Source organism: Calothrix sp. NIES-2098 (assembly GCF_963875125.1).
Lineage (GTDB): Bacteria > Cyanobacteriota > Cyanobacteriia > Cyanobacteriales > Nostocaceae > Aulosira.
In genome coordinates this window covers 4,462,672-5,385,417 of record NZ_CAWNKJ010000001.1, presented here as the reverse complement: position 1 = coordinate 5,385,417, position 922,746 = coordinate 4,462,672, and the positions used below count along the sequence as shown (strand labels likewise).

790 protein-coding genes, 10 tRNA genes, 10 pseudogenes, 1 CRISPR repeat array and 2 riboswitches (1 of these 813 only partly in view) are annotated in these 922,746 nt (G+C 41.3%); of the genes and pseudogenes, 431 read left to right on the top strand and 379 right to left on the bottom strand.

Annotated elements, in window-relative coordinates; all coding sequences use genetic code 11:
• Positions 1 to 67: 67 nt before the first annotated feature.
• The 4 genes from AACU33_RS22680 (at position 68) to AACU33_RS22665 (ending at position 3,469) form a co-directional block, all read left to right on the top strand.
• Positions 68 to 721 (top strand): NADH-quinone oxidoreductase subunit J, encoded by a 654-nt coding sequence (locus AACU33_RS22680; RefSeq protein WP_096590780.1) that lies wholly within the window; start codon positions 68 to 70, stop codon positions 719 to 721.
• 51 nt (positions 722 to 772) lie between these two features.
• On the top strand, positions 773 to 1,078 hold the full coding sequence (nuoK, locus tag AACU33_RS22675) for an NADH-quinone oxidoreductase subunit NuoK (RefSeq protein ID WP_006199065.1): 306 nt from the start codon (positions 773 to 775) through the stop codon (positions 1,076 to 1,078).
• Between the two features lie 6 nt (positions 1,079 to 1,084).
• On the top strand, positions 1,085 to 2,005 hold the full coding sequence (locus tag AACU33_RS22670) for an NAD(+) kinase (protein ID WP_096590779.1): 921 nt from the start codon (positions 1,085 to 1,087) through the stop codon (positions 2,003 to 2,005).
• A gap of 660 nt (positions 2,006 to 2,665) precedes the next feature.
• Positions 2,666 to 3,469, top strand: coding sequence for a GNAT family N-acetyltransferase (locus AACU33_RS22665; RefSeq protein ID WP_096590778.1), 804 nt, complete (start codon positions 2,666 to 2,668; stop codon positions 3,467 to 3,469).
• A gap of 23 nt (positions 3,470 to 3,492) precedes the next feature.
• On the opposite strand, the gene AACU33_RS22660 is transcribed toward AACU33_RS22665, so the two are convergent.
• Positions 3,493 to 3,891: a RidA family protein gene (locus AACU33_RS22660; protein ID WP_096590777.1), complete on the bottom strand. Its 399-nt coding sequence runs from the start codon at positions 3,889 to 3,891 to the stop codon at positions 3,493 to 3,495.
• A gap of 274 nt (positions 3,892 to 4,165) precedes the next feature.
• On the opposite strand from AACU33_RS22660, the gene AACU33_RS22655 reads away from it, so the two are divergent.
• From AACU33_RS22655 to AACU33_RS22640, 4 genes are all read left to right on the top strand, one after another.
• The gene (locus AACU33_RS22655; protein WP_096595353.1) at positions 4,166 to 4,624 is read left to right on the top strand and encodes a DM13 domain-containing protein; all 459 of its coding nucleotides are present in this window, start codon (positions 4,166 to 4,168) and stop codon (positions 4,622 to 4,624) included.
• 93 nt (positions 4,625 to 4,717) lie between these two features.
• Positions 4,718 to 6,139 (top strand): sensor histidine kinase, encoded by a 1,422-nt coding sequence (locus tag AACU33_RS22650; protein WP_096590776.1) that lies wholly within the window; start codon positions 4,718 to 4,720, stop codon positions 6,137 to 6,139.
• A gap of 547 nt (positions 6,140 to 6,686) precedes the next feature.
• Positions 6,687 to 9,059: an MHYT domain-containing protein gene (locus tag AACU33_RS22645; RefSeq protein WP_339376222.1), complete on the top strand. Its 2,373-nt coding sequence runs from the start codon at positions 6,687 to 6,689 to the stop codon at positions 9,057 to 9,059.
• A gap of 420 nt (positions 9,060 to 9,479) precedes the next feature.
• On the top strand, positions 9,480 to 11,213 hold the full coding sequence (locus AACU33_RS22640) for a putative bifunctional diguanylate cyclase/phosphodiesterase (protein ID WP_096590774.1): 1,734 nt from the start codon (positions 9,480 to 9,482) through the stop codon (positions 11,211 to 11,213).
• A gap of 98 nt (positions 11,214 to 11,311) precedes the next feature.
• Here AACU33_RS22640 and AACU33_RS22635 read toward each other — a convergent pair whose 3' ends face one another.
• From AACU33_RS22635 to AACU33_RS22620, 4 genes are all read right to left on the bottom strand, one after another.
• Entirely contained in the window at positions 11,312 to 12,520 is a 1,209-nt protein-coding gene (locus tag AACU33_RS22635) for an ATP-binding response regulator (RefSeq protein ID WP_096595352.1), read from the bottom strand.
• A gap of 210 nt (positions 12,521 to 12,730) precedes the next feature.
• On the bottom strand, positions 12,731 to 13,174 hold the full coding sequence (locus AACU33_RS22630) for a response regulator (RefSeq protein WP_339376221.1): 444 nt from the start codon (positions 13,172 to 13,174) through the stop codon (positions 12,731 to 12,733).
• A gap of 48 nt (positions 13,175 to 13,222) precedes the next feature.
• Complete coding sequence (locus AACU33_RS22625) at positions 13,223 to 15,388, bottom strand: CHASE3 domain-containing protein (protein WP_096590772.1); 2,166 nt, start codon at positions 15,386 to 15,388, stop codon at positions 13,223 to 13,225.
• Between the two features lie 316 nt (positions 15,389 to 15,704).
• Entirely contained in the window at positions 15,705 to 15,899 is a 195-nt protein-coding gene (locus AACU33_RS22620) for a hypothetical protein (RefSeq protein ID WP_096590771.1), read from the bottom strand.
• 318 nt (positions 15,900 to 16,217) lie between these two features.
• On the opposite strand from AACU33_RS22620, the gene AACU33_RS22615 reads away from it, so the two are divergent.
• Positions 16,218 to 16,694: a GNAT family N-acetyltransferase gene (locus AACU33_RS22615; protein ID WP_096590770.1), complete on the top strand. Its 477-nt coding sequence runs from the start codon at positions 16,218 to 16,220 to the stop codon at positions 16,692 to 16,694.
• On the opposite strand, the gene AACU33_RS22610 is transcribed toward AACU33_RS22615, so the two are convergent.
• Positions 16,670 to 17,962: a glycosyltransferase gene (locus AACU33_RS22610; RefSeq protein WP_339376220.1), complete on the bottom strand. Its 1,293-nt coding sequence runs from the start codon at positions 17,960 to 17,962 to the stop codon at positions 16,670 to 16,672. The genes AACU33_RS22615 and AACU33_RS22610 overlap by 25 nt on opposite strands.
• Before the next feature lie 8 nt (positions 17,963 to 17,970).
• Positions 17,971 to 18,609, bottom strand: coding sequence for a YybH family protein (locus tag AACU33_RS22605; RefSeq protein WP_096590768.1), 639 nt, complete (start codon positions 18,607 to 18,609; stop codon positions 17,971 to 17,973).
• Positions 18,610 to 18,828: 219 nt separating this feature from the next.
• Here AACU33_RS22605 and AACU33_RS22600 point away from each other — a divergent pair, with 219 nt between their 5' ends.
• Positions 18,829 to 19,845: an alpha/beta hydrolase gene (locus tag AACU33_RS22600; RefSeq protein WP_096590767.1), complete on the top strand. Its 1,017-nt coding sequence runs from the start codon at positions 18,829 to 18,831 to the stop codon at positions 19,843 to 19,845.
• A gap of 355 nt (positions 19,846 to 20,200) precedes the next feature.
• On the opposite strand, the gene AACU33_RS22595 is transcribed toward AACU33_RS22600, so the two are convergent.
• Entirely contained in the window at positions 20,201 to 21,424 is a 1,224-nt protein-coding gene (locus AACU33_RS22595) for a hypothetical protein (protein WP_096595351.1), read from the bottom strand.
• Between the two features lie 295 nt (positions 21,425 to 21,719).
• On the opposite strand from AACU33_RS22595, the gene AACU33_RS22590 reads away from it, so the two are divergent.
• Both AACU33_RS22590 and AACU33_RS22585 read left to right on the top strand, forming a co-directional pair.
• Positions 21,720 to 22,310 (top strand): chromophore lyase CpcT/CpeT, encoded by a 591-nt coding sequence (locus AACU33_RS22590; protein ID WP_096590766.1) that lies wholly within the window; start codon positions 21,720 to 21,722, stop codon positions 22,308 to 22,310.
• Between the two features lie 212 nt (positions 22,311 to 22,522).
• Positions 22,523 to 22,594, top strand: a tRNA-Cys gene (locus AACU33_RS22585).
• A 391-nt stretch (positions 22,595 to 22,985) separates the two neighbouring features.
• Here AACU33_RS22585 and AACU33_RS22580 read toward each other — a convergent pair.
• Positions 22,986 to 23,924 (bottom strand): phosphoribulokinase, encoded by a 939-nt coding sequence (locus tag AACU33_RS22580; protein WP_096590765.1) that lies wholly within the window; start codon positions 23,922 to 23,924, stop codon positions 22,986 to 22,988.
• Between the two features lie 287 nt (positions 23,925 to 24,211).
• Entirely contained in the window at positions 24,212 to 24,637 is a 426-nt protein-coding gene (locus AACU33_RS22575) for a hypothetical protein (protein WP_339376219.1), read from the bottom strand.
• A 99-nt stretch (positions 24,638 to 24,736) separates the two neighbouring features.
• On the opposite strand from AACU33_RS22575, the gene AACU33_RS22570 reads away from it, so the two are divergent.
• The gene (locus AACU33_RS22570; protein ID WP_096590764.1) at positions 24,737 to 25,084 is read left to right on the top strand and encodes a hypothetical protein; all 348 of its coding nucleotides are present in this window, start codon (positions 24,737 to 24,739) and stop codon (positions 25,082 to 25,084) included.
• A gap of 7 nt (positions 25,085 to 25,091) precedes the next feature.
• On the opposite strand, the gene AACU33_RS22565 is transcribed toward AACU33_RS22570, so the two are convergent.
• Positions 25,092 to 26,084 carry an ADP-ribosylglycohydrolase family protein gene (locus AACU33_RS22565; protein WP_096590763.1) on the bottom strand — a complete coding sequence of 331 codons (993 nt, stop codon included), beginning with the start codon at positions 26,082 to 26,084 and terminating at the stop codon, positions 25,092 to 25,094.
• Positions 26,085 to 26,518: 434 nt separating this feature from the next.
• Here AACU33_RS22565 and dnaK point away from each other — a divergent pair, with 434 nt between their 5' ends.
• Positions 26,519 to 28,426, top strand: coding sequence for a molecular chaperone DnaK (gene dnaK / locus AACU33_RS22560; RefSeq protein ID WP_096590762.1), 1,908 nt, complete (start codon positions 26,519 to 26,521; stop codon positions 28,424 to 28,426).
• Positions 28,427 to 28,569: 143 nt separating this feature from the next.
• Here dnaK and AACU33_RS22555 read toward each other — a convergent pair whose 3' ends face one another.
• The 7 genes from AACU33_RS22555 to AACU33_RS22525 form a co-directional block, all read right to left on the bottom strand.
• Entirely contained in the window at positions 28,570 to 29,958 is a 1,389-nt protein-coding gene (locus AACU33_RS22555) for an NAD(P)/FAD-dependent oxidoreductase (protein ID WP_096590761.1), read from the bottom strand.
• 108 nt (positions 29,959 to 30,066) lie between these two features.
• Entirely contained in the window at positions 30,067 to 30,312 is a 246-nt protein-coding gene (locus tag AACU33_RS22550; RefSeq protein WP_096590760.1) for a hypothetical protein, read from the bottom strand.
• Positions 30,313 to 30,334: 22 nt separating this feature from the next.
• Complete coding sequence (locus tag AACU33_RS22545; protein WP_096595350.1) at positions 30,335 to 31,003, bottom strand: cytochrome c oxidase subunit 3; 669 nt, start codon at positions 31,001 to 31,003, stop codon at positions 30,335 to 30,337.
• Between the two features lie 119 nt (positions 31,004 to 31,122).
• Positions 31,123 to 32,799, bottom strand: a complete 1,677-nt coding sequence (locus AACU33_RS22540) for a cytochrome c oxidase subunit I (RefSeq protein ID WP_096590759.1) — start codon at positions 32,797 to 32,799, stop codon at positions 31,123 to 31,125.
• Entirely contained in the window at positions 32,789 to 33,706 is a 918-nt protein-coding gene (locus AACU33_RS22535; RefSeq protein WP_096590758.1) for a cytochrome c oxidase subunit II, read from the bottom strand. The genes AACU33_RS22540 and AACU33_RS22535 overlap by 11 nt, the downstream gene beginning before the upstream one ends.
• Before the next feature lie 2 nt (positions 33,707 to 33,708).
• Positions 33,709 to 34,314 (bottom strand): DUF2231 domain-containing protein, encoded by a 606-nt coding sequence (locus tag AACU33_RS22530; RefSeq protein WP_096590757.1) that lies wholly within the window; start codon positions 34,312 to 34,314, stop codon positions 33,709 to 33,711.
• On the bottom strand, positions 34,311 to 34,805 hold the full coding sequence (locus AACU33_RS22525; protein WP_096590756.1) for a DUF2231 domain-containing protein: 495 nt from the start codon (positions 34,803 to 34,805) through the stop codon (positions 34,311 to 34,313). The genes AACU33_RS22530 and AACU33_RS22525 overlap by 4 nt, the downstream gene beginning before the upstream one ends.
• Before the next feature lie 588 nt (positions 34,806 to 35,393).
• Here AACU33_RS22525 and AACU33_RS22520 point away from each other — a divergent pair.
• The 4 genes from AACU33_RS22520 (at position 35,394) to AACU33_RS22505 (ending at position 42,382) form a co-directional block, all read left to right on the top strand.
• On the top strand, positions 35,394 to 36,206 hold the full coding sequence (locus tag AACU33_RS22520; RefSeq protein ID WP_096590755.1) for an SDR family oxidoreductase: 813 nt from the start codon (positions 35,394 to 35,396) through the stop codon (positions 36,204 to 36,206).
• Positions 36,207 to 36,382: 176 nt separating this feature from the next.
• Entirely contained in the window at positions 36,383 to 38,503 is a 2,121-nt protein-coding gene (locus AACU33_RS22515) for an amylo-alpha-1,6-glucosidase (protein WP_096590754.1), read from the top strand.
• 743 nt (positions 38,504 to 39,246) lie between these two features.
• Positions 39,247 to 40,614, top strand: a complete 1,368-nt coding sequence (locus tag AACU33_RS22510) for an NAD-dependent succinate-semialdehyde dehydrogenase (RefSeq protein ID WP_096590753.1) — start codon at positions 39,247 to 39,249, stop codon at positions 40,612 to 40,614.
• A 124-nt stretch (positions 40,615 to 40,738) separates the two neighbouring features.
• Positions 40,739 to 42,382, top strand: coding sequence for an acetolactate synthase large subunit (locus AACU33_RS22505; protein WP_096590752.1), 1,644 nt, complete (start codon positions 40,739 to 40,741; stop codon positions 42,380 to 42,382).
• A gap of 39 nt (positions 42,383 to 42,421) precedes the next feature.
• On the opposite strand, the gene AACU33_RS22500 is transcribed toward AACU33_RS22505, so the two are convergent.
• The gene (locus AACU33_RS22500) at positions 42,422 to 42,724 is read right to left on the bottom strand and encodes a hypothetical protein (RefSeq protein WP_339376218.1); all 303 of its coding nucleotides are present in this window, start codon (positions 42,722 to 42,724) and stop codon (positions 42,422 to 42,424) included.
• A gap of 57 nt (positions 42,725 to 42,781) precedes the next feature.
• Between AACU33_RS22500 and AACU33_RS22495 the strand changes: the two genes are divergently transcribed.
• Genes AACU33_RS22495 through AACU33_RS22480 form a run of 4 tightly spaced genes read left to right on the top strand, consistent with a single transcriptional unit; the run spans position 42,782 to position 47,005 of the window.
• Positions 42,782 to 43,894: an ATP-binding protein gene (locus AACU33_RS22495; RefSeq protein WP_339376217.1), complete on the top strand. Its 1,113-nt coding sequence runs from the start codon at positions 42,782 to 42,784 to the stop codon at positions 43,892 to 43,894.
• 17 nt (positions 43,895 to 43,911) lie between these two features.
• Positions 43,912 to 44,133, top strand: coding sequence for a hypothetical protein (locus tag AACU33_RS22490; protein WP_096590750.1), 222 nt, complete (start codon positions 43,912 to 43,914; stop codon positions 44,131 to 44,133).
• Positions 44,130 to 44,519 carry a type II toxin-antitoxin system VapC family toxin gene (locus AACU33_RS22485; protein ID WP_096590749.1) on the top strand — a complete coding sequence of 130 codons (390 nt, stop codon included), beginning with the start codon at positions 44,130 to 44,132 and terminating at the stop codon, positions 44,517 to 44,519. Before AACU33_RS22490 ends, AACU33_RS22485 begins: the two co-directional genes overlap by 4 nt.
• 50 nt (positions 44,520 to 44,569) lie before the next feature.
• Complete coding sequence (locus AACU33_RS22480) at positions 44,570 to 47,005, top strand: nSTAND1 domain-containing NTPase (protein WP_096590748.1); 2,436 nt, start codon at positions 44,570 to 44,572, stop codon at positions 47,003 to 47,005.
• On the opposite strand, the gene lipB is transcribed toward AACU33_RS22480, so the two are convergent.
• Positions 46,989 to 47,663, bottom strand: coding sequence for a lipoyl(octanoyl) transferase LipB (gene lipB / locus AACU33_RS22475; protein WP_096590747.1), 675 nt, complete (start codon positions 47,661 to 47,663; stop codon positions 46,989 to 46,991). The genes AACU33_RS22480 and lipB overlap by 17 nt on opposite strands.
• Positions 47,664 to 48,290: 627 nt before the next feature.
• On the opposite strand from lipB, the gene hpf reads away from it, so the two are divergent.
• Positions 48,291 to 48,941 carry a ribosome hibernation-promoting factor, HPF/YfiA family gene (gene hpf, locus AACU33_RS22470; RefSeq protein WP_096590746.1) on the top strand — a complete coding sequence of 217 codons (651 nt, stop codon included), beginning with the start codon at positions 48,291 to 48,293 and terminating at the stop codon, positions 48,939 to 48,941.
• A gap of 469 nt (positions 48,942 to 49,410) precedes the next feature.
• Positions 49,411 to 50,739, top strand: a complete 1,329-nt coding sequence (locus AACU33_RS22465; protein ID WP_096595349.1) for a hypothetical protein — start codon at positions 49,411 to 49,413, stop codon at positions 50,737 to 50,739.
• A gap of 13 nt (positions 50,740 to 50,752) precedes the next feature.
• Here the strand turns inward: AACU33_RS22465 and AACU33_RS22460 are convergent, their stop codons facing one another.
• Positions 50,753 to 51,667: a lysylphosphatidylglycerol synthase domain-containing protein gene (locus AACU33_RS22460; protein ID WP_096590745.1), complete on the bottom strand. Its 915-nt coding sequence runs from the start codon at positions 51,665 to 51,667 to the stop codon at positions 50,753 to 50,755.
• Between the two features lie 593 nt (positions 51,668 to 52,260).
• Here AACU33_RS22460 and AACU33_RS22455 point away from each other — a divergent pair.
• On the top strand, positions 52,261 to 52,839 hold the full coding sequence (locus AACU33_RS22455) for a DUF6658 family protein (protein ID WP_096590744.1): 579 nt from the start codon (positions 52,261 to 52,263) through the stop codon (positions 52,837 to 52,839).
• A gap of 98 nt (positions 52,840 to 52,937) precedes the next feature.
• Positions 52,938 to 53,516: a DUF6658 family protein gene (locus AACU33_RS22450; RefSeq protein ID WP_096590743.1), complete on the top strand. Its 579-nt coding sequence runs from the start codon at positions 52,938 to 52,940 to the stop codon at positions 53,514 to 53,516.
• A gap of 81 nt (positions 53,517 to 53,597) precedes the next feature.
• On the opposite strand, the gene larC is transcribed toward AACU33_RS22450, so the two are convergent.
• Positions 53,598 to 54,869 (bottom strand): nickel pincer cofactor biosynthesis protein LarC, encoded by a 1,272-nt coding sequence (gene larC, locus AACU33_RS22445; protein WP_096590742.1) that lies wholly within the window; start codon positions 54,867 to 54,869, stop codon positions 53,598 to 53,600.
• Positions 54,870 to 55,069: 200 nt separating this feature from the next.
• Between larC and AACU33_RS22440 the strand changes: the two genes are divergently transcribed.
• The 4 genes from AACU33_RS22440 (at position 55,070) to AACU33_RS22425 (ending at position 59,219) form a co-directional block, all read left to right on the top strand.
• Positions 55,070 to 55,726, top strand: coding sequence for an L-threonylcarbamoyladenylate synthase (locus AACU33_RS22440; RefSeq protein ID WP_096590741.1), 657 nt, complete (start codon positions 55,070 to 55,072; stop codon positions 55,724 to 55,726).
• 366 nt (positions 55,727 to 56,092) lie between these two features.
• Positions 56,093 to 57,313 carry a HetZ-related protein gene (locus AACU33_RS22435; RefSeq protein ID WP_096590740.1) on the top strand — a complete coding sequence of 407 codons (1,221 nt, stop codon included), beginning with the start codon at positions 56,093 to 56,095 and terminating at the stop codon, positions 57,311 to 57,313.
• A gap of 443 nt (positions 57,314 to 57,756) precedes the next feature.
• Positions 57,757 to 58,398, top strand: a complete 642-nt coding sequence (locus AACU33_RS22430; RefSeq protein WP_096590739.1) for a DUF4241 domain-containing protein — start codon at positions 57,757 to 57,759, stop codon at positions 58,396 to 58,398.
• A 344-nt stretch (positions 58,399 to 58,742) separates the two neighbouring features.
• On the top strand, positions 58,743 to 59,219 hold the full coding sequence (locus tag AACU33_RS22425) for a PD-(D/E)XK nuclease superfamily protein (RefSeq protein ID WP_339376216.1): 477 nt from the start codon (positions 58,743 to 58,745) through the stop codon (positions 59,217 to 59,219).
• Here the strand turns inward: AACU33_RS22425 and AACU33_RS22420 are convergent.
• Positions 59,216 to 60,049: a DNA adenine methylase gene (locus AACU33_RS22420; RefSeq protein WP_096590738.1), complete on the bottom strand. Its 834-nt coding sequence runs from the start codon at positions 60,047 to 60,049 to the stop codon at positions 59,216 to 59,218. The genes AACU33_RS22425 and AACU33_RS22420 overlap by 4 nt on opposite strands.
• A gap of 152 nt (positions 60,050 to 60,201) precedes the next feature.
• Here AACU33_RS22420 and AACU33_RS22415 point away from each other — a divergent pair, with 152 nt between their 5' ends.
• From AACU33_RS22415 to AACU33_RS22405, 3 genes are all read left to right on the top strand, one after another.
• Positions 60,202 to 60,408 (top strand): DUF751 family protein, encoded by a 207-nt coding sequence (locus AACU33_RS22415; RefSeq protein WP_096590737.1) that lies wholly within the window; start codon positions 60,202 to 60,204, stop codon positions 60,406 to 60,408.
• Positions 60,409 to 60,516: 108 nt separating this feature from the next.
• A complete protein-coding gene (gene rbfA, locus AACU33_RS22410) occupies positions 60,517 to 60,939 on the top strand; it encodes a 30S ribosome-binding factor RbfA (protein ID WP_096590736.1) in 423 nt (140 codons plus the stop codon).
• A gap of 1,060 nt (positions 60,940 to 61,999) precedes the next feature.
• Positions 62,000 to 62,236, top strand: coding sequence for a DUF4327 family protein (locus AACU33_RS22405; RefSeq protein ID WP_045872662.1), 237 nt, complete (start codon positions 62,000 to 62,002; stop codon positions 62,234 to 62,236).
• A 143-nt stretch (positions 62,237 to 62,379) separates the two neighbouring features.
• On the opposite strand, the gene AACU33_RS22400 is transcribed toward AACU33_RS22405, so the two are convergent.
• Both AACU33_RS22400 and AACU33_RS22395 read right to left on the bottom strand, forming a co-directional pair.
• Positions 62,380 to 62,514 (bottom strand): hypothetical protein, encoded by a 135-nt coding sequence (locus AACU33_RS22400; protein ID WP_339376215.1) that lies wholly within the window; start codon positions 62,512 to 62,514, stop codon positions 62,380 to 62,382.
• A 24-nt stretch (positions 62,515 to 62,538) separates the two neighbouring features.
• Positions 62,539 to 62,892, bottom strand: coding sequence for a hypothetical protein (locus tag AACU33_RS22395; RefSeq protein WP_096590735.1), 354 nt, complete (start codon positions 62,890 to 62,892; stop codon positions 62,539 to 62,541).
• Between the two features lie 126 nt (positions 62,893 to 63,018).
• Here AACU33_RS22395 and AACU33_RS22390 point away from each other — a divergent pair, with 126 nt between their 5' ends.
• On the top strand, positions 63,019 to 63,828 hold the full coding sequence (locus AACU33_RS22390; protein WP_096590734.1) for a DUF4253 domain-containing protein: 810 nt from the start codon (positions 63,019 to 63,021) through the stop codon (positions 63,826 to 63,828).
• A gap of 120 nt (positions 63,829 to 63,948) precedes the next feature.
• Here AACU33_RS22390 and AACU33_RS22385 read toward each other — a convergent pair whose 3' ends face one another.
• Together AACU33_RS22385 and AACU33_RS22380 are read right to left on the bottom strand one after the other, a co-directional pair.
• The gene (locus tag AACU33_RS22385) at positions 63,949 to 64,566 is read right to left on the bottom strand and encodes a hypothetical protein (protein ID WP_339376214.1); all 618 of its coding nucleotides are present in this window, start codon (positions 64,564 to 64,566) and stop codon (positions 63,949 to 63,951) included.
• Positions 64,566 to 65,198 carry a ParA family protein gene (locus AACU33_RS22380; protein WP_096590732.1) on the bottom strand — a complete coding sequence of 211 codons (633 nt, stop codon included), beginning with the start codon at positions 65,196 to 65,198 and terminating at the stop codon, positions 64,566 to 64,568. Before AACU33_RS22380 ends, AACU33_RS22385 begins: the two co-directional genes overlap by 1 nt.
• Before the next feature lie 188 nt (positions 65,199 to 65,386).
• On the opposite strand from AACU33_RS22380, the gene AACU33_RS22375 reads away from it, so the two are divergent.
• Both AACU33_RS22375 and AACU33_RS22370 read left to right on the top strand, forming a co-directional pair.
• Complete coding sequence (locus tag AACU33_RS22375) at positions 65,387 to 66,766, top strand: cytochrome P450 (protein WP_096590731.1); 1,380 nt, start codon at positions 65,387 to 65,389, stop codon at positions 66,764 to 66,766.
• Positions 66,767 to 66,950: 184 nt separating this feature from the next.
• Positions 66,951 to 72,347, top strand: a complete 5,397-nt coding sequence (locus tag AACU33_RS22370; protein ID WP_096590730.1) for a trifunctional serine/threonine-protein kinase/ATP-binding protein/sensor histidine kinase — start codon at positions 66,951 to 66,953, stop codon at positions 72,345 to 72,347.
• Positions 72,348 to 72,426: 79 nt separating this feature from the next.
• Here AACU33_RS22370 and ccmS read toward each other — a convergent pair whose 3' ends face one another.
• Both ccmS and AACU33_RS22360 read right to left on the bottom strand, forming a co-directional pair.
• On the bottom strand, positions 72,427 to 72,855 hold the full coding sequence (ccmS, locus tag AACU33_RS22365; RefSeq protein ID WP_096590729.1) for a beta-carboxysome assembly chaperone CcmS: 429 nt from the start codon (positions 72,853 to 72,855) through the stop codon (positions 72,427 to 72,429).
• 74 nt (positions 72,856 to 72,929) lie between these two features.
• Positions 72,930 to 74,738, bottom strand: a complete 1,809-nt coding sequence (locus tag AACU33_RS22360) for an ABC transporter ATP-binding protein (RefSeq protein WP_096590728.1) — start codon at positions 74,736 to 74,738, stop codon at positions 72,930 to 72,932.
• A 169-nt stretch (positions 74,739 to 74,907) separates the two neighbouring features.
• Here AACU33_RS22360 and AACU33_RS22355 point away from each other — a divergent pair, with 169 nt between their 5' ends.
• Positions 74,908 to 76,449 (top strand): phytoene desaturase family protein, encoded by a 1,542-nt coding sequence (locus tag AACU33_RS22355; protein ID WP_096590727.1) that lies wholly within the window; start codon positions 74,908 to 74,910, stop codon positions 76,447 to 76,449.
• A 195-nt stretch (positions 76,450 to 76,644) separates the two neighbouring features.
• Positions 76,645 to 77,094, top strand: coding sequence for a DUF6636 domain-containing protein (locus tag AACU33_RS22350; protein ID WP_096590726.1), 450 nt, complete (start codon positions 76,645 to 76,647; stop codon positions 77,092 to 77,094).
• Positions 77,095 to 77,183: 89 nt separating this feature from the next.
• Here AACU33_RS22350 and AACU33_RS22345 read toward each other — a convergent pair whose 3' ends face one another.
• A complete protein-coding gene (locus tag AACU33_RS22345; RefSeq protein ID WP_096590725.1) occupies positions 77,184 to 79,604 on the bottom strand; it encodes a sucrose synthase in 2,421 nt (806 codons plus the stop codon).
• 1,167 nt (positions 79,605 to 80,771) lie between these two features.
• Positions 80,772 to 80,844 (bottom strand) — tRNA-His (locus AACU33_RS22340).
• A gap of 117 nt (positions 80,845 to 80,961) precedes the next feature.
• On the opposite strand from AACU33_RS22340, the gene AACU33_RS22335 reads away from it, so the two are divergent.
• From AACU33_RS22335 to cobA (AACU33_RS22320), 4 genes are all read left to right on the top strand, one after another.
• Entirely contained in the window at positions 80,962 to 81,342 is a 381-nt protein-coding gene (locus AACU33_RS22335) for a DUF4359 domain-containing protein (RefSeq protein WP_096590724.1), read from the top strand.
• Positions 81,343 to 81,417: 75 nt separating this feature from the next.
• The gene (locus AACU33_RS22330) at positions 81,418 to 82,797 is read left to right on the top strand and encodes a serine/threonine-protein kinase (RefSeq protein ID WP_096590723.1); all 1,380 of its coding nucleotides are present in this window, start codon (positions 81,418 to 81,420) and stop codon (positions 82,795 to 82,797) included.
• Between the two features lie 95 nt (positions 82,798 to 82,892).
• Positions 82,893 to 83,618 carry a sirohydrochlorin chelatase gene (locus AACU33_RS22325; RefSeq protein WP_096590722.1) on the top strand — a complete coding sequence of 242 codons (726 nt, stop codon included), beginning with the start codon at positions 82,893 to 82,895 and terminating at the stop codon, positions 83,616 to 83,618.
• Complete coding sequence (gene cobA, locus AACU33_RS22320; RefSeq protein ID WP_096590721.1) at positions 83,615 to 84,397, top strand: uroporphyrinogen-III C-methyltransferase; 783 nt, start codon at positions 83,615 to 83,617, stop codon at positions 84,395 to 84,397. The genes AACU33_RS22325 and cobA (AACU33_RS22320) overlap by 4 nt, the downstream gene beginning before the upstream one ends.
• A gap of 176 nt (positions 84,398 to 84,573) precedes the next feature.
• Here the strand turns inward: cobA (AACU33_RS22320) and AACU33_RS22315 are convergent, their stop codons facing one another.
• The 3 genes from AACU33_RS22315 to AACU33_RS22305 all read right to left on the bottom strand — a co-directional run bounded on the left by AACU33_RS22315 (position 84,574) and on the right by AACU33_RS22305 (position 88,707).
• Positions 84,574 to 84,984, bottom strand: a complete 411-nt coding sequence (locus AACU33_RS22315) for a response regulator (RefSeq protein WP_096590720.1) — start codon at positions 84,982 to 84,984, stop codon at positions 84,574 to 84,576.
• A 71-nt stretch (positions 84,985 to 85,055) separates the two neighbouring features.
• Positions 85,056 to 86,144, bottom strand: coding sequence for a response regulator (locus AACU33_RS22310; RefSeq protein ID WP_096590719.1), 1,089 nt, complete (start codon positions 86,142 to 86,144; stop codon positions 85,056 to 85,058).
• A gap of 1,477 nt (positions 86,145 to 87,621) precedes the next feature.
• Complete coding sequence (locus tag AACU33_RS22305) at positions 87,622 to 88,707, bottom strand: glycosyltransferase family 4 protein (RefSeq protein WP_096590718.1); 1,086 nt, start codon at positions 88,705 to 88,707, stop codon at positions 87,622 to 87,624.
• A gap of 483 nt (positions 88,708 to 89,190) precedes the next feature.
• Between AACU33_RS22305 and AACU33_RS22300 the strand changes: the two genes are divergently transcribed.
• From AACU33_RS22300 to AACU33_RS22285, 4 genes are all read left to right on the top strand, one after another.
• Positions 89,191 to 89,991, top strand: coding sequence for an ABC transporter permease (locus AACU33_RS22300; RefSeq protein ID WP_339376213.1), 801 nt, complete (start codon positions 89,191 to 89,193; stop codon positions 89,989 to 89,991).
• A gap of 353 nt (positions 89,992 to 90,344) precedes the next feature.
• Entirely contained in the window at positions 90,345 to 92,189 is a 1,845-nt protein-coding gene (locus tag AACU33_RS22295) for a bifunctional serine/threonine-protein kinase/formylglycine-generating enzyme family protein (RefSeq protein WP_096590716.1), read from the top strand.
• A gap of 194 nt (positions 92,190 to 92,383) precedes the next feature.
• Positions 92,384 to 92,587, top strand: coding sequence for a hypothetical protein (locus AACU33_RS22290; protein ID WP_096590715.1), 204 nt, complete (start codon positions 92,384 to 92,386; stop codon positions 92,585 to 92,587).
• Positions 92,588 to 92,757: 170 nt separating this feature from the next.
• Complete coding sequence (locus AACU33_RS22285) at positions 92,758 to 93,258, top strand: GNAT family N-acetyltransferase (RefSeq protein WP_096590714.1); 501 nt, start codon at positions 92,758 to 92,760, stop codon at positions 93,256 to 93,258.
• A 210-nt stretch (positions 93,259 to 93,468) separates the two neighbouring features.
• On the opposite strand, the gene AACU33_RS22280 is transcribed toward AACU33_RS22285, so the two are convergent.
• On the bottom strand, positions 93,469 to 94,824 hold the full coding sequence (locus AACU33_RS22280) for a (Fe-S)-binding protein (protein WP_096590713.1): 1,356 nt from the start codon (positions 94,822 to 94,824) through the stop codon (positions 93,469 to 93,471).
• 47 nt (positions 94,825 to 94,871) lie between these two features.
• A complete protein-coding gene (locus AACU33_RS22275; protein WP_096590712.1) occupies positions 94,872 to 96,158 on the bottom strand; it encodes an FAD-binding oxidoreductase in 1,287 nt (428 codons plus the stop codon).
• Positions 96,159 to 96,951: 793 nt separating this feature from the next.
• On the opposite strand from AACU33_RS22275, the gene AACU33_RS22270 reads away from it, so the two are divergent.
• Positions 96,952 to 99,180 (top strand): histidine kinase dimerization/phosphoacceptor domain -containing protein, encoded by a 2,229-nt coding sequence (locus tag AACU33_RS22270; protein ID WP_096590711.1) that lies wholly within the window; start codon positions 96,952 to 96,954, stop codon positions 99,178 to 99,180.
• A 13-nt stretch (positions 99,181 to 99,193) separates the two neighbouring features.
• Positions 99,194 to 100,318: a hybrid sensor histidine kinase/response regulator gene (locus tag AACU33_RS22265; RefSeq protein WP_096590710.1), complete on the top strand. Its 1,125-nt coding sequence runs from the start codon at positions 99,194 to 99,196 to the stop codon at positions 100,316 to 100,318.
• 61 nt (positions 100,319 to 100,379) lie between these two features.
• Here AACU33_RS22265 and AACU33_RS22260 read toward each other — a convergent pair whose 3' ends face one another.
• From AACU33_RS22260 to AACU33_RS22245, 4 genes are all read right to left on the bottom strand, one after another.
• Positions 100,380 to 101,741: an NAD(P)/FAD-dependent oxidoreductase gene (locus AACU33_RS22260; RefSeq protein ID WP_096590709.1), complete on the bottom strand. Its 1,362-nt coding sequence runs from the start codon at positions 101,739 to 101,741 to the stop codon at positions 100,380 to 100,382.
• Positions 101,742 to 102,575: 834 nt separating this feature from the next.
• Positions 102,576 to 103,004: a type II toxin-antitoxin system VapC family toxin gene (locus AACU33_RS22255; protein ID WP_096590708.1), complete on the bottom strand. Its 429-nt coding sequence runs from the start codon at positions 103,002 to 103,004 to the stop codon at positions 102,576 to 102,578.
• 16 nt (positions 103,005 to 103,020) lie between these two features.
• Positions 103,021 to 103,227: an antitoxin family protein gene (locus AACU33_RS22250; RefSeq protein WP_096590707.1), complete on the bottom strand. Its 207-nt coding sequence runs from the start codon at positions 103,225 to 103,227 to the stop codon at positions 103,021 to 103,023.
• A gap of 109 nt (positions 103,228 to 103,336) precedes the next feature.
• Positions 103,337 to 103,987 carry a transaldolase family protein gene (locus AACU33_RS22245; protein ID WP_096590706.1) on the bottom strand — a complete coding sequence of 217 codons (651 nt, stop codon included), beginning with the start codon at positions 103,985 to 103,987 and terminating at the stop codon, positions 103,337 to 103,339.
• 163 nt (positions 103,988 to 104,150) lie between these two features.
• Here AACU33_RS22245 and AACU33_RS22240 point away from each other — a divergent pair, with 163 nt between their 5' ends.
• On the top strand, positions 104,151 to 105,500 hold the full coding sequence (locus tag AACU33_RS22240; protein WP_096590705.1) for a glutamine synthetase family protein: 1,350 nt from the start codon (positions 104,151 to 104,153) through the stop codon (positions 105,498 to 105,500).
• Between the two features lie 67 nt (positions 105,501 to 105,567).
• Here AACU33_RS22240 and AACU33_RS22235 read toward each other — a convergent pair whose 3' ends face one another.
• Positions 105,568 to 105,879 (bottom strand): hypothetical protein, encoded by a 312-nt coding sequence (locus tag AACU33_RS22235; RefSeq protein WP_096590704.1) that lies wholly within the window; start codon positions 105,877 to 105,879, stop codon positions 105,568 to 105,570.
• Between the two features lie 105 nt (positions 105,880 to 105,984).
• On the opposite strand from AACU33_RS22235, the gene AACU33_RS22230 reads away from it, so the two are divergent.
• The 3 genes from AACU33_RS22230 to AACU33_RS22220 all read left to right on the top strand — a co-directional run bounded on the left by AACU33_RS22230 (position 105,985) and on the right by AACU33_RS22220 (position 109,759).
• On the top strand, positions 105,985 to 107,121 hold the full coding sequence (locus AACU33_RS22230; protein ID WP_096590703.1) for an amidohydrolase family protein: 1,137 nt from the start codon (positions 105,985 to 105,987) through the stop codon (positions 107,119 to 107,121).
• 251 nt (positions 107,122 to 107,372) lie between these two features.
• Entirely contained in the window at positions 107,373 to 109,163 is a 1,791-nt protein-coding gene (gene typA, locus AACU33_RS22225) for a translational GTPase TypA (RefSeq protein WP_096590702.1), read from the top strand.
• A 137-nt stretch (positions 109,164 to 109,300) separates the two neighbouring features.
• Positions 109,301 to 109,759 (top strand): transposase, encoded by a 459-nt coding sequence (locus AACU33_RS22220; RefSeq protein WP_445291764.1) that lies wholly within the window; start codon positions 109,301 to 109,303, stop codon positions 109,757 to 109,759.
• A 29-nt stretch (positions 109,760 to 109,788) separates the two neighbouring features.
• Here the strand turns inward: AACU33_RS22220 and AACU33_RS22215 are convergent, their stop codons facing one another.
• Positions 109,789 to 113,757 (bottom strand): PAS domain S-box protein, encoded by a 3,969-nt coding sequence (locus AACU33_RS22215; protein WP_096590701.1) that lies wholly within the window; start codon positions 113,755 to 113,757, stop codon positions 109,789 to 109,791.
• Positions 113,758 to 114,218: 461 nt separating this feature from the next.
• Between AACU33_RS22215 and AACU33_RS22210 the strand changes: the two genes are divergently transcribed.
• The gene (locus tag AACU33_RS22210) at positions 114,219 to 114,851 is read left to right on the top strand and encodes an HD domain-containing protein (RefSeq protein ID WP_339376211.1); all 633 of its coding nucleotides are present in this window, start codon (positions 114,219 to 114,221) and stop codon (positions 114,849 to 114,851) included.
• Positions 114,852 to 115,386: 535 nt separating this feature from the next.
• Positions 115,387 to 116,361: a threo-3-hydroxy-L-aspartate ammonia-lyase gene (locus AACU33_RS22205; RefSeq protein ID WP_096590698.1), complete on the top strand. Its 975-nt coding sequence runs from the start codon at positions 115,387 to 115,389 to the stop codon at positions 116,359 to 116,361.
• Positions 116,362 to 116,367: 6 nt separating this feature from the next.
• Here AACU33_RS22205 and AACU33_RS22200 read toward each other — a convergent pair whose 3' ends face one another.
• Both AACU33_RS22200 and AACU33_RS22195 read right to left on the bottom strand, forming a co-directional pair.
• The gene (locus AACU33_RS22200) at positions 116,368 to 116,928 is read right to left on the bottom strand and encodes a Uma2 family endonuclease (protein WP_096590697.1); all 561 of its coding nucleotides are present in this window, start codon (positions 116,926 to 116,928) and stop codon (positions 116,368 to 116,370) included.
• 63 nt (positions 116,929 to 116,991) lie between these two features.
• Entirely contained in the window at positions 116,992 to 122,871 is a 5,880-nt protein-coding gene (locus AACU33_RS22195; protein WP_096590696.1) for a trifunctional serine/threonine-protein kinase/ATP-binding protein/sensor histidine kinase, read from the bottom strand.
• Between the two features lie 183 nt (positions 122,872 to 123,054).
• Between AACU33_RS22195 and AACU33_RS22190 the strand changes: the two genes are divergently transcribed.
• Genes AACU33_RS22190 through AACU33_RS22175 form a run of 4 tightly spaced genes read left to right on the top strand, consistent with a single transcriptional unit; the run spans position 123,055 to position 126,018 of the window.
• Positions 123,055 to 123,639: a sigma-70 family RNA polymerase sigma factor gene (locus AACU33_RS22190; RefSeq protein WP_339376210.1), complete on the top strand. Its 585-nt coding sequence runs from the start codon at positions 123,055 to 123,057 to the stop codon at positions 123,637 to 123,639.
• On the top strand, positions 123,636 to 123,995 hold the full coding sequence (locus tag AACU33_RS22185; RefSeq protein ID WP_096590694.1) for a hypothetical protein: 360 nt from the start codon (positions 123,636 to 123,638) through the stop codon (positions 123,993 to 123,995). Before AACU33_RS22190 ends, AACU33_RS22185 begins: the two co-directional genes overlap by 4 nt.
• 12 nt (positions 123,996 to 124,007) lie before the next feature.
• Positions 124,008 to 124,481 (top strand): Spy/CpxP family protein refolding chaperone, encoded by a 474-nt coding sequence (locus tag AACU33_RS22180; RefSeq protein ID WP_096590693.1) that lies wholly within the window; start codon positions 124,008 to 124,010, stop codon positions 124,479 to 124,481.
• Between the two features lie 10 nt (positions 124,482 to 124,491).
• The gene (locus AACU33_RS22175; RefSeq protein ID WP_096590692.1) at positions 124,492 to 126,018 is read left to right on the top strand and encodes a DUF1800 domain-containing protein; all 1,527 of its coding nucleotides are present in this window, start codon (positions 124,492 to 124,494) and stop codon (positions 126,016 to 126,018) included.
• Positions 126,019 to 126,115: 97 nt separating this feature from the next.
• On the opposite strand, the gene AACU33_RS22170 is transcribed toward AACU33_RS22175, so the two are convergent.
• Positions 126,116 to 126,373, bottom strand: coding sequence for a hypothetical protein (locus AACU33_RS22170; RefSeq protein ID WP_339376209.1), 258 nt, complete (start codon positions 126,371 to 126,373; stop codon positions 126,116 to 126,118).
• Positions 126,374 to 126,438: 65 nt separating this feature from the next.
• Between AACU33_RS22170 and AACU33_RS22165 the strand changes: the two genes are divergently transcribed.
• The 3 genes from AACU33_RS22165 (at position 126,439) to AACU33_RS22155 (ending at position 129,667) form a co-directional block, all read left to right on the top strand.
• Positions 126,439 to 127,665: a DUF1501 domain-containing protein gene (locus AACU33_RS22165; RefSeq protein WP_096590691.1), complete on the top strand. Its 1,227-nt coding sequence runs from the start codon at positions 126,439 to 126,441 to the stop codon at positions 127,663 to 127,665.
• Positions 127,666 to 127,747: 82 nt separating this feature from the next.
• Entirely contained in the window at positions 127,748 to 129,067 is a 1,320-nt protein-coding gene (locus tag AACU33_RS22160; RefSeq protein ID WP_096590690.1) for an amino acid permease, read from the top strand.
• Positions 129,068 to 129,124: 57 nt separating this feature from the next.
• On the top strand, positions 129,125 to 129,667 hold the full coding sequence (locus tag AACU33_RS22155; protein ID WP_096590689.1) for an RNA 2'-phosphotransferase: 543 nt from the start codon (positions 129,125 to 129,127) through the stop codon (positions 129,665 to 129,667).
• 69 nt (positions 129,668 to 129,736) lie between these two features.
• On the opposite strand, the gene AACU33_RS22150 is transcribed toward AACU33_RS22155, so the two are convergent.
• On the bottom strand, positions 129,737 to 130,597 hold the full coding sequence (locus AACU33_RS22150) for a phosphate/phosphite/phosphonate ABC transporter substrate-binding protein (protein WP_096590688.1): 861 nt from the start codon (positions 130,595 to 130,597) through the stop codon (positions 129,737 to 129,739).
• Between the two features lie 197 nt (positions 130,598 to 130,794).
• On the opposite strand from AACU33_RS22150, the gene AACU33_RS22145 reads away from it, so the two are divergent.
• Entirely contained in the window at positions 130,795 to 131,706 is a 912-nt protein-coding gene (locus AACU33_RS22145; protein WP_096590687.1) for a c-type heme family protein, read from the top strand.
• 35 nt (positions 131,707 to 131,741) lie between these two features.
• Here the strand turns inward: AACU33_RS22145 and AACU33_RS22140 are convergent, their stop codons facing one another.
• Both AACU33_RS22140 and AACU33_RS22135 read right to left on the bottom strand, forming a co-directional pair.
• Entirely contained in the window at positions 131,742 to 133,121 is a 1,380-nt protein-coding gene (locus tag AACU33_RS22140) for a serine/threonine-protein kinase (RefSeq protein ID WP_096590686.1), read from the bottom strand.
• Between the two features lie 399 nt (positions 133,122 to 133,520).
• The gene (locus AACU33_RS22135) at positions 133,521 to 133,694 is read right to left on the bottom strand and encodes a hypothetical protein (RefSeq protein WP_339376208.1); all 174 of its coding nucleotides are present in this window, start codon (positions 133,692 to 133,694) and stop codon (positions 133,521 to 133,523) included.
• A gap of 934 nt (positions 133,695 to 134,628) precedes the next feature.
• Here AACU33_RS22135 and AACU33_RS22130 point away from each other — a divergent pair.
• From AACU33_RS22130 to AACU33_RS22120, 3 genes are all read left to right on the top strand, one after another.
• Positions 134,629 to 135,348, top strand: coding sequence for a hypothetical protein (locus AACU33_RS22130; protein ID WP_339376207.1), 720 nt, complete (start codon positions 134,629 to 134,631; stop codon positions 135,346 to 135,348).
• 154 nt (positions 135,349 to 135,502) lie between these two features.
• The gene (locus AACU33_RS22125) at positions 135,503 to 136,270 is read left to right on the top strand and encodes a DUF1350 family protein (protein ID WP_096590684.1); all 768 of its coding nucleotides are present in this window, start codon (positions 135,503 to 135,505) and stop codon (positions 136,268 to 136,270) included.
• A gap of 152 nt (positions 136,271 to 136,422) precedes the next feature.
• The gene (locus tag AACU33_RS22120) at positions 136,423 to 137,559 is read left to right on the top strand and encodes a PP2C family protein-serine/threonine phosphatase (RefSeq protein WP_096590683.1); all 1,137 of its coding nucleotides are present in this window, start codon (positions 136,423 to 136,425) and stop codon (positions 137,557 to 137,559) included.
• Here AACU33_RS22120 and AACU33_RS22115 read toward each other — a convergent pair whose 3' ends face one another.
• The 4 genes from AACU33_RS22115 to AACU33_RS22100 all read right to left on the bottom strand — a co-directional run bounded on the left by AACU33_RS22115 (position 137,560) and on the right by AACU33_RS22100 (position 140,244).
• Positions 137,560 to 137,889 carry an STAS domain-containing protein gene (locus AACU33_RS22115; protein ID WP_096590682.1) on the bottom strand — a complete coding sequence of 110 codons (330 nt, stop codon included), beginning with the start codon at positions 137,887 to 137,889 and terminating at the stop codon, positions 137,560 to 137,562.
• A 727-nt stretch (positions 137,890 to 138,616) separates the two neighbouring features.
• Positions 138,617 to 139,309 carry a nucleotide exchange factor GrpE gene (gene grpE, locus AACU33_RS22110; RefSeq protein WP_096595347.1) on the bottom strand — a complete coding sequence of 231 codons (693 nt, stop codon included), beginning with the start codon at positions 139,307 to 139,309 and terminating at the stop codon, positions 138,617 to 138,619.
• Positions 139,310 to 139,415: 106 nt separating this feature from the next.
• Complete coding sequence (locus AACU33_RS22105; RefSeq protein WP_096590681.1) at positions 139,416 to 139,907, bottom strand: Dps family protein; 492 nt, start codon at positions 139,905 to 139,907, stop codon at positions 139,416 to 139,418.
• Between the two features lie 73 nt (positions 139,908 to 139,980).
• Positions 139,981 to 140,244: a ParB N-terminal domain-containing protein gene (locus tag AACU33_RS22100; protein WP_096590680.1), complete on the bottom strand. Its 264-nt coding sequence runs from the start codon at positions 140,242 to 140,244 to the stop codon at positions 139,981 to 139,983.
• Between the two features lie 110 nt (positions 140,245 to 140,354).
• Between AACU33_RS22100 and AACU33_RS22095 the strand changes: the two genes are divergently transcribed.
• The gene (locus AACU33_RS22095) at positions 140,355 to 142,022 is read left to right on the top strand and encodes a SpoIID/LytB domain-containing protein (RefSeq protein WP_096595346.1); all 1,668 of its coding nucleotides are present in this window, start codon (positions 140,355 to 140,357) and stop codon (positions 142,020 to 142,022) included.
• Between the two features lie 174 nt (positions 142,023 to 142,196).
• Here AACU33_RS22095 and AACU33_RS22090 read toward each other — a convergent pair whose 3' ends face one another.
• On the bottom strand, positions 142,197 to 142,496 hold the full coding sequence (locus tag AACU33_RS22090; protein WP_096590679.1) for a ferredoxin: 300 nt from the start codon (positions 142,494 to 142,496) through the stop codon (positions 142,197 to 142,199).
• Positions 142,497 to 142,890: 394 nt separating this feature from the next.
• A complete protein-coding gene (locus AACU33_RS22085; protein ID WP_096590678.1) occupies positions 142,891 to 143,076 on the bottom strand; it encodes a hypothetical protein in 186 nt (61 codons plus the stop codon).
• On the opposite strand from AACU33_RS22085, the gene AACU33_RS22080 reads away from it, so the two are divergent.
• Positions 143,075 to 144,079, top strand: a complete 1,005-nt coding sequence (locus AACU33_RS22080) for a Gfo/Idh/MocA family protein (protein WP_096590677.1) — start codon at positions 143,075 to 143,077, stop codon at positions 144,077 to 144,079. The genes AACU33_RS22085 and AACU33_RS22080 overlap by 2 nt on opposite strands.
• 17 nt (positions 144,080 to 144,096) lie before the next feature.
• Complete coding sequence (gene map, locus AACU33_RS22075; RefSeq protein ID WP_096590676.1) at positions 144,097 to 144,867, top strand: type I methionyl aminopeptidase; 771 nt, start codon at positions 144,097 to 144,099, stop codon at positions 144,865 to 144,867.
• Between the two features lie 191 nt (positions 144,868 to 145,058).
• Here map and AACU33_RS22070 read toward each other — a convergent pair whose 3' ends face one another.
• Together AACU33_RS22070 and AACU33_RS22065 are read right to left on the bottom strand one after the other, a co-directional pair.
• Complete coding sequence (locus tag AACU33_RS22070; RefSeq protein ID WP_339376206.1) at positions 145,059 to 145,637, bottom strand: hypothetical protein; 579 nt, start codon at positions 145,635 to 145,637, stop codon at positions 145,059 to 145,061.
• 81 nt (positions 145,638 to 145,718) lie between these two features.
• Positions 145,719 to 147,071, bottom strand: coding sequence for a pentapeptide repeat-containing protein (locus AACU33_RS22065; protein ID WP_096590674.1), 1,353 nt, complete (start codon positions 147,069 to 147,071; stop codon positions 145,719 to 145,721).
• Positions 147,072 to 147,695: 624 nt separating this feature from the next.
• Here AACU33_RS22065 and AACU33_RS22060 point away from each other — a divergent pair.
• Positions 147,696 to 148,445, top strand: a complete 750-nt coding sequence (locus AACU33_RS22060; RefSeq protein ID WP_096590673.1) for a tetratricopeptide repeat protein — start codon at positions 147,696 to 147,698, stop codon at positions 148,443 to 148,445.
• A gap of 39 nt (positions 148,446 to 148,484) precedes the next feature.
• Here AACU33_RS22060 and AACU33_RS22055 read toward each other — a convergent pair whose 3' ends face one another.
• Together AACU33_RS22055 and AACU33_RS22050 are read right to left on the bottom strand one after the other, a co-directional pair.
• Positions 148,485 to 150,737 carry an ATP-binding protein gene (locus AACU33_RS22055; RefSeq protein ID WP_096590672.1) on the bottom strand — a complete coding sequence of 751 codons (2,253 nt, stop codon included), beginning with the start codon at positions 150,735 to 150,737 and terminating at the stop codon, positions 148,485 to 148,487.
• 88 nt (positions 150,738 to 150,825) lie between these two features.
• Positions 150,826 to 151,680, bottom strand: coding sequence for a bifunctional transcriptional activator/DNA repair enzyme AdaA (locus tag AACU33_RS22050; RefSeq protein WP_096590671.1), 855 nt, complete (start codon positions 151,678 to 151,680; stop codon positions 150,826 to 150,828).
• Between the two features lie 227 nt (positions 151,681 to 151,907).
• Between AACU33_RS22050 and AACU33_RS22045 the strand changes: the two genes are divergently transcribed.
• Positions 151,908 to 152,288: a ribosomal maturation YjgA family protein gene (locus AACU33_RS22045; protein WP_096590670.1), complete on the top strand. Its 381-nt coding sequence runs from the start codon at positions 151,908 to 151,910 to the stop codon at positions 152,286 to 152,288.
• Positions 152,289 to 152,653: 365 nt separating this feature from the next.
• On the opposite strand, the gene AACU33_RS22040 is transcribed toward AACU33_RS22045, so the two are convergent.
• The 3 genes from AACU33_RS22040 to AACU33_RS22030 form a co-directional block, all read right to left on the bottom strand.
• Entirely contained in the window at positions 152,654 to 153,127 is a 474-nt protein-coding gene (locus AACU33_RS22040) for a hypothetical protein (RefSeq protein ID WP_096590669.1), read from the bottom strand.
• 120 nt (positions 153,128 to 153,247) lie between these two features.
• Positions 153,248 to 153,583, bottom strand: a complete 336-nt coding sequence (locus tag AACU33_RS22035; protein WP_096590668.1) for a type II toxin-antitoxin system RelE/ParE family toxin — start codon at positions 153,581 to 153,583, stop codon at positions 153,248 to 153,250.
• Positions 153,567 to 153,857: a type II toxin-antitoxin system Phd/YefM family antitoxin gene (locus tag AACU33_RS22030; protein ID WP_096590667.1), complete on the bottom strand. Its 291-nt coding sequence runs from the start codon at positions 153,855 to 153,857 to the stop codon at positions 153,567 to 153,569. The genes AACU33_RS22035 and AACU33_RS22030 overlap by 17 nt, the downstream gene beginning before the upstream one ends.
• A gap of 174 nt (positions 153,858 to 154,031) precedes the next feature.
• Between AACU33_RS22030 and AACU33_RS22025 the strand changes: the two genes are divergently transcribed.
• The 5 genes from AACU33_RS22025 (at position 154,032) to AACU33_RS22005 (ending at position 162,161) form a co-directional block, all read left to right on the top strand.
• Complete coding sequence (locus tag AACU33_RS22025) at positions 154,032 to 156,452, top strand: GH116 family glycosyl hydrolase (protein WP_096590666.1); 2,421 nt, start codon at positions 154,032 to 154,034, stop codon at positions 156,450 to 156,452.
• 2,017 nt (positions 156,453 to 158,469) lie between these two features.
• Complete coding sequence (locus AACU33_RS22020; protein WP_339376205.1) at positions 158,470 to 158,658, top strand: hypothetical protein; 189 nt, start codon at positions 158,470 to 158,472, stop codon at positions 158,656 to 158,658.
• An 81-nt stretch (positions 158,659 to 158,739) separates the two neighbouring features.
• Positions 158,740 to 158,973, top strand: coding sequence for a hypothetical protein (locus AACU33_RS22015; RefSeq protein WP_096590665.1), 234 nt, complete (start codon positions 158,740 to 158,742; stop codon positions 158,971 to 158,973).
• Between the two features lie 287 nt (positions 158,974 to 159,260).
• Entirely contained in the window at positions 159,261 to 159,650 is a 390-nt protein-coding gene (locus tag AACU33_RS22010; protein ID WP_096590664.1) for a HetP family heterocyst commitment protein, read from the top strand.
• A gap of 1,776 nt (positions 159,651 to 161,426) precedes the next feature.
• Positions 161,427 to 162,161 carry a peptidylprolyl isomerase gene (locus AACU33_RS22005; RefSeq protein WP_096590663.1) on the top strand — a complete coding sequence of 245 codons (735 nt, stop codon included), beginning with the start codon at positions 161,427 to 161,429 and terminating at the stop codon, positions 162,159 to 162,161.
• A 217-nt stretch (positions 162,162 to 162,378) separates the two neighbouring features.
• Here the strand turns inward: AACU33_RS22005 and AACU33_RS22000 are convergent, their stop codons facing one another.
• Entirely contained in the window at positions 162,379 to 163,953 is a 1,575-nt protein-coding gene (locus AACU33_RS22000) for a M16 family metallopeptidase (protein ID WP_339376204.1), read from the bottom strand.
• 19 nt (positions 163,954 to 163,972) lie between these two features.
• Positions 163,973 to 165,520, bottom strand: a complete 1,548-nt coding sequence (locus AACU33_RS21995; RefSeq protein WP_096590662.1) for a M16 family metallopeptidase — start codon at positions 165,518 to 165,520, stop codon at positions 163,973 to 163,975.
• A gap of 381 nt (positions 165,521 to 165,901) precedes the next feature.
• On the opposite strand from AACU33_RS21995, the gene AACU33_RS21990 reads away from it, so the two are divergent.
• Entirely contained in the window at positions 165,902 to 166,516 is a 615-nt protein-coding gene (locus AACU33_RS21990) for a TetR/AcrR family transcriptional regulator (protein WP_096590661.1), read from the top strand.
• Positions 166,517 to 166,543: 27 nt separating this feature from the next.
• Here the strand turns inward: AACU33_RS21990 and AACU33_RS21985 are convergent, their stop codons facing one another.
• The 4 genes from AACU33_RS21985 to AACU33_RS21970 all read right to left on the bottom strand — a co-directional run bounded on the left by AACU33_RS21985 (position 166,544) and on the right by AACU33_RS21970 (position 169,445).
• The gene (locus tag AACU33_RS21985) at positions 166,544 to 166,981 is read right to left on the bottom strand and encodes a DUF4332 domain-containing protein (RefSeq protein WP_096590660.1); all 438 of its coding nucleotides are present in this window, start codon (positions 166,979 to 166,981) and stop codon (positions 166,544 to 166,546) included.
• A gap of 120 nt (positions 166,982 to 167,101) precedes the next feature.
• A complete protein-coding gene (locus tag AACU33_RS21980) occupies positions 167,102 to 167,962 on the bottom strand; it encodes a DNA-methyltransferase (RefSeq protein ID WP_096590659.1) in 861 nt (286 codons plus the stop codon).
• A 99-nt stretch (positions 167,963 to 168,061) separates the two neighbouring features.
• Positions 168,062 to 168,871 (bottom strand): PhzF family phenazine biosynthesis protein, encoded by an 810-nt coding sequence (locus AACU33_RS21975; protein ID WP_096590658.1) that lies wholly within the window; start codon positions 168,869 to 168,871, stop codon positions 168,062 to 168,064.
• Between the two features lie 364 nt (positions 168,872 to 169,235).
• The gene (locus AACU33_RS21970) at positions 169,236 to 169,445 is read right to left on the bottom strand and encodes a helix-turn-helix domain-containing protein (protein ID WP_096590657.1); all 210 of its coding nucleotides are present in this window, start codon (positions 169,443 to 169,445) and stop codon (positions 169,236 to 169,238) included.
• Between the two features lie 165 nt (positions 169,446 to 169,610).
• Here AACU33_RS21970 and AACU33_RS21965 point away from each other — a divergent pair, with 165 nt between their 5' ends.
• From AACU33_RS21965 to AACU33_RS21925, 9 genes are all read left to right on the top strand, one after another.
• A complete protein-coding gene (locus tag AACU33_RS21965) occupies positions 169,611 to 169,817 on the top strand; it encodes a hypothetical protein (protein WP_096590656.1) in 207 nt (68 codons plus the stop codon).
• Positions 169,818 to 169,966: 149 nt separating this feature from the next.
• A complete protein-coding gene (locus AACU33_RS21960) occupies positions 169,967 to 170,245 on the top strand; it encodes a hypothetical protein (RefSeq protein WP_096590655.1) in 279 nt (92 codons plus the stop codon).
• 24 nt (positions 170,246 to 170,269) lie between these two features.
• Positions 170,270 to 171,652, top strand: a complete 1,383-nt coding sequence (locus tag AACU33_RS21955) for an aminopeptidase P family protein (protein WP_096590654.1) — start codon at positions 170,270 to 170,272, stop codon at positions 171,650 to 171,652.
• A gap of 202 nt (positions 171,653 to 171,854) precedes the next feature.
• Positions 171,855 to 173,312 carry a signal recognition particle protein gene (ffh, locus tag AACU33_RS21950; RefSeq protein WP_096590653.1) on the top strand — a complete coding sequence of 486 codons (1,458 nt, stop codon included), beginning with the start codon at positions 171,855 to 171,857 and terminating at the stop codon, positions 173,310 to 173,312.
• Between the two features lie 263 nt (positions 173,313 to 173,575).
• On the top strand, positions 173,576 to 173,839 hold the full coding sequence (gene rpsP, locus AACU33_RS21945; protein ID WP_096590652.1) for a 30S ribosomal protein S16: 264 nt from the start codon (positions 173,576 to 173,578) through the stop codon (positions 173,837 to 173,839).
• Entirely contained in the window at positions 173,799 to 174,236 is a 438-nt protein-coding gene (locus AACU33_RS21940) for a KH domain-containing protein (protein ID WP_096590651.1), read from the top strand. The genes rpsP and AACU33_RS21940 overlap by 41 nt, the downstream gene beginning before the upstream one ends.
• Positions 174,237 to 174,483: 247 nt before the next feature.
• Positions 174,484 to 174,660, top strand: a complete 177-nt coding sequence (gene rpsU / locus AACU33_RS21935) for a 30S ribosomal protein S21 (protein WP_086682879.1) — start codon at positions 174,484 to 174,486, stop codon at positions 174,658 to 174,660.
• A 235-nt stretch (positions 174,661 to 174,895) separates the two neighbouring features.
• Positions 174,896 to 175,849 carry a PhoH family protein gene (locus AACU33_RS21930; protein WP_096590650.1) on the top strand — a complete coding sequence of 318 codons (954 nt, stop codon included), beginning with the start codon at positions 174,896 to 174,898 and terminating at the stop codon, positions 175,847 to 175,849.
• A 59-nt stretch (positions 175,850 to 175,908) separates the two neighbouring features.
• Positions 175,909 to 176,313, top strand: a complete 405-nt coding sequence (locus tag AACU33_RS21925) for a ChuX/HutX family heme-like substrate-binding protein (RefSeq protein WP_096595344.1) — start codon at positions 175,909 to 175,911, stop codon at positions 176,311 to 176,313.
• A 42-nt stretch (positions 176,314 to 176,355) separates the two neighbouring features.
• Here AACU33_RS21925 and AACU33_RS21920 read toward each other — a convergent pair whose 3' ends face one another.
• The 3 genes from AACU33_RS21920 to AACU33_RS21910 all read right to left on the bottom strand — a co-directional run bounded on the left by AACU33_RS21920 (position 176,356) and on the right by AACU33_RS21910 (position 178,002).
• Positions 176,356 to 176,829 carry a hydrocarbon-binding protein gene (locus AACU33_RS21920; protein WP_096590649.1) on the bottom strand — a complete coding sequence of 158 codons (474 nt, stop codon included), beginning with the start codon at positions 176,827 to 176,829 and terminating at the stop codon, positions 176,356 to 176,358.
• 109 nt (positions 176,830 to 176,938) lie between these two features.
• Positions 176,939 to 177,397 (bottom strand): roadblock/LC7 domain-containing protein, encoded by a 459-nt coding sequence (locus AACU33_RS21915; protein WP_339376203.1) that lies wholly within the window; start codon positions 177,395 to 177,397, stop codon positions 176,939 to 176,941.
• Between the two features lie 65 nt (positions 177,398 to 177,462).
• Positions 177,463 to 178,002 carry a GTP-binding protein gene (locus AACU33_RS21910; RefSeq protein WP_096590647.1) on the bottom strand — a complete coding sequence of 180 codons (540 nt, stop codon included), beginning with the start codon at positions 178,000 to 178,002 and terminating at the stop codon, positions 177,463 to 177,465.
• 556 nt (positions 178,003 to 178,558) lie between these two features.
• Here AACU33_RS21910 and AACU33_RS21905 point away from each other — a divergent pair.
• The 6 genes from AACU33_RS21905 to AACU33_RS21880 all read left to right on the top strand — a co-directional run bounded on the left by AACU33_RS21905 (position 178,559) and on the right by AACU33_RS21880 (position 183,533).
• Positions 178,559 to 179,347, top strand: a complete 789-nt coding sequence (locus tag AACU33_RS21905) for a DUF6816 family protein (protein WP_445291763.1) — start codon at positions 178,559 to 178,561, stop codon at positions 179,345 to 179,347.
• Between the two features lie 95 nt (positions 179,348 to 179,442).
• Complete coding sequence (locus tag AACU33_RS21900) at positions 179,443 to 181,263, top strand: ABC transporter ATP-binding protein (protein ID WP_096590646.1); 1,821 nt, start codon at positions 179,443 to 179,445, stop codon at positions 181,261 to 181,263.
• Positions 181,264 to 181,371: 108 nt separating this feature from the next.
• Positions 181,372 to 181,457 (top strand) — tRNA-Tyr (locus AACU33_RS21895).
• An 85-nt stretch (positions 181,458 to 181,542) separates the two neighbouring features.
• Positions 181,543 to 181,614, top strand: a tRNA-Thr gene (locus tag AACU33_RS21890).
• Between the two features lie 675 nt (positions 181,615 to 182,289).
• Positions 182,290 to 182,484 (top strand): hypothetical protein, encoded by a 195-nt coding sequence (locus AACU33_RS21885; RefSeq protein ID WP_339376202.1) that lies wholly within the window; start codon positions 182,290 to 182,292, stop codon positions 182,482 to 182,484.
• 110 nt (positions 182,485 to 182,594) lie between these two features.
• Positions 182,595 to 183,533 carry a hypothetical protein gene (locus tag AACU33_RS21880; RefSeq protein WP_096590644.1) on the top strand — a complete coding sequence of 313 codons (939 nt, stop codon included), beginning with the start codon at positions 182,595 to 182,597 and terminating at the stop codon, positions 183,531 to 183,533.
• Between the two features lie 1,161 nt (positions 183,534 to 184,694).
• On the opposite strand, the gene AACU33_RS21875 is transcribed toward AACU33_RS21880, so the two are convergent.
• Both AACU33_RS21875 and AACU33_RS21870 read right to left on the bottom strand, forming a co-directional pair.
• Positions 184,695 to 184,844 carry a hypothetical protein gene (locus tag AACU33_RS21875; RefSeq protein ID WP_339376201.1) on the bottom strand — a complete coding sequence of 50 codons (150 nt, stop codon included), beginning with the start codon at positions 184,842 to 184,844 and terminating at the stop codon, positions 184,695 to 184,697.
• Positions 184,845 to 184,916: 72 nt separating this feature from the next.
• Positions 184,917 to 184,989 (bottom strand) — tRNA-Arg (locus tag AACU33_RS21870).
• A gap of 356 nt (positions 184,990 to 185,345) precedes the next feature.
• Here AACU33_RS21870 and AACU33_RS21865 point away from each other — a divergent pair.
• The 4 genes from AACU33_RS21865 to cutA all read left to right on the top strand — a co-directional run bounded on the left by AACU33_RS21865 (position 185,346) and on the right by cutA (position 188,459).
• Positions 185,346 to 186,005 carry an Npun_F0813 family protein gene (locus tag AACU33_RS21865; RefSeq protein ID WP_096590641.1) on the top strand — a complete coding sequence of 220 codons (660 nt, stop codon included), beginning with the start codon at positions 185,346 to 185,348 and terminating at the stop codon, positions 186,003 to 186,005.
• Positions 186,006 to 186,168: 163 nt separating this feature from the next.
• Entirely contained in the window at positions 186,169 to 187,026 is an 858-nt protein-coding gene (locus AACU33_RS21860) for a hypothetical protein (RefSeq protein WP_096590640.1), read from the top strand.
• Positions 187,027 to 187,047: 21 nt separating this feature from the next.
• A complete protein-coding gene (locus AACU33_RS21855; protein ID WP_096590639.1) occupies positions 187,048 to 188,124 on the top strand; it encodes a transposase in 1,077 nt (358 codons plus the stop codon).
• A gap of 5 nt (positions 188,125 to 188,129) precedes the next feature.
• The gene (cutA, locus tag AACU33_RS21850; RefSeq protein WP_096590638.1) at positions 188,130 to 188,459 is read left to right on the top strand and encodes a divalent-cation tolerance protein CutA; all 330 of its coding nucleotides are present in this window, start codon (positions 188,130 to 188,132) and stop codon (positions 188,457 to 188,459) included.
• A gap of 81 nt (positions 188,460 to 188,540) precedes the next feature.
• On the opposite strand, the gene AACU33_RS21845 is transcribed toward cutA, so the two are convergent.
• Entirely contained in the window at positions 188,541 to 189,482 is a 942-nt protein-coding gene (locus AACU33_RS21845) for an ADP-ribosylglycohydrolase family protein (RefSeq protein WP_096590637.1), read from the bottom strand.
• A 519-nt stretch (positions 189,483 to 190,001) separates the two neighbouring features.
• Here AACU33_RS21845 and AACU33_RS21840 point away from each other — a divergent pair.
• The 3 genes from AACU33_RS21840 to AACU33_RS21830 all read left to right on the top strand — a co-directional run bounded on the left by AACU33_RS21840 (position 190,002) and on the right by AACU33_RS21830 (position 193,633).
• Positions 190,002 to 190,538, top strand: coding sequence for a hypothetical protein (locus tag AACU33_RS21840; RefSeq protein WP_096590636.1), 537 nt, complete (start codon positions 190,002 to 190,004; stop codon positions 190,536 to 190,538).
• Positions 190,539 to 190,842: 304 nt separating this feature from the next.
• A complete protein-coding gene (gene sir, locus AACU33_RS21835; RefSeq protein ID WP_096590635.1) occupies positions 190,843 to 192,861 on the top strand; it encodes a sulfite reductase, ferredoxin dependent in 2,019 nt (672 codons plus the stop codon).
• Positions 192,862 to 192,925: 64 nt separating this feature from the next.
• A complete protein-coding gene (locus tag AACU33_RS21830) occupies positions 192,926 to 193,633 on the top strand; it encodes a 16S rRNA (uracil(1498)-N(3))-methyltransferase (RefSeq protein ID WP_096590634.1) in 708 nt (235 codons plus the stop codon).
• A 26-nt stretch (positions 193,634 to 193,659) separates the two neighbouring features.
• Here AACU33_RS21830 and AACU33_RS21825 read toward each other — a convergent pair whose 3' ends face one another.
• Complete coding sequence (locus AACU33_RS21825) at positions 193,660 to 194,688, bottom strand: acyltransferase family protein (protein WP_096590633.1); 1,029 nt, start codon at positions 194,686 to 194,688, stop codon at positions 193,660 to 193,662.
• A 458-nt stretch (positions 194,689 to 195,146) separates the two neighbouring features.
• Here AACU33_RS21825 and AACU33_RS21820 point away from each other — a divergent pair, with 458 nt between their 5' ends.
• Positions 195,147 to 196,238, top strand: a complete 1,092-nt coding sequence (locus AACU33_RS21820; RefSeq protein WP_096590632.1) for a tetratricopeptide repeat protein — start codon at positions 195,147 to 195,149, stop codon at positions 196,236 to 196,238.
• Between the two features lie 19 nt (positions 196,239 to 196,257).
• Here the strand turns inward: AACU33_RS21820 and AACU33_RS21815 are convergent, their stop codons facing one another.
• Complete coding sequence (locus AACU33_RS21815; protein WP_096590631.1) at positions 196,258 to 196,833, bottom strand: hypothetical protein; 576 nt, start codon at positions 196,831 to 196,833, stop codon at positions 196,258 to 196,260.
• Between the two features lie 422 nt (positions 196,834 to 197,255).
• Between AACU33_RS21815 and AACU33_RS21810 the strand changes: the two genes are divergently transcribed.
• Positions 197,256 to 197,924 (top strand): esterase/lipase family protein, encoded by a 669-nt coding sequence (locus AACU33_RS21810; RefSeq protein WP_096590630.1) that lies wholly within the window; start codon positions 197,256 to 197,258, stop codon positions 197,922 to 197,924.
• On the opposite strand, the gene AACU33_RS21805 is transcribed toward AACU33_RS21810, so the two are convergent.
• Positions 197,854 to 198,285 carry a VOC family protein gene (locus AACU33_RS21805; protein ID WP_096590629.1) on the bottom strand — a complete coding sequence of 144 codons (432 nt, stop codon included), beginning with the start codon at positions 198,283 to 198,285 and terminating at the stop codon, positions 197,854 to 197,856. The genes AACU33_RS21810 and AACU33_RS21805 overlap by 71 nt on opposite strands.
• A 281-nt stretch (positions 198,286 to 198,566) precedes the next feature.
• Here AACU33_RS21805 and AACU33_RS21800 point away from each other — a divergent pair, with 281 nt between their 5' ends.
• The 3 genes from AACU33_RS21800 (at position 198,567) to AACU33_RS21790 (ending at position 203,203) form a co-directional block, all read left to right on the top strand.
• Positions 198,567 to 199,364 carry a TIGR00297 family protein gene (locus AACU33_RS21800; RefSeq protein ID WP_096590628.1) on the top strand — a complete coding sequence of 266 codons (798 nt, stop codon included), beginning with the start codon at positions 198,567 to 198,569 and terminating at the stop codon, positions 199,362 to 199,364.
• Positions 199,365 to 199,769: 405 nt separating this feature from the next.
• The gene (locus AACU33_RS21795; RefSeq protein WP_096590627.1) at positions 199,770 to 200,528 is read left to right on the top strand and encodes a peptidylprolyl isomerase; all 759 of its coding nucleotides are present in this window, start codon (positions 199,770 to 199,772) and stop codon (positions 200,526 to 200,528) included.
• Positions 200,477 to 203,203: a peptidase domain-containing ABC transporter gene (locus tag AACU33_RS21790; protein ID WP_096590626.1), complete on the top strand. Its 2,727-nt coding sequence runs from the start codon at positions 200,477 to 200,479 to the stop codon at positions 203,201 to 203,203. The genes AACU33_RS21795 and AACU33_RS21790 overlap by 52 nt, the downstream gene beginning before the upstream one ends.
• Before the next feature lie 266 nt (positions 203,204 to 203,469).
• On the opposite strand, the gene AACU33_RS21785 is transcribed toward AACU33_RS21790, so the two are convergent.
• The 4 genes from AACU33_RS21785 to AACU33_RS21770 all read right to left on the bottom strand — a co-directional run bounded on the left by AACU33_RS21785 (position 203,470) and on the right by AACU33_RS21770 (position 206,386).
• Positions 203,470 to 203,691, bottom strand: coding sequence for a hypothetical protein (locus AACU33_RS21785; RefSeq protein ID WP_096590625.1), 222 nt, complete (start codon positions 203,689 to 203,691; stop codon positions 203,470 to 203,472).
• 167 nt (positions 203,692 to 203,858) lie between these two features.
• Positions 203,859 to 204,872: an IS701 family transposase gene (locus tag AACU33_RS21780; RefSeq protein ID WP_096586464.1), complete on the bottom strand. Its 1,014-nt coding sequence runs from the start codon at positions 204,870 to 204,872 to the stop codon at positions 203,859 to 203,861.
• Between the two features lie 211 nt (positions 204,873 to 205,083).
• Positions 205,084 to 205,932, bottom strand: a complete 849-nt coding sequence (locus AACU33_RS21775) for a DUF4351 domain-containing protein (RefSeq protein ID WP_096595342.1) — start codon at positions 205,930 to 205,932, stop codon at positions 205,084 to 205,086.
• Positions 205,933 to 206,014: 82 nt separating this feature from the next.
• Positions 206,015 to 206,386 (bottom strand): hypothetical protein, encoded by a 372-nt coding sequence (locus AACU33_RS21770; RefSeq protein ID WP_339376200.1) that lies wholly within the window; start codon positions 206,384 to 206,386, stop codon positions 206,015 to 206,017.
• Between the two features lie 96 nt (positions 206,387 to 206,482).
• Between AACU33_RS21770 and AACU33_RS21765 the strand changes: the two genes are divergently transcribed.
• Positions 206,483 to 208,528, top strand: a complete 2,046-nt coding sequence (locus AACU33_RS21765; protein ID WP_096590624.1) for a pentapeptide repeat-containing protein — start codon at positions 206,483 to 206,485, stop codon at positions 208,526 to 208,528.
• A gap of 220 nt (positions 208,529 to 208,748) precedes the next feature.
• On the opposite strand, the gene AACU33_RS21760 is transcribed toward AACU33_RS21765, so the two are convergent.
• Positions 208,749 to 210,299 carry an NAD(P)H-hydrate dehydratase gene (locus AACU33_RS21760; RefSeq protein WP_096590623.1) on the bottom strand — a complete coding sequence of 517 codons (1,551 nt, stop codon included), beginning with the start codon at positions 210,297 to 210,299 and terminating at the stop codon, positions 208,749 to 208,751.
• 113 nt (positions 210,300 to 210,412) lie between these two features.
• The gene (locus tag AACU33_RS21755; protein WP_096590622.1) at positions 210,413 to 211,243 is read right to left on the bottom strand and encodes a hypothetical protein; all 831 of its coding nucleotides are present in this window, start codon (positions 211,241 to 211,243) and stop codon (positions 210,413 to 210,415) included.
• A gap of 342 nt (positions 211,244 to 211,585) precedes the next feature.
• On the opposite strand from AACU33_RS21755, the gene mnmA reads away from it, so the two are divergent.
• Complete coding sequence (gene mnmA / locus AACU33_RS21750) at positions 211,586 to 212,641, top strand: tRNA 2-thiouridine(34) synthase MnmA (RefSeq protein ID WP_096590621.1); 1,056 nt, start codon at positions 211,586 to 211,588, stop codon at positions 212,639 to 212,641.
• A gap of 55 nt (positions 212,642 to 212,696) precedes the next feature.
• Here mnmA and AACU33_RS21745 read toward each other — a convergent pair whose 3' ends face one another.
• From AACU33_RS21745 to AACU33_RS21735, 3 genes are all read right to left on the bottom strand, one after another.
• On the bottom strand, positions 212,697 to 212,969 hold the full coding sequence (locus tag AACU33_RS21745) for a hypothetical protein (RefSeq protein WP_096590620.1): 273 nt from the start codon (positions 212,967 to 212,969) through the stop codon (positions 212,697 to 212,699).
• 80 nt (positions 212,970 to 213,049) lie between these two features.
• Positions 213,050 to 213,514: a hypothetical protein gene (locus AACU33_RS21740; protein WP_096590619.1), complete on the bottom strand. Its 465-nt coding sequence runs from the start codon at positions 213,512 to 213,514 to the stop codon at positions 213,050 to 213,052.
• A gap of 1 nt (position 213,515) precedes the next feature.
• The gene (locus AACU33_RS21735; protein ID WP_096590618.1) at positions 213,516 to 214,169 is read right to left on the bottom strand and encodes a Uma2 family endonuclease; all 654 of its coding nucleotides are present in this window, start codon (positions 214,167 to 214,169) and stop codon (positions 213,516 to 213,518) included.
• Between the two features lie 145 nt (positions 214,170 to 214,314).
• On the opposite strand from AACU33_RS21735, the gene sat reads away from it, so the two are divergent.
• From sat to AACU33_RS21720, 3 genes are all read left to right on the top strand, one after another.
• A complete protein-coding gene (gene sat / locus AACU33_RS21730) occupies positions 214,315 to 215,493 on the top strand; it encodes a sulfate adenylyltransferase (protein WP_096595340.1) in 1,179 nt (392 codons plus the stop codon).
• A 93-nt stretch (positions 215,494 to 215,586) separates the two neighbouring features.
• Positions 215,587 to 217,698: a caspase family protein gene (locus AACU33_RS21725; RefSeq protein WP_096590617.1), complete on the top strand. Its 2,112-nt coding sequence runs from the start codon at positions 215,587 to 215,589 to the stop codon at positions 217,696 to 217,698.
• A gap of 67 nt (positions 217,699 to 217,765) precedes the next feature.
• Entirely contained in the window at positions 217,766 to 218,878 is a 1,113-nt protein-coding gene (locus tag AACU33_RS21720; protein WP_096590616.1) for a tetratricopeptide repeat protein, read from the top strand.
• A 221-nt stretch (positions 218,879 to 219,099) separates the two neighbouring features.
• On the opposite strand, the gene AACU33_RS21715 is transcribed toward AACU33_RS21720, so the two are convergent.
• Positions 219,100 to 219,972: an S-methyl-5'-thioadenosine phosphorylase gene (locus tag AACU33_RS21715; protein ID WP_096590615.1), complete on the bottom strand. Its 873-nt coding sequence runs from the start codon at positions 219,970 to 219,972 to the stop codon at positions 219,100 to 219,102.
• A gap of 132 nt (positions 219,973 to 220,104) precedes the next feature.
• Positions 220,105 to 220,953, bottom strand: coding sequence for a lysophospholipid acyltransferase family protein (locus AACU33_RS21710; RefSeq protein WP_096590614.1), 849 nt, complete (start codon positions 220,951 to 220,953; stop codon positions 220,105 to 220,107).
• A 171-nt stretch (positions 220,954 to 221,124) separates the two neighbouring features.
• Between AACU33_RS21710 and AACU33_RS21705 the strand changes: the two genes are divergently transcribed.
• Positions 221,125 to 222,195: a D-alanine--D-alanine ligase family protein gene (locus AACU33_RS21705; RefSeq protein ID WP_096590613.1), complete on the top strand. Its 1,071-nt coding sequence runs from the start codon at positions 221,125 to 221,127 to the stop codon at positions 222,193 to 222,195.
• A 188-nt stretch (positions 222,196 to 222,383) separates the two neighbouring features.
• Positions 222,384 to 223,052 carry a hypothetical protein gene (locus AACU33_RS21700; protein WP_096590612.1) on the top strand — a complete coding sequence of 223 codons (669 nt, stop codon included), beginning with the start codon at positions 222,384 to 222,386 and terminating at the stop codon, positions 223,050 to 223,052.
• Between the two features lie 1,025 nt (positions 223,053 to 224,077).
• On the opposite strand, the gene AACU33_RS21695 is transcribed toward AACU33_RS21700, so the two are convergent.
• The 4 genes from AACU33_RS21695 to AACU33_RS21680 all read right to left on the bottom strand — a co-directional run bounded on the left by AACU33_RS21695 (position 224,078) and on the right by AACU33_RS21680 (position 231,535).
• Positions 224,078 to 224,809: a peptidylprolyl isomerase gene (locus tag AACU33_RS21695; RefSeq protein WP_096595339.1), complete on the bottom strand. Its 732-nt coding sequence runs from the start codon at positions 224,807 to 224,809 to the stop codon at positions 224,078 to 224,080.
• A 967-nt stretch (positions 224,810 to 225,776) separates the two neighbouring features.
• Positions 225,777 to 226,223, bottom strand: a complete 447-nt coding sequence (locus tag AACU33_RS21690) for a HetP family heterocyst commitment protein (protein WP_339376199.1) — start codon at positions 226,221 to 226,223, stop codon at positions 225,777 to 225,779.
• Between the two features lie 36 nt (positions 226,224 to 226,259).
• On the bottom strand, positions 226,260 to 227,864 hold the full coding sequence (locus AACU33_RS21685; protein ID WP_096590611.1) for an HlyD family efflux transporter periplasmic adaptor subunit: 1,605 nt from the start codon (positions 227,862 to 227,864) through the stop codon (positions 226,260 to 226,262).
• Between the two features lie 431 nt (positions 227,865 to 228,295).
• Positions 228,296 to 231,535 (bottom strand): peptidase domain-containing ABC transporter, encoded by a 3,240-nt coding sequence (locus AACU33_RS21680; RefSeq protein WP_096590610.1) that lies wholly within the window; start codon positions 231,533 to 231,535, stop codon positions 228,296 to 228,298.
• Between the two features lie 1,489 nt (positions 231,536 to 233,024).
• Between AACU33_RS21680 and AACU33_RS21675 the strand changes: the two genes are divergently transcribed.
• From AACU33_RS21675 to AACU33_RS21665, 3 genes are all read left to right on the top strand, one after another.
• Complete coding sequence (locus tag AACU33_RS21675) at positions 233,025 to 235,436, top strand: sucrose synthase (protein ID WP_096590609.1); 2,412 nt, start codon at positions 233,025 to 233,027, stop codon at positions 235,434 to 235,436.
• Between the two features lie 112 nt (positions 235,437 to 235,548).
• A complete protein-coding gene (gene pgmB, locus AACU33_RS21670; protein WP_096590608.1) occupies positions 235,549 to 238,527 on the top strand; it encodes a beta-phosphoglucomutase in 2,979 nt (992 codons plus the stop codon).
• Positions 238,528 to 239,384: 857 nt separating this feature from the next.
• On the top strand, positions 239,385 to 239,621 hold the full coding sequence (locus tag AACU33_RS21665) for a DUF7219 family protein (protein ID WP_096590607.1): 237 nt from the start codon (positions 239,385 to 239,387) through the stop codon (positions 239,619 to 239,621).
• Between the two features lie 69 nt (positions 239,622 to 239,690).
• Here AACU33_RS21665 and AACU33_RS21660 read toward each other — a convergent pair whose 3' ends face one another.
• Positions 239,691 to 240,173, bottom strand: coding sequence for an adenosine-specific kinase (locus tag AACU33_RS21660; protein WP_096590606.1), 483 nt, complete (start codon positions 240,171 to 240,173; stop codon positions 239,691 to 239,693).
• 360 nt (positions 240,174 to 240,533) lie between these two features.
• Here AACU33_RS21660 and AACU33_RS21655 point away from each other — a divergent pair, with 360 nt between their 5' ends.
• Positions 240,534 to 240,971 (top strand): RrF2 family transcriptional regulator, encoded by a 438-nt coding sequence (locus AACU33_RS21655; RefSeq protein ID WP_096590605.1) that lies wholly within the window; start codon positions 240,534 to 240,536, stop codon positions 240,969 to 240,971.
• Positions 240,972 to 241,393: 422 nt separating this feature from the next.
• On the opposite strand, the gene AACU33_RS21650 is transcribed toward AACU33_RS21655, so the two are convergent.
• Positions 241,394 to 241,840: a hypothetical protein gene (locus AACU33_RS21650; RefSeq protein WP_096590604.1), complete on the bottom strand. Its 447-nt coding sequence runs from the start codon at positions 241,838 to 241,840 to the stop codon at positions 241,394 to 241,396.
• A gap of 469 nt (positions 241,841 to 242,309) precedes the next feature.
• Here AACU33_RS21650 and AACU33_RS21645 point away from each other — a divergent pair, with 469 nt between their 5' ends.
• The 4 genes from AACU33_RS21645 to AACU33_RS21630 all read left to right on the top strand — a co-directional run bounded on the left by AACU33_RS21645 (position 242,310) and on the right by AACU33_RS21630 (position 246,252).
• Positions 242,310 to 242,654: a hypothetical protein gene (locus tag AACU33_RS21645; protein WP_096590603.1), complete on the top strand. Its 345-nt coding sequence runs from the start codon at positions 242,310 to 242,312 to the stop codon at positions 242,652 to 242,654.
• A 56-nt stretch (positions 242,655 to 242,710) separates the two neighbouring features.
• Positions 242,711 to 244,849 carry a pentapeptide repeat-containing protein gene (locus tag AACU33_RS21640; RefSeq protein WP_096590602.1) on the top strand — a complete coding sequence of 713 codons (2,139 nt, stop codon included), beginning with the start codon at positions 242,711 to 242,713 and terminating at the stop codon, positions 244,847 to 244,849.
• 184 nt (positions 244,850 to 245,033) lie between these two features.
• Positions 245,034 to 245,528, top strand: coding sequence for a hypothetical protein (locus AACU33_RS21635; RefSeq protein WP_096590601.1), 495 nt, complete (start codon positions 245,034 to 245,036; stop codon positions 245,526 to 245,528).
• A gap of 108 nt (positions 245,529 to 245,636) precedes the next feature.
• Positions 245,637 to 245,791: riboswitch (cobalamin riboswitch) on the top strand.
• 23 nt (positions 245,792 to 245,814) lie between these two features.
• A complete protein-coding gene (locus AACU33_RS21630) occupies positions 245,815 to 246,252 on the top strand; it encodes a DUF1636 domain-containing protein (protein ID WP_096590600.1) in 438 nt (145 codons plus the stop codon).
• A gap of 143 nt (positions 246,253 to 246,395) precedes the next feature.
• On the opposite strand, the gene AACU33_RS21625 is transcribed toward AACU33_RS21630, so the two are convergent.
• Complete coding sequence (locus AACU33_RS21625; RefSeq protein WP_339376198.1) at positions 246,396 to 246,848, bottom strand: hypothetical protein; 453 nt, start codon at positions 246,846 to 246,848, stop codon at positions 246,396 to 246,398.
• Between the two features lie 102 nt (positions 246,849 to 246,950).
• On the opposite strand from AACU33_RS21625, the gene AACU33_RS21620 reads away from it, so the two are divergent.
• Positions 246,951 to 247,691 (top strand): cobalt-precorrin-6A reductase, encoded by a 741-nt coding sequence (locus tag AACU33_RS21620; RefSeq protein WP_096590599.1) that lies wholly within the window; start codon positions 246,951 to 246,953, stop codon positions 247,689 to 247,691.
• A gap of 30 nt (positions 247,692 to 247,721) precedes the next feature.
• Positions 247,722 to 248,411, top strand: coding sequence for a Uma2 family endonuclease (locus tag AACU33_RS21615; RefSeq protein ID WP_096590598.1), 690 nt, complete (start codon positions 247,722 to 247,724; stop codon positions 248,409 to 248,411).
• Between the two features lie 39 nt (positions 248,412 to 248,450).
• On the opposite strand, the gene AACU33_RS21610 is transcribed toward AACU33_RS21615, so the two are convergent.
• From AACU33_RS21610 to AACU33_RS21600, 3 genes are read right to left on the bottom strand one after another with little or no spacing between them, the layout of a single operon-like run.
• Positions 248,451 to 251,903, bottom strand: a complete 3,453-nt coding sequence (locus tag AACU33_RS21610) for a CHAT domain-containing WD40 repeat protein (protein ID WP_096590597.1) — start codon at positions 251,901 to 251,903, stop codon at positions 248,451 to 248,453.
• Positions 251,904 to 251,942: 39 nt separating this feature from the next.
• Positions 251,943 to 253,007, bottom strand: a complete 1,065-nt coding sequence (locus AACU33_RS21605) for a hypothetical protein (protein WP_096590596.1) — start codon at positions 253,005 to 253,007, stop codon at positions 251,943 to 251,945.
• Positions 253,008 to 253,012: 5 nt separating this feature from the next.
• Positions 253,013 to 253,594, bottom strand: coding sequence for a hypothetical protein (locus AACU33_RS21600; RefSeq protein WP_339376197.1), 582 nt, complete (start codon positions 253,592 to 253,594; stop codon positions 253,013 to 253,015).
• Between the two features lie 349 nt (positions 253,595 to 253,943).
• On the opposite strand from AACU33_RS21600, the pseudogene AACU33_RS21595 reads away from it, so the two are divergent.
• Positions 253,944 to 254,066: pseudogene (locus AACU33_RS21595) on the top strand (Uma2 family endonuclease); the annotation flags it as partial.
• 304 nt (positions 254,067 to 254,370) lie between these two features.
• Here the strand turns inward: AACU33_RS21595 and cbiE are convergent.
• A complete protein-coding gene (gene cbiE / locus AACU33_RS21590; protein WP_096590594.1) occupies positions 254,371 to 255,588 on the bottom strand; it encodes a precorrin-6y C5,15-methyltransferase (decarboxylating) subunit CbiE in 1,218 nt (405 codons plus the stop codon).
• 73 nt (positions 255,589 to 255,661) lie between these two features.
• Positions 255,662 to 255,743, top strand: a riboswitch (adenosylcobalamin-variant (AdoCbl-variant) riboswitch).
• Between cbiE and cobG the strand changes: the two genes are divergently transcribed.
• From cobG to AACU33_RS21570, 4 genes are all read left to right on the top strand, one after another.
• On the top strand, positions 255,730 to 257,259 hold the full coding sequence (gene cobG / locus AACU33_RS21585; RefSeq protein ID WP_445291762.1) for a precorrin-3B synthase: 1,530 nt from the start codon (positions 255,730 to 255,732) through the stop codon (positions 257,257 to 257,259). It overlaps the preceding riboswitch by 14 nt.
• Positions 257,260 to 257,327: 68 nt before the next feature.
• Positions 257,328 to 257,954: a precorrin-8X methylmutase gene (locus AACU33_RS21580; RefSeq protein WP_096590592.1), complete on the top strand. Its 627-nt coding sequence runs from the start codon at positions 257,328 to 257,330 to the stop codon at positions 257,952 to 257,954.
• Positions 257,955 to 257,956: 2 nt separating this feature from the next.
• On the top strand, positions 257,957 to 258,661 hold the full coding sequence (locus tag AACU33_RS21575) for a precorrin-2 C(20)-methyltransferase (protein ID WP_096590591.1): 705 nt from the start codon (positions 257,957 to 257,959) through the stop codon (positions 258,659 to 258,661).
• A gap of 138 nt (positions 258,662 to 258,799) precedes the next feature.
• A complete protein-coding gene (locus AACU33_RS21570) occupies positions 258,800 to 259,408 on the top strand; it encodes a Uma2 family endonuclease (RefSeq protein WP_096590590.1) in 609 nt (202 codons plus the stop codon).
• 2 nt (positions 259,409 to 259,410) lie between these two features.
• On the opposite strand, the gene AACU33_RS21565 is transcribed toward AACU33_RS21570, so the two are convergent.
• The 5 genes from AACU33_RS21565 to AACU33_RS37625 all read right to left on the bottom strand — a co-directional run bounded on the left by AACU33_RS21565 (position 259,411) and on the right by AACU33_RS37625 (position 263,678).
• The gene (locus AACU33_RS21565) at positions 259,411 to 260,550 is read right to left on the bottom strand and encodes an FAD-dependent oxidoreductase (RefSeq protein ID WP_096590589.1); all 1,140 of its coding nucleotides are present in this window, start codon (positions 260,548 to 260,550) and stop codon (positions 259,411 to 259,413) included.
• Positions 260,551 to 260,629: 79 nt separating this feature from the next.
• On the bottom strand, positions 260,630 to 262,246 hold the full coding sequence (locus tag AACU33_RS21560; RefSeq protein WP_096590588.1) for an ATP-binding response regulator: 1,617 nt from the start codon (positions 262,244 to 262,246) through the stop codon (positions 260,630 to 260,632).
• Between the two features lie 60 nt (positions 262,247 to 262,306).
• Complete coding sequence (locus AACU33_RS21555) at positions 262,307 to 262,912, bottom strand: chemotaxis protein CheC (protein WP_096590587.1); 606 nt, start codon at positions 262,910 to 262,912, stop codon at positions 262,307 to 262,309.
• 6 nt (positions 262,913 to 262,918) lie between these two features.
• The gene (locus AACU33_RS21550; protein ID WP_096590586.1) at positions 262,919 to 263,284 is read right to left on the bottom strand and encodes a response regulator; all 366 of its coding nucleotides are present in this window, start codon (positions 263,282 to 263,284) and stop codon (positions 262,919 to 262,921) included.
• Positions 263,285 to 263,402: 118 nt separating this feature from the next.
• Positions 263,403 to 263,678, bottom strand: a complete 276-nt coding sequence (locus AACU33_RS37625; RefSeq protein ID WP_096590585.1) for an IS1/IS1595 family N-terminal zinc-binding domain-containing protein — start codon at positions 263,676 to 263,678, stop codon at positions 263,403 to 263,405.
• Between the two features lie 138 nt (positions 263,679 to 263,816).
• Here AACU33_RS37625 and AACU33_RS21545 point away from each other — a divergent pair, with 138 nt between their 5' ends.
• The 7 genes from AACU33_RS21545 (at position 263,817) to AACU33_RS21515 (ending at position 270,733) form a co-directional block, all read left to right on the top strand.
• Positions 263,817 to 265,928 carry a chemotaxis protein CheA gene (locus AACU33_RS21545; protein WP_096590584.1) on the top strand — a complete coding sequence of 704 codons (2,112 nt, stop codon included), beginning with the start codon at positions 263,817 to 263,819 and terminating at the stop codon, positions 265,926 to 265,928.
• Positions 265,921 to 266,346: a chemotaxis protein CheW gene (locus AACU33_RS21540; protein WP_096590583.1), complete on the top strand. Its 426-nt coding sequence runs from the start codon at positions 265,921 to 265,923 to the stop codon at positions 266,344 to 266,346. The genes AACU33_RS21545 and AACU33_RS21540 overlap by 8 nt, the downstream gene beginning before the upstream one ends.
• 86 nt (positions 266,347 to 266,432) lie before the next feature.
• Entirely contained in the window at positions 266,433 to 267,740 is a 1,308-nt protein-coding gene (locus tag AACU33_RS21535) for a methyl-accepting chemotaxis protein (RefSeq protein WP_096590582.1), read from the top strand.
• A 56-nt stretch (positions 267,741 to 267,796) separates the two neighbouring features.
• The gene (locus AACU33_RS21530) at positions 267,797 to 268,051 is read left to right on the top strand and encodes a hypothetical protein (protein ID WP_339376196.1); all 255 of its coding nucleotides are present in this window, start codon (positions 267,797 to 267,799) and stop codon (positions 268,049 to 268,051) included.
• Positions 268,023 to 269,096, top strand: a complete 1,074-nt coding sequence (locus AACU33_RS21525; RefSeq protein ID WP_096590581.1) for a protein-glutamate methylesterase/protein-glutamine glutaminase — start codon at positions 268,023 to 268,025, stop codon at positions 269,094 to 269,096. The genes AACU33_RS21530 and AACU33_RS21525 overlap by 29 nt, the downstream gene beginning before the upstream one ends.
• The gene (locus tag AACU33_RS21520) at positions 269,096 to 269,929 is read left to right on the top strand and encodes a CheR family methyltransferase (RefSeq protein WP_096590580.1); all 834 of its coding nucleotides are present in this window, start codon (positions 269,096 to 269,098) and stop codon (positions 269,927 to 269,929) included. The genes AACU33_RS21525 and AACU33_RS21520 overlap by 1 nt, the downstream gene beginning before the upstream one ends.
• Positions 269,930 to 270,139: 210 nt before the next feature.
• Positions 270,140 to 270,733 (top strand): neutral zinc metallopeptidase, encoded by a 594-nt coding sequence (locus tag AACU33_RS21515; protein ID WP_096590579.1) that lies wholly within the window; start codon positions 270,140 to 270,142, stop codon positions 270,731 to 270,733.
• Between the two features lie 103 nt (positions 270,734 to 270,836).
• Here the strand turns inward: AACU33_RS21515 and AACU33_RS21510 are convergent, their stop codons facing one another.
• Positions 270,837 to 272,762 (bottom strand): transglycosylase domain-containing protein, encoded by a 1,926-nt coding sequence (locus AACU33_RS21510; RefSeq protein ID WP_096590578.1) that lies wholly within the window; start codon positions 272,760 to 272,762, stop codon positions 270,837 to 270,839.
• 519 nt (positions 272,763 to 273,281) lie between these two features.
• Positions 273,282 to 273,695, bottom strand: a complete 414-nt coding sequence (locus AACU33_RS21505; RefSeq protein ID WP_096595338.1) for a KTSC domain-containing protein — start codon at positions 273,693 to 273,695, stop codon at positions 273,282 to 273,284.
• Between the two features lie 166 nt (positions 273,696 to 273,861).
• On the opposite strand from AACU33_RS21505, the gene AACU33_RS21500 reads away from it, so the two are divergent.
• The 3 genes from AACU33_RS21500 (at position 273,862) to AACU33_RS21490 (ending at position 278,796) form a co-directional block, all read left to right on the top strand.
• Positions 273,862 to 276,198: a PhoD-like phosphatase gene (locus tag AACU33_RS21500; protein ID WP_096590577.1), complete on the top strand. Its 2,337-nt coding sequence runs from the start codon at positions 273,862 to 273,864 to the stop codon at positions 276,196 to 276,198.
• A 170-nt stretch (positions 276,199 to 276,368) separates the two neighbouring features.
• A complete protein-coding gene (locus AACU33_RS21495; RefSeq protein WP_096590576.1) occupies positions 276,369 to 277,664 on the top strand; it encodes a glycosyltransferase in 1,296 nt (431 codons plus the stop codon).
• Between the two features lie 157 nt (positions 277,665 to 277,821).
• A complete protein-coding gene (locus AACU33_RS21490) occupies positions 277,822 to 278,796 on the top strand; it encodes a glycosyltransferase family 2 protein (RefSeq protein ID WP_096590575.1) in 975 nt (324 codons plus the stop codon).
• A gap of 30 nt (positions 278,797 to 278,826) precedes the next feature.
• Here the strand turns inward: AACU33_RS21490 and AACU33_RS21485 are convergent, their stop codons facing one another.
• Entirely contained in the window at positions 278,827 to 279,438 is a 612-nt protein-coding gene (locus AACU33_RS21485; RefSeq protein WP_096590574.1) for a hypothetical protein, read from the bottom strand.
• A 325-nt stretch (positions 279,439 to 279,763) separates the two neighbouring features.
• Here AACU33_RS21485 and AACU33_RS21480 point away from each other — a divergent pair, with 325 nt between their 5' ends.
• Positions 279,764 to 280,633, top strand: coding sequence for an ABC transporter permease (locus AACU33_RS21480; protein WP_096590573.1), 870 nt, complete (start codon positions 279,764 to 279,766; stop codon positions 280,631 to 280,633).
• Between the two features lie 298 nt (positions 280,634 to 280,931).
• Here AACU33_RS21480 and AACU33_RS21475 read toward each other — a convergent pair whose 3' ends face one another.
• Positions 280,932 to 282,227: a chloride channel protein gene (locus tag AACU33_RS21475; protein ID WP_339376195.1), complete on the bottom strand. Its 1,296-nt coding sequence runs from the start codon at positions 282,225 to 282,227 to the stop codon at positions 280,932 to 280,934.
• Between the two features lie 173 nt (positions 282,228 to 282,400).
• On the opposite strand from AACU33_RS21475, the gene AACU33_RS21470 reads away from it, so the two are divergent.
• From AACU33_RS21470 to AACU33_RS21450, 5 genes are all read left to right on the top strand, one after another.
• Positions 282,401 to 282,619, top strand: coding sequence for a hypothetical protein (locus AACU33_RS21470; protein WP_086768266.1), 219 nt, complete (start codon positions 282,401 to 282,403; stop codon positions 282,617 to 282,619).
• Between the two features lie 472 nt (positions 282,620 to 283,091).
• Positions 283,092 to 284,411: an ABC transporter substrate-binding protein gene (locus AACU33_RS21465; RefSeq protein WP_096590572.1), complete on the top strand. Its 1,320-nt coding sequence runs from the start codon at positions 283,092 to 283,094 to the stop codon at positions 284,409 to 284,411.
• Positions 284,412 to 284,589: 178 nt separating this feature from the next.
• On the top strand, positions 284,590 to 285,495 hold the full coding sequence (locus AACU33_RS21460) for a carbohydrate ABC transporter permease (protein WP_096590571.1): 906 nt from the start codon (positions 284,590 to 284,592) through the stop codon (positions 285,493 to 285,495).
• A gap of 3 nt (positions 285,496 to 285,498) precedes the next feature.
• Entirely contained in the window at positions 285,499 to 286,383 is an 885-nt protein-coding gene (locus tag AACU33_RS21455; protein WP_096590570.1) for a carbohydrate ABC transporter permease, read from the top strand.
• A gap of 5 nt (positions 286,384 to 286,388) precedes the next feature.
• Positions 286,389 to 287,489 carry an ABC transporter ATP-binding protein gene (locus tag AACU33_RS21450; protein WP_096590569.1) on the top strand — a complete coding sequence of 367 codons (1,101 nt, stop codon included), beginning with the start codon at positions 286,389 to 286,391 and terminating at the stop codon, positions 287,487 to 287,489.
• A gap of 24 nt (positions 287,490 to 287,513) precedes the next feature.
• On the opposite strand, the gene AACU33_RS21445 is transcribed toward AACU33_RS21450, so the two are convergent.
• The 4 genes from AACU33_RS21445 to nifV form a co-directional block, all read right to left on the bottom strand.
• The gene (locus tag AACU33_RS21445; protein WP_096590568.1) at positions 287,514 to 287,978 is read right to left on the bottom strand and encodes a hypothetical protein; all 465 of its coding nucleotides are present in this window, start codon (positions 287,976 to 287,978) and stop codon (positions 287,514 to 287,516) included.
• Positions 287,979 to 288,228: 250 nt separating this feature from the next.
• The gene (gene nifT, locus AACU33_RS21440) at positions 288,229 to 288,432 is read right to left on the bottom strand and encodes a putative nitrogen fixation protein NifT (RefSeq protein WP_096590567.1); all 204 of its coding nucleotides are present in this window, start codon (positions 288,430 to 288,432) and stop codon (positions 288,229 to 288,231) included.
• Complete coding sequence (locus AACU33_RS21435) at positions 288,429 to 288,695, bottom strand: nitrogen fixation protein NifZ (RefSeq protein WP_096590566.1); 267 nt, start codon at positions 288,693 to 288,695, stop codon at positions 288,429 to 288,431. Before AACU33_RS21435 ends, nifT begins: the two co-directional genes overlap by 4 nt.
• A gap of 4 nt (positions 288,696 to 288,699) precedes the next feature.
• Entirely contained in the window at positions 288,700 to 289,815 is a 1,116-nt protein-coding gene (nifV, locus tag AACU33_RS21430; RefSeq protein ID WP_096590565.1) for a homocitrate synthase, read from the bottom strand.
• 1,675 nt (positions 289,816 to 291,490) lie between these two features.
• Between nifV and nifB the strand changes: the two genes are divergently transcribed.
• The 18 genes from nifB to fdxB all read left to right on the top strand — a co-directional run bounded on the left by nifB (position 291,491) and on the right by fdxB (position 306,848).
• Entirely contained in the window at positions 291,491 to 292,954 is a 1,464-nt protein-coding gene (gene nifB / locus AACU33_RS21425) for a nitrogenase cofactor biosynthesis protein NifB (protein ID WP_096590564.1), read from the top strand.
• A gap of 28 nt (positions 292,955 to 292,982) precedes the next feature.
• Positions 292,983 to 293,366 carry a ferredoxin gene (locus AACU33_RS21420; protein ID WP_096590563.1) on the top strand — a complete coding sequence of 128 codons (384 nt, stop codon included), beginning with the start codon at positions 292,983 to 292,985 and terminating at the stop codon, positions 293,364 to 293,366.
• Entirely contained in the window at positions 293,363 to 294,559 is a 1,197-nt protein-coding gene (gene nifS, locus AACU33_RS21415; RefSeq protein ID WP_096590562.1) for a cysteine desulfurase NifS, read from the top strand. The genes AACU33_RS21420 and nifS overlap by 4 nt, the downstream gene beginning before the upstream one ends.
• A gap of 101 nt (positions 294,560 to 294,660) precedes the next feature.
• On the top strand, positions 294,661 to 295,596 hold the full coding sequence (gene nifU / locus AACU33_RS21410; RefSeq protein ID WP_096590561.1) for a Fe-S cluster assembly protein NifU: 936 nt from the start codon (positions 294,661 to 294,663) through the stop codon (positions 295,594 to 295,596).
• Positions 295,597 to 295,618: 22 nt separating this feature from the next.
• Positions 295,619 to 295,783: a hypothetical protein gene (locus AACU33_RS21405; RefSeq protein WP_339376194.1), complete on the top strand. Its 165-nt coding sequence runs from the start codon at positions 295,619 to 295,621 to the stop codon at positions 295,781 to 295,783.
• Positions 295,776 to 296,669, top strand: a complete 894-nt coding sequence (nifH, locus tag AACU33_RS21400) for a nitrogenase iron protein (RefSeq protein ID WP_096590560.1) — start codon at positions 295,776 to 295,778, stop codon at positions 296,667 to 296,669. Before AACU33_RS21405 ends, nifH begins: the two co-directional genes overlap by 8 nt.
• Positions 296,670 to 296,842: 173 nt before the next feature.
• A complete protein-coding gene (gene nifD / locus AACU33_RS21395; RefSeq protein WP_096590559.1) occupies positions 296,843 to 298,330 on the top strand; it encodes a nitrogenase molybdenum-iron protein alpha chain in 1,488 nt (495 codons plus the stop codon).
• Positions 298,331 to 298,442: 112 nt separating this feature from the next.
• The gene (nifK, locus tag AACU33_RS21390; RefSeq protein WP_096590558.1) at positions 298,443 to 299,981 is read left to right on the top strand and encodes a nitrogenase molybdenum-iron protein subunit beta; all 1,539 of its coding nucleotides are present in this window, start codon (positions 298,443 to 298,445) and stop codon (positions 299,979 to 299,981) included.
• A 103-nt stretch (positions 299,982 to 300,084) separates the two neighbouring features.
• Positions 300,085 to 300,375, top strand: a complete 291-nt coding sequence (locus tag AACU33_RS21385; RefSeq protein WP_096595336.1) for a Mo-dependent nitrogenase C-terminal domain-containing protein — start codon at positions 300,085 to 300,087, stop codon at positions 300,373 to 300,375.
• Between the two features lie 121 nt (positions 300,376 to 300,496).
• Complete coding sequence (locus tag AACU33_RS21380) at positions 300,497 to 303,223, top strand: bifunctional nitrogenase iron-molybdenum cofactor biosynthesis protein NifEN (RefSeq protein WP_096590557.1); 2,727 nt, start codon at positions 300,497 to 300,499, stop codon at positions 303,221 to 303,223.
• A gap of 28 nt (positions 303,224 to 303,251) precedes the next feature.
• The gene (gene nifX, locus AACU33_RS21375) at positions 303,252 to 303,656 is read left to right on the top strand and encodes a nitrogen fixation protein NifX (protein ID WP_096590556.1); all 405 of its coding nucleotides are present in this window, start codon (positions 303,252 to 303,254) and stop codon (positions 303,654 to 303,656) included.
• Positions 303,653 to 304,129, top strand: coding sequence for a NifX-associated nitrogen fixation protein (locus AACU33_RS21370; protein WP_096590555.1), 477 nt, complete (start codon positions 303,653 to 303,655; stop codon positions 304,127 to 304,129). Before nifX ends, AACU33_RS21370 begins: the two co-directional genes overlap by 4 nt.
• A 19-nt stretch (positions 304,130 to 304,148) precedes the next feature.
• Positions 304,149 to 304,385: a CCE_0567 family metalloprotein gene (locus AACU33_RS21365; RefSeq protein WP_096590554.1), complete on the top strand. Its 237-nt coding sequence runs from the start codon at positions 304,149 to 304,151 to the stop codon at positions 304,383 to 304,385.
• Entirely contained in the window at positions 304,382 to 304,699 is a 318-nt protein-coding gene (gene nifW, locus AACU33_RS21360) for a nitrogenase-stabilizing/protective protein NifW (protein WP_096590553.1), read from the top strand. Before AACU33_RS21365 ends, nifW begins: the two co-directional genes overlap by 4 nt.
• A gap of 166 nt (positions 304,700 to 304,865) precedes the next feature.
• Positions 304,866 to 305,663 (top strand): HesA/MoeB/ThiF family protein, encoded by a 798-nt coding sequence (locus tag AACU33_RS21355; protein WP_096590552.1) that lies wholly within the window; start codon positions 304,866 to 304,868, stop codon positions 305,661 to 305,663.
• Positions 305,664 to 305,693: 30 nt separating this feature from the next.
• Positions 305,694 to 306,065 (top strand): iron-sulfur cluster assembly accessory protein, encoded by a 372-nt coding sequence (locus AACU33_RS21350; protein ID WP_096590551.1) that lies wholly within the window; start codon positions 305,694 to 305,696, stop codon positions 306,063 to 306,065.
• A gap of 36 nt (positions 306,066 to 306,101) precedes the next feature.
• Positions 306,102 to 306,401, top strand: coding sequence for a 2Fe-2S iron-sulfur cluster-binding protein (locus AACU33_RS21345; protein WP_096590550.1), 300 nt, complete (start codon positions 306,102 to 306,104; stop codon positions 306,399 to 306,401).
• A 150-nt stretch (positions 306,402 to 306,551) separates the two neighbouring features.
• The gene (gene fdxB / locus AACU33_RS21340; protein ID WP_096590549.1) at positions 306,552 to 306,848 is read left to right on the top strand and encodes a ferredoxin III, nif-specific; all 297 of its coding nucleotides are present in this window, start codon (positions 306,552 to 306,554) and stop codon (positions 306,846 to 306,848) included.
• A gap of 61 nt (positions 306,849 to 306,909) precedes the next feature.
• Here fdxB and AACU33_RS21335 read toward each other — a convergent pair whose 3' ends face one another.
• The 4 genes from AACU33_RS21335 to AACU33_RS21320 all read right to left on the bottom strand — a co-directional run bounded on the left by AACU33_RS21335 (position 306,910) and on the right by AACU33_RS21320 (position 313,173).
• Complete coding sequence (locus AACU33_RS21335) at positions 306,910 to 308,283, bottom strand: NAD(P)/FAD-dependent oxidoreductase (protein ID WP_096590548.1); 1,374 nt, start codon at positions 308,281 to 308,283, stop codon at positions 306,910 to 306,912.
• A gap of 521 nt (positions 308,284 to 308,804) precedes the next feature.
• Positions 308,805 to 310,154, bottom strand: coding sequence for a flavin-containing monooxygenase (locus tag AACU33_RS21330; RefSeq protein ID WP_096590547.1), 1,350 nt, complete (start codon positions 310,152 to 310,154; stop codon positions 308,805 to 308,807).
• Between the two features lie 1,118 nt (positions 310,155 to 311,272).
• A complete protein-coding gene (locus AACU33_RS21325) occupies positions 311,273 to 312,382 on the bottom strand; it encodes an ABC transporter ATP-binding protein (protein ID WP_096590546.1) in 1,110 nt (369 codons plus the stop codon).
• A gap of 77 nt (positions 312,383 to 312,459) precedes the next feature.
• Entirely contained in the window at positions 312,460 to 313,173 is a 714-nt protein-coding gene (locus AACU33_RS21320) for a GUN4 domain-containing protein (RefSeq protein WP_096590545.1), read from the bottom strand.
• Between the two features lie 358 nt (positions 313,174 to 313,531).
• On the opposite strand from AACU33_RS21320, the gene AACU33_RS21315 reads away from it, so the two are divergent.
• Positions 313,532 to 314,953: an NADP-dependent isocitrate dehydrogenase gene (locus tag AACU33_RS21315; protein WP_096590544.1), complete on the top strand. Its 1,422-nt coding sequence runs from the start codon at positions 313,532 to 313,534 to the stop codon at positions 314,951 to 314,953.
• A gap of 222 nt (positions 314,954 to 315,175) precedes the next feature.
• Positions 315,176 to 315,934, top strand: coding sequence for a superoxide dismutase (locus tag AACU33_RS21310; RefSeq protein WP_096590543.1), 759 nt, complete (start codon positions 315,176 to 315,178; stop codon positions 315,932 to 315,934).
• 256 nt (positions 315,935 to 316,190) lie between these two features.
• Here the strand turns inward: AACU33_RS21310 and AACU33_RS21305 are convergent, their stop codons facing one another.
• From AACU33_RS21305 to AACU33_RS21295, 3 genes are all read right to left on the bottom strand, one after another.
• Positions 316,191 to 316,544 carry a response regulator gene (locus AACU33_RS21305; RefSeq protein ID WP_445291795.1) on the bottom strand — a complete coding sequence of 118 codons (354 nt, stop codon included), beginning with the start codon at positions 316,542 to 316,544 and terminating at the stop codon, positions 316,191 to 316,193.
• Positions 316,545 to 316,819: 275 nt separating this feature from the next.
• Positions 316,820 to 317,527: a Crp/Fnr family transcriptional regulator gene (locus AACU33_RS21300; RefSeq protein WP_096590541.1), complete on the bottom strand. Its 708-nt coding sequence runs from the start codon at positions 317,525 to 317,527 to the stop codon at positions 316,820 to 316,822.
• A gap of 144 nt (positions 317,528 to 317,671) precedes the next feature.
• A complete protein-coding gene (locus AACU33_RS21295) occupies positions 317,672 to 319,750 on the bottom strand; it encodes a cation:proton antiporter domain-containing protein (RefSeq protein WP_096590540.1) in 2,079 nt (692 codons plus the stop codon).
• Positions 319,751 to 320,220: 470 nt separating this feature from the next.
• On the opposite strand from AACU33_RS21295, the gene AACU33_RS21290 reads away from it, so the two are divergent.
• On the top strand, positions 320,221 to 320,571 hold the full coding sequence (locus AACU33_RS21290; RefSeq protein ID WP_096595335.1) for a nuclear transport factor 2 family protein: 351 nt from the start codon (positions 320,221 to 320,223) through the stop codon (positions 320,569 to 320,571).
• Between the two features lie 53 nt (positions 320,572 to 320,624).
• Here AACU33_RS21290 and AACU33_RS21285 read toward each other — a convergent pair whose 3' ends face one another.
• Positions 320,625 to 324,218 (bottom strand): NB-ARC domain-containing protein, encoded by a 3,594-nt coding sequence (locus tag AACU33_RS21285; protein ID WP_096590539.1) that lies wholly within the window; start codon positions 324,216 to 324,218, stop codon positions 320,625 to 320,627.
• Between the two features lie 458 nt (positions 324,219 to 324,676).
• Here AACU33_RS21285 and AACU33_RS21280 point away from each other — a divergent pair, with 458 nt between their 5' ends.
• From AACU33_RS21280 to AACU33_RS21260, 5 genes are all read left to right on the top strand, one after another.
• The gene (locus tag AACU33_RS21280; RefSeq protein WP_096590538.1) at positions 324,677 to 325,942 is read left to right on the top strand and encodes a phthiocerol/phthiodiolone dimycocerosyl transferase family protein; all 1,266 of its coding nucleotides are present in this window, start codon (positions 324,677 to 324,679) and stop codon (positions 325,940 to 325,942) included.
• Between the two features lie 183 nt (positions 325,943 to 326,125).
• Positions 326,126 to 327,766 (top strand): nuclear transport factor 2 family protein, encoded by a 1,641-nt coding sequence (locus AACU33_RS21275; RefSeq protein WP_339376193.1) that lies wholly within the window; start codon positions 326,126 to 326,128, stop codon positions 327,764 to 327,766.
• 448 nt (positions 327,767 to 328,214) lie between these two features.
• The gene (gene bchM, locus AACU33_RS21270; protein WP_096590537.1) at positions 328,215 to 328,901 is read left to right on the top strand and encodes a magnesium protoporphyrin IX methyltransferase; all 687 of its coding nucleotides are present in this window, start codon (positions 328,215 to 328,217) and stop codon (positions 328,899 to 328,901) included.
• A gap of 462 nt (positions 328,902 to 329,363) precedes the next feature.
• Positions 329,364 to 329,855, top strand: a complete 492-nt coding sequence (locus AACU33_RS21265) for a hypothetical protein (RefSeq protein WP_096590536.1) — start codon at positions 329,364 to 329,366, stop codon at positions 329,853 to 329,855.
• Between the two features lie 68 nt (positions 329,856 to 329,923).
• Positions 329,924 to 330,304 carry a DUF423 domain-containing protein gene (locus AACU33_RS21260; protein WP_096590535.1) on the top strand — a complete coding sequence of 127 codons (381 nt, stop codon included), beginning with the start codon at positions 329,924 to 329,926 and terminating at the stop codon, positions 330,302 to 330,304.
• 72 nt (positions 330,305 to 330,376) lie between these two features.
• Here the strand turns inward: AACU33_RS21260 and AACU33_RS21255 are convergent, their stop codons facing one another.
• The 3 genes from AACU33_RS21255 to AACU33_RS21245 form a co-directional block, all read right to left on the bottom strand.
• Positions 330,377 to 331,093, bottom strand: a complete 717-nt coding sequence (locus tag AACU33_RS21255; RefSeq protein WP_096590534.1) for a nucleotidyltransferase domain-containing protein — start codon at positions 331,091 to 331,093, stop codon at positions 330,377 to 330,379.
• A gap of 103 nt (positions 331,094 to 331,196) precedes the next feature.
• On the bottom strand, positions 331,197 to 332,246 hold the full coding sequence (locus tag AACU33_RS21250) for a hypothetical protein (protein ID WP_096590533.1): 1,050 nt from the start codon (positions 332,244 to 332,246) through the stop codon (positions 331,197 to 331,199).
• 255 nt (positions 332,247 to 332,501) lie between these two features.
• Positions 332,502 to 333,728: a hypothetical protein gene (locus tag AACU33_RS21245; protein ID WP_096590532.1), complete on the bottom strand. Its 1,227-nt coding sequence runs from the start codon at positions 333,726 to 333,728 to the stop codon at positions 332,502 to 332,504.
• Between the two features lie 298 nt (positions 333,729 to 334,026).
• Between AACU33_RS21245 and pap the strand changes: the two genes are divergently transcribed.
• The 7 genes and pseudogenes from pap (at position 334,027) to AACU33_RS21210 (ending at position 343,851) form a co-directional block, all read left to right on the top strand.
• Positions 334,027 to 335,541 carry a polyphosphate:AMP phosphotransferase gene (gene pap, locus AACU33_RS21240; protein ID WP_096590531.1) on the top strand — a complete coding sequence of 505 codons (1,515 nt, stop codon included), beginning with the start codon at positions 334,027 to 334,029 and terminating at the stop codon, positions 335,539 to 335,541.
• 250 nt (positions 335,542 to 335,791) lie between these two features.
• Positions 335,792 to 337,720, top strand: a complete 1,929-nt coding sequence (locus tag AACU33_RS21235) for an alpha-amylase family glycosyl hydrolase (protein ID WP_096590530.1) — start codon at positions 335,792 to 335,794, stop codon at positions 337,718 to 337,720.
• A gap of 79 nt (positions 337,721 to 337,799) precedes the next feature.
• Positions 337,800 to 337,925 (top strand): annotated as a pseudogene (locus tag AACU33_RS21230) (class II glutamine amidotransferase); the annotation flags it as partial.
• A gap of 83 nt (positions 337,926 to 338,008) precedes the next feature.
• Positions 338,009 to 339,121, top strand: coding sequence for a tyrosine-type recombinase/integrase (locus AACU33_RS21225; RefSeq protein WP_096590529.1), 1,113 nt, complete (start codon positions 338,009 to 338,011; stop codon positions 339,119 to 339,121).
• A 201-nt stretch (positions 339,122 to 339,322) separates the two neighbouring features.
• Positions 339,323 to 339,589, top strand: a complete 267-nt coding sequence (locus AACU33_RS21220; RefSeq protein ID WP_096590528.1) for an HTH domain-containing protein — start codon at positions 339,323 to 339,325, stop codon at positions 339,587 to 339,589.
• A 234-nt stretch (positions 339,590 to 339,823) separates the two neighbouring features.
• Positions 339,824 to 343,249, top strand: coding sequence for a plasmid replication protein, CyRepA1 family (locus AACU33_RS21215; protein ID WP_096590527.1), 3,426 nt, complete (start codon positions 339,824 to 339,826; stop codon positions 343,247 to 343,249).
• 236 nt (positions 343,250 to 343,485) lie between these two features.
• Positions 343,486 to 343,851: a hypothetical protein gene (locus AACU33_RS21210; protein ID WP_339376192.1), complete on the top strand. Its 366-nt coding sequence runs from the start codon at positions 343,486 to 343,488 to the stop codon at positions 343,849 to 343,851.
• Positions 343,852 to 343,930: 79 nt separating this feature from the next.
• Here AACU33_RS21210 and AACU33_RS21205 read toward each other — a convergent pair whose 3' ends face one another.
• Positions 343,931 to 344,206 carry a hypothetical protein gene (locus AACU33_RS21205; RefSeq protein WP_096590525.1) on the bottom strand — a complete coding sequence of 92 codons (276 nt, stop codon included), beginning with the start codon at positions 344,204 to 344,206 and terminating at the stop codon, positions 343,931 to 343,933.
• A 203-nt stretch (positions 344,207 to 344,409) separates the two neighbouring features.
• On the opposite strand from AACU33_RS21205, the gene AACU33_RS21200 reads away from it, so the two are divergent.
• The 9 genes from AACU33_RS21200 to AACU33_RS21160 all read left to right on the top strand — a co-directional run bounded on the left by AACU33_RS21200 (position 344,410) and on the right by AACU33_RS21160 (position 350,175).
• Entirely contained in the window at positions 344,410 to 345,405 is a 996-nt protein-coding gene (locus tag AACU33_RS21200; RefSeq protein ID WP_339376191.1) for a ParM/StbA family protein, read from the top strand.
• Positions 345,405 to 345,629 (top strand): hypothetical protein, encoded by a 225-nt coding sequence (locus tag AACU33_RS21195; protein ID WP_096590523.1) that lies wholly within the window; start codon positions 345,405 to 345,407, stop codon positions 345,627 to 345,629. The genes AACU33_RS21200 and AACU33_RS21195 overlap by 1 nt, the downstream gene beginning before the upstream one ends.
• Positions 345,630 to 345,632: 3 nt before the next feature.
• The gene (locus AACU33_RS21190; RefSeq protein WP_096590522.1) at positions 345,633 to 345,911 is read left to right on the top strand and encodes a hypothetical protein; all 279 of its coding nucleotides are present in this window, start codon (positions 345,633 to 345,635) and stop codon (positions 345,909 to 345,911) included.
• Positions 345,912 to 346,465: 554 nt separating this feature from the next.
• The gene (locus tag AACU33_RS21185; RefSeq protein ID WP_339376190.1) at positions 346,466 to 346,633 is read left to right on the top strand and encodes a hypothetical protein; all 168 of its coding nucleotides are present in this window, start codon (positions 346,466 to 346,468) and stop codon (positions 346,631 to 346,633) included.
• Positions 346,634 to 346,668: 35 nt separating this feature from the next.
• A complete protein-coding gene (locus tag AACU33_RS21180) occupies positions 346,669 to 347,130 on the top strand; it encodes a hypothetical protein (RefSeq protein ID WP_096590519.1) in 462 nt (153 codons plus the stop codon).
• A gap of 7 nt (positions 347,131 to 347,137) precedes the next feature.
• Positions 347,138 to 347,863, top strand: coding sequence for a hypothetical protein (locus AACU33_RS21175; RefSeq protein WP_339376189.1), 726 nt, complete (start codon positions 347,138 to 347,140; stop codon positions 347,861 to 347,863).
• 56 nt (positions 347,864 to 347,919) lie between these two features.
• A complete protein-coding gene (locus AACU33_RS21170) occupies positions 347,920 to 349,398 on the top strand; it encodes a hypothetical protein (RefSeq protein WP_096590518.1) in 1,479 nt (492 codons plus the stop codon).
• Between the two features lie 183 nt (positions 349,399 to 349,581).
• On the top strand, positions 349,582 to 349,803 hold the full coding sequence (locus AACU33_RS21165; RefSeq protein ID WP_096590517.1) for a hypothetical protein: 222 nt from the start codon (positions 349,582 to 349,584) through the stop codon (positions 349,801 to 349,803).
• A gap of 66 nt (positions 349,804 to 349,869) precedes the next feature.
• Positions 349,870 to 350,175 carry a hypothetical protein gene (locus AACU33_RS21160; protein ID WP_096590516.1) on the top strand — a complete coding sequence of 102 codons (306 nt, stop codon included), beginning with the start codon at positions 349,870 to 349,872 and terminating at the stop codon, positions 350,173 to 350,175.
• Positions 350,176 to 350,255: 80 nt separating this feature from the next.
• Here AACU33_RS21160 and AACU33_RS21155 read toward each other — a convergent pair whose 3' ends face one another.
• Positions 350,256 to 350,918, bottom strand: a complete 663-nt coding sequence (locus AACU33_RS21155) for an Abi-alpha family protein (protein WP_096590515.1) — start codon at positions 350,916 to 350,918, stop codon at positions 350,256 to 350,258.
• 162 nt (positions 350,919 to 351,080) lie between these two features.
• Positions 351,081 to 351,311 (bottom strand): hypothetical protein, encoded by a 231-nt coding sequence (locus AACU33_RS21150; protein WP_339376188.1) that lies wholly within the window; start codon positions 351,309 to 351,311, stop codon positions 351,081 to 351,083.
• An 838-nt stretch (positions 351,312 to 352,149) separates the two neighbouring features.
• On the opposite strand from AACU33_RS21150, the gene AACU33_RS21145 reads away from it, so the two are divergent.
• From AACU33_RS21145 to AACU33_RS21130, 4 genes are all read left to right on the top strand, one after another.
• Complete coding sequence (locus AACU33_RS21145) at positions 352,150 to 352,599, top strand: hypothetical protein (protein WP_096590514.1); 450 nt, start codon at positions 352,150 to 352,152, stop codon at positions 352,597 to 352,599.
• A gap of 221 nt (positions 352,600 to 352,820) precedes the next feature.
• Entirely contained in the window at positions 352,821 to 353,294 is a 474-nt protein-coding gene (locus AACU33_RS21140) for a hypothetical protein (RefSeq protein ID WP_096590513.1), read from the top strand.
• Between the two features lie 286 nt (positions 353,295 to 353,580).
• Positions 353,581 to 353,871, top strand: a complete 291-nt coding sequence (locus AACU33_RS21135) for a hypothetical protein (protein ID WP_096590511.1) — start codon at positions 353,581 to 353,583, stop codon at positions 353,869 to 353,871.
• Between the two features lie 61 nt (positions 353,872 to 353,932).
• Positions 353,933 to 354,277: a hypothetical protein gene (locus tag AACU33_RS21130; RefSeq protein ID WP_096590510.1), complete on the top strand. Its 345-nt coding sequence runs from the start codon at positions 353,933 to 353,935 to the stop codon at positions 354,275 to 354,277.
• Positions 354,278 to 354,451: 174 nt separating this feature from the next.
• Here AACU33_RS21130 and AACU33_RS21125 read toward each other — a convergent pair whose 3' ends face one another.
• The 4 genes from AACU33_RS21125 to AACU33_RS21110 are packed head-to-tail and all read right to left on the bottom strand — an operon-like array spanning position 354,452 to position 355,710.
• On the bottom strand, positions 354,452 to 354,712 hold the full coding sequence (locus tag AACU33_RS21125) for a hypothetical protein (RefSeq protein ID WP_096590509.1): 261 nt from the start codon (positions 354,710 to 354,712) through the stop codon (positions 354,452 to 354,454).
• A complete protein-coding gene (locus tag AACU33_RS21120) occupies positions 354,705 to 354,833 on the bottom strand; it encodes a hypothetical protein (RefSeq protein WP_339376187.1) in 129 nt (42 codons plus the stop codon). The genes AACU33_RS21125 and AACU33_RS21120 overlap by 8 nt, the downstream gene beginning before the upstream one ends.
• The gene (locus tag AACU33_RS21115) at positions 354,833 to 355,201 is read right to left on the bottom strand and encodes a hypothetical protein (RefSeq protein WP_096590508.1); all 369 of its coding nucleotides are present in this window, start codon (positions 355,199 to 355,201) and stop codon (positions 354,833 to 354,835) included. The genes AACU33_RS21120 and AACU33_RS21115 overlap by 1 nt, the downstream gene beginning before the upstream one ends.
• Before the next feature lie 11 nt (positions 355,202 to 355,212).
• Positions 355,213 to 355,710: a hypothetical protein gene (locus AACU33_RS21110; RefSeq protein WP_096590507.1), complete on the bottom strand. Its 498-nt coding sequence runs from the start codon at positions 355,708 to 355,710 to the stop codon at positions 355,213 to 355,215.
• 138 nt (positions 355,711 to 355,848) lie between these two features.
• On the opposite strand from AACU33_RS21110, the gene AACU33_RS21105 reads away from it, so the two are divergent.
• Both AACU33_RS21105 and AACU33_RS21100 read left to right on the top strand, forming a co-directional pair.
• A complete protein-coding gene (locus tag AACU33_RS21105; protein ID WP_339376186.1) occupies positions 355,849 to 355,980 on the top strand; it encodes a hypothetical protein in 132 nt (43 codons plus the stop codon).
• Between the two features lie 72 nt (positions 355,981 to 356,052).
• Positions 356,053 to 356,844, top strand: a complete 792-nt coding sequence (locus AACU33_RS21100; protein ID WP_096590506.1) for a class II glutamine amidotransferase — start codon at positions 356,053 to 356,055, stop codon at positions 356,842 to 356,844.
• Positions 356,845 to 356,877: 33 nt separating this feature from the next.
• On the opposite strand, the gene AACU33_RS21095 is transcribed toward AACU33_RS21100, so the two are convergent.
• Entirely contained in the window at positions 356,878 to 358,083 is a 1,206-nt protein-coding gene (locus AACU33_RS21095) for a response regulator (RefSeq protein ID WP_096590505.1), read from the bottom strand.
• 504 nt (positions 358,084 to 358,587) lie between these two features.
• Complete coding sequence (locus AACU33_RS21090; protein WP_096590504.1) at positions 358,588 to 358,983, bottom strand: DUF1499 domain-containing protein; 396 nt, start codon at positions 358,981 to 358,983, stop codon at positions 358,588 to 358,590.
• A 138-nt stretch (positions 358,984 to 359,121) separates the two neighbouring features.
• Here AACU33_RS21090 and AACU33_RS21085 point away from each other — a divergent pair, with 138 nt between their 5' ends.
• Entirely contained in the window at positions 359,122 to 360,270 is a 1,149-nt protein-coding gene (locus AACU33_RS21085) for an alanine--glyoxylate aminotransferase family protein (RefSeq protein ID WP_096590503.1), read from the top strand.
• A gap of 299 nt (positions 360,271 to 360,569) precedes the next feature.
• Here the strand turns inward: AACU33_RS21085 and AACU33_RS21080 are convergent, their stop codons facing one another.
• From AACU33_RS21080 to AACU33_RS21070, 3 genes are all read right to left on the bottom strand, one after another.
• The gene (locus AACU33_RS21080; protein ID WP_096590502.1) at positions 360,570 to 360,908 is read right to left on the bottom strand and encodes a KGG domain-containing protein; all 339 of its coding nucleotides are present in this window, start codon (positions 360,906 to 360,908) and stop codon (positions 360,570 to 360,572) included.
• 646 nt (positions 360,909 to 361,554) lie between these two features.
• Entirely contained in the window at positions 361,555 to 362,154 is a 600-nt protein-coding gene (locus tag AACU33_RS21075) for a hypothetical protein (protein WP_096590501.1), read from the bottom strand.
• A 401-nt stretch (positions 362,155 to 362,555) separates the two neighbouring features.
• On the bottom strand, positions 362,556 to 363,692 hold the full coding sequence (locus tag AACU33_RS21070) for a cob(I)yrinic acid a,c-diamide adenosyltransferase (protein WP_096590500.1): 1,137 nt from the start codon (positions 363,690 to 363,692) through the stop codon (positions 362,556 to 362,558).
• Positions 363,693 to 363,926: 234 nt separating this feature from the next.
• On the opposite strand from AACU33_RS21070, the gene fraC reads away from it, so the two are divergent.
• On the top strand, positions 363,927 to 364,475 hold the full coding sequence (gene fraC, locus AACU33_RS21065) for a filament integrity protein FraC (protein WP_096595332.1): 549 nt from the start codon (positions 363,927 to 363,929) through the stop codon (positions 364,473 to 364,475).
• A 62-nt stretch (positions 364,476 to 364,537) separates the two neighbouring features.
• Positions 364,538 to 365,575, top strand: coding sequence for a septal junction protein FraD (gene fraD / locus AACU33_RS21060; RefSeq protein ID WP_096590499.1), 1,038 nt, complete (start codon positions 364,538 to 364,540; stop codon positions 365,573 to 365,575).
• A 52-nt stretch (positions 365,576 to 365,627) separates the two neighbouring features.
• On the opposite strand, the gene AACU33_RS21055 is transcribed toward fraD, so the two are convergent.
• Positions 365,628 to 365,921, bottom strand: a complete 294-nt coding sequence (locus tag AACU33_RS21055; RefSeq protein WP_339376185.1) for a hypothetical protein — start codon at positions 365,919 to 365,921, stop codon at positions 365,628 to 365,630.
• Positions 365,922 to 366,404: 483 nt separating this feature from the next.
• On the opposite strand from AACU33_RS21055, the gene AACU33_RS21050 reads away from it, so the two are divergent.
• The 6 genes from AACU33_RS21050 (at position 366,405) to AACU33_RS21025 (ending at position 374,793) form a co-directional block, all read left to right on the top strand.
• On the top strand, positions 366,405 to 366,746 hold the full coding sequence (locus AACU33_RS21050) for a CU044_2847 family protein (protein WP_096590498.1): 342 nt from the start codon (positions 366,405 to 366,407) through the stop codon (positions 366,744 to 366,746).
• 6 nt (positions 366,747 to 366,752) lie between these two features.
• Positions 366,753 to 367,646 (top strand): trypsin-like peptidase domain-containing protein, encoded by an 894-nt coding sequence (locus tag AACU33_RS21045; RefSeq protein WP_096590497.1) that lies wholly within the window; start codon positions 366,753 to 366,755, stop codon positions 367,644 to 367,646.
• Positions 367,647 to 367,663: 17 nt separating this feature from the next.
• Complete coding sequence (locus tag AACU33_RS21040) at positions 367,664 to 369,328, top strand: hypothetical protein (protein WP_096590496.1); 1,665 nt, start codon at positions 367,664 to 367,666, stop codon at positions 369,326 to 369,328.
• An 11-nt stretch (positions 369,329 to 369,339) separates the two neighbouring features.
• Positions 369,340 to 372,114 carry a tetratricopeptide repeat protein gene (locus tag AACU33_RS21035; protein ID WP_096590495.1) on the top strand — a complete coding sequence of 925 codons (2,775 nt, stop codon included), beginning with the start codon at positions 369,340 to 369,342 and terminating at the stop codon, positions 372,112 to 372,114.
• On the top strand, positions 372,107 to 373,600 hold the full coding sequence (locus AACU33_RS21030) for a radical SAM/SPASM domain-containing protein (protein WP_096590494.1): 1,494 nt from the start codon (positions 372,107 to 372,109) through the stop codon (positions 373,598 to 373,600). The genes AACU33_RS21035 and AACU33_RS21030 overlap by 8 nt, the downstream gene beginning before the upstream one ends.
• Positions 373,601 to 374,013: 413 nt before the next feature.
• Positions 374,014 to 374,793, top strand: a complete 780-nt coding sequence (locus AACU33_RS21025) for an ABC transporter permease subunit (protein ID WP_096590493.1) — start codon at positions 374,014 to 374,016, stop codon at positions 374,791 to 374,793.
• A 73-nt stretch (positions 374,794 to 374,866) separates the two neighbouring features.
• On the opposite strand, the gene AACU33_RS21020 is transcribed toward AACU33_RS21025, so the two are convergent.
• Complete coding sequence (locus AACU33_RS21020; protein WP_096590492.1) at positions 374,867 to 375,472, bottom strand: pentapeptide repeat-containing protein; 606 nt, start codon at positions 375,470 to 375,472, stop codon at positions 374,867 to 374,869.
• Positions 375,473 to 376,141: 669 nt separating this feature from the next.
• Between AACU33_RS21020 and AACU33_RS21015 the strand changes: the two genes are divergently transcribed.
• On the top strand, positions 376,142 to 376,372 hold the full coding sequence (locus AACU33_RS21015) for a hypothetical protein (protein WP_096595331.1): 231 nt from the start codon (positions 376,142 to 376,144) through the stop codon (positions 376,370 to 376,372).
• A 16-nt stretch (positions 376,373 to 376,388) separates the two neighbouring features.
• Here the strand turns inward: AACU33_RS21015 and AACU33_RS21010 are convergent, their stop codons facing one another.
• Entirely contained in the window at positions 376,389 to 377,162 is a 774-nt protein-coding gene (locus tag AACU33_RS21010; protein WP_096590491.1) for a hypothetical protein, read from the bottom strand.
• 676 nt (positions 377,163 to 377,838) lie between these two features.
• Entirely contained in the window at positions 377,839 to 378,339 is a 501-nt protein-coding gene (locus AACU33_RS21005; protein WP_096590490.1) for a sterol desaturase family protein, read from the bottom strand.
• A 738-nt stretch (positions 378,340 to 379,077) separates the two neighbouring features.
• On the opposite strand from AACU33_RS21005, the gene AACU33_RS21000 reads away from it, so the two are divergent.
• Positions 379,078 to 379,785 carry a haloacid dehalogenase type II gene (locus AACU33_RS21000; protein WP_096590489.1) on the top strand — a complete coding sequence of 236 codons (708 nt, stop codon included), beginning with the start codon at positions 379,078 to 379,080 and terminating at the stop codon, positions 379,783 to 379,785.
• 15 nt (positions 379,786 to 379,800) lie between these two features.
• On the opposite strand, the gene AACU33_RS20995 is transcribed toward AACU33_RS21000, so the two are convergent.
• Positions 379,801 to 382,011, bottom strand: coding sequence for an HDIG domain-containing metalloprotein (locus tag AACU33_RS20995; protein WP_096590488.1), 2,211 nt, complete (start codon positions 382,009 to 382,011; stop codon positions 379,801 to 379,803).
• Positions 382,012 to 382,247: 236 nt separating this feature from the next.
• Between AACU33_RS20995 and AACU33_RS20990 the strand changes: the two genes are divergently transcribed.
• Together AACU33_RS20990 and AACU33_RS20985 are read left to right on the top strand one after the other, a co-directional pair.
• Positions 382,248 to 383,288 carry an ABC transporter permease gene (locus AACU33_RS20990; protein ID WP_096590487.1) on the top strand — a complete coding sequence of 347 codons (1,041 nt, stop codon included), beginning with the start codon at positions 382,248 to 382,250 and terminating at the stop codon, positions 383,286 to 383,288.
• 53 nt (positions 383,289 to 383,341) lie between these two features.
• Positions 383,342 to 384,280, top strand: a complete 939-nt coding sequence (locus tag AACU33_RS20985; protein ID WP_096590486.1) for an ABC transporter permease — start codon at positions 383,342 to 383,344, stop codon at positions 384,278 to 384,280.
• 1 nt (position 384,281) lies between these two features.
• Here the strand turns inward: AACU33_RS20985 and upp are convergent, their stop codons facing one another.
• From upp to AACU33_RS20970, 3 genes are all read right to left on the bottom strand, one after another.
• Positions 384,282 to 384,926, bottom strand: coding sequence for a uracil phosphoribosyltransferase (upp, locus tag AACU33_RS20980; RefSeq protein ID WP_096590485.1), 645 nt, complete (start codon positions 384,924 to 384,926; stop codon positions 384,282 to 384,284).
• Positions 384,927 to 385,008: 82 nt separating this feature from the next.
• Entirely contained in the window at positions 385,009 to 386,283 is a 1,275-nt protein-coding gene (locus AACU33_RS20975) for a URC4/urg3 family protein (protein ID WP_096590484.1), read from the bottom strand.
• A gap of 64 nt (positions 386,284 to 386,347) precedes the next feature.
• On the bottom strand, positions 386,348 to 387,607 hold the full coding sequence (locus AACU33_RS20970) for a GTP cyclohydrolase II (RefSeq protein WP_096590483.1): 1,260 nt from the start codon (positions 387,605 to 387,607) through the stop codon (positions 386,348 to 386,350).
• Between the two features lie 292 nt (positions 387,608 to 387,899).
• Here AACU33_RS20970 and AACU33_RS20965 point away from each other — a divergent pair, with 292 nt between their 5' ends.
• The 6 genes from AACU33_RS20965 to AACU33_RS20940 all read left to right on the top strand — a co-directional run bounded on the left by AACU33_RS20965 (position 387,900) and on the right by AACU33_RS20940 (position 392,209).
• Complete coding sequence (locus AACU33_RS20965) at positions 387,900 to 388,370, top strand: tetratricopeptide repeat protein (protein WP_096590482.1); 471 nt, start codon at positions 387,900 to 387,902, stop codon at positions 388,368 to 388,370.
• A gap of 33 nt (positions 388,371 to 388,403) precedes the next feature.
• Entirely contained in the window at positions 388,404 to 389,468 is a 1,065-nt protein-coding gene (locus AACU33_RS20960) for an ABC transporter substrate-binding protein (RefSeq protein WP_096590481.1), read from the top strand.
• A 164-nt stretch (positions 389,469 to 389,632) separates the two neighbouring features.
• Positions 389,633 to 389,965: a DUF5674 family protein gene (locus AACU33_RS20955; protein WP_096590480.1), complete on the top strand. Its 333-nt coding sequence runs from the start codon at positions 389,633 to 389,635 to the stop codon at positions 389,963 to 389,965.
• Entirely contained in the window at positions 389,962 to 390,336 is a 375-nt protein-coding gene (locus AACU33_RS20950) for a hypothetical protein (protein WP_096590479.1), read from the top strand. Before AACU33_RS20955 ends, AACU33_RS20950 begins: the two co-directional genes overlap by 4 nt.
• Before the next feature lie 274 nt (positions 390,337 to 390,610).
• The gene (locus AACU33_RS20945) at positions 390,611 to 391,384 is read left to right on the top strand and encodes an ABC transporter ATP-binding protein (protein ID WP_096590478.1); all 774 of its coding nucleotides are present in this window, start codon (positions 390,611 to 390,613) and stop codon (positions 391,382 to 391,384) included.
• Positions 391,385 to 392,209: an ABC transporter permease gene (locus AACU33_RS20940; RefSeq protein ID WP_096590477.1), complete on the top strand. Its 825-nt coding sequence runs from the start codon at positions 391,385 to 391,387 to the stop codon at positions 392,207 to 392,209.
• Positions 392,210 to 392,251: 42 nt separating this feature from the next.
• Here the strand turns inward: AACU33_RS20940 and AACU33_RS20935 are convergent, their stop codons facing one another.
• Positions 392,252 to 393,568, bottom strand: coding sequence for a PrsW family intramembrane metalloprotease (locus AACU33_RS20935; protein WP_096590476.1), 1,317 nt, complete (start codon positions 393,566 to 393,568; stop codon positions 392,252 to 392,254).
• A 250-nt stretch (positions 393,569 to 393,818) separates the two neighbouring features.
• Here AACU33_RS20935 and AACU33_RS20930 point away from each other — a divergent pair, with 250 nt between their 5' ends.
• Positions 393,819 to 394,376 carry a Uma2 family endonuclease gene (locus tag AACU33_RS20930; protein WP_339376183.1) on the top strand — a complete coding sequence of 186 codons (558 nt, stop codon included), beginning with the start codon at positions 393,819 to 393,821 and terminating at the stop codon, positions 394,374 to 394,376.
• A gap of 134 nt (positions 394,377 to 394,510) precedes the next feature.
• On the opposite strand, the gene AACU33_RS20925 is transcribed toward AACU33_RS20930, so the two are convergent.
• Entirely contained in the window at positions 394,511 to 394,783 is a 273-nt protein-coding gene (locus tag AACU33_RS20925; RefSeq protein WP_086689355.1) for a GlsB/YeaQ/YmgE family stress response membrane protein, read from the bottom strand.
• Between the two features lie 377 nt (positions 394,784 to 395,160).
• On the opposite strand from AACU33_RS20925, the gene AACU33_RS20920 reads away from it, so the two are divergent.
• The 3 genes from AACU33_RS20920 to AACU33_RS20910 all read left to right on the top strand — a co-directional run bounded on the left by AACU33_RS20920 (position 395,161) and on the right by AACU33_RS20910 (position 396,835).
• Positions 395,161 to 395,331 carry a lmo0937 family membrane protein gene (locus AACU33_RS20920; RefSeq protein WP_339376182.1) on the top strand — a complete coding sequence of 57 codons (171 nt, stop codon included), beginning with the start codon at positions 395,161 to 395,163 and terminating at the stop codon, positions 395,329 to 395,331.
• 307 nt (positions 395,332 to 395,638) lie between these two features.
• Entirely contained in the window at positions 395,639 to 396,013 is a 375-nt protein-coding gene (locus tag AACU33_RS20915) for an S-layer homology domain-containing protein (protein WP_096590474.1), read from the top strand.
• 249 nt (positions 396,014 to 396,262) lie between these two features.
• Positions 396,263 to 396,835, top strand: coding sequence for an HdeD family acid-resistance protein (locus tag AACU33_RS20910; RefSeq protein WP_096590473.1), 573 nt, complete (start codon positions 396,263 to 396,265; stop codon positions 396,833 to 396,835).
• A 115-nt stretch (positions 396,836 to 396,950) separates the two neighbouring features.
• On the opposite strand, the gene AACU33_RS20905 is transcribed toward AACU33_RS20910, so the two are convergent.
• A complete protein-coding gene (locus AACU33_RS20905) occupies positions 396,951 to 398,015 on the bottom strand; it encodes a glutathione S-transferase family protein (protein ID WP_096590472.1) in 1,065 nt (354 codons plus the stop codon).
• A 433-nt stretch (positions 398,016 to 398,448) separates the two neighbouring features.
• Between AACU33_RS20905 and AACU33_RS20900 the strand changes: the two genes are divergently transcribed.
• Complete coding sequence (locus AACU33_RS20900; RefSeq protein ID WP_339376181.1) at positions 398,449 to 398,952, top strand: hypothetical protein; 504 nt, start codon at positions 398,449 to 398,451, stop codon at positions 398,950 to 398,952.
• A 109-nt stretch (positions 398,953 to 399,061) separates the two neighbouring features.
• Here AACU33_RS20900 and AACU33_RS20895 read toward each other — a convergent pair whose 3' ends face one another.
• From AACU33_RS20895 to AACU33_RS20885, 3 genes are all read right to left on the bottom strand, one after another.
• Positions 399,062 to 399,799, bottom strand: a complete 738-nt coding sequence (locus AACU33_RS20895) for an SDR family oxidoreductase (protein WP_096590471.1) — start codon at positions 399,797 to 399,799, stop codon at positions 399,062 to 399,064.
• A 111-nt stretch (positions 399,800 to 399,910) separates the two neighbouring features.
• Positions 399,911 to 400,303: a YybH family protein gene (locus AACU33_RS20890; protein WP_096590470.1), complete on the bottom strand. Its 393-nt coding sequence runs from the start codon at positions 400,301 to 400,303 to the stop codon at positions 399,911 to 399,913.
• Positions 400,304 to 400,396: 93 nt separating this feature from the next.
• Positions 400,397 to 401,719, bottom strand: coding sequence for an aminotransferase class I/II-fold pyridoxal phosphate-dependent enzyme (locus AACU33_RS20885; RefSeq protein ID WP_096590469.1), 1,323 nt, complete (start codon positions 401,717 to 401,719; stop codon positions 400,397 to 400,399).
• A gap of 553 nt (positions 401,720 to 402,272) precedes the next feature.
• Here AACU33_RS20885 and AACU33_RS20880 point away from each other — a divergent pair.
• Positions 402,273 to 402,398, top strand: coding sequence for a hypothetical protein (locus AACU33_RS20880; protein WP_339376180.1), 126 nt, complete (start codon positions 402,273 to 402,275; stop codon positions 402,396 to 402,398).
• Positions 402,399 to 402,463: 65 nt separating this feature from the next.
• On the opposite strand, the gene AACU33_RS20875 is transcribed toward AACU33_RS20880, so the two are convergent.
• Positions 402,464 to 403,051, bottom strand: a complete 588-nt coding sequence (locus tag AACU33_RS20875; protein WP_096590468.1) for an ankyrin repeat domain-containing protein — start codon at positions 403,049 to 403,051, stop codon at positions 402,464 to 402,466.
• 173 nt (positions 403,052 to 403,224) lie between these two features.
• A complete protein-coding gene (locus tag AACU33_RS20870; RefSeq protein ID WP_096590467.1) occupies positions 403,225 to 403,926 on the bottom strand; it encodes a M23 family metallopeptidase in 702 nt (233 codons plus the stop codon).
• A gap of 539 nt (positions 403,927 to 404,465) precedes the next feature.
• Between AACU33_RS20870 and AACU33_RS20865 the strand changes: the two genes are divergently transcribed.
• Positions 404,466 to 404,852: a hypothetical protein gene (locus tag AACU33_RS20865; RefSeq protein WP_096590466.1), complete on the top strand. Its 387-nt coding sequence runs from the start codon at positions 404,466 to 404,468 to the stop codon at positions 404,850 to 404,852.
• 14 nt (positions 404,853 to 404,866) lie between these two features.
• Here AACU33_RS20865 and AACU33_RS20860 read toward each other — a convergent pair whose 3' ends face one another.
• Positions 404,867 to 406,150, bottom strand: a complete 1,284-nt coding sequence (locus tag AACU33_RS20860) for a lipid-A-disaccharide synthase (RefSeq protein ID WP_096590465.1) — start codon at positions 406,148 to 406,150, stop codon at positions 404,867 to 404,869.
• 100 nt (positions 406,151 to 406,250) lie between these two features.
• On the opposite strand from AACU33_RS20860, the gene AACU33_RS20855 reads away from it, so the two are divergent.
• From AACU33_RS20855 to AACU33_RS20840, 4 genes and pseudogenes are all read left to right on the top strand, one after another.
• A complete protein-coding gene (locus tag AACU33_RS20855) occupies positions 406,251 to 407,069 on the top strand; it encodes an Rpn family recombination-promoting nuclease/putative transposase (protein WP_096590464.1) in 819 nt (272 codons plus the stop codon).
• An 11-nt stretch (positions 407,070 to 407,080) separates the two neighbouring features.
• Positions 407,081 to 407,682: pseudogene (locus AACU33_RS20850) on the top strand (hypothetical protein).
• A 465-nt stretch (positions 407,683 to 408,147) separates the two neighbouring features.
• On the top strand, positions 408,148 to 412,134 hold the full coding sequence (locus tag AACU33_RS20845) for a magnesium chelatase subunit H (protein WP_096590463.1): 3,987 nt from the start codon (positions 408,148 to 408,150) through the stop codon (positions 412,132 to 412,134).
• Between the two features lie 154 nt (positions 412,135 to 412,288).
• A complete protein-coding gene (locus AACU33_RS20840) occupies positions 412,289 to 413,203 on the top strand; it encodes an HNH endonuclease (protein WP_096590462.1) in 915 nt (304 codons plus the stop codon).
• Here AACU33_RS20840 and AACU33_RS20835 read toward each other — a convergent pair.
• Complete coding sequence (locus AACU33_RS20835) at positions 413,200 to 413,322, bottom strand: hypothetical protein (protein WP_339376179.1); 123 nt, start codon at positions 413,320 to 413,322, stop codon at positions 413,200 to 413,202. The genes AACU33_RS20840 and AACU33_RS20835 overlap by 4 nt on opposite strands.
• Before the next feature lie 49 nt (positions 413,323 to 413,371).
• On the opposite strand from AACU33_RS20835, the gene AACU33_RS20830 reads away from it, so the two are divergent.
• The 3 genes from AACU33_RS20830 (at position 413,372) to AACU33_RS20820 (ending at position 414,821) form a co-directional block, all read left to right on the top strand.
• The gene (locus AACU33_RS20830; RefSeq protein ID WP_339376178.1) at positions 413,372 to 413,617 is read left to right on the top strand and encodes a DUF433 domain-containing protein; all 246 of its coding nucleotides are present in this window, start codon (positions 413,372 to 413,374) and stop codon (positions 413,615 to 413,617) included.
• A complete protein-coding gene (locus AACU33_RS20825) occupies positions 413,614 to 413,964 on the top strand; it encodes a DUF5615 family PIN-like protein (protein ID WP_096590461.1) in 351 nt (116 codons plus the stop codon). The genes AACU33_RS20830 and AACU33_RS20825 overlap by 4 nt, the downstream gene beginning before the upstream one ends.
• A 446-nt stretch (positions 413,965 to 414,410) precedes the next feature.
• A complete protein-coding gene (locus tag AACU33_RS20820) occupies positions 414,411 to 414,821 on the top strand; it encodes a response regulator (protein WP_096590460.1) in 411 nt (136 codons plus the stop codon).
• A 146-nt stretch (positions 414,822 to 414,967) separates the two neighbouring features.
• On the opposite strand, the gene AACU33_RS20815 is transcribed toward AACU33_RS20820, so the two are convergent.
• Positions 414,968 to 415,636, bottom strand: coding sequence for a glutathione S-transferase family protein (locus tag AACU33_RS20815; protein ID WP_096590459.1), 669 nt, complete (start codon positions 415,634 to 415,636; stop codon positions 414,968 to 414,970).
• Positions 415,637 to 415,644: 8 nt separating this feature from the next.
• Positions 415,645 to 415,917 (bottom strand): hypothetical protein, encoded by a 273-nt coding sequence (locus AACU33_RS20810; protein ID WP_339376177.1) that lies wholly within the window; start codon positions 415,915 to 415,917, stop codon positions 415,645 to 415,647.
• Positions 415,918 to 416,094: 177 nt separating this feature from the next.
• Between AACU33_RS20810 and AACU33_RS20805 the strand changes: the two genes are divergently transcribed.
• Entirely contained in the window at positions 416,095 to 416,988 is an 894-nt protein-coding gene (locus AACU33_RS20805) for a LysR substrate-binding domain-containing protein (protein ID WP_096590458.1), read from the top strand.
• Here AACU33_RS20805 and AACU33_RS20800 read toward each other — a convergent pair.
• Entirely contained in the window at positions 416,972 to 417,619 is a 648-nt protein-coding gene (locus AACU33_RS20800) for a Uma2 family endonuclease (protein ID WP_096590457.1), read from the bottom strand. The two genes, AACU33_RS20805 and AACU33_RS20800, sit on opposite strands and share 17 nt — an antisense overlap.
• 178 nt (positions 417,620 to 417,797) lie before the next feature.
• Here AACU33_RS20800 and AACU33_RS20795 point away from each other — a divergent pair, with 178 nt between their 5' ends.
• The 4 genes from AACU33_RS20795 (at position 417,798) to AACU33_RS20780 (ending at position 421,976) form a co-directional block, all read left to right on the top strand.
• Entirely contained in the window at positions 417,798 to 418,235 is a 438-nt protein-coding gene (locus tag AACU33_RS20795; RefSeq protein WP_096590456.1) for a GNAT family N-acetyltransferase, read from the top strand.
• Entirely contained in the window at positions 418,225 to 418,686 is a 462-nt protein-coding gene (locus AACU33_RS20790) for a cupin domain-containing protein (RefSeq protein ID WP_096590455.1), read from the top strand. The genes AACU33_RS20795 and AACU33_RS20790 overlap by 11 nt, the downstream gene beginning before the upstream one ends.
• 334 nt (positions 418,687 to 419,020) lie before the next feature.
• Positions 419,021 to 421,120, top strand: coding sequence for an S-layer homology domain-containing protein (locus AACU33_RS20785; protein WP_096590454.1), 2,100 nt, complete (start codon positions 419,021 to 419,023; stop codon positions 421,118 to 421,120).
• Positions 421,121 to 421,217: 97 nt separating this feature from the next.
• Positions 421,218 to 421,976, top strand: a complete 759-nt coding sequence (locus tag AACU33_RS20780) for a hypothetical protein (RefSeq protein ID WP_339376176.1) — start codon at positions 421,218 to 421,220, stop codon at positions 421,974 to 421,976.
• A 636-nt stretch (positions 421,977 to 422,612) separates the two neighbouring features.
• On the opposite strand, the gene AACU33_RS20775 is transcribed toward AACU33_RS20780, so the two are convergent.
• Positions 422,613 to 423,239, bottom strand: a complete 627-nt coding sequence (locus tag AACU33_RS20775; protein WP_096590453.1) for a glutathione S-transferase family protein — start codon at positions 423,237 to 423,239, stop codon at positions 422,613 to 422,615.
• 130 nt (positions 423,240 to 423,369) lie between these two features.
• Positions 423,370 to 424,122: a CRISPR direct-repeat array (repeat unit 37 nt; unit sequence GTTTCCATCCCCTTTCGGGGCGATGTGATCGGAAAGT).
• A 474-nt stretch (positions 424,123 to 424,596) separates the two neighbouring features.
• Here AACU33_RS20775 and AACU33_RS20770 point away from each other — a divergent pair.
• On the top strand, positions 424,597 to 424,887 hold the full coding sequence (locus AACU33_RS20770) for a type II toxin-antitoxin system Phd/YefM family antitoxin (RefSeq protein WP_096590452.1): 291 nt from the start codon (positions 424,597 to 424,599) through the stop codon (positions 424,885 to 424,887).
• A 103-nt stretch (positions 424,888 to 424,990) separates the two neighbouring features.
• Positions 424,991 to 425,221, top strand: a complete 231-nt coding sequence (locus AACU33_RS20765; RefSeq protein ID WP_339376175.1) for a hypothetical protein — start codon at positions 424,991 to 424,993, stop codon at positions 425,219 to 425,221.
• 494 nt (positions 425,222 to 425,715) lie between these two features.
• Here the strand turns inward: AACU33_RS20765 and AACU33_RS20760 are convergent, their stop codons facing one another.
• Positions 425,716 to 426,051 carry a hypothetical protein gene (locus tag AACU33_RS20760; protein ID WP_096590451.1) on the bottom strand — a complete coding sequence of 112 codons (336 nt, stop codon included), beginning with the start codon at positions 426,049 to 426,051 and terminating at the stop codon, positions 425,716 to 425,718.
• Between the two features lie 111 nt (positions 426,052 to 426,162).
• Between AACU33_RS20760 and AACU33_RS20755 the strand changes: the two genes are divergently transcribed.
• Complete coding sequence (locus AACU33_RS20755) at positions 426,163 to 426,555, top strand: hypothetical protein (protein WP_096590450.1); 393 nt, start codon at positions 426,163 to 426,165, stop codon at positions 426,553 to 426,555.
• Positions 426,556 to 426,707: 152 nt separating this feature from the next.
• On the opposite strand, the gene AACU33_RS20750 is transcribed toward AACU33_RS20755, so the two are convergent.
• Positions 426,708 to 427,982 (bottom strand): ATP-binding cassette domain-containing protein, encoded by a 1,275-nt coding sequence (locus AACU33_RS20750; RefSeq protein ID WP_096590449.1) that lies wholly within the window; start codon positions 427,980 to 427,982, stop codon positions 426,708 to 426,710.
• Between the two features lie 344 nt (positions 427,983 to 428,326).
• Between AACU33_RS20750 and AACU33_RS20745 the strand changes: the two genes are divergently transcribed.
• The 7 genes from AACU33_RS20745 to AACU33_RS20715 all read left to right on the top strand — a co-directional run bounded on the left by AACU33_RS20745 (position 428,327) and on the right by AACU33_RS20715 (position 437,583).
• Entirely contained in the window at positions 428,327 to 430,750 is a 2,424-nt protein-coding gene (locus AACU33_RS20745; protein WP_096590448.1) for a response regulator, read from the top strand.
• A 24-nt stretch (positions 430,751 to 430,774) separates the two neighbouring features.
• Positions 430,775 to 434,815: a PAS domain S-box protein gene (locus tag AACU33_RS20740; protein ID WP_096590447.1), complete on the top strand. Its 4,041-nt coding sequence runs from the start codon at positions 430,775 to 430,777 to the stop codon at positions 434,813 to 434,815.
• A 27-nt stretch (positions 434,816 to 434,842) separates the two neighbouring features.
• Positions 434,843 to 435,670, top strand: a complete 828-nt coding sequence (locus AACU33_RS20735) for a DUF1963 domain-containing protein (RefSeq protein WP_096590446.1) — start codon at positions 434,843 to 434,845, stop codon at positions 435,668 to 435,670.
• Positions 435,671 to 435,725: 55 nt separating this feature from the next.
• On the top strand, positions 435,726 to 436,229 hold the full coding sequence (locus tag AACU33_RS20730) for a hypothetical protein (RefSeq protein ID WP_096590445.1): 504 nt from the start codon (positions 435,726 to 435,728) through the stop codon (positions 436,227 to 436,229).
• Positions 436,230 to 436,285: 56 nt separating this feature from the next.
• Positions 436,286 to 436,660 (top strand): response regulator, encoded by a 375-nt coding sequence (locus tag AACU33_RS20725; protein ID WP_096590444.1) that lies wholly within the window; start codon positions 436,286 to 436,288, stop codon positions 436,658 to 436,660.
• A gap of 192 nt (positions 436,661 to 436,852) precedes the next feature.
• Entirely contained in the window at positions 436,853 to 437,290 is a 438-nt protein-coding gene (locus tag AACU33_RS20720; RefSeq protein ID WP_096590443.1) for a hypothetical protein, read from the top strand.
• Positions 437,290 to 437,583, top strand: a complete 294-nt coding sequence (locus AACU33_RS20715) for a Mo-dependent nitrogenase C-terminal domain-containing protein (protein WP_445291794.1) — start codon at positions 437,290 to 437,292, stop codon at positions 437,581 to 437,583. The genes AACU33_RS20720 and AACU33_RS20715 overlap by 1 nt, the downstream gene beginning before the upstream one ends.
• Positions 437,584 to 437,651: 68 nt before the next feature.
• On the opposite strand, the gene AACU33_RS20710 is transcribed toward AACU33_RS20715, so the two are convergent.
• On the bottom strand, positions 437,652 to 437,864 hold the full coding sequence (locus tag AACU33_RS20710; protein ID WP_096590441.1) for a hypothetical protein: 213 nt from the start codon (positions 437,862 to 437,864) through the stop codon (positions 437,652 to 437,654).
• A 453-nt stretch (positions 437,865 to 438,317) separates the two neighbouring features.
• On the opposite strand from AACU33_RS20710, the gene gyrA reads away from it, so the two are divergent.
• The 3 genes from gyrA (at position 438,318) to AACU33_RS20695 (ending at position 442,981) form a co-directional block, all read left to right on the top strand.
• A complete protein-coding gene (gene gyrA / locus AACU33_RS20705) occupies positions 438,318 to 440,918 on the top strand; it encodes a DNA topoisomerase (ATP-hydrolyzing) subunit A (protein ID WP_096590440.1) in 2,601 nt (866 codons plus the stop codon).
• Between the two features lie 10 nt (positions 440,919 to 440,928).
• A complete protein-coding gene (gene lnt / locus AACU33_RS20700; protein WP_339376174.1) occupies positions 440,929 to 442,560 on the top strand; it encodes an apolipoprotein N-acyltransferase in 1,632 nt (543 codons plus the stop codon).
• 85 nt (positions 442,561 to 442,645) lie between these two features.
• Positions 442,646 to 442,981 (top strand): DUF4870 domain-containing protein, encoded by a 336-nt coding sequence (locus AACU33_RS20695; RefSeq protein ID WP_096590439.1) that lies wholly within the window; start codon positions 442,646 to 442,648, stop codon positions 442,979 to 442,981.
• 68 nt (positions 442,982 to 443,049) lie between these two features.
• Here the strand turns inward: AACU33_RS20695 and AACU33_RS20690 are convergent, their stop codons facing one another.
• Positions 443,050 to 443,559: a pentapeptide repeat-containing protein gene (locus tag AACU33_RS20690; RefSeq protein WP_096590438.1), complete on the bottom strand. Its 510-nt coding sequence runs from the start codon at positions 443,557 to 443,559 to the stop codon at positions 443,050 to 443,052.
• A 15-nt stretch (positions 443,560 to 443,574) separates the two neighbouring features.
• Between AACU33_RS20690 and AACU33_RS20685 the strand changes: the two genes are divergently transcribed.
• Positions 443,575 to 444,057 (top strand): YraN family protein, encoded by a 483-nt coding sequence (locus AACU33_RS20685; protein WP_096590437.1) that lies wholly within the window; start codon positions 443,575 to 443,577, stop codon positions 444,055 to 444,057.
• 80 nt (positions 444,058 to 444,137) lie between these two features.
• Here the strand turns inward: AACU33_RS20685 and AACU33_RS20680 are convergent, their stop codons facing one another.
• Complete coding sequence (locus AACU33_RS20680; protein ID WP_096590436.1) at positions 444,138 to 444,527, bottom strand: hypothetical protein; 390 nt, start codon at positions 444,525 to 444,527, stop codon at positions 444,138 to 444,140.
• Positions 444,528 to 444,768: 241 nt separating this feature from the next.
• On the opposite strand from AACU33_RS20680, the gene queA reads away from it, so the two are divergent.
• On the top strand, positions 444,769 to 445,923 hold the full coding sequence (queA, locus tag AACU33_RS20675) for a tRNA preQ1(34) S-adenosylmethionine ribosyltransferase-isomerase QueA (RefSeq protein ID WP_096590435.1): 1,155 nt from the start codon (positions 444,769 to 444,771) through the stop codon (positions 445,921 to 445,923).
• A gap of 96 nt (positions 445,924 to 446,019) precedes the next feature.
• Positions 446,020 to 447,162: a tetratricopeptide repeat protein gene (locus AACU33_RS20670; protein ID WP_096595325.1), complete on the top strand. Its 1,143-nt coding sequence runs from the start codon at positions 446,020 to 446,022 to the stop codon at positions 447,160 to 447,162.
• A 358-nt stretch (positions 447,163 to 447,520) separates the two neighbouring features.
• On the opposite strand, the gene AACU33_RS20665 is transcribed toward AACU33_RS20670, so the two are convergent.
• The 8 genes from AACU33_RS20665 to AACU33_RS20630 form a co-directional block, all read right to left on the bottom strand.
• Complete coding sequence (locus AACU33_RS20665) at positions 447,521 to 451,588, bottom strand: beta strand repeat-containing protein (RefSeq protein ID WP_096590434.1); 4,068 nt, start codon at positions 451,586 to 451,588, stop codon at positions 447,521 to 447,523.
• A gap of 21 nt (positions 451,589 to 451,609) precedes the next feature.
• Positions 451,610 to 453,205 carry a right-handed parallel beta-helix repeat-containing protein gene (locus AACU33_RS20660; RefSeq protein ID WP_096590433.1) on the bottom strand — a complete coding sequence of 532 codons (1,596 nt, stop codon included), beginning with the start codon at positions 453,203 to 453,205 and terminating at the stop codon, positions 451,610 to 451,612.
• The gene (locus tag AACU33_RS20655) at positions 453,202 to 457,317 is read right to left on the bottom strand and encodes an Ig-like domain-containing protein (protein WP_096590432.1); all 4,116 of its coding nucleotides are present in this window, start codon (positions 457,315 to 457,317) and stop codon (positions 453,202 to 453,204) included. The genes AACU33_RS20660 and AACU33_RS20655 overlap by 4 nt, the downstream gene beginning before the upstream one ends.
• Entirely contained in the window at positions 457,314 to 458,840 is a 1,527-nt protein-coding gene (locus AACU33_RS20650) for a DUF11 domain-containing protein (protein ID WP_096590431.1), read from the bottom strand. The genes AACU33_RS20655 and AACU33_RS20650 overlap by 4 nt, the downstream gene beginning before the upstream one ends.
• 126 nt (positions 458,841 to 458,966) lie before the next feature.
• Positions 458,967 to 459,533 (bottom strand): DUF11 domain-containing protein, encoded by a 567-nt coding sequence (locus AACU33_RS20645; RefSeq protein WP_096590430.1) that lies wholly within the window; start codon positions 459,531 to 459,533, stop codon positions 458,967 to 458,969.
• Positions 459,534 to 459,623: 90 nt separating this feature from the next.
• Positions 459,624 to 461,537, bottom strand: a complete 1,914-nt coding sequence (locus AACU33_RS20640; RefSeq protein ID WP_339376173.1) for a hypothetical protein — start codon at positions 461,535 to 461,537, stop codon at positions 459,624 to 459,626.
• Positions 461,538 to 462,387: 850 nt separating this feature from the next.
• On the bottom strand, positions 462,388 to 463,083 hold the full coding sequence (locus AACU33_RS20635) for a potassium channel family protein (RefSeq protein WP_096590429.1): 696 nt from the start codon (positions 463,081 to 463,083) through the stop codon (positions 462,388 to 462,390).
• Between the two features lie 124 nt (positions 463,084 to 463,207).
• A complete protein-coding gene (locus tag AACU33_RS20630) occupies positions 463,208 to 464,542 on the bottom strand; it encodes a TrkH family potassium uptake protein (protein WP_096590428.1) in 1,335 nt (444 codons plus the stop codon).
• A gap of 151 nt (positions 464,543 to 464,693) precedes the next feature.
• Between AACU33_RS20630 and AACU33_RS20625 the strand changes: the two genes are divergently transcribed.
• The 6 genes from AACU33_RS20625 (at position 464,694) to AACU33_RS20600 (ending at position 470,207) form a co-directional block, all read left to right on the top strand.
• Positions 464,694 to 465,536: a methyltransferase domain-containing protein gene (locus tag AACU33_RS20625; protein ID WP_096590427.1), complete on the top strand. Its 843-nt coding sequence runs from the start codon at positions 464,694 to 464,696 to the stop codon at positions 465,534 to 465,536.
• A 3-nt stretch (positions 465,537 to 465,539) separates the two neighbouring features.
• Positions 465,540 to 466,472, top strand: coding sequence for a homogentisate phytyltransferase (locus AACU33_RS20620; protein ID WP_096590426.1), 933 nt, complete (start codon positions 465,540 to 465,542; stop codon positions 466,470 to 466,472).
• A gap of 5 nt (positions 466,473 to 466,477) precedes the next feature.
• Positions 466,478 to 466,945 (top strand): tetratricopeptide repeat protein, encoded by a 468-nt coding sequence (locus AACU33_RS20615; protein WP_096590425.1) that lies wholly within the window; start codon positions 466,478 to 466,480, stop codon positions 466,943 to 466,945.
• Positions 466,946 to 467,033: 88 nt separating this feature from the next.
• Positions 467,034 to 468,617: a uroporphyrinogen-III C-methyltransferase gene (gene cobA, locus AACU33_RS20610; protein ID WP_096590424.1), complete on the top strand. Its 1,584-nt coding sequence runs from the start codon at positions 467,034 to 467,036 to the stop codon at positions 468,615 to 468,617.
• 30 nt (positions 468,618 to 468,647) lie between these two features.
• Positions 468,648 to 469,244 (top strand): dephospho-CoA kinase, encoded by a 597-nt coding sequence (gene coaE / locus AACU33_RS20605; RefSeq protein ID WP_096590423.1) that lies wholly within the window; start codon positions 468,648 to 468,650, stop codon positions 469,242 to 469,244.
• A gap of 636 nt (positions 469,245 to 469,880) precedes the next feature.
• Complete coding sequence (locus AACU33_RS20600; RefSeq protein ID WP_096590422.1) at positions 469,881 to 470,207, top strand: hypothetical protein; 327 nt, start codon at positions 469,881 to 469,883, stop codon at positions 470,205 to 470,207.
• Positions 470,208 to 470,283: 76 nt separating this feature from the next.
• Here the strand turns inward: AACU33_RS20600 and AACU33_RS20595 are convergent, their stop codons facing one another.
• The 8 genes and pseudogenes from AACU33_RS20595 to AACU33_RS20560 form a co-directional block, all read right to left on the bottom strand.
• Positions 470,284 to 471,519 (bottom strand): hypothetical protein, encoded by a 1,236-nt coding sequence (locus tag AACU33_RS20595; RefSeq protein WP_339376172.1) that lies wholly within the window; start codon positions 471,517 to 471,519, stop codon positions 470,284 to 470,286.
• A gap of 628 nt (positions 471,520 to 472,147) precedes the next feature.
• The gene (locus AACU33_RS20590) at positions 472,148 to 473,542 is read right to left on the bottom strand and encodes a TldD/PmbA family protein (protein WP_096590420.1); all 1,395 of its coding nucleotides are present in this window, start codon (positions 473,540 to 473,542) and stop codon (positions 472,148 to 472,150) included.
• 81 nt (positions 473,543 to 473,623) lie between these two features.
• Positions 473,624 to 475,633 (bottom strand): annotated as a pseudogene (locus AACU33_RS20585) (tetratricopeptide repeat protein); the annotation flags it as partial.
• Between the two features lie 18 nt (positions 475,634 to 475,651).
• Complete coding sequence (locus AACU33_RS20580; RefSeq protein ID WP_339375962.1) at positions 475,652 to 476,848, bottom strand: transposase; 1,197 nt, start codon at positions 476,846 to 476,848, stop codon at positions 475,652 to 475,654.
• Between the two features lie 77 nt (positions 476,849 to 476,925).
• Positions 476,926 to 477,441 (bottom strand): NB-ARC domain-containing protein, encoded by a 516-nt coding sequence (locus AACU33_RS20575; RefSeq protein WP_339376171.1) that lies wholly within the window; start codon positions 477,439 to 477,441, stop codon positions 476,926 to 476,928.
• Positions 477,438 to 477,893 (bottom strand): hypothetical protein, encoded by a 456-nt coding sequence (locus AACU33_RS20570; RefSeq protein ID WP_096590418.1) that lies wholly within the window; start codon positions 477,891 to 477,893, stop codon positions 477,438 to 477,440. Before AACU33_RS20570 ends, AACU33_RS20575 begins: the two co-directional genes overlap by 4 nt.
• Positions 477,894 to 478,665: 772 nt before the next feature.
• Positions 478,666 to 479,082: a universal stress protein gene (locus tag AACU33_RS20565; protein ID WP_096590417.1), complete on the bottom strand. Its 417-nt coding sequence runs from the start codon at positions 479,080 to 479,082 to the stop codon at positions 478,666 to 478,668.
• Between the two features lie 145 nt (positions 479,083 to 479,227).
• The gene (locus AACU33_RS20560; protein ID WP_096590416.1) at positions 479,228 to 479,488 is read right to left on the bottom strand and encodes a MoaD/ThiS family protein; all 261 of its coding nucleotides are present in this window, start codon (positions 479,486 to 479,488) and stop codon (positions 479,228 to 479,230) included.
• A gap of 438 nt (positions 479,489 to 479,926) precedes the next feature.
• Here AACU33_RS20560 and AACU33_RS20555 point away from each other — a divergent pair, with 438 nt between their 5' ends.
• The 6 genes from AACU33_RS20555 to AACU33_RS20530 all read left to right on the top strand — a co-directional run bounded on the left by AACU33_RS20555 (position 479,927) and on the right by AACU33_RS20530 (position 486,851).
• Positions 479,927 to 481,258, top strand: coding sequence for an aromatic ring-hydroxylating dioxygenase subunit alpha (locus AACU33_RS20555; protein ID WP_096590415.1), 1,332 nt, complete (start codon positions 479,927 to 479,929; stop codon positions 481,256 to 481,258).
• Positions 481,259 to 481,578: 320 nt separating this feature from the next.
• On the top strand, positions 481,579 to 482,733 hold the full coding sequence (locus tag AACU33_RS20550; protein ID WP_096590414.1) for an aminoglycoside phosphotransferase family protein: 1,155 nt from the start codon (positions 481,579 to 481,581) through the stop codon (positions 482,731 to 482,733).
• 25 nt (positions 482,734 to 482,758) lie between these two features.
• On the top strand, positions 482,759 to 483,868 hold the full coding sequence (locus AACU33_RS20545) for a T3SS effector HopA1 family protein (RefSeq protein ID WP_096590413.1): 1,110 nt from the start codon (positions 482,759 to 482,761) through the stop codon (positions 483,866 to 483,868).
• Positions 483,869 to 484,237: 369 nt separating this feature from the next.
• Positions 484,238 to 484,450: a hypothetical protein gene (locus AACU33_RS20540; RefSeq protein ID WP_096590412.1), complete on the top strand. Its 213-nt coding sequence runs from the start codon at positions 484,238 to 484,240 to the stop codon at positions 484,448 to 484,450.
• A gap of 116 nt (positions 484,451 to 484,566) precedes the next feature.
• Positions 484,567 to 485,715 (top strand): aminoglycoside phosphotransferase family protein, encoded by a 1,149-nt coding sequence (locus AACU33_RS20535; protein WP_096590411.1) that lies wholly within the window; start codon positions 484,567 to 484,569, stop codon positions 485,713 to 485,715.
• Positions 485,716 to 485,765: 50 nt separating this feature from the next.
• Positions 485,766 to 486,851 (top strand): T3SS effector HopA1 family protein, encoded by a 1,086-nt coding sequence (locus AACU33_RS20530; RefSeq protein WP_096590410.1) that lies wholly within the window; start codon positions 485,766 to 485,768, stop codon positions 486,849 to 486,851.
• 73 nt (positions 486,852 to 486,924) lie between these two features.
• On the opposite strand, the gene AACU33_RS20525 is transcribed toward AACU33_RS20530, so the two are convergent.
• The 7 genes from AACU33_RS20525 to AACU33_RS20495 form a co-directional block, all read right to left on the bottom strand.
• Entirely contained in the window at positions 486,925 to 487,659 is a 735-nt protein-coding gene (locus tag AACU33_RS20525) for a peptidylprolyl isomerase (RefSeq protein ID WP_096590409.1), read from the bottom strand.
• 56 nt (positions 487,660 to 487,715) lie between these two features.
• Positions 487,716 to 489,224 carry an HlyD family efflux transporter periplasmic adaptor subunit gene (locus tag AACU33_RS20520; protein WP_096590408.1) on the bottom strand — a complete coding sequence of 503 codons (1,509 nt, stop codon included), beginning with the start codon at positions 489,222 to 489,224 and terminating at the stop codon, positions 487,716 to 487,718.
• A gap of 149 nt (positions 489,225 to 489,373) precedes the next feature.
• Complete coding sequence (locus AACU33_RS20515; protein WP_096590407.1) at positions 489,374 to 492,109, bottom strand: peptidase domain-containing ABC transporter; 2,736 nt, start codon at positions 492,107 to 492,109, stop codon at positions 489,374 to 489,376.
• Positions 492,110 to 492,149: 40 nt separating this feature from the next.
• The gene (locus AACU33_RS20510; RefSeq protein ID WP_096590406.1) at positions 492,150 to 492,749 is read right to left on the bottom strand and encodes a helix-turn-helix domain-containing protein; all 600 of its coding nucleotides are present in this window, start codon (positions 492,747 to 492,749) and stop codon (positions 492,150 to 492,152) included.
• A 565-nt stretch (positions 492,750 to 493,314) separates the two neighbouring features.
• Complete coding sequence (locus tag AACU33_RS20505) at positions 493,315 to 493,944, bottom strand: J domain-containing protein (protein ID WP_096590405.1); 630 nt, start codon at positions 493,942 to 493,944, stop codon at positions 493,315 to 493,317.
• 226 nt (positions 493,945 to 494,170) lie between these two features.
• A complete protein-coding gene (locus tag AACU33_RS20500) occupies positions 494,171 to 494,764 on the bottom strand; it encodes an ATP-dependent Clp protease proteolytic subunit (RefSeq protein ID WP_096590404.1) in 594 nt (197 codons plus the stop codon).
• A 99-nt stretch (positions 494,765 to 494,863) separates the two neighbouring features.
• Positions 494,864 to 495,526, bottom strand: a complete 663-nt coding sequence (locus AACU33_RS20495; protein WP_096590403.1) for an ATP-dependent Clp protease proteolytic subunit — start codon at positions 495,524 to 495,526, stop codon at positions 494,864 to 494,866.
• 367 nt (positions 495,527 to 495,893) lie between these two features.
• On the opposite strand from AACU33_RS20495, the gene AACU33_RS20490 reads away from it, so the two are divergent.
• Together AACU33_RS20490 and AACU33_RS20485 are read left to right on the top strand one after the other, a co-directional pair.
• Positions 495,894 to 497,150, top strand: coding sequence for a vWA domain-containing protein (locus tag AACU33_RS20490; protein WP_096590402.1), 1,257 nt, complete (start codon positions 495,894 to 495,896; stop codon positions 497,148 to 497,150).
• Positions 497,147 to 498,427 (top strand): vWA domain-containing protein, encoded by a 1,281-nt coding sequence (locus tag AACU33_RS20485; protein ID WP_096590401.1) that lies wholly within the window; start codon positions 497,147 to 497,149, stop codon positions 498,425 to 498,427. Before AACU33_RS20490 ends, AACU33_RS20485 begins: the two co-directional genes overlap by 4 nt.
• Before the next feature lie 55 nt (positions 498,428 to 498,482).
• On the opposite strand, the gene AACU33_RS20480 is transcribed toward AACU33_RS20485, so the two are convergent.
• Both AACU33_RS20480 and AACU33_RS20475 read right to left on the bottom strand, forming a co-directional pair.
• Entirely contained in the window at positions 498,483 to 498,737 is a 255-nt protein-coding gene (locus tag AACU33_RS20480; protein WP_096590400.1) for a DUF6887 family protein, read from the bottom strand.
• Positions 498,724 to 498,912, bottom strand: a complete 189-nt coding sequence (locus AACU33_RS20475) for a DUF6888 family protein (protein ID WP_096590399.1) — start codon at positions 498,910 to 498,912, stop codon at positions 498,724 to 498,726. The genes AACU33_RS20480 and AACU33_RS20475 overlap by 14 nt, the downstream gene beginning before the upstream one ends.
• A gap of 107 nt (positions 498,913 to 499,019) precedes the next feature.
• Between AACU33_RS20475 and gloA2 the strand changes: the two genes are divergently transcribed.
• On the top strand, positions 499,020 to 499,406 hold the full coding sequence (gene gloA2 / locus AACU33_RS20470; RefSeq protein ID WP_096590398.1) for an SMU1112c/YaeR family gloxylase I-like metalloprotein: 387 nt from the start codon (positions 499,020 to 499,022) through the stop codon (positions 499,404 to 499,406).
• A gap of 12 nt (positions 499,407 to 499,418) precedes the next feature.
• On the opposite strand, the gene AACU33_RS20465 is transcribed toward gloA2, so the two are convergent.
• Entirely contained in the window at positions 499,419 to 499,607 is a 189-nt protein-coding gene (locus tag AACU33_RS20465; protein WP_096590397.1) for a hypothetical protein, read from the bottom strand.
• A 49-nt stretch (positions 499,608 to 499,656) separates the two neighbouring features.
• On the opposite strand from AACU33_RS20465, the gene AACU33_RS20460 reads away from it, so the two are divergent.
• Positions 499,657 to 500,463 (top strand): Rpn family recombination-promoting nuclease/putative transposase, encoded by an 807-nt coding sequence (locus AACU33_RS20460; RefSeq protein ID WP_096590396.1) that lies wholly within the window; start codon positions 499,657 to 499,659, stop codon positions 500,461 to 500,463.
• Between the two features lie 105 nt (positions 500,464 to 500,568).
• Here the strand turns inward: AACU33_RS20460 and AACU33_RS20455 are convergent, their stop codons facing one another.
• Positions 500,569 to 501,645, bottom strand: coding sequence for a PIN/TRAM domain-containing protein (locus tag AACU33_RS20455; protein ID WP_096590395.1), 1,077 nt, complete (start codon positions 501,643 to 501,645; stop codon positions 500,569 to 500,571).
• A gap of 251 nt (positions 501,646 to 501,896) precedes the next feature.
• On the opposite strand from AACU33_RS20455, the gene hemW reads away from it, so the two are divergent.
• Positions 501,897 to 503,081 (top strand): radical SAM family heme chaperone HemW, encoded by a 1,185-nt coding sequence (hemW, locus tag AACU33_RS20450; RefSeq protein WP_096595323.1) that lies wholly within the window; start codon positions 501,897 to 501,899, stop codon positions 503,079 to 503,081.
• Between the two features lie 10 nt (positions 503,082 to 503,091).
• Here the strand turns inward: hemW and AACU33_RS20445 are convergent, their stop codons facing one another.
• Positions 503,092 to 503,838, bottom strand: a complete 747-nt coding sequence (locus AACU33_RS20445) for a class I SAM-dependent methyltransferase (RefSeq protein WP_096590394.1) — start codon at positions 503,836 to 503,838, stop codon at positions 503,092 to 503,094.
• A gap of 159 nt (positions 503,839 to 503,997) precedes the next feature.
• Between AACU33_RS20445 and AACU33_RS20440 the strand changes: the two genes are divergently transcribed.
• The 4 genes from AACU33_RS20440 to AACU33_RS20425 all read left to right on the top strand — a co-directional run bounded on the left by AACU33_RS20440 (position 503,998) and on the right by AACU33_RS20425 (position 507,497).
• Positions 503,998 to 505,194, top strand: a complete 1,197-nt coding sequence (locus AACU33_RS20440) for an FAD-dependent oxidoreductase (protein WP_096590393.1) — start codon at positions 503,998 to 504,000, stop codon at positions 505,192 to 505,194.
• 136 nt (positions 505,195 to 505,330) lie between these two features.
• The gene (locus AACU33_RS20435; protein WP_096590392.1) at positions 505,331 to 505,795 is read left to right on the top strand and encodes a MarR family winged helix-turn-helix transcriptional regulator; all 465 of its coding nucleotides are present in this window, start codon (positions 505,331 to 505,333) and stop codon (positions 505,793 to 505,795) included.
• A 48-nt stretch (positions 505,796 to 505,843) separates the two neighbouring features.
• Complete coding sequence (locus AACU33_RS20430) at positions 505,844 to 506,761, top strand: DNA adenine methylase (RefSeq protein ID WP_096590391.1); 918 nt, start codon at positions 505,844 to 505,846, stop codon at positions 506,759 to 506,761.
• The gene (locus tag AACU33_RS20425; RefSeq protein WP_096590390.1) at positions 506,754 to 507,497 is read left to right on the top strand and encodes an HNH endonuclease; all 744 of its coding nucleotides are present in this window, start codon (positions 506,754 to 506,756) and stop codon (positions 507,495 to 507,497) included. Before AACU33_RS20430 ends, AACU33_RS20425 begins: the two co-directional genes overlap by 8 nt.
• An 88-nt stretch (positions 507,498 to 507,585) precedes the next feature.
• On the opposite strand, the gene AACU33_RS20420 is transcribed toward AACU33_RS20425, so the two are convergent.
• Positions 507,586 to 507,732, bottom strand: coding sequence for a hypothetical protein (locus AACU33_RS20420; RefSeq protein WP_339376169.1), 147 nt, complete (start codon positions 507,730 to 507,732; stop codon positions 507,586 to 507,588).
• 473 nt (positions 507,733 to 508,205) lie between these two features.
• On the opposite strand from AACU33_RS20420, the gene AACU33_RS20415 reads away from it, so the two are divergent.
• On the top strand, positions 508,206 to 508,958 hold the full coding sequence (locus AACU33_RS20415) for a hypothetical protein (RefSeq protein ID WP_096590389.1): 753 nt from the start codon (positions 508,206 to 508,208) through the stop codon (positions 508,956 to 508,958).
• 270 nt (positions 508,959 to 509,228) lie between these two features.
• Here AACU33_RS20415 and cobO read toward each other — a convergent pair whose 3' ends face one another.
• Positions 509,229 to 509,906 carry a cob(I)yrinic acid a,c-diamide adenosyltransferase gene (cobO, locus tag AACU33_RS20410; protein WP_096590388.1) on the bottom strand — a complete coding sequence of 226 codons (678 nt, stop codon included), beginning with the start codon at positions 509,904 to 509,906 and terminating at the stop codon, positions 509,229 to 509,231.
• A gap of 168 nt (positions 509,907 to 510,074) precedes the next feature.
• On the opposite strand from cobO, the gene AACU33_RS20405 reads away from it, so the two are divergent.
• From AACU33_RS20405 to AACU33_RS20395, 3 genes are all read left to right on the top strand, one after another.
• A complete protein-coding gene (locus tag AACU33_RS20405; RefSeq protein ID WP_339376512.1) occupies positions 510,075 to 510,371 on the top strand; it encodes a DUF6508 domain-containing protein in 297 nt (98 codons plus the stop codon).
• 116 nt (positions 510,372 to 510,487) lie between these two features.
• Positions 510,488 to 511,009: an O-acetyl-ADP-ribose deacetylase gene (locus tag AACU33_RS20400; RefSeq protein WP_096595322.1), complete on the top strand. Its 522-nt coding sequence runs from the start codon at positions 510,488 to 510,490 to the stop codon at positions 511,007 to 511,009.
• Between the two features lie 41 nt (positions 511,010 to 511,050).
• Positions 511,051 to 512,226 carry a homospermidine biosynthesis protein gene (locus AACU33_RS20395; RefSeq protein ID WP_096595321.1) on the top strand — a complete coding sequence of 392 codons (1,176 nt, stop codon included), beginning with the start codon at positions 511,051 to 511,053 and terminating at the stop codon, positions 512,224 to 512,226.
• A gap of 25 nt (positions 512,227 to 512,251) precedes the next feature.
• Here the strand turns inward: AACU33_RS20395 and AACU33_RS20390 are convergent, their stop codons facing one another.
• The 5 genes from AACU33_RS20390 to AACU33_RS20370 all read right to left on the bottom strand — a co-directional run bounded on the left by AACU33_RS20390 (position 512,252) and on the right by AACU33_RS20370 (position 518,515).
• The gene (locus tag AACU33_RS20390) at positions 512,252 to 513,598 is read right to left on the bottom strand and encodes a lactate racemase domain-containing protein (RefSeq protein WP_096590387.1); all 1,347 of its coding nucleotides are present in this window, start codon (positions 513,596 to 513,598) and stop codon (positions 512,252 to 512,254) included.
• 2 nt (positions 513,599 to 513,600) lie between these two features.
• Positions 513,601 to 514,455, bottom strand: a complete 855-nt coding sequence (locus tag AACU33_RS20385; protein ID WP_096590386.1) for an SDR family oxidoreductase — start codon at positions 514,453 to 514,455, stop codon at positions 513,601 to 513,603.
• A gap of 93 nt (positions 514,456 to 514,548) precedes the next feature.
• Positions 514,549 to 515,970: a glucuronate isomerase gene (gene uxaC, locus AACU33_RS20380; protein WP_096590385.1), complete on the bottom strand. Its 1,422-nt coding sequence runs from the start codon at positions 515,968 to 515,970 to the stop codon at positions 514,549 to 514,551.
• A 32-nt stretch (positions 515,971 to 516,002) separates the two neighbouring features.
• A complete protein-coding gene (locus tag AACU33_RS20375) occupies positions 516,003 to 517,304 on the bottom strand; it encodes an NAD(P)/FAD-dependent oxidoreductase (protein WP_096590384.1) in 1,302 nt (433 codons plus the stop codon).
• A 152-nt stretch (positions 517,305 to 517,456) separates the two neighbouring features.
• Positions 517,457 to 518,515 carry a LacI family DNA-binding transcriptional regulator gene (locus AACU33_RS20370; protein ID WP_096590383.1) on the bottom strand — a complete coding sequence of 353 codons (1,059 nt, stop codon included), beginning with the start codon at positions 518,513 to 518,515 and terminating at the stop codon, positions 517,457 to 517,459.
• Between the two features lie 74 nt (positions 518,516 to 518,589).
• On the opposite strand from AACU33_RS20370, the gene AACU33_RS20365 reads away from it, so the two are divergent.
• The 3 genes from AACU33_RS20365 to AACU33_RS20355 all read left to right on the top strand — a co-directional run bounded on the left by AACU33_RS20365 (position 518,590) and on the right by AACU33_RS20355 (position 520,160).
• A complete protein-coding gene (locus AACU33_RS20365) occupies positions 518,590 to 519,075 on the top strand; it encodes a gluconokinase (RefSeq protein ID WP_339376168.1) in 486 nt (161 codons plus the stop codon).
• Between the two features lie 125 nt (positions 519,076 to 519,200).
• Positions 519,201 to 519,545, top strand: a complete 345-nt coding sequence (locus AACU33_RS20360; protein ID WP_096590382.1) for a DUF1815 family protein — start codon at positions 519,201 to 519,203, stop codon at positions 519,543 to 519,545.
• Between the two features lie 297 nt (positions 519,546 to 519,842).
• Positions 519,843 to 520,160 carry a hypothetical protein gene (locus AACU33_RS20355; RefSeq protein WP_096590381.1) on the top strand — a complete coding sequence of 106 codons (318 nt, stop codon included), beginning with the start codon at positions 519,843 to 519,845 and terminating at the stop codon, positions 520,158 to 520,160.
• A 379-nt stretch (positions 520,161 to 520,539) separates the two neighbouring features.
• Here AACU33_RS20355 and AACU33_RS20350 read toward each other — a convergent pair whose 3' ends face one another.
• Entirely contained in the window at positions 520,540 to 520,743 is a 204-nt protein-coding gene (locus AACU33_RS20350) for a hypothetical protein (RefSeq protein ID WP_339376167.1), read from the bottom strand.
• 169 nt (positions 520,744 to 520,912) lie between these two features.
• Between AACU33_RS20350 and AACU33_RS20345 the strand changes: the two genes are divergently transcribed.
• The 4 genes from AACU33_RS20345 to AACU33_RS20330 are packed head-to-tail and all read left to right on the top strand — an operon-like array spanning position 520,913 to position 524,756.
• Entirely contained in the window at positions 520,913 to 521,125 is a 213-nt protein-coding gene (locus AACU33_RS20345; protein WP_096590380.1) for a hypothetical protein, read from the top strand.
• A complete protein-coding gene (locus AACU33_RS20340) occupies positions 521,126 to 523,435 on the top strand; it encodes a CHAT domain-containing protein (protein ID WP_096590379.1) in 2,310 nt (769 codons plus the stop codon).
• A gap of 37 nt (positions 523,436 to 523,472) precedes the next feature.
• The gene (locus AACU33_RS20335) at positions 523,473 to 523,856 is read left to right on the top strand and encodes a hypothetical protein (RefSeq protein ID WP_096590378.1); all 384 of its coding nucleotides are present in this window, start codon (positions 523,473 to 523,475) and stop codon (positions 523,854 to 523,856) included.
• A gap of 12 nt (positions 523,857 to 523,868) precedes the next feature.
• A complete protein-coding gene (locus AACU33_RS20330; RefSeq protein WP_096590377.1) occupies positions 523,869 to 524,756 on the top strand; it encodes a hypothetical protein in 888 nt (295 codons plus the stop codon).
• A 311-nt stretch (positions 524,757 to 525,067) separates the two neighbouring features.
• Here AACU33_RS20330 and AACU33_RS20325 read toward each other — a convergent pair whose 3' ends face one another.
• Complete coding sequence (locus tag AACU33_RS20325) at positions 525,068 to 528,202, bottom strand: type I restriction endonuclease subunit R (protein WP_096590376.1); 3,135 nt, start codon at positions 528,200 to 528,202, stop codon at positions 525,068 to 525,070.
• Between the two features lie 386 nt (positions 528,203 to 528,588).
• Between AACU33_RS20325 and drt2 the strand changes: the two genes are divergently transcribed.
• Positions 528,589 to 529,917, top strand: a complete 1,329-nt coding sequence (gene drt2, locus AACU33_RS20320; RefSeq protein WP_339376166.1) for an antiviral reverse transcriptase Drt2 — start codon at positions 528,589 to 528,591, stop codon at positions 529,915 to 529,917.
• A 38-nt stretch (positions 529,918 to 529,955) separates the two neighbouring features.
• On the opposite strand, the gene AACU33_RS20315 is transcribed toward drt2, so the two are convergent.
• The 5 genes from AACU33_RS20315 to AACU33_RS20295 all read right to left on the bottom strand — a co-directional run bounded on the left by AACU33_RS20315 (position 529,956) and on the right by AACU33_RS20295 (position 534,986).
• Positions 529,956 to 531,296, bottom strand: a complete 1,341-nt coding sequence (locus AACU33_RS20315; protein WP_096590374.1) for a restriction endonuclease subunit S — start codon at positions 531,294 to 531,296, stop codon at positions 529,956 to 529,958.
• Entirely contained in the window at positions 531,286 to 532,881 is a 1,596-nt protein-coding gene (locus AACU33_RS20310) for a class I SAM-dependent DNA methyltransferase (RefSeq protein WP_096590373.1), read from the bottom strand. The genes AACU33_RS20315 and AACU33_RS20310 overlap by 11 nt, the downstream gene beginning before the upstream one ends.
• 259 nt (positions 532,882 to 533,140) lie before the next feature.
• Complete coding sequence (locus AACU33_RS20305) at positions 533,141 to 534,025, bottom strand: pentapeptide repeat-containing protein (protein ID WP_096590372.1); 885 nt, start codon at positions 534,023 to 534,025, stop codon at positions 533,141 to 533,143.
• Between the two features lie 107 nt (positions 534,026 to 534,132).
• On the bottom strand, positions 534,133 to 534,450 hold the full coding sequence (locus tag AACU33_RS20300; protein ID WP_096590371.1) for a hypothetical protein: 318 nt from the start codon (positions 534,448 to 534,450) through the stop codon (positions 534,133 to 534,135).
• Positions 534,447 to 534,986 carry a hypothetical protein gene (locus AACU33_RS20295; protein ID WP_096590370.1) on the bottom strand — a complete coding sequence of 180 codons (540 nt, stop codon included), beginning with the start codon at positions 534,984 to 534,986 and terminating at the stop codon, positions 534,447 to 534,449. The genes AACU33_RS20300 and AACU33_RS20295 overlap by 4 nt, the downstream gene beginning before the upstream one ends.
• Positions 534,987 to 535,207: 221 nt before the next feature.
• Here AACU33_RS20295 and AACU33_RS20290 point away from each other — a divergent pair, with 221 nt between their 5' ends.
• The gene (locus AACU33_RS20290) at positions 535,208 to 535,396 is read left to right on the top strand and encodes a ribbon-helix-helix domain-containing protein (protein ID WP_096590369.1); all 189 of its coding nucleotides are present in this window, start codon (positions 535,208 to 535,210) and stop codon (positions 535,394 to 535,396) included.
• A 70-nt stretch (positions 535,397 to 535,466) separates the two neighbouring features.
• Here AACU33_RS20290 and AACU33_RS20285 read toward each other — a convergent pair whose 3' ends face one another.
• Positions 535,467 to 535,622, bottom strand: a complete 156-nt coding sequence (locus AACU33_RS20285) for a hypothetical protein (protein WP_339376165.1) — start codon at positions 535,620 to 535,622, stop codon at positions 535,467 to 535,469.
• Positions 535,623 to 536,478: 856 nt separating this feature from the next.
• Here AACU33_RS20285 and AACU33_RS20280 point away from each other — a divergent pair.
• The 6 genes from AACU33_RS20280 to AACU33_RS20255 all read left to right on the top strand — a co-directional run bounded on the left by AACU33_RS20280 (position 536,479) and on the right by AACU33_RS20255 (position 544,996).
• Positions 536,479 to 536,727, top strand: coding sequence for a hypothetical protein (locus AACU33_RS20280; protein ID WP_096590368.1), 249 nt, complete (start codon positions 536,479 to 536,481; stop codon positions 536,725 to 536,727).
• Between the two features lie 72 nt (positions 536,728 to 536,799).
• Positions 536,800 to 537,528: a hypothetical protein gene (locus AACU33_RS20275; RefSeq protein WP_096590367.1), complete on the top strand. Its 729-nt coding sequence runs from the start codon at positions 536,800 to 536,802 to the stop codon at positions 537,526 to 537,528.
• A gap of 114 nt (positions 537,529 to 537,642) precedes the next feature.
• Positions 537,643 to 540,360 carry a TnsA endonuclease N-terminal domain-containing protein gene (locus AACU33_RS20270; RefSeq protein WP_096590366.1) on the top strand — a complete coding sequence of 906 codons (2,718 nt, stop codon included), beginning with the start codon at positions 537,643 to 537,645 and terminating at the stop codon, positions 540,358 to 540,360.
• Between the two features lie 2 nt (positions 540,361 to 540,362).
• Positions 540,363 to 541,538 carry an ATP-binding protein gene (locus AACU33_RS20265; RefSeq protein WP_096590365.1) on the top strand — a complete coding sequence of 392 codons (1,176 nt, stop codon included), beginning with the start codon at positions 540,363 to 540,365 and terminating at the stop codon, positions 541,536 to 541,538.
• The gene (locus AACU33_RS20260; protein ID WP_096590364.1) at positions 541,528 to 543,492 is read left to right on the top strand and encodes a TniQ family protein; all 1,965 of its coding nucleotides are present in this window, start codon (positions 541,528 to 541,530) and stop codon (positions 543,490 to 543,492) included. The genes AACU33_RS20265 and AACU33_RS20260 overlap by 11 nt, the downstream gene beginning before the upstream one ends.
• A gap of 115 nt (positions 543,493 to 543,607) precedes the next feature.
• Positions 543,608 to 544,996, top strand: coding sequence for a TniQ family protein (locus AACU33_RS20255; RefSeq protein WP_096590363.1), 1,389 nt, complete (start codon positions 543,608 to 543,610; stop codon positions 544,994 to 544,996).
• A gap of 137 nt (positions 544,997 to 545,133) precedes the next feature.
• Here the strand turns inward: AACU33_RS20255 and AACU33_RS20250 are convergent.
• A tRNA-Val gene (locus AACU33_RS20250) sits at positions 545,134 to 545,206 on the bottom strand.
• 83 nt (positions 545,207 to 545,289) lie between these two features.
• Here AACU33_RS20250 and AACU33_RS20245 point away from each other — a divergent pair.
• Positions 545,290 to 545,928 carry a metal-binding protein gene (locus AACU33_RS20245; RefSeq protein ID WP_096590362.1) on the top strand — a complete coding sequence of 213 codons (639 nt, stop codon included), beginning with the start codon at positions 545,290 to 545,292 and terminating at the stop codon, positions 545,926 to 545,928.
• A gap of 37 nt (positions 545,929 to 545,965) precedes the next feature.
• Positions 545,966 to 546,772 (top strand): nucleoside triphosphate pyrophosphohydrolase, encoded by an 807-nt coding sequence (gene mazG, locus AACU33_RS20240; RefSeq protein WP_096590361.1) that lies wholly within the window; start codon positions 545,966 to 545,968, stop codon positions 546,770 to 546,772.
• 494 nt (positions 546,773 to 547,266) lie between these two features.
• On the opposite strand, the gene AACU33_RS20235 is transcribed toward mazG, so the two are convergent.
• From AACU33_RS20235 to AACU33_RS20180, 12 genes are all read right to left on the bottom strand, one after another.
• Positions 547,267 to 548,484, bottom strand: a complete 1,218-nt coding sequence (locus AACU33_RS20235) for a transporter substrate-binding domain-containing protein (RefSeq protein ID WP_096590360.1) — start codon at positions 548,482 to 548,484, stop codon at positions 547,267 to 547,269.
• A 159-nt stretch (positions 548,485 to 548,643) separates the two neighbouring features.
• Complete coding sequence (locus tag AACU33_RS20230; RefSeq protein ID WP_096590359.1) at positions 548,644 to 550,113, bottom strand: aldehyde dehydrogenase family protein; 1,470 nt, start codon at positions 550,111 to 550,113, stop codon at positions 548,644 to 548,646.
• A 195-nt stretch (positions 550,114 to 550,308) separates the two neighbouring features.
• Positions 550,309 to 550,503 carry a hypothetical protein gene (locus tag AACU33_RS20225; protein WP_339376164.1) on the bottom strand — a complete coding sequence of 65 codons (195 nt, stop codon included), beginning with the start codon at positions 550,501 to 550,503 and terminating at the stop codon, positions 550,309 to 550,311.
• Positions 550,504 to 550,544: 41 nt separating this feature from the next.
• Entirely contained in the window at positions 550,545 to 550,943 is a 399-nt protein-coding gene (locus tag AACU33_RS20220; protein WP_096590358.1) for a type II toxin-antitoxin system VapC family toxin, read from the bottom strand.
• A complete protein-coding gene (locus AACU33_RS20215; protein WP_096590357.1) occupies positions 550,940 to 551,185 on the bottom strand; it encodes a type II toxin-antitoxin system Phd/YefM family antitoxin in 246 nt (81 codons plus the stop codon). The genes AACU33_RS20220 and AACU33_RS20215 overlap by 4 nt, the downstream gene beginning before the upstream one ends.
• 41 nt (positions 551,186 to 551,226) lie before the next feature.
• Positions 551,227 to 551,517, bottom strand: a complete 291-nt coding sequence (locus tag AACU33_RS20210; RefSeq protein WP_339376163.1) for a 2Fe-2S iron-sulfur cluster-binding protein — start codon at positions 551,515 to 551,517, stop codon at positions 551,227 to 551,229.
• A gap of 4 nt (positions 551,518 to 551,521) precedes the next feature.
• On the bottom strand, positions 551,522 to 552,703 hold the full coding sequence (locus tag AACU33_RS20205; RefSeq protein ID WP_096590356.1) for a P-aminobenzoate N-oxygenase AurF: 1,182 nt from the start codon (positions 552,701 to 552,703) through the stop codon (positions 551,522 to 551,524).
• A 93-nt stretch (positions 552,704 to 552,796) separates the two neighbouring features.
• Entirely contained in the window at positions 552,797 to 553,810 is a 1,014-nt protein-coding gene (locus tag AACU33_RS20200; RefSeq protein WP_096586464.1) for an IS701 family transposase, read from the bottom strand.
• Between the two features lie 218 nt (positions 553,811 to 554,028).
• On the bottom strand, positions 554,029 to 554,937 hold the full coding sequence (locus tag AACU33_RS20195) for a ferritin-like domain-containing protein (RefSeq protein WP_096590355.1): 909 nt from the start codon (positions 554,935 to 554,937) through the stop codon (positions 554,029 to 554,031).
• 1 nt (position 554,938) lies between these two features.
• A complete protein-coding gene (locus AACU33_RS20190) occupies positions 554,939 to 555,994 on the bottom strand; it encodes an aromatic ring-hydroxylating dioxygenase subunit alpha (RefSeq protein ID WP_096590354.1) in 1,056 nt (351 codons plus the stop codon).
• 279 nt (positions 555,995 to 556,273) lie between these two features.
• Positions 556,274 to 557,953: a SulP family inorganic anion transporter gene (locus tag AACU33_RS20185; RefSeq protein WP_096595318.1), complete on the bottom strand. Its 1,680-nt coding sequence runs from the start codon at positions 557,951 to 557,953 to the stop codon at positions 556,274 to 556,276.
• Between the two features lie 45 nt (positions 557,954 to 557,998).
• The gene (locus AACU33_RS20180) at positions 557,999 to 558,739 is read right to left on the bottom strand and encodes a hypothetical protein (protein ID WP_096590353.1); all 741 of its coding nucleotides are present in this window, start codon (positions 558,737 to 558,739) and stop codon (positions 557,999 to 558,001) included.
• Between the two features lie 147 nt (positions 558,740 to 558,886).
• Between AACU33_RS20180 and AACU33_RS20175 the strand changes: the two genes are divergently transcribed.
• Positions 558,887 to 559,156, top strand: coding sequence for a hypothetical protein (locus tag AACU33_RS20175; RefSeq protein WP_445291793.1), 270 nt, complete (start codon positions 558,887 to 558,889; stop codon positions 559,154 to 559,156).
• 64 nt (positions 559,157 to 559,220) lie between these two features.
• Positions 559,221 to 559,550: a hypothetical protein gene (locus tag AACU33_RS20170; RefSeq protein ID WP_096590351.1), complete on the top strand. Its 330-nt coding sequence runs from the start codon at positions 559,221 to 559,223 to the stop codon at positions 559,548 to 559,550.
• Between the two features lie 49 nt (positions 559,551 to 559,599).
• On the opposite strand, the gene AACU33_RS20165 is transcribed toward AACU33_RS20170, so the two are convergent.
• The 3 genes from AACU33_RS20165 to AACU33_RS20155 form a co-directional block, all read right to left on the bottom strand.
• The gene (locus AACU33_RS20165; RefSeq protein WP_096590350.1) at positions 559,600 to 560,628 is read right to left on the bottom strand and encodes an aromatic ring-hydroxylating oxygenase subunit alpha; all 1,029 of its coding nucleotides are present in this window, start codon (positions 560,626 to 560,628) and stop codon (positions 559,600 to 559,602) included.
• Positions 560,615 to 561,034, bottom strand: coding sequence for an Mpo1-like protein (locus AACU33_RS20160; protein WP_096590349.1), 420 nt, complete (start codon positions 561,032 to 561,034; stop codon positions 560,615 to 560,617). The genes AACU33_RS20165 and AACU33_RS20160 overlap by 14 nt, the downstream gene beginning before the upstream one ends.
• A 149-nt stretch (positions 561,035 to 561,183) precedes the next feature.
• Positions 561,184 to 561,609 carry a hypothetical protein gene (locus AACU33_RS20155; RefSeq protein ID WP_339376162.1) on the bottom strand — a complete coding sequence of 142 codons (426 nt, stop codon included), beginning with the start codon at positions 561,607 to 561,609 and terminating at the stop codon, positions 561,184 to 561,186.
• Between the two features lie 323 nt (positions 561,610 to 561,932).
• Here AACU33_RS20155 and AACU33_RS20150 point away from each other — a divergent pair, with 323 nt between their 5' ends.
• Complete coding sequence (locus AACU33_RS20150; protein WP_096590347.1) at positions 561,933 to 562,157, top strand: addiction module protein; 225 nt, start codon at positions 561,933 to 561,935, stop codon at positions 562,155 to 562,157.
• A gap of 163 nt (positions 562,158 to 562,320) precedes the next feature.
• Here AACU33_RS20150 and AACU33_RS20145 read toward each other — a convergent pair whose 3' ends face one another.
• The 8 genes from AACU33_RS20145 to AACU33_RS20110 all read right to left on the bottom strand — a co-directional run bounded on the left by AACU33_RS20145 (position 562,321) and on the right by AACU33_RS20110 (position 569,874).
• Positions 562,321 to 562,671: a DUF5615 family PIN-like protein gene (locus AACU33_RS20145; protein ID WP_096590346.1), complete on the bottom strand. Its 351-nt coding sequence runs from the start codon at positions 562,669 to 562,671 to the stop codon at positions 562,321 to 562,323.
• The gene (locus tag AACU33_RS20140) at positions 562,665 to 563,003 is read right to left on the bottom strand and encodes a DUF433 domain-containing protein (protein ID WP_096590345.1); all 339 of its coding nucleotides are present in this window, start codon (positions 563,001 to 563,003) and stop codon (positions 562,665 to 562,667) included. The genes AACU33_RS20145 and AACU33_RS20140 overlap by 7 nt, the downstream gene beginning before the upstream one ends.
• A 118-nt stretch (positions 563,004 to 563,121) precedes the next feature.
• Positions 563,122 to 564,825, bottom strand: coding sequence for an N-acyl-D-amino-acid deacylase family protein (locus tag AACU33_RS20135; RefSeq protein ID WP_096590344.1), 1,704 nt, complete (start codon positions 564,823 to 564,825; stop codon positions 563,122 to 563,124).
• Between the two features lie 487 nt (positions 564,826 to 565,312).
• The gene (locus AACU33_RS20130; protein WP_096590343.1) at positions 565,313 to 566,161 is read right to left on the bottom strand and encodes an RNA recognition motif domain-containing protein; all 849 of its coding nucleotides are present in this window, start codon (positions 566,159 to 566,161) and stop codon (positions 565,313 to 565,315) included.
• Between the two features lie 113 nt (positions 566,162 to 566,274).
• Positions 566,275 to 567,075 (bottom strand): ABC transporter permease, encoded by an 801-nt coding sequence (locus AACU33_RS20125; RefSeq protein ID WP_096590342.1) that lies wholly within the window; start codon positions 567,073 to 567,075, stop codon positions 566,275 to 566,277.
• A 47-nt stretch (positions 567,076 to 567,122) separates the two neighbouring features.
• Positions 567,123 to 567,941, bottom strand: a complete 819-nt coding sequence (locus AACU33_RS20120; protein WP_096590341.1) for an ABC transporter permease — start codon at positions 567,939 to 567,941, stop codon at positions 567,123 to 567,125.
• Positions 567,938 to 568,930: an ABC transporter ATP-binding protein gene (locus AACU33_RS20115; RefSeq protein ID WP_096590340.1), complete on the bottom strand. Its 993-nt coding sequence runs from the start codon at positions 568,928 to 568,930 to the stop codon at positions 567,938 to 567,940. The genes AACU33_RS20120 and AACU33_RS20115 overlap by 4 nt, the downstream gene beginning before the upstream one ends.
• A 65-nt stretch (positions 568,931 to 568,995) precedes the next feature.
• Complete coding sequence (locus AACU33_RS20110) at positions 568,996 to 569,874, bottom strand: hypothetical protein (protein ID WP_096590339.1); 879 nt, start codon at positions 569,872 to 569,874, stop codon at positions 568,996 to 568,998.
• A 388-nt stretch (positions 569,875 to 570,262) separates the two neighbouring features.
• Here AACU33_RS20110 and AACU33_RS20105 point away from each other — a divergent pair, with 388 nt between their 5' ends.
• Entirely contained in the window at positions 570,263 to 571,171 is a 909-nt protein-coding gene (locus AACU33_RS20105) for an MIP/aquaporin family protein (RefSeq protein WP_339376161.1), read from the top strand.
• Between the two features lie 144 nt (positions 571,172 to 571,315).
• On the opposite strand, the gene AACU33_RS20100 is transcribed toward AACU33_RS20105, so the two are convergent.
• A complete protein-coding gene (locus AACU33_RS20100; RefSeq protein ID WP_096590338.1) occupies positions 571,316 to 572,254 on the bottom strand; it encodes a geranylgeranylglycerol-phosphate geranylgeranyltransferase in 939 nt (312 codons plus the stop codon).
• Positions 572,255 to 572,944: 690 nt separating this feature from the next.
• On the opposite strand from AACU33_RS20100, the gene AACU33_RS20095 reads away from it, so the two are divergent.
• The 3 genes from AACU33_RS20095 to AACU33_RS20085 all read left to right on the top strand — a co-directional run bounded on the left by AACU33_RS20095 (position 572,945) and on the right by AACU33_RS20085 (position 576,332).
• Positions 572,945 to 574,711: an FAD-dependent oxidoreductase gene (locus AACU33_RS20095; protein ID WP_096590337.1), complete on the top strand. Its 1,767-nt coding sequence runs from the start codon at positions 572,945 to 572,947 to the stop codon at positions 574,709 to 574,711.
• A 110-nt stretch (positions 574,712 to 574,821) separates the two neighbouring features.
• Positions 574,822 to 575,058, top strand: coding sequence for a heterocyst-inhibiting protein PatX (gene patX, locus AACU33_RS20090; protein ID WP_096590336.1), 237 nt, complete (start codon positions 574,822 to 574,824; stop codon positions 575,056 to 575,058).
• Between the two features lie 593 nt (positions 575,059 to 575,651).
• Entirely contained in the window at positions 575,652 to 576,332 is a 681-nt protein-coding gene (locus AACU33_RS20085; protein ID WP_096590335.1) for a polysaccharide deacetylase family protein, read from the top strand.
• Between the two features lie 111 nt (positions 576,333 to 576,443).
• Here AACU33_RS20085 and AACU33_RS20080 read toward each other — a convergent pair whose 3' ends face one another.
• Positions 576,444 to 576,785, bottom strand: coding sequence for a helix-turn-helix transcriptional regulator (locus AACU33_RS20080; protein ID WP_096590334.1), 342 nt, complete (start codon positions 576,783 to 576,785; stop codon positions 576,444 to 576,446).
• Positions 576,786 to 577,067: 282 nt separating this feature from the next.
• Positions 577,068 to 580,232, bottom strand: a complete 3,165-nt coding sequence (locus AACU33_RS20075; protein WP_096590333.1) for a CHAT domain-containing protein — start codon at positions 580,230 to 580,232, stop codon at positions 577,068 to 577,070.
• Positions 580,233 to 580,917: 685 nt separating this feature from the next.
• Between AACU33_RS20075 and AACU33_RS20070 the strand changes: the two genes are divergently transcribed.
• Entirely contained in the window at positions 580,918 to 583,515 is a 2,598-nt protein-coding gene (locus tag AACU33_RS20070; protein ID WP_096590332.1) for a cation-translocating P-type ATPase, read from the top strand.
• Between the two features lie 47 nt (positions 583,516 to 583,562).
• On the opposite strand, the gene AACU33_RS20065 is transcribed toward AACU33_RS20070, so the two are convergent.
• The 3 genes from AACU33_RS20065 to aroA form a co-directional block, all read right to left on the bottom strand.
• Positions 583,563 to 583,940 carry a sunset domain-containing protein gene (locus AACU33_RS20065; RefSeq protein WP_096590331.1) on the bottom strand — a complete coding sequence of 126 codons (378 nt, stop codon included), beginning with the start codon at positions 583,938 to 583,940 and terminating at the stop codon, positions 583,563 to 583,565.
• 166 nt (positions 583,941 to 584,106) lie between these two features.
• Complete coding sequence (locus AACU33_RS20060; RefSeq protein ID WP_096590330.1) at positions 584,107 to 584,454, bottom strand: BON domain-containing protein; 348 nt, start codon at positions 584,452 to 584,454, stop codon at positions 584,107 to 584,109.
• Positions 584,455 to 585,002: 548 nt separating this feature from the next.
• Positions 585,003 to 586,352 (bottom strand): 3-phosphoshikimate 1-carboxyvinyltransferase, encoded by a 1,350-nt coding sequence (gene aroA / locus AACU33_RS20055; RefSeq protein ID WP_096590329.1) that lies wholly within the window; start codon positions 586,350 to 586,352, stop codon positions 585,003 to 585,005.
• Positions 586,353 to 586,870: 518 nt separating this feature from the next.
• Here aroA and AACU33_RS20050 point away from each other — a divergent pair.
• The gene (locus AACU33_RS20050) at positions 586,871 to 587,383 is read left to right on the top strand and encodes a hypothetical protein (protein WP_096590328.1); all 513 of its coding nucleotides are present in this window, start codon (positions 586,871 to 586,873) and stop codon (positions 587,381 to 587,383) included.
• 173 nt (positions 587,384 to 587,556) lie between these two features.
• On the opposite strand, the gene AACU33_RS20045 is transcribed toward AACU33_RS20050, so the two are convergent.
• The 3 genes from AACU33_RS20045 to AACU33_RS20035 form a co-directional block, all read right to left on the bottom strand.
• Positions 587,557 to 588,138: a thioredoxin family protein gene (locus AACU33_RS20045; protein WP_096590327.1), complete on the bottom strand. Its 582-nt coding sequence runs from the start codon at positions 588,136 to 588,138 to the stop codon at positions 587,557 to 587,559.
• A 75-nt stretch (positions 588,139 to 588,213) separates the two neighbouring features.
• Positions 588,214 to 589,710, bottom strand: a complete 1,497-nt coding sequence (locus AACU33_RS20040) for a DUF4114 domain-containing protein (protein ID WP_096590326.1) — start codon at positions 589,708 to 589,710, stop codon at positions 588,214 to 588,216.
• Between the two features lie 398 nt (positions 589,711 to 590,108).
• Positions 590,109 to 590,324, bottom strand: coding sequence for a chlorophyll a/b-binding protein (locus tag AACU33_RS20035; RefSeq protein WP_096590325.1), 216 nt, complete (start codon positions 590,322 to 590,324; stop codon positions 590,109 to 590,111).
• 153 nt (positions 590,325 to 590,477) lie between these two features.
• Between AACU33_RS20035 and thyX the strand changes: the two genes are divergently transcribed.
• Positions 590,478 to 591,200, top strand: coding sequence for an FAD-dependent thymidylate synthase (gene thyX, locus AACU33_RS20030; RefSeq protein WP_096590324.1), 723 nt, complete (start codon positions 590,478 to 590,480; stop codon positions 591,198 to 591,200).
• 29 nt (positions 591,201 to 591,229) lie between these two features.
• Here the strand turns inward: thyX and dcd are convergent, their stop codons facing one another.
• The 3 genes from dcd to AACU33_RS20015 form a co-directional block, all read right to left on the bottom strand.
• Positions 591,230 to 591,799: a dCTP deaminase gene (dcd, locus tag AACU33_RS20025; protein WP_339376511.1), complete on the bottom strand. Its 570-nt coding sequence runs from the start codon at positions 591,797 to 591,799 to the stop codon at positions 591,230 to 591,232.
• 147 nt (positions 591,800 to 591,946) lie between these two features.
• On the bottom strand, positions 591,947 to 592,249 hold the full coding sequence (locus tag AACU33_RS20020; RefSeq protein ID WP_096590322.1) for a hypothetical protein: 303 nt from the start codon (positions 592,247 to 592,249) through the stop codon (positions 591,947 to 591,949).
• 60 nt (positions 592,250 to 592,309) lie between these two features.
• The gene (locus AACU33_RS20015) at positions 592,310 to 592,846 is read right to left on the bottom strand and encodes a P-loop NTPase family protein (protein ID WP_096590321.1); all 537 of its coding nucleotides are present in this window, start codon (positions 592,844 to 592,846) and stop codon (positions 592,310 to 592,312) included.
• A 344-nt stretch (positions 592,847 to 593,190) separates the two neighbouring features.
• Here AACU33_RS20015 and AACU33_RS20010 point away from each other — a divergent pair, with 344 nt between their 5' ends.
• The 5 genes from AACU33_RS20010 to phnE all read left to right on the top strand — a co-directional run bounded on the left by AACU33_RS20010 (position 593,191) and on the right by phnE (position 597,540).
• A complete protein-coding gene (locus tag AACU33_RS20010) occupies positions 593,191 to 593,799 on the top strand; it encodes an adenylate kinase family protein (RefSeq protein ID WP_096590320.1) in 609 nt (202 codons plus the stop codon).
• A gap of 134 nt (positions 593,800 to 593,933) precedes the next feature.
• The gene (rph, locus tag AACU33_RS20005; protein WP_096590319.1) at positions 593,934 to 594,677 is read left to right on the top strand and encodes a ribonuclease PH; all 744 of its coding nucleotides are present in this window, start codon (positions 593,934 to 593,936) and stop codon (positions 594,675 to 594,677) included.
• A 263-nt stretch (positions 594,678 to 594,940) separates the two neighbouring features.
• Positions 594,941 to 595,915: a phosphate/phosphite/phosphonate ABC transporter substrate-binding protein gene (locus tag AACU33_RS20000; RefSeq protein WP_096590318.1), complete on the top strand. Its 975-nt coding sequence runs from the start codon at positions 594,941 to 594,943 to the stop codon at positions 595,913 to 595,915.
• A gap of 77 nt (positions 595,916 to 595,992) precedes the next feature.
• On the top strand, positions 595,993 to 596,721 hold the full coding sequence (locus tag AACU33_RS19995) for a phosphonate ABC transporter ATP-binding protein (protein ID WP_096590317.1): 729 nt from the start codon (positions 595,993 to 595,995) through the stop codon (positions 596,719 to 596,721).
• Between the two features lie 24 nt (positions 596,722 to 596,745).
• Positions 596,746 to 597,540, top strand: a complete 795-nt coding sequence (phnE, locus tag AACU33_RS19990; RefSeq protein WP_096590316.1) for a phosphonate ABC transporter, permease protein PhnE — start codon at positions 596,746 to 596,748, stop codon at positions 597,538 to 597,540.
• A 116-nt stretch (positions 597,541 to 597,656) separates the two neighbouring features.
• Here the strand turns inward: phnE and AACU33_RS19985 are convergent, their stop codons facing one another.
• Positions 597,657 to 598,262 carry an exopolysaccharide biosynthesis protein gene (locus AACU33_RS19985; protein WP_096590315.1) on the bottom strand — a complete coding sequence of 202 codons (606 nt, stop codon included), beginning with the start codon at positions 598,260 to 598,262 and terminating at the stop codon, positions 597,657 to 597,659.
• A 152-nt stretch (positions 598,263 to 598,414) separates the two neighbouring features.
• Positions 598,415 to 599,302 carry a lipid kinase gene (locus AACU33_RS19980; protein ID WP_096590314.1) on the bottom strand — a complete coding sequence of 296 codons (888 nt, stop codon included), beginning with the start codon at positions 599,300 to 599,302 and terminating at the stop codon, positions 598,415 to 598,417.
• Positions 599,303 to 599,387: 85 nt separating this feature from the next.
• Between AACU33_RS19980 and AACU33_RS19975 the strand changes: the two genes are divergently transcribed.
• Entirely contained in the window at positions 599,388 to 600,086 is a 699-nt protein-coding gene (locus AACU33_RS19975) for a TIGR02117 family protein (protein WP_096590313.1), read from the top strand.
• A gap of 220 nt (positions 600,087 to 600,306) precedes the next feature.
• Here AACU33_RS19975 and AACU33_RS19970 read toward each other — a convergent pair whose 3' ends face one another.
• The 8 genes from AACU33_RS19970 to glyA all read right to left on the bottom strand — a co-directional run bounded on the left by AACU33_RS19970 (position 600,307) and on the right by glyA (position 611,063).
• Positions 600,307 to 601,158: a nitrate ABC transporter ATP-binding protein gene (locus AACU33_RS19970; protein WP_096590312.1), complete on the bottom strand. Its 852-nt coding sequence runs from the start codon at positions 601,156 to 601,158 to the stop codon at positions 600,307 to 600,309.
• 120 nt (positions 601,159 to 601,278) lie between these two features.
• Complete coding sequence (locus AACU33_RS19965) at positions 601,279 to 601,665, bottom strand: hypothetical protein (protein WP_339376160.1); 387 nt, start codon at positions 601,663 to 601,665, stop codon at positions 601,279 to 601,281.
• Between the two features lie 91 nt (positions 601,666 to 601,756).
• The gene (locus AACU33_RS19960; RefSeq protein WP_096590310.1) at positions 601,757 to 603,760 is read right to left on the bottom strand and encodes an ABC transporter ATP-binding/substrate-binding protein; all 2,004 of its coding nucleotides are present in this window, start codon (positions 603,758 to 603,760) and stop codon (positions 601,757 to 601,759) included.
• A 93-nt stretch (positions 603,761 to 603,853) separates the two neighbouring features.
• Entirely contained in the window at positions 603,854 to 604,693 is an 840-nt protein-coding gene (gene ntrB, locus AACU33_RS19955) for a nitrate ABC transporter permease (RefSeq protein WP_096590309.1), read from the bottom strand.
• A gap of 164 nt (positions 604,694 to 604,857) precedes the next feature.
• A complete protein-coding gene (locus AACU33_RS19950) occupies positions 604,858 to 606,237 on the bottom strand; it encodes a CmpA/NrtA family ABC transporter substrate-binding protein (RefSeq protein WP_096590308.1) in 1,380 nt (459 codons plus the stop codon).
• An 860-nt stretch (positions 606,238 to 607,097) separates the two neighbouring features.
• Positions 607,098 to 608,354 carry a competence/damage-inducible protein A gene (locus AACU33_RS19945; protein ID WP_096590306.1) on the bottom strand — a complete coding sequence of 419 codons (1,257 nt, stop codon included), beginning with the start codon at positions 608,352 to 608,354 and terminating at the stop codon, positions 607,098 to 607,100.
• A 215-nt stretch (positions 608,355 to 608,569) separates the two neighbouring features.
• Positions 608,570 to 609,610 carry a glycosyltransferase family 4 protein gene (locus AACU33_RS19940; protein ID WP_096590305.1) on the bottom strand — a complete coding sequence of 347 codons (1,041 nt, stop codon included), beginning with the start codon at positions 609,608 to 609,610 and terminating at the stop codon, positions 608,570 to 608,572.
• Positions 609,611 to 609,779: 169 nt separating this feature from the next.
• Positions 609,780 to 611,063: a serine hydroxymethyltransferase gene (glyA, locus tag AACU33_RS19935; RefSeq protein WP_096590304.1), complete on the bottom strand. Its 1,284-nt coding sequence runs from the start codon at positions 611,061 to 611,063 to the stop codon at positions 609,780 to 609,782.
• A gap of 568 nt (positions 611,064 to 611,631) precedes the next feature.
• Between glyA and AACU33_RS19930 the strand changes: the two genes are divergently transcribed.
• Together AACU33_RS19930 and AACU33_RS19925 are read left to right on the top strand one after the other, a co-directional pair.
• Positions 611,632 to 611,829 carry a hypothetical protein gene (locus AACU33_RS19930; protein WP_096590303.1) on the top strand — a complete coding sequence of 66 codons (198 nt, stop codon included), beginning with the start codon at positions 611,632 to 611,634 and terminating at the stop codon, positions 611,827 to 611,829.
• Positions 611,830 to 611,910: 81 nt separating this feature from the next.
• A complete protein-coding gene (locus tag AACU33_RS19925; protein ID WP_096590302.1) occupies positions 611,911 to 612,390 on the top strand; it encodes a Tic20 family protein in 480 nt (159 codons plus the stop codon).
• A 3-nt stretch (positions 612,391 to 612,393) separates the two neighbouring features.
• Here AACU33_RS19925 and AACU33_RS19920 read toward each other — a convergent pair whose 3' ends face one another.
• A complete protein-coding gene (locus AACU33_RS19920; RefSeq protein ID WP_096590301.1) occupies positions 612,394 to 613,167 on the bottom strand; it encodes a fumarylacetoacetate hydrolase family protein in 774 nt (257 codons plus the stop codon).
• Positions 613,168 to 613,597: 430 nt separating this feature from the next.
• Here AACU33_RS19920 and rpsF point away from each other — a divergent pair, with 430 nt between their 5' ends.
• Entirely contained in the window at positions 613,598 to 613,924 is a 327-nt protein-coding gene (gene rpsF, locus AACU33_RS19915) for a 30S ribosomal protein S6 (protein ID WP_096590300.1), read from the top strand.
• A 199-nt stretch (positions 613,925 to 614,123) separates the two neighbouring features.
• Complete coding sequence (locus AACU33_RS19910) at positions 614,124 to 614,684, top strand: Npun_F5560 family protein (protein WP_096595316.1); 561 nt, start codon at positions 614,124 to 614,126, stop codon at positions 614,682 to 614,684.
• 338 nt (positions 614,685 to 615,022) lie between these two features.
• Here the strand turns inward: AACU33_RS19910 and AACU33_RS19905 are convergent, their stop codons facing one another.
• Entirely contained in the window at positions 615,023 to 615,376 is a 354-nt protein-coding gene (locus AACU33_RS19905) for an STAS domain-containing protein (RefSeq protein WP_096590299.1), read from the bottom strand.
• 462 nt (positions 615,377 to 615,838) lie between these two features.
• Here AACU33_RS19905 and AACU33_RS19900 point away from each other — a divergent pair, with 462 nt between their 5' ends.
• Positions 615,839 to 616,468 (top strand): DedA family protein, encoded by a 630-nt coding sequence (locus tag AACU33_RS19900; RefSeq protein WP_096590298.1) that lies wholly within the window; start codon positions 615,839 to 615,841, stop codon positions 616,466 to 616,468.
• A gap of 62 nt (positions 616,469 to 616,530) precedes the next feature.
• On the opposite strand, the gene AACU33_RS19895 is transcribed toward AACU33_RS19900, so the two are convergent.
• Together AACU33_RS19895 and AACU33_RS19890 are read right to left on the bottom strand one after the other, a co-directional pair.
• Entirely contained in the window at positions 616,531 to 617,730 is a 1,200-nt protein-coding gene (locus AACU33_RS19895) for an argininosuccinate synthase (protein ID WP_096590297.1), read from the bottom strand.
• Positions 617,731 to 618,021: 291 nt separating this feature from the next.
• Entirely contained in the window at positions 618,022 to 620,367 is a 2,346-nt protein-coding gene (locus tag AACU33_RS19890) for a PhoX family protein (RefSeq protein ID WP_096590296.1), read from the bottom strand.
• A gap of 294 nt (positions 620,368 to 620,661) precedes the next feature.
• On the opposite strand from AACU33_RS19890, the gene AACU33_RS19885 reads away from it, so the two are divergent.
• The 7 genes from AACU33_RS19885 (at position 620,662) to recG (ending at position 629,640) form a co-directional block, all read left to right on the top strand.
• Positions 620,662 to 621,630 carry a glycosyltransferase family 2 protein gene (locus AACU33_RS19885; protein ID WP_096590295.1) on the top strand — a complete coding sequence of 323 codons (969 nt, stop codon included), beginning with the start codon at positions 620,662 to 620,664 and terminating at the stop codon, positions 621,628 to 621,630.
• 63 nt (positions 621,631 to 621,693) lie between these two features.
• A complete protein-coding gene (locus tag AACU33_RS19880) occupies positions 621,694 to 623,067 on the top strand; it encodes an AAA family ATPase (protein WP_096590294.1) in 1,374 nt (457 codons plus the stop codon).
• Positions 623,057 to 623,608 (top strand): hypothetical protein, encoded by a 552-nt coding sequence (locus tag AACU33_RS19875; RefSeq protein ID WP_096590293.1) that lies wholly within the window; start codon positions 623,057 to 623,059, stop codon positions 623,606 to 623,608. Before AACU33_RS19880 ends, AACU33_RS19875 begins: the two co-directional genes overlap by 11 nt.
• A gap of 140 nt (positions 623,609 to 623,748) precedes the next feature.
• Positions 623,749 to 624,543 (top strand): 30S ribosomal protein S2, encoded by a 795-nt coding sequence (gene rpsB, locus AACU33_RS19870; protein WP_096590292.1) that lies wholly within the window; start codon positions 623,749 to 623,751, stop codon positions 624,541 to 624,543.
• A 144-nt stretch (positions 624,544 to 624,687) separates the two neighbouring features.
• A complete protein-coding gene (gene tsf, locus AACU33_RS19865; protein WP_096590291.1) occupies positions 624,688 to 625,632 on the top strand; it encodes a translation elongation factor Ts in 945 nt (314 codons plus the stop codon).
• Positions 625,633 to 625,984: 352 nt separating this feature from the next.
• Positions 625,985 to 627,094 carry a primosomal protein gene (locus tag AACU33_RS19860; protein WP_096590290.1) on the top strand — a complete coding sequence of 370 codons (1,110 nt, stop codon included), beginning with the start codon at positions 625,985 to 625,987 and terminating at the stop codon, positions 627,092 to 627,094.
• 56 nt (positions 627,095 to 627,150) lie between these two features.
• Complete coding sequence (recG, locus tag AACU33_RS19855) at positions 627,151 to 629,640, top strand: ATP-dependent DNA helicase RecG (protein ID WP_096590289.1); 2,490 nt, start codon at positions 627,151 to 627,153, stop codon at positions 629,638 to 629,640.
• 41 nt (positions 629,641 to 629,681) lie between these two features.
• Here recG and AACU33_RS19850 read toward each other — a convergent pair whose 3' ends face one another.
• The 5 genes from AACU33_RS19850 to AACU33_RS19830 all read right to left on the bottom strand — a co-directional run bounded on the left by AACU33_RS19850 (position 629,682) and on the right by AACU33_RS19830 (position 635,840).
• Positions 629,682 to 630,806 carry an ABC transporter permease gene (locus AACU33_RS19850; protein ID WP_096590288.1) on the bottom strand — a complete coding sequence of 375 codons (1,125 nt, stop codon included), beginning with the start codon at positions 630,804 to 630,806 and terminating at the stop codon, positions 629,682 to 629,684.
• Positions 630,807 to 630,853: 47 nt separating this feature from the next.
• Positions 630,854 to 631,993 (bottom strand): ABC transporter permease, encoded by a 1,140-nt coding sequence (locus AACU33_RS19845; RefSeq protein ID WP_096590287.1) that lies wholly within the window; start codon positions 631,991 to 631,993, stop codon positions 630,854 to 630,856.
• 77 nt (positions 631,994 to 632,070) lie between these two features.
• Positions 632,071 to 633,990 (bottom strand): ATP-binding cassette domain-containing protein, encoded by a 1,920-nt coding sequence (locus tag AACU33_RS19840; protein WP_096590286.1) that lies wholly within the window; start codon positions 633,988 to 633,990, stop codon positions 632,071 to 632,073.
• Between the two features lie 89 nt (positions 633,991 to 634,079).
• Complete coding sequence (locus AACU33_RS19835; RefSeq protein WP_339376159.1) at positions 634,080 to 634,271, bottom strand: hypothetical protein; 192 nt, start codon at positions 634,269 to 634,271, stop codon at positions 634,080 to 634,082.
• A gap of 300 nt (positions 634,272 to 634,571) precedes the next feature.
• On the bottom strand, positions 634,572 to 635,840 hold the full coding sequence (locus AACU33_RS19830; RefSeq protein ID WP_096590284.1) for an HlyD family secretion protein: 1,269 nt from the start codon (positions 635,838 to 635,840) through the stop codon (positions 634,572 to 634,574).
• Positions 635,841 to 635,925: 85 nt separating this feature from the next.
• Between AACU33_RS19830 and AACU33_RS19825 the strand changes: the two genes are divergently transcribed.
• Complete coding sequence (locus AACU33_RS19825) at positions 635,926 to 636,069, top strand: hypothetical protein (RefSeq protein ID WP_339376158.1); 144 nt, start codon at positions 635,926 to 635,928, stop codon at positions 636,067 to 636,069.
• A 92-nt stretch (positions 636,070 to 636,161) separates the two neighbouring features.
• Here AACU33_RS19825 and AACU33_RS19820 read toward each other — a convergent pair whose 3' ends face one another.
• Positions 636,162 to 638,441, bottom strand: a complete 2,280-nt coding sequence (locus AACU33_RS19820; protein WP_339376157.1) for a two-partner secretion domain-containing protein — start codon at positions 638,439 to 638,441, stop codon at positions 636,162 to 636,164.
• 319 nt (positions 638,442 to 638,760) lie between these two features.
• Here AACU33_RS19820 and AACU33_RS19815 point away from each other — a divergent pair, with 319 nt between their 5' ends.
• Entirely contained in the window at positions 638,761 to 639,723 is a 963-nt protein-coding gene (locus AACU33_RS19815) for an aldo/keto reductase (protein ID WP_096590283.1), read from the top strand.
• Between the two features lie 106 nt (positions 639,724 to 639,829).
• On the opposite strand, the gene AACU33_RS19810 is transcribed toward AACU33_RS19815, so the two are convergent.
• The 8 genes from AACU33_RS19810 to AACU33_RS19775 all read right to left on the bottom strand — a co-directional run bounded on the left by AACU33_RS19810 (position 639,830) and on the right by AACU33_RS19775 (position 653,930).
• Complete coding sequence (locus AACU33_RS19810) at positions 639,830 to 641,947, bottom strand: response regulator (protein WP_096590282.1); 2,118 nt, start codon at positions 641,945 to 641,947, stop codon at positions 639,830 to 639,832.
• A 322-nt stretch (positions 641,948 to 642,269) separates the two neighbouring features.
• Positions 642,270 to 642,917: a chemotaxis protein CheB gene (locus AACU33_RS19805; protein ID WP_096590281.1), complete on the bottom strand. Its 648-nt coding sequence runs from the start codon at positions 642,915 to 642,917 to the stop codon at positions 642,270 to 642,272.
• Entirely contained in the window at positions 642,883 to 643,704 is an 822-nt protein-coding gene (locus AACU33_RS19800; protein ID WP_096595314.1) for a CheR family methyltransferase, read from the bottom strand. The genes AACU33_RS19805 and AACU33_RS19800 overlap by 35 nt, the downstream gene beginning before the upstream one ends.
• 115 nt (positions 643,705 to 643,819) lie before the next feature.
• Positions 643,820 to 650,440, bottom strand: a complete 6,621-nt coding sequence (locus tag AACU33_RS19795) for a HAMP domain-containing protein (protein ID WP_096590280.1) — start codon at positions 650,438 to 650,440, stop codon at positions 643,820 to 643,822.
• Positions 650,441 to 650,938: 498 nt separating this feature from the next.
• Positions 650,939 to 652,429 carry an NB-ARC domain-containing protein gene (locus AACU33_RS19790; RefSeq protein ID WP_096590279.1) on the bottom strand — a complete coding sequence of 497 codons (1,491 nt, stop codon included), beginning with the start codon at positions 652,427 to 652,429 and terminating at the stop codon, positions 650,939 to 650,941.
• Between the two features lie 65 nt (positions 652,430 to 652,494).
• A complete protein-coding gene (locus tag AACU33_RS19785; RefSeq protein WP_339376156.1) occupies positions 652,495 to 652,944 on the bottom strand; it encodes an HNH endonuclease signature motif containing protein in 450 nt (149 codons plus the stop codon).
• An 18-nt stretch (positions 652,945 to 652,962) separates the two neighbouring features.
• Positions 652,963 to 653,385: a hypothetical protein gene (locus tag AACU33_RS19780; RefSeq protein ID WP_339376155.1), complete on the bottom strand. Its 423-nt coding sequence runs from the start codon at positions 653,383 to 653,385 to the stop codon at positions 652,963 to 652,965.
• An 11-nt stretch (positions 653,386 to 653,396) separates the two neighbouring features.
• Positions 653,397 to 653,930: a hypothetical protein gene (locus AACU33_RS19775; RefSeq protein WP_096590277.1), complete on the bottom strand. Its 534-nt coding sequence runs from the start codon at positions 653,928 to 653,930 to the stop codon at positions 653,397 to 653,399.
• A 308-nt stretch (positions 653,931 to 654,238) separates the two neighbouring features.
• Between AACU33_RS19775 and AACU33_RS19770 the strand changes: the two genes are divergently transcribed.
• The 3 genes from AACU33_RS19770 (at position 654,239) to AACU33_RS19760 (ending at position 658,343) form a co-directional block, all read left to right on the top strand.
• On the top strand, positions 654,239 to 656,719 hold the full coding sequence (locus tag AACU33_RS19770) for a VIT domain-containing protein (RefSeq protein ID WP_096590276.1): 2,481 nt from the start codon (positions 654,239 to 654,241) through the stop codon (positions 656,717 to 656,719).
• Between the two features lie 247 nt (positions 656,720 to 656,966).
• On the top strand, positions 656,967 to 657,125 hold the full coding sequence (locus AACU33_RS19765; RefSeq protein ID WP_339376154.1) for a hypothetical protein: 159 nt from the start codon (positions 656,967 to 656,969) through the stop codon (positions 657,123 to 657,125).
• 81 nt (positions 657,126 to 657,206) lie between these two features.
• Positions 657,207 to 658,343, top strand: coding sequence for a transposase (locus tag AACU33_RS19760; protein WP_339376153.1), 1,137 nt, complete (start codon positions 657,207 to 657,209; stop codon positions 658,341 to 658,343).
• Between the two features lie 231 nt (positions 658,344 to 658,574).
• Here AACU33_RS19760 and ureG read toward each other — a convergent pair whose 3' ends face one another.
• From ureG to ureE, 3 genes are all read right to left on the bottom strand, one after another.
• Entirely contained in the window at positions 658,575 to 659,174 is a 600-nt protein-coding gene (gene ureG / locus AACU33_RS19755; RefSeq protein WP_096590274.1) for an urease accessory protein UreG, read from the bottom strand.
• Between the two features lie 145 nt (positions 659,175 to 659,319).
• Positions 659,320 to 660,006 carry an urease accessory protein UreF gene (locus AACU33_RS19750; protein ID WP_096590273.1) on the bottom strand — a complete coding sequence of 229 codons (687 nt, stop codon included), beginning with the start codon at positions 660,004 to 660,006 and terminating at the stop codon, positions 659,320 to 659,322.
• A complete protein-coding gene (gene ureE / locus AACU33_RS19745; RefSeq protein ID WP_096590272.1) occupies positions 659,987 to 660,427 on the bottom strand; it encodes an urease accessory protein UreE in 441 nt (146 codons plus the stop codon). The genes AACU33_RS19750 and ureE overlap by 20 nt, the downstream gene beginning before the upstream one ends.
• 268 nt (positions 660,428 to 660,695) lie before the next feature.
• Between ureE and AACU33_RS19740 the strand changes: the two genes are divergently transcribed.
• Positions 660,696 to 661,745, top strand: a complete 1,050-nt coding sequence (locus tag AACU33_RS19740; RefSeq protein WP_339376152.1) for a potassium channel family protein — start codon at positions 660,696 to 660,698, stop codon at positions 661,743 to 661,745.
• Between the two features lie 185 nt (positions 661,746 to 661,930).
• The gene (locus tag AACU33_RS19735; protein ID WP_096590270.1) at positions 661,931 to 662,158 is read left to right on the top strand and encodes a hypothetical protein; all 228 of its coding nucleotides are present in this window, start codon (positions 661,931 to 661,933) and stop codon (positions 662,156 to 662,158) included.
• Between the two features lie 219 nt (positions 662,159 to 662,377).
• Here AACU33_RS19735 and AACU33_RS19730 read toward each other — a convergent pair whose 3' ends face one another.
• The 5 genes from AACU33_RS19730 to AACU33_RS19710 form a co-directional block, all read right to left on the bottom strand.
• Positions 662,378 to 662,950: a hypothetical protein gene (locus tag AACU33_RS19730; RefSeq protein WP_096590269.1), complete on the bottom strand. Its 573-nt coding sequence runs from the start codon at positions 662,948 to 662,950 to the stop codon at positions 662,378 to 662,380.
• 175 nt (positions 662,951 to 663,125) lie between these two features.
• Positions 663,126 to 664,172 carry a hypothetical protein gene (locus AACU33_RS19725; RefSeq protein WP_096590268.1) on the bottom strand — a complete coding sequence of 349 codons (1,047 nt, stop codon included), beginning with the start codon at positions 664,170 to 664,172 and terminating at the stop codon, positions 663,126 to 663,128.
• Positions 664,173 to 664,746: 574 nt separating this feature from the next.
• On the bottom strand, positions 664,747 to 665,952 hold the full coding sequence (gene coaBC, locus AACU33_RS19720; protein ID WP_096590267.1) for a bifunctional phosphopantothenoylcysteine decarboxylase/phosphopantothenate--cysteine ligase CoaBC: 1,206 nt from the start codon (positions 665,950 to 665,952) through the stop codon (positions 664,747 to 664,749).
• A gap of 69 nt (positions 665,953 to 666,021) precedes the next feature.
• Positions 666,022 to 666,234, bottom strand: a complete 213-nt coding sequence (gene isiD / locus AACU33_RS19715) for a protein IsiD (RefSeq protein ID WP_096590266.1) — start codon at positions 666,232 to 666,234, stop codon at positions 666,022 to 666,024.
• 154 nt (positions 666,235 to 666,388) lie between these two features.
• The gene (locus AACU33_RS19710) at positions 666,389 to 667,015 is read right to left on the bottom strand and encodes an alpha/beta hydrolase (protein ID WP_096590265.1); all 627 of its coding nucleotides are present in this window, start codon (positions 667,013 to 667,015) and stop codon (positions 666,389 to 666,391) included.
• A gap of 239 nt (positions 667,016 to 667,254) precedes the next feature.
• On the opposite strand from AACU33_RS19710, the gene purH reads away from it, so the two are divergent.
• Complete coding sequence (gene purH, locus AACU33_RS19705) at positions 667,255 to 668,799, top strand: bifunctional phosphoribosylaminoimidazolecarboxamide formyltransferase/IMP cyclohydrolase (protein WP_096590264.1); 1,545 nt, start codon at positions 667,255 to 667,257, stop codon at positions 668,797 to 668,799.
• 297 nt (positions 668,800 to 669,096) lie between these two features.
• Here purH and AACU33_RS19700 read toward each other — a convergent pair whose 3' ends face one another.
• A complete protein-coding gene (locus AACU33_RS19700; RefSeq protein WP_096590263.1) occupies positions 669,097 to 669,594 on the bottom strand; it encodes a DUF2808 domain-containing protein in 498 nt (165 codons plus the stop codon).
• Between the two features lie 309 nt (positions 669,595 to 669,903).
• On the opposite strand from AACU33_RS19700, the gene AACU33_RS19695 reads away from it, so the two are divergent.
• From AACU33_RS19695 to AACU33_RS19685, 3 genes are all read left to right on the top strand, one after another.
• Positions 669,904 to 670,191, top strand: a complete 288-nt coding sequence (locus AACU33_RS19695) for a Mo-dependent nitrogenase C-terminal domain-containing protein (RefSeq protein ID WP_096590262.1) — start codon at positions 669,904 to 669,906, stop codon at positions 670,189 to 670,191.
• 168 nt (positions 670,192 to 670,359) lie between these two features.
• Positions 670,360 to 671,034: a response regulator transcription factor gene (locus tag AACU33_RS19690; protein WP_096590261.1), complete on the top strand. Its 675-nt coding sequence runs from the start codon at positions 670,360 to 670,362 to the stop codon at positions 671,032 to 671,034.
• A 189-nt stretch (positions 671,035 to 671,223) separates the two neighbouring features.
• Positions 671,224 to 671,670: a GNAT family N-acetyltransferase gene (locus AACU33_RS19685; RefSeq protein ID WP_096590260.1), complete on the top strand. Its 447-nt coding sequence runs from the start codon at positions 671,224 to 671,226 to the stop codon at positions 671,668 to 671,670.
• A 19-nt stretch (positions 671,671 to 671,689) separates the two neighbouring features.
• Here the strand turns inward: AACU33_RS19685 and AACU33_RS19680 are convergent.
• From AACU33_RS19680 to ahcY, 8 genes and pseudogenes are all read right to left on the bottom strand, one after another.
• Positions 671,690 to 671,830: pseudogene (locus tag AACU33_RS19680) on the bottom strand (DUF4351 domain-containing protein); the annotation flags it as partial.
• An 85-nt stretch (positions 671,831 to 671,915) separates the two neighbouring features.
• Positions 671,916 to 672,260 (bottom strand): DUF5615 family PIN-like protein, encoded by a 345-nt coding sequence (locus AACU33_RS19675; RefSeq protein WP_096590258.1) that lies wholly within the window; start codon positions 672,258 to 672,260, stop codon positions 671,916 to 671,918.
• Positions 672,257 to 672,550, bottom strand: a complete 294-nt coding sequence (locus AACU33_RS19670) for a DUF433 domain-containing protein (protein WP_096590257.1) — start codon at positions 672,548 to 672,550, stop codon at positions 672,257 to 672,259. Before AACU33_RS19670 ends, AACU33_RS19675 begins: the two co-directional genes overlap by 4 nt.
• A gap of 128 nt (positions 672,551 to 672,678) precedes the next feature.
• Positions 672,679 to 672,840, bottom strand: a pseudogene (locus tag AACU33_RS19665) (addiction module protein); the annotation flags it as partial.
• A gap of 17 nt (positions 672,841 to 672,857) precedes the next feature.
• The gene (locus AACU33_RS19660) at positions 672,858 to 673,064 is read right to left on the bottom strand and encodes a hypothetical protein (RefSeq protein WP_096590255.1); all 207 of its coding nucleotides are present in this window, start codon (positions 673,062 to 673,064) and stop codon (positions 672,858 to 672,860) included.
• Between the two features lie 4 nt (positions 673,065 to 673,068).
• Positions 673,069 to 673,446 carry a GIY-YIG nuclease family protein gene (locus AACU33_RS19655; RefSeq protein ID WP_096590254.1) on the bottom strand — a complete coding sequence of 126 codons (378 nt, stop codon included), beginning with the start codon at positions 673,444 to 673,446 and terminating at the stop codon, positions 673,069 to 673,071.
• Between the two features lie 265 nt (positions 673,447 to 673,711).
• Positions 673,712 to 674,737: a hypothetical protein gene (locus tag AACU33_RS19650; RefSeq protein WP_096590253.1), complete on the bottom strand. Its 1,026-nt coding sequence runs from the start codon at positions 674,735 to 674,737 to the stop codon at positions 673,712 to 673,714.
• Positions 674,738 to 674,908: 171 nt separating this feature from the next.
• Entirely contained in the window at positions 674,909 to 676,186 is a 1,278-nt protein-coding gene (gene ahcY, locus AACU33_RS19645; RefSeq protein WP_096590252.1) for an adenosylhomocysteinase, read from the bottom strand.
• A 566-nt stretch (positions 676,187 to 676,752) separates the two neighbouring features.
• On the opposite strand from ahcY, the gene AACU33_RS19640 reads away from it, so the two are divergent.
• The gene (locus tag AACU33_RS19640; RefSeq protein WP_096590251.1) at positions 676,753 to 678,369 is read left to right on the top strand and encodes a mechanosensitive ion channel family protein; all 1,617 of its coding nucleotides are present in this window, start codon (positions 676,753 to 676,755) and stop codon (positions 678,367 to 678,369) included.
• 146 nt (positions 678,370 to 678,515) lie between these two features.
• Complete coding sequence (locus tag AACU33_RS19635; protein ID WP_096590250.1) at positions 678,516 to 680,192, top strand: glycosyltransferase family 4 protein; 1,677 nt, start codon at positions 678,516 to 678,518, stop codon at positions 680,190 to 680,192.
• Positions 680,193 to 680,470: 278 nt separating this feature from the next.
• Here the strand turns inward: AACU33_RS19635 and AACU33_RS19630 are convergent, their stop codons facing one another.
• Positions 680,471 to 680,941, bottom strand: coding sequence for a hypothetical protein (locus AACU33_RS19630; RefSeq protein WP_096590249.1), 471 nt, complete (start codon positions 680,939 to 680,941; stop codon positions 680,471 to 680,473).
• Between the two features lie 145 nt (positions 680,942 to 681,086).
• A complete protein-coding gene (locus tag AACU33_RS19625) occupies positions 681,087 to 681,653 on the bottom strand; it encodes a MarR family winged helix-turn-helix transcriptional regulator (RefSeq protein WP_096590248.1) in 567 nt (188 codons plus the stop codon).
• Between the two features lie 475 nt (positions 681,654 to 682,128).
• On the opposite strand from AACU33_RS19625, the gene AACU33_RS19620 reads away from it, so the two are divergent.
• Entirely contained in the window at positions 682,129 to 684,363 is a 2,235-nt protein-coding gene (locus tag AACU33_RS19620) for a CHASE2 domain-containing protein (protein ID WP_096590247.1), read from the top strand.
• A 122-nt stretch (positions 684,364 to 684,485) separates the two neighbouring features.
• Here the strand turns inward: AACU33_RS19620 and AACU33_RS19615 are convergent, their stop codons facing one another.
• Together AACU33_RS19615 and AACU33_RS19610 are read right to left on the bottom strand one after the other, a co-directional pair.
• Positions 684,486 to 684,857 carry a hypothetical protein gene (locus AACU33_RS19615; protein ID WP_096595312.1) on the bottom strand — a complete coding sequence of 124 codons (372 nt, stop codon included), beginning with the start codon at positions 684,855 to 684,857 and terminating at the stop codon, positions 684,486 to 684,488.
• A gap of 219 nt (positions 684,858 to 685,076) precedes the next feature.
• Positions 685,077 to 685,340: a hypothetical protein gene (locus tag AACU33_RS19610; RefSeq protein WP_096595311.1), complete on the bottom strand. Its 264-nt coding sequence runs from the start codon at positions 685,338 to 685,340 to the stop codon at positions 685,077 to 685,079.
• A 223-nt stretch (positions 685,341 to 685,563) separates the two neighbouring features.
• Between AACU33_RS19610 and AACU33_RS19605 the strand changes: the two genes are divergently transcribed.
• Positions 685,564 to 686,025, top strand: a complete 462-nt coding sequence (locus AACU33_RS19605) for a pentapeptide repeat-containing protein (protein ID WP_096590246.1) — start codon at positions 685,564 to 685,566, stop codon at positions 686,023 to 686,025.
• 137 nt (positions 686,026 to 686,162) lie between these two features.
• Here AACU33_RS19605 and AACU33_RS19600 read toward each other — a convergent pair whose 3' ends face one another.
• Entirely contained in the window at positions 686,163 to 688,235 is a 2,073-nt protein-coding gene (locus tag AACU33_RS19600) for a tetratricopeptide repeat protein (protein WP_096590245.1), read from the bottom strand.
• A 279-nt stretch (positions 688,236 to 688,514) separates the two neighbouring features.
• On the opposite strand from AACU33_RS19600, the gene AACU33_RS19595 reads away from it, so the two are divergent.
• From AACU33_RS19595 to AACU33_RS19575, 5 genes are all read left to right on the top strand, one after another.
• Positions 688,515 to 689,009, top strand: a complete 495-nt coding sequence (locus AACU33_RS19595) for a type II toxin-antitoxin system prevent-host-death family antitoxin (protein ID WP_096595310.1) — start codon at positions 688,515 to 688,517, stop codon at positions 689,007 to 689,009.
• Positions 689,010 to 689,121: 112 nt separating this feature from the next.
• Positions 689,122 to 689,394 (top strand): hypothetical protein, encoded by a 273-nt coding sequence (locus AACU33_RS19590; protein ID WP_339376150.1) that lies wholly within the window; start codon positions 689,122 to 689,124, stop codon positions 689,392 to 689,394.
• A gap of 324 nt (positions 689,395 to 689,718) precedes the next feature.
• The gene (locus tag AACU33_RS19585) at positions 689,719 to 690,054 is read left to right on the top strand and encodes a hypothetical protein (RefSeq protein ID WP_096590244.1); all 336 of its coding nucleotides are present in this window, start codon (positions 689,719 to 689,721) and stop codon (positions 690,052 to 690,054) included.
• A gap of 63 nt (positions 690,055 to 690,117) precedes the next feature.
• Positions 690,118 to 690,543 (top strand): hypothetical protein, encoded by a 426-nt coding sequence (locus AACU33_RS19580; protein WP_096590243.1) that lies wholly within the window; start codon positions 690,118 to 690,120, stop codon positions 690,541 to 690,543.
• Positions 690,525 to 690,971 carry a hypothetical protein gene (locus AACU33_RS19575; protein WP_096590242.1) on the top strand — a complete coding sequence of 149 codons (447 nt, stop codon included), beginning with the start codon at positions 690,525 to 690,527 and terminating at the stop codon, positions 690,969 to 690,971. The genes AACU33_RS19580 and AACU33_RS19575 overlap by 19 nt, the downstream gene beginning before the upstream one ends.
• Positions 690,972 to 691,280: 309 nt before the next feature.
• Here AACU33_RS19575 and AACU33_RS19570 read toward each other — a convergent pair whose 3' ends face one another.
• From AACU33_RS19570 to sugE, 6 genes are all read right to left on the bottom strand, one after another.
• Positions 691,281 to 692,015, bottom strand: coding sequence for a glutathione peroxidase (locus AACU33_RS19570; RefSeq protein ID WP_096590241.1), 735 nt, complete (start codon positions 692,013 to 692,015; stop codon positions 691,281 to 691,283).
• Between the two features lie 151 nt (positions 692,016 to 692,166).
• Entirely contained in the window at positions 692,167 to 693,096 is a 930-nt protein-coding gene (locus AACU33_RS19565) for an alpha/beta fold hydrolase (RefSeq protein WP_096590240.1), read from the bottom strand.
• A 19-nt stretch (positions 693,097 to 693,115) separates the two neighbouring features.
• Positions 693,116 to 693,940 (bottom strand): SDR family oxidoreductase, encoded by an 825-nt coding sequence (locus AACU33_RS19560; protein WP_096590239.1) that lies wholly within the window; start codon positions 693,938 to 693,940, stop codon positions 693,116 to 693,118.
• Between the two features lie 27 nt (positions 693,941 to 693,967).
• Positions 693,968 to 694,453, bottom strand: a complete 486-nt coding sequence (locus tag AACU33_RS19555; RefSeq protein ID WP_096590238.1) for a glutathione peroxidase — start codon at positions 694,451 to 694,453, stop codon at positions 693,968 to 693,970.
• 176 nt (positions 694,454 to 694,629) lie between these two features.
• A complete protein-coding gene (locus tag AACU33_RS19550) occupies positions 694,630 to 695,529 on the bottom strand; it encodes an isocitrate lyase/PEP mutase family protein (protein ID WP_096590237.1) in 900 nt (299 codons plus the stop codon).
• Between the two features lie 95 nt (positions 695,530 to 695,624).
• Positions 695,625 to 695,945: a quaternary ammonium compound efflux SMR transporter SugE gene (sugE, locus tag AACU33_RS19545; RefSeq protein WP_096590236.1), complete on the bottom strand. Its 321-nt coding sequence runs from the start codon at positions 695,943 to 695,945 to the stop codon at positions 695,625 to 695,627.
• A gap of 143 nt (positions 695,946 to 696,088) precedes the next feature.
• On the opposite strand from sugE, the gene fahA reads away from it, so the two are divergent.
• Both fahA and AACU33_RS19535 read left to right on the top strand, forming a co-directional pair.
• The gene (fahA, locus tag AACU33_RS19540; protein WP_096590235.1) at positions 696,089 to 697,411 is read left to right on the top strand and encodes a fumarylacetoacetase; all 1,323 of its coding nucleotides are present in this window, start codon (positions 696,089 to 696,091) and stop codon (positions 697,409 to 697,411) included.
• A gap of 182 nt (positions 697,412 to 697,593) precedes the next feature.
• Positions 697,594 to 697,845 carry a hypothetical protein gene (locus tag AACU33_RS19535; RefSeq protein WP_096590234.1) on the top strand — a complete coding sequence of 84 codons (252 nt, stop codon included), beginning with the start codon at positions 697,594 to 697,596 and terminating at the stop codon, positions 697,843 to 697,845.
• A gap of 300 nt (positions 697,846 to 698,145) precedes the next feature.
• Here AACU33_RS19535 and AACU33_RS19530 read toward each other — a convergent pair whose 3' ends face one another.
• The 4 genes from AACU33_RS19530 to gatA form a co-directional block, all read right to left on the bottom strand.
• Positions 698,146 to 698,847, bottom strand: a complete 702-nt coding sequence (locus AACU33_RS19530) for a PEP-CTERM sorting domain-containing protein (RefSeq protein ID WP_096590233.1) — start codon at positions 698,845 to 698,847, stop codon at positions 698,146 to 698,148.
• An 860-nt stretch (positions 698,848 to 699,707) separates the two neighbouring features.
• Positions 699,708 to 700,760, bottom strand: coding sequence for a helix-turn-helix domain-containing protein (locus AACU33_RS19525; protein ID WP_096590232.1), 1,053 nt, complete (start codon positions 700,758 to 700,760; stop codon positions 699,708 to 699,710).
• Between the two features lie 209 nt (positions 700,761 to 700,969).
• Positions 700,970 to 701,860 (bottom strand): alpha/beta hydrolase, encoded by an 891-nt coding sequence (locus tag AACU33_RS19520; protein WP_096590231.1) that lies wholly within the window; start codon positions 701,858 to 701,860, stop codon positions 700,970 to 700,972.
• A gap of 359 nt (positions 701,861 to 702,219) precedes the next feature.
• Entirely contained in the window at positions 702,220 to 703,680 is a 1,461-nt protein-coding gene (gene gatA, locus AACU33_RS19515; protein WP_096590230.1) for an Asp-tRNA(Asn)/Glu-tRNA(Gln) amidotransferase subunit GatA, read from the bottom strand.
• A gap of 434 nt (positions 703,681 to 704,114) precedes the next feature.
• Here gatA and AACU33_RS19510 point away from each other — a divergent pair, with 434 nt between their 5' ends.
• From AACU33_RS19510 to AACU33_RS19475, 8 genes are all read left to right on the top strand, one after another.
• Positions 704,115 to 705,464, top strand: coding sequence for a helix-hairpin-helix domain-containing protein (locus tag AACU33_RS19510; RefSeq protein ID WP_096590229.1), 1,350 nt, complete (start codon positions 704,115 to 704,117; stop codon positions 705,462 to 705,464).
• 240 nt (positions 705,465 to 705,704) lie between these two features.
• The gene (locus tag AACU33_RS19505; protein WP_096590228.1) at positions 705,705 to 706,265 is read left to right on the top strand and encodes a hypothetical protein; all 561 of its coding nucleotides are present in this window, start codon (positions 705,705 to 705,707) and stop codon (positions 706,263 to 706,265) included.
• A gap of 381 nt (positions 706,266 to 706,646) precedes the next feature.
• Positions 706,647 to 707,096, top strand: a complete 450-nt coding sequence (locus AACU33_RS19500; protein ID WP_339376149.1) for a hypothetical protein — start codon at positions 706,647 to 706,649, stop codon at positions 707,094 to 707,096.
• 338 nt (positions 707,097 to 707,434) lie between these two features.
• Positions 707,435 to 707,785: a DUF6464 family protein gene (locus AACU33_RS19495; RefSeq protein WP_096590227.1), complete on the top strand. Its 351-nt coding sequence runs from the start codon at positions 707,435 to 707,437 to the stop codon at positions 707,783 to 707,785.
• A 232-nt stretch (positions 707,786 to 708,017) separates the two neighbouring features.
• Positions 708,018 to 708,455: an NADAR family protein gene (locus AACU33_RS19490; protein ID WP_096590226.1), complete on the top strand. Its 438-nt coding sequence runs from the start codon at positions 708,018 to 708,020 to the stop codon at positions 708,453 to 708,455.
• A gap of 262 nt (positions 708,456 to 708,717) precedes the next feature.
• Positions 708,718 to 709,044 (top strand): hypothetical protein, encoded by a 327-nt coding sequence (locus AACU33_RS19485; RefSeq protein ID WP_096590225.1) that lies wholly within the window; start codon positions 708,718 to 708,720, stop codon positions 709,042 to 709,044.
• Positions 709,045 to 709,118: 74 nt separating this feature from the next.
• Positions 709,119 to 710,195 carry a tetratricopeptide repeat protein gene (locus tag AACU33_RS19480; protein ID WP_096590224.1) on the top strand — a complete coding sequence of 359 codons (1,077 nt, stop codon included), beginning with the start codon at positions 709,119 to 709,121 and terminating at the stop codon, positions 710,193 to 710,195.
• Positions 710,196 to 710,372: 177 nt separating this feature from the next.
• On the top strand, positions 710,373 to 711,050 hold the full coding sequence (locus AACU33_RS19475) for a uracil-DNA glycosylase (RefSeq protein WP_096590223.1): 678 nt from the start codon (positions 710,373 to 710,375) through the stop codon (positions 711,048 to 711,050).
• On the opposite strand, the gene AACU33_RS19470 is transcribed toward AACU33_RS19475, so the two are convergent.
• The 3 genes from AACU33_RS19470 to tyrS all read right to left on the bottom strand — a co-directional run bounded on the left by AACU33_RS19470 (position 711,047) and on the right by tyrS (position 713,987).
• Positions 711,047 to 711,655, bottom strand: coding sequence for a hypothetical protein (locus tag AACU33_RS19470; protein ID WP_096595308.1), 609 nt, complete (start codon positions 711,653 to 711,655; stop codon positions 711,047 to 711,049). The genes AACU33_RS19475 and AACU33_RS19470 overlap by 4 nt on opposite strands.
• 419 nt (positions 711,656 to 712,074) lie before the next feature.
• On the bottom strand, positions 712,075 to 712,794 hold the full coding sequence (gene pyrF / locus AACU33_RS19465) for an orotidine-5'-phosphate decarboxylase (RefSeq protein WP_096590222.1): 720 nt from the start codon (positions 712,792 to 712,794) through the stop codon (positions 712,075 to 712,077).
• Positions 712,791 to 713,987: a tyrosine--tRNA ligase gene (gene tyrS, locus AACU33_RS19460; protein ID WP_339376509.1), complete on the bottom strand. Its 1,197-nt coding sequence runs from the start codon at positions 713,985 to 713,987 to the stop codon at positions 712,791 to 712,793. Before tyrS ends, pyrF begins: the two co-directional genes overlap by 4 nt.
• A 173-nt stretch (positions 713,988 to 714,160) precedes the next feature.
• On the opposite strand from tyrS, the gene AACU33_RS19455 reads away from it, so the two are divergent.
• Entirely contained in the window at positions 714,161 to 716,083 is a 1,923-nt protein-coding gene (locus tag AACU33_RS19455; protein ID WP_096590220.1) for a transglycosylase domain-containing protein, read from the top strand.
• A gap of 50 nt (positions 716,084 to 716,133) precedes the next feature.
• Here the strand turns inward: AACU33_RS19455 and AACU33_RS19450 are convergent, their stop codons facing one another.
• Positions 716,134 to 716,457 (bottom strand): DUF1825 family protein, encoded by a 324-nt coding sequence (locus AACU33_RS19450; RefSeq protein ID WP_096590219.1) that lies wholly within the window; start codon positions 716,455 to 716,457, stop codon positions 716,134 to 716,136.
• A gap of 137 nt (positions 716,458 to 716,594) precedes the next feature.
• The gene (locus tag AACU33_RS19445; protein WP_096590218.1) at positions 716,595 to 716,981 is read right to left on the bottom strand and encodes a tetratricopeptide repeat protein; all 387 of its coding nucleotides are present in this window, start codon (positions 716,979 to 716,981) and stop codon (positions 716,595 to 716,597) included.
• A gap of 406 nt (positions 716,982 to 717,387) precedes the next feature.
• Between AACU33_RS19445 and AACU33_RS19440 the strand changes: the two genes are divergently transcribed.
• Positions 717,388 to 717,762, top strand: a complete 375-nt coding sequence (locus AACU33_RS19440; protein ID WP_096590217.1) for an NINE protein — start codon at positions 717,388 to 717,390, stop codon at positions 717,760 to 717,762.
• 14 nt (positions 717,763 to 717,776) lie between these two features.
• Positions 717,777 to 718,310 (top strand): helix-hairpin-helix domain-containing protein, encoded by a 534-nt coding sequence (locus AACU33_RS19435; protein ID WP_096595307.1) that lies wholly within the window; start codon positions 717,777 to 717,779, stop codon positions 718,308 to 718,310.
• Positions 718,311 to 718,354: 44 nt separating this feature from the next.
• On the opposite strand, the gene lepB is transcribed toward AACU33_RS19435, so the two are convergent.
• The 3 genes and pseudogenes from lepB to AACU33_RS19420 form a co-directional block, all read right to left on the bottom strand.
• A complete protein-coding gene (gene lepB, locus AACU33_RS19430; RefSeq protein ID WP_096590216.1) occupies positions 718,355 to 718,927 on the bottom strand; it encodes a signal peptidase I in 573 nt (190 codons plus the stop codon).
• A gap of 342 nt (positions 718,928 to 719,269) precedes the next feature.
• Positions 719,270 to 720,190, bottom strand: a complete 921-nt coding sequence (locus tag AACU33_RS19425; protein ID WP_096590215.1) for a cyclase family protein — start codon at positions 720,188 to 720,190, stop codon at positions 719,270 to 719,272.
• A 76-nt stretch (positions 720,191 to 720,266) separates the two neighbouring features.
• Positions 720,267 to 720,785 (bottom strand): annotated as a pseudogene (locus AACU33_RS19420) (DUF1877 family protein).
• Between the two features lie 84 nt (positions 720,786 to 720,869).
• On the opposite strand from AACU33_RS19420, the gene AACU33_RS19415 reads away from it, so the two are divergent.
• Together AACU33_RS19415 and ylqF are read left to right on the top strand one after the other, a co-directional pair.
• Positions 720,870 to 721,268, top strand: a complete 399-nt coding sequence (locus tag AACU33_RS19415) for a glyoxalase (RefSeq protein ID WP_096590214.1) — start codon at positions 720,870 to 720,872, stop codon at positions 721,266 to 721,268.
• A 17-nt stretch (positions 721,269 to 721,285) separates the two neighbouring features.
• Positions 721,286 to 722,167, top strand: a complete 882-nt coding sequence (ylqF, locus tag AACU33_RS19410) for a ribosome biogenesis GTPase YlqF (protein WP_096590213.1) — start codon at positions 721,286 to 721,288, stop codon at positions 722,165 to 722,167.
• Positions 722,168 to 722,215: 48 nt separating this feature from the next.
• Here ylqF and AACU33_RS19405 read toward each other — a convergent pair whose 3' ends face one another.
• Entirely contained in the window at positions 722,216 to 723,286 is a 1,071-nt protein-coding gene (locus AACU33_RS19405) for a DMT family transporter (RefSeq protein ID WP_096590212.1), read from the bottom strand.
• A 116-nt stretch (positions 723,287 to 723,402) separates the two neighbouring features.
• On the bottom strand, positions 723,403 to 724,119 hold the full coding sequence (locus AACU33_RS19400; RefSeq protein WP_096590211.1) for a response regulator transcription factor: 717 nt from the start codon (positions 724,117 to 724,119) through the stop codon (positions 723,403 to 723,405).
• Positions 724,120 to 725,392: 1,273 nt separating this feature from the next.
• On the opposite strand from AACU33_RS19400, the gene AACU33_RS19395 reads away from it, so the two are divergent.
• Positions 725,393 to 725,848, top strand: coding sequence for a rhodanese-like domain-containing protein (locus tag AACU33_RS19395; RefSeq protein ID WP_096590210.1), 456 nt, complete (start codon positions 725,393 to 725,395; stop codon positions 725,846 to 725,848).
• Between the two features lie 82 nt (positions 725,849 to 725,930).
• Here AACU33_RS19395 and AACU33_RS19390 read toward each other — a convergent pair whose 3' ends face one another.
• The 4 genes from AACU33_RS19390 to hpnI form a co-directional block, all read right to left on the bottom strand.
• On the bottom strand, positions 725,931 to 726,560 hold the full coding sequence (locus AACU33_RS19390) for a ribonuclease H-like domain-containing protein (RefSeq protein ID WP_096590209.1): 630 nt from the start codon (positions 726,558 to 726,560) through the stop codon (positions 725,931 to 725,933).
• A gap of 277 nt (positions 726,561 to 726,837) precedes the next feature.
• Entirely contained in the window at positions 726,838 to 727,386 is a 549-nt protein-coding gene (locus AACU33_RS19385) for a CAP domain-containing protein (RefSeq protein ID WP_096590208.1), read from the bottom strand.
• Between the two features lie 515 nt (positions 727,387 to 727,901).
• Positions 727,902 to 728,486: a Uma2 family endonuclease gene (locus tag AACU33_RS19380; protein ID WP_096590207.1), complete on the bottom strand. Its 585-nt coding sequence runs from the start codon at positions 728,484 to 728,486 to the stop codon at positions 727,902 to 727,904.
• Positions 728,487 to 728,564: 78 nt separating this feature from the next.
• Positions 728,565 to 729,743 carry a bacteriohopanetetrol glucosamine biosynthesis glycosyltransferase HpnI gene (gene hpnI / locus AACU33_RS19375; RefSeq protein WP_339376148.1) on the bottom strand — a complete coding sequence of 393 codons (1,179 nt, stop codon included), beginning with the start codon at positions 729,741 to 729,743 and terminating at the stop codon, positions 728,565 to 728,567.
• Positions 729,744 to 729,873: 130 nt separating this feature from the next.
• Between hpnI and AACU33_RS19370 the strand changes: the two genes are divergently transcribed.
• Positions 729,874 to 731,502 (top strand): cyclic peptide export ABC transporter, encoded by a 1,629-nt coding sequence (locus AACU33_RS19370; RefSeq protein WP_096590206.1) that lies wholly within the window; start codon positions 729,874 to 729,876, stop codon positions 731,500 to 731,502.
• A 20-nt stretch (positions 731,503 to 731,522) separates the two neighbouring features.
• Here the strand turns inward: AACU33_RS19370 and AACU33_RS19365 are convergent, their stop codons facing one another.
• From AACU33_RS19365 to AACU33_RS19355, 3 genes are all read right to left on the bottom strand, one after another.
• The gene (locus AACU33_RS19365; protein ID WP_096595305.1) at positions 731,523 to 731,840 is read right to left on the bottom strand and encodes a hypothetical protein; all 318 of its coding nucleotides are present in this window, start codon (positions 731,838 to 731,840) and stop codon (positions 731,523 to 731,525) included.
• A gap of 486 nt (positions 731,841 to 732,326) precedes the next feature.
• Positions 732,327 to 732,761: a DUF6918 family protein gene (locus AACU33_RS19360; protein WP_096590205.1), complete on the bottom strand. Its 435-nt coding sequence runs from the start codon at positions 732,759 to 732,761 to the stop codon at positions 732,327 to 732,329.
• 283 nt (positions 732,762 to 733,044) lie between these two features.
• On the bottom strand, positions 733,045 to 733,335 hold the full coding sequence (locus AACU33_RS19355) for a hypothetical protein (RefSeq protein ID WP_096590204.1): 291 nt from the start codon (positions 733,333 to 733,335) through the stop codon (positions 733,045 to 733,047).
• Between the two features lie 274 nt (positions 733,336 to 733,609).
• Between AACU33_RS19355 and AACU33_RS19350 the strand changes: the two genes are divergently transcribed.
• On the top strand, positions 733,610 to 733,981 hold the full coding sequence (locus AACU33_RS19350) for a DUF2237 family protein (RefSeq protein ID WP_096590203.1): 372 nt from the start codon (positions 733,610 to 733,612) through the stop codon (positions 733,979 to 733,981).
• Between the two features lie 23 nt (positions 733,982 to 734,004).
• Here the strand turns inward: AACU33_RS19350 and AACU33_RS19345 are convergent, their stop codons facing one another.
• The 4 genes from AACU33_RS19345 to AACU33_RS19330 form a co-directional block, all read right to left on the bottom strand.
• Positions 734,005 to 734,862, bottom strand: coding sequence for a ferritin-like domain-containing protein (locus AACU33_RS19345; RefSeq protein WP_096590202.1), 858 nt, complete (start codon positions 734,860 to 734,862; stop codon positions 734,005 to 734,007).
• Positions 734,863 to 734,897: 35 nt separating this feature from the next.
• On the bottom strand, positions 734,898 to 735,770 hold the full coding sequence (gene hpnK / locus AACU33_RS19340) for a hopanoid biosynthesis-associated protein HpnK (RefSeq protein ID WP_096590201.1): 873 nt from the start codon (positions 735,768 to 735,770) through the stop codon (positions 734,898 to 734,900).
• Between the two features lie 94 nt (positions 735,771 to 735,864).
• Positions 735,865 to 737,331, bottom strand: a complete 1,467-nt coding sequence (gene hpnJ / locus AACU33_RS19335) for a hopanoid biosynthesis associated radical SAM protein HpnJ (RefSeq protein WP_096590200.1) — start codon at positions 737,329 to 737,331, stop codon at positions 735,865 to 735,867.
• Between the two features lie 137 nt (positions 737,332 to 737,468).
• Positions 737,469 to 738,299, bottom strand: a complete 831-nt coding sequence (locus AACU33_RS19330) for a squalene/phytoene synthase family protein (protein ID WP_096590199.1) — start codon at positions 738,297 to 738,299, stop codon at positions 737,469 to 737,471.
• Positions 738,300 to 739,767: 1,468 nt separating this feature from the next.
• On the opposite strand from AACU33_RS19330, the gene AACU33_RS19325 reads away from it, so the two are divergent.
• The 9 genes from AACU33_RS19325 (at position 739,768) to AACU33_RS19285 (ending at position 751,885) form a co-directional block, all read left to right on the top strand.
• Positions 739,768 to 740,115, top strand: a complete 348-nt coding sequence (locus AACU33_RS19325; protein WP_339376147.1) for a hypothetical protein — start codon at positions 739,768 to 739,770, stop codon at positions 740,113 to 740,115.
• 4 nt (positions 740,116 to 740,119) lie between these two features.
• The gene (locus AACU33_RS19320; RefSeq protein ID WP_096590197.1) at positions 740,120 to 741,334 is read left to right on the top strand and encodes an NRAMP family divalent metal transporter; all 1,215 of its coding nucleotides are present in this window, start codon (positions 740,120 to 740,122) and stop codon (positions 741,332 to 741,334) included.
• 61 nt (positions 741,335 to 741,395) lie between these two features.
• Complete coding sequence (locus AACU33_RS19315) at positions 741,396 to 741,755, top strand: hypothetical protein (RefSeq protein WP_096590196.1); 360 nt, start codon at positions 741,396 to 741,398, stop codon at positions 741,753 to 741,755.
• Complete coding sequence (locus AACU33_RS19310) at positions 741,755 to 742,123, top strand: hypothetical protein (RefSeq protein ID WP_096590195.1); 369 nt, start codon at positions 741,755 to 741,757, stop codon at positions 742,121 to 742,123. The genes AACU33_RS19315 and AACU33_RS19310 overlap by 1 nt, the downstream gene beginning before the upstream one ends.
• 183 nt (positions 742,124 to 742,306) lie before the next feature.
• On the top strand, positions 742,307 to 744,688 hold the full coding sequence (locus AACU33_RS19305) for a glycoside hydrolase family 31 protein (RefSeq protein WP_096590194.1): 2,382 nt from the start codon (positions 742,307 to 742,309) through the stop codon (positions 744,686 to 744,688).
• Positions 744,689 to 744,899: 211 nt separating this feature from the next.
• Positions 744,900 to 748,781, top strand: a complete 3,882-nt coding sequence (locus AACU33_RS19300; RefSeq protein ID WP_096590193.1) for a hybrid sensor histidine kinase/response regulator — start codon at positions 744,900 to 744,902, stop codon at positions 748,779 to 748,781.
• A gap of 154 nt (positions 748,782 to 748,935) precedes the next feature.
• The gene (locus AACU33_RS19295) at positions 748,936 to 749,532 is read left to right on the top strand and encodes a peroxiredoxin-like family protein (protein ID WP_096590192.1); all 597 of its coding nucleotides are present in this window, start codon (positions 748,936 to 748,938) and stop codon (positions 749,530 to 749,532) included.
• 313 nt (positions 749,533 to 749,845) lie between these two features.
• Entirely contained in the window at positions 749,846 to 750,703 is an 858-nt protein-coding gene (locus AACU33_RS19290) for a nucleotidyltransferase domain-containing protein (protein ID WP_096590191.1), read from the top strand.
• 348 nt (positions 750,704 to 751,051) lie between these two features.
• Positions 751,052 to 751,885 (top strand): hypothetical protein, encoded by an 834-nt coding sequence (locus tag AACU33_RS19285; RefSeq protein ID WP_096590190.1) that lies wholly within the window; start codon positions 751,052 to 751,054, stop codon positions 751,883 to 751,885.
• Between the two features lie 509 nt (positions 751,886 to 752,394).
• Here the strand turns inward: AACU33_RS19285 and AACU33_RS19280 are convergent.
• Together AACU33_RS19280 and AACU33_RS19275 are read right to left on the bottom strand one after the other, a co-directional pair.
• Positions 752,395 to 752,468: transfer RNA gene (locus AACU33_RS19280), tRNA-Arg, on the bottom strand.
• Between the two features lie 33 nt (positions 752,469 to 752,501).
• Positions 752,502 to 753,599, bottom strand: a complete 1,098-nt coding sequence (locus tag AACU33_RS19275; protein ID WP_096590189.1) for a tocopherol cyclase family protein — start codon at positions 753,597 to 753,599, stop codon at positions 752,502 to 752,504.
• Between the two features lie 28 nt (positions 753,600 to 753,627).
• Here AACU33_RS19275 and AACU33_RS19270 point away from each other — a divergent pair, with 28 nt between their 5' ends.
• The 3 genes from AACU33_RS19270 (at position 753,628) to AACU33_RS19260 (ending at position 756,878) form a co-directional block, all read left to right on the top strand.
• On the top strand, positions 753,628 to 755,019 hold the full coding sequence (locus tag AACU33_RS19270; protein ID WP_339376146.1) for a DnaJ domain-containing protein: 1,392 nt from the start codon (positions 753,628 to 753,630) through the stop codon (positions 755,017 to 755,019).
• Positions 755,020 to 755,131: 112 nt separating this feature from the next.
• The gene (locus AACU33_RS19265; RefSeq protein ID WP_096590187.1) at positions 755,132 to 755,770 is read left to right on the top strand and encodes a J domain-containing protein; all 639 of its coding nucleotides are present in this window, start codon (positions 755,132 to 755,134) and stop codon (positions 755,768 to 755,770) included.
• Between the two features lie 385 nt (positions 755,771 to 756,155).
• Positions 756,156 to 756,878 carry a hypothetical protein gene (locus AACU33_RS19260; RefSeq protein ID WP_339376145.1) on the top strand — a complete coding sequence of 241 codons (723 nt, stop codon included), beginning with the start codon at positions 756,156 to 756,158 and terminating at the stop codon, positions 756,876 to 756,878.
• Positions 756,879 to 757,612: 734 nt separating this feature from the next.
• On the opposite strand, the gene AACU33_RS19255 is transcribed toward AACU33_RS19260, so the two are convergent.
• Together AACU33_RS19255 and AACU33_RS19250 are read right to left on the bottom strand one after the other, a co-directional pair.
• Positions 757,613 to 758,446, bottom strand: a complete 834-nt coding sequence (locus tag AACU33_RS19255) for a metallophosphoesterase (protein ID WP_096590186.1) — start codon at positions 758,444 to 758,446, stop codon at positions 757,613 to 757,615.
• 476 nt (positions 758,447 to 758,922) lie between these two features.
• Positions 758,923 to 759,066 carry a hypothetical protein gene (locus AACU33_RS19250; RefSeq protein WP_339376144.1) on the bottom strand — a complete coding sequence of 48 codons (144 nt, stop codon included), beginning with the start codon at positions 759,064 to 759,066 and terminating at the stop codon, positions 758,923 to 758,925.
• A 517-nt stretch (positions 759,067 to 759,583) separates the two neighbouring features.
• Here AACU33_RS19250 and AACU33_RS19245 point away from each other — a divergent pair.
• Positions 759,584 to 759,991, top strand: coding sequence for a hypothetical protein (locus AACU33_RS19245; RefSeq protein ID WP_096590185.1), 408 nt, complete (start codon positions 759,584 to 759,586; stop codon positions 759,989 to 759,991).
• A gap of 627 nt (positions 759,992 to 760,618) precedes the next feature.
• On the opposite strand, the gene AACU33_RS19240 is transcribed toward AACU33_RS19245, so the two are convergent.
• Entirely contained in the window at positions 760,619 to 760,855 is a 237-nt protein-coding gene (locus tag AACU33_RS19240; protein ID WP_096590184.1) for a hypothetical protein, read from the bottom strand.
• A gap of 334 nt (positions 760,856 to 761,189) precedes the next feature.
• Here AACU33_RS19240 and AACU33_RS19235 point away from each other — a divergent pair, with 334 nt between their 5' ends.
• The 13 genes from AACU33_RS19235 (at position 761,190) to AACU33_RS19175 (ending at position 771,899) form a co-directional block, all read left to right on the top strand.
• Positions 761,190 to 761,480 carry a hypothetical protein gene (locus AACU33_RS19235; RefSeq protein WP_096590183.1) on the top strand — a complete coding sequence of 97 codons (291 nt, stop codon included), beginning with the start codon at positions 761,190 to 761,192 and terminating at the stop codon, positions 761,478 to 761,480.
• 317 nt (positions 761,481 to 761,797) lie between these two features.
• Positions 761,798 to 762,523: a KilA-N domain-containing protein gene (locus tag AACU33_RS19230; RefSeq protein WP_096590182.1), complete on the top strand. Its 726-nt coding sequence runs from the start codon at positions 761,798 to 761,800 to the stop codon at positions 762,521 to 762,523.
• Positions 762,524 to 763,211: 688 nt separating this feature from the next.
• Positions 763,212 to 764,780, top strand: coding sequence for a VapE domain-containing protein (locus tag AACU33_RS19225; protein ID WP_096590181.1), 1,569 nt, complete (start codon positions 763,212 to 763,214; stop codon positions 764,778 to 764,780).
• A gap of 74 nt (positions 764,781 to 764,854) precedes the next feature.
• On the top strand, positions 764,855 to 765,184 hold the full coding sequence (locus tag AACU33_RS19220; RefSeq protein WP_096590180.1) for a hypothetical protein: 330 nt from the start codon (positions 764,855 to 764,857) through the stop codon (positions 765,182 to 765,184).
• Entirely contained in the window at positions 765,185 to 765,529 is a 345-nt protein-coding gene (locus AACU33_RS19215) for a hypothetical protein (RefSeq protein WP_096590179.1), read from the top strand. It abuts the gene before it with no gap.
• Entirely contained in the window at positions 765,526 to 766,341 is an 816-nt protein-coding gene (locus tag AACU33_RS19210; protein ID WP_096590178.1) for a LamG-like jellyroll fold domain-containing protein, read from the top strand. Before AACU33_RS19215 ends, AACU33_RS19210 begins: the two co-directional genes overlap by 4 nt.
• 3 nt (positions 766,342 to 766,344) lie before the next feature.
• Complete coding sequence (locus tag AACU33_RS19205) at positions 766,345 to 766,938, top strand: hypothetical protein (RefSeq protein ID WP_096590177.1); 594 nt, start codon at positions 766,345 to 766,347, stop codon at positions 766,936 to 766,938.
• Entirely contained in the window at positions 766,931 to 769,255 is a 2,325-nt protein-coding gene (locus tag AACU33_RS19200; protein ID WP_096590176.1) for a collagen-like protein, read from the top strand. Before AACU33_RS19205 ends, AACU33_RS19200 begins: the two co-directional genes overlap by 8 nt.
• A complete protein-coding gene (locus AACU33_RS19195) occupies positions 769,255 to 770,103 on the top strand; it encodes a hypothetical protein (RefSeq protein WP_096590175.1) in 849 nt (282 codons plus the stop codon). The genes AACU33_RS19200 and AACU33_RS19195 overlap by 1 nt, the downstream gene beginning before the upstream one ends.
• A 106-nt stretch (positions 770,104 to 770,209) precedes the next feature.
• Positions 770,210 to 770,785 (top strand): hypothetical protein, encoded by a 576-nt coding sequence (locus AACU33_RS19190; protein ID WP_096590174.1) that lies wholly within the window; start codon positions 770,210 to 770,212, stop codon positions 770,783 to 770,785.
• Positions 770,786 to 770,811: 26 nt separating this feature from the next.
• Positions 770,812 to 771,078 carry a hypothetical protein gene (locus AACU33_RS19185; RefSeq protein WP_096590173.1) on the top strand — a complete coding sequence of 89 codons (267 nt, stop codon included), beginning with the start codon at positions 770,812 to 770,814 and terminating at the stop codon, positions 771,076 to 771,078.
• Positions 771,079 to 771,528, top strand: a complete 450-nt coding sequence (locus tag AACU33_RS19180) for a hypothetical protein (protein WP_096590172.1) — start codon at positions 771,079 to 771,081, stop codon at positions 771,526 to 771,528.
• Between the two features lie 146 nt (positions 771,529 to 771,674).
• Positions 771,675 to 771,899, top strand: coding sequence for a hypothetical protein (locus AACU33_RS19175; protein ID WP_096590171.1), 225 nt, complete (start codon positions 771,675 to 771,677; stop codon positions 771,897 to 771,899).
• Positions 771,900 to 771,977: 78 nt separating this feature from the next.
• On the opposite strand, the gene AACU33_RS19170 is transcribed toward AACU33_RS19175, so the two are convergent.
• From AACU33_RS19170 to AACU33_RS19125, 10 genes are all read right to left on the bottom strand, one after another.
• Complete coding sequence (locus tag AACU33_RS19170) at positions 771,978 to 772,262, bottom strand: hypothetical protein (protein ID WP_096590170.1); 285 nt, start codon at positions 772,260 to 772,262, stop codon at positions 771,978 to 771,980.
• 370 nt (positions 772,263 to 772,632) lie between these two features.
• Positions 772,633 to 773,463 carry a metallophosphoesterase gene (locus AACU33_RS19165; RefSeq protein ID WP_096590169.1) on the bottom strand — a complete coding sequence of 277 codons (831 nt, stop codon included), beginning with the start codon at positions 773,461 to 773,463 and terminating at the stop codon, positions 772,633 to 772,635.
• Positions 773,464 to 773,722: 259 nt separating this feature from the next.
• Positions 773,723 to 774,436, bottom strand: coding sequence for a rubrerythrin family protein (locus tag AACU33_RS19160; protein WP_096590168.1), 714 nt, complete (start codon positions 774,434 to 774,436; stop codon positions 773,723 to 773,725).
• A 210-nt stretch (positions 774,437 to 774,646) separates the two neighbouring features.
• Positions 774,647 to 775,414: an SDR family oxidoreductase gene (locus tag AACU33_RS19155; protein ID WP_096590167.1), complete on the bottom strand. Its 768-nt coding sequence runs from the start codon at positions 775,412 to 775,414 to the stop codon at positions 774,647 to 774,649.
• A gap of 117 nt (positions 775,415 to 775,531) precedes the next feature.
• Positions 775,532 to 778,714 carry an efflux RND transporter permease subunit gene (locus AACU33_RS19150; protein ID WP_096590166.1) on the bottom strand — a complete coding sequence of 1,061 codons (3,183 nt, stop codon included), beginning with the start codon at positions 778,712 to 778,714 and terminating at the stop codon, positions 775,532 to 775,534.
• A 125-nt stretch (positions 778,715 to 778,839) separates the two neighbouring features.
• Entirely contained in the window at positions 778,840 to 780,153 is a 1,314-nt protein-coding gene (locus AACU33_RS19145) for an efflux RND transporter periplasmic adaptor subunit (RefSeq protein ID WP_096590165.1), read from the bottom strand.
• 642 nt (positions 780,154 to 780,795) lie between these two features.
• A complete protein-coding gene (locus AACU33_RS19140; protein WP_096590164.1) occupies positions 780,796 to 781,032 on the bottom strand; it encodes a hypothetical protein in 237 nt (78 codons plus the stop codon).
• A gap of 259 nt (positions 781,033 to 781,291) precedes the next feature.
• Positions 781,292 to 782,008: a pirin family protein gene (locus AACU33_RS19135; protein ID WP_096590163.1), complete on the bottom strand. Its 717-nt coding sequence runs from the start codon at positions 782,006 to 782,008 to the stop codon at positions 781,292 to 781,294.
• 446 nt (positions 782,009 to 782,454) lie between these two features.
• A complete protein-coding gene (dps, locus tag AACU33_RS19130; protein ID WP_096590162.1) occupies positions 782,455 to 783,024 on the bottom strand; it encodes a DNA starvation/stationary phase protection protein Dps in 570 nt (189 codons plus the stop codon).
• A gap of 130 nt (positions 783,025 to 783,154) precedes the next feature.
• Positions 783,155 to 784,207 (bottom strand): aldo/keto reductase, encoded by a 1,053-nt coding sequence (locus AACU33_RS19125; RefSeq protein ID WP_096590161.1) that lies wholly within the window; start codon positions 784,205 to 784,207, stop codon positions 783,155 to 783,157.
• A gap of 375 nt (positions 784,208 to 784,582) precedes the next feature.
• Between AACU33_RS19125 and AACU33_RS19120 the strand changes: the two genes are divergently transcribed.
• From AACU33_RS19120 to AACU33_RS19110, 3 genes are all read left to right on the top strand, one after another.
• Positions 784,583 to 785,647, top strand: coding sequence for a trypsin-like peptidase domain-containing protein (locus AACU33_RS19120; RefSeq protein WP_096590160.1), 1,065 nt, complete (start codon positions 784,583 to 784,585; stop codon positions 785,645 to 785,647).
• A 41-nt stretch (positions 785,648 to 785,688) separates the two neighbouring features.
• A complete protein-coding gene (locus AACU33_RS19115; protein WP_096590159.1) occupies positions 785,689 to 786,255 on the top strand; it encodes a hypothetical protein in 567 nt (188 codons plus the stop codon).
• A gap of 107 nt (positions 786,256 to 786,362) precedes the next feature.
• Positions 786,363 to 790,589 carry a tetratricopeptide repeat protein gene (locus AACU33_RS19110; protein ID WP_096590158.1) on the top strand — a complete coding sequence of 1,409 codons (4,227 nt, stop codon included), beginning with the start codon at positions 786,363 to 786,365 and terminating at the stop codon, positions 790,587 to 790,589.
• A gap of 159 nt (positions 790,590 to 790,748) precedes the next feature.
• Here the strand turns inward: AACU33_RS19110 and AACU33_RS19105 are convergent, their stop codons facing one another.
• Positions 790,749 to 791,660 (bottom strand): AraC family transcriptional regulator, encoded by a 912-nt coding sequence (locus AACU33_RS19105; protein ID WP_096590157.1) that lies wholly within the window; start codon positions 791,658 to 791,660, stop codon positions 790,749 to 790,751.
• A gap of 158 nt (positions 791,661 to 791,818) precedes the next feature.
• On the opposite strand from AACU33_RS19105, the gene AACU33_RS19100 reads away from it, so the two are divergent.
• From AACU33_RS19100 to AACU33_RS19090, 3 genes are read left to right on the top strand one after another with little or no spacing between them, the layout of a single operon-like run.
• Positions 791,819 to 792,229 (top strand): thiol-disulfide oxidoreductase DCC family protein, encoded by a 411-nt coding sequence (locus tag AACU33_RS19100; RefSeq protein WP_096590156.1) that lies wholly within the window; start codon positions 791,819 to 791,821, stop codon positions 792,227 to 792,229.
• 14 nt (positions 792,230 to 792,243) lie between these two features.
• A complete protein-coding gene (locus AACU33_RS19095) occupies positions 792,244 to 794,484 on the top strand; it encodes a TRAFs-binding domain-containing protein (RefSeq protein WP_096590155.1) in 2,241 nt (746 codons plus the stop codon).
• Between the two features lie 58 nt (positions 794,485 to 794,542).
• Entirely contained in the window at positions 794,543 to 797,302 is a 2,760-nt protein-coding gene (locus AACU33_RS19090; protein ID WP_096590154.1) for a TIR domain-containing protein, read from the top strand.
• Between the two features lie 681 nt (positions 797,303 to 797,983).
• Here the strand turns inward: AACU33_RS19090 and AACU33_RS19085 are convergent.
• Complete coding sequence (locus AACU33_RS19085) at positions 797,984 to 798,952, bottom strand: SMP-30/gluconolactonase/LRE family protein (RefSeq protein ID WP_339376142.1); 969 nt, start codon at positions 798,950 to 798,952, stop codon at positions 797,984 to 797,986.
• Positions 798,953 to 799,172: 220 nt separating this feature from the next.
• Here AACU33_RS19085 and treZ point away from each other — a divergent pair, with 220 nt between their 5' ends.
• From treZ to AACU33_RS19065, 4 genes are all read left to right on the top strand, one after another.
• On the top strand, positions 799,173 to 801,020 hold the full coding sequence (gene treZ, locus AACU33_RS19080) for a malto-oligosyltrehalose trehalohydrolase (protein ID WP_096590153.1): 1,848 nt from the start codon (positions 799,173 to 799,175) through the stop codon (positions 801,018 to 801,020).
• Between the two features lie 115 nt (positions 801,021 to 801,135).
• Positions 801,136 to 803,928 carry a malto-oligosyltrehalose synthase gene (gene treY, locus AACU33_RS19075; protein WP_096590152.1) on the top strand — a complete coding sequence of 931 codons (2,793 nt, stop codon included), beginning with the start codon at positions 801,136 to 801,138 and terminating at the stop codon, positions 803,926 to 803,928.
• Between the two features lie 140 nt (positions 803,929 to 804,068).
• Entirely contained in the window at positions 804,069 to 805,589 is a 1,521-nt protein-coding gene (locus AACU33_RS19070; RefSeq protein WP_096590151.1) for a trehalase family glycosidase, read from the top strand.
• Positions 805,590 to 805,810: 221 nt separating this feature from the next.
• Positions 805,811 to 807,598, top strand: a complete 1,788-nt coding sequence (locus AACU33_RS19065; protein WP_096590150.1) for an ABC transporter substrate-binding protein — start codon at positions 805,811 to 805,813, stop codon at positions 807,596 to 807,598.
• Between the two features lie 13 nt (positions 807,599 to 807,611).
• Here AACU33_RS19065 and urtE read toward each other — a convergent pair whose 3' ends face one another.
• The 5 genes from urtE to urtA form a co-directional block, all read right to left on the bottom strand.
• Entirely contained in the window at positions 807,612 to 808,310 is a 699-nt protein-coding gene (urtE, locus tag AACU33_RS19060; protein WP_096590149.1) for an urea ABC transporter ATP-binding subunit UrtE, read from the bottom strand.
• Between the two features lie 81 nt (positions 808,311 to 808,391).
• Complete coding sequence (urtD, locus tag AACU33_RS19055) at positions 808,392 to 809,138, bottom strand: urea ABC transporter ATP-binding protein UrtD (RefSeq protein WP_096590148.1); 747 nt, start codon at positions 809,136 to 809,138, stop codon at positions 808,392 to 808,394.
• The gene (gene urtC / locus AACU33_RS19050; protein WP_096590147.1) at positions 809,113 to 810,234 is read right to left on the bottom strand and encodes an urea ABC transporter permease subunit UrtC; all 1,122 of its coding nucleotides are present in this window, start codon (positions 810,232 to 810,234) and stop codon (positions 809,113 to 809,115) included. The genes urtD and urtC overlap by 26 nt, the downstream gene beginning before the upstream one ends.
• A gap of 21 nt (positions 810,235 to 810,255) precedes the next feature.
• Positions 810,256 to 811,416: an ABC transporter permease subunit gene (locus tag AACU33_RS19045; RefSeq protein ID WP_096590146.1), complete on the bottom strand. Its 1,161-nt coding sequence runs from the start codon at positions 811,414 to 811,416 to the stop codon at positions 810,256 to 810,258.
• A 103-nt stretch (positions 811,417 to 811,519) separates the two neighbouring features.
• A complete protein-coding gene (gene urtA / locus AACU33_RS19040) occupies positions 811,520 to 812,824 on the bottom strand; it encodes an urea ABC transporter substrate-binding protein (protein ID WP_096590145.1) in 1,305 nt (434 codons plus the stop codon).
• Between the two features lie 894 nt (positions 812,825 to 813,718).
• On the opposite strand from urtA, the pseudogene AACU33_RS19035 reads away from it, so the two are divergent.
• From AACU33_RS19035 to AACU33_RS19010, 6 genes and pseudogenes are all read left to right on the top strand, one after another.
• Positions 813,719 to 815,701, top strand: a pseudogene (locus tag AACU33_RS19035) (non-ribosomal peptide synthetase); the annotation flags it as partial.
• A gap of 3 nt (positions 815,702 to 815,704) precedes the next feature.
• Positions 815,705 to 820,603: a type I polyketide synthase gene (locus AACU33_RS19030; protein ID WP_096590143.1), complete on the top strand. Its 4,899-nt coding sequence runs from the start codon at positions 815,705 to 815,707 to the stop codon at positions 820,601 to 820,603.
• Positions 820,604 to 820,731: 128 nt separating this feature from the next.
• A complete protein-coding gene (locus tag AACU33_RS19025; protein WP_096590142.1) occupies positions 820,732 to 821,754 on the top strand; it encodes a cupin-like domain-containing protein in 1,023 nt (340 codons plus the stop codon).
• Between the two features lie 30 nt (positions 821,755 to 821,784).
• Positions 821,785 to 822,924, top strand: a complete 1,140-nt coding sequence (locus AACU33_RS19020) for an acyltransferase family protein (protein WP_339376141.1) — start codon at positions 821,785 to 821,787, stop codon at positions 822,922 to 822,924.
• 70 nt (positions 822,925 to 822,994) lie between these two features.
• Positions 822,995 to 826,276, top strand: a complete 3,282-nt coding sequence (locus AACU33_RS19015; protein WP_096590141.1) for a non-ribosomal peptide synthetase — start codon at positions 822,995 to 822,997, stop codon at positions 826,274 to 826,276.
• 212 nt (positions 826,277 to 826,488) lie between these two features.
• The gene (locus AACU33_RS19010) at positions 826,489 to 830,757 is read left to right on the top strand and encodes a non-ribosomal peptide synthetase (RefSeq protein ID WP_096590139.1); all 4,269 of its coding nucleotides are present in this window, start codon (positions 826,489 to 826,491) and stop codon (positions 830,755 to 830,757) included.
• A 411-nt stretch (positions 830,758 to 831,168) separates the two neighbouring features.
• Here AACU33_RS19010 and AACU33_RS19005 read toward each other — a convergent pair whose 3' ends face one another.
• On the bottom strand, positions 831,169 to 832,374 hold the full coding sequence (locus AACU33_RS19005; RefSeq protein WP_096595301.1) for a 3-dehydroquinate synthase: 1,206 nt from the start codon (positions 832,372 to 832,374) through the stop codon (positions 831,169 to 831,171).
• Positions 832,375 to 832,889: 515 nt separating this feature from the next.
• Here AACU33_RS19005 and AACU33_RS19000 point away from each other — a divergent pair.
• From AACU33_RS19000 to AACU33_RS18975, 6 genes are all read left to right on the top strand, one after another.
• Positions 832,890 to 833,771 carry an EboA family metabolite traffic protein gene (locus AACU33_RS19000; RefSeq protein WP_096590138.1) on the top strand — a complete coding sequence of 294 codons (882 nt, stop codon included), beginning with the start codon at positions 832,890 to 832,892 and terminating at the stop codon, positions 833,769 to 833,771.
• A gap of 154 nt (positions 833,772 to 833,925) precedes the next feature.
• Positions 833,926 to 834,834: a TatD family hydrolase gene (locus tag AACU33_RS18995; RefSeq protein WP_096590137.1), complete on the top strand. Its 909-nt coding sequence runs from the start codon at positions 833,926 to 833,928 to the stop codon at positions 834,832 to 834,834.
• Between the two features lie 73 nt (positions 834,835 to 834,907).
• Positions 834,908 to 835,864 carry a UbiA-like protein EboC gene (eboC, locus tag AACU33_RS18990; RefSeq protein ID WP_339376140.1) on the top strand — a complete coding sequence of 319 codons (957 nt, stop codon included), beginning with the start codon at positions 834,908 to 834,910 and terminating at the stop codon, positions 835,862 to 835,864.
• A gap of 102 nt (positions 835,865 to 835,966) precedes the next feature.
• Positions 835,967 to 837,193, top strand: a complete 1,227-nt coding sequence (eboE, locus tag AACU33_RS18985) for a metabolite traffic protein EboE (protein ID WP_096590136.1) — start codon at positions 835,967 to 835,969, stop codon at positions 837,191 to 837,193.
• A 15-nt stretch (positions 837,194 to 837,208) separates the two neighbouring features.
• Positions 837,209 to 838,582, top strand: coding sequence for an alkaline phosphatase family protein (locus AACU33_RS18980; RefSeq protein ID WP_096590135.1), 1,374 nt, complete (start codon positions 837,209 to 837,211; stop codon positions 838,580 to 838,582).
• Positions 838,583 to 839,408: 826 nt separating this feature from the next.
• Positions 839,409 to 840,866 carry a sensor histidine kinase gene (locus AACU33_RS18975; RefSeq protein ID WP_339376139.1) on the top strand — a complete coding sequence of 486 codons (1,458 nt, stop codon included), beginning with the start codon at positions 839,409 to 839,411 and terminating at the stop codon, positions 840,864 to 840,866.
• Between the two features lie 68 nt (positions 840,867 to 840,934).
• Here AACU33_RS18975 and AACU33_RS18970 read toward each other — a convergent pair whose 3' ends face one another.
• Positions 840,935 to 841,363 carry a hypothetical protein gene (locus tag AACU33_RS18970; RefSeq protein WP_096590134.1) on the bottom strand — a complete coding sequence of 143 codons (429 nt, stop codon included), beginning with the start codon at positions 841,361 to 841,363 and terminating at the stop codon, positions 840,935 to 840,937.
• A 311-nt stretch (positions 841,364 to 841,674) separates the two neighbouring features.
• Between AACU33_RS18970 and psbQ the strand changes: the two are divergent.
• The 3 genes and pseudogenes from psbQ to AACU33_RS18955 form a co-directional block, all read left to right on the top strand.
• Positions 841,675 to 842,157: pseudogene (gene psbQ, locus AACU33_RS18965) on the top strand (photosystem II protein PsbQ); the annotation flags it as partial.
• Positions 842,158 to 842,236: 79 nt separating this feature from the next.
• Complete coding sequence (locus AACU33_RS18960) at positions 842,237 to 843,325, top strand: NAD(P)/FAD-dependent oxidoreductase (RefSeq protein WP_096590132.1); 1,089 nt, start codon at positions 842,237 to 842,239, stop codon at positions 843,323 to 843,325.
• 138 nt (positions 843,326 to 843,463) lie between these two features.
• Positions 843,464 to 844,315: an alpha/beta fold hydrolase gene (locus tag AACU33_RS18955; protein ID WP_096590131.1), complete on the top strand. Its 852-nt coding sequence runs from the start codon at positions 843,464 to 843,466 to the stop codon at positions 844,313 to 844,315.
• 151 nt (positions 844,316 to 844,466) lie between these two features.
• On the opposite strand, the gene AACU33_RS18950 is transcribed toward AACU33_RS18955, so the two are convergent.
• Entirely contained in the window at positions 844,467 to 845,849 is a 1,383-nt protein-coding gene (locus AACU33_RS18950; RefSeq protein ID WP_096590130.1) for a cytochrome P450, read from the bottom strand.
• 238 nt (positions 845,850 to 846,087) lie between these two features.
• On the opposite strand from AACU33_RS18950, the gene AACU33_RS18945 reads away from it, so the two are divergent.
• Positions 846,088 to 846,255 carry a hypothetical protein gene (locus AACU33_RS18945; RefSeq protein ID WP_339376138.1) on the top strand — a complete coding sequence of 56 codons (168 nt, stop codon included), beginning with the start codon at positions 846,088 to 846,090 and terminating at the stop codon, positions 846,253 to 846,255.
• 3 nt (positions 846,256 to 846,258) lie between these two features.
• On the opposite strand, the gene AACU33_RS18940 is transcribed toward AACU33_RS18945, so the two are convergent.
• The 4 genes from AACU33_RS18940 to pgr5 form a co-directional block, all read right to left on the bottom strand.
• Positions 846,259 to 846,717 carry a VOC family protein gene (locus tag AACU33_RS18940; RefSeq protein WP_096590129.1) on the bottom strand — a complete coding sequence of 153 codons (459 nt, stop codon included), beginning with the start codon at positions 846,715 to 846,717 and terminating at the stop codon, positions 846,259 to 846,261.
• Positions 846,718 to 846,903: 186 nt separating this feature from the next.
• Complete coding sequence (locus tag AACU33_RS18935; RefSeq protein WP_096590128.1) at positions 846,904 to 847,329, bottom strand: GNAT family N-acetyltransferase; 426 nt, start codon at positions 847,327 to 847,329, stop codon at positions 846,904 to 846,906.
• Positions 847,330 to 848,031: an NADH-quinone oxidoreductase subunit NuoB gene (nuoB, locus tag AACU33_RS18930; protein WP_096595298.1), complete on the bottom strand. Its 702-nt coding sequence runs from the start codon at positions 848,029 to 848,031 to the stop codon at positions 847,330 to 847,332.
• A gap of 568 nt (positions 848,032 to 848,599) precedes the next feature.
• A complete protein-coding gene (gene pgr5 / locus AACU33_RS18925; protein WP_096590127.1) occupies positions 848,600 to 848,797 on the bottom strand; it encodes a cyclic electron transport protein PGR5 in 198 nt (65 codons plus the stop codon).
• A gap of 233 nt (positions 848,798 to 849,030) precedes the next feature.
• Between pgr5 and AACU33_RS18920 the strand changes: the two genes are divergently transcribed.
• The gene (locus AACU33_RS18920) at positions 849,031 to 849,276 is read left to right on the top strand and encodes a hypothetical protein (protein ID WP_339376137.1); all 246 of its coding nucleotides are present in this window, start codon (positions 849,031 to 849,033) and stop codon (positions 849,274 to 849,276) included.
• A 209-nt stretch (positions 849,277 to 849,485) separates the two neighbouring features.
• Here the strand turns inward: AACU33_RS18920 and AACU33_RS18915 are convergent, their stop codons facing one another.
• Positions 849,486 to 850,352, bottom strand: a complete 867-nt coding sequence (locus AACU33_RS18915) for a lysophospholipid acyltransferase family protein (protein ID WP_096590126.1) — start codon at positions 850,350 to 850,352, stop codon at positions 849,486 to 849,488.
• A gap of 135 nt (positions 850,353 to 850,487) precedes the next feature.
• On the opposite strand from AACU33_RS18915, the gene AACU33_RS18910 reads away from it, so the two are divergent.
• Complete coding sequence (locus tag AACU33_RS18910; RefSeq protein ID WP_096590125.1) at positions 850,488 to 851,324, top strand: GNAT family N-acetyltransferase; 837 nt, start codon at positions 850,488 to 850,490, stop codon at positions 851,322 to 851,324.
• A gap of 30 nt (positions 851,325 to 851,354) precedes the next feature.
• Here the strand turns inward: AACU33_RS18910 and AACU33_RS18905 are convergent, their stop codons facing one another.
• A complete protein-coding gene (locus AACU33_RS18905) occupies positions 851,355 to 851,591 on the bottom strand; it encodes a hypothetical protein (protein ID WP_096590124.1) in 237 nt (78 codons plus the stop codon).
• 249 nt (positions 851,592 to 851,840) lie between these two features.
• Here AACU33_RS18905 and AACU33_RS18900 point away from each other — a divergent pair, with 249 nt between their 5' ends.
• The 3 genes from AACU33_RS18900 (at position 851,841) to AACU33_RS18890 (ending at position 855,328) form a co-directional block, all read left to right on the top strand.
• Positions 851,841 to 853,403: a DUF4419 domain-containing protein gene (locus tag AACU33_RS18900; protein ID WP_096590123.1), complete on the top strand. Its 1,563-nt coding sequence runs from the start codon at positions 851,841 to 851,843 to the stop codon at positions 853,401 to 853,403.
• A gap of 193 nt (positions 853,404 to 853,596) precedes the next feature.
• Positions 853,597 to 854,796 (top strand): hypothetical protein, encoded by a 1,200-nt coding sequence (locus AACU33_RS18895; RefSeq protein ID WP_096590122.1) that lies wholly within the window; start codon positions 853,597 to 853,599, stop codon positions 854,794 to 854,796.
• Positions 854,797 to 854,989: 193 nt separating this feature from the next.
• Positions 854,990 to 855,328 carry a hypothetical protein gene (locus AACU33_RS18890; protein ID WP_096590121.1) on the top strand — a complete coding sequence of 113 codons (339 nt, stop codon included), beginning with the start codon at positions 854,990 to 854,992 and terminating at the stop codon, positions 855,326 to 855,328.
• 55 nt (positions 855,329 to 855,383) lie between these two features.
• Here AACU33_RS18890 and AACU33_RS18885 read toward each other — a convergent pair whose 3' ends face one another.
• Both AACU33_RS18885 and AACU33_RS18880 read right to left on the bottom strand, forming a co-directional pair.
• Positions 855,384 to 856,250: a DUF4435 domain-containing protein gene (locus AACU33_RS18885; RefSeq protein WP_096590120.1), complete on the bottom strand. Its 867-nt coding sequence runs from the start codon at positions 856,248 to 856,250 to the stop codon at positions 855,384 to 855,386.
• Positions 856,247 to 857,548 (bottom strand): AAA family ATPase, encoded by a 1,302-nt coding sequence (locus tag AACU33_RS18880; RefSeq protein ID WP_096590119.1) that lies wholly within the window; start codon positions 857,546 to 857,548, stop codon positions 856,247 to 856,249. The genes AACU33_RS18885 and AACU33_RS18880 overlap by 4 nt, the downstream gene beginning before the upstream one ends.
• Positions 857,549 to 857,918: 370 nt before the next feature.
• Between AACU33_RS18880 and AACU33_RS18875 the strand changes: the two genes are divergently transcribed.
• Both AACU33_RS18875 and AACU33_RS18870 read left to right on the top strand, forming a co-directional pair.
• Positions 857,919 to 860,072, top strand: coding sequence for a tetratricopeptide repeat protein (locus AACU33_RS18875; protein ID WP_096590118.1), 2,154 nt, complete (start codon positions 857,919 to 857,921; stop codon positions 860,070 to 860,072).
• Between the two features lie 112 nt (positions 860,073 to 860,184).
• Positions 860,185 to 862,323 (top strand): hypothetical protein, encoded by a 2,139-nt coding sequence (locus AACU33_RS18870; protein WP_096590117.1) that lies wholly within the window; start codon positions 860,185 to 860,187, stop codon positions 862,321 to 862,323.
• Between the two features lie 58 nt (positions 862,324 to 862,381).
• Here AACU33_RS18870 and AACU33_RS18865 read toward each other — a convergent pair whose 3' ends face one another.
• Together AACU33_RS18865 and AACU33_RS18860 are read right to left on the bottom strand one after the other, a co-directional pair.
• Positions 862,382 to 862,753 (bottom strand): hypothetical protein, encoded by a 372-nt coding sequence (locus tag AACU33_RS18865; protein ID WP_096590116.1) that lies wholly within the window; start codon positions 862,751 to 862,753, stop codon positions 862,382 to 862,384.
• Positions 862,754 to 862,829: 76 nt separating this feature from the next.
• Positions 862,830 to 863,051 (bottom strand): hypothetical protein, encoded by a 222-nt coding sequence (locus AACU33_RS18860; protein ID WP_096590115.1) that lies wholly within the window; start codon positions 863,049 to 863,051, stop codon positions 862,830 to 862,832.
• Positions 863,052 to 863,545: 494 nt separating this feature from the next.
• On the opposite strand from AACU33_RS18860, the gene AACU33_RS18855 reads away from it, so the two are divergent.
• The 9 genes from AACU33_RS18855 (at position 863,546) to AACU33_RS18815 (ending at position 874,513) form a co-directional block, all read left to right on the top strand.
• Positions 863,546 to 867,196 (top strand): HEAT repeat domain-containing protein, encoded by a 3,651-nt coding sequence (locus AACU33_RS18855; protein ID WP_096590114.1) that lies wholly within the window; start codon positions 863,546 to 863,548, stop codon positions 867,194 to 867,196.
• A 366-nt stretch (positions 867,197 to 867,562) separates the two neighbouring features.
• Positions 867,563 to 868,672 carry a HEAT repeat domain-containing protein gene (locus AACU33_RS18850; protein WP_096590113.1) on the top strand — a complete coding sequence of 370 codons (1,110 nt, stop codon included), beginning with the start codon at positions 867,563 to 867,565 and terminating at the stop codon, positions 868,670 to 868,672.
• Between the two features lie 795 nt (positions 868,673 to 869,467).
• The gene (locus AACU33_RS18845) at positions 869,468 to 870,469 is read left to right on the top strand and encodes an AAA family ATPase (protein ID WP_096590112.1); all 1,002 of its coding nucleotides are present in this window, start codon (positions 869,468 to 869,470) and stop codon (positions 870,467 to 870,469) included.
• A gap of 59 nt (positions 870,470 to 870,528) precedes the next feature.
• Entirely contained in the window at positions 870,529 to 871,665 is a 1,137-nt protein-coding gene (locus AACU33_RS18840) for a vWA domain-containing protein (RefSeq protein WP_096590111.1), read from the top strand.
• A gap of 30 nt (positions 871,666 to 871,695) precedes the next feature.
• On the top strand, positions 871,696 to 872,787 hold the full coding sequence (locus tag AACU33_RS18835) for a pentapeptide repeat-containing protein (RefSeq protein ID WP_096590110.1): 1,092 nt from the start codon (positions 871,696 to 871,698) through the stop codon (positions 872,785 to 872,787).
• Positions 872,788 to 872,866: 79 nt separating this feature from the next.
• Positions 872,867 to 874,021, top strand: a complete 1,155-nt coding sequence (locus tag AACU33_RS18830; RefSeq protein WP_096590109.1) for an SDR family NAD(P)-dependent oxidoreductase — start codon at positions 872,867 to 872,869, stop codon at positions 874,019 to 874,021.
• Between the two features lie 63 nt (positions 874,022 to 874,084).
• A tRNA-Met gene (locus AACU33_RS18825) sits at positions 874,085 to 874,160 on the top strand.
• Between the two features lie 101 nt (positions 874,161 to 874,261).
• A tRNA-Ser gene (locus AACU33_RS18820) sits at positions 874,262 to 874,337 on the top strand.
• Positions 874,338 to 874,439: 102 nt separating this feature from the next.
• Positions 874,440 to 874,513 (top strand) — tRNA-Glu (locus AACU33_RS18815).
• Positions 874,514 to 874,581: 68 nt separating this feature from the next.
• Here AACU33_RS18815 and AACU33_RS18810 read toward each other — a convergent pair.
• The 5 genes from AACU33_RS18810 to AACU33_RS18790 all read right to left on the bottom strand — a co-directional run bounded on the left by AACU33_RS18810 (position 874,582) and on the right by AACU33_RS18790 (position 883,742).
• Positions 874,582 to 875,574, bottom strand: coding sequence for an AAA family ATPase (locus AACU33_RS18810; protein WP_339376136.1), 993 nt, complete (start codon positions 875,572 to 875,574; stop codon positions 874,582 to 874,584).
• Positions 875,538 to 876,107, bottom strand: a complete 570-nt coding sequence (gene pnuC, locus AACU33_RS18805) for a nicotinamide riboside transporter PnuC (protein ID WP_096590107.1) — start codon at positions 876,105 to 876,107, stop codon at positions 875,538 to 875,540. Before pnuC ends, AACU33_RS18810 begins: the two co-directional genes overlap by 37 nt.
• 80 nt (positions 876,108 to 876,187) lie before the next feature.
• The gene (locus AACU33_RS18800) at positions 876,188 to 882,166 is read right to left on the bottom strand and encodes a trifunctional serine/threonine-protein kinase/ATP-binding protein/sensor histidine kinase (RefSeq protein ID WP_339376135.1); all 5,979 of its coding nucleotides are present in this window, start codon (positions 882,164 to 882,166) and stop codon (positions 876,188 to 876,190) included.
• Between the two features lie 198 nt (positions 882,167 to 882,364).
• Positions 882,365 to 882,973, bottom strand: a complete 609-nt coding sequence (locus tag AACU33_RS18795; protein ID WP_096590106.1) for a hypothetical protein — start codon at positions 882,971 to 882,973, stop codon at positions 882,365 to 882,367.
• A gap of 184 nt (positions 882,974 to 883,157) precedes the next feature.
• Complete coding sequence (locus AACU33_RS18790; RefSeq protein ID WP_096590105.1) at positions 883,158 to 883,742, bottom strand: thylakoid membrane photosystem I accumulation factor; 585 nt, start codon at positions 883,740 to 883,742, stop codon at positions 883,158 to 883,160.
• 290 nt (positions 883,743 to 884,032) lie between these two features.
• On the opposite strand from AACU33_RS18790, the gene AACU33_RS18785 reads away from it, so the two are divergent.
• Positions 884,033 to 885,373, top strand: coding sequence for a Mur ligase family protein (locus tag AACU33_RS18785; RefSeq protein ID WP_096590104.1), 1,341 nt, complete (start codon positions 884,033 to 884,035; stop codon positions 885,371 to 885,373).
• 70 nt (positions 885,374 to 885,443) lie between these two features.
• Here AACU33_RS18785 and AACU33_RS18780 read toward each other — a convergent pair whose 3' ends face one another.
• Positions 885,444 to 885,845 (bottom strand): hypothetical protein, encoded by a 402-nt coding sequence (locus tag AACU33_RS18780; RefSeq protein WP_096590103.1) that lies wholly within the window; start codon positions 885,843 to 885,845, stop codon positions 885,444 to 885,446.
• Positions 885,846 to 886,490: 645 nt separating this feature from the next.
• Here AACU33_RS18780 and AACU33_RS18775 point away from each other — a divergent pair.
• Positions 886,491 to 887,309, top strand: a complete 819-nt coding sequence (locus AACU33_RS18775) for a type 1 glutamine amidotransferase (RefSeq protein ID WP_096590102.1) — start codon at positions 886,491 to 886,493, stop codon at positions 887,307 to 887,309.
• Positions 887,310 to 887,369: 60 nt separating this feature from the next.
• Here the strand turns inward: AACU33_RS18775 and AACU33_RS18770 are convergent, their stop codons facing one another.
• From AACU33_RS18770 to AACU33_RS18760, 3 genes are all read right to left on the bottom strand, one after another.
• A complete protein-coding gene (locus AACU33_RS18770; protein WP_445291792.1) occupies positions 887,370 to 889,805 on the bottom strand; it encodes a COR domain-containing protein in 2,436 nt (811 codons plus the stop codon).
• A gap of 30 nt (positions 889,806 to 889,835) precedes the next feature.
• Entirely contained in the window at positions 889,836 to 890,534 is a 699-nt protein-coding gene (locus AACU33_RS18765; RefSeq protein ID WP_339376133.1) for a leucine-rich repeat domain-containing protein, read from the bottom strand.
• 322 nt (positions 890,535 to 890,856) lie between these two features.
• Positions 890,857 to 890,982 carry a hypothetical protein gene (locus AACU33_RS18760; protein ID WP_339376132.1) on the bottom strand — a complete coding sequence of 42 codons (126 nt, stop codon included), beginning with the start codon at positions 890,980 to 890,982 and terminating at the stop codon, positions 890,857 to 890,859.
• Between the two features lie 376 nt (positions 890,983 to 891,358).
• Here AACU33_RS18760 and AACU33_RS18755 point away from each other — a divergent pair, with 376 nt between their 5' ends.
• From AACU33_RS18755 to AACU33_RS18745, 3 genes are all read left to right on the top strand, one after another.
• Entirely contained in the window at positions 891,359 to 892,120 is a 762-nt protein-coding gene (locus AACU33_RS18755) for a DUF4886 domain-containing protein (protein ID WP_096590101.1), read from the top strand.
• Between the two features lie 422 nt (positions 892,121 to 892,542).
• Positions 892,543 to 893,400, top strand: coding sequence for a KPN_02809 family neutral zinc metallopeptidase (gene ypfJ, locus AACU33_RS18750; protein WP_096590100.1), 858 nt, complete (start codon positions 892,543 to 892,545; stop codon positions 893,398 to 893,400).
• 27 nt (positions 893,401 to 893,427) lie between these two features.
• Entirely contained in the window at positions 893,428 to 893,646 is a 219-nt protein-coding gene (locus AACU33_RS18745) for a hypothetical protein (RefSeq protein ID WP_339376131.1), read from the top strand.
• 241 nt (positions 893,647 to 893,887) lie between these two features.
• On the opposite strand, the gene AACU33_RS18740 is transcribed toward AACU33_RS18745, so the two are convergent.
• The 4 genes from AACU33_RS18740 to ndhL form a co-directional block, all read right to left on the bottom strand.
• Positions 893,888 to 894,523 (bottom strand): heterocyst differentiation related protein, encoded by a 636-nt coding sequence (locus AACU33_RS18740; RefSeq protein ID WP_096590099.1) that lies wholly within the window; start codon positions 894,521 to 894,523, stop codon positions 893,888 to 893,890.
• A gap of 269 nt (positions 894,524 to 894,792) precedes the next feature.
• Positions 894,793 to 895,593: a tryptophan synthase subunit alpha gene (gene trpA / locus AACU33_RS18735; RefSeq protein WP_096590098.1), complete on the bottom strand. Its 801-nt coding sequence runs from the start codon at positions 895,591 to 895,593 to the stop codon at positions 894,793 to 894,795.
• A 73-nt stretch (positions 895,594 to 895,666) separates the two neighbouring features.
• Entirely contained in the window at positions 895,667 to 895,978 is a 312-nt protein-coding gene (locus tag AACU33_RS18730) for a DUF3007 family protein (protein ID WP_096590097.1), read from the bottom strand.
• 24 nt (positions 895,979 to 896,002) lie between these two features.
• Entirely contained in the window at positions 896,003 to 896,215 is a 213-nt protein-coding gene (gene ndhL / locus AACU33_RS18725) for an NAD(P)H-quinone oxidoreductase subunit L (protein WP_096590096.1), read from the bottom strand.
• Positions 896,216 to 897,346: 1,131 nt separating this feature from the next.
• On the opposite strand from ndhL, the gene AACU33_RS18720 reads away from it, so the two are divergent.
• Together AACU33_RS18720 and AACU33_RS18715 are read left to right on the top strand one after the other, a co-directional pair.
• Positions 897,347 to 898,339 (top strand): hypothetical protein, encoded by a 993-nt coding sequence (locus AACU33_RS18720; protein WP_096590094.1) that lies wholly within the window; start codon positions 897,347 to 897,349, stop codon positions 898,337 to 898,339.
• A 390-nt stretch (positions 898,340 to 898,729) separates the two neighbouring features.
• On the top strand, positions 898,730 to 899,155 hold the full coding sequence (locus AACU33_RS18715; RefSeq protein ID WP_096590093.1) for an NUDIX hydrolase: 426 nt from the start codon (positions 898,730 to 898,732) through the stop codon (positions 899,153 to 899,155).
• An 80-nt stretch (positions 899,156 to 899,235) separates the two neighbouring features.
• Here AACU33_RS18715 and zwf read toward each other — a convergent pair whose 3' ends face one another.
• From zwf to AACU33_RS37615, 5 genes and pseudogenes are all read right to left on the bottom strand, one after another.
• Complete coding sequence (zwf, locus tag AACU33_RS18710; protein ID WP_096590092.1) at positions 899,236 to 900,777, bottom strand: glucose-6-phosphate dehydrogenase; 1,542 nt, start codon at positions 900,775 to 900,777, stop codon at positions 899,236 to 899,238.
• Between the two features lie 493 nt (positions 900,778 to 901,270).
• The gene (locus AACU33_RS18705; RefSeq protein WP_096590091.1) at positions 901,271 to 902,425 is read right to left on the bottom strand and encodes a CapA family protein; all 1,155 of its coding nucleotides are present in this window, start codon (positions 902,423 to 902,425) and stop codon (positions 901,271 to 901,273) included.
• A 175-nt stretch (positions 902,426 to 902,600) separates the two neighbouring features.
• The gene (locus tag AACU33_RS18700) at positions 902,601 to 903,599 is read right to left on the bottom strand and encodes a M48 family metallopeptidase (RefSeq protein WP_096590090.1); all 999 of its coding nucleotides are present in this window, start codon (positions 903,597 to 903,599) and stop codon (positions 902,601 to 902,603) included.
• A 95-nt stretch (positions 903,600 to 903,694) separates the two neighbouring features.
• Positions 903,695 to 905,518, bottom strand: a complete 1,824-nt coding sequence (locus tag AACU33_RS37620) for an ATP-binding protein (protein WP_445291791.1) — start codon at positions 905,516 to 905,518, stop codon at positions 903,695 to 903,697.
• A gap of 999 nt (positions 905,519 to 906,517) precedes the next feature.
• Positions 906,518 to 907,606 (bottom strand): annotated as a pseudogene (locus tag AACU33_RS37615) (serine/threonine protein kinase); the annotation flags it as partial.
• Positions 907,607 to 908,657: 1,051 nt separating this feature from the next.
• Between AACU33_RS37615 and AACU33_RS18690 the strand changes: the two are divergent.
• The 4 genes from AACU33_RS18690 (at position 908,658) to AACU33_RS18675 (ending at position 915,102) form a co-directional block, all read left to right on the top strand.
• Entirely contained in the window at positions 908,658 to 912,212 is a 3,555-nt protein-coding gene (locus AACU33_RS18690; RefSeq protein ID WP_339376130.1) for an NB-ARC domain-containing protein, read from the top strand.
• The gene (locus tag AACU33_RS18685) at positions 912,209 to 912,802 is read left to right on the top strand and encodes a DUF1802 family protein (RefSeq protein WP_096590087.1); all 594 of its coding nucleotides are present in this window, start codon (positions 912,209 to 912,211) and stop codon (positions 912,800 to 912,802) included. Before AACU33_RS18690 ends, AACU33_RS18685 begins: the two co-directional genes overlap by 4 nt.
• Before the next feature lie 248 nt (positions 912,803 to 913,050).
• Positions 913,051 to 914,301 (top strand): condensation domain-containing protein, encoded by a 1,251-nt coding sequence (locus tag AACU33_RS18680; protein WP_096590086.1) that lies wholly within the window; start codon positions 913,051 to 913,053, stop codon positions 914,299 to 914,301.
• Between the two features lie 540 nt (positions 914,302 to 914,841).
• Positions 914,842 to 915,102, top strand: a complete 261-nt coding sequence (locus AACU33_RS18675) for a hypothetical protein (RefSeq protein ID WP_096590085.1) — start codon at positions 914,842 to 914,844, stop codon at positions 915,100 to 915,102.
• Between the two features lie 44 nt (positions 915,103 to 915,146).
• On the opposite strand, the gene ggt is transcribed toward AACU33_RS18675, so the two are convergent.
• Positions 915,147 to 916,937: a gamma-glutamyltransferase gene (gene ggt / locus AACU33_RS18670; RefSeq protein WP_096590084.1), complete on the bottom strand. Its 1,791-nt coding sequence runs from the start codon at positions 916,935 to 916,937 to the stop codon at positions 915,147 to 915,149.
• A gap of 115 nt (positions 916,938 to 917,052) precedes the next feature.
• Entirely contained in the window at positions 917,053 to 917,772 is a 720-nt protein-coding gene (locus tag AACU33_RS18665; protein ID WP_096590083.1) for a phytochelatin synthase family protein, read from the bottom strand.
• Between the two features lie 380 nt (positions 917,773 to 918,152).
• Here AACU33_RS18665 and AACU33_RS18660 point away from each other — a divergent pair, with 380 nt between their 5' ends.
• On the top strand, positions 918,153 to 918,602 hold the full coding sequence (locus tag AACU33_RS18660; RefSeq protein ID WP_096590082.1) for a hypothetical protein: 450 nt from the start codon (positions 918,153 to 918,155) through the stop codon (positions 918,600 to 918,602).
• A gap of 320 nt (positions 918,603 to 918,922) precedes the next feature.
• On the opposite strand, the gene AACU33_RS18655 is transcribed toward AACU33_RS18660, so the two are convergent.
• From AACU33_RS18655 to AACU33_RS18645, 3 genes are all read right to left on the bottom strand, one after another.
• Positions 918,923 to 921,157, bottom strand: a complete 2,235-nt coding sequence (locus AACU33_RS18655) for a glycoside hydrolase (protein WP_096595296.1) — start codon at positions 921,155 to 921,157, stop codon at positions 918,923 to 918,925.
• 281 nt (positions 921,158 to 921,438) lie between these two features.
• Positions 921,439 to 921,669, bottom strand: coding sequence for a NifU family protein (locus AACU33_RS18650; protein WP_096590081.1), 231 nt, complete (start codon positions 921,667 to 921,669; stop codon positions 921,439 to 921,441).
• Between the two features lie 381 nt (positions 921,670 to 922,050).
• On the bottom strand, positions 922,051 to 922,746 hold the 3' portion of the coding sequence (locus AACU33_RS18645) for an ATP-binding protein (RefSeq protein WP_096590080.1). 1,065 nt of this gene lie beyond the right edge of the window; 696 of the gene's 1,761 nt are visible here — the last part of the coding sequence; the start codon falls outside the window, past its right edge; it ends in the stop codon at positions 922,051 to 922,053.

Here is a 922,746-nt window from a genome sequence, read left to right as displayed (position 1 = left end):
TCAACTTGACTCTTGACCCTTGACTCTTGACCCTTGACTAATGACAAGTAATTGAGGACAAAAAACAGTGAATTTAGCAGAAGGAGTACAGGTTGTTTCCTTTGGCATACTGGCTGTAATGATGATTGGAGCAGCACTAGGTGTAGTGTTGTCCTCTAGTATCGTCTATTCTGCCTTTTTGCTTGGTGGCGTATTCATCAGCATTGCTGGGATGTACCTGTTACTAAATGGTGACTTTGTAGCCGCAGCACAAGTATTGATTTATGTTGGCGCAGTTAACGTGCTGATCTTGTTTGCGATTATGTTGGTTAACAAGCGGCAGAATTTTGCACCGTTTCCTAGCGCTTGGCTGCGAAAAATCTTGACAGCTGTGGTTAGTCTGGGATTATTTGGACTTTTGAGTACGATGATTTTGGCTACCCCTTGGGCTTATGCAACTGCTCCTGTAGCTTTTGAAAGTTCCATCGTGTTGATTGGCCAGCATTTCTTTAGTGACTTTCTACTACCTTTTGAATTAGCTTCTGTGTTGTTGCTGATGGCAATGGTAGGAGCAATTATTTTGGCACGTCGCGAATACTTACCAGACCAAGTAACACCTTCGGAATTGCCACAAACCGTTTTAACCTTGCCCGAACGCCCCAGAGAAATGGCAGCAATAGGTAACATTAACAATGAATCTGGTGATTCTCCGGTTTATCGTGGTAGTTCTCGTCGCGAGTGATGAGAAAGCAACAACTAACAACTGATATCTAAATAAAAACTCACAAGATTCATGCAACTCCAGTACTTTCTATTACTTGCAGCTGCTTTATTCTGTATCGGCATCTACGGTTTGATTACCAGCCGCAACGCTGTGCGGGTGCTGATGTCAATTGAGTTGCTGCTCAATGCTGTTAATTTGAATTTAATGGCATTTTCCAATTTTCTCGACTCAACATTAATTAAGGGTCAGGTTTTCACCGTATTTGTGATTACTGTGGCCGCAGCCGAAGCGGCGGTAGGTTTGGCGATCGTACTTGCTATTTATCGCAACCGTGATACCGTCGATATGGAGCAGTTTAATCTCCTCAAGTGGTAATTGTGCGTGCAACTCAAGCAGGTAATCATTGCTTATAAAGCGCGAGATGCCCAGAGTAAACGCTGGGCAGAAATCTGTGCTAAACAACTCGAAAACCGCCAGTGTCAGGTTTTAATGGGGCCTAGCGGGCCCAAAGATAACCCTTATCCGGTATTTTTGGCTTCAGTCGGGCAACCCATCGACCTGGCATTGGTACTTGGTGGTGACGGCACTGTGTTGACTGGTGCGAGACATTTAGCCCCAGTTGGCATCCCCATTCTGGGAGTGAATGTAGGAGGCCATCTGGGGTTCTTAACTGAGTCAGTTGAAGAATTTCAGGATACAGAAAAAGTTTGGGACAGGCTGTTTGAAGACCGCTATGCTGTTCAGCGGCGGATGATGTTGCAAGCAGCAGTGTTTGAAGGCTATGGCTCGAATTTAGAACCAGTAAGCGATCGCTATCTGGCTTTGAATGAATTCTGTGTTAAACCCGCTTCTGCCGATCGCATGATTACCTCAATTTTAGAAATGGAAATTGACGGTGAGGTTGTCGATCAATATGTTGGGGATGGGTTAATTGTTTCCACTCCCACTGGTTCTACTGGTTACACCGTTTCTGCCAACGGCCCAATTATGCACGATGGTATGGAAGCGGTGACTATCACTCCTATCTGTCCCATGAGTCTTTCTAGTCGTCCTCTCGTCTTACCCCCTGGTTCCGTGGTCAGCGTTTGGCCTTTGGGGGATTACGATTTGAGTACCAAGTTGTGGACAGATGGAGTTTTAGCTACTTCAATTTGGCCAGGACACCGCGTTGATGTGCGGATGGCCGATTGTCGAGCAAAGTTTATTATTTTGCGAGAGAACAATTCATATTATCAGACCCTACGAGAGAAATTGCTTTGGGCTGGTACTAGGGTTCGCTACAGTAATAATCACCGCAATTGATTGTACATTCCTTAATTGATTGTACATTCCTTGCCTTTTGAATTCGCTGCTCTTCTCTCCAGTACAAAGAGCAATTTCATACGGAAGTCATGGGATAATTGGTGCAGAAACTATACAAGCCTACGGATAAATTCGTGGGCTTGTTACCTCTTTTAGGCTAAATAGATAGATCAAATACATAATAAAAAATTCTGTATCTTATTGCCAGATTTTTTCGCCAATTATATTCATAATACTAACACCCTATTCTTCACCTCTTTAATGATTTCAATGTTCTCTGACAGGTAGACAATATCCTAAAAGGAATACATATCAATGCAATTACCTTTAGGAAAATACGGTTCAATTCCGAAAGTTTAAGTTATAAAAATCACATATTTTTAATCAACATCTTGCTTGATTTATCTGCGTGCATCCCCTGCGCGTCTACTGTGATTAATTATTTCAGTCTTAACTGTGATTACTCTTTCAGATTTTTTGACAGGAATTTAGAAGAAATCAACTAAATATATATTTAAGGAGAAGTTATCAAAAATAAGGTTTACAAGCAGAAATATCTACAATATAAGACCATTGCGCTTCAACAATTTAATACACGATGTAGCTTATTTGTACACCGCTTCTCATAAGATATTTTTCCCATCCCCAGTAGGAAGACAGATGGAAATTTATTACCACAATACTGATAACCCACTGAATCCTGCTTCAAATTTAATAGACTTTCCTGTAATTGAAAGCAAAAACTATATCTTAAAACTCGCTGCGACTAAAGAAGAATTAGAATCAGTATTTCGTTTGCGCTTTGAAGTCTTTAATCTTGAACTAGGCCTAGGTTTTTCTAATTCTAGCCTTACGCAAATGGATCGAGATAGGTTTGATGCAGTTTGCCATCATTTAATGCTGATTTCTAAATTAACTGGTAAAACAATCGGCACCTATCGAATGCAAACCTATACAATGGCTTCTCAAGGATTGGGCTTTGATGCTGCTGATATCTTTAATCTTAATGGTATTCCTGATGATGTTCTTCAGATGTCTGTGGAAGTTGGACGTGCCTGCATAGCTAAAGAATACCGTAATAGCCAAGCACTCTTATTACTCTGGGAAGGACTAGCAAATTATTTAATCCGTAGTCAAAACAAATATTTTTTTGGTTGTGCATCTCTATTAACGCAAAATCCTTGGCAAGCAGCTTGTGCTTATCATTATTTTCTGGTCAATAAGTTGATGCATCCAAGTATTTTGGTTTATCCAAATACAGAATACTCTATAGAAATTCCCCAAAATTGTCCAGATTCATGTAATGTCAATATTCCTAATATTGTGCAAGCATACTTGAATATTGGTGCAAAAATATGTAGCCTTCCAGCTATCGATCGCTACTTCAAAACCATTGATTTTTTAACTATATCGAATATCGAAGAGTTTGCTAGGTGGCATTCGCATAGTTTTCTGAAGAAGTAGATTGCTCTAAAAAATCTCACATCTCAATTATCCTCAGTATTAACCAACGCATCAACTTCAATTTCAATCAACATTGCTGGGTCTATTAAAGATTTAACTTCTACCATAGTTGCAACTGGTGGATTTTCTCCCAAAAATTCTTGATGTGCTTTGCCAAATTCCGCCCATTGGCTAATATCTGTCACAAACATTCGAGTTCTTACCACATTGCTTAAGTCTGCATTTAATTCTTGCAAAGCTTGTTGGATAATTTCAAAACAGCGTTTTGCTTGTGCATAAGCATCACCCGGAGCAAAGACGCCACCTGTTGCATCAATTGGTGCAGTCCCAGAAATATAAATCTGGTTTCCAACTCTTAAGCCACGACAGTAACCTACTTTAGATTCCCAAGCAGCACCAGAAAATATTCGTTGGATTTGCATAGTAAGCCAAGTTAAATGGGAACTTTAAAAATTCTATTATAAATTTGCTTCTCAATACTCAAATTAATATTACTTTTAAAAGTTTTTATAGTAATTCTGGAAAATTGTTGTGGTAATTAATAAAGCTACCCAAAATTATATAAGGACTCTATTTTTTAAATCTCGATCAAAATTGAATACCTAAATTTTTAATAAATTCTCAGCTTAAATTAATTTTGTTTATAGTGCAAAGCCTTAAATTAATATTAGAGTCAAATTTAAGGACATGAGCGCTATGAAGTTAAAGCATTTAGCTATTTTAAGTCTCATTGCTGTCATAGCTATAGGCTGTGCAAAAGAGAGTACCTCAAGTCAGACAGATACTCAAACAACCCCTAACACAACTGTAGCTAGTTCTGGTGCAGAGGTTGGAGCGTTTAAGGCTAAGGAACAACCTACTCAGGGACAAGTGAAAGTCATTACTGAAAAAAGAAAACGCTACCTAGAGTTCGATCAAAATTTTAAAACTAATCAAGGACCAGATTTATATGTAATTTTGTATCGTTCTGAGAATCCGCCAATATCTGGGATTAAAGAGAAAGATTATATAAGTATTGCTCGCTTGCAAAAAACAAGCGGTACTCAACGTTATGATTTACCTGAAACAGTGAAGCTAGGAGAATTTAAATCTGTGGCAATATGGTGTCGTCAATTTAATGCTACTTTCGGCTATGCTCCTTTAAGAAGTAGTTGAAAGCCATTACCTAAAGTAAAACTATGTTAAACATTGTCGTTGTGAAAAGCAGAAGGCAGAAACTATTTCGATACTAAACGATCGAGTACCAAAGTGAATCAAATCAACAAAATTTGGCAAAAAATTGATCCATTTTCATTACGGGTACGTCTAACAATTGGCATTGCTGCATTCTCAACATTGGGATTAGGTAGCCTCGCTATTTGGACTACTTGGAAAATGCAGCAAATTTTAATTAATAGTCATAAATATAATATTGAACGAATTGCCGATCGCCTACCCCGTGATGTCCAAATTTATAGTGCAATGATGTCGCCGGAACAGGGGTTACAAAAGTCTGTTGATAGTTTGATTAATACCAATACCTTTATCTGGATAAAAAATCCTGAGAATAAAATTATTGCCAAATCTAATAATTGGGATGAGTTATCGGATACAGCTGCATCGGAATTAATGTCTCTCACAGAGATGTCGGTTAAACCCCAAGTAACTAAAGTTAAGCAGCGCTACTTTGTTTTGTGCGGTGGTTCATTACCAATCAAAGGTAACGTATTAGGAAATTTATTCGTGGTACAGGATGTGACCCGCGAACAAACAATGTATTTGGCAATGGTGCAAAGTTTAGGTATTGCTAGTAGTTTGGTAATTATTATAATTTCTGTAGCGATCGCATTTTATATCCAGCGTTCTCTTAAACCTCTGCGTCAACTTAGCCACATGACAGAAGTGATTTCCGCAGCGGATTTACCAGAAGCTCAATTATCTATTGATAAAGCACCTAGTGAAGTTAAAGAATTAGCTCAAACTTTTAATATGCTGTTATCGCGCCTCTCTCAATCTTGGGAGCAAGAGCGACAATTTGTGAGCAATGTTTCTCACGAGTTACGCACGCCTTTAACAATTGTGCATGGTTATTTACAAAGTGTATTGCGTCGGCAAAATAATTTAACACCAACTCAATTAGAAGCTTTAGAAACTGCTGCTTTAGAAGCAGAACATACCATCCGTCTTTTACAAGATTTACTCGATCTAGCACGGGCAGATAGTGGTTATTTACATTTTAATATAGACCCTTGCGTACTAAATGACTTGGTTATAGAAGTTGTTGGTATGGCACATAAGTATAGCGATCGCCAAATTATAATTGAGTCTACAAATCAAACAATTGAAGTAAAAGCTGACTATAATCGCCTCAAACAAGTATTATTAAATTTAATTGATAATGCTGTTAAATATTCTGAAGCCGATACTCCAGTAATTGTGAAATTGCATCAGCAAGGTGAAGAGGCGACTATTCAAGTTTTTGATAAAGGTTATGGTATACCGCTGCAACACCAATCTCGGATTTTTGAACGCTTTTATCGCGTAGATGAAAATCGAAATCGTTCTACTGGAGGTTCTGGTTTGGGGTTGTCGATTGTGAAGACGTTGGTAGAAAGTATGGGTGGTAGTGTCAGCGTGCGATCGCGCTTAGGTGAAGGCAGTGTATTTACAATTAGTTTACCTATTTCATAGATTAAGTTGTTAGATATTGAGGTTAGGTTACTCAGCACTCTTAAGGTTACACAACATCTGTCTGGAGAGTCATCTTTAGTCCTGACAGTAAATATGGTGGCTTCTGGTAGTTGGATAATACCGTGAAGCTGTAGCGATTGGACGGAAAGTTGGTCAAAACTCTTCAAGGTTACACAGCAATTAATTGATGGCTTTCGTCAATTGCTTGATTTATCAAAGTTTTAGGCGTTGTGATGGATGAGGAGTAAAACTGCGATCGCCTACTAATCTCTTGAAACATAATAATTTGCGACCTCTAGCCCCAGATTTACCTGCAAATCACCTTTTTGCAGCAATTTAGCATATTAAAGATACATTTTTAATGTCAAAACCGCGACATAGGCTGATTTACAAATAGTAATAAAAATACTATTCTAAAGCTTAATAGTAAGTCATTAGCAAGTGAAAGGAAAGCGAGCGTATATCGGTAATTTCACTATAGTTAATGATACCTAATTTAAATATAACTATAAAATTCTCAGAAAGCCATCAATACACTTTTGAGTCGATGTTTTCGTTAAACGTATCTAATACTCTTGTAGATAAAATGATTTTTGGAAGTTACGAACTACTTTTAGTAGTATTATCATTTGCCATTGCCATAATTGCTTCTTATACAGCACTAGAATTAGCCAATCGAGTTACACCAGACTTACCACTCAAAGCACGATTGAGTTGGATTTTTGGTGGTGCTACAGCAATGGGAACGGGTATTTGGTCAATGCATTTTATTGCTATGTTGGCGTTTAAGTTGCCAATACCTGTCACCTACGATATTAAAATTACACTGCTTTCTTGGGCAGATGCAATTGGTGCTTCTGGACTAGCATTACTTGTATTGAGTCGCCCAAAACTGAGTATACAGATATTGCTTAGTGGTAGTGTCGTTATGGGATTAGCGATCGCTTCCATGCACTACTTAGGTATGGCTGGGATGGAGGTTTCAGGAGCGACGATTCACTACAATCAATGGCTTGTTGCTTTGTCAATTGTAATTGCTATCTCTGCTTCAGGCGTAGCTTTGTGGCTGGCTGTTTACTTTCGTAATCTGCCAAAATCAAGTTTTAACTGGCTGAAGTTGAGTAGTGCTTTAGTAATGGGAATTGCTATTACTGGTATGCACTACACAGGAATGTGGGCAACTTGCTTCATCAAGATACCAGAATTTGTCTTGAGTGCAGATTGGAGAGCATCTAATTCTTGGTTAGCAATTGAAATTGGTATTGCTACTTTTTTGATTTTAATTGCCACTCTCATCATCTCATTACTCGATCGTCGGTATACAGATCAGTTAATTTGGCAAACAGCTTTGAAAGAAAGTGCCGAACGGGAAAAAGCCCTAAGTATGGCAATTCAAAGAATGCGGCAAACATTAGATATAGAAAGTATATTTGCGGCTACAACTTCAGAATTGCGGCAAGTTATTAGTTGCGATCGCGTGGTTGTTTATCGTTTTAATCCCGACTGGAGTGGATATTTTGTTGCTGAGTCTGTTGACGAGGGCTGGATTTCTTTATACCAAGAACAAAATAAAAATTCTCAAATCCAAGAGAATGTTACTGCCTATAATAAATGTTTGTTTAACAAAAGTAATCTAATTTCGGTTAAAGACACTTACTTGCAAGCGACACAAGGCGGTGTTTACAGCCAAGGATTACCTTATCGAGTTGTAGAAGACATTTACAATGCTGGATTTAATAATTGTTACGTTACTCTTTTAGAGCAGCTGCAAGCAAAATCTTATGTGATTATACCGATTTATTCTCATAGAAAACTTTGGGGATTGCTTGCTGCTTATCAAAATTCTGCACCTCGTCAATGGAAAGAAAGAGAAATAAATATCATTGTGCAAATTAGCAGTCAGTTAGGAATTGCTTTAGAGCAAGTTGAGTTATTAGAACAAACACAACAAAAATCTCTAGTATTAGAACAGGAAATTCAAGAACGTTTACATAAGGAAGCACTACTTAATATTCAAAAACAGCAATTAGAAGAAGCTTTAAGCGAACTTAAACAGCTACAAACCCAATTAATTCAAAATGAAAAAATGGTGTCCTTAGGACAACTAGTAGCAGGTATCGCTCATGAAATAAATAATCCACTCAATTTTATTTCTGGCAATCTTGATTATATTCATCAAAATCTATTAGACTTACTCAAATTCGTACAAATTTATCACGATGAATACCCAGAAAATAGACAGAAAATCAAGGAAATTTTAGAGTATGCAGACTTGGACGAAATGAATCAAGACATGCACAAAAGTATAGGTGCAATGTCCAGAGGAATTGAGCGAATTCAGCAGTTTGTGCTGGGTCTTCGTAACTTTTCTCGGTTAGATGAAGCAGAAATCAAGCAAGTAGATATTCATGAAGGTATCGAAAATACTTTGCTAATTTTACAGCATCGTTTACAAGCAACGCCACAGCGTCCAGCTATTACAGTAGTCAAAAACTACAATGCCTTGCCTTTAATTGAGTGTTATCCAAGTCAACTCAATCAAGTATTTATGAATATAATAATAAATGCCATTCAGGCATTAGAAGAAAAAATGCAAAATCATCAAATATATTCAGAACAAAATCGGAGCTTATTAGATAACTATAAAATCTCGATCGAGACCAAGCTAATTAATAATAATTGGATCGAAATTCGGATTACTGATAATGGTTTAGGCATAGATAATAAAAATTTAAACAAGATTTTTGATCCCTTCTTTACCACAAAACCAGTAGGAAAAGGCACAGGGCTAGGCTTATCTATCAGCTACCAGATAATTACTCAACAGCATGGTGGAACCTTAACGTGTAATTCGGTTATAGGTGAAAAATCAGAATTTATTATTAAAATTCCGACAAAAAATCAAGTTTATAGTATGTAACTACTGAGATTAGCTTGCTTAATAAATCTAAAATAAATATAAAGATACGAACATTTTTCAAAAAGATACTTGTATTTATTTTGATAATTAGTACTATACTGAAACAAAGCTAAAATAGGGGATCTTCCCGCCTATTTACAAGGTTTTTATAGATATATAAGATAGATTATTGATTTACAAAATAGTGGTAGAATATCTAAAATAATTGCTCAATAAAAAATTAATATTGCTTGGCAGCAATTACAAATTAGAAAATTAAAACTTGGAATTTTTCATAATTTAGAAAAGCAAGCTCCGTAGCGATATATTGTTCTACTATTTTGAACTTTGTATTCATACAATAGTAGTTAATATTTTTATGCTTGCCTTGCAGACAAATTTATTAGAACATTAACTGACTTTTAACTTGAATAAGATTATATGCAGATAAAACACAAACTTTATCTATATTCGTCTCTGGCGCAATTGGGATTAATTAAAAAAAGTTATATCGCCAAAATTATGTTGGTGGCATTTATTGGTACTCACGTACCTCTGTTAACTTTAATCATCAGTTTTGTTACTTCTAACTCCTATTCTTGGGAGATAGCAATGCGTGTCTTGCTAATTGCCCTCTTAGCAACCCTAGTAGGGACAGCAGCGACTATTTTTGTATTGCATTATCTCCTCGCTCCTGTGATTTTGACATCTGCTGCATTACAAGACTATTTACATCACAAAAAATTACCCGAACTCCCGACAGAATTTGCCGATGAGGCAGGCACATTAATGGCAGATACCTCACAAACTCTCTATAAATTAGATGAGTTGATTCACCAGATCAGTAATTATGATAATTTGACTGGATTGCCTAATCGAGATTTATTCCGCGATCGCCTCTACCATAATGTATCGCAATCTCAGAATTACCAGCAGCTTGTAGCTGTGCTTTTGTTAGGAATTGATGATTTTACTGGTATCAGTCATGCTTTAGGGCATGAAACTGGCAATCAGTTATTGAGAACAGTAGCCCAACGTTTGAACAGTGGACTGGGTAAAACAGATATATTAGCCCATTTAAATCAAGATGAGTTTGCGATCGCTTGTACAAATATACTTTCGTTTGAAAGCGTAATTAAGCGATCGCAGCTATTACTGAGTACCCTATCTAAGCCGTTTGCGATCGAAGGCCAGCAAATTCATCTTACAGCTAGCATTGGGATTGCCATTAATGAAATAAGCGATGTCTCCGACAACCCCAGCGGGGAACGCAATAGTGTAGATCGACTACTGCAACAAGCTCACATTGCACTATACCAAGCAAAACAGCAAGGGCGCAGTCAATATCAATTTTATTCGCCGGAAATGAACGCGCAGTTGCAGGAGAGATTGACCTTAGAAAACGAATTACGCGGAGCGCTGGAGCGCGGTGAAATGGTAGTTTATTACCAACCCTTAGTAGATATACACACCAGACAAATTACAGCGCTAGAAGCACTAGTGCGCTGGCAGCATCCTACCAGAGGTTTGGTTTCTCCAGCAAAGTTTATTCCTATTGCTGAAGATAACGGTTTAATTGTAGCCATTGGTGAATGGGTTTTGCGAACCGCCTGCGCCCAAAATCGTGCTTGGCAACTTGCCGGACTGCAACAAATTCGGATGTCAGTGAACCTTTCAGCGCGACAGTTTGAACTACCAAATTTAGTCGAGGTTGTCAGACAAGTTCTGCAAGAAACAGAATTGCCAGCATCTTACTTAGAATTGGAGGTGACGGAAAGCTTTTTAATGGGAAATATTCAACATTCTGTTAATACTCTCAAGCAATTACGAGAATTAGGAATATGGATAGCTTTAGATGACTTTGGCACTGGTTATTCTTCCTTAAACTATCTCAAGCGCTTTCCTGTAAATATGCTCAAAATCGATCGGTCATTTGTGCAAGATGTGACATCTAATCCTGATAGCGCTGCTGTCACTAATGCCATTATTGCTCTAGCTAAAAGCCTCCAGTTAAAGATTACAGCCGAGGGGATAGAAACTCAACAACAGCTAGAATATTTACAAGAGCGTGGGTGTCAAGAAGGTCAAGGATTCTACTTTGGTATCCCGGCTCCTGCTGACAGAATCACTGACCTGCTGAAGCAAAATTGTCAGCCAATTAAGGAGGCTGCATAATTACATACAGCAGAATCTAACATACAGCAGAATCTAGAAGTAAAACAATCTTAATGTTGGGAATTTAGGAGAGAAACTCTTTAATCCAAATTGAAAATTTAAAATCTCAAATTCTGCGATACAGCAGCAGAGTGTAATGGCAACTTTACTGTCACTGTTGTGCCTATATCTTGCTTACTTTCTATTTGAATCTGTCCCCCATGTAAATCCACGCACTTTTTCACAATAGCCAGCCCTAACCCTGTTCCTTTAATTGTCCTCACGTTACTGGCGCGGTAAAAAGTTTGAAATAGATGCGATTGATCCTTGAGAGGAATTCCTCTACCTCGATCGTGAATTTTAAAAGTTGCAATATTATCCTGACAGGTCAACTCAAACAAAACATTGCTCTGAGGTGGCGAATACTTAATAGCATTAGAAAGTAAATTAGTGAAGATACAATTGAGTAGTTCTTCATCCATTTCAGCTTCTGGGCGTTCTCCTTGAAAAGTGAAAATAATATTGTGCTGGCTACCTGCACTGAGTTGGAAACTTTCTGTAAGTTCGCTACAAAAATTTTCTAAATTTAAAAGTTGCGGATAGAGTTCTTGTTTAGATGCTTCAGTTCTACTTAAGAACAGTATCTCATCTAAAAGTTCAATTGTCTGGTTAATAGCTTTTTGAATTCTACTAAAGTATTTAGCGCGACGCTCATCCGTGAGTTGATCGTTGTTATATTGCAGCATCTCTATTGCTGTGCGAATCGTCGTCATGGGAGTACGAAACTCGTGGGAAACCATCGCCACAAAGTTTGACTTTAACTCGTTGAGTTCCTGCTCTTTTGCTAGGGCTTGACGAGTACGTTCTTCACTTTCTCGTAATTTGTTGAGAATTTCGCCCCGTTCTATTGCATGGCGAATCGACCGCAATAATCGTTGGATTGTAATTTGGTCTTTGACAAGATAGTCTTGCGCTCCTTCGGTCATGGCTTGAAGTGCTAAATCTTCATCATCAAGCCCAGTTAATACTACAACTGGAATATCAGGTACTGCTGTGCGATATTCTTTTACTGTATCTAATCCCATAGAGTCGGGAAGGTAGAGATCTAACAAAACGACATCGAATTGGTGTTGGCGAAAACTCTCACTTTGAAAATCATCCGGAGTTTTTCTCGTATTTTCTCTACTAATATCTATCGCCTCAGATAACCTCTCAACATGGGTCATCTGCCATTCTCCCGGATTTGCACGTGACAAAATCTGACGCAGCAACATGGCATCAGTAGGGCTATCTTCTACCAGTAGGATGTGAATTGTTGTCTTTTCCATAAGGTAGGCTTTCATCAATTTGGTAGATAATTTCCTGGTTTTGCTGCTGCCACACTCTATTTACAACGCTGCTAATCGAGATTAAATACAGACTTATCTGTGTTTCTTAATGTTTATATGCAGTTATATATATTTTATTAATATTCTGTTACATAAAATTTCCAGCTAAACGACTGTATTTATCTGTAATTACAGAATTTTTCTAACTTGCTAGTCTCGTGGAAAAGCCACTGCTGCCAACCAGAAGTCTTGCATCAATTGCACAACCTCGATGAATTGGTAGACATCGATAGGTTTGGTAACGTAGCAATTAGCACTGAGATTATAAGAACGGAGAATATCATGTTCGTCTGTTGAGGTTGTGAGGATGACAACAGGAATCCGTTTGAGGTCTGGGTCGGATTTTACTTCTGTGAGAACTTCGCGCCCATCCAAACCGGGCAGATTTAGGTCGAGCAAGATTAAATCTGGACGAGGAGCGTTGGTATATTCACCTTCTTGGCGTAGGTAGTTCATCGCTGTTTCACCGTCCTCAACCCAGTGCAGGTTGTTGGCAATCTTGGCCTTCTGGAAGCCTTTAATGGTCAGGTGGGCATCGCTAGGAGAGTCTTCTACTAACAAAATTTCAATGCATCGGAATGTTTGATTGTTCATTATCCTCAGTATTACTTATAAGTATTGTAAGCACTTTATACATTACATCTAATTTTTATTGAGTGTAAAATAAAATGTTGTTCCTATTCCTAACTGAGATTCTGCCCAAATTCGCCCACCGTGGCGCTCAACAATTTTTTTGCAGATAGCAAGACCAATACCAGTACCAGCAAATTCCCGACGGGTATGCAAGCGGCGAAAGACTTCAAAAATACGTTCAAGATATTGGGGTTTAATACCGATGCCATTATCTTTTACCCAAAAGAGCCAATCAGGATTAGGTTCGAGGTTTTCTGCTGTTTTGGCTACACCGATATGAATTTGGGGTGACTCACCTTGGCGAAACTTGATGGCATTACCGATGAGATTTTGAAATAGTTGTACTAGTTGGGTTTTATCGGCAAGTACAGTCGGCAAAGGGTCATGAGTAATCATCGCCTGACTTTCTGCGATCGCTACTTGTAAATTACTCAGCGCTTGATGAAGTACGATATTACAATCAGTGGCGACAAATGCTTGACCGCGAGTTCCCACACGGGAGAAAGCCAGCAAATCTTGAATTAACTGCCGCATCCTGGTTGCGCCATCAACAATGTAAGTCAAGTATTCTCGTGCCGACTCGTCCAGGCACTCTTGATATTCTTGCCCTAATAATTGGCTATAGCCAGCTACGGCGCGTAATGGTTCTTGTAAATCGTGAGAAGCCACATAGGCAAACTGCTCTAACTCTTGGTTAGAACGTTTGAGATCCTCATTCAATTTATATAATTCTGCTGTGCGTTCTGCAACTTTAATTTCTAACTCTACTTTTGCCTGTTTTAGTGCCTCATCCGCAAGTTTTCTCTCGGTAATATCGGTGTGAGTACCCACCCACTCTATAATCTGTTCATTCGCATCTAATACAGGAATTGCGCGGACTGCAAAAAATCGATAACTACCATCAGTAACTCGCACGCGATGTTCTACATTGTAAATACTCTTTTGTGCGAATGCTTGATTCCAAATAGACTCTGTTAACTGTCTATCTTCAGGATGAATTGCATCCAGCCAACCCCAATCTTTTACTTCTTCTTCACTTTGCCCAGTCAAAGTTCTCCAAGAAGAAAACTCTTTTGGTAAACCATGAGCATCAGCTATCCAAACTGCTTGAGCAGTAGCAATAACTAGCGAGCGATAACGTTTTTCGCTTTCTTCTAAGGTAATTTCTGCGAGTTTGCGACGAGTGATATCTTGAAAGAAAATTGAGAGTCCTTCTTTTGCAGGATAAATGCGATTTTCAAACCAGCGATCCCAAGGTGGATAATATTCTTCAATTTCAAGGACTCGCTGTTCGGCTACAGCCTGGTAGTAGGCGTGATAGAACTTTTGCCCCACACCTTCGGGAAATTCTTCCCAGATATTTTTGCCAATTAATTCTTGTCGGTTGCGATTAAAGATTTGTCCGGCTCTTTCATTAACGTAGGTATAGCACCAATTATTATCTAGAGCAATAAAAGCATCTGATACTGTTTCTAAAATATTTGCTAATTGGGCTTTGGCAGCTTGTTTTTCTAAATGAATAGCTTCTTCTGATAATGCTTTGTTAATACGAATTTGTTTATGTAGTAGTATATAAACACATATTAGCAATGCAAAACTCAAAGCGTATCCAACACTAATTACAAAAATAATTTGATTGACTCTATAATTTGTTAATGCTGTTCGGTGTTGCAATAAGATGATTTCTTCATCTTTCATTAATTGGCTAATTAACTGGAATTGTTTAGTTACTGTATGATTTTGCTCTGTAATGACTATTAATTTTGTCCGATCTGAAGAATTTTGTTTGAGTAAATCAATTAACTCTTCCAGTAAATTAAATCTACGATCGATTAGAGGTTTGAGAGTATCTAATCGGCGTTGTTGGTTAGGATTATCCCTGGTTAACTGGCGCAATGATTGGAATGATTGATAAACTTCCTGCTTGTTGGTTCCATAATTTTTGAGGTAATCTACCTTGCCAGCAAGCATAAAAGCCCGTTGTCCGCTTTCGGCATTTAGAAATCCATTATTTAAACGATCGAGGATATTTAAGATCTGATTGGTATGAGTTACCCATTGCTTGTCTTCCTTGAGCTTTTGCACGCTCCAAAAGGAAGCCGCACCCACGCTAGATAATAGCAGTAGTGCTAAACCAAAACCACCTATCACAAATTTTTCTGTTAGTTGTCTCATCGCCTCATTACAGAAGTGTTGCCTAGCATTCTATTCTCAATAGTAAGCTGTTAATAACATCCTGTATACGATGATATAACTAGAGGGTTACTGAAATATATTGAATTATGTCAACTATGGAAGCTATAGATAGTTTTAAAATAGCGATCGCACCAACTAAAACAACGTCAAAATCGTCTATTGATAAGTTTTGATTCCTAATAAAAGTGAGTGGAAAATTGCGCTCTCGATCGCAATCTCCACTCGAATTTGCTGAATTAGGGACAGAATAAAAAGATGCTGTTAGGCTGGGTTAATTTGACGCAATTGCAACTAATTAGCGAGATTCAGTTCCTTGATTGGGGCTACCTGCTACATTATCTTCACCTGGTGCTTCTGGCTTGGCAGTTTCTCTAGCATCGCTTTTTTCGGCATCACCAGTTTTGCGGATATCCTCTTCAAGGGGGGTTTGATAGCCACCAGAAGCAGTGGGTGTAGTACCTTCAGATTTTTGTTTTTGTTCTTCAGACATATTAAACTCCTTTAATTTGTTCTTGGCTACATTTTAAGAACAACCGGAGTGTAAATTTATCTATCTAGAATATAGTTCTGTTTGCTTCATCCCTCTATCGGAAGTAATGTTTAGTGATACTCATCAAATATCTTTTGATAAATTGAAACTGCTTCTAGTGGCTAAGAAGTAAGCCAGAACGAGTTTCTAGAAGATGATATACTCAATAATCTTGGAGAATTTGTGCGGCGAGAACTGCTATTTTTTAGTAAATTTTCAGTGCGTTTGGTTAAGTATTAAAGTGTAATTGCTGCAATCTTCAATACATAATTAAAAGTAATGCAACAGAGCAATTTAGCTTTACCTTCTGAATGTATCCTCCGCAAAGCAACATCTGAGGATGATTGGCCGATTCGGTTGTTGGTCTTATCTGCTAAACTCGACCCAACTCAATTACGTTGGCAACAGTTTTGGGTTATTGAATGCGATCGCCAATTAGCAGCTTGCGGACAGTTACGTAGCTTCTCTAATATTCAAGAATTAGGTAGTTTAGTAGTTGCACCAGCTTGGCGAGGTCGTGGTTTGGGGAGTTTGCTCACACAGCATTTGATTGCTACAGCCACTCAACCTTTATATTTAGAATGTCTAGGTCAGCGATTGGCACAGTTTTACAGCAGGTTTGGCTTTGTAACCGTTGCTTTTGAAGATTTACCGCGATCGCTAAAACCGAAGTTTCGCTGGTCGGAATTGGGTAGAAAGCTGATTCGAGTTCCTGTGGTATTTATGCACTATCAAAACTTGCCAGAATCGCTGTGAATAGTTTTACCACGATGCTCAGTTTTCACCCAACGCGATCGCCTCTTTTGCACGCACATTTTTAAAGTTGTCACCATCATCACTGGAATCCAATGCGCCATATAGACCGAACCTTGAATTGTTGCACAAAGTAAAGACCATCCGCGCAAATTTTGATATTGGTAAAGCCCAGTAACGAAAGCAACTGTCAAAATGATACTGAGTAGGGTTTGTAGTGGAAACAGCACCGGGCGATCGCTATTAAATAGCGTCCAAAGTAAGTCAGGAATCAACCCAATTGGCAGCAGAAATTGTAATAGGAAAAATAATAATAAATCGATTTCTTTAGCCCAGCCTAAAGTCAGGATTTGCGGAAAGTAATCCAGGTAACGCTGATAGCCACCTTCAGCCCAACGACAATGTTGATACCAAAGCTGTTTCCAAGTTATGACGCCTTCTTCTTGAATTGTAGGAATGGTGAGAAATTCAATTTCAGTACCAACCAGATAAAGCTTGAAACAGAGATCCAAATCATCGGTGACAGTATTTTCATTCCAACCTTGACACTTTTCTATTAGTTCCCGGCGAACTAACATCCCATTACCCCGCAACTCAGTCATTCCGCCAACAGCAATGCGATGGGTTTGCAGAAAGCTATCACAATGCATTTCCATTTGCTGACAACAAGTTAAGAAATTTGTATCTGCATTGGCGATCGCTTTTCGTACTTGCACCGCACCTATGCTTTTCTTTTGGAACAGTGGTACTGTTTGCTGTAGAAAATTGGCACTCAGCAGCGCATCAGCATCGCAGATTAGAATAATCTCTCCTTGAGTGAAAGGAAACACTGCATTCAGCGCCCCAGATTTACCACCTTTAGATTCTCGTCTGTGAACTTGTAGCGCCGGAAATTGAGTTTGTAATTTTCTCAATATTTGCGGAGTTTCATCGGTACTACCATCATCAACGATCCAAATATCTAGGCGATCGCTGGGATATTTCAATTGCAAGAGACTGTAAACTAAATCGGCTAAGACTGCACTTTCATTTTTAGCCGGAACTAAAATTGAGACTAACGGTAAGTCAGCATTACTCTCAATTACCAAACTGGCTGGTTTTGATAGTAGCATTCGTAGCGTCTGCACGCTAAAAAGGATTGTTAATCCCACCACGAACCATTGAGTTTCTGGTCGCCAATGTAACAGGCTGACAAAACCCCAAACTAGTATAACTACTGTTATTGCTTTGAGGCGGCGATCGCCATTTGAGCGATTGATGCTTTTTCTCACTAGAATTACTATACTTTCTCAGTTTCTTGCTGAGGTATACGACGTAATAACAGCATTGCGATCGCGCCTAATAAAAAGCCACCTATCCCTGCTGCAACTCCGATTATCCATCTCATGCGTTTAGTAGCATTTAATACTGGATTATCTAGAAGGTTAGAAGAGAAATGCAGCGATTGAATTGTCCATTTATTTTGGAGTTTTTGTAGTACTGCTGTCCATCGCATCGCCATATCAGCAGCTTTGCCATCTTTAAAAGAGAAAGTGGCGATCGCATCTCCAGAAGAAACTACTGTCTCTGGCGAAAGAAACGTTCTAATGATATCTCCTTTGAGAGCCATTTTAATATCTTGAATCGTATCCGAGAACTGCTGATTCCAGTACTTCTCAAACTCAGGTACTTTATGAAAAACTTGATTATCAACTGTTGTAATCGTGAAAGTTGGGTGCAAATAAGGTTCAATTTGCGAAAAATTGCGCGTGTTCAAAGCTTGTAAAGCAATTTCTCGCGTGCGGATAATAGAATCGATTTCTTGTTGGTTGACATCCGCTAGAGCATATTGAGGTATATTCCACAAGACTAATACCAATAACACACTCCAAAGTAGTTGAGTGCATCTATGTGTCGTTGCCCATCTCTGTTCGATCATGTCAAAAACCTTTACATTTGGTTACACTTACGCATGATTTTTGAACGCTATTAAACAGGATGGACTTGAATGGCTATCTAGTCAACTGAAGTATGAAATTACTCTTTTTTTTGCTGAAAAAATACAGCCTAAAGAATTACTACATGAGTTGGATGTGGCTACTTCTGTTTTTGAGATACATTTTTCCACAATATCAGCAGAAGTACGGTAAGTGACAAAATGACAGTTAGCATTCAAACTACAGCAGAAATCCTTGAGCAGGTTCAGCGATCGGAATCAAATTTTGGGTTGAGGAATGAAGCTTGTCGTTCCCAATTTCTGGTTCATCCCCATACTACGCCAAAAGTGTTTTTGTTCTTGCATGGCTTTACAGCAGGCCCTTACCAGTTTGTACCGATTGGCAAAGCCTTTTTCAACAAAGGATACAATGTGTTAATTCCCTTACAACCCGGTCATGGACTCGCCGGGGATTGGAAGCGCCAAAATCCACCACCACTCCCAACAGATATTCAAACTTATCAAGAATTTGTGCTGAAGTGGTTGCAAATTGCCAAAAACCTAGGTCAACAAGTTGTAATTGGGGGATTGTCCACAGGTGCAACTTTAGCAGCCTGGTTAGCTTTAGAACATCCCCAGCTGATCGATCGCGCTTTATTATTTGCTCCTTATTTAGGGAGTCATAATCCAATATTTGACAAGCTAATTAAAATCCTGCCAATTTACTTTGAATGGTTTAACAAAGACGCATCTGGTAATTTCGGCTATAAAGGCTTTCGGATTCCAGCATTGCGAATATTTCTGGAGTTGGGAGAGAAGCTATTAAAACAAGCTCAAAGCAGTGTTGCTGCTCCTATATTAATGGTTTGTAGTGAAGGCGATCGCGCTGTTAGCCTTCCGAAACAACAGAATTTTTTCCACAGGGTACTCCAGCATCAACCACAATCCTGGTATTACTGCTTTGATGATTCATTGCATATCGAACACCGAATGATGACAAAAATGGAAGACAATGATTATGAGGAACTAGTCATTACTATCGCTCAAGCATTTGTGGAAAATGATTTAACCTGGAGACAGTTTCAACAAATGGCAACAAGAATAGTGCAGGGAGAAACTTATAATCAGATCGAGCAAGAATTAAATCTGGATCGCCAAGTTTCTCAACAGTTAACTGCAATGATGACTCAACATTTTGGTTGCGAGCATCTTAAGTGTATTAATCCATCTCATAAGTAAAGCGGAGGAATTAAAAATAGCTGGTTATGGCTGGCATTTGTCATTTGTCAGGGTTTAAAGCATAATTGAACCCAATATTTTGAGTTTTTGTTGGGTTTCACTGTGTACCCTGCTGGAAGGAAGCTATACAGATTAAGCTTTTTGACGCTACCTAAGTTTCATGCAAAAGTCGTAACATTCATGCAAAACCATGCAACCTTAAGGCTTAATGTTCTAAGCTTAAGGCTTAACGTTCTAAGCTTAAGGCTTAATATTTTAGCGATCGCCACAAATGCTCAAACTTTGCTGAAGCAGAGACTATCCTCAGGGCACAAGAATGTTATGTTCCTACCTGAAAATGCTGTAAATATTCAACTTACAAATTTCCTTTTGAGACTTTTTCAATTTGTTGAGCAAAGTAGCTTTCATCATACTTGAGTTCTTGTGCTAACTCTAATCCCTTTTGAAAAGCTGCTAATGCTTGAGGATACTGTTTGCGTTCTAGATAAATTTGTCCTATTTGGTCATAGGCTTGCATCATACCGTAAAAGTTGGCAGCTTGTGTTTGCGCTTCTACTAAGATTTGACTAGTTTGCAAAGCATCATCGATTTGCCCCTGAGAACGGTAAAGTGTAATTAATTGCTGTAAAGCTTCACCTGCATCAACATACTGCTGTAATTCCCAAGCTGTAGTATAAGCCTCTTGATAGTTTTTAAATGCTGCGGCTAGTAAACTAGGATTTTCCTTGGCTAATGCTTGGTAATTTGAAGCGATCGCCATTTTTAACTTTGGTAATTGAGTCGTATTATTTTCACTGACGTAAATTTCCGCCAGCTTACTCAATGTATTTATCGATTGTTGGCGTTCTTTTGCTTGTTCGTAAATATAAGCTAGCTCTTGCAAATATGCTACTTTATTGAGGTTATCGCCTTGAGCAGTAGCCAAACCCAACAATTCTTGATATGTAGATGCGGCTTTCGGATAATCGAACCAAGCCAGATGTACTTCTCCCATCGTTTTGAGAGTATCTACAATTGCGGCTGTATCTTTTTGCTGTTTTACTGTTGCTAAAACTCGATCGTAAACTTCCAGCGCCAATTGAGGCGATCGCACATTTTGATAAGCTTCACCAAGCGATCGCAACAATTGTAAATCAACTAATGGCTGAGATAGTACCTGTTTTTGAACAGTTTGCAAGCGTTGAGTAATGTACTGTACCTCTTCGCGATTATTTTGATTAAAAGCGATCGCACCCACTCGCGACAATGCCTGCACCTCAGATAAAGAACCAAATAAGCGACGCAAACGCAGTTCTCGGTTCCAAATCTCAAACGCAGCCACTTGATCGCCAACTTCCAACTTAGCCTTAGCAGTTTCATTTAAGCGATCGATTTGCGGTGCTAACTGTTGCAGTTGTTCCGGAGTTAACTTTTGTGGATCTACCAACGGTGATAGTAAGGGATCGGGCGTAATTTTCTCTAGTGGGCTAGGAGGAAATTTATCTGGCTGTTTTGGCTTTTGGCTCTGCGCCAGCGTTAAAGAACTGCTAAACTGCCAGATGATAGCAGCAGTCATAATCATACTTAAGCGACTTAGCATAGGTTGTTTACTCTGAGTCAGTTGCATAGACAGTCATTAGGCAATAGAATTTTTTAGACGCATAAAACAATGGTAATTATCCCTGAAGGGATGAGGGAGTGTGGGGAGTGTGGGGGGATGAGGCAGAGAAGAACAAATGACTAATAACTATAGCCTTTTGACTTTTGACTGTTGACTCTGGACTAATGACAAATGACAACCAGAAGCAAAATCCTAACTTCAAAACGTAGGATCAAGCTCAACAAGTTTTACAATACTTCAAGAGCATTTTCCAGCAACTACTTGATTATTTGTAATGACTCACTCTACAGACATTGCTACCTTAGCTCGCTGGATGGCAGCTGATTTTAGCAATCAAGAACAAGCTTTTGAAAACCCACCTTTTTATGCGCATATTCGCGTGTGTATGCGTCCCCTACCTTTAGAACTAGTATCAGGAGTGAGTTTGTTTTTAGAACAAGCTTACGACTATGCACTCAATCAGCCTTATCGCTTACGAGTATTAAAGTTACTTACTGTAGGCGATCGCATTCACCTAGAAAATTACACTGTTAAAGAAGAAGAAAAATTTTACGGTGCTTCCCGCAATCTAGAAAAACTTGCCACCTTAACTACTGATGACGTAGAAAAGATGCCAGGGTGTGACATGATTGTAGAATGGACTGGCAACAGCTTTAAAGGTAGGATAGAACCGGGAAAAGGCTGTATCGTCGTTCGCAACGGGCAAAAAACCTATCTCGATAATGAATTTGAAGTTAACGAAGATAAACTTCTCAGCCTTGATAGGGGAAGAGATCTAGAAACCGATGAACATCTCTGGGGATCTGTAGCCGGGCCATTTCACTTTGTGCGCTGGAACAGTTTTGCTGATGAAGTGAAAGTATAAAGAATGTTAGAAATGGGTTCAACTAATTACCCGTGACTAATCATTATGGGGGTAAGACGCGATCGCGCTTAGGCTTTGAAGATAGCAAAAACTGCGATCGCGCTGAGTACAAAGACTTAATCTCTCCCCAATCGAGTTAAAACTCAGAAATTTCTCCAAATAGAGGATGCGTTTTTAGTTAGAATTTTGGTAATATAGTTAAGCGCAATTATGGCGGCATAGCCAAGTGGTAAGGCAGAGGTCTGCAAAACCTCCACTCCCCGGTTCAAATCCGGGTGCCGCCTTCAAGAATATCAAGTATTTTAGGGCTTTCAAGCCTTTTTTTATTGGGCGTTAGAGCAATTTTTTCCAAGCTTTGGAAAATTTTTGAGATTGTTTTGGACAATTTGGGCAGACAACTGGGGTAAAAACTAATGGGAATTCCTCTATCAATAATGCATGGCTAGCATTGGTTATCTAAGGAGTTGGGTAACTTCGTAGAGTAAAGCGACAAGTACCCAAGTATCTAAACAGATCGTAGGCGATCGCTTGCTGACTTTTTAGCCAGAGATTGCAAGTGCTATCCTCTGCTTGTGTTCGCTACTCAAACCAAACATTGATATTTGAGGTTTATTTTTGCCTTTAACCCCACTGTTGCATTTGGTAAATTTGTCGGGTCTTTACTTTTAACTCTTATTACTGATAAATTTGCGTTGCCTTAAGCATATGGTAAGTAATGATCAACTGGGTAAGAGCCAGAGGATAACTCTGAAGTGTTTCTCCTGTTGTCCCAGCGATTTTACCGAGTTCGGGATTACTTTCGCGATCGCATATACTCTTTAAATGCGGCATATCAGAGCAGATAATTTGCTCTAGCTTATTCACTTGATCTAAAGTGGCGTGACCATCTACTTCCAAGACATCTACAGGCTTACTCATATCTCTGTCTAGCCCCAGGCGGATTGCTGAGTCTAAATTACCAGCAGTAGAATTGACGATCTGGGTAAAATCTGGGTGGGGAATTGTCGGACGCAATACCAGCCGCACGTTTAGATGTCCGTTGATTTCATTTGCTTCATCTTCGGGTGGATAGAAACTGACAACTATATCTGACCATTGTCGCTGGGGACGAATAAACTGTTCTGAATCTGGTTCGCGTTTTTCTAATTCTGCTAGTACTTGTTCTGGAGTATAGCCTCGCTTTTGGGTATCGCGTTTAACCTTCCATTGAGCGCGTATTTGTTCGGGAGGTGCGAGGTAAACTTTCACATCATAAGCATCACGGGCAGCACGAGTAGAATAACCAAGTAATCCTTCAATAATTACGAATTTACTGGGTTTGATATACTGTGGCGGCTCAAATGTACCAGTTTTGTGGCTGTAAACCGGCTTGAGAATTGACTGTCCCGTGCGTAGCAGCGATAGATGTTGCTGCATAATATCGAGATAGTTGCAATCGGGGTGGAGGGCAGTAATACCAATTTCTGCACGTTGTTTGCGATCGTAGCGGTGGTAATCATCCGTGCAGATAATTGTGACATTTTCTGGCCCGAGTACCTGAGCAATCCCTCTAGTTAGCGTTGTTTTTCCTGCGGCACTGTCACCGACAATACCAAGAATTATTGGACGGCTCATCATACCCCTCCACCCAGAGTTAAGTAAGTCTAATAATTGAGAATACTCCTAATTCTAAAGGCGAATTTGTCTCCTAAGTCAAGCAAAGATGCTGTATGCAACATCTCTACATATATTGATGTGTTTACTTAAGTTGATTTTTAGTATTAGTTACTCGCCGGAACCAATTCTACATCTGCACACGAACCTCCTGTAAGGCGATAGTCATCTACCTGAACCCAACTATCTTGGCCTAATGCCCACAATCCGGTGAAGATGTTATATTCAGTTTCGCTACCTGTTCTAAATCAGAGCGTTAGCGGGGTGTAGCGAGGTAAGCTACCAAACTTGATTTCGGAAAATACTTTTTGCCTAGCATCTCGCACCCCAAAATAACCATCTGTCACATTCGCTGATGTGCGTACATAAGCTGTTAACTGATACTGAGTGTTTGGTTGAAGTCTCACGCGCTGACGGATGGCGTTCCATCCTGAAACATTTCGCATCCAAGCGTTGTTTTTACCTGCATTACTGTATCCCAATCCGCGATCGATACCAACTCTACCCTCCCCAACCCAAGGACTGCTGACTCTTTGGCTTGTCTGTCCTTCAAAATTTCCTTCTGAGAGAGGAGATGCACATGAAGCTTGAGCTTGAGTAGCGCCTAAACTGAAAGTAACTAGAGTGGTAATTAATAAGGCAAAATTAGCGATCGCGAACTGTTTGCTATTCATTGAGGATAATTCCAAAAGCCTACGAGTATAGAATATGTTCGCATAATCAGCTTTATGCAAATTTAGTTATTACACAAATCAAAAGGGTCAATCTAAACCATGTTTAAACTATCCCCTAAATTCTCTGCCTTACTAGTGATTATGACAGCGTTATTACTGTTATGTTGGCAGTTTTTTGATGCCAAGGTAGTTCTATCTGAAAAGTTCGATACACACTCTCTTCAGCAACCAACAATTATTGCAACTGCGCCCCTTCCTCCTAGCCTTGTACCTGCCGTACTAGGAGGCAAACCAGTTTATGTTTTGTACGTAACGCGATCGCAAGATACTGTCTTGGTGCGTTGTTACCCTGGCTATGAACCAACGATCGCACTTCGCGCAATGGGCAATAATCCCAATGCCAACAAGCAGAAAGAAGGAGTTATGACCTGTCGTCCCTCTGCGTAGAATGAACTTAATCCCAAAGTTTGCCTAATTCTGCCAGTCGATCGCGGTATTCAATGCGAACTACCCAATCTTCCGGCCAAGCCGCCATCCCTAAATAAGCGCCAGCAAACGCACCAGTTAAACAAGCAATTGAGTCGGAATCGCCTGCGGTGACTGCTGCGCGACGCAGCGCTGCTAATGGTTCTTGAGGAAACAGTAAAAAGCATAATAAACCTGTGGCAAAGGCTTCTTCTGCTACCCAACCATCGCCCGTTGCTAAACAAGGGTCAGCTTCGCGGTTTGGGTTGGCTAATGCGGTGTTGAGGCGGTCAAGCACAGCTAGACATTCATCCCAGCCATGACTAATAAATTCCTCTGGTGTATTGATGTAGGGACGTTGCCACAGAGAACCTAGCCAATCGCTATGATAAACTGTGCGCTGGCTCTGGGCATAGTTGTAGAGTCGCGAAGGTAATCCTTGGGGTTCGCCTCCTTGGACAAGATCCGCGATCGCAGTTGCGGTTAAGTCGGAAGCAGCCAATGCTGTAGGATGACCGTGGGTGAGGGCTGCTTGAAACTGGGCAATCGCCGCACGATTTTTTGCTGTTAATGGCATTAAACCCACAGGCGCAACCCGCATATTTGCACCACAACCTTTGGAATTTGCCCTAGTTGCTTGCTGCCAAGGTAGACCAGCTTCTAAATTTTTACAAGCGCGTAAACAAGTCATCCCAGGGGCGCGATTATTATCTGGACTGTTCAGCCACTCAATAAAAGCACGCCTCAGCGCTGCTTCTAAACTAGCTACAGTCAAGTTTGCTGAGGAAGCTTCTAATAATGCCTGTGCTACAGATAGTGTCATCTGCGTGTCGTCAGTCACCAGCGCTGGCTTGCCTAGTGGTTCTTGCGGCCCGTTGGGTGGAAAGCGACGGCAAATTTCGTCAACGGTTAAAAATTCTGTCACAGCACCCAATGCATCGCCAAGGGCCAGCCCGAATAAACATCCAGAAGCACGAAGCATAAAAATTTTTCTTGGTGGGCAGGAGTAATAGATAAATATTTATAAATTTAATGAAAAAAGCGATCGCTCTTTTCTGTGTAAGCACTCTAGTTGATTATAAAGACGGCAAACCCCACTTTGGTGTTACGGTTCACCCCAATTCCCGAAAGTATTAATTCTCATACATTAGTACAGAGTGCAATCGAATTAATCCATGAGCCAACTAGATACATCATCAAATTTAACCGCCCCAAATAAGGTTCGGGAAACCCCCCTTAATGGACTGGCTATATAAGCTCAGTATATATATCAGCATACTATGGGGTCTAAACCCCTAAAAAACCAAACCCAAGGTATTGATGCTGAACTGGCTGCTTTTATTAACACAGTTGGTTCAAAGAATTTAGTCCTTAATAATCCCATTCATTTGTAGTTATACGGAGCCAGCACTTAAAATGGCAAAAGTAGTTGGAATTGACTTAGGTACAACGAACTCCTGCGTAGCAGTCATGGAAGGTGGTAAACCCACGGTTATTGCTAATGCAGAGGGTTTTCGGACAACCCCATCGGTAGTGGCATTTGCGAAAAACGGCGATACTTTGGTAGGGCAAATCGCCAAGCGTCAAGCGGTGATGAACCCGGAAAACACTTTCTACTCAGTTAAGCGCTTTATCGGTCGTCGCTACGATGAAGTTACTAATGAAGCTACAGAAGTTTCCTATAAAGTACTGAGCAGCAGCGGTAATGTGAAGCTAGATTCTCCTGGGGCTGGAAAACAATTTGCTCCTGAAGAAATTTCTGCCAAAGTTCTCCGCAAACTAGTTGAAGATGCTAGTAAATATCTTGGTGAAACTGTTACTCAAGCTGTAATCACCGTTCCTGCTTACTTTAACGACTCCCAGCGCCAAGCTACAAAAGACGCTGGTAAAATCGCCGGTATTGAAGTACTGCGGATTATCAACGAGCCTACCGCCGCTTCTCTGGCATACGGATTTGATAAGAAGAGTAACGAAACTATCCTGGTCTTTGACCTTGGTGGCGGTACCTTCGACGTATCTGTACTCGAAGTAGGCGATGGCGTATTTGAAGTACTAGCAACATCTGGCGATACTCACCTTGGTGGTGACGACTTCGACAAGAAGATTGTTGATTTCTTAGCTGAACAGTTCAAGAAAGACGAAGGTATCGATCTGCGTAAAGACAGACAAGCTTTACAGCGTTTAACTGAAGCCGCAGAAAAAGCCAAGATTGAGCTTTCTAGCGTTACCCAAGCGGAAATTAACCTGCCATTTATCACCGCTACCCAGGAAGGGCCTAAGCACCTGGATACTACTTTAACCCGCGCTAAGTTTGAAGAACTCTGCTCTGACTTGATCGACCGTTGTCGCGTCCCTGTAGAAAATGCTCTCAGAGATGCCAAGTTAAACAAAGACAATATCGATGAAGTTGTGCTGGTGGGTGGTTCTACCCGGATTCCCGCAGTTCAAGACTTGGTAAAGCGCTTGTTAGGTAAAGATCCTAACCAAACTGTAAACCCCGATGAAGTGGTAGCTGTTGGTGCAGCTATTCAAGCTGGGGTATTAGCAGGTGATGTTACAGGTATCTTGTTGTTAGACGTAACACCACTATCTCTCGGTGTGGAAACCTTGGGTGGTGTAATGACCAAGATTATTCCTCGCAACACCACAATTCCCACCAAGAAGTCGGAAGTATTCTCCACCGCCGTGGATGGTCAAAGCAATGTAGAAATCCACGTTCTCCAAGGCGAACGGGAATTTGCTAACGACAACAAGAGTTTGGGAACCTTCCGCCTTGATGGTATTCCCTCAGCACCACGCGGTGTCCCCCAAATCGAAGTAATCTTTGATATCGACGCTAACGGTATCCTCAACGTTACTGCTAAGGACAAAGGTACTGGTAAGGAACAATCCATCAGCATCACTGGTGCTTCCACTTTGGATAAATCAGATGTTGACCGGATGGTACGAGAAGCCGAACAAAACGCTTCTTCTGATAAGGAACGTCGTGAGAAGATTGAACGCAAGAACCAAGCTGATTCCTTGGCATACCAAGCTGAGAAGCAATTGCAAGAACTAGGTGATAAAGTTCCTGAAGCTGACAAAACCAAAGTCGAAGGTTTGGTGAAAGAACTGCGCGATGCAGTCGCTAAGGAAGATGACGAGCAAATTAAGAAGCTGACACCAGAATTGCAACAAGCACTATTCGCTGTTGGTAGCAACATCTATCAACAAGCTGGCGGTGCTGCGCCTGGTGGCCCTAGCCCTCAAGATGGCGGCCCTACTCCTCCTCCTTCCGGCGGCGGTGATGATGTAATTGATGCTGACTTCACTGAAAGCAAGTAGTTTTTGCGGTTAAGGATGCGATTCATCCTTAACTTCTTACCCATCCAGGCTAACGCTTGGGTGGGTCTTTTTATTTTGGTATCAAACAAAGACTTTCGAGGAAGTGCGATGCCTGCGGCAATGCCAACAATACAGCAGCGAATTCAAGTACTCCCCATTACCTCATCTCGTTTATCCTCATCACCTAACATTTTTAATAATTTTCTCGCCACTAAAGCACCCACAATTCCTGCACCAACTAATTCCACCGCTTGCACTACTTTTTTACTTACATCTGGAGAATCGAGGTGATGGTGAAAAATCTCTTCATTTACCCATTCAGTTGTGGCTTTAAAGTCGTGAATTGGCGTTGGTAAGAGAGTTAAGTATGTACCTTGACGAATTAAGTGTGCTGGTTCGCCTGCAACTTCAAAAACATTGAACAAGTTAGCAGCCGCATCATTTACCCCTAACTTCAAGAGACTTCCCCGGAGATTAACCTTAGCTGGTTCGGGATCTTCTCCGAAAGCGATCGCTTTCAAATTTCTGGCAATATTAGCTCCTTGTTGATAAGCTACTTGGGCAGTAGGCGGTAAGGAACTATCATCTTGCACGGCTGCACAATCACCACCTGCAAAGACCTCAGGAAAGTCGAGTAGTTGCATCGTCGGTGTTACCAGGAGGCGATCGTGTTTATCTCGATGTTCTGAAGGAATCGGTAAATCTTTAATCAATGGATTAGTAGAAGTGCCAGCTGTCCAGATTGTCGTATAAGTTGGCAGCGTTTCCACGCGATCGCCAGACTTATATTCAATTGCGGTGGGGCGAACGGCTGTTGCTTCGGCTTCTCGAATAATTTCTATCGGGACAACCCGTTTTTGTAATTCCTGTTCAGCAATTGGACGTAGTGGATCGTTAATATCGCCGTCGAGAATTTCTTGACCGTGATTGAGCAATATTACACGAATTTCATTCTGATTGCCGCCTAAAGCATCATACCAATGTGGTAGAAAATCAGCCAAGGTAGCTGCCATTTCAATACCGGAAGCACCGCCACCAACTACAACTACTGTGAGTAATTGGCGACGTTGTTCTAGATTTTCAGTTTGCAAGGCTTTTTGTAAACAATCGCGTAAATGTTTGTCAAGTGCGATCGCATCTGCTTGTGTCCAGAAAGGAAAAGCATTTTCTTGGGCACCTTCAACGTGATGATAGCCAGTCACACTTCCCAAAGCTAATACTAAGTTACTGTAGTTATAAGAGTTGCCCGAAGCTAATTTAACTTCCCGTTGATGCAGGTCTATTGACTGCACTGAATCTTGAACAAAAATCACACCACTACCTTGAAGTAATTCCGAAAATCGCGGTACTACTTGCACAGTATCCATCTCGCCATCGAAATATTCATATAGTAATGGCTTAAAACAAAATCGTTCATTTTTATCAATCAAAATTACAGAGCGAGGATAGTGTTCGTGAGCTAGGTGTAATGCTGTAAATAATCCGGTAAAACCACCGCCGATAATTACAGTTTGATAAACTTGGCTATTCATCAGATATCTCCTAACTTCAAAATAGGGAACAGGGAATAAAAGATTTTCATTCCTTAGTTGTGCAATTATGTTGTGAATAGCTAACGAAAAAATAAGACTGATGCTTATTTATATAAGTAAAACAAACGCTATAAAAACAATGCTGAGGGCGAAAGCAAACATAATAGCGTATTCAACTCTCCGGCTAAAAAATCCTACAGCAGCAACAAGAATAATCGCGAATACACTAATAGCAACGTACTGTTCTTTTTGTAAACCACGAGCAATTAGGGGGTCGTTACTTGGTGCTGGAGTTTCTTGAATTGCTTTTGGGGGCAAGTCGGAAGCTGGTATGTCTTGAAGATATAAATTCATAAAAATGCTCCACAAAAATGTTTTATGCGTGCCAAATATACAGAAGAGAGAAGAGAAAAACCCAAATTACGTCTACAAAATGCCAAAACAAAGTAGTTGCACTTACGCCAAAGTGACCTTTATTGTAGTTACCTCGCATGAAGGAGCGAACAAGCATAATTATTTGGAGAATTACACCAGTGAGAACGTGCAGACCGTGGAAACCTGTTAATACGTAAAATGTAGAACCCACTAGCCCCGTACTTAGCCCAAAGTTAAGATTTCTCCATTCAATTCCTTGACCAATTAAGAAATAGGTTCCCATGCAAATCGCGATCAGCCATAGCCAGCGAAATTTTTTTAACTGGTGATGCTTAAGAGCATTTTCTGCTGGTTGAATGACAAAGCTACTGGAGAGTAATACTACCGTGTTAATAATCACAAAACTAGACAATTCTGGACCCGAAATACCAGGTGGCAGCCAATTTTTTGAGTGAGTCAATCGCAGGGCAATGTATGTGAAGAAAAAGCTCAGAAAAACTATGCTTTCTGACAATAGAAATACGGTAAACCCAAACATACCCTTACCATGATGGTCTTCAGCACGTCCACCACGAACTGGCAAAAAACGCTTGAGCCAATTTGGTAGGGATTGCCGCAACCGTTCTAAGGGGAAAGGACTTTCATCTACATGAATAACACTACGGTTCATATTTTTGTCATTAGTCATTTGTCATTAGTTAAAAGTCCAGAGTTAATAATTATTTCTCTCTTATCTCCCCACACCCCCCACACTTCCCACACTCCCTCATCCCCTTCCATTGCTGGTTCTTAATGTTCTGCCTGATGATAGTCGGGAGGTTCAATCACCGAGTATTTAGGATCGCCATAATCGTAAGGAGGTCTTCTCACCACTGGAATTACTTCAAAGTTATCTCGCGGTGGTGGTGAGGTTGTTGTCCATTCCAGTCCCGTAGCCAGCCAGGGATTGTTACCTGCCCTCTGTCCGTGGAGCAAAGAACCTACCATGTTGGCAATAAAAGGCAGTATGGATACTCCCAACAAAAATCCCCCTAAACTAGCGATGACATTCCATCCTTGATAACGCGGTTCGTAGGAGGAAATTCGGCGTACCATTCCCTGCAAACCTAATGGGAGCATGGGAAAGAACGTGAGGTTAGCGCCGATAAAGGTTAACCAGAAATGCAATTTTCCCCAGCCTTCGGCATACATTCGTCCGGTAATCTTGGGAAACCAAAAGTAAATGGCAGCAAAGATTGCCATTGTGATGGTGTTAAAGACAATGTAGTGGAAGTGCCCCACTATAAAGTAGGTATTATGAACGTGAAGATCGAACGGTACTGCTGCTAGCATTACACCAGTAACACCACCAAGCAGAAACATGGCTGCACCTCCCATCGCGAACAGCATGGGTGTTTCTAGGTGCAGTTTGCTTTTCCAAATTGTGGCAGTCCAGCCAAATGCTTTCACACCAGTAGGCACGGCAACTAACATTGATGTCACCATAAATAACATCCGCATCCAGCCAGGGGTAGCACTGGTGAACATATGATGTACCCAGACAAAGATGCTGACTACCGCAATGCCTAATGAAGCAACAGCTAATGACCGATAGCCAAACAGGGGGTTACGGGCAAAGGCTGGCAGAACTTCCGCAAAAATACCGAAGGCGGGTAGCGCCATGATATACACTGCGGGATGGGAGTAAAACCAGAATAGATGCTGGTAAATAATTGGGTCGCCATTCTCTGTGGGTTTGAAGAATTGCGTTCCAAAACTGAGGTCAAATAACAGCAGTATCAATGCACCTGTGAGAGCAGGCAAATTAATCAGCTGTAACAACTGGGCACTGAGAGCTGACCAAACAAACACAGGCATCCGGAAAAAAGTCATGCCTGGGGCACGCATCCAAAAAATGGTGGTGACAAAGTTAACAGCCCCCATAATTGAAGAGATGCCAATCAGGACGATACTCACAATCCAAATAAATTCACCGTTGATCGGCTGACCGGGAGGAACTTGCAGACTAATGGGTGGGTACGACCACCAGCCAGACTGCGCCGTGCCATTTGGTAGTAAAAAGCTAGAGAGTAATAAAATGCCGCTGGGTGGCAGAATCCAGAAAGAGATGGCGTTGAGCAGGGGAAAAGCCATATCCCGCGCGCCAATCATTAGCGGCACTAAGTAGTTAGAGATACCTGCATTGAAGGGGATAATCCATAAAAAAATCATGATTGTCCCGTGCAAGGTGAACAAGCCGTTGTAGAGGGGGCGATCGACCACATTGGATGCTGGCGTAATCAGTTCGGCACGGATGAGCATTGCCAACAGTCCGCCAATTAAGAAGAAAATGAAAGTCATCACCATGTACTGAACGCCGATGACTTTGTGGTCGGTGCTGAAGCTGAGGTATTGTCGCCAGTTATTCTCCAACTCAGTTTCCGGTTCTATATCCTCGGCGAGAGGTTCGCTAAAATCATGTGTCATTCATTACTTTCCTTTCGTTGGCGATCGCTTCTTGAGCAGGTGCGACAGTGTACCAGTTGCTCTTAAACAATGTCTTTGGTGGCTGGGTATATTCAGCTACTGCCTGATTTTTGATGGTATTTGGTTCGTGTTCTGCTGTGGAAAGCCATTGGTTATATTGCTCAAGGGATTCAACCCGTACATTGGCATCCATCAAAGCAAAGTAAGTACCGCTAAATAGCGCGTCTTTTAGCTTGTATTCACCCGTGCGAATGGGTGTAACTACAAGGTCAATGTTGCGTCCGGGGACAATATACTGCTGTAAGCGGAACTCAGGAACGTAAAAACTGTGGAGTACATCCTGAGCGTGCATATTTAGGCGAGTCCGAAGATTTACAGGCAAGTGTAATTCATGGCTGGTAACATTATTGGGATAGCGGAAAGTCCAATCCCACTGCTTGACAAAAACCTCAACAGTTTCCGCAGCTGGTTTAGGTTTGTCATCGCTAGCTGCGGCATAGGCTGGTTCTTCTAGAGGTGTATGTAAATGTACGATTTGCCGCAAACCCAGAACATCTAATTGCTGATATATATTCAAGCCTTGCCAAGCAATCCATAACACTAGTATGGTTGGAGTCGCCGTCCATAAGATTTCTAGTTTGAAATCGCCTCTAGATGGGTGTCCCTCGCTGTAGTCATTTTTGGCTGCACGAAAGAAAATTACCGAGTACACCATCATACCCACAAGCCCCAGAATAATAAACGCGCCAATAGAGGTTAAGAAACTAAATAAACTATCTACCTTTTGCGCTTCTTCTGTAGCTTCAGGTGGCATCCAAAAATATGCCAAATGCCCAATCCAATGACTGACAACAAGCAGCACTGCAATACAACCAGCTATTAGTAAATATTCCAAAAATCTCAGCATAATTATTTGAATAGCAAATCTGGGTTTGTGCCCTCTTGGATTAACTTAGCTGCTGTAACATGAATGCCTAACTCTTCTCCTAATTGCGCTCCTAAAGTGCCGTGAACATACAAAATACCTAAAATGGCAATACCTGCTAATAAGTAACTCCATTGCACCTGCCTGGAAGCGTCCTTGCGCCAGCGATAGCGTTGTAAACCTCGCCATACGGTCATGGCTACAATAATTGCCAACAACAACACACCACCCAAACCATGCAAAAGCATTGTTAAACCTGGACTCAACCCCCAAGCAGTCTTTTTCTCCACTAGTGGGTTTGCCAGTAGTAGCTCAAAAAAACCAAAGGCAACGGTGAAAAATGTCACCACCGCGGCCGCTAGTAGGTTGTACCAGCCAACATCAAAGAAGCCAGAACGGATGGCGGTAAGACCTAAAAATTTGAATATTGGTCTTTCGATGAGAAAAATAGCGCCTGCTATGTCAAAAATGATGCCAATAATGAACAAACCCAATGTTAGATGTACTAACTGTGGGTGTATGGGAATTTCGTAAGGTAATCCGTTAGCGCCTAACCTCAAGCCCAAAGAATCAATGAATTGCGAGTTCATGGCGAACCTCCCTGCTTCATGGCTTGGACAACAGGCTCGACGTGCAACCCGTAAACCCAAAATAATTTAGTTCCTAGATATACTTGCAAGAACACCAAGCAAATCAAAAATGTTGCCACACCGAGGTAAGCAGGCGGAACTTTCAGGGGGTTGCGATCGCGTATGACAAACCGCCAAGCTGTAATAGCCACAACTATCGCCCCCAGCGACCAACCCATAACTGTGTGAAAATTCAGTGTGGGTTGGACTGCTGGATACACTTGTGCTAAACCAGCTTCAAACTGTCCCAGAATTATGGCGACAAAAATTGCGATCGCCGCAACGAACATATTCCAAAAACCGACCTCAAACAGATGCGGTTTGCGGGTAAAATAACCCAGCACATCGCAAACGAATGAGAAAAACACCATCGCAATCACGAAATGGACAACGATTGGGTGTAGAGGGTCGGGGTACGGCAGATTTTGGCTATTCAGAGGCAGAGCGAACATCGCTTTCTCCTGGCGATCGCTAGACGCTGTAATATAAGTTAATTTTGAGCAAACCAAACTTGATTGAGGACTTAACTTTTAAAATTCCTCTACAAAAAGTATTCTTAGTAACTCTTACCGAAACAATAGAGCAAAAAATACTATCGTAAGAGTGATTTATCAGCGAAATTAAGTTAATAATTTTTGTTGTTTATTATATTTTTATAAAAAAATCCATACATATATGAGTAAATCTATTTTTATTTGGGCAACAAGTGTTGCTACCTTCATCTTTTAAAGATTTCATATAATTATGAAAATTAAATGAAATTTTTCTAGACCTAGAGATAGAAGTATTTATTCATCCAATGGTTGGAGGCGATCGCTACTTTAAACCTCTAAAGTAATGCCAGAATCAAAGCAATTTGTCTCAAAGATTAGATAGATACCAGGTAACTTTTAGCACAATTTTGATGGTTTTTGCTTGGAGAATATACGTCAATGTTAAATTCTTAAATCTATGAAGAATTAACAAGATAAAAATAATAAAAAGCGTAATTCTTCTTTTGGCATTAGCAATAATAAAGCTCTAAATTTGCAAGAAACATTATGAGCTATTCTCCTTATCTACTCAAAGGTCAAAAAGCCCTCGTAACTGGTGCTAGTTCTGGCATTGGTGAAGCTATAGCTCGCAATTTAGCTTCATGTGGTGCGGCAGTAGTTATTAACTATCATTCTGAAGCGGAAGCAGCACAAAAAATTGTCGATGATATTAGGGCTGCCAACGGTGAAGCTGTTGCCATTAAAGCTGATGTTAGTAAAGAAGACCAAGTAAAGGAGATGTTTAACCAAACACTCCAGCAATTTGGGACTATTGACATATTAGTGAACAATGCGGGTCTGCAACAAGACTCAGCTTTTGTAGATATGAGCCTGGAACAATGGAATAAAGTGATTGGGGTGAATCTCACAGGGCAATTCTTGTGTGCTAGAGAAGCCGCAAAAGAGTTTTTGCGCCGAGGCGTGCAACCTCAGATCTCGTGTGCAGCAGGCAAAATTATTTGTATCAGTTCAGTACATCAAGTAATTCCTTGGGCTGGTCATGTTAATTATGCTGCCAGTAAAGGCGGTATAAATATGATGATGCAAAGTATTGCCCAAGAACTTGCCCCTCATAAAATCCGCGTGAATAGCATTGCCCCTGGTGCAATTAAAACTCCCATCAATAAATCAGCGTGGGATACACCACAAGCCGAGGCGAACTTACTCCAATTGATTCCAGCAAAACGAGTAGGTGAAGTAGAAGACATCGCCAAAGCAGCAGTGTGGCTGGCTTCTGATGATTCTGATTACGTCAACGGTACAACTCTGTTTGTCGATGGAGGCATGACCTTATATCCAGGTTTTACAGAGAATGGCTAAAAGGGAGACAAGGAAGCAGAGGAAGCAGGGGAGCCAGTGCGTTGCGCGGGTTCCCCGCGTTGTAGCACCTGGCGTGTACAGAGGAGGAAAATTACAGAAAGAATCTCCCTGTGCCCCTCTCTGCCTCTCTTCCCCCTCTGCTCACTACTTGCCCAATGCCCCATGCCTTATGCCCTATGCCTACACAAGTTACTGTCAACCCTGGTTTAATCACAATTAACGATGGTTCCTCATTTCTGGTGACAGCTAGTGATGGTTCCATCGATGATAATCAAGCGCAAGGTTTTTTTGTTCGCGACACCCGTTTAATTTCTTACTACGAAATTTCTCTGAATCGCTACCGACTTTTGCTGCTAGCTTCTAGCAATATCAATCATCATAGTGCGCTTTATCAATTTACCAATCCGCCACTTCCTACTATCAACGGTAATTTACCTTCTGGTAGTTTGTTTATCTCCATCCGGCGCGACATTGTAGGCGGGATGCACGAAGATATCGACATTACCAACTATCATCCAGAAACAGTTGAGTTTCAGTTGATGTTGGCAATTCGTTCTGACTTTGCGGATATTTTTGAGGTGAAGGCCAAGAACATTTTAACCAGAGGTAATACTGAAACAATCTGGAAAGATGGCGTACTGACTACTAGGTACCGTAACAAATCTTTTGTCCGAGGTATCGTGACTGAGCCAGTGTGTGCTACGTCCCAAGTCAGCTATGCCAACGGACGTTTGATGTTTAATGTTGTTATTGCTCCTGGTGAAACATGGCACACCTGTATTGATTTCACAGCTTTAGCCAATGGGGATGTCCTCAAACCTCAACAAACTTGTGCTGTGTCTCATACTACAGAAGCCGGAAAGGTAAGCGATGAATTTCTGATTAAGGCGACAAAATTGCGATCGTCTAATGCTGAGATTAAAGGATTTTATCAGCAAGCGCTTGTCGATTTGGGGGCGTTACGAATTCAGGTAGAAGATAATGGACAGCAATTTTGGATGCCAGCCGCGGGTATTCCTTGGTTTATGGCTGTCTTTGGACGCGATTCTGTAATTACTAGCTTACAAACGATGGCTGTTTACCACGAATTTGCCCGTGGAACGCTGTTAAGGTTAGCTCAGTTACAAGCAACACAGTTAGATGACTGGTACGATGCTCAACCTGGCAAGATGCTGCATGAATTGCGGCGTGATGAATTAACTAAACTCAATCAACTCCCATACAGTCCCTATTACGGGACGGTAGATACGACGATTCTCTGGATTGTTACCTTGGCTGAGACTTATAATTGGAACGCCGATTTGGCGATGCTGAATGAGTGTAGATCGCCTTTAGAAAAAGCGCTAAGTTGGATTGATAAATATGGCGATTTTGATGATGACGGGTTTGTTGAGTATTTAACTCGTTCTAGTCAAGGATTACGCAATCAAGGCTGGAAAGATTCCGGTGACTCAATGGTTTACCCAAATGGCAATTTAGTTGAGCCACCAATTGCTTTGTGTGAGGTACAAGGTTACGTTTACGATGCTTGGTTAAAAGCGGCTTTAATTTATGAAGTCTGGGGAGAACAAGAAACAGCGAAAAAGCTACGTCAAAAAGCAGAAGCACTTTATCAACGCTTTAACAATCGCTTTTGGATGGAAGAGGAAGGCTTTTACTGTCTTGGCTTAGATAACAACAAGCAACAAATTAAGTCTATCGCTTCTAATCCCGGTCATCTGCTATGGTCTGGTATTGTACCCCAAGAGCGATCGCAAAAACTTGTGGAGCGACTTTTCCAAGCAGATATGTGGTGCGGTTGGGGCGTGCGGACACTTTCTGCAAAAAATCCAGCTTATAACCCCATTAGTTATCAACAGGGAAGTGTTTGGCCGCACGATAACTCTATCATTGCCGCTGGCTTGAAGCGATACGGCTATCACAAACAAGCTAACCGCATTGCTGAAGGAATTTTTGCAGCTGCTAGTTATTTTCAGGCTGGGCGAATGCCAGAATTATTTGCGGGAATTGAACGCCAAGATAATAACTTTCCAGTCCCCTATCCAGATGCCAATATCCCCCAAGCTTGGGCAGCAGGTTCAATTTTCTTACTCATTCGCAGTATCTTAGGACTCGAAGCCGATGCACCACAACGAAAGTTAAAGGTACAGCCCAATCTACCAAAGTGCTTGCCAGATTTGGAACTAAAAAATCTGAGCGTAGGAGACGCTAATGTATCATTGCGTTTTTGGCGAGAGGAGGAACAAACTCACTGGAAAGTTACCCATATTGATGGCGAATTACAAGTTTATGAATAGCTAGATAAATTTGCCAAGATTAAACCTGATTTTTTTAACTATGAATTACGAATTATGAATTATAGGAATCCGCTTTTTTCAATTAGTTGCCCAAGGCTATAATTTTCCTGGTTGGATTGTCACAACTACTAACGGAGTGCAAAATTGGGTCGATGGCACAGGCTTTTATGCAGGGGCTAGCCTGTTTTCGACATCAAAGAAACAATAAGTTATTTCTATCTTTTTTAGAAATAGAAAAATCACACTATGTTGTAGTTTTTATTCATACTCAATACCTAGCAAAATCAGATTAATAATATTTATTATTAACCATTTTAATCACTATGTATGGTTAGCTCAATTCCTATGTCTATTTTGTTAGCAAAATAGCTAAACAATTGTAAGGGCACGGCACTGCCGTGCCCCTAACCGCATACCTCATTTACCATGCTTCCTAACCATCTGTGGCATTCTATTTTCACATAGGGATCGGAATTTTTAGGACTGATTTATGAATGCTGAGTCATCAAGTAGATGTGGTGGTGTACTACTATACGTTATTGATAATTACTACTGAAAAAATAGAAACTAATAAGTAAAATCACAGGCTATATTGTATAGTTTATTTCTATTTTTATTTTGAAATCGTAATATTCAGCCCCCAATTTCTAATCCAAAGTCTACAATTTGGGTGGTAGCTTCCACAAATTATATGTGTAACACTAAGAAGCTGCCTCAAGCTATTTTAAACGGGAGGTTAGGTAATGGCTATCGCCACCATTAATCCCGCCACTGGGGAGACGCTCAAAACCTTTGAGTCGCTGAATGATACAGAAATCGCCGCTAAACTGGATTTAGCAGGCCAGGCTTTTGAGCATTACCGCAAGACTAGTTTTGCCGAACGATCGCAATGGCTGCAAAAAGCTGCCGAGATTTTAGAGCAAGAGAAAGCAGAATTTGCTAAAGTGATGACTCTAGAAATGGGCAAGCCGTTGAAAGCTGCGATCGCAGAAGCCGAAAAATGCGCCCTTGTCTGTCGCTACTACGCCGAACACGCTGCTAGTTTCTTAGCTGATGTTGCTGTAGAAACCGATGCGAGCAAGAGTTTTGTTCGCTACCAGCCATTAGGTGTGATTCTCGCAGTCATGCCGTGGAATTTCCCCTTTTGGCAAGTGTTCCGCTTTGCTGCACCAGCACTAATGGCGGGCAATGTTGGCTTACTCAAACACGCTTCTAATGTGCCCCAATGCGCCTTAGCAATTGAGGATATTTTTCAACGTGCGGGTTTTCCTGTTGGCGTGTTTCAAACTCTGTTAATCGGTGCTGCGAAAGTTGCCGATTTAATGGCTGACGATCGCATTAAAGCTGCTACCTTAACCGGAAGCGAACCCGCAGGTATATCTTTAGCTGTGGCTGCGGGAAAACAAATTAAAAAAACTGTTTTGGAATTGGGAGGAAGCGACCCATTCATCGTGTTAGAGAGTGCTGATTTAACAGCAGCAGTTGTCACAGCTACTACAGCACGAATGTTAAATAACGGGCAATCTTGTATAGCAGCGAAACGTTTTATTGTTGCAGAAGCGATCGCGGATAAATTTGAAAAACTGTTGTTAGATAAATTCCTGGCCTTAAAAGTTGGCGATCCGATGCAACCAGACACCGACCTAGGCCCGTTGGCAACTCCTGGGATTCTCCAGGATTTAGACCAACAAGTACAAGCTGCTACTAAAAGCGGCGGTAAAATCCTCACGGGCGGACATCCTATATCCGATCGACCTGGCAATTACTATGCACCGACGATCGTGACAGATATCCCCCAAGATAGCGCGATCGCCCAAGAAGAATTTTTTGGGCCAGTGGCTTTAGTATTCCGCGTCCCAGATATTGATGCAGCGATTAAACTAGCTAATTCCGTACCCTTTGGCTTAGGTGCAAGCGCTTGGACAACCGACGACCAAGAACGCGATCGCTTAGTTGAAGAAATCGAAGCAGGTTCGGTATTTATCAACGGTATGGTCAAATCCGACCCCCGCTTACCCTTTGGCGGTATCAAGCGTTCCGGGTATGGCAGAGAGTTGAGTATCCAGGGGATACATGAGTTTGTCAATGTTAAAACTGTGTGGGTTAAGTAATTAGTCAAGAGTCATTGGTCAAGAGTCAAAAGTCAAGAGTCAAAAGTCAAAAAACCAATGACAAATGACAAATGACCAATGACAAAGGACAAATGACAAATGACAAAATAGAGGAAATCAACAAATGAATACAGCAGAATTATTAGTACAGTGTTTAGAAAATGAAGGTGTAGAATACGTTTTTGGACTGCCTGGTGAAGAAAATCTTCACGTTTTAGAAGCATTAAAAAATTCTTCGATTACATTTATTACTACTCGTCACGAACAGGGTGCAGCCTTCATGGCGGATGTATATGGCCGCCTAACGGGAAAAGCCGGAGTTTGTCTTTCTACCCTTGGCCCTGGAGCAACAAATTTGATGACTGGGGTAGCTGATGCTAACCTCGACGGTGCGCCATTAGTAGCAATTACTGGGCAAGTAGGCACAGATAGAATGCACATTGAATCCCACCAATATTTAGATTTGGTGGCAATGTTTGCACCTGTAACTAAGTGGAATAAGCAGATTGTTCGCCCTAGTATTACACCAGAAGTTGTGCGCAAAGCCTTTAAGCGATCGCAATCGGAAAAACCCGGTGCAGTGCATATCGATTTACCAGAAAATATTGCAGCTATGCCTGTCGAAGGTAAACCCTTGCATAAGGATAAAATTGAAAAAACTTATGCATCTTTTGCTAGTATTCGCGCAGCCGCAGCCGCAATTTCGCAAGCAGTAAATCCATTAATTCTCGTAGGAAATGGAGCGATTCGTGCCCAAGCTAGTGATGCAGTCACCCAATTCGCCACTCAGATGAATATTCCAGTTGCCAATACTTTTATGGGCAAAGGCGTTATTCCCTATACTCATCACCTAGCCTTGTGGTCAGTAGGATTGCAACAACGAGATTTTATTACCTGCGGTTTTGATAACACAGATTTAGTAATTGCTATTGGCTACGATTTAATCGAATTCTCACCGAAAAAATGGAATCCCGACGGCAAAATTCCCGTTATTCATATTGGTCTTAGTCCAGCGGAAATTGATAGCAGTTATATTCCCTATGCAGAAGTAATTGGCGATATTTCTGATTCTTTGATTGAAATCTTAAAGTTAGCAGACAGACAAGGTAAACCCAATCCCTACGCTATTAGCTTACGCGGAAATATTCGTGCAGATTACGAAGAACACGCTTATGATGATGGTTTCCCCATCAAACCGCAAAAACTAATTTATGACTTGCGACAAGTGATGGGGCCAGATGATATTGTCATCTCTGATGTCGGCGCACATAAAATGTGGATGGCTCGCCATTATCATTGTCATAGCCCGAATACTTGCATTATTTCCAACGGCTTTGCCGCAATGGGTATTGCGATTCCTGGTGCTTTAGCTGCAAAACTCGTATATCCAAACCGCAAAATCGTAGCTGTAACTGGCGATGGTGGCTTTATGATGAATTGCCAGGAATTAGAAACAGCATTGCGTGTTGGTACTCCCTTTGTCACCTTAATATTTAATGATGGTGGCTATGGGTTGATTGAGTGGAAGCAAGAAAATCATTTTGGGCCTGGACAGTCAGCTTTTGTCCGCTTTGGTAATCCCGATTTTGTCAAATTAGCCGAAAGCATGGGTTTAAAAGGTTACAGAGTTGAAGCTGCTACCGATTTAATTCCCGTACTCAAAGAAGCCTTGGCTCAAGATGTCCCGGCGGTCATCGATTGTCCTGTAGACTATCGTGAGAATCGCCGCTTTACCCAAAAAGCCGGTGAATTAAGTTGTGCGCTGTGAAAAGTTGAGAGTGATTAGTAAGTAGTTAATTACGAGTCCTTAAATCTCATCAATACAGTCCCGATCCTCGTTCACGAGTCTCAGAACTCCGTGAACGAGCTTTTTATCCTCATTAATGAGGTTCGGATGCTCATTAACGAGCTTATTTTCCTCATTAACGAGGTTCTGATACTCATTAATGAGCTTATTTTCCTCATTAACGAGGTTCTGAGACTCATTAACGAGCTTTTTATCCTCATTAATGAGGTTCTGAGACTCATTAACGAGCTTTTTATCCTCATTAATGAGGTTCGGATGCTCATTAATGAGCTTTTTATCCTCATTAACGAAGTAGCGAGACACTGGGATTATAATGAAAAGCGATCGCACGCTAATCGAAAAATCCACCACCGCTAACCCTTGAGCAAAGAAAAACAATCTCGATTAGAAAAAAAACGAGAAAGGCTGCAAAATGAGTGGGATCTTCGCGACGCTAAAATCGCAAAGCTACGCAATGACTTAGCCATTGAGGCTGGTAGCACAAATAAATTTCAACTAGAACAGCAGCTTCAACAAGAAGAAACAGAGTTGTCGAAGTTAGAAAATCAACTCAATCAAATTGAAGCACAAATAACCGCAAATCAAGTTCAACTTTCTCTCCCATCAAATATTCAACCGCATCAACCGCAACCAAACAACGAGGAAGCCTCACCCTTCATCACAGGTTCACCCATTACCCAACCCCGTTACTTTTTTGGACGAGAGAAAGAACTAAAACGCCTATTTAACTTACTCAAGCGCCATCCCCTGCAAAACGCTGCCATTATCGGTAAAAAGCGCAGTGGTAAAACATCTCTGTTGCATTACCTGAAAAACATCACCACCACCCCAAGACAACAGCTGCGTCCGAATCAAAAATCTGATTGGCTACCACAGCCAGAAAATTATCAGTGGATTTTCATAGACTTGCAAGACGCACGAATGCAGAATCGAGATGGATTGCTCAAGTACATCCTAGAATCTTTGAATATACAAGTACCGACACCTTGTAACTTAGATTATTTCATGGATGTAGTCAGCGACAACTTGCATAAACCCACAGTTATCTTGTTAGATGAAATTGGCGTGGGATTGCAACGCTGTCCAGAATTAGATGACGGATTTTGGGAAAGCTTGCGTTCCTTAGCGACTAATCACACAGGCGGAAATCTAGCATTTATCTTGGCTACCCCCGAATCGCCAATTGAACTGGCGCACAATACAGGACACAGTTCGCCTTTCTTTAATATTTTCGGCTACATCGCACATTTAGAAGCATTAACTCAACAAGAAGCACGGGAATTAATAGCTAGTTCACCCATTCCTTTTGATGATACTGATGTAGAGTGGATTTTAAATCAAAGTCAGTTTTTGCCAATTTTATTACAAATTCTGTGTCGTGAAAGATTATTTACTTTAGAAGAAGGAGAGGATGAGAATTGGCACGAGGAAGGGTTACGACAGATGAAACCTTTTGCTCATTTATTAGATTAAGAACTAACAGAGTAACTATGAAAGCACATCGAATTGAAACAACATTAACTGAAGACGGAACTTTGGTTATCAAAGACTTACCATTTCAGGCTGGGGAATCCGTTGAAATTATCATTCTAGAAAGCCAAACTCATCCCCAAAAAGCCAATCCTTACCCTTTGCGTGGCAAACAACCGTACCATTATGATGATCCTTTTGAACCTGCTGTGCCTTTGGAAGATTGGGAAGTCTTGCAATGATTGTATTAGATACTCATATATGGGTTTGGTGGGTTCAAGGTGATGCAAGACTGACTAAAAAATATCAGAACTGGCTGCAACAATATGAATCCCAAGGGTTAGGAATCAGCATCATGTCATGTTGGGAAGTTGCCAAATTGGTAGAGATTGGCAAGCTAACTATACCCGATCCAATTGATGAGTGGTTAACAGCAGCTTTAGCTTATCCAGGAGTACAGCTACTCGAACTAACAATTCCAATTATTGTTGAATCAACCAAACTCACAGGTTTTCACAAAGATCCATTTGACCAACTTATTGTAGCCACTGCCAGAATTTACGACTGTCCGTTACTAACTGCTGACGCAAAAATTCTGGCATATTCTGGGGTGCAAACTCTTAAATAAATATCAACAAAGTTTCTCATCTCATCATCAACAGCGACAAGGCAACTTAAATGCCTAACAACATACTCCACAACGCCTACACCGATGCGCCGCAACAGCACCCTAACTTGATACTAGGTAGCCTGCAACTGCTGTTCTGGCTATTCTTCCGTCCCGCAGCTTGGCGTAATCACCTCAAACGCATTGACCCCGATTTAAACACTGATACCTCTCTGATTACCTTTATCAGACAAGGGAAATGGCAGAATCTCGCATTTTGCCGATTTTTTATCCAGGGGTACTTTATTTTACCTATCCTAGCTAACTTACCGCTGAGTTTGGTGCTGTGGGCATTAGGTAAACCAATCGCAACTATAGCTTTTCTCATGGCGGTAAGCATGTCGGTAGGCGTAGCGTTCAGTGTAGCATTTACTGTGGCGTTCGGTGTGGCAAGAGGCGGGATGGTAGTCGTACCATTCAATTTGGTGTTCAGTGTGACATTTACTGTGGTGTTCGGCACAGGGTTCATTTTGGCGATAAGCATGGCGTTCATTGTGGCGATAAGTGTGGCATTGACCTTGGCGTTTGGTGTGGCAAGAGGTGTGGGGTTTACCGTGGCGTTTACCGTGGCGATTACCGTGGCGTTTACCGTGGCTTTTTTGGTGAGAGGTGTGGAGTTCAATGTGGCTGTTGTGGTGACAGGTGTGGAGTTTACCGTTACGCGAAGCACAAAGGGAGGTGTGGCGCTAGGCGTGGCGCTAGACGTGGCGTTTGGTATGGTGCTTGGTACAGTGTTGGGTGTATTGCTAAGTATGTACTTATCGCGACCTCCCTTCTTTTACTTTCCATTTCTGGCTATCAATTATCTACTTTATAGATTAGACAAAAGACGTAATGGTAAAAGCCCTTGTTTATTTCGCTATCATTCTGCTTTCTGGGATGAGTGGGAGCGTTTCCCTCTGTTTGGCTTGGATAAATATTTGCTTTTTGTCATCGAACATAACCCAGTTGAAGGACAAGCCGCTCTGGAATACTTGAGTACCAGTCCCCAACGCTGGGCAGTTCAATCTGCCCAAATTGAACTGGATGCGCGTAGTTTAGAACGCTATGCAGATGTGGAAGCTATTTGCCACGCTCATCGCCGTCTAGGAAATGACGAATTAGAAAGCCCGGTTCAAACTCTACTAAACATTTTCAGTCGCATCAGCAATGATTTGGCTGCTGCACTAAATCAAGCCAGTACTTACAACCAACGTCTAGCCCTCAGATCTGTTACCGACCGCTTAGACACACACTTGCAAGAATTCACTCGCAGTAGCGACAAATATACAATTCGTTTCCGTCCTATCGCCAAAAGTTGGCGTGAAATCATAGCCAACTATACAGAGGAATTGGCAAAAGCTACGGAACTCCGCCAAGAAATTGACTCGCCTTACATCATTGGCGTACCCCTCACACAGGAACAAGAAATTTTCATCGGTCGGAATGATATCGGTACGCGAATTGAGCAATTACTCTTAGACCGCCGTCGCCCACCTTTGCTACTTTACGGTCAGCGTCGCATGGGCAAAACTTCTCTGCTCAACAACTTAGGAAAGTTGCTACCTAATACCATCATCCCCATGTTTGTAGACTTGCAAGGCGCATCCTCATCAGCTAGCGACCATGCAGGTTTTCTCTACAACCTTGCTAGAGAAATGGTGAAATCAGCAAAAAAGCAAGCTGTTACTTTACCACCCCTAACCCGCGAAGCCCTAACCTCTGACCCCTTTACCAGCTTTGATGAATGGCTAGATAAAGTAGAACAAACACTCGAACAAAATACTGCCTTGCTGATGCTAGATGAGTTCGAGGTACTAGACAGCGCCATTACCAAAGGACGCTTTGATGAGCAAGATGTTCTAGGAATGCTGCGTCACCTGATCCAACATCGTCCTCGCTTTAAGGTTTTGTTAGCAGGTTCTCATACGATCGCAGAATATCAACGCTGGGCTAGTTATCTCATAAATGTGCAGGTAGTGCATATCTCATACCTCAAAGAAGCAGAAGCGCGACAACTCATTGAACGCCCCGTCAAAGATTTTACTCTGCGCTATGAACCTGACGCAGTTGAGCGAGTATTACAACTCACCCGTTGTCACCCATTCTTAATACAGCTACTCTGTGCGGAAATTATCGCCCTCAAAAATGAGCAAGATCCCTCAATTCGCAGGTTAGCAACTCTAGCCGATGTAGAAGCAGCAATTCCCGAAGCTTTCAAAAGTGGCGGTTTCTTCTTTGCTGATATCCAAAATAATCAAGTAGATGATAATGGTAGGGCGATTTTACGCTTTATCGCTGCTCAAGGGGAAGGTGCGATCGCTAATCATCAAACTCTATCGCAACAGTTTCCCCATGCTGATACCACCCGCAAGTTGTTATTGCAACGGGAATTAATTGAAGAAGTTGGTGAGGGCGATCGCTTTCAGGTAGAGTTGATTCGCCGTTGGTTTACTCTGGAACAGTAAAGTCTTCATGCACTGACTCGACCAATTCCACGCCAAAGACTTCGGCAAAAGACTGTGCCACATGAAAGCGTACCTCTTGGCAGGTAATCTCCGGAATCCATTCGGCTAAACTCGCTACAGGTTTATCCGCAATACCGCAGGGAACAATCTTTGTAAAACCTGCCATCTCCGGACAGACATTTAAGGCAAAGCCGTGCATCGTAATCCAACGGCTAACTTTAATTCCAATCGCTGCAACTTTCCGTCCTTCCACCCAAACACCAGTTAATGAGGGTATGCGTTCGCCTTGCAATCCGTAAACTGCCAATACCCGAATTAAAACTTCTTCCAGTTGCCGCAAGTACCAATGTAAATCTTTCTGATAGCGTTGCAGATTTAAAATTGGATACCCCACCAATTGACCAGGACAATGGTAAGTGACTTCACCGCCGCGTTCGACTCTGTGGACATCAAAGTTACTTTTGTCAAGGTCAAATTTGAGAAATTCTACATTCGCTCCTTGTCCCAAGGTGTAAACAGGGGGATGCTCCAAGAGGATTAACACATCATCTAGATGCGGGTTGTGAATGCGATCGCGCATCAGCGATCTCTGCCATGCCAATGCCTCTAAGTAAGGTAATAGCCTTCGGTTATATAACAAACAGCGATATAAATGCATTTGCCTACTACGGATTCCTCTAAAAATCAACTGTTCTAGGGATAAACTATATTTCGAGTCACCAGGTATGAGTCAAAAAATGTCAAGCTATGCAAAGGATTTTAAAGGAACATCAACGGAACCCGCTTTAGAAAATACAAAGTGCTAGTTTGAATATATAACCTGAATGGTTTTAGGAGGAATTCTCTGCAATAAGCATCACGCCAAAACAACAGGAAGAAATGTAAAGGCTGATGACGTCTAAAGTAAATTGTTTGCATCGAAAACACCACTCTTCTCTATGCGAAGCGAACAACCCCTGGAACAAAAAAGAACTACTTATAGTTATGTCAAGATTGCACCGATAGCAAGGGCAAGTCAGGGGTCTGCTGCTCAGGCTGACTTAATTTAGGTATCTCTCATAGGTAGCCAAATGTCTGGCAACCAGTTGGCTACCAGTGCAGACATAGAGAAATTTATTAAGGGAACGCGCGATTGAAAGTTCAAGATACAACAATGATATAGGCGTATCGGTAATACATCCAAATGCTTCAAATAAAGTTTTGGCGGCAGTGATAGACCTTACCGCAATTCCGTTTCATACAAAACCAATTCACATCAAAATAAATATTGAGCGGGAGAGTTTACATGAAGCTTGTCATCCACGGCAAAAATATTGAAATCACCGATGCGATTCGGGATTACGTGCATCAAAAAATCGAAAAGGCAGTTAGTCACTTTCAGAACATCACCAATGAAGTGGATGTGCACCTTAGCGTAGCTCGCAATCCCCGAATTAATCCTAAACAGGCGGCTGAAGTCACTATCTATGCCAATGGTAGCGTCATCCGTGCCGAGGAAAGCAGCGAAAACCTATATGCCAGCATTGACTTGGTAGCAGATAAAATTGCCCGTCAATTGCGCAAATACAAAGAAAGACGTCAAGATAAGAAAACTCAGGCTCAACCAACTAACGAGGTAGTAGTACCACAACCAGTAGTAACAGATTTAATTGGCGATCGCACTCCCGAACTACCCAATGAAGTCGTTCGGACTAAATATTTCTCCATGCCACCCATGACTGTTGCAGAAGCTTTAGAACAGCTGCAACTGGTAGGACATGACTTTTATATGTTCCTAAATTCGGAAACAGGTGAAATTAATGTAATTTACGAACGCAATCACGGCGGTTATGGGGTGATTCAACCCCGCCATAACAATGGCCATACCAACGGCAAAAATGGTAAGACAGCAAGTGCTAATTTCGTTACTGCGGAAAAACCCTATTCACCTAAATGAAGCAATTGAGGACTACTGCAAGAAACAGCTTTGCTGGACTAGATAGTAGTAACTAGGAAAAAAGCTGAGAGTACGGAAGATAAGAGGACAAGCAACACAACGTAGACAAGGGATAAGTTTCCCTTGTCTATCCCCCTAACAAGGGTAAGTGTTGACAACAACCCTGGAAACGGGACAATTGATTTTCCCCTGGCACAAGGGTTACAGATGAATTTTTTTATTGATGTTATTCCAATTTGAAAAAAGATTGTAACAGATAGCTCTGTAGCGACGGGGTTTTCCCGTCCTTGAAGACAATCGGTATTAATCCTTAAAATAAAGCTTACGTAATTTTTCGGTAATTTTACTATTTCTAAACAAATTTAGCCAAAAAAATTACTTAATTTTTGAATAACAGATTGATGCTCTGGTTCGCCAAGGTTAAGCTGATAACAATAGAATCAGCAAGCTTGTGGGTTTTGAAACTGGCATGGCAACCAATAGTTTACAAAGTAGTCAGGAACATCAAGATATTGTTAAATCTAAGCCTAAACAGATCAATCTCCAAATTCCTCAGGAAAAGCTTTATAGCTTTCTGGTAGATATTGTCCAGAAATGGCCTGCTGAAGACCTCTTAAGCGAGTTTAAACGTTTATTTATAGATTTTCTAGACTCCGTTAATTTAGGTAAAGCTACAGGAATCTATAACATTTCGTTTCTGGAAAGCGAGCAAGATTTTTATTATACGCTGAAACGTTGTTTTTACATAATAGTTAATAATTGGGAAGCACAAAGAAAATATAAGCATATCCAAGAATTTATTAAATTATTTGACACCTATAAACCACCGCGCAATACAATCGATCCTCAAACTAAAATTTTCCCAAGTTGGCTAAAAAATTTTGTTAATAGTAAAGACTATAAAGAACTTAAAGTTTTAGCTGCTAAATATAAAAAACAAGCACTTAAACAAGAAGAAAAAAATAATTGGGCTAATCGCTACACTTCTTATTTATTAGTAGCTCAATCTTATGATAGTAAAAGACCGAGAGAGCAGCAAGAAGTAGCCAGAAAGCTATCCAAACAGATGAAAGACAAATATAAGTTTGAGCTAGCAATGTATATTGCTCGTTCTCAGTCTGCTGCCTCTAGTACAAGTCGCTATAAAAATCCTAGTGTTTTGGGAGATAATGTTTTACGCATTATCAAAATGATCGTAGTTAAAAAGGGTGTTTTTAGTTATGAAAACCTTGCCAATATATTTCTCAAGCAAACAAAAAAACAAACATTAAGAGATTTTAAAAAAAGTATTCAAAAATATTTGTTTTTTACAGAAAAGAACAAAGAATTAGTAAGTACTGTAATGCAGTATTTATCAGACAAGCTAGAGCCTTGGAAACAAGAAACTAATGAAGATATTATCAACAATAATTTAATTCTTAGAACCTGTACTAAAGTCATAGATTGTTTGACAATAGAACCTGGTAAGGAACCTTCACCATTATTTATTTTATTGCTGTCAGGAGGCAATCCACTGACGCTAGTAATTATATTGCTAAAAATTATTTTAATTTGTAGAAATGCCCGCAGCCATTTAGAAATTCGGATTGCCGATTTAATTAATTATTACGAAAGCTATCCCGAAGATGAATGTAGTTGGTTTATTAATTTTCTAGAATTTTTTAATATTACATTTGCAATTTATGCTGAGAACGTAGAATACAACTTGATTAAGATGAAAGAGGACGACCTTTGTAACTCTGAGAATCTAGATGATTACCGTGTATTTTCCCAATTAAAAGTAGATGCACAAACATAAGACTGGCTTTGATTTACAAACGTTCATCAAGCCAAGCTAGGGCAGCACCAGCAGTTTCAGCGATAATGCTAATCAGACGATATAAGGCGATCGCACTAATAACCAAGGCTGCGGGAAAGTGATGTTGCAAAAGCGCGATCGCGGTTGCTTCAAACACACCTAACCCCCCAGGCGCGCCAGGAATCACAAACCCTAACAGCCAAGCGAAACTAAAAGCACCTAGCAACAGGGGAATTTGGCTCGCGTTTAAAGGCCCGAAAGCAAACACTGTTAAAATAAATCCCATTCCCCGTAGTCCCAAAAAGCCTAACTCTCCTAACAACGGGCGTAAGGGATAGCGTTCTATTTTCAGATTAATGATTGAGTTGGTATCCTGCTGCTGTTTTTTTGCTTTCAATCTCTGTACCAATTGAATAACTGGATTTAAAAACCAGGGATGAAGCGCACAAAGTATCCCAACTAAACAGAAAAATTGTAAAATTTGCCACAGTATATTAATATTAGCTACCGCCAATTCAGTGCTAAATAACACAATAATAATTAAAGCTGCTGCCGCCATTAACAGAGGTTCTAGCAATACGCTTAAAGTAGCTGCACCTATAGAACCTGTAGCATTTTTAGCGGCAACTATGCGTCCGTAATGGTGCCAAATATTACCTGGTAAATACTTGGCGATGTTTGTTTTTAGATAAACTTGAATGAACTGCAAAGATTCTACAGGTTGATTTAACTCTCGTAGCACCCATGTCCATATCCAGCCTGCCCAAGTATGTGCTAGTAAAGTTACACCAGTGGCGATCGCCAAAATTGACCATCCGATGGCATCAATATGGATATTGATTACCTCTAACCAGTTATCCTTTAAGGCTTTCCCCAAAAAAAATAGCGTTCCGCCTAAAATCATCCAACGTAAAATTTTTTTCCACATCCCAGTAATTTAACGGTTAAATATTCTCAGGCTGAATCTTTCAAATTTTATGGTAAATCGGGTATATCAACAAATTTTTTATCAAACAGACTGGTAAGTTGAAATCATTTTATGTATTGCTTTTGACAAAAATTTAGGATTTCAACTACAATTCCTAAAATTTTATCATCAAAAAAAATATTAGATATTTAGCGTTGTACATTTTACATAGTCAGTTATCAAAAGTCTATTAATTAATAAGATTTATAATTTCATCTACATTTAATATTCTTTAACAAAATTGTATTAGTAAATATAAATTCAGACCTTAATTCATTAGAAAAAGTATATATTACCAAAAATAGCTTAAATACCTGCAATCAGTAACAGTAGCTAATTAACGCAGATAATCTCTCTTGGGTTAGATAAAAGCAGTGTATTATATACAAGCCAAATGTGGCCTGCGCTAGATGGAAAGCTTTTTTAAAACTCATATTCTGAATAATTGTTGAACAAAGATTAAGGCGACTAAAAGCAAGAGCGAATCCCACTGAGCAAACAATAATGTTCAGAGAAAATTTGTTTGCTTTGCTCATAGTTGCAAGGAGGACTGAGTGAATCGTTTGACAGCCTTATTGAAAAAACTGCGGCTGCGCCAGATTTTAACTGTATTTTTGGCCAGTTTATTCTTGATAGTTAGCACTGCTTGTAGTGGGGCCAATGCTCAAGGTGCAAATCCCCAAAATCCAGCGGTACAAGCTGGTGGAGCAAACAATCCTTATAAAAACGGTGGGGATAAATATACCAATTATAGAATGTCCACCGATCCAAAAGTTACTAACTCTAGCAGCAGGAATCAGGGCGATCGAGCTAGTTTACTAGAGCCAAGTACACAACTATTGATTGCTACAGTAGAAGGAAATCGTGATTCCGAAATACTGTACCCAGGTGCAGAAACACCAGCAGGTAGATTACAAAAAGAAGCAGAATTACCACTAATTACAGAAAAGAATTTCCAACAACCTGAACCAGGTGGTTTAATTCAGCGCGAACCAAGTGTAGGCACTCGGATTCAAGAGCGTCTTGAAACTGTCAAAGAAACTGTCAAAGATGCTTCTAGCTTTTTGAAAGATAAAGCAGATGAAGCAAGTGCTAGACCTGAACTACAAAAAAATCCAGCAGTGGGCAGATAAAACTGTTGTTTTACGGCTGGATGAGAGCAGGGTAAACATCATCCAAACCCAACTTGGTTAAATTTTAAATTCCACAAAATGACGTAAGGAGTAGCAAAATGAAAAGAGTTATTGCTTGGTTCAAAACCATTCGTCCCGCAAAAGTTTTAACAGCTTTTGTAGCTAGTGTATTGCTATTGCTGACACAAGCTTGTAATAATCCCAGCATAGCTGGACAGCCACCACAACCTAGCGCTCAAACGAATCCTGGTTCGGAATCAGCTTATACTGACAGATACGATCCCACAAAAAGTTACAATCTCAACACTCCAAGCGGTGGGATGAATAACTTTAATGATGTTGATGCTAGAGCAGAGCGAGATCAACGCGCAGCAGATGCTAAAGCTAAAGGTCTTCGCGACAATGCTAAACGCAATGTAGACGAAAAGAGCGTTGATAGCGTAGGCCAATATGTTGAAAATTATCGCCAAGGTACACCCTTTGGTCAAAGAGTGAAGAACTTGGGCGAAGATATCGGTAGCTCTGCTGCTGAAGTAGGCGAAGGCGTTGCTAAGGGAACCAAGCGCGGCCTTGAAAACATCAAAGACAACACCCAAAATGCTGCTGAAGGTGTGAGCAAAAATGTTCAACGTGCGGGTGAAGATGCAGCCGATAACGTCAAAGGCGCATTTAGATAAGTTAATTTAAATTACTCATCGGTTACAGCCAAGGGTGAGCGAAATGCTCACCCCATTTTTTATGTTTGTAGTGAAGCGATATCAATTCGGTCTTTGTAAATACCAATTGTGTAGTGCTAGCCGTTGAATTTCGCGCCAGGGAATATTGTGTTTGCGTGCTAATTCTGCACAATCTTCGTATTCTGGCTGCACGTTAGCGATCGCATCTTTAAGATGCCAAGCTACCTTAACGCGCACCTTACCATATTCAGTTTCTACCTGTTGAATTTCCCGTTTTAATATGGCGCGTTGCTGAGTTGTGCGGCGAATTCCTAAAGTTGTGGTTTCCCGAAATAAAACTGTTTCACAGTTAGATAAATTCTCGGGATGACAAATTACAGTTAGTAATATCCCCGGACGGGATTTTTTCATCCCTATAGGTTGAGTAAATACATCTACTGCACCCGCCGCAAATAATGCATCAAATACATAGCCAATTGCTTGCGGGTTTAAGTCATCAATTTGAGTTTCTAGAACGGATATAGTTTCTAAAGTTGGGCTGGTATCGCCATAATTGGTAAAATCTGACTGTAAACTGCTGCTTTCACCCAGCCAGAGCCGTAGTATATTGGGGATGGGCAAATTTATCGAACCTGCTCCCAATCCTATTTGCTTGATGGTTATTGGTGGTGGCGCACCAAAATCTCTGGCTAGAGTAGTAGCGATCGCGGCTCCTGTAGGTGTTACTAATTCTCGTTCAATACCATTGCTGTAAACTGGACAACCCCGCATTTCCCACAACTTCAAAACTGCGGGTACGGGTACTGCCATTTGTCCGTGTGCAGCGCGGACTGTTCCCCCACCTGTGGGAAACGCTGAACAGTAGAGTAGGGGCCATCCTTCGTCATTACTATCAATACCCAACCAATCTAACCCCAAACAAGTACCGACAATATCTACAATTGCGTCTACAGCACCCACCTCATGAAAATGAACCTTTTCTGGGGCTATGCCGTGGACAGCACCTTCTGCGACTGCTAGTTGGCGAAATACAGCTAAACTCCAAGCTTCTGCCCTTGCGGGTAAGCCTGCGTGGAGTATCATCCGCTCGATTTCTGGCAAGTGGCGTCCGTGATGGTGGCTGTGTTCGTGGTGGTGTTCGTCGCGATCGTGCGCTAAATCCACATGGACTTTAGTCGCTTGCTGACCGTGACGCTGGACAAGTTCTGCCCTTAACTGATACTCCTGATGAATGCCCAATGCGTTGAGTTTTTCAATTAAATACTCCAAGGGAACACCCAAACTTACCAACGCTCCCAAACACATATCACCGGCAATCCCCGATGGACATTGAAGATAAGCAACTTTGGTCATATATGAATTTCTCATCAGTACATAGTAATTAGTTAACAGTACACAGTACACAAGCTAATCACTGCCGATTGACACCTGAATAACTGATTATTCCTAATTAGCAGCCTTAATATAGTCGTATTTACTGCCAGTCGATCTAGTATTCAATTTTATATTTTTCTAATAATGCACAACCCTCAATTTTTCTTCCCAAATTTTTTATGGCAAAAATTTTCACAGTCCATCCTGATAATCCTCAAATCCGCCGTATAGAGGAAATAAAATCGGCACTCTCTAGCGGCGCAGTAATGCTCTACCCTACTGATACGGTCTATGCAATTGGTTGTGATTTAAATGCCAAGTCGGCGGTGGAACGAGTACGGCAAATTAAGCAGCTAGCGAATGACAAGCCACTGACATTTTTATGTCCTTCACTATCAAATGTCGCGACTTATGCCTTTGTCAGTGATACAGCTTATCGAATCATGAAGCGCCTGATTCCAGGCCCGTACACATTTTTATTACCTGCTACTAAATTGGTACCAAGACTAGCGCAAAACCCCAAACGCAAAACTACAGGCATTCGAGTTCCAAATCATACTGTATGTTTGGCATTGCTGACAGCCCTAGGTAATCCCATTATCTCTACTTCGGCTCATCTGCCGCCAGATGAGGTAGACGATGAGATTGGAGCCAATCCAGAATCTAGTTTGTCTCAGGTGGAACTGTTTGACCGTTTGGATAACTTAGTAGATGTAATTGTAGACACTGGCGAGGAACCCACATATGATGTGTCTACAATTTTGGATTTGACAGGAGATCGACCAATGATTACACGACGAGGTTTAGGTTGGGAAGCAGCCGCAGCATGGGTTTAAGGAATGTACTTCACAAGCTAATTCGTCAATTTCGGAAAATCTAAGTAAAGAAGCTCCAGTTTAACAATTGTCCTAATTACAGGGGTCAAAAGCAAGTAGTAGCGGATGACGACAAAGCCCGGCACAGTAATAGTTTGGGTCAATTTTAGAACATGGTAAAGACCTCTGTGCCACCTGGATGAGGTTGCTTGTGAAAAAACCGACACAATGCTAGCCTGTAACTTTTTCAGATTTCTTACAGTCATATATGTGAGCACTGCTCACAGCGAGTCTTGATGAATAAATACCAAATTTAGGAAGCAAGACTAGACTCAGGTGCTGAATGGACATTGTTATAACGGTGCAATACCACTCCTAGTAAAAGTTATGAAAGCTAACCTTGCTAATCTGCCAACCTCCACATCTGCTTTTAACTTCCCCGCTTCCACCAAAGAAGTAACAGCCAGCAACATCGATACCCTGATGCAACTGCTATTAGAAGAAATCCAAGCTCAAGTAAAAGCCGCACCTGGGTGTGTGCAAGCGGTAGCTCAACGCATAGCTAGAGAAGTGGAACGCATTTGTGATAAAAGCACCCGCATCCAAACATCAGGAGAAATCCAATCTTGGCAGCTGACGCTAGCAAGACATCGTTTGCAAAAGTGTCTGCGTTACTACCAACTGGGTTCGCGCAGAGGACGTGTAGAATTACATAGCAATTTGGGTGCTATGGTTTATCGCCACGTTACTGTTTCCGGCTCAGATATGGGATTTCAGGGACGTTACAACCTGATTGAAGATTTTTTACAAGCATTTTATATTGAAGCGATTAAAGCTTTCCGTCGGGAAAATGAACTGGCTGAAGATTACACGCCCCGCACTCAGCTACAACTAGCAGAATACATGGCATTTACAGAACAATATGCCAAGCGCCGCATCAATTTACCTGGGAGTGCTAGTCAGCAGTTGATTATCTTACGTGCCCAAGGTTTTGCCCGTCGCCAGCCTCAAGAAACTACCGTAGATATTGAAATGGCGGTAGAGTCGGCTAAGAGTGAAGAAGGCGAAGCTTACCAGCGTAACTCGGCGGTGCAACAGCTAAGATCGCAGATGATAGCGCAAAATAACTTCGATCCCTCAGAAGAATCAGAACGCGATCGCGTGATTGCAGAATTAATCAATTATTTAGAATCTCAAGGTCAATCTGACTGTGTAGATTACCTCACTCTGAAGCTGCAAGACCTATCTGCACCAGAAATTGACCAGATTCTCGGTTTGAGCAGCCGTCAGCGCGACTACTTGCAACAGCGTTTTAAATACCATGTAGAAAAGTTTGCCAAGCAACATCAATGGCAATTGGTACATCAATGGCTAGGTGCAGGTTTAGAGCATAGATTGGGTCTTTCTGCGCAACAGTGGCAAACATTTTTAAGCTTGTTGTCAGAACAACAACAGCAAATTTTACAATTAAAAACTGCACGCCACAGCGACCAAGCGATCGCTAAAACCCTCAAATGCACCCCCAAACAACTGCAAAAGCGCTGGACTCAACTGTTAGACCTCGCATGGGCTATTCGCAACGGTAATACTCAAGTTCAGACAGGCTGAAACAGTGCTAGTCAAGAGTCAATGGTCAAGAGTCAAGAAGGTAATAATTATATTATCTCCCTTCTCCTCCTTGTCTCCTCATCTGCCTTTATCTTTTCAAATGTTGCAGTAAAAGTAAATTGCGATCGGGCTGTCAGCCATCTCGTCTGTCTTTCTCGGATTTAATCTCCTATCAACTTCATCTTGTGGAAAAAATCAAATATGTAACTTCATCTCCATCCCTTCTGATTACAACAGACAGGAATGGGGGTAAATTCATTCCGTTGCATTCATATTAATAAGAAATTAAGAGAGAATAAATAATATGATATTCGGTAAATTACCCTAAATATGTCATTGCGAGTGGAACGACGCAATCACAGAGTTTTTGAGATTGCTTACCTACGGTCGCAATGACGGTTATTTGAACGGATATGATATAACTTAAAACAGAAAAAGAAAAAATGAATAATTTTGATTTTTTAAGTTATTTTCAAAACGAACAAAATTTATCAAATGAAAAATTAAGTGACATCATTTTTACACCATATAAAGTAGGAGAATTAGTTTTAACTTCAGGAAAATTAGTTGCTTGCGATCCCCTAACATTAGCAGATAGCGAACCTTTCACAGCCAATTTCGCGCCAGGTCGTTACCCAGTGATTTTGAGCATTGCCCACATTCAAAAGAACAACTCTCGAAGAGTTGCCTATGCAATGCTTTGTCTGAGCGAACAAACTCCAGTGGCGTGGGAAATGGCGACTCACCCTACTGAAGACTTAAGTTCTCTACAAGAAGATGAATTTTTTGGTTATGGAGTTGACTCTGGAACTGGTTGCTTCATGGATGCAGATACTGCTCAAATTATGGATGACTCAATTTATTCTAAAAACACATACCAAGAAAGCTTATTTTACAAGCTTAACTGCGAGTTAGAAAAAAATTACAGTCCTACATGGGATTGGGCAGATATGTGTGTAGATAACTCAAATCAAGCAAATGTCATTGCCTTTTCTTCTGGGTGGGGCGATGGTATTTACCCTACTTACTTCGGATTTAATATAGAAAATAAAATTGTTAAAGTCATAACAGATTTTCATCTGTAAACTCAATACTATACTAACTTTCTGCATAAAGTCATCAAACTAGAAAAAGAGTCCTTGGTTTTACAATATAATTCTCAATAGTTGTGATTAATAAAATTGATTAACAGAAAAATTAGGGCTTATAGAAACCCTTGAGATCAACTTTTCCATATGTGGTGAAAAGTCAGGGCAATAATATTTCAATTTACAAAATTTGGTACAAAAGTACTAAAAAACTTCAATGTTCTATCTCTTAATTCAGCCTTTTTGATGGGAAATTAAAAATTCCTATTAAGTAACATATCTTGTATGGCTGCTTTCGTGGAATCCTAGAATCAAGAGCGATTTTGGCAGAGGGATTCAAAATGACTATGACTCAAGGCGCACGGGCAAATAAGTCAGGAAATATTTTAGAAGGAAATATCGAAGCAGTCTTGAACGGACATCATTATTTCCAAATCGGAAGCCATGTCACAAAGGAATTCCTCTTAACTGCGACCTTATTACCAAAACGCTATGCCAAACAGGTTTATATTGGTGCAGGAATTTATCAAACTGCCCTAAAAGTAGATTTTTATGTTGTTGGTTTATCAGCCAACCCGTCAGGGTTAATTATTGAGTGTAAATGGCAAGAAAGTGGCGGATCTGTTGATGAAAAATTCCCTTATTTAAATTTGAATATTCAGCAATCTTACCCAGCACCAACTATTGTTGTTATTGGCGGTGAAGGAATGAGAGAAGGAGCAATTAACTGGCTGAGGCAACAGGTGAAGTATAATCGCAATTTATTAGGAGTTTACAGTTTAGATAGATTTATAGCTTGGGCAAATAAATATTGTTAATAGGAAGTAATTAATAATTCGTAGATCGTACCGCGTTTTTTAGTATTAGAATTAATTGATCTAGCTGCCGCGATCGGATAAATATTAAAATTAATTTCTTGATATAGGTTTCTAATAAATTCACAATCAGAATTACATATCATCACTTGAACACCCCGATTTGCTAATGTGGCACAAGTATCTCGTAATCGTTCTTGGTCTGCTTTACTAAAAGAATCACGATTGTAACCTGTAAAATAACTGGTACTACTTATCGGATGATAAGGCGGATCGCAGAAGACAAAATTATCGCTGTTAGTTGCATGATTCAGAACTTCAACAAAATCAGCCTGTTTGATTTCCGTATGCGAAAGTGCTGCTGAGGCTGATCGTAGTAAATATTCATCACAAATATTAGGATTTTCGTATCTGCCTATAGGCACATTAAATTGACCCTTAGAGTTGACTCTGTAAAGCCCATTGAAACAAGTTTTATTGAGATAAATTAAACGCGCAGCTTTTTCTAAATCAGTGCTTCCAGGATTAGCTCTTACGCTATAATAATAGTCTCGATTATGGCGGGTTTTATGTTCTTGTAATAAACCTATTAATTCTTCAACTTTATCTCGAACACAGCGATAAGTAATAATCAATTCTGCATTAATATCAGTAATAACTGCTGCTTGTGGTTGAAGATAGAAAAAAACAGCGCCCCCACCAATAAATGGCTCAAAGTAAGTTTTATATTTTGTGGGTAAATAAGGAATATATTGCTGAATTAATCGACTTTTACCACCTGCCCACTTCAAAAAAGGACGCGGGCAAATTTCTTTAGGAATTTGGCTTACCATTTTATTACAACTTACTTACTAAATCTAACTACTATAAACTAACGAATCATATTTTATAGGAATTTATTAATTTTCATTCCCTATCCATTACAATTGAATTAAACACGCATATCAAAACAAACTTATAGTCTATAGCAAGGCAGTCTAAATAAATGTTTGACGGATTCTGGGATAACGTCCTGCGCTACCCCCGCTACTTGATTACTATCATCTTTGGTATTTTTTTGAACACATTTGAGCCTTTGTTTCCATTGTTGAAACGCCCAGTCACCTTGATTGCCCTTATAGGTTTACTTTTTGCCAGCCTAGCTTTTATTACTTTTACCCTGCGCGCAATGCTGGGCTTAAGTACAATTTAGGTTGGGGTTATAGGAGGGTTTGCCCTCTAGAGAGTTGGGCAAGCACTATCCTACCTGATTTCCATCTATTGTTATGTTGTACAACCTCTGTGAGGAGGCAGAATTTTTATGGCTACAAATCGCCGCGTTTCCCGCGTTGCTGAATTGATTAAACGGGAAGTTAGCCAAATGCTACTTCACGGCATTAAAGATGACCGTGTGGGTACAGGAATGGTCAGCGTAACTGATGTTGATGTCTCTGGTGATTTACAACACGCCAAAATTTACGTCAGTATCTACGGTACAGAAGAAGCTAAAGCGGAAACAATGGCGGGCTTAAAGTCAGCAACTGGTTATGTCCGCAGCGAACTGGGTGCGCGGGTTAGGCTACGTCGCACCCCAGAAGTAATATTTATCGAAGACCGTTCTCTAGAACGCGGTACAAGGGTGTTGTCGCTGTTGAACCAACTCAAGTATGAACGTCCATCCGAAAATTTGTCAGCAGAGGATGACAACAATGTAGACGAAGATGATGATGAATTCTCGGAATAAGTAACTTAAACAACAAAGTAACTTCTCGAACAATTAATCCCTGAAAATTCGCCAGCCAGTTTACAGACGTGACTAGATAACGTCTGTTTCAATGTGACTATAGCTTCAGGGAAGAGTTTTTTGCATAAGTTTAAGTAACTCGGCGCAAGTAAAGCTAAGTTGTAAGGATCGTCATCTGTCGTTGTTAAGGATTTTAAGTCTGTTTATGTTTCGTAATATATTCCTCTGGATTCCTACCAACTGAACTTATACATTGTTTGGTTGTTTTAGTTTTAGAAACCTACTGCAAACACTGTACTGAGTGGGGAATGGTTCTTTTTCTCCTGCATAGATGCATAATTATGTAATTGTCGTTCATGTCACTGTTGCTAGTTTCTTAAGGAATTGAAATTACTGTTTAGCGCTGTGGGGATCGCTAATTGTTGAGACTTTCAACAATATCTTCTGGTCTGTACTACTTAAAATGAGCGATCGCTTCATCCAAGTTCTTGCTACCCTAAAACTAAATCATTCCACAAGTATTTTTCGTTTTATTAAGTGCCAAAGTTAACATAGCAAATGAGAATTTCTTTAAGAAATAATTAACAGATGAGAGGCTGCAAGGTTTCCTAGTGTAATTTAGCCCTAATATTTTGCAATCGTTTATACCCTAATTTCTGCTAGAGATTACGGCCGAGTTTTCATGTAGATAATTAGCTGCAACACTAGGCCAGCTTTGACAGTGCCCAACTGTTTTCTATGTACTATTCCCAATTCACTCAACTATGCTTCAAGCCTTTCGCTGCAACCATTTAAACCCTTTTAAATTAAAAACAAATAATCTGCATAGCAGGTTATGTTGACTACCCTGGTATTCTTATATGAAGCATATTTACCAGCAATGTCAGAATATGTTGACTTTATTTACATTTCTTTAGATAATTTGAAGGAATGTAGCGTCAAAATGAAATTAGTTCCGTATAGCAAAATACAAAACATTAGCTACAAGTCTAATTCTGGTCATGTTTGTTCCAAGTAAATATCGGGAACACTATCTACGTGTAATTTGTGAGTAAAAATCATGAGTGTGAATACGGTGCCCTCTATCAGTTACTACTCTTTGGATGTAATTCAAGACGAAGCACGCCGACTGGTGCAGAAGGGAATGGTCAGCCGGCAACAGCCAATATATACACTCTGCCAATACATCCCTGCGAGAGAGTGGGTTTGCGTTGAATGTGAGTTAGAAAAATGTGACTTTTTGTTACGCGATCGCATTGGCGATCTGATTGGTCGTGAAGAATGGGACAACGACTAATCAATACATTCAACTTCAGATTTGACTCAATTTCAGATTTTGGATTGAGAACCGAATTTGAGGGATAATCTCTGGTTTTAATTAACATTACTCCGATCCAGGATCTTAAATTCCCCATTAAGAGAGAAGCATTAGAGTCGAATTTATACAACTTTTCCAGTAGCGATCGCATCGACATCCCAGTTTTTGTTTATATCCGATGCCGCCATCTGAGTATAGTATGTACATTCCCTAACCGGGGCAGTTTCCAATCGTAGACTGCTCCGGTAATTTTTCACATAAGTTCCTAATGGTAAACTAACTTAGCCAACTTGCTCTAAATACTGATTAACGTCTTCAATCACGCGAGTCAGTTCTGCTTCTGTAGTCAGGCGAATATTGACATCACGAACGGTAAGCAGGACTTTAGCAGCAAAGGGAGTAGGCCAGATATTCGGATTACAGAAAATTTCTAAAAATACCTCACCAGTGTAGCGATATTCGACAGGAGCCTGAGGAGTAACTTTTCCGCTACCTGGAGTCGTTTTAGCAGCCACAGTTTTGAGGCGAACCATCAATTCATCCAATGCTGCTTTTAATTCCTGTGCGCCTTGAGGTGAAAAACTGAAAGAGACAGAACCTTCAACTAGGTTCAACGTTAGGGGAGGAGAAGACATAAGTTATTTATTAAGACTCATCGATAATTACTCATGTTACCGGAATAAGTCTCCCTGCTATAAAATCAGGAATTACGCATAAATTTAACTTTTAAAGGCTGGATGTAAGCTAAGTAGGTAAACATTATGGTTCTCAATCACAGCCAGCTAAAAACCATATTAGCTAACAATAGTGTTAACTCAGATGCTCTAGAACTACTTTGGGAAGTTGACTCACACAAGATTTATGGATTGAGAGTTCCTGGCGCTGAAGCTATTGATTTTTGGCAAAAACTTCGCCAGCTTGTTGGCGATACAGGACACTATCCTTTGTTGTTAGGTAATGAAGATGAACTTGAATCTCACTTGGAAAGCATTCAATTCTATGAATCTTTAACTATTGCTGAAATCATCGATCGGGGAAATTCTTTAAATGCTTGCGAGTGGCTGAATAATATAGCGCAAGAGCGACGGAAAGAATGGGAAAATTATAGGAAACACGATGAGAATATCATTTTAGATCCGCTAACATTAGCAGAAATAGGAGAGTGGAAAGAGGCGATTTCTGCTACCAATCGAGAATATACAATTCCCTATAATATTTTGAATCGATTACCACATCCAAATATAGTTGTGGCATTAGTGCCAACTACATTTAGCTGGGAAGTTCCGGCTTTTCTCAAGTTTGGCAATTGGAACGACTGTCCTGCATCAGAAATACATGTTTGTCTGATGAAGTATTGGTATGAGAAGTATGGTGCAGAGGTAGTTGGTATTAGCCATGATGTAGTGGAAATGTGCGTTCAGCATCCTCCTAAAAATCGTGAGGCTGCATTTCAACTGGCTCAAGAACAGTATATTTACTGCTACGATATCGTAGACCAAGGAGTAAGAACGCTGAATAAATTAGCAAATCTCTTACTACACAACAAAGTCTGGTACTTTTGGTGGGATTAAGTTAACAAAGATGGTGCGTTACGTCATTAACGCACCATAAGAATATTGGATAATTTATTTTTTGGTATTTCCTTAGATAATCTACTGAGAATGCTTTTAGTGAATTAACTTGCTAAAACTCTAGTCAAGTAACCACATTTGAGAAGAACTATCTTCAGACTCATCTGGTTGTGCTGGAGCTAGCTTTTCTGATGTTCGGTAAGATTTTCTGTAGTTATCTTGGTGATAGGTTTGTTTTACTGGTTGATAGGTTGGCTTTTGTGGTTTTAAAGCGCTACTTTGTTTACTTTGTTCTACAAGTTTGGCATTGGCTTCGGCAAATTTTTCCTTTTCTTCTTTTAGAGAGTTGACTTCTTCTATCAGCTTGGAATTAGATTCTGCAAGGTGCAATGCGGCTTTTTTCGCTTCATCAAGCTCTTTCGTTAGCCGTTTAGCTAATGTTTTTTGTTCGGATACAGAGGATTGTAAATCTGCAACTTGTTTTTGCAGGGCGGCTTCCTTTTGCTGAGATTGATCGAGAGTTTCTTTTAACTCTTTGATGGTTACTTCTAAATCAGCTTTGGTGGGAGTTGTACGTCTAGCGGAAGTTGGTTGTTCGGGTGTTGGTGATTCCTCTAGTTCTGGAGTATTTTGTTCGATAATTTCCTCAGCATTAACTTCGATAGCTGATTCACCTTCGGAAGGAGTAAATTTTTGTGCTTCTTCTTGTAATAAATCGGAGAGACGTTTCTTTGCCATTATTTCCTCCAGTCAAGCTGTAATTCATTGGCTACACGGCGATAGTCAGATTCCGCTTCGCGTGCGTGTTTTCCTCGCCATTGAGTAATTGGTACACCCTCAAGTGCTGCTCGTTCGTGCGCTTTATAGGCACGAATAAAGGTTTTAAAAGCAGGAATTCCTAATCCCATGAGAGTGTTTTGTGCCTCAACTGCTTCCCCCAAACTGCGCGTGTCAACTTTGGTTAGTAACACTCGATGGGGAACACCCACAGGAGTGACAGCTTTTCTGACTGTCTCAACTAGGACAGCTAGATCCATTGCGGCTGGGGGTGTAGGTAAAACCAGATAATCTGCGATCGCTACTACCGTCGCCAATGCTTCAGAGCGCAGCGCCGGAGGCGTATCCACTACTACTAAATCGTAACCTGTTAGCTTTGTTAAATCACCTAAAAGTTTTGGATTGATTTCTTGAGATAGATCGAATCCCATAGCATTCTGATTGCGCCCAAACCACCAACTGGCAGATCCTTGAATATCTGCGTCAATCAAAATCACCTTTTTTTCTAAGGCAAAGTTTGCAGCCAGATTGACTGCGGTAGTCGTTTTACCGACGCCTCCTTTACCGTTGAGTATAACGACGATCTTTGGCACTGCTTACTTCCGACGCTGCCATACAAGAATATACTGCTTTGTGCCTCTGAGGTTTATTTTGCTAACACTTGCTTACAATCGGGAAATAGGAGATGGGGGAGTGTGGGGAGAAATGACAAATGACCATTGACTGTCAATCATCGAAAAACTTGTCACAATAAAATCCGGAACTCATCATCTGTGTTGATATGACAATCACTAACACTCTACCTGATGGCCCTAGAATGTCGCGCTTTTTGCGGTTGGTAAAGTTTATTACTCAGCCAGTGAAATATGTGGAAGATTTTGCTCAAACCTATGGCGATCGCTTTACTATTTGGGGTAGCAAAGATACTCATATTATCTACTTTAGTCAACCTGAAGCATTAGAGCAGATTTTTACTGCCGATTCCAAGTGTTTTGCGTCAGGGGTAGGTAGTGGGGGTTTAGGATTTTTACTGGGCGACAACTCTTTGATTTTACTGGATGGCGATCGCCATCAACGCCAACGTCAATTATTAACGCCTCCTTTTCATGGCGAAAGAATGCGCGCCTACGGTGAAGATATTCGTAAAATAACTGAGCAGGTAAGTAATGAATGGAAAATAGGTAAACCTTTTAATATCCGTAGTTCGATGCAAGAAATTACCTTGCGCGTCATTTTACGGGTGGTGTTTGGCTTAGATGAAGGACAGCGCTTTCAAGAACTTCAGCATTTGCTATCTTCTCTGTTAGATTTCATGGGTGCGCCTTTGATGTCCAGCGCCTTGTTTTTTGGCTTCTTACAAAAAGATTTAGGTGCGTGGAGTCCGTGGGGGCGAGTGAAGCGTTTAATCCAGCAAATCGATCGACTTATTTATACTTTGATTGCAGAACGACGAAGCGAAACTGAAAAAAATCGGCAAGATATCCTCAGCTTAATGATGGCTGCTCGTTATGATGATGGGCAACCAATGTCTGATATAGAATTGCGCGATGAATTAATGACATTGTTAGTTGCAGGACATGAAACTACTGCTTCTGCATTAACTTGGGCGTTTTACTGGATTGACCAGTTACCAGAAGTGCGGGAAAAGTTGCTGCAAGAACTGGATACTATTGGTACTAACTCAGATCCAAGTAGCATTGCTAAGTTGCCTTATTTAACAGCAGTTTGTCAGGAAACCTTGCGAATTTATCCCATAGTGATGAATGGTGTACCGAGAATTGTGAAATCCCCAGTTGAAATTACAGGCTATAAAATTCCCAAAGGAAATGTAATTATTCCTAGTATTTATTTAGCGCACCATCGCCCAGAAGTTTATCCAAATCCCAAACAATTCCAACCAGAACGCTTTTTAGAACGACAATTTTCCCCATACGAATATTTACCTTTTGGTGGTGGTAATCGCCGCTGTATCGGTTTAGCATTTGCTCAGTATGAAATGAAAATTGTCTTAGCAACAATTCTGTCGCATTTTCAAGTTTCACTGGTCAACAAGCGTCCTGTGCATCCTGTACGTCGCGGTCTAACTGTCGCCACGCCACCAGGAATGCGGATGATTGCCAGACCTCAAGTAAAGCGTGCAAGTACGCCAGTATTAACTTAGGTAATTTATATTAGCGATCGCTACGCTACATTACAGCTATTGTGCCAAGAAGATGAATTATCTCGATTTCTACAAACTTTCGCAAAGATAAGAACAAGGCGGTGAAACTACTGTTACCTATTTCCTCGGCTTGGGCATATTAAAGACATTAAGAAAACTGTCTTTAATATCTGTAGAATCGTATATGGCTGAAGCAACTGTTCTTCCTGGCTACTCTATCACCGAACAAGTCTATGTGGGTTCCAAAACCCTAGTCTATCAAGCAATCAGAGAAGCGGATTGCCGTTCTGTGATCGTTAAGCTGCTTGGACATAACTACCCTAGCTTCAGCGAACTCATTCAGTTCCGCAATCAATACCTGATCGCTAAAAGCCTTGATTTTCCTGGCATCGTCCAGCCTTGCAGTTTGGAGAACCATCGCAACGGCTATGCATTGGTAATGGAGGACTTTGGCGGTATTTCTCTTTTTGCTTATACCCAAGAACAGCAACACTCTGCTTTAGCTATTGCCGATTTTTTGGCGATCGCGTTGCAACTAGCAGATATCCTGTACGAACTCTACCGCCATCGCATTATTCATAAGGATATTAAGCCTGCCAATATACTCATAAATCCTAAGACTCAGCAGGTAAAGCTAATTGATTTCAGCATTGCTTCATTGTTACCGAGGGAAACACCAGAGATTCAAAATCCCAATGTGTTGGAAGGAACGCTGGCTTATCTCTCACCCGAACAAACAGGAAGGATGAATCGCGGTATCGACTACCGCAGCGATTTCTACTCTGTTGGTGTTACTTTTTATCAACTGCTTACAGGAAAGTTGCCATTTCAGTCTAATGATGCGATGGAATTGGTTTATTGTCATTTGGCAAAGCAGGCAATTCCCGTGCATGAGGTCAATTCTGCGGTGCCTGAGATGCTGTCTGCGATTGTGGCAAAGCTGATGGCTAAGAATGCTGAAGATCGCTATCAAAGCGCGCTGGGACTGAAGCATGATTTAGAGATTTGCCAACGTCAGTGGCAAGAAACGGGCACAATTGAGCCTTTTGTGTTGGGACAACGAGATATTTGCGATCGCTTCCTCATCCCAGAAAAACTCTATGGTAGAGAAACAGAAGTTCAGGAATTACTAGCAGCATTTGAAAGAGTTGCTCAAGGTGACAGTGAAATGATGTTAGTCGCTGGGTTCTCTGGAATCGGGAAAACGGTGGTGGTAAATGAAGTTCACAAACCGATTGTCCGGCAACGCGGCTATTTTATTAAAGGCAAATTTGACCAATTTAATCGCAATATCCCATTTTCGGCATTTGTACAAGCCTTCCGGGATTTAATGGGGCAATTGTTAACAGAAAGCGATCGCCAAATACAACAATGGAAAACTAAAATTCTCGCAGCATTAGGCGAAAATGGGCAAGTAATTACAGAAGTTATTCCCGAATTAGAAAGAATTATTGGCAAACAACCAGCAGCAGCAGAATTATCAGGTAATGCTGCACAAAATAGATTTAATTTATTATTTCAGAAATTTATTCAAGTATTTACCACTGCCGCCCATCCATTAGTAATCTTTTTGGATGACTTGCAGTGGTCAGATTCGGCTTCTTTGAAGCTGATGCAATTATTAATAAGTGAATCTAAAAGCGGTTATTTATTATTAATTGGAGCTTATCGAGATAATGAAGTATCATCTGCTCATCCTTTGACTTTGACTTTGGATGAAATTATCAAAGCAGGCGCAAAAATTAATACAATTACTCTGCAAGCGCTCAGTCAATTAAAGTTGAATCAATTAGTCGCAGAGACATTGGGTTGTGTAGAAGACTTGGCGTGGTCGCTTTCCCAACTGGTTTATCAGAAAACCCAAGGGAACCCATTCTTTGCCACTCAGTTTCTCAAAGCATTACATCAAGATGGACTAATTGAATTTAATTTTGTAGAGGGATGTTGGCAATGCGACATCACAAAAATCAATCAGCAAGCACTGACAGATGATGTCGTGCAATTCATGGCTTTTCAATTGCGCAGGCTACCGCCATCAACTCAACAAGTATTGAAACTAGCTGCTTGTATTGGTAACTCTTTTGATTTAAAAACATTAGCAATTGTTTTTGAACAGTCAGAGATAGAAACTGCTAGTTGCTTGTGGAATGCTTTGCAGGAAGGATTAATCTTGCCACAAAGTGATATTTATAAGTTTTATCTTGGGGAAGGAGATCGAACTTTTAATCAAGAAAGTTCGGAGATTGTTGCATATAAATTCCTGCATGACCGAGTTCAACAAGCTGCCTATTCTTTAATTCCAGAAGAAAACCGCGCGATCGCTCATTACCAAATTGGGCAACTATTGCTGCAACAAATTTCACCCACAGCTAGAGAAGAACGGATTTTTGAATTAGTTAATCAGTTGAACTATGGAACGACGTTAGTTGTTGAACAAGCAGAACGGGATAATTTAGCCCAACTTAACCTAACAGCTAGCCGCAAAGCTAGAGCCGCCACAGCTTATCAAGCAGCTCGTGAATATACTACAACAGGGCTGACATTATTGGGAGAAGAGGCTTGGCAGCGACAATATACCATGACCTTAGCCCTGCACGAATTAGCTGCCGAGATTGCCTTATTGTGTGGTGAATTCGAGCAGATGAACCAGTGGATTGCAGCTGTAATCGATCGCGCCATGACACCCCTGGATCGGATGCAAGTTTACCAAGTAAAAATTCAGGCATTAAACTCCCAAAATGATTTTTTAGCAGCGATCGCCACAGGTAAATCTGTCCTAGAAATATTGGGAGTCAGCTTACCCGATCGCCCCACACCAGAGGATGTTCAGCAGGCTAGAGAAGAAATCGCCGCATTAATTGGCGATCGCTCGATTGAAGATCTGATTCATCTGCCAAAGATGACGGATGCTCACCAACTGGCTATTGTCCAGATTGCTGCTACTATTATGCCTTCTTGTTACTTGACAAGCTCGCCGCTTTATCCATTAGTGGTGGCGCTACAGGTTAAGCTGTCTATTCAATTTGGCAATAGTCTGTTTTCACCTGTTAGCTATGTTAGTTATGCATTTCAAATCAATATCCTCTGGCAAGAGATGACAGAGGTACAGCAGTTTGGGCAATTAGCTTACCATCTGGCAAAAGAACCGTATGCCAAAACTCAACGAGTAGCAACCTTTGTGATCTTTGCTGGATATATTCACCACTGCACAGCACATTTGCGAGAAACGCTACCCATTTTTCAAGAAGGCTATCAAGCAGGATTGGAAACGGGCAATCTGGAATTTGTGATTTACACCGTACAAGTATATTCTTTAAATGCCTTCTGGACTGGTCTACCACTAACTGAACTCGAACCTCAAATTCGTGCCTACCACCAGCATTTACGCGACCTCAACCAAGTAACAACAGCCAAGCACTATTTAATTTACTGGGAAACGGCTCTCATCTTATTAGGTGAATCAGAAGATGAAGTTCCTTTCCGGCGAGATTTCTATGAGAAAGAATTGCTTTCTCAAGTGCAAGCATCCAATGATATGTTTCGCTTGTGTATCTTTTATCTGCATAGATTCACGTTGAATTTCTTGCTAGAAGACATTACCAAAGCCGAACAGGATGCAATTCAAGCGAGAAAAAATTTATTTGCTTGTACGGGAACAATTATTGAACCTGTCTTTTACTTGTTAGATTCGCTTACAGCACTTGCCAGAACGCCGGAATCAAATTATGAGTCAGATATTCACTGGCAACGAGTGCAGGAAAATCAAGAAAAGTTACAGAAATGGGCACACTATGCCCCAATGAATCATCTACACAAATTGAATTTAGTTGAAGCTGAAAAATCTCGCGTTCTCAATCAAAAAACAGCAGCCATAGAACTATATGAAATGGCTATTCAAGGTGCAAAAGAAAACGAATATCTTCAAGACGAAGCACTCGCTAATGAATTAGCTGCTAAATTCTACCTTGATTGGGGTAAAGAGAAGGTGGCCGCAGGTTATATGCAGGAAGCTTATTATTGCTATTCACGTTGGGGTGCAAAAGCCAAAGTTGACGATCTAGAAAAACGCTATCCTCAACTGCTGCAACCAATTTTGCAACAGCGACGGCTCAATCTAAACCCTCTAGAAACTATTGGTTTTTCTGGCAATTCTCTATCAACTCGCACTAGCAGTACGGGTAACACCAGTGTTTCCAATGCTCTTGATTTTAACTCTATTCTCAAAGCTGCTCAAGCTATTTCTAGCTCTATAGAATTCGATGAATCGGTTGCCAATCTCACCCGCATTATTTTGGAAAACTCTGGTGCGAAAACATCAGTATTGATTCTCCCCGAAGATGATACTTGGCAAGTACGAGCCATTACATCGATTAACGATCTAGAAAACTCCCTAGAGCAAATACAAACTATCCTGAATTTCCAACCATTAGATACTTGCGGATATATTCCCACAAATATTATCAATTACGTCAAAAATACCCAACAAACAATTCTCATAGATAATCTACAAACAGATATTCCTGGGTTAATTGGGGAATATATGCTAGAGCATCAACCCAAGAGTGTATTTTGTACGCCAATTATTAATCAAGGACATTTAGTAGGAATTCTTTACTTAGAAAATCGCTTAACTTCTGGAGTATTTACTAATCAACGTTTACAAGTTATTAATTTATTGGCTTCGCAGACAGCAATTTCTCTAGAAAATGCCCGACTGTATCAACAGGCTCAACAAGCATTACAAGATTTAAAACAAGCGCAACTTCAAATTGTCCAAAGTGAGAAAATGTCTGCACTGGGTAACTTAGTTTCTGGGGTAGCTCATGAAATGAATAATCCCCTGGCTTTTATTGCTGCTAGTCTCAAACAAGCAAAACCTACAGTTGTAGATATTATAGAACACTTGAAACTGTATCAAGATTTCAGCAATCCCAGCGATAAAATTCTTGAGCATGGCGCAGAAATTGATTTGGAGTTTAGCTTAGAAGACTTGCCGAAGATGATTGATGCAATGGTGATGGCGTGCGATCGCTTAAAAAATATTAGCACCAGTCTGCGTACCTTCTCCCGTGCTGATAAAGATTACAAAGTCCCTTTTAATATCCACGAAGGTATCGATAGCACAATTTTAATTCTCAAACATCGCTTAAAAGCTAACGAATACCGCCCAGCAATTGATGTGTTAACTGAATATGGTCATCTTCCACAGATTAACTGCTTTCCCGGACAATTGAATCAGGTATTTATGAACATCTTGGCAAATGCTATTGATGCTTTAGAAGAATCAAATACTGGGCGAAGTTTTACGGAAATTCAAGCCAATCCTAATAGAATTACCATTAAAACTTCAGTAGAAGATAAGCAGGTTAAGATTAGTATTGCTGATAATGGGATGGGAATGAGCGAGGAAGTTAAACAGAAAATTTTTGACCACTTATTTACTACCAAAGCTGTAGGAAAAGGCACAGGCTTAGGATTAGCGATCGCTCATCAAGTAATAGTAGATAAGCATGGTGGAACGCTAACAGTAAATTCTCAACCTGGAACAGGGGCAGAATTTGTCATTAAACTTCCCATTTAACGCATATTCCCCAAGTGCGCAGAGTAGCACAAAACTTCTTCTCAGCGCACCTCAGCGCTTTCCTCAGCGTTCCTCTGCGTTATAAAACAATCTGCTCTTTCATCCTCTGTTCTAGCAATTCCAGTAACCCATCCACATCCTTACCAACTTGCTCAAAACAAGCGGGTGGTGCTGGTTCTGGTGCAAACTGAATTAACTTAATTTCACCTTTACCAATACCAATCATCACAACTTCCACTTCTGGTTTGTGATTCTCGATAATTCCTAATATTTCCTGAAGCCGACTCTCAACTTTACTATTTAATTTCTCTATCTCATCTAGAGGACAATAAACAAAATGCGGTGTTGGTTGCAAATCAATACCAATAGTACCTTGACTATTCCCATTTTCTAACCACAATCCCCAAAACAGCGCCGCTAATTCTGGTTGATTTGCTTTCACAAATCTATCCAACTGACTGCGCCACTTGCTATCTCCTAATTCCGGCTGAGTACTACCAAAAAACATAAATTAATTCAAAATTCAAAATTCAAAATTTTCTCCTCTCTGCTTACAAAGAGGATTTGGAAGTGAAGGTTTTTCTATCTCAAACCAGATTGTACGCGCCAAAGACTAGCATAAATACCATCTTGCTCTAGCAATTGTTCGTGGGTTCCCGACTCTACTAGTTTTCCATGTTCCATGACATAAATACAATTGGCATTGCGGATAGTAGAAAGACGATGAGCGATCGCAATTGTGGTTCTATTGACTGTAATCCGTTCGAGCGATCGCTGAATTGCGGCTTCGGTTTCATTATCTACTGCCGAGGTGGCTTCATCTAAAATCAAAATTGGCGGATTTTTCAATACTGCACGCGCGATCGCAATTCTTTGTCGTTGTCCCCCAGATAACTTTTGTCCGCGCTCCCCGACAATTGTTGCATATCCTTGGGGGAGGTGGGTAATAAATTCATGTGCTTCAGCTACCTTAGCCGCCATGATAATTTCTTGTTCTGTCGTCTCAAAGCTGCCGTAAGCAATATTCTCCGCAACCGTACCGTGAAATAAAAATACATCCTGACTGACTAAGCCAATACAACGGCGTAAATCTCGCAAATTTAAATTTTGCAGGTCAATGCCATCTAAGGTAATGCTGCCTGTGCGCAATTCGTACAATCGCAACAAAAGTTTGACTAAGGTGCTTTTACCGGAACCGGTGGAACCGACAATCGCAATCGTGTCACCTGCGGGAATTTGCAAAGACAGATTTTTTACTACTGGTAATCTATCTTTATAGGCAAACGTCACATTTTTAAATTCCACTTCTCCTTTAACTGCATCCACGGGTAAGGCGATATCTCCTGTATGAATCGCAATCGGAGTATCTAACAAATCCATGACGCGATTAGTTGAAGCCATTGCCCGTTGATATAAATCGAAGGTTTCCCCTAATCTAGTTAAAGGCCAGAGTAAAAGCTGAACTAAAAATACTAAGGAACTGTAAGCACCAACAGAAATTCTCCCAGCGACAGCTTCCATCCCCCCAAATAGCAACAATACTGTAAAAGCTGCCAAAATCAGCATCCGAATTAATGGGATAAAAGCCGCAGAAAGTGCGATCGCTTTCACGTTACTTTGGCGGTAGGCGTTACTTTCTGCCTCCACGCGCGCCGATTCATAATCTTCAGAGGTGAAACTTTTGATCGTCGTGATCCCGCTGAGATTATTGGATAACCGTCCATTGATTAAACCGACTTTTTCCCGCACCTCAGCGTAACGCGGTGCTAGCAATTTCTGAAAAGCTACCGAACCCCAAAGTATAAAAGGTATGGGTAAGATCGCCATCCAAGCTATGTTGGGAGCCAAAATAAAGAAGCCACCGCCAACTACAACAATAGTCGTGATTACCTGGATGATATCGTTTGCGCCCACGTCTAAAAAGCGCTCTAGTTGGTTCACATCATCGCTGAGGATGGACATTAAACCGCCAGTGCTACGTTCTTCAAAATACGCTAATTCCAACTCTTGCAGGTGATTGTACGCATCCAGACGCAAGTTATGCTGAATATTCTGCGCCAAGTTGCGCCAAATCAACTTGTAGCGGTACTCAAAAGTTGATTCTAGTATCCAAGTAATGACGGTAAGGAAAGAAAGAATCAAAAATTGCCCAAAGATATCCTTGATTCCTAATTGAGCAATAATCGAATCCTGCTGCTTAACTACCACATCTACAGCAATTCCCACCAATGCCGGTGGTGCTAAGTCAAAGAGTTTATTTAAAATCGAAGCACCGATTGCCAGCCAAATCTGTTTACGATACTGATGCCCATAGTCAAGCAGACGCTGGAGGGGATGCAAAGAATGTCTACGCCTTCTTGATACCTGATGAGATTTCAATGCTGTAGCCACATTTCGTTACAGTTGCGTGCAACTGATATTACCACGACAGATAAGGCAGTCCCAATGAAAAAATTTTGAGTGCTTTTAGCTCGATCTAGATTCCTGATGAGCGATCGCCTCTTCATAAAAGTATAAAATTCAAATTTACAGCAGCATCGGGTTAGGGGGGAGAGGAAATTTGTTAAACACAGATGTCGTCGTCATTGGTAGCGGTGTTGGCGGTTTAAGTTGTGCGGCACTATTAGCGCGCTATGGTTTTGATGTCATAGTTTGCGAAAGCCATTCCCTTGCAGGTGGTGCAGCGCACGCTTTTGAACGTCATGGATTCAAATTTGATTCGGGCCCGTCTCTGTACTCTGGGTTATCTTACAGTCCCTCTCCGAACCCACTGCGACAAGTACTAGATGCAATTGAATCTGAGCTACCCTGTGTCACCTACGATACTTGGGGATGCTGCCTTCCAGAAGGTGATTTTGATACCACAGTCGGTGCGGAACAATTTTGTGAAGTGCTGATGCAGCTGCGGGGTGAAGGTGCTGTGAGAGAATGGCGACAACTCCAGCGCGTGATGGAACCTCTAGCTATTGCCGCAACTGCCATACCGCCAGCAGCATTACGCTTTGATTGGGGTGCAGTAAAAACTGTCAGCCGATTTGCGCCATCCTTGGCAAGGCATAGTGCAAATGTGCGGAAGCTGACAGGCCCCTTCAGCAAAATTATGGATGGTGTTGTCAAAGATCCCTTTATTCAAAATTGGCTGAATTTGCTGTGTTTTCTGCTTTCCGGCCTGCCCGCAGATGGTACGAGTGCGGCAGAGGTAGCGTTTATGTTTGCTGACTGGTATCGCCCAGGAGTGCAACTTGACTACCCCATCGGTGGGAGTGGTGCTTTAGTTGACGCGTTAGTAAAGGGGTTGGAAAGATACGGTGGTAAATTGATGCTTGGCGCTCATGTAGACCAAGTTCTGGTAGAAGGAGGTAGGGCGATAGGCGTGCGTCTGCGCGATCGCCAAGAAATCCGGGCACAAAAAGCGGTAATTTCTGGCACATCTGTTTGGGATACGCTGAAATTACTACCAGAAACGGCAGTGCCCCAAAAGTACCGTCATCAAAGGCAAGTTACACCTGAGTGTGATAGCTTTATGCATCTGCATTTAGGTATTGATGCTCAAGGCTTACCGTCAAATCTGGCTTGTCACTACATAGTCGTCAACAACTGGGAACTGGGCGTCACTGCACCTCAGAATGTTGTACTGATATCAATTCCTTCAATTCTCGATCCATCACTAGCACCACCAGGTAAACACGTCATTCATGTCTACACTCCTGGTAATGAGCCGTATGCTCTTTGGCAGGGGATGGACAGGAAAAGCCCAGAGTACGTGCAACAAAAGCACTTACGTGCAGAGGTGATGTGGCAAGCTTTAGAGCGCATTATTCCCGATATTCGCTCTCGTTGCGAAGTTACCCTGGTGGGTACACCTCTTACCCATGAGCGTTTTCTGCGTCGCGATCGCGGTTCCTATGGCCCGGCGATTAAAGCAGGTGTGGGAATGTTTCCCGGCCCTAGAACACCTTTACCAGGGTTTATGTGTTGTGGCGATTCCACATTTCCAGGTATCGGTTTACCAGCCGTCGCCGCCAGTGGGATGATAGCCGCAAATACCCTAGCACCAGTGCAGCAGCATTTAGCCATGCTTCAAGATATTGGTTGTCTTTAATTTTTTTGTACAAACTTATCCGTGTATAGTACAATTGTATTGTATATTGTTCTCAATTCGCGTTCCTGGTAAATCCCTCAGTTAGCCTCTGGGGGATTTTATTTCGGGATGATGGCATTAATTCCTAGAAGCCTCATAACTTCCTCAAATTTTTTTTATAGATTAGTAATCTTGAATAAATCCAAAAATTTTTTTATGTGGTTAAAAATTTTAAAAGTACAAAGAATTTTACTACCTTCAGTCTTTTTAACCGTAGGAATAACCTCTGTCAGTTATGCTCAAACAGTTCCTGAGAGCTTTGTCACTCCTAGCGGTAATATCCGCTGCACAGTCGTCGGAGAAAACAATGATACTTTGCGCTGTGATATCAGAAGTGGACTAAATCCAAAACCGCCTCAACCTTATGCCAATTATTGTGAATATGATTGGGGCGGAGGCTTTTTATTATCTGAGTATGGTAAACCTGAGATTTTGTGTGTGAGCGATACATTTGATGCCAATTACAAACTATCCTACGGCAGTACTTGGCAAAAATCAGGTTTTAACTGTGTATCTCAAAAAACAGGATTGACCTGTATTAATGCTAGTGGCGATGGTTTTTTTCTCAGTCGCGAAAGCTGGAAGATATTGAGTAGCGATCGATAGTAGTTGTGATTACCCAAATTCTGTAAATCTCCAGCTTCGTTTTGTCCCGCCAGGGAATCAATTGATTCTCTAGCGGGACGATTGGCTACCTAACGATACTTATGCTGCTCCAATAGTTGTTGTGCTCTTGGCTTGTAAATTAAATAGAATAAAGCCTCTATATAGCGCAGCAAATCCTCTCGATTTTCTTGGGAACTAAAGTTCCAAAAACCATAAATTCGCGCTAGAGATAGCAGCTTTGTTGTGTGAATTCTCCAAGTATATGTGCTATAAACGCGCTCAATACTTTGGCGAGAAATTTTCTGCCAATAATCGGGATTGTGTTCGCATTTAGTGACGAAATCTAAAATTTTAGCGGCTGTTTCTTCTAAATTGGTAGGATTAATGTAAAATCCATTAACCTTGTCTTGAATAATTTCTAAAGGGCCACCAAATTGTGTTGCAAAAGTTGGTATCCCGGAAATCATAGCTTCCAAAATTGTCAAACCAAATGCTTCAAATAAGGCAGGTTGGACAAAAATTCCCTGATGGTCAGCAATTACTCGGTAAATTTCACCGGAATCAGTTTTAGATAGGCGTACACCCAGCCAGCGAATCTTACCGTGGAGATTGTACTGGTCAATAATTTGATAAAGTTTGACAATTTCGTCCCGTTCTTCGTTGTCGCCTGATTCTTCTACACGCAACTTCCCGGCGACTAAAATTAAATTACAATGCTCTTGTAATTCTTGACTTTGACCAAAGCATTCTGCTAGACCAGTGAGGTTTTTAATTCGGTCAAGACGTGCCATTGAGAAAAGAGGGCGTTTGTCAGGATCGTCAAGTTTACCAAATATTTGACTGGGATCGTCTAAAGTGAAAAGCATTTCGTTAATCCGTTGGCGATCGCTCTCCACTCGCTCTTGATTCTGGGTATAGGGGAAATAGTAATTTTCATTTACCCCTGGTGGAACTACATTAAATTTAGGACTAAATAATTCAATCCCATTCACTACATGATATAAATCCGGCATAGTGAAGCATTTATAAGATTCATACTGTCCTACACTATCCGGAGTTCCCACAATTTCTTGGTAGGTGCTGCTAATTACAAAATTGGCAGCATTCATGGCAATTAAATCAGCAGTAAACTGTAAGGAAAAATGATATTTATCTTCTAAGTCGTTCCAGTACAAGTTACTGAACAAGTATTTAGATTTTTCTAAAGCATGAGCAATGTTACACTGGGTAACTTTCATTCTGCGTGCTAGCAGAAATGCTACCAAATTCCCATCAGAATAGTTACCAACAATTAAGTCAGGTCTTCCGTGGAATTCTGCACGCAGTTCTTTTTCTGCATCGATAGCGTAGGTTTCTAAATAAGGCCAAAACTCAAACCGAGAAATCCAGTTTTGCGTCATGTTGGGATTGAATTCCCGCAAAGGTACTCGCAAAATCCAAGCGTTTTCTGTCCCGTGAACTTTTTCTAAACGTTGGTTACAAAGAGTTCCATCATTATTAGGAATTAAGCGCGAGAGAATAATTACCTTGGGCTGAACATTTAGCCCTTCTAAGCCAGCTAGTATTGCATCTTCTTGCAGCTGTTTTTCTAGAGACTTAGCCTGATCGAGAACGTAAACCACCTGACCGCCTGTATCGGGTCGTCCTAATACTCCTTCTTGACCAAACCATCCGTGGGGAGACACCAGGACGATTTTAAAAATCATTGGAATGCGAGATATAAACGCTTCTAGAGCCTGGGGATCGGGAGAATCTATTAATTCGTCCAGAATGCTCAAAGTTTCTTGAGTACGCTGGGCTGTGTTTCCCCAACCTGGCTCAAAACCCATTGTTTGTAGGTTAAAGCGGAATTCTTCATAAGGTTGATCGCTAGGGCGATCGCTCACAAAGGCCAAAGCTTTCTTGACTTGCTCAGAAAGTTGTTGCTGTGATTTGATGCGATCGTTGATTAGCAGTTGTACGCCATTATATTGATGTAACCGCAAGAAGTTGAATAGACTCTCTAGCCACTGTTTAGCGTCTTGTAATAATTTGCTGGATAGATAGCGGTTGAGGAAGTTGACGCCCTTACCGATGTTTTTCGGATCGCGAATGACTGGCGAGTAGTCATAAAATGGCCCAAAGTCCAGTTCTAGCAAATCGCCTTCATTGGGATGAAATCTGTTGACTATGCGATCGCGCATATCCAACAATTCCTGAACCGTCATTTGTTCTACTTTTAAGTCTTCTGTCACCAGATAAACTTCTTGGCTGGCTATCTTCGGACGAATAATAAAACAGAGGTTCGAGTCTTCTTGAATAATTTCTTGAGTATAGTAAATTAATTTGCTTAAATGAGAAGAACTGCAAAATTTCTCAGGTTTTTGGTACTTGGCACAATATTCGCTATATACATTAATAATGTCGTTACGTAAAAAATATTTCTTTTCTTGATGGCGTAACTCACTAATAAAGGAACGCAAATCAGCCTTTTCTTCACTATCTAAAACTGTTTGGATCAATTCAGACATAGTTACTCCTCCAAAAGTTGATTTTGTATTTTCGCCACTAGAGTTAATTCACTTAGCTAATGCGCATTTAAATTGGATATTTTTCGCGATCGCGTAGCGTCTACACGATCTGCTCGGCATGAGAAATTTAAGGATGACCCCGATGGTCAATATACACTTTAATTGCGCCATAGCTAATTTACTTATTGTTGCATCGCATATAAATACGATTTATATGACAGCCAGATTTAGACTGACGAGCCAACTTTGTTCGCTTTACTTAAAGTATCTATTACTCAGTACTTTGAACTCTAACTAAAGGCATAGAAATTTACATACTTTTTCTAGATGTGTTAACCATAAGCCTTTTATAGAGCAGGTTTGCAAGTTTTTTATTTATTAGAAGCAAATTATTTTATAAGGTGACTGCGTTATCCTAAAGAGGAGTAATAGCATTAAAAGTCGATCTAAAAAATGCTTGTTTCATAACTCAATCTAATTTACATATTTACTATCAGCTAAGTAAACTTTTATCAAAAAAAAGAGTGAGAATGATTTTCCGATTGGCATCTAGATTAGCTGCTTCAGCCGCAAAGGTCAAAGCAAATATCTCGCTCTACTGACAATTTTCTCAACAAAAGTTAATTTTTTTATTTCCCAATATAGCTTAGTAACTTTGGCTATCTTAAGAACAGTATTGCTATAAGCTAGATATAATTGCATCACTAGTAATGGCCATAGGACGATTTATATTTCTAATAATTCATCAGGCTTAACTCATTTCGATCTTGGCATTTCTCAGATCGCGATTATTTCAGTGCTAGCCTTTTATGACCTAACTTTTATCTTGCTAATAGGTATGTTTTCATAGTTGACTGTGTACGCAAAAATTTCTGCGGAAGCGGATTCATTACTTAACCAAATTTGCTTACACTATTTATTGAATGGTTGATAAAGCTTGCTTGGGGTAAAAGTGGAAATAAAAAAACTACCCCGACTAATAAATCAGATTATATTATGTTTAACTTGAATATAAATAATATAAATTAATCTGATTAGATATTTATTTCTGGTCGATTGATTAGGTTGTAGATGGCAAATTCTTGCTAAAGTGAAAGCTATTGGTATTGCCAACAACAGTCTATCTTTCACTGATTAGTCAGAATATATAAGTCTACTTTTATAGAGGGCGAACGATGGGACTCGAACCCACGGATGGTGGTACCACAAACCACTGCCTTAACCACTTGGCTACGCTCGCCATTAACTATTTGAGTATAACACGTCTCTGCCGATTTGATCCAGAGAATTTTTATTCTTGGAACGGACTCAGTTAATTTGCAGTCTGATGACTAAAACAAATCATAGCTGACACAACATGAAAGCATCAACGATTATTGCATATTTAGGAGCCGCAGGGCTAGCCGCATTGGGCGTAATCATGGCGAAATCAAATCCCACTCAGACTGCATATGAAGACTATGCTGTGCAACGATTGACACAATATTTAAAAACTGATGTTTGTCAGAAAACTCAGGGAGTTATAGAAAATTTAATACATTTCAATTGTGAGAAAGCTGTAGATTCAGTTAATCCACAAATGCGGGGAATTATAGCCGGAACTACACAAAGGCAAGATTTTATAGTTTTTAGTATTTATCGTACTGATTTAAAATTAAATTCCTTTATACCTTCTTATAAATTTGAAACTGTCGGAGCATTTAATAACTTTTATACGTATTCTGCCGAACAGCAATAGAATCAAGCACAGGGAGAGAATTTGGTACTGGTTGGGAATACTTCTATGTAGACCTAAGGAAGGCTCTACCTTGTAATGAAACTCTGTCCTAACGTTGGCTGTCTGTATCAGCACAATTCTGACACGGCAAAATTTTGTACCAGATGTGGTAAGCCACTATTGCTTAAAAACCGCTATCATTTGCTGCATCAGATTGGACGTGGTGGCTTTGGTATCACTTTTTTGGCTTTGGACGAGCACCTTCCCTCTCAACCCAAGTGTGTTATTAAACAATTCTGTTGTCCAGAAACCAGTGGGGAAAGCTTTGAGAAGGCTGTGGAATTGTTTCGTCAAGAAGCAGTTCGCCTGAGTGAGTTGCAGCATCCCCAAATACCCCAACTGCTGGATTACTTTGAACAAGAAAATCAGCTGTGTTTGGTGGAAGAATGGATTGCGGGACGGACGCTAGAACAGGAGTTGCAGCAAGGAGTTTTAAACGCAGAGCAAATTGGGGAACTTTTAAAAGAGTTGTTACCAGTACTGCAATTTATTCATGTCCGAAACGTCATTCATCGGGACATTAAGCCAGCAAATATCATGCGGAGATCGTCAGGAAAGCAACTCGTTTTGATTGACTTTGGAGTTGCTAAACAGATTACCGCTACAGCTTTGCTACGCACAGGTACAACAGTAGGAAGCCCAGGATATATGGCTCCCGAACAAATGCGGGGAAAAGCGCTACCAGCTAGCGACCTTTACAGTTTAGGGGTGACTTGTATTTACTTATTAACGGGGATTTCTCCGTTTGATTTGTTTGATGTGACTAGCGATCGCTGGGTGTGGCGCGATTATATTTTAGGTAAAGATGCAGTAAACCCTCAGCTTGCTGGCATTCTTGATAAACTACTACAAGATGCCCTCTCTCAGCGTTATAAATCTGCTGCTGAAGTTCTGCAAGCATTGAACTGTGCGCTAAAGCTTGATTATTCCCAACCTGTAAAGAAACAGCCAGTTCATACATTAAAATCAGCCGCCGGAGTTGATTACTATCACTTGCGCGATTTACTGGCTTTAAGACAATGGCAATCAGCCGATCGCGAAACTTGGACGCTGATGTGTCAAGCAATTAGGAAACCTATAGGCAGCTTTTTTTTTAGTAGCGATATCGAAAACTTGCCTTGTGAAGATTTACAAATCATTGACGAACTGTGGAGCAAACATAGCAAGGGGCGTTTCGGTTTTAGCGTACAGAAGCAAATATATGAAAGCGTTGACGGTGACTATGGTAAGTTTTGCGCTGCTATCGGCTGGAATCTACCTCAGTCTACTTCTCCTGTTCAGAAATTATGTTTTCAGTTGTCAGCACCTCTAGGACACCTACCCTCTCACAATTGGGCTGGCGGTACTCAATTGTGGCGACACGTCAGTGCTTTAAACGCAAAACTGGCAAACTGTAATATCAATTTGGGATTTTAGCAAGAGGATATTCATCCACCCCGTTAAGGCGTAGGCTTTTCCACCGACTTTCTGTAACATATTACAAATAACTAGTACGATTTCAATCCTTGCTCATGCCATCTGCGTATTTGCTGGTATCTCATGGAAGTCGCGATCCGCGTCCAGAAATTGCTATGCAGCAGTTGGCGGGGTTAATACGTGACAAAATACAAAACTCCAACAAGCAACAAAATCTATTTGAGATAGCTTACTTAGAACTCAGTCCGGAACCTTTACACGTGCAAATCGAGCAATTTGCCGCAAGCGCTGTTGCTGCTAATTGTAACCGAGTCAAAGTTATACCTCTATTTCTCTTGCCGGGAGTACACGTAATGAAAGATATTCCCGATGAAATAACTCTAGCTCAAGCGGCTTTGGGTCAAAAGATAATCGTTGACCAAGAAGCATATATAGGCGCTCACCCCAATTTAGAAAGCTTAATTGCCAAACAAATGGCTACCAAAAATACAGCTGCATGGATTCTATTAGCTCATGGTAGCCGTCGCCCTGGCTCGCAACAGCCACTCGAAGCAATGGCTGAAAATCTCGGTGCAATTACAGCTTATTGGTCTGTAGCTCCGAGTTTAGAATCACGCGTCAAAGAATCGATCGCTGTTAGCAAGAGAGAGATTGCAATTTTGCCATACTTTTTATTCCCTGGTGGCATAACCGATGCGATCGCTCAATCGATAGAGACGCTAAAATTACAATTTCCTCTCGTAAATTTCCATCTGGCACAGCCCTTGGGAGCCAATACAGCAGACTTAGCCCAACTAATTTGGGATTTAATAGATACATGAACCGCACAGATACACAGGAGAACAAGTTTTTGGGCAAGGTTTATTTGGTAGGTGCGGGGCCGGGAGATCCGGGACTGATGACTCTCAAGGGCAAAGGTTTGTTGGAATGTGCCGATGTTGTCATCTATGATGCCTTGGTGAGTCCAGCAATTCTGGAAATGATTAACCCCCAAGCAGAGCGAATCAACGCCGGGAAGCGGATGGGGCGACATTCTCTATTACAAGAAGACACAACTCAACTTTTGATTGAGAAAGCGCAGGATCGCGCCATAGTCGTGCGGCTCAAAGGTGGCGACCCGTTTATTTTTGGTCGCGGTGGCGAAGAAATGGAAGAATTGGTAAAAGCAGGAATTCCGGTGGAAGTTGTGCCTGGTATTACCTCCGGAATTGCTGCACCAGCCTATGCGGGTATTCCGTTAACTCATCGGTTGCATAGCTCTTCTGTCACCTTTGTCACTGGTCACGAGTCGGCGGGTAAGTATCGACCGACGGTAAATTGGAGCGCGATCGCCCACGGTTCGGAAACTATAGTTATTTACATGGGGATTCACAATCTACCTTATATTGTCGAGCAATTGACAGCAGCAGGCTTGAGTTTAGAAACACCAATTGCTTTAGTACGTTGGGGTACGCGACCAGACCAAGAAGAATTGATTGGCAAAGTGGGCACAATTGTCGAACTAGTAGAAAACACTGGATTTGGCGCACCTGCGATCGCAGTCATTGGCTCAGTGGTTAATATGCACGGTATTTTATCTGGTTGCCGTCCCAAGCCTTGATGGGGAGTATAGGGAGTGTGGGGAGTGTGGGGAGTGTGGGGAGAAATGACCAATGACTATTGCCTTTGGACTCTTGACTCTTGACCTTTGACCAATGCCCCATGCCCCATAAAAAATGACAAAATGACAAACAAGAAATTATAAATGACAACGTGCAAATCACAAATAGCTACTTGTTAATTTGTAACTATTCGTGATAGAATACAATTCCACTCAGTCGCTGATTTAATCGCACTCAGTAAATCTTCAGGAGTATATGGCTTAGTTAAATAGACATCGGCACATTGTTTCCTCGACCACAGATGATGAACTGCCTGATTCTTATTACTACAGACCACAATTGGCACTTTTTGACTAGTTAAATTAATTTTCAGAAAGCGGCACAACTCAAACCCACTCATTCCTGGCATCACGACGTCGGTGACAATCGCATCCGGTCTTTCTTCCAATGCAATTTCTAAAGCCTCTTTCGCACTAGAAGCTTTAACAGTTTTGTAACCCCAATCTCCGAGATAATGAGCGATCGTTTTCCATTCTCGCAGAGAATCTTCAACAAGCAGAATTTTCCCAGCCCAAGTAATACTCAACCCTCAACCCCTTAGAGAAATATGTTGGTCTGGTATCGTTATACTGCTGATTTTGGAATTACACCAGGTGTTTACACCATGTGCTGAAAGATAATCTTCAGTAAATCCCCTTGCGTAAACGGCTTAGTTAAATAACCTGAGGCTTTCACCATCTTGGCTTTTGCTCTATCTATCAAACCAGTTTTTCCTGTCACCATAATTACAGGCGTATTTTTAAACTGTGAATGTTTACGTAACAGAGAACACAACTCATACCCATCTAAATTTGGCATGGTAATGTCTAATAAAATTAAGTCGGGTTTGGTGCGGAGAATTTCCATTAAAGCTTTTAATGAATCTGTTACTCCCACAACAGAAAACATTTGCTCATCCAAAAAGTTTTTGATAGCATTCAATACGCTTGGGCTATCATCAATGCAAAAAATAGTATAAATTTTTTTGTCATTAGGAGGTGAAACTTGGTCAAGACTATTACCTCGATTATGAGTATAAGCAGACAAATAGTTGGGGTTTTCTATTACTTGGCTGCTACCAGTTCTCATTGCTGAGGGAGGAACTTTAACGGAAGGTTGTGATGGCTTGTGACGTGGAAACGCTCCCGATCTTTGAGAAATTGGCGATTGTCCAGCAGATTCTCCGCGATATTTTTGGCACTGTTCAACCAATAGGCGTAGATTTAGATAACAGAACTTTGGCAAATCATCCAAAAAGCTTTCAGGAATAAATTCGTAACTTCCTTCTTCTACTTTCAAAAATGAATCTAAAACTTCTAGTGCCAATTGTTCTATCAAAATTCCGGCTTGGGCAGCACTAATATATTTCTGATTGACTAACCAACAAATAGCTAAATAATCGGGATTTGGTATTGCCTGATTCTCAATACCAGTTTCAAATATAGCTCGTAATTGTTGATCGATTCCCTGAGGAATCGTAGAGATTTGCTGACTCAATTGCTGCAAGTTTCTATACAGGGGCTCAAAAATTTTCTCCGAGTAGCAAGCATAGATCAATTTACCTTCATCTATATATATTGACCAGGAACCTGATGTAGTAAACACCTGTAAGCACCCGGTAACAGACTTATTAGTGACTTTTTTTAAAAGAGATAGAGGTTGTATTTTCTGAAAAAACCGATATCTACTAATAGGAAGTGTCTTCATTGGGACGGCTCTAGTATAAAAGCAATATTTGCAGTTGAATGTTGTGGAAACCCTTCCCCAGCATCACAGGGATTGAGTCACAGAAGTGCATTCAGATAAACATAGCGCTTCTTATCTACATGAGTACAGGCAAATTGCCCACTCTTAAACTCCCCACTCCCTGTCACACTATAGTGCATTGAACTGCACTCGTGCTGAAGTAGAACAGCCTTGCTATTGCCAAATAGCAAAATGGCTATACTTCCTGCTTGGAAACAGTATTCCAAAAATCAGCTTGACTTTCTGTATCTTTCGCTAATCTAGCTCAGATCGCAGTAACGCTAGTGTTTACTAGTACACTACCGCCTTCAAACTTGAGAAGACGACAGCACTACTGGTAAGGTTGTTCGCGTTATGAGATCGCAGCTAATTCAGCTCTGGCTCTGACTCCATTTAAACTCACCGTATTTATTGTAACTAAGTAAACAAACAGTTGATTATTTTATCCAAATTAGAGATTGTGGAGGCTTTCTATGTATGTTTGGATAAAATTATTACTTTGTACAATAATAGTGAATTACTATCAAGGGTGAGTCAGTTAATTTTTGATGCGATGATTGTGCGTCATCAGATTTAATTGCTACCGACTTGGCAGAAAGCAAGCTTTTTACGAGCATTAAGCAAATTTAACTGTAATGGAAGGAAATTAGCTACTTGGCACGATATTAAGTCCTAAATTCTCAAATTTACAGAGAAATTTCCAGAATTGCATAGTAAATCTCCGTAAGTTTGAAAACTCTGGCTAGACTTGTTTTCTATGTACCGCCGCGTTATCGATGTCTGATACCGAACCAGCGCACAAAATTTTAGGTTAGTAGCTGCTTTGGGAAACTTCTGAATTTTTTCATTGCTTCATAGGCTAATTTCATTGCTAACAGCAGATTGCAATAGTAAGTAGCTGAAAATTATTATTTTTCAGCTAAATGGTAGATATTAAGTAAGTTCGTTAATAAAACCTAGGTTACTTCAAAATTTAGGAACAGTGAAAGAAAATATGTGAAATTTATGATAAGTAAATCGAGGAAATATAAAAAAAAATTTATTTATAGCCATATGAGGGTTTGGGAAATTTTTTGGATTTACCACTCCTGGCTGACTATAAATGTACAGTAATTATCATTTTTTATTTATCAAATCATCATACCATTTTTGATGTCGAATTGCTTTGTGCACCTGGATTATAGAAATTCATCTGCCGCCTTGTTTTTGACAATTGTTATTAGATAATTAAAAAAAGCTAAGAATTCAAATCTCATTCAGCCCTAGTATTATAAATAAACTTTTGAGAGATTGCTGAGGGGTTATACACCTCATATCAAATTATTCGTTTTGCGTCATCGATCGTTAGATATCTACAAAAATTGTAGAGACCGTAATGTACAGTCTCTACATTTGTCATTAACAACAGCCATTAAAAAGGTGAACCAAAAAGATTCACCTAAATCAGGCTTTTGCTTAAACCAGCTACACTATGGGAACGACCATTCTGAGCAAATCGCTTTTGCAGAATTTGCCGATAGGCTTCTTCATAACTATCAGTCATCTTCTGGAAGCTAAAGCGGTTTTCTACATACTTTCTACAAGCGTGGCGGTCTAACTCTGTGACTTTATTAATAGCGGTTACGAACTCTTGAATATTTTCGCAGAGGAAGCCTGTTTTTCCGTGGTCAATGACTTCGACTGTAGAACCAAGTTTCATTGCAATCACTGGCGTACCTGAGGCCATAGATTCAACCATGACTAAGCCAAATGGTTCTCGCCAGGTGATCGGGAATAAAGTCGCTACTGCACCTCCCATGAGGGCATTTTTTTGTTCGTGGTTGGCTTCGCCTAAGTACTCAATTTGTTTACCGTCAATTAAGGGTTTGACTTCTTTTTCGTAATATTCCACATCTACGACATCAACTTTACCAGCAATTTTTAAATGCCAGCCAGCTTTTTTGGCGATCGCGATCGCTAAATGTGTTCCTTTCTCTGGAGATATCCGTCCCAAAAATGCTAGGTAAGGAGGATCGGTGGGTTTTGGATGAAATTGATAACTGCTAACATCAATGCCGTTATATGCAGTGGCTACATAGTTCAGTCCCAATCTTGCTTCTCGTTGAGCATCAGAAATACTGATATAAGGTTGATGTTTAGCAAATTTAAACATCTTTTCGTTGTCAGGGGTAAAAATACCGTGCAAGGTATGAACTGTGGGAGTTTTGACCAGGTTCGCATAGGGTAAGGCTGCACAACCCATATGGGAATGAATAATATCAAACTCTTCTGCTCGTCCGTAGACTGAACCCAATTGCAACATCTCGTAGATGCCATACTCTTTAACATTAGGGTCGAGTCTTAAAGCACGAGGGTGAACTGATTCTAACTCTGCCAAACTGATAGAATCACCCGATGCAAATAGCGTAACTTCATGTCCGCGCCGTACCAGTTCATCGGTCAGCAACCCCACTACTAACTCTATACCTCCATAACCTGGAGGTGGTACTCTCTCCCATAGTGGGGCTATCTGAGCAATTCGCATCACAAACCTCCTGAAAAGTTAGTCTTGGCTGAGAGTTTTTGCTATCTAAGCTTAGGATTTAAGGAATATTTTCAAGTACTACAATCTAAGCCCAAAGCTCTCTTTGAACGCCAAGCAAATTATGAATTACATTAGAATCCTAAGCTTTCACTACCAGCTTTTTCTTCTACCTTTGTAGGGAAATTATCTTCTACTTCAGAGATAAATTTTATATTTTTGACTGCAAATGCACCACATCTCTATCTTTAGGCTTCCTACAAATGCGCGTGAAATTCATAGATTTAGGACTATGATAATGATTTATCAGCATTATCAACTAATTGCAATTACTACCTTTTGGTGGATACTTGAATCGAGAATTGCCAGCAAATGTGGTTGTAATTGTAGAAAACTTGAGTGTTTCTATATTAGATAGTATTGACTTTTTAATATAACGAGAATATAATTATTGGCTGATAAAAAATAATTAAAAAAATAACTAACGTGAATATTTCTCCATCTTCAAAAAAACCGCGTGCTGCATGGCAGGCGGTTTTATCAGTAATTATATTTATCTTTATGTACTTGCCTATACTTGTTCTTGCTTTTTATAGTTTTAACAAGTCGCCGTACAGTGCAAGTTGGCAAGGATTTACCCTCGATTGGTATCGCCAATTATTTAGCGATGAGCGAATTGTCTCAGCTTTGTGGAATAGTTTGATAGTTGCCTTTAGTGCGGTGGCGATTTCTGCCGTGTTGGGAACTTTAATGGCTGTGGGTTTGGCACGTTATCAGTTTCCATTAAAGAAATTGTATCGAGGCGTTTCTTATTTACCGTTGATTATCCCCGATATTGCGATCGCAGTCGCTACCCTAGTTTTTTTAGCAGCATTTGCGATTCCTCTAAGTTTGTGGACAATTATCGCGGCTCATGTGGTATTTTGTCTCGCCTACGTCGCCCTTGTGGTTTCTTCCCGACTCTCGCACTTAAATCCTCATTTGGAGGAAGCAGCTTTAGATTTAGGCGCAACACCAGTACAAGCTTTCATCAAAGTATTATTACCCCAGTTAATGCCTGGTATCATTGCTGGTTGCCTCTTAGCTTTTGTCCTGAGTTTAGATGATTTTCTCATCGCTAGTTTTACCGCAGGTAGCGGTTCCAACACTCTACCAATGGAAATTTTTAGCCGCATCAGAACTGGCGTTAAACCTGATATTAATGCTCTCAGCGTTATCTTAATTTTAGTTTCGGGAATCGTCGCTTTTGTAGCAGAATTAATTCGCGCCTACGGAGATGAAATTTAAATTTTCTAATTACTTGAAAAGTAAACTTACTCTAGCAGCCAATTTGCATCGCGCTGCATCTATTAATAAGCTTTGATAGTAGCTGTATTTACAAATACAACGATAATTCTGTTGACAATTCTAGGAAATTGCTATTATTATTTTTTCTGTAATGAAAATGATTGCTCTCATATATACTCATATTTAAAAAGTTACAAACAGAAAACAACAAATAAATAAAAAGGCTATATCTGTATTTACTTTTCTAAGTACGTACATAGATTAAGTCTGTCCATATTTATTTGTCTATACATCTGTTTTCACTTCGATAATATTGGGGCTAACTTTGGACAAGATGCTACCTCCCCTACACTATGCAAATCTGCCAAAATCCCAATTGCTCAAATCCATTCAATCATGATGGCAATAGATTTTGCGTAAGTTGTGGACACAGCAACTTTGGCAAACTACTAAGAAACCGCTACCGTGTCTTAAGGCTATTAGGTGAAGGTGGGTTTAGTAGAACCTATGCAGCAGAAGATGTAGATAGACTAGATGCACCCTGCGTCATCAAGCAATTTTTTCCGCAAGTTCAAGGAACCGGACAACGACAGAAAGCAGCAGAATTCTTTAAGGAAGAAGCATTTCGGTTGTATGAACTAGGAGAAAATCATACTCAAATTCCCAGATTACTAGCTTATTTTGAACAAGGTTCTAGCTTATATCTTGTACAAGAATTTATTCAAGGTAAAACTCTTTTACAGGAAGTTCAAGGACAATGCTTTACTGAGCAAGAAATTCGCCAACTGTTAGCCGATTTATTGCCAGTTCTTGACTTCATTCATTCGCATAATGTTATTCATCGAGATATCAAACCAGAAAATATTATCCGTCGCGATAGTGATGGTAAACCTGTATTAATAGATTTTGGTGGTGCTAAACAAGTAACACAAACTAGTTTAGCCAGACAAGCTACAGTAATTTATACAATTGGTTATGCTCCTACAGAACAAATGGCTGGCTTTGCTTGTCATGCTAGCGATTTATATGCTTTGGGTGTAACTTGCGTGCGTCTTTTAACTCAATGTTTGCCCTTACAAAATAGTGATGGACAAATTGAAGATCATCTTTATGATGCCATGAGTGCTAAGTGGTTATGGCCGGAGCGTTTGCAAAAAAATGGCATTAAGATTAGCGATGGATTAGCCAAAATTTTAGATAAATTACTTCAACATTTACCAAAAGATAGATATCAATCCGCAGCCGAAGTTCTCGATGATTTAAAGTCTACAACTACATCAGAATTAGAAGCCGAGATTTTAGCAATTTCTCAGCAGATATTATTACCTGTATCAACACCAACAAGACCCCAAAAAGACATCAAACCTCTACCATCTTTACAAAGCTTTGAATTTGACGTAGTTACAGTAGATACAGCAGGTAGAGAAGTCAACCGCGATCGCCGTTATGGTAAATACTTTATCGAAGAATTGAATAAAGCGATCGCCCTAGAAATGGTATCAATTCCTGGCGGTACTTTCTTGATGGGTTCGCCAGAATTTGAGGGTGATGCTGACGAACGTCCCCAACACAAAGTTAGAGTCGCACCCTTTTTTATGGGTAAATATCCTGTAACTCAAGCACAATGGAAAGCCGTAGCCGCCTTACCAAAAGTCAAACAAGCATTAAATCCCAACCCATCGAAAAACAAAGGCCCAGTTCGACCAGTAGAAAATGTATCCTGGCACGAAGCTGTAGAATTTTGTCTCAGACTCGCTGAAATAACCGGACGCGACTATCGTTTACCCAGCGAAGCCGAATGGGAATATGCTTGTCGCGCAGGAACGAAGACATCCTTTCATTTTGGCGAAACCATCACTTCCGATTTCGTAAGTTGTAGTAATAGCGATACTAAAACCCGCAAAGAAACCACAAACGTCGGCAGTTTTGAAGTAGCAAACGCCTTTGGATTGTACGATATGCACGGGTTAGTTTGGGAATGGTGCGCTGACCCTTGGCACAACAATTATCATGGCGCACCCACCGATGGAAGCATTTGGGAAGAAGGTGGTGATATTCATCGCCGAGTGTTGCGCGGTGGTTCTTGGAGTTTCGGTGCAGAACTTTGTCGCAGCGCTAGCCGCAGTTGGAATGAGTCAGATGGCGGCTTGAGGATTTGTGGTTTTCGGGTGGTCTTTTCTGCGGAAGGGATGCTTTAAAAGCAAGTTTAGAAATTGCACGCTACCACTAATACAAATTGAAAAAAATAATGCAACAGCTGGGTAGGGAAGAATTTTCCTTACTAATTATTTATGCGTTGCTAACATTATTTTAACGAGTATAACTGTTGTGACTCATCAACTAGCGTTTGTGACTGTTGTAGTAGCAGTTGTGACTTCTTTTACTAACACTTGTGACTGTTGTAGTAGCAGTTGTGGCTGTTTTAATAGCACTTGCAACTCTTATACTAGTGTTTGTGGCTGTTTCACTAGCAGTTGTGAATGTTGTAGTAGCAGTGGTGAATTTTTCACTAGCTTTTGCAACTCTTAAAGCTGCGATCGTGAATAATTTCAGTAAATTTACTGGATTTATTATTGAATTAGTCAGAGTACTTTAAAATTGATTTGCTTCCCCAGCCAGTGATTTATATACTTTGGGTACGACTTGTGCGTGACTGGTACTCATGAATAAGCTCAATTGTTATGACTCAAGCCTTACCAAAAATAGTCACCTTTGATGAATTTATCGCCTGGTAATTACTATTATCTTTTATTCCTAAGTTGAATTATGCAGAACGCTGAGAATCCTGCAAAAAATTCTCTAGAAATAATCCAAACCACAGACTTAATTGACTTTATTCCTGTGTTAAAAGAATTGGAATTTGGCGATACATTTAAGTTAGCAATGCTAAAGTGGTGTGGAATGGGCGATCGCGATCGCTCAATAGGTTTTTGGCAGGTTTATCTAGCAAAGCTAGAAGCAGAAACCATAGGTGTCATGGGACTTTACCAGCTAGTTGATAGTCCTTCAGAAGTTGTCTGGGTAGGATGGTTTGGAATCCGTCCAAAATTCCGAAGGCAAGGATGGGGAAGAATTATAATTAATCAGCTAAAAGAGTACGCCAGAGAATTTGAATTTCAACAGCTTTGGGTATACACAGATAATCCTAACTTAGCTGCTATATCATTTTACGAGAATTGTGAATTTGTCAAATTAGGTGTAGCAAAAGATATTTGTCCGGGCAAAACACATAGTTTATCAGATATTATTATGATGTTTAATTTATAGCAATTCAAATAATGTTTGTAACAGATAAATTCTTTGTAGGGAACATCAGTAAGATAATTTGATATACGAAAAGATTGTGGATGTTCCCTACATATCTGATTTTTTAAAGCGGCATACATGGGTGAGGGTTTAGCAATGCTAAACCCCTACGAAAAAACTCTTTTTATTAGGATAGGTGTGAATTAGTACGAAATTTCATGGAACACAGAGTTAAACTGCTAACTTCACACCCCGAATTGAATAATCCAATAACTCCATCGGGTGAATTACAGAAATATTCTTACCCTGTAAATGCAAATGCTTAGTAATTTGCAAAGTACAGCCGGGATTAGCAGAAGCAATTAAATCAGCACCAGTATTAAGCAAATTCTGTACTTTTTGCTGACCTAATTCTTCGGCAACTTCCGGTTGCAGCATATTATAAACACCTGCACTTCCACAACACAAAGCCGCATCTAAAGGTTCTTTTAACTTCACCCCTGGAATTTGTCGCAACAACTGACGCGGTTGTACGCTAATTTTTTGTCCGTGCAATAAATGGCAAGCATCTTGATAAACCAAATTCAAAGGTTTATCTGTAATTGGCAATAGTTTCGCTGTTAAACCGACAGTTGCCAAAAATTCTTGAGCATCTTTTACCTTAGCGGCAAATTCTTTCGCTTTTTCCCGATATTCTGGGTCATTTTCTAAAATGTGACCGTACTCTTTTAATGTATGTCCGCAACCAGCAGCATTGATAATTACAAAGTCTACATCAGTCTTGGCAAAACTATCAATCATCTGCCTAGCTAAAGCTTTCGCCTGTTCGGTTTGTCCTTGGTGTTCGGGAAGCGCCGCACAACAACCTTGCGATCGCGGGATCACAACTTCACAACCATTCGCTGTCAATACCCGCACCGTTGCTTCATTGACAGGAGAGAAAAACAGCCGTTGCACGCATCCCAAAATCATCCCAACTCGATAGCGCTTCTCACCCTTTGCTGGGATAACCGTCGGTAAATTATTTTGAAAGGTTTTCAAAGTAATTTCTGGCAGAATTGATTCCATTGCTGCCAATCGGGGGGATATATTTTTGAGCAAACCCGTAGCGCGAACGAATTTAGAAAACCCCAACTTTTGATAAGCCATCAACGGTACGAGTAACATTCTGAGAATGTCGGGGTTGGGAAACAGAGAAAATATTAATTTACGAACCAATTGATCTGGCAAACTGCGGGTATAATTCCGTTCAACTTGGTGACGAGTTGCAGAAATTAACTTGTCATACTGCACGCCAGAAGGACAAGTTGTGACACAAGCCAGACACCCCAAACAAGAATCAAAATGTTCTACCGTTGCCGTATTTAGTGCAATTTCACCTTCATTAATTGCATCCATTAAATAGACACGTCCCCGAGGAGAATCCATCTCCTTACCCAGCACTCGATAACTAGGACAAGTCGAAAGACAAAATCCACAATGCACGCAACTATCAATTAACTTGGGATCTGGTGGATGATTTTCATCAAACCCCTTTAAATTCTTTAAACTCGCCGTATTATTAACAGAATTTTCTGAAACTTGCATAATACCTCTTCTTTGTGTCCTTTGTGCCTTTGTGGTTCGTTTACAACCTAAATCCCACCCACAAACCGACCAGGACTTAAAATATTCTTGCTATCAAACTGTGCTTTGATCCGCCGCATCAAATCCAAAGCATTACCCGTATATCCCCAAACATCAAATTTTTCTTTAACTGTAGCTGGTGCTTCCAAAATAGATAGAAACCCACTATGAGTTTGGCATATTTCGCGCATTTTCAAAGTTTGCTTTTGGCTATTTAAAGACAACGCTCCCAATCCACTACTAATATGAATAAAACCTATTTCTACTTGATTTAAAACCTCAACAGCAGCGCTAGGTAATACTCCTATTTTGCAAGTAATTGGGAAATCTGTAGCAGAAGATTGTATTTGTTCTGGCAATCTCTGCCATAGATTAGTTTCATCTTGTGCTACATAAATTGTGCCAGCTAAGTCCAATTGTTTGCCAACTTCCAACAATCTGTTTGCTTGTTCGTTGACACTTTCACTAATACTTTGAAACCGAGCAATTAATCCCAAACCCGTACCCAAACCCAGACTAGATACGAGTTTATTAGAAAGTAAATCCGCTTGGGTTGGTGTTAATGCCGAACCGCGTAAAGTAGCGGCCGCGTCAGACATCGCCTCTGCTGTGCCAGTTAGTACCACCGTTGCTGAAGCTTCTTGCTGTGGATAAACTCGAAAGGTTACTTGAGTGATAATTCCCAACGAACCGTAAGACCCAGTGAACAACTTCATCAAGTCATATCCGGCAACATTTTTTACCACTCTTCCCCCAGCTTTGGCAATTTGACCATCAGCACGCACAAAGGTAATACCTAGCAACTGGTCGCGCACGCTACCATAACGTTGTCTGAGGGAACCTGTATTCGCTGTAGCAACAATACCGCCAATGGTTGCAAGCTCTGGTGCAGTGGGATCTAGCGCCAAAAATTGCCGATATTTTGCCAAAATCCCTTGGATATCGGCGAACTTCATGCCAGCTTCTACTGTAATAGTCAAATCTCCAACGGCGTGTTCAATCAGTTGATTGATGCGTTCTGTACTTACCACCACATCAATATCACAAGCCAAACCACCCCAGCTAAGTTTACTAGTACTACCGCAGGGGAGGACACGCCAATTTTGACGGTGTGCTTCGGCAATAATGGCGGCTAGTTGTTCTTGAGTGCGGGGATAGACAATACAACTGGGATATTTACCAGCAGCCATTGCCTTTTGGATAGATTCTTTACGAGTGGGTTCAAGATTTTCCCAGAGATAGACAGCATTTTCTTCATTGACGATAGATGCCAAACTAGAAGCGATCGCATTCATCAGTTTATTTTTTACGCCCTATTTCTAATTTACTGGCTAACCTCACTAAAAAAGTGCTGAGTGCCTTGAGCTATTAGAACTTGCTACTCAACACTATATAAAAAAACTCCACCCACAAGGCGATGGAGTTTTGCGGTGTATTTCAATAAACAGCCTCTCATACTCAAAATTACTGCCAATACCGCCAAAATCCGTCTTTTTATGCTGAAATGCGGTAAATATATAATTTAAAGTTTCTAATTTAACTTAATACTCGGTAAAACTTTTTACGTACAAACACGGAAGAAATAAAACTAATGATGACTTAAGCTGACTATAGGAAATTGTCATCTTAAAATCTATATTTAGTCATATTTGACCAATATAGAAGTTATATGACTGTAAATTGTATATTTATTTTTCAGGGTAGCAATGTCATCAATCTATAACCTTCCAGCATCAGATAAATCTGATGTGATACAGGATATGCACTTAGATTACTGTCATATCTTTATAAATAGGCGATTATGCCTGAAACTGCCACTCACGTTATAGCAGTTATAAATTATTTTCCTCCACTTCATTCATCTTTGCACTTTGTGAAAAGAGCAATTGCACTCTTAAAGTGTCATATCTTAGTGTTAACAGTAATATTTTGATAGATATATTTTACTGAAAACGCAGAAATTCTTAACTTAGATGCTATTAGCATGATGGAGAATAATTGAGCTAGGCAATAATTATTCTTTAAAGTTTGAACTATTCAACTGAATGATTTGCTACAGCTTTGATGTAGTTATTGAAAGTTGCCACTATGCCTGTATTAAACTATGTCACCCAAGACTATATCTTGACTTTTGCTCCTCACACACCTTTAAAAGAAATTCTCATTTACCTGGGGCAAGCTGGAGAAAATATTGACATAGACAATGGCTCATTTGTGGATGCCCATACTTTACATACTTACCGCAGCCAAGTTCAAGTAATTGCAGGTAAATCGCCACCTAGTTTTAATCATCTTGGTGCTAGCAAAAGAACATCACCAATTAATCAAATCGCTCAACCCATTGATTGCATCTATGTTGTAGACAAATTGCAATTATTAGGCATAGTCACACTTACTGACGCTATCAGGCTAATTAATTCTGGGATAAATTTGTCAGTAGTTAAACTTGCTGACGTAATGAAAGAACCAGTTATTACTTTAGAACGGGATTTTGATGTTAATAAAACATTGTCTCTCATTCACGAGTATGGCATACGTCATCTACCTATTGTGAACGATCGCGGACAATTATTAGGAATTGTTACCCCAGAAAGTCTGGCTTTGGGTTTACAAAAGGAACTTACAAAAATCAAAGAGAATTTGCAGCTAGAAATTGCACAGCGTTGTTCCTTAGAAATGAGCTTAAAAAAAGCTGAAGATGAGTCAGAAAGACTTATTGCTCAAGCAACTAATGAATTAATCATAACTAATAATGAGTTGCAACGAGAAATACGCGATCGCCAGCATATCGAAGAAGCCCTACGATATAGAGTTGAATTTGAAAAACTGATTACTGCTATATCAACTCATTTTATTAATCTCGCTCCTGATGAGATTGAGAACGGTATCAACCAAGCATTGCAGCTAATTGGCGAAGTTACTAATGTCGATTGTGCTTATGTATTTGTATTTGATGAAGATAGCAAGATAGACAATACTTATAAATGGTACGCTGAGGGGATAGAAAAGCAAATTAATAACTTACAAGATATTAGAGATATCGTTTTCTTATGGGGAAAAGAAAAGCTGAGTAACTTTGAAACTATTCATATCCCTAATGTTGATGACTTGCTACTTCCAGTTAGTACAAAAAACCTGCGATCGCTAATTATTGTGCCGATAATATGTAGTGGTTTGCTAATTGGCTATTTAGAATTTGACTCAATTAAAACTCCAAAAAATTGGACAGAAGATAGTATTACCATGCTAAAAATGGTAGGAGAAATTCTGGGAAATGCTTTAGAACGCAAGCGTGTAGAGCAAGCATTAAGAATCAGCGAAGAAAGATATATTCGGGCTATTAGTGCTGGGAAAGTGGGAATTTGGGAATTAAATACTAAAACTAATGAAATCTATATAGATCCCAATTTGCTAGCAATGCTTGGCTACACAGAGGAAGAAACTCCTCAATATTATGATGATTGGCTCAAGTTTGTTCATCCTGATGATGTCGATTATGTAAAAAATGCACTCAATCAGTATTTAGCGGGGATAACTCCGAAATATGAAATTGAGCATCGAATGCTCAACAAAGATGGTAGCTGTATCTGGTTTCTCAGCCGTGCTACACTCCTGTGTAAATCGCAAAATAATGAGTGTTTTCTAGCTGGTTCCAATACTGATATTACTGCTCGGACACAAGTAGAGAATAAACTCAAAGTATCTCTGAAAGAAAAAGAGATTCTCTTAAAAGAAATTCACCATCGCGTTAAAAATAATTTACAAATTATCTCTAGCTTGTTACGTCTACAAACTAGATATATTAATGATGGAGAAACCTTAGAAATTTTTCAAGATAGCCATAATCGTGTTCGAGCTATGGCTATTATTCATGAAAATCTATACCAGTCTCATGACCTTACAAAAATTGAGTTTTGTGATTATGCCAGGAGCTTAACTAATAATTTATTACGTTCTTATGGAGTGAAATCTAATATCAAAATTGATTTAAACATTAATAATATTTCACTCAAAATAGATACTGCGATTTCTTGCGGCTTGATTATCAATGAATTAGTTACTAATTCAATCAAACACGCTTTTGTAAATAAGAATTCAGGTGACATTCATATAGAACTTATAGAGACAGCTAAAAATCAATATTCATTAGTTGTTAGCGATAACGGTGTGGGATTATCTAAAGATATAGAAATTTATAAAAATCAATCACTCGGATTGAAACTAGTTTGGAGTTTAGTAGAACAGTTAGAAGGTATGATTACATTTAATACTTCATTAGGAACTTCATTCACAATTACTTTCAAAGAACAAAACTAAGGATAGTCTAAAAATGAAAGAAAAAATCCTGGTTGTTGAGAATGAAATAATTATTGCCTATGATATCAAGACTTGTTTAGAAAAAGCAGGATATATCGTTCCCGCAATTGCAGCTTATGGAGAACAAGCAATTGCTAAAGCCGCAGAATTATCTCCAGATTTAGTTTTGATGGATGTAATGTTAAAAGGTGAGATGAGTGGTATAGAAGCTGCTGCTGAAATTGGCACTCGTTTTAATATTCCAGTAGTTTATCTCACTGCTTATTCAGATCAAAGTAACTTACAAAAAGCCAAAACTACCCAGCCTTTTGGCTATATACTTAAACCATTTGAAGAAACTCAATTAATTACTACTATTGAAATTGCATTAAATAAGCATCAAACAGAAGTGGTGATGCGCAAAGCTTTAGAGAAGGAGAAAGAAGATCAAAAAATTAAAAACCAATTTTTCTCGATGATTAGTCATGAGTTTCGGAATCCTTTAAGTAATATTTTTACTTGTACTGAATTACTTACAGATCGCAGCCATCAATTAACCGAAGCAAAGAAGGATGAATATCTTAATCATATTCAAAATTCCGTGCAACATCTTGAGCATTTATTAGGTGATGTTCTGTTGATAGGTAAAGCAGAAACAGGTAAAATCCAATTTAATCCAGAACCATTAGATATAGAAAAATTTTGCCAAAATTTAATAGCTGATGTTAAATTAACTGCTAGCGAAAATCACAATATTATATTTACAGTCCAAGGAAGCAGCGCCAGTAAAGAAAATACTATCACTAAGCAAACTTCGCAGGCGATTGGCTTGGATGAAAAAATGCTCCGCCATATCCTCATTAATTTGCTGACAAATGCTGTGAAATATTCACCACAAGGCGGCACAATTAATTTGGAACTTTTTTATGTACCCGGAGAAGTTATTTTCCGGCTTCAAGATGAAGGTATTGGAATTCCTGAAGCCGATCAAGAAAATTTGTTCAATTCTTTTCACAGATGTAGTAATGTCGGCAATATTCCCGGCAATGGTTTGGGTTTAGCAATTGTGAAACATTATGTAGAATTACATGGTGGGGAAATTTCTTTTGCTAGTAAACCGGGAATCGGTACAACTTTTATTGTGAATTTACCAATTTAAGTATAGATGAACGCCGATCAATAATCAGGGTTCATCTGTGTTTTTTTTGTTGACTCAATTCCTAGACATTAACGGCTTGTCTAGTTTCTTCTGACGAATAATAACTATGACTATCGTCAAGCCCTGTTAAGGCAAGTGATTCTCCTCCTGTAATCAATCTCGCGCCACGATTGCGGGTAATATAGTTCCATACCCACTGAACCATCACTATTAATTTGTTGTCAAATTCAATTAAAAAGTATATATGCACTAATAGCCAAAACAGCCATGCAAAGAAACCTCTAAGTTTAATAAAACCTAAATCTACAACAGCCAAATTTTGCCCAATCATGGCTAAACTACCACGGTTAATGTAATTAAAGGGAGGCAAAATATTACCTTGAATTCGCTGTTCAATGAGTTTCGCAACATATTCTCCTTCTTGCTTGGCTACTGGTGCAACACCAGGTAAAGGTTTGCCATCTTGATGAGAAAAGTTTGCTAAGTCGCCAACGACAAAAATATTGTCATATCCTTTAATACTTAAGTCTGATTCAACAATAACTCGTCCTGCGCGATCGAGTTCAACACCTGTGCGTTCTGCTAAAACTTTCCCCATCGGGGATGCTTTGACACCCGCAGCCCATAATATTGTTTTTGAGGCAATTTCTCTGAGTCCATCACCTTGTTTAAGAGTAACAATATCATCTTCAATATTGGTGACTAATGTTTTTGTTTGAACAATAACGCCCAACTCTTTGAGAGATTTTTCTGCTGCTTGCGATAATTCCGGATCGAAAGGTGGGAGGATGCGATCCATACCTTCTAATAACAGAATTCTGGCTTCTGATGTGTCAATATTACGAAAATCTTCTGTTAGGGTTTGGTATGCTAACTCTGCGATCGCACCTGCTAATTCTACTCCTGTAGGGCCGCCACCAACAATCACAAAGGTTAACCAAGCACGGCGTTTTACCGGATCTTTTTCTCTCTCTGCTGCTTCAAATGCTGTAAAAATCCTGCGACGCATTTCTATCGCATCTTCCACTGTTTTTAACCCAGGCGCGAATTCTTCCCAGTTGTCTTTACCAAAGTAGGAATGCTTGGCACCTGTAGCCACAATTAACGTATCGTAAGGTATTGCTTCGCCTTCAACCTGCACTGTTTGCGCTTCGGGATCGATGTCATTAACAGATCCCAGCAATACTTTAGTATTTTTGCTCTTGCTCAACACCGATCGCAACGGTGAGGAAATATCAGCAGGCGATAAAGTACCTGTGGCTACTTGGTACAGCAGTGGTTGAAATAAATGAAAGTTACGTTTATCGATGAGTGTAACGTTAACTGGAGCCTTGGCAAGTGCTTTTGCTGCATATAACCCGCCAAAGCCACCACCCACAATCACTACCTGATGGTGTGGGTTATTGTCAAGCAAATTTACCATAAGAAATATTTCCTTGTGTTACGGCTATTGTAACTATTCTTAATAAATATGTATCAAACTTGGCAAAACTCTTTCTGTTCACCTTGCACAGATTAAAAGATGATAAAAGTGAGCAAAGTTACATTTTTATGTAATTAAAGGTGAAGAAACCACGCCGTTACATAATGTATATGTCGTGTTCTGATTTCAAATTGGTATAATTTACTCCTCGACAAAAGTCGATGAGCATTTTATGATGATGCTATTAACTGAATGTTTGACAAATCGAAGTGAGGACAAAAACCTCAGGGATTCGTCAAAATCGCCAGAACCTTGACAAATCAATAAGTCCAGCGTTTGATAAATTTGGGAAGATGCCAATTATTAGCAATAAGGTCGGCTGAAAATGACCAAAATTTTCGGTTCGTCAAAACCCTTCCCAGGAAGCTTGCTCTGTAACAGTTTCAGCACCGAGCTGTTTCCACTAGCTATTACCCCGCAAGGGGATTGAAACTGGCTAGCGATGCCTACTATAACCGATTAAGTTTTCGTTTCCACTAGCTATTACCCCGCAAGGGGATTGAAACTTATGATTAACCACTGTTAACTGCCAATGATCATAGTTTCCACTAGCTATTACCCCGCAAGGGAATTGAAACGTCACTACTCTTTGACTAGCAGCCAAGTATTTATCGTTTCCGCAAACTATTACCCCGCAAGGGGACTGAAACGGAAGTAGCACGTCGCGTTCCTTGTCGCCTTTCCCGTTACCATTAACTATTACCCCGCAAGGGGACTAAATAGACGATCGACACGACAGGAAATTGAGAAGATTCAGCGTTTCCGCTAAACATTTCAATAAGATAATTCTTCTCGCAGCAAAGCCCGAAACCCCGCCTGTTGAAAATGTTCGTTAGCAGTTAAAGCTTCAGAAATTCCGCTATATTGCATGACAATAAAAGATACGCAATCAATAAACCGCCATTCTTTCTCAGAGCGATCGCAATATAACTGAAAAGCTCTGTCATAAAGTTCTTGAGATAGAGGTACAATTTCTACCTTAGAGTCTGCTGCTAGGGCATTTAATAACGTGACTGCCCCATGACGTAAGGGTTGTTTCGCTAAAATATTACCAATTTCTAACATTACGGCTTGTGTAGTTACTAACCGCGTGCCTGCTGTTTCTAAAAGTTCTGCTAAGTGGACAGCGCGCCGATGCAAGTTATCTTGCGGTGCAGCTAAAGCGATCGCAAATGTTGTATCAAGAAAGACTTCAGACCTCATGCTGAATTTTTAGACCCTACAAATATTTGTCAATTTTGGTAGACCAATCAGCTGGCCCTGAGAGATTGAGCGATCGCGCGGTCATTAAAAATGATACACTCTCCTGTTTCTCTGGCGGTAAAACTTCGATACTCAGCCTTACACGAGTATTTGCTGGTAAAGCTATTGATTCAATAGGATAGAACACCCTGCCATCAAATACTGCTGTGATTTTTTCTGCCATAATTTTCCTAAAGCGCTGCAATTATATCCTAATCTGCTTCTGGCTTTACTATGGCGTTAATTTTGATACTTGGAAATGATTGGGTGTCATTGGTCATTTGACTTTTGACTCACAGCTTACAAGATACCCAAATCCCACGCCCGTGTTTGGCAAATTCATCAATAGTTTGCAGCGAAAGTTCGTGGGTAGCCATAGCGTGCAACATTGGCAAAGGTAAGGTGAGATGATGCGCACCTGCTTGTAGAGATGCTACTGCTTCTTCGGGAGATTTGATACTAGCTGCCATAATTTCTGTACTGCTACCCGCCACCACACTAGCCATTTGCTGTATCAAAGCTACTCCATCACCTAAAAGTCTAGTAGCGCGATTGACATAAGCGATCGCATATTTCGCACCCGCCTCTTTTGCTACTGCTGCTTGAGATGCATAGTATATTCCCGTAACAGCACAGGAAATTTCTCCTGCTAATGCTGCAACTACCTGAAAGCCAACCAATGATGCTGGTATTTTTAATACAGTCTGGTTGCCAATAATTTCAAAAGCCGCCCGTCCTTCTGCCAGCATTTCATCAAAGTCAGAGGACATTAGTTGGTAAAACACGGGGCCTGTAGTCAATTGTGCCAAGCGTTTGAGTGTAGTCTCTACTGGTAAATCGCTTTTCGCCAAAAGAGTTGGGTTGGTTGTGATCCCTTTTACCCAACCCATTTCCTTGGCAGCTTGGGCTTCAGCAATAATTGCCGAATCGAGATAAATGCTCACGTGTCTCTCCTTAGAAAGGTTGTGTCGCTGTCATTTTACAGCTGATACTAAGTTAGAAGTTGGGGATTTAGGAGGGAGTGTGGGGAGTGTGGGGAGTGTGGGGAGTACGAGAAAGACAAATGACCAATGACATTTCACAGAAGATCTCAAATTAATATGAGCAATGGCTGAACACTACACATATAAGAAAGTCAAAAAATCCCTTCACGAAGCTGGCGTCAAATTTGTTCGCATTCTTTGGTGCGATAATGCCAACATCATCCGCGGAAAAGCTGTTCATTTAGATATGTTGTCTCACTATTTTGAACATGGTGTGGGCATTTCCGCCGGAGAACAGGGAATACCTGTGATGTATGATGCGATCGTTCCTAACAGTGGTTTGGCACCAGTGGGTGAAATCCGCTTAGTACCAGATTGGTCTAGTTTGACGCCTATACCTTATGCTCCCGGCCATGCCCGTGTCCTAGGAAACATGGTACTAGATGGCAAACCTTGGGCGTTTTGTCCGCGAAATTTCCTCATCCAGATGATAGCGGCGGCGAAACGTGAAGGATTAGAAATTCAAGCAGCATTTGAAAACGAATTTTACCTACTGCGGCAAACATCTGAAGGAATTGTGCCCACAGACTCCACGGTTTTTGCTTCGACGCAATCAATGGATATTAATCGTGAAGTAATTGATGCGATCGCTGATGCACTGATTGCCCAAGGAATACCTGTAGAGCAGTATTATCCAGAATCCGGCCCCGGTCAACAAGAAATTTCTATGCGGTATACGGATGCTTTACAAGCCGCTAACTGGCAAATTGGATTTCGTGAAACTGTAAGAGCAATCGCTCGTCATCATCATCTTACAGCTTCTTTCTTACCCAAGATCTTCCCTGATGCGGCTAGTAGCGGTTGTCACATTCACCTCAGCCTTTGGCGTGACGGACAAAATCTCCTACCAGATCCCCAAGGTGTCTGCGGTCTTTCCCAAATAGCAAGAGCATTTATTGCAGGTATACTAGATCATCTCCCCGCACTCATGGCATTAACTACCCCTAGCCCCAATTCTTACCGCCGCATCCGTCCCCATACTTGGAGTGCTGCTTTCCGTTGCTGGGGATTAGATAACCGTGAAGCCGCTGTCAGAGTACCCAGCGACCCAGGTTTACAAAGTTCTAGCCATTTTGAAGTAAAAACTGTGGATGCATCAGCTAATCCTTTCTTAGCTTTAGGTGCAATAATTGCAGCTGGATTAGATGGCGTGCAGCGAGGTCTAGAACCACCCAACCCCGTAGCCGAAGATCCCGGACACTTATCAATTGAACAACGTAAAGCCAATAGTATTGACGCCTTACCCACAAATTTAGGGGAAGCGTTAGGGTATTTTCAACAAAATAAAGTCTTATTAAATGCTTTAAATCCCCAATTATCACAAGCTTTTTTAGCAGTACGTCAAGCTGAGTGGGAAGCAATGAAAGATTGGGAATTAGATGCCGAAGTAAAGTTGTTATTGGAGAGATATTGATTTGCGATTTGTCAAGGGTCAAGAGTCAAGAGTCAAAAGTCAAAAGTCAAAGTCAAAATTTTAGTTTTCAAGGTGCAACTTTCAGGCTCAAAGTTGTGGCTTTCAAGTTCAAAGGAGCAACTTCCAGGTTCAAAGGCGCAACTTCCAGGCTCAAAAACGCAACTTTCAAGCAAAAAGGCTCAACGTTCAAGCTCAAAGGTGCAACTTCCAAGCAAAAAGGCTCAACGTTCAAGCTCAAAGGTGCAACTTCCAGGCTCAAAGGCGCAACTTTCAGGCTCAAAGGTTCAACTTCCAAGCAAAAAGGCGCAGCTTCCAGGCTCAAAGGTGCAACCTCCAAGTTCAAAGGTTCAACTTCCAGGCTTAAAGGCTCAAATTCCAAGCTCAAAGCCTCACAAGAAATGATAAGTTCACGCCATGATGAGTCCCCTGTGTCCCATTTCCCCCCACACTCCCCACACTCCCCACACTCCCCAACTAAGCGAATATGCGACTCGACCTTGCTGATATTCCCTTAATTGACCAACACGCGCACAACATACTTCGACCGGAAGTAGCTGCGCGTTATCCTTATGCGGCGGCTTTTACAGAAGGATATGACGAAGAAATAGTTAACAATCATGCCCGTCACACTTTATTCTATCGGCGCAGTCTGCGGGAAATTGCGGCGCTACTAGAATGCGATGCACAAGAAAATGCGATCGCAGCCCGTCGGCAAGAATTAGGATTAGAAAATCTCACGCAACTTTATTTCCGGACTGCTAACCTGGAAGCCATTTATTTAGATGACGGATTGGAAGTTGAGAGTATCTTACCCCTCTCATGGCACGAAAAATTAATACCCGTGCAAAGAATTCTCCGCTTGGAAGTAATCGCCGAACAGTTAATTCCCCAAATAGCAGATTTTAAAACTTTCTTAGCAAGATTCACTAGCGAAATTGACCCGCCACCACCAGGGGTTGTCGGCTTTAAAAGTATTGTTTGTTATCGTACTGGTTTGGATGTTCAGCCTGTGACGTTTGAAGTTGCAGCATCTCGCTTTTACGAAATCAAACAACAGCTAACGAATCAACCATTGCGTTTAGTTGATAAATCTCTGATTGATTTCTTACTACAACAAGCTTTATTAATTGCTGCTAAACATCAGCTGCCATTACAATTACATACCGGCTTTGGCGACCCCGATTTAGATTTACGATTAGCGAATCCGCTACACTTGCGATCGCTCTTAGAATTACCCCAGTATCGTCACGCACCAATAGTACTGCTACACGCTGCCTATCCCTATATGCGCGAAGCTGGATATTTAGCTTCGGTTTATCCCCAAGTTTATTTAGATTATGGTTTGGCAGTACCATCCTTAAGCGTATCTGGGATGCGAGAAGCAATTAGGCAATTACTAGAGTTAGCTCCTACCAGTAAACTTATGTATTCTTCTGATGCTCATTCAATTCCAGAGTTGTATTATTTAGGAGCAAAATGGGGTCGCCAGCTATTGGCAGAAGTGCTAGACCAGGCAATTGAAGATACAGACTTAACAGTGAAGGAAGCGGAGGCGATCGCTACTGCAATTTTACGCGAAAACGCCATATCTCTATATTTGAAAAAAGAGCATAGGGCATAGGGCATTGAGTGATTTGTCATTTGTCATTTCTCCCCACACTTCCCACACTCCCCACACTCCTTCATCTCCCCCTGCCCCTCTGCCTGATTTTCTCAGTTGCAAAACGCCCCGCAATTGTGACGATTACGCTAGAATTGTTAAAGCTTCTTTACAGAGTTTGTACTTTACCCTCAATTCTGTTAAAACAGCCTGGCATCGTAAACATAAGATGTACATCTGAAAACCCCCTCTAGAGTTCACCAAAAGCTTCTATGACGCTCCCAATTCGTAACGTCGCCATTATTGCCCACGTTGACCACGGCAAAACCACCCTGGTTGATGCACTCCTCAAACAGTCCGGCATTTTCCGAGAAGGTGAAGACGTTCCGGATTGCGTTATGGACTCCAACGCCCTAGAACGGGAACGGGGAATTACAATTCTGTCTAAAAATACAGCAGTTCGCTACAAAGAAACACTAATCAATATTGTTGATACTCCAGGTCACGCTGACTTTGGTGGTGAAGTCGAACGTGTACTTGGCATGGTTGACGGTTGTATCCTAATTGTCGATGCCAATGAAGGCCCCATGCCTCAGACACGCTTTGTACTGAAAAAGGCTTTGGAAAAAGGACTGCGCCCAATTGTCGTCGTCAACAAAATTGACCGTCCCCAAGCCGATCCCTACGGTGCAATCGATAAAGTATTAGATTTGTTCCTGGAATTAGGTGCAGACGAAGACCAATGTGATTTCCCCTATTTGTTTGCCTCAGGTCTGGCTGGCTATGCCAAAGATGACCTAGATGCAGAAGCGGTGGATATGCAACCTTTATTTGAAGCCATCCTCCGCCACGTACCACCACCAGTAGGCGACATCAACAAACCTCTACAATTACAAGTCACAACCCTAGATTATTCTGAATATCTGGGACGGATTGTGATTGGTAGAATTCACAACGGTGTTATCCGTGCTGGGCAACAAGCAGCATTAGTCACAGAAAACGGCTCAATTGTCAAAGCCAAAATCACCAAGTTGATGGGCTTTGAAGGCCTGAAGCGGGTGGATATGGAAGAAGCATCCGCTGGTTATATTGTGGCTGTAGCTGGTTTTGCTGATGCCAACATCGGGGAAACAATTACCGATCCCAACGAACCGCAAGCTTTACCATTAATTAAGGTCGATGAACCAACCTTACAGATGACCTTCTGGGTGAATGATTCACCTTTCGCAGGTCAAGAAGGTAAATTGGTGACATCACGACAAGTACGCGATCGCTTGCTGCGAGAATTAGAAACTAACGTCGCCTTGCGTGTTGAAGAAACTGATTCTCCTGATAAATTCTTGGTTTCTGGTCGTGGTGAACTTCACCTGGGTATCTTAATCGAAACCATGCGCCGTGAAGGTTATGAGTTTCAAGTATCTCAGCCACAAGTAATTTACCGCGAAGTCAACGGACAACCTTGCGAACCCTACGAACTTTTGGTTCTGGATGTCCCCGCAGACGCAGTTGGTAGCTGTATCGAACGCTTGGGACAACGCAAAGGCGAAATGCAAGATATGCAACCCGGTGGTAATGACCGCACCCAGCTAGAGTTTGTCATCCCCGCCCGTGGCTTGATTGGATTCCGTGGCGAATTCATGCGGATGACTCGCGGCGAAGGCATCATGAACCACAGCTTCCTCGATTACCGTCAACTCAGTGGTGATATTGAAGCCAGAAACAAAGGTGTTTTAATCTCTTTTGAAGAAGGCGTATCTACCTTCTACGCTATGAGAAACGCTGAAGATAGAGGCGTATTCTTTATTACCCCAGGAACTAAAGTTTACAGAGGCATGATTGTGGGAGAACATAATCGTCCCCAAGACTTAGAACTGAATATCTGTAAGACCAAGCAACTGACCAACCACCGGGCTGCTGGTGGTGATGAACTAGTACAGTTACAAGCACCAGTAGATATGAGCTTAGAGCGTGCTTTAGAGTACATCGGCCCAGATGAGTTGGTAGAAGTCACACCCCAATCAATTCGCTTGCGGAAGATGGCGAAGAAATTAGCTAAACGCTAAGTAAAGTTATTTAATTGATTTACAAAGCCTGCATCTGCGGGCTTTTTTATTTTGTGATAAGTAAGTCGGTGCAAATAATCATCACTATTTGTACCAAAGCGCGGCAATGTTTATTTGGGAATGTGGTTCAGGGCGAAATGCAATTAAATTCTTTAGGTCATATTGCCTTCAACTGCTGGCAAACAATACCCGAACATTTTCCCCACATTGAATTAGATGCATTTGTCGTCATGCCTAACCATTTACACGGCATCTTAATCATTACCGATAAACTTGCAGTATTACAAAATTGTTGTGCCCTAAATCAACATCTTGACAGCAACAAAGAAAAATTCGGTAAACCTGTACGTGGTTCTATTCCTACAGTTATTCGCAGCTATAAAGGCGTTGTCAGCAAACGCATTAATATAATTTGGCATACGCAAAGACAATCAATCTGGCAACGCAATTTTTACGAACACATTGGCAGAGAGCAAAAATCCGTAGATAATATCCGGGAATATATTTTAAATAATCCCCAGCGTTGGGCAGACGATCCCGAAAACACGCAACATAATTCTGATGAGCAAGATTGCTTTTTTGATATGGCTTTTTGATTTAAACACTTCCCACACTCCCTTTTGTTCTATTTTTCAACCAATGGCAGAGTGAAGAAAAACGTACTACCTGCACCAAGAGTACTCTCAGCCCAGATTTTCCCACTATGTTGATTGATGATACTACGGCAAATTGCTAATCCTAAACCTGTGCCGCCTTTATCGCGAGAGTCAGAAGCGTCTACTTGCTGAAATCTACCAAATATCAGTTCTAATTTATCAGCTGGGATACCTCGTCCGCGATCGCGGATCTGGAATTGTACGCGATCTGTTTGCTGCTCGACGCTAATGGTAATAGTGGAGTTGGGAGGTGAGAATTTCAGGGCATTACTTAATAGATTGGTAAGTGTTTGAATGATGGCGTCAGCAGCCGCCCAAACTTGAGCGTTGGTAGGGTGGATATCAAAGCTAATATTTTGCTGTTTGGCGATCGCTTTTACTCCTGCTACTGCTTGTTGAATTAAATCAGCGGCTTCACAGGTGGTTTTTTTCAGGACAGATCGACCTGATTCTAAACGTTCCAAATCGAGAATATCGTTAACTAGGCGGACTAAGCGCTCGCTTTCGACGGCTGCAACCTCAATCATCTGCTTGGACTTCTCTGGTTTTTGGTCGTAGATACCGCTATTTAATAAGCCTAAAGCTGCTCGAATCGCGGTTAAAGGAGTGCGGAGTTCGTGGCTGACAATACTGATAAACTCACTCTTGATTTGCTCAACTTTTTGCAGTTCAGTAATGTCTTCGGCAATCCCACCAACGCGAATTATTTCCCCTCGTTCATTTTCGATCGGAAATGCGCGATCGCGAATCCAACGCATGGAACCATCAGGGCGAATGATGCGATATTTTGTATCAGATTGGCCTGTTTTTAACTGTTGGCTAAATGCCAGATCGACACGAGAGCGATCGTCTGGGTGAATAGCATCTAACCAATCAGAAAAATTCTGATAAACGCTTTGGCAACTTCTTTGCCAGATAGTTTCATAAGCCTTGCTCACGTAGAGAACTTGCCGAGTGTGAATATCTGTCATCCAAAATACTGCTTGGATGTTTTCTGCCAGTTGACGAAACTTTTCTTCGCTTTGGCGTAAAGCATCTTCGATCCGTTTGCGCTCAGTGATATCTTGGTGAACCGCGACTAAAACATCGCCGTAGTCGGGATGGCTGAATACAGAAGTCGTTGCACTACACCAAAATGGCGTACCATCTTTTTTGACATTATGGACTTCATAGGTAGCTTCACCCTGTTGTAAAACGGCAGAGCGAATGGCTTGATTGACATCTTCCGCAGTCACCGATTCATGGGCATAGTTCAATATCGAAACATGCTGTCCGTTGAGTTCGCCAGAGTCATAGCCAAACATCTGCTCAAATTTAGGATTGGCATAAACAATAACTGCATTATCGGTTCTCACTAAGCAAATGCCTTCGGCCATGTTGCGAGTTATTACAGCCTGAAGCTCTAGCATTTTTTCTGCCTGTTTGCGATGGCTAATATCAAACAACATTGAACGGCTCATGACAAAGTTGCCTGCTTCATCTTTAATTGCTGTAGCATTTAAGCTAACCCATCGCGTTCTACCATCTTTATTAACAATCTCAAACTCCAGATTATTCAGCCAACCCTGCTGCTTTAATTTAGGAAAGTTCTCCTGAAAAATCTGTTTAGCTTCAGAGGTGACAAAATCTGAAAAATTCTTGTGCAGAATTTCATCGCGGGTATATCCTAGCCACTTGAGTTCTGTGTCGTTAATCCGAATTAAATTACCCTCTGCATTTAGGGAGTGATAACCACAGGGTGCATTGTTGTAAAGATCCTCAACTTCATGTACGTATTGCTGTAAAGCTGCTTCTGCAAGTTTACGCTCGGTAATATCATTGTTGATTTCTAGGATCTTAATTGGTCTACCAGCACAATCTTTTTGTAACACCCAACGGCTGGCTAAATTAATAGGTTGAGCATCCCGGCAGAAATGAATTAGTTCTCCTTCCCAATAACCTTTTTCTAACAGTTCGGCTTCAATTTCTGCTAACGGCTGAGGATATTGGGTTTTCAAGAGCGTATGCAAGATTTGCCCTAATGCTTCGCTTTTCTTCCAGCCGTACATCTGCTCGGCTCCCTTGTTCCAAAAAGATATCGCCCCGTTGAAGTCGCGGGTGATAATGGTGTCGTGTGCCAAATCTAGTAGTTGCGCTTGTTCCTCAAGCACTTGACGCGCCTGGTGTTGTTGCATTAGTACTGCTAACAGGCGATCGTTTACTTCTGTCAATTCTAATGTGCGCTCTGCAACTCGGATCTCTAACTCTTCTTTGGCTTGTTTCAGTTCTTTCTCGGCTTGTTTGCGCTCGGTAATATCTGTACAAGTGCCGATCCACTCGCTAATGCCATCAGCATCCGGAATCGGCAAGCCTCGAACGGCAAAATCGCGGTAATTACCATCTTTCATCCGCAGGCGATACTCAGTTTCAAACAAAGTAAGATTTGTGTAAGATTCTTGCCAGCATTGCAAAGCGCGATCGCGATCTTCTGGGTGAACAAAATTCAGCCAACCCAATCCCAAGCTTTCTGCTGTGGATTGTCCGGATAGTTGTTCCCAAACCTCCGGAGCGACTATCGTCATGCCATCAGCATCAGTGCGCCAGACAATCTGAGCCGAAGCATGAACTAAGGCGCGATATCGATGTTCGCTCTGCTGTAAGGCTTCTTGGGCTTGTTGGCGTTCTTTGAGTTCAGTCTGAACCTGAGCAAACAGATCTGCTTGCTGAATCGCAATGCTTACCTGCGCTCCTAACTGCCGCAGCAGTTCAATTTCTGAGGATTGCCACTCATAAGGATCTGTGCAGTGATGGGCAATCAGTAGTCCCCACAATTCATCTTTGTTGAGTATTGGAACAGCCAGATTCGCCTTTACCTGGAAATTGGCCAGCAGTTCGAGATGACACGGGTTAATTTCGGCACGATAAATATCAGATTTCGCTGTGACTAAGCCTTCTTTAAATGGTTGTATGTAGCTTTCGCTAAAGCAAGGATCGTAGATATTAGTAGATAAGATGGCTGTCCAGTTGGCTCCCACAGATTCGACAACCACAGTGCCACTCCAGTCAGCAGAAAACTGGAAGATGATAACGCGATCGCAATTCAGGAACTGCCGGACTTCATCTACGGTGGTTTGCAGGATCTCTGGTAAATTGAGCGATCGCCGGATGCGCTGAGTGATTTCCATCACTAAACGTTGTTGTTCAAATTGCTGTTGTAGCGCTGCTTGTGTTTGTTTGTGCTGGTCGATTGCCGCGATCGTTCCTGTCATGCGTACAGGCCGATCGGCTGCATCATAAAATGCCTGTCCTCGCCCTTCGAGCCAGTGGATGCTACCATCTACCCAAATAATCCGATACTCGTGCTGGTAGCTGCTATGAGTTTTTAGCGCTCGTTGTATTGCCCGATCTACAGACTCGCGATCGTCAGGATGCAAGTAAGCCGCAAATGTTTCGTATTTACCATCAAAAGTCCCAACAGCCATGCCAAATAACTGTTCGTGTTCTGGCGACCATTTGATTTCTCCAGTCACCATATCCCAGTCCCACATCCCCATCTGTGCCGCTCCTAGAGCCATCCGCAGTTGTTCGGCATTTTCTTGAGCTAATTTTTGGTTGAGTTGTAGAATTTTCTGTTTGCTGTTGAGAAAGTTGCTGGTGAGTCGGTTAATTACTAAGGCAATCAGTAAAAAAACGCTTAACTGCAATACATTTTGTGGTTGAAATAGCCAAAATTGATATCGCGGGTAGAGAAAGAAATATTCGATTGCTAGTGCCGAAAGCACAACTGTAACTATCCCAGGAAGCGAACCGCCATACCAAGTACTGATGAGGATTGCTATATAAAAAAAACCACCAAAAATTTCAGGTAGCAGCCGTTCTAGCGAAAGTTTTAGCAACAGAGCGATCGCAGTTGAGCCAATCGCCACTCCATAGGGCAATAATCGCGAATAAAGTCTCATATTCTTTACCTCTCCCTGGCTCCTGCTGCAAAGGCTTGCTGAAGGGATTTTGCATCAGTATATGCTGTCACTCCCAGAAACGGTAAATCCCCCACTGAGCATCCTGCCACATCAATTGGTATAACTCTAAACTATTTAATATCGGCATTTCTCAATTTAGTAATACCATATCTGCTGATGTCTCAATTAGCACTTTTCAAAATCTCTGATATTAATTCAAAGCTAATTTAGCTAGGATTACTGGTTCATCATCATACAATAATCCCTGGCAACAGAATTTGTTTGTAGTCACTTGGCGTAGAGGCGGTGGCGTCTCGGAGAGAAGCGACTTGTCGTGAGACATCACAGTTGCAGAAACTGAGGAATTAGCCAGTCCAGTAAAATTAAGTCATAAGTAGGGCGGTGCAATTAATTGTATGCACAGCAAGCTTCTTAAGATTTTTATGTCCTCCACAAAAATAATGACAAATATATTATTGTTTCGATGGCGGAATATACTCCAACCTTTTGGCATCGAGCCAAGATTAATCGATCGAGCCTTTAAGCAAGTAATTGATGCTTACTCTACTCCTAACCGCTACTACCATACACTCAAACATATCGAGCATATTCTCGCTACCATTGATAGTTTACAAACCTATACCCAAGATTTAATTTCCGTACAACTTGCTGCTTGGTTGCACGATATAGTTTATGATACTCGTGCTCAAGATAATGAAGAAAAAAGCGCGGAATACGCTGATGATTTATTGAGTAATTTAGGGCTACCAATTAATAATATTGCTACTGTTAAACGTCTTATTCTCAATACAAAACAGCATCAAACTACTGCGGATGATTGGGATGGCAAAGTTTTACTTGATGCAGATTTAGCTATTTTAGCTGTTAACTCAATTCAGTATCAGGAATACGCTCAAGCGATTCGCCAAGAATATGCATGGGTTCCAGAAGCAGAGTATATTAAAGGTCGTAGGCAAATTTTAGAGCGATTTTTGCAGCGTCAGCGTCTTTATTTTACACCTTTAATGTTGGAGGTTGCAGAAGCATCTGCTAGAGCTAATCTGCAAGCAGAAATTAAAATTCTTAACGTGTAATAAATTCATAGATAATAATTTTAAGTGTAGGGTAGGTATTGCCCCACCAAAACCTGAATATAGTGGGCAATGCCCACCCTACTAAAAGGATATTGATTAAAAAAATGGGATGCTCCCTTGATAATATCTATAAATAAGTTAACGGTAATGAGAAACGTCAAGACCTTGGTCGCAAGTACCTTGATGTTATATATAAATGAGTTAAGGTTAATAGAAAACATCAACATGTTATTTATAAATGCCTTGATGTTATCTATGAATGAGTAGGCAGTAATAAAAAACATCAACATGTTGTTTATAAATGCCTTGATGTTATCTATGAATGAGTAGGCAGTAATAAAAAACATCAACATGTTATTTATAAATGCCTTGATGTTATCTATGAATGAGTAGGCAGTAATGAGAAACATCACGACCTTAGTCATAAATGCCTTGATATTATTTATAAATGGGTTAAAGTTGCTAACGAAAGTTGATTTTGAAAGCGCAATCGTCCAAGTGCTTTGAACTGCGATCCATCACGCTGAATATATCAATGCTGGAAAACAACTCTGTCACGATCGCTGAGATAAAATCAGCCCAGAATCGTCTTTTGGGTATTGCTCGCCAGACACCTGTGCTAACTTCGAGAACAGTTAATGAACTAACTCATAGCCAGGTGTTTTTTAAGTGCGAAAATTTTCAACGCACGGGGGCTTTCAAGTTTAGAGGGGCGTACAATGCATTGGTACAGCTACCTGAAGCACAAAAGCAAAAAGGCGTTCTCACCTATTCATCGGGGAATCACGCCCAAGCGATCGCTCTTGCGGGAAAATTACTAAATATCCCGACAACTATTGTTATGCCTGATGATGCGCCCGCAGTTAAGCAAACTGCTACTCGCGGTTACGGGGCTGAGGTTATTCTCTACAATCGACAAACCACCAACCGCGAAGAACTAGCGCAAAATTTAGCAAGCGATCGCGGACTGACAATCATTCCGCCTTACGATCATCCCCATGTGGTAGCCGGACAAGGTACAGCCGCTTTAGAACTGATCGCAGAAGTTGGCGAACTAGATTTGTTGTTGGTTCCTTGTGGCGGTGGTGGATTAGTTTCCGGTTGTGCGATCGCTACTAAAGCACTTTTACCACACTGTCGAGTCATGGGTGTCGAACCAGAACTAGCCGACGATGCAACCCGTTCCTTTCACAGCAAAACGCTACAAACTGTCAATAATCCTAATACTATTGCTGATGGCGCTCGTACTCCCAGCTTGGGTAAAATTACTTTCCCTTTAGTACTGCATTACGTCGATGATATGGCGACAACATCAGAATCAGCAATTGTACGTACTATGTTTTTCTTATGGGAACGCTTAAAAATTGTCGTTGAACCTACAGGAGCGCTGGCAGCTGCCGCTGTATTAGAAGGTGTGGTGAAATTACCAGAGGCGAGAATTGGTGTAATTATCAGTGGTGGAAATGTAGATCTGTCACAGGTTGATAAATTATACCAATTGATATTGTAGAACGATTTATATTTGCCGGAAACCTATGAGGCGATGGACTTGGACGAATACATCTGGAAAGGCTAAGGGGGTAATATTACCTGTAGTTAGTGTCAATTCAGTTGTGTATTCCCCATGTTTTAAGTCTCGAAAGACTTGCAACTGCAAAGACTTGAGGTTGACAACCCAATATTCAGCAATTCCGGCTTCTGCGTAGATTGCTTTTTTCTCACCTAAGTCTTTGCTCAAGGTAGAGTTGGAGAATTCGATTAAAAAGAAAATGTCTTCAGGGTAGGGATGGTGTTGTAAGTAGATTTCCCCTAAAGGTTTGACAATAGCAATATCTGGGGATGGTTCTGAATTGTTAGGCAGAGTTATGGGTTTAGCATCGCGAATTTTTGCTCGTTCGCCCAGTAGCGTGCGGAGATAATCGGCGGCTTCAGTATTGTAGTAAGCATGAGGTTCTCGTTCTGGGGGCATAACGATGAGGTCGCCGCGTAATAGTTCAATGGGCTGATCGTCAAAGATACCTGCTTCTATTGCTCGGTGATAGCGTTCAATTGTCCACTTAAAGGTAGTTACAGTCATGGTAATTTATGTAACCTTGTATTCTATCGCTGAGGCAAGAGGTGAGGAAAAGTCTGCGGGGTTTTATGAAATGCTGGCTTCTAACGGAATTGTAATCGCAAACTCGGAACCCTCACCGAGAATGGAGTTGACTTCTAGCGTGCCATTGTGTTTTTCTACCACAATTGAACGCGCGATCGCTAATCCTAAGCCGGTTCCTTTACCAACGCCTTTGGTGGTAAACAGATGATCGAATATCTTCTGTTTGACTTCATCACTCATTCCTGTGCCATTATCTTGAATCCGAATCACAACTTGCTGACCGTCGGCAGTAGTAGCTGTAGTAATTCTAATCTGGTTGGGATTGGCTTGAATGTCAGCAAAACTGCGTCCTTTGTTTGCGTCTTCTAAAGCATCGATCGCATTTGCCAAAATATTCATAAATACTTGATTTAGCTGTCCCGCATAGCATTCTACTGGCGGCAGTTGACCGTACTCTTTGATAATTTTAATTTCTGGGCGAATGTTATTAGCTTTCAGGCGATGTTTCAGAATTAAAATTGTGCTGTTGATGCCATCGTGAATATTGTAAGCAACTGGGCGATCGCTATCAGAACGGGAGAAAGTTCTTAAAGAAGTACTAATATCACAAATCCGATTCACACCTTCTCGCATGGAAGCGACTACTTTTGGTAAGTCTTCGCGGATGTAATCCAGGTCAATAGCTTCAATTTGTTTTTGAATCTTGGCACTGGGATGGAGATATTCTTGTTGATACAAATCAATCAAGCCAAATACATCTTGAATGTAGTCCAAAGCAGGTTGGATATTACCGCTAAGAAAGCCGACAGGGTTATTAATTTCGTGAGCGATACCTGCAACTAAATTACCCAAAGCAGACATTTTCTCACTCTGTACCAATTGGGTTTGTGCTTGTTGTAGGTCTTGGAATGCTTGCTGTAGGTCTTGAGAATGCTTGCGTAATTGAGCTTCAGCTTGCTTGCGCTCTGTAATATCTCGAAAATACCAAATTCTGCCATAGTACTCGCCAGAGGGCGATCGCACGCTTGTAGACCAACGATCTAAAATTCGCCGATCTTTTAAAACAACTTCATCATTACTATCTTGTTCGGGATTTTGGTAAAGATACTGTACTTTCTCTAAAAATTCTATCGGGTTTTCAATTTGCTCTATCGCCCATCCGAGAAGCTGGTTATCTTCGCCTGTTTTTAGCAACTCCTCTGGCATTTGAAAAATTTTAGCGAAGAGTTTGTTATAAAAAACTATTTTTTGATTTTCATCTACAAGTAAAATGCCGTCCAAATTCACTTCTAACTGTGCTGTGAGGATGGCTTGGATTCTTTGCTGTTGTTGTAAAGTTTCTTGTAACTCTTGGGTTTGCTGTCGCAGTTGGGTTTCCGATTGCTGGAGGTTTTGGTAAAGTTTGGCGTTTTCTAAAGCGATCGCTGCTTGCGAACAGAGGAGATTCAGCAATTCGACGCGATCGCCTGTAAATGCTCCCGCCGTCAGGTGATTTTCTAAGTATAAAATCCCAATTAACTTACCTTGATTGAGTATAGGAGTACACAAAGCACTCTTAGGACATTGGTGCAAAATGTAAGGGTCAACGGCAAAGATGGGATGATCGATCGCATTGGCAATTACCACCGACTGCAAGGTATGTTTAACGGTATTGACTAGGGTTAGGGCTACAGCTTGAGTTTGGTGAATGGGAACCGAATGCGGCAAACTAGGGAGTTGTCCGAGTTCGGAAATCGCTTCAATTACCCATTCATTGTCCTTTGGTAGCAGCAGGACGCATTTATCAGCCCCAGCATTTTCAATTAAAACCTGGAGCAGCGTATAAAGTAATTTCTCTAGCTCGATTTCGCTAGCCACGGTTTGATAAGCTTTTAAGATAGTTGCCAAATCTAGCCTAGCCGCAGCAGTATTACCCCCTGATGTAGATTTATGGGGGTGAGAAAAGGTAATTAAAGTATCGGGAATAGTTGTGTCATGGGATGAGAATGCAGGTTGCCACGGTTGCCAAATTGGTGCTAATAGTTGCGGATAATGCTGTTCCAAATCGTTAACTTTAGCGGTTGCGCCCCACCGAGTATAAGCATAGTAAGCATCAATCGTATAAGATTGGGCAATTTTTTCTTTACCCCATTCCAGATAAAATTTAGCCGCTAGTTCGTTAGCCAATGCTGCTTCTTGGATGTATTCATGTTCTTGCGCTAGGGTGATGGCGCGATCGTAGAATTCAATGGCTGCTGCTTTGTCACCTAAGACTCGATGGCGTTCTGCCTCTACCAAATAATATTTGTGTAGGTGGTTCATCGGTGCGCGATCGCTCCATTTCTTCAGCTTTTCTTGATTAGCTACCACCTTTTCTAGATAGTTTGACCGTTCAGTTGGCGTCGCTGATGAATACAACGCCAAATATATTAAAGAACTATAGAATTCTAATAAAGTAACGGCAAACATCCCAACTACACCATTAACATAGCGATCGGCTAAAGCAACGTAGTCTGCGGCTGCTTGGTATTGCCTAAATAAGTAACAGAGAATGCTTTTATTAATGTAGAGATAATAAAGGGCAGTGTAATTGTTTGTTTGTTGGTGAAGCGGCAATAACTGCGTTTCATCATACACATCTCCGACTAACTGACAGGCATTTTGAGCGCGTCCTAGCAAATTTAAAACTGTTTGCTGACAAATTCCCAAAAAATGCAAAGTGACTTCCTGTTTTAGCTGATAGATTGCTTGTCTATAGGTAGCCATCTTGGATGCTAGAGTAGCTAATTCATGACCTGCATAATAAGCATTGGTACAATACATTTGGGCGTTTAAGGCACTACTTTCTAAATCCCCCGTTTCTAAACCAACTTTATAAGCTTCTTGGAATCGTGGTAATAAACTTTGAAGAGGTTCTTGCCAATGGCTAATGAAGCTATGAACAATGAAATAAGTTCGACATTTGCAAGCAATTGCTTGAAAGCGATCGAGGATATTCAAAGCTAGTTGTCCAAATTGATAGCCAGCATCCATATCACCGACGACACCGCAAAGCACCAACCCATAATCTGCATAAGAAAATGCACAAACGGCACAATTACCATCAGCAATGGACAAATTAATCTGTTGAAAAATTAGCAATGGCATCAGTGTCGAAGCTGCTTGATAAGCAGAGGGAACCATTTGAGTTAAAATCCGCATCACTGCTAGCTTTGCCGGATCGGTGATGGTTGGTGCATTTAACAAGTTGGGAATTGAAAGGTTTTGCCAAGCCAGCAGAGTTTGCTCTAATGCTTGCCCAATATCCGCAAAAGTCGGCTGTTCGGGAAACTCTACCCCTAATAGCTGTAGCACTTGTAAGCCAATCTGCACGGATTCTAATAATCGACTTTGAGCTTTGGCAGCTAGCATCTTAATTTCATACACCCGAATCTTTTCTAATAAGTTGTCAGTCCGGTGCAGAATTACTGCTGCTAGTTGTTCCATTTGCAGATAATTCGTATTTAAATAAGCTGCTTCGGCGGCGGCTTCATACAAAGTTAAAGTCAGGTAATACTGAGATTGCCAGCTATCCTCTGGTAATAGCTCGATTCCGGTTGTTAAATACTCGATTGCTGCACCATAAGCTGTTGCAGATTTAGCTTTCCGAGCCGCAGTCAAATTTAACTGAATTAGTTGATTGCGCTCTGACTGGGAAATAATTAAGCTGCGACCAATATTTAATTGATTAACAATTGCAAATATTTTTTCTTCCCAGACTGCTTCGGGAGTATTTTCTAGTAATATTTTTCCAATTTTTAAGTGAGTGGATTGTTTCTCCTCATCAGGAATCAAGGAATAAGCTGCTTGTTGGACGCGATCGTGTAAGAATTTATAACTACAGGAATTAGGAGGATTTATTTGCTCTGGTGAATTTTGAATTCTGAATTCTGGCTCTCGATCGAACTTATAAACGTCACTAGTAGGAATTATTAATCCTTCTTTCAAGACTTGCCACAGATTTGTTGCAGTTTCCAATACAGACATTTCACTCACAATTGCTAAAGTCTGCAAATCAAACTGATTTCCAATACAAGCAGCTAATTTTAAAACTGTTTGGGCGATTAAGGGCAACTTTTGTAACTGAAGTGCCATAAATTCAACCACATCATCGCTTAAAGCCGATACTCTAACCTGAGTAATATCAAATTGCCAATGTTGTGCTTCCCAGTTAAATGTAATATGTCCCTCTTCATGTAATGCTTTGAGAAATTGAGTGATAAAGAAAGGATTACCTTTGGTTTTGCGATCGACCCATTCGATGAGGGATTCCACAGCAGTAACTTGGCAATTCAGCGTATCTGCAATTAACTGATTTACCGCACAGTGACTTAATGGTAGTAGGGTTATCGCGTTCACTATTGCCCCTGTTTTTTGAATGCTATCCACAGTCAACATCAAAGGATGGGCAGGGGAAACTTCATTATCGCGATATGCACCAATTACTAACAGATGTCTTCTTTCCTGCATTAACAGTTGCAGTAAATTCAGCGATGCGGAATCGATCCACTGCAAATCATCCAAAAACACTACCAATGGATGTTCTGCGGTAGTAAAAACTTGCACAAAGTTTTGAAATAGTAAATTAAAGCGATTTTGGGCTTCACTACCAGCAAGTTCTGCGGCTAGGGGTTGTTTACCAATGATGTGTTCGAGTTCAGGAATCACCTCGATTAATACTTGCCCATTCTCACCCACAGCTGCCAGGATTTTGGTTTTCCATTGTTGCAGCTGGCGATCGCTTTCAGATAGCAATTGCCCAATTAAATCGCGAAAGGCTTGCAAAAAAGCAGAAAACGGACTATTACGCTGAAACTGGTCGTATTTACCTTTAATGAAATAACCCTGTTGCCGCACAATTGGTTTATGGACTTCATTAATTACCGCAGTTTTGCCAATGCCTGAGAAACCAGCTACGAGGATGATTTCTGTATCACCTGCGCTAACTCGCTCAAAAGCGTTGAGGATTGTTGCTACTTCCTTTTCCCGTCCGTAGAGTTTTTGCGGAATCAAAAAGCGATCGCATATATCGCGCGTTCCTAATGCAAACGGCGTAACTGTACCATTATCTTGCCACTGAAGCCAACAATTTTCTAAATCGAACTTCAGCCCTAAAGCACTCTGATAGCGGTCTTCGGCATTCTTTGCCATCAACTTGCTAATCAATGCAGACAATACTTCTGGTATTTCGGGATTAATTTGGTGAACCGGAATCGGCTGCTTGGCTAAATGACAATGCACCAACTCAATCGGATTTTCGGAAACAAAAGGTAACTTTCCGGTAAGCAATTCATAAAATGTCACGCCCAGAGAATAGAAATCGCTACGATAATCAATTCCCCGGTTCATCCGTCCCGTTTGTTCAGGTGACAGATAAGCCAATGTACCTTCCAGCGCTTTGAGATTCTGAATTTCTTGAGTTTCGTGAGGTAACAGCGAAGCGATGCTGAAATCTATGATTTTGATTTGCTGAGTTTCTGGGTTGATTAGGATATTAGCTGGCTTGAGGTCTTTATGTATGACTCGGTGTTGATAAAGTCCATCTAGGGCTTCTGCTATTTGAATTGCTATGGGAAAAAATACAGAAACTCCCAGTTTGCCATTTTGCTTTAGTATCTGCTTTAGCGAAATGCCGCCAAAGTCTTCCATCACCAAGATATAGGATTGCTCATAAGGTTCCAGCGCTAGAGGTTTAATAATACTGGGCAAGTTGAGATTTTTCGCAATCGCATATTGATTGCGGAATTGTACGAGTTCGTTATAAGTGGGAAAATTATTCCGCAGCATTTTGATGACTACGGGAGTGCGATCGCACTCCCGCACAGCCCGGTACACCAAAGTTCTGGAGCCTACGTAAAGTTGCTCTGCGATTTTATACCCTACTAGCTTGGTGATTGAGTCCATGAGTCTGAAGAGCCAACTACACATCCTTACATCATTTAATATGCCCATCTGGAGGTGTAGGCAGATAAGGGAGAAATTTTGACTCTGCCCCAATACCCTAACCTATTGAACCTTTTGCTTTGCCATCCGGTCTAATAAATACAAGCTACAAACGGGTGGAGGAGAGAGCCTCAGGTGTTAGTTGTGCCAATAAAACTTTCAAAGAATAGGCAATTCCCCAGCAAATCCGCAAGCGAATCTGATAGTTATCTAGTACAGCAGTGCTTACAAGGTGATATTCAAAGCTACGGGCTGCTTTATCGTCGCCATCAGCAACGGGTGAGAGTAATCTTACATCAATGCGAACCATCTAGCCTGGACGATCTAGTGCAGGAAGTATTTTTGAGGGCGTGGAAAGGATTGCCTAAGTTTCGGCAAACTGCAAAATTCTCGACCTGGCTGTATCGCATTGCGTGGAATTTAGCTTGCAATCAGCGACAAGCAGAAGTTCAACGACGGAATCAATTACAGGCGCTTACGGTACATACTCCTACCCAGCAAGATGCTCCAGATTTGATGGCGCTGCATTATCAAGACTTGGTGCAACAGGGGTTGGTTAACTTAAGCTTTGACCATCGCACGATACTAGTTTTGCATGACTTGGAGGAAGTACCACAAAAAGAGATAGCAGAAATCTTGGATATTCCCCTAGGAACGGTCAAGTCCAGATTGTTCCATGCTCGTGCTGCTATGCGTCAATTTCTCCAACAACAAGGAGTGCAACTATGACTCAGTTTTCCGATGATGACCAAAATCTGGTGAATTTTCTTGGGAAGCATCGTCCGCCTCTCCCCCCAGCTTCCCCTGATTTGGAACGACAGATATTACAACAGCTGCAAACTTCCGCAGTTAAACCTCAACGCCGTTCTCCACGGCTGTGGTTAGTTCCACCTGCGATCGCGGCTTCCTTATTAGCTGCTGTAATTAGCTACCGTGTCTTAGTCCCAGCTAAACCCAGTGCAGCTGAACTAGCTAATTTGGAAGCTTTCATTGATAGTAATTGGCAAGGCACTGTCAGCGAATATACAGGAAGTTATGTATGGCATTTTACAGATTATAGTACCGAGCAATCTACTGAATTCTAGGAGATAAATTCAATGTTTTTACGTCGTTTGTCTCTGATAGCAGTGACGATCCTGGCTCTGGGTGGTGCTAGTGCTTTTGCCCAAGCTAGTGGTTCCTTTTTACCTCAAAACTTGGCGCAAACTCCCACAAATCTACCACCTAAGCGCCGCCCACAATCGGGTTGGCTTCAAGAATTGAATTTGACATCTCAACAAATTCAACAGATTAAAACAATTCGCAGCCAATCCCAAAATCAAATCAAACCCAAAAGAGAAGCAGTGCAGCAAGCACAGCAGGAATTACGCGATTTATTAGCCGGACAAGCCTCTAAAGAACAGGTACGGACAAAATACAACCAACTGAAAGTTCTCAGACAACAGCTTGCTGATGCTCAATTTGAAAATACCTTGGCAATTCGTGAAATTTTGAGTCCAGAGCAAAGACAAAAGTTTGCCGACCATCTGTATAAGCCAAAACGCAATTATCCTCAGCGTCCAATTCAGTAAAAATAGCCGTATGAATGCAAAGCCGAAATTCTTGGTGATGTCGCTGGTGATTTTCCTCTTAGGAGTTACACCCAGTAATGCTGCACCTCAAGCTGTCGATCCGAAAATTCTACATATAATCAACCGTCTCAGTTTTGGGCCTCGCCCTGGAGATGTGCAAAGAGTGGAGTCTATTGGTGTAGACCGCTACATCAAAGAGCAACTCTCACCTGAGAGTATACCTGAATCGGCAAGCCTGCAAAGCCAACTGGCGCAGCTAGAAACTCTCAGCTTAAATCCAATGCAATTGTTGGCTTATGGTGTAACTGGGCAAAAACCCAGCCCCGAAGCCAAGAAAGCTGCCCAGCGAAAAATTAGAGGAGTGCTGCAAGAAGCAATTCAAGCACGATTATTACGCGCTACTAACAGTCCAAGGCAACTCCAAGAAGTGATGGTGGACTTTTGGTATAACCATTTCAATGTGGATGCAGCTAAAGGGCGCGATCGCTTTTGGGTGGGAGCCTACGAACAACAAGCCATCAGACCCTATGCACTGGGGCGCTTTCGCGACCTTCTAGGCGCAACGGCTCACCATCCTGCTATGCTGTTTTATCTAGATAATTGGCAAAATACTGCTCCTGGTAGTCCTGGTTCCCGTGGTAGATTTCAGGGTTTAAATGAAAATTATGCCCGTGAGTTAATGGAATTACACACTCTCGGCGTCGATGGTGGCTATACTCAGCAAGATGTCATCGCTTTGGCAAAGATTTTGACTGGTTGGGGAATTGCTCGTCCCAATCAAGCTAATAATAATAGTTTCGGATTTTACTTCGACCCCAAGCGCCACGATGATAGCGATAAAGTTTTTCTGAAAACCACTATCAAAGGTGGTGGCGAGAATGAGGGCGAACAAGCTTTAGATATTTTAGCGCGCAGTCCCGCCACAGCCCGTCATATTAGCTACAAATTAGCTCAGTATTTTGTCAGCGATCGCCCACCTACAGCTTTAGTTAATCGTTTAACACAGCGCTATCTCGCCACTGATGGGAATATTCGCGCTGTCCTCGATACTCTCTTTCACAGTTCGGAATTTTGGGACACAAAAAACTTTAATGCTAAGTTTAAAACGCCTTATCAATACACAATTTCTGCGGTACGAGCAACAGGTATTGAAGTCAATAACACAAAACCAATATTCACTTTACTACAACAGTTGGGGATGCCTGTTTATGGTTGCCCCACTCCAGATGGTTACAAAAACACAGAAGAAACATGGTTGAATCCTGATGCTATGACTCGTCGCCTTAACTTTGCGACTGCGATCGCTAGTGGCAGATTACCGCTATCCAGCGTACCAACTTCAAGGAACGCTGCTAATAATGTACCGGGAGTCTCTCTACCACCCGTGAAAGTAAAACCATCTCCTGTCGATAGCCTGCAACTCACAAATACATTAGGTAACTCTTTATCTACTAAAACTCAAAGTGCGATCGCTTCTAGTCCGCCCCAACTTCATGCAGCTTTAATTTTGGGTAGTCCAGAATTTATGCGTCGTTAGCGGCAAAATCTCAAATTTGCCGCAGATCCAAGGACAATTTTTTGAGCTAAATGAACAAAAATTCTGTTTCCCAACTGATGGGTAAGTTCTAATAACTTCACAGTCCGAGTTTAGAACAGGAAATTCCAGCTTCAGAACTCGACAGTCCGAGTTCGGAACAGCAAACTTCGACTTCATCACTCGACAGTCCGAGTTCGGAACACCAAACTTCGACTTCATCACTCGACAGTCCGAGTTCGGAACACCAAACTTCGCCTTCATCACTCGACAATCCGAGTTCGGAACACCAAACTTCGCCTTCATCACTCGACAGTCCGAGTTCGGAACACCAAACTTCGACTTCATCACTCGACAATCCGAGTTCGGAACCTCAAACTTCAGCCTCAGAACTCCATACACGATACTTAAAAGCAAAATGATATGAAAAGACGCAACTTTCTTCTCCAAGCTGGAATGTTTTCCGCCTCAGCCATCGCCGCGATCGGAACTAATGCTTGGGTTGCAAGATCGGCTAGCGAGAATAGCAATCAAAAACGCTTGATTGTGATTTTTCTCCGGGGCGCAGTTGATGGCTTAAACGTAGTGGTTCCTTACTCGGAGACAGCTTATTACCAAGCAAGACCGAAAATTGCAATTCCTCAACCGGGGAAACAAGGAGGAGTTTTAGATTTAGACGGTCGCTTTGGCTTGCATCCAGCGTTAAGTTCTTTGATGCCCCTCTGGCAGCAGGGTAATCTAGCATTTGTCCATGCTTGTGGTTCTCCCGATCCCACTCGCTCCCATTTTGATGCTCAATATTATATGGAAAGCGGCATTCCTGGGACAAAAAAGACCGGGGATGGTTGGATGAATCGTTTATTAGCTACTATCTCCAACAAAGCGCCCATCCAAGCAGTCAGCGTAGGCGAAACAATACCACTAATTTTGCATGGTCGGATGTCTGTAGCCAGCTTACCATCAGGAAGAAGAGGTAATAATCCTCTGTCATTGGATCGTCCGCAAGTCGGGGCAGCCTTTGACCGACTTTATACTGGCAATGATAGCTTGAGTCAAACTTATCAAGAAGGACGGATGGCGCGTCAAGCTATTTTGAAAGATTTGGATGATGAAATGAAGATGGCAAATAATGGTGCGCCATTACCGGATGCTTTTGCCAGAGATGCCCAACGGCTAGCCCGACTGATGGTGAAAGACCCGAAAGTTGAATTAGGGTTTATGGCTGTGGGTGGCTGGGATACCCACGTTAATCAAGGTGGAAGCCAAGGACAATTAGCCCAGAGGCTAAAAAAATTAGCTGAGGGTTTGGCTGTGATGGTACAAACTCTAGGGCCAATTTACCAAAACACAGCAATTGTGGTCATGTCTGAGTTTGGTAGGACAGTACAAGAAAATGGTAACGGTGGCACAGACCACGGACATGGGAATGTAATGTGGGTAATGGGTGGCAAAGTGCGCGGTGGTAAGGTTTATGGAGACTGGCCGGGATTAGCAACAACCCAACTTTACCAGCAGCGAGATTTAGCGATCGCTACCGATTTTCGAGATGTGATTTCTACAGTATTAGACCGTCACTTACAGCTTGACCACAAAACACTAAATCTTGTTTTGCCTAGTTATACGCCAACTCAAAAATTAGCTTTAATTTGACACATTGAGGGTTTTGCTAAGATTGGTTACATAATTTAACATCGCGTTTTTTATTTGGGCGCACACTTTAGCATCATTACTTATGCAAACTGCGATCGCATCCAATCAAGAACAAGTAACTCGATTGTTTTCTAACCTGGAATTTAATGGAAAACAGCTAACTCATCAACCTGGTAGTGTTTTAGGAAGTACGGCGCTGGTTGCGGGAACGACTGTTGGTGCAGGGATTCTGGCGTTACCTGCGGTGACTTTACCATCTGGCGTTGTCCCATCTACAGTCCTACTAATTGCTATTTGGTTATACACCTTAGTTTCCGGGTTATTAATTGCAGAAGCCACCGTCAATACTATGCGTTTGGCAGGGCGTCCGAGTGTCGGGATGTTGGCGATGATTGAGAACACTCTCGGCTTTATCGGTGCGCGAATTGCTGGCGGGACTTACCTGTTTTTACACTATGCCCTGCTAGTAGCATACACCGCCCAAGGAGGAGAGATTTTAGGCTCGGCGATCGCCAAATTATTAGGCGTGCAAAACGTTATCCCTGCATGGGTGGGTACGACCGTTTTCACACTTTTATTTGGTGGGATCATGTATTTTGGGCGAGACAAGTTTGTGGAAAAACTCAATAGCGTGTTTGTTGCAATTGTCTTAGCGTCATTTGTCGGCCTATTGTTGTTGGCAGGCGGCCAGGTTAAAACTACACAATTTTTCTTTCAAAATTGGAGTGCTGTAGGTAGCGCCATATCAGTAATGTCTGTAGCGCTGTTTTACCATAATATTGTGCCCGTGGTAGTGACTCAGCTAGAAGGCGACACCCAAAAAATTCGTCAGTCTATTTTTATTGGTTCGGTAATTCCCCTGATGATGTTTCTAGCTTGGAATGCCGTGATTTTGGGAAGCGTCAGCCCAGAAATTATCCAGAATACTGCTGCTGGTAAAACTATCTTTGACCCTTTACAAATTCTGCGATCGGGTGGTGCGGGAGAATGGTTAGGAGTATTAGTCTCGATTTTCTCCGAGTTTGCGATCGCCACATCATTCATTGGATTTGTCTATGGTTTGCTAGATTTTTTCCAAGAAATTTTCTTAGTTACCAGAGTCAAATTTTCTAGCCGCCTACCACTTTATTCGATGGTTCTGTTACCTCCCATGAGTTTCGGGGTAGTCAATCCCAACATCTTTTTTACTGCCCTAGATTATGCTGGAACCTTCAGTATCTCAGTTTTAGGCGGAATCATTCCCGCATTGATGACTTGGAAGCAACGACAAGGACAGGAACGCGCCAATAAAATTCATCAACCCTTAGTCCCAGGTGGTCAAGCGACACTGATTGTCATGATTTCCCTTGCCTTAGCCATCATCGCCAAACAAATTTGGTCAACAATAATTACTAATTCGTAATTTGTAATTTGTAATTTGTAATTAAACTCAGGATTGCGGCAATAACCAATAACCAATATGGATAATCGCTTAATTAAAATCAGCAAATACCTGAGCAAACATCTCCGCCACCAACCCGATCGCATTGGCATTAAACTGTCTCCTGGTGGCTGGGTGAATGTGCAAGAACTGATTACAGCCTGTGCTAATAATCAATTTCCCATCACCTTAGAAGAATTACAGGAAGTAGTCGCCAATAATGATAAACAACGCTTTTCCTTTGACACTACAGGCACGCTCATTCGTGCTAATCAAGGACATAGCGTAAAAGTCGATTTACAGTTACAACCAGTGATTCCCCCAAACGTGTTGTATCACGGTACGGGACACAAGTCTGTGGAATCGATTATGCAAGCAGGACTCACCAAAATGTCGCGGCACCACGTACATTTATCACCAGATATTGCCACAGCCCAAGCGGTCGGCGCAAGACATGGAAAACCCGTAGTTTTAGCTGTAGATGCAGCAGCCATGCATCAAGTAGGCTATCAATTTTACTGTTCGGATAATGGTGTTTGGTTAGTAGATGCCGTACCCCCGGAATATCTGCAAAAGCTTTGAATAATCCCCAAGCCAACCTCTGATAAAAGATAAACAACAAATGACCAATGACCAATGACAAACAATCAATTAACTGACAAATAGCCGCACAGGTTTATTTTGTAGCTGAGGAACAATCAATTTCACTCGCTCAACTACAGAAATCATGTATTGATAATCCGGTATATTTCCATTGGGTATATAACCTACTTGTTGGGCTAAACCTGAAGGAAACTCACTCATGACTTTGCGGATGTACTCTTGACGATTTCGTTCGATATTCGGCCCAATCAAAACTACACCTGCTGGTACATAGTGTGGATCTGTGTAGAGTACGCGAAACTGAGTCTGCGATAACTGAGAACTGTAAAGATTATATTCCGCGATTGAGACAGCACCAGCAGTAGCTTTGCCGACAGCTACCCATTCCATTACTGTTTTGGGTGTAGGTGCAGAAATGATTTCAGCTACTGTTAAACCATAAAGATTGAACAGTGGGAAATAATATCCTGTTGCTGAACCTTGTTGACCTAGCGCTACTGTTTGACCTTGTAGCTGTTTCAATTCTGAGATTGGGCTATCTTTGCGCACTACGAAAATTGAGCGCAAATTACTTACACCCACTAAAGGAAAAAGCGGAACGTATTGGTAACGTGCGATCGCAATTGCTGCTAAACCTGGTGGTGCAAATACCAAAGACCAAGCCCTTGCTTCCAGTCGCTCAATTGCTTTATTTTCATTAAAAGCAGGCTCTAGCCTAATGTGTGATTTGGTTTTTTCAGCTAAATAGCGATTGAATTTCGTGTATTGGGTAATTATATCTTCTCCGCCACCATAGCTAATAGTACCGATAGTTAATTCACCATCAAACTGAGCCTTTGGTTGGCATCCATTCACAGCCCAAAACAGCATTTGTAACAGAAAAAAACGGCGAGATAATTTCCAAGACATTAGTAATTTTATTTATATAAAATAATCTGGATCTTATGCTTAAATATGGTAAGGACGATTAATATTCAACTAGTAAATTAATATTTGTTTACTTTTAAAGTATCTGCTATAGACCAGCTATAAGTAAAGCTATAAATACAATTAGCTAAGTTAAGTTTTCGTAATCATCTGTAAAGTTTTGTCTAGAGACAAGAATTATGCTTAAAAAGATAAAAGACTTTAAAATTGGTACTAAGTTCAACTTGCTTTTGATCGTAGTTTTCATTATTAGCATTGTAATTAGTGGTACAGCTTTCTCAACTGTACTCCAGCGAAGAGCGCAAACAGAAGTAGCAGAAAAAGCACAGATTCTAATTAAAACGATGAACTCAGTGCGAAAATATACACAAGATAACGTCAATCCGCGACTAGCACCTGAGTTGGAAACAGAACCAGTATTTATCCCAGAAACAGTACCAGCCTTCTCTGCGACAGAAGTGTTTGAAAATTTACGCAAGAATGATGAGTATAAAAACTATCTTTATAAAGAAGCGACACTAAATCCTACCAACTTAAGGGATAAAGCAGATGGTTTTGAAACTCAAATAGTAGAGCGATTCCGTAACAATTCCAAGCTACAAGAAATTGCCGATTTTCGTGACGTTCCTGAAGGAAAAGTATTTTATATTGCGCGACCCTTGGCTATTACACAAGAGAAATGTTTACGCTGTCATTCCACCCCAGAACAAGCGCCTAAAAGTCAGTTAACCACTTATGGCTCAAATAATGGTTTTGGCTGGAAACTTAATGAGGTTGTTGCTGCTCAAATTATCTCTGTTCCTTCAGAAGAGGTATTTAATAGCGCTCAACAGACTTGGATATTGATTATGGGACTATTAATTGCAATTTTTGCGGTTGTAGTTATTTTAATCAACTTCTTGATCAAGAAAACGGTAATTGAGCGCATTAAGAGAATAGAAAAAATAGCTCAACAAGTCAGTACCGGAGACATGGAAGCTAACTTTCATGACGATCATAAAGATGAAATTGGTGGACTGGCAGCAGCCTTTAATCGCATGAAGTATAGTTTAAGAATAGCTATGGATATGTTGAATCAGCAGGGGCAGTAATAATGATTAAATCAAAAAATAATTCACTTACTATTCTAAGAAAGTAGACGTTGCTCAAATTGCAAAGCTTTTTGGCGATCGGGAATTTGTGATGACAACAGCTTGACAAGTTCTGGATGAGAAATTTGGGGAAAAGATCTTACTGCTTTTTGAACCAAGAATTTACCAATTGGCCCAATTAAATTAACTAATTCTTGTTCGCATCGACTTACAAATTCATTGCTAATGGCTGGGGTTTCTGGAATTTGTGAAATATTTTGCTTACTTTGCTGAGATTGAGTTTGACTAGTAGTTTCTCTAAGAATTAACTTTGACCTCTCTTGAAACTCCGTTTTTTGTTCTCCTGCAAGATGCTGTGTCAAATTGTCGATTACATCTTGATAATTACTTGCTGATGCTGCTATTTTCCTTAACAAAGTTGGTGCTAAAGGGCCTACTAATTCCAAAAGCATCTTTTCTAAGTGCTTGTATTGTTCTGGGCTGAGAATAGAAGCTGTTGACTGTCCTGTATTTTGTTGAGGAAATGTAGCTTGGGGTAGCTGAATAATAGATAATGGCGGTTGTGTAAATTGATTGTCGATTTCAGTCTCAATATTAGTACTGCGTAACGCCTCTAGTACTTCTGTAGCTGACTGATAGCGCTCTTTAAAATGGTACAACACCATCTTAGACAGTATAGATGCTAAACAAGAACTGACGTTAGCTTCCTGTTGCCAGAAAATTTCTCCTGTATTCGGGTCTTCCTGAAGTTGTCTAGGATGTAAGCCTGTTAATGCTTGAATTGCAATAATACCCAAAGAATAAATATCGCTGTTAGGGCGAGGTTTGCCTTGTCCCTGTTCTGTAGCCATATACCCAGGGGTACCTATGGCAATAGTAGTTTCTATATGTCCTGAAATAGCTGTTCTGAGTTGAGTTTGAATTTGCTTAACTGCGCCAAAGTCAATCAATACTAACTTGCAGTCGTTTTGTCGCCTAATAATATTGTCCGGCTTAATATCTCTATGAATAACTTTATGGCTGTGAACAAATTCCAACACACCCAATACTTGTTGCAGTAGTTGCACAACTTGTTCTTCTGTCCAGCGTCTACCAGGTAATAATTCCGCTTTTAGCGAATATCCTTGAATAAACTCTTGCACCAAAAAGAACTCTTGGTTCTCTTCAAAGTAAGCTAACAGCCGCGGAATTTGGTCGTGATGACCCAATTTTTCTAGTGTTTCTGCCTCACTAGTAAATAACCGTCTGGCGGTTGCAAGGAATTCAGGATTTTGAGTGAAGGGTTTGAGATGCTTGACAACACACCTAGGAGAACCGGGTCGGTGAGTGTCTTGGGCAATATATGTTTGACCAAATCCTCCTCCTCCGAGGACTTGGAGGACTTGATAACGCCCATCTAGTAAACTTCCTAACATAAGTATGACTCGTCTAAGTCCTCACCTTAATCTTTACATATGTATCAGCGTTGGTAGATATTATGAAGCAACAAACCCTAGATAAAATAAACTTGATGTCTAGTTTTGGTTACTATTTCTTGAGTTGCCTTGCTAGTAGAACAGTAGGTGGTAAATAAAGATCCCCTGACTTGGATTGAGCCAATTTCCTGGCAACTTCTTTTCGCAGCCTTGTCTCACCCTTTGCTTCTAGAAAACAGTACAAAAACCGTTTCCAATACAGTAGTTTCCCAAACCACTACTTCTTTTGACTGAACTCAGCAGCAGTACTAAGGTTTTTTTGATTTCACTCATCACGTACATCCATACCATGAGTACAGATAAAAACAAGCTGTCAGATGCAACGTCAATTTTAATCATTTAACCCTCAGTAATTGTGGAGTGCGTTAGCTGTAACCCTACGGGGAAGCAAGCTACGCGTAGCGGACGCACCAGAAGGCTTTGGGGTAGCGATCGCATATTTTCCGAAGGGGCATCAATTGTAAAACTTACAGTTAGCTTGATTTCAGGCAACAAACTGCTAATTTTACGCATCTTATTCTATATTGCAAAATCCACAATTGATGCATTTAGTAATTAAAATAAATATAACCAGTGACTTATAGATAGAAGAGAAAATTCCTACCATTTTCCCATAACTTCAGCCTTTTCTTAGACAATATACATTCGTTTGGACATTGGCTGAAAAATTATAGCACTCGACTAAGTTATCGCGGTAGATTCCTCCTAAACCAGATATTAATTTACGAGCGTACTATTCTTTAATACTGTCAATCCTTGCGTATGGAACAGATTGATTCTAATTTCTTCAGTGCAATTCATTGCCGATAAATTTGGCGATCGCAATCTTAATGATTAAAGGGAGTTAACAGAAAGCATTGCTCCTAGGCATGTAGCTGGTTACAATGGTAAAGCATAACCCGATTACAAGGGATACCTTAAATTAACAACCACTCAAAATGACTGCGGTGTCGGCAAGTTAAACATTAACCATACCGGGCACTCTGATTGGTTGGAACTTGGAAGGCAAATTCTATCTTATATAATCATTTATTTAGCAATATGGGAGGTTATACCATTTTGCATACTTTGAGTTTCTGTAAACTCATCTGTAGCTATAGCAATCTGATTTAATTTCTGAATGACTCTGAGAAATCGCGAAGGTAAGAATACAGATCTTCTAAGTGAAAAAATAGGAGTTATATATATTGCAATATTGTCGCTCGCGCTCAAAAATACTAGTTTGTTAAAATAAGTTTTTTTTGAATATCATCTGTATCAAGATTTTAATTTATCTGTTGGCTTACGTCTATTATTAAGGTATAACCAGCTACTTTAAAAAAGAGTATCTCAACTTACAAAAATAGTTGGCTGATAAATTTTCTCCAAAACGCTTTTAACATTAGCATTCCAAAAATTAGATTGCTATATTGTACTAAATAACTATTCTGGTGAGGTGGGGAAAACTGTGCGGGATGATTTACAAGGGTTGGAGATTAGTCCCAAAGAGCTACAAAACCTGACTAATCTGCCTGTTAAAGATGAACTCGTAAATATCATTAATCCTCTGGGAGGATTTGTAAAGCAAGTTATAGAAAAAATTAAAGGAACTGAAGGCGCTACCGTAGTTTTTATCAGTTTTTCTATTGTGGTTGGCGCTTATCTAATATTTGATTTCATTCTCAAACTCTTTGATGTATGGCTCACAATTCCATCTTGGCTAGTGTTGCTAGTTCTAGGATTATGGGTTGGGGGAATTACACAAATAGGTTTATATTTGCTTTGGAAAAAACGTAGTAAAATTCTCAAAGCAAATATGACAAACTCTTTACGAATTCTCTTAAATGATGTTGAGAGATACAATGCGATTATTAAGGCAATAGATATTAACGATCAAATAGAAGATGCTGGTAACGCAGGTGTAAGTATTCGTGAAAGACAAAGAGTAATTGAAGCACTCAAACTCACGAGAAATGATTTAGTACGTGCTTTAAAAACCGAAAAAATCTTGAGAGAAAACAAAAATTTTATTATCAGTAATAGCGAATTTTTTGACAATAATTTAGCCAATTTAACTGCAATGCAAGTTACCGAACAGGCAACCGAGCATGGACGTATACTCAACGAAGCATTACAAATTGCCTTAGATGTACAGCACGAAATGAAAAGGTTACAGAATCAGCCTTAATCAGAGGCAGGGTGCAGGGGGAAAAGAAATAAATATTGACTTTTGACTTGTGTCCTATGCCGTATGCCCAATGACATTGACTAAGTAAAGTACTCCAGGACTGCGATCGCTGGTCTACTATAAAGATGTGTTAATTAAGCGATCGCCTATCGGCATGGACTGGAAAGAAATTCGCGGTAACTGGGTACTTATTCCCCAAAATCCTATCGGTATCATCCATTTCCTAGGGGGTGCATTCGTAGCTACTGCACCTCATCTCACCTACCGTTGGGTACTAGAACAACTGGCAAATAAAGGGTATGTAGTAATTGCCACGCCTTTTGTGAATACGCTAGATCATGTTGCGATCGCTAAATCTGTACTGCTAAACTTTGAGCGCACTTTAGAGCGTCTGCACGACTCTTCCGCATTACGCAAGCTTTACCTTCCGGTGTATGGTGTAGGACATAGCATGGGTTGCAAACTCCATTTACTAATTGGTAGTGTCTTTGACGTAGAACGTGCAGGTAATATTCTGATATCTTTCAACAACTACGCTGCTAGAGATGCTATTCCCTTAGTAGAACAGTTAAATTCTGCTTTAGCAATTGAGTTTACCCCTACTCCATTGGAAACCAACAAGCTGGTGCAAGAACGCTACAATGTCCGTCGCAACTTATTGATCGGATTTAGCAATGATTCCCTTGACCAATCAAAGGCTTTAAGCCAAATCTTACAAGCACGTTTTCCGGAGATGGTAACGGTACAAACCCTGCCAGGAACTCACACCACACCTTTAGGCCAAGACATTAAATGGCAAACAGGAGCATCTTTTACTCCTTTTGATGCATTAGGGCAATGGTTTAAACAAGAAGCATACCGTGACTTAAACCAACTTAAAAATGCCATGCTTTTGTGGCTGAATCCGCTTTCGCCACCATAATATTTTATGCTAATCGAAAAGGAATGAACCCTATAGACAGGAAATGGGTTAGTAGGATTGCATTAGCAAGTTTACTAACCCATTATTACTCCTTGCCATATTTTTCTTCCCGATCGATAGCAATAACTAACTCGTGTTCTGTGTCGTTCCCTATGTTTAAAATTTTAGTAATTGATGATGATATTTCTATATTAATACTTCTGAAGCGAATGTTAGAAAAGCAGGGTTATCAAGTAATCACTGCAACTAACGGTGAAGAAGGAATTAACCAAGTTCTAGCTTATCATCCAGCACTAATTATTTGTGATTGGATTATGCCAGGGTTGAATGGTTTAGAAGTCTGCCATCGGATTAAAACGGATCCTAAACTATCTACTATCTTCTTTATTTTATTAACTTCTTTGGATTCAGTTGCCGATCGCGTTAAGGGTTTGGATGCTGGCGCCGATGATTTTATCTCTAAACCTATCGAACAAAACGAATTGCAAGCAAGGGTAAGAGCAGGATTGCGACTACATATTTTGAGCCGGGATTTGCAAATCCAAAAGCAACTTTTAGAAGCCGAATTAGCAGAAGCCGCAGAATATGTGCGCTCTCTGTTACCCCTCCCTATTAGCGAACCCTTGAGTATCAATTACCGATTTTTTCCCTCACGTCAACTTGGAGGCGATTGTTTTGATTACTGTTGGCTAGATCCCGATTGTTTGGCCATTTACTTATTAGATGCAGCCGGACATGGGCTTAAAGCCACTCTGCCTTCAATTTCAGTATTAAATTTACTGCGATCGCGCGCTCTTGGCAACCTTAATTACTATCAACCAAGTGATGTCTTGACAGCTTTAAATGACACCTTCCAAATTAATTATCAAAATGATAAATACTTTACTATCTGGTACGGAGTATATAACAGAGTTAAGCGCGAGTTAACTTATGCTAGTGCTGGACATCCACCAGCAATATTATTATCGAGCGAACGCTTAAAGAATACTGAAGTTGAAATGTTGAGAACCCCTGGTATGCCAGTTGGGATGTTTCCCGAAGCAAAATATATTGATGGGTTTTGCAATATTAAAACATCCAGTACTCTTTATATCTTTAGTGACGGCGCTTACGAAATCACTAAATCAGACGGGACAATTTGGAGCTTAGATGCGTTTATTCAACTGCTCGTAAGCGTACAAAATAAATTTGATTCCCATCTTGAGCAAATCTTAAACTATTTAATGGCCTTGAATTCCCAAGAAGCTTTTGCGGATGATTTATCCATTCTGGAAATAAAATTTGATTAATTAAGCCTTTGAGAAGGCTGTTTGATAAAATTCATCTTGGCTAGAAAATATGTCAAATATTTTATCCATACTAGTTAATTCAAATAATATTCTGACTTGCTCGTTAATCGAGCAAAGTACCAGCCTGCTATTTGCTGCTCTTAAAGTTTTGAAAGCTAACACTAAAGCTCCTAACCCAGAACTATCCATAAACGTCACATCTTGAAAATCAATTAACACTATTTTTGTGCCTTTCTCTATTAATTCAGTGAGTCTTTGACGTAAATCTTGGGAAGTAGCTGAGTTGATAATTCCACTAAGTTTAATAACTTGTACTTCTGATTGGGTCATGAGATTCCTTAAATTTTGTAAAAAATGAATTTGTGAATATTAAGTATTATATATTAATCATCATTCATTTGTTAGTTCCTATTGATATATAAAGTAAAGTTATTAATTACCAATCTTGACCGATGAGTTATAAATTATGAACGATCGATATCAATAAAATCTGAATCCATAACTACCAATTATTAAATAATCAATAATCAACACACCAAGATAACTTTCGATCGTTGGCTCAGGAAATTTAGTATGGGAATAAGATATAGCACTTCTTAGTTATGTGCAATACACCTTAGTATATGAAAACTCTTGTCTCCAACTATCTATATAAGGTGTATATACTATTCAGATGAAATATGCTGTAGTTAACTTGACTATATCTAATGAATGACTGACAGCAAGCAGATTTCATGTCTGCTGAAATTAGAGAAAGCAAGTTTTATATCTTTGTATTGGTTGGTGCAACTGAAATTGCCTAATTTCTAACTGTGTAAGTCCTATGAAGAGTAAAGGAATCTTGGAGCAACTGCCGCAAGCTAAAGGAACTTACCCAAGGGTAGAAATAACAGTTTAATAGAGGTTTTGTGTCAGTCCTGTCCATGCCCAAATACCTATTTATCGGGTTTTTAGATGAGAAACTCTTAGCGATAGCCTTTCATATTAATAGAGTGCCCAAATTTGAGGTTTTTTTTAACACTCTTGATGAAAATCGCTAGATGTGGTTTCCCTCTGCTCAAGCAGGACTGACTTTAGCTCGATACAAGAGTTTTTCCCCTTGACAATAACCAACGTAACGCACCTTGACTATACCACCTGGTTGTGCGCTTCCTTCCATTAATTGGTGCCATTGCGGATCGTAGGGTATTTCTGCGCCCACAGATGCGATCGCTTCTACTCCCCAGGCTTGTAAAAGTTTTTCTAGAGGCTTTTGCACCAACGGCACTATTTTAATTGCTGCTAGCTGGGGATTTTCTTGGGCTTTCTGTGCTGCTGTCGGCCATTGCAATAACAAAGATTCTAAAAGTTGCAAACTCGTTTGCTGAAACTCTTGCTGTAATAACTCTCGCTGCTGTTCTAGAGCTAGCTGCGATCGCTCATACTCTTGTTGTAAATCAGCAATTTGTCGTAACAATTCTTGCTCAGTATTTTTCAGTACTGACTGCTGCTGTTTTTCTGGTTTTATCTTTTCTAGCTGGCTTGTAGGACTAATAGCTGAAAAAGTTACAATCAACTCATCCAATTCTATTTGTAGCGCTTGCGACAGCTTGAGGAGTATATCCACTCTCATCTGTTCTACCTTTCCTTGACGCAAGCGCAAAATTTGACGCTCTGAGACACCAGCCGCACGACTCAGCGCTTTAAAACTCAAAATACCCACTTGTTGCATTAAGTCTTGCAACAAATGGGTGAAGTCATTATTGGGCATGGGGCATGGGGGATTGGGCATCGGGCAATAGTCAAGAGTCAATAGTTATTTGTCATTGGTCATTGGTCATTTGTCTTCCTTGTCCCTCTTGTCTCCCCACACTCCTCTATTCTTCCAGCAAACTTCTCAGCATCCAAGCTGTCTTTTCATGCACCTGCATCCGTTGTGTCAACAAATCGGCGGTGGGTTCGTCGTTTACTTCGTCTACGACAGGAAAGACAGACCGCGCAGTTCGGACTACGGCTTCTTGCCCTTCTACTAGCAGGCGAATCATTTCTGTAGCTTTAGGAACTCCGGAAGTTTCGGGAATTGAACTAAGATTGACAAATTCGCTGTAGGTTCCAGGTGCTGGATAACCAAGCGCTCTAATTCGTTCGGCAATCAAATCAACTGCTAGAGCTAGTTCTGTATACTGGGTCTCAAACATTAAGTGCAGGGTTTGGAACATTGGCCCTGTCACATTCCAATGAAAATTATGAGTTTTGAGGTACAGCGTATAGGTATCAGCCAACAGCCGAGACAACCCTTCAGCAATTTTAGCTCTACTGGCGTCATCAATACCGATATTCAGGGGTAGACTTTCTGGTTTAGATGGCATAATTTTCTCCTAATCAGTTATTTATTTATTTAGTTGTTTGTTGTGGCTTATTGCTTTTTCTATTGACATTAACTCATGCTAGGTGCATCTTGAGAACGCTACGAGGAGCTTTGCGGACTCTAGCTAAGATTGTTTCTTTGCCTAGACGTTGACATGCTTCATATCTATGGCAACCAGAGAAGCCATAATACAGTCCTTCTACTTCAAGGACATCAATCGGTTCTTGCTGCCCGATCGCCGCAATCGATTCCATTAAAGCCTGTACTTTATTAGGATCGTTTGTCCGGGGCAACGGTCGCTTAATTTGATTGAGTGGTATTTCTTGGATTCTAACCATAAGGGTTTTCCTAACTAGTTCCCTTTTTTGACCATACATAAATCATACTCGTTATGACTTTGTTTTGCAACTTTTGGGGCAAAACTGCTGATGGTATCATTGGAGCACTCATGCGACAAAACCACTACGTTACGAAGCAATTGGCAAATCCGCCCCAAAGCCGTACTCAGGGGCAGAATCAAGTTTCTCAGAAAATTTCGTACTGGAATTTTTCCCGTACTCTAGCGATCGCATTTTGTCTGTTGGGACTAACTGCGGCATCAAGCACTGAGAGCAAAACGAAGGATGTGGTCTTAAAAATCGGGATTGTCCAAAGATTTGGGGAACAACCCACAGCCAAGCTGCAATTGGAACCTACAAAAGGCGATCGCTTAAAGCTGAGATTTAAAACAGGTAATAGAGAGCAAACCTTAGTTACCCAAAATCCTCTCAAGCTAGAAATAGCTATGCAAGCTTTACCCCAAGCAGCAGTTGAAGAGGTTTTAGTTTTAGGTACTTACCGTACCTTTGAAACTGCTGAAGATAGCGCCCAAAAGTGGCGTTCTCAGGGAATAGAGGTAGAAATAGCCCAACCAGAACGCTGGCAAGTCTGGGCAAAACGAGATATTTATAACACGCCTTTACTGCGAAGACTGCTATTGCAGGGCTTACAAGCATCCGATCGGAATACAGCCTACCTGGATACCAAAATTTCGCAAAAATTGCCGCGAGTCAGTTGGGTAATCAATGGTAAACGCTACAGCCGCAATAATGTCAGAATCAGCAGTGACAAAAATTTGATTCGGGTAAATAAAAGCGAAAAACCAGAGAATGCTCGCCTTTACGCTGGTCAAATGAACTTACTGCCCAATGCTTATGGTACGTTTACTTTAGTCAATGAAGTGCCATTAGAAACATACTTACGGGGGGTTGTTCCTAACGAAATTGGTGCGAATGCACCTGCGGCATCTGTAGAAGCTCAAGCAATTCTCGCTCGCACCTATGTTTTACGCAATTTACGTAGATTTGCGGTAGATAATTACGAACTATGTGCTGATACGCACTGTCAAGTTTATTATGGTTTAAATGGCGTTTCTCAGAATACAGATCGAGCGATCGCCGCCACCAAAGGCATGGTATTAACTTATCAAAACCAGCTAGTAGATGCTCTCTATTCTTCTACGACTGGCGGTGTAACTGCTTCTTTTAGCGATATCTGGAATGGTGAAGATCGTCCCTATCTCAAGCCAGTAGTAGATGCTTCGATGAATATTTGGGACTTATCTAGACAAAATTTAGCCGATGAAAATAACTTCCAGAAATTTATCAGCTTACAAAAAGGATTTAATGAAAGCGACTGGGATCTGTTTCGCTGGCGGAAAGAAACCAGCCTAGAAGATATTACTAAAGGATTGCAGAAATTTTTGCAGGTGAAAAAAAGTCCTTACAGTAAATTTAAAACTATTGAGGCTATGTCTGTAGTTAAGCGGTCTGATAGCGGACGTATTCTCGAACTAGCTGTGAAGACTAATATTGGTGTCTTTACTTTACATAAAGACGAAGTTCGTAGCGCCTTTGCTGCTCCCATCAGTACGCTATTTTACATCCAACCCCTGAATAAAGGTAAATCAAGTTTGTGGGGATACGCCTTTATTGGTGGGGGATTCGGACATGGAGTGGGCTTGAGTCAAACAGGTGCGCAAAATTTGGCGAAGCTAGGTTGGCCAAGTGCAAAAATTCTGCAATTCTACTATCCGGGGACGCAAATTAAAATTCTGAGTAACGAGATTCAGTTTTAGTAAAAAGGGATAAGGAAGAAAAGCAGAAAAAATACTTGACTATTGACTTTTTTAAGCACCTTCTACCTTGAAATAACACAGTAAAGAAAAATATTTCTCCTTTACTGTGCTGCTTTGTTCTTTAGATCATCATTAACTCTTGCCAGAGATGTGATGATTGAGGTGCTGAATTACTTAGTAAAGGTCTTCTTCTTTGTGAGTTTCGATGGTTACATCAGAGGCGGGATAAGCAACGCAGGTTAGTACATATCCAGCTTCGATTTGATCGTCGTCTAAGAAAGACTGGTCAGATTGGTCAACAGTACCGGATACGAGTTTACCAGCACAAGTAGAACAAGCACCAGCGCGGCAAGAGTAGGGCAAGTCAAGGCCAGCTTCTTCAGCAGCGTCTAGAATATAAGTATCATCTTCAACGTTAATGGTTTGGTTTAGTCCTTCAGCTTCGTTGATTAGTGTGACTTTGTAAGTTGCCATCTCAGTAATCCTCTCTTTTGCAAACGGCAGTATAAGTTATCCTAAAGCAAAGGCAGGCAAAGACCCCGGCTACTCTTATGGGATTAGCCGCTGTTTCAAATTTGCTTCAATTCTGATACTACGAGAAAAACTCAATGATGTAACTGGAAATTGCTCGCGATTAGTAATGAAATTTAGTTATTTAATACTAATAAATTTTTCTTATATATCTAGCGGCTTCTCCAACCTAATATTTAAAAAAGTTATACATAAGTTCCTCAAACATCAAAGTATGGATGAAACACCTTGATTTCAGACTTTTGTGCTGTTGGGTAGATGGGTCACAACTACTCTGGGGTTTCGCTTTTGGAGTACGCCGAACCCTCAGGGTGTGGTATGTTTATTTCCGCGCTGGCTATAAATCAATAACCTCTGCACGTAATGGCGTTCTGGGCGGAATTATTTCATGACTGGGAGTACCCAAAGTGTGGGGTAGTAAGTTGTCGCTTCTGGCATCTACAGCTTTAGCAAAGCGCTGTACAGTATAAGCCATTGGCTTTGCCCACACAGAAAACCTACAAACAGAACTAGTAACTGTCATGTATAATTCCGAGGCAACTTTAGAACAAGCAAAAGTGCGGGTGGGGTTGGTTGGTACTGGTTATGCGGCCAAGTTTCGCAGTGAAGCCTTGCTACAAGATGAGCGATCGCATTTAGTGGCGATCGTTGGACATACATTAGAAAATACCCAAGCCTTTGCTCAAGATTACCAAGCTGAGGCGATGAGTTCTTGGCAACAGCTAGTAGAGCGAGAAGATATAGATTTAGTAATAATCTCCACTATTAATCGAGATCATGGGGCGATCGCGCGGGCTGCCCTTACGCATGGGAAACACGTAATTGTCGAATATCCTCTAGCTTTAGATGTGGTAGAAGCAGAGGAAATTATTGCTTTAGCGAAATCCCAAAATAAACTGCTACACGTCGAACACATTGAACTCTTAGGCGGATTGCATCAAGCGCTGAAGCAAAACATAGAAAAAGTTGGCGATATTTTTTATGTGCGCTACAGCACAATTGCGCCTAGATATCCCGCACCCCGGAAGTGGACTTATAACCATGAGTTGTTTGGTTTCCCCTTAATTGGTGCGCTTTCGAGATTACATCGTCTCACCGATTTGTTTGGTGAAGTCTTCACAGTGAACTGTCATCAACGATTTTGGCAAACAGAACCAGAATACTATCAAACTTGCTTCTGTTTGACTCAACTGTGCTTTAACAACGGACTTTTAGCACAAGTAGTCTATGGCAAAGGCGAAACTCTTTGGCAGCAAGAACGTAAGTTTGAAGTTCATGGTGAAAAAGGTGGATTGATATTTGATGGCGACCAAGGATTTTTTGTGCAAGCGGGGGAAACAACGCCTATAGAAGTTGGTACTCGTCGGGGTTTATTTGCTAAAGACACTACTATGGTGTTAGATCGTATTTTTAATGGCACTCCTTTATATGTCACCCCAGAAGAAAGCTTATACACTTTGAAAGTTGCTGAAGCTGCCAGAAGAGCTGCCCAAACAGGCTTAACTATATTTATGAAAGATATTTAAGAGATAAATAAAAATCTATGAGAAGCGAAACAATCGTTATTCTATCTCAACGCGAAATAGAGAAAATGCGTAAGGCAGGACGGTTAGCTGCCAAACTCTTACAGCATTTAGAACCAATGGTGAAGCCAGGGGTTAGCACTCAGCAACTCAATGATGAAGCCGAACGTTGGACTCAAGCGCATGGAGCCAAAAGCGCGCCTTTAGGCTACAAGGGCTTTCCCAAATCAATTTGCACCAGTGTAAATGAGGTAATTTGTCACGGTATTCCTAATGCCAGGCAAATACTTAGAGATGGTGACATCATTAATATTGATGTGACACCGATTATTGATGGCTACCACGGCGATACATCCCGAACATTTTTGGTAGGTAATCCTTCGCCAAAAGCCAAGAAATTGGTAGAAGTGACTGAGGAATGTTTGCGGCGGGGAATTGCTGAGGTTAAACCTGGGGCGCGGATTGGAGATATTGGTGCGGCGATCCAAGAGTATGCTGAGTCACAAGGCTTTTCTGTAGTGCGGGACTTTGTCGGACATGGCATCAGCAACGTTTTCCATACTGCACCAGATATTCCTCACTACGGTACGCGGGGTAAAGGTAAGCGCCTCAGACCAGGAATGGTGTTTACAATTGAGCCAATGATTAATGAAGGTACTTGGGAAGTAGAAGTTCTCAGTGATGGTTGGACAGCTTTAACACGCGATCGCAAACTTTCGGCTCAATTTGAGCATACCTTAGCTGTCACCGAAGATGGCGTGGAAATCCTCACCCTAGCTGAAGGTGATTAAAAATGGTGCAAACTCTTGCTGCGGAAAACATCACACTTGAGTAAGTGATATTGCTGTAACCGTAGCAATGAGTTACATCGTGTTCTCAGAATTTTGAAACGTATTAGCCAATTGGCAAAATAATTATGAATTCGTCTTTAAAAGGGACAACGCAACCACTAAATTTCTCATGAGCGTGGGTTTATAGCGGTCTATTTACCCTGAATAATTTGAGACAATTCACGCCGAATTCGTTTTGCATCTGCTCGAAAAGCTAGCCAAAATATAATCAGCATTACTATAGGCAGCCCTAAATACATTGCAGCCAAATGACTAGGCATAGTACCTTTAGTACCTTCCGCAACAGATTTAATTGCGCTGGCAACAACATTGCCATCTGAAGAAGATATTGGCACGTGCTGTGGTTTTGCATAGATATATGTAGCAGATTCAAAAGCATTAGGCACAGCTATTCCATACCAGACTAAAAACACAAACCCTAAAGATGCAATAAACATAGGATGTATGCTCATTTTTATATGAACGGCTGTTTGATGAGATTGTGTTTCAAAATGTCCTTGAATCAGTGTCAATCCAGCGCGATAGTAATTACGAGTAATTTTAAAGCCTTGTTCAGAAAAAGTTCCTTGGTAAAATAAACATTGTCTCAACCGTTGTACAACTTCATCTGCTGTGTCAGGTATTAAGACGGTAAAACTATCTAATGGTATGATTTTCTTCATTTTGCTATGGACTACTGACTTTAAATCAAACCCAGATAAATTTTTCAATACAGGGTCTTGCTTCAGTATTCCCGTAAAATTAAGCACTCTTTCATCTTGAATAACTTCTTACTCAGCACTACTTAAGACTTATCGCCCCAATTTATTAGGAATACCTTCACAGCCACCAGGAATAGTACCTCTAGTGTTTTCCCCACCCCACGCACAGCAGTAATAACGCGCTGACTCAGACATACGTTGTGCATCGGTAAAATCAGCATTCTCTACCACAGCGCCAGTATGTTCGCCAGTTTGATAGTTCGGTGGTGCGGTGCGGCTGCGGGGTGATGCGTTTTCCACGGAACCATAAAATAGTCGAACGCCATTGAAATCGGCCTTGCAGAGTTTGGCATCATAGAGGATTGTGCGGGAAAGGTTGGCTTTTACCAGATCGCAACCACTGAGATCGGCGCGGACAAGATTAGCTTCGCTGAGGTCAGTCCAACGCAAATCTGTACCAGCCAAGTCTGCACCAGCTAGCATGACACCTAAATCGATGACGCGCACGCCTTCAATGCGGTCTTCAGCATAACCACCAACACCGTTAAGAATAGCTCTTCCCAAACGGCGATCGCGTTTCAGGGGCGTAAGCAATTTTGAACGGGAAAGAAAGCGGAGAATTTTTGCTTTCCCGCTACCATCAACACTACTTAAAATGGCGGCTGTGCGTCCTTCGGCAATCGATCTTTCTTGAGGCCAATCTTCTAATAATCCTTCTTCATCTAATACTAAGTCTGAGATGCCTTGAAAATAAGAATCTATTGTTTGCTGCTGGGTAATAATATTTTGTTGAACTGTCAGCAGGTTTTGCTGAATTGTCAGGTCTTTAGAAATAATGTATTGTCGCCAAGCTACGTAAACGGCAATGATGGCAATGAGAATTTGCCCCAAAGCACCAAACCACTCCGCCAGTGTTCCAGAAGCTTCCCAATTAATTTTGAGTCCCCAATTAGACAAGCGATCGCCCAATCCTGAAAATTTCACCAAGCCAACGATCGCTACTACTAGCCCTACAAAAGCAATTAACAATGTTCTATCTTGAGGTGAAAACCATTGTTTGATGGCGTTTTGCAACCAAGGTAACAGCATTGCCAGAGATAGCATTAAAGTCACTACGGTGCCAAAAATGCCAATTACCCAGTTATTGACAGACAGCCCAATGATGGTAATGGCGATCGCTAGTAAAGTAATTAGCAATGCCCTTGGCTTGACTGTAAATAGATTGTTTGTCTGTGGTTTGAAGAAAGAACGGGCTTGTTTTAAAGCAGTTGTATGTTGTGGAGATTGCAAAGAAGCAATCGCAGCTAAGGCTTGTTGTGTAGCCAGATCGTTTGGTATTAGGCTACGATCGCCTGTCCCACCATCAAAGTCATCTGGTTGTGATTCCTCTTCCGAGATGGGATCTGGGGTTGGTGAATTGGAGGAGTTGGATTCAATCGTCATTCTTTATATTGTGCCCCAGCATACTCAGTTAAACAGCTGTTTTATGTTAACTGCTAGAGGATAGGCTCAGGCAATATGGCAATTCGAGATTTGACGTAAATCAAGCTAGCTGGATATTGACTCGTTAGGGGCGTCTTTTACCCTTTGTCAACTTCTGTCACCAGTGGCGGTCTTTTCCTATCAAATACGCTGCGCGCATCTGAAAAAATCTCCAATTCAGATGCTTATTAACTTATCTACGTTGAGGAAATTTTTTCTCTTGTTAATTAATAACTCCCATCTCAAGATAGATGAAATTTCTTCTAGTTAGCGATTAATTGCAATTTTTTTTGAGCAAATTTTAGTCAAGCTCAATCTTATGGCATTGGCAAAATAATATCTATTTAATCGTTGAGATTTCTATTTGGTTGATGCAGGTAGAACGATTAATCTTGAGATAATATAAATATTTGTTCAATAAATTTTGTTATTTTTAGAACGCAAAATATGATATTATTTTGTTATCTTTATGCAAAAAATGGATTTATAAAAATAAAAAAATATTGATAAAAACAGTGTAGTTTGATACTATCTTTTAAGAGAAACAAGTTTTAGCATCATACTTATGAGTTCTGTAGGTACAGCATGGTCTTACGGCGCTGCTTGATTGCCTCTAGCTTTATCGCTATGTCGATATACGGGTGTAGCGATCGGGCAAATTCAACGGCAGAAAATACTAAGCAAGTTGTACAAGAAAGCAATATTTCCCAGCTTTTAATCAAGGCAAAATCTGGGGAAAAAGCAGAAGATGTATTAAATCAAGGTAATAAGCTGCTAGATGCCCATCGCTACCAAGATGCGATCGCAGCATATGATAAAGCGATCGCAATTCAGCCAAAAATTGCCGAAGCTTGGATTAACAGAGGTAATGCTTTAACCTCTTTAAAACGCTACAAAGAAGCAATCGCATCCTACGATCGAGCAATTACCATCCAGCCAGACAAAGATATAACTTGGTATAATCGTGGCAATGCCTTAGCATCTTTGCAAAGTTACAAAGAAGCGATTGCAGCATACGATAAAGCGATCGCTCTTAAACCCAACAAGTATGAAGCTTGGATTAACCGAGGTATTGCGCTGACAAAACTGCAACGCTATCCTGAAGCATTGAAATCTTACGATACAGCGCTCGCAATTAAGCCGGATAAGCATTTGGTATATTATAATAAAGCTTGCGCTTATGCTTTACAAAGCAACGTAGAATTAGCAATTTCAAACTTGAATAAAGCAATCAAACTAGCTCCAGGTAAATATCAGAAATTAGCTAAAACCGATCCAGATTTTAATAAAATACGTAGCGATAAAAGATTTCAAAACTTAATTCAATCATCTTAGTACAAGCCTCTACAAAAAAGCCTTGTAATTTCGTCATTCTTAGTTTAGGGAGACACTGCGATCTAATGAGGCTAACTGGCAAAGAGGAATTTGAATCAAAAACTCTGTTCCTTTACCAGGAGTTGAAAAACACTCTAATTTGCCGCCATGTTTTTGGGTAATGATTTGATAGGCGATTGACATACCCATACCCGTACCTTTTCCTACAGGTTTGGTAGTAAAGAAAGGGTCAAAAATGCGTTGGCGAACTGTTTCTGTCATACCCAGTCCGTTATCGGCGATCGCAATTTGGACGCACTGCGAATCAATAACTGAGGTGCGGATGGTAATTTGACTGGCACGATCCTGAATATCTTCGAGCGCATCAATAGCATTAACTAAGATATTCATCAAAACTTGGTTGAGTTGCCCAGGATAACACTCTACTAGAGGCAAGTTACCATAATCTCGAATGACAGCGATCGCCGATGAATCTGGTTGAGTTTGCAGGCGATGTTGCAAAATCAGCAACGTACTCTCAATTCCTTCATGAATATCAACCTCCTTGATGTCGGCTTCATCCAATCGCGAGAAATTGCGGAGAGATTTGACAATTTCGCGGATGCGTTCAGTCCCCAGTTTCATTGATGCGAGTAGTTTCAGCAAATCTTCGCTAAGAAAGTCCAAATCAACATCGACAATTGTCTCTGCAATTACTGATGTGGGTTCGGGGTATTCAGTTTGGTATAGTTGCACTAACTCCAAAAGACATTGAGTATATTCATTGATAAAGCTGATATTGCCATGAATAAAGTTAACCGGATTGTTAATTTCGTGGGCAACTCCTGCAACCATTTGCCCTAGGCTGGACATTTTTTCCGATTGAATCATCAGCGCTTGGGTTTTTTGCAATTCTTCGAGAGTATTTGTGAGTTCAGCAGTACGTTCCTCTACTCGTTGTTCTAATTGCTCATTGGTTTTTGCCAAAACCATGAATGATTCTTGTAATTGCTGGGTCATGTAGTTGAATGCATGAGCCAGAATGCCCAATTCTTTGACCTTTGAAGGTTTGACGCTTTGATCGAGTTTACCATTGGCGATCGCCTCGGCTGCTTGACTCAACCGCAAAATTGGCCTAGTTATCCACTGCGAGGTGTAAATTCCTAAAATTGTGGCGACAACCAAAGCCCCCAAACATAGCAAAATAGTTGTGCGATTGTTGGCATTGATTTGTGCCATAAAATCAGATTCAGGTACAGTCACAACCAGCAGCCAGTCTAAACCGTACTTGTCTCGCCACGGTTTAACCTGAACAAACTGTTTTTGTCCATTGAAAGATATGTCAAACTCTGGCTCGTTCTGGATTGCTTGCAGAGTATGAAATCGCTTTTGTAACTCCTGTGCCACAGTCCGAATAAGGCGATCGGGAATATCGAGAACACTGTACCGTTCAACTTGGTCATTCAGCTTGTACAGAATAGGATAATTACCCGAACTACCCACCAATTTGCCATTACGTTCGATAATAAAAACCTGTCCAGAAGGAGTGGCTTTTAGGTGGCGAAGAAAATCACTAATACTGGTCAGAGTCAGATCGATACCCGTTACACCCAGTAACTTATGATTTTTGTCATAGAACGGAGCCACCGCAGAAACAGTAATGTAATATTCAAGGCTAGCATCTAAGGGATTATCTGGCTGTTGTAGAGCTTTTCCCGTCTCAGTGAAAGCCACATTAGTAATTTCAGCCGCCTTTATGCTACTCCAAACGAGCTTGCCTGCGGTGACGGAATCTGTGTACCAAGGTTCGGTCAACGGATGGTAGTCATAGCTTTGTAAAAGTTTAGTGCGGTTGCCTTTATCGTCAACGAGGTAGTCTGAGGCTTTACCTTTTCCCAGATTTTCATAGAGCAGCAAGTCAACTCCTTTAACCCAGCGTCCTGCTCCTGCTTCTTTACCATTCGTTAATGTGTATCCAGCATAACTGAGGTGTCTAAAAGCTTTAGCTTGTCTCCAAAAATAACGCCCACTGGTAATTAGATCTTTGAGATTCAATTCTTTGTTGGCGATCGCATCAACATTAATCTCGGTTAATTGAATTGGCAACGCCAGATACGTATCTAAACGGTTATCCACCTGCTGACTAGCTTTGTCGATCAACTGCTCGGCGAGATCGTTAACTGCTTTCTGACCGTTTTTGAATGAGAAATATCCAACTAATCCCACAGCCACAAAAATTTGTAGCACAAAGGGAACAACAAGAATCAAGCGGAGTGTCACTAGCTGAGTTAACTTGGCAGGGTGCAACGACATGATTTGAGCAAGTGTCTGGCATATTATCGCCATTAAGGCTGGCTTTATAGTTCCCAAATCATTAGAGAAAATACTGAAACTTTCAGCGTCAAATTTTACAACTTGCTTCCCAGCCCAACATGACTGCTTTACGCTCCAAGCCCCAGTGATAGCCGCCTAGTTCCCCTGATTCTCGGATCGCGCGATGACATGGAATGATGTAGGCAATGGGATTATTACCCACAGCATTACCAACGGCTCTCGCAGCAGTTGGGCGACCAATCATTTCCGCAATTTTCTGATAAGTTGTCATACCCCCAAAGGGTATTTGTAAAAGTGCTTTCCAAACTTGAATCTGAAAATTAGTTCCCTTAACTAGCAGTGTTAATGGCTTATCAACATTCAAGCTATTGGGATGAAAAATCTGGTCGTGCAAGGGTTGGGTGGTTTGTTCGTCGTGAATAATTTCCGCACTTTTCCACGAACGACGCAGTATTTGCTCGCCAGTCTGCTCATCTGCGTTATCTAAGAAATATAAGTTACAAATACCACGAGATGTTGTAGCGATTAGAGATTGACCAAATAAAGTGTCATGAATGCCATAACGAATTTGCAAACCTGCTCCGCCTGTTTTGAACTCACCAGGAGACATCGCTTCTAAGTTCACAAACAGATCGTGTAATCGCCCCGGACTCGACAACCCCACATCTAGGGTTAGGTCTAAAAGGCTTTTCGTTTCGATAATTTTTGACTTGGCGTATTCCACAGTCAGATATTGCAAAAACTTTTTGGGACTGATACCCGCCCATTGGGTAAATAACCGTTGGAAATGATACTCACTCAGCCCTATGTGCTGTGCCACAGTTGCTAAATCAGGTTGACTCAGGTGATTTTGCCGCATAAATGCGATCGCCTGAGCAATTCGGCTGTAGTCTTTGCTGTCAGAGACATTTACACTATTCATCGATACATGATTCACCCCATCTGCATTTTCCTACTTTACAGACGGTGTAGATCAAAAACCACCCGTTTCTTGCGGTTTTAGAACTTGGTGTTAGATTAGATGTTCGCCTCTCAGAGAATTTTCCATTACATTTTTTAGCAGATTGTAATTAAAAAATTGTAGCTTATGAAAGCTGATTCTATCTGATTCCTATATATTGCAATCAAGAGAATAGTATATCTATTACCATGTTTACTTTCAACAAAAAATACTTCTATTTCACACTCATATTGTTTTTAATAGAGGTAGGTATTGCTGTTTTTATCGATGATGGTTTCATCCGTCCTTTTATTGGTGATGTTTTAGTAGTGATACTAATTTATTGTTTTGTGAGAGCTTTTTGGAATATAAATTCCACCATCGTAGCTTTATCAGTTCTTGTGTTTTCTTGTATTATTGAAATTCTGCAATATTTTAATTTTGTAAATCAATTGGGATGGCAAAAATATAAGATTATAGCTGTTGCGTTAGGAAGTACATTTGATTGGAAAGATATAATTGCTTATACAATAGGCACTGCTACAGTTTTGTGGTTAGAAAATAGCACCAAGAGAAAAGTAAAAAATTAAAGTTATACCAATTTTAAAAAAGAATGCGACAGATTGTAGGGGCACGGCAGTGCCCTCAGCGCGTATTGCATCCACATGAGAAATACTATATAAGCAAGGGATCGCTTTTGAATCTCGGCTGTTGCACCTCAAAGCAGGAAGTTCCGAGTTCAAAGCACGAGCGATCGCGTTTTTTTCACCATCATTCACCTTTTGATCTCGAACGTTGGTGTTCTGAAGGCGAAGTTTCGTGTTCCGATCTCGAACTTTGGTGTTCTGAAGGTGAAGTTTCGTGTTCTGAACTCGGAACGCCGAGTAATTTACTCGAACATCCGAGTTCTGAACTGCAACGTTGCACCTTTGAAGTGCAACTACCGAGTTATTTTCTACAACGCTGCTTCTTGCTGCTTGGACTTCCGAGATTTACGAGCGAACCTTTGCCCCATTTCGTCAACTACTGTCTCTAAACCACCACCTTGTCCGCTAGCTTTGGCGTAGTTATACACCTGCAAGGCGGCTGCATAAGCTTCGCTACCCACTGCCAAAGATGTATCATCCACCAATTCATGTAATTGGGAAAGTGACAGCAATACTGGATACAATGCCTCAAATAATTGTACGTCTTTCCGCATCTCTTCCAGGTCAAACGATCGCGGTAAAAACTCTGGATTCTGTGTCGCCACCTCCAATGCTTTACTGACAAAGGCGCGGCTTTTATCCCCCATCTTCGGTAAAGCTTTACGCTCCTCGTTAGTTAAATCAATCAAAAATGGTAGCTTTTCTTTAATAGTGGCAATGGCTTGCAACACCTCATCTCTCTGTTTTTGCGCTAGTGTTGCACTTATTGAGGCTGTGGACATAGGAATTATTCTCCAGTATGCTGCTAAAATTTAGTGTGCCCACAGATACAAGTTTAATTTCAATACGTAGCAATAAATATTCTGATTTTCAAGGGAGAGCGATCGCTACGCTTTCAACTATCAAAATTCTTCTTCCTCGTCAACTTCCTCGCCCATCAGTGGCGCTTGCGAACTATGACGTACATGAAGCACAAAAACCGTATTTTCCCGAATACTGAACAAAATCCGGTACTTATTTCTGGACTTACCATAAATAAGTTGACGGATTTCTTCTGTAAATGCATCATTTTCTGGAGCTAAAGCACAACGTAGTGGCTTTTCTTGCAGAGTAGCAATAGTATCCATTAACTCCCGAAACCATTTATCCGCATAAACTGGATTGCGCTGTCTTAACCAAGAGTAAGCACTCTCAACTTCAGATCTTGCAGTCTGAGTTAACCTAACTTGAAATGCCATACTTTTGCTGCATTTCTTGCTCAAATTCGCTCATAGTGGTAGTTCTACCAGCTTCTACATCTTCTAGCCCCTGCTTAATTCCAGCGATCGCTTCTAATCTTTCTAAGGTATCCAAGAGTTTTTGATAAGATTCGGCATCTTGAACAACAAGTTCAGCTTTACCATTAACTGTCAGCACTACAGGTTTTCCTGTCTGCTTCATCTGCTGGAGGAATTCTACCGTATTGCGCTTAAAGCTAGAGAGTGAATGAATGTCTCGACTAATGTTGAGCATAGAGTTGATTATGCATTAAACTTGCACTTAATTTAATGCTATCTCGAAAGTTTCTGTCACAACCAATTTGTATTGCTCGGTAACAACATTGAAGTCAGTACCGCCTTTGACTTGAGAAAAATTGCACATCGCGCTAGTCTTCATTACCGTAACTGCACGCTGTATAATCAGGCGATGAAAAATCTGCTCTCTTCCATAATCCCCCCTTACACTTGGAATCGTCCCATTGGTCTTGGTTGGGATAACCCCTACACTGTCCGTTACGCTAGCAATATTGATGATGGCCCTTGGCATGGTATGCCTTTAGGTGGCTTTGGTGCTGGTTGTATCGGGCGTTCTTCACGGGGAGACTTTAATCTCTGGCACATTGACGGGGGAGAGCATACTTTTAAGAATATTCCCGCTTGTCAATTTAGCGTGTTTGAGTCTCATGGCTCATCTTCCCAAGCTTATGCTTTATCTACCCAAGTACCTGAGGATGGTAGTCTAGCTGCTTGGCGATGGTATCCATCTAGCCAACAAGCAGCAGAGACTTCCCACACGGGTACTTATCACGCGCTATATCCCCGTAGTTGGTTTGTTTACGAAAATGTCTTCAAAGCACAGCTAACTTGCGAGCAATTTTCCCCCATCTGGGCAAATAACTACAAAGAAACTAGTTATCCAGTGGCGATATTTCTGTGGAAGGCGCATAATCCCACGAATGCACCGATTACTCTTAGCATTATGCTCGCTTGGCAAAATATGGTGGGCTGGTTTACTAATGCTTTGAAGTCGCCGGAAGTGAAAATTCGCGATGATGGGAGTCCGGTATATGAGTATCAGCCGCGTTTGGGCGAGAGTCAAGGTAATTACAATCAATTAGTGGAAAATGAGCAATACCTTGGTTGTCTTTTATCCCAAGTTGCTCGTAATGCACCCGTCCAAGAAGGAGATGGTAGCTGGTGTATTGCCACGTTGAAGCATCCCCAAGTGGAAGTGTTTTATCATACGCGCTGGAATCCGGCTGGTACGGGTGACGAACTGTGGCAAAGCTTTGCTCGTGATGGTTCTTTGCCCAATTATGTTGATGCAACGCCAGCAGCAGATAATACACAAATCGGGGCAGCGATCGCACTCCGTTTTACTCTGCAACCAGGGGAATCTCTAGAACTTCCCTTCGTCTTAGCTTGGGATTTTCCAGTAACAGAATTTGCCACCGGAGTTAATTATCACCGCAGATATACAGATTTTTTTGACAGAAGCGGTGAGAATGCTTGGGCGATCGCATCTACTGCGTTAACAGAATATCAAAATTGGCGATCGCAGATTCAAAGTTGGCAACAACCCATCCTCGACCGAGAAGATTTACCAGCTTGGTTTAAAATGGCTCTATTTAACGAGCTTTATGACCTTACCAGTGGTGGTACTCTCTGGAGTGCAGCCTCAGAACTCGATCCCATCGGTCAATTTGCCGTATTAGAATGCTTAGATTATCGCTGGTATGAAAGTTTAGATGTGCGGTTATATGGTTCTTTCGCCTTGCTGATGTTGTTTCCGGAACTGGAAAAATCAGTGATGCGGGCTTTTGCACGGGCGATCCCCCAAAGTGACGATCGCCAACGCGTTATTGGCTATTACTATACAATTGGCGCAGACACGACAACTGCCGTTCGCAAAGTCGCAGGCGCTACACCCCACGATTTAGGCGCACCTAACGAACACGTCTGGGAGAAAACTAACTACACCTGCTACCAAGACTGCAATTTGTGGAAAGATTTAGGCAGCGATTTTGTATTGCAAGTATACCGAGATTTTCTGCTCACGGGTGCTAATGATGTACAGTTCCTAGCAGATTGTTGGGATGCGATCGTCCAAACCCTCGACTACCTAAAAACTTTCGATCTAGATGGCGATGGAATTCCCGAAAATTCCGGTGCGCCAGATCAAACTTTTGATGATTGGCGACTGCAAGGTGTTAGCGCATATTGCGGCGGTTTGTGGTTAGCGGCTTTGGAAGCTGCGATCGCCATTAGCGATATTTTACTCGAAAGTAACCTTGGCGACCTTCGCGTCTTGGCAGTTCAAAAATCCACCTATGAGACTTGGTTGCAACAATCTCGCCCCATCTACGAAGAAAAACTTTGGAATGGGCAATATTACCGTCTCGATAGCGAGAGTGGTTCTGATGTAGTAATGGCAGATCAGTTGTGCGGACAATTTTATGCGCGGTTATTGGGATTATCAGATATTGTAGATAGCGATCGCGCCCTCTCTGCCCTCAAAACTGTGTATGATGCTTGCTTTCTCAAGTTCCAAAATGGTCAGTTCGGTGCTGCAAATGGTGTTCTTCCCGACGGTTCCCCAGAAAACCCTAAAGCTACTCACCCACTAGAAGTCTGGACAGGTATCAACTTTGGACTAGCGGCTTTTCTTGTACAGATGGGAATGCAGGATGAAGCATGGCGCTTAACACAAGCTGTAGTGCAGCAAATGTACAACAACGGGCTACAATTCCGCACACCCGAAGCGATCACCGCATCTGGAACTTTTCGTGCTAGTACCTACCTGCGGGCAATGGCTATTTGGGCAATTTACTTAGTGATTGGGCAATAAGGCATCGGGCACTGGGGATTGGATACTGGAGAAGTTTTTCTCCCCTGCCTCATCCCTTTCGCTTTAATTAACTAATCGAAAAATTGCAACCAAATATACATTAAAAAAAATATATACGTTTTATTATTTGCGTTTTGCAGCTAAATTTACTTGTAGCTGAGGCTGTAAGTATTTATAACTGCGATTTTATTTTCCGGGTGTTTCAAAATTAAAAGGAAAAGATAAGTAATACTAACAAAGATGCAAAATGTTGAAACCTCAAGACCAGTGTTTTCAAAATATCCAGCATCGCTATCCTTAGTAATTGAGAGTTCTAATCTCGCCAATTTTATGTCGTGCGTTAACAATTTTTACTCGCTCACAAAATCATTTTTCCTTAGTTTCTGTAAAAATCAATACTATAAATGTAGTTTTTTGGTATGAAAATTATTCAAACTTACTGTAGAATTATATTTTCATGCTTCATCCTATGTGACTGCAAATACATAAAAAAGGCTGTAAAATCAATTCTTACTGGTTAACAAGTAAGTAACTGAGTCAGTCTCAAAAAGACCTTAGTCCAATTTTTATCAGAAGTTATCAGCAGTTGATTAGAAGACTGCCAATAAAAAACATGGATTTTGCTAGTGATTTCTTTCAAACTTTCACTTACGAAAAGCCGCTGAAAAATGATAACTGAGCAATTGGTGATTAACAACACAAATAATTGCATTTTGTAGAGGCTTTTAAAATGACAAAATCCTAACAGTGAAAGAATTTAGTACTACTTATACTGAACGTACTCGCCACATTACAGTTAAATAAATTACCCAAAAACCTAATTTAGCCATGAACTCCTCTTTGTTGTTAAGGGTTCAGGGAGATATGGAATATATAAATAACCAACCATCTCCCACAACAAAAGCATTTAGCTTTCCATTGTTGAGTATGGTTGCAAGTAATTCAAACATAGCATCAGACTTAAGTCAAGTCCGGAGGTTATGGAAGTCACAACAAGATGAAGAACTGACTAGTACAAATATATATGTGGAAATTCAACAAGCAGTGAGGAGATATTCTCTGATACTCTATCTTCCTCTCACAAAAGAATTAGAAGTTCCATATCGAACGAACAATACTCTAGTCTCCACCAGAATGACTTTATACTTGTTTTTGACCGAGGTATCGTTGTGGAAAAACTCACTCCTGAAAAACTATTAGTAATTAACAGTCTTTATCGCCACTTATATACTTACGATTTATTCTGTAATCTCCCTTAAATGAATTTCTTAACGAGCGAGAACCTAGCAATCTTTTTTACCTTAACTTAGCGATCTCTGCTGTATAAAAGAAATTTTTACCGTTCTTTATTAAAAGAGTAATTTATCGATTCACTTTAGTTGAATATTTTTTCTAAAAATATTATTTTTGTGATTAATTTATCAGAGCTAATATAGCTCTGTTTTTTAATTGTTTATCTATCATAACATAAAACAGTCAAATTTCCAAATTGCCATCTGTAACTCATTATTTAATCTCATGCTTACTTGTTAAGAATCATCATATAAATTATTGGATATTTAAAAGCTGTAACTTAAGCTAGATAAGCACTATTGGCAATCGAGATGAACTATAAACATAGATCGTTTCTAAAAATAACTTGCAATAAACAATAGGATTTTAAGTTTTTTTTAATAATATCTGTACGGCTAGATTTTGCGGCCGCTAAACAACAGAATTAATGGTAAAATTTCTTAGTAACCCTAGGTGTATAAAATTCCTAACTATCTATTAGCTGAGGGGTATTACCCCTCAGTATTCCTGAAATAGATAAAAAAAGCAACGTTGTACAATACACAAGTAGATATCACAATGAAATCTCAAAATTTATTTGATAAAGCTACTATTTTGGTAGATGACATTCACAGCAAAAAATAGTATAAATAAAAATGTTGTTCTCGATCGTCAAGGTTACAGAATTTTTCATTACTAACCTAAAATCTATGTAGTTTTCTCATCAAATCCTAGTTTATAAGTATTGAAAAATACAACAGTCTTATCAGGGAAAGTAATTGAATTAGGAGTTGGAAAATTACAAGGGGACGAAACTGCATCTACCAAGAGCCATCCAGAGACTTTTTTCTGCCAGTCATCTGACATAACAAAGGGTAAATTTTTACCCAACGTTAACTACCAAGCAACAGCAGCTTCTTTCATTAGTACTTAGTACTCTAATGAAGGCTGGGAAACTTGGGAGGGTATCTGAGGAATTACGGCAAAAGTCAAGTTTCCGAACACAGGTCAGCTCATGGAAAGAATCATCAAATTAAATGCAGTCGAAAACTCAAGCCAAGGGAGCAGTTATCGGATGAAGTTTGACGAATTTATGTCTCAAAACCATCTGGCTCCTGAAAAAGTATTAATTTGTGGCAGTGCTGTTGCGGTGACAACGGTAACTGTACTACAAGAGTTGTCAATTAAGGTAATTGACAACCTGTTCAGCGTACTCCAAAGAAAAACTCGCATAGCAGTTCTTGAATAGGGGGGATGTGGAGAGTTAGCGGTGTCCCCTAGTAGAGCGAGCGATTTCAACCTAGCGACTTCATTTGCCAAGAATGGCAGAAGTTGCTCATAAATTTTGATATTTGTGTTTGAACCTGTTAATAGAGTTGTGTTTCCCGCAGCATTCGCTACTACTGCTTTACCGATATCTTTCTGTAGCTAATTCAGCAAATGTAACTAGGCTAGAGCTGTTTGCTAACTTCAACTCAAATTTCAAAAACCGCAGACACTAAATCGGTTTACTTCAATAACTAGACAAATAACACTATGAACCAAGAGATTCCTGGCATTAGTAGCAAATTAAAGGACTCAATGCATCCCGAACAGTTTGACCAAGTAGTTGAAGCGATTCTGGCGGGAAAGTATTCATGGGCTTGTGTTTTAATGCTGCGTTTTGCTGGCTACAATCCTTTACATTACATTCCTTACCGTACATACAATCGATTACTCAAAGAAAACTCTTTGATGAGTCGGTCTCACTCCCAACAAAATCCTAGTATGAGCCTTACTAAACAATCTACGGAGAAAAGGACTGATACTAATATTTCGCCAAACAGCTTAAGTAAAATTAAAGATGTGACTTATCTGGAAGTTGTGAGCAAGCAAAAAGCAGAAATTCGTAATAAAGAGCAGTGGCTAACAAAGAAAGTTCAATAACTTCTAGAAATGCCTCTCGGTTCTGATGGGAATTTCTGGCATATTTAATCAAATAGCTCTAGAATCGCAGTTCAGTTAGTAGCTGTATGTTTGCCATGCAGATTAATCACCTTAGCACGGCAGTTTTATTATGCTGTTTTGCTGTTGAATGGACTGCTTGTAAAAATCTAGCCTAAAGATTCGCTTTGTGGTTGCGACCTTAAAAACTCCTCGATTTAGCGTCCCCCTCCTTTAGGGGGACTGCTCTTTGCTAAATTCCAATATTAGACATTTGGAGAAATTAATTATGCATTGCCCAAAATCCTGGGAATGCAAAACATATAACTCATGCTTATGCTATTTTTATCAGATGTATATTAAAGTTGAATTTTGTTTTTGCTGTGGTTCTCCATTATAACTTATAAATGATGTTCAATAAACCGTATAAAGCTGTCTTAATATGATATAAATGCAACATATTTAGCGAAAAATATGAGTAAATCATCAGCCAATTTATCTACAATTAAAGTTTATTAAATTGAACGCCAACTTTTTTGATAAAATGTGCCAAATTGGCAATTATCTAGCGATAAAATTCTATAAATTATATATGCCAACTTAAACATAGTTGATTGACAAGCCAATTTCACGTATGGGAACCAAATAAATGATGAGTTCCAATTGTGAAATATATTAATCTGATTGGTGAATCTGTCAACGTCTTATAGAGTAAATAACTCCAACACCAAGACCGAAACTCTAACTGTTGCTGCTGGTGGTTCCTTTTCTCAAACAGCTTGAGCTAATAAAAGTTAGGAGTAGTGGCTTCCTCTATTGCAAACTTTGAATTGCTCTCACCTATTTTAGAGATAGTGAAATTGTAGTTGGTATGGCTTTAGCCCAAAAAGCTATATATAACACTGTTAGCAAAGTTGGAAATTGAAAAAGTGACAGTTAAATCGTCGATAATGTTGGTAGAACTTGTAACTCTTACGCTTCTATAAACGACTATCGTAATCCCTGTCTTCCTAAACGGGATTATGGCTGTTTTAGAAATTAGTAATCGATCTAATCAGGACTGGATGCTAGAAAAATTAGCTAGCTTCCAGTTTTTATTTAGCAAAGAAGATAGATTTGAGATGTGTTTCACATAGCTTAAAGTCAAGCTTTTAACTTTTGAATACACAAATTTCTCATCCAAAATCACGCTTTTTGCAAGCAGATATACAGCTTAAATACTGCCGTCAGATTGAAATTATCTTGGTAGCAGATAGGAGTAAATTTCTAACTGATAATTGCGAAATGTTAAGCTGTTTGCAAGAGATGGCACGGATTTCAGCTAATTGTGGAGGTTATAGGCGCTCTCATTACAGTAGAGTGCTAACTAATAGTGAGAGTATCTAGCGATGGGAAAGTTGGGAGGAAGAACAACTACTCAGGCTATGGGCATAGATCGGATTTCTGTCTAGCAATCATACTGTCAGGAGACTGAAAAGTTATGCGATCGCCTGCATACATTTTCGATCTCTTACTTTTGAGAGTCCATAGCCGACTAGATAGGATTCCTAACTTACTGAAATATATCCCTCGGAAAGTTTATTAGTCGTGAAAGTGCAAGAATGCAATACCTCAGTTATACTAAAAATCCCTGAGGAAGCAAGCTAATAACTGCATCTTCATGAGAACGTGGTATTACTTTACTTTCACTTTGATAAAGTCGAGCTTAAAGTATTGCATACTGAAGATATTAACTAACTAATTAATCTTAGAGCTATTAACTGTAAATCGTAAATCTAAATGACTAATATTTTAAGAATAGTTGTTGAAGCTGAGGAAATTGTAAACTTCCTTAAAAGCGAAATGAATTTCAAAGAAGTATATCAAAATGTTTTGTATAAAAGATTGATAAATTATGCAGCCCAAGAAAGAGGGATAACTGTTACAACCGAGGAAATTGAAGCGGAAGCCAATCGCCAACGACGCCAAAAGCATTTAGAAAAGGCAGCAGATACACTAGCATGGTTAGCCGATCAATTAATTTCTCCCGATGATTGGGAAGTAGGAATTCGCGATCGCTTATTGGCGCAAAAATTAGCTGAGGCAATGTTCGGTAAAGATGTAGAACCTTTCTTTGTCGAAAATCGGTTAGAATTCGAGCGAGTTAGCCTTTACCAAATCCTTGTTGAATCAGAAAAATTGGCGCAAGAAATTTATTATCAAATTGAAGAAGGCGAAATCAGCTTTTATGATGCTGCCCATCTATATGATATAGACATACAGCGGCGAAAAAAGTGTGGTTATGAAGGTAATATTTACCGTTTTGATTTAGAACCGGATATTGCGGCTGCTGTCTTTAGTACGCCTGTTAATGAATTGATCGGGCCATTAACAACTGAACAAGGCTATCATATTTTTATGGTTGAAGAGTTTATGCCAGCTACATTAACACCGGAAAGGTATCAAGAAATTCTCGATAATATGTTTCAAAATTGGCTGGCTAATGAACTAGAATATGTTCTCAGTGCTTCATAATAGGTAGAGGGCAGCAGGCGAATATTAAGAATCATATATTTAAGTAGAACAGTGCAAATAAATAAAAATATATTACAAAACTTAAATTTAATTAAAAACCTGTTCTCTTATGCCATTTACTTTACCTAAATAAAGGGTAAATAAAAAAATAGAGACGCAATTTCTCGCATCTCTACAGATAATTTAACTACAACTTATGAGAGAAAAGTTATAGATATTAATTTTTAGCCTGTGGTTGTGCAGGCGGAATAGTCACATCTATGGGCGTTACTTGTGTTGCTAGCTGTGTCAAAGGTGGTTGAATGGCTGTTTGATTTCCGACAACCAAAGTTACTAGATTTTCTGGTTTGAGATATTGCTTTGCGACTCGCTGGACATCAGCTGCTGTTGTGGCTGCTACAGCTTTTTGATAGCGAAATAAGAAATCAGTAGGATAGCCGTAATACTCATATCGCATCAACCGTGAAATAGTTTGGTTAGGGTCTTCAAAATTGAAAACAAAGGAATTTAGTGTAGACTCTTTAGCAAAAGCTAGTTCTTTGGCTGTGACTCGTTGAGTTTGGATGCGCTTAATTTCAGCTTGTAAGGCTTTGACAAATTGCACAGTAGTTTGCGATCGCGTTTGTCCCCCAGCAACGAACATTCCCGGATAATCGTAGCGGGGACTCCATTGACCGTATACTGAATAAGCTAAACCTTGACGCGATCGCACTTCATTAAATAAGCGTCCGCCAAATCCATTTAACACGCCATTCAATACATCCAAAGCTGCATAGTCAGGATTGTCAAATTTTCCGCCTAAATGTCCAAGGTAGATATTACTTTGAGTTAATTGCGGCTGATTCACAAAAAAGACACCGCCAGTTTTGGCTTGGGAAACTTCTGGTAACTGGGGTTTAGCAAGTTTGGGGTTAGGTTTCCAATCGCCCAACTTTGCTTGAATGAGCGATCGCATTTTCTTAGAATCAAAATCTCCCAAAATCCCCAGAATAATATTATTCGGGTAGAAATATTGCTGGTAAAACTTGAGCAAATCCTCACGAGAAATATTATCTACAGAAGCATATTCTGTTGTGCGAGCATAAGGACTCTCTTTCCCATAGATTAATTTGCGAAATTCGCGAATAGCTATAGAGTTAGGATCGTCATTGCGGCGCGCAATACTACCCTTCTCCTGCGTCTTTTGCAAATCTAACTTTTCTTGAGCAAATACTGGTTCTCGCAGCACCTCAACAAATAGATCGAACACTGTTTCTAAATCTTCAGTGAGGGCTTCAAAGCTAGCGCTACCAGAGGTTTCACCAATCCCAGTTTCCACCGAAGCTGCCCGTTGTTCCAAGATTTCATTGAGTTCATCAGGCGAATGCTGCTTCGTCCCCCCAGTCCGCATTACCTCACCTGTAAAGTTAGCCAAGCCCACTTTATCTGCTGGTTCCAAGCGACTCCCAGTACGTACCAACGCCGTACCACCTACTAACGGTAGCTCGCGATCTTCCATCAAATAGACAACCATGCCATTTTGCATGACAAAGCGCTCATACTTGGGTAGCTTAATCTGCGGTAAGGGTGGTAGCTGCAATTCAGTGTAGTGTTTAGCCGCCGCCGTCGCCGCCCCAGAAAAATTAAAAGTTAAAAGTAAAAAGGCAAAAGCAACAACCAACGCATAAATCAGCCTCTTGCCATTTCGGAGCCACTGCGTTGCGCGGGTTCCCCGCGTTGTAGCAAGTGGCGTGATTGTGAACGCCACTTGTTTTTTACCCTTCACCTGATACCTGTGCATATCTTTTTTCATCTCTTCCCTTCGCGGTTTATTATGCCTTAGACAACAACTTGCCAATCGTGCGATTTTCTGCTGTAAACGATGCTTTCGCCACTCTTTGAATATCAGCAGTTGTCACAGCTGCAATTTCATCCAATTGCTTAAACAAATTCCGCCAAGAGCCAGTTTTCACCTCATATTCCAACAATTGCTGCGCCATCCCCATATTGGAATCGAGGGTACGTAACAAACCTGCTCGTGCTTGGGTTTTCACGCGCTGCAATTCCTTGTCTGTCACAGGTTCAGTTTTCAATCTGTCAATTTCCTGACGCAAAGCCACCGCCACCTCATCAACTGTATGTCCGGGAGCAGTGAGCGCATAAAATAGCATCAGATTTGGGTACTTATCACCAGGAAATCCGCTAAAACCTTGGGCACTTAACGCCAAACGCTGCTTTTCTACCAAAGATTTATACAACCGCGATGTGCGTCCGTTACTCAATAAACTGCCAATGATTTCATACACAGCATTATCTGGATGGGTAACTGCGGGACGGTGATAGCCTTCTAAATACCAAGGTTGGGAAGGTAGTTCTACAGTAACTTCTCGCGTTTGTGTTTGTTTGGGTTCTTTGGCGATTTGCTCAACAGCTTTTGATTTTGCCGGAAAGCGTCCAAAGTAGATTTGTGCCAGCCTTTTGACTTCAGCTGGTTTCACATCTCCCACAATAGCGATCGCTAAATTGCTGGGTACATAATAATTGTTAAAAAACTTTTGCACATCTTCTGGTGTCAGGTTGCGGATATCTTGGTCATAACCAATCACCGGACGCCTGTAAGGATGCACTTTATAAGCCGCATCGATAAATTTCTCGATCGTTAAGCCGATGGGTGAATTCTCTACCCGCAACCGCCGTTCTTCTAAAATCACCTCTTTTTCTTTATAAAACTCGCGAAAAACAGGTTCGAGAAATCGCTCTGATTCTAGCGACATCCACAGTTCCAACTTATTCGAGGGAAAGCTGTAAAAATAACGTGTGGCTTCCGTAGAAGTATTGGCATTTAAACCCACACCTCCAGCTTGTTCAACAATTCGCCCCATTTCATTTTGCTGAACTAACTTGGCGGCTTCTGATTCCACTTGCTCAAACTCAGCTTGCAACTTGACAGTTTCATCTTTTTTGCCACTCGCTTTCGCGGCTTTAATCTGCGCATCTAACTTTTGCAGTCTTTCTAGCAGTGGTTTTTCCGCATTGTAGTCTTTTGTACCAATGCGCTTTGTACCTTTGAAAGCTAAATGTTCTAGAAAGTGTGCTACACCAGTTTTACCATCTGGCTCATCCACTCCACCGACATCAGCATAAGTCAGAAAGGAAACTACAGGGGCTTGATGTCGTTCTAAAACAATGAATTTCAAACCATTGTCGAGGCGAAACTCCGTCAACTGCTTAACTACCCGATCTAGATAAGGTTGAATCGAAGTCGGAGTTTTGCTAGGTGATAGCGTTCTTTGAGTCTGAGCTAAAGCAACTTCTGGGAGTAAACCACACCAGAACATTGTTAGCACTAACAAAGTCGCAAACATTCGGTAAAGTATCATGGATACCTTCTTTGACGAAGATAAAATTGCTGACAAGCAATTGGGCTGATTCATAAGCGGCAATTAAAGTAAAGTTTCATCATAATTCGTAATTACTAATTCGTAATTCGTAATGCATTATATAAACAGCTTGTTTTGTGTTTGGTATCTGTTGCGAAAGCCAGATACAGAAGCAACTTCCGCTGCGGTTTGGCGCTAAATCACTTTCACAAAACATAAATTACGAATTAAGAATTACGAACTACTAATTATTTAATACCTATGAGGCAGGCAAATTGAGAAACAGAGCGTTAATCTTGTATTAAGCTTTCTGTGCTTTTTGTACTGAACGTTAGACAATAATGCTACAAGTCGTGTTCCGGAGATCTGCCAATAACTACTATGCGAGTTTTTAATTCTCCTCCCCCCTCAGAGGCGCAGACACGTACCCGCATTTTACAAGCGGCACAAAAATTGTTTGCCTCTCAAGGTTTTGATGGTACTACAACCCGCGACTTAGCACAGGCCGCCGGGGTGGCTGAGGGCACCTTATTTCGCCATTTTCCCAATAAAAAGGCGATTTTGATAGAAGTAGCCACTAGCGGTTGGGTAGATATTCTCACAGATTTGCTCACAGAATTGAGCGAAATGGGTAGTTATAAGGCTGTGGCTCAGGTAATGCGCCGCCGGATGTGGAATTTCCAGAAAAATGCCGATTTGATGCGCGTTTGTTTTATGGAAGTGCAGTTTCACCCAGACTTGCGCGATCGCATTCAATCGGATGTGATTAATAAAATGAGCGATGTTGCCGAGGCTTTCTTCCAAACTGCGATGGACAAAGGCATTTATCGCCAAACGGATGCCAAATTAGTTGCTAAAGTATTCTTGGGAATGTTTGCGATCGCAGGTTTTTCCAACAATACTCTCATGGAACCCGACGCTTCCCCCCAAGAAATGCAGCACATGGCAGAAGGATTAGCTGATATTTTCCTCAATGGTGTACTAGCAAAAGAATAAAAAATTCAAAATTCCCAAAATTAGCTTTTAAGTTATTTGTCGCGCTTGGTAACTCCACTGTTGTACCAATTCAATCGCCGGACACAAATCTCGTCGCTGCATTGTTGCTACCTGCAAGCGTAAAATTTGTTGGTGTAATCGATGAGAGGGAACCTGAGCCAATTGCGCTACAGAACCAATCCCAGCGTGTAACAATAAACCACAATATTGCGTCCCTACAGTGGGAATTCGTGCTAAATCTGCCAAAGCTACCCATTTATTTACATACTGAAGGTGAACTTGTAATTTATTGGCTAACGCCAGCCTAGCCTCTTGAGTTTTCCCCTGCTTAAATAATGCTTGTGTAGTTGTAATTCCACAATTTTGCAATCGAGATTGTTCTTCTTCGCTTAATCCAGGTAGTTGTTCAATCGGCCAGTCACAGGCTTGAATAGAGTTTCTACTAGCAGTTTGTTTAGGAGACATTTCTTTAATTTAAATCAGGGCTTCTTTAACTATTGTGCCGCAGAATAATTATTTGTGAAAATTGACTTACTGAGATTCCCAACTTATTTAAAAAGTCGGGAATCTGAATCAAAAATAGTATTATCTAATTTTTTTCCTACGCTCTTCATTTTTTCTATCAAACCAAAACCATTCTTCATCACTCATGCGATTGGCATTCTTGATCCGTTGAACTGCTAATTCTAAATATTCAGAATTAATATCACATCCTAACCATCTTCTGCCTAATTGTTCGGCAGTTACAGCTGTAGTTCCCGAACCTAAAAACGGGTCAATTACAATATCCTGGCGTTTGGATGAAGCGAGAATAAATTTTCTAATCAGTTCTTCTGGTTTTTGTGTAGGATGTTTTGTCTTTTCATTCATTCCATTACAAGTTGTAGGAATTTCAATCACATCCCTTGGTTTAGCACCCTTAGAATGAGGATTCCAAGTTTTGCCGTTATTCTTGCCATTATTTCCATACTGACTAGTTATCGCCTGCGGATGAGATGGATATTTTAAAGTATGTTCTCCATATAAAATTCTGATATTTTCGATATCCATATAGAAAGATTTTGATTTTCGGAAATGTAAAATACTTTCATGGGAGCGTCCCCAATCATTTGATAAATTTGCCTTATTCTTGTAATGCCAAATTAACCAACGACACCCTTGAAAAAAACGCGAAGCAGGTAATTTTAGATCGGCTAATATTTCCGAGAAACCACAAATATAAAAACTTCCAGTAGGCTTAAGAATTCGGGATACCTGTTCAATCCAAGTTAAAGACCATTGCACGTAAGCTGCTTGAGATTCAAATGTATCCCACTCGGCTTTTTTTATATTATATGGCGGGTCAGCAATAACTAAATCAACCGATTCTATATCTAAATTACGCAGCCACTCGATTGCATCTCCTTGCCAGAGTTCGCCATTTTCATGAGAATAGAATAATTTCATCGGTTCAATATCAGTCAGTCTTTAACAACAATATCCCCGACTTCTTCAAGAATTCGGGGATCTGTATCTTGTATTTTCACAAATAAAATCTATAAGATACTATTGCTTATTAATTGTAATTAATTCCCCGCGCAATACAGTAACAGCTTGTCCCGCTAAAAAGACGCGATCGCCTCCCGTATACCGTACCTTCACTACCCCCCCACGACTGGATGCTTGATAAGCCAAGAACTCATCCTTACCCAAGCGATCGCGCCAAAAAGGAGCAAGACAGCAATGCGCCGCCCCAGTCACCGGATCTTCATTAATACCCAATCCCGGCGCAAAAAAGCGAGAAACAAAATCGTACTCGGAATCAGCTTTAGCAACGCTGGTGACAATTACATCAGACACAGGCAAAGTTCTCAATTGTTGAAAATTGGGCTGTAATTGTCGTACCAAATCCTCAGACTCCACTTCCACCAAATAACCAAGGGAATTCTGCAAAACAGATTTACACTCTACACTCAAAGCTTGACTTAGTTCTTCTGGTGCAACAGTTGCTTGTGAATGATTGACAGGAAAATCTAACTCAATCCAGTTAACTTGGCGTTTGGCAATCAACACACCGCTTTTCGTATAGAAACGGGCAATTTCATCCGGTAACAAATAAGCCTCAGTCCAGAGTACATGGGCACTAGCTAAGGTTGCATGACCACAAAGCGGTACTTCCACCGTCGGGGTAAACCAGCGCAGATTAAAGCCATCATCCTGTTTGATGAGAAAAGCCGTCTCCGATAAATTCATCTCCTGCGCTACATTCTGCATCCAGCGATCGCTTTGGGGCGCAGTTAAAACACAAACAGCAGCCGGATTTCCTGTAAATGGTGTATTGGTGAAAGCATCTACTTGTGTAATGATTTGTCCCATAGTGTCACGCTGATTTGAATGATTTTTGAGCAAGCAGAGTTATTAAGCTATTTAAGATTATCAATCATCAAAAAAGACTGTTGCCTCTAAGATGCGATCGCTCTTAATTACTAATATTTAAGACAAGAAATAACCTAACTATCTACTTTCAAACCAAGCTTCTAAATCAGTAGTAGTTGTAAAATCTGGAAAAATAGCTCGATAAATTCTGGAAAGAAGTTAGAAAGAAGTTCTTTAAATAGGCGTTCGCGTAGCTCATTCGTGGTCAATCATGATAGAGATTTTAGCGAATTTAAGCGCCAAAATAGCAATGTCTGCCTAAGTTGATATTTAAAAGCACAATTATACTACTAAGTGCGAGATTCTATTCCACGACTTCCATCAATTCTTCAATTGATACACCAAAAGCACGGGCTATTTTTTGAACAGCAGTTAGGTCAACCATATTCATCCCAGGGTGTCGGGCGTAACTTTTCACTGTGTTGTAGTTGACATTGGCACGTTCAGCCACCTCTTTGATTGTCCAACTTCTTTCTGCTGCAAGTTCTCTAATTTTTAGTCTAACTAGCCCCATTTTTTCATCTTGACAAAGGCGGGATTCCACCTTTTAATAATTAATATCAGGTGGAACTCCACCTTAAAGATCAACAACATCAAAAGCGATCGCCCGATGAGCCTGGAAAACTAACAGAGCGATCGCTATTATTCACGCATCCCACTTAGTGGGAAGGATTGCTATATGATATCAACGTTGCAGCCAAAATCAAATACTCATCCTTGGTGTATTGTTCGGCAGCTACCAAATATGCAAACAATAGTAGTTGCTAGGTTTCATCGACGGCAAGATGCAGACGGTTATTTACAGATTTTGCGGAAGTTAGTACCTAATAATACCCATTTAATTGTATTTGACTCAGTAGTTAACGCAGAATTGCACAGGGATTAAAAAGCTTCAGACTGACATAAAGCGATCGCATTATTGGCTTGATAGCTTTTAGGCGATCGCGCAATAATAAACAACCATCGACTATTTTAGATTCTTAATTTAGTTACCATATCAGAAATGAGCAAACCTAGCATTTAAAGGTTCGGGCAATGATAAATCAGAACCAAAACTTGAGGATAAAGATCGCTGGTGTTATTTTTGCTGCTATTAACTTAGTAATAATTTCCTCAGGATTAGTTAGTTGCGGTACTGAAGTACAGAACCCACTCAATCAAACTGAGCAACAAAAAGAACAGTACGAAAATCAACCTACCCGAAATCCTCAACAGGTTAAGCAGAACGACAAAGATGACGACGACAAAAAAGATAATGACGGTAAAGATGAGAACGACGAGAAAAATGATAAAGACAATGAAGATAAAGATTAAATAAAAGCGTTTGAGTTTCTATTTATGGTTATCCACAACGCCTATAGTTCTCTGGTTGATATTTTACGTCAACGGCGACAACGACTAGCTCAACTAATTGATTTTCCCGTAATTCTTTGGTCAGGAAGCAGCAGTCCACGCAATTTTGCTGCTAATGCATATCCATTTCGCGCTAATAGCCATTTCCTCTATTTTGCTGGACTCCCTTTGCCCAATGCGGCAATTCGCTTAGAAGGCGGAAAGCTAGAGTTATTCATGGACGATCCGCAACCTAGCAGCGCCCTTTGGCATGGAGAAATGCCCAAGCGTGAGGAAATTGCCCAAATTATTGGGGCAGATGCTACTAAACCAATGGCAGAATTAGAGTTTTTGGTAGCAGAAGCAGCGACAATTGCCGTGCAGGATGCGGCTACTTGGACAAAGCAATCACAGCTATTAAATAGATGGGTTTTACCACAAAATCCACCCCAAGGAATTGATTTAGAGTTAGCTAAGGTTGTTGTTGCCTTACGCCTCTCTCATGACGAAGGTGCATTAGCTGAGTTACGCAAAGCAGCAGCTGTGAGTGTGGAAGCACATAAAGTGGGTATGGCAGCAACGCCCAAAGCTAAACGAGAAGCAGAAGTTCGTGGGGCGATGGAAGGTGTAATCATTGCCCATAACATGACTACTTCTTATAACAGTATTGTCACCGTCCACGGCGAAGTTTTGCACAACGAGCAGTATCACCATCCACTGCAACCAGGCGATTTACTGCTAGCTGATGTTGGTGCTGAAACTGAGATGGGGTGGGCAGCAGATATTACCCGTACTTGGCCAGTTTCCGGTAAGTTTACATCTACCCAAAGAGATATTTATGATGTTGTGCTAGCAGCCCATGATGCTTGTATTGCCAAAATCAGCCCTGGTGTTGAGTATGGCGATATTCATCTTTTAGCTGCCACAGTTATTGCTGAAGGTTTAGTAGATTTAGGAATTTTAAAAGGAAATGCCCAAGATTTAGTAGAACTAGATGCCCACGCTTTGTTTTTCCCTCACGGTATTGGACATCTCCTCGGCTTGGATGTTCACGATCTGGAGGATTTAGGCGATTTAGCAGGATATGAAGAAGGGCGCACAAGAAGCGATCGCTTTGGCTTAGGCTACCTGCGTTTAAATCGTCCCCTGCGTCCCGGAATGCTAGTTACAATTGAGCCTGGGTTTTATCAAGTCCCAGCAATTTTAAATGAGGCTAAACAAAGTTCCAAGTATCAGAATGTTGTCGATTGGAAGCGTTTATCACAGTTTGCCGATGTGCGCGGAATCCGCATCGAAGATGATGTTTTAGTTACAGCAGATGGTAGCGAAGTGTTAACAGCCGCGTTACCAAATCAAGCTAGTGCTGTGGAGGAACTGATTGCTTCCTGATTTTGCAACCACAGATAATTTATTTGTGTTTATCTGTGGTTTTGTCCATAAAAATCAAAATTTACAGACAAAGGACGGTTTACCACCCCAACACAGATAAGTATCAGGTTGCTCAAGTCGGTGGGAAAACTACTAAGCTGGTAAATAGCACGTTCAAACTCTACCCAAAATTCCTACTGGCTTACTATCTGTAATCGAAATTATGTTTGATGCATTAGCCGATCGTTTAGAATCTGCCTGGAAGAAACTCCGCGGACAAGATAAAATTTCTCAATCCAACATTCAAGACGCTTTGCGAGAAGTTCGCCGCGCTTTGTTGGAAGCAGATGTCAACCTCCAGGTAGTCAAAGATTTTATTACCGAAGTCGAAGCCAAGGCACAGGGATCTGAGGTGATCGCTGGCGTGCGACCTGACCAACAGTTCATCAAAATTGTTTACGATGAACTGGTGCAGGTGATGGGGGAGGAAAATGTTCCCCTCGCAGAAGTGCAGGGAGAACCTACCATTGTGCTGATGGCTGGGTTGCAAGGTACTGGTAAAACTACCGCTACTGCTAAGTTAGCTTTACATCTACGTAAATTAGACCGCAGCTGCTTGTTAGTCGCCACAGACGTATATCGCCCAGCCGCGATCGATCAGCTCATAACTTTAGGTAAGCAAATTGATGTACCTGTATTTGAACTGGGAAGCGACGCCGACCCAGTAGAAATTGCCCGCCAAGGTGTAGAACGCGCAAGGGCAGAAGGCGTGAATACGGTAATCATCGATACTGCTGGGCGTCTGCAAATTGACGAAGACATGATGGCAGAACTAGCCCAGATTAAAGCAACAGTTCAGCCTCACGAAACCTTACTAGTTGTGGACTCCATGACTGGTCAGGAAGCCGCAAATCTTACCCGTACCTTTCACGAGCAAATCGGGATTACTGGAGCAATTCTTACCAAGCTAGATGGTGATAGCCGTGGTGGTGCTGCACTTTCAGTACGTCAAATCTCCGGTGCGCCTATTAAGTTTGTGGGCGTAGGCGAGAAAGTCGAGGCGCTGCAACCATTTTACCCAGACCGCATGGCATCGCGGATTTTGGGTATGGGCGATGTCTTGACCTTGGTAGAAAAAGCCCAGGAAGAAATTGACTTGGCAGATGCCGAGAAAATGCAGGAGAAAATCCTGTCAGCGAAGTTTGACTTCACCGACTTTCTCAAGCAACTGCGCCTGTTGAAAAACATGGGATCGCTGGGTGGGATCATCAAGATGATTCCCGGAATGAATAAGCTTTCCGATGACCAGCTAAAGCATGGAGAAACCCAGCTAAAACGCTGTGAAGCCATGATTAACTCCATGACCCGCCAAGAACGTCACGACCCGGATTTATTAGCGAGTTCTCCTAGCAGACGGCGACGGATTGCGACTGGATCTGGCTACAAAGAGTCCGACGTGAGTAAATTAGTTGCTGATTTCCAGAAAATGCGATCGCTTATGCAGCAAATGGGTCAAGGTCAATTTGGCGGGATGCCCGGAATGTTCGGTGGTGGTATGGGCAACGCCTTCGCCGGAGCAGGCAATCGTCCCGCCGCCCCCGGATGGCGAGGTTACACTGGCAACCCAGCCGCGAAAAAGAAAAAGAAAGAGAAAAAAAAGAAAGGCTTCGGGAATCTTTAATCAAGAGTCAATTGTCATTAGTCATTAGCTTAAACAACTGACAAAGGACAAATGACCATTGACCAATAGCAATTAATGCTCAGGAAGTGCTAAAATTAGCATTCCAGGATGGAAAATTGTGCCTAAAAGAAGTTCAGCCTTACTTTCTTGGCAACAGCAGAGTTAGGTTGCTTCTTGATGAAAGTCAAAAGCTATAACTAAAAAAGTCTTTTGACTGTTGACCTCAAATCATATCTACGAAACAGGAGAACGATTCTTCAATCATGATCAAACTGCGCTTGAAGCGATACGGTAAAAAGCGGGAAGCGAGTTACCGCATCATAGCTATTAACAGCCTCGCTCGCCGCGATGGTCGTCCCTTAGAAGAACTGGGATTCTACAACCCCAGAACGGATGAAGTAAGATTGGACGTTCCCGGCATCGTTAAGCGACTACAACAAGGCGCTCAACCGACTGACACAGTCCGTCGCATCCTCGTAAAAGCCAATGTTTTTGAACAGGTCAGTGCCACAACAGCCGCATCATAGTGCCGAAAAATCCTCCACAGCCAGCCCCAATTACGAGGGGTTGGTAAGGTTTTTAATACAGCCGTTTTTAGAGTCACCAGCGTCTTTAAGCGTCGATTGTGAAATTTCTCAGAGCCTTCAAAAGGCTTGGATTCGCATTGCTTTTGACAGCGCAGATAAAGGGAAAGTGTTTGGTCGGGGAGGACGCAATATACAGGCGATTCGCACGGTAATTGCCGCAGCGGCCGAATTGGCTGGACAATCAGTATATCTGGATATCTATGGCAGTAGCGCCTCACGAGAAGGCGCATCTTTTGATGAAGAACGGGAAGAGCGATTACCGCCGCCCAAATCAAGAGAACGACGTGGAAACGGAAACAACACACCCAGGCCGATCGCTAAACCCCGTACCCGCTAGGTTGAAACTTGATAACCAGTCTGGGCGTTTTCCTCTCCGCCCAGACATACTAGTAAATGGGAATGATGCAAAACCAACTAAATTTGGTAATCTGGCATCAGTGGCGTTAAGATAAAATGCTCGAAATCCTTTTGAGGATTGAACAGATGGGTGTTTCTCATCAAGAGAAGCGATCGCCATATTGCTTGTAGTTAGCGATAATTATATGTAACTCTGAACAATCTCTGTCAGGAGGTGAAACCAGGGAGTGGCCGAAGTTCGTTTAGGTGAGAACGAGTCAATTGACTCAGCTCTTAGACGTTTTAAAAAGAAAATTCAAAAAGCCGGAATTTTGTCCGAAGTCAGACGTCGGGAAAGGTATGAAAAGCCTAGCTTACGACGCAAGCGCAAAGAGGAAGCCGCACGCAAAGGTGTCCGCTACTAAGTTATAGTAGTGTCTTTGATGAATGCGGTTAACTTGTATTAATTGGGCAATCTTAGGTTTGAAACTATTTTGAGAGCAAACCTAAACAAAGTAGAGATGCGATCGCTCGTGTCTCTACTTTTCCCCTGAAGGCGAGTATAGGGGCACAAATAAATTAAAAGCATAGTTCAACAAGAAAATTTTTCATAATTTTGCTGAAATATTCTAAATACTTCTTATATATTAAAAAATTACTATGGCAGAGTCGTTGAAAATTGAGCTGCCGAATATTCCCAGCGCGATCGCTCTAGCTGGCGATGGAGAAGAAAACCTCAAACTCCTATCCCAGCAAACAGGGGCTAGCTTAGTACTACGCGGACAGGACTTACATATTTCCGGCACACCAAAGCAAATCGATCTAGCTTCGCGATTAGTGCGATCGCTTGAAGACATCTGGATTAAAGGTAACACTATCTCTAGTGCCGACATTTCCACAGCTCGTCAAGCCCTAGATACGCATCGAGAAGGGGAACTGCAAGATTTACAGCGAGATATCCTCGCCAGAACTCGACGCGGTGAAGAAATCCGTGCCAAAACCTTTCGACAACGACAGTATATCGATGTTCTACGCAAGCGCGACCTAATTTTCTGCACCGGGCCTGCGGGAACTGGTAAGACATTTCTCGCTGTTGTTGTCGCTGTCCAAGCACTCCTCGCCAACCAATTTGAAAAGCTGATTTTAACTCGTCCTGCCGTTGAAGCTGGCGAAAAACTCGGTTTTTTACCTGGAGATTTACAGCAGAAAGTTAATCCCTATCTCCGCCCACTTTACGATGCGATCAATGAATTCATCGATCCAGAAAAAGTGCCCAATTTAATGGAACGTGGTGTAATTGAAGTTGCACCACTAGCTTATATGCGGGGACGCACCCTAAATAACGCTTTTGTCATTGTTGATGAAGCCCAAAATACCACACCTGCTCAAATCAAAATGGTTTTGACTCGTTTGGGCTTCCGTTCGCGTATGGTAATTACAGGTGACATGACACAAACTGATTTACCCCTAAACCAACAATCAGGTTTAGCAGTAGCTTTACACGTTCTCAAAAACGTTGAAGGCATTGCTTTTTGTGAATTCTCTCAAAAAGATGTCGTGCGTCATCCCCTAGTTCAGCGCATCGTCGCTGCATACGAACAATACGAGAAATAATCAAGAATCATTGGTTAATCTCCAAGAACAAATGACAGATGACAAAGGACAAATTACAAATGACCACAACATTAAAAGAATTTTTAACAGCTTGCGAAAACTTAGGAACTTTGCGTTTAATAGTCACTAGCAGCGCTGGTGTCTTAGAAGTAAGAAGCAAGGTAGAAAAACTATTTTATGCAGAAATACCCAAGGGTAAATATGCAAATATGCACGCTGAAGATTTTGAGTTTCACTTGAATATGGACAAAATTACACAAGTGAAATTTGAAACGGGCGAAGCGAAAAGAGGTAACTTTACAACTTATGCTATCCGGTTTTTGGATGAGAAACAGGAGCCTGCTTTAAGTTTCTTCCTGCAATGGGGTAAGCCAGGAGAATATGAACCAGGCCAGGTGGAAACTTGGCAGGCTCTTAAAGATAAGTATGGAGAAGTTTGGGAACCTTTACCAGCCGAAATTTAAGCAAGGGAATTGGGTATAGCGCATAAATCCTCATGCGCTACTTCATTTTTTATTGCAACTCAATTCAGTAAACTCAAATACATCATGACTACTACCATGTAGCACAGATTCCGTATGTTTGCCTACAAAACGCTTACCAAATGCCAGTTCAAGCGCTCCCCAAATAGCACCTAATGTATAAGTACATTTACGGTTAGAACCTTGAGCTTCTCCAGCACAGCATAAAGTTTCTGAGGTAAGAATCTTGATAACATCGCCTTCTTGCTGGACTTGCTCAATAATACACAAGCGTGTACCATCTTTTCCTAAAGCTAATCCGAGTTTATAGACTACATCATCTAAAGACAAGCTTGTGTTTACTAAGCCTAATTCTTGTGCTAGGTGTTTACCACGAGTACGACCAGCCGCAGTCAAAGCGATCGCAGTGGCTTTTTCCCCTAAGGCTTCTTCCATACCCGCAATTGCTGCTTTAAAACAGACAATACTGCTAAAATCTCCTAAAGTAGGACGCAACATTAACAATTATTCTCCACAATTTTCACAAATATCCAGATTTCAAAGTCAAAAATCTATTGACAGAATTTGAGATTTTTCCATCTAAAATTCCAAATACAAAATTGATTAACTAAGCCATTAAAGGCGCAATTTGAGCAACGGCGCGTTTAACTTCAAGAAATAATAAGCCTTGTTTAACAGCAGCGTTAGCTAACACTAATAAAACAGCATCGGGGCCACAACTAACTACAATCCCAAAGCCTTTTTCACCTTCAACCACAATCCGATCGATAGTCCCGCGAACTAATTCACTACCTATACGTTCGCCTAAGGAAAGCATAGCTGCTGACATAGCCGCAGTCCGGTCTTCATCCATCTCAGCAGGTAGTACCGAAGCTAACGCTAAACCGTCAGGGCTGACTAAAGCTGCACCTTGAATATTAGGTGTGCCGCTAACAAATTCTTGTAAAACCTGTTGTAACATTGAAATGTTAATCATGGGTTTTTCCTGAATAATTGTTGGTAAAAATTGGCGATCGTTTGTCTGGGAATCTATTGGCAAATTTGCGGTTTTGCCATTCACAAACATTTGGCTAAATTTCCTTGGAAGTAGCTTGAGGATATTGCCCAAATGCATTGAGGCTTATCTGCTGACTACAATATTGAAGGTTTTACCATTTCGGAGATAAGTACCTTTAAAGCCTCAATAATTGAAGCTTTTTGAGTAGGATTCACAACGATGAGGGGTGATTTTTTATTTGAATTATGCAATCCTAAAGCGATCGCAATATCTTCTGGTTTCCCCGCATTCGGACAATCCATATGAGTTAGCCCGATCAGTATGGGAATTTGCACCCTTTGGTTAAAAAAGTTGAGAATCTGAGTTACATAGTGTAAATGTTCTGGGCGGTGCGCATCTACAAGTACGATGCAAGCTTGAACCTGGCGAATCAGGATGTCCCACATAAAGTCAAATCTGGGTTGTCCTGGTGTGCCGTAAAGGTAAAGTAATTGATTAGGTACTATGGTAAGCAGCCCAAAATCCAACGCTACCGTGGTTTTATCCTTGAATAGCGCTATTTCATCTGTGCTTCTTTTATCGGTATCAACGACCTCAATTTCACTGATATTGCGAATAAAGCTCGTTTTCCCTGCACCTACGCTACCTGCGATCGCAATGCGTAGGATTTCCATCTCAACCTCCGCAAGGATAATACTTCTCTAGTCGTTGGGATAATAAAAGAGCTGCCTTCTATAAGCGTGAAAACAATAGGAATTGCCCACACTGATATCAAGAGTGCAAATATATTCTGGAAGCACATCAGTAGTTCTAGTCTGCTTTGAGAATTTTGGTAGTAAATATTTTCAGCAATGATGCAATTCACAAAGCAATTGCACCAGGTATTCTGCACCCGAAAATTAGTCGATCAGTATTTTAACGGATTGTACACTATTATTAATTTACTTTTCAAACAGTAATTCATTATTTTTTTGTACATAAATTTATGTATTACATAATACTAGATAAATTGCTTAACTATATGCATAGTGACTTGTCTGAAAACTGATGATTGATACTTGCTTGCATTTTTGCCATTTGAGCCTACTACTAACAGGATTTTAGATTGATGACTTGAGAGTTTACCTTCGTGGTAAATTTTTACAAAATCTCAAATTGGCACTGTCAAAAAAATGCAACACAATAGTTCTATAGATAAATTTTTACTTGTTAAACAATAAATTGCTGGCGATGAAGGTGATTTGGCATTTGTGTTTGATGGCTTTGTTGCTATTTGGGTGGAATGGGAATGCAACTGCGGGGGAATTGTCTCAAAAGTTGGCTAATTTTCCACAATGGGAAAAAATAAGGGACTTGCAATCGGCTTCAGGAGATTTAGCTTATCCTCAGTGGATGGCAGGTAATTGGCAGGTTACAAGTAAATTAGTAGATTTAGTTGCACCTTTAGCACCAGATATAGTTACACCTGGATTTGAAGCGAACCGCAAACAACTAAATCAACCTATAAGTTTTTTAGTCAGATTTATTCCCGAAAAATTGCCTACATCTGGATTAAAAATCCTCCCTAAGATAGATAACAAAGCAAACATTTTAATAGCTGATAGAGCTTTTAATAGCTTGAATTTGGCACGGGCTTATTTAGGAGATGAAACTGTGCTATCTGTAAAAGTAGATCCCAATTCGCCTAATCGCCAAATTACTTTATTACGTGGAGAACGGCAACTAGTTTCTGTTGTTACCGCACGCGCCACAGAAACTACTTCCGATGGAAAATTCATCACCACAGAAGTGTTTCAACAACTGTTTAAAGGTGGTTCTCGCCCTTATTTCAACACTGTAGAATCTACAACAGCCTACCACCAACTTTCTACATCTCATCCAGCCATAGAAGCGGATCAAGTTACTGCGGTTTACCTTTCACCTCAAGATCCAGATTACTTTACAGCAGGCTCTAAACCCGTTGCGCTTTATCGCTATCGCCTAGAATTTTTTCCTTCGCAATTGCTAACTACTCCCTAAGGATGATTTGGAGCGATAGAGCTTGACTACAATGTAATACGTATGTAGTATAAAGATTCCAAGCTCAAAGCATAGGCTCTGGGAAAGAGTGCATCATGGCCAAATTTCGAGATATTTTACATTATTTTCGTCCCTACTGGGGGCTGAGTATATTCAGTATTGCAGCATCCAGCATTTACGAAATTATTGATTTGGTTGTACCTTATGCCATTGGACAAATTTTAAATGTCTTGTCTGGTCAACCGTTAGACAAACCATTGGAAAGTGCGATCGCAACTTTTTCTAGCCTCATTAATTACCCAGTTAATCAACACTTATCCTTGGGTGTCTTACTGGGCATCATTTTTATTGTCACCGTTGTCAAAGCGCCAACACAACCTTGGTTAACTAATTGGTTTCACTGGGATATACCATTAAGAGCACGTCGAGAAAAAAGCCAAGCAGCCATCGCGAAAATTCTTACTCTCCCACTAGAATTTTATGATGAAAATAATCCTGGGCGTATTGCTGGTAGAGTAGCAAGAGGTGTTGCAAACCACACGTGGACATATCCTGAAATTGCCGGACAGTTAATTCCCAAACTAATGCGAGTTCTGGGAATTTTCGCGATCATCTTGTTAATTGATTGGCGGATTGCAACTTTATATCTCATTTCCTTTGTAATTATTCTCAGCTTTACTTTGAGAGATTTAAAACGGCTGATTTGGTACGAAAGCCGTTTGGATAAGTACATGGAAAACACCGAAAGTCGTACTTCCGAGCTGATCACTAATATCAAAACCGTGAAAGCATTTGCTACAGAAGCAAAAGAACTAAAGCGGCAAAAACAACGATTAGATCGAGAGCTAACAGTAGTTGATTATCGCATCCATAAAGGTTATATTAACCTGCTGACTTGGCAGAAAGCTTTAATTCAATTTTGTGTGTTTACCATCCTGGGTTTAACTTTAGCAGCAACCGTCGGCGGTAAGATTTCCCTTGGTCATTTTGTCATGACCTTAACTCTTTCTAGCATGGCTTATGCTGAATTGGAACCTATCAGTAACCTGGCAGAAGTTTTTGCCCGTCGTTATTCTTCGATGCTCCGGTTTCACGAATTTTTGCAAGAGCCAGTTGGATCTGATGCAGATGGTTTATTAAACGTAGAAAATCAGGCAGCATCACCTTATCAATTTACTGGAAAAATAGAGTTATCTCACGTAAGTTTTGGGTATGATGCCAACCGTCTAGTTTTAGAAGATATCAACTTATTGATTGAACCGTACCAAACAGTAGCGTTAGTTGGTCGTTCTGGTTCTGGTAAGTCTACTTTTGTGAAGCTATTGCTGCGGTATTTTGAACCCCAATCAGGTCAAATTCTGATTGATGGTCAAGATATTCGCACCTTGGATGTAGGTAATTACAGAAGAAGATTAGCGATCGTTCACCAAGAAGTCGATGTCTTCAACGGCACATTGTTAGACAATCTTACCTATGGCAGACCAAACGCCACTTTTGAGCAGGTTCAGGAAGCCTGTAAGATTGCCAGAGTCGATGAAGTAGTACAAAACCTACCCCAAGGTTATTACACCGTTGTCGGCGAACGTGGTGTGAGATTATCTGGTGGACAAAGACAGCGCTTGGGAATTGCGAGAGCGTTGCTGGTAGAACCAGACGTGCTAGTTTTCGACGAAGCTACCTCCAGCCTAGATTACGAGTCTGAACGTTCTATTCAATTAGCGATGCGATCGATTCAAGGAACTCGCACCACAATCATCATTGCTCACCGTCTAAGTACAGTGCGGGAGGCTGACAAGATTGTCGTTCTAGATCGAGGAAGAATTGTGGAAGTCGGTAGCCACGATGAACTTTTGCGCCACGAGGGTATTTACCGCCGCTTGCATTCCTTGCAAGAAACAGGTGAACTTCTGAGTTAGGCGAGGGAAACCGAGTTTCCTAAAAAACTCGGTTTCTACAAAATAATTTTTCAAAACCCCTTGCGATTTCTAAAACTTGCTGTTAAGATTGTAAATCGTGAGACAAATGGGTCGGTGTCCGAGTGGTTAATGGAGACGGACTGTAAATCCGTTGGTTTACGCCTACGCTGGTTCAAATCCAGCCCGGCCCACCACTTCGCAGTTATGAGTTATAATCGCTGAGTAAATGGTAGATTTCGCAGCATTATAACTCTTAACTAAAAGCAAAAGTTCAATTTTGCCCGTGTGGCTCAGTGGTAGAGCACACCCTTGGTAAGGGTGAGGTCACGAGTTCAATCCTCGTCACGGGCTTTTTAAAGAACGAAAAACCAATAGTTTTAACAATTTGCATAAATTGGCTGTCCTCTATCAGTATCGCTTTGCGTCAATGAAGTTGCATAGAAGTTGCATAACAGAATTGTTTATCAGACTAAGTTTATTTAATAAAATTTTATTATATAAAAACTTCCTTTATAGATTTATAACCATTTAGATAAGAAGCCCTTATATGGCTTCCTCTAATGCCTCTATTTTCAGTCTCAGGTAATACAACCTAAAGCAACATATGACCTGTTATAGAGGTTTGTAGCAGTCAGTATTCCTATATATGTGCTGAAGCTTACCTTATGACAAATGGTGAGTTAACTTTTAAACAATAGCTTTTTATAATGCGGCTAGTACTTAATAACTATAAAAGCCCTATATAAGTCACATATCATACTATTGAGCATAGCTTTAAGTACTCAGGGTACATTTGCAGTATTACGTGCTTCTTTTGGCTGTAAAAACCCTTTTTATTAAACAGAAACAAGAAATGAAAAGACTTTAGTAGCTAGAAACTACTTGCGGTGCTTTGGTTTTGAGAGGCAATGCTGTTCAGCCTAATTGCTCGGTCGTACCTCCTTAGCAAATTTTCAAAACCTTAGAACTTATATTTTTGGAATGGGTACTATAAGACCAATACTTTATGGAAATAGGAGAGAAATTATGATAAATAGCGCAAATATAGAAGGAAGAGAAGAAGATGACGCTAGAAAATATGTTGAGGGTAAAGGTTATCAATTTTGTGTAGTGAAAAGAGATGGTGCTGGATATGCTGCATCGCAAAAAGTAGGTATTAAGAGAGTTAATGTTGAAGTGCTGGAAGGTAGGGTGATTAGAGTAATCGAAATTCTTATTTAATAGGTACTGGTTTGGCAATCTCTGCATAGTAAGAAAAAAGAAATATAAGCTCAAAATATTTATAAATTTAATACTTTGAGCATTTGTGTAAATTTGAATAGGTGATATCTGTGAGTATTAAATACCATCTAGGCTATTACTGTCTGCCAATTGATTATTACCAACTTATTGATAAGTTTCTCGAATCAAGTGGTGATAATGAAAAAAGAATTATAACAGAATATTTGTGTGACTGGATAGATTGTAATAGAGAATATTATTTAGATTTAGCTAAAAAAGATGCTCAATCACGTAATATTTCATTTAGTGAATGGGGAAAAATTGTTGTTGATAGAGGTATGAAAGCTTTAACTTCATATAAACAACCTCTAGTTGAATTACATATTAGTCCATTACCACCTACTTTATCAGACCGTTATCTACTAAAACGCTCCATTACTTATATAACAATCAGTAAACAAAATTGTGCTTTATTAGATTGCGCTATTCATTATGATAATGATACAAAGGTTAGTTGGATTTCACGAGTCATTAACAAATATATTGAAGATAAAGCATTAGGTTATATAGCACAGATAGAAGCTGATGATTTGGCTACCTGGAATGATACTGAAAAACATAGACATGATCTTTATTATTTAGATAGAGATGATCTATATAATGGTAAATATACTCTAAATGAAATAGCTGACGAAGTTGTTGAATATTTTAAATTTGATTATCTATATAGCGAAGAAAAAATTCTAACTGGGAAAGATGAAATAAATCATAAAGCAACAAGACTACCTGAGAGAAATGAGAGAAATTATGAATCTTTTGATGATATTGAAATTGAAATAACTGATGAAGAAATTGAAAAATATCGTATAGAATGTTTTAAAAGAAAGTTTAAAACCATAAAACTGTTAGACCGACGTACTTTAGAATATCTAAAAAAAGCTGAAGAATTTTTAATTAAAAAACAAAGTCAATTTTCTGGAAATAGGAAGATTTATGAATGCTTAACTGTTTTAAAAATTTTGATTTCAAAGTTAGATTCTTTTAACTGAATAGTTTATAGTGCATTGATGAGTCGCACCACATAAAAGCTCCTACCAATCATTACAACTGATAGGAGCTATTGTTTAAATCACCTACTTTCTAAAGAATTTCCTTAGCTTAGACCTTACTTTATCTTTCTGTAAATCAGATTCGGATTTAAGTTTAAGTATAAAAATTGACAATCTTTTTAATCGTGAACTAGTTCGTCTATCTGCTTTTGCTCCTTGACTAAAGGCTGTTCCAGCTAGAGACTTCATGACTTTTAAGGTAAGAGATTCATACATGTTAAGTACAAATCTTAGATTTAACATTGATATTGTAACAAGACATATTACGAAAAAACACTGAAAAGCATGAAGACTATTCAAGAAAACGTGATGATTTTTAACCCGTAATATGCTAGAATAAAAGTTTTTTTTACAATCCTGATCCACCATTTCTATAATTCTATAAATATGGTGCTTTACGGCTAATCCTCACTCGTTCAAACTCGGAAATCTTTGCACAGCACTAACACACGCTACTGAAATGTTTACTTACTGCGCAACCTAGATTGCGCAGCCTTACCTTTTGCATTTATCCACTAACAAACTAAGTAATATAAACTACTTGGCTCATTTATCTATATACTAGATTAGTAAGTAAAACCAAAGAAAAATCCGAATACAGTACCTATTAATGCAGATACCTGTATAACTTTTATAGGCTCTACGTATTTATCTATGTATCTATTGATTTTAAAATTCGGCATTACATAGTATGAAAATGTGCTGAGTACTAAATAAAATACTAATGGAATAATACCTCCTAGAAGGAATCCTTGAAATGCCCAAGCCAAACCAAAAAAAATAGAAGACATAATTTCCACTTGTTTCTATCTTAAGTACTTATACTTATTTATCATAAAAATGAACTTAAAAATCTTTCTTATCCGAAAAAACCAATTAGTATCAAGCTACTTTGCTGTTCTATTTTGGCTAATAATTACTCATAACTTTTAGATTGTCTGCTGTTCAACTATTATTCTGAAGGATAGACAACTTTATCGATTCAAGTAGATAAACAGCATACAAATCAAAGTCTTCAGCTTGATATTTTTTCTGATAAGTACCATTGTTATCTACCCAGATAGTCTTATTGGCTACTTGGTTGTCTCTTGCATATTTAGCTTAGTTTGTAAAATTTATTTGATAAGCAACAAAATCAAATTGTAAATGCTCACACACTACTGGTATGAGAATTAAGTTACCTTGAAAGGTTAGATCTGCGATCGCTTTTGTAGTAGCAATACTACCTTTATCTTTAGTATGATGCAGCAAAACGCACCCTAAATCAATGCTGCAATCGCAATATCATACAGCTTTGCTTCAGGGGTTTGTGTTTAATGACAACGAGCGCGGCAGGATTCGAACCTGCGACCAACGGATTAGAAATCCGTGGCTCTATCCACTGAGCTACGCGCCCACTACAATATTATGGCTCCAAAAAGAGTCATCTATCCAATTATATCGTTTCCCTTACCAAGAAGCAATTGAAAATTGCAGATTTCCTGGTAGGAAGGCTAAGATGCTAGTCGCTGGTTAGTCAATGTACGCTAAAAACGAAATAAATGGACTATTTGTTAGATAGATTGTGTGGTCAATGGGTTATTTGAGTGTTGATATAAATCACGTTAGGGCGGGGTACTGTAGATTAGCCTCTTGCGATCGCGAGGTCAAGGTCTACAGTATGCTAGGTAATCGCACTCTTGGCGATGCTGTCAAATCGGATTATAGATCGCATATTGAGAACGCCCCTGTGAGGAGTTATTTGCTAGTGCCATGTTTATTCTCAAACGGCAGGATGTAGAAATATCAAGCATTCAGCACCCGAAGCGGGATCAGCCAATGCCAGTCCTCCACTATCAGGGGCAAACATTTCGCTTGATTAGTGTTTTTAAAGCTAGCCAAGAGGAAGAAGCTAGAGCCTTGTGGAGAGAATTAACCGATCAACGGGGTAAAGCCTGTGTTTTGCTGGAAGAACCCGATCGCTATAGCGTCTGGGGTAAAATCCGCTTAGAGCAGCTAGGTAGTGACACGGGTGGTCACGGCAAAGCAGGAGTTTATACTCAAGGCTGTATTTTGCTGTTGCAAGCTGTGTATGTAGACATTGAAGATTTTTTAGGTGCTAGGCAAGCAGCTTTATTTGAAAAAGATCTGGCGGAAATATTGCGGCAAAAGCAACTACCGCAAGCCTCTACACCAGAAGCAGTCAAATACTTGCTCAAGCAAGATCCACTAGATACAGCCAGCCTACCTGCTTGGCAAGAAAATCATGTGGTTATCTTTTTACAAGAACTCCATAAGCTAGGAAAAACCTATTTTGGCAATGCTAAATTTGCCCATCCAGTAGTCGATAGATTACAAGATATGCCAGATGGAGAGCGATCGCTGTTTATCACTTGGCTAAATCAATCTCCAATGAGTAAACTGTGGCAATAGCATAGACAGGGTGGGAAAAACTGTTGCCACGGATAGTTGCTCTAGGCATCTGATTGTGTATTGTTTGGCAGAGCAATTGACTACTTGGTTTTCAGATAAACTGCTTCCCACACAGTCATGCACGTCAAAATACTGCCAAAGTGCGTTTACATAGTCAAGTCCTATGAGTACCTCTTACGAAAAATCCTACAATTCTAAATCTATTTTCACAACAGGCAACATCGTCTTGCTTGGCATTGGCTGGGCTGTACTGGCACTGCTATACTTTTTATTGTTTAGTGCTAAAGTTCCAGGGCCAGATGGCATAGAAAGCCGAGCCGAGTGGTATGTAATTGGTACAAATATTTTTGAAGCCTTAGCTTACCTGGGTGCCAGTATCTTATGCTTGAGGAATTGGCGTAGTCCACAAATCGTCAGTGGGCGAAATGTTTGGCTCGCTATCGGCATAGGTATGGTGTCTTATTTCCTAGGGGGGATATTTTTCGGTTATACGGAAATAATCTTAAAAGAAGAACCGGATGTTTCTATTGGTGATGTGTTTTTTGTAGTAACTTATCTGTTTGTTGGTGCAGGTATGATTATGGCAGCGGCTCATAGGCGAATCAATCTCGAAAAATGGCAATGGCTAATTGTTTTAGCCATTGGCGTTTTTGGGAGTTTGCTAGCCTGGTGGATTTCTCTGCAACAAACAAAATCTTTAGATTTGCTAGGCACTGTTTTGAATTGGTTTTATGTCGTTAGCGATGTAGCTATTTTAATTATTGCCACCACTTTACTATTAGCCTTTTGGGGTGGAAGAGTTGCCCAATCTTGGAGAATGATTGCAGCCGCAGCCTTTTCGCTCTACATTGCAGATATGTGGTTTAAATACGCCACGAATTCGATTCCCAATTATCAAAGTGGAGAAATGTTAGAAGTGTTTTGGGTTTGGAGTGGAGTTCTCTTCGGCATGGGCGCTGTTTTAGAATATGACGCATCATTAAGCCGATCGCGGCGGGAGCGAGGAAAAAAACGAGCTTAGAAAAGATTTTTGGTATCTACCGTGAGAAAATTAACTGATTCTGACAAACAAGAAATTCTGAAGTTATATCGAGAAACTGCCGAAACCACCTCAACTTTGGCGGAACGCTATGACGTGAGTAACTCGACAATTAGCCGTTTGCTCAAAAGTACTCTGCCAGAAGACGAGTACGAGTACCTCGTTTCCTTAAAACGTGCAGCGAGAACTCCTGAAGGTAGAGCGCAGGTAAACTATGAGCAGTTACAGCTGTTGAGTCAGTCACAACCACAAAAAGAAATTCCCAGCAGCGATAACCGTTCCTTGGAGTTACCTGAGGTTGAGCCTGAGCCAGTCGTAGCAGAGTCCCCAGACGAAGATAGTAGAGAATCAACTCCCGCTATCAGACGGGTGCGGCGGCGCTCTTCAGCAGAGGCAAAACCGAAGCCTCCAGCAGCACAGCAGCTGGAAATTTTGCCTAAAAAGCCATCGGAAGCTCCCAGCATCCCCAGTCCGAAACTGCCGGAAATTGTCAGTATTCCTAGTCCTAAGCCACCGGAAGTCAATAGCGTTCCTATTCCCAAGCGGACAGAAATTCCGAGCATTTCTCCTCCCTTGTTGGATGATGAACCTTCACAAGCCAATGTCTTTGCCCAAATGCTTGGTGAAGACTTGCTTGATGAGTCAGAGGATTTGGACGATTTAGAGGACGATTTAGACGAAGAAGATGACTTCGAGGATGAGGATGAGGAAGATGATTTTGAGGAGCCAAGACCTCTAGTTACCAGACGTAGAGGTGAAGCACCAGTTCAGGTGTTGCCATTGTCTTCAGCGCACTTGCCCAAAACTTGTTATTTGGTGATCGACAGATCCTCAGAATTAATTACCCGACCGCTGAGAGACTTTGGTGATTTGGGGCAAATTCCTAGTTTGGAAACTCAGCAAAGAACTCTACCAGTGTTCGATAATCACCGCGTAGCCAAGCGCTTTTCTACCAAGCGCGATCGCGTGATTAAAGTGCCAGATAGTAAAATGCTGCACAAGGCTCGGACTCATCTCCAAGCTAAAGGCATCACGCGTCTGTTGATTGACGGTCAGGTGTATTCCTTATCTCCGGTTTAGATGTTATGGATATACCTACTGGCTATGGTGTAGTATTGGTAACTACTGCTAACGTCCAAGAGGCCGAAGCGATCGCAAATGCCCTTGTGGAAGCTAAACTTGCTGCTTGTGTGAGTTTGTTGCCAATCCACTCGATTTACACCTGGCAAGGGAAAAAGCACAAAGAAGATGAATGGCAGTTGCTAATTAAAACTGATTTGGCGCAATTTCCCACTTTAGAAGCCAAAATTCGGGAAATACACTCTTATGAAGTGTCCGAAATTATTGCTTTACCGATTGTTGCGGGTTCTCAACCCTACCTGCAATGGATTTCTGAACAAGTCAAGGGCGAGTAGTAAGTAATTCATCAAAAATACTGCCCCATCTTCTACATTTCTAGGAGATGGGGTGATTTATTAAATAATTTTGTGGCAAATTTAGCGATAAACAGCAGCAGCAAAACGGGTTGCCAAGTTAATAATGTCTTGTTTGCGAGCAATTTGATTAATCCATGCTTGGGGAATATTCTCCACCCCGTAGTAAATTCCTGCCAATCCACCAGTCACTGCTGCGGTGGTGTCGGTATCGCCACCTAAATTCACAGCTTTCAGTACAGCCTCAGAATAAGATGAGCTATTTAACAAACACCATAGCGATGCCTCTAGGGTATCAATTACGTAGCCACCAGAATTAATCTCTTCCACTGGTAGCTTGTCGATTTCACCACTGTAGATGCGGGCAAAATGGAGTTTTTCTAACAAATATTCCCGCACAGAATAAATTGTGTGAATTTTGTCTAAACTTTGTAAATAAGCTGTGTGCGGATCAGCCCCTTCTAGCAGGGCAGCAGCGATCGTAATATAAATACCACAGGCCATTTGCGATCGCGCATGGGCATGGGTAATTGCCGAAACATCATGTACCCGCGCAATTAATTCCGCGAAACTCAAGCTTTTGTGGTAGTAAGCCATTGGCAGAATTCTCATCAACGAACCATTGCCATTGGTATTTTCAATTTTTCCACCCGCTTCCCTAGGTAAAATACCCTGTTTCAAGCGCATAATCGCTGCATGGGTGGTATTGCCAATATCAAATAGTTCGCCACGGGGAGTCCAGTAAGCTTCCTTGTACCAGCGCCAAAAAGAATTGGCTATAGCATCCAACGAATAGCCTCTACAAAGACTCTCTGCCAAGCAAAACGTCAACGAACTGTCATCAGACCAAGTTCCTGGTGGTTGATTCCATGTGCCATACCCCACCATCTTCGTTACTGGAGATTTAACTCGTTCAGCGCGGCTAGTAAACTCCACTGGTACACCCAACGCATCACCGATACATAAACCCATCAATCCAGATAACGTTTTTGCAGCGGTTAGCATTATTCAGTCTCCATAGAAGTCTCCAAAATTTAACTTTATAGATTCTCCCTCAAGCTTGTTGCAATAGCTGCTACAACCTACTGTTTCATCCAGGGTAGAAATATTCTCAGCATGAGATTAATAGATGATTTTCTCTTACTATTTATTGTGCCAGTTTGAAAAGCGTCTACATTTGAGTAAAAAATACCGGATAACACAATACTAGGGCGTAATTATAGCTCTTGGATTTAAAGCTTAGATTGCTGAAATATTTGAATTTGTAAACATCAATTAGACCAAGTGTTTAGTAGCAAGGTTCGCGCACAAGGGAACTATTGATTTACTGAGTAGTCATTATTAAGTGTCAGCGCTCAAGCAATCTATGACAAAAGTCATGAGTAATTACGCTAGATAATTGCAACAACTAAGCGCTAACAAATGACACGGAAATCGCAGTAAAAATTGGCAATTAAACAGGAACATTTTCTTTGCATTTTCGACTTGTAATTTAACAGCAAAATACAATATTTGGTAAAAATTATGAAAGGTCTACTCAAGTCTTTTGTGACAATTTCTGCTTTGTCTTCTTTAGTAGTTGCGCCACTTTTTATAAATGCTGGTCAAGCTTCTGCTCAAACAAAAAATGGTACTGATGCTAGTTATATTGGTGCTGGCGTTGCAGGTGGAGTAACTAGTGGCGGACAAGTGGGTCAAGATGCTCAATTTGGTGGAAACTTAACAGGTCGTTTAAAATTAGGCCCCACTCCATTTTCTGCACGCACTCAAGTCCTCTTTACCGATCAAACGACTGCTATCATTCCCCAAGTTTCTGTAGACGCACCAATTGCTAAGGGAACCAACGTCTATTTAGGTGCAGGTTACTCTTTTGTGGAAAAAAATGGGAAACAAACTCCCCTAGGCGATAGAGATGGCGTAGCCCTAACTGCTGGTGTAGAATCTGAAGTCGCCAAAAACTTCCTGCTCTACAGCAATGCAACTTTGGGTATGAAAACATATCAAAATAGCCCTGCTTCTGCTGTCAGCATCCAAGGTGGTCTAGGTTATCGTTTTAGATAAAGCTACTCATTCGCGCACCGTATAGACGCGCAGAGGATGGGAAATAGGCATTCTTGTAGCGGGTAGGGAAGTCAGTTGTTTGTTCTAAAGTTCAAAATGTCATAGTTTAGTACAACCAGATATACTGGTATGCTGGTTTTGTTAAGTGCTGTATCACTAACAAAGCCAGCTTTTTGCCGTGTTAAAATTAAAATATTCCTCATAATTCCGACCGGATTTCCGGGGATCACCTAGCCGAACAGTGCTTTGTAATTTGCAGCTTCGGCGTCTACCGATGCCTTATTGAGAACAGTCTACAACTCTAATGGTTAAATCTCCTCCTTCCCCGATTGCTAGCCGTAAGCCTTCCAAAGTAGAAGGAATCAAGGAAAACAGTAATTTTTTGCGTGAACCTGTAGCCTCCGAAGTACTTCAGGATACGACTCACTTTAGCGAAAATGCAGTGCAGTTACTGAAGTTTCACGGATCTTATCAACAAGATAACCGCGATAATCGCGTCAAGGGGCAGGAGAAAGATTACCAGTTTATGCTGCGGACAAAAAATCCAGGTGGGTTAGTACCGCCGCAGCTGTATCTTGCTTTAGATAAGCTGGCTGATGAATATGGGAACCACACACTGCGGGCCACTACCCGTCAAGGATTTCAGCTGCATGGGATTTTAAAGAAAAATCTCAAAACTGCGATCGCTACTATTGTTAACAATTTAGGTTCCACTTTGGGCGCTTGTGGCGATGTCAACCGCAATGTCATGGCTCCCCCTGTACCTTGGAAGAATCGCTCAGACTACCAGTACGCTTGGGAATATGCCCAGAATATCGCTGATTTATTGTCACCCCAAACTGGTGCTTATTACGAAATCTGGTTAGATGGCGAAAAAGCAATTACCGCTGAAGAAAGCCCAGAAGTAAAAGCAGCCCGACAAAGCGATAGTAATGGGACATTAATCAACAATTCCGAAGAACCCCTCTATGGCACATACTATATGCCTCGCAAGTTTAAAGCTTGTGTGACAGTGCCAGGGGATAATTCTATTGATTTATATTCCCAAGACCTCACCTTAGTTGTCATTACCAATAAGAAAGGCAAACTAGAAGGATTTGACGTGTTTGCTGGTGGTGGCTTAGGGCGGACACACAACAAAGAAGAAACCTTCGCTAGGCTAGCAGATCCGATTGGCTATGTGGCAAAAGAAGATGTTTACGACATTGTTAAAGCTATTGTCGCCACTCAAAGAGATTATGGCGATCGCACTGACCGCCGTCACGCTAGATTAAAATATTTAATTCACGATTGGGGTGTTGAGAAGTTCCGCGCCAAGGTCGAAGAATATTTTGGCAAACCCATCGCCCCCTTCAAACCCCTGCCAGAATTTAAATACCACGATTTTCTGGGATGGCACGAACAAGGTGATGGCAAGCTGTTCTTGGGTATTTCCATTGATAACGGTCGGGTAAAGGACGAAGGTTCGTTTCAACTGAAAACCGCCTTAAGGGAAATTGTTGAGCAATTTAACCTACCCATCCGCCTCACACCCCACCAAAACCTGATTTTTTACGAAATTGCCCCAGAAGATAAACCCGCGATTCAAAAAATTCTCGATCGCTGTGGTATTATCTCCGATCCCAACCAAATTGCACCTCTAGAAAGGCTATCAATGGCTTGTCCGGCATTGCCAACTTGCGGTTTAGCAATTACTGAATCAGAACGGGCAATCCCAGGTATTTTAGAACGGATTACCACAGTTCTGAATAAAGTTGGTTTACAAAATGAGGAGTTTGTGGTAAGGATGACAGGCTGTCCTAATGGCTGCGCTCGTCCCTACATGGCGGAATTGGGTTTTGTTGGTAGTGCGCCGGAAAGTTACCAAGTATGGTTAGGCGGTTCGCCACATCAGACACGGTTAGCACAGCCTTACATGGAAAGGTTGCACCATAACGATTTGGAAACTCAGCTAGAGCCGATTTTTGTTTACTTTAAGCAGTCGAGAAAGCCTGAAGAAAGCTTTGGGGATTTTTGCGATCGCGTCGGTTTTGATGCTATCCGCGAGTTTGCTGCTAATTACGAAGCTCAAACTGTTGCATCGCCTGAAATTACAGACGATAGTGATGGCTTAGTTGAGACAATGGCAGATTCCAGAACCGTAGAAAGTGACGGTCAAGAAGTGGCGATTGCTAATACCACTATCGCCACTTATAAAACCCGCCGTCGTGTCAGCCTGCAACATGAGATTTATAACCAGCTCAAAACTGCTGCCACTAGCCAAGGTAGGCCGATGACTGAATTGGTAAATGAGGCACTAGAGGCTTATTTAAAAAATCTCTAGTTAGCAACTTCAACCACCGATAAACGCCGATAATTTATCAGTATTATCGGCGTTTTATCATCTCATGGCTCAACTACAAAGAATTGCGATCGCACCTTCTCAACTCCAACAAGGGCAAATTTCACTTACAAAAGAGCAACAACACTACCTAGCACGGGTGTTGCGGTTGCGTGAAGGCGATCGCTTTATTGCTATGGATGGTAGGGGTAAATGGTGGTTAACGCAGCTAGCAGGGGAGCAAGGGCAGGTTTTAGAAGACTTAGTGGTAGAAACAGAGTTACCTGTATCAATTACCCTGATGGTAGCTTTACCTAAAGGCAGTGGATTTGATGAAGTAGTACGGTGTTGTACTGAGTTGGGAGTAACAACTATTGCCCCAGTATTAAGCGATCGCACTCTACTGCAACCCAGCCCGCAAAAACTCGAACGCTGGCGGCGAATTGCGGCGGAAGCTGCGGAACAATCGGAACGTGCTTTTGTACCGACAATTTTAGAACCTGTAGCTTTTAGCCATAGTTTGTCCTTTGAAAACAGCCATAAATATATCTGTGAAGCCCGTGGTAACTTCCCACACTTAAAAAATTGCTTGCAGTACCAAGAACAAAAAGAACTAGTTATCGCCACTGGCCCAGAGGGAGGATGGACTCAACAAGAAATTGATAGTGCGATCGCGGCGGGATTTCAAGCCGTTTCCCTTGGTCGGCGCATTTTGCGAGCCGTAACAGCTCCTATTGTGGCTTTATCTTTAGTTACCGCAGCTTTAGAAGGCTAAAAAAAATTGATATCTGTGCTGTAGTCTCATCTTTTGCTTAACATCCTAACTTTGTACTGTTCTTTTATCAGCTGCATCATCGGTTTTTCAATCTGAAATGTAATTATAGTTGCCAACAATATAGTTACGAGCAAAGCAATACATATACTGATATTGGGATTAATGCCAATTTGATAACAGGTATGTATTATGGCATAGCCTATATTTTGATGAATCAAATATAAACTATAAGATATTGTTCCCATAAACAAAAGAGGTTTCTGATTTAAAAACCTCATTTTATTGTGTAATATCAGATGAAATATTAAAGTGCAACAGATAATAAATACAGTTTCTGCCCAAGAATATTGAAATTTAAAAATTAATATACAGCCAGCAATAATACTATATTTTTCTCTTGAGACTCCTTCTTTATATATTTTATAAAACATCATACCTATGAGAAATAAATTAGCAAATATTGATGAGCCATACTTCAGAAGCAATAAGGCTCCAATTCTTGTTTCAATAGATATAATTCCTTGCTTTTCTAAAAAAATAGTAATTGCCATTAATATCAGCCATATTATTGAAATATGATAGATATACTTTAATAGCCGCGTTTGATAGAGAATAAACATAATCAAATAAAAACAAAGCTCAATTCCTAAAGTCCAATAAACTCCATCGACATTAGGAACCTTGAAGAATAATTGGAACATCGAGAAGTTGATTAAGAAAGCATTCCAACTGATTTTATAATTAGGTAATTCAGCAATATTGACAATAGCGTATGTCAAAATCAAACAAGTCCAATACGCTGGATAAAGCCGCGAGAAACGTCCAACTATAAAGTCGAAGCCACTTTTAATTCTCTCAAGGCTCAGAAAGATTACAAAGCCACTAATTATAAAGAATAATTCAACACCGTGATAACCCTGAGGGAAGTACATTAAAACGCTATCTGAATGACCATACTTCTGGCTGTATCGAGTGGTGTAATGAAATAATACAACGCCTATGGCTGCAATTCCTCTGAGAACATCAATTTCCAGAAGTCTGTTCTTTGTATTCATTTAAAAAAATAGTGTACTTATTTTCAGTAATACACATTTTTTCTGAAATGTCGGTACTTTTATATAAGTTTTACAAAAAAAATAAACGCAAGTTACAGTAGTCACTTTTATCAATTTTCTCCCAAATTACCCTGATGACATACAAAGTACTTATCAGCTAAATAGCAGTTTTTTATTGATAAATTTTAAGTAAATTCACAATTGCCAATTTAATTGTATATAGTCAGTTTCTTAGCTTAGGTTCGCGAGATAAATTTGCAAATTTAGATTCTAAAAAGGCTGATCATCTTTGTATTAATAACTCCCATACAAATCAGAAGGTTGGCTAAACTTTGTAAGTCATGTTAACTTGAATAAACTCGTTCTGTTCTAGTATGTGGCTGATAACGTCGAGCTTATATTTTTGGATTTATTGGTATCGGATAACAATAAACAATATAGCTGTTTGGGCTTAATTTATGATTGAACAAGTTGCCACGGCTTTTGAGCGTAAAGACTATCACACTGCTGCTAAACTACTCAAACAGCTGCTAAAAGAATCTCCAGACAATCCTTGGGTGCAATTTTATCTGGGACGGCTGCATGAAGTATCCAAAAAGTTTCAAGATGCAGAAAAAATTTACCGACAACTGCTGCGAAGTACAACCAATACCAAAATATTGACGCAAGCACGTCAAGGTTTACAGCGAATTAAGGATATTGAGCAAGAAGCAAGACAAAGAGCTATTATCGAAGCAACAACGGAACCTAGTAATACAGAATTAGGCGTACTCGTCTTAGAACCTCTAAGTAATGAACTCAAAGCTCAAGCAGCTTCCAAATTTGCCCAGATTTTTCAAATTGACACCTATACTGCAAGGTTAACTTTACCAAGTCGCGGCTGGAAGTTATATCGCACTGGACAAATAGGAGAACTCAAATTTTACGGTACACAACTACAAAAAGCAGAGATTCCTTGTTTTTGGACAACAATTGCTACAATTCAACAAATTCAAGTTTATCAAGTTAATTACTTTGTAGAATCTGCCACTAATACCACTGTGATTTGCACTAACCAGACAAATCAACTTGGTTCATTAACCTTTAACTGGTCAGAAGTCAAAGCACGGGTAGCTGGTCTTTTACCGATTTTTGAGCAAGTTGTAGATGTTAATGTAAATCGCAAATTAGAACGCAAAACTCAAACCCAAGATTATGCGCAATTTTGCGATTTACTCCTACCTAGTAGGCGTTGTATTTTACGACTTTCTGATAAAAGCTATGAATTTCAGCAAGGGTTGGAAATTGCTCCTCAAACTAGCCAAAATACCATCAGAATCAATTGGAATCATTTACTAGAATGGCTGGAGCAGCAATTACCTCATGTCAAAGTCTGGTCAGATTTCACACCCTTTGCAGAGACAATATTAGACCAAACAGAAATGCTGGGTAACATCCAATCTCACATTCACCTCTTCCGTAGAGATAAGACTAATTGGGACCCAGCATTTCATTTATATAGCGGACTTGTATTTTCAAACCTCACCCATAACATAGATGGGGATAATTAGCGATACCCAATGCCTAAATTTAGCCAGGAGTTTTGACCTGACGCGCGAGATCTAAATAAGCACTCATATTAGCTCCTGGACGACGGCGACCGTTAGTGGTAGCAAATCCAGCAGCAACGTATTTGGGTGCAAAGGTGGTTTCTTTTGGAGCCTCTTTCACGACTTTGGCGGCTGCGGCTTTTTCATTTTTGCCAGGTTCAACCTTCAGACCTTCAGCTGTTTGGACTAGTGCTATATCTGCTGGTTTTGGCTCTTTAGCTGATTTCTTCTTCGACTTAGATGCAGCAGCTTTTGTACCGTTCAATGATTCTGGCTTGGATGGCGCAGGGGCCGCTGATGTAACTGTATCTGCTACTTTCTTAGCGCTATCTGTAACGGTTTCTGCTGCTTTCTTAGCACTATCTGTAACAGTTTCTGCCGCTTTCTTGGCACTGTCTGCTACTTCTTTTGCTGCCTCTTTAACAGCAGCTATTGGCTTTGCGTCCTTAGATTCATCTAGTTCCAAGAAGTAACCATTGCTTTTCTTATTTTTCCCTGGTAATAGTCCAGTCAGAAAACTGACAATTCCTGCAATCAACTTTTTGATAAAATCCATTACAATCTCTCCTGCCCTTTATATCTGAAATTTTGACCGTAATTGTTAAAAATTACGACATTATGTTACATTTTTTTACTTTGCGTTATCCAATTGAGGATGGCAACCACTATTAGGTTTGTACTTAATTAAGATTGTAGTAATAATACAGCGCAAGTCTTTTCCACTGATTTTTGCAAGCACTTGCAACCTGCATACAATACATACACCGAGAATTAATTATTAAATTTTACTGTAACTCAGGGCAAGATTCTGAAAGGTAGCGTAATAAAATTTAACAATTATTTATTTTCTAAATAGCGTTTGTTGGTAAAACACAGTAATTTGCTTTTACCCAGTAAAACGAGTGTCATAGGTTATTTATAAGTAACAATGGGACTCAGTTAAATTTTCTACAGCAATTATTCAGCAGAGATCTGGAGATGAACAGTAACAATCAGCAGCGCAATCCCGTGTTGTTAGTACATGGGATTGATGACACAGGGGCAGTTTTTTATAGAATGGGGAAATATTTAAAACAACTTGGTTGGTCTGTCTATGCCTTAGATTTAGTACCCAATAATGGTGCGCTAGGTCTGGATAAATTGGCAAAGCAGGTAGCAGATTATGTAGCCGCAGAATTTCCACCAGAACAACCACTGGATGTAGTTGGTTTCAGTATGGGTGGAATTGTCAGTCGTTACTATATCCAACGCCTTGAGGGAATTAAGCGCGTACAGCGGTTTATTACGATTTCTTCGCCCCACAATGGCACTGTAATTGCGTATGGTACTCAACGACCTGGTTGCGTGCAAATGCGCCCCAACAGCGCTTTTCTCAAAGATTTAAATTCTGATGTGGCGATGTTGCAGGAGCTAAATTTTACATCAATCTGGACACCTTACGATCTGATGATAGTGCCAGCCAAAAGTTCGCAACTACCAGTGGGAAAAGAGGTGGTGTTGCCTATAGCTTTACATCCCTGGATGCTTTCAGATGCTAGATGTTTGGCAATAGTAGCAGAAATATTAACAGAGCCGATTAAACGCGATCGCCAATTTGAGAATATTCAGAACTTCCAAAAATTGCCTCTGGGTGACGGTAATACTTAAACTCCATTAAGTTATAGAAAGGATCTTCTAAAAAGAAAGTGTGATGCTCTAAAGGCAAACCGACAAAGCGGTTTTTGGGTTCTTCTCGGAAAAGTAATTGGTGCTGTTGTGCCCTTTCTAGTAAATATTGCCAGTCTTGCTCTGTAGTAAAAACTAGCCCAAAGTGTCTGGGATAGATACCGCGTTGCGGCATCAATGGATCTTTGGTGACGTGAGCTACCAACTGATGACCGTACAAATTGAGAATTAAGGCGTGGGGGTTTTCGCGTCCGGGAATGCAGCCTAAGCCCTCAACATAATAAGCTTTTGTCTGAGGAATGTTGGTGACAGGAAAGGCAAGATGAAATAAAGTTTGGTTCATAAGTTTTTGCCTATACAATAATTATTCTTAATCGCCCGATCATACTAATTTTAAATAAAAGTCAAGAGTATAGTGATAGATCAATTTTGTAGTCAGGACATAAGTAGTGTATTGCTGACTACAAATTAACCAATATTCATCAAACAGAATACTAGCTTTATCCGGAAAGAGGACAAAAAATCTGTAATTCATGAATTATGGGGTCAAAAGGATTAAGCATCTAAGTGATAAATTCGCTATTGTGTTGATATTCAAGAAAAACTAATTGTGATGTATTGCTGATGCTCTCTTTCTTTGATTCTGCAAATCCTTGGTTGGTGGGAGTCGGATTAAACGCAATTTTGTTGGGTTTAGTTTGGATCGCTCCCAAAAAGCTGCTGACGCCAGCTGGATTATTCCACGCCTGGGTCTTAGGCGTGATTATTTGGGGAACATTGGGTTGGCAAGGGTATCTAGTAGTAGCATTCTATTTTCTGGTTGGTTCCGGGGTGACGCGCATCGGAATAGCCCAAAAGGAAGCCGAAGGGATTGCTGAAAAGCGTTCTGGTGCTAGAGGCCCGGAAAATGTTTGGGGTTCGGCGTTGACTGCGGCGCTGTGTGCTTTAGGAATTGGAATCTTAAATGCAGGATTATTTACTTCCATTCCTCAGTCTCTAGCCCTCAGTCTCAAATCTCTGCTTTTGTTGGGCTATGTGGCGAGTTTTAGCACCAAACTTTCCGATACTTGTGCGAGTGAGGTGGGTAAAGCATACGGTAAACGAACCTTTTTGATTACCACAATGCAACCAGTACCTCGCGGTACAGAAGGCGCAGTCAGTTTAGAGGGAACCTTAGCTGGGGTGGTGGCTTCTGTTGCGATCGCTCTTTTGGGTTGGGGAGTCGGTTTGATTGATTTTCTTGGGGTATTTTGGTGTGCGATCGCTGCTTTGATTGCTACCAGTTTAGAAAGTGTGATTGGTGCAACGCTGCAATCTAAATATACTTGGCTCACCAATGAACTAGTAAATATTGTTAATACATTCATCGGTGCGATCGCTGCTATGTTACTTGCTTTTACATGGGCAAGTTTGATTGTTTGATTTGGTCAAGAGTCAAAAGTCAAAAAGCAAGAGGCAATGGTCATTAGTTATTTCCCCTTGTCTTTCTTGTCGCTCATTTATCCTACTTTTTAAAGTTAGAAAGTTAATTTTTAAGGATTGTCATTTATCATTGCTCATTTGTAAAAGTGTTAGGGACTTTGACATTTTGAGTCTCTGTACTACCTCTAAAAGATATAAATATATGCAAGATTTTTAGAGAGGTAAAAGCTGAGTTTGTTAATTCCTTTCTCGCTGGCTACTGCGATCGATATTGAAAAATAATTTAGAAAATTTTTTTAGAATATTGATTTATGTGCCGAATTTAACCAATAATATTTAGCTATCTCTATATTATTACAACTATGGTCGTATAAATTATTAAACATTTTTCTAAGTAACAGGTTTATGGAATCTTTATCATTTTTAACTGTTGATAACCGACCGATTTCTATTGAACAGGCAGTAAAATATCTGCAAGCCTCTGGCAAATTGACGCAGTTTATTGGAGATATTATTCGCCAGTACATAATTGAGCAAGAAATCAGTACGCGAGACGATATTGATATCAGTTCGGCATTAACCGAACAGACAGTTATTGATTTTCGTCTCAAAAATAACCTAACTGAACCCCAAATTTTCCAAGAATGGTTAAAGAAAAATGGTACGGATTACGCTACATTTCACGCATCAATTGCCTTTGGCTTTAAATTAGAAAAACTGAAAGCTTTAGTAACAGAACCAAAACTCCCCGAATATTTTATTGAACGCAAAATCTATCTAGACAGGGTGGTACTTTCGAGGATTTTTGTTGATAATCGCGAACTCAGTGAAGAACTACAAACTCAAATCGAAGAAGGAGGTAGTTTTGAGCAATTAGCTAAAGAGTATTCACTAGCGGACGATCGCATTGTCAATGGGATGATGGGGCCAATTAGCCGGGGGACATTGCCAGATAAATTGAGGGCTGCGATTGATGCAGCAATTCCCGGACAAACGATCGGGCCAATAGAAATCGACGGACGTTATGGTTTGTTTCGAGTCGAACAATTTCTGCCAGCCTCTTTAGAAGATACTCAGCTAAAGCAAGCACTACAAAATGAGTTGTTTGAGAAATGGCTAGCAGAGAAAATTCAAAAGCTGACAGTCAAATTACAAGTGAAATAAAACTTCTGGATAATCAATATTTACGAATAAACGTGCTAGCTTCTGTACCGTGGAATCAACCGCCGCTATGCTGGCTGACGCCTGAACAACAATCCCAATTACAAAATCAGTCAGAAATTCGTCGGTATCGTCTTGGGGAAAAAATCTGGTCAACTAAAACTGGCGGTCATCAGTTTTTTATTGTCGCTGGTAAAGTTCGCTTGCGAGAAGAAGATGTTGGCAAACCACTAGCAGCTTTACAACCAGGAGATTGGTTTGGTGACTTACAAAAGTTATCTGTAGAGTGCAAAGCTGTAGCTGCTAGTAAAGAAGTCATCGTAGTGTGCTGGGAGACAGCACTGTGGACAGAAGTTTTAACGCCAGAAATGGAAAGCTTCTGGCAAGGTTCGCAAGATGAAGGGGAGGAGGCAGAAGAGGCAGAGGGGCAGGGAGCCGGGAGCAAGGGAGCATTATCTTCCTTATCCCCCTTGTCTTCCTTGTCTTCCTTGTCCCCCAGTCCCCAAACTTCACTCCCCAGTCCTAGCTCACAATCACCCACGCCAACAATCTCTAATTATCCTTTCGTTGCGAGTTGGAATACAGCTGCCGCTTGTTTAACAATGGTGGCGCAACATTTGGATAATGCAGTGAAACTGGAATGGGTACAACGTCAACTCAGAGGACAACGCCCCAAAAATGTTGTCGAAGCAGCAGAAAAGTTAGGCTTGGTGTTGCAGCGATTGCAAATCAGTTGGAGCGATTTGCGACAGTTGTCATTTCCAGCTTTAATGCAGTGGAATTCTGACGCACAATCGGCTCCTACCTGGGTAGTGGCTTATGGAGTGAAAGGCGATCGCCTAATTATAGCTAATCCCCTCAATACCGATCGCACTTGCGAAAGTCTCCCCCAATCAGTGGTTGAAGCTGCTTGGGATGGGCAAATGTGGCAAGTAGAACTCATCTCCACGCAAGAAAAATTTAACCTCAGTTGGTTTACCCCCGCAGTTTGGAAATATCGGGGATTACTAGGTGAAGTCTTGTTTGCGTCTTTGACGTTGCAGTTTTTGGGATTAGCGACACCGCTAATTACTCAAGTTGTCATCGATAAAGTCATGGTACAGGAGAGTTTACCGACTCTCGATGTCATGGCGATCGCACTTTTACTCGTTGCCATATTTGAAGCTGTACTCGGAATTCTGCGTCTATTTATCTTCACCCATACAGCACGGCGTTTAGATTTAAGTTTATCGGCACAGCTATTTCGCCACTTAATGCGTTTGCCTTTAGCTTATTTTGAGTCGCGGCGCGTCGGGGACACAGTAGCTAGAGTTCAAGAACTCGAACAAATCCGCCAGTTTCTTACAGGTACAGCCTTAACGGTGATTTTGGATAGCATCTTTGCTGTGGTGTATTTAGCATTGATGTTTTATTACAATATCCCTCTCACCTTTGTGGCGTTGGCAGTACTACCACTATTTGCAACTTTAACGATAGTTGCGACACCAATTCTGCGCGGTTGGCTGAACGAAACCTTTAACCGCAGTGCTGATAGTCAATCATTTTTGGTAGAGACCGTTACCGGGATACACTCAGTTAAAGCCCATGCAGCCGAACCAGTAGCACGCGATCGCTGGGAAGGCTTATTTGCTCGCTTCATTCGCACCAGTTTCAAAGCTTCTACCACCTCAAATATCAGCAGCAATCTCGGTGACTTTCTTACTAATTTTTCGACATTATTAATTCTCTGGTTTGGAGCCAAATTAGTTATCGATCACAAACTAACTATCGGGCAACTGGTAGCTTTTCAAATGTTGTCGGGAAGAGTCACCGGGCCATTGTTACGTTTAGTGCAGTTGTGGCAAAATCTGCAACAAGTTCTCCTTTCAGTAGACAGAATTGGTGATATTCTCAATGTTGCTCCCGAAGCAGAACCAGGAACAGGTTTAGTTTTACCTGCATTGAACGGACAAATCACTTTTGAGCAAGTATTTTTCCGCTATCAAGCAAGTACCGAACCAGTTTTACGGGGTATATCTTTTAATGTTGAACCAGGGCAATTTGTCGGGATTGTGGGACGCAGTGGTTCAGGTAAAAGTACCCTTTCTAAATTATTGCAACGCCTTTATCAAATTGAATCAGGACGCATTTTAATAGATGGTTTTGATATAAAAAGTGCTGATTTAGCTTCTCTCAGACAACAAATTGGTGTCGTTCTCCAAGAAGACTTTTTATTCAACGGTTCAATATTAGAAAATATCACTCTGGGAAATCCTGATATTACCGCAGAACAAGTAGTAGAAGCTGCAAGACTAGCTGTAGCCCATGACTTCATTAGTCAATTACCCTACGGTTACGAAACCAACGTGGGCGAACGCGGTACAGCTTTATCTGGCGGACAAAGACAACGGATAGCCTTAGCGCGGTTGTTCCTTTCTTCTGCACCAATTTTAATTTTGGATGAAGCTACCAGCGCTTTAGATAGTGAAACCGAACAGCAAGTGCTGCAAAATCTACAAAAAATTTCTGCCAACCGCACCGTTTTTCTGATTGCACACCGTTTTGCTCCCCTGAAACGTGCGGATTTAATTTTGGTAATGGAACAAGGCGTAATTGCGGAACGCGGTACACATCAGCAATTGTTGCAACAAAAGGGATTGTACTGGTCACTTTATCAACGGCAACAGGCGAATATTTAGTAATTGAGAACAATATCGGTCGTAGGGGCACGGCATCCACCATTGGTGTCAACTTAACGTGAAACTCTCTGTGTGATAACATTTTGCCCTCACCCCCAGCCCCTCTCCCGCAGGAGAGGGGAGATAGAGATTAAAATCCCCTTCTCCTGTGGGAGAAGGGGTTTGGGGATGAGGGTGTGGAGGATTTGTACAACGCTTGCCCGATATAGCTTTCAGCTTAAGTTGACACCAATGGGCATCCACAATCTTCTGGCATATCAAATATCTTACTGGTGCCGTGCCCCTACAGTTACAACTCGCACCTGGTTTGCTGCAATATCAGCTTCGGCTTTGGCGATTAGTTTATCTAATTTTCCCGATACCAAATCAGTTTCGATTTGTTGATCCCACATTTGTTCTAAATATTCTTCCAGCCAAGCAGCTAGATGACGAATATCATTTTCCGGTAATTTTTTGATAGCAGCTTCGATTTCTGGCAAAGTACTCATATTTGAGTCTATACCTCAATATTTTCATTAATATTATAGTTTTAGCCAAACAACTTAAACTGTGTAGCGGCTATCTTAAAAGTTAAGCGATCGCCTTACTCAATTAGGACTTACGCAATTGGCACAAATAGCAGGCAGGGCAAAGCCCTGACACGCGACAATATAAATCAAACCAAGCACATAAAAATACTTGGGCGCTTCAGTTGCTGAATTAAATAATTAGAAAGCAAGTTATGCTTGATTTGATAGATAGTTTTGCCAGTTCTATAGGCTAAATTCTTTAACCTAACCCAAACCAACATTGCACAAGCAATATGATTTCTTTGGAGTCTAGCTTTCCGACACTGGCAAGATTCAATGCCAGTTAGTTGTTTAATTTCCCTGTGAAACTCCTCTATTTTCCAACGAATTTTACACACCTGTTGTACAACATCCGTGGAACTTTGAGATAAATCGTTAGTGGCGACATAATCCGTTCTGTTGGTAGAAACAGTAACCCGGAATAGTTTCACTTTTTTATTAGCTGGGAATCCTTTAATTTTTATGATTTTACCACAGTCTAATTCTTCTTGGTTCCATTCTAATAATTCAATCCGTTTATATTTTTCTTGACCAAATGTATCATCAACTAAACGATTATTTTTTAAAGGGCAATAATAAATTTTGTCTAAGCTATCAATATATAGCATTAAACTGTGTACCGCATACCATGTATCCATCAAAACAGTATCAAATGGTAAAAGCTTATGATACACAAGGTTTTGGAGCATATCTTTCACATGGTCTATCTTGGTTTTCCCATCGACATCAGGATTAAAAATTCGATAATCTATGACCCAAAATCTTTGAAGTGTAGGGTTGACATACACGCAGCTAACTACACCAATGCCTTTCAGGACACCATGCTCATTACCACTATATTGTCTTCTGACTATTTCTATTTCTTCAGAATACTTTTTATCTAAAACGCTATCATCAAATATGATGTAACCATTTTCATCAGACTCAACGACCTCTTTCACGTTATCCCATAGTAAACGAGGTGTTAATTTTTCGGTTTTCAAATAATAGTTAATTGCGTCATGACTAATACTCTCTAAATGCTCTGCCAAATTGGTAATTGTATAATTAATTTGACTACTTAATAAATATTGGCAGTAATTAAGCTTAGTAAATCTCATTACCCTTAGCGAAATTTATCTAATATAACCTCTACCTATTTTCTCACGAATATTTCGATAGTACTTCCAAGACAGCGACTTCTATTACGAAGGCAAAGCTTTCAAAATCAGATTTAATTAATACATATGTACTATGAACTAACGATCGCATTGTGCCAGTTGCGTAAGTCCTGTCAATTATTCAGGCGATCGCTTATTTTCCTGTATCTGGTTAAGCTGGGGAGATATTTGTGAGGTAATTCACTAAATCAGCTTGGCTAGTGAAATCTAACAGCGCCTCAGCTAATTCTTCTAGTTGAGCGATAGATAAAGTGCGAATCTGCTCTTGTGTCTGGGATTCAATTGCACCTAAACGACGAGTCAACTGACGCAGAACCAGTTTTAGCGCTTCTTGTTTCTTTCCTCGTTCTTCTCCCTGTTGTAATCCCTTCTGCAAAATATCCTGGTAAATCACAGATTCTTGCATAATTTCCTCTCGAAAAAGCTGTGTAATCAAATTCTTCTCAAACCGCAAACCAGCTAGAACTTGGACGCAAGCTGATATGTTCTGGCGCTCGTCTGTTTCTTCAATCATATCCACAGCCGCCGCGACTTGTTGTAACAAATCTGGGGGTGAGTTGCTTTGCGCTAATGTCGCTAAAGGTAAAAGTGCGGGGTTCGCTAGTAAAGGTTTGGGATCTTCTTCCCAAAGGCGAATGACACGGTATTTATGTATGGTGTTGGTATCTACATATTGAGTTTGATAAGCAATTTCTGAAGATGTGAATTGCAGGAAAATTAGTACCTGCTGAATCTCACACCAGTATTGGCGTTTTAATCTGGTGTAGTAATCCAGCATCCGAAAGTCAAGGGGTGGTATGGATTTGGGTGAAGTTTGAAACTCTAAATGCAGGATTTGATTGGCGATTTGCAGAAAGGTAACAGAATCAGCGCGAATCGGTTCGAGAGTCAGTTCGGTTTTGAGAACCTGGATATCTGAAGTGTCAGATGCAAGTAGCCATCTGGCGAAATCGGCTGGGTAGGTTTCTGCGAGGTATTTGCAAGTATTATCGTAACTCAAGGGCTGACGCTTACTCAGTAAGTATAATTTTGCAATAAACCAATCGCCTAAACAATTCCACAGCGCGATCGCTTCAGTATATTTACTGTTTAATAAAGAAAATAACCTCATTAATGGACTTCCGAGCCTCATTAACGAGGAAAATAACCTCATTAATGGACTTCCGAGCCTCATTAAAGAGGAAAATAGCTTCATTAATGAACTTCTGAGCCTCATTAACGAGGAAAATAACCTCATTAATGAACTTCTGAGCCTCGTTAACGAGGAAAATAACCTCATTGATGAACTTCTGAGCCTCATTAACGAGGAAAATAACCTCATTAATGAACTTCCGAGCTTCATTAAAGAAGAAAATAACCTCATTAATGAACTTCCGAGCTTCATTCACGAGAAGTAGAGGCTTGTTGCCAATGCCCAATGACGCCACTTGCTTCAAGCCGGGAAACCCGTCCAACGCAGTGGCTCCCCAATGCCCTAAAAATATCTCATCATTGCTAAATATACAGGCTTAAGCGTGTAGTAAAATTTGCTCATCTGTGTGCAGTGGAACATGGCGTTAGACTTTTCTGGGCAAAATCTCCGAGGACGCAACTTCAAAGGACAAGACCTTGCGGGTGCAAACTTTAGCTATGCCGACATCCGAGGGGCAAATTTCACCAATGCTAATTTAACAGATGCAAACTTCAGCCATGCCAAAGCGGGACTGCAACGCCGTTGGGCAATTTTTTTAGTTCTGATTTCCTTGTTATTGTCAGGAGTGTCTGGATTTTTATGGGCTATCAACGGTGCATTGGTATCGTTAATATTTATCGGCTCCACAGGTAATCGTATTCCAGGCTGGACTGTTTTAATTTTATTGATTGTCTTTTTCTTTGTTACAATTCGCCAAGGCATAGGGGTTAGTTTAATCGCCGTCGCTTTCGCTGTTACTGGAGCCTTAGCTTTTGCTTTCCTCGTTTTTGAAGCCTTCCTCGGCGGAGCTGTTATCGGAGGCTTCACCTTCGCCGGAGCCTTCGCCGGAGCCTTTGCATTCGCCTTTGCCTTCGCCGTTGCTTTCGCCGTTATCGGAGGCTTCGCCTTCGCCGCCGCTTTCGCCGGAGTCATTACATTAGCCTTAGCCATTGCCTTCACCTTCGCTACTGCTGGAGTCGGAGCCTTAGGTGTTGCTTTCTCCTTTACTGTTACCGTTGTCGGTGCTGTACTTAGTATCTACATCGGTTGGCAAGCAATGAAAGGAGACGAAAAATATGCCTTGATTCGTAATATTGCTATTGCCTTTGCAGCCACAGGCGGTACAAGTTTTCGTAACGCTACTTTAACTAATGCTGATTTCACCAAAGCTACACTCAAAAGTACAGATTTCCGCAATACTATCCTGACTAATACCCGTTGGCATCAAGTCAAAATGCTTGACCGCGTTCGTCCTGGCTCAACTTACCTTAAGAAATCACAAGTCCGAGAATTGCTAATTACAGGACAGGGACAGGATAAAAACTTTGACCACCAAAACCTGCGAGGTATCAACTTACAATCGGCAAACTTAGCAGATGCTAGCTTTATCGGCGCTGACCTGAGTGAAGCTAATTTGCAAGATGCGGATTTATCCAGAGCCAAACTCAAGCAAACCCAACTAGAAGCAACCGATTTAACAGGTGCAACCCTCACAGGTTCATTCATTGAAGATTGGGGGATTAGTAGTGAAACTAAATTGTATGGTGTGAGGTGTGAGTATATCTTCATGCGCTTACCCACCAAAGAAAACCCCGACCCCCACCGCAAACCAGATAATAAACAAGAAGTATTCCAAGACGGTGACTTTGGCGACTTTATCAAGCCAATTTTTGACACCCTCGACCTTTACCACAATCAAAGCGTTGACCCCCGCGCCATTGCAATTGCATTCAAAAACCTGGCAGAAAATCACCCAGAAGCGGAGTTAGAAATTGTCGCAATGGAGAAACGCGGCGACGATAAATTATTACTCAGAGCCAAAACCGCACCAGGGAGTGATAAATCCCAACTGAGTGCAAAATATTTTGATGACTATAATCAACTCAAGGCTTTGCCCCAAAGTCTGCAATTATTGCTGATAGAAAAAGATAGTTACATTGATGATTTAAAAAATATGCTCACGACTGCACTTCAGCAGCCGAAATACTATATCCAAGGAGATAACAAAGTGTCTGATAACAGTAGTAGCATCAATATTGTAGGTGACAATAATAGCGGTATTGCTGGGGGTGGTTCTGTCGCCAACCTGGGAACGATTAGCGGTAATGTGAGTATTGCCCTCAATCAGTTACCCGATTCCCCGGAAGCAGAGAAACCCGGAATCAAAGAATTGTTGACGCAATTGCAAGCAGCAATTTCCCAGTCAACAGAGTTATCAGATGACGATAAAGCCGACGCGTTAGAACAGGTGCAAAGTTTAGCAGAAGCGGCGAAAAATCCCCAAGAAAATGCAACGAAGAAGACTGCAAAGACTGCAATCACCATGTTGAAAGGAATATTTACAGGCTTACCTGCTGTGGCTTCACTGGTGGAAGCTGGTAATAAATTATTGCCTGTAATTTCTAAGTTCTTCGGTTTGGGATGATGTTAACTTAATATGGTTCGGTGAAGGGGGAAAAGGAAAAAGGGTGAATTCAAATAAGTAAATGAACAAAATTATTTGCAGTCATTGCGAGCGTTCGCTGAAAGCGTTCCCGAAGGGTAGCGAAGCAATCCTAACCCCTGCGATTGCTACCCTGCGGGAAGCCACTTCGTGTCTACATTCCGCTTCGCTCCATTCGCAATGACGACAAATGAATTGCTGACTACAAGTTGAGAGATTTCATTAAATATTGCGTTAATGTAAACGCATCAACGCCTAATTCTGTACGCTCTTGGGCTGCTATAATTCCGGCTTGAGAATGCCACCAAGAAGCAGTTGCTACCATATCTTCAATCGCAATTTGTTTCTTAATTGCTTGCGCTAATAATCCGCCGAGTATTCCAGTTAAGACATCGCCACTACCACCACGGGCTAATGCTGGGGTACTTTTGGGATTGAGCCACACTGAACCTTGAGCATTTGCGATCGCAGTTCTGGCTCCTTTTAACAAAACAATTGCCCCACTTTGCATTGCAGCTTCCCGCACAGCTTTGACTCTATCTTCATTAGCACCGGGAATATCGGGAAATAACCGCTTAAATTCACCAGCGTGGGGTGTAAGTATCGTTGGTGCTTGGCGTTTTTTTAAGGTGGGGATGGTTCCCATCTGTGCCAAGATATTTAAACCATCAGCATCGAGCAGTAAAGGGCGATCGCTTTCAATTACCTGTTGGACAATCGGAGTGCTATCTGTTGTTAAACCAGGGCCGCAAGCGATCGCATCAAAGGAACTTAGATCGGTTTTTTCTGGTAATTGTAGTTTAGCTATGGCTCCTGTCTCTGTTTCTGGACAGCCAACCACCAATGCTTCTGGCAAATGCGACACCAAAATGGGTTTAAGATATTCTGGCACAGCAATTGAAAGCATCCCTACACCACTAGCGCGCGCACCTAAAGCCGTTAAAATTGCTCCACCAGCATAGCGATGAGAACCGCAGATCAACAGCAAATGTCCTTCTTTGTATTTGTGGGTGACTGGCGGACGGGGTAGCGGTAAATTTGAGATAGCTTTAGCTGTAGTGATGCGGGTAATCTTGGGTGCATCTGCGAGTACAGCTTGCACATCAGCTACAGGGATATCAAAATCGATTAGCTCTGCATTGCCAATATAATCTAAAGCCTGATCTTGCAAAAATCCTAGTTTCCACAAACCCAGGCAAAATGTATGAGTAGCGCGAATCGCCGTTCCTAAAACTTCGCCTGTATCAGTATGTAAGCCGGAAGGTAAATCAATACTAAAAATTGGCTGTTTCCATGAATTTAGTTGATTAATTGCAGAAGCGATCGCATCTGTCAGGTTTTTTTCTAAACCAAAACCAAATAAGCCATCAACTAAGACATCACAATCTGGTAAATGCTCAATATCTTCATAACAAGGTATCCCCAAACTCTGAGCATATTGCAAATGCTGGGCAGTTAATTCCTTGAGTTTAGTAAAAGGATTATAAATCCAAACTTTATATCCCTGAAAATGTAATTCCCGAGCTACTACTAAAGCATCACCGCCATTATGTCCCGGCCCGACTAAAACCCCCACACAAGATTTTTCTTGAGGAATCATCGCTTGAAGGCGACGGGCGATAAGCCCCGCCACCTTTTCCATTAAAGCAACTACAGGCATTCCTGCGGCAAATATTCTGTCTTCAATCTCCCGCATCTGCGCTGCGGTAACTACAAAGTGAGAAATTTCTTCTCTGTGCTGAAGCTGAGTCATGAGCCTAGAGTCCTGAGTGATGAATTATCAATTTTCAATCTGGTAAAATTCTTCTTGGAAATCACCAAAAAAGTTTGTTCAGACCTCGCTTTTCACCCAGCACTCAGAACTCTTTACTTGCCATAGTAAACTCTGGCGTTACCATATCCCAATTTGCGCACATAATCGTTCCATCGTTCAGCATCAGAACGCTGACCAAAAGCTCCTATAGCGACATGGGGGCCTAGTGGTTTTTGTCTTTCAACTACAATGTCATAGCGTCCAGAATTTTGGCGAATGCGACTGGCAATAGCCGACAAATCTTGGGATTTAGCTGGAATAATTACATAGTAATAACTAGATCTTTGCTGTCTAGGATTTCTATTGCTAGCAACGTAGTTTGAGCTAGAAGTATAGCCTACTTGCTGCCCGCTAGAAGCTCTGACAATTCGCGCCCCATAGATACCACTTAACTCTAGTTCTCGAACTCGTTGTTGGGCGTTAACTGGTTTACTAAAAGATCCTGACTGAATTACCGCACGACCATTGTAATTCCGGATATAAGCACTACTTTCCAATTGGCGTACGCGTTGCAACTGCTGGTAATCATTGCCATCAACGTAGACTATGTAACGTTCGGCGCTCCAGTTATAAGAATTAGCTTGTATTGTTTGGTAAGGTCTAAAGTTTTGTTTATATTGATTAACCCTCACTCTTGGGGGAGACTGAAAATCTTGATTATATGATTTCCAAACTGTTGTTTGTGTCTGCTGATTGTTAGGAATGGTTTGGAGAACTGGCGGTGGTGGTAAGCTGTTAACCACTGTTCGTTCTGCCAATAAAAAGCCACTCTTGGTAACTTGTGCTTGTGCTGGGGTAGAGTCGGGGAGCAACGCCAAGCATCCTCCCAGGAAAAAAGGGACAATTGGAAATGCGATCGGTAGATCTGGTATTGGTCTGGACATAGTAGTAACAGGAGTTCTCGACAATTTCCTTCTTGGAACTAATAGAGCTGTCTGTTGTAGCACCTATATAAGTGTTAACTTAGAATGAGTCCATCGGGCTGAGTGGCATTGCATAGGTCTTGCTAAAATCTTATATCTTAACTACTGACAGTTCAGATATTGATGCAATTTCATCACAGAAATTCATGCTGAAGTGCTTATCTAGCAAGGGTTTGAAGATATATATGCTACAATCGTGACGATTGGGCTGCACGCCATGAATTTTAATAGCTCAAAACCTGCGTTTGATGTTTAGCATTAGCTTCAGGAGAAGCCACTAGCCTAACAATAATTTTTAAGGATATGAAAAAAGTCGTCGTTGGTCTTTCCGGTGGCGTTGACAGTTCCACCGCCGCTGCCATACTACACAATCAGGGCTATGAAGTTGTTGGTTTGACCCTTTGGCTGATGAAAGGCAAAGGTCAGTGTTGCTCTGAAGGAATGATCGACGCGGCTAATATCTGCGAACAATTGGGAATTCCCCATCAAGTTGTTGATATTCGCGATGTCTTTCAAACAAATATTGTCGATTACTTAGTGACTGGTTATAGTGCTGGGATCACACCTTTACCTTGCTCGCAGTGTAACAAAACTGTGAAATTTGGGCCAATGGTGCAGTATGCGCGCGAACAATTGGGATGCGATCGCATTGCTACGGGTCATTATGCCAGAATTAGCTATGACGAAGCTACTGGACGCTATCAATTGTTAAGGGCGGTTGACCGTAATAAAGACCAGTCCTACTTCCTCTATGATTTGTCGCAGGATTTACTTGCAGCTTCCGTATTTCCCCTAGGCGAATTACAAAAAGCTGACACGCGGCGCATCGCTGCTGAATACGGACTCGCAACTGCCGATAAACCAGAAAGCCAAGACTTGTGCCTAGTGGAAAGTAACGGTTCGATGCGGGCATTTCTCGATAAGTATCTCGCCCCCAAAAAAGGCGATATTGTCGATACTTCGGGGAAAGTTTTAGGTCAACATGATGGTGTCCATCATTACACGATTGGACAGCGTAAAGGCTTGGGGATTGCTGCACCCGAACCATTGTATGTGATTGAATTAGATGCGGTGAATAATAAAGTGATAGTAGGCGATCGCACTAAGGCAACTCAACCAGAATGCACCGTCAATCGCGTAAATTGGGTTTCTATCGCTGAACCATCCACCCCAATTCATGCAGAAGTCCAAATTCGCTATCGTTCCCATCCCACACCAGTGACAGTAATTCCTCTGGAAAACTCCCGCGTGCGCTTGGTGTTTGATGAACCCCAGTTCAGCATCACCCCCGGACAAGCTGCGGTGTGGTACGAAGGGGATAAAGTCTTAGGTGGTGGAATTATCGAACAATTTAGTTAATAAACCTTAGAGACCCGACTTATTGAAGAAGTCGGGTATCTTGTTGTTCTGGTAGCTAGGTAAAGGAATCATCTTCAGGGTTGCGATTTTGTAAAATATCGAGAATGCGGCTATTTTCTGTTTGTAAACCCCGAATCTCTGATTGCATTTGCAACATATCTGTACGGATGTCTCTGATTTGTGTGAAGATCCTCTCCAATCTATGGTTAGTTGTTTCAAAATTACGCTGTATGGACTCAAAATTAAGTTGATGCTGCGTTACAGTTTCCAAAAGGGCGCTGACTGCTAGACGCATATTACGATTGATGCGATATTGATCTTCAGTCATAAATTTTGATTGCTGACACCAGAATAGAGATGATTTTATTGTAGGTAAAATTAACTCATGTTGAGACACAAACCAGAGTGTTAAGCATGATTTCCTATACTTTTAGATGGCTGATAGTTGGGATATTTTTCCTCAAACTCAATCTCAAGCGATCGCATTTCATTTTGAAGTTCTTTAGATTGGTCTTTATAAAGCATAGGTAGCCAATAAAGTGTTTTATGTACGCTCAATGGCGCAATATCAATATGTGCTTTGATAATGTTTAGTACGCGGCGATGACCTAAACCATATATAACTGCTTCAATCCACCATCTAACCGAACTTGCATCCCCGTAAACCAACCCTTTCTCCAGAATCACTTCTAAAAAAATTGGCTTGAGTTGCGATCGCTTTGCTAATTTGCATCCTTTCCAAGCATTTATGTTTAACACCCGCCAAACAAAGGTAAATTTATGCTCTTCATCAAGTTGATGAATCCACTTCAGTAACTCATTGTCCTGTTTTGCATCTGTTGGTTGTTGAGCATACTTTACAGGGTCAAACATATCAGAAATAAGTTGAGTTAATCTCGTTCTCAAACTCTTCTATAGCTTGCACGCTTCCTATTTGCCAAGCCCGTTCTACAGTAGCGGGAATTATCTGAGTTAAAGGGATATTAGGAAAGGTTGGACTACGATCAAATTGAATATAACGCCCATCTTGAAGCAGATAAATAGAGAGATTTTTGCCATTATAAATCCATAATTCTGGAACAGCGATCGCTTCGTAAGCATCAAGAGTTGTTTTCGAGGTGACATCTGTTTCAATTGCTAAATCGGGAGGCGGATCGTCAGGTTCTAGTCTGCGCTTACCAATCATTCTTTGATAATTCTCGATATAAAAGCAAGCATCTGGTTCTACTCCTGCTGAATTTTCTCGCTTAAATGTAGTTGAACCAAAAGGTTCATATCTTTTGCCTAACTTCTTAAGTAAAATTTTGACAATATCAGAAATTAAGTCTTTTGGCTTTTCGTGTTCGGGTAGAGGAACCATAATTTCTAAAGTAGAATTGCTGTAAGCAACTCGCAGCGATCGCTTTTGTCCTAGTTCTTGTAAGATGGACTCAAATTCTTCCCAACTCACATCGTCAATAGTCACAACACTACCAGGCGCTAGCCGCATCAGGCTAACAGGTTTAACCACAGGGGATACCGCAGTCATAATTCCTAGGCTGTAAGGTGCATTAGCTTCAGGGTAACTTATTCTTTATGCACCATTCTTCAAACTCTTTTTCTCTCTGTACCAGCATTTTGATAAGTTAGTACATAGTTTGAAACAATTACCTGAACGCAAAGAGGGGATTACGTTGAGTTACCATTCAGATGCTATTGCGCCGCACGGTGGACAATTGGTTAATCGCATCGCCACGCCGGAACAAAGAGAAGAGTTTCTCTCCAAAGCTGAGTTTTTGCCAAGAGTGCAACTTGACGAACGCGCCGTTTCTGATTTAGAGATGATTGCGATCGGCGGTTTTAGTCCACTCAAAGGTTTTATGAACCAAGAAGACTACGATCGCGTGGTGACAGAAATGCGCCTAGCTAACGGTCTGGTGTGGTCAATTCCCATTACACTGTCGGTAGCCGAAGAAGTAGCTTCCCCCCTCAAAGAAGGCGGCTTGATCCGTCTAGATAACCCTAAAGGCGAATATATAGGGGTTTTACAGCTAACGCAGAAATATCGCTACGATAAAACCCGCGAAGCAATTAATGTCTATCGCACTGATGATGCTAAACATCCTGGGGTAAAAGTACTCTATAACCAGGAGCCGATACATCTTGCAGGCGATATCTGGCTGTTGAAACGCGATCCCCATCCTTATTTCCCCGCCTACCAAATCGATCCTGCCGCATCTCGGCAAATGTTCAGAACCAAGGGCTGGAAAACAATCGTTGGTTTTCAAACTCGCAACCCCATCCATCGCGCCCATGAATATATTCAAAAGTGCGCTTTAGAAACTGTAGATGGTTTATTTTTGCACCCATTGGTAGGGGCAACTAAAGAAGATGACATCGCTGCTGATGTGCGGATGCGCTGCTATGAGATTTTGCTGGAACACTACTATCCTTTAGACAGAGTGATTTTGGCAATTAATCCGGCGGCAATGCGTTATGCTGGTCCACGGGAGGCAATTTTCCATGCTTTAGTCCGCAAGAACTACGGTTGCACTCATTTTATTGTGGGACGCGATCACGCTGGTGTAGGCGACTACTATGGCACTTATGATGCTCAATATATCTTTGATGAGTTTGAGCCAAGTGAATTGGGTATTGTGCCAATGAAGTTTGAACACGCATTTTACTGTACGCGCACCAAACAAATGGCGACAACTAAAACTAGCCCTAGTAGACCAGAGGAACGGGTTCATCTGTCGGGAACCAAAGTTCGGGAAATGCTGCGTCGGGGTGAATTACCTCCCCCAGAATTTTCTCGTCCTGAGGTAGCGGCGGAGTTGGCAAGGGCAATGAAAGTGCAAGTATTAGCTTAGAACACTCAAGAATTGTACCCACCTTAACTTTACACTACAGGCTTCAGCCCTTTAAGCTGTTATGCTGATGGGCTGAGGGCTGATAGCGAATTTATGAAGCGTCGGACTTTTTTACAACGAATTGGTTCAATACTCGCAGTTTTGGGCGTAACTGAGGCTGAGTGGTTGACTTTGGGAAATCGCTATTACCAAGCTTTAGCCCAACCTAATCCGCGTAAATTTGCTTTATTAATAGGTATTAATCAATACGGACAAAATTCTAACCTCAGCGGTTGCTTGACAGATGTAGAACTACAAAAAGAACTGTTGATATATCGCTTTGGTTTTTCAGCCGCCAATATCCTGACGTTAACAGAGGAACAAGCTAGCCGGGAATTTATCGAAGCGGCTTTTTCAGAACATCTGGGTAAGCAAGCTAGACCTGGAGATGTTGTAGTCTTTCACTTTAGCGGCTATGGTACGCGGATTAAATTAGGAACTGACACGGTACAAAATGCGCTAGTATCAGCAGATATACAAAATAATCAAAATGTCAATTATTTATTAGAAGAAACTCTACTGTTATTGTTGCGATCGCTCCCTACAGATCGTGTCACCGCAGTATTAGATACTAGTTACTATGCTCCGACAATTCAGCCACCAGGATTGCGAGTTCGTGCCCGTTCAGAATTAGTAGATACGGAGTTAGCGTCAGCAGAACTAGAATTTCTCAAACAACTGAAAACGCAAAATTTATCGAGTAAAGGAGAACTGACGCCACCGCTGTTATTAACAGCAACGCTAGATCCGAAGCAATCAGCTAGAGAAGTGCTGCTATCTGGTTTTAGCGCTGGGTTATTTACCTACGCTTTGACTCAATATTTATGGGAAGCTATCCCCGCAAAGACAATTCAAGTAAGTCTGTCTCAAGTAGAAAGTTCGATGCGGAAGCTGGGTAGCAAGCAGCAGCCAGCTTTATTAAGTAGTAAGAAAAATCCCTTATTAACAGATCGTTTTCTTCCCGATAGCCCAGTTGGCGGTGAGGGCGCAATAATAGCCACAGAAGAGGATGGGAAAACAGTTAGTCTGTGGTTAGCGGGATTACCACCACAAGTATTAGAATACTACGGCGTTAACTCCCGACTCAGCTTAGTTAGCGGCGAACAGTTAGTATTGCGATCGCGTACTGGGTTAACCGCAAAAGCACAGCTTTCCAGTTTTGATACTACTACTCGTTTACAGGTCGGGCAACTCGTCCAAGAAACAGTACGAGTTTTACCCCGCAATATCAATTTAATAGTCGGACTGGATACTGGATTAGAAAGAATTGAACGAGTAGACGCTACTAGTGCTTTTGCGACAGTTTCCCATGTTTCCACTGTAGTTGCAGGAGAACAACCAGCTGATTATCTGTTTAGCAAACTGTTGCAAACTCCGACTCGCTACGGTTTATTTTCGATTGGCGGCGATCCTATTCTCAACACTGCTGGGGAAGTAGGAGAAGCAGTTAAAGTTGCAGTTCAAAGGTTAGCGCCAAAATTACCTACTTTATTAGCGGCTAAGTTATGGCGTCTTACAGAAAATGAAGGTTCTTCCCGCTTGGCAATTAAAGCAACCCTAGAGATTGTTAACAGCATATCGCCTCGCGCGGTCATTCAACGAGAAACTATGCGGACTCTCGGTGCAGAAACTCAAACTAACAAGTCACTTAGCACTATTACTGTACCGATTGGTAGCCGGATGCAATACCGCTTGCAAAATCTGGGCGATCGCCCGGTATATTTCATCTTACTAGGATTAAAAAATAGCAGGAGTGCGATCGCATTTTATCCTTGGCAAACTCCGCCCCAAACCGATACTTCCCAAACCACACCCTTAGTTAAACAACTGGTCATCGCCCCAGGTGAAACATTTACCTTACCACAAAGCGCTGCCGCTTCTGAATGGGTGATTGCGGGGCCAGCTTATGAATGCGAACACCAACTGATTTTTAGCACTACTCCCTTTAATGAAACCCTCACCACCTTGGAAACCGCTAAGAACAGCACAACAGATCAGCAACCTATCGGCCCGTTATTAAACCCTTTAGAAGTTGCCCAAGCCATACTCCAAGATTTACATAACGCTAGTCCAATAAAAGCAGAGATTAACGCTACACCTGCTGACTCCTATGTGTTGGATGTGAATAATTGGGCAACTCTCAGCTTTAATTTTCAAGTAGCTTAAACACGGAATATAGTAACTTGGTTGTGTAGATTACTATAGATTCTGAGTTTACACTTAGCCAGATTTCATGAAGATCGAGAATCACATTGCGTTAGCAGTTTTACTCATTTTCCTAAATGCCACTAGTGCCATAGCTGCGCCCCAAGCAAGTCAAACACCAGTAGCCTACACACAAGCAACTTCCAGTCCGACGTTAACAGATCGGGAAAAATTAGAAATAGACGATCGGGTGCAAGAGGAAGTTGACCGTGCTTTTAATCACACTACAGCCTTACTCAATATTTTGCTAGTCGTACTGACCATGCTGCCCATTTTAGCGGCGGCTGGTGTTTGGTTATTGCGTCGCAGTGTAATTAGTGAAGTAGTCGCCGAAACCAAAAAACGCTTAGAAGAAGAAGTAGAAAAGCAACTGGAAAAAGAAGTAGCCGCAGAATTAAAAAATCAGACAGCAGCTTTTAAACAAGAATTAGAAGTATTAAAATCTGACTTTTTAAGTCAATTATCTCAATTGAATAATTTATATTTAGATGCACAAAGCCAAAAAGAGCAAATTTTGCAACAGCTATCTGGACTCACGCCTTCACCTTCCTTAACACAAGATTATCTTCATCCCGAAATTCAACAAAAAATTCAAGATTTGACCACCCAACTAGAAATTTTAAAATCAGAAAATCCTCGCTTATTTTTTACTGCTAATGATTACCTTAAACAAGGAGATGCTTTATTTTTTGAAGGTCGTTATGAAGATGCTTTAGGCTGCTATGAGAAAGTCACTCAAAGAGAACCTGATTCTTATATAGCATGGGTAAATAAAGGTTGGACGCTAAGAAAATTAGGACGTTATTCAGAAGCTTTACTATCTTACGAACAAGCAATTAGTATCCAATCAGATCACTATATAGCTTGGTTTGGCTGCGGTAATTGCTTAAGAAACTTACAAAAATATGCTGATGCAATTAGCAGTTACGAACAAACTTTAAAACTTCAGCCTGACTTTCACTGGGCTTGGTTTCATATAGCTCGTTGTTACACGCTACAAGGAGACACTGAGTTAGCAATTAAAAATCTCACCCAAGCAATTAAATTAAGAGGCGATCAACATCGAAAATTAGCAAAAACTAATTCGGATTTTGAAGCGATTCGCGCAGATGAGCGCTTTCAAAAATTGCTTGAGGGTTAAATTCGCATAGCCTACAACCCAATTATTCTCTGGGTCACAGGCAGTTTGCTCAAGTCGGGAAACCCGCCCACGCAACTGCCCTCCTCTGTGTCTCTGCGGTTCGTTTATTGAGAGCATCCCTAATTTTTGATTGAATGTTTAAACATAGAGGTTTCATCAAAGCTCTTCGTGTTTCAAAAAATGGGATACTCTTCTCACTCATCACCTAGTTATGAATAAGTCTACAAATATTTTTGCAATAACAACTTCAATTTTTCTTTTGTTGCTGTTGGTGCTTTATCCAACTGAGTCAAAATAGCATATTTCAACGCCGAATGTGCATCGCTAGGAGGCGGATTTTCACTCAAGCGGCGCACAGTTTCTTGAATTACCTTTTGTGCATTCACTGCATTGCGCTGTAAATTACCAATTACCATTTCTACTGTGACGCTATCGTGGTCTGGATGCCAACAATCGTAATCTGTAACTAATGCTAAAGTTGCATAGGCAATTTCTGCTTCTCTAGCTAACTTCGCCTCTGGTAAATTTGTCATCCCAATCACTGTTGCACCCCAACTGCGATAAAGATTCGATTCCGCTTTGGTGGAAAATGCTGGCCCTTCCATGCATACATAAGTGCCACCACGATGCAGAGTTACTTCTGGTAAATTTAAAGATGCGATCGCATCTGCTAAAACACCAGCCAAATTGTGACAAACCGGATCGCCAAAGGCAATATGAGCCACAATTCCTTCGCCAAAAAACGTTGAAATTCGATTTTTTGTTCTGTCAATAAATTGATCTGGAACCACCATATCCAGTGGTTTAGCTTCTGCTTTCAGCGAACCCACCGCACTAGCTGAAATTAAATACTGCACGCCCAATTGCTTCATTGCATAGATATTGGCGCGGAATGGCAATTCTGATGGCAATAGCGTGTGATTGCGACCGTGGCGAGCCAGAAATACTACTCGTGTCCTATCTAATGTACCCACAATTAAAGCATCGGAAGGCGAACCAAATGGCGTTTGTACCTGCACTTCTTCTAGATCTTTGAGTGCATCCATCTTGTATAGACCACTACCGCCAATAATCCCAATCTGCGCTTCTGCCATGATTCCTCGCTCCTTGCAAAGCTGCCAAGTTATTTTACCGGAATGTTTCGATTTTCAGTAGATAATCCGCAATCAATTGCAGGATAAATTCGTGGCGCAATCGGGAAATAGATTTAACAGTTACGATAATTTTTATGACTTAGCACTGAGCTTGACTAACTGGTCTAACTCTTGCTGCATCTGATTAACCACTAACTCATAACATTCATTAACATACTCGCGATCGCACGCTGCCTCTCTGCCATAATGTTCAAACTTAATCGGCGGACAAACCCGCGTGTGAATAGTTACAGGAAAAGGAATGTTAGGCAACGGGCCGAGCGATAATCCCCAAGGTAAGCCTAAATATATCGGAAATACTACAGGATCGATTCCAAATAACCAAGGCATCCCCCATTTGTGGAGTTGCTGTACAATTTCATAGCATTCAGTCAGCACAACCAGCGTATCGTGGGCACCAGAGGAAATTACAGGTACAATCGGTACTCGCTCTCGCAGCGCTAGCTTAATAAATCCTTGTCGTCCGGCAAAATAGATTTTGTTACGCAAACAATACGGTCTAAAGACATCTTCAGCGCCACCAGGATATACCAGTACGCTAGCTCCAGAGCGCAAAGCAGCATAAGCCATTTTGGGATGAGCAATGATTGCGCCCGCTTTGGCTACTAGTTGTGCTATTGGTGGGCTGACCTGCCAAACTGTGGGATGCATCAAACCGTAGACTGGCCTCTCCACACCAAAACGCCGAAACCAGTCATACATCATCATCACCATATCAGGAGCAGCTAGTCCACCATTGTGAGAACCAACAAATAAAACTTTCTCTTGGGGTGGGATATGCTCCCAACCACTAGTTTGAACTCGAAAATAGTGGTCATAGAACCACCCAACTAGTGGCAAGATCAATTCGATGAATCTTGGATCTCGCTCATCCAAAGACCAACCGAGTTTTTTCTGGAGGTGATGTTTTGTGTGTGACATCCAGGCATATTAACAGGATTTGTCAAGCACAGACAATTATTCCTGTTGAGATTCTAGGACAATTCTGAAGAAGACTGCCTTTTGACTCTTGACTCTTGACTCTTGACCAATCAAGATTTTTGAGCAGGTTATGATACGCTATCTGCGAGACTGAGCTAAGAGGTACTGAAGATGACTAAACTGCGGGTGGGGTTGCTATTTGGCGGTCGTTCTGGGGAACATGAAGTTTCGATTAGTTCAGCAAGGGCGATCGCAAAAGCGCTGAGTGCAGAGCAAAATGCTAATAAGTACGAAATATTGCCTGTTTACATCCAAAAAGACGGTTTCTGGCAAGCAGGCGAAGTTGCACAACAAGTTTTATCCTCTGGCGTTGCTATCCAAAATCAAGCTGCTACTCCTAACCTTTGGCAATTCCCACCACAAACACAAGAAGTAGATCTTTGGTTTCCCATTCTCCACGGCCCCAATGGTGAAGATGGCACAATTCAAGGGTTACTTAGCTTGATGCAAGTTCCGTTTGTTGGTTCTGGGGTTTTAGGTTCGGCAGTGGGGATGGATAAAATTGGCATGAAAGTCGCTTTTGCTCAAGCTGGATTACCCCAAGTTAAGTACAAAGCAGTCACGAGAGCGCAAATTTGGTCAAATCCTTGTGTATTTCCGAAATTGTGTGATGAAATTGAGTCGGAACTCGGCTACCCTTGCTTTGTTAAGCCTGCAAATTTAGGTTCATCGGTGGGAATTGCCAAAGTGCGATCGCGCCCAGAATTAGAAGCCGCATTAGATAATGCTGCTAGTTACGATCGGCGGATTATTGTGGAAGCGGGAGTTGTAGCCAGAGAAGTAGAGTGTGCTGTTTTAGGCAACGATCTACCCCAAGCCTCTGTTGTTGGTGAAATTACTTATAACAGCGATTTTTACGATTACGAAACAAAATATACTGAAGGGCGCGCAGATTTACATATACCTGCCGTTTTACCAGATGCGATCGCTAGTAAAATTAAAGACATGGCATTACAAGCTTTTGCCGCTGTTGACGCTGCTGGCTTGGCTAGAGTAGACTTTTTCTACGTGGAAGCAACAGGAGAAGTGTTGATCAATGAAATCAATACCTTACCTGGTTTCACTGCAACTAGTATGTATCCCCAACTATGGGCATACAGTGGAATACCCTTCCCTGAACTAGTAGATAAATTAATTCAACTAGCTATAGAAAGAGATTCTACTGTCGAAAGAAAGAGTTAAGCCGAGGAATAGCCTGTACTCAACCCTAAATTGTGCTAAAAGTACAGTTTTTGCTGCAAGTTATGAGATTTTGTAGCCTAAGTTGCACACAAAAATTACTTTATTGCAAAATTTGGCTACGGATACCTGATACTTGAATCCTCCAGTATGATCTTGGATCTAGAGGGGTACAAATCTGAAAGTAATCTATGGAAAATAGTCAGAGTGTACAGCACGAGGCAACCCAATCTACTGGGGTCACTCCAGAGCTGACAAACAGTAAATCGAGAGCGACTGCTAGCTCACAAGTTCTGATAAATCTGCTCGCACGCCATCCTTGGCTGTTGTTGATTGGGTTATCAGCAATATTTTTTGCAAGTGCTGTGCTTGCCTTATATAATCTGGGTTCTGTGGGAAATGTACAACAGCCAGAAGAATCAGACAAAAACCTAGATGTAGCAACGACAACAGTAGTTGAAGTACCAATCAATACACCCTCTGAGAATAGCAATCCTACACCTTTATGGATGATTGCCGCGATCGCTCTCAGCTGTGCTAGTGGTTGTGTAGTGATTTTGCGAATCCTCAACCGTCCAGCAAAGGCACAAAAAAGCCAGAAACATCTAAAACGCTATCCAACACGCTCAGTACAAAGCCAACCGTCTAGAGTAGAACCACAAACTCCCAAAAATCCCCAAGTCTTTGTACCACCGCCATCATTAACTCCCCTTGTCTCCATGCAATCTCGAACAAAACCGCTGATGACAGTTCTACCACCAGAACACAGCTATCGTATGGAGAAAAGCAAAGAGTCTTTGGCAGATTTGATGGATCTTCGTAAACAGAGTTCTTTATCTGCTCTTTTACGCAAATATTAATCTCATTGCAAAGTAAAACTCTGTCAAATTAAGTTTTTTATCAATAAGGGTATGGTAATTCCATACCCTTATTTGTGTTTAATCTCATGTTCTCTGAAAATGCATTGGTATTAAATATTAATAGTACTTGAAATCATTTGCATTTCTTCAAGGGGTCTTGCAGTATTTGTAGTATTTGTAGGGTGGGTATTGCCCATCACGACTTAGCTACTAGGTATTATTTCTTTAACCATCTATCGCATTTTTTTCAAATTGGTATGATTTTTATTTTTTTAAGGTAACGTGCATATTTATAAGATTAGAAAAGTCAAATACGAACAATTCAACAAATTTAAAAATGCCAACTTGGCAACCAACTGCTAATTAATATAGTTAAAGTGTAGAAGATAAACGACTTCAAGGGTGTATTGTGTGTTATCAGGGTCTACCAAGCCATTGAATTACTATATTAAAAGTTTGTATTATAATTTTTAGGCATTAAAGTATTACAAAATAGCTGATACTTCAGCTTAATCCAAGTTTTTTTAGAGAAATTATAGCAATTGAAATAATATTTGCAACACATAAACTATTCCTCAGTATTTGTAATATTTGTGGCAGCTAGGTTGTAGTGGGTATTGCACACCCTACTGCCGAATTCTTTTTTTAATTGATATTATATACACGGGCAAGAAATTTTTTATTTTAATTAATTCAGTTAGCTATTTAATTTGATCGGGAACGAATTTATGAATTTATCTATATTTATCTAGAAAACCCTGCATTGCAGTTATACCAGAACGGCGGAAGCTTTTCTTACTTACGTAGGAAGCTAGCAAACTTTGAGTTTGCTATTTTTTTAATATATGAAGAAAAGACAAACTCAACCTTGATTAATTCAAATTCTAAAAAATATTTATTATTTATAAAATTACAGTTTGATTGTTGGGAGAATGTACTAATTTTCAACTTGCCCCTTTACTGTTGCCAATTAAGCAGCTCTACAATGATGTCACCCTTCTCCGAAGAGTACTATATACTATCTATTAGGCATTTAGTAGATAGTTGAGTTCTGCCGCTAACCATTCTTTAAACATTTTATTCAAAATTTCTTTATGTCTGGCTGGTGTCAATTCAGCCGGGATAAACTCTTCAACCATTAAAATGTAACTTGCTTGGTCTATTATGAGTGGGCCGAGTAAATCTCCGGGTCTAGCACTAAAGACAACTGCTGCTATATCTGGTTTTAAACTCCAGCGATAAAATTTCCCTTCATAACCACAGGTGATGCGGCGTTTCTCATCAATGTCATAAATGTGAGCAGCCTCATAAAAGCTGAGTTCACCTTCTTCAATTTGGTAGCAGATTTCTTGAGCTAACTGTACATACGGTACAACTATCTGATAAAGAACAACTTGATCGTAATCAAGCTGATTCTCAGAAAAGTATTTTTCTACATCTTTATCAAATAAAGTCTCGGAAAGCTTTTTACTTAACAACTTATCCCGAATTCCTGCTTCCCAGTCATCGGAAACAATTAACTGATCTGCTAGCCATGCTAAAGTATCACTTGCTTTGACTAACCGATTTTCATAACGTAGCCGATCTGCTTCTGCTTGAATTTCTTCTGGAGTGAGTGTTATACCTCTCTCTTCAGCAGCTTTATCAATAATTTTCTGAGATAAAAGATGATTACACAATTCTTTTAATTGCATCGTCTTTTTTAGATATGTAATAATCTCTTCGGGGAAAATAATATGGCCTTTGAAGTCGATCATTTGTGTCGTAGTTGTCATCTTTTTCCTAAAATTTGCAGAATGTTTTGGAAAGTTAATATTTATTAAGCTAAATTAATAAAAAGCAGGAATTTAGCTTCCTACTAACTCAGTTAAATGCTAAGGATTCAAGAATTGTATTTTGGATATTTTTATCATTTATCCAAACATCTGAATAAGTTGCTATCTTTACTGCATAGATTGCATAAAATTTGCCTGAATAAGCAAATTTTTCTTGGTTGAATAGCAACAATATTTGGCTGATCTAAATTAATCCAATTGTGGAAAAGAATTCAATATCCAAGAGTAAGAACTCAAAATTTACCTGAGTACGTTACATTTCGATATCTAGAAAATTTCAGTCAGCAATCATTGTGGTGTTTCATCTCTAACATTCCGCTTACTCAACGCTAATCCAATTTATATTTATAGATTAAAAAATTATTTGCAAAAAATGTGGTCATTTTGGCGGAAAAGTATTTTTTATTTTTTGGTATAAAGTTATGCTATTGTATTTACGGTCAAATCTCAGCAGATGTATGAAGCTAAAATTTAATTGTATAAATTTTTTCTAAAATCTTTAACTTTTCATATCTTTAACTATCTGATACTAAGTTGCAGTCTAGTGTAGTATCTTGGGATTTCGCTGCTAAAGTCTTGAATGTGAATTCAAAAAATCGAGGATATGCGATCGACTACACGCTAAAGAATGCGCGAGTTTATTGGCTCATACAAATTTTAGAGTAAAAATCTTTACCATCAGACAGTTCTAGAAATTTCAAACAATACTACTTAGGCCAATTTGGTCGCAGAATTGGTTTGAATCGCTGTAGAAAAATTGGGAGCGATCGATCGCTCCCATGTTGTTATATTTACCACTCTTAACAGAATAGATGAGAAATTATCCCAGCTTTTGGCGGAATCTAGCTGTCAAAAACTATTGGAAATTTATACTTAGTTATATGAATTATCAATTGATAGAGTGTAAGAATATTCTTTTAGCAATACCAAATGCCTCTTGACGCATTAACACATTAGAGCCACCATTGAGACTGGCCTGTTTTTTGTCAGAAGTTTCCATATAATCCAGGTCATTAATTTTACTTAAAACCTGAGATGAAGCTCTTTTAGTGGAGCTATTCATAGAATTAATGGAAGACTGGAAGCTGGCTGAGAGGTTTCTATTAGTAGCTGTAGATACTAGCGTAGTTTGTTGAGCTTGATTATTTTCTTTAATTAAACGGCTGTAAGTTCGCTGGGGAATAAAGTGGAGTGGATTATAACCAACGAACCGCAATATCAGCACGCAAGCCCAGGAATATCTACCTTCAGTAATAGCTTCAATCACCTGATTTAATTGTTCAGGACTAATAGCTTTATGATAGTTTTTCTGAGCAGAAGAAATTTGGTAGTTCATACAATTAACCCCAATGTGACTTGCCTAACTAGAGGTTTATAAATTGATCCCGCCTTCTTGTAGTTGCCTAATTGGTTCAAGTAGGATATCTGCAATGCGACGACGACGGATGACAATTTCAGCATGGCCTGTTTGACCAGCTTTAAATTTGACGATTTGATGATGCGTCTGTACGTAGTTACGATCTAGCGAAATCCCGACTCGATAGACTGCACCAAGTTGCGGATCGGGTTTACTATCGGAGGAAATAGAGATAACTTTGCCAGTAATGACACCGTAATCTTGATAGGGGTAAGCGTCAAATTTGACTTTTGCTGTATTTCCTATCTTGATAAAGCCTGCTTCTCTTGTAGGTAAAACAGTCTCAAGAATTAGTGGCGCATTCTGAGGAGCCAATTCGGCTATTGTTTGTCCTGGTTGAACTACTTCCCCGCTGTTATTGATATTGAGGGCTAAGACCATTCCATCAATGGGAGCAGTTAAAGAAAGCTGTCTTAACTGAGCTTTAGCTTGCTGCAAGAGTTTATCTGTCTGTTGAATTTTGGCAGTTAATTGAGTTTTTTCTACTTGCAGTTTTTGAATCGCTTGCTCTGCTTGTAACAGAGCTGTGTTGCCTTCAGCTTGCTTTTGGGCTAATTGTACTTGCAGTTGCTGGGCTTCTGCTAGAACTCGCCGTAAGTCTGCTTGTAATCGTTTGGAATCTGTAACGGCTTGTTGAATTTCGCCAGTTTGTTGGGTAATAGTACGTTGACGATCGCCTAAATTTTGCTGTGCTTGAAATACTTGGTCTTTGGAGATAGCACCTTGTTCTACTAAAGATTTTAGCCTTTCCAATCTTTCCTTTTGGGCAGCAGCATCAAAATTTAATTGCTCCAACAGTGCTTGGCTGGTATTAGCTCTTCCTTGGCCTTGAGCGATCGCTACTTCTTGGCTCTGAATTTTGGCATTAACTTGGCTAATAATCGCTTCTTGTCCCTTGATTTCGGCGTTAGCAATAGCTACACGAGTTTTGGCCTCTAACTGGGTTTTTTCAATTAAGGCTTCGGTTTGAATTAATTGAGTTTTATAAGCTGTACGCTCTTGTGATAAACGCTCAACTTCATTCAGCGCTATTTCCTTATCCAGTTGTGCTATTACTTGTCCAGCTTTTACTGTCTCTCCTTCTTTAATATCAATACGGGCTATCTTGCCAGAGACAAGTGTATGAATTTTATAGGGATCTCCTTGCGGAACCAACTTACCTGAGGCTTTACCCACTTCATCAATCTGTCCGATTGTTGCCCAAGTGGCTACAGCCATACCAAAGATGGCTCCACCTAGAACCATTTGGTAAGGAAGCGCTGAGGGTGGATCGTCCAGTATTGTTTGCAGCGATCCCGACCAGTTGGCGGAGGGTTGAGTCAAAGATGTATGGGGATTGACAGTTTCTGCCTTAATACCATTATCTAAATTAGCTGGCTGGCTCGGAGTCTCTCGTATAGAAGCAGCTGTACCTCCATAGAGCGAAACTGCTTCTGAAGATGAATCTAGGAGTACATCTTCTTCATCAAGTTCATCAATTACCAAATGCGGTTTCGTTTTTGGCAGCACGACTGATGAATAGATATCTTGCTTAAGCTGAGATTTAAAAAGTATTTTCATGGAAGCTATCTAATATTAGAAACTTCGCTTTTGTATTTCTAGCTACTAGCGAAATAACTGGACTGAATTTCAGATACCCGTCCTCCAGAAACTACAAATTAAATGTAAAGCAGCTTATCAGATGTCATTTGCTATTTCACACTTAAACTTGATTGCTGAAGAAGACCGGATTATTGAATTTTGGCGGTGATTGCTAACTGCTATATCTATGCTCATTCGCAATGATTCATGAAAAGTCTGCGGTACTTTTTGCTTCATTATGAATGTCTATATCTATATGATACGCTGTTTTTGTCACCACTTCAGCCAATTTGGCTAGTTTTTTTAACAAAAGAGGCAAGCTGCTGCATTTTTGCTAATTTACATAGCGAATAATACCAATAAGTAGCGCTTACTGGTAAGAGCTTCAATATACTCAATAATTCGCAACCTTAGATATCAATTTGCTGTTGTGCCAGATGATAGTAAAGACCTTTGAGGGCGATCAATTGTTCGTGAGTTCCTTGCTCAACAATAATTCCTCTATCGATGACGAGAATCTTGTTGGCATTGCGCACGGTAGAAAGACGATGAGCAATAATGAAAGTAGTGCGATCGCGACTGATGCGCTGCAAATTCTGCTGAAAGCGACGCTCGGATTCGGTATCGAGGGAACTGGTAGCTTCATCTAAAATCAGAATCCGCGGATTAGGTAAAAGCGCCCGCGCGATCGCCACCCTCTGTCTTTGTCCTCCAGAAAGGGTCGAACCTCGCTCGCCTACCTTGGTGCTGTATCCCAATGGCAAACCTTGAATAAACGTGTGTGCTTCTGCTAGTTTGGCAACTTCCACCGCCTCCTCTAAGGTGTATTCTTCGCGATAAATTGTAATATTTTCTAAAATTGTGCCGGAGAATAAAAAACACTCCTGCGGCACTACCCCTAGTTGACGGCGTAAAGACTGGGGCGAAACATGGCGAATATCATGCCCATCTACTAAAACTCGGCCGCTAGTAGGATGATATAAACCCTGTAATAAACTGACTAAGGTACTTTTACCCGAACCACTACGACCGACAATGGCGATCGTTTCACCTGGATGTGCCTCAAAAGAAATATTTTGCAGAATATTGCGCTCATCATCCGGGTTGTAGCGGAAGGTGACATTTTCAAACTGCACCTCACCTCGCAGTTTTGGCAACACCAGCATGGATTTTTCGGCTGTTTCTTCTGGTTCTGTGTTAAATACGTCATCCAACCGTTCTACAGAAACCATCACTTCTTGCAATTGACTCCACAGGCCGACTAGAGACATTACAGGGCCTACCACATTACCAATCAGCATATTGAAAGCTACTAACTGACCAATAGTTAGTTGATCTTGAATTACTAGCGTTGCAGAATACCAAAGTAATGCTGTGCTGCCTAATGTATTAATTAATCCGCTTAAGACTTGTAACCCAATTGCCATTTTATAACCGCGAAATTGGGTATTAATCGTACTCGTTAGGTTGTCTTCCCAGCGCCAGCGCAACTCATGCTCGGCGGCAGCGGCCTTGACTGTAGCCACTCCTGTCAGCATCTCTACCAAAGAGGAGTTCTGTTTGGCTGCTTCATTAAAGATTTCTCGCGAGATCTGCCGTAAGAAGGGATTGGCCACTACTGTCAAGACGATCAACGGTAGTAGTATTCCTAGGACTAACATCGTTAACTGCAAGTTGTAGTAGGCCATTAAGCCAACATAAACAACTGCGGAGAGGACATCTAACCAAGCACCAATTGCTTGGCGAGTGAGAAATGATTGAATTTTTTGGTTTTCCTGAATGCGGGTCAGGATATCACCAACATGACGCGAGGCAAAAAACTCCAAGGGTAAGTTCAGAGCATGGCGGATAAATGCACTGACGAGAGTCAGGTCTACCCGATTGGAAAAATTTACTAGCATGTACTGGCGAATACTGCTCAAAGCAATGCGCCAGATACTGAACATCAACAAACCAACGACCATGATTTGCAAGGTACTCAGGCTTTTGTGTACCACTACCTGGTCAAGAATGATTTGCGTAAACAGGGGCGTCACTAAACCAAATACTTGCAATAGCAAGGAAGCAATAACGATCGGTATCAGCATTGAGGCATAAGGCAAAAATGCGCCCCAAAATCTGCCTAGGGATGGTTTAGAAGAGGGTGTTGCTTGTAGTTGTGGTGTCGGCAGTAATAAAAGTGCGTATCCAGTCCAGCTAGCTTGGAAGTCTTGCAAACTCAGCTTTTTTCTGCCAAGCGCCGGATCGGAAATCCAAACCCGATTGCCCTTGACTTGATAGACAACTACATAGTGATCGCCTTGCCAATGGGCAATCCAGGGATGTTTGCGATCGGCTAGGCGGTTAAAACTTGCCCGCACTGGTCTGGCTTGAAATCCTACACTTTCTGCGGCGGCGGCTAAACTTTTGAGAGAGGCTCCAGCACGGCCCACATTTGCAAGATTCCGCAGCATATTCATGCTGAATTTTTTACCCCAATATTGGGATACCATTGCCAAGCAAGTGGGGCCACAATCAGCAGTACTCTGCTGCTGAATGAAGGGGTATTTGTTGCCAAACAAGGGGCGTCGAATCTTATTTGGTCGCGGAAAAGCTATTGATGGGATACCCAGTTTTCGCGCCGCAGGCGATCGCGGCTTTTCTTGTTGTGGTTTTGATGGTTGCGGAGTTAATACTACTGTTGCAGCTGAACGTCGGGGTCGCTTGGGAGCGTCTATAGTTTTACCCCCTGTCACCTCTGGGGATGATATCTCTCCTAAAATCGGCACAATTGCTTGGGCTGCTTCCCAATTTTCTTTTGGTAGCTTGTAAATTAGTAAGTCAGTTTCTGCAACCCAATCGGCGGAGATTTCTTCTGGGCATCCCCAACTCTCACCAATTGCTAGGGGTGGTTGTGATTGATTGTCTTGAGCGCGAATCTCTCCACTGCGCAGCCAGAAGATACCGCTATTGACAGGAGTAGCTTGGGATAACACCGCCCCCGCCGGAACCTTAATTTCGACTAAGTAAGGTAAGAATTCTTTGAGTGTATGGCTAGAAATTTGGGTCTGACGGCTAGCTGTTCTCTTAGTATTTTTGGGATTTTCTGGTGGTGCTTCGTCTGCTTGATTAGCTGCTGTATGTTTGGACAGGTCAACAGCAGTTTTGAAGAACAGGAGCATTTGCCTGGTGGCGGTGTTGCGGTTCAAGTAATCTGGCAATTCTGGTAGTTGCTCGAACCACTGTTGCAGTCGATCTGTGGATATAAAAGCGATCGCACCCGTACTTGCGGCGATCGCTCGATAACCTAAAGGGCGATCGCCAAACAACTCATCTGCCCCATAGCTTTCTCCGTCCTCTAGTAATGCCGATGGCACTTCTCTTTGTGCTACCAGATCGAAACCTACGAGTCTAACTCTACCTTGGCAAACTATGTAAAGACCTTGCTTATTTTGTTCATCTTGGACAGAATTATCTGTTGTGGTGAATGTAGTATACTTACTTATCTCTTCTCCTAGAGAAAAACTACTTAATTGAAATGCTTGGCTGAATTTAGATACCAAGTTTTTCTTTTCAGGAAATAAATTTAGCAGAATATCTTCTAGAAGCTGGCTACCATCGCCGTATACTCCAGCCAGACCTTCTCCTTCAACTTCTAATATCTTTTTCATAGAGTACCGAAAATTGGAAATTTTGTAAAAACAAGGTCTATTAAGTTATCAGATCAAAGCTAAAAAATTATGCAAACATTTAGTAATTTAATCAATGTTTCATCTAGCAACTATCAATTACTTTAAAAGGAAACTCCACTGTTTATTTCAGACTTAAAAGCATTAAAAATTTAGGATTTCTTAAAGTTTAAGAATCCTCTTCTATTTATTGACTTTAACTATCAAACAGATTTGAGTCCAATTAATGTCTCAGCTTCCCTTTTGCATTTTGCCAAAAACAGTTCCTCTGTATTAGACAATAGCCCAATATCTTTTTAAAAAAGAAAACTGTTAAGTAGCACCTTGATGGGTATGAGTTCAGGTAAAACGTTTTTTAATTGCATCACAGGTAGATTTTTTTGGATGCTTAATTGTAAGTAACACCAGAAATGTTACTTACATAATGTTTTCTTAAAATACTCTAAATAACTTCTTAATTTCTACCAATCAGCATTTATTGATGGTATTAAATCAAAATGGCGATCGGTATAAAATTTCCTCGACCTGAAATGCTCGATTAAGAAAGTTATTTATCGCACCAAGTTAACTGTCTAAAACCAGAAGTAGACAAACTGCACCCAAATTCTGCCGACACTTTGTACTTCCAGCTATGTTTTTATAAAATTGAATATCATACATTATGATGCCACCTGGGAAAGGATAAGCTATCCGAATCAAAGAGTTGAAAACTGACTTTTGCTATTGCATTGGTTTTGTACTTACGTACATACACAGAAATACTACGCATTTACCCATAACTTTGTCAAGGAAGGGATATACGAAAATACGTAGTTCAACTTTGATTTCCCAGATTCTTTACAATATCCTTAAAATAAATTGGCTTTTTATAAAATTAAAGTAAAAACCAGAAAAAACTAAATTTGCTTAGTAGCTTTATAATATCAATTTCTCAGTAATTTTATTAAATTAAAATTAAATTATTTCTTTTGCTGTCAAAATAGGTGTATCTGCGATTAACATACTTCAGCTAGCTCTAGTATTAAAAAATATCAAAACTGCTTAGTACTTCCATCTTCTTTGAGGATGAGGATACACTTCAGTAAAATCTACTTTTAGTAGGATGACAAAAATAAGATTAGTATCTATAGGAGCTTTATTAGTAGTTTACACTATTTTTACTAGGCTGCAAATATTAGCATCAATGTCTGCATAAATAACTAAAGCTGAAAAAACACTTAATCTGCGTTAACACTCCTACATATATATAAGATCGTTTGCCAGTATTGATGATTGGGCTGTAGCAAGATGACAGAGAATGGGCGGGAAATTCGCTCTTACCTTCTCATCCTACAGCTAGAAGTAAAGAGCTTGCTCCTTTTCTATAATCAAAACGGAAATGTACCTCTAAACACAAGCGATCGCGTCTTTATTTTTGTTGAGGAGAGAATTTAATGAGGTCGTGACCTAAATTAGAGTTCTGGGATTAGTCATGTATGAACTAGTTCAAGCTGCCTTAAACAGTGATGATAAAACTGCTTTGCGTCAGTTGATTCTGGCGCTGAGTGCCACAGGTAAGCGTTATTTCTTAAGAAATGAGATTTTACAAGCTTTTGCTGACTATTGTCAGCAATCTCATAAACCTACGTACTTTTATAATTCTTCTTCTGTAGGTAAACTCATTCACTACTGCCACGAAATCATTTTAGAAGATGAAAGTACTTGGTTTGTGGTGCGTCCCAGGATTGCAAGTCAGGAGGTGTGGCGACTAACAGACGAATTGACTCAATTTGAACTCATGACACCCCAAGCATTGCTAGATGTCAGAGATCGCCTAGTTAATCGCTATCAACCCCACATTCTCGACATAGACCTCCGTCCCTTTTACGCTAATTCTCCAACGATTAGCGACCCCAGAAATATTGGTCAAGGTCTAGCTTTTCTCAACCGTTATCTGTGCAGTCAGGTATTGACAGATCCACAATATTGTTTAGAGGTCTTATTTAAAGTCCTACATCGGCTGAGTTACGACGGGATAGAAATGCTGATCAATAATCGCATTCACTCAGGTACTCAGTTAGCCCAAAAAATTCAGCAAGTTCTCAAGTTCCTGAGCCAGCAACATCCTGACACACCCTACGAAAAATTTCGCTTTGAACTCGAAGAACTCGGCTTTGAACCAGGTTGGGGTAACACAGCCTCGCGAGTGCGCGAAACCCTAGAACTTCTCCAACGTCTTATAGACAACCCACAGCCAGCAATTCTGGAAGCATTTGTAGCTCGCGTTCCTGCCGTCTTTCGTGTCGTGCTGATTTCCATCCACGGCTGGGTAGCGCAGGAGGGAGTTGTCGGTAGAGATGAGACACTCGGTCAAGTTGTTTATGTTTTAGAACAAGCACGCAGCTTAGAAAATAAACTACGTGCAGAAATTAAACTTGCGGGTCTTGATATTTTGGGAATTCAACCCCACGTCGTTGTTCTCACCCGCCTGATTCCTAACTGCGAAGGTACAGAATGCAACCTGCGGCGGGAAAAAATTGAGGGTACAGAAAATGGCTGGATCTTGCGCGTACCTTTTGCAGAGTTTAATCCCGAAATCACTAATAATTGGATTTCTAAATTTGAAATTTGGCCTTATTTAGAAACGTTTGCTCAAGACGCAGAACAAGAACTGCTCAAAGAATTTCAGGGTAAACCGCATCTATTAATTGGTAACTACACCGATGGGAATTTAGTCGCTTTTCTGCTTGCCAAACAGCTAAAAGTCACTCATTGTCATATTGCCCACTCTTTAGAAAAGCCGAAACATCTATTTAGTAATCTTTACTGGCAAGATTTAGAGGAACAATATCACTTCTCGGCACAGTTTACGGCTGATTTGATCAACATGAATGCCGCCGACTTTATTGTTACCTCGTCTTACCAAGAAATTGTCGGCACGCCAGAGAATATTGGACAGTATGAGTCTTACAAATGTTTTACGATGCCGCAGCTGTATCACGCGATCGATGGTATCGATCTATTTAGTCATAAGTTCAATGTAGTACCACCAGGAGTCAACGAGAATATATTTTTTCCTTTCAGCCGTGTGGAACATCGAGATCCCAAGCTGCGCCAAAATCTCAACGACCTACTTTTTCACCGCGAAGATTCCCAGATTTTGGGTCGTTTAGATAACCCTGAGAAGCGGCCAATTTTGTCTGTAGCACCGATTATCTCCATCAAAAATCTGACTGGCTTGGCTGAGTGCTTTGGTAAAAGTCAGGCTTTGCAAGAGCATTGCAACTTGTTGATATTAACCAGCAAATTGCATACATCAGAAGCCATCAACGCCGAAGAAGCCGCAGAAATTCAAAAACTTCACGACATTATTAATCAATACAATCTTCACGGCCATATCCGTTGGCTGGGGATGCGTCTACCTGGCGGTGACATTGGCGAAGCCTATCGAGTAGTTGCCGATAAAAAGGGCATATATGTCCACTTTGCCCGCTTTGAAGCCTTTGGGAGAAGCATTTTGGAAGCCATGATTTCTGGTTTACCAACTTTCGCCACTCAATTTGGCGGTGCTTTAGAAATTATTGAGGAGCGAGAACATAAATTTACGCTCAACCCTACAGATTTAGAAGGATCTGCCAACAGAATGTTAGATTTCTTCAACCAATGCGATGCTAATCCCGAACATTGGGATGAAGTCTCACATTGGATGATTAAACGCATTCATAATAAGTACAACTGGCAGATACACAGCAATCAGTTACTTTTGCTAGCTAAAATTTATGGGTTCTGGAATTTTGTCGCTCCCGAAAATACCGAAGCCAGAGTCCGCTACGTGGACAGCTTATTCCATCTAATTTATAAACCCAGAGCCGAGAAAATTTTAGAAAAACATATGCGTCGTTAGCTTGCGGGACAGATAAGGAGATGAGGAGGACAAGAGGACAAGAGAGATAAGGGAGACAAATGACCAATGACAAATGACCAATAACAAATGACAGCTAAAGAAAGATATTGTGATGGATATAACAGGTCGTTCTCGCCATTTTATCTACAACGATTGGATATTAACCGAAACCCAGTTTGACCCCGAACAGTTGCACTGCCGCGAAACCATGTTCACAATTGGCAATGGTTACTTAGGAACGCGGGGTAGCTTTGAAGAAGGGTATACGCGGGCATTACCAGCTACTTTTATCCACGGTGTCTATGATGAGGTGCCTGTAGTATATACAGAACTGGTCAACTGTCCTGACTGGCTACCATTATTAGTGACGATTAATGGCGATCGCTTTCGTCTCGATCGCGGAGAAATATTAAACTATAATCGGCAACTTGATGTGCGCCGGGGTGTTTTGAGCCGTTCTGTGCGTTGGCGCAGCCCTACAGGAAATACAATAGATTTGCATTTTGAGCGCTTCGCCAGCATGGCAGATGGGCACGTATTAGGGCAACGCTGTCAAGTTACACCTCTAGATTTTGATGGGTTGATTGAAATTCAAGCAAGCATCAACGGCTATCCAGAAAACCCCGGTTTTAATCATTGGGAATGTCTCGAACAAGACAAAACTGACGAAGGTGTGTGGTTACATCGCCGCACTCGTAACTCGCGCCTTGATATTGGTCTAGCAACTAAGTTAAGAATTTCTGGTGCAGAAGCAACTTTGCAGGTGAATAGTGCGCCAGGCTATCCGACTTTGACTGCGACATTCTTAGCGACATCCAACCAAACAGTGACGGTAGAGAAAATTGTCACAGTTTTTACCTCGCGGGAAGTCGCAGCACCAGAAACAGCAGCGCCCGAAAAACTCAAGCTGCTACCAGACTACGCAACTCTACTCCAAGCCCACGAGCAGGCATGGCATGAGATTTGGCAACAAAGTGATATTGCCATTGAAGGCGATACTATAGCTGCTTTTGCTGTCCGCTACAATCTGTTTCAGCTATTAATTGCCGCCCCAAAACATGATGACAAGGTAAGTATTCCAGCAAAAACTCTATCCGGATTCGGTTATCACGGACATATATTTTGGGATACAGAAATTTTTATACTGCCATTTTTTATTTATAGCCAACCAGCCCTAGCCCGCAATCTCCTCAGTTATCGCTACCATACCTTGAATGGGGCGCGACGCAAGGCAGCCCATGATGGTTATAAAGGTGCGATGTTTGCTTGGGAAAGTGCGGATACGGGAGATGAAGTGACACCAAGATGGGCGCTACCTAACGATCCCTATGGTGAAGATGTCAGGATTTGGTGTCGCGATCGCGAAATTCATATTAGTGCAGACATCGCTTATGCTATCTGGTACTACTGGCAAGCCACTGGCGATGACGAATGGATGCGCGACTGTGGTGCAGAGATTGTTTTAGATACAGCAATATTCTGGGGTAGTCGAGTTGAATTCAACCCCAAATACGAACGCTACGAAATTCGCGGAGTCATCGGTGCAGACGAATATCACGAGTTTGTTCATAACAATGCATTCACCAACCGCATGGTGCAATGGCATTTAGAAAGAGCCATCAAAGTTTATGATTGGCTCAAAACTACCTTCCCCGAAAAGGCGACGGAACTAGAACAAAAATTGCACCTCGGTACTAAACAGCGATCGCGCTGGCAAGATATCATCGCTAATATCTGGATTCTCCACGATCCTGCCACAGGCACGATCGAGCAATACGAAGGATTTTTCCAATTAGAAGATATCGATTTAAATGAGTACGAACCTCGTACCCGTTCCATGCAAGCCATTTTGGGAATTGAAGGAGCCAATAAGCGCCAGGTACTCAAGCAACCAGATGTGTTAATGCTGCTTTATCTCATGCGCCAATCTGGGGAATTTCCCTACGACCAAAAAACTTTGCAGACAAACTGGGACTACTACGCACCTCGTACAGACATCACCTATGGTTCTTCTCTCGGCCCGGCTATTCACGCCATCTTAGCCTCCGATTTAGGCAAAACAACAGAAGCTTACGAACGCTTTATGCAAGCAGCAATGGTGGATCTGTTAGATGTGCGGGGTAATACAAATGAAGGGATACACGGTGCGAGTGCTGGCGGTATTTGGCAAGCAGCGATCTTTGGCTTTGGTGGCATCCAAATGACAGAAAATGGCCCTGTAGCTCATCCTCATTTACCCCCAGGCTGGAAGCGGCTGAAGTTCCGAGTGCATTGGCGCGGACATTGGCATGAGTTTGATTTGCAACCAGAAGAGGCAGGGGAGCAGGAACAAGAGGCAAAGGAGCAGGGCGCAGGGAGCAGAGGAGAAAGTCTCTCTAACTTGGTTCCTAAAGCACAATTAAAGAGTGAAGCGACTCTTTCCTCAGATATTCGGGGAGTGATTTTTGATTTAGATGGCGTGTTAACAGATACAGCAGAGTATCACTATCGTGCTTGGCAAAAACTAGCAGATGAAGAGGGGATACCCTTTAATCGCCAAGCTAACGAGGCGTTGCGGGGTGTGTCTCGGCGCGAATCACTCATGCTGATTATTAAAGATAGATCGTATTCGGAAGCCCAAATCCAAGAGATGATGGAGCGTAAGAACCACTACTACGTGGAATCTATTGAAAATATTACGCCGCAGGATTTGTTACCAGGTGCGATCGCTTTATTAGACGAACTGCGCCAAGCTGGGATTAAAATTGCTATCGGTTCAGCTAGCAAAAATGCCCGCACCGTTGTCGAAAAACTAGGGATAGCTGATAAAGTGGATGCGATCGCCGATGGCTACAGCGTGCAAAAACCCAAGCCAGCACCCGACTTATTTCTCTTCGCTGCTAACCTGCTAGAAATACCCCCAAGTCAATGCGTAGTTGTAGAAGATGCTGCCGCAGGCATTGAAGCCGCTTTAGCCGCCGGAATGTGGACAGTCGGACTCGGCCCCGTTGAGCGAGTGGGTACAGCTCATGTTGTTTTACCAAGTTTAGCTGGTATTAGCTGGGCAGACCTGAAAGCGAAATTGAACAATGTTATTGGAGGCAAAAATTAGAGCTATCGCTAATCAAAGTTAGCCTTTGCAGATGAACCAAAATTAAACCCTCTCTCAATACAGAAAAGAGGGTTTGATAGCCTTGTAAAAAATTCTTGGTATGCATTTATTGCCATTTGTACAGCAAGGAGCATTAAAGATGACAACAAAAGACTTAAAAAGCGGTAAGTGAGAACGCTAGAGTAAATAGGAACAAAATCCCTAATGCGATCAAAAATATCCTAGGGTATGGAGCATGATTAACTTTGTCTAGATATTCGTTTCTCCTGCGCTCTTCATCAGTTAAGTTTATCAATGGCATTTCCCGCATGAGTTTTTCCCTCCAAGGTTAATTAAGATTAGGGAATAAAATTTATCTCCTGATATTTTTAATTAAAGGCTAAACCAACAAATACTAGCAGTAATTGATAGAAACATATATAAAAATTCAACGATTGTAACTAATTTATCAATATAGCTAACACTTAACAACTGTTAATATAAATTATTCTTTATTAACCGATAGTTTTTAACTTAATCCAGGTATTTTTGATAATTGTAACAAAAAATCAGGTTTTATCACATCAATATTTTGTCAACTAGTAATAAAAAATCAGGTTGCTAATCCACTTGTAAATTAGCCATAATTTTAGCTATGCTAACGTACGACAAGACCTTAATAAAAACCTTAAAAAATCACAAGATTTTTGTAATTGTAGTAAATAGCTAACTTTTAAATATGTTGTATTGACTAAATCACTTACTTAAAAGTTAAGCACGATCCCCATCTAGCTTACGTTTGACAGATCGGAAAAATTGTTTGAATTCAGGAAGTTGGATATTCGCCTAAAAAAGCAGCCAAATGAGAAGGCAGAAATATGGAACAGTGCAATAACAAAGACAAAAATAGCTTTTTAGCTAGTTATCCTCGCGATTATGCCCGAATTAAGTCAGAAAATAAAGAATTTACTCTTAATCTCCGAGAATTTTCTCAGAGAGTTGAATTTATTACTTGTTTAGAAACTCATGGAAAACTCTCTCCCGAAGAAGCCTACAAGCAGATTAAAGCTTTATGGCAAGAGTTGAAAAATTCTAAAAAGCATCTGAAGCCATAAAATCAAGAATTTTTTAGGTAATCAGTCTTCGAGCGATATTTGAGGTTTTTTGAGCGAGTACAGAAAGTACTAAAGCTTATAACCAATTTGGCGCAAAAACGCTTGACGCGTCTTTACATCTTCAGCAGTTTCTACTCCTTTGGGTGAAAAGCCATCAATCACCCCAAGAATTCCTCTTCCTTGAGCAGTTTCAGCTACAATTACCTCTACTGGATTTGCTGTTGCACAGTAAATAGTGCATACTTCTGGACATTGCTTAATGGCGTTGAGGAAGTTGATGGGATAAGCTTCTTTGAGTAGAATGATAAAACTGTGGCCTGCACCAATAGCTAGTGCATTGTTAGTTGCTGCTTCTTCAAGAGAGCGATCGTTACCTGTGGTTCTGATGAGACATGGCCCCGAAGCTTCACAGAAAGCAATCCCAAATTTGACTTGTGAAGATGTACCCACCATAATTTCGTACAGATCTTCCACTGTTTTAATAAAGTGGGTTTGCCCCAAAATCAGGTTACAGCCTTCTGGAATTTGTATGCCAACTGCTTTGAGTTCCATTTTTCTTTTAGCCTCTTAGCGCAGAACTCAGCGACAACAAAGTCGTGATGCCATTATTGTTCTATCTCTAGGAATGCCAATAACAAGATGTACACAATTCCTAACCTAAGAATATTGCCCTCTTGTTAATGGGACTAAGTAATGATTCAGCCTGAATTAAACACTTACGCCAGAGAGTATACTTTAATTAATCACTTTTATTTATTAAAATAAAAAATAACAATATTTGCTTCTATCGGTCAGAGCCTATACAGTTAAATTAGCTAACTAGCCAAACACTGATTATCAAGTTTTATAATTTAAAGACCGAACCGAAAGTCAACAGTATCATTATAGTTTCAAGTTTAACATATTATACCTGTGGAACTCTCTAACAAATCTGAATACGCACTTCTAGCCCTGTTAGAGTTGGCGAGTCGATACTCTAATGGTGAGTCGCTACAAATCCGACAGATGGCAGTACTACAAGATATCCCAAACCGCTATCTAGAGCAATTGCTAGCAACTTTGAGGCGTGGAGGTCTAATTAAAAGTATACGTGGAGCCAAAGGTGGCTATGTTCTGGCGCGAGATCCTCGAAAAATTACTTTGCTGGAAGCTTGGAGCTGCATTGAAGGGGTAGAGTCCATTACACCTAAACTTGACCACAATTCCAACACAGTAGACTCTCAACTCATTGAAGAAGTTTGGCAGGAAGCACGTCAAGCGGCTAACTCTGTTTTAGAAGGATATACCCTTCAAGACCTTTGCGAACGCAGGAGCAGACACCGAGAGAAGGAACTTATGTACTACATTTAAGGGATTTCTAAAAAATAGAATCTCCAAGAAATAATATTAATTATTCTTAATAAGTTAATCAGAAAGTGAGTAGCAGCAATTAGCCGTTACTCACTCTCTGTTTTGTAGTAAGTCAGTCGGTGGGAAAAACCTAACTTGTATTTGGCTCGTAGTTGCGCTTTAGCGCTGTAGACGCGTTCTTGTAGCGTAGCGGCTTCTCGCAGAGTAGCACACTACAAACCAGTGATGGTGATTTGCACTGACTTACTGAGATTTGATTTTTGCTTTGGAATATTGTCTTGCTAAGGCAAAAGGTAAATCAAGCAAATCATAGCCTTTTTCTACATCTTTTATTGATGTATATTTATCTCGATCGAGAACTCATGATGCGGTGGGTCAATCGAGTTATGGGTTAAGCCCCTCAGCCTGGAAATATTCCCCAACTATTTAGACGGCTTTTGCGAAATTGAGAGGGTATAGCTAGATTGCTGTTGAGATTGCTGTTGAGATAAGTCACCTATGTAAAACGAGTAATCTCCTGCTGGCCAGTAACCAGCAAGTTCTGCCTTACCAGCAGAGTAACTATCGGCTAAAACACAAAATTTTCCCCCAGGCCCGTCAATCAACAATGTGGGCTGTCCTTTACTCTCAACAGTGACGCGCAAATAAGGTAACGACTCTGAAACTTTGATAACTTGACTGGGTGTAGCAGGAATATTACCGCAATTGCTTTTCACCGAACCCCCAGAATTGCCATTGAAAACTAGGGGGTCAGGACTGAAGTTACGATTAACGATTGTGGGAGCGTCTTTCGCCAAATTCACATCGTTCAGCACTAAACTCATCGCCAAGGCTGTGGGAACGACCGTTAATACTCTATCTATTTTCATATGATTATATATAATGCTCCCGACTGTTTATTAAGCGATATTTTTAGGCTTAATCTAAATTGTTAGACGATGTTTATTAGTTTGTGTTCCAGCATTCCTAAATATAGCGTATAAATTTTTATATTTATATATCAAAATACCTCAATTCAAAAAGTATAAAAAAAGCCTGAAATAAATATGTATTAAGAAAATATAAAGCAATACTACTTACTGGTAAGACAAAAACCGAAGTACTCAGTATGACTTTTATTAACTACAGTTTTAGTTCTTGTTGATGCCTGTACTATTTCGGAATGTCCGGATTTAAGAGTATAGCTCATGAAGTCCTTGCCATAAAGGAGTTTGAGAAATTAATAATGGTAAATTTTAAACAATAAGATATGATGAAGCGTCTAAAAATATTTAGCAAACAGATACATTCGCTAAAATCACAGACAAAACCGTCTATATGCTGAGGTAAAAAAGATTTATGAATCCTCAACCAGAAGAAGACTTGCAACGTCGCCTGCAAAAACTAGAGGCAGAAATTAATTCCTCATCAGCTGAAGTTTCTCCACCCGAAGAACGAAGACAAACTTTTGGGTTTAATTTTGGGAGCTTGAACTCCCAGATAACGCGATTGCAAAGCTGGTTCAATAGCTTATCTGGAACGAGAAAGCTAGTAGTTTTAGGGGTGGCGGCTGTATTAGGTATTGCAATGGTGCAAGCATTGCTAAAACTTGTAGCTTCTGTCATCAGTCTGGCAGTGTTGGCAGTGTTAGTGTATGTTGGATACAAATTTTTTGTGTCCAATAGCTTTCAACATAAAAAATAGTGTATTTAAACCGCGTCGGCAGCGGTGTAGAAATAAAGTCAAAGGTAATTAATACAATGGCGACCCCAATTGTCAGGAGAAGTAATAATCAATCTAGTCAGTCAAACAGCCCAGCAAAATCCAATTCAGTGCCATTAGTAACTAGACGTGTTGGTGCTTGGGCAGCGGAAATCGCGCTGGTGGTTACTAGTGGTTTGATTCCTTTCGGCTTAGGCGTATATGCCAATTCTAGAAGCGATTTGAACCGCGTACCCGTTAACCCAGTTTTGGTGGTGACAGAAAGAGCGATCGCTCGACCTTTAGCTTTACCTGTTAGCTATGGTATCCGTAATGTAGCTTGGCCTACTAATATCTTATGGAGCCTAGCATTATTAGCACCAGTGACAATATCGGGCTGGCAACTATATTTACTCGCAAAAACAGGTAGTACGATTCCCAAGCGGCGATTTGGGATTCGGGTTGTGAACGAGCAAGGAAAAGCACCAGGTTTTGGCGCAGTCATAGTGCGAGAAGGAGTTGGTCGTTGGACTGTACCTTTATCTGTAGCTTATTTGCTGTGGCGCTACAGTTTAGCCTTTCCCAACTTAGGCATTTTTGCAGTTTTGGCGTTATTAGCGATCGCTGCTGAAGGAATTGGCTTACCTTCAAAGCAGGGACGGCGGGCATTGCATGATATTTTGGCAGGTACATATACAGTAGATGCTACTCGTCCTTTGCCAGCCTCATTTACAGAGGACAAGTCTGATGCAGCAGAACAGTCACTCACGGAAGACGAAGAAGTAGCAGGTGCTGCTGAAAATACACAATCGCATCCCTTGCTAGACTTTATCCGGCGTAATCCTAATCTCACCCTCACCGGAGTAGCACTCCTGAGTATGGTAGCTGTATTGACAACTTTAGTAGGCACTCAAGTCTACATCCAAACTCAGGAAACTCAGCGTAAATCTCAGCAAATCAACAGCCAACAGTTTCTCGAACTCGTAAAACAGCTTAACCCAAATTCTACTGCTACCCTTGAAGAACGCCGCAGTGCAATTCTTGCTATGGGTACTCTCAAAGACCCGCAGGCGATTCAATTTCTTGCAGATCTACTGGTGAAGGAAACCAACCCTACCCTAGTAGATAGCCTTCAACAAGCTTTAGTCAATGTTGGTCTAACAGCTATCCCTGAGTTAAAAAATCAGAATCAGTTTCTTGCTGGCGAGGTGAATGGCAACAATAATGCACCCCAAGACCGAGAAATACGACAAAAACGCTTACAACTCAACCAACAAGCGATCAACAAAATTCTCGCTGTTTACAGCGGTCAAGGCAACGGTATTGATTTGAGTCGTACCCAATTAGGTTTTACTAGCGCTGAAGCTAATCCCCTGTTCAACTTGGTACTAGACAACATTGATTTATCGGGAATTAAATTTAAGTCCGCAAATCTGAATCAAGCTAGTTTTCGCGGTAGTCGCTTTCGCAGCGTTGGTGAAGATGGGCGTTGGGATACCTACGACGATGTCATCGCTGATTTGAGTCAAGTGCAGATGAAGCAAGCCAATCTCACCGATGCAAATCTCAGCCGCGTAGTAATAAACCGTAGTGATTTAAGTCGCTCTACTCTCAACAGAGCTAACTTATCCGATGCACGCTTAATTGGTGCTAACCTCAGCAGTACCCAGCTAGTAGGAGCAGATTTACGTGGTGCAGCTTTAGAAAATGCCAGCCTGACTGGAGCAGATTTAGGTGATGCCAAATTGAACGAAGCTGATTTATATGCAGCTCGTTTAGGCCGCGTAACAGCCATAGGTACTCAATTGTCTTATGCCAACTTAACCCAAACCGATTGGCAAGGGGCAGACTTATCTGGAGCCGATTTAGAACGTGTCAATCTCAGCAATGCTAATTTAAGTGCTACTCGTCTGACTGGTGCAGTTTTGCGTTCAGCCCAAATGCAAAATGTGAATTTACAAAATGCTGACCTCAGCCTTGTAGATTTACGGGGAGCCAATGTTGCAGGTGCAGATTTTAAGGGAACAATTCTCGCACCTACCAAACAAGATCCAGCAGATCAATTTGTCCAAACACCATCCAAAGGCGCAGTTTCTGCCGTAGTCCAAGGAGTGGATTTTTCTCAAGCCAAAAACTTAGACCCCAAACAACTGGCTTACATTTGTACTCAAGGCGGCATTCATCCCCGCTGTCCTTAGGGTGTAGGAAGCACGGGAGTAGAGGCTAGGAACTTTTCTCCCCTGCTCCCTGCCCCTCTGCCTCTTCCCCATGCCCTATGCCCAATAACAACTGACCACTACCCACTGATTATTATCAACAACAGCGATAACATAGGTATTAAAAGAAACCTTGACAATTTCAGATGGTGTGAGGATACGGGCAATGAAGCATCTCCGGTATTTAATTGCAGTTTTAGGGGCTGGTTCGCTGTTGAATCTTGCTATGAGCATTCAACCAGCACAAGCTCAAGTGGCCTATGGTAGTTATGTCGGTATTGGCCCGTCTGTAGGTTTGAGTGATGGTGTTCAGCTTGGCGGGGTAATTGCTTTTCGTTATAAACTTTTGGAGTCACCAATTTCTTTCCGCGCGCAGGCATTAATAGGTAATGGTACAGCAATTGTGCCTACGGTTTCTTACGATGTACCTTTGAACTGGCAAACTGATGCCTACTTGGGTGCTGGATTAGCCTTGGCTAGCGGGGATGACCCTTCGCCGGTGGGTAATAAAATTAGCTTTGCCCTACAACCTGGAATTGATTACGTTGTACCAAATAGCAATACCGTTCTTTTTGGTAACGCTATTATTGCTTTTGATGCCTACCGTGATGGTAGTGGGACTGCTTTTTCGTTGCAAGGTGGCGTAGGTTTAAGATTTTAATTAGTTGAGAATCAAAGGAAAATTAAATTCCCAAGTCTTGAAGGCGTGGGATTTTTTTTAACGCAAAGGAACACGAAGGCAGCGCGGAGGATCGCAGAGTGTAGTGTATGATTTAACAAGTCATTTGGTTCTGGTGGGGAGCAGCCATCAGAGGTAACGGGGAAAGTTCGGTGTAAATCCGGCGCTGTCCCGCAACTGTGAACCAATTTTCTAACTTCCAAAATTGAGTGAGTCAGGATGCCCACCAAATGTTGAGTGTTTTGTTCTACACATCTGCGAGGTACAGATGACTGCTGTTAATAATTCTGAAACTAGTAATTTTAGTGTATCCTCTCATACTCTATTTGTTTGCAAAACCTGTGCCAGTGTTTGGCAAGATGGCAAACGCTTAGGCGAAAGTGGTGGAGAAAAACTACTCAACCAGCTGCAAGACTTGGCACAAGATTGGGAGTTACGAGATCTATTCCCCATTCAACAAGTAGAATGCATGAGTGCTTGTAACCGTTCTTGCGTCGTAGCTTTTGCCGCACAAGGTAAAATTACTTATCTATTTGGCGATCTAGCAGTGGATGACAGTGCATCTGCTGTTTTGGAATGTGCTCATCAATACTACAGCAAATCTGATGGTTTGTTGCCTTGGTCAGAACGTCCAGAAGCTTTGAAAAAGGGTGTTTTGGCCAGGATTCCAGCCATACCGAGTTTGAATCCAAAATCTCAAATCTAAATATAAGTATCTATGATCAATACTTCGGACAAAATTAGGCAGCAATAACGCCGTAAGATCGTAGGCTTTGGTAGTTAGGATGAGATTTAATTACAGTCGCACAAAGGCCTAACTTTGAAATAAACGTGTCGAGCAAATGGTCATTAAAAGAGCGTCGTTTGACACTGGCCATTGAAAAGACAAAATGTTTGTTCAGCAAGCAGACCAAAGCCCACTTCAGTTTCTACATTTATCACCGCCACCAAGGACACTTCCAATCCTTTCTCGACTCGATTGTGACTACCATTGTAAAATTGGTCAAGTCCAAAGGTCTTTTTCCCACTTTTGGCAATGAATGAGCAATCCATCACGGCGATCATCTGGTGCTGTAAAGAGTTTGCTGCTTTGATAATTTCTGCGTTGAACTGGGCGAAGTCAAACTGTCTGTGAAACTGTCGTCGATAGGTTTTCTCGCTCAAACTGCTGTAGCGACTCAAGTTGGTAAAATTTACCTTGCCACATGTAATTAATATCGTTGCAAACAGCGTTGTCATCACCTTTACTCCCGGTTTGCCCAAAACGCCCATTTTTTCCACCAGGCTTTGTATAATTTCCATACAGCTATCGTTCCTGTGCTTGTTTCTTCTAATCAGCACCCTAATGGATCGATAGCTTTCTTGTCGATTGGCTCAACTCAAAACTGTCCGGAGTATTGTATGATGCGGGTTTTGATTTTGGGGGGAACGGGAGACGCAGCAGAACTAGCTGCTAGAGTTGCTACGATCCCAGGAATCGAGGCGATCGCATCTTTAGCTGGTCGTACCCGTCAACCCTCAATCCCATCTGGTAATATCCGCATTGGGGGTTTTGGTGGTGCGGCGGGGTTGGCCAACTATTTGCGTCAAGAGAAAATCCACCTTTTGATAGATGCAACTCATCCCTTCGCTAGTCAAATTTCTTTTAATGCAGCGGCGGCGGCGACGGAAGTTGGTATACCCCGTTTGATGTTAAACCGTCCTGTGTGGGAGAAAGTAAGTGGCGATCGCTGGATTGAAGTCGATAATATTGCAGCCGCAACCGCAGCGCTGTCAAATCAAGCACAGCGAGTATTTTTAACTGTTGGTAGACAAGAACTTAGTAGCTTTGCGCATTTAAAAAAACTGTGGTTCCTGATGCGGGTGATCGATCCACCTAGCCCTGATGACTTGATACCGCCGGGTTTGGTATTGTGCGATCGCGGCCCTTTTGCCTTAGAGAATGAGCGAGAAATTCTGATTAACTACAAAATTGATACGATTGTTAGTAAAAATAGTGGTGGGGATGCGACTTACGCCAAGATTATTGCGGCGCGAGAAATGGGTGTAACAGTCGTGATGGTGAATCGTCCAGCTATACCGCCAGGGGAACAAGTAAGTAACGTTGAAGATGCTGTGGCTTGGTTAGTTAACCAAATAAAATGAAAGTATTAACAATACCTGGAGGGATGCTAAATGGTAACACAACGGCAACCAGATATTAACGAAACTCCAGCTTTAATTCCACCTTTGGAAAGCGGCGATAGATTGTCTCGCCACGAATTTGAGCGTCGCTATCAAGCTATGCCAAAACATCAGAAAGCTGAATTAATTGAAGGAGTTGTTTACTTGGCATCACCTCTACGTTTTAAACATCATGCAGAACCACACAGTAATTTAGTGGGTTGGTTATGGAATTACCGGATTTCTACTCCTGGTGTGAATTTAGGAATTGAACCAACAGTACGCCTAGATCGAGATAATGAACCACAACCGGATGCAGTTTTGTTAATCGATCAAAGCTTGGAGGGACAGTCGCGGTTAACAGAAGATGACTTTATCGAAGGCGCACCAGAGTTAGTTGTAGAAATTGCTGCTAGTAGTGCAGCTTATGATTTACACGATAAAAAAAAGGCTTATCGGCGTAACGGGGTTCAAGAATATCTGGTTTGGCAAATATTAGAAAATCGTGTTGATTGGTTCCGGTTAAATGAAAGCGAATATGTGCCTTTAGAACCAAATGCAGATGGGATTTTGCAAAGTCAAGTAATGCCGGGTTTATGGTTAGCAGTTCCAGCTTTACTTGCAGGTGATATGTCTGGTGTTATGGCGGTATTGCAAGCAGGATTAAATTCGCCAGAACATATAGAATTTGTGAACAGATAGCCCCAGAAAAGCGATCGCAGCAAATCTAAGCTTTATCCCTTACTGAGCTTGAGGCGATCGCTGTTGCGTACCAATGCCGTCGCACAAATGCCTGTCACTCTCTTTGATATTAGGGTTATTCTTCAAATAATCCCGCACCCAATCACAGCTTTTTGAGAACAGTTCATCGATTCCCCCTACCCGTAACAAGCCTGAGGTGCGCGTCTCTCCTCCAAAGGTGCTTAGTTGCTTGCCATCGGGGCTGAACACCACGCTAAAGAGCCGCCCTTGATAGCCTCTGATCTCAGTCAGTTGCTTGCCGGAAGTGTCCCACAGACGGACGGTGCCGTCTTGCCCACTGGTAGCCAATTGTTTGCCATCCGGACTGAACTTCACCGACAACACAGGTGCTTGATTGCCTTTGAGTACAGCTAGTTGCTTGCCGGATGTGTTCCACAGACGGGCGGTGCCATCCTCTCCACTAGTAGCCAGTTGCTTGCCATCAGGGCTGAAATCGAAGGAATATAGAAATCCTTTATGTCCTTTGAGTACAGCCAGTTGTTTGCCGGAGGTGTTCCATAAACGAACAATGCCATTCTCGTATTCACTAGTAGCCAGTTGTTTGCCATCGGGGCTGAAATCCAAATGGTAGACACCTCTGATTTCAGTCAGTTGCTTGCCAGAAGTGTCCCACAGACGGGCGGTGCCATCCTCTCCATTGGTAGCCAATTTCTTGCCATCGGGGCTGAATTTTAAGGAATAGATCTTCCCTTTATGTCCTTTGAGTATAGCCAGTTGCTTGCCGGAGGTGTCCCACAGACGGGCGATGCTATCCTTGCTACTGGTGGTAGCCAATTGCTTGCCATCGGGGCTGAATAATACCACGCGATCTCCTTTGAGTATAGCCAGTTGCTTACCGGAGGTGTCCCACAGACGGGCGATGCTATCCTTGCTACTGGTGGTAGCCAATTGCTTGCCATCGGGGCTGAATTCTAAGGAATAGATACTCCCTTTATGTCCTTTGAGTATAGCCAGTTGCTTGCCGGAGGTGTTCAATAGACGGACAATGCTATCCTCGCTATTGGTGGTAGCCAGTTGTTTGCCATCGGGACTGAACTGAATTCCATCAACACGCTCTTTATGTCCTTTGAGTTCAGCCAGTTGCTTGCTGGAGGTGTCCCACAGACAGACGATGCCGTCTTCTCCACTGGTAGCCAGTTGGCTGCCATCAGGACTGAACACCACGCTATTGACCACCCCTGTATGGCCTTTGAGCTCAGCTACTTGAGAGCCATGCTTGTCGAGGGTGTCCCACAAGAGGGTAGTGCCGTCATGTCCACTGATGATGGCCAGTTGTTTGCCATTGGAGCTGAATACCACGCTATGGATAATCCCCATATCTACATCGAGTAAAGCCGATCGAGTCCTCACTATACTGCCTAATGTGAGTGCAGCCAGTTGTTTGCCGGAGGTGTTCCATAGACTGACGTTGCCATATTTACTAGTAGCCAATTGCTTGCCATCGGGGCTGAATACCACGCTCTTTCCTTCAAGTACGGCCAGTTGTTTGCCGGAGGCATCCCACAAACGGACAGTATCATCCTCTCCACTGGTAGCCAATTTCTCGCCATCGGGGCTGAACACTACGCTTTTGACAGACCCTTGATGGCCTTTAAGTACGACCAGTTGTTTGCCGGAGGTATCCCACAGATGGGCGGTACCATCCTCTGCACTGGTAGCCAATTTCTTGCCATCGGGGCTGAATACCACGCTCTCTCCTTCAAGTACGGCCAGTTGTTTGCCGGAGGCATCCCACAAACGGACGGTACCATCCTCTGCACTGGTAGCCAATTTCTTGCCATCGGGGCTGAATACCACGCTCTCTCCTTCAAGTACGACCAGTTGTTTGCCGGAGGTGTCCCACAGACGGGTGGTACTATCCTCTCCACTGGTAGCCAATTTCTCGCCATCGGGGCTGAACACTACGCTTTTGACAGACCCTTGATGGCCTTTAAGTACGACCAGTTGTTTGCCGGAGGTATCCCACAGACGGGCGGTACCATCCTCTCCACTAGTAGCCAATTTCTTGCCATCGGGGCTGAACACTACGCTTTTGACAGGCCCTTGATGTCCTTCCAGTCGATTTTTTTCTTGCCCAGTATTCGCGGTTTGCTGTAGTTGTCCTAGAACAGCTAGCCTCAACTCAGAATCGGGCAGAATGGATTGCCAGAAAGACTGTTGTAAGTTTTTGCCTGCACGTAGGCTATCTAATACAGCACCTAGTTCATCATCTCCTCGTAATTTACTCTGTGAGGATGATATCCAATCTCGAATTTGATTAGTTTCTGCAATTTGGAAAAATGCTCCTCCTACAATAGTGGCTATCAGTAAAGCTACACCCAAACTAATCGCTGGCCAATTTTTGGCTTTCGGAAACAACGCCCCATCTTCTGCTTGTAGATAAAGCACTGGCGAAAATACATCGCGGAACACTTCTCCTTTTTTGATCAATCCCGATCGCGCCTCTGCCATCGCCACATCAACCGGACAACCCGCAGCTAGTGCGGCAAAAAAGTGGGTGGTCAAAGGGTTAGCTTGCTGATCGCTAAAGTAATATTGCATGGCAACGATCGCAGGCAAGTTTGATAGTTCTGCCAATTCTTGGGCAAATCCCCTGAGTAAACGACTTTCTCCTGAAGATTTGCTGGTTTCGCAAGCTGCCAGGAATACCAGTCGCGTTTGTTTTCCTTTTAATGCATCTGCCAACTCCTTAGCCGAAACAAGATAGGCGTCTTGGTGTACCCTATGATGATGCAAGTAAATTCCTTTGGGGCTACCGTGCCCTGCAAAGTAAAGGATATGGTAATCCTCGAGTAATTCTTGACGCAACCTGTCTATGTTGGCGTTGAGTAATTCATCAAAGACAATCTGCTTCTTATTGATAGGTTCATCAAGAAGTTTCTTTAGCGCCTTAGCAGTTTTCTCAACCTCCAATAATTTCTCCTTATTCTCTGGGGAAGCCCCTACGAAAAGAATGCGTAATGCTCCCTGGATCTGGAGCTTTTGTAGGGGCTTTCTATTTTCAGAAAGTGCTAATTTCCGCACCAGTGGCGTGGTGCTTTGAGCCGAGAGCCAATTTTTTCCATCGTATAAGGTTTCCCAAGGCAAAACTGCTAATTCTGTAGGCTCAATTTGCAACCGCAAACGCACACCACTATCAGCATTTGCACTACCTTGTGCTCTATCAAAAGCTAAAAGAATATCTTTGTCAGTGAATAGAGAATCATGTAAGGCTTTACCGAGTTTCTGAATCGCCTCGGTTGTTGTAGAGGGTTCTTTGCTGGATAACTCTTTGAGGGTATCAGCGATCTCCTGGTTGGAAAGCAACGTTGTCAATTGGGGAGCAGGTTGGGGATCAACTTTAATCCCTTTAGGCCCCTCTGCCTCAATGGTATAATTTTCATCCTGCTTTTTAATTGTAATCGTCAGCGTACCAGGGATTTGCTTAACCATTTTTTGCACCCCCTTGTGTTACAAGAAAGAATTACGATTTCAATCATCTTTTTTCTTGTCTTCAATCCCACCACTTCCCATTCCCGAATCTCGGTATTCCTCTGGGAAATAGAATGCATCACCGCGCCGGATAAAGCTTGCCAATTTTACCCATAATGCCTGTTCCTCAGTCAAGTTGTCAGGCATTTTCAAATTAAATTCTTTTAAAACAAGCCCACGATAATAATCGAAACTCACTTTAATCAGTTCTCCCAAACCTTGAATTGCAGCAACACTAGCCTGGTAGAAGCTAATAGAAAGTAAGAAGGCTACTCCAGCTAATACAAGCAGCAAAGGTTTATAACCTGAACATATAGTTATTATTATCTCAACGGTTAATACGCCAGAAAGAAAAGCAAAGTTAATGGATAGATCCAATACCGTTTTTTGCTGAGTTAGCCGCAAGGAATGGTTGGGTGCTTTCTCCTGCATGAGCATTCGTAAGTGTGGCCAAAAAAGAACTGAATCTATCCCATAGCGTTCGTAGGGATATTCTTCTGCGATCGCATAAACATTGCCAAAAGAAGTAGGGCAAACTCGTTCAACATTATGGGGTAAGGTCTGCTGAGATTTTGATTTTTCTATTTTTTCATGCTCCTCTTTGAGCTGAAGTCTAAAAGACTCAAATTTATCTTGTGAGATTGTCTGCGGTGCCTGACTAATAATTTCAAGATAAGCGTTCCGTAATCTAGTTAACTCGCCATACAAGTTTTTGCATTCTTTTTGATAGCGCCTTGTTAAACGAGAAAGTAAGCCGTTTTTAAGCCAACTCGGTTTACCCTCAAATAAACGAATCAGTATGTTATTAAGAACAAATAAAACAATACCAACTATCAATGACCAAAGCAAAGAATTAACCCATGAAGACAGATTAACTTCGCCAATCAAAGGTAGCGTTAATTTATTGGCTGCTGGCTGAGACAGATGTAGACTCCCGATCCAGGCAGGAATCAATACATAGAGATGAGCCAAAATAAAAACTAAGGCTGGTAAATAATAAGCAAGTAAAAACCCCTGACCAAGATATTTAACCGATTCAGAAACGGTTTCAGACGGTTCTTTCATGACGGTTATACAATTCCTTTACAATTGGGACAGAAGAATTGCTTTGCATCAGTATTGAACCTATAGAAGTTAACTTGATGACAATGGGGACAGGTCGGCGGCTGTACTTTGGGTTTATAATCAGACCGAGGATCTTGGCTAAGTTGAACCAATTCACCATGAAGTCCGAGTAATGACAAATTATCTGCCAACCCTGAATCTCCAGACCTATTTGGATTGACAAAAAGAGCAGCAAACTTGCCTGCATCAGTCACAACAACAGGCGATTGGGGATGACTGGCAACCCAATCAAGAATATCGCCACCACTCTCCTCTGTATCCGTTGGCACAACTCGACTAGCGGGAGGAATCGGCAGATTAGATAGTTGGGTTAAGCTGTTAGATCCCAGCTTTTTCAGAATCGCTTTCAAGTTAGAGAAGAGAATGACGTTATACTTGTCGTCGGATAGCCTGACAACAAGATAGGTATTGTTTTCTGAATACTTTAGAGCTTGAAAAGCTTCAATGGCTTCCGTTAGCGTTTGGCTGCCCTCCATACAGACACTCGGCTTACGGTTTTCTTCAATAGTTCTTTCTCTGATTGACATAATGGCACCCAAAAAATTCATTTTTGTTGAGAACTGTGGCTGTATTTATTGATGCTATGGTGGGGTGCAGGGGTTTCACCCCTGCTGGAGCGAAGCTCTCAAAGTCTTTTCCGTCCTAATCTAGTTTGCTAAAACTATAGCGCGAGTTATAGCCAGTTCAGGCTTTGTAATTTTTATTGAAATTCGCTTCCAGAATTGCTGACCACACTACTGAACTGATCTGTCCTTTGAATCATAATATGGTTCTTGGCCGCTTTTGATACTAGTGGCGAAACATTGCTCACTTGTTCGCAATGATTATCATTATCTAAAATTAAGGCTCTACAACCCTATGAAAAGGAGATCCTCTATGAACCAGACAGCAAGCGATCGCTTATGATGGACGACTACAGACATAGACCTCCTACCCGAAAACGAGGGTACGCGCTATGAGATTATAGACGGAGAATTATTCATGACCAGAGCGCCCCATTAGAGACATCAACGTACTTGGGCAGGCAATTCTATTTGGCAAGTTGACATCAATCAATGTCCCTAATATTACATAAACTATAATCGAGGTCATGTAGAAACAGGTTCCAGAAAAACCCGATCCCAGCCTAAGAACAAAGCACAAAAAGCACGATTTGAATTGGTTTGTTATTTGCTGCCAAAATGACAAACGCTGCTGCTGTGTTTGCACCCATTGGGTCGATGCTTTTAGTTTCTCTTCTGCTAGTTCAATTGCTAATGCTTCTGAGGCTTGTTCTACCCTTGAAATAATTTTCGTGGCTGTTTTATGATTTAACTGCTATCCACTGGGTTACAGGTGCCATTCCTCGCCAACCTAAAAATTTACCAATTGGTTCCGCACGTTGGATGGCTATGCGAGTGAAATTTCCCCCAACTTTTTCATACCATTTAAATAAGGTTTGTTCGCCTTCAATGGTGACGACATTTGCGACTAATTTTCCACCAGGTTTGAGTGCTGACCAACAAATATCAAATAAGCCATTGGCGGTTACTCCACCACCTATGAAAATAGCATCAGGTTGGGGTAAATCTTTGAGAACATTTGGCGCTTTCCCCTCAACAATTTGCAGATTTGGTACGCCTAAAGCAGCAGCATTATCGGCAATATATCTCAATCTAGATGAGTTTTGTTCAATAGCGATCGCTCGACATCGCGGATGAGTCCGCATCCATTCTATTGAAATGGAACCGCAACCCGCGCCTACATCCCATAGTAGTTGTCCTGGTGTGGGTGCTAGGGTAGCTAAAGTAATCGCCCTAACTTCGTGTTTAGTTAACTGTCCATCGTGGTGATAGGCGTTATCTGGCAATCCTGGGATTCTGGGTAATGATACAACGCCAGCATCGGCAAGGCAATGAACTGCGATCGCATTTAAAGTAGCGATGTCTGTTTCACTCCAAGTTGCAGCTATACCTTCTAAAATGCGTTCGTGAGTGCCACCCATCCGTTCTAAAACTGTGATTTTGCTGTCACCATAGCCTCGCTGTGTCAAAATTTCTGCCACAATTGCAGGTGTATCTTTACCTTCACTCAAAATCAGTAGTCGCGCCCCAGGATAAATGTAAGACTGGATCAGGGAAGATGGACGACCGCACAAGCTAAGGGTTTCCACTTCTGTTAACGACCATCCCAGTCTGGCACAAGCGAGACTGAAAGTTGAAGGTGCAGGAATAATTGTGATTTCAGCAATAGGAATTTGCTTTGTTAATGTCGCACCAATGCCATAACACATGGGATCGCCGCTAGCTAGTACGCATACAGCTTGACCGCGACGTTGGATAATTTCGGCTACTGAGGTGCTAATTGGAGAAGTCCAGACAATTTTTGGGCGTTGGTCGTTACTAGGAAGCATTGCCAAATGGCGATCGCCTCCTACTATAACTTCAGCTCGGTCTATTAGGGAACGGGCGATCGCACTTAACCCTTGTAACCCATCTTCGCCAATACCAACGATAGCCAGCCATTTGTGTGAGTCTCTCATTTTCAGGCAATGTTATCAGGTGATGAAAATTATGAAACATCGATAATTCTGACAAGCTTCTCATGCTAAATTACTAAAGCTTGGAGTTGGGAAACTCCGGTGAAATTCCGGGACTGTGCCGCAGCTGTAAAGTAAGTCAGAATGCCAACTCTCAGGCTGTCCTCAACAGGCACATATTATCTACTCTCTGCGTTGCACGGGGAAGGAGTTCTAGTTGTGTTGTCCGGTTTTACCAAATGTCCAGGCTTGTTTTACGCCACACCTGCCCAAGATGGTATTTTATCTCGCATTAGAATACCAGGTGGAATTTTAAATAGCAAGCAATGCCGCGCGATCGCAGATATAGCCCAAGAGTACGGTGGTGGCTATGTTGATGTCACTAACCGCGCTAATCTGCAAATTCGCGAAATTCATCAAAGAATTAATGCTGAGGTGTTACAGCGCCTACAAGAGTTAGGTTTGGGTTCTAGTAACGCCACTGTAGACCAAATCCGCAATATTATGACCAGCCCTACTGCTGGTATCGATCCTCAAGAATTGGTAGACACTCGTCCCTTTGTCCAAGCTTGGGACAATTACATCACAGCCAATTCTCAACTATCAGCACTGTCTGCCAAATTTAGCGTCTGCTTTGATGGTGGCGGGATGATTTCGGTAAGCGATCGCATCAATGATATCGTCTTTGCTGCTGTGTTAGTTGATGAGAATCTATACTTCCGGCTGTATGTGAGTGTCGGTGCAAAAGGTCAACCAGCCAAAGATACAGGAATTTTATTGTCATTAGAAAATTGCTTGCCAGCCTTAGCAGCTTTAGCTGATGTCTACCTAGCTCATATTGATACTAATAGTAAACACAAGCTGCGTCTGCGAGAGGTAGTAAATAGTTTGGGCTGTGAAAATTATCTTCAACAAGTCCAGCAGCGTCTAACTTTTGCCCTCTCTGCTTCACCACAAAAAAAGGGATTTATCGAGAGAAAAACTACTAATTATTGCCATATTGGCGTTCATCCGCAGCGTCAGCCCAGCTTATTTTATCTTGGCGTTGTCTTGCCTTTAGGGCGTTTAGAAACAATGCAGATATTAGGGTTAGCTGAGTTAGCAGAAAAATATGGTAGCGGTACTCTGAGGCTTACCCCTTGGCAAAATGTACTGCTGACAGATATTCCCCAAAAATGGGTTGCTGATGTACAACGTGAAATTTCTGCTTTGGGATTAGATTGTTCGGTTAGCAACATTAACAGCGCATTGGTTGCTTGTTCTGGTAAAAAAGGATGTGCTGCTTCTGCTACTGATACCAAGGTTGATGCTTTAACATTGGCAGAATATCTCAAAACTCGTGTTTCTTTAGATAGTCCTGTGAATCTCCACTTTAGCGGCTGCGCTAAATCCTGTGCCCAGCATAGCAAAAGTGATATCACCCTGCTTGGTGTCAACGTTGAGCAGGACAATGGAATGGTGGAAGGTTATCGGGTTTATTTAGGTGTTGATGACAACGAGCAAAAATTTGGTCGTGAATATGAATTGGTAACTGTTGCGAAGTTGCCAGCATTGATAGAACGGATGCTGCTAGTATATAAAACCCAACGCCTAAACCTGGAGGAGACTTTTAGGGAATTTGTGAATCGATATGAAATCACTCAATTAAAACAATTATGCGATCGCTCCCTCTGACTACGAACCTACCCCAATAGCTATTCACTAGATAAATCTAAAATTTAAAATCCCAAATCTCAAATTGAATGCCTGATTATATCCAAGATGCCAAGGAAATCTACCGTAATTCTTTCTCCATCATCCGGTCGGAAGCGAATCTAGAAATATTGCCACCTGATGTAGCAAAAGTTGCAGTTCGTCTAATTCATGCCTGTGGAATGACGGATATTGTAGCTGATATTGGATATTCACCAACAGCAGTGCAGTCTGGACGAACCGCATTGGCGAATGGTGCGCCCATTCTCTGCGATTGTCGGATGGTGGCTGAAGGTGTCACTAGGCGGCGATTACCTGCAAATAACCAAGTCATCTGTACTCTCAACAATCCAGAAGTCCCAGAACTGGCTGAGAAAATGGCTACTACTAGATCGGCTGCTGCCTTAGAATTATGGCGAACCCAGCTTGAAGGAGCAGTGGTGGCAATTGGGAATGCGCCCACTGCCCTATTTCGGCTGTTGGAAATGCTAGATGAAGGTTGCCCCAAACCTGCGGTAATCTTGGGTTTTCCCGTTGGATTTGTCGGTGCGGCAGAGTCAAAAGCCGCCCTAGCAGCAGATAACCGCAATGTACCATTTTTAACATTACATGGTCGGCGTGGCGGAAGTGCGATCGCCGCCGCCGCAGTTAACGCCCTAGCAACAGAGGAAGAATAATCATGACAGCTAAAGGTCGTCTCTATGGTGTTGGTATAGGCCCTGGCGATCCCGAACTTTTGACCCTGAAAGCGCTACGGCTATTGCAAGCTGCACCTGTAGTCGCCTATCAATCAGCAACAGATAAAGAAAGTATTGCTAGAAAAATCATCGCGCCATATCTTTCAGGCAATCAAATCGAGGTACTGTATCACCTCCCCCGTGCTTTAGAGCCAGAAAAAGCACAATCAATTTATGACAAAGAAGTTGAACCGATTGCCGCACATCTAGAAGCTGGACGGGATGTGGTAGTAGTTTGTGAAGGCGACCCATTTTTCTACGGCTCGTTTATGTATGTGTTTACACGCTTATCTGAAAAGTACGAAACAGAAGTTGTCCCTGGAGTCTCTTCCTTGATGGCTTGTCCGGTGGCTTTGGGCGTACCTTTCACCTACTACAACGATATTCTCACTGTTCTGCCTGCGCCGCTACCAGCCGAAGAACTCACCACACAACTATTAACCACCGATGCAGCCGCAATCATGAAATTGGGTCGTCACTTTACCAAGGTGCGTGATATTCTCCATCAATTAGGGTTAGCATCGCGGGCGCTGTATATTGAACGAGCAACGATGGCACAGCAAAGAATTGTACCCTTGGATGAAGTCGATCCGGCAGAAGTGCCTTATTTTGCGATGATTGTGATTCCGAGTAAGAGTAGATTATAGGTATAGAAAACAGATCTTTTTTTCTCACGCAGAGGAGCCACTGCGTTGGGCGGGTTTCCCGACTTAAAGCAAGTGGCGTTCGCAGAGGAAAACGGAAGAATGTTGTTTTTTGCATAAGCACTATTGGCTGGATTTTCCATGAATGTTGTCAAACCTAAACGATTTACAGTAGATGAGTATCATCAGTTGATTGAACTGGGATTTTTCCAAGAGAGCGAGTCTCTTCGAGACGGCAAAGCCGAACGCATTGAGTTGATTCGAGGGGAATTGATCCAAATGACAGCCAAGGGAACACCACACACAGTCTGCTGTTCTATCTTATGCCGTCAGATGGATCGCCTGTTGGGTGATAGAGTTGTGATTCGCGGACAAGATCCGATTACTCTTCCCAATAACAGCGAACCTGAGCCAGATGTTGTAATTGCACGCGGAACAGATGAAGATTATCTGGCTCATCATCCATATCCTGAAGATATTTTGTTAGTTATTGAAATTTCCGATAAAACGTTAAATTACGATCGAGATACAAAGTTAAAACTTTATGCAGAAGCAGGTATTTCTGATTACTGGATTGTGAACTTAATTGCTCACCAATTAGAACGTTACAATCAGCCATATCAAAATGCTCAAGGAGAATTTGGTTATCTCAGCAAGCAAATTTCTCTACCTCATCAGTCAGTTGCAATTCCTGGGTTTGAAGATAGTTTATTGGATTTGAATAGGATTTTTTTAGAAAGTAAAAGTTAAGATTAAGCTCTGTAGGCGTGAATTGAGTGAAAGCTATTATTAATTGCTGTTCCCATGAGCTTCATAAATGTGTTGCGTAAGGCTACAGCATAACGATTTTCTAATTCTCCCATTTTTGAAGATCGCAAGGACTGTTCGACAATCGATTTAGTTCGCGCAAATCGCTGTGATTCGTATTGTTGAAAGGCAGATGTGGGATCTGATTGTGCTTGTAAACATTTGGTAATTACAAGTGCGTCTTCCAATGCCATGCACGCGCCTTGTCCTAAGGTTGGTAGCATGGGGTGGGCAGCATCTCCTAGCAGTGTAATATTTTGCTTTCCCCAAGGGCGTGAAGGGATGCGATCGTAGAGATCTGTTTTGAGGATATTGGCTTCATCTGTCGCTGCAATCAATTCTGGAATTGAGGGAAACCAGTCTTGAAACATTTGTTCGAGTTCTCTTTTGCGTCCCAGTGCTGAGTCAGGTTGTGCTTCTGGTGCTTTAGCTGCTGCGTACCAATACATCCGATTTTTGCCCAGCATCATAAATCCAAAGGCTTTACCCGAACCAAAAAACTCTTTGATATAGCTGGAATTGTAGCCGCTGGGAATGCAATCTGTTAAACTGCGCCAGGTGGTAAAGTTACGATAAATGGGTGGGTTGTCTCCAAATAGTACTGTTCGTACCCGCGATTTTAGACCATCAGCACCAATTAAAGCATCGCCATCAACCGTCAAGCCAGAGGCGAAATCAGCTTGAATTTTGTCTCCCACATGAGAATATCGCTCGAAAAGTTGCCCTAAAACCAACTTTTCTTTTGGGACATTACTCCAAAGTAATCTGTGTAAATCAGCACGATGAATTCCTAGAACTGGTAAATCGAATCTATCAACATTGATGTTGACTAATTCTTTTCCAGCTTGCGAATTAAATTGATAATTAGTGATAGGATTGCCTACACTAATCGCGTCTTCTAATAAGCCGAAATTTTTTAACACATGGGTAGCATTTGCCCACAGTGCAATTCCCGCACCCACTTCGCGCAATTCTGAAGTGCGTTCGTAAACAGTGACATCAAAGCCAGCGCGATTAAGGGCGAAGGCGGTTGCTGCGCCGCCAATACCTCCCCCAATTATGATGATTTTTGTGGCTGTGTGCATCTGTGTTGAGCTGTGGTTATTTTCTTTATTTTTAAACGCAAAGGTACGCGGAGTTTTGGTTTAAGTTTTGGCTCTAAATTTATGCTTTGACAAGTGCAGCGATCGCATTGATCAATTTTGAGGGATCGGCGGGTTTGGCAATATGCATTTGAAATCCAGCCGCAAACACTTGTTGCTGTGTTGTCTCGGCGGCGTAAGCAGTCAGGGCGATCGCCGGAATCTGTCCGCCTCCATCGACTGTCATGGCGCGGATTTTACGGATCAAGGCGTAGCCATCTACATCTGGCATACCTAAATCGCTTAACAATAAATCTGGCTTGGATTGCGCGATCGCAGTTAAGGCTTCTTGGGCTGATGATGCGATCGTGACGATTGCTCCTTGCTGTTCTAACAAAAAGGCAAGAAACTCTCTGGTATCAACATCATCGTCTACAACTAGCACATTAACTCCTCCTAAAGGAGCTTGGAGTGCAGAAAATGAATGAGAATCATCATATATATCTCTGTCTCTTTGGGCTAATTTCCGCGTTTTTTGCAGTGCTGGTAAAGAAACTGTAAATGTTGCACCTTTTTCTTCTCCCAGACTTTCAGCCCAAACTCTACCGCCATGTAACTCTACAAGTTGGCGGACAATCGCTAATCCTAGCCCTAATCCACCAGACCTTCTGGTGATACTACTATCTGCTTGACGAAAATATTCAAAAACATGAGGTAAAAAATGCGGACTAATACCCTTACCAGTATCTTTAACTTGAATTTCTACTTGAGAATCAATCTGTTTTAAATGGACTTCAACTCGCCCACCTTCAGGTGTAAATTTAATCGCATTCGAGAGGAGATTCCAAACAATTTGTTGGAGACGGCTGCTATCACCTTTTACTTGTCCAACTGTGGAGTTTAAATTTAAATGAATTTCAATTGACTTGGCTTCTGCTGCTAGTCTAACTGTATCTAAGGCAGATTCAATAATAGTCGCTAAATTCACAGTTTCTAAACTTAGTGCTAACTTCCCTCTCAGAATGCGAGATATATCTAATAAATCATCAATTAACTGAGCCTGAACTTCCGCATTGCGTTCGATAGTTTCCACAGCTCGTAGAGTTGCAGCTTCATTTAACGAACGTTTTTTGAGTAATTTTGCCCAACCCAAAATTGGATTTAGTGGAGAACGCAATTCGTGAGAGACAATAGCAAGAAATTCATCTTTAATGCGGTTCGCAGCTTCCGCAGCTTCTTGTGCTCGTTGGCGTTCTTCTGCTACCGCTAAAGCCTGATCTCGCAAGTTTTTATATTCTTGAACTCGGAAGGTTAAATCAGTGACATCTTGAATAGAAAATAAGGCATAAAATTCATCTCCATCAGTTGCGGTTACAGCGGTTACAGTAGTGTGCTGAATGCGGTGTTTACCTTGCGTTAAGGGTATGGGAATGACATATTTATGCAACTGAGAAGAAAAAATTGTTGGCGGCCCGCCTTGAAAAATTTGGTACAGGCGGTTAGCGTAACGAGGTTCTTCTAAATGTGGAAAATATTCTAGAATTGAGACTCCCAAAATTTTACTTCTAGGAATTTTAGTCCATTGCTCTAAGCAACTATTCCAAAATAAAACAATATAGTCTGACTGTAGAACAAAAGCTCCTAAAGTGATTTTGTCTAAAAGTCCAAATTGTTGTTGAGCTTGTTCTACTTTATCCATAAATACATCAGACCGATTTTAATTCCTACTTGCCTCAAAATATACTGTAAATTTTTCAACTTACATAACTCCCATCTCGCGATTAATCACCTGAATTAAGGCATCAAATGTATCTAACTCAAAAACTAAAATAATATCTCCAATCAGTTCTAATTGCTCAATTGTAAATCTAGCTTGTGCCAGTAAAATTTGTGATTGGCTGACATTTGTATCTGTCAATAGATTTTCAATTCTATCTTCTAAATAAACGGGTAATGTATAGTTCATATGCTGTTTTAGCACATTACCAATAGAACCCATCACTCCATTAATGACAATATTGCCAATTTCACTTAATGTGCCAATTTTTACAGCATCCAAGTCACTCGAACCTGGCTCTTCTCCAGTCAGAACTGCAACTAATGTTGATGCGCTATCAGTTGGAAAGATTAAGCCAGCTGTGCCATAAAAAGATCCTGTAAAACCTAGCCTGACAGCTGCTAGACAATCATCTTGAAATCTGATCGCTAATTCTTGATAGGCCTGTGCAGCTGTTAACACTTTCACAAACGGAATTTCTAGACGAATGTGAGAGTCTACCATCTCATTAAGTAAACTAGCGGCTCGACCAACTCCAATATTAATCAACTCTTGTAGAGCATCTAGTTGTTCTGCTGTCACATTCATTTATATTTATTCCTTTGTGTTGAGAACTTGCTGAACTGCTGCTCGCAATTCCTGTTCCTTTGGAGGTTTATTAATAAAATTAGCTGCTCCTAGGTTAAAACTTTGATTGCGCGAACCTTCTTGAATATCGGCTGAAATGATAATGGTCGGAATTTGCAATTTTTCATTTTGAAGCGCTTGCAAAAATTCAAAGCCATTCATATCAGGCATTAAAATATCAGCTAATACGCAGTTGGGCTTGTGGTTGTGAACCATTTCCAAGCCTTCACGCCCATTACTTGCTTCTAAGATTTCATAGCCATCAGCTTGCAGAAACTTGCGAATCATTCTGCGAGAAAATGCTGCATCATCGATAATTAAAACCAATGCCATCAGTTTTACCCTTTTGACCTCTTATTTCAATTATTGAGGGTTTAATCCGTTGAGATTGCATATTAATCAGAGTTTTAAATAAAAAATAATTAATATATATAATTGCTAGCAAAACTTTTTAATACTTATGAGAAATATCTTCTATTTTCTCCTTTGCTTTCCGCAACCAATGCAATATTGTTGTGTGGTGAATATTTGTTACTTCGGCGATTTTTCTGAGACTCATACCATCAAGATGCATTTTTAGGCAGAGTTGCTTGATATCGTTGGAGTAACGCCAAGGTTGATAGGATTCCAGAAACTGGCGACCACATTGTTTGCACTTGTAACATTGTCTGTTTTTTCGCCGTCCGTTCTTAAAAATTTGGATGGAATGGCAACTAGGACATTGCATCTATCTCACTGCGTTATTTAGTGTAGCATTATATTTTCACCAATAATTACTCTAAACATCTCTCATAAGAGAGATTTATCTTAAGGTGTAAAATTAGAACTAGTATTTAACACAATAGATTTCCTGACTATTAACGCAATGGAGTTAGCAGAAATTGATGATGATATAGAAGCATTTCTCATTGAGAGCTATGAGAATCTGGATGAAATAGAACGCGATATTATTGCTTTAGAGAAAGCGCCTCCGAATGGAGAGGTGCTAGTGCGGATTTATCGCTCACTTCACACATTAAAAGGAAACTGTGGCTTTTTACCCTTTCCGAAGTTAGAAGCACTGGCTCATGCGGCGGAAAGCTTGCTCTCACGTTTGCGCGATCGCCAATTAACAGTCACGCCGAGGATAGTTAGTACTTTACTGCAAACCATTGATACCATCCGGCAAATCTTGGCAGAAATTAAGGCGACAAGACATGAGGGCGATCGCAATTATCCAGAACTGATTCAGGCTTTGACGCAGTTGCAGGAAACAGAACCTGTAGTTGTGCCATTTGTGGAAAAAGACACAGAAGACTCAACCCTCACAACCTCCGAATCTTCAATCCGCGTGAATGTGGCGCTTTTAGATCGGTTGATGGATTTGGTGGGCGAACTGGTGTTAACCCGCAACCAAGCGATCGCATTTGCCGCTAAGTTTCAAGATAGCTCTTTCGCCGCTACCTGCCAACGCTTGAACTTAATTACAGCCGATTTGCAAGCAGGAGTGATGAAAACTCGGCTACAACCAATTAGTCACATCTGGCAAAAATTCCCCCGCGCGATCCGAGATTTAGCGATCGCCTCTGGTAAACAAGTTCAAGTAGAAATGGAAGGGCTAGATACGGAAATAGACAAAAGTATTATTGAAGCCATTAAAGACCCCTTAACTCATTTAGTACGCAACTGTATCGATCATGGCATTGAATTTCCAGCCGAACGCAGTGCGAAGAGTAAATCAACCCAAGGACGGATCTTTCTGCGAGCTTTTCATGAAAGCGGCAAAGTTAATCTGGAAATTGGCGACGATGGCCGGGGGATCGATCCCGCCCAACTCAAACAACGAGCGCAGCAACTTGGTTTACTAACTCCTTCTCAAGCTGCAAGCATCAGCGACTCGCAAGCGATAGACTTAATTTTCTTACCTGGCTTCTCCACCTCAGAGCAAATCACTAGCCTTTCTGGGCGTGGGGTAGGTATGGATATTGTCAAGAGCAATATTGAAAAAATTAACGGTAGCATTGAAATTTTCAGTCAGCAGGGAGAAGGCACGACATTTAAAATTAAGATGCCGCTGACATTGACAATTATCCCTGCATTATTAGTTACGAGTGGCGGCGATCGCTATGCTATTCCGCAAACGAGTTTACAAGAACTAGTTCGCTTAGAAGCAGAGGCAATTAATAGTATTGAGATGCTTTACGATGTCCCCGTGTATCGCTTGCGGGGCGAACTTGTACCCTTGATCTACCTCAACCAAGCTTTGCAGATTGAAGATAAAATTGCTAACTTAGAAACCCTTAACTTGGTAATTGTCCAAGTTGAAAATTATCGATTTGGGCTAGTTGTGGATGCTATAGAAGATATCCTAGACATCGTTGTCAAACCGCTAGGAAAGCAGTTAAAAACTTTATCGATATTTGCCGGAGCTACAATTCTAGGAGATGGTAAAGTCGGATTAATTATTGATGTCGCAGGTTTAGCAAAGCAAGCTGGTGTGAGCGAGAAATACCAGCAATTGATCAATGCAATAACCGCAGATATCCCAGAAGCAGAAAGCGATCGCCAAATGATTTTACTATTTACCGGGCCGCAAAACGCGCCTATGGGTGTGCCGCTAACCAAAGCATTTCGGCTAGAAAAAATTCCCGCATCTGCTATAGAAAAAGTAGCTAACCAGTATGTAGCCCAGTTTCATAGCCGGATTTTACCTTTGATCGATCTGCACGCTATATTTGGCGATCGCCGAGAACTTGAGAGTCTAAACGAGACATTAGAAATTGCGATCGTTTCTGCCAACTTTGAAGTTAACGTGGGGCTAGTAGTCGAGCGCATTCTTGACATTGTAGACGAACCACTCACTATTAAAGGTATTCCTAGCAGACCAGGTGTACTTTTCTGTGCAGTCATTCAAGGACAAATCACCGAAATTCTAGACGTTGAGGGAGTGATTCAAATTGCCAACCCTTATTTATTGCAAGGGAGCGATCGTGGCTGAACAACAACTTTGCACCTTTTTTCTCAATAAAATGTTCTTTGGCATTGATGTACAGCACGTGCAAGAAGTGATTCGCCCTCAAGCCGTGACTCGCGTACCCTTGGCTCCACCAGATATTTGTGGATTAATTAACCTCAGAGGACAAATTTTGACTGTCATTGATTTGCAACAGCGCTTAGAAATCGGAGAGTCAGCAATGCGATCGCCGGAATTTAATATTGTTGTATCTGCTGATGGTGAAGTAGTTAGCCTGCTTGTCGATGATGTCGGGGATGTCTTAGCGTTCAAAGATAACGAGCTGCAACCCCCACCAGCAACACTAAAAGGTAAAATGCGTCAAATGCTAGCCGGAGCTTATCAACTACCACAAGGGTTTTTACTAGTTCTAGATACCGAAAAAATCCTTAACCTGGCATAACAGCAGAATTTTATAAATTTTCCTTTGCGTCTGGGCGTCTCTACATGAGGCATTCATTATATTTAAAAATTTAGGAGTAATTGGCAATGGCTACAAATCGGGCTAGGAAAACAACAAATAACTCTAAATCTTCTATAGATAATAATGCAGATGAAATAAATACAAATTACGGCACAACAGATCCACAACTGCAACCATTACTAGCAGCACTAAAAGCCGCTAGAAACGGTGACTTTAGCGTTCGTCTCCCAGTTGAGGACAATGGTTTGGGTGAAATCGCCACAGTTTTTAACGAATTAGTGAGTTTTAACCAAAACTTTGCTACTGAGGTAAGCCGCCTCACAACCGAAATCGGCAAAGAAGGAAAACTTGGTGCTCAAGTTACCCTCAAAGGCGCAGGAGGTTCTTGGCAAGAATTGCTGGACAATTTCAACCAAATGTCTGCTAACCTAGCACAGCAAATCAAAAGTATTAATGAAGTTACCTTAGCTGTTTCCCAAGGCAATTTAGCCAAACAAATCAAAGCCCGCAATGCTGGAGAATTTAAGCAACTCACCGATAATGCCAATCAGATGATTAGTAACCTCAAATCTTCCATCAGACAAATGGCAGATGTGGCGATCGCAGTTGCATCTTCTTCCGAAGAACTCACCGCAGTGAGTAAAGAAATGACCGCTAATGCCGAACAAACAGCCGAACAAGCAACTGCTGCATCCGCCTCAGCAGAACAGGTGAATCAAAACACCAGTACAATTGTCACTGCGGTGGAAGAAATGAATGCTAGCATTCGAGAAATTGCAAAAACCGTTGCTAACGGTGCAAAAGTTGCATCTGAAGCCGTAAAAACTGCCGATCGCACCAACGAAACAATTGCGAAACTCGGTCAAAGTAGCATAGAAATTGGCAAAGTCATCAAAGTTATTACGGCGATCGCCCAACAAACAAATTTGCTAGCCTTAAATGCTACGATTGAGGCAGCTAGAGCCGGAGACGCCGGTAGAGGATTTGCAGTTGTAGCCAATGAGGTTAAGGAACTCGCCAAACAAACAGCAAATGCTACCGAAGATATTAGCCAGCGCATAGAAGCAATTCAGTCCGATACCAAAGGTGCAGTTACCGCCATCTCTCAAATTACCAATATTATCAACCAAATTAACGACCTTCAAAGCACCATCGCCAGCGCAGTGGAAGAGCAAACGGCCACCACTAATGAAATCGCTCGCAATATAGCAGAAGCAGCGCAAGGAACCTCAGATATAGCTAAAAATATCGGGATCGTTGCTATTAATGCTCAAACTACGACAATTGGAGCCAGTAATACTTCACAGGCTGCCACAGAACTTGCCCGCATGGCTATAGATATGCAGAAAGTCGTCAGTAAGTTTAAATATTAGTTGTCATTGGTCATTAGTCATTAGTCATTGGTGAAGAGTCAAGAGGAGCCACTGCGTTGCGGAGGACAGTTGCGTGGGCGGTGAGTGCAGCCACACGTGCGGCTATGCCGCCGAGTGGACTGCCGAACCCGAAGGGGTTTCCCGACTTGAGCAAACTGTCCGTTGGGGTTCCCCCCGTTGTAGCAAGTGGCGTTCAAGGGTCAAAAGTCATTTGTCATTTCCCCCCACCCTCTCCCACACTCCCCACACTTCCCACACTCCCCACACTCCTTGTGAAAATATATGCCCAAAATCCGGGTGCTAATTGTTGATGACGCAGTAGTAGTTCGCAGTCGAGTTAGTAAGATATTGTCCAGCGATCCAGAACTAGAGGTGGTAGGAGTTGCGGCTAATGGTCGCATTGCACTGGCCAAGATTCCTCATGTCAATCCTGACGCGATCGTTTTGGATGTGGAAATGCCAGATATGAACGGTTTAGAAACATTAACGGCAATCCGCGAAATTTATCCCAACCTCCCGGTGATTATGTTTAGCACGGCTACGTACACCGGAGCAACTGCAACACTGGAAGCTCTGTCTTTGGGTGCTTCAGATTATGCAACAAAACCTAGTAACTTAGGAAGTGTGGAGGCAACTAACCAACATATCCGTGAGGAATTAATTCCCAAAATTAAAGTATTTGGTGCCGGAAATAATTTAGTCTCCTCACCAAGTACAATTAGTGATTTAGTTGTTGCTCCCGTTGATAGACGTATAGAACAGGTAGATGTTGTTGCAATTGGGGTTTCTACAGGAGGGCCCAATGCCCTAACCAAACTACTTCCTGCGCTACCAGCTGATATAGGGGTTCCCATCTTGATTGTGCAACATATGCCAGCAATGTTTACAAAACTATTGGCGGAAAGATTAGCTTCTAAATGCCAAATTCGGGTAGATGAAGCAGTTTCCGGAGCAATACTAGAGCCTGGGCAAGCTTGGATTGCACCGGGAGATTTCCACATGGTTGTACAACGTCAAAAAGATGTCGTGCGACTTCTTACCCATCAAGCACCACCAGAAAATTCCTGCCGTCCTTCCGTAGATGTACTGTTGCGTTCGGTAGCACAAGTGTATGGTGGAAAAGCGATCGCAGTCATACTGACGGGGATGGGACAAGATGGGTTACATGGCTGTAAATGTATCCGGGAAGCAGGCGGACAAGTACTAGCACAGGACAAAGCCAGTAGTGTAGTTTGGGGAATGCCGAGTTTTGTTGCGAACGCCGGACTAGCCGATAAAATACTTTCTCTTGACCAAATGGCAAGTGAAATTATCCGCCGAGTTCGTTACAATCAAGTTCCTCTTTCAGGTCTGTAATGAAACAGACTATGGGCATAAGCACCAGTGATTTTCAATTTCTCCGAGAATTAGTTTACAAGCATTCAGCAGTTGTCTTGCACGCTGATAAAACTTATTTAGCAGAGCTATACTTACAGCCAATTGCGGAATCAGCCGGATTCGCTACAATAGCTGATTTAGTCAATTACTTAAAAACTCAACCTTTCAGCAGTCTTCACAGCCAGGTAATTGAGTCACTAGTTACCAATGAAACATCCTTTTTTCGAGATTATCATCCCTTTGAAGCACTAAAAAAATATGTGCTGCCAGAGTTGATTGATAAAAAAGCCATTGAGCGATCGCTGAATATTTGGTGTGCAGCCTGCTCTCATGGGCAGGAACCTTACAGCATCGCTATGCTAATTAAAGAACATTTTCCTATACTTGCCAATTGGTCTGTCAAAATAATTGCCAGCGATTTTTCTAGCAAAGTCTTAGCCAGAGCCAGACAAGGACGTTATAACCAACTAGAAATTCAGCGCGGACTACCGAAAAATTTGCGCGATCGCTATTTTCAGCAACTAGATCGCGACTGGCAAATTCACGAGGAAATTCTTCAAATGGTGGAATTTCGCCAGATAAATCTCATACAATCTTGGCCTTACTTTCCCAAAAGTGACGCGATATTTTTACGCAACGTTTTAATTTACTTTGATATCCCAACCAAAAAAGCCTTACTCAAAAAAATCAAGCAGCAACTAAGTCCAGATGGCTACTTATTTCTCGGTAATGCTGAAACAACTATTAACCTAGATGCATCATTCAAGCGCGTTCAATTTGATAAAGCTATCTGCTACAGATTAAATAATTAATTACTTCCCGATAAACCTAAAATTCAAAACTTCATAAATACAGCCTTTTTCACATCATTAAATATACTTAGATTAAGGTAGGGTGGGCAATGCCCACCCTATTTTTAAATTGGGAATCTTCAATTATAATTAAGCACTTTTTTGCTGAACATTCGTCATCAAACTTTGAGGGATTGCACCCTACATTCATCCGCCAATTATCAGGTGACAATGAAAGCACGCAAAGCATTGACTACAGCGCTAATTAGTATAGCAACTGTACTAGCAAATATTCCAGTTAAAGCAGAATGGGCACCGCAAGCTGTTGTAGATGGAGTATATGCAGGCATTCAACATATTCATGGTTATAAAGCGACACCACAATTAATTTGGAATGTTGCTAGAGGCTCTCGTAGTAGTTGTGGGCGTATTTACGGTAGTTTATATTGCAAACTAAACCACACTGTATATATCACCAGACAAGATATTCAAATGGCATATCAATTTGGAGATGCAGCTTTAGCTTATATAGTCGCCCATGAATATGCTCATGCCATGCAAACTGCCTATGGATTTCAACCACGGATTACACCAATATCCGAACTCCAAGCAGATTGTTTAGCAGGAGTTTATTTAGGGTTAATTCCTAATATTACTTTAGATGAACGCGATACTTTAGAAATTGCTAGCCTAGCCTATCACATCGGCGATTATGACTGGGGCAGCAAGCACCATCACGGAACCCCCGAACAACGAGTTAAAGCAGTTGTTTTGGGCATGAAAGGCGCAGTTAATGGCAGAGGTTTCGCTGCTTGTCGCGTTTAAGATCGCGTCCGTATTCATAATCCCAATAAAAAACTTGAGGGGCAGGTTTTCCCTGCCCTTTTCAACAAATTTCCCCTAAAACAAAATTTAATTACGAATTATTTTAATTTGCCTTAGGTCGAGTAAATTCAGAAGGCGATTTAAATTTCATCACCGGCACATCTTTAAGCGCCTTCTCCATAAAATCCTTCCAAACAGGAGTCACCATACCTCCACCTGTCGCACCACTAGCTAATTGTTTGTTGTCATCTCTTCCTACCCAAATAGCAGTTGTTAATTGCGGTACAGAACCAATAAACCAAATATCTTTTTCAGCAGAAGTTGTACCTGTTTTACCTGCGACTGGCCGATCTAGTGCAGCACCTTTACCAGTTCCTTCTTTGACTACCGTCTGCATCACATCTATTAATGCGGCTGATGCCCAAGGGTCAAGAACTTGCTGAGGTTTAGGAGTATTATCTAACAATACATTGCCACTACTATCAGTAATCCGAGCAATTACCGTTGGTGGTGATTGCCAGCCGTAATTAGCAAATGTTGCATAAGCACTAGCCATTTCCAATGGTGTCACACCAATTGCACCCAATGGTAAAGAACTGACAGCAACCATTGGACTCGTAATTCCCAAGGTACGGCAGGTATCGATGACTTTATTCATTCCCACAGCTTTGCCAATCTTGACCGCAGGCACATTCCGAGACAATGCTAAAGCAGTACGAATCGGCATTGCGCCCATAAAACCACCATCGTAATTGCGGGGATAGTACCAACCATCACCATCGCGATAGCTAACTGGAGAATCGACTATCGTTGTACTTGGTGTAAACTTCCCACTCGCAAAGGCAGTATAGTAAACAAATGGCTTAAAAGAAGATCCTGGTTGACGTAGCGCTTGAGTTGCGCGGTTAAATTCGCCAGCTTTTGAATCTATACCACCCACCAAAGCTTTAATAAAGTGCGTGCGGGGATCGATAGCTACTAAAGCCATTTGATTTTTATATAATCCCCGACCTTCGAGGGTTTTATGCCACTCTTTAATAGTGTCTTCTGCTAACTTTTGGAAATTGGCGTCTACTGTCGTTTGTACGCGCATTCCACCTTTAAGCAATGCAGCACGCCCAAACTTTTTAATGATTTCTTGAACTGCGGTATTGCTGACATAAGGAAGGGCACTACCTTGAAACGATCTAATCTTGCCCAGTTTGATTTTTTGCTGGAGAGCCTGATTATATTCTTGCTCGTTAATCCATTTTAATTCCAGCATCCGCCCCAGCACTTCTTTTTGTTTTTGTTTTGCCAGTTTCATGTTCACAAACGGGCTATATTGCTCTGGCGCTTGGATTAAACCTGCCATCATTGCAGATTCGCCTAAAGTCAAATTTGCTGCTGATTTGTCAAAGTAAGTTCGTGCTGCGGTTTGCACGCCATAGTTATTGTGACCCCAATAAACTTGATTGAGGTACATTTCTAAAATTTGGTCTTTCCCAAAAATTTGCTCTAACCGAATTGCCAGTACCGCTTCTGCTATTTTGCGAGTAAAAGCACGCTTCTTAGATAGGAAGATATTTTTCACCAACTGCATGGTGATTGTAGAACCCCCCTCCCGGACGCTACCTGCTGCCCAATTGACTAACGCAGCACGTCCAATACCGGCGGGGTTAATACCGTGGTGAACGTAGAAGTGGCTATCTTCACTAGCTAATACTGCTCGTTTTAAATTTGGGGAAATATCATCTAGTGGTACAACTTTCCTGTTAGCTTCCCCATGTATACCTGCTAAAAGCTTACCTTTAATGTCATAGATATAAGTTGTTTCTTCTGGAAAGAAGTTTCGTAGTTGTCTAACATCTGGTAAATTACGAAAACTAATCGCTAAACCAACCAGTCCTCCAGCCAGAACAGAACTTGTCAGCATAGCGATCGATAAGAGAGTAACACCAGCTACTTGACCTACTTCTCTGAAAAACTCGACATTAGGTGAAGTAGTCCGAGTGCCTACATGGTCTGTAAAAACTTTTGACGAAGACACAGCAATTGTACTCCCTCAGTTACAAATACGAACTAAAATTTATGCAATGAAGATTTAGCCAGATACCTTTTGGCAAGTACAGGAATCTGAATTTGGTTATTGAAAAAATCTACGTATATGTAGTAGGCATTACCTACTAAAACTCCGATCTATGGGCACTGCCCACTTTCCTCTCCTACGTAGATTTTAAAAATAATTAAGTATGAATCCTATATACTACTTTGATAGTTACCAAAGTAAATAATTGCCAGCTGATATTAAATATTTTATGTGTGTGTAGAGTGTAGCGGAGCAATAATAATAAATCTTCTACTTAAAGATAGAAATACCTGTTTTATGTACTTAGTTTTTATTAAGAAATATCAATTAGTTAAGAAACTTAAACTGTAGGATAAAATTTCACTCACTTTAGCTAAAATCCCCAACTTATTCAAGAAGTCGGGGAGCTAAATCCAATATTTAAAGTGTCTGAGAAACGCTAGAGAAACAGCCTCAACCTTTTTACAAATCTAGCTTTTTTTACTCATCATAAATTTGTTCGCAATCAAATCTACCTTTAATTTGTTGATTGTAAAAGCTACCTATTGAATCAGAAGAATAAAAATCTTCCCAAGTTTCTCGATCTACTCCAAAATACTGATATACTGCGCCATTACGAAACTCAACCTGCAAAGTTTGCTCGTTACTATCGTAGGCAATTGTGCTAGCCATTGATGAACTAACTGGTAAGAAGGCAATTGGTTCTTCTTGAGGAGGAAGTGCCGCAGGTTCAGCTACAATCTCGTTGAGTTCTCGCAATCCTTCATAAGCTTGGATGGGTGCGGGAATTTCTAAAAATTCTATTTCATCACCTCGATCGAGCAATAACTGTAAGTGTCCGTCAGAATGAGCGATCGCAATCAAGCTACTCAAATCCATTTTCGATAACTTCATTAATTTTGCTCTCCTGTTGGCGTAGAGATGATATTTTTCAGTTGATAGTGTTAAATTCTTATGCAAAATCAAATCGCTTAATAATACATTTGTACTATATAAGCGGTTGACTGTCAAGCTTTGCCAAGAAAAATGCACAATCATTGCAATAAGAGTACAGTTGGCAATGAATTACCCTTTTGGAGCAGCATTTTTACCGGAATTGCCGCTGATTTTGGCGGGGCCAATCTTACAACATACAGATTCCGAATCAGTTACAGTTTGGGTAGCACTCAAAAAACCGTGTGAGGTGCTACTTCAGGTTTACGATACAGCCAACAACGGTACTTTAATTACAGATTGTGTATTTGAAGGCAGACGTTCTACTTATGCGTTAGGAGAATCGCTGCATATTGTGGCGGTAACAGCTGAATCTGCGAGTGGGTATTTGTTGAGTAGCGATCGCATATATGCATACGACTTACAATTTATCGAGAAATCTTCCCAGAATCGGCAAACATTGCTGCAAGCCTTGTGTTCTAGCCGCTTTCCCACCGCTAACATCAGCTATTTTGCCCATCAAAAACCTACATTCGTCTTACCACCAGCCGATTTACAAGATTTGCGAATTGTGCATGGTTCCTGTCGCAAACCCCACGGTGATGGCTTCGATACCCTACCAATTCTCGATTGCTTGATTGAAAAAGCCGCCAACCAGCCGCGACAACGACCTCATCAACTTTTCCTTACAGGCGACCAAATTTATGGAGATGATGTAGCCGATCCGCTATTGTGGGTATCCAGTCAGTTGGGCGATGCGCTGCTGGGTTGGGAAGAACAACTACCTTTGACACAGCAAACAGCTACAGATGCTAGTTATTACACCCCAAAGCAACTACCTCCCGGACATCGGGCTGAGGTAGCAACTAACCAAGCTGGTTTCACCGCCGGATTGCACAATAAAACTGCCAAAGTTAGCAGTCACCTGCTGAGTTTGGGAGAGTATTACGCATCTTACCTGTTAGCTTGGTCTCCAGTCTGCTGGCCGACAACCTTACCTCAGGGACGGGAAGTCATGGATGGTTATCGAGTCAGCCGACGCTGGGACAAAGAAGTGCGAGATATGCAGCAATTTATCCATACTCTTTGGAAAGTGCGCCGTGCTTTGGCGAATATTCCCATGTATAGTATCTTCGATGACCATGATGTCAGCGATGACTGGAATCTCAACCAAGCTTGGTGTTTGCGCGTATTAGGACGACCTTTGGGGCGCAGAACCGTTCAAAATGCGCTGTTAGCTTATGCAGTTTTTCAAGCTTGGGGCAATACACCCAAACAATTTACATCCGGTCAACCTGGAGAAAAATTATTGCAAGCGGCTGAGAAATGGTCTGCTGCTGGTGGAATGGATGGTGTAGCCTGGGATGCGATCGCCCGTTACTTAGGAATGCCACCTACCAACCCCAGCACAGGCTTACCAGAGTTTATCCAATATGACTCAGTATTGGTACTAGATCGCGATCCAGAAGCGCTGACCTGGCATTATACAGTGCGGAGTTTTTGCCATGAAGTGATTGTTTTAGATACACGTACATGGCGGGGTTATCCTGCGGATCAAAAACCAATTGCACCGCCAATGCTGCTATCTCCCCCAGCCTTTAACCAGCAACTTTCTCAACCTTTAGAACAAGCAACCCATAAACCCAAAGGGCGATCGCCAATGCAAGCTACATTTGTGATTGCACCGACAAATCTCTTTGGTTTAAAAGTAATTGATTGGATTCATCATTGGCACTTACACCGTGAAAAAGTTTATGGTGTAGATGTGGGGGATGCTTGGAACATTAATTACGAAGCATTGGCGCAATTTCTCACAACTTTATTTGAGCAACGTCAACAAGTAATTGTTTTATCTGGAGATATTCATTACAGTTCCGTTGTCCGATTATCTTATACCAGAACTTCTCTAGGTTCTCAAACAAATTCTGTATTAGTGCAGTTAACTGCTAGCCCTTTTAAAAATGAAGAGACTATTACTCGCATTATTCATACACGACTCAAACAATGGCTGTTACCAGAAACAAGCCGACATTGGATAGGCTGGTCAAATCCACCTTATATGGTAGAAATTTCTGATAGGAAATCCCGTCGCAATTATCTGTCACATCATCAGCCTGAATGGCATGGTGTCATGGAATGGGTTCACCGAACCAGCACGCAAACTGCTGATTTTGGCAATAATGTCTCATGGCTGATTAATTCTCGACGACAAGCAAAAAACCAGAAATGGAGATGGTTGCAGTATTTAACTTGTTGGAAATTACCTTGGTTGCAAGATGGGCGAGAAGTGATTGGATTAAATAATTTAGCCTTAGTTCAGTTTGAGATAGATGGCAATAGCGATCGCAAAGTTATTCAAGATCTGTATTGGTTTTCTACTTGGTATCCTACTGAAATTGTTTATACCCGCTTTGAAAGTCAATTAAGCGATTCCAAATTCCAACTGCAAAATCGAACTTCTTAACTATCAATAACTGGTATTTTTAATACAATACCTTTTACGGAAATACTATTGTCTAAAAGTCACATTTAATCTAAAAAATTCTAATTGAATAAGGTAGCAATATATATTAAAATTCATTGCAAGTAAACGAAGGGGAGTAGAGCAGGTGATGCCAACTCTACACTGAAGCAATGAAAATAGCTGTTGTAGTTGGATATTTTCCCGTATTATCGGAAACATTTATTGTCAATCAAATTATAGGTGCAATCGACCGAGGGCATAGAGTTGATATATACGCTTATCAACCAGCTAATACTACTAAAGTACATCCAAATATTAAGAATTATCAGTTGTTAAATCGGACTGTTTATCAACCGCATATACCGCTAAATTACTTTTTACGGCTCCTGAAAGCGATAAAATTACTAATTACAAATTTTCGGAAAAATCCTTTAGTTCTACTGCGATCGCTAAATTTTTTCAAATATGGCAGATGGGCAGCTTCTTTAAGATTATTTTATTCAGTTATACCTTTATTAGAGTCTAATTCCTACGATATCATTCATTGTCAGTTTGGCACATTTGCCCGCGAAGCCATAATTTGGCGCGATATCGGTGCGATTAAAGGAAAGTTGATTACTTCGTTTCGCGGCTACGATATCACCTGGTTTGTGCATGAATATGGAGAACATATTTATGACGAACTCTTTAAAAAAGGTGATTTTTTCTTAGCCAATTGTCAATACTTTCAAAAAAAAGCGATTCAAATAGGATGCGATCGCCAAAAAATTGTTGTACATGCTTCGGGAATAGATTGCAGCCAGTTTAAATTTAAATTCAGACTGGCTCCGGGTGAAAACGATAAAATTTACCTGGCTACAACTTGCCGCCTAATTGAAAAGAAAGGCATAGAATATAGCATCCGTGCTGTTGCTGAGGTAATAAAAATTTACCCTAATATCGAATACAATATCATTGGGGATGGGCATTTAAAAACCGAGTTACAGCAATTAATTAAACACTTAAATGTGGGTGATAAAATCAACCTTTTGGGATGGCGAAATCAGACAGAAATTATTGAAATACTAGATAAATCTCATATTTTTATTGCTCCCAACGTCACAACTCACGATGGGAATATAGATGCTCCCATCAACACTTTAAAAGAAGCAATGGCTATGGGTTTACCAGTCATTAGTACTTTACATGGTGGTATTCCAGAACTGGTAGAAGATAGAATTTCTGGTTTTATTGTACCTGAACGAGATGTTGCAGCAATGGCGGAGAAAATAATTTATTTAATAAAGCATCCAGAAATATGGACAAAGATGGGTAAAGCCGGACGCGCTTATGTAGAAGCAAACTACAATATCAACAAGCTTAACGATGAATTAATCCAAATTTATCAACAAGTCAGTAATAAGAAGGCAGAAGTAGAAAGGCAAAGGGCAGAAGGTAATTCTCATGCAAAGATAGGAGGTATTTAATAAGGTTTTGGAGCTTTGATTTGATTCCGTAACAAAATTTGGGGTGTTAAATCATGTAAAAAAATATTCACAATTTCCTTGCAACCTGTTTTTTACTTCTCTTTCCTTCTGCCTACCGCCTCCTGCCTACTGCCTTTATTTTACTAACAATAGAGAGATGAACTTATCAGCGATCGCCAACTCCCAAGTTACAATTGTTGTTGTTCCACGAGAGCGTTTTAGCTATACACGCGAATCTTTAGAAAGCATCTACGAGCATACAAACTATCCATTTAATTTAATTTATGTAGATGTCAATTCGCCGCCGCATATCAGAGATTATTTACGAGAACAAGCCCAACAAAAGCAATTTCAACTCATTCGCAGCGATAAATACTTGTCGCCAAACTGCGCGAGAAATATCGGACTCAAACAAGTTACTAGCGAATATGTTGTGTTCTTTGATAACGATGTAGTTGTAGCACCAAATTGGCTCAAGCCATTAGTAGACTGTGCGCAAACAACCGGAGCAACTCTAGTTAGTCCGCTTCTATGTCAAGGTACACCTGTACATCAAGAAGTACATTGTGCGGGAGGAGAAACGGGGATACGGGTAGAAAAGCACAGACGGCGGATTGTTGAAAAGATATATTATCAAGGTCGGCAGTTAGCAGATATCAAACCCCAGCTACAACAACAGCCAACGGAGTTAGCAGAATTTCACTGTATGTTAGTACGCACAGAGATATTTCAGCAAATTGGTTTTTTGGATGAAGCGCTGCTTTCCACAAAAGAACACGTCGATTTGTGTATGTTGATAGCTGAGGCTGGCGGTACAGTCTACCTTGAACCCGAATCTCTCGTTACTTATGTACCGGGGCCGCCACTAGAGTGGACAGACTTACATTACTATATGCTGCGGTGGAGCGATCGCTGGGAATTATCCAGCCTGAAACACCTACGCCAAAAGTGGAACCTTAGCGAAGATGAGTATTTTCAAAATCGATACAAACGCTTAGGTTCAAGACGACACATGACAATTATTCACCCATTTGCCAGAAAAGTGTCGATTGGGAACTTTGGCTTTCGGGTGGTAGCTAAAATTCTGCGTCTGATGGATCGGGTATTAAACCGTTGGATAACTAGCTGGTGAATGCGATCGCAGTATCATCCAGGTAGAAGTTTAGTTAGAAATTGGTACATTTTTAAACGCAGCTGTATCTGGGACAAAAATGTCCACATCCTTCACACCATCAGGAACTCTTATCCACACATAAGCATCAGCTGACGCCTTTGGACGTAGCTGCGCTAAAGAAACAGTTCCGGTTGAGCGATTTAAAGCAATTGCTTTGTAGGTTTCGCTGGTTTCAGGGTTGCGAGCTGTAGTACTAGCAACCGATATAATATCACTACCGCCAACTCCATCTGTAGCTTGACGACGGATGCGCATCTGCACGTTCACCACATCACGGTTTCCAGTTTGGGGATCTTTAATCCGTTTTGCTGAAAGTAACTCAACTTCCGCCTTATTACCAAACGCAGGCTGGACAAATTGACCAGGCTGAATTGCATTTGTTGAGGTAGCGACTGGTGATGGTGTGGTTTCTGGCGATGCTGTTGGTTCTGGGGTATTTGATTGTGTGGTAGATATTGGAGGAGTAGTATTACTTTGCGTACTAGTATTAGTGGTATTTAGCGTCTGTCGCAGTGTGAAAACTTCGTAAGCTGCATAGCCACCACATATTAAAGCTACAGTCGAAAGGAATACAGCCACAACCGACAGAAATGTATTCACACCACTACCTCAATTTCATATTGCTTTAAATACAGGTTTGTTCACCTTCGGATTTTATGATGCCATAAATTATGCGTATGTATTAAATAAGCCACAATCTTTCCTAAACTAATTTAAACGCTGCATTGAATTTGAAGAACGCAGTCAGTTAGACATTCAGACCCTCAGAGCTTATAAACTAGTTGATGCCTACATCTCCAAACTAAAGTACACGCACCTAGTATTTATACTTCGGATCGTCTTATGTCACGGTGAGAAATTATCTGTAGGGTTGGCGTTGCCCACCCTACGTCTTTGGATATATATGATGTAACAGCGAGAAATAATGAAGCAGCAGCGTTTAAATTCTCAGCTACCGGAAGTTATTTATACACCCGAAAGTAGATTGAGACATCCCCTAAAATTGGGTAAACAAATGTGGCGAGACTTGCTAGCTTCTCGCGAACTTGCTTGGCGGCTAATGGTGCGAGATATTAGCGCCCAATATCGTCAATCTTTTTTAGGAATAGCCTGGGCTTTTTTACCACCAATAATTATGGCATTGGGCTTTACCCTCGCTCATGATGCTAATGTCATTAATATTCAAGCGACAGATTTACCTTATCCCGCTTATGTGATGTTCAGCACTGCATTATGGCAAACCTTTGTCGAAGCTTTAAATGGGCCAGTGCAAGCTGTTATCTTAGCAAAACCGATGTTAGCAAGAGTCAACTTTCCCAGAGAAGCGCTGATTTTAGCAAAAATAGGCGAGGTATTTTTTAACTTTGGTATCAAGCTAATTTTGATCGTGGCATTTTTTCTCTGGTTTCAAATCTCTGTAACTTGGACAGCCATTCTCGCACCTGTAGCCATAATTAATTTAGTTTTACTGGGAATATTTTTCGGTATTTTATTAGCACCATTTGGAGTCTTATATCAAGATATATCTAGAGGACTCAGTTTAATAACAGGCTTTTGGTTATTCTTAACTCCCGTAGTTTACCCAGTACCAAAACAAGGAATATTTGGGTTTTTAGTACAGCTTAATCCCGTCACCCCTTTATTAGTAACAGCGCGAGAGTTAGCCACAACAGACGTAATCTCATATCCTTATCGTTTTTGGTTAGTAAGTGCAATTACTTTAGTAGGATTATTAATAACCTGGGTTGCCTTCCGTTTAGCTATGCCTTTTGTGGTTGAAAGAGTTAGTTCTTAATAGGAGCATCCCACTTTTTTAATCAATACCCTAGAAAGCTATTGCTAAACGAACAAAGCCTGCCTACTCAAGCGAAAAAACACTGTTTCAGAACCGAGCAGTTTCTACAATTACTTACCCCTTAAGGGGACTGAAACAAGCAGTAAGAATAATTGTAGTGAAACCCAACACTCCAAAGTCTTGTAATTGTAGGGTTTCACTTCTTTCAAACGCCACTTTGCTCAAGTCGGCAAAGCCGCCCACGCAAGTGGCTCCCCAACCTACGCATCTGTCTCATTTTTTTCTAGAACTGTATTGCTTAATGAACCGCTTCTGTTTGATTCTTAAGTTGAGATGCAATCAAAGGCACTTTAGGCGCGAAGAAAAATCCCATCAAACTTGCAAAGAGTATGGGTGTGAAGGGACTGAAGTTAGTTAGTTTTGATAATAGTAAAGTGGTGCTAATTGGTGTGCGCGTCACGGCTGCATTAATAGCAGCCATTGTAGAAATCATTGCTAAGGCGGGATTGACTCCTGGAATTAAGATTGCTACTGCTTTACCTACACAAGCACCAGTAAAAAATAAGGGGATGATAAATCCACCACGCCAACCACCTGTGACAGTCATGCTGATTGCAGCCATTTTACCCAAAGCTAGCAGCAAAAGAAAAATAGCAGAAAAGTTAGTAGTAACGACAGATTCCAATTCTTCATGACCAAAATAACGGGTTAGCGGCAAAACAGCTGCTAAACTGCCCAATCCTAAGCCTGCAATTGTGGTGCGCACATAGATAGGCCCGGGGATATGAGAAAATAAGCGATCGCAACTGCGAAAAATGCCGATAAAAATCCATCCTGCTACCGCCCCTAGAATACCAAAGGCGATCGCCAAAGCAAAATCATCAATATTTACCAAGTTGTATTGCGGAAAATTCCAAGTCGGTGCAATTCCTAAACGTGTAATTGCTGCAAACACCAAATAACTAGCGCAACTCGAAACAATCGCAGGCATCAAAGCTTCGTAATATTCCACAATATGCTGGTGGTGTAAAATCTCTAGGGCAAACATCGCACCCCCAAGCGGCGAGCCAAATAAAGCAGTGAAGCCAGCCGCCATCGCTGCTAAACTCATAGATCTGAGATCTTCTCCTTGGAGTTTTAAGCGATCGGCTACCCAAGTACCAAAGGAACCAGTTACTTGTACTAGTGGTGCTTCTGGCCCCGCACTACCGCCAGCTGAGATGCTGACTAAAGAAGAGATAATCATTGAGGGATTTTTCCGAGTATCCAGCCGTCCGTTGCGAAAGTGAATGTTATCAACTATCGCAGCAATTTCGCCTGGATTCCCCAGAAAATGAATCGCTAACCCAATTAATAAACCGCATAGTGGCATGACAAAAAGCAGACTCGCACCCTGAAATTTTTGCAAGCCATGAACCAGCAGTTCTAGAACATTCCAATACAAACCAGCAAACAAACCGCTAACAGTCCCTACAGCAGCCCAGCATAAAACCCAGCGGGAAATCATCAAAGGATGTCGCTTTGCCAAGCCAAAAAGTTGAGAAAGTGTCCAACGTTGAGTTTGGTTGCTAGCTGGAGGCTTATTCGGTAGCACTGCTGATTTCCTGTTTTGAAACGAAAGTTACAGAATATTTACATTTTCTATAGTAGAGGTTATTGGCTAGCTAAATCATCTCCAGTCCTTATCAGAAGTATTTAAGCCTCTAGATAGTGTGTGCCTTGCAAGTAGAAAATCTAAGCTTGGCGTAGAAGTTAGGGGAAATAGTCATGAATAAAGAAACTGTTCCTAGTCAAGCCGAAAAGATGAATCCAGAAGGTGATGCATCACAATTAAGTCCAGAGGTACTAGACAAAATTAAACATCCTCCAAAAATGGACGATGTCATCCGAGAACAATCCGCAGAAGAACGCAGATCCAACCCAGCGTTAGTACCGGAAATGCTGGATGAACCAACTGATGAACTTATCGGCTTCACTAAAGAGTAGAAATACTACTGAGTTAAGGCGGTGAAAAACCGCCACTATACAAATAAAACCTACTAACCCAAAGCATAAAAAGCGTTAGTTAAATATAAAAAATAATAAATATTAAACTTTTCAGCACTAACAATCTTTTACAAGTTGAGGAAGCCATTTATTATGGCTTTTTCTATCTTTAGAAAGTTGCTTAGTTAATTAAAAAGAAATTAATTTACATTAATGGCAGTAGATTTTAACTGTCTTAGTCAACAGTTCCTTCAAAAATGAAGAAACTGCTAGATATTTTTGAGTTGTTACCAAAATCTGATGCTTATTTGCAATGAAGCTACAATTTTTAAGCTAAGAAAATTTAAGTTTATTAAACTTTTTCATTCATTGTTTAAGCATTTCGTTAACAGGTGACACAAAAGAAACCTTTTTCAAGGTATTCGGTGTTTTTATTTCCTAATTATTAAGTCGAGCGATCGCTACATTGATAATGTTGTACCGCAAGCCAATAAACAAGCTGCAAAAATTCATTCAAAAACAAAGTTTTTTGCATATAGGAGTTTTTCTAGCAAGTCTGTTGGGCATCGTATTGTTCAGTTGGATAGCGCTTTCGCAGCAACCTGTCACCCTGAATATTTTAATGACTGCCCCTGATGCCCAACCTTGGAGACAGGGTTTAATTAGAGACTTCGAGGCGGAAAACCCAGGCATTCGTATTAATCTGGTTGAAGGGCCGAATGCCACAAATTTGCTTGAAGACTTATATACTTCATCTTTTATTTTGGGTGAATCCCCTTATGACCTGATTAATATGGATGTGATTTGGACATCCAAATTTGCTGCTGCTGGATGGTTGCTACCTCTGGGCGATCGCGTTTCCAAGGAAGAGTTGGCAGCATTTTCGCCCAAAGATGTAGAAGGGGGGCGTTATCAGGATAAGCTATATCGCCTGCCAGTGCGTTCCGATGTAGGAATGCTCTACTACCGAGAAGATTTAATTAAACAAGCAGGATTGAAACCGCCGCAAACCTTTCAAGATTTGATGCAAATTTCCCAAACATTGCAGCAGAAAGACAAGGTGAATTGGGGCTATGTTTGGCAGGGTCGCCAATATGAAGGACTCGTGGCGATGTTTGTGGAAGTCCTCGATGGTTTTGGTGGTTTCTGGGTGAATCCCGACACCCTAGAAGTTGGACTAGATCGACCAGAAACAATAAAAGCCATTGAGTTTCTGCGGAATACCGTTAACCAAGGCGTTTCACCTCCCGGAGTTACAACTTATCAAGAAGAAGATACCCGGCGCTTATTTCAAAGCGGTCAAGTAGCATTTCTTCGCAGCTGGCCTTATGCATGGCCTTTAGCCCAAGCAGAAAATTCGCCAATCCGAGGCAAAATTGGCATTCAACCGATGGTTCACGCTCCTGGTCAAACGGGAGCAGCTTGTCTAGGCGGCTGGGGTTTAGGAATTGCCAAATCTTCTAGACATCCCGAAGAAGCTTGGAAAGCAATTCAGTACTTTACCAGTCGCGAAGCACAGCGCCGCTTCATTTTGACCGCAGGTTATGTGCCCAGCCGCCGGGAACTATTTACAGACCCAGAGATTGTTGCCAAATATCCTCACTATCCCAAATTACTGGAGGCCGTAGACAACGCAGTTTTACGTCCACCCATTGCCCAATACGCTCAAACCTCAGATATTTTGCAGCGTTATCTCAGTGCCGCCCTATCCGGTCGCATGAATCCCGAACGCGCCATGCAAGCTGCTGCTGCGGAAACGCGCCGACTGTTAGAAGCGGGGAGGAGAGGATGAGGAGAGTGTGGGGAGTGTGGGGAGTGTGGGGAGTGTGGGGGGACAAGGTGAGACCAGCGCTGCGGGAGGGTTTCCCTCCGCAGGCGACTGGCGAACCCGAAGGGAGAAATGATAAATAACAAATGAATATTGCCTTATTTCCCATGCCCATTAACCAATGACAAATGACTAATAACAAATGACTAATTTTACACTCCGAAGTCGGGAACAAAGGACAGCTTGGATATTACTCACGCCAGCGTTACTGCTGCTGTTGTTTGTATTTGCTTACCCGATTTTACGAGCATTCTGGTTAAGTGTATTTACGAGGAATCTGGGTACAGAGTTACAACCCGTATTCTCTGGTTTGGATAATTACGTGCGGATGGCGGGTGATGGTCGCTTTTGGCAGAGTTTATGGGCGACGACGGTGTTCACAACATCATCAGTAATTTTAGAACTACTGCTAGGGCTGGGTATTGCTCTGGTTCTCAATCAGGCATTTTTTGGTCGGGGTATCGTGCGTACAACCGCCATTCTACCTTGGGCGTTGCCGACGGCTTTGATTGGTTTGGCATGGGCTTGGATTTTTAACGACCAGTTTGGCGTTGTCAACGATATTCTGCTGCGGCTGGGACTGATTAAAACGGGAATTAACTGGTTAGGAGATCCAACGCTGGCAACGATCGCAGTAATTTTTGCTGATGTTTGGAAAACTACGCCTTTTATTAGTATCTTGCTGCTAGCTGGGTTGCAGTCGATATCACAAGACCTTTATGAAGCTTACTCAGTTGATGGGGCAAATGCTTGGCAACAATTCCGCAATATTACCCTGCCACTGCTGCTACCGCAAATCTTAATTGCAGTGTTATTTCGATTTGCTCAAGCTTTCGGAATTTTTGACTTGATTGCTGTAATGACTGGGGGTGGCCCTGGTGGCGCTACGGAAGTGGTGTCGCTGTACATCTACTCTACAGTGATGCGCTACTTAGATTTTGGTTATGGAGCAGCTTTAGTAGTAGTGACATTTTTAATATTAATTGCTGCGGTGGCGATCGCTAGTTTCTTGCTAAAAAAATCTCGTGCCAAATCAGGAGCCATTTAACTCATGAGTGTAACTCCCCAAGCAGTTCCCACGACTCCAAAACCAACAGGAGAAAGTAAGTTTTCTTGGAAAAAAATCTTGCTACCCATAGCAGTTGCATTAGTAGTACTATTCAGCCTAGCGCCAGCCTTATGGCAATTGCTAACCTCGTTTAAAGTTAACGAAGATATTGCCGCCGTTCCTACTGTTTATTTTCCGACGCGATTTACTTTCAATCACTACATTGAATTATTTACTCGTCGGCCGTTTTGGCGCTACATCTTCAACAGTGCTGTTGTATCGATTACTTCTACAGCTTTAGCTTTAGCAATTGGCGCACCTGCGGCTTATGCTTTGGCAAGGTTACGTCCTTGGGGTGGAAGAATTATCCTCGCTAGCATTCTGATCGTGACTTTATTTCCGGGAATTTTGTTGTTCTTGGGACTGTTAGAAATTATCCAAGCGCTGAGACTGGGTAACAATTATTTGGCGCTGATTATTCCCTACACTGCAATTAATTTACCGCTAACAATTTTAGTGCTGAGAAGCTTTTTCGAGCAATTACCCAAAGACTTAGAAGATTCCGCCAGGGTCGATGGCTACAACACCTTTCAATTACTGTGGCAAATCGTCCTACCTATGACTCTTCCCGCTTTGGTGACTACGGGAATTCTCACCTTTATTTTCGCTTGGAACGAGTTTATCTTCGCGCTCACATTTATGACTCGTGAAGAATTGAAAACAATTCCCGTAGCGGCTGCTCAATTGGGTGGTGCATCAGTATATGAAATTCCCTACGGCCCCATCGCTGCTGCAACTGTCGTGGGGACTGTCCCCTTAGTGTTACTAGTTTTGTTGTTTCAACGCAGGATTGTCCAAGGTCTGACCGCTGGCGCTGTCAAAGGATAAGAAAAATGGCTAAACTCGAACTCATAAATTTGAATAAAACCTATAATCCCAAAGTCGTCCCTGTCAAAGACGTTAGCTTAACTGTAGATAACAATGAGTTTCTGACTTTGCTTGGCCCTTCCGGCTGTGGTAAATCTACCGTCCTACGCATGATTGCAGGTCTGGAAGAACCTACGCGCGGTCAAATCAGAATTGGGGATGTAGATGTTACTCATAAACGACCAAGCGATCGCAATATTGCAATGGTATTTCAAAGCTATGCACTTTATCCCCACATGACAGTGTACGAAAACCTCGCTTCTGGACTGAAGCTGAAAAAAGTACCAACCGCAGAAATTAAACGGCGCGTCGCAGAAGTGGCAGATGTGTTGGGATTAGGAGAATTAATCAACCGCAAGCCCGGTCAAATGTCTGGCGGTCAACGCCAACGGGTTGCGGTCGGTCGTGCTTTGGTGCGCAACGCCGATGTGTATTTATTAGATGAACCTTTGAGTAACTTAGATGCACTGCTACGGGAAAGAGTGCGCGCCGACCTCAAGCAGATTTTTGCCGCCCAAAAAGTCCCAGTAGTCTACGTCACCCACGACCAAACCGAAGCGATGACACTTTCCTCAAAAGTTGCATTGCTCAACGATGGCTATGTTCAGCAACTTGACTCACCCGATCGCATCTATAACCATCCAGCTAATCTCTTCGTCGCTGGATTTGTTGGTAGTCCGCAAATGAATTTACTCACTCTACCTTGTCAGGGACGATACGCCATACTAGGTGACTTCCAAGTCCGTCTGCCAGATATCCCAACTGTACCACCGCAAATTGTTCTGGGAATCCGTCCAGAAAATGTCCGCATTGCTCAACCAGGTGATACCCAGACTATCCAAGGGCGAGTGTTTTTAGTAGAAAACTTGGGTATGCATTATTTGGTTAGCGTCAGGGTGGAGGGTTCGCAAACTGAAGCAATTACGGTACGTGCTTTGTTAGCAACAGACCAAAGTTGGAGTGGCGAAGATATTATATTGGCATTACCCCCGGAAGATATTCACTGGTTTGATGTTCAATCTGGCGATGCTTTAGTCAAGAGGCAAATGTTAAATGTGAGGAACTAATACCGCACAATAGAATTCACTCACCTAGTTTTGTGATTGGTATTCTTCATAAATTCTGAGAGCAGCTTCTAGGTATCGATCTAATAGAGAGCGATCGCATAGATCGGGTAATAATAATTCAACAGTCATAGTGGTTTCTATTATTCCATCAAGCTCTTGTCCATCTTTAAAAGCTGAGATAGCCCACCACAGTCGAGCTATGGCAGTTTGTATGTCTTCTCTCTCAGGCGAATACCATATTTCTCGAGCAATTTCATCACACTGTGAAGGAGTTAAAACATTTTGCTCTGACATTGTTTGCTCAATATATTTATTAAGCTTAGAGAGTTTGTCCGATTTAATCTCGGATGAATATATGTGTATGCATTCTACTGCCCATTTGATTGCCAAAGTATAGTGATATTTTTGTAGTTCTCGTGCAATTGGATGCGCCCAAAGTATTCTTTTTTGCGCTATAGTTTGTTTGACATTTTCTATTATTTCTTTCAAAAAACTACTAACCTCTATCGCTCGCCATGTAATTAATAATAAGCGAGCAAATAGCTGTCAAAGCTGCCCAACAACACAATGCTTAATTTGGAAAGTTTGTTCGGTATATCAATTTTTATGGCATTGCTGATTCAAGGGATGATTTAATAATTTATCAAATGCGCCCTCTGCATCCTCTGCCTCCTCTGCACCCCCTGCTTGCCTCAATTTATCTCACTATTCTGCAACGCCTAATTTTTATACACTTCCTTTAAGACAGCCTTTTAGCTTCTACAGTCTGCGGTAATTGTAAGGGTTCTGGTAAATTTGGAATTGCTAGTTCCCAACCGTTTGCTAAAGTAAAAATTTTACCTTCATCTCCCACTGTTTGACTGACGACTTCTTCCTCCAGATCTTTTTTGGCAACATAAACTAATAACTGTCCAGCAGCATTTTGACGCAGCATGATTTTCATTTAATTTCCTCAACAGCTTCTAGTTCTTTTTTGCGACAACCAACAATTAAGCCTTTTTCGATAAAATGCACTGCATAGATATAGGAATTTTGCAAAAACGTGCCAATACTGACGATGTAGCCGATGTCTCCCTTTTTTGCTAGTGTTGCCCCAATTTCTTGACCGGGGTATGTGCCATCGTTGCGGATCAGCTTGCGAGTTCTAACTTTTGAACCAATTTCAAAGGCTGGTGGCAAGTCTAGTTCTAATTCATCTAATTGCATCAAATTACCTCTGGGATGGGACTAAACTCAATAGTTCATGCATATCGAGGCTGCGTTTGTTTTCTATTGATTGTTGCCGCACAGCGTCCAAGATGGATTGAGTTTCATCTGGATTTAAATCGATACCCTGTTGTTGTAACAAGTTAGCTACTAAGTGCCGACCTGAATGTTTACCCACAACCAAGCGCCTTTCCCAACCGACCTCTTCGGGTGCGAATGGTTCGTAAGTCACAGGGTTTTGTAAAACACTGTGAGCGTGAATACCAGATTCATGGGCAAAGGTATTTTCACCAACGATCGCTTTCCAAGGCGGTACTTTGCAACCTGATGCTGTGGCTACCATGCGAGACAGTTCTAACAACCTAGTTGTGTCAATTCCTAAATCGATTCCGTGGATGCGTTTAAGTGCCATGACAACTTCTTCTAAGGCGGCGTTACCTGCTCTTTCCCCTAAGCCGTTAACTGTTGTATTCACCGATAAGGCTCCAGCCTGCAACCCAGCTAAAGCATTTGCTGTTGCTAAACCAAAGTCATTATGGGTGTGCATCTCTACAGGAATTGATAAATACGTCACCAATTGCTTGACTTTGGTGTATGTAGTAAAAGGGTCGAGAATGCCGATAGTGTCGCAAAATCGAAATCTGGACGCACCCCACTCTTGAGCATAAATGGCGACATCTAAGAGAAAACTTTCATTGGCTCTGGAAGAATCTTCACCTCCTACCGCTACCCAAAGACCGCGATCGCGTGCAAAACTAATCGCATCTTTGAGTTTGTCTAACATACAGCGCCATTGTCCGTGAAACTTGGCAGCAATTTGAATTTCCGAAACGGGAACAGATATATGTACGCGCTGCAAACCACAGGCGATAGAAGCCTGAATATCTGAAATTGTCGCCCGGTTCCAGCCTAAAAGTTGCGCTTGCAAACCTAAATTTGAAATTGCAGCGATCGCTTGTGTTTCCACTTCTCCCATTGCTGGGATGCCAACTTCTAACTCGCCTACACCAATAGCGTTTAATAATTGAGCGATCGCTACTTTCTCCTCAATATTAAAGGCAACACCCGCCGCTTGTTCTCCATCCCGAAGTGTAGTGTCATTAATAACGATCGCATTCATATACACAACTTCTCTTGTAGGATTTTAAATTTTTGCTTTTAAGTTCAATGACCGAAGAAAGGCACAGAGCAGGAGGTAAAATAACTTTTGATAATTTTTAATTCATTCTCAACTGCCACACGAGCAATTATTAATTTCCATTGCAAACATCTAATAGTTGTTTGAGTTGGTCGATGGATTCTATTTAAAAAGGCAGTCCCAATATGGGAATAAAAAGGGAGATGAGGCAGATAATATAGAGGGCGTTGCAGAATATTAGGATGAATTGAGGCAAGCAGAGGGAGCATTTGATAAATTATTAAATCATCCCTTGATTCAGCAATGCCAAATAGAGAAATCTGCTCGTCGGAGGCGTTACCATAGGCAACGCCGGAGGCCGACGTTCAGAACTTCGAGGGATGAGAGGACAAGCAGACAAGGCAGAGGACAAATGAATATTGTCTATTGCCTTATTGGCAAATGACAATTTACAACTGACTCTTGCAATAAAGCTATGTGTTAGTTATATCAGGCGGAGGCGATCGCACTATTGCATATATTAGCTTGTACTCAATTACTATCGATCCCGATGCCATCAGAATTTACAAGCTAAAAAAAGTTTTTTTCACGCCAGGGTACTAGTATTTTGAGATGAGAGGTACTGGTATTTATTAGGCTAGAAAGTGAGTTGTTGACTCAAGCTAAACTTTGAACCAAGCGAGACTTGCAGACGCTCTTGTCATAATTTTGTGAATATTTTCCTGTGTACTCATCTGTACTCAGAGATGAAATTTATTGAAAAAAATTTTTCTGTATATCCAGCTACAGTCTACTGTTTTATTGCTAAGTTTCGGAAAAAAATCAGCTTTTACTTTGCGATCGCCTGACCAACAATGCTGCAAAAAGTCTAGAAAACCGTTAGCCTGAGGGGTCAAACCTACCATTTGTTAATAGTATCCTGAGGTTGAGGAAGTTAGTGCGTCTGTATATGTAGACACGATTTTAGATAAAGTTATTTTAAAAATACTTGTTTCAATAAAAAAAGTGTTATTTTAGATACGGAATTGAATTTCGCTAAAAAACTGGAGTAGTCCTTAGTTAATTACTCCAGTTATTTATCTCCAAACTACCTAAGTAAATAGGGCATTTAGGCAGCGAGGAAACACAAACTGAGTACAGATTAGCAAGACCAAAAAACAACTTATATTACGCTCAAACTATTACTAGTATTAGGTTCAAGGCGAGTACATAAATACTTGAACCCCTTCATCATAAATACTCGTAGCCTAACCAAAAAATACTAGTACCCATACCTAAAAACTTTTTGAAAATCTTCTCAAACCTTGGTAATTATAAGGTTCGATTTTTGAGTACAAGCTTAATTAATTTAATAAATTATAAAGAACACTCTCAAGAACCTCTTTTGCAGCGGCTGCTATAAATAAAACATGTAGTGTTAAATACTTAAAGCACTAACAAAAAGTATCGCTAACAACCTAATGCATTAACAAAAACTTGACATTTATAACTATCCAAGGTTGTAGCGATCGGTAATTGAAGATGTGATAGTAGCAAGTCTCGATGAATAGAAGTCACTGCTCTCTAAAGTGCAACGTGACTTTAATTCCAAGCTGAGATTGAAACTCCAGCATCCTCTATCATGCCAGCCCCCAACCCAAATACGTAGCGAAATTCAATGACACCACCTACAGGGCTACTAACTTCTGCCACTACGGAGACAAAAACTCAAGCCAAATCTGGCGGTTGTGGTTGCAGTAGTAAAACTGATGCCACAACTAGCTTAGATGAAAAAATCAAGGCGCGGATTGAGAAACATCCTTGCTATAGCGAAGAAGCACACCACCACTATGCAAGGATGCACGTTGCAGTTGCACCAGCTTGCAACATCCAATGCAACTATTGCAACCGCAAATATGATTGTGCTAACGAAAGTCGTCCTGGTGTAGTTAGCGAATTGCTCACACCAGAAGAAGCAGCACACAAGGTTTTAGTGATTGCTGGAAAAATTCCCCAAATGACCGTTTTGGGAATTGCAGGCCCCGGAGATCCCCTAGCGAATCCAGAAAAGACTTTCCGCACCTTCGAGTTAATTGCCGAGAAAGCACCAGATATCAAACTTTGCCTATCAACCAACGGATTGATGCTTCCCGATTATGTAGATCGAATTAAACAACTGAATATCGATCATGTCACCATAACTATTAATATGGTAGACCCAGAAATCGGCGCGAAAATTTATCCTTGGGTTCACTACAACCGCAAACGCTACAGAGGAATTCAAGGTGTCCGCATTCTGCATGAAAAGCAGATGGAGGGATTGCAGGTTCTCCAAGAAGCAGATATTCTGTGCAAAGTTAACTCGGTAATGATTCCGGGAATTAACGACGAACATTTGGTAGAAGTCAACGAAGTCATTCGTTCCAAGGGTGCGTTTCTGCATAATATTATGCCCTTGATTTCTGCCCCAGAACACGGTACTCACTTTGGTTTGACTGGTCAACGCGGCCCCAATCCTAAAGAATTGAAAGCTGTACAAGATAAATGTTCTGGTAATATGAAAATGATGCGCCATTGTCGTCAATGTCGCGCTGATGCGGTAGGATTATTGGGTGAAGACCGCAGTCAAGAATTTACCAAAGATAAATTCATGGAAATGGCTCCAGAATACAATTTGGAGCAACGCCAAGAAGTCCATGCACAGATAGAGAAATCTCAACAAGAAATCAAAGCTACCAAAGAAAAAGCTGTAGAGACTTTGCAAACAACTGCTCTCAAGAACAGACCAAAAATCTTAGTTGCAGTCGCTACCAAAGGCGGCGGTTTAGTTAACCAGCACTTCGGTCACGCTAAAGAGTTTATGGTTTACGAAGTAGATGGTAGCAGCGCTAAATTTGTCGGTCATCGCAAAATTGACCACTATTGCCAAAGTGGATATGGTGAGGAAGCGACTTTAGACAACATTATTCAAGCTATCTCCGATTGTAAAGCGGTTCTAGTTTCTAAAATTGGTCACTGTCCTCAGGAAGAATTGCAGAAAGCTGGTTTACAGACAGTTGAAGCTTACGACGTAATCGAAAAAGTGGCTTTGGAATTTTACGAGCAGTATATCAAAGGGTTAGAGAAAACTGTTGACCGTTGACTGTTGACCGCTGAAAAAGAGAATCATCATGGTTTACAAGATTACTCGCCAATGTATTTCTTGCGTTAGCGTAGCGAATCCGAAGGAGTCTCGCTGTCGGTCTGTTTGTCCTACTGGTGCTATTAAAATTATCGCAGGCGATCGCTACTGGATTGACTCTAGCCTTTGTACAAACTGTGTTGGTGCTTATGGTGTAGCCCAATGTGCCGCCGAATGTCCGATACAAGATGGTTGCGTAAAAGCACTGACTGATTACTGGGAATCTTGGTTTGCTACTCACGACCGTTTAGTGGCGAAGTTAAAAGGAACTTATCAAGCAGATTACTGGGAACGCTGGTTTAATCTGTACTCTCAAAAACTTTCCGAGCAATTTTCCCAGCGTAAACAAGATGTGATGAGTCTGGAAGCATGAATGTAATTTATTTAGATAATAATGCTACAACCAAGGTAGATGAACAAGTTATACAGGCAATGCTGCCCTACCTCACCGAGTTTTACGGTAATCCTTCTTCGATGCACAGCTTTGGCGGACAAGTAGGAAAAGCAGTCAGAGAAGCGAGAGCGCAAGTTGCAGCTTTGTTGGGTGCAGAAGATTCGGAAATTATCTTCACCAGTTGCGGTACTGAAGGCAATAATGCAGCTATCAAAGCCGCTTTAGCCGCCCAACCCGATAAGCGCCACATTATTACCACTCAAGTAGAACATGCAGCTATCCTCAATGTCTGCAAACTACTGGAAAAACAAGGTTACACAGTCACCTACCTCTCTGTAGACCGCAAGGGTCAAATTGACTTGATGGAACTAGAAGCCTCCTTAACTGGCAATACTGCTTTAGTTTCCACCATGTACGCCAACAATGAAACCGGTGTAGTCTTCCCCATCGAGCAGATTGGGTTGTGGGCAAAGGATGCAGGTGCTATCTTTCATGTAGATGCAGTGCAAGCTGTGGGTAAAATTCCCCTCAACCTCAAGACCAGCAGCATTGATATGCTCACCCTCTCCGGTCATAAACTCCATGCTCCCAAAGGTATGGGTGCGTTGTACGTCAGACGCGGTGTGAGGTTCCGTCCCCTGTTAATTGGCGGACATCAAGAACGGGGACGCAGAGCAGGTACAGAGAATGTTCCCGGTATTATTGGTTTAGGCAAAGCTGCGGAATTAGCTCAGGTACATTTAAAAGATGTGCAACGGGAAAAAGCATTACGCGATCGCCTAGAAAAAGGTTTACTATCTACAATTAATGATACCGAAGTTAACGGTGATATTACGCAAAGATTACCCAACACCACCAGCATCGGTTTCAAATATATCGAAGGCGAAGCGATTTTATTATCCCTCAACCAATACGGTATCTGTGCGTCTTCTGGTTCCGCTTGTACTTCTGGTTCTTTGGAACCCTCCCATGTTTTGCGGGCAATGGGATTACCATATACCACTTTACACGGTTCGATTCGCTTCAGTCTTTCACGTTACACCACTGAAGCCGAGATAGACCGAGTTTTAGAAGTAATGCCGCCAATTGTTGAACGTTTACGCACTATTTCTCCCTTTAATAACGACCAAGCCGACTGGCTGCAAGGAAGGGAAGAGGCTTTGGCTCACTAAGAGAGCAGAGGGAGCAGAGGAAGCAGAGGGGCAGAGGGGGAAGTTTTACTTTATACCTAATGTCGAATATTCAATAATTCATACACAATCTGAAAGCGGTCATGTGGGATTATACTGATAAGGTACTAGAACTTTTTTACAACCCCAAAAACCAAGGTGCAATTGAAAATAGCGATGAATCAGGTGTAGCAGTGGTTTTTGGTGAAGTGGGCAGTATTGCTTGCGGTGATGCTTTGAGACTGCACCTGAAAATAGAAGTAGACAGCGATAAGATTCTTGATGCTCGGTTTCAAACTTTTGGCTGTACAAGTGCGATCGCATCTTCTTCGGCTTTGACTGAGTTAATTAAAGGTCTTACCTTAGATGCAGCGCTGAAAGTCACCAATAAAGAGATTGCTGAATACTTGGGTGGATTACCAGAAGCCAAAATGCACTGTTCTGTGATGGGACAAGAAGCGTTAGAAGCAGCAATTTTCAAATACCGGGGTATTCCTGTAGTTGCCCATGACGATGATGAAGGTGCTTTAGTTTGTAGTTGCTTTGGCATTAGCGAAGCCAAGGTTCGCCGGGTAATTCAAGAAAACAACCTCACCACTGCGGAACAGGTAACAAGCTATATCAAGGCTGGTGGCGGTTGCGGTTCTTGCCTTGCTAATATCGATGACCTAATCGCTACGGTGAAACAGGAATCAGCTGTTGGTACTAGCTATAAAATCAGCACTCAAATTGCGGCAAATATTGCTACTACTCAAGAGCAATCCCCACGAGCGCTAACCACAGTCCAAAAAATCGCCTTGATTCAAAAAATTCTCGATGAAGAAGTTAGACCACTACTAATTGCTGATGGCGGAGATATTGAACTTTACGATGTCGATGGCGATCGAGTGCAAGTAGTATTGCAAGGTGCTTGTGGTTCCTGTCCTAGCAGTACCGCTACCCTGAAAGTTGCCGTTGAAGCCAAGTTACAAGAGCGTGTTAGCCCAAGCTTACGAGTAGAAGCTGTTGACCCATTATTCAGCCTTGCTAAGGGTCGTTAGAAATTACCACTTAACCAAATATATGCAATCTATCTCTATTCCCGAACCAAAGGTGTTAGGGCGAGCGCCACCAGCGACGTTCTTACAAGCGATCGCAACCAAACAACTAAGCGATCGCACTCTCAAACCCAGACCACCAAAAAACCTCAACCACCAAACTTATTGCAGGACAAACAACAATGACTGACAACATTAGACAAATCGCATTCTACGGTAAAGGCGGTATCGGTAAGTCTACAACCTCTCAAAACACGATCGCTGGTTTAGCACAAATGGGCGAACGGATCATGATTGTAGGTTGCGATCCTAAAGCAGATTCCACCCGCCTGATGTTGCACAGCAAAGCTCAAACCACCATTCTGCACCTAGCTGCTGAACGCGGCGCAGTTGAAGATTTGGAACTCGAAGAAGTATTGCTGAATGGTTACTTGGGTGTCAGATGCGTAGAGTCAGGCGGCCCTGAACCCGGTGTAGGCTGCGCTGGACGCGGTATCATCACCGCCATCAACTTCTTAGAAGAAAACGGTGCTTACGAAGACTTAGATTTCGTTTCCTACGACGTATTAGGTGACGTTGTCTGCGGTGGTTTCGCTATGCCAATTCGCGAAGGTAAAGCACAAGAAATCTACATCGTTTGCTCCGGTGAAATGATGGCAATGTATGCTGCTAACAACATTGCTAGAGGTATTCTCAAATATGCTCACTCTGGTGGCGTGCGCTTGGGTGGTTTAATCTGCAACAGCCGTAACGTTGACGGCGAAGTTGAATTAATTGAAGCATTGGCTGCGAGACTCAACACCCAAATGATTCACTTTGTTCCCCGTAACAATGTGGTGCAACATGCAGAACTGCGCCGGATGACTGTAATTGAGTATGCGCCAGAACATCCTCAAGCTGAAGAATACCGGATTCTCGCTAAGAAAATCAAAGAAAATACCAAGCTGACAATTCCTACCCCCATCTCTATGGACGAATTGGAAGACTTGCTCGTGGAATTCGGTATTCTCGGTGGCGAAGAAGAATATCAAAAAGCGATCGCTCAAGACGCTGGTAAAGCAGCCGCAGTAGTCTAATTGCTGCGATCGCAGTGTGATGGTGTCACGATGTCGCCAGAGTTCGTTAATGGAGCGTTCTCCACATTAATTAACCGATAATTCACAGACTTCCAGCCATCTAACCACCATCTCACTTCCTCCCTGCCACGATCCCCGCACCCACTTTGCAACTCCCTCATCCCCATAGAATTATGACACCTCCTGAATCCGCTACTTTGAGCAAACCAACGCCAGTTGAAGAGAAGAAAGAACTTATTCAAGAGGCTCTAGAAGCCTACCCTGAAAAATCGCGCAAAAAGCGCGAAAAACACTTAAACGTTTACGAAGAAGGTAAATCTGATTGCGGCGTTAAGTCCAATATCAAATCCATTCCCGGTACAATGACCACCCGTGGTTGCGCCTATGCAGGTTCCAAAGGTGTGGTTTGGGGCCCCATCAAAGACATGGTTCATATCAGCCACGGCCCCGTTGGTTGCGGTTACTACTCCTGGTCAGGTCGGCGTAACTACTACATCGGTACTACTGGTATCGATTCCTTCGGCACGATGCAGTTCACCTCCGACTTCCAAGAACGGGACATTGTCTTTGGTGGAGACAAAAAGCTTGCTAAATTAATCGATGAGATTGAAGAACTGTTCCCCCTCAATCGCGGTATCTCCATACAATCCGAATGTCCCATTGGTCTAATTGGTGACGATATCGAAGCCGTAGCTAAGAAGAAATCCAAGGAAACTGGTAAAACTGTTGTTCCTGTACGTTGCGAAGGCTTCCGGGGTGTATCCCAATCCCTCGGTCACCACATCGCCAACGACACCATCCGCGACTGGGTATTCCCCAAAGCTGACAAAGCCAAGAAAGAAGGCACTCTCGGATTTGAACCCGGCCCCTACGATGTAGCCATTATCGGGGACTATAACATCGGTGGTGATGCTTGGTCTAGCCGCATCCTGTTAGAAGAAATCGGCTTGCGGGTTGTCGCTCAGTGGTCTGGCGATGGTACGCTACACGAGATGATGCTCACCCCCAGCGTGAAACTGAACCTAGTTCACTGCTACCGCTCCATGAACTACATCTCGCGCCACATGGAAGAAGCTTATGGTATTCCCTGGTTAGAATATAACTTCTTCGGCCCCACCAAGATTGCGGCATCTCTGCGAGAAATTGCTGCCAAGTTTGACGAGACAATTCAAGCGAAAGCAGAAGAAGTTATTGCCAAGTACGAAGCTCAAACCAAAGCTGTACTCGAAAAATATCGCTCCCGCTTAGAAGGTAAAACAGTCGCCCTCATGGTTGGTGGTTTGCGTCCCCGTCACGTTGTTCCAGCCTTTGAAGACCTGGGTATGAAGCTTATCGGTACAGGTTATGAATTCGGTCACAACGACGACTATAAACGTACTACCCACTACGTAGAAAATGGCACTTTAATTTATGATGACGTATCTGCCTATGAATTTGAGCATTTTGTGAAAGCACTCAAGCCCGATTTAATCGCTTCCGGGATTAAAGAGAAGTACGTCTTCCAAAAAATGGCGCTTCCCTTCCGCCAAATGCACTCATGGGATTATTCTGGGCCGTACCACGGCTACGACGGATTCGCTATCTTCGCCCGTGACATGGATCTCGCTCTCAACAGCCCCACCTGGAGCTTAATCGGCGCGCCTTGGAAAAAAAGTGAGTGAAAAAGCTATGAGTTTTGAATTTTCTAGCATTCAAAACTCATAACTAGACATCAAAATTGTTGTTTTCTCAGACCTTGAACTGATTACTTTCAAAGCTTGAAGAACTATTATTATGGCACAAAACGACATCAACAAAATCAAAGACCACGCCGAACTTTTTCAGCAACCGGAATACCAAGAGCTATTTCAAGCCAAGAAAGAGTTTGAATGTGGGCATGAATCTGAAGAAGTTACCCAGATGGCTGATTGGACAAAAACCTGGGAATACCGCGAAAAGAACTTTGCCCGCCAAGCGTTGACTGTTAACCCAGCGAAAGCTTGCCAACCTCTAGGCGCAATTTTAGCTGCTGTTGGTTTTGAAGGTACGCTACCTTTTGTACATGGTTCTCAAGGTTGCGTTGCTTACTTCCGCAGCCACTTCACCCGCCACTTTAAAGAACCGTTTTCTGCCGTATCCTCCTCAATGACGGAAGATGCAGCCGTATTCGGTGGTATGAAGAACTTAATTGAAGGTTTGGCAGTTTCTTACAACCTGTATAAGCCGAAAATGATCGCTGTCTGCACAACTTGTATGGCAGAGGTAATCGGGGATGACTTGCAAGCTTTTATTAGAACTTCTAAAGAAGAAGGTGCGGTTCCCGAAGAATTCCCCGTTCCCTATGCTCATACCCCCAGCTTTGTCGGTTCCCACATTTTGGGTTACGACAACATGATGAAGGGGATTTTGTCGAATTTGACAGCAGGTAAGAAGAAAGAAACCACCAACGGCAAAATTAACTTTATTCCTGGGTTTGAAACCTACATTGGCAACCTGCGGGAAATTAAGCGGATTGCTAATGTGATGGGAATTGAGTACACCTTGTTAGCAGATAACTCCGAATACTTGGATTCTCCGAATAACGGTACATATAATATGTATCCAGGTGGAACTAAGCTAGAAGATGCGGCTGATTCGATTAATGCTGAAGCGACGATCGCACTCCAAGCTTACGCTACTACCAAAACTCGCGAGTACATCGAACACGAATGGCATCAAAAGACTTACGTTAACCGTCCTGTGGGCATTCGCGGTACTGATGAATTCCTAATGAAACTGTCGGCGTTAACTGGTAAGCCAATTCCCCAAGAATTAGAAGATGAACGGGGACGCGCAGTGGATGCGTTAACCGATTCGCAAGCATGGTTACATGGCAAACGGGTTGCTATGTATGGCGATCCCGATTTGGTAATTGGTTTGACACAATTTTTATTAGAAGTTGGTGCGGAACCAGTTCACATCTTGGTTAGCAATAGTAACGAACATTTTGAGGCAGAACTGAGAGCATTACTCGACTCTAGCCCATTTGGTCAAGGTGCAACAATTCATGGTGGACGCGACTTATGGCACATGCGTTCTTTACTATTTACCGAACCTGTAGACTTGCTCATCGGCAATTCCTACGGTAAGTATCTCTGGCGCGACACCAAAACCCCATTCGTGCGGATTGGCTACCCCATATTTGACCGCCACCACCTGCACCGCTACGCCACCTACGGCTACCAAGGTACAATCAACCTACTCAACTGGATTGTTAACACACTCCTAGATGAGTTGGATCGCAACACCATTATTCCATCTAAGACCGATATTTCTTACGACTTGATTCGATGATAACTGGGCATGGGGCATGGGGCATTGGGCATTGATACTAATTATTCTGTTTGTCTCCCTTGTCCCCCTTGTCCTCCTTCCCTTGTCTCTTATACCAGCCGCTATGAGTACAATCATCCACAACCGCGATCGCTTTTTTGATATTCTCTCTCCGTTACGCCGATGGGTGGATCGATTTCAAATATGCGATCGCCGTACCGCCCATCTCATTTGTCAAGTTATTCCCTGTTGCTGTCCTTTTGAACGCGACGTTAAATTTTTCGGACACACTTTCCACATTCCCCCACTGTGCAAATTAAATCCACTTTACGACGAGTTTGTGGGTCTGCGCTTCCGCAGTCTGTCTTATCTTTCAGATGAGTGTAGTGAAGACATCACGAAATATATTTGCTAGTTCTTTGTGTTCCTCTGCGTTAAGAAATATTCTGAAAAACGAACCGCAAAGACGCGAAGTACACAAAGGAAGAAGAAAAGAAGAAAAACAAGAAATTTGATTGCCAATCACCCATCAAGTCATGAAAATCACCCAAGGCAAAATTAACGAGCTGCTGAGTGAACCAGGATGCGAACACAATCACAACAAGCATGGGCAGAAGAAAAACAAATCTTGTCACCAACAAGCCCAACCCGGTGCTGCTCAAGGAGGCTGTGCTTTCGATGGTGCATCCATCGCCCTAGTCCCGATTACCGATGCTGCTCATTTAGTCCACGGGCCGATCGCGTGCGCTGGTAATTCTTGGGGTGGTCGTGGTAGTCTTTCCTCTGATTCCCATCTCTACAAAATGGGTTTCACGACTGATTTAAGTGAGAACGATATCATCTTCGGTGGGGAAAAGAAGCTGTACAAGGCAATTTTAGAAGTACAGCAACGCTATCAACCTGCGGCGGTGTTTGTTTACTCCACTTGTGTGACGGCGCTGATTGGCGATGATTTGGATACAGTTTGTGAAGCGGCGGCGAAGAAAACAGGTATACCTGTTATCCCCGTAAATTCACCTGGCTTTATTGGCAGTAAAAATCTGGGTAATCGCGTCGGTGGGGAAGCTTTACTAGAATATGTTATCGGTAGTGCTGAACCAGAATATACTACCCCTTATGATATTAATTTGATTGGTGAGTACAATATTGCTGGCGAATTGTGGGGTGTTCTGCCATTATTTGAAAAATTAGGTATTCGCGTTCTCGCTAAAATTACGGGTGATGCTAAGTATAATGAAGTGCGTTATGCTCACCGTGCCAAGCTGAATGTGATGATTTGCTCCAAAGCCCTGATTAATGTGGCGCGAAAGATGGAGGAGCGTTATGGTATCCCTTATATTGAAGAATCTTTCTATGGTGTAGATGACATGAATCGCTGTTTGCGGAATATTGCTGCAAAATTAGGCGATCGCGCTTTACAAGAAAGAGTAGAAAAATTAATTACAGAAGAAACTACTGCGCTAGATATTGCTTTAGCTCGTTACCGCGATCGCCTCAAAGATAAGCGGGTTGTACTTTATACCGGAGGTGTGAAAAGTTGGTCGATTATCTCGGCAGCTAAGGACTTAGGCATGGAAGTTGTCGCCACTAGCACCAAGAAAAGTACTGAAGAAGATAAAGCGAGGATCAAAGAATTACTAGGAAAAGATGGCATTGCTATGGAAAAAGGCAACGCCCAAGAATTACTCCGGGTGATTGCCCAGACAAAAGCGGATATGCTGATTGCTGGTGGTCGCAATCAATACACTGCCCTGAAAGCCCGTATCCCATTTTTAGATATTAATCAAGAACGCCATCATCCCTATGCTGGATATGTGGGTATGGTGGAAATGGCGCGAGAACTAGATGAGGCTTTGCACAGTCCTGTTTGGGCGCAGGTGCGGAAGCCGGCACTGTGGGAGGTCACTGAGCGAAGTCGAAGTGACCGGGGAGCAGAGGAAGCAGAGGAGCAGAGGGGGAAAACTGTAGTTAGAAATTCGCAGAAATCGGTTGCGGTGAATCCTCTGAAGCAAAGTCAACCTTTAGGTGCAGCTTTAGCCTTTTTAGGATTGAAAGGTGTAATGCCTTTGTTTCATGGTTCTCAGGGTTGTACTGCGTTCGCCAAAGTTATGTTAGTGCGGCATTTTCGGGAAGCTATTCCCCTATCCACCACTGCCATGACAGAAGTTAGCACTATTTTAGGTGGCGAAGATAATATTGAGCAAGCAATCCTGACGCTGGTAGAGAAATCAAAGCCAGAAATTATCGGTTTGTTAACTACCGGACTCACGGAAACTAGAGGGGATGACATGGAAGGAATTCTCAGAAGTATCCGCAAGCGTCACCCAGAATTATATGATTTGCCGATTGTCTTTGCTTCTACACCTGATTTTAAAGGTGCGTTGCAAGATGGTTTCGCCGCCGCCGTGGAAAGTATAGTTAAGGAATTGCCACAACCGGGAGAAACCAGATTAGACCAAATTAATATTTTGGTAAGTTCGGCGTTTACCCCTGGGGATGTACAGGAAATTAAAGAGATTGTCTGTGCGTTCGGGCTAAAACCCATTGTAGTACCCGACCTTTCTGTTTCCCTTGACGGTCACTTGGATGATTCCTACAGTGCGGTGACTGGTGGTGGGACGACTTTACCAGAACTCCGAGAAATGGGTAGTTCGGTGTTTACCCTCGCACTAGGCGAGAGTATGCGCGGTGCAGCAGAAAGTTTACAAACACAGTTTGATATACCTTACGAGCTGTTTCCCCAACTGACTGGGTTAGATGCAGTAGATAACTTTTTGCAAGGACTGGTAGATATTAGCGGTAATGCAGTTCCAGAAAAATATTGCCACCAACGCCGTCAGTTACAAGATGCAATGCTGGATACTCACTTTTATTTCGGGTGTAAGCGGGTGTCGTTAGGACTGGAACCTGATTTGTTGTGGTCAACAGCTTGGTTTTTGCAATCGATGGGTGCGGAAATTCACGCCGCCGTGACAACTACAAAGTCGCCGCTTTTGGAGCAACTGCCTGTGGAAAGCGTCACTATTGGGGATTTGGAAGATTTTGAGCGATTAGCAGTAGGTTCTGATTTGGTGATTGCTAATTCTCATGGTAAAGCGATCGCTCGCCGTCTGCACACTCCTCACTATCGGCTCGGTTTCCCTGTTTTTGACCGCTTGGGTAATGGACAGCGTTGTACTGTCGGCTACCGAGGAACTATTCAACTTTTATTTGACCTGGGCAATTTATTTCTAGAAGCCGAAGAAGAAAAAGCCAAGCATTAAAAAATTCCTAATTATTGGAGGATAAATTATGAAAATTGCCTTCACCACTAGCGATCGAATTCATATTAATGCTCATTTTGGTTGGGCGAAGAAAATAGATGTTTATGAAGTTTCACCGGAGGGTTATCACTTTCTCAATACTTTGAAATTTGATGGCGACCTCAAAGAAGATGGGAATGAGGATAAATTAGTTCCCAAAATTGAAGCTTTAGCTGATTGCACGATTGTTTATGTATCAGCAATTGGCGGTAGTGCGGCTGCTCGGTTAATTAAGAAACGCATTACACCAATCAAAGCGAGGTCTGAGGATGATAAAATTACTGACCTTTTAGATCAGTTAGTCCAAACTTTAAAAGGCAGCCCTCCCCCCTGGTTGCGAAAAGCTTTACAACAAAAATCACCAAGTTTTGTAGAAGAGGAAATAACCGTATGAGTTCCACAGAAACTGTCAACCAAACTACTAGCAGCGAAGCGTTAAATTCTCCTTTTGTGCAAGAGTTAGTTAGACAAATTCGCGCCCAAGATTCCTATGGATTTTATCGCAATTGGTCGGATGAATTAATTCTCAAACCTTATATTGTCAGCAAGCAAGCGAAACGCCAAATTTCTGTAGAAGGTGATGTGGAAGCGGCTACCAAAGCCAGAATTATGTCATTCTATCGCGCGATCGCCGCACAAATTGAACAAAAAACTGGTTCATTATCCCAAGTTGTCATCGACTTGAGTCATGAGGGTTTTGGCTGGGTGCTGGTGTTTTCCGGTCGTTTATTGCTAGTCGCTAGAACTTTACGTGATGCTCAACGTTTCGGCTTTGATTCTCTAGAAAAATTAGCAGATGAGGGCGATAAACTGACACAAAAGGGTATTGAGTTAGCAGAGAAATACACTGAAGTTGCCAAGTTGTAATAATTCGCAGGGTAAAATTATGGTGCCAGCAGCAGAAACAGATTGCGAAAATAAAAAATCTATTGAAGATTTAAAACTACAAATTAAGCGGCTGAATAGTAAGGCAGGTCAAATGAAGATGGATCTGCATGATTTAGCGGAAGGCTTGCCAACAGATTATCAAAACTTGACAGCAGTAGCAGCCGAAACTTATGAAATTTACCGTCATTTAGATGAACTGAAATCTCAGTTAAAAAGTTTGGAGCAGAAATCATGACATGGGATGTTGAAAAGTTTAATCAAATTGTCGATGCGGAGGAATACTTTGAGTTTTTTCAACTTGATTACGATCCTCAAGTTGTCCATGTTAATCGCTTACATATTTTGAAGCTGTTTTCTCAATACATTCGCGAAATTGATAATAATAATTCCGCAGCCAGTCAAACAGAAAAACTCGATTTATACTGTACGGCACTCAAACAAGCTTACGAAGTTTTTCTCAGTTCCACACCTCTACAACAAAAGCTGTTCAAGGTGTTTAAACAGAAGCCAAACAATATTGTCATGCTGACAGAAATCGCCACCAGCTAAATCTCTTTCTCTGTGTTCTCCGCGCCCTCTGCGGTTATATAAATTATTTTTTAACCGCAGAGTTCACAGAGGCGCAGAGTGAAGAAGTTATTGTAAATGTATGCACTTTGAAAGGGCTATTCCTAGCCCCTAGTCCCTAGCCCCTTCAAAACAGGAGAAATCAACAGTGGTAAATCTCTCGCCTACTGAATTAGAACGTTACCGTCGCCAAATCATGCTCCCTGGTTTTGGCAAAGAAGCACAGCAGAGGCTTAAGTCAGCAACGGTGCTAGTTACAGGTGTGGGCGGATTAGGCGGTACAGCAGCGCTTTACTTGGCGGTAGCTGGTGTGGGGCGGCTGATTCTAGTTCGAGGCGGTGAGTTGCGGCTAGATGATATGAATCGTCAGATTCTCATGAGTGACGATTGGGTAGGTAAGCCGCGCGTGTTTAAAGCCAAAGAACGGCTGGCGGATATCAACCCAGATGTGGAAGTCGAAGCCATTTTTGATTACGTTACGCCAGATAATGTAGATTTTTTGGTTCAATCTGCCGATGTAGCGCTTGATTGCGCCCATAATTTTACCGAACGTGATTTATTAAATGCAGCTTGTGTGCGTTGGCGTAAGCCAATGGTAGAAGCCGCGATGGATGGCATGGAAGCTTACTTAACGACAATTGTCCCTGGTGTAACACCTTGCTTGTCTTGCTTATTTCCCGAAAAACCCGAATGGGATCGGCGTGGTTTTGGCGTACTGGGTGCGGTTTCGGGTACTCTGGCTTGTTTGACAGCGCTAGAAGCAATTAAGGTGATTACTGGATGTAGTCAACCATTGTTATCGCAACTATTAACGATGGATTTGCACCAGATGAATTTTGCTAAACGTCGTTCATATCGCGATCGCAATTGTCCAGTCTGCGGTACTCATTCTCACCAATATTCTACTCCCCAACAACTAAGTCGCGTTTTAGTCAATAGTCAATAGTCAACGGTCAATGGTCAAAAGGTATATTTTATGACGTTAACTTTAACAGAAGCAGCAGAATTCCGGCTGCGTACTTTCCTTTTAGCCTCAAGTAAAGATGAAAATGCTACTCAAAAGGGTATACGTGTGGCTGTTGAGGATGGCGGTTGCAGTGGCTACCAATATTCCATCAAAGTAATCAATACTCCCCAAGCCGATGACATAGTTTTGCAACAAGGGAAGTTACGGATATATGTTGATTCCCAAAGCGCGCCATTACTAGAAGGCGTGGTTGTGGATTTTGTCGATGGCTTGCTAGAGAGCGGATTTAAGTTTAGCAATCCCAACGCTACAGATACCTGTGGCTGTGGGAAATCATTCCAAACAGGGAATTGCAGCCCTGCTGGCGTACCTTGTAGCTGATACTCAAAACCTTAATTTATTTTGGAGGACATGAAGATGACAACTTATCAAGTCAGACTAATTAATAAAAAGCGATCGCTCGATATCACCATCCCTGTTGATGAAAATACCTCAATTCTCAATGCCGCAGAACAACAAGATGTAGAGTTACCCTTTTCTTGCCAATCTGGTTCTTGCTCTAGCTGCGTCGCCAAAGTCGTTGAAGGTGAAGTAGATCAATCCGAACAGGTATTTCTCGATGACGATCAAATGGCTAAAGGATTTATTGTCCTCTGTGTCTCCTATCCCCGTTCAGACTGCACGATTCGCACTCACCAAGAACCTTATCTAGTCTGATCCTCAGTCAATACCAATAGCCAGCAGAGGAGAAACCATCTCCAAAACTTTGCGTACCTCCACGTTGACTTTGTGCTCCTCTGCGTTAAAAAAATTATCCACGGATGCGATCGGAAAAAATTCACATTGGTCATCAAGGAAAATTACACTATGGCAATACTCACTGGTTTGACCTTCGGGGGTCAAGTCTGGACACCCCAATTCGTGCAAGAAATTAACCAAGATAAATGTATTGGCTGTGGTCGATGCTTTAAGGCTTGCGGTAGAAATGTGCTAGTACTACGAGCATTGAATGAGGATGGTGAGTTTGTGGATGACGAGGAAAATGAAGAAATCGAGCGTAAAGTTATGTCCATCGTTCATCCAGAGTATTGTATTGGCTGTCAAGCTTGCGCTAGGACTTGCCCGAAAAATTGTTACACCCATAGTCCACTCGAACTAAGTTAATGTAGTTTGTAGGTAGCTTGACAAGCACAAAATCACCGATGAAACGTATAAAATGAACGCTTCACACGCGGTTTTCTAGCTGAGTTAGAGGAATGACTTTTTGTTCGTCCAGGTAAGGATTGCTATTGTTAGTTAAAGTTTCTGTAAAAGCTTCTCGACCTGTAATCAATCTAGAGCGACGGTTACGAGTGATATAGTTCCAAGCCCACTGAAATACTACTAGCAATTTAGTGTCAAACTCGATTAAGAAGTAAATGTGAACTACTAGCCAAAATGCCCAAGCAATGAAACCTGTGAGTTTGAGGAAGCCTAAATCTACAACAGCTAAGTTTTGCCCAATCATTGCCAAACTACCCACATTGTTGTAATGAAATTGTGGTAAAGTCTGACCTTTCAGCCGTTTTTGAATGAGTCTAGCTACATACTCTCCTTGTTGTTTGGCTACGGGTGCAACACCAGGTAAGGCTTTAAGATCTTGATGGGAGAAGTTGGCTAAATCTCCAATTACAAAAATGTTTTTATAACCCCTGATAGTCAAGTCGGGTTCTACAATCACACGTCCGGCGTGGTCGCATTCTACATCGGTACGTTCTGCTAAGATTTGCCCCATTGGGGAACCTTTTACACCCGCTGCCCACAATATAGTTTGTGAGCCAATTTCTTTAATTTCAGCACCTTGCTTGAAAGTAACGATGTTATTTTCAATATTTGTCACTCTGGTGTTAGTGTGAATAGCCACACCCAATTCCTGTAAAGATTCTGCTGCTTCTTGGGATAAATCTGGTGCCATGTGTGGGAGGATGCGATCGCTCCCTTGCAAGAGTAAAATCTTTGTTTCTGAGGTGTCGATGTTGCGGAAATCTTCTTTGAGGGTTTTGTATGCCAACTCAGCGATCGCACCTGCTAACTCTACACCAGTAGCGCCACCGCCCACAATCACAAAAGTCAACCAAGCACGGCGTTTTTCGGGATCGGTTTCTTTTTCTGCCGCTTCAAATGCACCAAATATCCGACGGCGCATTTCTATCGCATCTTCAACAGTTTTCAAGCCAGGAGCATAGTCTTTCCAATGATCCTTACCAAAATAGGAATGGTTAGCACCTGTGGCAACAATTAATGTATCGTAAGGTACTACTCTATCGCCCATCATCACTTGTTGTGCTTTGGGATCGATATCATTTACTTCTCCTAGCAACACTTGTGTATTCTTACTTTTGCTAAATACAGCTCGCAATGGTGAGGAAATGTCACCTGGTGATAGGGTACCTGTCGCAACTTGATATAAAAGCGGCTGAAATAGGTGGAAGTTACGTTTATCGATGAGAGTAACATTCACATTAGCTTTAGCCAGATGTTTTGCTGTATAGAGTCCACCAAAGCCTCCACCAATGATTACAACCTGATGTTGTGCATTATTGTCAAGTGCAACTACCATACGAAGTATTTCCTTGTGTTAAGAGAGCGTAACTTTTCTTAACAAAGTTGTAACAGCATGATGAGAGAGATTTCGGTCTATTTAGAACAATTTAAAAAATCATAAAAGTATCAAAGTTAGCAATTAAACATTAAATAAGTCGATGAGAAAAAACCAAACTATGTCAAGAAAAGTAAAATCTCTGTATTTGGCTCGTAGTCGCGCTTTAGCGCTATAGACGCAACGCGGTGAAGCAGTGCGTTGGGCGGGTTTCCCGACTTGAAGCAACTGCTGAACCCGAAGGGCTTCTCGCAGAGTAGCGCGACTACAAACAAGTGATGATTATTTGCACCGAGTTACTTAGACCTATCTTGAAAATGTCTGTGGAGGAGTGGTTTAAGAAGTAGGTCAGAGTTGGGTAGCATTGACGATCTACTAACAAGTAAAGAGCTTAAAGCCTGAAGACTTTAAACTCTTGTATGGATTACGCCCAGAGGCATCGGAATAAAATTTTACATTTACAATGCTTGGCTGAGTACTACTCAAAAGTCTGCAATAGTGGAAATTCGTTGTTTCTGTTTAGGGCTGTCCAAGGGTGGGAGTGGATGATTTTCAAACTGAGAATAATGTGAATTAACTCGGTGAGCTTTTTGAACTATCCGTTGAAAAAACAGATTGGCTAATTTTAATTCCCGAAAAATCTTTTGTGGATCTTCAAGATGGGTTGTGGGTAGTTGCTGTCCCATTTTTTTGAAGACTAGACCTAGAGGAATTTTAATTTCATCCTGGAGTTTAAGAAAACGAGTAAATGTCGGTGCAAAAGCGGAAATTAAAGAACCAACACCTCCTCTAGCTTGTCCCCAACCGATGTAGTAAATTCCTTTATAATCTTCAAGAAACGATCCTCCATAACATTTCACTGTTGCTCCTTCCACCCGTTGCAGTTCTGGAGGTAAAAATGGATAGGCAACATGAAAACCAGTTGCACAAACAATTAAATCAAAGGTTTCTCGACTACCATCGGCAAATTCAACTTCCTTACCATCTAAACGTCGTACCTTTGGCTTATAGGCAATGCGACCGTGTTTAATATAGTAAGGCACCTCATTATTTAAGGTCGGATGCTTATCAAAAATTTGATATTTGGGTTTGGGTAGACCATAATCTTTGTGCTTACCAAATGTCAGCAGAATAATTACATAAGCCATAAACCGCTGAAACCATTCTGGCATCCACCATTTAGTTAAATCAGAAATTGGAACACCTGCAAAGGTTTTGGGAATAAACCATACAGATTCACGCATACTCAACACAGATTTAGCTCCCACCCTAGCTGCTTCTGCGGCTATATCACAAGCGGAATTCCCTCCACCAATCACCAGAACTCTCTTACCACGTAGTTGCTGAGGATTTTTATAATCTTTGGAGTGAATTATCTCTCCATCAAATTCTCCTCTGAATTTAGGAAAACGTTTGCACCAGTGATGACCATTACAAATGATAATTCCTTTGTAAATTCTCCGTTCCCCATTATCAAAGGTAACTTCCCAAAGATTATTCTCAACAGGCCGCACGTAGTTAACTAGACGATTCAGTTCAATATTTTTACGTAAATCAAAACGATCGGCAAAGGAGTTTATGTAATCTCGTATGTTTTGAGCGCTGGGGAAGTCCGGATAATTATCCGGCATAGGAAAATGGGTAAATTGGGTAATCTTGCGTGATGAAATAATGTGTGCAGTTTCATATACACCATGATACCAATTTCCACCAATGTCATCGCTGGCATCAACTTGGTCATAGGAAATACCCGCATTCTTGAGCGCTTCAGCCATACCCAATCCCACAATACCAGCCCCAAGAATTAGATGCTTGTGAGTAGTGTCCAACATAATTTTTAATTTTTCTTGAGTATTTTCTAAACTTTTGACAGATGTAGAGTTAACCCACTCAACCTAGGAGATATTCCTAGGCTATAACATCAGGGAATACGTGCAATTTATTGGCAAAAATACCTCTAATTGCTGCCCGTATTACCTGTATTAGGCTAAAAGTAGCCAAGGCTAATTTTGCCGATATGCATCGTCTGAAAATCATCACCAGACTATGTTTAAAAAATTGCCTTTTACCTATAAATTAGGATTTGACAGACCAGAACCACTACTTTTATCCGTACCATTTGAACCCCTCTAATTTTTAGGTGACAAAAGTCTGTGCCAAATAACTTAGACTTCGATTGGCACAGTAAAAAATCAGCTTTTTCAGCAATTTTCAGATTGTAGAGCAATTTTATTTTTGTAACCCTTTAGTAGCAAGACTCATGCCACGCTCGCTACTTCTACGCCGTGTTAAGTCGTTGTCATATACCCCGGAACACCCTAGTTTATGTTGGCTAGAGTTTCATATCGTTCCGATTGCAGAATTGGAGTAAGACTAAAAAATTGATAAACATCGGGAAGCTTGACGTTATATTCTTTAACTTCATTGTTGTGTTTATTTCTGCCGACTTATTATTAGCTTCAAATCTTAGGTGAACTGACGATGTGTAACTGTAGCAGTGAATACGGTATTTTAATTTAAAAAAATTCCTTAACATGTCTCTATAAAATATTAATTAATACAAGTATAATCAATTATTTTGAGATGGATAATTTGGAGTAATTTCAGATCGTACTTGTGTTTAAAAATAACTTGTCGGCATTGAGCCGAGATGGACGACGCCTTGTTTGATAAGAACTCAGTATAACTGCATCTGATGGCTTACTAAGTTCATAGATTAAATTAATAGTATTAGACTTTTATATAACTAATACACTACTAATAGAATTAAAGTTTACTATAAGTATTAATGCTTTTAACTCTACATATCAGTTTAATTGTCTGCTTGTAATTGAGTCGCAGTTAAATTTATGCATTTTCAATGTTGGTGTGTTTAATAGCAAATTTATCGCCAAGACAGCGCGATCGCTAGGCGAATTACTTGATTATGTACTTGTTTAATCATTCATTTCTAAGGCAAAATTCTGTCACCAGTCGAAGGATCGAATACAAACAACTGGCTCAAATCTAGTTGTAGGGAAAGGCGATCGCCTGGATGCAAACGCACGCCACCACCAATCTGCACATTCAATAACGCCGATGAATCGGGTAAACTGACGCGAATCAAAGTTTCCCTTCCTAAAGGTTCCACCACCCTCACCTCAACTACTAATTCTCCCCCTTTGTCTTCTCTGTGTTCTCCATGCCTTTGTGGTTCGTTAATATAAATATGCTCAGGCCTAATTCCCAAATTCACACTTTGTCCCTGACGCAAGCGTAAATTCTCCAGTAAATTTGGTGGAATTTCTAATAACTGACCGCTAACATCAAAACCATCATGCTGATAAATTGCTGGCAAAATATTCATTGGTGGATTACCTAAAAAAGATGCCACCATTTGATTAGCAGGAAGCTCATAAATAGTTTGTGGATCGCCAATTTGTTGAATCCTACCGCGATTTAGCACCACAATCTTATCCGCCAAAGTCATCGCTTCAACTTGATCGTGGGTGACATATATTGTCGTAATTCCCAAATTTTGATGTAGCTGTTTCAACTCAGCCCTAGTATCATCGCGTAATTGGGCATCTAAATTAGACAAAGGTTCATCTAATAAGAAAACTTGTGGCTGACGCGCGATCGCTCTTCCTAATGCTACCCGTTGTTGCTGTCCCCCAGAAAGTTGTTTGGGTTTGCGATCCAGCAACTTATCTAAAGAAAGCGATCGCGCCACTGTACTGACTCTATCTTGAATCACCTTCGTGTCAACTTTCCGCATCTGCAAGCCAAAAGCGATGTTTTGCGCCACCGTCATGTGCGGATAAAGCGCATAGTTTTGGAACACCATCGCCACATCCCTCTGTCTAGCAGGGATATTATTCATCAAGCGATCGCCAATATAGAGTTTGCCAGATGTGGCTGTCTCTAAACCGGCGATCGTGCGTAAAATTGTAGATTTACCACAACCAGAAGGCCCCACCAGAACCCAAAACTCCCCATCGGGAATTTCAAAAGAAATATCCTCGATCGCAGTCACGTTGTTAAATCTACGCTTAATGTCTTCTAGCCTAACATTTGCCATTATTTGATTTTGTCCTTTGTCATTTGTAAGTTGTCATTTGTCCTTTCTTTTGATAACTCAGGACTAATGACTGATAACTACTTCCAAGCTGGATGAGCAAATAAAGAAGCAATAACTCGCACTCCGCGCAGTTGATTAGATAGAGGTAAATGACCTTTAGGAGCACTTAAATCCCAGATAAACTCATTAGGATATCGCGTCCAATTATTACCATCTTTCCAACCAATTTTTGTCCAGAAATTATCCCAATTTTTTCCTAAGCCTAACCAGATTTCTCGCTGTACTGAAAAACCAAATTTGCCTTCAGAGTGGACTAACCAAAGATGATTAATAGTTTGCAAGTCAACAGTAGGGAAATTTTCCACTTCAGTAAAATACAACCATTTTCGTTGTGTTGCTGTTGGGCCCGCTAATTCACACATTTTTTGGATGGTGAGGCGATCGGCTGCTTGGAAGTCTTGGGTAGCAAGTGCTTGTTGCAAGGGATTGTAATTAATCCCGGACTCTGATTTTAGAGGTACAATGCCCTCAGGAAAATTTGTTTGTAGAAATTCTTTGGCTTTAGGTGCATCAGAGTTGTAGAGTACTTGGTAGGCTTTGCCATCAAGCCAAGTTGCTGGGGTGTCAGAACGTTTCAGTAAAAACTCCATCAATACATCCAATCCCTCGTTACCCAATTCAGCTAATTGTGGGATTATCTGTTGTTGGACTTGAAGAGACCCAGCGATTAACTGGAGGCGAAGGGAGTCGATGTCACTAGCAGGGCCTGATACAATCATTGGGTCTGTCATGCCATTACTCGTTTTAACGGGATTGTGAAACAGCGATCGCTATGGTGTGTTTTTCAAGATGAAACACTGATAGCGAAAAGTAGTTTACTATTTTTGATCGTACAAAATAGCGATCGCTTCGCTCAATTCCATAACTTCAGCCCCAAATAAGGTACAAGGTGAATAGGGGGAAAATCTGCACCTCAAAGGAAGAGAAGGGACAAAGGATTATGGTAAAAACCTCTCTGTACCTGATTTACCTCTACTTCCTGCTGTCTCATCCTCAATTTCAGAGCAAATACGCAGTAAAATTTGCAAGCCTCCCATAAAAAATTTTCTGTATTTGACTGGCCGCCAATCGATCAGGAGCGTGTGATTTATGTACGAAAAGATTACCCCCCCAACAACTGGAGCAAAAATTACCTTCAAAAATGGTGAACCAGTTGTGCCTGATAACCCAATTATCCCCTTTATTCGAGGAGATGGAACGGGTATAGATATCTGGCCTGCTGCCCAAAAAGTACTTGATGCTGCGGTAGCAAAAGCATATAACGGTAAACGTCAAATTAGTTGGTTTAAAGTTTACGCTGGGGATGAAGCGTGCGATTTATATGGTACATACCAATATTTACCCCAGGATACGCTAACGGCAATTGAAGAATATGGTGTTGCTATCAAAGGGCCTCTAACAACTCCTGTGGGGGGCGGCATTCGTTCCTTGAATGTGGCACTAAGACAAATTTTTGACTTGTATGCTTGCGTGCGTCCTTGCCGTTACTATGCAGGGACACCCTCACCCCACAAAAACCCCGAAAAACTGGATGTAATTGTTTATCGGGAAAATACAGAAGATATTTATTTGGGGATTGAGTGGCGACAAGGTAGCGAAATCGGCGATCGCTTAATTAAAATTCTCAACGAAGATCTCATCCCCGCCACCCCAGAACACGGCAAAAAGCAAATTCCTTTAGATTCTGGGATTGGCATCAAACCCATCAGCAAAAAGGGTTCTCAGCGCTTGGTACGCCGTGCGATTAAACACGCCCTACTATTGCCCCAAAACAAGCAACAGGTGACTTTGGTGCATAAAGGCAACATCATGAAGTACACCGAAGGCGCTTTCCGTGATTGGGGTTACGAACTCGCAACCAGCGAATTTCGTGCCGAGTGCGTCACCGAACGGGAATCTTGGATTTTGAGCAACAAAGAGAAAAATCCCAATATTTCCTTAGAAGAAAATGCCCGTCTAGTTGACCCTGGATTTGATGCTTTAACTCCAGAGAAAAAAGCGCAAATTGTCAAGGAAGTTGAAACAGTTCTTAATGCAATTTGGGATAGCCACGGTAACGGCAAGTGGAAAGAAAAAATCATGGTCAATGACCGAATTGCTGACAGTATCTTTCAACAAATCCAAACCAGACCCGATGAATATTCGATTCTGGCGACGATGAACTTGAATGGCGATTACCTATCCGATGCGGCGGCTGCGATTGTGGGCGGCTTAGGAATGGGGCCAGGGGCGAATATTGGTGATGCTTGCGCCATCTTTGAAGCTACCCACGGTACAGCACCCAAACACGCCGGCTTAGACAGAATTAATCCCGGTTCGGTGATTTTGTCTGGTGTGATGATGCTTGAGTATTTGGGTTGGCAAGAAGCCGCAGATTTAATTAAGAAAGGTTTAGGAGATGCGATCGCCAACCGTCAAGTCACCTACGACTTAGCGCGGTTGCTAGAACCACCTGTAGAACCCCTCAAGTGTTCTGAATTTGCCGACGCCATTATTCAACATTTTGGTTAATAGAAAAGGAACTAGGGGCTAGGGACTGAGAAAAAGCAAGAGAGCAAAGAGCAGGGGATACAAACGAGTCAAGGAAGTTTCTCCCCTCTCTCCCCACACTTCCCACACTTCCCTCCCTCCATCTTCCTCATGCCCCATTCCCCATTTCTTGATTTTTTGCCACCTGAATCGAAGAAAATAAAATTTATCAAGTTATTTAATTGATTCGCTGCAAAAAATTTTATGACTATTAATCGACGCCATTTCTTGTTTTTACTCGCAGTAGGTACGGGGACTTTTGCATTAGATGGTTGTGCTACAGCAGAGCAATCTCCTAGTGCCAGTTCCAGCAGTCCCCTACCAACACCAAATACTACTCAAGGAGCGATTCAATTACCACCTTTGCCCTATGCTTACAATGCGCTGGAACCACACATTGATGCAAGAACAATGGAGTTTCATCACGATAAGCATCATGCAACTTATGTGAAAAACCTAAATGCTGCTTTAGAGAAATATCCACAACTTAAAAGCAGAACTGTTGAAGAACTGTTACGTAAACTTGACACCGTACCCGCAGATGTTCGCAAAACGGTACGTAATAATGGCGGTGGGCACGTGAATCACTCGATGTTTTGGCAAATTATGAAGCCCCAAGGTGGTGGCGAACCAACAGGAGCGATCTCATCCGCCATTAATGAAAATTTTGGTAGTTTTGCTGCCTTTAAAAAACAATTTAACGAAGCTGGTGCTTCTCAATTTGGTAGTGGTTGGGTTTGGCTTGTCCGCAACACAAATGGCAAATTGGAAGTCAATACAACAGCTAACCAAGACAGTCCCATCAGTGCAGGTAAATATCCTATTTTAGGTAATGATGTTTGGGAACACGCATATTATCTCAATTACCAAAACCGCCGCGCCGATTATTTAGAAGCTTGGTGGAATGTGGTTAATTGGGATGAAATTAACAAAAGATTTGCCGCCGCGAGTAAGTTTGCTTAGATTAGAACAAGAGGGAGAAATGAGCATTAGTTAATGTCTCCCTCTGTCCTCTAATTCTAATAGTCAGTTTTCAACTATTGGACTATTTTTTATTTCCAGATCTTGCTTTAGAAAAGGGATAACTTTCTGGATACACTTCATTTCTTACTAGCTAATTAATGGCAATACCCTAAATTTTTGATAATATCTGGAGCCAGTATCTTGCATCGCTGTTTCGAGACACTGGCTTTTTAAATTAACTTAATTTTGAGAAATTTCAATCTAAGATTACTCGCACTTTAGCAATTACTGTATCTGGATCGCAGGGTTTATGGATAATGCCATCAATCTTGATATTGTCTTCATTCATGACATCTTCTTCATTTAAACCTGTCACTAACAAAATAGGAATAAATTGAAATTTAACCGATTCTCTCAGACGGCGAACAACTTCAAATCCATCTATTTTTGGCATCATCACATCTAGTATTAGTAAGTCAGGTAAATTAGAGGTTGTTTCCAAAAAGGCAAGCACCGCTGCACCCGAATCAACAATTTCAATCTGGCATGGCTCTGCTTGTAAAATCGTTTGAAGAAGAAAAGAGTCATCAGCAACATCATCACAAATCAATATTCGCTTAATAAAAGCCTCCAATAGTCTTAGTTTCAGAAAAAATAGTTTCTTTCACCAGACTGAATAAAAATTAGTAGATTTTTATACCGTTATTGAAGCCCTATACCTATCAAGAGCATCCAAATGCCAAATTGTCTAAGTGTAGATATATATACAAGCTTGAGTCTGTCCGGTATCGGATATATAGGCGCTATCGTGCCTACAAGTTGCATTTTTTAGCGGCTGTAACTCTTGAGCAGCCGAGAATGCCCTGAAATAGTTAAGACGTAGCTTCAGCTAAATAAGCGGCGATATTCTGCTGTGGTGATACCGTAACATTCGCAGGCAGAGGTTTCCAAACCCTTTCTATCAAGAATTTGGATCTGTCCCCGTTGGTAACGGATTAAGCCCCTACTCTGAAGTTTACTAGCAGCTTCGCTAACTCCAGAACGCCTAACGCCAAGCATCGTGGACAGAAATTCTTGCGTGAGAGCAAGTGATTCTGAACCTATACCATCACTACTCATGAGCAACCAACGGCACAGTCTCGCTTCTAGATGATGAAGAGCGTTGCAAGCAGTACTTTGGGAACCTAAAACAATAACTGTATGTATGTAACGGAGGAGAAGCTTTTGTACTGCGCCGCCTCTGTCGAACGCCTCTTTGAGGATCTGAGCTTTAACACGCACAGCCAAGCCTGCAATTTGTACCAACGTTTGCATCGGCGTTGTACTTGCATCTAAAAGGATTGGCAAACCTGCCATTCCCTCACGTCCAACACACCCAGATTCAACTGTTGAGCCATCCTCCATCACTGTTACTAGAGAAAGCAATGAGTTAACAGGGAAATAAATAAAAGATATCGGCTCATCAGGCGAGATAATAAATTCTCCTAATGAGAGCGAAACTAGCTCCAGATGAGGATGCAAGCGTTTTAGCTCCTCTGGTGGAAAGTTATCTAGCAGGCGGTTTTCTGTTAACTCTTGAGGCTGGTGAATCACAGGTGTAAAAGCGATAGATACTACCTAAATTAGCTTAGGAGATGATTAATAATTATCTTGCTATCTAGATTTTTTCTCTCTGTCTCTAGAGAACTACTTTGTAACATTTATAAGTAATTATAGTTACTGACGTTGACTTCTTGCTCATGAGTTAGGTTCTCCTAGCAAAACAATTGAGCATTTTAATTCTCTAATTACTTGGGTGGTTACATGGCTGACGGCTAATCCACCTGCTGTGCGATAACGGACAGAACGCAACACTGCTAAATCAAATTTCTGAGATTCTTGAATGATGACTCTAGCAATATCATCACCTCTAATTGTTTGAATATTTGTCTTCACCTGTAACTGGCTTTTATCGGCAATTTCAGACATTTGCAAGGCAAATTTGTCTACTAAGTTTTGAGGTGTTTTGCGATCGCTCACGTGTAAAAGTACTACTTCTGCTTGATTGACATCAGCTACAATTTGTGAAAACCTGACAGCACCTATAGTTTGCCGTGTTAAGTCTCCAACCGGGACAAGAATTCTTTGGATAGTCGTGGGACTGCTTAACAGGCGCGTCACTGCTACCGGACAGTGAGATGACCAAAACACGCTATCAATTACACTACCAAATAAACGGGCACGCAAACCTGTTGTCCGCGACCAACCCATCACCACTAAACTAGCGTTTTGTTCTCGACTAACACGGCTAATTCCTAAAGCTGGATCGTCATCAATCCGAATTGTCGGCGATACTTCTACACCAAATTCTTGACTGATTTCTCTGGTTAAATTTAATCGCTTTCTACTTTCTTCTAGCGCTATTACTAATTGGGGATCGTCCATTTGAACATGACTTTTCGTAATAGCTAAGGGTACAATGGTTCCAGATTCATGACGACCGATTAGGGCTGCCATTTCTATTAGATATCGTTGGGTTTGGGGGTTGTATATCGGTACTACAATAGTGAATGGCTCATGGTTTTCATCTACTACTTGTTCCTCCGCATTTTCCCACCAAGTTGTTAGCCTATCTGTTTCATAATCTGACTGAGAAACCTGTAACAAAGTAGCAGTTCTAGCTGTAATTACCGGGCCGAGAATAGCCGTAACTAACATCAGCACAATCACACTGTTTAATACACCTTCATTGATGAGCCTTTCGCCAGCTGGATTTACCGTTTGATAAGCAACTAATGTTGCTGCTAACGTCGCTGCTACCTGTGGTAAAGACAATGACCACATCGTTAACATTTCTGCCCAGTTGTAACGGTAAAGCAGTTTGGCTAATAATGCCGCTATAAATTTACTGCCAATTAAAGCCACTACAATAACTACAGTCAGCCAAATTGAACTGAGAGTTTTCAGAAATGCCGGAATATTAATTAATAATCCCATGTCTACAAAGAAACAAGGGATGAACAAAGCACTGCCAATAAATTCTACTTTTTCTTTAACTGGGCTGCGTCCTAGAACATCGTTGACGGCTAAACCTGCTAAAAATGCTCCAACAATTTTTTCAACTCCAATTACTTGCGCTCCGACTGAGGCTAAAAATAATGCTAATAGGATAAAGATAAACTGGTTACTTTGTTCATCCCCAGAACGGCGAAAGAACTGTTTTCCTGCCCAATCAAAGCCGAATAAAACTACAACAGAATAAATTGCCAATCCACCCAACAAAGTTACTAAACTGAGGGCAGAAAAATCTCCGCCATGAATGCCTACACAAATTGCTAATACAAGCAAAGCACCTGTGTCTGTAAAAATGGTGGCACCAATTGTAACTGTTACTGCTTCATTTGTGACAACTCCCAAACGGCTAACAATGGGATAAGCTAATAGAGTATGAGAGGCAAGCAAAGAACCAATTAGAACTGAAGAGTTCCAACTAAAATTAAATAAACGTCCGGCAACAATTCCAGCAATTAGTGGAACTAGAAATGTCAGAGTTCCAAAACCTATTGAACGATTTCTTGTTTTACGAAACTGTTCTAAATCAATCTCTAACCCTGCCACGAACATTAAATAAATCTTGCCAATATCCGAGAGCAATTTGATAGTTTCGGATTCAGAATTTAACAGCTTTAATCCATTTTGCCCTAAAATTACGCCTGCTACGAGTAAACCTACTAATCCAGGTAGTCGCAATCGCTCAAATAAAGGGGGTACAGTAAAGATTACTGCTAGGAGAATGGTAAATGCAATGATGGGACTATCTGCCAAGTTTAATGCCATTGTTTAGGAATTACATTAAAGGGTAGAATTCAGTACTAAATGAATATTTTTATCTATCTACTGAATCTTGCTAAATATTTAAATCTTCAATAGCATAAATTTAGCGATCGCATTTATGCTTCTATCTTAAGTTAGTTGTTTATATCTATATTAAGTCTCAATTGCGAAATAAATACTCGTGACAAAAAAATCAGCATAAAATCATGATATAATTACTTTTTTATTGAGATATCAAACTTCTCGGTAATAAAAATTTGCGTAAAAAAGCATATTCAGTATTTAATATGCCAAAAATATAGAAATAGAATTTAATTTTTGAAAAGTGCGCTACTTTTAGAGAGATATCAAAATCAACGCCCGATGTTTTGCTGAAGCGAGTTATCCTTGTGCATGGTTAGGGTTGCAAATGTTAAAAGGATTATATCAATTGCAAAGATGAGTTGTTCAAAGTGATGGAGTGGCAAACCCTAATGCAAATACAGCAAGATCTACTCACAAAAGCTTATGCTGCATTTAACGCTCGCGATATTGATTCTGTTCTCGCGTTGATGCACTCTGATGTGGAATGGGCAAATGGTATGGAAGGCGGTTATGTTCGCGGACGTGAAGCAGTACGTAATTATTGGACTCGCCAATGGAAATCGATCGATCCCCATGTCGAACCCCAGAAATTTCAACTCGATCGAGGCGGACAAATCGTGGTCGATGTTCATCAAGTTGTACGCGATTTAGACGGAAAATTAATAATAGATAAAATGGTTCAGCATATTTACACTATCGATAATGGTCTAATCCGACGAATGGACATTCAGGATTCATAAATGCGATCGCCTATCAAACTAATACAAATTCATATTGGCAAAGTATTTGGAATTCACAGATGAGTCCATTGCTCAATCGCTCCTAAAGCTTTCAAAGTGGCTTTTTGGGCTTCGGTTAAACCTGTAATATTTGTAATATTCATATCTTGATAGGGTAACTCAGCCTTAAGGGTTTTCAAACATTCACCCTTTTTCCAATCCCAAATTTTGATACTATCATCAGCGCTACCACTAGCAACGATTTGTCCATTGCCATTGAACGCAACACAACGGATCTGATTTGTGTGTCCCTGTAAAGTGGCAAGGCATTGACCCGAATTCACATTCCAGAGTTTGATTGTTTGGTCAGTACTGCAACTAACAAGTGTTTGATTGTCTGGGCTAAATTTGACTTGAAAAACTTGATTGGTATGCGCTTGTAGAGTTTTCAAACATTCACCTGTGTTAGCATCCCAAAGTTTAATGCTGTGGTCAGCACTGCTACTTACCAAAGTTTGACCATCAGGACTATAAGCTACTGACCAAACCCAGTTATTATGTCCTTGCAAAACTTTCAGGCACTTACCATTGTGGATATGCCACAGCCTGATAGTTTTATCAAAGCTACTACTAGCAAGAATTTGCCCATCTGGACTAAAAGCGGTTGACCAGACGAAACTTGTATGTCCCTGCAAAGTATTAATGCATCTACCATCATCAATACTCCATATCTTAATAGTTGTGTCGAAACCACCACTGGCAAGAATTGGTTCCACAGGGCTGAAGGCAACTCCTGACACCCAACTTGTATGCCCTTGTAAAATTTTTAGACATTCACCCGTACCTAAAGCCCAGATGCGAATCGTGCGATCGCAACTGCTACTAGCAAGGGTTTTTCCATCGAGACTAAAGGCAACAGATGTCACCCAACTCGTATGCCCCTGTAATATTTTTAAACATTCACCTGTATCAGTATCCCAGAGCCTTAAAGAATTAGTACTGCCACTAGCAAGGATTTTTTCATTAGGACTAAAGGCAACTGACCAAATCTGATTGGCATAGCCTTGAAATGTTCTTAAAGCTTGGTTACTCTGCAAATCCCACAGTTTTACAGTGCGGTCTTCGCTACCACTCGCTAGGATTTGCCCGTTGGGGTGAAAGGCAACTGACCACACCATGCTGTCGTGTTCCTGCAAAATTTTCAAACATTGCCCTGTGTCAGTCTCCCAGAGTCTGACAGTTGCATCTCCACTGCCACTGGCCAGAATGTGCCCATTGGGGTGAAAAGCGACTGACCACACTATACTGTCGTGTCCCTGTAAAGTTTTGAGACATTTACCCGTGTGAGTATCCCAAAGCCTAACAGTTTGGTCGTGGCTACCACTAGCAAGGGTCTTACCATCAGGGTGAAAGCTAACTGCCCATACTGGACTGGTGTGCCCTTCTAAAACTCTCAAAACTTGACCTGTACTGGCTTGCCAAAGCCTAATAGTTTGGTCGTCACTACTACTAGCAATTGTTTGACCATCAGGGCTAAAGGCAACTGTGCGCACTTGATGGTGATGTCCAGAAAGAATTTTCAAACATTGGCCTGTGTTGACATCCCATAACCTAATGGTTAAATCGGCGCTGCCACTAGCAAGAGTCTGACCATCGGGGCTAAAGGTAACTGACGATACCATCCCCGTATGTCCATGTAAAATCCTTAAGCTTTCACCTGTTTTTACATTCCACAGCCTAATGGTGCGGTCTTCACTGGCGCTAGCAATTGTCTTTCCATCAGGACTGAAACTAATTGACCAAATCCAAGCTTGGTGTTCTTTGAGAGTTAAAAGTGGTTGACCTATTTCTGCTGTCAGTCCCTTGCTACCAAGAATTTGCCAGAGATTAATTTTCCCCGTACCATCTCCGATCGCTAAAATTTCTCCATTCGGGCTAAAGGCTACAGTTGTAGCAACGCTAAAGGCTTGAGTAAAACTAGATTTAGCTAGATCGGAACGGGCAAAGCTGACTCGATGTAGATCTATTCCTTGCAGATCGGCGTGCCAAATTGTTAAATCGGAAAAATCATAGTTTGTTAAATCGATTTGCAAATAACGGCAAAGATTGATCAGATTTCCGCCACCATAACCAGATAGTCTATTTTCTGGCTGTCGCAGTAACTCTGTAATTGCTTGAAGTTGTTGTTTGAGAATGAAATTTGAGCTAAATACTCTCCTAAATAGTTCAGCAACGGGTTGTAAAATCAGCCGAACTTGACTTGAACGCACGTAATCTTTGACTGTTGTCTTAATTAAGGCATGGCTGAGGAATAATGAGAGGTTTTTTGTAATTAATTCGTTAACAATCTGCTCAATCAATCGGTCAGTGACGTATTCCATGACCACAGGTTGTTGAGTGTAGCTACCAGATTTCTTCTCTAAAAGCGATCGCCCATTTAAAGCTTCCAAGCCCTCCAAAATTCTGCTTTTGGGTATCGCCCCAACAATGTCTGCTTCTAATTCAGCGATTGTTGTCCACTCGCGATTAATTGCTAACCAATACATAATGGTTTGCTCTAATGGCGATAGCCTCTCAAACTGCCGATCCAAAAGACGCCGAATGCCGTTAAAAATAATTGTGTCTTGTTTTTGGAATTCACCGATGTCACCATCAAATAATTCTTGAATAGAGGTAGTAACTATCTTGATAGCTAGAGGACTGTTACCGTAGCGATCGCACAATGTCTGTTTCTGTGCTTCATTCCCCACCAATCTCTTCGCCTGTAATAAGGACTGTGCTACTTCCGGCGAACCTTCCAATTTTAGCGATCGCACTGCTAGTTCTTCCCCTTCTAAAGTAGCGATTTCGCTAGGCTTTTCTCGACTGGTCAATATTAGACAACTTTGATGTTTAGTTTCTCCTACCAAGCGCAGCAGTTCGCTATATCCCTCATAACCTGGGCGATACTGTCCAGCTTGCTGTGCATCCAAAATCGTTTCCAGATTGTCTAAAATCACCAGACAACGCTGACTACGCAAGTATTGAATTAGTATTCCTATATCCGCTTTTGTTTCTTGTTGGTGGGATACAAACGCTATTAAATCAGTTAACAGTGTTTCTAAAGGGGGTGCGTTACGCAGACTGCGCCAGATAATCAACTCGAAATCTACTTGCAGAGATTGAGCTAGCTTCACGCTACAAGCACTTTTACCAATTCCACCCATACCTAAAAGTGCAACCAATCGACATTGGTCTTGTACAATCCACTGTTTGAGGGTTGCAAGTTCGCTTTGACGGCCATAAAAAAATGAAACATCAACCGCTTCACCCCAATCTTGACGCGATTTAGGTAAGTCTTGAGTTTGTTGTTCTAAGCTTGCAGTCCCAGAGTTGGCATCATAACTTTTTACCATGCGTTGTTGCGACTGCAACCTTCGGTCTAATGCTGCTTGCAGGTTATTTTTGCTGACTTCTTCCCCCAGTGCTTCTGATAGCACCTTCCAAAGCTTTGGCCCTACATCACGCCTGACATAACTTTCAGAATAACCAGAACTTTGTGCAATCTCTTCATAAGTCTGCTTTTGCAGCGAACCGACAATAATTGACGTTTCGACATCATTTAGATATCTACCAAAACGCTCAAATAACGCAGCATTTACAACAGAGACCTTGAGTTCCAGGCTCATCTTTTTACATCTGACTCCTACTTGGTAATCATACCTGACTTTTCCAGACACTTTTAAAGTTGCGAGGAGATAAATTCTGTTCTGGTAGATTTAAATATTTAAAAAAATAATGTGAAATTAGTGCTTAATCCTTATTTTATAAGTTTTCTAATTTCACAAAGAAATATCCGACATTGACTGACTTTTTCATCTTGTAAATTCCAGACAATTACTGTAATGACACCCACATACAAACCAAATATATTTATAAATATCAAGATTATTCATGCTTAATTAAAACCCAATTAAAAATTTATGCATGAAATCGAGTTGAGTTATTTACTTTGAAATTGAACCTTGGCGGCTAGTTAAATTAATACTTTTATTGAATACAGAGTCTCGGCTTCTTGATTAACATTTCAAGAGAAATTTAACTAAGCCTAATAATTACTTAACTTATATATGGAGTTTATTTACTTATGCATCGCTCTCTAAGTACAGGAGAACATAGTTTTTGGTTATATGACCAGGTAGCACCTTTTCATTTTGTAGTCACTGCACAGATAACTGGAGAATTTAGTGTTAGTCAATTAGAAAAGGCACTTATTAAGCTTCAGCAACGACATCCATTATTACGAGTTTGTATTGTGACTGATGCATCTGGACAACCTTGGTTTAAAGAAGATGCAGCTAAAATTCCTGTGCGGGTTGTACAGCGTTTGGGAGAGCAAGATTGGCAACGAGAAGTTGAACAAGAACTTTCTCAACCTTTTGATTGGAGTCAAGCACCTCTATTGCGGATAGTACTTGTCCATTCTCCTGAGGTTTCAGAAATCATTGTCACCACTCAACACTCAATTGGAGATGGTTTATCGTCGGTTTACCTGCTAAGAGATATTTTGCAAGCTGTTGGTATACCCGATAGCGAACAGCAAATTTTACCTGTGCGTCCTGGTTATGAAGAGTTAATTCTGGAGAAGGCTGGGAAAATACCCATTTTGCCAAGTTTAGAAAATAGCGATCGTGTTAACGATTTTCAAAGTATAAAAGCAGATACATTGCCCGAAAATCAAACTATTCGTTTACTAACTTGGTCACTGTCATCAGAAGAAACTGCTTTGCTCATCTCTCAGTGTCGTCAAGAGCAAACTTCGGTTCATGCTGCTATTTGTGCGGCTTTTCTGTTAGCAGTTTCTCAAGAAAGCGGTCAACAGTCCAATCTCAAGTGTGTATCTCCTATTGATATTCGCCAACACCTTGCACCTTTGATTGTCGAAGATTGTGGTTATTATGCTTCCGTGGGAATGACGACACATGACATTACCCCTGATTTAACATTGTGGGATATTGCGCGATCGCTCAAATCTCAACTTCATCCGCAAATCACGCTAGATCGAGTTGCTCAAAGAATTATCGCCAGCCAAGCTTTCTTGCAGACCAATCCTAGTCCTAGTCAAGTCAAGCAAGCCTTCGATGATGCCTATACTCATGAAGTTTTGGTTTCTAATCTTGGGCGTTTAAATATTCCGCAACAGTATGGCAATATCCAACTCCAAGCAATTTACGGGCCTGCTGTGGTGACACACCTCAAAAATGAGCGTTTTATCGGAGTTGCTACTGTAGGAAACCAAATGTTTTTCACTTGTACCTATTTAGATCCAGAAACTTCACCAGCCGAAGCTATGCAACTTCAGCAAGCAGCAATGCAACAACTTAATCGCTATAGAGTTGCTGTCATTAATTGATTAAACGCAGTCTTTTTCAGCACATTTTAATATCGGCTCAAACAAATGACGAAAAGTAAAATCTTTGGATTTAGCTCGTAGTTGCGCTTTAGCGCTATAGATGCAGCGCTAAAGCGCAACTACAAACCAGTAATGATTATTTGCACAGACTTACTTACAAAGAAATTACGGATAGTTACTCTCATGAACAGCAATCAAAATGGTAAATCGGGATTAGGACATTACCTCCAAGGCGTACAACACTTCGGTCTTACAGTTTACGATCTGCCAAAATCTCTAGAATTTTACCTTGAAGTATTGGGTGGTAAAGTTGCTATTGGTGGAGATGGATTTTATGGTGAATCCTTACATAATTTGCTCTTTCAAAAAGAGGAAGTGGAGGCTCTTGAAAAAGGAATCGATCCAAAGTCTGTAGGAGTTGCTAACGTCAGAGATGGTACAGACATGGCTTTAGATGTCAGATTCATTTCTTTTGGTAACACAGTAGTTGAAATTATTCATTTCCGAGATGCTAAATTAACATCTGCTGCACCGAATGCTTTTGAAAAAATACCTTCCTCCGTTGGTTATACCAATGCACCGCACATTTCCTTCTATGTGAAAGATGATGTAGATATTGATGTCTTTGCGAAAAAGTTAGAAGAGGAATGTCAAAGACGGGGTTTGACTGAAGTAGTTGTTAACCGCATTATTCGAGCAAATTCGCCAGAAGAAATGAGAAAACTTGCCCCTAAATTTGCTAAGACAGATTTTAGTGGCGATTTTGACGGGTGGGCACTATTGTACTGCAAAGGGCCAAACGGCGAACAGCTGGAGTTTAATCAAGTTACTCGCAAAGCCAAAGAAAACTTTACTAGAGCAGAAGCAGAATATAACCAAGCTAATGGGACAAATTACTGGTTTTTAAATTCCCAAAAACTAGAATCAAATGCTCAGAGAGTTTATTCTACATCCAGCGCTCCTATTAATGCTTACTTGGGCAGAAAAAATATCATTGAAAGCAGAAATAATGGGGAAGGAAATACAATAACATTGACATATCCACAAACATCTGTGAGTACAAAATCTGAAATTGTCCGCCAGATGTTTCAAGCAGGCGAATCGATGAATGTAGAAAACTTTGTCAAGTTCTACACCGAAGATGCTTTGTATCAATTCAGCAACTTTCCAGTTGTTTATGGCCCGCAAGGTATTAGAGAATCTTCTGTTGATTTCTTAGCAACAGTTGCCAAAGTTTATCACCACATTAAGAATATGTGGGAAGTAGGAGACACAGTTATCTGTGAAATGGATGTTACTTACATTCGCCACGACGGTAAAGTGTTTACACTTCCTTGTTGCGACACAATTGCCTTCAAAGGCGATAAAGTCCAGGAATTACGAATTTATATGAATATCGATCCGGTATTCGTATTTGACAAAGATAAAGCCGAGCCTAAAGCTGCTAACTCTAGCGGTTCATTAACCAAAAAATTGGAGAAAATGTATGAAGCTTTACACGCTGAAAATTGGGATGAGTTTGTAACCTTCTTTTCTCCGAATTTACTTTACAAAATTGGTGCGAACGACCCTGTAATTGGGCCAGAAGCCTGTGGAGATTTGTTAACTCATATCTATAAAACTCTCAAACTCACAACTCACAACACACGAGGAATGTGGGAGATTGGCAACACCATTATTTTAGAAATGGATGCTAATTATATTCATAAACTGGACAAACGATTTGTTCAAGTTCCTTGTGTAGATATTTATCGTTTTGATGGCGATAAGATTTACGAATGGCGAGTTTATCCAGATGCTTCTCAGACTGGTGTCCGCATTTAAGATGTAGCAAACCAACCTTTAGACTACAAGAAGTAGTATTATTATTAACAATCTATTTGTAAATTTGCTTGCAGTTTATTTACTGAATGGTTGTTACTGTTATAGCTACTTCGGTCTATCAAGGCAGATAGTTTTTGTAATGTTGTTATCTATTAGCACTCATTTTTCCTTAGAGAAACTTGAGTGCTTTTACTTGACTGTGCAAATCTCTAGTTCGGTGACTTTAACTCCCACTAAACACATACTGTTTTGTGAAATGCTGTGAGACAGTGCTTTTGCCAGGATTTCTCAGCAAGTCTGAGTCGGATTGTATCGTTAGTGAAGAACAAGCGATCGCATTTTACCCTTACAATCAGACACATGAGGAAAAATCTGTAAAACCGAGCGTACTTTGTGGTTCCCATCAATGATAATTTTAAGCATTGGGAACCCTTAGAAATCAAACTTTATGAACGCAGCCGACGATAAAACTATTGTTCGTGAGTATTTCAATTCCACAGGGTTTGACAGATGGAAGCGGATTTACGGCGATGGTGAAGTTAACAAAGTCCAGCTAGACATCCGCAACGGACATCAACAAACTGTGGATACTGTCATCGGCTGGTTAAAAGCTGATAACAATTTAGCAACCTTGTCCATCTGCGATGCTGGGTGTGGTGTAGGTAGTCTCAGCATTCCTTTGGCGGCAGAAGGTGCTAAAGTCTATGCCAGCGATATTTCCGAAAAAATGGTGTCAGAAGGCAAAGAAAGAGCCTTACAAACCTTAGGAAACCCTGGAAATCCCACTTTTACAGTGCAAGATTTAGAATCTTTAACTGGTAGCTACCACACTGTGATTTGTCTGGATGTTCTCATTCACTACCCGCAAGAAAAAGCAGATGAAATGATTTCTCACCTGTGTTCGTTAGCACAGTCACGAATTATTCTCAGTTTTGCACCTAAAACCTGCGCTTTAACTCTACTCAAGAAAATTGGTAGTTTCTTTCCCGGGCCGAGTAAGACAACTCGCGCTTATCTACACCGCGAAGCAGATGTTATCAAAATCCTCGAAAGCAACGGTTTCGCCATACAACGAAAAGCGCTGACTAAGACTCGCTTCTACTTTTCCCGCCTGCTGGAAGCTACACGTAGTTGAAAAATGGGCATGGGGGAGCCACTGCGTTGGAAGGGTTTCCCAGCTTGTAGACGCAAAGCGGCTTCCCGCAGGGTAGCAAGTGGCGTCATGGGGCATAGGCAATAGCCATTTGTCATTTATCTTCTCTACCTTGTCAACGCCACTTGCTACAACGCGACGGCACTTCCTACCCTTCTCCTTCGGAGACGCTGACGCGAACGGGAACGCTTTCAGCGAACAAGTCGGCGTTCGCCCTTGGCGTTGCCGAAGGCTAGCCGCCCAACGGAGTGCCTTGGAAACCCGCACAACACAGTGGCTCCTCCTTGTCCTCCCCCACTCCGCACACTCCGCACACTCCCTCATCCATCCTCACTAAAATTTTATACTTTCTTAACAAAATTATTGCTAGATTTTGGCAATTAATGGAACCTCAGCCAAAGTAAGGTTAGAATCGCAAACAAGGTTCAAATCTGAGATGGAACTATGAAAACTGCTGAAAAATTAGCCGCTGGTTGGCTACTCACACTCGGATTCATGTTTTTAACGCTATCAGTCTCAGCAGGAATTGAGAAACATAATATGTTGAAACTCATCCAACCGCCAATACAGGATGAAGAATATGCACAAGAGTTTGTAAATAAAGACTATCTCTATTTACTTGATGCTACTGCTAGGCAAAGTCTAATTTTTGGCGTTCCTACTCTAATTTTAGGAGGATGGCTTAGTTTAGGATTGTATCGACAAAGCAGGCAAGAAAAAAAGGCATTAAATCAACAAATGAACGAGCGCCTGCAATCGATTTTTTATCAAATGCTACAAGAAAATAAAGGACGAATGACTCTGCTTGGCTTTGCAATTAAATCCGAACTCCCTGCAATCGCCGCTAGACAATATTTAGATGAGAAAGCTAAAGAATTCAATGCCAATTTTAAGGTGAGCGAGGACGGGGCTATATCATATCATTTTGAGATTTAACTTAAATCTCAATTAGCGGTTAATACTTCTACACCGCTAAATTTTACACCAATTTAAGGCTAGGTCTCATGACGCAGCTTTTTTTGAGTATAGCCGCTGTTTTAGGTGGTTTATCTGTTGCCGCTGGTGCGTTTGCTTCCCACGCTTTACGGGAAAGAATCAGCGATCGCTCGCTAGAAATTTTCGAGACTGGCGCTCGTTACCAAATGTATCACGCTCTAGCGCTGTTAGTAGTAGCACTACTGCTTAGTCGCGCTGAATCGCCGCCATCTACCCTCATAGCAAGTGGTTGGCTGTTTATTATTGGGATTGCTATTTTCTCAGGGAGTTTGTACGCTCTTAGCTTAACAGGTGTGAAATCTTTGGGAGCGATCGCACCATTGGGAGGCGCTGCTTTTCTAGCTGGTTGGGGTGCTTTAGCCTTTGCGGCTTGGAGTTTAAAATTTTAAAAGATTTAGGAGTTAGAGATGAAAAGTTAGTTATCTCTAACTCTTAATTCTGAGGCGTAACAGTAGATCGTGTCAAGCCGCCTTCGCAATGGGTACTTCAGGTAATTGGCTAACTGCGTAAGCATCCTGCAAGCGATCGCGCAATCGCTGATATTCTTTTTGATGAAAAGCTAGATCGACATCTGATAAATAAGCATGTTCTCCACCTGCTAGCTTTTGGGCAATTAAATCGGGAATGTATGGTAGATTAAATACTTCATTAAGCTTGATCAAATTCGCTTCAACTACCCCTGTTTGCATTAAATAAACGCCTGTTAATAGCACGCGATACACATAAAGTAATGGCTTGACTCGATGTGGCTGTTCTTTTTCAAAAAGTTTCCATTGCGTTGCCGCAAACCCCAAATAATGGTAACTGTGATGACGGGTAATGCAATCTTTGGCAATAACTTTTAACTCTTCATACTCTAGTAATTGTTGTAATACTAAAGGTGAATATAATTGCTCTAAAACATAGCCATTCTTTTTCAGCAACAGCAAAAAGAATTTTTTGATATCGTGAGTTACTAAATCAATTTGTATAGAATCTCGAATTTCTGAAATCTCAATAGTTTCAGTCCCAGTATTTAAGCCAACTACTTCTGGTATTGGCAAAATATGTACGCCACGTAAGTCATAATCAGAATCCCTGGAAGGAAAGCCATATAAATGAGAACCACTAATACTAGTAAATAAAAGTGGGTAAGGCTGTTGCAGAATAACGCTGTTAAGGGAAACAGGAATATCCATGTAATACTAATTCAAAATTCAATAAGAATTTGAAACCCACGGAGGTGGGTTTTGCCTGTGTAGGTGTGCTTTCTAACCGCCGATTGATTTTATTAGGATTTCACTAATTAAATCGTATACTTGCGACAAATTCTAAAATCTTGTCTTTGATAATTTTGGATTCTTCTTCTACCGCCCCAGGAGTTTCGCCATTAAAAAAGCTACGTTGATTGCTAACTATATATAAAAAGTCACCCTTAATAAAGGTAAGTAATCCTCGGTACGCATCTAATCTAGTAGCAGCCCCATTATTTTCTTGCTTGGAAATTGTTGACCCTTTTGGCATATCAACTAATACATAATAAGACCCAGCAAGTGTATCTTCCAAATATTCAGCATACTTAATTTCAGCATTGGGTACATTGGCAAAAATTGCTTGAGGCACATATCTGTCTACTAAAATTGTTTGCAGATATTCTTCCTGTCCTACAGCTTCCATTTCTTCTTCATGTTCCGCAGGAATAGGATAATAATCTATTCTTAGTAAAGTGCCAAAGTCATCAGAAAAACCAACTACCCCTTCTTGGCTTTGAATTCTTCCTCCTTGTTCTGCTGTCACAGGAATTGGGACTGTAAAATTTTCTGAAGGCGATTCATATACTTCATCTCCATAGTCTTCTACTAAGGCGATCTCAACTTCGTCATCCAGGAATTCGAGATTTTCTCCTTCTTCAAAAGCCGCAATTACCTCTTGGATAATTTCTTCTGCTTCCTCATCTTCCAAATCTAGGGCTTGTTGCAACTCTTTAAGATAAGGCTGTTTTTGTTGAGGAATTTCCAATTCTTCGTCTATAAGTACGATCGCACCCGCCGCATAAGCATCTAGCACTATGTCATCAGAAAGGGCTTGGCTAGCTGTATTAAACAAAGCACCGAGTCCATCTTCTTGTGCAATTTCTAAAAGTCTTTGCACTATATCTGTGATTTCTTCTTCGGAATACTCCTCAAACACTTCAAAATCCCACAGAACAGTGGCTAAAGCTTCTGCATCTACTTCTTCTATAGAAGAATCAGCGATCGCAGTTATCACCGCGATCGCTGCTACTGCTTCTTCTGGACTTAATGATTCTTCTGTAGTCTGTTTTGAATCAAAAATCTTACTATACTTAGTCATTATCGCTACCTCCTAACAAATACTTTCTAGTAATAACTGATTAAAAGTGACAATGGTTAGTTTAGCAATAGACCTATTACATCAGTTGATTTTTTGGATAGTGAACCATAAATTTAGATATACAGTAGCTTCTCTTAGGGTACACAGATGAAAAAAGATGAACACATATATACATTAGTGTTCATCTGTAGTTTTTTTATGCTTTTGTAGCGAATCTGTACTACAACAGATTTACCTTAGCATCATTTAATATAGCTATTGCTTTGTAACATAAAGGAAATGATTGGCGATACTTTCATAGAATTTCATATCAGTCCAGTAACTTAGATGTCCATCGGTTCCCCATTTTGTGGGAGTTGTCATTTGCTCATTCTTGAGGTCTTCGTAGTAATCTAAATTACCGCTAATTGGATCTTTTAAGTGGTAATAATTAATCCAAGAAATGTGTTCTAATTGGCAAACTACGGGGTTTTTGGACAAATAAGGAATTTTGCGGATCAATTCTGGTTTGACGCGAAAAGAGTTGAGATGTTCGATAATCCGTCGTCGAATATACTGCTGTTCCTGCGCCACATTGCGGAAGAAAAAGGCGATTTTATCTAGTGGCGAACCAAAGGTAATTAGTCCTTTGAGCTTATCGATGCGCATACTTTTACCCAAGTCTGGAGAAAGACTAGACTCAATACAAAGCAGGTTTAATGTATCGTAAGCAATACAACTACCTAGTGAATGTCCGGCGATAATTACTTGGTCGTAATTTGCTTTTTCATCTTGCAGAATTTCTTGGAGTAATGTTAAGCATTCTGAAATTACCTGTTGGCGAATTTTTTGGTAAGGTGATTTGGGATCGGTTTTTGTGTAGATAGCAACATCACCAACAAAATTAATTAAAGGTGGAGTGATTAGCGTTTTACTAAGTTTCCAAGCCGATTGCAGATAACTACCTTTAAGAAATGGGCCTGCAAACAACAAAGCTAACAAAATTGCCAGTCGCAATACAGGGTAAATAAAGTTAAATATGCGCAGGAAAATAGTTAGCGATCGCAAGCGGAATTTAAAGAAGCCTTTGCGATTTTGGTTTTGCAAAAGCTTATCTAATAAATCTTTATTTTGAGGGCGATTGTAAAACTCAATTGTGCCCTCAAGTGTCTGTTCCGCCCATTGTAATATTTCCGGCACGCTAATTTTATTTTCTGTATCAGGTGCCCAATAATATTCGTGAACGTCAATTAGTCCTTGTTGTTGATTGTCAGTTGAACTTAATCTCACAAAGCTTTCCGTCCACCCACTACCATTGGGAAGTTTTCGCCTAGCAATCTGGTGTTCTAAATCTATTGGTAATTTCTGCTCCTCAAAGTATTTGAGCAGGTTTTGAGCAAAATAGTCTACAGTTTCATAAGGATTTTGTTCGCCGATTCCGTGAATCAGTAAAAAAGCTGTGCGACCTTGAGGAAACCTCGCATTAATTGGTGTTTCAGTCATATGCTTACCACTTTTGTAGAAAATATTTTGTTCTGATAGCCGTTTGTCGGAGAGTGAAAACTGCTGAAGCTGCGATGCAGTTAAACAGACTTCTCTCCTTGTCATTGGTCATTAGTAATTTACATTTATAAATGACAAATGACTAATTACAGTCTTAGCTGCTATTTATAGTGTCACGAGCTAGAAGCGAAATTCCTAATATCTGTTAACAAGTTTATATTTCATCATCTATTTGTCTGCATATTCAGAGTTTTCGCCTATTATCTATAGTTCAGTAATACTTATATTTGAAAATTTGATGCTGGATACATTAGATTTGAGTTTGACTTTGGAGAAAGCAACCTATAAGTCTGAGATTGACAGGCTAATGCATCAACTCCGAACGTTGCAAACCGCCTGTTGGGAAAAAAAATTACCTGTGATTGTTGTATTGGAAGGGTGGGCGGCTTCTGGTAAGGGTGGACTAGTAAAGCAAATGGTTTCCTACATCGATCCGCGTGGGTTTAAAGTGCATCCCATTTGGGCGGCGACTCCAGAAGAACGCCAATACCCGTTTCTTTGGAGATTTTGGCAAAAGTTACCCCCCCAAGGCGCGATTAGCATTTTTTATCACAGTTGGTATACTCATGTTTTAGAAGATCGGCTATTTCAGCGCGTAGCACCCGCCCAAATTCCCACATTAATGGGGCAAATCAACTCCTTTGAGCGCCAGATGGTTGATAATGGGGTGGCGATCGCTAAATTTTGGTTGCACCTCAGCCGTAAAGAATTGAAAAGTCGCTTGAAAGAATATGCCAAAGATCCTCTAACAGCTTGGCGGGTACGCAAAGAAGACTGGCAACAAGAAAAACACTACAGTCGCTACACGGCTTTGGCTGAAGAGATGCTAATTCAAACCAGTACAGGTAGTTCCCCCTGGACTTTAGTAGAAGGTGACTCAGAGCGATGGGCGCGGGTGAAGGTGCTAACTCATCTAGCTGCAACTTTAACTACTGCCCTAGATCGGCTACAAATTCAGCTTCCTGCCCCGATTCTACCCGCACAAGTCCGTTTAGAACCCACAGAGCCAGACTTACTAGCACAAATTGATTTGAGCCAAAGTCTTTCAGAAGTAGATTACGATGAGCAATTAGCTACAGAACAGATACAACTGCGGCAATTACAGTTAAGCATTCACAAACACCAAATTCCAGTGTTAGTGCTGTTCGAGGGTTGGGATGCAGCTGGTAAAGGCGGAGCAATTAAGCGTCTCACAGATATCCTTGACCCCCGTAGTTACTTCGTTCATCCCTTTGCTGCACCATCAGATGAAGAAAAAGCTCATCATTACCTGTGGCGATTCTGGCGGCGATTACCCACCACTGGCACCATCGGGATTTTTGACCGTTCTTGGTACGGACGGGTGTTAGTCGAGCGAGTTGAAGGATTTGCTGTAGAAGCAGAGTGGCGTAGAGCTTACCAAGAAATTAATGAATTTGAAGCCCACTTAACAAGTGCAGGCTACGTTTTAGTCAAGTTTTGGCTGCACATTAGCCCAGAGGAACAACTCCAACGCTTTACTGAGCGCCAAAATGACCTTTTTAAACAGTACAAACTTACCGATGAAGATTGGCGCAATCGCGAAAAGTGGCCTTACTACGAAGTCGCAGTCAATCAAGCGATTCAACGTACCACCACCCCAACTGCACCTTGGACAATTGTGGCTGCCAATGACAAATACTATGCCAGAGTCAAGGTAATTGAAACTGTAGTTGATGCCATTCAAGCTGAAATCAAACGCCGTAAGAAAGGCAATCGGTTAATTTTTTCGTGACAGGCAAGGCAGATAAGGGAGTGTGGGGAGTGTGGGGAGACAAGGGAGAAATAAGTATTGACTCTGGACTCTTGACAAATGACCAATTACCAATCCCTATCTACAGATATAAGCTTAAACTAGCTGGAGATAGATGCCCCCTCAATAAAAATGATTAGATAATACCCATGTTTGCAGTTTCATCAATACATTCAAAGCAAAATATTTTGAATTCTGCAAACATTTATTATCTATAAATTTGAATCTTTTTATGGTACAGACTCCCCCTTCCCAATTCTCCCCAGAACAATACAAAGTAGATGCGCCCAATCAAGAAGTAGAAAATATAATACAATCACCGCCATCAGAGACAGAAATTAATCTCGAATTCCTCTACACAAGAGATATTGAATTCCGTCAAGAAACTATTTACTTTCTCGTGGTCGATCGCTTTCATGATGGCGATCCAGATAATAGCGAAGGTATTAACTCAGAACTGTACGATCCCAGCGGACAAGATTGGGGTAAGTACTGGGGTGGCGATTTACAAGGTGTGATTGATAAATTAGATTATTTAAAAAATATGGGAGTTACAGCCATTTGGCTCACTCCATTATTTGAGCAGGTTGAAGAGTTATTTGTTGGTAATGCTGCCATTCATGGCTATTGGACAAAAGACTTTAAGCGAATTAATCCTCGCTTCATTGCTAAAGGAGAAAACCCTTCTTTAAACGCAACTCAAGAAACAAGAGATACAACTTTTGACCGCTTGATTGCAGAAATGCACAAGCGCAATATGAAATTAATCCTAGATATTGTTTGCAACCATAGCACGCCAGATACTAGTGGTAGTAAAGGCGAATTATATGATGATGGTGTAAAAATTGCTGACTTTAATGATGATGTAAATCATTGGTATCACCACTATGGTGAAGTGCAAAATTGGGAAGACGATTGGCAAGTACAAAATTGCGAATTAGCTGGACTAGCAACCTTCAATGAAAATAATAGCGAATACCGCGAGTACATCAAATCAGCAATTAAACAATGGTTAGATCGGGGTGTAGATGCACTGCGGGTAGATACTGTTAAGCATATGCCAATTTGGTTTTGGCAAGAATTCACTGGTGATATGTGCAATCACAAGCCAGATGTATTCATTTTTGGCGAATGGATTTACAGCAATCCTAGTGACGATCGCTCTGTGGAATTTGCCAATAACTCTGGGATGACAATCTTAGACTTTGGATTGTGTGTGGCGATTAGAGCCGCATTGGCACAAGGTTCCGAAAATGGATTCCATACAATTCAATATATCTTTGACCAAGACCATCGCTATAGCGGCGCAACAGAGTTAATTACGTTTATCGATAACCATGATATGTCTCGCTTCCAATCGCTGAATCCCGATCCAGCGATGTTGAAGGTGGCGATCGCTCTGATTATGACTTGTCGTGGTATTCCCTGTATCTATTACGGCACAGAACAATATCTGCACAACGATACCGATGGCGGTAACGATCCCTACAATCGCCCGATGATGGAGAAATGGGATACCGATACGGAGATTTATCGTTACGTCCGCCTCTTATCTGGCTTGCGGCGACTCAATCCCGCAATATCAATGGGTAGTCACTGGCAAAAGTACTTAACAGAAGATGTTTATTGCTACGTGCGCCGCTATCGCGATTCTCTGTGTTTTGTCGCCTTGAATCGTGGTGGAGAAGTCACCATTCCAGAAGTAGAGACAGAACTACCCGATGGCGAACATACCTGTGTAGTAACACGTAACAAGTATGAAGTCAAAGACGGTAAGATTCAAAACTTGGTACTCGAAGAACGGGGAGTAATTGTTTTCAGCCACGTTGGTGAAAGAATCAAAGGACAGACGATTGTCAGAGTGCAATTAAATGGCGTGCAAACTCAACCAGGTGAAACCATTGTTGTCACCGGAGACTGTCCAGAGTTGGGTAACTGGGATATCAGCAAAGCCTATCCCCTAGAGTACATCAACACCAATACCTGGTTTGCGGAAATTCCCTTTAACGAGAGTACAGGCAAGTTAATCAGTTACAAATATGCCATGTGGCGCGAAGGGCGATCGCCTCTGCGGGAAAATACCGTACCCCGCCGTTGGGTAATCGCCAAAGAAGGCACCGTGAAGTGGCGTGATACCTGGACATCAGGACGAGAATCGTAGATAAAGAATCCCAAGTAGCAGAACTTTTGCAGCGATCTGAAGTATTGTAATCCCAGAGATGAACCTCAGGTTTTTGAAGATGTGTCAACTGCTGGGAATGAATTGCAATACCCCAACAGATATCTGCTTTTCTTTTGAAGGTTTTTCTGCTAGGGGAGGAAAAACTGACGATCATAGCGATGGCTGGGGTATTGCCTTCTTTGAAGAATCCCTAAACATCGACGGAGACAGTTTTCTCTAACTAAAATTCTCATCGGCTACCCACTGTAGTGCAAATTGGTTGCAATCATGAGGAGCCGAAAAGGAGAGGTAAGCATCTATGATCGCCAAGGGCATATAACCCTAATCTGGCGGTATGGGGGCAAACGTTACTGGTTAGCCCTCGGTCTACCCACCAATAAATTAAACCTCGGTCTGGCGGAAGTAATAAAACGCCAGATCGAATCTGATTTTGTAACAAATAACTTTGACCCCACCCTGGTAAAATACCGCCCCGCACATCAAAATAAGCCTGATGGTACGTCATTTATAGCTGCCTTCCTGGCTCGTGAAATGAACCCAGACACAAAGGAACTGTACGGGGTAGTGGTCAAAAAGTTTAACAAATACGGGGGAAAGGAAGATATAACACCACCCGAAGCCTCAAAATTTATCCAATGGCTTCGTCCCCAAGTAGCTACATCCACGCTTAAAGCTTATGTAATAAGATTAAGCGCCATTTGGCGATGGGCGGCAGAGGAAGAATTAACTACAGCCAAAAATCCTTGGAAGCGTCATATCAAGACGATAAAAATAGATCCACCCCAACCCAAGCCATTCACCCAAGAAGAGGTTAACAAAATACTTACTGGGATACAGGGAAACCATTACGCCCCCTTCATTGAATTTCTTCTTAGGGTTGGTTGTCGTTTAGGGGAGGCGATCGCTTTGAAGTGGGGAAATGTAGATTCTGACTGTGGCGGGGTGTGGATATTAGCCACAAAGACCCACCAATCAAGGAAAGTCACATTAACTTACTACATGAAGCAATTAATGCTTGCTCACCGTCCCCCCAACCCTGACCCAAATTCATTGGTATTCCCCGCCCCGATGGGTGGATCAATAGTTGCAAACAATTTCCGCGCCTTGGTATGGAAAACGCTACTCAAATCCGTGGGTGTCCCCTACAGAAAACCCCATAATTTACGGGTGACGATGGTCAGCCACTATTTAAACGAAGGTGCAGACCCCTTGAAGCTGTCAAGGGTGACGGGGCATAGTCCGGCGGTTATGTATCGCCATTACCTCGGCGCGGTCGGTGAAGTTGCACTCCCTGATCTTTCCTTCGGCGCGGCAGGGGGAGAAACCGATGAAAAACAACAGAAAATTTTACTTCAAAAAAGTAGATTCAAAAACGGCTGAAACACAGACGGGGTAAGGGCTAAAAGGTGAGTCAGATCGTTCATGGGTTATATAACATTACTGGGGCGATCTGACTCACTCCCAACCCCGTACATTGTTGCTAAATGTGGATATCAATTAATACTAATCAGACTTAGTAAAACTACCGACAAAAACTAAAACTTGGTTTATAATAGAGAAAAGGAGAACGGAGCCAGCAATATGGCAGTACTAGAGAAAACAATTCCGGTTCCCAGTGAGTATTTCGATCAACTACCCCCGGATGTAAGGATTCGGTGGATATACAGAAACACTGACAAATCAACTGGCTACAGTATGTATGAACTAGCGGATAAACTCAGTGTTACAACAATGACCATTAGAGCCGCCTTAGCAAGACTCTCGGCTTTAGGTAAGGTTCATCTGGTAGAGGAACGCTCACACGGCAGAGGCTACCCTGTTAAGTTTTACTGGGTAGAGCCGATTTAAACCAACGGGGGCGACCCCGGCAGTACTATACAGACGGATACCAAATATTTAGTGTATCTGAACACCTAAAAAAGAAGCTTCCAAAGATTTGCACCTTTTGCCACTCAGCGCTAACTGAGCCAGGAACACAAAACTTCAAAAGCATCAATAAAAACTTATTTAAATTTTAGTGTGTTTCTAGGTAAATAGTCAATTCTTCGGAAGTTTCACCTACAAAAATTAAGGTGAAATTCCATGTCTTTTCATAATTCTATCATAATTGACCCCCAAGAATCCCCCGCAGGGGTAGAGATTGTAGCCCAAAACCTGGAAGGGAAAGCCGCGACTCTGGCGCATTTGAGAGCTTTGGGAGTTGCCGAAGGCGAGGAGTTTTGGATCAAGCGGGGTAGCAAGTTAGCTTATCGCTGCGTCATGGGCGTGGATAACTTCACAGCCCAGGCGACAAAAATTGAGGGCGACTCGCGGATATTCACAACAAAATACCCCGATGGTTACGGTCTGTTTGCTTTCCTAGCCAGCGACGGCGAGGAGATTTACTTCATCCCAAACGATGTCCAGGGCGGCATCAAGGACAGCAACGTAGAAAAGATTCGGGCGGTGTACTTTGAATCGGACAAGGGTAGCATTCAAGAGCAATTAGACCGTATACAGGCGATAGGGGCTGAATTTGGTCTAACTCCCTCGGCTGTGGTGTTCTCCGGCTCTAAATCGCTGCATTGCTTTTATCGCGTTACTGGGTGTGATATCGAGACTTTCCGGGAGATTCAAAGACATTTAATCGTATTGTCCAACGGCGATCCAAACATCCAAAATCCCGCCCGTGTAATGAGAATCGCGGGGTTTTATCGGAAGTCGAAAGGTAAGCACCAAAGATTACTACTTGCTACAGCCGCGAAGTATTCAGCCGAGGAATTTAAAGCTAAGTTGGCTTCCCGGTTTCCCTTGGGGATGTCCAGGGCACGGTTCGATGATTGGAGAAAGCAAGGGGAGTCAGCCTTGACCATCCCTGAAGAGGAATTTACCCCGGAAGTGGTCGTTAAACGCTCCCAGCCGATTACAACAGTGGAGTTAGAACTACTAGAGTCTAAGGGCGGTTTTCCGCTTACCCAAGCACTAACCAAGAGCGATCGCTACTTAATCTACAACGGCAGTGGGGAGGGAAGCCGCCGACCGGATAATTACAAACTTGCTTTGAACTTGGTTGCAACTGCAAGATTCTTGCAAAATGAAGGGGTGCGATTCACTGGGGATATAAAAGACTTACTTCAACAGCACGGCGATCGCTGTAACCCACCCTGCCCCCAAGAAGACATCGATCGGCATTTACAAAGAGCTTACGACGATTTCAAGGCTAAACCATCGTTACCAGTCGATGAAATACGCGCCCGGATTGAGAATTGGATTATCCAGGGTGAGGAGAGTTGGAAAGTAGCATATAGCCGCAAAGTAGAGGAAACCCAACGCCAGTTATATAACATTTCCCCCTTCATCACCCAAACACTAAACGCCCAATACTTACCCGAAAAACTTTTTGATGAATTGCCCCTCGGTCTAACGATCATAGCCAGCATCCCAGGAACTGGGAAAACTTTCGGGACTAGAAAGGTAGTAGCCGACAACGAAGCGGGTAATATGTTCTCCTACCGCAACAGTTTATGTCAGCAGTTTTGCGCCAATACCGGGGCTGACTATGTATGGGGCAGTGGTCAGGAGTCTGTAGAACAGCTTAGAAAGCGTTGGGATAGCGTTAATGTATGGGCGGCGAGTTCCATTGAAAGTATTCTTAAATTCCCTCCAAAACCGATCCTGGTACTTGAGGAAGTTTCTAAGGTACTTGAGACAATGATCACTGGGTCAACTTGTGTCCAGTTTTGCACACAGATCATTGAAAAATTCCAAGAGCATTTGAGGTTTGCTTCGCGGATAATTTGCCTTGATGCTGATGTGAGGGCGTTAGATATCGAGTACTTGCAACGTCTAAGTGGTCATACAGCCAATGTAATCCACAACGAATATCGCCAAGGGGGTTGGGATTGCTCATTTATAAACGTAGACGGCAGACCACGCAGTAAGAAAGCTATCGAGGATGCCCTTATGCAGTCGGTATTGGCAGGCGAGAAGGTTTTTGTTGTAAGCGATGCCAAGGCAACACTAAACAAACTATATCTCCGCTTTAAGAAGTCAATACCCGAAGACAAAATCCTCCTGATAGACGGCGATCGCGTTACCGACAAATGCCCCCGTGTTGCTGAGTTCTTAAATAATCCAGCAGCTTGGATCGAAGTTAACCAGCCCCGTGTAATTCTTGGTAGTCCAACCATAGAAAGCAGTGTGTCGGTAGACTCTCACGGTTACTTTAATACGGTTTATGGGCTGTTCTACGGTGTGATAAACCATCAAAGCGTGATTCAGATGCTGGCTAGGTTACGAGACAATAACGTACCCAGGAAAATACACATTCCCCCCTATGCGAAACCAGCTAACGAGGGGAGCCGATCACCTCTCCCTGAGAAGGTCAAGGAGACACTGTTTAACCACCACACGGAAACAATTCAAAAGTTAGGGCTTGTAGGTGAGATTCAACCAAACCAAGCGGATCTACTCAGAAAGCTGGCAGACATATTAGATTCCAATTCCTCGGAATGGTCAAACCCACACATGGAAGCCTTCGCCGCCTACAAAGCCATGCGTAATCACTCTATGGCTAATCTAGGCGAACTTCTACGACGGGATTTGAAAGAACGGGGGCACACTGTAAAAGAGGTGAACATAATCGCGGAAGTGATACCAGATCACGAACTCAAAATAGAAGCCAAGGAGTACAGGCAAGAAAAAGCAAACGAGATAGCTAACGCCGCAGTGGTTCCCCTGGCAGAAGCAGCAGAGAACCGCAAAGACCCCCAACACACACTTAAACAAGAGTATGAGTACCAAAAAGCTTTTTGGACAAACCAACTACCAGGGTTAGAACTAACAGCCGAGTTTATCCAAGAGTTCATCCTAGAAGACAAGCACACAATCCGCGCCATCGAAAGACGCTGGATCATCAACAATCCCCAAGTCATTATAGGGAGGGATACCAAGAAAGTACCAAAAGCATTGGAAGATGGGCGGCAACTGTGGGATGTGCGAAGCTACGCCCCATTGTTAGAGCTTACAGAGAAGCTGGATTTAGTTTCACTAATCAACGGCTGTTTGCTTGATGGTGTGATATGGACAAACGGAACAGAGTGGTTAGACGAAGTGCTTAAGAAAGCGTTGAGGTGTAAAAAGTTGATGACCGTTGTTTTTGGGGTGGGGCTGCACAAAGATTACGACAAATGTAAGTTACTGAGAACGATACTAGAACACTTCGGTTATCAGGTAAAAACAACGAGAGAACGGGACGGTGAAAAGCAGCGGAGGGTATACAGCATAGATAAAACAAAATCCAACAACAGCATGATACAAGCCATTTACAACGCAGTCGGGGAACGTTACCAACCAAAACCCACACCAGCAGAGGAGAGAGAAACCGCAATACAAACAGTGATTGCAGCCGATGTTCGGGATGTTCCAGAGTACATTAAGCGATGGCAGGCGATCGCAAGCTTACCGGAACAACCCAGAGAAAAGCCGGAGTGGTTACGGCGGATAGAGGCGGATCTAGTAGCTGTATAAGTAGCTGGGGGTGAGTCAGATCGCCCAATAATGTTATATAACCCATGAACGATCTGACTCACCCTCTAGCGCTTACCCAGACTACGTTTCAGCCGTTTTTGACTCTACTTTTTTGAAGTAAAATTTTCTGCTGTTTTTCCTCGTCCGCGCCCTTTATTTATGAGTATAAATACTTGCCTGGACTAAGTAAAAACTCCAGACACATCTGGGGCGATAACCAAAAAACTTTCACCGTTATGCCAAAAACTAAACAGAAAAATTATCTAGTACAGCCCACCGCGCGTCAGATTCGGGAGATTCAAAGACGCAACCTTCCGCTAATCGGCGTGTATAGATTGAAATGGAACAAAACCCAGGTGGTATTCGACCTTTGTGAGGGTTTTCTTGGTACAAATCGTTACCAGTTCACCCCGGCGGGGCGGTTGGCGATTCATCAAATAATGACCTCCCGCCCCCATCATAGTTACTGCGTTTGGGAACTTTCAGAGCGCTGTGTCTACGCCAATTACAAAATTTTCGATAACGCGATCGCCGTTGCGGAATTGTTGGGTCAACTCCCTGAGAAGCATTTGGAAACACCGATGTGGGAGTGGGTGGATTAAATTTTAAGCCCCACCTTAGAAACTAGGTGGGGTGTGTTTAGTATATTTTTAATTTATAGACTTAGAACAGTTATATAAATTATACCGATTTTTCGCGGGTTTCGAGCCACTTAAGTATAAATTCCCTGGCTTTTTCACTCATGTTTGATCGCTCTTGAGCGCAAGCTATTTTAAACCTAGTTCGCTCCTCTTCAGTCAAAAAAACCTTAAAACTAACTTTATCGCTATCACTCATATGGGTCACAAGGGTAACTGGCACATAACCAGTGTGCCACTTTTTTGTCTGTTTTTCTATAACCCATATACCCTTATAACCCATGTAGGCTATAATGGCAGTATGAGGCAAAAGAGACATAGTGAGGCAGAAAAACCACAGGTAAATTTAGTGATATTTCCTTGGTAAAAACTCCTAAACACTTACTACAAGCCCATTCTGAACCTTGAAAACTTGATAGCCCCAGGATGTGTCTAGGGGCACGAATAACCAAAAATGTCTGTTAGTGGCAGAAATGTCACACGGTACAGACACGAGGGGAAACCTTCTTATCTATATTGAGGATGAAATTAATGAAAATTGGTCTAGATATTGGAAACGGAAGCATTAAAGCCGTGGTAGATGGTCAAAGGCTTTACATCCCAGCTTATTTTAAGCGGTTAACCTTCAGACCTCATGAACTCCCCACAGCGGGGTTTGTGGAGTATCAACAAGGCGATCGCTTTGAAAGTATAAAGCCAAGAAATTGGTACGTAGGTAAGGCAGCACTAGAACAAGACCCTGAGAACGTTCTAAAAATCGGTGACTCGACACGAGGGAAAGTTGATTTTGCTCTAGAGGCTTTGTTTGGTCTGGTGTCTCACCTCCCTTACCGCCCCGCTTATGATTTAGAAATTGTTGCGTCCATCCACGATGCTAAGACATTAGGCGGCGAACTTAAGGAAGCCCTCACAGGCAACCACATTGTTAAATGCAATGATTACGCCACTGCAACGAAGGTTAACAGCCAAGTTTTAGCGGTTCGGGAAGAGGGACACCCTGCACTACTCACACACCGTAGCGAGTTAAATCTTAAATCTCAAAATATTGTCTTAGACATAGGCAATGGTACTTTGATTGCTTCTTTGTTTGGTGAGCAAGGGAGAATTGTGGATAGAAAACCGTTCCCACGCGCCGGGGTGCAACGCCTTATTGCAGACATTGCCCGATCTGATGAGTTTACAAAATATCTGCAAGGTGAGATTGCCAATGAGCAATATATCAGGGCGGCGGTTGATGCTGGGTCTTTTGAGTATGGTTCTACTGGTTTTAACTTCCAAAACATTTACAAAAAGAAGTTGCGGGTATGGGTTGAATCCTCGTTATCCCCTGCTGTTAGGTTCCTAAAACCTTGGAGAGTTAACGCACACACAGCATTAGTAATAGGTGGTGGGGCTTTGTTACCTGGCATTGGCGAAGCTTTGACCGCGCAAGGTTTTACGGTTAGCTCTGATCCAGTGTGGGCTAATGCTTCCGGTCTGTATGAGATGTCCACACTGATTTCAAAGGAGGCTGCTTAATGCGCGTCGTCATCAGAAAACCGCTTCAACCTTTCGTAACCCAATTAGCTCAGGATTTGGGAGTAGAGGATTATGGGGAAGCTATTAACTACTTAATACTTCAAGTCATGGATAAAGGCATGAGGTGTATATCAATTACTGCCCCTAATGCCCCGCAAGCCCAGTTAAACACTGAGCCAAAAGCCGATGATCTATCAGATTTAGCTGGGCTACTAGGAGATTAACTAATGACCATCCAAACTTTAATCGAAAACCAACTACAACTTAACGCGATCGCCCTGCGACAAATGACTAATACCCAAAAACTAATAGTTGCCTTGACCCAAGACCGCCGGACAGGTGCGGGGGTCAAGGAAGATTTAGCCCGGATCTTTGACACTCTCGTAGATTTTCAACACAGGAACCCGGAAGTGTTCAAAACCCTTTGTGAAGAATCGCCGGGAGATGTGACCCTTGCGGATGCTTTGGACGCGATCGCCTCGGCTTGCGATGCACTGGAGGCTTGATGTTTGTACTAGATTCCACCCTTTTATCTGCCTCCAAGATTTATTTGATCGAGGGTCATCTATACCGCTATTCCCATAAGTCCGGGACAATTCAAGCCCCGCAATTTCATTTTTACCCACTAGGAGGGCAACGACGGAAGGCGAGTTTAACTCTGAACAAAAACCGTCTTCGCAGGGTTGAAGAAACATCACTCAGATCCGGGGAAATTCACCCAGACCATATACAGCTATCACTACTATGACCAGTCAACAAATCCTAAAAGCTTTGAAAACCAGGCAGTACATCCCCCTTGCTGGGATAAGTGATCGAATTGTTCACCCCCTGGTGCAACGGGGGAAGGTTTCAATAGTCCAAACTTGCCAGGGTTTACAACTAACCCGAATTTGAAAGCCCACGGACTTGTTCGAGCAAGTCCGATGGGAGCATCTACGCCGCAAAACATAGACTACACAAGGATTTTAACATGACGAAGCCCTTTGGTTATTTCTCACTAAGTCAAGAAAACCAGCTTATAGCAGACATTACAGAAACCTTTGGCGACGGGGCGGGGGAGATGTCAGAGAGTGATACTCTCTGGCTGGTCGGGAGGATCGCCCATGATTTATGGATGTCTTCGGATGACGACCAACCACCATCGGAAGAAGTCGAAGAAATTGTAACCCGCATTAATGAGTTGAAGCGACACGAAAAGATCTCACTACTCCGCGCACTAGTCCAGTAAACCTAACCGGGGCGGCGGGTGTCGCCCTTGCAAAAATGCTCAAATACATTAAACGCAACCCAGTAAATACAGCCTTCACCGTGGGAATCTTGGGATGTTTGGCTTTCTCCAGTGGCAACATTAGCCAGAATCTAGGAACCCTCGAACATATCAAGAAAACCACCCAGTACAACGCAACTAAGCAGCTAGAGTTGCAAGCTTCCCAACAGAACGCCGCTCAACAATCGGACATAGCTATAGAACGATATAAAAACGGGTGTTTACTGCTTACCCAACCACTAATCCAGGGTCAACCAGTGTACAACACCAAAGGGAAACCACTACCGAGAGGAACCGTTGTATGTGACCAGATTGGCAACACTGCAAAGTTAATTCCAAGGGACTTTGACGGTGACGGGGTTTTTGTCCCTGTTGTGGGTGAACTGGCGTACACAGGCAACCGGGAAGCGGTACAAGATGCGATCGCCAGTAATCAAGCAATGAAGATTTATCAGTAGGTGAAACATGGGAATAGGATCAACTTCTAAAGATAGCGGCGGTTTTTCAGGAACCACGGCAAGCGGTACAAAGAAAACAAAACAATTCGATGCCCGACTAATTTTTAGGGTTTTGTACTGGGGGGCGGTCTTAGCGGGGCTGTGGTTCGCATACCTGAATATCCAACCTTACGCCGCTTTTGTTAGGCAGTACATGGGAGGGGGAGATAACACCCTCGTTAAATTAATTTCAATAATTCCCATCGTTAACGGAGTAGCAGCAACGATCGGCTTCGCTATTCACTGGATCATCGGGTTTGTACTGTGGTTAGTACTCCAAACTATTCAATTACTTCCCATTATTTTGAAGCGAGATCGGGCATTCATGCGAACACTGATCGCGGATGCTGCTAACACATCTAAGTTTCACATTAATGAGGACGATGATCCTACTCTTGTAGCTCTTAAGCGGTGGTTTAACAACTTCCCCGCCCTCACAATTAGTAGGGCTAGAACATGGGCGTTAGGGTCTTATGCGGTGGATTTCCTTGTTTGTTTCGTGCAGTTTCCTCCGTGTAGAGGCGGTTTTGGAAACTTGATTTTTATATTAATGACTGGTCAGTGGTCGCAACTGGATTACTACAACATTGTTCGACTGTTTATCACGATCTACATCGTGGAACTGATCGTTAAGTTCTTATTTTGGTTAGGTCAAATTGCCTACTACATGAAGAAAGCCCACAACAGCAAATAACAACAAAGCCGGGGACATGAGACAAACCCCGGCTTCATTCCCACATATAGGTAAGTATGAGTAACTTCAATCCTAACAACCATCAGCTAACTCCAGAAGAATGGCAGGAACTAGCCAGTGAACAGATCGAGGAAACAGGGGCGCAGTTTTTAGTCATTGGCGGCATACTCGCAGGCATGGCAACAGCCGCCGCCACTGCTTTTCCTCCCACTGGTCTATTGGTCGCTGGATGGGCTTTTTACACAGCATACAGACGTGTTCAAGGAACGAACCAAAATGAGCAAGCAATAAACCAATACGGGGCAGTTGCCCATGTCTTAACGGGGAACAGACTACTTGATTATAGAGATCAGGTAGGGGAGGAGGAAGCAATTAAACAAATTCAATGGGCGGCGGATCGGGGGTATACAATCAGCGGTGATGCCCTGGATCTACTTGAAAAAACTACAGTAAAACCCGTATCGGTTCCCCTGGTTGAGCGTGTTCAAGGTTTAGCTACCAAGTTTTTACCTATAACACAATCCACAAACCGCGCCACAACTACAGCCACAATGCCAAAGGACAATGATCTTATAGCAATGATGGCTACTAAGGTTAAAAACCACTTAGTTATAGGACAACAAGGAAGCGGGAAGGGCTTGGTAACAAGTAATGCTCTCAAAGCTATTAAGCAGCAACACCCGGACATGACTATTTTTTACATCGACCCCAAAGGCGATCCAAAAGAAACGGGGTATTTTGCTTCTGTGGACATCCTTAAGCGGGGCGATACGCTGAACTGGAGTGATAGCAAGGTCATTGAGTGGTTCAAGGCGGCGATCGCTGAGTTTATGACATTGCCAGGGAAGAAGTTGTTAGTCTTTGATGAGGCGACAAGCATCAGCATATTGTGTAAAAACAATAGCGAGGGCGGCTGGCTAAAGGGCGTTGTATCTAAGTTAACCAGCTTGGGTGATAGCGCAGGTATTTACTTGTGGATCTTGGCTCAAAACCCACATTGTGAGGACATCGGTGTTAGCGGTGGGTTGCGTTCTCAGTTCTCCCCTTTGTGTTTGGTCGGTGAAAGCGGCATGGCATCATACACCAGTTTAATTACTACTAAATGGCTCCCCAGTGACCGCAAACCCGATTCAGAAGCAATATTAGATATTTGTGGTGACTCCCCAGTTAAAAGGGCTTTTTACCACGGCTCAATTAACAAATGGTTGCCCATGCCCCGCCTAGATAATTTATCGGGTTATGACCGAGACACGATGACCATATTAGAGAGTTTTATCCCCCAGGAAACAGAGGAACTAATTAAAGATAGTAGCCAATATTCAAACTCTGAACTATCAGCCAATGCCGGGGAATTATTAGCCTTTCTTAAGCGTACAAACCGAAATAAAACCACTATTTCAGAAGTTCAACCCAACTTCAAGGTAAAGGGGCAACGGTTCCCGGTCTACGAGTTGAAGCGGCTTTTTAATGAGTTGGTGGAGAACTGTCTAGCTGTCTGGATTGATGAGAATACCCTGGAAATCGAGACAGAATAGACAGCAGACAGGGCAGACAGAAACAGACAGAAGCCTTATATAACAAGGGACAGGGCTTCTGTCTGGGGAGACAGCGACAGACAGCCGGACAGGGTTTACTGTCCAAGTAGACAGTAGACTTGTCTACTTTATAAATACCCAATTAGTGTTAGGATAAAACCTTTAGTTATTATCAGGGAAAATATGTCAGGTACAAGAGCTTTGTTTTGGAATAACGGAAACATGATTTGTAAAATTTATAATCTTGAACCGTTACCACGCATAGGTGAAAAGGTCACTCTAGATGAGGGAACTTTTTTAGTTAAAGACCTACGTTACCAATACATAGGTTACGACTCAGAAAGTAGCAGCAGTGGGCAGATAGATATAAATATCTTGTTGGAGCAGTCCAGTGTTGATTGGTAATGAATTAATTACACAGTTTACAAATTTTAGTTTACTGTTAGGGGACTCTACACTAGAGGTGTAAATATGTCTAGGGACAAAGCAAAGTTCGATAACTGGTTAAATAGAATCTTTAATTATTTGGAAGTTGAAGATATTATTGCCGTTTCCACAAATGATTTAGAGCCTTGGCATTGGAAAGAACTTTGGCGGATTTACGATAAATATGAAACGTACATCGGGAATGGGCAAGCTGGTGGAGACTATCAAACACTAGGGCAGGAAGCGGATGAGTTAGCTAAGGGTGTTCTTCTTCAAGCCTCCGGATCTAACTGGGACGATTACGAGATTAATCAAGAAGTTGCACGGTTGATGGATAAGGATGATGATTAACCCATTAATCAAACCCTTCATTTAAAAATAAAAAGCCCCGCCCTGGAAACAACTAAGGCGGGGCTTTTTATTCGTAGGTACTAATCTTCTCCATTGACTATAGCTAAAAACTTTGTGCCAAATTCGCTAATATATATATTTTCAGCAATCATTTGGCTGTATCTCGGTTTCCCTTGTAGATTGTTTGCATCACATAAATCTCTTGCCACTAAGTTATATAAATGATCTCGTAATACTGCATCATCTTCAATATTTATTCCTCTTTGTGTAAGTGATGTGATTGCTCCACCATTCGTTAACCGATTACAGTTTTTACGATAATCACGTATAATCTCAAGCAAATTAGCATCTACAGGATCTAATAATTTTAATGTCTCTATATATTTTGGGTGTATCGAAATGCCTGAGACCGCAGCTACCAGGAGATTAGCCCATTTCTCTTGCATACTTTCATCATCCTCCAAAGATGCTGCCTCTACCCACCCAGCAATGAACTTTTGGCTAGGTGCTTGCTCAATAAGTTCCGCAGTAATTTCTTTTTCTCTCAATTTTTGTTGTGCTTTTTGCAAAGTTCTCTCAGTATTTGTATTGCGCCAACTTTTTACATGATCAGCAAGAAGTAACCCTAACTCCGTAGCGGCTGGGGCAACTAATAACTTCATAAGTCCTTTTATACCTGATTCTTTATAAAGCTCCACACCAGCTTTTGCAGCTTCTCCAATACCTGTTAAATCTCCTGCCATAATACCTTGTAATATTTCTAATGTATGTGTAAGTAAAGCACCTCTAGTTAGTGGAGGTGCTTTATCTATGATGGGTTAAGCAAAATCAATCAGCTATATCTAGTACCTAAAGTGATAAAACAATTTAGGGAAATAGATTAGTGATTTTAACAGCTAGTATCTTTAGTTTTTTCTCCCTTCTCGGCAGTAACTACATATTCTTGCGCCTTTCTTCCGAACCTCTGTCATACACCCAGATCGGGCACAAATACGCCGGGGTTGACGCTTACGCATTGACGCAGAAACTAAATCATCAGCAAGCCCATGATTACTGACGTTGAGGGTAAACAAAGGCAACTCAAGTTGTAGTACCTGACGACTCTTGCCAGGAACTATTGACGATGTTAACATCATCTTGTTACTCCTTTTTGATGTGTAGAGTAATCACCAGATATCTGTCGCTAAACTATATCTGGTAATAGTTTGTAAATAGATTAACTGTAAAACCTCTGGGGGCTTAAGCCAGGGGTTTTACAGTTAATGCTCATATTAGAGTAGCAAAAATATCTATGTCAAGAAGTTTCATCGGCTAAGAAGCGGATAGCCGTGAAAAACCTCTTTAAAGTTGTTTCCTTGATGTCTCAGTGATTTCTTTAGGAAAGCACCAAAGTTACAAGGTATGCCCGTGTATATGCACGGGTGTCAACACCCCTAAGTTACCCCACTGTACCCCACTTGTCAACCACTTATGCACGGCTTATGCACGGCTTATGCACCACAAATTAGCAACAAGCATTTTTAGAAACACTATGACTTAAAAAATAAAAGAAATGTCAAATTTCTAAGTTTTTATCTGCGTATGTTAACAACCACTTCTTAACAACTGGTTACATTATGGCTAGCTCCATCATGATGCTTATAACAAAAGTAAGAAAACCACGACCGCGCAATAGTGTTGGGCGGTCGAGGCTCCTACAAGTATTGCTATCAATGCTTCACAGCCAGTACTCCTAGTTATTTCTTACTTTCATTTCTTACTTTTAAGAAAAATGGGTGACGATTTAAGATGTTGTCAGTACCTTTAAACCCGGACAGAGCAAGGGGTACAGCCATTATTTAACTAAAAATGTCAATACCTAACCAAAAATATCGCCGGGGGCAGGGGTACAGCCAAAATAAAACCGCCTCGACGGCGGTCATTGGTTTAACCATGTAACTGGTGTAGAATAGTTACAGAGTTACAGCAAAAAGTATGAAAGCACTACCAGTAGTAAAAGACAGCCAGCTAATCATAGGGGGAGAGGTCAACCCCATAGGATCGGCGGCTTGGGCAAAGTTCCTAGCTGAAGCTTCATCCTTCCGATATGAGCGAGGGGAGGAATCAATAACCATTCGCCGTGACCGGGGCGATCTGTGGAGTGCTTACAAGAAACGCCAAGGGAAGTTGTACAGGGCTTACGTGGGCAATCTGGCAGACAAATTGCCTACTGAGATTACAGACATATTAGCCGGGGCTTTGGCGGCAATGGATAAGGCATACACCAAGGATGTAGAAGCAGGGGTGTTTGCAGAGAGAAAGAGCGAAGTAGAGAAGCTTAGGGAAGCGTTAGCCGAGAAAGACGCAATTATTAAAAACTTGACAGAGTTATTAATGCGTAGAGATAACCAGCCGGGGGAGCAGTTGACCGCGATCGCGTCCTGAACCAAATCGCGGTGAAGTATAAACTAGGCAAGCAATCAAAGACATACAAAATACTGAAAGATGCATTAAACCAACTCTGACCCCGCCCAAGGGGTCTTTTTATTAGGTATATTTCACCTCCCCGCCCCTCGGAAAATATCTAAAATTATTTCTGTAACTGTTACACAAAATTAACTGTAACTGCTATACTGGTTACATGGTCAAAGAGAGAGGTCGAGGATATGCGCCGAAGTTTTGATTGGGATTCGTGGTCGTTACCCTGTCCAATGCCTTTGCTACCCAGCGAGGTCAAAGCCCTAGAGGAAGTTGAGGTCAAAAAAGCGAAGAGAGCCGCCAAGGTGAAACCCACGCCATTGAAAACGATCAAGGCGCAAGTCCTAACCTCTTTGGGACTGTCCACAACCGCAGAGTTAAAAGCCCTGCTGGTTGCCATTGGCGATCGCCGTAACCTTAGCCGCCGGGATAGCTGGGAACCTCTCCTAGATGAATCCAACGGGGTCAGATGGTTACTTACCCAGGAAAGAAAACGCCGGGATGTGAACAAGGGCGCGGCGATCGCAAGGATCGAAGCGAAGAATGCGGAACTAGAACTAAATTTTCAGTACCGCAGTGACCTATCCACAGAGGAACTACGGGAGATGAATCAAAAAGCCCGTGAGTTTATCGCAGTTAAACAACAGGAGAGAGCAGCGTGAACGGACAGGAAAAACTAAAAAGGTGTATCCTTGCTTGCGAAGCAGAAGCGGTTAGCGCAGACTATCCCCCAAGCCTCGGAAGGGAAATTATCGAAGGGTGTATTAGGGTTAATCTCGAAGGGTGGACAGACGAACAATTACTTGATTGGGTTGATTTAATACAGAATCGGTACATACCTAAAATTTCAGGTGAACACCCCGTTACCCACCGAGCCAAGGTGCAAAGATTATGGGATTTGTATAAAGCAGCTTCCAAAATCGTGGAATTCTACGGGAGCATAAAACAATGAGAGCGATCGCAAGGCAAATACTGAACACAATCATCGATCAAAAACTAGTAATCCTTCACTGCGATTGTGATGATGATGACACCCCTGAAAGCTGGGTGGTTATCTGCGAAGTAAAGAAAGATTACCCACTTGTGCTGACCACAGCAGCCCCGTACACCACCCTACACGCTGACCTGTGGCGCGGGGAAAATAGTTTAACTCAATGGGTATTACCACTAGAAAACCTGTCTCAGTGCATCACAAAGGCGCGGGGCATTACAAAAACCATTGATCGCGCACTCGCATAGAAAGCTGCCCAGCAGGGTGAACCACTGGGCATTAAGTCAAAGTTACCTAAATTTTACCAACATGGCACACACCGGACAAGAACTAACAAAATACCTGCAACACATCGCCAGCCCTGCAACACGGGAGATGATCGAGTTCTTCCACCAACATGACCTATTCACCCAGGAATTAAACCACAACGATGAGGGGGTACAACTCAAATTTTCCAGTCCCCATGAAGATTACAGCGTGTTTGCTTACTCAGATAACGACTGGCACACAACACACCTGATAATCAACGAACACTACTCCGGGTCTATCATCTTTGAACTAATAGCAGAGAAATTTTTCCTAAATGTCGAGGTGTTCAAACAGGCGATCGCCAAGATTCCCGCCTACGATTCGGAAGTATTGAGTTTTGTCTGAGGAAAACTAAACCGATAACAAAACCCCCGATAACCGGGGGTTTTGTTATTGTGTATAAAACTACTAACTTTAAGTAATTTCAACAGACAAGAAACAGGGATAAAACCAGTAAATATGAGGCATTTTCAATACTTACCGTCAGTCAGCATCAGACCAAGGTTATGCAAGCAAGTGTTATATTTGACTCAGTGTTACATCCCCGTCAGCCGCGCCGATGGGATAGATTACAAGCTTTCCCTTTTTTCCTATCACAAAGTTTGTGAACAAGAATGTTGTTCCATAAAGTTGAACATCGCCGCCAGGGGGAATTATCCACCCAGATACTCGTTTAGCTTGCGCGGCGTTGGGTTGGAAACCATCAGCCAACAAATACAAGGTAATAGCCCCGGTGTTTTGAACTTTTAATCGCTCGTAGGGTATTACGATCTCAGTCACTCCGCTTATCTGCATTAATTTTTTCCTGTAGTTGAGTGTGAATTTTAGTAACCATCTCCCGGCGTTGTCGGAGTTGGTATTGCTGTAGGTCGGTCAGTTTAGGTTGTCCTTGAATTTTCATTAGTAACTCACCTTCGCTGGGGTGTGGCTAATTTTATATGTGTAATCCTTCGCTGCTAGGGGTTCCGCTATCCGGTCGTATCCCTGGCAAAGTAGCTCAATATCCCGATCGCAATCCGCGAGAAAAAGCGCGGCGGGGTCATCGGCATCTAACCGGATTTCTGCCGGGGGAAGACCCGCAAGAATACGGCTAACATCGCGGCGGCTTTCCCGAACAGCCTCTAGGCGGATATGTTTGTTAAGTAACACCTCGACAAGTTGAAATTCCACGGCTTCCACCTCGGTGACAATCCGCCGCCGAAGCTCTATGAACCGCCGTGACAGTTCTTCTGGGGGTAGTGCAATGATTCTTTCACTGGGTTTTACCATTTAAAAGCTCCTCAAGCCTGTTCAATGTGATGATTGGGATTTACAGCAGCTAAATCAGCTAACGTTTCGTCCAGTAATCTAGCCAGGTTTTCTCTTTTGGCTTCTTCCTCGATCCGATCAAACCTAACCGAAGCTTTTAAGTTAAGTGAAAGGTTAGCCAATTTTTCAAATACCTCAACATCTCTGAGTAGTACCGCCCCCCGACCCCCGGAAATGTAGCTTTTTTGTTGATTACTGATAAAAACTGCTTGAGCAAGGGTTAAATGTTGGGTAAAAGCCATTAGCTTTTTAAAGTACTCTTTCATAGGCAGTAACTCAGGATCACCCTCTGCCTCATGAACCATCGCTCTTTTGTTTGCGATCGCCGCTTCTAAATGTTTATGTCTATGCGTTGACAGGTTAGCAGGGCTAATATTAAACCCCTCACCCTCCGCATACTTAGCTATATGTTTGTACTCCATGCCAGATAGCAAATACTCATCCACAATCGCCCTCACAGCTTCCGGCATAGAGCAAATCTTGCAGGGTGTTCTCATAACATTTTATTTTAATTATACCTTAAATTCATAAAATATAGTTACTTTTTATACTAATATTTTAGTGTGATACGCAGGGGGAGACAACGACCGCAGCCGGAGAGGCTGACAATGGTCAATTCCGGGGAATTATGGGCGATTTTACCCGTTATTGGCAGCCAACGCCCGCAGCCGGAGAAGCTGATATTTAGTGTAAACTTTGGTAACAAACAATGTAAAAACACACTAGTGGTTGCAGAATAGTGTCAGCCGATAGAGAAAACCCCTGGCAGACAAGGTATTGTAATCCCAGAGATGAACCTCAGGTTTTTGAAGATGTGTCAACTGCTGGGAATGAATTGCAATACCCCAACAGATATCTGCTTTTCTTTTGAAGGTTTTTCTGCTAGGGGAGGAAAAACTGACGATCACAGCGATGGCTGGGGTATTGCCTTCTTTGAAGAAAAAGGATGTCGGATTTTTTTGGATGAGAAACCCTCTGTTACTTCTCCAGTAGCAGATTTGGTAAGGCGCTATCCCATCCACTCTAAACACGTGATTGCCCATATTCGCAAAGCGACTCAGGGTAAAGTTGCCTTACAAAACTGTCATCCTTTTCAAAGAGAACTTTGGGGAAGATATTGGGTGTTTGCTCATAACGGTAATTTGCCAGACTTTGTGCCGGAAAATATGGGCTTTTACCAAGCTGTAGGCGACACAGACAGCGAAAAAGCATTCTGTGTCATCCTAGAAACTCTACGCCAAAGCTTTCCTCAAGGTAAGCCACCGCTAGAGGAACTATATCCAGTGCTGCGTCAAGTTACCGATCGCCTAGCATTAGCAGGCGTGTTTAATTACCTGCTATCGGATGGAGAACATTTTTTTGCCTACTGTTCCACTAAACTGAGCTACATTGTGCGTCAAGCACCCTTTGCTGCTGCTCACTTAATCGATCAAGATATGACTGTCGATTTTCGGGAGTTGACTTCACCAAGCGATCGCGTTGCTGTGATTACAACTACTCCTCTCACAGACAATGAAATTTGGACAATTATCCAACCAGGTGAACTTTTAGTTTTCCAGGATGGTTTACCTCTGTTATCCAATTTTCCGAATGAAATCAAATAAAAAACTTTCGTAGTGAGGACTTAAGTCCTCACTTTAGTAACCAATCGCTAAATTAGATAGACCTTTGACTTGTGAAGCAGTTTTTGCAAATAGATGTTTATTTACCATTTCCATTACTTTCTCTGATGCTACTGGTTTGGTAATAAATTCTGTAGCACCGAATACCTTAGATCGAACTTGATCGAATAGCCCATCGCTACCTGTCAAAATCACCACTGGTGTTTGGCTCAAAAACGAACATCGACGTAATTGCGAGCAAACTTCATAACCATTCACAACTGGCATAATTAAATCTAAAAAAATCAAGTCTGGTTTAGTTTGCATCAAAATTGGTAGAGCCTGCACTGGATCTTGAATGGCGATAAACCTCAGACCCTTAGAGGTGATAATCTGTTCCAAAATTTTACACACCTGTGGGCTATCATCTACACAAGCTATCAGTGGTATAGTTGATGTTTTTGCTGGCGTAATAGTAGATTTGTTTTGAACTTTACTAACTGGTAAAGGCAAGTCCGGTACTTCTACAAGTTCTGCGATTCCGTGATTAATATAGGGAAGCAAAGAACGCGTTACAGGCAATACACTCTGATTCATTTTTACGGCTAAATCCCAAAGTGTATGTTTGCCGTTGATTAAATTGACAAAATTATTATAAACAGATGAACTTACTTGCTGTTGCAATTCCTGAGGTTTACGCAGTACAGGTGCTAAGTTAGGAGACACGCTCGCTAACCCAGCTTTTGACCAATTGTGCCAAGAATCTTGCATTTGCTTGAAAGATATCTGTGGATTTATGGAGCTAATTGGTGCTTCTAATATTACTCCGGGATTGCGATCGCAACTCAAAACTTCACTATTTACTCTTTGAGCTATATCAAATAAAATTTCCGCTACAGTCTTTTCTACAATCGCGTTAACTTGTTCTTGTTTAACTACTTGCCTTTTATATAAAGATTCTAGTAATTGATAATCCCAATAATCTTTTGATATTTCCTGAGAATCTAGCTGGATATTATTAATATCAATTGGGCAAGAAGTTTGTACAATACTTCTCCGCAACCTTCTATAAGTATGAGTTCCGCCTGTCGCCCAAATTATCTGTCCTGAACGATAATAAAAAGTCCATTTTCTTCCTTGGGAACTCTTAATATTTAAATGCCCATTTAATTTTATTTGGGCACATTTACTAAATTCATTCAAAATCTTGTTAAATTCTAGTATAGATTTTGGATTACTCATCCTTTTTTCCTTTATCAAGTCAGTCAACCCTGGAAAATCTGGTTGCTAATTAAAAAGCCAGAATCATACCTAACATCATTATATTAATTTTTATTAAAATAAGTTACAACCGTGGAAATCCTGAGATTTTAACTACTTGGAGAAAGGACGATCAATTAGAGAAGTTTGGATTAAATACTTAATTTTAAATTCTTAAAAATACATGACTTTAGTCACAATAGCAAAATTATTAATTTCTTAGCTCTCTAGGTTGATAATAGGTATAGAAGATGAGGAAATTCTGAAGATGGAGATTAAATAAAAATTAACAATATAAAAATTATATAAACAAAACAGAAATTCATCGTGCTTCAAGCTGTATAACTCGATCGAAAATCTAGAACTTATACTAATTCTCCAACATTCGACAACAGATCCAAACCCAGAAATCCTGTGAAAGTTTGGCTTTTATAATTATGAATTTTCAGGGCAGTCAGAGCGACGTTTGACGCCACTCTGAAATGACTACACTTGGTTGAACTTGGCGCGAATAGTTTCTATGCGTTGGCGATTGACGCCTAAATCGCTTTGACCCAAACGGGAAGCCGAACGCACCTGGATGACATTTGCATTGCGATCTACATAGAACTCGACATCATCCACAAATCCCATCAAGGCACTTTTAAATTCTGCATACAAGTAATCAGGGCTTTCGCTAATGATCTGAGTTCTGGGTAAGGACTCAATGATAGTTTTAAGATTAGCGATCGCCTGTTCTGGGGTGGATGTGAAAGTCAGGGGAGCAATTTGATGAACTGCATCTGTACACTGGCTGGAGACACAGTTAGGGCTACTGGGACAGGGGGCTAACTTGCCGTTGTTCACCCCTAAATTATTTGGTCGTTTGCCTGCAAAAATCATAATTTTATCTGCAAATATTTTGGTGAAACTGTATTTCACTCTATCAGAGCGCCTAGTCCCAATCAGACAAACAAAATCAAACAACGGTGATGCGATCGCTCTATGATCCGGTAAGAACCGTATATCCAAAAACAAATCATGACGCCAACAGTCTCAATCAACGATAGTCAGAGATTACAAATTGCACCTTTAGAAACACCATCCCGTTTACTGTTGGGGCCAGGGCCATCCAATGCCCATCCTGCGGTGCTGCAAGCGATGAATACCTCTCCACTTGGGCATCTTGACCCAGCTTTTCTGGCAATCATGGATGAAATTCAGTCCCTGCTGCGCTATGTATGGCAAACAGAAAACCCCCTAACAATAGCAGTCAGCGGTACGGGAACCGCAGCAATGGAAGCAACTATTGCTAACGTTACCGAACCCGGTGATGTGGTGTTAGTAGGTGTAGCTGGATACTTTGGTAATCGTCTCGTTGATATGGCTGGACGATATGGCGCAGATGTCCGTACTATTACCAAACCTTGGGGACAAGTTTTTACACTAGAGGAACTCCGCACTGCCCTAGAAACTCATCGGCCAGCAATTCTCGCTTTAGTTCATGCTGAAACCTCCACTGGCGCACGCCAACCCTTAGAGGGAGTTGCTGATGTCTGTCGTGAATATGGCACGCTGTTGTTAGTGGATACAGTTACAAGTCTAGGCGGTGTGCCAATATTTTTAGATAATTGGGGAGTTGACCTCGCGTATAGCTGTAGCCAAAAAGGCTTAGGTTGTCCGCCTGGTGCTTCACCCTTTACCATGAGTCCCCGTGCAATGGAAAAATTGCAACAGCGCCGCACCAAGGTTGCTAACTGGTATTTAGATATGAACTTGCTAGGTAAATATTGGGGTAGCGAACGCATCTATCACCATACTGCTCCGATTAATCTCTACTATGCCCTACGGGAAGCATTGCGTTTAGTAGCCGAGGAAGGACTGGCTAATTGCTGGCAACGTCATCAAAAGAACGTAGAGTATCTTTGGGATGGCTTAGAAGATTTAGGGCTGGGTTTGCACGTTGAACGAGAGTTCCGCTTACCAACACTTACTACAGTCCGAATTCCCGAAGGAGTAGATGGCAAGGCAATTGCCCGCCAGTTACTCAACGAACATAACATTGAAATTGGCGGAGGTCTGGGCGAATTGGCTGGTAAAGTCTGGCGCGTAGGACTTATGGGCTTCAATAGCCGTAAGGAAAGTGTTGACCGACTTTTAGAAGCACTGCGGCAAGTTTTACCTAAATGAAAAACTCCACCCCCAAGGGAATGGAGTGTTTGGGTATGGGGAAGGGAAGAATCACTAATGCCCCATGCCCTATGTCCTATACCCCAAGCCGCCGGGCTGCTGTCCCTCTCGACTCACATGGAGATAGAGTTTCCCACCGACTTCCATAAATTAAGCCGTTTAACCTTACTTTCCTCTAAGAAAGTAATGTCAAACGGCTTTTAGGCAGGAGTTGAAAAAAATAATCTAACTTTTTAACTTGCGATGATGCACCCTGCTTTAGTTACCAGGCAGCTGTTAACTAAAATTGCTCAATCGGCCTATTCGTTCTTGTGGCTTTGTTTTCCAGCCTTGGAATGCTGCTCGGATGTACCACCCTGAGTGCCCTTTCCTTCATCTTCTTCATCATCGTCACTGTTATCTTTGCCTTTGCCGCTGCCTTTGTGAGAACTCTTGCCACCTTTGCTGCCAATCTCAGCCATGTGTTCTCTATCTTGGCTAACAGTTTCGCCACCCTTACGTCCAGCTTCGCGAGCTTCTTCTGATGTGAACTCGTGAGCAGTACCTTTTTCATGAGCAGCATGACCACCCTTGCTGGCAATTTCACGCTGCTTATCTTCATCCATAGAAGCAAAGCCACGCTTACTTGTATCTGACATTTTAGTACTCCTTGTTGCTAACTAAAACTTTTGATTTTTTTAGCCAGTAGAAACCTGTATTGATTTCTTCTGTCCAATAATCTTTTTTTAAGTTAGCTATTTAACTCAGGGATATTCATGTCTCCTTGGGGAGAATCATTTATGTCTAAAACACAACTACAGATATATGCTCATTAGTAGAAGCAGCAAAATAATATTTTGTCTATGAATTCGTGGTAGCTTAAGATTAAAACTTATAGATAGTTATTGAGTGATTTTCAATCAGCAAGCAATTGATGTTTTTGCAGAGCTTGCTTATAGTATTCATCTGGAAAATTCCTTGAATGGCATGATTCTGAAGCTCAAGGAGATAGATTGCACAGCGCGATCGCACTACTAACAAATTCAACAATAATTTAGTAGAGAGTACGTCTGAGCAATCCTCGGTTCTCCATAGCTTATTGTGAGAAAAACCCAGCTAATAGCAGAGGCAAAAGGATCAGGATCGAGACAATCAAAACTAACGTACCTGGATCGAGTTTTAAAATATTCTTATCTGGTTCTGGCATTTTGCACCTTTTGAGAAATTAGGTGTATAAACTCAGCCTAAACCATTTTTGCTCCTCAATCCAATCACCATTAGGGTATAGTTAGGGGTTAAACCAAGTTATTTAACTAACGAGAATATTGGCTCTGGCCTTTTTAATTTTGCATGGCTGTGGCGAATCGGTGGCTGATGTACCATTGAATAACCCATCAAGAGAATATTTTGCCTTTCTTTCGCAGGAAACGAGACTGTGTGGATTAATTCATCCTGACGCCACATTAGCGAAGAAAAAGGTAGTGGTGGGTTTTGGATATTTCCATCCAAAAAATATCCTTTAATATCTTTTGATAAAGAAATTACATCACCTGTACTTTTGTGTTTAGCAAAATCCCCTACTACACTAACAGCATCAGGGCGATACACGCTAAAAGTGCCTACTAAACATTTTGCCGTATCTTCACAACTAAACAAGCCCAAAGTTAAGCCGCGAGGTGTAGTGCTAGGAAAAAGATGCACAATCAGTTTACTCAACAAATCGCGATTGCTATCGTTACCTAAACGAATTCGATCGGGTAAGCGCATTCCATACCCAAGTGGTAGGTTTTGCTGAATTTCTGGCAATTGGGAAGTAAAAACCTCAGAGGGTACAGCAGCAGCCGGAAGTGTACTGCCCAAAACAGCTAGAACAACTGGTAATGTAAGTAAATTACGGTACAGCACGTTTTAACCATTTTTCTAGGTGGATAATAAAAACTAATTGAAAAAATGGTGAAAAGGCTTTAGAGAAATTACTTGTTAATTTGTATTGAATTAATACAATGACATTGCTACCAATGGTCTAGTTGAAAATAAGGAATGGGGAATTGGGCATAGGGGAGGCAGTGCGTTGCGGGGGTTCCCCCCGTTGTAGCAACTGCCGTCATGGAGCATTGCGAAGGCAGACAAGGTGAGAAAGCGCTCTAGGTAGGAAACCCGTAAGGGTGCAGGGCTGCCTCAATTCGGGAAACCTTGCTGTGCAACTGTCCTCTTCCGCAGGCGACTGGCTTTCCCCCTAGAGAGAACAAGGAAGCAGGGACGCAGAAAAAGAATTAATGACCAATGACCAATAACAAATGACTAATTTAAAAATCCACGCCCCGTTTTAGCTCTACACCATGATTGGCGTAATGTTTGTGACAATATACTTCCGAATGAACGCTAGCTAAATCAAAGTATGAAGGTTGATTTTGACAGCGACCAGTAATAATTACTTCGGTGTCCCGTGGTTTGCGGAGCAAGGCTTGGACAATTGGTTCAACGGGGAGTAATTCTAGGTCAACGGTGGGATTGAGTTCATCAAGGATGATAGTTTTATACAATCCAGAAGCGATCGCAGTCTTAGCTATTTCCCAACCTCTTTCGGCTTCTACGTAGTCCAATTCTTGCCGAGAATTGCGCCAGACGATCGCATCTCGACCGCAGCGTTGATGATCGACGACTTCCGGATATGATTGTTGTAAGGCCGCGATCGCCGCATCTTCGGTGTAACCGCTACCACCTTTGAGCCATTGCATAATCATCACGCGGGTAGAACCGGGATGATTTATTCCTCTACCTATGGCTTGCAACGCTTTACCTAAGGCGCTGGTAGACTTACCTTTCCCTGCACCGGTGTATATTTCAATTCCCTCAATCAACAGGGCTTTGGCTGTTGGGTGGTGTTGAGGCTTCATTTCTGAATGCAAATCGGCAATATCGAGCAGCTGTTGCGGTGCTGCACGTCCGGTAGCAATAATTTCCAAATCTTGGGGTTTAGATTTGAGTGTCCGCACCACTTCATCGACTGGGAGCAAACCTAAATCTAGAACGGGGTTAATTTCATCTAGAACCACAACTGAATACAAACCAGAGGCGATGGCACCTTTGGCTACATCCCATCCCCTAGCTGCTTCAGCACAGTCAAAGGCAGTGATTTCTTCAGGGCCAAAAAACTCTGCTCTTCCCGTCCGCACCTGGTCGATTAAATGCGGAAACCCTCGCTGCAAGGCGGTAATTGCTCCATCCTCGTCATAATCTCGTTCCGGGCCTTTTAAAAATCGTAATAATAAAACGCGGTTGGAATTGCTCGGTGTATTTATCCCCAAGCCAATCGAGCGCAAAACCACCCCTAAAGCTGCTTGGGATTTCCCTTTCCCCGCACCATCGTACACATGAATTTGACCAGTAAGCCGTTCAGGACGCACTTGCGCCGTGCGAATACCGATACCGTTCCTTGTCATCTGTCAAAAAGCTGTAATTTAGCAGTTTTTAATCTTAACGAAACTCTTGTACTCTCTGGTAGAGCAGCTATCATAGCACTTACGTACCAGATTCAGGAGAATGTATTAATAAAATAAGTAGCAGCATAGTGGCACATCCAGATGGGAAAAGGCAAGAACAATGAGATAATTGCCCCCATCACCGTAGCTATCGCAGTTATACTCTCTAAAGTTAACCCTTACAGTTGCAACTTTATGTTTGACCTATTTGACGAATGGACACTTCCTAGGGTTTTGCCTGTTGGTGCAGTTTTATTCGATCTTTTATTTTTGTTGATCGCCATCGCTATAGAGGCATACTGTTTCAATATTAGATTAAAATTTGACAAAAAAACCAGCGTTTTTTATGCCATTTCTATCAATCTATTTTCCAGCGTTATCGGTTGGATAGTATTTTTTCTGGTTGAGCCAATCCTGCCACTATATTTAAAGTCAGAATTAATGAATTTTGTCTTTTTCAATAGTGTTAAATCGTCTAATACGCCAACTTACATTATTTTGACTGCCTTTATAATTTTCTTTGGTACATTCATCGTTAAATTATTGCTCTTAAGGGTCTTCTCGCTGGCCTTGAGTGAAGACCTAGGTAAAAAATCTGAAGAGGCACCAAGTATTGAACGTCAGAAGTGGCGTTATATGGGCAGAGCTAAATTAATTAGTAATAAGTTAGTTTCTACTATGTTAATTGCAAATTCTTTGAGTTATAGTGCGATAACTTTTGTTTTACTGATTCGGATGAAATAAAAGTATTCAGAAATTGGGCTACAGAAAAAATAGCGATCGCTAAATAAGCTAGAGGTTCAAGTATGAACACATTATTTAAAGACTTATTAGGTTTAACCGGATTTATTTCTGATGTTTATGCAGGAATTAAAAAGTTCTTTGTTCCAGATAGAGCTTATTCCTGGCAGACATTACTCTATTTGAGTTTGTTTTCTTGGGCGATATCATCCTTTGCAACTGGCGCGATCAAGGATACAATTGCATTTTTTGGTTGGCTATTTTTAATAGCTGGGACATCTTGGTATACTACCGATGACCCAGCAAGAGTTCCTGGGACTTATATGCCTGTAGGAGCAGTGATTACTGGATTTTTAGTTAGTGTTTTTGCTTTTGGCAAACAAGAAACTGGAATTACATCAGGAACCATTGTGCTGTGGCCGACAATTTCCGCATTAATTACTGCTATACCAGAGTTTTTTGAAGGAAGTGGTACTGATGCTAAAGCTCAACTTCCTAAACCGGAAGACCGCCAAAAAATTGTAGTCCTAGTTGCTAGCTGCATGGTTCTCAGTTGCTGGATTCAGTTTTACTTTGTAGTCAATAATTGGTTAGAAGAATATCCTAGCGTGCTGTCAGATAATTTTAACCGCAGTACCTTTGTTGTAAGAACAGAAGTTCCAACTAACAATTCACTTAACGGCACTGTAATTCTCAAAGAACTGCAACCAAAATTAGAGCGACAATTAAATAAACAGTCTTGGTCGCAGGTAGAAAGATGGCTACAAAATGCCAATACTAATATTGAAAACCTGACCCAGGAAATAATTCAAGAAAAACGTCTCAAACAAAAAGAAGTAAGGGAATTTTGGCGGATTGTAACGCAAAAAACCAATCCTAATCCTAAAAGTAAAGACGATTATCTACTAAATATTTTTGCTATCTGGATTGGGCCGAGTTCCTCTCCACGTGGGTATTATTTGCAGAAGTCGTGTGAGATTGGGCCAATTGCAGCATCTGCAAACAAATCCACTGCGCAAAAATCAGACGATCCTCGGATCGCAGAAGTTGATTGCGATCCGAGGATTAAACGGACTAACGATCTACCTCCAGCACAAGGCTGAGGAAGTGCCAAAATAATCAATCAGTATTAATACTCACGCAAAACTATTTATGTCATTGTGTTTGCCCTTGGCATTCCCGTTCGACGTTCGCCGAAGGCGTTCTCGCAGAGTAGTCGTTCCCGCAGGGTAGGGTACGAAGCGTAAAGCCTGCGGTATAGGTTCGCTTAACGCCGAAGTCTTTCCCGCAAGGTAGAGTAGCAATCCTAACACCCTTGCGATTGCTAGGCTTGACTTCGTTCAGTACTCTACAGGATGGTGTTTCTGACAAATGTATATTTAATTTTTTACTACTACTGATGCGATCGGGGTCTGTTACCCTTTCTTGTGGGGGCTGGCAGGAAGGCATTCTAGGAGGAGATGAGTAACAAGTAAAATAAGCTACTACCTCTACGAACAACTTTTATGTCACGCATCTCTGCACATAGCAATTAGACATTCAGGGCGGAAATATAACAAGAAGTTAACTACATACTTAAGAGTTATGTATTTTACTGAGTAAAATTACTAATTAAAGTAAAGCAGCAAATATAGCTAGTATAATGTTTTGTATAATACTGGTTAAATCTATTACATAGCATCAGGCAGCTTGTTACACCCAAGCAGTATGAAGTAGGTCAGTTTATTCACAAACTTCACAAACTTCAAGTAGCCTGCCAATAAACAAATTATGGATAGGTAGCGATCCAAAGATAGGGAGACGAGGTGAGGAAGCCAGAATCCTGGTAGAAGCTTGAATGAGATAGGAGAAGGATAGGATTATGTAAAAAAATTGCCAACTCTTTTGATTATCAACGCATCACACTATTAGTTTTAAATAAAAGATTATACTATGAATCGGCAACAAATCACAGAATTTTCTCTCAAAGATGGCACGAAGTTTTTAGCTGAAGTTGATGAGCCAGAAAATAGCAATGCTCTTGTACGTGTTGCCAGACCAGACACAGGACAAATGGTTGTTGAAGCTAAAAAGAAATTCGATGATGTATTAGATCAAATACAACCTGTAGCTTCAGCAATTATCACCAAACTGAGTCAGCTGAATACACCTGCCGATGAAATAGAGGTGAAATTTGGCATTAAGTTAAATGCAGCGGCGGGTGCAATTTTTACTTCTGTAAGTGGTGAAGCGAACTACGAAATTACCTTGAAATGGAAGCAAGACAAGGCATAATAACGCATGGTAACAAGTAGAGATAATTATATTCAAACTTTTAGGTCCGCGATCGCCCGAATTTTCCATGCTAATGGTGGGGTAGTTGGTGTAGGTTTTTTAATCTCCGGGCGAAGTCGAAATTACATCCTGACATGCGCTCACGTTATTACCTCAGCTATATCTTTACCACAGGATATAGTTGAAGCTCCTAGTCATGATATTTATTTAGATTTTCCTTTAATTGCATCAGGCCAAAAACTCAAAGCTAAAGTTGTTTTTTGGCAACCCGTTGTCAGCAATGCATCAACTTCTGAGCCTGAAGATATTGCAGGTTTGCAAATAGAAGGGCAATTACCTAAAGAAGCCCAACCTATCAAGCTTATAAGAGCTAGCAATATCTGGGAGCATCGTTTCCGCATATTCGGTTTTCCTAACGGACACAATGATGGCGTTTGGGCCACAGGTGTGTTGCGAGATAGCCAAGGAAAGAGATGGGTGCAACTCGAAGATAGCAAGGTAACTGGCTACAGGATAGAACCAGGCTTTAGTGGTGCGCCTATATGGGATGAAACCCTTTTAGCAGTGGTTGGTATGGCAGTAGCGGCGGAAAAGCAGCGAGAAGATATCAAGACTGCTTTTATGATTCCTACAGATGTATTGATGGAAGCATGGGATGAAATGTCTTTTTCGATTTCATCAAATGCACATACCCAAACAAATTTAAGCCGGGTACAACAACTCAAAATCAAAACTTTGCAACAACGCTTTGAAATTTTGAGCAGTGATTATGAAGCAGCTTACAACCAACTGAACTATACACTCAGCGCGAGCGATCGCAATATCATCCAACGGCAAATCAATACCATACTGCAAGACCTTGAGCAAGTAGAAAGCGAACTTAATGCCATGAGTCATTAATTTACTACCTAAATGCTATGACAAATTCTTCAGATTTACGAAAGAATCATCTAGAGCAGTTAATAGCCCATTTAACAACTGAAATTGAAATTACTAGCAAACAAATAGTGCGGACTCTTGATGATGTAGATAAAAATAAATTGCAAAGGCAACTGAACGATAAATTCAATTCGCTAGAAAAAGCTGAATCCGAATTAAACCAGCTAAATCGAGAATCTTCAGAGCAAGTTGAACTCGATAAGATTCCATTCACTAATCGTGATGCCCCAATTCGTGAGATTACAGCAATTAAGTCTCCTCCTTATCGTTTAGTAACTGCTCCTGAAGGTTACGGAAAAACAGAATTTCTCAAACAAATACAAAAGCGTTTTCAAGAATTACAATGGTGCTGTGCTTATGCTTCTATGTCTAGTTATGAAAGTATTGAAGACTTAGAAAAACGTTTAGCAAATTCTCTCCAAATTACGCTGCCAGAAGGGCATGAATTAAGTTGGGGAGAGCGTTTAGGCTTACTATTACATAATAATTGGTGGGCTACATGGCAATCTCAGAATCAAAAAGGTATTGTGCTGCTAATCGATCTGGATGGCAGTGCCCCACAAAAGCAACGTTTAAACGAAATTTTTAAGGACTTTAAGCAATTTATATCGAGAATTGAAAAATGTTTGAAGGACTTACAGTTATTTAAAGAAAATTACAGTAGATTTCGAGTTATCATTGCATCTCGCTGTTTAATTAATATCCCTTTAGAATATCAGATATTCTCTGAACTAACACTCTCTCCTTTTAACTTGGAAGTGATTCAGGATACAGCAACAAAATATCTCAAGCCAATCGAGATGACTTCTGAAAGTCTTGCTCTACTGACAGGACATTTACTATATTTAACTGGTGGACATCCAGGTGGGATTGCTGAAGCACTAAAAGTTTATCGAAGTAGTCCTTGTACGGTTGACCTGTTTTTAAATATTTATGGGAAAAAATTATGGGAAAAAACCCTGAAAAAATGCAGAGATCAGATTAAAGAAAGCTTAACAAAAGAAAATAAAGATCTATATGAATCTATTGAAAAATTGAGTATATTTCCTATACTAAATAGCACTTGGATATTAAAGGAAGTCGTTCGGAGATTTCAGCTACCTTTCAGTGATGATAGTTTTAAATTAAATATTGAATTAACCAAGACATCTATATTTACTCGTGACAAAACGATTATCAAAGATGGCATGACCAGGCGACTATTAGTTATTGGTCTTCTCAAAGAAAGTTCGCCAGATATCTTTCGAGAGCTTTGTGGCGAAGCGGCTAAAATTTGCTGGGAATATGTTCACGATCGCAAATCAAAGAATGAATCTGCTGTTGCGGGTACTTGGTCTATGCAGTATTTGTTTCAAAGTCTTCAGCAACACGCTGGTTTTATCAATTCTGGTGCTGATAGTCTGGCTTATCGGCAAAAACTCCACAAAGATTTTTTTGAACAAACTGTTACAGAAACTATTGACATATTCCGTAATACAGATCGAGAGCAAATCCATGACTTTCTTTCAACACTGAAATCTGAAATAGAGCACGACTGGGAATTTCAATTTATTGTTAATTACTATCTGCACAATGATGAATATAACGATCGGCCTTATAAAGATTTAATTAAGAAGCTTGATGAAGCAATTCAAAATAACTAACTCAGGAGTCTATGATGTCTGAACTAGATAAATTAGAGTTTGTTGGTCGTGAAGAACAACTAAACCGAATTATTTCTATTGTAAAAGAGGCTAATACACGGCATATCGTTTTGGTAGAAGGCAGAGGTGGAATTGGCAAAACTTGGCTGCTTCATGCATTAAAATGCCGTTTAAACCAAGTTCAGATCGGGACAAGCGAAATTATTGATTGCGATATTCCTGTTTTTAAGGATGTAGGAGATTTATGCACTCAAATTGCCAAACAATTGTACGATAGTACATATCAAAAATGGCTGCTCCAATTACGACAACTACGAGAAGATGAAAACCGTCTTAGTAAAACTGCATACGAACAGGAACGCAAACAACTGGAAAAGTTTCTTGTAGATGCAATTAATCGACAATCTAGACAACAGAGACTAGTATTTCTAATTGATACGGTTGAGAAGTTAGGACAACCAGAGGTAAAAAAAGAAGCTTGGGAGTATATTAGCGATCTCTGCCGACAACTAGATAACATTGTATTTATTTTGGCAGGCCGTCCTAGTGTTGCCCATCAAATTCTGGAGAAGTCATTCAAAGAAGAAGAATTAACTTATTTAGAGTTAAATGAATTTACTCATGAGGATGTGCAGAAATACATTCTTTGCAAAGAGGAGCAGCTTCACTTTACTCTTGGACAAGACTTGGCTAAAAAGATCGTAGTTCTTTCTGGTGGTAGCCCCATCATGATTGAATTTGGAGTTGAGTATGCTTATCGGCAAGTTATACCAGATTGGTTAGAAAGTGAAGATATAGAAACTATTCCCAGCAAGTTGGAAAAAATTGGTGGATTTGAAGCTGAGATGGTTCGACATCTGACGCAGCTGCGAACATCAATGGATCGGCTAGTCCTGTTGCTTTCACGCATCTACCCATTAGATAGCTCTGATATTGCTAATTTATTAGAACTATCAAAAGAAGATGCTCAAAAATTATTTATTGATGCCCAGAGTTACTTTTTTATTAAATCAGTAATGGGTAGTTCTCAAATATCATTGCATGATATTGTGCGTGATTTGGTTAATAAATATGTATGGACAGATATTGATCCCGATTTGGAATGGAGAAAGCGAGATAGTCGGATTGCTGCTAAATATTTTGAGCAAAAAGATTATGAGTTAGGGCCGCAAAAAAGCATATTCGAGTTTCAAAGTTATTCTGATGATTCATTTCTGACTGAGGAAGTGAAACAACTGCGGGAATTCAATACTAGACGATGGCTAGAGAATGCTTTATACGCCGAGCCGAAAAAAGGCTTTAAAACTTGGTATGAAGTTACTGATAGGATACGCCGTCAATCCAAGAAATTTAGCTTTGTCAATCAATTGTTGGCAATTGCAAAACAATTTGAAACAGAGCTTAACTCCGATCAAAAACTGGAAATGATTATTTTTGAGGCAAAGCTTGTTTGCGCCCGTGAAGACAAGAATGCAACAGAAGATAATGTGAGAAAGCTAGAGGGAATGTTATCGGAACAATCTTTTGATTCTTCTCTTCAAGCAAATATTTATAATGTCTTGGGAATGCTGAATACCAAGTTACATCTATATGATGAAGCCTTGAAATATCAGCAAGAGTGCTTATCCTTAGTTCAAGAGAAAAAGCTATCATCTGCTATTGCTGGTGTAGCTAACCAAGTTGGTTATCTTTATCGACAACTTAATAACTTCAAGGAAGCTGAAAAATATTACAAACTAGGTTGGGATGCTGCTATGAAAGTTGAAACCCCTGACAAAGGTTTAACTCAAGTTATGGCTAGCATTCAGAATAACTTAGGATATTTATACGGACAACAAAAAAATTATGTAAAGGCTGAACAGTGTTTTAAGGCTGCTATTGATATGTGGTCGAGTGTTAAGAGCAAACGCGAAATAGCTCATGCCGAAATTGCTTCTGCTACTATTTCGGTAGATCGTGGTAATTATGTTAAAGCTAAACAGCTACTTGAGAGAGCGTTAAACCGTTGCGACAATGAGGAAAACGATCATCGAATATTATGTAGGGCATACCTTCAATTAGGCTTAAATCATTGGTTTAGTGCCGAGATAGTAAATGAAGCTGTTTGGGATGTGACACAAATAAAGTGGGATCTCAATCTGCTAAGTCTTGCTCAAGATGCTTTAGAACAAAGCCTGAAGCTGGCAGAGAAATACGGAATTGAAGAGGAATTACCAGAAATTTTGCGCCGAACTGCCAGTGTCTATTGGCATCTTGGCTTTCAAAGGTGCGATCGCTCGCTGCAAGAACAAGCTCTCAAACTCAACAATCGCTCGTACCAGACTAGTTTAGAATACAATGACATCCGATATGCCATTGATAGCTTGGTAGGTAAAGCTGAGTTTGATTATTATACAAAAGCCTATGAGAATATTTCAAATTATGCACGAGAACTTAGCGATCGCTTCCAATACTATGAAAATATTCATAGACTATATTTTGGTCGAATTTTACGGATACAAGGTGATGTTGAGTTTCAACAAGCGAACTACGATTTTGCCTTTAGGAAATATGCTCAAGGGATACCCAAAATCTTTCAGCATGGAGGTTTTGGGCCTTATTCACTCCAACATGAGCTAAATCTGCTGCAAAATAAAATCGAACGCTTGCCTGTAGAACTTTCTAAAACTCAAATCGAGGAGCTTCAAGAGCAGTGGGAAGATTATAAAGCTCTTAAAGAATGGTGCGATCAACAAATGTTTTTGACTAGAATCCGTGCAACAAAACAGCCATCTTTTCATGCTTAGTAAAAAAATCGCTCGACCCAAAATTTTAGTATCTCTCAATTCTATCTGTGTACCAACTGGGCAATGTGATTGTGACGGAGGAGACTGTGCCTGTGACTTATCACCTTTAGCAGAATTAAGTTCAGATAAACAGTTATCTCTGGGAATGTTTAAGACAGAGTTTATCAAAGCTCACAACTCGCAGATCATGAATTTAGATGATACTTATTCTATCTGTTATGGTAGTGATCATAAAATAGCAGTTCTTAATCAATCAGCACTATATTTACTAAATCTATTTACAAATCCTTATAACTTACATGATATTGCAATAGAGCATCCCCAAATTGAAACAACAGACTTACAGACAGCTATTCAGGAACTATATCAAGCACGTTTAATTGTGCCTAAAAATCATTACTCATTTAATTTAAAAGAAATACCAGAAACTTTAACAGCATGGTTGCATATCACCGATCGCTGTAACTTAAGATGCGACTACTGCTACCTACCTCATCTAGCAAAGGATATGTCAATAGATATAGGCAAAGCAGCTATTGAATCTACATTTCGCTCTGCCAGCTTAAATCGTTACCGCCGTGTCAAACTCAAATATGCAGGAGGAGAAGCATTACTATGTTCTACTTTAATTAAGGATTTGCACTTATATGCTAAATCCCTTAGCCAGCAAACAGACATCATATTAGATGGAGTTGTTCTCAGTAATGGAACATTGATTACGTCTGAGATTATTGAGATGCTCCAAACATTGAATCTGCGCCTGATGATTTCACTAGATGGATTATCAAATTTCCATAATATGCAACGATTTTATGCAGGCGGGAAGGGATCGTTTCAAGATGTTGAACAAGGCATTAAAATTGCTTTACAAAATGGTTTGATACCAGATATTTCCATTACAGTTAGTGGGCGTAACGCCGAAGGATTACCTAGCTTACTTGAATGGATATTAGAATATAATCTACCTTTTAGTTTAAATTTCTATCGCGAAAACGAATTCTCAGCTTCCCACGAGGACTTGCAACTAGAAGAATCTAAGCTGATTGAGGGAATGTTAGCAGCATTCAAAGTTATCGAATTGAAATTACCTAATCGTAGTTTGCTCGGTTCATTGATCGATCGTGCCAATTTATCATCTCCTCATCAACGAACTTGTGGAGTTGGGCAAAGCTATCTTGTATTTGATTACAAAGGGAAAATTGCCAAATGCCAGATGCAGCTAGATAAAACAGTATCCTCAATTAACACTCAAGATCCTTTAACTGTTGTGCGACAAGATAAAGCAGGCATTCAGAATTTATCTGTTGAGGAAAAAGAAGGCTGTCGTACATGTGAGTGGAAATACTGGTGTACAGGTGGTTGCCCTCTAGCAACTTTTAAGGCTACAGGTCGTTATGATATTCAATCTCCAAATTGCAATATTTACAAAGCTCTCTATCCTGAAGCTGTTCGACTAGAAGGCTTGCGACTTGTTAAATATCAATAGACCAAAAACTTGATTTAAGCAAGATTTTGCAGAAAATTCGTATTAAAAAAAACTAGTGTAACATCGCTCACTGAGAGTTAAAATATAATAAAAACTAATAAATCAGTCAGAAGTTAAAACAGAATCTTGCACCAGAAGATGTTTAGAATACGAGTTCAGAGTATCGAGTCAGAAGAGTTGCGGGAAAATTGAACTAGTGGAATATCTGGTTAAAGTGTGAATTCTCGGTTTTTATTGATTAATTTATCCTCTGGCAATCCCTGAATTTAATTGCGGCTTGTCTCTAACCGAGAATTCCGGTAGAGACAAAATTAGATTCTTTATTTAGAATTTGGTCGTAGATATTTCTTATTCAGTTTCTACCTAGCGTGAAACTGAATCATCAATATATATTACTAGGTACTAAATATATGATGAATTTTAGCCGCCTCTTTGTCATGGCCAGCAATGTATTTCAGGAAGTGATACGCGATCGCATTTTATATATCATAGGTTTTTACACGCTGATACTTGCCGCCGCTATTCGCCTCCTACCAGAATTTGCAGCTACTAGCGAAGCCAAAATATTTTTAGACTTTGGTATAGCTTTAATGAGTGTTATCGCCTTAATTGTCGCTGTATTTGTTGGGACTGGATTGGTCAACAAAGAAATTGAAAAACGCACTGTTTTGGTATTAATTGCCAAACCGATCAGCCGCAGTGAATTTATCGCTGGTAAATATTTAGGTTTATCAGCCGTGCTAGCTGTACTGATCGCTATTATGACGGTGATTTATCTGGGATTTTTACAAATTGGGCATATTCCTTATGCCATCAATAGCATTTTGATTGCTGTTGTTTTCTTATTCTTGCAGATATCCTTAATTACTGCTGTGGCTGTTGGGTTTGGTTCGTTTACCAGTTCCTTGTTAGCGGTAGTTTTAACCTTCGCCGTTTATTTAATGGGCAATATATCGCAAGATTTATTAAAATTTGGTCGTCTGAGCCGCAACCCCAGCATCGAACACCTGACTCAAGCTTTATATCTAATTTTGCCCGATTTATCTAGGCTAGATTTCAAAAACCATGCTGTCTATGGAATGCAAGCACTACCTGGAACAACTGCATTGATTGCTAATGCTGGCTATGGCTTACTTTATAGTTCCATGCTGTTGGCGATCGCCATATTAATTTTTTCACGCCGAGAGTTTTAAAATAGATTTCGTAGTAAGAACTTTAGCGTTGAAAAAGACTAAAGTTCTTACTACGAGATAGATTCACCCATAATTACAGAAATATAAATTGCGGTTCCTGAATCGTACCGTCAGGCATGATCGCATCCACCAGCTTTGTATGAATCATCTTTGTTCCCCAAAGCCTGGCTTCAGTCAGGTTAGCCTCTGTTAAATTTGCCCATGTTAGGTCTGCACCAATTAAATTTGCATCAGTTAAATTTGCTTCTAATAACTTTGCGCCACATAGCTTTGCTCCTGCAAGATTTGCTCGGACTAATTTTGTTTCAATCAGAGATGCTTCAATCAATTTCGCTTCACTTAAGTCAGCTTCGCTGAAATCAGCTGCACATAAAGAAGCAGATGTCAGATTGCTACCACTAAATTGCGATCGCCATAATATTGCTCCACATAAGTTTGCTTGCGTTAAATCAGCATCAATCAAGTTAGCTTCGGATAAAGAAGCTTCTATGAGATTCGCCTCACGGAGGTTAGCACCCGTGAGGATAGAGCCGCAGAGATTTGCACCACGCAAATCTGCTTTGAAAAAGTTAACACCACTCAAATCAACTGCTCTCAGGTCAATTCCGCTTAAGTCACATCCGCTGAAATCCCTACTTTGACTGAATATGAAGTCCTGTTTGTCAGCATAATTTCTCATGGTATTACCTCAAGGTGTAAATTATGGCAACAGTCTATTGTGAGAGTTACTGTATATCGAGCGTACACCCCAAAAGAAGATAAACCGACTAGTTAATCAGCAATAATTTTAGAAAAAATCAGTCAACAGCGAAAAATCAGCATTCTAGGGCTTTTTTGACCAAAAAATGCTGACATAAGTCAGAGAAATTTGATATATCAGAAAAAGTCATGGTTATCATTGACTGCTTGATTTATCTCTAGTCCCGATCGGTTAAGTAGAATTAAATACTCTAGCAGAGAAAAATCTTCTTTTGAAGAAGATGGAGATAAAATTCCTATCTCATAGCAATTCTCCAGCAAGAGGAAATATATAATAACACGGGGACACGGATATTTATCTCTAGCCGAGTTTTTTCATACAGTCTGACTCACCTTTTGCCTTCTGCCTTTCTTGATAAAATAAGGTCACTTCAGCAGCATCATTATTTATCGTGAAAGCAGACCTCAGCGAACTTCCTTGTTCAGAGGATACACCTGTAGATAACGTAGACCGAAGGGCTTGACGAAGCCTAGATCGCAATTTTTGATGTTAGCTAAAAGGCTATACATCCCATACCTTAGCTTTTCCATCACTCTTGCAGCTGAATTGCATAAAACTATTTATCCGTTTGAAATAGGATTTTGGCTTATGTCAGACTCTATCAACTACCAATATCAATTAAGTCAAGAGTATTCCCAGCCATCGCCACATCAAACTATTTGCCAAGACTGTGTTTTTGCTAGCAATGTTACAGGAGTGATGGAGTGTAATCACCCAGACGAATTGGAGGTTAATTGTTCTACCGTTATTTTCTGCAATTCATTCCAACCTACAAAGGAAATTGACAGTCCTTGTGTATGCTTCGATGATGAGAAATAGCAACTTTCCTAATTCTTTACTTCACTCCTACTGCTTGGGGAATGATATTTGGTAATCGAGGTTGAGTGAATGAGAATTTGAGGTTGGAACCTTCAACTACAATTTCACCTTCGGGTGTTTGGATATAAAGTTTGCCTTCGGAGAAATTCACAATATTATTAGTTGTGATTGCAGGCGTTGACGCTAACTGTTCGCAAGCCTGGATATGTTCATCAGCAGTATTTGTTTGAATCACAGTTGTCGGTTCTGTTTGTGCTAATGCTGAACTCATCCAAAGCACGCGATCGCAGTTTTCTATTAATATTTCATTAAAAGTAGTTTTGATATATACGCTTTCCCTACAAAATGCCATTTCTTGAATTTTATGGAAAGTATCTCCATCAAAAACAAGTAAATCCAATTGTGTAGTATTGTTCGCTCTCTGATTCATTTGAGAACGCCACAATTTCCATAATTGTCTCGCTTCTGTATAATACATTTGGTAGCCTACAGGTAAAGGGTAATATTCATACCGCATCAACCCATTATCGCTTTTACCTCTAGGCATAAAACTATTTTCTAGCAATACCTGATTGATTAATTCCCAATAATTTGAGTTTTGTCGTACTAGAAAAAATTTAGATTGACTTTTTAAATTTATCGTAGCGAGTAAGAAGCCGTTTTTAGTTAACAATTGTATTGTCTCTGCTACTGCTTCTATACGTAAATTTTGATTAAATGAAAACCTAGTTTCACCTTGAATATATTGATGAATTAAAGTGATGTCATCTGTTGAATTTATCGTTTTCATACCCAACCAAATTACTACCCTGGTTTGTTAAGTGTGTGATTTCACGGCTGTAGAGAATTCAGAAATCAAAATTGTCTGATTCAGAACTCTTTACAGGTGGATTTCACCTATATTACTAATTACTTCTTCAAGAGCAATCTGATAAATCCGGACTTCTTATGCCAAATAAAATCAACACTTTGTTCAGTACTTATACTGAACTTATTCGTAAATATTTGATATTGAAATTAAAAGCTTTTATATCAATAATGATTTCTTGTGAGAAACTTAGAATTTGCGATTTGCAGTATATATTTTATTAATTATTTATCTAAAAAATATTAATTATGCTAATCTATAACCCATACCAAATCCCTAGTTGGAAGAGGTTATTGAACTTTGCAATAAAACTTAGTATTAAACTTTTTTCTATCTTTAACATTCCCGACTGCAAACAGCGAGCATCCACTGCCGAATTTGTACCACGAATGCGGATAGCAGACAAGACCAGACTGCTATTGTTTATAAGTATCACGCTAGTTATACTACTGAGATCTTACAGAGTAGCAGTTTTGATGCTCTACAGTTTTAAACACTGGCTAAACTCAGATAAACACAAATAAACACCGATATTCATTGATTTTTACTTGCATTTATTTATGTTTATCTTGGATGTAGCGTTAAATGTTAGCTTCTGCTAGATACGCGAGTAACGAAAACGAATCCTCAGCAGGCGTAACCAACGCAACCAAATGAGTGAAGGTTGCTCAAAGAATGTAAAAATATCACCGAAACCCTGATTAGTTTTTTGATGGTGTAACCAATGTCTCTCAGGAGTAGTGATAAATAAAATCTGACACAAAATAGTCACAGGCTTTGGAGTTTGCCAATCTAAAACACTGATGTGTCTCCACCACACATGAAACTGACCCAATAGTAGTCCAGAAATGACACCAATTGGAGAGAAAGACCACAAAATTATTGCCATTACTAAATAAGGCAATGCACCCAGAATACCATCTAATAAAACCTGGGGATTTAACGTCAAAATAGCATAATGACGGAAGTCTTTTTTCCAAGAATGGTGCGTTTTCAGGTGGAGGCTACCAAAAACATGCTCGGGTACGTGGTAAACGAAAGTCGAAAGGAAATCACCAAAAAATAATAATAGCCAAGCAACAGCGATAGCCTCAAGCATTTGTACTCCTCACATCTAGTTAAAAAAACTCCAAAGAAAAAAATGCAGATGTCATGCTTTAGATGTAGACGCTAGGAACACTGTTCTAGCTTTTCTTTGCGCAGTGCTTCTGAGGAAACCCTGCAAAGCAGTGTCCTCTAAATTTTTGTATTTATATTTGTCGGTCTACACCGCACTTGTATTGCTTAGAAAATCAGCAATTTAGAAAGTTATATGTTCTGAATCTAATGGACTGAAAGTATTGCACAGCGACCTGTAATAGCCTTGAATCTTAACTTTTGCTCTGGGTTGATGACACAAATACATCTAAACTCCAATCGGAATACCGTATTTTAGCATATTGACTTCACAATCTTCTTATTCAGGCTTACAGGATTAGCAAAGGTTGAGTTAAAAACCGTACAAATTTAGGTTAAGAAGTTCTAAGAAAATTTTCAGCATAGCAGCAACAGGAATACTGCTAAACTACAATAGGCTTTGCGCTATGAATAAGCCATACACAGCAACGCTGGAAACTAGGCAAAATGTAGGCTCTCAGGTGAGAGTAGCCTAGTTAAATTAGAGTGTTAATTACAAAAATCTTTGACAAATTCATTCACAGTTATTTTAAAATTTAGAATTAGGATATTAAATTATTAAATTAATTTAATATTAAATTTTGGTTAATAAAATTAAGGCAGATTGAAGTTTTAGGTAAGAAACTACCGAACACTGTTAACTTAAGGTGGAGTAGAGAAATTGATTAACTTCGAGCATTCCCAAGTTTTAACCTTCGATTGTTACGGCACCCTCATTGATTGGGAAAGTGGGATATTAGCAGCGTTAAAGCCACTTTTATCTAACCACAAGCATAATTTAGATGATGAAAGACTTTTGCAACTTTTTGCTGAATTTGAGGCAGAAATTCAGCAAGGAGAATATCTAAAATATAGAGAAGTCCTCAGAAGAGTAGTGGAAAAGTTTGGTGAATATTTTGGATTTACTCCTACTGCTGAAGAATTGTATGCCCTTGCTGATTCTATTAAGCATTGGCAACCTTTTCCAGATACAGTTGAGGCGCTAAAAGCTCTTAAACAGAAGTATAAGCTAGCAATTATTTCTAATGTAGATGACAATTTATTTGCCTTCTCTGCCCAAGTTTTAGAAGTTGAATTTGACTGGATTATTACAGCAGAGCAAGTAAAAAGTTACAAACCATCTCTCAACAATTTTAAAGTTGCAATTGAGAGAATTAACCAACCATTAGAAGAAATATTACACGTTGCTTGCAGTATTTATCACGATATTGTTCCAGCAAAATCTTTAGGAATATCTACAGTTTGGGTAAATCGGAGAGCAGGTAAAGAAGGTATCGGTGCTAATTTACCAGTAGTCGCTCAACCCGATTTAGAAGTTCCAGATTTGCATACTCTAGCTGTTTTGAGTATAGGGGTTAGTTATTCATAGTGTTGCTTTAAATGTCTATTGATTGCTAGGGGTTAATTGCGGATAGGCGATCCTTTTGTGATGAAATTGTTGCCAAACCTGAACAAAAATATGAGCAATTTGGGACATTTCTTGTCGTGTTAGCCCTGAATCTACTAATTGATTATCTTGCCAACGGGCTTTGAGAATTTTATTTACTATAGCCAGTGCTGCTTCTGGGGTGGCATCTTTTTGCGAACGTAACGCCGCCTCACAAGCATCAGCCAGCATGGCAATCCCGGTTTCTTTAGACTGGGGGATGGGGCCGTCATAGCGAAAATCTGATTCGTGCAACATAATGTCTGGATTATGTTTTTGTTGTTGCTGTGCTGCTTGGTAGAAATACGCAATTAATATAGTCCCCTGATGTTCGGGAATAAATGCTTGAATAGCGCTAGGGAGCTTGTAATGACGAGCCATTACCAACCCTTCACTGACGTGCTTTTTGATAATTGCCGCACTTTTCCAAGGGTCATTAATAACATCGTGTTTATTGGCTTCCCCCATTTGATTTTCAATAAATCCTAGTGGGTCGTGCATTTTACCGATGTCATGATACAGAACCCCAGCCCGCACCAGTTCCACATTACAATTTAATGACCGTGCTGCGGCTTCTGCGAGAGTGGCGACAAATAGCGTGTGCTGGAAAGTTCCGGGAGTCTCATTCGCTAGGCGTTTTAACAAAGGTCGGTTGGGATTGGACAATTCAGCCAAACGAATTGGTGTAACTAAATCAAATAAAGCTTCTAGATAGGGACTTAACCCTAGTGCTAAAATGCTCCAAATCAATCCTGCCAAACCGTTGAGGACTGCTGTACCCAGAACAGCATACCAAAGGGGAGCGATCGCAGTATTTGCCAACAGGTAAACCAATCCCTGCGTCAACCCAATTAAAATTCCCAAGGTAGCTAATTCCTCGCGCGTTCGCAGCGCTTCCCTAGGGGGAAATCGCCATTGTCCCGCCATCAAGCCGCCCAGAATTCCACCCGCGGCGCTAGCTATTAAATCATGCCAGCTAAGTTCGGTTCCAATTGAGAGCAATATCGTCAGTAACCCCATCACAGTACCCCCAATGGCAGTACCGTAGAAGCTACCCAGAAGCAAACCAATGGCGGGTAAACCTGTTAATGATTTGGTCAAGATGATGAGTAACGGCGCACTGAGAGTCAGCAGCAGAATCAAGATATAATCGTTATTTCGTAATTTGAGTTGAAGCCGTCGTTCTACTAGCCTGAAAATAACCACTGCCAAACCCACCAACCAAGTAAAGCGCATCAGATGCAACCAATCGATACCGCGTTGGCTCAACTGAAAGTGGTCTAACAATACAAAATCAGCCTGAGTAATTTTTTCTCCAGCCCTAACGATAACTTCACCTTTTTGAATGCTGACTATCGTCGGTTCTACTGCTTGTGCTGCTTTTTCGGCAATTTGCTTAGTTTGCTCGATATCTTTAATTAAATTGGCATCGACTACCTTTGATAACAATCGCTGTGCTAAAGGTTGTGCAGTTTTGGGAACAGAAACACTTACCTGCATCGCGATCGCAGAGTTCAAGTTATCTTTGGATAATCCTGGATAGATACCCTGAGCTAACATTCGGTCTAAAGCTTGACGTACCTGGATTTGAGTTTTCTGCCACTCGGTATCAGACAGGTTTAAGAAAGTAGCATCATAAAGCGTTTCATTTTCGCTCAGACTATTGAGGGTGATAGTATAGCGTTGACGGGAAGAGGCGATCGCTTTTAATAATTGAGAAGAATCTCGGTAAGTTCGCAGTTCCTTAATAGCTTGCTGTTGCGCAGAATTTAAGCCAGTCAGATTGCTATTTTTCGCCAACGTTTGCAATACTTTCTGCCATTCGGGTTCTGGTGCTTGTCGCAGGTAAGTTTGCGTGGCTGTGGATAATACTGAAGTCTTCACAAACGGGAAATTGCCCAGCTTCTCCCGGATTTTACCGCCTTGCATCAATAAGTGCTGGAGATTTTGGTGAATTTGCTCGTTCACTTGTTTATCCACAACCCATACTGCTGAAGCACCGCTACGAGCCTCCCGGCGTTTTTCTTCGGTAGTTTTTACATCTTCAACACGGGCTGAAATCGGTGCGATAAGCGTTTGAGGAGCTATCTTACCGACATCCAATTGTGGTTGGTCATAAAAACGGTAGCCTAGTCCACTTGAGAGCGATAATACGACAAGCAAAAACATCCCAGTAGAATAGAGACGGTTTTTCAAATGCAATCGCCTACTCTTGGGTGCAGTTTGCCTGTCAGACTTACGAAATAAACTCAAACATCACCCCCAAAAACTACGCCATTATCCTGCTTGTCAAGTCTAATTGGGCGATATCTATACCACTGACCAATCTATTTTATCTACAATTTTGAGAACTGTTCGGTAACGTTTAGTGCAAATAACATCACATAGCGATCGCAACTAATTCTATGAAATTTCTGCTACCAATCCTATCACCGCTAATTGCGATTGCTTGTGCCCTGATCGTCGGTGCTATCCTCATCATATTTGCTGGGGCGAATCCGATCGCCGCCTACACAGCTTTATTTCAAGAATCTCTTTCTACTTACTTTGGATTTGGTAACACCCTCACCAAAATGACACCGCTATTATTCACCAGTTTAGGAGTGTTAGTTGCATTGCGGGCTGGGCAATTTAATATTGGTGGGGAAGGACAAATTTATCTCGGTGCGTTGGGAAGTACTTTAATTGGGTTATATGTGCAAGGATTACCTGGTCTGATTCATATTCCCTTAGCACTTTTAGTAGGATTTCTGTTTGGCGCAGTTTGGGGTGGGATTCCTGGCTATCTGAAAGCAGTACGGGGAGTAAATGAAGTAATTACTACGTTGTTACTCAACTATATTGCAGTGAATTTAGTTAGTTACCTCGTACAAAATCCCTTGATGGCTCCAGGTGCGCCTAGCCCTTATTCGCCGCTAATTGCCAAATCAGCACAACTACCGATTATCTTACCGCAGAGTCTCGCCCATGCTGGGATTTTATTGGCTTTAATTGCCGCTGGGATTTTATGGGTGTTATTAGTGCGATCGCCCCTAGGATACCAAATTACGGCAGTGGGATTTAACCCCATTGCTGCCCGTTATGCTCGGATGCCTGTTGAACGGACAATTATGTTGGTGATGGCGTTAGCGGGGGGGTTAGCTGGTTTGGCGGGGAGTTGTGAGGTAATGGGGTTGAAATATCGGCTATTTGAACAAGTTTCTCCTGGTTATGGATTTGATGCAATTGCGATCGCTTTTTTAAGTCGTGGTAGTGTTATTGGTGTAGTATTGACTTCTTTGTTTTTTGCGGCGCTGCGCAGTGGTGCAAATGTAATGCAGCGAAGTGCAGGTGTGCCGGTGACTGTGGTTTACGCGATTCAGGGGTTGACGGTGTTGTTTATTGCTGTCAGCCTGGCGGTGGAAAGGGAACTAAGAGTAGAAACGCAAAGGGATGCGGAGGTTTAACGCAGAGGTTCGCAAAGATTTTTCTGTGTTTCTCTGCGTTTAAAAATAGCTTTATGAATAATCTCAACTTTTTCTCTGATTACTTGGTAGCTACTTTACGTTTAGCTGTACCCTTAGGATTTGCTGCCCTAGGTGGATTGTACTCGGAACGGTCGGGTGTGTTAAATATCGCCTTGGAAGGGATGTTGCTCGCTGGCGCTTTTACGAGTGCTGCTGCCACCTTCTACACTGGTAATCCTTGGCTTGGCCTTCTGGCGGCTTTGATTGCTGGGGGATTAGTAGGTTTACTCCATGCTTTTTTGTGTGTAACTTTGCGCGTCGATCAATTAGTATCTGGGTTAGCAATTAATCTTGTCGCTGCTGGGTTAACATCATTTTTGGCAAGGCTGGTATTTAGCGGTAGCAGTACACAGCAATTACCGGGAATTGGGGTAATTACGATTCCTGGTTTAGCTAATATTCCCTTGCTAGGTTCGCTACTATTTCAGCAAGATATTTTAGTATATTTGCTATTTATATTAGTTGTTGGGACTACTTACATTTTATTTAAAACTAGCTTTGGATTAACATTGCGGGCTGTGGGGGAATCTCCTAAAGCTGCTGATACGGCGGGAATTTCCGTGCAAATTGTCCGGTATATCGCTGTGATAATTAGTGGCTGTCTTGCGAGTTTAGGCGGTGCTTATTTAACTTTGGTACAGGTAAGATTCTTTGCCGAAGGGATGAGTGCTGGTAAGGGATTTATTGCGATCGCCGCTTTAATTTTTGGCAGATGGCATCCTATATATAGTGCTTTAGCTTGTTTGCTGTTTGGCGCTACAGAAGCTTTACAGCTGCGAATTCAGGCGTTAGGTGTAAATATCCCTTACCAATTTTTAGTTATGCTACCTTATGCGATCGCTTTATTGGCATTAGTGGGATTAGCGGGGAAATCTACACCACCCAAAGCTTTAGGCACCCCCTACTTTAGAGAAAATCGGCACTCCGACTAATTTATCTTGTACCAAATAAGCGATCGCCTGCATCACCTAATCCGGGAATAATATAGCCGTGTTCGTCCAAATGGTCATCAATCGCAGCCGTGTACAGGGGTACATCGGGATGCACCTCGCAGAAATGCTGAATCCCTTCCGGTGCAGCGAGTAAACAGACAAACTTAATCGATAACGGATTAGTAGATTTCAACCTTTCCACCGCCGCCACCGCAGAATTACCCGTTGCTAGCATCGGATCGACAACGATCATGTCTCGTTGCTCTACATCATATGGAACCTTAAAATAATACTCCACAGGAATCAGAGTTTTCGGGTCGCGGTACAAACCCACGTGTCCCACCCTTGCTGAGGGAATCAACTCCAACATTCCATCTAAAATGCCCTGTCCCGCACGCATAATCGAAACTAACACCAGCTTTTTATCAGGCGCAAGCACAGGCGCGTTCATTGGTGCAAGTGGTGTTTTAATCTCTTCGTATTTCAGCGGTAAATCCCGCGTTACTTCATAAGCCAACAACAAACTAACTTCTTTAACGAGGTTACGAAATTTCGTCGTACTAGTTTCAGCTTTCCGCATTAGCGTTAGTTTGTGCTGAATTAATGGATGTTCAATTAACGTTACTTGATTTTTGTCATTTGTCATTGGTCATTTGTCATTTGTCATTGGGAATAGGGCATTGGGCATGGGGCATTTCTTCCTCATCCCCCTTATCCCCACTGTTCAATCAGAATACCGTGCCATCACTTTCTATTTGTATGGGGGGTATACCACCTGTTCTGAGTTGGGCGGCGATTTTGCGCCCAGCTGTCCAAGTTCCCCCTTGGAGGATTTTCACCAATGGTAGTTCCTCGGTACTCATACTCAACTTTTCGCGGACTGTAGCAGCGATTCTATCCAAAAGAATTACCGTTAAAGCTCGCCATTCAACTATAACTGCCGATGCTACTGAGTGAGACGAAGTTAAAATATCTGGATTTTTCACACTAATGAGTCCTAAGTCGAGACATAAGCCGCCATTACGATATTCTGGTAAACCAGTGAGTCGATCTAGATCGGTAATTTTTAACCCAAGTTCTTGCAGTGGTTCTAATAAAGAATATGTCAACCACTGAGATAGCTTATGAAAAGGTACTAGACCATCATCGCCAATAGCTGGATGTTGCCATACATCGCCCAAATTTACCCCAGCTATCTCTAATCTTGCCGGCCAGATATCACTCAGCCCTTCCAGCACGGCATTTAATACAGTTTTAGCTGCTAACTCCCCATTTTCCGACTTACCCAACAGATAACGAACCAAATTCCCCGGACGAGGATTGTTATCTCCAAACAGATGGGGTGAAGCCAGTAAAACTTGACCTAACTTTTGTAATAAATTCAACCTTCCCGCAATTCCCACCAAAGGATTTTCCGAACTTACCTGAAACCCTGTAGCTAATTCTGCCTCAGTTAATGCTTGTAACCGCAAAGCATCAACCTGTGGTAAACCCTCATTCGCAAAATTACCTTGACAAAACATCTGGAAACTCGCCACCGCCAACCCTTCAGAACGCCCCAATCTCAAACCAGTTTCCTGCTCGTAATAATGCCATTTATCCCCAGCACCCGCATCCAACAACACGCTGACAATTACCAAATCAAACTTAGCTGCCGCCTTCTCCACCGCCGACAGATCAGCCAACAAATTATCCAACTTAGCTAATCTCTGCACACTTCCAACTTCAAAATGTCGCCACCGACTATGAAACGGAATATCCAGATTCGGATATTCTCCGCGTATCACCTCAATTACATAATCCGCAACCCTCCCCAACTGCGTCAAATCACACACAAAATTCTCTGACTTACCCTCACACACCCAAGAACACAATTGCCCACACCGTTCCCGAATCGCCTCCGGCGAACGAAGATATGCAACTAACCTCTCTTCCTCCCTTGGCGTTTTTGGCGTCTTGGCGGTAGCCTGCGGCAAGCCGCTGTCGCGTCTACGTTTCTCCATCCTTCACCTCCTGATACACCTTGGAAGGATAAAGGATAAAACTTCATCCTTCATCCTTCCCACTTTACCCTTCCAAATCTCGCCCCTTCACCTCACTCAAACTCTCACCATCTAACACGTCACCTGTGGTATAGTAACCAGCCGCTTTCTTCGCCTCAATTTCCACCCGTGCATCTTGAGGAATCAAATCCTCTGGAATGGGCACCCGTTCGACAATTTCAATCCCCGCTTGGGTAATGGCGTTGTATTTCATATTACTCATCGACACCATGCGGTCAATACGGGTAATACCCAACCAATGCAACATATCGGGCATCAACTCCTGAAAGCGCATATCTTGGACTCCCGCTACACATTCTGTCCGGGCAAAGTAGGCATCAGCGCGATCGCCTCCTTCTTGGCGCTTCCTGGCATTATAAACTAAGAATTTCGTCACCTCTCCCAAGGCGCGTCCTTCTTTGCGACAGTAGACTATTACACCCACACCTCCCTCTTGTGCGGTTTGTACGCAGACTTCAATTCCATGTACTAAATAAGGACGACAGGTACAGATATCAGAACCAAACACATCAGAACCGTTGCATTCATCATGTACCCGTACCGCTAAGGGTTTATGCGGATCGGCGATCGCGGCAACATCACCGACAATGTAAACAGTTACACCCCCAATCGGTGGTAAAAATACTTCTAAATCAGAACGTGTCACCAATTCGGGGAACATCCCCCCAGTTTGTTCAAATAAAGCGCGACGTAAATCTGCTTCTGCGATGCCAAAGCGCTTGGCAATTCCCGGTAAATACCACACTGGCTCAATCGCCGCCTTAGTGACAACCAAATCGCCACCAGGTTTCATAATTTTGCCATCAACCTGCAACCGCCCTTTTTCCACCGCGTCTTGCAATTCCGGCATATTAATGTGCGCCTGAGTAATGGCGATCGTTGGGCGGATGTCATATCCTTGGGCGTAATAGGAGGCAAACACCTCACTAGCTACTGCCCCAAACGGGTCAAGGGAAACAATTTTATCGAGATCGCCCCAGCTAGGATGGGGGCCAATATGGGTGACAGGAGATGTGTTAGTTAGATCGGCGCGATGATCTGACTGTAAAGCACCGCTAGCCACCGCTAGAGCGCGATACACAGCATAACTACCAGAATGAGTGCCAATTACATTCCGGTGCGCTTGCTTAGTCAACGTGGCAATAATCGGGCCGCGTTGCATGGGATCGGCGGCTCCCCAGCTAATGGGGATTGGTTTGGGGCCAAAACTATGGGGATGGGATGTCAGAACAATATGCCTGGAGACACTATTTGGCTTTGGCATAGTCAATTTATTTGTTTTGTGATGTTTTTATCAACTATTAGTCAATAGGGGTTTGTCAACTACCAACAGTTGGCTTTTATTTTTAAATTTATGATGTACTAAGAGCTAGTTAACCATGAATTTACATATTGAAACCCGTACTTCTAGTATTACTCAATACCTAAAAATAACAACACGGAAATTGCCCATTTTGGAATTTTAAAAAGAGAATTTAAAGTTAACTTTAAAAATGACTAAGTAGAGAATTTTGTGCGAAAGTTGATATATAAATACATTTACCTAGACCTAATTTATGGATTCTTTATCTATCAACTCTTTACTTGAAGATTTGAAAAACTCCAATGCTGCAATCCGGGAGCAAGCAACTAAAAAAATATGGCGCATCTGGTTTCAGCAAAAAGGAATTTACGGGTTGGAGAAAATTGACCACAGTCAAAAGTTGTTAGATGCAGGTGAAACTACTGAAGCCGAAAAAGTCCTAACCCAACTAATTACAGAACAACCAGATTTTGCCGAGGCATGGAATCGTCGTGCTTTTCTTTACTACAGCATTGGCGATTATCAAAAGTCCTTAGCAGATTGTCAGATGGTTATTAATCTCAATCCCGTACATTTTGGCGCACTTCACGGTATGGGTTTGTGTTATGCCGCATTAGGAAAGTATCGGGAAGCAATCCAAGCTTTTCAACGCGCTCTACTAATTCAACCTTATTCTGTGGTGAATCAAAAGTTGATTCTAGAATGCACATTCAGAATCAGCTAAAACATCACAACTCAAAGAGCGTTATCTTTTTCCATGAATCATTCTCCATCTCCATCAACAGCAATTTATCGCCTTAGTCGCCGTCAGTTTATTCAGTATAGTTGCATCAGTATTGGTAGCAGTTTGATTGCCGCCTGTGCTAATAGCAACCAAAAATTATCTACTAATTCAGGGTTAGATAAAGTTACCTTTGGTACAAATTGGATTGCCCAAGCAGAACACGGCGGATTTTATCAGGCGATCGCCACTGGAATTTACAAAAACTACGGTCTGGATGTCACTATTAAAATGGGTGGACCCCAAGTACCTAGTGGAACCCAGTTATTGATGGGAGGAGCAGTAGATTTTTTCATGGGTTATGGCGTTGATGCCATAAATGCAATAGCACAAAATATTCCGAAAATCACGGTAGCGGCAATATTTCAAAAAGACCCCCAGTGTATCATTTCCCATCCCAACACAGCAATTAAAAGTCTTGCCGATCTCAAAGGCAAACCGATTTATGTCTCTGCTGCTGCTAACGTTACTTTTTGGCCAATTCTCAAAGCTAAGTATGGTTTTAGTGACGAACAAAAACGTCCTTATAACTTTAATCCTGCCCCATTTCTAGCCGATAAAACCTCAGCACAACAAGGCTACATCACATCCGAACCCTTCGCTATTGAAAAGCAAGGTGGGTTTAAGCCGATAGTATTTTTACTAGCAGATTATGGTTATCCAGCATACGCAACGACTATAGAGACTAAGAAAGAATTAGTAGAAAAAAATCCAGATTTAGTACAACGCTTTGTTGACGCCTCAATTAAAGGTTGGTACAGCTACTTAGAAAATCCCCAACCAGGTAATCAATTAATCAAAAAAGATAATCCAGAAATGACAGATGAGCAGCTAGCTTATAGCATTCCTAAACTTAAAGAATATGGGATTATCTTATCTGGGGAAGCCGAAAAACTCGGTATTGGGGCAATGACCGACGCAAGATGGAAATCGCTATTCGATAGCATGGTAAATACCGGACTTTCTCAGCCTCATGTTAACTATAAAGATGCATTTACCTTGCAATTTGTGAATCAAGGTATAGATTATTACAAATCATAGATAGTAATTTATAGCGTTTCTTAATCTGCTGAGATATGAATTGACAGCAGAATTGTGCATTATGAAGTAAAACAAGTTTACTGTCTTACTAACAACTTAGAAAGTAAATCTAAATTTATGAGTAACTGAAGACGAAGAACATAAAATTAAGTGAGGGCAGTTAATTGATTTTGCTATTACGTGAGCGTGCTACTGGTGAACAACTTGAGCAAATGCTCCAACAACACAAGTTTTATGTGAAACTTGCGGTTGATCTGGAGCGTAGAGTGTTGATTGGTGGTGGTGATATGCACTATGACTGCGAACAAGCTTTAATACAAGATGGTAGCCGCCAGGAAAATATCTGGGCAGCAAGTTTTATGCCTGCTACTGGCAAGATTATTTTTGAATCAATTGTCAACCTGCGCCCGCGTCAGAATCGTTCAATGGAAATTTTAGACCCTATTATTAGAGAAAGGGTTGCTCAACTGATTAACGAGTTTCTGGGAAATTTATGATTGAATTGACACCACAACAACAAAGTTTTGTACAAGATGATGTCCCCACTCGTTTGCATCATCTAGCTACACATCTATCACAAATTAATTCCTTGTGGACTCAAGACTCTTCCCAGGACTTAATAATGGCTCTAGTCAAAGAAAGCAGATATTTTATCGAATGGACTGTCCCCGACATGGTGACAGCAGACGATATTGACCAAGCAGCAGAATTGGTTGATTTGGGTCGTGTTTTGACTCGTTGGTTATTTAATTGGGATAACATCTGGTCTGATGATGAACAAAAGCAAGTTGCTGCTGGACAAATACAAGATTGGTTGTGTCGGGTTTTGGATATATCAAGTACAGAAACTAAGTCACTGAGTGCTTAACTGATTTACCATTGTTGATTATCCAACACTTATAATAGCGAAATTGTACTGAAAATTTCAGCGATCGCAGCCACAGGAATGAAAGAAGCAATCGCTCAAATATATCAGTTCATATTGCGAAATCAAGCAGTCTTCAATGACTTAAGTTGTTTGCCAACCCGCATCAACTCTACAGCAGCTCTTGTATAGCCTATGGGGTAATAGAAAAGCGGCAAATCCCTAAATCGCCAATTGAGACAACAGTAAAAAAAGAATTGGCTTCGATATTTCCATAATGAATAACCTTCCCGCTATTAAACTCAATCACATTAGCAAAATCTACACTAATGGCACTGTTGCCCTGCAAGACATAAATTTAGCTATTCCAGAAGCAGAATTTGTCAGCTTAGTTGGGCCTTCCGGCTGTGGTAAAAGTACAGTGCTACGATTAATTGCCGGACTGGGACGAGAGAGTTCTGGTAGTATTGATTGGGGTTTTTCGCCACAAGCACGAAAACTCGCCTTTGTGTTTCAAGACGCGGCACTCATGCCTTGGGCAACGGTGAGAGAAAATGTCCGCCTCCCCCTAAAGCTGGCGAAAGTACCCCAAAAAGATGCGAATTACTTAGTACAGCAGACATTAGCATTAGTAGGATTAGAAAAGTTTGCACATTGCTACCCCCGCGAGTTATCTGGGGGGATGAAAATGCGAGTATCAATTGCTCGTGCTTTAGTGACTCAGCCAAATATTCTCTTAATGGATGAGCCATTTGGGGCGTTAGATGAAATTAATCGCAGCAAACTCAACAGCGATTTACTAGATTTATGGCAGCAACATCGGTGGACGGTAGTTTTTGTCACTCATAATATTTACGAAGCGGTATACTTATCAAATCGCGTGCTGGTGATGGGGATAAATCCAGGACGAATAGTTGCAGAGATAGAAATTGATGCGCCTTACCCCCGCACTGAAGCCTTTCGTACCTCATCTTTGTATATTGAATATTGCCGCAAAGTTTCCCAGTCGCTAGCGGTAGCTATGAATCATTCTGACAATACTGAATTTTGAATGTTTACCCGTCGTCCACAATTGCAAAAGAAACCTACTAAATTACTATCAACTGATGTTTGGGCACCAGTATTCGTGGGGATTTTAGTATTGGTGTTATGGGATATTTTAGTGCGAGTGACACATTTACCTCCCTATATACTTCCAGGGCCGATCTTAGTATTTCAAACCTTGATTAATGACTGGAATGAGCTTTTCTCTTCATTATTAATTACTCTACAAATCACAGTTTTTGCCTTTATTGCTGCTGCTATTTCTGGTTTACTGATAGCGATATTGTTTACTCAAAGTAAATGGATTGAACGCAGCTTATTTCCCTATGCAGTCATTTTACAGACAACTCCGATAGTAGCGATCGCACCTTTAATAATACTTTGGCTAAAAAATAACACCTTTGCCGCCTTAGTAGTTTGCGCCTGGATAGTTGCTTTTTTCCCCATCGTTTCCAACACTACCCTCGGACTCAACAGCGTTGACCGCAACTTGCTCAACTTATTCCAACTCTACAAAGCCTCTCGTTGGCAAACTCTACTGTATCTGCGCTTACCCAGTGCCATGCCATACTTCTTAGGGGGATTAAAAATTAGTGGGGGTTTGGCTTTAATTGGTGCAGTTGTCGCTGAATTTGTCGCTGGGACAGGTGGCGCAAAATCAGGTATCGCCTATCGCATTCTCATTTCCAGCTATAACCTACAAATCCCCCGAATGTTCGCAGCATTATTCCTGACAACGGCTTTAGGAGTCTTAATTTTTATCAGCTTGAGTGCTTTATCCGATTTTATATTAAGTAAATGGCACGAAAGCGCCGTTAAAAATGAAAACTAGAAACGCTTTACCTAATTCGTTGAAACTATCTTTGAAGAGGAATTACGAATTATTTTCGCGATCGCTTCTACCCAATTCTGCTTGTTTCAAATCCTCAATCATCTGTTGACTGTGCTGGAGATAAGCAACAAATAGCAGAATAGAAAATGCCATGACCGCAAGACCTAGGAAACCGCCAGAAAATGTATCATAAAGACCGTGTAATATAGCTGCGATCGCTATGCCAATCACAATAATAGCAACTTGGCGGGAAGGATTAATCGAGGCTAATCCGAGAAAATAGCCGACGATTCCTGCCCAAATAGCGTGAAATAAAGGTAAGCAAACAAAGCGAATTGTATTAGTTAAAACGTAAGCACCAAAATCAATGTCACCTTTCACTAAACCGAAGGCATAAACCACAGAGTAAACAACCCCTTCGGAAATTGCAAATCCCAGTCCTGACATGGTGCCGTAAAATGCTAATGTCAGGGGGTCGCTCAATTTACCAACACGCACAAAGAATAGATAAATAGGTAGCGCCTTGCATACTTCCTCTAGAACGCCTACACCCAAGACAAAACCAATCAACCGCGGAATAAATCCCCAATCAGTAGCAGCGTAGAGAAAGCTAAATACCGGAACTTTTTGAATAAATAACAACAGCGGAATACCAACAAATACTGTGAACAGAACGCATTTCAATATTTCACGCCAAGAAAAATGTTTGGGTCTGATCAAGTTTTGCAGAACAACTCCCCAAATTGAAGCGTAATAGACTCCCAACACCCAAGCAGTTTGTTCCAAGCCGACTGTAAAACCTATTTGGCTGAAAATAAAGCTGACTGCTAAGGGAAATAAACCGAAGAAAAGCAGCAGTTTCACACTGTTATGACCATACAAAGCTGGACTTAGGGCTTCTCGATAAGGAACAACCGCAGAAAAGCGAAAAGTCCGCAGTGTTTGGACAAACTCTAGGGCGTCGATACGTTGATTGAGAAAGTCAACTGAAGAACGAGGTGAACTAATGCTAGGTTTAGTAGTTGAAGATTGCAGACTGGCGATCTCAGGGGGATTGGTTGATATTGGTTTTAAAGGAAATTCTTGCACCCAAGCAGGAATTTCGCTACCTAGTTCTCGCCCATAGATTCTCACAGTTTTAGCAAAGTCTGCATTGAGAAGTTGTAACTCCCTGCGAATCAAATTGACTGATGCTTGCTCATCTGGAATTATGTCAGATGCTAGTAATATTTGCAGCCTGCCATCCTTGAGGTTAATTTTACTAGTAATTCTTTGATGTTGCAGTGCGCGGTTAACTAAAACTGCGATCGCCTCTATATTTCCCTGGCGGGCAAATTCTCTAGGATCTGACTGTTCCATAATATTAAAGTAATTTGTTATTAATTCAGTAATAAAGCAGACAGAGCGTTACTAACATCACCTTAAGCTAAAATTCAGTATCTATCCACTCGTAGTTATGGTAAAAGCCCTAACATATAAACTCATCAAAAATTAATGGCAAAGACCACTAGGGTAGAGTAGCACCATTAATGCTATAATCTCTTTTTCTGCTTAATCTTGAGAGTATCCCTAAACCATAAATATGCTTAATTAAAGGATGGTAAGGGAAATGACAATTGCAATTCCAAGCAGCAGTTTAGAAGAGTTCTTAAAACTGCCATACATTGATGAGTCACCAGCTTGGGAATATATTAACGGAGAGGCACTGCAAAAACCAATGGGGGGAGGCAAACATAGCCTATTGCAAAAGCGTTTAGTTGCTGTAATCGATGCAGCAGATAGCAATTATGAAGCCTTTCCAGAATTACGTTGTTCTTTTGGTAATCGTTCTGTTGTTGTGGATGTAGTTATCGTTGCTAGCAATCAACTTCCACTAGATGAAAGTGGTGATCTCGCTAGCACTGGAATTGAATTTGCACCAGCTTGGGTAATTGAAATTCTCTCGCCTGACCAAAGTCAGACTAAGGTGACAGGTAATATACTGTATTGTTTAAGAAACGGTACTCAGCTTGGATGGTTGATAGATCCAAGAGAACGTTCAGTTTTAGTTTATCAACCTAATCGTCTGCCAGATTTGCTATCTGGATCTGAAGTATTGCCTGTTTTGGAAGGTATCAAACTGAATCTCTCTGTTAACGATCTATTTGCTTGGTTGCAGCGAAGATAAAATAATGCTTCACATAAAAAATATATAGCGCCAGCTGATGACAGCCAGCGCTATTTGTTTAATTTAATTCAGGGATAAATATAGTTAAAATAGGCTCCCTGAGGTTTACTAAATATTAAACTGAACTTAACTTTTTATAGAGCACTCCGATGAGTTAGTAGGTTCCACAAGAACACGGCAACAATTGCACCAATAACTGCCACTATGATGCCAGTAATACTCAGAGTAGGAGCAGCTAATGCTAGGGTTCCCGTACTAAAGAATATGCCTAAACTACCACCAACAAATGCACCAATTATACCTAGCAAAATTGTTCCGAGAATGCCGCCGCCTTGATGACCGGGATAGATAGCCTTCGCAATAGCACCAGCAATGAGACCTAAAACAATCCAAGCAAGAATGTTCATAGTTTTTAAAGTGTCAAAAGAGTTTTTACTGTTATGCTTAAGTTAACATTTCAAATCTGGATATCTTATCTACCGCTAGAACTAATTGTTGCAACCTGAAGGAATAGTTGATTTAATAAATAGCTTGAGAATTAGCTATACAAAAATTAATAATTTCAAGCTGTTTTTGACTAAAGTAAATAACTATTTATTGCTTGAGAAAATTTTAATTACACAGAGAAAATTGAATGAGTCTTGAGCCTACAAGCGATGCAATCGCCAAATAGTATTGCCGTGTATAAAGAGATGCTTTTTCTATCAAAATACTTAGAAATAATTCATCCATAAGATAGTTAACAAAAAATTATTAGCTTATTTAGACTATTAGCTAATAATGTTTGGGTAAAAAAATTATGCTTGGTATCCTTTGGACTATTGCAGTTGTACTATTTGTGTTTTGGGCTTTGGGATTAGCATTACATATTGCTGGCAATCTCATTCATATCTTTTTGCTTTTAGCAATTGCTATTGCTATTTATAACTTTTTGAAATCACGTACTGCTTTTTAAGTACAAAGACCAATACTAAAAATCTAAAATTCAAAATTACAGTTAGTTGAAGTTGAAGTTTAAATACTCAATTTCAACTAAAATTATGTGCAGACTGAGCAGCCCTAAAGTCTTTAATCGCGATAAAAAACATTTTAGTATTATCAGGTATAAAAGTAAGATTATAGTTGGTTAGTGATAGTAAATATCCAGCAGTTCAAGATTATTTGACTGTTGCTTGATTATTTCAGGTCTGGCTGTAATACCAAAATAATTTAATTTTGGTAAGGTGGATAATGTATACAGCTTCTAGCTACGATTAATATTTATGCTGAAAATCGCATCAATTTCTCTGTTGCTACATCCAGCTACCCTGGCAACTACTTTAGCATTGACGACAATTTTCTCTTATCCATTAAAAAGTTGGTCGCAAACACCAAGCGATCGCACTGTTAATCCTCAGTTAGGTTGTGTATCTGGGTATCCTAATGGTACATATAGAGGCGATAGACCAGTAACTCGCTATGAATTTGCAGCTGGGTTGAATGCTTGCCTCAATCGGGTAAATGAAATTATTCCCAATAATCGAGCGAATTTAGCAACAAAAGAAGACTTAGAAGTTTTAATCAAGCGTCAGAGAGAGTTAAACATTCAACTTCAAGAACTCAACCAACGAGTTGATACTATACCTAATAAAAAATAAACTATTTCACTTTTTTACTGGAGTCAGCACGTTGGTGTTAAAAATCCAGCAAGATGAATTTATTTTTAGTTCATCTACCAACAGATATAAAAATACTTGGGATAACAGTTATTTAAATCTCCAGTCATGACTTTTGACTAAACTATGGATGAAATTAATCCCTATGAGTCTACCTTAGGGTGATGTGTTGATAGGAAAAAATTCCTTAGCCTAAATTGAGAGTTCAATTAGGCATTAGGAAAAAGTTATATGACCACAAATGTTTCCAATGATATTAACAAGGGTGATAATAAGTCGCTCTTAACTGGCGGTCTCTTGACTGTTTTAGGAATTATTGCGATCGCTCTACCTGCTATTTCGACAATTTTTGCAGAAACTTGGGTAGCAATAATTCTAGCCTCTGCTGGTTTCGCTAAACTGTTCTATGCATATAACACCCGCCAGTCAGGCGGTTTAGTGTGGAAAGTTTTATTAGGCGTACTCTACATTGCAACAGGTGTAATGCTGTTGATTTACCCTTCTACGGGTATCCTGACATTAACTCTATTGCTGGGTAGTTTCTTATTAACCGAAGGTGTTTTCGAGTTAATTCTGGCTTTTAGGCTGCGTCCGCAACAAAACTGGACATGGGTATTAGGTGATGGGATTATCACCTTAATCTTGGGTGCAATGATTTGGTTCCAGTGGCCTTTTAACGCACCTTGGTTGATTGGAACCCTACTGGGTGTTAGCATTCTCTTCACTGGTGTTTCACGAGTAATGCTGTCTTTGAACAGACGTCCTACTTTTAATAATCCTGACCAAGCCGCAGGAACCGCTTAAGGGTGTGTAGTTTGATTTAGGGTGAGCATTTTCTAAAGTATGACGCTCACCCCTGTGGACGATCGCATTATTTAAAATATGCTAGATGAAGTTGACAGCAATCGCTCTTGATTTCTTAGACTTGCACATCTGCACTCTTGCTAATGCGATCGCGATCGTGTGGTTTTAGCAGGTATGACATATCAGGCCCCGAAGGAATAATACCGCCGGGATTGAGAGGAAATAGATTCCCATAGTAATCTTGTTTGACGCTTTCTATGTTGCAAGTATCAGCTACACTCGGAAGTTGATATATATCCCTGAGGTAAACTCCTAAATTGGGATAATCTTGAATTCTATGGCGATTGCACTTAAACAAGCCGTAGTAAGCAACATCAAAGCGGAACAATGTTGTAAACAGCCGAATATCTGCAAGGGTGACATTATCCCCACACAAATATCTGCTTGTCTCTAAAGCTGCTTCAATTTCATCTAAGGTAGCGAACAATTCTTCGCAAGCTTGATTGTAAGCTGCTTGAGTTTGGGCGAAGCCGCAACGATAGACACCGTTATTCACGCTGTGGTAAATCTTCTCATTCCACGAATCAATCTTTTCTTTTAACTCCTCAGGATACAAATTCAAAGTCGGATTAGTGGCGAACTCATTAAATTCTGAGTTCAGCATCACAATAATCTCTGCACTCTCATTGTTGACAATAGTCTTTGTTTGGTTATCCCACAAAACTGGAACTGTAGCGCGTCCAGTGTAACCGGGTTGAGCCAGGGCATACAATTGGGCTAGGCTAGCGCAACCTTGTTCTTCTTCATCGAACACCCAACCGCCTGCGATCGCCGAAGGAACAACAACACTGACAGAGATCGCATCTTCTAATCCTTTCAGCGCCCGCACAATCAGAGTACGATGCGCCCAAGGACAACTCAGCCCCACATACAGGTGATAGCGCCCTGTTGCTGGTGGATAGCGGTTATCTTTCTCTGCGCTAATAAAGTTTCTAAACTGACTGCTGGGGCGAATATACTCTCCAGATTGACTCCTCGGAGCAATTTTTGACATCATTGTATGCCACATTGTTTCCCAAACAAACTTACCCAGCCCGATAATCAACTTTGGCGGTAATGATTTTCCTGGCTTTTTTGTTGAGGTAGTAGACCCTACATTAAAATTTTTTACATCACTCATGGTTAAGGTTTAGAGTAAAGGCTTTGGATGATAAATAAAGCTTTGCATATTGAAAGAATTGCTGCGAGTGCTTTGGCATCTCTACTATTGGACGTATCTAGCTCTACCTATAGTATTGTTCGCAACCTGTATTTCATATCCAGTTTATCACTTGAGCAGGAAGAGACTTATATTTTTTATTGCTAATATCCTTTTATAAATATCACAGCAGTTTTTTACATTTACAATTTCACATCCACATTTTTTGCAATCATCTCATTCTCAATTTCTAGGATATTGCGCTTTATTCTGTTACGGAATATAGCTTATTTATCCTGCTCGATTTGCTTAATAAATTCCTAGCAACTTTCAAATTTACAGCTTTGATTGATACTGATATGTATCGATTAATTAGCAATACCATCAACGCTATAAGTCTTTAAACTTTCCTCACATGAATACACTCGATCGCAATCAATCTAACAAAGATACTAAGGTTAAAAATAGCCCACGAACTTTAGGGTTACAGGATGCAACGTTATTAATTGCTTTAATATTGATAGCTGCTTTTGTGAGATTTGGCAGCATTAATGACCAGGATAAAAGCACTTTTCCCGACCTTGCTAATACATCAGAAGTAGCGACAAACACAGATGAATTTATCGGTAAAACTGTGAGAATTAGAAGCAATCCAGTGCAGAAAGTTGGCTTAAGCTCCTTCACAATCAACGATCGTCCTCGCATTATCCAACAACCTATATTAGTTGTGAATGCTTCAGGTGTAGCTTTCGATCTACCTACTAATCGCAATAGAAAAGTTGAAGTTACAGGTGAAGTTCGCAACTTCGTAATTTCGGAAATTGAACGAGATTATAATTTGAATTTACAGGAAGAAGACTATAAAAATTATGTAGATCGACCTGCGATTATTGCTAAGTCTATTAAAGTAGTACAATAATGGCGAAGTCAGGGCACAAAATTTTTGTGCCCCTACCGATGTACTTCATTTACCAGAAAAACGCTGTATTATCATCTTGGGCAAGTTAGTTTTCAAAAGTGCGATCGCGTTAATTAGGTAACAGCGTTGCAAATTGTTTTTCTACAGCTTTTGCATCTTGTTTGATGCTAGCAATTACCTGCTGTGACATAGGATCTGGGTTAATATCTTCGATTCCTTGTTCTATTGCTTGCAGTGTAAAAACTGCAATTTCGCTGGGCGAAACTTTGTCTAATGGGACTTTTTCACCCATATCTGTATCGACAGTCCCAGGATATACGCCTACTACTAAGGTTCCTTGTGGCGCTAGTTCAGCACGTACCCCTTGGGTTAAGGAATGAAACGCAGCTTTGGAAGCACAATAAGAACCAAACATTGGCACGTTCACAAAAGAGGCTAAAGAAAGTATATTGGCGATCGCACCTCCACCATTGCGTTTCAAAATTGGTGCAAAAGCCTGAATCATATATAGTCCGCCGAAGTAGTTAGTTTCCATTTCCCAACGCGCAATTTCTATGCTGCTGGGGCTGAAAAATCCACCTGTACCCAATACCCCTGCATTGTTAATTAGTAGATTCACATCTTGGGCAATCTCAGCTATTTGTGCAATTTGCTCTGGATTGGTAATATCTAACCCTAGGGGAATAATTTTTTTTGAGTCAATAGCGACAATTTCTTTGAGCGAGTCAACGTTACGCGCAGTAGCATATATTCGGGAAGCACCTGCATCAGACAATGCTTGGACGAAAGCTTTACCAATACCGCGATTAGCACCAGTAACTAAAACAACTGAACCTTTGATATTCATAAAATAAGCGATCTCAATTATTAATAAAATGGCGCAATATTACAGTTGTTTTCATGCATTTGCGCCATATCTATCGTATGGATACAACATCGCTGTGTCGATGAAAGCAGCTTAACCAGGTACGCTACTGTTCCAAATGTCGCGATGCAAGCGCCACTGTCCATCTTCTTGTTTCCAGATGACGATATACTTGCCTTTGTCTACTGTTTGACCGTTGCGATCGCTTAACAAATATTTTCCTACTTCAATGGCTGTATTGCCATGACTTTCTACCTCAATGGTTTCCAGATTTACTTGGGTAATGTTGAGGTGAAAAATTGTTTGCCAAAACTCTTCAATTCCTTGTTTTGTACCAATAAAGTCGCTATGAGTCGGGAGAATTTGACCATCCTCTGTGTAGAAGTTAGCTAAACTTGCTGCATCACCCCGTGCAAAAGTCTGCATAAAGTTTTGGTTCGCTGCTGTAATTGCATCGCGAATGCTAAGAGTTTGTGCGATCGTCATTAGTTTCAACCTTGATGCGATAATAAATTTGAGAATATAGTTCAATAAATTCGTTTTCCGGCTTTGACATTTGCCTGTCGAAGCCGTTTTTGACTAGATAAGTCTGTATTGCTTGCCTAGTTTCTCCAATACATCCAATGTTCTATCGATGTTCTCATAAGTGTGGGAAGCGTTTAAGATAAAACGAATTCGACCTTCTGAAGGTTTGACAATTGGATAAACAATGGCGATGGAAAAAATTCCTTCTGAGAACAAATCGCGGTTAAAAGCGTGTAAAGTTTCGGGATCGGGAATAAAGATCGGTATAATCGGACTTTGGCTATGACCTAAATCAAAACCCATTGCGGTGAGTTTTTGCCGCATGTAGCTATTTTTTTGATGCAGTTGGGCGATTAATTCTGGATTTGCAGCTAATTCATCAAGTGAGGCTAAGATAGCGGCTGCATCCCCTGGAGTTAGACAAGCTTGAAATAAGTACGAATTGGCGCTCCATTCTAGTAAAGGGATATATTTACTTTTGCAAGCAATAAAACCGCCGATAGAAGCTGTTGATTTAGATAAGGTGGACATAATGAAATCTACTTCATCAGTCACCCCAAGTTGATTACAGTAGCCAGCACCTTGATGACCGTAAAAACCAAATGTATGCGCTTCATCTACATAGAGATGAAAATTATATTTTTTCTTGAGTTGGACAATTTCAGTTAAAGGCGCTAAATCGCCACTCATGGAATATGCAGATTCGACAATAACAATGACGTTTTCGTAGTTGTTTCTGTATTTTTTCAGTTTGTTCTCTAAGTCTTCTACAGAATTATGCTTGAACGAAGCAAACTTTTTCCCAGAAAGCTTAATTCCATCAATAATCGAAGCATGAGCTTCTCGATCGAAAAGTAAAAAATCATTTGTTCCTGGTAAAGCAGAGATGACACCTAAATTAGTGGTGTATCCTGTGGGGAACAATAAAGCAGATTCTTTGCCAACTAAAGACGCGAGTCTTCTTTCCGCCTCTTTATGTAACGAAGACATACCCCCGGATATTGCAGAAGTCCCGCTTCCCGTACCAAATTTTTTGACGGCTTCGCAGACTTTATCGATAATCTTCTCGTTTCTATTTAGACCTGTGTAGTGATTAACACACCAAATAATGCACTGGTGCAACGTTCCTGTAGATGGACAAACTAGCTGTGCTTCGCCATCGCTACCTTCCAAGGTAAATTTGTCTTGAGAATACAAACCTGCCTGAACTTGCAATTGCTTATGCTGATAAATAGCTTCAGCTATATCTTCAAAGCTATGAGCGCCATTCGCCTTTAACTGTCTTTTGAGTAAACCTAATGAAGTTGATAGACTGACTTGATTGTTAGCGATCGCATTACTTGCTGGCTGGATATTACGCTCTATTGCTACTGTCATATCTAATTAAATTATGTGTGGGAATCAAGATTTGGTAAATAGGCGAGATAAAGATTTTAGCGCTGGGTTTTGAAGCACTAAAGTACTTACTACAAAATACGAATTCGTCAAAATTAATGACACGGACAACTACTTTGTCACTGCAACTATGAATGTTTTGCAGTCAGCACAAAGTGCGTTTGAGAAAGCAAAGCCGCTAACTGCAAACTTTCAAGGTATGTATAACAAAGTACTACTGCTATCTCCGACAAGCTACTAAGTATCTAAGCATTTTGAGTGAGTAAGATTCGTTTCGGTGCAAGTCAATTTTTAGCGGTCAATTTATGTGAACGCTTAGACACCATATAGCTTGGATATCAATCTGAGACTATTTCCGGTAGATTGCTGACAGAATAAAAATTTTCCGTGATTGAAAAATCCTTTACTGTTAATTTTTACTTGCAAAATATGCTCGTATAGTAAATATACCACGTCTTAAGAAAAAATAAAGCTTTTCTAATTTAAAGATTCTGTATTTATACTGAAGGGTTAAACTTAAAAAATAAAGCTGACGATGGAAGTTCAAACTCAGCTTTTGTTGTCAGTAGGATCGCTAGAGTATTTAGTTAGTGCGATCGCATCGTATCTGGTAACTACAGAACTTATATTTGATTTTGGAAAAAAACTTGGTACACCTTAATCTTCCAGAATCCTCTTGCTTGTTTTTCTTCCACAGAGGATTTTTCTGAACCGAACCGTATGCGACTATAATTTTGCCCCTGCTTTCTTAAGAATGGCAACTATCTTCTGCCAATTTCCTTCTTGTGCGACACTGAGTGCTGTGGCTCCTAGCTGGTTTTTGGCATTTAGCTGTGCGCCCTTAGCAATTAGTATCTTCACTACCTCTGCATACTCATCTTCATAGTAAGTAGCTACTGGTGAGCAAGAAAACATCAGTGCAGTGCTACCTTTTTTACTTTTGGCATTGACTGAAGCACCTTTATCCAGCAACAATTTCGTCATTCCTGCTCCAGCACGGTAGGTATACCGGGCTGCAACCATCAACGGAGTTATACCATTTGCATCGGGGAGATTCACATTTGCTCCCCGCCGCAGCATGAGTTCTACACTCTGCATAGAACCGTCACTGACAGCCAACGCAAAGTATTTATCGGGATCGCCACCATTGTCTAGAAACTTCTTTAGCACATCAACTTGATCTGTTGCTACAGCTTCAATTAATATGTCTTGCTGGTTATCTGTCTCTGCTTGCGCTAAAGAAACACTAGGTGTCGATATTAACAACAGCGATAGCAATAATCCTAAGTGACGATGTGAGAGTTTTGTTTGCATATCTCAAACATATAAATACACTTGAGCCAAACTTCACATCGAAAAGAACAATTTCCGGAATGTATAAAACTTGAAAAATGGTCAATCATGGGTCAAGATGGCAATAGAGAATAGTCATTAGTCATGTTTCATTTCTTCCCCACACTCCCCACACTCCCCCATACCTTTTGTCCTTAATAACCAGAATCGCGAGTATTCTGTGATTCTTGAATTACAACTTGTGACTGTTGAGCATTAACTTTTGACCCTTCTCGCCTAGCAATTTGCTGCTGTGAGAACATTTCGCGCAAAACCATTGCTGGGTCTACATAGTTGGTATCATACTTCAGTCCCCAATGCAGGTGCGGCCCGGTGGTACGTCCGGTCATTCCTACCCTGCCAATTCTAATTCCTGTGGGTATTTGTTGACCTTCGGCAATTTGAATTCCACCTGTGCGGTCAATTAGATAACGGCGACCAGATACGGTTTCGACGTGTCCTTCCATGTGGCAGTAGGTATGCTGCCAAGCTCCCGATTTAATGATGATATGGGTGCCGCAGGCATCGCGATCGCCAACTTTAATCACTGTACCACCCCACCAATTGCGGATGTAACTACCTTGAGGGGCAGCAATATCTAAACCTCCATGAAATTCCCAATTATCACCACCAGTAGCAGAACGGCGATAACCAAAGGCAGAAGTGTAACCTTGAAAGTTTTCTACCGGAAAAGAAGCTGATAACCAAGCATTGCTTGTATTTGCTTTGTTTGACTTGATTTCTCTGGCTCTAGCAATTTCTGACTTAGGCAATAGAGTAATGAAACTTACAAGACTCAACCCTAATATTAATAAAGAGCTTACTGATGCTATTACTCTGTGTTGCCGCTGACTCATTTTTTTATTCCTCATTTCAATAAAATTATCAGTAAATTGCTGGAAAACTTCAGTTTAATCTGTTTGAAAAGCTTTGATGAAAGCTACTTGATTATTGATATATCAATAGTGGGAACATGGAAATATTTAGCTCGTCCATATTACCATGTCAAGTTATCTAGCTAACAATATAATGCTTTTAAAACTGTCAAATTTATCTAATTAGCTATTGAAATCAATAACCGAAAAATCAGATGTGGTCAGGATTTTTAATACATTTCAGTAGACAAGTATAGTCGCTAATTAGCATAGTGTTTAGCTAGTAATTACGGATTAAATAATTTTTAGTAGTGAATATTTATGCTAGTTTTTACGGATGAACTTGGTATGCTAATTAATACATTAGAGTTAAAAATAAAGTTTTGGCTGAGATAATTTACCCTGAAGAGAGTTGTCAATCCGGCAAAAGGCTGTTAATTTAATTTATTTAAAAGATTAATTTGGTATCTATAACAAAGCGTTATAGCGAAAAGTGTGCCTTTGCAAGACTCCGACAAACTATGCTGACAGATATTTGGCCTTTCCACTTTGAATTGGACACAATTGCGATCGCAGGAGCGAGTTTGTGGTCTTTGGCGCTATACTTAGCTTTTTCCCCACTGAGTGAATGGGTAATTGAGCAACTAAATCGGTGGTTTAACTTTGCCGAGCGATCGCTTTATACTAGTCAAACAGAATTTGAACGAACTCGCAAAGCTAGAGAATCCCAAAACGCTTTTTACGCTTCACTTTTTAGTATTGTGCCTTTTTTGATAGCAGGTGCTTTAGTTCACTGGGGTTTGGAAATCAGTTTAGGCCCTAGTTGGGGAATCAGCACGGGTATACTTGCTTGTATCGGTTCTGGTATTTATGAGCTAGGGCGAAGAGATGGAAGTTCTTCGGAATGAGAAAATTCTCATGACTATTGACTCTGGACTCTTGACAAATGGCTCTTATCTATTTCTTCTTTAACCAAAGTGGCTAACTTCTGCGCTGCCCCTGCTTCACCTCTAACATTGCGGAGTTTGAGTTGCATTTGCGCTAATTTTTCGGGATGAGCTAGTAAATCTAATACCATTTCGCCAATATCTTGCGGCTGGAGATGTCCTACTAGTTCGGGTACTATTTCTTCTTGTGCCCAGATATTTGGCCAAGCTAATAAACCTTTGCGTCTAAGGAATAACCAGTTGATAATTTTGGCGAAGCTCGAACCTATACCTGGTAAATTAGCTAACAATCCCGGTAAACCATCCCAAGATCGCATGGCGTCCAGTTGTTGGGTAGGTAGCAAAACAAGCATTGGTACGGCTAAAGCACCGAGTTCGGCGGTATTAGCTCCAACTGTTGTTAAGCAGATACGACATTGAGATAATAATTGATAGGCGGGCGATTCTTGCCACAGTTCCACAGTTAAACCATTAGCTGTTTTGAGTATTGGCTGTTGTTTATCGCCATCTGGGAAAATTAAGGAAGCACCACTAAAACCAAAGGTTTCAACAAAAGGGTTTTTTTGGGGATCGGCAAAACTAGCTAAGGTTTTTAAATCCAAAGTCGGCGCTACAGGAATGACAAACTTAGTTTGAGGTCTTTTGGTTTTGATGTATTCTGCGATCGCTAATGTTAACGGTACACCTTGAGATAACTTGGCGGCTTTGGAACCAGGTAATATACCAATTATTTCTGTCATTTGTCCTTGGTAATTTGTTAAGGACGAATCACTCTTAGCCTCTAGCATCAAATCCCCAACCACAGTAAATTTGTGAGCGTATTTTTGGGGAATGCGTTCAGCAACTTTCGCTGTCATTACGCCAAAGCGGTCAATCAAACTGTGCCAGCGCGCATCCCATTCGGCGTAAATCACTGTGCTGTAGCCGAGTTTTTTACCAATAACTACAGGAAAAAATTGATCCCCGCCCAGAAAAACCACTACTCCGTGACTTCTCCAATCCCAATTATCAGCAGTTTTTCCCCAGAGTAAAAATTGCCAAAAATGCTCAGCTGCTTGAACCCTATCTACTTCTGGGTAAGAAAGTGCGATCGCCGCTTCTTTACCGCTAGCATTAGGACAAGGAGATAAAACTACAGAAATCCTGACTAAAGAGCGATCTTCGCCCAATTGTTGCCGTAATGCCTTAACTACTGGACGTACCCAGGTTGTAACTTCCCCAGGGCCATTGGAGAGAATAAGAATATCTACTGGAGTCATGAGTTAATGGTGAAGAGTTAGACACTATTAGTCAAGAGGCAAATATTACCTCATTCGTTCCTTGGTTACAGGTACAATACTACTGATATAATTGCAGGCTATGTTTGATAAGGTCTGCAAATTTCTTGCCGAATCATTTTCCAGTGACTTTGCAACTTGGTTACTCGGTCAACCAATTACACTTACGGAACTGAGTCCATCGGAATTATCTCTCGAACCCATCCGCGCCGATGCATTAATTTTGTTGCAGTCGGATGAACTTGTTCTCCATCTCGAATTCCAAACTGTACCTAAAGCCGATATTCCCTTTCGCATGGCTGATTATCGCCTGCGCGTGTATCGGCGTTTTCCCCAAAAACGGATGCGTCAGGTGGTAATTTATTTACAACCAAGCGATTCTACTCTAGTTTATCAAACGGAATTTGCCTTAGAGAATACCCGGCACAGATTTGAAGTCATTCGACTTTGGGAACAACCAACGGAACTATTTTTAAATTCTCCAGGTTTGTTACCTTTTGCAACTTTAAGTCAAACTGACGATCGAAGGCGAACTTTAGAAGAAGTCGCCCAAGTTATTGCAGCAATGAATGACACCCGCATTCGCAGTAATATTGCTGCATCAACAGCAGTTTTAGCTGGGCTAGTATTAAATAAAGACCTCATTAAAAGAATTTTGCGGAGTGATATTATGCGCGAATCTGTTATCTATCAAGATATTTTGCAAGAAGGGCTGAAAGAAGGATTTGAACAGGGTCTGGAACAGGGTCTGGAACAGGGTTTAGAACAAAAAGCTCAAGAAATTGCCATCAAAATGATTAACAAAGGTATAGATGTTAAAACAATAGTAGATATCACTGGTTTAACTATTGAACAAGTTCAACATTTACAGGCGCAAGTAGGTAATAATCCAGCACAGTAAGCTTATTACTCATGTCTTATAGCGACTTCTCATTGTCAAAACTCAAACGCGAATTTAACTTAACTATCATTGAAAACGGAAAGTTTTACCCAAAACTCACTCTGTAGAACCTAGCCCTTACCTCAAAGAAGCTTTAAGCGAAGGATTACCGCTAGCAACTGTAACTGGTTCGGAAAAAGCTCGTTCAGAATTGATTATTAGTTCTATTCTTGTAGAAGTGCGGAAAATACTTGAACGCAAAATCAGCTTGTTTTCGGGTGAAGATTTTACCGTCTCGCTGGATTTAGGTTTAAGTGGAGTCTGTGATTTTTTAATTAGCCGTTCACCCGAATAAATATTTATAGAAGCTCCTGTAATTGTAATTATTAAAGCAAAAAAAGGCGATTTAAAATCAGGTTTAGGACAATGTGCAGCAGAAATAATTGCGGCACAAAAATTTAATAAAGCTAATAATATCCCAATTAAAACTATTTATGGAAGCGTCAGCAGTGGTACGGCTTGGCGATTTTTGAAATTAGAAGGGCAAACACTAAGTATTGATTTGAATGATTATACCGTTCCCCCAGTGGAAAAACTATTGGGAATGTTGATTTGGATGGCGTGGGAAGGTTAGATATTTTGGCGATCGCTTACAAGGAAATGCAATTCCAGTTTTAGTAATACTTTTTAGATAAAAATCTAATCTGTACCACAGACTACAATTATCTATTCTCTGTGGGCTTGTCTTACTGAAAAAACAGTAGTTGGTATGAAAAATAGCGATCTCAAATGATAATAATAATATTCCTCTATGGTTAAATAGCAAGCATTTCAACCATAAAAAATTAGTACTGCTAGTTCTTTAGTTTACATTTTTTAACAATTCAGTGTAGCAAACACTCATAGCTAAAAGCAATATCTGCAAAGAAATATTTCATTATGTTTATCGATTTGTGTCAGTTAGACGACAAAATCACCATTTGGTAAGCGTTTTCTGATAAAAAAAATTCATATTGCTAAATTAAGTCGAAGTTACAAACGGCAATATCAGCCGTGATGAACTTCTAGTAGAGAACGCGCATCAAAGGAGCCTATCTGCATGTTCACCCACGTCAAGTCCACCATCAGACATATTGCGCCTGATAATTTACGCGGACGTAATTTAATCAAGGTGGTCTATGTCGTGCTTGAGTCCCAGTACCAGAGTGCATTGTCGCAAGCTGTTCGCACCATCAACGCTAACCATCCCTCGCTTGCGATTGAAATTAGCGGGTACTTAATTGAGGAACTCCGAGATTCAGAGAACTACGAGGAGTTCAAGCGGGATATCGAGAGTGCCAATATATTTATTGCCTCACTGATTTTCATTGAGGACTTAGCACAGAAAGTAGTAGCCGCCGTAGAACCACACCGCGATCGCTTAGACGTAGCTGTGGTATTCCCCTCAATGCCGGAAGTTATGCGCCTGAACAAAATGGGCAGCTTTTCTCTGGCACAATTGGGTCAATCCAAAAGTGCGATCGCGCAATTCATGCGGAAGCGCAAAGAAAAATCCGGTGCGGGCTTCCAAGACGGGATGTTGAAATTGCTGCGGACTTTGCCACAAGTGCTGAAGTTTCTGCCAATGGACAAAGCACAAGATGCACGCAATTTCATGCTGAGTTTTCAGTATTGGCTAGGAGGTTCGCCAGAAAACCTGGAAAACTTCTTGCTGATGCTGACTGATAAATATGTATTAAAAGGTGTAGATAAAGCCAATCTGCCCTCGACAACTTATGAAGCGCCAGTGGTTTACCCCGATATGGGAATTTGGCATCCCCTGGCTCCGAGTATGTTTGAGGATGTAAGAGAATACCTCAATTGGTACACAGCCCGTAAGGATATCTCCAAGAATCTCAAAGATCCTTTAGCTCCCTGTGTGGGTTTGGTATTACAACGTACTCACCTAGTTACAGGCGATGATGCTCACTATGTAGCGATCGTCCAGGAGATAGAATCCCTGGGAGCAAAAGTACTACCAGTATTTGCGGGTGGTTTGGATTTCTCCAAGCCTGTGGATGCTTACTTTTACGAACCAACTACCAATACACCTTTAGTAGATGCGGTAATTTCTTTGACTGGGTTTGCTTTGGTAGGCGGCCCCGCTAGACAAGATCATCCCAAAGCGATTGACGCACTCAAGCGGTTAAATCGTCCCTACATGGTAGCTTTACCCTTAGTCTTCCAAACCACCGAAGAGTGGATGGATAGCGAATTAGGGTTACATCCAATTCAAGTAGCCTTGCAAATTGCCATACCGGAATTGGATGGAGCAATTGAGCCGATCATTTTATCAGGTAGAGATGGTGCTACCGGAAAAGCGATCGCACTCCAAGACCGTGTAGAAGTAGTCGCCAAACGGGCGTTAAAATGGGCAAATCTCCGCCGCAAACCCAAACTAGATAAAAAAGTTGCCATTACCGTTTTCAGTTTCCCCCCTGATAAAGGGAATGTGGGTACCGCCGCATATTTAGACGTGTTCGGTTCCATTTATGAGGTGATGAAAGCCCTGAAGAATAACGGCTACGATTTACCGGAATTACCGGAATCAGCCGAGGCGCTGATGCAAGAAGTCATCCATGATGCTCAAGCACAGTACGCTAGCCCAGAGCTTAACATCGCCTATAAAATGTCAGTGCCCGAATATGAAGCATTGACACCTTACTCTCAACGCCTAGAAGAAAACTGGGGCGCACCTCCCGGACATCTCAACAGCGATGGGCAAAACCTGCTGATTTACGGTAAGCATTTCGGTAACGTCTTCATCGGTGTTCAGCCTACCTTTGGTTATGAAGGCGACCCGATGCGGTTGTTATTCTCCCGTTCTGCTAGTCCACACCACGGTTTTGCGGCTTACTACACCTACCTAGAGCAAGTTTGGCAAGCTGATGCAGTACTGCACTTCGGTACTCACGGTTCCCTGGAATTTATGCCTGGTAAGCAAATGGGGATGTCTGGTGATTGTTATCCAGACCAACTAATTGGCACAATTCCCAATCTGTATTACTACGCAGCCAATAACCCCAGCGAAGCGACAATTGCCAAGCGCCGCAGCTATGCCGAGACAATTTCCTACCTGACACCACCCGCTGAGAATGCTGGTTTATACAAGGGTTTAAAAGAACTCAGCGAATTGATTGCTTCTTACCAAACCCTGAAAGACACAGGACGCGGTATCCCCATTGTTAACTCCATCATGGATAAATGCCGGATGGTAAACCTGGATAAGGATATCGACTTGCCCGAAACCGATGCCAAAGATATGTCCGAAGATGAGCGGGATAATATAGTTGGCAGCGTTTACCGCAAGCTGATGGAAATTGAATCCCGGTTGTTACCTTGTGGATTGCATATTATTGGTAAACCACCCACAGCCGAAGAAGCGATCGCAACTTTGGTCAACATCGCTAGCTTAGATCGTCAAGAGGAAGAAATTCTCAGCTTACCCCGCATTATCGCCAACAGCATTGGGCGGAACATTGACGATATTTACCACAATAACGACAAAGGCATTTTAGAAGATGTCCAGCTATTGCAAGACATCACCTTAGCCACCCGCGCCGCAGTCAGCGCCCTAGTAAAAGAGCAAACCGACGCCGAAGGTCGCGTTTCCCTGGTTTCCCGGTTGAATTTCTTCAACATGGGCAAAAAAGAACCTTGGGTAGAATCATTACATCAAGCTGGCTATAACAAAGTTGAAGTCTCCGCCCTCAAACCACTATTTGAGTATTTGGAATTCTGTTTGCAGCAAGTTTGTGCAGATAACGAACTCGGTGGATTACTCAAAGGCTTAGAAGGCGAATACATCCTACCTGGCCCCGGTGGCGATCCTATCCGCAACCCAGATGTATTACCCACAGGTAAGAACATTCACGCCCTTGACCCCCAATCCATCCCCACAACTGCGGCGGTACAATCAGCGAAAATCGTTGTGGATCGGCTATTGGCAAGAAACAAAGCCGAAAACGACGGTAAATGGCCGGAAACCATCGCCTGTGTACTTTGGGGAACCGATAACATCAAAACCTACGGGGAATCACTAGCCCAAATCATGTGGATGGTTGGTGTCAGACCCGTTCCCGATGCCTTGGGAAGAGTCAACAAGTTAGAATTGATACCCTTAGAAGAGTTGGGCAGACCGAGAATTGACGTTGTCATCAACTGTTCTGGCGTATTCCGCGACTTGTTCATCAATCAAATGAACCTGCTAGATCAAGCGGTGAAGATGGCGGCTGAGATAGACGAACCCTTAGAAATGAACTTTGTCCGCAAACACGCTTTGCAACAAGCTGAGGAAATGGGTATTAACCTGCGTCAAGCAGCTACCCGCGTCTTCTCCAATGCTTCTGGTTCCTACTCGTCAAATATTAACTTGGCGGTAGAAAACAGCACTTGGGATAGCGAAGCCGAATTACAAGAAATGTACCTGAAGCGGAAATCCTTCGCCTTCAATTCCGATAACCCCGGAATCATGGACGAATCTCGGCAGATTTTTGAAAGCACTTTGAAAACTGCTGATGCGACATTCCAAAATCTCGATTCTTCCGAGATTAGCTTAACGGACGTTTCCCACTACTTCGACTCAGATCCTACCAAGCTGGTAGCTAGTCTGCGGGGTGATGGTAAAACACCAGCATCTTACATTGCAGACACCACCACAGCTAACGCTCAAGTGCGGACATTATCCGAAACCGTGCGCTTAGATGCTCGTACTAAATTATTAAATCCCAAATGGTACGAGGGAATGCTATCTCACGGTTACGAAGGCGTGCGCGAACTCTCCAAGCGGTTGGTAAACACAATGGGTTGGAGTGCGACAGCTGGCGCTGTGGATAACTGGATTTACGAAGATACCAATGAAACCTTCATCAAAGATGAAGAAATGCAAAAACGGTTGATGAACCTTAATCCTCATTCTTTCCGCAAAGTTGTCTCAACTTTGTTGGAAGTGAATGGACGCGGTTATTGGGAGACTAGCGAGGAAAATTTAAATCGCCTGCGCGAGTTGTACCAAGAAGTTGAAGACCGAATTGAAGGGATTGATTAGTTTGATACATAACTAATAACATTAGAGGCACGGTAATACCGTGCCTTCTGCATTGATATAACTTTGCAATAAATGTATAAAATAAGACAAATATGCAAATAAAAATAGCGGCTATTTGTCAACAAATCTTTAATACTTATTGTGGAGGTTACAGTTGCCTAAAAGGAAGCATCCTTCAAAAGAGCAAAGAGAACGTTTGCTTAAAAGGAATTTATATAGATGTTGTGTCTGTAAAAAAGAGGGTGTCGGTCTTCATTTGCATCATATTGATGAAGATCCATCTCACACCGTTGATGAGAATCTCGCTGTTTTGTGTGTTCAAGATCACGATCTACATCACAGACCTGATGCTTATGACCGTGTAAAGCATACTGAACTAGGTAGGGAGAGGATTAAAGAATTTAAGAGTTCTTGGGAAAGCTTTGTCACAGAAGCTAGGCAAGATAAACCAAAGATTCTGGCTACTGTTAGCGCATATGGAAATTATGAACACATCCATGCAGCGCGATTGGTTATGCAGTGGTTTGACGAGAAGATAGAGTATGAGAGAATATTTCATCTCCTCGAAGGTGACTATGAGTATTGGGCAGAAGAAATTCTCCGTGAAGTTCATAATTTTGGAGAAAATATTAAAGTAGCTATTATTAATGAACCGCTTCCAGTTGAACGTTGTCCCTGTTGTGGTAAAGGACTTAGTAGAACAGTTAAAGAAGGGATTGCCTTAAAAATGACAGATCCAGACTGGTCTACTGACTCAACTTGTTCAATCTATATAAATCCGAACCAACCATCATTGGCACTCATCATTTCCCTAGGAGATAAACTAATATACCAAAGCAATCTTCATTTGTGTCAAAGCAAATATCTTCACTACTCAGGTGATTTTTATGACGAGCGTCTTAAGGTCAAAAAAAGTCCAAGTGTTAGAACACAAGCTACAAAGCTCATACAAAAAGTGCTAGATGATTGGCAACCAAGTAAGATATTTATAGGAACTGGAGATTACGATAAACCATTATTGATAAATGCTTTTGAGTTGCCTCTTTGTTGGGAGAAGCGCATAAGTTAACCCTGCATTATCTCTACAGATAGTAGTGATCGCTTTATGTTTGAGGTTGTCTGAAAGGCGATCGCACCTTGGGAAATTTTGGGAGTGTTGGGTGCGTAGGCGTAGCCCGTCGTAGACATCGCTTAGAGCTAGTGCGATCATAGAAGAAGCAAGCAAAGAGCAAAAACTATGCAAAAGCAGATGAAACAATTGGTTGTATCCGATCCAAAGGTAATGATGGGGAAACCTGTGATTGTTGGGACACGCATCACCGTTGAGTTGATTTTAGAAAAATTAGCTGCTGGTGAAACTCCAGAACAAATTTTAGAATCTCACCCGCGACTTACACGCGAAGCAATTCAAGCAGCTCTAGCATTTGCGGTTGAGGCTTTACGATATGATGTGATTTATCCAATTGTTGAGAACGCTTCTTGAAATTTTTAGCAGACGAGAATTTAGATCGGCAAATAGTTGAAAGTTTACGCCAAGATGGTCATATCATTTGGTACGTTCCTGAAATGGAACCGGGGATTTCTGATGATGAAGTGCTGGACTTGGCTAATCAGGAGGGAGCGCTATTATTGACATCTGATAAAGATTTTGGTGAATTAGTTTTCCGTCTAGGCCGTATCGCTTCAGGTGTTGTGCTAATTCGATTATCAGGATTATCTATACTCAGCAAAGCAGACATTGTTACCCGTGCAATAAATCAACATACTGACGAGTTGCTGGGAGCTTTTACTGTGATTACACCGACAAATATTCGGATTCGGAAAATTTAGAATTGAATATCTAAATAAAGCGATCGCACTTGCGGAATGCAGGTTTCTCCAGAGAAATGCAGATATGCTCGCAACCGATTTGGCTTGCGGTAGATATGTTATCTGCAAACTTTGCTATTGCCTTACCGATAAGTTTCAATCATCAAGCTGGCGCAGAGATAAGCGTGTAAATGTCATCATTATTACGATTTTAGATAGAGAACTGAGAACTTTGTAAGCGACTTCTTGTAAGTGTTATATGATAATAGAAGATGAACTTACTTACTAGCCAATTTGTTTGTGTAGCAGTATACATAAAGATTTTTAGATTTCTATGTGCGAAATCGGACAGAGATCTACATCTGAGTACGTTTAAATTAAAGTGTGCATTTGAATGCTGTTGGAATGAGCGTGCATTGCGATGCGATCGCTACTCCAAGCCTAAAACTTTTACGATGGTCAAAATCATGCCTAACAAACCCATATCATTTAAGGGTCTACGCTTACTTGTTGTTGATGATGACCTAGATACAAGAAAGCTACTGACTATCCTGTTTGAACTGGATGGTGCAGAGGTTATGGCAGCGAATTCAGCCAGCGAAGCTCTAGAAATAATCTCATGCTTCCAACCAGATGTTTTAATTAGCGATATTTGTTTACCTGATGAAGATGGTTACTCTTTGCTGCGGAAAGTTAAGAAAATTGACTTAGAGCGAGGGAGGAAAACTCCCGCGATCGCACTCAGCGCATATATTATGGATGAGGATCGGAAATATGCGTACTTAGCGGGTTATGAGAAGTATTTACAAAAGCCGATTAACTTAGATGAGTTAGCGAAGGCAGTGATTGATTTAGTTAAACTGCGTCAATGCGTTTGAGAAATCGTGCTAAGAAGTTTGAAAAACTGTGAAGAATTATCAGATGCAGAAAAGTTAATTTTACTTTAGACGAAGCTTCGCAGTTTACCTATGTTTTATTGAGAACGCAGAGCATACTGCCCTTACAATTATCTGTACTTCCTTAATCAATTCTGATTGCTATAAAACTCATATTGAGCAAGAACTTCTGTCTCGTTTTTGGCTGCTTCTAGCCACTGTTGCATTGCTGGAAGCTCTAAAATTGTCTCCGCATATTTTTGAGAAATACTATCTAACTGCACATCATAAGTAACAAACCTTAATACCACAGGGGCAAACATTGCATCAGCAATGGTAAATTTGCCCAATAAAAAATCGCCATCTGCTGCAAATTTTTGACGGAATTCTTGCCAAATACTTGTAATGCGGTCAATATCTTTTTGCACCTCAGATGTTAGACCTTTCCCTGGTAATTTAGCTCGGCAATTCATGGGCATATTTTGCCGAAGATTTTGAAAGCCTGAGTGCATTTCTGCACTAATAGAACGAGCTAATGCTCTAGCAATTTTATCTTCTGGCCACCAGTGCAGATGAGGAAATTCTTCCGCTAAGTATTCGCAAATCGCTAGAGAGTCCCAGATGGTTTGATTATTGTGTAACAGCGCTGGCACTTTTCCTGAAGGCGAATATTGCTGAAGTTTGGATGCAGTTTCTGGGGTATAAAGAGGAATACGAATTTCATCAAATTGCACCCCGAACTGCTTTAACGCTAACCAAGGACGTAATGACCAGGATGAATAATTTTTATTACCAATAACTAAGGTAAGTTGCGTCATGTTGATTTTTAGTGTCTGTAAAGCTGTTCAATCCACATCGATACATCAACTTCCGAACCGGAAGAGAAGGACTTTCCTGTTACAGGGTCGTAAGCTTGCCAATAAATATTGCCGTAGCGGTCAACTTTTTGGATAACTTGTAATTCGTCAGGTGCTAATAGTGTTTGCATCGTATTTTGCCAAAAACTATGCAATGCTTGGCAAACAGATGTAAAGATATTTCCGGTTCTAGAACTTATTTTTATCTCTTCGGGTTGCAGACATCCAATTTCGTTTCTCATAGCATTATTCCCGATAGATGCTCATTACATACGAACTGTAACAATCCCTGAGCTAACAATCAAAACATGGCTTGTATAGTTTCTATAAATGGCATTTATAGATATAAAAAACACGAATACAATCTTTTTGAGACAATTAAATCAGAAATTTTCTTATCTCTATCTCAGCAATTGACCATGAAACTCTCCCAACTTCGAGCTGTAGTTGCAGTAGCAGATTGTGGTAATTTCAGTGAAGCAGCTTTAGAATTGCAACTTTCGCAACCAGCAATTAGTCATGCGATCGCCACCTTAGAAGAAGAATTGGGTGTGCCGTTATTTGCTAGAGGTCGTCATGGTGCCGTGCTTACACCTGCGGGAGAGCGTATCTTATATCATGCGCGTCAATCATTACAACATCTAGAGATGATGCACAAAGAAGCGAATCTGCATAAAGGTTTACATGGCGGTCACGTGCGGATTGCGGCTTTTCGCAGTGTTGCTACTCATTTATTACCAAAAGCGATCGCGCAGTTTCACGATCAATTCCCAGAAGTAGCTGTCACAATCATAGAGTCTCTTTCCTACATTGAGGTAGAACAGTGTTTGCGCGAAGGACGTGCTGATATTGGCATCACTTATCTACCCACCAGTGATGAGTTTGAAGTCTGGGAAATTGTCAGAGATGAGTATGTAGCTTTGCTACCACCAAAGGCTAAAGTTAGCAGTCCCACAATTACTTGGGAAGATATTGCTGTATATTCCCCAGTTTTGTTATCTTGTCTACCCTGCGGACGCTCGCTGCACAATCACCTGAAAAATGTAGCAAGTTTCATGAATACTATTAGTGATATTCAAGAAGACTCTACTATTGTTAGCTTAGTAAATCAGGGCTTGAGAGCTGCAATTATTCCTCGCCTAGCAGCTGTGCCAATTCCCCAAAATGTCCAGGTATATAGCTTACCAATACCGTTAGAAAGAGTTATGGCAGTTGCTCTTTTATCTAATGGACTCCACATTCCGGCTGTATTTACTTTTTTAGAAATGCTGAAGAAATTTGATTTTTATACTTTAGCTAAATCGACTTATTAACCTGGAAAATTTGCTGTTTAAGATGACGGATAGCTGCGCTGGTATTACGTTCATAGGCAATTTTGACACAGCTAGCAATCAAATTTTGCAAGTCAAACTCTGGAAAATAGTGGCTCTGGGTTTGCAGCTGGTAATCATCTCCTTGCAGTTGATAAATCAATAACCGCTGCTTTTTGAATAACCAAACTTCAGGAACGCGGTAGGGAAGATAATCTTGGACATCAGAATAACTAGTCACGTCAATTTCGATGACGAGATCCGGTGGTGGATCTTGTTGCCAATCAATCCGCTTTTTACCAGAAATCGCTTGCCAATCGTCGATGTAAAAACAATAATCAGGTTCAATACCGCTTTCTTCGGGTAGTTCCATTGTCACGGGTGTAAACGCATCGTATTCCCGTCTATCGTCATCTAGCAAAGCTTTAACAATATCAGCAAGCAGGTTAGCATCTCGACCATGAACAGGCAAAGGTGACATCAGCAATACTTCTCCATCGCGGTATTTGATGCGGGGAATTGACCCATCTCCTCGTTGCTGGCAAAGGATTTGATACTCTTGCCATGTAGCAGGTAAGCGCACTACAGACCCAGAAGGTAATTGAATTTTTTCTAAGGAGACGAGGGCAAACATGGCTTAAACTCCTTTTAGTAGCGGCTGATTGTAATGATAACAAGACTGATGTGAACGATCTTGGCTAATGATTTCTGAACTGATGAAAAATGCGATCGCGCTTTCTTGCCACTATTTTAAAAAAAGTAGGGTGGGCACTGCCCACTCTACATATACTTTTTAAATTACTTAACGGCTCATGACTTATCAGACTGTTGACCAGCTGACAGACAATCAAATTGTGGAATTAGTTGACTTGTACAAAAACGAATTTTGGAGTAAAAAACGTACATATCAAGACGTAGTCAAAATGCTTGCGGCATCAGATATTATTATTGCCTTGGTTGATGACAACAAACAATTAATTGGTTTTACCCGCATTCTGACAGATTTTGTTTATCGGGCAACTGTTTACGATGTCATCATTAAACCCACCCATAGAAAAATGGGGCTTGGTGCTAAGTTAATTGATGCAGCGATTCATCATCCCCAGTTAAGTGAAGTTGAACAAATTGCTCTTTACTGCTTGCCAGAAATGATTCCCTTTTATCAACGCTGGGGCTTTACTAATGAATTAAGCGGAATGCAGTTGATGTATCGTTACAATCTACGATCCCCAAAAACAAATGATTATTAATCCAGAAAATGTACCCGATCGGACAACTACACTTTACCCTCAAGAATTTAAGCCCTTGGTGATGGGAAGAGTCAAGAAAGCTGTAGGAAATGCAGCTGGACTGAAAAATTTTGGCGTCAATTTAGTAACTATGGCTCCCGGAAGTCGTTCGTCTCTGCGACATTGGCACACCCGACAAGATGAGTTCATTTATATCATCGAAGGTGAAGTGACTCTAGTTACTAACGAAGGTGAGCAAATCCTCCAGCCAGGAATGATGGCAGGTTTTCCTGCTGGTGAGGCCAATGGACATCACTTGGTAAATCATTCCCCAGAAACGGTAATTTATTTGGAAATTGGGGATAGAACTGCTGACGATCAAGCTCACTATCCAGACGATGATTTGATGGCTCAAGCATCTGCTAACGGTTGGATGTTTACGCGTAAAGACGGTACTTTGTACGAAAGTTAGCTGGTTCGTAGTTGCGCTACTCTGCGAGAAGCCCTTCGGGTTCAGCAGTTGCTTCAAGTCGGGAAACCCGCCCAACGCACTGCTTCACCGCGCTGCGTCTATAGCGCTAAAGCGCAACTACGAGCTTGTATCCGATCGCCCATGCTGGGATCGTTCTAGCAGGGGGTACTTACCATGCCTTGATTTTCTCAACGAGGTAGGTAAGCTATAGCTATCTAAAGATGAAATTACTCAGATATATTTTGCACTTAGGTGTACTTATTCTATAAGAGTGATTATAACTAGGTTATTATTTATCGCTGTCATAATTTAAACAATTGAATTGCAACATCTAATGGTGAACTCTACCCTCGTGACCACACTCTATATCAACTCTGTTCAAGGGAATGATGCTAACGCTGGTTCACGGTTGAGTCCCTTTAAAAGTCTCACCCGTGCTTTAAAAGCATCGACAAAATCGACAATTATTCAGTTGGGGCCTGGAACATACAGTGCTGCTACTGGTGAGGTGTTTCCCCTGATTATCCCTGCGGGGGTAATTGTGGTAGGTAATGAAGCCAGTAAAGGTGCTGGAATTGTCATTATCGGCAATGGCACTTATCAAAGTCCTAGTTTTGGGACGCAAAACATTACGCTGATGTTACAGGAAGATGCCAGTCTCCGGGGCGTAACTGTTACAAATACAACTTCTAAAGGTACTGGTGTCTGGATAGAATCGACCGCACCAACTGTATCTAGCAATACATTTATTAACTGTGCGCGGGAAGGTGTATTTACGACCGGCGCAGCCAAACCTGCAATTTTAGATAATGTATTTTTGCAAAATGCGGCCAGTGGTTTGACGATGGCACGTAATAGCAAAGGCGAAGTGTTGCGGAATGTTTTTCAGAAAAATACTTTGGGGATCGCCATTAGTGATTCCGCTGCGCCTTTGGTGGCAAATAATAAGTTATCAGAAAACCAAACTGCGATCGCTCTTTCGCGAGATGCCAGACCTGTACTGCGGCAAAATATCATTACCAGCAATATCCAAGGCGGTCTGTTGGTGAATGGAAACGCGATCCCCGATTTAGGTAGCACCCAAGACGCGGCTGGGAATGTGTTCCGCGATAACAAAGAATACGATTTACAAAATGTCACATCGCAGCAGCTAGTTTCTGTTGGCAATCAGTTGAATCCGATCCTGGTAAAAGGAGCAGTAGATTTTCTTTCGGCTACGGTAGAATCGGCTGGGCAAGTATCAGTTGGCACTAGCTTTTATGACCTAGGCGGACATTGGGCAGTGGCTTTTGTCGAGGCTTTAGTCAGTAAAAACTATCTCAGTGGCTTTCCTGACGGTTCATTCAGTCCAAACTCTCCGATCACTCGTGCCCAGTACGCTGCTATAATTGCCAAGACTTTTCCACCACCAAATGGTAGTAAAGTCAGTAATTTCACTGATGTTAATCCCGATTATTGGGCGGCATCAGCTATCTTGCGGGCTGCCAATATGGGGTTTATTAGTGGATTCCCTGATGGGACTTTTCGACCGGGACAAAACTTAACAAGAATTCAAGCAATCGTATCTATTGTGAATGGTTTGAAATGGAGTGGAGGAAACTCAAATGTGTTAACTGTTTATCGCGATCGCGCTCAAATTCCCAGCTATGCTACTAATGCTGTAGCGATTGCCACGCAAAAACTCTTAGTAGTCAATTATCCCAAAACCGAACAACTTGAACCACTGCGCGATATCAGCCGCGCTGAGGTAGCAGCAATCATTTACCAAGCACTAGTAGCTATTGGTCAAGAAAAAGCGATTCCTTCACCCTATATTGTCAATCCCGATCCCGATATTGCTTCCTTCAGCGACCTCAAAGGACATTGGGCAGAAACATTTATTCGCGCCTTGGTGAGTATGGGCTTAACTACAGGCTTTGCTGACGGTAGCTATCAGCCAGATAAACCGATGACTCGCGCCCAGTATGCGGCTTTAGTGGCAGGTGCTTTTAACCCCACTCCCCAACGCCCAGCCATCGATTTTACTGACGTAGCCAAGGATTTTTGGGCGGCTAAGGCAATCCAAACGGCGGCTATGGGTGGTTTTGTCAGCGGATTTAGCGATCGCACCTTCCGCCCCGACCAAAACGTGCAAAGATTACAAGTAATAGTATCTCTAGTCAACGGGCTGGCCTTACCAGCAGCCGATAACGATAACTTACTTGTTTACAGCGATCGCAATGCGATTCCCGAATATGCCCGTAAAGCTGTAGCCACTGCAACTCAACAGCAGATAGCAGTGAATTATCCCGATCCTAAGCAGCTTGTGCCAGTTCGTGAAGCGACACGCGCCGAGGTAGCAGCTATGGTATATCAGGCATTGGTTGCAATCCAGCGCGCAAATGCAATTAAATCACCATATATCGTCTCGCAGATAACCCAATTGACCAAGTAGAATAAGAAACATTTCCTATTAATTTAAAAATACTTGGGCACAAACCCTGTAGTTAAAAGTTATTTCGCCTATACGCAATGGGTAGAAAATATTACCTATGTCTGAAGCTCATAGCTCGATGTTAAAACCAGTTAAAGACCCTTCTACTGAATTGGCAACGGCCTTATTAACTCACTATAGCTTTGACCTCAGTGGTTATAGTGCCAGTGAGTTAATTAGACGTTGGAAAAACCAATATCCAATTGAATGGCTACACATTGCAGTGATCGAAGCACTGTATCAAGGTCGCTATAAAGCAGTATCCGTACAGCAAATTTTAAATTTTTGGCATCGGCGGGGTCAGGCTACCTATCATTTCAACATGGAATTTGAACGCCTAATTTGTAGCAAATTCCCTGAAAGTTTAACGTCAATTCCAACACCAGTTTTATATCCTGCTAAAAAAATCGCCACGCCTGTTGAGAAGACTAATTATCATTTAGCATCCTCATCCGCGAACCCTGAACCATCACCACCTAAGGCGACTCGTGACTATAGCCAAAGAGCACTTCCGCCATTAAAAGTGGTACGGGAAGCAGAAACGCAACTTGCAAGTGAAGATACACAAGAGATTGCAACCTCTGCTACACATAACGCAGCCAATACCGAGCCAACTCAAGCGGAGTCTGAGTTACAACCCAGCTTCCAACCAGAAAGCCAGCTACAGGCTAATTCCCCAGTGTATCCAGCTAGTAATAGACCGCAGCGACTCCTACCAGTTGGTGTCAATCATCGGGCGATTGGACAATTTACCCCCGAAAAAAGCGATCGCACTGAATCATTCGCATCAAAACTCAAAGCAATGTCTGGTGGCTAAATGTATAGCAGAAGGCAGAGGGCAGAAGGTATTTGAGTTTAAATTAAATGCATCTACTTAGATATTTTTTAAATAGGTTTTGAAATTATTTGCTGTGAATAAAATCCGGCTATATATATTATGTTTACCTGTAGTTAATTTTCCCAATAATCCCAATTCAAATAATGTTTGTAACACATAAATATACGTAAGGGCACAACATTGTTCACCTGTGTCAACTTAAGCTAAAAGCTATATACGGCGCGTGTTGTACAAATCCCTCGCCCTCATCCCCTAACCCCTTCTCCCACAGGAGAAGGGGAATTTAATCTCTATCTCCCCTCTCCTGCGGGAGAGGGGCTGGGGGTGAGGGCAAAATGTTGTCACACAGAGGGTTTCACGTTAAGTTGACACCAATGAACATTGTTGTGCCCCTACATATCTGTCGCGTTCTTGTTTTTAATTGGTATAATTTGGCTCTTAATTACCTACTTTAAACCTGAGTCTTATGATTTTGGATTCTATTTTTAGATCAATTAACGAAAACCTTGATATAGATAGATTTCTCGCAGGGGCATGGCATTGCCATGCCCTTACCAACGTATTTGTATCATGATTAACGTGAAATGGTATTACCTTATAAAACTAATGATTTATTTAGGAGACAAAATCCTCATCAGCACGCATCAAAGCAGGTCGCTCCATTAAGCGCTTAATGTATCTGTTGAGAGGGCTATCATCTTTGAGCATTCCTAACTTGAAAGCCCATAGTAAAACTCCTCCAGTCACAATATCAGCAGCACTAAATTTGTCTGCTACTAAATAATTTTTATCGCTCAATAATTCTGTTAAAGGTAGAGAAACTTTGTCAAACCATTGCAAAGCCTCTTGTGTTGAAACTGCGGAGCGTGCCTTTATTGGTAGTATTTTTTCTGGCAGATTAGGTAGAACATCAAACATAAAATGTTCTACAGGTGGTTCTAATGTAGCTGTAGCGTAAAATAGCCACTGATAGTAATAGCCACGCTCCGGACTGTCTATTGCTGGAGCAAAACCCATTGTCTGATATTTATCAGCAAGATAAGCACAGATAGCAGCAGATTCAAAAATTGTCACTTCCCCATCTATGAGAATTGGTACTTTTCCATGTGGGTGCAATTTTTTATACTCTGGCTCCTGAGTCATGCTCATGTCAACCTGTATCAATTCATAGGGAACTCCGATTTCTTCTAGGAGCCACCGAGGACGTACTGCTCGTGTCGTAGGAATGTAGTAGAGCTTCATTACTTTCTGAATCAAGTAAATGGTTGGCTTCTAAAATAGTCTCTTACTCATGACCAGGCGATCGCACTTCGGTTTGAATTTCTCATTGGAAAGGATCAATCTCGTAAGAGAAAGACTTGTTTTCAGTTATGTTTCCATCCCCTTTCGGGGTGATGCGATCGCAAAGTCGAGTACATCTGCTGCTTGACGTATACGCAGATGAGTTTCCATCCCCTTTCGGGGCGATGTGATCGGAAAGCAGCAGCAATAACGCTGTAAAGTTCCAGCCAGGCGTTTCCATCCCCTTTCGGGGCGATGTGATCGGAAAGTCGGCACCACCGCCGCAGAATGTGCAGACTACTCATGGGTGTTTCCATCCCCTTTCGGGGCGATGTGATCGGAAAGTGGAGTAACATTTAAATTACCGGTTGCCAACAATGACTCGTTTCCATCCCCTTTCGGGGCGATGTGATCGGAAAGTTTGCATTACCTTATCTTCTGGTATCAGCAGCGAGTTTCCATCCCCTTTCGGGGCGATGTGATCGGAAAGTCACCGTTTAGTAGACACGGTGAGGTGACTAAGGTTTCCATCCCCTTTCGGGGCGATGTGATCGGAAAGTTTGTACCAAACACTTAAATTGATAATCGAGACGTTTCCATCCCCTTTCGGGGCGATGTGATCGGAAAGTATAATTTATTCATTATGCCGGATAATTCGATGCAAACGTTTCCATCCCCTTTCGGGGCGATGTGATCGGAAAGACAAGTCGTGATTGCTGCACAAGCAACGACTTCTGGTTTCCATCCCCTTTCGGGGCGATGTGATCGGAAAGTAATGGAAAAGATAAGTGGGTCACACAGTCCAAAGTTTCCATCCCCTTTCGGGGCGATGTGATCGGAAAGAGTTCATATCTGGAAGTCTTGCTGGGAGAGGGTTTAAGACCCCCTAATCGACACCACTTTTTCTAGTGTCAATAACCTCCAAAAAATTCTCAATAATTCCTGTCTTTTACAGCTAGGAAACTTTGCTGTGTAAGTAATCGACACCAGTCAACGTAGACGCGCACGCGGCTTCTCGAAGAGTAGTTATGCGGTTTTCAAGGTTCGGACGAGTGGTGTCGATTGAGCGACATTAGGATATTTCTAAAATATAACTTTTACACTTTATAGTCAAATTTATTACACATTTGTTACAAACAGCTAAGTAAATTTGGGCGATCGCATCTCTACACCAAGAAGTTTTGACGGCTAGTTAGGCGAGCGCGCAATTTTGAGCCAACAGACAAGATGTGCGATCGCTACGGGTACATTCACCAACCGATTAGACAAATAATTTTCAAAAAATTATCATATAATTATTCGTCTACGAGCGATAGCCATGTCTTTTGACCTTCGCAACATTCATCCTTTATCAGAGTTTCAACGCAGCGCCAAAACGTTTTTAACCACTCTGAAAGATACTCAAGCACCCATAGTACTGACTGTAAATGGCAAAGCGGCCGTCGTCGTCCAAGACGCTGAAAGCTACCAACGCTTGCTAGAGCGATTAGAACTTCTAGAATCCCTAGCCGGAATTCGCAAAAGTCTAGATGAATTTGAGCAAGGGCAGGGTATTCCTTTAGACGAAGCCTTTCAGCAATTGCGTCAAAAGCATGACATACCGGATTGAAATCTCACCCACCGCCAAAGCGGATGTCGAGAGCATTTTTCTATGGATGAAAGACTACTCAGTCGATCGAGCCTATCGGTAGGTTAGAGGTTGCTACGAAATCATGCTAACGCTGGAAAACTTTCCAAATCGTTGCCCTCTGTCCATCGAAAGCCAATACCTGAATCGACCTGTGCGGCAATTGCTTTATAAAAAACAATACCGAATTCTATTTACAGTCAGTACGGGCAAAGACCAAGATAGCCAGGATATCGTGCAAATCCATCGAGTCCTGCGTGCTGCCCAAGAGCGATTGCAAGATTTGTCGCAATTGCTTGGTGATGAGGATGATTAAGATGAGGTCTTTGACCTTGTAATGCGATCGCACTTGATATTTAAGACAGCCGCTACAATTATCTATTGCTCAATGCGATATCTAAAGACAAGCTGCTGCGCGTCTACGCACTGGCTATCTCAACTTTTTCCATCCCCTTTCGGGGCGGTGTGATTGGAAAGAAACAAAAACATGAAACTTAATTACAGACAAGTTCTCGTTTCCATCCCCTTTCGGGGCGGTGTGATTGGAAAGAGTTCACTTGTGGAAACCTTACAGGGAAAGGGTTTGAGATACCCTAATCGACGCATCTCTGAAAAATCGCAAAAAGTTTTCCAAAAATTGTCAATTTTGCAGTCCCAAAGCCTTACTAGGCAAGGCATCGACGCATCTCAACGAAGTTATGCGGTTTTCAAGGTTCGGGCGAGATGCGTCGATGAGTAACGCACGTTATTCTTAGATTACAACTTTTTCCCTGTATAAGTCAAATTTGTTACATGATGTTTACAAAAATCTCAGGGATTTTGAGCCAACAGACAAGATATGCGATGGCTGCGCCAACGTCTTCGACGAACGCTAGTTAACAAACCAAGCACTTTGTTTAACAAGGCAAAGGCTTTCTTTAACAAACCAACCACTTTGTTTAACAAGGCAAAGACTTTCTTTAACAAACCAACCACTTTGTTTAACAAGACAAAGACTTTCTTTAACAAACCAACCACTTTGTTTAACAAGGCAAAGACTTTCTTTAACAAACTAACCACTTTGTTTAACAAGACAAAGACTTTCTTTAACAAACTAACCACTTTGTTTAACAAGATAAAAAATTTTTCGGTAATTACTGAACTCATAATTCAACTTTTTCATAAAGAAATGCTTAATTTTGGCTATTTTCACTGAACCGACTCCTTGTATTTTTGAGAGATGCTAGAAGCATAAAGTTAAGTAAAAGGTATACATTGATGCCACGCGTCAAAAAAACTTCTTCCATACTAGAAAAAATAGAACAGCAGACAATCGGGTTTCAATCGATCGATCCCAGCCTCGATTTTGGTGATTCTGTCAGTGTGAAGCATTTGACTGACTTAACGAGCGAACTCCGCGACGAACTCAAGCAATATAATAAGTTGTTAAACACCCTCGATACAGCAAAGGAAAAAATAGAAATTCTGGAAAAAAGCATTCGCGAAACTTCCGAACGCTTAGTTAGTGGTGTAGCGTCGAAGTATGGCAAAGATAGCCGAGAATATGAACTAGCAGGTGCGGTACGCAAAAGCGATCGCGTTCGTAAAGCTACCATCACGCGGTTAAAATCAAGCGCAGATGCAAAAGCTGCTACTACAGAGACAGCGTAATAGGCGACTATTTTTTTACGTGCAGATTAGTTTGAATTTTGAATTGCGATCGCATTAGAATAAGAGAGCGATCGGTCGCTTGTTTCTTCACACATCTCCCAAATTTACAGAGCGATCGCACTCCAACCTACAAATAAATTACGAATTACAAATCACGAATTATTAATAACTTTCCACTTCCGTGGTTGATAAAATAACGAACGGCTAGTAATCTTGCTGGCTTTAACAGTAAATCGAAATGATTCCACTATATCAAAAGAACATACACCTTCTTTGATATAAATTTTGGCACTATATAAACCGGGTAATAAGCAAAAGTAAGGCATTTGCATTTGAATTTCAACTTTTCCCGGCAGTATTTTTAATGCTTCATTATCGCTGGCAGAAGTTATATACAAAATTCGCTCGTTTTGTCCAGATAAAGCTGTAATAGACACGCCTAAATTTGCATTATCAACTTGTTTATCTACTTTACATTCTACGCATAAATAAGCTAATTCCCCACAAAGAGGAGCAGCAAGTATATTGCCTTGCTCATCTTTAAAACTCAAAGAAACAATATCTATACCTAAGCTTTCACTTGGCGGCTTTTCTGGTAATAACATCATTCCTAAAGATGTTTCTGTACCGCCTAAACTTAAATCTTCTTCGTATTGGCGAATTACGGTTTCTGTTTCGCCGTATTTAATCAATTCACCTTTGGCAAGATAAAGCGAATTTTCACAGACGTTCAAAACTACATGGGGGTTATGCGAAACTAAAATAAAAGCTGTACCCGCTTCTCTCAGTTTTGCGAGTTTTTGATAACATTTAACTCGAAAATTGATATCGCCAACAGCCAACACTTCATCAATTAGTAAAACATCTGGTTCTATGTGAACTGCACAAGCAAAACCCAATCTGGCCGCCATCCCAGAACTATAAGTTTGTACGGGTGCATCAATCGCATCTGCAATCCCAGCAAAATCTATCACATCTTGAAATTTCTTGTCTATTTCTTGTGTTGATAAACCCAAAATCGACATATTTGCATAAATATTTTCTCGCCCTGTAAGAATTGGGTTAAACCCTGCTCCTAAAGCAATTAATGGTGCTAATTTCCCTCTAACTTTTACACAGCCAGTATCGGGATTAATCAATCCACTAATAATGCGGAGTAGCGTACTTTTTCCGGCTCCATTGGCTCCTACTAATCCTAAGGCTTCTCCTCTTCGCAGTTGGAAACTTACATCTTTTAGTGCCCAAAATTCTTGTGGACGAAGATTTTCACTTTTTCTATTTCCACCTATTAACTCTTGAAAAATGTCCTGCACTCCATAGAATAAAGACTGCTTCAAGTTACGACAAAACTTTTTAGAAACTTTATCTACTGAAATTAGTAATTCAGAATCATCTCTGAAATTCATCATCATTAAGAAGAGGTGCATCCTAGTTTTGATAAATGCCCACAGGCTATAAGCCTTGTCATTACCCACATTTTACTTTTCAATGTAAGATGCGTGAACGAACATAAATGACTTCAACGACTTAGAAAACTGGGCATCTCAACAATAGGGACAAGCTCAAGAGCGAAGTTACCAGACGCAACCAACGAGCAGTGAAAATTGGGTAGGTGAGCCTCTTAAGGGAGTAGCACTAGCAATGTTGACATTTACAAACCTAAGTAACACCACAACTTAATCTACGCTACGCTGAAGATGATGTTTTAAGTAAATTTTGTATATATTTTTATCTTTGCGCTAATAAATGTTAATTTGCGGTGACTACCGCTATGAGAATTCTATTAGTTGAAGATGATGAACTGATTGCAAAATCGCTTGCTAAATCTTTGATCGACCAGCACTATGCCGTTGATGTCGCCAAGGATGGGCAAGCAGGTTGGGATTTGGCAGAGTTATTTACCTACGATCTGATTTTGCTGGATGTTTTGCTACCTAAGCTGAACGGCATTCAATTCTGTCAGCGATTGCGGGCTAATGGCAATCTAACACCTGTGCTTTTATTAACAGCCCAAGACACCAGTACAAATAAGGTCATGGGATTGGATGCTGGTGCTGATGACTACGTTGCCAAGCCTTTTGATTTTCAAGAGTTGTTGGCTCGCGTCCGCGCGCTATTACGTCGGGGCGGTTCTGCTTTACCGCCTTTGTTAGAGTGGAAAAACCTGCGGCTCGATCCCAGCACTTGCGAAGTCACCTGTAACGGTAAACTTCTGCATTTAACTCCTAAAGAATACGGTTTGCTGGAGCTTTTTCTGCGTAACAATCACCGGATATTTAGTTGTAGTGCGTTAATCGATCATTTGTGGTCATTTGAAGAACCGCCTACAGATGATACAGTGCGATCGCACATGAAAGGTTTACGACAAAAACTTAAAGCAGCCGGAGTTGCAGACGATCCAATTGAGACGGTTTATGGAATTGGATATAAACTCAAGCCAGCAGACAGAGAAGGTGTAGGTAAGGGAAAATCTAAGTCTTCAATTGCTGGAAATGATGGGCGACGCGGACGCCAACAGCAACCCCAATCTCCCCAGCCCAATTGGCTGCAAAATCACGCCCCTAACAACAACGGGAAGAAACCGCCAGCCAACGTTCAAAATCAGGTTGCGACTGGAGTTAGCAAAGTCTGGGAAGAAGTAGCACAGAAACTCGAAGAACGGGTGGCGACGATTGAGCAAGCTTCTACTATGTTGCGACAGGGTAAAGTTTCTCAGGAAATGCAGTTAAAAGCCAAGCTAGAAGCTCATAAGCTAGTTGGTTCTCTAGGAATGTTTGGCTCTGATGAAGGTTCGCATCTAGCTCAAGAACTAGAATCGCTGTGGGACATGGGAACTCAACTCCAGCCAGAGACAACACAGCAGATTTCGCAATTGGTTGTGGCGTTGCGTCAAGAATTGCAACTGTTGAACTCTGAGTATAAACAGGACTTGCTTTGTGAGAATCAATTAGTAGATGAACGTCCTTTGCTGTTGATTGTTAACCAAGATCGGGAATTGGCTGAAGCGTTGGCGAAAGAGACAAATAGTTGGGCGATGCGATCGCAAATCGCAAATGATGCGATCGCCGCTAGAGAAGCGATCGCCAAAAATTCTCCTGATGTTATCTTGCTCGACCTTTGTGCTAGCAACTCTACAGAAAATACGCTCGCTTTACTAGCAGAACTCAACGCCCGTCAATCCCCCATACCAGCGATAGTTTTAACAGATAAAGACAGTTTACTCGATCGGGTAAAAGTTGCCCGTTTGGGAGGAAGCGGTGTCTTACAAAAGCCTGTCTCTCCAAATCAAATTCTAGAGACTGTGACACAAATATTACAGCGCACTCGCTCTGCCGAAGCCAAGGTGATGGTTGTCGATGACGATCCGCACATATTGGCGGCACTCCAGAATTTACTCATGCCTTGGGGGCTAAAGGTTTACACTCTAGAGAACCCCCTGCGGTTTTTAGAAGCAATAGCAGTCGCTCAACCAGATCTCATAATTTTAGATGTGGAAATGCCGGAAGTAAGCGGTATAGAATTATGCCAAGTTATCAGAAATGACCCTCAATGGAGTGGCTTGCCGATTTTATTTCTCACAGCGCATAGCGATACCAAAACTAGACAGCAGGTATTTCTCGCAGGTGCAGACGACTACATCAGCAAGCCGATTGTCGAACCAGAACTGATTACACGCATACTCAATCGCCTAGAGCGATCGCGCTGGCTGCGAAATTTAGCAGAACTAGATGGTTTAACTTTAGTTGCCAATCGTCGCAAATCTACTGAAGATTTAAATCGCTATCTTCAATCGAGCGAACGCCATCAACAGCCCTTTTGCTTCGCTATTGTAGAACTAGACAACCTCAAAGAAATTAATCACCAGTACGGCCATGCTGTAGGCGATCGCGTCTTATCTCGACTAGGGGAACTGTTACGCCAGACATTTCATACTCAGGATGTAGTCGGACGCTGGGGAGGTTCAGAATTTGTAATAGGAATGGCAGGTATGACCAAAAGCGATGGAGTACGAAGGCTTTTAGAACTACTCCAAAGCTTACGTCAGATTGAATTTACTGCTGCCAATAATCAGAAATTTCATACCACCTTTACTACAGCTGTGGTTGAGTATCCTCAAGATGGTGCTAATCTGCAAGCGCTGTACCAAGCTGCTGACGCAGTTCTGGAACAGGCAAAGAGGAGTGTGGGAGTGTAGGGAGTGTGGCACACAGGAGGAAATATGTCAGAATTACTACAGACCTTTTTAACCTCAAGCCCCTTTATCCCCCACGGGCATTGCTATCTTTGGAATCCGGGGCTGGTATTTTTACACGTACTTTCCGATGCTTTAATTGTCCTGGCATATTATTTTATTCCTTTGACGTTGCTTTATTTCGTCTACAAGGGCAACACCTTTCCCTTTAAAACTATTTTTCTGTTATTTAGCGCTTTTATAATCGCTTGCGGCACAACTCATCTGATGTCAATTTGGACGCTCTGGTATCCAAATTATTGGGTATCTGGTGCTGTGAAAGCGGTGACGGCAATAACTTCAGTTTATGCAGCCCTTGTGCTAGTGAAATTATTGCCCAAAGCACTAGAAATACTTAATACAGTCCAGTTAGAAGTAACTAACCAAAAACTGCAACAGCAAATTATTGAACGCCAAAAAATAGAAGCCGCACTACGCGATAGCGAAAGACGATTTCGGGCTATCTTTGACCAGACTTTCCAATTTATCGGGCTACTCCAACCAGATGGCACGCTCTTGGAAGTCAACCGCACCGCCCTCAACTTTGGCGGGTTGACTCATGCTGATGTTATCAATCGCCCCCTTTGGGAAACGCGGTGGTGGACAATATCCCCGCAAATCCAAAACCGCTTAAAAACTGCGATCGCTCAAGCAGCTTGTGGTCAATTTGTCCGTTATGAAGTCGATCTCAGGGGTGCAGAAGATACGCAAGCAATGGTGGATTTTTCCCTCAAACCGATATTTGATGAAGCAGGGAAAGTAGTCATACTCATCGCTGAAGGTCGCGATATTAGCGCTGTCTACTACGAGCTGCTCTTACGCAAACACGCAGAAGCCGCGTTACGCAGGGCGCACGATGAGTTAGAAATTCGAGTTCAAGAACGAACTACAGAGGTATTAGCAGCTAATGAAGCTTTACAGGCGGAAATTACCGAACGCCAGCGCATCGAATCAGAGCTACGAGATACAACAAGGCTGCAACGCGCGATTTTAAATAGTGCTAACTACACAATTATTTCCACCACAGCAGAAGGTATCATCCTCACGTTTAATGCAGCAGCAGAACGATCGCTGGGGTATACTGCCCAAGAGGTAGTTGGGAAAACAACTCCCGCAATTATCCATGACTGGGATGAAATTGTGCAAGTAGCGCAAGAACTATCTCAAGAACTGGGCGTAACTATTGAGCCGGGATTTGAGGTATTTGTTGCTAAGGCGCGACGCGGACAAGTAGAGGAGCGCGAATGGACTTATATCCGCAAAGACGGTTCGCGCTTTCCGTTATTGCTATCAGTAACAGCTTTGCGTGACGCTGAAAACAATATTACAGGCTTTCTCGGCATTGGCAGCGATATTAGCAATAGCAAACTTACACAAGAAGCACTGAGCCAGAGTGAAGCCACCCTGCGCAGTTTCTTTGACAGCGCACCGATGCTGATGGGAGTTGTTGAGGTGCTAGACGATGACGTCCTACATATTTCTGATAATGCCGCCGCCGCGAAATTTTATGGACTGACACCAGCCGCCATGCAGAATCGGCTAGCTAGTGAAATGGGTGCCCCACAAAACTATATAAACCAGTGGATTGAGTATTACCGTGCAGCCGAACGCAACCATGCTCCAGTTCGCTTTGAGTACGCGCATGAAACGCCCACAGATAAGAAATGGCTTTCAGCGACAGTTTCGGCAATTAATAGCGATCGCGCTGATCGTCCGCGATTTTCTTACATAGTTGAAGATATTAGCGAACGCAAGCACTCAGAAGAAGAACTCCGACAACAAGCATTTCTCCTCGACTTAACTCACGACACCATCATAGTCCGCGACGCCAGCGCCAGAATTACCTTTTGGAATCGCGGTGCAGAGGAGATGTACGGCTGGACGAAAGCAGAAGCCATTGGCCAAATTTCTCATGAATTCCTGCAAACCCAATTTCCCCAACCGTTAACAGAAATCGAAGCTCAACTTTTGGAAACAGGGCGTTGGGAAGGTGAACTCGTACACAGTAAACGCAATGGTACTCCTGTTGTCGTGTCCAGTCGTTGGGCATTGCAGCGCGACGAGCAAGGTAAAGTTGAGAGAATTTTGGAGATTAATAACGACATTACCGAGCGACAACAAGCCGAAGAAGAATTTCGTCACCTCAGTTTGGCCTTAGAAAGCGCAGTCGAAGGTATTTCCCAGTTAGATACTCAGGGACGTTACATCAAAGTCAATCCAGCTTATGCCAACACCGTTGGTTATCAAGCAGAGGAAATAATTGGCATGGAATGGGTATCAACCGTCCACCCAGAAGATTTAGAAACATTGAATGCAGCCTATCAACTAATGCTGACTAACGGCAAGGTGGATGTAGAAGCTAGAGGCCTGCGCAAAGACAAATCGGTTTTTGACAAACAAGTGGTGATGGTCAAAGCCTACGATCGCCAGCAGCGATTCATCGGGCATTATTGCTTTATGAAAGATATTAGCGATCGCCGCGAAATCGAACGCCTCAAAGATGAATTTGTTTCCGTAGTTAGTCATGAATTACGCACACCCCTGACTTCTGTTGCTGGTGCATTGGATTTATTAGCAGGTGGCGTTCTTTTAGCCGAACCGGAAGAAGCGCAACGGATGTTAAAGATTGCAGCTAGTAATACAGATCGGTTGGTGCGTCTGATTAATGACATCTTGGATATTGAGCGCATCGAGTCGGGTAAGGTACAAATGACCCCGGAAATCTGCGATGCTGGCGAGTTAATTACTGAGTCAGTAGAGACTGTTGAGGAAATGGCAGAGCAAGCAGGGGTGACAATATCAGTTTCGCCCCTATCAGCGCCAATTTGGGCCGATCCCGACCGGATAATTCAAGTTTTTACCAACTTACTCAGCAATGCGATTAAATTTTCTCCACCGGGTTCAACAATTTGGTTGAGTGGCGAAATTCTCGCAGGAAAACAAATCCGCTTCCAAGTCAAAGACCAAGGTCGAGGCATCCCATCTGAGAAACTGGAATCTGTATTTGAGCGCTTTGGACAAGTTGATGCTTCCGACTCCCGCCAAAAGGGAGGAACAGGTTTAGGTTTAGCGATTTGTCGCAGTATTTTGCAACATCATCAGGGGCAAATCTGGGTTGAAAGTACCTTAGGAGCAGGTAGCAATTTCTTCTTTACTTTGCCACTGCTTTCCGAAGAAGAAACCAGACAAAGAAACAGAGAGAATCAAGAAAATCTTTCGCCATCTGTGTTGATCCCTATCACCGCAGCCTCAGCCTCGCCTCTAGTATTAGAGTGCGATGACGATCCTTCTGTTCGGGTGGTAGTGCAAACCATGTTAGAAAGACAAGGTTATCGCGTCATGGTAGCTGCATCAGGACAAGAAGCTGTAGAGCAGGCAAAGTTGTACCATCCTGACGCAATTATTCTCAACTTAATGATGCCGGGTATGGATGGTTGGGAAACCTTGGCAATTCTCAAACAGCAGCCACACACTCAAAATATCCCTGTAATTATTCTTAGCGGTTTGTTACCCGATGCCAATAAAGATCTAGCGCAAAGTGTTAGCGATTGGATTGTCAAACCACCCAATCCCAAGTTGTTGTGTCAAGCCTTAGAAAAAGCTACTGCTACGCAAAATCCCTGTATCAAAGTTCTAATTATCGAAGATGACTTAGATTTAGCACAAGTACTCATTGCCTTATTCAATCGCCACGGCATTACTACCTTTTATGCGCAAACAGGAAGGGAAGCTATCCAGATCAGCCAGAACATTCTGCCTGACTTGTTGGTACTCGATTTAGGATTGCCAGAAAACGACGGTTTTGCGGTAGTCGATTGGCTACGCCAACATCAACGTTTGTGCCAAGTGCCGTTAGTTGTATACACAGCGCGCGATTTAGATGAGAGCGATCGCGATCGCTTAAAGTTAGGACAAACTCTATTCTTCACCAAAGGACGCATTACTCCCCAAGAATTTGAACAGCGAGTAATTAACTTACTCAACCGCATGATTGGCGATCGTAGCGAAGTCAGCCAGGATTCAATATAATTACTGGTGCTTCTACACCAAATAAGTATGATAGATAACATTCTGCACGATTTACCGCCTGAGTTTGAACCACTGCGATCGCTCCTCGAAGCCAACTTGTCGCCTTACATCAAAATCATTGCGGCAGAGGCTGGACACCTTAATTCTGCTGGCTATCCCAATTTTGATTGGGGCGGAGATCCATTAGAACTTTGGCAAAGTAAAATTGGCGGTCATCCCTATCTTCCCAAAGGCACAAGCTATCCTGTCGATGGCGAAACTGGTGAGATGATGATGTTTCTCATGCAGGTAAACTGTGCCGATCTGCCAATAATTGATGGATTCGCTCTGCCTCGACAGGGAATTTTACAATTTTATTCAGGCTTAGATGTGCCGATGTCTGAGCTTAGTCCGGAAAAACACCACATTCTCTATTTTCCAGAAATTTCTCAAGATAAAAATAACTTAGTTACTGACTTTAGCTTCTTAGCCAATGCTAGCAAAGAATTTGAATGGTATGACGATATTTATGCTTTAAAATTTGCCTTACAGTATGATGTGTTTTGGCAAGCGCGATCTGTATACAATCCACTCAATATTCCTGAAGACCTAAGAAAACTCAGCAGGGAATTTGATGAATGGATTAGGGACTATGAACTTGACAATAACATTGTGGAGCAGCGCGGCAATAAGCTAGGTGGATATGTAGAGCTGCATTCTTATGTTGAAGAAACGATAGAAGAACCGCAGGGACGATTATTGCTAGAACTTAACCACCCATTTGAAGTTGATGATAACTTCTACTTTTTTATAGAAGAAAGTGATTTAGTCAACTTGGATTTTAGCAAAGCCCAATCGTATTTCTTGCGTGAATAAAACTCCGAAATAAATAGCCTTAAAACCTTTACTAATAAAAAATGACTAAAGACAAATGCTAGACTACCTACTGCCGCTGTTATTAGTCACGCCATTTATCGCGGTGGGTGCGATCGCTTTCAATTACAATCATTCGTTGTTGTCTCTAGTGGTTGTGCTGTTAGGTGCGATCGCTGGAGCCATCTCAATTGCGCTATCGGGAATTTACTGGTTACAGATTTTTCATCATCGCTGGATGGAGTCGCAAGCCGCAGGTTTTATCTTTGTTCCCATCACGCTGCCAATTTGTGCCTATACAGGTGCTGTTGCCGGAGGTAGCTTGGCGGCAATATTGTACAGATACCAAGTCAGTGACTTACCTTCGCCTATCTTTCAAATAATTGCCATTGGCTTTACCATTGTGCTAGCTGGATTAATTCCAAGTGCGATCGCTACCATTAGTTTTTCGGAAGTTAATAAGTTCATCATTGCGCCTATTGTTATTATCTGCGGTAGCGTGGTGAGTTCTTGGTTTGCAACGAAATTAGCCTATTTGTTTGTAACTAATTTATTTCAATAGACAACTCATAAGGCACAATAAAGACAAGAGTCTCAGCAGCGCAGTCAAAATTTTCCATGATCGCGAAACACATTCTCATCATTGATGATGAATATGATATCCGGGCAGTAGCTGAACTCGCCTTGAAAGCAGTGGGTGCTTGGCAAGTTTCTACAGCTGCTTCTGGGAGTGAGGGAGTAGCTAAGGCAATTGCCGAACAGCCAGATGCAATTCTCTTAGATGTGATGATGCCCGATATGGATGGGATCGCTACCTTTCAAGCCTTACAAGCGAATCCTGCAACTCAGTCAATTCCCGTGATTTTGCTGACAGCGAAAGCTCAAGCTACTGAAAAACGCCGATTTGCCGAACTCGCAGTCAAAGCTATCATCACCAAGCCCTTCAAAGCCATGAAACTACCTGCGCAAATTGCAGCAGCCCTTAACTGGTAAACTGAAAAAATTTTTCTAACTTTCTTTCATCTCCACAATTTCTGCATTTTTGAGTTTTACAGTTAAAAGCAAGTAGAAAACCATCAACTTAATTACACCTGAATTCAGGGTGAAATGAATATTCATCTTCACCCTCCTTCCTCTCCTTAAAAGAGGTGGTTAACTTTCTTTGCTGTAACTCATTGGTGCATTATGGAAGATTTAGAACTATTTCACTTTCATCTTGAAAGAGCAATCTACATCTTAAATTTTAAAGATAAAAAATTAGCCGAATGTTGGGTAACTCAGCTTCACAGTAGCATGGGTTTTGCATATACAGACTCTTTTTTAACAGCAGCAGTACTAGAATTATCTATCACCGATATCGATACATTTCACTGGGTTTTAGATAATCTGTCTGCTTGGAAACCCTACACTCAGTTACTAGCACAGGTTACTAAATTTGTGCTCAAAAAACTCATTAACAAAGGATTTATTCCTAGCATAGACTTTAGTTTTGATGCTCAAGGTAAAATTTTGCTGCATGAAAATACGAAAAATGTAATTCTGGCAGATACTTCTGATTCCGATAGACTTTTAATTGAAAAAGTAGTACTTACTCCCAAACAAGTTCATTCACTAATAACATGATGTTTACCAGTAAATTCACTGCAAATTATTTGGCTAAGGTTCTACTACAACCACTGCGTCAAAAACTTGAATCCTTGAAAATAGAAAATTGCCGATTAGCGCGCTTACTCTGTAAAATTATTCCGGCCAGTTGTCCTTTTGAACGTGAAATTAAACTTTGCGATCGCACTCTTATTTCCATTCCTCCTCTGTGTAAACTCAATCCTTTCTACGAACAGTTAATTGAACTCCGTTTCAAAGCTTTAAGTTATTTAGCAGATGAGTGTGGTGAAGACATAACAGTATATTGCTAATTCCTTTTCCTACAAGATTACTTAGTAGCCAATTCCTGTTTTTGAAGACTGTTTAGCCAAGCAAACTACTATTCGTGTAAGCTTTTCCAGAATTCTTGCTTTTGAGCTATATATTTAGCAATTTGTGCGCGATTTAAAGGTACAACCTTTGTGCTAGGGCGAATTGGCTGTAATAGTGAATTCAGACTGCAAGATGAATTGCTAGCCTTTCTATATACGCAACCAAAACTGATACCAGGTATCCGAAAGTAAGCGCCAATTTGTAATTGTTGAAAAGTCATACTAGTCTCCGATGATATAGAAAATAACGGTGACAGAAGTAAAAACTAATGGACATAATGTACACCGTTATCTAATATTTGCTTTCTCCTGTCTATAGCTCAGTGAATCTGAATCCTCTATCCAACCTTTCACTGGCGCACGCTCAGTAGCTATAATGCTTGCTGTGTAATGGTTATTTATTTAGAATTTTTTAAATTTTGAATTGCTTATATTTGGCAGGCTTTTTAGTTAGATTCACTTAACCTTTAGCCAAAAGCCTCTCAGGTACAGTCATTTACTTCATCCCAGTTAGGTTTTTCCCTAGCCTTGAGACTTACCTCTCCCGGCAATAAAAAGCAATATGTGCTAGAATTGTACCAAAATCTAGCAATTATTCAAGAGTAAATTGGAATAATTTTGCAATTTGTCAACTATTAGGGCTAAAATCTGCGATTTTTGGAGTTTTTTAGGTTATGACAACCTCACAGGAGAGGATTATCCCGACAGATCTGCGGAACGAAATGTCCCGGTCTTATCTGGAATACGCCATGAGTGTGATTGTGGGTCGGGCGCTGCCAGATGCCAGGGATGGTCTGAAACCTGTGCATCGTCGCATCCTCTACGCAATGCACGAGCTAGGTTTGACGCACGATCGCCCATTCCGTAAATGCGCCCGTGTGGTTGGGGAAGTTTTAGGTAAATATCACCCCCACGGCGACACGGCAGTTTATGATGCCTTGGTGCGGATGGCACAGGATTTTTCCATGCGATCGCCCTTAATCAACGGGCATGGTAACTTTGGTTCCGTAGATAACGATCCACCAGCGGCAATGCGATACACAGAATGTCGCTTGCAAGCCTTAACTAGCACAGCTTTACTACACGATATCGAATCGGAAACCGTAGATTTTATTGATAACTTCGACGGTTCCCAACAAGAACCAACAGTTCTACCATCACGGATTCCCCAGCTGTTGCTGAATGGTTCCTCTGGGATTGCTGTGGGGATGGCAACAAACATCCCGCCACACAATTTAGGCGAATTGATTGATGGATTAGTGGCATTAATTCACAATCCAGAAATCACCAATCTTCAGTTAATGCAGTATATCCACGGCCCAGACTTTCCCACTGGGGCGCAGGTTTTAGGAACTGCCGCAATTAAAGAAGCTTACACCACTGGGCGCGGTTCGATTACCATGCGCGGTGTAGCTAACATCGAAACCATTGAGCAAAGAGGACGTCCCGAACGAGAAGCAATTATCATCACCGAATTGCCTTATCAAACCAACAAAGCCGCATTAATTGAAAAAATTGCCGAGTTGGTGAATGAAAAGCGTATCGAGGGAATTGCAGATATCCGGGATGAAAGCGATCGCGATGGGATGCGTATCGTTATCGAACTCAAGCGTGACGCCTATCCTAGAGTAGTACTGAATAACCTCTACAAGCAAACCCCACTGCAAGCCAACTTTGGGGCGAATATGCTGGCGTTGGTGAATGGAGAACCCCAAACCCTTACCATCAAGCAGTTCTTAGAAGTCTTCCTCGATTTTCGTATTGAATCGATTAACAGACGCACGCGTTACGAACTGCGGAAAGCGGAAGAACGCGACCATATCCTGCAAGGCTTGTTAATTGCCTTGGCACATTTAGATGCCATCATTAACTTGATTCGTCATGCTTCCGATGCACCCACAGCCAAAGGCGAACTAATTACCACCTACGGACTATCGGAAGTTCAAGCCGATGCGATTTTACAAATGCAACTGCGGCGGTTAACTGCCCTAGAAGCAGATAAAATTCGCCAAGAACACGAAGATTTACAAGCGCAAATTGCCGATCTGCAAGATATTTTGGCACGGCGGGAAAGAGTGCTATCAATCATTGAAGACGAAGTCACCCAAATCAAAACTAGCTTCGCCACACCCCGACGCACAGTAATTACCCATGCAGAAGGTGAAATTGATGACCTCGATCTGATCGCCAATGAAAAAGTACTAATTCTGCTGACAGAGCAAGGTTACATCAAACGGATGCCGGTTAACACCTTTGAAGCCCAAAGCAGGGCTACCAGAGGGAAAGCAGCCGCCAAAGTAAAAGATGATGACACCATAGAACATTTCTTGACTTGCTGCGATCACGACAGCGTTTTATTCTTTAGCGATCGCGGTGTCGTTTACTGTCTCAAAGCTTATCAAATTCCCGTGGGTTCTCGTACCAGTCGTGGTACGCCCATTGTGCAAATGTTACCTATTCCCAAGGAAGAAAAAATTACTTCCATTGTCCCAGTTGATGAGTTTACCAGTGAAGAATATCTGGTGATGCTCACCAAAGGTGGCAATATCAAGAAAACCGAATTGGCAGCATTTAGTAACATTCGCGCCAACGGCTTAATCGCAATTTCCTTAGAAGAAGGCGACCAACTGCGCTGGGTAAGACGCGCTAGGGTAGAAGACAGCGTAATTGTCGGTTCCCGTCAGGGGATGGCGATTCACTTTAGATGTAACCACGAACAATTGCGTCCCCTAGGTAGAGCAACTCGTGGTGTCAAATCCATGAAACTCAAACCTGGTGATGAATTAGTCGGCATGGATATACTTCCCGCCGCCATTCTCGACACCTTGAGTACAGATAGCGAAATCGAAGCCGAGATTGAAGAAATCCTCGAAGTCGAAGATACCGAAAATGAAGAGTCCGCAGAAGTACCAGCTAACGCTAGTAGCGGCCCTTGGGTATTAGTAATTACGATGAATGGCTATGGTAAGCGCGTCCCCGTTGCCCAGTTCCGCTTGCAAAATCGCGCCGGTCAAGGTTTAATGGCAACCAAATTCAAAAACCGTAAAACCAAAGACCAATTAGCCACCTTGCAAATCGTCAACTGTGACGACGAAATTATGATGGTAACAAATCGCGGTATTATTATTCGCCAAGCGGTGAATGCCATTTCCGTACAATCGCGATCGGCAACAGGCGTGAGAGTGCAGCGCTTAGACGAAGATGACGCCATCACCGGAGTAGCTATAGTTCCTCCTGATACTGGCGATACGGGTCTTCTAGAAGAAGCAGAATAAGGAATTAAGGATGAAGTATCCCACAAAAAAGCTATTTTCATCCTTTAGCCTTTACATTGTGTCCTTCATCAGTGGGGTATTAATGGGGCTAACTGTAGCCCCTGTAGGCGCATGGTTCCTAGCTTGGATTGCCCTTGCCCCCCTCTGGGTATTAGTCGTTCAAAAAAATACAAACTTAACAGGTAAAAGGCGGAGATTCTTCCTTTTACCTTTATTTTGGGGTATTGGCTATCACGGGTTAGCGTTATTCTGGATTACTGGCATCCATCCGATGAATTGGTTGGGTGTCCCTTGGCTGGCAAGTTTGGCAATTACTATCTTTTGTTTGACATTCGTTACCCTGTGGGGTGCTGCCATTGTCGTTGCTTGGGCAGCTTTGATGGCGCGTTTGGCTATATCAAAACCTGTTTTGCGGATACTGATTGGCACAGCTATCTGGTGCTTATTAGAAGGAATTTGGAGTGCTGGCGCTTTATGGTGGAGTTCTCTTTCATACACTCAAAGTCCGTATAATTTAGTAATTTTACACCTAGGTCAAATCGCCGGGCCCAGCGCCATTACAGCCGCCATTGTCGCCGTAAATGGCTTTATTGCCGAAGCCTGGATTTACCGCAAAACCTCTTCCTCTGTGTCCTCCGCGCAACGGACACTTTCCTCAACGGGGGAAACCCCCGCACAGAAGTGTCCTCCTCGGCGTTTCGTTAATAAATACTTTGCACTTGCAACATTACTATTCATCACCCTACACCTCATCGGTTTTAGCTTCTACAGCGTTCCCCTCAGCCAACCTCCAGAACAAGCCTTAAAAATAGGAATTGTTCAAGGCAATATCCCCAACATTATTAAACTAAAACCAGAAGGATTGCGGCGAGCGATCGCAGGTTACACCAATGGATATTTAACTTTAGCAGATCGAGGTGTCGATGCAGTCCTCACCCCAGAAGGAGCCTTACCTTTTTTCCAGCGTGACTTAGGCACAACCCCCATCATCTCAGCCGTGAAGGAAAAAGGCGTAGTCGCTTGGATTGGTGCTTTTGGAGAACGAGGACGCAGCTACACTAATAGCTTATTTACTTACACTGGTAATGGTGAAGCTTTTAGCCGCTACGACAAAACTAAACTAGTACCCTTAGGTGAATATATCCCCTTCGAGCCAATCTTAGGACAACTCATTCAGCGTTTATCACCACTAGACGAACATCAAGTTCCCGGTTCGCCCAATCAGCTATTTGATACCCCTTTTGGTCGTGTAATTGTCGGTATTTGTTACGACTCAGCTTTTTCTGCACAATTCCGTCGTCAAGCAGCAGCAGGTGGGAAATTTATCCTCAGTTCTTCCAACGATGCACATTACACAGCTGCCATGCCATTCCAGCATCATGCACAGGATATCATGCGGGCAATTGAAACCGATCGATGGTCAGTGCGGACGACGAATACAGGATACTCAGCGTTTATCGACCCTCACGGTAGAACCTTGTGGATATCTAGATATAATACCTACGAAACCCATGCTGAAACGATTTATCAACGCCAAACCCAAACTTTATATGTGCGTTGGGGAGATTGGTTGACACCTTTGTTATTGGGTTTGAGTATATTGGGGTGGTTGTGGGAGAAAAAATTCAATACCTCAGTTTAGTTGCAAATATATTCTGACAGAATGATGGCGATCGCAACTTGCAAGATTAAAATCAAGGAGCGAGCAACACCAGAGAGATTGATTCATGGAAGACTTCCCACAACGCAAGCTGTTATCTGCCATCAGTCATGGAGCGATATTTTTTAGCTCTACAATTGTATCTATTGGCATACCAATTGCAATTTTGTTGATCAGCGATGACCTCGTTGTTAAAGACAATGCCAGAGAATCCCTCAATTTTCACATCAACCTTTACATTTACGGAGTGATTTTTGGATTATTGACCCTTGTAGGCATTGGGATTTTGCTATTGATTGGGTTGTGGGTCATCAGTATTATTATGCCCATTATTGCCATTGTCAAAATTTTGGGCGATCGCGATGTCTTGTATCGCTACCCATTTATCTTTCGCTTAGTTTAGGCAATTTATCTAAACTTTCTCGATCAATGCTTTTGTAGTGAGGACTTTAGTCCTCAAATATTTCCACCCTAAGGACAAAACAAGGTATCGCGAGTATCCCTTCCTGTAGTGGGATTAGTACCTTTCGCTACCTGACATAATTTTTTTTGCTCATCTGGACGCAGTAGCACATCAGTAAAATCTGCGCCATCAACGATCGCACCATCAAACTTAGCATTCGCTGCAAAAGCACCTTCCAAAACTGCATTACTCAAATTTGCTTTAATAAAGCGAGCTGAATCTAAAGTAGCATTACTAAGATTCGCTCCCTCGAAATTTGCTGATTCTAGATTTGCTGCAAAAAAGCTAACACCACTCAAGTTTGCCTTACTGAAGTTACTCTTTTTGAGATTAGCTTTAGTAAAGCTGGAGTCTGTTAAATCCCGTCCCGAAAAATCCGACTCTACCAAAATTTCTTTGTTGTATTCGAGTGCCAACGCTGTGGGCGCAGAACCTATAATTGCCGTGATGCCAATCAATCCCCAAAGTAATACACTGAATACACTTGTCCAAATCCGAATAGTTAATCTTTTATTCATAAAAATTTCCAGCCAATGGCGAACCCTCCTGCATCTCATTATCCCGACATTGGTGACTTAGGTGAAGACCTAGTAGCACAATGGCTGCAATCTACAGGTTGGTTAATTCTCCATCGCCGCTTTTATTGCCGTTGGGGAGAAATCGATATTATTGCTCAATATGATGGCAAAGGGATGCAAGACTCCACTTTGGCATTTGTAGAAGTTAAAACTCGTAGTTCAGGTAATTGGGATTTAGGGGGAAGAAGTGCGATCGCGCGCAAAAAACAAGCAAAAATTTGGCGTACAGCTGAGATGTTTTTAGCGAAGTACCCCCAAAAGGCAGATTACCCATGTAGATTTGATGTTGCTATCGTTTACTGTCAGGAGATAGCAGAAAAATTCTCTCAAGCAAAATTTACACAGAAAGCCCTAGCCAGTTTAGCAGTCGGTAGTTACGAGTTACAACTACAAGAATATATTCCTGCCGCTTTTGATTCTGTAGTTGATAACGCGTAATTGGTCACTAGTACTTATAGACAACATCTCTAATTACTAACAACCAATTATTTACTATTTAGTCTTTCAGCTAAAGGTCATCACGCCAATGTTTCGGGACAGTAACCTAATCCGCGAACAAACTGTTGCCGGAATGCCTCAATTTCCTCTCTTTCTGGGCTACCATGAGAAACGATAGCTACTTGGTAGCGACGCATCACGTCTACAGGACACTGCCCTGCTTCCAAACTCCAAAGTGCCATTTGTACGCGCATTGGTGGTTCGTAGCTAATTCCTAATTCATTGAGAAAAGCGCGAAAGTCACCATCTACCTGGGGCGAAACTTGACCTTTGAATTTAATCCTCACCACCCAGCCATCTATTTGATGAATTACGGTGACGAAAGATACAGGCAATTGGGGTCTGGCGTGCAGGTATTGAACGACCCTCAGTGTTAGACTGGCATTTGCCAGGTAATACAAGTATTCCATGTTGGTGCTTGGGATCAAAGCCAATCCTACATTTATATATTCGTCAATAAATGCCAGATCCCGGTAGGGTAAAAGCCCCCGTTTTTTGATAGGGAGGTTTACCCAATTTTTATATTGGGGGGTTCCGTGTTACGTAATAGTATCGATCTTAAAATCAAGGAATTAAGTCGAGCAGCGCTCCTTGAGAGTTTCATTAATTAGGAAAGCTCAAACAGGCTGATTTCAGGCAGATTCAATCTCAATGAAGCAACAAATAACACAAGCCAATTTAAACGATACCTCGAATATAGGGGTAGAAGATGTGAACTTAGACTGTTCGTTAGCTGGGTACGACTACGAACTTCCGCCCGAACTCATCGCCCAAAATCCAGTATTACCTAGAGATAGCTCTAGGTTACTAGTAGTAAATTCCCGAAGTATACACCATATTTTTCGAGATCTGCCAGAAATTTTACGATCCGGAGATTTACTGATTATGAATAACACAAAAGTTATTCCGGCTCGACTGTATGGTAATAAATCTACGGGCGCAGAAATTGAGGTGTTATTGCTAGAGGAACGGCAACAGAACTGTTGGTTAGCCTTAGTTAAGCCAGGAAAACGCTTTAAACGAGGGGCGAAGATTATTTTTGAACCAAGAGGAAGAGGAACAGAGGAAGTAATTTCCCCCTCATCCCTCACAGCTACCGTACTCGAAACAGATGAAGCAACCGGGGGACGGCTATTAAAATTTGAACTACCAGAGGGAGTTTCTTTAGTGCAATTGTTGGCGGAATTTGGTGAAATACCTTTACCGCCCTACATTACTGCATCTCAAGCTAGCGACGAACAGTATCAGACTGTTTATGCTAAAACTCCGGGAGCGATCGCCGCACCAACAGCTGGGTTACACTTTACGCCAGAATTACTAGAAAAGTTGCGCGATCGCGGCATTGATCGAGCTTTTATTACGCTGCACGTTGGTGTGGGCACATTTCGCCCTGTGGAAGTCGAAGATGTTACTAGCCACCAAATGCATGAAGAATGGATTGAAGTTCCCGCCTCAACAGTAGAACAAATCCGGGCTACTAAAGCTGCGGGTGGCCGGATTATTGCTGTGGGTACAACGGCTGTACGTGCTTTAGAAGGGGCAGCGCAATCTGGGGATTTACAACCATATTGTGGTAAGACAGACTTATTCATCTACCCTGGTTACAAATGGCGGGTAGTGGATGGTCTAATTACTAATTTTCACCTGCCACGCTCTAGTTTGTTAATGCTGGTGAGTGCTTTGATTGGTAGAGAAAGATTATTGAAAATCTACCAAGAAGCGATCGCCTCCCGATATCGTTTTTATTCTTTTGGCGATGCAATGTTAATTTTGCCAGAAGCGGTGACAGCTTCAAGTTCTCAGTGAGGACTTGAAAATCTTTAAATTTGACTTTTAATTTTTCATGTTGTGGTGGGTACTCTGACTTATAAGGATCTAACAATAAGTACAGGCCTGCCACTCATGTTTAAAAAACATCAACTTCGCCAGTGGTTTTGCAGTTTTTCTCAAGTAGCGCAGCATCGGAGTGCTAATCGGCAGTTGCTTTCCACTTCCGTTGCATTTTTAGTATTAGCTGCACCCACAATAATTAATTTACCTGGAAGCAAGCTCTTGGCTCAAAACGTTGTCAGCAAGGATCTGGAAGCCGCTAGCTATTTCCAACAGGGATTTATGCGCTATCACCGCCAAGACTTACAGGGTGCGGAATCTGCGTTTCGCGAAGCGTTGCGGCGAGACTCTAACCTGGCGATCGCACGGAATTACTTGGGCAATATTCTCTTACAACAAAACCGCCTAGATGTTGCCGTACAAGAGTATGCAGAGGCGATTCGGTTAAATCCTAATTACGGCGAGGCTTATTACAACTTAGGGTTAGCGTTGCACCAACAAGGTCAAAAAGAAGCAGCGATTACCGCTTATCGCCAAAGCCTAGTGCTAGATCCGTCAATGGCAGCAGCCCAGTATAACCTAGGTTTAGCATTGTACGAACAAGGTCAAATCCAAGAAGCGATCGCAGCGTACCAGCAAGCAATTAATCTTAATGGCAGCAATGCCAATGCTTATTTTAATCTCGCGATCGCCCTACAACAGCAAGGTCAACCCCAAGAAGCGATCGCTGCTTACAAACAAGTTGTAGAAAAAGATCCTAACAATACCACAGCTTACAACAACTTGGGTAGTCTGATGGTAATGCAAGGTCAAGCAGCTGAAGCAATTGCTGTTTACCAGCAAGCTGTTCGTCAGAATCCTAAAAATGCCTTGGCTTTCTACAATTTGGGAGTGACTTTGTACAATCAAGGTCATATGAAACAAGCCAACAGCGCCTTGAAACGTGCCCGCAAAGAGTACCAAGATCAAGGTCAAATGGCACAAACCGATAAAATTGACTCCTTAATGCTGCAAATTGCTCAAAAGGAAGCAGTACAAAAAGCTCAAGCTAGGCAACAAGCCACTCCTACTGCGGCTGCAAGCACTAGAACTATCTTATTCAAACAAACCGAGCCACAACAGCCGACTCAACAAGAGGTTCCGCAAGCAACTCAAGAAGATCCTGGCTATGTTCCAGTTTTAGAACCCCAACCTACTTCTATGAGTCCCCTTTAAGATTTAGCTTTAGCTGCTCATTAAAATACGTTCAAGAATTAAATCTTGAACGTATTTTTTTGCTTAATACTATTTTGAAAAAAGAATGCGACAGATGTGTAGTAGGGGCACGGCACCCACAATCTTTTGGTAGATCAAATTATCTTACTGACGTTCCCTACAAAGAATTTATCTGTATACTCTTTTTGAACTTGATGACGAAATAATTGCAGAATATAGGTTTTAGGGTTTGTATCTCTTGGTTAATTGGGGAGAATTAGTATTAACGGATGAATTTGCCTCAAATCTCGTAAAAAAGATGCGATCGCCATTTTATTTATATTGGCGATCGCATTGAAAGTGCCGAGGTTTTCTAGAGTTATTTCAATTTGGCGCGGAAGCGAACAAAACCGTAAGAATTAGTTGGTGTTCCAGATGCAGTTGCATTCGGCACATCACCTAGGTTAACAACAACAGCACCATTGGTATTGGGGACTGTAGTGCTGGAGTTGCCATCGCAGTCAATTTTGGGATATTTAGTACTAGGTTCAATACCAGGAAGGAAGTACTGAGCAATATCGCCATCATCAGCGTTGCTATAAGCCTTAGTAGTACCACTGAGGTTGATAACAATACCGCGATCGCCTGAACCACTGGTATCTGGAGTTACTCCTGTGTTGAAAGCAGTGGAGTTAAAGGTAGTATTTGCTGGCACTAAATCGCAGAATAAGGCATTCTTGGCTGTAACATTTCCCGCAGATAGGAAGTAAACGGTGTATTCAATTTCATCCCCAGGCATAATTTTGCCTCCATTGACGCCACCAATCAAAAAAGTATTGGGATTAGGCCATTTATCTGTATCTGCCTTGGCTGGTGGGGCTGGGTTATCCAAGGTATTGTCATCATAGAAATTACTCGCTTCATCAATATAAGCTGCTAAGTTATCCCCACCATTAGTAGTAGTGGCATTGTTAATTTTGGTGATTCGTTTCACCAATAGCAGGTTAGGATTACTCACCTGAATACTTAGTTGATAATCTTCCACTTCCCCGTTACCCACCGCACCGTTAGGAGTAGAAGTCGTTAAACTAGCACTATCACTCAACCGAAAACGAGCATAGGTGTTTCCGACTGTTAATCCAGTCAGACTTGTCCAATTGAGAGTGACATTTTGCGGACTGGCATTATTCGGAATCGATTGTGCTACACCTTCAGTTGCTTCAAATTGACCGTTCTTATTAAAGTCAATCCAACCCACTAACTTAGCTGCACTTCCAGTAGTATTGGTGAGGTTCACAGTTGCTGAGTAGCTAGTGCTGTTTGTAGTTAAAGTGCTGGAGAAGGTGACACCATCTTCATCATCTGTACCTGTGGTATCGTCAGCCGTCGCAGTTGCATTTTGTAATGTCCCGTCATCAGCATCAGCAGCATTAGTACCTAATTTTAAAGTAGTGACAATAGAATGACTGGCTCCACCATCACTACTGGTGGTTTGATAGTTTCCCGAACCTGTACTTGTTCCCGTATCCGGTGCATCGCCGTAGTCAATATTACTAACACTCAGTTGATAATCTTCGACTTCCCCATTACCTACTGCACCGTTAGGAGTAGAAGTCGTTAAACTGGCACTATCACTCAACCGAAAACGAGCATAGGTATTTCCGACTGTTAATCCAGTAATACCCGTCCAATTGAGAGTGATATTTTGCGGACTGGCATTATTCGGAATCGATTGTGCCACACCTTCAGTTGCTTCAAATTGACCGTTCTTATTAAAGTCAATCCAACCCACTAACTTAGCTGCACTCCCAGTAGTATTGGTGACATTTACAGTTGCTGAGTAGCTAGTGCTACTTGTGGTTAAAGTATTGGGGAGTGTGACACCATCTTCATCGTCTGTACCTGTGGTATCGTCAGCCGTCGCACTAGCATTTTGTAATGTACCATCATCAGTATCAGCGGCATTAGTACCTAATTTTAAGGTCGTGACAATAGAATGGCTGGCTCCACCATCACTACTGGTGGTTTGATAGTTTCCCGAACCTGTACCTGTTCCCGTATCCGGTGCATCGCCATAGTCATAGTTGGGAATAATGCTGAGTTTGTAGTCTTCTACCTCCCCATTTCTACCACCGCCAATAAAATCGCTGGTAGTTAGAGGATCGTTATTAATCCGAAACCGAGTATAAGTAGTTCCTGCGACTAAGCCACTTAACCCCGTCCAGTTAACATTGACATTTCCATTAGTTCCCGTAGCTATAGTCTGTACTACACCTTCGCTGGCTTCAAACTTACCATTGCGATTAAAGTCAATCCAACCTCCTAAGTAAGCATTAGCACCAGAGGTATTTTTTACCTTGACCGCAACCGTATAACTAGTAGCATTATTTACTAAAGTGTTAAAGCTTGCAACTGCATCTTCATCGTCAGTGGTAAGAACGTCGTCACCATCAGCGTTAACACTCGGTTGCCCATCAGTTTCTTTATCAGTAGCGTTAGTACCTAATAAAATGTTAGTACTCAGAAGTTGACTGGCTCCAATGCCTTCGCCACTGCTATTAGTTTTGTTAGTACCATAGGTATCGGGAGCATCACCAAAGTCAATATCATCAACATCACCAATAATGGCTATAGTTGGTACTTGTTGGGAAGCCCCAAAAACCCAGGTATCTATAAAATTTGTATCCCCAATACTACCTGCTGCAAAACTACCCCAGGTATGACTTCCCGCAGCAGTTCCGGATAATCCCCCAACTAGGTTTGTGGTTGCAGTGGGGAAAGAAGCAGACAAATAAGTAGCATCATCCCAATAATTGAGGGTTTGCGATCTAGTTTGTGCAATGCCATTCCATTTCCAAACTGATAGTCCATTTCCGCTACCACCACCACTGGTTTCAGAGTCGTAAGTAGCAAAGTGATATTCCCCAATTCTCACCATTATTTGCACATTATAAGTTCCTTGGGCCAGGACAGCGTTATTAAAACCTTTGCCATCCCACGCTACTGAATTGGTTCCGGGATTTGCAAGACCAAATAAAACGCGATCGCCTTGACCAAAAACTCCATTTTTATTTGTATCAATAATAATTTCATAAGTTCCAGTGACATCGGTATCAAAGTAAAATGTACCTGAATCTTGAACCGCAGCGGTTGTACCAGGTGAAATAGTATTATCTTCTCCCGCACTATCAAGGAATTTCAAGTTAGATACATTAGGTGCTGCGGGTTCGGGTAAAATAGGCGCAACTGTAGAAGTAGGATTAGGTCTAGATAAATAAATAGGGTATTGGCGAGTATATGTAGGAGTAGGAGATGAACTACCAGGAACACTATAACGAGAGTAAGGAGAATTAAGTCCAATAGCATTGGCAACAATTTCATGTCTTTGTGGCGCAAATTGGTTTAAATCTAATTGCCAAATAAATTCTGTGCCAGGTCTACCTCCTGGTACTCTTACATATAAATCAGCATCGTAACTAGCTGTTGATGTAAAAGCGTTTCCGGCATTAAAAGCCCAACTTGTCGCCCAAACTTGTCCGTTAGTTGAGCCGGGATTTGGGTTAGTTGAAGAGTTAGCAGTAACTGTGATATCAAAATAGGTGAAAACGTCATTTGTACTAGTAGCTGCTTCAGTATCATTATATAAACGAATTTCATAAGTTCCAGATTCTTGGCTGACAAAGCGAACTGGAGTGGTGAGTACACTACTAGGTTGAGTTGGTTTAGCTTGGTTGTTACAAATAGTTGTTTGTGTAGCGGTTCTGGCATTACCTGTTGTTAACAACCAAGCACCAGCACCATCAGCAGCAGTTCCACTAAAAGCTCCTGGTGAACCAGCTGCAACTTGAGTAGTATAGTTAATTTCTGTCCCGGAAGGGCGAAAAACCTCAATTGCTAAATCATCGCCTGTACTCCAACCACAAAGGGAAATATTGATTACTTCCCCAGCATTTTCAACGTTGACCTTAATTGGTCTGGTGTATGGAGCTTGAATAAATCCATTGTTGGCATTATATTCAAACAGATAAACGTTTAATCCGTTTGCGCCTACACCTAATTGTTGTGAACCTTCTGTATAGCCTGGTAGACTGAACCATAGGTTAATACTGCTAAAGCTAATAGTAAATATTAAGGTCATTAATATCGTTATTAAAAACCGAGTTAAGCGGTTGCTGTTGAATTGATTTACTAATATCAACAACTTCCTATTTAAAAATGTGAAGTTAAATATAGGGAATAAATTGATTTTTTCGCGAAGAACTCTCTTTTTTTGAGTAGTATTGTCGGCTGCGATTGGCAGTTTTTTGAATTGCTGATTAGTTTTTTTGTGTATGTAAGTACTAATTCCTGTGAATATTACCCACAGCGATCGCACAAATACTATCATTACTTGAACGATGGTTTGTGTGATTTTTTTTAATGGTGTTGGAGATTGTTTACTGGGCATGATCGATGGTGTTTTGGTTTTTCAACGCAGAGATCGCAGAGTTCTAGAGAGGTTGAGGGAGCGAATCAGGGTTAGATCTGCTGGTTCAGATGTTCCATATCGGGGATGAATAGCGATCGCACTTACGCGTTCTCCAGCCTTTAGGTTTCCCAATTTCACAGAAAATCTACCATCGCCATCGGTATTTACTGTGGCGATCGCTTGATTCAGTGTGCTGATATTGTCCCTGTATTCACTGACTTGATAAATTTCTACTACCGAACCAGGAGCCGCAATACCATCCAGCGTCACCGATCCATCTTGTAAAATAAAGAATTCTCGACTGAGAAAGCTGGGTGCATCAATCCCAAAGTTACCCGTCTGACGATGACGCTGATAGCTGTCATGGACTGGATTAGCTCCATCGCCTTGCTGGTAGTCACTTACACCAACGTGTTGCTGACTTACCAGGTCAATACTTAGTCCCTGCAACTTGGCAAACTGATTATTTTGAATTCTATTACCTTGGCTTTGGGGATAAGCTGCTACCACAACCCCAGGCCCCGGTTGTTCGGTGATTTTGTTATTCACTACTTCATGACCGTTCCCCATCAGGTAAATTGCTGCTCGACGCAACTGTTGACCGTTATTACTGATGGTGTTGTCAATAATTTTTACTGAACCTTCAGGTTTAAATAAGTACAATCCACTACCAGCATTAAACTGTATCGAGTTAGCTGTAATCTGGGTATTACTAATTACACCTTCTAGGCGAATCGCATCGGGCATCCCCCCTAGACCATTGTGAGTAATGATGTTTTCCTTGACTTGTAAATTTTCTGCCCGGACTGAGGTAATAATGCCGCTACCATCATGATGGGCAATGCGATTATGTTGAATTGTTGTACCGATACTATTAAAAACAGATACCCCAAACGCCGAGGTCTTGGAGGGTAAACTAGCATCTGGTGGTATACCGAGCCAGTTATTTTCAATAACCACATCTTTCGGCGGTGTGGAGGCGTAAGTTTTGCTTCCTTTTACCTCTACGACTTCCGAAAGTGGTGCAATAAAAATATCTGCGGGTGGGATACTAGCAGTAGCACCATGACGAGCAGTAAATCCATACAAGCTCAAGCCGCGAATGGTAATGTTATCAGCGACAACCGTTAAACCGCGGATAACATCAGCATCGTTAGTAGTGGTAATTGCGACAATGGGTGATTTAGCGTCATCATATCCAGGTTGTGTAGTGCCATCCACTACCAAACCCGGACTCGCAAGCGGTGGTAACAATTCCTTGAGTGCAATCGCTCTTTCTTGCGGCGGTAAATTAAACTCAATGCGGGAGGGTAAATTATTACCAAGGGTTTGCACTTGAGCTTTTTCGCGATCGCTCAACTGCTCAATTGGCAATGTACCATTAACAAGTGCGATCGCTTCTCGCAAAGTCAACACATCATCAGCTTGTATTGCCCCATCTTGGTTACTATTCACTACTACTTTCACAGAAGGCTGTGGAGGCTGACTAACAGCTACTTCTGGTAACACCAAAAGTAACAAGCAAACAGCTGTAGTAACGACTTCAGTCTTCACGATAGACCGATCGAAATTGATTAATCCTAGAAAAACTTTCATATTTTTAACTTTTCAGTTTCCCCTTTTTGGTCAACCACTGGTTGCACCACAGATTCTTGTTGCTGGGGCGGAGCAATTTTCTGTTGTCCAAAGCCATCAAATAATTCGTTGAGTTTAAGTGTTAAGCCCAAATAGGGGCCGCCTGCGGAACGCGTACCAGAAAAATCTCGGTCATCGACTCGACCAAATACATATCCAGCCGCTAGACGTAAATTAGGACTGAGGTAATAACCTGCTTCAATGACAAAGCCTGTTTCGGTGTAATTAGCTTGATTAATTACTCGCGCCTCACCCACCAAATCCATGCTGTATCCCAGGCGATAGGTAGCTCGGATTTGTCCCAGATTTACCGTACTCGTACCAGCTAAATCGCTAGCTAGGTAAGAGGTACTATTACGCAGGGCATATTTGCCATAAAATTCCCATTGCCAGTTAGGTGCATAGATGGCTTCTAAAGCAAAGGTATGGTCTTCTGAGCCTGTACCGCTACCTAAGAGGATAGTGTCAGGGATGGTTGAGGGATTTTGGCGATATTCGTAACGCAACAAGGCGTTGAACTTATCGTTATTGGGGTCGCGGTAGGCTAAACCCACCTTCAGGTTGACCGTATCTCCCAATCCTACGAGCCTTTGATTAGAAGAATTTGCTTGGTGATAACGTACCAAAGCTGTGAGCGCTGGTGAAATTTTCCCCGTAGCCGCCGCCGAGATGACGGTATTAGAACCACCAGAGGAACTACGATGTTCGTAGCGGGCGCTGGCTTGAAAATCAGGGTTATCGCTGTATTCTAAGCCAACGCTGTAACTATCGCCACCATCAAACCCAATGGCAGAAGCGCTTTGACCAGGGGCGAAGGGTTGGGCAAATTGCTGACCCGCACCAGTTCGTTGAAAGAAGCTGCCAAATACGTGTTCGTAAGCCAGATTTAACCGCAAACCAGGAGCAATAGACCAGCGATTATTCAGACCGATTGCACCTTGGGTCGTGATTTCGTTAGCACCACCCAGAATTGAGTAACGACCAGTGATGGTGGTATCTGTACCGAGTTTGTGTTCCCCATTAACGCTTAAACTCGTGATAGAGTTACCCGAAAGTTGACCGCTACTGTAAAACTGTTGCGCCAGACTAACATTAATACCAGGAATTACAGCCCAATTCAAACCTAGGATAGTCCGATCTGGATAGACAGTATCTTTGGTGGAAGATAATGTCACCTCATTTTGCGCTTGGAAAGTGAGGTTAGTTGCTAGCGGGACAGTTAGACGCGATCGCAATTGATCGGAATTACTACGCAGAGCATTAGTAGCAATTCTATCTTCTCTATCGCGGTGAATCCAATCTACACCAGCTGTGACACTACCAAACTTTTGTTGAATCCCAGCAGAAATTGTTGTCAAGGAATTATCAACTTTACTACCAGGGACAGCTTGAGAACGAGGTGAAAAGAGTTCTTCAAAAGTATCTAATGGTTGGGGCGCAATGCCAAAATTATCTTCGTGGTCGTATTGTAGTCGTACATTTGTCGTGGAAGAGACTTGACCTGTCACCTGCGCTCCATAGCGGGTTTGACCTGGTACAAAACTAATAGTGGCATTATTAGCAAAGCCTGTATCAGCAAAACGATAATAAGCGCGACCTTGAATACCTGGTAAAATTTGCCCCTGAGCTTCTATACGATAAGCTTCACCACTAACTTTGCCCATCACATCAGAATCATTAGTGGAATGGGCATATTCTGCCACCACTTGACCCTGAGAACCCAGAGAGATCGCGGCATCAGCACCGTAGAGTTCAAAACCCCGCACTCCTTGGTTTTCTTTAATGTAGGTTGCGCCTAACCAACTTTCACTATTAAAGGTGCGAGAAAAGTTGTATTGCAGACGACCTGCATAGATATTGCTATTTGAGTCTTGGCTGTCGTATTGATAGGTGACAACAATCCGCCGCACTAAAACTTGACCATCTCGATCGACATCTGTGCGAAGAATTGGTTCTCTGAATATTACAGTACCGCGATCGTAATCGATTTCGTAGTCTGGGCCTCGATTAAGCTGCTTGCGTTCTAGGACAGTACCAGGACGATTCAGTTCTTCCAACTCTAGAAACACATTTTCGCTACCTGGAACCAATATGCGGCGAGAGAGGAAATAATAGCCGCTAGTACCGTCAGGAGCAATAGTATCGCGTTGAAAACCTTGAAGATGGTTGCCGTAAAAACCTGTAAATTGGAAATTCCCTAAATTGTAGTTGGCTTTAAAACCGTGAAGTTGGCGGGTAATCGCAGTAAATTGCTGTGACTGACGTGCAAACTCTTCAGTATTGTAGTCACCCCACATCACATAATCGGGGGTGGCACCTGGAATTCTGGTAGAACGCTCTAAACGTACAAATACGCTATCAATTGAAGGAGCGACAACATCAACTCTAGAACTATCACCATAAACAGGATAGTTTTGCTCGCTGAATTGGTAACTGCGAAACAAGCGATTATCACAGTTGCAATCTTCGTTGAGGTTGCGAGAACTATTATATGCACCAGTAAACAACCAATCCCCGATCGCACCTGTAGCAAATATCGCCGAATGGAAGTCTACCTGCATTCTATTATCTTTGTCCGGGGGAAGAAAATCACGGAAACTACCGTAATAATTTGTACCTCTAGCTCCCAAACGCAGATCGACCACCCCAGTCAAAATACTAGGACGCAATGCCGTTTCAAATTGTAATCTCGTAAATGCTTCTAACTCATTAGCATTAGCTTTAATTGTGATTGTTTGGGCATTCAAGGTAGATTTTAGCTTTGCTGTAAATTCCCCATCCTTAACCTCCACCTGAAATCCTGGTTGATCGGGTTTAAAATCTGCCCCAACAAATTCCCCAGCACTGGCTGCTAAAGTGACAACAGCATTCCATTTAGAACGGTTGTTATTCGCATCCAGTAATTGTCCTTTGACTGTAGCTGTGGAACGTCCATCTGCCGGAATCCGAGCCTCTACAGTCTCTAATTTCATCTGTGTGGGTGCGCCTGTTACTATCACCCGCGTACTCACAGGAGGTGCATTAGAGCCTGCTATTTGGGCAGTGACGGTATTTTCTCCTTCTTTTAAGGAAACGCCATACCATGTCTGCGTGACTAATTTGGTTGTTGCATCGGTTGCTGTGCGTCCAATTAGCGAGGTATCTACTAGCTGTCCATTTACCCGCAACTCTACATTGCTTCCTTCAGGAAATTCTAGAATTATCGTAGTTGCTGCGACATCAACTATCTCATCGGGTGTAGGAGAGAGGATTTTGACCCCGGTGACAATGGGAGGCGTTGATGTTTGCGTATCCTTTTCTGCATTCTCTGTACCATTCGCGATTTTTTGTAACCCTCTAGGCAACTTAATATCAGATGTTGCTTGAAAAGGTTTGATACCACCAGTAACAGATTGCTTTTCGGTACTTACAGATGCTACTTGTTGTAACCCTCTAGGCAATTGAATATCAGATGTCGGTTGAAAAGGTTGGATACCACTAGTAGCACCAAGTTTAGTTACAGACTTATCGTTAGGAATGACAGGGACAGAGGGAGTTTTGGATAATAAGTGACTATCTGAATTTGATGTCACAGATACTGCTTGTTGTGAGCCTCTAAACAACCTAACATCAGATGTTGATTGAGAAGGTTGGATGGCATCAGTAGTATCCAATTCAGTTGCAGACCCATCGTTAGGTATGACAAGGACAGAGGGAGTTGTGGATGTTGAATTTGATGTTACAGATGCTATTTTTTGCAAACCTCTAGGCAATTGAGTATCATTTTCTGGTTGAAAAGGTTGTATCCCAACTGGTTCTGTATCAACGGTAGTCGATGCTAATTGCGGCTCAAAAACAACTTTCTGCGTCTCGCTGTCTTCCTGTTTCTGCTTCAAATCTTCATCTTTAACTTCTGCTTCTTTCTCTGTTAGTAAAGAGGGGGTAGGAAGTTCTTTAAAGTTCTGCTGTTCTTGAATAATCGCAGAGTTTTCTGCTTTAGCGATCGCAGGATACAAAATCAAACTCACAGCCCCAGCAACAGACCCGATTAATTTCAAATTCAGAATATTGGTATGGTGCAGTCTGGTTTTCATTTCTTCACCTCTGATTTGAAGGTGGGAGTGACTGCAAAATTCATCCGTACCATGCCACCGGGTTCTAAACGCACTAAACGAGATTGGCTATTACGTTCGCGAAAACGTAAATTGGGAGCGAGGGTATAACCAGGAAGACTACTTAGATCGAGAACACCTGTATGATTTCCTGGTAAGACGTTGGCTACGGAATATAAGCCATTCGGATCGGTAGTGATGCGATTTCCGTCTTCCATGAAAATCACGGCATTGGGCACCCCAGGTTCGCCAGGCTGTTGTTCGCCATCAAAGTTTTTGTCTACGAAAACGCGACCGATGATAGTACCGCAGTCAGACACTATTCCCGGTCGAATTTTTAACTGATGAGTAGCTGGCCCATCTTTAACAGCGAAATCGTTATCTGTGCGTTGGGCGTTGACAATTGCGGAATTCCGACCAGAACCGCGTACAGCATCAGGAGTCAGTTGGGCAGCGTAGGCAATATTGATGACACCCCCAGATGGCAGAACTGCTGGAGTCCGAAAGATTATTTGTGAACCACTGCTTTCTGCTGTGACGTTCACTAGCTGACCATCAATCTCACCTCGCACGGATTTGGGTAGAAATTTGAAACCCAAGGGAAATGTGTCATTAACTACCAAGTTATCTAAAGCAGTATCAGCAATATTCCTGATCGATAGGCGATAAATTACCGTATCTCCAGGTTCTGCGGTGGCGCGATCGCCTGTTTTGATAATTTGTACCTGTTGTGTTTGACACAAACCTAAATCTAATTTCAAAGGTAATAAATTAAGTCCGATGCGTTCAGCATCAGATACTAAAACTGTGTTAGTCAGCTGGGTTTGACCTTGAACGCTGATTGGCAAACCATCTAAAGAAGTAGCTGTATACTGGACGCTCAGGTTTTCACCCTCACCACTACTGTCTACAATTGTTAACTTGATGCGTCTTTGCGTATAAATAGAGTTAGCAGGTGGATTGACCACCAAAATATAAGTTTTACCTTTAGCAGTTTGCCCCTGATTTTGATCGAATAAGAAGTTGTAGTATCCTTCAGTCGCACTCGTCAGAAAGAATGGATTACTATTTTCTGAATTCGGGTTGATTCCTTTAGGGACACCATTATTAGCAATATCTGGTACTTCTGTGCGGGTGAGAGATACTAATTTTCCGAGTTCTGTACCCGTTGGGTCGTTAGATAATGGTTCATATAAAGCAACAGAAAAGCCTTGATAATCAGGTAAAACTTGCCCACCACAACCTAAAATCCGACCCAAAGGGTCAAGTAAGGGTTTAGAACTAGCATTAATTACACCAGAACTGCCTTGAAATGTATATTGACTAGTAGGATCTGTATAAGTATATGTAGCTTGGTTAGTGATGGGTGTAGACGCAATCTCGTTATTAATTTGAGCAAAAACAGGTATTGGAATCTGTAAAAAACTTCCCACTAAAATGGTTGCTGCGACACGCTGAAACCAGCCACCATCAGAAATCTGATGTCGCAAACTTTGACGGCGCACTGAATTTTTCTCCTGGTAAACTGGACGGTAACTGGGTTCGAGCCTGCACCCAGATCTGTGGAAATTATTGAGGATAGATTAAGAGACGTTTGTTCTAACGTCTCTATTAGCAAAAATCTAACCGACTTAGCGTACTTGAGCTTGATAAGTCCCCTTAACTGTCTCTTTAGCGGAAACAGATGAGCCAAAATTCCAGCGGATGTGAGTGTAAGCGGTGGCTGGTGCTGGGCGAGTCTCTTCTTTACCATTGGGGAGGGTGACTTTGATTGTCGGATTTTCCACAAAGCTACGTCCGCCATCAATACTGTAGGTAATCTTTGCGCCTTGTTTATCGTTGACTGTAGCAGATTTCAGTACATACACCATTCCCTGAGGAATTGCTTGATTAATGGTGAGGTTTTTGACGGCTTTATCGCCATTGTTGCCACCAGTTACTGTATAACGCAATATATCCCCCGGATGTACTACAACTTGACCTTGCAAAGCTTGCCAAGTAACTGTTTGTTTACCTTGATTATCTTGTACTACTTTCTTTTCTGCTTCTAAGCGTAACTGTACTGCCCCTTTTTTGGCATTTTGCGCGATCGCAGTGTCACTATGAATTATATTGCTAATAACTGGAATTTCACCAGCAAAGGATATACCTGCAATAAGTGCGATCGCACTTATACTCATCATGGAAAAACGTTTCATCTCAATCACCTAGTAGAAAAATTTTGGATAAAAGGGACATATAACTGGGTAAATGTCCCTGTGTATCGGTTTTAGCACTAAATGCTAGTTTTATTGCTTAGTAGTACCGCTAACCTTACGTTGGAATGTAAATAACCTAGAATCTTGGGGTGCAAGGTTATTTGATAGCGTCACTACATACTTGGTCACATCGTTAGCCGCAGTCTGGGTTAGCGCCACATCATTACCCGCAGTTGTACCTTGTTCTGTCGGAGTGTAAGCAATACTTGCATTCGCATCTGTATTACCTGGTGTAGTCTCAACCTTGGCACTACCCATCATATGGCTAGTATCAATTTGTCCGTTACCATCGTTGTCTTTTGCCCAGTTGTTGCCACCAGTAGTACCATCTTCTGTGATGTTGACATTCGCAGCTTGTAAAATCTTGTTGCCTGTACCTAATTGCGCCTCAGAAACGTTTTTATAGCTAATCTGGTACTCAATAATGTTTCCAGGTGCAGGGGTTCTGGCTTCATCTGCAACACCAGGATTGGGGTCTATAGCTGGTAAAGGCCCTGCACCATCAGGATCGACTGCTGGTGTAGATTCAAAGTTACCTTGATTTCCTACTACAGCTGGCCCGGTACCTTGGACAATTCGAGATTTTTTCACCAACTTCAAGAAACCAGTATATACCCTGTCGATCGTGATATTTCTGGGTTCAGTAGTATCACTAACTCCATTGCCATTAAGATCTACGAAAGCTGTAATGGGAGCTGGGAAGCCTTTTTCAATATCTGTAGACAGGGGAGTATTAGCAGGTAAATTTACTGTAACGGTATAGTCAGCTGTACCATTGGCTGCTACGTTATCAATCCGCACAGGATTTGTAGCACTAACAGGATTTCCTCCGACAATACCTGTTCCTGAAGTGAAAGTAAATGTGCCGCTATTGTATGTATAGGTAGCAGTCACAGTACCAGCAGTGTTGCTGATGGTAACTATAGTACCGTCACGCAAATCTGTTGTAGTTGCTGGTGGTGTGGGTAATAGGGAGATGTTGTTAGTACCTGTACCAGTATTCTGGATTGTGTTGGTAAAGGTGACAGTATTTGGATCTATGAGGCTACCGGGGGCTGTACCTGCGGCTATGGGTGAAGATTTGTTGGTAAAGTCTTTATTGTTATCACCATTGTAATCTGCACCAGCAGCGCCTTGAGGCCCATTCAAAAGGGCTTTCAGCGTAAGTGTCAAGGTTGAGGTATCACTAGCTTCACGAACACCGTTAACCGGTGCGCCATTTACTTCGTTGGCTACTGCACCATCAGCATTATCTTGAGTATACAAGTCAGTAGTGTCAGTTGTTGTCCTGGCAATGTTCTGATCGTTAGCTGGCGTATTACCTAACTGAACTGAAATTTGATCGCCATTTGTCGGATCGCCATTGTTCAGTACTTGCACAGGTACGCGGACTAAAACACTCGTATCAGCTGCTACAGAGTTAGTGACTCCTCCACTGGGGAGAGCGCTCCAAGTAGTGCCGTTGTCGTAACTGATTTCTACACTACCATTAAGCTGTGCCAGATTGACCCCAGCATTGTTATCTGTTACTAGTGGTGTTTCGGGAATGACTAACTTGGTGGGGTCATTACCAGTGTTTTTAACAGTGAAGTTGAAGTAGATAGTGTCACCAGTATTATAGTCACCATCACTGTTGGCATCAGTCTTAAATGTCGGTGCATTATCAGTCACAGTTACACCAGCAACTTCTGCTACGGTTACGGTAACTGTGTTAGAAGTTGCATTTATTGTGGTGCCTGGATTATTTGGGTCTTCGTAAGTCGCAGTCGCGGTGTTACTGATGGATTGTCCAGCTTTGGTTCCTTCCGCTAATACAGGCGCAACAAATTGGAAAACGCCATTGGCTAATAATACTGTTGCTACCAAAGAACGGTAGAACTGCGCAGACGCGCAGCGGCTTGTCGTGAGACATCGCTGTTTGCTTAATCTTTGATTTTTTGCCATTATGGAGGTGTATATATTCAATCGAAATTAATCCTGCGGTCGCACGCAGGATTTTTTTACCTAAAAATGTGAAAATCGCCAAGTTCCAATAACCCGAAACTTTCCAGCTTTAGGAAGGTATATTGAGGATTTTCATGATTAATTATCCTCAAAAAGTATTTGAAGCAGATGTGCAAAAATATTTACCTAACTTGATGAATGTTTATTTGGGATAATTAAAATTTAACACTCATTAATTTAGGAATTTCTCTCATCTATACTGCTTAATTACTTATGTAATAGAAATTTACCTTGTCTGCCTAGAAAAATACTTCCGTATAAATAATGAATTATGAGAATAAGTTGATATATATTACAAAAAAGTTAAAATTTCTGTGCCTCAAATAGCATCAAACTACCTTACGCTTAAATAGCTATAAGCCCTACTATCAAAGGATATTTACTTGTAAAACTCTTGAAATTCATGTAAACAATTGTGTTTAAAAATAAATAAATGTCTGTTTAAAGGTTAGATATATTATTCTAGCTAACTCATGTAAATATTATCCTTAATATATCTAATTTAATTTGTTCAGATGAAGGCTTTGATCGGGGCTGAACAAAATTTCTAAAAGGCTGAAAGCCAATTAGATTGTTTCCATTATGGATAGTAGGCATTTATTTTTTATGCCCTGACTATGTATGTTGTTTTTTTGATGGACGCCTATCGTAAAACTAAAAAATGAGGAAATTCTGAGGAATCACCAATTGACTAAAATTTATATTTGGGGAATTTATATCTTGACAAGAATTACAATGTATGTAATTAAATCTAGATGCGATCGCTCCTTATCAGCAGCTATGTGAGAAATTAAATTGGTAAGCGATTAATATCTTTGTTATGACCAATAACTACCATTGCTGAACCACGCTCTAGACGCTTGTTGGGTTCAGGATTGATGATAAATTTACCATCCTGACTCACCGCCACTAAATTCACTCCATAGCGGTTACGCAGTTGGAGTTCAGTAATAGTTTTGGCGTGAAATTCGTCAGGCACAATCAACTCTACAATACTGTTATCGGGATCGAGGTCAAATCGCTCGATAATTGATGGCTTGGTAAGCGTGCGTGCAAGAGCACAACCTGCTTCGTATTCGGGAAAAACAACGTGATCTGCTCCCACTCTTTTCAACAGCTTGCGGTGAACTTCGCTAGAAGCTTTAGCAACTACATGGGGTACACCGCCCTCTTTGACATTTAAAGTAGTGATGATACTTTCTTGAACATAGTTACCAATTGCCACGATAACCGTATCAAATTCAAAAATTCCTGCTTCTTTGAGTGCGGCTGGTTCTGTAGAATCTAGCTGCAAAGCATGACCAACTATCCGATCCGTCAATGCTTCTGATACTCGCTTTTCATCAATATCTGTTGCTAGAACTTCATAACCCAATCTATGCAGTGTAGAAGATACAGAGCGACCAAAACGACCTAAACCAATGACTGCAAATTGATGGTTATCTTTACGTAAACTGCGAAAAAAGCTTAATGCTGACAGATTCACAAGTTTCTTCCTTAAATAGCGCTCCCTGATTTGAGGGCACAAAAGTTACACGGATAGGCAAAACCATATTTGTGCCTATCCGTGTAAATTTTATCAGGTTATTTATTGAATGTTCAGACTGCGATCATCCCACTAACAAGTTTTCTTCAGGGTAGTGAATTCTAGTAGGACGTGGGTCGCCTAATATAGCAGACATTAGCAGTAGAACACCAACCCGTCCAATATACATTGTAAGAATTAATATTAGCTTGGCACCTATTGAAACACTTCCGGTAATCCCAGTTGAAAGACCAACTGTAGCAAAAGCTGAGACTACTTCAAACAGAATTTGAATAAAATCTAATTTTGGATCTGTCAGGGCAATTAAAATTGTCGCTAAAATCACGGTTGCTACCGAACCAACTAATACGCCGACAGCTTTCAAAATTAGATTGATTGCTATTTTACGTTCGTATAACAAAACTTCTTCTTTTCCTTGAAGAATTGATTGGGTACAACTGGTGAGAACTCTCAATGTTGTGGTTTTTATGCCGCCACCTGTACCGCCGGGACTTGCACCAATAAACATCAAGGCAATGGTGATAAATAAACCAGCAGTGGTCATTTTACCAATATCAATGGTGTTAAAACCAGCTGTTCTAGGCGTAACAGATTGAAACCAAGCTAATAATAACTGGTCGCGTAAATTCATATTGCCAAATGTTGCTGGGTTGCGTACTTCTATACATAAAAAGGCAATTGTCCCCAGAAACAACAGTATTAATGTCGTGCTAGTTGCAACTTTAAAATCTAAAGAAAATATTTGACAACTGATTTTTCTGCGCAAGCGATCGCGTAACCAGAGATACATTTCTAAAATTACTTGATAACCAATACCGCCAAAAATAATTAATGTTGTAACTGTCAATACTACGAGTAATGATGACTGATAGCCAATTAAATTATCCTTGAAAAGGCTAAATCCAGCATTATTCCAAGCATTAACACTATGAAAAATCGCTAACCAAAGTCCTTGGCTCCAACCATAATCAGGCACAAATGCTGGTAGTAATAAAAACACTCCAGTGATTTCAAAAATTAAGGTAGTAGCAATAATCGAGCGAATAACTTGGGCACTACCACTCATCCCCGGTCGATCTAAAGCTTGTTGAATTGCCATTTTTTCTCGCAAATCAAACTTTCGTCCAATTAGCAAAATCAAAAAGGTGGTTGTTGTCATGTAGCCCAAACCACCTATCTGAGCCAACAGCGCAATAAAAAACTGACCCCAAAAGGAAAAATAAGTACCAGGATCGACTACCGATAAACCAGTCACACAAACTGCGGATGTTGATGTAAATAGGGCGACAATTGGATCGTTCCAATTACCACTACTAGTAGAAAAAGGCAACATCAGTAGGATAGTTCCTACAGTGATGACAGCTAAAAAACCTGAACAAATTGTGCGGGCAACAGTCATACCAAGGTAAGATTCGTAAATTTTGCTAAGGGGGTATGCATGGGATTTACCCTCCCTAAAATCCAAAACACTCTTATTTAATTAAAAACACACATGGTAGCCTACGAATATGTTGATTTAAATTCTGCTTTGTCTTAACACTGCTTTTTTCATGAGTGCAACACTTTACCAAAAAATTCAGCAGTTTTACGATGCCTCCTCTGGTCTTTGGGAAGACATTTGGGGCGAACATATGCATCATGGCTACTACGGGCCAGATGGCACGCAAAAAAAAGACCGCCGCCAAGCTCAAATTGATTTAATCGAAGAACTGCTTAATTGGGCAGGAGTAGCAACAGCGGCAAATATCTTGGATGTAGGCTGTGGTATTGGCGGTAGTTCTCTGTACCTAGCAGAAAAGTTTCATGCTAGGGCGACAGGAATTACTCTGAGTCCAGTGCAAGCAGCTAGGGCTACAGAACGTGCCCAAGAGTTGAATTTGAGCGCTAGAAGTCAATTTTTAGTGGCAGATGCGCAAGCAATGCCCTTTGATGACAATACTTTTGACTTGGTTTGGTCTTTGGAAAGTGGCGAACATATGCCAGATAAAACCAAGTTTATGCAGGAATGCTACCGAGTGCTGAAACCTGGTGGTAAGTTGATTATGGTGACTTGGTGCCATCGCCCGATTGATAACTCTCCATTGACAGAGGATGAGCAAAAACACTTGCAAGAAATTTATCAAGTGTATTGTTTACCTTATGTGATTTCGTTGCCAGAGTATAGCGCGATCGCATCTCAACTTCCCTTACAAAATATTCGCACTGCTGATTGGTCAACTGCTGTTGCGCCATTTTGGGATTTTGTGATTGATTCAGCTTTTACTCCCAAAGCGATTTGGGGGTTACTAACTTCCGGCTGGACGACGATTATGGGGGCGCTATCACTAGGTTTGATGCGTCGAGGTTATCAGCGCGGGTTGATTCGGTTTGGGTTGTTGTGCGGGAATAAATAGAGCATGAATCAGTTTTCTGGGCAAAAGTCTCTTGGTGTGTGGAGTAAGTGGCTTTATGCTTTTTGGCAGTTTTCCCGTCCACATACAATTATTGGTACGAGTTTAAGCGTATTGGCTTTGTATTTGATTGCTGTTGCTGTAGGTAATCGTAATTTTTCTCTCTTCCCACTTTTGGGAGCTTGGATTGCCTGTTTGTGTGGCAATGTTTACATTGTGGGACTGAATCAACTGGAAGATATTGAGATTGACAAAATTAATAAGCCTCATCTACCACTCGCATCAGGGGTATTTTCTAAAATCCAAGGGCAATTAATTGTAGCGATTACTGGCGTTTTGGCACTAGTCATAGCTTGGCTAAACGGCCCTTTTTTATTGGGGATGGTGGCGATTAGTTTGGCGATTGGAACTGCTTATTCTTTACCGCCAATTCGCTTGAAGCGGTTTCCTTTTTGGGCAGCTTTCTGTATTTTTTCGGTGCGGGGAACGATTGTTAATTTAGGGTTATTTTTGCACTTTAGTTGGCTATTACAACAAAACCCATCAATTCCTGCGTCGGTGTGGGTGCTGACTGTGTTTATTTTGGTGTTTACATTTGCGATCGCTATCTTTAAAGATGTCCCCGATATGGAAGGCGATCGCTTGTACAATATCAATACTCTGACTATCCAACTCGGCCCGCGTGCAGTGTTTAATCTGGCGCTTTGGGTGCTAACTGTTTGCTATTTGGGGATGATTTTAGTGGGCGTGCTACATCTAGCCGCTGTTAACCCCCTATTCTTAGTAATTACTCATCTGGTAGTGCTGTGTGTGATGTGGATGCGCAGTTTAGCAGTAGACTTGCAAGACAAACGTGCGATCGCTCAATTCTACCAATTTATCTGGAAACTGTTTTTTATTGAATATTTGATTTTCCCCATCGCCTGTCTTTTGGCTTAAAAAAAATGCGAGAAACCTTTCACACAATCGATATTCTTGCCATTGTTGTCGTAGTTTCCAGTATTGCTCTACTCATTTATTTTGCTGTAAAGACTTTGATTACTTCTAATCTATTTCAAAAAGGTGTCAATCTTTATCAACAGCAAGATTATAAAGGTGCAGAAACGACTTTTCGCCAAGTGATTTCTCGTAACTCTACTAATGATATGGTTCGCTTACTGTTAGGAGATGTTTTAAGAGAGCAAGGCAAAATTGAGGAAGCAAAACAATGGTTTGAAGACGTAATAGCGCGCAGTCCCAAAAATCCTCAAGCTTACTTACGTTTAGCAAATGTGCTGATGCAACAAGAAAAACCAGAAGCCGCTAAAACTAATCTGCAAATAGCTAGAGATTTATTGCAAAAACAAAGACAGCCAGAAAAGGCTGAGAAAGTTACCACTATTCTCGATAAAATGAACGCTAAATCAAATTAACAATATTTAGGGTGAATAATTTCGTAGTCACTATTTTAGTTTTGACTACGAAATCAAATTGTCGAAAAATCACAAATAAATTAAGTAAATGATTGAAGACATGGGCAAAGTTTACCTTGTAGGTGCTGGGCCAGGAGATGTGGCATATCTAACAGTAAAAGCTCATAATCTCTTACAGCAAGCTCAAGTATTGGTATACGATGCCCTAGTAGATGAGCAATTGTTGCAGTGTGTACCACCTGATTGTTTGAAGTTAGATGTGGGCAAACGTGGTGGTAAACCTAGCACACCGCAAGCTGAAATTAATAAGTTATTAGTCAAGTATTGTCAGCAGGGCAAACAAGTGGTGCGGCTAAAGTCAGGCGATCCGTTTATTTTTGGGCGCTGTACTGCGGAAATAGAAGCATTGAAATTATCTGGCTGTGCATTTGAAGTTGTACCGGGAATATCTTCTGCCTTAGCAGCACCATTATTAGCAGGAATTCCCCTAACAGATCCAGTTTTGAGCCGTTGTTTTGCAGTGTTAACAGCCCACGAACCAGATGCTTTGGATTGGAAAGCGCTGTCAAGGCTAGAAACTTTAGTAATTTTGATGGGTGGGCAACATCTTGCAGAGATTATACATCGGCTGCTCCAGCAAGGGCGATCGCATCTCACACCTATTGCTATCATCCGTTGGGCAGGAACTCCCAATCAACAAATTTGGACAGCCCAACTAGGCAATATTTTAGATACAACGGCTGGCTTATCTCTTTCGCCTGTAGTAATCGTCATTGGCGAGGTTGTCGGGCTACGCAAGGACACAGCGTGCTGTGTCCCTACACAACCTGAGAAAATATCCTCAGCGAACTTAACTACAGATCGAGATTACAGCCCTTCAACTATGTCAGCTCTCAGTGGTAAAACAATCTTAGTCACACGCGCGGTTGGACAGTCCAGCCAATTTGGCGATCGCCTAATAGCAGCAGGCGCAACTGTAATTGAAATGCCTACATTAGAAATTGGCCCGCCTTCGAGTTGGGAAGCTTTGGATAATGCGATCGCGAATTTAGCTAACGTTGACTGGTTAATTCTCACTTCTACTAATGGTGTAGACTACTTTTTTGATAGATTAACCGCACAGGGTAAGGATGCGCGTACCTTAGCTAAGGTCAAAATTGCAGTGGTTGGTGAAAAAACCGCCCAAAGTCTGAAAAAACGCGGTTTGCAGCCTGATTTTATTCCTCCTAATTTTGTCGCCGATTCTTTAGTAGAAAACTTCCCAGAGGAACTATCACAGAAAAAACTTTTATTTCCTAGAGTCGAAAGCGGTGGACGAGAAGTTTTAGTTAAGGAATTAACTGCCAAGGGCGCAGAAGTGATAGAAGTTGCAGCATATCAATCTTGTTGTCCCAGCAGCATTCCCCAAACCGCAGAATTAGCACTGCAAAATCATGCAGTAGATGTCATCACTTTTGCCAGTTCTAAAACTGTGCAATTTTTCTGCCAACTCGTTGAAAGTAGATTCAGCAATACTTCAGATGTTTTAGCAGGAGTTTGTATCGCTTCAATTGGCCCGCAAACCTCGAAAACTTGCCGCGATCTAATCGGAAGAGTAGATGTAGAAGCGGAAGAATATACTTTAGATGGGTTGACCCAAGCCTTAATTACATGGGCAATAAATGACAATTAAAAATGAAAAAATGACAGACAAAAACGACAAATGACCAAACGCATCATCGGGTTAACTGGAGGTATTGCTACAGGTAAAACCACTGTCGCTAATTATTTAGCTAGCGCTTACAATCTGCCGATTTTAGATGCAGATATTTATGCTAGAGATGCAGTGTCTGTAGGTTCGCCAATACTAAGTGCGATCGCACAGCGTTACGGCGCAGAAATTTTACTTCCAGATGGCAACCTCAATCGTCAAAAGCTGGGCGAAATTATCTTTACTCATCCAGATGAGCGCCATTGGGTAGAGAATTTAATTCACCCTTATGTAGGCGATCGCTTTTTCACAGCCATTGCTGAATCCTCTGCACCAACACTAGTATTAGTTATCCCTCTGCTGTTTGAAGCCCAGATGACTCATTTAGTTACAGAAATCTGGGTAGTGTGTTGTTCTGAGTCACAACAGTTGCAAAGATTGATACATAGAAATCACTTAACTAAAGAACAAGCCGGAGCTAGAATCAAAAGCCAGATGCCTATTACAGAAAAAGTTGCTCATGCTGATATAGTATTAGATAATTCTCATACACTAGAAGTATTACTGAGGCAAATAGATGCTGCTATAAACAAATCTAATGAAAAATAGAAAATTTGTGCTGTTTAAAAGACTTATCAGTAATGTTGCAAAGACATCAAATATTGGTAGATTAAGTATGTACTTATTTCGAGGATAGAAGCCTATATATGGAACTGCCACACAAATAGTTTAGTAATTTTACAGTAGACGGTAAGATCGCTATTATTGTAGACTATTCATTGAGCTTCCATTTTATCTTGAGGAGATATAATTATTAGCTAGTAACTGGTATTTATATTTTCCTGAGAAATTTTATGTACTAACAATTCAAAAAATAATTCCAAATTATAAATACTTATGTTGGAGTTGTTTTTGTCTATGTTCACAAAAAACTGCTCATAATTTTTTAGTTTATGTTGCAATAGGGTGCAGATAAAACTTGGGTTCTATATTCCTTACCTCTAATAGGGTTTAGGATTATCTGAAAAATAAGCAAGACTAAATAAACTGTATTAGTTAAACTTTTGGCACACATAAGCGCATTCGCCTGTTTGTAGTTAGATAAACTTATTCCAGGCTACTGTCTTGTAGGCTAATTTTCTAATTACAATTTCCACAACATTTTTGCTGGCTTAGTTGCTGTAAAAACCTAATATTCATCTAGTTAAAACCCTTTTTGTAAACATAACTTTTGGAGAACTCACTATGTCTATTCTGAGGACAGGTATTAATTTTAGCTTTAGCTTATTCAGTGGGTTCTTACCAATGCTTGTTATATTAAATGAAACAAAACAAAAGCATAAAATACACGATTACACCCAATTAATTCGTGGTAGAGACTACATATTTGAAACTCTACAAGGAGGTTTGAGGGGTTACATGACCGGAACAGGAAAAGGTATTAAACCCCGCGATTATATTATTTTGCAGCATGGGTCTCAAAATTATCGGTATCAAGTAGAAGAAATTGATTACTATGCAGATCCATCAGATATGTGGATTGCCTTAGTGAAGCAAGTAAGATTTGAATAACTAGCTATCATAAATTTTGTATGCAAAATACATATCCCCGACTTCTTAAAGAAGTTGGGGATTTTGCTAGCTATATCTATTCTAGATTCACCAGAAAATGAGCAATTAAAGTATTTCTTTCGTAAGAAAGTAAGTAAAGATGCAAAAGATTTGGATTGTCTTTATCTAGATGCATAATTGAACCATCAACTCCTAATTGGTGATGATTTATCCATCTATTTTGAGAATCTAGCAAAAAACTAAAATATGGGCTTTCATCTGGATGCTTCTGATTTAATTCTTCGTAGCTTTGCACAAACGGAGGAACGCTAATTCCTAGGGGCATAGTTAAGCCTTTAGCATAATCTGCAATTGGCAACCTAGGCAACTCTTTGAAATTAATACCACTGATGAATAATCTATTTTTTTCGCCAGTTTTCATATCAGCAAATAACAACTCAAGTTCCTGTAAAGTGACATTATTATTAACAGGCTTAATGTTCCTCAAAATAGCTTTTTCAAACTTACCTATTCTCCAGAATTGAGTATTCCAAGGTTGGTTAGGGTTATAAAATCCTGGGGGTTGGAAAGCCGCAAATCTAATTTCTTGTTGATTGCTATAAAAATCTCTCCAAGTTGTGAGATTTTTAGTTAAGGTAGTTCTGATTTTTCTACTCTGTTCGCCTGATGAAATTATTCTTTCATCTAGAGGAAAATTAACAGTAGCTTCTTTTTGGTCAATGACATTTCGCAACAGATTATTTCTCATAATAGAATCGCTGGGTTCTTGCCAGTGTTCCAATCGCCACCAATACTGCCAATAAGATATTTTATTAATATTTTCAAAGATATTTTTGTAATGTCCTAGGGGGAAGGTAAACCAAGTTTGATAATAAAGAGATTTATTGTTATCCTCTTTAGTAAACAGTGCAATTTCCCAATATCCGGCATTTAAGCAATTGTTGCTTAAAGCAATTTCATAGAGATTTTGATTTTCAAAACCATCACCACCACTAATTTCGATATTTTCTGAGTTAGCCGGAAAAGTTACCTGTTGTCTGTTCCATTCGCGTTCAATAAAGGCGATTAATTCTAAATCTTTGTCTTTTTTAACCCATTCTGGGACTTTAGGCACAAATAATTTTAAGTCAACATTCTTGATGACTATTTTCGCTGTTTTTGTGTTTGTTGGTTCCAATACAAAATCAAAGTGAGTAGTATCTCTCTTGATAATGGTTAATTTACGGCTAGAATATCTTTGGAAGTTTTTGCTTAATTGAGCCGGATTGGCAGGATAATCAGCATTAGATAGTTCTTGTAGTTCGATCGCCATTTTATTAGCAAACTTATATCTGCTGAAAAACCAGTGACTACCCAGACTAAGCAAAATCAAGAATAAAACCAGGAAAGTAAATAAAATTTTCTTTTTTGTAACTCTTAAATTTATTCTGCCCAATAGGGTAATAATGGCGCTGCTTTGCGTCTGGGAAGTTTTATTCATTGATGAAATACCTCTCAAGTCAATCCTGTTTAATAGCAGGGCAAAAGCATTTTGATTGTTAATTTCCCCTCTGTTAGCTTATTGCCGATCAAAATACAACAGGATTTACGCAAAGCATGACCAATGTCAATAAATTTTTATGAGCATTATGTCATGGAAATTCTACTAGCTGTTCTTTATAGTTGGAACAACTAAAAAATGAGATGTGTTTGCCCTATGCTTAAAAGCATAGCCTACAGATCGATTGTAATTAGTAGTTATTAATTCGTAATTCGTAATTAAAAACGGTTAGAGAAACAGACTTCAGCCGTTGAAAGAACTTATATCATGTCCAGGAAAACACAAGTCAATTGCGATCGCGTCGTTCCACTACCCTGTGAAAAGCTACCTTTTAGGCGTCTACGTTGCACTCGCAGCGAACATGATATTACCGCATTGCAAATTACGAATTACGAATTTATTAACTTTCACCGCCAACTACTACATCTCGAATTCGCAGGCTGGGGCCGCCACAACCTACAGGTAAGCCGTTTTGTCCGCCTTTACCACAACCGCCAGATTCATCCCAGTAAAAGTCATCACCAATTGCTTCAATATCTGCTAAGGTCTGGAAAACATTACCAGAAAGGGTGACATCTCTGACAGGTTCAGCGATTTTGCCGTTTCTAATCATCCATGCTTCCCCGGCGCTAAAGGTAAACATTTCTCCATTGGTCATACCACCTAGCCAATTACGGGCATATACGCCTTCTTTGATGTTGCTAAATAAGTCTGCAACTGGGGTTTTACCTCTCTCAATCCAGGTATTTGTCATTCGGACAATGGGATTGAAGTGATAATTCAGACAACGGGCGTTACCTGTGGGCGCTTCATCTAATTTGCCTGCGGTTTCTCGCGAATGCAAACGTCCTACCAAGATTCCATCTTTAATTAGTTGAGTTGTTGTGGCGGGTGTGCCTTCGTCGTCGTAAAAATAACTACCGCGATGTCCTTCGGGCGCAGCACCATCAAAGATTTGCAGTTCTTCCGGGCCAAATCGCCTTCCAATGGTCATGACTTCTAAAATATCTGGGTTTTCATAAGCCATATCAGCTTCCGAGAGATGTCCAAAGGCTTCGTGAACAAATAAACCAGTAAGTATAGGGTCAATGACGACGGTATAAGTATTACCTTTTACTGATGGCAGAGATAAAGCTGCGATCGCTCTTTTTGCAGCACTCTTAACTTGTTCGTCTAAATTGGTTAAATCTTCGTAGGCTTTGCGAGAACCGGTGGTTTCTCTCCCAGTTTGAACAGTTTCGCCGTCTCTTGCAGTCGCGGCAAAGCGCATTTCCATGTCCACCCAAGATTGTTCAATCAATGTACCATCTGAGGTGGCAAGAATAATTTTTTGGGCAGTATCACCGTAGCGGACTGAAGTTGTAGTAATTCGGGAGTCAACGCTTTTGAGTAGATCGGAATAGCGATCGCATAATTCTTTTTTCTGACTCAACGAAATTTTGCGCGGATCGGTTCCGGTAAGGGGTAGCTGACAGACTGCTTGCACTCGGTCAATGGGAGCTAGTACAGTTTCTTCATCACCTACCATGCGCGCAGCTGCGATCGCTTCTTCGATGCGTTCTTTAATTGTCGAAAGCCGATTAAAACAGCTTAAGCCCCACCCGCCTTTATAACAAGCGCGAATATGTCCGCCCATTGAAATACCTTCGCTGAGGGTTTCTACCTTGTCGCCACGCAACAAGATATCTGTACCTTCTGCTTCTTCCAGGCGAATCATCAAATAATCTACACGAGATGAGTAGCGGGCAATTAAATCGGAAAGTAAATTTTGTGCATCAGCTAGTTTAGTCGGCATTTCTAAGTAGTAACTATGACGAACTACTTTTATTGTGCAATTATTTGCTCCATGTCTGCTACTGAAGGGCAAAGTCAAGGGTTAAGAGTTAGCAGCACGAAGAAGTTCAAGATTTTCACGACACTTAACTGTAGAAGGATGATTAACACCTAATTTGTGCTCCAGGATTGGCAAGGCTTGTTGATACAAAGGTTCGGCTTCGGCATACCTTCCTTGGAAATAGTAGAGTTTAGCCAAGTTGTTGAGGCTGATGGCGAAGAGGTGATGTTCATCTCCCAACAGGCGTCTATATATTGCCAAGGCTTGCAGATACAAGGGTTCGGCTTCGGCGTACCTTTCTTGAGAATAGTAGAGATAAGCCAAGTTATTAAGGCTGATGGCAACGTCGGGATGTTCATCTCCCAGCAGTTGTTTTCTCATTGCCAAACCTTCTAGATACAGGGGTTCGGCTTCGGCATACCTTCCTTGGGAATCGTAGAGAGTAGCCAAGTTGTTGAGGCTGGCGGTGACATAGGGATGTTCTTCTCCCAGCAGGCGTTTATACATTGTCACAGCTTGGAGATACAAGGGTTCGGCTTCGGCGTACCTTCCTTGAGATTTGTAGAGTTCAGCCAAGTTGTTGAGGCTGGTGGCAATGTCAGGATGTTGATCTCCCAACAGGTGTTGACTCATTGCCAAAGCTTGGAGATATAAGGGTTCGGCTTCGGCGTACCTTCCTTGAGATTCGTAGAGAGTAGCCAAGTTGTTGAGGCTGATGGCAATGTCAGGGTGTTGATCTCCCAGCAGGTTTTGACTCATTGCCAAAGCTTGGAGATATAAGGGTTCGGCTTCGGCGTACCTTCCTTGAGATTTGTAGAGTTCAGCCAAGTTGTTGAGGCTGGTGGCAATGTCAGGATGTTGATCTCCCAGCAGGTGTTTTTTCATTGCCAAAGCTTGCAGAAATAAGGGTTCGGCTTTGGCGTACTTTCCTTGGGAATCGTAGAGTAATGCCAAGTTGTTGAGGCTGGTGGCGATGTCGAGATGTTCTTCTCCCAGCAGGCGTTTTCTCATTGCTAATGCTTGCTGATGCAAAGGTTCGGCTTCGGCGTACTTTCCTTGTAAATAATAGAGATATGCCAAGATGTGGAGGCTTTGGGCGATGTCGGCATGTTCTTCTCCTAAGCGGGTTTTGACTGTTGATAAACACTGCACATACCAAGGTTCTGCTAACTTATACAAACCCTGTCCTTCATAAAATATACCCAAGCCAACAAACACCCAAATTAAATCTTTATCCTTGATAACATGAATTAATTTTTGGGCTACTTCTTGGAGATGAGGAATAGTATCTTGGAATGACTCGATAAATTCATGGGTGGGAGTTGGAGGAATTTCTTTGGCCTTTTTTACCATCGCTGCGGCAAAAGTTTGTTTAAATTCCACTTCTAACTCTTCCCCTCCAGCAAGGAGGCTAATTTGTGCTAACTTCCCTTGGAAAAATTGCCGAATTAACGGATGAATTTGATAACAAGCGTTTTTCTCTTCTAATCTTTGAATAAGATGACGTTTGTAGAGTTGCTTTCTCGCTTCCGTTACATCTACCTTTTCCCAATTCAGCAACTCACTGGTAGACTCTACCAATTGCCAAGGTATGACATCAGGGGCAAATAAACTCAACAACGCACCGACAAGCTGAGTTTTTTCCTCTAGTTCTCGCCAGCTTAATTCAAAGGCGGCTTTCACTCCTAGCTGTGCTGCACTCAGAGTTGGCTGTCTCCGTTCTAGTGCTTCATCTTCTAGATGCTGCGCTTTCAGCCGTTCCCACATTTCTGCTAAGGATAAATCTGGATCTTCAGCTAAATACTGTCCGACTAATTCCAACCCCAAGGGTAAATATCCCAGCCATTGACACAAGTCTTTAGCGGTTGTCTCTTCCCGTTGTATGCGCTTTTCACCCACAAAAGCTGTCAGCAGTTCTAAAGCTTTGATTTGCGGTAGTACATCTAAAGAAATTTCTTGGACAAAATTGGGGTTGAGGTTGCGTAACCGGGTAGTGATGAGTACCCGGAAGCGGTTGGTTGTCGGCTGTACTTCTCGCAGATTCTCTAAATTACAATACTTCGGACAAAATTAGGCAGCAATAACGCCGTAAGATCGTAGGCTTTGGTAGTTAGGATGAGATTTAATTACAGTCGCACAAAGGCCTAACTTTGAAATAAACGTGTCGAGCAAATGGTCATTAAAAGAGCGTCGTTTGACACTGGCCATTGAAAAGACAAAGGGTTGTTGACCCGACTGCTGTCGATAAGCATCGAGCTTGGCAAGATTTAAGGCAGTGAAACTGACATTGAAATGAAAATCAAGTTTTTTAACATCACGGGCTTGACAATCACTCAGTCCGGTAAACTGTTTAGCATCACGGAAGATGAATTCGATTTGAAAGCGCAGTTTGTAGAAACGATAAATTTCGTCTGGCGATTGGCTGATATCTGTCGAGAATAAGACAGCATAACTCGGTTTGTGAGGCTGACGGCGGTCAAGTAAATAAGCCAGGCGTATCTTGCGTTTGAGTGAAACGTGCCATACAACAGATGTGTAGAGTTCAAGCCCTGATTGCAGTTCGCGTACCCAACTCAAGCGAGTAGGGTCGGCTAGATCAACTTTGCCATCATATTTACGTTTAGCTCCCCGTGCTTTTTGTTCACCTTCAAACACATATCGTAGATTCGCATCTCGGCGCAGTTTACTAATCACATCGAGCTTGAGCGCCCTCACCCCTGTGACAAATGCTTCCTTGGCATATGCTCCATCCACAGCAAGATAGCGAACTTGGGGAGGTAATTGAGGTTGAGTAATTTCCAGGTGGTGAAGATAGTAGTCCATCCGTGTCAGTTCTGGACAGAAGCCTTGGTCAAATGTTTGTTCAGCAAGCAGACCAAAGCCCACTTCAGTTTCTACATTTATCACCGCCACCAAGGACACTTCCAATCCTTTCTCGACTCGATTGTGACTACCATTGTAAAATTGGTCAAGTCCAAAGGTCTTTTTCCCACTTTTGGCAATGAATGAGCAATCCATCACGGCGATCATCTGGTGCTGTAAAGAGTTTGCTGCTTTGATAATTTCTGCGTTGAACTGGGCGAAGTCAAACTGTCTGTGAAACTGTCGTCGATAGGTTTTCTCGCTCAAACTGCTGTAGCGACTCAAGTTGGTAAAATTTACCTTGCCACATGTAATTAATATCGTTGCAAACAGCGTTGTCATCACCTTTACTCCCGGTTTGCCCAAAACGCCCATTTTTTCCACCAGGCTTTGTATAATTTCCATACAGCTATCGTTCCTGTGCTTGTTTCTTCTAATCAGCACCCTAATGGATCGATAGCTTTCTTGTCGATTGGCTCAACTCAAAACTGTCCGGAGTATTGTAAATTAGTGACATCATCAAATACTACCAACACCAAACCCTCGGATGGTTGCCAATGCTGCCAACACCATCGTACTTGTTCTTGGAGGTTCAGCAATTTTCCGCCTAACTCTTTTGGGATTTCTTGACCGATGTACAACAGATAAAATTGCACAATGCTAGCTGCTAAATCCGATTCTCTCCCATTTAGCCAGCAGATACCGCCAGGATAATCGGCTTCATGTCTTAGTGCATACTGGGTTGCTAGTTCTGTTTTACCGACACCACCCATCCCAGCTACCGCCGAAATTGCTACGTTACCCGACTGCTGCAATTTCTGATGGATGTCGGTAAGTTCATTGTCTCGCCCAACAAACTTGACCGCGCCTTTGTAAATTAAATTGTTAGGGATATTTGGTGGAGAAGTCTGTTGTGATGACCCAATATTAATTGTTGGGTTGTTGATGTTAGTCTCGCCACCCTTAATGTTTATCCCTTGCCAATTCTCATTGCTCATTTGCTGCCAAAGTTGAATGTGGGATTACTGATAGTATTAGTGCCACCCTTAATATTTATACCTTGCCAGTTCTCTACTGTTGTAGGACTTTGCGCTTTAATAGTTGCGGTTAACTCTGCAATAGCCTTTGCTAGTTCAGGGTTAGCTTGTGCAGCAGTGCTGGCTTGATTTCCTAATGCTTCGACAGCTTCCTTAATTTCCGGGTCTGCTGCTGCTGCTTTTTTTACCTCTTCTACTAATACAGCTTCACCAATATCTTCTCGTTCTGCTGGTGGTAAGGCTGCTTGTGCGGCTGCGGTTTCTAAAGCTGCGGCTGTTTCGGGTGATTTAGCTTTAAGAACTTGCTTGGCTTTGTCTAAACCAGCATCCAAAGCCTTTTCTGTTGACCAATCGATGACTTTATTACCGATTAAAGTTAAAAGAGCGATCGCACCGACGGTAATTGGTTCCATAGTAATTTGGTACGATATTAGACCATTAAAAACGATTATAAGGAATTTTTTCAGTAAACTTAGGGAGAGAACAAGATAAACTTAGTAGCACAACAATTTTCTGCCTCTAACCAGGATATTTCTTGCTCTCAGCCTGAGTCTGAGAATAGTTTTTTCTCAAGATGTGATGCGGTTTAAGCTCAGAACTCCATTAATGAGGCTTTTAGCTCCGTTAATGAGGCTCAGAACTCCGTTAATGAAGCTCGGAACTCCATTAATGAAGCTCGGAACTCCGTTAACGAGTCTTTTAGCTCCGTTAATGAGGCTCAGAACTCCGTTAACGAGTCTTTTAGCTCCATTAATGAGGCTTAGAACTCCATTAATGAGGTTCGGAACTCCGTTAACGAGTCTTTTAGCTCCATTAATGAGGCTTAGAACTCCATTAATGAGTCTTTTAGCTCCGTTAATGAGCCTTAAAAGTGGAATCTCATATCAAGTTCGGATCAACACTTGTCATTGCGAGCGAAGCAATCTCAGCCCTTGCGATTGCTTCATTCCGCTTCGCTCCATTCGCAATGACATTGTGTAATTAATTCTGCTTGAGTACTTACCATTTTGAAAAAAGAATGCGACAGATGAGTAGGGGCACGGCATCCATAATCTTTTGGTATATCAAATGATCTTACTGATGCCGTGCCCATACAAAGAATTTATCTGTCACAAAGATTATTTGAATTGGTATTAAATCAGCAAAAAAGAAATTAAATATCAGCCAAGATTTAGCGATCGCTACTTATTCTAAAACATACTTCTCAGCCACTTTCCAATAGCGAGAGAACCGCTTCAGGTCAATATACCCATCGTAATCAAAAAACGGTTCTACCTCTAACACTTCCATAACTAAAGCAGATTCAACTTCCTTGCAGATATTCGCAAAGCGCGGGCTAGGACTTGCGGTGGTGACAATTAAATCGGCATTATGCTCTTGAGCAAAGGCGATAATTTCCTGGGCTACATTACCACGCCGAATTTCAACAGGTAACTCTAGCAAGCATTCGTAAATAAAGGTGATACGTTTAAGGCTCAGTTGCCATTCTTCTATCAACGCATCGTCCCAAACCCAGATAGCTGGTGCGTCGGGATATTTTTGCAGTGCAGGATTGTGGGGACTTAAACAGTCGCCATGTACCCAAACTATTGGTTTACTCATCAGATTTTATTACGAGCGATCGCCTATTGTATGTTAAGGGACTGCCAGAAAATAAATTATCCAATTTACTCAAATAATAATATTCTTCCTCCCCCTGCTCCCTGCTCCCTGCCCCTCCGCCTACAAATTTTTTAGCTGAAATTCCCTAACCACCACTCACAGGTGGAATTAACACGACTTCATCGCCATTTTGCAGGGGTGTATCCGGTTCGACAAATATTAAATTAATCCCAAAGCGGGTAATATCTCGCAATTGGCGCAGTTCTGGATGTTCCGCAATCAAGCGATCGCATACTGCTCTCACTGGCGTACCATTGGGAAATTCTAACACCAGTTCTGATGTTTTATAAGCTTCTTGGTAAGCTGCAAATAACTTCACGGTTACGGTAATAACAGAATTAGACATAAACTTTTATTATTCCCCAGCCATAAATACGGGGATTTCTAGTTTTCAGATGGCAATCTCCCTGCTAGGTTTTCACCTACACAAGGTAATCTCATTATGCTTTAGACTTAATTTTGAAACATGAAATTCTGTAGGAATTATATTACTATTTTCGACATCATCAAGTTACATTTTTTTTCTAGCCCCTTTGATAAGTGGCTAATGATGGCTTTAGTAAAATAATTAAAACTGGAATTATATAAATTTTTTATTATATATAATAATTAAGTCTTTTAGTAGAGAAAGTCTGAAAACAAGTTAGTAAAGTTAACTAAGACATATGCAAATAGAGATGTAACATTACATGATGAATAGTGATGAAAACTGCCATTGCATGATTTTTTGATGTGTTTGTTTGCCAAGTTAATTGATTGAATCATTAAAGGTATTAAAAGTAAAATGCAATCTGAATTCAACTTTTTTCAGCACTGGTATCCTCTCACACCAATTAAAGATCTAGACCCCAATAAACCAACCCCAGTAACGCTTTTGGGACTTCGTTTAGTAATTTGGCAGCCTAAATTCTCTGAAACTTACCAAGTATTTTTAGATCGATGTCCGCATCGCCTAGCCCCCTTGAGTGAAGGAAGAGTTGACGATAAAACAGGCAATTTAATGTGTAGCTATCACGGCTGGCAGTTTGATTCCGAAGGAGTTTGTACTCATATTCCCCAAGCAGAAGATCCAGAAATTGTCACTAAAAATCAACAAAATTTCTGTGCAGTTTCGCTACCTGTGCGCCAAGAAAATGATTTACTTTGGGTTTGGCCAGATGCGAAATCAACTGAAAATGCTGCTGCTACACCTTTACCTTTATCACCTTTAGTAGATGCTAGTAAAGGTTTTGTCTGGGATTCCTTTGTACGTGACTTAGAATACGATTGGCAAACCCTTGTAGAAAATGTCGCAGATCCCAGCCATGTTCCTTTTGCTCATCATGGAGTGCAAGGCGATCGCCAAAAAGCAAAACCCATTCCGCTGAAACTCGTACAATCAACGCCAAACTTGATTGAGGTAAATACTGACAGATTCTTTAAAACCACAATCACTTTTGAACCACCTTGCCACTTAGAGTATGCAATTAGGATTGGTGATTCTGACAAGCAGATGGGACTGATAACCTACTGCATTCCCGTTGCTCCAGGTAAATCAAGGATTGTCGCGCAATTTCCCCGCAATTTTGCCAAAACAATGCATAATTTAATACCTCGTTGGTGGAATCATATCAAAACTCGAAATGCGGTTCTGGATGGAGATATGATACTTTTGCAACAACAAGAGTACTTTCTGCAAAAAATAACATCAGTTGAAAGCTGGAAAACTGCTTACAAACTACCTACAAGCGCCGATCGCTTAGTCATTGAATTTCGCAATTGGTTTGATAAGTATTGTCACGGGCAACTCCCTTGGAGCGAAGCGGGAATTAAAGTTCCAGACAGCCCAACAATCAATGAAGATCGCTCGGTGATGTTAGATCGCTACAAACAACATACTCAGCATTGTAGTAGCTGTCGTGGGGCGCTGAAAAATATCGAGCGCTCGCAGGTCGGACTTTTAGCGTACTTTATCACAGTAGTATCAGTAGTTGCCGTTCTCCCTGATGCGCTGCGAGTCAAGCTAGGCTTACCTCTAATGATTACAGCCCTCTTCAGTTTAGGAGTTTACGCTTGGTTAAAATTCTGGCTTCGCCCTAAATTTTACTTTGTGGATTATATACACTCCCAGAGATAATTGCGCAGATGGCAGTAGGCGAAGTTACTCGTCTATTGCTAGTTTTCCTTACAGGTGCAACACCAGAAATTCTAATTTGAGTAAAGTGCGATCGCAAGAAAATAGGACATAAAAATTTTAATTATCGTTCGGGATAATCGAGATTTATATTCACAAACATATTTTCGATATGAATTAACAAAAATAAGATGATTTAAGTATATTTATTTTGTCACTTTTATCTTTCAAAAAACTCAAAAAAATATTAGATACTGGCAGAATATAGGAAACAAATATTGTAATTTTCACTATCTAAAATCTGACAGTTACCTAATATAGCTATGACGTTTTTATTAAATTCTCACAATGTCTTTGACTATTTAACTAAACATCACCTTTATACTCAAATAGAAAAAGACCAAATTGAGATAGAGTTGAAAGCTGCCAAAAATTTTAATTTATTACTAACCCTGCCAAATAATCAAAAGCTGTTGGTTAAGCAAGAACGACACAATCACGAAGGAAAAGCATCTGGTGAATTTTTAAGTGAGTGGCGAATTCAAGAATTCTTACAAAAATTTCCCGAACTCAATCATCTTCAGCTTTCGCTACCACAAGTACTGCATTTTGATGCAGAAAATTCCATTATGGTGTTTAAATATCTAGATGATTATCAAGATTTAATCGAATTCTATAGTAACGAACAGAATTTTTCAGTGGAAATAGCTGTGTCCATAGGCACTTTCTTAGCAACAATTCATCGTCATACTTTCAATAACCAAGAATATCAAGACTTTCTGGTTGACAATTTAGACAACTCTAGAACAGAACAGGTAAAAACAACGATTAGAGGATTGGAAAGGATAGAACCGGAAATTTTCGGTTTAATACCTGCTGATGGGTTGAGGTTTTTTTCCCTATATCAACGCTATGAAAGCTTAGAAGCATCTCTCAACAATTTAGGTAACGCTGTTATTCCTTGCTGTTTAACTCACAACGATCTGAAGCTAAATAATATATTAATCTATAAAAATTGGCAGCAATCTAATAACAGTATTATACGCTTAATTGATTGGGAACGTTCTGCTTGGGGAGATCCAGCTTTTGATTTAGGAACGCTTATTAGTAGCTACGTACAATTATGGCTGGGTAGTTTAGCGATTAGTAAATCTTTAAGCCTTGAGGAATCTCTAGGTTTAGCGATGACTCCCTTAGAAAAACTTCAGCCTTCAATTGCAACATTAACCCAAGTTTATTTACAGACATTTCCACAAATTTTAGAACAACATCCTGATTTCTTGCTGCGGGTAATGCAATTTACAGGTTTTGGTTTAATTCAAGGAATTCAGGGAATGATTCAGTATCAGAAATCTTTTGGCAATGCAGGTATTGCTATGCTTCAGGTAGCTAAAACCTTATTATGCCGCCCAGAACAATCAATACCAATAATTTTTGGTACTAGTGAATTAATTCAAAAAACTGCTTTAACTGCTTAAAACATTTCATCATAAATCAATAATTATGCAATTACTCAACACAACTCAAACTCAGCTTCAAACTGAGATAAATACGCAATTGCTGGATGTTTTAGAAGATATTGTTAACAAAGTTGAAATTCAATCTGATTTTTCGATTCGCCATCCAGATTATAAACCAGTGGAACTACCTGCTGATACAGTTGAAAGGTTTCAGAAACTGCCTGAAAAAATACAACAGAAATATCTAAGTCTAGAACTGCGAAGTTTTCTCTACGGTATTTATTACAACGGTGCTATGCGAAAAGCACTAGCAGCAGATACAGAAGAAAATAAACTCCCTTTGGATTTAGAAAATAATACTGTTTTGGGAATTGATGTCGGGTTTTATCAGCAATTACATGAAAGCAATTCTGGAGAAGGCTATTTTGATCCTGGCTGGTCTATTTTGAGACAGGAACCTGATGGGAGTTTAGCAGTCACTAATGGTAGTTTAAGGCTGCATATTCAGCGAGATAAGCATCTGCAAGTATCTGAACAATCTGCTTGTCCGGGTGATTATGTAGCTATCCGAATGCCTAAGAATCGAGTGCAAAACGGCTTTTATATGGCAGTTAGCAATGCAGGTTTTCGTCGTCTTGAATACACAAACAGCGAATCAATAACAGTGAGAATATATTTTAATCTCACTCCTGAAGGTGCTGTAGCGATGATGGATAGTCTTACCCGACAACTAAATGAGATACTAATTCCTTTTAGTTTTAAAGTTTTGTACAATCCAAAGCAGTATGAACGCTATGATTCAGGAGTTTTGTATTTTGATAAGAGAGATTATGAAGCTGTTGAGCCAGTTTTAAAGGCTGTTTATACAGTGCATAAATCACATTTTAAGACAGAAATCCCCCTATTTACTATGCATATAGCATCGGGGTTGGGGTTAGCAGAAGAACCAGACCAAAAGTTTGCTGAACGTGAAAGTTTTGGCATGAATCGTTGTCAGATTGTGGCGAATGGGTTGTTGTCAGCTTGGCAACAAGCAGATAACTCAACCGCAGGAAGGATGAAGTCTATTCTTAATGAATTTTCTCGTTTAGGTATTGATTTTCAACGGGTTTATTTGAATGCTAACTCTGAAGATATTTATAGGGTGTTTTAATAGCTAATAAATATTCAACAATATAATTTAGTTTGAAGTCTCAAAATATTTTGAGACTTTTTTATTTTAAAATTTTCGTATGACATATCTGATTGAGTTTTGTCCCTTTAATCGACAGAATTTAACTTGAAAATTATGCTTGATAATTAGAATTTTTATTCTGGATGCGCGATCGGTATAACCGAATTCTAACCAAGAAAGCATTAGTAAGTTTTTAGCATTTTTACGAGCAAAAGTGTTATTTTTATGGTCTATTAATTAGTTGTATACATCTAGGCATATCAATTTTAAATAAATACAATTTGATCGGGAATCAAAAATAAAAAACGATTCCAAGTAACCAAAAAAACGTAATTGGAGAAAACTCAAATGGCTGATATTAAGATTAACGACATCAAACTTAATGTTGCTGAATTATTTCTCGATTCTGAAAGCTTTTTGAATGAATTGAGCAACGATGAACTAAATCTACGAGGAGGAATGCAGATTGCCAGTACCAAGAGCTATTACTGCGGAACAGTTACAACCAATGAATTTAGCACTGATAGCGTAGGATGCCGTACCAATCCAGTGGCTAAGTAACTAGTCTAATTAAACATAGGGTGGGTACTAACCCACTCTATGAACAAAAATTTTAATTTCATTAGCCATTTCAAACAAACACAGTCTCGATATTTGAAAAATAAAGGAGAGTTTTTATGGCTATTAATCTCAACTATAAAAACTTATTTAGTTACTTAAAAGAGACCGCTATCTTTACACAAGAAGAATTAGCCTATATGAAAGTTGATGTCAAATATAGCAAAAATTCTTATTGGCTCATAGAAGTAGCTGAAAACAATTACAAGCTAGTTATTAAACAAACTCCTAATTATCATAGTCACGATCGGGACGAGAGAATTGATAAAGAACGAGAGATTTATAAGTTTTTACAAGTAGAAACAAATTTGTACTTTATTTCATCACTAACCCCAGAAATAATATATTTCGATGAGATGAATTCGATTTTGATATATAAATATCTTGATAGATATATCAATTTAGAAAGTTATTATATGAATAATAATAATTTTCCCCATACCATTGCCGAATTAATTGGAAATACTTTAGCAAAACTGCATAAAGAAAGTATCAGTTCGGAAAAGTTCTACAAATTTTTAACTAAGTATTCAGCAGAAAAAATCCCTTATCAACTTTCTTACCCTGATTATATTTCCGAGCATCTATTTCAGCGCTTGAAGCCTGAGAATTTAAAGAAGACTCCAACTTATGTTTGGAGATTTATCGGAAATTTTCAAAAAGCTGATGCTTTAATAGAAGTAATTAAAGATCTGCTGTTTCAGCATCGCCGTTGTTGTTTAACGCACAACAATATTCAATTTAAAAATCTCTTAATATCTAAGAACTGGCATACCTTATCATCAGATCTAAATCATAATGAAGAAAACCTAATTAAGCTTATTGATTGGGAAACTTGTAGCTGGGGCGATCCGGCTTGCGATTTAGGTAAAGCAATTGCTGGCTATTTTCTATTTTGGCTTAATAGCATGATTATGCATCCTACTATTGAGATTAAAAAATCTATACAGCTAGCCGCTATTCCTTTAGAAGTTGTTCGCCCTTCGATTGTAGCCACGATTAAAGCTTATATCAATGCTCACACAAAGGTTTTAGAAGGTTATCCTGAATTTCTCAGACGTGTTATTCAATTTGCTGGGCTTGCTGTAATTTATCAACTATTAACAGAATTTCAATTTCAGCCAGAGATAGCTCTATGCCATCAAGAAGTTTATTTTTATATTGCGGCACAATTACTTTGTAAACCAGAAAAATTTATGGCTATTTAAAGTATTTGTATTTAAGAGCTTTACCTATTATTTTATAATTAATATTAATTATGCTGGAATCAAAAGATTACTTAAAAGATATTACCACAAATATTAAAATTGATCCATTAAAATTCTGCATCAGTCATTCTTACTTGTCTTATAGAGAAACTTCTGCTACAACTTTGGAACAACTGCAAAAATTGCCACTAGAAGTTCAGTTTAGTTACTTTAATTCACAGTTATTAGATTTTTTATATCAAACTTACTTTAAAGGTTTACAAATAGTAGAATACGCTCAATTTTACAAGACAAACGAGCAAATTTTAGAAAAAATAGCCTCCCAAGAAATAGACTGGGAATTTTATGAGAAACTGGACAAAAATAATCAAGGAAAAGGTTGGTTTCATCCGGCTTTCCATCTCATAAGAGAAGAGGCTGATGGTAGCCTCGCCGCAGAATTTGATGATGTAATTATAAACATACAACGAAAGACTCATCTTCCTCCAGTACTACAATCAGCTAGCATAAATGATGCGGTATCAATATTTTTACCTAGTAGCTATATTGGTAAATACAATTATCATGCTAATGGAGATAATCTTGGAGGTTTACCACCTTATAATCGTTTCGTTTACACAATACTAGTTTATTTTAACTTCAGTTCTAAAGCTGCAATTTATTCCATGAATTGTGTAACCACAAAGTTGAATGCAGCTAAAATTCCCTTTGTTTTCCATGTATTGCACAATCCTTTGAATTATAGATTTTATAACTCTGGAGTTCTGAAAGTTTTTGCTTACGAATACAATCCCGATATATACAAAGACTATATTTTGCCAGTCTTACAAACAATTTATGCAGAAAATAAATACTATTTTCGCGAAGAAGTTCCGATATTTACTAAAAAAATTGCACCTGGTATTGGTTTAGCTGAACGTCCAAATACTGAAATAAAGTTGAGAAATTCACTAGATTCTGAAGGTAATTATTGTGAATTTGTTGCTGATGCTTTGTTAGAGGCTTATCAGAATAATGATAATTCGCCGGAGAAGCGAATGAAATATATACTCAGAAAATTTGAACAATATGGAATTGATATAGAGCGCCCCTATCTCAATCCTAATGCAGAAGATATTTATACACCATTGGTATAGAGCTAATGCTAATTAAATCTTGATGAGAAGCCTACACTCACCACGCTGGGAGTGTAGGATTCATGCTATTGCTCTACAATTGTTTAATAACCTCTACATGCTCTATTTGCTGCTTTACCCACTCAGCAAAAAATGCTGACATAATTTGATAACGCAACTTCTCATTCAATTCTGGTTGAATAATCTCTTCTAGCATAATTAAATGTACTCCCTTAGATGTAATAATTGGCTTGAGAAGTTGGGGAGGTTTAGCAGCAAAAACAGTAGCAGAAATTTCTGGCTTTAAATCCTGACGATTGACTTTTCCTCGATATCCACATTTGCGACGTAATTCTGTATCTTGTATGTATTGGTGAGCAACATCATAAAAACTAATTTCACCCTCCATAACGGCATAAAATAGTTCCATAGCTAAGTCTTCATCATCCAACACCACTTCATATATCACTGCACCAGCGTAGTCTAGTTGATTTTCAAAAAAATAGGGTTCAACTTTATCTGCAAACAGATGTTGGGCTAACTTATTAGCAAGTAAATTAGCGTAAACTAATTCTTCAAAATCATCTACAGAGAGAGCGCGTTCTTCTAACCATTTCCAGGTATCTTCAGCAGTTGCTAATTCATACATTAAGCGGAAAGTATCTGCTGCTTTTTGAAGTTCTTCAGTCTCTATTTTTATACCCATATCGGACACAGTATTTTCAATTATCTTGCGGGTAATAATTTTTTCAATAAAATCGGGAATTTGGCAGCATTGCTTGACAATATGTAGAATATCTTGGTTAGCAATTGTGATAGTCTTTAACATGATTTCGGTCTAAAAATAAATATCGATTACATAAAGTTAGGAGCAGCTATTAACTGTTAATCTCCCTGTTGCAACTGTTTAAATGGATCGAGGATAAAATTAATAATCCGACGCTGACGTACAATTACTTCTGCTGTTGCTGTATCGCCAGGACGTAAAGGTATACATTTATTTTTACCATGGATACAATTACTCTTCAGGGAAATTTCTAAGTTATATGCAGAGAGTTTTCCATTAGGTGTATCCACTTCTGATGTAGTTGGGGAAATTTCTAATAATTCTCCTTCAAGAATTCCATAATCTTGAAATGGATAAGCATCAAATTTAATTTTTACTGGCAATCCTTTGCGTAAAGAACCGCTTTCAGATGTTGGCATTTGCGCCCTAATAATTAAAGGTGAACCTTCTGGAGAAATCTCTGCAATCATTGTTCCAGGTTGAACGACTGCACCCGGACGTTGAATTGGTAGTTGAAATACTCTACCAGCGATGGGAGATTTTAATACTCGTTGCTGCAATTGCAACTGTAAGCTATTGATTTGACTATTAGTTTGAGCAACTTCTGCTTGTAACGTTGTCATTTCTGTTTCTAAATTATTTAATTGTTCCTCGCTTTTGAGTAGAGCCAGTTTTCCAGAATGAGTTAAGGTTTGATAACTTCTTTGCTGTTCTTTCAAGCGCAAATATGCTTGTTCAATTTCTGCCTTTGCTTGACGAATTGTGCGTTGATAACTACTTTGCTGTTCGGCTAGACGTAGATTAGCTTGTTTAATATCTGATTTGCTTTGTTCGTATACTCTCTGTCTGTCTTTAGCTATATCTCGCTTATCTACAACATGAATTTCTGGGATAGCACCTGCTTGTTTAAGTTGGCTGTAGCGTTCTACCTCTCTTTGAGCACTTGCTAAACTATTTTCTAATAATTTATTTGCAGTGTGAGCTTGTTCGATAGTCTGCTGTGCCTGATTAACTTGGGTAATTTTTTCGGCTTTTTGGATTTCATAGGAATTTTTTAAAGCCGTTAAATTTTGCTGCGCTTGCTCGATTTGGGACTGTTTTTCTAACTCTTGGGCTTGATTTTGTTGTTGCTGAGTTGCTATAGTTACTACTAGCTGATTTTTTAAAAGATTTAATTGCGATCGCCTATTTAATTGCCCTTCTAATTTATCTTTTGTTTGGCGTAATTCTGCCTGGACTAATTCTGAATCTAATATCAATACAGGTTCTCCAGGTTTAACTAGATCCCCTTCTTTAACTGGGATAGAAGTTACTGTTCCTGGTACTGCGCTATCTAACTTAACTGTTTTACCCTTTGGCTCAAGTCTTCCCTTGGCTGTACCAGTTTCATCTACTTTAGATAGCATCGCCCAAGGCAGAGCAATAGATACAAAACTCAGCAGAAAATATAACATTCCCCTTGTCCAAACTTGGGGTAAGCTATCAAGTATATCTTTAGTATGTTCAGACCAATCATCAGCTAATTTAGTTACATTTATCGATGAATTGTCTTGCTCTTCGTATTCATTAATTGTAGTTGCAACTTTATCATTTAATATCTCTGACATTATGTATCCTTTAAGTTGAAATCTAGCAGGGATAACAATTCTGTATCATTTGTGAAAAACTCACTATTGACTGTATACAGTATTTTAATTTCTGATTTAGAACTGCTATATGAGTTAGAAGTTAAAATTTAAATTATGTAATAATTACGTTATGCTGATGCGTCTAACTGTTGCTGATTGAGATAAAAATAATGTCCGCGTCTTGCCATCAATTCTTGGTGATTTCCACTTTCAATCAACACGCCTTTATCTAATACCAAAATCAAATCTGCATTTCTGACGGTGGAAAGACGATGGGCAATTACTAAGGTAGTTCTTCCCTTGAGAATTGTGTTGAAGTTCTTCTGAATAATGCGTTCTGACTCTGTATCTAAATGAGAAGTTGCCTCATCTAAAATTAATAAGCGAGGATTACCTAATAAAGCTCTAGCTATGGCAATTCTTTGCCTCTGTCCTCCAGATAGCATCCCTCCGCCTTCACCAATTTGGGTTTCATAACCCATTGGCAATTTTTTAATAAATTCATCAGCACCAGCTAGCTTTGCCGCTTCGATGATTTCTTCTAATTTGGCTCCTGGATGTCCTAAGCTAATATTGTCACGAATTGTACCACCAAATAAAAAGGTATCTTGGTCAACTACTCCAACTTGTTGGCGTAAGGAACGTAAAGAGATATTGGTAATATCGCATCCATCAACTAAGATTTTGCCATCGCTAGGAAGATATAAGCCTAAAACTAACTTAGAAATCGTAGTTTTCCCAGAACCACTACGCCCAACTAGTGCTACCATTTGCCCTGGTTTAATTTGAAAGCTGAGATTTTCAATTACATTAGTATCGCTTTCTGAGTTATAGCGAAATGTGACATTTTCAAACCGAACTTCACCTTGAATCGAAGGTAAGCTTTGTCTGATTTGATGTTGTAAATTCTCCTCAGGTTCGGTGTCTAACACATCATTAATGCGTTCCATTGAAATGACAACTTCCTGCAATTGATTCCACAATACTGCTAAACGTTGGAAAGGGCTAATAATAGTCCCTAACAGCATATTAAATGCCACAAGCTGCCCAATTGTTAACTGATTCTGAATTACTAGATGTGCCCCAAACCATAGCAATGCTGTAGTGACTACTGCTTGAATAGAATTACTAAAAATTTGCAGACGATTTCCAATAATTTGTCCAGCAAAATTAGTTTTAACTGCTTTGTGCAATAACTCTTCCCAATGCCAGCGAACTGTTTGTTCTATGGCTGTCGATTTTACTGTTCTTACCCCAGAAATAGTTTCAATGAGATAACTACTTTCTTGGTTATAAGCACTAAATATTTCCCTAGAAATCTTCTTTAAAAAGGGTGTGGCAATCAATGCTAATAAAAAGAATGGCGGTACAATTACCAAGCACAATAATGCCATTTTCCAACTGTACCAAAACATTAGCCCTAAATAGATAAATACTGTAAGTAAATCTAAGAGGGTTGATAATGCTTCACCAGAGAGAAAACGTTGAATTTTGCGGTTTTCTTGAACTCGAGAAATAATATCCCCAACATAACGAGTTTCAAAAAAACTTAAAGGAAGTTGTAGGGTATGACGGATAAATCCCACAATCAAAGCTACATCTAGCCTATTAGCTGTATGATCTAGTAAATATTGCCGCAAACCTGTTAGTGCTACCCGAAACAGATTGAAAATTAGCAACCCTAAACCTACAGCTGTTAAGGTCAATTCAGAACGCTGCACCACCACTCTATCGAGAATAAGTTGGGTAAATAAAGGTGCAATCAATCCAAATATTTGAATAAAAAGGGAAGCTAGAAATATTTCCAGCATCACCAACCCGTACGGTTTGATTAATTCAAAGAATTGCCAGAAGGGTGTTGTACTCTCTTCGGTATCTTTGAAAAGGGCTGTAGGTTGCAACAGTAAAGTATATCCAGTCCAATCTGCTTTAAATTCCCGATGAGTGAGGGTACGCTGACCAATGGCGGGGTCTGCAACTATCACATATTTCTTGGTGATTTCATAGACAACTATGTAATGCTTGCCTTGCCAGTGAACAATTGCAGGTAGTTTTTGCTTCCCTAGCTGGTCGAGACTAGCTTTGACTGGTCTAGTGTTAAATCCGATACTTTCTGCTGCTGCTGACAATCCCCGCAGAGATGCACCGTTGCGGTCAACATTAGCAATATCTCGCACGCGATTAACACTAAAGCGTTTTCCCCAATAACGAGACACCATCACCAAACAAGCTGCACCGCAGTCTGATGAACTCTGTTGGGCAAAAAATGGATAGTTTTTAGTGACGCGCTGCCATAAATGACCTACTCTTTGTGTGGGGTTGGGAAAGTAGGCTTTGCTAATCTTTTTCTGTAGATTACTTACTGGTGCTGGGGAAGTAATAGTCTGTTCTTCTCGTTTAGCAAACTGTTGTGGCAGATTGGGAGATACTGGTTCGCTGTCAGACTGGACTAACAGGGAATTTCGCGATCGCGCTTTGGTACGTAAATGTTCGTAAATTTGGGGATATTTGCTTATCAATGGTGACAGCGCTTCCCCAGAAAGAAAAGCCAAGTGTAAATTGACACTAGCTCTTGCTGCATAAGCTTTAAAACCAGCTTCCTGAAATAAGGTAAATTCACCAAATGATTCTCCTACCTCCAAGGTTGCAATCAGTTCACCTGTTTCATCAAGCAATCTGACTTTACCTGCAAGTACGATGTAGATACCTGGTTCAACATCTGTTCCTTGCCAAAATTTCCCTACTTTGGGTGTAAGAGATTTAACTTGGGTAAGGCAGGGCTGTAAGTCTTCTGAAGAGAGAGAATAACCCAAGACAGTACATAATTGCTGCAAAGACAGCAACTCTGATATATATTCCGCCATGACATGAAATCTTGTATTTCTACTTAGTTTTTATGTGTATTTATTTTTCTGATTCCAAAAGAAAAAATCCGGAAAAATTCAGTGATTTTTCGGATTTAAGATCGGAAATCAAGATTTTTTGTCCTGTGGTTTTTTCTGTATTTTCACCTGTAGATGGGTTGGGTTTGGGAATTGTTGATAATCCCATCTGTTTGAGGACTCGCTTGAGATGGCGATCGCTAACTTCAATACCCAATTCTTTTGCTAAATGCTTTCTCAACCAGCTGACTGTCCAACGTCTAAACCCATAACCATAATCTCTGGGGCTTTGCGAAAGCAACTCTTGTAAGCGTTCTAAATATTCCTGATTAATAGCTTTCGGACGACCAAGAGGACAATCTTGCCATTGGTGCGCCATCCCACTCCGAGCAATATGCATCCAATGCCGTGCTGTTGCCGGACAACATGCTACTATCTGACAAATTTCTGTTTGAGTTTTGCCTTCATCTGCCAACAACATAATTTCTATTCGCTGACGATAAGACTCAGACAAATCCTCTTGGAGATTTTTTTGCAGCAGTTTGCGCTGAAATGATGTTAAATACTTACCCGACCCAATATTTGGGAAATTAACTTCAGGTTGCTCAAAATCTTTTGACATCACAGTATCGGCTGTTTATTCCCTATAGATTGACTGATAAACTTTATATGCACCCTGACAGTTAAAGCAGATCTAACCGTAAAAATCGGTATATCTTCAGTTCTTCTGAGTACGTTGTATAAGACAAACACAAGTTTTTCTGCCCCCCAAAAGTCAATACTTTGGGAATTGATACTAGTAACTACACAGAGAATAAATATTTTTCCGTAAAAATTTTATTTAGTGCGATTAAGCGAGTAAATGCGCTATTGAACAGAGGTTGCGTGCTTGGCGCGAAATCTTGCTAGCTACGTAGTCAAAAAATCTTTGCGACATATAATATCATGTCCGCCAAATTACTTGTGATATGTCATTGTGAGTGGAACGCAGTGGGACGACGCAATCGCAAAGACTTTGGGATTGCTACTCTTCGAGAACGCTTTCAGCGAACGCTTCGCTCGCAATGACGACTGTTTAACCGGACATGATATAAATTATTCGTAAGGGCACAACAATGTTGTGCCCTTAGCCATCGGCCGCATTATTCTATTAACTTTCTATGAGATTTTTAAATGACAAATGACTGTTAAAAAATCTGATCCAAGCGCTGAAAATCTCGCTGCACCTCATTCCATAAAGCTTTGTTATTGGGGTCTGTCTTCAGGGCTTTTTTGAGATAAATTCTGGCTTTCAGCACCTGATGTTGCTCGATTAGTACCCGTCCCCAAACTTGATAGGCAATAGCTTGCCACTGGCGAACTTCAGCATCGTCTGGTAAGCGATCTGCCAAAGCTTCTACGAGTGCGATCGCTTGCGGATACCGTTTTTCTTTTAAAAACCGCTGCAACTGTTCGTAAGTCTTCCACTTGAGCCGCTGTTCTATGTCTGTGACACTTGGCGGCTTTGGTGTTGTCGCTTGTTGAGTTTTCACCGAAGCTGCTGGTGGTTTCTCCTGCGGTGTTGCTGTTGCCTGTTTTTCCTCACGCGCAGACACCTGCGATTGACTCGAAGTACTCACAGTATCCTCAGGTATAACTACCGTCAGTAGGAGTTTGTAGGCTTCTGTCAATGCAATAAATTTATCTTTAGCTTTGTTGTCAGCAGGGTTGATGTCGGGATGATATTGCTGCGCCAATCGTCTGTAAGACGCTTTGATGTCGGCAAAAGAGGCCCCCGATCTTAAACCCAATACACGGTAGCAATCTCCAAGATCCATCTTGAGCTATTAGCTATCAAATATTCAGCTTCAAGCTTGTGGCTTAAAGTCTGAGGTAATTAATAATAAAGATTTATATTTTAATTGAAAGTTCACGATTGACAATTTATTTTGTGTATGGGGCAAACAAGGAGTGTGGGAAGTGTGGGAGGATGGGGGAGATGGGGAAAGCTAAGAAAGTATGTTTATTTTCTCCCCTCTCTCCCCACACTCCCCCATCTCCCTATTACGGACGTTCTTCAATTACACGGTCAATCAAACCGTATTCTTTAGCTTCTTGGGCAGACATGAAAAAGTCACGATCCATGTCTTTTTCAATTTTGGCTAAAGTTTGACCAGTGTTGTTGGCATAAATCTGATTGAGCTGGTTACGAATCCGCAGAATCTCTCTAGCTTCAATTTCGATATCCGTTGCTTGGCCGCGGGTGCCACCAGAAGGTTGGTGAATCATAATCCGCGAGTGAGGCAGTGCCATGCGTTTGCCTTTGGTGCCAGCAGCCAACAGGAAAGACCCCATTGAAGCAGCTAAACCAACGCAAATTGTCACCACATCTGATTTGATGTGTTGCATGGTGTCATAAATTGCCAAGCCGGAAGTCACCATACCACCAGGGGAATTGATATACAAATAAATGTCCTTGCCTGGATCTTCCGAGTCCAGGTATAACATAACTGCAATAATTTGGTTGGCAATTTCGTCATCAATGTCTCGCCCTAAGAAAATAATTCTTTCTCGGTAAAGGCGATCGTAGATGCTAATCCAATCTGTAAATTGCCCTCCGGGCATCCGGTAAGGAACTTTAGGAACACCTATAGGCATTTTTGCTACTCCGTTTGTAATTAGTCATTTAGTCATTCATCATCAGTCATTGGTCATTTGTCTCATACAAAGGACAAAGGACAAATGACAAAGGACAAATTAAAGGATGCTTGCAGGCAGAGGTGGATTGGCAAGTTCTTCTTTTTCAAAAACTCGATCGATCAAACCGTATTCCTTAGCTTGATAGGGAGTCATGTAAAAGAGGCGATCCATATCTTTGGTAATTTTTTCTGGGGGTTGGCCAGTGGTGCGAGATATGATGTCAACCATTGAGGCCTTATTTGCCAGAACTTCCTTCGCCCGAATTTGAATATCCGTTGCTTGACCTTGGGCGTAGCTCTTAGGCTGGTGCAGGATAATAGTAGCGTTGGGTAAACTGGCGCGGCAACCTTTAGTACCGGCACCGAGTAGCATCGCTGCCATACCCATTGCTGAACCAATGCAGATAGTGTGGATGGGTGGCTTGATGTATTTCATAGTGTCATAGATGGCGAAGGCTTCGGTTTCAAAGCCAATCGGATCGCCACTATAACCGGATGTGCCAGTGGAGTTGATATAAATTTTAATCGGCTTCTCGGGGTCGTCGGACTGCAAATACAGTAGTTGAGCGACGATTAATTCTGTGACAGCAGGCACCAGGGGCATCCCAAGATAGACAATTCGCTCCTTCAACAATAGGGAAGGTAAATCTGGCGGCGGCGTCCGGTAAAAATTATCGCCGTAGTAGGGGGCTTGAACAGCCTTGATGGGGGAAATGTCCATAGCAACTGATCGCCTGAAATTATGCCGTTAACTGTAATACATACTAGCGCGATGCTAGCTATCTTCAAGGTGTGGATTTCTGGCTAATGTGTCAGGGGGCTGAACATCTGCCAATCCTTAGCTTCTAAGATATTCTTGAATATAAGCTACTGCGATTTATAAGTTGCATATTTTTTCGTTAAGGTTGTCAAGGGTCAAGAGGAGCCAATCACGTGCGGAGGTTCCCTCCATTGAGTGAATTGGCGTTTAAGAGTCAAGAAACTTTGGACTTTTAAAAACGTAATTAATGTATCTGCTTTCCGTAGCTTTAATGTTACGCTTTGAAGTTATTTATAAAAATGTGTATCCTAACTAGGAACTTTGCGTTATGAAAGTTAACTTACAGCCAGTCCTGAATGATAGTAATTTAGATGCCCATCAACCGAACAGTCAGCGTCAATTATCGCTTTCGATTTCGGCAATCGGTGAAATTTTGGATCGCAATGTCCCACTTAATTTATGTTTAATTCTCGATCATAGTGGTTCGATGAATGGGCGACCGCTAGAAACTGTCAAGCAAGCTGCAATTCGTTTGGTTGATAGGCTAAATCCTGGCGATCGCTTGAGTGTTGTGGTGTTCGATCACCGGGCTAAAGTCTTAGTACCCAATCAAGTAATTGAAGATCGAGAACAGATCAAAAAGCAAATTAGCCGCTTGAGTGCTGATGGTGGGACGGCAATTGATGAAGGTTTGCGATTGGGCATTGAAGAGTTAGCTAAAGGGAAAAAAGACACTGTTTCTCAAGTCTTTTTATTAACTGATGGCGAGAACGAACATGGTGATAACGATCGCTGTTTAAAATTTGCGCAATTGGCTGCTAACTATAACTTGACTTTAAATACTTTGGGATTTGGTGACAACTGGAATCAAGATATTTTAGAAAAAATTGCTGATGCTGGCTTGGGTACGCTGTCTTACATTCAAAATCCCGATCGCGTAGTGGAGGAGTTTAGCCGCCTGTTTAACAGAATTCAAACAATTGGCTTGACTAATGCTTATCTGCTATTCTCCCTGATGCCCAATGTCCGATTGGCGGAACTCAAACCGATTGCCCAAGTTTCTCCCGATACGATTGAGTTACCCGTGCAACCAGAAGCAGATGGACGGTTTGCCGTGCGTTTGGGAGACTTAATGAAGGATGTGGAACGGGTGATTTTAGCTAATATTTATTTGGGACAATTGCCCGAAGGTAAACAAGCGATCGCAAACGTGCAAGTCCGCTACGATGACCCTGCTAACAACCAAACAAAGTTATTTACACCCAACATCCCAGTTTATGTGAATGTAACTAAAGTTTACCAACCTGCTGCTAATACTGAAGTGCAGCAGTCTATCCTGGCATTAGCTAAATATCGCCAAACTCAGTTAGCAGAAGCCAAATTACAACAAGGCGATCGCGCTGGGGCGGCGACAATGTTGCAAACTGCGGCGAAAACTGCTTTGCAAATGGGAGATACAGGTGCAGCCACAGTATTGCAAACTTCCGCCACTCGCTTGCAAGCTGGTGAAGAGTTATCCGAAAGCGATCGCAAGAAAACTAGAATTGTCTCAAAAACAGTTTTGCAGGATACTCCTCGCCAATGAAAGTAAAATTACTGTCGGTGCTGAATGATAGTAATGTTGATGTGGCGCAAGCGGCTAGCCAGCGTCAACTGGGCATTTCCATTTCTGCAATTGCTGGGGAATTTGATAGCAATTTGCCACTCAACTTATGCTTGATTCTCGATAAAAGTGGTTCCATGCATGGACAACCCATCAACACCGTGATTCAAGCAGTAGAAGGATTACTCGATCGACTAAAACCAGGCGATCGCATTTCGGTTGTCGCCTTTGCTGGTTCAGCTGAAGTGATTATCCCCAACCAGGTAGTTCAAGACATCGAAAGCATTAAATCACAAATTAAAAACAAACTTAGCGCTAGCGGTGGCACAGTAATTGCTGAAGGTTTGGCGCTGGGAATTACAGAACTGATGAAGGGTACAAAAGGTGCTGTTTCCCAGGCGTTTTTGCTGACAGATGGACATGGTGAAAGCAGCTTGCGAATTTGGAAATGGGAGTTAGGGCCAGATGACAACAAACGCTGTCTAGAACTTGCCCATAAGGCTACTAAGTTCAACTTGACTCTCAACACCTTAGGATTTGGGACGAATTGGAACTCTGATTTACTAGAAAAAATTGCCGATGCTGGTGGTGGAACTCTAGCTTATATCGAGCATCCCGAACAAGCAGTAGATGAATTTAGCCGTTTATTTAGACGGGTTCAGTCTGTAGGGCTAACTAATGCCTACTTGCTATTGTCCTTAATGCCAAATGTCCGGCTAGCGGAACTCAAACCGATTGCCCAAGTAGCCCCAGATACAATTGAGTTACCAGTGGAACAAGAAGCCGATGGACGCTTTGTTGTGCGCTTGGGAGACTTGATGCAAGATGTGGAACGGGTAGTTTTAGCCAATATTTATCTAGGCAATTTAGCTGAAGGTAGACAAGAGATCGGCCACGTGCAAATTCGTTATGACGATCCATCTGTAGATAGACAAGGCTTAGTTTCGGCGATCGCACCTGTGTATGCAGATGTGGTTCGCGTTTACCAGCCAAATCCCAATCCCCAGGTACAGCAGTCGATTTTAGCATTAGCTAAGTATCGCCAAACTCAATTAGCAGAAGCAAAATTACAACAGGGCGATCTTATCGGTGCTGCAACCATGCTGCAAACAGCCGCTAAAACCGCCCTCCAAATAGGAGATAAAGGTGCAGCCACAGTCTTACAAACTTCTGCCACCCGCTTGCAAGCTGGTGAAGAACTGTCAGAAGCCGACCGCAAGAAAACTAGAATTGTATCCAAGACGATTTTACAAGAATAATTTAGCGGAGGGTGGGCGATCGCCTGCCCTTGTAATTCGTAATTTTTGAAATAGCTTACTCTTGGTCGGTTGGTTCCAAAGTAGTGTTAGGCTGCTCACTACTACCGCTTCTGCCTGCTTCTAACTTTTGGCGAATTGCGGCTTGAACTTTCTCATCAAAATCTGGATCTTCTGGACTTGCAATAATCCTGAGTGGACGCTGATTGATTCTTTCCAAGTATGCTTGAAAAGCAGCTCGATCTCCACGATGTTTAAGAAAATACTGTTTCAATTCAGGATCGGACATTGCATCGTAGTTAATTCGGCTCATCAGCAAACTCTCCATTAGGTAAGATTTGGAATTCTAGCTCTTCGTCATACCCAGCTAATATGTATATGTTACCAGTTCGATTATCAATACAAATAAGATGTATAGGCTGAATCATGATGTACGTCAGTTGATAGCTAACGCGATATAAACTCTGCAATTGAGCAACTGTAGGCATTCCGTCTACTCACTCCACCTGTCGCTCATTCTAACAGGTGTTTCTGCTTCGTTTAGGAAATTTGAAGTATTCAGTAATACTCCTAGCCGCTATCATTACAAACTGTTATGAAAATCAATGGCATTCATCATATAGCTATCATTTGTTCTGACTATGAACGCTCAAAAAAATTTTATGTAGAGGTTTTAGGGTTTCCGATTATTCAAGAGACTTTTCGCGATCGCAGAAATTCTTATAAATTAGATTTACGAGTTGGCGAAAATAGCCAAATTGAGTTATTCTCTTTTCCCAATCCTCCCCAAAGACCTAGTACGCCCGAAGCTTGCGGTTTAAGACATCTTGCATTTGCTGTTGATGATATTGAGCAAACTGTTATTGACTTACAATCGCAAGGTATAGAAGTAGAAAATATTAGAATTGATGAAATTACAGGTAATAAGTTTACTTTCTTTAAAGATCCAGATAACTTGCCATTAGAAATTTATGAGTATTAGAATATTTTTTACTCATCTTCTCTTCTTTTGAGCTTTCCACGTTCCTCCGTAAACATAAAACGGGTTATTTTCACTTAGTGAAGTCCAACATTCAGGACAAACAAATATCCATTGACCGCCTTCTTCATATTTCACTCTGTAAAAAATTGATGCAGATTGACTACAGCGATCGCATAATTTAACTCGAATTTTACTGGGCATTTTCCTTATACAAATACAGCATTTACGCACTAGTTGCTAAAATTGCAATATGTTTGACAACATTTGCAAATTCCTCGCTGAAAATTTCTCCTCAGACTTCGCCACGTGGTTGTTAGGTGAACCCATCACTTTAACTGAACTGAGTCCTCAAGAATTATCCCTTGAACCCATTCGTGCTGATGCGCTGATTTTGCTACAGTCAGCACAAAATATACTGCATCTAGAATTTCAAACCCAAATTGATGCTGAAATCCCTTTTCGGATGCTAGATTATCGAGTTCGTGTTTATCGTCGCTTCCCAAAAAAAGCAATGCATCAAGTCGTAATCTATCTCAAACAGACAAACTCAGATTTGGTGCAACAAAATACATTTTCAATTCCTCAGACGCGCCATGAATTTACAGTTATCAGACTTTGGGAACAACCGACTGAAGTATTTATGAAAACGCCTGGACTGTTACCCTTTGCAGCATTCAGCAGTACAATTGAACCAGAATTAGTGCTTAATGATGTCGCACAGCAAATTAACAGCATAACGGAATTGAAAGCTCAAAGTAATATTGCTGCTGCTACAGCAGTTTTAGCTGGTTTAGTATTAGATAAAGAGGTCATTAAACGAGTTTTGAGGTCAGATATTATGCGTGAATCAGTGATTTATCAAGATATTTTAGAAGAAGGTAAAGCTGAAGGCAAAGCCGAAGGTAAAGCCGAAGGTAAGGCTGAGGCTTTACTTGAAGTGGCAAGAAATCTAATTAATACTGGTATGCCATTAGCACAAATAGCAAATGTTACAGGCTTATCAACAGATCGGTTAGAGAATTTACAGGTGGAATTAAGAAGCGACGATAACCAATAAGGTTCATTCTTTCCCGATAGAGTTAGTCTCATGAATATAATAAACAATCGGTGCAGTTAACCTACACCGATCGCTAAATTCGTTTGAATTAAACATTCTATTGTCTTATGCCAATGCTGAAGCCTGAGGTTTAGCAAAAATCATGCGTCCGGCGGAAGTTTGCAAAGCACTGGTGACTACTACTCGCAGTTCCCCGCCTACATAACTGCTACCTTCCTCGACAACAACCATTGTGCCATCATCTAGATAACCGATTCCCTGGCTGGGTTCTTTGCCTTCTTTGAGAATCTTCAAATCAAGATTATCGCCAGGTAAATAGGTAGGACGAACAGCGTTAACTAAATCATTGACATTCAATACTGGTACTTTCTGCACGCTAGCAACTTTTGATAAATTGTAGTCGTTAGTTAGCAGCGTACCGTTGATTTCTTGAGCGAATCGCACTAACTTCGCATCTACTGTGGGAATATCTTCGTAGTCAGATGGGTTGATGAGGATGCGATCGGGATAAGCTTCTTTAATGCGGTTGAGAATTTCTAAGCCTCGCCTTCCCCGCACCCGCTTTTGGTCTTTACTAGCATCGGCTACTTGCTGTAATTCTTGCAAGACAAACTGCGGTACGATAATTTGTCCTTCGAGAAACCCAGTTTCTAAAAGTGATTCAATACGACCATCAATAATACAGCTAGTATCTAAAACTTTAGTATTGGCAGGTTTGAGAGTCCCTTCCGCTACCATCGTTTCGACAGTGTTGGGATTAATAAATCGCAACAAACCTCGCCCGTGAGTGTCAGCCAAATTCATGCCCGTGACAGCCAGTATAATACTACCGACAACAGCCACTAAAGGCTTAATAAAACTAAAATCAGGGGGAATAGGTAGCAAAAATAGCGGGGCTAGCATCAAGTTGGCTAATAATAGCCCAATCACTAAACCGATCGCTCGCGTTAAGATCGCTTCCAGAGGCATTTCTTTGACTTGTGCTTCTAAACGTCGATATGTCGTTTGGAAACTCAGTCCCACTGCACCGCCAATAATAGCGGCAAAAACGGCAACAACTAAGCGTAAAGCTTCTAGGTTTGTTACCCTGTCTAGCGAACCATTGGGTAGTAGTTCTATGCTATAGAACCCTATACCCGCTGCTGCTAGGATAAATGAGAGAATAATAATTGCATCAAGCATGGTTGTGTTGTTTTCCTGCAACTGGTATTAACCGAAAGAGTTTAAGTATTTTTTATTTCATCGGCAAAACCAATTGATAAATGTTCACTTAACTCTAGGGGTTTAAGCAGGCAATATCTGCAAATATTATAACCAAATAGGTTTAACTTCATATTTTTCATCGTTTTGTTGTAAAACGATAAATCCTGTAAATAAACTACTAATTTTTATCGTTTGTATTGTCAGTACAATTAATTTTAATGTTTCTCACAATGGATAAAAAAGTTAATTTTTATAGCATTCCTAGGTCTGCTTATGTACATATTCCATTTTGTAGACGCAGGTGCTTTTATTGCGATTTTCCCATATCTGTTGTGGGCGATCGCTTGCGTGGTGAAACATCTGGTACTATCTCCCAATATGTAGAACTACTAACTCAAGAAATCAGCATTACACCGATATTTGGTCAACCCTTAAAGACGATTTTTTTTGGCGGTGGTACTCCTTCACTACTCTCAATAGACCAGTTACAAAAGATACTAAAGACACTAGAAAAGCGTTTTGGGATTGTACCAGGGGCAGAAATTTCAATGGAAATGGACCCAGGTACGTTTGATTTAGCACATATCGCAGGTTATCGCAGTCTTGGGGTGAATCGGGTAAGTTTGGGCGTACAGGCTTTTCAAGAAGAGTTACTCAAAGTTGCTGGGCGATCGCACTCAACTGCGGATATTTTTGCAGCTGTGGAATTAGTCCGCAAAGTCGAGATTCCCGAATTTAGTTTAGACTTAATTTCTGGTCTACCACATCAGTCTTTAGATTGTTGGCAGGATTCGCTAGCACAAGCTGTAGGGATATCTCCAACCCACATCTCTATCTATGACCTTACAATTGAGCCAGGTACGGCTTTTGGTCGTTATTACAAACCAGGCGATCTCCCTTTACCCACAGATGAAACCACAGTCAAAATGTACCAGATGGCACAGCAAGTTTTGACTGGTGCAGGTTACGAGCATTATGAAATCTCTAACTATGCTCAACCCGGTCATCAATGTCAGCATAATCGGGTTTATTGGGAAAATCGACCTTATTATGGTTTTGGTATGGGTGCGGCTAGCTACATTGAGGGGAAACGGTTCACTCGTCCGCGCAAGACTAAAGAGTATTACCAATGGGTAAAAGCTGGCTGTGTAGTCGATTGTGAAGTCACACCAGCAGATGAAGTTTTGTTAGAAACCTTAATGTTGGGATTACGTTTAGCTGAAGGTGTGAATTTATCCACATTAGCAGCGGAGTTTGGCGAGAAGAAGGTAGAGGAGATTCACAAATTTTTACAGCCGTATTTGGCGAAAGGTTGGGTAGAAATTGTAGAGGGACAATTACGTTTGAGCGATCCCCAAGGATTTTTATTTTCTAATGTGGTTTTAGCGGAGTTGTTTGCAGAATTGGGTGAATAAAAAACTCCAATTAACAAGAAGCGTCAGATTTGGGTTTACTAGCAATCAAAGCAGCATGAGCCTTTGGCAAAGAGTATTCGCCATAACTACGCAAGATCTCAACTTGAAAACCAACTCGATGCAGTTCATCGGCAATATCTGTCGCTTTGTATAATCGTTGGTAGTGTATTTCGTCATCCCGCCTGTAGTGTTCTCCGACTTGGCGAAAGGTGATAATCCGACGCTTTAAGAGGTTTTGCTCTGGATTTTCTTCTTTTTCGACCAGTACTACCCAATCTTGACCTTCAGTAAATCCTTTAGTTATTCCTTGTGTTACCTGTCCTGGTTCTGCAATGTCGAAGATGCAGACACCACCAGGAGTTAAAGCGCTATATATGCGTTGGAAAAGATTAATCGGGGTTTGGCAATTGCTCTGGGGATCAAACAGATAATTAAGACATTCACCGATGGATGTTACAGCATTGCACGGCGGAATATCAACCTGAAACAATGAGCCGATGCGAAACTCAGCATTTGGCACTCTGGCGCGTGCGATTTTAATCATCGGCTCAGAAATATCAATTCCCAAAACATGATAACCAGCTTTGGTAAACTCTTGTGCGGATAAACCGCTGCCACAACCCAAATCTACGATCAATCCCTCTCGGATGTTGTGTTGAGCCAGAATTTCTAATATGCCAGGAGCAGACTTGAGAGCATAATCGTTGAAACCGACATCATGAATAAATGCGAGGTCTTCTTTGTAATACTCTTGCATAATTTCTAGTTATCACTCTAGTTATGCCCGCATTTTATTCAGTTTAGCCGAAAATCTTTTACTGTTTAGTTGTTAAACTCTATCTAGTGAAAATTCATTGATATATCTTGATGCGACTGTTTTTAACTTATCACAGAGAAGTTGAAGATAAAAAGCAATATGAATATACAAGAACACTCTCTTACCCAGAACTCAACTAAACAGACAGTAGAAAAAATTGCTATCATTGGTGCTGGCCCTGGTGGTTTGGCTACTGCGATCGCACTACGAAACCAAGGATTTGATGTTCAGGTATACGAAAAAGCACAAGAGTTTCGCCCTGCTGGTACTGGTCTAGGACTCACTCCCAACGGATTGAATTGTTTAGAAGCAATTTCGCCAGGAATAGTTGAGAGTCTGAAAAGTGCAGGCTGTGAACTTCGCCAGTCAGCTTTAAAAAATGTTAATGGAGAAACAATCCGCACTAATACAGCCAAGTATTTAGAGAAATACGGTCAGACATTTATCATTATTTGGTGGTGGAATTTACAACAAGTTCTGGCATCTAGATTGCCATCAGAAATTATCCACCTCAATCATCGCTGCATTGGCTTTCAACAAAACGATCGGAGTGTGGAAATCTATTTTGATGGTGGAAATACAGTAAATGCTGATTTTGTAATTGGTGCTGATGGTGTTAACTCTGCGATTAGAGAAACTTTAACTGGAGAAGGTCAGCCTAATTATTTGCGCAGTATGTGTTGGCGTTCAGTCATCAAATATAACCACGATCTGTTTAATTCCAACGATCTAATTTTTGTTAAAGGTAATAGACAGTTCATGTACCTGCTCAACGTGGGTGATGGATACACCAGTTGGATTAGTCGTAAATTCTTACCTGATTACTCTCTTTCACAGAGTGCCGAACAAGTCAAATCTCGTATTCTCAATGAATTAAAAGACTGGGATAAATCCTTTCGGGCGGTTGTAGAAGCAACACCAGCCGAGCAAATCATGGAGCATCCTATCTGCGATCGCCCGCCATTAACTCATTGGAGCCGAGGCAGAGTCACACTTCTAGGCGATGCTGCTCATCCAATGGCACCTGCTTTAGCGCAGGGAGCAAATTCTACTTTTGAAGATGCATACGAATTGCAAGCGTGTTTATCCCAGGAATCTCATCTGGAAGCAGCTTTAAATAGGTATGAACAGCGGTGCATTGAGCGCACACAAGTTATTCAAGCTCGTAGTGCGTTAGGTGAGATGCGCTATTACGAAATCGATACTGAGACATTTGACAGGCAAATGCAAGAGCGATCGCAATTAGTAAATAATGATGATTTTCAAAGTTGGCTCTATAGCTACAAGCCATACTGACTCAAAATTACTTTAGGTAGGCAGTATGTCAAGCAAGCATTGGTCTGGACTGTACAATTCTCTTGTTAACATTAATAGGCTTGACTGTTATCTGTGGAGATTGTACCCACAGGTGTGATGTAATTAGGAGAAAAAAATGCCCAAGCTCGGAAAACCCACTGAAGAATGTGCCGCTAGAGTTATGGAAACAGTTCCTTTGCTGATGCGGTTTATCCGAGCAGATATGCGCAGTCACAATGCTGAATCTCTATCCATACCCCAGTTGCGATCGCTAGCATTTCTCAATCGCAATTCTGGTGCATCATTATCTGAGGTAGCAGAACATTTAGGCGTCACCTGTGCTACAGCATCAACAACCATAGAACGTTTAGTCCAACGCAATCTAGTGCAACGTAGCGATCATCCTCAAGAACGGCGGCGAATAGTTCTGAATTTAACTGAAGAGGGAAAACTGCTGTTAAAGCAATCCCAAGACACAACGCGCACTCATATTGCTGATATTCTAGAGCGTCTGACACCAGAACAAGTATCTGACATTGAAGAAGGCTTGGCTCTACTCAAAAATCTTTTCGAGCAAACAGATATTAAAAAAGCTCCTTAACCTTAGCCCTGATGATAAGCTTATTGAGGTTATTTGTACTTTATTGACATGACAAGTGTCCCGCATCTGGTTCAATATCAAGGCAGTAAAAGAAACCTGGCATCAGATATTCTCCAATTTCTGCCTAAAACTTTAGATAGATTGGTCGAGCCATTTGCGGGAACTGCTGCAATTAGTATTGCTGCTGCTTATCAAAAAATTTCCCAAAATTTTTGGCTCAATGATTTAAATCAACCCCTAGTTGAATTATTAGAATTAATCGTAAAAAATCCTGAAAAAATAGCAACTGGTTATGAAAATATCTGGAATGAGCAGCATAGCAATTCGCTAGAACATTACTATCAAGCCAGAGATAAGTTTAATAGGACTCACGATCCTCAAATTTTTCTGTATTTATTGGCGCGATGCGTGAAAGGGTCTGTTCGATATAACTCTGATGGTCTTTTTAACCAAAGCCCTGATAAAAGGCGAAAGGGAACTCAGCCTGACAAAATGAGAAAAAATATAGAAGGGATTTCTCGTCTGCTGAAAAATAAGTGCAGATTCACTTGTTTAGATTATAGAGAAGTTTTGTCTACAGTTAGACAAGGTGATTTTATCTATTTAGATCCCCCTTATCAAGGTGTGTGTGGTAATAGAGATACAAGATATTTTTCGGGAATCAGTTTTGATGATTTTGTTATCGCTCTTGAGGATTTAAATCGAAAAAGAGTAGCGTTTGTAGTTAGTTATGATGGCAAACGAGGAAATAAAACTTTCGGTAACACCTTACCAGAAGAATTAGGGCTGAAAAAGATAGAAATTGAGGTTGGGCGCTCATCCCAAGCAACTCTTTTGGGGCAAGAGGAAATAACGATAGAGTTCTTGTACTTATCACCATCTTTATTTCGTAATCAAACTTCAGAGATAGAAAGCTATATTAGCAGATCGCGCAAACAGCTTATTCTGATGGAGAAGTATGGATAGTTCTCAGCAGCACCCTCTCTTACCAGATGACTTCATACAACTTTGTCAGTCCGTGACTGCTAAAAGACCAAAAGCTGTGATCGATCACATTTTGCAATATGGTTTCGTAACTACAGAAGAACTCAAGAACACATACGGCTATAATCATCCTCCAAGAGCAGCAAGAGATGTTCGAGAACATGGAATTCCTCTAGAAACTTTCCGTGTTAAAGGAAGCGATGGTAGAAGAATCGCTGCTTATAGATTTGGTGATATTAGTAAGGCTAGATTTTCTAGGTTTTCTGGTAGAACTGGTCTATCAAAACAATTGAAGGATGAATTAATTAAGAGATATGGCTGTAAATGCTTCATTTATTTGGAAGAGGTAGATGAGCGTGAATTGCAGATCGATCACCGTGTTCCTTTTGAAGTTGATGGGGAACCGGAACTTTTACCTGAATACTTTATGCTGCTTTGTGGCTCTGCTAACAGAGCAAAATCTTGGTCATGTGAGCATTGTCAAAACTGGAATCATCTCAAGGATAAATCTATTTGTTTATCATGTTACTGGGCTTATCCAGAAAAATATACACATATTGCCATGCGACAAGTAAGAAGAATTGATCTCTTATGGCAAGGAGAAGATATTAGTATATACGAAAGATTAAAACAGCAAGCTGTGGAACTGAATAAAGAAATTCCTGAATTTATCAAGGAAATCATTGAAAGAGAAATCGATCGGAATGACGATAGCTAACACCACAATAGAGAACTGGTTAATAATTGATGACCTGTCTGCTTTAGGATGAGGAAGCTATGACCGAGTTACTGGGAAGAGCAATCGTCTAATTGAAAACTTTACTTGCAAGCGAGCAAGATGCGATCGCATCGCCTGGTTGTATTACAATTCGGTTCTGAATGCTAGCGACTGTCTTGTGGTTAGGGCTGGAAGCGGAAAATGCTGAAGAAGGCCCATAGTAGCGGTAATTCATAGTGTGTCTTCTCTGGGATGACGAAGCTATCCACGGCACTGGCTCCCCACTACCTCATTTCCCATGCCTGCAAAAAAATATAATTACTCAATCGCTAAAAAAATCTTTAGACATAATCCGTAATAGAGGAAGTTGCTTTTGTAGTTGCCTATACCGTTACTAAAGATATAGGACAAAAGTCAGATGTTTCTCGACAAATGTCAACATTTTTTGAAATCAAAACAGAAAAATAATTTTGTATTCTTAGCGCTAGCATCACCCGATCGGGTGACTCTGTAGGGTGAAGCAGCAGATAGCTTTCAAGCAGTAATCTGAGTTTGCAATGGCAAACTATACAAAAGTTTCAGTTTTCGGAAATATTTTTTCCCGGACAATATAAATCAAACCATTGATGGAGCCTTGCACTACAAATACGTAGTTAAGTTTATTTAAGGTGCTGAGAGAGTAGTTAGTTTTTTAACAGGAGAAATCAGGTGCTGAAAAACATTTATGAGTTCTGTGCTTCTCGTCAGGTAGCAATTCCCGCTGTTGCTTTCATCATTACCCTTGGGGTTCTAGGCGAACAGACTAAACCAGTACTGAGTAATCAAATCCAAACAGATTCTCAAATTAGTTCTGGAACGCATCTCTTATCACAGCTAAGAGAAGTAAAAGCGCAAAGACAAGTTGTGCAATCGGCTACTATCCCTAACATTGAACTGTCATCTACCGAAAGTTTTGTTCAACCATCTTCTAAAAGTTCTGCAAAAGACTTAAAAACATCAACCGCAACTACAGCAATGATGAGCAGAACTCAAAAATCTGCCGCAGAAGCAACAAATGTACCTGTAAGTAATCTGCCTCAAAACGATGGAGTTTATCTGTATGGTCAATCACCAACAGCAAACCAGATTGGTCAAGGCTACATCATATTTGAGAAGCGCCAATCTCAGGTGACGGGTGCAATGTATATGCCCAATTCTGAGTTTAGTTGTTTCCAGGGCACAATTGACCGTTCGGGAGAGTTAGCAATGACGGTTAATGCTTCGCCTGATGAAACTAGCTCAAATCAGGTTGCTACAGCCAATAGCATACCTAGCATTAATGATGATGAGTTAAGTACCTATGCTTACTCAGTTGCCCTGCAAGATTACCATCAGCTAAAGTCTATTAGTAATAATGACCGACGCATTTTGCAGATGTGCAATCAACCTACTGCCAGCGAATACCGCAAACTAGTTAAATAATGAGTCATGAAGTATAAATTATAAATTAGGAATTATCAAAACCTAATTCCTAATTTATGGTTTAAACGTTTGCAGTACTGCTGGTTATTCCGAAAATCTTAAAATCAAGTTGTAAAGTTATTTTTACTAAACCTATTAAAGATATTAGTGTCGATCGTAGGCTGCTTAGGAGTATGCGATCGCTGTTATTTTTAGCTAAAGATAAGATGAGAAATAGCTACTAAAATATGGTGGGCAATGCCCACCACACAATAAATAATGACAAATTTTTTAATACTCGATTCCCGGTTGAGCTTTTACACCTTGATCGCGGAAAGGATGCTTAATTAAAGTCATTTCTGTAACTAGATCGGCTCGCTCAATTAAAGCGGTTGGTGCACCTCTACCTGTAAGAATAACGTGAGTATCAGCAGGTTTTGTGGCTAACCCGGCTAACACTTGGTCAACTTGTAAGTAACCCATTTTCAAAGCAATATTAATTTCATCTAATAGAACTAATCTGAAGTCTGGGTTACGAATATATTCTAATGATTTCTCCCAGGCGGCTTGAGCTTTATCTAAATCGCGATCGCGGTCTTGGGTTTCCCAGGTAAAGCCTTCGCCCATAGCATGAAATTCTAACTGGTCTTGCCAATTACTGAACACCCTTTTTTCTGATGGTTCCCAGGCTCCTTTGATAAACTGGACGATCGCTACTTTATATCCGTGACCAAGCGATCGCAATACCATCCCTAAAGCCGCAGTTGTTTTACCTTTACCATTACCAGTATTTACAATAATTAATCCCTTTTCCGGTACAGCTTGTGCTATGCGCTTTTCCTGTACTTCTTTACGTCGCTGCATCTTTTTGCGGTACTGTTCGTTACTTAAAGATGAGGACATTACTTCGTCAATTACACGTGCAATCTCTTGGTCTGAATCTAATTGTTGTGGGGTGTCGTCTTTCATCAATGTTATCTAATAATACTTAACAAAGGCAGGGGGCAGATGGCAGAGGGCAGAAGATAGGATTAAATTTTATTTCATTCATCCAGATTTACGCAATTTCAGGATACTTACTGAAAATAAAGTAAAATTTTGTTCTTGTTCCAATTTTACCTAAGTTCTATTTTCTAGATATCCAGTACAATTACACTGAAAAATATTGAAAATTTATTAGCTTTTTCAACCTTATTTGCGGATAAGGAAGCTAAGTTATATGAGATACAAACTGAACCTTTGATTTTAGATCCCTATTGCTATTCTAAAGAATTTAACAGATTCATTACATCTATTTATCAAGAAAATTTTGTCATTGACTTTGATTGGCAAGCTTGGCAGAATAAAGCTCATCGTTTTGTTACAGAACCAGAATTATTAACTTTAGCAGACATTGCTACATTGCAGAAATTGTTCGCTACTCACGTGCTTTAAGCGGTCATTTAGCGGGAATAATTGACAATGGAGACTTTCTGGCAATATTCCCAAGACTACAAGCAATCCATACAGCTTTGATATTAAATAACGTTAACCAAAATTCCAAACCAAAGATGATCGAGCAAACATCAGTTTTTCAAGGTGATATAACGCAGCTACCAGTAGATGCAATTGTCAACGCTGCAAAAAATTCTCTACTTGGTGGTGGCGGTGTTGATGGTGCAATTCATCGCGCTGCTGGGCCAGAATTGTTGGCAGAATGTCGCCAGTTACATGGTTGTGCTACTGGGGAAGCTAAAATTACCAAAGGTTATAAACTCCCGGCAAAATGGGTAATTCACACTGTCGGGCCAGTTTGGCACGGTGGGAATCAAGGTGAAGATGAGATGTTAGCTCGATGTTATCGCAACAGCTTGACTTTGGCTGAACAATATCAAATTAAAACTATTGCTTTCCCAGCGATTAGCACAGGTGTGTATGGTTTTCCATTTGAACGCGCTAGCAGAATTGCGATCGCGGAAGTTAACAAGTTTTTACACAGCCATAAGTCTCTACAACAAGTAATTTTTGTTTGTTTTGGACAAACTGCCTACGAATGTTATCTCAAGGTTATACAAGAATTAGCAGAAAGCTAGATAACATTAGATTCGGCGCGTTTACTTTTCGGGATCTCAAAATGTCAAAACAGCTGGGTCAAAAAATTGCACCCATACCGATGTCAACAGATATTAGTGTGGTTGATTTGATTGATAATTACTTCACCGCTTACAACTCAGCACGGTTACGGGAAATTTGCCAACTGCTGAGTCGCGATGTGCTGACGGATGGTGTAACGGTGGGTGTTAGCCTTTCTGGCGCAATGACACCAGCCGGCTTCGGGGTTTCTGTTCTTGCACCTTTGATTCGCAACGGCTTTATTGATTGGATGATTAGCACCGGTGCAAATCTTTATCACGATATGCACTACGGTTTGGGTTTTGAATTATTTGCGGGTAATCCCTTTTTGGATGATGTGAAGCTACGCCAACAAGGAACTATCCGAATTTATGACATTATCTTCGGCTACGATGTGCTGCTGGAAACTGATGCATTTATCCGCAAGATTCTGCAAGCCGAACCTTTTCAAAAGCGCATGGGAACCGCTGAGTTTCACCATTTACTAGGAAAGTATGTTTGGGAAATCGAAAAGCAATTGGGAGTGAAAAATTCCTGTTTGTTGGCGACAGCTTATGAGTATGGCGTACCTATATATACGTCTTCACCTGGAGATAGTTCCATTGGGATGAATGTCGCGGCTTTGGCGTTTGAAGGTTCGCAGTTAATTTTAGATCCCTCAATTGATGTGAACGAGACAGCTGCGATCGCCTACAATGCACGAGAAGGTGAAGGCAAAAGTGCAGCTGTAATTATCGGTGGTGGCAGTCCAAAGAACTTTTTGCTACAAACTCAGCCGCAAATTCACGAGGTATTAGGGTTAGAAGAACGGGGACACGATTACTTTGTCCAGTTTACCGATGCGCGTCCTGATACAGGTGGTTTGTCTGGGGCGACACCTTCGGAAGCTGTGAGTTGGGGTAAAATCGACCCGGAAGAATTACCCAGTACGATTGTTTGTTATACCGATAGCACAATAGCCCTACCGTTGGTGACAGCATACGTCCTGAAGCAGTGTCAACCACGCCCATTAAAGCGGCTGTATGACAGACGAGAAGCCATTGTTGAGGCATTGCGCCAAGACTATTTGGCTGCTAAATCACAACCCTCAGATAAAATTCCTGCGGCTGTTGCAGATGATGCATCTCAGCAAGCAGCTACTTATCCTTGTGGTAGGTTGATTCCTAATACTCCTTAGGGATTTTAAAATTAATAACCCAGACCTAGTTCGTAAAGGTCTGGGTTTCTGCGATTGTTTTATGGATAGGCGAACTAAAGTCAGCAGCATTAGCTTCTACATCTGTAGAAACACTAGATTTCAAGCGGTAAAGTATTTCTCCGGCTTTCGGTACAAGTAAGATACCTTCATCCTCTCGGTTAGCCCATTCTGCTGGTCGAATAGTAGTCGGGTCGCGATAATTCAAGTTATGTGCAGCACAGCGTTCTGGAGAAATACCAGTTGCGAGAGTCACACGAATTCGTGCTTGTTCCCCTGTTATTGGGTCAAAAGTACCCATACCTTTCAAGTGAGTACTATGAGCCAGCACTCCCGCAGGATAGCCTTGGAATTTATCCCACTGTTTGAGAAAGTAATCCCGCACATGATAACCAACTTGGCCAAGGATTTCGCCGTGTGTATAGCTAAACTCGGTAATGTGAGGCGCATAGATAATTACCTCACCACCATCGGCTACTACTGGCTCTAGCTTGTACATTCCTTTAGCCGCAGTCCAAATGTCATCATACATTTCGGGCATAACGGAAAGCACTTGTTTAAAAGGCCGAGCTACATATTTAATATGTACTTTAGCCGATAATTTTGCAGCGTCTTCCCAAGCTACTTCTGGTTTATCTATGTAAAGTCCAGCTAACTGATTTGTTCCAGGTGCAACAACCATAGCTAGACACAACTTCGGTGTAGGAATTAGGCTAGCGGCGCGGTTAATTAAGCGGCGAACTGGTGTGATTCCCTGCGTACCAATAATTTCGTAACAGGTAATTAAAGCACCTAACCAATGTGATAGATTAATTACTTCCTGACCGCTAATACCAGGGAAAAAATATTTATTTCCACCAGAGAAACCGACAACTTCGTGGGGAAAAACTGGGCCGCAAATAATTATCAAATCGTATTCATTTACCAGCTTATTAACACGCACATCGACTTCTTGATGCAGCATTCCCCCGCTAATTTCTGCTATTTCATCTGCGGAAATTACGCCACAAGAAATAAAGGTATCTAGTAGATGCCAAAGGTGGTTAAAAATTTGCACATTTTTAAATATAGTCTCTCGCTCCTGTGGTGTTACTCCAACTAAGCGATTGATTTGTGCTTCACTCATGGGATTATGCGTACCCAGAGCGATTAAAAAATCAAGTGCAGCTACCCTATTACCCAACTCTTGATGGAGTAATCTAAACATTTGCGGTATAGGCGCAGTGCGGGTTCCGTCGGGAATTAATACTAGGATGCGCTGTCCATTAAACTGAGGATCTGCTAAAGCTTGATGAACTAGTTCGGACACTTTTTCATCCGAAAGCGTTCCGTTATTTACAGCAAGTGAATACATTTTTATACTCCACTGTAGATACTAAAGCCACCGTCTACAGGTACGACTACCCCATTGACGAAACTAGAACCGGAACTGCATAACCAAATCAAAGTGCTGAGTAATTCCTCCGGTTCGCCAAAACGCCCAGCGGGGGTATGGTCAATGATTTTTTGCCCGCGATCGCTTAAACTACCATCTGGATTTAACAGTAAATCTCGATTTTGCTCCCCAATAAAAAAACCTGGGGCGATCGCATTTACTCGCAACCCGGCTCCATACTTTTGAGCGAGTTCTACAGCTAGCCAACGTGTAAAGTTATCAATCGCAGCTTTCGCAGCTGAATAACCCACCACCCGACTAATCGCACGAATAGCAGACATCGAAGAAATATTCACAATACAACCACGAGGCTGATTTCTGTCTACCATCGCTTGACCAAAAACCTGGCTGGGTATTAAAGTACCCACCAGATTGAGATCGACTACTTGCGCAAAAGCCGCGTGTGGCATATCAAAAAAAGTCGCATCAGGAGTAATTGTCGCCGCCGGAATATTCCCACCAGCCGCGTTTATCAAGATATCTATCTGTCCCCAATGCTTTAATACACTATCTCTGGCTACTTCTAACTGAGAGCGATCGCCCACATCCGCCAGCACAGCCATACTTTCCCCACCATTGGCAGTAATATCAGCTACCACAGCTTTCGCCCGTACTTCATTGCGACCGAGAACAACCACTCGCGCTCCCGCCAAAGCTAAACCCCGTGCCATAGCCCCACCCAGCACACCAGAACCGCCTGTAACTACTGCTACCTGATCTTTGAGGCTAAAAAGTTTATCCAAAATAAAATCTGCTTTATTCAATAACTCTGTCATTGATAATTCCTCTGGGACTGACGCAAAAACTCTCTCAAACTCTTTCTTCGCGACCTTCGCGTCTTCGCGGTTCGTTTTTCTTAGACGCAAAGATTAATCTAATTTGTAAGCGCTCTTAGCCAGGTCATAAACCAAAGCCTGAGCCATTTCAAAACCTTCCTCTTCCTCAACTAACCCACGCACTACCAACCCAGCCAACCAATTACAAGCTACACGCCGCCAAACAGTATGACGGGCGGGAATAGAAACGAAAGCCCGTGTATCATCATTAAACCCAGCCGTATTGTAAAGACCAGCAGTTTCCATCACCCGATCGAAGTAGCGCTCCATACCATTCACACTGTCGTGAAACCACCAGGGCGGCCCCAGCAATACAGCAGGATAATGACCAGCTAACGGCGCTAATTCCCGACTGTAAGTACTTTCATCCATGCCAAACAGAATGAGGTGAAAATTCTTGTGATTACCGTAGGCTGATAACAACGGACGTAGATTTTGAGTCCACTCTAATTGCAATGGAATATCAGCACCTTTATCAGATCCAAATCGCTCAAAGATTGCTGGGTTATGGTTGCGTGTAACACCACAATGCATTTGCATGACTAAGCCATCTTCCGCACTCATCCGAGCCATTTCTACGAACATATGACCAGTGAATTGCTGTGCATCAAATGAATTGAGCTTTCCAGCTAAAGCTCTAGTAAAGATAGCCTCTGCTTCTTGGTCAGAGAGTTGTGCGGTATAAGGTGTAGCTGCGCTGTGGTCGGTAGCAGTCGCACCCATCTTTTTAAAGTAAGCTCGACGTTCTTCTAAAACCTGGATAAAAGTAGCGTAGGTGCTAATTTCTCTACCTACACTGCTTTCCAACTTGGCAAGATTTTCGCGCCAACCGGGAGTATCTAAGTTAACTACTGCATCTGGTCGGAAGGTCGGTCTAATTTGAGTCCAACCTTCTTGGTGTAAAGATTGATGGTGTTCGAGGCGATCGCTAGCTGCATCAGTGGTACAAAGTACTTCAATGTGGAAGCGTTTGAATAGCGCCCGCGGTGAGAACTCAGGCAAAGCTAACTTTTCTGCCAGGTAATCGTAGATATAGCCAGCATTGCGAGAATTTAAAGGCTCATCCACCCCAAAAACATTAGTTAGTTCTTCTCTCAACCACAACCCGGAGGGAGTACCCCGAAATAGATAAAAATGGTCTGCGAAAAGCTGCCAGATTTTACGATGGTCGGTTTCTACTGGCGAACCATCAGTAGTAGGTATGCCGAGAGATTCTAGAGATATGCCCCGACTATAAAGCATACGGAAAATGTAGTGGTCGGGGATAATTAATAATTCCGTTGGCGAACCAAAACGAGCTGCTGGATCGGCTAACAAGGCTGGATCTACGTGTCCGTGGGGGCAGACAATTGGTAGAGAGGAGATGTTATCAAAAAATTTATGGGCTATTTGTCGTTGAATTGGGTCAGGAGCAAAACAGCGATCGCGTGATAAACTCCATGTTTTAGTTAACATATTTGTGTCCGCTTAAAGTTAGTTAATGATGCTCACTCACTTGGCTGCAATTCTTGACCTGTAATCAATCTGGCTCCTCGTTTGCGAGTGACATAATTCCATGCCCACTGGAGCATTACGATTAATTTGTTGTCAAATTCGATTAAGAAGTAGATATGAATGAATAGCCAAAATAGCCAGGCAATGAAACCTGTAAGTTTGATAAAACCTAAATCTACAACTGCGGAATTATGTCCAATCATTGCCAAACTACCGCGGTCGATGTAAGAAAATTGTGGCAAGGTTTGATTGTGCAGCCGCTGTTTAATTAATGCTGCGACATATTCCCCTTCTTGCTTGGCTACAGGTGCAACTCCAGGGAGAGGTTTACCAGTTTGATGAGAAAAATTGGCTAAGTCACCAATTACAAAAATATTCGGATAGCCTTTAATACTTAAGTCAGGTTCAACAATGACTCGACCAACGCGATCGCATTCTACACCTGTGCGTTCTGCTAATACTTTCCCTATTCGGGAAGCTTGAACGCCTGCTGCCCACAATATGGTTTTTGAGGCAATCTTTTTCTCTTCATTTTCTTGTTTGATGGTAACAATATCGTTTTCAATATTTGTTACCAAAGTTTTTGTTTGTACCTCCACACCAAAACGTTGCAGAGATGCTTCGGCTGCTTGGGATAATTCTGGTACATAAGGTGGCAGGATGCGATCCATACCTTCAAGAAGTAAGATTTTCGTTTCTGATGTGTCGATGTTGCGAAAATCTTGTTTGAGGGTTTCGTAGGCTAAATCTGCGAGTGCGCCTGCTAACTCGACTCCAGTAGGGCCACCACCTACAATGACAAAAGTTAACCAAGCACGACGTTTTTCTGGGTCGGTTTCTTTTTCTGCTGCTTCAAATGCCATAAAAATTCGGCGGCGCATTTCGATAGCATCTTCTACAGTTTTCAAACCAGGCGCAAATTCTTCCCATTGGTCTTTACCAAAATAGGAATGTTTTACACCTGTGGCAATAATTAGTGTGTCATAAGGTATTGCTTCATCGCCGACGATCGCTTTTTGTGCTTGGGGATCGATATCAGTAACTTCACCCAGCATGACTTTTGTATTCTTGCTTTTACTGAGTACTGCTCGCAAAGGTGAAGAAATATCAGCAGGTGATAGCGTACCTGTAGCAACTTGGTATAACAGGGGTTGAAATAGGTGAAAGTTACGTTTATCAATGAGAGTAACGTTAACATTAGCTTTGGCAAGAGACTGTGCAGTGTACAATCCGCCAAAGCCACCACCAACAATCACAACTTTATGAGGTGAATTATTTTCAATTGAACCTATCATAAGACATATTTTTGAATTTTATAGGTGTGAAATTAGTATTAACAAAGATGTATTAAAATGCTGAAAACAAATTCTTTAACTATCGCTGAGTGCGCAAACAAAACGCGAACTATTTCTCAAATCAACTAATGCACTTCACAACTTTTTGAATCTCATTTTCCCTTCTGCCTTCTACCTCCTACCTCCTGCCTTTTAGCCGCACTACTACCCCGCTTAATTAAATAAGGAGATAAAACGCAGTTTTCTACAGTTTTTTCCTGTAATAAATCGAGTAACATTTGCATTGCAGAACGACCAATTTCTAACATTGGTTGGCGAACTGTGGTGAGTGGAGGGGTGATATAACCTCCCAGAGCAATACCATCAAATCCGACTATGCTTAAGTCTTGCGGAACCGAAATTCCTCGTTCTTGACAGGCTAAAACAGCACCTACCGCTACCATATCGTTGTAACAAAAGATGCCTGTCACCCCAGCTGCAACTAGTTTAGGTAGCATCTGTTGACCTGTAAAAACATCGCTTGTTCTGACATTATATTCATCACTAATTGCCACCCAATCAGCCTTTTGGGGTAAACCTGCTTCACTAAGAGCTTTTTGATATCCTTCTAAACGTTGCTGATTTGACCTGCTGCGATCGCTTACGCCCAGGTATCCTATAGAAGTGTGTCCCAAACTGACTAGATGTTCTACGGCTAACCTAGCGCCTAAGCAGTCGTCTACTGATACTGAGTGAAATATTTCGGGTGGATCTTCAGTTTGGCTATGAATAAATACTGTTGGCACAGCAATTTGCCCTATTTGCTTCGTATCATGTTTACTAATGCGTGAATCCGCCACTAGAATACCGTCCACTCTGCGGCGATGAAAATTATCAATAGCCGCTATTTCCAGATCGACATCTCGGTGTGAAGTACTCAACAACACACTTAAACCTGATGTTCTGGCTATCTGTTCTATTCCCTCTACTACTTCCGAAAAAAAGGGATCTGCTATTGAAGTTACTACTACCCCAATAGTATTAGTACGTTGAGTTTGTAAACTTTGCGCAATAATATTAGGAACATAACCCATCTCTCGCGCCAACTGCTTAATTTCTTCTCTTACCTTAGGGCTAATGAGAGTGCTATCTCGCAAAGCGCGTGAAACCGTGGTGTGAGAAACTCCTGCTTTTCGAGCAATATCTTCTATTGAGATTTTTCGTTTACTCATTTATTATCTTACTTTATTTATGCACACGTGTGCATTACAATATCAATTATTAGGAAAATATAGCCACTTGTCAAATGATTATTCTGGTAATGGGTGTTTCTGGTTCTGGCAAAACTACCATAGGGAAAATGCTAGCAAACTCGTTAGGCTGGACATTTAGCGACGCTGATACTTTCCACTCTCAGCAGAATGTGGAAAAAATGCGTCAAGGTATTCCCTTGAGTGAGGCTGACAGGAAGCCTTGGTTACGAGATTTGCAAACAGCTATTAAACATTGGCTGCAAGAAAATAAAAATGTAGTTTTAGCGTGTTCAGCATTAAAATATAGCTATCGTCAATTTTTGGTAGTGGATAGCGATCGTGTTAAGCTAGTCTACCTCAAAGGATCTTATCAGTTGATTCAACAACGGTTGCAAGAGCGTCAGAATCATTATATGAGCGCTCAACTCCTTACCAGCCAGTTTGAGACTCTTGAAGAACCATTAGAAACCATATATATAGATATTGCAGAGCCTCCTCAGGCAATTGTCCAGAACATTAGAACAATTTTAGGAATTTAACGGAAACAAAAAATATTAATTGCAGCTCTACGAATACAGAATATTTTGGCAACTAAATCACATTAGACGTCAATCTCAAGATAATATACAAGCGATCGCAGTTAGGCGATCGAAGGAGGGAACAAATGTTTCTCAGATTAGCGCAACAACATCGGGAATTTGTCAAAGACTTGGTAACGAACCTGCAAGCCTTGGCAATGGTACTCGATCGCCGGGGTTATCCAGCCTCTTGTTATACTTGCGGCGACAAAATGAACAGCGGTTCATTTATGGTTAGCTTGGGAGAAAATCACTTGATTCGGTTTTTAGTATCGGATTACGGTATTACGTGGACAGAAATGAAGGATGACCACGAATTAATGAAGTTAGAAGGTGCAGAAGCGATAAATCAATTACAAGAGTTAGCTAATATCGTCAAGTATCTGAGTACGGATAATCAAATTGACAAAGTTAATAATATTTGTTGTTAGCTTCGTATAGATATATTGCGCTCCTATTTGATTTGTAAGTTTAGTCGTGAAGAAACTTAATATAAGATTTTGCACAGTTGTGAAAGAATCAAAAACAACAGTTTATGCACACGTGTGCATAAAAAGTATTTAATAAATTAATTTAAAAAACCTAGCTAAAGTCAGCCAGCAATCTAACTCTAAAAGTAGTCGTATATCGCATGAATTATTAGGGAAGGATGAGTTCGTAGTTAGAACGCTTTATGCTGACGAAAACCTATAACCAGCCACAACAAATAGACATCTCAAAAGAATTTTATGGAAACCAAGTTTACTCACAAAGATTACAGTTTAGTTGGTTCGGAATCGGTGAAAGCTGTTGAGAAAGGTTTGTCATGCGTGCAGCGGTATAGAAGCCCGGTTCCACATCAGCAACTCAAGGAATTGATGAAGCGCAGCGATCTGCCAGCACTGCGAGATACTGTGTTGTGGTTCGCGTTAATTATGACATCTGGTGCGATCGCCTATCTTAGTTGGGGCACTTGGTTCGCAATCCCCGCATTTTTAGTTTATGGCTGGTTGTGTGACTTTACCCATAACTTTGCCGCTACTGGAATCATAACTTTGCCACACTAGAGTCTGAAATGTCTATCCTCACGTTAGGCGATCGCAGTTGTTTTTCAGTCTTGGAACCATAACTTTGCCTAGAGTCATAATTGGAAGTATAAACTTGCCGTGAGTTCAAATTCATCATAATTACCAAAGTTTAAATTGAAGCACTGCAATCTCTGGAAGCGATCGCAACAATAGGAAGCACAGAAGTCGCCGCCCGAATGGCTGATCAACTGCTAACGTCTCTTAATCTACTTAAAAATTTTAAGGCACAAGCCTCTAAATAGCCCATGCAGTCTTACTGTTCCCACTCCCAATCTAGTCGATGATACTGCGAAACGTCTCAAAAATATGCAACAAAGTTAGATAGCAGCAGGGTTGTGGTTACTTGATGCAACAAAAATCATAATTTGTCCACAGTGACAACCAATAGTTGACCAAGACACATTCTAAAATGCTGATTCTCCCGTAAGGGCGATCGCAGCAGAAAAACCCATCGACAAGCATTAATTGACCACAAGTTGAAATACGAGGCATTAGTTGACCAAAAGTTGTATGGTAAGCAATTGTCGCTGCCAACCTCAACGCTACCAGCGATTTTGGCCATCTCTTCCTTTAGGGGAGACTCCACTTTCAGGAAAAGGCAATCCCTGCCTTGTAGTCTTTTTTAGAACTGCTGAGATAGCATCAGGGCAAGTCCAGGAACTAAATTCAGATTATTAGCGTGATAATCGTTGTTAATTGCCATTCTTCGACCCTAAGGAAACTTTTAAATTATGGATAAACAACGCATAGATGCGTATATTAACCTGATTGAACAGCTTTTGTGGTGTACGAGTGGGGAAGAGATGGTAATCTTGCAGCAGCAACCTAAACTGCTGGATGCGGGGCTGCTGGAGGTAATGGCGCTAGAAGCGGAGCAGTTGCAGCGGCGAAGAAATGGGAAGGCCGCACAGCGTTTGTTGGAGCTTGCGGGGTTGGTAGAGTAGTTGGCAGAAGAAATAGGAATCAATAATGCTGAGGCAGAGGAGTTACTGGAAAATTCAGAGCAGTTTTTGTTAGATGTGTTAAAGCTTTTGGCAGACAGCCGTGGGAATGCCCAACAAGTTTATTCGTTTTTAGGACAATATCAAGACAAGTTAAATGAACAACTATTGCAAACTTTACCGAAAGCGGCAGGAAGGTTGCTTGTGGGAGAATCAGAGCAACAGTATGTAGCGGCTGTTCTGGGTAAGTTTGGCAACTTAATTCAACAATTTCCCTTAGGACAACGCTGGCTAAACCTGGAGTTGGCGATTGCTGCCTATCAACTCGCCCTGGAAGTGAGAAGCTGTGCCGCCTTTCCCCAACAATGGGCAACGACCCAGAATAATCTGGCAACTGCCTACTATAATCGCATCAAAGGGGAGAGGGCGGAGAACCTGGAGTTGGCGATTGTTGCCTCTCAACTCGCCCTGGAAGTGAGAACCCGTGCCGCCTTTCCTGTTGATTGGGCAGCGACCCAGAATAATCTGGCAACTGCCTACAGCGATCGCATCAAAGGGGAGAGGGCAGAGAACCTGGAGTTGGCGATTACTGCCTATCAACTCGCCCTGGAAGTGAGAACCCGTTCGGCCTTTCCCAAAGAATGCCTTGGGACTGCACGCAACCTCGGAAACCTCTACTTTGAGCAACAAACTTGGACAGAAGCCGCTAGTACCTACACTAAAGCCCTTGAAGCTGCCGAAATTCTCTACCAATCTGCCATCCTGCTTGATGGCAAAGCCGCCGAACTTGCCGTAATTAACGATTTACCTCGACACGCTGCCTATGCCCTCGCCCGTAGTGGCAAACTGCAAGCATCTGTCCTCACTCTCGAACAAGGTCGCGCCCGTGGACTTAGTGAAACCCTAGATCGAGACAGAGCCGACCTCACCCAACTTCAGCAACTTGCCCCCAACCTTTATACTGAATACGCAGAGACTACCAAGCAACTCCGCAACCTCGAAACCCAACAACGCCTGCGGATGACCTCAGATGATCGCCATAGTCTCACCCCTGAAAACTTACGCACCGAAGCTGTACAACTACGGGAAAGCTTGACGAAAATCATTCAGCAAATTCGTCAAGTTCCCGGCTACGAAGACTTCTTAGCTCAACCGAGCTTCGATGACATCCACCAAGCTCTCCGCCCTGGCATACCTCTCGTTTACCTTGCACCCACCTCTGCTGGCAGCCTTGCCCTGATTGTTACCCAAGACGGCATTGATGATCTTTGGTTGAATGATCTCACCGAAAACAGCCTACGAGAACTCCTCAATACCTGGTTCAGAGCCTATAATCAATCCTCAACCAACCGTCAGGCTTGGCTAGAAGGCATTGAGCAAGGCACTCGTCAACTTTGGCAACCCTTAATGTCACCCCTAATCAACCACCTCCAACAGCACAATTTACAGCAAGCCATCCTCATTCCGACAGGTTTCTTCAGCTTGCTCCCCCTCCACGCTGCCTGGGTCGAAGATTCTACCGCTCCCACTGGACGGCACTATGCTTTGGATACCATCAATTTTACCTATGCTCCCAATGCGCGATCGCTCTCGGTAGCTCAGGAAATTGCTCAACGGACTGTAGCAGATTCGATACTAGCAATTGATAATCCCCGCAACGATTTGCCCAACTCTACCCGTGAAGTTACTGCTGCTATTGCCACTTTCGAGCAGCGCAAAGTTTTACAACACGAACAAGCGGCGATCGCAGATGTTCTTGCTGCTCTGCCTCACTACAACGTTCTCCACCTCTCGTGCCACGGTACAGCCAATCTGCAAGAACCCCTCACCAGTGGACTGGCCATGAGCGATGGACTGCTCACCCTGCGTGACCTCCTTGACCTCAAACTTGATAGCATTCGCCTCGCCATTCTCTCTGCCTGTGAAACTGGACTGCCAGGGATTAAACTGGCTGATGAAGCCATTAGCCTACCCACAGGGTTGCTCCAAGCAGGAGTTGCTGGGGTTGCTGCTTCCCTGTGGTCAGTTTCCGACCTCAGCACCATGATGCTCCTCACCTGTTTTTATGACCTATGGCGCGTCGAAGGGCTGGAAATTGCCCAGGCGCTCCGTCAGGCACAGCAATGGGTTCGTGACACCACCAATGGTGAAAAAGTTGCTTACTTCAAAGCTTCACTACCTGAATTCGCTCAGGTAAAAATGCCTGCTGACACCGCCAGTTTCCTATACAAGTCAGTTCTGCTCTCAAACCCCAACGCTAGGGATTTCGCCCATCCTTTTCACTGGGCAGCCTTCCAGTATGTGGGTGTGTAAACAACGTTCACCATTAATCACCAAACCATAACCAATCATGTACGACTCTGCTGATATCCTAGAAGCCGCCCGTTCCATTCGTCCTTACTTGGGTGAATTGCTCCCAGCCGCGCAAGCAGAAATCATTGACCAGCGACTCGCTAATCTGCTGGCGCAAGCTAACACTAGGCAACCTATCGATAACCTGATCCTAGAACTTCTGGCTGCCCAAGATACCACCCGTGAATGGCTGTCTAGGTTTCTCCAAGATAAACAACAGCCAGAGCATATGAGAAGTTTCTCTCCTTTACCTGGTCAGGGTTCAATAGTGAACGCTGCTAAATTTGTTTGTCCCCAAGGTGACTACATATGGTATCGTCCCAGAGTTGGCATTGAACCACCTCTTTGCCCTACCCACAATCTGCCGCTATATCCGGCATAGCCAAGGTGTATCATGTCTGCAAAATTCCTCGAAAGCTTTGGCAGCAAACTCGCTGAACAATGGGTTGCTACTCTGCTTACTCCCGCTTTTGTCTTTTGGGCAGGAGGAGCCGCCGCTTGGCTACAGCGCTTTGGGTGGAAAAGAGCTAGTACTTGGTTTAGCCAACAGCCTGAACCTCTACAAATTGCTCTCCTCGTTGGAGTTTTCTGCGTAATTGCCGCTTCTGCCTTTGTGGTGCAACGCTTCGATTTGCCTGTGCTGCGCTTTCTAGAAGGCTACTGGCATCCTTGGCTGCGTCCTTTACGTCGTTGGTTGATCGCCAAGGAAGTGAAACGCAGTCAACGGATTAGCGATCGCTGGCAAACTCTCGCCCGCCTCGACCCTGCTCAACTCACTGCCGAACAGCGCGATGAATTTGTCCAACTTGACTGGCTGCAAATCCACCTACCTTTACCCAACCAACTCATGCCCACCCGCTTGGGCAATATTCTCCGTGCTGCCGAACAGCGCCCCCTGGAAAAATATGGACTTGATGCGATCGTCTGCTGGTCACGGTTGTGGCTTCTCCTCTCAGATGCAGTGAAGAAAGACCTGCAAGAAGCCCGCGCTGACCTCAACACTGCCGTTCGCGTTTGGCTGTGGAGTTTACTATTTATCATCTGGACAATTTGGGCTTGGTGGGCGGCTCCTGTGGGAATCATTTCCGCCATTTTTGCTTATTATTACTGGGCACTGGATGCTGCCAGGAACTATGGTGAACTGATCGAAGCCTCCTTTGACCTGCACCGCCACTTGCTCTATCAGTCAATACGCTGGAACTTGCCTGCTGATACCGAGGAAGAGCGCCGTGTAGGTCGGCAACTGACTGAATACTTGTGGCGGGGCTACGTCCAGAGATAGGCGATCGCACTACCACAGACTACTAACCATTATTAAAATTTATACTCTTGCTATGCCTTCAATGATGGCAAATTATCAAGTTATCCAATACATTGATGTGACTTTACCCATCACTTTGCCACACTAGAGCCTGAAATGCTTATCCTCAAGTCAGGCAATCGCAGTCTTTTATAAGCTTGGAACCCTAACTTTGCCAGGAGCTAATAATGGAAGTATAAGCTTGCCGTAGGTCAAATCCATCATAAATTACTCAGGTTCAAATTGAAGCACTGCAATCACCGGAAGCGACCGCAATAGCTCAGTTTCCAGTATTATGCAGCCCAATCCTTACAAAGGGTTTCAGTTTGGGTGAGTACTGTTAGGGTAGCTTTCTCTTGTTTATCTGGAGGATAGCCATATTTTCTTAGTAATCGTTTTACAATAGTGCGGAGTTTGGCTCTGACGGTTTCTCTTTGCGTCCAGTCAATCGAGACATTGCGGCGAACCACTATGACTAACTCACGAGCGATCGCTTTCAGGGTTTCATCACCTAGTACCTGAACTGCACTATCATTCACTTCTAAGGCATCATAGAAAGCTAGTTCATCTTCTGATAATCCTAAGTTTTCTCCACGTTGGTTAGCTTCTCGGATTTCTTTGGCAAGCTCGATGAGTTCTTGTAGAACTTGGGCAGATTCGAGCGAGCGGTTCTGGTAGCGGCGGATACTGTTTTCCAGCATTTCCGAGAAGGTGCGGGATTGTACGACATTACGATGCGATCGCGCTTTGATTTCATCATTTAGCAGTTTTCGCAGCATTTCCAGCGCTAAATTCTTTTGGGCAATACCTCGCACTTCTTCTAAGAACTCTTCGGAGAGGATAGAAAGTTCGGGTTTGTTTAGCCCAGCGGTGCTAAAGATATCAATTACTTGATCGGATGCAACCGCACGGGAGACGATTTGACGCATAGCAGAGTCGAGATCGGCTTTGCTCTTGCCTCCTTCAACGGTATATTTGGAAAGTGTCGCCTTGATGGCTTGGAAAAATCCAATTTCTTCCCGCAGAGCGAGCGCTTCCTCTTCAGTGGCACACAGAGCAAAAGCTTTGGAGAGTTCAGTAACGGCTTTAATGTAGCGTTGTACGCCGTTGTCGTCCTGAATTTCAGGACGTAAAATCCAGTCAGTTGCTTCGCGCATGACAGTAAGGCGTTCTGGGGCAATACCTGTGAAAAAGCGGGAATAGTCAAAACCGTGAAACATTGCAGCAACGATTTCGTGTTTCTCCCGCATCAGGGCGATGGCTTGTTCGATGGGAATGCCAGTTTCACTGCGATCACCTTCTGTGTATTCCTTTAAAGCATCTTTCAAGTCTTGGGCAATGCCGAGATAATCTACTACTAGACCACCAGGTTTTGCCCCAAAAACACGATTGACCCGGGCGATCGCTTGCATCAAATTATGCCCTTTCATGGGTTTGTCGATGTACATGGTGTGGAGGCAAGGCGCATCAAAGCCAGTCAGCCACATATCCCGTACAATCACAAGTTTGAGTGGATCTTTAGGATTGCGAAGGCGGTTAGCGATCGCATCCCTTCCTTTTTTAGTGCGGATGTGGGGTTGCAAATCGGCGTTATCGGAAGCACTGCCTGTAATCACAACTTTGATTTCGCCTTCGCTGTCGTTCTCAGAGTGCCACTCTGGGCGGAGTTTGATGATTTGCTTGTAGAGTTCGGCACAAATGCGGCGGCTCATGCAGACGATTATGCCTTTGCCTTGCATTGCAGCAAGCCGATTGTCGAAGTGGTTGAGGATGTCTTGAGCAATGATTGCTAGACGTTTTTCAGTGCCAACCATTGCTTCCAACTGCGCCCATTTACTTTTTAGCTTGTCTTTGGTATTCGGTTCTTCGCCTTCGGTAACTTCTTCAAAGTCGGGGTCAATTTTGGGTTTTTCGCTCTCATCAAGGTCTATTTTAGCGAGACGAGCTTCATAATAAATTTTGACGGTGGCTCTATCTTCAACGGCGCGTTGAATGTCGTAGATGTCGATATAGTCACCGAAGATTTTTTTGGTGCTGGTATCGGCTTTGTCAATCGGGGTGCCAGTAAAGCCAATGAAGGAGGCGTTAGGCAGGGCATCCCGCAGGTGTTTAGCAAAACCGTAGGCGGTGTAGGCTCCTGTTTCTTCCCCTGTTTCTTTGTTTTTGGTTTTGACGACTCGTGCTTTTAGCCCGTATTGGGAACGGTGGGCTTCATCGGCAATGAAGACGATGTTACGACGATCGCTCAAGGTTTTATACTCACCGCCTCGTTCATCTGGGGCGAATTTCTGAATGGTGGTAAAGATAACGCCACCGGATGCGACCTGAAGTTTAGCTTTTAGGTCAAGGCGGTCTGCTGCTTGGACAGGTTGCTGGCGCAGCAATTCTTGGCATTTGGAGAAGGTAGTGAGGAGTTGGTCGTCTAAGTCGTTGCGATCGGTCAAAACAACTAAGGTTGGGTTTGCCATTGCCGGATGTTGAATGATTTTTCCAGCATAGAATGTCATTGACAGGCTTTTACCCGATCCTTGGGTATGCCAGATAACGCCCACACGCTTGTCACCTTCCGGAGAGGTGGCTTCGACAGTTTTGGCAATGGCTTTGTTAACAGCGTGGTATTGGTGGTAACCTGCCATTTTTTTAGTGATAGTTTCCCCATCGACTTCAAAGACGATGAAGAAGCGGATCAGGTCGAGAAAGCGGGTTTTTTCAAACACACCACGAATCACAACTTCTAGTTCTGGCGTGCCTTTGGGGGCAAGGCCATTGCCGTCGATGGTACGCCAAGGCATGAAGCGTTCGCGATCGGCAGTAATGCTACCAATACGGGCATAGATACCATCGGAGATAACCAGGGCTTCGTTGTAGGTAAAGAGGCTGGGAATGTTGCGTTTGTAGGTTTGCAGTTGGTTAAAAGCTTTATCAATATCGGCATTTTCGTCGGTAGCATTCTTCAGTTCGATCACGGCGAGAGGTAGCCCATTGATGAATACTACGACATCAGGACGATGGTTTTTGTGGTTTTCAATGACGGTGAACTGATTAACGACAAGCCAATCATTATTTTCGGGGTTATTCCAGTCGATCAGCCAAGCTTGATCGTATACAGTGCGATCGCCTTCTTGGTAAGAAATAGGTACGCCATCAGTGAAAAGCTGATGGAAGCGATGATTATTCTCAAACAGGTTTTGGGTTTCGGAACGTAACACCTGCCGCACGACTTCATCTAAGGCAGAAGTGGGAATTTGTGGGTTAATTTCTGCTATGGCAGAACGTAGGCGACTTTCTAAAATGACTTCTTTGTAATCGCTACGTTCTGCTTGGGCTTCACCTGGGGCGATATCGCTACTGCCGAGAATGGTATAACCTAACTGCTCAAAGTAATAAAGCGCAGCGTCTTCTACTTCAGATTCGGTAAAGTTACTCATGAGGCGTGTCCGGTTTGAGAATCCCTTTCTATTAGTATTCCCTTCTATTCCAGTATGATTGGACTGAACTGGCCTTATTTATATACGGGTTAAATTATTTGTACGGTTATCCGAATTGTCTATAGACTGGCTATTGTGTATTCCAATAGGTTATAGTTAACTTGCCTGTATAAAAGTATGCAGGGAATTGGGTTCACCAAAGTACGTGCTGCCAAGAGTAGCATGGGCTTAATTATCCTATCTACAGTATAGTTTCCGCGACGGGGCTTTACAGGTTTAACAGCCTAAGTAGAGCGAAGGTAGGGCGTGCGCTGGGAGGTCTTAGCGTCATAGCATGGATGCCGTCAGTCCTGACTTTCCAGCTTTGCTATATCTATCAAGAATTTATGCTGAGATCACAGGGCAAAAGGTTCAATAGTTGGTATAAGATTCGCGGTTACATTCACTTTGATAGAAAGGTTTCTAAAAAATTTGCTTTCAGCTATGTCACAGATCCGAAGAAGATTGAGGTTCATGCTTTTCTGCCGTTTCTAAAGTACGTTAAAGTGACACCTCGATATAAATTTAAGGAACATAAGACAGTAGACAAAAAACGTCCTATTCTTTACGCAGGTCACTTAGATTCGCATATTTATGCCTGGTATGCACAGCAGCTTAGTGAACAGTATGAGAAGTTTATTCAAAAACAGATCTTTAATCAGTCTGTCCTTGCGTATAGATCTTTAGGGAAGTCTAATATAGAGTTTGCCAAGGAAGTATTTGACACAATTGAGCAAAGAAGAAACTGTAATGCTCTAGCTTTTGATTTAACAGGTTTTTTTGATCATATCGATCATGCAAAACTTAAATCTGCATGGTGTAAAGTTTTAGAAGTTTCTGAACTTCCAACAGATCACTACAAAGTTTATAAATCTATTACTAAATATGCTTATGTTAAGCGTGATGAAGTATTTAATACTTTGAAAATTACCGATTATGAAGCAATCAAAGAGAAAGGACGATTTTGTACTTCGGAAGAGTTTCGTAAGCATATTAGAGCTAGTGGCTGTATAGAGAAAAACTCTAATGACTACGGAATTCCACAAGGTTCTCCCATAAGTGCAGTATTATCTAATATATATCTTATTGAATTCGATAGAGTAATGTCTGAGTACGCCCTTGAAATTGATGGTGTGTACCGCAGATACTGTGATGATATCCTTTGGATTTGTCCACCAGAAAAAGCAAAGACAATTGAAGAGTTAGTTCATCAAGAGATTAACAGATGTGGTGAGGCTCTTTCTCCTAATTCTGACAAGACAGAACGCTTTTTATTCCAGGACACAACTGAAGGATTAATAGTATTTCGAGAAACTAATGAAGGATTAATAAAAGGTTCACCTCTTCAATATTTAGGATTCACATTTGATGGGCAACAGCGATTTTTGCGATCTCAAACTGTTTCCCGTTATTACCGAAGAATGAAGGGCGCAGTGCGTAAAGCAGGGCACGCTGCCTGTCAAGCTAAGGATAGTAAAATTCATCGCAAAGATATATATGAAAAATATACTCATTTAGGGCAGCATAGCTTTTTTAGCTATGCTGCACGTTCAAGTGAAATTATGGATTGTAAAAAAATTCATCAGCAAGTTTCTAACCACTGGGAAAAACTTCACAAAGAAATTAAACAAGTTGAAATGGAGCTTAAGAAAATCTTAGAGAGTCAAAGCGAATAATCATATAGTTACTAGATGAAGCTTAACAAGAATTTACGCTACCTCAAAAATTCCTCAGCAGATCTTATGCCTATCTCGCCTGTTAGTAATCTGGGCATTAGACTGTCGCGAATTGTTGCGATAGTTTGAGATTCACGCTCGTTGCAAACAATTTTGTCACGAATAGAACTGATTTTCTTATCAAATGCCTCAAGAACAGTTTGTGAGGGAATGAGGATAGGTGCATCAGAAAATATATCTGGACGTACTGCTGGATAAGCACTTCCATCAGCATTAAATGTCAAATAGTCTACAAATTCATCTGTCGTAACCCAAGCATAAAGATATGAGGAAGGAATTGCTTTAGGTGAAAGCACAATGAATCCGGTGGAAACTACAAGGTTCTCTGGTGGAGTGTGAATAAACAAATAGGATTTACGATTTGGTCTGACTCCAGACCAGATTGTATCACCATGTTGAACTAGTCTTTTAGCTCGGCTTGGTGCATTAGATAACTTATAAACCGTTGTTCCTTCGAGACGACCTACTGTAACTGATGAAATATCAACGTATTGGATTAGCTGATGCGGATAGCTCTTGGTAATACTACGTGAATTTACATTGACTACCTGTTCTAAAGTCCCAACTCTCCACCCTTTTGGTATCTTACCCAATGCCGAATCCTCAAACTCATCAGGAAACAGAGGCGCGGTCTCCACATCCATCCCTGCGGGTCTTTGTTCATCTAGCTTGGCGCGGACGGGATCGAAGTCGATAAACCAGGATTTGAAGAAAGCGCGGGCAATGCTCTCCAGTGTCCGGTTCATCTGTTGGTTGAGTTCGATTTTGTCGTCAAGAGTGCCAAGAATGTGGGCGATCGCTTTCTGTTCATCTAGAGAAGGCAGAATTATTGGGAACGTCCGTAAATAAGCCAAGTTCGTCTTTGGAACACCAGTAACCTCTGAATCGCGAATAATCTTTTCTCGACTAGCAGGAGAAGAAACATAGTAATAAACAAAGCGTGGATCTGCAACCTTACGGTTAACAGATAGCTTCATCTGATTTGACGAAATTAAAAACTTTTGATAACGATGTGACTTTGGAATAAAGCCCGTTTGCCCCAAAGTTCCCTTCTTTGTAAAAATAATGTCTTCTGGGCCACACAGACTACGTTCTAACCTTTTGGCAGTTTCTTCAGAGACATATACAAATTCGTCACCCTTAAAAGAAACATCTCCTAAAGAAAGATTGGAACCGCGAATAACTGGAACTCCTACAGGGACATAATCGGATGCGGGTAAGTTTGAGCCAAATGGACCATCAACTAACCCGTACTCTTTACCAGCAATGTTTCCTAACGTCGTCACTTGCCACTTAGGAGGAATGGAGTTAGTTATCATAATCCAGCACTTGTAAACTCTCTCGAATAATCTTCTCTAACCGTGCCGACTCCTTAAACTGTTCCTCCAATTTCTGGGTCAACCTTTGCATCTTCTCCTCAAATGGCTCATCATCATCTTCCACTTCCTCCGCCCCTACATATCGCCCTGGTGCCAACACATACCTATACAACTCAATATCTTGCAACTTTGCACTCTTGCAAAATCCCGGTACATCCGCATAGATGCCAGCCTCCAGTTCACCACGCCATGCATGATAAGTTCCGGTAATCCGGGCAATCTCCTCATCCGTCAACTCTCGGTGCGTACGGTCTACCAAATAGCCCAACTTTCGAGCATCAATAAACAGCGTTTCCCCTCGGCGATCTCTCAAATTAGTAAAGCCCTTTGTCCCCATAATTCCCTTTTTATTACGGGTCACAAACCATAAACACGCGGGAATTTGAGTAGTGTAAAATAACTGCCCTGGCAGCGCAATCATGCAATCCACCAAATCTGCCTCAATGATCGCCTTGCGGATCTCCCCTTCTCCCGACTGGTTAGAACTCATCGAACCATTCGCCAACACAAACCCCGCGATCCCATTCGGTGCAAGGTGATGGATAATATGCTGCACCCAGCCATAGTTGGCGTTACCCTTAGGTGGCGTGCCATATTCCCAGCGCACATCATCCGCCAGCGAGTTATGCCACCAATCACTGATGTTAAACGGCGGATTTGCCAGGATGTAGTCTGCCTTCAAATCCTTGTGCAAGTCATTGGTGAAACTGTCCGCTTGCCTGTCCCCAATATTGCCATCAATCCCCCGAATCGCCAGGTTCATCAAACATAGACGGCGTGTTGTCGGGTTAGACTCTTGCCCATAAATAGCAATATCGCCTTTGCGTCCCCCGTGCGCCTCGACAAATTTCTCCGACTGCACAAACATTCCACCTGACCCGCAGCAGGGGTCATAAATCCTTCCCCTGTAGGGTTCAATCATCTCTACCAGCAACTTCACCACCGACTGCGGCGTGTAGAATTCTCCGCCACCCTTGCCTTCCTTCTCGGCAAACTGCCCCAGAAAATACTCGTAAACCCGTCCTAGAATATCCTTTGCTCGGCTGGCGCTATCTCCTAAGCCAATCTTACTAATTAGGTCAATGAGTTCTCCCAACCGCTGCTTATCCAGATCTGGTCGCGCATACTGAATCGGCAGCACTCCTTTGAGGCGGGGGTTTTCTTTTTCGATCGCCAGCATAGCCTCATCAATGAGCTTGCCGATCGTCGTTTGCTTTGCGTTTGCCTGAATGTGCGACCACCGCGCCTCCTTCGGCACCCAAAAGACATTCATGCCCAGATACTCGTCCCGATCTTCCGGGTCGGTGTACTCTGTCTCTTGCAGTTGCGCTAAGTCATCGTAAAGTTCTTGGAATGCATCCGAGATGTACTTGAGGAAAATCAGCCCCAAAGCAACGTGCTTATATTCCGCAGCATCCATATGACCGCGCATTTTATCTGCTGCTGCCCATAGGGTTTGCTCAAATCCCAGATTTGCCCCATTGCCATTTTTTGCTTTTGTCTCGTCTTTCTTGCTTCGTGCCACGCTGACCTAATCCTCAAGCCAACTCTGGTTGCATTCAGGTAATCGCCCGATGCAACTCTTGCTGAATATTCAGCCACCATTATCTACGATAAATCATCCAGTTACTTGCATTTCCCAAAATACAAATTTGCACAAGCTAATTCTGCTCAATCCTCACCCTTGAAATGGATAGGGGAATGAAGTGCGATCGCAACTTATCCGTTTGTGAACAAATAGCGATCGCACTTTCAGCAGACTTGATAATTCCGGAACAGGGCTACTAATACATCTTTTCGATTAACTGCAAAAATTCCCTAACCACTTCGTCTGGTTTTTCCTCACACCTTTTAGCATCAAATCGCTGAATTATGCGGATTCGATGATGCTGGAAAAGGCGTTCCCGCTGTTGTTCGTCTACTCGTCTCAATGGTGTATGGTAAGGCCCATCGACTTCGAGTATGCCCCAGTTGCCTTGATGGCAAACTAAAAAGTCAGGTTCTAGATTTTGCCTACCTGTGGCAGTATTCAGCCGAACCAGACAAAGGGGTAAGAAGAGAACACTAGCGCGATCGAGCGCTTTTGCTATTTCTATTTCATTTTTGGAACGGAATCTCAGCCCTTGCCAATTGTAAATTCGCCTGTTGAGATTGAAGGGAATACCTTGGTTATTAACAACCCCATCAGGCAATTTAGCGCCTTCCAGGATTGCACCCGTTAAGATAGCGCCTTTAAGGGTTGCACCAGACAACTCTGCTTCTCTCAAATCTGCGCCCGTTAAATTGGCATTACTCAAGTTGGCATTTTCACAATTTGCTTTTCTCAAATCTGCGCCCGTTAAATTGGCATTACTCAAATTGGCATTTGCCAAAGCTGCTTCTATTAAATTTGCACCTTGAAATAGCGCTCGTTGTAAATCTGTGGATATTAAACACGCCTGAGTGAGTACTGTTCCTTTAAAAGATGCTTCTGTCAGCTTACATAGATGCAAGTTTGCTCCCTGTAAATTTGCACCATCCAAACAGACTTTACTCATATTTCCGCAAGCCCATTCTACTCCACTCAGGTCTTGTCCTGAAAGGTTCACTCCCGGTAAGCATATCTTCCAAAATTCTCTTTCATCTACATCTAGAAGTTTTGCTACCAATTTATGAGGAGGAATATTCATAAAATCAATTACAGTCAACTATATCAAACAAGCCTAAATAAGAAGACTGGTAAAAAATATGATCGATTGTCATTGATTTTTGGGGAAAATCTGGTAGGTGTACGTCCTCAGAAGTCACTATAGTTAGGGGGACACAGCAAGGTTTGTAGAAACTCTGGTAGCTCGTCAAAACTTTCTAGAATTAGGTCAGCCAGTGATAAATACAATTTATGATACGGCTGAGGTTCTTGGTGAGTACGACCTTGGCTAAACCAACTATTACAAGTGCGAATATCAACCCTGCAAATTTGGGCGATTAACTCACGGCTGACATCCCACTTCGCCCTAAATTCTTGATGATTGATTTGCGGTTCAAGATAAATAAATGCTCTCAGCCTTAGCAACTGTTGGGGATTTAATGGTCGAGGTGATTGAGGATTACTCATGAAGTCTCCTCTAATCGGCTTTCAATTTCCTCTTCCCAGGCAAAAGTTGACTTCATCCAAGCCGCGCTAGGAGAATTACTCTCCAGATAAAGAATATAGCGATACATCCATCTACAGCGATGAGGCGCATAACAGAGGTAGTACCCAATTAAAGTTCCCCATTCCGCTGCACCATCAATAGGAGTTAGGCGAACTTTTGTCCCTACAGAGTAACAGGGCGCAGGAATGTCTGATAGCTGGGGAAGCTCAACAGATTGAGGATATTCCAAGGTAATGGGTGTAGTGAAAGCATCGATCGCATATCCTTCACGAACGACATGAAGATAATGGCTAACAAGTTCCGGGTCAATTGCTTGTGGCAATTTTTCAATCAGTAAAGCCGCGATTAGACTCGACTCCGATGGTAGCAAGATAGAGTTTGTTTGTTGTAACGCCTCTAGGAAATTAGCGATCGCATAATCTTTAAGTGCTTGAGAATACCCAGACTGGTAAGCCAACTCAGTCCTAGTTGCTGTAGGTTCTGGTGTTGTAGTCATATTGAATTATCAGGAATCTAGGTTAGCACCCATTTAGCAGGGTGAAGATTTTCTGGTAGTAATTTCAGTAAATATTCTGAGCTTATTCATCAATGATTTATCACCCAGCATTAAGTATCGCTGCACATTATTTTAATGTTTAACAATGTTTTTAGTTTAACATGAAAACATTGCCGCACATTGCCACACATTATTAAGCATTTTAGCAATGTGAGAAGGGTATGATGGTCTGGCGACAAATCCTGATAACATTCATGACCCAGAGCGATCGCGTACAAACTTCCGTATACTTCCCCAAAGATGTCTATGATGCTTTGGTCAAATGGGCAGAACAAGAAGACCGCCCCATTAGTAATCTTGTGGTGCGGATCGTGAGTAAGGCGATAGAAGACCGCCAAAAGCAGCAGTAAATTCCACCTCAAGTCAAAGCGGTGCAGAAAAGCTTGAGCCAATCTTGAGGTCATTTTTTGGAATGTTTATTTATACGTAAAAATCGCAGCAATCAACCCAGCTACGTTCTACCTGGCTGTAACAGAGGTTATTGGTAGCTGGCCTAGTTGGTCTGCGATCGCCATTATCTTTATCAAAGCTATATAAGTCCTGTGAAAAATTCTGGATATCCAGAATTTTCAACATTGTGTGACAGCTTTTAAGGGATGCAACAAACTATATTATGTGCTTGCTACGCCAAATTTTGATAACAGCGTTAGACAATTTCTAAGAGGAATATATAAAAATTACGAGAATAAGTCCTGCTGTAATCATCCGAAAATTTTTATCCAACATCACATTAGTTATTGTTAGCTATATTCGAGAGTTATCTAATTTTTGCCAAAATATCCAGTTTTTATAAAAATGTATGCCCTATGAATAGATAGGCTGGTTTTTGATGTCATCATTCAAGCCGTTTTCCCGACCAATCTTAGTTCTCAGCGTTAGACGAGCAATCTTAGCCAGCATTAATCAAGAAAAATATGATTATCTCACCGGATTTATTTGCGGCGGGATATGAAACAAGACTCGAATTTTTCTCATTCATGCTATTTTAAATAGATTATTTTTTGGTAGCTGTGATTGCTAGAGAAACGTCAGATATTTGATAGTTAATTCAAGTGTTAAAAACTGTAATAAATAGTTTGTTTGTAATTGTGATTTTGATATATATTTCATACATATACCTCTGAGATAATTTACCAAGTTCTAAGAAACAGCAATGTTTCGTTAGAGCTATTGGGAATGCGATCACATTCCTCATAAGCTTTCGTATGTCTACAGGCTGATAGCTGAAAACCTGCATTTTTACTTCAATAATTAAAGTTTAGATATGCTCGGCAATGATGAATTTGATGCTTGGTGCAAAAGATTAAATATTTCAGAGCAATCTCGAAAAATAATATAAGCGATTTGTTCATCTGAGCTTCAACACGTAAATTTCTGGTTGTCAATAAAATTTGCGAACAAACTATAAATCTATACCCAAAAGGATGCCATCATGATTTTTGATTCTAACGAAAATGAAAAACAGGATCAGGAGAATATAGAAATTGGAATATTTCAATTAGATATTGAGCTAGTCGAGCCTAACAATAACCGTTTGGCACGTCCTTATATAACCACAATTACAGATCCTTATTCTCGTTGCATAATGGGCAGTTATTTAAGCTCTAAGGCACCAAATTCTAAAGTGATTACTCTAGCATTACGTCATGCTATTTTGCCAAAGCAGTATGAAGAAGAATAAGTAGAAAGGTGCAAATAAAAGTCCATAAAATTTGCGAACAAACTATAAGTCTATACTCAAAAGGATGCCATCATGATTTTTGATTCTAATGGAAATAGAGAACAAGATCAGGAGAATAGAGGATTTAGAAGGCAAACTCGTCAAAGAAGTTTAGATGCGCTTTATAGCAACCATTTTTGGCAATGTCACCATTTTCAGTTAGATATTCAGCTAGCCGATCATCACAATAATCTTGTTGCACGTCCTTACCTGACCAAAATTACAGATCTTTATTCTGATTGCATAATGGGCATTCATTTAAGCTTTGAGGCACCAAATTCTAAAGTGGTTGCTCTAGCATTACGTCATGCGATTTTGCCAAAGCATTATGGAGAAGAATACGCACTGCATTACCAATGGGAAACATTTGGAGTACCTGAGTACATTGTTACCGATAAAAGCAAGCATTTCCAGACTAGATATTTACAACATATAGCTCAAAAACTAGCTGTTCAGTGGGTTATCAGCTATTGTAATAGGGCGATAGCAATGGAAGAAATTAGTATTTTGGAGATTAATACAGAACTTTTATGTAATTTACCTCAATGCTGTGGTTCATACCGTCAAGAACGCCAAAACACAGGAGCTAATAAAGGGTACTTGACCATACAAGAACTATATTTACTCCTAGTAAATTACATTGTTAATAACTATAACCAAAAAGTAGAAAATTTAACGCAAAACCAAACAAAGATTCAACTTTGGAAAACAGGATTAATTGCTTCACCAAGGATAGTCGATGAGCAAGAGTTCAATATTTAGCTAATTAATTAGGTAGATTATCCGGTAGAGCGATCACATTCTTCATAAGCTTTGTATGCCTACACATTGATAGGACAAAGCTTACCCTTTTACTTAAATAAGTAAAGATTACATATGCTCAGCAAGAATGAGTTTGATAATTGGTGCGACAGATTAACAATTTCAGAGCAATGTCGAAAACTAATACAAGCGATTCGTTCATCCGAGCCGTCGCGCCGTGTAGGAGGTGGAAGCAGAAATGTTTCTGGACGCTACCCAAGCCGAAAAATGGGGCTGACCATTCAATTTGAGTCTCACCGCGTAGAACTTCCTAGGATCTACGAATTAGAGCATGATGAGGATGTAATAGAGTTTTACGACCAACCACTTCCGATTAAGATTGATTATCAAGATAAAAATAGGCGAAAACTGAGCCATTTTCACACCCCAGACTTCTTTGTCATAAGAAGCAAGTCTGCTGGATGGGAAGAGTGCAAACCCAAGAATAATTTACAAAAACTAGCTGAGAAAAGCCCTAATCGCTATTGTCAAAGTAAAGATGGTCAGTGGTACAGTCCACCAGGAGAAGACTATGCCAAACAGTTTGGACTCTACTATCGGCTGTATTCTGATGCCGAAATCAATTGGTTTCTCCAACGCAACATCATATTTTTAGAAGACTACTATCGTCGATCTGAGTCTTTAGTTGTAAAAGAGCGATCGGCTACAGAAGTTCTTTCCCTGGTCTCAGATAACGTAGGAATATCACTAGCGAATCTGCTCAGTAATTTAAAGGAAGCTAGCGCTGATGAGATTTATACTTTGATTGCCACAGAAAAATTGTACGTAAATCTTAGCGCTGCTCCTCTTGCTGAACCATCACGGGTACACATATTCCGTGACCAGCAGACAGCTAATGCTTATGTATTACTGCAAACAACGTTGCCAGATTCTAGTTTCGGTTCTCCTATTATTAAAATTGTGGCTGGAACATCCATTTGCTGGGATGGCAAAGGCTTGAGTATTGTTCACGTAGGAGAGCGAGAAATTGTACTTAGTGGAGAAGATGAACAGCTAATTAAGCTAAAGAAAGCTGTATTCGAGAATCTAATTCATCAAGGTGAGATCACAAGCCTCCAAAAACAAGAAACACCAACCATCAGTGAGGAATCTTGGGAGCGTTTCTATAAAGCAAGCCCTCAAGATCAAGAGGAAGCCCTCCGCCGCTATAAAGCCATCGAGCCATACTTGCAGGGTCAACCACCTGAAAAAGAAACTATATCAGATCGCACGATTCGAGATTGGAAAGCCAAATATCTCGCTGCACAACAGAATTGTGGTTGTGGCTACATTGGACTTCTATCTCACAGCCATGCCAAAGGAAATCGCAATCGAAAATTACCTAAAAATACTTTAGCTCTCATGGAGGAATTTATCTTAGAGGACTATGAGACCATCAAGCAAAAGAAAATGTTTGAAGTCTACGGTTCTTTAGTTCTTTCTTGTGAAAAAAACAGCATAATTGCCCCAAGTTATAAGACATTTGTCAAGGAAGTCAAGCGACGTGCCGGGTATGATCAGACAAAGAAACGCCAAGGACATCGAGCAGCATATCAGCACCAAGAATTCTATTGGGAATTAAAGAGAACCACTCCCCGTCATGGCGATCGCCCTTTTGAGATTGGTCATATTGACCATACGGAACTAGATGCAGAGTTAGTCTGTTCCAGCACAGGTCGTAAACTTGATAGACCTTGGGCAACTTTCTTAGTAGATGCTTACTCAAGACGATTACTAGCAGTTTACCTCTCCTTTGATCCACCTTCTTATCGCTCTTGCTTAATGGTATTGAGGCTCTGCGTCAAGAACCACGGACGGCTTCCACAAATTGTAGTAGTAGACAATGGATCAGAGTTCCATAGTACTTATTTTGAGACACTTTTAGCCACTTTTGAATGTACGAAAAAGCATCGTCCTCCTGCTAAAGCAAGGTTTAGTGCAATTTGTGAGCGCCTTTTTGGTACTTCCAATACACAATTTGTTCATAATCTCCAAGGAAATACTCAAATCACCCGCAATGTTAGGCAGGTAACTAAATCAGTCAATCCTAAAAATCATGCAATTTGGACACTTAATCTTCTTTACGAGTATTTATGTGTATGGGCTTATGAGGTATACGATATTGACGAACATCCATCTCTAGGGCAAAGTCCAAGGGAAGCTTTTGCGACAGGAATGCTTCAAAGTGGCAGTCGGACTCACCTGATGATTTCTTACGATGAAAATTTCAGGATACTCACTCTGCCAACAACTGAGCGCGGGAAGGCAAAGGTTCAAATAGGTCATGGCGTAAAGATCAACTATATCTACTACTGGTCTAATGCCTTTCGAGATCCAGAAATAGAAAACACATCAGTTCCTATAAGATACGATCCCTTTGATGCTGGAACTGCCTACGCTTTTGTTCGGGGGCAGTGGGTGCAGTGCATTTCTCAATACTATGCAGACTTTCATGGCCGATCAGAAAAAGAAATGAAACTGGCTACTATTGAGTTGCGTAAACGCCAGCAAAATCACACTGCTCAACTTAAAATATCAGCTAAAAATTTGGCAGAATTTCTTGGTTCCCTAGAGGCACAGGAGGTTTTATTGAAGCAGCGATCGCGTGATGCAGAGGTAAAAGGAGTATTACAGATTATTGAGGGTGGGCAAGCAAAAGGCAACCGCGTTGAGACATCAAGTTTAGAAGAGATGGGCGTGAATCATAGCCACAACCAAACTCAATTTCAACCGCTATCAAGTGGAAATGTTGCGATCGCTTCTGATGAACTAGAAGTATATGAGGAGTTTTAGTAATGTTTAGTGGTTTTCCTCGTGAGTTGCTTCAGCAATCTGTAGCAGCACGACTAGATTACTTTCGGAGTTACACAGTAGCACACCCTAAGCTAAAAGAAGCAAATGAAGCTCTTATTCGTGCTATTCGTGAGCCAGCAGATACATTACTAATTTTCCTCTACGGCCCATCTGGTGTTGGCAAAACCACTCTAAGATTACGAGTAGAGAAGACATTGATAAAAGAAGCCTTATCAAATCTCGAAATTGACCGAGGACACATTCCTGTTGTCGGCATTGAAGCTGGATCACCAGAATCGAGAAGTTTTAATTGGAAGGAGTACTATACACAGGCATTAGTTACCCTGGAAGAACCGCTCATAGATCACAAAATAGATTATGGTGTGCGGGGAATAATGCGAAATAGCGAAGGACAACTTAGAATTCACGATCGGATAGTTGCACCTGCCTTACGTAGGGCATTGGAACAAGCTCTAAGTCATCGGCGACCACGCATATTTTTTATAGATGAAGCCCAACATTTAGCAAAAATAGCCAGCGGAAATAAACTCCAATATCAACTAGACTGCATTAAATCCTTGGCTAGTATGACCAAAACACTGCATGGGCTACTTGGTACTTATGAACTGCTGGTATTCCGCAACTTAAGTGCCCAACTGAGCCGACGCAGTGTTGATATACATTTCCAACGTTACCTTGGAAACTGTCAAGAGGATATTCGGGCATTTAAGAGTGTTATTTTCACTTTTCAATCCCATATGCCTCTAGAAGAGCCACCCGACTTAGTAGCGCACTGGGATTACTGTTATGAAAGAACTCTTGGTTGTGTTGGTATTCTGAAACACTGGTTCACAGTGGCATTGAGAGATGCACTTGATGAGCAAGCAACTACTCTAACTCTTAAACATTTAGAGAGACGTGCTTTGTTAGTAGCTCAGTGCCAGAAGATGCTTCAAGAAATCAAAGAAGGGGAGAAGCTTCTGACAGAAAATGATGCTGATCGTAATCAACTACGAACCGAATCAGGTCTAGATAGAGAACTAAATCCATCAAAATCTGTCCAATCAGCAATATCTAATAAAGCACAAGAACCAATTCCCAAGACACCAAGGAAAGGTAGCGTAGGTAAACGTAAACCAAAACGAGATCCAATAGGGGTAGAAAACCATGATAAATAACAATTTAAGTATTTATGAATCTTGGAATTTGGAGCAACCTATAATTCCATCACATAGCCGTCTATACAAGCTAGAACCGATCGGTATAGGAACACCATATGTTGAGGGCTTAACAAGCTATATTACTCGACTAGCAGAATCTCATAGTGTAGAAACTAGCAAATTAATGGCACAGGAGCTTGCTCCACTTATCAACGCAACAAAAAGTGTAACCTTAGTTTCTAACGCTTCAAAGGGAGTATTGAATGGAAATGGCCATCTTACAGCAAGGATAGTTAATGTGCTTGAAGAGCTAACTTTGTTAAATAATTTATCTTGTCTAACATTTTTAACCTGGAAGAATGTTTTGTTTCTTGAAGGATGCTTTCGATCTTTCCGCGCTTGGTGTCCTGTTTGTTATGAAGAGTGGGATAAAGAAAATCAGGTTTATGAACCATTAATTTGGTCACTTAACCTAATAAAAGTTTGTACACGTCATTCTCAATTTTTGAAAAATCAATGTCCTCATTGCTCTCAAAAATTGCCTCGCCTAGCATGGTACTCTCGACCAGGATACTGCTCAAAATGTAAAGGCTGGCTTGGAAACTCGCCAGAAGTTGATATACACACTAGTAATAGTTTGTCAGAAGATGAGTTAAAGCAGCAATTTTGGTTAATGAATAATATTGGAGAATTAATAGCTACAACACCTATTTTAATAACAGTACCATCGAAAGAGATACTAAGAAAAAATATTCTTACATGTATGAATCAGTTCAGTAATGGAAATAAAGCTAAATTTGCCTGTTTCCTAGGAATAGATGTAACCTCTTTAGACGGCTGGCTTAAACGTGGAAGTCTACCTAGATTAATAAATACTTTGAATATTTGTTGTAAGCTGAAAATTAGACTGATAAGCTTTTTAACAAAAGATATATCTTTAGAATTTCCTTTACAAGTAACAGAATATGATCCAGAAAAGCTAAACTCTTCAATAGTCCATAAGAAAAATCAAGAATTCCGAAAAAGTAAACCGATAAAAAATAATAATTCTACATCCATAAACTCATCTTCAAAAAAACATCAAATGACTCCTAGAAAATACGATTTAAGTTTTATAAAGCAAACTTTAGAGGCTGCTCTTCAAGAGTATCCTCCTCCATCAATAAGCGAAATAATAAAATGTGTTGGAGCTAGTAATGGAGCACTTTATAATCATTTTCCATCTCTATGTCATGCTATCGCTGCTAGGCATCGAACTGAAAAAAGAAAAGCTATACAGTATTTTTTAGAAGCAGTGTTAAATAGTGATGAATTTCCTTTACCTTCTCTCAAAGAAGTAGCTAGCCGCCTTGGACATACTGCTAGAACTCTTCGGGCATATTTTCCAGCTATCTGCTACACTATCTCATCTAGGCATAGAGATGATTCTAAGAAAGTAATACAACTTTCTTTGGAAGAAGTTTTGAATAACGTTCAATATTCTACAATTTCAATGAAGGAATTAGCTAATAAATTAGGAGTATGCCAAAATTACTTATGGACAAATTTTCCAGATATATCTTCTGTTATTTCTGCTCGATATGCTAGTTATCGTGATGCCGAAATAGCTAAAAAGCAAGAAGAAATAATATTATCTATAGAAGCTTTGCTAAACGATAATAATTTTCCGTTATCATTAGAAGAAGTAGCCAGAAAGCTAAATCTTAGCCCTAGCTTTATTTATAGAAATTTTCCAGAACTAGCCAGTAGTATTGTAATCAAATATTCAAATTATAGAAAAGCTTCTAGTATAGAATACAAAAAAAATGTTATGGAAGAAATTAAGCAAGCAGTTCTTGAATTACATACAAAAGGTATCAATCCCAGTAGCTACTATGTTGAGCAAATGCTGCCTAAGCCAGGAGTAATGAGGGCTTCATATGCTATGGCTAGCTTATACGAGATTCGCCGTGAGCTAGGATACGAAAACTGAACCAGACCTCGAACAAAAACAATTGCATAGACAGCAAAAGTTCCAAAAAATGCTCGTACAGAAAGAAAAGTTGGCAACTGCCAACCACAACGAGACCCAATTTTAATTGACTAAAATGCTGGCTGAAGACTTAAGTACATACGAATTTTGGAATTTAAAAAAGCCATTAATTCCTCAATGTAGTCGCCTCTATCAACTTCAACCTGTGGGTCTTGGCACATCTTACATAGAGAGTTTAACAGGTTATATCTCGCGGATAGCAGAGTCACATGGAGTTCTTCCAGGTGTCTTAATGACTAGAGAAATTGCTCCACTTATCAATAAACTATACTTTCAAAATGGAGCTAGTCGAGGATTCCGTGAAATATTCAACCGTGCCCAAGCTTTAAATGGTGTGGGAGAAATGGCAGGAGATTTAGTTCAAGCCTTACAAAAGTTAACGTGTAGCGATAAATTGCATTTTTTAACTATGCTATTTTGGGCTGAAATTTTGACTCCACGCAATTTATTTCGTGCTAAAAGAGCTTGGTGTCCAATTTGTTATCAAGACAGTTATGAAAATGAGCAGGTAGTTTATGAACAATTGCTTTGGACAATCAATTGCATTAAAATCTGTTCACAGCATCAAAAACCTTTACTCGAAATTTGTCCGCATTGCAATCATGAATTACCGTTATTAAGTTGGCGTTCAAGACCTGGTTATTGTTCAAATTGTGAGAATTGGTTAGGTACAGATAAATGCCATAATATATTTTCAAATGGCAAAGCCCCATCAAACTTGGAGCTTAAATGGCAATCTTGGACTGCTAATGTTGTAGGAGAGCTAATTTCTGTTGGTCAATGTTTTGAGTCTGCCCCACCAAAAGAAAATATTAAAAAATCATTAAATATAATAATTGATATAGTTGCAGAAAAAAATGCAGCTGCTTTTGCCCGTCTTATTGGAGTACCAAAAAATAGTTTGTGGATGTGGCAGTCTACTGAAACTTTGCCAGAACTAAACATCCTCTTGAAGATTTGTTACGAACTAGATATATCTTTAGTAGAATTTCTGTCCCCAAAAATTCTGATCGCTAAATCCTTGACAAAAATCTCGCAGAAGTATCCGCAACTTTGCCGCACACCAAGGGTCTCTCCAAAATCATTCAACCAAAATCTAGTAAGAGATGCTTTATTAGCAATACTTGGCAGTGACGAGGAACCGCCATTAACAATGCAAGAAGTGGCAAAGCGTCTAGGGTACGACAGAAGAACAATTTCTAGACACTTTCCTGACTTATGTTGTGCTATTTCTGCTAAACGTCTTGATTACAACAAAGCTTGCCGCCTCAGAAGCATTGAAAAATTTTGTAACGAAGTTAAACAGATTGTCCTTGACCTTAAAAGTCAGGGTGTTTATCCTACAGAAGCTCGTGTTTGTGAATTAATGGCAAACCCAGGATGTTTTCGATACAAACAAGTACGCGCTGCCTTCCATAATGCACAAGGCGAGTTTTGTGTGTAGGTTGCTATAGTTTTGTATAAGCTTCAAAAGCTAGAAGCATAACCTTGCCACTTCTCATTGGAAGCATAAGCTTGCCGTTGCGGCAAAGTTATGGGTAAAGTCACAAATCAAACAACCTTTGTCTTTTAACTTTGATATGGGTAGTACTGGACTCGAACCAGTGACATCCTGCTTGTAAGGCAGGCGCTCTACCAACTGAGCTAACCACCCGTTTGCACTCACAATTAAACAATATAGCAAAAGATTTTTAATCGCGCTAGTATTTTTGAGAAAAAATTTTTGAGAACCAAGAAATGCCCTCTGGTCGAACCCACGATAGCATTACGCTGTATGCTCTGCCGTTGGTGGCGGGTGTAACTTTCTGGCAGACTCGCAGTAGCAATGTGACTTTATTCGTGTCCGGCGGGTTTCTGTTTGGCGGGCTGATGTTCGGCCCGGATTTAGATATTTACTCGATTCAATACCAACGCTGGGGTTTCTTGCGCTGGATTTGGCTACCTTATCAAAAAAGTTTGCGTCATCGCTCTTTTCTTTCCCACGGGCCGATTATTGGCACGACGCTACGAGTACTTTATTTAAGTTGCTTGCTGGCTATTGTGGCAATTTTTGTGCTAGCCGTTGCTGAAAAGCTGTGGAATATCGCCTCTATTTGGCAAAACGTCGGTGGCACAGTTGGGCGATCGCTTACGAGTTACGCTACAGAATTCCTAGCCCTATTCTTAGGCATGGAACTCGGTGCTATGAGCCATTCTCTCAGCGATTGGATCGGTTCCGCATACAAACGTGTCAAAAAACAAGGCATCCGTGCTTTGCTTCCAAGTGGCAAAATTAAGAAACGTAAATCAACTAAAACAGGTAGGCGGCGGGTGTCGGGGGCGAAGGGACAAGGGAGACAAGGGGGACAAGGGGGACAAGGAAGAAATAAGTATTAACTTTTGACTAATGACCAATGACCAATGACAAATAACTATGAATGATACTTTAGCGGCATTACAGGAATTGATTGAGGTGGTGGCGAAATTGCGATCGCCTGATGGTGGTTGTCCTTGGGATTTGGCGCAAACACCGGAGAGTTTGACACCTTATGTAATCGAGGAAGCTTATGAGGTGGTGGATGCGATTAAGAGTGGCGAACGAAAGGCGATCGCGGAAGAATTAGGCGATTTATTATTACAGGTAGTCTTACAAGCCCAAATCGCTAGCGAATCAGGACAATTTTCTCTTAAAGAAGTTGCTGAAGGCATTTCCCAAAAGTTAATTCGCCGTCATCCCCACGTGTTTGGTGATGTGGAAGTGGCGAGTGTTGAAGAAGTGCGACAAAATTGGGAAGAAATCAAAGCCGCAGAAAAAGGCGAACCATCTCCAGAAAATCAAAAACTCAGTGCGAAACTCAGTCGTTATGGGCGTAGCCTTCCCCCATTAATGGCGGCGATGAAAATTTCCCAAAAAGCTGCGGCGGTAGGGTTTGAGTGGGAAAACATTGAGGGGGTGTGGGCTAAGTTCCATGAAGAATTGGCAGAATTTCGCCAGGCTTTAGCCGAAGAAAGCCCAGAAGCACAACAAGCCGAATTTGGAGATTTACTATTTGCAGCAATTCAGCTAGCGCGCTGGAATAACCTCGATCCTAGCGCTGGTTTGCAAGGCACAAATCAGCGATTTATTCAAAGGTTACAAAAAATGGAGGCAGTTGTTGACCGCCCCCTTTCAGATTACAGTTTGGAAGAGTTGGAAGCTTTGTGGCAACAGGCAAAAGCCCAAATTGCTCAGGAAGGGTGAGAAGGTAGGAGGCAAAGGCGCAGGGGGCAGGGGGCAGATTAAGATGACAATGTGATGTCTATGACAAGACGCTTTGCGTCTACGCATCGGCTTGTTATATTAATGCATCGCCCTGCAATTGAATTGCATCGACATGCAATCGAATTACATCGGCTTGTTATATTAATGCATCGCCCTGCAATTGAATTGCATCGACATGCAATCGAATTACATCGGCTCGTTATATTAATGCATCACCCTGCAATTGAATTGCATCGACATGCAATCGAATTACATCGGCTCGTTATATTAATGCATCGCCCTGCAATCGAATTGCATCGGCTCGTTATAAGTACCTAAACAAAAATCTTTACAGTCATTGCGAGCGAAGCGAAGCAATCTAAGCCCTTGCGATTGCTTCATTCCGCTTCGCTCCATTCGCAATGACATTGTGTAATTAATTCTGCTTGAGTATTTATTAATGCATCGCCCATACCCAATGCCCCATGCCCCAATCAAGATTTCTTCGCATCAAACCACTTATCATAAAGTGATTGATAAGTGCCATCTTCTCTGAGACTCAACAATGCGCTATTAATTTGTTTGCGGTAGGGACTGTTATTAGGCAGGACAATACCATAGTTTTCTTCCCGGAAAACGCTACCTACTATCTCTACTTTTCCGTGACCTTCATTGGCAGCATAAAATAGCAGTACGGGTGCATCAAAGACTACAGCATCAGCTTTTTTGTTTTGTAAAGCCTCATAAGCTTGCTCAATCTTGGGGACTTCTAAGACAGAAATTTTTTGTTCGCGCAGATATTTGGCGGCTGTGCTACCTGCTGTTGTTGCTACTAGCTTACCTGGCAAATCGTCTACGCTTCTGATATCTCCCTGAAGCTGCTGTACAGTTAGCGAAGTGGTAGCGGCGGCTGTAAAGTAGGCGACGAACAAAACGCCGATAAACATCCAGATAATTGCTATTACCCGTCCCACTACTCCCTTGGGCATTTCGTCGGCTTGAGTTGCTAATGTTGCAGCTGCCCACCAACAGGCTTTAAAAATTCCTGGGAAGTATGATTTATCAATCATTCCTTCTTTGTGATTGCGCTCAGACAACCAAATTACATGAGCTGCTACGACAATCAGCAGTAAAGCAATGCCAATTACCTGCAAAAGCGTGGCAGAAAACAACAATTGCGTAATGTTAGAAAAGGCTCCACCATTTGCTTCTGGGGGTCTTACCATGATTTGCAGTCCAGCCGCAAACATCGGTAAAGAAAAATCAAAATTCTCTTGGCGTTCGGCGGTAATGGAAATCGCTGCAATTCCTACGTTTGCTTTGCCATCTTTAACACCAGCCAGCAGATCCGGTACAGTTGAATACTCAACAAATTTAGACTCTATGCCTAACTTGGTAGCAATACTGCGCCAGAGATCGATACTGAAGCCTGATAGTTCACCTTTGTTGTCAAATACAAAGGGTGGGATCGCACGTGTAGCGACAAGAAATGATTTTGATGATTGTTCGGGTTCGGGTTTTTGCGCTAGTCCTGGGTTCGCTACCGACAGCACCAGCAATAGCGCCATAATTCCGCCTAATAATACTAGCCAGATATGCCGTTTTGCGGAATGCTTGCTTTTGTTTTTACCGTTACCTCTGTAAAAGTAAGCAGTATTGCTTTTCCAAGCGATTATTAATTGGCGAAATTTACTAGCGATCGCATTTATCATAAGAATATTCTTGGGGTTGTTGTCTGCAATATTTACTTATCATTCCCAACCCATCACAAATATCACATGCGTAACCCCCCTTATACCCAAATTTTTTAGGCATAAGAGGGGATAAATCAGACTCAGACTTACTTTGAGCTAGAGCATTGAAAGACGGATTTACAGTTTGATGGTGACGGTTTTAACTTCGGTATATTGTTGCAAGCCGTACTCGCCCAATTCCCGACCAATACCAGATTGTTTGAAACCACCAAAGGGTGCGGCGGCGTCGAACACGTCGTAGCAATTTACCCAAACTGTACCAGCACGAACATTGTTTGCGATCGCGTGAGCTTTAGTAATATCTTGAGTCCACACGGCAGCGGCGAGTCCGTACATAGTATTATTTGCCCGTTGAATCACCTCATCAATATCCCTGAATTTGATGACGCTCATCACAGGGCCAAAGATTTCCTCTTGAGCAATCTTCATGTCATCGCGGACATCAGTAAACACTGTAGGCGCAATAAAGAAACCTTTATCTCCTACACGAGTACCACCGCAAAGCATTTGAGCACCTTCGCGCATTCCTGACTCGATGTAACCCATCACTTTGTCAAATTGCTCTTTGTCTACTTGCGGCCCTTGTTCTGTGTTGCTATCGAAAGGATCGCCCACAGCTCGCTTTTTAGCTCTTTCTACAGCCAAGGAGACAAAATCGTCGTAACATTTTTCTTCCACAAATAACCGAGAACCAGCGCAGCAACATTGTCCTTGATTGAAGAATAAAGCTTGGTGGGCACCTTCTATTGCTTGACGCATATCAGCATCAGCAAAGACGATGTTAGGACTCTTACCACCCAATTCCAAAGTAACGCGCTTCAGGTTACTCTTGGCAGCAGCTTCCATAATGAGATGCCCTACCTCAGTTGACCCAGTAAACGCTACTTTGTCAATATCCATGTGGCGAGAAATAGCAGCCCCAGCCGTTGGGCCGTATCCTGAAAGTATATTCACCACACCAGGCGGGAAGCCAGCTTCAACAATCAACTCACCTACCTGCAGAGCAGATAAAGGTGTTTGTTCAGCCGTTTTCATCACCACAGTATTACCCGTAGCCAAAGCTGGTGCTAACTTCCACGCCTGCATCAACAGTGGGAAATTCCACGGGATAATTTGACCAACCACACCCACAGGCTCATGGCGTGTATAGCAGAAATAAGGGCCATTGATCGGAATAGTTTTACCTTGCACCTTATCAGCCCAGCCTGCATAATAGCGGTAGCAAGCGATAACTAACCCCAAGTCACCCAAGGAATCGTGTAAAGGCTTGCCATTATCTAGAGTTTCCAGCCGTGCCAACTCATCAATATTCTCTTCAATTAAGTCAGCTAGCTTGTAAAGTAACTCTCCGCGCTGGGTAGCAGACATCTTCCGCCAATCCCCGCTGGTAAAGGCCTTACGCGCTGCTTGCACAGCTTTATCTACATCTGCGGCGTCTGCCTCTGCTACTGTGCAGATAGCTTCGCCTGTAGCTGGGTTAATAGTTTCAAACCGGCGGCCGCTGACACTTTCTACCCATTCGTTATTAATCAGCAGCTGAGTTGGGCCGATTTTGACCTGTTGACCTGGTACTGTTGCTGTAACCATCAGGCCCTCCTTAAGCTAAGAGAAAATTTGCTTAAATCTATTAATTATGTTTCCTCGGATACAGCAGTTTAGTTGAAATTCTTTATAAATTTTTAGGCTTTTTGTTATGAAAGTATGCAGTTAGTTTTTTTTCGTTCAACTGACATTTAAGCCTTGGGATTTTTAGCTAAAACTAAAATCATGTGCGAATGAACACTAGTAATTCAGCGACAGATGTGTAGGTTGGGGAGCCACTGCGGTGGTGATGCAGTGACGGGTACGTAGGGGAGCCAGTCCGTTGCGGAGGTTCCCTCCGTTGTAGGAACTGGCGTGGTCTCCCCCATGAGCAACTGCCGAAAGGGTTTCCCGGCTTGTAGCAAGTGGCGTTTGAACTGAAGTGAAACTCAACATATCAAACTATTGAGGTGTTGGGTTTAGTTTGAAATAAAATCTCACGAGTTACCTGCCCAAAGTAGTGAAATATTGTATTGGCTAAAAATTGAATCGGCACTTACAAGCGTCATGGCTTCTATCTGAGCCTGTGCAATCAACATTCTGTCAAAAGGATCTCGATGATGCAAAGGTAATGCAGCCGCTTGTAGAGCATGAGACGCTGTAATCTCAAGCGATCGCACTCCCAACTGCGCCATCCGATTAGAAAAATAACTGTCGAGAGAATCTGGCAGTGGTAACTTTCCGATCGAAACTTTTATTCCTATTTCCCAAATACTGGCAACTGAGAGCCATAGTTCATTAGCCTCATTGGCAATTTGAGCGATCGCCTCTTCATTTAAACGTTCTGGTTGAGCAAACCACCATAACCAGCACTGGCTATCTAGCAAGAGTTTCACTTGTCACCGCCCTCAAATGCCGCCAAAATATCTTCTGGCAAGGGAGCGTTAAAGTCTTCTGGAACTACGAAACGTCCTCGATCTTGTCCTAGGCTATGGCGTCGATTTGATGAGGCACGAAACGGAACCAACTTTGCGATCGCAACGCCTTGGTTAGAGATAATGATTTCTTCTCCAAGTTCTACACGTGACAAAAGTTCTGAGAGATTTGTTTGAGCTTGCTCGATATTTACAGTTTCCATAAAATTAAAAATCTAAGTCTTTAAACTAAGTCTAATCAAATTCATTGTTCAATTTTGTGAATTTCGACATTAGCTGTAAGCTCAACCTGACAAGCTAATCGAGCATTGGGATTGTGAGGCGCTAATGTATCCAACATTTCCTGTTCATCGGCTTGAGGTGGAGCAATGTCACCAATAACCTCAACTAAGCAAGTTCCGCAAATACCAGTTCGACAACCAAACAATACAGGTGAATTTTGAATCGTCAGATGTTCAGATAAATTTTGATGAGGTTGCAGAGCTATGGGAGAATAATCAGTTTTTGGAAAAGAAATTATACACAGTTCAGACATAATATCAATCCTCTCCGTGATGCTGTTCAAAACGTCGAAAAGCACTTTGTTGAGTCGCCAAATATCGAGAAATTGAATTAGAACCCATGAGTGACATTTCTAGATTTCTTCGCCAAAGATAATTGAGTTTTTCTACATATACCTTATAAGATTGCATCGCTTCTTGATGGGTTAAGTAACTGCGGTGCAATCCTTCGGACTCTTGTGTAAAACAGCGACGCATCATTTCTTTAGCATCGCGCTCGCTCATATCAAAAATAGGCGATCGCAATACGCGATAAATCTTCGTATACAACGCCGGATCGTACCAAAAAATTCCGTTAATTGCCGCCGAAAAGTGAAAGTGATCGCGCTGACATCCTAATAATCCTAAATTAGCAACTAATCGCTCAAATTTAGTAGGTGGTTTCAAGCAAGCAATGACATCATGAGATAAAATTGTCGAACTATTGAAGTGAAAGCTTTCATCTAGAAAGTGATAATAAGAAATTTTCGCAGGAATTGGCGCAGTATATTGATGAGGATGTTTTTGATAATAATTGCTGAGTTTATGTTGGACTAATTTGCCATTGAGCGTCCGCACTCCTCGGACTGTGAAATATTGACAAGCCAAAAATGTATTATTTGCAGAAATTAGTCCAAAGTATTGCAGTTGAATCTTTTTCCACCATGTTTTTAAGGCATTGGTGTCAGCATAAACCATCGTTTCGGTAAAGGGGCCGCGCATGGGGTAGGTAAAAATAAGTTCCCCAAATAATGCTTGCTCAACTTGTTTGGCAATTGTGCGAAAGGCGTTAATATGTGCGCGTTCTTGGGAGGATTCTAAATCTAAGGTATCGCAAATTAAGCGAAAGTCTTCTTGAGCGTAAAGTCCGGCTGCGCTAGTTTGATTAAAATAGATGGTTGCAATTTCGGCGGAAACAATTTGTGAGTAGTATGCTACCCAATAAAGGTGGTTTAATATGATGCGCTGATGTGGGGTGGATTGCTCCCACAAAGGTGTACCGTAAAGTAGGGAAAATTCTTCGGGGTTCCAATATTCGTCTTGGCAATCTTTATAACGAAAGTTGGCGGCTGCTTCATCCATTAAAGCAGTATGGTCTTGTTGTTTGTTGCGGGTGTGGTTAATTTGGAGTTTGCGATAGGTAGTTGGGTTGTCTGATAGTTTGTGAATAGTAGTTTCCATAAATAATCTCTAAAAATATAATCATTTAAATAGGACTTACGCAATTGGCACAAATAGCAGGCAGGGCAAAGCCCTGACACGCGACAATATAAATCAAACCAAGCACATAAAAATACTTGGGCGCTTCAGTTGCTGAATTAAATAATTAGAAAGCAAGTTATGCTTGATTTGATAGATAGTTTTGCCAGTTCTATAGGCTAAATTCTTTAACCTAACCCAAACCAACATTGCACAAGCAATATGATTTCTTTGGAGTCTAGCTTTCCGACACTGGCAAGATTCAATGCCAGTTAGTTGTTTAATTTCCCTGTGAAACTCCTCTATTTTCCAACGAATTTTACACACCTGTTGTACAACATCCGTGGAACTTTGAGATAAATCGTTAGTGGCGACATAATCCGTTCTGTTGGTAGAAACAGTAACCCGGAATAGTTTCACTTTTTTATTAGCTGGGAATCCTTTAATTTTTATGATTTTACCACAGTCTAATTCTTCTTGGTTCCATTCTAATAATTCAATCCGTTTATATTTTTCTTGACCAAATGTATCATCAACTAAACGATTATTTTTTAAAGGGCAATAATAAATTTTGTCTAAGCTATCAATATATAGCATTAAACTGTGTACCGCATACCATGTATCCATCAAAACAGTATCAAATGGTAAAAGCTTATGATACACAAGGTTTTGGAGCATATCTTTCACATGGTCTATCTTGGTTTTCCCATCGACATCAGGATTAAAAATTCGATAATCTATGACCCAAAATCTTTGAAGTGTAGGGTTGACATACACGCAGCTAACTACACCAATGCCTTTCAGGACACCATGCTCATTACCACTATATTGTCTTCTGACTATTTCTATTTCTTCAGAATACTTTTTATCTAAAACGCTATCATCAAATATGATGTAACCATTTTCATCAGACTCAACGACCTCTTTCACGTTATCCCATAGTAAACGAGGTGTTAATTTTTCGGTTTTCAAATAATAGTTAATTGCGTCATGACTAATACTCTCTAAATGCTCTGCCAAATTGGTAATTGTATAATTAATTTGACTACTTAATAAATATTGGCAGTAATTAAGCTTAGTAAATCTCATTACCCTTAGCGAAATTTATCTAATATAACCTCTACCTATTTTCTCACGAATATTTCGATAGTACTTCCAAGACAGCGACTTCTATTACGAAGGCAAAGCTTTCAAAATCAGATTTAATTAATACATATGTACTATGAACTAACGATCGCATTGTGCCAGTTGCGTAAGTCCTGTTAAATAACAATTAACCTCTTAAAAACCTCGTCCCTTCTGCTTTATTAATATACGCATTGATGAGGGGGGAGAGGTGCAAAGGCTCCTTGTGCGTCTAGGATTTGGAGGATGGTTTTTGCTGATGTTGGTTGCATGAGCGATCGCAGTAGTTGTAATCTAGTTCCACTGTGGGTTTCGGTGTCTAATTGTTCGAGGATTTGGATTTTTTGCGATCGCGTCAGATGTCCTTTGATTTGTTCAATGGCTGATAAGACGTTTTGCGGCCCTACTTGCACCATAAACAGAAATTTGGCCAACACATCAAGGATGGTTGCTTGGCTATCAGCTGAAAGTGGTGTTTGGTTAAATAAGGTGGTTCCGGTGCTGTGATGGCGTGCTTCTGCGTGTAGGAAACTGGCGAACACTTCTGCTAAGGCTGGATGGCGACATTCTTTGGCTAGGCGTCGGTAATGGCTTAAACCCCATCCTTCTAGTACTACCTGAAGCACAAATAACAATACTGTTTTGTCTGCACTTTCAACTACTTCTGCTAATAAGCTCAGAAATGGATCGTTGCTGTTAGTTGGTTCTGATTCTGATAAAAAATTAGTTATTTGGTTGAGGTGGGTAGCTTCATCAGCGCTAAACATGGCGTAGAGCATTCGCTCCTCAACTGTTTCAGCTAACAGTACCATCTTTGCCATATAGCCAACGCCTACTTTCTCAATAAAATAGGATTCTTCTAACAGGCTGCGATTGGTAAGTCCAAGTATGGCAGATTGTTCGGCTATACTTGCTTGTTGAAAGATTTGGACTTGATGCAAGTTGAAAAATTTCGCATCCCAATAATCTGATTGCTGCTGCGGAGAATTATCACTGTGATTTGGCAATGCTGCTGTTAGTATACGTCGCAATCGGTTATCGGGGGCTGCGTGCGGCAGGTCGAGTCCGGCAATGTTATATATATTAGTCATACTAAAACATTACAGAGGTAGATGAAGAAGAGCGATCGCTTTCTTCTGGACTATCAACAGTTTCCCAAGTTCCCCAAGTTAAGGCTTTCTGGCGATTAACATGCTGGATAAATTGCAGAATTGACCGATCTGCTTTGGTGGGTGTCTTCAAATCAAACTGAATTGTTTGAAATACTTGTGTATCGCCTTTAGCAAAGTAATTACCAACCTGCTGCGTTAACCACAGTAACCCACGATTTACACCCCATCCTAAACATCCAGGTCGTTTGGGAGTAACTAATATTGTTTGCCCTTCAGTTTGACCACCTTCGAGCATTCGCAACGCAAATATGATGTAGAAGTGCAGAAAATCTGGCCCTAGTGTCACAGTACCAGTGCTGCCATACCAATAGCACATACTATAAGTAACTTCATTGCGGTATAGAGGACGAATCAGGCGGATTAACCAGGAGTCATCGCCTCCTCGTGTCGTGTTACTGAAGGTAATAGCGTTAGGATTGAGGCTTTGCGAATCAAATACAATTTCTAAGGGTAAATTGTGGACTGTATTAAAGTGGTGAGCGTCAATCGCATTAATCAGCAACACATTAGGATGGCAGTTTTTGACAAACTGAGTTCCTAATATATAATCGCAGTTTATCTGTTCTAATTCAGGCACAAAGGGTAGCGAACTTGGTTGATCTTCTCCCACCCACACCCAAATCATGCCGTACTTTTCTGCCGTTGACCAAGTTTTGATACACACAGGTAAGGGTTTTCCGAGAGAAGGAACGTCTACACAAATTCCGCGTTCATCATACTTCCAATTATGAAAGAAGCAGCGAATCCCATCACCCTCTACCTTACCCTCAGCTAAATGTGCGCCCATGTGTGGACAATAAGCATCCACCGCTACCACCTGACCGCTAACTCCTCGATAAATTGCCAAGTTTCTACCCAGTAGCGTTACAGCCTTCACCCTACCAACCTTCAACTTTCTTGATGGTAATGCCCAGTACCATCCTTCTACAAATTGTCTCGGATTATTAAAGATTGAATTTGGGCTAGTACAATGCATAGGATTTATACTTTTTTACCAGTAGTATTTAACGTGTTTGAATAGGGAATATCTATATTTAAAAGAATTGTTGATGGTGAAGCAGCGCTGCGGGAGGGTTTCCCTCCGCAGGCGACTGCTGTTAGCGTAGCGTAAAGCCTTCGGCATAGCTTCGCTTAGAGCGAGGTACGAGCGTCACCCGAAGGGTGCGTTACGCTAAAGCGATAACACACCCAACATTTTAACTTAGCAAATTATCTGCGTTAATCGGCGTTTATCCGGCTTAATCGGCGGTTAATTTTAATCATTTAATTCCATCAATTCTTTTGATTGGAAATTAGCTGCTACAGGTTGAGAAGATAGAGGGGTGAGAGAGTAAATCGCATCTGTTGTTGTTTCAAAACAATTAGATAAACCAATTTTTTTTAACAATCCCGAACGTTCTAATAATTGTTGAACTTGGGGTTGTAAACCTGTGAGAATTAAGCGGCAATTATGCCGTTCTAAGTCGTGATAAATATCCTCTAAAGCTACTAATCCAGTCGTATCCATATTGGGTACAAACCGCAACCGCAGAATTAAATACTTCACTTCTGGTTGCTCCCGTAGAAAGGTAACAAACCTTTCCGCAGCACCAAAAAATACGGGGCCATCTACGCGATAAACAGCAATTTCTTTGCCTAATTCCAGAGGAATTCCAGGGGGAAATACTTCCGTTTCCGGGATTTTCGCCAAGCTTAAATCGCTCATACGTTTGATAAATAAGGCTCCGGCTGCAATTAATCCCACTTCGACAGCAAGAACCAAGTCAAATAATATTGTTACTAACCAGGTGAGAATCATCACCGCAAAGTCAGAGTAGGTAGCGCGTAGCAGTAAGCCAATTGCTTCCCACTCAATCATCCGCAGACTAACCACCATTAAAATCCCAGCCAGCGCTGCTAAGGGAATCTGCGCTGCTAGGGGTGCTAAAGTTAACACAATAATGGCTAAGGCAACGCCATGAATTACCCCAGACAGTCGAGTTTTACCGCCAGAACGGACATTGACAGCAGTTCGTGCGATCGCACCTGTAGCTGGGATACCACCAAAAAATGGAATAATAATATTTGCTAACCCTTGACCAATTAATTCGCGATCGCTGTTGTGTTTCTCGCTCACGGTCATACCATCAGCCACTACTGCTGAGAGCAACGATTCAATACTTCCCAGTGCGGCTAAAGCCAAAGCCGGATTAATCAATTCGCGAATCAAGCCAAAATCATTCCAGTGGGGAATACCTTGGAGCATCGGTAAAGCTTGCGGAATGGCTCCAATTGTGGGGACATCAAGATGCAAATAAGATGCGATCGCTGTTGCCAACACCAGCCCCATTAAAGAACCCGGTATTGTAGTGTTAATCTTGGGCCATAAAATATTAGTTGCAATCACCAGCATTCCTAATACAACAGCTGCCCAGTTTAACGCTGCTAGATGAGTTAAACTTTGCCAAAGTCCCGGCAAAAAATGTTCTTGACGCGGTAGTTGTAAGCCAAAGAAATTATTTAACTGACCACAAAAAATAATAACGGCAATACCATTAGTAAAACCAGCCGTCACAGGATAGGGAATAAACTTCACTAATTGTCCGAGTTTAGCGACCCCTAAAGCAATCTGGATAATCCCAGCTATTACCCCAGCAATCCAAACTTTCTCTAAGCCGTACTTGGCGACAATTCCCACCAAAATCACAGCCATTGCACCTGTAGGCCCTGTAATCTGTACAGGTGAACCCCCAAAGATTGCTGCGACAATTCCTGCCACAATAGCAGTGTATAGTCCCGCCTTTGGTTCCACTCCACTTGCTACAGCAAAGGCTAATGCCAAAGGTAATGCTACCACTGCCGCTGTCAATCCTCCCGCTAAATCGCCGCGTAGGTTACTAAACAAGCGACTGACACTGAAAAGCTGTGGTGCTTCCAGGGTAGTAGATATTGCTATCTCGTCGTTTTTAACTCTCATACACAAGTTGATGGACGTATAGGTTTAGATCCGTACAGAATCTTGCACAAATTCTAACAACGATTCTGAGTGCCACATTCTTTGTCCAGCGCGGGTGAGATTCTCATACCGAATTTCAGTTAAACAAACCAATTCATCCCCAAGTTTATAGCCTGGGTTTTTTTCCTCAAAAAATTGGATATGGGGGTTAGTCTGTCTTCCTGTGGGGATTTCTATTAAACCTTCTCTGAGAATTTGCGGCTGCTGAAAGCGAACAATACCACTTCCTTCTTCGTAAGAATCACCATAGTATTCTTGTGCCAGATTTGCCATCACATTCGCAACCTCGGTAGGTGTTGCTACATCATAGCGGGGGTAAAACTCTTGCCAAAAGGTAGGAAGAAAGCGATAGGTACGAAAACCAGAGCAAATTAGCAGCCAATACATTTTATCGTTGGCATAATATTCGCGCAGAAAATTGACTGCGGCTATCCAAGTACGCGGTAAGGTTGTACTAGACCAAGCGCTAGGATCGACAATCGTATCGCCGGAATACACTACAGTAATTTTCTCTCGCGCAAAATTCGTCTCGCACAACATCAGGGTAGAAAAGCCTTTGAGGGTATTAGTTATTTCTTCTCTCAACAACAACACCCAATTTTTGCGCTCTAGATCTGCCTGGAAGACATCCCAGGTTACACCGTTAAAATGATTATTTAGTAATGCATACATGGCGATGCGATCGCTTGGTTGCAGCTTTTGAACAGGAACCAGCCAACTCTTCATTATGTGGAATTTACCTAAAATTTAATTGATAGATGTTTTGTATTAACACTTTATCTAGCAAATTAGTATTGTTACGGAGTAATGTGACAGATCTCAGAATGGTTATTTACATTACTCTTAATAATGTTTAACAAAAATGGTGAATAAATTAAGTTAGTCACTGTAGCGAGTGACAATGCGATTGTATCGGGTGACAATGCAATTGTAGCGAGTGACAATGCAATTGTATCGGGTGACAATGCAATTGTATCGAATGACAATGCAATTGTATCGGGTGACAATGCGATTGTATCGAATGACAATGCAATTGTATCGGGTGACAATGCGATTGTATCGGGTGACAATGCGATTACACGAAAAAATTCCACAACCAAATATGAAAATTTCTGTTCTCCGCGCAGCAGTACTAGCCCCTAGAATTGCTGATGGAGCATTGCACTAAAGTGATAATACACTCTAAAATTTAATTTTCTTAACTGTAATGAATTGTTGCTATTTTGCTTGTATAGACTGCAAAAAATATATTGATGCGGGATATCGATGGGCTTATTGGCTACTGGAAAATCCTGGCATTATTGATAAAGGTGAAAGAATTTCGGCAGAGCAGGTTTTTCATGCAGAAAAGTACTGGCAGCCACCACCAGATGAAAGTTCGCCTTGGCTAATCAAGCAGATTTTACCAGCAGTACATAGATTTCTTAGCGAACATCAACAACATTGTTTGCTTTACTTGGATGAGGATAATTTTGCGAGAGAAGATTCAATTTATTATGACTTTCAAGAGATTGAAATAGAGTGCGATCGCTTCTAAGGTATATTTACGTTAGTAAACCCAAGAAACACTAATTCTAAATGTTGGGTTATGCTTCACTATGCTCAGATGTCAAAGCATTTACTATCTTTTGTGACCAGCGAGAAGGTTCTAGTTGATTCACATACTCCATATATTTAGCTAATGGCGTATCAATACTCAGGAGTAAGTTTGGATTAAAACGAATATTGTCGTAAATCTTGCCGTCTTCATCTCTGAGCATATAGTAAGCCAAGCGTGTACAGAATAGCAAAAATTTACTCACCAAATATCCCCCGATTCCTTTACGTTTTTCAGTTACATAAATTGGTTGAATTCGCGTTCTTCCTGGCGCAATTGGAGTGTAAGCATATATCATGTGCAACGGCGGAAACAGTCGCACTTTTTTCATCATTGTTAATAAGCCAATGCAACCATGAGCATACCGCATAGAATACTCATAGGTAGAACCAAGAAATCTTTGCCCTAATCGTTCTCGCCAGGTTGTTTGCGGAAATTTCCCCCGCATTGTAAAGTCAATTTGTGTACCTAATTCGCTGCGATGTAGCGACAAATCCATTTTGATATCTAAACGATGAATGGTTTTTAAATGTTGGGCATCAATACCATTCATCATACAAATATGGTGATGACAACTTCTTTCAAATGCGCGATCGGGTTGTGCAATAATTTCTTTACCTTTTAATTCATCAAAATCAGCCACACATTCAGGCGCTACAGCATCAGGATAAATCCAGATAAACCCATACTTTTCTGCTGTTGCATAAGCTTGTACTTTTGCTTTAGCCGGGATTTCTGATTGACAGGGAATATTTTGGCATAGTCCTGTTTCATCAAATGCCCATTGATGAAAGGCACAACGAATCCAATTATTATCAACCTGTCCAATTCCTAAATCTGTTCCCAAATGCGGACAGTAAGCATCCAAAGCACGTACTCGCCCATCTTCACCGCGAAAGATGGCAATTTTTTGACCACATACTTCTACAGATTTTGCTTTTATTTTAGGTAATTCATGGCTAGCACAGGCAATATACCAACCCTTAGCAACTATATTCCAGTTATTAAATATTTGCATAATTGCTTGACTGATAATTATGTAATATTTCTTGCCGTTGGCGAATATCATCTTGATATTTGCCCATTACAACCCTGAGTAACATTCGACCTAAACAGTAAGAAGCACGCCAAGAAAACACAGCATCTTGTAAATCGATATGGCTACGCTCAAATAAAAAATGTCCGGTTAATCCAATTACCTGAGTTAATGGCAAGCCTAAGAGTAACCATAAGTTTTGCAACTTCCAAGCAGAAAAGAGCAATCCGTAAAAAAAGAATATCCCTACAATATGTAGAGCGATATTAACGGGATGCTGATGTTTGAGAACAAAAATATCCCAATAATCTGTAAAAGGATGATCTATAATTTGATTGTTAATCTGATTTCTCAATTTTTGTTGAGGATTATAATTGAGTTGATTCATAAAAAAATTTGTATATACAGCAGATCTTAAGTTGGTAAAATAGGTTAGCTAAGTTTAACGGCTTTCAACCGTGCGCTGCCACTAAGTATTGACCTGCCGATACTCGCCCATAAAATAACGCAGATGTATCCATAATTGCCTTGTCTTCGCTATTTTTTAAGCAGAGTTACGGCAATATTGATGAGACTTAGAAGTATGACAGACCAAAGTTGCCATCTTTTGATTACTTCTTCACGGGCTTCAAGATTTGCTTTTCTCAATCTCTCGATATGTTGTAAACCCCAATCAATAATTTCAAGTGTAGAAGGACGAGCATCTTTTCCTGTACGAAATTGGCTACGAAAAACATCATCACCTGACAACGCTTCAATTGCTCTTAGCTGTGATGCTTCGTCGCTCAAGTCACGAATCCAAGCGGGACGCTTATTAACTTGTGATTGCATTGCAGTTTTCCATTCTTCCAATCGGTCTGAAGATACTCCCGGTCGGAACAACTCACCGCGTTCTTCCACGAGACTTTCTATGTTATAGTCAGCAGGCAAATTCAACCTATATTTAATTGCCTTATAACTCATAATGGAAATAGGATCATTACAAGCTAGTACCCATAAGGCTGAAAGAATATCAAATTTATCTCGGTTGTCCTTTGCTCGATACTTCTTCTTCATTTTGTAAGACGGATGCTATTTGTTGTGATGTTTTGAATCAATAATAATGTAGCTGAAAAATCTAACAGGTCAATAGCAATACCTGGCAAGCTGTCCATTGTAAGGGAACCAATTTTGGGAAAATATTATTTGCTTGCCCAAGAGTTTACGCGATCGCCAACAACCTTCCCACGACCTCAAGCGCCAATATTGTAAAATTAGGTCAAAGATAAACCCTAAACTCTAGACTCATGAGTTCCTATCCCCTGTTGAAAGTTGAGATTTATGAACTCAGCGTTGCAGAACGTATCCAACTTGCTGAAGATTTATGGGACAGCATCTTAGAACAGCAAGAGGAACTTCCCTTGAGTCAAGCGCAACAACAAGAATTAGATCGACGTTTAGAAAATTACAAGACAAACCCTGCAAGCGGTTCTAGTTGGGAAGAGGTAAAAAAACGCTTAGGGTTCTCTTGATCTTCTCTCTGCGTCTTTGCGCCTCTGCGTGATTTACTATCTTTGATACGGAGACAACACAGTTCCCAATCTTTCACGCCTCAAGCGATCGCTAACTAAGTTTACCTATTCTATCAGCAACAACTTATCCACGGTAGTAAACCAGTTTCCTTGGTGTTGTCTACTAAAGCGGAAGATACTGAATCTGTCCTGCAAATTCACCTTCTAAACTACAATCTATAATCGTCAGAATATCTTCTATCACTTGCCCAACTCCTGCATCTGTACTAACTTCAATCACACCAGGCATTGGCAAATCTTGTGCTACTCGTTCATAGGCAAAGCGTGTAATTGTAGCAACATCATGAGTCAGCAAGATTCTATCTTCTTCAGCTGCCCAAGCCAAAATTGTTGGATCGTCCTCACCTGATAAACCAACATCCTGAACTCGGACAATATCAATACTCGCTCTACGTCGCAATAGCCCCCTGACAATAGTGTTATCAAAGTTCTCATCAGCTAGCAACTTCAACATACTTCCCGTTGAGCTTTGCGAGCAAGTAATCTGTCACGCAATCCTTGTGGATCAAACTTAGCTTCGTTCATTCTCCGAATTTCTTGGGCTTGCTGCTGTCGTTGCTGTAGGTATGTTTCGACTTCTTGCTGATGATTGAGATAGAAGGCAATAGTAGCGTATACATCAGCAAGCTGAAGCGATGGATAGCGGTAAATAATTTCTTCTGCGGTTGATCCTTGATTGAAAGCTGCAACTACAGTGTCTAGTGTTACACGAGTTTTGCCTACCCGAACTACACCTTCAGCAGTAATTTGCAATGGAGCAGGTTCAGCTACAATTGCTAATGCCATAAGTAATACCAAGATATTCGCCTTTAATATTAGCAAACGTTAGCCTGTTCACGGCTCATAAACCTTACTGCGATGAGGGATTGTCTGCATCTTTGCGCTTCTGCGTAAAATACCCTCATTAACACGGAAACAAAACTGTTCCCAATCTTTCACGCCCCAAGCGATCGCTTACCTTACCTCTACTAACAACCCTCACTCCATTAATATAAACTGCTTGCACAATCTCATCCGAACCCCGCTTCACCATCCGCGGTTCGCCATCTAAAACAGGATCTAATATTTCCACTTGCGGGCTAATTGGCTGATTTAAAGCATTAGGATCGAGTAAAACTATATCTGCTTTCGCACCAACTTTCAGCACTCCTGTATCCAGACGAAACCAACGCGCGGGTTCTCCAGTAACGCGAGAAATCGCAACTTCCGGTGAAAGGAAATTTGTTGCAACTGCTTGTTTGAGCAACGATAAAGCGCCATCATAGTAGCCAAGGTTACGCACGTGTGCGCCAGCATCAGTAAAACCAGGGAAAATATTAGGGTGTCGCATCATTGCCAAACGGGGTTTTAAGCGATCGTTTGCTCCCGTTGCTACCCAGCGCAAATCTGTATCGTAAGTCTGCAATGCTTTCATAAACAAATCTACTGGTTCTTGTTGCTGGCGGCGGGCAATTTCTGCAAAGCTTAACCCTTGCCAACTCGCTTCGGGACAGTCAACAACTTCCATTAAATCTAATTGACGATGAAAAGATTTGCGCCATTTACTATTCCATTCTTGGCGAAATTGGCGACGAAAAGCTTCAGATTGCCACAATTGTTGGCGTTCCTGCCGTGATTTGCAACCATTAAGTTGTGCGCCTGTGGAGAATTCTTCAAATAACGGGGTGACAGGGCCATCTGAGTAAATGGTGAATGGTTCAGTTAATGTTTGAAAGCGCACATTACCATTGAGAATGCGATTCCAAATAAACAAGATAGGGGAGAATATTCGCCATAGTTTGCGATCGTGGACTGCATCTAAAGCTGAGAGAATAGTTAGCCGCAGTGGTTTGCCAATCCCCGAACCCATCCGCAGAATGTCTACAAAGGAAGTTAGCTTGTGTAAATTGGGAGTGACTTGAAAAACGCGATCGCGTTTTCGACAAAGTTTAGCTAGCATGGCATACTCTTTATACTTGGCGTGTTGTGAAGGAATCGTATACCCTTGCCATTCACCACTCATCCGATGCCAAGGAAACATATCAATAGAAACACCAAAAAATCCAGCATCTAAAGCATCGGCTGTAATTCGCTGCATAAGTTTTAGCTCGAATTTGCTGGGTTGAACGGTTAAACTGCGTTCCAATCCCATCACATAAGCGCGTAAAGCACTATGGCCAAACAAAGGCGCAACATTCGGCCCAAGGGGTAACTGTTGCAAATGCTGTAAATATTCTGCTGGTGTTTGCCAAGAAAGCGACTTGTTCAGCCATTTGGCAATTAGCCGATGGGAAAGCGTTTCTACCCTTTGAAAAATATCTGCCAGCATTTGAGCTTCACCGATCGCGATCGACAAACTACAATTGCCAATGACAACGCTGGTGACACCATGACGCACAGATTCACTCAGTCCCGGTGCAATCTCCAACTCTAAATCGTAGTGAGTGTGAATATCGATGAATCCTGGCGTTACCCACAACCCAGAAGCATCAACTACTTCACGGGCTGCAACGGGTAAGGAAGGAGCAATTTCCACAATTCGTCCATTTTGAATCCCAACATCCCCGCGCACAGGTGCAGATCCTAAACCATCGAAAATTAACCCGTTTTGAATCAGCAAATCCAACATGATTTTTTGTTGCCCTTTGGTTGTTATTGGATCTGGTTAGGGTAATTATAGGCGGGGAATTTATGGAAAATAGCGATCGCCTGCAATGTTAAAACATCGGTCTGTTATGCCAAGACGTCGGGCTGTTATGTTAAAACATCGGTCTGTTATGCCAAAACGTCGGGCTGTTATGTTAAAACATCGGCTTGTTATGCCAAGACGTCGGGCTGTTATGTTAATACGTCGGCTTGTTATGCCAATACATCGCGCTGTTATATTAATACGTCGGTCTGTTATGCCATTGCATTGACCTGCAAAAGTTAACCTATTCTTTTTTTAACCTTGCCTAGTGCAATTGAAGGCAGAGATTGGGAGCGATCGCTCATCATCAACTTACTGATAAACTTTGGTTACTTGGCGATCGGATCTCATAGATAATGGCTAAATGCAGCAGCTTACATACATATAATGCTTTTTATTGCAGTGTTAGCCTGCTTGCTACACAACTTTAATTGCTTATACTCATTGGCGGCTGAACTAATACTACTTGTAGCTTGGATGTACGCCATTTAGCACCATTAATTTGAAAAACAGCGCTCTTTGCTCCCTTTTCTTCAGTCATTTCAATAAAAGCAAAAATTTCAGCTTGACTATCCTTAACAAGACATACTTGCCGAACAGTTCCATAATCAGCAAAAATAAATTTAATATCATTTTCTAAAGCTTGATCGTATAAATTACCAACATAAATTATTGGATTAGGAGATTGATAAATAGACATAAATACTGGTGGAATCAAACTATAAAGTTGTCTAGCATCAATCACCTGCTTTTGAGTTTCTGCTGATTGATCGTTAGCTACTTCTTGTGGATGAGGAGGAGAAGGAGTGTCAAAATCATCTCCTTTTATTGGACGATCCATCCACGTCCAAGCTTGCCAAGCATCTTCGTCATCATCGGAAGGTAATATTGCCGATCCCATTAATTGACCATGCTCATCATATACTTCGATAAACTGGCCGCTATTATCCCAACCATCATCCACATAACCATTGATGCAAATAGCAAAGGTTGGAATTTCACTTACAGGAACTTTGAGAACAGAGATATCGCTGAGGCTGTGTTGCGCGTACCAAAGATGCCGATCAAATGCATCTAAAACACTTACAGGTACTCCTTGAGAATTGTTGATACTGCCACTAACATTTATCGGCGGCTCGTCACCACTGCCACTAACACCTGCTCCACCAATCCTACAATTAGATTTGAACCCGCTTATTCCTTTATAGGGATTTTCTACAAAAAACTTTTTCAAATATTCTTCGTAAAACTGCCTAACTACTAATTTTTTATCCATAATTACGCTTGCAGTACAATAGAGTTTTCAAGTTTGACGATAGTTCTATATTATAGAATTTAATTTTTTAAAAGAACGAATACTTATTATTAAATAAACTTTATTAATATTATCTAACTGCCAGTAGAACAGTAATATCGCTCGCCTATCTTCCAAAGCTGAAGCGCCACTATCAGAAAAAGAATACCTGCGATTGGTGAAACGTAACAAAACCACAAAGGCACTGCAAAATTATCTTCTTTTTCCAGCACTGCAAGCATAGGAAAATAGCTGACACAGCCAAGCGGTATCAAGAAGGTAAAGAATCTCTGAAACCATTTGCTATAAATTGAAAGCGGATATTGAGCCGTTTCAACGCCTCCATAAGTGAGGATATTCATAATTTCCAGCGATTCAATAGTCCAGAATGTGAGCGTTGCTTGGATGATGACAATACCAACAAATAGTGCCACACCACCAATAAATGAAGTACCCAAAAGCCACAATGTTTCTAAGGTAAAGGGAATGTGCAGCGTTGAAAGCGACCATGCCATAACAACAATCCCTTGAGAAAATCTTCCTATTCGTTTCAAGGTAAATTCTGTACCTAGAAGTTGCAATACTGTAGTGCGTGGACGAAGTAGTAAACGGTCGAAATCACCGTTCCTAATGATTTTCGCAAATGAATCAAACCCTTTGCCAAGCGCATCAGCAAAAGCAAAAGAAATATTAATTAATCCATAAAAAAGAGCAACTTCCGAGAGCTTCCACGTACCAATAGTATCAAAGCGGGAAAATAGCACCCAGATTCCCAAAAATTCTATAATAGTTCCTAAAAGCTGTCCTAATACTTGTAGCAAGAAGGACACTTTATACTGCATTTGCGACTTGAAAGATACAGATATATATCGAAAGTAGAGTAAAAAATTATTCACAATTAATTCGCTCCTGTCACATTAATTTAGATAAATTACGAATTATTTTATCCGCCTTGAATTACAAGTTTGCTGACACCACGTTTTACTAGAAAACGTCCAAGAATAACAATGATGACTATCCAAAAAATTTGATGTAACAATACATTAAACAGTGAATTTGGTAGAAGATTACCAGTAAAAAGACGAAATGGTTTGTCGAGAAGTCCTGAGAAAGGAAGTGCATTTAAAATAGGCTTGCTCCACTCAGGAAAAAGTGGTAAAGGAACAATCATTCCAGAGAAAATAGTCACAATAGCAGGAAAAATACTATTAATTCCTTCACCAGAAACTGTCCACATCATTGATACAGTGAGAAGCATAGTCAGTGCAGACGAAAGCAGAATTGCACCGATAAAGGAAAGCACAAAAGCAACGAAAGCTGCAAATGAAGGTGGAAAAGCAAGCGATCGCTCTCTCAACCCTACAATAGGAAAAAGAAAAATTGTGACAGTAAGTAGCGGAATACCACGCAGTATTAGGGGTGCTGTGCGCAGTGCTAAAGCGCGAGTGAACCAAAAATTATAAAGGTCTGTGGGTCGCAGCAAATCATATCCCACCGCACCAGAACGGATTAATTCTTGAATTTCGCGATCGCCTGACCAAGGTACAATCGCTATCAGAAAAGCTTGCCCAAGCCACACATATCCTATCGCTTCGTGTAAAGTCATCGGTTGAGTAGTGGGTACATGAGTGAAAAATGCTTCCAGAACCATTACTTTCACAAATCCCCAAAAAAGCTGAGTTGCTACCCCTGCTAAAGCAGCAGTACGATATTGCAACAGCAGTGCAAATCTCGCCACAAACAGCGACCAGTATGCTGTCATCCGAAAATCTCTCCTGAATTGGCGTAAAGTTCTGCAACTATCTCCTCTATCGGTGGATTTTCTACAAACAGATCCTCCACATCGTGTTTTGAGGTAACTTGGCTAATCAAGGATGCAGCAGAAAGCTTTGTGGGATCGAAAGCCAGAGTTACTGTGCGACCTTGTTTGGAGATGATACTAACTCCTGCTTCTGCAAAGGAAAAATCATCGTTTGCCAAGTCAATTCTTAAATAGCGGCGTGAGCAAACTTGAGAACGCAACATTGCAAGCGAACCATCACAAAGAATCTCACCACCACCAATAATAATGACGCGATCGCACAACGCCTCGATATCATCCATATCATGGGTAGTTAAAATCGTGGTGACTTGATGAGTTTTATTCAGCGTTTTGATAAATTTTCGTACAGCCAGCTTGGAAACTGCATCCAGCCCAATGGTAGGTTCATCCAGAAACAGAATCTCAGGTCTGTGTAGCATTGCGGCTGCAAAATCACATCGCATCCTTTGACCAAGGCTTAATTGTCTCACAGGAGTAGAAAGAAAGCTCTTGAGGTCGAGTAAATCAATCATTTCATCGCGGGTTTGGCGATACGCTGAATGTGGGACGCGATAAATATCCCGCAGCAAATCGAAAGACTCCATTACTGGCAAATCCCACCATAGTTGCGTTCTTTGACCAAACACCACACCAATTCGACTAACATGACGGATTCTATCTTTCCAAGGAGTGCGTCCGCCAATGATGCATTTGCCACTGGAGGGTACTAAGATACCGCTTAAAATTTTAATAGTAGTTGATTTACCAGCGCCATTGGGGCCGATGTAGCCTACCAGTTCTCCTTGCTGTAGCGAGAACGAAACTCCCTTAAGTGCATAAACTTCTCTAGTTTTTCGCTGCACTAGTCCTCGAATTGAACCTAAAAGCCCAGAGGAACGTTCAGACACAAAGAAAGTCTTCTTGAGGTCTTCGACAAGAATGTGAGACATATATTACTGGAATGCAACTGCATACAATGAGCAATAAATTAGTTCAATCTTGCTTGATTAAATTATTAAAATGGTATCAATTCCTTGATAACCTCTGAAGCTATTACTGAGTGGTCAGGAAGCTTTCCAATATAAAGATAGTTATAAACATTATTTTTTGAACAGTGTCCAGAGAGCAAACTTCCATAAAGTAATTTCTCTCGCAAGAAATCGACAAATTTTGTTTCTTCTCCATCATCAAATAATACACAGTCTGCTAAAGCTTTACCTACTTTAAATTCCATTGCTTCACAATTACTCGCAGACATACCAACTGACAAAGAATCTACACTCAAAGGTGATACCAGTGGGTCAATTCTTCGCTCGATATAATATTCTCGAATCCAGCCATTAACTGTTCCTTGTTTCCACTCATATTTTAATTTTTCCCATGCATCTGTAATTTCTTCTAAGCTCTTTTCCAAACTCCAAAATGTTATTCCTAGCATGTGCCAACGCAGCTCATCATTATCTGACACATCATCAGATAAATTTGGACTACTGGAAAAACTTAAGGCGACTGATTTTGAGTCAAGCGACTGAATCAAACTTTTAGATAGAGGGTTAGAAGCAACCAGATCAACCGAGTGAATAAATTCATACCAAGCACGAACAGAAAATGGTAATAAGCCCCATCGTTGTTCAAATAAATCAAGATGTTGGGAGGCATTAGATTGTGCTGGTATAAAAACTTGGTCTGGTTGTTCAAATTCAAAACCTAACTTTGGGAGACGATGCGCTATCATTTTTAGATTAGTGCATACACGTCTCATAGTTTCTCGTGCAACAGCCAGGGCATCATCTCTAAGAGAAGATTCAAGAATTTCACCTAAGCTTTGTAGTTCTTCCCAAACACATTCATATTCACCTGCTAAGTAGCGCTCAAAGAATGTAGGATTTGACAAAATATAAATAACCTATTGATAAAATTTAACTTTTATTTAACCCTAAACTTTGGTTTTAATCTAATGCGATCGCTACGTTTTTACATATATATATGGTTTAATGCTTCATGAAATATTCTAATATATACATATCTACAACCACAGGATAATTTCTGGCTTCTCTCAAGCACTTCTATAATGATGTTCGATTTTTATCCAGCGCAATCGCTTGTGATTGAATAGTGTTATCCACGCGATCGCACTCTTTGCAAAGATAACTGTACATCCTCGTCATTTCTGACCTTGGGAACACAACTGTTTGTGACAAATAACTTATTATTAGTATTAAGTTAACCATTACTTAACCAACTATCTAATAGCTGGAGACAGGAAAAAGCTGCTGGTAGGCATGAAGCGGTTAAAATCCAATTGGGGATTGAGTATCCCCTTTGGTAGAAACTCGCACAACTTTGTCGAAACCTTCCGCCCCAATGTCGCAGACATCACACCCAATCACCCAGCTATTGCAACAGACACAGCAAGCAGGTGTGAGGTTATGAGCAACGGCAAACCGAGGAATAATTTCCAGCACAAATCAGACAAGCGAATTAAAGATTGGCGATGTTTGTTTGCAGAACTACTGGGCACGTTTTTGCTCACATTGGTGGCGGCGGGTGCGGATGTTATCGAAGCAGCAACGCATCATGAATTAGGACACGCTGCCAAAGTCGTAGCACCTGGACTGTTGGTGATGGCAATGATTTACACTGTGGGAGAAGTTTCAGGAGCGCATTTCAACCCAGTTGTCACATTAGCATTTGCGATTCGGCGCGACTTTTCTTGGCGGCGAGTGCCAAGTTATTGGCTGGCTCAATTCGTGGGTGCTATCTTGGCAGCACTATTCCTGCGATCGCTTTTTGGTAATGTAGGACATCTAGGAGCAACGCATCCTGATGCTCAATATGGCGCATTTGCTGCCGTGATGATGGAGCTTGTGCTGACTTTGCTGTTGGTGAGTGTAATTTTAGGAACAGCGCAACAGCATCGCTTAGTTGGACATAACGCGGCGGTTGCGGTTGGCGGAACAATTGCGCTTTGTGGCTTGTTTGCTAGCCCAATTAGTGGTGCTTCCATGAATCCAGCGCGTTCTCTTGGCCCCGATATCGTTGCTGGTACGCTGAGTAACACTTGGATTTATGGAGTTGGGCCAATTGCTGGGGCAATTCTGGCTACTTTGTGCGCGTGGTTATTGCATGGTAATCCTAGCGAAGACGAAGTTAAAGCAGCTGAAGGCGATCGCTCTCACCAGATGAAATAATGTTGGAGTGCGATCGCTTAACTTTTCCAGTGCTTTTTGTTTGCATAAAATTCAGGCTTTGAATACTAATTATCAAAAGGGCACAACATTGTTGTGCCCCTACCTGCGTAATTCATTTACGTGCATCTAATCCCAATATTCCTATTATAATGCTGGTGCTGTTCCTAACAGCCCTACTACTCCTAACAACATCCCAATCCGATCCCAGAAAACAAATCCTGCGTAAGCACTTCTACTACCTTGCTGTTGATAGTGTGCTAGTGCGATTGTCACAATCAGCATCATTGCTGTAGAGAAAACTAAAAATATCACAGGATGCGCCATCGGCAATAGTAGCACCGCGATCGGAATTGACACAATCAACATTACCATTAATGCCCAAGCAATCCGAAAAGCTGTTTCCTTTCCCCAGCTATTGGGAATCGTGATAATTCCCTGACTGCGATCGCCTGCTGTATCGTGTAAATCCCAGATAATTTCCTTAGCGAAGATATAGAAAAATAAAAACCAAATTGGGTAAACCATCGCTAAAGGTCGATCTACAACTAAACTACCCAACAAAATCACCGCCGCAGTAATTGTAGACACAATGAAATTCGCCAAAATACCGCTTTGCAGCAGTATGTGAGAGTAATACCAAAGCAAAATGGAACTGACAATTACCAACAGCAAGCAAGAGATTCCTAAAGGAATAGCCGCTACAGCCGCACCGATAAATAGAATCAAAGCCGCCCACCACACTGCATCAGGTGAAAGGCGACCGGATGGGAGTGGTCTTTCTGGGTGATCGATGCGGTCTTTATCTACATCCCAATAGTCATTAATTGCACAGGCCGCAGAGTGCATAAAAATTAAAATAGTTGCTGTTAATAAATATTGCTGTAATGAAGCTGCTGAATTCAACGCATAGATCGTCGCACAGCCTGCTAAAGCAGCAACAATCGCAACTGGTAATCGGAAAAGTTGAGCAAAATCACGAATCAATCTGATTTTTTTATTCTCTTCAGAAGAAAGGGAAGTGTTTTCTTCTGGCGCAGAAATTAACGCAGTAGCTTTTTTATTAATATGCAATTGTTCGCTCATCGCCAACCTCACATATTTAATGTGGGTAATCAGAAATAGCATTTATCCCCATAGCCATTACTCCTGAAACCTGAAGAAAAATTTCTGCTCGGTCACTCCATGAGCATCAAATTTTACCTATTCAGGTCAGGTACAGGCTACAAGGTATTTAACATAGGCGAAAAACAAATTTTAGATAGTTACAGCGTATTTCAAGTAAATGAGGTATGCGGGTAGGGGCACAACATTGTTCATTGGTGTCAACTTAACGTGAAACCCGCTTGGTTGCAAGGTTTCGCCCTCACCCCCAGCCCCTCTCCCACAGGGATAGGGGAGCAAGAGATTTAATTCCCCTTCTCCCCCAGGAGAAGGGGTGAGGGGATGAGGGCGAGGGTTTTTGTACAACACTCGCCGTATATAGCTTTTAGCTTAAGTTGACACGTATGAACATTGTTGTACCCTTACAATTATCTGTACCTCACCAACTTGTAATCTGCTGTATTAGTTTGTTTTCTTGCCACCTACTTACTTAGTCTATCTCATAGATATTGATGCAGGAATTTTGTCAAGGGGTTTGTAAAAAAAAATCTGCACTTTGATAGATCGTACAGTTCGGTTCAAAGGGAAAGGGAAAAAGATTAATTCAAATTCCCTTGTTTAATTTCCACCCAGCTGGTAAAAATATGTCGCACTTCTAGTGAGGGTTAATAGATGGTGAATCAGACATATCAAGCTGATGTTTTAGTTGTAGGTGGCGGAGTTGGTGGTACAGCAGCAGCGATTCAAGCGGCGCGACGGGGAGCAAAAACTATCCTAGTCAGTGAATTTCCTTGGTTGGGAGGAATGTTAACCTCGGCTGGGGTATCTGTTCCCGATGGTAATGAATTAGAAGCTTTTCAAACGGGGTTATGGGGTGAGTTTTTACGAGAATTGCAGCAGCGTCAACCAGGAGGTTTAGATCGTAGCTGGGTAAGCTTTTTTAGTTTCGATCCGCGGATTGGTGCAGAGATTTTTGCAGATTGGGCAAAGGAATTACCAAATCTGCATTGGATTGATGGAGAAGTTCCCTTAGAAGTTTTTCAACAGGGAAGTTGTGTAACTGGCGTTCGGTTTAGCGATTTTATTGTCAAAGCCAAGATTACTCTCGACGCTACAGAATTAGGCGATTTATTGGCTTTGGCTGAGATACCTCATCGTTGGGGTTGGGAATGGCGATCGCAATGGGGAGAACTCAGCGCACCAGAAAGCCCTAATCATCTCACAGAGAAATATCCCGTACAAGCACCGACTGGGGTAGTGCTGATGCAAGATTTTGATGCAGAGGTAGCGCCAGAAATACCAAGCGCGCCTAACTACGATCCATCTCTATTCACAGGTGCTTGGGATGGCTATGGCGCAGAGCAATTTTTGAATTACGGACGCTTACCTGGCGGTCTGTTGATGATGAATTGGCCTATCTGTGGGAATGACTACGGCGAAGGTTTAGGGCGGCTGCTAGAGTCAAAAAGTAAGAGAGATGAATTTATTCAACAATCTCGCTGGCATAGCCAAAATTTCGCCCATTATATTCAAAAACAGCTTGGTCGGCGTTACGGGTTGGCTGCACAAGTTTTTCCCCATTCGCCTACAGCTTTTGCACTACATCCTTACTATCGCGAAAGCCGCCGCTTAGTGGGAATCTCCACTGTGAGGGAACAGGATATTTTGCCTGTAGCCGGGGGTCAAGTTGCGCCATTACATATAGATACAATTGCGATCGCTAACTATGCCAACGATCACCATTACCCTGGCTTCAACTTTCCACTGCAACCTAAATCGATTCGCTGGGGAGGACGCTGGACTGGTACACCCTTCACCATTCCCTACAGTTGTCTAGTTCCAGTCACCACCGATGGTTTTTTAGTTTGTGAAAAGAATATTTCTGTTTCTCATATTGCCAATGGGGCAACCAGATTGCAACCAGTGGTGATGGGTATTGGACAAGCCGCCGGCATGGCAGCATCTATATGTGTTGAGTTAAATTGTCAACCGAGAGATTTACCAATAAAAACACTGCAAACAGCTTTACTTAAGGATAATCGCGCACCTGCGGCAGTCGTTCCATTGTTTAATTTGCCACCTAATAGTTCTCAGTGGTTACAGTGGCAGACATATTACTTAAATAATCCTCAAGCTTATCCTAGCGATGGTAATTGCCCAATTTCATCTTCTTCTCAGTATTTTTACCAGGAAGAAAATAAAGTATTTACACGGAGTCAGATCTGCTTTAAAGGCACTTTATATTTTCAGGATCAGCAAGATTACAGATTCACAATAATTTCACCAAGACTTCATAAACAAGAGAATTGGCAGCTTGTAACCCTGCGATCGCATATCGATTCCCAACTAAAAGCTTGTAACCATCAGCAATTGCTCGCAGTTCGCGGTCGCCTCAACCATGCTGGTAATTGGCTACTAGTAGAACATATAGAGGTTTAATACTCTTGATTTTTATTCAGTAAAAAACAATACTTTTTAGGGAATTGTCCGGATGCAGTAATAAAAACTCAGTAGCAGTGAATAAGTGAGTTCTAAAATAAACATTTGCTATGCGTGCAGTCTTTTCGCTTTTAGCCTCAAGTTTGATAATGGCTACCTTGATTTTTGACTATCAAGCAATGGTCAATCGCGTATCTCATCTATTGCTGGCCTCCTCTGCTTCCGAGCAGTTACTCGCAGCCAGACCTAAACCCAAGCCCAATCAACCCGAAAAACCTACACCACATCGTGGTAGTGGGCGTAGAGAGTTAATGGAATATTACGGAAATGTTCGTCCTGCTGTTTAACCACTTTAGCAGTAATTTTTATTTTCTCAGGGAAGTTAAATTACAGGCTTATGGAGTGTTTTGCTTAACATCCTTTACACAAACTTTATAGTAGAGCGATCTCAATCAACACACTAAGTACGTCAGCATTTGCTCAGTATTCCATCCGTAAGTTTTGTATTCATAGCCAAATCCCATCCTGATGTTCCGAATGTGAAAAAACCTGAGTTACTGTATCAATCGCATCACCGCTTCTGAAACGCTACGTTTACTGCTTCTGTTCTTATTGTTTTTAGTACTTATATAAGGTTATCGGTGCAGATCGAGGGCTTTTAACTCTAATACAGATTAATTAGCAAGCCCATCTACAACTTAGATACCGACTCAATTGATAGAGAAATTCAAATTAAATTAATACACCCCTTGACCAAGTGGCGAGTACTCCGCACTTTGCAACCTACAATCTCAGATGTTATTTCTGAATGCATGGTAGGAAGCTAGTGCTGCTGTGCAGAAGTCAAATGTCAAAAGACTTTGATTTTAAACTTTTGGGTAGTTTTGGATAGTAGGCTGACTTCTGCCATGCTGTACAAGGGTTGTGTTAACACAGGTCTATGCAACTTGCTTCTCTTTTGCCAATTCTCTATCGTCTTCTCCAACCCAGTTTTCCTAACTGTCTTTGGAGTGGCGATCGCAATTCTAGAGCGATCGCACTCACGTTTGATGATGGGCCGCATCCCCAATACACTCCGGAGGTATTGGCCGTTTTAGACCGCTATCAAATTCAAGCTAGTTTTTTCTGGTTGGGTGCTTGTGTAAATCGTTCGCCAGAGATAGCTAAATCGATATGCGATCGCGGACACTGGATTGGATCGCATGGCTACGATCATCGTTCTTTTCCTACACTTTCCCCCATACAACTTCGAGACAGTTTGGAAAAAACCCAAGCTGCAATTTACAATGCTTGCAATCTCCTGCCAGAAAAAGTCAGGGATGTTAGACCACCCAACGGTTTATTTACTCCCCAAACTTTAAAATTATTTCTTCAGTGGAATTATCGTCCAGTGATGTGGAGCGTCGTACCTGTAGATTGGACTAGCCCAGGAGTGACTACCGTAGCGCAACGCGTTCTCAATCAAGTGCAAAACGGTTCAATTATTGTTTTACATGATGGTGCTTATGGCGGTCAAGATGTAGCAGCAACTTTAGAAATTTTAATTCCGCAATTACTACAAAAAGGTTATCAATTTGTCAGCGTTGATACTCTCTGGCAGCAAGCTAAAATTCATCATTAGCTACCCATCACAGAAGCCTCACACTTTCACTTAGTCATGAAAGAGTGAGGTAAAACAAATTGCTGCACATCTGAAGTTTCTTACTAGTACAAAATTAGCTGAAATCTATCTTCAGCTGCTTTTGACATGGCTTGTTGAAGCAACTTCAGCATCATTACTGGTAGTAGCAACAGGTTCACCAGTTCCCAATAAATGATGTATTTCACTTAATGAACTTGGTGGTGCTTCTGGTTCTTTTGGGGACTCACTCATATACTCAATTAGGTCTTCTACTTGGCAATTGAGCGCTTTACAAAACCTAATGATTCTTTCAATATGATCCGTCCCAGTTCTGCCACTTTCCCAGTTTTGGATAGTGCTTTCAGTCACGCCAACAAGACGTGACAACTCAAGCTGGGTTAGCCCTGCCTTTTCACGAAGCAAAGCGATCCTTGGTTTTGGCTTTTGTTTCACAGCTATAGCACTTTTCTTTGATTATTTATAGTCGTAGATCCTAGCACCAAAAAAAAGCAGCGCTTAAAAAACACCAGAAAAAATTTTGATCTGCTCCTTTTGCGAGGTAGTTGACAACTGCTTTTTGATATGTTTGTTAATAATTATCAAGCAGAGTTTTCTTAAAATATGTATACAAGTTTGCAGCTAGAATTGTGAATTTTTTCTGCAATTGTGTTTCAGAATACATCTTGGTTATCTAGTAGTTTAGGTGGGCATTGCCCACCCTACTTTTAACTAAGATTACAAACCATTACCAATCAGAATAAAAGGTGCCCAATAGAAGGGATGGCTAAATTCATTTTCAGAGCCAGCACTTAACACATTATTACCTTTATTTTGCCCGCTTGCTATTTGTGGTGTTTTACCATAGCCCAAATAATTACCTGAAATTAAAGCAATTTGAGCTTTTTGTAAGGCTTCAGCTTTTGTCATATTGCCCGATCGCAATACTTTATAAAATACATTCATTAAAGCTTGTGTTCCGCCATCAGAGACAGACCATAATGAAGCAATAGATGCCTTAGCGCCTGTAAGTTGGATTTGGTATCCTAAACCAAGAATTTCTTGACCATTGCCTAATTTATCTCCCAAAGCTGTTTGGCAAGCACTCAAAACTACTAAGTCTACATTTGGTAATGACCAATTTTCTATATCTTTTAAAGTTACACGTTCGCCATCACCAAACAGAATAAAAGAATCTTCGGGATTACCTTTTACTAGCAGCCCATGAGTTGCCAAATGAACAATTTTGTAATCATTCATTTGGGGAACTGTAGCTGAAGGACTAAACAGATTATCAAATACTATCTTAGTGCCTGGAATAGTCTTAGCTAAGGTTTCTACTTCCTGTTTAGCAAACTGCAACCCACTAAAAACTTCTGACCGATTGGCAATTTTGACTGTATAGTCACCTTTTGTAAAAGCCGCTGCTAAGACATTAATATTTTTCTCTGGTTTGTTGTCAAATTTGGTGAGGCTAGCAGATGTAATATTATTCACAACAAATCTTTGCACTAGCCACTCTTTACCATCGTATAATCCTGCCAACGGGACATATCTTAATTGTCCATCGGGAGCATAAATAATCGATTTAGCATCAGCTTGTTTTAGCTCATTCTCTATAGGCTTAATTAGCCAGTTATATAACTTTAATGCAGGCTCTTTAATATTTTTATGAGGTACTTGGATTGTTTGCCGATACTCAAGAATTGCCTTATTTAACTCTTCTTGTTTAACGGGTACTGTGCGATGAATTGGTGGTGCATCTGCGGTGACGATGACTAACTCTAATCTATCTTCTAAAACCAAGGGATAAAGTAGTACAGCTTTTTGATTTAACTGTCGTAAATTATCCCGCAGAGAATTGAGTTGGCGTAAACTTAGATTTTCTTGTCCTGAAGTTGCAGATAATTGCTGTACCAGTGCTACGACAGCAGGACTTTTGATAAATTTGTTAAATTCAGCAGTAATATCCTGCTCAAGTTTTACAAGTTCTGCAATTCGCTTTTCTTGAGTAGCTGTGCGTTCTTGAGGATTAATCTTACGCAGACTTGTAAGTTCTTTACCTAAAACAATTACTTTATCTTGAATAGCACTATATTTTTGCGAAATTTCTTGTTCTTGTGGTTTGAGAGGTAAGTTTTGTGATGGCTGAGAATCGCTATTAGCTATACCTCTTTGAGAATTCACTACTTTTGTAGGAGTATTAGCAATTTTTTTAGTACTTCCACGGCTATTACCAATATAATCTTGTACTTCCTGTATTTTTAATAAATCTAAAACTTGTTGCGCTTCAGCAGAACGGTTTTGCTTGAGTAATAAATCCGCTAAACGGCGATATCTTTCAGCCACAGTTTCGGTATAAGATTGTTGAATCTCGGTAGGAACAACTCGCAAACTTTGACGGATAGTTTCTGTGAGATTGACTGATTGTTTATAGAATGCGATCGCTAGTTGTGGTTGATTTTGGCTAGATAGCACATCTCCTAAATATTTCAGCGTCGCAGCTTCACTCACTTTATCGCTAACTTCCCGATGTATTGCTAAAGCTTGCTGATACAATCCTAAAGCTTTTTCTAACTGATTTTGCTTTTGATAAACCTGTCCTAGATTGCTGAGAGTGACACCTTCGCCAGTGCGATCGCCTACTGCTTTATAATTAGTCAAAGCCTGTTGATTAGACTCGATTGCTTGGTTATACTTGGCTGTATTTGTATAAACACGCCCAATATTATTGAGAGTTACCGCAATCCCTTGAGGATATTTATTTTCTTGGTAAATAGCTAAAGCCTGTTGATATAGCGTTAGGGCTTGTTCGTATTTACCTTGGCTAAAATAAATTTGCCCGATATTGTTGAGGTTTAATGCTTCACCTTGAAACTGAAAAGAATCTTTACCAAAAGCATCACCAACATTGGCACGACTAGTAAATTGTTGCAAAGCCTGGGGATTTTGTCCTAGTGCATCGTAGAGTAACTTGATATCCTGTTTATTGGTTCCCTTATATTCACCAGTCCGGAATTTTTTGTAAATATTTGCAGATTTTTCCGCAAGTTCTAAAGATTTTTGATATTGTCCTAAGCTAAAGTAAGCACCTGCAAGGTTATTTAAAATTGCTGCTTCTGTACCATAAAAACAAGTTGATTTTTCTTTATAACAGAAGTCTTGAACAGGAATTAAAGCTTGTTGATAAGCATCTAGTGCTTGAGTGTAGTTTCCTAAGTTAATATAAACAACGCCAATATTATTTAGAGTCTCAGAACTGCCAATTTTATCGCCGTTAGCTTTGTAGATTGCTAAACTTTGTTGATAAAGTTCCAGTGCTTTTTGATATTGACCCATCCTAAAGTATACTGCCCCAGTATCAGCCAGTAGACTTTTTTGACTAGTAGCATAACTAGAATCTTTAGGGTTAGCTGCTTGCAGTTCTTTAAGAATAGTTAAGCTGGATTGATAAGCTTCTAAAGCTTTTGGATACTGACCTAAATTTGTGTAAACTTCTCCTATATAGGACAGAGGTATCCATTCATTTTGCCGCTCGCGTGTTTGTTTACGAATAGCTAAAGACTGTTGCAAAAAGTCCAGCGCTTTGGTGTATTCTCCTTTACGCAAATAAACATAGCCAATATTGGTAAGGCTGTTAGCTTCCCCTGCTGTAGCGTTGTATTTTTTGAAAATAGCCAACGCCTGCTGAAACATTTCTAACCCTGCTTGCAAATCACCTAAACCGACTAAATCTTTGTATACCAAACCTTCGCCGTTATTATTCAGGGTAATTGCTTCTGTAATCTTTTCTTCAGCAGTTGGTGTTGGTGCTTGGGCGAGAACTTGTGTTGAAGTATGAAAGTATAAGGATGGAGAAGCTAATGTCAATAGAATTGTTAAAGTAATTAAACGTAGTTGCATAAGTAAATTTTTATATCTACAGGTAAAATCATTAGAGCCTGTAAAGGCAACTTTTGTTCCTCTAACAGCGCTCTTGTAAGTGTCGTATTTTACCAAAATTTTTCAACATAACCCATAGACTAACGTTTAGATTTAACAATTAGCCTGCTAGCTTTCTCAGATATCAGGTTTTTGATTTCTTAAAGTAAGAAAACCCAGAATTTGACTGCAACCACAACTCTAACCAACAACGAAAAGGATTGAGCCGCCTAAATTTATTTATAGGGATCATTAATTTTGAATTGGGAGCGATCGCACAGCGTCTTTGCAGGAGACGTGACATGACTTCCCTCACAAGTTCCTCAAGTTTATTGTTTAACCTCAAGCCATAACTGGCACATTTGCTCAAGCTTCAAGATATAGGATTCATATCTGATTTTTAAAATCCACGCTGTACTTCAGCTTCAATAATCAAACTAAATTTTTCTCAATAAACAAAGTTTACTGCAATTGTTTTAGTACTTATTGTCAATAAGCCTCAGTTATTGACAATAACCTTATCCCCTGCTTTGATGTGAAAGGAATTGAAAATTCTGTGTTTGTTCTCTGTGTCTGCACTTAAACAAAATTAATTACACTTCTCTGTGTTGATCCTTACCTTCACCTGTAACTTTAATTTTGCCTAAATACTTAGAAATTTATCGTTATGGTTTATCAACCCGATCTCAAGACTTTAACAGGGTTATCTGCATCGGAAGTAGCCGATCGCCTACAGCGAGAGGGGTATAATGAGCTACCCTCAACTGTCCATCGTGCGATCTGGGCGATCGCCTGGGAAATTGTTCAAGAGCCAATCTTTTTGTTACTGGTTGGCTGTGGTGTAATTTACCTATTTCTCGGCGATGTTCAAGAAGCCTTGATATTGCTCGGTTTTGTGTTCTTCATCATCGGCATTAATTTGTATCAAGAGCAAAAAACCGAACGTTCTCTAGAAGCCTTACGCGACCTTTCTAGCCCCCGTGCTTTAGTTATTCGCGATGGAGAACGCCAACGGATTCCGGGGCGAGAAGTGGTGCGCGATGATTTGCTGGTACTTTCAGAAGGCGATCGCGTACCTGCGGATGCTATCTTGTTGTGGTCTACAAATATCACAGTGGAAGAGTCTTTGCTCACAGGCGAGTCTCTACCAGTTAGGAAAGTAGCGGCGAGTCATACTCAAGATGTCATCAACCAACGCCCAGGTGGAGATGACTTACCTTTTGTTTACTCTGGAACCTTGATTGTGCAAGGTCAGGGTATTGCCAAAGTGCAAGCAACGGGTATCCATACAGAAATGGGCAAGATTGGTAAAGCCTTGCAGACAGTGCAACCAGAAGATACTTTTCTGGAAAAAGAGACTAGGCGTATCGTTAGCAAACTGACATTTGTAGCGATCGCTATCTGTGTTGCAGTTGTAGTTATTTACGGGGCGACGAGAGGTAATTGGTTACAAGGTTTTCTCGCCGGATTGGCGCTGGCGATGGCGATTTTGCCTAATGAGATTCCTGTAGTGTTGGCAATTTTTTTAGCCTTGGGTGCATGGCGATTTTCCCTACAAAGAGTTTTAACTCGGCGCATTCCGGTAGTTGAGACATTAGGTTCTGCAACAGTGCTGTGTGTAGATAAAACTGGGACGCTTACATTTAACCGGATGTCGGTGCAACAAATGTTTGTGTATCAAAATTCAGCAGTCAGCACTCCTTGTTTTTATGATGTCGCTTTACACGAACGCGAATCTTTACCAGAAGACTTTCATCAGTTAATTGAGTTTGGCATTTTGGCGAGTCGGAAAGACCCCTTCGATCCGATGGAGAAAGCCCTGCGACAAATGGGCGAACATTACTTAGCAAAGACCGAACATTTGCATAATGATTGGGAATTGCAACGCGAGTATCCCCTTTCTGGTCAGTTGTTGGCAATGTCTTGTGTTTGGCAATCTCCGACAGGTAATTTAACAATCGCCGCCAAAGGCGCACCAGAAGCGATCGCGGATCTTTGCCATTTTCAAACTGAGCAATTACAGAATCTAGAACAGCATATCAGTACAATGGCTGCGGCTGGCTTGCGGGTTTTAGGCGTTGCTAAAGCTACAAAGCAGCATCGTACATCCCCGCAGCAGAATTCTTTACCTGAAGGACAGCATAATTTTGAATTTGAATTCGTAGGATTGGTGGGATTAGCCGACCCTGTGCGTCCCACAGTCAAAAAGGCGATCGCTGAGTGTTACACTGCTGGAATTCGGGTAGTCATGATTACAGGCGATTATCCAGCCACAGCCCAAAACATCGCCAGTCAAATCGGATTGACACCTGCTACTGAAGTCATCACCGGCGCTGAACTAGAACAAATGGATGAAGCGCAGTTACGTTCGCGGATGCAAACGGTGAATATCTTTGCGCGGGTAGTACCAGAACAAAAGCTGCTGATTGTTAATGCCTTGAAGCGGAATGGTGAAATTGTAGCGATGACAGGAGATGGGGTAAATGATGCCCCAGCCCTGAAGTCAGCCGATATTGGCATTGCTATGGGCGAACGCGGCACAGATGTTGCCCGTGAATCTGCGGATTTAGTATTGCTAGATGATGACTTCTCCTCGATTGTGCAGTCTGTGAGATTGGGACGCAGAATCTTTGACAACCTCAAAAAAGGCATGGCTTATACCTTAGCGGTTCACGTTCCCATTGCAGGGATGTCATTGATTCCAGTGATGTTTCATTGGCCTTTGGTCTTACTGCCAGTTCATATTGCTTTTTTACACCTAATTATCGACCCAGCTTGTACGGTGGTGTTTGAAGCGGAACCAGAAGAAAGCAATATTATGACCCGTCCGCCACGCAATCCCAGAGAACCATTATTTAGCCCTCAGACTTGGAAATTAGCACTGCTGCAAGGGGTGAGTGTATTAGTAGTGTTGGTCGTAGTATTTGCGATCGCATTTTATCGAGGTAATGGCGAACTAGACGCCCGCGCCCTAGCTTTTACTACCCTCATCGTTTCTAACCTGAGTATGATTCTCAGCAATCGTTCCTGGTCGCGGACAATTCCAGAAATGTTACGTTCCCCGAATACAGCACTTTGGTGGGTGATTGGTGGTGGCTTAGTATTTTTGGGATTAGTACTTTATGTTCCGCTTTTACGCCATCTATTTCGGTTCTCTTTTCTTCATTTTGAAGATTTAGTAATTAGTTTAGTTTCTGGAATATTTAGTATTTTGTGGTTTGAAGGACTCAAGATTTGGCAAAGACAAAAAATCATCCATAAATAATTAGAGACGTTGTATGGCAACGTCTCTAAAATTCAAAATCCTATGAGTTATTTAGGCGCTTTAAAACCAGCTTTTTCTGCTGTTGTTGTATCTTTAAAGCAGATATCTGGTTTTACCTTTGCATAATCAGGTGACTTAGCAGTGTGGTAGATATCGCCTCGTTTTTTAGTAACTTTACCCTTGATAGGTGCATTGCTAGGACAAGTAGTTTCACCTTGGGGTTTAACCCCTAATTTTTGTGCTTCTGCTGGAATCGCCGCATTAGTTCCACTTTGACCATTAGGCTTAACTTGAGAAACAGCAGTTGGCTTTTCGGGGGTAGTAGTAGCAGATTCTTCAGGTTTCTGTCCACAACTAGCTAACATTAAAACAGCTAATAATGTTAGCCCAATACTAAATCGACGTAGTTTAATTTGAGTATTCATGGAATTTCTATTCTCAAGAGAAATCAAAGATATATTGATGAAAGGTGTAGACAGCACTCTTGTGTAAGTGCCGTCTAAAAATAATATGCTTTGAAAAACAAAAAATCAATTAAGTTGACAATTGTTTAGCCTGTGTCAGCTAATCTTCATTAATTAAAAAATTGTTTTAGCCAACTGTGACTTGGTCAGTCTGAACATCGGTAGCACCAGTAACTTCACTAGCAATAGCGACCAATTGATCCAAAGTTTCTCGATCGGGTACCGAGCCTTTTAAAACTACTGTACTTCCTGTCTGAGCAACCCAGAGGCTATCAATATTATCGAAACTAGAATCTTCATCAAAAGCAAGGGCAACCCTTTTTGCTAAACCACTTTGGTCATATTCCCCATTCAATCCCATTCTTTCAGGAGCAATGGATTCTTCGCCAGAGTCCTCAGCAACTAAACTTGGCTCTGGGTTCACTTGGGCATCTTCGGGTTTTTCCATGCCAAAAAGTCTTTGTAACCAGCCCATAATTCTATTTTCTCCAATGCAAAATCTTGAATTTACGCAAGTACTTGAATTTATGCAAGTAGTTTAACTTGCTTTATATTCAGATTGATTTTAGCCAATATCATACAGGCAAATGTTGAAAAAATAATATAATAATTCGTTTTGATTGCTGAAATGGCTTGTAATTATGTAAGCGTACCTAGCTTGACAAAACTTAAATAGCAGTTTCTTTCCCAGAAATACAACGTTAAGTAAATGATTATTACCATTTATTAAATGTATGGCTAAATTTATAGTTCGCTAATAGCTTGAGAAGCAATTTTGGATTTTTTCGGTTCTATTATACAAAATATCTATGGTCAGATAAAAATAACTAAATAAAACTTATAAGGCCAAACAAAAACGCCAGTCTAGAGAACTTATATAAGTATTAAAATAAATTAAAATTTATTATTTTTAGCCAGCGGATATATTCCTGATTTTGAGGAGTATATGAAATAAAAATTCATCCCCATACTCTTTGGGAATGAATTAGACAAAATTATCGGTGAGTTATCCTGAACCGACTATTAGTTAATAATCGCACTCAGGGTATTAAAGAATCCGGGGTAGGAAATCGCTGCTGCTTCTGCACGGTGAATCGTCGTTATTCCAGAGGCGGCTAAAGCGGCGATCGCTAAACTCATAGCAATGCGATGATCTGTATGGCTATCTACATCAGTCCCAACCAAGGAAGTACCGCCTGTAATTTCCATCCCATCGGGTAATTCGCTGACCTTAGCTCCCATTTTATTCAGTTGCTGCGCCATTACAGTAATGCGATCGCTTTCTTTAACTCTTAACTCAGCTGCATCGCGAATAATGGTTGTGCCTTCGGCAAATACGGCTGCTACTGCCAAAATCGGAATTTCATCAATCATTCTCGGTATGATATCACCTGCGATCGTGCAGCTTTTTAAACTACTGGAACGCACTCGAATATCGGCTACTGGTTCGCCAGCAACTTCTCGCTGATTTTCCAGTTGAATATTTGCTCCCATTAATGCTAAAGCTTCTAAAATCCCCGTGCGGGTAGGATTAACGCCCACATTTTCTACTACCAATTCCGAACCTGGAACAATTGCACCAGCTACTAACCAAAAGGCTGCTGAACTAATATCGCCGGGTACAATTACCTTTTGTCCGTATAGTTGCGCTGGCCCGGTAATTGTCACGCTGTTTGTGTCTGGGTCTACGCTGAGTTCTGCACCAAACGCCCGTAACATCCTTTCGCTGTGGTCGCGAGAAAGGGCGGGTTCGGTGACAGTAGTTTTTCCTTCTGTAGCTAAACCAGCTAGGAGGATACAGGATTTAACTTGCGCAGAGGCGATAGGGGAATAATAGTGAATGGGTTTAAGGGCTTGTCCAGCAATTGCGAGAGGTGCTAAAGAATTTCCTTTGCGTCCCCAAATTTGCGCGCCCATTTGTTGCAAAGGTTTAACTACACGCGACATGGGACGCGATCGCAAGGAACTATCACCTGTTACTGTAAAAAAGCGCCCTGGATGCGATGCTAAAAGTCCCAACATCAAACGCAATGTAGTTCCAGAATTCCCTGCATTCAATACATCAACTGGTTCTTGTAAATTCCCCAGCCCAATACCTTTAACTCGGACTAAATCTGTATTGAGTTCAGAAATTTCCGCGCCCATTGCTTGAAAACAACTCGCAGTACTGCGCGGATCTTCTCCTAAGAGAAGTCCTTGAATTTCAGTTTCACCTTGGGCTATAGCACCCAACATCAAAGCACGGTGAGAGATAGATTTATCACCTGGAATCCGAATACGACCGTGCAAGGACAGCCCAAAGGGAGGTCGTTGGATAATTAAATTATGTGAAAGGTCTGTTTGCGTTTCTACGGTTATGACAGCAGCCGACATTAGGATACACTGGCTTTTGAATACAATGAAAGTACATAAGCGACTGCGTGTGCCGCATCTGTTGACTTCCTCCCTAGTATCCTATCGCCTTTTGTTCTATAAAACTTAATCAAATCTTCCTAAATAGATATTTTTACCTATTAAATAAGTCAGCCTTCTCTTACAAATCTGAGTAAATTTAATTTTCAGTTCTTAACTCACTACACTTCTAGAAGCTAAACAAAAATCCTTGCTCTTGTCTTTCACCAAATACTCCAGCTATATTAATTCCGTAATCTGAAGATTATTTACAAAATATTCGCTAAATTTACTTTGGAATTAGCTTTCCGGATAAAAATCGCAATTTTTGCTTTTTAAATTCGTACACTAACTATTTTCATTTTTATTTATCTGGCTTACCAAATAAGCAGATTCAGTTAATATCTAAGCATGTTTCACCATTTAGTTTCTGACCTGGCCTGCTAGAGACCTTGGTGTTGATTCTTTTTGTTCAATAGCTTTTAGCCTTTATCGCTCCCATGCTGACCCATCACCGCAAGCCCGTGTGCTTATCACTGATTTCCACTGACCTGCCAGTCTGGTCTGTTGTGGAAACTGCCGGAACATTGTATCAAAAAGATACCGATCGATTTCATTTATTGTTGACTGCGCCACCTTTAATCAGCTGCGAAATAGTGAGTTCCCCAAATCCAGAGGACACGCCTCCGCAAAAAAGGCGTAATGCTTATGCACCAAGCAGTCCGAGGATTTTGTGGCTGGAGATTTCCCCTTATCGGGTAATCATGACCATGCAAGGTAACGCTCAAGTGAGTTATCGTCACTTCTGGGAACAGGGCGTTTATGGTGTAAGCCGTTATTGGTTGCCAAACGAGTCATTGCAGCCTAACGATCCGATCCGTCTACGTAATTTCACAAATGCAATGACCCTCAGCGGCCAATCTCTGCCAGAGCATTTGCGCATAGAATACGAATTGTGGGCAGACAAAGTTCAATTGGGACGCTACATCCTCAATTTGGAAATCAAACACTAATCGCAAATTATATTCACCCTCACTAGTTCAGAAAATATAGCGAGGGTGAATTTTTATTGCGATTCGCGTGTCATTTGTCAAGAGTCCAGAGTCAACAGTCAAGGGTCAAAAGCCAATGGTCATTTGTCATTTCTCCCTTATCCCCCAAAGCCCTTTTTCAAATTAGAGTTCGATCAGCCAAAATAACTAGGTGCATTCCCAGCTTTCCATTTGATATTGCAACCAATACTAGGATTTTGCTCCTCTGGTACAGGTTTATCTGCTAGCACCGCCTCAATAGCTGCACGTAAATCTGCACCTGTTACAGGCTTGCCATTACTAGGACGGCTATCATCCAATTGTCCGCGATACACGAGTTTGCGTTCGCCATCAAATACAAAAAAATCAGGAGTGCAAGCTGCTGTATAAGCCTTGGCAATTTCCTGGTTTTCGTCGTAGCACAAGGGAAATTTAAACCCTAATTCTGTCGCCATTGCCTTTAATGACTCTGGTGCATCATCTGGATAATTTTTGGCATCATTGGCACTAATGGCAACTATTCCCAAATTGCTGTTGAAGTAGTCTTCTCCTAGCAGCACCAATTGTTTTTGAACGTGTTTGACAAATGGGCAATGCCGACAAATAAACATGACTAACAATGCTTTTCGATCGGCAAAATTAGCCAAGGAAATTATTTCTCCAGATACTACTTCTGGTAGATGAAAATCTGGGGCAATAGTGCCTAAAGGCAACATTGTAGAAGCAGTTAAAGCCATAATTTATCTGATAGATTTACCCTGGAAACTGCCGATGCGATCGGTTATTTTCAAAATACCATTAAATTTTTTATTTCACACGAGACTTCTCACTACTACGACTTGGTTAAACCCGTAGGGATTAAAGTCTCCATAAGAATAGGTTGAGAAGAAAAAGTCACCTGTCAACGGATCGATGGCTGCGCCTATGGGGCCGTCAATCCCAGCGATAAAGTCTTGGCGGGTTGTGCTAATCGGATCTCCATTTTCATCTATGCTGTAGACAGCAACTTTGTCAGCATCTTGCTCTGCGATTAAGATGCGATCGCTGTTAAATTGTGGCATTGAGGCAGATACGTAGACAAAAGCATCTGGTCCGCCACTGAGTTGAACTGATTTACTTGCAGGTGCAATATTCCAAGTCCCTTTCTCATCAGCAGACACAGTTGTGTCATAAAAATTGCCAGTGTCGTAGGAAGTAAGTTTCAATCGCCCAGCACCAGGAAATCCTTGCGGAACGAATGTTAACCCACCAACAGAAGGCTGAAAACCCAGAGAATTTAAATCGACTTGCTTATCAGGGCTAGAACTACCAGGTTTGATTTGTCCTACTGTATTGTCATTCCAAGTTGTATAAAATAAAACGTTACCCGGGCCAAAGCTCAAGCCTGCATCATTCAGTCCTCCATTTAACCCAGGTGCTGAAGCCAACAAAGTAGCTGTACCCGTAAATCCAATAATGCGATTGTTGGCGTCCCTTTTGACTGTAATGGAAAAGATTTTGCTGCTTTCTGCTTCGGGTGTAGCACCAATAAATAAGGTATTAGGATCGTCTGCTTTGAAAGCCAATCCCACATAAGGAATTGGTAGCCCTGGTACTTCACCAAGACCAGTGACAGTGTAAGCAGTATTAAAGGGAGAAGCCAAAGTTATAAATTGGCTAACTTGTTGAGCGTAATCAATTAATTGTTTTCCTAACTCTGTGTTGCGCCACTCTTTGTTTGGGTTAATAAATGTGTCTAATGGAGCAGTTTTACCAGTGGCTCCTTTGATTTGAAAGATGATATCGTTGTAATCCCAATCAGACCCTCGATCGGCAACGATATCTTCTACGCCAAAAGTTGCACCTTTAGCAGTCCCCTGTCCAAGTTGAGCGAAATGAACAGATTTGTCGGAATTAGCATCAGCAATCGAAAATAGTGCAGTTTTATCTTGGGTAGGAGATGAGTTAGCAACAAATTCTTTAATTTTTCCATTAGGTACTAATAGGAAAGCAACCCGATCCCCAGGAGTCAGAGCAAAGTTTTTCTCTCCTACGAAGTTGCCATCATTTTTCTCATTTTCCCCTAAATTGCCACTAAATTTAGCTCCCTCTGTGGGGTCAGAAATTGCGAGATAACCAGCATCAGAATTACTCATAATCCGACGGGCAGATTCTTGAATAAATTCTACAGAACCAAGTTGTAAGTTCTCCATTCCCTTCAAGCTGAAGAGGCCGAGTTCTCCATGATAACTACCGCCATCACCTATAAACTCAATGCTGACTTGCCCATCAAGTCCTACATTAAATACGCCAGGATTGATAAAAGACATTGTTTAAAAATTTTAAGCTTAAATCTCAAAAGTATTTAAAATGCAAATATTGCAAAATCTAAATAAATTTGTATTTATCAATTAACAGAATTTGCTAATCAATAAACACAATTTTTAGTTAAGCATTAACTCAGCAATAATTTAATTTATAAATTTGCTGCTCTATCAAAATTAGGTATTTAATTTTAGCAAAACTTTTGCTAGATATTATTTGTGAAATTTACGTAATTATTTTTATATTTATTAGATTTTTTGAGAAAAAATTCGGTATTTACTTAGTATAGATAAATAAATTTTGTAGAATTAGTAAATTACACAGCCCCGGCTTATTTAACAAGTCGGGGCTTTTTTGATTAATTAATGATTAGTAATTGCTATATAAAAATTAAAATTACTATTTACAGATTTGCTAACAGACCGAAAATACCGTGTCCTGTGAAAACTTCTAATGCGATGAGAGCAACAAAACCAATCATTGCTAAACGCCCGTTGAGGATTTCTGCATAGGTTGTAAACCCAGTGCGCTCGCCTTGCTCATCTACATACACCTTTGGCTCGATCGCAAAATTGTTCATTAAACCCTGGTCGTCAACAATGGAAGCATTTGTACGCATAAGATTTTCCCGTTGTAAGTCACTATGTAACGAAGTGTAACGCAAAGATTAATTTTTGTAAACTAAATGAGTCAGCTGAAGATGAAGTCAAAGGGCTATGATAATGAATCGTTCTCATGGATTCTTAGTCACCAATCAAGTTTTAACTAGCTCATGGATCGATTCCGCGTAGAAGTTATCAGCAAAACACCCAATCCCCAGCAGGTGATTTATGCCGCCATGCACCAGGACTACACTGAGGGTTTCGTGTTTGACGAACGGGACTCCTGGCCGTCAGAGTCACAATGCGGCGAAATTATTGTTAAGCGACTTTTAGCTGGTGAAAGGGGACATTACGGGCCTTTAGAGCATCCCCAGATTATCTTTAACTGTGGCTACTTTCCCCACAGTGTGATGCAGCAGGCGCGTACGCACAGAGTAGGTGTATCCTTTGATGTACAATCTTTTAGATATACTGGTAATCAATTTATTGATGTAGTAGAAGGCAAGAAAGATATTGAAGATGTTTTTTACCTGCGTCCTGTTGGTTATTACAATGATAGACAAGGTAAAAAATATTACTATTCACCAGAGCAAAGAGCAGCAGATTTAGAGTGGTGTTTTGAAGCCGCCAAGCGATATAAAGCTGATTTTGAGGCTGGTATGTCTGAGGAACACATCAGAGGTAAAATGCCTTTTGATTACCGCCAGCATTTTGTAGTTAGTTTTAATATCAGGTCTTTCTTGCATTTTTGTGATTTAAGAAACAAGAAAGACGCTCAATTAGAAATTCAAAAGTTATGTGAAATGATGTGGCCTCATTTTGCCGATTGGGTGCCCGCGATCGCAGAATGGTATGAAAAGTCTCGTCTGGGTAAAGCGAGATTAGCACCTTAGATGCTGGACTCCAATTTAAAATTTAAACATTAGACTTTTGCTAGCGTCACCATTTCCGCTTGATCCTGATATTTGCCTTGACGAGCTTCGTAACTAATAGCGCAGGGTTCGCCTTCTAAAAATAACAACTGTACAACTCCTTCATTAGCGTAGATGCGACAATCGGCACTAGAAGAATTAGAAAACTCTAAGGTCAAATGACCTCGCCAAGCAGCCTCAGCCGGAGTTAAATTGGCAATGATTCCACAACGTGCATAGGTGGATTTCCCAATACAAATTACAGTGATATTATTGGGAACCTCTAGTTTTTCTAAAGCTACGCCCAAACCATAAGAATGCGCAGGTAAGATAAAATAACTACCGTTTACATCTGTATGTAAAGGCGTTGATTCTAGATTCTGAGGATTAAAATTTTTGGGATCGATAACAGTTCCAGGAATGTGACGAAAAATGCGAAACTCGGAAGGCGAAAGGCGGATATCATAGCCATAGGAAGATAAACCATAGCTGATGACTGGTTTAGTTCCTATTTCTTGGTCTTGTTGCACTTTTCTAATTAAAGTTGGCTCAAAAGGAGAAATCATACCCTTTTGGGCCATTTGAGTAATCCAGATATCGTTTTTAATCACAAGTTCACAACTAACTCAGACGAAGTACTAGGATAGCGTGAAGTGGCACATTCTTCACCTAACAAACCAACAGCTAAAAAGCAAAAGAAAGAAAAACAAAAAATAGTTGAGTATTGTCTACTCGTGTCCATTACTACTTTGTTCTAAGAAACGCTTAATCAGTTCTTCAGTCCGATCGACAGCGTAATCAATCGTTTTGATTAACTCGCTAATGCTTTCTTCTAGTTGCAACTGAAAACGATCTTGCCGATCGCCTAATCGGTCAATTTTATCGCCAAGCATTGCGATCGCTTGGGTATTTACTTCCTGCTGTTGAGATACGCGATTCAGGCTAGCAGTAGTTTGTAGCAGCAGGAGTTCTATTTGCTCAAGCCTGCTTGGTTGTGCTTGCCCATTGTATTGTCCTGAGGAATCGCTCATACAACCTTTTGCGGTTTTTGGTGAAGACGTTTCATTCCTTATAGATTAATCCTATGCGAGCTAGGGGCTATGACTGCGCCGAATTTCGGTAATTTGATCTGCCACATCTAAAAGAGACTTAGGTGTATCTGGCCCAGTCAGGATGATATCAATATGGGGAGGGCGTTTTGTTAAAAATCCTAAAACTTCAGCTTCTGGAATCAAACCAAAGTTGATCGCTAAACTTAACTCATCTAAGACAACGAGAGAATACTTACCCTCGAATACTACCTTTTGTGTATGTTGCCACAGTTTTTGTAAGGCTTCATTTTCGGTATCGTCTAGCTGTGGTGTATCGATACAGCGAGGCAAATCGCAACGAATCCAATCTAAATTTTGTCCCATTTGAATGGGTCGTTCGTGTCCTTGACGAATGCCACCTTTGAGAAACTGTACTACTAACACTGGTGTGCCTTGACCTGCGATTCTCAGTGCTTGAGCCATAACGTTTGTAAAAAAGTTCCGGTGAGTGCTAGTAAAAACTTGCACTAGCCCTTCCACAGGGGATGGTAAATTTAGGCTCGAATTTACACTTGGGGTATCTAGCTGGGCTACCATAAATCAAAGTTTTAAATATTACAAATTATCAAAGAGATTTTGCTGAAACTAGCAATCGCAATTCTACCTGTATAATCAATTCAATTTTCACAAATGTATTGTATTGGGTCAGTTGCATTCTTAGTCAACCACTAGGTTTACTGGGAAGTCAAGAGTTAATGATATTGACATTTCTGGCTCGTAAATGCAAGCAGTGGTCATAATCAAAACACATAACTACTGGTTAAATTTCATCAAATCTTTGGGTGCAAGGGCTAAAAATCAGTAAATGTTAGATTTCCCATTTGTTTGGGCACAACAGAGTAGGTAAGTAGTAAATTTAACACTATGAGGAGTGAATTGTTGTGAGATTGGTGATTCTGGGTGGTTCAGGATCGGGGAAAAGCACTCAAGCACAAAACCTTTGTAGACACTTTGATATTCCTAAGATTTCTACAGGTGAAATTTTACGAGAAGCAATGTCTGGCGACAAGCAGCTAGTTTTACAGGAAGATAGTCTGCCTTTGTACTTCCACGATAGCCTGTGTGATTTGGGACGCCATGCACAGCCATACGTAGAAAAAGGGGAGCTAGTCCCTGATGAAATGATGATTGAAGTGATTCGGATGCAGCTGACACAGCTGGATTTAAAATCGGGTTGGCTTTTGGAAGGTTATCCGCGTACTGCTTTCCAAGCCGAAGAATTAGATTTTTTATTAGAATATTTAGGTCAAAAGTTAGATTGGGCAATTTATTTACAAGTACCAGAAGCTATTATGGTTAATCGCTGTTTGGGGCGATCGCTTCCCGACGAGCAACCCGAAATTGTCCAGCGCCGTATAGAGTTATTCTACGATCGCACTGTTCCCATACTCGAATATTATGACCGTCGCCGCCGACTTTTGACGATTAATGGCGACCAATCACCAGAGGCTGTGCATCACACTATTCTCAATCTACTTTTAGTTTCTTAAGAAAATCTGCAATTTTACTACAGAGTTTCATCGCGTTAATTTTGCCCTGACTATACAATCGGGCTTCTAGAATGACTGTGACACTGAGGTACCCTTAAGGCAGTATTTCATATAAACATTCTGAGGCAACTCCAATGGTTTGGCAGCGTCCAGACGGCAGGTTCCCCTACCAACTCCGTCCCATCAGCTTTGACAGTGGCTTTACCCGCTTTGCTCCTGGTTCTGTGCTGACAAAATGCGGCGATACTCAGGTACTTTGTACTGTCAGCGTTACAGAAGGAGTGCCCAAGTTTCTCGCCGGTAGCGGTAAGGGTTGGTTAACTGCTGAATATCGAATGCTTCCCAGCGCCACTCAACAACGCCAAGAACGGGAATTGATGAAATTGTCAGGACGGACGCAAGAAATACAACGGTTGATTGGCCGCAGTTTACGCGCAGCATTAGATTTTGAGGTGCTAGGAGAACGCACCCTGACTGTAGACGCCGATGTATTACAAGCAGATGCGGGAACGAGGACAACCGCAATTACAGGTTCCTTTGTAGCGTTAGCTAATGCCATTTCTCGATTATTACGCCAAGGGGTATTAGAGCGATCGCCTCTGTGCGGACAAATAGCAGCAGTCTCAGTAGGTTTATTAGAAGAAGAGCCATTTTTAGATCTCAACTATATCGAAGATGTAGCGGCCACAGTAGATTTCAACGTCGTGATGAATCACAACCTGGGAATAATTGAAGTCCAGGGAACAGCAGAAGAAGGAAGCTTTAGCCGTAGCCAATTGAATCAGTTGTTAGATTTCGCAGAACAAGGAATTCAGGAATTATTAATTGCCCAAAAAGAAGCCATTACCGATTGGGATGAAATTTTTGTAGGCGATTGAGGAAGGAAATTTTTATAAAAGTCACCGGAAAACTCCATCTTCTTTGTAGGTGGGGTTTTTGATTTTTTCCTGTGTTTATGCTTGCAACACCAAAGCAACTTCACCGGATCGATCGGCTTGGGGTTTGAGTCTATAAGCTTCATTGAGGAATTACGATACATCTCATATTGACTTTAATTCCTAAAAGTCCTAGATTGCTTTATTGAGCTAGTTGCAATTTATTTGCAAAAATACTGAGAATAGTTCTTAATGGAGAGTTAGCAATGGCTGTGAGGGAAAAGGGCTTGTTAGCTGCTGGTGCTGCATTTGTAGCGCTGGCAGGTTTAGGATTCAGCACATTGGGGAAAGTAGAAGCGACTACCGCTAATTCTACTCTTAATCAACAAGCGCCAACTTTGCTTGCCCAAAAATTGAAGACTTTGACAATAGTTTTTCCTAGCAGAGCTGATTCCACAGATTTGCAAAATAAAGCGAATTCTGTAGGTGCATTTTTGTCTAAAGAACTAGGAATACCCGTCAAAGCACAGGTAGGCGATGATACTGCTGCTGTAGAAGCATTAAGAGCTAATCGGGCTGATGTAGCTTTCTTGAGTAGCCGTCCAGCCCTGAAAGCGGAACAATTGGCAAATTCTCGCTTATATCTAGCTGAGGTACGCGATAATTATTCGGGAAGACATACTTATAGCTCAGTATTTGTTGTTCCCAGCAATAGCCCTTTAAAATCCAGAAATAACGCCAAAGCAACCTTAGAACAACTGCGGGGTAAAAAAATGGCGTTTACTTCCCCTACTTCTGGTTCAGGTTTTATTTTCCCTGTGAGTGAATTGGTAAAACAAGGATTTGTACAAAGTAGCGATCGCCTAAATGGTTTCTTCGGTCAAATTAGCTACGGTGGTAATTACAGCAAAGCATTGCAAGCTGTTCTTCGCGGACAAGCAGATGTGGCTGTTGTATCAGAATATGCCTTAAATTCACCGTATATTACACCAGAAGAAAAAAGTCAGTTGCGAGTGCTGCATAGAATTTCTGGTGTACCTGCTCATGGTATCGCCATTGATGATGATGTTCCTGCCCCCGATCGCGAAAAAATTATTAATGCCTTACTCAAGTTAAATCAGTCACAAAATAACCAGCTACTACGTAACTTGTATAACTCTACAGAATTGGTGAGAGTAGATCACAATCGTCACCTAGCACCAATTCGGGATGCACTCACACGCGTGGGTATTGCACCCTAATTTCAATGGACAGTTATCAGTAATCAGTCTGATAACTGTTCATTGAATACCTGTTAATTGTTAGTGGAATTGTAGGGATGAGAGATTACGTAATTGAGTGTCACAACTTAAAAACAACTTATACTGCGGCTCTAAATCGCCCCATTCTCAATGGCATAAATTGCCAGATTCAGCGAGGAGAATTTGTAGTGTTGCTGGGACTCAATGGTGCTGGTAAATCAACCCTACTGCGATCGCTTGTGGGATTAGTCCCCTTAGCAGAGGGAGAAATTCAGATTAATGGTGTGACGCTAACTCAGCGCACGCTACCAGCAATTCGGCATGATGTGGGGATGTTATTTCAAGGTGGTGGATTAATTCGTCAATTATCGGCAATTGAAAATGTTCTCTGTGGACGCCTCGGTACGAGGACAACTTGGCAAACTCTATTGGGATTTCCTAAACGCGATCGCCTTTTGGCATTAGATTTATTGGCACAGTTGGGTTTAAAGGAATTAGCCTATCAAAAAACCAGCCAACTCAGCGGCGGACAACAACAAAGAGTAGCGATCGCCCGTGCTTTAATTCAATCACCACAAATTCTCTTAGCCGATGAACCAACCGCTGGGTTAGATGTAATGGCTTGCCAACAAGTAATGCAGACTTTATCAGAATTGCACTCCCAGCAAGGCATGACAATTATCGTAGTTTTGCATGATTTGGCAATAGCAGCAAAATATGCCCAAAGAGCGATCGTTGTTAATGCAGGACGCATTGTTTACGACGGCCCTTGTGAAAACTTGCAAGCGAAATTTTCCCACGTGTAGAGTGTTCGGGGCAAATACAAATTTATGAATTACTTTTTCAATTCAAATCTTCTGCGGCGCTACCCTTGGGTAAGTCCTGTCATCATTTTATTAATTCTAGTTGTAGTTTATATTTGGGCATTACAAGGACTCCAACTTGATTTTAATTTAATTACTAATAGTTGGCCTTACATAACTGATTTCATCTCTAGACTATTCCCTCCAGATTTGACAGTTTTAGATATAGCGATTAAAGCACTGATTGAAACTGTACAGATGTCGCTATGGGGTACTACAATCGGCGCAATTATTTCCTTACCCATTGCCATTGCTAGCGCCAACAACGTTGCACCAAAATGGTTGCAATGGTTGGCGAATTTACTCCAAAATGCTGTGCGTTCCGTCCCTTCAATTATTCTGGGGCTAATTTTTGTCGCCGCCACTGGGTTAGGCGCACCCGCAGGAACCTTAGCTTTAGGAATTTATACTATTGGCTATTTGGCTAAATTTTATCAACAGGCGATCGAAGCAGTTGATTCTCGTTCTTTAGATTCTTTAGAAGCGATCGGAGCATCAAAGCTGCAAATTGCCCAATATGGAATTTTACCTCAAGTGCTGCCATTAGGATTAGGTTATACCTTATGGATGTTTGAATACAATATCCGTGCTGCTTCTGTTTTAGGTGTAGTCGGCGCAGGTGGAATTGGTTTTCAATTGAAAAGTTACATTGATGGTTTTGAGTACAACAAAGCTACAACTATGATGTTGGTTTTGTTGGTAGTTGTTACAGTAATCGATGCTTTTAGTAGCCAGTTACGCCGTCGCCTCGATTCCATGTAGTAGAGATTTAATTTTGTCCCGATCGCCCAAAATAATGCATGGATATAGAGATGGTAGATGCACCTTAATTTTAAGTCCCGTCCCCAATTTTACGTTGGGGACTTTTATTATTTAATTCACCTTAAAATAGATGGTAATAAACTCGGAGCTAACCACAGCGCATAACCGATAAATCCAAATATTCCTGTAATAATGACAGTTAATATATAGCTAATACACATCAATAAACCGTCAGATTCAATGGTAGAAACTGCTAATAGTAAAATCCCAACAGTAGGGATGGGATTTGTTAAGGGAATTGGTGAAATTAGTAATACAGTTAACCACGAAATACAAAACCCATTGAATCGCCAAGCCCAATGACTATTGGCAATTTTTGCTAACCGGGGACGGGCAATTTTTTCTAATATTCTAGTAACTTGTCGCAGGTTATGTAACAATACTTGGGCAAAGCGCCGAGGAAATTTATAGTTGGCAATTCTTTTGGGTAGCCAAGGCGATCGCCTTCCTAAAACCATCTGCAATGATAATAACAAGCAAGCAGCGCCAAATGGCCCAGTTAATCCGGGTGGCATAGGAAATAAAAAGGGCAAAACTAACATTGCAATTACCAAGCTAAAACCCCTTTCGGAAGTTTTTGCCAAAATCTCTCCTAAGGTTAATGGGTGTTCGGCTAAGTGTTGTAATAATGATTTAATTTCTTGAGAGAATCCGAGATGCATTTGGCTTGAGTCTTGGCGACTTTTCACAATACCCAACTTTAGTTAAGTAAATCGTTTATCAAGGTATACATTTGTTCTACAAAGAATTCCGTAAAAAATCAAATTTTATTTATTTTTATGATGTTAAGTGTTGCTAATCTAGCACGCAAAAATTAAACCTGCGCTCCTCCTGATGGGACAAACACAGCTACAGCTTTAGGGATAACAAAAAAATGTGCAGGGGTATAGGTAGTTATTTCGCCATCAGTATTAATGGGGCGTGGTTTGCGGGTATGTACTTCCATTTCTTGACCTCGCAAAGCACGAACTTCCCGCCATTTTATGTGTTTCCCTTGTCGCATAGCTGGAAGTAAGGGTATGATTTGCCACCAATGATTAATTTCCAAGCTATAGAGATCCAGTCTTTGATCGTCGATTGTGGCATCGTGAGCTACTGCCATTCCCCCACCATAATAGCGACCATTGCCTACGGCAATCTGTACTGTTCGCACGCGAATCGATTCACCGTTAATGCGAATTTCTGCGCTAAAAGGTCGAGATTCCCAGATTACTTGCAATGCTGTGGCTAGATAAGCAAATACTCCCCAACGGCGCTTTACTTCTTTGGTTAGTCGTTGGGTAATTTTCACACTCAGTCCCATACTGGCGACGTTGAAAAAATGCTTGCCATTTACCCATCCTAAATCAATGCGGCGCTGCTCTCCTGTGGCAATAATTTTGCACGCTTCGGTTAAAGAATTGGGGATTCCTAGAGTCCTGGCTAAATCGTTAGCTGTTCCTAAAGGTAAGATACCTAAAGGTAATTGCGTATCAACTAAAGCATCCACCGCAGCATTGAGCGTACCATCCCCACCACCAACAATTACCAAATCAACTTTATCTCGGTATTGAAGAATAATTTCCGTCAGACGGTTGGGATGTTCTGTAGATTCTTCAATTAAATCAAAGCCCGATTTTTTTAGGCATTCAATCGCTTCTGTGAGACGCTTTTGTCCTTGGCGAGCATGACGATTTATTAACAGCAGTGCGCGGGGACTCATGAGTATTACCTTTTATATTGTTAGATGTCGAATTATCAATCTCTACACCTACGGGAACTTAATGAAATAAACTGTTGGGGCTGTTATGAAATTTACTAAGAATTTACTTGCTCGCTGTTTTTTATATAAACGTTATTTTTTTAGATTGTGTTTATCTAGTTTAGCTTTATTAGCTATTGGTGTATTCATCCCTAGGAAATGGAGTTATCAGCCGAAAGATAATTGTAATTTGGATATTTGTATTTCTAATACAGGTATTCATTCTAATATAATTTTACAAACGAAGAATTATGTTTTTAATTGGCACGAGCATATATCTGTAGAGGGAATTGGCATAGATAATTCAGATAATTATAATTATTTAAGTTTTGGTTGGGGCGATCGCGACTTTTATATGTCAACTCCTTCTGTGGCAGATTTACGATTGTCTACGACTTTGAGAGCTTTATTTCTACCCACTCCTTCTGTTATATATATTCAGGGTTATCAATCAATACCAGATTATCTACAAGTTAAATGTATTAAAGTTGATAAAAATAATTATTTGCAGTTAATAAAATTTATCCAAGCTACTTTTAAGCTAGACAATGTAGGTAGAGTCATCCGCATTGGTAATGGTCATACTACTAATGCTGGCTTTTATGATGCTTTGGGTAGTTATTCAATATTAAGGAATTGTAATAGTTGGACAGCAGAAGCCCTCAGAGAAGCTGATGTGAATACTCCTCTTTGGGATGGACTTTCAGCTGCTGTTATGTTGCATTTAAAAAGTGGTTGTGATTGAGGAATCCTCGGTCATTTGTTATTTGGCTGAGTCCATTACAGGTGAAATATGCGTGAAAATTAAGATCCCCGGCTTCTTCCAAGAAGTCGGGGATCTGCGCTGCATTTTTGCTTCACGTTCCTTATATCTGATAAAAAAAGTCAAAAATAAAAGGCAAGCGGTTGGGTGGACTTTACCTTTTACTTTTGACTGAATGCTAACCTTTCGGTGTGGGGAGGTTTTACCCTACGTCGTCGTGGGCAAATCTGTTAAATAGGAAGTCTAGGGCATAGTTCCGCAGCTTGTAATATTGTGGATCTTCCATGATGCGGGCGCGATCGCGTGGACGCCCAAAGGGAATTTCCAAGACTTCCCCAATCTTGGCGTGGGGGCCATTGGTCATCATTACCAATTTGTCTGCTAAAAACAGTGCTTCATCAATGTCATGGGTAATCATCAGCACTGTGCAGCGGTTATCACCCCAAATTTTTAGTAATTCTTCTTGTAATTCTTCTTTGGTAATTGCATCTAATGCCCCAAAAGGTTCGTCTAAAATTAGAACTTTGGGACGAATTGCCAAAGCACGGGCGATAGAAACGCGCTGTCTCATACCACCGGACATTTGCATTGGCTTTTTGTCCATCGCATCAGCGAGTCCCACCATTGCCAAATGTTCGCGGACGATCGCTCTTTTTTGGGCTTCTGGTTTTTCGGGGTAAACTGCGTTTACAGCTAGATAAATATTTTCAAATGCAGTCCGCCAAGGGAGTAGGGCATAGTTTTGGAAGACAACCATCCGATCTGGGCCTGGTTTGGTGATGGGTTGTCCTTCTAGCAGTACTTGTCCTGAGGTGGGAAAGTTAAAACCCGATACCATGTTCAGGAGGGTTGATTTACCGCAGCCAGAGTGACCGATTACGCAAATAAATTCGCCTTGTTCGACGTTGAGGTTTACGCCGTCGAGTACGGTGAAGGGGCCTTTTTTGGTGGGGTAGACTTTGGAAACGTCTCTAATCTCTAGGAAAGGTTGGCGATTGCTGATTCCAGTTGCTAATGTTGTTCTTTCGGCTAATCTTAAATTGCGGTTTTGCATGGTGATTGTGGAGTTAAACAGCTGAGGTTGAGGTTGAAAGGCTGATTGAGCAGTTACGGGGCGAATTAAGAAAAAGGAAAACGAACCACAAAGGCGCGAAGGACACGAAGGAAAAGGGTTTTAGAAAGATTTTTTGGTATGTCCTGTTAGAGTTGAAGTTTTGAGACTGATTAATGGAGTTATTAGCCTCATTAACGGAGTTATTAGCCTCATTAATGGAGTTCTGAGCCTCATTAACGGAGTTATTAGCCTCATTAATGGAGTTATTAGCCTCATTAATGGAGTTCTGAGCCTCATTAACGGAGTTATTAGCCTCATTAACGGAGTTCTGAGCCTCATTAATGGAGTTATTAGCCTCATTAACGGAGTTCTGAGCCTCATTAATGGAGTTATTAGCCTCATTAACGGAGTTATTAGCCTCATTAACGGAGTTCTGAGCCTCATTAATGGAGTTCTGAGCCTCATTAATGGAGTTCTGAGCTTCATTAATGGAGTTATTAGCCTCATTCGTGAAATTCAAAAACTTCTAAGTCTAGAAAAATGAGGGCTGAGGATGCCCTCCAGCATTAAACACTGAGAAAATTATTTTGAATTCTCCCTACGCTGCTGTTCTTCTGGGTGCATCGAGGATGACTTCAGCAATGGAGAAGTCGCGCTTAATATCTAAGCTGTTGAGATAAGAGATGGGATCGTCAGCGTTAAAAGGTGTACCATCGAATAGCTGAATTGGTTGGCGAGTGTAGCTAATATCCAAACCTAATTCTCTGGCTGCGGTGCTGAAAACGCGGACTCGACAAACTCTTTCGACAACTTCTACCCAGTTTCTGGGGAAGGGAGTATCACCCCACCGCGCTAGTTGACTCATAATCCAAATTTGTTCGGTACGGCTGGGGCGATTGATTGCCGACTCAGAATAAAATTGGTGATGGGCGTAATCCCGTAGTGGGTGGTCTAAGTCACAAGTCAAGCCTTCGGGGTCTTCGAGTTGAATATACTCTATATCTGTACTGACATAATCTCGCCCGGCTGTAATCCTTCTAATTTCCTCAGCATTTTTGGGATCTGCACAGTAAACGCAAGCTTCTAGTAAGGCTTTAGTTAATGCAATGTGGGTATTGGGGTAAGCTTCTGCCCAATCTTCCCGCACGCCAAGTACTTTACCGGGGTGTCCTAGCCATACTTCTAAGTCTGTAGCAACGGTAAAGCCAACACCTTCAATGGCGGCGCGGTAGTTCCAAGGTTCGCCCACACAGTAACCGTCAATACTGCCATTTTGTAAGTCGGCTACCATCTGCGCTGGGGGAATGGTCTTCATATCCACATCGCTATCGGGGTCAATTCCCCCAGCCGCTAGCCAATAACGCAGCAGTAAATTGTGCATTGATGCGGGATGCACTACCCCCATTGTGTGCCTCTGTTCGCGGGTACGTTGGAGATATTTTTTAAAGTCTGATAAGCTTTGTACACCTTGGTCGTAAAAGCGTTTTGCCAAGGTAATGGCGTTACCGTTACGAGTCATGGTGAGGGAACTGACAACGGGTAGCGGTTGGTTTTTATGTCCGCCCAATGTTAACCACATTGGCATACCCGAAGGCATTTGAGCAGCATCTAAGTAACCGCCAGCGATCCCATCTTCAATCCCGCGCCAGCTAGTTTCTCTGACTAAGTTGACTTCATCTAAACCATGCTTGGCAAAAAAGCCTTTTTCTTTCGCAATGGCCAAGGGGGCGCAGGCGCTGAGTGGTAAAAAGCCAATTTCTAAGTTAACTTTTTCTAAGCCATGACGGGAAATATTCGCAGTTTTCCGCGCCCGAATTTTCTTGATGCGTTTCTGCTGGTTGAGGAAGTAAATCATCTCACTCCGCAGACTGTAGTAGCTGGGATGTTCTACTACTTCCATGCGCTTGCGGGGTCTGGGGATATCTACTTCTAAGATGTCACCAATTTTGGATTCGGGGCCATTGGTCAACATCACAATTCTGTCAGATAACAACACTGCTTCATCTACGTCATGTGTCACCATTACCGCAGTGACTTCATTTTCTTCGCAGATTTGCATCAGTTGTTCTTGCAAATTTCCGCGTGTGAGTGCATCTAAAGCACCAAAAGGTTCATCTAGCAATAATAGTTTAGGGCGAATTGCCAAAGCGCGCGCGATCGCCACACGCTGTTTTTGTCCCCCAGATAACATTCCCGGCTGTTTATCAGCATGGGGACGCAAACCCACCATATCTATATGTTTTTCTACAACGGCTTTGCGTTCCGCCGCTGGCATTCCCTTCATTACTGAGTCTACAGCCAAGGCGATATTTTCTCTAACTGTCCGCCAAGGAAGTAAGGAATAATTTTGGAATACTACCATCCGGTCTGGGCCAGGTCTGGTGATTTTTTGTCCTTCCAAAGTAACCACACCTTCAGATGGTAAATCCAACCCAGCAATCATATTTAATAGCGTTGATTTACCACAACCAGAGTGACCAATTAAAGAAACAAACTCACCTTTTTTAATTTGTAAGTCAATTCCTTTCAGGGCTATATACTGACCACCACCAGTTAACTCAAAAACCTTATCAATTTGATCGACAGCAACGAATACGCTCATTTGTCATTTGTCCTTTGGCATTTGGTGTTTGTTATTTGTTTTAGTCATTAGTCATTGGTCATTAGCAAAATACCAATGACTAATGACTAATGATTACTTCTGTTCTGCTGGCAATATTAGATTTTGTAACCAAGCCATTAATTTATCGAGGAGCAAACCAACAACACCGATATAAACTAGAGCCAAAATCACTTCACTCACGTCATTATTTTGATAAGCATCCCAGATAAAGAAGCCAATGCCGACAATACCGGACATCACAATTTCTGCGGCGATAATCGCTAACCAAGCCAAACCAATCGCAATTCTTAAACCTGTGAAAATGTAGGGTAAAGCAGCAGGAATCAGAATATTAATGAAATAGTCTTTGCGGCTTAATTGCAGAACTTTGGCAACGTTGTTGTAATCTTGGGGAATTTGAGTTACACCCACAGCCGTATTAATTAATATCGGCCAAATTGCTGTGATAAAAATTACGAATAAAGCTGCTGGTTCGTTTTGCCGTAAAGCTGCCAAGGAAATTGGCACCCAAGCTAGAGGTGGTACAGTCCGCAATAACTGAAAGATGGGGTCTAAAGCTTTAGACATTGTTTTATTCACCCCAATCAAAATACCCAAGCCAATACCAACAATTGCCGCTAGTGTGTAACTAATAGCAACCCGTTGTAGACTTGCCCAAATCTGCCAAAAAAGACCTTTATCAGTGCCACCTTTGTCATAGAAGGGATACAAAATTAATATCCAGGTATCTGCGATTACTTGAACTGGCCCCGGTAATGTTGCGCCAGGAGTCAAAGCAAACAGTTGCCACACAGCCAGAAATATAATAATTGCGATCGCAGGTGGGACAACATTCGGAAATTGCTTTTGGAAACGGGATATGAAGCTGTTATCAAATCTAGGACTTGCAGGGCGCTTTTGGGCAATTGTCATAAACTGTTATCTCCTCTTAATTGGGTATTTGGCTATTGGTATTTGGTACTTGGTGTTTGATATTTGTCATTGGTCATTAGTCATTTGTCCTGTAATAAATCGAGGTAGCAAATAAATTTTGACTTTTGACTCTTGACTTTTGACTTTTGACTCTTGATTCTTAACTAAACACTCACTTTTTTAATCTTGAGACTCTTGAGATATTCTTCTGGTTTTTCTGGGTCAAACTTCACCCCATCAAAAAACTCTTCCACACCACGAGATGTATTTGTGGGAATATCAGCCGCCGCAATTCCTGCTTCTTTCGCAGCTTCTTTCCAAATATCTTCGCGGTTAACTTTATTAATTAGTTCTTTCGCTTTTGCAGCGTTATTGGCGATGTAATCTTTCGGTAAAAATCCCCAACGAACGCTTTCTGTGATAAACCATAAATCGTGGCTCTTGTAGGGATAGGAAACGTTACCTTTTTCATCTTTCCAGTAGTAAGCTGCCATTGATTTATCATCAATTTTGCGGCCATCACCCATATCATATTTACCTTGATATGGAGCTGCCAGAATTTCCGGTGAGGGCAGATTAAAATAATTTCGACCAGCGAGAATTTGAGCAGCTTCTTTGCGGTTATCAAAATTATCTAACCATTGCTGCGCTTCCATGACGCCTTTAAGTAGTGCTTTGGTCGCTTTGGGATTTTTGTCTACCCAATCAGCCCGCATTGCCAGGTATTCTTCTGGATGATTCTTCCAAATCTCTGCGGTTAATGCTGCCACATAGCCAATTTTGTCGTTGACAAGACGATAAGGCCAGGGGTCGCCAGTACTAAATGCATCCATTGTTCCCGTCTTCATGTTGGCAACAGTTTGCGCCGAAGGTACGGTGAGCAACTTTACATCTGTATCAGGATCTATCCCACTAGCCGCTAACCAGTAGCGAATCCAAAAATCTTGGTTGACGTGGGGGAAGGTGAAGGCGGCGGTGAAGGGTGTGGAAGATTTGAGTTCTTTAAATAAAGACTTAGCACTAGCCAATTGTAAACTAACACCTTTGCCTAGGTGCTTATTTGCGATCGCAATTCCATTCCCATGTGTAATTAATTGCGCCAAAACATACATGGGAATTTTTTGATTACCCTTGGTAATTAAACCTTCTGTGATTAAATGAGGCATTGGCATTTGCCATTGACCGCCATCAATTCCACCACCAGCCGAGCCAATTTCCACATTATCTCTGGCTGAACCCCAAGAAGCTTGCTTAGAAAGTTCTACATTGCTCATGCCATACTTAGCAAAAAAGCCTTTCTCTTTAGCAATAATTAGCGGTGCTGCTTCCACAATTGGGATATATCCCAGCTTGACTGTAGTAGTTTCTGGTTTTTGTTCGGGGCTAATATTCGCTACTTCTTGAACTGCTGATTTTGTAGTTCCACCACTGCTGAGGTTCTCAGGAGGATTGCCCAAGCAGCCTTTCAGTAACACAGCACCAGCAGAAACTCCAGCTGTTAAGATAAATTTACGGCGAGAAAATTGATTGAAAAATTCTGTCATGTATGTCTCCTTAAAAGTGAAATTTAAGTTTTTTTGTATGACAATTAAGACAAGAAAATAAAGCATTTCTTGCGCGTCTTAATTGTTATTTGTTCGTTTTTAGGTACACAGATTTTCGTCATTCCTAAAAGAAATGGCGATCGCAAATGCTGTGGTTATCAAAAAAAATTTGGGAATGGATAGATTAGAGTCTGGGCAACTGGCGACGTATCACTTAACTTGTTGAAATTAGTTTACAAGCTTTCAGATGCAAATGGTTAACTTTGGATAGATGAATCTTAAATAAATATTAGATTGGTTATATAAGTAAAATTTTATCTATCAGTTCTAAAGTCGTTGCAAAGTTCTAATATATAAGTTTTATTCTATTGTTTTAATTATTTAGATACTATGAATGCATATTTTTCAGATTATTTATATGACATTTTCAGTCATAACTAGCGGAAATTATTAATAATAACCATTATGTGAATCTATGATTGGCCATGAGATTCGTTAACTTATGTAAACAAGGGAAACAAACACTAGGTTGGGAACTGTCAATCAAAAAATACCCAAATTGTAGGGAACTCTCACAAACTCTTGCTAAAACAGACATTAACTCTGTGTGAAACCAAGGCAGAGGCAGAGGAGGGGTCTCCCAGCTTGGGCAGACTGGTATTAACTAGCGTGGCAGAAGCAAAAAACAGTTTGCCCAAGATTTTAAAATCCCCATCAAATCAAAGATTTGGTGGTTTACCATTACAGGGGTTAAAATCCCCCTGCAATCGATTTAGCTTGAATGCGCTGAGTGCTGAGTACTGAGTACAAAGTTAAGAGAATTAATTATCCTCCTTCCCTTGTCCTCCTTGTCTTTTTCATCAAGACTGGCTCGTCAATAACCTCCGTCGCAGCGCATCCAATGCTGCACAGGCGCTGACATAACGAATATAAGATCGATTTCGGGTTGTCCCAAAGCGATACTCAAAACTGGCGACTTCATCTTTTGGCCCGGCTAAACCAATGTAAACCAAACCCACAGGCTTAGTTTCCGTTCCGCCAGTTGGGCCAGCAATACCAGTCACACCCAATCCCCAAGTGGTAGAGAGGCGGGTTTTTACTCCCATTGCCATTTGCTCTGCAACAGTAGCACTAACAGCACCATATTTAGCCAAGTCGTCTGGGTTCACTCCTAACAAACCCACTTTCACGGAGTTGTCATAAGAAATTACTCCACCCCAAAAGTATTCCGAACTGCCAGAAATCTCAGTCAACATTTGCCCTAGTCCACCACCAGTACAGGACTCTGCCACTGATAAAGTTTCTCCCGAAGCTTGCAATAACTTACCTACTACTGATGCTAAGGTCTCACTATCAACGCCGTAATAATCTAAGCCTGCAATTTCCTTGATTTGTTTTTCAATAGGCGCAATCAAATCTGTTGCTGCTGCTTGTGAAGGGGCTTTAGCAGAAACTCTGAGTCTCACCTCCCCATTGCCTGCGTAAGGCGCAACTGTGGGGTTAGGCAAATCCAATAAAGGAGCTACTTTTTCTGCCAAAGCAGATTCACCAATTCCCCAAAACCTTAAACTCCGGCTGTAAATAATTTCTTTGCCCCAGCCTTGGCTTTTGAGAAAAGGTACTGCTGTTTCTTCCCACATCCGATACATTTCCGATGGCACGCCAGGAAAAGTAAAAATAGTGACATTTGGACGGGGTTGCCAGATAATGCCAGGTGCTGTACCTGTAGGGTTGGGTAAAATTTCTGCACCTTGCGGAATCAAAGCTTGTTTGCGGTTATTAACGGTCATCGCCCGACCGCGTTGCGCAAACTTCTGAGTTATATCTTCGATGATTTCGGCACTTTCTACCAAAGCAGCGCCAAAAAAATCAGCGATGGTTTCGCAGGTGAGGTCATCTGGCGTAGGGCCCAGTCCACCTGTGAAAATCAAAATTTGCGCCCTTGAGGTGGCAATTTCTATAACTTGCTTGATTCGTTCGGGATTATCCCCGACTACGGTTTGATAGTGGTGGGGAATACCTAACTGGGCTAATTGTTTAGCTAGAAATTGCGCATTGCTGTTAAGGATATCTCCTAACAGCATTTCTGTACCAACACAAATAACTTCTGCACTCATCAGATTTTAGAATTTGAGATTTAAGATTTTGTGGAAAGTTGAGCCATTTCTGGCAGGAGTTTAGCCAATCAAGTTTGGATAAACACTTTTCATATCTCTTGTGGTTTGGGAAAAGGGGAAAGGTGTGAATTCACCCTTCCCCCTAAACCGAACTGTATTGAGAGTTTACCAACCTAGCGAACTTTCCCAAAATTACAAATCTAAAATACTTGATTTTACCGAGAGAGTTTCCAAACTCGCCAGATAGCGAAACTCAGTAGCGAAGTTCCAGCACAAGCATAAGCAATACCGCTAGGTATGCCAGCAATAGCTAAGGCTAAACTGCCAACCCACACAGTTAAAGAATAAATAAATAAAACCGTCCAGCGATGAGATAAACCAGCTTTGAGTAGCCTATGATGCAAATGGCTTTTATCTGCTTTAAATGGAGATTTACCCCGTCGCAATCGCGCCAAAATCACTGCTGACATATCGACAATTGGTACAGCCAGAATTAAGTAAGGCAATAGTACAGCAGTAAAAGCTGGGATTTTTACCAGACCAATGACACCTACAGATGCTAGGGTAAATCCCATAAAATAAGCCCCGCCATCTCCCATAAAGATTTGGGCGGGGTTGAAATTGTAGCGGAGAAATCCTAGCGCTGCGCCAGCAAGAGCTGCGGCAATCAAGGCTGCTGCTGGTTGGTTCATAAACAGCGCTACAACGAGCATCACCATAGCAGCAATTCCCGACACGCCAGCCGCTAATCCATCTAAACCGTCAATCCAGTTTATGGCATTGACCATTCCTACTAGCCAGAGAACTGTAATCGGTAAACTCAACCAGTCTAGGTTAACAATCCCTACAGTGGGAATCGTAATAAAATCTATACTGACGCCTGCTTTCCATGCACCAGCTGCCACAATCATTTGCATCAACAGACGCGATAAGGGAGACAGGTTAAGCAAATCATCGGCTAAACCAATCAGAAAAAAGCCGAGACCACCTAAGGTGACACCCCAAATTTGCCATTCTTTTTCTGGCGGTAGACTGCCAAATCCACCTAACCACCAAACAATTAGTAGAGAGGTGACAGTCCCCGCAAAAATCGAAACTCCTCCCAGGCGTACCATCGGGTGTTGATGGACTTTGCGGCCACCAGGTTGATCTACACGTCCACTTTTGATCCCAATATTTTTGACATCTGGCGTAGTCCAGAGAACGACTACGGCGGCTACTAGGAAGGAAATCAGATGATAAATCTGAAAAGGCATCTGTATTTTCAAAAAGTAAATTGCAAGACAAAAATCTGCTGAGGGATTTTGCTACCTAAATCTACTAAATTTGAGCCATCGATCGGCATAAAAATTGGAAGTTGAGGAGGACAGGGAGACAAGGGAGAAATATCTTTCGATCAATTCTCCATGCCCCATGCCCCATGCCCTATGCTAGAGCTGGTACAGGAATCTCTAGATGAGGATATAAGGGGAAGCGATCGCATAACGCCGCTACTCGTCGCCGACAATCAGCAGCAACTTCCTCTGAGTCTGGAGATAGTAAGCGATCGGCAATAATATTGCCAATTTCTGTAAATTCTACTTCTCCTAACCCTCTGGTTGTCATTGCTGGCGAACCTAACCTCAGACCGCTAGTTACAAATGGTGACTGCGGATCGAAGGGAACTGTATTTTTGTTAGCGGTAATATTTACGCCACTCACCAGTTGATCTGCTTGCTTACCTGTCATATCAATAGAGCGTAAATCTACTAGCATTAAATGGTTGTCAGTACCATTTGATACAAGTTTTAAACCGCGGTTTTGCAGTTGCGTTGCTAGCGCACGGGCGTTGTCAATCACTTGAGCAGAATACGTTTTAAACTCAGGCTTTAAAGCTTCACCAAAAGCTACAGCTTTAGCAGCAATTACATGTTCTAATGGCCCGCCCTGACTTCCTGGGAAAACAGCTTTATCGAGCTTTTTACCAAGTTCGGCATCGCCAGTCAAAATTAAACCACCACGAGGGCCGCGGAGAGTTTTATGGGTAGTAGTGGTGACTACATGGCAGTAAGGAATGGGATTAGGGTGAAGACCAGTCGCCACTAAACCAGCAATGTGGGCAATATCAGCCAGCAAGTAAGCACCGATTTCATCAGCGATACTGCGAAACTTTTCAAAATCAATAATCCGAGGATAAGCGGAGTAACCGCAAATTAGCAGCTTAGGACGCTCCCTCAGCGCCAGCTCCCGAATTTGCTCGTAGTCCAGTTGTTCTGTTTGTTGGCTAACACCGTAGTGCTTGACTTGGAACCACTTACCCGACACATTCACAGGTGAACCGTGGGTAAGATGACCGCCATGAGACAAATCCATCCCCATAATTTTGTCGCCTGGTTCTAGTAGTGTCAAGAACACGGCAAAATTCGCTTGCGCGCCAGAATGGGGTTGAACGCTAGCATGAGCAGCGCCAAAAAGCTGTTTTGCGCGGTCGATCGCTATCTGCTCAACTTTATCGATATACTCACAACCGCCATAGTAGCGTTTGCCGGGAAGGCCTTCAGCATATTTATTTGTTAGTACGGAACCTTGAGCCGCGAGTACAGCTGCGGAGGTAAAGTTTTCACTAGCAATCAACTCTAAATGGTCGCGTTGACGCTTGAGTTCTTGATTAAGTAGTTCCGCGATCGTGGGGTCGCTAGAGGCTAGAAAGTCCGAGTTAGTCTTAGTCACTTCAGCTATCCTTAGGAAAATTGAGACAAAGGTTTAATTTTGGCTGGGTCTTGCACCTACGTAACAGTCCACAGTCAATAGTACATATTTAGTCTATAGTTCAATGGCTTTAGACGATTACCAACTTATTAGCGATTAGATGCAAGTTCAACACTGGATAAAATTCCAGAATCAAAGATTTTTATTTTTTTAACTTTTAATTGCTTGGGGCGTTATATGTATTACTTTTTACTAAAAAAACTCTTCTCTACTATATACAACATACAATAAATTTAGAGTCTACTGTGGCAATTTTGTTTGAGTTGCGACGCCTGTATATTTTCGAGGTGCTTGTTCTCAAAACTCCTCCCCTGCTCTCAAGCGCTATGCGATCGCCCACATTTTTGCCCAAGAGACATCAGCGGTTACTTTTAGGCGTTCGCTGCCATCCCGAATCACAATCCACTTTTCCTAAATTCTAGACTGAGCAAAGCTGGAACATCTGGTAATTCTGAGGCTAGGGCGTCTAAAAAGCCGATCCTCCCTAAGTCAATTGCGGATAATAGTGTGAATTTACAGGAGGGATGAGATGCTAGTAATTTTAATGGAAGATCAAATCCTTGCACCTGGGAAGGTTTGCCAGTCTTGTTTACTAGCGGATCGCAGCGGTCAACCACGTTGGAGTCAAGGTCAACTGCGTTGCGGTCAACAAGTACGCAAACTCAGCGAACAGCAGCCAGAACAGTATGAATGTATGATGGGTTTCCGCATTGCCAATATAGAATAATATGATTTGCTAGTAATATCAGGTAACTGCGTTATCCTAGGCTCAAGTAACTGTTGAAATTTATCCACAGGAGAACGCACAATGGCTTGGCGCGGGTCTACAACGGTTTCAGACCGCATTCTTGCTTGCTTACCTTATTTACTGCCCTTAATTGATGGGTTGATGTTTGGTTATGTATCCTTATTAAGACAATTTCCGGCATTGCAAGTGGTGTTTTTACCCCTTGCGCCGATTGTTGCCATTTACAGCAGCTTAGGACAATTTGGGCAATTAATTGTTTTTTTTGCCTTATTCTTTTTGGTGGTGAGAAATGAAAAAATCCTTCATTTCATTCGCTTTAACACTATGCAGGCAATTCTTTTAGATATTATTGTATTTCTGTGCAGCATAGTTTTGCGAGTTGTAGCACTCCCTGGTGTAGATTTTGCAGTGCAAACTGTAGCCAGCACTATCTTTCTCGGTTTAGTAGCAGCAGTTGGATATTCTGTTGCTCAGTCTCTTTTAGGACGTTACGCAGAAATTCCCGCAATTTCAGATGCTGTTTATATGCAAGTGCGGTAGTAATTAACGAGCTGCCACTGTGTTTTCTAGGCGACCAATGCCCTCAATTTCTACACGGACGCGATCGCCTAGTTGCAAACAACCTACGCCCTCTGGAGTACCTGTGAGGATCACGTCTCCTGGTAGCAGTGTCATTACCTGACTGATGTAAGACACTAAAAAATCGGGAGCAAATACCATTTTATCGATACAAGTAGATTGCACGGGATTGGTATCCTCATTTAAAAAAGTCTGCAATCTTGCACCTGGATTTAATTCTCTGACGATCCAAGGCCCCAAAGGACAAAAGGTATCAAAACCTTTGGCTCGCGTCCACTGACCGTCTTTTTTTTGTAAATCCCGCGCTGTCACATCATTAGCAATGGTATAACCCCAAATTTTAGTTTGGGCTTCTTCTGGGGTACAGTCACTAGTGCGATCGCCAACGATCAGCGCTAATTCGCCTTCGTAGTCTACCCGTTGTGACAGAATAGGATATTTAATTTCTGTCTCAGAGGCAATAATAGATGTTGGTGGCTTGAGAAAGATCAGGGGTTCGCTTGGCACTGGCGTCCCCATTTCTGCTGCATGGTCTGCATAATTTTTGCCCACCGCCACAATTTTTGAGGGAGCACAAGGAGCCAGAATATGATAATTGTCTGGTTCCAAGATTAAATCGGTAGGTTGTCCCTGTAACCAGGGTGGAGCATCTAGTACCTGGACATTTAGGGATAGTTGTAATAACCCATAGTAAATCTGTCCTTCTTGATTCTGAACTCGCACATAGCGCTGCGCCATAACCTTGATTAATATCCTTTTGGATGCAATGAAAGCTGTTAGCTGGTATCAATCGTGAGTTAGCTTGTGAAAAGCCAACAGGGAACAATAGAACCTTGAGTCAAAAACCAATAGCGGTCGAGCGCTCAAAACCCGATTCCCCTTTTTAATTCAATCCCAGAGTGAACTTAACTGCCTATTTTGTCACTCAACAATTTTCCGTCAGGATAGTGCTGAAGCGGCTACACAGGCGGCTAAACTTCAGAAGTTAGGGCATAGCTTCTTGTGAGAGATTGAAACTTTGGCGGATTTAGCTCAAGATTCAAATTAAAAACTGGTAAGATTATAGTTCCTTGTTGCTTCAGATGTTGATTGGTACTGAGATCGTTTCTCACAATTAATGTATAAATTAACATCAGCAGCCACCTTGTCCATAAGGAGACTAAAAACCATGTCGATAGTTTACGAAACAATGTTCATCTTGCGTCCCGATTTGGGAGACGAACAAGTAGAGCAAGCAATTAATAAATATCAAAACTTGCTCAAAGAACACGGTGCTGGAGATATTCAAGTTCAAAACCGTGGGAAGCGTCGTCTAGCTTATGAAATCAAAAAGCAGCGGGATGGTATTTACATTCAATTCAACTACACTGGCCCCGGAAATGCGATCGCCCCTGTAGAACGGGCAATGCGTTTGAGTGAAGAAGTAATTCGCTACCTCACAATCAAACAAGAAGTCCACGAAGAAAAAGCTGCTCAAGTGGCTGTAACCGCTTAAGTAAGTTCTGAGTCACTTCAGTGCTGAGGTCTTCCGACTCAGCACTGAAAACTGGTTAAGATAAAACTTATAAAAAAATGTGCCTTTTTTATTCCTATATTGGCTAGTAATGCTACATTAGCAACTACTTGCCAAAATCATTATGACCGCAGTTATACGTAAAAGTGGACAAGATTCTAAATGGGAGCTGCCAGCCACTGTGAGCCAATCTGATACATCTAACATCCAAGCTCTCTCGACTGAAGTATCGCAGCTGCGCCAAGAGCTGCAACTTCGCGACCAATTAGTACAACAGTTATCTCAAGAACTCTTCCGGCTGGTAAAGGGCAATACTAGTTTTATGCCCCAAAAGACGGAGTCAGAGGTAGATACCAAGCAGTTGCAGGCTTTACAAGAACAATTGCAAGCTGTCGAGCAACAAGTGACGTTCTACCAAGAACAGATTACCGCCCGTGACGCCGAGATTTACCAATTGCGCCAAACAGTCCAAGAATTAACCGATCGCAGTCGGATGTTGGAACAAGTCGTACAGGAGTTACCGCAAATTTACCGTCGGAAGTTTGAGGAGCGTATGGCTCCAGTACGCGAAAAGGTAGCAATACTACAACGAGAAAATCGGCAATTGCAAGCAGAATTGCAAAGTGTTAGTTATCGTCTAGCGCTGAAAAGCCGTAATGCCAACCATAGTGGCATCGATTTACCGAGTTTTCCCCGTCCTGCATCTGAGGAAACTAGTATTTCTCCAGTACCTAATAGCTAATAATAATTTTGAAAATTACTAACAGTTGAGCCAGTTGCTTGCAAATATATCGAGAATCAAAGGTTCTTAAACGCAAGCATCTGGTGTTATCTGTGATTTATTTTAAATAAAGATAAATACTTTGGCTCTTATCTACCTAACTGTTTCCCGTTAGGTACCAATTCTGAAGCTAAAAATTTTGTCGCTAGAATTTTATAAACTAAGTCTATGTATAAGCACCAAGGGCAACTGCCCTTAAGGTGTGGTTAATCATGGTGAGGATATCGTAATCGAAGGAAATATTAAAAATTGCTAAAATTTATTGGCCTCACCATGCATTGGTTGGTAAAAATAGAGGCTCACCCTGCTAGTACCAGCCTGTTATCGTTGGTAATAGTGAGGACATCTTCATAAGTATTAAAGATCTCAAATACTGTATCCAGTTGAGTCAATTCTAATATCAACCGGACTGGATCTTTGACGTTGCAAAGTACTAAGCGGCAACCTCTTTGGCGTGCAGCTTTTAAGCCTTTTACCAACGAAACTAAGCCAGAGCTATCCATAAAATCCACTGCTGCTAAGTCAATAACCCAGAGTTGATGAGGCTGTGGTATGATTTCAGCCATTTCATTACTTAGGGCTATTCCACCTTGCAAGTCGATACTACCTTGAGGTTTAAACAAAACTACTTGAGCTTTCTGTTTCAGAGTCATGAATTTCAATGAATTAATTGCAACAATATAACAGAAAAGAAAAAATTGGCATTAATACTGTGTTCGCTTTGCTATGTGTAGTTACTATGTTAGATAAATAACAAAGAAATTACAGCAATGCATTCGCAACAGGTTTTTTCAGTATTCATGCCGTATAATTTGTCTTAACTTTATCAATATAGGCATAAGCTCCTAAGATTGGCAGTAGCTTACGTATCTTTTACAAGATTTTTATATTTTGTAGGATTTAGATAAATTTTTTATAAAAAGATAATACTTATTCGTCAGTAACTATACGGTTGTGTTAGTACCCGATGAAGACGCACCAGTCAATCCCCCATAGTTAATAGATTAGGATAGACTAGAAGCTATAAACTCCCGTGAGTGGCTAGATTGACACCCCACCCAAAAAGGAGCAAAGATTATAGTACAAGTAAAAATTTGTAAAGGCGGCGGTGCGGAATGTCTCTTGAGTTGATTTCCCTAGAAAACATTCAGGAATTCGCCCATAATTATGGTTATTGGGCAATTTTTTTGGGAATTTTGCTAGAAAATTTAGGCATTCCCCTTCCTGGTGAAACCGTTACCCTTGTAGGTGGGTTTCTAGCAGGCAGTGATGAACTTAATTACTGGCTGGTGCTGGGGGACGCCGTTGCAGGTGCTGCAATTGGTGGCACGTGTGGTTATTGGATTGGTAGACTCGGTGGTTGGAGTTTCTTGCTACAAATTGGCAAGATATTCCGCATCTCTGAAGAAAAACTACTAAATATTAAAGCGCAATTTAGTGAAAATGCTGTTAAAGCTGTATTTTTTGGACGCTTTTTTGCGTTACTGCGCATATTTGCTGCGCCGCTAGCTGGTATAGCTGATATGTCCTTTAGGAAATTCTTTGTATATAACTTAGCAGGGGCGAGTGCTTGGGCTAGCGTGATGGTGACATTAGCTTTCTTCGCAGGCAGAGTTGTTTCTTTGGAACAATTGGTTTCCTGGGTGAGCCATTTTGCGATCGCAGCTTTACTGATTTTAGTTGCCTTGATCGTTGTACCCATCTGGTTGGAATCTCGCCAAGTCAAGCGTGCGGCGGGAGAGTAAAGCAATAACAACTTAAAGGCAAAAGTGGCAATTTCTTGGTTGCACTTTTGCCTTCTTAACTTTTATTTAGATTTTGCTGCCCAAATACGTGTAGGTAATCCCCAAACGTAAATAAAACCTTCAGCTGCTTTGTGATCGAATTGGTCTTCAGCGCCGTAAGTTGCCAAGTCAGGGGTATAAAGAGAATTATCACTCCAACGCCCGACTAAGGTCGCATTACCTTTGAAAAGCTTCACCCTGACAGTACCAGAAACGCGTTCTTGTGTCTTTTGAATAAACCCATCTAGGGCTGCTTTCAGGGGACTGTACCATAGACCGTTATAGACCAATTGAGTATAAGTCTCTTCAATACCGCGCTTGTAGTGACTGACATCTGCCGTCAAAGTTAAGCTTTCTAAATCTCGGTGTGCTTGAATTAACACCACCATCGCTGGTGATTCGTAGATTTCCCGCGATTTGATACCCACCAAGCGGTTTTCAATCATATCAATTCGCCCGATACCGTGATTTCCGGCTAGTTGATTGAGTTGTTCAATCAGCTCGACTGGGGATTTCGCTACACCATTCAGGGTTGTAGGAATACCTTGGTGAAAACCAATTTCGATGTACTCTGGTTCATTAGGAGTATTAGCGATCGCTTTCGTCATCTCATAAATTTCTTCTGGTGGTTCAAATGCTGGATCTTCCAACACACCAGCTTCGATACTGCGACCGAGTAAATTCTTATCAATACTGTAAGGAGAAGATTTTTTCACTGGTGCGGGGATACCATAGCGTTCGCCATAAGCAATGGTTTCTTCACGGCTCATTCCCCATTCGCGTGCTGGTGCGAGGATTTTCAGATCGGGATTAAGAGCTGCACAGGATACATCAAAGCGTACCTGATCGTTACCCTTACCGGTACAACCGTGAGCGATCGCATCGGCACCATATTTTGCAGCTGTTTCTACTAATATTTTCGCAATTAATGGACGGGCAAGTGCAGTTCCCAGAGGATAACGATTTTCATAAAGGGCGTTAGCTTGAATCGCTGCAAAGGCGTAATCTTTAATGAAACTGTCTTTAACATCCGCCACCAGAGATTCACTTGCACCCGATTTTAAAGCTTTCTCTCGAACTGGCTCTAATTCATCTCCTTGACCTAAATCTGCTGCTAGGGTAATTACCTCTTCCACACCCCACTCTTCTTTGAGGTAAGGAATGCAAACCGAGGTATCCACTCCCCCAGAATATGCCAGGACAACCTTTTTGGCGCGACCCATTAGTTTCTCCACTTAGGAAAACAAACAATGAGTCAATATTATATCTAACTAATACACGTATATTTTATCTATATTCAAACAATTGAGAAATTAACTCTAAATTTCAAGATAAACAGCTATTTATTAATTGTCAAAGTTTGCTAATATACTTTTTTTCTTTGTGTCTTTGTACCTTTGTGGTGCAAAATTTTTTATGTCTTACTCCTCATGTATTGCCTTGATAATTAATTTTTAAACGAACCGCCAAGTACGCCAAGTACGCCAAGAAAAGCGGGAGAGAATTTGAGGAATTTAGATAAATCTACCAAGCGAATTTTTCCGGCGAATGCCAATTACAGAGGGAAGCGGAATACCTGTAGGTTGACCTTTACCACCATCATCTTTAGAGATATTACTAGGCCAACTACTGCCACGAGGTACGGTGCGAGTTTGATTGAATGTAGTGCCATTCAAATCTAATAACTCAATACTGCGGCTCAAGATTGTACCATCATTAATTGGACAATCTTCACCAGGATGTTGTACTGAAATAATTAGAGTATCTCCGACAAAAGTAGGCCCGGTCATTTCGCAGCGCACTGGCCCGTGGGCAAATGGTATGACTTGTCCGGCATTAGCACCAGTGGTAGGGCTAAAGAATAGCCAGTTATTGCCAAAAACGCCTGTAAGATCGGAAACGTTACCAGTAGCTGTGCGATCGATTGTAGTTTGCTTACCAGCCGCACCAGTATTAAAACCGTTGTGGGTGTTGGTAGACATATCTGTTACACCCCAAACATTAGCAAAATCGTCAAAGACTAAGTTATCAACATTGGCAAAGCCAGCCCCAGATACCGAACCGGCTTCTCCACCTTGGGCTAATCGCTGCCAGCGGAAGGTAAGGCCTGTACCATCGGCACTATCTTCAATAATTTTGTACAATCCGCCTGATTGCTGTGTGGCATTAACAGCGTTATTTAACTTTGCAACCTGGAAAATTCGTGAATCAGGATAACCATCGCTTCCCGGCGCACCATCGGTATAAGCAATGAAAACTTCTTGAGTACGGGGATGTACCTCGATGTCTTCTGGACGGGCTGTGGGAGTTCCCCCAATTAAGTTTGCTGCTAAAAAGGCATCCGATAGAACTGCACCTTGGGTAGTGTAAAAGTCAGATAATTTTTTGTTTTGATAAGCAGGTAGTACTTTCGCTTCGTTAGTGCGATCGCATTTGCATATACCACCATCTTCAGTTTGTCCGGCTATACCTTTACGTTTGGGTAAGGGTAAATGACCATCTTTTTGCACTTTCCCTAAAGCGGCAAATTCTACGGAAGATAGTACAGTTGGCGCAATGGGATTAGTAGGAGTAGTTAAAAGCAAAGGTATCCATTGGCCTGTACCGTCAGGATTATAACGGGCAACGTACAAAGTACCTTTTTCCCACAATCGGCTATTACTTTTACTAGTTGGCGAGGAAACCTTATCTGCACTCACAAATTTCCAGGTGTGTCCCCCACGTCTGTCATCACCCATGTAAGCAACTAACTTCTTGCCTGCTGCAACGCGCATAGCGACGTTTTCATGGTGATAACGACCTAACCAAGTGTGTTTGCGGGGACGGAATTTCGGGTTAGCGGGGTCAATTTCCACAATCCAGCCGTATTTTTCTCCGACCAAACCGAAAGTTTTACCAGTGCTGCCATCGGTGTAACCTGTTTGAGTACCATCGCTTTTGACTGCTTCGGTGACACCAATTTGATTTTGAAAGTTTTCTTCAGCTGATAGAACAGTTCCCCAAGGTGTTGTTCCACCAGAACAGTTATAGGCAGTACCAATAATTTTGTTACCTAATCCGTCGCTACTCAAATTAAAAACTTCAGTTGCAGCCGGGCCAGTAGCAATTAAATAGTTTTGGTCGCCTTTTTGATAGCTAAGATTTCCCCAAGTAGTTATATTTTGATAGCTATCTTTTCTTTTGCTATTAATTCCTAATCCTGAAAGACCATGAATCCGGCGATTTTTAGCATCTTTAACAACTGCAAACCGATTGTTAGTTTTATTGCGAGAAATGCGAATAATAGAACCGCCTAGATTATATAAAAATTCCCCTTCGGTTTGAATATTTTTACTGCTAGGTAAAGCCCAACCAATTACAGATTCAAAGGCAGTAGGTAGTTCAGCTAAATTATCAGCAGATTCTAATACTAAACTAGAAATAGGATAACTTACATATTCATGATTTACCCATAAATAACCTTCATCTTTGGTTTTATTTAAGGGAATAAAAGCTGTGTAATCACAGTTGTAGCCTACATACTCATCTCGATTGGGAAACACGCGATCGCCCCAACTGACAATTACGTAACGTTCGTATTCTGGAGGCACTACAACATCATCAACTACGTTGTAACTAGTCAATTTTATATCCTCAGATATATTTAATTCTTGTCCCTGACCTATTCCCGTTGGTAAAAAACTTTTGTGCTTTTGATAAATTGGTAGAGGATGAGGTAAACGTACTGGTGTAAAGTTGAGTGATGTAATTTTTTTACCAGCATTACTAGAAGCAGTGTTGAGATTTTTAGTGCCCCACAATGTAGCACTAACACTACCAGCAAAAAATATTAAAATTTGCCTGCGACTTAATTTAGACATTAAGCTTTCCTCTGCAATGACAGAAAAATTATTGATAGCTAAATATGTTTAGAACGCTGATTTATTGATTAATACTATTTATCTGTACTTCATTAATCAGCGATAAATCTACATATCAATAATTAACTAAAGATTATCTTTTGATTAAGAAAAGTCTTAGCGATTTTAAGTAAGTAATTAAAAATACACACTATTGAGTGTCTACCTTAGTAGTTTGATATCCAACACATCGTTTATTATTTGCGTTTAAGCGAACAGGAACAGTACTAGTGTCGCAGTTGTCCTATTCTGGAGATGGGTAATAGTGTTGTGGGTGAGACTGTGTATTTCAGCGTTGTAATACCGACTTATAATCGCCAACCAATTTTAGAAAAGTGTCTGCGCGCCTTGGAGGTGCAGGATTTTGCTGAGTCAACTCCGATTACAGGTTATGAAATTGTTTTGGTAGATGATGGTTCTACTGATGGCACTTTAGAATGGTTAGCAGCACATAAAGACGAGTTTCCCCATGTGCGATGGTTTGAGCAAGATCATAACGGCCCGGCGGCGGCGCGGAATTTGGGCGTAGAAAAAGCACTGGGAGATACAATTATCTTTATTGATAGCGATTTAGTGGTGCTGTCAAACTTCTTGCAAGCTCATGCTGATGCACTAGTACAGGGACAAAAGAGATTGGGAAGCGATCGCTTTTTTACCTATGGTGCAGTTATTAATACTTGTAATTTCGAGAATCCCACCGCTGAACCTTATAAAGTCACAGATTTTTCAGCAGCTTTTTTTGCTACAGGGAATGTCGCAATTCCTAAACATTGGCTAGAGGAAGCTGGACTATTTGACACTAGTTTTCAACTCTATGGATGGGAAGATTTAGAACTTGGTGTCAGGCTAAAAAATCTCGGTTTGCAACTGATTAAATGTCCAGCAGCAGTCGGTTATCATTGGCATCCAGCATTTAACTTAGAACAAATTCCTAACTTGATTGATAAAGAAATTCAACGCGGACGGATGGGAGTTTTGTTTTATCAAAAGCATCCAACTTGGGAAGTGCGGATGATGATTCAAATGACTTGGTTACACCGTTTGCTTTGGGGTATTCTTTCACTCAATGGCGCACTTAACGAACGCACAATGGCACCATTTTTACAATGGCTAATTAATTTAGGTAAACCGCAATTAGCTTTAGAAGCCGCCCGAATCTTTCTCAATTGGTATAACGTTAAGGGTGTTTACGACGCTTACGCTCAAAGTCAGAAGGCATTGTAAAATTATTAAGGATGAAGACGCAATTTAACTGAACCTTCATCCTTAATTAAAAAAGCAAAAATTATGAGCCAATCTACTGCAACTAAAAGTAAGAAAAAGGAAATAGCAAAAGGCATAACTAGTATTTCAGTAAATGGTTACAAGTCATTATATGAAGAATGCTATATAGAAGTGCGTCCATTAACTATTCTTGCTGGTGCTAATAGTTCTGGAAAATCGAGCATTATGCAGCCTTTATTGCTGCTGAAACAAACTTTAGAAGCTACCTATGATCCTGGCGCTCTCTTACTAAATGGACCAAATGTTAAGTTTACTTCCGCAACACAATTGTTTTCTAAAGTATTTGGTAGAGAACGTATTACAGAATTTACGATTTATATAGAAGTGGAAAATAATGAATCTATTAAGAATACTTTTATCAAGTATCCACGCAAGGCAATAGATGTGCTAAAGATGGAATATGAAGCAGGTGGGAAGAAATTAGTACTTTCACCTGATATGCTTCCAGGTGATGTTATAAAAATTTTGCCTGAGCCGTATTTAGCATTTTATGAATTAGCAAAAGAAGTAGAAGCGCTAAAAAATCAAAGTAGATGGATTATTGAGCGAAATCGTTGTTTTTTGGAATTCGCATTGTTGATGGGTAAAGAAACAATGACACCTTCATTGCTTCAATCCTTAAATCCTACTAGCCCTGCTGAAACCTTTGGACGTTATATTAGTCAAACAATACACGTACCAGGGTTGAGAGGGAACCCAGAGCGTAATTATAAGACTACAGCAATAGGCAGCGAATTCCCCGGTACATTTGAAAACTATGTTGCCAGTGTTATAAATCACTGGCAGAAAAATAAAGATAAACGTCTTCAAGATTTAGGCAATACACTAGAAACTTTAGGACTTACTTGGAAAGTTGAGGCTAAACAAGTGGATGATACACAAGTTGAGCTTAGAGTAGGTCGCTTACCACGTCATTCTAATGCCAAAAGTGATGTAGTCAGTATTGCTGATGTTGGTTTTGGAGTTTCACAAACTTTACCTGTTTTAGTTGCCTTGTTGGTTGCAGAACCAGGGCAATTAGTCTACATTGAGCAACCAGAAATTCACCTTCATCCTCGTGCCCAAGCTGCTTTAGCAGAAGTATTTGCTCATGCAGCTAATCGTGGTGTAAAAGTAGTTGTAGAAACTCATAGTGCGTTGTTACTTTTAGCAGTGCAGTCTTTAGTTGCTGAGGGTAAGCTAGCACCAAAATTAGTTAAACTTCACTGGTTTACAAGGCAAGAAAATGGGATCACAAAAGTTAGTAGTACTGATTTAGATGATACTGGTGCTTTTGGAGATTGGCCAGAAGATTTCGGAGATGTATCTTTAAATCTTGAAAGCCGTTATTTAAATGCGGCTGAAGCTCGTTTATTCAATAATTCACATGGCAATTAAAGTAGTTTCTAAGCGCTTAGTAATAGATGCTTCTGTTGCACGTTCATCTGGGGGAGAAGAAGCTACTTATCCAACATCAGTAAATTGCCGAGATTTTTTAAAAGCAGTTTTAGATATCTGCCACCAAGTCGTAATGACACCAGATATAAAAACGGAGTGGGACAAACATCAATCAAATTTTGCCCGTAAATGGCGAACTCAAATGGTAGCAAAGAGAAAGTTCAAATTTGAGGAGATCCCAATTAATAGTGATTTATGGAAACAGATAGAAAGTATAGCTGCTAATGATAAAGAATGTTGGGAAATGACTAAAGATTTGCGGTTGATAGAAGCAGCATTAGCAACAGATAAAATTGTTATATCTTTGGATGATAATACTGCAAGAACACTTTTTAGCCGTGCATCTGATAAAGTCGATGAACTTCAGCATATTGTGTGGGTAAACCCAGATAAAATAGAAGTAGAAAAACCGATTGAATGGTTAAAAAACGGCGCTGAAGTAGAAAGCGATCGCTTACTGATGAATTTTCACAATCGCTAAAATCTAGACTTCCATTCACTCCAGCCCAAATGTGCTACCCTAGTATGGTTCATTAATCTCGCACATTCAGGAATTCGGGTGTTTCCTTGTTGGGAAATACGCCTGAGTGGAGGTTTAACCCGAATCGGAGTTAAAAAAATATGCCAGTCGTTTCATTGGCTCAGATGATGGAGTCAGGGGTTCACTTTGGGCATCAGACCCGGCGTTGGAACCCAAAAATGTCTCCTTACATTTATACTTCCCGCAATGGTGTACACATTATCGACTTGGTGCAAACTGCCCAGTTGATGGAAGATGCATATACTTATATGCGTACCCAAGCCGAACAAGGGAAAAAATTCCTGTTTGTTGGCACTAAGCGGCAAGCGGCGGGTATTATTGCCCAAGAAGCTAGTCGTTGCGGTTCCCACTACATCAACCAACGTTGGTTAGGTGGAATGCTGACCAACTGGGCGACTATCAAAACCAGAGTAGAACGCCTCAAAGATCTGGAACGCCGTGAAGAAAGCGGAGCATTGGATTTATTGCCCAAGAAAGAAGCCTCAATGTTACGCCGAGAAATGGCGAAGCTTCAGAAGTATTTGGGCGGGATTAAAACCATGCGCAAAGTTCCCGATGTGGTGGTGATTGTAGACCAACGGCGGGAGTATAACGCAGTTCAAGAATGCCAAAAATTGGGAATTCCGATTGTATCGATGTTGGATACAAACTGTGACCCCGATGTAGTAGATATCCCCATCCCAGCAAATGACGACGCTATCAGATCGATTAAGCTGATCGTCGGCAAATTGGCGGATGCAATTTATGAAGGTCGTCATGGTCAACTAGATGTGGAAGATGACTATGAAGATTACGAAGGCGCTGAAGAAGATTATGACTATGATGACACCGAGTTGTCTGGTACATATGCAAGCGATGACGAAGAAGAAGAATAGGTAAAAGATAAAGGATGAAGTATGAAAAATAAAATTTCATACTTCAGACTTCAGACTTCATAGTTTCTTCAGCCCTGAGTAAGATAGAAATACTCAACACCCGTGAGCGATTAAAATTCGAGGTCAAGTAGGAATTGAGGCAACATGGCGGAAATATCAGCAAAACTAGTCCAAGAGCTACGCCAAAAAACCAATGCTGGCATGATGGACTGCAAAAAAGCACTACAAGAAAATGATGGCGACCTTGAAAAAGCCATAGATTGGTTGCGGCAAAAGGGCATCGCTAAAGGAGGTACAAAAGGCGATCGCGTTGCAGCAGAAGGTCTAGTAGACACCTATATCAAGCCTGGATCTCAGGTGGGTGTACTGATAGAAGTCAACTGCCAAACCGATTTTGTTGCCCGTAACGATGCTTTTAAGGCTCTAGTTAAGAATCTGGCAAAGCAAGCAGTCACAGTTGATAGTGTTGAGGCTTTATTGGCTCAACCCTATATTGAAGATACAAGCGTAACTGTAGATGACTTCATCAAGCAAATCATTACTACCTTGGGTGAAAATATCAAGGTACGCCGCTTTGTCAATTTTTCAATAGCAGAAGGCAAATCAGGCATAGTAGACAGCTACATTCACACTGGCGGTCGAGTTGGTGTTTTGGTTGAGGTAGACTCCGAAACTGATGCTGTAGTTGGCAATGAAGAGTTCCAAGGTTTAGCACGGAACACCGCTATGCAAGTAGCTGCTTGCCCGAATGTCGAGTATGTCAGTGTAGACGAAATCCCTGCCGAAGTTGCTGCTAGAGAAACAGAAGTTGAAATGGGGCGGGATGATTTAGCTAACAAACCCCAGAACATCAAAGAAAAGATTGTTCAGGGACGGATTGAAAAACGCCTGAAAGAATTTGCTTTGCTAGATCAACCTTTCATTAGAGATCAGAGCATTTCTGTGGAAGACCTGGTGAAGCAAGTTAAGTCTAAGCTAGGTCAAGACATCAAAATTAAACGCTTTGTGCGCTATGTCTTAGGTGAAGGCATTGAAAAGCAAGAAAGTAACTTTGCTGAGGAAGTTGCTGCACAGATGGGCACTAAGTAATTTTGTTATTGGTGAACCAGTGACGGGTACGTAGGGGGTTTCCCTCATGAGCAACTGGTGAACCCGAAGGGTCATTTGTCATTTGTCATTTGTAATTAGAACTAAGAACAAATGGCTAAAGACAGATGACTCTTGAAAAGACAGGTCAGGCAAACTATGCTGGCCTGTATTTTATTTTTGAGAATTTCACAGCTTCAGATCCTCGACTTATTGCAGAAGTTGGGGTTCTCGTCGCCGATAATCGGGATTTGCTATACTTTGCGCAAAATATCAAATTCTCAGAATGTTTATCTTAAAATAGATAGGTACATTTGTATCACTATTAGGTTTAGATGAGCTATCGAAAAAAGATATGGCTAGAGCAATCGAGCGAATTGATCGAGATATTGCACTGTTAAAAGAAGCGATAAGCGCGATCGCACTAGAACTTGAAAGTGCTTATGCTAATTATTTAGGCATCTTAGGACAAGCCGTTCGCCAGCAGTTGATTCTGGCAACTTATCACCTTTGTACTCAAGGTTATCCCGAAAAATTCCTGAATTTGTCACTGAATCAGCGGCAACAATTGCAACAAGCAATCCGCAAGTTAGGGCAGAAAGCAGCTGAACAGTTGCTGACTTTCATTAATAATCAAGAAACTCAGGATGAGGTGGCGGAGGTAACTGAGGAAGTTTTGGATGATGAGGTGGTGGAAGTAGCTGAGGAAGATGCAGGTGATGAGGGAGATGGGGATGATGACAAAAATCCACAATCTCAAATTAGTTTGGAAAAGGTTGCTATAGAAGAAAATCCTTCTATTACGCCAACAGACACGCCACCTGCCATACCCCAAGAAAGCATTCCGTCTCCAACGGGGGAAACCCCAACAGACAGTTTGCCCAAGTCAGGAAATCCGCCCACCCAACTGTCCTCTGCTTTGCAGTGGCTTCTTAAGTCGGGAAACGCGCCTGTGCAAGCATCCTCCGCAAGCGACTGGCTCAACTTTCCTAAAACGCTCAAATTCACCGATCCTTCTAACCCGATGGAATTGGTAGCTTGGCAACAGAGCTTAGAGAAATTAATTCAACATACACTGAAAAAAGTTACCCATGATGCCAATATTTTGCTGCAAAAAGTTAGTATCTTACCCAAAAAGTTACCAGAACCGATTTTAGAAGTAGCTGCGGCCGCATCAGAAGCATCTGGCGAAGTCATGCCTGGCCCGCCTAACATATTAAACTTAGTAATTGAAATTGAAAATGAGCAGGATACAGAGGAATCTGGACTGACAAGGCTGATGGCGATTAACCTCAGATTGAGTGAAATTGAATTTGCCGATCCTAAACTCTCTTCTGCACGCAAACAAATTCGCAATATTTTAATTCAGTTAAATAAACTAGGACAGGACTATAAAAAAAAGCAGCGCGAACGTTCAATTGCTGAGGCTGAAGCAGCATGGCGCGCTATTTGGAATGATGATTAACTAGTCCTTTGTCCTTTGTGAACAACCAATGACCAATGACCAATGACCAATGACTAATGACCAATGACAAACCAGATTGGATAAGATTGCAGAAAGCCTTGGCAATAGAAGCAGAACAAGGTTTTACAGACTTGATGGGTAGACAATATCGCTTTAGTGAATTTCTCAGCCTGACTTTTGGGAAATTCCCTATAGGTTTGCCCTCAAGCGAACGTCGTCGCTGGCAAGAATTAGCGCTGCAATTTGCTAAATATCCCGATTTGGTTTTGGAAGAGAGACAACATTTAATAGCAGAAACTCGCAGGTATTTATATCAATTACAGCAAGATGATGGGGAACAGCAGCAGAAGAACGGGGTAGCAGAGGCGCAGAATAGAAATTATCAATCTAAAATGCAAAATCTCACAACTCCAATTGTGGCTGAGGTGAGTCGAAGACTTGCGCCCAAGATTGACCAGAAATTGAGCGATTTACCAGAAATTGGGATTAGAAAAGCTGACAATTTGGGTCGTCTGGGTTTGTATACTGTGCGCGACCTACTTTACTACTATCCCCGCGACCACATTGACTATGCACGTCAGGTAAATATCCGCGAGTTGCAAGCGGGTGAAACGGTGACGATAGTCGCAACGGTAAAGCGCTGTAACTGTTTTAATAGTCCCAAAAATCAGAAGTTATCAATTTTAGAACTGATATTAAAGGATAATACCGGACAAATCAAAGTTAGTCGCTTTTCAGCTGGTACGCGTTTTACCAGTCGCGCTTGGCAAGAAGCTTTAAAACGCCGCTACCCGGTGGGTAGTGTAATTGCGGCTTGTGGGTTGGTGAAGGAAAGTAAATACGGCTTGACGCTGGATAACCCCGAATTAGAAGTATTAGCAAATCCCGGAGATACGATTGATTCTCTTACTATTGGTCGGGTTGTGCCAATTTATGCTTTAACTGAGGGTGTGGCGGCGAATATGGTACGACAGGTGGTAATAGCGGCTTTACCAGCAGCGGCCAATCTTAAAGATCCCTTACCCAAAGGTTTGCGGGAAAAGTATGGTTTGATGGAATTGAAAGATGCGATCGCTAATATTCACTTTCCTCCAGATAGCGCTTCTTTGCAAGTTGCCCGTCGTCGCCTAGTCTTTGACGAATTTTTCTACTTGCAACTAAGTTTATTGCAACGACAGTATCAAGCCAGGCAAATCCAAACTAGTGCTATTCTTGCTCCCAAAGGTCAGCTAATAAAACAATTCTACGAAATATTGCCGTTTCAACTCACTGGCGCACAGCAACGAGTAATCAACGATATTCTCAACGATTTACAGCAACCCACACCGATGAATCGGTTAGTACAGGGAGATGTAGGTTCTGGTAAAACTGTGGTGGCTGTGGTTGCTATTTTAGCGGCAATTCAATCTGGCTACCAAGCAGCGCTGATGGCTCCGACTGAAGTGTTGGCAGAACAGCATTATCGCAAGTTGGTTAGTTGGTTTAACTTGCTGCATTTACCAGTAGAATTACTGACAGGCTCCACAAAAACTGTCAAACGGCGACAAATTCATGCCCAACTAGAAACTGGAGAATTACCCCTGTTAGTTGGTACTCATGCCTTGATTCAAGACCCAGTAAACTTTCGCCAACTGGGTTTAGCAGTTATTGACGAACAGCATCGCTTTGGGGTGCAGCAACGGGCGCGTTTGCAGCAAAAAGGCGAACAACCTCATGTATTAACAATGACAGCTACTCCTATTCCGCGGACATTGGCATTGACGATACATGGGGATATGAATGTGAGCCAGATTGATGAGTTACCACCAGGACGGCAAAAGATTCAAACTACAATGCTTACAGGTCAGCAACGCACCCATGCTTACGACCTGATGCGTCGAGAAATAGCCCAAGGACGGCAAGTATATGTAGTTTTGCCACTGGTAGAAGAATCAGAAAAGCTGGATTTGCGATCGGCTGTTGAGGAGTATCAAAAGCTACAGGAGAGCGTTTTTCCTGACTTTCAAGTCGGATTGCTTCATGGTCGCATGAGTTCAGCCGAGAAGGACGAAGCAATTACTAAATTCCGCGATAACAAAACCCAAATTTTGGTATCTACCACAGTTGTTGAGGTGGGGGTAGATGTGCCGAATGCTACGGTAATGTTAATTGAAAATGCAGAACGGTTTGGATTATCACAACTGCACCAATTGCGGGGACGTGTTGGACGTGGTGCAGCACAGTCTTACTGTTTGCTGATGAGTAGTTCGAGAAGTCCTGACGCACAACAAAGGCTGAGAGTGATGGAACAGTCCCAGGACGGGTTTTTCATTTCAGAAATGGATATGCGTTTTCGCGGGCCTGGGGAAGTCTTGGGAACTCGTCAATCGGGTGTGCCTGATTTTACACTTGCAAGTTTGGTGGAAGACGAGGAAGTTTTACTGTTAGCGCGACAAGCAGCAGAGAAAGTAATTGAGATGGATGCAACTTTAGAACGTTGGTATTTGATGAAGGAAGAGTTGAAATATCGGTATGAAAGGTTAATGGGTGGGGCGATTTTGACTTAATTCTTAACCGCCGATGTACGCCGATAAACGCCGATGATTTATTAACTTAGTTGGCGGCGGAATTGGTTGATACTGATGGATAACAGTAGTGTAGCAAAGAGCAAAAGTGCGATCGCATGAGTCCATAACACCTCCAACCCCACACCTTTGAGCAGTATGCCTCGTACAATCTCTATATAATGACGTAGGGGATCTAGTAGAGATAAATACTTAAAGAATATGGGCATACTTTCAATGGGAGAGATAGCACCAGAAAGCTGAATTAAAGGTAAATTAATAAAAAATGATGTCAGTACAACTTGCTGCTGAGTACGGCAAACTGTAGCTAGCATAATACCAATTCCAATTCCGACAAATAAATAAAGTCCTGATAAGGTTAAAAAAAGTGCAGCATTGCCTCGAAAAGGAACGCTAAAAACTAATCTTCCTATACTTAAAGCCAAAATTACATCGCCCATCAACAGCACAAATAGGGGCACAATTTTAGCTAGTAATATCTCCCAAGCTTCTGCTGGAGTCATTAACAATTGTTCTAGAGTTCCTGTATCCTTTTCTCTAACAACTGTTACTGAAGAAACTAAAGAACTAATTAGCGTTAAAACTAATCCCAAAACTCCTGGGATAAAAAACCAACTACTTCGCAATCCAGGATTATAAAGAAAAGTTGTTTGTGGGCTAATTAATGGTGCTGCTTGATTAGATGATAAGCGACGGCTAAATTGATTAATCATCTGATTGAGATAACCTTGGGCGATACCAGCAGTATTGGCATCTACTGCATCAATCAAAATTTGAACTTCACCAGATTTATCTTCTGATAAATTACGTTTAAAATCCGGCGGGATAATTAAACCTGCTGTGATTTTTCCTTGCCTTACTTGTTCGCCTAAATCTTGAGTATTATACAGATATTTTTCTAATGTAAAGACTTTATTTACTGTTAAAAGAGAAACTAATTCTCTACTTTCATAAGTATTTGCATAATCGACAACTCCTAATTTGAGATAATGCACATCTGGATTGAGAGCAAAGCCATAAAGTAACATTTGAATTGTTGGCGGAATTATCAACAACACTAATGTTTCTCTACTACGCAATATTTGGCGAAATTCTTTAACTGCTAAACTCCAGAATCGGCTGTTTAATAAAGTTTGAATCCATTTCATATTTGGGTAAGCAAATTTAATTTTTTAAAGTCTCTTCCTACTGGGTACTAATCTGATAATTGCATTCGCTTTAATATCCGACGTGCGGCATTAAATAATAATAGTCCTAGAATTATTAACATGATTACTGAAAACCAAACGCCTGTCCATCCAGTACCGCGCACGTAAGCATCACGTGTGATTTCAATATAATAACGTGCTGGAATAATCGCCGAAACTAGAGAAAGTGGAAAAGGAATGTTACTGATAGGATAAATAAATCCAGATAGTAGTAAAGCTGTTAAGAAACCAACTAATGCTACGGCTTGAACGGCAGAATTTTGATTACCTACCCGTACACCAATTAATAAACCAAACATTACGCTATCTATTAAAAATATTAACGTGCCTAGTAATAATGATGTTGGCTCTACTGCAAAATTTAATTGCCAAATTATTGCACTGATTACCGTAATCACTAAAGCTACGCTAATTCCAATTAATAGATAAGCTAAACCTTTTCCTAACAACAGTTCTTCGGCGGTGAGGCTGGAAGCGTAAACTTGTAGGATTGTCCCTTTTTCTTTTTCGCGTACCATTGCAACTGCTGTTAATAGTGAGGGATAAATCCATAAAATAACTGCATAAACACCAGGCACAATATAAAGTGATTCTTTTCTGCCAGGATTAAACCAGAGGCGAATATGAGCAATTACTTTATTAAATGATGTTTGTAAACCTGAGTCTCTTAAGAAAAATATTGTTGTTGCTTGAATACTATTTTTAATAATTCGCGCGTTATTAACATCAGTGCCATCTACTAAAACTTGTACGTCAGTAGGCAATTCTGACTTAATTTTTCGGCTAAAATCTGGGGGAATTACTACAGTAGCTTTTGCAAGTCCTTTATCAATAGCTACTTGGGGGTTTTGGATGTCGGTATTTTGATTAGAAGTAAAAAGGGAAAATTTAGAATTATGAATTGGTTCAAATTGATTTGTGGCAAATAAGCGTTCTATATAAGAACGACTGAGAGGAGTGTTATCAAAATCTTGGATAAATAAAGGAATATTTTTAGATTCTAAGCGAATCACAAAACCAAAAATAATTAAGGTCATTAATGGCAAGAGAAATGCCAGCGCTAGGGAAAGGCGATCGCGCCGAAATTGTGCTAACTCTTTACGACATTGGGATAAAATTCTTTTCATTGATCAAGAGTCAAGGGTTAATGGTTATTAGTTATTTCTCCCCACACTCCCCACACTTCCCACACTCCCTCATCCCCCTACTCGCCTCTTTCCTCGGTGCGTTGTACTATGCCAATGAAGGCGTCTTCGAGTGAGAAGGGAATAGATCGCAGGGAGTGAATATTTATGTTGTTTGTTTGGAGAATTGAGCGAATTTGGGGAATATCGGAGTCTGGATAATCGAGAACTAAGTGTAGGCGATCGCCAAAAATTGACACTCGCCACGGTGCTAATTGTGTTTTAAGTAAATTAGACGCATCTTGGGTTTTATCTGTAACTATTTCTATCAACTGGCCGGGTTGTGCGGCTTTAATTTCGCTGGGAGAACCTTGAACTACCATTTCACCTGCTACCATAAACCCCATCCGGTTACATTGTTCGGCTTCTTCTAAATAATGGGTTGTGACTAGCACTGCTGTTCCTGACCTGGCGAACTCATTAATTAATCGCCAAAATTGACGGCGTGCTAACGGGTCTACTCCTGATGTGGGTTCGTCTAGAAATAATATTTCTGGTTCGTGCATGACGGAAGCACCAAAGGCGACTCGCTGCTTCCATCCTCCTGGTAACTGTCCGGTGAGCATATTTTCTCTACCAACTAAGCCACAAGTTGCTAGTACCCAGTTAATTTTGCTGCGGCGTAATTGTCTTGGCACGCCATAAACTCCACAGTAAAATTCTAGATTCTGGATAATAGTTAAATCATCGTAGAGTGTGAATTTTTGACTCATGTAACCAATGCGTTTGCGCAAAGCACTGCTGCGTAGATTTTGAGTTTCTCCTGCTAAAGAGATTTTGCCTGAGGTTGGTTCTAGCAATCCGCAGAGCATTTTAATGATTGTTGTCTTTCCTGCACCATTTGCGCCTAGTAATCCATATATTTCTCCATAGCGAATTTCTAAATCGGCGCTTTTCACTGCTTGGAAGTCGCCAAATATTTTTCTGAGTTTATTTGCAGCAATAGCAATCTCTCCTCGAACACCTCTATTATTTAACTGAGAACGAGGAAAAGAAATAAATTCTGGGTCGTTTCCAGATGCGCGTAGGCGGCTAACAAAAACGTTTTCTAGAGTGACATCTGCTGTTTGAATGTTGTCGAGTTGTAGGTGCTGTTGCACAAAGATTTTTTCAACTGTTGCTGTAGCAATCGCGGCATCTTTGACTAAGACGTCTAATCGATCGCCAAAGGTTTGAACATCGACAATTGATGTTTGGGTATTGTTGATTTTTGTATGTAATACTTGTTCGGCAGCTTCAATTTGATTGGTGCGAACTTCTAAACGCTGTAAACCTAAACTTTCGCGTAACTGGGAAAGAGTACCAATTTGCTGAATTTCTCCTTCGTACATTAAAGCAATGCGATCGCACCTTTCAGCTTCATCGAGATAAGGTGTAGCTACAACTACCGTAACTCCCTCAGCAGCAATCGCCGCCAAAACATCCCAAAATTCCCGCCGCGATACCGGGTCAACGCCTGTCGTCGGTTCGTCCAACAACAAAATTTCTGGTTGGGAAATCAACGCACAGCACAAAGCTAACTTCTGCTTCATCCCACCGGAGAGACGACCAGCCAAGCGATCGCCAAATTTCTCCAAACTCATCAATCGCAGGTATTTATTGCGACGTTGCACAAAAGTCTTATCAGGAACTTCACGCAGACCAGCACTATAACGGAGATTTTCATCGATGCTGAGGTCAAGATAAAGCGAAAATTGCTGTGTCAGATAACCAATAGCTAAACGCGCATCGCGGGGAGGTTTGCCTAAAATCTGAATATTCCCAGCCGATGCTTCCATCACTCCACCTAAAATGTGGAATGTCGTAGTTTTTCCCGCACCATCAGGGCCAATTAAGCCAAAAATTTCCCCCTGTTTGACAGCAAAATCAATTCCCTTAACGGCAACTAATTTGCCGTACCGTTTGTTTAAACCCTCCACTTGAATTACAGAATTTGTCATTGGTTACGAGTCAAGAGTCAAAGGTCAAGGGGAGCCAGCGCGGTCTTGGGGGTTCCCCCCATGAGCGACTGGCGTTCAAGGGTCAAGAGTTAAGCTTGGAATTTTACGCTCAAAGGAGCAAATTCTAAGTTCAAAAATGTAGTTTTCAAGCTCAAAGGTGCAATCTCCGAGTAAAAAGGTGCAACTTCGAGGATAAAAGGTGCAATCTCCGAGTAAAAAGGTGCAACTTCGAGGATAAAAGGCTCAAACTCCGAGCAAAAAGGTGCAACTTTGAGGTTCAAAGGCTCAACCTCCAAGCAAAAAGGCTCAACTTCCAGGCTCTAAGGTGCAATTTCCAGGTTCAAAGGTTCAACATTTAGGCTCTAAGGAGCAATCTCCGAGCAAAAAGGAGCAATCTTCAAGCTCAAAGGTGCAATTTTCAGGTTCAAAGGATCAACTTCCAGGCTCTAAGGCTGAACATCCAAGCTCAAAGGCGCAAACACCATCCTTACTTCACAACATAATATGTCCTCTTGTCCCTTTTCTCTCCACGCTCCCCACACTTCCCACACTTCCCACACTCCCCACACTCCCTCATCTCCTCACTTCTCCCCCTCCGGTGTAATATTAATCTCGGCATCTGCTGGCATTCCTGGTTTGGCTAATCCGGCGGGATTGTCGATGATGATTTTGACACCAAAAACTTGTTTCACTCGGTCTTGCTGGAAATAAATATTCTCAGGGGTGAAAGAAGCTTGGGTATCAATAGCAGCAACTTTGGCACTCAGGGGTTGTTTGGGTGCGGAATCTAGAAAGATCTTAGCTTCTTGACCGACACGGACTTTACCAATATTTCCTTGGGGAATAAAAGCACGGAGATAGACTGTATTAGGATCTATGATTGTCAACAGAGTTTTGCCAGTGGTAACAACTGCACCGGGTTCAACACTGCGGCTGACAACTACGCCGTTAATCGGACTGATAACATTGAGGTCGGCAAATTTAGCCTTCATTTCTTGCTGAGAGGCTTTGGCGTTGGCTACATCAGCTTGAGCTGCGGCTAGTTTCAGGCGAGTTTGAGCCAATTGCGTGTTTAACCCTGAGAGTTGGGTGCTGCGAATAGAAGGATTTAACCCGACACTTTGAGCTTGGGTTAATTGTCCTTGGGCAGAATTGACTAATTTCCGGAAAGAATCTACTGCTGCTTGACGGGATCTGAGGTTGGCTAATGCAGTTTCCCAGCTGGTTTGGGCTTGGTCAAATTGTTGACGAGTTACAGCTCCTTGTTTAACTAATTTAGCGTAGCGATCGCGATTCATTTGCGCTAATTTCAACTCAGATTTGGCTTGTTCTACCTGAGCAATTGCTTGATTTAGCTGGGCTTGACTCGAAGCTACTGATGACTCAGCTTGGAAAATTCGGCCTTTAGCATCTCCCACCGCTTGTTGCAAGGTCAGCCGATTTTCTAAGACTTGGCTTTCTAGAAGATTAATTTGTAAACGTGCTTGTTCTTCTTGTTTTTGCATCGCATCTACACGCGCAGATGCACCTTTAAGTTGCGCTTGAATCTCTGCATCATCTAACTGGACAATAACTTGTCCTTTATGAACTCTATCCCCTTCTCGCACAGCAACAGAGGCGATGCGTCCCGCTACTTTAGCGCCGATATCAGTTTCATAACCTTCAATACGACCGCTTACTCGCAGTGTATTAGCTTCCGAGCGTGATGAAATCAAATAAGAGCTGAAAATACCAATACCTGTGAGTACTAAACCTACAGGTATTAACAACCGAGGAGAAAGTTTGCGTTTACCTTTATCTGATGCAGGTGTATCAAAAGGTTCTTGGGCTGGTGAGAGTGGCTGAACCATATCTTTATCTGGGTTTAATAGGGATATCAAACTGGAAGTTAATGTTGTGTTTGCACAGCAGAATCAGCTTGAGTAAACAGGTTATATGAAATTTTCTTCAGTTTGTATAGTTCTAAGTAGCATTATCAAATATAACCAAGCTAATAGTTTAGCCGAACTGCTTTGGTTGCTTAAACTACATCAGCATCTACAGCTTATGCAAAAGCGTGGCGGATTGCTGTGGGCATGATATAAAAATTACCATTTACATCCACATTAATAGAGTAGTAATGCTGTTATACAGTCCACGGCTAATATATCAACCACTGTGGTCTCGCTAAATTAAGAAGCATGACAAGATATAGGAGGCCAAGAACTATGAGGTGTGGTGTTTGCTATTAGTTGAACCTCACCTTTGTTGTTAATCGCCCAACTGTTAACTTCTACAATCGGTTCCGCGATCGCAGTTGTTGATTTTAAACTAACAGATGCATGAGAGCGATCGCGATTGAGAGTAATTGCATCTACTAACAAAGCTTCAGGAGCCAACATCTCATAAGGATTGGGTGGTAAACCGCCGCGTCCGGTAATAGCAAACGAACTGAGGCTTTCTCTGCTACCAAGAGAGCAGCTGGCGTTGATTTGCTGGGCAGCATCAACTACATTTCTGGGCAATTCTACTAATCCATGCTTAGGGTCAACATTGATGCCGTTGATTTGCACCGTACCATTGAGTTGAGAATTTACCCCCGTCGCTGTAATATCACTTGTTTGCTCGGATGCTACATCTTGTAACTCTGTACCAAAGATACCTTCGGTGTTGATTTGAACTCTTCCGCCCCGGAAGTTTGCGGAATTGGCGCTGATATCGCTATTGGCAAATGCCGCTAACACATCTGTGTCAATGTTGATGTTACCGCCGACGACATTGGGGCCAAAGGCGTTAGTGGTGATTTTGCTACCCCGCAGTAAGATTAAATCGCGAGAATTTAGAGTAATAGTTGCTTGCTCTTTATTTGGGTCAGTACTGATACTTTGGGTATCAGCGCTCAAGGTAGCTTTGTTATCTAAACGCACAGAGCCAGCATTAATATTGAGGTTGCCTGCTTTACCTTTTCCCTCACTGCGCACAGTAACTATACCGCGATCGCTCACTAGCAACTTATTAGTGTTAATTGTTAAGTCTCCCGCATCGCCTGTAACGTTTGGCAAAGACCGTGTAAATAAACCGCTACTAGATTGGCCATCCAGGGAAGTCCCCATAACTTGCACAGAATTAGCATTTACAGTCACATTCCCTCCCTTACCCGCACCAAAGGTACTCGCGCTAATTCTTGCCCCATCTTTTACCAGCAACTTATCGGTATTAATTGTGATATTTCCGGCTGCACCTGTTGCACCTTGGGCGCTAGAAGCAAACAAGCCATAGAAACGAAAATTGGGTAAGCTGCCAATAAGTTGCACAGAGTTACTAGCATTGACAAGTAAATCGCCGCCTTTTCCCGGCCCCGATGTGCCAGAACTGATGAGTGCGCCATTACGAACGAATAAGTCACGAGTATTAATTGTCAAATTTCCTCCCATCCCAGTTGCACCTGGATAAGCTATGACAAAAAAGCCAGTGTCTTGTCCGCTATCGGTACTAGCAACTATATCTATTGATTCGAGTGCATTCACAACCATTGCACCCCCGGCTTCCGCACCCAAAGTACTTGCCTCGATTTGGGAACCTTGAGATAAGGAAATCCGGTTAGCGGTTACTTGAATATCGCCGCTACCGTTACCGCTAGCATCAGCGATCGCTTTTTGAAATAGTTGAATGTTGCCAAAGTTTTTTACGGTGTCATAACCCAAGGCAAAACCTTTATTAATCGGAGTCAGGCTAACTAAACCTTCACCTGAAACGCTACCCAATTCTATCCGTCCGCCAGCAGTCTTGAGTGTTGCACCTTCTAAACTCAGATCGCCACCAACCAGTGCTAAGGTTTGGTTGGGTTGGACTCGTAAAGCATTTGTAGTATCGATAATAGCAGAACTTGCCGTTCTTCTTCCTTTGCGATCGCCTTGGACTTGAATTCTGCCGGGATTTGCCCCATATTGCAAACCAATAGGTACGCTGATAGTTAACATTGCTGCTGGGGAATTAGTAGCATTGAATTCAAAACCATCAGTAAATTTTAAACTTCTTGCCGTACTCGCAATAAATGAACCGCCAATATCTAAGCGTGCATTTTGACCAAAAATAATTCCTTGAGGATTAATTAAAAATAAGTTAGCATTCCCATTAGCTTTGATTAACCCATCAATATTAGAGACCGATCCACCTGTCACCCGACTAATAATATTCTGAATATCTGCGGCATTATTAAAGAAAGCAGTGCTACCAGTTACAACAGAAAACTCTTGGAAACTATGAAACAAATTGCTGCCAGCTTGAGTTCCCCCTTCAATCAGATTGATGTTACCTTGGGGAGTAACTCTAGAATTATTAGGTAGCGTCCCATCTGTTGTAATTTGAGCGAAAGCACTATTTGCAGAAAGAATAGTGACGCTTGCGTAGACGCAAAGCGTCTTGTCGCAAGACATCGCAATACTGAAAAACCAACTTAAACTAGTACTCATGCCGGACATTGAACCTTTCTAAGCCAAGTAGTTACTCGCGGTCAAAAAACCTTGGCAAGTTTGAAACACAATTTATCATGTGGTTGAATAAATTGATTGCTAACTAACTCAAAAATTTTGTGAGTCTAAACTTTGAGATTCACTTTTTCAGATTGCTCACCTCTTACCGAACACATCCCAAACTGCCATCAGTATTTCGGCTGTTTTTATCTTCCGCGCTCGCCTCAGAAAGTGTGTCTTTAGGAAGTTATAGTTAACTTTTCTCCTATGTTTGAATTGGCTCACAGCTGAAGCGATAGCGACCATAAAAGGAGAAAAGATGTCAGAAAGTACGTCAAATTCAGAAATGCTATACCGAGTTCTTGGCAGTACCAAAGAGAGAGTTTCTGCGATCGGACTGGGTGGTTGGCACATAGGTTTGAAGCACGTTGATGAGGAACTCGGTATCCGAATTGTGCGTACAGCGATCAATCGCGGCATGACTTTTATGGATAACAGTTGGGATTATAACGGTGGTGTCAGTGAAATTCGCATGGGCAAAGCACTCCGCGATGGCTACCGAGATCAAGTTTTCCTGATGACGAAAATCGATGGTCGTTCTAAGAAAGCAGCGGCAAAACAAATAGACGAATCACTGCAACGCCTGCAAGTTGATTGCATAGATCTCGTCCAGCATCACGAAATTCTCCGCCACGAAGATCCCCATCGCGTATTTGATGAAGAAGGAGCAAATGCTGCTTTGATTGAGGCGCGAGAAGCTGGGAAGCTGCGCTACATTGGCTTTACTGGGCACAAAGACCCTTATGTGCATCTGCATATGCTAGAGGTTGCGGCTAGTTTTGGGTTTAAGTTTGATACAGTGCAGATGCCATTGAATGTCATGGATGCACACTACCGCAGTTTTGCCAAGCTGGTTTTACCAGAACTAGTCAAACAAAACATCGGTGTTTTGGGCATGAAAAGCATGGCAAACGGTATTCTACTCAAGTCAAATACTGTCACGCCCATTGAGTGTTTACACTATGCGTTAAATTTGCCGACATCAGTTGTGATTACCGGGATTGACAGTATGGAGATTCTCGACCAAGCTTTTGAAGCAGTCCGGACATTTCAACCAATGGACGAGCAACAAGTGCGATCGCTTTTAGCAAAAACAGCACAAGCAGCATCACGCGGTGAATTTGAGCCATTCAAAACCTCATCAATCTTTGATAGCACTGCTCAAAATCCCGATTGGCTAGGAGAGGAACCACAGCGCCTTCAGCAATTGATGTCAAATTGAGGGGAAGCAGAGGGAATGTGGGGAGTGTGGGAAGTGTGGGGAGTGTGGGGAGGTGGGGACAAGGGAGCAGGGGAAGAAATGCCCAATGCCCCATATCCTTTTAGTTCTAACGATTCAGTTCTGATAATTTGATAATCATATTAATTAATTTAGCGGGTTCAACTGGCTTGGCAGCATACATATGAAAGCCTGCTTCTAGGGCTTGGGCGGTGTCTTCTTCTCTAGCATAGGCTGTTAAGGCGATCGCGGGAATTCGCCCTCCTTGTTCTGGTTCCAGAAGTCTCACTTTGCGGATGAGTGTATAGCCGTCTTCTTCGGGCATCCCAATATCGCTAATTAAAATATCTGGTGGGTCTTGTTGAATTGCTGAGAGTGCTTCGTTTACCGAATCTACTGCCCTCACTTCAGCGCCAGCTTGCTGTAGTGCCACAGTGAGAAAATGACGGGTATCAGTATCATCATCAACAACTAGTAAGCGCACCTGATTTAAAGGTAATGGTGTTAAAGATACAGAAGCAGTGTCCTCAGAGTTTTCTTCAGTTTCTTGGCTTTTTTGCGCCTTTGCTTGTAACAGAGGCAATTTAACAGTAAAGGTTGCGCCCTGTCCTTCACCAGGGCTGTCAGCATGGATAGTGCCGCCGTGTAGTTCTACTAAGTGACGGGCGATCGCTAATCCTAGCCCTAGCCCAGTGTGACTTCTGGTGGTACTCCCATCGGCTTGACGAAAGCGATCGAAAACAAATTGCAAAAAGTCTGATTTTATACCGATTCCTGTATCGCTTACCTGAATCTGGGCGTAGCTGTCTTTTGTTTCTTTACCCTTAATTGTTGATAATCTAATTTCTACCCGACCGTTTTGCGGTGTGAACTTAATCGCATTGCTGAGTAGATTCCAGACAACTTGTTGTAAGCGATCTGGATCGCCGGAGACCATAAAAGGTGAGGCTAAATGGTTAGACACGGAGACATAGCCATTATTCTGGCTTTTGCTTTGGGCTTTTTTCTTTTTCTCAAGATTCCCCGTGTCTGTAGGTGCAATGACAAACTCAAATAAAATATTTTTGGCTTCAGCTTGCAGGCGTACAGTTTCTACTGCTGTATCAATTACCGATACTAAATTTACAGGGCAGATATTTAAAAATAGCTTGCCACGAATAATTCGAGAGACATCTAAAATATCTTCTATGAGCTGCTCTTGTAAAAGCGCATTGCGTTCTATAGTTTCTAGGGCACGTGTAGTCGCTTTCTCATCTAGTTTGCGATTGCGTAGGAGTTTTGCCCAACCCAGAATGGAGTTTAAAGGCGTGCGCAGTTCGTGAGATAAGGTGGCTAAAAACTCATCTTTCATGCGGTTGGCTGCCTCCGCTTCTTTGAGTGCTGCTTGTTCGCGGATCAGTTTGGCGCGTTCTTCTTCTGCTTGCTTGCGATCGCTAATATCTTCTACTGTGCCTACATAACCAATGACTTCGCTGCGATCGGAAAGCATGGGTGAGGAACGCAGGGTTAACCATCTTACCAGCCCTCTAGGTGTTTGAATACTAAACTCGCTATAGTATTCTTTGCCTTCTTCGGTGCAGGTTAACCATTCGGCAAATATTTTTTCTCGGTCTTGGGAAGCAAGCGATCGCAACCAGCCTTTGCCCAAACATTCATCTTCCGAGATGCCTAAAATCGTTTGGTAGCGGGGATTGGTGTACGTACAATTCCCAGCAACATCTGTTAAAAAAATGCCTACTGGCGAACAAGCAGATAAAGAGCGAAACTGTTCTTCGCTTTTTCTGAGATTAGCATTCAAAGCTGCTAGTTGGGCAGCTTGTCGTTCCACCTCTGCCGTTTTCTGAAACAAATCGACAAACGCTGCTACTTTCGATTTTAAGATTTCTGGTTCAATCGGCTTAAATAGATAGTCTACTGCTCCCAGAGAATATCCTTTAAATACCATTGACTCGTTAGTACTAAAGGCAGTCAAAAAAATGATTGGGGTATGGCGCGACCTCTCCCGTTGTCGAATTAGAGTTGCTGTGTCAAATCCATCCATTTCTGGCATTTGCACATCCAGCAAAATTACCGCAAAGTCTTGATTTAGCAAACATCTTAACGCTTGGGCACCCGATGTCGCCCTTACCAGATTCTGACCTAGGCTATGTAATATGGCTTCTAGAGCCAACAAGTTTTCTGCATGGTCATCAACCAGGAGAATATTTACTGGTAGTTCGGACGGCATTATGGGTATAGACTCCTAGGTAGACTTAAAAATTTAGTTTCTACGCTTTTTTATAGACTTTCACTCTTGGGAGGGGTATTTTACAACTATCTCAGGTTACAAGTTTGCGACAGAGGAATAAAGATATACTAATTTATGCCATTCGATTGAGAAAGCCTTGTCTAAAGATTTGCTTTTTGTTCTCAGAGCCTAATTGTAGAAAGATCCAAGCTGGCTGTCAAAGAATTCCTGAGTCACAAATCCAGAGGAATATTAACCTTAGAGATGGTGAACGCGATCGCATAATCTCGCATAAAAAAAGCAAAGGCTTCTCTTTTTGTTGTTAAAGAAGCATAGGACAACAAATTTGGGTTAAGAAGCTGGCAATATCTGTCAAGGGCAAGATTTTATCGACAATTACAGATGCGATCGCAGATTGTGGCATGATTGGGCATTCAGCTGTTTTTGGGTCTTGAATTATGGCTTTACCACCAAGTGCTTTAATTCTCGTCAATCCACTTGTACCATCATGATTAGCACCAGTCAAAACTACACCTATGACCTTTTGGGCGTAAGCATCAGCCGCTGACTCAAATAGAACATCAATTGAGGGTCGCGTATAAGTAACGGCGGCTTCTGTCGAAAGGGCAAAGTGGCGAGATTCGCAAGAAACACCACATTCCACTAATAAATGATAATCAGCTGGAGCTAAGTAAACTGTCCCAGGTATGATTTCTTCTTTATCTTCGGCATCTTTAACAATTAAATTGCTGTGTTTCTGTAAGAAAGCACTTAAGTTATCATCGGTATAGGGCTGACGGTGTTGTGCTACAGCTATCGGTACAGGAAAATTTTTTGGGAGATTTCCTAATACAATTGTCAGAGCATTTAACCCTCCTAATGATGCACCAATGACAATAAGTTCAAAGTAAGGGCGAGAAATAATTTTTCGATTGCTAACCGATTCTCCTATAAAGCTTCTCACGGTCATCTAATACCTCATACTGTTTCTCATAAGGTGTAAACCGCAGCGACTCTTGGCGTCCTAAACCTAAAATGCCAAATCTAACTAGGCTTTCATACAATAGATGATGCACCCTAGCTTGTAAGGATTTATCAAAGTAGATCAGGACGTTGCGACACAATATTACATGAAATTCATTAAAAGAACTATCCGTGACTAAATTATGTGGTGAGAAGACAATATTTTCTTTGAGGGAGGCGCGAAATATAGCGCCATCGTAAGCAGCAGTGTAATATTCTGAGAAATAAGTTTTACCGCCAGATTGTAAATAATTTTGAGTATATTGCTGCATGAGTTCTAGGGGAAAAATCCCATCTCTGGCTTTGCGTAGCACCATTTCGTTCATGTCTGTGGCATAGAGTCGCGAACGATGGTAAAGCCCTTCTTCTTGCAGCAAGATGGCCATAGAATAAACTTCTTCGCCAGTAGAACAACCTGCGTGCCAAATCCGAATAAAAGGATAAGTTTTTAATAAAGGTACGACTTTCTTTCTAAAAGCAAGATAAAAACTAGCATCGCGAAACATGGCGGTTACGTGAACTGAAAGATTCAGCAAAAACCGTTCCATACATTCGCGATCGTGCAAGACTTTTTCTTGTAAGCCAGAGATAGTAGTTAAATTTTCTGATTTAATGGTCGTCCAAATGCGACGTTTCAGAGAAGCTAGGGCATAATTCCGAAAATCTAAACCATAGTAACGGTATATGCCCTCAAGCAATAGTTGAATTTCGAGGTCTTCTAGATTTGGGTTCATTAGAAATGGGAATGGGGCATGGGGCATGGGGCATTGGGCAATAGGCAATAGTTATTACTTTCCTCCTCTGCGTCCTCTGCTCCCTCTGCTCCCTCTGCTCCCCAGCTTCCTGATACTATCTATATAGCCAAACGCGCAATAAAGAAAGCAACTGTTCGGTATCTACAGGTTTGGTGATGTAGTCGGATGCGCCTGCTTCAATACATTTTTCGCGATCGCCTTGCATAGCTTTAGCTGTGAGTGCCACAATTGGCAAGTTGCGCAGTTTACTGTTCTGGCGGATGAGGCGTGTGGTTTCGTAACCGTCCATTTCTGGCATCATGACATCCATCAAAACAATATCAATATCGGGTGTATTTTCTAAAAGCGCAATACCTTCTCTACCGTTCTCTGCATATACTACCTGCATTTGATAACGCTCTAGCATACTTGTCAAGGCGAAGATGTTACGTACATCGTCGTCGACAATTAGCACTTTCTTACCTGTGAGTAAGTAGTCTCTAGCGTGTAGCTGTTCGAGAATTTCGCGTTTGGGTGCAGGTAAATTTGCTTGCACTCGGTGTAAAAATAATGCGGTTTCATCTAACAAACGTTCGGGCGATCGCACGTCTTTGACGATGATTGTATCCGCTAATCTTCGCAGTTCTGTTTCTTGAACCCTGCTAAGTTCTTGACCAGTATAAACGATTATCGGCAGCGTTTCCCCATTGGGTAGTAGCTTGATCTGCTCGATTAGTTCAAAACCACTCATATCTGGTAGTCCTAAATCGAGGACGAGGCAATCAAAATATTGAGTGCGAATTGCTTCTAAGGCATCTGCACCTGTACTGACTGCGATAGTGGTGACGTCACTGTTACCAATCAACTCGACAATGCTGTGGCGTTGGGTGTCGTCATCTTCTACTACCAGCAGGCTTTTCACTCGCCGTTCGATAAAACCTTTAATTTTAGTTAAGGCTTCGGAAATTGTCTCGCTAGTTAAAGGCTTTTGGAGATAGGCGATCGCGCCGAGTTGCAGTCCGCGTTGTTTTCCTTCCTCAACCGTCATAATATGTACGGGAATGTGACGAGTATGGGGATTATGTTTTAGGCGATCTAGCACCGTCCAACCATCCATTTCTGGCAAGCGGATATCAAGCAAGATGGCTGAAGGATGATATTGCTGTGCTAGGGTGAGTCCGATACTGCCGTTTTGGGCGGTGATCACCTTGAATCCTTGTTCTCGCGCCATATCTAGCAGGATACGGGAGAAGTTGATGTCATCTTCCACAATCAGCAGTACGCGATCGTCTTCGGCGATAATAGCGCGATCGTCATTCAGGGCTGAGGAGTTGGGAGTTGGGGTTGGGAGTTGAGGCTTAAAAGAGTTAGAACCAGAGAGAGAGACTGGTCTGGATGTTAAAATCTCAGCACTTAAACCGCGTAACTCCGGACTGGTTTGCGGGAGATAGAAAGTAAAGGTACTACCTCGATCGGGATGGCTGACAAGTTTAATTTCGCCACCAAACAGGCGGGCAATTTCGCGACTAATTGACAAGCCCAATCCCGTACCGCCGTATTTTCTGCTAGTACTACCATCGGCTTGTTGGAAGGCTTCAAAAATTACTTTCTGTTTCTCTGGCGCAATCCCAATACCTGTATCCCTAACCGAGAAAGCAATCACAGTTTGGGCGCGATTTAAGGTTTCTTGTGAGAGACTCCAACCTTCTTTCGCCACCTCAACCCGGAAGTTCACCTCTCCACGTTCTGTAAATTTAAAGGCGTTGGAAAGTAAATTCTTCAGTACTTGTTGTAAGCGTTTGCTATCTGTGTATAGGGTTTTGGGTAATTCGGGAGCAAATTCTATTGTGAAGCCAAGTCCCTTGTTTTTGGCGATTTGCCCGAAGGTGCGCTCAAGTTGATCGCCTAACTCGGAAAATAACATTTGGTGCATGTCAATTGACATCGTTCCCGATTCGATTTTCGCCAGATCTAAGATGTCATTGATCAACGTCAACAAGTCTGTACCTGCTGAGTAAATCGTCTGGCTGTATTCAATTTGCTTAGTTGTTAGGTTGCCTTCAATGTTATCTGCTAATAGCCGAGCCAAAATTAACAAGCTATTTAGTGGCGTCCGCAGTTCGTGGGACATATTCGCCAAAAATTCGGACTTATATTTAGATGAGAGGGCTAGTTGTTCGGCTTTCTCTTCTAAAGAACGTCTTGCTTGTTCAATCTCTAGATTTTTACGTTCAACTTCTTTCTTTTGCAGCGCTAGCAACTCGGCTTTTTCTTCTAGTTCGGCGTTGGTTTGTTGCAGTTCTTCTTGCTGTCCTTTGAGTAAATCTTCGGAAGCTTTGAGGGATTGCGCTTGCTGTTCGAGACGCTTGTTGGTTTCTCGCAATTCGTTTTGCTGGGTTTGTAGTTCTTCTGCTAAAGATTGCGACTGCTTGAGTAATTCTTCTGTCCGCATCGAAGCCGCGATCGTATTTAAGACGATCGCAATACTTTCGGTGAGTTGATCGAAGAAGGTTAAATGTATCTCGCTAAAGCGGCGGAAGGAAGCTAATTCAATGACTGCTGTGACTTGTCCTTCAAACAATACAGGTAACACAACCGCATTCAGTGGCGAAGATTCTCCTAACCCGGAGCTAATTTTCACATAATCTCCTGGCACATCTGTGAGCAGAATTCGCTCTTTTTCTAAAGCACATTGCCCTACCAAACCTTCACCCATGTGGAAGCGGTTAGCTAGATGTTTGCGTTCGCGGTAAGCATAGCTACTCAGTAATTTGAGGAAAGGCTGATTCTCTGGGTTTTCCATCATGTAGAATACGCCGTGTTGCGCTCCTACCAGGGGTGCAAGTTCTGAGAGAATGAGTTTGGAGACGGTTTCCAAATCGCGCTGACCTTGCAGCATTCGGGTAAACTTGGCAAGGTTAGTTTTTAACCAGTCTTGTTCGGTATTTTTCTGGGTAGTCTCTCTCAGGTTAGCGATCATCTGGTTGATGTTGTCTTTGAGGATCGCTACTTCCCCTAAAGCTTCCACCGCAATCGATCGCGTTAAATCGCCTTTTGTCACAGCTGTCGCCACTTCTGCGATCGCTCTTAGCTGGGTGGTGAGAGTTGCAGCCAGTTCGTTTACGTTGTCGGTCAAATCTTTCCAGGTACCCGCCGCACCTGGCACCTTAGCTTGACCGCCTAACTTTCCTTCAATCCCCACTTCCCGCGCCACTGTTGTCACCTGATTGGCGAAAGTAGCTAGGGTGTCAATCATTTCGTTGATTGTCTCTGCTAGGGTTTCAATTTCTCCCTTAGCATCTAGCATTAATTTGCGTTTCAAGTCGCCATTCGCCACCGCCGTTACAACTCTGGCGATACCTCGCACTTGGGCTGTTAAGTTACCCGCCATCGAGTTCACATTGTCGGTCAAATCTTTCCACGTACCCGCTACGCCTTGCACTTGCGCTTGACCGCCTAATTTCCCTTCCGTTCCCACCTCCCGCGCCACCCGCGTTACTTCTGAGGCAAAAGAACTCAGCTGATCCACCATTGTGTTGATGGTGTCTTTGAGTTCGAGAATTTCACCCCGCACATCCACAGTGATTTTCTTCGAGAGGTCGCCGTTCGCCACCGCCTTGGTAACTTCTGCAATGTTCCGCACCTGTGCTGTCAGGTTCCCCGCCATCGAGTTCACATTGTCGGTGAGGTCTTTCCACGTACCCGCAACCCCCCGAACGTATGCCTGTACGCCTAGTTTCCCTTCGGTTCCCACCTCTCGCGCCACCCTAGTTACTTCCGAGGCAAAGGAGTTTAACTGATCCACCATTGTGTTGATGGTGTTTTTCAACTCCAAAATTTCGCCTTTCACATCCACGGTGATTTTTTTGGAAAGGTCGCCATTCGCCACCGCCGTTGTCACTTCCGCAATATTCCGCACCTGTGCCGTCAAGCTTCCTGCCATGAAGTTCACGCTGTCGGTGAGGTCTTTCCACGTACCTGCGACTCCCTTCACTTCTGCTTGTACGCCTAATTTTCCTTCGGTTCCTACCTCTCGCGCCACCCGCGTTACTTCTGAGGCAAAGGAGTTTAACTGATCCACCATCGTATTGACGGTGTTTTTCAACTCCAAAATTTCACCTTTGACATCTACAGAAATTTTCTTGGAAAGGTCGCCATTTGCCACCGCCGTGGTGACTGCGGCGATGTTCCGCACCTGTGCCGTCAAACTACCTGCCATGAAATTCACGCTGTCGGTGAGGTCTTTCCACGTACCAGCGACACCTCGCACATCTGCTTGTACGCCCAGTTTCCCTTCACTTCCTACTTCCCTAGCAACCCTGGTTACTTCGGAAGCGAAGGAGTTGAGTTGATCCACCATGATGTTGATCGTGTTTTTCAACTCCAAAATTTCACCTTTCACTTGCACGGTGATTTTCTTCGAGAGGTCGCCATTGGCGATCGCAGTTGCAACTTCGGCGATGTTCCGTACCTGGTCGGTAAGATTACCCGCCATCATATTCACCGCACCAGTCAGATCCTTCCACGTACCCGCTACGCCTCGGACTTCGGCTTGTACGCCCAACTTACCTTCCGTACCCACCTCTCTCGCAACCCTGGTTACTTCCGATGCAAAGGAACTCAGTTGATCCACCATCGTGTTGATCGTGTTTTTCAACTCCAAAATTTCGCCTTTCACATCCACAGTGATTTTCTTGGAAAGGTCGCCGTTCGCCACCGCCGTTGTCACTTCCGCGATGTTCCGCACCTGTGCCGTCAAACTACCTGCCATGAAGTTCACGCTGTCAGTGAGGTCTTTCCACGTACCAGCCACCCCGCGCACTTCGGCTTGTACGCCTAATTTTCCTTCGCTTCCCACTTCCCTCGCAACCCTAGTTACTTCTGAGGCAAAAGAGTTGAGTTGATCCACCATTGTGTTGATTGTGTTTTTCAACTCCAAAATTTCCCCTTTCACATCCACCGTAATTTTCTTGGAAAGGTCGCCCGTCGCCACCGCCGTTGTCACTTCTGCAATATTCCGCACCTGTGCTGTCAAGCTTCCTGCCATGAAGTTCACGCTGTCGGTGAGGTCTTTCCACGTACCCGCCACGCCCTTCACTTCTGCTTGACCGCCGAGTTTTCCTTCTGCGCCCACCTCGCGCGCCACCCGCGTTACTTCTGAAGCAAAGGAGTTGAGTTGATCCACCATGATATTCACGGTGTTTTTCAACTCTAAAATTTCGCCCTTGACATCCACAGTGATTTTCTTCGAGAGGTCGCCATTTGCCACTGCCGTCGTTACTTCCGCAATGTTTCGCACCTGTCCGGTAAGATTACCCGCCATCAAGTTCACGTTATCGGTGAGGTCTTTCCATGTGCCCGCTACCCCGCGCACTTCCGCTTGTACGCCCAATTTTCCTTCGGTTCCCACCTCTCTAGCAACCCTGGTGACTTCCGATGCAAAGGAGTTGAGTTGATCCACCATTGTGTTGATCGTGTTTTTCAACTCCAAAATTTCGCCTTTCACATCTACGGTTATTTTCTTGGAAAGGTCGCCATTCGCTACCGCCGTGGTTACTTCCGCAATATTCCGCACTTGCGCTGTCAAACTACCTGCCATGAAGTTTACGCTGTCGGTCAGGTCTTTCCACGTACCCGCTACACCTCGCACTTCCGCTTGACCGCCGAGTTTTCCTTCTGCGCCCACTTCTCGCGCCACCCGCGTGACTTCTGATGCAAAGGAGTTGAGTTGATCCACCATGATATTCACGGTGTTTTTCAACTCCAAAATTTCGCCTTTCACATCCACGGTGACTTTTTTAGAAAGGTCGCCATTTGCCACCGCTGTTGTCACTTCCGCAATATTACGTACTTGGGCTGTCAAATTACCTGCCATCATATTCACTGACTCGGTAAGATCTCGCCAAGTACCCGCCACGCCGCGCACTTCTGCTTGTACGCCTAACTTACCTTCGGTTCCCACCTCACGGGCAACCCTAGTTACTTCTGATGCAAAGGAGTTAAGTTGATCCACCATTGTGTTAACGGTGTTTTTCAACTCCAGAATTTCGCCTTTGACATTAACTGTAATTTTCTTCGAGAGGTCGCCATTGGCGATCGCAGTTGCAACTTCCGCAATATTACGTACTTGTCCGGTAAGATTACCCGCCATCAAGTTAACGTTATCGGTCAAATCTTTCCACGTTCCAGCTACACCGCTAACTTGGGCTTGCACACCTAACTTACCTTCAGTTCCTACCTCACGAGCAACCCGTGTAACTTCCGATGCAAAGGAACCGAGGCGTTCTACCATTGTGTTAACAATATTGGCAGTTTGGAGAAACTCTCCTTTGAGGGGTCTACCTTCAATTTCTGGGGCGATGGTTTGCGATAAATCGCCATTAGCAACAGCCCTAATTACTCGTGTAGTTTCCGCTGTTGGCTGAACCAAATCTGTAATTAATGTGTTAACAGAATTAACACAACTTAACCAAGAACCGCGCACATTTCCTAAAGTGGCACGTTCCGAAACCTTACCGTCTTTCCCAACAACATTACCGATTCGCTGTAGCTCTGCCGCCATGCGCTCATTCTGTTCAATAATGTCGTTAAGGGTATCGGCAATTTTTCCGGATATACCTGTTTGATCGATGGGCATCCGAGCAGAAAAATCGCCTTTTTTGACAGCATTTAGCGTTCTTAATAGTAGTTTTAAATCTAAATTGTCGTTTTCTTTGATTAACTGTTCAGTTGCCATCGCTATAGCCTTTAGGAAGTTATATATTTTTTACTCCCTCTGCTTTGTAGGGGGAGACTGTTAAGTTGATAATTGGCAGTATATTGGCTGGGGTTAACTTCACCCTATGCCTCTATCCATTAAACAAGGCTGCTGCCAACACTTGTTGGAACATCTACTTAGCCAATAATAGCCTTTGCATCGTCCTTAAGATAGCTGGTTCAAGGATATTTTTCATAGTAAATATTTGTTCAGTTTGATTACCTATTCCCTTAGATATATACCCCAAGGGGGAAGACTGCTACACAGGCTGAAAATGAATCATATTGCACTTCTTAACTCAACTCATTTCCCTAAAATTGATTCTGAAATTATTAAATTGGGTGAGTATAATTTCTTTGGCAGAATTCGTGGTTACTATCTAGTAGGTGGGTAAGAGAACGAACCACGTAGACGCAAAGGACACAAAGGAAGAGAAAAGACAAAGAACCGTATTAATGCTATGAAGCACAACTACCTTTATGAAAGTATTCTCAACTGCTTCAGGATTGTGCCTAGATTACAAGCGAGATAACCAATTGCTAAAGGAGATCGATCCTTTAATAGCAACAATATTTGCTCAAAGGTTTGCGGGAGAGTTGCACCATACAACCGCCACAGATTTTCCTTGAGTTGATGCAAAATGCGATCGCCTGCAATATCATCAGTACCAGGTCGCAGTAACCAATGGGTTCGCAGGATTTTAAAATGACGCAGATCGTTACTTTGCACTACCTGTTGAATCTCTTGCACAGCGCGTTCTACCAACTCATCGGTGACGACTTTCATCACCAACGGTTGCAAGCTAAAGGAGATTTCCCCCGTACCGATCCATTTTTCTAAAAGCGATCGCCTTTCTAATGTGACAATTGCTTCTAACACTGTAGCCGGATCGACAGATATTAATAGATGAGTTTGCAACCGACAGAAAGATACAGGTTCTTGCCAAATTGCCAACCAATAGAGAATATCTTGTTCTAAATCGGCAAGTTGCTCGAATTGTTGTTTGAGAATAACTCGCAAGCGATCGCCAATTACTAGGGTATTCTGAGTGAGAAATCCTGCGACATTCCCAGCAAACACTGACTGAATCAATGGCGTTACCAGTTTCAGCGCCAAGGGATTACCGCGATAAAGTTGAACTAAAGCTGATAGTCCTAGTTCTTTACCTGTAAATCCTCTAGATTGTAATAGTTCTAAAGCCTCTGTTTTTGGCAAACCCTTGAGGTTTAAACAGCGAATTGTTTTTGAGTCGATTTCTATAGCTTTGGGTTGTTCGCGACTAGCGATCAGAATGCAACTTTGATGGCTGCGGCTGATTTTTTGAATAAATTGATTGTAATTGTTTAAATCTGCATCTAACCCATCAAGTATTAATAGACAGCGACGTTGTTGCAGGTGGTGTATGAGTTGTGCTGTCCCTTGTTGAAGATCGCGAACAACGTCTCGATCAAAGTTATTCAGCAAGCTATCCACTAAAGAATTTAGGGATGGTGCAGAATGAAGAGATTTCCAAATCAAGCAATCAAATTGTGACTGAATCCGGTCTGCTAAAGCAAGTGTCAGGGCAGTTTTCCCGATACCAGCAATACCAACAATCATGACTAACTTACAGCCAGCCTCAATCCATTGTTCTAGCTGCATTAATTCTTGATTGCGCCCATAAAAACTTTCGACATCTGGGGCTTCATTCCAGTCGAGGTAAGGCTTGGGGATATCTGCAATAATTTCAGAATCTATATCGGAAGAATCTGCGATCGCTTCCCAATTGGTGATGCCAACAGCCTGACAGATAGCGATGAAGATTTCTCGCTGAATGCGATCGCCCTGCCAAAATCGCCGTAATGTAGCTCTAGAAGTGTGAGCATCTTGCCACCAACGCGCTGTACTAGTTTTTGTCCAACCAAGACGCAGCCTTGCTTTGTCTACGATTGCCAGTCCTGCTGTTGATGCTTTGAGCGAGTTAGACATACATCTGTTAAGTAAGCAGATTGTCTCTATTTTGGCTTAAGAGAAGTGTGATTAAGCTAATTGGTCTAATCATTTAAAGATTGTAATAACTGACTCGGACGTACTGCCTTCACAGCAAGATAAAGATTGGCATGATGAACAAAAATATAGTGTTCATACTCATACCAATGCATCTCACCTTTTTCTTGATTACAAACTTGGCAAATAACCCACAAATTTTTAAATTCCATTGATAACCAAGGATACTGCGATCGCGGTAATTTGTGATCTATTGTCTTACCTCCTTTTTCTGAGTAATTATCTTCACAAATTGGGCAGTAGGAATCTGAATTTTTTCTTACCCAGTCTTTACTTTCTGGGGTTGTTCCGCATTCATAATCACCATTAATATATCGCCAATAATCGAATTTTCTATAATTTTCAAAATCTTGATGAGTTAATTTGTGATACCGCTTGTTACCAATCTTGTTGGCAAGCTCAAATAATTCCTTCAGTTCTTTGTTTTCCAAATTCACGGTATATCTCACTAAAGTTTATGGTTTTATATATTTTTTGTTTCGATATCTATTCTTTAAATTTTTACTAAAATCAATAAATTCCATCTTTGAATCGGGAAACTGCTGGTCTATTATTTCCGAAATCTCATTGACTTCTATAGCTAATCTCTGATTAAATTCTGTTATTTCTTGACTTGTGAGGTATTTATTGCCAATACGATCTGCTTCTAAAAATAAATCTTCAAGTGTTAAATCTTCTAGTTGCTGTTTAGTAAAAAAATCTTCAATTTTAAGATACAGATTAATGATATTGTTCCAACCAATATTTTGATAGCCATTTTCTTTTAGCCAAGCTTGTTCTTCTTTAGGGAGTTTGGTTCGGTTTTTTGAGTTGGTAGTTTGCACGTTGCGATAACTCATGCCTTTAAAATTAATTTTTGAACCTTTTTGATTATTCATAGAGATAGTTTTTAACCCAAGGTTGATTTAAACATATTAATTAACGCTTTGCGAATTTCGCTATCCTCATATTGCAGAAGTCTTTTAGTATCTATAGCTAATTTGAGCTTAATTGCATCAATTAAATTTTTCAAAGCCTTGTTATCTTTTTTAAGTTGGTCGTTTACTTGAATCAGTTCATTCTTTTGAGATTTTATGGTATTGAGTTGCAAGTCTAAAGATTTATTTTGGTCAGATAAACGTTGAATTTCAGCTTCGTATTTTTCCCTTTCTTGTTTTTGGTAATTATTTAATTGGTCAATTTTGGCAGCATATTCCTGCTTATTCTTTTCAATTTCTTTATTTTTTTTCGTTACCATCCCTTTCTGAGCAGCTTGAAGACGCTGGCGATTGATGAGTTCGGAACCAGCAAAAGACGAAATAGCTCTACGAATGGTAATCTCATCAGGATTAGTATTAAAGTTAATTACTTCCAAAGCCCGTATAGCATCTGCTTGTGTCCATCCCTCATTTTGAAGTAGCTTTATAGCTTGTGATTTATTCACGGTTTTTTGAGGTAAATTAGGTAAAATATATTACAAGTTACTAATATATCGTACCCATACGATTAACTAGACTAACAATTGCAGCCTATCTGCTTGCAACTGATACCGAGTTGCAATCAAAGATAGTATCTGTCATTGCGACCGGAACGCAGTGAAGGGAAGCAATCTCATTAATTCTGATTTACTGCAACAGACTGCAACTTAGTATGAACAAATGACTGAGCATGAAGTGAGCACAAAACTGAGCATATTCACTACAGAAACACACCTACGCTAAAGGTAGAAAACAAAAGCGTAAGGTTACTAATATGACTCAAATCCTAGAACGCCAACCTGGTGGCTTATACGTTCAAACTCCAGATCAACAGCAAATTGCTTTTCCCCTGAAGCACACGGAAGTGCAAGCTAAGGTTGCAGGTAATATCTCACGAGTAGAAGTCACCCAAAGCTTTGAAAATCCCTTCACCACTACTCTAGAAGCTGTCTACATCTTCCCCTTACCGGATGAAGCGGCTGTTGATGATATGCTGATTCGCATTGGCGACAAGACTATTAAAGGCAGTATTAAAAAACGCCAGGAAGCACAGCAAATCTACGAGCAAGCGAAGCAACAAGGACGCACGGCTGGGTTGCTGGAACAGGAACGAGACAATATCTTCACTCAATCCCTAGCTAACATCAAACCTGGCGAGCAAATTGATGTAATTATTCGCTACTCCGAACGCTTGAAATTTGAGGGTGGAAATTACGAGTTTGTTTTCCCGATGGTGGTAGGGCCGCGTTACATTCCAGGGACAACTATTGAGGAAAATGCAGTAGGCGGTGGTTCGGCGTCTGCACCGATGATGTCTAATCAAGATACCGATTTAGTACCAGATGCTTCGCGCTTGAATGCACCTATCTTGCCAGCGGGTACTCGCTCACGTCATGATATCAAAGTGACGGTAGAAATTGATGCGGGAGTTGAGATTCAAGATGTGAAGTCGCCTTCTCACCAAATCCAGATTTCCTACGAAGGACAACGGGTGCTGGTAAAACTTGGGGGTGGAGATACAATTCCCAACAAAGACTTGATTTTACGTTACCAAGTTGCAGGCGATCTCACTCAAGCAACTGTACTCGCTCAAGCTGACGAACGCGGTGGACACTTTGCACTGTACTTAATTCCGGCTCTCCAATATCGTCCAGAACAGGTAGTTCCTAAAGATGTGGTGTTCCTCATCGACACTTCTGGCTCTCAAAGTGGCGCGCCACTGATGCAATGTCAGGAATTGATGCGGCGTTTTATCAACGGACTCAATCCCAACGACACTTTTAGCATTATTGATTTCTCAGATACTACTCAACAACTTTCGCCTGTTCCTCTCCCTAATACGCCGCAAAATCGCGCATTGGCAATTCAATATGTAAATCAGTTAAATGCTGGTGGCGGAACGGAGATGTTACGCGGTATTCGCGCTGTTTTGAATTTCCCAGTGACAGATCCCGGACGGTTGCGGAGTATTGTACTGCTCACCGATGGCTATATCGGCAACGAAAACCAAATTCTTACAGAAGTACAACGACATCTCCAAGCAGGAACCCGCCTCTACAGCTTTGGTGCTGGTAGTTCGGTGAATCGCTTCTTGCTCAACCGTATTGCTGAATTAGGACGGGGTATTTCTCGCTTCATTCGCCACGATGAACCAGTCGATGAGGTGGTGGAAAAATTCTTCCGCCAAATTAATAATCCGGTTCTCGCCAACATTAACTTGCAATGGGAAGGTGACGGCGCATCCCCAGTAATGTATCCTTCCACACCACCAGATTTATTTGCCGAACAGCCATTAGTGCTATTTGGGCGCAAACCAGATAGCCGTGCGGGAAAACTGCATATCAGTGGAATTGCTGCGGGTGGTACGCGCTATCAACAAACCTTCAATTTGAATTTTGAGAAAACGGGTAATCCAGCCATAGCACAACTTTGGGGACGTTCCCGCATCAAGGATTTGATGAATCAGATGGTGAGTGGTGAAACTAAAGTAGGCGTAGAAGCAGTGACGGATACGGCTCTTATCTATCAACTGTTATCGCAGTATACCGCCTTCGTTGCCGTCAGTGATGATGTGCGAGTTAATCCTGCTGAGGGTTCTGTTTCTGTGCAAGTACCTGTGGAAATGCCAGAAGGTATTAGCTATCAAGGCATATTTGGTAGTGTTGCGCAAACAATGATGAGCGTTCAGTCTGATGCACCTGAGTTTTTAACTGTTGCCAGAATGCAGCCTGTTGCTCCACCACCCCCAGCCCCAATGTCTCGCCCGGCTCCAATGGCAGCAATGCCATCATTTGAAGAGATAGAATCTCCAACTGTAGAAAGAAAACGGGCTAAAAAGGAAGCTAATCGTCCATTTTCAGGTGGAGCGCCAAATACTAATCAGTATGATGTGGGATCGGCAATTCCTTCTGCTCCCAGAGATGCAGAATTAGAAGATTTAAAAGCCAAACTTTCAGAAGGAATTGCGCCTGTCTCTCGTCTCCAAATTGTGAGTGTATCAGGATTGAATCAAGAGATGGTTTCTCTTCTGACTCAACACTTGCAATCAATTCGGTTTATTACAAATTTCAATGGTGATTTAGTCTTTGATTTACAAGTCAACAAAGGACGGGTAAGACAAGTGGTGCTGGATGAACAGTTGTCTTCTTTTAAAGAAGAAACAATTATTGAGACAATCAGGCGATCGCTCTTAACTTGGCTCCCACCAAAAACGCTAACAACTACGGCGATTCTAACAATTAGAATTCAACATTAATCGCTTTATTAAACTATTAATACCGGGATTTATCCCGGTATTAATAGTTTGCTAGAAGAACTAAATTTATTAGCTGATTATTAGCTGATATCTTGCACCTTTTCAATAAGGGTAGGGTGGGCAATGCCAGCCCTTTCAACGCGAACAAATGAACTACTTCATGAATATCTGAAACCCAACCCCAGTAAGGAATGTGAGGTACGACTTCGATGTATCCTCAACATATTCAACTGTTTTGGGCATCAAAATGCTATCCGCCATCTTTGAACAATTTGTGCAAGAAAGTCCAATAAGTGTGATGGCACGAGGATTAATGGAGCGAGTATTCGCCCCAGAAATCATGGATAAATTATTTGAAACCCATGCAAAAGTCCAATACCAGCAAGACTTATTGTTTTCCAGCTAAGTTGATTTAATGAGTTTGGTAGTGTGTGGAATTCAGAAATCGGTTCATGCAGCCTACAAAGCAAGAGCTGCGAACTTAATAGTGAGTAGTACTGCACTATATAAAAAGCTCTCTGGCGTGGAACTGGGCGTGAGTCAGGCGTTAGTTAGACAAACAGCAAGCCAATTGCAGTTGCTCATTCAAAAAATGGCAGGAGAACAGCCAAATCCACTACCGGGATATCAACACAGAATTGTTGATGGGACTTGTCTAGGTGCCACAGACCATCGACTAGATGCAATTCGGTTATTTGCAGCTAAGGCTCTACCAGGGAAAGCGATAGTTGTGTCAGATCCACTGTCAAAGCTAGTAATAGATATTTTTCCCTGTGTTGATGCTCATGCCCAAGAGCGTAGTTTATTTGATGATGTACTTTTGAGTGTCAAAGCAAATGAAGTTTGGAATGGAGACCGAAATTTTTGTACAGCCAAGTTTCTGTTTAGGATTGCAAACCAACAAGCTTTTTTTGTGGTTCGTCAACATGGGTCGTTAGGTTATCAACAACTCTCGCAATTAAAAGCTGTAGGTCACACAGATACAGGCAATCTATTTGAGCAGGAAATCGAAATTAATTACGACGGTAATTTGCTGAAATCTCGCCGGATTTTGCTGAAATTGTTCAAACCAACCCGAGACAAGGAATGGGAAATCGCCATTTTGACCAATTTACCCTCTCATGATGCGGATGCTGCAAAAATTGCTGAATTGTATCGTAATCGCTGGAGCCTGGAGACTCTTTTTCAAACTGTAACTGAGAATTTTCACGGCGAAATTCAAACCTTAGCCTATCCCAAAGCAGCTTTATTTTCATTTTCGATGGCATTAACAACATACAACATTCTTGCTACTCTCAAAGCTGCCTTAGGATCTGTACATGGAGTCGGTAAAATTGATGCTAGCTTGTCAGATTTCTATTTAGTTGATGAAATTACTGGCACTTACCGGGGAATGATGATTGCAATTCCAGCCGTCCATTGGCAAGCATTTGAGACCTTTTCTCTTGAGCAAATGGTGTTGGTTTTGCAAGATTTAGCAGCCAGAGTCGAACTTAAATGTTTCCTCAAGGCGATTCGAGGGGTAAAGAAAAAGCGAGAACCTTTAATAGTTGACAGCAAACATCGTCACGTTTCTACTGCGCGACTTTTAGATACCCATCAGAATACTCAAAACAAAAGCTAATATTTCTGGTTTTGACTTAAATCGCCTGGAGGATAATTCAATGCACTTTCATGTCTGCTGCAAACGGCTTTATGCTTTAGAAATTAGTCAGGGTAAGGCTTTTATTAATTATCTCTTACTAGTTCATTTGTTCGCGTTGAAAGGGCTGGCATTGCCCACCTTACAAAATATAAGCTTTTTATGCTGTATTTTTGGCAAGAAGACAATGATGCAAAATATGAATTAGGAAGTCTAAATATGTTTGCAGACAAATTCAATTACTTCTATTAATCCTTGTTGAGTTTTTAAGTTAGTAAATATAAATGGTTTATCGCCACGCATTTTTTTTGCATCGCGTTCCATAACGTTTAAATCTGCGCCGACATAAGGCGCAAGGTCGATTTTATTTATAACTAATAAATCAGATTTAGTAATTCCCGGCCCGCCTTTGCGAGGGATTTTATCACCAGCCGCTACATCAATTACGTAAATAGTTAAATCTACTAATTCAGGACTGAATGTCGCCGCTAAATTATCGCCACCACTTTCTAAAAATACCAAATCTAAGTTAGAAAATTGCTGCTCAAGCTGTTCAATTGCAGCCAAATTCATCGATGCATCTTCGCGGATTGCAGTGTGGGGACAACCGCCAGTTTCTACACCCAAAATGCGATCGCTTGCTAAAGCCTGAGAACGCACTAAAAATTGTGCATCCTCCTGAGTATAAATATCATTTGTCACCACCGCAATCTGATACTGCTCGCGTAAGGCCTTACACAAAGCATCTACCAACGCAGTTTTCCCCGAACCTACAGGGCCAGCAACCCCTACTCGAAATGTGTTGTTTGTCATTAGTCATTTGTGATTAGTCATTTGTCATTGGGCATGAGGCCTTGGGTATTTTTCCCCTTGTCTTCCTTATCTCCCTTGTCTCTTCTCCTCCTTGGCGTTCTTGGCGTCTTGGCGGTAGCCTTCGGCAAGTCGCTATGCGTCTACGCTAACTCCTAAACAACCTCGTATACTGCGTTTCATGTTGCATACTAGCTAAAGATAAACCCCAACTACAACAGCTGAGTTCATCATCCTCCAAAGCTAAAATTTCTACCGTCGCAATACTCAATAATTCTTGTAAATCCAGTAAGAGCATCTGTCCGGCTGTTTGTCCTAAAGGTATCAATTTTATACCAGCAGTAATTAAATTACTTGCCCAACTATGCAGATATCCTAATAAAGCAGCTTTGATATCAATTTGCCAATGAGCCGCAGCAATCCCAAAAGCGATCGCATAATTGCAAGGATTACCAACAGCATTCAGCGTTGGCATGGTTTCTGGTTGTAGTTTACCAAGTAACTGGATAAGCGATCGCCCCATTTGCCAGCTAGAAGTGCGTAACTCTTCTGTTTCCCTAGCCGCAGATAACCATCTATTCCAATAACCTAAAGTCTGTAAATCACCAATTTTTGCAGATTTATAAGCGCGTAGCATTACCGCCGCTTCTACTCGAATTGCGCCATAACTTAGTTGAGAATCTAACCAGTTTTTGAGGTTTTGTTGATTTTTAATTGCACCTTGTTCAACCAAAGTTTCCAAACCTTCAGAATAACTATATGCTCCCACAGGTAAAGCTGGGCTAGTCAACTGCAAAATCGATAAAAAAGAGCTATCAGTGAGCGTGATGTCCATAAGCTCCCTGTTCTGGTTGAAATGGTAAAATTTCCTCTTTAATTTCTAACCCCAGTTGTTCCAACATTGTGCGTAAAACTGAGTCTGTCGATAAGCGTAAATAGTTAATTTTAATTTCTACAGGTACGTGACGATTACCTAAATGATAAGCCGCCCTGAGTAATAACTGTGGTGTGTCGGCAAAAACAGTCAATACTGGTTCTGGTTTGGCAGTAATTCTAATTAAATTACTTTGGCTTTCATCTTGGAGAATATCGCCATCTTGCAACACTGTTCCTCTGGGTAAACGCAAAAATACAACTTTGCCATCTTGCGTTTCAAAGCGATGACGGCTGCGGGTGCGTTCTTCCGCAGTCAGAGGGAGGGTAAAACTAACTACTGCATCAGGATCGGGCGGTTTACGTTCGGTAAACGTCAGCATAATTGATGAAATTAAATCGGCAAGTTTTGTCTATAAAAACTTTTAGGTAATATACCAGTGAAATGTATTCTGGTGATGTTTCCTGAAAAGCTTCTGAGTGCCGAAAGCAGTATGGTTATACTCCCGATAGGCTTGGTTTTTTCTATCTAAAGGTTGTTTTGCTACTCATATCCAGTTTTGAGCGAAGATTTTTGATTAATCTTTGTAATGTCAGTATAAATAAAAGCATCAAATTGAAATGAGGTTGTTAGTACACATAGTAGGTACCGTGCTTGTAACTGTATCGCTTGTAGATATTTACTTGACAGTGTTGTTTCCTCGCCTTGGCAGTAGCTTACTGAGTTTGCCATTAGGTAAAGGAATGTGGCGATTCGTCCGCTTGATTGCACGTATCGCCCCCTTTAAGGACGAAAAGCTACTCGCCCACAATGGGCCGATGTTGATGATTCTAACAGTAATAGTCTGGCTATGTTTGCTAATCTGTGGCTTTGCTTTAATTATTTGGCCTGAGTTAGGTTCAGCTATTCAATCTAGTGATGGTTGGACTGAAACTGATTTTGTTACTGCACTTTACTATAGCGGTTTTTCACTAACAACTCTTGGTACTGGAGATCTGATTCCAGAAGTCGGCTTTCAACGACTACTAATAATTTTAGAGGCAGCGCTTGGCTTTTCAATATTTACTTTGACTATTACTTATCTGTTCTCAATTTACAGCGCACTCATTAGACGTAATACCTTTGCTTTAAGCTTACATCACCGTTCGGCTGGTACAGCAGATGCAGCAGAAGTATTAGCAAGACTAGGCGCTAGTGGCGAACTTAGTGGCGTACAGCAAGATATTTCCAACATGGCTAGGGACTTAATTAACTTACTAGAATCGCAGCATTCTTACCCAGCGCTACTTTATTTTCGCTTTCGACAAACTTACTATGCTTTGCCACGAATATTACTGTTGACAATGGATACAGCAACATTAATGAAAACTGCCTTAAACGCCCAAAAGTATCGTTCAATAGTACATTCTACAGCACTAGCAGAATTATGGGGTGGCAGTCAACAACTGCTGATGGAGTTATCTAGCTTTTTTCTACCAAGGAGTAGTTTAAATATGAATCAATCTTTAGAGGAAGTGTGGCGAAAGCGATATTATTATGCAGTGGAAAAATTTAGAGAAGAGGGGATAGAGATAACGCCAGATTTAGAGTATGGTGCTTCTTTATATGTGTCTTTACGTCGAAAATGGAATCCTATTTTAGTTGGGCTTGCTAATTATATGGGATATCACTGGAGTGAAATAGCTCCTTATGAAAAGTAAGCTACCTAGGCTTTTTGTATACTAATTTATCTAAAATTGGCATACAAATAAGTAGTAGATGTAATCAAATATAAAATTTAATATTTTGAATTAGATCTAAATTTTGCTTTGACCTGCTGTATGCTATTTACAACATTGTAAATTGGTATTGGTTGAGTTTTGCCTTCTAACTAAGGAATACATTTATGGGTAGCTTAGTATTGTTATTAGTTGGTTTAGGAACTTTGCTTTCGGCATTAAAGACTAAAGATGAAATTAATCGGATTACCGCTTTTATCAGCGGGACAATTTCTCTAATTTGGGGATTAGCTCTAGCTCCCTTGGCATTTCAGTTACTAGTTGAGATTGTCTCAATTTTGGCGGCTTTCTCTGTTTGTATGCGTTGTTTAGGTTGTGGTGTAAAAGGAGATTAACTTATAACTTGTTAACTGACAAAATTCTTGATATCTCCATGACATTTATAATCTCCATAAAACTTTAGCTTTGCTGCTTAAGAATTTTAGATTTGATTGCTGTCAAATTCAAGGGCAATATCTGTAACTACTGATTTTAATAATTCTTAACGCCTAAATGCACTCCTCAACACCACTTTGGCTCGATATTTATTGCTAAAACACTTCCTGCGCAATAATTTAGTGTTTTTTATCTACAGGAATTAACAGGTAAGTTGCTTGGTCTTCAGGTACGTTCTTGGTCTGATTTTCACTCGTGGTTAGATTCCTTGCATCTTTAACTGTATCTTTGACATCAACAGCTGTATCCTTGACAGTATCTACTGTATCTTTAACAGTTTTATTAACATTAACTGCCGTACTCTTGACAGCATCTACTGTATTTACGACAGTTTTGTTAACCCCTTCAGCTGACGTTTTAACAGCATCCCCCACATCTTTGACAGTGTAATTTACACCATCAGCTACAGTTTTAATTGCATCTCCCACACCTTTAACAGTGTTGTTAACACCCTCAGCTGCACCTTTGACTCCATTTCCTAAGCTTTGAATAGTTTGATTGATTCTTTCGGCTGTACCTTTAATAGTTAAAGCAACAGCTACTGCACCCAATGTACCACCAACAATGGCTCCCATAGCTATTTTAGCTAGATTATTATTTTTGCCACTATCTACTGTATATTCCTCAGATGTGTCTGTCGCGAGATCGATATCGTTCTGAGACTTATCTAAAAGCTGCTGGTTTCCATTCATAGTTATTTTCTCCTTTTTCACAAATCCAATCGAGGTCTATTGATTAAGTATTCCTAAGCTTTGGTAACTTAGGAATACTTACCCAATCAGGATTAATTAATCAACAATTGTTGGTGAAATTCTCATCAAAAAAATCTTGGTTTGATTCAGAATTTGAGCTATCTTCACCTAACAGTCAGTCAAGCCGAGAAATTTCTTCTTCCAGCGAATTATCTTCAAGAGAATTTGCTGGATTTTCTAGCTCTGTTAAGGTTACTGAAGTAACAATCAGTCCTTCTGTTTGCTCTGGAGATGAAATGTAGAACATTGATTCACGGTCTGGTTGACCCATACCAATTTGTTCGTTCGTGTTCTGTTGGCTACCTGTCATCGGGCTTTGAGATTGATACCCCTGATTTCCAGATGGCTGGACATCGTTAACTCTATTCCTGGCTGAGTCTGCTGCACCTTGCACAGCTTGGTTAGCATTCTGGGCTGTATTTTGGATTGCGTCTAGCGTACCTACTGTAGTTTGTCTAGCTACATCAGTGACATTCTGTGCTGCATCTTTTGCGATGTTTGCGCCAGCTTGTACAACTTGGCTAACACCTTGAGCTGTATTTTGTACGGCGTCCAATGCACCTGCTGCGGTTTGCTGGACTCCCTGCGCAACACCCTCAGCGGTATCCAATGTACCACCCACAATAGCTTGGCTAGCACCTTCAGCAACACTCTTGGCTGCTTCTCCTAAACCTTTGGCTGTTTGACCAAGACCCTCGCCAATAGTCTTTGATGCTTCTGCGATACCTTTGGCAGCAATATTCAAGCCTATACCGATTCTTCTACCTGCTAGAGCACCTACTGTAGCACCAATGATTCCTCCGATGAGTGCCCTAGTGAACATAGGATTCATGCCTTTATTTTCTGAACGAGTATCAGGTTGAGGCGTCGTTCTAGGAGCATTTACATCTGTTCGGACATCAGTACCTGTATTGATGTTAGTTGAACCTGGGTAGGATTGACCTGTTGTTGTGCCACTATATCCAGTTCCAGATACTCCAACACCTCTATTAATGTCAGTTGAACCTGGATAAGATTGACCCGTTACAGTGCGGTCAACATATTCGTTTCCAAATACTCCAGCGTCTTGGTTAATGTTAGTTGAACCTGGATAAGATTGACCCGTTGCGGTGCGGTCAACATTTCCACTCTGATTGTTAAAAGTCTGGCTGCTTTCTACCATATCAATGGTCTCCTTAGGTGACAAAGGATTAACAAACATCTGTTAAATGTTACTTATTGCCAGCTATTAACCTAACAATTACAGACATTAAGTTAATTCCTCTAAAGAAACACATATTTAAGTGATTTTTTTTCTAGAGGAGTAGTTTTTAACCTTAGTTGCTATTTAAGAACGTAAGAAACAACAGCTATAGTTTACTGAGACTGATTCACAGCAGAAAATGATTAACAAAATCATTAATATCTACTGTAGCAGTGGCAACATTGAAGGCATGAATGAATATAGAGAAAACAGGTTTAAAAGGTTAGATGATGCAGAAATATTAACAATTTATTGTCTCAGGAATTTATTTCCTTCAAAAACCTGCTAAAAGCTTGTAAATATATAGCAGAGTATGCTTTTGATGCCAAGATTTATCTGTTGGTGCAATTGTTTTTGAGATGCGATCGCAAATTATGCCATTAGATAGAAATGGCGTTGAAATTAGTTAACTTATCCAAAGCTATCTCAAAATTTTTATTTCACAATCAGTATTTATCTGCTGCTTTTAAAGAAAGGCACTAAGCAAGTCTACTTAGCCAATCGCAAAATCATATAAATGATGTGCCATTTGCAATTTAGAACAAGGGGCGATTTCTTGCTGTTTTCCTCGTTTATCTAAGAATATCGCTTGATTATTATCGCTACCAAAACCACTATCAGTTTTATCGATGGGATTAGCAACAATTACATCTAATTTTTTACTTTGTAATTTTTCTAAAGCAGGCGTTACAATATCGCCAGTTTGAGCCGCAAATCCAATTAAAAGTTGATGAGGCTGCTTGATTTTTGCTAATTCACTCACAATATCTGGTACAGGTTCTAGAGGTAAAGATTGGGGAAGCGATCGCTTGGGTAATTTCTCTGTACTATAATCTCTGGGTTTGACATCTGCGACGGCTGCGGACATGACTATCACATCTGCACTCGCTAAATATTCCTGCATTACCTGCTGCATTTCTTCCGCATTAATTACAGGAATTGCTTGCACTCCCAAAGGCACATCCCAACTAGCCGGGCCGTGTACTAAGGTAACGTTTGCACCTCGGTGAAGTGCGGCTTGTGCTAAAGCTAGTCCCATTTTCCCAGTGGAAGGATTACCAATAAACCGCACCGGGTCAAGATACTCTCGCGTTCCTCCAGCACTAATTAATACTCGTTTCCCGACTAAATCTCGTTTACCACCTGTATGCAATAAAGATTGAATATAACTCAAAATCTCTGGCGGTTCTGCCATTCTACCCGCACCGACGCGATCGCAAGCTAATAATCCCGATGCCGTACCCATCCCATGATATCGACTATCTGTTAATAATTGCCGCCAATTGCGTTGTACTGCAAGCTGTTCCCACATATCTGTGTTCATCGCTGGCGCTAACAGCACAGGACAAGTAGAAGCCAGTACAGTATTGGTTAGTAAATTATCTGCCATCCCATAAGTTAACTTGGCTAATGTATTGGCAGTTAAAGGTGCAATTACCATTAAATCTGCCCATTCACCCAATTCAATGTGCAATGGCCGAGAATGAATTGGTTGCCAAAACATATCATCTGTATAGGCGGGATGACGGGAAAGGGTGGCTAAAGTTAGGGGTGTGATAAATGCTTGTGCTGAATTGGTGAGAATGACGCGCACTTCCACCCCGCTTTTAAACAGCGTCGAAACTACCTCACAGACTTTATAGGCGGCGATACCGCCGCCTACACCGATTAAAACCTTTGATAATTTTGGATTCAGCATTGGCGATTAAGGATGAGCAAATCAGATTAAAGTACCTTCATCCTTAATCTTTAACACGACATCCGTTATCTAAGCTTCATCGTAGGGTTCCAAGTCTAAGAGGTGGATATAGGGTTCAACTAACTCCGGACGCTGAAATGCGATCGCTCGCAGTAGATGCCAATCATTCAAACCCTCAAAAGCATTGCTATAATTATCCATCTCTAGACGTGTAGCTAACTCCTCAACCTCTGCCACAGTCATAGCAGCAATCTCTTTCCTGGAAATGCCTAGAGTTTTCATAATGCTTGCCCCTCCCTATTGCAGCATTCGCACCCAGCATGGGTCGGGTTGTGCTTTTCACGGCCACCCAATATATCTTACTCATTAGATGGCGTGAATTTTGTAAAAATTTTCCGGAATTCTACGATAATTTGTAAAAAAATTGCAACCGAGACTACTCAATTGTATTTACAACAAAATTCCGTAGCAGGTCTAACATTTGTAAACCGATTTCATGACCCATATCAAATTCTTCGTACTGCACCGGAACTCCCAAAGCTTTTAAGGTGTCTCTGGCTTTCACAGCAGCTAATAATGGTACAACTTCATCTTGTCTACCATGAGTAATTAATGTTGGGGGAAAATTATCTTTCGCAACCTTTCCCGCCTCAGGATGCAAATAACCACTCATGGCAACTAAACCTGCTAAAGGTAAGTTTAATCCTACATCCATAGTCATTGCCGCCCCTTGAGAAAATCCACTCAAAATCGTTCGCGATAAAGGTACACCAGTGACACTTTCTAACGATAGCAACCAATCTGTGAGCATTTGGCGGCTTTCTGTTAACCCCTCATACATATTTTCTGTTCTCAAGTCATACCATGCCCTACCTATAGGAGCATAGGGATAAGGATAAGGAGCATTCGGAAAGATAAACTGATAATCTGGCAAGTTAAAAAATGGCAATAAAGCTACAACATCATCGGCACTGGCACCCCAACCGTGTAAAGTAACGATTAAGCCTGATGGTGCTTGCTCTGATTCTGGAGGAACGGAAATAAATTCTAAACTTTGAGTCATTAGTCAGTAGTCAGTGGTTAGAACTAAGCTTTTACGCATTTAAGTTATATATTCACTCATGAGGGTTGTCATTTGTCATTGGTCATTTGTCATTAGTTATTTCTCCCCACACTCCCCACCCTCCCCACACTCTTCTCATCCTGCCCGATCCCAATAATAATTATTTAGGCTGACCTACTTAGTGGCCTGTAAAATGATCTTCTGCCTTCATTGTTTATACCAAAGGAAACTGGGGAATTATGGCGCGTCTGGCACTGCTAAGTGTATCCAACAAAACTGGTTTAATTGACCTAGCCCGTAGCTTGGTTGAAGAATTTAACTTTGATTTAATCAGCAGTGGAGGAACAGCTCAAGCAATCAAAGATGCGGGAATACCAGTTACAAAAGTCTCTGATTATACAGGTTCGCCGGAAATTTTAGGCGGTCGAGTCAAAACCTTACATCCCCGAATTCATGGCGGGATTTTGGCAAGAAAGGATTTTCCTCAAGATGTTGCAGATTTAGAAAATAACCAAATTCGTCCGATTGATTTGGTGGTAGTCAATCTGTATCCTTTTGAAGAAACTATTGCTAAACCAGGCGTGACTTTACCGGAAGCAATTGAACAAATTGATATTGGCGGCCCTGCAATGTTAAGGGCTGCATCGAAGAACTTTGCTCATCTGACAGTTTTATGCGATCCTGCCCAATATGATGAATATTTAAATGAATTACGTCAAAATAATGGCGCAGCTTCTCTAGATTTTCGCCAAAAATGCGCCTTAAAAGGCTTTTTACATACTGCTAGCTACGACCAAGCGATCGCATCTTACCTCGCCGCCGCACAGCCTAGTGAATCTCCTTTACCCCAGCAATACAGCTTGTCTGGAAAACAAGTGCAATCTCTGCGTTACGGCGAAAATCCCCACCAAAGCGCTGCTTGGTATGAAACTGGAAATACTTCAACTGGCTGGGCGGCTGCAACTAAATTACAAGGAAAAGAACTCAGTTACAACAACTTAGTTGATTTAGAAGCAGCACGCCGCATCATTACTGAATTTACAGATACCCCCGCCGCTGCAATTCTCAAACATACTAATCCCTGCGGTGTGGCTTTGGGAGATACCCTGAAACAAGCTTATGAAAAAGCTTTTAATGCTGATGCGGTTTCCGCTTTTGGGGGAATTGTCGCCCTGAACCGTCCAATTGATGAAGCTACAGCTAGCGAGTTAACCAAAACCTTCTTGGAATGTGTGGTAGCACCAGGTTGTGAAGGCGATGCGCAAGCTATTCTCGCGGCTAAATCCAAAGTCCGGGTTTTGATTTTACCAGATTTGAGCAGCGGCCCCAAAGAAACCGTAAAAGCGATCGCAGGTGGTTTTCTCGTACAAGCAGCTGATGATGCGATCGCCGATACTAGTCAATGGCAAGTTGTGAGCGAACGTCAACCCACCGCCAGCGAATTAGCCGAATTGCTATTTGCTTGGAAAGTTTGCAAACACGTAAAATCGAATGCAATTGTTGTTAGCCGCGATCGCGCTACTCTAGGAGTAGGTGCGGGACAAATGAACCGCGTTGGCTCGGTTAAAATCGCCCTCGAACAAGCTGGAGATCAAGCCAAAGGTGCGTTTCTCGCCAGCGATGGCTTCTTTCCCTTTGATGACTCAGTGAGAACAGCTGCTGATGCGGGAATTACTGCGATCGTTCAACCAGGAGGAAGCCTGCGAGATAAAGATTCCATCAAAGCTGCAAATGAATTAGGGTTAGTGATGGTGTTGACAGGTGTTCGACATTTTTTACACTAAGTTTGTGCCCGTGTCTAGTACAGTTCATAAACTGTCACCTACTATACTTGTAATTTTTGGGAACAACTGATATTTTTTAGTTGTGTGTGAGGAGCAAGTTAAAGATAAAAAACGCTTGGGGTGGAAACACGGCAACACTCCCAGGCGTTTTTTAATGGGTACATAAAAGTTTGATTGTTTTTCACTAAGAAAACTTGCACAATTCTCAACAAACGTAGGGCAAGCACAAAAAGTTAACATAAAAATCAGCTTTGCAACTCGTATTAAAAATACTCACCCTACAAAAATATTTCGGTATTAGCTATGATCGGGAACATCAATTCTCGCCGTACCAATAGGGATATCTCCTTGCAATCCCACCCTTTGAGCAGTTAGTCCATAAAGCAGCGTTTTACTACCTGGAATCCTGGTTCTGACGCCTGTAAATTGCACCTCTACAGCATCACCGGGAGATACAGGTTGGTCAAATGTGACTGTCAAACGCTGTTGGTTAATCTGTGTCTTGGCTGGAATTTCTCTCCCCGATTGGTCTTTAATTTGAACTTTATCAAAGCTTTCCATCTGGTATGGAAGAGTAACCATTAAATTTTGCACAGACATCCCAGCTACTGCTACTTTAATAAAGTGAGTATTATTTAATACTCCAGAACCAGTGATATGGGGAACGCTAATTGTATACGCTATTTGAGATTGTCCTTGCATATCGAGATTTTCATATTGAGCAGGTGCAGCTATAGCCGCAGCAGATGTAGTCAGTATTAACGCAGATAAACCACCAAAAAGTAATCCTTTCACGATCGAAACCTCATTGATTGGTAAGCTCAGGGCTTGATGTCTCTCAAGAACCTGTAACTAATAGATTGGTTTATTACTATGAGATAAAGCTGACTAATAAATGAAATTATTATGAGAGTTGAATATTATTTTTCTCAGTTAGAAATTTTTGAAACCGAATCGGGAAAAATCCTTATCTATCAAGGAAGGTAGCTTTTTAAGCAAAAGCTATAAATCTATTCAGGAAAAACTCATTTTTCTATGAAATCTTTCAATTACATTGAAATTATAGAGAAATAAGCCTCTGCTATTTTAGGAGGAAAATCAACTATGAGAAGTTTAATTTATGTCGAATTACTTAACGCTTTATTGAACCCAGTACGCCATCGCGTAGAAGAGATAGAAATTAACAATCAAAATCTCGCTCGCTTATTCTGCAAAATGATCCCAGCTTACTGTCCTTTTGCACGCGATATTAAAATTTTGGGTAAGACAGTTTTGCATATTCCACCTTTATGTAAGCTCAATCCTCTTTACGATCAACTTATGGCTCTGCGCTTCAGATCTTTGTCTTATTTAGCAGATATTTGTGGTGAAGATATAACTGCGTATTGCTAATATCGCCATCCGATCGATGAATCAAATATAAGAAGGTAAATAAGTGTAATGAATCTTTATCCATCGTCAAAGACCTAGTAGAAAGTATAGGTGGTAAGGTTGCATTACATTCAGAGTCAGGTACAGGTAGCAATTTGATTCTGAGATTACCTGCTTTAGGAGGAAAATATGGCAGCACACATCCTTTTAGTTGAAGATGAAGTTAAACTAGCGCGATTTGTCGAATTGGAATTGAGTAGCGAAGGCTATCAGGTGAGTGTAGCTCATGATGGCATTGAAGGTTTGACTTTGGCGCGAGACTCATCACCAGATTTAGCGGTGCTTGATTGGATGCTACCAGGACTTACTGGTTTAGAAATTTGTCGCCGTCTGCGTGCAACTGGTAACTCAATGCCAGTGATATTATTGACAGCAAAAGATGAAGTAAGCGATCGCGTCGCTGGTTTAGATGCTGGTGCTGATGATTATGTAGTCAAACCCTTTAGCATTGAGGAACTTTTAGCCAGAATTCGCGCCCATCTCCGCCGCACTCAAGAAACCGACGAAGATGTTTTGCAGTTTGAAGACTTGAGTTTAAACCGTCGCACTCGTCAAGTATTTCGCGGTAAACGTGCAATTGAATTAACAGCAAAAGAGTTTGACTTGTTAGAGTACCTACTAAGTCATCCCCGTCAAGTATTTACTAGAGACCAAATTTTAGAGAAAGTTTGGGGTTACGACTTCATGGGAGACTCTAATATTATTGAAGTTTATATCCGCTACTTGCGTTTGAAATTAGAAGAAAATAACGAAAAACGCTTAGTTCATACAGTGCGCGGTGTAGGCTATGCACTGCGGGAGTAACCTTTGATGGCTTTTTGGTTAACTGCAAAGAAGTTAACTTAGACAAGAAAATAGTATTTAAGTTAATACAAATTACAAAAAAGAATGTGGAGGATAATACCACTCCACTATTTCAGCCTGTCCGTTTTCAAAGGAGATTTGCTTAAATCTAATTCTCTACAAATATCTGAATATTGGCGATTTGAAACTATGGAACCAGCCTTCAAACTTGCATCAGCTTCCAGCATAGAAACGCTTCTCAAATTGATGAGTGAATTTTATGCACACGAGCAATTATCTTTTGATGAGCAGGCTGCACGTTCAGCTTTAACACTAATTTTAAATCATGATTCCTATGGTCAAATTCACCTGATCTATGTAGACAAGGAGATTGTTGGCTATATAGTTATAACATTTGGTTTCAGCTTAGAATATCGTGGACGTGATGCTTTCGTCGATGAATTCTATATTCAGGAGAAGTATCGAGGACAAGGAATCGGAAAGCAGGGTTTACAGTTGGCTGAAAAGATTTGCCAAGAGCAAGGTGTTCAAGCTCTACATCTAGAGGTAGAACGTGAGAATATAAATGCTCAGGCTGTGTATCGAAAAGCAGGATTTATTGATAGCGATCGCTATCTGCTGACAAAATGGTTATAAACGATGACAAGCAAGCTTCCTACTCTGGTTGATTAACTTCCAACCAGTTAAACAAATCCTCAATAGCTGTAAAATCTAGCAACGCTTCGCCAAGTTCCTCTAACTGATTGAGAGAAAAGGTTTGGATGCGCCCCCGGACTTCTTGTGGTAACTCTCCAATTATCGTCATCACAGTGAATCAATTTTTGTTTAATAGCCTGTATGCGATCGACGAGTGTTAAATAACACAAAGTTCTTAAAAATATTTACGCATACAGCAACTGATTCTTAATTTCATCAGCAGTTAACGTGCTTACTAAAATACCAATCCGTTGCGCGACCTCATAGGCATTTTTCTGAGGCACAATGATAATCCCAGAATGCTGTCTGTCTTCCTTTATGTACTGAAGATGCAGTCGTTCAAAATCAACTCTGTTATGGGTTAGGATACATCTGCCTAGAGAAGTTGCAAATTCAAGTTGCTCATTGTCGGTTTTGCCCAAGGTTGTTTGTTCAGGAACAGTTGTGACATCCAGACCACGCGATCTCAATAACGTGGCAACCAATACCGACATATCCTCATCTGTGTAAAGTGCTGCAAAAGTTGTCACAATTTACCCAATGCCGATCTCACAGATGGATGAACTAATTCATCAGGTATTCGGTTTTGCTCGATGTACTCATTAATCTCTGCCTGATGATCGAGATAGAAGCTTAAGGCATCAAACACTTGTGCTAGAGTCAGATGGGGCAAATGGTTCAAAATTTCTTCTGGCATAATGCCTAACCGCCACAAACCGACAATAGCACGAACGGATGTACGAGTACCTATAATAATTGGCTCTCCACTCAAAATCCCAGCATTGCGAGTAACGTAGCGTGAGAGAGTTTCAGCAGGCATAGAATAAATTGCTCAACAAAACCAGTATTACCTATAGTCTATCAATATATAAGCTAGTCTCAGCATTGCTGTACATCGATTTTACTTCCACTAAATAATAGTATCTATCACAATCACAAAGATATACTTCATTGCTCAAGCGATCGCCTCACCTGAGTTAAAGCTTCTTCTCCTAGAATCGGCTGCACAGAACCGTTGCGAACTTGATCTCGTCGTTTCATCGCTTCAGTAGCCCAAGCTGCTTGAATAGTTAGATTGGTATCAAACTCCAAGCTTTCAACTAGCTTGTCTCCAAAAGTTTTTTATTTTATTGTCCACGTCCTGGTTTGCAATCTGCAAAACCTAACGCCTCTGTGTCGAGAAAACTAGCGATCGCCATTTCAATAACTGCTTCAACTGGATATTCAATTTCAGCAGCATGAGCAATTAGAGCCGCTTTAATTCTTTCAGGCAAGCGTTCTAAGATGACTTCGGCATCAGCAGAAGAAAGTTGCTCCTGAAGTTTGGCTTGCATAAGTTTACCTTTCCGTTGGAATTTGGACGTTGTAAGGGGGTTCAGTGGCTCTGAGGATGATGGCTTCTAGCTCCAATAGTAACGCAGGGTTCTCCCAGTGAGAAATTGGATGTACCGCAATCCGAACATCTTCATCGCTATATTTATCAAGCCACGCCCACAAAAAAGCTTTATGCCCACCACTGAAACGACCACGCAGACTCTTGGTTTTACCAATGTAAAGCAAACCATCGGTTTTGTGCCTAATTGCATAAATGCCAGGACGAGCAGGAATGTTACTAAACTCGCGGCTTAAGGGATGACATTCCTCAAAGGGAATGAAGGCAATTGCATCCAGAATTCTCCGAGCTTGGGCTTGCAGTTCAGAGTCGTTTGTTGACATGAAAACAAAAAGGCTGATTGCACAGAATTTATGCTCCCACAAATTTTGCCATCATCTAGCATCAGGCGATCGCACTTTGATAGTTTGTCTTATGATGATTTCACGTCAGAAGCATTCTTTAAACCTAAAGCTTTTTAATTCTAGATAAATCAGTTGAACAGTGCAGTTGATCTGTTATAAGTAACCTTTGTATCAATATAAGCAGCTTTGGTAGTCCACTTAAACCGAATTCTTAAGCAAGACTAACTACGGTGGTTGTATCAGCTTAAATGATACCTGAAATCTCTATGGCAGTTGTCTTCTTTATGTCCCATTGATTTTTCCAAACTAGAAAGAAGCTATTAAGTTTCTCTTCGTTATTTTCTAATTGGGCATAGTATTTTTCAAACTCATTCTGAATTTCAGTAATATACTTGTGAGTATAAATAGTCATTACAGGATGGTTGTATTTGATCGGGATATCACTTTTTTCTGAGGAAATTATTATGTTATATCTCTTATTATCATCTTTTAGAAAACCCTGATGAGCAAATCCGCATCGGACACCTTGATATAAAAGATTAATTGCGTTGTCATCTAAAAATGAAAATATTGCTTTTGCCCTATTTTTGAAAAATGTACTGGACTGACCGTGGCTAGATTTTCCTTGTATGTAATTTTCCAAAGACTTAATCAAAGGTGTGACAATATGAACTGCAACTACTGTTTGATCATTTTCTATTAATTTCAGCGCCGGCTCGAAGAACCAACCTTGCGTTCTATCTTTGTATATCAATCTTGCAGCAGTTTTATCATCAAAATTGAATGGGCCTTCATTCGGTTCCGTACCTGTTATTTTCCAAGTCTTACAGTTAAGTTGAAATCTAGGGCTAACCTGAAGCACATCAGACATATTGGCTCCTTTATTAGATTGGAAAGTTTCCCGGCGAAAACGTTTAAATGCTCTAGCTGCTTCTGGAATTAGTTCAATGTACCAATGGTTATTGATTTCTTCTGGAAACCAACTAATTATTGCCAGTGCTTGTTGCCCAACTTCCTCATGCTCTAGCCCAAAGAACTTGCAGAATTTTTTACCTAAAAGACCAATTTGTCCAGGAGAGTCATCATCATATCCCGCCGCTTGGGATAACTCCCAAGTACGTAATCTGCGATTGTCTTTCATAAAGTAACAATGCTGATACAGCTTATTCAAAATAGCTTTGTGTCCTAGGGTTAAGCCTTGATAAATTGAGTGGAATGCCTCTAGATATTGTTCTTCCGAAGGAATATAACGTTCAGTATCGTTAAACACTCTCTTCTTCCCCTTTTTGATTTACCAAAATGCGAAGTTTAAGTATCAATACTAGCCACAAATTGTATTGAATACTACTTAAACACCTAAAAATGGGATAGGCAACTTGCCTATCCCAGTCAAAAATTAAGTTATATCTGTAACCCTAAATTTTCAGGGTTCGCTTTAGCTTTAGGTTCCAGAAGTCCAAGAATTGATGTACTCAATTTGGTCTGCTGTTAGGCTATCGATGTTAATTCCTAGCGCCTGTAATTTTAGGCGGGCAATTTCTTCATCTACTTCTCTAGGAACTGAGTGTAAACCAGGTTCGAGTTTACCTTTGTTTTTCACTAGGTATTCTACAGCTAAAGCTTGGTTGGCAAAGCTCATATCCATCACTGCGCTGGGGTGTCCTTCCGCAGCAGCAAGGTTAATCAAGCGGCCTTCGCCCAGAACGATCACTGATTTGCCACTAGGCAATTTATATTCTTCGGTGAAGGGACGTACTTGCTTGATTTCTGTAGCTTTAGCAGCCAAGTATTTCAGGTCAAGTTCAATATCGAAGTGACCGGAGTTACAAACGATCGCGCCGTCTTTCATTACGTCGAAATGTTCGCCACGAATTACGTGCTTGTTACCTGTAACTGTGATAAACAAGTCACCTTGAGGTGCAGCTTCTGCCATTGGTAGCACGCGGAAACCATCCATTACGGCTTCAATTGCCTTGATAGGGTCGATTTCGGTGACAATGACATTTGCACCTAAACCACGGGCGCGGAGTGCTGTACCTTTACCGCACCAGCCATAACCAACAACAACAATGGTTTTACCAGCCAGCAGGATATTGGTAGCGCGGATAATGCCATCTAGGGTTGATTGCCCTGTACCATAGCGGTTATCAAAGAAGTGCTTGGTATCAGCATCGTTGACATTCACTGCGGGGAAGGTGAGAACGCCATCTCTGAACATGGCGCGTAACCGCACAATTCCGGTTGTGGTTTCTTCAGTGGTGCCAATCAGATCGGCAATTTGATGTTGACGTTGCTGAACTAGGGTAGCAACCACATCACTACCATCATCAATAATAATGTTGGGGCGATGGTCGAGAGCTATTTGAACGTGGCGGTTATAGGTTTCGTTATCTTCGCCTTTTTGGGCAAAAACAGGAATTTCATGATCGACAACGAGGCTAGCTGCTACGTCGTCTTGAGTTGATAGGGGATTGCTAGCAATTAAAACTGCATCTGCACCACCAGCTTTCAATGCGATCGCTAGATGTGCTGTTTCAGTTGTTACGTGGGCACAAGCCACTAGCCGCAGCCCTGCAAAGGGTTTTTCTTGAGCAAAGCGATCGCGGATTTGCCGTAAAACTGGCATCTCGCGTCCAGCCCATTCAATGCGCTGTCTTCCCAAGGGAGCTAGGGCGAGGTCTTTAACCTCGTGCTTTAATCGGGGAGAAGTTGCGGTCATCAAAAATGTCCTCTAAAAAGTCAAAAAAGGTACGTAGTCTTTACGTATCCTAATAGATTATTCCACGACTTGCGATTTTTGGCTGTAATCTCCAAACACTAGTCGATGGTTCTGTCAACTAGCTTGACGCTCGATCGCGGTAATGTCAACTGAAGGAGAAGAAGAGGCAGAGGGGGATGAGGGAGTGTCGGGAGTGTGGGGAGACAAGGGGGACAAGGGGGACAAGGAGGGCAAGGAGGGCAAATGAGAAATGCCCAATGCCCCATGCCCAGTGCCCTCAAGGTGATAGACTTTTCTGCCGCCTTTCATGCGTACTGAGATTTTTCTTTATACTTTTTTAGTTTTTGATTTATCCTTGATCGGAGTAATATCAAAAACTCCTGTAGTTATTGCTGGCAACAAACTAAGTATGATGTCATCTGTCTAAAGATAGGGATTACTCAAGGTGAAAAATATCTCTCTTGCAGGGATTGACTTAACTTTAGACAGGTACATTTACTGAAATTGATTGTGGACGATAACTGGGGAGGTGTTCAACAAGAGATTTTACGCAAGGAGGTGTTGGAGTGCGCTTTAAATTTTTGGCGCTTGCAGGTTCAATGGTTATAGCCGTTGGATCTGTTCCAAAAGCTACAGCCCAGATTCCCTTTTTACCTAACTTGCCAACTCCTAGTAGTGTAAGTAAAGAATCAGACAGTAGAATTGTCTCTGGCTGGATCTATTTAGATGGTCGTAGGTTGTTCCAGATAGCGGCAACAAGAGCTATTTTCCCAGAGCGATCGCAAAATATTCAACAAAACTTGAATGAAATCAGCCAAAATTACCTGCGTTCCGATGCTCAAACTATCAATGTACAGGTGCAAAAAGTCAAAGACGCACCTGTAATTACTATCAACGGTCAATACTTGATGACAGTCACTTCCGAAGACGCGAGACTGCGAGAGGAAGATGCAACACTTTCAGCAAATCAAATATCTGATACATTACAAGAGGCTTTGCAACGGGCAAAGCGAGAACGCAACAGTCAATATTTAATCGATCAAGCTAAAATAGCAGGGGCGATCGCGCTGGCAATGATGGCTGCTAGTTGGGGTGTATATTATTGGCAGCGTCGTTCTCAAGCACATGTCATAAATCCAATACCCCCAGCTTCACGCCAAACACAACCAATTACAACTCAATTAAATCAACAGCAACATCAGCATTTACACGAAGTCAAGAAACGGCTGTTTCAGCTGACTCAAGCTGGAATTTGGGGAGGCGGTACATTCACGATTTTGGGTCTATTTCCTTACACCAGAGTCTTTCAATTAGCTATTCTTTCAGCTGCGCAAATTCCTCTGAGATTGGGGATTGTGGCGCTGGGAACTTATGTGGCAATCCGTTTCAGCTATGCTTTGATTGACCGCTTTACCTCCACTCTCATCAGCAGTGGGGCTTTATTCGCATCAGAAACTTCCGAACGTTTACAACTACGAGTTTCTACGTTTTCAGGTGTGACTAAAAGTATTGCAACTCTTACCTGTGTGACAGTTGGCTTTTTCCTCGCATTAGTCGCCTTGGGGATAGATGTTGTTCCCTTGTTAGCAGGTGCGAGTTTAGTGGGCGTTGCAGTCTCTCTAGCTTCGCAAAACCTGATTAAAGATGCGATTAACGGTTTTCTGATCATCCTCGAAGACCAGTATGCCTTAGGCGATGTAATTAATGTGGGAACTGTAGGAGGCTTAGTAGAAAATCTCAATTTGCGGATGACTCAAGTCCGCGATTCCGAAGGGCGGTTAATCACAATTCCTAATAGCGAAATCAAAATCGTTGCCAATCTTTCTAGCCGTTGGTCAAGAGCAGATTTAACGATTCCTGTAGACTATCAGGCTGATATTGACGAGGTTTTAACCTTAATTACTACTGTTGCTTTAGAAATGGATGAAGACCCATTATGGCAACATCAGATTGTAGAAACACCGAAAGTTTTAGGAGTTGATAATTTTGGCGATCGCGGTTTAATTATTCGTGTATGGATTAAAACCCAACCTCTCAAACAATGGGATGTAGCGCGGGAGTATCGTCGCCGCCTGAAAATCGCCTTTGACAAAGCCGGAATCAGCATTCCTGTACCTCAGCAAGCAATTTGGATTAATGATGTGCAATTACAGCAACTTCAGGAAAATGGCAAAACTAATTAGTCATTAGTCATTTGTCATTGGTCATTGGTAAATCCAAGCGACTAATGACAGTTTTATAACGGGAAACTCCATCTCTTTGTAGGTGGAGTTTTTTATCAGCCTTTATGTAAAAATACGCAGTGAGAGCAGAAATCAAAATTTTCACTATGAATAATACTGCTGCAATTTTTTACAAAAGAGATGGCTACGATACATCTGGGAAAAGGCTTCTAGGGCGTCAAGCTGCGGGTGAAGGTTTTCTCAAGGCTTTAGTGCAACATGGAACAGCCGATTCACTTTATTGTTATACATCTAGCCAAGGAGAATTCGCCGAATTTTGCGATCGCATTCAACCTTGGATGCAACGTCCTCGTCCAGTTAAGTGGCTACCCAGCAATAATTTTCAGGTACTTGCACAAGCTGGAACAATCTATCAGCCTGACCCCGTACTATCTAAATATGCTTGGAATCGAAGATTTTTCGATCAACGTGCGTATAGTATCTGCGGAGTAACTCATACTATTGCAAGTATGGAGGTCATGGAAAGTGTTGGCGATCTACTAATTGCTCCGCTTCAGCCTTGGGATGCTCTCATTTGTACGTCTGTTGCAGTTAAAAGTGCTATTAAACATCTTCTTAATACCTGGGCTGAATATTTAGCTCAACGCACAGGCGGGAAACCAAATATTCATATCCAACTGCCAATTATTCCTTTAGGTATTGATTGCGATGCTTTTAATTTAGGGGATAATACTACAAATATTCGCACAACTCTGCGTCAAAAACTCGGCATTCCCCAAGATGATATTGTTGTGCTGTTTGTTGGGAGATTGTGCTTTTATGCCAAGGCTCATCCCGTACCAATGTATTTGGCTTTAGAAAAAGCCGCACAAGCAACCAACGCCAAAATTCATTTTGTGCTGGCTGGCTGGTTTGAAGATGAAAAAGAGCAAGTTAGCTTTCAACAAAGTGCCAAAATTTTCTGTCCTTCTGTTAATTGTATTTTTGTTGATGGACGCAAACCAGAAATTCGTTCGGGGATTTGGTCTGCGGCTGATATTTTTATTTCATTAGTTGATAATATTCAAGAAACTTTTGGATTAACACCAATTGAGGCAATGGCTGCTGGTTTACCTGTAATTGTCTCAGATTGGAACGGTTATCAAGAATCTGTACGACATGAAATTGACGGTTTAAGAATTCCGACAATAATTCCTCAGCCAGGGTTAGGGCTGGATTTAGCATATGCATATCTCAGTAATAATTTGAATTACAGCACTTATATTGCTCATACATCAATGGCAATAGCAGTCGATATTGATGCGGCATCAAGAGCATTAGTAGAGTTAATTACTAATCCTGAACTAAGAAAACGTTTGGGTGAGAACGGAAGACAGCGCGCCCAACAAACTTACGATTGGAAAGTTGTCATCGCAGCTTACGAAAATTTATGGCAGGAACTAGCAGAAATTCGTACTGCTGCACCAATGTCTGTATCGCTTCAGCCAGGCGAACCACCAGTACCTTTATGTGACGATCCTTTTCGGTTGTTTGCTCATTACACTAGTAAAACGCCCAGTCAGGATTTAGTTATCGGACTCGGTGCAATGAGTACACCAGAGCATTTACAACAAATCCGACAGAATTGGATAACTAATTTTGGTGCAGAAAGAAGAAACGCCAGTTCAATTATAGATGCAGTGTTAGCGGCGATCGCCCAAAACGGCCCAGTCTCAATTGAAACAATCCTCAATTCTCATCCAGGTGTTTCCCCGATTCAATTACTGCGTACTATTCTGTATCTGATCAAATTTGATGTCCTGCATATAGAAGATTCATTCTAGGAAAGAAAAAAGTAAGTAAGCCTGTCTGTAAACACCTATAAAGCTTCCTACAGATAGGCTTTTGGTGAAGCAATGCTGTTCAACTTTCTTGCCCGGTCGTAGCTAGATTAATAGAAAAGTATGAGTCAGTTTTGTCACATCCATACAAAGCCATTCGGCGTATAACGTTCCCGCGCTTCTGACACCGATAACCGGAAGCATCTTACCGACGACCCAGATTAATTCCGATACAGCGCGGTTGTTAGCCTGATGGGAAGCATGACTATGACAGCATAAAGCTACAGGGAAGTTACTGTCCGATTTAGCAACAAACTTATCAGTAAATACAGCATAATAATGCTGCTAGCTGATGAGGCAATAAGTCTAACACTGTTATATTGAATCAGTCTCCGAATGCCGCCTTTATCGGAGTAACCTTGGCGCTGGAGTCGATTATGAATTGGAACCGCAAACGTGAGGCTGATTATCATAATTGATGCGTTCAGCACAAGCAACATAAGTACCCAGCCAAGCTTAACTTCTACTGGATGTACAAATGCCAGTAGCAGTGTACTTAGCATCAACAACATGTAAGGTATGTAGATACTAAACGAGAGCCTGCGCTCATATTCTTTGTGAAACGATACAAACTCTGTTTGTCCAACCCAACCAAAGAGTGGATAAGTAGTGACCTGTGTGTACCAATGCAGAGCATTGTTGAAAAATGTTGCAGAAGCAGCAATCACGAAAACAATAATTTCTATGCTCATGATGTTTGTATGTCCTAATATTACTTATGAATGCAAATCAATTAATGGTTTTTGAGCTAATGGAAATACTTAACCAAGCCTCATCAGTCAAGAAAATCTGCTGTCTACTGGAATCATATTCATATAACCCCAAAAGAAACTTGCCTTAATTGTCAACATCTTTGGCTGTCGTTGATTTCCATGAAGCATTGCTCGTCGCAACACGCTTTAGCAGTCCATTGAGAGTCTGTTGTTCTTCTAGTGTTAAGGCAGCGAAGAATTGTTTTGCTACTTCAATCGATACATGTTCTGCTTGTTGGAGTCGTTGCTCGCCAGCCTTTAAAAGATGAACTTCATAGGCTCGCCCATCGCTCGGATGAGGTCGTCGTTCAATTAAGCCCTGCTCTTCTAGGTCATTGAGCAAAGTAACCATGCTAGCTTTATCAACACGAAGTTTGTCACCTAGTCGTGCTTGAACCATTGCACCTTCACCAGCTAGTAATTGGAGGATACCAACCTGGAGCGGGCGCAGATTTAAGGGAGTCATAGCACGGGCATAAAACTGTGCGCCAAGTTCAGTCACCCAGTGAAGTACAAAGCCTGTCCAGTCACTCAGACATTCTGGCAAAGGCTCCCAGTCTAGATCGTGTTCACTAAAAGTATGCGGATTAACTGATGGGCTGTCCTGCTTTGGTACTTCAGCAGATTGCTTGGAGGATATTCGTCTTTTCATAGAATTAAAAACGCTTGCTCAAACAAACGTTAGCATAAAAAACGTTTGTTAAACAAACTACTTGCAGTTCACCATACCAATTTAGGAAAAATATATTCTCTAGAATCTTGAAGCCCCGACCGCGCAATTAGGCTGAACAGCATTGGCTCTTAAAACTGTTGATACGACTCGGCTGTGGCAACAAAAGTAAGAAATTAAAGGCGCTCCTAATCTTACTTTTGTGCTTTTAGGAGCATTGTTACTATCTACTGCTTTGAGGCGATGCCTGCGGCGGGCTGCGCCAACGCACCTCCACCGATTATGGGTGTTTGGAGATTCGCTCTGATATTCTTAGTCAGGACTTTAGCCCTGATTTTGATTGCTGAAGTAGTAGCTACGAACTTATAACACGATCGCAAAACGAGTAGCAAATTGTGTCATCTCTGAGTTATTTTGCACTAGCACAATACAATAAACAATCATTTGGGCTGGTGAAATGTGGACAAAAGTTAGGCAACTACTTTGGCAATGTCGTAGCTTATGGATTATTACCCCTAGTGTTGCTGGATTGATTCTGTTAATCCGCTTTAGTGGGTTTCTCCAGTTCCCAGAGTGGATGGTATTCGATCAATATGTGCGTTTACGTCCCCTAGAACCGCCTGACGATCGCATTGCAATTGTCGGTATTGATGAAGAGGATTTACACGAACTAATTGGACAGGACTACATCCCAGATAGTTTACTCGCTAAGTTACTCGTAAAACTACAACAGAGAAAGCCTAGAGCCATCGGTTTAGATATTTATCGCGATTTACCTGTAGAACCAGGGCATACAGAATTAGTTAAGGTTTTTCAAAATAGTTCCAATATAATTGGTATCCAGCAAGTGACTGGTGGTGGCGTCCCTCCTTCCCCAGTACTCAAAGCTAAGGGACAAGTCGGCGCTAATGGTCTACTGATTGATGCAGATGCTAAAGTCAGGCGGGGATTTTTATCGATTCGCGATCGCAAAGGAGAAAAAATTTGGAGCTTTGCAATGCTTCTGTCCTTACAATATTTGCAGCCGCAAGGAATCAATCCTCCTCCAATTGATGCACCAATATATCGCTTGGGTAAAACTGTATTTCCGGCTTTTAGGGCAAATGATGGTAGCTATGTGCGAGCCGATGCTAGCAAATACCAAATTTTATTGAACTATCGGGGGCCAAAACAGTCCTTTGGCTATGTTTCTATGAGAGATGTGTTACAAGATCGTCTCCCACCCGATTGGGGACGCGATCGCATCATCTTAGTTGGTAATGTGGGGGAAATTTTTGAAGATTTTGTCTTTTCTCCCTTCAATAGCGGTTTCCCTTTGAGTATCGAACACACGCCGAGAGTAGAAATCCATGCTAATCAAATTAGTCAAATTCTCAGCAGTGTAATCGATCGGCGTCCTTTAATTAAAACTTGGTCAGAACCATTAGAGTGGTTGTGGATTTTGCTATGGTCGGGAGTAGGCGCTATCCTGGTTTGGGAATCGCGATACGTTGGTGAAATCACCAAAGTGTCATTTCATAAAGTAATCGCTCCTTTTCTGGCGGCGATCGCTCTAATAGGTATAACCTTTTTGGCTTTTCTAGACGGTTGGTGGATACCAGTGGTACCGCCATTATTAGCTTTAGAAGGAAGTGCGATCGCAGTTACAGCTTACCTAGCGCGCATGGGTGGAGCAATTCGCAAAACTTTTGGACGTTATTTAACTAATGAAGTAGTTGCCAATTTATTAGAAAATCCTGATGGACTCAAGTTAGGAGGCGAAAGACGCAAAATTACTATCCTCACCTCTGATTTGCGCGGATTTACAGCTATATCTGAACGCTTACCCGCCGAAGAAGTGATTAAAATTATCAATCTCTACTTGGGATACATGGCTGATGTAATTACCCAGTACCAAGGAACCATTGATGAATTCATGGGGGATGGAATTTTGGTACTGTTTGGCGCTCCTACCAGTAGAGAAGATGATGCCACAAGAGCGATCGCTTGTGCTGTAGCCATGCAATTAGCGATGGAGCCTGTTAACGAAACAATGAAACAACTAGGATTACCCCATTTGGAAATGGGAATTGGGATTAATACTGGTGAAGTTGTTGTAGGTAATATTGGCTCCGAGAAACGTAGTAAATATGGCATTGTTGGCAACCAAGTTAACCTCACCTATCGCATAGAATCTTATAGCGTCGGCGGGCAAATTTTGATTTCCGAATCAACCTTTCAAGAGGTAGGTTCATTGGTCAGAATCTACGAACAAAAAGCCGTCCAACCAAAAGGTGTACAGCAACCCATCACAATTTATCAGATTAGCGGTATTGGTGGAGAATATAATCTTTATCTGCCGATAGAAGAAGAGTTATTTGTGACTTTACCAGAAGCAATTGCGCTACAATTTATAGCTTTAGATGGTAAGCATATTGATGGCTCAATGATGACAGGAAATTTGATAGAGCTTTCAGTAAAATCAGCAAAAATTAGCATTAAGCAAAGTGCAAATTCTGTAATTTTAGCACCTCTTACTAATATCAAACTTAATCTAATGATGCCAAATAGTACAGTATTTAGTGAAGATATCTATGCTAAACTTGTGAAACAAGCAACAGAAAATATTTTTTATATCCACTTCACCAATAAACCGCTAGATGTGGATAAAAAATTAACCACACTATATGAGAAAATAATAAATAATTCGTAATTTGTAATTAGAATTCACAGAAGAAAAGCTAATTATAATTACGAATTAGTTTGAATGACTAAAAAAATGCTGAGATAGATCGATTTTGCGTAAGGGTTTAGCAATACTAAACCCTTCATTGCTTACAATCCTACTAATTCACGAGATTCAAAATCAGTGAGTTGTTGAGCGATCGCTAATCTGGCTTCTAACTTCGCTACACTAAATTGGTTACGCAGATATTCTAGATGCGCGATCGCATTTGCTTTGTCTGCGGTTAATCGTAGCTGTGTATCTACTGCCTTTTGATATTCTGGATTAACTAGTAATACTTCAAAGCGACGTGCCTTGCGTTGTGCATCGTTTTTTAAATCCATATCAAAGGCAGCGCTACGATCTGCATTACCTTCAAATCGGTTAATTTGCTGCTGAACTGCCATCAACTGAGAGTCTAATTCATTAACCCGTTGGGCAGCTTGTACTATTGCATCTGGATAATAACTCAGTTGCATAATTAAATAATCTTCCTCTGTCTTAAAAACTGGAAATGGGAAATAGTAATACCAAGTTGCAATCAAAATTAGTATCTGTCATTGCGACCGGAACGCAGTGAAGGGAAGCAATCTCATAAATCCCAAGCTACTACACTAGACTGCAACTTATTATAAATAAGGCATTGGGCATTAATTTCCTATCTTTCCTTCTGCCTTCTGCCTTTCTGCCTTCTACCGTTCTTAAGCCGCTTCTCGTAATGGAGATGAAGCACTCACCTCTGGAAATGAGAGCGATAGTTGTTCAGCTTGCGGTACAGCAGCTTGTTCTAACACTGTTACTTCGATATTCACACTCACTAAATAACTGCCTGTATCAGCACCAACCGCATCAGCGATTAATTTGGCGATATCTGGGCGTTTTGCAGTCAGTGGATCGCGTAAAATACACCGATCCCATTCGTGTTTGGCTGTGGGATTGAGGTTGAGAATATAGTGCTTCATCATAGAACTAACCGTTAATTCCATCTTCCTGAAAACTGCCACAGAGCCATTTTGCACTTAATCAGGCTTTGGGGCGCTATACTAACTATTATAGTACATTTGTACCCAATTGTGTCAAAAAGCTAGATAAAGCAAGGCTTTGGTTGGTTTGCTTCTTCAATTTTGGATTTTTGGATTCACACTTGCCATAAGCTTGGGTGTCAGAAATTTCAAGAGGAAAGGCTTTATGAGGGAAAGCAAACCATTGCTCAAGAATAGGGAAATTCTCGAACTCTACGCCACTGGTGTTAGAGATTTCACTAATTACGATCTGTATATTAGTGATGAAATTATTGGAGCTAATCTGAGTGGTGTGAATTTCAGTGGGCTGGAATTGTCCGACTCCTACATGGAAAATATTAACTTGAGAGGAGCTAATTTAAGTGGAACTATTCTCAATTCAGTTTGTTTGGATGGTGCTAATTTGAGTAAGGCTAACTTGAGTAATGCCATCTTGGTTAGAGCTACTCTGTATGGAGTTGATCTAATTGAGGCCGACATGACTAATGCTGATTTGAGAGATGCCGATATCGTCAACAGCAACTTGACCAACACTAATCTAACTGGAGCGAATCTCGAATTTACTTTGCTCGAAAACAACATCTATTGCAATACTATTATGTCTGATGGCAGTATTCGCAGTGATTGATTCTGGTTCTTTGGAATCAGCTAGTAAAAATACATTTCTATGTTTTGTACCAAGAGTGAGTAATGGGAATGTTTGATTTTTAGTAATTGCTCAGTCCCATACTATTTATATTCTATCGCATCATATTGATAGAGTGGCTATTCATTCACGATTGTTTCTCCGACTATCTGAATAAAAGATTGCTCGCTTGCAATATCATCAAAATCAAGGTCTGATGCAGCTTCTTCTCGATATTTTTGGTTTAATTGAATTGCCTGTTGAAGATTTTTTAAAGCTAATTCTAGGTTTCTTTGCAGTGCATAACAGGCGGCTTTATTGTAATAAGCACTAGCATAATTCGGATTAATTTCTAAAGCTTGATCAAAAGAGGCGATCGCTTCGTCGTCACGCCCTAGCCGCACTAAACTATAACCGCGTTTATCCCAAACTTTGGGGGAACCTGGTTTAATTTCTATGGCTTTGTCAAAAGAGGCGATCGCTTCGTCGTATTCTTCTAACTCTATCAAAGCTAAACCGCGATTCATCCAAGCAACTGCATCATCAGGCTTGACTTTGGTGGCTTGATTAAACGAGACAAAAGCTTGTTGATGTTTGCGTAAATTTCCAAAAGCGACACCGCGATCGCACCAAGCTTGATGGTCGTTAGGATTGATTTTTAAAGCTGTATCATAGGAAGCGATCGCGTTGGCGTAGCGTTTCAACCTAGCGAGAGTTAAACCTTGTTTAAACCAAGCAACAGCGTTATTTGGCTGGATTTTAACTGCTTGGTTGTAAAGTGCGATCGCATCTTCATAGCGCTTTTCGCTAAACAGCAAATCCCCCTGTTCCAGATATTCATCAGCCGCCACTTCTTCTGATTGCGTTGGTTCCTGAATGTTTTCTGCAACTTCAGGTTTCCCAAATTCTGGCAGCTTTGGCTCTTTAATTTCTGTCAGTTCTTCCAGAATCAGATCCTTGCGTTGTTGCGCATCTGATTGTAGCTCCGAAAGTTGCGATACAAAATCCGTTTCTAACTTTTCTAGCTTTTCCAGAATCAGAATTTTTTGTTGTTGAGCATTTAACTGTAATTCTGAGAATTGAGATGTGAATTCTGAGCCAGATTTTTCTAAATTTTCAATAATTAGCTGCTTTTGTTTTTCAGCTTCCGCCTGTAAATCAGCTAGTTGAGTTACAAATTCTGACTGTAAATTTATTAAATTGGCAATAATTTTATCTTTTTCTTGTTGAGTGCCAGCTTCTAACTCTAATATTTGCGATTTAAATAAACCTTCTATTTCATTGATATTTGCTAAGGTTGTATCTTTATTTTGTTGAGCCTCTACCTCTAAATTTGAGATATGCGTAGCAAATTCTGTTTGTAACTTAGCTAAACTCTCAACAAATATATTCTTTTCATTCTGCGTATCAGACTGCAAGCCAAATAAATGCACAGTAAATTCATCTCTGGATTTATCCAAATTTTCCAGAGTAAGATTTTTTTGTTGTTCAGCGCTGACTTGTAGTTTAGATAACTCTGCTGCTAAATCTGATGTTAATTTACCCAAATTTTCCAGAGTTAAATTACTATGATTTTGAGCTTCAGACTGCAATGTTGATAATTGAACAGCAAATTCAGCCTGCAAATTCTCTAGATTTTTTTGGATAATTTGAACTTCCGATTCTAACTTATTGATAAGATTGTTTTTATTGGCCGAAAAATCTGCTGTAACTGTCGATAAATTATCTTGCTCAACTTTAATTTTCTCTTTTAAAGTCTCAGCTTCTTTGCCTAAATCATTAGTTATCTTTTTAACTTCTTGAATAGCATTTTCAGCTTCTTGTTTTACCAAATTTAGCTGAGTTTCCAGGTTTTCCACTCCTTCTAGCTGTGATATAGCTTGATTAACAATTTCCCGGATGGCTACCCTTCGTAACAGCCAATATAAAGCAATAACTGCCACAGGAAACAAGCTTAATAAAACTAGCCAGATATTAAATAACATAGTGGTACGACTAAAGTTACGCTCAAAATCAGATTGGGCTGCTTCTCGAATCTGCTTTTCTGCTCGCAGTCTTGTCAATTCTTCCCGTTCCTGATTCGATAATACCGGAGTAGGTGTCACTGCTGGTGCAGTTTGCCCACTTACTTTATCAGTAGACAGCAGCAAGGGCGAAAAGACCATAACGCTTTGCAAAACTAAAGCGTAGACGACTAGATTTTTGCTTTTCATCAAGACCATCCCTATCTGTTGGTCAGTTTTTAAAGCGGCGTACCTCTCTCCAATCTATAACAAATTATGTTGGCAATAGTGTTGATCGCTTCATCGCTCAACTGGTTAACAAAATCGCCCTTCCAGTACCACTACAACTCTGTCGACCTTATACATCAAGCCTTTCTAGGGAATCCGCCACAATGCTTATTGACGGCGTTAGGATATTACGTAAAATAATACGTAAAGGTAATTAACACAGATTAAATGATTCAGCGTTTTCTGAAAACGCACAAAATTATGCCTCTTGCATTTTTAAACAATGCTTACTTAGATGAGCTAATCTCTGCTACGGAGTTAAACCGTCAACCCGGTCATATTCTCGATAAAGCTGCTGAACATCCCGTAACAATTACACGCAATGGACAGTTCTTTGCTTTATTACCGAGGGAGGAAGTAACTTGTCTGGTAAAAACTGCTATCCAAAGTAAAGCTGTTTTTGAATCATTAACTGTCGCTTTTTCTCTATTATTAGGCAAAGAAATCGGCTTTGAACATCCTTATGGATGGTTGAGTGTGTTTGACTCAGATGAACTTCAAGAGTTTATTAAGGAATTAAGTAAGGCTTTTCGGTTGGTAGATTCTTCAACTACAGCATGGAAGATGATTGACGCCATCATTCATGAATGGCATGAAAGCGCTATTGCAATCTCTAGCCCTGAGCTTGCTGCTGCTTTTAACGACGAGACGGATGAAATACCATTGACACAACCATCTGTTGAAAATGCTAAGTAAACTCTCTTATGTCTGATATTCCGCCAGACCAAGAAATAAGCAACGATCGTTTGGAGCCGCCAGAGTCGAACTGACGGCTCCTAGTTTATCTACTGTCAACAAAATATGGTTAGTGGTTGCTAAGAATCGAAAAGTCAACAAAGCGTGGGAAGCTTTAATGCAACGTAGTCCAGAAAACACAAAACGTTGCTATGAAGACTTATGTACTGCACCAATGACACGAAAACCAAGAAGAGTATTTCCTTTAAAAGGTAAGAAATATAAAGGAGTATGGGAATACGAAGTAACTTCTGGAGATAGAATCTTTTATATTCCTGATGAATCTCACAGAAAAGTCTTAGTTTATTACGCTGGGGAACATATTCAACCTGCACCAACACCATAATTAGCATATTCCAGGTCAACTGTTCTATTTTCTATCTTTGCGATCTCAATCCTTCAGACTACTAAACACATCAGCTCCTTGTGGGTTCAGCCTTTGGGTAATGTCATCAAACTTATACCAATTCAAATAATGTTTGTGACAGATAAATTCTTTGTAGGGAACATCCACAATCTTTTGGCATATTAAATATCTTACTGGTGCCGTGCCCATATCTATCTGTCGTTTTTAAATTGGCTAGTAAATTATCATTTAAGTTATTTCCACATTGTCGCTTTAGAAATATATAAAGTAAATTGGAAGCGCTGTCATTTATAATAATGTACAATGCTGATATTTTTTATTCATGGTGTTGCCGAATCAAAAGTTAAATTTGCTCAACCATTAAAACATCTCATTAAAGAGGAATTAACGCAACGTAGCAAAGATTTACCATATTTCCATTCTGGATTTTATGCTGATGTTTTAAATAAAAAGGACAAAATCTGGAATTGTATCGATCGAGATTTGGCAAACCTAAAAAAACAAGATCCTAATGTTAATCTTCAAGATATATTTCGTGGACAAGAAATCAGACGAGAATTTCTTTCCGATTTTGTAGGCGATGCTTTTACTTACCTTAACTTAGAACGAGGCGCGAAAATCCGAGAATCCATTGCCTGACATTTAGAAGATTTTATCGTCAATCACCCTGAAGAACAAGATTTTCATATTGTTGCCCATTCTATGGGAACTGTAATTTTATGGGATATTTTGTTTTCTGATAAATTCCAACCTCGCGATCCGGCATTTAAAATTCGCTCCTTAATCCTTGAGAAAGTTAACTTAAAAAGTATTACAACGATGGGTTCACCCATCCTGTTGTTCAATATGATTTTTGATTTTCAGCCCGAACAGGCTAATAATTTTGCGCTTCTATTTCATAAACAACCTATCCGATGGATTAACATTATTCATTCTTCTGACTTAATTGCTTATCCTATAGGTTCTAGCTTAAAACTCAGTGATTCAACTAATTTATCAATTCAAGATAAATTTATATCAACTGTTGCTAATGATTTTGAAAAAACGGTACGTGGGCTAGCTGAATCTCCTGCTATTAATGCAAATCCAGGCATCAACCAAGCATTGCATTGTCTCTTGCTGCAATAGCATCAGGTGCGCCCGATGCTCATATTAATTATTGGAAATGTTCTCAAACTGCAAAAATTATTGTAGATAATATTTTAGGGACTCAAGACAGAATAATAGATATAGTTATCGAGCAGTTAAAAAAAGTTCCTGGAATGACAATTACTTTAATAGAAGCTACAGAGTCTGCAAAAACTAAAGACTACACCATAGATAATGGTTGGCATAATTACTTGGGTGAATTTGATAAACTTATAGAAAGTTTTCAGTTTTCAGATCGTAGTGGAAAATTAAATATGCGAGATAACATAGCTCAGATTCCCCATATTTATCTTTATAATAACAATGGTAATTGCCAATTAAGTGGTTATGTTGGTTTGCTTCACGCCAATGGGCTGAGACAAGAAGTGGAAGCTATTAAACGGAAATATCGTTTAAAAGTAAGTTAAAGTTCTAAATATATAGCGGTTCTCAATTGCATCAAATATACACGATTGATAAGTAACAATGCTGTGCCCTATTATATATTGCATCCAAACGAGAACCACTATAGGCGATTTTGAACAAGTTTTTATTAGGAGTATCTCAATACTGAGAGTTATTTTAATTTTATAGTTATACGAATATACTGATAAGGGTTTAGCATTGCTAAACCCCTACGAAAAACCTTGACACTATATATAAAAAATTCAGAATAATTACTAAAAAAGCGTTGCTTTGTTAGGAACAACGCTGAAATTTAGATTATTAACTGCTATCTAGTTTTCACCAAAGTAAGCTGCTAGTGCTTCTGAACCACCAATAAGTTGTCCATCGATAAATACTTGGGGAACTGTTGTCGCACCTGTAACTGCTTTCAAAGAATGAGTAGTCACATCTTTACCTAAGACTATTTCTTCATAATCTAAACCATGCTCTTTGAGCAATGCTTTAGCACGCGCACAGTAAGGACAACCTACTTTTGCAAATAAAGAAATCAGCTTGGGCTTCACTGCTTGGGGATTAATATATCTGAGCATTGTCTCAGCATCAGATACTTTAAAGGGATCTCCTGGCTCTTCCGGCTCAATGAACATGTTATCAATGACACCATCCTTGACCAGCATGGAATAGCGCCATGAGCGTTTACCAAAGCCCAAGTCTGATTTATCTACCAGCATTCCCATACCTTCAGTAAATTCACCATTACCATCAGGTATTAATTTGATGTTGCTGGCTTCTTGGTCTTTAGCCCATTCATTCATAACAAAGGCATCATTGACGGAAATACAGATAATGTCATCCACGCCATTTTCTTTAAACACATTAGCCAACTGGTTATAACCAGGTAGGTGGGTGGAAGAACAAGTGGGAGTAAAAGCGCCTGGTAAGGAGAAAACAACTACTGTCTTATTAGCAAATAGTTCATCGGTAGTCACATCTACCCAGTGATTGTCTTTACGAGTACGAAACGTGACATTGGGAACTCGTTGTCCTCGGCGATTGGACAGCATTAGGCCTCCTGAAATAATCAATTAATAGTGCCAAAAGTTCAAAGAAGTTTACTCTAAGCTTTTAGCACTGTTTTGCAGCAAGATTTTATTTGTGCGCAGATATACTAGTATAATTGTCAATCAGTGTGCAACTTGCTTGAGTAAGAAATGCCTAAGCAAATTCATCGATAAAGGGTGCGATCGCACTCACAAATTCACTGGTCGATTCATAAGGTAGAACATTGCGCCCAGCTATTTTTATGCCGCGTCCTTGCGGTAAATAAGCTAAATAGTCAGCTAAACGTTCCTCTGGGGTTGCAACTTTACCTTCTCGACTAATACTTGATGCTTGTTCTCCCACAACTACTAATGTTGGTTGCTGAATAGAGGCGATCTCCTTACTATAATCCTGTCGCCAAAAGCTTGATAAAAATGAAAATACGGCGTGGCGGCTGGCGGTATTTTTTGCACCTACTACTAAAGTATCCAACCATTCTGAATCAACCATATCGCCAGAGGCAAAAAGTTGGCGAGTCGAAAAAGAACGCAAAAACTTTGTAGTGCGTGCATAACGATAAAACGCATTACCAAAGGGTGAATCAAAGAGATTCCAAGCTAATTTCTGTCGCCATGCTGGTACTTTTTTGGTGATGATAGGCCAAGCTGGAGGGCCTGATAATATTAGGGAGTGAATTAACTTTGGTTCTTTAGGAATTAATCTCAGAGCAATCGGTAATAAACCACCTTGCACTAATACAATTACAGGTTTTTGTACTACTGTTTGCAGAAAGTAATGCAATTGTTCTGCCCAATCATCAGGAGTGTAAGCGACATGGGGCATATCACTTTCACCACATCCCAATAAATCGGGGTTATAAATTTGATTTCGATGCCCAGTTTGATACCATTCACGGCAAAATCGTTGCCAAAATTGCCGCGATAATCCCACACCAATAGGATGAATTAATAGGAGAGGAATACCTTGAGGTGGGGAACTATTTGGTTGCTGCACTTCGTAGGCACAGCGATAATTATGCCAATTATAAAACTGAGTAGGAGATGCTGTTGGATTTAGCGATCGCAAATCATTAGATGATTGCATAATATACCAGCCTTATTTGTTAAAAAATCATTTGCGGATGTTTTAGCTGATATCCAGCGTCTTTGATTTTTTGATTCGATACCCAAGCATTATATTGGCGATTACTTTGAAGGGAAGCATCCCAACTAATCTGAGGTAAATTGTGTTTTGTTAGCAGAGTATCAAAAAACTCACGACTAATTAGATGGGCATCATCTACTAGGTTATAAATACCTTGTAAATTGTGTTGACGGGCAAACTCAATAGCACCAACAATATCATCAAGATGAACCCAATTTGTGATGTCATTGCCATTACCGGAGCGAGTTGTACCAGCAAAGCGACCAAATATTTTGATCAGTTCCCTACCAGTCCCGTAAATTCCTCCTAAACGCAAAATACAGACGTGGAGATTTTCATTAGCTGCTGATAACAAAACTTCTTCAGTTTCGCGGAGAATTTTAGCACCTGGACTGCTAGGTAGCACAGTTGTTTCTTCATCAACAACCTCACCATTTCTATCTCCATATACCGAATAACTTCCTGTATATATCAACTGCTTGATGCGAGAAAATTCTGGTAAGATAGAAACTAAAGTTTTAGCTGTTTGTAAATACGCCTCTTCATAAAAGTCTGCACCTTTAGCAGCAACACTCAACAGTATCACATCTTGATTTTGTAATACTGATTTTAGTCCCTCTATATCGTTGCCTTTAGTAAGGATGACTTTTTGGGCTACTGCTTCTAGTACTGGTACACGTGTAGGTGAAGTTGTGGTTGCTGTCACCACAAAGTTCGCTTTTTCTTGCCAATATTGAGCAACTGCACAACCTACATAACCACAACCAATAATTGCAATATTCATGTGGCTTTAAAACCCTTAATTTTGAATTTATTTTGCTAATTCACTTTCAATTGTGGCAATTAATTCTGGTGAATATGGTTTGACACTACTCTTAAAACGAGCCACTACTTCACCCTGTTTATTGATGACGAATTTTTCAAAATTCCAAGCTACAGGGCCTGTTGGTTCAACTGCATTGGTGAGTCGAGCATAAAGTGGATGCTGTGGCAAACTTTTGGCATTAACTTTATCGAATAGTTCAAAAGTCACTCCATAGTTATTCGTACAGAATTGTACAATTTCTTCGTTGCTTCCAGGTTCTTGTGCGCCAAAATCATTGGAGGGAAAGGCGAGAATACGTAATCCAGCTTCTCCATACTCTTGGTTCAACTTTTCTAGCCCCTCATATTGAGGAGTGTAACCGCAATAGGAAGCTACATTCACAATTAATAGTACTTTACCAGCGTACTCACTAAGTTGCTTTTCTTCACCGTTGATTGTTTTAACTGCAATGTCAGAAATTTTGGTATTCATCTTAAATTGATTTTGTTAGAACTATTGCCAAGTTTCGCATATTGTAGGTAAGGCTAAACCAGTTTTTTAAGAGTTTTATTTGGGATTTAGCCTGTTTGTGGTTCAAAATATAGATTTTATGTAACCACAGAGACACAAAGACACAAAGGTGAATGACCAAAAATTTATCCACATTTTTATTTCTGAATTGTGTCAGAAATTAGCGTGCAGTTTTCTGCTGCAAAGTGCTTTTCCATTTGCAGATATTTAGGGACACCGATGAGTTCTTGAAATTCTTGAAAGCTGACTAAATCTGTCAAGTTCGCTGTGCTTCCCTGTGTTTTTAAATGAGTTAAGCAAGCGGTCATTACCTTAGTGACAGCGAACAGAGCCGTAAGCGGAAAAAACACTATTTTAAAGCCTAATTGCTGTAACTCAGCAGCAGTTAGTTGGGGAGTTTTACCACCTTCAACGATATTAGCTACTAGTGGTACGTTTGGAAAAGCAGCTGCGATCGCTTTTAATTCTTCTACAGATTGGGGAGCTTCTACAAAGAGTATATCTGCACCCGCGGCAATGTAAGCTCGACCGCGAGCGATCGCTTCTTCTAAACCTAAGGTAGCACGCGCATCAGTGCGAGCAATAATTACCAGATCGCTATCACCACGGGCTTCTACGGCGGCGCGGATTTTTCCGGCGTGTTCTGCAAGGGGGATAACTCGCTTACCCTCAAAATGACCGCACTTTTTCGGCCATTCCTGATCTTCTAGCAGTACGCCAGCCAAACCCAACTGTACAGCATCCTTAACAGTCCGGATGGCATTCAAAGCGTTACCGTAGCCAGTATCTAAATCAGCAATTAAAGGAACAGTAATTGATTGCGCAATTCGCCCTACACTGTAGAGCATTTCTGTAGCAGTAAGAAAACCGTAGTCTGGTAAACCCAATGTAGAAGCAGCAATGCCAAAACCGCTAGTAGCCACTACTTCAAAACCTGAGTTTTCAGCCAACTTAGCACCCAGACAGTCGTAGACTCCAGGAATGACAATAATTTCAGGACGCGCCAATAACTGACGTAGTTTTTGTCCAGCAGACATATAGTAATTTACAAATGCAGAATACCCCTATTTGAGAATACAGCTTCGGATGCCAAATTGTACTTTGTGCGATCGCACCTGCTTCAAGGTTAAGACTAATGCGAAGAGACAAGCCTCAGCCCCAGCACACCAGCCATAATTAAGCCAATACAGAAAAAACGCCTAAATTCAGCTGGTTCTCCCAACAAAATTACACCCATCAAAGCTGTACCCGCAGCTCCTATACCAGTCCAGATGGCGTAAGCTGTACCCACTGGTAATGTACGCAGTGCTGTTGATAAGAAAACGAAACTCACTACCATACAAGCAACAGTAGCAATACTAGGGCCAAGTTTAGTAAATCCTTGTGTATACTTCAGTCCAATTGCCCATCCCATCTCCAGCAACCCAGCAATTAGAAGGTATATCCAAGCCATTGTTTTCTCCCCTACAAGTTGCAGACATTGCATCGCCTATTTTATTGTTACATTTCGATACTTTTTATCTGTCTGCTCTTGGTATAACCTTTTAAGTGCAGGATGTAAGTCTACCTACTCCTCCACTCACCTCATCTCCACTTATGACCTATACCATTGACGCCACCCATGACCCAAATTTACGCAGTTGGGTAGAGTCAGCCAATGAAGAAGACACTGATTTTCCGATCCAAAATTTGCCTTTTGGTGTATTTCGCATTCAGGGTAGCGCTGAACCGCCACGAATTGGGGTTGCAATTGGAGACAAGATTTTAGATTTAGCTAGATGTTCCCAACTTGGCTTATTTGCAGAACTTCCCGAACAGCTGCAAGCAGCTTGTACAGCACCGAATTTAAATTTATTGATGGGAATGGAAAGCCAAGCGAGATTAGCGTTGCGTCATCGCTTAAGCGAGTTATTGCGATACGACATACAACAGCCTCCTCCAGAAGCTGAAATTCTCATTTTCATATCTGAAGCCGAACTTTTATTACCAGCAATTATTGGCGATTATACTGATTTTTACGCCTCAATATTTCACGCCACCAATGTAGGAAAGCTTTTCCGTCCGGATAATCCATTGCTTTCCAACTATAAATATGTACCTATCGCCTATCATGGACGGGCTTCCTCAATTGTGACAAGTGATACTTATATTCAGCGTCCCAGCGGTCAAATCAAGAAACCAGAAGATTCATCTCCCAGTTTTACAGCTTCTCAAATGCTGGATTATGAATTGGAAGTTGGGTTTTTTGTCAGTGCTGGAAATCAGTTAGGACGACCCATAAATATAGATAAAGCTGAAGAACATATATTTGGATTATGCTTGGTGAATGACTGGTCAGCACGAGATATCCAAGCATGGGAATATCAACCCCTTGGCCCGTTTTTAGCCAAGAGTTTTGCGACAACAATTTCTCCTTGGGTAGTCACCTTAGAAGCTTTAGCACCCTTTCGTTGTCCGGCTTTTGGTCGCAGTCAAGACGATCCTCAACCTTTACCTTATCTCTCTTCGTCACTTAATAATAGTTTAGGCGGTATCGATATTACGCTGGAAGTTTGGATGCGTTCAGCCCAGATGCAAGAACAAGGCTTGCAACCGTTTCGTTTGAGTCGTGGTTCTTTCCAGCAGATGTATTGGACAATAGCGCAAATGCTTACTCATCACTCAAGTAATGGGTGTAACTTGCGTTCGGGAGATTTGCTGGCTAGTGGGACAGTCTCTGGTGCGGAAGAAGGTTCTCAGGGTTGTTTGCTGGAAATGACTCAACGTGGTTCCAAACCTATTGAACTACCTACAGGTGAAGTCAGAAAATTTTTGTCTGATGGAGATGAAGTTATTCTGCGGGGATATTGTGAGAAAGGAGGTTATAAGCGAGTGGGATTTGGAGAATGTCGAGGTAAAATCCTAATTCCCGAATTGTAGCGAGTTAATTTTATGCAGTTCATAAAGACTGTGACTACAGGTGAGTTAGATTACGTAGCGAGTCAACCCAACTTTGGCTCAAAAGCTTGGTATATATGCTTTACAGCAAATTTGCGATATTTTCGGAAATCTTTTGAATTTTCTGTGTAGTAAGTAATATCGATTTTCTAAGCTGACAACTTATGAATCGCTTGATATCTTTTATTATTGCAGGCTCAATAGCATCTATCGCAACTTTGGCGATCGCGCAAGCTACTGACAGTACTACATGCGCACTCTACCGGAATTGCTACTATCATACTTCTCGTACTTACAAACCCCAGCTTGAGAATGATGTCAACGATAACCTTTACAAAACTGGTATTTTGAGTATGTTCGTTATTCTTGTCACAACAAGAATAGCAAAATCCGCATTAGAATCTTGGTCTAAATAAAACGTAAAACTCCTCCAACTATAAATTGGATCGAGATTTTGTGAGGATTAAACTTATTTTTCCCAATATTTATTAATTAAACTTAGATTGCAACTTCAAGCTAAATACTAAAAAACCAAAAAGCCATAGATTTACACAAGATGTACCCAGATATTTATAAGAGTACCTTGTCGATCTATGGTTTTAAATTATCAATTACAAAATTTTTCAGAAATCTAATGTGATTCTTGGCTCACGGGTATTTGTTTAGAAAAATTGCAAAAATATAACATGATTCTGAAATTATGAATTGAACTTTAATTAAAGTGTCACCTTTTCAGAGTTGGCATTTTTGCTCTTCTTCCGAGTCAATAGACCACCCATACCAAAAGCCATTAGACCAAGGATTGTGCCTGGTTCCGGTACTGATTTAGTATTGTTAGTATTGTAAGTACTTTCAAACTTATCACTAACACCGCCAGTACCACCAATACTTTGAACATGTGTAGCAATTGCTAAAGTTCCATTTTTAAATCCAGTTTCGATATCGCTAAATGATGTACCGCTTTTCAAATTAAAGATAATTGACAGAGACTCTCCAACATCTACACCTGTTTTTTGATATCCAGAATTGGTAGCTTTAAAAGTTATTGCTGGGTTCCAGCCAAATGTCGCCGGAAGAGTTGCAGTATTCGTTTGAGTAAAGTTAACTCCTTGATCTAGATTATGTGCAGCTGTAGTACTCAAAGAGGACAAACTCAACAAATTGAGGAAGTTAGTTTTCCCAAAATCAACTTCAGTAATTGTTCCTGCACTTACTGAACCAGAATTGTTAAATGTGAATTTAACTTGTCCAGAGCCTAAATCATCAACAGATGTTGTCAGTTGAGGAGCAACGTTGAAGGAACTATTATTAGTCTTTCTAGTAAAACCCAACTCAAACGCCTGTGCTGGAATTGCCTGTGCAACCAAAGTGATACTAGTTGTTGCTAACAAGACAGGTAGAAACGAATTGATCTTCATTAGAAATTGGATCGCTCAAATAAAATATACATTCTGAAATATAACCAAATATTAAAAAAAAACACATAATCAATGCTGGCTTTATGAAATATTTATTATCTTGAAATAAGTTTATGTATATTGTGTGTGTGTAAACTTAAAATAGAAAATAAGCTGCATTCTAGATGCAGTAAGCATCTCATCAATATAGCTTGAGTGCAAAATGATTGTTTTGATAAAAACAATAACTTCTATATCTAAGATAAACTCTTTTTAAAGCTGTGACTTTCTTCGATAGAGAAAAGTAATCATGTACACCAATTGCTATAGATTGAGCCAGAAAAATCCTAAGTATTTTTCCATAATTTTATTTTTTCAAATTATTGATTTTAATCAAAAGTTAAAACAGAAATAGTGCTAATAGATAAAAGCAGCTATTACACCTGAAAACAAAGCTTGCAAAAACAGGACTTTTGCACCGATACAATAGGTATTAGGCTATAAATTTGATAAAGCTTACTTTTTATTTATATTTGAATCTCTAGTTATTTCTACAGAAGTGAATACCACCCTGCTACTTAGCAAATCAAGTGTAAAACTGCCTCAACTAGCTTGAAAATGGGCGTCGAGGAGCCAGTTGCGGAGGACTGTTGCTTGGTTGTTAGGGTAGCGGGAAGCCAGTCCGGTGGAACTTTGCGCTTTCTCCTTAGCAAGGGTTAAAACCTAATTACGTTTCGTAACATACTTAGCTTTATTTCTACTGGCTTACTTAAGTCTTTAAGCAGACATAATATAAAATGCGATCGCTCTTCTACAAGCAGTGCAAAAGAGCGATGCCTATGGCGGGCTACGCCTACGCACAGTCAAAACTATAGCTTAATTTACAGTGCCTCTGGTGGGGAAATATCAGGCCCGACGATGATACTAGTACTACTAGATTTGATTCCTGGTTTAGTAGTTGTTTCCGTCTTCTGTTTTAACTGAGATAAGGATGAAGAGGGTTGAGTATCAACATTAACTTGCAGTGTTTTTTCAGAGTTTGTTTGTTGAGAAAGGAAAGATAATCCTCCCACTGCTCCAGCAACAAGAGCTGTATAACCAACATACAAATGCATTGGGCGGAGTTCTAGTCCTGATACTTCAGATGCTTTTTTCGCTTGACACCAAGATGGCAAAACTGATTTGACTGTTTCAACTTTAGGTAAAGAAGCTGCTAGGGCTGTACCATTTAATCCCAAAGCATTGCCTGTAATCCGAATAAAACCACGAATAAAGACATCTTCTGGTAATAAATCTAAATTACCATCTTCTAAAGCCTCCATATGATGAAGTGGGATCAGAGTATATGCTTGCAGTTGCATCAAAGACAATCCTTGAGACTCACGAGCTTGGCGAAGTTGTTGGCTGATTTGACGCAGACTTAATGCATATTCTTCTGCTGCTGTTAGCTTATTTTGTTCGGCATCAGACTTTTGCTTATTGAGATTAAACCGCTTCATCCATGCTGTTGGAGATTTGGATTCTGGAGTTTTTGCTACATCTACAGATGTGTTCGTTTGTGCGGATAAATTCCCTAAATTTGATTTAACACTTGTTAACTGCTGTGCCGAATTTTGTAATTCTACTTGTTCAACGTTGCTGGAAATATTACTATCATCTGTCTGATGGTTACTATCTGTAACTTCCTTACTATGTGTTGCAAATTGGTGAAATGCTAAACCAATTGCTTCTCTACTGACAGCTTTAAATAAAATTTTAGCTTGTTCTGCCGACGATCCTAGCAACTGCTGTAAGGTAGCTAGAGCACGCCGATACACCTTACTGCGATGCAATTCTGCTTCAATATCACCAAGCAGCGATCGCAATTCATCTTGAGAAATTTCAATAGGATTTTTTCCGGGAATTGTTACTAAATATACAGGCGCTGTATTCATAATTTTAAGTCTCTTCCAGTACTGGAGCAGATAGTAGTTCCACCTGTATAATTTCTTCTACTATTGGCTAACTTATCCGGATTGTTATGTATTATTTTTTAACTTTGCTATCGGCTAATTTTGCATAATTAAATAGTATAAATTAGCCATAAATCTCAGGTAGAAAATACTTAAAAAACGAGAATATCAGTTATCTATTAACCTTTTCATTACCTGGGAACATACACTTGTTGAACAAAGTCATCCACCCATTGCATATATTCCACACCAGCTACATCTGCGACATCATTATGTTCTGCACCAGGAACTAAAATCAGCTTTTTGGCTTCAGGTGCAACTGCATATAGTTTTTGACTCATGAAAAACGGCACAGTTGAATCAGCAGTGCCATGAATGAATAACACTGGCATTTTCAACTTTGGTACTTTTTTAATTGATTCAAATCGCTGTGTCAGGATTAAATCGACGGGGAATATGCGAAACAAGTTCCTGTAAGCTACTACCTCTCGAATCGAGGTGAAAGAACTTTCTACAATTAGTCCAGCAGCATTGGGGTGTTTGAGCGCTAAATCAATGGCTATTGCACCACCCAAAGAATGCCCATAAATAAAAATGTGCCCAGGTGGAATCTGTAGTTGTTGTACCAAGTAATTCCACGCTGTAACGGCATCTTGATAAACTCTCATTTCATTGGGAAATGCACCTTCACTGCGACCGTAACCCCGGTAATCAATTAGCAGTACAGAAAATCCTAGTTGATAAAATCTATAAGCATGGTTAATATTGGCACCAATATTAACTCCGTTACCGTGTAGATATAACAACACTTTGGCATTTGGTTGTTTAGCTTTGAGCCACCAACCGTGGATGCGTTCTACTCGACGCGATCGGATCTGTACTGGTAGCCAAACTTCCTCATAAGCAAGATTAAAAAGTGCTGGTGTCTGTTCAACGATAGTAGAAGGAAAGAAGATAAACCGAGGTTGCTGAATAAAAAGCAACAAACAAAATGCCAAATAGGCGATCGCAGCAATAATACCGAAACAAAGTAGGAGTTTTAATAAAAAATCTAATGTTAGTTGCAGCTTATCTATGTTCATGTACGCGATTAAGTGAAATTACTAATACCTATAAACACAAAAATTTTCCTAACTGGTTGCTTCGTAGTTGTCCAGCTAGGATGAATGCGAACAGAAAAATTTTAATGAGTTTGAATCTTCAGTAATATTATATACAATTTTTACAAAACTTTACTGTCTGCGCGCTATTCATTATTCTGTTTAGCGTTCAGAATTGGGACAGTATTTTTCTCTCTTCGTTTTAATAAAGGATAAAGGTTTAGCAATGCTAAATCCTAGGAAAAATCCCTCTGGATTGGGAATTAGCGTTAACATTCCGCTTGACTAACGCTAATCAGCTGTACCCAGAGAGAATATTTTTTAATTGAACTGCTCTATCGTCATGAAATTTTTGGTTGACTGAGATGCCAAGTAGTTGATTGCTCATAAGCGTGAGCTACCTGAAACAGCTGATCTTCTCGCAACACCCTGCCAATTAGCTGCAATCCAATAGGTAGTCCTTGCTCATCGAACCCACAAGGCACGCTTAAACCTGGTAAACCCGCAAGATTAACAGGAATAGTCATCAAGTCAGTTAAATACATACTCAAGGGATCGGTAGTTTTTTCCCCGGCTTTGAATGCTGTAGTCGGAGCAGTAGGACAAACTAACACATCAACTTGTTCAAATGCTTTCTCAAAGTCTTCCTTAATCAGAGTGCGAACTTTTTGCGCTTTGAGATAGTAAGCATCGTAATAGCCAGCAGAAAGGGCATAAGTGCCAATCATAATCCGCCGTTTCACTTCTGTACCAAAACCAGAGGCGCGGGTACGAGTGTACATCGACAGCAGATTATCTGCATCAGGTACACGCAAACCATACTTCACACCATCATAACGAGCTAGGTTAGCGGAAGCTTCTGAGGGGGCAATGATGTAGTAGCTAGGTAAGCCATAGCGGAAGCGGGGACAGGAAACTACATGAATTTCTGCTCCCAAATGTTGTAATTGCTCGATTGCTTTGGTGACAGCTTTTTCTACCACTGAGTCCAAGCCTTCACCAAAAGTTTCTTTGATAATACCTATTCTGATTTTTTTCCTAGCTTTGAGGTCTGGTTTTAGACCAGCAGCATAATCGGGAATTTCTACTTTTAAGCTAGTAGAATCTTTGGCATCGTAACCTGCGATCGCGCTTAATAATATTGCCGCATCTTCTACTGTGCGCCCAAAAGGCCCTATTTGATCCAAAGACGAAGCATAAGCTACCAAACCGTAGCGAGAAACCAGCCCGTAAGTCGGTTTTAACCCTACTACACCGCAGAACGAAGCTGGTTGACGAATTGAGCCACCAGTATCCGAACCAAGGGCAACCACACATTCTTCCGCCGCGACAGCCGCCGCCGAACCTCCAGAAGAACCCCCTGGAACGCGCGACACATCCCAAGGATTAGCCGTGACTTGGTAGGCAGAGTTTTCTGTAGAACTGCCCATTGCAAACTCATCCAAATTGGTTTTTCCTACCATCACAGCGCCAGCATCTGCCAACTTTTGCGTTACCGTTGATTCATAAGGCGGCACAAAATTTTCTAAAATTCGGGAGGCGCAAGTTGTGGTAACGCCTTTGGTACAAAGATTATCTTTGATACCAATAGGAATTCCAGCTAACAGTCCAATTTCTTCACCAGCAGCGATTTTAGCATCCACTGCACGAGCCTGGTCTAACGCCTGCTGTGCAGTTACATACAAGAAACTGTGCAATTTTGGCTCTAATGCTTGGATGCGATCTAAAGCTTCTTGGGTAATTTCAACGGCAGAACGTTCTTTTTTAATTAGTTGTTCGTGCAACTCGCGGATGGATGCCATGATTGCTCCCTTTATGACTCAAGTCCTTGATTTTAGTACATTATGATTGGGCATAGGGAAGAGGCAGAGGGGCAGGGAGCAGGTGAGTCTACTTGCCGTCTTGGCGGTTTCCGTCACGATGGCAAAGTGGCGAACCCGAAGGGGTGCGGGGGAGAAGTTCCTCTCATAGGTGTAGGTTTTTCATCAAAGGGTGAGTTAGAACTCTCATTTGAACGCAGGAATAAGCTTTTTCTTCCTTGTCTCCTTTGTTCCCCTTGTCGTCCATGTCCCCCTGCTCCTGATCCTCTCATCTCCCCTTATCCCGTATTATTCGTGTAAGAGTATAGCAGTGTTAACTCTCTAATAGATTGTGTAGTATGGTCATTGCCTGACTTACAATTCAGATAACTTTATAAATTAACGCATCTCATAAATCTACTTAAGAACTTAATAATATGGTCAAAATAGTTATACGTAAATCCTTGGGCGAACAAAATGTTTATGACATTGGGGTTGAGTTAGACCATAATTTTGCCATCAAAAATGGTTTGATAGCTTCCAATTGTTTTAATAAATCTCATTCTACTGCTTATGGTTATGTAACTTATCAAACAGCATATTTAAAAGCTAATTTCCCATTGGAATACATGGCGGCGCTGTTGACGGCTAACAGTGGCGACACGGATAAGGTGCAGAAATATATCTCCACCTGTATAAGTATGAACATTCAAATCGAGCCGCCAGACATTAATCGCTCTGGGGTGGATTTTACGCCCGTAGCAGGAAAAATCTTGTTTGGATTTTCGGCGGTTCGGAATGTGGGACAAAATGCGATCGCTTCTATTTTAGAAGCCAGAAATGAAGGTGGAGAGTTTAAATCCTTGGGGGATTTTTGCGATCGCGTGGATCTGCGCGCTGTGAACCGTCGAACTTTAGAGTCGCTAATCTCTTGTGGTGCTTTTGACAAAATCCAACCCAATCGTCACCAATTAATTCAAGATTTACCTTTAGTTTATGAATGGGCGCAATCCCGCGCTAAAGATCGAGCTAGCGGTCAAGGAAGTATTTTTGATTTATTAGGGGGATTTAATACTACTAATACTAATACTAAAACTGCCAATAATGCATTTGAAATGGCTCCTAAAGCTCAAGCTGTTTCTGATTTTCCTCCCCAAGAAAAGTTACGGATGGAAAAAGAACTTTTAGGGTTTTATGTGTCAGACCATCCCCTGAAATCTCTGAAACAATCATCTCTAGTTTTAGCTCCAATTAACCTATCGCAGCTTGGCGAACAAAGGGAAGATACGCTGCTTTGTGCAGTTGTCATGCTTAATGGTGTGAAAAAAGTCATCACCAAGAAAGGCGATCCAATGGCAATTTTACAAATCGAAGATTTAACTTCCCAATCAGAAGCAGTTGTCTTTCCGAAAAATTACGAACGTATTAGTTCTCTATTACAAGTTGATGCGAGATTGATTATTTGGGGTAAAGTAGACCGACGCGACGACCAAACTCAATTTATTGTGGAAGATGCTGAAGTAGTTGATACCGTAAAACTAGTAATGGTAGAACTAACTCCTCTACAAGCAGTCAATATTGAAGAACGCGATCGCCTCAGAAATATTTTGAAAGAACAATCAGGAGACAAAGCAAAAATACCTGTGATTGGCGTAGTACAAGCTGGTAATTCTCGTCAACTTGTCCGTTTTGGTCGGCAATTTTGGGTACAAGATTCTCTTAGCACAGTTATAGCGCTTCAAAATGGCAGATTTCCGGCTCAGATCAAACCCCTTACTGGTAGTTGAATACCGGAAATCACAAGTAAAACACGTCTCATTAAAGACTATGTTTACAGCTTAATTACTGATAATTGTTGAATTAGCTTGACACAAGGTTTATCGCTCCGTCAACAGTATATAGCCGGAGATAAAAGGCTATTGAGTCTGTTTTTTGGTTACTTATGCGGATGATGTCTTCCTTCAATGCATGGTATCTTTTGATGCTATGCCATTTAGGCAATAGTCAGGGGAAGGAGCTAAGACTTGATGATCGTTAATGATCTAACTAAATTTGTCTCATATTGTAAAAGAATTCAACCCCAAACGCAGGAAGATATCAAGAAATTTTTTGAAGGGGTAATTTTTTTTCCCTATGACAAAGAACTTCTACTACAAGCCTATTTATTTCTCAATCTCAACCAATTATTTCCATCATGCTCTGAATTGTTGCTCTTTGAAAAGTCACCAATTGCAGACTATACTGACTTGGGAAAATGCGATTTTGTTTATCTAACAAATCAAGGGAATTTATTCTTAATAGAAACTAAATTTATTGATACAGAAGCAACGGGAGCCACAGAGAGAAAAAGAAGAAATAAGCATAGAAACAAAGTTTTTGAGCAAGTTATTACTCTAAAAAGCCGATTTAGTGAATATTGGCATATCAGAACTGAGCAATTAGAATGTGGTGTATTTACAACAGATCCAGAAGTTGAATGGCGAGGTAATGGTATGAATGTAATCACAAAATCAGTAACAATAGAACATCTCGAAGAATGGCGGAGAAATTATCAAATAAATAACTATAATAATCGATGTGATTCATGAAATGACTGGCGTATGTAAGTCATAGTCAAGAAGATTATTCGATTTGTAACTGGCTTCATCAAAGTTCAATATTAGTTCTATAAAGTTATAATTTTGCGCTTCATTTAGCTGTTAATTGCTCGCATAACTTGTTTCTAGAATAGGTTTTTCCTCTTCCCCCAATAATTAGCGGCTCTATCATATACAGAGGTAATAATTAATTCCGTAACCTTGTTTGTTTTGATGATTCACAGACTATTCTCCGAAATTTAAATCTCTACACACTTATGGTTTTGGAGATCGTCTATTTCAGTCTAATCAAAGCTCCTGTAAGCCTGAAAAATCCAGGTGCAAACCTCAGATACAAAATTTATAGTACAAAAATACTATTTTGCAGTTAAAATGCCTAAACAGCCAATTAGTCTTGTGAGAGGAATGATGAGAGAAATCAAAGACAGCGACCAAAAGCCCCTTGCTACAGCGCTTGCAAAGTCACAAGCCAAAACAATAACTACTGCGATCGCGCCATTGCAAATTCCAGAGGACGATCTTGGTAATGAATGGGAATGTTTATTTGCACAAGTACAAAGCATCAATCAAATGGCTGCACAGTTAGAAGCAATGATTTTAGAGTTCAAAGCGACAGCCAGCAAACTGCAAGAGAAAGGCAAGCCATACAAAAGTATTTGTCAGTATGCACCAGTTAGCGTCCCTTGGGTACTACAAAAGCCAGATGAGTCATTCCTGCTGACAATGCGAAAAGTAGATATCTTCCAACCAGAAAGAGAAGCAGCACAGCTAGCACAGCAACTGCGCCAGCAAAACCGCAAAAAAGAATCGCGATCGCAATGAATGCAGATCGAGTGTGGGGAGTGGCGGAGAAATAAATAATAACCATTGACCCTTGACTGTTGACAAATGCCCAACTTTCAAAACATTATTAATCAACAAATCTTAAAGATATGAAGTTGCAACTACAGCCCAACCCATAAACTGTAAAAGTTATGCTGATTAAAGTGGTAGTCGATTGTTGTTTCTCACAGTCGTTAATGCCACACGCCATTGCAGTCTGCAAAAACTTTATTTTCGAGGCGCAAAGGCGAAACAGCCCTAATAGTTGCACTGACGAAAATTAATGATAGTGCAATATTGGGCAAGATTAATCAGCACATAAAAGAGGTCAGGAAAAAGTGTTAAGAACTCTTGTGGTGATCGTTATTGGTTTTCTACCATCGCTGTTTTCCTTGTGGATCATCCGTAAAACTCATTTGCGAACACGCATAAGAATGAGACAAGCAGCCATGAACGTTGCAGGCGTGCAAGCTAGGCAAACTATTAGGCCAATCGATGGCGATGCCTGCGGCAACGCCTTTGGGGAACGCTACTATCTAGAAGGAGTAGGTTACTTAGTTGGCGACATCAGCTGCAAATTTAATGCTAGATCTGGCTATATCCGCTGTGCTGTCAATCCTGACGGGCCGTGTCAGGGATGTCGTCACTATGAACCCAGAGAATTAGCTAGGAGCGAACATAAAGCTTAAAAATACTTAACTTGTGATTTTTTCTTCATAGCCAAGCCTATTAAACCATCCCCTCCGCGATAACATTTTCATAAAAAATATATATTTTTGTATACTCATTAATATTTTATAAGCAAATGTTACTACCCATTAATTAAGTAAGCTTTTTGCGCAATTAAGTTGATTCAAATATTTTTGTAACATATAACAAAATATTCACTTGTCCGATCAACTGTAATCGGCTATAAATTCTATGACAATTTATTTTTACAGCGTTCGCGAACAATATGGTTGTTTCTCCAACTTTTCACCGCATGGTTTTGAGTTAGATGAGTTATATTGGCCTACCAGCGAACACTATTTTCAAGCACAAAAATTCGTTGGCACTTTGCATTTAGAGCAAATTCGGTTAGTCAAAAGTCCTAAAGATGCAGCGAGAATGGGGCGTGAAAGAAGTCGTCCCTTGCGCCCAGATTGGGAAGAAGTAAAAGATGACATTATGCGCATGGCGGTATTACGCAAATTTGAAACTCATGCAGATATCAGGGAAATACTACTAGCGACAAATAATGAAGAAATCATCGAAAACTCTCCTATTGACTTTTACTGGGGTTGTGGCTCTGATGGGAGTGGTAAAAATATGCTGGGGATAATTTTAATGGAAGTGAGAGAAATACTGCGATCGCGCTAAACTCTAGAGATGGGAATAGATCTGCAACATAATTTTTTTATTTTGTTTTCCATCTCTCAAAAATTTCTCAAATAAGTATTGATGGGTATTGATAATACCAATTTCCCAATAGAATGCAACCGTTCAATTTTAGCAGCGTAGTTACCCAGCCCATGACTACCATGCATCTGTCGCAAACATTATTTGAATTGCTATATCATTTACAGGAAAGTTAAATATCTTTAATTTTTAAATATATGCTTCTCAGGGGATTATAAAAATTATGTCTCTCTCAAAAAATCATAAGAGATATTGTAAATGGTTTTGGGATGAATCCTTAGGAGGGGAATACGATGATTGGGGTACTAGTACTTACTTGATGGAAGTAGGGCATGATTTATATGCCTTGAGACAAATAGAAATTTATGAAAACGGTAATATATTGTTTTATGATAGCAGCCACTTAGCAGATAACTATGGAATGTTATGCGATAAACAATTTAATGAAGAGGATCTGCAAGAATTTGCAATTAATAAAGCAGAATTTGAAGAAATTTGGAACAGCAAAATCCCGATGAATCGTTCCACAGTTAATATGACACAAGAATAGACTGCTTGCATGAAGATTTAGCGAGAAGTTTGGGAATACTAAAAGATATCATCAAACTTTACAGGACTTGGTTGATGTCTACAGATGGAAACAATACAGATCCCTTAAAAGTTTCAAAAAAATATGAAAAGCTCACCAAGCGCAACACCATTATCCATGAATTTAACCAAAGTTCATCAGAAATCAGTCTTTCACTAGCAAGTAAAGATCTGCTATCAGAAGCATCTAAACTTCTGCATCAAGGAGTTAAACAGCAACAAGCTGGGGATTTAAATGCGGCAATTAAGTCTTTAGAAGAATCTCTAGTGCTGTTTCAAGCATTAGGAAATTCCCGGAAACAGGAGAAAGTGCTTTCCTTGCTAGCATTAACAGCTTATACCTCAGGGAGTTACCAGAAAACTATCTCCTATTGCGAACAATGTCTTTCTTTAATGACTGACACCTCAGATCTAGCGGTGCGGATGCAGATATTTTCTCATTTGGGGAATGCTTACCGCCACCTCAACAACTATGAAAAAGCTATTCAGTTTTTGGAAGAGAGTTTAAAAATCACCCAGCAGCAGCAAGATCGGCGCAGTCAAGTAGCGGCTTTAAATAATCTGGGTTTGGTTTATAAAGCTGTAGGTAAAGTTGCACAAGCAATTGAGTATCAAGAGCAAAGTTTGAAAATTGTCCGAGAACTTCAAGACAATTGGGGTGAGGAACAAGTATTGAAAAATTTGGGTAATACTTGGTATGCATTAGACGATTATCCAAAAGCGATCGCTTACTATGAAAAGTGTTTAGACTTATCTCGTACCCTGAAAAATCTGCGTAGTGCCGTGTATGTACTCAAGAATCTGGGTAACTCCTGCTATGCTTTAGGTGATTATGCCAAAGCTATTATTTATTACGAAGAGCGCTTGCAATTAGCCAGAGTAATTCAAGACAAGCGTAGTGAGGAACAGTCTTTAGGAAGTTTAGGAGTTGCTTGTGAAGCTTTGGGTGATTATTCTAAAGCAATTACCTACCACGAACAACGTTTGTTCTTAGCTAGAGCTATCAACGATGTTCGCACTCAAGAACAAGCTCTTGCCAGTCTCAAACTTGCTTGTTACGCCTTAGGCGATTATGCCAAAGCAATGCAATATCAAACGACAGAGTTTGACTAGAAAAAACTTTTACTTTGCTCGTGACTGATGGTTGCTGAAATCAACCGATACAACTGATACAATAAAGGTTCTGTAAATCACAATTTTCAGCAACAGTTGATTTCTAAACAATCTCCTACAAGAGAAGTATTGCCCTCAGATTAGACAGGTGGTATTTACCCCAACTTTCAAATTGTCATGAGCAGCGAAACCCAACTCAGCCTATTTGACGACTCAAGTTTCAACCAAAGCCAAAGAGATCTGATTCCCACAGACAGCAAAATTCCCATACCTCCCAACACATATACCAACATGACTGAGTTGGCACAGCATTGCAATCAGTGCCACCGTTGTGGGTTAGGAAACAGCCGCACTCATGCTGTCGTTGGACGCGGAAACCTGAAAGCACCAATTATGGTTGTAGGGGAAGCACCAGGCCAACACGAAGACGAGACAGGTTTACCATTTGTCGGCAAATCAGGGCAGTTGCTAGAGAAAATTTTGGCATCAGTGAATCTCAGCACTGAGCATGATGTATATATTGGCAATATTAATAAATGTCGCCCGCCAGAGAATCGAGTCCCAACTACTGAAGAAATGGCGGCTTGCCTGCCCTATTTACTTGAACAAATTCGCTTAGTCGATCCAAAAATTATTTTGTTAACTGGTGCAACTGCGGTTAAAGGCTTAACTGGCGATAAGCGTGGTATTACCAAAATCCGCGGACAGTGGATAGAGTGGCAAGGGCGTTTGTGTATGCCAATTTTTCATCCTTCCTACTTACTGCGCAACCCTTCTCGCGAAGTTGGCAGCCCTAAATGGCTGATGTGGCAGGATATACAAGCTGTACGTGCGAAATACGATGAGATTCGTTAAAAAAGTTTACCAGGCATCCGCACACTTCCTGCCTGGCAATCCCGCAGCCACAGATTAATTGCTTGTGCAACCGTACTTTTACTGCTATCCCTTGGGGGGGTTGGTGGTTGCTGCTTGGGAGATGAACCAGTTTGAGTAAACATCATAACCAAACGCCAACTACTTTGAGTTTTAGTCAAAAACAGCCAGTGGAATTCTTGTAATTCCACCGCTTTCGCTCCTATATACTGCCGTTCTAAAGTAGTAAAGAAAACTTGCTCTACTCCTGCTCCTACACTTTTAGAGGTATCTGTAGTGTCAATCCCAGGATTTAGAGGCAAGGGTGTAAACTCAGGTCTACCTGCTAATAACATATAGCTGTAAACTTCACTATTTCTGCTCAGACGGCGGGCACGCTGCGTCACGCGATTGGTGTAACTAGGTAAATCTCGCAGCAAATAAGTAGTTAAAGTTTCTAGGTTTTGTTCGATGCAAGCAGACCCAGGCTGATTATTAACCACACCCTTATCTGATAGCGAAGAGGGGTTCTGTGAGAACGCTAAGTTATCAATACTATTTGCGATGACTAAAGAAAGGCAGAGGACAGAAGGCAGAAGGTGAGGCAGCCCCCGTCTACAGCCCTTCGGGCATCCTTCGGCGGGCGGTTCCCGTCGATGGGGGACTGCCGTTCTCCGAAGGAGTTCTCGCAGAGTACCCGAAGGGCAGAAGATTGTAGAAAAAAATTTTTCCACGCCAGTTGCTACAACGGGGGGAACCCCAACGGACACTTGCTTCAAGTCGGCAGAGCCGCCCAACGCAGTGTCCTCCGCAACGCACTGGCTCCTCTGCCAAAAAGGTTTAAAGCCCACGCCAGTTTGACGGCAGCTGCTACAAGTTGGGGAACCCCAACGGACAGTTTGACGCCAGTTGCGACAACGGAGGAAACTTCCGCAACGCACTGGCTCCTCAAGTCGGCAAAGCCGCCCACGCAACTGGCTCCTAAATTGATTTATAGAGTTCCCTTCTGCCTTCTTTATAACTGCCTTCATGCCACTGTGGTTAACTCCTCAGAAATTCTTTTCCAAGCTAACTCAGGGTCAGCAGCAGTGGTAATCGGACGCCCAATTACTAGGTAATCTGCACCTGCTTTGATTGCTTGTGCTGGGGTAAGCGATCGCTTTTGATCGGCTTTGTCTGCCCAAGTTGGCCGAACTCCCGGACAAACTAACAGAAAATCATCCCCGCAAGTTTGCCGCAGCTGTGCCACTTCTTGGGGCGAACAAACTGCCCCATCCAACCCAGTTTCCTGTGCCAATAATGCCATTTCTAGGGCATATTCTGGCAATTCTAGAGGAATTTTTAAATCAAAGGCTAACTGTCTGGCAGAAATGCTCGTCAACAGGGTAATAGCAATTAATTTTGGTGGTTGAACTCCCGCGTGTGCTGCACCTGTTTGCACTGCCTCAGTTGCGGCTTTTAAGGCATCCTTACCAGCAGTAGCATGAATTGTTAGCAAATCTACCCCATAACGAGCCGCAGCCTGACAAGCGCCAGCAACGGTGTTGGGGATGTCGTGAAACTTTAAATCCAGGAAAATGTGCTTTTGCCGGGATTTTAGCAATTCTAGAATAGTCGGCCCAGTGCTGGTAAACAACTCCAAACCAACTTTCCAGAAATCAACTTGGGGAAGCCGATCTACAAGAGCGATCGCACTCTGCAAATCTGACACATCCAAAGGTACAATAATTCGCTGTTCGGCGTTCATGGTACTAAGCGCACAAATTTGTTTTTCCCTACTTGCAGCACTCTGCCAGATAATTCCTCAGGTTGGGCAAATGTGGTATCCACATTAGTAATGCGATCGCCATCTAAATACACCCCACCTTCTTGAATTTTCCGCTTACCTTCGCCGCTACTTTTGCACAAGCCACTGGCATTCAGTAGGTAAGCCAACTTGACGGGAAACTGGGGTATGCCAGCTAAAGAAAATTCTGGGACTGCACCTGCTTTACCACCGCTATCGGCTGCTTCTTTCGCCTTACTTGCTGCCGCTTCCCCGTGATATTGTTTCACAACTTCCCATGCTAGAAGTAATTGGCGATCGCGTGGGTTTGGGGGCAATTTCTCCAAAGCTAAATCTGTTAGTAGCTCAAAATACTGTTCTAGCAGGTTATCTGGTACTCCCTGCAACTTTTGATATTTATCGGATGGATGTTCTGATAAGCCCACATAATTATCTAGGGACTTAGACATTTTTTGCACGCCATCCGTACCAATTAGAATCGGTAGCAGTACTCCAAACTGGGGCTTTTGCCCAAAATGACGTTGTAAATCTCGCCCTACCGCAATGTTAAATTTCTGGTCAGTTCCGCCTAACTCCACATCCGCCTCAACAGCCACCGAATCATAGCCCTGCATTAACGGATAAAGGAACTCATGGAGGAAAATCGGATTCTCTTTTTTATAACGTTCTGCAAATCCTTCCTTGGCTAACATCTGCCCCACCGTCATCGTCGAGAGTAACTCTAAGATTTTTCCCAAATCCAGGCGGGAGAGCCATTCGGAGTTGTACCGTATCTCTAATCTGCCAGGTGTGTCAAAATCCAATATAGGACGTACTTGATCGAGATAAGTCTGGGCATTTTGCGCTACCTCTGCCTCTGTCAGTTGGCGACGCACCTCAGATTTACCAGTCGGATCGCCAATGCGAGCCGTAAAATCCCCAATAATTAGAACTGCTGTATGACCTGCATCTTGAAAAGCTCGCAGTTTTCTTACCGGTATGCTATGACCAAGATGAATATCAGCACCTGTTGGATCGATGCCCAATTTGACCCTTAAAGGTCTGCTTGTATTTGCCAAGCGCTTTTCTAAGCTTTCACTTTCGCTGTCAGCATCAGTTGGTTGTGGGAAAATTTCCACAATCCCACGACGCAACCAAGCAAAATCTTGCACCATACTAGGAGATTCGCTATTAATTAAGTTTTGGGCTGAAGAAGTTAGGTTGGTTGTATTCACTGGCAATTTGTCCGTTCTCTTATCTGCCAAACTACTATAATTGCAAAAAATCAACCGCCTTGCTTCGCCAAATCAATTACATTTATATTTACAAGTGAGGAAGTGAAATCGCCGTGTCGTCTAGGACTTTTGAAGACAAGGAAGCCCAAAATAAGGCTTCATCAGGTTTTGAGTTTTTGAAAGGAGTAGGTCAGGTAGCTGGCGGAACTCTATTATCAATCACGATGCTGACAAGTTCAATTGTAGCGGGTGGATTGGTGGGCTTGGCTATTAGTTTCCGTAATTTGCCGGATGTCAGGCAATTACGTAACTTCTTTCCTTCAGAAACTACTTATATTTATGACTTAAAAGGCAAACTCTTAACAAGCGTTCATGGGGAAGCTAACCGAGAAGTTGTACCTCTAGATAAAATTTCCCCAAATCTGAAACGGGCAGTCTTAGCAAGCGAAGATAGTCATTTCTACAATCACCACGGTATAAATCCTACTGGTGTGGGTCGTGCCATAGTTGTTAACTCGATAGCTGGTGGAGTCAAAGAAGGCGGCTCTACCATCACCATGCAGCTGGTGAAAAATATATTTTTATCTCAAAAGCGAGCCTTTACCCGCAAGTTAGCGGAAGCAGTGTTGGCAATTCGCTTAGAGCAAATTCTTTCCAAAGACCAAATATTGGAAATGTACCTCAATCAAGTTTATTGGGGTCATAACAACTATGGCGTGCAAACAGCAGCACGCAGTTACTTTAACAAGTCTTCAGAATTTTTAACGATCGGTGAATCGGCGATGATGGCCGGTTTGATTCAAGCACCAGAAGAATTTAGCCCATTTGTCAGCATGAAGCTGGCCAAACAGAAACAAAAGGAAGTTTTAGGGCGAATGCTGGACTTGAATTGGATTAGTCAGCAAGAGTACGATGATGCCCTCAAGCAAGAAATCAAACTTGGTAAGATTAGGTCGTTTCAAGGTAGTGCCTTACCTTATGTGACTAATACTGTAGCCCAAGAATTAGCGAAGAAGTTCGGGCGCGATGCACTGCTCAAAGGTGGAATGCGAGTCCAAACCACAGTGGATGCTGACTTCCAAAAAATGGCAGAGCAAACGGTTGCTAAGTGGCATGAAACACTCCAAGGCGAAGGTTTATCTAAAAATCAAATGGCCCTGGTGGCAATTGACCCCCGGACGCATTTTGTCAAAGCTTTGGTAGGTGGCGTAGATCCTAAAACTAGCGAATTCAATCGTGCTACCCAAGCTCAACGTCAGCCGGGTTCTTCTTTCAAGCCTTTTGTTTATTACACCGCCTTTGCTTCTGGAAAGTTTACACCAGACACAACTGTTGTAGATGAGCCAGTTAGTTATCGAGATGGTGACGGTTGGTACTATCCGAAAAACTATGATGGTAGTTTTGGCGGAGCAATGTCAATTCGTACTGCTCTCTCACAGTCGCGCAATATCCCCGTAATCAAGGTAGGTAAGTCTGTGGGGATGAATAAAGTGATCGAAACTTGTCGCACCTTGGGGATTATGAGTCCAATGGAGCCTGTGACTTCTTTGCCTCTAGGAGCAATTGGTGTCACACCTCTAGAAATGGCTAGTGCCTATGCTACCTTTGCCAATTATGGCTGGCAGTCACCACCAACGGTAATTGCCCGTGTTACTGATAGTAGCGGTAACGTTCTCCTAGATAACACACCGAAACCCCAGCTAGTTCTCGATCCTTGGGCATCGGCAGCAATTATTAATGTTATGCAATCGGTAATTACCAGTGGTACTGGTAAAAATGCTGCTATAGATCGCCCCGCAGCCGGTAAGACAGGCACAACATCCTCAGAAAAAGATATTTGGTTTGTAGGTACAGTGCCTCAGTTAACTACTGCTGTTTGGGTGGGTAGGGACGACAATAGACAATTAGCCCACGGTGCTACTGGTGGTGTCATGGTAGCTCCCATCTGGCGAGACTTTATGCAAAAAGCACTGAAGGATGTACCTGTAGAGAGCTTTAAATCGCCCTCTCAGTTTACTCGCCCTAAATCCCAATAATTTCAGGTTATGGATTTTGGATTAATTGCCAATCCAAAATCCAAAATTTATCAGGGCTGTTTTTCTAGCTCGGCTTTCATCCTCTGTAGAGTCAGATGCATTTGGTCAAACATTTGCTGAGGAGTAACCCCAAACTGACCTAGCTGAGTTTTCATCTGTTCCATAGTCATTTGTGCCATGAAATCTTCTGAGAGCTCAAAGCGCTTCATAAAGATGCGATAGCGATCCATCATGGCTTCCATTTGCTCAATAAACAGCTTTTTGCCCTCGCGGTCAAATTTACCGTAGTTGTTACCAAGCTTGATTAGTGCTTGATAATCTTCAAACAGCTGTTTCGCTTCTTGCTGAACTATCTCAGAGTCAAAGAATCCCATTTTGTTTAATATTCAACTGAGTGCTAACACCCAGTAAATTATGGTTTTGCTTATATTTTTATTCTAATCTAGGGTACTAATCTAGGGAATAAGCTACGGTTTGATTACGGTTATTTACCCAAATTTCAACACTTGACTCAAGACTGTTGTCGCGCTACAAACAAACTTAATAAAGCGGCTATACTCACAGATGTTGCCAGCGATGTGGGATTGGCATTTTTACCTGGGATAATGTTCAACTTGGCAGCATACTTTAAAGCTAGCGGATGTTGGGGATTTAGCTTTAAAGCTTGACGAATATAAACTGTTGCCATTCCCGGAAAATTTTGTTGAAGATGCACAACTCCGAGTAATGCATGATAGTCACTGTTTTTTGGTTCTAGCTTGATAGCATCGCGCAGTTCTTCTACCGCTCTTGTCCAGTTTGCTAGGTTGGCATACTGAATACCTCGTTGGTAATGACGTTGAGCATATTTTTTCAGAACTGGTTGAACATTATTGCTTTCTTTTAATCTCACTTTCACTGGCTAGGCTCTAACTTGCAGATTAATGGGAATCGGTACTATTGGCTGCAAAAAATCAACGAAAAATTTATAATTTTATTTTTTTGCTGAAGATTCATTCAGCTAAAATCAAGCCCTAAATGTATTAATATTTTGAAGATTTTTTTGCGGCTTATGTATTACAGGATAATACAGAGAAGAAGATGAAATATTGTAAGAAACACATAAGATGCTCAGTAGTTTCTCTCAGAAGATTTGATCTGAATATACCTTACTTACGATCAGGCGATCGCCTATAGCTGAAATCAATACAATATATTTATATATTCGCTGTTAAGTAGGAGAGCGCTTGTGCTGCATTTGCCTGGGTGCTTTGCTACTATGACTATTTAATTGCAGGAAATATGGTAGTGGTAGATTAGGGAATATGTTAACTAAGCGCAAAAGCCGCAGCGTTGCCGCTATTTTAGCTTTTTCGGGTACGCTGACAATTTCAGGATTACATAAGTTTTATTTGGGACAGCCTGTTTGGGGAGTGTTATACGTTTTGCTTTCTTGGACTCCCATTCCCAAGGTAGCTAGCGCCATTGAAGGAGTTTGGTACTTAGCTCAAGACGAAGAAGCTTTCGATCGCAATTTTAATTTTGGTAAGTCAGCAATCAAGAGTTCGCAACAAGTCAGCAATCATGTTGGCGCACTGGCGGAAGCTTTGCGCGAGTTAGATGCGTTGCGCCAAGATGGACTAATTTCTGAGTACGAATTTGAGCAAAAGCGCCGCCAGTTGCTAGACCAAATTTCTTAATGACAGCGAAAATTATGAAAAATTGGCTACCTTTAAATTCTAGGTTGCAAAAACTTCGTGCCAAGCTGCTCAACGACCCATACTACAGATTACAATCTGGGGAAGAACTTCAGTTGGCGATACAACTAGGTATTCAAATTGATGCCAATCAAGCAACTGTAGATGATTGGTTACGCTTACCTGGATTGTCAATTCACCAAGCGCGATCGCTCGTCGAACTTTCACGTTCCGGTGTTAAATTTTACTGTATAGAAGATATTGCTGCGGCTTTAGCGATTCCCGTGCAGCGATTAGCGCCAGTCAAGCCACTGCTGAATTTTGTTTACTATGACGAAGAATCTTTAGAATGTCCTGCACCTTTAGTTAATCCAAATGTAGCGACAGTTGAACACTTAGCAAAAATACCTTTTATTGATATCTCTCTGGCGCAAGCAGTCGTGCAAAATCGTTTATCGGCTGGGCCTTACCGCAACTTAATTGATTTTCAGCAGCGTTTGGCTCTACCACCAGATGCGATCGCTCAGTTAATGTATTATTTAAGATTTTGAGTAATCAGTTATCGGCTGTTAACTGTTAACTGATTACTAACTAATTAAATAAATCCAAATCGGTTGAGCGGCCAAAAGCGAAATGTGGCTCGACCAATGATATTTTTTTTCGGTAAAAAACCCCAGTAGCGAGAATCGTTACTATCGTTACGATTATCACCCATAACAAAAAACTCGCCTTCGGGAACTGTGTGTGGCGGGTAAGGATTATTTGGTGGTTCAGCAATGTAGTCTTCTTGCAAAGCTTTACCGTTGAGGTAAACTTTCCCCTGCGCAACGCTGACTACTTCTTTTGGTTCGCCAATTACCCGCTTAATAAAAGCTTGGTCTTGAGGATATCCCCGACGTTGAAGTTCTTCTGGTGGCTGAAAAACAATAATGTCCCCAGTTTTGGGAGGGTGAAAACGGTAAGAGATTTTTTCGACAACCAGGCGATCGCCTGTATGTAAGGTGGGTAACATTGAATCAGAAGGAATGTAGCGCGGTTCGGCAATAAAAGTCCTAATCGCAAATGCCAAACATAAAGCGATCGCAATTAAAATTAGATTTTCCTGCGAACTACGCCATATTTTTGACGACGCTGGAGTATCTTTTACATCACTTTCGTGAGAAGCCATAGAATTTTTCAGCCAGTTAAAAAAGTGGAACAAATACCTTGATTATTTAGACGGTCAAGGTATACTTGTAATCAATCTAGAGTTTCCGCAAAAACCCTTACAAGCATTAATAATCGGGCTATCGCATCTACCAATTATAGGCAAAAACGCTGAGAATAACCTAAAGCCTGTCTAATCCGATACAAGCTAAAGATTAGGTATAGCAAGTAGGTAATTCCAATACCATTACCTAACTTTTGCAATTATAAGGCAAGGTTTTAGAACATTCTCCGTTTTATTGTCTACTCCTGAAAAGTAAGCTAGTTGCCGACTGGTGGAGCGATACAGCCAGTCGGTTTTTTCTTATCTGACTCGAACACCAAGCTGTTTATCCCAGTGGAGTGGTTTATCTGCTTTTTGTAGAGGAGATTCTGGTATTTGACCTACCGATACACCATAAGGCCAGCTTGGGGGACAGATAGCAATATAACGGGCATAGCCTCCTAAACCTCCTTTAAATTTAGGATATCCAATTGCTACGAGCGCACCTGTTTCCGGTACGCGATCGAGATTGGTCACACCTTCGGCTTGAGTATAGCCGTTATGCAACAACCATGCTTCTCCTTCCAAGGTTGGCGTACTATCTGTATCCAGGGGTTCATGTCCGTGAAACAAGATATGACGTTGTAAGTGTAGGAACTTGAGAGCATCAAGACTTACCCCAGGAAACTTAGTTCTAGTAGCTAGTTCTGGATTTGGCCATTCCTTAGACCAGTCAGAACGCACAAACACAACCGAGCCTTCAGGAATCCTACCATGCCTGCGTTCCCAAGCCTGAATGTCCTTCACCATAAGATGATAGTTCGGGTTTTGAGCTACTTTGTCTTGGATGGGAATCACTACCAAAGGACGCACAGCAAATGTTGCAGGTAACTCATCAATAGCCGGATAATTAGGATTCCAATGTGCAGGCGGATCGAGTTGAGTACCTAATTGATCGGTAGATAAGTCATAATGGGTAGCTTCAAAGCCATCTTTTTTGTAATTATATGGTTGCAGAGTTTTAGGATTAATTGTAGGTTCAAATTTAGAAGTACCAAATCCTGACCATACAGGAATATTAGGTGTAATTGTATGGGTAAGGTCAACATATTTGGCTGTTTTTAAAGACTGTTGATATACCTGCCATAAAGGAGGTTGGGGTTGCGGTTGTGCAGCATTAATGGATAAGCACAGCAGCAGGGTAAAGAAGATTGCTAAACATAAAAAGCCAAATTTTTGCATACAGTTTGCTCTCAATAATGAGCAATACAATCACTCAACTAAAATTTCATGCAAGTTAATAATTTGCAATAAAAACTTAGTCAAATGATAAAAGTATCATATCGCCTTCTCGTGCTGCTTTAGTAAAAAACTGGCATAACTGATTATATAAATTAAGATAATGTGGCTCCATATAAGCTCTGCTTTCACGATCGTCAAATAGCCGATCGCAACGCTGTTGCAAGTCATCAAAGGATATATGATTTAACACTTCAGCTATCTCTTGAACTTCATTGACTGTAAAATAACGTACCATGCCATAAGTTGCTTCCCAATGTGTTGCTGTCCCTCCCATGAATACCTAATGAAGCCAAGTTCTAATATTAGTTTTGTGTTCCTTGTATGGAAAATCTCCTGTGAAAAGGAAGTAAAGTGACTGCCAGTACTTATCAAGGTCTAGATAGCGATCGCTATTTTTTAATGCTTCAAAATAGGCATAAATTTCTTCATCCGTTTCAAGATTGTCATCAAAATAAATGCTTGCATAGACAACATGACTATGTAACTTTTCAAACTCTTCAGGTGTAACGCGTCTGTAACGAAGTTCGATACCCATATAAACAAAAACTGTTTATCAAAAAACTCAACTTTTACAAGGTAAAAATTACTAATTAGGATATAAGATCTCTAGGTAATAAATATGATTTTTCAATATACAGATGCATTTGTCACAATAGCAACTGTGAGTTTTGAAACTGTAGTGAGTTTCTATACACAGCTTTTGGCTCAAAATCCTACAAGTCTGATTCCTAATGTTTATGCTGAATTTCTATTTTCTGGTTTACGGTTAGGAATTTTTAAACCCAAAAGCACACACGAGGCTGAATTTGAAACTACAGCCAAAAGTAAGATAAGTTTATGTTTAGAGGTGAGTAACTTGGAAGCGGCGATCGCTCATCTTACGGCCTTGGGGTATCCCCCACCTGGAAATATAACAATTGCTTCCCACGGTAGAGAAATCTATGCCTATGACCCCGATGGCAATCGTTTGATTCTACATCAAGCAGCTACACAGAGTCATAGCACGAAGGACAAATAACAAATAACAAATGACCAATGTCTCTAACTCAAAACTATAAATTAAACATTATCCAATGGTATCCAGGTCACATTGCTAAGGCTGAAAAGAACCTCAAAGAACAGCTAAAGCGAGTAGATGTGGTACTAGAAGTACGAGATGCGCGGATTCCCTTAGCGACACACCATCCCCAAATTAATGAGTGGGTGGGAACTAAGACGCGGTTGTTAGTGCTGAATCGATTAGATATGATTTCTCCGCAAGTGCGATCGCTCTGGACAGATTACTTTAAACGTCAGGGAGAAGTAGCTTATTTTACCAATGCTCAACACGGTAAAGGTATAACAGCTGTGTTAAAAGCAGCACAAGCAGCAGGAGTAGAACTCAATCTAAGAAGACGCGATCGCGGAATGTTACCTCGTCCAGTTCGTGCGGTGGTGATTGGTTTTCCTAATGTGGGTAAATCAGCGTTAATTAACCGTTTGTTGGGAAAACGGGTAGTAGAAAGTGCGGCTCGTCCTGGTGTGACTCGTCAATTGCGCTGGGTAAGAATTTCCGACCAGTTAGAATTATTAGATGCTCCTGGTGTAATTCCTCTAAAGTTAGAAGACCAAGAAGCTGCAATTAAATTAGCTATTTGCGATGACATTGGTGAAGCATCTTATGATAATCAGCTAGTAGCAGCAGAACTCGTAAATGTACTAAATTATCTGCAAGATGTAGCTACAGATTTATTACCAAAAAAACCTTTAGAAGCACGCTATGAACTTGACTCTTCACCTCATACAGGAGAAGCATACTTACACGCTTTAGCAGAACATCGCTATAAAGGTGATGTCGAAAGAGCAGCAAGGCAATTATTAACAGATTATCGTAAAGGGTTATTAGGTGAAATTCCCTTGGAATTACCACCAAACTAATTCCTAATTACAAAATTGTCAGTTGATTTTCCAGAAGGTCTATTGACTTTAGGGTAAAATTTCTGGCTCTGATTCTCTTACAGCTAAGGTGACAGGATTTACCTTCTTGGCAGTAGACGCGTCTAAAATAGGTTGCTGATTTGTATTACTGGCTTCAGCCACAGTAACTTTTTGGTTTGCTGCCAAATTATCGCGCTGATTAATGAGATAGATACTAATTAAAGTTAGGCAAACACCAATCCATTGCAAGGGACTGAGAACTTCTGCAAGGAAGAGATTACCAAATAGTAGTGCAAAAACTGGTGTGAGGAAGGTAAGAGAACTGAGGCTGGTGAGATTACCGCTAGAAGCAAAGTAGAAAAATAATCCATAAGCGATCGCACTGCCAAATATTGTGGCATAACCCAAAGCCAGCCAATCGGATGCTACAAGATTCTGCCATTGTTGGGATTCTACAACTGATGACATTCCCCATAATGGCAATCCGCCAATAATCATGTGCCATCCCGTAGCTACTACCGGATCGGCGTATCGACAAACAAACCGAATTAATACTGTTCCTACCGCCATTGATAGCGCTGCTAACAGCATTAACCACTCACCACTAGCAAATAACTGTTGCCAGTTACCGATGCTAATATCTACACCAGAACCGAGAGCCTGAAAAATCCACTCATCGGGTAAGCCAATTAAACTGATACCAGAAACGCCTAATCCTAGCCCCAGCCATCCCCAAAAACCAATTCGTTCCTGAAAGAGCCACAACGACAACAAAGCTACAGCTAAGGGTTGAGAGTCAATCATCACAGACCCCAACCCGGCGCTAGTTCTCACCAAGCCTTCTGCCAAAAAGCCTTGAAAAAGAGTGCCATCAACCAAGGCAAATAAGGCAATCCATAGCCATGCTAACCATCCCTTGGGTTGAGGTCTACCCATCAATCCCGCTGCGATGAGAATTAACACCCCAGCTGGTAGCAACCGTACACCTGCCATAAATAGTGGCGTAGTGTGGGGTATCACTCCTTTCATTGCTACCATTGCCGTACCCCACAAGAAAAATGGGGCTATGAGGAGTAAGGGAGCGAAGGGTAGACGAAATGCACTGGATTTCAGCTGCATGGGTTTGCTGATGCCTTGGGTTATTAGGTGCAAGAATTGCTTTACCTAATTTTACCTAAATATGTCGTTTTGTGAAGGAAACAATACTTACTAGTATTTAATATTACTTGAGCTACTTAAGCTGTGCCGTTTTCTGGTGGCTCAAACTTGTAACCATAGCCGCGAACAGTTTTAATATACTCCGGCACATTCGGATCTACTTCCATCTTTTTGCGTAGCTGACCAATATGGACATCAACTACTCGTCCATCGCCAACATATTCACAGCCCCAAATTTTTTGAATCAGCTGGGGACGACTCCAAGCTTGACCCGGATGAGTGGCTAAAAAATGTAAAATATTAAATTCTAATGCAGTTAATGATAGAGGTTTATCTTTAAGTGTCACCTCTCGCCCATCGGGGTTAATTGCTAGCTGATGAAATACGAGGCGTTGTGTTTTTGAGGGGTTAATCGTCCGCATACGCCGCAACAGAGCTTGGATTCTCAGTTCTAATTCTGCTAGGCTAAAGGGCTTGGTGATAAAGTCATCAGCACCAGCGGACATAATCTTGATTTTATCGGCTTCTTCAGTTCGGCTAGTCAGGATCATGACTAACACATTAGTGCGACGTTGCATTTCTTGGCAGAGGTTATAGCCAGTAGTATCTGGCAAATTCCAATCCAAAATCACTAAATCTGGATTGAATTGATCGAATAAATTTAATGCAGTTTTACCATCAGCTGCCGAATCTATATGATATTTTCGGCTTAAAAATCGATATATCAGATTGCGAACACCATAGTCATCATCTACAACAAGAATTTTGGGATTAGTAGCGGGAACCATCACCATAACTTTCTAACCTCAATTATTTATGTGGCGATTCGCTTGCGATCGCTACTCTGCAATAGCTACTTTGTGAGATCCTGTGTATGCTTTCACAGCTTTGCTTTACGGAAGAGTATTTCCTCCTTTACCTCGCCTACTAATATCTAAACCTCACGATTATTTTAAAGTTGCTGCTGCTCGCCAGACATAGGCAATGTATAACTTATCTATACTAAATTTCTATGAAAGTTCTGGAAGCTCTGAATCAAAGATTTTTTCTTACACAATTGTCCTGAAATCGGAGTAGGATATTGCAGTATTAAATACAACACAGTTTTGTAGTTACTTAGTCATTTAAAATTACTCATAAATTAAAATTTTCCCTGAATAAATATTAGACCTCTTGCATAAATATTTTTTTGTCTCACACAAAGGCGCAAAGACGCAAAGGAGAAGATGAGAATCAAGACTTGTGCAAGAAGTTTATCGATTTCATTGTCTAATTTATCTACTTATCAATGTTCTTAAGCAAAATTAGCAACTCAACATCATTCATGATAAATTGTAATATATTCTACTTGGCGTTAACTCATTTATCTAAATCCTGTTGATGTATTTGAAAATTGACCACACTAATTATAAGTTTAAATAATAAGCGGCAAGAATAGAAAGTATTTAAAACTACAATTTTCCAAATAAGCCTGTAACTAGCCAAATACGGTTGTCTTAAATGCAAAGTTATCCCCGGAGAACTTAAGCTATACCAATTCAAAATCCTCAATTCAGAGGCGTGATGTCCCATTGGGATATTTAAGTTTGCTTCTGTTGCTTGATGTGGGAGAACAGGTGTTAACAAACAAAACCTATTGTCAGTAAAAATTTAGTATCAGTCTCAGGCATCAGAGAGTAAATATTGGCTAGATGATTCGATACCAAACTAATAAAAAAAGACAGTTTGACGTATTCACTCTTGCAAATTATTCAGCGCTTAAAGACGATGTAGCGAGCCTTTCAAGCTTTTTCAGACTGTTATAACTAAATTTACAATCATAAAAAACTAAATAAACAACCAATTCCAAATCAATGAAATGCTTATAGCTGTTTGAATTTTGCGAAAAGTTGCGTGCGGGGGTTCCCTCATTGAGCAAACTTTTCAAGACGAATTTTTAATTTTGAATTCGGTCTGCGGTACTAGTCTATCTCAAGAGAGAGCTTAAAAATTCTCATACCAGGGAAAGAGCAAATAAAACTATTTTTTTCGATAAATTGCTGTTAATGTAATCAGCAAGAGATAGTTATGGCTAATAATCTAGTAGATAATATCATTCCTCAACAGCCACCCATCGAACCTCAATCTGATGTTCACGTACTAAAAGCTCGTTTAGAGTGGGGCGAACCAGCTTTCACAATACTAGATGTGCGCGATCGCCAAACTTTTAATGAAGGACGGATTTTGGGCGCAATGTCAATGCCTAGTGATGAATTAGTAAACCGCGCCTCATCAACCATAGATAAAAGCCGTGATATTTACATTTACGGTGCTAACGAAGAAGAAACTGCTCAAGCTGTACAATTCCTGCGTTCTGCTGGGTTTGAACATGTGTCTCAACTCAAAGGTGGTCTTGCAGCTTGGAAGGCAATTGGCGGCCCAACAGAAGGAGGTGTGGAAGCGCTAACTCCTCCTGGCGCTGGGGACTACAATGTTGTGTCTCGGATACAAGAACACGCAGAAACCCAGAAGAAAGACGTATAACTTTAACTTAAGTCATGAGTCATGAGTCATTAAATAATGAGTGGTGAAATAATGACTCATGACTCTGCTTTAGTAGCAATAACTAGTGTTCAAATAAATCCTTAAATTGCAATAAGTCTAAAGATACAATTATTGGTAAAACTTGAAAACACTCTTGAGCTAGTTGCCAACGTTCTTCTCTTTTTAGCATGTTAATCAGCTTTTGTTGTACGCTGAGTAAATAACGAACATCGTTAGCAGCATAACTTAGTTGTTCTACTGATAAATTATCAGCGTTACCCCAATCAGAACTTTGAGCGCTTTTATCCAGTTCTACTTTTTCCAACTCTTGCACGACATCCTTCAATCCGTGTCGATTGGTGTAAGTACGAGCTAATTTAGAGGCTATTTTGGTACAAAAAATAGGTTGAACGTTAATTCCTAGGTTGTAACGCAAAGTAGCAATATCAAAACGTGCAAAGTGAAATATTTTTAAAACATTTACTGCTTCCAAAAGTTTTTTTAAGTTTGGTGCTGTGGTTTGTCCTTTGGCAATGCGAATTGCAGTTACTTGACCTTCTTGATTGCACAGTTGGACGAGACAAAGCCGATCGCGCTGTGGTAACAATCCCATTGTTTCTGTATCAACAGCGATCGCCTCTGATTTTAGATATTGGGATAGTGCAGCGTCGCTAAGGTCGCGATCGCTTACCTGAAAATCTTGTAAAGTCATGAATCACTCAAAAATAAAAGCAGTGTCCAACAGAAGCAGGTTCTTTTAGACACTACATTATTATTGTGCAAAAAAATCAGAAATTCTAGCCATTTTGAATTGTGGCGAATGCAGATTTGTTGTTGAGTTACAAAATCTTGGCATTCGACCGCACATAACATCCAAAGAATAACTGCTATCAATCTATTACAACGTGGCGCAAGTCAAGCAAACATTCAAAATCAATGGTAAGCCTAGGCCTTATACCTGTTTGAATTTTGAATTCCGCGCAGTGGTACTAGTTGGTCTGCAAGAAAATCTGCGTAAGGTAGACTTCACCCTGTTTATTGGTAGCAACACCAATTCCTGTGAGGTTATACTTCCCTTTGATGTTTTTTAAATGTCCGGGACTATTCAGCCAACCAATAACAGCTTGTGATGCGGGATCGTTATATCCTTGGTTAAAAGCAACATTTTCTCCAGCACTACTGTAGATAATTGGGAGAGAAGTTACTCGCTGTTTAAATCCTTGATGGCTAAAGGGAACTTTTCCATTCGCCATATTTTGACTATGAATTCTTGCCTGCCGAGTGATAGTTGCATTGATGCTCAACTTTGACAAACCTTTAGAAACACGATATCGATTAATTTTGTCAAAAACTGATTTTTCGAGAGCCGTAGTATTAAAAACAGTAGTTGATTCTGCAACCCGATCTGAAGGAATCGATAACTGTTTATTATGAGTAGGTTTGCTTGTAGAACTGTGACCAGGAACAGGAACAGTTGTTAATCCACTGGCAAAGACAAGCGTACTTAAAGCTATGCCAAAAGCAGTTTGTCGGAACATAGAAAATACTTAATTTATAGAGTTATCAGACCTCTAATCTACCGTATTCTTCTGCGAAGAAATACTAGGATACTATTAAGGATTGATGAACTTACAAAAGTTTTGCAAATACTTTACAGTAAATCTAACTAATCACCTCCAAAATTAAATACTATGACAGATTTATTTGATCTCAAGTTAAGTTTGCTTTTCCTCTGCACATGAAAATTCGGGGAATATTTAAAAAAGATAATGTAGTATCCCCTAGACAAATGTCACTGCCACTACATTTTTCATTAAAAAATGGCATACATAAATTTAACTGTCAGTGATGCTACTAAGTATTTTCTAAAAAATTTAATTTATCGAGCATTTTAATTCAGTAGTTATTAAGTATTTATAGAGTGGTTAATGATTTGTGTTAACTTAACGTGAAGTTGATGCTGATAAACTTTACGCTAGCAAGAGAACAAAACAATTAAGATTCGGCAGTGTGAGTAATATTGAGATAGGTAATTAAGAGCGATCGCACTCATCTACAACTTACCGATCGGTGGTAACATCTCACTAATTGCAATCTGCAAATCAGGGAACTGTAGAGGTGAAATAGTCCGATCTTCTGCTAAAATCACTTCACTTTGATAGCCATCCTCAGTTGGTTCTCGAAAGATGTGTAATTGCCGACCAATCACATCCAATACCCAATAATCTGTAATTCCTGCTTTGGAGTAAGCTTTCCCTTTAGTTTCACAGTCTAGTTTCAGGCTGCTATCTGCTACTTCAATAATCAGATAAACTTCAGCAGGAGTCGGATGGTGGTCTGCATAATCCAGTGGGTCTACTTTAACAACAGCAATATCCGGTTCTGGTTCAGACCTTTCATTTAACTTTACTGGGTCTTGAATGGATACCCAAGCCCGATTTCCTAACCTATTTTTTAGTAAGTAGTCTGTCCTCCCCACTGCTGAACGATGGGCTGTTCCTTTAGCACTCATCCAGATAATCTTTCCTTCTAAAAGTTCCACACGTTCATCAGCAGCAAAAATTCCAGCCTCAGCCATGCGGTGGTATTCTTCCACAGTCCACAGGCGAAGTTTTAACGTCGTTTCTGTGTTGTGCATGGACGCTCTAGCAAATCTGAAGGGTAATTATTATCCTAACAGTCCTTGATTCCTGAATTGTCATTCAACAAAATTAGCTCAAGATTTTGCTAAATCTGCTGTCAACTTACCACCTTCGATCAGCTTAAATTTTTGTCCTCGCCATGCAATTGTGCTACCAATAAAGCCACTACACCAAATGGCAAAGTGGAATAAATCGCGTATAGGAATTATCCAAAAATATTTTTTTGCTACTTGGTCGTTTAGCATTTTCACCCCAACTAGCCAACCCATCAGTAAACGCATCACCCAGGTAATAGCGAGTACAGTCCAGCCAAATATCGATCCACCTGTAGCGATCGCCAAAAGTAAACTAGTAACTGTACCGTAGGTAAACAGCAGCCCTACATAACCCCAAGGACGAGAAACCCTGATACAACGCGCCCAACGGATTTGGCGTTGGATAGCTTCAGCTAATGTGCTGCTAGCTAAGACATGATCGACTATGTAATCGCATAGCACTACCTTATAACCTGCTTGGGCTGGTAAATAGCCAAGTTGAAAGTCATCTGCTAGATAATCAGCAACCGCCGCAAATCCACCAATTGCTTCTAGCGCCTGTCTGCGAATCACAATTGTCGAACCAAAGGCAAATTTTATCCCTTCCATGTGATTGCTAACTAAAACGCCAGGATGAAAATCGCAAGCTGTACCAATTGCTTCTAAAATTGTCACCCATCCTTGAGCTAAAGACCGATACAAACAAGTAACCACACCCACATTCTCATCTTGAAAAAGCTGGATAACTCGCTGTAAATAGTCTTCACCCACGCGAATATCACTATCAGATATAAGTATAATTTCGTATTTGGCCGCAGTGACAGCGTTCGCTAAATTACTCACTTTTAGGTTAGTCCCGATAATGCGATCGCTCACTACCATCTGAATATCTAGATCGGGAAACTGCTGGATAATTTTATTGATAACTTCTATACCAGGGTCTTGGCGATCGCGCACGGCAAAGACAATCTGATACTCTGGATAATCTTGTTGGCAAAAAGAAGCTAAATTTTGTTCCGCATCCCGATCGACTCCACAAATCGGCTTGAGGATAGAGATAGGTGGATGGAACGCTGAATTTATAGTCTGGGGTTGATGAAAAAAAGCGATCGCTGCATATATGCCATAGCAGTAAAAAAAGATCGCTGATAGGCAAAGTATGAATAGCAATAACTCAATAATTGAGATCGCATAGTTCAAGAATAAAGTAAACCCCACGTCACATCTCCTACTGTTGGCTGAAAATTTTGATAAATCCTACTTATAGAATGAGATAATAGAAAGTTCGCGTTAGAAACTTCTTTTACCCCTAGGAGAACGCACTCCAGAAATTGATAATTATATTTTCATGAATCTGATTTATTTTCTTTTACGTTCTTCATGGGGAATGGTGGCGATCGCGATCGTCACCGGATTCCTGAGTGGTGGTAGTAGTGCTGGACTAATTGCGCTGATTAGTTCGGCGGCAAATCCTGGTAGCCAATCACCTCTGACATCGATAGCCTGGGGTTTTGTGGGATTGGTGATAGTTGCACTCATTACCAGCATAATTTCTCAGGTAATGTTAGTTCGCCTCTCTCAAAATGCTATCTTGCAATTACGGCTAGGCTTGAGCCGGCAAATACTGGCTTCCGAGTTAAGTCATATCGAAGAACTAGGAAATCCTCGCATATTAGCAACCTTAACAGAAGATGTACAAGCTGTTGCGAATGCTGTATATCTAATTCCTTTCTTATGCATTGATTTGGCAATGGTTGGCGGTTGCTTAGTATATATTACTTGGCTTTCCTGGTTTGTATTTTTGATGGTTTTGGGATTAATGGTGGTTGCACTTGGCAGCTGTCGATGGCTGTTACGAGGAGGAGAGGAATTACTTGCTCTTTCCCGTGAAGATCAAGATGTACTATTTAAAGATTTTCGCACTATCACCGAAGGCGTCAAAGAACTCAAACTTAACTATCAACGCCGTCAAGTATTTTTAGAAAACCAACTAAAATCCACAGCTGTTAAATACCGCAATCATAATGTTCAAGGATTGACGCTATTTGCCGTTACTACCAGCTGGGGCAGATTTATATTTTTTTTCGCGGTCGGTTTTTTGTTGTTCGCATTGCCTCATTTGATTAGTGTAAATTCGCAAACTCTCTCTGGCTTCATCTTAACTTTCACTTATTTGATGTTGCCAATGGACAATATAGTTAATAACTTGCCCCAAATTATTCGAGCAAACGTAGCTTTACAAAAGATAGATTCCTTGGGTCTATCTCTAGCTAGTCGAGTAGAGAAATCAACTGTACCCCCGGCTGTGAAAACTACTTGGCAGAGCTTACAGCTAAAGGGCGTTACTCATACTTATTATAGAGATAGTGAAGATAATAGCTTTATCCTTGGTCCGATAGACTTAAAGTTATTTCGCCAAGAAATAGTATTTATTGTCGGTGGCAATGGTAGTGGTAAATCTACCTTGGCAAAACTAATTACTGGACTCTACATTCCTAACAATGGAGAAATTTTGTTAGATGGAGAGCCAATTAATGACAATAATCGAGAATGGTATCGTCAACATTTTTCTGTGGTTTTCTCTGACTTTTATTTATTTGAGGAACTTTTAGGTTTAGAAAATTCTGATTTAGATATTCAAGCCCAAAAATACCTAAAGCAACTCCAATTAGAGCATAAGGTAAAAGTTGAAAATGGAAGACTTTCTACCACAAATCTTTCTCAAGGACAGCGTAAACGGCTAGCTTTACTCACCGCTTATTTAGAAGATAGACCAATTTACCTATTTGATGAATGGGCAGCTGACCAAGACCCATTATTCAAAGATATCTTCTACACTCAGCTATTACCAGAATTGAGAGATAAAGGTAAAACTGTATTGGTAATCAGTCACGACGATCGCTATTTTCATTTAGCAGACCGGGTGGTTAAACTAGACTACGGCAAAATTGAATACGATCATAATTATGGTAGATAAATCTTCTTTTTTAATTGCTATCACTTAGGTAAAACGTTAAAGTTGTTGCTAGGTGAGTTGTTTTTTTTGACTTGCGGTATGACATTCACCTTAAGAACAGGTTGATTAGCTGTAAGTTTTCTTTGTCTGAGAATTTCGATTTCTCTTTCCATCAATTCTTGACCTTGCCGGAAAAATTCTTGAGAATTATATGGAACTAAGTCACGAGATAGATGTTGAGCTTGTTGTGGAGTTAGACGAGGTAAGGTTTGTTCAGCATTAACAGCAATTTGTCCAGCAAGTAACAAAGCAGATGAGAACCCAAAAGCTGTAGCTGTAACTTTAATGAAGCGCAACATGATTTCTACCTCTCTGATATAAATTGCAGCTTCAAACCATCTGGTGTTGGTCTGGCTATCTGTAAAATACACTGGTTTACTTTCTCGTTACCTCCTACAAATGGGTTAATTAATTAGCTAAATTAAATTAGTTATATTAAGCACATTTCCCTGCTGATACTAAATTGCGGTCTGTTGTAGTAGCTTGAAATTAATGAGATTGCTTCCCTTCACTGCGTTCAAGTCGCAATGACAGACACTACATTTGTTTGGCATCTGGCTTTTATTATTGGATTTTTGAATTGCTAAACCCCTGTACTTTGACCTTGCTGATGCGAAGTCAAAGTACAGGGGTTTTCTATTTTTTGCCTAACGCTTAATTCCCAGCTTTAAGTGAAGCATTGAGTTTTTTTGGCGTTAGGATAAATTTTCTTTGTCCAAATATTTAGGACATCATTGTCAGGCGATATCTGCCAACATAAAGCAGAGCTTCTACGCATTTAATCATTATTTTGTATACTTACCTATTACCTTTGCAAATTCTGGCACTGCTTCCTCTACGTGTTGCTTTGCTGAACCACGGAATTTCTCGTAGGTTCCGCGCACGATTGGGCGCTTGGCCTGTTTGACTCTCTCATCGGTGACGCTGAGTAGTGCATCAGCAGTGCGATCGCGACTTGCAACCAAGTGTTCCACAGGATCGCCTTTCTGTAAACCTTCATCCCAGATAGGATCGAGTGCTGTAAAGCACTGGGGTAGCAGTTGCTCGACAACGTAAGGAATGTATCCTGGCTTAACTCCCTTCAATGCAGCGAAGGCAGTTTTTAAAGCTATGCCACTGATACCTGACTTAGAAGCGAGTTGTGTTTCTATCACTGTGCAACAGTCATCTACAATCAACTCTTTTTTATCCGAATTCAAGAGTTCGTCGCTTAGTCCCATTTCACGCCTCCTTATTGTTAAAGTGCTTATTTTTCATTCAAGCAATTATGCTAACGAACAGGAAATTACAAAATAGCGCAGGAAGTTTGAAAGCTTACCAAGCACACCCAAAAAATTCTAAACAATTTCTGGGTGCGCTGTCATACGCAGATAGGAATGAAAGATAATTCATACATTTAAGGGAACAGGGAACCTTTGGCTATTGCCCGTTTCCCGTTCCCTTTTAAAATCAAGACGCCCTCACTCTGGAAGAATGGGGACGATCGGTATTTTATACAGCTAGCTAATTTTCATGCTCTGGATGATGAGCTTTGCCTGTCTCAGTTTCGAGTAGTCTTGACATAAACACGTCGGGTTTTCTACTCACAACAGACTTAACCTTATCGATCGCAATTACTTCACTAATTTTGACAATCATTTCCCACAGAGTATCTTCCTCTGTCTCTTTGTTGTAAGTTCTGTGTTTAAACCACAACAAATCATCCCAAACTCCAATTACTGTGGCGAAATACCACTTATCTCTTATTAGTATCCAGATTTCTTGTTCTAAGTAGGTCTGAAGAATTGATTTCACAACGTCTGAAGATCGTTAAAATATATTCGCTACACATTACACGGATGCTACAGCCTATCGCTACTGTGAAAATACGGAATTGAGGAGTACAGAATTACTGGATAATTAGGGCTAAAATCCCATCTGTGAAAAACTGTGATTCCTTAATCAGAAAGCTTTTCGCTGCCTGATTCGTCTGACGCGTGCATTACCCACTCAGTTATGAAAAGATGATAAAGTTTGGACTAATTCCTGAGCTTTGGAATATGACTGGTTAACGTCAGGCGAGGTGTTTATGGCAGAAGCTAAAAACGTATTAGGTACAAATCTGGAGACTTGCTGCACTTCTCCCATGACTGGTTATTACCGCGATGGGTTATGCAATACAGGCGGTCAAGATTTTGGAATGCACGTTGTTTGTGCCCAAGTCACAGCCGAATTTCTCGAATTTACTAAATTGCAAGGCAATGACCTCAGCACACCTGTTCCTGAATTTAATTTTCCCGGATTAAAGCCAGGCGATCGCTGGTGTTTGTGTGCGGCTCGTTGGCAAGAAGCTCTAGAAGCGGGTGTGGCTCCTCCAGTCGTCCTTTCGGCTACCCATGCTAGAGCTTTGGAAGTTTGTAATTTAGAAGATTTGCAAAAACACGCCTTCTCTGGCTCCTAAATCGAGCCTACACAGAGAACAGTTTAAGAGGCTATTTTCTCATTTGCAGGCGAACTGCGTTGAGAAAAGGCTCTAACAACCCGCAGCGCACCCTTAGCTAGCGTTGGTAGTAATTGAGGCTGGAGTAATCTAGAATCAAACTCACTCATGCGTCGCGCATTCTCAGCTAAACATTCTGAGATCAGTAGTTCCACGCTAAAGTTATCGAGAAATACACTAGCCTCAGTTGCGGCAAAATCCTGGCTATTGCTCTGGGAACTGCGGTCTACTACACCCATCATTCTTTGGGCTGCTTTACCATAATTCCAAACTGAAGATAACCCCCGCAGAACTTTAGCACCTCTTCCCCGACTCACCTGTATATAAGCAATCCAATTCACAAAAAAGACAATGTGACGGGCTTCTTCTTGTAGTAGTAGGTCAAATATTTTAAACATTGGCTCTGGCAAAAAGCCTGATTGACGGGCAATCTTAAACAATCCAAAGCCAAGAAATGAGTCTAGGCACTCACCATAGCCAAAATCAATAAAAGCTTGCTCAGGATTACCCGATAATTGGGCTGGTGGCTGTCCAGAGGTTTCAATACCGTAGTGTTGAATCAGGAATTGAAACAGCCGACCATGACGGGCTTCTTCCTCTCCTTGTAAAGCCACAGCTTCATACAGGAAGGGATCGCTAATCATTGGTAGGTAGGCATTAATCTTGGCTCCAGCCGCCAATTCTGTATTGAGGGCTTCTTCCCAAAAAGGAATTTTTCTGAGACGGTCAAGAGAAACTGCATCTAGCTCCGGCCAAGGTAGCTGCTCTGGCTGATATTTAATGTGGCTATCAATAAAGCTGCGACAGAACAACTCTTTATGAAATTCTGAACCAATTTTCATATTTTCAGGTGGTAATCAGCTTGTTCAAATTCTCGTCACCACTTGACTTTATTGTAATTTGTTAGTTCAAAACCACTTTGAATCATTAATTGTCTAACTTTGTTACTTAAAAGCGCAGAGAGTTCTGCTGCACCTGAGCCTGATGGCCCGTTCAACGGTTCCCCAGCATTAATTACTGCGGGATGGGAATAAATTTCTACTAGGTCTGCTTGAATTTGGGGTATGAGACCAAGCAAATATTCTTCTGTCATGGAACCAGTTTGTAGCAATCCATACACCCGTTCGGCGTATTTAATACCATGAGATTTGAGTAAAATTTCACCATAACGGCGTAGTCTGCCAAATACCCCTGACCAGACTAACTTGGTGATGAGGTTGCGTCTGTCAAGCTTCAGGGTCATTTGCAATTCTTCCGATGGCAAACGGATGACTCGGATACCAAATTCCTGAGCTAATTCTATTAGTACCCGCAATACTACGGGATGAGTATGTAAATGTAGATGCCCGTCTACATGGGAAAGAGGCAGGCCAGAGTCACGGAATTTTTCTAGTTGGGCGCGGATTTCTTGTCGTAGTTCTTCACGGGCAGCAGGATGGAATTGGTAGCGTAATCCAGCTACCAGAGGACTATCGGAAAAGTTGCCTTTGGCGTCAACTAAATGGGGAATTTGCGCGGGTGGCAAAACAGACCGACCGCACACCAAGACTAAATGCAGACCAACTGCCAAATTTGAGTGAGTTTGTGCCCAGGCGATCGCTTCTTCGGCAGCATCTCCTGTCACCATCAAACTGGTACTAGTTAGTACGCCCTGTTCGCAAGCTTGGATAATTGCTTGATTGACACCAGTAGAAAAGCCAAAATCATCACCATTAATTATGGCGAAGCGGCGGGGTTTGTCATTAGTCATTGGTCATTGGTCATTAGTCTAGGGTCAAGGGTCAAGGGTCAAAGGTTCAAGCATTTCTTCCTTCACCCCGATCCCTTGTCCCTATTATCCAGTTCTACGAAACACTTGCCGTTTGTCTAGATTGCGCGTGTGCAGCAGTCTGTTGATTGCGGCGTTCTTTGAGGTAGGAGAAGAACTCTCCGCCTTCGCGCAGACGGCGTACCATCATCTGCCGATCTGTAAGCATTTCTTTGACAATCGGGATGATTGCTTTGGGACGGAAATAGAATTTGCGGTACATACGCTCAACTGCATCCTCTATCTCTTCGCTGGAAAGGGTAGGATATTGCAGTGTTGAGGTTTGAATACCGGAGTTAGCTACTAAAGTTTGGTCAGTAAACCAGCCGTTGGCTTTGGCTTGTTCGTACAATTCTGTACCGGGATATGGTGCAGCAATGGAAACTTGAATTGTATGGGGACTGAGTTCGCAGGCGAAGCGAATTGTCTCTTCTACGGTTTCTTTGTTTTCAATTGGTAGACCAATAATGAATGTGCCGTGAACAGTGATGCCAAGTTTGTGGCAATTTTTCATAAATTCCCGCGCCACTTCTAGCTTGATGCCTTTTTTAATGCGGTTGAGAATCTCTTGATTGCCTGATTCAAAACCGACAAGCAGCAAGCGCAGACCGTTATCGCGCAGGGTTTTGAGGGTGTCGTAGTCTAAGTTGGCACGGGCGTTACAACTCCAAGTGAGTTTGAGCCGCTTCATATGTTCGCTGATGGCGATCGCCCGATGTTTGTCTATCGTAAAAGTATCGTCATCAAACATATATTCTCGTACCTTATCCCCGAAGATGGCTTTGGCTTCTTCCATCTCCCGCCCTACAACCTCTGGGCTTTTATGACGGTATAAGTGACCGCCAATTGTCTGGGGCCAAAGGCAGAAAGTACATTTCGCCGGACAACCCCGCCCAGTGTAAAAGGAAATGTAAGGATGCAGCAGGTAGCCGATGAAATATTTATTAATATCTAAGTCACGGGCATAGGTAGGCAGGACACTAGGCATAGCATCCCAATCGTGAATCAAAGGGCGCTCCTCATTGTGATGCACGTTAGAGTACTTGTCACGGTAGCTTAAACCCTTGATGTTTTCCCAAGGTATGCCTTCTGCTAGTTCTTTGCAGGTATAGTCAAATTCGTTGCGACAAACAAAGTCAATTACTGGGTTATCCCGCAGTGTGTCATCTGGTAGTACTGCTACATGGGCACCCACAAAGCCAATCTGCACGTCTGGATTTTGAGCCTTGATAGCTTCTGCACACTTGACATCATTAGCCAGCGAGGGTGTACTGGTGTGCATGATTACCAATTCATAATCCTGAGCAATTTTCAGCACATCTTCCACTGTTTGACCGTGTGGTGGAGCATCTACAAGCTTGCTACCTGGCACAAGTGCGGCTGGTTGCGCTAGCCATGTGGGATACCAAAAGGATGTAATTTCGCGCTTGGCTTGGTATCGCGAACCCGCACCACCGTCAAATCCATCAAAGGAAGGAGGACTGAGGAACAAAGTTTTCTTCATTGATAGCTCTCCTTGGTCAAGAGTCAATATTTAAGGGTAATTGGGTATGGGGCATGGAAGTGAGATGGTGGAGAGAGGAAAGATGAGGAGATGGAAAACTCCCCACACTCCCCACACTTCCTTTCTGCCTTCTCAAACTAGCTAGCTTTGATGTTCACATCGATAAACTGCTTGAGGAGTGCCAAAACATCGTTACGGCTGAGTTTTTCTTTGCCATTAGCTAAGGCGTCAAGCGTGCCATGTGCCAAGGTGAGGGGAATTTGGCAAAAGTCTAAAGCTGGGCCAGCAGCAAGGCTTTGAGTGTAAGCATCAGCTAAAGCTAGATTACGGCGTGCATACTCGTGCATATTTGCAGCAGTCCAACCTTCGGGATAGAAATCTACTCCGCGTTTTAAATCTTCTGTATGGTTACGCAAGATGTTAACTGCTTGTAAGCCTCGACCAAACCCAATTGCTTGAGTTCGGTTAGTCTGCGTGCCATCATACCAAGCCCATAAATCAGACAATAACAAGCCCACCGCACCTGCAACCCCAAATGTATAACGATCCAAATCGGACTCTGTGGAAATTTTCCAGTTAATTTCTGCCCAGTGCGCCATCCGGTCGGCCATTGCGGCGGTGGCATCCCAAATTCGAGGTGCGATCGCTTCCGGTGCTAATATTGACCATTCTCTAATCCCTAGGGTAACTTCTGGTAAGATATTCTCGTAACCATTCAATCCCAAAGAGAAAGCATCAACTGCAAAACCATCAACCCCCGCTTGTAATGTCAAACTAATTGTTCTTAATATCTTTGCCTTAGTTGGGTTATCCAATTCTGGATGATCTTCAATTTCATCAATAGCACGCATACACAGGTATGCCGATGCAACTGCCTCTTGTAATCCTGTCGGTAAAATACTAATTGGAATGTAAAAAGTTCGACTAGTTTCCTTTAGGATTTGCAGTGCATCTCTACGTAAATCCATGTTTTCACTCCTCTCTTGATTTTCACACCACATGCAGTTTTAGATTTTTTGATGATACTGGATCTAATTTTTACTAAACCTTAAGAACTGTGTTTTTGCTAGTATTTCCTCTAAAAATTAATAGTTTGCGGTATCACAATTAACAAAAATCTCAAATTGCTTAAAGTCTAGTCTAGTATATAGGGCTTTGGTGACAAAAATGCATAAGGGTTGGGATGGTATAGCTATCATAAACTTTTCCTGTAAATATGAACAATTATGCTAGAATTTAGTTAATTATTTGCGAAGTTTTCTAGTAATTAACAGCTAATTTTAGATGCTTCAAAGCTCTAAAGTCTAGATAAAGCTGGCTAAAATACCACATTTATTGTATCTATAAAGACAAGTTATCAGACTTTTGGTAACGAGTAATAGAAATATTAGGCGATCGTCAATACTGGTGGTGTATCGCAAAAATCTTACTAGGTTTGTAGTGAGTTAGTGACGGGTAGACAGGGAAGGAGTTCCCACGTCACTTGCTACTCTACGGTAATCGGCCCTACAGGTAGGTGTCTATGAACTGGGAAACTCGACACCAGTTGCGATAACGGAGGAAATCTACAAAGCACTAGCTTTCCAAGAGCGACTAAAGAACCGAAAGATTCATCACTTGAGTGCTGTAAAATCAAGAACTGACATCCAGACTCCACAATAATTCTCCCTATAAACTTCATAGAATAGACAACTAGCGATCTCAGCAAGCCGACTGATTGCAAATAGGGAATAAAGAGAGTGAACAAATACAAATAGTACCGCCGATGCTTATAGAGTATATCTATTAATTACGAAGTAATTACGAAGATTGAGAATAATTTCCAAAATTGAGAATTCATAAAATATAAAAAGAATGGATATCAGCCACTCAATAAAATATTCTTGAATTCCCATATAAATTTAAATTTTGAGTCAAAGCTTATAGCAAATAAAAAGAAAAGGATATAAGGAAAAATTTCTAAAATTTTCCTTGTCTTCCTATCCTTTCCTATTATCCCGACCTTTACCAGAACTAACTTGTAAAGTTAATCCCAGTATATTCTCTTTGCAGTTTAAACTTTTATTTACATCTACTGTATCTATACCTCGATAGAAATAAATTATCTACTGTTTTGGGGATGCGATCGCTAAAAAAGTATATATAATCAAACGAATTCGAGAAGAGGTGGATCGATTGCATTCAATATCATATTTAAATCTCAATATTTTTGAGCAGTTTTCACATTTATGTATAAATTCATTATTTAAATTTGACAAAAATTAACTTGCATTAAATCTTTCGTGAGGGAGATGTACATAATTATCAAGTTAATGCCAAAAATATATTATCTAAACAAGGAGGTGTATACAAATGCCAGAAGTAGGCAAATGTAAATTTTTAATATTAATAATTTTCTGCTTAACATCTTGTACGAGCAAATCTTCGTCAGAAGAAATGACTAAGGAAATACAAAATGTGTATTCTTGGTCAGCAACAGCCCACATGGTAGGTGATGCTTGGATACATGATGCTGTACCTAAAAAATATGCTCAGAAAACTTTGAAAAAAGCTCAAGAAGAGATTTTGAAAGAAAGAGATAATATCGTTAAATTACAGACATCTCAACAGACAATTCAACAGCATAAATCTCTACTTTTATCAGAGGTTTTACTCTTAGCTAATCAAACAGAGAAAATATCAACAGCAATTGCTCAAGCGAATCGTGCCCAGGTGCAAAAATCTCTGGAAGAATTAGAAGCAGAGAGTAAAGCGCTAAACAGACTCAGAAAAATACCAGAATAAAGCCATGAAGAAGATTTGGGAAATTGCGCTAGGAATTGTCACCAGTATCGGCGGCTTTCTGGATGTTGGTGCGATCGCCACAGCAGCAGAGGCGGGATCTACCTATGGCTTTCAACTAATTTGGGTAATCGTCCTAGGGACAATTTGTGTTATTTCTTTAGTAGAAATGTCTGGGCGGTTAGCAGCTGTTAGTAAGCATACCTTAGCTGCGGCAGTGCGGGAACGCTTTGGGTTTAACTTTTATGTTATCCCCTTATTTGCAGAAATTGTTGTTGATTTTTTGGTATTAGCAGCAGAAATTGGTGGTGTTTGTATAGCACTACAATTATTAACAGGTATTAGTTTTCAATGGTTTGCTTTACCTGTGGCTTTTGCAATTTGGCTACTGCTTTGGAAGGGTACATTTGGTCTGATTGAAAATGGCATTTCTTTATTAGGATTAATTACATTAGTATTTGTATACGCCACCTTTAAACTACATCCATCATTAACTCAAATTGGTAGTGGTTTATTACCCACAATATCCAGAGAAGATACTCCCCATTATTTATTTATTGCTGTGAGTATTTTAGGTGCATTAATCAGCCCTTATCTATTTTATTTTTACTCATCTGGGGCAGTAGAAGATAAATGGGATGAAGGGCATATTGGCGTAAATCGTGCTGTCGCTGGTTTAGGAATGGGCTTTGGTAGTATCGTATCCCTCGGCGTGCTGATTGTGGCGGCGCTGGTACTCAATCCTCAAGGCGTTCAGGTTGATAGCTACGAACAAGCGGCGTTGATGCTGACAGCACCTCTCGGTTATTGGGGTTTTATTCTGTTTGCAGCATCCCTAGGAATAGCCTGCTTTGGCGCAGCGCTGGAGGTTACTCTGGATACAGCCTATATTGTGGCTCAAGCTTTTGGTTGGAATTGGGGCGAAAATCTTAAACCAAAAGATGCAGCACGTTTTAGTTTGGTCTATACCGTATTTGTATTTTTGGCGTCTTTATTGATGGTATTTGGTATAGATCCTTTACAACTGACTTTATTTTCAATGGCAATTACAGCCGTTATTTTGCCACCTGTAATTGTGCCATTTTTAATTTTAATGAACGATCGATTATATGTGGGTAAGTATCGCAACGGTTGGATTAGTAATAGCGTAGTGATATTTACAATTTTTTTGGCATTTATCTTAGCGATAGTAGCGATTCCTTTAGAATTTGTGGGAGGGTGATATTTTTAGATAAATTGAGTGGTTGCATAGATTTTCTATCTCGCACAGAGACGCAAAGAATATGGATATTATTAGAGATGTTTTAGATAACCAAATAGTAGATCGCAATCAACGCAAAATGGGTAAAGTTGATGGCGTTGTCATGGAATTGCAAGCAGGAAAGCAACCAAGACTAGCTTATATAGAGGTAGGAGTGACCACTTTAGCTAATAGGATAAATCCACGTTTGGCACGTTGGGTAGCAGCAATTGCAAATAAATGGGGTGCGAAGCAAGCGGAACCATTTCGGATTCCTTGGTCGAAGGTGCGGGATGTTGGTATTGATGTGGAAGTCGATATGGAAGCCGAAGCAACACCAGCGTTAGCCTACGAAAAATGGTTGCGCGATCGCATTATCAAACGCATCCCCGGAGGAGGATAATGGCAAATAATGAAATTCATCTAGAACTGCTACTAGGCAAGCAAGTATTAGACTCCAATGGTAAAGCGATCGGACGCATTGAGGAAGTACGCGCCGAAAAGCAAGGTGAAGAGTGGCTGGTTCAGGAATATCTGATTGGCTACGCTGCAATTTTAGAAAGATTATCCGCGTGGACAATTGGGTTAGGAATTTTGCATTTGCTTGGGGCGCGTAAAATCTACGGCGGTCATAAAGTACCTTGGGACAAGCTAGATTTAAGTAACCCTGACAAGCCGCGTTTGCGATGTAGTTTAGAGGAATTAAAGTCATTATCTCCAGGAGTACAGGATGTTAATCAAAGTTCTGACAATACTGGAAAAAACGAGTAATTAACTGCAAATATCCGCCATCCATCATGAAAAATCTGTCTTCTGCCTTATTTCCAAGACAGGCTGTTTATCGCTAATTTCAATTGCATGGAATACAGAGATTTTATCGCGGCACAACAATGTTGTGCCGCTACTTTGTAGGGGTTTGAGTTTCTCACTTGACATATTTAAGATAGGTTGATCATGCCGCAATATTTTGGAAAATTACCCACAACTAACCAACCTTGGACAACTATTGGTAGCGTGCAGTCTGTAAATTGGAGCGATCGCACTGTTAATTTGGAGTGTAGTAACTCTCGCTTGCAGATTAGTATACTTGCTCCCAATCTACTGCGAGTCAGGCTTGCACCAACTGGGGAATTTACGCCTCGTCGTTCTTGGGCGGTGACAGTGGATGATTCCGAATGGGAAAAAGTACCTTTTGAAGTGCAGGATATTGGGGCTGCGGTAGAAATTACAACCGAACAAATCCGTGTGTGCGTGCAAAAGCAAGAATCCTGTCTCGTCTGCTTTGACAAAGAGAATCGTCCCTTTGCCCAAGACGATCTCGATATGCGCATGGGTTGGCGGATGGGTGCGGTTGCTGGCTGGAAGAAGATTTACCCCGATGAGCATTTCTATGGTTTTGGCGAACGCACGGGTTTTCTCGATAAACTTAGCGAAGTTAAAACTAATTGGACAGTCGATGCTTTAGATTACGATGCACTGACTGATGAAATGTACCAAGCCATTCCGTTTTTTATGGCTTTGCGTCCAGATGTGGGTTATGGAATCTTTTTCAACACGACATTTTGGAGTCAATTTGATATCGGTGCGGAAAAGCCTGGTGTTTGGAAAATGGAAACTCGCGAGGGAGAGTTAGATTATTACATTATCTACGGCCCCGAACCTGCTCAAATCTTGCGTACATACACCCAATTAACTGGGAGAATGCCGTTACCGCCAAAATGGGCGTTGGGTTATCATCAATGTCGCTGGAGTTACGAATCAGAAGATGTTGTCCGCGAACTAGCACGAGAATTTCGTCAGCGCCGCATTCCTTGCGATGTCATCCACCTTGATATTGACTATATGCGGGGTTATCGCGTGTTTACTTGGAGTCCGAAACGCTTCCCCGATCCGGCAAAATTGGTCAGGGACTTAGCAAAAGATGGCTTTAAGACTGTCACCATTATCGATCCAGGTGTGAAGTATGAACCAGAAGCCAATTATCACGTTTTCGATTTAGGAATAGAAAATGATTATTTTGTGCGGAAAGCAGATGGACAGTTATTTCACGGCTACGTTTGGCCTGAGAAAGCTGTTTTTCCTGACTTTTTACGCGCTGATGTGCGTCAGTGGTGGGGTGATTTGCATCAAAGCCTCACCGATATTGGCGTAGCAGGAATTTGGAATGATATGAATGAGCCTGCCATAGATAATCGTCCTTTTGGCGATGGTGGGGAAAAGATTTGGTTTCCGCTAGATGCACCGCAGGGAGGAGAAGAGCAGGGGAGCAGGGTGCAGAGTGCAGGGGGGAATTTACCTGTTTCAGCTACAACTCATTTAGAGGTGCATAACTTATATGGGTTGATGATGGCGAAGGCTTGTGCTGAAGGGTTACAGCGCCATCGGCAACAAGAGCGATCGTTTGTGCTAACTCGTTCTGGCTATGCTGGGGTGCAGCGTTGGTCTTCTGTGTGGATGGGGGATAACCATTCATTGTGGGAGCATTTGGAAATGTCTCTACCCATGCTGTGTAATATGGGGCTTTCGGGTGTGGCTTTTGTTGGTTGCGATATTGGTGGGTTTGCAGGTAACGCTACTGCGGAATTATTCGCCCGTTGGATGCAAGTGGGAATGCTCTACCCATTGATGCGCGGTCATTCTGCTATGTCTACTGCGCGTCATGAACCTTGGGTATTTGGCGATCGCACAGAAAATATCTGTCGCGAATATATTAATCTGCGTTATCAGCTACTACCTTACATCTACAATCTTTTCTGGGAAGCAGCACAAACAGGCACTCCGATTTTAAGACCATTATTTTACCATTTTCCGAGCGATCGCCAAACTTACACTCTCTACGATCAAGTATTGTTGGGAGCTTCGCTGATGGCTGCACCTATTTACCGTCCTGGCGTTGAGTACCGAGCTGTCTATTTACCCGCAGGCACTTGGTATGACTGGTGGACTGGCGAACGTTACGAAGGTTCTACTCATATTCTCAGCCATGCACCCTTGGAAAAAATGCCACTTTTTGTCCGTGCTGGTGCGATTATTCCGATGCAACCCGTACAGCAATATGTCGATGAACTTCCAGTTGACCAACTGCATTTGCGTATTTGGCCGGGCAAGAACGAATACTTATTTTTTGAAGATGATGGCAAGTCGAACACCAGTCAAAATCAAAACTTTTCTCTCAGAAAAATAAGTGTATTTACAGAAGGGGAAGAAACCATTGTAGAAATTAGTGCTAATGAAGGGCAATGGACGCCACCAGAAAGAGAAGTAATTGTAGAACTTGTAGGTGTTGGCGAACAGCGCTTTCAAGATGATGGCAGAGGTTATAGCTGGAAGTTTTGAGCAGATAAAGGGGATGAGGGAATGTGGGGGGTGTGGGGAGAAATAATCAATGCCCCATGCCCCATGCCCATTCCCCTTAAAAATATGCATATAGATAGATGAAATTATAAGTCAACTACCTGTAGCATAAAATACAATAAATTTAACCCACTAGACTAGAAAAAACGTTAGACTCTCACAAGCTCGTTTAGATGGGGTTACAAAGGCCTCAATGTTAAAAGGAAACCGCTTGCGCCTGCAAGTTCTTTATCAAGTCGCCACACAGTCGTTGATAGTGCAAATAAGTAGTGCGATCGCTATATTCATCGGGGGATTAGTACTACTTGGTTGGGGTTTGGACATTGAATTTCTTAAATGTGTCTGCTACGACGGTTTTGTCACCATGAAGGCAAATACAGCCTTAGGTTTTATACTGTCTGGCGTGTCACTGTGGCTAGCTCAGAATCTCAAATCACAAAAAGGTGCTTCTCTTCATCATAACGCTCTCTACCTTTGGGGTTCCCGGCTCTGTGCCTTAGCAGTAACTATCATTGGTTTGTTAACCGTCATTCAATATATCGTCGGTGGAAATTTTGGTATTGACGAGCTATTATTCCGAGATTCGCCGAGTGCTTTATTGACAGTGCAACCAGGGCGAATGGGATTGAATACTGCACTCGACTTTATGCTCGTCGGTAGATCCCTAGAGTTATTGTTGTATCAAAGAACACAGCGCAGCTATTGGTATTCCCAACTTCTTGCCTTGATAGCTGGTTTAATTTCCTTGCAAGCGCTGATTGGTTATGCCTATCAAGTAAAAATTCTTTATGGCATACAACCTTATACAACTTCAATGGCGTTACACACTGCGCTAACTTTTATAGTTGTGTGTGTTGGTATTATCTGGACACATCCAAACCAAGGATTAATGCGAGTAATTACAAGCAATACTGATAGCGGCTTGTTGTCCCGCAGGTTATTATTGGCAGCGATCGCTGTGCCTTTTATACTAGGGTGGTTAATTGTTATCGGTCAAAAAGTAGGCAATTATGATACAGCTTTTGCAGTATCATTGTTTGCCATTATTATCATGGTAATTTTCGCCATTTTAATCTGGCAAAGTGCAGCAGTAGTCGAACGCCTTAGTAGCCAGCGCAATCGCGTTCAAGATGAACTAAAAGTTTACGAACAAAAACTCAGAAGTCTCGTAGATGCAAATGTAATTGGCATTTTATTTGGCGATATTTACGGAGGTATTCAGCAGGCGAACGACGAATTTTTAGCGATGATCGGCTACACGCGTGAAGAATTATTAGCAGCTAGAATTAGCTGGAGCGAGATTACACCACCTGAATATCAAAATCTGGACGAACAAGGAATTGCGGAAGCCCAAGCAAGTGCTAATGGTACTTGTACGCCCTACGAGAAAGAATATATCCGCAAAGATGGAAGTCGCATTCCAGTATTAGTTGGTTTCGTACTGCTGGGAGAACGACGGGAAGAAGCAGTAGCATTTATTATCGACTTAAGCGAACGCCAACAAACAAAAAAACAAATAGTCAAACTTAATAAGGATCTTCAACGCCGGGTCACTGAGTTACAAACTTTGCTCGATGTCATTCCCATTGGGATTGGTATTGCCGAAGACCCACAATGTCAAACTATCAGAGTAAATCCCGCTTTTGCCAAACAGTTAGGAATTTCGCCAAATATAAATGCTTCCCTAACTTCCCCACTAGAGGAAAAACCGAGTTTTAAACTATACCGTGATGGTAAGGAAATTTTGGGGGAAGACCTCCCCATGCAGTATGCTGCGGCTCATGGTGTGGAAGTTGTAGATTTTGAATTGGATGTTGTTCAAGAAAATGGCAAAATTGTCAAGTTACTAGAGTATGTTGCACCTCTATTTGACGAAGAAGGTAACACTAGAGGCTGCATCGGTGCATTTTTGGATATTACAGAACGCAAGCAAGCCGAGGAAGTTCTAAGAAATCAGCAAAAATGGCTGGAAGATGTGCTGAACTTGATGCCAAGACCACTGCTTTTTATTGAACCAGGAACAGCGCGGGTAACTTTCGCGAATCGAGCCGCCGATGAATTAGTTGGGGGCGAATTTCCTCAAGGCGTACCAGCCGAAGATTATCATAAATTTTACTATTGCACGGATGCTAATGGCCTACCTATCCCCAACGACCAAATGCCAGGGGTACGGGTTGCCCGTGGAGAACGTTTGGATGGGTTGACGGTAGACTGGCAGACAAATCAAGGCGTGCGTTCTCTACTAGTATTTGCTGATACCTTACCAGCAATGCATGGTTATCCGGCTACCTGTGTAATGGTTTTCCAAGACATCACTAGTATCAAGCAAGCAGAAAAAGCCCTTTCGTTAAATTACAAGAGACTTCAGCTATTATTTGATACAGCCAGTGAATTATTATCCAGCCAAAACCCTGTAGCATTGGTTGATAGCTTATTCCGTAAACTTGCTGAACAAATTGGTTTAGATGTTTACCTAAATTATTTAGTGGAAGAAAACTCTCAGGTAATGCATCTAGCCTCATCCACAGGAATTTCGGCAGAACTGGCAAAAGAAATCGAGTACTTACCAATCGGTCAAGCTGTATGCGGTACTACAGCGCAAACCCGTTGTCATATTGCTTTAGATCATGTCCAGCAATCAACCGATCCCAAAACAGAATTGATTCGCTCTTTAGGAATTACAGCTTACTACAGTTACCCGTTAATTGCCCAAGGGCAGCTTTTGGGAACCCTTTCCTTTGGTAGCCGCACTCGCACTCGCTTCAGCGATAATCAAAAAGGGATGATGCAAGCAGTTTGCGATCAAATTGCGATCGCAATGGAACGCGCTCAGTTAATTGCTTCTCTACAACAGCAAACTGAGCAGTTGCAAGATGCTAACCGCATGAAAGATGAATTTTTAGCAATTTTATCTCATGAATTGCGATCGCCTCTCAACGCCATCCTCGGCTGGGCACAATTGCTGCGTTCCCGTAGTCTGAGCGAAACTCAAGCTAGTAGAGGGTTGGAAACAATCGAACGTAATGCCAAAATGCAAACCCAGCTAATTGAAGATTTGCTGGATATCTCACGCATGATTAGAGGAAAGTTGCGTTTAAATGTGGCAACTTGCAATCTGATTTCGATTGTTAATTCCGCCTTAGAAACTGTCAGCCTCGCTGCGCAAGTTAAAGAAATCGACTTGCAATTTTGCCCGCCAAGGGAAGAATTCCAGCATCACAACCTCTGTCAAAAAAATCGTTATGGAGAATTTTTAGTCTCCGGAGATGCAGAACGTTTACAGCAAGTTATCTGGAATTTACTCTCCAATGCCATCAAATTTACACCCCCTGGCGGTAGGGTAGAAATCAGACTTTCAAAAATTAACGAGCAATTCAAAGGTAATTTGACTGGCTACGCTCAGATTCAAGTAATTGATACAGGTATTGGTATTAGTTCGGAATTTCTGCCTTACGTATTCGATCGCTTTCGCCAAGCTGATAGTTCTAGTACCAGAATGCATGGCGGACTGGGATTAGGATTAGCAATTGTACGCCATCTAGTAGAACTGCATGGTGGTAGCGTCCAGGTTGATAGTCCAGGCGAGCAGCAAGGAGCAACATTTACAGTCAAGCTACCACTTTTGTTACCAACTCAGGGAGCTATCTCACCGCCACAAATTCGCGAAGATAATTCTGCTTTGCTTTTCCCTTCGCTTGCGGGCGTGCGAGTCCTGACTGTAGACGACGAAGCTGATAGCCGGGAATTTATTACTACTGTACTGCGACAATGCCAAGCCGAAGTACAAGCAGCAGCATCAGTCAAAGAAGCATTGCAGATTATGTCTCAGTGGAAACCAGATGTAATTGTCAGTGATATCGGTATGCCGCAAGAAGATGGTTACTCCTTCATCCGCAAAGTGCGATCGCTCCCACTAGAGCAAGGAGGCGATGTCCCCGCCGCCGCACTTACAGCCTATGCGAGAGCAGAAGATAGAATGCGAGCTATCCAAGAAGGTTATCAGCTACATTTACCCAAACCAATCCAGCCAGCTGAGTTAGCAACAGTAGTCGCCAGCCTTGTTGGCCGTGGTTGATATCCTTTTAAGTTAAAGACTATACCTCTGGCAAAATTCAGTTAAGTATGGACAGATAAGAGCTTACTTTTCAGTAACTTTACTGCAACAGTATTTATCTACAAAGCATTAAAAATGTAGATAAAAGTATAATTTAACTGTCAGGAAAATTACCATGAATTTGCGAGAGTCTTTCACCCATGAGCTAATTTCTTCAGGTATTATTGACCGCAGTTTAAAAGTAGGCGATTTTATTCCTAATTTTATGCTTCCTAATGCTTGTGGTGAAACAATAGAAGTAGAAAAATTCTTAGTTAACGGGCCTGTAGTTATTTCGTTTTTTCGAGGTTCTTGGTGTCCTTTTTGCAACTCAGAATTAGCAGCGCTCCAGCAAGCATTACCTGCAATTAAAACATTAGGAGCTTCACTAATTGCTATTTCACCTCAGACTAACCATCATACCTCGTTAACTGTGGAAAAACACGAACTAACCTATGAGGTATTGAGCGATCGCAACAATAAAATCGCTCGTCAATTTGGGATTGTGTTTCAAATACCAGAGTATCTTAGACCTGTATTAGCCCAAAAAGGTCATGTTTTACCTAGATACAATGGAGATGAGTCTTTTGAACTACCTATTCCGGCTACATTTATAGTTTCTCAAGATGGAAAGGTCATTTATGCTTTTGTTGACCCTGATTATACTAAGCGGTTAGACCCCATTGAAATTATTACTGTTCTCCGAAATCTTTCTGTGGTTAGTAAAAGCTAGAATTAAATTCTATTATTTCAAATTTTCGTATTGACTTTTTTATGAATAGTTTCATGCAAAGTTGCAATCAAAAGTCGTATCTGTCATTGCGTCTGTAGGGAAACAATCTCATTAATTCTGATAGATTACAACAAACTGTAACTTATACCAATTTGAAAAAAGAATGCAACAGATTGTAGGGAAACGGCATTGCCGTGACCTCTAGAATATTATTGATGTGTCGCAAACATTATTTGATTTGGTATTAATATCAGTTAAGCAAGAGAGATTTATTAAAGTCTAATTTTGACCAACATTACAAGAGGAATTTCTGATGAATCAAGAATTGCCTCAATTTATCAACCGTATTGTTTCTAGTTTGCAGACAATTGAGGGAATTACCGCGATCGCACTAGGTGGTTCGCGGGCACGAGGTAATCATACTCACAACTCAGATGTCGATTTGGGTCTTTATTACCATCCAGAAAATCCACCCGATTTAATTGCTTTAAATCGCCTCGCTTCTGAGCTTGACGATCGTCATCGCGTAAATTTGATTACTGCGATTGGGGGATGGGGAAAATGGATTAATGGTGGCGGTTGGCTAAAGGTAGAAGGTGTAGCTGTAGATTTTCTCTATCGCGATTTAGCGAAAGTTAATCGTGTCATTGATGATTGCCATACTGGACAAATTACTATTGATTATCAACCAGGGCATCCTCACGGTTTTGTGTCTTCAATTTATATGGGGGAAGTTGCTATTTGTCAGCTACTTTACGATCCCGATCGTGTTTTAGAAGCCTTGAAGGTAAAGACAAAGCCCTATCCAGTTCAATTGAAACAAGCAACTATTAATACTTTTGCTTGGGAAATCAGTTTCTCGCTGTTCGTTGCCAAAAAGGCGATCGCTCGCCATGATGTTGTTTACGCAGCAGGTTCCTGTTTCCGCAGTGTGGTCTGTATGAATCAGGTTTTATTTGCGCTGAATGAAGATTACCTATTGAATGAAAAGGGTGCAACGGCAATTGCTAATAAATTTGCTATTTGCCCCCAGGACTATCAACAAAGGATTGAGCAAGCATTTGTACTATTAGCAGCCGATGCCAAATCAATAACTGAGGCGATCGCGATTCTTGAAGCGATTGAAGATGATTTGAGCCAATGGTATGGAAATCGGCGATTAGCGATCTAATTTGACCCAATGCAGACATCTATTTTTTCGTAAACAATCCCCAGCTCTACCCATCGATTATAAAACCAGCATAGACAGATTCTATGCCCGCCGTAGGTTGCTAGTTGTAGGGCGAACGCCGAATGCGTCTACTCGATCTTGCGGAACATATATACAAAAAATTCATATTTACAATACCAGAAATTTATATTTATTCAAATATACGTATTCTTTAATATAAGTTTAAGGAATGGCTAAGAAAAGATCATGAAATAATTAATTTTCAGCGTAAAAGATTAATGATGATGGCTGACCGGGAAAAAGTGAATTTTCTTCTGAGAAAAACAATTTTGGAGATAGGTTTGAACGATGATTGGTCATACAGGCAGAAACAACGATCGAGACTTACCAATAAATGAGCAAGCTAGTCTGGAACTAGATGCGAGTGCTGTCTTGCGATCGCATTTGTGGGAAATATTTATTTCTCCCCAGCAAACCACCAAATTTTTGCTGAGAATCGTGGCATTTTTGGCTATTGCTAGTCTTGTGGCTAATATTTGCCACTTGTATTTACCTGATTATGTTGGCAGAGATTTTATAGCGATGGTATTCAACCTTGACGGTGAGTTCAATATACCTTCAACCTATTCATCAGCCAGCATCCTATTTTGTTCTATTCTGATGGCAATCATTGCCGTAGCTCAAAAGTTAGACGGAAATAGAAATTACCTCTCATGGATAGGGTTTTCCTTGGTCTTTGTTTATTTAGCTATTGATGAATTCATAAGTATTCATGAACAATTAATAGAACCACTACGAGCTAAATTTCATACCAGTGGCTTCCTTTACTATGCCTGGGTAATTGCTGGTGTTATCTTCTTACTGGTATTTCTGCTCGTGTTCGGTAGATTTGTCGCTTCCCTTCCCGCAAAAACACGACGCTTATTTATAATTGCTGGAACTATCTACGTAGGCGGTGCAATTGGTTTTGAACTATTAGGTGGTTATTATGCCAACTACTATAGTGAAGATGACATCATCTTCGACTTATTAACAACTGTAGAAGAGGTTATGGAGATGTTAGGTATCGTTGTCTTTATCCACGCGCTGCTTTCCTATATGACTGGCCATATGAAAGGCGTGAATTTGGGTATCCACTTTATCGATCGAAAGAAACAACAATTGATCTCGTCCCAATTTTAAGCGGCTAAAAAATCACAAACACTGGCTATCAGCTATTGACAACTCTAACCTGATATTTAGCGTGCCAGTTGCCTAAGTGCTAAACAACATCACCAATCTGCAATTAACCTAGCTTTCGCAAGCAAAAATTTCACAACTGTCTCTTCACGGGAAAACTGTTTAATCTTTTTTTTGACTTACTTCCATCCTCCTAGGAGAAGGCGACTTTCATCGCTAAGGGTGCATTACTAGTAACAATTTGCGTAACTTCCTCCTCCAAGCGCAACAAGTCACAAGGTTTACGCAGGTTTAGTTTCTAGATCGTTTCGTATTATGTCACTGTAATTTTAGCCTGGTTGAGTCTGCTTCTGCCTTGTTGTATTTCCTGGGTGTGAGATTCATTTCATATCCATTTGAGGTTATCCGATCAACGCTAAACAGTGCTTATATGCTACATTTGCGCTAGGAAGACAAAAAAATAAATCCCTAAAACCTAGTAAAATCAAAGGCTTTAGGGATTTAGAGGGATACGGGACTGGTGCGACTTGAACGCACGACCTAGCGCTTAGGAGGCGCTCGCTCTATCCAACTGAGCTACAGCCCCAAGAACAAAGCATATATAATGATAGCAGTACTTTTAACTAGACTGCCAAGAATCATCCCAAGGACTGCCACCAGTTTCTAAGCCACACAGCGAACTTTGTGCTTTCAAGATGATTTTAGGTTTGCCGTCACTGATTTCTCGTAACTGCAAATCCAGTTGTCCTTGCATAGTGTCTCGACAACAGTAGATTAAACCTTGGGCTGTGGGCGCACGTAAGGGTGTACCGGGTAAATCTGTAGTTCCAATTAACTCAACTTCATAATTTGAGTTACGTGCTTGCATTTCCCATTTACCCCAAGGCTGAATATTCCAGCTAACTTGCGAGTTCCAGGGAACAAATTCATAAAACTTGCCTTGATAATGCACGCCAATCATCGCTACAGATTCCATCCACCACAGCACACCCCGTCGTCCACCCCCGGCGGTTAATGCCAAGTCAGGTTCGTTGTAGAAGCTATTACAATTTAACCAAAACCATCTTTTAGGAAAAGCACCACCCCAATTTTTTTCGCCGTAGGCTGGGGCGTTGGTGAATTCGTAGATTTTACCGTTCCAATCAATCCACCCACTAGCTAAACCGTGAGCCATTAAAATTTGCCATCCCGGTTCAAAAATCTGCAAAAATGAGAGCCAGCCAGCGGTTGATTGTTGCAGACCGCCATGATTACCCCAAGCATATACTGGCTTAATTTCATACTGCCAACGGCAATAATTACCTGTAGCAGGGTCGCTAATAATTCCTTGATTTAAGGTAGCTGTAGCTTGATAGCCTTGTTGAACATGATGTTCAAACTCTGCTGGGATCAGGTAGAAGGGTTGGGTAGCTAAATCTGTTGTCCCCCAATGACCCAAAGCTAAGACATCGCGACTCGCCCAAAATTTTGTGACATCCGGAAAAGTTCGGCAGATATATTCATCGTTTGGCCCTAGAACTTGGGCTGAACCACCACTGTGGGGTTGATTGCCAATCGGGTCTTCAATAGAGTACATAAAGGCAAAAGTTTGACCGCAATCGGGTAAGGTGACGCGATAATACCAGCCTTCAAAAAAGCGACGGCTACTACCATCCCAGTGATAACCAGAATGTGGTGTTTGGGTGGTGTCGAGGAAATTTTTGGGAATACTAAGCATAGTTTCAATGTGTTGCCTATATCCCAGTATGCGCCTTGATATCGATCGTGCCTACGAAATTTTGGAGTTGAAACCCAATGCATCACCACAGGAAATCAAGCAAGCTTACCGCCGTTTGGCGAAGGTTTGGCATCCAGATAGTTTTCTCGAACCTCAGCAAAAGCTGGTAGCAGAAGAAAAGATTAAAGAAATTAATCAGGCTTATGGCAGGTTAAAGTCCGATCGCGCAGAGGCAACAGATCAATCTTCTCAATCTCATCAAACAAAGGTTGACGCTTACACATCCAATGCAGAAACTTTCTACAAACGCGGCATGGAGAATGCTCAACGAGGAAGATATACTGAAGCAATTGAGGATTTTACCCAAGCAATTCGCCTCAATCCTAATTATTTTGAAGCTTATAAATATCGAGGGTTAGCCTGTTCTAAATTAGGCTATGAAAATAGAGCAAAATCAGATTTGAGAAATGCGGTACAACTGGAACTTCAACAAAGAATAACACAGTCTAAACCACCCACATCTGAAGTAAAAACTCCAGCTTCGCCTTGGAAATGTATACATACCTTAAATCATTCAAATTGGGTCTGTGCAACTGTAATTAGTCCAGATGGGCAATTTCTCGCTAGTGGAAGTAGTGACAACACTGTTAAAATTTGGCATCTCAAAACAGGAAAATTAATACATACTTTAAATGGTCATATTAAGTCGATAAGATGCCTTGCTTTTAGTCCAGATAGCCAAACTTTAGTGAGTGGTAGCAATGACTGCACTATTATGGTTTGGCAAGTATCTACAGGGAAATTAGTCAATACTCTCAAGGTACATTCAACGCCTGTGGTGGCTATTGCTATCAGTTCAGATGGTCAAACTGTCTTTAGTGGCGGTAGCGATACTGCTATTAAAATTTCACATATAGCTATGGGGCAATTACTACACATTTTGAAGGGACATACTGATGCGATCTACTCGCTGGCTATTTGTCGTCAGCAGGAGATTTTAGTTAGTGGTAGTGGCGATCGCACTATTAAAATATGGAATCTGAAAAATAAGAAGCTGTTACATACCTTCACTGGCCATACAAGTTGGGTTACTTGTGTTGCTATCAGTCCTAACGAGCAAATTCTCGCTAGTGGCAGTTATGACCAGAGTATTAAGCTATGGAATATTAGTACAGGCAAGCAAATAAATACCCTTGCAGGACATCACAATTTTGTTTGGTCTGTGGCTTTTACTCCCGATGGTGAGTTTGTTGCTAGTGGTAGCGCCGACCAGACTGTGAAGCTGTGGCAGGTTAAAAATGGACAACAAGTTTATACTCTAGGCAATCATTCCGATTGGGTTAATGCTATTGCTTTCAGTCCCGATGGTAAAACCCTCGCCAGCGGTAGCCGAGACATGACAATTAAAATTTGGCAGTGAGTTTAGTATGATGCGATCGCAAATTGTCTTTGAAGATTTTGGCTGGATTCTAAGAAATTTTGAGAAAAAGTTAGCATAGATTTACATCGTTACTTATTTCTTCATCTGCGATATGTCTAACGACCAGCCGCGATCGCATCTACACCTGAGTATCATTGATTCTTTAGAAGTTCTCGGACTGAAACCCGGTGCATCGCAGGCACAGGTAAAGCAAGCTTACCGTAATTTAGTTAAAACTTGGCATCCCGATCGCTTTGCTGACCAACAGCAAAAACAGGCAGCTGAGGAAAAAATCAAAAAAATCAACGCCGCTTACAATCACCTCAAAACCGAACAACTACCTACTGCTGTTGAACCTCCAACTTCGCCAAGCAAGCCTAGCAAAGTCTCTGTCAATCGCTGGAATGCGGAAACTTTCTATAATTTGGGAGTGCAGAATGCTAGCCAAGGAAGATATGAAGAAGCGATCGCAGATTTTACCAGCGCAATTCGTCTCAATCCTCGCTATATTGAAGCATACAAATATCGCGGGCTAGCTTGTTCTCAACTGGGATATGAATATCGCGCTACTTCAGATTTAAACAAAGCTGCACAGCTAGAACAAGAATTGAGAGGTGTAAAAACTCCGTTTACATCCTCATCTTCCAGATGGTCAACTTCATCAAGACATAGCTCAAAGTCTCAACCTCTAGTAAAACGATGGTGTCAGAAAATTAAAAGTTTATTGAAGCTAAACTGGCGTTGGGGATGACGTACAAAAGCGATCGCCAATCTTACATACTGGGTATTTTTATTTACATAAAGATAAAAATTAAACTTTTAATATAGTAATTATCAAGATTACAAGTAGGACATTTAAAGATTTCATAAATTAGTAAAACTATTAGATACTTAGCCTGTTAATAAGCTAATAGTTATCAAATGGTTGCCTATATTCCACCTTTGGATGGAGGAAAAACTCCCTACTCGCGATAGAGCCGTGGACGCGATCGCAAAGGTTATTCTGATGTTGTAAAGACGTTAGGTAACAAATAGAACACTATTTAAAACCTAAATAAACATATTTTCAAAAGCAATAAAACATTTGATTATTGCAAAGTTTAGTTTAGCAATTTTTCCAATTGAGGAGTGAAATAATGACTATGAATAATCCAGGCGATCGCGAAAATTACCGCAGCGAAAATCGGCAAGAAACTTATACAGATGCTAACGGTGAGACTCGTACTCACGTGCAGAGAACGACTGAAACAGTTAATAACACAACCAATTCCTATGGTAGTGGTTATGTACATGGTCGTGACAGCGAGCGCAGATATCAGCAAGCTAATTTAGCAGATCGCGATAACGCTAATGCTGCTAATGGCTTACTAATAGGCGTAATCCTCACTTCCCTAGTTACCTTGGGCGTAGGAGCATTTTGGTATTTCAACCAACGCAACAATGCAACTGTTGACAATAGTTCGCCAGTAGTAGTTCCTGTACCTGTACCAAACAGTGCCAGTCCTTCTCCGGCTGCTAGTCAATCTCCTCCAAGCAAAACCACAATCATCGAAAGAACTAGAGAAGTACCTGTTGTAATTCCACAACCCCAGGCTCCAGCATCTTCTGCACCTACACAACCAAATATTAATATAACTGTTCCGTCTCAACGACCTGCTGCTGAAAAAGCCCCAACTACATCGCCAAGTACATCACCCAATACTTCCAGTCAACAAAGTTCTACTAGTAAATCTTCTGCACAAGATAACAAGAGCGACAGTTTGACCAATACTCCATTTTCAGGAACAGACAAGTCAAACACCAATAGCAAAGGTTCCTCGTCTTCGGGAGACAGTAACACTGGGGGTTCTGCTCAGTAACAGAGTCACAAGTGCAAAGCTTCGCGTCCCTTGTAGATCGATACGGTTAAGTTAAGAGATTGTAGGGTAAAACCTACAATCTTTTGCTATAGCGGTATTCCTTACGATGTAAGCATCCCAGCCTGAGCGAACTGTATTGCCTTACAGATGATTGATGTGATGCAAAGCTGTTTGAAATTGCTATCTCCTCTACTTATTAAGAAAAATTGCCAAATTGTTGCAGAAAATTAATACCGTTCAAGTTTGGTAAATACATGGTGACGCACCAAAAAGGAGATGCTACATTAAGAACAAGGTACAAAAAGGTTAAAAGTTCACTAAAACCTTCAAATTAGAGCCTGTGCCTCCTGCTCTAATATCCTCGCAATCACTACTCAGTTGTCGCATCCGTTGAAAGTGTTTTCGCCTTAAACTCATCGATAATTGTTGTGGAGGTGATTGAACGCACAGCCAGAAATACCTGCCTAGTTGGATAAAGGATGCACAAGTAGTTCTGAAGAGATAGAGTTGCGAAGATTGTCCATAGTCCACCTTAGTTTAGCTATATTCCCTCTGAATTTCCAAATTTTCTCGAACGATTGCATATTATTCCAAGAACCGCCCTAAGCTGTCGATATTCTCCCATCGTAGCTTGAGGCGGTTTCTAGTATGTAAGTCAAAAGTCAAAAGTCCAGGGTCAACAGCATTGATTGGAAGGGAAGAGAGACAAATGACCAATGACCAATGACAAATGACTATTGACTAATTAAAGTAATTACAGTCACTTCTGGCGGACAAAATAAGCGTCCTGGGCGATAAGTTCCTAAGCCACGATTGACGTATAACTGATTATTTCCTACTTTGTGAAAACCTTGCGCCCATTCCCAATATCGCACTACTTTCGAGAAATCTCCTAAGAAAAAGGGAACCCAACGCCGCAATTTTTTGGGTAGTTTTTTCAAAAGCTTTTTATAATGAAACACCACAGGCCCAATACCAGGTAATACAATGTGACCTCCGTGGGTATGACCAGATAGCTGTAAATCTACTCGCCATTGTTGCAATATTTGAGCAGTATCTGGGTTGTGAGATAAAACAATGCGGGGTGTGGCGGAGTCTAGTTGAGTGATTACTGGTGCAGGTTTAAACTCTCGCGACCAATAATCGGCTAATCCTACTAATGGTAATTCTTTTCCTAGGGGATAGGCGATTTCATTCCACAAGACATGGATTCCAATTTTAGTAAAAGCATCTGTAACTTCTGCTTTGGAGTGGCTGTAATGGATGTCATGATTACCAAGTATGGCGTAAATACCATAACGACTCTCTAAATATTTCAGTCGTTGCGCTAATTTATGAATTGGGGCGGGATCGTCGGTGACATAATCACCAGTTAATACAACTAGATCGGGTTCTGCTTCATTACTGAGTGCGATCGCTTCTTCTAACATTTCTTCCGATAGTCGCATCCCATCGTAATGAAAATCTGACAATTGTACTAACCTTATACCTTCTAAAGATGTAGGTAAATCTGTAATCTTAACCGTTATTTTATCTACTCTTAAATGTCCTGTAAATAACCAATGCATAGCGCAACAGACACTCCTGATAGCAGCGCTTACAGCTTACCAAAAAATAAAATCTATCTTAATTAATTGCTATAAATTTACCTGTTTCTCATCCTTAATTTGGGAAATACACAAATGGTAGACAACGACCGCTAACTAGGGATTGTGGTAGGCAATGCCCAGCCTACATATATTTATATGTAATATCAATAGAAGGTTTTAACCCAATAAAATCAAGGCTTTGTTGTTGCGAATGTGAGTAGCAATTGAGTAGCAGAATATCAAGTTGAGTGTAATTACTCATCTGTCCGTGGGTGTTGTTCAAAATAGTCGAATTTGTCATCTATCTCCCATAAAAGAGCAGAATAAAAAATGTGACTGCACGAGCGACAGTAGAAGAGAGTCCTCACACCACACCCTTCATCAAAAACCCGTCGATAATAATCCTGTGATGTGCATTTTGGACATCCGTACCATTTTTTCATCAAAGCTCCTATTTATTCGCTCGTTAGATCTCGATATGCAGCTTTAATAATCCGTACCAAAACATAAGCGATCGCTGCATCTAGATTTCGATCGCAATATAGTATTGCGGCAATTTCGTCTGTTACGTCGAGCGGTTGCCGATCGGGTGAATTCACAAAGAAATCGGCTGGACTAACTTCGAGCCAATTGACCCGTCACCCGACCCGTCACCCGGTAAGTGACGGTAAAAAAAGGGAAGATCCAAAAGTTGAAAAGCAGATGCAGCTTAAATTTTTCATTGCCGAAAAAGCAGAAACGCGTAGGCGGACAAGTAAACTTGCCTAAAACAATTGCAGCATTCCGCAATACGGGGAAAGTTATAGGTTCCCAAAGTACGTAACGTATCGCCAGGTGGAAAGCAACAGATTTGCAACGGCAAAACTCTATAGTTTCTACAGAGCGTTAAAACCCTTAGACGTTTTTCTAGAAACCTATAAGGGTCCATTGGTATTTCTCACCAGAGTTTTACTAATCCCTCAAGGTGTCAGTAAAACGTTTTAGTCCCAAAGACCGTCAAAGCGATTGACACATTCGGTTATTGAGTCTTTTTACCGAAAGTTTACCGCGAACTGGTGGAGGGAATGACGCAGATGGGCATTATTAATTAATTCCGTCTTTGTAGACTAAATTCCTATGAAAAAAGCTTTTATAACTCTGCTGGTGACGCTACTGGTCGGTTGTTCAGCAAATGCCCGAACACAACAAAAGTCTTCTACATCTGGCAATGAAACAATCGACTTCCCAAAAGCCTTGGCGCTCAGGGATGGTAAGACGCAACCAGCACAGGTAGCTGTGTATAGAGAGGAATTTGAAAAATTTAAAAAACTCTGCGTTGAGAGTAGGGCTGATTTAGCTGGCATGGTTTACAGCATTGCCAAAAAAGGAAAGGCGGCGGGTTACAAGTGGTCTACAAATCTCGATACCTTGAAATCTTTTGCTTTATCGGCAGAAAGCTTTGACCGTAAACCAGGCCGTTGCTTTCAGGTTTATCAAACATACCTCGAAAGCTTGCAGGAAGAATCAAGGGAATCAAGCAAGTAATCAGATTGACTCGCGTTGCAAGACTTCTGCTTTAACTTCCGGCTTCACTTCAACTAGTTAGCGTAAGTGGAAGTTGAAGTTGGAAGTTTTCGGCGGGGGCATCTGTGGATAACTGCATCGGCTTTTGCAATGGTAGCGCGTCTATGTTTTTGAGCAATATATTAGAAGATACCGCTATTTTTTAGGAATTACTGTTAAAATACACCTTGAAAAATTTTGTCTACAATCGCCAAAACCCGCTACTGACGCGGGTTTTAGCCGTCTACACCCGATTGTTTTCCTTGTTTCGCTGTAGACGCTTGAACAACCGGGTGTAGACGCATTGCAACCGCACTTGTGTCCGTCAATTGTTCGCCTATTACCCCCCATGCAGTGCACTTGTAGCCGTCAATTGTTCGGGTGTAGACGCTTGAACAATTGGGTGTAGACGCATTGCAACCGCCCATGCAACCAACAATAGTCGCACTGTAACCCATCAAGAGGAGCGCTTAAGTTCCTTGATGAAAGCATCAATCGCCTTACCTGCTGTGGATTGCCTGCCAGTTTTTAGCTTGTTGAGCGTGCGGTCTCTAGTTATAGTCAATTCATGGTCGGTTAAACGCCCGGTAGTGCTAGTATCCTTCTCTGCTACCGGGCGTTCGACTTTCCCCGCACTTCCTCTAGTTGCGATCGCACTTCTTGCTTAATCAATTCTTTGATGTCTACAGGTGTATGCAGTATTGTAGACGGTTTTGTAGACAGTCCTAGATGTTCCAACATGAATCTCTGTGCTGTCTGGTTTAATGTCTCACCTTCAAGCTGCAATGCTTCTAGCGCTTGCACTGCTTCATCTGGCAAGCGGAATGAGAAAGCTTTACTAACCATAATTCCGTACTATATACAATCTGTCTACAGGATACAGTCTTTTATCACTAATTGCCTACAGCCTGTTGACAGTTGTGTGCAGGTGGCTATACTATATGTATGCAAGCTGAATACAAATTGTATGCAGCAGGTTGAGCGTGTAAATCGTAGCGTCGTGTCGCTCCCTAAGTGCGATCGCTTTTTTGACAAGAATCTGATCCAATTAATGAAAAATACCTGATGCTAAATGAAGTCAGGCGTTGAAAACGCGCCCTGGAGGGAGAAACTACCACATCTCCCCCACCAGCACGACTTCCCCCTTAACGTCGTTAATCCACCAAGGAGACAATCTAAAATGTTAGCGCCAAGTACACCCTTTTGGGGAATAGCTTGCAATGTGCCTCGGTTTTGGCGATTGCGAGTAGCCAAAGATTTTCCTAAGCCAAAATATTACATCGGTCAAACGATCATCCATCTTGTCTGTCTGCAAGGCACGACAAGCGAATTTTTGGTGGATGTCATCGGCATTTCCTGGACTGGGGAACAGTGGCAATACGAGATTGAATTGCCAGAGTGTCACCCGTTTTACGATCAGTTTGACCAGCGCGTTGAGTGGACTGAAGCTAAAGCTTTGAAACTGCCATGACTAAACGCGATCGCTTTTATTGCCCAAAGTGGTTGAATAAAATGTGACATTAAAATGCCTCGGTCGATGTTACCAGTACCTTCCGAGGCGATTGTCTTGGCAAAAACACTTTCTGCACCTAAAGCATCAGTAGTTAATCCAAGGGAGTTAAGGCTATTACCCTTATTCTGACTTAAGTCAGGATTTTTGTGAATGGACTGATTGACGGAAGTTTTACTAATACGTTTTAGGTACAGTGATGATTTTTGTCTTGTTTGACGACACAGAAAATTCGTTCGAGAAATCGAACAAACAAATAAACCTCACTAAACAATATTATGAAAAGAGAAAACGCGCACGCCTTGGTGCAAGACGCTCTAAGAGATGACGAATACATCAACGCTACCAAATGGTGTAAGCATTTTGGGACTCGACTTGATAACTGGAAGCGGTTGCCAGAAACAAAAGCTAGATCAGAGCATTTAAAAGCTACACAGTTAAATGCTGAACCCTGGATTGTTGAGCGCGTAGGTAAAACTTGGGAGACTTGGGTTCACCCCATCATGGCAGTTCATCTAGCCAGCTACCTTGATCCAGGCTTCGCCAACTATGTAGCCGAGATTTTTATCAGGTATGTCAAGGCTGACCCAACGCTCGCAGCTGATATTGCCTCAAGGCAGGAAACGACTGAGGGGCTGGACATCATTAACAAGGCTGTCCAGAAGCGTTACGAGTTTCTTAAGTCTGAGTTGGCCCAAAGCTATTACATAATCAAAGACGCTTGGGGGGATAAGTTACACTACAACACTCTTACTGGAGAGATTCAATTAAATGGGAGTCCTTTAGAGTTACAATTTCTCGAAACCAAACTGAAGCTAGAGCTTGACGTCAATGTCGGAAGAAAGGATGCAGAACGAATCGTTACGACTCTAGCTGTGGTCAATACCTATCCTTTAATGGATGCTGCAAGTCAGCAGATATTCGGCAAAAAGTATTGGCTTGAAATCAAGAGAAGAAACTTTGTACCAACGAAAGAGTATCCGACCCCGCCAAGGTTATTTTAAGGCTTAGTCTTTAGGATACCCACAGTCACGAACTGGGGGTATTTTTTGGCGATCTAATCCCCTTGCATGATTGACTAACTAAAAATAGAAAAATTTAAAAGTTTGGAAAAGTACTGGATCATCTGGATCATCTGGATCAGTATATCTCATCCATAAGTCAAAAAAGTCACCCTAAAATGTTGCTAATACGGCTAAAACAGGGATTGATGGGTGATCAGAACTACAATTTCTCTGTCAGTGATGCAGATGGTCAGAACTTGACCCACTAATTTTTAGTGAGTCAAATTTCTTTGTTAGAGATATAGATGTATTAGCATACTTAATTCTTCAGTCAAAAGTAGCACATTCACCTGAGGCTAACACGATTAAAACAAAGGTTAACTGTGTACAAAGTTACATTTTCTTTCACCTGACACTGATCCAGATGATCCAGATGATCCAGTACTTTTGCAAACTTTTAAATTTTTCTATTTTTAGTTAGTCAAACACGAACGTCACTCACTAACGAACAACAAGCCAGAGCGATCGCCCTTTTTGGTAGATGGGAGCGATCGCTTTTTATTGAAAACGAGTAGCAAAATCAAAACCGCCTGAAATAGCGGTTAGAGAGTCAAAATTAGTAGCAATTGAGTAGCAAAAATCAGCCGACGCTACTCTTAATCTTTCAAAGCATTGATATTAAAGGCAAATCGCGTTAACTGGTGATTACCTCGACAACTTAGCCGAAGAATTTTTTGGCACTACCGATCCGCTTCACACGACTTACTTTAAAAATTTTCTGGTTGCCTCGGTTGCTCGCGCCCGTCATCCAGGTTGCTGGATGGACTGTGCCCTCATTCTCTACGGGGAACAGGGAATAAGGAAATCTACATTCTGGCGAACGCTATTTGGTGCGGACTGGTTCTCTGATGACTTAGGGAACGACAACGACAAAGACGAAAAAATGAAAATGCACCGCTTTTGGTGTTTGGAGTGGGGAGAATTCGAGACGGTCTATAAGCGCAAGGACGTTGAAGAACTTAAGCGATTTCTGGCCAAAAAGGAGGAAACCTTTAGAACGCCCTACGACCGAGTACCAGTTGACTATAAACGCGGTTTTGTTTTCGTCGGCACGACCAACCAAACAGAAATACTCAACGACCCATCGGGCGATCACCGATTTTGGATTATCCCTGTTACTAAGTCAAAAATTCCCGTGGAAGCGGTTCTATTCTGTAGGGACAAGATATGGGCGGCCGCGAACGCACTTTATAAAGCCGGCTATCCTTATATGCTCACTGACGAACAGGAAGCGGCACGGGCGGAACGCAATCGCGACTATCAAGTAATTGACCCGTGGATGGAAATTGTTGAGGAATACGTCAGGTGCAAGGATTTTGTCACCACGCAGGCTTTATACAGCCTTTTAGGCATAGAACCATCTCGCCAGGATGTCGCCAGCGATAAACGCATTTCTGGGGTTATGCGTCGGCTCGGTTGGGAACGCGGCCGCGAAAGCGGACTTCGAGGTAGTCGCGGCTGGAAACGCAAAAGAAAAATAGATGTTTTCCCAGAAAATCAAAATAAGGTGGATCAAGGTGGATCAGGTGGATCAGCAATCCCTGAAAACATTGCAAATCAAGGAAATTTTATGATCCACCTAGAGAACTCTATAGGTGGATCAAAGGTGGATCAAGGTGGATCAGAAAATAATGAGCGATCCACCTCTGAAACCGAAAATGATCCACCTAAGGTGGATCACAAGGTGGATCACAATTTTTCCGCTATTCATCAGGGTTCTAGCGTTTGTGATCCACCTGATCCACCTATAAGTGAAAATTTTGAAAATTCAGAAAATGAAAGTGCAAATAGCAATCGACTTGAAACCGTGGGAGCAAATATACCTATCGAACAGATGGACTTGCCCCCCAGTTTTAACAGCCAAGTTAGCGATCGCCTTGTGACTTTCCTGCCACTGCGAAAGCAGCAAGACAATAAAACTCGCTGGCGGATTCTTGTTGAAGGTCAATCAACAGAAGTTGCAATTTTAGGTAGAGGTAAAGCCGATACCATCATCCAACTAGAAAAACACGCGGCTGAATTTATCCAAAAATGCGATCGCAATTGGCGGACGCAAATTAACCAGCCGGCGATGTATGGAGGAGATGAAGTGCAAGTAGTCGGCTACGACCCAATTACCCGAAAGTATCAAGTGCAGTTAAGCTCTAGGCTATTTCAGTACGTCAAAGCCTCAAACCTCAGCAAGCCTAAGCCTTAATCGCAAAGACTGAGATCGCACTTTTCAACTGCCTGAGAGTAAAATAAAGCACTAACTATTAGTGCTAATCTCTCATGGCTGAATTAACGCTCACGCAACTTTTTGGATCTGGCGCAACTCAAGACGCGTCTACTCTAACTATTCAAAAATCGGCACTAGTCGCCCAAGGATTAACCGCGAGTTCGTCTAATACGGCTGAATCGTTGGTAGTGGCATTAGTAAAGCAGTGGCAATCTGTGGCAACGCCCACGGCGCAAGAATCTAATGGCGATATCCAAGTCACCATTGAAGACAGTTATCAAAGTATAGTTACGCGTAACAATACCCAATACAGAGAATTTTCAAAAACGATTAAGTTACAAATAGAAGATACAACCAGCACGATAGATCCGGATGATTTTTAAATGGATTTATCGCTAGCTCAATGCTTCGGGGAAAGTGCTACCCAATCAATTGATTCTCTTGTTATTACTAAAAGCGAATTGCCGGGACTAACGCCAGATGCCAATAATACGGCTGAATCGTTAGTCATTGGTATTTTGTTAAAAATACTCGAAAACTTTGAAGGTAAAATCACCACAGAATCTGGCAGCACTATTACCTTAGAAAACGGTCAACCTCTTACCTTCAACCAAGGCGATATCGCCAATACTCTTTATTTAGAGTACTGGCGAATTATTTTTAGGAGTGGAGCTATAAACTATCGAGTATTTCAACTAGCACTACATGTTTTCAACGATTACCCATGACTGAAATCAAAGATTTAGCCATTACAAAAACAGAAGCTGGCGATAATGATTGGTTAATACTTCAAGAAGCATCAACCGGACAGACTTACAAGATAAAAGTATCAGATTTTCTTGCAGGGTTATCCAACAATAATGGCAACAACAACGACCAATACGCTAGCAATGTAAGCTTGCTTCTAGGGATAGTCGATGGCAGTCTTGTTGATTTATCTAGCAACGGTTTTACTCTCACAAATAACGGAGCATCAATCAACGCTGATAATCAAATTGTCAGTAATGGCGGAACTACCAGGATAACTACACCTGATGATGCAAAATTCTATTTGAGTGATGATAGTTTTACTGCTGAAGTACTAGCAATACCGACGACGCTCAACAACGATACCAAGTACTTTATTAGTCAAGCGAACAATGTAGCCGACAACGCTAACAGACAATTTGCTTTTGGGATTAATCAATACGGTGTTCAGTGGTACTGGACTACGAACGGCTCAACAGACCAGTATTATCAGTTCGCTTATAACTTCAGCGTAGATACCCTTTATCACGTTGCAGTAGTCAGAAAAAAAGATACCGTCAACGAGACCAATAAACTAGCCTGCTTTGTAAACGGAGCAAAGATAGGGGAAATTGACCATTCCCCGACATACTTCAACAGTACCGCTAGCCTGGTATTACTCGGTTTTGGAAACTATTCTACCGACGGTTATACAAATCTCACTTGGCAAGGAAAAATCAAAAATAGAGGACTAAGATTAACAAAGGGAATTGCAAGATATTCATCTAATTTTACTTCACCAACAACTTTTTAATGCATGACAGAATACTGCAATATCGGTGACAAACCGAAAGTAAATTTTAAGTTTGCAACACAACTCGAAGAAATATATCAATCCAATGTTTCCCCGATTGATGTGTCTGTTGAAGACTTCAGTGTTAACACAATAAACTACAATCCGAACGGTTATAGAATATCCTTTTACTCGACAAACAGTGGGACACCTGGAATTCTAACCGTCAGGGATTACAACATAGTTGACACGGGTAATGGCAATCAAGATTTACGATACGTTCTACAAGTTCAAAGATGTGGGGAAGACGGATTACACGACTACACAAACGTTGACCCAAATAGTATTACTGTTATGCCGACTGTTACTTGTCCTGATGTAAAACCAGATAAATATCGCAGTAGATTACACGTTAAGGAATTGGGGCAAACAAATGATGTATTCACAGTTGAAGGTGATTACCCGTGTAAATATCGTGTCGCCTGTTCGGATTGTCCGCCTGGTACTTGCAGGTGTGACTGTGATAATTACCCTGGCTATTGCTGCTTACCTTGTAATGAAATTGGACAAAAGATAGCGGTTATTACTGAGGCAGTTAGGAGGTTAAGTAATGGCTGATTGCTGTGAAGAACTTAAGGCAAGGTTAATTAAACTTGAGGCTGAAATAGCCAAGATTAAACCAGTTAATGAAGATAGTCTTATTGAGAAAATTAAAAACATTATCTTGCCAATTGTTGCTTCTAAAATCTTTGACCAAATTAATCCACTCAACCAAAACATCAGTAGAGTAGACACGCGAGTTAGTAATCTCGGTAGCTCATTTGAATCTACATTACGTCAGATGAATGCTGCTATTTCTGATGCTCAAAAAACCGCAACAACTGCTAAAAATACCGCTGAAGCTGTAGACGTTGTAGCTAAAAATGCTGCTAGAGATGCGAGTTTAGCTAATGGTTTGAGCGTTCAAGCAAAGAGAACTGCTGAGGGTGCAAATACTGCTGCTGGTACTGCAAAAAATGTTGCTGATAGCGCTAAAGGTGCGGCTGATATAGCGAAACTTGCTGCTGAAAATGCGGGAAAAGAAGTAAATGGATTGAAAAAAATTACTAGCGGTCTTAGTTCAACAATTGAAAAAGTTGATAAGTTCGTGGGAGAAGTTAACGGTAAGGCAATAAGAGCGTTAGAACGTGGGGCGGAAGCAATTGGTATTAGCAAAAACGCTCTAGCTGCTACTGGTAGGTTAGGTCTTAAAATTATAGAAATATTCAACATTATCGCTACTTTCTTTGTGCTGTTTGAGCAAATAGCAAACTTAGAAGTTTTAGGTGCAAGAATTGACGCTGTAGAGAATCAAGTAAGCGCACTTGATAACGCTACCAATGGATTCTACAGATTAATTCAACTTGCTAATGCTGAAATAGGTAGATTGAAGGCTAAATTTCCTCCAGTTGAGGACTTATTAAATCGCGCTTATATCGAAGCATTGAACGCTGGGAGACAAATCCCAGTTATCAGAGAAACAGCTAACCAAGCTAGGGGAGTAGCAAGCAATGCTTACTCAACTGCTGCTACAGCAAGCGAACGGGCGATAGCTGCTAATACTGCTGCTAGAAGCGCTCAAGCTGTTGCCAACAAAGCACTTACTGTTTCATCTTCAGCTGATACCAAAGCAAGACAAGCCGCGGCCGATGCAATACGCGCCAGTGCCAAAGCAGATCTCGCAAAATTAACAGCCGACCAAAGTAATACGCTAGCCAAAAAAGCCGGAAGTATTGCCTCTAGTGCTTTAGACAAAGCTGGAACGGCACTAACAACAGCACTCACCGCGATCGCACTTTACAAAGGGCTGAAATTGCTAAGGGGAATTCCCGGCCCGCGCGGTTTACCCGGTGCAGTCGGGCCAAGAGGTTTACAGGGTTTACCCGGTCGAGATGGCGTTACAACCGTCGTGCAAGTCACCTTACCTGGTGTTCCCGGCCCGCAAGGTAGAACAGGCCCGCGCGGGCCTGTTGGTTTACCCGGTCGCGATGGTCGAGATGGTATTAACGGTATTAATGGCAGAGATGGTCAGGATATGAACCCGGTAGATTTAGAAGAAATTAAGTCCAGACTCAGAAGAATTGATAGTAAGACTTCTGCAAATTTAGCAATAACTAGTACTGTTAATCTCAAGCTTGGCGCTCAAATTGTTGGCGGGATTGGTGGTAGTCTCACTAAATTTTACGAATGGGCACACATAGATAGAGCGCTCAATCTTCTGACAACTGCTGCTACGATTCATAATGCGATGATGTTAAGCAATGACATCGCCGGAACTTTAGGACAAGCATTATCAAACGTATTGCAGCTTATTGGGATTAAAGATAAAGACGGGAACGGATTAAATATCGGCTCAATTATTGGTTCAACAATTGAAAATTTTGTTAAAGGAATTATTGGAACCGAAAATTATACAGAACTATCAGCAGCGTTTGCCAAGGCTAATAGGATATATCAAGCCACTACTAATGTGCTTAATAGCTTTTTGAATATTGCTCAAACTATCCTCCAAGCTAATGAATTAATAGCAGGATATACAGGGAAGATTGGGAATGCTTTAAAAAAGGGAGGAGTTGTTTTAGAAAGTGCTTATGGCTGGCTCAATCCCCAACCAAAATTCAACAGGGTTACATCTTTCTTAGAAAATTTTGGAACTACTGCTTCTACTATCCAAGCAGTTACGCAAGCCCCATTAGATGTTATTAATGCCGTGACAGAGTTTAATAACTCTGCTACGGAACTAACTAAAGCAATCAAAGAAGACGACAAACCAGAAAATAAGTCTCCTGCTGTTCCAGAACCAGACCAATTAAAAGCGAACGAAACTCAAGCTTTAACAATATCTCAACCAGTAGCTTTTGATTTTTCAGATTTATTTGATGGGGAGGATTTATAATGACGTTGCCAGAAGGCTTTGATGCTTTTGAGCATCTACAACAAACTTATAGGGCAGAATTTAATAGAAGAGTTGACCGCTATTTTAGTGATGTAGAAGGAACGGGCGATTTGAGTTCTGTTAGATCATCTTTAAAACTTGCTTGTCGGATAACTGATGACGACAACGACGCAATTATGAATATGCGTCGCAGTCTATTTTTTGATGTTATTGGGTATGGTCGTAAAAATTTATCAATTACTTATGGAACTCCGTTCGGCACTGCTCCCCCGGTTGCTGCATATCCACAATTATTTTTAGTGTTTATGCAGGATGCATCTGCACAAGCACCACAAGATGATTTAGTAATTCATGAAAAATCTTGCAGATTAATGAAATATGCTTGCGCGTCTGGAGAATCCAGACCAGCGATCACAAAAGCTAATATGACGGAGATTGCTACTGAAATTAAAGAATTATTCTTAGAAAATCATAAGGGAATTACCTATACATCAGGGAATAAATCAGCTTCTTACACTGACCCTAGTAATGGTTTTCCACGAGGAAATTATATGTTAGTTAATTCTAAAACTGATGCAGTTAATATTTTTGAGAAAATGTGTAATGCAATAGATGTACCTTTCAAGGGAGCATCACATATAGTTTTAAACGACCCTGACAAAGAAAGTACAACCACTGCAACAGCAGGAACTACAACAATTCTTGGTAAATCCGTAAAAAATCGACGTTACCGACCAGTTGCAGTAATGCGGTTTAGATATGCATATATTTCTTTAGGTAATTTGACTGACCCTATATTTCTCATAGATACAACATTTAGAAATCAATCTTTAGTAAAATGGTACTAAACACTTACGTACAAAGAAGTTGAACACCTTATAGGTTTCTAGCCAAACATTGAAATAAAAATGCAGTTTACAATCGCAGTTAACCTTAATTTGGATAACTATATATATGTCATTTCGCGACCTCAGACGCTATGAAACTCAGAAGGCTGCATACGATAATTACAAAGCTTGGCAAGCCTTAAGTCCAGATGCCAAACACGCAGCTTTTGCAGCAATTACAGACGAAACTAAAAGAGCTAAACCAAAACGCGTAAATGGGTATATATCCCCCTTTAATCAAAGCGGAACAGCGCTAAGATATATCATTCTTCCTGTTCTTAAAAAGACCCAAGACGGGCAAGGGGCAGGAGTTGGCAACGCTCTTACTACAATTTTAGATACTTATTATATTGACGATACCGAAACTGCTCCTACTGGGGGAGGTATTGAATATAAAAGATTTAAAGCAGCTAAATTAAGCTTTACTCTCAGGCAAACTTTCGCTAAGAAAACTAGCCGCATAACCAAAAGAGTTTATTTAAAACCAGATGTAGATACATATACTGGTGCTTTTGGTCAGGCTTCTGGCGGTCAAACTTATGCGACGGTTTCAGCGTTGCTAATTACTGCTTCTCAAAATTGGGTAGATGCAGCGGAAGCCGGAACAAAAAGAAGTTACAAGCTCATTCCTGAAGGAGCTTAAGAGTAACTACCCTTGAGGATTTAATCATGAGTGAAATAGCCCAAAGGACGGGGATAATTTGGACTCCCTACGATGATATAAACTTGCTAGCCGTAGCAGTAGATGCCGAGGCTTGTATGGATGAAGCCAAGAATATGGCAGCTATCAACCAAGCTGCTAGAGATTGGTTAGATAATAAAATTTCTCTGAGGGATTATTGCGATATTCTCCAGCTAAATGATGTTCATAATCCTTTGGAGCTAGTTCACGACTTTTGCGAACACACGGAATTAATTATGCGAGTAGGTGCGTAAATGAGCAGGATATTAGAGTTAGGTAATGGTGATAATTTTTCACTGCAATACTCTAACTCTATTCCCCCTACCATCATAGAGATGACCACAGGAAGAGATATTTATGCAAAGCTAACAGAATTATTTATTCCTATAACTTTCAATAAGCCAATTATTCTCATTAATATTACTACTACCGTTCCTATAGGTAAAATATGGCGTTACGCTGGTAGATGTCGCCAGATTCTACCGACTGCCCTAGGGGATGCGATTGCTTTTAATAAAAGTCTGTTTTTAGGTAAGAGAAATATATTATTTTTTGCTGATAATGCAGTTGATTATCAAATATCATATTTAGCCCCATCCTGGTTTATCGATCTAGGAATAACAGTCTACCAATACGATGGCATCGATACAACAGATCTTGATAACAAGCTTTCAAGTATTGAATTAAAAATAGATGCTTTGTAATTACAGTATTTATCCTCTTATCATTCATCTCTGCATAAAGATAAAATAACTATTAAGATTCTACACAATAAAAAGCCGACGCATAGGCTAACGCGTCGGCTTTCATAAGTTGATTTTTCCAATACAGTTGAAGGTTATATTTTATCATGTCAGATATTATTCAAACCGCTTTAGGAGTGGCAACTCTCCTCGGTTTTGCGCTCAAAATTTATCAAAATATCGATAAACGCAACGACGAATTAACAGAAAAGATTGCCTCTTTAGAAGCGCGAATTCGCGCTCATGAAGTCGAATGCCAAACCAGAAACCACTACTTTGAAACGATTTTAAAGCGAGTTGAAAACGCTCTTGACGCCCGCAGGGCGGCGTAATATTTTTATGGGCATAACAAGCAATTAGAGGATTCTATTCCAGAGGATTTAGTCGCCTGCCCAAGACTAAATCCTTTTTTATTGGTGGGAGTCGGGAAGCACTAGATCCGACAACTCAGAAAGATTCCCGTGCAAAACGGCTAGTTCTTTCTCGTCGGTTGTGAGCATCGTCGCCGCCGTGCCCAGTTGCCCTTGGAGTTCGGCGATAAATTTATCCTTATCGGCAATAATTGCGTCTTTATCGGCTAGCTGGCTACGTAGCTTATCGTTGTCGTTTTGCAGTTTACGGATGAGCTTGATTGCCGCTTGCAATACGGCTAGTAGCTGGTTGAGTGGCATCGGCGCGAGATAGCGATATTTCATGTAGTCATTTTCGCTGCTACCGCCAAACTTCAGGGATTACACTGGGGAAATTCATAAAAGCTTCACGATATCATCCCCCTAACGACACATGAAGTCACTCACTAACGAACAACAAGCCAGAGCGATCGCACTTTTAGGTAGATGGGAGCGATCGCTTTTTATTGACAACGAGTAGCAAATTAAAAACCGCCTGTAATAGCGGTTAGAGAGTCAAAATTAGTAGCAATTGAGTAGCAAAAATCAGCCGACGCTACTCTTAATCTTTCAAAGCATTGATATTAAAGGCAAATCGCGTTAACTAAGCGATATATATATGTACTACATAAAAAATCAATTTAATTAGTAATTTGTTTAAAATTTTGCTACTAAATCACTTACTTTGTAACGTCATAACAGTCACTTCTGGAGGACAAAATAAACGTCCGGGGAGATAAGTTCCTAAACCACGATTAATATATAATTGATTTTTTCCTAAGTAATGTAAACCCTGCGCCCATTCCCAATGACGAATGAAGGAGTAATCGTTTCGCAAATATGGAATGCGACGGCGGATTTTTACAGGAATTTTGCGCACAATTTTTTGATAGTAAATGACTCCAGTTCCCAATCCTGGAATTACAACTTGACCGCCATGAGTATGACCAGATAATTGTAAATCTACTCGCCAAGCTTGCAATATTTCCGCAGTATCAGGATTGTGTGATAAAACAATCCGAGGCGTAGCGGTGTCTAGTTGGTTCATGACTGTTACAGGGTGAAATTCCCTAGAGTAAGAATCTGCTAATCCTACTAGGGGTAATTCTTTCCCAAAAGGATAGGCGATTTCATTCCACAGAACGCGAACGCCAATTTTATTCAAAGCTTCAGTGATTTCTGCTCTTGAGTGTTTGTAACATATATCATGGTTGCCCAATACAGCATAAATACCAGCCCGACTGCGGAGATTTTTCAGCCGTAAAGCCAAGTCGTGAATTGGTTTTGGGCTAGCTGTTACATAGTCACCAGTTAAGACAACTAAATCCGGTTCCGCTTGATTGCTAACTGCGATCGCTTTTTCGAGCATTGCATCCGACAGCCGCAAACCATCATAATGAAAATCCGACATCTGCACCAGTTTTTTACCTTGTAAGGATGCAGGTAAGTCTGCAATCTTAACCGTCAATTTCTCTGTACTCAACGGCCCAGATAGTAACCAGTGCATAAAACGCTCATCATCCTGAATATTAGCGCTTATAGCTTAACGAAAAATTAGGCGATCGCTCGTGCGGCTAAAACAATTTCTTGAAAAATTCATGAATATCTTTGGTTTTTTATGTATTTGTACTTAACTGATGCTCAACTAGCATGGCTATTAACTACTATGACAAAGCCCACCTGCGTGGGCTTAATGTCTTTAGCCTATGTAGGTGGGCTGTGTTCGATTAACCGCACCATTCAATGAAAACTGCCAGATGACAATCTTAAGCAGCGACTTTTTCTTCAAGTGGTTTAAAAGTCTTTTTGGTAGCGCCGCAAATGGGACACTTCCAGTCATCGGGAATTTCTTCAAATGGTGTTCCAGGTGCAATACCAGAATCAGGATCGCCAGCAACCGGATCGTAAATCATACTGCATTGTCTGCAAATCCATTTCCGAGTTTTGGGATCGTCACCTGCAACTCTAGTAGCTGCTTGTCCGCCGTTCAGAACTTCTAAAGCTTCAGCATAGCGATCGGCGTGGTAATTTTCGATAAATTTTAGCAAGCCAAAACGATGTGCTGCTTCTCGAAATGTATTGGCATGATCGGTAGATTCTTTAGCTTGCTTGAGAAATTCTTCCGCAGCAGAACTATCGCGATCGCGTTGAGCAGCAGTGGCAAATTCTGGATACATTGTAGTGTATTCATAAGTTTCGCCTTCAATTGCTAATGATAAACAACGAGAGACAATTTCTCGCTTTTGTTCATCAGTTAAAGCTGACGGATCTTTAACAACTAATTCTGGATGCAGCAACTCAAAATGCGCAAAAGCATGTTCTGTTTCTTGTTCTGCTGTTTCTTTAAAAAGTTTCGCTAAGTCTGTAAACCCAAGTTTACGCGCCACTTCAGCAAAAAACAAATACTTCCGATTCGCCATCGATTCACCACCGAAGGCAGCTTCTAAGTTTTGGAGTGTAGTAAAGTTAGACAAATCCATAATCTTTGGATGCTTGTAATGTGGTATTTTGCTTGGAAATACAGACTTTAAAACTGAGTAAATTAAAAGATACTCTAATGATTTAGAGACGTTTTATACAACGTTTTTTATGCTACATTAATTTACCCGTTTTGTTAGCTGTACCAGGACAATTATAAAACTGAAAAGTTTTACCTCTGGGAAATTCTAGGTTTAATTTATTAGATAGCTTCAGGTGATTCCGCCGTTCACGCGGATATTTTGCCCGGTAATCCACCGTGCTTCATCGCTCGCTAGAAATGCTACTACATCAGCAATTTCTTGTGCATCTCCTAGTTTTCCTAAAGCTGCCATTTGCGCTAGACGGTTGATTTGTTCTTCGGTTTTACCGTCGCGGAACAGTTCTGTATCTGTGGGGCCTGGAGAAACAGCGTTGACTGTGATTTTTTTTGTCCCTAGTTCTTTAGCTAAGACTCTGGTTATTTGTTCCACAGCTCCTTTTGTGGCGACGTAAGCGCTATAAGTTGGTAGCATCATCGCTGTGGTTGAAGAAGAAAAATTAACGATCCGCCCTCCTTCCACCATCCTTTGGGCGGCTTGTTGGCAAGCAAAATAAGTCCCTTTAATATTGACTGCGACAAAATTGTCGCAGTCGGCTTCTGTAACTTCAGCGATCGGTTTATAAATAATGGTGCCAGCATTATTGACCAAAATATCAACTTTGCCAAATTGCTCAATAGTTCGATCGAATAGCCGCTTAATGTCAGCTACTTGGCTGATATCTGCTTGTACGGCGATCGCCTTTCCTCCTTGCTGAGTAATTTCGGCGACAACCTCTTGGGCTTTAGCTGTGCTACCTGCATAGTTAACGACCACAGATGCACCGTTACTAGCTAACTTCAGTGCGTAGACGCGAAGCGGCTTGTCGTTAGACATCGCTCTACCAATACCTCGCGATGCACCAGTGACAATTGCAACTTTTCCTGCTAAAGGTGCCATATCTAGATCTCACTTTGTGTTGCTGATGATTGGGATGGACTTCAAGAAACTAGAACGCGGGAACGCGGAGAGTTTTTTAGGTAATAAATAAAAATCCTTCTCCCCGCGTCCTTGCATCTATTTAATTACCTGGGTTGTGTGGGGAACCTTACCATCCTGAGTAGGTTCTGGGAGTTGGGGTGGCTGGCGATGGGGACGGAAGCGATCGCGGATTCTGCTGACTACGATATATAAAATCGGCACGACAAACAGACTTAGTAAAGTAGAAACAATCATCCCGCCAGCTACGGCTGTACCAAGAGATTGTCTGCTAGCCGCACCTGCACCTTCCGCTTCGACTAAGGGAAAAATACCTAAGATAAAAGCGAAGGAAGTCATGAGAATCGGGCGTAAGCGTTCCTCAGATGCTTGGATGGCAGCTTTGACTAGAGGAACACCGCGTTCTCGCAGTTGGTTAGCAAATTCCACAATCAAAATGGCGTTTTTACTCGCCAAACCAATCAACATTACTAAACCAACCTGACAAAATACATCGTTGGCTAGACCCCGCAAAGACTGAGCCGATAATGCCCCTAAGATAGCTAGGGGAACGGCAAACATAATAATCAGAGGATCGACATAGTTCTCATACTGTGCAGCCAGTACCAAAAACACGAAGACCAATCCCAAGCCAAAAATTAAGGGTGCTAAACCCCCAGATTGTTGTTCTTCAGCTGTAATCCCTGACCATTCGTAACCCATACTTGCAGGTAAAACTTCTTTCGCTAATTGCTCCATTGCGTTGGTTGCTTGTCCCGAACTAAAGCCAGGAGCAGCTGAACCGTTGATTTCAATCGATCGGAACAAGTTGTAGTGAGTAATGGTTTGCGCTCCTGTAGTGGGAGTAACTTTCACTAAGTTGCTCAAAGGTATCATTTGATTCGTGGCAGAGCGCACGTACAACTTACCAATATCTTCAGGATTAGAGCGAAACTTTGCGTCTGCTTGTATATACACCCGGTAAGTCCGCTGTAATAAATTAAAGTCGTTGACGTAGCGCGAACCCAAATAACTTTGTAAGGTGTTAAAAATGTCGTTGACTTTAACTTGTAAAGCTTTGGCTTTGCTGCGATCGACTTCAATGACCATCTGCGGTGTATTGGCACTAAATGTACTAAACACAGCTTGCAATCCTGGTGTCTGATTACCGCGTTGGAGTAACTGACCCATGATTTGTGTCATGGTACCCAAGCCGTTATTACCAGCTCTGTCTTGTAGCTCGAATTGGAAACCGCCAAAACTACCTAAACCTTGAATCGCTGGGGGGTTAACTGGTAAAATCCTCGCTTCTGGGATTGCCGATAGCACTCCCCGCAGTCTATTCATAATGCCTTGTGCTGAGTGTTCCTCACCAGCGCGCTCGTTCCAAGGTTTGAGTGTGGTAAAAATAGCACCACTGTTAGCAGTGTTACCACTGAAACCAAAGCCACCAATGGCGAAAGTACCAACTACTTCCGGCAATTTCAGGATTTCTTTTTCTACCTTAGCCATGACGTTGCTGGTGTAGTTGAGTGACACCCCTTCTGGCCCTTGGATAATCGTGATGAAATAGCCTTGGTCTTCTTCTGGAATAAAGGCTGTAGGCACGCGGGTATAGACCCAGGCTGTTAAGCCCAAGGATAGGACAAAGAGCAGCACAACGATCGCGGCGACACGGTTTAAACGAAAGAGAGTTTTTTCATACCCTCTGCGCATCCAATCAATAAATCTATTGACTACCCCGAAAATCTTGCCTAACCAACCACGGGGTTTTTGTCCGCGGCGTAGTAGTAAGGCGGAAAGCGAAGGTGTGAGAGTCAGAGCTAAAAAGGTAGAAATGGCAATCGAAAAGGCGATCGTCAGCGCAAACTGTTTGTAAATCTGCCCTGTGGAACCGGGAAAGAATGCCACGGGAACGAATACAGCCATCAATACCAAAGAAGTGGCAACTACCGCCCCAAACAACTCGCGCATAGATTCCGAGGCTGCTTGGCGTGGTGGCATTCCCTCATCTTCAATCAAGCGGGCGATGTTCTCCACAACGATGATCGCATCATCCACCACTAACCCCGTAGCCAAGGTGATGCCAAACATCGTTAGAGTGTTGATCGAGAACCCAAATACCTTGATAAAGGCGAATGTACCGACCAACGCCAGGGGAATCACAATTACCGGAATTAAAGTTGTGCGCCAGTCTTGCAAGAACAGGAATATCACCAACACAACAAGCGCGATCGCTTCCACCAGCGTCTTCACAACTTCTGCTAGCGAGGCTTCCACGAACGCTGTCGTATCAAAAGCCACTTGATATTTCATCCCTGGCGGAAAGCTTTGTGCTAGTTTCGCCATTTCCACTTTCACTGCCTTAGCCACATCCAAGGCGTTACTTCCAGGAGTGGGAAATATCCCTATACCAACACCCTCGTTACCGCGAAATCGCAAAAACGAGTTATAGTTTTCTGCTCCTAGTTCCGCCCTACCGACATCTTTGAGTGTAATTAGCGAGCCATCAGCAGCAGTTTTCAGGACTATATTGTCAAATTGAGAGACATCTGTCAGCCTACTAACTGCTGTCAAATCTATTTGGTAATTTTGATCCTTATCTGTAGGCTGCTGTCCAATTTGCCCTGCACCTACCTGTACGTTTTGCTCGTTGAGTGCATCGATTACATCCTGGGCGGTGAGATTGCGACTGGCAAGACGGTTAGGATCGAGCCACAGACGCATCGCATAACGGCGTTCGCCAAAAATTCGCGCCTCGCTCACACCTTTAATTCTTTTGAGGGCATCTACTATATATAAGTCGGCGTAGTTGCTTAAAAAGACGTTGTCAAAAGCCTGTTTATCGGCATACAACCCCATCGCTAAGAGGATGTTGTTGGATTGTTTGCTAACCGTGACTCCAGTTCGCTGTACGGCGTCTGGTAACAACGGTTGCGCCACAGAAACCCGATTTTGCACATCTACCGCCGCAATATCTTTGTTGCGGGATGCATCAAATGTCACCGTAATTGTACTAGTACCGTTGTTACTACTGTTTGAGGTCATGTATTTAATGCCCTCAACCCCGTTAATTTGGCGTTCTAAAACAGTCGTGACGGTATTTTCGACAACTTCAGCACTTGCACCCACATAATTAGCAGTGACGTTAATTTGTGTCGGGCTAATTTCGGGATAGCGATCTGTAGGCAGTGTGGGGATGCTAATTGCTCCCACCAACAGGATGATGATAGAGCAGACACTGGTAAATACAGGTCGCCTGATAAAGAAGTCAACAAACATATAAATCGTTGCTTAAGTATTAAAAATGGGGCATTGGGCATGAAGACATAAGGGCATAGGATATTGACTTACCCTTCCCTTATTCTCTTTGTCTCACCTTGTCTCCCTTTCCTTGTCTCCAGTCTCTACTCTGGAATCACAGGAACACCGTCTCTCAGATTTAGCAACCCAGAGACGATAATTTTTTCATCTGGCTGCAATCCTTCCAGAACTTGGTAGTTATTGCCTTGGATATTGCCTAACTTCACCTGCTTTTGCCGAGCTACTAATTGGGAATTACCTTGTGGAGTATTTTCGGTTTGCGCTACATAAGCGAATGTTTCACCCGCTACACGAGATACTGCTGTTGTAGGAATTAAAACTCCAGATTTTCGATTCCAAATCACTCTAGCACGCACTAATTGGTCTGCCCGCAACTTACCTTGCGAGTTATTCAATAGTGCTTTGACTAGGATTGATTGAGTACCATTACCGATATTTGGCGAAATAAAGAATATTTTACTTCTGCCTAGAGGTTGCCCTTGAGCATCCATGACTTCTACTGGTAATCCTTGACGCAATTGAGAACCGCGTTCGAGAGGCACGGAGATGTTGACTTCTAAAGGTTGATTTTGAGTGATTGTCGCAAGTTGTGTTGAAGTATTGACAAAATCACCAACTTTTACGGGAATATCACCCACTGTCCCAGCAAAAGGAGCAGTAATTTTGTAATACTGAAGCTCAACTACTTGTTGGTTAGTATTTGCTTCTGCTTGCTGCAAAGCTTTTTCTGCCTGAGTTATAGTTGCTTGCTGTGCTTGAATTTTAGAATCAATGGCAGCAAGTTGCGCTTTGGCTGTAGCCAACCGATTGGCGTACTGATCCCTGGTTTGCCGAGATACTGCGCCTTCTTGAGCAAGGCTAGTGTACCTGTCATAATCTTGCTGATTTAATCGCACATCAGCAACATTAGATAAGCGATCGGCTTGTAGGGATTTGAGTGTGGCAAGGGCATTTTGGAGTTGCGCTCTGGCTGCTTGCGATCCAGCATTTAACCCACTAACTGCTGCTTGTTGCTGTCTTGGGTCTACTTGAATAATTGGCGTTCCCTGAGCAACTTTATCTCCCGATCGCACAAATATCTGCGTGACTTGACCTTGAATTCGTGGTTGTAGCCTCACTGAACGTCGGGATTCTAGGTTGGCAATAAAATCTGAACTCTCCTCAATTGTACCAGCTTGTACAGGTGCTATCTTGACTCGTACCCCTGGTGGAGCATTATTTGGCGCAGCAGCTTGATGTTGCGGAGTTACCAAACGCCAAACTATGGCAGTACCACCACCAAGCAATAATAGTGCAGCTAACAGTAACCGAAGCCACCGCCGTTTTTGTGGAGGTGGCTCAAATGACGGCTCTGGAACACGTTCTTCAAAATCAGTTTGATGTTCAGGGGATGTCATGATATACAGGGAACCTAAGGAGAATTAAAGCTGATAGATTTAATTTACTGATTTAGGATGAAGCTTGATGAGAAATTATATGATATGCCATCTCAAATATACTTCCTTTATAACTTGCGCTAATCTACCGAAAGGTGAGTGATAAAATCCAGTTTACAAATATAGTCATCCCCCTGTCTTTTGAATTCTTGCGAAAAATGTTCTATTTTTGCTAACAGGCGATCGCTTCTGAGATATTGCTAATAATAAATGTAATTTTTTATTCTTCTGTCTAAGGCAAGAATTTGATTTTTTACACTTAATTACTTTAGTAAATAAATATAAAACCCCCCAACAGAGAAGATTTGGAGGGAAAATAATTTAAAAAGCTATTTAGTTTAATGTATATTCACTAACAATACTTAATAAAAATGCTACCGCTAAGACAGTTATCTTTTGATGACCAATGTTGATGAATGTAGAGATGAATTATCCAATATAGACGCAATCAACAGTTGTTCAAAAGCTTTTAAAAGCGCTGTTTGGAAACACTGGTCACGTTTGAGTTTGAAACCGGGTCGTACTATTTCTATACTTTGCCTAGACTATGATTATTTAATTTCTCGCATCCGCTTCAAAGATAAAGCCTACAGTAGAATAATATTACTCAAGCGCTCTAGAAATTGAAGCCAAACGTTTGCGCTGTCTTAACCAAACTTCACATACTTCTTTGGTAAGCCGGATTTCTTCCTCAGTCAAAAGCTCATCCGGTTTTTTTTCGGCTAGAATTTGAGCGACTTTAGCAGCTTGATGATAGTCTACGCCATATTTAACTAATTCTGTGTGCCAAAATTGCTGTTTGTCATGTAACAATTTATGTTTATCTGTAAAAAATATCATTTTTATGCTATATTCTCTGTTTCCTTTACTCTAATTTCTAAAATTTGTAAACAAAATACTTCTTACTCCAGATAGATAAAAGGATTGCTTTAGCTTCTCTTTATATTCTGAAACAAAACGGCAGATATCTTTAAGTAACTTCATTGTTAAGCTAAAAAATAGCTCTGTGAATTATTCACAGAGCTAATTAAGCGATCGCATTGTCTTCTAGAACGCAGCCAACCTCAACTGTATTACCTTGTAGTATAGCTACTTGGTATTAAGCCAAATCGAAAAGCAGGATTTCTGCACTAGCGTTGGTGCTAATTTCGAGTTTCTCTTCGCCACTGATTTGTACGCCATCGCCTGCTTTGAGTTCTTCGCCATTGAGAGTGGCTGCGCCTTGGGCAACGTGTAACCAGGCATAGCGATCGCTCTTGAGATGATAATTAACAACATCACCCTTTTCGAGAACAGATGCGTAGAGATCGAGGTCTTGGTGAACTACCACAGCCCCATCACGTCCATCTTTAGCCGCAATTAAACGTAGTTTTCCGCGCTTCTCTTCTACAGGAAAGTTCTTTTGGTCGTACCTTGGCGTTAACCCTACCTTATTGGGTAACATCCAGATTTGCAGAAAGTGAACCGGCTCAGTTTGCGAATGATTGTATTCACTATGGGTAATACCAGTACCAGCACTCATAATCTGTGCGTCACCGGGACGAATTACCGAACCTGTCCCCAGGCTATCTTTATGCTCTAAAGCGCCTGATAACACATAAGTGAGGATTTCCATATCTCGATGACCGTGAGTTCCAAACCCAGCACCAGGAACAACCGTATCATCGTTGATCACTCTTAAAGCGCGAAATCCCATGTAGTTGGGATCGTAAAAACTCCCAAAGGAAAATGTGTGGTAACTGTTCAGCCAACTAATTTTAGTATGACCGCGGAGTTTGCCATCGTGAATTACTAAATTCTTGGTACTTTGAGACATAAATATACCTCTTGCCTAGTTGATTTTCTTGTATTTACAAATTGATAACTGTAAAGTTAAGCAATAAAGATATTCAGGTTTTATTGGCTAAAACTTGAAATTCAATATTCAGTTTCATAATTCTATTTAGTTTCCCTAATTACTGCATTTTAGTTGCATTCAAACAGCCAATTTTCTTTGTAACTGAATTGCTTTGTGTTGTTTATGGTTTTGATTTTTTCATCGAATGCAACTTGGTATTAGATTTATTTTTGAACTATTTAAATAGTAATGTATGTACATATAAAATGAAAAGTACGCACTTAAAAGTGACGTACTTACCAAAAAGTTACTGCTATAGCAATCCTAAATTATTTGTGAAAAATTCATCATACTCTAGGTAATGCTCTACCTCTGAAGTTTTAACAAATCAGATAGGACTGCTAGAAATGAAATCTCAAAATTTCTTACTTGACAGCAACTGGCTGTTTAGTAGCTTTCCCTGCGGATGCGCCATTCTCGGCTTTGATTTCAGCTATTTGCAAATGAGCCTCTAAGAACCACAGACGCTTATCAATGGTGCGAGAAACTTCAGTATATAGGTCAGCAGTATCAAGATCGCCTAAATCATCGGTTTTGGCGATCGCGTCCCGCAAATGTTTAGCATAAGGTGCAAAGCGATCTGCTAAAGCGGTTACATGGTCTATGCCATCTAAAACATCAAAGGGATATTCTGGCAAAATTGAATTGCTAGCAGCGGCGCGCGCTGTTCCTAAGGCGTAGCCACCTAAAGCTGTGACGCGTTCGGCAAACATATCGATGTATTCTTCGAGTTCGCCAGCAATTTCATCAAACAATTCATGCAACTGATAAAAATCAGTGCCTTTAACGTTCCAATGAGCTTGTTTTACTTGGGTTTTCAAGTCTAAAGTAGCTGCCAAAGTTTGGTTGAGAAGTACCACAATTTGAGATCGCGCTTCGGCAGGAATATCAATGCGGGTGGGATAAAGACGGGATGCAATTTTATTGTCGCTCATGTGTTGTATCTGCTTGGAATCTCATCACAATAACTCTACAAATAGTGCAGGAGTTTTTGGAACTTCCCGAAGACAGAGGGAATTTTGGCATTCATCAATTATTATCTTCTTTATGAGCAAAATCACTCACTCAGGCTCGATGGTTATCTATAGCACTAAATGTGCCACCAAAAAGGCGATCGCGGATCGTATCGTTCTGTAAGAAATCATGGGGGAAACCCAACTCAATTTGACTAACTTCATGCAGGCGTTGCAGATGTTCTGGCGATAAATTGACATCTAAAGCTGCTAAGTTATCTTGAAACTGAGTCAGCTTGCGTGCGCCGATAATCGGGATAATTACACCGCTTTGGGCGCGTAACCAAGCTATTGCTACTTGTGAAGGTGTGCGTCCAATTTCCGCAGCAACTTGACTAACCACATCTGCGATCGCTAAACTGCGTTCGGAAATACTGCCAGTTGTAGGATTGGTTAATCGCCCTTGTTCGTCCCCTGCTTGCGGTGGCTTGTTATACTTACCTGTCAGCACGCCACCACCTAAAGGCGACCAAGGTGTTACAGCTAAATCCAAGGCTTTGGCCATTGGGATTAAGTCCCGTTCTGGTGTGCGCTGAATCAAACTGTATTCAACTTGCAAAGCAACGAAAGGAGTCCAGCCTTGATACTGAGCGATCGTGTTAGCTTGAGAGATAATCCAGGCAGGTGCGTCAGAAATGCCAACGTAGAGAATTTTACCTTGACGAACCATATCGTCGAGCGATCGCATCACTTCTTCTACAGGTGTTGTAAAATCCCAGGCGTGCAACCAAAATAAATCAATATAGTCAGTATTCAGCCGTTTCAAACTGCCTTCCAAAGACTGAACCAAATTCTTGCGATGATTGCCGCTACCGTTAGGATCGTTTTTATTGTCGTTCATCCGCAAAGGGAACGAGTATTTAGTCGCAACAACAAAACGTTCTCGGTCTTGAGCAATTAACTCACCAACAATTTTCTCGCTCGTACCATCTGTATAACCGTTAGCGGTGTCGATGAAATTGCCACCTGCTTCCACAAAAGTATCAAAAATCCTCCGACTTTCATCTTGGGAAGCGCCCCAACCCCAATCTTCACCAAAGGTCATTGTTCCCAAGCAGAGTTCAGAGACTCTCAACCCGCTTTTACCCAAAAGTTTGTATCTCATCACAACTTTCTCAATGACTGAAATTGAGTGTAGCGATGTGTTGCACTTTTGTCTTTGTCAGTTTTTGCTAACAATATCAAAATCTTGCTGCCATATCCGCAAGCTTTCACTTTGGAAGAGTAGAACTATACAAACAAAGTCTGCAAAAGTAGTCAATACTATTTGTGTTACGGCTATGTAAGGATTTGAGTGTTTGAGAGAGGGAATTATAGCCGTAAAATACCATCCGATACAGAGCGTTAAAGGAGCGAGTAACGCAATAGCAATAAAATACGAGTAACATCCACAGTGGTCGTTAGTTATTCGATCAGCCAATATAGAGTAGCTAAGTACTGAGTAACCTGGCAAACGTCTTTATCTGTGGAATATTAGGTAATGATCAATTTAGATGTAGAAGATCGCAAGCAGTTAATCACTCTACTTAAAGATATACCAGAGTTAGCAACAGAGCGATCGCGTCTACAAATCCTAGAATTAGCTGGACTTAAGCAACTAGCACCCATGATTGATCTGTCAGGTACTCCTTTCGTAGCAATCAGCGAAATTGTTAGCTATCTATCAAAGTATGGGCGTTTAACCTATGACCATGAGGCACTAGGGCTATTTCTTAATAGCCTCAAGAGCTTTGTAGGGATTCAGCAGCAAGCGTTTCTGGATGGGTTGCTAACAAAGTACGACATGATGACACCAATCGCTGCACTCCCTCCTATTGATCTTGATCAGTGGAAAGGCGGAGAAACGACAGCAGATGTCCTGGAAAAAATTATTGGTGAGAATACGCTACGCCCCATTGCCTTTTTACAACGAGGACTAGAGGTAGCGCGATCGGTTGCTTATATTGGAGTCCAGTCTGGTTATGAACGTTGGTCAGGGACAGGTTTTTTAGTGGCTGAAGATTTATTGCTCACGAATAATCACGTTTTGCCGAGTTCAGATTTATTATTAAATTCCATATTTCGCTTTAACTACGAAGATGATTTTTGGGGACGTTCTCAGCCTAGTCAAGAATATCACGCAAAGCCTAGTGGACTTTTCCATACCAATCAGGAGCTAGACTATACTTTGCTTCAAGTTGATGGCGAACCCGGGCAAAAATGGGGATGGTTGCCTTTATTATCAAGAAATATCAAGCACAGAGAGCGAGTAAACATCATTCAGCATCCAGCAGGACGACCCAAAGAAATTTCCTTCCAAAATAACTTTGTTGAGTATGTTGGAGGCAATGTGGTGCAATATATTACCTCCACCCTCAACGGCTCTTCTGGATCGCCAGTATTAAACGATGGATGGGAGGTTGTTGCCCTTCATCATGCTGGTGGTAATCTCCCTGAACCCACTACTCAGAGACGTTATTTTAGAAACGAAGGTATACTCGTGGAGAAGATTTTAGCGGATTTGCCCTTAGAGATTAGAGAATTGGTGAATGTAGCAGCTAATTAGATACTCGAAGTCTCAATTCCAGTTACTAGGAAGTCTTTACAATGCCCTTGAAATCGGAACTGTTGAAATTTTTGTCGCGAGTCCCAAATACTCAAACAATTCCGCAACGGAAAGCTTTATTAGCTGCCGTTGGGTTTGATTGGCTAGTTCACCAAATCACTTGGGAAGGAACCAATCTCGTATTTTTTAATGAATTATTGGAACTATTACGCTCTGAAGGGCAGATTAATCTGGTTAACTTCTTAAGGAGCTTGGCAGATCGTGATTTAAACTGGGTAGGACTAGAGAATGGTCAAAAGTTGATTACGTTTGCTGAGAATATTAGTGCTTTAACACCTGAGGAATGGGAAAGAGAGTTTTGGGGTGACAATCGCTCTCAAATTAAAACCTCTCTGAATCGGATGGAGCTAATCAAAACCTTAGGACAACTAACTACTTCGGACTTTGACATATTAGTTTTTTCTCTAAAAGTTCCCACAAATATAATTCCACCCTCAACAGCCCCACCAGGAAATCGTGCTTTTGCTCTACTGCAATGGGCTGAAAGTCCTATGGGTTGTGGATTGTCAGACGTTGAAGCAAATCTAAGAAGCCTCCTCCCTCAGTAGCCCCTCTAGAAACTCAGGCCAACTCCTACTCTCTAGAGGGGCATTCAAAACCGAATTTTGACTTTGAGAAAAACTCTAATGCTGATGCCTCATCAGACGTTCCTTTTGTGCTGTCACAGTCAGATACACGTTATTTTACGGGGCGTGAGGAACAACTCCAGCAACTAGAAGCACTATTACTAAATTCCCAGTGTTCTAAAGTCTGTAGTATTGTTGGAGTATCGGGTGGTGGTGGTATTGGCAAGTCTGCTTTAGCGTGTCACTTCGCAACGATTCATCAAGACAAATTTCCAGATGGAGTAATTGGGTTACGGGTGGACGGTAAGGATGTGGATACTATTGCCCGTGAGTTTGTGAGACGTTGTGGAGAGGAACTGGATTCGGAAGATGATCGGGATGCAGCAACTCTGATGCAAGAGGTGTTTGCTCACCGTCAAATGTTGCTGATCTTTGACAATGCAGAGGAAGCAAGCATAAAAAAATTGCGCCCTGGAGGTAATCGTTGTGCGGTAATTGTGACGACTCGTAGACGTCATCTGCCTTTCTCTCTAGATATTGAAGAGCAAGCAATCATTGACTTACCCCCGTTGCCTGAAGCAGATGCTCTGAAATTGTTGAAGAAAATTTTGGGATCAGAGCGAGTTGAAAATGCTGTAGCGGCGACTCAGCGACTAGTGAAATTAGTTGGTAATTTGCCTTTAGCGTTGCAAGTTTTAGGCGCAGCGTTACGAGGACAACGCGAGCCTTTGGATGATTATACAAAAGCTCTGGAACAAGAGAAAGATGAACTATTTGAAGAACTCAAAATAGAGGGCGATCGCGATCTCAACGTAGAATTTTCATTGAATTTAAGCTTGAAGTCGCTTTCAGAGGATGAAGTTGATTTTTTTGCTTGTTTAAGTGTATGTGCAGCAGAAGGCTTTACTAAGCAAACAGCAATGGCAGCAGCAGGATGCCAGAGAAATTTGCAAGCCCAGCGTTGTTTGAAGAAGCTTTATGATTTGTCACTATTAAATTATGTAGATACTGGAGAAAACCGTTTTGTGCTGCATCCGTTGGTACGGGAGTATGCGGAGGCCTTGGCTCGCAAGCGAGAGTTATTGGCTATAGCACAAGAACGTCATGCCAAATTTTTTGTAGAGTGGCTACAGTCTGATGAATTGACAGATGAAACTACTATTGCTGAAGTTGCTGCGAATTTAGATGATGTGATTCTGGCAGCACAGTGGTTGCAAACTCGTGAGGCTGACACAGAACAAAGCAAAATGGAAACCTACCAATTTGCTTTAAAGCTACAGCCATTATTTGAGCAGTATGGCTACTGGCAAAAGGCAATTACCTTGATGGGACAGTTTCAGTTGTGGGCAGAGCAACTTGAGGATTGGTATACAGTAGTTAGATGTAAAATGCATGAGGCTCGCTACTGGTCTTTTGCAGAAGAATTTGAACGAGCTGAAGAAATTTTGAAATCTTCACAAGCGATTTTACAAAAGATTGAGGATATAGATACTCGGAAGAGACGCGAAGCTAAAGTGCTGAATGTATTAGGTGGTATCTTTCAGAAACAAGGTAAGACAGAACAAGCCATTCAAACTTTTAGATTTCAAATTCTTATTGAAGAAGAGATCGGTGATGAACGCTCCTTAGCCATTGTTTGCAATCGTTTAGGCAAAATATTACAGTCCCAAGGAAAACTAGAAGAAGCACAGCAAGCTTTTGAACGAGGAATCGCAATTAGTGAAGCCCTCAATGAGCAATTTTCTCTTGCGATTGGGTTGAATTGTTTAGGAGGAGTACTCCAACAACAGGGCAAATTAGAGGAGGCACAGCAGGATTTTGAACGAGGAATTGCGATCGCCCAAGCCCTTAATGACCAATCATCCCTTGCAATTGGGTTGAACCGTTTAGGAGGATTACTCCAGCAACAAGGCAAATTAGACCAGGCACAGCAAGCTTTTGAACGACAAATTGCGCTCGCCCAAGCCCTCAATGACCAATCATCCCTTGCAATTGGGTTGAACCGTTTAGGAGGATTACTCCAGCAACAAGGCAAATTAGACCAGGCACAGCAAGCTTTTGAACGACAAATTGCGCTCGCCCAAGCCCTCAATGACCAATCTCAACTTGCTATTGGATTGAACTGTTTAGGAGGATTGCTCCAGCAACAAGGCAAATTAGACCAGGCACAGCAGACTTTTGAGAGAGGAATTGCGATCGCCCAAGCCCTCAATGACCAATCTCAACTTGCCATTGGGTTGAACCGTTTAGGAGGATTGCTCCGACAACTGGGTAAATTAGACCAGGCACAGCAGACTTTTGAGAGAGGAATTGCAATCGCCGAAGCTCTTAATGACCAATCTCAACTTGCTATTGGATTGAACTGTTTAGGGGGACTGCTCCGACAACTGGGTAAATTAGACCAGGCACAGCAGACTTTTGAGAGAGGAATTGCAATCGCCGAAGCTCTTAATGACCAATCGTCTGTTGCCATTGGATTGAGTAGTTTAGGGGGATTGCTTCAGCAACAAGGCAAATTATACCAGGCGCAGCAGGTTTTTGAGAGAGAAATTGTGATTGATGAAGCCCTTAATGACCAATCGTCTGTTGCCATTGGGTTAAACCGTTTAGGGGGATTGCTCCAGCAACAGGGCAAATTAGAAGAGGCACAGCAGGCTTTTGAGAGAGGAATTGCAATCGCCGAAGTCCTCAATGACCAATCTCAAATTGCCATTGGGTTGAACTGTTTAGGGGGATTGCTCCAGCAACAGGGCAAATTAGAAGAGGCACAGCAGGCTTTTGAGAGAGGAATTGCAATCGCCGAAGTCCTCAATGACCAATCTCAACTTGCCATTGGGTTGAACTGTTTAGGGCGATTGCTTCAGCAACAGGGCAAATTAGAAGAGGCACAGCAGGCTTTTGAACGACAAATTGCAATCGCCGAAGTCCTCAATGACCAATCTCAACTTGCCATTGGGTTAAACCGTTTAGGGGGATTACTTCAGCAACAGGGCAAATTAGAAGAAGCACAGCAGGCTTTTGAACGACAAATTGCGATCGCCCAAGCCCTAAATAACCAATCTCAACTTGTCATTGGGTTGAACTGTTTAGGGGGGTTACTTCAGCAACAGAACAAATTACAAGACGCACTTGTAACAGCTAGACTTTGTGTTGCCATTGAAACAGAACTTGGTGTTTCCAGAGGGCTAACAATGGCATTAACGCAAGTTAGTCAACTTCTGAAAGCAACAGGACAGTTTCAAGAAGCAATGACAACTCTTGAACGTATTGCTCAGATTGAGGAAGAACTTGGAAATCAGCGAGGATTAGCCATGACACTGACTTCCTTAGCTAGCCTGCAAAGAGAGCATGGATATTTTGACGATGCATATAATATATTGTTACGTATTTTTGCTATTGAGAATGATTTGAATAATCACGAAAGAATATTGTGGACATTAACAAATCTGGCCTATATAGCATTACAACAAGAGAAGTTCGATCTAGCTATTGAATATTACGAGCGTGCTGTTGAACTTTCAAAAAACTATGGTAACGAAGAAGTTTCAGCTTCCATTTTGAATGGGATGGGGATAGCACTTCACCAATATGGGACTGCTCTTTTGGAGCAACGAACATTTGGAGGCAAAACTGTTGAAGTTTTAGAAAAGAGTCAAGAAATTTTTACCCATCTTAATGCTCCTATTCAAGTTGCATGGGTGTTGCACAGCCTTGGCAGAGCTTGGAAATTAAAAGGAAAATTTGAAAAAGCTGAAATACTTCTTAAAGATTGTCAGGAAATTTTTGAAGATAAAAAAGATTTGCCGAGTTTAGCTAAGGTCTTGAATACCTTGGGTGGTGTTTTGGAAAGACAACAGAAATGGGATGAAGCTGAAAAAATTCTCCGACAAAGTTATGACTTAGCTGTAAAGCTTCAAGACAAGCGAGGACAAGCCATTATAGCCAATAGCTTAGGTCAAGTTCTTGCTCATCAAGAAGGAGTAAAAGCCTTTGAGCTTTCACAAATGTACTTTCGTCAAAGTATCAAGTTAGGGGAAGAACTTGACGAGCAGAAACATCTTGCTAAGGTACATACAGCAATGGGAAAAGCATTTTTAGTTCGTAAAGGTTTTGATCGGGCTGTTGAGGAATTATCTAAAGGCTTTGAAATTGATGAAATGTTGTCCAATGTTCGTGGTTTAATAATCGTCACTCCTAACCTAACTTATGCCTTATCTAAGTTAGGAAGACGAGAAGAAGCATTGCAATATTGCGATCGAGCGCTGAAAATTGCTCCAAACGATCCAGGTTTCCTGCAATTACGTAACAAAATTTAGGCAGTTGTTTCAAAAAACATTTAATAATACTGATGGTTAGCTTGCATTTTATCTGTTCTAATTCTTATTATATTTATCATTAAGTTCTCGATTGAAATAACAAAGTGAAAATACATATTTTTCTGTTACTTTAAAATTTTAAATTATTGAGGTTAAAAGCTATATCTTCACCTTTTCTCTGTAGACTCTGGGCGTTGTACCCATCAATTTGCGGAAGACATTTGTGAAGTGACTCTGATTCTGGAAACCAACTTGTTGACAGATTTGATCTATAGTTTGTTCGGTGCGAGTTAATAGCTTTTTGGCTTTTTCAATTCGGCAATTCATCACATATTGATGAGGCGCAAAACCCGTTGACTGTTTAAATAATCGGGAAAAATGATACATGCTCATTCCCACTACCGCAGAAATTTCAGCTAAAGTTAAATCTTGTTCTAGGTTTTCTTGAATATAGGAAATGGCTTTTCGTAACTTCAGTTGTGAAAGTCCCTGCTCTTGAGAGTAGGTTGTAATTGCGTTATTAGAAACAGAATGATGTTTGAGTAGATGAATGCAAAGCGTAGTTGTCAGAGATTCTACATAAATTCGACTACCCATGCCATCTGATTTAAGTTCTGATTGAAGTGCTAACCCAATCTGTTGAATTAAGGGGTCTGGTGATGCAAAGCGCGGTACAATCTCAAAGCGTTGTAAATCTCCTGCTTCAAAAGCAGCACGAGTAAACAAAGCTGGTTCTAGACTAATAACTAGAAATTCTGCTTCTAATTGCCAACGTGATAAGTGATTAGTATTTGCTGGAAGTATGACTACATCTCCATAGTGGATGCGCTCACTCTGAAGCCTGCCATTAAAAACCCGTTCTGTTTTGTGAACGCTTTGATCTAGGCTAATAGTAACAATATGCTGTTGGCAATAGTGTTCGGGAGTTTCATAACCAGGCTGTTGATGATGGTCTAGGCGAACACCATTCCAATTGGCATCGTAACTGGAAAACAGGGGCGATCGCGGCAGAATTTCCGAACAAGCATCTCTTTGAGTAAAATCAACAGTTAAGATTTTCTCTTCTGCCATTGTTCGCACCCCAGCAAGCTTTTAGATTTAGGTGTAAGGCTATACTTACATTCTTAAATACCTTAACTACTCTTTTGGAGCGCAGGTACGTTAAGTTTACATACAGAAATATAATCTCATAGAAACTCTATCTCTGCCTGAAGGCATAAGCAAAGCAAATGAATTACTACGTGATTTACGATGGCAATTGCAATCTCTGCGTTAGCTTAGTGCAATTATTAGAGAGCTTAGACCAAGGAAAGCTGTTTCGCTACAGCCCGATGCAGAACGAGCAAACACTCGCCCAATTTGGGATTACTCCTCAAGATTGCGAACAGGGGATGATTTTAATTAATGCGAATGCACCTGAAAGACGTTGGCAAGGTAGTAACGCCGCTGAAGAGATTGGGCGGTTATTACCCTTAGGAAGCGTGTTTGTTGATGCTTATCGGGCGTTACCTGGGGTGAAGTGGGTAGGCGATCGCTTTTACGAACAAATCCGCGATAATCGCTATACTATCTTTGGCAAGCGTGACAGTACCTATCAATCCTCATTTTGTGTAGATGGTAACTGTCAGGTAGGTAGCTAGAGCGATCGTTCAAAATGAACTATAAACCAGAGCCAATAGATACTTCAAAAGTAATCATCAATACCGAACACCTCAAATTGACTGAATTACTAGCTAAAAATACCCATGAAATCTGGGCACAGCAACGCATCGCAGAAGGATGGAAATATGGCCTGCAACGAGACGATCTCCGCAAAGAACATCCTGGGCTAATTCCCTACGAAGAATTATCAGAATCAGAGAAACAATACGATCGCAATACAGCCCTAGGAGTTATTAAGATGCTCTTAGCATTAGGCTACCGCATTGAAGGAGAAACAACTTCTTTACCAGATGAGCAACAAGAACAACAATTAGCTGTAATGCTAAAAAATCTCCAAGAATCGTCAGAATTAAATTTAAGTTCTTTATTGGCGATTGGCAGAGAAACTATTAAGATTAAGCTGCATTCACCAGATATTTATATTGCCTTAGGAGAAACAATTCTGCAACTTGGTGAGCCTTTAATGGCTTATGATGTGATTACTGAAGGACTAAAAAACTGGCAAAATAATCTGAGATTAAAGCAACTTTTAGCTTTAGCATTGGCGCGGAGTGGCGCAACATTACGAGCTAATTCGCTTCTTTTAGAACTGGTGGAAGCAGGAGAATCGGATCGAGAAACTATCTCTATTCTCGCCAGGACTCATAAAGACTTGTATTTACAAGCAACTACTCCGCAAGAAAAACAACGCCATCTAGAATTAGCAGCCCAAAGATATCAACAAGCCTATCAATTAACCGACGATTACTATCCCGGAATTAATGCTGCTACCATGAATTTGTTAAGGGGAGACGAAGCAACAGCAAGAGAAATTGCGGCTCAAGTGCGAGAGCAATGTTTGCAACAATCGGAAAAAGATTATTGGCAATTAGCAACTCTGGGTGAAGCCGCCTTGATTTTGCGAGGCTGGTCAGAAGCCGAAACATGGTATAAACGAGCAATAGAAGTCGGAAAAGGACGGCTTGGGGATATCAGTTCCACCCGCCGCAATGCTAAAATTCTGCTGGAATATTTAGAAGGAGATACCCAGCGCCTTCAAGAATGGTTTAAACTTCCGCGTGCAGTTGTCTTTAGCGGACACATAATCGATAGGCCGGGGAGAAGTATCCCCAGGTTTCCCCCAGAATTGGAAGCACAAGTTTATCGAGCTATTCGCGATCGCCTTTTGGCTCTTGATGCCAAAATAGGATATGCTTCCGTTGCTTGTGGTGCTGATATTTTATTTTTAGAAGCAATTCTCGAACTTAACGGAGATATTCATATAGTACTGCCTTACGATCGCGAAGAATTTATTAAATATTCGGTCGATATCATTCCTCATAGTAATTGGAAGCAAAGATGCGAAAAATTATTAGCAAGAGCTAATGAAGTTATTACCTGCTCTAATCGCAAATTAGAAAATAGCCAAGTTTTGTATGAATATGCCAATTGTGTTGTCCACGGCTTAGGTAAAATGCGAGCCGAAGTACTCGACACAGAACTAATTCACCTGGCAGTTTGGGATGGTAAACCTGGTGATGGAAGTGGTGGTACGGCGTGGGCAATTAATACTTGGCAAGCATGGGGCTATGAAGTAGAAATCATCGACTTAGAATCGATGTTAAAAGCATCAGCAACGAATAACAATTTATCTCCAGATTGGCAAACAGAAATCAACATCGAGCCGGAATCAAGTAATAATGGCGAATCGAGAGAAGTTATGGCGCTGTTATTTGCTGATGTCGTTAAATACTCAAACTTAACAGAATCACAAATTCCCCAATATGTTGAATATTTTCTTGGTTCTGTTGCTGAACTAGAAGCTCAATCAAGTTATAAGCCATTAGTAAAAAATACTTGGGGAGATGCTTTATATTATGTGTTTCCCAGTGTCACTGATGCTGGTAACTTTGCCCTCGATTTATGCGAACTCATTCAACAGATTGATTGGTTAGAAAAGGGTTTGCCAGAGAATCTCAATTTGCGGATTTCCTTACATGCAGGCCCAGTTTACCAATATGTTAATCCTGTGACGAAAGATATCAGCTATATCGGCACTCATGTTAACTATGCTGCGAGAATTGAACCCATAACCCCACCCGGAAAAGTGTATACAAGCCAAGCTTTTGCTGCCCTAGCTTGTGCCTTAGGCGTTGAAGATTTTACTTGCGATTATGTCGGTCAAATTCCTTTTGCTAAAGGATATGGCACATTTCCCACTTATCATTTACGCCGTCAAATCAAAGCTTTTTAGTGATGTCATGATACAACTGAGATTGCTCTAGAATTGATGTCATCCCAAACAGCGCATCATGGCTAATATTTTTATCTCCTACTCGCGCAAAGATAGGGTATTTGTAGAGAAACTCCATGCGGCGCTGGAAGAAGCAAATTGTGATGCTTGGGTTGACTGGCAGGATATTCCCCTCACCGCAGACTGGTGGCATGAAATTCAGCGTGGCATCGAAGGGGCACATACTTTCATTTTTATTATCAGCCCCGACTCAGTTGCTTCTAAGGTGTGCCGCCAAGAACTTGAACATAGCGTGAAAAACAGTAAGCGTTTAATACCTATTTTGTGGCGAGAAGGTTTTGCGAGCGAGCAGGTACATGAAGCAGTAGCAAGGCACAACTGGATTTTTTTTCGCGAGCAAGATAATTTCGATCGGGCGTTCCAGTCGTTGCTGAAGGCGATTAACACTGATTTAGACTATGTATATGCGCACGCGCGCCTGCTTGTACACGCTCTAGAGTGGGAAGCAAAAGCACGCAACGATAGTTTTTTATTGCGCGGTAGCGATTTGCAAGAGGCAGAACAATGGTTACAGCAGGGAGCAAGCAAGGAACCAAAACCCACCGCACAGCAAGTTAACTACATCAGCAAAAGCCGCGAAGCTGAAGATGCTTACCAAAGATTGATTCGAGCAGGGCAAAAGTCAAGGCGGATGGTGCAAATTGGGTCAGCAGTGCTGGGCTTAACAATATGTGCAGCCGTTGTAGTCAGTACGATGACTATGCGGGCGCTTCAAGAACTGCAAGCAGCGAAAACTGCAACGCAGCTAGAAAGGGAAGGCGCAACTACCTTAGAGCAGTTTAACTCCGATCAGTTAGGTGCGCTCTTAGCAGCAGTACAAAGTGGTAAAGCGTTGCAAGCACTGGTGAAAGATAGCCAGATCTCTCAATATCCAACCACCAGCCCGCTGTTCTCCCTGAGAACGCTGCTGGAAAACATCCACGAACAGAATCGCATTCGCGCAGATCGCAGCAACGCTTCCTGCGCCCGGTTTAGCCCCGATGGTAGCAAAATTGTCACGGTTGACGATCGCGGCACTGTCCGGCTGTGGACTGCCACAGGACAACAATTGGCTGAATTTAGAGGACATCGGGGGCAAGTTCTGGATGCCAGCTTTAGCCCAGATGGTAAAACAATTGCGACTGCTGGTAGCGATCGCACTGCGCGATTATGGAATCTTTCCGGAAAACAACTCGTTGAATTCAAAGGACACCAGGGGTTAATCTGGAGTGTGAGTTTTAGTCCTGATGGTCAACGACTGGCTACAGCCAGCGTTGATGGTACTGCTCGGTTATGGAGTCTGACAGGGCAAGAACTTGTGGAATTTAAAGGTCATCAGGGACAAGTTGCGTATGTCCGATTTAGTCCTGATGGACGACAATTAGTAACAGTTGGGAGCGATCGCACTGCACGACTGTGGAGCCTGACAGGGCAACAAATCAGAGAATTTACAGGGCATGAAAGTAGCATTAGCGAAGTCAGTTTTAGCCCTGACGGCAAGACTATTGTGACTGCTTGTGATGATGGCACAGCTAGGTTGTGGAATCTGGCGGGTAAAACCCTGGCCGAATTTAAAGGGCATTTAGGCGCAGTCTTGGGGGTGAGTTTTAGTCCTGATGGCAGGCGAATTGCTACCTCTGGCAGAGACAGCACCATCCGCGTGTGGAATCTTTCAGGACATCAGTTGGCTCAGTTTAAAGCCACGCTTTGGATCAACAGCGTCAGTTTTAGCCCAGATGGTCAACAACTAATTACCGCTGGCGGCGATGGTATTGCTCGATTATGGAACATTTCCAAGCGCCAGATTACTGCATTTAAAGCCAGTCACGGATGGATTTGGAGCCTGAATTTTAGCCCAGATGGCAAGAAAATCGCTGTGGCGGGAGTTGATGGCGTAGTTCGCCTGTGGAATTTGACTGGAAAACAACTAGCCGAATTTAAGGGGCATCAAAAATCAGTTTGGAGTTTGAGTTTCAGCCCAGATGGGACAAAAATTCTCACGGCGGGAGATGATTTTGCGCGGTTATGGGAGATTACCGGAAAGCAAATCGCTGAATTTGGCGGTCATAGGCAAGCAATTTATCGTGCCAGCTTGAGTCCGGATGGTAAACGCATTGTTACCTCTGGAGAAAATGGCATAATTCGGTTGTGGAATATTTCCGGGCAACAAACTCGGAGTTTTCAGACAAATGACGGTCAAATCTGGAGTGTCAAGTTCAGCCCTGATGGTAAAACAATTGTTACTACTGGAGATCGGGGAACATTTCATCTTTGGAATCTCTCTGGCAAGCCAATCGCAGAATTCACAGGGCATCAGGATATTGTCTTTCAAGCGAACTTTAGCCCGGATGGTAAGTTAATTGTTACGGCAGGGAAAGATGGTACTAGCCGGGTATGGAATCTTGCAGGACAACAGCTGGCTTTGCTGAGAGGACATGAAGGACAAGTTTTTGATGCCAGGTTCAGCCCCGACGATGGTCAGCAAATTGGTACTGCGGGAGAGGATGGTACTGTGCGCTTGTGGACTATCACAGGACAGCAAATCGCTAAGATTAGAGATTATCAAGGTGAAGTTTGGAATGTAGCTTTTAATCCTCAGGGGCATCAAATTGCGATCGCAGGCGAAAGTGGGATTGTCAAACTCATGCCCTTTGATAATGCAGATTTAGAGCAGCTTTTGGCACGAGGTTGTCAGTGGTTACACGATTATTTGCAGTATAATACCGATCTGAGCGCAGGCGATCGCCAGATTTGCCAAGGAGTAGGAAGTCGAAAGTAATTAACGAATGGAGCGATCGTGTTGAGCTTGACGATGCTGCGATCGCAATGTACGCGATCGTTCTATTGCTTTTTTTCTTTTACCGAAAGGTATTGAGTTATTTACAGTTATTAAAAAGGCATATCACTTTCTTCAAATGCCTGAATACTTTCTCCTTTCACTAAATCGTGAACTCATTATGGTCTTTTAGGCAAGCAAAAAGGCATATCACTTTCTTCAAATGCCTGAATACTTTCTCCTTTCAGTAAATCACGCACTCATTATGGTATTTTAGGCAAGCAAAAAGGCAGATGACTTTCTCATTTTAGTAAATCACGCACTTATTATGGTCTTTTAGGCAAGCAAAAAGGTATCTTGCTTTCTTCAAATGCCTGAATACTTTCTCGTTTCAGTAAATCGCGCACTTATTATGATATTTTAGGCAAGCAAGAAGGTATCTTGCTTTCTTCAAATGCCTTATCGCTTCTCATTTGAATAGTTTACGCAGTCATAACAATTATCGCTACATAACATTGATAATTGAACAAATCAATAGTAGGGTGGGCATTACCCACCAAAACCAGGATATGGTGGGCAATGCCCACTACTACCTATATTTTAGAAATCGAATATGAGTCCTATAATTGAACAAATCAATAGGTTAATAAAGTTAAGTTAGGAATAATCTTCGCCATACCAATTTTATTTTTTGGGGTTTAGCGAAACCCTATTATCTAATATTCTTCCCGGTTGCTGACCCCTAACTTTTAAGCGGATGCGATAAACACTCTGACCTGCGGTTATATAAAGAGTTTTATAGTCATTATCGCCCCAAGCCAAATTGGTGACAGTCTCTGGCACTATAATTTTGCCTAGTAATTGACCTGTGGGAGAAAAAATCCAGACTCCTTCAGGGCCGCTACAGTAGATATTTCCTTGAATATCTATCTTCAAACCATCAGGTACGCCTTTATCTTTGGGTTCTTTCAAATCAGCAAAAACCCTGCTATTAGTTAAAGTGCCATCTAATTTAACATCAAAAATGCGAATATATCCTTGTTCAGAGTCACTAACATAGAGCTTTTTATCATCAGGTGAAAACGCGATGCCATTGGGACGTAGCATTTGTCGATCGAGCAAATTTAGAGTTCCATTCGGTTGCCAACGATAGATGCCATAAAAGCCCAGTTCTTCCTTTTCCTTACTAATGCCATAAGGTGGGTCAGTAAAGTAAATGCTACCATCTGATTTAACTACAACATCATTTGGGCTGTTGAGAAGTTTGCCCTGATAGCGTTGTGCCAAAACTTTTATTTCACCATTTTTTTCTGTGCGGACAAGGCGGCGATTATGTTCAGCAGTAATTAACCGTCCTTGTGTATCAAAAGTATTACCGTTGGGATGACCAGCAGGACGACGAAATACAGAAACTTTACCATTAGTTGTCAATTTATAAATAGTATCTGCGGGGATATCACTGAAGAGCAAAAAGCCTCTAGGATGCCAAACTGGCCCTTCTGTAAATTTTAAACCACCGACCAACTTTTCCAGTTTGGTGTTAGCGTTCATAATCGCTTGTATGGTACTGGAAGTATTACCACTGCTGTGCTGTACCATCAACAAACTTAGTAACAAATTGCAGCCTGCTATTTGAACAATAAATTTTTTCACAACGAACAATACACCAAACTCAATAGGATACTGACAATATTGACAGAGTTTTTTCCACTAATCTTCCCTGAGGTTAATAGACAAGCTTTTTTGGTAAAAAAAATCCGCCTGAGGGTGCTAGAAAATTATTGGCTAAACGCTACATTATGCTATCTGGCGCGATGTTTAACGACAAGTCAAGCCACTATTGGGCACACATTATCTAACGGGAGGATACTGCGTGAGAACTGGTGCTAACTACTTGGGTAACGGAGAGTGTGAATTTACAGTTTGGTCGCCCACATTAAACAGCGTGGCAGTGCAAATTTTGACGCCACAAGAGCAAGTAATTCCCCTGAAACCCCAAGCAGAGGGATATTGGCAGGCGAAAGTGAATGATGTCTATCCCGGCACGCTTTATCGCTATGTTTTGGATAAAGAAAACGCTTTTGCCGACCCAGCATCGCAGTATCAACCCGAAGGAGTTCACGGGCCGTCGCAAGTTATCGATCCGCAATTTGAGTGGACAGATAACAACTGGACTGGCGTTCCCTTAGAATCGATGATTTTCTACGAACTCCACGTTGGCACATTTACACCCGAAGGCACCTTCACCGCCATCATTCCCCGCCTAGCAGATTTAAAAGAACTGGGGATTAATGCGATTGAACTTATGCCGATTGCCCAGTTCCCCGGCGACACCCATATTGAACCTAGTTTGGCATACCGCAACTGGGGCTATGACGGCGTTTACCCGTTTGCAATCCAAAATTCCTACGGTACTCCGGCCGATTTGAAGCAACTAGTAAATGCTTGTCACCAACACGGAATTGCTGTAGTGCTGGATGTGGTTTATAACCACTTTGGCCCGGAAGGTAACTACATGGGCCAATTTGCACCTTACTTTACTAAAACCTATAAAACCCCTTGGGGCAACGCCATGAATTTTGATGACGCCCACAGTCAAGGCGTGCGTCACTATTTTATTCAGAATGCCCTGTATTGGTTAGAAGATTTCCATATTGATGCATTGCGCCTTGATGCGATTCAGGCAATATACGATTTAGGCGCAAAACATTTCCTGTGGGAATTAGCTGAAGCAGTACATAGTTTATCCCAGAACGGAGGACGCAAACGCTACTTAATTGCTGAAAGCGACCTAAATAACCCCCAAATCATTCGTCCACCAGAATTAGGTGGCTACGGACTAGATGCTCAATGGAGTGATGACTTTCACCATGCATTGCACGCCTTGTTAACAGGCGATCGCCAAGGATATTATCAAGACTTTGGACAATGCGCCCAACTAGCCAAAGCTTATCAAGATACCTTTGTCTACGATTGGCAGTATGCACCGCATCGCAAACGATTTCATGGTATATCTTGCCGCGATCGCCCGCCTGCACAATTTTCCGTTTGCATCCAAAATCACGACCAAATTGGCAATCAAATGAAAGGCGATCGCCTGTGGAATCGGATATCCTTTGAAGGATTGAAATTAGCCGCAGGTGCTGTGTTGCTATCACCCTACTTACCCCTATTATTCATGGGTGAAGAATACGGCGAAACTGCACCCTTCATGTACTTTGTCAGCCACTCCGACCCCGATTTAATTCAAGCAGTACGCGCCGGACGCAAACAAGAATTTGAAGCCTTTCACTATGACGAAGATCCACCAGATCCAGAATCAGCAGAAACATTTTTGCGTTGTAAACTTAACTGGCAATTACGCAACCAAGGACAGCACAAAGTTTTACTAAATTGGTATCGCGAGTTAATTGATTGGCGCAAAGCACATCCCGCACTGTTAAAACAAGACCGCAACTGCATTGAAGCAACTAGCGACGAAGATAAACAATTAGTCATAGTGCGCCGTTGGAGTGAATCGAGTCAAGTGATATTTGCATTAAATTTCAATCAATCTCCAGTAACCGCAACTTTGCCAATTCAGCGTCAAGCTTACAAAAGATTAGACTCAGCCGATACTTCCTGGGCTGGCCCCGGTTCACAAGCACCTGAAGATCTGTCTGTAGGACAAGAACTGCAACTCCAACCCACAAGTCTCGTGTTGTACGAATTAGAGCCTTAATTACTCTGATGACTGACGCAAAAACTCTCTAAAACTCACATTACTTCGTGTCCTTTGTGTCCTTCGCGGTTCGTTAAAAAAATCCTCCTCATTTCCCAGCCACAACAACAATCCTATGCGAATTCCCAAAGCAACTTATCGAATACAATTTACTTCACAATTTAACTTTGACAACGCAAAAGCGATCGCATCCTACCTCGCAGATTTAGGCATTTCCGATTTATACGCCTCCCCCATATTCAAAGCACGCTCCGGAAGTACGCATGGTTACGATGTAGTAGATGCTGCTCAACTCAATCCCGAACTAGGTACTACCGAATCATTTGAAGCCTTAGTCAGCGAACTCCAAACCCTTGGTATGGGCTGGTTGCAAGATATTGTACCCAACCACATGGCTTATAGTAGCGAAAACCCATACTTAATGGACGTGTTAGAACACGGCCCGGATTCTAGCTATACAGATTACTTCGACTTGAGTTGGAATGTCCCATTTGGCGATCGCCAAGAACGAATTCTTGCTCCCCTACTAGGAGACTTTTACGGTGTTTCTCTAGAAAAGGGAGACATTCAACTGCAATACGAACAAAATGGTTTAACTGTTAATTATTACAGCTTAAAATTACCTCTGCGTTTAGAATCCTACACTAAATTCCTCACCTATAATCTGGGTAAACTTACCCGTACATTAGGACGCAATCATCCCGATTTTATCAAGCTATTAGGGATTCTCTACATTCTCAAAAATGTGCCCTCCGAGGTGGCTGGTAAACAGCGACAAGACCAAATCGCCTTTATCAAAGGCTTGGTTTGGGAACTTTACAACAGTAACGATGCTATCCGCGATTTCATTGAAGAGAACCTGAAAACTTTCAATGGAGAAGCAGGTAATTCTGAAAGCTTTAATTTGCTAGATGACTTATTAAAAGACCAATTTTATCGCCTGGCTTTCTGGAAAGTTGGCGCGGAAGAAATGAACTACCGCCGCTTCTTTACAGTCAACGAACTCATTTCTGTGAAAGTTGAAGAACTGCGAGTTTTTAATAACACTCATAGTTTAATTCAAAAGCTAGTAGAAGAAGGTAAATTTACTGGCTTACGCATTGACCATATCGATGGACTTTATAACCCCACCCAATATTTAGAACGACTCCAAGAAAAGATGGGTGATGTTTACATCACTGTGGAAAAAATCTTGGAACTGACTGAAGATTTACCAGAAAATTGGAGAATTCAAGGTACATCTGGATACGACTTTTTAAATTATATAAATGGCTTATTCTGCCAATCTGAAAATGAATCGCAGTTCGATAAAATCTACCATAGCTTTATTGGTAATAAATTAGATTATGCATCTCTTGTCAATAAGAATAAGCACCTAATTTTAGAAAAAAACTTAGCAGGTGACGTTGATAATCTGGCTATACTTTTGAAGAATATTTCCAGCAAATATCGCTATGGGAATGACTTTACAGTTAACGGATTAAAACGAGCGATCGCAGAAATTCTCACCCTATTCCCGATTTATCGCACATATATTACTCCCGATGGCATCCATGATAGCGATCGCGTCTACATTGAGGAAGTAATTCGCCAAGCCAAGGAACACGCACCCCTATTGCAGCATGAGATGGACTTTATTGAAAAGCTTATGCTGCTAGAGTTTGATGAATCCCTGACGCCAACAGAACGCGACCAATGGCTATATTTTGTTATGCGGATGCAGCAATACACTGGCCCCCTGATGGCGAAAGGTGTAGAAGATACCACCTTATATGCTTATAATCGCTTGTTGTCGCTGAATGAAGTAGGCGGAAATCCCAGTCATTTTGGTATTTCTCTAACTGACTTCCATACATTTAATCAAAAGCACCAAGCCAACTGGCCTCATACAATGAACGCTACCGCCACCCACGACACCAAACGCGGTGAAGATGTGCGGGCGAGGTTAAATGTATTATCAGAAATTCCAAATGAGTGGGAGGAAAAAGTTAATAGTTGGAGTAACCTAAATCAAGGGCTAAAAAGTAAGCATCATCGTTCATCTATGCCCGATCGCAATGATGAATATTTTCTCTATCAAACACTAGTCGGGGCGTTTCCCTTCGCTGAACAGGAACAGTCTTCTTTTGTGGAAAGGGTGAAGGAATATATCATTAAATCCATTCGAGAAGCCAAAGTACATACAGCATGGTTGCGGCCTGATAATGAGTATGAAGAGGCTTGTACTTCCTTTGTAGAAAAGGTACTAGATCCATCAATCTCTAAAGAATTCCTAGCTGATTTCCGTAATTTTCAACAACAAATTGCAGAATATGGCATCTTCAACTCGCTTTCTCAAACTTTATTAAAAATTGTTGCTCCTGGCGTACCTGACTTTTACCAAGGAACAGAACTTTGGGAATTAAGTTTAGTAGATCCAGATAATCGCCGCCCTGTAGATTTTGAACAGCGACGTAGTTATTTAAGTACGATTAAACAGCAAATTCAAACTAACATTCTCAGCTTAATTCAAGAATTACTCAATCAAAGAAATGATGGCAGAATCAAACTATTTTTAACAGTTCAAGCCCTCAAAGCTAGAACAGATTATCTGCAATTATTCCAAGACGGCGAATATTTACCCTTAGAAATTCAGGGAACCCACGCTAATCATATCATCGCCTTTGCCAGACAGCAGGGAAATCAAACAGCGATCGCGATCGCCCCTCGCTTTTTCACTCGCCTGATCCAGCCTAGAGAATATCCCCTAGGCGAGTCTGTATGGCAAGATACGCAGCTACAATTACCCAAAGGAACTTCCTCTACCTGGAACAATGTTCTCACTCAGCAATCTTTAGAAGCTACAGGAACATTATCTATTGGTGCAGCCCTTGCTCATTTTCCAGTTGCTTTATTAGTGAGTGAATAATAAACCACAGAGGCGAGGGCAGCCGTGTGGGCGGGTTTCCCGACTTGAACGGACTGCCCGTACAGAGACACAAAGAATCTTAAATTCTTCTTGGCGTCTTTGCGCCTTTGCGTGAGAAATTCTTAATTTTGATTTTTGATATGACTCCTCAAACTTCCACCCAATCACCCTTCACCAGCACGCAAATTAACAACCTGCGCACCTACATCAAAAAAACCTGGAAAACCTTAACGCGATCGCACTCACATTTACTTCAATCTGCCAAAGATACCAAACTAGAACACAAACCCGGAACTCCCTGGATTATCTACATTTCGCCTAGAGAAGATAATCCTAACATTCAGTCTGTGTTAGAGCGATCGCTATCAAAAGAAGATATGCGCCAGATTGAAATTCGCACTCTACCCCCGGAAGCCGAAGCTATCAAAGAACATGGATTGCTGTACCTACCAGGGCCTTACGTCGTCCCTGGCGGACGCTTTAACGAAATGTATGGCTGGGATAGCTACTTTATTTTGTTGGGTTTGTTGCGCGATGAAGAATGGGATTTAGCCCAAAGTCAAGTCGATCAGCTACTATACCAAGTGCAGCATTACGGCACAATCCTCAATTCCAACCGTACTTATATGCTGTCGCGATCGCAACCCCCAGTTCTCAGTCTGATGGTGTTAGCGCTATTTCAACATACCAAGGATGAAGAGTGGCTAAAGTCAGCAGTCCCGCTTTTAGAACAGTTTTATTATTACTGGGTAGTACCGCCCCATCTCAACCCTGCAACCGGATTATCTAGATATTATGCTTTGGGAGAAGGCCCTGCGCCAGAAGTTTTATTTTCTGAACGCGATGAAGAGGGAAAAAGCCACTACGATCGCGTCAAGGAATACTACCAAAGATTTGAGATTGAAGATTACGATATCAGTCTTTACTACGACAAAGAAAACGATGAACTAAGCAATCTGTTTTACAAAGGCGATCGCACAATGCGCGAATCCGGCTTTGATATCAGCAATCGCTTTGGCCCCTTCAGTATCGATATTATCCACTATGCGCCCGTGTGCCTCAACAGTTTGCTTTATCAAATGGAACAAGATTTGGCGCAGATTAACGATATTTTAGGTAACGAAGAACTAGCGCAGCAATGGCGCGATCGCGCAGATGTCAGACGCGATCGCATCGATCGATGTCTCTGGGATGAAAAACAGGGGTTATATCTTGACTATCATTTTCAAACTGAGACACGTCGCCAATATGAATTTGCTACTACCTTTTATCCTCTGTGGGTAGGAGTCGCCTCCGACACCCAAGCCAAACGTGTTGCAGAAAATCTCTCTATATTTGAAGCGCCAGGTGGGATATTTACTAGCACCCGTGTTACAGGTAATCAATGGGATACACCTTTTGGTTGGGCACCTTTGACATTAATTGCCGTTCAAGGACTGCATCGTTATGGCTATCATCAAGAAGGCGATCGCATTGCGCATAAGTTCCTAGCTATGGTAATTAAGGAATTTGAGCGTCGCGGCATCTTAGTGGAAAAATACGATGTAGAACGCTGTTCTGCCAATGTTTCTGACGAAATCTGCTTTGGATACAGTTCCAACGAAATCGGCTTTGGCTGGACTAATGGTGTTGTACTAGAACTCCTTGCAACTTTGGCGTGAAACTAACCACAGATAAATATTAGTGTTTATCTGTGGTTCTATAATTTTTTATTCTTAATACTAATTGAAACCCCCTATTCTCAATAGATTGCCGCTTTCAGCTGATTAAATATAGCAAAAACAGATAATTTTGAACTTTTTTCTATTTACCAACTATATATAAACTAAGCTTAGTTTCAGGAAATCCTGTTACTGTGTTAAATTACGCACTCTGCTAAGAGATGATAGTTCCTGTTTTTCGACATCCACAGCGGTTAATTGCCTTAGTGCTGGCTGTTTTTTTTATTATTGTAGGTTGTCAGCCAACAAAATTTCAAACTAGAGTAGCTCAGGTATCTCAATTAGTTTTAGTATCTCTCAGCGAACCAGCTACCTTTAACTATGCCATTAATGAATCGCCCTATAGCGTTTTTCCCTTTATCTATAGGGGATTACTTGATGAAAATGTTATTACTAACAAGTTGGAACCAGCGCTAGCAGAATCTTGGTCAATTTCTCCAGATAGAAAGCGCATTACTTTTACCCTGAGAAAAGGGCTAAAGTGGTCAGATGGCGAACCGCTAACAGCAGATGATGTTGTGTTTAGCTATCGAGATATTTACCTCAACAAAAAAATTCCGAATACATATAGAGATTTGCTGAGAATAGGCGATACAGGCGCTTTTCCATCAGTAAAAAAACTCGACGAACGACAAATTGAGTTTACTTTACCAGCACCCTTTGCCCCTTTTTTAAGATATACAGAAAGATTAGCAATTTTGCCTGCCCATGCTTTGCGTTCTGCCGTGTTTTCCAATGATGCTAATGGCAATCCTCAATTTTTATCTATGTGGGGAACTAATACAGATCCGCAAAAAATTATTTGTAATGGTTCTTACACAATTGAAAGCTACACTCCTGCACAGCGAGTCACATTCCGACGTAACCCTTACTATTGGCGCAAAGATACTGAGGGTAATTCTCAACCTTACATTAAACGCATTATCTGGCAAATTATTTCCTCTACAGACAACCAATTACTTAGATTTCGTTCTGGAGAATTAGATAGTCTGAATGTCACACCATCAGATTTTGGGTTGTTGAAGCGAGAAGAAAAGCGCGGAAAATATACTATTTATAACGGTGGCCCTAGTAGTGGTTTTTCGTTTGTTGGTTTCAATCTTAATCAAGCACGCAATGCGCAAGGAAAACCTTTTGTAGACCCAATTAAATCTCAGTGGTTTAATAACTTAGCTTTTAGGCAAGCAGTCGCCTATGCCATTGACCGTAATAAAATTAAAACTAACATCTATCGGGGATTGGGTGAAATACAACATTCACCAATTGCTGTCCAAAGTCCTTATTATTTATCTCCGCAAGCAGGGTTAAAAGTTTACAACTATAATCCCAATAAAGCTAGGCAAATGCTGTTATCGGCAGGTTTTCAGTACAATTCTCAAAAGCAACTGCTAGATCGGGATGGGAATCGAGTTGAATTTGAAATGCTGGTCAAATCTGAGGATCAATCAAGGATAGATGCAGCTGTGCAAATTCAACAAGACCTGAGTCAAATAGGAATCAAAGCAAATTTGCAGGTAGTTAGCTTTAATGTTGTGCTGCGAAGGTTGCTGTCTCGGCGCGATTGGGATTGTTACGTTGGCGCATTTGGCGCTACAGGTGCGGATGTGGAACCTCATCTGCTGAACCTGTTTTGGTCTAGTCGCGGTTCATTTCATCAATTTAACCAAGGGCCGCAACCAGGTGCGCCGCCAATTCAGGGATGGGTGGTTTCTGATTGGGAGAAAGAGATTGATAGTTTGTTCAACGCAGGTGTCAAAGAACTCGATGAGAAAAAGCGTCAGGCGATTTATGGACGATTTCAACAAATAGTTGCACAGCAGCTACCTGTATTTTTCTTAGTGAATCCCATATCTTTGCAAGCAGTGCGCGATCGCGTCGCCAATATCAAGTACTCTGGTTTAGGTTCGGTCTTATGGAATCTTGATGAATGGCAAATTATAAATAACTAGGTCGGATGTTTAATTAAACCGCTAAAAACCTTTGAATCACATCCTGACTGAGTTCATCTGTTGAACCAGAGGCAACAATAGCACCTTTTTGCATGGCGTAATAATGATCGGCTTGACGCACAAAGTGTAAATGTTGTTCTACTAGTAAAACAGAAATGCCTGTAGTTTCAACAATCCGACGAACGGCGGCTTCAATTTCGAGGATGATTGAGGGTTGAATACCTTCGGTGGGTTCATCCAAGACGAGTAATTGCGGTTGTCCCATTAAAGCACGCGCGATCGCCAATTGTTGTTGTTGTCCGCCACTTAAATCGCCACCCATCCGCGACAACATAGTTTTTAACACAGGAAATAAGCTAAAAATTTCTTCAGGAATTTCAGCTTTTTTCACAGGTTTCCGTCTAGCTTCTAATCCCAGCAGCAAATTTTCTTTAACTGTCAAACGCGGAATAATTTCTCTTCCTTGAGGAACATAACCAATGCCCATTTTTGCCCTTTGATCTGGCGATCTAGAGTTGATTAAATTCCCAGCTAAGTTAATAGTACCACTGCGAGGTTTGAGTAACCCCATAATAGTTTTAAGTAAGGTTGTCTTACCTACTCCATTACGTCCAATTAGGCAGATCATTTGCCCATTTGGTACGCTCAAATCAACGTTGCGAAGAATGTGGCTTTCACCGTAATAAACGTTAAGGTTAGAGATTGTTAGCATATTAGTCAAGAGTCAATAGTCCATAGTCAAGGGTTATTTCTCCGCGTCCCTAAGTCACCGTGTCTTTCTCCTCTTCTTCATCTATTCCTGCTGTTGTCCTAGATAAACTTCAATCACGCGGGGGTCATTTTGAACTTCTTCAAAATTGCCTTCACAGAGTACCGAACCTTCATGTAAAACTGTGACTTTTTTGGCGATTTGTCGCACGAATTCCATATCATGTTCAATCACTAAAATTGAATGACTCTGTGCTAGCGTTAACAGTAGTTCGCCAATGTTATAAGTTTCTTCATCGGTTAAACCTGCGACTGGTTCATCTACAAGTAATAAGTCTGGGGACTGTCCTACTAACATCCCAATTTCTAAACGTTGCTTTTCTCCGTGGGATAATAAGGCGGCTGGAATGTCTGCTTTATACGTTAAACCAATAGTTTCTAATAAACCTTGAACACTCTTCTGTTCGATGGTATGAGAACGATTAAATAATGTCGAGAAAACATTTTTATTCCGGTTACTGGTAATTTCTAAATTTTCCCGTGGTGTGAGGTTGAGATAAACTCTAGGTGTTTGGAATTTACGCCCAATTCCTCGCCGCGCAATTTCATGTTCGGGTAGAGAACGGAGGTTTTTTCCTTTAAATAAAACTCTTCCGATTGTTGGTTGAACTTTACCTGTAATTACATCAAGAAATGTGGTTTTACCAGCACCGTTAGGGCCAATTACTACTCGCAATTCACCCACATCCATACTAAAATTTAGCTGGTTGAGTGCTTTAAAGCCGTCAAAACTGACAGTGACGTTTTCAGTTTCCAAGATTTTGGCGTTCATGTTGCACTTCTGGATCTATTTCCAAGCTGGGATAGGTAGAAATTTCTTGAGGACGTTTCAAAAGCGGAATATTTTGATTGCGGAACCAGCCTACTATTCCGTCAGGAAGGACTGTCACGACAATTAAGAAGAGTGCGCCTTGGAAAAATAGCCAGATTTCCGAAAATTGTTCGCTTAAAAAAGCACGGGCATAATTAACTAATAAAGTGCCAATAATTGCCCCGATTAAAGTAGCACGTCCCCCCACAGCCACCCAAATTACCATTTCAATAGAAAAAGCAATATCCATTGCTCTAGGTGAGACAGAACCACTTTGTAGGGTGTAAAATGCTCCTGCTATCCCGGCGATCGCACCAGAAACGGCAAATACTAATGTTTTAAAATCTGTAGGGTCATAACCAGAAAATCTGACTCGACTTTCATCATCTCGAATCGCTATTAAAAGTTTGCCAAAACGTCCGCTTGTCAGCCAGCGACAAACTCCATAAGTAACGGTGAGAAATAATACTGTAAGAGTGTAGAAAATAAATTTTGTTTTCGGATCGCTGACAGTTGCACCAAATAATGTTGTGAAATCTATCAGTCCATTTGTCCCGTTAAAAAATTGTTGTTGACCATTAAAAAAATTGAAAAATACAATAATTGCGGCTTGAGTCAAAATTGAAAAATAAACTCCCTTAATGCGATTGCGGAATACTAAATATCCCAGCAATCCAGCCAGCAAACCTGGGATAAGAACTACAGCCGCTACAGCGATAGGGAAAGAATAAAAAGGTCGCCAAAACCAAGGAAGTTCTGTGACGCCATACAATCCCATGAAATCAGGTAATTCACCTTGTGGGACTTGCAGTTTTAGGTACATTGCGATCGCATATCCACCTAAACCAAAGAAAATCCCATGTCCCAAACTGAGTAAGCCAGTATAACCCCAAATCAAATCGATACCTAAAGCCACAATCGCCAGCGACAGAAATCGCCCCAACAAATTCAAGCGAAACTCTGACAGCACCATTGGCACAATTACGATCAGGATAAGTGCGATCGCTACTACCACCCCAACTTCAATTAATATTAACCTTCGCTGCTTTTGCTTCATTCTCTGCGCCTCTGCGTGACATTAAACATCAACAGTCCGACCTTTTTGCGGAAACATTCCCGCAGGCTTCCACTGTAAAAACACAATAATCAGTAGAAATACCATCGCCTTGGCCATACTTGTTGTGGCAAAAAACGTCAAAAAGTCTGCTAAAGGCTTCACAGGAGACAATAACGAAGCTATAGTTCCAGAACCAATTAAAAAGTTAGCTGTACCAATTCCCAAAGCCGCGACAATCGTACCTGCTAAATTACCCACACCACCGACAACCACAACCATAAATGTGTCGATAATGTAATTTTGTCCGGTATTGGGTCCCACAGAACCTAATAAACTAATTGCACAGCCAGCCACACCAGCTAAACCAGAACCCAAAGCAAATGCGATCGCATCCACTTTTTGAGTGGGGATACCTAAACAAGCACTCATACTGCGGTTTTGGGTGACAGCCCTAATTTTTAATCCCCAGCTAGAACGTTGTAAGAATAGATAAATTCCGCCTACACAAATCGCTGTCAAAGCAATAATAAATAACCTGGCAAATGGTAATTGTACCCCAGCTAAAGAGATACCAGTTTGTAACCAACCAGGTGCGGTTACATCAACATTTTGTGCGCCAAACCAAGGTTTAGTGACTGCTAACTGATAAGTTTGGCTCAATATATTGCTTGTGGTTATTGTCACTCCCAAAGATAGTAAGAAAATCACTCCCACAACCCAGTTACGGATTCTCTCTAAATTTGTGCGGGAATTTAAAAACCATAAACCACCAAAAAACAACAAACAAAACAATATCAAGCCACTAACTAATATCCAATTCACACTACGCACAAACTGCTGAAAAATCAAACTGACTCCCCAAGTTGCTAGTAGAGTTTCTAGCGGTCGTCCATAAAGGTAACGAATCACGCCTCTTTCGAGAATTAACCCGATACATGCTGTAAAAACGAAAGCAAATATCAAAGCCAGAAATATATAAATTTCAAACCAAAATCCGCCTAATTGTTTACAGCCATTCTGCACTAGAAATGTTGTATAAGCACCAAACATCATCAATTCGCCATGTGCCATATTAATCACACCCATTAAGCCAAATATAATGGCTAATCCCAAGGCAGCAATTAATAACACAGAACCGATGCTTATACCATTAAATACAGCATCTAAAAAACCAGTTAACATTATTTTCACCAGCCATCAGCGTTTTTTTAAGTAATAAGTCAAAAGTCAACAGTACAAATTAACAAACTTAACTAATGACTATTGACTAATGACAAATGACTAATTAGGCTTTTTTGTACTTACCACCCTTAGCTGGATCTGACCAATCACAAGCAAATCCCTTAGTTTCTTTCACAAATTGATTCCAAGGAACTGGCTCAACTGGTGCAGGTGTAGCATAGACAATATTAAACAAACCATCATCTCTAACTTCACCAATGCGCACAATTTTGGAGATATGATGATTGGCATTTACTGTCACTTTTCCTTCAGGTGCATCTATAGTTTGACCGTAGGCCGCAGTTCGCACTTTAGCTATGTCAGGACTACCCGCTTTTTCTACTGCTTGCTTCCACAAATAAACGGCGATATATGCGGCTTCCATTGGGTCATTTGTTACCCTGTCTGGGCCATATTCTTTTTTAAAAGCTTCAACAAATTTCTTATTAGCAGGAGTATCTACTGTTTGGAAGTAATTCCAAGCAGCGTAGTGACCTTTAAGATACTCAACACCAATTGCTTTCACTTCTTCTTCAGCAATACTTACTGACATCGAAGGATATTTATCCGGTGTTAATCCTGCACCTTTTAATTGTTTGAAGAAAGCCACATTGCTATCACCATTTAAGGTGTTATAAATTACTCCACCGTTAGGCAAAGTTTGCTTAATTTTGGTGATGATTGGTGTAACTTCTGTATTACCTAAGGGTAAGTAATCTTCACCAACTGTTTTTCCACCAAGTGCTTCTAATTGGGCTTTGATAATAGTGTTAGCAGTCCGAGGGAAAACGTAATCTGAGCCTACTAAAAAGAATTCTTTGCCTTTATTTTTTAACAACCAATCAACAGAAGGTTCAATTTGTTGGTTTGGCGCTGCGCCTGTGTAAAAAATGTTTTTAGAACACTCTTGACCTTCATACTGCACGGGATACCACAGCATATGGTCTTTACTTTCAAAGACTGGTTTAACATTTTTGCGGCTAGCTGAAGTCCAACAACCAAAAACTACAGCTACTTTATCTTGATCGATCAATTTGGTGGCTTTTTCCCTAAAAGTATCCCAGTTAGAAGCACCATCTTCTACAATTGCTTCAATTTGTTTTCCTAAAACTCCACCATTGGCATTAATTTCTTTGATGGCTAATTTCTCAGCATCAACGACACTTTTTTCACTAATAGCCATTGTGCCACTGAGTGAGTGCAAAATACCTATTTTGATTTTGTCGCCACCACCAGCAGCAGCCACAGGAGAAGCTGTCGGGCTGTTTGTAGTACTTGGAGAATTATTGACGCAAGCCTTCAAAAATATGCTACTACCAATAGTTGCAGAGCTGTAAATCAAAAACTTACGTCGGTTCAGTCTACTCATATAGTTGTTTATTTTCCTCCAATGAATCAGCTAGCTCCTCGAAAGTTCGCTAGTTCAAGCTTTAAACTGTGATATTAGTTTGATATTTAACCATCAAATTGTTATCCTTGATACTAAATTTTAGTTTCCTTAATAAAAAAATAATTTGTTAAGTAAGATTTCGAGCCTCTAGAGTATCAAAGTTATTAGTTTTTCAACACAGCTTCTAAATTTTCTGCTTGATAGTGTAAGAGTAGAAATGACACTAAGAAATAGACTAATTTCTGAACTTGGACAAGAATTGCAACCATTGTTATTGCTTTTTTTCGTATTTAAGCACATCAAAACGTTCTTATACTTGGCACTTGCCTGAAGTTCTTTTTTCAGCGATCTGCTCAAGTTTGTAGTCTTTTTAAATACTAAAAATATTTGGGTATACCCAACTGCAAACCATGCGATCGCAATGCATTTGAACTGACATGATATTAGACTGTCAGCCGATCGCAAGCGTATTGACTGATTGCTTAAGAATAATTGTAAAAAAATATACTTAAAATTATGGTCAGCACACATCAATAATATATGTGTGTTTCCTATATATATGCTAATTGTGTTTTCACTAATTACTTAATAGACACATTGCAAATTAGCTCTAAAGTTTTAATTTTCCATAAAGATATAGTAACAATAACTACGATTTTCAGAAAATAGGTCAGAATGAAATAACTAAATTTCAGGTGCGTAATAATTAGCAAAACCCTTAGGAAGTACACAGAAGATACAAATTTTGATAATACATTTTATTAACTAGAATGCTTGCAGGATTAACTTATAAACTTGTAAAAGTCAAGGCTTAACAGTCCGTAAAAAGCACATATTTTCTATAAAGATATATCTTTGGCAAATTTCAACATGGAATTAATAACTAATTCTTTATTTAGAAAAGCTGATTCAGAACAAGATAGTTTCAGATTGCCTCTCTTAAAAAAATCCGACCAACAGCAATTACTAGATAAGTGGAATCATACTCAAACTGATTATCCCAAACAAGCTTGTATTCATGAGTTATTTGAAGCGCAAGTAGAAAAAACACCCGATGCTGTAGCCTTAATTTTTAATGAGGAGCAAATTACCTATAAAGACTTGAATAGTCGTGCTAATCAACTAGCAAAATATCTGCAAATCTTAGGGGTTGGTGCAGAAGTTCTAGTAGGAATTTGCGTAGAACGCTCAATAGAAATGGTTGTAGGGCTGCTCGCCATTCTTAAAGCTGGTGGAGCTTTTGTACCTCTAGATCCTGCTTATCCGCAAGAACGTTTAGCTTTCATGCTGTCTGATACCAAGGTATCGGTACTATTAACTCAAAAAGATTTAGTTACTAAATTACCTACTCATAATGCATCTGTAATTTGCTTAGATAAAAATTGGGATGCAATTTTTCCAAATAGCCAAGAGAATCTAACTACTAATGTCACTGCCGAAAACCTGGCTTATGTGATGTACACTTCAGGTTCCACAGGTACACCTAAGGGTGTTTGTGTGATTCATCGCGGTGTAGTCAGGTTAGTTAAAGAAACTAACTATGCTCAATTAACAGATAAAGAAGTAATTCTACAACTTGCGCCGATTTCCTTTGATGCTTCAACTTTAGAAATTTGGGGTTGCTTACTCAATGGTGGAAAATTAGTAATTGCTCCTCCGCATACACCATCATTAGAAGAATTAGCGCAGATTATTCAGCACAACCAAGTTACAACTCTTTGGCTAACGGCTGGGTTATTCCATCTGATAGTTGATGAAAAAATTGAAGCTTTAAAATCCTTGCGTCAGCTTTTAGCGGGTGGCGATGTTTTATCAGTTCCCCACGTCCAGAAGTTTCTCCAAACTGTAGAGAACTGTCAGCTAATTAATGGTTATGGCCCGACAGAAAATACAACCTTTACTTGCTGCTACAGCATCACAGCACCATTGCAACCAGGTGCTTCCATCCCCATTGGTCGCCCCATTGCCAATACCCAAGTTTATATATTAGATGACAACCTCCAACAAGTAGCGATCGCAGAAGTTGGCGAGTTGTACATTGCTGGTGATGGACTCGCTAGAGGCTATCTCAACCGTCCCGATTTGACTGCTGAAAAGTTTATTTTTCACTCTTTTGATGGGAATTCGCAAACACGCCTCTACAAAACTGGCGATTTAGCGCGATTTTTACCAAATAGGAATATCGAATTTTTAGGAAGAATTGATAATCAAGTCAAAATTCGCGGTTTCCGCATTGAACTTGGCGAAATCGAAAGAGAAATTGCTCAACATCCTGACGTGCGGGAAAATGTGGTATTAGCACTTCAGCAAGAAACAGGCGAAAAGCAGTTAGTTGCTTATATTGTGCCGCATCAGCACAGTAGTTACACGCACAATCAATTGCGGAGTTTTTTACAGCAAAAACTACCTAATTACATGATGCCATCAGCCTTTGTGTTGTTGGAATCACTACCTTTAACTGCAAACGGCAAAGTTGATAGACATAAATTACCTGCACCCAGTAGAGAACGTCCGCAACTCGAACAAGCTTATATTGCTCCCCAAACCGATTTAGAACGTCAATTAGCAGCTATTTTGGGCGATTTGCTAAAAATTGAGCGCGTTGGCTTAGATGATAATTTCTTCGATTTGGGAGCAACTTCCATCTCAATTCTGCAAGTTACAGCGCGGATACAACAGGAACTGAGTATTGATTTACCTGCGGTGAAGCTCTTTCAATATTCAACAATTGGCGCATTAGCAAAGTATTTGCAATTAAAACAAAACAGCCAACCTGCTTATGACAAGCTGCAAAATCGCGCTCAACGTCAACAAGCAGCGCGTAGTCGTCGCCGTAATCATCAACAAGGTGTTTAAGCAATGGTAGATATACAAGCATCGGATAATCAAGATCCCATTGATGGTATTGCCATTATTGGCATGGTAGGAAGATTTCCTGGCGCTAGAAATGTCGATGAATTGTGGCACAATCTCTGCGAGGGAGTAGAGTCAACAACTTTCTTTCAAGATGAAGAACTAGATCCAAGTATTGACCCCAACCTTTGCAAAGATGCTAGCTACGTCAAAGCTAGAGGAACCATCCCCGGAGGCGAAAACTTTGATGCAGCTTTCTTTGGCATTAATCCCTCAGAAGCCGTGGTGATGGACCCGCAAGCCAGGGTGTTCTTAGAGTTGGTGTATGAAGCTCTAGAAAATGCTGGTTATGAATCAGAATCTTTCGACGGTTTGATTGGTTTGTACGCTGGTTGTGGACAAAATACTTATTTTGCCAACCACATTTGTGGCCGGATGGAAATTGTTGATCGCATCGGTGAATTCCAAACGATGCTAGCTAATGAAAAAGACTTTTTAACCACCCGTGCGGCGTATAAACTTAACCTGAAAGGCCCGGCTGTCAGTGTAAATACTGCTTGCTCTACTTCTTTGGTAGCAATTATTCAGGCTTGCCAAGCCCTGAGCAACTATCAATGCGATTTGGCTTTAGCTGGTGGTGTATCTATGACTACACCCCAAAATAGTGGTTATATCGCTCAGGAAGGCAGTATGCTTTCCGGTGATGGACATTGTCGCCCCTTCGATGTTAACGCTCAAGGCACAATGTTCAATAACGGCGCAGGAATAGTTGCCCTAAAGCGTTTAGAAGATGCACTGCAAGATGGCGATCGCATTTATGCGGTGATTAGGGGACTGGGTATCAATAATGACGGTGGTGATAAGGTCAGCTTTACGGCTCCCAGTGTAGATGGACAAGCCGAAGCCATTGCAATGGCCCAAGCTTACGCCAACATTCACCCTGAAACCATCTCTTATATTGAAGCGCACGGTACAGCCACACCGCTAGGTGACCCGATTGAAATTGAAGCACTGACGCAAGCTTTTCGAGTGCATACAGATGCGAAACAATTTTGTGCCATTGGCTCAGTTAAAAGCAATCTTGGGCATTTAGTAGCGGCGGCTGGGGTAACGGGTTTAATAAAAACTGCGCTGTCGCTTTATCACAAAAAATTACCCCCAAGCCTGAATTTTACAGCGCCCAACCCCAAAATTGACTTTGCCAACAGCCCCTTCTATGTCAATACCAAACTAGTGGAATGGGCAGAAGGTGAAACTCCGCGCCGCGCTGGTGTGAGTTCCTTTGGTGTGGGTGGAACGAATGCTCATGTAGTTTTGGAAGAAACCCCAGAAATCCAACTTGCCGGTGCTTCTCGTCCACAGCAGCTATTGTTGCTCTGCGCCAAAACAAGTACAGCCTTAGATGCTGCAACCGCCAATTTACAACAACATCTGCAATACAACGCCGAAGTTAACTTAGCTGATGTTGCCTATACCCTACAGCGCGGCCGCAAAGCTTTCAACTATCGCCGCTATGTAGTTTGTCACGATATTACAGATGCGATCGCCTCTCTCCAATCTTTAGACCCCAATCAAGTAAGTACCCGTCATACAGAAATCCGTAATCCCCCTGTTGCTTTTATGTTCCCAGGGCAAGGATCGCAATATGTGAACATGGGATTGAATCTCTACAACCATGAACTTGTATTTCGTGAGGTAGTAGATCGATGCGCGGAAATTCTCAAACCTTTGCTGGGGAGAGATTTACGCGAAATCATGTATCCCGCACCAGGCGATGGCGAAACTGCTGCTATTTCTCTAAAACAAACCTTCTTTACTCAGCCAGCATTATTCGTCATTGAATACGCCCTAGCTCAACTATGGCAAAGTTGGGGAGTTAAACCCGAAGCTATGATTGGGCATAGTATTGGTGAATTTGTTGCCGCCTGTATTGCGGGTGTATTTAGCTTAGAAGATGCGCTGATGTTGGTTGCAACTCGCGGTCGCTTAATGTGGGAGTTACCGGGGGGAGCCATGCTTTCAGTCCGCCTCCCAGCTAAAGAAGTAGAACCACGATTGAGTGCAGAATTAGCGATCGCAGCAATTAATGGCCCCTCCCTATGTGTAGTTGCAGGCCCCACAGATGCGATCGCATCACTACAACAACAACTAGAAAGCGAAGAGATTGTCTGTCGCCATCTCCATACCTCCCATGCTTTCCACTCCCCGATGATGGATAGTATTGTGGCTCCCTTTGCAGAGGTAGTTGCACAAGTTAAATTATCAGCACCTCAAATTCCCTTTGTTTCCACTGTCACTGCTAATTGGATTACAAACGAGCAAGCTACCGATCCAATGTATTGGGCGAATCATCTGCGCCAAACTGTGCGATTTGCGGAAGGTGTACAAACCCTATGGGAACAGCCAGAACGGGTACTGCTGGAGGTAGGGCCACGGGCTACAACTGCAACCCTAGCGCGCCAACAGGCAAAAGATATCAAACAACAAATTGCGATTCCTTCTCTGGCTGACAACGCTGAGAACGCAGCCGAATGGAATGCATTACTCAAAGCAGTAGGACAACTGTGGTTAGCAGGAGTGACTATTGACTGGAGCAATTTCTATCAAGACGAAACACGCCAGCGAATTCCGCTTCCGACTTATCCCTTTGAACGCCAACGTTTTTGGATCGATCCACTACCCCATCCCAGCCGCGCCAAAACTACTCAACCTCCCGATCCCCAAAGTTTAGAGAAACCTGCAACTATGTCATCCCCCAAGCAAAAACTTATTCCCCTACTCAAAGAAGTTCTCGAAGAAACCTCTGGACTAGAAATCGCTGGTTTTGACGACTCGACAACGTTTTTAGAAATGGGGTTAGATTCCCTATCTCTCACGCAAGTTGGGCTAGCGTTAAAGAAAAAATTTAAAGTCAAGGTAACACTAAGACAATTACTAGAAGTTTGCCCCAATTTAGGAACCTTGGCTGACTTGATCCATGACGGTTTATCTCCCGAAGTTGTATCAGCGCTTGGTTTAACAGAAACTGTTGCAGAACCCACTCCAGAAGCAGCATTACCAACACCTGCGATAGTGCATCAAGTTCCTACAAATGTATCTGTACCTCAACAAATTGCTGCTCAACCTGTTGTTGCATCCAGTTTCTTAGAAACTGTGATTAATCAGCAGCTACAAATCATGACTCAACAATTGGCGTTACTGGGTAACAACAATTTATCCCTAACAACGCCAGTTGTACCGACAGTATCAACTCCACAAAACACTGTATCTGTTACCCCTACCCAAACCACCACAGAAGCAAAACCCGCAGTAGAAGCTGAATCTAACGGTGCTAAAAAGGCATTTGGTGCAGCAGCGCGAATTGAAAAAACCCAGAAAACTCTGACAACAGCACAACGCGCTTATCTAGATAAATTTATCCAACGATATACAAAACGGACGCAACAATCCAAAGAATATACCCAATCTCATCGCCGTTACTTGGCAGATCCCAGAAGCGTTTCTGGCTTCAACCCCACGATGAAAGAGATGGTTTATCCAATTGTGGTATCTCGTTCATCGGGTTCTAAACTTTGGGACATTGACGGTAACGAATATGTTGATTTAAGCAACGGTTTTGGTTTGAATTTATTTGGTTGGTCGCCAGCTTTCATTACCGAAGCAATTGAAGCTCAATTAAAACTCGGTATGGAAATCGGCCCCCAAACTCCTTTAGTGGGAGAAGTCGCAAAGTTAATGTGTGAATTGACCAACTTTGACCGCGCCGCTTTTTGCAATACAGGTTCAGAAGCCGTTTTAGGGGCGATGCGGTTGGCGCGGACAATCACAGGCCGGAATTTAATCGCTATCTTTTCAGGAGCTTATCACGGCATTTTAGATGAAGTCATTGTTCGCGGTAGCAAGCAACTGCGGTCAATTCCCGCCGCGCCTGGTATTCCTCCTGAAAAAGTAGAGAATATTTTGGTACTGGATTATGATTCACCCGAGTCTTTAGAAATCCTCAAAAGTCGGGCTGATGAATTAGCTGGGGTGATGGTGGAATCTGTACAAAGCCGCCGCCCAGAATACCAACCCAAAGAATTCTTACAGCAATTGCGTAAGTTTACTGAAGAGGCTGATATTGCTCTGATTTTTGATGAAATCGTGACTGGATTTAGAATTCATCCCGGTGGCGCGCAAGCTCATTTCGGTATTAAAGCTGACATTGCTACCTACGGTAAGATAGTCGGCGGTGGGCTACCGATAGGAGTCATTGCTGGGACATCAAAATATATGGATGCTCTAGATGGTGGCTTTTGGCAGTATGGTGATGATTCAGTTCCAGAGGTTGGTGTCACTTACTTCGCTGGTACTTTCGTCCGCCATCCCCTAGCACTAGCAGCCGCAAAAGCAGTACTGCAACATTTAAAGCAGAGTGGCCCTAGCTTACAGCAAAATCTCAATGCTAGAACCGATAAGTTTGTAGCAGAAATAATGAGATGTTTCCAACAAGTAAATGCACCCTTCACCGCTTATAATTTCGGCTCCCTATTCATGGTGAAACCTGCGCCAGAGTTCATCTATGGAGATTTGTTCTTTTACTTGATGCGGGAAAAGGGAGTGCATATTTGGGATCATCGTCCTTGCTTCCTCACCACAGCCCATTCCGAAGCTGATTTGGCTTTCGTGATGACAGCCTTTAAAGAGAGTCTTGCTGAAATGCAAGCTGCTGGCTTCTTTGCTGCACCTGCTGAAGAAGCCATAACCCGCAGCCAAAAGGAAGTTGTTATTACCAATAACAGCCTCCGCAATCGTCCTCCCCAACCTGGTGCAAAATTAGGACGCGATCCCCAAGGTAATCCTTCCTGGTACATCCCCGATCCTGAGCGTCCAGGGAAATATTTACAAGTCGCTGGTGTTTCCTAAAGTACTGTAAAAATCGGCGTTGCTGGCGGAATGATTTGTTTCATCTAATTCAGCAGCGCCAAACATCAATAACACAGAAAAATAGTGAGATTCAGTAATTTTTGTAATACTTTGAAATCGAGGTTTTTATGACAGTTGATAATTTAGTTGAAAGTATTTCTATTAAGTCGGATGCAAAACTTCCTGAACAAATCATTCAAGCAGAACCCCTAAGCTTTAAAGAAAATTTCAACTCTTCTCACTTCATGTTTTCCCATAACCTGGCGGGACACCCTTTGTTTGAAATTCCCCGCTTGGTTGAGTTAGCAGATACTATCCTCAGTCAGGGTAGAACGAACAAAATTCAGACTTATACCAGCAGAGTCCCTGTTGAGCAAAAGTGGAATCATCGACCCAGAATCAAGCAAATTTCGGAAGTTAAGGAAGCGATCGCAGAAATTGCGGAATCAGATTCCTGGGTAATGCTGGAAGATGTGCACGTAGACCCAGAATACGCCGCTTTGCTTGACCAAATCTTCACTGAACTCGAAATTCTTACAGGTAGGCCGCTTCGCCAAGAAATGACTTGGTTCGGTGCTTACATCTTTATTGCTTCTCCCCATTCTGTTACGCCTTATCACATTGATAGCGAGTTGAACTTCCTCTTTCAAATTCATGGCGAAAAACAGATGAGTCTCTTCGATCAAAATGATCGTTCTGTACTCAGCGAGGAAGCAATCGAAAAATTTTACATGGGCGAGCTAAATGTAGCAAATTATCAAGAGGAAAATCAAACTAAAGCCAGCGTTTACGATTTACAACCAGGTAAAGGACTGCATCATCCAATACTGGCACCTCATTGGGCTAAAAACGGTAATAAGGTGTCTGTGGCTTTAAGTATCCTCTTTTATCTAAGACCGTACGATTTGAAAGCCAGAGTATATCAAGTCAACAACTATCTACGCCAACTCGGATTAGAACCTACCCCACCAGGAAAATCTGCACTGCTTGACCAAATCAAAATATTTGCTTTAGGTCTTTTGTGCGATCGCCAGCCAAAAAGTAAATTTGCAATCCCGCGTTCTGGAGCATTAAGACTCAAATCAATTGAAAAAAGGCTCAAAGAATTTACTAACAAAATCGCGAAAAAAGTCAAAATTTTCTCAAAATAACACAAGTCTCAATTGATAGCAAAAATATCAATGTCCAAACATATTAATTCGCTCACCTCTCTGCGAGGTGTTGCATCTGTAGTTGTTGTCATCCATCATTTTTCTTACTACACCTTACCTAAAACTGGTTCAACTTTATCAACATATAGTAACTTTTTCCATAATGGATATTTGTGGGTAGACTTTTTCTTTATCTTGAGTGGGTTCATCATGACCCACGTTTATGCCAGAGATTTTTCTACAAAAGTGATTTCAGATAACTATCGCTCATACTTACTTTCACGTTTTGCAAGAATCTATCCTCTGCATATATTTATTTTGGCTTTATTTGTGGGATTAGAAATTGTAAAAACATTTTTACTGCATCATTCTGCATTCACGGATAAGTTTAACTTAACAGCATTATTTGCCAATGTTTTTCTTCTCCAAGCTTTTGACCTCAACTGTCCACCTCTATTTTGGTGTAATACTTATTGGAATGAACCAGCTTGGTCAATTAGTGTCGAGTTTGTGATTTACTGTATATTTCCATTTTTATTATTTGTCTTGTTAAGAAGCAATTATAAAAATGATTTACTGATGTATGTTTCTAGTCTCTTGGGTATATTATTATTAGTTACTTTTACTCGTGGGAATTTAGATAGTATTATCGGTGTACCTGCGATAGCAAGATGCGGACTAGAATGTGTACTTGGCATTATCACTTACAAAGTCTATCGTCGAAGTAATTATCAAAAGTATTTGAATCTCAATTTACTGGCAATTATAGCCATAACTTGGATAATGCTGATTATGCATAATTACTGGCATCATTGGCGTAGCCTTCATGATTGGCTAATCTTACCAGCGTTTTCTCTACTAATTTTGGCTGTAGCTGTCAGTAACAAAAGTGTGATATCAAAATTTTTAAATTCACAGCTAATGCTCTATCTCGGGACAATATCTTACTCAGTTTATCTGGTTCATTGGTTTATTCAGGAACTAATTAAATTTTTCTGGTCTTATGAATTTAACGAGATTTTTGGGCAAAGTTTTACTAGATTGGAAAATTTTCTCGCTCTAGGAGTATTTTTGATTATTACTTTATTAGTTGCATCACTAACATATAAATTCGTAGAAGTACCTATGCGTCATTATCTAAAGTCAAAACTTTTAGCTAACCAGTATTGAGTATCAGCAGTTTATTAAACCAAAAATCCATCTAAAACCATTAAATAACTTAAGAGAATAAGAGATTTTTATGACCTTATCACCTGTAAATTTCCAGTCTGAATTAACTGCTGTTGAGTTTGACCCATTTGCAGAGGGAGAATTACTATTAACTGCTCCTGCTACCGAATCTCAAAAAGAAATTTGGGCTTCTGTGCAAATGGGGGATGCTGCCAATTGTGCTTATAACGAATCCCAATCTCTGCGATTCAAAGGTAAACTTGATGTTACAGTTTTCCAATCTGCACTGCAAGAGTTAGTGCTACGTCATGAAGCGCTCAGGACAACTTTTAGCACAGATGGTAATACACTCTGCATTGTTGGTTCACTACAAATTGAAATCCCAATTATTGATATTTCTAGCCTAGAACTACAGGAGCAACAAGAAAAATTAGCTAGTATCAGGCTACAAGAAGTAGAAAAACCCTTTGATTTGGAACATGGCCCTCTATTCCGGGCGCAAATTATCAAATTGCAGCCGCAAGAACATATAGCTATTTTGACTGCTCATCATATTATTTGTGATGGTTGGTCTTGGGCTGTGCTGATGCCAGATTTAGGTAAACTGTATTCTGGCTTGCTAGAAGGTGTTGTTCCAGAGTTAGACGAAAGCGATCGCCTCAGTGATTATGCTGTTTTACAAGAAGAAGAGGTAGATAGCCCAGAAGCGATCGCCACTGAACAATACTGGCTAGAACAATTCGCTGACTCTGTACCTGTACTAGATTTCCCCTGCGATCGCCCTCGCCCACATATCAGAACTTTTAACGCCGCGCGCGAAGATTGGCAATTAAATCCGCAACTAGTTGCAGATCTCAAACAGCTAGGCTCAAAATTTGGTTGTAGTTTTATGACTACTATCCTGGCAGGATTTGAGGCTTGGCTACACCGTATTACCGGACAAAATGACTTGGTTGTGGGTATTCCCGCCGCCGGACAAGCTGCTTTAGGACAGTATAATCTTGTAGGTCATTGTGTAAATTTACTACCATTGCGTAGCCAAGTTAATGGCGCACAATCTTTCAGTGAATATTTGCAAAGTCGTCGTTCTATTGTCTTAGATGCCTACGATCATCAACAATTTACCTTTGGGAGTCTAGTTAAAAAATTAAGTATTCCTCGGGATTCGAGCCGGATTCCCTTGGTTCCGATTACATTTAATATCGATCAAGGTTTAGATAGCGATAAACTCCCCTTTGCTGGGTTAGAGGTAGAGTTTTTCTCTAATCCTCGCTCCTTTGAGAACTTTGAACTATTTATTAATGCTACAGAATTACGCGGTCAACTAACTCTGGAATGTCAGTACAACACTAACTTATTTGATGCTGACACTATCCGTCGGCGGATGGCAGAGTTTGAAACTTTGTTGCAGGGTATAGTTGTAAATCCCAATCAAACTATTGCGAAATTGCCGATTTTGCCAGCAGTTGAGCAACAGCTATTAGCAGCATGGAACCAAACTCAAACCAACTATCCTCAAGATAAATCTATCCATCAATTATTTGAGGAACAGGTAGCGCGTACTCCTGATGCTGTAGCTTTGGTATTTCAAGGACAGCAACTTACTTACCGAGAGTTAAATACTCGCGCCAATCAATTAGCACAATACCTACAAACATTAGGAGTAGGCGCAGATGTGCTGGTGGGAATCTGCGTGGAACGCTCTTTAGAAATGATAGTAGGTCTATTAGGTATCCTGAAAGCTGGCGGAGCTTATGTACCTTTAGATCCGGGTTATCCTCAAGAACGTTTGGCGTTCATGCTTGCGGATACCCAAATCAAATTATTAGTCACCCAAAAACGACTAGTTGAAAAACTACCTACTCATACTGCAAATATCATTTGCTTGGATGCAGATTGGCAGACTATCAGCCAACAAGCAACAGAGAATTTAATTACTAATGTCAAGCCTCATAACTTGGCTTATGTAATGTATACCTCTGGTTCTACAGGTACACCCAAAGGTGTTAGTGTTATTCATCAAGGTGTAGTCAGGTTAGTTAAAGAAACTAACTATGTAAGTCTCACCGAAAAAGAAGTCTTTCTACAAATTAGTCCTGTTTCTTTCGACGCTTCCACTTTTGAAATTTGGGGTTGTTTACTTAACGGTGGCAAATTAGTTATCTTCCCTCCTCATACTCCATCTTTAGATGAATTAGGGGGAATTATTCAGCAATACCAAGTAACAACTCTCTGGCTGACAGCAGGTTTATTCCACTTGATAGTTGATGAAAAAATTGAGGCTTTAAAACCCTTGCGTCAACTGTTAGCTGGTGGTGATGTTTTATCTGTTCCCCATGTTCAGAAATTTCTCAATACAGTAGAAAACTGTAAATTAATTAATGGTTATGGCCCTACAGAAAGTACAACTTTTACTTCCTGTTATGAAATCACAGCACCATTAAAGCCAGGAGCTTCTATTCCTATTGGTCGTCCAATTGCTAATACTCAAGTTTATATTTTGGACTCCCATTTACAACAAGTTCCCATTGGCATTACAGGTGAGTTGTATATTGGTGGCGATGGTTTAGCACGAGAATATTTCAATCGTCCAGATTTAACTGCTGATAGATTTATCGCTAACCCCTTGAGCGCAGATTCTCAATCACGGTTATATAAGAGTGGTGACTTAGCACGCTATTTGCCCAATGGAGAAATTGAATACCTCGGTCGGATTGATAATCAGGTAAAAGTTAGTGGTTTCCGCATAGAATTAGGCGAAATTGAAATCGCACTTTTGCAATCTCCGCTAGTGAAAGAAGCTGTGGTGATTGTGCGGGAAGATTCTCCTGGGGAGAAATTGCTAGTTGGGTATTTTGTAGCTGAAACTAATGAAGATAGTTCGCAAATTATTTCAGAGTTACGGAGATTTTTAAAACAACAATTGCCTGAGTATATGGTGCCAAAGATTTTTGTGGCACTAGAAGCTTTACCTCTGAATGCGAACGGCAAAGTAGATCGCCGTGCCTTGCCAAAGCCTGATGCTTATAGTCCAGAACTAGAAGCAAATTATGTTGCACCTCGTACTCCCATTGAGCAGCAAATTGCAGATATCTGGACACAGGTTTTAAATGTCAAACAAGTTGGAATTTACGATAACTTTTTTGAATTGGGTGGATATTCTCTTTTAGGAATTCAAGTAATTTCTCGTCTGAGACAGGCTTTGCAAGTAGAAATTTTAATGTCCAATTTATTTGAATTACCTACGGTAGCAGATTTGGCTGAACGAGTGGAAACTCTGCGTTGGGCTACTCAAGGTATTCAAGCGGCTGAGAGTCATTCAGCAGATGATTACGAAGAAGGTGAACTTTGATACTTTTATCGTTGATACAGTTCGGTGAAGCGGAATAAAAATACCCAGAAGAAAAAACGAACCACAAAGGCGCAAAGAGCGCAAAGATCAGAAGGTTTAAAAGGGTTTTTGCGCCAATTCTATATATTTTTTCTAAATGGGGATGCTTCTATCCGAACTGTATTACTCCTAGACCTAAAAGCAGTTAGTTTCCACATTTTCCGCGAGGTTTTATGAAAACATTGGATGAACTACTATCTGAGCTACGTCAGCGCGATGTCAAACTTTGGTTAGAAGGAGAACGCCTGCGTTATCGCGCAGCAAAAGACAGCCTAACACCAGAATTGCTGAATGAGTTAAAAACACAAAAAGCGGAAATTATCAACTTTCTGCGTCAAGTGACCACAACCGCCACTTCTAAAATTCCGCCAATTGTCGCTTGTGAACGAACTGGTAATTTGCCGGTTTCTTTTGGTCAACAACGCTTATGGTTTCTGCATCAGTTTGAACCGAATAGTTCCTCAAATAATATGCCCGTTGTGGTGCGGTTTACGGGGAATCTCAATGTTACTGTATTGGAGGAAAGTTTGCGAGAAGTTGTCCGTCGCCATGAAGTATTGCGGACAACTTTTCCGGCTGTGAATGGTAAGCCGACTCAAGTCATCGCCACGGATGTTTCCTTGAAGTTACCAGTTATTGACTTACAGCAAGTACCAGAGGAACAAAGAGAGACAGAAGCTCATATATTAGCAACTAAAGAAGCTCATCAACCCTTTGATTTAGCCAATGGCCCAGTTTTGCGAGTACTGCTGTTGCGGTTGAGCGATCGCGAACATTTGCTGATTTGGAATATGCACAGTATAGTTTGCGATGGTGCTTCTTCTGATGTTTTCTATCAAGACTTCACTACCATCTACAAAGCACTATCAGCAGGTCAGCCTTCGCCTTTACCACCCTTACCAGTGCAGTACGCTGATTTTACCCATTGGCAACATCAATGGCTGCAAGGAGAGGTTTTAGAGTCACAGGTAAACTACTGGAAGCAAAAGCTAGAAGGCAATTTACCAATCATAGATTTACCTTACGATCGTTCTCGTCCTCAAGGAGCGCAAACTTACCGAGGCGATCGCGCGGCTTTATTATTACCAAAGACGCTCAATCATGCGCTGACAGACTTGAGTCAAAAATGGGGAGCCACCCTGTTTATGACTTTATTAACAGTATTTGAGTTATTGCTTTATCGCTATTCTGGGCAAGAAGATTTACTAGTTAGCTTTGCCAGTGCTGGACGTGGACAAGTTGAAACAGAAAGACTGATTGGATTTTTCTCGAATACTTTGGTACTGCGGAGTAACTTAGCTGGTAATCCCACTTTCCGAGAATTATTAGACCGAGTACGCAAAGATTGTTTAGAAGCTTATAGCCATCAAGACTTACCTTTTGAAAGACTTATTGAAGAACTTAAACCAGAACAACAAAGCCGTAATACTTCCTCACTATTTCAAGTAAAATTCTCCCTCAATCCGCCTTGGTCAAATGGTCGTGGTATGGCGGCGGTAGAACTACCTGATTTGACGATCGCTTCTCTATTTGGCTATATCTATCATGGTAAGACCAAATACGATCTGACATTGGTATTGCGGGAACAGGATAATGGTCTCGGCATGGTATTCGACTACAATGCCGAGATGTTTGATACCAGCACTGTAGAGCGGATGCTAGGTCACTACAAAACTTTACTGGAAGCTATTGTTGCCAACCCAGATCGGCCGATTTCGGAATTACCTCTGTTAACAGCCGAGGAACAGGAATTATTAGTTGATTGGCATGGTAAGCAGGCTGATTATCCCCAGGATATTTGTATACATCAGTATTTTGAGAATCAAGTTAAACTAACTCCTAATAATATTGCAGTCAGTTTTGCCAATCAGCAGTTCACCTATCTAAAACTCAATCAGCGCGCAAACCAGCTGGCTCACTATTTGCAAACTTTAGGCGTAGGAGTTGGGGTAAATGTCGGTTTATATTTAGAGCCTTCCCTAGAAACGATTGTGGGGCTATTGGGTATTTTAAAAGCTGGCGGCACCTATATAGCGATCGCACCTACACCTGGGGCTGAGATTTTAGCAGATGCTCAAGTATCTTTTCTCTTAACTCAAAGTTCCTTAGTTGAGAAACTTCCTGAGCATCAGGCAAAAGTCATCTGTATAGATATTGAATTAGCGGGTATCTCTCTACACTCAAATGATAATCCAGTTTGTCAAGTCACAGAGCAGAATCTCGCCTGTGTGATTTATGTTTCTGGTGTAAATGGTGTAGCGATTACACACCGCAATCTTGTTACCCACAGCCTTGCAATCAGCGAAACTTGGGATTTGGCGGAAAGCGATCGCGTTTTACTTCTACCTAGTCTCAAAGGTGATACTTTCATTGAATCACTCTTCCCTACTTGGGTTACAGGTGCTACTGCAATTCTGCAATCTCAGGAAGTACAAAACTCAGCCGCGCAGTTTTTCTCATTCGTTGCTCAACAACAAATTACCGTTGTTAATTTAGCGACTTCTTTCTGGTATGAGTTAGTTAAGGAGTTATCTGCATCTTCTCCAACCTTACCAGCTAGCTTGCGTTTGGTGATGGTTGGTGGCGAAAAAGTCTCCCGCAATGCTTATTTAACTTGGTTAGAAAAGGTTGGTAAGCAAGTACGCTGGCTAAATGCTTATGGAACGCTAGAAACAAGTTTCACCGCCACAGTTTACGATCCGGAGACTGCAACAGAAGCTAGTGAAACGCGCTCAGAAATTCCTCTAGGAAAAGCGATCGCTAATACCCAAGTCTACATCCTCGACAAGCGATCGCAACTTGTACCCATCGGCGTAACTGGTGAAATCTTCATCGGTGGTAGCGGCGTTGCTCAAGGCTACTTCAACCGTCCTGAGTTAACATCTAAGAAATTTATCCCTAACCCCTTTAGCAATGAAGCTGGAGCATATCTTTACAAAACTGGTGACTTAGGACGCTACTTAAGTGATGGCAATATTGAGTTTCTAGGACGTTTAGATAATCAAGCCAAAATTCGCGGTTATCGCTTTGAGTTAACAGAAATTGAAACAGTTTTAGCGCAATACCCAAGCGTGGAAAATAGTGTAGTCATGCTCAGTGAAGATATTTCTGAGGATAAAAATTTAGTTGCTTATATTATTGCCAAATCAGGAGAGATTTTAAATAGCGAGCAACTACGAAGTTTTCTCCAAGAAAAACTGCCTGAGCAGATGTTACCTTCTGCCTTTATCATGGTCGATTCTCTACCATTAAATGCTCAGGGAGATGTAGACCGCAAAGCTTTACTTGCTCTTAATTTAACTAATAATAAGACAAAAAAAACGTTTGCTAAAGCCGAAACTCCATTACAACTGCAATTAACAGAAATTTGGGAAAATATTTTAGGAGTTCAGCCAATTGGCATAACAGATAACTTTTTTGATTTAGGTGGACACTCATTAGTAGCAGTACGTCTATTTTCTCAGATTGAAAAGATAGTTGGCAAAAACCTAGCCCTATCTATGCTCTTGCAAGCTCCAACTATTGAGCAATTAGCTAAAATTATTGAGCGCGAAAGAAGTTCAAAACCTGGGGTGGTAACGACGCTAACAGATGACATAAACTCTGATATATCAATTCCGTGGTCTTCTTTAGTACCTATTCAGCCCAATGGTTTTAAGCCTCCTTTCTTCTGCGTACATGGTTTGGGTGGAGAAGTTCTGCGTTTTCGAGAATTGGCTGTGCATTTAGGAGCAGATCAACCATTTTATGGGCTACAACCACAAGGATTAGATGGGAAAAAGCTTCCATACGACCGAATTGAAGACATGGCGGCGCATTACATTAGACAAATCCAGACTATTCAGCCCCATGAACCTTATTTTATCGGTGGCTACTCCTCTGGGGGCATAATTGCTTATGAGATGGCTCGGCAATTGGTTATGCAAGGCAAGGAAGTTGCTTTGCTAGTTTTATTTGATACTTTCGGTTCAAGATCTGTCAAATCAGAGTCGTTGCAACAGCCGAACTCTCGTAATTGGAAGAATCTTTTAAAAATTGCTTCTGACTATATTATTGAGCAGGTACAAGGACATAAAGAGGAGCTTAAGTATCGCATTAAAGAGATACTTTGGCGATTTGCCTTTCAATTTCATCTAAGCCTAGGAAGACCCTTACCTTACTCTTACCGAAAATTTATGGTCGCAGAAGCTACTAGAAAAGCACTTCGAGAATATGTTCTGCGAGTTTATTCAGGTCGAGCAACTGTATTCCGAACAGAAGATGGTCGTTTAGTTGAAGAACAGGAGGGCGATCGCCAAATGGGTTGGGGTAAATTAGTATTAGGAGGAGTGGAAATTTATGATATTTCTGGAATTCATAACTCGGTTTTTAAAGAACCCCAGGTAAGTTCCGTGTCTGCAACAATAAAAGCTTTGATAGATAAAGCTATTACAAAAAAATAGAATTTACAGCTATAACTCTCCAAAATATAATCCAGACATAAAAATGGTAGGAAGTAAATTATACTTCCTATTATTTTGGCAATATTAGAATAATTAGATTTATCTCAAGCGAAAAAGTAGAGTAGGCATTACCTTCTCTACTTGCATTTCAAAAATTAGATAAGCTGATGCACATCTAAATTGCACATTTTCTTGTTTGGGTTGTCAAGGGTCAAGAGTCAAGGATACACTTGGACTTTTGACCTTTGACTTTGGACAATCCTGATAAATCACTATGCAACTTAAATGCGTAACAGCTTAATACCAATAGATGCATATAATTAGCCTGCGCAGGCAAGCTTTGTTCCTATAGCCCTAGGCTTGTAGCCTGAGGGCGTTAATGTGAAGCTTCACATAAAATTTAATAGTTGCTCAGGAGTGTGAAAGTTCCCAATCTTGTAGTAGCGAAATAGCTTGTTTATATACAGGTAAATCTACTTGATGAACTTCTATTCCTTGTCCAATTCCCTGAAGCAGAGTAATTGTCAATTTGCCACCTAAGTGTTCGCGGAACTCAGTCAGACCCCTAAATAAATGATGGGGATGGTCTGGTTGATGTAATTGCTCTGTCAGTGCAGATACATACAAGGTGAATCCCAATCTCTTCAGCGTACTTAAAATTCTTTGCCACTCTAATTGCGACAGTAGCCCAGTTAAATAAGAATAGGTACTATCTAAAGCAATGCCGATCGCAACGGCTTCACCATGACGTAATTTATAGTCTGTGATATGTTCTAATTTATGAGCTGCCCAGTGTCCAAAGTCTAAAGGGCGTGATGAACCCTTTTCAAAGGGGTCGCCACTAGTGGCAATATGGTGTAAGTGCAATTGCGCACAACGATAAATGAGCTTTTCCATAGCTTTCAGATCGCGAGCAGCTAATTTATCGGCATAAGTCAGAATGAACTGGAAGAAATCTGCATCTTTGATCAGTGCTACCTTCACAGCCTCTGCAATACCAGATCGCCAATCGCGATCGTCAAGACTAGTGAGAAAATTAAAGTCATTTAATACTGCATAAGGTGGCATAAATGTGCCGAGAAAATTTTTCTTACCAAACGCATTGATTCCGTTCTTGACTCCTACACCAGAGTCATTTTGCGCTAATACTGTAGTTGGCACGCGCAGCAGTCGAATTCCTCGGTGAGCAGTTGTTGCGGCATATCCTACCATGTCCAACAAGGCTCCACCGCCAATTGCTAATACGTACGAGTGGCGACATAATCCATTCGCATCAATTAGCTGATGAATTTGATCTACAAATCTGACTTCGTTCTTAACAATTTCTCCACCCGGAATAATGATTGGCTCATCAGCTAAAGTAATGACATCTCCATAAAATTGAGCATAAACTGATATTTTATTGAGCAAACCTTTATGTTTTTTTAATAATCCGCCATCTACTACTACTAAAACTTTTTTGGGTATTATTTCTGCATCTGCGGCGATTACTTGTGCTAGCAAAGGATTGTCTAACTCAAACAAACCATGAGTGAAATGAACATCATAGTTAAAGTTGACGCAGACAGATTGCTTAATTGGTTGCAGCCCAAGCAGAGTCTTATGTGTAATTAACATTTTTACTCGATCGGTTTTTAAGTAAAATTTTTGTGATATGAGTTTTTCCACAGATATGAATCAAGATATTACTGCCATTAGTGTTAGCAGCAATATCTTCAAAAAGAAGGCATTATACTAATTGAATACTAAACGTAGAGAGCTTTAAAGCGCTAACTTAGTAATTTACTCTCTTTAGTTTCATATATCAAATAATCATAAGCTACGCTATCAATTTTTGAATTTTATTTTAAATAGCATTATTGAATTAAGGTGTAAAAGTATTCTATATAAGATGCCTTTATAATTTGATACCCCTTAACTCCATCTTTACATTATCTTATTTAAAGCCGAGAGATTTTTATAGATTCAGTAAAGTTACTGCTATAAAAATGTTGCAAACTTGAGTGAAGTTACTATACTGAGTTAGTTATGATAGTCTCGAAAAGACTCAATAATAAATTTCCATACTTAGCGGCAAATTTTATCTTTTATTTGGTCATATCAAAATTTTCAAGGATGCTATTGAATTAATTATGAGTAGCGCAAACAAGTTGTTGCATGGCTGGTTAGCCAAGTGTGTTTCTAAACAAGCATTGGATTGGCTGGAACAAAAGCAAGCACAGATTGCAAATGGCGCACCAGAGAGCGTGTTTTTTACAGCTTTTAGTGCTGTACCGCGTTATCTCGGTAAAGCTAATTTGCAGCTAACACCCCAAGACTTAGCCGCAGCTCGTGACCTGATTCCAGGTTGGTTTCCTGAGAATTGGACTGTAGATTTAGCTGGTCGGATATTTCTGGTATTGGCTTTACCCAACGATCGCACTGAAGATTATCTGCGATCGCTTGATAAAGTTTTCAGTACTGCGGATATGGGAGAGTTGGTAGCCCTGTACCAAAGTTTACCTTTACTACCTCATCCAGAGCTACATCGCCAACGCGCTGCTGAAGGAATTCGCAGCAATATGACTAATGTTTTCCAAGCCATAGCCCTCAACAATCCTTATCCGGCAAATTACTTAGATAATATTGCATGGAATCAAATGGTGCTGAAGGCTTTGTTTGTCGGGAGTCCTTTGCATCAGATTTGGGGTCTAGATCGCCGTGCTAACCCAGAATTAGCAAGGATGTTAGCTAACTATGCCCATGAACGTTGGGCAGCCAAACGCCCAGTGTCGCCAGAACTGTGGCGAGCAGTAGGAGCCTTTGCCGATACAACAATTATTGCAGATTTAGCAAAAGTGCTAGCAGAAGGAGAGATCACAGAACAACAAGCAGCAGCCTTAGCCTGCGCTCAATCTCCTTTAAGCGAAGCGCAAGAATTGCTCTCCCGTTACCCAAAGTTGCACTCAGCTATTCAACAAGGTGAACTGACTTGGAGTAATTTTAGCCGCGATCGCCTGCTAGTTTGCCAATAAAGTCAAGAGTCAAGAGTCCACAGTCAAAAAACTATTGGCAGTCTCTATTCCTTTGTGTCTTTGTGCGACGGACACTTTCCTCAACGGGGGGAACCCCCGCACCGAAGTGTCCTCCTCTGTAGTTAATTTATTCCTTAAAAATCCCTAATTATTTATGATGTTTATCGATCCTCACATTCATATGTGTTCCCGTACCACCTATGATTACCTCATCATGCGGGAATATGGTATTGTCGCAGTCATTGAACCATCTTTTTGGCTAGGACAACCTCGAACTACAGCTGGCTCTTTTAAAGACTACTTCAGCAGCCTTGTTGGGTGGGAAAGATTTCGTGCTAGTCAATTTGGCATTCAACATTACTGCACCATCGGCCTCAACCCTAAAGAAGCCAACAACGAAGCTTTAGCAGCAGAAGTCATGGAACTGCTACCGCTTTATGCTTGCAAAGAAGGAGTTGTGGCCATTGGCGAAATTGGCTATGACGACATGACAGAAGTAGAAGATAAATACTTTTGCCAACAGCTAGCATTAGCCAAAGAACTTGATATGCTGGTATTGATTCATACACCTCATCGCAACAAAAAAGAAGGTGCCAGCCGCAGCATGGATCGTTGCATTGAATATGGACTAGATCCCGCCCAAGTAATTATCGACCACAACAACGAAGAAACCGTTGAAGAAGTTTTAAAACGCGGCTTTTGGGCAGCTTTCACAATTTACCCAAAAACCAAGATGGGTAACGCCAGGATGGTAGAGATTGTTCGTCAGTATGGATGCGATCGCATCATTGTTGATAGTAGCGCCGATTGGGGTGTGAGCGATCCCTTAGCAGTCCCGAAAACAGCGAAATTAATGCTAGAAACGGGCATTCCCGAAGAATATGTACGCGCAGTTTGCTACGAAAACGCTCTATGTGCTTACGGTCAAACAGGACAAATGAAAGCATCAGATTGGCTCAACGCTGAATCTGCCGACCAGCGTCAGATGTTTAATGGTAACTCAGTATTGCGGGGGCAGGAACCAGGAATTAAATCAGTTGCAGACTATGTGCTGATTGAGTAGCAGGAAGAGGCAGGGGGAAGAATTGCTTGCCTCTTGACTAATAACGAATGACAAATGACAAAGGACAAATGCAGTGAATGTTGCAAGTTTGAATTTTCAAAGCTGGCGTGGGTATTTAGAATTGATGCGTCCGGCTAATATTGTTACTGCTTGGGCTGATATTCTAGTTGGTTTTGCGGCATCTGGCTCCGGGATTATTTTTGCTGAATTAATCAATGGCGAAGCATCTATTGCAAGTTTAATTCCTTTAGCTTGGTTGCTCTTGGCTACAACTGGTTTATACGGCGGCGGCATAGTTTTTAATGATGTTTTTGATGCCGAATTAGATCGAAAAGAACGACCATCCAGACCAATTCCTAGCGGTCGCGTGTCGCGCGAGAATGCTGCTTGGTTGGGAAGTGTATTATTTGCGATCGCAATTTTTGCAGCTTTCCAAGTTTCTTTATTAAGTGCCATTTTAGCTGTAGTTATTACCTTTGCATCACTGCTGTATGACTCGCTAGCCAAGCATCATGGCTTTTTCGGCCCCTTAAATATGGGTTTATGTCGTGGCAGCAACTTATTATTAGGAGTAAGTGCCGTACCCGAAATATTATCCGAACGTTGGTATTTAGCATTCATTCCAGTGCTTTACATTGCTGCAATCACTGCAATTAGCCAAGGAGAAGTTCACGGCGGTAAAAAAATTACCGGAGTCATAGCAGTCTTGTTGATTGCAATCGTTTTGACAGCAATAGTAGCTTTAGGATTGTTTGCAGAATATAGTGCGTTCCCCGGAGGGGTTGTCGAAGACATCGCTGCTTTACCATTCGCTACTTTATTAGCTGTGCGCGTATTGCCTAAATTTATCCAAGCTGCGCGCGAACCAATACCAGATAAAATTCGCAATGCAGTAAAAGTTGGTGTCTTGTCTCTGATTATCTTAGATGCCACAGTTGCAGCTGGTTTCGCTGGTTTCGCTTATGGTTTATTAGTACTAATTTTGTTGCCTATTTCCATGTCATTCGCCAAAATGTTTGCTGTCACTTGAAGCAAGGTAGATGGTAGAAAACAAAAGAATATTTTCATTGAGATAGCCTGCTGATTGCACTAAAATTAGTTGCAAATCTCACGTAAGGTATGTATACCCAAGATGAAAATTGCTACAAATAGCCCATTTCACCTAACTTACTGCACAAATATTCATCCTGGTGAAAGTTGGGTAGAAGTTTTTGATAATTTAGAGAAATATATTCCTGAACTCAAATCGCGTTTATCGCCTCAAGCACCTTTTGGAATTGGCTTGCGATTAGCAGATATAGCCGCAAAGCAACTTTTAGAAAATGATAACTTAGCTAAATTCCAAGCTTGGCTAAATCAAGAAGATTTATATGTTTTTACTTTAAATGGATTTCCTTACGGGGGATTTCATCACCAAATTGTCAAAGACCAAGTTTATGTACCAGATTGGTCAACTCAGGAACGGCTGAAGTATACATTAAACTTGACAAAAATTTTAGCTGCGCTGTTACCAGAAGAACTGGATGGCGGTATTTCTACATTACCTTTATCTTATAAACCTTGGTGGGGAGACGACCAAGCCACTTGGGATATAGTTCTGAAGAATAGCTGTTTTCATATAGCCTCAGTTGTCGCAGAAATGGTTCGCATTCAGAACTATACAGGTAAGTTGCTGCACATTGATTTGGAACCTGAGCCTGATGGTTTAATTGAAAATACTGCTGAAGTAATTGATTTTTATGAGAATTGGTTGTTACCAATTGCTGGTAGTTATTTGGCTCAAAAATTAAATATTGAACAGAGTCTAGCAGAAAGTAAATTGCTCGAACACGTGCGCATTTGCTATGACACTTGTCATTGTTCAGTGGAATATGAGCAGCCTGAGACTGTATTTACACGTTTGCAATCAGCAGGTATTAAGATTGGCAAAATCCAAATCAGCGCAGCAATTCAAGTAAAAATTCCGGCTGATGTTGAGCAACGACGTTTAATAGTTGAACGCTTACAACCTTTTGCTGAATCTACTTATCTGCATCAAGTTATAGAACGGCGCAGTGACGATAAGCTGTATCACTATCCTGATTTGATAACGGCATTACCATATTTAGAAAAATCCCTAGCTGAAGAATGGCGGACTCATTTTCATGTACCAATTTTCATTCGCGATTATCAAATTTTGCAGTCAACGCAAGATGATATTGTGACGATTTTGGACTTACTGCAAAAAAATAATGCTTGTCATCATTTAGAAATTGAAACTTACACTTGGGATGTATTACCATCCGAAATGAAAATAGATGTGCTGACTTCTATTCAGCGGGAATATGAATGGGTATTAAAAAATTTTGTTAGTAACTAAAAGGAGATTAAATTAATGCAAAAAACGGTTGTTCTCAATGTCGTCGGCTTAACACCTAGTTTACTAGGAGAAAACACACCGTTTTTATCTGCATGGGCAGCAAAAGGGCAAGTAGTACCAATTACACCAGTATTACCTGCTGTGACTTGTTCTGTTCAGGCTACTTATTTAACAGGAAAATTGCCTGATGAACATGGCATTGTGGCTAATGGTTGGTACTTCCGAGATGATTGTGAAGTGAAGTTTTGGCGACAGTCGAATAAATTAGTACAAGCTCCTAAAATTTGGGAAGTTGCTAAATCTATTGACCCCAACTTTACTTGTGCCAATCTTTTTTGGTGGTACAATATGTATTCTTCCGCAGACTATGCCATTACACCGCGCCCCATGTATCCGGCAGATGGCAGAAAGCTACCAGATATTTATACATATCCTGCTAATATTCGGGAGGAAATTCAATCGGATTTAGGCCAATTTCCCCTGTTTAATTTTTGGGGGCCAAATACCTCAATTCTTTCTAGCCAATGGATTGCTAATTCTGCCAAGTGGGTTGAAGAACGCTACAGCCCTACATTAACATTAGTTTATTTACCGCATTTAGATTACTGCTTACAAAAATTTGGTCAAGATAAAAAGCAGATCCAAAAAGATTTAAAAGAAATTGATATTGTTTGTGGTGAGTTAATTAAATATTATCAAGCACGTAATACTCAAGTAATTATAGTTTCCGAATATGGTATTACTCCGGTTTCTCAAGCAGTGGATTTAAACCACGTACTGCGAAAAAATGGTTTAATTGCTGTTAGAGAAGAGTTAGGCAGAGAACTACTCGATCCTGGTGCTAGTATTGCTTTTGCTGTAGCCGATCATCAAATTGCACATATATATGTGAACGATCCGGCGTATATTCCGAAAGTGCGCGATTTGTTAGAAGCAACCGAAGGTGTCGCGCAAGTATTAGATGAAGAAGGAAAACAAGCCTACCATCTAAATCATCCTCGATCTGGGGAGTTAGTAGCGATCGCACAATCTGATGCTTGGTTTACCTATTACTACTGGCTGGATGATGCGAAAGCGCCTGATTTCGCCAGAACTGTGGATATTCACCGCAAACCAGGTTACGATCCTGTAGAACTTTTCCTCGATCCCCAACTGAAATTTCCCAAACTCAAAATTGCTACCAAGCTGTTGCAGAAACAACTGGGTTTCCGCTACCTCATGGATGTGATTCCTCTCGATGCTTCCTTAGTGCGGGGTTCTCATGGGTGTATCGCTACTTCTGTTGAGGAAGGGCCGATGTTGATTAGCCATCAGACTGACTTAGTTGATAGCAACTTAATTGCAGCAACCGATGTTTACTCTTTGATTCTCAAGCATTTAACAATGTAGATGCGCATCGCTTTCACGTTGGTGATGAATACGTTCACTTAGTTAACGAAAGTCGTTGCTTTGTTAAAGAAAGTCTTCACTTTGTTAAAGAAAGTCGTTGCTTAGTTAAAGAAAGTGTTCCCTTACATAAAGAAAGTTCAAACGTTCGTTATGAATGTTTGAATGTTCTCTATGGATGGAATGATTTTTGTGCTGAAGGCGATCGCGTGTAAGTGAGTAATGCGAAGCGGTTTTTCAGAAAAGCGATCGCTAATCAGTAACCAAAACTAAATAACTCCCCCTTGTCCCCCATCTTCCCAAAAACCTAGCGCTTACCCTTACACAAATCTTTTCAATCTCACGTGCCTCTTCATTTTTAGGGTTGGGCTTGATATCATGTTCGTTCCAATAACCGTCATTGCGCCCGTAAAGCCTTCGGCATAGCGTTGCCGGAGGCTAGGGTACGAAGAGTAGCAATTGCAGAGTCCTTGTGATTGCTACTCTACCCTACGGGAACGACTACTCTGCGAGAACGCCTCCGGCGAACGTCGAACGAGAAGCCACTGCGTGTCTACACTTCGTTCGCAATGAGATATTAAGAGTAATTTGCCGGTCATCATAATTATTTGTCGTTATGTCAAATTAATGTTATGAGGGTGTGAAGCTTGAACTCTCTAACATTCAACTTAGAAGCAGTAGGTATTATTAACACAAATTCTTGACCACCTAAAGCGTGTAAGGCTGAACTTGATGACATGAATTGTCTCAAAACCAACTCAGATAATAAAAGTAAACAAATAAATAAAATCTTTATATTTTAAAGGTAAGTTATGATTGAGGTTAATAGATGTTGGAATTATTGAAAAACCTTTTAGCTAATCAACAGTTGATTCCCCTCAATAATTGCTATCTTTGTCCGTTAGATTTAGTATATCTACATTTTATTGAATTTATAATTGCGATCGCTAATTATTTAATTCCTCTAACACTAATTTATTTTTTACGTCTGCGTCAAGATTTGCGCTTCAATTGGATATTTCTGTTATTGGCTACGGTTATCATTATTTGTGGTGTCGCTGACTTATTATATATTTGGAAACTCTGGTATCCTACGTATTGGTTAAGCATATTTATTAAAAGCATTGCCGCTTTAGGAGTGCTATACACAGCCTTTGAACTATTCAGGATCGTTCCCAAAATAGTTGCTTTGTCTAGTCCCAAACAATTAGCAACTACTAATAATATTACAAACCACCAGATATCAGAAGCCGACTTAAAAGCTAGCGAAGCTCGGTTTCAGGAAATCGCCCATACGATTAGCCAGTTATTCTTGGTGCGTTCAGCCACCACAGAAGAGTTTATTTATGTTAGCCCTGCTTATGAGCGTATATGGGGACGCAGTTGTGAGAGTTTATATCAAAATCCTCAGTCTTGGGTAGAAGCAATTCATCCCGAAGATCGCCCTCTAGTTACTCAGTCTCTGTCAAAACAATTTGCAGGTAACTCTGTGATGCGAGAATACCGAATTGTTCGACCCAATGGCGAAATTCGCTGGATATTTGCCCAGATTACCATAGTGCGGGATGAAAGCGGAAAACCGCTGCGTTTTATTGGCTTTGCTGATGATATCAGCGATCGCAAATTTGCAGAACAAGCACTTCAGGAGAACCAGGAACAAATAAAAGCATCTCTCAAAGAAAAAGAGGTATTACTCCAAGAAATTCACCATCGTGTCAAGAATAACTTAGGAATTGTTAGCAGTTTATTACAAATGCAGTGCCGACGAACTCAAGACCTACAAGCAAATGCCATCCTGCGTGACAGCCAAAACCGTATTGCTTCTATTGCCCTGGTTCATGAAAAACTTTACCGTTCTGCCGATTTATCTAATATTAATTTTGCTGAATACATTGCTAATCTAACTACCCATTTATTTGATTCTTATAATATAAATCCCAATTTTGTTAAACTGAATATTCAAGTTGATGAAGTTAGCTTGAATCTTGAAACCGTAATTCCTTGCGGTTTAATTATCAATGAATTAGTTTCTAATGCTTTAAAATATGCTTTTCCTAAATCCCAAGCAGGGGAAATTCAGATTATATGTTATCAAGAAGATAGCACTTTAATACTTACTATTCGAGACAATGGTGTTGGTCTACCTCAAGATTTTGATAGTCAAAAAGACAAAACACTAGGTTTGACCCTGGTTTACGGATTAGTGAAGCAACTAAGAGGAACAATTGAAATTACCTCTCAACCGGGGGTAGAATTTAAAATTAAGTTGATAAACATCAAAGCCTAATGTACATTAATTGAACGACTGGCTGCTCAATTTCAATAATGGCATTGTAAGAGAGCGATCGCATAATTTTAATCGCTAGCTTTATTAAATACTTCTAAAATTTGTCGGCAAATTAGTTTTAATTTCTCAGCAACTTGAGGCGAAGGGATAGAAGCACCAACAATACTCCAGTTATCTATGGTAGAAAGTCGCCAAGCTTCGCCGCGATGATCGAATGCAGCGACTTCTATACCGATCGCCCGCCGTGAGTTGCTTACTGGATCTTGATAAAATCGAATTTGAATTAAAACGCTACGACTGCGCCAAGATTTGCTGATACCGGGAAAGTGAAAGCCGATATCTATTGAATCGGGATCGACTAACTCTCTAGTTTCCGGATCGTTCTTCCAAGGTTTCAGATCTGATTTTGCATCAGGAAACTCGTATTTAAACAAATTAACTACTGTAGCAATCTTGCTGGCGAGTTCAAGGTTCGTTGCTTGTTCAGATGCGTTCACGAAAAAACACTCCTAATATTGCATTGGCCTAGAGGAAATTTGACTACAGAAAACCGCCAGAAGGTTCATGGTATTAGAGTTTCAGCTTATCAAGGTCTTTTGTGTTTCGCAACTCTAAATTTATGCTTTCCTCACAATCATCGCGAACAAAAACAGTTAATCGATGAAATTTAGATATATTGAGTAATTATACTTAAATTTTCCCAAATTCAGCAAATAATTAAGCAAGTATTAAAAATTTTGGCAAAATCCTTTCCTAGCAAGAACGATAAATTACCACAGCGATCTAAAATTACACTGTTAGTCGGCAAACAAACAGCAAATTATTTCCGTATATGTCGCGTCAACGCTCTCTTTTGTCATTGATTTTAGTATTATTGGCAACATTCCTAATCGCTTGTGGTGGCCCTACTGTTGCCAAAGCACCTCCTACTTATACAACAGCACAACTGACGAAAATCCAAACATATTTGCCAGAAATTCAGGCTGTGCGCGATCGCTCAGAAGAACTGACAAAACTGATTCAAAAAAAAGATTGGATCTATGTGGGTAATTTTATACATGGCCCGATAACAGAAGCTAGGCTTAACATAACTTATGTGATTCCTAACCTCTTACCCCAGGCTCAACCCCCAGCACGTCAAATAGCACGTGATTTGTTTAACCATCTGGTGAAAATAGATCAAGCTGCTACCGATAACAATACCCAACTTGCCTTGAGTAACTCTCAAGCAGTTTTTGCAGACATTGACAAATTCCTCGATCTGCTTCCTGAGACAAGCAGCGAATCATAATTCCTGAGTTATGAGTTAGGAGTTAGGAATCACTGAGAAATTTGTCATTCCTAACTCCTATCTTTTGGATGAAGTTCTAATGAATGTAGTAATTATCGGCTGTGGCATAGTTGGGGCGGCGATCGCCTATGAACTAAGTTTAGTTAAAGGTTTAAATATTACCGTTTGCGATCGCCAACCACCAGCACAAGCTTCCACTGGTGCTGCACTCGGTGTATTAATGGGCGTAATTAGCCACAAAATCAAGGGTAAAGCTTGGCAACTGCGACAAACTAGCATCCAACGCTACGAAACCTTAATTCCCGAATTAGAAGCCATCACCGGGCATAAAATCCCGTTTAACCGCCAAGGAATCCTCAGTCTTTGCTTGGAAGAAGAAAATCTAGCAGACTGGGAAAAACTGCAAGCAATTCGCCACTCTCAAGGCTGGCAGTTAGAAATCTGGGATAAAAATCAAATGAAAAACATCTGCCCCCAGGTAGATAATGAAAAAATTATCGGTGCTGTCTATTCTCCTCAAGACCGCCAACTCGACCCTACAGCCCTGACATTAGCGTTAGTTGAAGCAGCCCAACACAACGGCGTTAACTTTCAATTTGGCGTGACTGTCACAGATACCCAAACTTCAGGACAAGTTTGCTCTCAACTAGAAACAACCGCCGGAAAAATTTCTGCTGATTGGTTTGTAGTCGCCGCCGGACTGGGTTCAACTCTTTTGACAGCACAATTACACCATACTGTTGATATTCGCCCCGTTCTAGGGCAAGCATTACAACTACATTTAGGACATCCCTTAGGAAATCCTGACTTCCAGCCAGCCATCACTGGTAATGATGTCCACATCGTTCCTGTAGGAGGTAGCGACTATTGGGTAGGTGCAACAGTAGAATTTCCTAGCGATGGCGATGAAATTTCGCCCAATCAAGAACTATTGGAATCTGTGAGACAACAAGCGATCGCCTTTTGTCCAGAATTAGCATCCGCAAAGATTGTTCGCACTTGGTCAGGTTTACGTCCCCGCCCCGAAGGACGCCCAGCACCCATTATTGGTAAATTGCCAGGGTTTAATAATGTCCTCTTAGCCACAGGACACTATCGCAACGGCGTTTTACTAGCACCTGCAACAGCTTATGCGATTCGTGAGATGATGATTCCTGTTGATTCTTAATCAAAACATAACTTTTGATAATTTTGCCTTGGCATTAAATGCCAAAGGCTTTTGCATACAAAATTTATACTCGGTCATTTGTTATTTGTTTAACAAATGGCCAATGACAAATGAGTCTTGAGTTAATAGGAACGTAGCGTGTCATTAACAGAACATAAAATAACCGTAAATTCATTAGAGTGGTTCTATCGGGAAGCTGAACCAATTGGTAGAACTGACTTACTGCCTGTAGTATTGCTGCACGGTATAGTCTCACAAAGTTATAGCTGGCGTCACATTCTACCTGCTTTAGCCAACCAGGGGACAAAAGCGATCGCACCTGATTGGATTGGTTATGGCTTCTCCGCAACTCCAGAAAAGAGAGATTTTGCTTACACTCCTGATGCGTTTATTACAGCTTTAGAAGGATTTATTAAAGCTTTAGAACTTGAACGATTTTCTTTAGTTGTGCAAGGTTTTTTAGGTTCTGTAGGATTACAATATGCCTTGCGTCATCCCGAACAAATTGCGAATTTAGTTATTATCAATGCACCAATTTCACCTGCTGCAAAATTACCTTGGAAAATTAAACAAATGGGTTTACCTTTAGCAGGTGAAATGATGACCCAAGACCCACTTTTAGTTGATAGAACATTAGAAGGTGGAAGCCGTTACCGCATAGAAGATAAAGATTTAGATGTTTATCGCCGGCCATATTTGAAAAGTTCTGCACCTGGGCGAGGTCTTCTGGCAACTATTCGCAATTTGCAACTCGATTCAGCCATGACAGAAATTTCAAATGGCTTTAAACAATGGCAACAACCAATTTTAATTCAATGGGGTACGATTGACCCGTGGTTATCTGTAGATATAGCAGAAGATTTTGTAAAATCTGTTCCCAATACCGAATTAGTAAAACTGAATAACGTTGGTCACTATGCTCAAGAACACTACCACGAGACAATTTTAGAAGACCTTTTACCTTTTGTTCGGCGTGCTGAATCTCGTTGAAGTTATGAGGGTTATACCAAAAAACTCGATCTAGACATATTTTCGTAGGGGTTTAGCATTGCTAAACCCTTACCCACGTGGTTGTATCATTATGAAAGTGTAATGCTATTAGTAGCTAAGAATAAAATCTTAACCACTAACTTGTCATAATTTATAGTTTCTCTTTTACCGCTAAATGCACGCCTCCAGGTGGTGCAAATACTATACCGCGACGCACAGGTTGCAAAGGAACTTTATCCAGCAATTCTAGTGAGTAGTGCGACAGGATAGTTGCCAATACTAATTTCATTTCAAACATGGCAAATGCTGCGCCAATACACCGACGATTAGCACCGCCAAAAGGTAAAAATTCATAAGGGGAAAACTGCCGTTCGAGGAAACGTTCTGGTTTAAAACGCTTAGGTTCAGGATAGATATCAGGGCGCTGGTGCGTCAAATAAGTGCAGATTGACAAGTACATTCCTTTTGGGACATCATAGCCCATCAATTGCATATCCTTTTTCAGAATTCTTGGTAAACAAAAGAAAACAACTGGGTAAATCCGCAGTGTTTCTGAACAGACAGCATTTAAATATGGCAATTGCGCGATCGCCATCGGGTCTGCATTGGCGATATCAATAGAATTGAGTTCTTGCAGCAGTTTTTCGCGGACTTCTGGGAGATAGTGAATCCAATATAAAGCCCAAGCGAGTGCGATCGCAGTTGTTTCATGACCCGCAAATAGCATAGTCATCAACTCATCGCGTAATTCTACATCACTCATCGGTTGACCTGCTTCATCACGCGCAGACATTAATAAGCTGAGGATATCTTCACCGTCAGTTTTACCTTGCTCTCGACGCTCATTAATTTCTTGATAAACCAGGCGATCGAGTTCCTGTCTGCGTCGCACAAATTTTCCCCAAGGACTCCAAGCACCTAAATCTTTTTGTAGCGATTTGAAAAACAGTAAAGTTGCACTTAAAGGATGATTAAAAGTATTCAAAAACGCAATTAAAATCTGCTTGATGTGTTGATAACGCTCTCCTTCCTTCAGTCCAAAAACAGACCGCAAAATCACTTGTAAGGAAATATCCTGCATACTGGCACGAGCTACAAAAGGTTGCCCAATTTTCCATTGGCTAATTACTTGCTCTGTTATCTCACGGATAATTTGACCGTAAGCTCGCATCCTTTCACCGTGAAATGGAGGCATCAAAAGCTTACGCTGTTGCGTGTGGCGATCGCCATCTAACAAAATTAGTGAGTTTGTCCCTACCAATGGTTGAACAATTTGGTTTCCTGAACCTGAATCAAATAGCTTGGGATCGGCAGTAAAAATTTGCTGAATTGCTTGGGTATCGCTGATGATTAATTGCGGTGGAAAACTATTAAATTTACTATAAAAAATATCTCCATAGCGCTCTCGCAACCGTTCTAGATTTTCTAGTGGTTGTAAAATTATTTTGATTGTCTGCAACCATTGTGATTCTTGGTAGCCGTTTGGTAGCTTGGCGAGAGTTGGTTCGGGAGATTTTTCTTGAAGTTTAATCATTATTTTTCTCCTAATAGTTATTTAGAGGATGTTTGAAAATTGAAAGTAATGTTGCTCTGAAATCATAGAAATTTTAGGTAAGCATAAGTGATTTATTACATTGTTCGTTGGTTCTTGCCAATAATCTTCAAAGCGGTAGCCTAGGAGAAACTCAGCTTTGTTAGCTAATTCACGTCCTTTTTGCAGGTTAACAAAAATTGCTTTCACTTGTTGGGGAGCTAAAAGCGGATAGAGCAATTTGGCTAAAAACAAACTGATTTTGAATGAATGGCTAGAATTTTGGGTGTTAGCAAAAGCCAGAACGCCGATTTCTCCCGCTTATTTCAACTTAAATAAGTGTCATGAAGCCAGCACCAGTTATCGCCTGATACAGACTGAGTTTGTCACCAATATTCTTCATCACTAAACCTCATCTTCTAAAATTTTCAATTGTTAAGTCTGCATTATTTTTATTTACTGCTTGCTCGACAGTGAAATTAATCTCTTGACCATAGGAAACTTCAAGGGTATGACCATCAGGATCTCGAAAAAAAGCCCAGTAACCGACGGGAAAACCCCAGTCATGCGGCCCATCTATCAACACACCTTCTAAGCGCGCTTCATTGCAGAGGCGGTCTACTTCCTCACGAGTTTTACAAGCTACTCCCAGATGGGATGCAGGCGCAAGCGTGCATTTTAATTCCGCAACTTGAATTAACACAATCACGAATGGTCGCGTTAAATCGCTAATCCAAGCAACGTCTACGTGCTTCGTTTTATCAGTGCGACGATGCACTACTTGCATTGCAGCATACTTTGCATAAAACGATATGCTTCGATCGATGTCGCTTACCCCAAGGGCGATGTGAGTAAAACCTAGATCTGACATTAGCTTTCACCTTTTGCGAAATGAACAATATCTTTCAGATTAAGATATAGCCGATCAACACAAAGGTAGAATAGCGTAGCGATGCCTGCGGCGGGCTACGCCTACGCGCAATTCTTCTATAAGTACATCTACTTCTTCCCAAAAATTCTAGCAATCAAAGGTCTACTTTAATTGCACTAACCTAATTTAAATCAGGTCGATCGCAAAGTGATAAGCTCTAATTTCTAAACGCTGTTTGAAGTAAAAACGATGAGCCGCGAAACGCTGAACGCCTGAATCGAGATGTAATTGTTCGCAAGCATTAGCTTTGGCATAATCAAACAGCCAATTTAATAGATGAGTACCATAGCCTTGAGAGCGATCGCTTTCTTGAGTCACCAAATCATCGACATAGAGAAACTTACCCCAAGATAAAGATTCACCGATTCTAAATCCTCCTACAGCCTTGATGCTCCCATCATCTTCAAGATAAGCCAGTTGATAGCCTTGCTGTTCTTGTCTTCTAATCCGGCTGACAAAATCGCTAGCGATGAGATGGGGACGCAGCGCTTGCATAATTGGAAAACAACGCTCGATTTCTGCATCCGACTTAGCAAGGTTGATATGAGTCATTTAGTCTGGGGGAAGTTCAGAATTTTGAGTTTCTTGCAGTGCTAAGGGTAATTCTAAACCAGGAGCGATCGCAAGTTCTGAAGGTGGAACTTCCCGCGTCGCACTTCTAAGATATTGTCCATCATTGACGGGAGCTACAGGCTTCATCTGATGAGTAATACTGTAATAGCGGTGAGTTTGTTGGTTTTGCTCCCGTTCTTGAATGCTTTCATTGCCAATTTTCTTGCGCAATTTGATAATTGCATCGATTACAGCTTCCGGTCTGGGCGGGCATCCTGGTATATAAATATCAACAGGGATTAATTTATCTACACCTCGCACTGCACTGGGTGAATCAACGCTGAACATTCCCCCTGTAATTGTGCAAGCTCCCATTGCAATGACATACTTAGGTTCTGGCATTTGCTCGTAGAGTCGCACCAAGTTAGGGGCATACTTCATTGTAATAGTCCCAGCGGTAATTAATAGATCTGCTTGTCGCGGAGTTGCACGAGGAATCATCCCATATCGCTCTAAATCAAAGCGAGATGCATAAGCAGCCATAAACTCCATGAAGCAGCAAGCTGTACCAAACATCAACGGATACAGACTGGACATTTTCACCCAGTTGTAGATATCGTCTACTGTGGTGAGAATCACGTTTTCAGATAATTGTTGCGTAATTTCTGGACGCTCAACGGGATTGATAATTGAACTTGTCATAAGTTGAGTTCCCCAATTAATCAGTTTTGGAATAATTGCAAATTTTGTGGAGCGATCAATCGCTACCTCATTGCTAACTAAAGTGTCTGACAACTTTCCAAACTGCACCACTAAAGATAAAGGTGTTAAGGTACTAACTTAAGCTCTAAGTTAACAAGTAAGAGTCATTTGTCCTTTGTCATTTGTCATATCATGTCCGGTAAATTACTTGTGATATGTCATTGCGAGTGTAACGCAGTGGAACGTAGACACGAAGTGGCTTCCCGCAGGGTAGCAATCACAAGTTCTCTGCGATTGCTTCGCTTCGCTCGCAATGACAAGTGTTGATCCGAACTTGATATCATTAGTTATTTCTCCCCACACTCCCCACACTTCCCACACTCCCTTGTCTCCCCATATTCGGTGTAATTGCGGTTCTCCATCGTCTAAAGTGCGTGAAAAGCTAGGAGCGATGTCTACGACGGGCTGTGCCTACGCATCAGTTAATTTTAGATAAATTTAAGGGTTTAGCATTGCTAAACCCCTACTTTGGTAAAATATCATCGCTAGTTGATTGTTTATCTTTTACTCAAGCAAGTAAACCTAAGCGCTTACCGTTATCGCGCGCTAGACGGATTAAATGCTGACGGGTGCTATGGTCAATATTAAGATAATTACAAAAGTGAGTAATAATCTGAGCGTGCTGTGCAATCAATTTGCCCCGTAGTTGATTAAACTTGGCTTGACCTAGATGAGTGCGAACTATAACAATAATTGGTGCAAACATAATATTTAGTCCTCTTGTGCTGATTTACTGTTAATAATCTCAGTCTGCCTGTCTCACTCCGTTTACACCAGCAAAGATCGAGGCGTTAAGCACTAACTTAATTTTTGTGTTTTTACCTTTAACACCAATTACTTGAGGACTTATCGTGTTGTAGATCGCACTGGGAAAAAACTAGCGATCGCCTAGATAAACTCAATAGTTAAATTAATAAACTTGCCGATGCATCTATCTTTGTGCAGCAAGGGCAAATCAAAGTGGGTTGGTTAAAACTTGCACGTTTGTGTATTGGCATAACAGCCCGACGTATTGGCATAACAGACCGACGCATTAATATAACAGCTCGACGTATTGGCATAACAGACCGACGCATTAATATAACAGCCCAACGTATTGGCATAACAGACCGATGCATTGGCATAACAGCCCGACGTATTGGCATAACAGCCCGACGTATTGGCATAAATGCACGTTATTTATGAAGAATCACAACGCGCTGCAAAATCTAGAGAAACACGAAGTGCAGCATTTATTGCCTAATAGAGCTAAAGTTCTTTGTTAAAGCAGTGAATGAGAGTTCCCGCATTGTTATTGGTAGCAATTGTCCTTGCCTTCCTGACGCCGCGCAAAGTGGTGTCAAGTACATAAATTTGGGAATTTGCCTACTCATTGAGTCCCATAGCCTGATATTCTAGCTAGATTTTTGAGTATCCTTAACTAATCGATCTAGCTCTTGCTGCATTTGGGTATGAACTAATTCATAACAAGCACGTACATAGTTACGATCTCTAGCAGCATCTTTGCCATATCTATCAAAAATAATTGGTTGGCAAACACGAGTATGAATTTGCACAGGTAAAGGAATATTAGGTAAAGGGCCAATAGACAAGCCCCAAGGTAAACCTAAGTAAATAGGAAAAACTCCTGGATCTAATTGATATAACCACGGCAATCCCCACTGATGCAATTGTTTTACTAAATCGTAACAGTCAAATAAAACTATCAAAGTTTCATGAGCGCCTACTGATATTAAAGGAATAATAGGAACTTCTTGTTTTAAAGCTAACTTGATAAAGCCTTTATGTCCGGCAAAATTAATTTTATGGCGTTGGCTGTAAGGGCGAAACATATCATATTGTCCTCCTGGATATACCAAAACGCTAGCACCTAGATCAAAAGCAGCACTAGCCATTTTTGGATGTGCGATAATGGCTCCTAATTTTTGAGCTAGTTCGGCTATTTTTGGACTTACTTTCCAAGCGTAAGGATGCATTAAACCATAAACCAAACGCTGAGTTCCAAATCTAGAAAACCAATCGTACATCATCATTATCAAATCGGGAGAAGCCATTCCCCCATTATGAGAGCCAACTAGTAATACATTTCCTTGTGTTGGTATGTGATGCCATCCGTCAGTTTTTACTTGAAAATAGTAACGGTAAAACCATTCCCATACAGGCATTAATAATTCAATAAACTCAGCATCGCGCTCTTTTAATGACCAACCTGGTACAGAGGCAGATCCATTATTTGATATTTTCAACAAGTCATGGCTCATACATTTAACTCAAAAATAGAGAACGAGGAAAAAAAGCAAGAAGGATTTTCATCCCTTGTTTGTGGAATTTTTCCATGATTAGCTGTTACGAAAATTTTAAAATTGTTTGCAGCAGCCGTAGTGAGGAAGTGAATCATGGAATTACGCCGATTTAATAATATTCAGGAATTTTGGAATAACGCTCAAGATTACTTACTCCAGTATGAGGCAGAGCATAATTTGTTGCTTGGTATTTCACATACTCTGTTGCATTACCCAGAACGTTATCCCGATCCTGCTTATTTAGCGATCGCGCAAACAAAAGGCAAGATTCTGGCTGCGGCTATCCGCACTCCTCCAAACAAGCTGGTGTTGTCGAAAGCAGAGGATTTGAATGCAATAGCGCTGATTGCTCACGATTTGCAAGACAATTCACAGCAACTCCCTGGTGTAAGCGGACTGGTTGCAGAGGTAGAAACGTTTTTGCAAGCATGGCAAACATTGACTGAACAGCCCTATCGACGGGTAATGGAGTTGAGAATTCACCAGTTAACCCAAGTAGAACCTGTTGCGACTGTCAGCGGCGATCTCAGACTTGCTACCGAAAGCGATCGCCCTTTGCTAGTAGAGTGGTTGACAAATTTTATCGCTGAAGTTGGTGAGGTGATTTCTCAAGATGTAGAACAGGCCGTCAACGCTGGACTGAAGCGGCAAAGTATTCATCTATGGTCAGATGGTATCCCTGTTTCATGGGCTAGCGGTAGTAAATCTTTACCTGCGGCGGCGCGTATTGGCCCGGTCTATACACCACCAGAGTACCGTGGCAAAGGATACGCGACTGCCTGTGTTGCCGCTTTAAGCCAAAAACTTTTAGATAATGGATGCGATCGCTGTTTTCTGTTTACCGATTTAGCAAATCCTACTTCTAATTACATCTACCAAAAGATTGGCTATCGCCCTATCTGCGATTGGCACGACTACTCATTTATTTAGGAATGAGAAAAACTCCATTTGGTGAGCTACTTAAGCTTTTTTTAACTTATCTATGTCTGCAACTAAAAGAGGACATGTAACTAATGGCTTGAGATCGTCGCCATGAATCGTCACTTTCTCTCCAGAGATTAACTTTGCTGAATAGTTATTCTCAAGATTAAATATACCCAGTGGATTGTCACAACGATCTTCAATAATTAATACTGACTGTTGGCGATATCTGCCACGATCGACTTCTGCGATCGTACCTTCTTTGATCGAACCCATAGCTTTATTCCCCTCGATAGTTGATTTAGCAGGAATGTAATGATTTGAAAGGTATAATTTAAATCAATAATTTTATGGTTATTATTCTAACAAATATAGAAGGATAATTTTTGAGTGCAAGTTGACGCTAACAAATACTGAAATACACTAGTATTTGCCAGCTTTACTTGATGAATGGCAGCAAGTATCTCCATAACAGGAGTTTGTTATCAAGTCCTTTAAAACTATAAATATCAGTAGAGTTAACTTATGTCAGTACTGGCACCTATATTAGAACAAACTACAGGTAAAATTCGCTTTGGTGTAGACGATGTGAAAAGCGCTCAAGAGCGATTACCTACTACAAATGCCAAATTGCAGTTAGAGAAGGAATTTGGTAAACAACTTCTGGCATTCAGTCACAATGATACATTTGAGGTAATTCCAGACCAAGGTATTCATCCGCTAGCGCTGGCTGTTCATGCTGCTTTTAGCGAACATCGTCCGTTATTATTAACACCTGACATTATTTGGATCGCAATAGCGCAAGGATTTGGGCAACATATTAATAATCATGCGGAAACTTTGCGATCGCGTTTTGTTCGTCACCAAGGGAAAGAAAAACTCGTAGTTAAAACTCCACAAATTAATAGCGAACCCCAGCACTGGAGTGAAGCAGTGCAACAATGGGTATTGCAAATTCGCGATCGTGTAGGAGCCGATCTATATCGATTGTTAGAGTGTAACTTTAGTACGACGACACCCATCACTAAAACAGCCAGTCATGTGGTGATGATGAATGCTTTCCAACAGTATTTTGACTACATGATGTCCTGCGTGTGCGGCATTCCGGAGATTACGCTGTTGGGTACTGTCGAAGATTGGCAAAGTATCTGCGATCGCGTGCAAATGATGGCTAAGTATGACTTAGAATGGTGGACTGCGCGCTTATTGCCGATTTGTCGAGAGTTTGTGGAAACAGCTGCCGGTAAACCATCCCTAGAGTTTTGGCGCTGCATCTACAAACCTAAACCTGTTTATGGTGCTGAGTTAATTACTGGTTGGTTAACTGATTTGTTCCCTTATTTGACGGATTATTCAATAACTAAAGCTGCTTCGGTACGAAATCCGATTTTAGAAATCGATCGCTGCGAACTTCCGAATGCGTCATCATCCGAAGCATTGTTTGAGCGAGTTGTTCGTGGCATTTCTGCTGAAAGGTTGCCTTTGGGAATTTCTCAAGTGCCATTCCAGCTGATAACGCGAGATGGAATAGAGTATTCTTTAGAACTACTTGCTGGTTTTATTGGCGTGCATCAAGATTCTGAGCAGCAAACTTTACAACCGGAAATTGGTTGGGCATTGCGCGATCGCAGCGATCGCTTTGCACAGTTACTCGATAATATTCAACAACAGCATCTCACACAACCGCCAGTTAATTGGTCGGAATTTTATCGAAGTTCAACAGATGTAGTTCCCAAAGAACACATTCAAATGCTAGAGCGTTTTGATGGAGCCACACTTTACGCTGATAGCGGTCATTCTTGGCAGATTCCAAAGTATATTGATAGAAAAGACTGCACAATCTCTAACCCAATATCTTTCCGCGATGATGCAACTCACCTCATCGATCTTGAAGATGGGCGTTGTATTGCCTACGTTTATAAACCTCACAAGAACGAATGTTTGATTTTTGTGGGGGGTAAGCCGAGTTTAGATCGCGAGCCGCTTCAAGATCCCGTAATTATTGCTCAGAGTATTCCCGAACTTTTAGAACGCATATTTCAAGCTCAGGGGCGTTACTACTTTGATGATGCCAATTTCGTCTGCTAATGAGTTGCGAAATTACTCATAAAGGTAGGGAACAGTATCTGTAGTATCTGTAGGGTGGGCAGTGCCCACCAAACCCGGATATGGTGGGCATTGCCTACTACTTAACTTATTTGAATTGATATAAATATTTTAGTTTACTTACCTATCAACGGATATAATTTGGGATGTTTATTTTTAGCTACAAACAACCTAGATGAATGCTTTAATAGGCTTCTTATTTTTCGTAATTCCACTTTTGGCTAGTATTTTTATAGCCCAAGTTTCTAACCCTCTATCTTCTTATCAGCCCCTTCATTTAATAGATGGTGCAGGGTTATACAAAAAAGAATTAACGAATGGTAATACAGCATATTTACAAGTAATTGACCTTAGAAAAATGCGTATCGACCAAGTTATTGGTGAGGTCGATAATATGGGTTACGGTCAAGGTAAATACTATAAAGGTGAAGGTGGGCACTATAGTCCTTATTTTAAAAATAAGTTGTTTTCCCAAGTAAATGATGAATATAAAAAACTTTATGGCAATGATGTATTTTCCACGATCAATTGTTCGTTTTTCGAGCAATACCAGTCCAGTACGCAGTTATCCTTTCCCATTAAATTTAATGGCGTAGTTATCAGTGGCGGTCATAGCCCTTACGGCCCAATTAAGCAACCAAAGCATGAGTTTTACCGCACAATTCGCTTAAAAGCTTTGGTTTGGGATGAGAAGCAAGCATATATTACAGATTATGACCCAGTTAGCGGTGCGCCTCTCAACCAAAAAGCAGTAAAAAATGCAATTGTCAGTTATAAATATAGCGACCATCCAGCGAAAGTATTAGCCCAAAATCAAGTAAATAAATATCAAGTTATTGGGACTCTGGATAAAGATGGTAATCGAGGTAACGAGCAACTGTTAATTTTGACGGTGAATCAAACAACTCTGGATGAAGCTGCTGGATTATTACGCAAGTTAGGTGTTAAAGGAGATATTATTACAGTTGACGGTGGCAGATCGACTTATCTATTTGATTCAAAAATAGGGAATATTATCTTACCCGAACTGTCTAGTCCTCAAGAAAATCCTACATTTCGACATTTACCGCATTATCTAGGATTTCGCAGAGCTAGAACTCAAAAAGTTGTACCGCAAATATTAATCGATCAACCTGTTGGTAAAGTACAGATTGAACAAAATCGACCTTATTTAATATTGTGGCGAGACAATATCAACGGCGATGTGTCAATTAAGTTGTACGATCGCAACAACAAAACTATCCAAAATATTTCTACCCGTACCGCTAGCGATGGGATTTATGAGTGGACACCGCAGGTTGCTGTCAAAGAAGGTGATATGATTCGCGTGGCTAGCCGAGACAACCAGAAGATTTTTGGCAATTTACAATTATAAAAACAACGCGAAGGTAAAAACAGGGTAGCAGAAAGGCGATCGCTCTCAATAACTTACTGTTGTCGTTGAGTTATGATTGCGATCGCTAATGTTATACCTTTAAGTCTAGAGCAGCTTAAAATTGTAATTATTCACAAAAATTAGATAATTCAAAATAAATTAATTAAATAAATAAATTATAGAAGAAATAAATATGTTAAAAAGTGAGTATTTTATTTTCATTAATTTTCAAAATCCAATTATCAAGCACAAGCTTCAGAAAACAGGGCAAATATTATCGGCGGCTTATGCATCTGTAGAGAATGATTCTAGTTTAGCTGAAATATATTTGCAGGGTAAAATAAACTACTTGCCTTTTGTAATTAATGAGCAAGTCTCTACTAATTTTTTATCTTTTTACAACAATAATGCAATTACTAATTATCGTATTGAGTACGACGCTGAGATGAGGCGATTTATATCGTTTCCACAACTACCTTCTCGTTTGTCTTCGCTCATCGGTTATAGACTATCTCAGTCTAGAGCAGCTTAAGATTATGCAGCAGGTGGTAGAAAGAGCGATCGCTTCCTCAAAATAATTGCAAGAGCTATATGTCATTTCGCAAAACCTTAAACGGCTGATTGTTACTTTCCCATACACGAATATCTGAGTAGAGAAGTGTTTCACGAAAGTAAGCTGCTTCATAAGCAAGCCGTAAATTACGCTCAAGGCTGATTGGTTCAACATCAGAAGGTTTATTTGAGCCAATTGTTTTGCGTAAGCTGAATGAAAATAGTTCTACTAGGTCATGACCACAGCAAACTTGCCAAGGATCGTGGCTGTTGTTCTTTTGCATAATTAGTCGCTGTTGCAGGTCTTCATCTTTCAACGAGAACGCTTGTGATTTATTTTTCACTTCTCTAATCAGTTTAAGTTCATCAATTTGCAGCGTTTGCTCGTCAATAAATCTGCTGAATGTAATACCATCAAAGGTCAAGTTCAATCCATCACACTGAGATATCCAAAGCAGATAACCTAACGACATTCCAGTTTCGAGTAATATCGATCTGATGTCTCGATTAAATTGGCTAATCTTGTCTTCAGAACCAAACTCAGCAATTACTTTGTTCAATGCTGGTGATTTAATCAGCATTGTTTCAAGGTCATGGGTATCGGTGCGAAGCAGATTAGGGCTGCTGTATGACACAGTTGCAAGGCGATCAAAGTCTGCATCAACAATCGCTAAAATCCCTTGAAAGCTTGATTTCTCTAAAGTTTCCAGCACAGCAATAACACGCAGTTTACTGGATGGTTTTCCCGAAACAGTAATTAACTTACAAGCTAATGTATCAACAAAACGCTCGTAGAAAGTTTTGTCTGAACCACCTTCTACTAATAAAAAAGTGCCTGGATGAGTGCTTCTTAGTAGTCTAATTTTGTTGGCATCACGGTCAACTGAAAGAAAATCTCTCACTTTTCTGGCCCTTTCAGTTCAACTGTCAAATCCCAGCGATCTTGAATGATATCTGGTGAATGAGTAGCCATGAGAATATCTAGGTCAGCAAGCTTTGTGATTTCTTGCAAATCCTTTAAAAACTGAATTTGCCATCCTACGTGAAGAGATAGTTCAGGCTCATCAATTAATACTAGAGAGTTAGGCTTAACTTTAAATAGTAGTTCATATAGCAGAACTAGTTCATGTTGTTCGCCAGATGATAAATCTGTTGGCGAAAGAACTTTTGAATTAGATACATGGGAGTTATATCGCGTTGTAATTACAAATCCCTTGTCTTTACTAAAGTTTATTTCTTTGTAGGAGTAAGCAAACTTATTATTAATAATCTTCCTTAATAACTCGATTTTGCTTGCTATTTCCTCAAAAACACTCAGCTTCTTTTCTACATCCTCAACATATACAGACAAAGCATTTTTAGTACTTTCATCTATATCTTGAGGCTGGATTTGAAATTCTGTATCCTCATCTTTATCTAAAAGACCTACTTCTATAAGCCGAGTACGTGTAGCTTCAAGTTCGTTTAGTTGATGACGAAGTTGTTCATCTGTTAAATCTGCGGATGGCTGTTGCTTCACCACTCTAAGTGGAAAAGTTCTGTCAAGAGCTTGAGATATTGTGCCGTATTCCTTAAATTTATCTTGCATCAGTTTAGCAAGTTCATCAGAGTAAGCAGACACAGTTGACAATATTGATGGGGTTTCACGCTCTGCTCTGGAAGTATCATTAGCAACAAAGTTAAGCAAACGTTGTGATTCAATGAGGCGAATATAAATATTGCGTTTCAAATTGTCTAACCACTCAGGCTCTTCTTTTGACTTGACTATTGCAGACGATACATTCTTATTTAAAATCTCTAGATATTTATATAAAATTATAGTACTTGTTCGGCCACTTATTGATATTGTATCAACATCATCAAGAGCCTTTTTTTGCTGCAAATAAAAAGAGAGTGGCTCAGAACCAAGCTGATAAAATGTGAAAATAACATCACTATTTTCCCAGTCTTCTAGATCATCAACTTTTTTTGTTATTTCAAAACTACTACTATTATCAAATTCAACTCGAAACCTTCTAAACGGTATAGCTATCAATTCTGAGTGCTGAGAATTGAACAAACTATTCAATATTCTCAATATCGCTGTTTTACCAAAACCATTTGGCCCGTGAATGATGGTGATTCGTTCATCCATATTCAATGGAATTACATGATCAAAAATTCCAAATAAGCCACTGACGGAAATTTGCTGAATTCGCATGGTCATTGAGTCCTATAGCCATTGGCTTGATGACTTTGATTGTAACCTCTATCTTCTCTTGCAAAGCAGAGGTTACACAAAGGCACATTTTTTGTATCTGTTTAGTGTAAGCAGAAACAAATTTTAGCTATTAGCGATCGCTTTGCTGAAGCAGTATGTCGCCTTAGGACAACTGGATAAAGCCCAACAAGTAGTTGAGAAAGCTCAAGAAGCATCTCTGCGCGCTTATCTCCAAGCTTGGATTTATTGTTAAACAGCCAACTCCTAGTAAAGACTAAAGTCCTTACTAGGAAATTTTTGATTGTTTTGAGGAAAAACGGATGAGCTAGTTGTAGTAAGTCTGCAAGTAGTAACGCAAATACCTCAAACTATGACATCTACCCTGCAAATTTCTCCAGAACTTCGTCAAACGGTTATTTACGACAAAATTAATGAAGCGATCGCTCATGCAGTGCAATTAGTGCGTTTCCAGATTTATGACCAAGCGCTGAAAACATATCATCAAATTCTCGATCGTGTTGCACTCCTGAGCAACCGCGAACAACAATCATATTGGATTTCCTATGTCATTGGCTATTATGAAATAGCAAATCTCCTTCAACCCTTAACTAAACTCCCGCGCCAAGAGCAAGATCGGTGGATTGAGTGGCTAGAGAAAGTACAGCAATATGCGCTGAATCACGAACAGCCTGTAGGGATTGCCCAAGATTTAAAACAACTAGCAAGAATTTATCAAAATTTGGGACGAAGCGAACTGGTGGAGAGCGCACTTCAACAAGCCACCGCAGCAGCGCAGCAAATTCCTGACGCCACAAGTCGCGCCGACCAATTAATTCAACTAGCATCTATTCGCCTAGAATTCCAACAAAAAGCCGAAGCCCAACAATTACTCACTCAAGCTATAGCAACCGTTGAACAAATTCCTAGTGAAGATACCTTCACTCGCGGAAATTATCTTGTATCAATCGCATTCCTATATATTCAACTGAGTGAAGTACAACGCGCTTTGGCATTAGCCGACAAAATTGGCAATCACCATTCCCCTGACACAATTTATCAAGAGATTGTGCGCGATGCGATTAAAAGAGGAGATTTGCATTTAGCCCAGGCTGTTACAGCTAAAATTCAAGGGGCTGAATACCAAGCTTATGCTTTAGTAGAAATGGCAGTTTATTGGGCAACTCATCATCAACCCCGATTGGGTAATCGCCTGTTTGCCAAAGCACTCAAACGAGTGGCGAAAGAAGAATACGCCCAAGGCTTACAATACTTACTGATTAAAACTTACAGCACATCAGGTCAACTCACCATTGTTTTCAATGCAATCCAAAGACTGACTCAGGATGCACACAAGGCTCAAGCATTGAGTGAAATTGCTCTGACTTACGCACAAGCCAACCAACACCAGCAGTTACAAAAAATTCTTGCTCAACTCAAGAGTTTAAATAATTGGGAAATCGTGCTAATGAGCACTGTTAGCAATGCACAACAGTATCATTTAGCGATCGTGGTATTCAATGCGGTAAAAAATAAAGGCGACTTGATTTATAAATCGGGTTTGTATCGAGAACTCGTGCAAGCGCTGCTGCGTTCGCAACATCTCTACGAAGCACTGGAATTAGCAAAAAAAGCTCCTAATTATGTTTCGCCAGATGAACAAAGTTCTAGTTTGCAACAAATTGCGCTCGCCTTTGGCGTCGCCGCAGGCATCGCCTATGCCAATGCTCAACAATGGAGCCAAGCTATTGATGTTGTAACACAAATTGAAAATACCCCCAGTACCCCATATCAGGTATTAACACGGGTGGAACTAGCGGCGACTGCACCGACACCAGCAGAATTTACCAGCTTAATTCAACCTGCAATTGCACAAGCACAAGCCTTAGAAGCGATTGAGCAAAAAGCCTTAGCACTAGCGGCGATCGCTGTTGCATATCTGCGTTCGGGAAATGAAGAACAAGCACAATCTTTCCTGCAACAAACAATCCAAACAATGCAGCAGGTAGAAGATGACGAAAGTCAAAGTCGCGGTCGTCTGTTCGCCCAAATTAACGATTATCTAATTATCCAAAATCAATATACTGCTGCCCTAACAATAGCGCAGGCTTATCCAGCTGGTTATTTGCAAGATAATGTCTACAATGCCGTATTCTATCAGCTAAATTCTCACTACGCCGTTGATGTGGCGTTGTCAGTGGTGGAAGTAGAATTGCTACCAGATAGACAAGCTACAACATTGTTAGCGATCGCCAATATCTATGCTTTACAGCAACGCAATGAAGATGCAATTTCATTCCTCGATCGCGCCTTTGCGGTAGCTCAAAAAATTGCCGATCCCGAAAGCCGCACAATTATCCGTTACGAGAATACACCAGAACCCGATTACAACGATCGCCGCAGCCAATACACCCGCTTGGTGAAGCAGTATGTGGCGCTACAACAAATCGATAAAGCCCAAGAAGTAGTTGAGAAGGTGCAGGAAGCATCTCTGCGCGATTACCTACAAGCTTGGATTGATTGTTAAATAGATAACCTATGTATGGTGGGCAGTGCCCACCATACGATATGTTTAATTTTTTGAGTAAAAGTTCGCAATCTACTGATAACTCATAGTAGTAAACCAAATACCCCCAACAATGACATCTACTCTGCAAATATCCCCAGAAATTTACCAAATTCTTCTTGCCGAGAAAATTAGTGAGGCTGCCAATGATGTGCTGCAATTCATCAGTACTCAGCAGTATGACCAAGCGCTGAAACTATGCCATCAAATTCTCGATCGTGCGGTACTTGCAGTTCTCAACAATCCCGAACAACAGCAATTTAGTCTTTTTTCTCTGATTGTCGATGAATACATTGTCTTTCAACCGTTAACTAAACTCCCGCGCCAAGAGCAAGATCGGTGGATTGAGTGGCTGTTGAAGGTGCAGCAGTATGCGCTGAATTTGGGCGTAAATACTTTTGCCGTCTCACATTTAAAACAACTTGTAGAAGCTTATCAAACTCTAGGACGAACCGATCTGGCTGCGATCGCACTTCAACAAGCTACTGAAACAATACAGCAAATTCCCGATGTCGGAAGTCGCGCTGATGAATTGATTCAACTAGCATGGCTGCGATTCCAACAAAAACTCGAAGTGCAAGCAGGACTGACTCTAGCTTTGACAGCTGTGGAACAACTTCCAAGTGATTACTACGCGCGAGGAAATCATCTAGAGTCTATCGCATTCCTGTATACCAGATCTGGTGCAGCACGACGCGCTTTGGCAATAGCTGAAACAATTGGCAATGAATATCACGAAAACTCAATTTATCAAGAAGTCGTGCGCGATGCGATCGCTAGAGAAGATTTACATTTAGCCCAGGCTGTCACCGCCAAAATTCACAGTTCTGAATCCCAAGCTTTTGCTTTAGTGGACATGGCTGTGTATTGGGCGACTCACGATCAACCCCGACTGGGTAATCGCCTGTTTGCCAAAGCACTGAAACTGGTGGCGAAAGAACAGTACGCCGCAGGCTTACAAGCAAGACTAATTCAAACTTATTGCACAACAAGTCAACTCACCATTGCTCTCAATGCAGCCCAAAGACTCGCTGAGGAGGGAGCAAAGATTACTGCATTGACTGCAATTGCTGTTGCTTACGCCAAAGCTAATCAATCTCAGCAGGTGCAACAAGTTCTTGCTCAACTCACAGATTTGATTCACTCAAAACCTGCGATTGAGGTTGGCCCTTACCTTGGATATATTCTGCAATCTGCTATTGATGCACAACAATATAATTTGGCGATCGCAGTTTTAAATGTGGTGAAAAATAACACCGAATTTTACGATCTGCCAAGTTGGTATCGACGAATTGTGGAAGAGTTGCTGCGTTCGCAAAACCTAGACAAAGCGCTAGAAGTAGCAAAAGAAATTCCTCATCATATTTGGCCAGAAGAACGCAATCTGAGCTTAAAAGAAATTGCGCTTGCTTATGCTAATACTAAACAATGGCATCAAGCTATTGAAGTAGTTAAACAAATTGATAATACTGTAACCACCCCATATCAAGTATTAACAAGGGTAGAACTTGCAGCCAACGCACCTACACAGGAACTATTCACCAGTTTAATTCAAATCGCAATTGCCCAAGCACAAGCTTTAGAAATTATTGAGCAGAAAGCCTTAGCACTAGCAGCGATCGCTCAGGCATATCTGCGTTTAAAAGATGCAGCACAGACACAATCTTTCCTGCAACAAGCCATTCAAACAGTGCAGCAAGTAAAAGATGAAGTTAATCGCGGTCTTTTGTTCAGGCAGATTGTTGATTATTTTATCCAACACAGACAATATACTGCTGCCTTAACAATAGCTCAAGCAAATTCAGACTCTCAGCGACAAGAGAGCTATGATGTTATTTTCCAACAGGCACTGCCAAACTACGTCTTTGATGCTGCGTTGCAAGTGGTGGAAGTAGAAACGCTACCAGATAGACAAGCGACAAAATTATTAGCGATCGCCAAAACCTATGCGCAACTGGGACGCAATGAAGATGCAATTGTATTACTCGATCGCGCCTTTGCGCTAGCACAACAAATTGCCGACCCCGAAACCCGCATCATTCAAGTCAACGAATATATGCAAGTAGCCGATGAAAACGATCGCGCCCACCAATACACTCGCTTGGTGAAGCAGTATGTCGCTTTAGATCGACTCAATAAAGCCCAACAAGTAGTTGAGAAAGTACAGGTAGCATCTCTGCGCGATTACCTACAAGCTTGGATTGATTGTTAATAAGAACAAATTATCAGTTTATGGGCGGGTTTCCCCGCCCCTACGTGGCAAATTGATATCAACTTGTAACAACCGACTTTTTGCGGCTGGGACGCTTGCGGTCTGATTTTTTCTTCAATCCTACTGCTTGTGCTTGATCGCTATCTGAGCCATATTGTCCGCGGACAACTTCTTTCATCGCTAATATCGCATTATGGAATTCCCATTCTGCCAATCTCGCAGCATCAGCAGCCGCACGATAAAAAGCTAGTTTCTCAGTTTCCGCTTTTTGCTGCACAATCATCGCCTGATAAGCTTGCTGTAGGTGTGCAACAGAAGCATCAGCACGGGATGTGTCATAAGTGTCGATGGCTTGCAAACCGTTCAATGAGTCAACATCTTGACTAATGATTATAGGGCGCAAACGATTTGTTGTGTTTTGAAGAACCATAGATAGTTAAGTAGTAGACTATATATTTAATGTGCCCATTACAACAAAAAAAATAGCAGTAAGCTGAAATATTCAGCTAAAACAAGAAGAGAGAGAGTTGGTAATGCTTGGCTAGTCTATGTTTTGCCATCACAGCCCGACGCGTTAATATAACAGCCCGATGTTTTGCCATCACAGACCGACGCATTAATATAACAGCCCCATGTTTTGCCATCACAGCACGGCGCGTTAATATAACAGCCCGATGTTTTGGCATCACAGCCCGACGTGTTAATATAACAGCCCAATGTTTTGGCATCACAGCCCGACGCGTTAATAATACAAGCGTGAAGTGCTGCTATTTAGTTGTAATAATATGGCGATCGCGCATGGTTGCATTGTGTAACAAGGGTAGAAAAAGCGATCGCTCTTTTTGTATACTGCATTCGCTTTAGTGTAATACCAATTCAAATAATATTGGCGACAGATAAATTCTTTGTAGTGGCACGGCACCCACCATACCTGTCAACTTAAGCTAAAAGCTATATACGGCGCGTGTTGTACAAAAACCCTCGCCCTCATCCCCTCACCCCTTCTCCCCCAAGAGAAGGGGAATTAAATCTCTTGCTCCCCTCTCCCGGTGGGAGAGGGGCTGGGGGTGAGGGCGAAACCTTGCAACCAAACGGGTTTCACGTTAAGTTGACACCAATGGGCAATGCCGTACCCTTACCCATCCGTCTAAAATTTGAGCTTATACTAATTACTCATACAGCTTAAGCAACAATTTTAGCCCTTAATCAGTCAACTTCCTGCATGAACGTTGATTTTCAACATTACCTAGAATCAGTCTGCGACACTTACCAACATTGGTGGCAAAAATACACCATTACAGATGTAGAAGGGCGTAGACAAAACTCACCGTTTGAGGGCTTGATGGTAGCAACAGTGTCGCCAAAGCAAGACAACCGAGGTGACACCCAGGAGAAAACAGAACGCTTACCAGTGCAGGAAGGGTTACGTAAATATGCAGAGAATCATGTATTACTTGTAGGGAAACCAGGTTCAGGCAAATCTACAGCCTTAGCGCGGCTGTTGTTGGAAGAAGCAGAGAAAGCAAAATCTCTAGGCGATTCGGGGTGCATACCCGTGCTGGTGGAGTTGCGGCAATACACAACTTCTGTGCTAGATTTGATACAAAATTTTTTGCATCGGCATGGATTATATATAGATGTAAAAATCAAAACCTTGTTGCGTAACCGGCAATTTTTGCTGCTTGTGGATGGGGTAAACGAGTTACCCAATGATGAAGCAAGGCGGGAGTTAAAAACTTTTCGGGAAAATCACCCCAAAACGCCAATGATTTTCACTACGCGAGATTTGGGGGTAGGTGGCGATTTGGGAATTGAGCAAAAGCTGGAAATGCAACCCCTAACGGAGGAGCAGATGCAGCAGTTTATCCGCGCCTATTTGACGGAAACAGGTGAGGAAATGCTACAGCGGTTAGGTGAAAGATTGCGTTCCTTTGGGGAAACGCCTTTGCTGCTGTGGATGCTGTGTGAGTTATTTCAACACACAAACGATATACCGCCAAATTTAGGTTTGGTGTTTCGACAGTTTACGCAATTTTATGTCGGCAAAATCAAAGATGATGTTCGAGTAGTTGAGGAGTTGCGCGGCTGGTGGAAGCAATCATTAGAAGCATTGGCTTTCACCATAATGCAAGGAGAAACGCCAACAGAATTGCGAGTCATCATTGATAGGCTTGAGGCGGAAGAAATTTTGACGAAGTTTCTGGAAGGAAAAGTTGATTATCCGCCTACTCGCGCCAAAGAATTGCTGAAAGATTTACTCAAGCATCATTTAATCCAAATTAGTAGCAATGAAAAAATAGAGTTTCGCCACCAGCTGATTCAGGAATACTACGCTGCGGAATGCCTACTTCAGAAGCTTCCCCATATTAGTAATGAAAAGTTGAAGCGGGATTATCTCAATTATTTAAAGTGGACAGAACCTTTAGCGCTGATGTTGGCTTTAGTGGAGAAAGAAGCGCAAGCAGTAGGGGTGGTGAAGTTAGCTTTAGAGGTAGATTTGAAGTTAGGGGCAAGGTTAGCGGGGGAGGTGAGGCAAGATTTCCAAGCAAAAGCTATTGATTTAATTACAAATTTAACTATTCCTGAATTACTTAGGATTGAGCTTTTAGATATCACTCGCTCTGAGTATGTTGTAAATTATTTAGATTATTATTTACAGTCAAAAATATTAGATGATATTCGTATTAATGCTGTAGATATTTTGGTTAAAATTGGTAATAAAGCCGCAATAGATATCCTAAGTAATCTTGTAAATGATGAAGAATATTATATTCGCTATCAAGTGATAAATGTATTAGTTAAATTTAATAATAAACTTGCTGTAAATAATCTTATTTCTGCTTTAAAAAGTAAACATCCTGACGTTCGTAAAAGAGCAGCATCAGAATTGGGAAAAATCGGTAACTTATCTGCTGTTAATCCACTAATTGATGTCTTAGATGATGAAGATGAAGATGTCCGTTTTAGTGCAATGACTGCATTAGATGAAATTGGTACTGAAGCTGCAATTTATGCTATAAAGTCTTTACATATTTACAAACTATTCAAATTGTTTAATAAAATCAATTCTGTTGATATTGGAAACAAATATTTAAATTCTAATAAGTCTAATAAAAATTTTTCCACTCCTGGTTTAAAGGATGAATACCTTGAGATTGATATCCACAAAAAATTAGAAGCTAGTGAATATGAGAAACTGATCAAAGATGGTATTTCTTTATTAAATCATCAAAAAAGCGATGTTCGTGTAGCCGCTACTAAATCTTTAATCAGATTAAGTAACAAAACAGCCATTTATTTATTAATGAATGCATTACAAGATGAAAATTCGGAAGTACGTTGGAGAGTTGCAGAAGTATTAGCACAAATTGGTAATATAGCATCACCTGCAATTAATGTTCTGATTACAGCTTTACAAAATGAAAACTCAGAAGTTCGTTGGAGAGCCGCAGAAGCATTGGGGAATATAGGTAATAAAGATGCAGTTAATCCCCTAGTTGCAGCCTTACAAGATGAAAAATCAGAAGTTCGTTGGAGAGCAGCAGAAGCATTAGGAAAAATCAAAGATAGCCAGGCGATAGCACCATTGATTAGTGCTTTGCACGATCAAGATCCTTTGGTGCGTACTCTTGCCACAGAAGCATTAGGAGAGATTTCTAGTTCTGAAATACTTCCTGAAATGTGGAAGTTACGATTAACAGGGGTAGACGATGCAAAGCATGTCATTTCCAAGATTCAAGAGCGTTACAAGTTTTATAACCATAAAATTTTTCATTCCCCTTCAATTGAAAACGCAACTCAAACAGAATTGAAAATAATGAAATACCAAGACTTTCAAATATTAGTTGATAAAAATCACCAAATTCGCGCCTCTTCAGAACAAGGTGATGTTTCGGCTGAATTCCGCTTAGACATGAACGAAATTGAACTAGCCTTAGAACTGATTGAGTTGAACAAAACAAATGATAAATTACTCAAAAAATTAGGAAACCAACTTTACCAAGCGCTGTTTCCCAACCAAATTAACGCTCGCTTCCATGCCACAATAGCAGGGGCACAAGCAAAACAAGAAAGCGTTCGTTTGCGCTTAATATTTCAATCTCCCCAATTAGCCGCACTCCCCTGGGAATTCCTCTATGACGCAGAAACCAATACCTTTTTAGGAAACAACATCCAAACAGTGCTTTCTCGCTATATTGATGTTCCTCTGCTAAAACGCGATATCAAAACCGCTAAGTTACCCCTAAAAGTGCTACTCGTCATTTCATCTCCTACTGACTTAGCTCCATTAGACGCAACTGGCGAAGCAACGCTGATTAACTCAGCGCTGGAAACACACATCAACGCAGGTCAAATAGAATTAGATATTATCAAAGAAGCTACCACCCGCAACATTAATCAAAAGCTACGCGAAAAATCCTATAATATATTCCACTTCATCGGGCATGGTGTTTTTAAAGACAACAAAGGCTACATTGCCCTAGAAGATGACAATAAGCAAGCTAAATTGATGGATGAAGAAAGTTTCGCCAATTTCTTCTTAGGCTACCGTAGCTTGGGGTTAGCTGTACTCAATTCCTGTCAAGGCGCAGAAGTGTCAGAACAGCAAATCTTTGCCGGAATCGCACCCAATCTCGTACAACGAGGAATCCCTGCGGTAGTGGCGATGCAATATTCTATCCGTGACACCACCGCCAAGATTTTTGCTGATGAATTTTACCGCACCCTGGCTCTCGGCTATCCTGTAGACGCTGCTATCCAAACAACCCGCAACGCCATCTCTCAAGAAATCGGATTAAATCAACGCGATTTTGCTACACCAGTACTTTATATGCGTGCAAAGGATGGCATCATCTTGGATTTTCACAGATAATATCTCGTCGATAACGCACGCTACTAGCGTGACACGCCTAAAATGTTGCAAAAAAATAGACCTCTTGCATGAATCTTTACCCTCACCCTAAATCCCTCTCCCATGCTTGGGAGAGGGACTTTGATATCGGCTCCCCTTCTCCCGAAATTGGGAGAAGGAGCTGGGGGATGAGGGTAAGTTTTGTATTCGTGCAAGAAGTATAATGTAGGTTGGGTTGACGTAAGGAAACCCAACCCCAGCATCTATATTGAGTTTCTGAAATTTATGTTGGGTTGCGCTGCGCTTAACTCAACCTACTCACCTTACATATACTGTTTTCAGCCGATGCATTAACAATGTAGGGCGATGCATTAACAATGTCAGCCTATGCATTCAAGATTGCCTTGTTTATGGGTAATTATTTTGCTTGCGTTGCACAGCTTGCCGATAGGCATCGCTAATATACTGATTATTCATACAGCTTCAGCAACAATATTAGCTTTTAATCAGTCAAATTATTCAATCAACGCTGATTTTCAAGACAAGCTAAAAGCTGTGTGTAACACCTCCCAATTGATTCAAGCCTTGCAAGATCCTGATTCTAAGGTGCGTAAAAATGCCGCAGAAGCATTAGGAGAAATCAAAGATAGCCAAGCAGTAGCACCATTGATTCATGCTTTGCAAGATTCTAATTTTTGGGTACGTAGTAGTGCCGCAGCAGCATTAGGAAAAATTCAAGATAAACAAGCTGTAGTACCATTAATTCAAGCTTTGCACGATCCTGATTCTGATGTGCGTAGAACTGCCGCAGAAGCATTAGGAGAAATCAAGGATAACCAAGCAGTAGCACCATTAATTCAAACCCTGCAAGATTCTGATTTTTGGGTGCGTAGATATGCCGCAGAAGCATTAGGAAAAATTCAAGATAGCCAAGCAGTAGTACCATTAATTCAAGCTTTGTACGATCCTGAGTCTTGGATACGTAAATATGCGGCAAAAGCATTAGGTAACTTCAAAAGCAGCCAAGTGCTAACATTATTAATTGAAGCGTTGAATGCCCAAGATTCTGATGTGCGTAGCAGTGCCGCACAAGCACTAGGAAAAATTCAAGATAGTCAGGCGGTAGCAGCATTGATTCAAGCTTTGCACGATCCTAATGATGGGGTGCGTTGCGCTGCTGTAGAAGCATTAGGAAAAATTCAAGATAGTCAAGCGGTAACAGCGTTGATTCAAGCTTTGCACGATCCTGATTATTGGGTGCGTTGCACTGCCGTAGAAGCATTAGGAAAAATCAAAGATAGCCAAGCGGTAGCAGCATTAACTCAAGCTTTGCAAGATGATGATGCTGATTTGCGTTTTAGTGCTATTTATGCATTAAGAAAAATTCAAGATAGTCAAGCGGTAGCATCATTGATTCAAGCTTTGCAACATCCTGATTCTGAGGTACGTAGAATTGCCGCAAAAGCATTGGAAGAAATCAAAGATAGTCAGGTGTAGCACCAGTTCCATTGCCTCAAAGAGGGTTCCCGCAGGGTAGAGTTGCGATCGCAATGACTGTAAATATTCTTGCTCATCTACTTAACACACACTGAGAAACAGCAAATGCGATCGCTCATCCCATATACTGCATTAAGCCGCTAGCCTGCGGCTACGACTTGCAAGTATATGTATTAGCATCACAGCCCGACGCGTTAATATAACAGACCGATGTTTTGGCATCACAGCACGGCGCGTTAATATAACAGACCGATGTTTTAACATCACAGCGCGACGCGTTAATATAACAGACCGACGCGTTAACATAACAGCCCGATGTTTTAATATTGCAGGCGGCTGTCTTTTGACCAACGCCAAACTAATTTACTACATTAATTCTACGTGCAATTGCTCAGACACCAGCTTTCGCACTGACTGCGATCGCATTTTTATCTCTGCGTTGAGGCGATGAGGAAGGAAAGCAATCTGTCCTCTCGCTTGCCATCTCAACAATGCAATAGATAGCAGATATTTGACTGTAAGACGAATGATTCAACAAATTTATTGTTGTAGTATAATTGTAATACAAACTCAAACTGATTGCGCAAATGAATGAGGCGTTCAAGGGGCAATAGCCTGAGATTTTATCATTCCTAAATTTATGTGCTAGAAATGTGGGCACGCGATCGCGCTGTAATTCTTTGTAATATGGCTATTTTTAACCATTTTTTGGATATCTACAGTTTTTTTAGGCTGTATTAAGGCAATATCACACAAAACAAAAAACAATAAATTATCGGAAAAATTATCATAACCATGACACCAGCAGACCTCAAAGCTTACCTTGATAACTTATTGAGTAAAAATCTATCTCTCAGTACGATGATTTGGGGCGCGCCTGGGATTGGTAAATCTAGCATTGTGGCTCAACTTGCGCGCAAACATCAAATCGATTTTGTGGATGTGCGCCTGTCTCAACTTGCGCCTACAGACTTACGCGGTTTACCTGTAGCTGAAAACGGTATTTCTAAATGGTATCCGCCGGAATTTTTACCTCGTGATAGTAAAGGTATTCTATTTCTCGATGAATTAAATATGGCTCCCCCAGCGATGCAAGGTGTAGCGCAACAGCTAATTCTTGACCGTCGCGTTGGCTCCTATGTAGTACCGGAGGGTTGGTTTGTCTGGGCTGCTGGCAACCGTAAAGAAGACCGTGCAGCCGTGTTTGATATGCCTTCGCCCTTAGCTAACCGCTTTTTGCACCTGCAAGTCGAAGCGGATTTTGATAGTTTCAAAGCATACGCTCTATCTACAGGAGTTCACGAACAAATAATTGCTTTTCTTTCTTTCCGTCCCAGCTTGTTGCATAAAATCGATCCTCAGCAGCCATCTTGGCCTTCCCCCCGTTCTTGGGTAATGGCGAGTCAATTACACGCAGCCGGACTGGATATTACACCTGCTGTAGGGGTGGGAACAACTGCGGAATTTAATGCTTTCATTGCACTGTATCAAAACTTACCTGATTTAACTGATATCTTTTTGGGTAAAGCCGAGCAAATTAAATTTCCGACTGAACCATCTGCTCGTTATGCAACAACTATAGCTCTAGCCCTCCGCGCCGAATCAGCGAACCACGCACACAACGCCTTCACCTGGATTTCCCAAGCAGCAGCAATGGAATGGGTACAGTTATTTGCAACGGATTTATTCCGCAGTATGCGCAGTAAAAAACAAATTGGTGCGTTAGCGCAGTTAGTACAAAAAGACCCCAAACTTCAAAAATTTATGCAGGACTTTCAAGAGTTGATGGGGCTATGAGGGAGTGTGGGGAGTGTGGGGAGTGTGGGAAGTGTGGGGGGCGTGGGGAGAAATGACCAATGACTAATGACAACTTAGAAAAATTAATTAGCGCTTCTATGCTGCGGTTGCGAATGAAGTCGCCGTTTTTTGCAACTTTGGCATTGTTTGCACGAGTGTTAATTACCGAAAGCGTTCCTACTGCGGCTACAGATGGGGAAGATATCTATATTAATGCAGACTTTGTAAGTTCGCTCTCCTCTCCCCAACTCGACGGCTTATTATTACACGAAGTCTTGCACGCCGCCTTGCTCCATGTTCCCCGTTGTGGTTCTAGAGAACGCAAGTTGTGGAATGTCGCTGCTGATATTGTAGTTAATGGAATGATTGCCCAGCAGCACAATTTTGAACTTCCTGCGGGTGCTTTGCGCGACTACCAGTTAGAGCATTTAAGCGTAGAAGAGATTTATGAACTGCTACTGAAAGACCATAAAACTTGTCCTCAATGCGAAGCTGACTTATTGCATGAAGCCGTAGATGGGAAATCTTGCGGTAGTTTAGATCAAGCGCGACAGAAAGCTTTAGAAACCCATTGGCGAAATGCGATGCAACAGGCGATCGCAGTTGCCCGTAGCAGTAATAATCAAGGTAGTATCCCAGCAGGAATTCAGCGAGAACTCACAGCAGTAACTCAAGCACAATTAGATTGGCGTTCTTATCTCTGGCGCTATTTAGTGCGCACGCCCACAGATTTTACAGGCTTCGACCGTCGCTTTATCTGGCAACGGCTTTACTTAGAAGCATTTGAAGGTGAAACAGTGCAAGTATTTGTCGCTGTTGACACCAGTGGTTCTGTAGGCGAGTCAGAACTGCGGCTTTTCTTCAGCGAGGTTGTAGGAATTCTCAATTCTTACCCTCATCTTAAGTGTCAACTTTATTACGTTGATGCCGAAGCTTATGGCCCTTATGAACTTACCACAGATAGTCCCCTTCCCAAACCTGTAGGTGGTGGTGGAACGTCTTTTGTTCCTTTCTTTGATAAAGTCAACGAGCAACATGACTGGTACAGTAGTGGTGTTTGTGTTTACCTCACAGATGGCTATGGTACATTTCCTCAACAACCACCAACTCTCCCCGTGTTGTGGGTAGTTACTCCTGGTGGGCTAGACTTAGAACAATTCCCCTTTGGTGAAGCTGTAAGACTATTGTCTGTATAGTCAAAACATCTTTTTGTTGGAAATCTTGCTATGTCAGATACTCCTGATTCCTTAACTCAAACCGAACTGCTCTCTCTACTAGCAGAAGGTGTTGCTGTTTGGAATGAATGGAGAGCAAATGATTTACAACTTTTAGAATGTATACCTGAAGAAGAATTTAGTGAATATTTAGCGTTGAATTTAAGTGAAGTCAACCTGAAGGGAGCTAACCTTAAACGAGTCAACTTTCGCCAAATAGATTTAAGTTGGGCAGATTTAAGCGGTGCAGATTTAAGTGGAGCTAAACTCTACAAAGCTAACCTTAGCGGCGCAAATTTGAGTGGTGCAAATTTGAGTAATGCAAATCTCAATGGTGCAAACTTAACTGCGGCTATTTTGCAAAGTGCAAATCTTGATGGTGCAAACCTCAGCCGCACAGATTTAAGTGAATTTGATTTTAGCCAAGCTATCCTGCATAAAGTAAATTTTTTGAAAGCCAATCTCACCAAAGCTAACTTTAGAAAAGCGAATCTTAGTAAATGCAAATTTACTTATGCAAATTTAGAAGCAGCCGACTTTCACCAAGCCGATATGAGTGGCGCAAAACTAGGCGGAGCTAAGTTAATTAGAGCTAATCTCAGCGAATTAAATCTGACTGGATTAAACTTGAGCAGAGCAGATTTAAACGCTGCCAATCTTACCAAAACTAATCTCATAGCAGCAAACCTGAGTGGTGCAAATTTATATGACACAAAAGTTAGTGGCGCAAAATTTAACAAGGCTAATTTGTTTAATATCATCCTGCTAGCACCTGACCTCAATGAAGCTGAATTAAGCGGAGCTAATTGGAAAAACTCTCAGCTTTGGGGATTTAATTTTAGTGGATTTAATCTTAATGGTATTAACTTCAGCGGTACAAAACTCAGAGAATCAAACTTTTACAAAACAAATCTAATTGGCGCTGATTTCAGTCAAGCAGATTTACAAAGTGCAAATTTTCAAGAAGCAAACCTTTTAGGTGCTGACTTCAACCGAGCAAATCTGATGAATGCAAACCTCTTAGGTGCAAATATCTTAGGTGCTGAACTTAGTAGCGCTAGATTAACAGGTGCAATTATGCCCAATGGGACGAAGTATAAGTAAGATGAGGGAGTATGGGGAGTGTGGGGAGTGTGGGAAGGAAGGACAGAAATGCCCACCAATGACAAATGACAACTGACAAATGACTAAGCAACAACGTTGCATTGTTTGCAAAGCAACTTTTTCACAACCACATAACTTTTACACTGGACTCTGCGTTGAGTGTGGGAATCTCAACTACAGCAAACGTCAGCAAACTGCTGATTTGCAGGGGATGATAGCTGTTGTCACAGGCGCTAGGGTAAAAATTGGCTATGCTGTAGCCTTGAGATTGTTGCGAGATGGTGCTGCTGTGATAGTGACAACTCGCTTTCCTCACGATGCAGCGAAACGATTTGCAGCTGAACCAGATTTTCAACAATGGCGAAATCGTTTGCAAATTTATGGGCTAGATTTACGTCATCTCCACAGTGTTGAACAATTTACTCAACATATCCTGAAATTTTATCCTCGACTCGACATCATTATTAATAACGCCGCGCAAACAGTACGCCGTCCGCCTGCTTTTTATCAGCATTTAATTGAGTTTGAATCATTACCTTTGCAGAATTTGCCTCCAGAATTGCAAGCTTTGGTTAGTCATACTCGTACATCAGATAATTTGACTCCAGGGTTAACCAATCAAGAAGTACAATCAGAAAACTCAGCTTTTCTCTCGCAAATTCCCCTGATTCCCGAAGATAAGGAAGATAATTCCGCTTTATTTCCCCCAGGAATGTATAGCGAAGATGGACAACAGCTTGACCTGCGCCCGTTTAATAGCTGGTTGATGAAAGATGATGAAGTGAGTATTTTGGAATTATTGGAAGTGCATATAATTAATGCGATCGCACCTTTTGTCATTAATAGCAGACTCAAGCCTTTAATGAGCCACCAAAAAGAAAACTCCAAATATATCATCAACGTTTCTTCAATGGAGGGACGATTTAACGACGTTGATAAACCTTGGCGACATCCCCACACCAACATGGCAAAAGCTGCACTCAATCAAATGACTCGCACCTGTGCCAAAGAATATGCGAAACACCGTATTTTTATGAATGCAGTAGACCCAGGATGGATAAGCTTTCAACATCCTTATCAGCAAGCAAAATCCATGCAAGAACGCGGTGTAAATCCGCCCTTTGATATTATTGATGCGGCTGCACGCATATGTGACTCCATTTATTTGGGAATCAATGAAGGAAAAACCCCTTTTGCTAAATTATTCAAAGATTATATGGAAATAGACTGGTAACACGAACGGAGACGCGAGGACGTGGAGAAATAACTAATGACAAATGACCAATGACTCTTCCAAGGCAGTGTAGCTTAATGGTAAAGCGCGTGTCTCATAAACACGAATGAAAACCGTTTGATTCGGTTCATTGCTACCAGCAACGTAGTTCAAACAGTAGAATTCCTTGGAGTTTACCGGGAGATGCGGGTGCGAATCTCGCCGTTGCTATTTTTGTGACAATAGGATATCTATTTACCTGGCAGTGTAGCTTAATGGTAAAGCGCGTGTCTGCTAAACACGAATGAAAACCGTTTGATTCGGTTCACTGCCACCAGCAACGTAGTTCAAACAGTAGAATTCCTTGGAGTTTACCAGGAGATGCGGGTGCGATTCCCGTCGTTGCTATGATTTGAGAGAGTAGGGTATGAATTTACCTGGCAGTGTAGCTTAGTGGTAAAGCACCTCCCTTTCACGGAGGTGACAACCGTTTGATTCGGTTCGCTGCCACCAGCAACGTAGTTTAAATAGTAAAATTCCTTGGAGTAGACCAGGAGATGCGGGTGCAATTCCCGTCGTTGCTATGCAGAATGTATGATTTCGTCTACTGCTGCACAAGCTTTGTGGAAGCGTTCTTCCCAGGAACCGCTAATGAGAACGTAGCGCCTATTTCGCGATCGCAATTCTTGAATACAGCGATCGCGAAATTCTATTCTCATATGAGGTAGGTAGCGCTGATTATCATCAACCCAAGGCACATCTACATCTAGCACCAGATACAAATCATACTGGCGCTGTTCTGCTTCACGATAAATCCACTGAGGGCATTTACCAAACAGCACATCACTCCAAATGGTAGTTGTTATCAAGTCAGTATCGCAGAACATGACGCGGTTTGCCTGCCTAGCTAATGCATCTTCAGAAGCAATCTGTCCCCTAGCAATCATTTCGATGTCTGCAAAATCACATCTACCTTCTTTAGGATCTAGCCAACCACGGGCATACTCGCTAACGTAAACTGTGTTGTAATGCGCTGCCAAATTCTGCGCCAAGGTTGATTTACCTGTAGATTCCGGCCCGAAGATGCAAACACGGCGCAGGAAATAAGGACGGACACAAGGCGGGATATAATGCCAGTGAGCGATCGCATTCTCTCTTACCTTCGTTCCTGAAATTGGAACAAGACTACGAGCCTGGTCTACTGGAATATAATTTGCGCCCAATATTTCTGCCAACTTCCAACCATAATCTTCCGATGCAAATACATAGTCAGGGCCAGTTGGTAACACCCGGCGAATAGTATCATGCCAAATCTGCCAAAAATCCGGGTGTTCCTGTGGTTCTTGAGGATTTTCATCAGTTACATGCACCACATTCACATCGGGAAACATCTCTCGCATCCAACCATAGCGGAGATGTCCGGGAATTGGCTCAGATTTAATCGAGCAAACTAAAACTGTGAGATGGTTAACATAGTTGCGGGCAAAATCAACAAGGTACTGATGTCCCAAATGCGGCGGCATAAATTTGCCGAGAATCATACCAGTAGCCGCTTTTTCCAAGCCTTGTTCCATGTTAAATATCCCAGCACCGCTAACACAAGAAACACCGCATACAGCCCAGTTGTAGGGTAAAGTTTTTTAACTGCATAAACCCCAATAGCCAGTATATCTACTGTAATCCACAGTAGCCAGCACTCTAAAATTTTCTTCGCCATCAACCACTGCGCAACTAAGCTGATAACAGTAATGGCAGCATCCCAGTAAGGTAATGCTGCATCGGTGTAGCGATGCATAACAAAACCCAGGCTGAAACTACCTGCAATTGCTACTCCACCCCAAACTATTGCACCCAAGCGGGTAATACGAGTTACATGAAGTTCACCTCTATCTTTTCCACCATGTAGCCAAGCGTACCAACCGTAGATTTGCAAAAAGACATAAATCACTTGCAGAATTGCATCTGAATACAAACGGGCTTCGTAGAAAATGAAGATGTACAGAAACACCATCACCAAGCCTGTAGGCCAGCACCAGATATTTTCTTTAACAGTTAACCAAACACTGATTAAACCAAACAGCGCCGCAATAATTTCAATTTGACTCATTAGGATAAAGCAATAGGCAGTGGACAGGAGGTGAAGCAGTAGCAGTCTTAGATGCAACTTCGATAAACAAGAGAAAAAATTTACACTGGAATTTTAATGCTAAATTCTGTTCCTTCACCCAGAACAGATTTGCAACTCAGTTTTCCACCATGAGCTTCTTCAACGATTTGACGGGCGATCGCTAGCCCCAATCCTGTCCCTTTTCCTACAGCTTTGGTAGTAAATAAATGGTCAAATATTTTTGATTTTACTGATTCACTCATTCCCTTACCATTATCAGTAATGGTGATTTTAGCTAAATGATTCTCTATCGAAGTTGTAACGATAATTTGGTTAGTGTGAGCTTTGATTTGTGCAAAATCTCGTCCAATATTCGCCTCTTCTAATGCATCAATAGCATTTGCCATAATATTCATAAATACCTGGTTTAATTGCCCAGGAAAACATTCTATTTGTGGTAGATTACCGTAGTTAGTCAATACTTCAATTGCCGGACGTTGTTCATTGGCTTTGAGACGATGTTTGAGAATAAGAATAGTGCTATCAATGCCTTCGTGAATGTTAAAAGGCACTTTGTAATCTTTATCAGCACGGGAGAAGGTGCGAAGTGAAGTGCTGATATTTTTGAGCCTGTCACATGCCATAGTCATGGAATCAAGCATTTTGGGTAAGTCTTCTAAGCTATATTCCAAGTCAATTTCTTGAGCATGTTCTGTGATTTCTTCATTTTGCTCTGAGCAAGTTTCTTGATAGAGTTTTAAGTGCTCCACAATATCAGCGATAGTGGGTTTAGCTTGTTTAATACTGGCAGCAATAAAACCCAAAGGATTATTCATTTCATGAGCGACACCTGCAACTAAGTTGCCCAATGCAGACATTTTCTCACTTTGAATTATTTGTAATTGCGCTTGTTGCAAGGCAAGTTCTGCTTGTTTGCGATCGCTAATATCCATCATCACGCCATCCCAAACGATCGAGCCGTCGGCTTGCCGTTCCGGTCTTGATGCCGCCTGCACCCATTTCACAGTGCCAGAGGTGGTAATAATGCGCCATTCCTGCTCAAAAGCTGTGAGAGTCTCGGCAGAATCAATGAACGCTTGGGTGAGGGCTGGGCTATCTTCTGGATGTTCGAGCATCCGAAAATGTGCGATACCTGTCAAGAAATCTTCGGGTGGCACTTCATATAGAGCCGCGCAGCCCGGACTAATGTAGGGAATTGAAACAGAACCATCGGGAGCGAGGCAAAGCTGGTAAATCATGCCAGGAAGATTATCCGCCAGCTTTTGAAAGCGGGCTTTGCTGGCACTCAGTTCTCCTAGCATTTGTTGGGCTTGCTCATAAAGACGAGCATTTTCCAGGGAAATTGCGGCTTGAGCGCAAAGTAGATTGAGGAGTTCCACGCGTTCGCTCGTGAACGCCTCTGTAGTTAAATTATTCTCTAAATATAAAATCCCCATCAACTTGCCTTGATGCAAAATCGGGCTACACAAGATACTTTTAGGCTGTTGACGCACAATATACGGGTCATTGGCTAAAAGCGGATCTGCTGTCGCATCCATCAGGACAACAGTTTGATTGCTGTGCTTGACTTTGTAAATTAGTTTGTGGGGAATATCTTGACTATCTTCAACCCGAAGGTTCTGCAACACAACTGGCTGTGTTCCCTGGGAGATAGATCCTTTAATTAACAGGCGATCGTCTCGTAACAGCATTAATACACATTTATCAGCCCCCGCATTTTCGATGACGATTCTTAGTAACGATGCAAGCAATTTTTCCAGTTCGATTTCACTGGATATAGTATGGGAAGCTTTGAGAATCGCTTTTAAATCTAGGGTATCGGAGACACTGCTGCTAGAATTGGCAGAAGTGGAAGTGACAGTCCCCACAGCAAAGATAGTTTCATGAGTGGAAAGGGTCGAACGAGTTTGCTGTAATACTGGAGCGAGTAATTGGGGATAGCGTTTTTCTAAATCAGCGACTTTGGCTTTTGCACCCCAGCGAGCATAGCCATAGTAAGCTTCAATCATGTACTCCCCAGCAATGCGCTGTTTACCCCAATCTAGGTAAAACTTTGCTGCTAGTTCGTTGCCAAGGGCTTCATCCTGGATATATTCGTTGGCTTTAGCAAGAGAAATTGCCTGGTCATATAGCTCAATTGCTTCGGTTTTTTGTCCTAAAACTCGACATTTTTCAGCTGCTACCAAATCAACCTTATGCTGATAGTTCATTGGGGCATAGTGCGCCCAGTGCTGTAAAAGAGTTTGGTTTTCTGCTACTCGCTCTAATGCGGTTGATACTTCGCCTGAGCGTTGAGTCAATTGTGCTAGAGCAATCAAAGAATCATAGAAATAAAATGCAGGTTCGCCAACTGTACTTGCACCTCCCATGAAATAGTTTCTGCACTCAAGCGCAAGGTTGTTTGCTGCCTCAACTTCCCCAAACAAAAAGCCAAGGGTCAACTTATATGAGTAAAACATATATAAGCCATGCCAATCATTTGCAGACCGCAGCAGAGGCAGAAATTCTGTCTCTTGGAGTGCAGAGCTAGAAAAAATAATGGGATGCTCTGCAAAATCCAGTAAATTTAAAATTGCTTGCCAATAGATCAGACAGGCATTTGCCGATCCTAACTGCTTCAATTGCACTAAAGCATGATAGTAATTGCGTGTATTTTGCTCCAACTCAGCAAGGGGTTGACCGCAGTAAAAAGCATTCCGGCAGAAAGTTTGAACACAATATCCAGCATATTCAAGGTTGCCAATCTCTAGCCCCAGCGTGTAGCCCTCCTTCAAGACGGGTAAAGTTTCTGCAATGTGATAGTTTCGGTGGAGAATATAACCACCTAGCAGCAAAAATACTTCAGGTTTCGGTGCTTTATCATCGAATTTTGAAGCGAGATGCAATGCTAACTGGCCAAACTGTGCAGCTGAATCTATATCTTTCTTGATGTTACAGAGAACCAGACTGTAGCAAGCATAGTTAGTAGCAGAAACAGAGATGTTTCCGTGTCGTAGAGATAATTTGACGACCAAGGTCGTTAATAATGGATACAAAAGAGAGCCACAGCTGTAAGCAGTTGCCATGATACTGCTGGCGATTTGGGTAATGGCTATTTTGTTGGCATCGGTCATGACAGGGAGATCGGCAAAATCTTCAACTTTTTGGTCGTCAATGAATTCGCTAATTTCTTGGATTGATTGCTGAATATCTGCCATTGTGGGTGATTCGGTAATCTTTATCCCCAATTGTTGTAAGAGATTAATGCCGATGCCCAATACTTCAGTAAATTGCATTTGGGAAACCTTGGCTTGAATCCTAATGCGGTAAACATTGACCTTTTCTAGTAAGTCATGAGCCTGTTCGATGACAATATTAATGAACTGTTCCATCGCCTCAAAATCACCGCCCAGCATTGCCACTTCTGCCGCTACTTCATGGAAAGCGATGGTCATTTCATAGTGCTGTTGCCAAGCTTGCTCTCCCAACAAAGATAATCCCGCGGTGGCATATTCACGGGCTGCTTGATAGGCGGTTGAAGTTTTGGCTTTGCGGCAGGCAATTAAATTGAGTCGAGCTAATTCTTCTCGTTCTGTTAGTTGGGTAATTAAAGCAGTTCCGTGATTTAGTTGATTGACGATTTCAAAAATCCGGTCTTCTCTTGCTTGTGCGGAAATCTGTTGCAGCAGTAGCTTTCCGATTTGGTAATGAGTTGCCTGTTTTTGGTCATCGGGAATTAGGGAATAGGCGGCTTGCTGGACGCGATCGTGTAAGAATTTGTAAGAAACTGTGATTTTTCCTTGGTCATTTGTGAGGCAGTGCGTTGGGGAGACAGCGCTGTGGGCGGCTTTGCCGACTTGAAGCGACTGTTGTCGGGTTCCCCGACTTGTAGACGCGCTCTGCGCGGCTTCTCGCAGAGTAGCAACTGCCGTTCCCCGAAGGGGTTCTCGAAGAGTACCCGTAAGGGTCATTTGTTCGCTGTTGTCTAGTGACCAATGACTAATGACTAATGACTCTTGTTGATAAAACTTATAAATATCACCAATTGGTAAAATCAACCCTTCTTGCAAAGCTTTCCACAAAGCCGCAGCCGTCTCAATTTCTGATTGCTGCGAAACAATTGCCAAAGTTACTAAATCAAAAGAGTTACCAATACAAGCAGCTAACTGCAAGACATCTTGAGTCGATCGCGGTAATTTTTGCAGTTGCAAACTCATGAAAGTTACAACGTCATCTGTAACTGCTTGAGCCGTCACTTTTGATAGATTGCATTGCCAACAGCCTAACTCAAAGTCAAATTGAATTAATCCATCTTGATGTAATGCTTTAAGAAACTGTGTGGCAAAAAATGGATTTCCCTTGGTTTTTTGATAAATCAATACAGAAAGATCCCATGCTACATCTTCTGAACATTTGAGCGTGTCAGCTATTAACTTATTTACTTGCACTTGACTCAGTGGTGCTAAAGTAATTGTATTAATATTTGCTTGTGATTTCGCAATTTCATCCAAAGTCAACATTAATGGATGTCCTGTGTTGACTTCGTTATCGCGGTATGCACCAATGATAAAAAGATTACTTGTATCAGCCATTAATAGCTGCATTAACTTCAGCGATGCCGAATCTGCCCATTGCAAGTCATCCAAAAATATTACTAAGGGATGTGATGCACTTGTAAAGACTTGGGTAAACTTGTGAAATGATAAATTAAAGCGATTTTCTGCCGCTGTTCCTGATAACTCTATCGCTGGTGGTTGTTCGCCAATAATTCTTGATAGTTCGGGAATGACTTCAATAATTACTTGACCATTTTCACCAACAGCATCTAATATTTTAGTTTTCCATTGCTGAATTTGGACATCACTTTCTGTTAATAATTGTCCCATCAAATCCCGAAATGCCTGCACAAATGCAGATAAGGGAATGTTGCGTTGAAATTGGTCATATTTGCCTTTGATAAAATAGCCCCGTTGTCTGACAATCGGTTTATGCACTTCATTCACAACCGCAGTTTTACCAATCCCTGAAAACCCAGCAACGAGAATCATTTCGGTTGCGCCAAGACTTACTCTATCAAATGCTTGCAGCAGGGTTTGAACTTCAGTTTCTCGTCCATAGATTTTGTCAGGAATAAGGAAGCGATCGCACACATCCCTTGTTGCGATTTCAAAACTCTCAACCCTACCAGTTTTTTGGAGTTGCGCTAAACAATTTTCTAGATCGTATTTCAATCCCAATGCACTTTGATATCTATCTTCAGCATTTTTCGCCATTAATTTGCTGATAATTCGGGAAATGACCGCAGGAATTTTGGAATTTATTTCATGTACTAATGGGGAAGTTTGAGCTAGGTGACAATGCACTAATTCCATTGGGTCATTTGACGCAAAAGGTAATTCTCCTGTGAGTAATTCATAAAAAGTTACACCCAGAGAATAGAAATCTGTGCGATAATCAATCCCGCGATTCATTCTCCCTGTTTGTTCTGGAGAAATATAAGCTAGTGTTCCTTCCAACACATTGGGATTAACTAGAGTTTGTGTTTCTCGTGGTAATAAAGATGCAATACTAAAGTCGATTAGTTTAACTTGTTTGGTTTCGGGATTAATTAATATATTGCTGGGTTTAATATCTTTATGAATAATGCGTAGGCTTTGCCCGCCGCAGGCATCGCGGTAGAGTATATCTAATGTATTGCAGAGTGCCACTGCTATTTGTAAAAATTCCTGTAAAGACGTTATATGTAACGTCTCTACGTTAGCAAAATAATTTTTGAGAGAAGTCCCGCCAAAGTCTTCCATTACCAGTGCATAACCATTTTGGTAAGGTTCGAGGCTATAGGTTTGAACAATCAAAGGTGAGTTGAGATTTTTGGCAATGGTGTACTGATTGCGAAACGACAAGAGTTCATGGAAGCTGGGATAAGGATTTTTTAGTAGTTTAATGGCTACTGGTAATGAGTCAGTTTCTCGAACTGCTCGATAAACTAGCGTTCTGGAACCATTGTAGAGTTCTTCAATGATGCGATATCCGGGAATACTAACAAGAGTGCTAACCATATTGCGCTCATCATAGTCATTTATCGATCTAGTATTCCCAGAGATATCAAGTCATCTTTAAGCCAAAGGCAAAATTTACATGGGAAGTTTAATGAGAAATTCAGTACCTTCACCCAAAACAGAGTTAAAACTCAATTTTCTGCCGATTTTTCCGAAATTTTGATGATAGATTTCAGCATTCTTATCCTCAGTTTTTAACTAACCAATCGGACGATTGCCTGGATTTACCGCATGAATGTATTCGCTACCAGAATGCGGTCTGCCACGTTTATAATATGCTTCTTCTGGTTGACCCCAACCTAACTGCAAAATTATTTCTAAAAAGTTGGAATTTTCCCATTTCCATAAACTTGCCCATTCTGTTCTTTGAGCAATTCTTTCTACATCAAGTTGGTTAATTTGTTGATATTGTTTGCTGTTATTAAAACTCAAATATAAATCCATTTCTAATGTGACTTCATACCAAAATTCCAATATAGAATTTTTGGCAGATTGTAATATTTCTAAGTCAGGACTCAGCGCAATTAACTCACTATCAATTTTGGGATAACGCACAGTTTTACCTTTGACATTCACTTCATGCCAAACAATTCCTGACACTCGATTTTCTCTTTGATAGTCGTGAATGGCAGCTTTAAAATCTTGATAGGCAGTGAACTTTTGCAGCCCATCAGTTCTGATAAACTGGTCAATTAAAGGATTGCCTGAGACTGTTACTTCTAACTTTAGGCGTTCTCCTTTGAGACAAGCTTGACGTTCGGCTGCCAAAATTTGGATGAGTTCTTCGGTAGTATAAACCTTTGACATCAGAACACACTCTAATTAGTCATTGGTAATTAGCCATTAGTCATCTATTAAGGACTATAGACTATGAATTAAGTTTCTCTATTGTTAAATCAGATTATTTAAAGATTATCTCTTGGCAAAATTGGCAATGTAGTATCAGATATCACGAAAAATTTGGGCAGACCAATTTGGTCTACCCCCAAAGTTACTTACTTAACTCACTACTAAATTCATTGAAGGAACGCCGCTTTAACTGTACTGATTCAGTACGAGGTAGTAAATCAAACACTTCACGAAAGCGATCGTCTATTTCTTCAAAAGGTACTTGACCCTGCTTATTTAAAACTACTTTACCTGATTGATCGAACACTACAACTTGTGGCACAACTCCAGAGTAATAATATCTTGGATCGTTAGGGTCGTCAGTTTTTTGAGATGGGATCGTATCTACACTGACAGGGATAATCTCTGCTGCCTTACCGTAGAATTCTTGTACCCGTGAAATTGTAATGGCGTATTCCTTACAATCTTTGCTGTCATCAACATAATAAGCCAAAAATGCTGGTTTATGCTCTTTTAGGGTTTGTGCTAGTGTCTGCTTGGAAGGAACTAGCGAACCATTACCAGCATAAACTACGAAAATGTTGCCATCATAATTGTCATCCTTAATACCAGCAAACGCTGGTTGGACATTGAGGATTAACAAGCACGCAAGTAGCACCAGAGCTTTAGAAATCAATTGTTGCCAATTAGTTTTTTTATGTAAAAAAGGAAACTTTAAGCCATTCATCAAAAGAAACCTTGAGAGCTACTATTTTGTGAGTTTGTGCTGAATTCAGCAAGCAGCGCTGGATATATGATTACGTCCTGGCACCATTTTTTAAGATAACGCCTTTGGGGACGGGAAGGGGGAGTGTGGGGAGTGTGGGGGGTGTGGGGAGACAAGGGAGACAAGGAAGCAGGGGGAGATGAGGGGAAGAAGAACAAATGCCTAATGGCCAATATTCAATATGACTGGCTTTTTGAGCAAGGATTCGCTACACTCACAAAATTAATTTAAAAGTTAAGTTATTAGCTACTGTGGAAAACAAAATACAACTTATAGATAGATTCAGACTTGGTTTGGCGGTGTCGGTGGCGAAAAGCGTGACTTTTATGGTGCGATCGCTCCGTCTGGGTGCTGCTAGTGTATTACCAGGCTCGATTGCTCGTAAAATCGAACCTAGGCTGTTGCAATTATTGAGTCAGCAGGTAAAGCAAGGGGCAATTCTCATTGCTGGGACTAATGGTAAAACTACTACATCGCTGCTATTACGAGAAATTCTCGAACGCAAAGGCTACCGCGTGGCGCATAACTCTACAGGCGCAAATTTGGAAAATGGCTTGATGACAGCGCTGATGGACAACGCCAGCTTAACAGGTAGCTTAGATGTTGACTATGCCATTTTAGAAGTTGATGAGAATATTTTACCTAGGGTATTAGCACCAATTCAACCAAAGCTGATTCTGTGTTTAAACTTGTTTCGCGACCAACTCGATAGATACGGCGAAGTCGATACTATTAGTAAGCGATGGGGACGTGCGATCGCTACTTTATCACCTGACACTATCGTAGTCGCAAATGCTGACGATCCCACAATCTGCTATCTCGGTCAACAATTATCCCAACAGCGAGTTTCATTTTTCGGTTTGACTGAACCGGAGAATTATTTAGAAGCAATTCCCCATGCTGTTGATTCTATCTATTGCCCCAGATGCGGACAAGCTCTTGACTATAAAGGCGTGTACTTGTCTCACATGGGCGAATATAGCTGTGCTAATTGCGGCTTTAGTAGAAGTCAACCCAGCCTCAACAGCAGCGAATGGCCGCAAATTCTTGTCGGCTTGTACAACAAATACAATACCTTAGCTGCTGCCACTGCTGCCCAAGAATTAGGAGTTGATGAGGCGACTATCCGCGATACCATTCCCAACTTCCAAGCAGCTTTCGGTCGTGCGGAAGAATTGGAAATTAACGGGAAAAAAGTGCGGATTTTATTATCAAAAAATCCTGTTGGGACTAATGAAACAATTCGCGTAGTCACGGAAAGTACAGATAAAACTACTTTGCTAGTATTAAACGATCGCGTGCAAGATGGCGAAGATGTATCTTGGATTTGGGATGTAGATACAGAGAAACTAGTCCAGCGTGGAGGTACTTTAGTTGTAAGTGGCGATCGCGCTTATGATATGGCCTTACGTTTGCGTTACAGCGATCCCAATCCTGAAACTAATTTTAATCTAATTGTCGAAGAAGATTTACGCGATGCTATTAACACAGCATTAGCGCGTACACCCAACAACGAAACGCTGCATATTTTACCCACATATACAGCGATGTTGAATGTGCGTGAAGTGTTAACTGGGAGGAAGATTCGGTAATAAAGAATGGGGCATTGGGCATCGGCAAGAGTAACTTTTCCTTGTCCCCCTTGTCCGCCTTCCTTCCAATTTATTGCAACTTAACCGCTGCACGCTGAATTGGCAGCACCTCTTCTAAAGTCAACTCATGGTCAGCTGTTAGATGGCTGCTACAGCAAATAGTACTAAAGAAAACTTTTTGACCAACTAATTCTGAAAAATGCTTTTCTAAAAGTAAGCGGGAGGTAATATCTCCTAATAATTCCGAAAGGTCTTTAGTGAGTTGGTCTTTATCGTCACGGTGAACCATTCTAAATTTAAACTTGGTTTCACCTACTAAATCTTTAACAGCTGAATCAAAATTATCTTTCTTAGCTTGAACGTAAGCAAAAGATTGTTCTTCCAAGAACTTCCATGCTTCGGGGAAAATCTCACGAATTTTTTCGAGATGATTCTCAGTTTGGTAGACTAATGTAGCAGTTTTACAATCCATACAGTAATTTTTCAGGTTGTGAAACAAACCTATGCCAATCTGTAATCTTACGGCTCCACAGGAAAACTGAAACTGATTTTTGAAATTCCCTGGTAACTCTTTTGGGATTATCGGCAAAATGTTACTGCAAAACTGTTACATAAAATACGAATAAACATAGCAACTAAGCCAAATGTGCGATATGCTGACCCAAACTCTAGATATAAACCGGATTCTCTGACAATAAAGAGAAAAAAATATGAGCGATCTTAGTTAGGCATTAGACTCTATGAACTATGGCGGTTCTCGTTTGGATGCAATATACGCTAAGGGCACAGCATTGCTCTTATGTGTCAACTTAAGCTAAAAGCTATATACGGCGGGTGTTGTACAAAAACCCTCGCGCCCTCATCCCCTAACCCCTTCTCCCTCAGGGAGAAGGGGAATTGAATCTGTTGCTCCCCTCTCCTTCAGGGAGAGGGGCTGGGGGTGAGGGCAAAACCTTTGCACAAAGCGGGTTTCACGTTAAGTTGACACCAATGAGCATTGCTGTGCCCCTACGAATGGTCTGTATTCTATGCCATTGATAACTGCTATAAAGTTCGCAACCAAAGATAAAAACTTTCTCTTCCCTTCTGCCTCCTGCCCTCTGCCTTATTAACAAATATGACTTCTCAAAAATTTGAAATTACAATTGGTTGGTTATACCCGACGCTGATGAGTACCTATGGCGATCGCGGTAATGTAATTACTATAGAACGTCGCGCTCAATGGCGAGGATTCAGCGTTAAAGTTGTACCCTTAGATCAAAATACTACAGCAGAAAATATTAAATCTGTAGATTTGATTGTCGGTGGTGGCGCACAAGACCGCCAGCAAGAAATTGTTATGCGCGATTTGCAAGGTGCAAAAGCCGATGCTATGCGTGAAAAAATTGAAAATGGCACGCCAGGAGTATTTACCTGTGGTTCACCTCAGTTACTCGGACATTATTACGAACCCGGACTCGGACAGCGCATTGAAGGTTTGGGAATATTAGATTTAGTCTCTGTGCATCCTGGTGAAAATACTAAACGTTGCATCGGGAATTTAGTAATTGAAGTTACAGCTTCTCGCCTAGCGCAAGATTTAAAAGCGATGACAGGTAGCACGCCGTATTTAGTCGGCTTTGAAAATCACGGCGGACGCACCAAGCTGGGGAAAGTAGAAGCCTTGGGAAAAGTAGTTTACGGTTTGGGGAATAATGGTGAAGATGGGACTGAGGGAGCATTTTATCAGAATGCGATCGCAACCTATTCTCACGGCCCCTTGTTACCAAAAAATCCCTTTGTTGCAGACTGGCTAATTCAGACAGCGTTGCGGCTGAAGTATCAACAGCCAATTACCCTAGAACCATTAGATGATACTTTAGCTATGCAAGCACGGGAAGCCATGTTTAAGCGGTTGAAAGTAAATTTACCAACCCCAGCGGCGGCTAACGTTTAAAATACTGTATCTGTAGGGGCGGGGTTTTCCCGCCTTTGAAATTTGATTAGTGGGCTTACACTACTCCTCATCTTCACTGAAGCCGTCAAGAAACGCTAGCCCTGCTTTGTAAACAACATTGCCTTCGACATAATGTTTAGCAACTTCACTCAAAGCTTCTTTGCCACCATTAAACCAACGTTCCCGATTCAATAGTTGTCGCCGAAATCTCTGCCATTTAGTTGGTTGATTGGTTTGAATCTCTTCAAATTGTGCCTCAATTATTTCCTCTGCTTCTGCTTCTGTTGCAGTTGGATTTTCTTGTTGTATTTTTCTTAATATATCGATAATCTCATTTAGTGCTTCCTGAAAGCCTGGATCGGAAGCATATTTTTTGCCAATAACTTCGCCCTTGTTACTCTCAGTAATTTGAACAAATTCAGCTTTGATATTGTATTTATTATTGTCTGCCATACTTCTTAAAATTTGTGCGTCAAATTCATTTATAGCTTCTTGTCCCCAAGAATGTTGAGCCTTTGAACGAGGTTGTTCCAGAACTACATCGTCAATTAAACCTCGAACGTTTACCATCTCGTAACTATTTTGACACTGAATCTGATTTTGTTTGTCATCTATGAATTTATATAACACCTGTAATGGGTAAAAGTGGGGTGTTTGTTTACCCTTACAGTTTTGGCAATTGCAGGGAACTAGTGTTTTATACTTCAAACGTTCGTAAGAAGAGTGAATTTTTTCGAGTTCGTGCCTCACTGTCACTAACAAATCTCGCTTACGCTTTCCGGAAACACGAATCCGAATCTCTCCTTTGTGATAGCGATAATACTCAATCACCTCTGCCTGCGCTTGGTCTTTACTTAGGACAACACCGCTTCTCCAAACACAGTTTTGTCCTTCAATCGATGAGTGCATTTCAACAATGAAACGAGTCAAAATACCTTTGGGCATGAATTCATATTCATAGCGTAAAAGTAAGTTATCATTGTCTTTCCAATCATAATCTGGTTGATCTGGGTTCAGTAGTTGTGGTGCAATGTAAGTACCAGGGCTACTGGGAATTTCATAACACAATTTAAAATTCATCATTAACCGCAACAATTCTCCATGCATATAGAAGTACTTTTCTTCATTCCAAATACTTGCTAAATCATGGCGATCAAATTTACCCAAATTTTGAATTACTTTTGAGTTATCTAATACTTTATAAACAGCATCTGTACCCCAAGTTGGCTTGAGAATTACAGTTTTTCTTAAAATATCATCTTCTTGGAAATGAAGGCATACACCTAAATCATGTAGATAAGCACTGAGTTGGAGTTTATCTTCCAGTGTAGTAAACCCATTTTCTTGGCAGATAGTTAGATATTCTTGCAAACTAATATAGTCGCGGGAGTCTCGTTCTAGAGCTTCTCGTACTTTGATCCAAGTTTTGGGTAGTTCTGTTCCTACATGGGGTAGGTTACTAATATAATGCTTAATTTTATTGATAATTTCTGGCAGACCGCGATTAGTAGCAAGGTTAGTAGAGAGTGTTTCTTTAAGATTGGTAAATTCGCCCCGTAATTGTCGCTCGTTTATTTCACGTTTGCGCTCCTGCTTTTCATTTTTTATAATAATCAAGGGGCTGTTATCGCTTAAAAGTTCTACTACATTCAGCCAGTAATAAAAATCTGTGTCTTCTTTTCGAGTATCAGCAACAAGTAGATAAAGTGAGCGTTTCGTCAAGAAAAACTGGTGAGTGGAATGATAAATTTCTTGACCACCAAAATCCCAAATGTTAACTTGAAATTCTCTGGCATTTTCTAATAAGAAGCTCCATCGAATTATATCAATACCTTCAGTAGAGATTTCATCTGGCTCTAGCTGATAATCTAAGCTTTGAATTTTTTTGGCTAGGGTAGTTTTACCCACACCACCTTCTCCCACAATGAGTAATTTAGCTTCGTAGAGATAATCTGTTTCTTGTTCTTTCTGTTGCTTGTAAAAGTTCAGGATTGCTCTAAAGCCTTGCTTGCGGATTTCTGGTGGCAGCGACACTAAGGGATTTCCACCAAATGTTAGCCTTGTTAAGCGTAACTGCCCAAGTTCTGAAGGCAGGTTTATTAATTGATTGCTACTGAGGGCTATTGATTTTAATTTAGATAGTTGGGTAATCTCTTTAGGTAACTCTATAAGTTGATTTTCAGTGAGGTCAAGCTGAGTGAGGTTGGAAAGTTGACCAATCTCTGCTGGCAGCATCGTCAGCTGATTACGACTAAGATTAAGCTGAGTGAGGTTGGAAAGTTGACCAATCTCTGCTGGCAGAATCATCAGTTGATTTTCGGTGAGTTCAAGCTGAGTGAGGTTGGAAAGTTGACCAATCTCTGCTGGCAGCATCGTCAGTTTATTATCCCAGAGATCAAGCTGAGTAAGGTTAGAAAGTTGACCAATCTCTGCTGGCAGCATCGTCAGCTGATTACGGCTGAGATTAAGCTGAGTGAGGTTGAAAAGTTGACCAATTTCTACTGGCAGCGTCGTCAGTCGATTACTCTAGAGAACAAGCTGAGTGAGGTTGAAAAGTTGACCAATTTCTACTGGCAGTGTTGTCAGTCGATTATCCCGGAGGTCAAGCTGAGTGAGGTTGAAAAGTTGACCAATTTCTGCTGGCAGTGTCGTCAGTCGATTACCCCAGAGAACAAGCTGAGTGAGGTTGGAAAGTTGACCAATCTCTGCTGGCAGTGTCGTCAGTCGATTATCTCGGAGGTCAAGCTGAGTGAGATTGGAAAGTTGACCAATCTCTGTTGGCAACGTCTTTAGTCGAAAATTCCAACTGAGGTCAAGCTGAGTGAGATTGGAAAGTTGACCAATCTCTGCTGGCAGCGTCTTTAGTTGAAAATTCCAACTGAGGTCAAGTTGAGTGAGGTTATGAAGTTGACCAATCTCTACTGGCAGCCTCGTCAGTTGATTATGGCTCAGGTCAAGTTGAGTGAGGTTAAAAAGTTGACCAATCTCTGCTGGCAGCCTCGTCAGTTGATTATGGCTAATGCCAAGTTGAGTGAGGTTAGAAAGTTGACCAAGCTCTGCTGGCAGCCTCGTCAGTTGATTATGACTGAGGTCAAGCTGAGTAAGGTTAGCAAGTTGAGCAATCTCTGCTGGTAATGAAGTTAATTTTTCACCATAAAGATTAAGCTGTGTAACCCGATCCCTGGCAGCTTTTTTAATTACTTCCAGCAGTTCTTCATTTGTCATTAGAAATCCTTATGAGTCATGCTTGCTTAGTCACTTAATATTTACCTTAATAATTGCTCAAGCGTGTTTAATGCAACCAAGCTAGCTAAAACTACGCACATCATATTTATGATGAATTTTACATTATGTGTGTCTACGCACTTATGTATCTGTTGGATAAGTGCGATCGCCCCATAACAGCTTTATTCCAAATCAATTACTATGCAGGCTAACGGTAATATTCATCGCTTCACATGAACAGCGATCGCAAATAACCATACACCTCTTGTGACTTTTCAAGCTACTCTTGCAGCTTGTCGAGTAACTCTTGTAACTCTTCAAGCTATTCTTGCGACTCCTCAAGCAACTCTTGCAGCTTGTAGAGTAACTCTTGTAACTGGTCAAGTAACTCTTGCAACTTGTAGAGTAACTGTTGTGACTCGTCAAGCAACTCTTGTGACTTCTTCAAGTAACTGTTGTGACTTGTCAAGCAACTGTTGTGACTATTCAAGCAACTCTTGCGACTCGCAAAGCAACTCTTGTCACTTTTCAAGTAACTTCGCAACTGGTATACGTGCTTATATCAACTAATTTTAATAAAAAGAGGCAAAATTTACATATTTGCTGGCTTTCATTCCAGAAAACTTTTTATAGCTTCTATTTACAGTTTACATTTAACAGTCTCGAATACCAAGAGCGATCGCAAACGCAGGCTGGCTAAAAAGAACCGACAAAAAATCCTTATCCTAGCTAGACAACTAATTTCAATATAATTACAGAGGATACTTAATGCTAAATTCTTAAAAAGCAAGATGAAGTATGTAATCGGAATAATTATATTAGTAATGACTAACATAGGCATAATCCCAAAAGAATTAGACAAACAAGCCGATCGTTACTTTAACAATCAACCGCTAAAAGTATTATTTATTGGTAATAGTTATACATATTTCAACGAGCTTCCTCAGTTGACGCAACAATTAGCTTTATCAGCCAAAGAAACTAGAAAATTAGAAGCTGAAATGGTGACGGTTGGTGGAGCTACATTAGAGCAGCTTTGGCAAGAAGGTAAAGCATTAAGTAAGATTCGCAAGGGACGATGGGATTATGTTGTGTTGCAAGAACATAGCACTTTACCTATTACCAATCCGCAGTTGATGTACAAATACGCGCGGTTGTTTAACACTGAAATTAAACGCGCTCATGCTCAAACAGTATTCTACTTAACTTGGGCAAGACAGAATCGTCCAGAAACACAACAAATACTAAACGATTCATATATGAAAATTGCCAAAGAACTAGATGCGATTGTAGCCCCAGTGGGAATAGTTTGGCAGCAAATTCAACAAGAAAATTCAAACCTCAGTCTTTACGATCCCGATAACAGCCACCCCAGTCCAATAGGATCGTATGCGGCAGCTTGTGTATTTTACGCAACATTTTATGGTAAGAGTCCAGAAGGATTAAGCTATAAAACCGACAGTAAGAAATTGACTGCTGCACAAGAAAATAGCACTAGCGAATTAGACAGCTTAAAAGCGGCAGATATTGACTTAATTCAAAGTGTCGCGTGGAATGTTGTTAGTAAGTTTGATAGCCAAAAATAATTTTAAATTTGTCTATCTACTGCTCTGTTTAATGAGTATAAAATTCCCGAATTTTCAGCACTAATACCATTTTACTATAAACCTAATAGATATAGATTGCGCGTAAGGGCACAACATTGCCGTGCCCCTACCAGCGTATTTTTATCATAATTAAAGTGAAACAGCATAACACTAAAAATAATCTAGATATATATTGCAAAACTAAAAGCTCTCTACCTAGAGTACGTCTTTAGACATTGCCATGTGAATATGAATTAGCCTTCCTTAAGTATGACTCAATGCTGAAAAATTGCTGTCCTTGAGGCAGAAGATTTTGATGTAGAAAACAACTAATATTTTTGCTGAATTGCATAGTCAATCTGCTGTAGGTCTATGTACTTTCTTTACTTCTGCCAGGTTAAGTAGTTTGGAGACTTTTAGTTATGCGTTGGGAATTTGGGCGTAGAAGCACCAATGTAGAAGATAGGCGCGGAACTCGAATTTCGGCTCCTGTTGTGGGCGGTGGTATTGGCGCAGTAATTCTATCGCTGATAGTTGCGTTCTTAGGTGGCGATCCCAGTGTCATTTGGGATCAAACACAAACTCCGAGCGATCGCCCTTACTCCCAATCTCCCCAAACCCAACGTTCGGCGGCTGAGGATCGCATGGCTGATTTTGTGTCGGTTGTCCTAGCTGATACAGAAGATACATGGAAAAGCATATTTCAGCAACAAGGAAGAACTTATCAAGAACCAACTTTAGTTCTGTTTACAGATGCGGTGGAGTCTGCTTGTGGCTTGACGCGATCGGCTGTCGGCCCGTTTTATTGTCCTAGCGATCGCAAGCTATATATCGATTTAAGCTTTTATCAGGATTTGAAGACTCGCTACAAAGCACCAGGCGACTTTGCTCAAGCTTATGTAATTGCCCATGAAGTTGGACATCACGTGCAAAATCTGATGGGGATTTCCGATCGCGTGCGCAGATTGCAGAGTCAAGCCGATCGCGCAGAAGCCAATCAACTTTCAGTCCGCCAAGAGTTACAGGCGGATTGTTTCGCTGGCGTTTGGGCTTATCATGCAGATCGTTCCCGCCAAATTGTCGAAGCTGGCGATGTTGAAGAAGCATTAAATGCAGCAAGCAGTATTGGCGACGATCGCTTGCAAACTCAAGCCAGAGGTTATGCAATTCCTGAGACTTTTACTCATGGAAGTTCAGCCCAAAGAGTCCGCTGGTTCCAAAGAGGAATTCAAACTGGTAATCCTGCACAATGCAATACTTTTGCAGCAGCAAATCCTTAAACTTTCACAATCAAGCTTTTGATTAAAATGAGTCGAGATAATTTAGGAAATTGGTATAATCTAACCTCCGGGCAAATTAGTGTGAATGACAGCAAATTCCACAAATATATAGATGTAATTGAAGAGCAAATTCTGGGGCTAGTTAGTGTTAGCTCTTCTTTAGGATGTATGGGAACAAACCATCGGCTTTGCCAGTTGCCATCAGCAGTTGTAGTCCCTAACAATAGAAAACACCGCCCTCTATAAACAAAGAACGGCAGCTCAATAACTAATAAATTATTTTGTCCGAATGTGAAAGCAATTTTAAACTTTTACTTAGCCAATTCCTCTGTTAAATAGTCATTGCAATACACTCACCATTGTTTTCTTTGCCAGAAACATTTGTGAGTTTGTTTAAATTTTATTTGTAATATTTGCTGCTTTTTGTATTTGATACCAACAAATATAGAGGTAGTTGCCAACCCTGTTAACCACTATAGTTTTGCTTTTAATGCATTTCGTCGTATTCTGGTGTTTCCACGCGTCTGGCTTCCATGCGAGGTGGCAAAAACTCTGTCCGACGTACGGGAACTAAAGGTTGTGTAGGGCCTTGGTAAGGATGAATCACTTGGACAGTGCGAGTAGTACGCTGTTTTGGTGAAAATAAAGCTAACACTCCAGCGACGACAACCCCACCACCGATAGTTAAAGTCATACCGCCAACTGCCCAAACTATCGGTGAAGACCACCAAGGAGTTTGAGGTTGTAAAGCTGCTTTCTGGTTATTTTGTTGAGCAAACAGCTGTTGTTGCTGCTGGTTATAACTTTGGAATTGCCACTGAAGCTGTTGATTTTGCGTTCTCAACTGTTCGTTATCGGTTTTTAAACGCGCCATTTCCGACTTGAGGGCTTCGATATCCGCTATGCGCTCAGAATTGGGAGCCGCTGGGGGCTGATTATTGGGATACAGCGGTTGCTGATAGGGATATTGCGGTGGCATTACCTGAGATGGTAATACGTTAGCAGGCATCTGTGGGGTGACAGCAAAGTTAGGTTGGACAGAATTACCTGCCCCTTTGAGCAATAAGAGAGCTGCCAGTCCTGCTACGGCAACTCCGCCGATAAACGCCATACTCTCACTCATCGCTTCCGCCCCTCAACTGCGACTGAACTATCATCGTTTTTAACTGACACACTCTCACACTCATATTTTCTTGTTTACTTGATTCACTTCACATAATACCCAAACTATCAGCGATACTCTCAGGTAGTTTTGTTACAGCATCATATTTGCTGCTAATATTCAAGATTATATCTGTTAAATTGTCTACCAACCTGAGGTAGAAAAACTACACTGTTATATATTTTTAATCTAGTTTTCCTTTCGCATCAAGACTAGTATTTATACTAATACTACTCAGCCGCGATCGCTGATTTCAGACTTTGACAAAATTCTGCGATCGCATTCAAACCTTCTTCTGGAGTCCCTTCGGCCAAACGTTTCACAAAAGCGCTACCCGCGATCGCCGCATCTGCACCCCAATCTTTAATCTGACGCGCTTGTGCGGGTTCGGAAATCCCAAAGCCCACGCCAATTGGCTTGTCCGTAACACTACGAATTTGTTTGAGTAAATCTGACACTCGCGTTGCTACTTGCGCTCTCATGCCAGTCACCCCAGTAACACTGACAAGATAGATAAATCCTTGAGAAGCGCGCGCGATCGCTTCTATCCGTTCGGCGGAACTTGTCGGTGCAATTAACAATGTTAAATCAATGCCGATTTCACCAGCCGGTTGCAGTAAACCAGCAGCTTCTTCCAGAGGTAAATCGGGAACTACCAAACCCGCTACCCCAGCCGCTGCAATCTGCTGGAGAAACTTCTCAATTCCCCGGTGCAAAATCGGGTTGTAGTAAGTAAACAAAACGATCGGTGCTTTTAAATCGGGAGTAGTGGCTTGCAACATTTCCAGCACGCTATCCAATGTTGTCCCCTGTTGTAGCGCGCGAGTAGCAGCAGCTTGAATCACTGGCCCATCTGCTAGCGGATCGGAGTAGGGAACTCCCAGTTCAATAATATCTGCCCCACTGCGATCGAGAATGCGCAAAGCTGCTGCTGTTGTTTCTAAATCTGGATCGCCAGCTGTGATAAACGGAATTAAAGCACACTCTTTATTGCGTCCAAGAGTTTCAAAGCAGTGGGAAATGGCAGTCATTGGTCAAGATTCACTCAGTCAGTTGTCATATAGTATCAAACAACGGACAACGAACAAACGACCAATGCCCCCTCTAAATCTGAGTTTGTTTTTCTTGCTCAATCTCAGCTTGAATTTTTTCTAGTTCTTCGGGAGTCAATTCATCGAGACGCTTTTGGAAAAACGTTTGTTCATAATCTTCCCGCTGTTGATGGTAGGTCATTTTTTTCCCCACCGCACGGAAAATATAGGTAGCTAACCAGCCAAGCAATCCGCTGACTAGCAAGACTTGGCTCCATATCCCAGCTTTTTCACTATCTAAACCTACAAGCTGCAAGCCCAGATATGCTATGCCTCCAGCAACAAAAAACCCCAAGCCAATACCTATAGCATCAATGCGTCGCATGAGAATTATGACCTACCAATCTCGTTAAACTTCAATTTGTCGCCGCTGGGGTCGAAAATTTATAAATGGCGATAAAACTAACAACCCAGGAAAGAAGAAGAACACCAGAAAGTACATAAAGGTGCGCTCTATGGAACTAGCTACATACCAGCGCAGCTTCAAATAAAATAGAACAGCTACTGGGATGACTAACAAGTAAGCTCCAGCCAAAATCAGATACAGCAGGGCTACAATCATAATTTTTTTCTGAGATAGACAAGAACGTTCAGTACATCTATTTCCCATCATAGGCTGAATGCATATTCTCAGGGAAGTGGAAAATGGGGAATTGGTCAACAGTCAATAGTCATTCTCCTTGTCTCCCCACACTTCCCACACTCCCCACACCCCCCAACACTCCCTTGTACTAAAATTTCTGCTTGCAATTCATTATTTGATTGTGTTATCCTTGGAAAGGCGCGAAAAAAGCTATGGTATCCCAAAATAAATAAAATGGAGATGCCAATATTTAGGTAGCGATAAAAAATCCAAACCTAAAAAGCGATCGCAAAATACTGTTACTCTTTCAACAAGTATTGAGCGTAGCTGCCAAAGCCAGTACAATTGCTTTTTGCAAACAAAATTTTTTAAATCTAGTTGCAAAAAAGACACAATTGATGGTGGAATGTATGAGGAGGTATTTCCTACTTCCAAATGACAATTAGCTCCTAATTAATATTAGGGGGGTGTGGCGGAATGGTAGACGCTACGGACTTAGATAACTGAGCCTTGTTGGAGAAATCCTTCAAGTGTAAGCTCTCAAACTCAGGGAAACCTAAATCTGGTGACAGACATGGCAATCCTGAGCCAAGCCGAAGAAAAAGCTAAGTGCCAAGTTTTGAGTACTGAGTAAATTCGGAAGGTGCAGAGACCCGACGGGAGCTACCCTAACGTTATTAAGTCGAGGGTAAAGGGAGAGTCCAATTCTCAAAGCCGAAAGCTACTAAAGCTATTAGGCAGTAGTGAAAACTGCGGGAGAATGAAAATCCGTTGACCCTAAACGGTCGTGTGGGTTCAAGTCCCACCACCCCCATAAAAATAATTTGTAACTAAATAAGTTTCAGGCTAGGATTTAGACCTTGACTGAAACTTATTTTTATATCAATAATTGGTTTTTCAGAACAATAAAGAATTACTAGGCTCGTTCAACCCCGACAACGAGTAGGATGTTGTGCGAATAATGAGTAAAGCGTTTGACGAAGTAGATACACAATGGAAATTCTTCAGCTTTTTGGCAAAAGATAACAATATTTTAATTTGGTTGGTTCAATAGCTAAAAACGCAACTTTATGAGATAACCTAGTCGATCAAACTTAAAACAAAATTTGTATGGAAGACCCAATAAAATATATTGACTCATCTATAAAAAGCTTACATGATAAACTTTCTACATCTGATGCAGTGATAGAAATTGAAGTCCAAGAAGAGCTTGCTCATATTTTATCTATTTCCCGAAGATTGAAAAGTGCTTTTTTCACTGCCAAGCTTCAAGATAACAAAAATAAGCTAGAGCAGATTGAAGCAATCATTCCTAATCTTGATTTAGCAATTTGTGCATTACAAGGTAATCCTAACAAGGTTTTGGCTCAGAATGTTAGGAGAGATGCGGAATACTTCTTGCGGCAAATTGAAAATCCTTTTACTGCATTTTTCGTAAATAACTTTTTTAAATTTCTGTATTCTACAGAAACTCATACAAAAGTTGTTTTAGGTCTATTTTTAGCTTTACCCATTCATCTATTAGCACCGATAGTCTTAGCATATATACTTAGTACAGCCAATTTTTATTTAAAACCTTTATTTAAAGAACAATCAATACAGCCTGTAACTTCACAGAATATAGTTGAAGAAAAAAATCCAGAAGTAAAAAATCAAATTAAATTGACAGAATATGAGTTTTATGAAGCATCAGTTCTGTTGGTATTGTCAGCAATGTCAGGAGCAACAGGTAGTGTTGTAAGTATTATGTTGAGGCTGGATCAATATCGCAATCCTCGGTATAAAGAAACCTTACTTCCGATATTTGTAGGCGCATTCAAGCCAGCAATTGGAGCATTTTTAGGTATTTTTGTTTTTGCCCTCATCAGTTCTACACTTCTGCCTATTACAATTTCTAAAGATGAGGAGAAGCCAATTAATAGATGGCTGGCATTTTTAGCAATTACTTTTGTCGTGGGTTTTAGTGAAAGACTAGCAAATGATGTTGTTAGTCAAGCAGAAAGAATTGTACCGGGAAGAGGTGGTTCGCAGGAAAAAAGCGAAACTTCTGCATCACAATTATCTGCACCAAAAGAAGAAGATAAACAAAAAGATCGAGATTAAGCCAGCAATGTCAAGCAGCAAAAGTCAGAGAATACTGTGAGATGAGTGAGAGTGCGATCGCTTTCTGTGTGCGATACCCTATTGCGATCGCCAACTCCTGTTAACTCAAATTAAAGCTCATTCTTTAGTGTCTAGTCTCTGATTTATCGCTATCAGATTGCTATAGTTAGTACTTATATCTCTGTTGAATTCAGAAAAATTAGGTAGCATGAACCTTAAAAGGTGGCATACTCCTACACAGATGCTACGAAGTATGATTGTAAGGCAAATTTCGTTACAAAGCGTATGGTAAAGCTAAGTGGCACTATTTTCTCAGTAAATCGTCTCAATTACTTGAGGATTAGCCATTACACTGGGCGAGGTTGAATGACACCATAGGATACAAGTTACATGAGTCCAAAAGTCAACAAAGTATTCAAGCAGTCCGGGGTGATTCCTTATAGAATTCAAGATGGCAAAATCGAAGTCTTGCTAATTACCAGCCGCGATCGCCAAAATTGGGTAATACCCAAAGGAGATATTCCCAATGGTATGAGTCCACCAGATTCAGCAGCCAAAGAAGCTTGGGAGGAAGCGGGAATAATTGGTCAGATAAATACTCGTGAAATTGGTACTTATAGGTATCGCAAACAAGGTAAAAATTACCGTGTCAAGATGTATTTATTACCAGTAGAGCAGCTGAGTGAAGATTATCCCGAAGCGGGTCATAGAGAACGGCAATGGCTAGATGTGCCAAATGCGATCGGGCTGATTAAAGTTACGTCTCTCAAACGAATTTTCAAAGTATTTTTGCTAACAGATATCATTTCCGGTTGAACGCTTGTCATCGCAAGGGAAGCTCCGCAGGTTGTTTTACGAAGTGCGGAGTACTTCACAACAATAAAATTTCGGCAAAGTTAGCCTTCAGCAATAGCCCGCCATTGACGTCCATCCCGTGCTAATAGTTCATCTGCTTCCTTTGGCCCCCAACTACCCGCCGCATAGTTGGGAAAATTACGTGGGGGAAGTGCTTTCCAGACATCCAGAATCGGAGTCACCACACTCCAGCCCAACTCCACATTATCAGCGCGCTGAAACAAAGTGGCATCGCCAATCATGCAGTCATAGAGTAGGGTTTCGTAGCCCGTACTGGGTGTAGCACCAAAATAATCGGCGTAACAAAAGTCCATTTCTACTGCACCCATGCGTACAGTCGGGCCGGGAATTTTCGCGCCAAATTGAAAGCTAATACCTTCATTTGGCTGAATCCGGAGTACTAAAAAGTTGGGTGTGAGGCAATCGATAGATGTTTGGCGGAATAACAGAGAAGGAACTCGCTTAAACTGAATAGCCACTTCTGTTACACGCTGGGTTAAATGTTTACCTGTACGTAGGTAGAATGGTACACCAGCCCAGCGCCAGTTATCGATATTCAACTTTAAAGCAGCATAGGTTTCAGTAGTAGAATCTGGCGCAACTCGTGGTTCAGAACGGTAGCCAGGTACAGTTGACCCGTCGATCGTTCCTTTACCGTACTGTCCCCGCACCGTATGCGTCAGCACATCTTCGGGTGTGAGAGGTTGAATTGACTTGAGCAATTTAGATTTTTCATCTCGCACAGCATCCGCCTCAAATGAGACAGGTGGTTCCATTGCAATCATTGAGAGCAATTGAAACAAGTGATTTTGCACCATATCGCGGACAGCACCCGTCCCTTCATAGAAACCACCTCTTCCCTCGACACCGACTTTTTCCGCCACCGTAATTTGTATGTGGTCGATGTAACGGTGATTCCAAATCGGCTCATAAAGTCCGTTACCAAACCGAAAAACCAGAATATTTTGTACCGTCTCTTTACCAAGATAATGATCGATGCGATAAATTTGATTTTCTGCTAACACACTGGAGATATTTTTGTTCAGCGCCCGTGCAGAATCTAAATCATGCCCGAAAGGTTTTTCAATGATGACGCGCCGCCAATGTCCGTGTTCTTCACGAGACAAACCACTAGCTCCAAGTTGCCAGATGATGTTGCTAAAAAAGTTAGGCGAAGTTGCTAGGTAGTAGAGGTAGTTACCTTGAGTACCCGCTTCTTGGTCTACATGTGCTAGTAAATTTTCCAGGTCGCTATAAGTATTTGTATCTTCAAATTCGCCTGCCAAATAATACAGCCGTTGTTGAAATTTTTCCCACAGCTGCGCGTCTACTGGAACTGTGGCAAACTTCTGGATATCCTGACTTAACTTGGCGCGAAACTCGTCATTACTCATCTGCGCACGAGCTACACCAACGACTGCAAATTCTTTTGGTAGCAGACCAGCGCGTGCCAGATTGTAAAGAGCTGGTATTAATAGACGTTTGGTTAAATCACCCGCAGCACCAAAGATGACCATGACACATGGCGGTGCTGGTTGATCTAGTAATTCATTAGTTAGATTATTGATGTTTGCATCAGTCATAGCTTGATTTCTCTTGGGACTTCAGCGTAAGTGTTACAAAGCTCATCAATATCAGCAAATTCCTTCTCCCCTCTAGAGCTAAAAACGCTGATAGAGTACGGTACTGGGTGGAGTTATTTTGGCGATCGCAATTGCTCCTGAGTTTGATACCCGACCTGCATATTTTGTCAGATCTATTTACTCAAACAGTGCGATTACAGATAAATTTAATACTACGCTTAATTTTTTACTGTATTAATTTCTCTTAAAACTCAATACAGTTCAGTTAGGCTGAGATGCAATATTTCGTAGGGGCAGGGCACCGATAAGATTACTGTATACACCAAAAAATTGTGGACGTTGTGCCCCTACAATCTCTCTTAACTGAACCGTATTTTATTAAAACTCTCAATATTTACAGAGAGTAATAATACTAAAAAAATTGCTCCATCTGAGTTCTACCCAAATGGAGCGAGTATTTCTTCTACTTTTGTGCTTAAATTAATAAAATTCACTACTTACTATTCATCACGACAATCTCGCCTTTTTTATTAAACTTCAGCGGATTATTGGGAAAATCTTGATTGTTTAAATAGCGCAAAAGTCCCACAGTTCGGAAACGCTGATCGACTCTGGGAATTCCTTGACGATCTAGATGAATCGGAATAACTTTACCAGATACCAAATCGCCTTTAGAGTTAAGTTTAGCTTCTAAAATCATTGAATAACCTGTCTCAGCAGCGGTAGATAAAGTTCGGTATCCTAAAAAGTTGCCCAAAGAATAAGCAATCAATTTTCCTTTATACACCTCTAATGCTCTGGGAACATGAGGCCCGTGTCCAATCACTAAGTCCGCACCCATATCTATCATTGTGCGGGCAAACTTTAGAGAATTGCCTCGGTTTTCTCCATAGAAAAACTCTGTTTTATCCTTAACGTGTAATGCGCCTGTGCCTTCAGCCCCTACTTGCATTGATACGACTACAATATTGGCATTATTTTTGGCTTCTAATACTAGAGCTTTTGCTGCTGCTAGATCGTGAACAGAATTATAAAAATTATAAGTAGTAAATCCGATCATTGCTACCGGAATATTATTAGCTTCTAAATAGAGAATTTGGTTTTTATGACCTAATGTTTCGATACCAACAGCCGCGAGATTCTTGACTGTATCTTGAAAACCGACAATACCAAAATCCATTGCATGGTTGTTTGCCAAATTGAAGACATCAAACCCAACATCAGCAAATAGCTTGGCATAATCAGGTGGAGAGCGAAAGGCAAAAATTTGTCCTTTACTCATATCTTTAGAACTGTAAGGATAGGTAGTTAAACTACTTTCAAAATTCCCAAATAAAATATCAGCCCCTTGTAAATAACCTCTTACCGATTTTGGCAGCAGTTCATCGCGAAAGCGAGGCAATCTATGATTAGGAAAATTGGTTCCCGGAATTACATCTCCAACTGCTTTAATAGTGATTGTGTCTGAAGGTATTTGCTGATTTTCAGGAATAACGAAGGGAAATGGTAGATTTTCTGTAGGTGATGTTGCCGCATCTGAACGCTGTATCTGTCCAAAACGGATAATAATTCCTATACCAATACCCAAACAAAAGCAAACACTAATAAACCCCACTGAAAACAAACGTCCCAGCTTTTGATTAACCATCGTTTATTCCTCACACAATGGCATCAGTTTATCCCAAAAATTCAAAATCTTGGTATATTTTTGTCAGTTATTTTGGCAAAATTTAATACCAAAGATAAACCCAACACTTTATCTCTCCTGTGTTGGGTTTATTGCTGCAATTGCTCTCAATAAATCTGCGTTAAATACCGTGTTTTTACTTACCAAATCTCCGGTCTATATCATCGGCTTGCGATCCGCCACGAGTGGAGTTAATTCTTAACGATGCCCGATCTTTAGAAAGGTTATAGGTTAGAGGTTTGGTTTTAGCGATTCTAGCTTCGCCTTCTTTCGCCAAAGTTTGCGGTGGATATTTAATCGTTAAAGCTTTAATTGCTTCAATTCTTTTGGGTACAGATGGATGATCTGTATCAGCTTCCGAACCAGGAATTTGAGATAGCACCTGCATAACTCTCAGACAGCCTTCAGGATCAAAACCTGCTTTAACAGAGGCTATATAGCCAATTTCATCAGCTTCGGTTTCATGCTGTCTTTCTTGTGTTGCTAGACGTTCTTCTAGCTCTTTTTTCTTGGTTTCAATAATTAGATTAATGCGTTTTTGTGAATCTGCTTGGCGTTGCACGCCTTGATTTCCCAGCACAGATCCTAACAAACCGCCAATAGTTCCCCCAACTACACGATTCACAACTGCACCACCAACAACAGCAGCAGTTGATTCGTTATTTGCAGCTTGTTGTTCTCCTAAAACTTCTTTTTTGGCTTCTTCCTCAATTTTGGCAATCAACTCAGTTTTTTGCGCTGCACCCACAGCGAGATGGCGTTTAACATGATGACCCATTTCGTGGGCAACTACACAAGCTAATGCTGAAGAATCGCCTGCTAATTGGTCAAGTATACCATCGTACACAGCTATGAGATTGACATCAGTCGCAAAAGCATTGACATCATATTTGGGGATAGCGACTATCCGCCAAGGTCGAGTATCAAATTCATTGGCACGTGCAATCCGATCTACGACTCGGTAAAGAGCATAAAAATCTTCAGGGAGTTGTTTTTTAGCTTGTTCGTAGAGGCTTGATGATGTGGCTGCGGGTTTTCTTTGTGGGGTTGGTTTAGCTAAGACTGGTAGGGTTGCAGAGCAGAGAAACAGGCACAAAGAACTAGTGGTCAGGATGGTTCTTTTCCAGTTGAGCATTATTTACCGTATTATCTTATGCATAATTGATTTTTATACAATAAAGCAATTACGCACTGAAATTGAGAGCGATCGCTTTTTTTAATAACCTTGTGTTACAGGCTACTTTGAGCTTTAATCGGTAGCGTAATGATAAACTCGGAACCTTCACCGAGAACTGAATCTACATCAATGCTTCCCTGATGGCGCTCAATGATAATTTGACGCGCGATCGCTAATCCCAAACCCGTACCTTTGCCAACGGCTTTGGTAGTATACAGGTGTTCAAAGATTCTCGCCTTGACTTCTTCGCTCATACCGATACCGTTATCTTTGATGCGAATAACGACACGATCTTGAACGAGTTCGGTATGAATTGTGATTTGATGCGAATGCGGACGAAACTTACCTTGTCGGCGTTGCTGGTTGAATTCCTCTAAACTATCAATGGCGTTTGCCAAAATATTCATAAACACTTGGTTAATTTGTCCGGGAAAGCATTCCACCGCAGGTAAATTCCCATAATTTGTAATTACCTCAATTGCGGGACGTTGTTCGTTAGCTTTGAGGCGATGCTTGAGAATCATGATAGTACTGTTAAGACCTTCGTGAATATTAAAAGGAATTTTTTCATCTCGATCGGCGCGGGAAAAGATCCGCAGACTATTACTAATACTGCGAATGCGATCGATACCAAATTTCATAGAGTCGATGAGCTTGGGTAAGTCTTCACGCAGATATTCCAGGTCGATCGCTTCTATTTCCTCTGCGATCGCTTCACCGGGATCGGGAAATTGTTGCTCATAGAGATCGAGTATTCCCAAGAGGTCTTGAATATAATTTTTAGCGGGTTGCAAGTTACCTGCTAAGAATCCCAGGGGATTATTGATTTCATGTGCCACACCTGCAACCAGATTACCCAAGGCAGACATTTTCTCATTTTGCACCAGTTGTAATTGGGTTTGTTGCAAATCTTGCAAGGCTTGTTCTAATTCTTGAGCTTTTTGCTGCGCTTGCGCTTCCGCAAGTTTGCGTTCGCGCAGCGCAGCTTGCCGTTCGCTAATATCAATGACGATACCATCCCATATAATCGAGCCATCTTTTTGTAGTTGAGGCTGGGCAGCCGATTGAATCCATTTTAATTTTCCTGAAGGTGTGATAATCCGCCATTCGTGCCTAAATGGCGTTAAAGTTTGCGCAGAGTGAGTAATTAACTGCTCAAGCTGTGAAAGCTCGTCGGGATGATTCATGGAGTAAAGATTATACGTTCCCGCTAGCACTTCTTCTGGTGTCACCTCATACAACTCGTAGCAACCACAACTGACATAAGGTGTTGATGTAGAACCATCGCTAGCTAAACGAAACTGGTAAATCATTCCGGGGATATTATCAGCGAGGTTCTGAAAGCGGGTATCACTAGCTCGCAGTTCTTCTAAAGATTGCTCCAACTGCTGACTGTAAATCTGAGAACGCTGGTAGAGACGAGCATTTTCTAAAGAAATAGCAGCTTGAGTACAGATAAGATTGAGAATTTCGACGCGTTCGCTTGTAAATGCTCCCGTCAGCAAATTATTTTCTAGATATAAAATCCCCAACAGTTTGCCCTGATGCATAATTGGGGTACATAAAATACTCTTGGGCTGATGATGCAAAATGTAGGGATCGGCCATCAGTAAAGGATCGAAGGCAACATCAATTAATACTGAAGGTTGCAGCGTTCTTTTGACAGATTTAATTAATAAAATTGGAAGTTCCTGAGTCTTTTCTAAGGGCAGAGATTGTAGCAGGATCGGTTCTTGCCCTACTGCAATTGTTGCTTCCACAACTAACCTATCTTCTTTATTTAGGAGCAACGCACATTTATCTGCGCCTGCATTTTCTAGCACGACTTGCAGCAAAGTTGAAAGTAATTTTTCTAGATGAATTTCGCTAGAAAGCATCTGAAAAGAATCTAAAACGGTTGCTAAATCTAATGCCGCCGAAACACCACTGCTACTATATTTTGTAGTTTCTCTGATACTGTCATTATATGTAGTGGACATCTCCGTTGGGATAGTCACATCAGAAAATAACAGCATACTATCTGATTGTAAAATTGGAATAAGAAACTGTGAATAGCGTTTTTCTAAATGCTTAATTTTGGCAGTTGCACCCCAACGGGCATAGCAATAGTAAGCGTTAATTAAATACTCTTGAATTATGCTATTTTTGCCCCATTCTAAATAGAATTTGGCTGCCAGTTCGTTGGCTAAAGCTTCTTCATGGGGGTAATCGTTGGTTCTAGCTGTAGTAATTGCCAAGTCATAAAATTCAAGTGCTGCGGCTTTGCAATCGAAAACACGATGGCGTTCTGCTTCCACTAAATAAAATTTGTGCAGGTGATTTGCTGGCGCAGCATCAGCCCACTTTTTAATTTTTGCTTGGTTGGTAGAAACTCGTTCCTCAATGCGTTGTTGTTCCTCTGGGGAAACTTGAGGATAAATTGCTAAATGAGCTAGAGAATCATAGGTATAGAAACTAGACAAGATAAATAATCCTGTTGCCGCACTCAGGTAATTTTCTGTAGCGATCGCAGCTGAAACTGCCGATGCAAATTCCCCAAATAAATAATAAAGTACTAGTTTATTGCAATGAAAATAGCACAGGGCTGTTTGGTCTTTTCCTTGTTGCAGAATTGGCAGCATTTGCTCTTCATTAAAAGCATCTCCCACAAAATGCCAAGGTTCATGAATATCCGCCAATAAATTTAAAACCGCTTGCTGAAAAATGCGAATTTGACTTACTAGTGCATCTTGTTTGAGTTGAGTTAACTGCGTACAAAACTCCGCAGCTTCGCGATTTATTTCTATTAAATCTTGTCCAGCCAACCAAGAATGCATAATGTAAGCGATCGCGCAAATACTAGCCCAAGGTAAGTCTCCAGTTTCTAATCCACTTTGGTAGCCTTCTGCAAGCAAAGGTAAGGTATTTCTGACAGATTCTTGCTCGAATGCATCTAGCAAAGTTTGTACTTCTGCTTGGCGACCATAGAGTTTTTCCGGAGTCGGGAAGCGATTACACACATCTCGTTGTCCAATCGCGAAAGGTTCAATTTTTCCGGTTTTTTGCCATTGAGTTAAACAAATTTCCAAATCATATCTCAGCCCTAATGCACTCTGATAGCGGTCTTCGGCATTTTTCGCCAGCAATTTCACAATGATGTCTGAAACTGGTTTGGGAATTGCTTCAACTTTGAATTTGGAATTTAGCGAACAGTGAAGCCACTCGTTTGCAGCAGTCACCTCTGTAGTAGACTCTTCAAACCGAATTTTGAATTGCTCTAAAGGTGCAGGTTGTTTGACAATATGACAGTGAATCAACTCGATTGGGTCATGGGATTGAAAGGGAGGCTGACCTGTCAGCAGTTCAAAAAAGGCGATCCCCAAGGAATAGAAATCACTGCGATAGTCAATTCCTCTGTTCATCCGTCCAGTTTGTTCTGGAGAAATGTAAGTTAGGGTTCCTTCTAGAATATGTGGGCTTTTAATTTCCTGAGTTCCTCTGGGTAGCAGGGAAGCTATGCTAAAGTCAATCAGTTTAACTTCTTTAGTCTGGGGATGGATGACGATATTATCGGGTTTGAGATCCTTGTGAATCACCCGGTGCTGATGCAGTTCGTGGAGGATATCGACAATTTGCAGCGCGATCGCCAAAAATTCGCCGATTTCTAGAGGTTGTGTTTTGGTATAGTCTCGCAGCGAAATTCCACCAAAGTCTTCCATGATTAGCACATAGCTATTACCATAAGGTTCGAGGCTGTAATGTTGCACTACACCAGGAAAGTCTAGATTTTTGGCGATCGCGTACTGGTTGCGAAACTGTAACAGTTCTTTAAAACTTGGGTAATTAGATTTCAGATACTTGATAATTACAGGTTGCTGGTCGGTTTCTCGGATACCTCGATAAACAATAGTTTTTGAACTAACATGGAGTTGTTCGACAACTTGGTATCCTAAAATTTTCCATCCCAAGTCCAGCCCTGCGGTCATACCTGATTACCTCATCTGCACAATGGCTTTTTATTTATGGCTTTAACTATATAAGTATTCCCATTAATTAAGTTTTTCTAACTAGAATATGAGCCTGAAATCTGCATGAAATACTGGCAAGTTGTTGACCTATTAACTTGGATATAGCGAGCCAATTTGATTTTTGAAAAAATCTCAGTAAGTGTAGGGTATTACCTATCAAATCCCCGATCTGGTGGGTAGTACCTATGCGTATTTCAAAAAGCAGTATGAATCCTATCGTCATAGCTGCTATCAAGGCTATCGAGCAAGGAAATTAAAATGTCGAAAATCCGCTGAAGCGCAAAACGTGATGTGCACTATGTATCATACATACATTTTGTAAGTTCTGAAGAAAAATAAACGTTATTTCATTTCTCCATGCGATCGATTGGGCATCATTGTTTCCTTGTTACCAATTTATAGCTTGATTTAGCAAAATTTATCTGACGAGTAAATGATAAAATTATTACTTCTGCAAGTTATCTATAAAAAATCATCAGACTTTTAGTAATATGGCTAATTTTTTATGTTATTCACTATTAAACGAACATAGGATTTTACGCCTAAAAACTGTCAAAATATTATGACATAATTCTACATTTAAAAAATATCTGAGAAGGTTGGCATTACAGGAACAAAGCCTGCGAATTTTTTAAAAACTAGGTACGCTTTCATAATTTTTACTAAGTGCAACTGTTAATCAGTCTATCATTAAATGAAGTGATGAATCTAATTATACTAAAGTCATTTTGTAGTCTTGCTTAACAATTTTTATGTGATATTTATCATATATTTGTGTAACATTCTTTTAGAGCGGTACAGATTGCGATCGCTATCGGGAACTTACTTTAGCAGTACGGGAAAGACTGCTTGGAGATAAAAATCAGTTTATTTATGCCCTGAGTGCGATAAAAAATCATAAAAAATCAGATAAATAGGAGAAAATGTCATATTTTAAGTAATAAAGCTTAAAATCAGCTGAATGACACAAATTTCATAACCAATACCGAAATATTTTTGCTTACAGCCTGTGGGAACAAAAGATTTGACATTTGAGCAAGGGATGCAGGTTTTAGATCGAGTGTTACAGCAAAAACATTTAAGTAACATTCAAGAACTCGTGCTGCGTCAATCTTGGGAAGGTTACACCTATGCAGAGATTGCTGAAAACTCTGGATACGATAATGATTATATTCGAGATGTTGGGTATAGATTATGGCAGACTATCTCACAGGCATTAGGAGAAAGTGTCAATAAAAGTAATATTAAATCGGTATTGAGACGGCGTTTTTATAGCCTGCCAAAAGCAGAGTCACAAATACTGAACGCAGTCACTTCTAAGACAGGTCAGCATCAAGATTGGGGGGAAGCAATTGATGTATCTAACTTCTACGGTCGCAGGGACGAACAAGCAAAATTAAAAGCATGGATTGTCAATGAAAAATGCCGTTTGATAGCGCTGTTAGGAATGGGAGGAATTGGAAAAACAGCTTTATCTGTGAAGGTAGCAGCACAACTAAAGGACAATTTTGATTACGTAATTTGGCGTAGTTTGCGGAATTCTCCACCTCTATTTGAGCTACTCAAAGACATAATTTTATTTGTTTCCGAGCAGCAAGAAGTAGATTTGCCGGATTCTGTAGATAGTCAAATTTCTGTTCTGATGAAGTATCTGCGCTCCCAACGTTGTCTTGTGGTGCTAGATAATACCGAATCGATTTTAGAAAGTGGTAAAAGATTAGGTCGCTATCGTTCGGGATATGAAGGCTATGGACAACTGTTTCGCCGGGTGGGAGATGAACGCCATCAAAGTTGTTTGGTATTTACTAGTCGCGAGAAACCTACAGGTTTTGCACTGCGAGAAGGGGAAAGCTTACCAGTGCGATCGCTCCAACTTACTGGTTTGCTGCAAGCAGAAGCACAGCAAATTCTCGCCGCCAAAGGACTAGTAACTTCCGCAGAAGAAGCGAAAAAATTAATTCAATCTTATACAGGTAATCCCCTTGCTTTAAAAATTGTTGCCACCACAATTCAGCGCTTATTTGATGGTAATGTGGGGCTATTCCTCCAGCAAGCTCCGTTTGTTTTTGGTGATATTGTACAGATATTAGAGCAACAGTTTAATCGCCTATCTGCTAACGAAAAGCAAGTCATGTATTGGTTAGCAATTAAAAGACAATGGGTAAAGCTGATTGAATTAGAAGAAGATATTGTCCCCAGCATTTCTAAAAGAGAATTACTAGAAGTGCTGTTATCTTTGCAGGGGCGATCGCTCATTGAACAACAATTAGGTAGATATACCCAGCAACCTGTGGTCATGGAATATATGACCGAGCAACTAATTAAACATATTTGCCATGAAATCAACTCCCAGGAAATTGAATTATTTAATTCCTACCCAATAATGGAAGCTACCGCTAAAGATTACGTTAGAGAAAGTCAGCGGCGCGTAATTTTAGAACCGATATTAAGTTGGTTAAAAACTAGCTTGCGAAAAACGACTGCGATTGAGAAGCGACTAATAGAAATTACTGCCTTATTACGAGAAAAATTTGCTAGCAAACCAGGGTATGCTGGCGGTAATATTATCAACTTATTAAGGCAGCTAAATGTTGATTTTACAGGACGAGATTTCTCTGGTTTAACTATCTGGCAAGCTTACCTCAAAGATGTGAGTTTGCCTCAAGTCAACTTGCACAATACCAATTTGAAAAACTCAGCTTTTAATGAGGCTTTAGTAAAAATACTGACGGTAAAATTTAGTCCTGATGGCAAGCTGCTGGCTACTGGGGATGTTAATGGCAGAGTAAATTTGTGGAAAATGCAAAATGGGCAACAACTGCGGAGTTTTGAAGGTCATACTGGCTGGCTTTGGCAAGCTCACTTTAGCCCAGATGGGAAAATTCTAGCAAGTTGCTGTGAGAATGGGATCGTTAAACTCTGGGATATCAGAAAAGGGCAATGCTTGCATACTGTAGAAAACGATCCCATTCGCAGTTGGTTATCTAGTTTCAATCCGGATGGCACATTATTAGCTTGTGGTAGAACAGATCAAAGCATCAAACTCTGGGATATCCACAGTGGTGAGTGTGTAAAAACACTTGAAAGGCAAGCAAATACAATCGGCCCGGTGGCTTTCAGTCCCAATGGACAACTTCTCGCCAGTGGAAATGAAGATAGCACGGTGAAACTCTGGGACTTGAGTACAGGTGAATGTCTCCTGACTTTGGAAGGACATACTCAAGCTGTTTGGTCAGTTAGCTTCAGTCCGAATGGCAGAACGATTGCTAGTGGAAGTGAAGACAAAACTGTAAAACTTTGGGATGTCAGCACAGGTAAATGCTTGCAGACTTTACAAGCACCACACATTGAATTAGTTTGGTCAATTGCTTTTAGTCCCGACGGTCAAATTTTAGCGATCGCAGGTGAAGCTTCTGTAATTAGTTTATGGGATGTCAACACAGGTAAGTGTATTACAACTCTCTCAGGACATAGCACTCGGATATGGTCAATCGACTTCAGTCCGAATGGAAAAGTCCTCGCCAGTGGTAGCGACGACCACAGTATTCGGTTATGGCAAGTTTCTACAGGACGATGCATCCAGACATTTCAAGGATATCCAGGTTTTATTGGCTCAGTCGCTTTTAGTGCCGATGGTAAATACTTGGCTGGTAACACAGGCTACGCTGTGAGAGTTTGGGATTGGGCAAATGAGAATTCCCTCAAAAGCTTTTATGGTCATACTCGTGACGTTATGGACTTAGCTTACAGCATTGATGGGCAAACCTTGGTAAGTGGTAGTCTAGATGGCACAATTCGTTTCTGGAATCTCAGTAAAGGGCAATGTCTAAAAATTTTAGAAGAACATACTGGGATGATTTTTTCTCTCAGCTATAGTCCCGATGGTCAAACTCTAGCGAGTGGGAGTGCAGACAAAACTATCAAAATCTGGGATGGCACAACTGGAAAATGTCTCAAAACTTTGGAGGGTCATACAGGTTGGGTATTTTCAGTTGCTTGGAGTGCTGATGGCAAATTTTTAGCCAGTATTAGCGAAGATAGTATTCATTTATGGGATGTCAGCACAGGGCAAATCCTAAAAGTATTGCCAGGAAGCTATTCATTTGTTGGGCCAGTAGCTTTCAGTCCCAACAGTCAAGTTGTAGTTACCGGAGATCTAGAATACAGAATTCAGTTTTGGGATATTACTACAGGAAATTGTTGGCAAACCTTGCAGGGACACACAGCCACAGTCACCGATGTCCAGTTTAGTCCCAAGGGCGATTTGCTTGCTAGTGTTAGCCGCGATCAAACTGTGAAGCTTTGGGATACCCAGACAGGGGAATGTCTCAACACACTGCAAGGACATAGTAATTGGATCTGGGCGATCGCTTTTCATCCGCACGGTAAAATTATAGCTAGTGGCTCCCAAGATGAGACAATTCGGATTTGGGATATCGCTACAGGAGAGTGTTTACAAATTTTGCGATCGCCCCGTCCCTATGAAGGCATGAATATTCAGGGTGTTACTGGTTTAAGTAACGCCCAGAAAGCGACTTTAAAAATTCTCGGAGCAGTTGAATGAATTTAACTACAACTTTTCATGCCCTCAAAGAATGGGCGGTTGCTGTCAACGCTTTAGAAAGTGGCAATACTATTATGTTGCTGCGCAAAGGCGGTATCCATGAAAAGAATGGACGTTTTCAAGTGGCACGCGATCGCGTTTTGCTCTACCCGACATTCGAGCATCAACAAGCTTTTCTGCTGAAACCTGAGTATGCTAATGTTGTAGCCCCAGTGACATCAGGCTGGCATCCGGAGATGGTTCGCATCGGTAGCTGGGCTGAAATTACCGATATTTTGCCAGTGAGCGATGAATCTATAGTTAATAACTTGCTTCCCTACCATATTTGGAACGAGCATTTTATTAGCGATCGCTTAAAATGGAAAGCTCGCCAACCCTTGTATGTTCTCTTATTGCGGACTTACAAAATACCCGCAGAACAAGAAATTCCCTATCGTACTGAATATGGTGGTTGCAAATCTTGGATTGATTTAGCTCAACCGATTAACATTCAAGGCGCAGAACCAGCTTTATCTGAGGCTAGCTATCAACAATTAGTAGCAGAAATTCGCGATATTGTAGGCGATCGATTGTATGCCCCATCTTGCTAATAAGATTCTCTAAATTTAACTAAACACAACTTGTAAATCTCAAACAAATTCCGGTCTTTTCCTGGGCTTATGTCCAAAATCTGCATACCAAGATTTTTAGGTTTGCTTATTAGAACTTTTACCAAGTTAAGCTTAAAATCCTTATTGCATAAGCGTTTTAGTAGCTCAATGCATAAAATCGCATTCGTAATACAATCAGAGAAAACCCATATTGTCAGAGAATCCTACACAAAAAACCGAGGTTTTTGATGAATCGCTTACTAACACCCTCAGAACACTTAATGTGGTTGCTAGGCTGCGATAGACCAATCAATGTGGTGCTGTCTGCCACGATTAGGGGTGCAATAAGTGTTAATCAGCTCGCAGAGGCTCTAAGTTGGATACAGCATCGCCATCCAATACTTGGTACAAGAATTGTCATCAATCGACAACAGCAGCCACAATTGGTTTCACAGGGAGTACCATCGCTCCCTTTACGGGTGATTAAACGCCAAAATGAAGAACACTGGTGTCAAGAGATCAGTGCGGAACTGCTGAGTCCTTTCTCTTGGAGTGAACAACCATTGGCACGGGTGGTTTTGTTGCACTCGCCTGATGTTTCTGAACTGCTAGTGACTTATCACCATATTGCAGACGGGTTATCTGGAGCTTACCTAATGCGAGATATTTGGTGCGAAATCACAAAACCAGGAAGTTACCGCGAGCCATTACCAGAAATACCCCCCGTCGATCAACTATTGCCTCCTGTTTATGGGGAAGGAGAAAAGAATGTCGTTGATTTTGATTGGGGGGTTAAGGTTGATCCAACTATTCAATTAGATGAGACTTTCGATGAAAGGATTCACGTACTCCATTGGTATTTATCTCCCCTAGAAACTAACAGACTAGTTGCTCGCTGCCGGCAAGAGCAAACTACTGTTCACGGAGCTTTGTGTGCTGCTTTCCTGTTGTCGCTTCATCAGGAAACAAGTTCATCAAAAGAAACTGAGATCAAATGTCTGTCTCCTTTCAATCTTCGTAATTATCTCACTATTGCAGTTGGCGAAAACTTTGGCGAATATATTGCTCGTGTGGTAACTTCTCACTCATTAAATCAACAGACTCAATTTTGGGATTTAGCCCGTCAGGTGAAGCATCAAATTAATCAAGCAGTGACGGAGAAAAAAATATATCAAGGCAGTTCCCAAGCAAAATCGTTTCTCTCTACCAAACCCAATCAGATTACTGTACGCCAGTACGCCAAGGATATTACCAGTTCAGATATCGGAATCACTAATTTAGGACGCTTGGATATACCAGTTCATCAGGGAGGATTAGAATTAGAAAAACTTTATTTTACAGTCACAGGATACAGGCATCAACCAATAATTGTTGCCATTGCAACAACTGGTGGAAAAATGTGTGTAACCTTTCGATATCAGGAGTCGTTAATATCTTCAGTCAGCGCACAAAGAATCAATTCCAAAGCTATGGAGAAACTACGTCAGGCAGTCGAATAATCTGTCATGGCGCGTATACATTTCGGAAAATGAGGTAGCTTATTGGGATTTTTACGCTCTAGGCTAAACATTGAAGAATAGCAAAATTTATGATAGATATCCTGCGGTTAAAACCGTTATTTACTCCTATTTCAAACGCAAGTTATTGATACCTTGGTGCAAGATGTGAGAACCCCATACCCTAATTTCAGATTTTTATAAGTATTTCAAACTAATGTAACCAGAAAAACAAATCATTTATATATAAGGTCTCACCCAAAATAGTAGCGATCGATACATACACTAGCAAAATCCGCAAGTACTATTAAAAAAAACTTCACCCTTGATGATGGGAAAAACATAGAAGTTGGTTGACGCTGTTTTTTTAGCTTACGGAAAGTGCCCGCTAGGTTATAGGGTTGTGGGTAATTATCTGCTCTCCAGCAGTATTAGATTTAACAGTTACCTCTATTAAGCAACAAAATTATCCCACAGGGATGAGGCGGGTATTGACAAAAGTTTGCCAATATGCAATATATGCTTAACGCAAAGGAGTTTACCATGCAGCGACAAATGTGCTGGTTATCTAGTTTTGGTGCGGATGGGGAGAAAATTTTGCATTTGCAGACTGCGCCCAATGAACCGTGGCGTCCTTACACAGCTTGTAGGGAATATGCAGTGCCAGACTATAAAATACCAGGTGGCTCAAAAGGTTGGGCAACTTACCAGAAATTGCTGAAGGCTGGCTGGACTTTAGTGCCAAGCGCGCGTGCAAATGAGTTTGTTAGCAAATATTCAGATTCAACGATCAACAATCAGTAAGTCCACAGTCTACTCAAAAACTGTGGATTTAATTTATTAACGCTTCAGAAACCTATTGGCGAACCTTCCCCACGGGGATCGGCTGCTCCCTCTAGCGTGTTATCTGCTGTTACAACGATCGCATTAGCATTACCCCAAGGAGTTGTTTCCTTAATGTTGTGTCCGCGATTCCGCAACTCCTGTAGAGTGACAGCATCCAAACCCCAAGGTTCTACTCGCAACTCATCGGGAAGCCATTGGTGATGTATGCGTGGCGCAGAAACCGCTGCACCAGCATCCATACCATATACCAAGACGTTGAGCAGCACTTGCAACACTTGGGTGATAATCGTACTACCACCAGGCGCACCCACTGTCATGCGTAAGTGGCCGTTTTCAGTGACAATTGTGGGTGTCATGCTCGATAAAGGCGTTTTGCGAGGTGCGATCGCATTCGCTGCGTTACCAACCAAACCAAAAGCATTAGGGACTCCTGGTGCAGCTGCAAAATCATCCATCTCGTTGTTCAGCACAATCCCCGTTCCCGGTGTCACTACACCAGCACCAAAGCCAAGGTTAATTGTAAAAGTCAGACTAACCGCATTGTGCTGTGCATCCACAACTGTCAGATGGCTGGTTTCGAGAGACTCATGAAATTTTGGATTTATAGCACTTGTTGCTGTGATTAAACCTAATGGTAAAGTCTGACTAAACTGCTGTAGGGTTTTTTCATCTACTGGCTTCACCTCTGTTGAAGGTTTAGCTCTTTCCATATTGATTTGTTGACGGCGTTGTTTAGCGTATGCGGTGCTAATGAGTTGCTGTACAGGAACTTTGACAAAATCGGGATCGCCTAAATATTGCGAGCGATCGGCATAAGCAATCTTCATCGCCTCTGCCATTAAATGTAAACTATTAGGGTGATGCCATCCCCAGGATTTTAAATCGGTGTCTCCAATAATATTTAAAATCTGCAATAGATGAACCCCTCCCGATGAAGGTGGTGGCATAGAGCAGATTTTAGCTTGACGAAAATTGCTACAAATAGGAGTCCGCCAGATTGGTTTATATGCTTTCAAGTCTGCCAGAGTAATTAAACCACCGTTTTTTGCCATATCTGCGGCGATCGCTTGGGCAATACTGCCAGTATAAAAACTTTGGGGATTCTGAGCAATTGCTTCTAAAGTCTTAGCTAAGTCACGCTGGACTAATTTTTCCCCTGGTTGATAATATTCGCCATTGCGAGTGAATATTTCCCGCGCCGCCGGATTGCTGAGAACTACCTGTTTGCGATTTTCGTAGCTGGGTAAAGAACGGTAGGTTACTACACGACTGAGGGTAAAGCCATTTTTAGCAAGAGCGATCGCAGTTTGTACAACCTCACGCCAAGGCAGCTTACCATAACGATGGTGCAACTCATACATTCCCGCGACCGTTCCTGGTGTGGCTACAGCCAAATAACCATTGATACTTGCATTCGGACGCACCTGACCTTGTGCATCTAAGTACATATTTCTTGTAGCTTTTAGCGGCGCGCGTTCCCGGAAATCCAGCGCTTTCATCTCGCCAGTTTTCTCGGAATGCATCAGCAAAAATCCACCGCCGCCAATTCCCGCAGAAAAAGGCTCTACCACAGAAATGGCAAAGGTTGTGGCGACTGCTGCATCAACTGCATTGCCACCCTTACGTAACATAGAAATACCCGCCTCACTTGCTAAGGGATGCGCTGATACCACCATCCCTTTTTTGCTGCGTAGAGGTATAGTAAAGGCTGCTAAAACAACTTGGCTGTGTAGGAGAACGCTGAAAGAAAAAACAGCGATCGCCACGCGTTTATATTTAGGTAAAAAACGCATATGCGTAAATTTTAAAGAATATTTTCAGCGTACATGAAAATACCTTACAAAATTAGCTATAGTTCGTTTTAATAAATATTACTCAAACTCGATTTAATCAAGCTCGATAAAATTATCAATTCTTACTTACAACTACAAATCCTCTAGTTTTACCAGAAGCCGCATCGAGAGTTGCCATTGCTTTCCACAACTCTTCCGCCTTCACCCAAACAGGTGGATATTTGTAGCGAGAAACATCCAATATTAAAAATCTATCTGTTTCTTTATTATATGCAGCCAAAGGAGAAATATGACCACCTTTCTCCTGTCCAATTGCCTTGCGTAAATAATTAACTATCACAAAATTATTTGGTTGTTGTAAATTCTCGGCTGCTAATTTCCGAAAGTTGTCTAAACCAATATCACCAGCATGATAAACCCCAACTTTTACACCATAACTTCCCAATAATCCACCCAACTGATCTAAAGTCATCCCTTGACGAGAAACATCCTCAGCAGTAATTACTGCTTTAGTTTTTGCGTTACTAAAAAAGTTTTCTTGAGTAAATACTCTATATGGTTTGTATTGTGGTGCTTCTGGCGCAGGAATCCCTAGGCTATTCAGAACCATTACAATACTCGCAACGCCACAATAGGCTTGATTATTTTGCGTAATAAACTGGCTGCTAAGTGGGAAAAAATCTTCTCTAGCTTGACTTTCAATTAACAATTTCTCACCTTCTCTTGAGTTGAAATTAATTAAATTAGGTGTAAGAGAAAGGGTTTGAGCTAATACAGTACCGCTACTTAAACAAAGACCTAATAAGAACAATCTGATAAATGATTTGATAGACATATTTTCACACCCATAAAGTTTATATAAACGATTGAGATATAAAAAATAGTTTACCCTGGAAAAAATAACTTTATACCTAACTTCGACACGTCTACAAAGTTCATTAACCACTCCACTCAGCGAGCAGAAGTAGGTTCCCTAAACAAATAACTAAATGAATCCTCGCTTCCTGTGGCTTTTTTAACCCTTAGCCAGTAAAACAATGCTCCCTTCGACTTCGCTAGGAAGCAGATCGGGTTTGACATTCATTGATTGTCTCTATTGAAAGAGGTAATTCTTTTGGTAACTGATGAAGGCATAACCTCTACCTCAAGGACGTTTTAGCTGATGAGTCTGATGAAGTAAAAATAGAATGCTAAATGTAATGGAGATTGTATTCTATGAAACAAAATTATTTTACTAAAAAAGCTTCAGTTATAGGACGTTGGATAGCTACAACTGTACTTTGTGTATCAGCGTTTGCTTTTGTTTGGCAAGGTGCATTTTTCTCCAACACCGCAGCAATGGCTAATCCTGCTGTAAACTTAATCGCAACAGCTGACGCAGGCGATCGCGTTCAAAGCAAAGCCAGTGAAGATGCTCGACGCGCCAAGAATTTCATCCGCGATACAGCAGATAAGGTTGAGGAAACTGCTAATAAAAACGCCCGTCGAGTTGAAAATGCAACCGATGACAATGGTAGTTTTGTTGAGCGCAAAGCAAAAAGAGACCGAAATACAATTGAGCGCAGAGCAGAAGAAGATGCAGCTAGGACTCAAAAAGCAGTAGATAACACAAAAAATGCTGTTGAACGCGCTGTAGACAACATCAAGGATGCTTTTGGTAAATAGAGAATAAATACTAGAATATCCATTCAGTATCATACGCTCCAAGTTCCATAACTTAAGTCAGGTGAGCAGTTGCTTGCCTGGCTTTATTGTTTTGCGAATAGGGAATTGTTTACAACAAAATTAATTGACCAATGCGTTTTAAAACACTTAATACCTTTTGAAATTCTGGATCTCGTTCAATTGATAATGCATAAGAACGAGCATATTTTGGCTTTTCTTGCTGAACTAGCTTGATATACTGTGTCAGTAGAATCCCCAGACGGTGCGAATAAATTAGAGCGCGTCCTTATTCAGTCCGGGGATTTTCTAATTGATGCCAATTAAGGAACCTCAATTGGAATTAAAGCATTTTCTGGCAGATAGCTAGAGAATTGCCCGTCATCTGACAAGACAAAAATCAGCCGCAGGGGGTAATCTGGTGGCACTTGTAAATCTGCCCACGGGACTGCCACTTCTAAACAGGTATTAAAAGCTACTTGAGCGCGACTAAACCGGGGATGCCATTGAAAATGTTCTGCTGCTTCTCGAAACTGAATCGATTGCGTGAGTAAGTTAATCTCCAAATGGTGGTGAAACAGATAATTAACTGGTGCAATATCTGGCACATCCGCCAAAGGAATTGGACTATTGTGCATGGTTTTATCGGGATAGAACCAGAGCAAATTCAACTCTGTGGGAAAACCTCGCCCTGGGACAACGCCGCTTTTCAAGTCCATCCGCAAATAAAAATTTAGGTGGTCTACCCCATACCAAAGTCGCTGGATGGGACTGCTGCTGTGCATTGTTCCCCGTGCGCCGCCGATTTCGATGCGTCCAGCTTTGTCCCAATCTTGTTCATCACCCTTACCATCGATGACAGGATGAATAAATCCTTGTGGCGTATGGTCTGCCCGCGCTGTATGGGCTTCTACTGGTTGTCTGAGATAGGGCGGTACAGGTTCATTTAACGCTTTGTAAATACCGTAGAGATGTTCCCGAAATAACTGGTCAAAAATTGCATCTTGATTTGAGGAATGTCCTTCACCAAACCACCAAAACCAGTCGGAACCTTCGGCGGCGTACAAAGCTTCCCATGCTTCTGGGTTATTTTCTTCTGTAGCTTCTGGGTGACTGGCGAGAGTTTCCCTGGCTTGTGTGAGGTAGTCCCAAGCACGGTTTTTGGCAGGGTCGCCAATCCAGGTAGTAAAGCTACCATCTACCCAAGAACCGCTATGCAGTTGTTCTCCGGGGATAGTCACTGTGGCGGGAAATTGTTCGAGGAATTCGGAGACGGTGACGAGTTTGAGGTGAGGTTCGTTGCTGAGGCTTTGATATAAGGCTTCTAGGAAGGGTTTGCCGTCTTGGGGATAAAATTCCCAGCAGTTTTCGCCATCTAAGGCAATGGTAACTAACCACGGCTGGTCGCTATGCCTGTCTTTTTGCATTTTAGCGATCGCTTGCAGGTGTCCGACTAAGTTTGCGGCTGCCTGTTTGGCTGGCATTGCCCCATAAGTAAAGCCAATCAAATCTGATAATCTGTGATCGCGGAAGACAATTGCTAAATCACCTGCTGGGGTTTCTAGGCGATAGGGTCGGTATAGTAATTCTGGTTCCTCCACATTTCCCGCCCCATCGCGATGGAAAAAGTGTTTTAGTGTCCATCCCAAAACAGCCTCATCCGAGCAAATCCACTTAAAACCTTGTTTAATAATATACGGTAATATTTCTGGACTAACGGACTGTTCGGAAGGCCATAAACCACGGGGTTCTTGCCCAAAGCGGTCTGTATATAATTCCCAAGCTTTGCGTAAATGGCGGGGAATGTCTTCTGCCCACTGAAAGCGTCGTTGTGGCAAATTCATCTGCGGTACAGCTACGCGACCGGAATTAGTATCAGCGAGTAAAGGCAAAATTGGGTGAGTGTAGGGCGTTGTTGTGACTTCTAGCTGCCCAGCCGCTTGCATTTTCCGGTGTTGAGGAATAATGCGACCGATAATTTCCCTTTGCTTAGAATAAATGCGCTGGCGATCGCTTAAAGTAAAATTTCGACCTTGCTTTAACCAACCAGCAATTTCTGGGTCATCCCAAAACAGCGGATCGATCCACGCTAAATTGTGCCAAGCTAGTAAATCGCTGTAATCTTGCAGCTGCCAATTCTCTAAACACCAAGCTTGACCTTGTTCCTGTCTTTGATGATACAACTGCCCATAGCGGGGATGAGGATCAATCAGAGTGTGGTGATTGGCATCAAAAAAGTGTTGAACAATAAATTCTCGCTGTTGCTGAGTCAGTTGCTCAACTGGTGTCAAACTGGCTGTGAGATAGGGATCGAAAGCCGTACCCGCAATGTAATCTTCCAGTTGCAATATCAGAGAGGGAACCAAATTCACCGTTTGGTGTAACTTAGGATACCTCTCTAGAAGTAACACCAAATCCAGATAATCCTTGGTGCCATGCAACCTGACCCAAGGTAAGCGGTACTGTTGGCTGGAAGATAACGAAACGCCGCTGCCAGGAGATTTGTACAGCGGCTGATGTTGATGCCAGATAAAGGCGACGTACAGAGGTTGGGTCATAGGGAATGAGGAGGTAATGGGCAATGGGCATGGGGGAGGCAGTGCGTTGCGGAGGACACTGCGTTGGGCGGCTCTGCCGACTTGAAGCAAGTGTCCGTTGGGGTTTCCCGCGTTGTAGCAACTGCCGTCATTGGGCATGGAGAAGAGATCGGGGAGTGCTTCGACTTCGCGGTAATTGAGCGGAGTCGAAACTCACCAACCGGGGGAAAATGAGGAGATGGGGAAGAAAACTCCCCACACTCCCCACACTCCCCACACTCCCTTGTCCCCTTCCCTAGTTCCTAGATAACTTGCTCAACTTCGGCAATTTCAGGAATCATTTCTCGCAAGCGGCGCTCAATACCCATTCTTAAGGTCATGGTAGAGCTGGGACAAGAACCGCAGGCTCCTTGCAAGCGCAATTTGACCACAGGCCCATCCAGTTCTACTAGTTCCACGTTGCCGCCATCAGACATTAAGTAAGGGCGCATTTCATCTAACACAGTTTCTACGTTGTCAACGGTAAGTTCCATAGTTTTAGACCTGTAAGTTAACGGAGGGAATGGGACATCAGTCTATAGTGGAGCTAAAGCACAACTATAAAGCTCGTTCCCAAAATTTTATTTTCTTGCTTTGTTAAAACGATCCTAGATCTAATTGCAGCTAGTTGTTAGCTGTGGATAGCCAGTTATCTATTTGTGATGACTTTCAGCCATAGCATAAATTTTTCAATCTAGAGGCTGTATTGAATGATATTTCTTTATTGTGTAGCTTTGCTGTACTGTTTAGTAATATTCCAAGTGCATAACACTGCAAGCGATTGACAATGTAACTAAAACTGTTTTGTAGTTTTTGTCTGTATTAGCAAATCTATTGTTAAAGCTATTTTATAAATAGAAAAATTAGATAATTGGCTAACAGATGCCATTCTGTAAATCGTTGTCACTGGAGGAAACGATTAGTGGTTGTTGATAAAGAGGCACTGTAAATGTCACTGTGGAGCCAAGTCCTTCTCCTAGACTATAAAAATGTACCTCACCACCCATTGCCTCTACCAGCTTCTGGGATATTGCCAATCCCAAACCTGTACCCCCATATTGGCGGGTGCGAGAGCCATCAACTTGAGAAAATAATTGAAATAGCTTGTCTTGTTTGTCTAAAGAAACACCAATACCTGTGTCTGCTACCCGTACTCTCACCATACCTGGATATTCCTGGTCTTGGAATTTTGTCTTTTTGAGGGCGATATCGGCACTGATAGTAATGCCACCTTCTTGAGTAAATTTAATTGCATTACCTACCAGATTAAGCATTACTTGTAGCAGCCGTTGGTAGTTCCCTTGAACAATAATTTCATCTGAGGTAGAAGGCATTTGCATCCGGAAGCTGAGGTTTCTCATTTCGGCTTGGGGACGCATGAAGTTGTCTACATCACTAAATAACTCAGCTAATTGAACCGGAGTGCAATCTAAGTCCATTTTGCCAGCTTCGATTTTGGCAATGTCTAAGATATCGTTGATGATATTCAACAGATGAATCGATAAGTGGTGAGCCTCTTGCAGAAACTGATTTTGTTCTTCAGGATCGTCTGCCATCCCCTCTAAAATCAG

Bases quoted from the DNA above. Each gene is read 5' to 3' on its own strand.
- AACU33_RS20555 (WP_096590415.1), top strand. From the start codon at position 479,927: ATGCAATCTGAATTCAACTTTTTTCAGCACTGGTATCCTCTCACACCA.
- AACU33_RS21200 (WP_339376191.1), top strand. From the start codon at position 344,410: ATGAAATTAATGAAAATTGGTCTAGATATTGGAAACGGAAGCATTAAA.
- AACU33_RS20465 (WP_096590397.1), bottom strand. From the start codon at position 499,607: ATGCCCAGTAAAATTCGAGTTAAATTATGCGATCGCTGTAGTCAATCT.
- pgmB (WP_096590608.1), top strand. From the start codon at position 235,549: ATGGATATAACAGGTCGTTCTCGCCATTTTATCTACAACGATTGGATA.
- AACU33_RS21120 (WP_339376187.1), bottom strand. From the start codon at position 354,833: ATGAAAATTCAAGGACAACCTAAACTGACCGACCTACAGCAATACCAA.
- AACU33_RS21080 (WP_096590502.1), bottom strand. From the start codon at position 360,908: ATGTCAGATACAAGTAAGCGTGGCTTTGCTTCTATGGATGAAGATAAG.
- AACU33_RS21285 (WP_096590539.1), bottom strand. From the start codon at position 324,218: ATGAGCCTGGAACTCAAGGTCTCTGTTGTAAATGCTGCGTTATTTGAG.
- AACU33_RS20750 (WP_096590449.1), bottom strand. From the start codon at position 427,982: ATGCACCTCTTCTTAATGATGATGAATTTCAGAGATGATTCTGAATTA.
- AACU33_RS21580 (WP_096590592.1), top strand. From the start codon at position 257,328: ATGCCTGATTATATCCAAGATGCCAAGGAAATCTACCGTAATTCTTTC.
- AACU33_RS21630 (WP_096590600.1), top strand. From the start codon at position 245,815: ATGACTGCTGTTAATAATTCTGAAACTAGTAATTTTAGTGTATCCTCT.
- AACU33_RS21290 (WP_096595335.1), top strand. From the start codon at position 320,221: ATGCAAATACAGCAAGATCTACTCACAAAAGCTTATGCTGCATTTAAC.
- AACU33_RS20020 (WP_096590322.1), bottom strand. From the start codon at position 592,249: ATGAGCGATTCCTCAGGACAATACAATGGGCAAGCACAACCAAGCAGG.
- AACU33_RS21565 (WP_096590589.1), bottom strand. From the start codon at position 260,550: ATGCACACAGCCACAAAAATCATCATAATTGGGGGAGGTATTGGCGGC.
- AACU33_RS19560 (WP_096590239.1), bottom strand. From the start codon at position 693,940: ATGAATATTGCAATTATTGGTTGTGGTTATGTAGGTTGTGCAGTTGCT.
- AACU33_RS20275 (WP_096590367.1), top strand. From the start codon at position 536,800: ATGATTTTTGATTCTAATGGAAATAGAGAACAAGATCAGGAGAATAGA.
- AACU33_RS21780 (WP_096586464.1), bottom strand. From the start codon at position 204,872: ATGAGATTTACTAAGCTTAATTACTGCCAATATTTATTAAGTAGTCAA.
- AACU33_RS19960 (WP_096590310.1), bottom strand. From the start codon at position 603,760: ATGAGCGTATTCGTTGCTGTCGATCAAATTGATAAGGTTTTTGAGTTA.
- AACU33_RS19345 (WP_096590202.1), bottom strand. From the start codon at position 734,862: ATGAAAATTGGTTCAGAATTTCATAAAGAGTTGTTCTGTCGCAGCTTT.
- AACU33_RS22275 (WP_096590712.1), bottom strand. From the start codon at position 96,158: ATGAATGCGATCGCTTCTAGTTTGGCATCTATCGTCAATGAAGAAAAT.
- AACU33_RS20070 (WP_096590332.1), top strand. From the start codon at position 580,918: ATGGTTTATCAACCCGATCTCAAGACTTTAACAGGGTTATCTGCATCG.
- AACU33_RS21370 (WP_096590555.1), top strand. From the start codon at position 303,653: ATGAGTTCCACAGAAACTGTCAACCAAACTACTAGCAGCGAAGCGTTA.
- AACU33_RS19480 (WP_096590224.1), top strand. From the start codon at position 709,119: ATGTCTACAGATGGAAACAATACAGATCCCTTAAAAGTTTCAAAAAAA.
- AACU33_RS21815 (WP_096590631.1), bottom strand. From the start codon at position 196,833: ATGGATTTTATCAAAAAGTTGATTGCAGGAATTGTCAGTTTTCTGACT.
- AACU33_RS22205 (WP_096590698.1), top strand. From the start codon at position 115,387: ATGCTGGAAAACAACTCTGTCACGATCGCTGAGATAAAATCAGCCCAG.
- AACU33_RS20630 (WP_096590428.1), bottom strand. From the start codon at position 464,542: ATGACTGTTGCCCGCACAATTTGTTCAGGTTTTTTAGCTGTCATCACT.
- AACU33_RS21380 (WP_096590557.1), top strand. From the start codon at position 300,497: ATGAAAATCACCCAAGGCAAAATTAACGAGCTGCTGAGTGAACCAGGA.
- AACU33_RS19315 (WP_096590196.1), top strand. From the start codon at position 741,396: ATGGATATTATTAGAGATGTTTTAGATAACCAAATAGTAGATCGCAAT.
- AACU33_RS20390 (WP_096590387.1), bottom strand. From the start codon at position 513,598: ATGTATTCACTTGCTGTAAATAACGGAACGCTTTCGGATGAAAAAGTG.
- AACU33_RS22370 (WP_096590730.1), top strand. From the start codon at position 66,951: ATGGCTGAAGCAACTGTTCTTCCTGGCTACTCTATCACCGAACAAGTC.
- AACU33_RS22395 (WP_096590735.1), bottom strand. From the start codon at position 62,892: ATGTCTTCTCCTCCCCTAACGTTGAACCTAGTTGAAGGTTCTGTCTCT.
- AACU33_RS19295 (WP_096590192.1), top strand. From the start codon at position 748,936: ATGAATTTGCGAGAGTCTTTCACCCATGAGCTAATTTCTTCAGGTATT.
- AACU33_RS20745 (WP_096590448.1), top strand. From the start codon at position 428,327: ATGAGAATTCTATTAGTTGAAGATGATGAACTGATTGCAAAATCGCTT.
- AACU33_RS19490 (WP_096590226.1), top strand. From the start codon at position 708,018: ATGACAATTTATTTTTACAGCGTTCGCGAACAATATGGTTGTTTCTCC.
- AACU33_RS20690 (WP_096590438.1), bottom strand. From the start codon at position 443,559: ATGAATAAAAGATTAACTATTCGGATTTGGACAAGTGTATTCAGTGTA.
- AACU33_RS20305 (WP_096590372.1), bottom strand. From the start codon at position 534,025: ATGAATATTCCTCCTCATAAATTGGTAGCAAAACTTCTAGATGTAGAT.
- AACU33_RS21665 (WP_096590607.1), top strand. From the start codon at position 239,385: ATGGAACAGTGCAATAACAAAGACAAAAATAGCTTTTTAGCTAGTTAT.
- AACU33_RS20640 (WP_339376173.1), bottom strand. From the start codon at position 461,537: ATGGCAAAAAATCAAAGATTAAGCAAACAGCGATGTCTCACGACAAGC.
- AACU33_RS18765 (WP_339376133.1), bottom strand. From the start codon at position 890,534: ATGACAAATGAAGAACTGCTGGAAGTAATTAAAAAAGCTGCCAGGGAT.
- AACU33_RS22010 (WP_096590664.1), top strand. From the start codon at position 159,261: ATGAACCAAGAGATTCCTGGCATTAGTAGCAAATTAAAGGACTCAATG.
- AACU33_RS20945 (WP_096590478.1), top strand. From the start codon at position 390,611: ATGAATAACCTTCCCGCTATTAAACTCAATCACATTAGCAAAATCTAC.
- AACU33_RS21685 (WP_096590611.1), bottom strand. From the start codon at position 227,864: ATGAAAATACTTTTTAAATCTCAGCTTAAGCAAGATATCTATTCATCA.
- AACU33_RS19685 (WP_096590260.1), top strand. From the start codon at position 671,224: ATGGAACCAGCCTTCAAACTTGCATCAGCTTCCAGCATAGAAACGCTT.
- AACU33_RS21785 (WP_096590625.1), bottom strand. From the start codon at position 203,691: ATGAGTACTTTGCCAGAAATCGAAGCTGCTATCAAAAAATTACCGGAA.
- AACU33_RS21405 (WP_339376194.1), top strand. From the start codon at position 295,619: ATGCAATCTATCTCTATTCCCGAACCAAAGGTGTTAGGGCGAGCGCCA.
- AACU33_RS19860 (WP_096590290.1), top strand. From the start codon at position 625,985: ATGGCTAGAGCAATCGAGCGAATTGATCGAGATATTGCACTGTTAAAA.
- AACU33_RS19970 (WP_096590312.1), bottom strand. From the start codon at position 601,158: ATGCAAAACCGCAATTTAAGATTAGCCGAAAGAACAACATTAGCAACT.
- AACU33_RS19320 (WP_096590197.1), top strand. From the start codon at position 740,120: ATGAAGAAGATTTGGGAAATTGCGCTAGGAATTGTCACCAGTATCGGC.
- AACU33_RS21470 (WP_086768266.1), top strand. From the start codon at position 282,401: ATGAATAAAGAAACTGTTCCTAGTCAAGCCGAAAAGATGAATCCAGAA.
- AACU33_RS18855 (WP_096590114.1), top strand. From the start codon at position 863,546: ATGAACGTTGATTTTCAACATTACCTAGAATCAGTCTGCGACACTTAC.
- AACU33_RS21820 (WP_096590632.1), top strand. From the start codon at position 195,147: ATGATTGAACAAGTTGCCACGGCTTTTGAGCGTAAAGACTATCACACT.
- AACU33_RS18775 (WP_096590102.1), top strand. From the start codon at position 886,491: ATGACTTCTCAAAAATTTGAAATTACAATTGGTTGGTTATACCCGACG.
- aroA (WP_096590329.1), bottom strand. From the start codon at position 586,352: ATGTCGGCTGCTGTCATAACCGTAGAAACGCAAACAGACCTTTCACAT.
- fraC (WP_096595332.1), top strand. From the start codon at position 363,927: ATGTTTGACCTATTTGACGAATGGACACTTCCTAGGGTTTTGCCTGTT.
- AACU33_RS20520 (WP_096590408.1), bottom strand. From the start codon at position 489,224: ATGTCAGAGATATTAAATGATAAAGTTGCAACTACAATTAATGAATAC.
- AACU33_RS21955 (WP_096590654.1), top strand. From the start codon at position 170,270: ATGGTTATCCACAACGCCTATAGTTCTCTGGTTGATATTTTACGTCAA.
- AACU33_RS20580 (WP_339375962.1), bottom strand. From the start codon at position 476,848: ATGGAAATTATACAAAGCCTGGTGGAAAAAATGGGCGTTTTGGGCAAA.
- AACU33_RS20875 (WP_096590468.1), bottom strand. From the start codon at position 403,051: ATGCAAACAAAACTCTCACATCGTCACTTAGGATTATTGCTATCGCTG.
- AACU33_RS19750 (WP_096590273.1), bottom strand. From the start codon at position 660,006: ATGGACATCACGCTCACTGATAGCTCTTTTTTATCGATTTTGCAGTTG.
- cutA (WP_096590638.1), top strand. From the start codon at position 188,130: ATGGATATACCTACTGGCTATGGTGTAGTATTGGTAACTACTGCTAAC.
- AACU33_RS20315 (WP_096590374.1), bottom strand. From the start codon at position 531,296: ATGATAACTAACTCCATTCCTCCTAAGTGGCAAGTGACGACGTTAGGA.
- AACU33_RS18935 (WP_096590128.1), bottom strand. From the start codon at position 847,329: ATGACTCATATCAACCTTGCTAAGTCGGATGCAGAAATCGAGCGTTGT.
- AACU33_RS21490 (WP_096590575.1), top strand. From the start codon at position 277,822: ATGAACTTATCAGCGATCGCCAACTCCCAAGTTACAATTGTTGTTGTT.
- AACU33_RS19690 (WP_096590261.1), top strand. From the start codon at position 670,360: ATGGCAGCACACATCCTTTTAGTTGAAGATGAAGTTAAACTAGCGCGA.
- AACU33_RS20685 (WP_096590437.1), top strand. From the start codon at position 443,575: ATGGCGAACCCTCCTGCATCTCATTATCCCGACATTGGTGACTTAGGT.
- AACU33_RS18745 (WP_339376131.1), top strand. From the start codon at position 893,428: ATGAGTCGAGATAATTTAGGAAATTGGTATAATCTAACCTCCGGGCAA.
- AACU33_RS19670 (WP_096590257.1), bottom strand. From the start codon at position 672,550: ATGCCTGCTGAAACTCTCTCACGCTACGTTACTCGCAATGCTGGGATT.
- AACU33_RS19195 (WP_096590175.1), top strand. From the start codon at position 769,255: ATGACGTTGCCAGAAGGCTTTGATGCTTTTGAGCATCTACAACAAACT.
- AACU33_RS21295 (WP_096590540.1), bottom strand. From the start codon at position 319,750: ATGGCATTAAACTTGGCAGATAGTCCCATCATTGCATTTACCATTCTC.
- AACU33_RS21600 (WP_339376197.1), bottom strand. From the start codon at position 253,594: ATGTCAATCAGAGAAAGAACTATTGAAGAAAACCGTAAGCCGAGTGTC.
- AACU33_RS21450 (WP_096590569.1), top strand. From the start codon at position 286,389: ATGGCTAAACTCGAACTCATAAATTTGAATAAAACCTATAATCCCAAA.
- queA (WP_096590435.1), top strand. From the start codon at position 444,769: ATGAAGCAACAAATAACACAAGCCAATTTAAACGATACCTCGAATATA.
- sir (WP_096590635.1), top strand. From the start codon at position 190,843: ATGGTTAAATCTCCTCCTTCCCCGATTGCTAGCCGTAAGCCTTCCAAA.
- AACU33_RS20160 (WP_096590349.1), bottom strand. From the start codon at position 561,034: ATGAATCAACTCAATTATAATCCTCAACAAAAATTGAGAAATCAGATT.
- nifX (WP_096590556.1), top strand. From the start codon at position 303,252: ATGAAAATTGCCTTCACCACTAGCGATCGAATTCATATTAATGCTCAT.
- AACU33_RS20150 (WP_096590347.1), top strand. From the start codon at position 561,933: ATGAGTTCCTATCCCCTGTTGAAAGTTGAGATTTATGAACTCAGCGTT.
- AACU33_RS21025 (WP_096590493.1), top strand. From the start codon at position 374,014: ATGAATTTTAGCCGCCTCTTTGTCATGGCCAGCAATGTATTTCAGGAA.
- AACU33_RS21555 (WP_096590587.1), bottom strand. From the start codon at position 262,912: ATGAATGTGACAGCAGAACAACTAGATGCTCTACAAGAGTTGATTAAT.
- AACU33_RS21070 (WP_096590500.1), bottom strand. From the start codon at position 363,692: ATGACAAGGAACGGTATCGGTATTCGCACGGCGCAAGTGCGTCCTGAA.
- AACU33_RS18780 (WP_096590103.1), bottom strand. From the start codon at position 885,845: ATGGATTGTAAAACTGCTACATTAGTCTACCAAACTGAGAATCATCTC.
- AACU33_RS20765 (WP_339376175.1), top strand. From the start codon at position 424,991: ATGCTAACGCTGGAAAACTTTCCAAATCGTTGCCCTCTGTCCATCGAA.
- AACU33_RS21905 (WP_445291763.1), top strand. From the start codon at position 178,559: ATGAAGGTGATTTGGCATTTGTGTTTGATGGCTTTGTTGCTATTTGGG.
- AACU33_RS19940 (WP_096590305.1), bottom strand. From the start codon at position 609,610: ATGCCTTTTCAGATTTATCATCTGATTTCCTTCCTAGTAGCCGCCGTA.
- hpnJ (WP_096590200.1), bottom strand. From the start codon at position 737,331: ATGAAGAAAACTTTGTTCCTCAGTCCTCCTTCCTTTGATGGATTTGAC.
- AACU33_RS18810 (WP_339376136.1), bottom strand. From the start codon at position 875,574: ATGGAACAAGGCTTGGAAAAAGCGGCTACTGGTATGATTCTCGGCAAA.
- AACU33_RS20545 (WP_096590413.1), top strand. From the start codon at position 482,759: ATGCAATTACTCAACACAACTCAAACTCAGCTTCAAACTGAGATAAAT.
- AACU33_RS19500 (WP_339376149.1), top strand. From the start codon at position 706,647: ATGCCTAAACAGCCAATTAGTCTTGTGAGAGGAATGATGAGAGAAATC.
- AACU33_RS22100 (WP_096590680.1), bottom strand. From the start codon at position 140,244: ATGGTTAGAATCCAAGAAATACCACTCAATCAAATTAAGCGACCGTTG.
- AACU33_RS21575 (WP_096590591.1), top strand. From the start codon at position 257,957: ATGACAGCTAAAGGTCGTCTCTATGGTGTTGGTATAGGCCCTGGCGAT.
- AACU33_RS19475 (WP_096590223.1), top strand. From the start codon at position 710,373: ATGAGCAGCGAAACCCAACTCAGCCTATTTGACGACTCAAGTTTCAAC.
- AACU33_RS19840 (WP_096590286.1), bottom strand. From the start codon at position 633,990: ATGACAAATTCTGTAATTCAAGTGGAGGGTTTAAACAAACGGTACGGC.
- AACU33_RS20495 (WP_096590403.1), bottom strand. From the start codon at position 495,526: ATGGACATTTCCCCCATCAAGGCTGTTCAAGCCCCCTACTACGGCGAT.
- AACU33_RS21165 (WP_096590517.1), top strand. From the start codon at position 349,582: ATGTCAGGTACAAGAGCTTTGTTTTGGAATAACGGAAACATGATTTGT.
- AACU33_RS19975 (WP_096590313.1), top strand. From the start codon at position 599,388: ATGAAATTTACTAAGAATTTACTTGCTCGCTGTTTTTTATATAAACGT.
- AACU33_RS20815 (WP_096590459.1), bottom strand. From the start codon at position 415,636: ATGACGCAACTTACCTTAGTTATTGGTAATAAAAATTATTCATCCTGG.
- AACU33_RS20145 (WP_096590346.1), bottom strand. From the start codon at position 562,671: ATGTTGAAGTTGCTAGCTGATGAGAACTTTGATAACACTATTGTCAGG.
- AACU33_RS21040 (WP_096590496.1), top strand. From the start codon at position 367,664: ATGACAAATTCTTCAGATTTACGAAAGAATCATCTAGAGCAGTTAATA.
- AACU33_RS18705 (WP_096590091.1), bottom strand. From the start codon at position 902,425: ATGGTTAATCAAAAGCTGGGACGTTTGTTTTCAGTGGGGTTTATTAGT.
- AACU33_RS19205 (WP_096590177.1), top strand. From the start codon at position 766,345: ATGACAGAATACTGCAATATCGGTGACAAACCGAAAGTAAATTTTAAG.
- hemW (WP_096595323.1), top strand. From the start codon at position 501,897: ATGGATAAAAAAGTTAATTTTTATAGCATTCCTAGGTCTGCTTATGTA.
- rpsP (WP_096590652.1), top strand. From the start codon at position 173,576: ATGATCAAACTGCGCTTGAAGCGATACGGTAAAAAGCGGGAAGCGAGT.
- AACU33_RS21605 (WP_096590596.1), bottom strand. From the start codon at position 253,007: ATGAAAGAACCGTCTGAAACCGTTTCTGAATCGGTTAAATATCTTGGT.
- AACU33_RS22080 (WP_096590677.1), top strand. From the start codon at position 143,075: ATGTATAATTCCGAGGCAACTTTAGAACAAGCAAAAGTGCGGGTGGGG.
- bchM (WP_096590537.1), top strand. From the start codon at position 328,215: ATGAACGCAGCCGACGATAAAACTATTGTTCGTGAGTATTTCAATTCC.
- AACU33_RS18835 (WP_096590110.1), top strand. From the start codon at position 871,696: ATGTCAGATACTCCTGATTCCTTAACTCAAACCGAACTGCTCTCTCTA.
- AACU33_RS20970 (WP_096590483.1), bottom strand. From the start codon at position 387,607: ATGCCAAAGCCAAATAGTGTCTCCAGGCATATTGTTCTGACATCCCAT.
- AACU33_RS22040 (WP_096590669.1), bottom strand. From the start codon at position 153,127: ATGTCCACAGCCTCAATAAGTGCAACACTAGCGCAAAAACAGAGAGAT.
- ndhL (WP_096590096.1), bottom strand. From the start codon at position 896,215: ATGATTGTAGCCCTGCTGTATCTGATTTTGGCTGGAGCTTACTTGTTA.
- AACU33_RS19630 (WP_096590249.1), bottom strand. From the start codon at position 680,941: ATGAGCATAGAAATTATTGTTTTCGTGATTGCTGCTTCTGCAACATTT.
- AACU33_RS22095 (WP_096595346.1), top strand. From the start codon at position 140,355: ATGCGACAAAACCACTACGTTACGAAGCAATTGGCAAATCCGCCCCAA.
- AACU33_RS22255 (WP_096590708.1), bottom strand. From the start codon at position 103,004: ATGAGGTCTGAAGTCTTTCTTGATACAACATTTGCGATCGCTTTAGCT.
- AACU33_RS20200 (WP_096586464.1), bottom strand. From the start codon at position 553,810: ATGAGATTTACTAAGCTTAATTACTGCCAATATTTATTAAGTAGTCAA.
- AACU33_RS20155 (WP_339376162.1), bottom strand. From the start codon at position 561,609: ATGAGTTATAAGGCAATTAAATATAGGTTGAATTTGCCTGCTGACTAT.
- AACU33_RS22570 (WP_096590764.1), top strand. From the start codon at position 24,737: ATGTTTAAACTATCCCCTAAATTCTCTGCCTTACTAGTGATTATGACA.
- AACU33_RS22330 (WP_096590723.1), top strand. From the start codon at position 81,418: ATGAAACTCTGTCCTAACGTTGGCTGTCTGTATCAGCACAATTCTGAC.
- AACU33_RS20535 (WP_096590411.1), top strand. From the start codon at position 484,567: ATGGCTATTAATCTCAACTATAAAAACTTATTTAGTTACTTAAAAGAG.
- fraD (WP_096590499.1), top strand. From the start codon at position 364,538: ATGAACACATTATTTAAAGACTTATTAGGTTTAACCGGATTTATTTCT.
- AACU33_RS20710 (WP_096590441.1), bottom strand. From the start codon at position 437,864: ATGACTTTTCAACAATTACAAATTGGCGCTTACTTTCGGATACCTGGT.
- AACU33_RS20085 (WP_096590335.1), top strand. From the start codon at position 575,652: ATGCAACTTGCTTCTCTTTTGCCAATTCTCTATCGTCTTCTCCAACCC.
- AACU33_RS19150 (WP_096590166.1), bottom strand. From the start codon at position 778,714: ATGTTTGTTGACTTCTTTATCAGGCGACCTGTATTTACCAGTGTCTGC.
- AACU33_RS21420 (WP_096590563.1), top strand. From the start codon at position 292,983: ATGGTTTACAAGATTACTCGCCAATGTATTTCTTGCGTTAGCGTAGCG.
- patX (WP_096590336.1), top strand. From the start codon at position 574,822: ATGCGTGCAGTCTTTTCGCTTTTAGCCTCAAGTTTGATAATGGCTACC.
- rpsF (WP_096590300.1), top strand. From the start codon at position 613,598: ATGTCGATAGTTTACGAAACAATGTTCATCTTGCGTCCCGATTTGGGA.
- AACU33_RS21170 (WP_096590518.1), top strand. From the start codon at position 347,920: ATGAGTAACTTCAATCCTAACAACCATCAGCTAACTCCAGAAGAATGG.
- AACU33_RS21085 (WP_096590503.1), top strand. From the start codon at position 359,122: ATGACGCCAACAGTCTCAATCAACGATAGTCAGAGATTACAAATTGCA.
- AACU33_RS19895 (WP_096590297.1), bottom strand. From the start codon at position 617,730: ATGGGTCGCGCCAAAAAGGTTGTCCTGGCATATTCTGGGGGAGTGGAT.
- AACU33_RS19270 (WP_339376146.1), top strand. From the start codon at position 753,628: ATGCGCCTTGATATCGATCGTGCCTACGAAATTTTGGAGTTGAAACCC.
- AACU33_RS19625 (WP_096590248.1), bottom strand. From the start codon at position 681,653: ATGAAAAGACGAATATCCTCCAAGCAATCTGCTGAAGTACCAAAGCAG.
- AACU33_RS21460 (WP_096590571.1), top strand. From the start codon at position 284,590: ATGACTAATTTTACACTCCGAAGTCGGGAACAAAGGACAGCTTGGATA.
- AACU33_RS20230 (WP_096590359.1), bottom strand. From the start codon at position 550,113: ATGGTTACAGCAACAGTACCAGGTCAACAGGTCAAAATCGGCCCAACT.
- AACU33_RS18790 (WP_096590105.1), bottom strand. From the start codon at position 883,742: ATGAATGGCTTAAAGTTTCCTTTTTTACATAAAAAAACTAATTGGCAA.
- AACU33_RS20590 (WP_096590420.1), bottom strand. From the start codon at position 473,542: ATGCCGACTAAACTAGCTGATGCACAAAATTTACTTTCCGATTTAATT.
- AACU33_RS20870 (WP_096590467.1), bottom strand. From the start codon at position 403,926: ATGAGTCAGCGGCAACACAGAGTAATAGCATCAGTAAGCTCTTTATTA.
- AACU33_RS18875 (WP_096590118.1), top strand. From the start codon at position 857,919: ATGACATCTACCCTGCAAATTTCTCCAGAACTTCGTCAAACGGTTATT.
- AACU33_RS21790 (WP_096590626.1), top strand. From the start codon at position 200,477: ATGGCTAGCAGAGAAAATTCAAAAGCTGACAGTCAAATTACAAGTGAA.
- AACU33_RS19145 (WP_096590165.1), bottom strand. From the start codon at position 780,153: ATGACATCCCCTGAACATCAAACTGATTTTGAAGAACGTGTTCCAGAG.
- AACU33_RS20655 (WP_096590432.1), bottom strand. From the start codon at position 457,317: ATGAAAACCAGACTGCACCATACCAATATTCTGAATTTGAAATTAATC.
- coaBC (WP_096590267.1), bottom strand. From the start codon at position 665,952: ATGCTGAATCCAAAATTATCAAAGGTTTTAATCGGTGTAGGCGGCGGT.
- AACU33_RS19520 (WP_096590231.1), bottom strand. From the start codon at position 701,860: ATGAACATAGATAAGCTGCAACTAACATTAGATTTTTTATTAAAACTC.
- AACU33_RS19510 (WP_096590229.1), top strand. From the start codon at position 704,115: ATGGTCAAAATAGTTATACGTAAATCCTTGGGCGAACAAAATGTTTAT.
- AACU33_RS22435 (WP_096590740.1), top strand. From the start codon at position 56,093: ATGAAAGCTAACCTTGCTAATCTGCCAACCTCCACATCTGCTTTTAAC.
- phnE (WP_096590316.1), top strand. From the start codon at position 596,746: ATGAATTACTTTTTCAATTCAAATCTTCTGCGGCGCTACCCTTGGGTA.
- AACU33_RS20575 (WP_339376171.1), bottom strand. From the start codon at position 477,441: ATGAGCAATGAGAATTGGCAAGGGATAAACATTAAGGGTGGCGAGACT.
- typA (WP_096590702.1), top strand. From the start codon at position 107,373: ATGACGCTCCCAATTCGTAACGTCGCCATTATTGCCCACGTTGACCAC.
- AACU33_RS19610 (WP_096595311.1), bottom strand. From the start codon at position 685,340: ATGATGAAGCACTATATTCTCAACCTCAATCCCACAGCCAAACACGAA.
- AACU33_RS21615 (WP_096590598.1), top strand. From the start codon at position 247,722: ATGGTAACACAACGGCAACCAGATATTAACGAAACTCCAGCTTTAATT.
- AACU33_RS19570 (WP_096590241.1), bottom strand. From the start codon at position 692,015: ATGCTGTCCAATCGCCGAGGACAACGAGTTCCCAATGTCACGTTTCGT.
- AACU33_RS21535 (WP_096590582.1), top strand. From the start codon at position 266,433: ATGGCTACAAATCGGGCTAGGAAAACAACAAATAACTCTAAATCTTCT.
- AACU33_RS19790 (WP_096590279.1), bottom strand. From the start codon at position 652,429: ATGTCTAACTCGCTCAAAGCATCAACAGCAGGACTGGCAATCGTAGAC.
- AACU33_RS19140 (WP_096590164.1), bottom strand. From the start codon at position 781,032: ATGATATTTTTTACAGATAAACATAAATTGTTACATGACAAACAGCAA.
- gatA (WP_096590230.1), bottom strand. From the start codon at position 703,680: ATGGCATCCATCCGCGAGTTGCACGAACAACTAATTAAAAAAGAACGT.
- AACU33_RS22195 (WP_096590696.1), bottom strand. From the start codon at position 122,871: ATGGACTCAATCACCAAGCTAGTAGGGTATAAAATCGCAGAGCAACTT.
- AACU33_RS20525 (WP_096590409.1), bottom strand. From the start codon at position 487,659: ATGTTAAAGACTATCACAATTGCTAACCAAGATATTCTACATATTGTC.
- AACU33_RS22465 (WP_096595349.1), top strand. From the start codon at position 49,411: ATGGCAACCAATAGTTTACAAAGTAGTCAGGAACATCAAGATATTGTT.
- AACU33_RS20050 (WP_096590328.1), top strand. From the start codon at position 586,871: ATGCTGACCCATCACCGCAAGCCCGTGTGCTTATCACTGATTTCCACT.
- AACU33_RS18995 (WP_096590137.1), top strand. From the start codon at position 833,926: ATGATGTTTATCGATCCTCACATTCATATGTGTTCCCGTACCACCTAT.
- AACU33_RS20715 (WP_445291794.1), top strand. From the start codon at position 437,290: ATGTTTACCAGTAAATTCACTGCAAATTATTTGGCTAAGGTTCTACTA.
- ntrB (WP_096590309.1), bottom strand. From the start codon at position 604,693: ATGACAATTGCCCAAAAGCGCCCTGCAAGTCCTAGATTTGATAACAGC.
- AACU33_RS22230 (WP_096590703.1), top strand. From the start codon at position 105,985: ATGCGACTCGACCTTGCTGATATTCCCTTAATTGACCAACACGCGCAC.
- AACU33_RS21115 (WP_096590508.1), bottom strand. From the start codon at position 355,201: ATGGTAAAACCCAGTGAAAGAATCATTGCACTACCCCCAGAAGAACTG.
- AACU33_RS19070 (WP_096590151.1), top strand. From the start codon at position 804,069: ATGACTCCTCAAACTTCCACCCAATCACCCTTCACCAGCACGCAAATT.
- AACU33_RS21715 (WP_096590615.1), bottom strand. From the start codon at position 219,972: ATGGCAGAAGCGCAGATTGGGATTATTGGCGGTAGTGGTCTATACAAG.
- AACU33_RS22635 (WP_096595352.1), bottom strand. From the start codon at position 12,520: ATGGAAAAGACAACAATTCACATCCTACTGGTAGAAGATAGCCCTACT.
- nifB (WP_096590564.1), top strand. From the start codon at position 291,491: ATGACACCACCTACAGGGCTACTAACTTCTGCCACTACGGAGACAAAA.
- AACU33_RS18950 (WP_096590130.1), bottom strand. From the start codon at position 845,849: ATGATTAAACTTCAAGAAAAATCTCCCGAACCAACTCTCGCCAAGCTA.
- AACU33_RS21265 (WP_096590536.1), top strand. From the start codon at position 329,364: ATGAAAACTGCTGAAAAATTAGCCGCTGGTTGGCTACTCACACTCGGA.
- isiD (WP_096590266.1), bottom strand. From the start codon at position 666,234: ATGAAAACTCTAGGCATTTCCAGGAAAGAGATTGCTGCTATGACTGTG.
- AACU33_RS19735 (WP_096590270.1), top strand. From the start codon at position 661,931: ATGGGTAGCTTAGTATTGTTATTAGTTGGTTTAGGAACTTTGCTTTCG.
- pgr5 (WP_096590127.1), bottom strand. From the start codon at position 848,797: ATGTTTGCACCAATTATTGTTATAGTTCGCACTCATCTAGGTCAAGCC.
- AACU33_RS22135 (WP_339376208.1), bottom strand. From the start codon at position 133,694: ATGCGTAAAATTAGCAGTTTGTTGCCTGAAATCAAGCTAACTGTAAGT.
- AACU33_RS21825 (WP_096590633.1), bottom strand. From the start codon at position 194,688: ATGAATACAAAGAACAGACTTCTGGAAATTGATGTTCTCAGAGGAATT.
- AACU33_RS21160 (WP_096590516.1), top strand. From the start codon at position 349,870: ATGTCTAGGGACAAAGCAAAGTTCGATAACTGGTTAAATAGAATCTTT.
- AACU33_RS21310 (WP_096590543.1), top strand. From the start codon at position 315,176: ATGACTATTAATCGACGCCATTTCTTGTTTTTACTCGCAGTAGGTACG.
- AACU33_RS20325 (WP_096590376.1), bottom strand. From the start codon at position 528,202: ATGAGTAACTTTACCGAATCTGAAGTAGAAGACGCTGCGCTTTATTAC.
- AACU33_RS20165 (WP_096590350.1), bottom strand. From the start codon at position 560,628: ATGCAAATATTTAATAACTGGAATATAGTTGCTAAGGGTTGGTATATT.
- AACU33_RS18660 (WP_096590082.1), top strand. From the start codon at position 918,153: ATGAAACAAAATTATTTTACTAAAAAAGCTTCAGTTATAGGACGTTGG.
- AACU33_RS19100 (WP_096590156.1), top strand. From the start codon at position 791,819: ATGAATTACTACGTGATTTACGATGGCAATTGCAATCTCTGCGTTAGC.
- AACU33_RS20265 (WP_096590365.1), top strand. From the start codon at position 540,363: ATGTTTAGTGGTTTTCCTCGTGAGTTGCTTCAGCAATCTGTAGCAGCA.
- AACU33_RS20855 (WP_096590464.1), top strand. From the start codon at position 406,251: ATGTTTGATAAGGTCTGCAAATTTCTTGCCGAATCATTTTCCAGTGAC.
- AACU33_RS19725 (WP_096590268.1), bottom strand. From the start codon at position 664,172: ATGGTAGAAAGCAGCCAGACTTTTAACAATCAGAGTGGAAATGTTGAC.
- AACU33_RS21695 (WP_096595339.1), bottom strand. From the start codon at position 224,809: ATGATCGACTTCAAAGGCCATATTATTTTCCCCGAAGAGATTATTACA.
- AACU33_RS19015 (WP_096590141.1), top strand. From the start codon at position 822,995: ATGACCTTATCACCTGTAAATTTCCAGTCTGAATTAACTGCTGTTGAG.
- AACU33_RS18880 (WP_096590119.1), bottom strand. From the start codon at position 857,548: ATGCGAATTCAGCAAATTTCCGTCAGTGGCTTATTTGGAATTTTTGAT.
- AACU33_RS20395 (WP_096595321.1), top strand. From the start codon at position 511,051: ATGTCAAAACAGCTGGGTCAAAAAATTGCACCCATACCGATGTCAACA.
- AACU33_RS21985 (WP_096590660.1), bottom strand. From the start codon at position 166,981: ATGTCTCCTAAACAAACTGCTAGTAGAAACTCTATTCAAGCCTGTGAC.
- AACU33_RS19555 (WP_096590238.1), bottom strand. From the start codon at position 694,453: ATGAATACCAAAATTTCTGACATTGCAGTTAAAACAATCAACGGTGAA.
- AACU33_RS21760 (WP_096590623.1), bottom strand. From the start codon at position 210,299: ATGACTCAGCTTCAGCACAGAGAAGAAATTTCTCACTTTGTAGTTACC.
- AACU33_RS19215 (WP_096590179.1), top strand. From the start codon at position 765,185: ATGGATTTATCGCTAGCTCAATGCTTCGGGGAAAGTGCTACCCAATCA.
- AACU33_RS22185 (WP_096590694.1), top strand. From the start codon at position 123,636: ATGACTCAGTTTTCCGATGATGACCAAAATCTGGTGAATTTTCTTGGG.
- AACU33_RS19980 (WP_096590314.1), bottom strand. From the start codon at position 599,302: ATGAGTCCCCGCGCACTGCTGTTAATAAATCGTCATGCTCGCCAAGGA.
- AACU33_RS20195 (WP_096590355.1), bottom strand. From the start codon at position 554,937: ATGACTAATATATATAACATTGCCGGACTCGACCTGCCGCACGCAGCC.
- AACU33_RS22505 (WP_096590752.1), top strand. From the start codon at position 40,739: ATGAATACAGCAGAATTATTAGTACAGTGTTTAGAAAATGAAGGTGTA.
- AACU33_RS19300 (WP_096590193.1), top strand. From the start codon at position 744,900: ATGTTAAAAGGAAACCGCTTGCGCCTGCAAGTTCTTTATCAAGTCGCC.
- AACU33_RS22115 (WP_096590682.1), bottom strand. From the start codon at position 137,889: ATGACCCAATCAGAAGTACAAGTTATTAAACTTAGTGGAATTATCAAC.
- AACU33_RS19330 (WP_096590199.1), bottom strand. From the start codon at position 738,299: ATGGATTTACGTAGAGATGCACTGCAAATCCTAAAGGAAACTAGTCGA.
- AACU33_RS19395 (WP_096590210.1), top strand. From the start codon at position 725,393: ATGGCTAATAATCTAGTAGATAATATCATTCCTCAACAGCCACCCATC.
- AACU33_RS21795 (WP_096590627.1), top strand. From the start codon at position 199,770: ATGGAATCTTTATCATTTTTAACTGTTGATAACCGACCGATTTCTATT.
- AACU33_RS22510 (WP_096590753.1), top strand. From the start codon at position 39,247: ATGGCTATCGCCACCATTAATCCCGCCACTGGGGAGACGCTCAAAACC.
- AACU33_RS21560 (WP_096590588.1), bottom strand. From the start codon at position 262,246: ATGGATAAAGTAGAACAAGCTCAACAACAATTTGGACTTTTAGACAAA.
- AACU33_RS19605 (WP_096590246.1), top strand. From the start codon at position 685,564: ATGAGGGAAAGCAAACCATTGCTCAAGAATAGGGAAATTCTCGAACTC.
- AACU33_RS20900 (WP_339376181.1), top strand. From the start codon at position 398,449: ATGAATACACTCGATCGCAATCAATCTAACAAAGATACTAAGGTTAAA.
- AACU33_RS19285 (WP_096590190.1), top strand. From the start codon at position 751,052: ATGATTGGTCATACAGGCAGAAACAACGATCGAGACTTACCAATAAAT.
- AACU33_RS20420 (WP_339376169.1), bottom strand. From the start codon at position 507,732: ATGAATTACCGCTACTATGGGCCTTCTTCAGCATTTTCCGCTTCCAGC.
- AACU33_RS19535 (WP_096590234.1), top strand. From the start codon at position 697,594: ATGAATCGCTTGATATCTTTTATTATTGCAGGCTCAATAGCATCTATC.
- AACU33_RS20360 (WP_096590382.1), top strand. From the start codon at position 519,201: ATGTTTCTCAGATTAGCGCAACAACATCGGGAATTTGTCAAAGACTTG.
- AACU33_RS22665 (WP_096590778.1), top strand. From the start codon at position 2,666: ATGGAAATTTATTACCACAATACTGATAACCCACTGAATCCTGCTTCA.
- pap (WP_096590531.1), top strand. From the start codon at position 334,027: ATGCTGGATACATTAGATTTGAGTTTGACTTTGGAGAAAGCAACCTAT.
- AACU33_RS22305 (WP_096590718.1), bottom strand. From the start codon at position 88,707: ATGCGAATTGCTCAGATAGCCCCACTATGGGAGAGAGTACCACCTCCA.
- AACU33_RS19390 (WP_096590209.1), bottom strand. From the start codon at position 726,560: ATGACTTTACAAGATTTTCAGGTAAGCGATCGCGACCTTAGCGACGCT.
- AACU33_RS19885 (WP_096590295.1), top strand. From the start codon at position 620,662: ATGGGTAATAGTGTTGTGGGTGAGACTGTGTATTTCAGCGTTGTAATA.
- AACU33_RS19620 (WP_096590247.1), top strand. From the start codon at position 682,129: ATGTGGACAAAAGTTAGGCAACTACTTTGGCAATGTCGTAGCTTATGG.
- AACU33_RS19655 (WP_096590254.1), bottom strand. From the start codon at position 673,446: ATGTCAACAAACGACTCTGAACTGCAAGCCCAAGCTCGGAGAATTCTG.
- lnt (WP_339376174.1), top strand. From the start codon at position 440,929: ATGAAGTATCCCACAAAAAAGCTATTTTCATCCTTTAGCCTTTACATT.
- AACU33_RS20720 (WP_096590443.1), top strand. From the start codon at position 436,853: ATGGAAGATTTAGAACTATTTCACTTTCATCTTGAAAGAGCAATCTAC.
- AACU33_RS21035 (WP_096590495.1), top strand. From the start codon at position 369,340: ATGATGTCTGAACTAGATAAATTAGAGTTTGTTGGTCGTGAAGAACAA.
- AACU33_RS20600 (WP_096590422.1), top strand. From the start codon at position 469,881: ATGTCTATTCTGAGGACAGGTATTAATTTTAGCTTTAGCTTATTCAGT.
- AACU33_RS18685 (WP_096590087.1), top strand. From the start codon at position 912,209: ATGAATTTAACTACAACTTTTCATGCCCTCAAAGAATGGGCGGTTGCT.
- AACU33_RS22240 (WP_096590705.1), top strand. From the start codon at position 104,151: ATGGCTGAACACTACACATATAAGAAAGTCAAAAAATCCCTTCACGAA.
- AACU33_RS22350 (WP_096590726.1), top strand. From the start codon at position 76,645: ATGTGGTTAAAAATTTTAAAAGTACAAAGAATTTTACTACCTTCAGTC.
- AACU33_RS20330 (WP_096590377.1), top strand. From the start codon at position 523,869: ATGTCTGCAAAATTCCTCGAAAGCTTTGGCAGCAAACTCGCTGAACAA.
- AACU33_RS21995 (WP_096590662.1), bottom strand. From the start codon at position 165,520: ATGATACTTTACCGAATGTTTGCGACTTTGTTAGTGCTAACAATGTTC.
- nifV (WP_096590565.1), bottom strand. From the start codon at position 289,815: ATGAATGCGATCGTTATTAATGACACTACACTTCGGGATGGAGAACAA.
- AACU33_RS21250 (WP_096590533.1), bottom strand. From the start codon at position 332,246: ATGACTAAGTATAGTAAGATTTTTGATTCAAAACAGACTACAGAAGAA.
- AACU33_RS20560 (WP_096590416.1), bottom strand. From the start codon at position 479,488: ATGTCTAATTCTGTTATTACCGTAACCGTGAAGTTATTTGCAGCTTAC.
- AACU33_RS19115 (WP_096590159.1), top strand. From the start codon at position 785,689: ATGCCCTTGAAATCGGAACTGTTGAAATTTTTGTCGCGAGTCCCAAAT.
- AACU33_RS19005 (WP_096595301.1), bottom strand. From the start codon at position 832,374: ATGTTAATTACACATAAGACTCTGCTTGGGCTGCAACCAATTAAGCAA.
- AACU33_RS19850 (WP_096590288.1), bottom strand. From the start codon at position 630,806: ATGAAATGGATTCAAACTTTATTAAACAGCCGATTCTGGAGTTTAGCA.
- AACU33_RS21865 (WP_096590641.1), top strand. From the start codon at position 185,346: ATGTTTATTCTCAAACGGCAGGATGTAGAAATATCAAGCATTCAGCAC.
- rpsB (WP_096590292.1), top strand. From the start codon at position 623,749: ATGCCAGTCGTTTCATTGGCTCAGATGATGGAGTCAGGGGTTCACTTT.
- AACU33_RS21640 (WP_096590602.1), top strand. From the start codon at position 242,711: ATGGCGACCCCAATTGTCAGGAGAAGTAATAATCAATCTAGTCAGTCA.
- uxaC (WP_096590385.1), bottom strand. From the start codon at position 515,970: ATGTTAACTAAAACATGGAGTTTATCACGCGATCGCTGTTTTGCTCCT.
- mnmA (WP_096590621.1), top strand. From the start codon at position 211,586: ATGAAAAAAGTCGTCGTTGGTCTTTCCGGTGGCGTTGACAGTTCCACC.
- AACU33_RS20895 (WP_096590471.1), bottom strand. From the start codon at position 399,799: ATGAATATCAAAGGTTCAGTTGTTTTAGTTACTGGTGCTAATCGCGGT.
- AACU33_RS20930 (WP_339376183.1), top strand. From the start codon at position 393,819: ATGACAATTGCAATTCCAAGCAGCAGTTTAGAAGAGTTCTTAAAACTG.
- AACU33_RS19780 (WP_339376155.1), bottom strand. From the start codon at position 653,385: ATGAATAATCAAAAAGGTTCAAAAATTAATTTTAAAGGCATGAGTTAT.
- AACU33_RS20035 (WP_096590325.1), bottom strand. From the start codon at position 590,324: ATGCGTACAAATGCTTCCATTGTTGACGACCAGGGTTTAATGAACAAT.
- coaE (WP_096590423.1), top strand. From the start codon at position 468,648: ATGACCAAACGCATCATCGGGTTAACTGGAGGTATTGCTACAGGTAAA.
- AACU33_RS19165 (WP_096590169.1), bottom strand. From the start codon at position 773,463: ATGCACTGGTTACTATCTGGGCCGTTGAGTACAGAGAAATTGACGGTT.
- AACU33_RS21020 (WP_096590492.1), bottom strand. From the start codon at position 375,472: ATGAGAAATTATGCTGACAAACAGGACTTCATATTCAGTCAAAGTAGG.
- AACU33_RS21005 (WP_096590490.1), bottom strand. From the start codon at position 378,339: ATGCTTGAGGCTATCGCTGTTGCTTGGCTATTATTATTTTTTGGTGAT.
- AACU33_RS21740 (WP_096590619.1), bottom strand. From the start codon at position 213,514: ATGTTTGACCCTGTAAAGTATGCTCAACAACCAACAGATGCAAAACAG.
- hpnK (WP_096590201.1), bottom strand. From the start codon at position 735,770: ATGACTAATGACAAACCCCGCCGCTTCGCCATAATTAATGGTGATGAT.
- AACU33_RS21010 (WP_096590491.1), bottom strand. From the start codon at position 377,162: ATGAAAACGATAAATTCAACAGATGACATCACTTTAATTCATCAATAT.
- AACU33_RS20435 (WP_096590392.1), top strand. From the start codon at position 505,331: ATGCCCAAGCTCGGAAAACCCACTGAAGAATGTGCCGCTAGAGTTATG.
- AACU33_RS20225 (WP_339376164.1), bottom strand. From the start codon at position 550,503: ATGTTGAGTTTCACTTCAGTTCAAACGCCACTTGCTACAAGCCGGGAA.
- AACU33_RS19635 (WP_096590250.1), top strand. From the start codon at position 678,516: ATGAATAATACTGCTGCAATTTTTTACAAAAGAGATGGCTACGATACA.
- AACU33_RS22210 (WP_339376211.1), top strand. From the start codon at position 114,219: ATGACAAATATATTATTGTTTCGATGGCGGAATATACTCCAACCTTTT.
- AACU33_RS37620 (WP_445291791.1), bottom strand. From the start codon at position 905,518: ATGCTTTCTAGCGAAATTCATCTAGAAAAATTACTTTCAACTTTGCTG.
- AACU33_RS22485 (WP_096590749.1), top strand. From the start codon at position 44,130: ATGATTGTATTAGATACTCATATATGGGTTTGGTGGGTTCAAGGTGAT.
- AACU33_RS18795 (WP_096590106.1), bottom strand. From the start codon at position 882,973: ATGTCAAAGGTTTATACTACCGAAGAACTCATCCAAATTTTGGCAGCC.
- AACU33_RS22420 (WP_096590738.1), bottom strand. From the start codon at position 60,049: ATGGTAAGCCAAATTCCTAAAGAAATTTGCCCGCGTCCTTTTTTGAAG.
- AACU33_RS21960 (WP_096590655.1), top strand. From the start codon at position 169,967: ATGATAAATCAGAACCAAAACTTGAGGATAAAGATCGCTGGTGTTATT.
- AACU33_RS22460 (WP_096590745.1), bottom strand. From the start codon at position 51,667: ATGTGGAAAAAAATTTTACGTTGGATGATTTTAGGCGGAACGCTATTT.
- eboE (WP_096590136.1), top strand. From the start codon at position 835,967: ATGAAAATTGCTACAAATAGCCCATTTCACCTAACTTACTGCACAAAT.
- AACU33_RS20625 (WP_096590427.1), top strand. From the start codon at position 464,694: ATGAGTGCAACACTTTACCAAAAAATTCAGCAGTTTTACGATGCCTCC.
- AACU33_RS20440 (WP_096590393.1), top strand. From the start codon at position 503,998: ATGAATATACAAGAACACTCTCTTACCCAGAACTCAACTAAACAGACA.
- AACU33_RS22405 (WP_045872662.1), top strand. From the start codon at position 62,000: ATGAGTGTGAATACGGTGCCCTCTATCAGTTACTACTCTTTGGATGTA.
- AACU33_RS22155 (WP_096590689.1), top strand. From the start codon at position 129,125: ATGGATAATCGCTTAATTAAAATCAGCAAATACCTGAGCAAACATCTC.
- dps (WP_096590162.1), bottom strand. From the start codon at position 783,024: ATGAGCGACAATAAAATTGCATCCCGTCTTTATCCCACCCGCATTGAT.
- AACU33_RS19825 (WP_339376158.1), top strand. From the start codon at position 635,926: ATGAAATTTTCTTCAGTTTGTATAGTTCTAAGTAGCATTATCAAATAT.
- AACU33_RS20995 (WP_096590488.1), bottom strand. From the start codon at position 382,011: ATGTTTTTGCTTGTCGTATTATCGCTCTCAAGTGGACTAGGCTACCGT.
- nuoB (WP_096595298.1), bottom strand. From the start codon at position 848,031: ATGACAAGTTCAATTATCAATCCCGTTGAGCGTCCAGAAATTACGCAA.
- AACU33_RS19260 (WP_339376145.1), top strand. From the start codon at position 756,156: ATGACTATGAATAATCCAGGCGATCGCGAAAATTACCGCAGCGAAAAT.
- AACU33_RS20065 (WP_096590331.1), bottom strand. From the start codon at position 583,940: ATGAATACTCAAATTAAACTACGTCGATTTAGTATTGGGCTAACATTA.
- AACU33_RS19325 (WP_339376147.1), top strand. From the start codon at position 739,768: ATGACTAAGGAAATACAAAATGTGTATTCTTGGTCAGCAACAGCCCAC.
- map (WP_096590676.1), top strand. From the start codon at position 144,097: ATGAGAAGCGAAACAATCGTTATTCTATCTCAACGCGAAATAGAGAAA.
- AACU33_RS22200 (WP_096590697.1), bottom strand. From the start codon at position 116,928: ATGACTGTAACTACCTTTAAGTGGACAATTGAACGCTATCACCGAGCA.
- AACU33_RS19830 (WP_096590284.1), bottom strand. From the start codon at position 635,840: ATGGTTCAGCCACTCTCACCAGCCCAAGAACCTTTTGATACACCTGCA.
- grpE (WP_096595347.1), bottom strand. From the start codon at position 139,309: ATGCCCAATAATGACTTCACCCATTTGTTGCAAGACTTAATGCAACAA.
- AACU33_RS20645 (WP_096590430.1), bottom strand. From the start codon at position 459,533: ATGAAACGTTTTTCCATGATGAGTATAAGTGCGATCGCACTTATTGCA.
- AACU33_RS21620 (WP_096590599.1), top strand. From the start codon at position 246,951: ATGCGGGTTTTGATTTTGGGGGGAACGGGAGACGCAGCAGAACTAGCT.
- AACU33_RS20040 (WP_096590326.1), bottom strand. From the start codon at position 589,710: ATGTCTTTTATCAATCCTGGCGTATTTAATGTAGGACTTGATGGGCAA.
- AACU33_RS19025 (WP_096590142.1), top strand. From the start codon at position 820,732: ATGACAGTTGATAATTTAGTTGAAAGTATTTCTATTAAGTCGGATGCA.
- pnuC (WP_096590107.1), bottom strand. From the start codon at position 876,107: ATGAGTCAAATTGAAATTATTGCGGCGCTGTTTGGTTTAATCAGTGTT.
- AACU33_RS21050 (WP_096590498.1), top strand. From the start codon at position 366,405: ATGAATCGGCAACAAATCACAGAATTTTCTCTCAAAGATGGCACGAAG.
- AACU33_RS20490 (WP_096590402.1), top strand. From the start codon at position 495,894: ATGAAAGTTAACTTACAGCCAGTCCTGAATGATAGTAATTTAGATGCC.
- AACU33_RS21705 (WP_096590613.1), top strand. From the start codon at position 221,125: ATGACTAAACTGCGGGTGGGGTTGCTATTTGGCGGTCGTTCTGGGGAA.
- AACU33_RS20620 (WP_096590426.1), top strand. From the start codon at position 465,540: ATGAATCAGTTTTCTGGGCAAAAGTCTCTTGGTGTGTGGAGTAAGTGG.
- AACU33_RS19230 (WP_096590182.1), top strand. From the start codon at position 761,798: ATGAAAAGAGAAAACGCGCACGCCTTGGTGCAAGACGCTCTAAGAGAT.
- AACU33_RS22480 (WP_096590748.1), top strand. From the start codon at position 44,570: ATGCCTAACAACATACTCCACAACGCCTACACCGATGCGCCGCAACAG.
- AACU33_RS21150 (WP_339376188.1), bottom strand. From the start codon at position 351,311: ATGATGTTAACATCGTCAATAGTTCCTGGCAAGAGTCGTCAGGTACTA.
- AACU33_RS22630 (WP_339376221.1), bottom strand. From the start codon at position 13,174: ATGAACAATCAAACATTCCGATGCATTGAAATTTTGTTAGTAGAAGAC.
- AACU33_RS21365 (WP_096590554.1), top strand. From the start codon at position 304,149: ATGGTGCCAGCAGCAGAAACAGATTGCGAAAATAAAAAATCTATTGAA.
- AACU33_RS22335 (WP_096590724.1), top strand. From the start codon at position 80,962: ATGAAAGCATCAACGATTATTGCATATTTAGGAGCCGCAGGGCTAGCC.
- AACU33_RS19000 (WP_096590138.1), top strand. From the start codon at position 832,890: ATGAGTAGCGCAAACAAGTTGTTGCATGGCTGGTTAGCCAAGTGTGTT.
- AACU33_RS22440 (WP_096590741.1), top strand. From the start codon at position 55,070: ATGGCAAAAATTTTCACAGTCCATCCTGATAATCCTCAAATCCGCCGT.
- AACU33_RS22555 (WP_096590761.1), bottom strand. From the start codon at position 29,958: ATGAATAGCCAAGTTTATCAAACTGTAATTATCGGCGGTGGTTTTACC.
- AACU33_RS19255 (WP_096590186.1), bottom strand. From the start codon at position 758,446: ATGCATTGGTTATTTACAGGACATTTAAGAGTAGATAAAATAACGGTT.
- zwf (WP_096590092.1), bottom strand. From the start codon at position 900,777: ATGACTGATGCAAACATCAATAATCTAACTAATGAATTACTAGATCAA.
- AACU33_RS20170 (WP_096590351.1), top strand. From the start codon at position 559,221: ATGAATTGTTGCTATTTTGCTTGTATAGACTGCAAAAAATATATTGAT.
- AACU33_RS22310 (WP_096590719.1), bottom strand. From the start codon at position 86,144: ATGAAGACACTTCCTATTAGTAGATATCGGTTTTTTCAGAAAATACAA.
- AACU33_RS21235 (WP_096590530.1), top strand. From the start codon at position 335,792: ATGGTACAGACTCCCCCTTCCCAATTCTCCCCAGAACAATACAAAGTA.
- AACU33_RS21090 (WP_096590504.1), bottom strand. From the start codon at position 358,983: ATGATTTTTGCAGGCAAACGACCAAATAATTTAGGGGTGAACAACGGC.
- AACU33_RS20505 (WP_096590405.1), bottom strand. From the start codon at position 493,944: ATGGATCTTGGAGATTGCTACCGTGTATTGGGTTTAAGATCGGGGGCC.
- AACU33_RS18840 (WP_096590111.1), top strand. From the start codon at position 870,529: ATGACTAATGACAACTTAGAAAAATTAATTAGCGCTTCTATGCTGCGG.
- AACU33_RS19925 (WP_096590302.1), top strand. From the start codon at position 611,911: ATGGCTTGGCGCGGGTCTACAACGGTTTCAGACCGCATTCTTGCTTGC.
- AACU33_RS20800 (WP_096590457.1), bottom strand. From the start codon at position 417,619: ATGTTTGCCCTCGTCTCCTTAGAAAAAATTCAATTACCTTCTGGGTCT.
- AACU33_RS21385 (WP_096595336.1), top strand. From the start codon at position 300,085: ATGAGTACAATCATCCACAACCGCGATCGCTTTTTTGATATTCTCTCT.
- AACU33_RS20100 (WP_096590338.1), bottom strand. From the start codon at position 572,254: ATGAGCGAACAATTGCATATTAATAAAAAAGCTACTGCGTTAATTTCT.
- AACU33_RS20345 (WP_096590380.1), top strand. From the start codon at position 520,913: ATGGATAAACAACGCATAGATGCGTATATTAACCTGATTGAACAGCTT.
- ypfJ (WP_096590100.1), top strand. From the start codon at position 892,543: ATGCGTTGGGAATTTGGGCGTAGAAGCACCAATGTAGAAGATAGGCGC.
- AACU33_RS20255 (WP_096590363.1), top strand. From the start codon at position 543,608: ATGCTGGCTGAAGACTTAAGTACATACGAATTTTGGAATTTAAAAAAG.
- AACU33_RS22260 (WP_096590709.1), bottom strand. From the start codon at position 101,741: ATGGTAAATTTGCTTGACAATAACCCACACCATCAGGTAGTGATTGTG.
- AACU33_RS20180 (WP_096590353.1), bottom strand. From the start codon at position 558,739: ATGAAGAGTTGGCTGGTTCCTGTTCAAAAGCTGCAACCAAGCGATCGC.
- AACU33_RS19710 (WP_096590265.1), bottom strand. From the start codon at position 667,015: ATGACTCAAAGTTTAGAATTTATTTCCGTTCCTCCAGAATCAGAGCAA.
- AACU33_RS21055 (WP_339376185.1), bottom strand. From the start codon at position 365,921: ATGCCTTCCTGCCAGCCCCCACAAGAAAGGGTAACAGACCCCGATCGC.
- AACU33_RS20460 (WP_096590396.1), top strand. From the start codon at position 499,657: ATGTTTGACAACATTTGCAAATTCCTCGCTGAAAATTTCTCCTCAGAC.
- AACU33_RS22175 (WP_096590692.1), top strand. From the start codon at position 124,492: ATGAATGCAAAGCCGAAATTCTTGGTGATGTCGCTGGTGATTTTCCTC.
- AACU33_RS21210 (WP_339376192.1), top strand. From the start codon at position 343,486: ATGCCAAAAACTAAACAGAAAAATTATCTAGTACAGCCCACCGCGCGT.
- AACU33_RS21660 (WP_096590606.1), bottom strand. From the start codon at position 240,173: ATGGAACTCAAAGCAGTTGGCATACAAATTCCAGAAGGCTGTAACCTG.
- AACU33_RS22180 (WP_096590693.1), top strand. From the start codon at position 124,008: ATGTTTTTACGTCGTTTGTCTCTGATAGCAGTGACGATCCTGGCTCTG.
- AACU33_RS22160 (WP_096590690.1), top strand. From the start codon at position 127,748: ATGCAAACTGCGATCGCATCCAATCAAGAACAAGTAACTCGATTGTTT.
- AACU33_RS21505 (WP_096595338.1), bottom strand. From the start codon at position 273,695: ATGAAGTTATCGAAAATGGATTTGAGTAGCTTGATTGCGATCGCTCAT.
- AACU33_RS18715 (WP_096590093.1), top strand. From the start codon at position 898,730: ATGAGTCCAAAAGTCAACAAAGTATTCAAGCAGTCCGGGGTGATTCCT.
- AACU33_RS19880 (WP_096590294.1), top strand. From the start codon at position 621,694: ATGAGCCAATCTACTGCAACTAAAAGTAAGAAAAAGGAAATAGCAAAA.
- AACU33_RS22660 (WP_096590777.1), bottom strand. From the start codon at position 3,891: ATGCAAATCCAACGAATATTTTCTGGTGCTGCTTGGGAATCTAAAGTA.
- AACU33_RS20725 (WP_096590444.1), top strand. From the start codon at position 436,286: ATGATCGCGAAACACATTCTCATCATTGATGATGAATATGATATCCGG.
- AACU33_RS19950 (WP_096590308.1), bottom strand. From the start codon at position 606,237: ATGACAGAATTTTTCAATCAATTTTCTCGCCGTAAATTTATCTTAACA.
- AACU33_RS20795 (WP_096590456.1), top strand. From the start codon at position 417,798: ATGACTTATCAGACTGTTGACCAGCTGACAGACAATCAAATTGTGGAA.
- gyrA (WP_096590440.1), top strand. From the start codon at position 438,318: ATGACAACCTCACAGGAGAGGATTATCCCGACAGATCTGCGGAACGAA.
- AACU33_RS20990 (WP_096590487.1), top strand. From the start codon at position 382,248: ATGAAATTTCTGCTACCAATCCTATCACCGCTAATTGCGATTGCTTGT.
- AACU33_RS21910 (WP_096590647.1), bottom strand. From the start codon at position 178,002: ATGGAAATCCTACGCATTGCGATCGCAGGTAGCGTAGGTGCAGGGAAA.
- cobO (WP_096590388.1), bottom strand. From the start codon at position 509,906: ATGAAAGACGACACCCCACAACAATTAGATTCAGACCAAGAGATTGCA.
- AACU33_RS20915 (WP_096590474.1), top strand. From the start codon at position 395,639: ATGCTGAAAATCGCATCAATTTCTCTGTTGCTACATCCAGCTACCCTG.
- AACU33_RS21260 (WP_096590535.1), top strand. From the start codon at position 329,924: ATGACGCAGCTTTTTTTGAGTATAGCCGCTGTTTTAGGTGGTTTATCT.
- AACU33_RS19095 (WP_096590155.1), top strand. From the start codon at position 792,244: ATGAACTATAAACCAGAGCCAATAGATACTTCAAAAGTAATCATCAAT.
- AACU33_RS20245 (WP_096590362.1), top strand. From the start codon at position 545,290: ATGCCCTCTGGTCGAACCCACGATAGCATTACGCTGTATGCTCTGCCG.
- AACU33_RS20660 (WP_096590433.1), bottom strand. From the start codon at position 453,205: ATGAAAGTTTTTCTAGGATTAATCAATTTCGATCGGTCTATCGTGAAG.
- AACU33_RS19190 (WP_096590174.1), top strand. From the start codon at position 770,210: ATGTCATTTCGCGACCTCAGACGCTATGAAACTCAGAAGGCTGCATAC.
- AACU33_RS18730 (WP_096590097.1), bottom strand. From the start codon at position 895,978: ATGCGACGCATTGATGCTATAGGTATTGGCTTGGGGTTTTTTGTTGCT.
- AACU33_RS22625 (WP_096590772.1), bottom strand. From the start codon at position 15,388: ATGAGACAACTAACAGAAAAATTTGTGATAGGTGGTTTTGGTTTAGCA.
- AACU33_RS18870 (WP_096590117.1), top strand. From the start codon at position 860,185: ATGACATCTACTCTGCAAATATCCCCAGAAATTTACCAAATTCTTCTT.
- AACU33_RS19305 (WP_096590194.1), top strand. From the start codon at position 742,307: ATGCCGCAATATTTTGGAAAATTACCCACAACTAACCAACCTTGGACA.
- AACU33_RS21455 (WP_096590570.1), top strand. From the start codon at position 285,499: ATGAGTGTAACTCCCCAAGCAGTTCCCACGACTCCAAAACCAACAGGA.
- AACU33_RS22250 (WP_096590707.1), bottom strand. From the start codon at position 103,227: ATGGCAGAAAAAATCACAGCAGTATTTGATGGCAGGGTGTTCTATCCT.
- AACU33_RS18860 (WP_096590115.1), bottom strand. From the start codon at position 863,051: ATGCCAAAACATTGGGCTGTTATATTAACACGTCGGGCTGTGATGCCA.
- AACU33_RS18680 (WP_096590086.1), top strand. From the start codon at position 913,051: ATGAATCGCTTACTAACACCCTCAGAACACTTAATGTGGTTGCTAGGC.
- AACU33_RS19765 (WP_339376154.1), top strand. From the start codon at position 656,967: ATGCTATCCGCCATCTTTGAACAATTTGTGCAAGAAAGTCCAATAAGT.
- AACU33_RS22090 (WP_096590679.1), bottom strand. From the start codon at position 142,496: ATGGCAACTTACAAAGTCACACTAATCAACGAAGCTGAAGGACTAAAC.
- ureE (WP_096590272.1), bottom strand. From the start codon at position 660,427: ATGCTGACGTTTACCGAACGTAAACCGCCCGATCCTGATGCAGTAGTT.
- AACU33_RS18800 (WP_339376135.1), bottom strand. From the start codon at position 882,166: ATGGTTAGCACTCTTGTTAGTATTCCCGGATATCGCATCATTGAAGAA.
- AACU33_RS21980 (WP_096590659.1), bottom strand. From the start codon at position 167,962: ATGAAATTATTCTATTCTCATGAAAATGGCGAACTCTGGCAAGGAGAT.
- cobG (WP_445291762.1), top strand. From the start codon at position 255,730: ATGCCAACTCTCAGGCTGTCCTCAACAGGCACATATTATCTACTCTCT.
- AACU33_RS21765 (WP_096590624.1), top strand. From the start codon at position 206,483: ATGGCGTTAGACTTTTCTGGGCAAAATCTCCGAGGACGCAACTTCAAA.
- AACU33_RS20130 (WP_096590343.1), bottom strand. From the start codon at position 566,161: ATGGATAAAAAATTAGTAGTTAGGCAGTTTTACGAAGAATATTTGAAA.
- AACU33_RS19550 (WP_096590237.1), bottom strand. From the start codon at position 695,529: ATGTCTGCTGGACAAAAACTACGTCAGTTATTGGCGCGTCCTGAAATT.
- AACU33_RS19105 (WP_096590157.1), bottom strand. From the start codon at position 791,660: ATGGCAGAAGAGAAAATCTTAACTGTTGATTTTACTCAAAGAGATGCT.
- rph (WP_096590319.1), top strand. From the start codon at position 593,934: ATGGTTTGGCAGCGTCCAGACGGCAGGTTCCCCTACCAACTCCGTCCC.
- AACU33_RS22430 (WP_096590739.1), top strand. From the start codon at position 57,757: ATGAATAATTTTGATTTTTTAAGTTATTTTCAAAACGAACAAAATTTA.
- AACU33_RS19210 (WP_096590178.1), top strand. From the start codon at position 765,526: ATGACTGAAATCAAAGATTTAGCCATTACAAAAACAGAAGCTGGCGAT.
- AACU33_RS19580 (WP_096590243.1), top strand. From the start codon at position 690,118: ATGGGAACTGTAATTTTATGGGATATTTTGTTTTCTGATAAATTCCAA.
- AACU33_RS22595 (WP_096595351.1), bottom strand. From the start codon at position 21,424: ATGCTAAGTCGCTTAAGTATGATTATGACTGCTGCTATCATCTGGCAG.
- AACU33_RS20770 (WP_096590452.1), top strand. From the start codon at position 424,597: ATGTCTTTTGACCTTCGCAACATTCATCCTTTATCAGAGTTTCAACGC.
- AACU33_RS18960 (WP_096590132.1), top strand. From the start codon at position 842,237: ATGAATGTAGTAATTATCGGCTGTGGCATAGTTGGGGCGGCGATCGCC.
- AACU33_RS19385 (WP_096590208.1), bottom strand. From the start codon at position 727,386: ATGTTCCGACAAACTGCTTTTGGCATAGCTTTAAGTACGCTTGTCTTT.
- AACU33_RS19845 (WP_096590287.1), bottom strand. From the start codon at position 631,993: ATGAAAAGAATTTTATCCCAATGTCGTAAAGAGTTAGCACAATTTCGG.
- AACU33_RS21205 (WP_096590525.1), bottom strand. From the start codon at position 344,206: ATGTCTCTTTTGCCTCATACTGCCATTATAGCCTACATGGGTTATAAG.
- ylqF (WP_096590213.1), top strand. From the start codon at position 721,286: ATGTCTCTAACTCAAAACTATAAATTAAACATTATCCAATGGTATCCA.
- AACU33_RS19020 (WP_339376141.1), top strand. From the start codon at position 821,785: ATGTCCAAACATATTAATTCGCTCACCTCTCTGCGAGGTGTTGCATCT.
- AACU33_RS20515 (WP_096590407.1), bottom strand. From the start codon at position 492,109: ATGGCGGAATATATATCAGAGTTGCTGTCTTTGCAGCAATTATGTACT.
- cobA (WP_096590424.1), top strand. From the start codon at position 467,034: ATGATTGAAGACATGGGCAAAGTTTACCTTGTAGGTGCTGGGCCAGGA.
- AACU33_RS21140 (WP_096590513.1), top strand. From the start codon at position 352,821: ATGCGCCGAAGTTTTGATTGGGATTCGTGGTCGTTACCCTGTCCAATG.
- AACU33_RS19875 (WP_096590293.1), top strand. From the start codon at position 623,057: ATGGCAATTAAAGTAGTTTCTAAGCGCTTAGTAATAGATGCTTCTGTT.
- AACU33_RS19530 (WP_096590233.1), bottom strand. From the start codon at position 698,847: ATGAAGATCAATTCGTTTCTACCTGTCTTGTTAGCAACAACTAGTATC.
- AACU33_RS21130 (WP_096590510.1), top strand. From the start codon at position 353,933: ATGGCACACACCGGACAAGAACTAACAAAATACCTGCAACACATCGCC.
- AACU33_RS22005 (WP_096590663.1), top strand. From the start codon at position 161,427: ATGACTAATATTTTAAGAATAGTTGTTGAAGCTGAGGAAATTGTAAAC.
- rbfA (WP_096590736.1), top strand. From the start codon at position 60,517: ATGGCTACAAATCGCCGCGTTTCCCGCGTTGCTGAATTGATTAAACGG.
- AACU33_RS20455 (WP_096590395.1), bottom strand. From the start codon at position 501,645: ATGCTTGATGCAATTATTATTCTCTCATTTATCCTAGCAGCAGCGGGT.
- AACU33_RS19815 (WP_096590283.1), top strand. From the start codon at position 638,761: ATGTCAGAAAGTACGTCAAATTCAGAAATGCTATACCGAGTTCTTGGC.
- AACU33_RS19030 (WP_096590143.1), top strand. From the start codon at position 815,705: ATGGTAGATATACAAGCATCGGATAATCAAGATCCCATTGATGGTATT.
- AACU33_RS19415 (WP_096590214.1), top strand. From the start codon at position 720,870: ATGATTTTTCAATATACAGATGCATTTGTCACAATAGCAACTGTGAGT.
- AACU33_RS20365 (WP_339376168.1), top strand. From the start codon at position 518,590: ATGATTATTCTGGTAATGGGTGTTTCTGGTTCTGGCAAAACTACCATA.
- AACU33_RS20120 (WP_096590341.1), bottom strand. From the start codon at position 567,941: ATGACAGCATACTGGTCGCTGTTTGTGGCGAGATTTGCACTGCTGTTG.
- AACU33_RS19565 (WP_096590240.1), bottom strand. From the start codon at position 693,096: ATGCAATCATCTAATGATTTGCGATCGCTAAATCCAACAGCATCTCCT.
- AACU33_RS21105 (WP_339376186.1), top strand. From the start codon at position 355,849: ATGGTCAATTCCGGGGAATTATGGGCGATTTTACCCGTTATTGGCAGC.
- AACU33_RS21805 (WP_096590629.1), bottom strand. From the start codon at position 198,285: ATGAACCAAACTTTATTTCATCTTGCCTTTCCTGTCACCAACATTCCT.
- AACU33_RS22270 (WP_096590711.1), top strand. From the start codon at position 96,952: ATGCCTGTATTAAACTATGTCACCCAAGACTATATCTTGACTTTTGCT.
- AACU33_RS22515 (WP_096590754.1), top strand. From the start codon at position 36,383: ATGCCTACACAAGTTACTGTCAACCCTGGTTTAATCACAATTAACGAT.
- AACU33_RS18850 (WP_096590113.1), top strand. From the start codon at position 867,563: ATGCATTCAAGATTGCCTTGTTTATGGGTAATTATTTTGCTTGCGTTG.
- AACU33_RS21965 (WP_096590656.1), top strand. From the start codon at position 169,611: ATGATATCAACGTTGCAGCCAAAATCAAATACTCATCCTTGGTGTATT.
- AACU33_RS18740 (WP_096590099.1), bottom strand. From the start codon at position 894,523: ATGAGTGAGAGTATGGCGTTTATCGGCGGAGTTGCCGTAGCAGGACTG.
- AACU33_RS18905 (WP_096590124.1), bottom strand. From the start codon at position 851,591: ATGGGTTCGATCAAAGAAGGTACGATCGCAGAAGTCGATCGTGGCAGA.
- lipB (WP_096590747.1), bottom strand. From the start codon at position 47,663: ATGCATTTATATCGCTGTTTGTTATATAACCGAAGGCTATTACCTTAC.
- AACU33_RS20205 (WP_096590356.1), bottom strand. From the start codon at position 552,703: ATGGAAACTACTATTCACAAACTATCAGACAACCCAACTACCTATCGC.
- AACU33_RS20015 (WP_096590321.1), bottom strand. From the start codon at position 592,846: ATGGTAGCCCAGCTAGATACCCCAAGTGTAAATTCGAGCCTAAATTTA.
- AACU33_RS21680 (WP_096590610.1), bottom strand. From the start codon at position 231,535: ATGAAAAAGATATTAGAAGTTGAAGGAGAAGGTCTGGCTGGAGTATAC.
- AACU33_RS21280 (WP_096590538.1), top strand. From the start codon at position 324,677: ATGCATCGCTCTCTAAGTACAGGAGAACATAGTTTTTGGTTATATGAC.
- AACU33_RS22085 (WP_096590678.1), bottom strand. From the start codon at position 143,076: ATGACAGTTACTAGTTCTGTTTGTAGGTTTTCTGTGTGGGCAAAGCCA.
- AACU33_RS19920 (WP_096590301.1), bottom strand. From the start codon at position 613,167: ATGGCGCAGCGCTATGTGCGAGTTCAGAATCAAGAAGGACAGATTTAC.
- AACU33_RS21800 (WP_096590628.1), top strand. From the start codon at position 198,567: ATGCTCTCTTTCTTTGATTCTGCAAATCCTTGGTTGGTGGGAGTCGGA.
- AACU33_RS19175 (WP_096590171.1), top strand. From the start codon at position 771,675: ATGTCAGATATTATTCAAACCGCTTTAGGAGTGGCAACTCTCCTCGGT.
- AACU33_RS21255 (WP_096590534.1), bottom strand. From the start codon at position 331,093: ATGGATATTCCTGTTTCCCTTAACAGCGTTATTCTGCAACAGCCTTAC.
- AACU33_RS21990 (WP_096590661.1), top strand. From the start codon at position 165,902: ATGCGAGTTTTTAATTCTCCTCCCCCCTCAGAGGCGCAGACACGTACC.
- AACU33_RS21725 (WP_096590617.1), top strand. From the start codon at position 215,587: ATGAAGCGTCGGACTTTTTTACAACGAATTGGTTCAATACTCGCAGTT.
- AACU33_RS21030 (WP_096590494.1), top strand. From the start codon at position 372,107: ATGCTTAGTAAAAAAATCGCTCGACCCAAAATTTTAGTATCTCTCAAT.
- AACU33_RS20530 (WP_096590410.1), top strand. From the start codon at position 485,766: ATGCTGGAATCAAAAGATTACTTAAAAGATATTACCACAAATATTAAA.
- AACU33_RS20905 (WP_096590472.1), bottom strand. From the start codon at position 398,015: ATGAGTGATGTAAAAAATTTTAATGTAGGGTCTACTACCTCAACAAAA.
- AACU33_RS19155 (WP_096590167.1), bottom strand. From the start codon at position 775,414: ATGGCACCTTTAGCAGGAAAAGTTGCAATTGTCACTGGTGCATCGCGA.
- AACU33_RS21190 (WP_096590522.1), top strand. From the start codon at position 345,633: ATGACCATCCAAACTTTAATCGAAAACCAACTACAACTTAACGCGATC.
- urtE (WP_096590149.1), bottom strand. From the start codon at position 808,310: ATGCTAACAATCTCTAACCTTAACGTTTATTACGGTGAAAGCCACATT.
- AACU33_RS22050 (WP_096590671.1), bottom strand. From the start codon at position 151,680: ATGAATAGTGTAAATGTCTCTGACAGCAAAGACTACAGCCGAATTGCT.
- AACU33_RS19485 (WP_096590225.1), top strand. From the start codon at position 708,718: ATGTCTCTCTCAAAAAATCATAAGAGATATTGTAAATGGTTTTGGGAT.
- AACU33_RS21110 (WP_096590507.1), bottom strand. From the start codon at position 355,710: ATGCCGGAAGCTGTGAGGGCGATTGTGGATGAGTATTTGCTATCTGGC.
- mazG (WP_096590361.1), top strand. From the start codon at position 545,966: ATGAATGATACTTTAGCGGCATTACAGGAATTGATTGAGGTGGTGGCG.
- AACU33_RS18940 (WP_096590129.1), bottom strand. From the start codon at position 846,717: ATGTCAGATCTAGGTTTTACTCACATCGCCCTTGGGGTAAGCGACATC.
- AACU33_RS22025 (WP_096590666.1), top strand. From the start codon at position 154,032: ATGAAAAATCTGCTCTCTTCCATAATCCCCCCTTACACTTGGAATCGT.
- pyrF (WP_096590222.1), bottom strand. From the start codon at position 712,794: ATGAACGCCGAACAGCGAATTATTGTACCTTTGGATGTGTCAGATTTG.
- AACU33_RS21225 (WP_096590529.1), top strand. From the start codon at position 338,009: ATGAGGAGCCGAAAAGGAGAGGTAAGCATCTATGATCGCCAAGGGCAT.
- urtC (WP_096590147.1), bottom strand. From the start codon at position 810,234: ATGAAGCAAAAGCAGCGAAGGTTAATATTAATTGAAGTTGGGGTGGTA.
- AACU33_RS18915 (WP_096590126.1), bottom strand. From the start codon at position 850,352: ATGAGCCATGACTTGTTGAAAATATCAAATAATGGATCTGCCTCTGTA.
- lepB (WP_096590216.1), bottom strand. From the start codon at position 718,927: ATGGCTTCTCACGAAAGTGATGTAAAAGATACTCCAGCGTCGTCAAAA.
- AACU33_RS20665 (WP_096590434.1), bottom strand. From the start codon at position 451,588: ATGCCCAGTAAACAATCTCCAACACCATTAAAAAAAATCACACAAACC.
- AACU33_RS21245 (WP_096590532.1), bottom strand. From the start codon at position 333,728: ATGACTGAAACACCAATTAATGCGAGGTTTCCTCAAGGTCGCACAGCT.
- AACU33_RS22530 (WP_096590757.1), bottom strand. From the start codon at position 34,314: ATGAACTCGCAATTCATTGATTCTTTGGGCTTGAGGTTAGGCGCTAAC.
- AACU33_RS19600 (WP_096590245.1), bottom strand. From the start codon at position 688,235: ATGAAAAGCAAAAATCTAGTCGTCTACGCTTTAGTTTTGCAAAGCGTT.
- AACU33_RS20960 (WP_096590481.1), top strand. From the start codon at position 388,404: ATGAATCATTCTCCATCTCCATCAACAGCAATTTATCGCCTTAGTCGC.
- AACU33_RS20105 (WP_339376161.1), top strand. From the start codon at position 570,263: ATGAAGCGGTTAAAATCCAATTGGGGATTGAGTATCCCCTTTGGTAGA.
- AACU33_RS21195 (WP_096590523.1), top strand. From the start codon at position 345,405: ATGCGCGTCGTCATCAGAAAACCGCTTCAACCTTTCGTAACCCAATTA.
- AACU33_RS21900 (WP_096590646.1), top strand. From the start codon at position 179,443: ATGGCCAAATTTCGAGATATTTTACATTATTTTCGTCCCTACTGGGGG.
- AACU33_RS19585 (WP_096590244.1), top strand. From the start codon at position 689,719: ATGCTGATATTTTTTATTCATGGTGTTGCCGAATCAAAAGTTAAATTT.
- AACU33_RS22655 (WP_096595353.1), top strand. From the start codon at position 4,166: ATGAAGTTAAAGCATTTAGCTATTTTAAGTCTCATTGCTGTCATAGCT.
- AACU33_RS20280 (WP_096590368.1), top strand. From the start codon at position 536,479: ATGATTTTTGATTCTAACGAAAATGAAAAACAGGATCAGGAGAATATA.
- AACU33_RS19505 (WP_096590228.1), top strand. From the start codon at position 705,705: ATGATCGTTAATGATCTAACTAAATTTGTCTCATATTGTAAAAGAATT.
- AACU33_RS19275 (WP_096590189.1), bottom strand. From the start codon at position 753,599: ATGCTTAGTATTCCCAAAAATTTCCTCGACACCACCCAAACACCACAT.
- AACU33_RS21015 (WP_096595331.1), top strand. From the start codon at position 376,142: ATGTCAGACTCTATCAACTACCAATATCAATTAAGTCAAGAGTATTCC.
- AACU33_RS21335 (WP_096590548.1), bottom strand. From the start codon at position 308,283: ATGGTAGTTGCACTTGACAATAATGCACAACATCAGGTTGTAATCATT.
- nifH (WP_096590560.1), top strand. From the start codon at position 295,776: ATGACTGACAACATTAGACAAATCGCATTCTACGGTAAAGGCGGTATC.
- gloA2 (WP_096590398.1), top strand. From the start codon at position 499,020: ATGAAAATCAATGGCATTCATCATATAGCTATCATTTGTTCTGACTAT.
- AACU33_RS21650 (WP_096590604.1), bottom strand. From the start codon at position 241,840: ATGAAAATAGATAGAGTATTAACGGTCGTTCCCACAGCCTTGGCGATG.
- AACU33_RS22060 (WP_096590673.1), top strand. From the start codon at position 147,696: ATGGTCTTACGGCGCTGCTTGATTGCCTCTAGCTTTATCGCTATGTCG.
- AACU33_RS21220 (WP_096590528.1), top strand. From the start codon at position 339,323: ATGGCAGTACTAGAGAAAACAATTCCGGTTCCCAGTGAGTATTTCGAT.
- purH (WP_096590264.1), top strand. From the start codon at position 667,255: ATGGCGCGTCTGGCACTGCTAAGTGTATCCAACAAAACTGGTTTAATT.
- AACU33_RS19405 (WP_096590212.1), bottom strand. From the start codon at position 723,286: ATGCAGCTGAAATCCAGTGCATTTCGTCTACCCTTCGCTCCCTTACTC.
- AACU33_RS21350 (WP_096590551.1), top strand. From the start codon at position 305,694: ATGACGTTAACTTTAACAGAAGCAGCAGAATTCCGGCTGCGTACTTTC.
- AACU33_RS22140 (WP_096590686.1), bottom strand. From the start codon at position 133,121: ATGTTAGGAAGTTTACTAGATGGGCGTTATCAAGTCCTCCAAGTCCTC.
- AACU33_RS19310 (WP_096590195.1), top strand. From the start codon at position 741,755: ATGGCAAATAATGAAATTCATCTAGAACTGCTACTAGGCAAGCAAGTA.
- AACU33_RS19180 (WP_096590172.1), top strand. From the start codon at position 771,079: ATGAGCAGGATATTAGAGTTAGGTAATGGTGATAATTTTTCACTGCAA.
- AACU33_RS21145 (WP_096590514.1), top strand. From the start codon at position 352,150: ATGAAAGCACTACCAGTAGTAAAAGACAGCCAGCTAATCATAGGGGGA.
- AACU33_RS20500 (WP_096590404.1), bottom strand. From the start codon at position 494,764: ATGCCTATAGGTGTTCCTAAAGTTCCTTACCGGATGCCCGGAGGGCAA.
- AACU33_RS20780 (WP_339376176.1), top strand. From the start codon at position 421,218: ATGTCTGAAGCTCATAGCTCGATGTTAAAACCAGTTAAAGACCCTTCT.
- AACU33_RS20940 (WP_096590477.1), top strand. From the start codon at position 391,385: ATGTTTACCCGTCGTCCACAATTGCAAAAGAAACCTACTAAATTACTA.
- AACU33_RS21675 (WP_096590609.1), top strand. From the start codon at position 233,025: ATGTATGAACTAGTTCAAGCTGCCTTAAACAGTGATGATAAAACTGCT.
- AACU33_RS22055 (WP_096590672.1), bottom strand. From the start codon at position 150,737: ATGTCGTTGCACCCTGCCAAGTTAACTCAGCTAGTGACACTCCGCTTG.
- AACU33_RS20845 (WP_096590463.1), top strand. From the start codon at position 408,148: ATGTTCACCCACGTCAAGTCCACCATCAGACATATTGCGCCTGATAAT.
- tsf (WP_096590291.1), top strand. From the start codon at position 624,688: ATGGCGGAAATATCAGCAAAACTAGTCCAAGAGCTACGCCAAAAAACC.
- AACU33_RS21625 (WP_339376198.1), bottom strand. From the start codon at position 246,848: ATGGAAATTATACAAAGCCTGGTGGAAAAAATGGGCGTTTTGGGCAAA.
- AACU33_RS21970 (WP_096590657.1), bottom strand. From the start codon at position 169,445: ATGGGGCTAGTTAGACTAAAAATTAGAGAACTTGCAGCAGAAAGAAGT.
- AACU33_RS20880 (WP_339376180.1), top strand. From the start codon at position 402,273: ATGGAAGTTCAAACTCAGCTTTTGTTGTCAGTAGGATCGCTAGAGTAT.
- AACU33_RS21525 (WP_096590581.1), top strand. From the start codon at position 268,023: ATGCCCAAAATCCGGGTGCTAATTGTTGATGACGCAGTAGTAGTTCGC.
- AACU33_RS20475 (WP_096590399.1), bottom strand. From the start codon at position 498,912: ATGCCTACAGTTGCTCAATTGCAGAGTTTATATCGCGTTAGCTATCAA.
- AACU33_RS20830 (WP_339376178.1), top strand. From the start codon at position 413,372: ATGCAAAAGCAGATGAAACAATTGGTTGTATCCGATCCAAAGGTAATG.
- AACU33_RS22220 (WP_445291764.1), top strand. From the start codon at position 109,301: ATGCAATTAAATTCTTTAGGTCATATTGCCTTCAACTGCTGGCAAACA.
- AACU33_RS20890 (WP_096590470.1), bottom strand. From the start codon at position 400,303: ATGACGATCGCACAAACTCTTAGCATTCGCGATGCAATTACAGCAGCG.
- AACU33_RS22545 (WP_096595350.1), bottom strand. From the start codon at position 31,003: ATGAACCGTAGTGTTATTCATGTAGATGAAAGTCCTTTCCCCTTAGAA.
- AACU33_RS20510 (WP_096590406.1), bottom strand. From the start codon at position 492,749: ATGTCAAAAGATTTTGAGCAACCTGAAGTTAATTTCCCAAATATTGGG.
- AACU33_RS20210 (WP_339376163.1), bottom strand. From the start codon at position 551,517: ATGTCTGAACTGTGTATAATTTCTTTTCCAAAAACTGATTATTCTCCC.
- AACU33_RS19995 (WP_096590317.1), top strand. From the start codon at position 595,993: ATGAGAGATTACGTAATTGAGTGTCACAACTTAAAAACAACTTATACT.
- AACU33_RS20095 (WP_096590337.1), top strand. From the start codon at position 572,945: ATGGTGAATCAGACATATCAAGCTGATGTTTTAGTTGTAGGTGGCGGA.
- AACU33_RS20285 (WP_339376165.1), bottom strand. From the start codon at position 535,622: ATGTTGAAAATTCTGGATATCCAGAATTTTTCACAGGACTTATATAGC.
- AACU33_RS18910 (WP_096590125.1), top strand. From the start codon at position 850,488: ATGGAATTACGCCGATTTAATAATATTCAGGAATTTTGGAATAACGCT.
- AACU33_RS18700 (WP_096590090.1), bottom strand. From the start codon at position 903,599: ATGCTCAACTGGAAAAGAACCATCCTGACCACTAGTTCTTTGTGCCTG.
- AACU33_RS19235 (WP_096590183.1), top strand. From the start codon at position 761,190: ATGTTAGCGCCAAGTACACCCTTTTGGGGAATAGCTTGCAATGTGCCT.
- AACU33_RS22575 (WP_339376219.1), bottom strand. From the start codon at position 24,637: ATGAATAGCAAACAGTTCGCGATCGCTAATTTTGCCTTATTAATTACC.
- AACU33_RS19730 (WP_096590269.1), bottom strand. From the start codon at position 662,950: ATGAATGGAAACCAGCAGCTTTTAGATAAGTCTCAGAACGATATCGAT.
- urtD (WP_096590148.1), bottom strand. From the start codon at position 809,138: ATGAACGCCAAAATCTTGGAAACTGAAAACGTCACTGTCAGTTTTGAC.
- AACU33_RS20950 (WP_096590479.1), top strand. From the start codon at position 389,962: ATGATTGAATTGACACCACAACAACAAAGTTTTGTACAAGATGATGTC.
- AACU33_RS20375 (WP_096590384.1), bottom strand. From the start codon at position 517,304: ATGATAGGTTCAATTGAAAATAATTCACCTCATAAAGTTGTGATTGTT.
- AACU33_RS18980 (WP_096590135.1), top strand. From the start codon at position 837,209: ATGCAAAAAACGGTTGTTCTCAATGTCGTCGGCTTAACACCTAGTTTA.
- AACU33_RS21320 (WP_096590545.1), bottom strand. From the start codon at position 313,173: ATGACAGACCCAATGATTGTATCAGGCCCTGCTAGTGACATCGACTCC.
- AACU33_RS21975 (WP_096590658.1), bottom strand. From the start codon at position 168,871: ATGGGACAAATCATTACACAAGTAGATGCTTTCACCAATACACCATTT.
- ureG (WP_096590274.1), bottom strand. From the start codon at position 659,174: ATGACAAACAACACATTTCGAGTAGGGGTTGCTGGCCCTGTAGGTTCG.
- AACU33_RS19905 (WP_096590299.1), bottom strand. From the start codon at position 615,376: ATGACTCTGAAACAGAAAGCTCAAGTAGTTTTGTTTAAACCTCAAGGT.
- AACU33_RS19820 (WP_339376157.1), bottom strand. From the start codon at position 638,441: ATGAGTACTAGTTTAAGTTGGTTTTTCAGTATTGCGATGTCTTGCGAC.
- AACU33_RS21345 (WP_096590550.1), top strand. From the start codon at position 306,102: ATGACAACTTATCAAGTCAGACTAATTAATAAAAAGCGATCGCTCGAT.
- AACU33_RS20295 (WP_096590370.1), bottom strand. From the start codon at position 534,986: ATGACTACAACACCAGAACCTACAGCAACTAGGACTGAGTTGGCTTAC.
- AACU33_RS20370 (WP_096590383.1), bottom strand. From the start codon at position 518,515: ATGAGTAAACGAAAAATCTCAATAGAAGATATTGCTCGAAAAGCAGGA.
- AACU33_RS21635 (WP_096590601.1), top strand. From the start codon at position 245,034: ATGAAGCATCTCCGGTATTTAATTGCAGTTTTAGGGGCTGGTTCGCTG.
- AACU33_RS20820 (WP_096590460.1), top strand. From the start codon at position 414,411: ATGCCTAACAAACCCATATCATTTAAGGGTCTACGCTTACTTGTTGTT.
- AACU33_RS19045 (WP_096590146.1), bottom strand. From the start codon at position 811,416: ATGTTAACTGGTTTTTTAGATGCTGTATTTAATGGTATAAGCATCGGT.
- AACU33_RS20550 (WP_096590414.1), top strand. From the start codon at position 481,579: ATGACGTTTTTATTAAATTCTCACAATGTCTTTGACTATTTAACTAAA.
- AACU33_RS22015 (WP_096590665.1), top strand. From the start codon at position 158,740: ATGGAAAGAATCATCAAATTAAATGCAGTCGAAAACTCAAGCCAAGGG.
- AACU33_RS19220 (WP_096590180.1), top strand. From the start codon at position 764,855: ATGGCTGAATTAACGCTCACGCAACTTTTTGGATCTGGCGCAACTCAA.
- AACU33_RS20740 (WP_096590447.1), top strand. From the start codon at position 430,775: ATGTCAGAATTACTACAGACCTTTTTAACCTCAAGCCCCTTTATCCCC.
- AACU33_RS21135 (WP_096590511.1), top strand. From the start codon at position 353,581: ATGAGAGCGATCGCAAGGCAAATACTGAACACAATCATCGATCAAAAA.
- AACU33_RS22540 (WP_096590759.1), bottom strand. From the start codon at position 32,799: ATGACACATGATTTTAGCGAACCTCTCGCCGAGGATATAGAACCGGAA.
- AACU33_RS19245 (WP_096590185.1), top strand. From the start codon at position 759,584: ATGAAAAAAGCTTTTATAACTCTGCTGGTGACGCTACTGGTCGGTTGT.
- AACU33_RS19800 (WP_096595314.1), bottom strand. From the start codon at position 643,704: ATGAACCCAAATCTAGAAGACCTCGAAATTCAACTATTGCTTGAGGGC.
- AACU33_RS21930 (WP_096590650.1), top strand. From the start codon at position 174,896: ATGGCAGAGTCGTTGAAAATTGAGCTGCCGAATATTCCCAGCGCGATC.
- AACU33_RS19985 (WP_096590315.1), bottom strand. From the start codon at position 598,262: ATGCATCTCGGATTCTCTCAAGAAATTAAATCATTATTACAACACTTA.
- AACU33_RS19010 (WP_096590139.1), top strand. From the start codon at position 826,489: ATGAAAACATTGGATGAACTACTATCTGAGCTACGTCAGCGCGATGTC.
- AACU33_RS21830 (WP_096590634.1), top strand. From the start codon at position 192,926: ATGGCTCAACTACAAAGAATTGCGATCGCACCTTCTCAACTCCAACAA.
- AACU33_RS20805 (WP_096590458.1), top strand. From the start codon at position 416,095: ATGAAACTCTCCCAACTTCGAGCTGTAGTTGCAGTAGCAGATTGTGGT.
- cbiE (WP_096590594.1), bottom strand. From the start codon at position 255,588: ATGAGAGACTCACACAAATGGCTGGCTATCGTTGGTATTGGCGAAGAT.
- AACU33_RS22385 (WP_339376214.1), bottom strand. From the start codon at position 64,566: ATGGCAAAGAAACGTCTCTCCGATTTATTACAAGAAGAAGCACAAAAA.
- nifD (WP_096590559.1), top strand. From the start codon at position 296,843: ATGACACCTCCTGAATCCGCTACTTTGAGCAAACCAACGCCAGTTGAA.
- AACU33_RS22105 (WP_096590681.1), bottom strand. From the start codon at position 139,907: ATGCCATCTAAACCAGAAAGTCTACCCCTGAATATCGGTATTGATGAC.
- AACU33_RS18830 (WP_096590109.1), top strand. From the start codon at position 872,867: ATGACTAAGCAACAACGTTGCATTGTTTGCAAAGCAACTTTTTCACAA.
- AACU33_RS37625 (WP_096590585.1), bottom strand. From the start codon at position 263,678: ATGCAATGTCCTAGTTGCCATTCCATCCAAATTTTTAAGAACGGACGG.
- AACU33_RS20925 (WP_086689355.1), bottom strand. From the start codon at position 394,783: ATGAACATTCTTGCTTGGATTGTTTTAGGTCTCATTGCTGGTGCTATT.
- AACU33_RS19135 (WP_096590163.1), bottom strand. From the start codon at position 782,008: ATGTCTCAAAGTACCAAGAATTTAGTAATTCACGATGGCAAACTCCGC.
- AACU33_RS21915 (WP_339376203.1), bottom strand. From the start codon at position 177,397: ATGTTTGTGAATGGCAAAACCGCAAATTTGCCAATAGATTCCCAGACA.
- AACU33_RS20000 (WP_096590318.1), top strand. From the start codon at position 594,941: ATGGCTGTGAGGGAAAAGGGCTTGTTAGCTGCTGGTGCTGCATTTGTA.
- dnaK (WP_096590762.1), top strand. From the start codon at position 26,519: ATGGCAAAAGTAGTTGGAATTGACTTAGGTACAACGAACTCCTGCGTA.
- AACU33_RS20565 (WP_096590417.1), bottom strand. From the start codon at position 479,082: ATGAGTAAACCAATAGTTTGGGTACATGGCGACTGTTTAAGTCCCCAC.
- ahcY (WP_096590252.1), bottom strand. From the start codon at position 676,186: ATGACCGCAACTTCTCCCCGATTAAAGCACGAGGTTAAAGACCTCGCC.
- AACU33_RS21745 (WP_096590620.1), bottom strand. From the start codon at position 212,969: ATGACTGAAGATCAATATCGCATCAATCGTAATATGCGTCTAGCAGTC.
- AACU33_RS22035 (WP_096590668.1), bottom strand. From the start codon at position 153,583: ATGGCATTTCAAGTTAGGTTAACTCAGACTGCAAGATCTGAAGTTGAG.
- AACU33_RS20775 (WP_096590453.1), bottom strand. From the start codon at position 423,239: ATGAAGCTCTACTACATTCCTACGACACGAGCAGTACGTCCTCGGTGG.
- AACU33_RS20680 (WP_096590436.1), bottom strand. From the start codon at position 444,527: ATGGAATACTTGTATTACCTGGCAAATGCCAGTCTAACACTGAGGGTC.
- AACU33_RS19435 (WP_096595307.1), top strand. From the start codon at position 717,777: ATGAAAAATTGGCTACCTTTAAATTCTAGGTTGCAAAAACTTCGTGCC.
- AACU33_RS18890 (WP_096590121.1), top strand. From the start codon at position 854,990: ATGTTAAAAAGTGAGTATTTTATTTTCATTAATTTTCAAAATCCAATT.
- AACU33_RS19265 (WP_096590187.1), top strand. From the start codon at position 755,132: ATGTCTAACGACCAGCCGCGATCGCATCTACACCTGAGTATCATTGAT.
- AACU33_RS18845 (WP_096590112.1), top strand. From the start codon at position 869,468: ATGACACCAGCAGACCTCAAAGCTTACCTTGATAACTTATTGAGTAAA.
- AACU33_RS22345 (WP_096590725.1), bottom strand. From the start codon at position 79,604: ATGTCTGAATTGATCCAAACAGTTTTAGATAGTGAAGAAAAGGCTGAT.
- AACU33_RS21495 (WP_096590576.1), top strand. From the start codon at position 276,369: ATGAAAATAGCTGTTGTAGTTGGATATTTTCCCGTATTATCGGAAACA.
- AACU33_RS22615 (WP_096590770.1), top strand. From the start codon at position 16,218: ATGCAACAGAGCAATTTAGCTTTACCTTCTGAATGTATCCTCCGCAAA.
- AACU33_RS19440 (WP_096590217.1), top strand. From the start codon at position 717,388: ATGTTAACTAAGCGCAAAAGCCGCAGCGTTGCCGCTATTTTAGCTTTT.
- AACU33_RS20300 (WP_096590371.1), bottom strand. From the start codon at position 534,450: ATGAGTAATCCTCAATCACCTCGACCATTAAATCCCCAACAGTTGCTA.
- AACU33_RS21885 (WP_339376202.1), top strand. From the start codon at position 182,290: ATGATAAATAGCGCAAATATAGAAGGAAGAGAAGAAGATGACGCTAGA.
- AACU33_RS21925 (WP_096595344.1), top strand. From the start codon at position 175,909: ATGACCACAACATTAAAAGAATTTTTAACAGCTTGCGAAAACTTAGGA.
- AACU33_RS22375 (WP_096590731.1), top strand. From the start codon at position 65,387: ATGACAATCACTAACACTCTACCTGATGGCCCTAGAATGTCGCGCTTT.
- AACU33_RS19380 (WP_096590207.1), bottom strand. From the start codon at position 728,486: ATGCACAACACAGAAACGACGTTAAAACTTCGCCTGTGGACTGTGGAA.
- AACU33_RS21480 (WP_096590573.1), top strand. From the start codon at position 279,764: ATGAAGCAGCAGCGTTTAAATTCTCAGCTACCGGAAGTTATTTATACA.
- AACU33_RS21100 (WP_096590506.1), top strand. From the start codon at position 356,053: ATGTGTCAACTGCTGGGAATGAATTGCAATACCCCAACAGATATCTGC.
- AACU33_RS21515 (WP_096590579.1), top strand. From the start codon at position 270,140: ATGAAAGCACGCAAAGCATTGACTACAGCGCTAATTAGTATAGCAACT.
- AACU33_RS20935 (WP_096590476.1), bottom strand. From the start codon at position 393,568: ATGGAACAGTCAGATCCTAGAGAATTTGCCCGCCAGGGAAATATAGAG.
- AACU33_RS20270 (WP_096590366.1), top strand. From the start codon at position 537,643: ATGCTCAGCAAGAATGAGTTTGATAATTGGTGCGACAGATTAACAATT.
- nifW (WP_096590553.1), top strand. From the start codon at position 304,382: ATGACATGGGATGTTGAAAAGTTTAATCAAATTGTCGATGCGGAGGAA.
- tyrS (WP_339376509.1), bottom strand. From the start codon at position 713,987: ATGGTGCAAGATTTTGCTTGGTTGCGTCGTGGGATTGTGGAAATTTTC.
- AACU33_RS22535 (WP_096590758.1), bottom strand. From the start codon at position 33,706: ATGCTGAGATTTTTGGAATATTTACTAATAGCTGGTTGTATTGCAGTG.
- AACU33_RS21940 (WP_096590651.1), top strand. From the start codon at position 173,799: ATGTTTTTGAACAGGTCAGTGCCACAACAGCCGCATCATAGTGCCGAA.
- urtA (WP_096590145.1), bottom strand. From the start codon at position 812,824: ATGAGTAGACTGAACCGACGTAAGTTTTTGATTTACAGCTCTGCAACT.
- AACU33_RS20735 (WP_096590446.1), top strand. From the start codon at position 434,843: ATGATAGATAACATTCTGCACGATTTACCGCCTGAGTTTGAACCACTG.
- AACU33_RS19365 (WP_096595305.1), bottom strand. From the start codon at position 731,840: ATGTTGCGCTTCATTAAAGTTACAGCTACAGCTTTTGGGTTCTCATCT.
- AACU33_RS20785 (WP_096590454.1), top strand. From the start codon at position 419,021: ATGGTGAACTCTACCCTCGTGACCACACTCTATATCAACTCTGTTCAA.
- AACU33_RS19945 (WP_096590306.1), bottom strand. From the start codon at position 608,354: ATGAGTGCAGAAGTTATTTGTGTTGGTACAGAAATGCTGTTAGGAGAT.
- AACU33_RS20485 (WP_096590401.1), top strand. From the start codon at position 497,147: ATGAAAGTAAAATTACTGTCGGTGCTGAATGATAGTAATGTTGATGTG.
- AACU33_RS19930 (WP_096590303.1), top strand. From the start codon at position 611,632: ATGCTAGTAATTTTAATGGAAGATCAAATCCTTGCACCTGGGAAGGTT.
- AACU33_RS21810 (WP_096590630.1), top strand. From the start codon at position 197,256: ATGAACAGTAACAATCAGCAGCGCAATCCCGTGTTGTTAGTACATGGG.
- AACU33_RS20480 (WP_096590400.1), bottom strand. From the start codon at position 498,737: ATGAGCCGAATTAACTACGATGCAATGTCCGATCCTGAATTGAAACAG.
- AACU33_RS21550 (WP_096590586.1), bottom strand. From the start codon at position 263,284: ATGGCATTGGTTTTAATTATCGATGATGCAGCATTTTCTCGCAGAATG.
- trpA (WP_096590098.1), bottom strand. From the start codon at position 895,593: ATGACTGCCATTTCCCACTGCTTTGAAACTCTTGGACGCAATAAAGAG.
- AACU33_RS21185 (WP_339376190.1), top strand. From the start codon at position 346,466: ATGTCAGAGAGTGATACTCTCTGGCTGGTCGGGAGGATCGCCCATGAT.
- AACU33_RS20790 (WP_096590455.1), top strand. From the start codon at position 418,225: ATGATTATTAATCCAGAAAATGTACCCGATCGGACAACTACACTTTAC.
- AACU33_RS19240 (WP_096590184.1), bottom strand. From the start codon at position 760,855: ATGGTTAGTAAAGCTTTCTCATTCCGCTTGCCAGATGAAGCAGTGCAA.
- AACU33_RS18655 (WP_096595296.1), bottom strand. From the start codon at position 921,157: ATGACCCAACCTCTGTACGTCGCCTTTATCTGGCATCAACATCAGCCG.
- nifU (WP_096590561.1), top strand. From the start codon at position 294,661: ATGTGGGATTATACTGATAAGGTACTAGAACTTTTTTACAACCCCAAA.
- AACU33_RS18895 (WP_096590122.1), top strand. From the start codon at position 853,597: ATGAATGCTTTAATAGGCTTCTTATTTTTCGTAATTCCACTTTTGGCT.
- AACU33_RS22165 (WP_096590691.1), top strand. From the start codon at position 126,439: ATGAAAAGACGCAACTTTCTTCTCCAAGCTGGAATGTTTTCCGCCTCA.
- AACU33_RS20355 (WP_096590381.1), top strand. From the start codon at position 519,843: ATGGAAACCAAGTTTACTCACAAAGATTACAGTTTAGTTGGTTCGGAA.
- AACU33_RS22600 (WP_096590767.1), top strand. From the start codon at position 18,829: ATGACAGTTAGCATTCAAACTACAGCAGAAATCCTTGAGCAGGTTCAG.
- AACU33_RS20760 (WP_096590451.1), bottom strand. From the start codon at position 426,051: ATGAGTTCAGTAATTACCGAAAAATTTTTTATCTTGTTAAACAAAGTG.
- AACU33_RS21845 (WP_096590637.1), bottom strand. From the start codon at position 189,482: ATGCTAACCGCTGCAAAAACGTTATCTGGATTGATGGGTTTATGTATC.
- AACU33_RS22000 (WP_339376204.1), bottom strand. From the start codon at position 163,953: ATGAAAAAAGATATGCACAGGTATCAGGTGAAGGGTAAAAAACAAGTG.
- AACU33_RS21275 (WP_339376193.1), top strand. From the start codon at position 326,126: ATGAACAGCAATCAAAATGGTAAATCGGGATTAGGACATTACCTCCAA.
- AACU33_RS21735 (WP_096590618.1), bottom strand. From the start codon at position 214,169: ATGACTGCGGTATCCCCTGTGGTTAAACCTGTTAGCCTGATGCGGCTA.
- AACU33_RS19290 (WP_096590191.1), top strand. From the start codon at position 749,846: ATGAATCAAGAATTGCCTCAATTTATCAACCGTATTGTTTCTAGTTTG.
- AACU33_RS22640 (WP_096590774.1), top strand. From the start codon at position 9,480: ATGCAGATAAAACACAAACTTTATCTATATTCGTCTCTGGCGCAATTG.
- AACU33_RS21545 (WP_096590584.1), top strand. From the start codon at position 263,817: ATGGAGTTAGCAGAAATTGATGATGATATAGAAGCATTTCTCATTGAG.
- AACU33_RS21500 (WP_096590577.1), top strand. From the start codon at position 273,862: ATGAATTACCCTTTTGGAGCAGCATTTTTACCGGAATTGCCGCTGATT.
- AACU33_RS20810 (WP_339376177.1), bottom strand. From the start codon at position 415,917: ATGAGAAACGAAATTGGATGTCTGCAACCCGAAGAGATAAAAATAAGT.
- recG (WP_096590289.1), top strand. From the start codon at position 627,151: ATGACCAATGACAAACCAGATTGGATAAGATTGCAGAAAGCCTTGGCA.
- AACU33_RS22045 (WP_096590670.1), top strand. From the start codon at position 151,908: ATGTTTACTTTCAACAAAAAATACTTCTATTTCACACTCATATTGTTT.
- AACU33_RS20540 (WP_096590412.1), top strand. From the start codon at position 484,238: ATGGCTGATATTAAGATTAACGACATCAAACTTAATGTTGCTGAATTA.
- AACU33_RS21045 (WP_096590497.1), top strand. From the start codon at position 366,753: ATGGTAACAAGTAGAGATAATTATATTCAAACTTTTAGGTCCGCGATC.
- AACU33_RS22265 (WP_096590710.1), top strand. From the start codon at position 99,194: ATGAAAGAAAAAATCCTGGTTGTTGAGAATGAAATAATTATTGCCTAT.
- AACU33_RS21180 (WP_096590519.1), top strand. From the start codon at position 346,669: ATGCTCAAATACATTAAACGCAACCCAGTAAATACAGCCTTCACCGTG.
- AACU33_RS20570 (WP_096590418.1), bottom strand. From the start codon at position 477,893: ATGGAACCAATTACCGTCGGTGCGATCGCTCTTTTAACTTTAATCGGT.
- AACU33_RS21325 (WP_096590546.1), bottom strand. From the start codon at position 312,382: ATGGCAAATGTTAGGCTAGAAGACATTAAGCGTAGATTTAACAACGTG.
- AACU33_RS20060 (WP_096590330.1), bottom strand. From the start codon at position 584,454: ATGGGCTGGTTACAAAGACTTTTTGGCATGGAAAAACCCGAAGATGCC.
- AACU33_RS20350 (WP_339376167.1), bottom strand. From the start codon at position 520,743: ATGGCCAAAATCGCTGGTAGCGTTGAGGTTGGCAGCGACAATTGCTTA.
- AACU33_RS22645 (WP_339376222.1), top strand. From the start codon at position 6,687: ATGTTTTCGTTAAACGTATCTAATACTCTTGTAGATAAAATGATTTTT.
- AACU33_RS22285 (WP_096590714.1), top strand. From the start codon at position 92,758: ATGCAGAACGCTGAGAATCCTGCAAAAAATTCTCTAGAAATAATCCAA.
- AACU33_RS21645 (WP_096590603.1), top strand. From the start codon at position 242,310: ATGAATCCTCAACCAGAAGAAGACTTGCAACGTCGCCTGCAAAAACTA.
- ggt (WP_096590084.1), bottom strand. From the start codon at position 916,937: ATGCGTTTTTTACCTAAATATAAACGCGTGGCGATCGCTGTTTTTTCT.
- AACU33_RS21570 (WP_096590590.1), top strand. From the start codon at position 258,800: ATGAATGTTGTCAAACCTAAACGATTTACAGTAGATGAGTATCATCAG.
- AACU33_RS18665 (WP_096590083.1), bottom strand. From the start codon at position 917,772: ATGTCTATCAAATCATTTATCAGATTGTTCTTATTAGGTCTTTGTTTA.
- AACU33_RS22030 (WP_096590667.1), bottom strand. From the start codon at position 153,857: ATGCTCAACATTAGTCGAGACATTCATTCACTCTCTAGCTTTAAGCGC.
- AACU33_RS19450 (WP_096590219.1), bottom strand. From the start codon at position 716,457: ATGGGATTCTTTGACTCTGAGATAGTTCAGCAAGAAGCGAAACAGCTG.
- AACU33_RS21840 (WP_096590636.1), top strand. From the start codon at position 190,002: ATGAAAGGTCTACTCAAGTCTTTTGTGACAATTTCTGCTTTGTCTTCT.
- AACU33_RS22415 (WP_096590737.1), top strand. From the start codon at position 60,202: ATGTTTGACGGATTCTGGGATAACGTCCTGCGCTACCCCCGCTACTTG.
- AACU33_RS20975 (WP_096590484.1), bottom strand. From the start codon at position 386,283: ATGGAGAAACGTAGACGCGACAGCGGCTTGCCGCAGGCTACCGCCAAG.
- dcd (WP_339376511.1), bottom strand. From the start codon at position 591,799: ATGGCCCAAAAGGGTATGATTTCTCCTTTTGAGCCAACTTTAATTAGA.
- AACU33_RS20430 (WP_096590391.1), top strand. From the start codon at position 505,844: ATGACAAGTGTCCCGCATCTGGTTCAATATCAAGGCAGTAAAAGAAAC.
- AACU33_RS22525 (WP_096590756.1), bottom strand. From the start codon at position 34,805: ATGTTCGCTCTGCCTCTGAATAGCCAAAATCTGCCGTACCCCGACCCT.
- AACU33_RS21330 (WP_096590547.1), bottom strand. From the start codon at position 310,154: ATGTTGGACACTACTCACAAGCATCTAATTCTTGGGGCTGGTATTGTG.
- AACU33_RS22550 (WP_096590760.1), bottom strand. From the start codon at position 30,312: ATGAATTTATATCTTCAAGACATACCAGCTTCCGACTTGCCCCCAAAA.
- AACU33_RS20885 (WP_096590469.1), bottom strand. From the start codon at position 401,719: ATGACAGTAGCAATAGAGCGTAATATCCAGCCAGCAAGTAATGCGATC.
- AACU33_RS18755 (WP_096590101.1), top strand. From the start codon at position 891,359: ATGACTAACATAGGCATAATCCCAAAAGAATTAGACAAACAAGCCGAT.
- AACU33_RS20215 (WP_096590357.1), bottom strand. From the start codon at position 551,185: ATGGAAACTGTAAATATCGAGCAAGCTCAAACAAATCTCTCAGAACTT.
- AACU33_RS21215 (WP_096590527.1), top strand. From the start codon at position 339,824: ATGTCTTTTCATAATTCTATCATAATTGACCCCCAAGAATCCCCCGCA.
- sugE (WP_096590236.1), bottom strand. From the start codon at position 695,945: ATGGCTTGGATATACCTTCTAATTGCTGGGTTGCTGGAGATGGGATGG.
- ccmS (WP_096590729.1), bottom strand. From the start codon at position 72,855: ATGTTTTTTGGTAGTACTCAGCCGGAATTAGGAGATAGCAAGTGGCGC.
- nuoK (WP_006199065.1), top strand. From the start codon at position 773: ATGCAACTCCAGTACTTTCTATTACTTGCAGCTGCTTTATTCTGTATC.
- AACU33_RS20965 (WP_096590482.1), top strand. From the start codon at position 387,900: ATGGATTCTTTATCTATCAACTCTTTACTTGAAGATTTGAAAAACTCC.
- AACU33_RS20985 (WP_096590486.1), top strand. From the start codon at position 383,342: ATGAATAATCTCAACTTTTTCTCTGATTACTTGGTAGCTACTTTACGT.
- hpf (WP_096590746.1), top strand. From the start codon at position 48,291: ATGAAGCTTGTCATCCACGGCAAAAATATTGAAATCACCGATGCGATT.
- AACU33_RS21095 (WP_096590505.1), bottom strand. From the start codon at position 358,083: ATGAGTAATCCAAAATCTATACTAGAATTTAACAAGATTTTGAATGAA.
- AACU33_RS21755 (WP_096590622.1), bottom strand. From the start codon at position 211,243: ATGTCCAGACCAATACCAGATCTACCGATCGCATTTCCAATTGTCCCT.
- AACU33_RS22605 (WP_096590768.1), bottom strand. From the start codon at position 18,609: ATGATCGAACAGAGATGGGCAACGACACATAGATGCACTCAACTACTT.
- AACU33_RS20115 (WP_096590340.1), bottom strand. From the start codon at position 568,930: ATGTCTCACATTCTTGTCGAAGACCTCAAGAAGACTTTCTTTGTGTCT.
- upp (WP_096590485.1), bottom strand. From the start codon at position 384,926: ATGACAAATGACAAAAATCAAGTAACGTTAATTGAACATCCATTAATT.
- AACU33_RS20335 (WP_096590378.1), top strand. From the start codon at position 523,473: ATGTACGACTCTGCTGATATCCTAGAAGCCGCCCGTTCCATTCGTCCT.
- AACU33_RS19900 (WP_096590298.1), top strand. From the start codon at position 615,839: ATGTCTCTTGAGTTGATTTCCCTAGAAAACATTCAGGAATTCGCCCAT.
- AACU33_RS18975 (WP_339376139.1), top strand. From the start codon at position 839,409: ATGTTGGAATTATTGAAAAACCTTTTAGCTAATCAACAGTTGATTCCC.
- AACU33_RS20075 (WP_096590333.1), bottom strand. From the start codon at position 580,232: ATGCAACTACGTTTAATTACTTTAACAATTCTATTGACATTAGCTTCT.
- AACU33_RS18900 (WP_096590123.1), top strand. From the start codon at position 851,841: ATGTCAGTACTGGCACCTATATTAGAACAAACTACAGGTAAAATTCGC.
- AACU33_RS19695 (WP_096590262.1), top strand. From the start codon at position 669,904: ATGAGAAGTTTAATTTATGTCGAATTACTTAACGCTTTATTGAACCCA.
- nifS (WP_096590562.1), top strand. From the start codon at position 293,363: ATGAATGTAATTTATTTAGATAATAATGCTACAACCAAGGTAGATGAA.
- AACU33_RS21175 (WP_339376189.1), top strand. From the start codon at position 347,138: ATGGGAATAGGATCAACTTCTAAAGATAGCGGCGGTTTTTCAGGAACC.
- cobA (WP_096590721.1), top strand. From the start codon at position 83,615: ATGAACCGCACAGATACACAGGAGAACAAGTTTTTGGGCAAGGTTTAT.
- thyX (WP_096590324.1), top strand. From the start codon at position 590,478: ATGGATCGATTCCGCGTAGAAGTTATCAGCAAAACACCCAATCCCCAG.
- AACU33_RS21155 (WP_096590515.1), bottom strand. From the start codon at position 350,918: ATGGCAGGAGATTTAACAGGTATTGGAGAAGCTGCAAAAGCTGGTGTG.
- AACU33_RS20835 (WP_339376179.1), bottom strand. From the start codon at position 413,322: ATGTCTACGACGGGCTACGCCTACGCACCCAACACTCCCAAAATTTCC.
- AACU33_RS19595 (WP_096595310.1), top strand. From the start codon at position 688,515: ATGCCTCTTGCATTTTTAAACAATGCTTACTTAGATGAGCTAATCTCT.
- AACU33_RS21610 (WP_096590597.1), bottom strand. From the start codon at position 251,903: ATGGTTAAGCAAATCCCTGGTACGCTGACGATTACAATTAAAAAGCAG.
- AACU33_RS19160 (WP_096590168.1), bottom strand. From the start codon at position 774,436: ATGGATTTGTCTAACTTTACTACACTCCAAAACTTAGAAGCTGCCTTC.
- AACU33_RS22520 (WP_096590755.1), top strand. From the start codon at position 35,394: ATGAGCTATTCTCCTTATCTACTCAAAGGTCAAAAAGCCCTCGTAACT.
- AACU33_RS22590 (WP_096590766.1), top strand. From the start codon at position 21,720: ATGACTCACTCTACAGACATTGCTACCTTAGCTCGCTGGATGGCAGCT.
- AACU33_RS21520 (WP_096590580.1), top strand. From the start codon at position 269,096: ATGAAACAGACTATGGGCATAAGCACCAGTGATTTTCAATTTCTCCGA.
- AACU33_RS19425 (WP_096590215.1), bottom strand. From the start codon at position 720,190: ATGCAAAAATTTGGCTTTTTATGTTTAGCAATCTTCTTTACCCTGCTG.
- AACU33_RS19170 (WP_096590170.1), bottom strand. From the start codon at position 772,262: ATGAAATATCGCTATCTCGCGCCGATGCCACTCAACCAGCTACTAGCC.
- AACU33_RS20140 (WP_096590345.1), bottom strand. From the start codon at position 563,003: ATGGCATTAGCAATTGTAGCTGAACCTGCTCCATTGCAAATTACTGCT.
- AACU33_RS21860 (WP_096590640.1), top strand. From the start codon at position 186,169: ATGAGTACCTCTTACGAAAAATCCTACAATTCTAAATCTATTTTCACA.
- AACU33_RS19065 (WP_096590150.1), top strand. From the start codon at position 805,811: ATGATAGTTCCTGTTTTTCGACATCCACAGCGGTTAATTGCCTTAGTG.
- AACU33_RS18720 (WP_096590094.1), top strand. From the start codon at position 897,347: ATGGAAGACCCAATAAAATATATTGACTCATCTATAAAAAGCTTACAT.
- AACU33_RS22450 (WP_096590743.1), top strand. From the start codon at position 52,938: ATGAAAAGAGTTATTGCTTGGTTCAAAACCATTCGTCCCGCAAAAGTT.
- AACU33_RS21710 (WP_096590614.1), bottom strand. From the start codon at position 220,953: ATGTCACACACAAAACATCACCTCCAGAAAAAACTCGGTTGGTCTTTG.
- AACU33_RS21315 (WP_096590544.1), top strand. From the start codon at position 313,532: ATGTACGAAAAGATTACCCCCCCAACAACTGGAGCAAAAATTACCTTC.
- AACU33_RS20290 (WP_096590369.1), top strand. From the start codon at position 535,208: ATGATGGTCTGGCGACAAATCCTGATAACATTCATGACCCAGAGCGAT.
- AACU33_RS22490 (WP_096590750.1), top strand. From the start codon at position 43,912: ATGAAAGCACATCGAATTGAAACAACATTAACTGAAGACGGAACTTTG.
- AACU33_RS21720 (WP_096590616.1), top strand. From the start codon at position 217,766: ATGAAGATCGAGAATCACATTGCGTTAGCAGTTTTACTCATTTTCCTA.
- nifT (WP_096590567.1), bottom strand. From the start codon at position 288,432: ATGAAAATCATGCTGCGTCAAAATGCTGCTGGACAGTTATTAGTTTAT.
- AACU33_RS20425 (WP_096590390.1), top strand. From the start codon at position 506,754: ATGGATAGTTCTCAGCAGCACCCTCTCTTACCAGATGACTTCATACAA.
- AACU33_RS22390 (WP_096590734.1), top strand. From the start codon at position 63,019: ATGGTTCTCAATCACAGCCAGCTAAAAACCATATTAGCTAACAATAGT.
- AACU33_RS20045 (WP_096590327.1), bottom strand. From the start codon at position 588,138: ATGGCTTTAACTGCTTCTACAATGTTGCCTTTAGGCACTATTGCCCCA.
- AACU33_RS22580 (WP_096590765.1), bottom strand. From the start codon at position 23,924: ATGAGCCGTCCAATAATTCTTGGTATTGTCGGTGACAGTGCCGCAGGA.
- AACU33_RS20235 (WP_096590360.1), bottom strand. From the start codon at position 548,484: ATGATAAATGCGATCGCTAGTAAATTTCGCCAATTAATAATCGCTTGG.
- AACU33_RS20755 (WP_096590450.1), top strand. From the start codon at position 426,163: ATGCCACGCGTCAAAAAAACTTCTTCCATACTAGAAAAAATAGAACAG.
- AACU33_RS19795 (WP_096590280.1), bottom strand. From the start codon at position 650,440: ATGGCAACTGAACAGTTAATCAAAGAAAACGACAATTTAGATTTAAAA.
- AACU33_RS20445 (WP_096590394.1), bottom strand. From the start codon at position 503,838: ATGCAAGAGTATTACAAAGAAGACCTCGCATTTATTCATGATGTCGGT.
- AACU33_RS20400 (WP_096595322.1), top strand. From the start codon at position 510,488: ATGATCGAGCAAACATCAGTTTTTCAAGGTGATATAACGCAGCTACCA.
- AACU33_RS22215 (WP_096590701.1), bottom strand. From the start codon at position 113,757: ATGAGACTTTATTCGCGATTATTGCCCTATGGAGTGGCGATTGGCTCA.
- AACU33_RS22120 (WP_096590683.1), top strand. From the start codon at position 136,423: ATGTTTAAAATTTTAGTAATTGATGATGATATTTCTATATTAATACTT.
- AACU33_RS20385 (WP_096590386.1), bottom strand. From the start codon at position 514,455: ATGACAGAGTTATTGAATAAAGCAGATTTTATTTTGGATAAACTTTTT.
- AACU33_RS20910 (WP_096590473.1), top strand. From the start codon at position 396,263: ATGACCACAAATGTTTCCAATGATATTAACAAGGGTGATAATAAGTCG.
- AACU33_RS19370 (WP_096590206.1), top strand. From the start codon at position 729,874: ATGAATCTGATTTATTTTCTTTTACGTTCTTCATGGGGAATGGTGGCG.
- AACU33_RS21435 (WP_096590566.1), bottom strand. From the start codon at position 288,695: ATGCAATTAGATGAATTAGAACTAGACTTGCCACCAGCCTTTGAAATT.
- AACU33_RS20595 (WP_339376172.1), bottom strand. From the start codon at position 471,519: ATGGCGATCGAACTACAAGAACTATCTAATGCTGATTATCCTGCCAAT.
- AACU33_RS22065 (WP_096590674.1), bottom strand. From the start codon at position 147,071: ATGACGATTGAATCCAACTCCTCCAATTCACCAACCCCAGATCCCATC.
- AACU33_RS19400 (WP_096590211.1), bottom strand. From the start codon at position 724,119: ATGGTGATGGTTCCCGCTACTAATCCCAAAATTCTTGTTGTAGATGAT.
- AACU33_RS22620 (WP_096590771.1), bottom strand. From the start codon at position 15,899: ATGTCTGAAGAACAAAAACAAAAATCTGAAGGTACTACACCCACTGCT.
- AACU33_RS18675 (WP_096590085.1), top strand. From the start codon at position 914,842: ATGCAGCGACAAATGTGCTGGTTATCTAGTTTTGGTGCGGATGGGGAG.
- AACU33_RS21700 (WP_096590612.1), top strand. From the start codon at position 222,384: ATGGAAAATAGTCAGAGTGTACAGCACGAGGCAACCCAATCTACTGGG.
- AACU33_RS19890 (WP_096590296.1), bottom strand. From the start codon at position 620,367: ATGTCTAAATTAAGTCGCAGGCAAATTTTAATATTTTTTGCTGGTAGT.
- AACU33_RS22425 (WP_339376216.1), top strand. From the start codon at position 58,743: ATGACTATGACTCAAGGCGCACGGGCAAATAAGTCAGGAAATATTTTA.
- AACU33_RS22125 (WP_096590684.1), top strand. From the start codon at position 135,503: ATGGACTGGAAAGAAATTCGCGGTAACTGGGTACTTATTCCCCAAAAT.
- AACU33_RS22295 (WP_096590716.1), top strand. From the start codon at position 90,345: ATGCAAATCTGCCAAAATCCCAATTGCTCAAATCCATTCAATCATGAT.
- AACU33_RS20260 (WP_096590364.1), top strand. From the start codon at position 541,528: ATGATAAATAACAATTTAAGTATTTATGAATCTTGGAATTTGGAGCAA.
- AACU33_RS20865 (WP_096590466.1), top strand. From the start codon at position 404,466: ATGCTGACAGATATTTGGCCTTTCCACTTTGAATTGGACACAATTGCG.
- AACU33_RS19350 (WP_096590203.1), top strand. From the start codon at position 733,610: ATGGCAGAAGCTAAAAACGTATTAGGTACAAATCTGGAGACTTGCTGC.
- AACU33_RS20190 (WP_096590354.1), bottom strand. From the start codon at position 555,994: ATGCATTGTACTAGCCCAAATTCAATCTTTAATAATCCGAGACAATTT.
- treY (WP_096590152.1), top strand. From the start codon at position 801,136: ATGCGAATTCCCAAAGCAACTTATCGAATACAATTTACTTCACAATTT.
- nifK (WP_096590558.1), top strand. From the start codon at position 298,443: ATGGCACAAAACGACATCAACAAAATCAAAGACCACGCCGAACTTTTT.
- AACU33_RS20615 (WP_096590425.1), top strand. From the start codon at position 466,478: ATGCGAGAAACCTTTCACACAATCGATATTCTTGCCATTGTTGTCGTA.
- AACU33_RS20695 (WP_096590439.1), top strand. From the start codon at position 442,646: ATGGAAGACTTCCCACAACGCAAGCTGTTATCTGCCATCAGTCATGGA.
- AACU33_RS18650 (WP_096590081.1), bottom strand. From the start codon at position 921,669: ATGGAACTTACCGTTGACAACGTAGAAACTGTGTTAGATGAAATGCGC.
- AACU33_RS20135 (WP_096590344.1), bottom strand. From the start codon at position 564,825: ATGTTGGATTTGCTGATTCAAAACGGGTTAATTTTCGATGGTTTAGGA.
- AACU33_RS19360 (WP_096590205.1), bottom strand. From the start codon at position 732,761: ATGGGACTAAGCGACGAACTCTTGAATTCGGATAAAAAAGAGTTGATT.
- AACU33_RS19965 (WP_339376160.1), bottom strand. From the start codon at position 601,665: ATGAGGCTAATAACTCCATTAATGAAGCTCAGAACTCCATTAATGAGG.
- AACU33_RS20730 (WP_096590445.1), top strand. From the start codon at position 435,726: ATGCTAGACTACCTACTGCCGCTGTTATTAGTCACGCCATTTATCGCG.
- AACU33_RS19770 (WP_096590276.1), top strand. From the start codon at position 654,239: ATGACTCAAATCCTAGAACGCCAACCTGGTGGCTTATACGTTCAAACT.
- ffh (WP_096590653.1), top strand. From the start codon at position 171,855: ATGTTTGATGCATTAGCCGATCGTTTAGAATCTGCCTGGAAGAAACTC.
- larC (WP_096590742.1), bottom strand. From the start codon at position 54,869: ATGACCAAAGTTGCTTATCTTCAATGTCCATCGGGGATTGCCGGTGAT.
- AACU33_RS20670 (WP_096595325.1), top strand. From the start codon at position 446,020: ATGTTTAAAAAACATCAACTTCGCCAGTGGTTTTGCAGTTTTTCTCAA.
- AACU33_RS19090 (WP_096590154.1), top strand. From the start codon at position 794,543: ATGGCTAATATTTTTATCTCCTACTCGCGCAAAGATAGGGTATTTGTA.
- AACU33_RS22565 (WP_096590763.1), bottom strand. From the start codon at position 26,084: ATGCTTCGTGCTTCTGGATGTTTATTCGGGCTGGCCCTTGGCGATGCA.
- AACU33_RS21920 (WP_096590649.1), bottom strand. From the start codon at position 176,829: ATGTTGCGTCCTACTTTAGGAGATTTTAGCAGTATTGTCTGTTTTAAA.
- AACU33_RS22150 (WP_096590688.1), bottom strand. From the start codon at position 130,597: ATGTCTTGGAAATTATCTCGCCGTTTTTTTCTGTTACAAATGCTGTTT.
- AACU33_RS22325 (WP_096590722.1), top strand. From the start codon at position 82,893: ATGCCATCTGCGTATTTGCTGGTATCTCATGGAAGTCGCGATCCGCGT.
- AACU33_RS20860 (WP_096590465.1), bottom strand. From the start codon at position 406,150: ATGACTCCAGTAGATATTCTTATTCTCTCCAATGGCCCTGGGGAAGTT.
- fdxB (WP_096590549.1), top strand. From the start codon at position 306,552: ATGGCAATACTCACTGGTTTGACCTTCGGGGGTCAAGTCTGGACACCC.
- AACU33_RS19805 (WP_096590281.1), bottom strand. From the start codon at position 642,917: ATGACCGTGAGAAGCTTTATAGGAGAATCGGTTAGCAATCGAAAAATT.
- AACU33_RS19660 (WP_096590255.1), bottom strand. From the start codon at position 673,064: ATGCAAGCCAAACTTCAGGAGCAACTTTCTTCTGCTGATGCCGAAGTC.
- AACU33_RS19120 (WP_096590160.1), top strand. From the start codon at position 784,583: ATGATCAATTTAGATGTAGAAGATCGCAAGCAGTTAATCACTCTACTT.
- AACU33_RS21690 (WP_339376199.1), bottom strand. From the start codon at position 226,223: ATGAACTACCAAATTTCTTCTGCTCAGAAAAACTATCATAAAGCTATT.
- AACU33_RS19810 (WP_096590282.1), bottom strand. From the start codon at position 641,947: ATGCCGTCCGAACTACCAGTAAATATTCTCCTGGTTGATGACCATGCA.
- AACU33_RS21465 (WP_096590572.1), top strand. From the start codon at position 283,092: ATGTTGTACCGCAAGCCAATAAACAAGCTGCAAAAATTCATTCAAAAA.
- drt2 (WP_339376166.1), top strand. From the start codon at position 528,589: ATGCTGAGATCACAGGGCAAAAGGTTCAATAGTTGGTATAAGATTCGC.
- AACU33_RS19525 (WP_096590232.1), bottom strand. From the start codon at position 700,760: ATGAATACAGCGCCTGTATATTTAGTAACAATTCCCGGAAAAAATCCT.
- AACU33_RS22280 (WP_096590713.1), bottom strand. From the start codon at position 94,824: ATGCAAGTTTCAGAAAATTCTGTTAATAATACGGCGAGTTTAAAGAAT.
- AACU33_RS19185 (WP_096590173.1), top strand. From the start codon at position 770,812: ATGAGTGAAATAGCCCAAAGGACGGGGATAATTTGGACTCCCTACGAT.
- AACU33_RS22145 (WP_096590687.1), top strand. From the start codon at position 130,795: ATGCTTAAAAAGATAAAAGACTTTAAAATTGGTACTAAGTTCAACTTG.
- fahA (WP_096590235.1), top strand. From the start codon at position 696,089: ATGACCTATACCATTGACGCCACCCATGACCCAAATTTACGCAGTTGG.
- AACU33_RS18865 (WP_096590116.1), bottom strand. From the start codon at position 862,753: ATGGTTCTTCAAAACACAACAAATCGTTTGCGCCCTATAATCATTAGT.
- AACU33_RS19125 (WP_096590161.1), bottom strand. From the start codon at position 784,207: ATGAGATACAAACTTTTGGGTAAAAGCGGGTTGAGAGTCTCTGAACTC.
- AACU33_RS19200 (WP_096590176.1), top strand. From the start codon at position 766,931: ATGGCTGATTGCTGTGAAGAACTTAAGGCAAGGTTAATTAAACTTGAG.